Origin of the sequence: Saccharopolyspora gregorii (genome assembly GCF_024734405.1) — a bacterium.
GTDB classification, from domain to species: Bacteria; Actinomycetota; Actinomycetes; order Mycobacteriales; family Pseudonocardiaceae; genus Saccharopolyspora_C; species Saccharopolyspora_C gregorii.
The window spans coordinates 5,667,568-6,344,421 of sequence record NZ_CP059556.1; the positions used below are offsets into that span (position 1 = coordinate 5,667,568).

Annotated in this window: 628 protein-coding genes, 13 tRNA genes, 3 pseudogenes and 1 riboswitch (1 of these 645 only partly in view); of the genes and pseudogenes, 227 read left to right on the plus strand and 417 right to left on the minus strand. The window is 72.4% G+C overall.

Annotated elements, in window-relative coordinates; genetic code table 11:
- Together H1226_RS24815 and H1226_RS24820 are read right to left on the minus strand one after the other, a co-directional pair.
- Positions 1-98 carry the 5' end (the start) of a hypothetical protein gene (locus H1226_RS24815; RefSeq protein WP_258343240.1) on the minus strand. It extends 1,156 nt beyond the left edge of the window, so only the first 98 of its 1,254 coding nucleotides appear in the window; it begins with the start codon at positions 96-98; its stop codon lies beyond the left edge, outside the window.
- A gap of 106 nt (positions 99-204) precedes the next feature.
- On the minus strand, positions 205-1,575 hold the full coding sequence (locus H1226_RS24820) for a cystathionine beta-synthase (RefSeq protein ID WP_224958940.1): 1,371 nt from the start codon (positions 1,573-1,575) through the stop codon (positions 205-207).
- Positions 1,576-1,779: 204 nt separating this feature from the next.
- Here H1226_RS24820 and H1226_RS24825 point away from each other — a divergent pair, with 204 nt between their 5' ends.
- Both H1226_RS24825 and H1226_RS24830 read left to right on the plus strand, forming a co-directional pair.
- A complete protein-coding gene (locus tag H1226_RS24825; RefSeq protein ID WP_258343244.1) occupies positions 1,780-2,700 on the plus strand; it encodes an SGNH/GDSL hydrolase family protein in 921 nt (306 codons plus the stop codon).
- A gap of 142 nt (positions 2,701-2,842) precedes the next feature.
- Positions 2,843-4,063, plus strand: coding sequence for an acetyl-CoA C-acetyltransferase (locus H1226_RS24830; RefSeq protein WP_258343251.1), 1,221 nt, complete (start codon positions 2,843-2,845; stop codon positions 4,061-4,063).
- Positions 4,064-4,314: 251 nt separating this feature from the next.
- On the opposite strand, the gene H1226_RS24835 is transcribed toward H1226_RS24830, so the two are convergent.
- Positions 4,315-5,115, minus strand: a complete 801-nt coding sequence (locus H1226_RS24835; protein WP_258343260.1) for a Bax inhibitor-1/YccA family protein — start codon at positions 5,113-5,115, stop codon at positions 4,315-4,317.
- Positions 5,116-5,579: 464 nt separating this feature from the next.
- Between H1226_RS24835 and H1226_RS24840 the strand changes: the two genes are divergently transcribed.
- Both H1226_RS24840 and H1226_RS24845 read left to right on the plus strand, forming a co-directional pair.
- Complete coding sequence (locus tag H1226_RS24840; protein WP_258343262.1) at positions 5,580-7,022, plus strand: collagen binding domain-containing protein; 1,443 nt, start codon at positions 5,580-5,582, stop codon at positions 7,020-7,022.
- Positions 7,019-7,657 (plus strand): class F sortase, encoded by a 639-nt coding sequence (locus H1226_RS24845; protein WP_258343263.1) that lies wholly within the window; start codon positions 7,019-7,021, stop codon positions 7,655-7,657. Before H1226_RS24840 ends, H1226_RS24845 begins: the two co-directional genes overlap by 4 nt.
- Positions 7,658-7,733: 76 nt before the next feature.
- Here the strand turns inward: H1226_RS24845 and yidC (H1226_RS24850) are convergent, their stop codons facing one another.
- The 4 genes from yidC (H1226_RS24850) to H1226_RS24865 all read right to left on the minus strand — a co-directional run bounded on the left by yidC (H1226_RS24850) (position 7,734) and on the right by H1226_RS24865 (position 12,905).
- Entirely contained in the window at positions 7,734-8,750 is a 1,017-nt protein-coding gene (gene yidC, locus H1226_RS24850) for a membrane protein insertase YidC (protein WP_373689984.1), read from the minus strand.
- A gap of 326 nt (positions 8,751-9,076) precedes the next feature.
- On the minus strand, positions 9,077-10,927 hold the full coding sequence (recQ, locus tag H1226_RS24855; RefSeq protein ID WP_258343270.1) for a DNA helicase RecQ: 1,851 nt from the start codon (positions 10,925-10,927) through the stop codon (positions 9,077-9,079).
- 105 nt (positions 10,928-11,032) lie between these two features.
- Positions 11,033-12,181, minus strand: coding sequence for a glycosyltransferase (locus H1226_RS24860; RefSeq protein WP_258343273.1), 1,149 nt, complete (start codon positions 12,179-12,181; stop codon positions 11,033-11,035).
- A gap of 184 nt (positions 12,182-12,365) precedes the next feature.
- The gene (locus tag H1226_RS24865; protein WP_258343275.1) at positions 12,366-12,905 is read right to left on the minus strand and encodes a DUF2165 domain-containing protein; all 540 of its coding nucleotides are present in this window, start codon (positions 12,903-12,905) and stop codon (positions 12,366-12,368) included.
- Positions 12,906-12,992: 87 nt separating this feature from the next.
- Here H1226_RS24865 and H1226_RS24870 point away from each other — a divergent pair, with 87 nt between their 5' ends.
- Positions 12,993-14,093, plus strand: coding sequence for a glycosyltransferase (locus H1226_RS24870; protein ID WP_258343276.1), 1,101 nt, complete (start codon positions 12,993-12,995; stop codon positions 14,091-14,093).
- Between the two features lie 32 nt (positions 14,094-14,125).
- On the plus strand, positions 14,126-14,920 hold the full coding sequence (locus H1226_RS24875) for a polysaccharide pyruvyl transferase family protein (RefSeq protein ID WP_258343277.1): 795 nt from the start codon (positions 14,126-14,128) through the stop codon (positions 14,918-14,920).
- Between the two features lie 22 nt (positions 14,921-14,942).
- On the opposite strand, the gene H1226_RS24880 is transcribed toward H1226_RS24875, so the two are convergent.
- The 9 genes from H1226_RS24880 to H1226_RS24920 form a co-directional block, all read right to left on the minus strand.
- A complete protein-coding gene (locus H1226_RS24880) occupies positions 14,943-19,067 on the minus strand; it encodes an nSTAND1 domain-containing NTPase (protein ID WP_258343279.1) in 4,125 nt (1,374 codons plus the stop codon).
- A gap of 645 nt (positions 19,068-19,712) precedes the next feature.
- Positions 19,713-19,789: transfer RNA gene (locus H1226_RS24885), tRNA-Leu, on the minus strand.
- A gap of 194 nt (positions 19,790-19,983) precedes the next feature.
- Positions 19,984-21,126 (minus strand): ATP-grasp domain-containing protein, encoded by a 1,143-nt coding sequence (locus H1226_RS24890; protein WP_258343280.1) that lies wholly within the window; start codon positions 21,124-21,126, stop codon positions 19,984-19,986.
- Between the two features lie 364 nt (positions 21,127-21,490).
- On the minus strand, positions 21,491-22,813 hold the full coding sequence (locus tag H1226_RS24895; protein ID WP_258343282.1) for an NAD(P)/FAD-dependent oxidoreductase: 1,323 nt from the start codon (positions 22,811-22,813) through the stop codon (positions 21,491-21,493).
- 405 nt (positions 22,814-23,218) lie between these two features.
- On the minus strand, positions 23,219-23,755 hold the full coding sequence (locus H1226_RS24900; protein WP_258343285.1) for a hypothetical protein: 537 nt from the start codon (positions 23,753-23,755) through the stop codon (positions 23,219-23,221).
- Entirely contained in the window at positions 23,737-24,138 is a 402-nt protein-coding gene (locus H1226_RS24905) for a hypothetical protein (protein WP_258343287.1), read from the minus strand. Before H1226_RS24905 ends, H1226_RS24900 begins: the two co-directional genes overlap by 19 nt.
- A 114-nt stretch (positions 24,139-24,252) precedes the next feature.
- Entirely contained in the window at positions 24,253-24,648 is a 396-nt protein-coding gene (locus tag H1226_RS24910) for a hypothetical protein (protein ID WP_258343288.1), read from the minus strand.
- A gap of 1 nt (position 24,649) precedes the next feature.
- Complete coding sequence (locus H1226_RS24915; RefSeq protein ID WP_258343289.1) at positions 24,650-25,348, minus strand: hypothetical protein; 699 nt, start codon at positions 25,346-25,348, stop codon at positions 24,650-24,652.
- Positions 25,349-25,385: 37 nt separating this feature from the next.
- Positions 25,386-25,688, minus strand: coding sequence for a type VII secretion target (locus H1226_RS24920; protein ID WP_258343290.1), 303 nt, complete (start codon positions 25,686-25,688; stop codon positions 25,386-25,388).
- Between the two features lie 293 nt (positions 25,689-25,981).
- Here H1226_RS24920 and H1226_RS24925 point away from each other — a divergent pair, with 293 nt between their 5' ends.
- From H1226_RS24925 to H1226_RS24945, 4 genes are all read left to right on the plus strand, one after another.
- The gene (locus H1226_RS24925; RefSeq protein WP_258343291.1) at positions 25,982-26,365 is read left to right on the plus strand and encodes a hypothetical protein; all 384 of its coding nucleotides are present in this window, start codon (positions 25,982-25,984) and stop codon (positions 26,363-26,365) included.
- A 434-nt stretch (positions 26,366-26,799) separates the two neighbouring features.
- A complete protein-coding gene (locus H1226_RS24935) occupies positions 26,800-27,057 on the plus strand; it encodes a FitA-like ribbon-helix-helix domain-containing protein (protein ID WP_224958918.1) in 258 nt (85 codons plus the stop codon).
- Positions 27,057-27,458 (plus strand): type II toxin-antitoxin system VapC family toxin, encoded by a 402-nt coding sequence (locus H1226_RS24940; protein WP_258343294.1) that lies wholly within the window; start codon positions 27,057-27,059, stop codon positions 27,456-27,458. The genes H1226_RS24935 and H1226_RS24940 overlap by 1 nt, the downstream gene beginning before the upstream one ends.
- Before the next feature lie 15 nt (positions 27,459-27,473).
- Positions 27,474-27,599, plus strand: coding sequence for a hypothetical protein (locus H1226_RS24945; RefSeq protein ID WP_258343296.1), 126 nt, complete (start codon positions 27,474-27,476; stop codon positions 27,597-27,599).
- Positions 27,600-27,601: 2 nt separating this feature from the next.
- Here H1226_RS24945 and H1226_RS24950 read toward each other — a convergent pair whose 3' ends face one another.
- Complete coding sequence (locus H1226_RS24950) at positions 27,602-28,360, minus strand: uracil-DNA glycosylase (RefSeq protein ID WP_373689985.1); 759 nt, start codon at positions 28,358-28,360, stop codon at positions 27,602-27,604.
- A 58-nt stretch (positions 28,361-28,418) separates the two neighbouring features.
- On the opposite strand from H1226_RS24950, the gene H1226_RS24955 reads away from it, so the two are divergent.
- Positions 28,419-29,891, plus strand: a complete 1,473-nt coding sequence (locus H1226_RS24955) for a S10 family peptidase (RefSeq protein ID WP_258343298.1) — start codon at positions 28,419-28,421, stop codon at positions 29,889-29,891.
- Positions 29,892-30,117: 226 nt separating this feature from the next.
- Positions 30,118-30,942, plus strand: coding sequence for an SAM-dependent methyltransferase (locus H1226_RS24960; RefSeq protein ID WP_258343302.1), 825 nt, complete (start codon positions 30,118-30,120; stop codon positions 30,940-30,942).
- A gap of 42 nt (positions 30,943-30,984) precedes the next feature.
- Here H1226_RS24960 and H1226_RS24965 read toward each other — a convergent pair whose 3' ends face one another.
- From H1226_RS24965 to eno, 10 genes are all read right to left on the minus strand, one after another.
- Positions 30,985-31,986 (minus strand): ABC transporter ATP-binding protein, encoded by a 1,002-nt coding sequence (locus H1226_RS24965; RefSeq protein WP_224958908.1) that lies wholly within the window; start codon positions 31,984-31,986, stop codon positions 30,985-30,987.
- Entirely contained in the window at positions 31,979-32,983 is a 1,005-nt protein-coding gene (locus tag H1226_RS24970; RefSeq protein WP_224958906.1) for an ABC transporter ATP-binding protein, read from the minus strand. The genes H1226_RS24965 and H1226_RS24970 overlap by 8 nt, the downstream gene beginning before the upstream one ends.
- Before the next feature lie 10 nt (positions 32,984-32,993).
- The gene (locus tag H1226_RS24975) at positions 32,994-33,890 is read right to left on the minus strand and encodes an ABC transporter permease (protein WP_224958943.1); all 897 of its coding nucleotides are present in this window, start codon (positions 33,888-33,890) and stop codon (positions 32,994-32,996) included.
- A 46-nt stretch (positions 33,891-33,936) separates the two neighbouring features.
- Positions 33,937-34,863 carry an ABC transporter permease gene (locus H1226_RS24980; RefSeq protein ID WP_258343304.1) on the minus strand — a complete coding sequence of 309 codons (927 nt, stop codon included), beginning with the start codon at positions 34,861-34,863 and terminating at the stop codon, positions 33,937-33,939.
- A 75-nt stretch (positions 34,864-34,938) separates the two neighbouring features.
- Positions 34,939-36,576, minus strand: a complete 1,638-nt coding sequence (locus H1226_RS24985) for a peptide ABC transporter substrate-binding protein (RefSeq protein ID WP_224966305.1) — start codon at positions 36,574-36,576, stop codon at positions 34,939-34,941.
- Between the two features lie 206 nt (positions 36,577-36,782).
- On the minus strand, positions 36,783-37,736 hold the full coding sequence (locus tag H1226_RS24990) for a Ppx/GppA phosphatase family protein (RefSeq protein WP_224958902.1): 954 nt from the start codon (positions 37,734-37,736) through the stop codon (positions 36,783-36,785).
- Between the two features lie 235 nt (positions 37,737-37,971).
- The gene (locus H1226_RS24995) at positions 37,972-39,684 is read right to left on the minus strand and encodes a lytic transglycosylase domain-containing protein (protein ID WP_258343305.1); all 1,713 of its coding nucleotides are present in this window, start codon (positions 39,682-39,684) and stop codon (positions 37,972-37,974) included.
- Positions 39,685-40,000: 316 nt separating this feature from the next.
- Complete coding sequence (locus H1226_RS25000; protein ID WP_258343306.1) at positions 40,001-40,498, minus strand: DUF501 domain-containing protein; 498 nt, start codon at positions 40,496-40,498, stop codon at positions 40,001-40,003.
- Between the two features lies 1 nt (position 40,499).
- Entirely contained in the window at positions 40,500-41,051 is a 552-nt protein-coding gene (locus tag H1226_RS25005) for an FtsB family cell division protein (RefSeq protein ID WP_258343307.1), read from the minus strand.
- Between the two features lie 56 nt (positions 41,052-41,107).
- Positions 41,108-42,394, minus strand: coding sequence for a phosphopyruvate hydratase (gene eno / locus H1226_RS25010; RefSeq protein WP_224958899.1), 1,287 nt, complete (start codon positions 42,392-42,394; stop codon positions 41,108-41,110).
- 278 nt (positions 42,395-42,672) lie between these two features.
- On the opposite strand from eno, the gene H1226_RS25015 reads away from it, so the two are divergent.
- Positions 42,673-43,050: a tetratricopeptide repeat protein gene (locus H1226_RS25015; protein ID WP_224958898.1), complete on the plus strand. Its 378-nt coding sequence runs from the start codon at positions 42,673-42,675 to the stop codon at positions 43,048-43,050.
- Between the two features lie 10 nt (positions 43,051-43,060).
- Here the strand turns inward: H1226_RS25015 and H1226_RS25020 are convergent, their stop codons facing one another.
- The 6 genes from H1226_RS25020 to mfd form a co-directional block, all read right to left on the minus strand.
- On the minus strand, positions 43,061-43,879 hold the full coding sequence (locus H1226_RS25020) for a lytic transglycosylase domain-containing protein (protein ID WP_258343308.1): 819 nt from the start codon (positions 43,877-43,879) through the stop codon (positions 43,061-43,063).
- Between the two features lie 81 nt (positions 43,880-43,960).
- Entirely contained in the window at positions 43,961-44,773 is an 813-nt protein-coding gene (locus tag H1226_RS25025) for a lytic transglycosylase domain-containing protein (RefSeq protein WP_258343309.1), read from the minus strand.
- Between the two features lie 146 nt (positions 44,774-44,919).
- Positions 44,920-46,032, minus strand: coding sequence for a MazG family protein (locus tag H1226_RS25030; protein WP_258343310.1), 1,113 nt, complete (start codon positions 46,030-46,032; stop codon positions 44,920-44,922).
- 239 nt (positions 46,033-46,271) lie between these two features.
- The gene (locus H1226_RS25035) at positions 46,272-47,201 is read right to left on the minus strand and encodes a SurA N-terminal domain-containing protein (protein WP_258343313.1); all 930 of its coding nucleotides are present in this window, start codon (positions 47,199-47,201) and stop codon (positions 46,272-46,274) included.
- Between the two features lie 63 nt (positions 47,202-47,264).
- Positions 47,265-48,791 carry an LCP family protein gene (locus H1226_RS25040; RefSeq protein WP_258343315.1) on the minus strand — a complete coding sequence of 509 codons (1,527 nt, stop codon included), beginning with the start codon at positions 48,789-48,791 and terminating at the stop codon, positions 47,265-47,267.
- Positions 48,792-49,132: 341 nt separating this feature from the next.
- The gene (gene mfd, locus H1226_RS25045; RefSeq protein ID WP_258343317.1) at positions 49,133-52,753 is read right to left on the minus strand and encodes a transcription-repair coupling factor; all 3,621 of its coding nucleotides are present in this window, start codon (positions 52,751-52,753) and stop codon (positions 49,133-49,135) included.
- A 247-nt stretch (positions 52,754-53,000) separates the two neighbouring features.
- Here mfd and H1226_RS25050 point away from each other — a divergent pair, with 247 nt between their 5' ends.
- Positions 53,001-54,188 (plus strand): PQQ-dependent sugar dehydrogenase, encoded by a 1,188-nt coding sequence (locus H1226_RS25050; protein ID WP_258343318.1) that lies wholly within the window; start codon positions 53,001-53,003, stop codon positions 54,186-54,188.
- Positions 54,189-54,203: 15 nt separating this feature from the next.
- On the opposite strand, the gene H1226_RS25055 is transcribed toward H1226_RS25050, so the two are convergent.
- Together H1226_RS25055 and H1226_RS25060 are read right to left on the minus strand one after the other, a co-directional pair.
- A complete protein-coding gene (locus H1226_RS25055) occupies positions 54,204-54,800 on the minus strand; it encodes a TetR/AcrR family transcriptional regulator (protein ID WP_224958623.1) in 597 nt (198 codons plus the stop codon).
- A 265-nt stretch (positions 54,801-55,065) separates the two neighbouring features.
- The gene (locus H1226_RS25060) at positions 55,066-56,031 is read right to left on the minus strand and encodes an acyl-CoA desaturase (protein WP_224958610.1); all 966 of its coding nucleotides are present in this window, start codon (positions 56,029-56,031) and stop codon (positions 55,066-55,068) included.
- 307 nt (positions 56,032-56,338) lie between these two features.
- Between H1226_RS25060 and H1226_RS25065 the strand changes: the two genes are divergently transcribed.
- The 4 genes from H1226_RS25065 (at position 56,339) to H1226_RS25080 (ending at position 61,199) form a co-directional block, all read left to right on the plus strand.
- Positions 56,339-56,409, plus strand: a tRNA-Gln gene (locus tag H1226_RS25065).
- 127 nt (positions 56,410-56,536) lie between these two features.
- Entirely contained in the window at positions 56,537-58,240 is a 1,704-nt protein-coding gene (locus tag H1226_RS25070; protein WP_224958609.1) for a GGDEF domain-containing protein, read from the plus strand.
- Positions 58,241-58,759: 519 nt separating this feature from the next.
- Complete coding sequence (glmU, locus tag H1226_RS25075; RefSeq protein ID WP_373690090.1) at positions 58,760-60,190, plus strand: bifunctional UDP-N-acetylglucosamine diphosphorylase/glucosamine-1-phosphate N-acetyltransferase GlmU; 1,431 nt, start codon at positions 58,760-58,762, stop codon at positions 60,188-60,190.
- Positions 60,191-60,227: 37 nt separating this feature from the next.
- A complete protein-coding gene (locus H1226_RS25080) occupies positions 60,228-61,199 on the plus strand; it encodes a ribose-phosphate diphosphokinase (RefSeq protein WP_224958607.1) in 972 nt (323 codons plus the stop codon).
- 100 nt (positions 61,200-61,299) lie between these two features.
- Here the strand turns inward: H1226_RS25080 and H1226_RS25085 are convergent, their stop codons facing one another.
- From H1226_RS25085 to H1226_RS25095, 3 genes are all read right to left on the minus strand, one after another.
- Positions 61,300-61,911 (minus strand): malonic semialdehyde reductase, encoded by a 612-nt coding sequence (locus tag H1226_RS25085; protein ID WP_258343339.1) that lies wholly within the window; start codon positions 61,909-61,911, stop codon positions 61,300-61,302.
- Between the two features lie 89 nt (positions 61,912-62,000).
- Positions 62,001-63,308, minus strand: coding sequence for an Nramp family divalent metal transporter (locus tag H1226_RS25090; RefSeq protein ID WP_224958605.1), 1,308 nt, complete (start codon positions 63,306-63,308; stop codon positions 62,001-62,003).
- 131 nt (positions 63,309-63,439) lie between these two features.
- Positions 63,440-64,087 (minus strand): NAD(P)-dependent oxidoreductase, encoded by a 648-nt coding sequence (locus H1226_RS25095; protein WP_258343341.1) that lies wholly within the window; start codon positions 64,085-64,087, stop codon positions 63,440-63,442.
- A gap of 92 nt (positions 64,088-64,179) precedes the next feature.
- On the opposite strand from H1226_RS25095, the gene H1226_RS25100 reads away from it, so the two are divergent.
- From H1226_RS25100 to pth, 3 genes are all read left to right on the plus strand, one after another.
- Positions 64,180-64,545, plus strand: coding sequence for a winged helix-turn-helix transcriptional regulator (locus tag H1226_RS25100; protein ID WP_258349499.1), 366 nt, complete (start codon positions 64,180-64,182; stop codon positions 64,543-64,545).
- Positions 64,546-64,808: 263 nt separating this feature from the next.
- Positions 64,809-65,441, plus strand: coding sequence for a 50S ribosomal protein L25/general stress protein Ctc (locus tag H1226_RS25105; protein ID WP_258343344.1), 633 nt, complete (start codon positions 64,809-64,811; stop codon positions 65,439-65,441).
- Positions 65,442-65,603: 162 nt separating this feature from the next.
- Entirely contained in the window at positions 65,604-66,179 is a 576-nt protein-coding gene (gene pth, locus H1226_RS25110; RefSeq protein ID WP_224958600.1) for an aminoacyl-tRNA hydrolase, read from the plus strand.
- Here pth and H1226_RS25115 read toward each other — a convergent pair whose 3' ends face one another.
- The 12 genes and pseudogenes from H1226_RS25115 to rsmI all read right to left on the minus strand — a co-directional run bounded on the left by H1226_RS25115 (position 66,180) and on the right by rsmI (position 81,134).
- Positions 66,180-67,835: a fatty acyl-AMP ligase gene (locus H1226_RS25115; protein WP_258343347.1), complete on the minus strand. Its 1,656-nt coding sequence runs from the start codon at positions 67,833-67,835 to the stop codon at positions 66,180-66,182.
- 308 nt (positions 67,836-68,143) lie between these two features.
- Positions 68,144-69,928, minus strand: a complete 1,785-nt coding sequence (locus H1226_RS25120) for an ABC-F family ATP-binding cassette domain-containing protein (protein WP_258343348.1) — start codon at positions 69,926-69,928, stop codon at positions 68,144-68,146.
- Between the two features lie 37 nt (positions 69,929-69,965).
- The gene (locus tag H1226_RS25125) at positions 69,966-70,922 is read right to left on the minus strand and encodes a 4-(cytidine 5'-diphospho)-2-C-methyl-D-erythritol kinase (protein WP_224958621.1); all 957 of its coding nucleotides are present in this window, start codon (positions 70,920-70,922) and stop codon (positions 69,966-69,968) included.
- A gap of 199 nt (positions 70,923-71,121) precedes the next feature.
- Positions 71,122-71,934, minus strand: coding sequence for a MetQ/NlpA family ABC transporter substrate-binding protein (locus H1226_RS25130; RefSeq protein ID WP_258343360.1), 813 nt, complete (start codon positions 71,932-71,934; stop codon positions 71,122-71,124).
- Between the two features lie 99 nt (positions 71,935-72,033).
- Positions 72,034-72,717: a methionine ABC transporter permease gene (locus H1226_RS25135; protein ID WP_258343362.1), complete on the minus strand. Its 684-nt coding sequence runs from the start codon at positions 72,715-72,717 to the stop codon at positions 72,034-72,036.
- Complete coding sequence (locus tag H1226_RS25140) at positions 72,714-73,736, minus strand: methionine ABC transporter ATP-binding protein (RefSeq protein ID WP_224960196.1); 1,023 nt, start codon at positions 73,734-73,736, stop codon at positions 72,714-72,716. The genes H1226_RS25135 and H1226_RS25140 overlap by 4 nt, the downstream gene beginning before the upstream one ends.
- Positions 73,737-74,003: 267 nt before the next feature.
- A riboswitch (SAM riboswitch) is annotated at positions 74,004-74,093 on the minus strand.
- A gap of 202 nt (positions 74,094-74,295) precedes the next feature.
- Entirely contained in the window at positions 74,296-75,171 is an 876-nt protein-coding gene (rsmA, locus tag H1226_RS25145) for a 16S rRNA (adenine(1518)-N(6)/adenine(1519)-N(6))-dimethyltransferase RsmA (RefSeq protein WP_258343370.1), read from the minus strand.
- A 161-nt stretch (positions 75,172-75,332) separates the two neighbouring features.
- A complete protein-coding gene (locus H1226_RS25150) occupies positions 75,333-76,889 on the minus strand; it encodes a transglycosylase family protein (RefSeq protein ID WP_373689987.1) in 1,557 nt (518 codons plus the stop codon).
- 716 nt (positions 76,890-77,605) lie between these two features.
- Positions 77,606-77,866, minus strand: a pseudogene (locus tag H1226_RS25155) (transglycosylase family protein); the annotation flags it as partial.
- 299 nt (positions 77,867-78,165) lie between these two features.
- Entirely contained in the window at positions 78,166-78,978 is an 813-nt protein-coding gene (locus H1226_RS25160) for a TatD family hydrolase (RefSeq protein ID WP_258349500.1), read from the minus strand.
- Between the two features lie 101 nt (positions 78,979-79,079).
- Entirely contained in the window at positions 79,080-80,096 is a 1,017-nt protein-coding gene (locus H1226_RS25165; protein WP_258343374.1) for a DUF4185 domain-containing protein, read from the minus strand.
- Positions 80,097-80,288: 192 nt separating this feature from the next.
- Positions 80,289-81,134 (minus strand): 16S rRNA (cytidine(1402)-2'-O)-methyltransferase, encoded by an 846-nt coding sequence (gene rsmI, locus H1226_RS25170; RefSeq protein ID WP_224960200.1) that lies wholly within the window; start codon positions 81,132-81,134, stop codon positions 80,289-80,291.
- Positions 81,135-81,202: 68 nt separating this feature from the next.
- On the opposite strand from rsmI, the gene H1226_RS25175 reads away from it, so the two are divergent.
- Complete coding sequence (locus H1226_RS25175) at positions 81,203-82,732, plus strand: dolichyl-phosphate-mannose--protein mannosyltransferase (RefSeq protein WP_258349501.1); 1,530 nt, start codon at positions 81,203-81,205, stop codon at positions 82,730-82,732.
- 51 nt (positions 82,733-82,783) lie between these two features.
- On the opposite strand, the gene lat is transcribed toward H1226_RS25175, so the two are convergent.
- Complete coding sequence (gene lat, locus H1226_RS25180; protein ID WP_258343376.1) at positions 82,784-84,136, minus strand: L-lysine 6-transaminase; 1,353 nt, start codon at positions 84,134-84,136, stop codon at positions 82,784-82,786.
- Positions 84,137-84,277: 141 nt separating this feature from the next.
- Positions 84,278-84,769: a MarR family winged helix-turn-helix transcriptional regulator gene (locus tag H1226_RS25185; protein WP_258343377.1), complete on the minus strand. Its 492-nt coding sequence runs from the start codon at positions 84,767-84,769 to the stop codon at positions 84,278-84,280.
- Between the two features lie 45 nt (positions 84,770-84,814).
- On the opposite strand from H1226_RS25185, the gene H1226_RS25190 reads away from it, so the two are divergent.
- Complete coding sequence (locus H1226_RS25190) at positions 84,815-86,395, plus strand: FUSC family protein (RefSeq protein WP_258343378.1); 1,581 nt, start codon at positions 84,815-84,817, stop codon at positions 86,393-86,395.
- On the opposite strand, the gene H1226_RS25195 is transcribed toward H1226_RS25190, so the two are convergent.
- Positions 86,396-87,532, minus strand: coding sequence for a PucR family transcriptional regulator (locus H1226_RS25195; RefSeq protein WP_258343380.1), 1,137 nt, complete (start codon positions 87,530-87,532; stop codon positions 86,396-86,398). It lies immediately after the preceding gene.
- Positions 87,533-87,813: 281 nt separating this feature from the next.
- Here H1226_RS25195 and H1226_RS25200 point away from each other — a divergent pair, with 281 nt between their 5' ends.
- Both H1226_RS25200 and H1226_RS25205 read left to right on the plus strand, forming a co-directional pair.
- Positions 87,814-89,517: an FAD-binding dehydrogenase gene (locus H1226_RS25200; RefSeq protein WP_258349502.1), complete on the plus strand. Its 1,704-nt coding sequence runs from the start codon at positions 87,814-87,816 to the stop codon at positions 89,515-89,517.
- A 62-nt stretch (positions 89,518-89,579) separates the two neighbouring features.
- Positions 89,580-90,704, plus strand: coding sequence for a cysteine desulfurase family protein (locus tag H1226_RS25205; protein ID WP_258343382.1), 1,125 nt, complete (start codon positions 89,580-89,582; stop codon positions 90,702-90,704).
- A 301-nt stretch (positions 90,705-91,005) separates the two neighbouring features.
- Here H1226_RS25205 and H1226_RS25210 read toward each other — a convergent pair.
- The 5 genes from H1226_RS25210 to H1226_RS25230 all read right to left on the minus strand — a co-directional run bounded on the left by H1226_RS25210 (position 91,006) and on the right by H1226_RS25230 (position 95,090).
- A tRNA-Ala gene (locus H1226_RS25210) sits at positions 91,006-91,078 on the minus strand.
- 76 nt (positions 91,079-91,154) lie between these two features.
- Entirely contained in the window at positions 91,155-91,760 is a 606-nt protein-coding gene (gene sepX, locus H1226_RS25215) for a divisome protein SepX/GlpR (RefSeq protein ID WP_309148765.1), read from the minus strand.
- Positions 91,761-92,245: 485 nt separating this feature from the next.
- A complete protein-coding gene (locus H1226_RS25220) occupies positions 92,246-92,908 on the minus strand; it encodes a GNAT family N-acetyltransferase (protein ID WP_258349503.1) in 663 nt (220 codons plus the stop codon).
- Between the two features lie 8 nt (positions 92,909-92,916).
- Positions 92,917-94,140 carry a molybdotransferase-like divisome protein Glp gene (glp, locus tag H1226_RS25225; RefSeq protein WP_224960215.1) on the minus strand — a complete coding sequence of 408 codons (1,224 nt, stop codon included), beginning with the start codon at positions 94,138-94,140 and terminating at the stop codon, positions 92,917-92,919.
- Positions 94,141-94,181: 41 nt separating this feature from the next.
- The gene (locus tag H1226_RS25230) at positions 94,182-95,090 is read right to left on the minus strand and encodes a UTP--glucose-1-phosphate uridylyltransferase (RefSeq protein WP_224960217.1); all 909 of its coding nucleotides are present in this window, start codon (positions 95,088-95,090) and stop codon (positions 94,182-94,184) included.
- A 37-nt stretch (positions 95,091-95,127) separates the two neighbouring features.
- Between H1226_RS25230 and H1226_RS25235 the strand changes: the two genes are divergently transcribed.
- The 4 genes from H1226_RS25235 to mscL all read left to right on the plus strand — a co-directional run bounded on the left by H1226_RS25235 (position 95,128) and on the right by mscL (position 97,754).
- The gene (locus H1226_RS25235) at positions 95,128-95,745 is read left to right on the plus strand and encodes a 5-formyltetrahydrofolate cyclo-ligase (protein WP_258343392.1); all 618 of its coding nucleotides are present in this window, start codon (positions 95,128-95,130) and stop codon (positions 95,743-95,745) included.
- 101 nt (positions 95,746-95,846) lie between these two features.
- Positions 95,847-96,188 (plus strand): FmdB family zinc ribbon protein, encoded by a 342-nt coding sequence (locus tag H1226_RS25240; protein WP_258343394.1) that lies wholly within the window; start codon positions 95,847-95,849, stop codon positions 96,186-96,188.
- A gap of 201 nt (positions 96,189-96,389) precedes the next feature.
- A complete protein-coding gene (cpaB, locus tag H1226_RS25245) occupies positions 96,390-97,178 on the plus strand; it encodes a Flp pilus assembly protein CpaB (protein ID WP_258343396.1) in 789 nt (262 codons plus the stop codon).
- Positions 97,179-97,262: 84 nt separating this feature from the next.
- Entirely contained in the window at positions 97,263-97,754 is a 492-nt protein-coding gene (mscL, locus tag H1226_RS25250; protein WP_258343399.1) for a large conductance mechanosensitive channel protein MscL, read from the plus strand.
- Positions 97,755-97,776: 22 nt separating this feature from the next.
- Here the strand turns inward: mscL and H1226_RS25255 are convergent, their stop codons facing one another.
- A complete protein-coding gene (locus H1226_RS25255; RefSeq protein ID WP_258343400.1) occupies positions 97,777-97,947 on the minus strand; it encodes a hypothetical protein in 171 nt (56 codons plus the stop codon).
- 209 nt (positions 97,948-98,156) lie between these two features.
- Between H1226_RS25255 and H1226_RS25260 the strand changes: the two genes are divergently transcribed.
- Positions 98,157-98,489, plus strand: coding sequence for an antitoxin (locus H1226_RS25260; RefSeq protein WP_258343401.1), 333 nt, complete (start codon positions 98,157-98,159; stop codon positions 98,487-98,489).
- Between the two features lie 112 nt (positions 98,490-98,601).
- On the opposite strand, the gene H1226_RS25265 is transcribed toward H1226_RS25260, so the two are convergent.
- The 9 genes from H1226_RS25265 to mrf all read right to left on the minus strand — a co-directional run bounded on the left by H1226_RS25265 (position 98,602) and on the right by mrf (position 107,441).
- Positions 98,602-99,102, minus strand: coding sequence for a MogA/MoaB family molybdenum cofactor biosynthesis protein (locus H1226_RS25265; RefSeq protein ID WP_184476585.1), 501 nt, complete (start codon positions 99,100-99,102; stop codon positions 98,602-98,604).
- Positions 99,103-99,302: 200 nt separating this feature from the next.
- Positions 99,303-100,742, minus strand: a complete 1,440-nt coding sequence (locus H1226_RS25270; protein ID WP_258343404.1) for a S1C family serine protease — start codon at positions 100,740-100,742, stop codon at positions 99,303-99,305.
- 148 nt (positions 100,743-100,890) lie between these two features.
- A complete protein-coding gene (gene galT, locus H1226_RS25275; RefSeq protein WP_258343406.1) occupies positions 100,891-101,967 on the minus strand; it encodes a galactose-1-phosphate uridylyltransferase in 1,077 nt (358 codons plus the stop codon).
- Complete coding sequence (locus H1226_RS25280; protein ID WP_224962887.1) at positions 101,964-102,809, minus strand: DeoR/GlpR family DNA-binding transcription regulator; 846 nt, start codon at positions 102,807-102,809, stop codon at positions 101,964-101,966. The genes galT and H1226_RS25280 overlap by 4 nt, the downstream gene beginning before the upstream one ends.
- A 356-nt stretch (positions 102,810-103,165) precedes the next feature.
- On the minus strand, positions 103,166-104,581 hold the full coding sequence (locus H1226_RS25285) for a sensor histidine kinase (protein ID WP_258343409.1): 1,416 nt from the start codon (positions 104,579-104,581) through the stop codon (positions 103,166-103,168).
- The gene (locus H1226_RS25290; protein WP_224962883.1) at positions 104,578-105,273 is read right to left on the minus strand and encodes a response regulator transcription factor; all 696 of its coding nucleotides are present in this window, start codon (positions 105,271-105,273) and stop codon (positions 104,578-104,580) included. The genes H1226_RS25285 and H1226_RS25290 overlap by 4 nt, the downstream gene beginning before the upstream one ends.
- 241 nt (positions 105,274-105,514) lie before the next feature.
- Complete coding sequence (rpmF, locus tag H1226_RS25295; RefSeq protein WP_224967884.1) at positions 105,515-105,667, minus strand: 50S ribosomal protein L32; 153 nt, start codon at positions 105,665-105,667, stop codon at positions 105,515-105,517.
- A gap of 186 nt (positions 105,668-105,853) precedes the next feature.
- Positions 105,854-106,105 carry a type B 50S ribosomal protein L31 gene (locus H1226_RS25300; RefSeq protein ID WP_224963330.1) on the minus strand — a complete coding sequence of 84 codons (252 nt, stop codon included), beginning with the start codon at positions 106,103-106,105 and terminating at the stop codon, positions 105,854-105,856.
- 61 nt (positions 106,106-106,166) lie between these two features.
- A complete protein-coding gene (gene mrf, locus H1226_RS25305; protein ID WP_258343427.1) occupies positions 106,167-107,441 on the minus strand; it encodes a ribosome hibernation factor-recruiting GTPase MRF in 1,275 nt (424 codons plus the stop codon).
- A gap of 75 nt (positions 107,442-107,516) precedes the next feature.
- On the opposite strand from mrf, the gene rpmB reads away from it, so the two are divergent.
- From rpmB to H1226_RS28215, 7 genes are all read left to right on the plus strand, one after another.
- Positions 107,517-107,753, plus strand: a complete 237-nt coding sequence (gene rpmB, locus H1226_RS25310) for a 50S ribosomal protein L28 (protein WP_224963108.1) — start codon at positions 107,517-107,519, stop codon at positions 107,751-107,753.
- A complete protein-coding gene (gene rpmG, locus H1226_RS25315; protein WP_224963106.1) occupies positions 107,753-107,917 on the plus strand; it encodes a 50S ribosomal protein L33 in 165 nt (54 codons plus the stop codon). Before rpmB ends, rpmG (H1226_RS25315) begins: the two co-directional genes overlap by 1 nt.
- A 12-nt stretch (positions 107,918-107,929) precedes the next feature.
- Positions 107,930-108,235 carry a 30S ribosomal protein S14 gene (gene rpsN, locus H1226_RS25320; RefSeq protein ID WP_224963104.1) on the plus strand — a complete coding sequence of 102 codons (306 nt, stop codon included), beginning with the start codon at positions 107,930-107,932 and terminating at the stop codon, positions 108,233-108,235.
- The gene (rpsR, locus tag H1226_RS25325; RefSeq protein ID WP_258343434.1) at positions 108,232-108,477 is read left to right on the plus strand and encodes a 30S ribosomal protein S18; all 246 of its coding nucleotides are present in this window, start codon (positions 108,232-108,234) and stop codon (positions 108,475-108,477) included. The genes rpsN and rpsR (H1226_RS25325) overlap by 4 nt, the downstream gene beginning before the upstream one ends.
- A gap of 340 nt (positions 108,478-108,817) precedes the next feature.
- Positions 108,818-109,483: a 5,6-dimethylbenzimidazole synthase gene (gene bluB, locus H1226_RS25330; protein WP_224963098.1), complete on the plus strand. Its 666-nt coding sequence runs from the start codon at positions 108,818-108,820 to the stop codon at positions 109,481-109,483.
- A 73-nt stretch (positions 109,484-109,556) separates the two neighbouring features.
- On the plus strand, positions 109,557-111,047 hold the full coding sequence (locus H1226_RS25335) for a GGDEF domain-containing protein (RefSeq protein WP_258343435.1): 1,491 nt from the start codon (positions 109,557-109,559) through the stop codon (positions 111,045-111,047).
- 176 nt (positions 111,048-111,223) lie between these two features.
- Positions 111,224-112,375, plus strand: coding sequence for a hypothetical protein (locus H1226_RS28215; protein WP_309148766.1), 1,152 nt, complete (start codon positions 111,224-111,226; stop codon positions 112,373-112,375).
- On the opposite strand, the gene H1226_RS25345 is transcribed toward H1226_RS28215, so the two are convergent.
- Positions 112,372-114,402, minus strand: coding sequence for a tetratricopeptide repeat protein (locus H1226_RS25345; protein WP_258343437.1), 2,031 nt, complete (start codon positions 114,400-114,402; stop codon positions 112,372-112,374). The genes H1226_RS28215 and H1226_RS25345 overlap by 4 nt on opposite strands.
- Before the next feature lie 176 nt (positions 114,403-114,578).
- Between H1226_RS25345 and H1226_RS25350 the strand changes: the two genes are divergently transcribed.
- A tRNA-Arg gene (locus tag H1226_RS25350) sits at positions 114,579-114,651 on the plus strand.
- Positions 114,652-114,861: 210 nt separating this feature from the next.
- On the opposite strand, the pseudogene H1226_RS28395 reads toward H1226_RS25350, so the two are convergent.
- A pseudogene (locus tag H1226_RS28395) lies at positions 114,862-115,693 on the minus strand (phosphotransferase).
- Complete coding sequence (locus H1226_RS25360) at positions 115,690-116,595, minus strand: AAA family ATPase (RefSeq protein ID WP_258343441.1); 906 nt, start codon at positions 116,593-116,595, stop codon at positions 115,690-115,692. The pseudogene H1226_RS28395 and the gene H1226_RS25360 overlap by 4 nt, the downstream one beginning before the upstream one ends.
- A gap of 840 nt (positions 116,596-117,435) precedes the next feature.
- Between H1226_RS25360 and H1226_RS25365 the strand changes: the two genes are divergently transcribed.
- The 3 genes from H1226_RS25365 (at position 117,436) to H1226_RS25375 (ending at position 120,306) form a co-directional block, all read left to right on the plus strand.
- Positions 117,436-118,452 carry a DUF418 domain-containing protein gene (locus tag H1226_RS25365; protein WP_258343443.1) on the plus strand — a complete coding sequence of 339 codons (1,017 nt, stop codon included), beginning with the start codon at positions 117,436-117,438 and terminating at the stop codon, positions 118,450-118,452.
- 454 nt (positions 118,453-118,906) lie between these two features.
- Positions 118,907-119,665, plus strand: coding sequence for a helix-turn-helix domain-containing protein (locus H1226_RS25370; RefSeq protein ID WP_258343444.1), 759 nt, complete (start codon positions 118,907-118,909; stop codon positions 119,663-119,665).
- On the plus strand, positions 119,662-120,306 hold the full coding sequence (locus tag H1226_RS25375) for a GOLPH3/VPS74 family protein (RefSeq protein ID WP_258343445.1): 645 nt from the start codon (positions 119,662-119,664) through the stop codon (positions 120,304-120,306). The genes H1226_RS25370 and H1226_RS25375 overlap by 4 nt, the downstream gene beginning before the upstream one ends.
- A 111-nt stretch (positions 120,307-120,417) precedes the next feature.
- Here H1226_RS25375 and H1226_RS25380 read toward each other — a convergent pair whose 3' ends face one another.
- Complete coding sequence (locus H1226_RS25380; protein WP_258343447.1) at positions 120,418-121,416, minus strand: aldo/keto reductase; 999 nt, start codon at positions 121,414-121,416, stop codon at positions 120,418-120,420.
- Between the two features lie 128 nt (positions 121,417-121,544).
- Here H1226_RS25380 and H1226_RS25385 point away from each other — a divergent pair, with 128 nt between their 5' ends.
- Entirely contained in the window at positions 121,545-122,396 is an 852-nt protein-coding gene (locus tag H1226_RS25385) for a helix-turn-helix domain-containing protein (protein ID WP_258343449.1), read from the plus strand.
- A 215-nt stretch (positions 122,397-122,611) separates the two neighbouring features.
- On the opposite strand, the gene H1226_RS25390 is transcribed toward H1226_RS25385, so the two are convergent.
- Together H1226_RS25390 and H1226_RS25395 are read right to left on the minus strand one after the other, a co-directional pair.
- Positions 122,612-123,007: a hypothetical protein gene (locus H1226_RS25390; RefSeq protein WP_258343451.1), complete on the minus strand. Its 396-nt coding sequence runs from the start codon at positions 123,005-123,007 to the stop codon at positions 122,612-122,614.
- Complete coding sequence (locus H1226_RS25395) at positions 123,004-123,252, minus strand: hypothetical protein (RefSeq protein WP_258343453.1); 249 nt, start codon at positions 123,250-123,252, stop codon at positions 123,004-123,006. Before H1226_RS25395 ends, H1226_RS25390 begins: the two co-directional genes overlap by 4 nt.
- A 168-nt stretch (positions 123,253-123,420) precedes the next feature.
- On the opposite strand from H1226_RS25395, the gene H1226_RS25400 reads away from it, so the two are divergent.
- Positions 123,421-124,287 (plus strand): helix-turn-helix domain-containing protein, encoded by an 867-nt coding sequence (locus tag H1226_RS25400; protein ID WP_258343455.1) that lies wholly within the window; start codon positions 123,421-123,423, stop codon positions 124,285-124,287.
- A complete protein-coding gene (locus H1226_RS25405) occupies positions 124,272-124,466 on the plus strand; it encodes a DUF397 domain-containing protein (RefSeq protein WP_258343456.1) in 195 nt (64 codons plus the stop codon). Before H1226_RS25400 ends, H1226_RS25405 begins: the two co-directional genes overlap by 16 nt.
- 39 nt (positions 124,467-124,505) lie before the next feature.
- On the opposite strand, the gene H1226_RS25410 is transcribed toward H1226_RS25405, so the two are convergent.
- From H1226_RS25410 to H1226_RS25450, 9 genes are all read right to left on the minus strand, one after another.
- Entirely contained in the window at positions 124,506-125,723 is a 1,218-nt protein-coding gene (locus H1226_RS25410) for a VanZ family protein (RefSeq protein WP_258343457.1), read from the minus strand.
- A 70-nt stretch (positions 125,724-125,793) separates the two neighbouring features.
- Complete coding sequence (locus H1226_RS25415; RefSeq protein WP_258343459.1) at positions 125,794-126,471, minus strand: HAD-IA family hydrolase; 678 nt, start codon at positions 126,469-126,471, stop codon at positions 125,794-125,796.
- A gap of 164 nt (positions 126,472-126,635) precedes the next feature.
- Positions 126,636-127,031, minus strand: coding sequence for a hypothetical protein (locus H1226_RS25420; protein ID WP_258343461.1), 396 nt, complete (start codon positions 127,029-127,031; stop codon positions 126,636-126,638).
- Between the two features lie 254 nt (positions 127,032-127,285).
- The gene (locus H1226_RS25425; RefSeq protein WP_258343463.1) at positions 127,286-127,651 is read right to left on the minus strand and encodes a fluoride efflux transporter FluC; all 366 of its coding nucleotides are present in this window, start codon (positions 127,649-127,651) and stop codon (positions 127,286-127,288) included.
- Positions 127,648-127,974: a DUF190 domain-containing protein gene (locus tag H1226_RS25430; protein ID WP_258343465.1), complete on the minus strand. Its 327-nt coding sequence runs from the start codon at positions 127,972-127,974 to the stop codon at positions 127,648-127,650. Before H1226_RS25430 ends, H1226_RS25425 begins: the two co-directional genes overlap by 4 nt.
- Before the next feature lies 1 nt (position 127,975).
- A complete protein-coding gene (gene crcB, locus H1226_RS25435) occupies positions 127,976-128,446 on the minus strand; it encodes a fluoride efflux transporter CrcB (protein ID WP_258343467.1) in 471 nt (156 codons plus the stop codon).
- 137 nt (positions 128,447-128,583) lie between these two features.
- A complete protein-coding gene (locus H1226_RS25440; RefSeq protein WP_258343468.1) occupies positions 128,584-129,246 on the minus strand; it encodes a response regulator in 663 nt (220 codons plus the stop codon).
- Positions 129,243-130,463: a sensor histidine kinase gene (locus tag H1226_RS25445; RefSeq protein ID WP_258343470.1), complete on the minus strand. Its 1,221-nt coding sequence runs from the start codon at positions 130,461-130,463 to the stop codon at positions 129,243-129,245. Before H1226_RS25445 ends, H1226_RS25440 begins: the two co-directional genes overlap by 4 nt.
- Before the next feature lie 21 nt (positions 130,464-130,484).
- Positions 130,485-130,952 (minus strand): DUF3995 domain-containing protein, encoded by a 468-nt coding sequence (locus H1226_RS25450; protein ID WP_258343471.1) that lies wholly within the window; start codon positions 130,950-130,952, stop codon positions 130,485-130,487.
- Between the two features lie 193 nt (positions 130,953-131,145).
- Here H1226_RS25450 and H1226_RS25455 point away from each other — a divergent pair, with 193 nt between their 5' ends.
- Together H1226_RS25455 and H1226_RS25460 are read left to right on the plus strand one after the other, a co-directional pair.
- Positions 131,146-132,096, plus strand: a complete 951-nt coding sequence (locus H1226_RS25455) for an RsmB/NOP family class I SAM-dependent RNA methyltransferase (RefSeq protein ID WP_258343473.1) — start codon at positions 131,146-131,148, stop codon at positions 132,094-132,096.
- 169 nt (positions 132,097-132,265) lie between these two features.
- Positions 132,266-134,632 carry a heavy metal translocating P-type ATPase gene (locus tag H1226_RS25460; protein ID WP_258343475.1) on the plus strand — a complete coding sequence of 789 codons (2,367 nt, stop codon included), beginning with the start codon at positions 132,266-132,268 and terminating at the stop codon, positions 134,630-134,632.
- Positions 134,633-134,657: 25 nt separating this feature from the next.
- Here the strand turns inward: H1226_RS25460 and H1226_RS25465 are convergent, their stop codons facing one another.
- Both H1226_RS25465 and H1226_RS25470 read right to left on the minus strand, forming a co-directional pair.
- Complete coding sequence (locus H1226_RS25465; RefSeq protein WP_258343477.1) at positions 134,658-135,269, minus strand: hypothetical protein; 612 nt, start codon at positions 135,267-135,269, stop codon at positions 134,658-134,660.
- Positions 135,270-135,563: 294 nt separating this feature from the next.
- On the minus strand, positions 135,564-137,504 hold the full coding sequence (locus H1226_RS25470) for a bifunctional copper resistance protein CopD/cytochrome c oxidase assembly protein (RefSeq protein WP_258343478.1): 1,941 nt from the start codon (positions 137,502-137,504) through the stop codon (positions 135,564-135,566).
- A gap of 394 nt (positions 137,505-137,898) precedes the next feature.
- Here H1226_RS25470 and H1226_RS25475 point away from each other — a divergent pair, with 394 nt between their 5' ends.
- The 3 genes from H1226_RS25475 to H1226_RS25485 all read left to right on the plus strand — a co-directional run bounded on the left by H1226_RS25475 (position 137,899) and on the right by H1226_RS25485 (position 141,005).
- A complete protein-coding gene (locus H1226_RS25475; protein WP_258343479.1) occupies positions 137,899-139,284 on the plus strand; it encodes a PepSY-associated TM helix domain-containing protein in 1,386 nt (461 codons plus the stop codon).
- Between the two features lie 2 nt (positions 139,285-139,286).
- Positions 139,287-139,958 carry a DUF5134 domain-containing protein gene (locus tag H1226_RS25480; protein ID WP_258343481.1) on the plus strand — a complete coding sequence of 224 codons (672 nt, stop codon included), beginning with the start codon at positions 139,287-139,289 and terminating at the stop codon, positions 139,956-139,958.
- A 225-nt stretch (positions 139,959-140,183) separates the two neighbouring features.
- Complete coding sequence (locus H1226_RS25485; protein ID WP_258343483.1) at positions 140,184-141,005, plus strand: oxidoreductase; 822 nt, start codon at positions 140,184-140,186, stop codon at positions 141,003-141,005.
- Between the two features lie 75 nt (positions 141,006-141,080).
- On the opposite strand, the gene H1226_RS25490 is transcribed toward H1226_RS25485, so the two are convergent.
- The 11 genes from H1226_RS25490 to H1226_RS25540 all read right to left on the minus strand — a co-directional run bounded on the left by H1226_RS25490 (position 141,081) and on the right by H1226_RS25540 (position 156,763).
- Entirely contained in the window at positions 141,081-142,298 is a 1,218-nt protein-coding gene (locus H1226_RS25490; RefSeq protein WP_258343485.1) for a TIGR02679 family protein, read from the minus strand.
- A complete protein-coding gene (locus tag H1226_RS25495) occupies positions 142,288-146,265 on the minus strand; it encodes a TIGR02680 family protein (RefSeq protein ID WP_258343487.1) in 3,978 nt (1,325 codons plus the stop codon). Before H1226_RS25495 ends, H1226_RS25490 begins: the two co-directional genes overlap by 11 nt.
- The gene (locus H1226_RS25500) at positions 146,262-147,464 is read right to left on the minus strand and encodes a TIGR02678 family protein (RefSeq protein WP_258343489.1); all 1,203 of its coding nucleotides are present in this window, start codon (positions 147,462-147,464) and stop codon (positions 146,262-146,264) included. The genes H1226_RS25495 and H1226_RS25500 overlap by 4 nt, the downstream gene beginning before the upstream one ends.
- Positions 147,461-148,978, minus strand: coding sequence for a TIGR02677 family protein (locus H1226_RS25505; protein ID WP_258343495.1), 1,518 nt, complete (start codon positions 148,976-148,978; stop codon positions 147,461-147,463). Before H1226_RS25505 ends, H1226_RS25500 begins: the two co-directional genes overlap by 4 nt.
- Positions 148,979-149,147: 169 nt before the next feature.
- The gene (locus H1226_RS25510) at positions 149,148-149,321 is read right to left on the minus strand and encodes a hypothetical protein (RefSeq protein ID WP_258343497.1); all 174 of its coding nucleotides are present in this window, start codon (positions 149,319-149,321) and stop codon (positions 149,148-149,150) included.
- Positions 149,322-149,704: 383 nt separating this feature from the next.
- The gene (locus H1226_RS25515; protein ID WP_224963029.1) at positions 149,705-149,929 is read right to left on the minus strand and encodes a hypothetical protein; all 225 of its coding nucleotides are present in this window, start codon (positions 149,927-149,929) and stop codon (positions 149,705-149,707) included.
- A gap of 20 nt (positions 149,930-149,949) precedes the next feature.
- On the minus strand, positions 149,950-150,432 hold the full coding sequence (locus H1226_RS25520) for a hypothetical protein (protein ID WP_258343499.1): 483 nt from the start codon (positions 150,430-150,432) through the stop codon (positions 149,950-149,952).
- 897 nt (positions 150,433-151,329) lie between these two features.
- Positions 151,330-151,974 carry a GTP-binding protein gene (locus H1226_RS25525; protein ID WP_224961919.1) on the minus strand — a complete coding sequence of 215 codons (645 nt, stop codon included), beginning with the start codon at positions 151,972-151,974 and terminating at the stop codon, positions 151,330-151,332.
- Positions 151,955-152,353, minus strand: coding sequence for a DUF742 domain-containing protein (locus tag H1226_RS25530; RefSeq protein WP_258343501.1), 399 nt, complete (start codon positions 152,351-152,353; stop codon positions 151,955-151,957). The genes H1226_RS25525 and H1226_RS25530 overlap by 20 nt, the downstream gene beginning before the upstream one ends.
- 427 nt (positions 152,354-152,780) lie before the next feature.
- On the minus strand, positions 152,781-153,227 hold the full coding sequence (locus H1226_RS25535; protein WP_224961914.1) for a roadblock/LC7 domain-containing protein: 447 nt from the start codon (positions 153,225-153,227) through the stop codon (positions 152,781-152,783).
- Positions 153,228-153,397: 170 nt separating this feature from the next.
- Positions 153,398-156,763, minus strand: coding sequence for a sensor histidine kinase (locus H1226_RS25540; RefSeq protein WP_258343504.1), 3,366 nt, complete (start codon positions 156,761-156,763; stop codon positions 153,398-153,400).
- A 727-nt stretch (positions 156,764-157,490) separates the two neighbouring features.
- On the opposite strand from H1226_RS25540, the gene H1226_RS25545 reads away from it, so the two are divergent.
- The 3 genes from H1226_RS25545 to H1226_RS25555 all read left to right on the plus strand — a co-directional run bounded on the left by H1226_RS25545 (position 157,491) and on the right by H1226_RS25555 (position 160,602).
- Positions 157,491-157,937, plus strand: coding sequence for a DUF485 domain-containing protein (locus tag H1226_RS25545; protein WP_258343505.1), 447 nt, complete (start codon positions 157,491-157,493; stop codon positions 157,935-157,937).
- Positions 157,934-159,562: a solute symporter family protein gene (locus H1226_RS25550; RefSeq protein WP_224961907.1), complete on the plus strand. Its 1,629-nt coding sequence runs from the start codon at positions 157,934-157,936 to the stop codon at positions 159,560-159,562. The genes H1226_RS25545 and H1226_RS25550 overlap by 4 nt, the downstream gene beginning before the upstream one ends.
- Positions 159,563-160,239: 677 nt before the next feature.
- Positions 160,240-160,602: an SH3 domain-containing protein gene (locus tag H1226_RS25555; protein ID WP_258343506.1), complete on the plus strand. Its 363-nt coding sequence runs from the start codon at positions 160,240-160,242 to the stop codon at positions 160,600-160,602.
- A gap of 21 nt (positions 160,603-160,623) precedes the next feature.
- On the opposite strand, the gene H1226_RS25560 is transcribed toward H1226_RS25555, so the two are convergent.
- On the minus strand, positions 160,624-162,279 hold the full coding sequence (locus H1226_RS25560) for an FAD-binding dehydrogenase (protein WP_258343507.1): 1,656 nt from the start codon (positions 162,277-162,279) through the stop codon (positions 160,624-160,626).
- 246 nt (positions 162,280-162,525) lie between these two features.
- On the opposite strand from H1226_RS25560, the gene H1226_RS25565 reads away from it, so the two are divergent.
- The 5 genes from H1226_RS25565 (at position 162,526) to H1226_RS25585 (ending at position 166,778) form a co-directional block, all read left to right on the plus strand.
- Complete coding sequence (locus tag H1226_RS25565; RefSeq protein ID WP_258343508.1) at positions 162,526-163,554, plus strand: NAD(P)-dependent alcohol dehydrogenase; 1,029 nt, start codon at positions 162,526-162,528, stop codon at positions 163,552-163,554.
- A gap of 24 nt (positions 163,555-163,578) precedes the next feature.
- A complete protein-coding gene (locus H1226_RS25570; protein ID WP_258343509.1) occupies positions 163,579-164,631 on the plus strand; it encodes an amidohydrolase family protein in 1,053 nt (350 codons plus the stop codon).
- On the plus strand, positions 164,628-165,338 hold the full coding sequence (locus H1226_RS25575; protein WP_258343512.1) for an iron-sulfur cluster assembly protein: 711 nt from the start codon (positions 164,628-164,630) through the stop codon (positions 165,336-165,338). Before H1226_RS25570 ends, H1226_RS25575 begins: the two co-directional genes overlap by 4 nt.
- Positions 165,339-165,343: 5 nt before the next feature.
- Entirely contained in the window at positions 165,344-166,165 is an 822-nt protein-coding gene (locus H1226_RS25580) for an IclR family transcriptional regulator (RefSeq protein WP_258343513.1), read from the plus strand.
- Positions 166,166-166,352: 187 nt separating this feature from the next.
- Entirely contained in the window at positions 166,353-166,778 is a 426-nt protein-coding gene (locus H1226_RS25585; protein WP_258343514.1) for a peptidase inhibitor family I36 protein, read from the plus strand.
- Here H1226_RS25585 and H1226_RS25590 read toward each other — a convergent pair.
- Genes H1226_RS25590 through H1226_RS25605 form a run of 4 tightly spaced genes read right to left on the minus strand, consistent with a single transcriptional unit; the run spans position 166,770 to position 171,225 of the window.
- The gene (locus tag H1226_RS25590) at positions 166,770-168,086 is read right to left on the minus strand and encodes a glycosyltransferase family 4 protein (RefSeq protein ID WP_258343516.1); all 1,317 of its coding nucleotides are present in this window, start codon (positions 168,084-168,086) and stop codon (positions 166,770-166,772) included. The genes H1226_RS25585 and H1226_RS25590 overlap by 9 nt on opposite strands.
- Positions 168,083-169,045 (minus strand): alpha/beta fold hydrolase, encoded by a 963-nt coding sequence (locus H1226_RS25595; protein WP_258343518.1) that lies wholly within the window; start codon positions 169,043-169,045, stop codon positions 168,083-168,085. Before H1226_RS25595 ends, H1226_RS25590 begins: the two co-directional genes overlap by 4 nt.
- A gap of 9 nt (positions 169,046-169,054) precedes the next feature.
- Positions 169,055-170,293, minus strand: coding sequence for a glycosyltransferase (locus H1226_RS25600; RefSeq protein WP_224963114.1), 1,239 nt, complete (start codon positions 170,291-170,293; stop codon positions 169,055-169,057).
- The gene (locus tag H1226_RS25605) at positions 170,290-171,225 is read right to left on the minus strand and encodes a DMT family protein (protein ID WP_258343519.1); all 936 of its coding nucleotides are present in this window, start codon (positions 171,223-171,225) and stop codon (positions 170,290-170,292) included. Before H1226_RS25605 ends, H1226_RS25600 begins: the two co-directional genes overlap by 4 nt.
- A gap of 1,025 nt (positions 171,226-172,250) precedes the next feature.
- On the opposite strand from H1226_RS25605, the gene H1226_RS25610 reads away from it, so the two are divergent.
- Positions 172,251-173,351 carry a CopD family protein gene (locus H1226_RS25610; protein ID WP_258343521.1) on the plus strand — a complete coding sequence of 367 codons (1,101 nt, stop codon included), beginning with the start codon at positions 172,251-172,253 and terminating at the stop codon, positions 173,349-173,351.
- A 57-nt stretch (positions 173,352-173,408) separates the two neighbouring features.
- Here H1226_RS25610 and H1226_RS25615 read toward each other — a convergent pair whose 3' ends face one another.
- Positions 173,409-174,200: a GH25 family lysozyme gene (locus H1226_RS25615; protein WP_258343533.1), complete on the minus strand. Its 792-nt coding sequence runs from the start codon at positions 174,198-174,200 to the stop codon at positions 173,409-173,411.
- Between the two features lie 484 nt (positions 174,201-174,684).
- Here H1226_RS25615 and H1226_RS25620 point away from each other — a divergent pair, with 484 nt between their 5' ends.
- The 9 genes from H1226_RS25620 to H1226_RS25660 all read left to right on the plus strand — a co-directional run bounded on the left by H1226_RS25620 (position 174,685) and on the right by H1226_RS25660 (position 183,846).
- Complete coding sequence (locus H1226_RS25620; protein ID WP_224956605.1) at positions 174,685-175,389, plus strand: DUF4232 domain-containing protein; 705 nt, start codon at positions 174,685-174,687, stop codon at positions 175,387-175,389.
- 118 nt (positions 175,390-175,507) lie between these two features.
- Positions 175,508-176,311 carry an alpha/beta hydrolase gene (locus H1226_RS25625; RefSeq protein ID WP_258343536.1) on the plus strand — a complete coding sequence of 268 codons (804 nt, stop codon included), beginning with the start codon at positions 175,508-175,510 and terminating at the stop codon, positions 176,309-176,311.
- Positions 176,312-176,552: 241 nt separating this feature from the next.
- Complete coding sequence (locus tag H1226_RS25630; protein WP_258343538.1) at positions 176,553-177,563, plus strand: PRC and DUF2382 domain-containing protein; 1,011 nt, start codon at positions 176,553-176,555, stop codon at positions 177,561-177,563.
- A gap of 213 nt (positions 177,564-177,776) precedes the next feature.
- The gene (locus H1226_RS25635; protein WP_258343541.1) at positions 177,777-178,622 is read left to right on the plus strand and encodes a serine/threonine-protein kinase; all 846 of its coding nucleotides are present in this window, start codon (positions 177,777-177,779) and stop codon (positions 178,620-178,622) included.
- Positions 178,623-178,800: 178 nt separating this feature from the next.
- On the plus strand, positions 178,801-179,061 hold the full coding sequence (locus H1226_RS25640) for a hypothetical protein (protein WP_224956612.1): 261 nt from the start codon (positions 178,801-178,803) through the stop codon (positions 179,059-179,061).
- Between the two features lies 1 nt (position 179,062).
- Positions 179,063-179,314: a hypothetical protein gene (locus H1226_RS25645; protein ID WP_224956613.1), complete on the plus strand. Its 252-nt coding sequence runs from the start codon at positions 179,063-179,065 to the stop codon at positions 179,312-179,314.
- Positions 179,315-179,452: 138 nt separating this feature from the next.
- Positions 179,453-182,245, plus strand: coding sequence for an FtsK/SpoIIIE domain-containing protein (locus H1226_RS25650; protein WP_258343550.1), 2,793 nt, complete (start codon positions 179,453-179,455; stop codon positions 182,243-182,245).
- Entirely contained in the window at positions 182,242-182,628 is a 387-nt protein-coding gene (locus H1226_RS25655; protein WP_258343552.1) for a hypothetical protein, read from the plus strand. The genes H1226_RS25650 and H1226_RS25655 overlap by 4 nt, the downstream gene beginning before the upstream one ends.
- A gap of 186 nt (positions 182,629-182,814) precedes the next feature.
- The gene (locus H1226_RS25660; RefSeq protein ID WP_455363830.1) at positions 182,815-183,846 is read left to right on the plus strand and encodes an NADP-dependent oxidoreductase; all 1,032 of its coding nucleotides are present in this window, start codon (positions 182,815-182,817) and stop codon (positions 183,844-183,846) included.
- 290 nt (positions 183,847-184,136) lie between these two features.
- On the opposite strand, the gene H1226_RS25665 is transcribed toward H1226_RS25660, so the two are convergent.
- Positions 184,137-185,795, minus strand: a complete 1,659-nt coding sequence (locus tag H1226_RS25665) for an FAD-binding oxidoreductase (RefSeq protein ID WP_258343557.1) — start codon at positions 185,793-185,795, stop codon at positions 184,137-184,139.
- 16 nt (positions 185,796-185,811) lie between these two features.
- Between H1226_RS25665 and H1226_RS25670 the strand changes: the two genes are divergently transcribed.
- Genes H1226_RS25670 through H1226_RS25685 form a run of 4 tightly spaced genes read left to right on the plus strand, consistent with a single transcriptional unit; the run spans position 185,812 to position 190,219 of the window.
- Positions 185,812-186,468, plus strand: coding sequence for a TetR/AcrR family transcriptional regulator (locus H1226_RS25670; RefSeq protein WP_258343559.1), 657 nt, complete (start codon positions 185,812-185,814; stop codon positions 186,466-186,468).
- A complete protein-coding gene (locus H1226_RS25675) occupies positions 186,465-188,033 on the plus strand; it encodes a glycerol-3-phosphate dehydrogenase/oxidase (protein WP_258343561.1) in 1,569 nt (522 codons plus the stop codon). Before H1226_RS25670 ends, H1226_RS25675 begins: the two co-directional genes overlap by 4 nt.
- 51 nt (positions 188,034-188,084) lie before the next feature.
- Positions 188,085-189,035, plus strand: coding sequence for an ABC transporter ATP-binding protein (locus tag H1226_RS25680; RefSeq protein WP_258343564.1), 951 nt, complete (start codon positions 188,085-188,087; stop codon positions 189,033-189,035).
- A complete protein-coding gene (locus H1226_RS25685) occupies positions 189,032-190,219 on the plus strand; it encodes an ABC transporter permease (RefSeq protein ID WP_225043670.1) in 1,188 nt (395 codons plus the stop codon). The genes H1226_RS25680 and H1226_RS25685 overlap by 4 nt, the downstream gene beginning before the upstream one ends.
- Before the next feature lie 234 nt (positions 190,220-190,453).
- Here H1226_RS25685 and H1226_RS25690 read toward each other — a convergent pair whose 3' ends face one another.
- The 8 genes from H1226_RS25690 to infA form a co-directional block, all read right to left on the minus strand.
- On the minus strand, positions 190,454-191,284 hold the full coding sequence (locus H1226_RS25690; protein ID WP_258349504.1) for a tRNA pseudouridine synthase A: 831 nt from the start codon (positions 191,282-191,284) through the stop codon (positions 190,454-190,456).
- 68 nt (positions 191,285-191,352) lie between these two features.
- A complete protein-coding gene (gene rplQ / locus H1226_RS25695; protein WP_258343574.1) occupies positions 191,353-191,892 on the minus strand; it encodes a 50S ribosomal protein L17 in 540 nt (179 codons plus the stop codon).
- Between the two features lie 50 nt (positions 191,893-191,942).
- A complete protein-coding gene (locus H1226_RS25700) occupies positions 191,943-193,025 on the minus strand; it encodes a DNA-directed RNA polymerase subunit alpha (RefSeq protein WP_224956624.1) in 1,083 nt (360 codons plus the stop codon).
- Between the two features lie 143 nt (positions 193,026-193,168).
- The gene (gene rpsD, locus H1226_RS25705) at positions 193,169-193,774 is read right to left on the minus strand and encodes a 30S ribosomal protein S4 (protein ID WP_224956626.1); all 606 of its coding nucleotides are present in this window, start codon (positions 193,772-193,774) and stop codon (positions 193,169-193,171) included.
- A 23-nt stretch (positions 193,775-193,797) separates the two neighbouring features.
- A complete protein-coding gene (rpsK, locus tag H1226_RS25710; RefSeq protein ID WP_224956627.1) occupies positions 193,798-194,202 on the minus strand; it encodes a 30S ribosomal protein S11 in 405 nt (134 codons plus the stop codon).
- 25 nt (positions 194,203-194,227) lie between these two features.
- Positions 194,228-194,608: a 30S ribosomal protein S13 gene (rpsM, locus tag H1226_RS25715; RefSeq protein ID WP_224956628.1), complete on the minus strand. Its 381-nt coding sequence runs from the start codon at positions 194,606-194,608 to the stop codon at positions 194,228-194,230.
- Positions 194,609-194,780: 172 nt separating this feature from the next.
- The gene (gene rpmJ / locus H1226_RS25720) at positions 194,781-194,894 is read right to left on the minus strand and encodes a 50S ribosomal protein L36 (protein ID WP_184476415.1); all 114 of its coding nucleotides are present in this window, start codon (positions 194,892-194,894) and stop codon (positions 194,781-194,783) included.
- A gap of 53 nt (positions 194,895-194,947) precedes the next feature.
- Positions 194,948-195,169 (minus strand): translation initiation factor IF-1, encoded by a 222-nt coding sequence (gene infA / locus H1226_RS25725; RefSeq protein ID WP_009948665.1) that lies wholly within the window; start codon positions 195,167-195,169, stop codon positions 194,948-194,950.
- Positions 195,170-195,750: 581 nt separating this feature from the next.
- Here infA and H1226_RS25730 point away from each other — a divergent pair.
- A complete protein-coding gene (locus tag H1226_RS25730) occupies positions 195,751-196,392 on the plus strand; it encodes a class I SAM-dependent methyltransferase (protein ID WP_258343604.1) in 642 nt (213 codons plus the stop codon).
- A gap of 115 nt (positions 196,393-196,507) precedes the next feature.
- Complete coding sequence (locus H1226_RS25735; protein ID WP_258343605.1) at positions 196,508-197,110, plus strand: class I SAM-dependent methyltransferase; 603 nt, start codon at positions 196,508-196,510, stop codon at positions 197,108-197,110.
- A 118-nt stretch (positions 197,111-197,228) separates the two neighbouring features.
- On the opposite strand, the gene map is transcribed toward H1226_RS25735, so the two are convergent.
- The 38 genes from map to H1226_RS25925 all read right to left on the minus strand — a co-directional run bounded on the left by map (position 197,229) and on the right by H1226_RS25925 (position 233,429).
- Positions 197,229-198,020 carry a type I methionyl aminopeptidase gene (gene map, locus H1226_RS25740; protein ID WP_258343607.1) on the minus strand — a complete coding sequence of 264 codons (792 nt, stop codon included), beginning with the start codon at positions 198,018-198,020 and terminating at the stop codon, positions 197,229-197,231.
- A 32-nt stretch (positions 198,021-198,052) separates the two neighbouring features.
- A complete protein-coding gene (locus tag H1226_RS25745; protein WP_224956632.1) occupies positions 198,053-198,607 on the minus strand; it encodes an adenylate kinase in 555 nt (184 codons plus the stop codon).
- Positions 198,608-198,871: 264 nt separating this feature from the next.
- On the minus strand, positions 198,872-200,176 hold the full coding sequence (gene secY / locus H1226_RS25750; RefSeq protein WP_224956633.1) for a preprotein translocase subunit SecY: 1,305 nt from the start codon (positions 200,174-200,176) through the stop codon (positions 198,872-198,874).
- A gap of 515 nt (positions 200,177-200,691) precedes the next feature.
- On the minus strand, positions 200,692-201,288 hold the full coding sequence (locus tag H1226_RS25755; protein WP_258343610.1) for a hypothetical protein: 597 nt from the start codon (positions 201,286-201,288) through the stop codon (positions 200,692-200,694).
- Between the two features lie 82 nt (positions 201,289-201,370).
- Complete coding sequence (locus H1226_RS25760; protein WP_224956637.1) at positions 201,371-201,976, minus strand: hypothetical protein; 606 nt, start codon at positions 201,974-201,976, stop codon at positions 201,371-201,373.
- An 89-nt stretch (positions 201,977-202,065) separates the two neighbouring features.
- Entirely contained in the window at positions 202,066-202,566 is a 501-nt protein-coding gene (locus tag H1226_RS25765) for a hypothetical protein (protein WP_258343613.1), read from the minus strand.
- A gap of 536 nt (positions 202,567-203,102) precedes the next feature.
- A complete protein-coding gene (gene rplO, locus H1226_RS25770) occupies positions 203,103-203,552 on the minus strand; it encodes a 50S ribosomal protein L15 (protein ID WP_224956641.1) in 450 nt (149 codons plus the stop codon).
- A 2-nt stretch (positions 203,553-203,554) separates the two neighbouring features.
- Positions 203,555-203,737: a 50S ribosomal protein L30 gene (gene rpmD, locus H1226_RS25775; RefSeq protein ID WP_224956643.1), complete on the minus strand. Its 183-nt coding sequence runs from the start codon at positions 203,735-203,737 to the stop codon at positions 203,555-203,557.
- A 1-nt stretch (position 203,738) separates the two neighbouring features.
- Positions 203,739-204,350 (minus strand): 30S ribosomal protein S5, encoded by a 612-nt coding sequence (rpsE, locus tag H1226_RS25780; protein WP_184476393.1) that lies wholly within the window; start codon positions 204,348-204,350, stop codon positions 203,739-203,741.
- A 42-nt stretch (positions 204,351-204,392) separates the two neighbouring features.
- Positions 204,393-204,797, minus strand: a complete 405-nt coding sequence (gene rplR / locus H1226_RS25785) for a 50S ribosomal protein L18 (protein ID WP_255614166.1) — start codon at positions 204,795-204,797, stop codon at positions 204,393-204,395.
- Between the two features lie 2 nt (positions 204,798-204,799).
- Positions 204,800-205,339, minus strand: a complete 540-nt coding sequence (gene rplF, locus H1226_RS25790) for a 50S ribosomal protein L6 (RefSeq protein ID WP_224956647.1) — start codon at positions 205,337-205,339, stop codon at positions 204,800-204,802.
- 12 nt (positions 205,340-205,351) lie between these two features.
- The gene (gene rpsH, locus H1226_RS25795; RefSeq protein ID WP_184476384.1) at positions 205,352-205,750 is read right to left on the minus strand and encodes a 30S ribosomal protein S8; all 399 of its coding nucleotides are present in this window, start codon (positions 205,748-205,750) and stop codon (positions 205,352-205,354) included.
- 221 nt (positions 205,751-205,971) lie between these two features.
- Positions 205,972-206,157, minus strand: a complete 186-nt coding sequence (locus H1226_RS25800) for a type Z 30S ribosomal protein S14 (RefSeq protein WP_184476381.1) — start codon at positions 206,155-206,157, stop codon at positions 205,972-205,974.
- Positions 206,158-206,199: 42 nt separating this feature from the next.
- On the minus strand, positions 206,200-206,763 hold the full coding sequence (rplE, locus tag H1226_RS25805) for a 50S ribosomal protein L5 (protein WP_224956649.1): 564 nt from the start codon (positions 206,761-206,763) through the stop codon (positions 206,200-206,202).
- Between the two features lie 2 nt (positions 206,764-206,765).
- Positions 206,766-207,080 carry a 50S ribosomal protein L24 gene (gene rplX, locus H1226_RS25810; RefSeq protein ID WP_224956651.1) on the minus strand — a complete coding sequence of 105 codons (315 nt, stop codon included), beginning with the start codon at positions 207,078-207,080 and terminating at the stop codon, positions 206,766-206,768.
- A complete protein-coding gene (gene rplN / locus H1226_RS25815; RefSeq protein ID WP_224956653.1) occupies positions 207,080-207,448 on the minus strand; it encodes a 50S ribosomal protein L14 in 369 nt (122 codons plus the stop codon). The genes rplX and rplN overlap by 1 nt, the downstream gene beginning before the upstream one ends.
- 140 nt (positions 207,449-207,588) lie before the next feature.
- Complete coding sequence (gene rpsQ / locus H1226_RS25820) at positions 207,589-207,870, minus strand: 30S ribosomal protein S17 (RefSeq protein WP_224956655.1); 282 nt, start codon at positions 207,868-207,870, stop codon at positions 207,589-207,591.
- Positions 207,867-208,109: a 50S ribosomal protein L29 gene (rpmC, locus tag H1226_RS25825; RefSeq protein WP_224956657.1), complete on the minus strand. Its 243-nt coding sequence runs from the start codon at positions 208,107-208,109 to the stop codon at positions 207,867-207,869. The genes rpsQ and rpmC overlap by 4 nt, the downstream gene beginning before the upstream one ends.
- The gene (gene rplP, locus H1226_RS25830; protein WP_224956659.1) at positions 208,109-208,528 is read right to left on the minus strand and encodes a 50S ribosomal protein L16; all 420 of its coding nucleotides are present in this window, start codon (positions 208,526-208,528) and stop codon (positions 208,109-208,111) included. Before rplP ends, rpmC begins: the two co-directional genes overlap by 1 nt.
- Before the next feature lie 3 nt (positions 208,529-208,531).
- On the minus strand, positions 208,532-209,431 hold the full coding sequence (rpsC, locus tag H1226_RS25835) for a 30S ribosomal protein S3 (RefSeq protein WP_224956660.1): 900 nt from the start codon (positions 209,429-209,431) through the stop codon (positions 208,532-208,534).
- Positions 209,431-209,844, minus strand: a complete 414-nt coding sequence (gene rplV, locus H1226_RS25840) for a 50S ribosomal protein L22 (protein WP_224956661.1) — start codon at positions 209,842-209,844, stop codon at positions 209,431-209,433. Before rplV ends, rpsC begins: the two co-directional genes overlap by 1 nt.
- 32 nt (positions 209,845-209,876) lie before the next feature.
- A complete protein-coding gene (gene rpsS, locus H1226_RS25845; RefSeq protein ID WP_224956662.1) occupies positions 209,877-210,158 on the minus strand; it encodes a 30S ribosomal protein S19 in 282 nt (93 codons plus the stop codon).
- An 18-nt stretch (positions 210,159-210,176) separates the two neighbouring features.
- The gene (gene rplB, locus H1226_RS25850; RefSeq protein WP_224956663.1) at positions 210,177-211,010 is read right to left on the minus strand and encodes a 50S ribosomal protein L2; all 834 of its coding nucleotides are present in this window, start codon (positions 211,008-211,010) and stop codon (positions 210,177-210,179) included.
- Positions 211,011-211,042: 32 nt separating this feature from the next.
- On the minus strand, positions 211,043-211,342 hold the full coding sequence (rplW, locus tag H1226_RS25855; RefSeq protein ID WP_224956664.1) for a 50S ribosomal protein L23: 300 nt from the start codon (positions 211,340-211,342) through the stop codon (positions 211,043-211,045).
- Positions 211,339-212,010, minus strand: a complete 672-nt coding sequence (gene rplD / locus H1226_RS25860) for a 50S ribosomal protein L4 (RefSeq protein WP_258343640.1) — start codon at positions 212,008-212,010, stop codon at positions 211,339-211,341. The genes rplW and rplD overlap by 4 nt, the downstream gene beginning before the upstream one ends.
- Entirely contained in the window at positions 212,010-212,660 is a 651-nt protein-coding gene (gene rplC / locus H1226_RS25865) for a 50S ribosomal protein L3 (RefSeq protein WP_224956667.1), read from the minus strand. The genes rplD and rplC overlap by 1 nt, the downstream gene beginning before the upstream one ends.
- Positions 212,661-212,723: 63 nt before the next feature.
- On the minus strand, positions 212,724-213,029 hold the full coding sequence (gene rpsJ, locus H1226_RS25870; RefSeq protein ID WP_009948626.1) for a 30S ribosomal protein S10: 306 nt from the start codon (positions 213,027-213,029) through the stop codon (positions 212,724-212,726).
- 615 nt (positions 213,030-213,644) lie between these two features.
- Positions 213,645-214,838: an elongation factor Tu gene (tuf, locus tag H1226_RS25875; protein ID WP_224956669.1), complete on the minus strand. Its 1,194-nt coding sequence runs from the start codon at positions 214,836-214,838 to the stop codon at positions 213,645-213,647.
- A gap of 161 nt (positions 214,839-214,999) precedes the next feature.
- The gene (gene fusA, locus H1226_RS25880) at positions 215,000-217,102 is read right to left on the minus strand and encodes an elongation factor G (protein WP_258343648.1); all 2,103 of its coding nucleotides are present in this window, start codon (positions 217,100-217,102) and stop codon (positions 215,000-215,002) included.
- Between the two features lie 76 nt (positions 217,103-217,178).
- On the minus strand, positions 217,179-217,649 hold the full coding sequence (rpsG, locus tag H1226_RS25885; RefSeq protein WP_224956671.1) for a 30S ribosomal protein S7: 471 nt from the start codon (positions 217,647-217,649) through the stop codon (positions 217,179-217,181).
- Entirely contained in the window at positions 217,649-218,023 is a 375-nt protein-coding gene (gene rpsL / locus H1226_RS25890; RefSeq protein ID WP_009948619.1) for a 30S ribosomal protein S12, read from the minus strand. The genes rpsG and rpsL overlap by 1 nt, the downstream gene beginning before the upstream one ends.
- Positions 218,024-218,548: 525 nt before the next feature.
- Positions 218,549-220,177 carry a TNT domain-containing protein gene (locus H1226_RS25895; protein ID WP_258343650.1) on the minus strand — a complete coding sequence of 543 codons (1,629 nt, stop codon included), beginning with the start codon at positions 220,175-220,177 and terminating at the stop codon, positions 218,549-218,551.
- Between the two features lie 61 nt (positions 220,178-220,238).
- Positions 220,239-221,648: an ADP-ribosylglycohydrolase family protein gene (locus H1226_RS25900; protein WP_258343652.1), complete on the minus strand. Its 1,410-nt coding sequence runs from the start codon at positions 221,646-221,648 to the stop codon at positions 220,239-220,241.
- Complete coding sequence (locus tag H1226_RS25905; protein WP_258343654.1) at positions 221,638-227,259, minus strand: hypothetical protein; 5,622 nt, start codon at positions 227,257-227,259, stop codon at positions 221,638-221,640. The genes H1226_RS25900 and H1226_RS25905 overlap by 11 nt, the downstream gene beginning before the upstream one ends.
- Entirely contained in the window at positions 227,256-227,564 is a 309-nt protein-coding gene (locus H1226_RS25910; RefSeq protein WP_224956675.1) for a type VII secretion target, read from the minus strand. Before H1226_RS25910 ends, H1226_RS25905 begins: the two co-directional genes overlap by 4 nt.
- A gap of 15 nt (positions 227,565-227,579) precedes the next feature.
- On the minus strand, positions 227,580-228,113 hold the full coding sequence (locus tag H1226_RS25915) for a YbaB/EbfC family nucleoid-associated protein (protein ID WP_258343656.1): 534 nt from the start codon (positions 228,111-228,113) through the stop codon (positions 227,580-227,582).
- Between the two features lie 148 nt (positions 228,114-228,261).
- Positions 228,262-232,056, minus strand: coding sequence for an ADP-ribosylglycohydrolase family protein (locus tag H1226_RS25920; RefSeq protein ID WP_258343657.1), 3,795 nt, complete (start codon positions 232,054-232,056; stop codon positions 228,262-228,264).
- Between the two features lie 272 nt (positions 232,057-232,328).
- On the minus strand, positions 232,329-233,429 hold the full coding sequence (locus H1226_RS25925; RefSeq protein ID WP_224956678.1) for an ADP-ribosylglycohydrolase family protein: 1,101 nt from the start codon (positions 233,427-233,429) through the stop codon (positions 232,329-232,331).
- A 94-nt stretch (positions 233,430-233,523) separates the two neighbouring features.
- Here H1226_RS25925 and pdxR point away from each other — a divergent pair, with 94 nt between their 5' ends.
- Together pdxR and H1226_RS25935 are read left to right on the plus strand one after the other, a co-directional pair.
- Complete coding sequence (gene pdxR, locus H1226_RS25930; RefSeq protein WP_258343664.1) at positions 233,524-234,927, plus strand: MocR-like pyridoxine biosynthesis transcription factor PdxR; 1,404 nt, start codon at positions 233,524-233,526, stop codon at positions 234,925-234,927.
- 123 nt (positions 234,928-235,050) lie between these two features.
- The gene (locus H1226_RS25935) at positions 235,051-235,560 is read left to right on the plus strand and encodes a DUF6319 family protein (RefSeq protein ID WP_258343671.1); all 510 of its coding nucleotides are present in this window, start codon (positions 235,051-235,053) and stop codon (positions 235,558-235,560) included.
- A 91-nt stretch (positions 235,561-235,651) separates the two neighbouring features.
- Here H1226_RS25935 and H1226_RS25940 read toward each other — a convergent pair whose 3' ends face one another.
- Positions 235,652-235,954 carry a zinc-binding dehydrogenase gene (locus tag H1226_RS25940; protein ID WP_258343672.1) on the minus strand — a complete coding sequence of 101 codons (303 nt, stop codon included), beginning with the start codon at positions 235,952-235,954 and terminating at the stop codon, positions 235,652-235,654.
- A gap of 370 nt (positions 235,955-236,324) precedes the next feature.
- Between H1226_RS25940 and H1226_RS25945 the strand changes: the two genes are divergently transcribed.
- Complete coding sequence (locus H1226_RS25945; RefSeq protein WP_258343673.1) at positions 236,325-236,660, plus strand: hypothetical protein; 336 nt, start codon at positions 236,325-236,327, stop codon at positions 236,658-236,660.
- Positions 236,661-236,839: 179 nt separating this feature from the next.
- On the opposite strand, the gene H1226_RS25950 is transcribed toward H1226_RS25945, so the two are convergent.
- Entirely contained in the window at positions 236,840-240,751 is a 3,912-nt protein-coding gene (locus H1226_RS25950) for a DNA-directed RNA polymerase subunit beta' (protein ID WP_224956686.1), read from the minus strand.
- A gap of 111 nt (positions 240,752-240,862) precedes the next feature.
- Positions 240,863-244,345, minus strand: a complete 3,483-nt coding sequence (gene rpoB, locus H1226_RS25955; protein WP_224956687.1) for a DNA-directed RNA polymerase subunit beta — start codon at positions 244,343-244,345, stop codon at positions 240,863-240,865.
- A 748-nt stretch (positions 244,346-245,093) separates the two neighbouring features.
- Here rpoB and H1226_RS25960 point away from each other — a divergent pair.
- On the plus strand, positions 245,094-248,261 hold the full coding sequence (locus tag H1226_RS25960; RefSeq protein WP_258343674.1) for a CHAT domain-containing protein: 3,168 nt from the start codon (positions 245,094-245,096) through the stop codon (positions 248,259-248,261).
- A gap of 106 nt (positions 248,262-248,367) precedes the next feature.
- Here the strand turns inward: H1226_RS25960 and H1226_RS25965 are convergent, their stop codons facing one another.
- The 13 genes from H1226_RS25965 to rplJ form a co-directional block, all read right to left on the minus strand.
- Positions 248,368-249,525, minus strand: coding sequence for a hypothetical protein (locus H1226_RS25965; RefSeq protein WP_258343676.1), 1,158 nt, complete (start codon positions 249,523-249,525; stop codon positions 248,368-248,370).
- A gap of 46 nt (positions 249,526-249,571) precedes the next feature.
- Complete coding sequence (locus H1226_RS25970; RefSeq protein WP_258343678.1) at positions 249,572-250,126, minus strand: hypothetical protein; 555 nt, start codon at positions 250,124-250,126, stop codon at positions 249,572-249,574.
- A 35-nt stretch (positions 250,127-250,161) separates the two neighbouring features.
- Positions 250,162-251,268, minus strand: a complete 1,107-nt coding sequence (locus H1226_RS25975) for an MlaD family protein (protein ID WP_258343680.1) — start codon at positions 251,266-251,268, stop codon at positions 250,162-250,164.
- A complete protein-coding gene (locus H1226_RS25980) occupies positions 251,268-252,464 on the minus strand; it encodes an MCE family protein (protein WP_373690091.1) in 1,197 nt (398 codons plus the stop codon). Before H1226_RS25980 ends, H1226_RS25975 begins: the two co-directional genes overlap by 1 nt.
- Complete coding sequence (locus H1226_RS25985) at positions 252,464-253,687, minus strand: MCE family protein (protein ID WP_258343692.1); 1,224 nt, start codon at positions 253,685-253,687, stop codon at positions 252,464-252,466. Before H1226_RS25985 ends, H1226_RS25980 begins: the two co-directional genes overlap by 1 nt.
- The gene (locus tag H1226_RS25990) at positions 253,684-254,664 is read right to left on the minus strand and encodes an MCE family protein (RefSeq protein ID WP_224967148.1); all 981 of its coding nucleotides are present in this window, start codon (positions 254,662-254,664) and stop codon (positions 253,684-253,686) included. The genes H1226_RS25985 and H1226_RS25990 overlap by 4 nt, the downstream gene beginning before the upstream one ends.
- On the minus strand, positions 254,661-255,686 hold the full coding sequence (locus H1226_RS25995) for an MCE family protein (protein ID WP_224956697.1): 1,026 nt from the start codon (positions 255,684-255,686) through the stop codon (positions 254,661-254,663). Before H1226_RS25995 ends, H1226_RS25990 begins: the two co-directional genes overlap by 4 nt.
- A complete protein-coding gene (locus H1226_RS26000; RefSeq protein WP_258343695.1) occupies positions 255,683-257,038 on the minus strand; it encodes an MCE family protein in 1,356 nt (451 codons plus the stop codon). Before H1226_RS26000 ends, H1226_RS25995 begins: the two co-directional genes overlap by 4 nt.
- Positions 257,035-257,865 (minus strand): MlaE family ABC transporter permease, encoded by an 831-nt coding sequence (locus H1226_RS26005; protein ID WP_373690092.1) that lies wholly within the window; start codon positions 257,863-257,865, stop codon positions 257,035-257,037. Before H1226_RS26005 ends, H1226_RS26000 begins: the two co-directional genes overlap by 4 nt.
- Before the next feature lie 15 nt (positions 257,866-257,880).
- Positions 257,881-258,630 (minus strand): MlaE family ABC transporter permease, encoded by a 750-nt coding sequence (locus H1226_RS26010; protein ID WP_224956703.1) that lies wholly within the window; start codon positions 258,628-258,630, stop codon positions 257,881-257,883.
- Between the two features lie 59 nt (positions 258,631-258,689).
- Positions 258,690-260,048, minus strand: a complete 1,359-nt coding sequence (locus H1226_RS26015) for an ABC transporter ATP-binding protein (RefSeq protein WP_258343698.1) — start codon at positions 260,046-260,048, stop codon at positions 258,690-258,692.
- Positions 260,049-260,536: 488 nt separating this feature from the next.
- Positions 260,537-260,923 carry a 50S ribosomal protein L7/L12 gene (gene rplL, locus H1226_RS26020; RefSeq protein WP_258343700.1) on the minus strand — a complete coding sequence of 129 codons (387 nt, stop codon included), beginning with the start codon at positions 260,921-260,923 and terminating at the stop codon, positions 260,537-260,539.
- Between the two features lie 96 nt (positions 260,924-261,019).
- Positions 261,020-261,547: a 50S ribosomal protein L10 gene (rplJ, locus tag H1226_RS26025; RefSeq protein ID WP_224956899.1), complete on the minus strand. Its 528-nt coding sequence runs from the start codon at positions 261,545-261,547 to the stop codon at positions 261,020-261,022.
- Between the two features lie 363 nt (positions 261,548-261,910).
- On the opposite strand from rplJ, the gene H1226_RS26030 reads away from it, so the two are divergent.
- Positions 261,911-262,738 carry a hypothetical protein gene (locus H1226_RS26030; RefSeq protein ID WP_258343702.1) on the plus strand — a complete coding sequence of 276 codons (828 nt, stop codon included), beginning with the start codon at positions 261,911-261,913 and terminating at the stop codon, positions 262,736-262,738.
- A 58-nt stretch (positions 262,739-262,796) separates the two neighbouring features.
- Here the strand turns inward: H1226_RS26030 and rplA are convergent, their stop codons facing one another.
- The 5 genes from rplA to H1226_RS26055 form a co-directional block, all read right to left on the minus strand.
- On the minus strand, positions 262,797-263,510 hold the full coding sequence (gene rplA, locus H1226_RS26035) for a 50S ribosomal protein L1 (protein ID WP_224956901.1): 714 nt from the start codon (positions 263,508-263,510) through the stop codon (positions 262,797-262,799).
- 71 nt (positions 263,511-263,581) lie between these two features.
- Complete coding sequence (gene rplK, locus H1226_RS26040) at positions 263,582-264,016, minus strand: 50S ribosomal protein L11 (protein WP_224956902.1); 435 nt, start codon at positions 264,014-264,016, stop codon at positions 263,582-263,584.
- Positions 264,017-264,186: 170 nt separating this feature from the next.
- A complete protein-coding gene (gene nusG / locus H1226_RS26045; RefSeq protein WP_258343705.1) occupies positions 264,187-265,188 on the minus strand; it encodes a transcription termination/antitermination protein NusG in 1,002 nt (333 codons plus the stop codon).
- An 82-nt stretch (positions 265,189-265,270) separates the two neighbouring features.
- A complete protein-coding gene (gene secE, locus H1226_RS26050) occupies positions 265,271-265,660 on the minus strand; it encodes a preprotein translocase subunit SecE (protein WP_224956905.1) in 390 nt (129 codons plus the stop codon).
- A 33-nt stretch (positions 265,661-265,693) separates the two neighbouring features.
- A tRNA-Trp gene (locus H1226_RS26055) sits at positions 265,694-265,766 on the minus strand.
- A 201-nt stretch (positions 265,767-265,967) separates the two neighbouring features.
- Here H1226_RS26055 and H1226_RS26060 point away from each other — a divergent pair.
- On the plus strand, positions 265,968-267,206 hold the full coding sequence (locus H1226_RS26060; protein WP_258343708.1) for a pyridoxal phosphate-dependent aminotransferase: 1,239 nt from the start codon (positions 265,968-265,970) through the stop codon (positions 267,204-267,206).
- A 158-nt stretch (positions 267,207-267,364) separates the two neighbouring features.
- On the opposite strand, the gene H1226_RS26065 is transcribed toward H1226_RS26060, so the two are convergent.
- From H1226_RS26065 to H1226_RS26095, 7 genes are all read right to left on the minus strand, one after another.
- A complete protein-coding gene (locus H1226_RS26065; RefSeq protein WP_224956907.1) occupies positions 267,365-267,790 on the minus strand; it encodes a MaoC family dehydratase in 426 nt (141 codons plus the stop codon).
- On the minus strand, positions 267,787-268,251 hold the full coding sequence (locus H1226_RS26070) for a MaoC family dehydratase N-terminal domain-containing protein (protein WP_224956908.1): 465 nt from the start codon (positions 268,249-268,251) through the stop codon (positions 267,787-267,789). The genes H1226_RS26065 and H1226_RS26070 overlap by 4 nt, the downstream gene beginning before the upstream one ends.
- A 106-nt stretch (positions 268,252-268,357) precedes the next feature.
- On the minus strand, positions 268,358-268,522 hold the full coding sequence (rpmG, locus tag H1226_RS26075; RefSeq protein WP_224956909.1) for a 50S ribosomal protein L33: 165 nt from the start codon (positions 268,520-268,522) through the stop codon (positions 268,358-268,360).
- A gap of 67 nt (positions 268,523-268,589) precedes the next feature.
- Positions 268,590-268,665: transfer RNA gene (locus tag H1226_RS26080), tRNA-Met, on the minus strand.
- Positions 268,666-268,753: 88 nt separating this feature from the next.
- Positions 268,754-268,826: transfer RNA gene (locus H1226_RS26085), tRNA-Thr, on the minus strand.
- A 133-nt stretch (positions 268,827-268,959) separates the two neighbouring features.
- Complete coding sequence (locus H1226_RS26090) at positions 268,960-271,590, minus strand: putative bifunctional diguanylate cyclase/phosphodiesterase (protein WP_224956910.1); 2,631 nt, start codon at positions 271,588-271,590, stop codon at positions 268,960-268,962.
- A 339-nt stretch (positions 271,591-271,929) separates the two neighbouring features.
- Positions 271,930-273,027 (minus strand): alpha/beta hydrolase, encoded by a 1,098-nt coding sequence (locus H1226_RS26095; protein WP_258343712.1) that lies wholly within the window; start codon positions 273,025-273,027, stop codon positions 271,930-271,932.
- 28 nt (positions 273,028-273,055) lie between these two features.
- Here H1226_RS26095 and H1226_RS26100 point away from each other — a divergent pair, with 28 nt between their 5' ends.
- Positions 273,056-273,487 (plus strand): TIGR03668 family PPOX class F420-dependent oxidoreductase, encoded by a 432-nt coding sequence (locus H1226_RS26100; protein ID WP_258349505.1) that lies wholly within the window; start codon positions 273,056-273,058, stop codon positions 273,485-273,487.
- A gap of 269 nt (positions 273,488-273,756) precedes the next feature.
- Here H1226_RS26100 and H1226_RS26105 read toward each other — a convergent pair whose 3' ends face one another.
- Together H1226_RS26105 and H1226_RS26110 are read right to left on the minus strand one after the other, a co-directional pair.
- Positions 273,757-274,701 (minus strand): VOC family protein, encoded by a 945-nt coding sequence (locus H1226_RS26105; protein WP_258343713.1) that lies wholly within the window; start codon positions 274,699-274,701, stop codon positions 273,757-273,759.
- A complete protein-coding gene (locus tag H1226_RS26110) occupies positions 274,698-275,246 on the minus strand; it encodes an RNA polymerase sigma factor (protein ID WP_258343727.1) in 549 nt (182 codons plus the stop codon). Before H1226_RS26110 ends, H1226_RS26105 begins: the two co-directional genes overlap by 4 nt.
- Before the next feature lie 117 nt (positions 275,247-275,363).
- Here H1226_RS26110 and H1226_RS26115 point away from each other — a divergent pair, with 117 nt between their 5' ends.
- Positions 275,364-275,654 carry a hypothetical protein gene (locus H1226_RS26115; RefSeq protein WP_225043654.1) on the plus strand — a complete coding sequence of 97 codons (291 nt, stop codon included), beginning with the start codon at positions 275,364-275,366 and terminating at the stop codon, positions 275,652-275,654.
- Positions 275,655-276,106: 452 nt separating this feature from the next.
- On the plus strand, positions 276,107-276,427 hold the full coding sequence (locus tag H1226_RS26120) for a hypothetical protein (RefSeq protein WP_258343730.1): 321 nt from the start codon (positions 276,107-276,109) through the stop codon (positions 276,425-276,427).
- 5 nt (positions 276,428-276,432) lie between these two features.
- Here H1226_RS26120 and pip read toward each other — a convergent pair whose 3' ends face one another.
- Entirely contained in the window at positions 276,433-277,377 is a 945-nt protein-coding gene (pip, locus tag H1226_RS26125; RefSeq protein WP_258343733.1) for a prolyl aminopeptidase, read from the minus strand.
- 111 nt (positions 277,378-277,488) lie between these two features.
- Between pip and H1226_RS26130 the strand changes: the two genes are divergently transcribed.
- Positions 277,489-278,313 (plus strand): SAM-dependent methyltransferase, encoded by an 825-nt coding sequence (locus H1226_RS26130; protein WP_224956918.1) that lies wholly within the window; start codon positions 277,489-277,491, stop codon positions 278,311-278,313.
- Between the two features lie 495 nt (positions 278,314-278,808).
- On the opposite strand, the gene H1226_RS26135 is transcribed toward H1226_RS26130, so the two are convergent.
- Both H1226_RS26135 and H1226_RS26140 read right to left on the minus strand, forming a co-directional pair.
- Complete coding sequence (locus H1226_RS26135) at positions 278,809-279,234, minus strand: SH3 domain-containing protein (RefSeq protein WP_258343735.1); 426 nt, start codon at positions 279,232-279,234, stop codon at positions 278,809-278,811.
- A 449-nt stretch (positions 279,235-279,683) separates the two neighbouring features.
- Positions 279,684-279,764, minus strand: a tRNA-Tyr gene (locus H1226_RS26140).
- Positions 279,765-279,889: 125 nt separating this feature from the next.
- Between H1226_RS26140 and H1226_RS26145 the strand changes: the two genes are divergently transcribed.
- Positions 279,890-280,381 (plus strand): YajQ family cyclic di-GMP-binding protein, encoded by a 492-nt coding sequence (locus tag H1226_RS26145; protein ID WP_224967093.1) that lies wholly within the window; start codon positions 279,890-279,892, stop codon positions 280,379-280,381.
- 321 nt (positions 280,382-280,702) lie between these two features.
- Positions 280,703-281,584 (plus strand): glucose-1-phosphate thymidylyltransferase RfbA, encoded by an 882-nt coding sequence (rfbA, locus tag H1226_RS26150; protein WP_258343746.1) that lies wholly within the window; start codon positions 280,703-280,705, stop codon positions 281,582-281,584.
- A 4-nt stretch (positions 281,585-281,588) separates the two neighbouring features.
- Here rfbA and htpX read toward each other — a convergent pair whose 3' ends face one another.
- A complete protein-coding gene (gene htpX, locus H1226_RS26155) occupies positions 281,589-282,458 on the minus strand; it encodes a zinc metalloprotease HtpX (RefSeq protein WP_224956922.1) in 870 nt (289 codons plus the stop codon).
- A 333-nt stretch (positions 282,459-282,791) separates the two neighbouring features.
- On the opposite strand from htpX, the gene H1226_RS26160 reads away from it, so the two are divergent.
- Entirely contained in the window at positions 282,792-283,700 is a 909-nt protein-coding gene (locus H1226_RS26160; protein ID WP_224956923.1) for a YceI family protein, read from the plus strand.
- Between the two features lie 55 nt (positions 283,701-283,755).
- On the opposite strand, the gene ddaH is transcribed toward H1226_RS26160, so the two are convergent.
- Positions 283,756-284,616 (minus strand): dimethylargininase, encoded by an 861-nt coding sequence (gene ddaH / locus H1226_RS26165; protein ID WP_258343752.1) that lies wholly within the window; start codon positions 284,614-284,616, stop codon positions 283,756-283,758.
- 74 nt (positions 284,617-284,690) lie between these two features.
- Between ddaH and H1226_RS26170 the strand changes: the two genes are divergently transcribed.
- Positions 284,691-285,131 carry an Lrp/AsnC family transcriptional regulator gene (locus H1226_RS26170; RefSeq protein ID WP_224956927.1) on the plus strand — a complete coding sequence of 147 codons (441 nt, stop codon included), beginning with the start codon at positions 284,691-284,693 and terminating at the stop codon, positions 285,129-285,131.
- A 54-nt stretch (positions 285,132-285,185) separates the two neighbouring features.
- On the opposite strand, the gene H1226_RS26175 is transcribed toward H1226_RS26170, so the two are convergent.
- The 19 genes from H1226_RS26175 to H1226_RS26265 all read right to left on the minus strand — a co-directional run bounded on the left by H1226_RS26175 (position 285,186) and on the right by H1226_RS26265 (position 308,349).
- Positions 285,186-286,766 carry a sunset domain-containing protein gene (locus tag H1226_RS26175; protein WP_258343755.1) on the minus strand — a complete coding sequence of 527 codons (1,581 nt, stop codon included), beginning with the start codon at positions 286,764-286,766 and terminating at the stop codon, positions 285,186-285,188.
- Positions 286,767-286,977: 211 nt separating this feature from the next.
- Positions 286,978-288,009 (minus strand): polyprenyl synthetase family protein, encoded by a 1,032-nt coding sequence (locus H1226_RS26180; RefSeq protein WP_373689989.1) that lies wholly within the window; start codon positions 288,007-288,009, stop codon positions 286,978-286,980.
- Positions 288,010-288,058: 49 nt separating this feature from the next.
- Complete coding sequence (gene nuoN / locus H1226_RS26185) at positions 288,059-289,621, minus strand: NADH-quinone oxidoreductase subunit NuoN (protein ID WP_258343757.1); 1,563 nt, start codon at positions 289,619-289,621, stop codon at positions 288,059-288,061.
- Between the two features lie 3 nt (positions 289,622-289,624).
- On the minus strand, positions 289,625-291,202 hold the full coding sequence (locus H1226_RS26190) for a complex I subunit 4 family protein (protein ID WP_258343759.1): 1,578 nt from the start codon (positions 291,200-291,202) through the stop codon (positions 289,625-289,627).
- A gap of 49 nt (positions 291,203-291,251) precedes the next feature.
- Positions 291,252-293,183, minus strand: coding sequence for an NADH-quinone oxidoreductase subunit L (gene nuoL / locus H1226_RS26195; protein ID WP_258349506.1), 1,932 nt, complete (start codon positions 293,181-293,183; stop codon positions 291,252-291,254).
- Positions 293,184-293,318: 135 nt separating this feature from the next.
- Complete coding sequence (gene nuoK / locus H1226_RS26200; protein ID WP_184476123.1) at positions 293,319-293,618, minus strand: NADH-quinone oxidoreductase subunit NuoK; 300 nt, start codon at positions 293,616-293,618, stop codon at positions 293,319-293,321.
- On the minus strand, positions 293,615-294,568 hold the full coding sequence (locus tag H1226_RS26205; RefSeq protein WP_224956931.1) for an NADH-quinone oxidoreductase subunit J: 954 nt from the start codon (positions 294,566-294,568) through the stop codon (positions 293,615-293,617). Before H1226_RS26205 ends, nuoK begins: the two co-directional genes overlap by 4 nt.
- Entirely contained in the window at positions 294,568-295,128 is a 561-nt protein-coding gene (gene nuoI, locus H1226_RS26210) for an NADH-quinone oxidoreductase subunit NuoI (protein ID WP_224956932.1), read from the minus strand. The genes H1226_RS26205 and nuoI overlap by 1 nt, the downstream gene beginning before the upstream one ends.
- Entirely contained in the window at positions 295,121-296,413 is a 1,293-nt protein-coding gene (gene nuoH, locus H1226_RS26215) for an NADH-quinone oxidoreductase subunit NuoH (protein ID WP_225043649.1), read from the minus strand. Before nuoH ends, nuoI begins: the two co-directional genes overlap by 8 nt.
- Entirely contained in the window at positions 296,410-298,980 is a 2,571-nt protein-coding gene (locus H1226_RS26220) for an NADH-quinone oxidoreductase subunit G (protein WP_258343762.1), read from the minus strand. The genes nuoH and H1226_RS26220 overlap by 4 nt, the downstream gene beginning before the upstream one ends.
- The gene (gene nuoF / locus H1226_RS26225; RefSeq protein ID WP_258343764.1) at positions 298,977-300,299 is read right to left on the minus strand and encodes an NADH-quinone oxidoreductase subunit NuoF; all 1,323 of its coding nucleotides are present in this window, start codon (positions 300,297-300,299) and stop codon (positions 298,977-298,979) included. The genes H1226_RS26220 and nuoF overlap by 4 nt, the downstream gene beginning before the upstream one ends.
- 6 nt (positions 300,300-300,305) lie before the next feature.
- Positions 300,306-301,073, minus strand: coding sequence for an NADH-quinone oxidoreductase subunit NuoE (gene nuoE, locus H1226_RS26230; RefSeq protein WP_224956940.1), 768 nt, complete (start codon positions 301,071-301,073; stop codon positions 300,306-300,308).
- Complete coding sequence (locus H1226_RS26235; RefSeq protein WP_224956941.1) at positions 301,070-302,413, minus strand: NADH-quinone oxidoreductase subunit D; 1,344 nt, start codon at positions 302,411-302,413, stop codon at positions 301,070-301,072. Before H1226_RS26235 ends, nuoE begins: the two co-directional genes overlap by 4 nt.
- A gap of 52 nt (positions 302,414-302,465) precedes the next feature.
- Positions 302,466-303,242 carry an NADH-quinone oxidoreductase subunit C gene (locus tag H1226_RS26240; RefSeq protein ID WP_258343774.1) on the minus strand — a complete coding sequence of 259 codons (777 nt, stop codon included), beginning with the start codon at positions 303,240-303,242 and terminating at the stop codon, positions 302,466-302,468.
- A gap of 5 nt (positions 303,243-303,247) precedes the next feature.
- Positions 303,248-303,928: a NuoB/complex I 20 kDa subunit family protein gene (locus H1226_RS26245; protein WP_224967084.1), complete on the minus strand. Its 681-nt coding sequence runs from the start codon at positions 303,926-303,928 to the stop codon at positions 303,248-303,250.
- Positions 303,929-303,998: 70 nt separating this feature from the next.
- Positions 303,999-304,388: an NADH-quinone oxidoreductase subunit A gene (locus H1226_RS26250; protein ID WP_224956945.1), complete on the minus strand. Its 390-nt coding sequence runs from the start codon at positions 304,386-304,388 to the stop codon at positions 303,999-304,001.
- Between the two features lie 158 nt (positions 304,389-304,546).
- The gene (locus H1226_RS26255; RefSeq protein ID WP_224967083.1) at positions 304,547-305,845 is read right to left on the minus strand and encodes a geranylgeranyl reductase family protein; all 1,299 of its coding nucleotides are present in this window, start codon (positions 305,843-305,845) and stop codon (positions 304,547-304,549) included.
- A gap of 675 nt (positions 305,846-306,520) precedes the next feature.
- Positions 306,521-307,207 (minus strand): demethylmenaquinone methyltransferase, encoded by a 687-nt coding sequence (locus H1226_RS26260; RefSeq protein ID WP_258343785.1) that lies wholly within the window; start codon positions 307,205-307,207, stop codon positions 306,521-306,523.
- 26 nt (positions 307,208-307,233) lie between these two features.
- On the minus strand, positions 307,234-308,349 hold the full coding sequence (locus tag H1226_RS26265; protein ID WP_308011214.1) for a glycosyltransferase family 4 protein: 1,116 nt from the start codon (positions 308,347-308,349) through the stop codon (positions 307,234-307,236).
- A gap of 203 nt (positions 308,350-308,552) precedes the next feature.
- Here H1226_RS26265 and H1226_RS26270 point away from each other — a divergent pair, with 203 nt between their 5' ends.
- On the plus strand, positions 308,553-309,419 hold the full coding sequence (locus tag H1226_RS26270) for an inositol monophosphatase family protein (RefSeq protein ID WP_224956949.1): 867 nt from the start codon (positions 308,553-308,555) through the stop codon (positions 309,417-309,419).
- 38 nt (positions 309,420-309,457) lie between these two features.
- Here the strand turns inward: H1226_RS26270 and H1226_RS26275 are convergent, their stop codons facing one another.
- From H1226_RS26275 to H1226_RS26285, 3 genes are all read right to left on the minus strand, one after another.
- Positions 309,458-310,162, minus strand: a complete 705-nt coding sequence (locus tag H1226_RS26275) for a hypothetical protein (RefSeq protein WP_258343788.1) — start codon at positions 310,160-310,162, stop codon at positions 309,458-309,460.
- 69 nt (positions 310,163-310,231) lie between these two features.
- Positions 310,232-311,032, minus strand: a complete 801-nt coding sequence (gene paaC, locus H1226_RS26280; protein ID WP_258343789.1) for a 1,2-phenylacetyl-CoA epoxidase subunit PaaC — start codon at positions 311,030-311,032, stop codon at positions 310,232-310,234.
- A gap of 312 nt (positions 311,033-311,344) precedes the next feature.
- Positions 311,345-311,833 (minus strand): DUF3592 domain-containing protein, encoded by a 489-nt coding sequence (locus H1226_RS26285; protein WP_224956953.1) that lies wholly within the window; start codon positions 311,831-311,833, stop codon positions 311,345-311,347.
- A gap of 61 nt (positions 311,834-311,894) precedes the next feature.
- Between H1226_RS26285 and H1226_RS26290 the strand changes: the two genes are divergently transcribed.
- Complete coding sequence (locus H1226_RS26290; RefSeq protein ID WP_258343791.1) at positions 311,895-313,184, plus strand: isochorismate synthase; 1,290 nt, start codon at positions 311,895-311,897, stop codon at positions 313,182-313,184.
- Positions 313,185-313,265: 81 nt separating this feature from the next.
- Here the strand turns inward: H1226_RS26290 and H1226_RS26295 are convergent, their stop codons facing one another.
- Together H1226_RS26295 and menD are read right to left on the minus strand one after the other, a co-directional pair.
- Positions 313,266-314,768 (minus strand): M1 family metallopeptidase, encoded by a 1,503-nt coding sequence (locus H1226_RS26295; RefSeq protein ID WP_258343792.1) that lies wholly within the window; start codon positions 314,766-314,768, stop codon positions 313,266-313,268.
- Positions 314,769-315,252: 484 nt separating this feature from the next.
- Positions 315,253-316,929, minus strand: coding sequence for a 2-succinyl-5-enolpyruvyl-6-hydroxy-3-cyclohexene-1-carboxylic-acid synthase (menD, locus tag H1226_RS26300; protein WP_224956956.1), 1,677 nt, complete (start codon positions 316,927-316,929; stop codon positions 315,253-315,255).
- Positions 316,930-317,100: 171 nt separating this feature from the next.
- Here menD and H1226_RS26305 point away from each other — a divergent pair, with 171 nt between their 5' ends.
- The 3 genes from H1226_RS26305 (at position 317,101) to H1226_RS26315 (ending at position 320,326) form a co-directional block, all read left to right on the plus strand.
- Positions 317,101-318,024, plus strand: coding sequence for a 1,4-dihydroxy-2-naphthoyl-CoA synthase (locus H1226_RS26305; protein ID WP_224956957.1), 924 nt, complete (start codon positions 317,101-317,103; stop codon positions 318,022-318,024).
- A gap of 207 nt (positions 318,025-318,231) precedes the next feature.
- On the plus strand, positions 318,232-319,425 hold the full coding sequence (menE, locus tag H1226_RS26310) for an o-succinylbenzoate--CoA ligase (RefSeq protein ID WP_258343805.1): 1,194 nt from the start codon (positions 318,232-318,234) through the stop codon (positions 319,423-319,425).
- 28 nt (positions 319,426-319,453) lie between these two features.
- Positions 319,454-320,326, plus strand: coding sequence for a 1,4-dihydroxy-2-naphthoate polyprenyltransferase (locus H1226_RS26315; RefSeq protein ID WP_224967074.1), 873 nt, complete (start codon positions 319,454-319,456; stop codon positions 320,324-320,326).
- A 141-nt stretch (positions 320,327-320,467) separates the two neighbouring features.
- Here the strand turns inward: H1226_RS26315 and H1226_RS26320 are convergent, their stop codons facing one another.
- The 3 genes from H1226_RS26320 to H1226_RS26330 all read right to left on the minus strand — a co-directional run bounded on the left by H1226_RS26320 (position 320,468) and on the right by H1226_RS26330 (position 322,525).
- Positions 320,468-321,040: a DUF3558 family protein gene (locus H1226_RS26320; RefSeq protein WP_224956967.1), complete on the minus strand. Its 573-nt coding sequence runs from the start codon at positions 321,038-321,040 to the stop codon at positions 320,468-320,470.
- Positions 321,041-321,111: 71 nt separating this feature from the next.
- Positions 321,112-322,230, minus strand: coding sequence for an L-cysteine desulfhydrase Cds1 (locus tag H1226_RS26325; protein WP_258343814.1), 1,119 nt, complete (start codon positions 322,228-322,230; stop codon positions 321,112-321,114).
- A complete protein-coding gene (locus tag H1226_RS26330) occupies positions 322,217-322,525 on the minus strand; it encodes a DUF4229 domain-containing protein (RefSeq protein WP_258343816.1) in 309 nt (102 codons plus the stop codon). Before H1226_RS26330 ends, H1226_RS26325 begins: the two co-directional genes overlap by 14 nt.
- Positions 322,526-322,698: 173 nt before the next feature.
- Between H1226_RS26330 and H1226_RS26335 the strand changes: the two genes are divergently transcribed.
- Together H1226_RS26335 and H1226_RS26340 are read left to right on the plus strand one after the other, a co-directional pair.
- A complete protein-coding gene (locus tag H1226_RS26335) occupies positions 322,699-322,920 on the plus strand; it encodes a BldC family transcriptional regulator (RefSeq protein WP_184476042.1) in 222 nt (73 codons plus the stop codon).
- A 214-nt stretch (positions 322,921-323,134) separates the two neighbouring features.
- Positions 323,135-323,335 (plus strand): hypothetical protein, encoded by a 201-nt coding sequence (locus tag H1226_RS26340; RefSeq protein WP_258343831.1) that lies wholly within the window; start codon positions 323,135-323,137, stop codon positions 323,333-323,335.
- Between the two features lie 308 nt (positions 323,336-323,643).
- On the opposite strand, the gene H1226_RS26345 is transcribed toward H1226_RS26340, so the two are convergent.
- From H1226_RS26345 to H1226_RS26370, 6 genes are all read right to left on the minus strand, one after another.
- Positions 323,644-325,155, minus strand: a complete 1,512-nt coding sequence (locus H1226_RS26345) for an AAA family ATPase (protein WP_258343833.1) — start codon at positions 325,153-325,155, stop codon at positions 323,644-323,646.
- A 112-nt stretch (positions 325,156-325,267) separates the two neighbouring features.
- Positions 325,268-326,275 (minus strand): c-type cytochrome biogenesis protein CcsB, encoded by a 1,008-nt coding sequence (ccsB, locus tag H1226_RS26350; RefSeq protein WP_258343835.1) that lies wholly within the window; start codon positions 326,273-326,275, stop codon positions 325,268-325,270.
- Positions 326,275-327,888 carry a cytochrome c biogenesis protein ResB gene (resB, locus tag H1226_RS26355; RefSeq protein WP_258343837.1) on the minus strand — a complete coding sequence of 538 codons (1,614 nt, stop codon included), beginning with the start codon at positions 327,886-327,888 and terminating at the stop codon, positions 326,275-326,277. The genes ccsB and resB overlap by 1 nt, the downstream gene beginning before the upstream one ends.
- Positions 327,888-328,670 (minus strand): cytochrome c biogenesis CcdA family protein, encoded by a 783-nt coding sequence (locus tag H1226_RS26360; RefSeq protein WP_224956977.1) that lies wholly within the window; start codon positions 328,668-328,670, stop codon positions 327,888-327,890. The genes resB and H1226_RS26360 overlap by 1 nt, the downstream gene beginning before the upstream one ends.
- A gap of 276 nt (positions 328,671-328,946) precedes the next feature.
- Positions 328,947-329,063 (minus strand): DUF397 domain-containing protein, encoded by a 117-nt coding sequence (locus H1226_RS26365; protein WP_373689990.1) that lies wholly within the window; start codon positions 329,061-329,063, stop codon positions 328,947-328,949.
- A 31-nt stretch (positions 329,064-329,094) separates the two neighbouring features.
- Positions 329,095-329,955, minus strand: a complete 861-nt coding sequence (locus tag H1226_RS26370) for a helix-turn-helix domain-containing protein (protein WP_224956982.1) — start codon at positions 329,953-329,955, stop codon at positions 329,095-329,097.
- A 124-nt stretch (positions 329,956-330,079) separates the two neighbouring features.
- Between H1226_RS26370 and H1226_RS26375 the strand changes: the two genes are divergently transcribed.
- Positions 330,080-330,301 carry a hypothetical protein gene (locus H1226_RS26375; protein ID WP_224956984.1) on the plus strand — a complete coding sequence of 74 codons (222 nt, stop codon included), beginning with the start codon at positions 330,080-330,082 and terminating at the stop codon, positions 330,299-330,301.
- 185 nt (positions 330,302-330,486) lie between these two features.
- Here the strand turns inward: H1226_RS26375 and H1226_RS26380 are convergent, their stop codons facing one another.
- The 16 genes from H1226_RS26380 to H1226_RS26455 all read right to left on the minus strand — a co-directional run bounded on the left by H1226_RS26380 (position 330,487) and on the right by H1226_RS26455 (position 344,640).
- Positions 330,487-331,080 (minus strand): TlpA family protein disulfide reductase, encoded by a 594-nt coding sequence (locus tag H1226_RS26380; protein ID WP_225043647.1) that lies wholly within the window; start codon positions 331,078-331,080, stop codon positions 330,487-330,489.
- On the minus strand, positions 331,077-331,706 hold the full coding sequence (locus tag H1226_RS26385) for a histidine phosphatase family protein (RefSeq protein ID WP_258343842.1): 630 nt from the start codon (positions 331,704-331,706) through the stop codon (positions 331,077-331,079). Before H1226_RS26385 ends, H1226_RS26380 begins: the two co-directional genes overlap by 4 nt.
- Positions 331,703-333,040, minus strand: coding sequence for a glutamate-1-semialdehyde 2,1-aminomutase (gene hemL, locus H1226_RS26390; RefSeq protein ID WP_258343844.1), 1,338 nt, complete (start codon positions 333,038-333,040; stop codon positions 331,703-331,705). The genes H1226_RS26385 and hemL overlap by 4 nt, the downstream gene beginning before the upstream one ends.
- 248 nt (positions 333,041-333,288) lie before the next feature.
- Positions 333,289-333,642, minus strand: a complete 354-nt coding sequence (locus tag H1226_RS26395) for a hypothetical protein (protein WP_258343846.1) — start codon at positions 333,640-333,642, stop codon at positions 333,289-333,291.
- A 70-nt stretch (positions 333,643-333,712) separates the two neighbouring features.
- On the minus strand, positions 333,713-334,162 hold the full coding sequence (locus H1226_RS26400) for a DUF3093 family protein (protein ID WP_258343848.1): 450 nt from the start codon (positions 334,160-334,162) through the stop codon (positions 333,713-333,715).
- Positions 334,155-334,577, minus strand: coding sequence for a hypothetical protein (locus tag H1226_RS26405; protein ID WP_258343851.1), 423 nt, complete (start codon positions 334,575-334,577; stop codon positions 334,155-334,157). Before H1226_RS26405 ends, H1226_RS26400 begins: the two co-directional genes overlap by 8 nt.
- Entirely contained in the window at positions 334,574-335,131 is a 558-nt protein-coding gene (locus H1226_RS26410; RefSeq protein ID WP_258343853.1) for a hypothetical protein, read from the minus strand. Before H1226_RS26410 ends, H1226_RS26405 begins: the two co-directional genes overlap by 4 nt.
- Before the next feature lie 65 nt (positions 335,132-335,196).
- On the minus strand, positions 335,197-335,877 hold the full coding sequence (locus H1226_RS26415) for a hypothetical protein (protein WP_258343855.1): 681 nt from the start codon (positions 335,875-335,877) through the stop codon (positions 335,197-335,199).
- Between the two features lie 71 nt (positions 335,878-335,948).
- A complete protein-coding gene (locus tag H1226_RS26420) occupies positions 335,949-336,548 on the minus strand; it encodes a hypothetical protein (protein ID WP_224956995.1) in 600 nt (199 codons plus the stop codon).
- Positions 336,545-337,534 carry a porphobilinogen synthase gene (hemB, locus tag H1226_RS26425; RefSeq protein WP_258343857.1) on the minus strand — a complete coding sequence of 330 codons (990 nt, stop codon included), beginning with the start codon at positions 337,532-337,534 and terminating at the stop codon, positions 336,545-336,547. The genes H1226_RS26420 and hemB overlap by 4 nt, the downstream gene beginning before the upstream one ends.
- A 169-nt stretch (positions 337,535-337,703) precedes the next feature.
- The gene (locus H1226_RS26430; RefSeq protein WP_224956997.1) at positions 337,704-339,230 is read right to left on the minus strand and encodes a bifunctional uroporphyrinogen-III C-methyltransferase/uroporphyrinogen-III synthase; all 1,527 of its coding nucleotides are present in this window, start codon (positions 339,228-339,230) and stop codon (positions 337,704-337,706) included.
- Positions 339,231-339,244: 14 nt separating this feature from the next.
- Positions 339,245-340,183, minus strand: a complete 939-nt coding sequence (gene hemC, locus H1226_RS26435) for a hydroxymethylbilane synthase (protein WP_258343861.1) — start codon at positions 340,181-340,183, stop codon at positions 339,245-339,247.
- The gene (locus H1226_RS26440; protein WP_224956999.1) at positions 340,180-341,589 is read right to left on the minus strand and encodes a glutamyl-tRNA reductase; all 1,410 of its coding nucleotides are present in this window, start codon (positions 341,587-341,589) and stop codon (positions 340,180-340,182) included. The genes hemC and H1226_RS26440 overlap by 4 nt, the downstream gene beginning before the upstream one ends.
- A complete protein-coding gene (locus H1226_RS26445) occupies positions 341,586-342,449 on the minus strand; it encodes a redox-sensing transcriptional repressor Rex (protein WP_373689991.1) in 864 nt (287 codons plus the stop codon). The genes H1226_RS26440 and H1226_RS26445 overlap by 4 nt, the downstream gene beginning before the upstream one ends.
- 355 nt (positions 342,450-342,804) lie before the next feature.
- Positions 342,805-343,065 (minus strand): glutaredoxin family protein, encoded by a 261-nt coding sequence (locus tag H1226_RS26450; protein WP_258343863.1) that lies wholly within the window; start codon positions 343,063-343,065, stop codon positions 342,805-342,807.
- A 45-nt stretch (positions 343,066-343,110) separates the two neighbouring features.
- Complete coding sequence (locus H1226_RS26455; RefSeq protein ID WP_258343866.1) at positions 343,111-344,640, minus strand: AMP-binding protein; 1,530 nt, start codon at positions 344,638-344,640, stop codon at positions 343,111-343,113.
- 259 nt (positions 344,641-344,899) lie between these two features.
- On the opposite strand from H1226_RS26455, the gene H1226_RS26460 reads away from it, so the two are divergent.
- Positions 344,900-345,568: a sigma-70 family RNA polymerase sigma factor gene (locus H1226_RS26460; protein WP_258343868.1), complete on the plus strand. Its 669-nt coding sequence runs from the start codon at positions 344,900-344,902 to the stop codon at positions 345,566-345,568.
- A 344-nt stretch (positions 345,569-345,912) separates the two neighbouring features.
- Positions 345,913-346,794, plus strand: a complete 882-nt coding sequence (locus H1226_RS26465; protein ID WP_224962043.1) for an HAD family hydrolase — start codon at positions 345,913-345,915, stop codon at positions 346,792-346,794.
- A gap of 21 nt (positions 346,795-346,815) precedes the next feature.
- Here the strand turns inward: H1226_RS26465 and H1226_RS26470 are convergent, their stop codons facing one another.
- From H1226_RS26470 to proC, 5 genes are all read right to left on the minus strand, one after another.
- Entirely contained in the window at positions 346,816-347,754 is a 939-nt protein-coding gene (locus H1226_RS26470; protein ID WP_224962041.1) for a lysophospholipid acyltransferase family protein, read from the minus strand.
- A 32-nt stretch (positions 347,755-347,786) separates the two neighbouring features.
- The gene (locus tag H1226_RS26475; RefSeq protein WP_224962039.1) at positions 347,787-348,821 is read right to left on the minus strand and encodes an NAD-dependent epimerase/dehydratase family protein; all 1,035 of its coding nucleotides are present in this window, start codon (positions 348,819-348,821) and stop codon (positions 347,787-347,789) included.
- Positions 348,822-349,145: 324 nt separating this feature from the next.
- Positions 349,146-349,247 (minus strand): 30S ribosomal protein bS22, encoded by a 102-nt coding sequence (locus tag H1226_RS26480; protein WP_003402602.1) that lies wholly within the window; start codon positions 349,245-349,247, stop codon positions 349,146-349,148.
- Between the two features lie 202 nt (positions 349,248-349,449).
- Positions 349,450-349,674 (minus strand): helix-turn-helix domain-containing protein, encoded by a 225-nt coding sequence (locus tag H1226_RS26485; RefSeq protein ID WP_224962037.1) that lies wholly within the window; start codon positions 349,672-349,674, stop codon positions 349,450-349,452.
- A gap of 162 nt (positions 349,675-349,836) precedes the next feature.
- A complete protein-coding gene (proC, locus tag H1226_RS26490) occupies positions 349,837-350,646 on the minus strand; it encodes a pyrroline-5-carboxylate reductase (protein ID WP_258343877.1) in 810 nt (269 codons plus the stop codon).
- Positions 350,647-350,773: 127 nt separating this feature from the next.
- Here proC and H1226_RS26495 point away from each other — a divergent pair, with 127 nt between their 5' ends.
- A complete protein-coding gene (locus tag H1226_RS26495; protein WP_258343879.1) occupies positions 350,774-352,396 on the plus strand; it encodes a long-chain fatty acid--CoA ligase in 1,623 nt (540 codons plus the stop codon).
- A 39-nt stretch (positions 352,397-352,435) separates the two neighbouring features.
- On the opposite strand, the gene H1226_RS26500 is transcribed toward H1226_RS26495, so the two are convergent.
- The 13 genes from H1226_RS26500 to H1226_RS26560 all read right to left on the minus strand — a co-directional run bounded on the left by H1226_RS26500 (position 352,436) and on the right by H1226_RS26560 (position 366,849).
- A complete protein-coding gene (locus tag H1226_RS26500; protein ID WP_258343880.1) occupies positions 352,436-352,762 on the minus strand; it encodes a hypothetical protein in 327 nt (108 codons plus the stop codon).
- A 62-nt stretch (positions 352,763-352,824) separates the two neighbouring features.
- Positions 352,825-353,613: a thioesterase family protein gene (locus H1226_RS26505; RefSeq protein WP_258343882.1), complete on the minus strand. Its 789-nt coding sequence runs from the start codon at positions 353,611-353,613 to the stop codon at positions 352,825-352,827.
- A 112-nt stretch (positions 353,614-353,725) separates the two neighbouring features.
- Complete coding sequence (locus H1226_RS26510) at positions 353,726-354,595, minus strand: sugar phosphate isomerase/epimerase family protein (RefSeq protein WP_258349507.1); 870 nt, start codon at positions 354,593-354,595, stop codon at positions 353,726-353,728.
- Positions 354,596-354,665: 70 nt separating this feature from the next.
- Positions 354,666-355,937 (minus strand): hypothetical protein, encoded by a 1,272-nt coding sequence (locus H1226_RS26515; protein WP_258343888.1) that lies wholly within the window; start codon positions 355,935-355,937, stop codon positions 354,666-354,668.
- Positions 355,934-356,992, minus strand: a complete 1,059-nt coding sequence (locus H1226_RS26520) for a Ppx/GppA phosphatase family protein (RefSeq protein WP_258343889.1) — start codon at positions 356,990-356,992, stop codon at positions 355,934-355,936. The genes H1226_RS26515 and H1226_RS26520 overlap by 4 nt, the downstream gene beginning before the upstream one ends.
- 233 nt (positions 356,993-357,225) lie before the next feature.
- On the minus strand, positions 357,226-357,906 hold the full coding sequence (locus H1226_RS26525; RefSeq protein ID WP_224962022.1) for a response regulator transcription factor: 681 nt from the start codon (positions 357,904-357,906) through the stop codon (positions 357,226-357,228).
- The gene (locus H1226_RS26530) at positions 357,903-359,195 is read right to left on the minus strand and encodes a sensor histidine kinase (protein ID WP_258343890.1); all 1,293 of its coding nucleotides are present in this window, start codon (positions 359,193-359,195) and stop codon (positions 357,903-357,905) included. The genes H1226_RS26525 and H1226_RS26530 overlap by 4 nt, the downstream gene beginning before the upstream one ends.
- Before the next feature lie 276 nt (positions 359,196-359,471).
- The gene (locus tag H1226_RS26535) at positions 359,472-360,218 is read right to left on the minus strand and encodes a phosphoglyceromutase (RefSeq protein ID WP_258343894.1); all 747 of its coding nucleotides are present in this window, start codon (positions 360,216-360,218) and stop codon (positions 359,472-359,474) included.
- Between the two features lie 795 nt (positions 360,219-361,013).
- Positions 361,014-361,544 carry a type III secretion system chaperone family protein gene (locus H1226_RS26540; RefSeq protein ID WP_225045112.1) on the minus strand — a complete coding sequence of 177 codons (531 nt, stop codon included), beginning with the start codon at positions 361,542-361,544 and terminating at the stop codon, positions 361,014-361,016.
- Positions 361,541-362,830 carry a D-inositol-3-phosphate glycosyltransferase gene (gene mshA / locus H1226_RS26545; RefSeq protein WP_224958495.1) on the minus strand — a complete coding sequence of 430 codons (1,290 nt, stop codon included), beginning with the start codon at positions 362,828-362,830 and terminating at the stop codon, positions 361,541-361,543. Before mshA ends, H1226_RS26540 begins: the two co-directional genes overlap by 4 nt.
- Before the next feature lie 291 nt (positions 362,831-363,121).
- The gene (locus H1226_RS26550; RefSeq protein WP_258343898.1) at positions 363,122-364,285 is read right to left on the minus strand and encodes an Ig-like domain-containing protein; all 1,164 of its coding nucleotides are present in this window, start codon (positions 364,283-364,285) and stop codon (positions 363,122-363,124) included.
- Between the two features lie 296 nt (positions 364,286-364,581).
- Positions 364,582-365,595, minus strand: coding sequence for a S1 family peptidase (locus tag H1226_RS26555; protein ID WP_224958497.1), 1,014 nt, complete (start codon positions 365,593-365,595; stop codon positions 364,582-364,584).
- 147 nt (positions 365,596-365,742) lie between these two features.
- Positions 365,743-366,849: a UDP-N-acetylmuramate dehydrogenase gene (locus H1226_RS26560; protein WP_224958520.1), complete on the minus strand. Its 1,107-nt coding sequence runs from the start codon at positions 366,847-366,849 to the stop codon at positions 365,743-365,745.
- Between the two features lie 37 nt (positions 366,850-366,886).
- Between H1226_RS26560 and H1226_RS26565 the strand changes: the two genes are divergently transcribed.
- From H1226_RS26565 to purU, 3 genes are read left to right on the plus strand one after another with little or no spacing between them, the layout of a single operon-like run.
- Complete coding sequence (locus H1226_RS26565) at positions 366,887-367,405, plus strand: DUF2505 domain-containing protein (protein ID WP_224958498.1); 519 nt, start codon at positions 366,887-366,889, stop codon at positions 367,403-367,405.
- A 26-nt stretch (positions 367,406-367,431) separates the two neighbouring features.
- Positions 367,432-368,292, plus strand: a complete 861-nt coding sequence (locus tag H1226_RS26570) for a class I SAM-dependent methyltransferase (RefSeq protein WP_258343900.1) — start codon at positions 367,432-367,434, stop codon at positions 368,290-368,292.
- A gap of 45 nt (positions 368,293-368,337) precedes the next feature.
- The gene (purU, locus tag H1226_RS26575) at positions 368,338-369,204 is read left to right on the plus strand and encodes a formyltetrahydrofolate deformylase (protein ID WP_224958500.1); all 867 of its coding nucleotides are present in this window, start codon (positions 368,338-368,340) and stop codon (positions 369,202-369,204) included.
- Between the two features lie 6 nt (positions 369,205-369,210).
- Here purU and H1226_RS26580 read toward each other — a convergent pair whose 3' ends face one another.
- The 6 genes from H1226_RS26580 to H1226_RS26605 form a co-directional block, all read right to left on the minus strand.
- Positions 369,211-369,777, minus strand: coding sequence for a YbaK/EbsC family protein (locus H1226_RS26580; protein WP_258343913.1), 567 nt, complete (start codon positions 369,775-369,777; stop codon positions 369,211-369,213).
- 73 nt (positions 369,778-369,850) lie between these two features.
- Complete coding sequence (locus H1226_RS26585; RefSeq protein ID WP_258343916.1) at positions 369,851-370,639, minus strand: alpha/beta fold hydrolase; 789 nt, start codon at positions 370,637-370,639, stop codon at positions 369,851-369,853.
- Positions 370,636-370,953, minus strand: coding sequence for a DUF2516 family protein (locus H1226_RS26590; RefSeq protein ID WP_373689992.1), 318 nt, complete (start codon positions 370,951-370,953; stop codon positions 370,636-370,638). The genes H1226_RS26585 and H1226_RS26590 overlap by 4 nt, the downstream gene beginning before the upstream one ends.
- 64 nt (positions 370,954-371,017) lie before the next feature.
- The gene (locus H1226_RS26595; RefSeq protein ID WP_258343918.1) at positions 371,018-371,695 is read right to left on the minus strand and encodes a hypothetical protein; all 678 of its coding nucleotides are present in this window, start codon (positions 371,693-371,695) and stop codon (positions 371,018-371,020) included.
- Positions 371,696-371,700: 5 nt separating this feature from the next.
- Positions 371,701-372,120, minus strand: coding sequence for a helix-turn-helix domain-containing protein (locus H1226_RS26600; protein WP_224958504.1), 420 nt, complete (start codon positions 372,118-372,120; stop codon positions 371,701-371,703).
- 82 nt (positions 372,121-372,202) lie between these two features.
- Positions 372,203-372,589: a VOC family protein gene (locus H1226_RS26605; RefSeq protein ID WP_258343922.1), complete on the minus strand. Its 387-nt coding sequence runs from the start codon at positions 372,587-372,589 to the stop codon at positions 372,203-372,205.
- Between the two features lie 317 nt (positions 372,590-372,906).
- Here H1226_RS26605 and H1226_RS26610 point away from each other — a divergent pair, with 317 nt between their 5' ends.
- Entirely contained in the window at positions 372,907-373,452 is a 546-nt protein-coding gene (locus H1226_RS26610; RefSeq protein WP_258343924.1) for a CGNR zinc finger domain-containing protein, read from the plus strand.
- A gap of 70 nt (positions 373,453-373,522) precedes the next feature.
- Here H1226_RS26610 and H1226_RS26615 read toward each other — a convergent pair whose 3' ends face one another.
- Positions 373,523-374,731, minus strand: coding sequence for a DUF445 domain-containing protein (locus tag H1226_RS26615; protein WP_224958523.1), 1,209 nt, complete (start codon positions 374,729-374,731; stop codon positions 373,523-373,525).
- A 211-nt stretch (positions 374,732-374,942) separates the two neighbouring features.
- Between H1226_RS26615 and H1226_RS26620 the strand changes: the two genes are divergently transcribed.
- Positions 374,943-376,115 (plus strand): pyridoxal phosphate-dependent aminotransferase, encoded by a 1,173-nt coding sequence (locus H1226_RS26620; protein ID WP_258343928.1) that lies wholly within the window; start codon positions 374,943-374,945, stop codon positions 376,113-376,115.
- A gap of 23 nt (positions 376,116-376,138) precedes the next feature.
- Here H1226_RS26620 and H1226_RS26625 read toward each other — a convergent pair whose 3' ends face one another.
- The 4 genes from H1226_RS26625 to H1226_RS26640 form a co-directional block, all read right to left on the minus strand.
- Positions 376,139-378,763, minus strand: a complete 2,625-nt coding sequence (locus H1226_RS26625) for a CHAT domain-containing protein (protein WP_258343929.1) — start codon at positions 378,761-378,763, stop codon at positions 376,139-376,141.
- On the minus strand, positions 378,760-379,248 hold the full coding sequence (locus H1226_RS26630; protein ID WP_224958509.1) for a hypothetical protein: 489 nt from the start codon (positions 379,246-379,248) through the stop codon (positions 378,760-378,762). The genes H1226_RS26625 and H1226_RS26630 overlap by 4 nt, the downstream gene beginning before the upstream one ends.
- The gene (locus H1226_RS26635; RefSeq protein ID WP_224958511.1) at positions 379,245-379,838 is read right to left on the minus strand and encodes an RNA polymerase sigma factor; all 594 of its coding nucleotides are present in this window, start codon (positions 379,836-379,838) and stop codon (positions 379,245-379,247) included. Before H1226_RS26635 ends, H1226_RS26630 begins: the two co-directional genes overlap by 4 nt.
- Positions 379,839-379,912: 74 nt before the next feature.
- Positions 379,913-381,028, minus strand: a complete 1,116-nt coding sequence (locus tag H1226_RS26640; RefSeq protein WP_258343933.1) for a S8 family peptidase — start codon at positions 381,026-381,028, stop codon at positions 379,913-379,915.
- Between the two features lie 227 nt (positions 381,029-381,255).
- Here H1226_RS26640 and H1226_RS26645 point away from each other — a divergent pair, with 227 nt between their 5' ends.
- Positions 381,256-382,071 (plus strand): hypothetical protein, encoded by an 816-nt coding sequence (locus H1226_RS26645; protein ID WP_258343935.1) that lies wholly within the window; start codon positions 381,256-381,258, stop codon positions 382,069-382,071.
- A 241-nt stretch (positions 382,072-382,312) separates the two neighbouring features.
- Here H1226_RS26645 and yczR read toward each other — a convergent pair whose 3' ends face one another.
- Positions 382,313-383,740 carry a MocR-like transcription factor YczR gene (yczR, locus tag H1226_RS26650; RefSeq protein WP_258343936.1) on the minus strand — a complete coding sequence of 476 codons (1,428 nt, stop codon included), beginning with the start codon at positions 383,738-383,740 and terminating at the stop codon, positions 382,313-382,315.
- 106 nt (positions 383,741-383,846) lie between these two features.
- Between yczR and yczE the strand changes: the two genes are divergently transcribed.
- From yczE to H1226_RS26670, 4 genes are all read left to right on the plus strand, one after another.
- Positions 383,847-384,446, plus strand: a complete 600-nt coding sequence (gene yczE / locus H1226_RS26655; protein ID WP_224978447.1) for a membrane protein YczE — start codon at positions 383,847-383,849, stop codon at positions 384,444-384,446.
- Positions 384,447-384,454: 8 nt separating this feature from the next.
- Positions 384,455-385,372 carry a protein phosphatase 2C domain-containing protein gene (locus tag H1226_RS26660; protein WP_258343939.1) on the plus strand — a complete coding sequence of 306 codons (918 nt, stop codon included), beginning with the start codon at positions 384,455-384,457 and terminating at the stop codon, positions 385,370-385,372.
- A gap of 250 nt (positions 385,373-385,622) precedes the next feature.
- Positions 385,623-385,844 carry a hypothetical protein gene (locus H1226_RS26665; RefSeq protein WP_224958518.1) on the plus strand — a complete coding sequence of 74 codons (222 nt, stop codon included), beginning with the start codon at positions 385,623-385,625 and terminating at the stop codon, positions 385,842-385,844.
- Between the two features lie 500 nt (positions 385,845-386,344).
- On the plus strand, positions 386,345-386,776 hold the full coding sequence (locus H1226_RS26670) for a hypothetical protein (RefSeq protein ID WP_258343941.1): 432 nt from the start codon (positions 386,345-386,347) through the stop codon (positions 386,774-386,776).
- Between the two features lie 561 nt (positions 386,777-387,337).
- On the opposite strand, the gene H1226_RS26675 is transcribed toward H1226_RS26670, so the two are convergent.
- From H1226_RS26675 to H1226_RS26695, 5 genes are all read right to left on the minus strand, one after another.
- A tRNA-Phe gene (locus tag H1226_RS26675) sits at positions 387,338-387,411 on the minus strand.
- A gap of 29 nt (positions 387,412-387,440) precedes the next feature.
- Positions 387,441-387,517: transfer RNA gene (locus H1226_RS26680), tRNA-Asp, on the minus strand.
- Between the two features lie 16 nt (positions 387,518-387,533).
- A tRNA-Glu gene (locus tag H1226_RS26685) sits at positions 387,534-387,606 on the minus strand.
- 316 nt (positions 387,607-387,922) lie between these two features.
- Positions 387,923-388,537, minus strand: a complete 615-nt coding sequence (locus H1226_RS26690; RefSeq protein ID WP_258343951.1) for a ScbR family autoregulator-binding transcription factor — start codon at positions 388,535-388,537, stop codon at positions 387,923-387,925.
- Positions 388,538-388,999: 462 nt separating this feature from the next.
- Complete coding sequence (locus H1226_RS26695) at positions 389,000-389,239, minus strand: hypothetical protein (protein ID WP_224958529.1); 240 nt, start codon at positions 389,237-389,239, stop codon at positions 389,000-389,002.
- A gap of 624 nt (positions 389,240-389,863) precedes the next feature.
- On the opposite strand from H1226_RS26695, the gene H1226_RS26700 reads away from it, so the two are divergent.
- On the plus strand, positions 389,864-390,388 hold the full coding sequence (locus H1226_RS26700) for a hypothetical protein (protein ID WP_258343954.1): 525 nt from the start codon (positions 389,864-389,866) through the stop codon (positions 390,386-390,388).
- A gap of 147 nt (positions 390,389-390,535) precedes the next feature.
- On the opposite strand, the gene H1226_RS26705 is transcribed toward H1226_RS26700, so the two are convergent.
- Genes H1226_RS26705 through H1226_RS26715 form a run of 3 tightly spaced genes read right to left on the minus strand, consistent with a single transcriptional unit; the run spans position 390,536 to position 395,396 of the window.
- Complete coding sequence (locus H1226_RS26705; RefSeq protein WP_258343955.1) at positions 390,536-391,687, minus strand: acyl-CoA dehydrogenase family protein; 1,152 nt, start codon at positions 391,685-391,687, stop codon at positions 390,536-390,538.
- A gap of 1 nt (position 391,688) precedes the next feature.
- Positions 391,689-393,728, minus strand: a complete 2,040-nt coding sequence (locus H1226_RS26710; protein ID WP_258349508.1) for an acetyl/propionyl/methylcrotonyl-CoA carboxylase subunit alpha — start codon at positions 393,726-393,728, stop codon at positions 391,689-391,691.
- A gap of 54 nt (positions 393,729-393,782) precedes the next feature.
- Complete coding sequence (locus H1226_RS26715; RefSeq protein ID WP_258343957.1) at positions 393,783-395,396, minus strand: carboxyl transferase domain-containing protein; 1,614 nt, start codon at positions 395,394-395,396, stop codon at positions 393,783-393,785.
- Between the two features lie 101 nt (positions 395,397-395,497).
- Between H1226_RS26715 and H1226_RS26720 the strand changes: the two genes are divergently transcribed.
- From H1226_RS26720 to H1226_RS26735, 4 genes are all read left to right on the plus strand, one after another.
- Positions 395,498-396,064: an SACE_7040 family transcriptional regulator gene (locus tag H1226_RS26720; RefSeq protein WP_224958533.1), complete on the plus strand. Its 567-nt coding sequence runs from the start codon at positions 395,498-395,500 to the stop codon at positions 396,062-396,064.
- Positions 396,065-396,256: 192 nt separating this feature from the next.
- Complete coding sequence (gene ctaD, locus H1226_RS26725) at positions 396,257-397,972, plus strand: aa3-type cytochrome oxidase subunit I (protein WP_258343959.1); 1,716 nt, start codon at positions 396,257-396,259, stop codon at positions 397,970-397,972.
- Between the two features lie 353 nt (positions 397,973-398,325).
- Complete coding sequence (locus tag H1226_RS26730; RefSeq protein ID WP_224966630.1) at positions 398,326-399,537, plus strand: MFS transporter; 1,212 nt, start codon at positions 398,326-398,328, stop codon at positions 399,535-399,537.
- Between the two features lie 269 nt (positions 399,538-399,806).
- Positions 399,807-400,637 carry an aldo/keto reductase gene (locus H1226_RS26735; RefSeq protein ID WP_258343961.1) on the plus strand — a complete coding sequence of 277 codons (831 nt, stop codon included), beginning with the start codon at positions 399,807-399,809 and terminating at the stop codon, positions 400,635-400,637.
- 114 nt (positions 400,638-400,751) lie between these two features.
- On the opposite strand, the gene H1226_RS26740 is transcribed toward H1226_RS26735, so the two are convergent.
- Positions 400,752-401,882 (minus strand): FAD-dependent monooxygenase, encoded by a 1,131-nt coding sequence (locus tag H1226_RS26740; protein ID WP_258343966.1) that lies wholly within the window; start codon positions 401,880-401,882, stop codon positions 400,752-400,754.
- A 185-nt stretch (positions 401,883-402,067) separates the two neighbouring features.
- Here H1226_RS26740 and H1226_RS26745 point away from each other — a divergent pair, with 185 nt between their 5' ends.
- Positions 402,068-403,189 carry a 5-methyltetrahydropteroyltriglutamate--homocysteine S-methyltransferase gene (locus tag H1226_RS26745; RefSeq protein WP_224958539.1) on the plus strand — a complete coding sequence of 374 codons (1,122 nt, stop codon included), beginning with the start codon at positions 402,068-402,070 and terminating at the stop codon, positions 403,187-403,189.
- 65 nt (positions 403,190-403,254) lie between these two features.
- Here the strand turns inward: H1226_RS26745 and H1226_RS26750 are convergent, their stop codons facing one another.
- Positions 403,255-403,455 carry a hypothetical protein gene (locus H1226_RS26750; protein WP_224958540.1) on the minus strand — a complete coding sequence of 67 codons (201 nt, stop codon included), beginning with the start codon at positions 403,453-403,455 and terminating at the stop codon, positions 403,255-403,257.
- Positions 403,456-403,639: 184 nt separating this feature from the next.
- On the opposite strand from H1226_RS26750, the gene H1226_RS26755 reads away from it, so the two are divergent.
- Positions 403,640-404,269 carry a YigZ family protein gene (locus H1226_RS26755; protein WP_258343969.1) on the plus strand — a complete coding sequence of 210 codons (630 nt, stop codon included), beginning with the start codon at positions 403,640-403,642 and terminating at the stop codon, positions 404,267-404,269.
- A gap of 25 nt (positions 404,270-404,294) precedes the next feature.
- On the opposite strand, the gene H1226_RS26760 is transcribed toward H1226_RS26755, so the two are convergent.
- Entirely contained in the window at positions 404,295-404,936 is a 642-nt protein-coding gene (locus H1226_RS26760; protein WP_224958542.1) for a phosphatase PAP2 family protein, read from the minus strand.
- A gap of 424 nt (positions 404,937-405,360) precedes the next feature.
- A complete protein-coding gene (locus tag H1226_RS26765) occupies positions 405,361-406,188 on the minus strand; it encodes a helix-turn-helix transcriptional regulator (RefSeq protein ID WP_258343971.1) in 828 nt (275 codons plus the stop codon).
- 129 nt (positions 406,189-406,317) lie between these two features.
- Here H1226_RS26765 and H1226_RS26770 point away from each other — a divergent pair, with 129 nt between their 5' ends.
- The 3 genes from H1226_RS26770 to H1226_RS26780 all read left to right on the plus strand — a co-directional run bounded on the left by H1226_RS26770 (position 406,318) and on the right by H1226_RS26780 (position 408,595).
- Positions 406,318-406,752, plus strand: coding sequence for a nuclear transport factor 2 family protein (locus tag H1226_RS26770; protein ID WP_258343973.1), 435 nt, complete (start codon positions 406,318-406,320; stop codon positions 406,750-406,752).
- Positions 406,749-407,558 carry a Rossmann-fold NAD(P)-binding domain-containing protein gene (locus H1226_RS26775; protein WP_258343976.1) on the plus strand — a complete coding sequence of 270 codons (810 nt, stop codon included), beginning with the start codon at positions 406,749-406,751 and terminating at the stop codon, positions 407,556-407,558. The genes H1226_RS26770 and H1226_RS26775 overlap by 4 nt, the downstream gene beginning before the upstream one ends.
- 323 nt (positions 407,559-407,881) lie before the next feature.
- Positions 407,882-408,595, plus strand: coding sequence for a Crp/Fnr family transcriptional regulator (locus H1226_RS26780; RefSeq protein ID WP_258343978.1), 714 nt, complete (start codon positions 407,882-407,884; stop codon positions 408,593-408,595).
- A gap of 274 nt (positions 408,596-408,869) precedes the next feature.
- On the opposite strand, the gene H1226_RS26785 is transcribed toward H1226_RS26780, so the two are convergent.
- From H1226_RS26785 to H1226_RS26795, 3 genes are all read right to left on the minus strand, one after another.
- The gene (locus H1226_RS26785; RefSeq protein ID WP_258343992.1) at positions 408,870-412,028 is read right to left on the minus strand and encodes a bifunctional cytochrome P450/NADPH--P450 reductase; all 3,159 of its coding nucleotides are present in this window, start codon (positions 412,026-412,028) and stop codon (positions 408,870-408,872) included.
- 26 nt (positions 412,029-412,054) lie between these two features.
- On the minus strand, positions 412,055-412,660 hold the full coding sequence (locus tag H1226_RS26790; protein ID WP_258343999.1) for a TetR/AcrR family transcriptional regulator: 606 nt from the start codon (positions 412,658-412,660) through the stop codon (positions 412,055-412,057).
- A gap of 279 nt (positions 412,661-412,939) precedes the next feature.
- The gene (locus H1226_RS26795) at positions 412,940-413,398 is read right to left on the minus strand and encodes a nuclear transport factor 2 family protein (RefSeq protein ID WP_258344004.1); all 459 of its coding nucleotides are present in this window, start codon (positions 413,396-413,398) and stop codon (positions 412,940-412,942) included.
- An 88-nt stretch (positions 413,399-413,486) separates the two neighbouring features.
- Here H1226_RS26795 and H1226_RS26800 point away from each other — a divergent pair, with 88 nt between their 5' ends.
- Positions 413,487-414,068: a TetR/AcrR family transcriptional regulator gene (locus H1226_RS26800; protein ID WP_258344006.1), complete on the plus strand. Its 582-nt coding sequence runs from the start codon at positions 413,487-413,489 to the stop codon at positions 414,066-414,068.
- A gap of 142 nt (positions 414,069-414,210) precedes the next feature.
- Here H1226_RS26800 and H1226_RS26805 read toward each other — a convergent pair whose 3' ends face one another.
- On the minus strand, positions 414,211-414,639 hold the full coding sequence (locus tag H1226_RS26805) for a VOC family protein (RefSeq protein ID WP_258344008.1): 429 nt from the start codon (positions 414,637-414,639) through the stop codon (positions 414,211-414,213).
- Positions 414,640-414,767: 128 nt separating this feature from the next.
- Here H1226_RS26805 and H1226_RS26810 point away from each other — a divergent pair, with 128 nt between their 5' ends.
- Positions 414,768-415,220, plus strand: coding sequence for a hypothetical protein (locus H1226_RS26810; RefSeq protein ID WP_258344010.1), 453 nt, complete (start codon positions 414,768-414,770; stop codon positions 415,218-415,220).
- 135 nt (positions 415,221-415,355) lie between these two features.
- Here the strand turns inward: H1226_RS26810 and H1226_RS26815 are convergent, their stop codons facing one another.
- Both H1226_RS26815 and H1226_RS26820 read right to left on the minus strand, forming a co-directional pair.
- Complete coding sequence (locus H1226_RS26815; protein WP_258344011.1) at positions 415,356-415,994, minus strand: peptidase E; 639 nt, start codon at positions 415,992-415,994, stop codon at positions 415,356-415,358.
- A 265-nt stretch (positions 415,995-416,259) separates the two neighbouring features.
- A tRNA-Lys gene (locus H1226_RS26820) sits at positions 416,260-416,335 on the minus strand.
- Positions 416,336-416,436: 101 nt separating this feature from the next.
- Between H1226_RS26820 and dusB the strand changes: the two genes are divergently transcribed.
- The 6 genes from dusB to H1226_RS26850 all read left to right on the plus strand — a co-directional run bounded on the left by dusB (position 416,437) and on the right by H1226_RS26850 (position 424,377).
- On the plus strand, positions 416,437-417,612 hold the full coding sequence (dusB, locus tag H1226_RS26825; RefSeq protein ID WP_373689993.1) for a tRNA dihydrouridine synthase DusB: 1,176 nt from the start codon (positions 416,437-416,439) through the stop codon (positions 417,610-417,612).
- Between the two features lie 7 nt (positions 417,613-417,619).
- Complete coding sequence (locus tag H1226_RS26830) at positions 417,620-418,048, plus strand: hypothetical protein (protein ID WP_258344013.1); 429 nt, start codon at positions 417,620-417,622, stop codon at positions 418,046-418,048.
- 262 nt (positions 418,049-418,310) lie between these two features.
- Positions 418,311-419,201, plus strand: a complete 891-nt coding sequence (locus tag H1226_RS26835; RefSeq protein WP_224958555.1) for a GGDEF domain-containing protein — start codon at positions 418,311-418,313, stop codon at positions 419,199-419,201.
- A 258-nt stretch (positions 419,202-419,459) separates the two neighbouring features.
- Entirely contained in the window at positions 419,460-422,444 is a 2,985-nt protein-coding gene (locus H1226_RS26840) for an LCP family glycopolymer transferase (RefSeq protein WP_258344030.1), read from the plus strand.
- A 173-nt stretch (positions 422,445-422,617) separates the two neighbouring features.
- On the plus strand, positions 422,618-423,265 hold the full coding sequence (phoU, locus tag H1226_RS26845; protein ID WP_224957982.1) for a phosphate signaling complex protein PhoU: 648 nt from the start codon (positions 422,618-422,620) through the stop codon (positions 423,263-423,265).
- 272 nt (positions 423,266-423,537) lie between these two features.
- Entirely contained in the window at positions 423,538-424,377 is an 840-nt protein-coding gene (locus H1226_RS26850) for a helix-turn-helix domain-containing protein (RefSeq protein ID WP_258344032.1), read from the plus strand.
- Between the two features lie 55 nt (positions 424,378-424,432).
- Here the strand turns inward: H1226_RS26850 and pstB are convergent, their stop codons facing one another.
- From pstB to mshD, 5 genes are all read right to left on the minus strand, one after another.
- Positions 424,433-425,209: a phosphate ABC transporter ATP-binding protein PstB gene (pstB, locus tag H1226_RS26855; protein ID WP_224957985.1), complete on the minus strand. Its 777-nt coding sequence runs from the start codon at positions 425,207-425,209 to the stop codon at positions 424,433-424,435.
- 10 nt (positions 425,210-425,219) lie between these two features.
- Positions 425,220-426,134 carry a phosphate ABC transporter permease PstA gene (pstA, locus tag H1226_RS26860; protein ID WP_224957986.1) on the minus strand — a complete coding sequence of 305 codons (915 nt, stop codon included), beginning with the start codon at positions 426,132-426,134 and terminating at the stop codon, positions 425,220-425,222.
- Positions 426,131-427,102, minus strand: a complete 972-nt coding sequence (pstC, locus tag H1226_RS26865) for a phosphate ABC transporter permease subunit PstC (protein ID WP_224957988.1) — start codon at positions 427,100-427,102, stop codon at positions 426,131-426,133. The genes pstA and pstC overlap by 4 nt, the downstream gene beginning before the upstream one ends.
- A 138-nt stretch (positions 427,103-427,240) precedes the next feature.
- Complete coding sequence (gene pstS / locus H1226_RS26870; protein ID WP_258344051.1) at positions 427,241-428,356, minus strand: phosphate ABC transporter substrate-binding protein PstS; 1,116 nt, start codon at positions 428,354-428,356, stop codon at positions 427,241-427,243.
- Between the two features lie 212 nt (positions 428,357-428,568).
- Positions 428,569-429,522, minus strand: a complete 954-nt coding sequence (gene mshD / locus H1226_RS26875) for a mycothiol synthase (protein ID WP_258344053.1) — start codon at positions 429,520-429,522, stop codon at positions 428,569-428,571.
- 172 nt (positions 429,523-429,694) lie between these two features.
- Between mshD and H1226_RS26880 the strand changes: the two genes are divergently transcribed.
- Both H1226_RS26880 and H1226_RS26885 read left to right on the plus strand, forming a co-directional pair.
- Positions 429,695-430,174, plus strand: coding sequence for a hypothetical protein (locus H1226_RS26880; RefSeq protein ID WP_258344056.1), 480 nt, complete (start codon positions 429,695-429,697; stop codon positions 430,172-430,174).
- Between the two features lie 17 nt (positions 430,175-430,191).
- Positions 430,192-430,635, plus strand: coding sequence for a hypothetical protein (locus H1226_RS26885; RefSeq protein ID WP_258344058.1), 444 nt, complete (start codon positions 430,192-430,194; stop codon positions 430,633-430,635).
- 56 nt (positions 430,636-430,691) lie between these two features.
- On the opposite strand, the gene H1226_RS26890 is transcribed toward H1226_RS26885, so the two are convergent.
- Complete coding sequence (locus tag H1226_RS26890; RefSeq protein WP_258344064.1) at positions 430,692-431,432, minus strand: winged helix-turn-helix transcriptional regulator; 741 nt, start codon at positions 431,430-431,432, stop codon at positions 430,692-430,694.
- A 194-nt stretch (positions 431,433-431,626) separates the two neighbouring features.
- Here H1226_RS26890 and H1226_RS26895 point away from each other — a divergent pair, with 194 nt between their 5' ends.
- From H1226_RS26895 to H1226_RS26920, 6 genes are all read left to right on the plus strand, one after another.
- On the plus strand, positions 431,627-432,391 hold the full coding sequence (locus H1226_RS26895; RefSeq protein ID WP_258344066.1) for an alpha/beta hydrolase: 765 nt from the start codon (positions 431,627-431,629) through the stop codon (positions 432,389-432,391).
- 123 nt (positions 432,392-432,514) lie between these two features.
- Positions 432,515-433,324 (plus strand): LmeA family phospholipid-binding protein, encoded by an 810-nt coding sequence (locus H1226_RS26900; RefSeq protein WP_258344070.1) that lies wholly within the window; start codon positions 432,515-432,517, stop codon positions 433,322-433,324.
- Positions 433,321-433,839 (plus strand): TlpA family protein disulfide reductase, encoded by a 519-nt coding sequence (locus tag H1226_RS26905; RefSeq protein ID WP_258344072.1) that lies wholly within the window; start codon positions 433,321-433,323, stop codon positions 433,837-433,839. The genes H1226_RS26900 and H1226_RS26905 overlap by 4 nt, the downstream gene beginning before the upstream one ends.
- Positions 433,840-434,240: 401 nt before the next feature.
- Complete coding sequence (locus H1226_RS26910) at positions 434,241-434,684, plus strand: DUF4395 domain-containing protein (protein ID WP_373689994.1); 444 nt, start codon at positions 434,241-434,243, stop codon at positions 434,682-434,684.
- 49 nt (positions 434,685-434,733) lie between these two features.
- Positions 434,734-435,579, plus strand: a complete 846-nt coding sequence (locus tag H1226_RS26915) for a sulfurtransferase (protein ID WP_258344076.1) — start codon at positions 434,734-434,736, stop codon at positions 435,577-435,579.
- Between the two features lies 1 nt (position 435,580).
- Positions 435,581-435,886, plus strand: a complete 306-nt coding sequence (locus H1226_RS26920) for a DUF1416 domain-containing protein (RefSeq protein WP_224957997.1) — start codon at positions 435,581-435,583, stop codon at positions 435,884-435,886.
- Between the two features lie 64 nt (positions 435,887-435,950).
- On the opposite strand, the gene H1226_RS26925 is transcribed toward H1226_RS26920, so the two are convergent.
- Positions 435,951-436,697, minus strand: a complete 747-nt coding sequence (locus H1226_RS26925; protein WP_258344087.1) for a class I SAM-dependent methyltransferase — start codon at positions 436,695-436,697, stop codon at positions 435,951-435,953.
- 251 nt (positions 436,698-436,948) lie between these two features.
- On the opposite strand from H1226_RS26925, the gene H1226_RS26930 reads away from it, so the two are divergent.
- Positions 436,949-437,590: an FABP family protein gene (locus tag H1226_RS26930; protein WP_258344089.1), complete on the plus strand. Its 642-nt coding sequence runs from the start codon at positions 436,949-436,951 to the stop codon at positions 437,588-437,590.
- 56 nt (positions 437,591-437,646) lie between these two features.
- Here the strand turns inward: H1226_RS26930 and H1226_RS26935 are convergent, their stop codons facing one another.
- Positions 437,647-438,495 carry an aminodeoxychorismate lyase gene (locus tag H1226_RS26935; RefSeq protein ID WP_258344091.1) on the minus strand — a complete coding sequence of 283 codons (849 nt, stop codon included), beginning with the start codon at positions 438,493-438,495 and terminating at the stop codon, positions 437,647-437,649.
- A gap of 184 nt (positions 438,496-438,679) precedes the next feature.
- On the opposite strand from H1226_RS26935, the gene H1226_RS26940 reads away from it, so the two are divergent.
- From H1226_RS26940 to H1226_RS26965, 6 genes are all read left to right on the plus strand, one after another.
- Positions 438,680-439,141 carry a Fur family transcriptional regulator gene (locus tag H1226_RS26940; RefSeq protein WP_224958001.1) on the plus strand — a complete coding sequence of 154 codons (462 nt, stop codon included), beginning with the start codon at positions 438,680-438,682 and terminating at the stop codon, positions 439,139-439,141.
- Positions 439,138-440,301, plus strand: coding sequence for a CAF17-like 4Fe-4S cluster assembly/insertion protein YgfZ (ygfZ, locus tag H1226_RS26945; protein ID WP_224978143.1), 1,164 nt, complete (start codon positions 439,138-439,140; stop codon positions 440,299-440,301). The genes H1226_RS26940 and ygfZ overlap by 4 nt, the downstream gene beginning before the upstream one ends.
- Positions 440,302-440,420: 119 nt before the next feature.
- Entirely contained in the window at positions 440,421-441,146 is a 726-nt protein-coding gene (locus H1226_RS26950; protein WP_258344101.1) for a 3-keto-5-aminohexanoate cleavage protein, read from the plus strand.
- 109 nt (positions 441,147-441,255) lie between these two features.
- The gene (locus tag H1226_RS26955) at positions 441,256-441,816 is read left to right on the plus strand and encodes an RsiG family protein (RefSeq protein WP_224958004.1); all 561 of its coding nucleotides are present in this window, start codon (positions 441,256-441,258) and stop codon (positions 441,814-441,816) included.
- On the plus strand, positions 441,813-442,772 hold the full coding sequence (locus tag H1226_RS26960) for an asparaginase (RefSeq protein WP_258344104.1): 960 nt from the start codon (positions 441,813-441,815) through the stop codon (positions 442,770-442,772). Before H1226_RS26955 ends, H1226_RS26960 begins: the two co-directional genes overlap by 4 nt.
- Before the next feature lie 121 nt (positions 442,773-442,893).
- Positions 442,894-443,685 carry a methyltransferase domain-containing protein gene (locus H1226_RS26965; protein WP_258344108.1) on the plus strand — a complete coding sequence of 264 codons (792 nt, stop codon included), beginning with the start codon at positions 442,894-442,896 and terminating at the stop codon, positions 443,683-443,685.
- A gap of 30 nt (positions 443,686-443,715) precedes the next feature.
- On the opposite strand, the gene H1226_RS26970 is transcribed toward H1226_RS26965, so the two are convergent.
- Complete coding sequence (locus tag H1226_RS26970) at positions 443,716-444,585, minus strand: hypothetical protein (protein ID WP_224958009.1); 870 nt, start codon at positions 444,583-444,585, stop codon at positions 443,716-443,718.
- Between the two features lie 255 nt (positions 444,586-444,840).
- Between H1226_RS26970 and H1226_RS26975 the strand changes: the two genes are divergently transcribed.
- Positions 444,841-445,020, plus strand: a complete 180-nt coding sequence (locus H1226_RS26975) for a DUF3073 domain-containing protein (RefSeq protein WP_224958010.1) — start codon at positions 444,841-444,843, stop codon at positions 445,018-445,020.
- A 579-nt stretch (positions 445,021-445,599) separates the two neighbouring features.
- On the opposite strand, the gene purM is transcribed toward H1226_RS26975, so the two are convergent.
- Together purM and purF are read right to left on the minus strand one after the other, a co-directional pair.
- A complete protein-coding gene (purM, locus tag H1226_RS26980) occupies positions 445,600-446,709 on the minus strand; it encodes a phosphoribosylformylglycinamidine cyclo-ligase (RefSeq protein WP_224958011.1) in 1,110 nt (369 codons plus the stop codon).
- Between the two features lie 231 nt (positions 446,710-446,940).
- The gene (purF, locus tag H1226_RS26985; protein ID WP_258349510.1) at positions 446,941-448,464 is read right to left on the minus strand and encodes an amidophosphoribosyltransferase; all 1,524 of its coding nucleotides are present in this window, start codon (positions 448,462-448,464) and stop codon (positions 446,941-446,943) included.
- Between the two features lie 422 nt (positions 448,465-448,886).
- On the opposite strand from purF, the gene H1226_RS26990 reads away from it, so the two are divergent.
- Positions 448,887-449,393 (plus strand): hypothetical protein, encoded by a 507-nt coding sequence (locus H1226_RS26990; RefSeq protein WP_258344109.1) that lies wholly within the window; start codon positions 448,887-448,889, stop codon positions 449,391-449,393.
- A 46-nt stretch (positions 449,394-449,439) separates the two neighbouring features.
- Here the strand turns inward: H1226_RS26990 and H1226_RS26995 are convergent, their stop codons facing one another.
- The gene (locus tag H1226_RS26995; RefSeq protein ID WP_224958013.1) at positions 449,440-449,823 is read right to left on the minus strand and encodes a sterol carrier family protein; all 384 of its coding nucleotides are present in this window, start codon (positions 449,821-449,823) and stop codon (positions 449,440-449,442) included.
- A 521-nt stretch (positions 449,824-450,344) separates the two neighbouring features.
- Here H1226_RS26995 and H1226_RS27000 point away from each other — a divergent pair.
- Positions 450,345-450,977, plus strand: a complete 633-nt coding sequence (locus H1226_RS27000) for a serine hydrolase domain-containing protein (RefSeq protein WP_373689995.1) — start codon at positions 450,345-450,347, stop codon at positions 450,975-450,977.
- Positions 450,978-451,021: 44 nt separating this feature from the next.
- Here the strand turns inward: H1226_RS27000 and H1226_RS27005 are convergent, their stop codons facing one another.
- The 3 genes from H1226_RS27005 to H1226_RS27015 form a co-directional block, all read right to left on the minus strand.
- Positions 451,022-451,843, minus strand: coding sequence for a helix-turn-helix domain-containing protein (locus H1226_RS27005; protein WP_258344110.1), 822 nt, complete (start codon positions 451,841-451,843; stop codon positions 451,022-451,024).
- 264 nt (positions 451,844-452,107) lie between these two features.
- Positions 452,108-453,292, minus strand: coding sequence for a S8 family peptidase (locus H1226_RS27010; protein ID WP_258344111.1), 1,185 nt, complete (start codon positions 453,290-453,292; stop codon positions 452,108-452,110).
- 559 nt (positions 453,293-453,851) lie between these two features.
- Positions 453,852-454,289, minus strand: coding sequence for a PRC-barrel domain-containing protein (locus tag H1226_RS27015; protein ID WP_224958019.1), 438 nt, complete (start codon positions 454,287-454,289; stop codon positions 453,852-453,854).
- A gap of 338 nt (positions 454,290-454,627) precedes the next feature.
- On the opposite strand from H1226_RS27015, the gene H1226_RS27020 reads away from it, so the two are divergent.
- The 3 genes from H1226_RS27020 (at position 454,628) to H1226_RS27030 (ending at position 458,199) form a co-directional block, all read left to right on the plus strand.
- Entirely contained in the window at positions 454,628-455,215 is a 588-nt protein-coding gene (locus H1226_RS27020) for a type VII secretion system-associated protein (RefSeq protein ID WP_258344112.1), read from the plus strand.
- Positions 455,216-455,284: 69 nt separating this feature from the next.
- Positions 455,285-457,159: a glycoside hydrolase family 15 protein gene (locus H1226_RS27025; protein WP_224958023.1), complete on the plus strand. Its 1,875-nt coding sequence runs from the start codon at positions 455,285-455,287 to the stop codon at positions 457,157-457,159.
- Entirely contained in the window at positions 457,156-458,199 is a 1,044-nt protein-coding gene (locus tag H1226_RS27030) for a glucose 1-dehydrogenase (RefSeq protein WP_224958025.1), read from the plus strand. The genes H1226_RS27025 and H1226_RS27030 overlap by 4 nt, the downstream gene beginning before the upstream one ends.
- 63 nt (positions 458,200-458,262) lie before the next feature.
- Here the strand turns inward: H1226_RS27030 and H1226_RS27035 are convergent, their stop codons facing one another.
- Together H1226_RS27035 and H1226_RS27040 are read right to left on the minus strand one after the other, a co-directional pair.
- Positions 458,263-458,925 carry a DUF4232 domain-containing protein gene (locus tag H1226_RS27035; protein WP_258344122.1) on the minus strand — a complete coding sequence of 221 codons (663 nt, stop codon included), beginning with the start codon at positions 458,923-458,925 and terminating at the stop codon, positions 458,263-458,265.
- Positions 458,926-459,103: 178 nt separating this feature from the next.
- Positions 459,104-461,215: a putative bifunctional diguanylate cyclase/phosphodiesterase gene (locus tag H1226_RS27040; RefSeq protein WP_258344132.1), complete on the minus strand. Its 2,112-nt coding sequence runs from the start codon at positions 461,213-461,215 to the stop codon at positions 459,104-459,106.
- A 645-nt stretch (positions 461,216-461,860) separates the two neighbouring features.
- Here H1226_RS27040 and H1226_RS27045 point away from each other — a divergent pair.
- From H1226_RS27045 to H1226_RS27055, 4 genes are all read left to right on the plus strand, one after another.
- Positions 461,861-462,580 carry a lysozyme gene (locus H1226_RS27045; RefSeq protein ID WP_224958028.1) on the plus strand — a complete coding sequence of 240 codons (720 nt, stop codon included), beginning with the start codon at positions 461,861-461,863 and terminating at the stop codon, positions 462,578-462,580.
- A gap of 40 nt (positions 462,581-462,620) precedes the next feature.
- Positions 462,621-463,754 carry a pentapeptide repeat-containing protein gene (locus tag H1226_RS27050; RefSeq protein WP_258344143.1) on the plus strand — a complete coding sequence of 378 codons (1,134 nt, stop codon included), beginning with the start codon at positions 462,621-462,623 and terminating at the stop codon, positions 463,752-463,754.
- A 232-nt stretch (positions 463,755-463,986) separates the two neighbouring features.
- Complete coding sequence (locus H1226_RS28400; RefSeq protein ID WP_373690094.1) at positions 463,987-464,154, plus strand: Scr1 family TA system antitoxin-like transcriptional regulator; 168 nt, start codon at positions 463,987-463,989, stop codon at positions 464,152-464,154.
- The gene (locus H1226_RS27055) at positions 464,151-464,348 is read left to right on the plus strand and encodes a DUF397 domain-containing protein (protein WP_258344145.1); all 198 of its coding nucleotides are present in this window, start codon (positions 464,151-464,153) and stop codon (positions 464,346-464,348) included. Before H1226_RS28400 ends, H1226_RS27055 begins: the two co-directional genes overlap by 4 nt.
- Before the next feature lie 108 nt (positions 464,349-464,456).
- Here H1226_RS27055 and purL read toward each other — a convergent pair whose 3' ends face one another.
- From purL to purS, 3 genes are all read right to left on the minus strand, one after another.
- Positions 464,457-466,745 carry a phosphoribosylformylglycinamidine synthase subunit PurL gene (purL, locus tag H1226_RS27060; protein WP_258349512.1) on the minus strand — a complete coding sequence of 763 codons (2,289 nt, stop codon included), beginning with the start codon at positions 466,743-466,745 and terminating at the stop codon, positions 464,457-464,459.
- 68 nt (positions 466,746-466,813) lie between these two features.
- Positions 466,814-467,491 (minus strand): phosphoribosylformylglycinamidine synthase subunit PurQ, encoded by a 678-nt coding sequence (gene purQ / locus H1226_RS27065; RefSeq protein ID WP_224968034.1) that lies wholly within the window; start codon positions 467,489-467,491, stop codon positions 466,814-466,816.
- A 136-nt stretch (positions 467,492-467,627) separates the two neighbouring features.
- Positions 467,628-467,867 carry a phosphoribosylformylglycinamidine synthase subunit PurS gene (gene purS / locus H1226_RS27070; protein ID WP_258344148.1) on the minus strand — a complete coding sequence of 80 codons (240 nt, stop codon included), beginning with the start codon at positions 467,865-467,867 and terminating at the stop codon, positions 467,628-467,630.
- A gap of 752 nt (positions 467,868-468,619) precedes the next feature.
- On the opposite strand from purS, the gene H1226_RS27075 reads away from it, so the two are divergent.
- Positions 468,620-469,255, plus strand: a complete 636-nt coding sequence (locus H1226_RS27075; protein WP_258344150.1) for an MBL fold metallo-hydrolase — start codon at positions 468,620-468,622, stop codon at positions 469,253-469,255.
- Positions 469,256-469,279: 24 nt separating this feature from the next.
- On the opposite strand, the gene H1226_RS27080 is transcribed toward H1226_RS27075, so the two are convergent.
- From H1226_RS27080 to purB, 4 genes are all read right to left on the minus strand, one after another.
- Positions 469,280-469,720 (minus strand): ATPase, encoded by a 441-nt coding sequence (locus tag H1226_RS27080; RefSeq protein WP_258344151.1) that lies wholly within the window; start codon positions 469,718-469,720, stop codon positions 469,280-469,282.
- Between the two features lie 166 nt (positions 469,721-469,886).
- Entirely contained in the window at positions 469,887-470,681 is a 795-nt protein-coding gene (locus tag H1226_RS27085) for a DUF2334 domain-containing protein (RefSeq protein ID WP_258344161.1), read from the minus strand.
- Between the two features lie 274 nt (positions 470,682-470,955).
- Positions 470,956-471,843: a phosphoribosylaminoimidazolesuccinocarboxamide synthase gene (locus H1226_RS27090; protein WP_224958040.1), complete on the minus strand. Its 888-nt coding sequence runs from the start codon at positions 471,841-471,843 to the stop codon at positions 470,956-470,958.
- 113 nt (positions 471,844-471,956) lie between these two features.
- Positions 471,957-473,387, minus strand: a complete 1,431-nt coding sequence (purB, locus tag H1226_RS27095; protein WP_258344164.1) for an adenylosuccinate lyase — start codon at positions 473,385-473,387, stop codon at positions 471,957-471,959.
- 133 nt (positions 473,388-473,520) lie between these two features.
- On the opposite strand from purB, the gene H1226_RS27100 reads away from it, so the two are divergent.
- Positions 473,521-473,841, plus strand: coding sequence for a DMT family transporter (locus tag H1226_RS27100; protein WP_258344166.1), 321 nt, complete (start codon positions 473,521-473,523; stop codon positions 473,839-473,841).
- A gap of 18 nt (positions 473,842-473,859) precedes the next feature.
- Positions 473,860-474,441 (plus strand): TetR/AcrR family transcriptional regulator, encoded by a 582-nt coding sequence (locus tag H1226_RS27105; protein ID WP_258344167.1) that lies wholly within the window; start codon positions 473,860-473,862, stop codon positions 474,439-474,441.
- Between the two features lie 4 nt (positions 474,442-474,445).
- On the opposite strand, the gene H1226_RS27110 is transcribed toward H1226_RS27105, so the two are convergent.
- Positions 474,446-475,111: a hypothetical protein gene (locus H1226_RS27110; protein ID WP_258344169.1), complete on the minus strand. Its 666-nt coding sequence runs from the start codon at positions 475,109-475,111 to the stop codon at positions 474,446-474,448.
- A gap of 13 nt (positions 475,112-475,124) precedes the next feature.
- A complete protein-coding gene (locus H1226_RS27115) occupies positions 475,125-475,640 on the minus strand; it encodes a SigE family RNA polymerase sigma factor (RefSeq protein WP_224958051.1) in 516 nt (171 codons plus the stop codon).
- 277 nt (positions 475,641-475,917) lie between these two features.
- Here H1226_RS27115 and H1226_RS27120 point away from each other — a divergent pair, with 277 nt between their 5' ends.
- The gene (locus H1226_RS27120; protein WP_224958052.1) at positions 475,918-476,973 is read left to right on the plus strand and encodes a threonine aldolase family protein; all 1,056 of its coding nucleotides are present in this window, start codon (positions 475,918-475,920) and stop codon (positions 476,971-476,973) included.
- Between the two features lie 7 nt (positions 476,974-476,980).
- Here H1226_RS27120 and H1226_RS27125 read toward each other — a convergent pair whose 3' ends face one another.
- Together H1226_RS27125 and H1226_RS27130 are read right to left on the minus strand one after the other, a co-directional pair.
- A complete protein-coding gene (locus H1226_RS27125) occupies positions 476,981-478,846 on the minus strand; it encodes a bifunctional sugar phosphate isomerase/epimerase/4-hydroxyphenylpyruvate dioxygenase family protein (protein ID WP_258344172.1) in 1,866 nt (621 codons plus the stop codon).
- Positions 478,827-479,723 (minus strand): shikimate dehydrogenase, encoded by an 897-nt coding sequence (locus tag H1226_RS27130; protein WP_224958054.1) that lies wholly within the window; start codon positions 479,721-479,723, stop codon positions 478,827-478,829. Before H1226_RS27130 ends, H1226_RS27125 begins: the two co-directional genes overlap by 20 nt.
- A 197-nt stretch (positions 479,724-479,920) precedes the next feature.
- Here H1226_RS27130 and H1226_RS27135 point away from each other — a divergent pair, with 197 nt between their 5' ends.
- Both H1226_RS27135 and H1226_RS27140 read left to right on the plus strand, forming a co-directional pair.
- The gene (locus tag H1226_RS27135; RefSeq protein WP_224958055.1) at positions 479,921-480,607 is read left to right on the plus strand and encodes a TetR/AcrR family transcriptional regulator; all 687 of its coding nucleotides are present in this window, start codon (positions 479,921-479,923) and stop codon (positions 480,605-480,607) included.
- 222 nt (positions 480,608-480,829) lie between these two features.
- Positions 480,830-482,161 (plus strand): MFS transporter, encoded by a 1,332-nt coding sequence (locus H1226_RS27140; RefSeq protein WP_224968022.1) that lies wholly within the window; start codon positions 480,830-480,832, stop codon positions 482,159-482,161.
- A gap of 39 nt (positions 482,162-482,200) precedes the next feature.
- On the opposite strand, the gene H1226_RS27145 is transcribed toward H1226_RS27140, so the two are convergent.
- From H1226_RS27145 to purD, 5 genes are all read right to left on the minus strand, one after another.
- On the minus strand, positions 482,201-482,386 hold the full coding sequence (locus H1226_RS27145; protein ID WP_258344174.1) for a hypothetical protein: 186 nt from the start codon (positions 482,384-482,386) through the stop codon (positions 482,201-482,203).
- 184 nt (positions 482,387-482,570) lie between these two features.
- Complete coding sequence (locus tag H1226_RS27150) at positions 482,571-483,737, minus strand: pyridoxal phosphate-dependent aminotransferase (RefSeq protein ID WP_258344175.1); 1,167 nt, start codon at positions 483,735-483,737, stop codon at positions 482,571-482,573.
- 28 nt (positions 483,738-483,765) lie between these two features.
- Positions 483,766-484,995, minus strand: coding sequence for a transglycosylase SLT domain-containing protein (locus tag H1226_RS27155; RefSeq protein ID WP_258344177.1), 1,230 nt, complete (start codon positions 484,993-484,995; stop codon positions 483,766-483,768).
- A 19-nt stretch (positions 484,996-485,014) separates the two neighbouring features.
- Positions 485,015-485,317 (minus strand): hypothetical protein, encoded by a 303-nt coding sequence (locus tag H1226_RS27160; RefSeq protein WP_224961063.1) that lies wholly within the window; start codon positions 485,315-485,317, stop codon positions 485,015-485,017.
- Positions 485,318-485,520: 203 nt separating this feature from the next.
- Positions 485,521-486,780, minus strand: coding sequence for a phosphoribosylamine--glycine ligase (gene purD, locus H1226_RS27165; protein ID WP_258344179.1), 1,260 nt, complete (start codon positions 486,778-486,780; stop codon positions 485,521-485,523).
- Positions 486,781-487,046: 266 nt separating this feature from the next.
- Here purD and H1226_RS27170 point away from each other — a divergent pair, with 266 nt between their 5' ends.
- Entirely contained in the window at positions 487,047-488,150 is a 1,104-nt protein-coding gene (locus tag H1226_RS27170; protein WP_258344180.1) for a glycerophosphodiester phosphodiesterase, read from the plus strand.
- Between the two features lie 51 nt (positions 488,151-488,201).
- On the opposite strand, the gene H1226_RS27175 is transcribed toward H1226_RS27170, so the two are convergent.
- The 5 genes and pseudogenes from H1226_RS27175 to H1226_RS27190 form a co-directional block, all read right to left on the minus strand.
- A complete protein-coding gene (locus H1226_RS27175; protein ID WP_258344181.1) occupies positions 488,202-489,350 on the minus strand; it encodes an LLM class flavin-dependent oxidoreductase in 1,149 nt (382 codons plus the stop codon).
- 169 nt (positions 489,351-489,519) lie between these two features.
- Positions 489,520-490,635, minus strand: a pseudogene (locus H1226_RS27180) (ABC transporter substrate-binding protein); the annotation flags it as partial.
- Between the two features lie 46 nt (positions 490,636-490,681).
- Complete coding sequence (locus H1226_RS28405) at positions 490,682-490,762, minus strand: putative leader peptide (protein WP_373690095.1); 81 nt, start codon at positions 490,760-490,762, stop codon at positions 490,682-490,684.
- Positions 490,763-490,887: 125 nt separating this feature from the next.
- Positions 490,888-491,526 (minus strand): HNH endonuclease family protein, encoded by a 639-nt coding sequence (locus tag H1226_RS27185; protein ID WP_224961105.1) that lies wholly within the window; start codon positions 491,524-491,526, stop codon positions 490,888-490,890.
- A 167-nt stretch (positions 491,527-491,693) separates the two neighbouring features.
- Positions 491,694-492,401 carry a hypothetical protein gene (locus H1226_RS27190; protein ID WP_258344183.1) on the minus strand — a complete coding sequence of 236 codons (708 nt, stop codon included), beginning with the start codon at positions 492,399-492,401 and terminating at the stop codon, positions 491,694-491,696.
- 95 nt (positions 492,402-492,496) lie between these two features.
- Between H1226_RS27190 and H1226_RS27195 the strand changes: the two genes are divergently transcribed.
- Complete coding sequence (locus H1226_RS27195) at positions 492,497-493,783, plus strand: adenylosuccinate synthase (RefSeq protein ID WP_224961077.1); 1,287 nt, start codon at positions 492,497-492,499, stop codon at positions 493,781-493,783.
- Positions 493,784-493,822: 39 nt separating this feature from the next.
- Here H1226_RS27195 and H1226_RS27200 read toward each other — a convergent pair whose 3' ends face one another.
- The 4 genes from H1226_RS27200 to H1226_RS27215 form a co-directional block, all read right to left on the minus strand.
- Complete coding sequence (locus tag H1226_RS27200; protein ID WP_258344186.1) at positions 493,823-494,923, minus strand: FUSC family protein; 1,101 nt, start codon at positions 494,921-494,923, stop codon at positions 493,823-493,825.
- A 239-nt stretch (positions 494,924-495,162) separates the two neighbouring features.
- Positions 495,163-495,570 carry a DUF3151 domain-containing protein gene (locus tag H1226_RS27205; protein ID WP_258344188.1) on the minus strand — a complete coding sequence of 136 codons (408 nt, stop codon included), beginning with the start codon at positions 495,568-495,570 and terminating at the stop codon, positions 495,163-495,165.
- A 73-nt stretch (positions 495,571-495,643) separates the two neighbouring features.
- Complete coding sequence (gene fbaA, locus H1226_RS27210) at positions 495,644-496,678, minus strand: class II fructose-bisphosphate aldolase (RefSeq protein ID WP_224961083.1); 1,035 nt, start codon at positions 496,676-496,678, stop codon at positions 495,644-495,646.
- A 206-nt stretch (positions 496,679-496,884) separates the two neighbouring features.
- Positions 496,885-497,166 carry a YciI family protein gene (locus H1226_RS27215; protein WP_258344192.1) on the minus strand — a complete coding sequence of 94 codons (282 nt, stop codon included), beginning with the start codon at positions 497,164-497,166 and terminating at the stop codon, positions 496,885-496,887.
- A gap of 82 nt (positions 497,167-497,248) precedes the next feature.
- Here H1226_RS27215 and H1226_RS27220 point away from each other — a divergent pair, with 82 nt between their 5' ends.
- The 4 genes from H1226_RS27220 (at position 497,249) to H1226_RS27235 (ending at position 500,503) form a co-directional block, all read left to right on the plus strand.
- A complete protein-coding gene (locus H1226_RS27220; RefSeq protein WP_224968178.1) occupies positions 497,249-497,824 on the plus strand; it encodes a SigE family RNA polymerase sigma factor in 576 nt (191 codons plus the stop codon).
- Positions 497,825-498,206: 382 nt separating this feature from the next.
- On the plus strand, positions 498,207-499,355 hold the full coding sequence (gene nagA, locus H1226_RS27225; RefSeq protein WP_258344195.1) for an N-acetylglucosamine-6-phosphate deacetylase: 1,149 nt from the start codon (positions 498,207-498,209) through the stop codon (positions 499,353-499,355).
- Positions 499,356-499,426: 71 nt separating this feature from the next.
- Positions 499,427-499,660, plus strand: a complete 234-nt coding sequence (locus H1226_RS27230; protein WP_258344197.1) for a hypothetical protein — start codon at positions 499,427-499,429, stop codon at positions 499,658-499,660.
- 180 nt (positions 499,661-499,840) lie between these two features.
- Complete coding sequence (locus tag H1226_RS27235; protein WP_224961107.1) at positions 499,841-500,503, plus strand: VTT domain-containing protein; 663 nt, start codon at positions 499,841-499,843, stop codon at positions 500,501-500,503.
- A gap of 54 nt (positions 500,504-500,557) precedes the next feature.
- On the opposite strand, the gene H1226_RS27240 is transcribed toward H1226_RS27235, so the two are convergent.
- From H1226_RS27240 to H1226_RS27265, 6 genes are all read right to left on the minus strand, one after another.
- A complete protein-coding gene (locus H1226_RS27240) occupies positions 500,558-501,217 on the minus strand; it encodes a TrmH family RNA methyltransferase (protein WP_224961109.1) in 660 nt (219 codons plus the stop codon).
- 173 nt (positions 501,218-501,390) lie between these two features.
- On the minus strand, positions 501,391-502,050 hold the full coding sequence (locus H1226_RS27245; protein ID WP_258344199.1) for a hypothetical protein: 660 nt from the start codon (positions 502,048-502,050) through the stop codon (positions 501,391-501,393).
- A gap of 4 nt (positions 502,051-502,054) precedes the next feature.
- Positions 502,055-502,603, minus strand: a complete 549-nt coding sequence (pyrE, locus tag H1226_RS27250; RefSeq protein ID WP_258344202.1) for an orotate phosphoribosyltransferase — start codon at positions 502,601-502,603, stop codon at positions 502,055-502,057.
- A 35-nt stretch (positions 502,604-502,638) separates the two neighbouring features.
- Positions 502,639-503,412 carry an SDR family NAD(P)-dependent oxidoreductase gene (locus H1226_RS27255; protein WP_258344211.1) on the minus strand — a complete coding sequence of 258 codons (774 nt, stop codon included), beginning with the start codon at positions 503,410-503,412 and terminating at the stop codon, positions 502,639-502,641.
- A gap of 35 nt (positions 503,413-503,447) precedes the next feature.
- A complete protein-coding gene (locus tag H1226_RS27260) occupies positions 503,448-504,221 on the minus strand; it encodes a type III secretion system chaperone family protein (protein ID WP_258344213.1) in 774 nt (257 codons plus the stop codon).
- A gap of 308 nt (positions 504,222-504,529) precedes the next feature.
- Positions 504,530-505,159 (minus strand): TetR/AcrR family transcriptional regulator, encoded by a 630-nt coding sequence (locus H1226_RS27265; RefSeq protein ID WP_224961101.1) that lies wholly within the window; start codon positions 505,157-505,159, stop codon positions 504,530-504,532.
- Positions 505,160-505,245: 86 nt separating this feature from the next.
- On the opposite strand from H1226_RS27265, the gene H1226_RS27270 reads away from it, so the two are divergent.
- Complete coding sequence (locus tag H1226_RS27270; protein ID WP_258344216.1) at positions 505,246-506,472, plus strand: MFS transporter; 1,227 nt, start codon at positions 505,246-505,248, stop codon at positions 506,470-506,472.
- Positions 506,473-506,664: 192 nt separating this feature from the next.
- Here the strand turns inward: H1226_RS27270 and clpB are convergent, their stop codons facing one another.
- Positions 506,665-509,247 (minus strand): ATP-dependent chaperone ClpB, encoded by a 2,583-nt coding sequence (clpB, locus tag H1226_RS27275; protein WP_258344218.1) that lies wholly within the window; start codon positions 509,245-509,247, stop codon positions 506,665-506,667.
- A gap of 301 nt (positions 509,248-509,548) precedes the next feature.
- Here clpB and H1226_RS27280 point away from each other — a divergent pair, with 301 nt between their 5' ends.
- Positions 509,549-511,138: an alanine/glycine:cation symporter family protein gene (locus tag H1226_RS27280; RefSeq protein WP_258344220.1), complete on the plus strand. Its 1,590-nt coding sequence runs from the start codon at positions 509,549-509,551 to the stop codon at positions 511,136-511,138.
- A gap of 144 nt (positions 511,139-511,282) precedes the next feature.
- Here the strand turns inward: H1226_RS27280 and H1226_RS27285 are convergent, their stop codons facing one another.
- The 5 genes from H1226_RS27285 to H1226_RS27305 form a co-directional block, all read right to left on the minus strand.
- Complete coding sequence (locus H1226_RS27285) at positions 511,283-512,095, minus strand: YceI family protein (protein WP_258344226.1); 813 nt, start codon at positions 512,093-512,095, stop codon at positions 511,283-511,285.
- 38 nt (positions 512,096-512,133) lie between these two features.
- Positions 512,134-514,647: an MFS transporter gene (locus H1226_RS27290; protein ID WP_258349513.1), complete on the minus strand. Its 2,514-nt coding sequence runs from the start codon at positions 514,645-514,647 to the stop codon at positions 512,134-512,136.
- A 119-nt stretch (positions 514,648-514,766) separates the two neighbouring features.
- Entirely contained in the window at positions 514,767-515,318 is a 552-nt protein-coding gene (locus H1226_RS27295; protein WP_224960053.1) for a MarR family winged helix-turn-helix transcriptional regulator, read from the minus strand.
- Positions 515,319-515,675: 357 nt separating this feature from the next.
- A complete protein-coding gene (locus tag H1226_RS27300; RefSeq protein WP_224960055.1) occupies positions 515,676-516,167 on the minus strand; it encodes a MarR family winged helix-turn-helix transcriptional regulator in 492 nt (163 codons plus the stop codon).
- A 115-nt stretch (positions 516,168-516,282) separates the two neighbouring features.
- A complete protein-coding gene (locus H1226_RS27305) occupies positions 516,283-517,011 on the minus strand; it encodes a pyridoxamine 5'-phosphate oxidase family protein (protein WP_224960056.1) in 729 nt (242 codons plus the stop codon).
- 299 nt (positions 517,012-517,310) lie between these two features.
- On the opposite strand from H1226_RS27305, the gene H1226_RS27310 reads away from it, so the two are divergent.
- Complete coding sequence (locus tag H1226_RS27310; protein WP_224960057.1) at positions 517,311-518,411, plus strand: globin domain-containing protein; 1,101 nt, start codon at positions 517,311-517,313, stop codon at positions 518,409-518,411.
- An 82-nt stretch (positions 518,412-518,493) separates the two neighbouring features.
- Here H1226_RS27310 and H1226_RS27315 read toward each other — a convergent pair whose 3' ends face one another.
- The 8 genes from H1226_RS27315 to H1226_RS27350 form a co-directional block, all read right to left on the minus strand.
- Positions 518,494-518,955 (minus strand): heat shock protein transcriptional repressor HspR, encoded by a 462-nt coding sequence (locus tag H1226_RS27315; RefSeq protein ID WP_304612897.1) that lies wholly within the window; start codon positions 518,953-518,955, stop codon positions 518,494-518,496.
- A 2-nt stretch (positions 518,956-518,957) separates the two neighbouring features.
- Positions 518,958-520,166 (minus strand): molecular chaperone DnaJ, encoded by a 1,209-nt coding sequence (gene dnaJ, locus H1226_RS27320; RefSeq protein ID WP_258344231.1) that lies wholly within the window; start codon positions 520,164-520,166, stop codon positions 518,958-518,960.
- A 169-nt stretch (positions 520,167-520,335) separates the two neighbouring features.
- The gene (grpE, locus tag H1226_RS27325; protein ID WP_258344233.1) at positions 520,336-521,049 is read right to left on the minus strand and encodes a nucleotide exchange factor GrpE; all 714 of its coding nucleotides are present in this window, start codon (positions 521,047-521,049) and stop codon (positions 520,336-520,338) included.
- Positions 521,046-522,929, minus strand: coding sequence for a molecular chaperone DnaK (gene dnaK / locus H1226_RS27330; protein WP_224960060.1), 1,884 nt, complete (start codon positions 522,927-522,929; stop codon positions 521,046-521,048). Before dnaK ends, grpE begins: the two co-directional genes overlap by 4 nt.
- Before the next feature lie 209 nt (positions 522,930-523,138).
- A complete protein-coding gene (locus tag H1226_RS27335) occupies positions 523,139-523,975 on the minus strand; it encodes a DUF4097 family beta strand repeat-containing protein (protein ID WP_258344242.1) in 837 nt (278 codons plus the stop codon).
- An 82-nt stretch (positions 523,976-524,057) separates the two neighbouring features.
- A complete protein-coding gene (locus H1226_RS27340; RefSeq protein ID WP_224960063.1) occupies positions 524,058-524,642 on the minus strand; it encodes a TetR/AcrR family transcriptional regulator in 585 nt (194 codons plus the stop codon).
- Complete coding sequence (locus H1226_RS27345; protein WP_224960064.1) at positions 524,639-524,962, minus strand: DMT family transporter; 324 nt, start codon at positions 524,960-524,962, stop codon at positions 524,639-524,641. The genes H1226_RS27340 and H1226_RS27345 overlap by 4 nt, the downstream gene beginning before the upstream one ends.
- Positions 524,963-525,050: 88 nt before the next feature.
- Positions 525,051-525,515, minus strand: a complete 465-nt coding sequence (locus H1226_RS27350) for a DUF1707 SHOCT-like domain-containing protein (RefSeq protein WP_258344245.1) — start codon at positions 525,513-525,515, stop codon at positions 525,051-525,053.
- A gap of 439 nt (positions 525,516-525,954) precedes the next feature.
- Between H1226_RS27350 and H1226_RS27355 the strand changes: the two genes are divergently transcribed.
- Positions 525,955-528,291, plus strand: coding sequence for a (Fe-S)-binding protein (locus H1226_RS27355; protein ID WP_258344246.1), 2,337 nt, complete (start codon positions 525,955-525,957; stop codon positions 528,289-528,291).
- A gap of 69 nt (positions 528,292-528,360) precedes the next feature.
- Here the strand turns inward: H1226_RS27355 and H1226_RS27360 are convergent, their stop codons facing one another.
- The 5 genes from H1226_RS27360 to dcd all read right to left on the minus strand — a co-directional run bounded on the left by H1226_RS27360 (position 528,361) and on the right by dcd (position 532,152).
- Positions 528,361-528,693 (minus strand): PIN domain-containing protein, encoded by a 333-nt coding sequence (locus tag H1226_RS27360; RefSeq protein WP_258344251.1) that lies wholly within the window; start codon positions 528,691-528,693, stop codon positions 528,361-528,363.
- A 2-nt stretch (positions 528,694-528,695) separates the two neighbouring features.
- Positions 528,696-529,154, minus strand: a complete 459-nt coding sequence (locus H1226_RS27365) for a helix-turn-helix domain-containing protein (protein ID WP_258344253.1) — start codon at positions 529,152-529,154, stop codon at positions 528,696-528,698.
- Between the two features lie 193 nt (positions 529,155-529,347).
- On the minus strand, positions 529,348-529,587 hold the full coding sequence (locus H1226_RS27370) for a hypothetical protein (RefSeq protein WP_258344255.1): 240 nt from the start codon (positions 529,585-529,587) through the stop codon (positions 529,348-529,350).
- A gap of 303 nt (positions 529,588-529,890) precedes the next feature.
- Positions 529,891-531,297, minus strand: coding sequence for a sugar porter family MFS transporter (locus tag H1226_RS27375; protein WP_258344256.1), 1,407 nt, complete (start codon positions 531,295-531,297; stop codon positions 529,891-529,893).
- A 270-nt stretch (positions 531,298-531,567) separates the two neighbouring features.
- On the minus strand, positions 531,568-532,152 hold the full coding sequence (dcd, locus tag H1226_RS27380; protein ID WP_224960069.1) for a dCTP deaminase: 585 nt from the start codon (positions 532,150-532,152) through the stop codon (positions 531,568-531,570).
- Positions 532,153-532,233: 81 nt separating this feature from the next.
- Here dcd and H1226_RS27385 point away from each other — a divergent pair.
- Positions 532,234-532,304, plus strand: a tRNA-Gly gene (locus tag H1226_RS27385).
- Between the two features lie 77 nt (positions 532,305-532,381).
- Here H1226_RS27385 and H1226_RS27390 read toward each other — a convergent pair.
- Complete coding sequence (locus H1226_RS27390; protein ID WP_258344258.1) at positions 532,382-532,705, minus strand: TetR family transcriptional regulator C-terminal domain-containing protein; 324 nt, start codon at positions 532,703-532,705, stop codon at positions 532,382-532,384.
- Between H1226_RS27390 and H1226_RS27395 the strand changes: the two genes are divergently transcribed.
- The gene (locus H1226_RS27395; RefSeq protein ID WP_258344261.1) at positions 532,676-533,452 is read left to right on the plus strand and encodes an alpha/beta fold hydrolase; all 777 of its coding nucleotides are present in this window, start codon (positions 532,676-532,678) and stop codon (positions 533,450-533,452) included. The genes H1226_RS27390 and H1226_RS27395 overlap by 30 nt on opposite strands.
- 179 nt (positions 533,453-533,631) lie before the next feature.
- Here H1226_RS27395 and H1226_RS27400 read toward each other — a convergent pair whose 3' ends face one another.
- The 5 genes from H1226_RS27400 to H1226_RS27420 form a co-directional block, all read right to left on the minus strand.
- Entirely contained in the window at positions 533,632-534,195 is a 564-nt protein-coding gene (locus H1226_RS27400) for a flavoprotein (RefSeq protein ID WP_224960070.1), read from the minus strand.
- Between the two features lie 43 nt (positions 534,196-534,238).
- On the minus strand, positions 534,239-534,829 hold the full coding sequence (locus tag H1226_RS27405; protein WP_258344262.1) for a DJ-1/PfpI family protein: 591 nt from the start codon (positions 534,827-534,829) through the stop codon (positions 534,239-534,241).
- A 101-nt stretch (positions 534,830-534,930) separates the two neighbouring features.
- Complete coding sequence (locus tag H1226_RS27410) at positions 534,931-536,262, minus strand: amidohydrolase family protein (RefSeq protein WP_258344264.1); 1,332 nt, start codon at positions 536,260-536,262, stop codon at positions 534,931-534,933.
- A 104-nt stretch (positions 536,263-536,366) separates the two neighbouring features.
- Complete coding sequence (locus H1226_RS27415) at positions 536,367-537,026, minus strand: response regulator transcription factor (RefSeq protein WP_224960076.1); 660 nt, start codon at positions 537,024-537,026, stop codon at positions 536,367-536,369.
- A gap of 31 nt (positions 537,027-537,057) precedes the next feature.
- Positions 537,058-538,782 carry a sensor histidine kinase gene (locus H1226_RS27420; protein WP_258344276.1) on the minus strand — a complete coding sequence of 575 codons (1,725 nt, stop codon included), beginning with the start codon at positions 538,780-538,782 and terminating at the stop codon, positions 537,058-537,060.
- Between the two features lie 179 nt (positions 538,783-538,961).
- Here H1226_RS27420 and H1226_RS27425 point away from each other — a divergent pair, with 179 nt between their 5' ends.
- Both H1226_RS27425 and H1226_RS27430 read left to right on the plus strand, forming a co-directional pair.
- Positions 538,962-539,630, plus strand: coding sequence for an ABC transporter ATP-binding protein (locus H1226_RS27425; RefSeq protein WP_224967333.1), 669 nt, complete (start codon positions 538,962-538,964; stop codon positions 539,628-539,630).
- A 93-nt stretch (positions 539,631-539,723) separates the two neighbouring features.
- Positions 539,724-539,867, plus strand: coding sequence for a hypothetical protein (locus tag H1226_RS27430; RefSeq protein WP_258344279.1), 144 nt, complete (start codon positions 539,724-539,726; stop codon positions 539,865-539,867).
- A 58-nt stretch (positions 539,868-539,925) separates the two neighbouring features.
- Here H1226_RS27430 and trmB read toward each other — a convergent pair whose 3' ends face one another.
- Positions 539,926-540,639: a tRNA (guanosine(46)-N7)-methyltransferase TrmB gene (gene trmB / locus H1226_RS27435; RefSeq protein ID WP_258344289.1), complete on the minus strand. Its 714-nt coding sequence runs from the start codon at positions 540,637-540,639 to the stop codon at positions 539,926-539,928.
- A 37-nt stretch (positions 540,640-540,676) separates the two neighbouring features.
- Positions 540,677-541,246: a hypothetical protein gene (locus tag H1226_RS27440; protein WP_258344291.1), complete on the minus strand. Its 570-nt coding sequence runs from the start codon at positions 541,244-541,246 to the stop codon at positions 540,677-540,679.
- Between the two features lie 223 nt (positions 541,247-541,469).
- On the opposite strand from H1226_RS27440, the gene H1226_RS27445 reads away from it, so the two are divergent.
- Positions 541,470-541,934 (plus strand): universal stress protein, encoded by a 465-nt coding sequence (locus H1226_RS27445; protein WP_224960085.1) that lies wholly within the window; start codon positions 541,470-541,472, stop codon positions 541,932-541,934.
- Positions 541,935-542,382: 448 nt separating this feature from the next.
- On the opposite strand, the gene H1226_RS27450 is transcribed toward H1226_RS27445, so the two are convergent.
- From H1226_RS27450 to H1226_RS27480, 7 genes are all read right to left on the minus strand, one after another.
- Positions 542,383-543,108 (minus strand): hypothetical protein, encoded by a 726-nt coding sequence (locus H1226_RS27450; RefSeq protein ID WP_258344298.1) that lies wholly within the window; start codon positions 543,106-543,108, stop codon positions 542,383-542,385.
- On the minus strand, positions 543,105-544,055 hold the full coding sequence (locus tag H1226_RS27455; RefSeq protein ID WP_224967337.1) for an ABC transporter ATP-binding protein: 951 nt from the start codon (positions 544,053-544,055) through the stop codon (positions 543,105-543,107). Before H1226_RS27455 ends, H1226_RS27450 begins: the two co-directional genes overlap by 4 nt.
- A 183-nt stretch (positions 544,056-544,238) precedes the next feature.
- Positions 544,239-545,039, minus strand: a complete 801-nt coding sequence (locus H1226_RS27460) for an HAD family hydrolase (RefSeq protein WP_258344299.1) — start codon at positions 545,037-545,039, stop codon at positions 544,239-544,241.
- A 96-nt stretch (positions 545,040-545,135) separates the two neighbouring features.
- Complete coding sequence (locus tag H1226_RS27465) at positions 545,136-545,792, minus strand: response regulator (RefSeq protein WP_258344301.1); 657 nt, start codon at positions 545,790-545,792, stop codon at positions 545,136-545,138.
- Between the two features lie 75 nt (positions 545,793-545,867).
- Complete coding sequence (locus H1226_RS27470; protein WP_258344303.1) at positions 545,868-547,400, minus strand: glycosyltransferase family 39 protein; 1,533 nt, start codon at positions 547,398-547,400, stop codon at positions 545,868-545,870.
- Positions 547,401-547,644: 244 nt separating this feature from the next.
- The gene (locus H1226_RS27475; RefSeq protein WP_258344305.1) at positions 547,645-548,850 is read right to left on the minus strand and encodes a sensor histidine kinase; all 1,206 of its coding nucleotides are present in this window, start codon (positions 548,848-548,850) and stop codon (positions 547,645-547,647) included.
- A 108-nt stretch (positions 548,851-548,958) separates the two neighbouring features.
- On the minus strand, positions 548,959-549,369 hold the full coding sequence (locus tag H1226_RS27480) for a hypothetical protein (protein WP_258344307.1): 411 nt from the start codon (positions 549,367-549,369) through the stop codon (positions 548,959-548,961).
- Between the two features lie 197 nt (positions 549,370-549,566).
- Between H1226_RS27480 and H1226_RS27485 the strand changes: the two genes are divergently transcribed.
- Entirely contained in the window at positions 549,567-551,063 is a 1,497-nt protein-coding gene (locus H1226_RS27485) for a dynamin family protein (RefSeq protein ID WP_258349514.1), read from the plus strand.
- A 151-nt stretch (positions 551,064-551,214) separates the two neighbouring features.
- Positions 551,215-551,553 (plus strand): nucleotide exchange factor GrpE, encoded by a 339-nt coding sequence (locus H1226_RS27490; protein ID WP_224961293.1) that lies wholly within the window; start codon positions 551,215-551,217, stop codon positions 551,551-551,553.
- Here the strand turns inward: H1226_RS27490 and H1226_RS27495 are convergent.
- Positions 551,513-551,713, minus strand: a complete 201-nt coding sequence (locus H1226_RS27495; protein WP_258344311.1) for a hypothetical protein — start codon at positions 551,711-551,713, stop codon at positions 551,513-551,515. The genes H1226_RS27490 and H1226_RS27495 overlap by 41 nt on opposite strands.
- Positions 551,714-552,083: 370 nt before the next feature.
- On the opposite strand from H1226_RS27495, the gene H1226_RS27500 reads away from it, so the two are divergent.
- On the plus strand, positions 552,084-553,955 hold the full coding sequence (locus H1226_RS27500) for a dynamin family protein (RefSeq protein WP_258344317.1): 1,872 nt from the start codon (positions 552,084-552,086) through the stop codon (positions 553,953-553,955).
- Positions 553,956-553,959: 4 nt separating this feature from the next.
- Here H1226_RS27500 and H1226_RS27505 read toward each other — a convergent pair whose 3' ends face one another.
- Positions 553,960-554,901: a quinone oxidoreductase family protein gene (locus H1226_RS27505; protein ID WP_258344325.1), complete on the minus strand. Its 942-nt coding sequence runs from the start codon at positions 554,899-554,901 to the stop codon at positions 553,960-553,962.
- A 113-nt stretch (positions 554,902-555,014) separates the two neighbouring features.
- On the opposite strand from H1226_RS27505, the gene H1226_RS27510 reads away from it, so the two are divergent.
- From H1226_RS27510 to H1226_RS27520, 3 genes are all read left to right on the plus strand, one after another.
- The gene (locus H1226_RS27510; protein WP_258344327.1) at positions 555,015-555,734 is read left to right on the plus strand and encodes a DUF6802 family protein; all 720 of its coding nucleotides are present in this window, start codon (positions 555,015-555,017) and stop codon (positions 555,732-555,734) included.
- Between the two features lie 405 nt (positions 555,735-556,139).
- Positions 556,140-557,960, plus strand: a complete 1,821-nt coding sequence (locus H1226_RS27515) for a phosphoenolpyruvate carboxykinase (GTP) (RefSeq protein WP_224961283.1) — start codon at positions 556,140-556,142, stop codon at positions 557,958-557,960.
- A 218-nt stretch (positions 557,961-558,178) separates the two neighbouring features.
- A complete protein-coding gene (locus H1226_RS27520) occupies positions 558,179-558,352 on the plus strand; it encodes a hypothetical protein (RefSeq protein ID WP_224961281.1) in 174 nt (57 codons plus the stop codon).
- Positions 558,353-558,445: 93 nt separating this feature from the next.
- Here H1226_RS27520 and H1226_RS27525 read toward each other — a convergent pair whose 3' ends face one another.
- Genes H1226_RS27525 through H1226_RS27535 form a run of 3 tightly spaced genes read right to left on the minus strand, consistent with a single transcriptional unit; the run spans position 558,446 to position 561,446 of the window.
- Positions 558,446-559,264: a carbohydrate ABC transporter permease gene (locus H1226_RS27525; RefSeq protein WP_258344331.1), complete on the minus strand. Its 819-nt coding sequence runs from the start codon at positions 559,262-559,264 to the stop codon at positions 558,446-558,448.
- Positions 559,261-560,127 carry a carbohydrate ABC transporter permease gene (locus H1226_RS27530; protein ID WP_258344333.1) on the minus strand — a complete coding sequence of 289 codons (867 nt, stop codon included), beginning with the start codon at positions 560,125-560,127 and terminating at the stop codon, positions 559,261-559,263. Before H1226_RS27530 ends, H1226_RS27525 begins: the two co-directional genes overlap by 4 nt.
- Entirely contained in the window at positions 560,127-561,446 is a 1,320-nt protein-coding gene (locus H1226_RS27535) for an extracellular solute-binding protein (RefSeq protein ID WP_258344335.1), read from the minus strand. Before H1226_RS27535 ends, H1226_RS27530 begins: the two co-directional genes overlap by 1 nt.
- Positions 561,447-561,639: 193 nt before the next feature.
- Between H1226_RS27535 and H1226_RS27540 the strand changes: the two genes are divergently transcribed.
- Positions 561,640-562,878, plus strand: coding sequence for an ROK family transcriptional regulator (locus H1226_RS27540; RefSeq protein WP_258344337.1), 1,239 nt, complete (start codon positions 561,640-561,642; stop codon positions 562,876-562,878).
- 55 nt (positions 562,879-562,933) lie between these two features.
- Here the strand turns inward: H1226_RS27540 and H1226_RS27545 are convergent, their stop codons facing one another.
- From H1226_RS27545 to H1226_RS27565, 5 genes are all read right to left on the minus strand, one after another.
- Positions 562,934-563,899 (minus strand): SGNH/GDSL hydrolase family protein, encoded by a 966-nt coding sequence (locus tag H1226_RS27545; protein ID WP_258344340.1) that lies wholly within the window; start codon positions 563,897-563,899, stop codon positions 562,934-562,936.
- Positions 563,900-564,240: 341 nt separating this feature from the next.
- Complete coding sequence (locus H1226_RS27550) at positions 564,241-566,517, minus strand: polymer-forming cytoskeletal protein (protein ID WP_258344342.1); 2,277 nt, start codon at positions 566,515-566,517, stop codon at positions 564,241-564,243.
- Between the two features lie 328 nt (positions 566,518-566,845).
- Positions 566,846-567,604, minus strand: a complete 759-nt coding sequence (locus H1226_RS27555; RefSeq protein WP_304612923.1) for an amino acid ABC transporter ATP-binding protein — start codon at positions 567,602-567,604, stop codon at positions 566,846-566,848.
- A 31-nt stretch (positions 567,605-567,635) separates the two neighbouring features.
- On the minus strand, positions 567,636-568,463 hold the full coding sequence (locus H1226_RS27560) for an amino acid ABC transporter permease (protein WP_224962364.1): 828 nt from the start codon (positions 568,461-568,463) through the stop codon (positions 567,636-567,638).
- Positions 568,464-568,588: 125 nt separating this feature from the next.
- The gene (locus H1226_RS27565; RefSeq protein WP_258344345.1) at positions 568,589-569,395 is read right to left on the minus strand and encodes an ABC transporter substrate-binding protein; all 807 of its coding nucleotides are present in this window, start codon (positions 569,393-569,395) and stop codon (positions 568,589-568,591) included.
- 460 nt (positions 569,396-569,855) lie between these two features.
- On the opposite strand from H1226_RS27565, the gene H1226_RS27570 reads away from it, so the two are divergent.
- The gene (locus H1226_RS27570; RefSeq protein WP_258344348.1) at positions 569,856-570,731 is read left to right on the plus strand and encodes an endonuclease/exonuclease/phosphatase family protein; all 876 of its coding nucleotides are present in this window, start codon (positions 569,856-569,858) and stop codon (positions 570,729-570,731) included.
- A 91-nt stretch (positions 570,732-570,822) separates the two neighbouring features.
- Positions 570,823-571,002, plus strand: a complete 180-nt coding sequence (locus H1226_RS27575) for a PspC domain-containing protein (protein WP_224962358.1) — start codon at positions 570,823-570,825, stop codon at positions 571,000-571,002.
- Positions 571,003-571,047: 45 nt separating this feature from the next.
- Here the strand turns inward: H1226_RS27575 and H1226_RS27580 are convergent, their stop codons facing one another.
- Together H1226_RS27580 and H1226_RS27585 are read right to left on the minus strand one after the other, a co-directional pair.
- Positions 571,048-572,475, minus strand: a complete 1,428-nt coding sequence (locus H1226_RS27580; RefSeq protein ID WP_258344350.1) for a M20/M25/M40 family metallo-hydrolase — start codon at positions 572,473-572,475, stop codon at positions 571,048-571,050.
- Between the two features lie 55 nt (positions 572,476-572,530).
- The gene (locus H1226_RS27585; RefSeq protein WP_258344352.1) at positions 572,531-573,208 is read right to left on the minus strand and encodes a GOLPH3/VPS74 family protein; all 678 of its coding nucleotides are present in this window, start codon (positions 573,206-573,208) and stop codon (positions 572,531-572,533) included.
- A 380-nt stretch (positions 573,209-573,588) separates the two neighbouring features.
- On the opposite strand from H1226_RS27585, the gene pdhA reads away from it, so the two are divergent.
- The 3 genes from pdhA to H1226_RS27600 are packed head-to-tail and all read left to right on the plus strand — an operon-like array spanning position 573,589 to position 577,252.
- On the plus strand, positions 573,589-574,821 hold the full coding sequence (gene pdhA / locus H1226_RS27590; RefSeq protein WP_373689996.1) for a pyruvate dehydrogenase (acetyl-transferring) E1 component subunit alpha: 1,233 nt from the start codon (positions 573,589-573,591) through the stop codon (positions 574,819-574,821).
- Entirely contained in the window at positions 574,821-575,855 is a 1,035-nt protein-coding gene (locus H1226_RS27595) for an alpha-ketoacid dehydrogenase subunit beta (RefSeq protein ID WP_258344356.1), read from the plus strand. The genes pdhA and H1226_RS27595 overlap by 1 nt, the downstream gene beginning before the upstream one ends.
- An 11-nt stretch (positions 575,856-575,866) precedes the next feature.
- Positions 575,867-577,252 carry a dihydrolipoamide acetyltransferase family protein gene (locus H1226_RS27600; protein ID WP_258344358.1) on the plus strand — a complete coding sequence of 462 codons (1,386 nt, stop codon included), beginning with the start codon at positions 575,867-575,869 and terminating at the stop codon, positions 577,250-577,252.
- A 120-nt stretch (positions 577,253-577,372) separates the two neighbouring features.
- Here the strand turns inward: H1226_RS27600 and H1226_RS27605 are convergent, their stop codons facing one another.
- The gene (locus H1226_RS27605) at positions 577,373-577,579 is read right to left on the minus strand and encodes a hypothetical protein (RefSeq protein ID WP_258344360.1); all 207 of its coding nucleotides are present in this window, start codon (positions 577,577-577,579) and stop codon (positions 577,373-577,375) included.
- Positions 577,580-578,065: 486 nt separating this feature from the next.
- On the opposite strand from H1226_RS27605, the gene H1226_RS27610 reads away from it, so the two are divergent.
- Positions 578,066-578,605: a DUF4232 domain-containing protein gene (locus H1226_RS27610; RefSeq protein ID WP_258344368.1), complete on the plus strand. Its 540-nt coding sequence runs from the start codon at positions 578,066-578,068 to the stop codon at positions 578,603-578,605.
- Positions 578,606-578,681: 76 nt separating this feature from the next.
- Here H1226_RS27610 and H1226_RS27615 read toward each other — a convergent pair whose 3' ends face one another.
- Entirely contained in the window at positions 578,682-579,902 is a 1,221-nt protein-coding gene (locus H1226_RS27615; protein ID WP_258344376.1) for an acyl-CoA dehydrogenase family protein, read from the minus strand.
- Between the two features lie 160 nt (positions 579,903-580,062).
- Complete coding sequence (locus H1226_RS27620; RefSeq protein WP_224968907.1) at positions 580,063-580,614, minus strand: SCP2 sterol-binding domain-containing protein; 552 nt, start codon at positions 580,612-580,614, stop codon at positions 580,063-580,065.
- Between the two features lie 168 nt (positions 580,615-580,782).
- Between H1226_RS27620 and H1226_RS27625 the strand changes: the two genes are divergently transcribed.
- Entirely contained in the window at positions 580,783-581,475 is a 693-nt protein-coding gene (locus H1226_RS27625) for a TetR/AcrR family transcriptional regulator (protein ID WP_224968909.1), read from the plus strand.
- 88 nt (positions 581,476-581,563) lie between these two features.
- On the opposite strand, the gene H1226_RS27630 is transcribed toward H1226_RS27625, so the two are convergent.
- Both H1226_RS27630 and H1226_RS27635 read right to left on the minus strand, forming a co-directional pair.
- A complete protein-coding gene (locus H1226_RS27630; protein ID WP_258344377.1) occupies positions 581,564-582,400 on the minus strand; it encodes a MaoC family dehydratase in 837 nt (278 codons plus the stop codon).
- Positions 582,397-583,734 carry a 3-oxoacyl-ACP reductase gene (locus tag H1226_RS27635; RefSeq protein WP_258344378.1) on the minus strand — a complete coding sequence of 446 codons (1,338 nt, stop codon included), beginning with the start codon at positions 583,732-583,734 and terminating at the stop codon, positions 582,397-582,399. The genes H1226_RS27630 and H1226_RS27635 overlap by 4 nt, the downstream gene beginning before the upstream one ends.
- Before the next feature lie 225 nt (positions 583,735-583,959).
- Between H1226_RS27635 and H1226_RS27640 the strand changes: the two genes are divergently transcribed.
- The gene (locus H1226_RS27640; RefSeq protein ID WP_224960518.1) at positions 583,960-585,237 is read left to right on the plus strand and encodes an acetyl-CoA C-acetyltransferase; all 1,278 of its coding nucleotides are present in this window, start codon (positions 583,960-583,962) and stop codon (positions 585,235-585,237) included.
- Positions 585,238-585,297: 60 nt separating this feature from the next.
- Here the strand turns inward: H1226_RS27640 and H1226_RS27645 are convergent, their stop codons facing one another.
- Both H1226_RS27645 and H1226_RS27650 read right to left on the minus strand, forming a co-directional pair.
- Positions 585,298-586,062, minus strand: a complete 765-nt coding sequence (locus H1226_RS27645) for a cytochrome c oxidase assembly protein (RefSeq protein WP_258344380.1) — start codon at positions 586,060-586,062, stop codon at positions 585,298-585,300.
- Positions 586,059-586,592: a DUF2243 domain-containing protein gene (locus tag H1226_RS27650; RefSeq protein ID WP_258344381.1), complete on the minus strand. Its 534-nt coding sequence runs from the start codon at positions 586,590-586,592 to the stop codon at positions 586,059-586,061. The genes H1226_RS27645 and H1226_RS27650 overlap by 4 nt, the downstream gene beginning before the upstream one ends.
- Positions 586,593-586,688: 96 nt before the next feature.
- On the opposite strand from H1226_RS27650, the gene H1226_RS27655 reads away from it, so the two are divergent.
- The 8 genes from H1226_RS27655 to H1226_RS27690 all read left to right on the plus strand — a co-directional run bounded on the left by H1226_RS27655 (position 586,689) and on the right by H1226_RS27690 (position 595,970).
- Positions 586,689-587,246, plus strand: coding sequence for a hypothetical protein (locus tag H1226_RS27655; RefSeq protein WP_258344383.1), 558 nt, complete (start codon positions 586,689-586,691; stop codon positions 587,244-587,246).
- 13 nt (positions 587,247-587,259) lie between these two features.
- Positions 587,260-587,589 carry a DUF3140 domain-containing protein gene (locus H1226_RS27660; RefSeq protein WP_258344385.1) on the plus strand — a complete coding sequence of 110 codons (330 nt, stop codon included), beginning with the start codon at positions 587,260-587,262 and terminating at the stop codon, positions 587,587-587,589.
- A 109-nt stretch (positions 587,590-587,698) separates the two neighbouring features.
- On the plus strand, positions 587,699-588,490 hold the full coding sequence (locus H1226_RS27665; protein ID WP_224960544.1) for an SDR family oxidoreductase: 792 nt from the start codon (positions 587,699-587,701) through the stop codon (positions 588,488-588,490).
- Positions 588,487-589,551 (plus strand): class I mannose-6-phosphate isomerase, encoded by a 1,065-nt coding sequence (locus H1226_RS27670; protein ID WP_258344387.1) that lies wholly within the window; start codon positions 588,487-588,489, stop codon positions 589,549-589,551. The genes H1226_RS27665 and H1226_RS27670 overlap by 4 nt, the downstream gene beginning before the upstream one ends.
- A 369-nt stretch (positions 589,552-589,920) precedes the next feature.
- Positions 589,921-591,822, plus strand: coding sequence for an NHL domain-containing thioredoxin family protein (locus H1226_RS27675; RefSeq protein WP_258344389.1), 1,902 nt, complete (start codon positions 589,921-589,923; stop codon positions 591,820-591,822).
- Positions 591,823-591,872: 50 nt separating this feature from the next.
- The gene (locus tag H1226_RS27680) at positions 591,873-592,193 is read left to right on the plus strand and encodes a GroES family chaperonin (protein WP_224960526.1); all 321 of its coding nucleotides are present in this window, start codon (positions 591,873-591,875) and stop codon (positions 592,191-592,193) included.
- Between the two features lie 148 nt (positions 592,194-592,341).
- Entirely contained in the window at positions 592,342-594,813 is a 2,472-nt protein-coding gene (locus H1226_RS27685; protein ID WP_258344391.1) for a VanW family protein, read from the plus strand.
- A gap of 122 nt (positions 594,814-594,935) precedes the next feature.
- Complete coding sequence (locus tag H1226_RS27690) at positions 594,936-595,970, plus strand: zinc-dependent alcohol dehydrogenase family protein (protein WP_258344392.1); 1,035 nt, start codon at positions 594,936-594,938, stop codon at positions 595,968-595,970.
- A gap of 94 nt (positions 595,971-596,064) precedes the next feature.
- Here the strand turns inward: H1226_RS27690 and H1226_RS27695 are convergent, their stop codons facing one another.
- A complete protein-coding gene (locus tag H1226_RS27695) occupies positions 596,065-597,909 on the minus strand; it encodes an acyl-CoA dehydrogenase (RefSeq protein ID WP_258344395.1) in 1,845 nt (614 codons plus the stop codon).
- Between the two features lie 330 nt (positions 597,910-598,239).
- Here H1226_RS27695 and H1226_RS27700 point away from each other — a divergent pair, with 330 nt between their 5' ends.
- On the plus strand, positions 598,240-598,770 hold the full coding sequence (locus H1226_RS27700) for an OmpA family protein (protein WP_224960534.1): 531 nt from the start codon (positions 598,240-598,242) through the stop codon (positions 598,768-598,770).
- A gap of 70 nt (positions 598,771-598,840) precedes the next feature.
- On the opposite strand, the gene H1226_RS27705 is transcribed toward H1226_RS27700, so the two are convergent.
- The 4 genes from H1226_RS27705 to H1226_RS27720 all read right to left on the minus strand — a co-directional run bounded on the left by H1226_RS27705 (position 598,841) and on the right by H1226_RS27720 (position 603,761).
- Entirely contained in the window at positions 598,841-599,173 is a 333-nt protein-coding gene (locus H1226_RS27705) for a YnfA family protein (protein ID WP_224960536.1), read from the minus strand.
- A gap of 97 nt (positions 599,174-599,270) precedes the next feature.
- Positions 599,271-599,954, minus strand: a complete 684-nt coding sequence (locus H1226_RS27710; protein WP_258344398.1) for an SDR family oxidoreductase — start codon at positions 599,952-599,954, stop codon at positions 599,271-599,273.
- A gap of 291 nt (positions 599,955-600,245) precedes the next feature.
- Positions 600,246-602,300, minus strand: coding sequence for a PhoX family protein (locus H1226_RS27715; protein ID WP_258344400.1), 2,055 nt, complete (start codon positions 602,298-602,300; stop codon positions 600,246-600,248).
- 234 nt (positions 602,301-602,534) lie between these two features.
- Positions 602,535-603,761, minus strand: coding sequence for an MFS transporter (locus H1226_RS27720; protein WP_258344406.1), 1,227 nt, complete (start codon positions 603,759-603,761; stop codon positions 602,535-602,537).
- A gap of 243 nt (positions 603,762-604,004) precedes the next feature.
- Between H1226_RS27720 and H1226_RS27725 the strand changes: the two genes are divergently transcribed.
- On the plus strand, positions 604,005-604,652 hold the full coding sequence (locus tag H1226_RS27725; RefSeq protein ID WP_258344407.1) for an HAD family hydrolase: 648 nt from the start codon (positions 604,005-604,007) through the stop codon (positions 604,650-604,652).
- A gap of 119 nt (positions 604,653-604,771) precedes the next feature.
- Entirely contained in the window at positions 604,772-606,256 is a 1,485-nt protein-coding gene (locus H1226_RS27730; protein ID WP_258344409.1) for an alpha/beta hydrolase, read from the plus strand.
- A 43-nt stretch (positions 606,257-606,299) separates the two neighbouring features.
- Here the strand turns inward: H1226_RS27730 and H1226_RS27735 are convergent, their stop codons facing one another.
- Entirely contained in the window at positions 606,300-608,099 is a 1,800-nt protein-coding gene (locus tag H1226_RS27735) for a hypothetical protein (RefSeq protein ID WP_258344411.1), read from the minus strand.
- A gap of 201 nt (positions 608,100-608,300) precedes the next feature.
- On the opposite strand from H1226_RS27735, the gene H1226_RS27740 reads away from it, so the two are divergent.
- Positions 608,301-608,786: a GNAT family N-acetyltransferase gene (locus H1226_RS27740; protein ID WP_258344413.1), complete on the plus strand. Its 486-nt coding sequence runs from the start codon at positions 608,301-608,303 to the stop codon at positions 608,784-608,786.
- A 14-nt stretch (positions 608,787-608,800) separates the two neighbouring features.
- Positions 608,801-609,307, plus strand: a complete 507-nt coding sequence (locus H1226_RS27745) for a DinB family protein (RefSeq protein ID WP_258344414.1) — start codon at positions 608,801-608,803, stop codon at positions 609,305-609,307.
- Positions 609,308-609,312: 5 nt separating this feature from the next.
- Here the strand turns inward: H1226_RS27745 and dnaB are convergent, their stop codons facing one another.
- The 6 genes from dnaB to H1226_RS27775 all read right to left on the minus strand — a co-directional run bounded on the left by dnaB (position 609,313) and on the right by H1226_RS27775 (position 615,147).
- On the minus strand, positions 609,313-611,673 hold the full coding sequence (dnaB, locus tag H1226_RS27750; protein ID WP_258344416.1) for a replicative DNA helicase: 2,361 nt from the start codon (positions 611,671-611,673) through the stop codon (positions 609,313-609,315).
- Between the two features lie 561 nt (positions 611,674-612,234).
- The gene (rplI, locus tag H1226_RS27755) at positions 612,235-612,687 is read right to left on the minus strand and encodes a 50S ribosomal protein L9 (RefSeq protein ID WP_225044829.1); all 453 of its coding nucleotides are present in this window, start codon (positions 612,685-612,687) and stop codon (positions 612,235-612,237) included.
- Positions 612,688-612,775: 88 nt separating this feature from the next.
- On the minus strand, positions 612,776-613,015 hold the full coding sequence (rpsR, locus tag H1226_RS27760; protein WP_184484100.1) for a 30S ribosomal protein S18: 240 nt from the start codon (positions 613,013-613,015) through the stop codon (positions 612,776-612,778).
- 47 nt (positions 613,016-613,062) lie between these two features.
- On the minus strand, positions 613,063-613,551 hold the full coding sequence (locus H1226_RS27765) for a single-stranded DNA-binding protein (RefSeq protein ID WP_258344426.1): 489 nt from the start codon (positions 613,549-613,551) through the stop codon (positions 613,063-613,065).
- A 99-nt stretch (positions 613,552-613,650) separates the two neighbouring features.
- The gene (gene rpsF / locus H1226_RS27770; RefSeq protein WP_224962174.1) at positions 613,651-614,016 is read right to left on the minus strand and encodes a 30S ribosomal protein S6; all 366 of its coding nucleotides are present in this window, start codon (positions 614,014-614,016) and stop codon (positions 613,651-613,653) included.
- Positions 614,017-614,157: 141 nt separating this feature from the next.
- Positions 614,158-615,147: a hypothetical protein gene (locus H1226_RS27775; RefSeq protein WP_258344427.1), complete on the minus strand. Its 990-nt coding sequence runs from the start codon at positions 615,145-615,147 to the stop codon at positions 614,158-614,160.
- A gap of 233 nt (positions 615,148-615,380) precedes the next feature.
- Between H1226_RS27775 and H1226_RS27780 the strand changes: the two genes are divergently transcribed.
- Both H1226_RS27780 and H1226_RS27785 read left to right on the plus strand, forming a co-directional pair.
- The gene (locus H1226_RS27780) at positions 615,381-616,151 is read left to right on the plus strand and encodes a deoxyribonuclease IV (RefSeq protein WP_258344429.1); all 771 of its coding nucleotides are present in this window, start codon (positions 615,381-615,383) and stop codon (positions 616,149-616,151) included.
- A gap of 78 nt (positions 616,152-616,229) precedes the next feature.
- Positions 616,230-617,624 carry a glycosyltransferase family 87 protein gene (locus tag H1226_RS27785; RefSeq protein ID WP_258344431.1) on the plus strand — a complete coding sequence of 465 codons (1,395 nt, stop codon included), beginning with the start codon at positions 616,230-616,232 and terminating at the stop codon, positions 617,622-617,624.
- On the opposite strand, the gene H1226_RS27790 is transcribed toward H1226_RS27785, so the two are convergent.
- The 3 genes from H1226_RS27790 to H1226_RS27800 form a co-directional block, all read right to left on the minus strand.
- Entirely contained in the window at positions 617,600-619,258 is a 1,659-nt protein-coding gene (locus tag H1226_RS27790; protein WP_373689997.1) for a glycosyltransferase family 87 protein, read from the minus strand. The genes H1226_RS27785 and H1226_RS27790 overlap by 25 nt on opposite strands.
- Before the next feature lie 79 nt (positions 619,259-619,337).
- On the minus strand, positions 619,338-622,841 hold the full coding sequence (locus H1226_RS27795; RefSeq protein WP_258344434.1) for a transglycosylase domain-containing protein: 3,504 nt from the start codon (positions 622,839-622,841) through the stop codon (positions 619,338-619,340).
- 102 nt (positions 622,842-622,943) lie between these two features.
- Complete coding sequence (locus H1226_RS27800) at positions 622,944-623,348, minus strand: DUF5318 domain-containing protein (RefSeq protein ID WP_224957087.1); 405 nt, start codon at positions 623,346-623,348, stop codon at positions 622,944-622,946.
- A gap of 783 nt (positions 623,349-624,131) precedes the next feature.
- Here H1226_RS27800 and H1226_RS27805 point away from each other — a divergent pair.
- Positions 624,132-625,229 carry an inositol-3-phosphate synthase gene (locus H1226_RS27805; RefSeq protein ID WP_258344443.1) on the plus strand — a complete coding sequence of 366 codons (1,098 nt, stop codon included), beginning with the start codon at positions 624,132-624,134 and terminating at the stop codon, positions 625,227-625,229.
- A 38-nt stretch (positions 625,230-625,267) separates the two neighbouring features.
- Here the strand turns inward: H1226_RS27805 and H1226_RS27810 are convergent, their stop codons facing one another.
- Positions 625,268-626,116: a GGDEF domain-containing protein gene (locus tag H1226_RS27810; RefSeq protein WP_258344445.1), complete on the minus strand. Its 849-nt coding sequence runs from the start codon at positions 626,114-626,116 to the stop codon at positions 625,268-625,270.
- A gap of 334 nt (positions 626,117-626,450) precedes the next feature.
- Here H1226_RS27810 and H1226_RS27815 point away from each other — a divergent pair, with 334 nt between their 5' ends.
- A complete protein-coding gene (locus H1226_RS27815; protein ID WP_258344446.1) occupies positions 626,451-627,764 on the plus strand; it encodes a glycosyltransferase 87 family protein in 1,314 nt (437 codons plus the stop codon).
- A gap of 88 nt (positions 627,765-627,852) precedes the next feature.
- Here H1226_RS27815 and H1226_RS27820 read toward each other — a convergent pair whose 3' ends face one another.
- Complete coding sequence (locus tag H1226_RS27820) at positions 627,853-629,205, minus strand: hypothetical protein (protein WP_258344447.1); 1,353 nt, start codon at positions 629,203-629,205, stop codon at positions 627,853-627,855.
- A gap of 142 nt (positions 629,206-629,347) precedes the next feature.
- A complete protein-coding gene (locus H1226_RS27825) occupies positions 629,348-630,433 on the minus strand; it encodes a hypothetical protein (protein ID WP_258344448.1) in 1,086 nt (361 codons plus the stop codon).
- 242 nt (positions 630,434-630,675) lie between these two features.
- Between H1226_RS27825 and H1226_RS27830 the strand changes: the two genes are divergently transcribed.
- The gene (locus H1226_RS27830; RefSeq protein WP_258344450.1) at positions 630,676-631,938 is read left to right on the plus strand and encodes an AI-2E family transporter; all 1,263 of its coding nucleotides are present in this window, start codon (positions 630,676-630,678) and stop codon (positions 631,936-631,938) included.
- Between the two features lie 123 nt (positions 631,939-632,061).
- Here H1226_RS27830 and H1226_RS27835 read toward each other — a convergent pair whose 3' ends face one another.
- Positions 632,062-633,258 (minus strand): GGDEF domain-containing protein, encoded by a 1,197-nt coding sequence (locus tag H1226_RS27835; protein WP_258344453.1) that lies wholly within the window; start codon positions 633,256-633,258, stop codon positions 632,062-632,064.
- A 278-nt stretch (positions 633,259-633,536) separates the two neighbouring features.
- Here H1226_RS27835 and macS point away from each other — a divergent pair, with 278 nt between their 5' ends.
- The 7 genes from macS (at position 633,537) to H1226_RS27870 (ending at position 638,945) form a co-directional block, all read left to right on the plus strand.
- Positions 633,537-634,832: a MacS family sensor histidine kinase gene (gene macS, locus H1226_RS27840; protein WP_258344455.1), complete on the plus strand. Its 1,296-nt coding sequence runs from the start codon at positions 633,537-633,539 to the stop codon at positions 634,830-634,832.
- Entirely contained in the window at positions 634,829-635,509 is a 681-nt protein-coding gene (locus tag H1226_RS27845; protein WP_224957075.1) for a response regulator, read from the plus strand. The genes macS and H1226_RS27845 overlap by 4 nt, the downstream gene beginning before the upstream one ends.
- Positions 635,510-635,798: 289 nt before the next feature.
- Complete coding sequence (locus H1226_RS27850) at positions 635,799-635,978, plus strand: hypothetical protein (RefSeq protein WP_224957074.1); 180 nt, start codon at positions 635,799-635,801, stop codon at positions 635,976-635,978.
- A 125-nt stretch (positions 635,979-636,103) separates the two neighbouring features.
- Positions 636,104-636,265 (plus strand): hypothetical protein, encoded by a 162-nt coding sequence (locus tag H1226_RS27855; RefSeq protein ID WP_258344458.1) that lies wholly within the window; start codon positions 636,104-636,106, stop codon positions 636,263-636,265.
- A gap of 79 nt (positions 636,266-636,344) precedes the next feature.
- Positions 636,345-636,509, plus strand: a complete 165-nt coding sequence (locus tag H1226_RS27860; RefSeq protein ID WP_224957072.1) for a hypothetical protein — start codon at positions 636,345-636,347, stop codon at positions 636,507-636,509.
- Positions 636,510-636,585: 76 nt separating this feature from the next.
- Entirely contained in the window at positions 636,586-638,067 is a 1,482-nt protein-coding gene (locus H1226_RS27865) for a hypothetical protein (RefSeq protein ID WP_258344461.1), read from the plus strand.
- A gap of 116 nt (positions 638,068-638,183) precedes the next feature.
- A complete protein-coding gene (locus H1226_RS27870) occupies positions 638,184-638,945 on the plus strand; it encodes an AfsR/SARP family transcriptional regulator (RefSeq protein ID WP_258344463.1) in 762 nt (253 codons plus the stop codon).
- Positions 638,946-639,103: 158 nt separating this feature from the next.
- Here H1226_RS27870 and H1226_RS27875 read toward each other — a convergent pair whose 3' ends face one another.
- Complete coding sequence (locus tag H1226_RS27875) at positions 639,104-640,741, minus strand: phosphoenolpyruvate--protein phosphotransferase (protein ID WP_258344472.1); 1,638 nt, start codon at positions 640,739-640,741, stop codon at positions 639,104-639,106.
- A 1,285-nt stretch (positions 640,742-642,026) separates the two neighbouring features.
- On the opposite strand from H1226_RS27875, the gene H1226_RS27880 reads away from it, so the two are divergent.
- Complete coding sequence (locus H1226_RS27880; protein WP_258344474.1) at positions 642,027-643,592, plus strand: DUF2339 domain-containing protein; 1,566 nt, start codon at positions 642,027-642,029, stop codon at positions 643,590-643,592.
- A 645-nt stretch (positions 643,593-644,237) separates the two neighbouring features.
- On the opposite strand, the gene H1226_RS27885 is transcribed toward H1226_RS27880, so the two are convergent.
- On the minus strand, positions 644,238-644,561 hold the full coding sequence (locus H1226_RS27885) for a glutaredoxin domain-containing protein (protein WP_258344477.1): 324 nt from the start codon (positions 644,559-644,561) through the stop codon (positions 644,238-644,240).
- A 347-nt stretch (positions 644,562-644,908) separates the two neighbouring features.
- Here H1226_RS27885 and H1226_RS27890 point away from each other — a divergent pair, with 347 nt between their 5' ends.
- Entirely contained in the window at positions 644,909-645,637 is a 729-nt protein-coding gene (locus tag H1226_RS27890; protein ID WP_258344478.1) for a TetR/AcrR family transcriptional regulator, read from the plus strand.
- Positions 645,638-645,773: 136 nt separating this feature from the next.
- Complete coding sequence (locus H1226_RS27895; protein ID WP_258344483.1) at positions 645,774-646,277, plus strand: DUF4232 domain-containing protein; 504 nt, start codon at positions 645,774-645,776, stop codon at positions 646,275-646,277.
- 377 nt (positions 646,278-646,654) lie between these two features.
- Here H1226_RS27895 and H1226_RS27900 read toward each other — a convergent pair whose 3' ends face one another.
- The 3 genes from H1226_RS27900 to leuS all read right to left on the minus strand — a co-directional run bounded on the left by H1226_RS27900 (position 646,655) and on the right by leuS (position 652,453).
- Entirely contained in the window at positions 646,655-647,074 is a 420-nt protein-coding gene (locus tag H1226_RS27900; protein ID WP_309148767.1) for a CAP domain-containing protein, read from the minus strand.
- A 288-nt stretch (positions 647,075-647,362) separates the two neighbouring features.
- Complete coding sequence (locus H1226_RS27905) at positions 647,363-649,324, minus strand: acyl-CoA dehydrogenase family protein (RefSeq protein ID WP_258344494.1); 1,962 nt, start codon at positions 649,322-649,324, stop codon at positions 647,363-647,365.
- Between the two features lie 213 nt (positions 649,325-649,537).
- Positions 649,538-652,453, minus strand: a complete 2,916-nt coding sequence (gene leuS, locus H1226_RS27910; RefSeq protein WP_258344496.1) for a leucine--tRNA ligase — start codon at positions 652,451-652,453, stop codon at positions 649,538-649,540.
- Between the two features lie 230 nt (positions 652,454-652,683).
- On the opposite strand from leuS, the gene H1226_RS27915 reads away from it, so the two are divergent.
- Complete coding sequence (locus H1226_RS27915) at positions 652,684-653,076, plus strand: SdpI family protein (RefSeq protein WP_224978067.1); 393 nt, start codon at positions 652,684-652,686, stop codon at positions 653,074-653,076.
- Between the two features lie 60 nt (positions 653,077-653,136).
- Here H1226_RS27915 and H1226_RS27920 read toward each other — a convergent pair whose 3' ends face one another.
- On the minus strand, positions 653,137-653,709 hold the full coding sequence (locus H1226_RS27920) for a YqgE/AlgH family protein (RefSeq protein ID WP_224957047.1): 573 nt from the start codon (positions 653,707-653,709) through the stop codon (positions 653,137-653,139).
- Between the two features lie 289 nt (positions 653,710-653,998).
- Positions 653,999-655,483 carry a CCA tRNA nucleotidyltransferase gene (locus H1226_RS27925; protein WP_258349516.1) on the minus strand — a complete coding sequence of 495 codons (1,485 nt, stop codon included), beginning with the start codon at positions 655,481-655,483 and terminating at the stop codon, positions 653,999-654,001.
- A gap of 126 nt (positions 655,484-655,609) precedes the next feature.
- On the opposite strand from H1226_RS27925, the gene H1226_RS27930 reads away from it, so the two are divergent.
- The 9 genes from H1226_RS27930 to H1226_RS27970 all read left to right on the plus strand — a co-directional run bounded on the left by H1226_RS27930 (position 655,610) and on the right by H1226_RS27970 (position 666,869).
- Positions 655,610-656,167, plus strand: a complete 558-nt coding sequence (locus H1226_RS27930) for an NUDIX hydrolase (protein WP_224957045.1) — start codon at positions 655,610-655,612, stop codon at positions 656,165-656,167.
- Between the two features lie 17 nt (positions 656,168-656,184).
- Positions 656,185-658,419: a DUF6049 family protein gene (locus H1226_RS27935; RefSeq protein ID WP_258344501.1), complete on the plus strand. Its 2,235-nt coding sequence runs from the start codon at positions 656,185-656,187 to the stop codon at positions 658,417-658,419.
- Between the two features lie 71 nt (positions 658,420-658,490).
- On the plus strand, positions 658,491-660,407 hold the full coding sequence (murJ, locus tag H1226_RS27940; protein ID WP_258344503.1) for a murein biosynthesis integral membrane protein MurJ: 1,917 nt from the start codon (positions 658,491-658,493) through the stop codon (positions 660,405-660,407).
- Positions 660,408-660,787: 380 nt separating this feature from the next.
- Positions 660,788-662,365 (plus strand): protein kinase family protein, encoded by a 1,578-nt coding sequence (locus H1226_RS27945; RefSeq protein WP_258344504.1) that lies wholly within the window; start codon positions 660,788-660,790, stop codon positions 662,363-662,365.
- Positions 662,366-662,478: 113 nt separating this feature from the next.
- Positions 662,479-663,087, plus strand: coding sequence for an RNA polymerase sigma factor SigM (gene sigM / locus H1226_RS27950; protein ID WP_258344506.1), 609 nt, complete (start codon positions 662,479-662,481; stop codon positions 663,085-663,087).
- Positions 663,084-663,944, plus strand: a complete 861-nt coding sequence (locus H1226_RS27955) for a hypothetical protein (protein ID WP_258344509.1) — start codon at positions 663,084-663,086, stop codon at positions 663,942-663,944. Before sigM ends, H1226_RS27955 begins: the two co-directional genes overlap by 4 nt.
- Positions 663,945-664,062: 118 nt before the next feature.
- On the plus strand, positions 664,063-665,070 hold the full coding sequence (gene trxB, locus H1226_RS27960; protein WP_224967176.1) for a thioredoxin-disulfide reductase: 1,008 nt from the start codon (positions 664,063-664,065) through the stop codon (positions 665,068-665,070).
- A gap of 41 nt (positions 665,071-665,111) precedes the next feature.
- Complete coding sequence (trxA, locus tag H1226_RS27965; RefSeq protein ID WP_224957038.1) at positions 665,112-665,441, plus strand: thioredoxin; 330 nt, start codon at positions 665,112-665,114, stop codon at positions 665,439-665,441.
- Between the two features lie 270 nt (positions 665,442-665,711).
- On the plus strand, positions 665,712-666,869 hold the full coding sequence (locus H1226_RS27970; protein ID WP_224957037.1) for an N-acetylmuramoyl-L-alanine amidase: 1,158 nt from the start codon (positions 665,712-665,714) through the stop codon (positions 666,867-666,869).
- A gap of 46 nt (positions 666,870-666,915) precedes the next feature.
- Here the strand turns inward: H1226_RS27970 and H1226_RS27975 are convergent, their stop codons facing one another.
- Positions 666,916-667,536, minus strand: a complete 621-nt coding sequence (locus H1226_RS27975; RefSeq protein ID WP_224957036.1) for a GNAT family N-acetyltransferase — start codon at positions 667,534-667,536, stop codon at positions 666,916-666,918.
- Positions 667,537-667,804: 268 nt separating this feature from the next.
- Between H1226_RS27975 and H1226_RS27980 the strand changes: the two genes are divergently transcribed.
- The gene (locus tag H1226_RS27980) at positions 667,805-669,169 is read left to right on the plus strand and encodes an aminotransferase-like domain-containing protein (RefSeq protein ID WP_258344521.1); all 1,365 of its coding nucleotides are present in this window, start codon (positions 667,805-667,807) and stop codon (positions 669,167-669,169) included.
- Positions 669,170-669,251: 82 nt separating this feature from the next.
- The gene (locus tag H1226_RS27985) at positions 669,252-670,202 is read left to right on the plus strand and encodes a D-alanine--D-alanine ligase family protein (protein ID WP_224957033.1); all 951 of its coding nucleotides are present in this window, start codon (positions 669,252-669,254) and stop codon (positions 670,200-670,202) included.
- A 287-nt stretch (positions 670,203-670,489) separates the two neighbouring features.
- On the opposite strand, the gene H1226_RS27990 is transcribed toward H1226_RS27985, so the two are convergent.
- The 8 genes from H1226_RS27990 to rpmH form a co-directional block, all read right to left on the minus strand.
- Entirely contained in the window at positions 670,490-671,512 is a 1,023-nt protein-coding gene (locus H1226_RS27990; protein ID WP_224957032.1) for a ParB/RepB/Spo0J family partition protein, read from the minus strand.
- Positions 671,509-672,366: a ParA family protein gene (locus H1226_RS27995; RefSeq protein ID WP_224957031.1), complete on the minus strand. Its 858-nt coding sequence runs from the start codon at positions 672,364-672,366 to the stop codon at positions 671,509-671,511. Before H1226_RS27995 ends, H1226_RS27990 begins: the two co-directional genes overlap by 4 nt.
- Before the next feature lie 143 nt (positions 672,367-672,509).
- Positions 672,510-673,220 (minus strand): 16S rRNA (guanine(527)-N(7))-methyltransferase RsmG, encoded by a 711-nt coding sequence (rsmG, locus tag H1226_RS28000; RefSeq protein WP_224957030.1) that lies wholly within the window; start codon positions 673,218-673,220, stop codon positions 672,510-672,512.
- 324 nt (positions 673,221-673,544) lie between these two features.
- Positions 673,545-674,093 (minus strand): Jag family protein, encoded by a 549-nt coding sequence (locus tag H1226_RS28005; RefSeq protein ID WP_258344536.1) that lies wholly within the window; start codon positions 674,091-674,093, stop codon positions 673,545-673,547.
- A gap of 34 nt (positions 674,094-674,127) precedes the next feature.
- Positions 674,128-675,180, minus strand: coding sequence for a membrane protein insertase YidC (gene yidC, locus H1226_RS28010; RefSeq protein ID WP_258344564.1), 1,053 nt, complete (start codon positions 675,178-675,180; stop codon positions 674,128-674,130).
- The gene (yidD, locus tag H1226_RS28015) at positions 675,180-675,503 is read right to left on the minus strand and encodes a membrane protein insertion efficiency factor YidD (protein WP_258344581.1); all 324 of its coding nucleotides are present in this window, start codon (positions 675,501-675,503) and stop codon (positions 675,180-675,182) included. The genes yidC (H1226_RS28010) and yidD overlap by 1 nt, the downstream gene beginning before the upstream one ends.
- A gap of 19 nt (positions 675,504-675,522) precedes the next feature.
- Positions 675,523-676,077 carry a ribonuclease P protein component gene (rnpA, locus tag H1226_RS28020; RefSeq protein ID WP_258344583.1) on the minus strand — a complete coding sequence of 185 codons (555 nt, stop codon included), beginning with the start codon at positions 676,075-676,077 and terminating at the stop codon, positions 675,523-675,525.
- Between the two features lie 10 nt (positions 676,078-676,087).
- A complete protein-coding gene (gene rpmH / locus H1226_RS28025; protein ID WP_224957024.1) occupies positions 676,088-676,231 on the minus strand; it encodes a 50S ribosomal protein L34 in 144 nt (47 codons plus the stop codon).
- Positions 676,232-676,854: the final 623 nt, after the last annotated feature.

Consider the following 676,854-nt stretch of genomic DNA (forward strand, 5'->3'; position numbering starts at 1 on the left):
TGGGAACCGATCTTCGACTCGGCGGCCTGGGCCTCCGAGTCCGGTCCCTGCGGTTGCTGTCCCTGCTGACCGCCGTCCGGCGGCTGCGGAGAGCTCATCGGGTTTCCTGACCCCCTTGGGCGTGGAACGTGGATCTGCGGAGCGTGTTGATCGTGCACACGCTATCCGATGTGTCGCAGCGTAGCGGCCGTTCGTGACCAGAAGTCAACGCCCGGCGATGAAGGCGAGGACGTCCTGGCGCGTGACGACACCGGCCGGTTTGCCGCCGATGAGCACCATCGCCCCGTCCGCGTCGGTCAGCGCCGCCATCGCAGCGCTGACCTCCTCGCCTGCGCCGATGGTGGGCAGCGGCGGGGACATGTGCTGTTCGATGCGGTCGGCGAGCTGCGCGCGGCCGGCGAACAGCGCGTCCAGCAGGTCCCGTTCGTTCACCGCACCGGCGATCTCGGCGACCATGACCGGCGGTTCCGCGTTGACGACCGGCATCTGGGACACGCCGAACTCGCGCAGGATCGCCACCGCCTCGGCGACGGTCTCGTTCGGGTGAACGTGGACGAGTTCGGGGAGGGTGCCGTCCTTGCGCAGCAGCACGTCCTTGATGGCGCCGCCCGCGTGGTCCGGGGACAGGAAGCCGTACTTCGCCATCCACGAGTCGTTGAAGACCTTGCCCAGGTAGCCGCGGCCGCCGTCGGGCAGCAGCACCACGACCACGTCGTCCGGCCCGGTGCTCTCGGCGACGCGCAGCGCGGCGGCCGCCGCCATCCCGCAGGAACCGCCGACGAGCAGCGCCTCCTCCCGGGCGAGGGCGCGGGTCATGGTGAACGAGTCGGCGTCCGAGACCGGCACGATCTCGTCGCAGATGTTCCGGTCGTAGGTCGTCGGCCAGAAGTCCTCGCCGACGCCTTCCACGAGGTACGGCCGTCCGCCGCCTCCGGAGTACACGGAACCCTCCGGGTCCGCCCCGATGATCTTGACCTTGCCGCCGGAGACCTCCTTGAGGTACCGGCCGATGCCGGAGATGGTGCCGCCGGTCCCGATGCCCGCCACGAAGTGCGTGATCCGGCCCTCGGTCTGCCGCCAGATCTCCGGGCCGGTGCTCGCGTAGTGCGACTCCGGGTTCGCGGGGTTGGCGTACTGGTTCGGCTTCCACGCGCCGTCGATCTCGGTGACCAGCCGGTCCGAGACGCTGTAGTACGACTCGGCGTGCTCCGGCGGCACCGCGGTCGGGCACACCACGACCTCGGCGCCGTAGGCCTCCAGCACGGCCCGCTTGTCCTCGCTGACCTTGTCCGGGCAGACGAACACGCAGCGGTAGCCCTTGCGCTGGGCCACCATCGCCAAGCCCACGCCGGTGTTGCCGGAGGTCGGCTCGACGATGGTGCCGCCCGGCTTCAGCTCGCCGGACTCCTCCGCCGCCTCCACCATGCGCAGCGCGATGCGGTCCTTGACGCTGCCGCCGGGGTTCAGGTATTCGACCTTCGCCAGCACCGGCGTCGAAGCCGATCCCGCCAGCGAGTTCAACCGCACCAGCGGGGTGTTGCCGACGAGGTCGATCACGTGCTCGACGTAGTCCACAGCGAGTCCCTTTCGCTCTCCGCGACGTTGTGCGGCTGAGCCTAAGCGGCGGTTTCCCGGCTCGTGGCGCACGGGTGGTCCCTGGGCGCGCCGCCCGGATCGCCCGACGCGGCGGCCCGGTGGGAACGTTTTCCCGGCTGAGGGCGTATTCATGTACAGGACGAGAATTCGCGGAGCGTCGGTGTGGCGCGAGGAGGAGCGGTCATGGTCGGGACGCGGATGCTGCGGCTGGCACTGGTGGCGGCGGGAGCCGTCGGCGGGGTGTCCGGCGCCGCGTACGGCCTGCTCAACGGGCAGTCCTGGTACGCGCGCCGCGCGATCGGCGAGCCGACCGGGGTGCCGTTCCGCGCCGACGGGGTGCACCTGCCGGACGGCACCGGCCCCGTCGCCGCCTCCCCCACCGGTGCGGCCCCGCTCCTGTTCGCGGTGCTCGGGGACTCCTCGGCCGCCGGGCTCGGCGTGGACACCCCCGACGAGCTGCCCGGGGTGCGGATCGCCCGCGGCGTCGCCGCCGAACTGGAGAACCCCGTCGAGCTGACGACCTACGCCATCGTGGGCTCCACCTCGCGGGACCTGGCCGCGCAGGTCGAGGCATCGCTCGTGGTGCCACCGCGGCTCGCCCTGATCATCATCGGCGCGAACGACGTGACCGCCCGGCAATCCGTGGCCGAATGCGCCGCGCTGCTCGGCGACGCGGTCGCCCGGCTGCGCGAAGCGGGTGTCGGCGTGGTCGTCGGCACCTGCCCCGATCTGGGGGCGATCCGGCCCATCCCGCAGCCGCTGCGGTCGGTGGCCTCCTCGTGGAGCCTCGCGCTGGGCCGCGCGCAACGGCGCGCCGTGGAAGAAGCGGGCGGGTTCGCGGTGCCGCTGGCCGACCTGCTCTCCCCCGAATTCCTCACCCGCCCGCAGGAGCTGTTCAGCCCCGACCGGTTCCACCCGTCGGCCGCCGGGTACGAGGCCGCCGCCGGACTGCTGCTGCCCGCGCTGTGCTCGGCGATCGGCGAATGGCACGGGCCGCCGGTACCGCAGCCGCCGGTCCGCTCCTCCGCCGCCGAGGCCAGGCGCCCCACCAGCCGCGTCGTCGCCCGGCTGAACCAGCGCTTCGGCAGGCACCCCGGCAGCTGACCGGCCTGCCGACGGCGCTCCCGCCGAGTTGCTGGTGACGGTCGTCTCAGCACGTCCGGGCCGGTGTCGGTCTTACAGTGGCGCGAGTAGTCGACCTCGCGGTCGGCGCCGCGACCCCGTAGGCGAACGAAGGAGTTCCCGCATGCCCGAAGCAGTGATCGTGTCCGCCGCGCGCTCGCCCATCGGCCGCGCAGGCAAGGGTTCCCTGGTCGATGTGCGCCCCGACGACCTCGCCGCGCAGATGGTGCGCGCCGCCCTGGACAAGGTGCCGGAACTGGACCCGGCGGAGATCGACGACCTGATGCTCGGCTGCGGTCTCCCCGGCGGCGAGCAGGGCTTCAACATGGGCCGCGTCGTCTCCGTGCTGCTCGGCTACGACCACCTGCCCGGCACCACCATCACCCGGTACTGCTCGTCGAGCCTGCAGACGACGCGGATGGCGCTGCACGCCATCAAGGCCGGGGAAGGCGACGTGTTCATCAGCGCCGGGGTGGAAGCCGTGTCCCGGTTCGCGAAGGGCAACTCGGACTCGCTGGACGACACGCAGAACCCGGTGTTCGCCGACGCCGAAGCCCGCACCAAGGCCACCGCCGAGCAGGGCGCCGACAAGTGGGTCGACCCGCGCGAGTTCGGCGAGGTGCCCGACGTCTACATCCCGATGGGCCAGACCGCGGAGAACCTGGCGCGCGCCAAGGGCATCGGCCGCGACGAGATGGACGAGTTCGGGGTCCGCTCGCAGAACCTCGCGGAGAAGGCCATCGCCGACGGCTTCTGGGCCCGCGAGATCACCCCCGTCACCACGCCGTCCGGCACCATCGTCGACACCGACGACGGGCCGCGCGCCGGGGTCACCAAGGAAGCCGTGTCCGGGCTCAAGCCGGTGTTCCGCCCCGACGGCCGGATCACCGCGGGCAACTGCTGCTCGCTCAACGACGGCGCCGCCGCGCTCGTCGTCATGAGCGACGTGAAGGCCAAGCAGCTCGGCCTCACGCCGCTGGCCCGCGTCGTGTCCACCGGCGTGTCCGGGCTGTCCCCCGAGATCATGGGCCTCGGGCCGGTGGAAGCCTCCGAGCAGGCGCTGCGGCGGGCCGGGCTCGGCATCGGGGACATCGACCTGGTGGAGATCAACGAGGCGTTCGCCGCGCAGGTCATCCCGTCCTACCAGGACCTCGGCATCCCGCTGGAGAAGCTGAACGTCAACGGCGGCGCCATCGCGGTGGGCCACCCGTTCGGCATGACCGGTGCGCGCATCACCACCACGCTGATCAACTCGCTGCAGTGGCACGACAAGCAGTTCGGCCTGGAGACGATGTGCGTGGGCGGGGGACAAGGCATGGCCATGGTCCTCGAACGCCTCAGCTGAGCCGGCTGCCTCGCTCGCGCTGCTGAAGCGGGCGGGGGGCGGAACCTCAGCGGCTCCCTCGCTGCGGGATCGTTTTCACAGGTGGCTCCGCCACATGCGAGAACGCTGTCCTCGCGAGGAAACCGCTGAGAACCCGCGGCGATGCCGGTTGCTCAGGTGGTCGCTGCTCATCGGCTTCGCCGCTGACAGGGTTCGGAGCATGGGAAAGGGCCTCCCTCCTCGCGGAGGGAGGCCCTTTCGCGTCCCGGGTGCTAGTCGTTCTGGAAGTACGACAGCAGTCGCAGGATCTCCAGGTACAGCCAGACCAGGGTGGTCATCAGGCCGAAGGCCACGTACCAGGCGAACTTGGCGTCCACCCCGCTCTTGATGGCCTTGTCGGCGGCGTCGAAGTCCAGCAGGAAGCTGAACGCGGCGATGCTGATGCACACCAGGCTGAACACGATGGCGAGCGGCCCGCCGTCGCGCAGCCCCAGCCCGCCGGCGGTGAAGAAGCCGGCGACCAGGTTCAGCAGCATCAGGATCGCCACACCGGCCGCCGCGCCGATGATCCACTTGGTCAGCTTCGGCGTGACTCGGATGGCGCCGGTCTTGTAGACCACGAGCATGGCCGCGAACACGCCCATGGTGCCCGCGATGGCCTGCATGATGATCCCGGAGCCACCGCCGCCGGTGAAGTTGTCGACCGCACCGCCGATGACGTAGCTGATGCCACCGAGGAACACGCCCTCGACCGCCGCATAGGCGATCACGAGGGCGGGGCTGACCTTCTTCTTGAAGATGATGACCAGCGACAGCACCAGACCGATGATCGCCGCGGGCAGCGCGAGCGCGTACAGGCCGGAGACGTAGGTCGCCGCACCGGTCGCGATGGTCAGCGCGAGCGTGATCGCCGTCTTGGTGACCACGTCGTCGATGGTCATCGGACGCGTCGCCTGCGGCGGCGCGGCCGGTGCCTGGCCGGGCGCGCCGAAGCCGCCTTGGCCGTGGTTGAAGTTCGCGTACCCGCCGTTGCTCGGCAGGTTCTTGAACGCTGGGTTGCTCGTAGTGCGCAACTCGTCCTCCTGGGCGTGCTTTGCGCCGTCTCCGGTACAACGACCGAAGCTGCCGGTCGGTTCCCTGCGGGTAAAGCAGACTTTACCCCCGCCGCGACGGGCGGCTCCGCCCCCGGTTTCCGTGCCCGCCCGCGCGCGGCCAACTGGCGAAAATCCGGTCACGGAACGTCGCAACCTTTCACAGGTGTCGCCGCGCGTGCCTGGTCGGCTCGTGAACGGGTGCTGCGCTGCGACCGAACGAGTGAGGACCGGCGAAATCCGGCTGGGAAAAACGCGGCGCGTCATGGCCGCGAATAGATCGGTTGGCCCCTTGTGGCCACCCTGAGTGATCGGAAGGATGCGGCTCGGGTGTCCGTGTGCCGTGTCGGGGGCTTCCGCACCCGGTCCGCACCACATCGCGGTGGTGCGCGCCGGAGAGCAAGCACGCCGACGCCCTGATCTCCCAGACCGAGACTGGAGCATGCATGCGCACGTTCAGGAAGTTGATCACAGCGGCGGTGGGTTCCGCTGTGCTCGCCGGCAGCGGACTGCTGGCGACCACGGGAACGGCCATCGCCGCGCCGGAGGAAGGGATAGGCCACGAGACGACACCGGGACAGCCCTACGCGGGCATCGAGCGCGACCGGGACTGGCTCGGCTCCTACATCGTCGGCGACAAGCAGGTGTGGTGCGTCCGGTTCGCGCTGAAGGCGCCGGACACCGGCGAGCAGTACGAGCCGGGCGACGAACTGCTCACCAAGTGGGGTGACCCGCTACCGGACGACGTGGCGGCGAACATCTCCTACCTGCTGCTGCGCTACGGCAACACGCAGGACGCGGACGAGGCGGCGGCGCTCGCGCACCTGCTGCACTCGTGGACCTCCGCGCCCCGCGACCCCAGCGACCTCGACCCGGGCAAGCCGTTCCAGGAGATCGGCTACGACATCGACTTCCAGCTCGGCAAGCTGCCGCAGGGCGCCAAAGACGCCGTGGAGCAGCTGCGCGCGGACGCGGAGAAGAACCGCGGACCGTGGGAGGCCTCGCTGACCGCTCCCGAGCAGGAGCAGGTCATCGGTGAGGCCGCGGACTGGACCGTCACCGTCGAGCACCCGGACGGCACCGGCGTCACCGGCGTCCCGGTGAAGATCACCGCCACCGACGCCGAGGTCGAAGGCCTCGACGAGGACGGCACGATCACCACGCCGGACAGCGGCGACCCGCTCACCCTGAAGGTGACGCCCACCGGGCCGAATCCGAAGGTCGAAGGGGAGCTGTCCACTCCCGCCGAACGCCCCTACGTGCAGCAGGCCGTCGAGAACCCGGACGGTGTGCAGCGCGTGGTGTCCACCGGCGGGGAGGACCAGGTCAAGGTCGAGGACGTCACCACCGCGGTCACCGCGCCCGGCAAGGTCGCCGTCGGCAAGATCGACGAGGAGAGCGGCGCGGGCATCGCCGGTGTCGCGCTGCGGGTCAGCCTGCCCGACGGCAAGCCGGCGCTGAAGCAGGACGGCACCGAGCTCACCGGTCCCGACGGGCAGCCCGCCGTGGTCACCACCGGCGACCAGGGCACGGTCGAGATCGCGGACCTGCGCACCCCGCAAGAGATCATGATCACCGAGGTGGCGCCCGCGAAGGGCTACGAGGAGGCCTTCGACGCGGCGAACCCGCCGTCGGTCGCGGGCACCGTCGAACCCGGCGGCACGCTGGCGCTCACCGTGACGAACAAGGCCAACACCCCCACCGTGCCGATCTTCATCCCGGCCGGTGACCCGGGCACCAGCGGTGGCGTGGTGGAGCTGAGCGCCGCCGGTGGCGACGGTGCCGTCTCCCCCGGCCTGCTGGGTCTGGGTGCGCTGGCGCTCACCGGGACCGCGGTCGCCGGTGGCGTGGCGTGGCGCAAGCGGCTCGCGACGGCGGGTGAGCGTTGACCGCGCCGAAGCGGCGCCTGATCACGCTGGCCCTGGCCGGCGTGGTCGCGCTCGTCGCGGTGGTGGCCGTCGTGGCGGGCATGGTGCTGCGCACCGAGGAACCGGCCGCGGCGCCCCGGGCGGCCGCGGTCGAACCGGCACCGGCGCCCGTGCAGGCCGCGGACCTGCCGCCGCAGCCGGTGCACGTCCCGGCGGGGCAACCGCCGGGAACCGTCCGGCTGCCGCAGGGCGGCCAGGCGGAGCTGGTGCGCAAGGAACTCGACCGCAGCGGCACCCTCCCGGTGCCGGACGGCGTCGACGAAGCCACGTGGTGGGGTGCCGGGCTGGACTCCCCGAAAGGCGCGACGGTGCTGGCCGGGCACGTGAACTGGAAGGGAGCGGTCGGCCCGTTCGAAGAGCTGTGGGACTCCGCCCCCGACCAGCTGGTCACCGTCGTCGACGACGACGGGGCGGAGCACCGCTACCAGGTCTCCGAGATCGTCACGCTGTCCAAGGAGGAACTGCCCGCCCGCGCCGCCGAGCTGTTCGGCCAGGGCGGCGAACACCGGCTCGTGCTGGTCACCTGCGGTGGCCGGTACGTGGGCGGTGACCTCGGCTACGACGAGAACCGGATCGTGGTGGCCACCCCGGCCTGATCGAGGCCAGTGCTACGACGAGAGCGGGGTTCCCACGTCGGGAACCCCGCTCTTCGTGCGTCCAGGACCGGCCCGGCTAGCGCCGCTTCTTCTGGCCCTTCTTCGCCGAAGCCGCCTGCTTGCCCGGTCGCTTCTTCTGCTGCGGGCGCCGGTTGCCACCGCCCCCGCCGGAGTTCGCGGTGGCCTTGGCGCCGTTCACGGCGGTGGCCGAAGCGGCCGAGTCCTCGCCGCCGGACTCGCTGTCGGCGGTCTCCTCCGCCTTCTTCACCTGGCCGGGCTTCTGCCCCGGCTTCGGCCGCGGCGCGTCCTTCTTCGCCGCCAGCTCCTTCTGCTTCTCCCGCTCCTGCTCGCGGTCGATCTTGTTGCTCAGGAAGTGCTGCTGGCCCAGCGTCCAGATGTTGTTCGCCATGAAGTACAGGACGATCGCGATCGGCAGCACCCAGCCGGAGAACAGCGTGCCGACCGGCGCGACGTACATCATGAACTTGCCCATCATGGCCGTCTGCGGGTTGGCCATCGAGGCGTCGGTCTGGCGCTTCATCGACATGCGCATCGTGGTGAACGTCGCGATGGACGCGATCACCATCAGCGGCAGGCCGACCGCGATCATGTTCAGCCGCGTGGTGCCGAAGGCTTCGAGGACCGCGGCGGGCTGGCTCAGCCAGTTGCCGAGCTTCGCGCCGAAGATGTCGGCGTTGATGAACGACTCGACCCCGGCGCGGTCGAAGATGTAGTTGCTCTGCGCCTGCGGCGTGAACCCGCGCAGCACGTGGAACAGGCTCAGGAACACCGGGATCTGCAGCAGAGCGGGAAGGCAGCCGCCGATCGGGTTCACCCCGTGCTCGGACTGCAGCTTCTGCATCTCCTGCGCCATGCGCTGCTTGTCGTTCTTGTACTTCTCCCGCAGCTTCTGGATCTGCGGGGAGAACTTCGCCATCTTCCGGCCGGCGCGCATCTGGCTGATCGCCGGCTTGAGCAGCACCACGCGCAGCGTGAACACCAGGAAGAACACCGACAAGGCCCAGGCGAACCCGTTGTCCGGCCCCAGCACGGTGCCGAAAACCCTGTGCCAGAACCACAAGATGGCCGACACGGGATAGAGGATAAAGTCGAACACTCAACCACTCCTGGTCATCGCCCGGCGATCGTCCCGGGCCCGCTCGCACGGCCGCGCCCGCCCTGTGCGCACCGGCCTCAGCCCTACCAGGGTGCCATGCCCGACGACCCGGTCGAGGCGGGGCGGGGTATTACCACGGAGGGTGATGGCGCGGTCGCGGAACGTCCGGCGCGAGCCGCGTGCGACCGATCTCGTCGCGCGAACCTCGGCACCACGCCGGGATGGCGCCGGATCGAGCGGCAGCGCCGCACGCAGGGCGAGGTCCACGGGCGGCCCCGGAAGCTGATCCGGGACCGCCCCGCTCACTCCTCTTCCAGCACGTCCAGGAGTGACCGGCCGTACTTGGCCAGCTTGTTCTGGCCCACGCCGCTGATCGCACCCAGCTCGTCGAGTGTGGCCGGGCGCTGGGCCGCGACCTGGCGCAGCACCGCGTCGTGGAAGATCACGTAGGCGGGCACGCCCTGCTCCTTCGCGGTGGCCGCGCGCCAGGCGCGGAGGCGCTCGAAGAGCGGGGCCGCCTCGGCGGGCAGCTCGACCTGCTCGGACTTGCGGGCCTTGGCCTGCTTCGGTTCCTTCGCGGCCTTCTCCGGCTCGCGCCGCAACCGCACCTCGCGTTCCCGGGACAGCACCGCGCCGCTCGCCTCGGTGAGCACCAGCGTGCCGTAGTCGCCCTCCACCGCCAGCAGGCCCTGGGCCAGCAGCTGGCGCACCACGCCCCGCCACTCCGCTTCCTTCAGATCCGCGCCGACGCCGAACACGGTGAGCTCGTCGTGCCGGAACTGCTGGACCTTGTCGTTGCGCTTGCCGAGCAGGATGTCCACGACGTGCCCCGCGCCGAACTTCTGCCGACGCTCGTGCAGCAGCCGGTACACCGTGGAGAGCAGCTTCTGCGCGGCGATCGTGCCGTCCCAGGACTCCGGCGGGTTCAGGCAGGTGTCGCAGTTGCCGCAGGGCTCCCCGTCCTGGCCGAAGTAGGCCAGCAGCTGCACCCGGCGGCACTCCACCGTCTCGCACAGCGCGAGCATCGAATCCAGGTGCGCGCCCAGCCGCCTGCGGTGCGCGTCGTCGCCCTCGGAGTTATTGATCATCTTGCGCTGCTGGACGACGTCCTGCAACCCGTAGGCCAGCCACGCGGTGGACGGCAGCCCGTCACGGCCCGCACGGCCCGTCTCCTGGTAGTAGCCCTCCACCGACTTGGGCAGGTCCAGGTGCGCCACGAACCGCACGTCCGGCTTGTCGATGCCCATCCCGAACGCGATGGTCGCCACCACCACCAGCCCGTCCTCGCGCAGGAACCTCGACTGGTGCGCCGCGCGCGTCTCCGCGTCCAGGCCCGCGTGGTACGGCACCGCCGGGATGCCGTTCTGGCTGAGGAAGTCGGCGGTCTTCTCCACCGACGACCGGGACAGGCAGTAGACGATGCCCGCGTCCCCGGGGTGCTCGGTGCGCAGCAGGTTCAGCAGCTGCCGCTTCGGATCGCTCTTGCCGACGATGCGGTACTGGATGTTCGGGCGGTCGAAGCTCGCCACGAAGTGCCGCGCCCGCGTCAGGTCCAGCCGGGTCGCGATCTCCCCGCGGGTGGCCTCGGTGGCGGTCGCGGTCAGCGCGATCCGCGGCACGTCCGGCCAGCGCTCGTGCAGCATCGACAGCGCCAGGTAGTCCGGCCGGAAGTCGTGGCCCCACTGCGCCACGCAGTGCGCCTCGTCGATCGCGAACAGCGAGATGTCGCCCTTGTCCAGCAAGGACAACGTGGATTCGACGCGCAGCCGCTCCGGCGCCAGGTACAGCAGGTCCAGTTCGCCGTTCAGGAACGCGGCCTCCACGGCGCGGCGCTGCCCGGCGTCCTGCGTCGAGTTGAGGAACCCGGCGCGCACCCCGAGCTCGGTCAGCGCGTCCACCTGGTCCTGCATCAGCGCGATCAGCGGCGAGACGACGATGCCCACGCCGTCGCGGACCAGCGACGGAACCTGGTAGCACAACGACTTCCCGCCACCGGTCGGCATCAGCACCAACGCGTCACCGCCGCCGACGACGTGCTCGACGATGTCCTGCTGCGGGCCCCGGAACGAGTCGTAGCCGAAGACGCGGTGCAGCACCTCCAGCGCGCCGGGCGCGGCAGGTTCGGCGACGGCACTGCTCTGCGCGGAAGTCACCGGGCGATTCTACGGAGCCGCCACGACACCGGTCCGGCCCATCGCGCCTCGGTGTGTCGGCCCGGGCCGCACCTCGCGCACCGCGGACCGGGCCGTCGAAGTCGATCAGCGGGCGAAGTCGGGAAGCCGCTCCGCCACCCGCTCCGGGCTCGGCATCTCGGCGATCTCCGCGGCCACCCGGCGAGCGACGCGGCGGTGCGGCGAATCGCCCAGCAGCGCCGCGGCCGCGGTCCGCACCGACTCGGCGGTGACCTCCGCGCCGAGCAGCTGCTCACCACCGCCCGCGGTGGTGATCGTCTCGGCGTTGCCGAACTGGTCGGCGCCCTGCGGCAAGAATAGCTGCGGCAACCCGGCCCCGAGCGCGGCCAGCGTCGTTCCGCTGCCGCCGTGGTGCACCACCAGGTCCACGTGCTCCAGCAGCTCCGCCTGCGGCACCCACTCGTGCACCGAGACGTTCGGCGGGAGCTCGCCCAACGCCCCCGCCTGCACGCTCGGCCCCGCCGCGACCAGCACGTCCACCTCCAGCGCGGCCAGCCCGTCGACCGCGGACCGCAGCACCGCCGCGTCACCGAAACCGGTGCCGAGCGTCAGGTACACCAGCGGCCGCGACCGCTCCGCCACCGCCTCCGGCGGCAGTGCGCCGGACGGCGCGAACGGGACGGGACGCAGCGGGAAGCGCGCCACCGATTCGAGGAATTCCGCCGGTTGCAGCGAAGCCGGGAAGATGTCCAGGAACGGATTTCCCAAGGTGCGCAGGTCGCCCTCCGGAAGTTCGATACCGGCGTCCGCCGCCACCGAGCGCAGCGCCGGGTCGAAACCCGCGTAGTTTGCCGGGGACTGGCGCCCGAAACCGTGGCACACGCCGGGAATTCCCGCTTCCCGCGCGGCCAGCCCTGCACCGTGGTTGCCCGCTTCGTGCACCACCAGGTCGGGCTTGAACTCGGCGAGCACCGGACGCAGGTCGGCCAGGTAGCGGCGCGGCAGCTCGGCGCCGAACACGAGGGAGACCAGCCGCAGCCATTCCGCGGAACCCGGTTCCGGCCGCGTCGACGACCCACCCGAGGCCGCGGCGAAACCGGCTCCGATCGGCACGCCCACCGCGGCGAAGCGCAGTCCGAGCTCCTCGATCGTGCCGCGGAACGGGTCGCCGGTGGCGAACAGGACGTCGTGGCCGTGCGCACGCGCGGCCCGCGCCAGCGGGATCAGCGGATACAGGTGGCCGTGGCCGGAAAGGCTGGAGAAGACGATTCGCACGTGCTCGACGGTAATCGTCGGACACCGGTTCTCGCCGGTGGATTTCTACCGCGCACGCCGCGATATGGGCGATTTCCCCCGAAAACGACCGATCGGCTCGATTCGAGCCGGGGTGACCGCAGCCCTCCTGCCGCGATCACCCGGCCCCCAGTTGATGTTCTTCAGCGCGGGACCGCCCGCGCGCTCAGGTCGCGGTTCCGGATTCCCGCGACGGGAGGTGCACCAGGATCAGGCCGATCGCGGCGATAATCAAGTTCTGCAGCGCGGCCTGCAACCCGTTCCACTTCTCGGACTGCCACATCATGAACCACTCACCACCGATCACGATGAAACCGCCGCCGAACAGCAGCACCTCCAGCAGCCAGCCCGCCGACGCCAGCCGGCGCGCGAGCTCCGCGCGCCGCGCATCCGCGTGCGACCGGAGCCACATGACGAGTGCGGCGACGAGCACCACCGTGATCAGCACTTCCCAGCCGATGACCACGAGGTACGCGGTCGTCGACAAACCAGGATGCGTGATCGACCGCCACATCGTGTCCGGTGAATTGAACGTCGTGTCCATTGCGAACACGTGCTGCACGAACGCCGCGTTCGTCCCGAAATCCGTGATGTTCCCGAAGGCGACCAGCCCCATCTGCGCAGCGGTGATGGCGACCAACACCGTGATCACCGCGCGCAGACTCCCCAACGTTGCCAGAAGACGCATGCGGCGGACTGTACGCAAGCGGCGGTGTCGAGACCGCTTGCGTGCCGCATTCGCAATAATCCGGATCGGAGCACGACACCACGACGGCACCAGGGAAGGAGTCCCATGCGGGTGTGCCTCGTCTCGCACCGCCTGGGCGGGTTCGACGGCGTGAGCATCGAGGCCGCCAAGTGGGCGGCCGGGTTCCGCGCGCTCGGCCACCAGGTCACCCGGGCCGCCGGCCACTTCGTCGACCGGGAACCCGGCGACGTCGAGGTGACCGGCATGTGGGCGGACCGCCCCGGTGGTGATCCACCGCCGGTGGACCACGCGACGATCCGACGCCTCTGCGCCGAGCACGACCTGCTGGTGCTGGACAACGCCGGATCGCTGTGGAGCGCCCCGGACGCCTCCACCGCCTGGGAGCGGCACGCGCTGGACACCGGGACACCGGTGCTGCTGCGCCACCACGACCCCGCCTGGCAGGGCACCCCGCTGCGCGTCGTGCACGGAGACGCGGTGCCGCTGCACCACCCCGCGCACCTGCACGTGCTGATCAACGAGCGCACCGCGGGCGAGTTCGCCGCCCGCTGGCCCGAACTGCGGCGGACGGGCGCGCTGCGCGTCGTGCACAACCGGGTGCACGTCGACCGGCTCACCGACGGCGACCGCGACCGCACCCGAACCCGGCTCGGCGTGGCACCGGACGAGGTGCTCGTGCTGCACCCGGCGCGGGCCGAAGGCCCGAACAAGAACATCCCCGGCGCGGTCCGGATCGCCGCCGAGCTGCGGGAACGGCTCGGCCGGCCGGTGCGCTACTGGCTCACCGACGACGCACCCGCGCCCGCCGGGCCGGTGGCGGAGGCGCTGGCCACCGCGCCCGCACCGCTGCGCGGGCACGTCGCCGAGCAGGCCGACATGTACGCCGCCGCTGACCTGGTGCTGCTGCCCTCCACCTGGGAGGGCTGGGGACTGCCGGTCGCCGAGGCCGCCGCCGCCCGACGGCTCGTCGTGGCCGGCCCCTACCCGGTGCTCGACGAGCTCCGCGCCCTCGGCTTGCACGTCCCCGGGCCGGACGCGGTCGGCGAGGTCGCGGCGCTGCTGCGCGACCCCGACTCGGCCGCCGAGCTGCTCACCGCGAACCACCGCGCCGTGCGCGAACACCTCGACGCGGCGGTGCTGCCCGCGGTGCTGGCCGAACTCGCCGACCTCGCCCGGCACCGCTGATCGACGACCGCAGCCGAGGAGCCCCGCCGCACATGCCCGAGATCTTCGTCGTGCACCGCCGCGACCCGCACAACATCGGCGACATGGCCTGTCCGCCGTCCGACCACGTCGAGCACTTCCCGTGGCTGGCGGACGCCACCACCATCGACATCGAGCACGACATCCCGCGCTACGCGGACCGGTTGCGCCACGCCCACGTCATCTACGGCGGCGGCGGGCTCCTCGGCACCGGGTTCTTCGACCGGCAGCTCGACCACCTGCTGTCGCTGCGCCCGCCGAAGCTCGTCGTCTGGGGCGCCGGGCACAACAACAACGAGCGGCACTCGATCGAGGAGCTCCAGGTCCTGGACCGGTTCGACCTGGTCGGGCTGCGCGACCGCCCGGGCCCCGGGGGCCGCGAGTGGGTGCCGTGCACGAGCGCCCTGCTACCGGAACTCGACGATCCGGGCGAACCTCGCCACGACGTCGTCGCCTACCGGCACCGCGACCGGAAGCTGCCGTTCCCCGCCGACCTCGCCGAGTTCCCGATGCTCACCAACGGGCACCACGACCTCGGCGAGACGCTGGACTTCCTCGCGTCCGGCGAGGTGGTGGTGACGAACTCGTACCACGGCGCCTACTGGGCGACCTTGCTGGGACGGCGCGTCGTGGTCGTCGACCCGTTCGCGTCGAAGTTCCACGGGTTCCGCCACCGCGTGCCCGTGGTCGACGGCCGCGACTGGCGCACCGCGCTCGCCGACTCCCGCACCTACCCGGACGCGCTGCGGGAGTGCCGGGCGGCGGTGCTCGGCTTCGGCGACCGGGTGCGGGAGCTGTTCGGCCGCTGATCGCCGCGCCGCGGCCCCGCGGTCAGGTGCAGGGCGGCGAGTACGGGGTCTGCGGAATGGTCTGCTCCCACTGCGCGCGCGGCAGCACCCCGCGGGTGGTGGCGCAGATGCGGTCGATCGCGTACTGCTCGTCCAAGTCCCACAGCTGCGCGGTGTTGTCGCCGCTGGACGTGGCGAAGGTGCGGCCGTCCGGGCTGAACGACACCGTGTTCACCGCGGCCTGGTGCTCGGCGACGCTGTTGCCGATCGGCGACGGCCGCTGCGGGTCCGACACGTCCCACAACCGGACGGTGCGGTCTTCGCCCGCGGTGGCCAGCGTCTCGCCGTCCGGGCTGAACACCGCGGTCTTGACGATCTGGGTGTGCCCGATCAGCGGGTTCGCCCGCAGCCGGGGCGCGGCCGGGTCCGAGACGTCCCACAGCCGGACCGCCTTGTCCTGGCCCGCGGTGGCGATCGTGTTCCCGTCCGGGCTGAAGCTCGCCGTGTAGGTCTCCGTGTCGCCCGTGTCCAGCGGTTTCCCCACCAGCTTCGCGTGCGCGCGGTCGGAGACGTCCCACATCCGGACGGTGCCGTCGCTGCTCGCCGTCGCCAGCAGGCGGCCGTCCGGGCTGAAGTTCGCCTCGTTGATGTAGCCGCGGTGGCCGGTCAGCGGCCCGCCCACCCGCACCGGGTTCTCGGGATCGGCGACGTTCCACAGCTGCACGCTGTGGTCGTCGTCGCAGGTCACCAACGTCCGCCCGTCCGGGCTGAACTCCACCTCGCCCGCGTAGCGGGTGTTGACCTTGAACGACCGCCCGAGCGGTTTCGGGGCCGACCGGTCCCGCATGTCCCACAACCGCACCGTGCCGGAGCCCCCGCCGGTGGCCAGGATGCGCCCGTCCGGTCTGAACGCCGCCGCGTACACCGATCCGACCGGGCCGTCGTAGACCTCCAGCGGACCGGCCACCTGGCGCGGCACCCGGGTGGAGACGTCCCACACCCGCATCGTGTGGTCGTCGCCCGCGGTGATCAACGTCCGCCCGTCCGGGCTGAACAGCGCGGTGTTCACGCGCGCGGTGTGCCCGGACAGGATCCGCTCCGGCAGCGACCACAGCCGCACCGTGCCGTCGTCCGCTCCGGTCGCCAGGGTGGCGCCGTCCGGGCTGAACCCGACCGCGAACACGGTGCTGCTGCCCGAGCTGAGGCTTTGCCCCAGCCGGGTCGCGTTCGCCGGGTCGGTCACGTTCCACAGCAGCGCCGAGCTGTCCGCGCTGCCCGAGGCCAGCGTGCGGCCGTCGGGGCTGAACTTCACCGACCACACCGGGGCGTTGTGCCCGATGAGCGCGGGCCCGAGCTGCTCGGCCCGGGCCGGGTCGTGCACGTCCCACAACCGGATCGTCTTGTCCGAGCTGCCGGAGGCGAGCGTCCGGCCGTCCGGGCTGAACGCCACCGTGTGCATGCCCCCGGTGTGCCCGGTCAGCGGCTGCCCCAGCGGCGCCGGACGGGCCGGGTCCGCCACGTTCCACAGCCGGACGGTCCGGTCGTCACCGCTGGTCGCCAGCGTGCGGCCGTCCGGGGTGAACGCCAGGGTGCGGACCTGCGCGAAGTGCCCGGTCAGCGGATCGCCCCACGGCACCGGCCGGGCGGGGTCGGTCACGTTCCACAGCCGGGCGGTCCGGTCCTCGTTGGCGGTGGCCAGCGTGCGGCCGTCGGGGCTGAACGCGAGCAGGTAGATGGTGCCGTCGGTGCCGCCGATCGGCGGGCCCAGCGACTCCGGCCGAGCCGGGTCGGACACGTCGTAGAGCCGCACCAGGTGGTCGTCGCCCGCCGCCGCCAGGGTCCGGCCGTCGGGGCTGAACACGGCCGAGGTGACCCAGCTGCCGAACCCGGTCAGCGGCTTGCCCAGCTGCTTCGGGTGCATCCGGTCGGAGACGTCCCACAGCCGCACGGTCTCGTCGTAGCTGGCGGTGGCGAGCGTGCGCCCGTCCGGGCTGAACGTGGTCAGGTACACCGGCCCCTCGTGCCCGAGCACCGGCATGCTCAACGGCGAGTTCTGGGTGGACAGCAGCCGCGTGTACACGCCCTCGTCGTCCGGCCGCAGCCGCTCGGCCACCAGGTTCAGCTTGGCCGCGGCGGAAGGGTCTCCGGCCTGCAGCCGGTCGGCCTGCGCCAGCACCTGGCGGAACTCGGCGTCGTCCCGTTCCCGCACGGCGAGCACGGCCGCCACGGCGGCGACCGCGGCGAACACGCACACCGCGGCCGCCGTGCCGCGCCGGAACCACCCGGCCCGGCGCCGGTGCCGCATCGACGCGTGGAGGAACTCGTGGCTGATCGGCGCCAGTTCCGCCGAACCGACCTGGTCCGCCCAGTGCTGGGCCGTTTCCAGCCGTGCCCCGCGGTACAGCAGCGAAGGGTCCCGGTCCTCCTGCCGCCACGACTCGGCGTCCCGTTCCAGCCGCTGCCGGGCGAGGTTGCCCGCCCGGTCCTGGTCGATCCAGCTGCGCAGCCGGGGCCACGCGTACAGCAGGGCTTCGTGGCTGATCTCGGCCGAGTCGGCGTCCAAGGTGACCAGCCGCGCCGTGGTGAGCACGTTCAGCGCCCGTGCCGCGGCGTCGCGGTGTTCGGCGTGCTCGACGATCTCGGTGTAGGTGGCGCGCCTGCGGGTGTCCTGGGTGTCCTCGCCGACGTGCACCAGCCGCAGCAGCACCTGCCGCGCCGCGGCCTGCCCGCCTTCGGCGAGTTCCGCCCACGCGCGCTCCGCGGTGGCCGCCACCGCGCCCTGGATGCCGCCTGCCGCGCGGTAACCAGCGATGGTGAGCTTCCCCGACTGCCTGCGCTGCCAGGTCACCATCAGCGCGTGCGAGAGCAGCGGCAGCGCACCGGCGTCGTAGGCCCGCTGGGACGGTTTGCCGTACGCGCGGCCGACGCTGACCCCGAGGTCGCGCAGCAGCACGTCCACCAGGCCCGGTTCGATCTGCAGCCCGGTCGCCTTCGCCGGCCCGGTGATGGCCTTCCGCAGCTCGGCGACGGTCATCGCGCCCAGGACCATCTGCCGGTGCTGGAGCGCTTCGGCGAGTTCCGGGAAGTCCAGGCAGCGGGCGTAGAAGTCGGCCCGCAAGCCCAGCACCACCAGCCCGGGCGGGGTGCCGCCCGCGAATCCCGTCGTGCAGCAGGCGTTGAGCACCTGGACGAACAGCGCTCGCGCGCGCTCGTCCCGGCACATCGTGAACGCCTCCTCGAACTGGTCCACCACCAGCACCAGCCGCGCTTCGTCGCCGGCGGCGCGGCGCACGTGCGCACCGACGGCGTCCCGGACCGACTCGGCGAAGCGGAACTCCGCTTCGGCATCCCGGTCCTCCGAGCCCGGGTCCTCCACGTCCTCGGCGCACCGGTCCGCTGCGCCCGGTGCGGCACCTCGGCGGTCGGCGGTGGCGAGGACCTCGTTGAGCTCGGGGATCAGCTCGGTGAGCGCGCGGAGCGGGTCCTCCCCCGGCGTGGTGGTGCGGACCGGCCACGTCGAGGAGCCTTGCTCGGCCAACGCCCCTCCGGTGAGCGCGGGGAGCAGGCCGGCGCCCAGCAGCGAGGACTTCCCGGCACCGGAGGCACCGACCAGCATCGTGATGCCGCCTTCATCGGCAGCGGCGGCGAGGCGTTCCACCAGCGTGGTCGTCGCGCGCTCCCGCCCGAAGAACCAACCGGACTCCTCCTGTCCGAACGCGGCCAGCCCGCGGTAGGGGCACAGCCCTCCGTCGACGGGCGGGGTCTCGGCGGCATCGCTCTCCTCGGCGGCGGGCGCCGGGTCGGGAGCGCTCAGCGGGCTGGTGAGCGCTTCTTCCCAACGGGCCCGCCAGGCCGACAGGTCGTACAGTCCTTCCACCGGAGGTTGCGGTTGGTGCTTGCGGGCCTCGCCGATGAGGATTTCGAGCACCACGGAGAGCGCGGCGAACCGGGCGGGCACGTTGCGCCCGCGCCGCCAGTCGCTGATCCGCTGAGCGGTGGACCGGATCGGCCTGCCGCGCTCGTCGAGCCGCCGGGCCCGCTCCACGGCGTCGGCCACCCGCTTCAGCGGAGGGTCACCCGCGGTCACGTACAGCAGCGCGAACCGTTCCGCGAACAGCGCCCGCACGCCGGTGCCCGTCGCCGAAGCCCCCGCTTTCCGGTCCGTCATCCCCGTCCTCCTCCGGTCCGGATCCGGACCGGAAAATCCGGTACCCGCCGTTGAGCAGGTACTTCACCACGCTCCGGACGCGGGCCAGCACACATCCACGCCGTCGCCTGCCATGCTCTGACACGGGCTGCGCCGAACGGGCCACGGACGGTCGATGCGCGCGAACCGACCGAACGGTCCGGACAGCAGCCGAGTGGCGGTAGGTGTGCCGCTGAGGTGACTGGGGGTTTCGTCAGCGGCACACCGCACCACCTGGCTTCCGCCGGCAGCAAGCGGAATTCGGTCCGTCACACCGCACCGGAATCGAGAACCACCGAGCGATCACGAGAGTACGCGGAAACACCCCGACCACTCATGGTGGTCGGGGAAATCCGCGTCTCCGTGATGTCCTGAGCACGGCTCCGCCGGGCGTCCGGTGCGAATGGGCTCGGTCCGCTCCACGGGGAATCGGGTGCCCGGTCGAGCCGTTGGCGTGCGGTGCCGGGCTGCCGGGTGTGGAGGTGGCGCGCCGGCCGGGAACGCCCTCGGGGCGGTCGGATCACGGGCGTTCGCTGCCGCGGGGACCTCGAAGCTTCCGGCGCGACGCCGTCAGCCGGGTCCCTGCGGGCGGGGCCCGCCAGGTGGTGGCGAGTCGCCGTCGTGCTGTGGTGCCCCCGGTCGGGATCGAACCGACACTCGGACGAGTTTAAGTCGTCTGCCTCTGCCAGTTGGGCTACGGGGGCTGGGCCTCAGCGCGCGACCGAGGAGGACCTCGGGAGCGGGCCGAGCCGTAATGGTGCCGACCGGCGCTGGACCGTTCGCCACCGCCGGTTCGGACGCACCGACTCTGCCCCCGGTTCCCACCGATCGGAAGCCGCCGAGCAGAGCAAGCCGCTCCCCCCGGTGCGCGGCGACCGGCGGTCCGCGCGGCCCGCGATCACCGGTCCCACCTCGGCGCCGAGGTGGTCGCCGCGAGGTGCTCGTAGCGTTCGGCGACCCAGCGGTGCACGGCGGTGGAGACCGCGTCGTCCTGCGCCCGGTGCTCGAACCAGCGCCAGTCGCAGTTCACGTTGACCTCCAGGAACACGTGGTCGGACTCCGCGGCGAGCAGGTCGAACGCCGCCACGTGCAGCCGCCAGAAGCGGCACAGCGCCAGCAGCCGCGTCTTCAGACCCGCGGGCAGCTCGACCCGCTCCACGACCACCGAGTCCGGGTCGACCCACAGCTGCGCCGGATCGAGCTTGTCCACCCGGTAACCGATGACCTCGTCGCCGACGACGAAGGCGCGGATCTCGTGCTCGGAGCCGACGTACTGCTGCACCAGCACCGGGGCCGGCTCGCGCGCTTCCGCGGAGTGCCGGATGTCCAGCGGCCGTGGGAAGAGCCCGCGCAGCGCGCCCGGTTCAGGTTCGAGCATGTGGTGGCCCGCGGTCTTGACGATGCACTGGCCGCCGCCCGGGCGGTTCCGGCCCGGCAGCGTGGTCACCGCGGTGCGCGGCACCCGGAAACCGAAGGAGGCGGCGTCTCGCAGCTGCGTGAGCCGGTCCAGGTGCGCGCTGGAGCGCACCGGGTTGATCTGCTCCCAGTCGGCGCGGCCGGACAGCCAGCCGGACACCGCGCGCCACTGCTCGCGGACGTAGGCGCCGTGCACGGTCGTCGGGTCCACGGGCAGCGCCGTGATGTCGAAGTGCCGCCGCCACACGACGATCGGCCGCAGCAGCCAGCGTTCGAGCTCGATCAGCGGGGTGTCGGTGTAGACGGTGAGCGCGATGTCCAGGCACCGGTCGGCGTCGATGCGCACCATCCGGATGTTGCGTTCCGCCAGCGCGAGCGAGAGCTCGTTCATCTCCATGTCCGCAGCCCGCGCGAGCACCAGCACGCACGGGATCGGATCGCCGTCGCCGTCGTCGACCAGGTCCGCGCGGTGCACGCGCTCCTGGAAGTCGAGGCTGGTGTCGGCGGAGCGGAAGAAGTAGTCCTGACCTTGCAGCAGCAGCGGCCCGGGACGGAAGTCGGCGGCGGCGGGTCCGGTCGTGGGGCCGAACGGGTGCGCGAAGTCGTCCGCCGCCCCCTCGGTCATACCCCGGTCCTCCTGCGGTGCCGCCATCACCGGTGCGCGATGGTCCGGCGGGTGCTGCGCTCGGTCAGTCGTCCTTCTTGCGGAACACCTCGGAAGCGGCCTGGTACTCGGCCGCGAAATCGGCGAGCGGGCCATCCTGCACTTCGTCGCTGCGCAGCAGAGCCGCAAGTTCCTGGAGAGTCAAAGGATTCACCCCTTCCCCAACTGAGGCATCCTTTTGAGTGACGACGCCCCGACAGTCTTCGATTACCCGCTACTCATCGTCAAGGGTAGCGGGTCACCCGATCGCCTGCACGGAGCAGCCCCCACTCGTATGCGAATCACCGCGTGCTCATGGAGCACGCGGTGATCACCCGGAGTGCGGTCAGCTTGCCGCGGCCCGCTCGAAGTCGGCCTTCGGATTCTGGATCTGACCCATCGACACGGCTTCCCGCTTGAACAGGAAAGCCAGCGTCCAGTCGATGACGATCCGCATCTTGCGGTTGAAGGTGGGCATCCGGCTCACGTGGTACGTGCGGTGCATGAACCAGGCGACGAAACCCTTGGCCTTGAACCCGTAGACGTCGGCGACGCCCTTGTAGAGCCCGAGGCCCGCCACCGAACCGGCGTAGGCGTGGCGGTACTCCTTGGTGGACTTGCCACGCAGCGACGCCAGCAGGTTCTTGCCGAGCTGGTTCGCCTGGCGCACCGCGTGCTGCGCGGACGGCGCGCAGGTCGCGTTCGGGTCGGTGTCGGCCTTCGAGAGGTCCGGCACCGCCGAGCAGTCACCGGCGGCCCACACGTTCGGCAGGCCCTCGACCTGGAGGTGCGAGGTGGCCTTGATCCGGCCGCGCTCGTCGAGCGGCAGGTCGGAGTTCTTCAGCACCGGGTTGGCCTTGACACCCGCGTTCCACACCAGCGTGTCGGTGTCGAACTCGGTCCCGTCGGAGAGCACGGCGTGCCCGTTCTCCACCGACTTCAGGAAGGTGTTCAGGTAGACCTGGATCCCGCGCTCTTCCAGGGCCTTGACGACGTAGACGCCCATCTTCTCGCTGACCTCGGGCATCACGCGCCCGGCGGCCTCGACGAGGACCCACCGCATGTCCTCCGGCGAGATGGACTCGTAGTAGCGGGTGGCGTAGCGGGCCATGTCCTCCAGCTCCGCCAGCGCCTCGGCTCCGGCGAAGCCGCCACCGACGAAGGTGAAGGTGAGCAGCCGCTTGCGCAGCTCCTCGTCGGAGGTGTTGGCCGCCGCGTCCATCTTCGCCAGCACGTGGTTGCGCAGGTAGATGGCTTCACCGACGGTCTTGAGGCTGATGCCTTGTTCCGCCAGGCCGGGGATGGGCAGGAGTCGGGACACGGAGCCCAGCGCCACCACGAGCACGTCGTAGGGGAGCTCTTCGGGACCCGTCTGCGGGTTCTCGATCGTCACGACCTGGTCGGCGTGCTTGATCTCGGTGACACTGGCGGTGATCACATGACACCGCTTCAGGACTCGTCGCAGTGGCGCTACCACGTGGCGAGGCTCGACCGAGCCCGCCGCCGCTTCCGGTAGGAAGGGCTGGTAGGTCATGTGCGGCTGAGGATCGACCACGGTGACGGAGGCTTCACGACGTCCCAGCTTGGACTGAAGCTGAAGCGCCGTGTACATGCCGACATAGCCGCCGCCGAGGATGAGAATCCGGGTGGGTTCGGATTTACCAGCCATGCCGATATGGTCGCACCACTGGAATGGGACACGGTCCGCAGACCCCCCCTAATGTGACGCCAGTCGCGCGTGGCACTGATCACGATCGACGCGCTGTGCGCGGGCGGCTGCGCTCGGTACGCGGATCCATCGAGCGGGAGGGCCGGAGTGTTCGCCACCCTACCGACTTTTCCGGCCGGATAGCCACCTCGCCGCAGCATCTTCCGCGTTCCCGGGAGTTCGACGTCGGATCACCGCTCACCCGCGTTGACCAGGCACAGCACCGGAAACGAGCGCTTCGCGCGAGCGCGGACGGTGCCGTCGGGCCGTTCGCCACGATCAAGAAACCGGTGCTCACGGGCGCTGAACCGGTACGGCGCAACGGATTCGCCACACCCGCCCGACCGGAGCGGCTCCGGCAGCGACTCACGCCTGCACCACGGCGATGCCCCGTCTACCGACCGCACGAGGCCCGATCTCCTCGCACGCGGGGGAATCGGCGGCCGAGCCGAGGTCGCCGCCGAGTTCCGCCGACTCCCGGTCACCGCCACCTCCTGCCGGGCCCGGGAACCCGGAGAGCAGGTGGCGCATGCCGTCCGGATCCTCGGTGAGCAGCACGACCGGACGAGCGAGCCCCAGCGCGACCGCCGCGACCACCGCGTCCACTGTGGAGTTGACCCGGTGGCCCGCCGCGCCACCGGTGGTGCAGTTCCCGCCGAGACGGGCGTCCTCCGGACGCACCGGGAGGACCTTGATCCGATCGAGCACCGCCGCGAGCTCCGACCCGGCACCGGAACCGAGCATCGCTTCGGCGAGCGTCACCGCGCTGATGACCACGTGGGCCCGGCGTGCGCGGGCGATCTCGACGTGCCCGCGGACGCGCACGTCACCGGCCGCGAGCTTGCGCACGGCAGCGGCGTCGAGCAGGAGCGTGCCGCCCGCGGCTATTCGTGGTCGGGCCATGCAAGCCTCGCCTTCTCCAGCACCGCCGACGGCACCCGTCCGTGTTCGCGTTCGAGCAGGTCGGCGAGCTCGGCCAGCAGATCCAGCTCCAGCTGCCGCGCGACCGCATCCGTGACGTACTGGCTGAACGCGCCGCGCCCGACCCGCTGCTGCACCGCAGCCGTCAGGTCCTCCGGGATCGACACGCTCACCTTGCGCGCCCGACCCGACGACCGGATCTCCCCGGACGCCGCGGGGTGCACGACGTCCACGCCCCCTGGTGGCATCCCCGCCGACCGGTACCGCCCCACCAGCTCCGCCAACCGATCCGCGAACTCGGGCAACCGCCGCCCTTCGAGATCGGGCGAACTCGTCTCACCCGTTTCCTGCCGCTCCACTTCCATGCCCTGATACTACCGGCGGTGGCAACGAAAAACTCGAGAACGCCGCATGTTCACTCGAACACGTGATCGGCTCACCGTCGCTCGGCCGGACACCACCGCTCCGGGCGCCGCCGGTCACAACAGCCAGTCGCGCTGACTGAAGTCCTCGTCCTCTTCGGGCTCACGGACCGACGGCCTCGTCTCGGACGCAGTCGCTCCCGCGGCCTCCGCTGCGCGAAGATCGGCGAACTGCGCCTCGCCGGTCGCAGCAAGCTCCGCGCGCTCCTCCTCGGAGAGCTTCTCGTAATCCTGCGCACCCTTGCGGACCAGGGGATCCAGACCGGCTGCGAACACATCCGACGTGATCACATCGCGGAGTCCTCGCCGCCCCGAAAGCACCTCGTCGACCAAGCGCTTGAACCCAGGATCATCGACCTTGTCCCGAAGCACCCCGAGGGAGTTCTTCAGGTGTCGTGACAACGCCACATCACCGCGCGCCACATCGAGCGTGGTCTCCTCGTCACCCTGCACGTCACACCGCCGGATGGTCGTAGTCGGATCCGGGCAGCTGGTGCTGGTCCAGGTCCCGCAGCGCTGACGCGTAACCGGCGACCAAGCCGACGAATCCTTGAGCGGCGTTCCAGGCGATGGTGTGGGCCTGCAACGCCTGCCCCCACACGCCCATCGCTTTGGTCAACGTCGCTGCGAACGCGGCACCGGAGAGGACCGGGCCGATGACCGTCCAGCTGCTCGCGGCCGCCGCCGCGAGCTCCAGTCCCATGGCGATGAGCAGGTCCAAGAGCATCTCGAGGAAGCTCTTGATCGAGTTCGCGGCTTCGTACATCCCGACCGCCATGTTCTTGAACTGCGAAGCGAGCTGCTGAAGCGTCTCTTCTTGCGCGCGGATGGCAACGCTCAACTCGCTGAAATAGGCGGCCGCGCCCTCTGCCGCATTGCCCTGCCAGTCGTGCGCGACCCCGTCCATCCCCGACGAGTTGGCCCGCGCGAACTCGACGTTGAAGTCGGCCAGGTGCTCGAGCGCGACCCCTGCCTTCTGCACGGTCTCCCAGTCACCGGCGAACTGCTCGGCCACCCAAGCCCACGGGTTGGTCCCGCAGACCATCTCCGCTGCCTGTCCGACCCAGTACGACAAGCTGATGTACTGGCTCGCCCCGATCACGTTCTCGACGAGATCGGGGATCGGATCGGACGGCTCCGGCGCGACCAGCACCGATGCAGGCGAACCCCCCACGTTCGTTCCTCACTCCTCATTCGTAGGAGCGGTCGAGCCGCTCCGCTTGTTCTCGGTCGGTGTCCCGATAGAACTGGGCCGCCTTGTCCACTTCCGAAGACGCCGCGCGCTGCAACTCCGCCAGCTTCCGGTAGTTCGCGGTCAGCGCGGCTTTCGCATCCTCCGCGGCCTCCACGGCCGTCGCGAACATCCGACCCTCCGCGTAGCCGAAGCTGATCCAGTCCTCGACGTAGTCGACTGCTTTGCCGGCGTCTGCGACCCGTTCGCCGAGTCCGCTCGCGAAGTCCGCGATGCCCTTCGGATCGGCCTTGAACCCCACTGAAATCACCTTCAGCACCCAGTAGCTCTCATCAGCGGGGGATGCGGCCCCCGCCCACACGTCGAAACCGTTCGACGGCGGCTTTCTACCACGCCGATAGGGTGCGCAGTTCAAGTTGGGCGAACGGGGGTCTGATGGTGCGAGGACGGGCTGCGACGAGCGTTCGGGTGCCTGCTGAGCTGGCGGAACGACGCGGAGCGCTGCCGCGGTGCTGTTCCAGGCACGGCCGGGAATCAGTGCGCGCGGTCGACTTCGCGCTGCAATCACGAGCGGAACCCGGCAGCGGCCGGTTGATGAGCGCCAACCCGCTCGGGATGGCGGGCAGGCTCGGTGAACGAGCTCAGCGGGTGCGGATCACCCGGGTGCGCGGTTGGCCGTTGTGCCGGGCGTGCGCGTGGCGGCGGACCACCGGCTTGGTGCTGGCGAACGCGATGTTCTGGGGCGGGCTGGCCGCGATCGCCGGTGCACTGGTGGTGCGGGTGAGCGCCGGTGCGCAGAGCTCCGCGCTGGGCGCGCTGCTGCTGGTCGGGTTCTTCGCCGCCCTCGCTTCGGTGCTGCCGTTCGCGTTCGGGTCGTTGGCGCGGGTCAGCGGGGCTCGCACGTCGGAGGACGGTGCAGAGGTCGTGGTCGACGATCCGCACCCGGAGTTCGCCGCGGCGCTCCGCGACGCGCGGTGAGGTCAGATCCCGGCGAGCTCGCGGGCGCGGCGCAGCACGTCGCGCAGCATCTCCGGAGTGAGCGTTCCGGTGAAGGTGTTCTGCTGGCTCACGTGGTAGCAGCCCAGCAGGTTCAGATCCGCGCCGCCGTCCCGCCACCTTGCGCGCCCGACCCGACGACCGGATCTCCCCGGACGCCGCGGGGTGCACGACGTCCACGCCCCCTGGTGGCATCCCCGCCGACCGGTACCGCCCCACCAGCTCCGCCAACCGATCCGCGAACTCGGGCAACCGCCGCCCTTCGAGATCGGGCGGCGCCGCGCCACCTCGTCCCTCTCGCTCCGCTCGCATACTCACATGCTACCGGCGGTGGCAACATCCGATCCACCCGAAGAACACTCGATCACCCCGTCGAGTGCCCCCGCAGACGGCGAACGCATGTATATTGCATGCACATGGTGGCCTTGCAGATTCGCGACGTACCCGAGGACGTGCGTGACACGTTGGTCGACAGAGCGCGCGCACAGGGGCAGTCCCTGCAGGCGTACCTGTTGTCGCTGGTCGAAGCCGAGGCGCGCCGTTCGGAGAATCGAGCCGTCCTCTCCCGCTTCTCCGGCCGGTCGGACGGGAGCAGGGTCGCAGCGGGCGATACCGCCGATGAACTCCGCGGCATGCGCGACGAGCGCGGGCTCGACGAGAACGGCGGCGGTTAGTGCTGGTCGTGGACGCATCGGCGCTGGCCGATGCCCTGCTCGACGACGGTCCAGCAGGACGTCGGGCTCGGGAAGCACTGGCCACCGACGACCACTGGGCGGCGCCTTCGCACCTCCCCGTTGAGGTCATGTCCGTGATCCGCGGTCGGCTGCTGGGCCAGAAGATCACCCTCGAACGTGCTGAAGACGCCATGACCGCTTTGGTCGACATGGCGGTGGACGAGGTCGGCCCCGCGCGGATCCTCCCCCGCATGTGGGAGCTGCGCGGCAACATCACCGCGTACGACGCCGCATACGTCGCGGCCGCAGAGCTGCTGGGGTGCCCGCTGCTGACTGGAGATCGCAGGCTGTCCCGCGCTCGTGGTGTCCGTTGCGAGATCCGGACGATCGTCGACGCCTAGTTCGCCCTCGCTTCGGTGCTGCCGTTCGTGTTCGGGTCGTTGGCGCGGGTCAGCGGGGCTCGCACGTCGGAGGACGGTGCAGAGGTCGTGGTCGACGATCCGCACCCGGAGTTCGCCGCGGCGCTCCGCGACGCGCGGTGAGGTCAGATCCCGGCGAGCTCGCGGGCGCGGCGCAGCACGTCGCGCAGCATCTCCGGAGTGAGCGTTCCGGTGAAGGTGTTCTGCTGGCTCACGTGGTAGCAGCCCAGCAGGTTCAGATCCGCGCCGCCGTCCCGCGCCGGTAGCACCGCCTCCGCGCCATGACCGAACTTCGGGCGCGGCGACGGGACCGCCCAAGCCGCGTCGTGCAGCACCGGCAGCACCGCCTGCCAGCCGAAACCACCCAGCACCAGCACCACCCGCACCGTGTCCCGCAGCAGCACCAGTTCGCGGGCCAGCCACGGCCGGCAGGTGTCCCGCTCGGCCGGGGTCGGCTTGTTCGCGGGCGGGGCGCACCGCACCGGCGAGGTGATCCGGGTGCGGTGCAGCACCAGGCCGTCGCCGAGCCCGTGCGCGTGCGGCTGCGACGCCAGCCCCACGTCGTGCATCGCCCGGTAGAGCACGTCCCCGGACCGGTCACCGGTGAACATCCGGCCGGTCCGGTTCGCGCCGTGCGCCGCCGGTGCGAGGCCGACGACCGCGATCGCCGCGTCCGGCGGGCCGAACCCGGGCACCGGGCGCCCCCAGTAGGTCTGGTCGCGGAACGCCGCCCGCTTCTCCCGCGCCACCTGCTCCCGCCACTCCACCAACCGGGGGCACGCGGTGCAGCGCGCGATCCGCTCGTCCAGCACGCCCAGTTCGCGGGCGCCGCGGGCCGCTGCGGCGGGATCGGTGACGGGGTCGTCGACCAGCTCGGAGATCACGCCTCCACGGTCGCAGAAACCTCGCCGTCCCGCGGGTTCCGGCACGTAGAGTTCGGTCATGGCAGCCACCGAAACGAGCACCGGCGAAACCGGGCAGGAAACGACGACGGCCCCGGCCGAACCGACCGACGACCTGGTCAGCACGCACCACACGATCACCGCGGCGGGCGGTGAGCTGTCCTACACCGCGACCACCGGCCGCATCGTGCTGCGCGAGGAGGTCACCACCGACGGCAAGTTCGACGGGCTGAAGGCGAAGGCCGAGGTGCACCTGACCTCGTACGTCGTCGACAGCGCCGAACCGCGCCCGGTGACGTTCGCCTTCAACGGCGGTCCCGGTTCGGCCAGCGTGTGGCTGCACCTGGGGGTGCTGGGGCCGCGCCGCGTGCTGTCCGGGGACACCGGATCGCTCGCCGCTCCGCCCTACGGGCTCGCCGACAACCCGGAGACCTTGCTGGCCGAGAGCGACCTGGTGTTCATCGACCCGGTCTCCACCGGGTACTCGCGGGCCGTCAACGGCGGCGAGCCCGCGGACTTCCACGGCTACCAGCGGGACATCGAGTCCGTCGGCGAGGTCATCCGGCTGTGGACCTCGCGGAACGGGCGCTGGATGTCGCCGAAGTACCTGGCCGGCGAGTCCTACGGCACGCTGCGCGCAGCGGCGCTGGCCGAGCATCTCCAGGACAAGCACGGGCTGTACCTGAACGGGCTGCTGCTGATCTCGTCGGTGCTGGACATGGGCACCATCCGGTTCACCGAGGGCAACGACCTGCCGCACGTGCTGTACCTGCCGACGTACGCGGCGATCGCGCACCACCACGGCAAGCACGGCGACCGGCCGCTGCCCGAGGTGCTGGAGGAGGCGGAGAAGTTCGCCTCCGGCGACTACGCGTGGGCGCTGTCCCGCGGCGCGCGGCTGCCCGCGTTCGAGCGCGCCGACGTCATCCGCCGCACCGCCGAGCTCACCGGCCTGTCCGAGGACTACGTGGACCGGGCGAACCTGCGCATCGAGCACCTGCGGTTCTTCACCGAGCTGCTGCGCTCCGAACGCCGCACCGTGGGCCGGATGGACGGGCGCTTCGTCGGCTGGGAGCCGGACGCCGCGGGCGAGCGGATGACCGACGACCCGAGCGTCTCCGGAATCATCGGCGCCTATTCCGCGGCCATCAACCACTACCTGCGCCAGGAACTCGACTACGCCAACGACCTGCCGTACGCGCTGCTGAGCAATCGGGTGCAGCCGTGGTCGTACAAGGAGTTCGAGGGTTCCTCGGTTTCGGTGGTGGACAAGTTGGGTGCCGCGATGCGCACCAATCCGCACCTGCGGGTGCACGTCGCCGCCGGGTACACCGATGGCGCCACACCGTATTACGCGGCGGAGCACGTGCTGGCCCGGCTGCCCATTCCCGAAGAGCTGCGCAGCAACATCGAGGTCCGCTACTACCCGGCGGGCCACATGATGTACGTGCACGAGCCGTCCCGGGTCCAGCAGTCCGCTGACCTGGCCGAATTCATCCGCCAGGGCGGCTAGCGGCAGCCCCGGGGTCCGCGGCACGCACCGCCGCGGACCCCGGTGCGCGCGCATTCCAGGAATGGCTGATCACCGTGCGTTCGGAATCGGTGACGAATTGCAGCCGGACGTTTCGGTTGTGCATTCCCCCGATTCTGGCGAGAACCGGTCAGCGCACCTGCGGTTCTGCACTTCGACCGCGGAACGGGCATGGTCAACTTCCGTTCCTTGTTGCAACATCAAAGGCATGGGCGCCAACGAGTACGACCTGTTCCGGAACATGCCCTCGGTGCCCGACACCGATCGCCCGAACTCGGCCCGCATGTACGACTACTACCTCGGCGGCTCCGCGCACTTCGCGATCGACCGCAAGGCGGCCGACGACGCGCTGGAGGTGCTGCCGCAGTCCGCGGTGTACGCGCGGGCGAACCGGGCGTTCCTCGGGCGGGTGGTGCGCTTCCTGCTCTCGGAGGGCGTCGACCAGTTCCTCGACCTGGGTTCCGGCATCCCCACCGTGGGCAACGTGCACGAGATCGCGCACCGCATCGATCCGTCGACGCGGGTCGCCTACGTCGACCACGAGCCGGTGGCGGTGGCGCACGCCCAGCGGATGCTCACCGGGCAGTCCAACGTGACGATCACCCAGGCCGACGTGCGGGATCCGCAGAGCGTGCTCACCGCGCCCGGGGTGGCCGGGATGCTCGACTTCTCCCGGCCGATCGCGGTGCTGGCCATCGCGATCCTGCCGTTCGTGCCGGACGACGAGGAGGTGCACCGGCTCGTCGCCAGCTACCGGGAGGCGAGCGCTCCGGGCAGCTGGCTCGCGATCTCGCACATCTCGCAGGTGTCCGCCACCGACGAGCAGGTGCGGGTGGCGCACGAGGTGATGGCGCGGACGCCGACCCCGGTGCTGTGGCGCGACCGGGACAGCGTGCTGAGCCTGTTCGACGGGTACGTCCTGGCCGATCCGGGGCTGGTGCTCTCGCCGCTGTGGCGCCCCGATTCGCAGATCAGCTTCGGCGAGGCGGGGCAGGCGAACGCCTACGGCGGGGTGGGCCGGCTCGACGCGTGAGCGCGCGCCCCGCCCTGAGCCGGGCGGGGCGCGCTCGCGCGATCAAGCGACGACGTGCGGCCGTTCCTCCGCGAAGTGGCAGGCCGCCGGGTGTTCGCCCAGCCGCACCTCCAGCTCCGGCGCGCTCTCCGCGCAGATGTCCTGCGCCTTCCAGCACCGGGTGCGGAAGCGGCAGCCCGACGGCGGGTTCGCCGGGCTCGGCACGTCCCCGGTCAGCCGGATGACCTCGCGCTTGCCGCGCAACGTCGGGTCCGGCACCGGAACCGAGGACAGCAGCGCCTGCGTGTACGGGTGCTGCGGGTGCTCGTAGATCTGCTCGTCGGTGCCGATCTCCACCATCTTGCCCAGGTACATCACGCCGACCCGGTCCGACAGGTGCCGCACCACGCCCAGGTCGTGGGCGATGAACACGTACGAGAGGCCGAACTCCTGCTGCAGCTCGCCCAGCAGGTTCATCACCTGCGCCTGGATCGACACGTCCAGCGCCGACACCGGCTCGTCGCAGACGATCACCTTCGGACGCAGCGCCAGCGCCCGCGCGATGCCGATGCGCTGCCGCTGGCCGCCGGAGAACTGGTGCGGGTAGCGCTGCAGGTGCTCGGGGTTGAGCCCCACCACCTCCAGCAGTTCCTGCACCTTGCGCTGCCGGTCGCCCTTCGGCGCCACCTCGGGGTGGATCTCGAAGGGTTCTCCGATGATGTCGCCGACGGTGCGGCGCGGGTTCAGCGACGTGTACGGGTCCTGCAGCACGATCTGCATGTCGCGGCGCAGCTTGCGCAGCTCGGCGCCGCGCATCTTGAACATGTCGCGGCCTTCGAAGGTGGCGGAGCCGCTGGTCGGCATTTCCAGCCGCATCAGCACTTGCGCCAGCGTGGACTTCCCGCAGCCGGATTCACCGACGATGCCTAGCGTCTCGCCCTTGTTCAGGTCGAACGAGACGCCGTCCACGGCGCGCACCTGCCCGACGGTGCGCTGGAAGACGATGCCGCGGTTGATCGGGAAGTGCTTGACCAGGTCCCGCACTTCGAGGATCGGCTCACTCACTGGTCATCAGCTCCTCGGCGAAGTGGCAGGCGCTGGTCCGGCCGCCCCCGAGCAGGTGCTGCTCGGGAACCTGCTCCTGGCAGCGGTCCTGGGCGCGCGGGCAGCGCGGGTGGAACGGGCAGCCGCTGGGAATCTTCATCAGGTTCGGCGGCAGGCCCTTGATCGTGTCCAGGTCCTGGCCCTTCAGGTCCAGGCGCGGGATCGACCGCATCAACCCCTCGGTGTAGGGGTGCCCGGGCTGCGCGTAGAGGCTGTAGGCGTCGGCGGCCTCGACGATGCGGCCCGCGTACATCACCACGATCCGGTCCGCGACCTCCGCGACCACGCCGAGGTCGTGGGTGATGAGGATCAGGCCCATCCCCCGCTCGCGGCGCAGCTCGTCGAGCAGGTCCATGATCTGGGCCTGCACCGTCACGTCCAGCGCGGTGGTCGGTTCGTCGGCGATGAGCAGCTTCGGGTCCAGCGCCAGCGACATCGCGATCATCGCCCGCTGCCGCATGCCGCCGGAGAACTGGTGCGGGTACTCCTTCACGCGCTGCTTCGCGTTCGGGATCTTCACCATGTCCAGCAGTTCCACGGCGCGAGCGGTGGCGTCCTTGCGGGACATGCCGCGCCGCAGCCGCAGCTGCTCGGCGATCTGGAAGCCGACGGTGAACACCGGGTTCAGCGCCGACAGCGCGTCCTGGAAGATCATCGCCATCGAGTCGCCGCGCAGCTCGCGCCGACGGGCGTCGGTGGCGGTGAGCAGGTCCTCGCCGTCGTAGCGGATGGCGCCGCCGGTGATGAAGCCCGGCGGGGTGTCCAGGATGCCCATCACGGTCTGGGCGGTGACGCTCTTGCCGGAGCCGGATTCGCCCAGCACGGCCAGCGTCTCGCCGGGGTCGACGTGGTAGCTGACGCCGTTGAGCACCTTCGCGACGCCGTCGCGGGTGCGGAACTCCACGTGCAGGTCCTCGACGTCGAGCAGCCGCCCTGCCTTCTCGTCCTTGTCGGACACAGCGGTCCTCCTACTTCTGCTTCGGGTCGAGCGCGTCGCGGACAGCGTCACCGAGCATCACGAACGCCAGCACGGTGACCACCAGGAACCCGGCGGGGAACAGCAGCAGGTGCGGGGCGGTCTCGATGTAGTCGCGGGAGTCCGCGATCATCACGCCCCAGGACACCACCGGGTACTTCAGCCCGAGGCCCAGGTAGGACAGCGTGGCCTCGGCGCCGATGAACCCGCCGAGCGCGATCGTGGCGTACACCAGCACCGGCGCGAGGCAGTTCGGCAGCATGTGCCGCAGGATGATCCGCGACGGCTTCGCCCCCAGGGCGCGCGCCGCCTTCACGTAGTCCTGCTGCTTCGCCGAGATCGCCGCGGACCGCATGATGCGCATCGCGATCGGCCAGGACAGCGCCGCGATCGATCCCACCACCTGCAGGATCACCCGGGTTCCGCTGGGGATGTCACCGGGCTGGTTGAAGGTGGTCAGGATGACGATGGCGCCGAGCACGAACGGCAGGCCGAGGAAGATCTCGGAGAACCGGGACAGCAGGTTGTCCAGCCAGCCGCCGTAGTAGCCGCCGATGATGCCGACGACGGAGCCGATCAGCACCGTGCCCAGCGTCGCGAGCACGCCGACCGCGATGGACGCGCGGGCGCCGTAGACGGCGCGCGCGTAGATGTCCCGCCCCTGCACGTCGTAGCCGAACCAGGCGTCCGCGGACGGGCCCTGCCGCGCGTTGGTCAGGATCGCGTTGTTCGGGTCGGCGGAGGTGAACAGCTGCGGGAAGGCGACCATCAGCAGCAGCACGAAGATGATCGCCGAGGAGATCAGGAACAGCGGCCTGCGGCGCAGGTCCCGCCAGGCGTCGGCCCACAGGCCGCGCGGCTTCTCGGGCTTGATCTCGTGGGCCGCCATCGGGTCGGTCCCGGATTGCGTGGTGGTGACGACAGTGGCAGTCGGTTCAGTCATATCGAATCCTCGGGTCCAGGACCGCGTACAGGATGTCCACCAGGAGGTTCATCAGCAGGTAGACCAGCACCAGCAGCGTGACGATGCCGGTGACGGTCATGCCTTCCTTGGTGAGGATGGCCTTGTAGACCAGCCCGCCGATGCCCCGGATGTTGAACACGCCTTCGGTGACGATGGCCCCGCCCATGAGCGCACCCAGGTCGGTGCCCAGGAAGGTGATCACCGGGATCATCGAGTTCCGCAGCAGGTGCACGCCGACGACGCGGCGCGGTTCCAGACCCTTCGCGTAGGCCGTGCGCACGTAGTCGGCGCGCTTGTTCTCCATCATGCTCGTCCTGGTCAGCCTGGCCACGTAGGCCATCGACAGGCTGCCGAGCACGAAGCCCGGTACGAGCAGCTCGCCGAACGTGGGGTCCGACCCGACGGATGTCTTGATCAGGTCCAGTTCGGTGCCCAGCCACACCTTCAGCACGAAACCGGTGACGAACACCGGCAGCGAGATCAGGAACAGCGTGGAGACCAGCACCAGGCTGTCCAGGAACCCCTTGCCGCGCAGGCCGGTGATGATGCCGGCCAGGACGCCGATGACGGCCTCGATGACCAGCGCCACCAGGGCCAGCCGCACGGTCGTCGGGTAGGCGTTGGCGATCAGCTGGGAGATCTGGACACCGTTGTAGGTCTCGCCGAAGTCCCCGCTGAACAGCTGCGCGAGGTACTTGAAGTACTGCACGACGAGCGGGTCGTCCAGGTTGAACTGCTCCGTCATCTCCTTGACGTACGACTCCGGGCAGGGCCGCTCACCGCACTTGCCGGCGAACGGATCACCCGGGACGGCCCACACCATCGCGTAGATGAGGAATGTGGTGCCGATGAAAACTGGGATCAACTGCAACAGCCGTCGCAGTACGTAACGTCCCACCGGTCCTCCTGTGCACGAAGAACGCGGCCCGGCCCGCCCCGTGCGTTCCGGGGCGAGCCGGGCGCCTCGCTCTGCTTACTGCTGCTTCAGCGTCACCGACGTCAGGTCCAGCTTGCGGAACGGCGTCGCCTTCGCTTCGGCCAGCCGCTCGGTGGAGAAACCGGCCTGGACCGGCTGGGTCCACAGCGGGATCACCGGCATGTCGTTGGCCAGCAGCTTCTCCGCGTCCGCGTAGAGCTTGTTGGCCGCTTCCACGTTCGGCGCGGCGTTGGCCTTGTCCAGCGCGGCGTCGAAGGCCGGGTTGGAGTACTCGCCGTCGTTCGAGGACGCACCGGTGCGGTACAGCTGCGTCAGGAACGTCTCGATGTTCGGGTAGTCCGCGACCCAGCCGGTGCGGTACATGCCGGTGAACTCGCGGGCGTTGGCCTGGCGGCGGAACTCGCTGAAGGTGGGGGTCGGCGTGTACTGCACGTCGATGCCCAGGTTCTGGCGGATGCTGGACGCGACCGCCTCGGACCACTCGTTGTGGCCGCCGTCGCCGTTGGTGATGATCGTCAGCGTGCCGTCGAACCCGCCGGCCTTGGCCAGCAGCTGCTTGGCCTTCTCCGGGTTGAACGTGCAGTACTCGCCGCACTGGCCGGGCACGAAGCCCTCGACCGACGGGGAGGTCCAGCCGTCGGCGGGCTGGCGGCTGCCGGCGAAGATCTGCTGGGTGATCGTCGGGCGGTCGATCGCCATCGAGATCGCCTTGCGCAGGTCCGGGTTCTTGAAGCGCTCGTCGTAGAGCGGGAACGCGATGTTCTGGGTCAGCAGACCCGGCTTCTCCTGGGCACCTTCGCCGAGGTCGGCGCGCCACTTGTCACCGGTGAGCGCCGAGACCGGCACCTGACGGATGAAGTCGAGGTTGCCCGAGACCAGGTCCTGGTAGGCGGTGTCGAGCTCGTCGTAGACCTTGAACTCGACCGCGCCGACCTTGGCCTTGTCCTCGCCCTTGAACTCGTCGTAGCGGGTGACGGTGAGGCTCTCGTTCGGCGACCGGGAGTCGAACTTGAACGGGCCGTTGCCGATCGGCTTGTCCTCGAACCCGTCCTTGTCGGTGTAGAACACCTCGGGCAGCGGGTAGAACGCCGAGTAGCCCAGCATGGTCGGGAAGATCGCCAGCGGGGCCTTGAGCTCGACCTGGAACGTGTTCGGGTCGAGGACCTTCAGCCCGGACATCGTCTCGGCGGTCGGCTTCGGGGCCTCCTGCGGGCCGCTCGCGCCGTCCGGGTCCGCGGGGTTGACGTCGTCGTAGCCCTTGATCTGCTCGAAGAAGCTCGCGCCCTGCTGCCCGTTCGGGCCGTAGGCGGTGTAGTTCCAGGCCTTGACGAAGCTGTCGGCGGTGACGGGGGACCCGTCGTGGAACGTCCAGCCCGGCTTGATCTTGATGGTGAACGACTTGTTGTCAGGCGAAGGAGTGATCTGCTCCGCCATCTCGTTGCTCACCGAAGCGTCGTCCGGCGAGTACTTGACCAAGCCGGAGAAGATCGAGTCGATGACGTTGCCGCCGTTGACCTCGGTGGTGTTGCCGGGGATCAACGGGTTCTCCGGCTCGCCCCACTCGACGGTGACCGTGTCCGCCGACGCCGAACTCCCGCCGCCACCGCAGCCGGAGGCCAGCAAGGCCACCGCCAGCGGGGCCGCCAGCATCGCGGCCAGACGTCCCTTTCGCATGCGTCCTCCCACTTCCCACGCGCGCCCCTGCGAGGATTTCTCGGGGTCACACCTCGCGGCGACGATGTTCACCACCGCGATAGATGAGCGTAAACATAAATGAGAAACCCCCACCCGCAGTGCTCCGTCACAAATCCGTCACTTTCTGGTTCGATCCAGAAACCAACCTATCCACACGCCGGAGGCGATCGACCACACTCTGAGAACTAGCTGATAGACAGGGCGATCCCGTCCAGGATGTCGTGCTCGGACACCGCGACCGCATCGATCCGGGCGCGCTCGGCCAGCTCGTCGGCGAGGACCTTGACGACGAGCGCACCACCACTGATCACGTCGACCCGACCCGGGTGCATGGAACCGATCGCAGCGCGTTCTTCATGAGTCATCGCCAACAGCTCCGAAGTCGTTTCTCCGAGCTGTTTCTGGGATAAACGGGAAAGGTGAATTGCCGCGGGATCGTAAACCGGCAAGTTCTGCGCCACCGCGGACAGCGTGGTCACCGTTCCGGCGACTCCGACCCAGGTCCGGGCGCCGGAGGCGTCCACCGCGGCGAACGCCTCGTCCAGGATGCCGCGGGCGACCCGTTCGGCCTCGGCGACGTCCGCCGCGGACGGCGGGTCGGTGTGCAGGCAGCGCTCGGTGAGCCGCACGCAGCCGACGTCGGCGGAGAAGGCCGCGTCGATCCGGGCTTGCGCGCCGTCCCAGCTCCCCACGACGAGCTCGGTGGAGCCACCCCCCACGTCGGTGACCACGAACGGGCCGTCGGCGGGGTCGAAGTCACCGACCGCACCGATGAACGACAGGCGCGCCTCCTCGTCCCCGGTGATCACCTCGGCGTCGACGCCGAGGGTCTCGCGCACCATCGCGAAGAAGACGTCCCGGTTCGCGGCGTCGCGGGTCGCCGAGGTCGCCACCATCCGGATCCGCTCCACGCCCTTGCGGCGCGCGATGGCCGCGTAGTCGACGAGCGCCGCCCGGGTGCGCTCCAGCGCTTCCTCGGCGAGCCGTCCGGTGGCGTCGACGCCCTGGCCGAGCCGGACCACCCGCATCTCGCGGTGCACGTCGCGCAGGTCGCGGACGCCGTCGGAGCTCGCGGTCACGTCGGCCACCAGCAGCCGGATCGAATTCGTCCCGCAGTCGATCGCGGCCACCCTGGACATGGGCTTCTCCTCGCTCTGGTCGGTGCTCCGGAGCGATTGCCCCGTTCCTCGATCGGCGACCACGCTAGCGGCTGCCGGGGAACGGTTCGGCGCGGACTCACCGGCGGCGTGTCGGCGCAACCCGGGACGGCGGACCGGCACCGGCCGGGTGAACGACTTCCGCCGCCGGTCAGGCGGTGCGGACCGACCGGTCCACCCTCGGGCGAGGTTCGAGCTCACTCACCTGATCGGATGATCATGGGCGGGGCTTGAAGTCGGCGGGCACCTCGCACGCCTGCAGCGGACCGGTGGACGCGGGCCGCACGAGCACGACCTCGCCGGGCTTCGCCTCCCCCGGATCGCTCGTGCCCGCCTCCAGCCGAGGGGCGGCGGTCTCCCCGCCGCGCGGGACGAACCGGCCTTCGTCGAGCGCGCCGACCTCGCACGGGTCCAGGACGCCCGCGGCCTCCGGGAACGTCGAAGAGACCGGGGTGCTTGGTTCGGTCGGGTCGGTGCTCGGCCGGGAGGTCGGCTCCGAGGTCGCGGACCCGGGCGGGCGCGTTCCGGCCGTGGGTCGCCCTGGGTCGGCGGACGGCGGGGCGGTGCTCGACGGGACCTCGTCCGGGTTCGAGGGTTCCCCCGTCGCGGACGGCCGGGACGGCTCCTCGCTGGACGGCTGGGCGCCGGAGCTCGGGCCGGGGTCGCTCGGTTCGTCCGACGCCGGGGCACCGGGTTCCGTCGGGGTCGGACCGGCGGACGGCGGCGCATCGGACGGCGGGGCGTCCGAAGGCGGCCGGTCCGAAGGCGGCCGGTCCGAAGGCGGAGTCGAGCCGGACGTCGGCGGGGCGGACGGGTCCTCCGGGTCCGAGCTCTCCGCGGGCGCGGGTGCGGGCGAGGTCGCACCGTCCTCCGGCGCCGGCTCGTCCGGCCGCCCCGGTTCCGGCGGTGCGTCCGCACCGGGGTCCGCGGTCGACGCCCCCGGCCAGGTGGGCCGCGCGGCCTCGTCCGGCGCGGGCGGCGCGCCGGGTGACGGCGGGGTCAGTGCCGACGCGCCCGAGCCGGGCTCCGGCGGCGCGGCGATCACCTGCTCCGGCCGGGCCGCGGGCAACCTGCTGCCCGCGAGCACGTCGCGCCCGTCGGGTTCCGGCAGCGGCTCCACCGGCTGCGGGAACGCGCCGTCCGCGTAGGCGTCGGCCCAGGTCAGCACCGTGCGCACGTAGTCGTCGGAGTGGTTGTAGCGGAACACCGCCTCCGCCAGCGCCCGCGGTTCCCGCAGGTCTCCACCGGCGCTGCACAGGTAGGCGCCCGCGGTGGCCGCCGCGTCGTGCACGTTGTGCGGGCTGAGCTCGCCGTCGTCGTTGCCGTCGAGGGCGTACTCGTTCCAGGTGCCGGGGATGAACTGCATGGCGCCGACGGCGCGGTCCCACACCGGGTCGCCGTCCAGGCTGCCGCCGTCGGTGTCCGGGATGGCGGCGACGCCGGGTCCGCCGCTGAGCCGGGGCCCGAGGATCGCGGAGAGGGTGTTGCCGTCGACGTCGACCTCGCCTCCGCGGGCGTGCGCGGATTCGATGCGGCCGATGGAGGCGAGTACCGACCAGTGCACGCCGCAGCCCGGGTGCGTGCCGACGAGCCGGTCGGCGGCACCGACGTAGGCGGCCATCATCGGCTCGGGGATGTCGAGTCGTCCGCTGGGCTGGTCGTCCGGCAAACCGGACAGGCGCTGCGGCCGGCCCGCGAGGTCGAGCAGTTCGGTGCTGGGTTCGCGGGTCTGCGGCAGGTGCCCGCTGGCTCCGTAGAGCCCGCTGTCCGGGGCGGATTCGGCGCGCCCGTCGCGCACGGTCGGCGGCGGCAGCGAGAGCAGGGTGCTGGAGGCGGCGACGAGGAGCAGCGTGGGGGTGAGCGCGGTCGCGGCGCGCCACCGGCGCCGGTTCCGGCGGCGAGCGGTGGGACGGGTGTTGCGAACTGCCACGGTGCCTCCAGCCCCCACGAGATCGTCCGCGCTCGGGGCATCGCCACCGGCGCTGGATCCGTCACCACGGTGGCACGAAGCGGCGCGTCACGACTCTTGCGCTCACTCCATCGAGTGGCATTAATAGCAGCTTCGATCATGCTCTGTGATCAAGCCAGCTGATCGAACACGATGGAGTGGATCTCCGCAGGTCGAGACCCCGCCGCACGCGGTTCCGCCGGCACTGCGCGAGAGGCACCGCCCCAGGAGTGAGTGCTCCGGCGACGCGCGCCGCCGCCCCGCGACCGCAGCGGGCCGGGGGACGACGCGCAACCGATCAGCCCGCGGGCTCGGGCGCCTTCTCCGGCCAGCGGCGCTCGATGATCTCCAGCGCCTCGTCGCCGAACGGGTTCACCCCGGGCCCCTTGGCCAGCGAGTGCGCCACGTGGACGTGCAGGCACTTCACCCGGTCCGGCATGCCGCCCGCCGTGACCCGGGTACCCAGCGACTCGATCGCGTCCCGCTCCGCCAGGTAGGACTCGTGCGCGGCGCGGTAGCGCTCCGCCAGCTCCGGGTCCTCGCCGAGCCGGTCCTGCATCTCGCGCATCAACCCCTCGGCCTCCAGCGTGGAGCAGTGCGCCACCAGCCGCGGCGAGGTCAAGTAGTACAGGGTCGGGAACGGCGTGCCGTCCTCCAGGCGCGGGTGCGTCTGCACCACGGCCGGCTCCCCCGCCGCGTCGCGCGCCGCCACCGCGCGCAGCCCGCGCGGCGGTCGGCCCAGCTGGCGGGCGATGCTGTCGCGGTCGCTCGCGGCGACCGCCGAAGTGTTGCTCACGTCAGTTCCCTGTCAGCGACTTCCACAGATCCGAGTACCAGGCGCCGTCCTCCTCCGGTTCCGGCGCCGTGGGCGGCGTGGCCGGTCGGCCGGGCAGGTCCACGATGTACGGCGTCTCCCCGGGCCGCACGTACCCCAGCCGGGAGCGGGCCTCGGCCTCCACCCGCTCCGGGTCGGAAAGCTGCGCCTTGCGCAGTTCCAGTTCGCGCACCTGCTGGACGAGCTCGGTGCGCTGCTGCTCCTGCGCGGCGAGTTCACCGCGCTGGCTCAGGTAGGTGCGCAGCGGCACGGACACGCTCAGCGCCATCGCGCACAGCAGCAGCGCCAGCAGCGCCGCCCGCCGCGTCGAGGAGAGCTTGAACGCGCCCGCGGTCTCCGAGCGGGATCCGGTCTTCGACCGCGGCCGGGAACCCGACTGGGCTCCCGGCCGCGTCCCGGACCGCTTCGCGGTGGTCTGCGCCTCCGAACGGCGGCGCGCACCGTTCCCGCGCGTCGACGAGGAACCGTCCCCGCGACGGCGCTGCTGTCGATCAGAAGATCGCCCGCTCGGCATCGTCCGCACCCGTCGTCGTGGTCACCCGGCCTCGCGGACCGCTGGTGACCAGGATGTCACGCCTCCAGGTTGAGCCGCGGGAAAGCCAGCTCACCCGCGTAGCGGGCGGCGTCCCCGAGCGCTTCCTCGATGCGCAGCAGCTGGTTGTACTTGGCGACCCGCTCGCTGCGCGCCGGGGCACCGGTCTTGATCTGGCCGCAGCCGGTGGCCACCGCGAGGTCGGCGATCGTGGTGTCCTCGGTCTCGCCGGAGCGGTGGCTCATCATGCTCTTGTAGCCGCAGGAGTTCGCCAGGTTCACCGCGTCCAGCGTCTCGGACAGGGTGCCGATCTGGTTGACCTTCACCAGCAGCGCGTTGCCCGCGCGGCGGTTGATGCCCTCTTCGAGGCGCTCCGGGTTGGTGACGAACAGGTCGTCGCCGACCAGCTGCACCCGCTCGCCGAGCTCGCTGGTCAGCTGCACCCAGCCGTCCCAGTCGTCCTCGCCCAGCGGGTCCTCGATGGAGACCAGCGGGTAGTTGTCGAGCAGCTCGGTGTAGTAGCCGGTCATCTGCTCGGCGCTGCGCTTGGCCTTCTCGAAGGTGTAGGCGCCGTCCTCGAAGAACTCGGTGGCGGCGACGTCCAGCGCGAGCACGATGTCGGTGCCCAGCTTGAACCCGGCCTTGTCCACGGCCACCGCGATGAGGTCGAGGGCCTCGCGGTTGTTCGGCAGGTCGGGGGCGAAGCCGCCCTCGTCGCCGAGCCCGGTGGGCAGGCCCTTGGCCTTGAGCACCGACTTCAGCGCGTGGTAGGTCTCCGCGCCCCAGCGCAGCGCGTCGGAGAAGGAGTCCGCACCCACCGGCGCGATCATGAACTCCTGCACGTCCACCCCGGTGTCGGCGTGGGCGCCACCGTTGAGGATGTTCATCATCGGCACCGGCAGCACGTGCGCGTTGGGGCCGCCGACGTAGCGGAACAGCTCCAGGCCCGCCGAGTCCGCGGCGGCCTTCGCGACGGCCAGCGAGGCGCCGAGGATGGCGTTGGCGCCGAGCCGGGACTTGCCCGGGGTGCCGTCGAGGTCGACGAGCTTCTGGTCGACGACGCGCTGCTCGGTCGCGTCCAGGCCGGCCAGCTCCGGGCCGATCTCGTCGAGGACCGCTTCGACGGCCTTCTCGACGCCCTTGCCGCCGTAGCGCTCGGCGTCGCCGTCCCGCAGCTCGACCGCCTCGTGCTCACCGGTGGAAGCGCCCGACGGGACGGCCGCGCGGGCCAGCGTGCCGTCTTCCAGTGCCACTTCGACCTCGACGGTGGGGTTACCGCGCGAGTCCAGGATCTCGCGGGCGCCGACCTGTTCGATGATCGCCACGTGTGCTCCTAACCAGGGTTTGAGGTATGGGCGGCCCGCCCCGCCTCGCCCGTGCGCGCGAGCGGGCGCCGATCGCCCCACGACCGCCCCCGAGCCTATCGGTGGGCGCGAGGCCGGTGCGGCCGACTTCGCGCACGCCACACCGCGCACGTCCGCCGGAACGGCCGAGATCGCCCCGGTGGCCACGCGCGGTGATCGCCGGCGGCCTGGACGGGCCCCGGTGACATCCGCTCGGCCGTCGAGGAACACCGGGCTCGGCACGTACCGTTGAGCGGACCATGAGCAGCGAAGGCACCGTTGAAGCGTTCCGCCGGGCGGAGAGCCTGGTCGCCCAGCGCCGACCTTGGGAAGCTCTCCGCGCACTGCAACCCGTGCTCGACATCGCCGAGGACAAGCCCTCCGTCCAGCTGCTGCTGGGGAGGGCTTACCTGTTCACCGCCCAGTTCCGCCGGGCCGAGGCCGCGTTCCTGCGGGTGATCGAGCTCGATCCGTCCGACCACTACGCCCGGCTGGTGCTGGGCCGCACCCTGCAGCGGCAGGGACGGCTCCGGGAGGCGCGCAGCCAGGTCCAGCTGGCGGCCGTGATGAATCCGGACCCCGCCTACCAGGAGGCGCTGGGCGAGATCAACGCCCGGCTGGCCACCCGCGGTGGCTGAGCCCCGGGGTTCATCCCCGGCGGCTCGCGGCCGCCGAGTAGCTCTCCGCGATCGCGTACACCTTCTGCCCGTACTCCACCGAGTTGTTGTACGACATCACCGCGCCCCACCAGCCGGCGCCGGTGGTCAGATCGCGCCCGCTGGAGCACAGGTAGCGCGCCGCGGCCATCGCCGCGTCGTCCAGGTTCTGCGGGTCGCCGATCCCGTCGCCGTTGCCGTCGGTGGCCCACTTGCGCCAGGTGGACGGGATGAACTGCATCGGGCCGACGGCCCGGTCGTGCACCGGGTCGCCGTCGAGCGCCCCGCCGTCGGTGTCGCCGATGGCCCGCACGCCGGGAGTGCCGTCCAGCGGCACGCCGATGATCGGGCTGGAGGGCACCGCGTCGTCGCCGAGCACCCGGTTCCCGTAGCGCCCGTGGTTGGACTCGATGCGGCCGATCCCGGCGAGCATGGCCCAGGAGATGCGGCAGCCGGGCTGGTACTGGCGCATCGCCAGGTCCGCGTTGACGTAGGAGATCAGCGCTCGGGACGGCACGTCCGCCGAGGCGGCGACGTGATCGGCCCATTCCCGCACCGGGTCTTCGCCCGCGGGCGCGGACTGCTGCGCGGGCTCGGGGACGAGTGGCGCGGCGGAGCCGGGCAGCACCGGAGCGGGTTCCACCACGATCTGCTCGGGCGGTGGGCCGGCCGCGGGTGCGGCTTCGGGCCGGGTGAGGGTCGAGGCCAACGCGACCCCGGCGCCCATCGTGGCGACGAGGGCCAGCGCCACGGCCAGGCGTCCGACGGCGGCGGCCACTCCGCGCAGCCGGGAGGCGGTCGGGTCGGTCACGCGATCAGGCTACTTGCCGGTAGTCGCGAGAACTAGGAGCGAACACGAATCGACCATCCGCCCTCGGACGAGGGGATTCGATCAGTCGGTGCCGAAGAGGGTGCGGCTGGTCCTGCCGTAGTGGTCCGCGTGGTCGAGCACGTCCTGCCCGTAGTCGTGGCTCTCGTTGTAGTCGAGCAGCGCGACCCAGAACCGGTCCGGGTCCTGCAGGTCGCCGCCGACGGTGCACAGGTACTCCGCGGCGGCGAGCGCGGCGTCGTCGATGTCGTTGGGGTCGGCGACGCCGTCGCCGTCGGCGTCCACGGCCCACCGCTCCCAGGTGGTGGGGATGAACTGGAGGGGCCCGATGGCCCGGTCGAAGACGGGGTCGCCGTCGAGCCTGCCGCCGTCGGTGTCCTCGATGCGCTTGACGCCGTGGCTGCCGTCCAGCGGCAGGCCGATGATCGGGATGCTGGGTCTGCCGGTCTCGTCGAGGCGGGCGCCGCCGTAGCGGCCGTGGCTGGATTCGATGGCGCCGATCCCGGCGAGGGTGGTCCAGCCGAGCCCGCAGCCGGGGTGGCTCTGCGCGACGGCTCCGGCGGCGTAGCCGTAGGCCTGCAGGGCGGCGCGGGGGATGTTGAGCTCGTCGGACATCGATTCGGCCCAGGCGGTGAGCTGCAGCTGGGGCCGTTCCGTGGTCGGCAGCGGCGGGCCACCTTCGGGCAGCACCCGGACCGGGGGCGGGTCGACGCCGCCGTCGGGGGGCGCCACCGCGGGCGGGGGGACGGCCTGCACGCTGGGTCGGACCTGCTCGGGTTCGCGGTCCGGCTCGGTGCCGCACGAGACGAGCAGCGCGATCATCGGTACCACTCCGGCGAGCCGCCACGACCTGCTCGTGCTGAGTTGCTGCGACACGAATGCCCTCCCTCTCCCACTCCAGTGTGCACGTACCGGATCAACGCCCGGGAGCGAACCGGACTTTTCGCTCGCCGCCGCGCGGGCACCGCCCGGATCAACGAGTGCGGGGGTGCCGCGGTGCGGGCGGACGGCCGCCCACCGCTTCAGTCCACAGTGGACTTGTTGTGATCGTTCCCGCTGGTCGCACCGCCACGGCTCCAGTAGGAGGCCCACTGCTCCGAGGTGAGCCGGTGCGGATCGCGCCCGTCGGCCCGCGCCGCGGCCTCCGCCGCCCGCACGCGCCCGTCGAAGTCCAGCGCGGCGGCGCGCAGCTCGTCCTCCGGATCACCGCCGTCCAGCCTGGCGCGGGCGACCAGCTCGAACAAGCCCGCCCCCGGTGATCCGGCGGCGGTGAGCAGCTCGCGCGGCACTCCGGCGCGGTCGGCGCGGTTCACCAGCTTTGCCGCCAGCGCGGCGGCGGGCTGCCCGGTGGCCACGCCGTCCAGGACGGACTCGCGCTGCTTCTCCCGCTGCTTCAGCTCGTCCCAGCGCAGCTGCTGGGACTCGGCGTCGTGCACCGAACCCGCCTCGGTGAACACCTGCGGGTGCCGGGACACCAGCTTGCCGACCAGGTCGGCGGCGACCTCGTCCACCCCGAACGGTTCCGCGCCGTCCTCGGCCGCGATCCGCGCGTGGAACAGCACCTGCAGCAGCACGTCCCCCAGCTCTTCGCGCAGCGACGCCCGGTCCCGCTGGTCGATCGCGTCCAGCAGCTCGTAGGTCTCCTCCACCAGGTAGCGGCGCAGCGAGTCGTGGTCCTGCTCCGCGTCCCACGGGCAGCCGCCCGGCGAGCGCAGCCGGTCCATCACCGCCACCGCGTCCAGCAGTTCCGCACCCACCGGTGGTTGCGCGCCGAGCAGGGCCGCACCCGCTTCCAGCAGCGCCGCCGCCTGCGCCGAGTGCACGTCCGGGGCGAACAGCACCACCGGTTCGCGCTCGGCCCCGGCCAGCAGCTCCGGCACGTCGGGCGTTCCCGGGTCGTCCAGCGCGGAGACCGTGGCGGGCGGGAGTCCCGGCACCGCGTGCACCGCGGCGGCGCGGCGCAGCGCGGGCACCGCCGCCGCCGGGATCACGTCCCCGAGGCGGTCGTCCACGACCACCACCGCCGTTCCGGGCGCCACCGTCCCGAGGTCCGGGAAGCGGGAGGTCGCGCCGGTTCCACCGGAACCGCTGGTGCGGTCGCCGGACCCCGGCGCCGCCGAACGTGCGTTGTGCATGGCGCGATTGTCCCAACCGCGCGGCCGTCCTCCGCCGCAGTGCTCGATCCATGCCGCGGAGGTTGCCGGGGAGCCCGCCCGCACCCCCGTCCGACACACCGGCGCATCACCCGGTACGGGTGATCTTCGGCGACGCGCGCCGCGAAGATCACCCGTTCGGCCGCAGCCGGGGCATCGGCACCGCGGCGCCCCGCCCGGCCGGCGGTGCGGACGCGGGACGGCGACCGCCCGATCCGCCGTCAGGAACGCGCGCCGGGCAGGACGATCCCGGTGGTCTCGTCCGCGTTCGGCGCCGCCGACAGGCCCAGCTCGTCCCACACGCCGTAGCGCGGGCTCAGCTCGACCCCGACCTGCTGGGCGGTGACCCGCAGCAGCTGGTCGCCCAGGGCCTGCATCTTCATCTCGTCCGCTCCGGCGGCGCTCGGCGCGGGCGGCGGCGGGCCCACCTCGCGGCGCTTGATCCGCACCACCGTCCACTGCCCGGACTGCGGCTGCAGCTCGAACGCCATCGCCGTGCCGGTGCGCGCGCCGAACAGCGGGGTGCCCGCCGCCAGGTCGGGCACGTCGGCGGAGCGCAGCCGCTGGTCGGCGGCGGCACCCGTCCCGGATTGCCGGTCCTCGGCGACGAGCGCGGCCGATTCCGCGTCACCGCCCGCCATCCGCCGCACCTTCTCCTCGGCTTCGCGGCGGTTCACCGCGGAGGTGACGTCGTAGACGACCGACAACCGGTCCACGTACTTGCGGCCCAGCTCGGCCGCGAGCAGCCGGCTGCGCACCACGTCCTGGATGTCGCTCTCGGTGTAGATCTGGCCCTCGCTGGCGGCCTGCGGACCACCGGCCGAGTCGATGACGTCGGCGACCCGCCGCTCGTCCACGTCCAGGTCCTCGGTCCGCGCGGCCTGCTTCATCAGCTCGCGGCGCACCAGGTCGGCGGCCATCCGGCGGCTGAGCTCGCCGAGCATGCCCTGCTCGGACAGCTGCGCCTTCGCCTCGGGCTCCTTGTCCAGGACCGCGCGGTAGCGGCTCTGCACCTCGTTGACCGGGATCCGCGCCTCCCCGACGAACGCCGCGGCACCCGCCTTGCCCGGTTCGACACCGCAACCGGCGAGCAGTGCGCAGCAGAGCAGGATCAACGCGAGCGGGCGGACCCGGTGCATGGCGGAACTCACAGCGATCACCCTCTCACGAGATCATCGCAGGGTGAAACCTCCGCCCGCCGGGTCCGGCCCCGGTCAGTTCACGCAGGGCACGCCGCCCGCGGTGATCGGCTGCTCCGGCTCCTGCGCGAGCCGCAGTCCGTCCAGCCGCAGCGCCTTCGCACCGGCGAAGTTCACCGCACCCGGACCGTCGTAGTCCGCGCCGAGGTACACCTCGACGGTGCCCGCCGGGACGGATCCGCTGGTGCGCACCGGGATTCCGCCGAGCGCCGCCGCGACCTGCTCCCCCGCGTCCTGCTCGCCCGCGGCGACCCGCACCGAGGAGGAGCTCGCCGACGCCGCGTTGCCCGTCGACCCGGTGCCGAAGCCCTGCGCCGCCAGGTGGTTCGCCACGCCCGCGGCCAGGCCGGTGATGCCGGAGGCGTTGTAGACGTCCACGGAGACCTCCGCCGGGGAGCTCGACTCGGAGGTCTCGGGCTGCGCCTCCGGCGACCGCTCGGCCTGCTGGCGCACCGCGCGTTCTTGCGGGGACAGCAGCAGGTTCGCCACGAACCGGTGCACCTCGTCCTCGTCGGCCTGCACGTCTTCGCGCCCGGACGGGCCGACGAGCTCCACCGGGATGGTGTGGAAGTCGATGTCGCCGCCCGCGATGCCCTGCATCTGCTGCGCGAATTCCATGATGTCCCAGCCGGAATCGACCACCACCGACTTCTGCAGCGCCCCGATCAGCTCGCCGAGCCGCACCGGGTTGCCCAGCGTGCCCGCGGACAGGATCTTGTTCGCCAGCCCGGACATGAACACCTGCTGGCGCACCACCCGGTCCAGGTCGTAGTTCGGCAGGCCGTAGCGCTGGCGGACGAAGGCCAACGCGTCCGCGCCTTCGACCGTCTGACGCCCGGCGGGGAACACCGCGCCGGAGTGCGCGCTGTCGTCCACCGCCTCGTTCAAGCACACCTCGACGCCGCCCACGGCCTTGGTGACGTCGTAGAACCCCAGCAGGTTGACCTCGGCGTAGTGGTCGATGCTGGCGCCGGAGAGCTCTTCGATCGTTTTGATCAGGAACTTCTGGCCTTCGGCCTTGGATTGCAGTTCCAGCTGCTTGGGGTCGGTGACGCCGTCCTGTTCGAGGCGGTGGCGGGCTTCGCTCTTGGCGCGGCCGAGGGCGGAGTTGAGCTTCTGCTCGCCGTAGCCGTTGCCGAGTTCGACCATGGTGTCGCGGGGGAAGGACACGGCGCTGGCGCGTTGCCCGCCGTTGGGGATGCGCACCAGGATCATCGTGTCGGTGAGGTCGCCGCCCTCGTCGTCGGTGGTGCGCAGTTCCTTGAGGACCTCTTCGGGCAGCGGGTTCCCGTCGGCGTCGGTGCGGCTGTCGTTGCCGACCAGCAGCACGTCGGTCGCACCGTCCGGCGAGTTCAGGCCGCTGCCGATGACATCGCTGCCGGAGAGCCCGCCGGTGACCCCGTTGAGGGCGCCCCACGCGTAGGCGCTGCTCCCCAGGACCGCCACCGACAGCAGGGCGATCACCGTGCGCCCGAAGAACTTCCGCGCGCGGCGCGGCCTGCGCGGGCGAGGTGTTTCGCGGGGAACGACGGGGTGCCGCACGGTCGTCGCCTCGCCGGGACGGGACGGCCCCGGACGAGCATTCCTCGGTCGCTGCGGTCCTCGTGCACGATCCACGCCCTCGTCCTCTCCCCGCCCCTGCAACACCAGGAGGCGCGCCGACCGGCGCGGCCACCTACGAGTTCAGACGCGCCACGGCCGAGCGGGTTGCCTCCCGGCACCGCACGACCACCGATCAGACCCCGGACCACCGGCGGGAGCGGAGCGCTCGCGAACGCGCGCCGATCATGCCCTGGCGCGCGCACCACCGCCAGCAGAACCGCCGGGCACGCACCCGTCCGGCCGAGCGGAACGCACCGCGCGGCAGCGGGTTCAGGGCGCGGTCAGCCCACCGGCGCGGGTCGACCGGCGAGCGAGGTCAGCAGGGTCGCGCACCACTCCAGCAGCGCCTCGTCCCGCAGCGGCGGCGCGCCGATCCGCCCGCCCGCGGCTCCTTCGGTCGGCCGCGGCACGGACACGGTGCGGACCGTCGCCTTGTACACCGCCTTCGGGTAGAGCCGCTTGAGCCGCATCTGCTGCGAGTCGGCCAGTTCCAGCGGCGCCACCCGCAACGAGGAGCCCTGCAAGGTCACCTCGGTGACGCCGTGTTCCCGGCACACCTGGCGGAACGCGGCGACCTTCAGCAGTCGCTCCACCGGTTCCGGCAGCGGACCGTAGCGGTCCTCCAGCTCGGCGCGCACCGCGTCCAGCGCGGCCTGGTCCCCGGCCGCCGCGATCTTCCGGTAGGCCTCCAGCCGCAACCGCTCCCCCGGCACGTAGTCGTGCGGGATGTGCGCGTCGACCGGCAGGTCCACCCGCACCTCGGCGAGCTCCTGCTCCAGGTCGGCGGTGCCCGCGCCCGCGTGCTGCTTGAACGCCTCCACGGCCTCGCCGACGAGCCGCACGTACAGGTCGAAGCCGACGCCCGCGATGTGCCCGGACTGCTCGGCGCCGAGGATGTTGCCCGCGCCGCGGATCTCCAGGTCCTTCATCGCCACCGCCATGCCCGCGCCCAGCTCCGAGTTCTGCGCGATCGTCGCGAGCCGGTCGTGCGCGGTGTCGGTGAGCGGCTTCTCGCCCGGGTACAGGAAGTACGCGTAGCCGCGCTCGCGGGCGCGCCCGACCCGGCCGCGCAGCTGGTGCAGCTGGGAGAGGCCGAGCATGTCGGAGCGCTCCACGATCAGCGTGTTCGCGTTGGAGATGTCCAGGCCGGTCTCGACGATCGTGGTGCACACCAGCACGTCGTGCTCGCGCTCCCAGAACCCCTGGATGATCTTCTCCAGGCGCTCCTCGTTCATCTGGCCGTGCGCGGTGACGATCCGCGCCTCCGGCACCAGCTCGCGCAGCGACCGGGCGGCCTTCTCGATCGTGGAGACCCGGTTGTGCACGAAGAACACCTGGCCGTCGCGCAGCAGCTCGCGGCGGATCGCGGCGCCGACCTGCTTCTCGTCGTAGGCGCCGACGTAGGTCAGCACCGGGTGCCGCTCCTCCGGCGGGGTCAGGATGGTCGACATCTCGCGGATGCCGGCCATGCTCATCTCCAGGGTCCGCGGGATGGGCGTCGCCGACATCGTCAGCACGTCCACGTGGGTGCGCAGCGCCTTGATGTGCTCCTTGTGCTCGACGCCGAAGCGCTGCTCCTCGTCGACGATGACCAGTCCGAGGTCCTTGTAGCGCACGCCGGTCTGCAGCAGCCGGTGCGTGCCGATCACGATGTCCACCGAACCGTCCGCGAGGCCCTGCAGCGTCTGCTCCGACTCCTGCGGGGTGGTGAACCGGGACAGGCCCTTGATGGTGACCGGGAAGGAGCGCATCCGGTCGGTGAAGGTGTTCAGGTGCTGCTGGGCGAGCAGCGTCGTCGGCACCAGCACCGCCACCTGCTTGCCGTCCTGCACGGCCTTGAACGCGGCGCGCACCGCGATCTCCGTCTTGCCGTAGCCGACGTCGCCGCAGATCACCCGGTCCATCGGGACGGCGCGCTGCATGTCGGCCTTCGCCTCGTCGATCGCGGCGAGCTGGTCCCCGGTCTCGGTGTAGGGGAACGCGTCCTCCAGCTCCCGCTGCCACGGGGTGTCCGGGCCGAACGCGTGGCCGGGCGCGGACTGGCGGGCGGCGTAGAGCTGCACGAGTTCGGCGGCGATCTCCTTGACCGCCTTGCGCGCCTTGGCCTTGGTGTTCTTCCAGTCGGAGCCGCCGAGCTTGTTCAGCGTCGGCAGCTCGCCGCCGACGTAGCGGGACACCTCGTCGAGCTGGTCGGTGGGCACGAACAGCCGGTCGCCGGGCTGGCCCCGCTTGCTGGAGGCGTACTCCAGCACCAGGTACTCGCGGGTGGCGCCGCCGACGGTGCGCTGCACCATCTCCACGTACTTGCCGATGCCGTGCTGCTCGTGGACGACGAAGTCACCGGCCTTCAGCGCCAGCGGGTCCACCGCGTTGCGCCGCCGCGAGGGCATCCGGCGCATGTCCTTCGTGGACGTACCGCCGCGGCCACCGGTCAGGTCGGTCTCGGTGAGCACCACCAGGCCCACGCCGGCGGCGGCGAAACCGTCCTCCAGGCCACCGCGCACCACGGTGATCACGCCGGTCTCGGGGGCCGCGGTCAGGCCGTCGGCGGCGTGGCGCACCGGCAGCTCGCCGTCCCGGAACTGCTGCACCGCGCGCTGCGCCGTCCCCTGGCCGGGCACCACCAGCACCGCGGCGCCGCCGGAGGCCGTGTGCGCGCGCAGGTCGGTGAAGGCCCGCTCCACCTCGCCGCGGTACGCCTCGACCTGCTTGAGGCCCAGGTGCACCACGCCGCGGTCCGCGCTGTCGCTGCTGAGCTGGGTCAGCGTCCACCACGGCAACCCGATATCCCGGGTCCGCTCCTCGACCTCCGCGAGGCCCCGGTAGGCCGAGGCGCCCAGGTCGATGGGGGCCTTGCCGCCATCGGCGGCGACCATCCAGGACGCCTCCAGGAACTCCTGGCCGGTGCGCACCAGGTCCGCGGCCCGCGCCCGCACCTTCTCCGGGTCGGACAGCAGCACGTGGGTGCCGTCCGGCACGAGTTCGGTGAGCAGCCGCATCTCGCCGTCGCACAGCGCCGGGATCAGCGCCTCCATGCCTTCGACGGCGGCGCCGCCCGCGATCTTGCCGAGCATCTCGGACAGGTGCGCGTCCGCCTCGTGCCGCCGGGCCAGCTCGGCCGCGCGCTCTGCCACCTCCGGGGTGATCAGCAGTTCGCGGCAGGCGGGGGCGTACAGCGCGGTGTCGGTGGCGTCCGGCAGCGAGCGCTGGTCGGCGACCGAGAACGGGCGGATCTCGGTGACCTCGTCGCCCCAGAACTCCACCCGCAGCGGGTGTTCCACGGTCGGCGGGAACACGTCCACGATGCCGCCGCGCACGGCGAACTCGCCGCGCTTCTCCACCATGTCCACGCGCGAGTAGGCGAGGCCGGCCAGCCGTTCCACCAGGTCCTCGAAGTCGTGCTCGTCGCCGAGCCGCAGCCGCACCGGGGCCAGCTCGCCCAGGCCGGGCGCGATCGGCTGGATGAGGCTGCGCACCGTGGTGACCAGCACCCGCACCGGGCCTTCGGCGTGCTCCTCGGGGTGCGCGAGCCTGCGCAGCACCGCGAGCCTGCGCCCGACCGTGTCCGCGCGCGGGGACAGCCGCTCGTGCGGCAGCGTCTCCCAGGACGGGAGCACCGCGATGCCGTCGGCGCCGAGCAGGTCCTCCAGCGCGGACGCGGTCTCGTCGGCCTCCCGGCCGGTCGCGGTCACCAGCAGCACCGGGGCCGCCGCACCGGTGTCGGCGGCGAGCGCCGCCGCGGCCAGCGGACGGGCGGCGACCGGGCCCTCCAGCACCAGGTGCGGCCGACCTGCCGCGGACACCACTTCGCGGAAGGTCTCCTCCCGCAGCAGCGCGTCGAGCAGCCCGTGCAGCGCGGCCGGAGCCGCGTCGGTCGCCGTGGCAGGACCAGCCTGGATCATCAGAATCCCTCGCACCGAGAACGGAAAGCGCACAGACCCGTCCCCGGGACGACTGCGTCCGAGTCCGGCGTGCGGGGGTCGGCGTCGCGACGGCTGAGCCGGGACCGGCTCTCCCCAGGCGGACCGGTTGCCGGGTGGCGGGAGTCGCCGTCCAGCCTACGACTCCGCACCGACGACGTCCGGTCGCCCCGCGCCGGCGGGGCGCGGACGGGCACGGCGGGTGCCCGGGCGGTGCCACACTGTGGCGATGCGCGCTAGCCGAGTCGCCGCCGTCGCCCTGGTCGTCCTGCTCGGCGCGTGCGGCGCCCCGGACGGCGCGCCACCGCCGCCGAGCACCCGCGCTCCGGACCCGGTGCCGTCCACGCTGCGGGTGGAGGTCCTCGGCGGCGGCTTGGAGCACCCGTGGGACCTCGGCTTCCTGCCCGACGGCACCGCGCTGGTGACGCAGCGGCCGGGACGGCTGGCGCTGCTCGCCGACACCAGTCCCGGGGCGCAGATCCGGCCGGTGCGCGCCGACCTCGGCGACGTGCTCGCCGAGGGCGAGGGCGGCCTGCTGGGGATGGTGGTGCACCCGGACTTCGCCGAGAGCAGGCGCTTCGTCACCTGCCAGACGCACCAGCGGGACGGGCGGGCGGTGGACGTGCGGCTGGTGACCTGGCGGCTCGCCGAGGACGGCGGCAGCGCCGAACGCGTCGGGCCGCCGCTGCTGGCGGGCCTGCCGGTGAACCCGGGTGGCAGGCACTCCGGCTGCCGCCCGGAGCTGGCCGCGGACGGCGCGCTGCTGGTCACCACCGGCGACACCGCCGACCCGGCCGCCGCGCAGGACCGCCGCGGGCTGGGCGGGAAGGTGCTGCGGATGGACCTGCGCACCGGTGCGCCGCTGCCCGGCAACCCCTTCCTGGACTCCCCGGACCCCGCCGAACGGTTGGTCTACAGCTACGGGCACCGCAACCCGCAGGGCATCGCGCAGCGCCCCGGCGGCCAGGTGTTCGTCGCCGAGCACGGGCCGGACTCCGACGACGAGCTCAACCTGCTGCGCCCGGGCGGCAACCACGGCTGGGACCCGTCGCGCGGCGGCGACTCCGATTCCTACGACGAGTCGGTGCCGATGACGGACCTGCGCCGGTTCCCGGACGCGGTGCCCGCGGTGTGGTCCTCGGGAGGGACGACAGAGGCGGTGTGCGCGGCCGCGTTCCTCACCGGGGGGACGTGGGGGCGGTTCGACGGGATGCTCGCGGTGACCGCGCTGAAGGGGTCGAAGCTGATGCTGTTCCGCCTCGCCCCGGACGGGTCGGTGCGGGAGGTGCTGGTGCCACCGGAGCTCGACGGCCTGCACGGCAGGCTCCGCGCCGCGCGGCTCGGCCCGGACGGCGCCCTCTACGTCACCACGTCCAACGGCACCGACGACCGGATCCTGCGCGTCACCTCGTCCTGACCCGCCGGACGGAGGTCAGCGCCAGGTGCCGAGCTTGGGCTTGTGCTCCAGGTTGGAGAGGCCGTTCCAGGCGATGTTGACCAGGTGCGCGGCCACGTCGTCCTTCTTCGGCTTGCGCGCCTCCAGCCACCACTGGCCGACCAGCGCCACCATGCCGACCAGCGCCTGGCTGTAGAGCGGTGCGAGCTTCGCGTCGTAGCCCTTCGCGCTGAACTGGAGCCCGAGGATGTGCTCGACCTGGCTGGCGATGTCGTTGAGCAGCGAGGAGAACGTGCCGGTGGTGGAGGCCACCGGCGAGTCGCGGACCAGGATGCGGAACCCGTCGGTGCAGGTGTCGATGTATTCGAGCAGCGCGCCCGCGGCCTGCTCCAGCAGCGCGCGGGGGTGCCCGGCCGAGAGCGCCGAGACGATGCGGTCCAGCAGGGCGCGCATCTCGCGGTCCACGACCACCGCGTAGATGCCTTCCTTGCCGCCGAAGTGCTCGTAGACGACCGGCTTGGACACGCCGGCCCGGTGCGCGATCTCCTCGATGGAGGCCGCTTCGAAGCCCTTCTCCGCGAACAGGGCCCTGGCCACGTCGAGCAGCTGCTGACGTCGTTCCTCACCGGTCATCCGGACTCGGGTGGTGCGGGCCGAACGCCGCCTGGTCTCCGAATCCGGCGAGTTCCGCTTGCGCCGTCCTGCTGCCACGCAGGTCACCCTATCCGTCGAGATCCGCCGAGGTGCGCACCTCCCCGATCGCGCGCGGCGCTGCGCACCCGGGGAGGGCGGGCGCGCGGCCGCGCGACGAGGAGGCCGGCCCGGCGGCACCCCCGCTAGGTCACCGGTCCGCGAGGACCGGCCCCGGCGAGGTTCCACCGCCGTGACCGCCGGAGGGTCAGCCCTTGTAGTCGGTGACCGCGATCCGGGCCAGCCGCTTCTCGTTCGGCCAGCGGACCTTCCAGGCCCAGCCGACCTTCTCGAAGAACCAGATCACCCGCGCCGAGATGTCCAGCTGCCCGCGCAGCACCCCGTGCCGGGCGCAGGTCGGGTCGGCGTGGTGGGAGTTGTGCCAGGACTCGCCGAACGACACGATCGCCAGCGGCCAGAAGTTCGCCGCCTTGTCGCGGCTCTTGAACGGGCGCTCGCCGATCATGTGGCAGATCGAGTTCACCGACCACGTGATGTGGTGCAGCAGCGAGACCCGCACCAGCCCGGCCCAGAAGAAGCCGGTCAGCGCGCCCCACCAGGACCAGGTGAGGAGCCCGCCGAGCACCGCGGGCAGCACCAGGCTCAGCGCGGTCCACAGCACGAAAAGGTTGTTCAGCTTGACCAGCCGCTCCTCCTTGTGCAGGTCGGGCGCGAACCGCTCCTCGTTGGTCATGTTCCGGTCGAACAGCCAGCCCATGTGCGCGTGCCAGAAGCCCTTGGCCAGCGCCCCCGGAGTGCTGCCGAAGCGCCACGGCGAGTGCGGGTCGCCGTCGCGGTCCGAGTAGGCGTGGTGCCGCCGGTGGTCGGCGACCCAGGTGATCACCGGGCCCTGCAGCGAGGTCATGCCCGCGATCGCGAGCGTGGCGCGCACCGGCCAGTTGGACTTGAACGAGCCGTGCGTGAACAGCCGGTGGAACCCGACGGTGACGCCGAGCCCGCTGAACACGTAGAAGAAGGCCGCGAGGCCGACGTCGACCCAGCCGAGGCCCCAGCCCCAGGCGAACGGGATCGCGGCGACGAGCGCGACGCACGGGATCAGGACGAACGCGTAGACGAAGAACTGGGCGAGTCGGGGACGGGCCCCCGCGGTGAGCGGCTTCGGCCCGGACTCGGCCCCGGAAGTCTCGGGGGCAACGTCGGTTGCTGCGGTCATACTCAGTACCTCTACTGGGTCAGGTGGCGGAAGAACGTGGTCGGCAGCGCCGGGAAAGCGGTGTCGGCCCCGCAGATCCTACGGGACCGTAACCTACGCCAGCGTAAGTTGGTGGATGCACAATCGTCACCCCCCGGCGACGGAAATGCGGCGTGTCGCTACCGCCCGGGCGTGTCCGGATCGTCGGTTCCGATCGTTCGTGCACCCGTGAGAACGATCACCCTGGACGGGCATGCCACGATGTCGACTGGGCGACCGCGGTCGGTCGGCGTGGCGGTAAGCTCTGGCGCCGGACCACATCGCCCGATCCGCCGTGGTGTAAAGGCAGCACCTCAGATTTTGGTTCTGATGGTCCAGGTTCGAGTCCTGGCGGCGGAGCAGCGGTCCCCGCGACGCCGTGCGCGATGTCCCGACGGGAACCGTGGTCGATCGCCGACCTCCCCGGCCCCGGCCGGGCTTGGATGCCAGCAGGGGGTGTGCGCCGCTGCGCGAGGACACGACGGACGTGCGCGACGATGCGGCAACCGCGCTGAGCGAGGTCAGCGACGCGTGGTTGGTCGGTCGCGCTCGCGAACTCAACGCCGTCGGCCAGAACAGCGACGCACTGGGCCAACGCGGCACCATCCGCGAAGCCGACGGCCTGCTCGCCGAGGCGCAGCGGCGCGGTGAACCCCGCATCGTCGCCCAGCTGCTGCGGCACTGCGCCGCGATGCGGCTGTCCTCCTCCGGGCTCGCGCACGGCGCCGAACCGCTGCTGGACGAACTCCTCACGCACAGCCGCAGGCACGGCCTGACCGTGCTGGAAGCCGACGCCTACGCGCTGCGCGGCAGGCGCGCGCTGCTCACCGGCAGCGAGGACAACGCGATCACCGAGGTCGCCAGCGGGCTCGCCATGCTGGAGGACGAACCCGTCCCGGACACCGCGCTGGGCAGGCGCTCCTGGGACCGGTTGCTGGCGACCGCGCTGATCGACCTGGGCTCGGTGCTCACCCAGCTCGGCGTGTACGAGACCGCGGACGAGGTGATGGCCCGCGCGCTGCACCGGATCCGGGAGAGCGGCGGCCCGCACGAGATAGCGCTGCACATGATGAACCGCTGCCGGATGTTCCTCGGCTGGGGTTTGCGGCTGGAGCGCATCGGCCAGCAGGACGCGGCGGGCGAGCGGTTCGCCACCGCCTCCGGGCTGGCGCTCGGCGTGGAGGTGCCGTGGCGGGAATCGCTGTTCCCCCGGCTCGCGGACCGCTCCGCCGCCGACCAGATCCCGGTGCTCGGCGCCGCGCACGCGCTCGCCCAGCCCGGCGAGGAGCACATCGAGCGGTTGCGGCGGCTGCGCTCGCTGGACCGGGCCATCCACCCGCGCGAGAAGATCATCGTGACGATCGCGCTGTCCCGCTGCCTGATCGGCGCGGGCCGGCGGTCGGAGGCGGTGCGGATGCTTTCCGACACCCGCTCCAAGGTCACCAGCGACGCCGCCGACCCCACGCTGCGGATCTCGCTCGCCCGCGAGTACGCGCAGCTCACCGAGCTCGACCAGGACCGGCCCACCAGCGATGCGGTGCACGACTACGTGCTGGACCTGGAGAACGAGCTGTGGGCGATGCGGGAAGGCCGCTACCTGACGCTGAGCACGCGGCTGGAGAACTCGCGGCTGAACCTGCGCCACGACGCGATCACCCAGCAGGCGCTGCAGGACCCGCTGACCGGGCTGTCCAACCGGCGGGCGCTGGACGAACGGCTGGACGCGCTGCTGGACTCCCCGGAGGCGCAGCCGCTGTCGGTGGCGCTGGTCGACCTGGACGGCTTCAAGGAGGTCAACGACCGCTGCTCGCACGCCGAGGGAGACGACGTGCTGCGGGTCGTGGCGAGCACGCTGCGGGACACGCTGCGGGTGGACGACTTCGTGGCCCGCTACGGCGGCGACGAGTTCGTGGTGCTGCTGCCCGGCGTGACGCTGGCCGCGGCCGAGTCGGCGCTGCGGCGGACGGTGGAGGCGATCGCGCGGCTGCCGAAGGCGCTGTCCCGCGGGGTGACGCTGTCGATCGGCGTGGTCGCGCGGCGACCGCAGGAGTCCGGCGCGCAGGTGCAGGCCCGCGCGGACGCGGCGATGTACCAGGCCAAGCGGGACGGCGGGAACCAGGTGGCCACGTTCGCGGTGGAGTCGTCGGGCGGCGACGACGAGGAGACCTGGATCCCGCCGCAGCCCCGCTGATGGTTCACCCGGACCGGCCCGGCCGATGCTCGTGCGTGCACTCTCCGTGAGCGACCCGTCCCCGGGCCTGGCAGTGGGGACCCGGCGGCCCGCAGCGCACCGCGACGTCGGCGACCACCCGCCACCGTTCCGCCCGATTGATCACAAAGCAGCAGTTCGGGACGGCCGCGACGTCCGGAGCGGGGTGGACCGGGCAGGTAGCATCGGCGTCCGCCGGACAAGCGGGAAGGGCCACCGGCGCGCGCGCGGCACGCCCCGGTTACCCTTCACCCGCTTGGACGCCACCAGCAGCCGGTTCGCGGCGAGACTGCTCACCGTGACCACACCGACCAGGGCGACTCCGGCGTGTCGGCGTCGAACCCGCTTGAGACCCAAGGGAGTGCGTTGATGCCTCAGGGCGAGAACGCCCGGCCCGCCCCCAGCACGTCCGGCGCGGCTTCCTCCGCTTCCCCCTCCGCACTCGGCACCGCGGGCTCCGCGGTCAGCACCATCGTGCTCGCCGCGGGCGAGGGGACCCGGATGCGCTCCGCGACGCCGAAGGTGCTGCACCCGCTCGCCGGCCGGCCGCTGGTCGAGCACGCGGTGCGGGCGGCGGCCGGGACCGGGCCGGACGACCTGGTGGTCGTGATCGGCCACGGCCGGGACGCCGTCGGCGAGCACCTCGCGCAGGTCGCCGACGACCTCGGCCGCAAGGTGCACACCGTCGTCCAGGACCGGCAGCTCGGCACCGGGCACGCGGTCGCGTGCGGGATGACCGCGCTGGCGAACCAGCGGCAGGGCACCGTGCTGGTCAGCTACGGCGACGTCCCGCTGCTGGACACCGCGACGCTCGACGCGCTGCTCGCCGAGCACCACGAGCGCGGCAACGCGGTCACCGTGCTCTCGGCGGTCGTCGACGACCCCACCGGCTACGGCAGGCTGGTCCGCGACGCCGCCGGGAACGTCACCGGCATCGTCGAGCAGAAGGACGCCACCGCCGAGCAGGCCGCCATCGGGGAGATCAACTCCGGGGTGTACGCGTTCGACGCGGCGGTGCTCTCCGACGCGCTGGAGCGGTTGTCCACCGACAACGCGCAGGGCGAGCTGTACCTGACCGACGTGCTGTCCATCGCCCGCTCCGACGGCCACCCGGTGGGCGCGCTGGTGTGCGCGGACACCTGGCTCGTGGAGGGCGTCAACGACCGGGTGCAGCTGGCCCGGCTCGGTGCGGAGCTCAACCGCAGGCTGGTGCTCGGCTGGATGCGCGAGGGCGTCACCGTCACCGACCCGTCCTCGGTGTGGCTGGACTGCGACGTGGTGCTCGACCGCGACGTGACCGTGGAGCCGGGCGTCCAGCTGCGCGCGGGCACCACCGTCGGCGAGGGCGCGCTGATCGGCCCGGACACCACGCTGACCGGCTGCACCGTGCACCCGGGTGCCTCGGTCGTGCGCACCCACGGCGAAGGCGCCGAGGTCGGTCCCGGCGCCTCGGTGGGGCCGTTCGCCTACCTGCGCCCCGGCGCGCGGCTCGGCGAGAAGGGCAAGATCGGCACCTTCGTCGAGGTCAAGAACGCCGAGATCGGCACCGGCAGCAAGATCCCGCACCTCACCTACGTCGGCGACGCCGAGATCGGCGAGGGCAGCAACATCGGTGCGGCGAGCGTCTTCGTGAACTACGACGGCGTCGCCAAGCACCGCACCGTGATCGGTTCCCACGCCCGGACGGGGGCGGACAACATGTTCGTCGCCCCCGTCGAGGTCGGGGACGGCGCCTACACGGCCGCCGGTTCGGTCATCACCCAAGATGTCCCCCCGGGCGCCATGGCGGTCGCCCGCGGGAGGCAGCGCAACATCGAAGGCTGGGTGGCTCGCCGCCGCCCGGACACCGCCGCCGATCGAGCCTCCCGGCAGGCTCAGCAGCGGTCGGGATCTGACGACCTGACCACCAATCCGACGAGTGACACCCGATGATGGGCGTCAACGGGGAGGGACGATGACCGTGAGTGCCATGTCTGCGACCCCGAAGAAGAGCCTCAAGCTCTTCTCCGGGAGCAGCCACCCGGAACTTGCCGAGGAGGTGGCCAAGCAACTCGACGTGACGGTCACGCCCCAATCGGCCTACAAGTTCGCGAACGGCGAGATCTTCGTCCGCTACGACGAGTCGGTCCGCGGCTGCGACGCCTTCGTGATCCAGTCGCACTGCACGCCGCTCAACGACGCCATCATGGAACAGCTGATCATGGTGGACGCGCTGAAGCGGGCCAGCGCCAAGCGCATTACCGTGGTCATGCCGTTCTACGGCTACGCCCGGCAGGACAAGAAGCACAAGGGCCGCGAACCGATCTCGGCCCGCCTGATGGCGGACCTGTTCAAGACCGCGGGCGCCGACCGGATCATGACGGTGGACCTGCACACCGACCAGATCCAGGGCTTCTTCGACGGGCCGGTGGACCACCTGCTCGCGCAGACGGTGCTGTCGGACTACATCCGGCAGACCTACTCCGACGAGAAGATCACCGTGGTCTCGCCGGACTCCGGCCGGGTGCGGGTCGCGGAGAAGTGGGCGGACAACCTCGGCGGGACCCCGCTGGCGTTCATCCACAAGACCAGGGACCCCACGAAGCCGAACCAGGTCGTCGCGAACCGCGTCGTCGGTGACGTCGAAGGCCGGCTGTGCGTGCTGGTCGACGACATGATCGACACCGGTGGCACGATCACCAAGGCCACCGAGCAGCTGCTGGAGTCCGGCGCGAAGGACGTCATCATCGCGGCGACCCACGGCGTGCTCTCCGGCCCGGCGGTGGAGCGGCTGTCGTCCTGCGGGGCGAAGGAGGTCGTGCTGACGAACACGCTGCCGATCCCGGACGACCACCACTTCGACACGCTGCGGGTGCTCTCGATCGCCCCGCTGGTCGCCGAGGCGATCCACCAGGTGTTCGAGGACGGTTCGGTCACCAGCCTGTTCGACGGCCACGCCTGAGCGAAGCCCGAACGCACGACGGCCCGGTCCCCCCTCGGGGCCGGGCCGTTGCGCGTCCGCGGCGGCCGGCCCGGAGCGGGCGGGCCGAGCGCGAGCACGATCAGATGGTCGTGACGACCTCGTCGTAGTCGTGGCGGGGCAGTCGGTCGAACCAGGGGTCCTCGCCCGGCTTGCCGATGTTGACCACGACGAGCACCTGCTGCTTGCCGTCCGGGAAGAACTCGGCGTTGATGCCCGCCGGGTCGAAGCCGGTCATCGGGCCCGCGGCCAAGCCGGCGGCGCGGACGCCGAGGATGAAGTAGGCGACCTGCAGGCTCGCGTTGAGCCTGGCGTGCTCGGTGCGGAAGTCGTCGTCCGCCCACATGTCCTTGGCGTTGGGGGCGTGCGGGAACATCCGCGGCAGGTTCTCGTGGAAGTCGGTGTCGGCGGCGAGCACGGCGACGACCGGAGCGCTCTCGGTCTTGGCCCGGTTGCCCCCGCCCAGGTGCGGCAGCAGGCGCTGCTTGCCCTCGTCGGAGCGGATCAGGACGATGCGCAGCGGCTGCTGGTTCATGGAGGTCGGGCCCCACTTGACCAGGTCGTGGATGGCGCGCAGCTGCTCGTCGGTGACCTCGTCGCTGCTGAAGGTGTTGGCCGTACGGGCGTTGCGGAACAGCAGGTCCTGGGCTTCCTCGGACAGCTGGAGGCCGGTCGTCGAATCGGTCGAGGTCATGATCACTTCCTTGCTCGCGGTTTCTCCGAGCAACGTGTTTGAAGCTTCCACCATTCCGGCAGAGGCGCGCGTCATACCCGCCCCGCCCGTCAGAACAGGCCGACGAGCTCGTTGATCGCCACGCCGACGAACAGCAGCAGGCACAGCACCAGCAGCGTGTTCGACAGCCACCGGGAGCGGTGCTCGGCCGGCATCATCGAGCGCGAGTTCAGCAGCACCAGCAGCGTGCCCGCCAGGAACGGCATGAACAGCGCCCCCAGCACCCCGTACACCAGCGTCAGCTGGAACGGCTTGCTGAACAGCAGCAGCAACATCGGCGGGAACGTCAGCCACAGCAGGTAGATCCGGTAGGGCGCGCTGTGCATGCCCGCCTTGTGGTCGTAGGCCTCGGCGGTCTCCACCGGCGCCTCCTTCGGCAGCCGCCAGGTCCGCCACCAGTCGGCGAACAGCAGGCTCACGCCGTTCCACACGCCGATCACCGAGCTGAACGCGACGGCGAAGAAGCCGACCAGGAACGGGATCCGCGCCCATTCGCCGTAGTCGGCGGCGAGCACGTCGCCGAGGTTGAGCAGGCCCTTGTCGCTCTCGGTCAGGTCCTGGCCGAGCAGGATCTCCGCGCCCACCACCAGCATCGCCACCACGAAGATGCCGGTGGTGAGGTAGCCGACGGTGTTGTCCATCCGCATGATCGGCAGCCACTTCGGCGTCCGCCAGCCCTTCGCGAACGTCCAGTAGCCGTAGGCGGCCATCGTGATGGTGCCGCCGACACCGCCCATCAGGCCGAGCACGTAGGCCACCGAGCCCGCGGGGAGCCGCGGCACCAGGCCCTCGCCGAGCTCCAGCAGGTTCGGCCCGACCAGGAACGCGGTGCCGACGACGGTCACGAACATGACCCCGACCAGCACCGTCATGATCTTCTCCAGCACCGCGTAGCGGCCGAACCACACCAGCGCCAGGCCGAGCAGCCCGCACAGCGCCGCCCAGCCGCCGACCGGCAGCACCGGGAACAGCGCGTTCAGCGGCAGCGCCGAGGCGGACATCGCGGTGGCCCCGTACACGAAGCCCCAGATGACGATGTACACGCCGAAGTAGGCGGTGGCCCACCGGCCGAGCGAGCGCCAGCCGGAGAGCATGGTGCGCTCGCCGCCGAGGTGCCAGCGCCCGACCGCCTCGCCGAGCGCCAGCTTGAACACCGTGCCCAGCAGCACCGCCCAGAACAGCGTGTACCCGTACCGGGCGCCGGCGACCATGGTCGCGACCAGGTCGCCCGCGCCGACCCCGGTGGCGGCGGCCATGATGCCGGGGCCGATCTGCTTGAACCGCGCCCAGCCGGTGGCCGGGACCTGCGGCGCGCTGCCGTTCTCGGCGCCCTGGCCGGAGCTCGTGTCTGCGGACATGCGCGTCAAACTATCGCCGCGCGTGGTGCCGGTCACCCGTCGGCGACCAAACCGTGACGCACGGGCACCGGCACTGCCGCACTTCGCCTATCAGCGGCGAAGCCGCTGAGCGGAGCCGAGCCCCCGAAGCCTCAGTGAGCGACCGTGAAGCGGGTGCGGTGGTGGGCCGGTGCATCGAGCTCGTCGACGAAGGCCAGGGCGAAGTCGTCGCCGCCGATCGTCGAGTTCCCCGCCTCGTCGGACAGCAGCAGGTCGCCGCCGACCCGGTAGGTGCCGGTCCGCTCCCCCGGCGCGTAGGCGCCGAACACCGCGGGCGGGCTCACGTAGAACCAGTCGACGTCGTCGGGGGCTGCGCGCAACGCGTCCAGCACCTCGGCGTGCGAACCCGCCTCCAGCTTGAACTCCGCCGGGAAGTCCGGGGTGTCGATGACGCGGGGACCGCCTTCGGCGACGCGCAGGCTGCCCGCCCCGCCGACGACGCCGAGCCGGAAGCCGTGGGTGCGCGCGGCGTCGAGCAGCGTCGGCACCGCGTCGAGCAGCTTCTTGCCGTCGGCCGCCGGGCGGCCCGGGGTGGCGATGAGCACCGCGTCGGCACCCTTCGTCACGTCGAGCACGAACGCCGGGTCGTGCATCGTGCCCTGGCGCCCGCTGAGCCCGTCGGCTTCGGGCAGTCCGCTCACGTCGCGGGCCACGCCGATCACCTCGTGGCCCCGGGACAGCGCTTCCTTCGCGATCCGGCCGCCCGCGTACCCGGTGGCGCCGAACAGAACGATCCGCATGCGAGATCTCCTCCAGTCGTGGACCTGACCAGGATGGTAACCACTGGTGACCAGTGACTTCACAGTGCTATAAGTACCTGGTGGTTACCAACCTGGTCCCGGACGTGCACAACCCCGCCTGCCCCACTCGCGTGGTGCTCGACCGCATCGGAGATCGCTGGACGTCGCTGGTGGTGCTGAACCTGCTGGACGGCCCGCTTCGGTTCACCCGGCTGCGCGCGGCCATCGGCGGAGTGGCGCCGAAGGTGCTCACCCAGACCTTGCGCGCGATGGAGCGCGACGGCCTGCTCCACCGCACCGTGCACGCGGAAGTTCCCCCGCGGGTGGACTACGAGCTCACCGCGCTGGGCCGGTCGCTGAGCACCCCGATCCAGGCCATCACCGACTGGGCCGAAGCCCACGTGACCGACGTGGAAGCCGCCCGCGCCGAGTACGACGCGGCCCGCGAGGACCGCTGATCGCCCCTGCACCCACCCGGGCGGCGCCCCCGTCCCGCGCAGGCTCTAAACTGTTCGGGTTGCCTCGGCGAGGCCGGGTCCTGCCACCCGGCGTGATCGACGCGGCGGCTCGGTGTTCGCCCTCGTGGACGCGAAGGACCGCCGGCGCCGCCCGCACAAGGTGCCGCCCCGTCCGGTACGCGCCGACCACGCAAGTGGTGCCCCCGCCGCCGCAGGCCGCCGACCAGTTCCGTTCCGCCCGACGTCACGAGGAGTGCACCACCGTGTCCGAGGTACGTATTTCCGTCGAACCGCGCACCGAGTTCGGCAAAGGCGCAGCCCGTCGCACCCGCCGCGCCGGCAAGATCCCCGCGGTCCTCTACGGCCACGGCTCCGACCCGAAGCACCTGTCGCTGCCCGCGGTCGAGTTCGCCCGCGCCGTCCGCGACAACGGCCAGAACGCGGTGCTGACCCTCGAGGTCGCCGGTTCGTCCAACGAGCTCGCGCTGACCAAGACCATCACCGCGCATCCGATCAAGAACTACATCGAGCACGTCGACCTGCTGCTGGTCAAGCGCGGCGAGAAGGTCACCGTGAACGTGCCGGTCGTGCTGGTCGGCGACGCCGCCCCGGGCACCCTGGTCACCCAGGACCTCAACGAGCTCGAGGTCGAGGCCGAGGCGCTGCACATCCCCGAGCAGTTCGAGGTCTCCGTGGAGGGCGCCGAGGACGGCACCCAGATCCACGCCTCCGACGTGCAGCTGCCGAAGGGCGTCACGCTGAGCTCCGCCCCCGAGGGCCTGGTCGCCAGCATCAGCGAGGCCCCCAGCGCCGCCGACATGGAGTCCGAGATCGACGCCGAGGGTGCGGGCGTCGTCGAGGACGAGCCCGAGGACGCCACCGCCTCGGAGTCCTGAGCCCACGACGTCGGGCCGGCGGCCGGGATGCGGTGAACCGCGTCCCGGCCGCCGCGGCTCCGGCCCGCCCGGGCCGAACACCGCGCGGCCGCCCCGGCACGGGGCCGGCCATCCCGAGGTCGCCGCTGATCAGCTGCGACCCCCATCCGAGGACGCAGCCTGGTGACCACTCCTGACTCGCCCGTCCTGATCGTCGGACTCGGCAATCCCGGACCGCGCTACGCGGGCAACCGGCACAACGTCGGTTTCCTCGTCGCCGACGAGCTCGCCGCCCGCGTCGGCGGCGGGTTCAAGGCGCACAAGTCCGGCGCCGACGTCGTCGAAGGCCGGTTGGGCGCCCGCCGCGTCGTGCTGGCGAAGCCCCGGTCGTTCATGAACCTCTCCGGCGGTCCCGTCGCGGGCACGTCGAAGTTCTTCAAGGCCACCCCCGAGACGCTGATCGTGGTGCACGACGAGCTGGACCTGCCGTACGGCACCGTCCGGCTCAAGCGCGGCGGCGGCGAGAACGGGCACAACGGGCTGCGGTCCATCACCAAGTCGCTGGGCACCAAGGACTACCTGCGGGTGCGGTTCGGCGTGGACCGCCCGCCGGGCCGGATGGACCCGGCGGACTACGTGCTCAAGGACTTCTCCGGCGCGGAGCGCAAGGACCTCGGCTACTTCGTGGACCTGTGCGCCGACGCCGTCGAGGCGCTGGCCGCGGACGGCCTGGAAGCCGCGCAGAACCGCTTCCACTGATCAGCCAGCGGCGGCGGGCGGCACGAGTTCCGCGGTGGCGGCGCGCTTGAGCTTGCCGGACGGGGTCTTCGGCAGGGATCCGGGCGGCAGCACCACGACTGCGGCCGGGCGGACGCCGACGGCCCGCACCACGCTGCTGGTGATCTCCTTGCGCAGCGCCTTCTCCGCCGCCCCGTCGCCCGCGGACGCCGATTCGCAGACGACCGCGAACCGCTCCCGGCGGCTCCCCGCGTCGAGCCGGACCGCGGCCGCGTTCCCCGCGCGCACCCCGGCGACCTCGGTCGCGGCGCGCTCCACGTCCACCGGGTAGACGTTCCGCCCGCCCATGATGATCACGTCCTTGCGCCTGCCGCAGATGACGACCTGGCCGTCGACGAGGTAACCGTCGTCCCCGGTGTCCAGCCAGCCCGCCGCGTCCTGCGCGGGCACCGGCCCGTCCGCGGTGCGGTAGCCGGGCGTGACGGCGGCGCCGCGCACCCGCACCCGGCCCACCGCGCGCTCGCCCAGTTCGGCGCCCGCATCGTCCACGACCTGCACTTCCATCCCGGGCAGCGGGCGGCCGAGCAGCGCGAACGACCGGGTGCCGCCGCCGGTGGCGGGTTCGGCGCGGCCGCGCACCTCCAGCGCTTCGGCGGAGACCACGTCCACCCGCGTCGGCCGGTCGAGCTCGGCGAACGTCACGGCCAGCGTCGCCTCCGCCATCCCGTAGGCGCACACCACCGCCGCGTCGCCCAGCCCGAAGCGGGCCCCGGCCGCGGTGAACGAGCGGACCGCCGACACGTCGACCGGTTCGGCGCCGTTGAGCGCGAACCGCAGCCCGGACAGGTCGAACTCGCCGTCCTCGGCGCGGCTCATCCGGCGCGCGGCGATGGCGTAGGCGAAGTTCGGCGCCGCGGTCACGGTGCCGCCGTACTTGCCGATCAGCTTCGGCCACAGCAGCGGGGCGGCGAGGAAGTCGGTCGGCGTCACCTGCACCGCCTCCATCCCGATCGCCATCGGCACGGTGAGGGTGCCGACGAGGCCCATGTCGTGGAACAGCGGCAGCCAGGACACGGCCACGTCCCCCGCCGGGTCCAGGTGGGCGGCCTCGACCATCGCGGCGGTGTTCGCGGCCAGGTTGCCGTGGGTGATCCGCACCGACTTCGGCTCCGCGGTCGATCCGCTGGTCAGCTGCAGCAGCGCGGTCGCGTCCTCCGCCACCGGCACCGGCTCGGCCAGCGGCTCGGGGTGCGCGACGAGGCCCGCGAGGTCGCGGTACCGGATGCGGTGCGAGTCGAGCAGGTCGGCGAGCGGTTCGAACGGCGACCCGAGCAGCACCAGCTCGGCGTCGATCACGCCGAGCACCCGCACCGCGTCCTGCGCCCAGCGCGCCAGGTCGGTGCGCGGGGTCGGCTGGTGCAGCATCGTCACGCTGTTCCCGGCGAGCCAGCCGCCTTGCACGGCCGGTGCGATCAGGCCGGGGTCGGCGGCGAGCACGGCGACCGCCGCGCCGGGCCGGACGGTGCCGGTGAGCGCGGCGGCGACGCACCGGGCCTGCTCGTGCACCTCGGCCCAGGTGCGGCGCCGGGGTGCGCGGGGTTCGCCGGTGACCAGCCCGCGCGCGTCCGCCCCGCCGTCGAGCGCCGAGGCCACGATCCCGTCCACGAACCGGCTCATGTGACGCACATTACGACCGTTCCCAGGTGCGGGAAACCGTCGCAGCGACCAATCCACCCCGGCGAAAGGTCCTACCGCCCCGCACCCACGCCCGTCGAACCCGCGCTCATCCCGTCAGCGGCGCAGCCGTTGAGCGGAGACCACGCACGCAGCCGGGCCACCCGCGGGTTCTCAGCTGCTTCCTCGCGAGGACAGCGATTTCTCCTGTGGCGGAGCCACCGGTGAAATCGATCCCGCAGCGAGGAAGCAGCTGAGGTTCCGCCGCCCGGCCACCCCAGCAGCAGGAGCACCGCAGGAGCTCGACGACCTCACTCCAACTGATCCGCCAGTTCCAGCCAGCGGGCTTCTACGTCGTCCTTCTCCTGCGACAGCGCCCGCAGCTCGGCGTTGAGCCCCTGCAACCGCTCGGGCTCGGTGGCGGCTTCGGCGAGCTTGACGTGCAGGTCCTGCTCCTTCTTGCCGAGCTTGTCGAGCTGGCGCTCCAGCTTGGCGAGGTCCTTGCGCGCGGCCCGTTCCTGCGCCCCGGAGAGCTTGTTCTCCTTGGCCTCGGCCGAGTCGGCGGCCTGCTTGCCGACGGACTCCTCCGCTTCGAGCAGCGAGCTGCGCCGCCGCAGGTACTCCTCGATGCCGCCGACGAGGTCGCTGAGCTTCCCGTCGCCGAACAGGGCGACGACCCGGTCGCACACCCGCTCCACCAGGTACCGGTCGTGCGAGACGACGACGAGCGTGCCGGGCCAGCCGTCGAGGAGGTCTTCGAGCTGCTGCAGGGTGTCGATGTCCAGGTCGTTCGTCGGTTCGTCGAGCACCAGCACGTTCGGCTCGCCCATCAGCAGCCGCGCGAGCTGGAGCCTGCGGCGCTCCCCGCCGGAGAGGTCGCCGACGGGCGTCCACTGCCGCCCCTTGCCGAACCCGAAGCGCTCCCCCAGCTGGGAGGCGGTGAGCTCGTACTTGCCGAGCTGCACGCGTTCGGCCACGTCCTCGATGGCCTCCAGCACCCGCCAGTCGCCGGGCAGGTCGTGCAGTTCCTGCGTGAGGTGGGCGAGCCGCACGGTGGCGCCGACCTTGCGGGTGCCCGCGTCCGGTTCGCGTTCGCCCGCGATCAGCCGCAGCAGCGTCGTCTTGCCGGAGCCGTTCACGCCGACGACGCCGATCCGGTCGCCGGGGCCGATCCGCCAGGTCACGTCCCGCAGCAGGGTGCGGTCGGCGATCCGCAGGTCGACGTCCTCCAGCTCGACGACGGTCTTGCCGAGCCGCCGCTTCGCGAAGCTGACCAGTTCGACGGTGTCCCGCGGCGGCGGGACGTCGGAGATCAGCGCTTCGGCGGCCTCCACCCGGTAGCGCGGCTTGGAGGTGCGGGCCTTCGCGCCGCGCTGCAGCCAGGCGAGTTCCTTGCGGGCCAGGTTCTCCCGCTTCTCCTCGGCCTGCTGGGCGAGCCTGCCGCGCTCGGCGCGGGCGTAGATCCAGTCGGCGTAGCCGCCTTCGTACTGCTCCACCTTGCCCTGGGTGACCTCCCAGGTGCGGTTGCACACGGTGTCCAGGAACCAGCGGTCGTGCGTGACGATGACGAGGGCGCAGCGGCGGGCCAGCAGGTGGTCGGCCAGCCAGCGCACCCCTTCCACGTCGAGGTGGTTCGTCGGCTCGTCCAGCACCAGCAGGTCGAGGTCGCGCACCAGCGCGGCGGCCAGCGCGACGCGGCGGCGCTCCCCGCCGGAGAAGTCCGCGACGGGCGTGTCCAGCCCGAGCCGGGTCATGCCGAGCCCGGTGAGCACCGAGCGGACCCGCGCGTCGGCGGCCCACTCGTGCTCGGCGGTGAACCCGTGCGGGTCGAGCACCGCGTTGCGCACGGTCGATCCGGGCGGGAGTTCGGTGCGCTGGGTGACGACGGCCATCCGCAGGTCGCGGGACTGGCTGACGCGGCCGGAGTCGGGTTCTTCGGCACCGGAGAGCACTTCCAGCAGCGTGGTCTTGCCGCCGCCGTTGAGGCCGACGACCCCGATGCGTTCGCCTTCGTCGACGCCGAGGGACACGCCGTCCAGCAGCGGTCGCACTCCGTAGCTCTTGCTCACCGATTCGAGGTTGATCAGGTTCGCCATCGGGGGTGTGGATCTCCAGAGGAACGTGGGGGGTGGGTCAGGCGTGGACCTGCGGCGGGGTGGGCCGGTCGGCGCGGTCGTCGCCGACGATCCGCGCGCCGGGCACCGGGCCCTGCGCGACCCGCACGGTGCGGCACACGCCCGCGCCGGACAGCTCGGCGGCCACCCGGACCGCGGCGTCGTCGTCGGTGCACAGGAACGCGCAGGTCGGGCCGGAGCCGGACACGATCCCGGCGAGCGCGCCCGCTTCCACGCCGGCGCGCAGCGTGCGGCGCAGGTTCGGCCGCAGCGACACCGCCGCGGACTGCAGGTCGTTGCCCAGCAGCAGCGCCAGCTGCCGCGGGTCGCCGGAGGCCAGCGCCTCCAGCAGCGGTTCCACCTCGCCGACGCGGTGCGGGCCGGTGTCGCCGCGCAGCCGGTCCAGCTCGGCGTACACGCCGGGGGTCTCCAGACCGCGCCGGTCCAGCGCGATCACCCAGTGGAAGGTGTGCCGGGCCAGCACCGGGACCAGCCGCTCGCCGCGACCGGTGCCGAGCGCGGTCCCGCCCAGCAGCGAGAACGGCACGTCGCTGCCGATCTTCGCGGCGAGGTCGGCGAGGTCGTCCCGGCCGATCTCCAGCCGCCACAGCGCGTTCACGGCCAGCAGCGCGGCGGCCGCGTCGGCGCTGCCGCCCGCCATGCCGCCCGCCACGGGGATGCCCTTGCGGATCGTGAGCTGCACGCCCGGTTCCTCCGGGTCGCGGCCGGAGTGCTCGGCGAGCAGCTGCACCGCCCGCCACGCCAGGTTGCTCGGCCCGGTCGGGACCGAGTCGGCGCCTTCGCCGTGCACCTCGATGCCGGGCTCGTCGGCGGTGCGCACCGTCACCTCGTCGGTGAGCGAGAGCGCTTGGAAGACGGTGACCAGCTCGTGGTAGCCGTCCGGGCGGGTATCGCCGACCGACAGATGCAGGTTCACCTTGGCCGGGACACGCACGGTGATGGGGGTGGGTACCACGGAGAGCACCCCTAGAGCGTACGTGTCCGCGCGACCCGGGTGCCGCCCCAGCACCCGACTTCACAGCGGAACCTCCGCGCACCCGGCCGGAATTCCCGGTCGGGCGATGGCACCGCCACCAGGTGGATCTTCGTCCGGCCCGGCCCGGACGCACCGCGGCCCCCTCGCTGCCACGAGGGGGCCGCCGGTCCGGGCTCGATCAGGAAGCGGGGATCACCGAAATGCCGCCGTAGGTCTTGTTGATGAAGTCCGCGACCTCCGGCGAGCGCAGCAGCTCGGCCAGCTTCTGCACCCGCGGGTCCTTCGCCGTCGCGGGCGAGGCGACGAGACCGTTGGCGTACGGGTTGTTCTCCGCGCTCTCCACCGCGATCGGGTCCTTCAGCCCGGCCTTGAGCGCGTAGTTGCCGTTCACGATGGCCGCGTCGGCGTCGTCGACCGAGCGGGGCAGCTGGTCGCTGGAGAGCTCCTGGAACTGGATGTTCTTCGGGTTCTCCGCCACGTCGCGCACCCCGGCGCCCTGCTCGGCGCCCGGCTTCAGCTTGAGGACACCGTTGGCCTGCAGCAGTTCCAGGCTGCGGGTCTGGTTCGACGGGTCGTTGGGCAGCGCGATCCGCGCGCCGTTCGGCAGCTCCTGGAAGGAGCGGACCTTCTTGGAGTAGACCGACAGCGGTTCGAGGTGCACCGTCTGCACCCATTCGAACTCGCCGCCGCGCTGCGCCTGGTACTCCGCCAGGTACGGCTTGTGCTGGTAGTAGTTCGCGTCCAGCTCGCCGTTGGCGACGGCCTCGTTGGGCCGGTTGTAGTCGTCGAACTTCTCGATCTCGATCTCGATGCCCGCCTTCTCGGCGAGGTTGTCCTTGACGAACTGCAGGATCTCGCCGTGCGGCTGCGGGCTGACGCCGATGGTCAGCGGGGCCTCGGGGTCCTGCGCGGCGGGCGTGCCGGAGCCGCCGCAACCTGCGAGCGCCAGCGTCGCGGCGGTGAGCACCACGGCCAGGGAGCGAAAACGCATCGATCGCGTCCTTTCTGGAGGGCCGGCCGATGACGCGCACCGGCGGCCGGCGGGGATCGCACGTCCCCGTCGTCGGAGTGTTCCTGGTGAGCTGCGGGCCTAGCCGGTCGCGCTGCGGCGGCGGTCCACTGCTTTGGCGGTGATGTCGGTGAGCAGCTGCATGGCGAAGGCCAGCACGGCCAGCACCGCCACCGATCCGTACAGCACGCGCTCGTCGTACGCCTGGTAGCCGTCCTGGATGGCGGTGGTCCCGAGACCTCCGCCGCCGATGGCGCCGGCCATCGCCGCGTAGCCGATGAGCGCGACGGCGGTGACGCCGACGGCCCCGACCAGCGCGGCGCGGGCCTCGCCGAGCAGCACGGTCCACACGATCCGCCACCGGCTCGACCCGGTGGTGATCGCGGCTTCGACGACGGTGAAGCTCACCTCCCGCAACGCGTTCTGCGTCAGCCGCGCGAAGAACGGCACCGCGCCGACGACCAGCGGGACGATCACCGCGGTGCTGCCGATGGACGTGCCCACCAACAACCTGGTGAAGGAGGCCAGCACCACCAGCAGCACCACGAACGGCACGGACCGCACCACGTCGACGACCACACCGAGGCTCCGGTGCAGCGTCGGACGCGGGTTGAGCCCGACCGGAGAACTCAGGTGCAGGAACACGCCGAGCGGCAGTCCACCGAGGACCGCCAGCACGGTCGCCACCAGCACCATGTAGAGCGTTTCGACGGTGGCACCGCCGAGCAGCTCCGCTACTTCCGCCCAGGGGGTCGGATCACTCACGCCGCGACTCCATCAACACTGACCGGGGTGCGCCGCACGTGCGCGTCCCGGTCGACCATCCACTTCAGGGCCGACTCGGACCGCTCGCCGGTGAGTCCGATGCGGAACTTCGCCACCGGGGTGTCCCCGAGCCGGGTGAGCCCGCCGCCGAGGATGGACAGCTCCACCCCGAAGCGGGCGGCCGCCTCCGGCAGCAGCGCCCCGACGGCGGCGAAGCCGACGAGGACCACTTCGGCGACCACGTCGTGCCGCACTCCGGGCACGGCGGGCGCCTGGTCGGTCTCGGGCAGCAGGCTGGTGCTGACCCGGCTGCCGGGTTCGGCGACGAGGTCGAGCACCTTGCCGTGCTCCACGACGCGCCCGCCTTCGAGCACGGCCACGTCGTCGGCGATGCGCCGCACCACGGCCATGTCGTGGGTGACCACCAGGACGGTGACGCCCAGTTCAGAACGCGCCCGGTCCAGCACGGTCAGCACCGAGTCGGTCGTGCCCGGGTCCAGCGCCGAGGTCGGTTCGTCGGCCAGCAGCACCGAGGGCTTGGCGGCCAGCGCGCGGGCGACCGCGATGCGCTGCCGCTGCCCGCCGGAGAGCCGGTCCGGGTAGGTCGGCGCCTTGTCGGTGAGCCCCACCAGGTCGAGCAGTTCGGCGACGCGGCTGCGGCGCTGCGGTGCGGGCATCCCGGCGGCTTCGAGCGGGAGCGCCACGTTGCCCGCGGCGGTCCGCTGCCGCAGCAGCGAGTCGCCCTGCGGCACGACGCCGATGTGGCGGCGGGCGGCGCGCAGCGCGGCGCCTTCGAGGGCCACGAGGTCGGTGCCGTCGACCCGGATGGCACCGCGGTCCGGCTTCTCCAGCAGGGCGATGCACCGGGCGAGGGTGGACTTGCCCGCGCCGCTGGGGCCGACGACGCCGAGCACGGCGCCCGCGGGGACCTCCAGGGACACGTCGTCGAGGGCGACGACGTCGGATCGGCTCGACTGGTCGTGCCGGAAGGACTTGGTGAGGTTCTCGACTGTGATCACGATCGCTCCGCATCAGCTCACGCCGGCCTGCGGGCATGCCGCGGCCGGGCGGGGAGGAACAGAAGGGCCTGGTGGGGCGGTGACGACTGGGGCCGTCAGCCGGCGAGGCGACAGGCCGTCGTGGTGCGGCGTCCGTGATCGATGACCCGGCGCTGGGTCAAGGCGAGGCCGTGCGGACCGGATCCGACGCGAGCGCGACCGCCGCGGGCCTGCCGGCGGCTGGTCCGGGGCGCACGTTCACCTGCGAGCAGAGTTTCAGACACCACAACTCCATCGACCCTGGCGTTAGCACCTGCTCCGGTGGAGTGGTTGCTGCGGCGTCGTGGAGCCAGGTCTCTCAGCCGCTCGGGATGGATTTCCCGCATAGTAGAACGCAGCGGTGTCGACGGGCGCAAGCCAAAAGCCGTCACTATGTGGAATCGTTTGACAAATCACATCCCCCTGTTGAGCAGGGGGCATGGCCCGCCGTGAATATTCCGGTGACCTTATGTGATCAACACTACGGTTTTCCCTCCGGACGGACCAACGAAGTCCCGAAGGGAGGCGACGCAGCGGAACGTCAGCTCGCCGGTTCTCCGGCGGCCTCGGCCACCCGGGCGAAATCGGCCACGGTGAGCTGCTCGCCCCGCGCCGCCGGATCCACCCCCGCCGCCCGCAGCACCTCTTCGGCGCGCGCCGCCGACCCGGCCCAGCCCGACAGCGCCGCCCGCAGCGTCTTGCGCCGCTGCGCGAACGCCGCGTCCACCGCCGCGAACACCTGCGTCCGCGGCGCCGCCGACGGCGGATCGACCCGGGAGAACGCCACCAGCCCGGAATCGACGTTCGGCACCGGCCAGAACACGTTGCGCGGCACCGGCCCGGCGCGCCGGACGTCGGCGTACCACGCGGCCTTCACGCTCGGCACCCCGTAGGTGCGACCACCCGGTTTCGCGGCCAGCCGGTCGGCGACCTCGGACTGCACCATCACCAGCCCGGTGCGCAGCGACGGCAGCTCCGCCAGCAGGTGCAGCACCACCGGCACCGCCACGTTGTACGGCAGGTTCGCCACCAGCGCGGTCGGCCGCGGCTCGGCGAAGTCGGCGGCCCGCACCCGCAGCGCGTCGGCGGGCAGCACCCGCAACCGGTCGCACAGCTCGGGGGCGAACTCGGCGGCGGTGCGCGGCAACCGCTCGGCGAGCACCGGATCGATCTCCACGGCCACCACCCCGGCGGCTTCCGGCAGCAACGCCAAGGTCAGCGAGCCCAGCCCGGGCCCGACCTCCAGCACCACGTCCTCGGCGGTGAGCTCGGCCGCGCCGACGATGCGGCGCACCGTGTTCGAGTCGTGCACGAAGTTCTGGCCCAGCCGTTTCGTCGGCCGGATCCCGAGTTCCCCCGCCAGCCGGCGAACATCGGCCGGCCCGAGCAACCGCGCCTGGTTCGCGTGCTGTTCCACGAGGTCAAAGCTACCCGCGCCCGCTTCCCGCACCGCGCCCGCCCTCCCCCGCGCTGATCAGGACCGCACCGAGCAGGCCCGGGAACGCGAACGACCGGTCACCGGCACGAGGCCGATGACCGGTCGAAGAACGCGGGAGCCGGGAACCGTCCCGGCGCGGCTCAGCTCAGGCCGAGCTTCGAGGAGCAGCCCGGCCAGGCGCCGTAGCTGCCGCCGCGGGCGTCGCGCACCTTCGTGGCGACCGAGATCTGCTGCTCCCGGCTGGCCTGGTGCGGGTAGGCCGCGTACTGGTCGCCGCCGTAGGCGTCCCAGGTGCTCTTATCGAACTGGAGACCGCCGTAGTAGCCGTTGCCGGTGTTGATCGCCCAGTTGCCGCCGGCCTCGCACTGCACCAGCTTGTCCCAGACGGCGCTGTTCGGCGGCTGCTTGGTGCCGACGCGGACGACCTTCTCGGTCGGCTCCTTGGTGATCTTCTCGCCGACCGCTTCGCGACCGGTCTCCTCGCCGTTGCGGGTGCTCACCCGGGTGAAGACGATCTTCTCGCCGGGCGTGCCCGGGTTCTCGACCTTCTCCTCGCCCTTGAGCATGGAGTCGTCTTCGATCTCCTTGACCGGCGGCTCGATCGGCACCGTCACGTTGATCACGGTGCTGCCGGTGCGGTCGATCTGCACCGTGGCACCGCTGGTGATCTTCTGGTCGCCGCCGGGGGTGATGTGGTCTTCCGGCCCGAGCTGGAGGTTCTGCTCCTGCACCAGCTCGTCGACGGTCACCGCGGTGGTCGTCAGCTGCCGGGGCTCGCCCGCGCCGTCGGTGATCGTGATGTCCTTGGCGGTCTTGACCACCAGGTCCATGCCCTGCTCGGGCACCGCCGTGCTGCGCGCGCTGGAGACCCAGGCGCCGTCGTCGGCGACGCCGAGCTGGCGCAGCGCCTGGCCGACGGTCACCGACCGGACCCACTCCTCGCGCTGCTCGCCGTCCACCGTCATCTTCAGCAGGCGGCCGCGGTCGAGGGTGATCGTGTCGTTGTGCCCGACCTTGGACTGCGGGGAGGGGCTCAGCGCGTCGTGCTCGCCGATGCTGATGCCCTCGTCCTCGAGGACTTCGCCGACGGTCGACTCGTAGGTGTTGACCTGGCGTTCCTTGCCGTCGATCTCGACGGTGACGGACTTGTCCATCGCGGCGGCGGCACCGCCGGAGCCGGTCAGGGTGAGGATGACCGCGGCGACCGCGCCCTTGAGGAAGCGCTGCTTCCACGAGGTGATCGCTTCGACGACCTCCGGGGAGGGCTGCGCCTGCGGTTCACCGAGCTCGTCGGGCAGGACCAGCGGCGGCATGACCACGGTCTCTGCGTTGATGAGCCGGATGAGCTCGTCGACGTCGATGTCGGCAGTCGCGAGCATCTCGTCGGCCTGCGGGCCGAGCGCTTCGAGCACGTCGTCCGGCGTGATCTCCAGCGCGCCGGGCGGGAAGCTCGGGTGGTCCTGCGCCGGGTACCGGTCGCTGATGGGGGCGAAGGGCTGCTCGGCGGTGATCTCCGCATCGCTCTCGCGATCGAGCAGGCCGACCGCGGTCTGCTGCTGCGGGCTCACGGGGCTGAACCAGTCCGTCGAGGGCTCGAATGAATCGGCCCAGTAGCCGTGGTCTCGGCCTGCACCACCCAGCTGTTCATCACTGCTGGTGGAGCTGGCGTGGGCACCGGGGATGCCGCGTCCGTTCACAGGGTCGCTACCTCTCGAAAGCGAGAAGCCGTCCGCGCGCGGGTGACCAAGGGGAGTTCGCCGAGCATGTCCGGTTCGAACTCCTTCACCTGCCGCTGCGCGACTTCGTGCTTCGTTTCCGTATCCGACTCCCGTAGCCAAGCGCCGTCTTCAGCCGATACCTGATGCGAACCGGTCTCGTTCCCAGCTCGATCGGTGGCACCGACTTCCCCGACGTACCCGGCGGCGACTAGCGGGCGTTCCCGTGACTTCGTTGTCATCGGTTACGAGGCCGAGACTCTAGCGTGATCCTGCGGGCCCGCCAAGGGGCCGCCCGCCGGTGTGACCTGGGTTACGCCGATTTGCCGCGCAACCGTGCACCGTCGGTGATCGGGTCGGGTGATCGACCGCGAACCGCTGCCAGTTTTCCCACCACCGCGGCGGTTTCGCCGCCCCGTGCCGAGATCGACCGGTTCGTCCCCAGTGGACGGATTGATCGTCCCTGGTGAGCGGATCACCGGCGCTCCCGATCACCGGCTCCGGCTCGGACGCCGGGACGGCGGGTGGGGGGCGGGCGACGGGAGAGAGCGGTCATCTCCCGCCGCCCGCGCCGGCGGCGGCAACGACCGTCCGGACGCGGTGGGTGATGAGGAACCTCACTTCCTCACACTCCCGGGCGATCTCCGGCGGTCGAGCCGTTCAGCGGCGGTTCGGGGCGCCGTTCGGAGCAGGACCGCTCAACGCGGGAGCCCGAGCTTGCGGGCGCACGCCGGCCAGGCCCCGTAGCCGCCGCGGTCGTCGCGCAGCGCGCTCGCCACCGAGATCTGCTGCTCGCGCGAGGCGCGGTGCGGGTAGCGGGCGAAGCCCTCGCCGCCGTAGGCCGCCCACGTGCTGCGGTCGAACTGGAGCCCGCCGTAGTAGCCGTTCCCGCTGTTGGTGGCCCAGTTCCCGCCGGATTCGCACTGCGCCAGCCGGTCCCACACCTGCCCGGTGCGGGGTTCTCCGGCGTCACCGCTGCGCTCGGGGGCGGGTGCCGCGGTCGCGAGCGGCGCGCCGCACAGCGTGATCGCGGCGGCGATTCCGATCCTGGTGATGCCACGGATGCGCATACAGGTCCTGACTGCCGTGCCTCCGGGCAGCGGTCCCGGCGCCTGCCGCGGACCCGTCGGGTCCACTGTGGCCGATCGCCGAGCGGGGCCGCCCCCGGCTTCCGCAGGGGACGCTAGGTCGCCGGGTCGCGGTCGCAAGTCAGTGCGCGCGCCCGGCACGACGGCAGGGCACGCTCAGTCAGCGCAGGTCAGCCGCGCCCTACCTGATCGAGGCGGAAGATCCGCTCTGCCGTGGCGGTGGTGGCCACGGCGAGTTCCGCGAGATCGGCTCCGCGCAGCTCCGCGAGCTCTCGAAGGGTGTAATTGACGCAGTAGGGCTCGTTGGGGCGCCCGCGGAACGGGTGCGGGGTGAGGAACGGCGCGTCGGTCTCCACCAGCATCTGCTCCACCGGCACCAGCCGGGCCGCCTCGCGCAGGCCGGCCGCGTTGGCGTTGCGGAAGGTCGCGGTGCCCGCGAACGAGAGCACGTAGCCGCGGTCCACGCAGGCGCGGGCGAATTCCGCGTCCCCGGAGAAGCAGTGGAAGACCACCGCCTCCGGCGACCCCTCCTCGGTCAGGATGCGCAGGATGTCCTCGTGCGCCTCCCGGTCGTGGATCATCAACGGCTTGCCGGTGCGCTTGGCCAGGTCGATGTGCCAGCGGAACGCCTCGTGCTGCGAGTCCGGCGAGGAGAAGTCCCAGTAGTAGTCCAGCCCGGTCTCGCCGATCGCCACGACCCGCGGCTGCTCGGCCAGCTCCGCCAGCACCTCCCGGGCGGCATCGGTGAGGTCCTCGGCCCTGGTCGGGTGCAGCGCCACCGCGGCGAACACGCGGTCGTCCCAGGTGGCGGCCTCGGCGGCCCAGCGCGCGGCCTCGAGGTCGTCGGCGACGGTGATCACCCGGGTGATCCCGGCGGCCTCGGCGCGGTCGACCAGGGTGCGCACGTCCTCGGCGGTCTTCGCGCCGCACGCGTCGAGGTGGGTGTGCGCGTCCACCGCGGGCGCGGGCAGCGCCTCCGGCATTGGCGGCCGTTCCTTCTTGTCCTTCTTGCTCACCGTCAAACCCCTCGGTCGGTCGTGCCACCGGCGAGCCTACGGTCCGCGCGGAGCCCGACCGGACGGGGTCATTCCAGGTCGGCGCGCAGGAAGGACACGTTGTACGGCCGCCACTGCGTCATCGTGAAGTACACCGCGGGCCGGTCCGCCGCCCACGGGTGCTGGAAGCCGCCGTAGAGCGCGGGGAACCGGGATCCGGCGGCCAGCACCCGTCCCGCCGACCACGGTCCGGTGAGCCGGTCGGCGGTACGCAGCACGATCGCGGCCCGCCGCTCGTCCAGGTGCACCGCGAACCACTGGCCGAAGTGGGTGTTGAACTGCACGGACAGCTCCGCGACCGGGGCGGCGAGCACCGGCAGCGCCTCCCGCTCGTCCGCGGTCCAGCCGCGCGCCGTCCAGTACTCGTAGGCCGCCGGGTCCAGCAGGTCGTCCGGGCCGACCCGGGCGAGGTGCCCGGCGCCGAACCGGCCGCTCGGCGTGCCCAGCAGGTGCACCCGCCCGTCCACGACGCCCGCGAACGCGAGCTGCTGGAACGGGTGGCCGCCCTGGTCGCGGCGGCGGAACCGGCGCAGGAACGGCTGCCGGTCGTTGCGCCACACCGCCGACTCCGACTTCGTCCAGCTGCGGCCGCCGTCGTCGGAGTACGCCAGCGCCCCGTAGTTCGTGTGCCACGAACCAGGAACTCCCCAGCGCCGCACCGACATGTAGTGCAGGTGGTTCCGCCCGCCGACGGCGATGCCCGCGGTGGGGATCACGGTGTGCTCGCGGACGCCGGTGCGGTCGCCGGGCAGGAACTGGGCCGCGCCACCGTCCTCCCGGCGCACCACCCAGTCCAGGTCGAGCCCCGAGTCGAGGTCGGTGCCGGTGCTGCGGGCGAGCACGTTGCACCGCCAGTCCGCGTGCTTCGGCCCGGCGCCGCTACCGCCCCAGCGCTCGCCGTAGGTGTCGCCGAACGCGGCCAGCACCCCGCCGCGCCCGTCGTCCCACAAGATCCCGAGGTCGGTCGCGACCACGCCCGATCCGGCGTTGCGCGACTCCGCACCGGTGATCGCCGCCAGCCGAGCAGTACCGGTCACCCGCACCATGCGCGCACGGTAGCCCCGCACCCCACCGCACCGCCCGGCTTCGACCTCGCCCAGCAGGTCCGGGCCGCTGCGCAGCGACCACCCGGGCGACGGCCACCGTTCCCCCGCGCGGAGCCACCGGTGACCGCGGTCCCGCAGCGGGGATCCCGCCGACGCCACCCGGCCGGCGGCGGAGGGGCGGGCTCGCTCAGCTCACTGCCGGGCGGCGAGCACCGCGGTGTACAGCTCGTTCTTGCGGGCGCCGCTGAGCTCGGCGACCTCGGCGACGGCGTCCTTGAGCCGCATGCCCTCGGCGGCCCGCTCCTCGACCTGCGGCACCAGGTCGGCCGGGTCCTGCGAGACCGGGGCCGCGCCGCCGATCACCACGGTGATCTCGCCGCGCACCTCGGCGCCCGCCCATTCGGCGAGCGAACCCAGGTCGCCGCGGCGCACCTCCTCGTAGGTCTTGGTCAGCTCGCGGCACACCACCGCCGCCCGGTCCGGGCCGAGCACCGCGACCGCGTCCGCCAAGGTGTCCGCGAGCCGCCGCGGCGACTCGAAGAACACGCAGGTCCGCTGCTCGGCGAGCAGCCGCCCGAACCAGCGGCGCCGCTCCCCCGGCTTGCGCGGCGGGAAGCCCTCGAAGCAGAACCGGTCCGACGGCAGCCCGGACACGGCCAGCGCCGTCGTCACCGCCGACGGCCCCGGCAGGCAGGTCACCGGCAGTCCCTCGGCCGCGCACGCCGACACCAACCGGTACCCGGGGTCGGACACGCTCGGCATCCCGGCGTCGGTCACCAGCAGCACGTCCTGGCCGTCCCGCAGCGATTCCAGCAGCCGCGGGGTGCGCGCCGCCTCCACGTCCTCGTAGTAGCTGACGATCTTCCCGGCCGGGTTCACCCCCAGCGACGTCGCCAGCGTGCGCACCCGGCGGGTGTCCTCCGCGGCGATGATCGTCGCCGAGCCGAGCGCATCGACCAACCGGGCGGACGCGTCGCGGGCATCACCGAGCGGGGTCGCGGCGAGCACCAACGTGCCCGATCCGGATTCGAGGTCCATGAGCCCAACCCTACGATTCACGTGTGAGCGTGCTCGTGCCGAACTCCACCGGCGGCCAGGCCGAGAACATGGTCGAACCCGGTCAGACCCCGCCCGCGGCCGAACCCGGTTCTCGGGACGCCCGGGCGCTGCTCGCACCGAGGATGCCGTCCGACCGGCTGCGCAGCTGGATCGTGACGCTGGTGATCGGGTTGATCGCCGGGGTCGTGCGGATCTGGGACCTGGGCCGGGCCACCGACGACGGGACGCCGGTCTTCGACGAGAAGTACTACGCGATCCAGGCGTGGCAGATGCTGCGCAACGGCGGCTACGAGGACAACCCCGGCTACGAGGTCGTCGCGCACCCGCCGGTCGGCAAGCAGCTCATCGCGATCGGCGAATGGGTGTTCGGGTACGGCCCGTGGAGCTGGCGCATCTCGGCGGCGCTGGCGGGCACGATCATGGTGGTGCTGCTGGTGCGCATCGCCCGCAGGCTCACCCGTTCCACGCTGCTGGGCGCGCTCGCCGGGATCCTGCTGATCTGCGACGGGGTCAGCCACGTGCAGTCGCGGGTCGGGATGCTCGACATCTTCCAGGCGCTGTTCGTGCTCGCCGCGTTCGCGCTGCTGCTGGTGGACCGCGACCGGATGCGGGAGCGGCTGTCGCTGGTCGTCGCCGAAGGGCGCATCGGCGACAGCCGGTGGGGACCGCGGCTGGGCTTCCGGTGGTGGCGGTTCGCCGCGGGCGTCTCGCTGGGGCTGACCTGCGGGGTGAAGTGGAACGGCATCTACTACATCATGGCGTTCGGCCTGCTCAGCGTGCTGTGGGACGCGTGGGCGCGGCGGACCGCGGGGGTGGAGCGGCCGTGGGTGGGCGCGCTGGTGCGGGACACGGTGCCCGCGCTGGGCTCGCTGCTGGTGCTGCCGCTGGCGGTGTACTTCGCGACCTGGGCGAACTGGTTCGCCAGCGAGACCGCCACCGACCGGAACGCGGCGATCACCGCCTCCGACGTGGGGATGGGCTTCCTGCCGGACCCGCTGCGCTCGCTGCTGTACTACCAGCTCAACGTGCTGGACTTCCACACCCACCTGACCACCGGGAACCACCCGCACCCGTGGGAGTCGAAGCCGTGGGCGTGGCCGATGGGCATGCGGCCGATGCTCTACTACTACGAGTCGGGGCTGCCCGGCTGCGGCGGGTCGAACTGCGTGCAGGCGACGATGCTGCTGGGCACGCCCGCGATGTGGTGGCTCTCGCTGCCGGTGGCGGCCTGGGCGGTGTGGCGGGCGGCGAGCCGGCTGGACTGGCGCTACACCGCGGTGCTGGTGGGCTACGCCGCCGGGTACCTGCCGTGGTTCATCAACCTGGACCGGCAGATGTACTACTTCTACGCGACGCCGATGGCGCCGTTCCTGGTGCTGGGGATCGTGCTGGTGCTGGGCGAGGTGCTCGGCGCGGCGCGGGAGCACACCGAGCGGCGGAAGACGGGGCTGCTGCTGGTGGCGCTGTACGTCGGCCTGGTGGTGGCGAACTTCGCCTGGTTGTGGCCGATCCTGAACGGGGAGCCGATCACGCAGGAGCACTGGCAGGCCGAGCTGTGGCTGCCGTCCTGGCGCTGACCGCGCCGCGGCGGACGTCCCGCCCGGTCGCCGGGCGGGACGTCCGGCCGGTCAGCCGAGTTCGGCGAGGGTGCTGCGCAGGGCGGCCACGGCCTCGCTGATCTCCTCCGGGGTGACCGACAGCGCCGGGCGGAACCGCAGCGCGTCCGGGCCGGACGGCAGGAACAGCGTGCGGTGCCGGTCGCGGGCCGCCGCGATCGCCGCGTCCCGCAGCGCCGGGTCGCGGAAGCTCACCGCGCACATCAGGCCGCGCCCCCGCGCGGAGCCGATCAGCTGCGGGAACTCGGCGGCGAGCGCGCCCAGCTCGCCCAGCAGCAGCTCGCCCATCCGGCGGGCGTTCTCGAACAGCCCGTCCCGCTCGGCGACCTCCAGGATCTTGGTGGCCCGGACCATGTCCACCAGCGATCCGCCCCAGGTGGAGCTGATCCGGCTGGGCTCGCGGAAGGCGTTGTCGGCGATGTCGAGCACCCGGCGCCCGCCCAGCACGCCGCACACCTGCATCCGCTTGCCGAACGCCACCAGGTCCGGTTCCAGGCCGAGCTCCTGGTGCGCCCAGACCGAGCCGGTCAGCCCGCCGGTCTGCACCTCGTCGGCGACGGTGAGCACGTCGTGCGCGCGGCACAGCTCCTGCACCGCGGTGAGGAAGCGGGGCCGCAGGTGCCGGTCGCCGCCTTCGCCCTGGATCGGCTCGTAGACGAAGCAGGCGACCTCGTGGCCGTGCCGGCGCAGCGCGGCCTCCGCGGCCTCCAGCGCGGTCCGCTCCTCCGGCAGCAGTTCCGGCTCGTCCCAGCGCGGCCCGGGTTCGACGGCGGGGCTGGGGATGCGCGGCCAGTCGAACATCGGGTAGTCGCGGATCTTCACCGGGTCGGTGTTGGTGAGCGACAGGGTGTACCCGCTGCGGCCGTGGAACGCCCGCTCCAGGTGCAGCACGCGGCTGCCGCGGACGGCGATGCCGCGGCTCGCGTTGTGCTTGGTCTTCCAGTCGAAGGCGACCTTGAGCGCGTTCTCGACCGCGAGCGTGCCGCCGTCGATGAGGAACAGCAGCGGCAGTTCCGGCACGCCGGCGACGCGGCGGAACGTCGCGGCGAAGCGGGCCTGCTCGACGGTGGCGAAGTCGGGGTTGGCGGGCTTGACCCGCGCGGTCCGCAGCAATGCCGCCTCGAACTCCGGGTCCCGCAGGTCGGGGTGCCCGTGGCCGAGCGGCGCGGAGCTGAAGAACATGGTCATGTCGAGGTATTCGGTGCCGTCGCGCAGGTCGCGCAGGCGGCAGCCGTGCCCGGAGTCGAGGTCGACCACGATGTCGAGCAGGTCCCCGGTGACCTGCGCGCGCAGCGCCGGAACCACCTGGTCGGCGTCGGTCGTCGTGGTGGGCTGGTCGAGAACGGCTTCCTGCTGTGCGGTCATGTCAGCCTCCTCGTGCGTCGTGCGGCCGCTGTAGCGCCCGTCACTAGTCACGAAAATTATGACCATGACCCCGGACAGATCACAATAATATGTTGATATCCGACCCCTTGACGAAAGATTTTCTTTCGCTCGCGGCGGTGTTCACCCCTCGACCGCGTGCAGCAGGTCCGCGAGCCCGCCCGCCAGCGATTCCCGCTGCCGCGCGGTCAGCCCGGACAGCAGCGCCTGCTCGGCGGCCATGACCTGCGGGAACACCTCGTCGATCAGCTCCTCGCCCGCGGCGGTGATCCGCACCCGGGCGCTGCGCCGGTCCCGCTGGTCGGTGGTGCGCTCCAGCAGGCCGCGCTCGGTGAGCTCGCGGAGCCGCTTGGTGGTGGCCGCACCGGAGGCGACGGTGATCTCGTTGAGCCGCCCCGGCGTCACCGCCACCCCGCCGCGGCGCAGCGCGCACAGCAGGTCGAACTCGGCCCGGTTGAGCCCCGCCTCGGCGATCGTCACGTCCAGCCGCCTGCGCAGCACCGCCGCCGCGCGCAGCACCCGGCCGATCACGTCGATGCTGGTGGTGTCGACGTCCGGGCGCAGGTCAGCCCACTGCGACCGGGCCGCGTCGATGAGATCCGGTGTCCGCTTCATCGCCCCATCGTTTCACTAGTAAACTACTTTTCCTACACTGGTGTTATGCCCGGAACCGTGCTCACCCGCAACCTGCCCGACGCGTACCGGTTCCGGTTGCACGGTCCGTTCCTCTGGCCCGCCGCCCGCACGCTGCTGGCGATGGCCGTCCCGTTGGTCCTGCTGCTGCTCACCGACCGCCTCGACCTGCTGCCCGCCGCCGTGTTCGGGGCGCTGAGCAGCGTCTACGGCCGTGCCGAGCCCTACTACCGGCACGCCAGGACGCTCGGTGCGGTGGCGGTGGGCATGGTGCTCGCCGTCGCCGCCGGCGAGCTGATCGCGGTGTACGCGGGTGGTACCCCGGCGCACGAGGTGGTGGCGCTGGCGGCCACCGCGTTCGTCGGAGCCGCGGCCACCGTGATCTGCGCGGCCGTCAAGGTCGGGCCGCCCGGCGGATTGATCTTCGCATTCGCCGCGGGGGCGTGCGCGCACCTGCCGCTGACCACCGCCGACCTCGGCCCGCACCTCGCCGTCGCCGCGCTGTGCGCCGCGTTCGCCTGGACGGTGAACGTCGCGGGCGCCGCCGTCATCGGCCTCACCCCGCAGCGCCGGGCCGCCGCCACCGCGCTGAACGCCACCGCCACCGCGCTCGCCGCGCGCACCGACCTGACCGCGCGGCACCAGGCCGCGGTGGCCGTCGACGCCGCGTGGAACGGCCTCGCGCTCGTCGGCGAACGGCACCGGGACACCGCCGAACACCGCGACCTGGTGCGCGCGGTGCACGCCTGCGAACTGCTGCTGACCCCCGGCGCGCCCGAGATCACCCCCGCCGAGCTGCGGGCCGCCGCGGTCGCCGCGGCGGCGGGCGAGCCGCTGCCCGAACTGCACCCGGCGGGCGGCGGCGCGCTCGCCCCGCTGCCCGCCTCCCGCTGGCCGGTCATTCGCGACGTGCTGCGCGCCGCCCTCCGGCCCCGCCGCGGCGGGTCCTGGCTGCTGCCGCACGGCCTCCGCGTGTTCACCGCCGCGCTGCTGGCCGGGACGATCGCCGACCTGCTCGGCTTCGGCCACGCCTACTGGGCGGCCGTGTCCGCGGTGTCGGTGCTGCAGGCCACCAGCACCGCCACCTCCGTCCCGCGGATGCTGCAACGCGTCACCGGCACCGTGTTCGGCGTGCTCGTCGGCGCCGCGGTGCTCGGCGCGCAGCCGACGGTGTGGGTGCTGCTGGTCGTGCTCGTGCTGCTGCAGTGGGGCGCCGAGATGACGGTGACGATCAACTACGGGCTCGGGCTGCTGTTCGCGACCCCGGTCGCGCTGCTGGTCAGCGCGCTCGGCACCCCCGCCGACCCGGGCGCGCTGGCCGCGAACCGGTTCTGGACGACGCTGCTCGGCGCCGCGGTCGCCGTCGCCGCCGCCTGGTCGCTGCCCAACCGCGCCTGGCTGTCCCGGGTGCACACCGCGCTGGCGCGGGTGCGGGCGCTCAGCACCGCCGAACCCGTGCACCCGCCGGCGCTGCGCGGCGCCCTCGTCGAGCTGCACGAGGCCTACGAGCAGGCGGCGGGCGAGATCCGGCCCGCCCTGCTGCCCACGGAAGCGCTGCTCACCACCTCGCGCGCGGCCTACGCCCGGCTGGACGCCCGCCGCGCCTGATCACCGCCCGAGCCAGGTGCGCAACGCCCACCAGGTGCCTGCGGTGTCCACCACGTGCGACCGGTCCGCCCGCGGCACGTCGTGCACCCCGGTCCCGGTGAGCTCCGCCAACCGCTCCAACCGGTAGCGCACCGTGTTCACGTGCACGTGCAGGGCGTCCGCCGCCGCCCGCACCCGCCTGCCGTGGTCCAGGTAGCACAGCGCCGTCCCCGCCAGCTCCCGGTGGAACGCGTTGCCCGGGTCGAGCGCGCCCAGCAGCTCCCCGGCCACGGTCGCCGCCAGCTCCGGCTGCGCGGCCAGCGCCGCCTCCACCGCCAGGTCCGCCACCATCCGCACGCCCCGATCACCGGAGGCGGCAGCCACGCCGAGCGCCCGCACGCACGCCGGGTACGCCCGGCCCACCTCCGCCAGCGGCAGCGCCGGGGAGCACACGAACAGCGCCTCCTCCCCCGGCAGCGGCGACAACCGCCGTGCCAGGCCCGCCAGGCGGCCCTCCACCAGGCCGAACACCCCGTCCAAGCTGCGCTCCACGCCCCTGGCCAGCACCGGATCGGTGATCTCGGTGACCACGCAGTGGTAGCGCTCCGCCCGGCTCAACCCGGCGCGCTCCAGCTCCGCACGCCCCGGCAGGTCCCCGGACGCGAACAGCGCCCCCAGCACCCGCGCGTGCAGGTCCCACACCGTGCGGGACAGGTCCAGCTCGGCCGCGCGATAACCGCCGACGATGTCCCGCTCGGCGGTGGCGACGTAGTGGTCGACGACCACCACCAGCTCCAGGATCACCGCATCGGCCACGCCCATCCCGCGCGCCAGCTCCACACCGGCCCGGACCAGCTCGGTGCGACCGGCGTGCACCCCGCGCAGCAGCGAGGCGATCGGCACCCCCTGCAGCGCGCGGTCCGCGCCCAGCGCGCGGGCCACCGACACCCCGGCCGCGTCCTGCGTCCCGCCCCGTTCCAGGTGCGCGGTGCCGTCGGCCAGCAAGGTCGCGACGTGCCTGCGGTTCTCCTCCTCCGGCAGCCGCGCCACGTCCGGTGAGCCGCGCCGGGCCGCCGCGGCGACCCGCGCCACGACCTCCTCGTCGGCGGCCAGCGCGGTCATCACCCGCAGCGCGATCGCGGTCATCCGCTCGTCCATGAGTCCTTCGAGACGTCGTCGTGCTCGTTGTGCCGGGGTACAACGCGGCCGCCCGGGGTTGGACGGCGACCTCTACCGGCGCCGGGCGGGCATCTGGTTCGCTCTCGACTACTGGAAAGTAACAAAGTTCCCGGCCGGTTCGAGAAGATCACCACCCGTTCGCCGACCTCGATGTGGAGGACTCGCCGATGAGTTCGTCAGCAGACCGCGGAATCCCCCGCCGCGACGTCCTGGCCGCGGGAAGCGCGCTGGCCGCGGGCGGCGCCCTGGCCGGCATCGCGATGTCCCCCGGAAGCGCGGGCGCGGCACCCGGCGCCGACGCCGACGCCATCGTCGTCGGAGCGGGCCTCGCCGGGCTCGTCGCCACCGCCGAGCTGGTCGCCGCCGGGCGCCGCGTGCTGCTCGTCGACCAGGAACCGGAGGCGAGCCTCGGCGGCCAGGCGTTCTGGTCCCTCGGCGGGTTGCTGTTCATCGATTCCCCCGAGCAGCGGGCGGCGGGCATCAAGGACTCCCTCGAACTCGCCCGCGCCGACTGGTTCTCCACCGCCGGATTCGACCGCGGCGTCGACGACCCGGCGGGCGAGGACCACTGGGCGGCGCGCTGGGCCGAGGCCTACCTGCAGTTCGCCAACGGGGAGAAGCGGTCCTGGTTGTCCGGGCTCGGCGTCTCCTGGGTGCCGGTCGTCGGCTGGGCGGAACGCGGCGGGCAGCTCGCCGACGGCCCCGGCAACTCGGTGCCGCGGTTCCACCTCACCCTCGGCACCGGCCCCGGCGTGGTGGAACCGTTCGAGAAGCTGGTGCGGGACGCGGCGGCCGACGGCAGGGTCACCTTCCGGTTCCGGCACCGGGTCGACGAGCTCAGCACCACCGGTGGCGCCGTGGACGGCGTGCGCGGCGGCGTGCTCGAACCCAGCGACGCCCCGCGCGGCACGCCCAGCTCCCGCACCGAGATCGGGAAGTTCGAGCTGCGCGCGCCCATCGTGATCGTCACCTCCGGTGGTATCGGCGCCGACCACGACCTGATCCGCGCCAACTGGCCGTCCTGGCTCGGCACCCCGCCCGCGCGCATGATCACCGGGGTGCCCGCGCACGTGGACGGCCGGATGCTCGGCATCTCGGAGGCCGCGGGAGCCCGGCTGGTCAACCGCGACCGGATGTGGCACTACACCGAAGGCATGATCAACCACAGCCCGATCTGGCCTGGGCACGGCATCCGCGTCCTCGCCGCCCCGTCCTCGCTGTGGTTCGACGCGAACGGCCGCCGCTTCCCGAACCCCGGCGTGCCCAGCTACGACACCCTCGGCACCCTCGAACTGATCCAGCGCAGCGGGCACGACCACTCCTGGTTCGTGCTCAACAAGCGGATCATCGACAAGGAGTTCGTGCTGTCCGGGTCCGAGCAGAACCCGGAGCTCACCCGCAAGGACCTCGCCGCCTACCTGGCGAGCCGCCTGTTCCACGACACCCCGCCGCCGGTGAAGGCGTTCCTGGACGACGGCGAGGACTTCGTCGTCGCCGACGACCTCGACGAGCTGGTCGCCGGCATGAACCGGCTCGCCGGGGCGGATCTGATCGACGCGGCCGAGCTGCGCGCGCAGGTCGAGCTGCGGGACGGGCAGGTCGACAACCCGTTCACCAAGGACCTGCAGATCATGGGCGTCCGGAACTCCCTGGCCTACGTCGGCGACAGCCTGGTGCGCACCACCCCGCTGCACAAGATCCTGGACCCGGCGGCGGGACCGCTGATCGCGATCCGGATGAACATCCTCACCCGCAAGACCCTCGGCGGGTTGCAGACCGACCTGTCCGGCCGCGTGCTCGGCACCTCCGGCGAACCGGTCCCCGGGCTGTACGCGGCGGGCGAGGTCTCCGGGTTCGGCGGCGGTGGCGTGCACGGCTACCGGGCGCTGGAGGGCACGTTCCTCGGCGGCTGCCTGTTCTCCGGCAGGCAAGCCGGGCGCGCCGCGGCGGCCGAGAGCGCCTGACCCGCGGACTGCGGACCCGGGCGCCACGGCGAAGGATCGTGGCGCGAGCACCGGGAGGGCGGATGACCGACGACGCGATCTACCTGGACCACAACGCCACGACGCCGATCGCGCGCGAGGTCGCCGAGGCGATGTGGCCGCACCTCACCGAGGTGTTCGGCAACCCGTCCAGCACGACCGCGCAGGGCCAGCGGGCGCGCAAGGCCGTCGAGCACGCGCGCGAGCAGCTCGCCGCCCTCCTCGGTGCGCACCCCGACGAGATCGTCTTCACCTCCGGCGGCACCGAGGCGAACAACCTCGCGATCCGGGGCGCGGCCGCCCTGGCCCGCACCGAGGTCGCGGTGACCTCCGCCGTCGAGCACCCGGCCACGACCGCACCGCTGGCCCACCTGCGCCGCCGCCGCGGCTGGCGGGTGGACCAGCTGCCGGTGGACGCGCGGGCGCGCATCGCACTGGACCGGATGCCACCCGGCGAGGTCGGACTGGGCACGCTGGTCCTGGCGCACAACGAGACCGGCACCGTCCAGCCGGTGCGCGGCTTCGCCGAGGAGATCCGCTCCCGAGGTGGGCTGGCGCACGCCGACGCGGCCCAAGCCGTCGGCAAGATCCCGGTGTCCGTCGACGAGCTCGGCGTGGACCTGCTCAGCGTCGCGGGGCACAAGTTCTGCGCCCCGAAGGGCGTCGGCGCGCTCTACCTGCGCCGCGGCACCTCGATCGCCCCGGTGCTGCTGGGCGCCGGGCAGGAAGGCGGGATCCGGCCGGGCACCGAGAACGTGCCGGGGATCGTCGCGCTGGGCGCCGCCGCCGAACTCGCCGGAACGCTGCTGGACGCGGAACGGGTGCGGCAGACCCGGCTGCGAGAGCGGTTGTGGGACCGGCTCGCCGCGCGACTGCCCGGCCTGCTGCGGATCAGCCCGCGCGAGGAGGCGCTGCCGAACACCCTGCTGGTCGTCGTGCCCGATCGGATCGGCGCCGAGGTGCTCGCCGGTGCCCCCGAGGTCGCGGCCTCGACGGGCAGCGCCTGCCACGCGGGCACCCGCACGCCGTCGGCCGCGCTGCTCGCGACCGGGCTGGACGCGGACCTCGCCCTGGGCGCCCTGCGCCTGTCGCTGGGCCGCAGCACCACCCGAGCCCAGGTAGACCGAGCAGCCGACGCCCTGGCCCGCTCAGCCAACGCCCGCTCTTGAGAACTATCCACAGTGGACGAATCTCACCATCGCCCCGCACGACGAGGAAGCCAGGAAGACGCGCAGCGTCGACCCGCCCCGATTCCACGGCGAACAGCCAAGTAGCCACGCACGAACGAAAAAGAGCCTGGAAGACGCGCCAGCGTCGACCAGGCCCCGATCAATGCGAGCAGGCCGGGAACCCCACCCCACCGCAACGAACCACCTCACCCACCACCGCACCGTGGGGGCCTACGGGGGCTCGGCCCCCGTACAAACGAAAAAAGCCCGGAAGACGCAATGCGTCGACCGGGCTCTTCCGTGGAGCTGAGGGGAATCGAACCCCTGACCTTCTCGATGCGAACGAGACGCGCTACCAACTGCGCTACAGCCCCTTGCCTGAGTGCTGTTGTAGCTTAGCAGGGCCCCAACAGCACTCCGCACACCCCCCTCCAGAAGGGGGCGCGGAACCTATTCGCCCACCGCACGGCGGTACGGCTGCCAGGTCCGCTCGTCGAGCTCGTCGAACATCGGGTCCTCGTCGTCGATCTCCACGACGACCGCTCCGGTGTTGCGCGGAGCCGGACCGCGGGGCGCCTCGAACTCGTCCCGCTCGTCGTACTCGTCGAGCGCGGGCTCGCCGTACTCCAGCTCGTCGTCCTCGTCCTCGTCCTCCCGCAGCGCGGACATCCGCGCGAGCCTGCGCTCCCGGATGTCCTGCTCGATGCGGACCTGGCGGCGCAGGTAGGTGAGGTAGCCGACGATGGCGAGGTCCACGACCGCGTGCAGCCACCAGGCCGCGGTCCACGCGAGCGCCGCGACCAGCGCGGTGGCGATCGCGGTGAGCACCATCGCAATGGTGATCCGCTGCCTGCGGGCGTACTTGGTGCGGGCCGCGAGCGCCGCGGCCTCCGGGTCGTAGCCACCTCGGCCGGGCCGGTAGCGGCGTCCGGCGCGGACGTCGTCGCTGTGCACGCGGCGCCGCTGGTCCTCGTCCTGCACGTCGACGCCGTCGACCTCGTCGTACTCGTCGATCTCGTCGCGGTCGTCGTCCTCGTGCCGGTCGGTGTCGGCCATGCCGTACGCCTCCTGCGCCCTATCCGTTCCGCCGGTCACGGACCGATCGCTTCCCCTGCGAACCACGCGCGCCGCCAGTGCCGAGTCCGTCGTCTTGGACACTTCCTGCCGGCGACGGGCGAACATCGGGACCAGAACCACCAACCACGCCGCCGCAAGCGCCGCGAAGATCAAAGAACTGGGCACGCCTCGCCACCTCCCCCTGGCTGCCTGCCGCACACTGCTGCGACCGCCACGCTAGCCACTTCTGTCACATCTGTCTCTGAGGCACGCCGTTCCGATTTCGTTTCGTCCTGAAGGCAGAAAAACGCACGGGCGGCATCGGGGAAGGGACGCGATGCCCCGGCGTGTCGGCCTCCACGCGCCTGGGAACCGCGGAAATACACTCGGACGAGGGACGGGTCGTCGAGGCGCGGTGACGGAGGTCTCGGCCCCGGTGAGCACCGCTCCCGGCCGCTAGGTGCGGCGAAGATCTCCCGATCGGGTCAGGCGTACCGGGCTCGTCCGCTGCGGACCAGCGCGGCCGCGACCCCCTCCGGCCGGTCCTCGACGGTGAGCCCGTAGACGTAGTGGTCCCGCCACGCGCCCTCGACGTCGAGGTAGCGCTCGAACAGCCCCTCGCGTCGGAACCCGGCCTTCTCCAGCACCCGCACGCTCGGCGAGTTCTCCGGCCGGACCGTCGCCTCCAGCCGGTGCAGCCCCGCCGGACCGAAGCAGTGGTCCACCGCCAGCGCCACCGCCGCGGTCGCGATCCCGCCCCCGGACACGTCCTCCGCGACCCAGTAGCCGATCCACGCCGAGCGCAGCGCGCCGCGCACCACGTTGCCGACCGTCAGCTGCCCGGCGAACCGGCCGTCCACCGAGATCGCGAACGGGAGCGCCTGCCCGCGCCGCGCCAGGCCGCGCAACGCGCTCCACTGCGCGGGCCAGGCCAGCACCGCGTTGCGGTCCCGCCAGTCGCCGACCGTCGTCGGCTCCCAGCGCTGGAGGTACACCCGGTCCCGCAACCGCAGCCCGCTCCACGCCGTGGCGTCCCGCAGCCGGGGCGGACGCAGCTCGACCGCGCCCGCGGGCACCAGCAGCGGCCCCGGTCGCGCCGGCCAGCCGGGGTGGCGGGACGGGAAGAGCGGCTCGGCCTCCTCGGACATCGAGCGGGTCACGCCCGCTGGGACAGGAACCGGACCTGGACGTCCTCGCCGGTGCCGACCTCGGTGACGTCCTCGTCGACCAGGATCAGGCAGTTCGCCTCGGCCAACGACGCCAGCAGGTGCGAGCCGGAGGTCCCCAGCGGCTGGACCAGGTAGGAGTCGGTCTCCGGGTCGCGCAGCAGCTGCCCCCGCAGGAAGCCGCGGCGGCCCGCGGTCGAGGTCACCGGCGAGAGCAGGTTCGCCGTCACGGTCCGGCGGTGCGGGTTGCCGCGGCCCAGCGCGGAGCGGATCAGCGGCCGCACGAGCACCTCGAAGACCACCAGCGCGCTCACCGCGTTGCCGGGCAGCAGGAAGGTCGGCACCTCGTCCGGCCCGAGCCGGCCGAAGGCCTGCATGGAACCCGGCTGCATCGCGACCCGCGTCGCGTCGAGCTCGCCCAGGTCACCCAGCGCCGAGCGCACCTCGCCGCCGAGCGCCCCGCCGACCCCGCCGGAGATCACCACGATCTCGGAGAGCAGCAACCGGCCCTCCACGACCTCGCGCAACCGCTTGGGCTCGGTGCTCACGATGCCCACCCGGGTGACCTCCGCACCGGCGTCGCGGGCGGCGGCGGCCAGCGCGTAGGAGTTCACGTCGTAGACCTGCCCCTGCCCCGGGCTGCGGTCCACGTCGACCAGCTCGTCGCCCAGCGACAGCACAGAGACGCGCGGCCGCGGGTGCACCAGCACCTTGTCCCTGCCGACCGCCGCGAGCAGCCCCACCTGCGCGGACCCGATCGCCGAGCCGCGGCGCACCGCGAGGTCGCCGGTCTGCACGTCCTCGCCCGCGCGCCGCACGAACGCCGCCGAGGGCACGCCCTGGCGGACGGTGACCTTCGCCGGGTGCTCGTCGGTGCGGTCCAGCGGCACCACGGCGTCGGCCAGCGTGGGCAGCGGAGCGCCCGCCGTGACCCGCACCGCCTGACCGGGTTGCAGCCGGCGGGGCTGCCGGGAACCGGAGGTGATCTCGCCGACCACCGGCAGCACCGGCGTCCCGTCCCCGGCGTCCTGCACGTCGACGCTGCGCACGGCGTAACCGTCCACCGCGGCCTGGTCGAATCCGGGAAGTGCCTGACCGGCCACGATCTCCTCGGCGCACAGCAGTCCCTGCGCTTCGGAGATCGCCACCCGCACCGGCGCGGGCCGCACCGCGGCGGTGAGGACACGCGCGAGCTGTTCGTCCACTGACCTCATGGCACTCGACCTCTTCCAGGTGGAGCCGAGGCCGCTCGCCGTCAGCTCCTGTTCAGCCGTTCACCGAGCCAGTCCCGCAGACCAGGCCCGTACTCGGGGTCGTCCAGGGCGAAGTCCACCGCAGCTTTGAGGAAACCGCCAGGATTTCCCAAGTCGTGTCGCTTGCCGCGGTGCACCACCACGTGCACCGGGTGACCCTCCGAGATCAGCAACGCTACGGCATCGGTGAGTTGCAGCTCACCTCCGGCACCGGGTTCGATCCGCTTGAGCGCGTCGAAGACCGCCCGGTCGAGGAGGTACCGGCCGGCGGCGGCGAGGCTGGAGGGGGCGTCCGCCGGCGCGGGCTTCTCCACCATGCCGCGGACCTGCTTGACGTCGTCCTCGTCGGTGTCGGCGACGTCGAAGACGCCGTACGAGGAGACCTCGTCGTCGGGCACGTCGAAGGCGCAGAGCACGCTGCCGCCGTGGCGGGCACGGGTCTCGGCCATCTTGGCGAGGACGCCGCGGGGCAGCACCAGGTCGTCGGGCAGCAGCACGGCGACGGCGTCGTCGGCGTCGGTGAGGTTCTGCTCGGCGCAGCTCACCGCGTGCCCGAGGCCGAGTGCCTCCTCCTGCAGCGCGGTCTCGGCGGCGATCAGCTCGGGGGCCCGCCGCACCTTGGCGAGCTGGGCGTCCTTGCCGCGCTCGCGGAGCGTGCCCTCCAGTTCGGGCGCCGGCTGGAAGTAGTCGGTGACGGCCTTCTTGTCCGGGGAGGTCACGATCACGAGGCGTTCGGCGCCCGCTTCGGCGGCCTCGGTCGCCACCAGTTCGATCCCCGGGGTGTCCACGACGGGCAGCAGTTCCTTGGGCACGGCCTTGGTGGTCGGCAGGAACCGGGTCCCCAGGCCCGCGGCGGGCACGATGGCGGTGCGGAACGCAGCGTTCGCGGGGTTGCTGGCAGCGCTGTTCATGACTTGGGAGCCTATCGGTCGCGCCTATGGTGGAGCTGTGACCTCGCTGGGAGAACTACGGCAATCCAAGTCGGAATGGCGCCGCGTCCTGGAAGAACGCAGGAGGACCATCGACGAGACCACTCGATCAGCGGAGGCCGGGTCACTTCGTTCGGCGGTGCTGGGCTGGGCCGAGCGGTGCAGCCCGCGGGTGGTCGCGGCGTACGTCCCGGTGCGCGGCGAACCCGGGTCCACGGCGTTGCTGGACGCGCTGCGGGCGGCGAGCTGCCGGGTGCTGCTGCCGGTGGTGGTCGGCGCGGCGCCGCTGGACTGGGCGGACTACACCGGGGCGGATTCCCTGGACCGGGCTCGCTACGGGCTGCTGGAGCCGAACGGTCCGCGGCTGGGGGCGGCGGAGCTCGGGGCGGCCGACGCGGTGCTGGTGCCCGCGCTGGCGGTGGACGAGCGCGGGGTCCGGCTGGGCCGGGGAGCCGGGCACTACGACCGGTCGCTGCCGCTGGCGGATCCGGCCGCGCGGCTGATCGCGGTGGTGCGGGACGCCGAGTTCGTGGCGGAGCTGCCCGGCGAGGAGCACGACGTCCGGATGCACGCGGTGATCACGCCTGGTCGCGGGCTCGTCGCAGTCGGTGGCGGTGGCGGCGGGCACGCGGTGTGACCTAAGCGTGTTTGCGCTGGGCACCTCAGATGGCGCATCATCGTGTTGGCACTCTGTCCATTCGAGTGCCAATACCATGAAAAGCCCGGAGGTTGACGGCCGTGCCCACCTACCAGTACGCCTGCACCGAATGCGACCACCGATTCGAGGCGGTGCAGTCCTTCAGCGAAGACTCGCTGACCGAGTGCCCGCAGTGCACCGGTCGGCTCCGGAAGCTGTTCAACGCGGTGGGCATCGTGTTCAAGGGCAGCGGGTTCTACCGCACGGACAACCGGCCGAACTCCGGCTCGTCCTCGACGTCCACCTCGTCCTCGTCGTCCGGGGACTCCGGGTCCGGTTCGTCGAGCTCGTCCTCGGACTCGTCGTCGAGCTCCTCGTCGTCCTCCGCTTCCTCGTCGTCCTCCTCGTCGAGTTCCTCCTCGACCACCGCCGCGGCTTCCTGATCCGTTCCGCGCCGGTTCCCGAGATCGCCGATCGCTGTCGCGGTCGGCGATTTTTTCTGCGTTGACCACGGGTTCTCCCCCTTCCGGGGCGGGGTTGTCCACAGGTCGGCGATCCATCCACAGATTCCGAACTCGACCCTGTCCGCGCTGCCCGCGCTCTCCTAACGTCGATCTCAGGCGATGGCGGGCGAGGAGGGGACCATGAGCGGTGGGCGCGGAGGCTCCGGAACCACGGGGCCGCGGGAGAACGGCGGAACGGGCAGGGGCGAATCCGGTGCTCATGGCCGGCGCGGCGGGAACACGCGCCGCTCCCGGGCGCGCGGACGGCGGCGCACCGGCCGGGACCTCGGGCCGACCGCGCGGGAGCGGTTGGCCGCGCTGCTGCCGCGAGCTCCGGTGGCGCGCGGCTCCGGCCTGCTGCTCGCCCGCCGGATCGCGGCCGTCGCGCTGTTCGTGCTGGCCGGTGCGCTCGCACTGCTGCCCGCCACCGGCAGGCAGGTGCGGGTGGTGGTGGCGGCGCACGACCTCGCTCCCGGCAGGCCGCTCGACGCCGCGGACCTCCGGCACCGCGACCTGCCCGCCGACCTGGTGCCGTCCGGGGCGCTGCGCGATCCGGCCGCCGCGGTGGGCCGGGCGCCCGGCGGCGCGGTGCGGGACGGCGAACCGCTCACCGACGTCCGGCTGGCCACCGCACCGGAACGACCACCGGAGGCCGCGGCCGCACCCGGGCAGGTCGCGGTGCCGGTGCGGCTCGCGGATCCCGGGGTCGGCGACCTGCTGCACCCCGGGGCCCGAGTGGACCTGGTCACACCCCAGGAACGATCCGGTCCCGGAACGGTGCTCGCCGAGCGGGTACCGGTGCTGGCGGTGCACCCCACCGGAAGCGGCGCGGACCAGGGACGACTCCTGGTCGTGGGCGTTCCGGAGCAGCGCGCTGCGGCGGTGGCCGGAGCGTCGTTGATCCATTCGGTGACCGTTACGCTCCGCTGAGCAGCCGCCGGGACGCGCTCCCGCGGCTCCCCCCTCCCGTCCGGGACCGACCCGGGCACGTCGAGTTCAACGAAGGAGTGTGCCGTGCTCAAGGGCTTCAAGGACTTCTTGATGCGAGGCAACGTCATCGACCTCGCGGTCGCGGTCGTCGTCGGCAGCGCGTTCACCGCGCTGGTCACCGCGGTCACGACCAGCGTCATCAAGCCCGTGATCGCCGCGGCAGGCGGGGCGAACGTCCGCGGGCTGTCGTTCCAGATCATCGACGGCAACGAGGCCTCGGTCATCGACTTCGCCGTGGTGATCAACTCGATCATCACGTTCTTGATCACGGCCGCGGTGGTCTACTTCCTGTTCGTGATGCCGATGCAGAAGATCCAGGAGCGGCGGAAGAAGGGCAAGGAAGAGGGCCCGGCCGACCCGACCGACGTGGAGCTGCTGCAGGAGATCCGCGACCTGCTGCGTCGCGAGCAGGGCCTGCCCGCGGTGAAGGGCCTCTCCACCGACGACGACACCACCGTCAGCGCGACCACCTCGGTGTCGGCGCAGAGCGGCAACGGCGGCGCCAGCAAGAACTGACCCGCGAGCGGTTCCGGGCCCGTCAGCCGCCGTGGTGCGGCGGGCGGTTCTCCCGGTACCAGCGCTCGGTCTCCCGCTGATCGCCGTCGCGCCGGTCCGGCCCCTCGGACCGCTCGTCCGAGGTGGTCTCCGGGAGCACCTCGCCGAAGATCTCGGCGAGGCGGCGCCGACGCTGCCGTTCCGTCTCCGTCATACCGCCATCGTCCCCCATCACGGGGATGCGCGGACTCCGGATGCCGTGGTCGGCTTCCTCCACCAAGATCGTGGTGCGACCATGACCGGGCACCCGGGGACTTCCCGGTGACGGCCGGGACGAGCCGGTGCCCACCGGTTCCGCGGCCGTGACCGGCACGGCCACCCGACCCGGCCGACCGCAGCGGCACGGCCACCTGGAGGCAACGGATGAGTTTCCTGGACAAGGCGAAGGACCTGGCCAACCAGGCCAAGGACAAGGCGGGCGAACTCGCCGAGAAGGCGGGGCCGAACGCCACGAAGGGGCTGGACGCCGCCAAGACGAAGCTGGACAAGGCCACCGGCGGCAAGTACCACGACCAGATCGAGAACGTGAGCAGCAAGGTCGAGGGCGTGCTCAACAAGCAGCAGTCCTCCGGCGGTTCCGCCCAGCAGGGCGGCACCGGCTCGACCGGCGCCGGCTCGGACCAGCAGCCAGGTGAGACACCGCGCAAGCCGGACGGCGACGGCCCGGCGCAGCCCGGCGGGACCCCCTCGGCCTGATCCGGCACCGGCGGGCCCCTGAGGTCCGCCTGGCCGACCGCGCGGCGGAAGCACGAACAGAGCGGTGGCGGCGCCCCGGAGGGTGCCGCCACCGTTGTCGTCCGGTTCCGGGTCAGGCCTGTTCGAGCCCCGACAGCTGCTCGATCACGTGCGTCACCAGCGGCGACAACGTCGCCATCCCGTCCCGCACCGCGGCCCGGGATCCGGCCAGGTTGACCACCAGCGTGCTGCCGGACACCCCGGCCAGCCCGCGGGACACCCCGGCGTCGACCGCTCCCGCGGCCAGCCCCGACGCCCGCAGGGCCTCGGCGATGCCGGGCACCGGCATGTCCAGCACCCCGGAGGTGGCGTCTGGCGTGACGTCCCGGGGCGAGACCCCGGTGCCGCCGACCGTGATCACCACGTCCACGCCGCCGATCACCGCGGTGTTCAGCGCGTTGCGGATGTCCACCGTCTCCCCGGCCACCGCGACGGTCCCGTCCACGATGAATCCGGCTTCCTCCAGCAGTTCGGTCACCAACGGACCGATGCTGTCCTCCTGCTCGCCCTGCGCGGCCCGGTCGTCGACCACGACCACCAGGGCGCGTCCCAGCCGCTGCGCGCTGCGTTCCATGCCGTTCACCGTAGTGGCAAGGAGTTCCGGGGGGAGATCCAGTGACTCGCCGGGCTCGACGAGCCGGGCGCGCTGCTGCTGGTTCCGGTGCGGGATGACGTGGCCGTTGCGTTCGGACATCTGTCGCGTTCTCCTTGTCACCGCGGCCCGGGCCGGGCCGTGCGGGGCTGGCCGCGGACGCGGCCGGGTGTCGTGCGGACCTACTGACCGGCGAGCACGACGTCCACCGTGCGCTCGCCGCCGTCCGCGCCGGTCAGGGTCACCTGGACCTTCTGGCCCGGCTGGTGGGAGCGGACCGTGGCGACGAGGGCGTCCGCGTCCTCGATGAAGCGCCCGTCGAACTTGGTGATCCGCTCGTCGTTCCGAATGCCCGCCTGCTGCGCGGGCCCGTTCGGCACCACCTGGCGCACCACGGCGCCGCCCCCTTGCGCGCTCTGGATGCTCACGCCGAGCGTGGTCTGGGTCGCCGCGCCGGTGTCCTTGAGCTCCTTCGCGGTGCGCTGCGCCTGGTCAATCGGGATGGCGAAGCCGAGGCCGACCGAACCGCCCTGCTCCTGCTCCCCGGACCCGGGGCTGTAGATGGCGGAGTTGATGCCGACGACGCGGCCGTCCATGTCGACCAGCGGGCCACCGGAGTTGCCGGGGTTGATCGCGGCGTCGGTCTGCAGCGCGTTGAGCACGCTGTCCTGGGCACCGCTCTGCCCGCCCGCGCGCACCGGGCGGTCCTTGGCGCTGATGATGCCGCTGGTGACGGTGCCGGAGAGCCCGAACGGCGAGCCGATCGCCACCACCGGGGCACCGACCGGCAGGTCGTCGGAGCGGCCGAGCTCGACCGGGGTGAGACCGGTGATGTCGGCCTTCACCACGGCGAGGTCGGACTTCGGGTCGGAGCCGACGATCCGGACCGACGCGGTCCGGTTGTCGTTGAACATCGCCGTGAGCCTGCCCTGCCCGGCACCTTCGGCGACGTGGGCGTTGGTGAGGATGTAGCCGTCCTGGCTGAGCACGATCCCGGAGCCCTCGCCGGAGCCCTGCGCGCTCTGCATCTGCAGCTGCACCACGCTGGGCAGCACCTTCTCGGCGACGCCCTGCACCGAGCCCTTCGGCGCGACGCTGGCGCTGCGCGCGGGCTGCTGCTGGTCGAGGCTCGTGCCCTGGGATTCCGCGCCGGACGAGCCGAGGCGGTAGCCGACGAAACCGCCGACGCCGCCACCGACCAGGCCGATCGCGAGCGCACCGACGAGCGCGGTGGCGACGAGCCCGTTGCGCTTGGCAGGCCGGTGCTGCTGCACGGGGACCGCGCCCATCGGCTGCTGGTACCAGCCCTGCTGCTGGTGCGGCGCGCCCATCTGCGGGTACTGGCCGCCTGGAGCGCCGCCCATGCCGGGCTGCTGCTCGTAGGCGCCGTACGGCTGGGGCTGCTGCCGGGTGGCCGCGGGACCGCCGGGCGGTTCCTGCCTGCCGGGGTCGGCGTCGGGCGCGAGGTGCGGCTGCTGCTGGGTGCCGGACTGCTGCTCGAAGGCCCCGGCAGGCGGCGTGTCGCCGGTCGCCTGCGGAATGTGGGCGGTTCCGCTGCTGTCTGCCTGCTGTCGCGGCTCTTCGGACGGTTCGCCCGAGCCGCGCTGGGGCTGGTCGCTCATGTTCCCCACTTTGGGGCATTCAGCTGAGAACCGCCTGAGACCCGCCTGTGGAGTGCCGGACGAATCCGCGCCAGTGCCGAACGTCACACCCTCGATCGAGAGCGCGACGCCCGGACATCGATCACCCGGCGTAGCGGGCGGCGGCCGATCAGAGCGCCTGGAGCCGGTCGGCGATCTGCTCCGGCGTCACGTCGTTGACCCACACCGCCATGCCCGACTCGGACCCGGCGAGGTACTTCAGCTTGTCCGCGGAACGCAGCACCGAGAACAGCTCCAGGTGCAGCCAGGACAGGTCGCGCCCGGTGCGCACCGGCGCCTGGTGCCACGCGGCGATGTAGGGCAGCGGCCGGTCGTAGAGCCCGTCGAGCCGCCGCAGCACCTCCAGGTAGGTGGTGGCGAAGTCGTCGCGCTCCTCGTCGGTGAGCGCGACGAGGTCGGGCACCTGGCGGTGCGGCACCACGTGCACCTCGACCGGCCAGCGGGCGGCGGCGGGCACGTACGCGGTCCAGTGCTCGGAGTCGACGACGACGCGGCGCCCGGAGGCGCGTTCGGCGGCGAGCACGTCGCCGAGGACGGGCCTGCCGTGCTCGGCGAGGTAGTCCTCGGCGGTGCGCAGCATCCGCTCGGTCTTGGGCGTGACGAACGGGTACCCGTAGATCTGGCCGTGCGGGTGGTGCAGCGTCACCCCGATCTCCTCGCCCCGGTTCTCGAAGCAGAAGACCTGCTCGACGCCGGGGGTGGCGGAGAGTTCGGCGGTGCGGTCGGCCCAGGCCTCGACGACGGTGCGGACCTGCGCGGGGCTGAGCTGCCCGAAGGAGGTGCCGTGGTCGGAGGTGAAGCACACGACTTCGCAGCGACCGCGCGCCGGCCCGGTCGGCACCATCGGAAGTCCGTCCACTGTGGACGGATCGGGTTCGGCGGCGGCGAAGGACGGGAACTGGTTCTCGAAGACGGCGACTTCGTAGTCGGCCTCGGGGATCTCGGTGAGGCGTCCGGGCGTGCTCGGGCACAGCGGGCACTGGTCGGCCGGCGGCTTGTAGGTGCGGGTCTGCCGGTGCGCGGCCATCGCGACCCATTCCCCGGTGAGCGGGTCGCGCCGCATCTCGGAGACGGGGGGCCGCGGCGGCAGGTCGCGGGTGTCCGCGGCCGCGCGCTCCCGCGCCGGGTCGGTGTCGAAGTAGTAGATCTGCCTGCCGTCGGCCAGTTCCCGGACGGTGCGCTTCACCGCGCGGCCTCCTGATCGCTGCCGGCCTGGTCGGGGCCGGACTTGTCGGGTGCGGAATCGGCGGTGAGCACCGCTTCGGCGATCACCAGTTCGTGGACTTGCTCGGCGAGCAGCTGCCGGGCGTCGTCGGGCAGCCCGTCGTCGGTGATCAGCACGTCGACCTCGGCGAAGTCGACGATGGTGGAGATGCCGACGGTGGACCACTTGGCGTGGTCGGCGACGACGACGAGCCTGCTGGCGGCTTCGGCGAGCGCCCGGTTGGTCTCGCTCTCGTTGAGGTTGGGGGTGGTGAACCCGGCGCGGGGCGCCATGCCGTGCACGCCGAGGAACACGAGGTCCAGGTGCAGGGACCGCAGCGACTGCACGGCGACGGGTCCGACGAGCGCGTCGGAGGGGGTGCGGACGCCGCCGGTGAGCACGACGGTGCGGTCGGTGCGCCCGCGCTGCTGCAGCACGTCGGCGACGCGGACCGAGTTGGTGACGACGGTGAGGTCGGGGATGTCGTCGAGGTGCCGGGCCATGGTCCAGGTGGTGGTGCCCGCGGACAGGCCGATGGCGGTGCCGGGCCGGACGAGCGCGGCGGCCTCGCGCGCGATGGCCTCCTTCTCCGCGAGCTGGCGGACCGACTTGGCTTCGAAGCCGGGTTCGTCGGTGCTGCGGCCGAGGGTGGAGGTGGCGCCGCCGTAGACCTTCTCGACGAGGCCCTGGCGGGCGAGCGCGTCGAGGTCGCGGCGGATGGTCATGTCGGAGACGCCGAGGCGCAGCACGAGCTCGCTGACCTGCACGGCGCCGGTGCGCCGCACCTCGTCGAGGATCACTTCCTGGCGTTGGCGTGCGAGCACTCCACCCGTCCCATCCAGCCGGCCCGGAGCGCTGATCCCCGGGCGGGCGCTGCGTCGGTGCGCGTCCTGTTCATGAGGATGCTGCTGAACTTGACGCGTCAAGTCAACATGAACCAACACTACCCGTGATGACGCGGCCGAAAAATCCGGGTATCGATCGAAAGCACGCACCAAAGGTGTTCGATGCTGTTGGATTTTCGGACGGATTGCGCCGGATGGGCGCTTCCGGTCGGTACGAGGATCACACGGCGGCACCAGCGGCTGCGGAACGGGGGACGGCGCGTCCGCCCGATCCGCCCAGCGCCGCCGCCGATCCGCCCAGCGCCGCCGCCGATCGGCTCAACCGCCGCACGCGGTCAGCCGACGTGCCCCGGCAGGACCATCCGCAGCAGCGCGCCGCCCTCGGGCGCCGCACCGGCCCACACGCTGCCGCCGTGCCGCTCCGCGACCTGCTTCACGATGGACAGCCCGAGCCCGGAACCGGGCAGCGTGCGCGCCAGCGACGACCGGTAGAACCGCTCGAACACGTGCGGCCGGTCCGCCTCGGCGATGCCGGGCCCGCCGTCGGCGACCTCCAGCACGATCGCACCGGCGCCGTCCGGGTAGAGCTGCACCCGCACCGTGTCGCCGTCCCGGCTCCACTTGGCGGCGTTGTCCAGCAGGTTCAGCACCGCCCGCTCCAGCGCGGTGGCGTCGCCCATCATCGACCAGGGCTGCAACCGCACGTCGAACTCGACGGGGCCCGCGCGCCTGCGCGCCCGGTTCAGCGCGCGCTCCACGACGTCGACGAGCTCGACGGGTTCGTGCACGGCCTGCGGGGCGTCCTCCCTGGCCAGTTCCACCAGGTCCCCGACGAGCGCGGAGAGCTCGGTGATCTGCCCGCGCACGTCCTCGAACATCTCCTCGCGGTCCTGGTCGGACAGCGCGGGCGCCCCCGGCTGCGCAGCGGCCATCAGCAGTTCCAGGTTGGTGCGCAACGAGGTCAGCGGGGTGCGCAGCTCGTGACCGGCGTCGGCGACCAGCCGCCGCTGCCGCTCCTGCGATTCGGCGAGCGCCCCCAGCATGTCGTTGAACGAGGTGGTGAGCCGGGCCAGCTCGTCGTCCCCGGACACCGGGATGGGCCGCAGATCGCCGGTGAGCGCGACGCGTTCAGTGGCCGCGTTGAGCCGCTGCACCGGCCGCAGCCCGGCGCTGGCCACTGCGGTGCCCGCGGCGGCGGCGAGCAGGATGCCCGCCCCGCCGATCACGACGAGCACCAGGCTCAGCTGCGCGAGCGTCGCCTTCGTGGGGCCGAGGGACTGCGCCATGACCAGCGCACCGTTGTCGGCGGGCACCGCCACGATGCGGCTGTTGGTGGCCTCGTCGGTGCGGATGGAGCGGGGCAGCTTCCCCTGCGCCACGGCGAGTTCCAGCGGCCCGGACGGCGGCCGCTGGCTCGGCGCGAGCTCCGCCCCGTTCGGGTAGAGCACGCTGATCTCCAGGTTCGCCGCCGTGTAGAACGCGACCGGAACGCCTTGCAGCCCGGCGGGTTCGTCGATCAGCGGCCCGGACTCGGCTTCGACGGCGCGCCGCAGCAGGCTGTCGTCGAGCTGCTCGTAGAGGCTGTCGCGCACGGTGAAGAACGCGCCGAGGGACACCAGGGCCACGGCTCCCGCCACGGACAGCGCGGCCAGCAAGGTCACCCGGTTGCGCAACGAGATCCGCTGCAACCGGCCGCGGTCGCCGGTACCGCCGGTCTCGGCGTCGGGAGCGGGCGGGGCGGGCGCCGTCACGGCGGGGTCTCGCGGAGCACGTAGCCGACGCCGCGCACGGTGTGGATCAAGCGGGGTTCACCTTCGGTCTCGGTCTTGCGGCGCAAGTATCCGATGTAGACCTCCAGCGCGTTGCCGGAGGTCGGGAAGTCGTAGCCCCACACGTCCTCCAGCAGCCTGCTGCGGGTGAGGACCTGCTTGGGGTGCGCCATGAGCAGTTCGAGCAGCGCGAACTCGGTACGGGTGAGGCTGATCGGCCGGTCGCCGCGGCGCACCTCGCGGGTTCCGGGGTCGAGCTGGAGGTCGGCGAAGCTCAGCGCGGGCGGCAGCTCGTCGCCGTCGTCGGCGGACGGGGAGGCGCGGCGCAGGAGCGCGCGCAGCCGGGCGAGCAGCTCCTCCAGCGCGAACGGCTTCGGCAGGTAGTCGTCGGCGCCCGCGTCGAGCCCGGCGACCCGGTCGGACACGGCGTCGCGGGCGGTGAGCACCAGGATCGGCAGGTCGTCGCCGGTGCTGCGCAACCTGCGCGCCACCTCCAGGCCGTCCAGGCGGGGCATCATGACGTCCAGCACCATCGCGTCGGGCCGCTGGTCCGCCAGCTGGTCCAGGGCCTGTTGACCGTCCGCGGCGAGCTCCACCTGGTAGCCGTTGAACTGCAACGAGCGGCGCAGGGACTCGCGCACGGCCCGGTCGTCGTCGACGACGAGGATGCGCATGCGGACAGTGTTGCGCGTAGTTCTGAGATGAACCTGAGAACCCGCACCGGCGCGCCGCGCCGCCCACCTCGATGTGACGCAGACCGCGCCCACCGGGCACGACACAGGGCCGCACCGGCGGATCAGCGGGTTCCCGGCGGCTTCCCCGCGGGACGGCGCCCTCCACCGGGAGCGGGTGGCCACCGGGGAGAACGGTCCCGCGGCGAGGAAGCCGCCGCGCCCTACGCGCGGGGACCCGCGATCACTTCTGCTGGAAGTACGGGATCAGGTTGCGGGGGACCAACTTCTTCTCGCCGTCGATGACGACCGGCACCAGTTCGGGCGCGGTCGCCTTCCACTGCGAGCGGCGGTGCCGGGTGTTGCTGCGGGACATCTTCCGCTTGGGAACGGCCATGCGGTTCTTCCTCCTCGATCAGGTGGTGCCGGGGTTCGGTGGTGCCGGGATTCGGCGGGCACGGGTCCAGCGGTGCCGGACCCAGCGGTGCCGAGTTAAGCGGTGCCGGGTCCAGCTGACGCGGGTCCAGCGGTGCCGGGTCCAGCGGTGCCGGACCCAGCGGTGCCGGACCCAGCGGTGCCGGGTTCAGCGGCGGCGGTCGCCGTAGCGGCGCCGGAACTTCTCGACGCGGCCCTCGCTGTCGAGCACCCGCTGGTTGCCGGTCCAGAACGGGTGCGAGTCGGCGGTGATGTCGACGACGATCAGCGGGTAGTTCTGCCCGTCCTCCCAGGTGACGGTGTCCTCCGAGGTGGCGGTGGAGCGGGTCAGGAACCGGGTGCCGGTGGAGCGGTCCTGGAACACGACGGGGCCGTACTCGGGATGGATGTTCGGTTTCACGATCTCCTCCTGTGCTGGTCGTTCCGGTCGCCCGCCGGGGTTACCCGGCGGGCCGGGGTGCTCATGCCCCGCGCTGGTCACCTTCGCTGGACGCGGGCGCCTGCTGGGGTTCGTCGTCGGCGCACGGGTCCTCGTGCCATTCGCCGAAGGGGTCGGGCAGTTCGCGCCACGCGGTCTCGCCGAGGGCGAGTTCCTCGTCGGTGAGCAGCGCTTCGTGCAGGGCGCCGCGGATGGCGCCGGGGTCGGCTTCGTGCGCGATGACGACGAGTTCCTGCATCCGGTCGCCGTAGTAGTCGTCCCAGTTCAGCGAGGCCTTCACCTGGCGTTCCGGATCGACCTGCGCCCACTGCTCGGGCATCTGGGTGACGAGCCACGGCCCGGCGTGCCCGACGCGCAACCCGCCGCCGGCGGATTCGAGCCACAGCGCGGTGTCGGGCTGGCTGGCGACCCAGGCGCGGCCGCGGGTCCGAACGACGCCGTCGAGCAGCACGTCGAGCGCGTCGTGCAGCCGTTCCGGGTGGAACGGGCGGCGCTGCTCGAACAGCACGACGGACACGCCCGATTCCTCGTCGAGCGGCGGCTGCCCGCGCAGCAGCGGGCCGTGCGCGCCGTCGACTTCGCCGCGCCGGGCTCCGGCGGGGATCCGGGCGAGCAGCGCGGGCACGTCGAGCCCGGTGAGCGCGGTGCGCGGGGCGGCGGGGGTCAGCCGGTCGAGGACGGCTTCGGTGCGCACGGTCTGCCAGCGGTCGGCGTCCCCGGCGAGGACGACGGCGTCGGCGAACTCGACCTGCCCGACGCCGACCTGGGCGACGGTGCGCTCGTCGTCGGGGCTGCCCGCGAGGCCGCGCTCGTAGAGGGGTTCGTCGCCGCTGACGTCGCCGAGCCAGCTGGGCAGGTCGACGGCGGTGAGAACGGCTTCGACCTCGACGTCCTCGGCGACCGGGGCGGTGTCGACGACGACGTGCTCGATGGCCCAGCAGATCGCCTCGGGTTCGAGGGAGGAGTCGAGGCGCACGACGATGCGCCGCACGTCGGGGGCGGCGGCGAGCCTGCGCAGCAGCGGCAGGAAGTCCTCGCGCAGCGTGCAGGACACGCAGCCGTGGGCGAGTTCGAGCACGGTGAGCTGTTCGGAGTCGCCGTGGCGCAGGTACCTGCGGACCACGCCGGAGGTGACTTCGCGCAGGTCGTGGTGCACGACGGCGGTGCCGTGCGGATCGGTCGCGCGGACGGCTCCGGCGGTCTCGGCGACGTGCTCGCCGTCGAGCCCGGCGACCACGACCAGCGGCACCCGGGCGGCCTCGGACGGTTCGGTTTCGGTGCCCACTCGCAGCCCCAATCAGGAACGGTTTTCATCTGCCGAACCGACACGGTACTCTTATTGAAAACGACTGTCGTTATCAGGAGGCCCCTCGTGTCCATCCGCTGCCAAGTGACCGGGCGAGAACCCGGCTACGGCAAGCAGGTGTCGCACTCGCACGTGCGCACCAGCCGCCGCTGGCTGCCCAACGTGCAGCAGCGCCGCTACTGGCTGCCCTCGGAGAACCGCTGGATCCGCCTGCGGGTGTCCACGAAGGGCATCAAGACCATCGACAAGCGCGGCATCGAAGCCGTCGTCGCCGACATCCGATCTCGCGGGGAGCGCATCTGATGGCCAGCAACGACGTCCGTCCCGTGATCAAGATGCGGTCCACCGCGGGCACCGGCTTCACCTACGTGACCAGGAAGAACCGCCGCAACAACCCCGACCGGCTGCGGCTGCGCAAGTACGACCCGGTGATCAAGAAGCACGTCGAGTTCCGCGAAGAGCGCTGAGGAGAAGACCCGGTGGCCAAGAAGTCCAAGATCGCCCGCAACGAGCAGCGGAAGGTGCTCGTCGCCCGGCACGCCGAACGCCGCGCCGAGCTCAAGCGGATCATCTCCGCCCCCGGCAGCTCCCCCGAGGAGCGCGCCGACGCCGTCGCCGAGCTGTCCCGGCAGCCCCGCGACGCCAGCGCCACCCGCGTGCGCAACCGCGACACCGTCGACGGCAGGCCGCGCGGCTACTTCCGCAAGTTCGGGCTCTCCCGCGTGCGCCTGCGCCAGCTCGCGCACAACGGCGAACTGCCCGGCGTGACCAAGTCGAGTTGGTGAGCACCGTGCCCAGCGAACGCAAACCGCCCCGCCGCAAGCAGAACCTGCTGCGCAAGGAACGCGTCGTCACCGTGGACTGGAAGGACGTCGCGCTGCTGCGCAAGTTCCTCTCCGACCGCGGCAAGATCCGCTCCCGCCGGGTGACCGGGCTGACCATGCAGGAGCAGCGGGAGGTCGCCACGGCGATCAAGAACGCCCGGGAGATGGCCCTGCTCCCCTACCCCACCCCAGCCAAGCGCTGAACTCTTTCTTGGTTCTCGGGTCGTCTTGCTCCGGGGTCGGGTGGCGGAACCTCAGCCGCCTTCTCGCTGCGGGATCTTTTTCCCAAGTGGCTCCGCCACGAGGGAAAAAGCTGTCCTCGCGAGAAGGCGGCTGAGAACCCGCGGGTGGTCCCGTTGCTTTGGTGGTCGCTGCTCAGCGGCTTCGCCGCTGACAGGCGACCGCCGATGGAATCCGGCGGGTGCTGGGTCTCGGTCCTCGTGTTCGGGGTGCTGGTCAGTGGTCGCGCCGCTCGGTTGCTCTCGCGGGCGGTGTGCGCTTCGCCATCACGTTCGGGTGGTCTAGCACGGCAGGATTGCGGCAATGACCGCTCGATCCACCGAACCGATGCCCGCCGCCGACCTCTACGACGTGCTGCGACGCCGCCGCGACGTCCGCAACGAGTTCACCGGCGGCGAGATCCCGGACGAGGTGCTGCGCCGCGTGCTGACCGCCGCGCACAGCGCCCCCAGCGTGGGCCTGAGCCAGCCGTGGGACTTCGTGCTGGTCCGCGACGAGGCCACCCGCCGCGCGTTCCGCGAGCACGTGCGCGCCGAACGGGACGTCTTCGCCGCCGAGCTCAGCGGGGAGCGGGCCGAGACCTTCGCCAAGATCAAGGTGGAGGGCATCGTCGAGTCCGGCCTCGGCATCGCCGTCACCTACGACCCCGACCGCGGCTCCCCCGCGGTGCTGGGCAGGCACGCCATCGCCGACGCCGGCCTGTACTCGGTGTGCCTGGCCATCCAGAACCTGTGGCTGTCCGCGACCGCCGAAGGCCTCGGCGTCGGCTGGGTCAGCTTCTACCGGGAGGAGTTCCTGCGCGGGCTGCTGGACATCCCCGCAGGCGTCCGGCCCGTCGCCTGGCTCTGCATCGGACCGGTGCACGCCCTCGCCGAAACCCCTGACCTGGAACGACACGGCTGGCGGCGGCGCTCGCCGCTGGAGGACGTCGTCCACCACGACAAGTACCGGGGCGGTCGATCCCGGTAGCCTGAAGCTGAACACGCGGGGAACGGGACACGAGGACGATCTCGGAGACGCCGTGCGACAGGACGATTCGCTGATGTCGGGGCACATCCCCGCGCAAGATCGTCGCGTGCGGGCCCTGCTCGATTCCGGTCACTTCCACGACGCGGACGTCGCGTTCGACGAACTCGTCTCGACCGGGACGAACCTGGTCGGCGAGCAGTGGAACCGGGCGACGGTGCTGGTGCACCGCGCGTGGCTGTCCTGGCGGCTCAACCGCATCCCGCAAGCCCTGGAACTGGCGGCGGAGGGCTGGACGGACCTGGACGCCGACCAGCCGATCGGCGCGTCCGCGGCGCAGACCATCAGCATCCTCGGCAACCTGCTGGAGACCATCGGGCACCGGGAGTCCGCGCTGGAGCTGATGTCGCTGAGCGTGCAGGTGGCGCGCGAGGCGGGCGACCCGGAGACGCTGGCGCACTGCCTGGTCCGCCAGGCCAGCGCGTTGATCTTCCGGTCGGTCGCGCGGGAGGTCTCCGCCGCGGAACGGCTGTTCGGCACGGCCCGCGACCTGTTCGACGAGGCGCTGCTGCTCGTCGGCGAGGGCCAGCTGCGCCGGGTGTCGCTGGCCGGTGGCGCGCGGGCCCTCGCCGGCCTCGGACGGCTGCCGGAGGCGGAACGGCTCGCCCAGCGCGCGCTGGAGCTCAGCAAGGAGGCCGAGGACGGGTTCTGCACGGCCGTGGCGAACTGGGTGCTGGCGGTGGTGCGGCGCGACCAGGGCGACCTGCACTCGGCGCGCACCTTCGCCAGCCGCGCGCTGGACAGCGCCGAGAGCATCGGCGACACGATGCAGATGATGCGGTACTCGCTGGACCTGGCCTCGGTGTGCGTGCAGCTCGGCGACGCCGTGGGCGAGGCGGCCGCGTTGCGCCGCACGGTGCGGGCCGGGAGCGCGGCCGTGGAGACGCTGCAGGAAGGCCTCGGCCAGGCGCTGGAGCAGCGGCGGGTCGCCGTCCAGGCGCAGCGGCTGGCGACGGCGGCGCAGGAAGCGGCCGTGCGCGACCCGCTGACCGGCCTGGTGAACCGCCTCGGCCTGCAGCGCCAAGCACCCGAACTGCTGGCGGAGACCGCGGCGCAGGGCCGGATCCCGTGGCTGGTGCTGCTCGACGTGGACTGGTTCAAGGACGTCAACGACTACGCGGGGCACGCCGCCGGGGACGCGACCCTGCAGGAGGTCGCGCACCTGCTGCGCCGCGAGTGCCGCGCCGACGACCTGATCTGCCGGTGGGCCGGGGACGAGTTCGTGGTGCTGCTGGTCGACGACGCCGAGGACTCCCGGCACGCGGGCCCGGTCGTCGCGGAACGCATCCGGTCGGCCGTCGACCGGCACGATTGGCGCCTGGTGCTCGGCTGCACGCGCCGCGTCCCCACCGTCAGCATCGGCGTCGCCGGCGGACCCGCGAAGCTGGACCACCTGTTCGCGGCGGCCGACATCGCGCTGTACCGGGCGAAGCGGGCCGGGCGGAACCGGGTGGAGACCGATCACGGCGACCCGGAGCAGGACCGGCCGGAGATCCGGGGCGGCTAGGATCGGCGCCCATGTCCGCCCCGCCCCCGCACCCCGCACCCGGCGCGGACCTGCCGTCCCCTGCGGGACAATCCGGCCCGGAAGCCCGGAAGCCCGGAAGCCCGGAAGCCCGGAAGCCCGGAAGCCCGGAAGCCCGGAAGCCCGGAAGCCCGGAAGCCCGGAAGCCCGGTGGCGTCGTGGCTGAGCGGGCGGACCGCTGGTCCACGGTCCCGGTCCGCCGCCGCGTGCTGGGCGTCGTCCGCACGCTGACCGCGCTGGACCGGTTGCAGGACGTCTTCGCCGTGCTCGCCGACGACTTCCGGGTGGAGGCGCGGTTCGCGGTCGCCGAGGGCTCGCAGTTCGGCGCGGACCTGCGCGGTTTCCTGGACGCGGCGGGGATGCGCTCGCTGCCGTGGGAGTCCGCGACGCGGGAGCACGTCGACCTGGCGGTGTCGCCGAGCAGCAACGGCGCCTTGCACGAGCTGGACGTCCCGGTGGTGACGCTGCCGCACGGCGCGGGCTACCACAAGCTGCGCCCGACGGATTCCGGTGTGGCGGCGGACATCTCCGGTCTGTCCGCCGAGCAGTTGCTCCACAGTGGACGCGTCGTGCCGTCGGTCCTGGCACTGTCGCACCGGAACCAGCTGGAGCTGCTGCGCGAGTCGTGCCCGCCCGCGGCGGAACGCGCCGCGGTGGTGGGCGATCCGTGCTTCGCCCGGTTGCGCGCGAGCCTGCCGATGCGGGAGCGGTACCGCGCCGAGCTCGGCGTCGGCGACCGGCGGTTGGTGCTGGTGAGCTCGACGTGGGGCCCGAACTCGCTGTTCGCGCGGCACCCGGGGCTGGCGGCCGAGCTGACGGCCGCGGACCCGGGCGCGCAGGTGGCGCTCGTGCTGCACCCGAACGTCTGGGCGAGGCACAGCGCCTGGCAGCTGGGCCGGTGGACCCGTGCGGCCCGGCGCGCGGGGCTGCTGCTGGTGCCGCCGCACCGGGGTTGGCGGGCGGTGCTGGTCGCCGCGGACGTGGTGGTGGCGGACCACGGTTCGCTGGCGCTGTACGCGGCGGCGTTGGGAAAACCCCTGCTGCTGGCAGGTTTCGGCGCCGACGAGCTGGCCCCGGGTACGCCGATCGCGGAACTGGGCGCGCGGGCGCGGCACCTGTCGTCGGTGTCCGAGGTGGCGGCGGCGGAACCGGTCGCGGAGCACGAACTCCTGGCTGCGCGGGCGTTCCTGCCTCCGGTCGAGGCGGTGTCGCGGCTCCGCGCGGTGCTCTACGCCCAGCTGGGGCTGCCGGAACCCGCGTTCCCCGCGGTTCCCGAACCGGTGGACCCGTTCGTCCCGCTCCCGGACTAGTCCAGCAGCGCGCGCAGCCGGGCGGCGTCCGGGTGGCCCGCGGTCTCCAGCAGCTCCGCGGCTTCGGCCAGGGCCGCGCGTGCCGCGGCTTCGTTCCCGTCGTGCCGCGCGGATTCCGCGAGCAGTTCGAGCGGTTCGACGAGGTCGTGGCCACCGCCGCGGGCGCGGATGGCCGCCTCCGCGGCGCGGAGCTCCTCGACGGCCGCGGCGTGGCGGCCGAGGGCCTGGTGCGCGCGGGCGGCCACCACGCGGATGCGGTCCGGGATGCGCCGGTCGTTCGGGAAGTCCCGGAGCCGGTGCCGCGCCGCGGCCAGCACCTCCAGCGCCGCGGCCGGTTCACCGCGCCCGACGAGCGCCCGCGCCAGCAGGTATTCCTGCAGCGCGGCGGCGCGGGGTTTACCGAGTTCCAGGTTGATCTCCCTGGACCGCCCGAGGAGTTCCAGCGCCGCATCCCAGTCGCCGAGCGCGGTCCGCACCTTGCCGAGGAACTCCAGCGCGGAAGCGAGGACCCGCCGGTGCCCGGCCCGCTCGGCGAGCTCCCGCGCCCGCTCCCCGGATTCCAGCGCCGCGTCGAACTCGCGCAGCTCCAGCAGCAGCTGCGTGCGCAGGGTCCGCAGCCGCGATTCGGCGACCAGGTCACCGCACCGCTGCGCCGAGCCGATGCCCAGGTCCAGCGCGGGAACCACGTCCGCGTAGTGCTTGTGCTGCTGGTGCACCGTCCACAGCGGACCGTCGCAGAGCGAGATGACCGCGCGGTCCCAGCCCTGCTCGTGCGCGGCGGCCAGCACGTGCACGAGGTTGACCCGCTCCCGGTCCAGCCATTCCCGCGCGGTGCCGTCGGTGAACGGGTTCGGCCCGGTGAGCAGCGCGTCGTCCTGCCCGACCCGCAGCCGCTGCGGCTCCAGCACCGCGCGGTCCGCGTGGGCGCCGCGCACCCGGTACCAGTCCACGAGCCGCCGCAGCGCGCCGTCGTCCGCGGCGCGCAGCCGTTCGGCGTGCAGCCGGACCAGGTCGTGGAACCGGTATTCGTCCTGGTCGGTCCGCTCCAGCAGGTTCGCCTCGTGCAGCTCGGCGAGCAGGTCCTCGGCGTCGTCGGTGGAGAGCTCCGCGAGCGCCGCGACGGCGTCGGCGGCGAACGTCGGTCCCGGGACGTGCCCGAGTAGCCGGTGCAGCGCGCGCTGCTCGGCGGGGAGTTCGGCGAGGACCTCGTCGAAGTGCCGCAGCACCACCGGCACGCCGTCCTCGACGAACTTCTCCAGCCGCCCGTCGCCTTCCAGGTGGGCCACGATCCGCGCCAGCTTCCGCGTCGGCCACTTCGCCAGCCACCCCGCGGTGATCCGGATCGCGATCGGCAACCCGCCGCACAGCTCCACGATCCGCCGCGCCTGCTCCGGTTCCGCGTCCACCCGAGCGCCCGCGCCGGTGCGCAGCAACGCCACTCCCGGCTCGGCGTCGAGCCGCCGCAACCCGAGCGGCACCACGCCGTCCACGGCGAGCTCGGGCCGCTGCCGCCACGCGATGAGCACCAGCAGCCCGCCCGGCGAGGACGGCACCAGCGGCAGGAAGTCCCGCGGATTCGCGACGTCGTCCAGCACCAGGGCCACGTCGTGCTCCCTGGTGAAGCTGCGGAACAGCCCTTCGGCCGCGTCGGCGGAGGCGGGGACGTCGAGCCCGAACGCGTGCAGGCAGTGCGAGATCACGTCCAGCTTCGTGGCGTCCCGATCACGCAGGTCCAGGTAGATCCGGTGCCGGAACCGCAGCGGCGACTCGTGCATCCACTGCCGCACCAACGCCGTCTTGCCGGAGCCGCGCGGGCCGCTGACCAGCACGCAGGCCGGGTAGGCCCCGCTGCGCGCCACCGCGGCGTCCAGCTCGGCGCGCTCGGCCTCCCGGTCCACGAAACCGGCCTGCCCCGGCTGCAGCTCCTCGGCGCGCAACGCCACCGGAACCCGCTGGTGGAAGTGCACCTGCCCGATCGACCCGGCCTGGACGAGCTGCTCGACGTCGCCGCGGTTCTCGTTGCCCATCCCACTCCCCCGGACCGCACCGGCCCAGACCGCACCGGCAGCGCCGGTATCGCTTTCCAGTGACGATCTCCTCACCATACGCGACCGCCACGCCCCGCAGATCCCGTTCCGGCCCGGCCCTGCTGTCCCCCGCCGCACCTCGGCCGGTACCCTTCGACCGTCGACACGTCGACCACGCCCCCGTAGCTCAGGGGATAGAGCACGGCTCTCCTAAAGCCGGTGTCGCAGGTTCGAATCCTGCCGGGGGCGCTCGGATCAACTACCCGTTGACCTGCGCCGGAAGTCCACAGCGATGATCTTTCCATCCGATGAGGACGGTTCGGCGCAGGGCAGATTCAGGGCGGACTCGGCCACCCGGCCCCGTTGAGCGCCTCGGCGACCGCCTCTCGCTCCGCCTCGACTCCGTCGAGCAGGCCGAGCCCCCGCCCGCGGCACGAGAGAACGTGCGTTCGAGCATCGCTACAGCGACGTCGCTAGGCGGCGCAGCGGTTCGGCGAGTTCGGGGTGGTCGCCCATCTCCGTCCGGTGCAGCAGCCGCGCGGCGGCGCAGAGCAAGGCGGTTCGCCCGCTCTCGCTGTCGAGCTTGTCGGCGAACAGGTCCCGCACTGCCGCCGCAGTGCGGGGCGCGAGCAGGCTGTAGCAGTACAGCGACGCCGCATCGGTGCCGACCGGACCACGCCCCCACAGCTCCCAATCGAGGATGCCGAGCTCGGGGTGTAGCAGGTTCGCCCAGTGCAGATCACCGTGCACGGTTTCCCACTCCCGCACCTCGATCGACCGCCCGAGCGCGTCGTGGACGGCCTTGCGGATGGCGGGTTCGTCCTTGCGCATCCGCACCGTCGGGGTCGAGCTGATCACGCCGAGGCTGCGCCGCAGCTCCGCCCACCACGTCGCAGGCAGCTCGATGTCGGTCCTCAGGGCGTCGGTACTCGAACACGGCCGACCGGGCACGTGGGTCATGAGCTCTGCGCGCTGCCGACGGGCCTCGGGGGATCTCCCACTCGACGGAGTCGAGCACGCGGGGTTTGCGGATACCGGTGACGGTGTTCGCGTCGGCATTGCCGGACCACCAATCCCCCTGGGCCCACTGGACCTGCTCGGACACCACGCGCAGCCACCGCGGACCGTCGGGGCCGTCAACGGGCGCACTGATCGAGCGCAGCCGCCAGCCGAACACCGGGTCGCCGGTCACCGTGACGTGGAAGTGCCCGGCGGCGTGGTCGAGGTTGCCGCGCATCCACTCGGAGAACCGGCGATCCGCCTCGGCGACCTCCGCGTCGGCGGGGCTCATTCGACGATGTGCCGCAGGTAGGCGTCCGGGGTGGCCAGGTACCGGCGCCAGTGGTCGACGAGTTCGAGCTGATCCCACTTCACGCGGCGAAATCCGTGCTCGCCGACTTCAATGATGTCCGCGCCCGGCGTGGCCGCCAGGATCGGCGAGTGCGTCGCGCACACCACCTGTGCGCCGCTGTTGCCGAGTTCGTGCATCAACGCGACCAGCCGCAGGCAGGAGTCGAACGACAGCGCCGCTTCCGGTTCGTCCATCACGTAGAAGCCGGGCTTGTCGAACATCGCCTGGAACATCGTCAGGAAACCTTCGCCGTGCGACATCGCGGCGGTGTCGTCCTGCCAGTAACCCGGAACCCCACCAAGGTTCTCCGTCATCTGGAATGCCGTTTCAGCACGCAGGAAGAACCCCTGCTTCCGGGAACGGGGGCCGCCGAGCATCCGCGCTCCGGCCGCGGTCGTCTCCAGCGTCAGCACGTCGCCGAGCGGCGTTCTCGTGGCGTCCGGGCGTCCACGTGCGGCAGCCAACCGGCCGCCGTAGGAGTCGAGCCGGAACCCTTCCGCGATGGCTTCGACGAGGGTCGACTTGCCGGACCCGTTGCCACCGACCAGAAACGTCACCGGCGCGCTGAGGGTCAGCCCGTGCTCGGCGAGTTCGGCGACGCACGGCACGGTGAACGGCCACCGGCCGGCCTCCGCACGACCGGGCCGGTTCGTCTCCCTGATGAAAGCGCGTCGGACGAACACCGTCCTCCTAGGCGTCGTAGTTCGGCATGCACCCACCCTTGGGCCCGCACGGCCCGGAGCCATCCGGCCAGCAGGACGGGCCGCAGGCGGGGCCGCAGTTCGGCCCGCATCGAGGGTCGCACGCCGAACGCGGCCGAGGACGGGCACTTCGACGTTCAACGCTGGTGAGGTTCGGGCGGGTCGAGAACGCTCGCCGCGCCTCCCGGGAGAGGGATCTCCAGCCGCTTCAGTCGCAGCTCTGCGGCCTCGGCGTCGTCTCCGGAGTCGTTCGGTGGCGCGCGGGTCTCCGCGCTGCACTCCGGGCGCTTCGGCCGACGCCCCACTGGCACCTCCGAAGCCGACCGATGATGAGATTCGAGCCTTGATTCGAGCCGAAAGGTCTTGATTCGAGCCGAAAGGTCATGATTCGGATTCGCAGAAGGATTCGATTCCCCCGGATATCGGGATCGCAGGTAGGGTGTCGCGATGCTTCGGGGGACGTGGCGATTTTCCCGCCGGACCACTTCTCGCGTGGGGTTTCCCCTCCGGCCCGCTTCTCGTCGCGTTCGCGCCGGGCCGGGGGCCTCGGGCTGCGCGTAGTTTGCGGCCGGGTGGTGTTCGCCTCTCGTGCGCTCGCCGACCGAGGGAAATTGTTTTGGTCGCTGCACTGACCTGACGTCGTCGACGATTCGCGTCGGCAGCAGGTTCCGCGTCGGTGATGCGCTCATCGATGCGGGAATTCCGGCGGGCGGGATCGACACTTCCTGGCCACCGCTGCGGGCCCTCGAACAGCGGCGATACCTGCACGGGGCGATTGCGCGAGCAGGACCGCGTTCGGGTCTGCGCCCTCGGCCGGGCGGTGTGCGGACGCACAGGTGAACACCGCTGTTCGTCGACCACAACCGAGACCCCATCGCGCGCGATTCGGCATTGCCGCGGGCTCGGACGAGAAAGGAACGGGCTGTGCACGACGCCCCGACGGAGCGCCTTCCGGTCATCTCATCGGCGGCGGATCGCATCGTGTCCATCGATGTGATCCGCGGTGTTGCGATCGCCGGAATCCTGCTGATCAACATCACGTACTTCCTGAGGCAGGCCGGGTGGGCCGCGGACCCGGGCGATGCGGTGCTCTGGAACTTCGTCGACCTCGCCGCCTTGGGCAAGTTCCACTTCGTCTTCGCCTTCCTCTTCGGCACCGGCGTGTTCCTCTTCTTGTCCCGGCTGCGGGCGAAGGGGAGATCGTTGTGGACGTACTCCCGACGCATGATCATCTTGATCCTGGCCGGGGTGCTGAATTCGGCCCTCGGCGGCATCGACGTGCTCATGTCGTACGGCGCGCTCGCCTTCCTGCTGCTGCTCCTCACGTTCCTGCCGCGGTCGGTCCTCGTCACCGCGGGCGTCGTGGGTTCGCTGGTTCCGGACTTCTTGCAGCTGGCGACGAAGCTCGGCGCGGACGCCGGGCTTCCACCGCTCCTGACGGTGTCGCTGGAGTTCGCCCGCACGCTGGGCCACATGTCGCTCGGCTTCTGGGCGGCGGAACGGGGACTGTTCGACGTCGGCACGCGCCTTCCGGTCAAGAACACCTTCTTCGTCACCGCGGCCCTCACCGCGCCGATCTGGGTGTGGACGCTCCTCGCCGGCACTGAGCTGACCCACGACATCTCGTTCCGCACGGCCGCGATCCCGGGCCTGATGTACGTGACCGGGCTGATCCTGGCGCTGCGCCACCCGAGGGCGGAACGGGTGCTGTCGTCCCTGCGGTTCTACGGGCGGATGGCCTTCAGCAACTACCTGGGGCAGACCGTCGTCTGCACGACCGTCCTCCCACTGCTCGTGACGTCCGGCCGGCTGTCGGCCGTGGCGGCGCTCGGGTTCTGCCTGGCGGTGATCGTGCTCCAGAGCGCCTGCTCCGCGCTGTGGCTCCGGTGGTTCCGCCAGGGTCCGCTGGAGTGGGCCTGGCGATGCGGCACCTACTGGGAGTTCACCCCGCTGCTGGCCGGATCTTCCCGCAGCGCGCGGAATCCCGGCCGCCCGTGAAGCGGATCCCCGGTGGGGAGGGGTGTTCGGCGGCGCTCCCACGTCGGTGCCGGACACCCCTCCCGCGTTCGCCGGGCCGTGCTGCTCGGGGTACGGGCGGTGCCGCGCGGAACCTGTCGCGGCGACACCGGCAGCCGGGCGCCGGCGCTGGGGCCGACCTTGCCTTCGGTCGGGATCGGAGCCAACCAGGGCCGGGTGGTGCTCGATCCCGCCGCGTCCGGGCGGTCGGGGAAACCCTCGGCTGCCGCCCGGATCTCCGCGGGGAGCGGTCCGCAGGTGAGCAGGTCCGGAACGGCGGTCCGCCGCGGGGCGGGCCAGGCGACTCCGGCTGTGACCCGGGTCGCTTTTCCGATTTTCCGGGCGGCCGGGCTTGACCATGCCGCAGCGGCACGGTTTCGACTACTGGTGCCCGGCGCGGTCGCGTCGGACGGATGCGGACGATGAGGTGTCGGAAGTGGCGTGGAGCACTCGGGAGATCGCCGAGCTGGCCGGGACGAGCCTGCGGGCGGTGCGGCACTACCACGACGTCGGCCTGCTGGCCGAGCCCGAACGGCGGTCGAACGGCTACAAGCAGTACGGCGTGGCACACCTGGTGCGGCTGCTGCGGATCAAGCGGCTCACCGATCTGGGGTTCTCGCTGTCGCAGATCGCGGAGATGGGCGAGGCCGACGACCACCCGGAGGAGGCGCTGCGCACCCTCGACGCGGAGCTCGCCACCACGATCGAACGCCTGCAACGCGCCCGCGTGGAGCTCAACCTGATCCTCCGCCAGTCCGCGCCGACCGATCTGCCGAGGGAGTTCGCCCCGGCGGCGAAGAAGGCGACGCTGTCCGATGCGGACCGTTCGCTGGTAGTGGTGATGTCCCGGGTGCTCGGCCCGCAGGGCGTGCAGGCCTACTCGGACATGTTGCAGGACATGCCGCCGGACCCGATGAGCGCCGAGTTCGACGCGCTGCCGGCGGACGCCGACGACGCCGCCTGCCGGGCCTTGGCAGAGCGGACCGCACCGTTCGTCCGCGAGCTGTACCGCGAGTTCCCCGGGCTGCACAAGGCGAACGTCGACGCGCCGAGCGGCCTGCGCTTCGCGCGGGAGACCATGGGCAAGGCCATCGTCGACCTCTACAACCCGGCGCAGATCAACGTCCTGGTGCACCTGGAGCAGATCCTGGTCGCGGACCCGATGCCGCAGCCGGAAGACGAGGAGACGCCGTGAACGAGTCGTTGCCGGACCGGATGTTCCTGCTGTCCTACGACGTGGACAAGGGCAAGCTCGATGCGGCGAGCGTGCTGGTGCGCGGATCGCTGCTGCGCGCGGCCGCGGTCGTCGAGCTCGTCGAACGGGGCCTGCTGCGCGAGGGCGGCGGCAAGGCCGAACGCACCCCGGCCGCGGCGCCGGAGGACGCGTTCCTCGCCCACGTGCTCGACGCCGTCCGCGAGGACCGGCCGCGCCGCTGGACCACGCTCATCGACACGGGCTTCCAGCACGCGGAGGGCGCGGTGCGCGACCGGCTCGCCGCCGCCGGGGTGATCACCGCGGAGCGGCGTCGCGCGCTGGGCCTGTTCCCGGTCCACGACATCACCGCCACCGCCCCCGGGCAGGTCCGGGAGTTGCAGGCGCGGGTGCGGGACGTGGTGCTGGGCGGGCGCCCGCCCACCGCGCACGAACCGCAGGACGTGGTGCTGGCCGCGTTCGCCCTCGAAGGCGACGTGCGCACCGCGTTCACCGGCAAGGAGCGGCGGGCGCACCGAGACGCGGCGAAAGCCGTCGCCGCGCACGTCGACGAGCGGCTGCCGCACCTGCGCAAAGCGCTGACCTTGTCCATCGCGGCCCGCCGGAGCGCGGCGACCGCGTGAGGCCGGGACCGGGGACCCCGGCCTGTGGCCTGCGTTCGCCGGAGGAGTGCGAACGCCGGTCGCCGCCGCGCCGGGCACCGCGAGCGAACGGTGTCCGGCGCGGCGACCCGCTCAGTTCCCGACGCCGAGCTCGGACATGAACGCGGCCGGGTAGCGGTCGCCGCGGGCGGAACCGGCGGGCACCGCCGCCTCGATCCGCGCCAGGTCGTCGGCGGTGAGGTGCAGGTCCGCGGCGGGCAGCGCCTCCGCCAGCCGGTCGCGGGTGCGGGCGCCGACCAGCGGCACCACGTCCTCGCCCTGCGCGGCGACCCACGCGATGGCCAGCTGGGCGACGGTGCAGCCCTTCTCGTCCGCGACCCGGCGCAGCTCCTCCACCAGCGCCAGGTTGTGCTCCACGTTGCCGCTGGAGAACCGCGGCGACGCCCCGCGCGCGTCCCCGGCGGCACCGCTGCGCTCCGCGCTCCAGTGCCCGGAGATGAGGCCGCGGCCCAGCACGCCGTACGCGGTCAGGCCGATGCCGAGCTCGCGCAGCGTCGGCAGCACCTCGGCCTCCACCGCGCGGGACAGCAGCGAGTACTCGATCTGCAGGTCCGCGATCGGGTGCACCGCGTGGGCCCGGCGGATCGTGTCCGCGTCCACCTCGGAGAGACCGATGTGGCGCACGTGCCCGGCCTCCACCATCTCGGCGATCGCCCCGATGGTGTCCTCGATGGGCACCGCCGGGTCGAGCCGCGCGGGCCGGTACACGTCGATGTGGTCGGTGCCCAGCCGCTGCAGCGAGTAGGCCAGGAAGTTCCGCACCGCCGCCGGCCGGTTGTCCTGCCCGCCGAAGCGCATACCGGGGCCGCGGAGCGCGCCGAACTTGACGCTCAGCAGGTAGTCCTCCCGGTTCCGGTCGCGCAGCGCCTCGGCGAGCAGCAGTTCGTTGTGGCCCATCGCGTAGAAGTCGCCGGTGTCGATGAGCGTGACCCCCGCGTCCAGCGCGCGGTGCACGGTGGCGATGCTCTCCGCCCGGTCGGACGCGCCGTACGCCTCCCCGGACATGCCCATCGCGCCGAGCCCCAGCGCGGAGCTCACCGGTCCGGTCGTCCCCAGCTTTCGTTGCCGCATGGCGTGTCCTCCTCGATCGTCGGTCTCGCCGTCCACCTTGCGCGGATTCCGGGTGGTGCGGGAGCGAGCGTTCATCGTGGGAGAGCCGCTCCCTGGATGCGGACCGCGACCGGGAGCAAGATGGGGACGTGCAGCGTGATGCCCTGGCCGATTTCCTGCGCCGCCGCCGCGAAGCGGTCCGCCCCGCCCAGGTGGGGCTGCCCGCCGGGCCGCGGCGCCGCACCGCCGGACTCCGCCGGGAGGAGGTGGCGATGCTGGCGGGCATGTCGGTGGACTACGTGGTGCGCCTGGAGCAGGGCCGCAGCAGCCAGCCGTCGACGCAGCTGCTCGGCGCGCTGGCGCGGGCGCTGCGGCTGTCCGACGACGAGTGCGCGCACCTGTTCCACCTCGCCGGGCACCACCCGCCGCACGCGGCCGGGACGGCCCGCACGGCCCGCGCCGGGCTGGTGCGGATGCTCGACCTGCTCGGCGACACGCCCGCGCTGGTGCTGTCCGACCTGGGCGAGGTGCTGGCGCAGAACCCGGCGAGCCTGGCGCTGATGGGCGACCAGACCCGGTTCACCGGCGACGACCGCTACCTGGTGCACCGGTGGTTCACCGACCCCGACGTGCAGCTGCGGCACCTGCCGGAGGAGCACGACCGGCACTCCCACCAGCTGGTCGCGGACCTGCGGGCGACCGCGGGCCGCCGCGCGGACGATCCGGAGGTGGCCGCGCTGGTGGAACGGCTGCGGGCGGCGAGCGACGAGTTCCGGCGGCGCTGGGACGAGCACGAGGTGGCCGTCCGCCGCGCCGACCGCAAGACCCTGGTGCACCCGCGGGTGGGGCCGCTGCTGATGGACTGCGAAACGCTCGTCACCCCGGACCAGCGCCAGCAGCTGCTGGTCCTCACCCCCGCCGACACCGACACCCGCGAACGCCTGGACCTCCTCCTGGTCCTCGGCACCGAGGAGTTCCCGGCGGACGCCCCACCCCGGTGACCGCCCGCGCCGGTTGCGGCGCCGTGCCGCGCGACGGGCGCGGGCGGTCGTCCCCGGCCGATGGTGGGCGGGTCGGGGGTGGCCCCGGCACCCGTCGGGGAAGGGTTCCGGGTACCGGGGCCGGGTTCCCCGCCGGAGCTCGCAGTCGGGGTAGCGAGCGGTTTCCGGCGAGGCACGACCGACCGACGGGGGCGCGTCGGCGGCCGCGGTCCAGTTCAGGCCGCTGCGCCGAGGCTGCGGCCGAATCCGGGGACGGGAGGGAGCCACTGCGGTTCCGCGATCCGCCCCGGCCCGTCCGGGTCCTGCTCAGGCCAGGTGATCGGTGGATCCGGTTCCGGCGGCGCGGCGTGGAACGAGCGGCGTTCGGCCATCACGACCAGCGCGACCTGGAACGGGGACCACGAGCCGGGGACGTCGCTCTGCCCTGCCGCGGCGACGCAGGACTGGCAGACCTCGCGCGCGTCCGGCGGTGGCGGTCCGCCGAGGACTCGGCACATGCGGCCGGTCAGCGGGTGTCCGCAGGTCGCGACGATCACCGCACCGCCCGCGTCGCGCCCCACCACGTGCCAGGTCGAGCACCACTCGGACGTCAGCCAAGCCCATCCGCTCACCGCGACGCCTCCGCGTCCAGCTCGACCGGTGCCCCACCTGATCCGAGCGCCAGCGCGCGGACGCACACCAGGCACGGCATCCCGGCGGGCCCGTCGAGCAGTTCCGCTTCCGCCGCTTCGATCACCAGCTCGCACAGCGCGGCGCACGCTCCGTCCGGGCGGCGGATCGCTACGTGCACGACCCGCCGGGTCTCACCCACCACGCCCGGCGCGTAGCGGACCTGCACGACGTCATCGGCGTTCACGATCGCCTCCCGAGGTTCGGCGAGCGGGCTGAGGTGTAGTCACCCTCGGCGAGCCTGTCTCGCGATCCATCATGTGTATCGCAATCCACTTTGACCTACCTCGCGCAATCCGGCAATTCCCCGGCCGGGTGACTACGAATGTGTCGCTGAACTGCTTAGATCTGGTTCATGGCGCGATCCAAAGCAGGAAGCCCGAAAGCTCGGACGCTGGCCGCAGAACTGCGCAAACTCCGCATGGATTCAGGTGTCGGCGTGCGTGAACTGGCTCGCCGAATGGGCTTTTCGCACGGTTGGGTCACGCGCACCGAAGCGGGATCCCGGCCGATCACCGTCGAAGACGTCAGCGCGATCCTCTCCGCACTGGAGCTATCGAGCACCGAGCGCGAGCGCCTCGTCGAGATGGCCCGCGAGGTCGATGATCCGGACTGGATCAGACCTGGCATCCCAGGAGTGCGCGACGAACTGGTGACCCTGATCGAGTACGAGCGCACCGCGACCACGATCACCGAAGTCGCACCACTGTTGATCCCCGGCCTGTTGCAGACTTCGGACTACGCTCGAGCCGTCATGAGCGATCTCCCCGCTGCCGAACGCGAAGCGAAGATCGGGCTGCGGGCCGGGCGGCGCGACCTGCTGGAGAAGCGGAACGGCCCGAAGTTCGAAGCGATCATAGCCGAGCAAGCCCTGACCGATCAGGTTTGCGCACCGGAGGAACAGGTCGATCAGCTCCGCCACCTTCGGAAACTGTCCGGGAAACCCAACATCTCCATCAGAGTGCTGCCGCGAGGACTGCACCGATGGACGCCCATGCGCGGCGGTCACTTCATGTTCTTCGAGTTCCCGCAGGCCGCACCGATCGTGCACGTGGAGATGCTGGCGAGCGGTGTGTTCATTTCGCGACCGGCGACGATCGCCGCGCACCGCGAGGCCGTCGGTACTCTCCGGCGGGAAACGATGAGCGAGGAGCGGACCACGGACCTCATCTCCTCCCACATCGAGCGCGCAGAGGAGCAGGACACATGGAACAGCAGGTGACGGGCTGGCGGAAGTCCTCCCGATCCGGGCAGCAGACCGCGTGCGTCGAGGTCGGCCGGGTCGGGGGAGGTGCCGCGGTGCGGGACAGCAAGGACCGGGGCGCGGGCCACTTCACCACCACCGGCGCGCAGTGGGCCGCGTTCGTGCGGGCCGCCAAGGACGGCCGCTTCGACGGTTGAGCCGCGGCGGCCCCGGTGCGTGCCGGGGCCGCCGTCCGGCTACGGCGCCGCGACCGGCTCGTCGCTGCGCTGCGGTTTGGGCACCGGGCGGGGTGCGTTGTGGTGCGGGCGGGCCCGGTTGTGCACTCCGGACGCCAGCTCGTGCAGGCTGCGGTCCTTCGGGTGCAGCCGCACCACCAGGGCGTACAGCGCGACGAACACCATCGACAGCAGCCCGGCCGCCACCCCGGCCAAGGCCACCAGCAGCACGTTCTCGTGGAGCTCGCCGGAGCGGAACACCTCCAGCACCGCGCCCGGCGTGCCCCGGCCCCACAGCACCCCGGTCGCCACCACCAGGAGCAGCAGCGGTGGCAGGAACGGCACCGCCAGCACCGCGGCGCGCAGCAGCAGCCGCCACGCCGCCGGACGAGCACCCGAGTCGTCGACGAGCTCCAGCAACAGCAAGCGCTTGCCCGGCGTCGCCCCGGTCCACGCGGGCAGCGCCACGAACCAGCCGCCGAACACCACCGCGGGCCCCCACCACGCGGGCAGGCCGAACGTGATCACCACGACCAGGGCGAGCGCGCTCAGCACCGCGGCCCCCGCGATGTCCAGCACCAGCGCCACCACCCGACGCCCGAACGGGACGGGATGCCGGGCCAGCACCCGCTCGTCCAGGGCGTTCAGCGCGGGCATCGCGCGCCCCACCTGCCCGCCGAGCCACCAGCCGAGCATCGCGCCGAGCGTGTTCACCACCAGGTCGTCCACGTCGAACAACCGGTACGGACACGGGTAGATACCGAACACGCCGGTCCCCTGCGTCACCTCGAACGACAGCGCCACGCCCGCCGCCACCGCCAGCGACGTCCACGGCCCGCGTCGGAAGTGGTAGCGCAGGAACACGCCCAGCGGCAGCAGCAGGAGCAGGTTGAACCCGGTCTCGATCACCGCCGAGTTGTGCAGCACCAGATCGCCGAAGGTCACCCGGTGCCCGGATTCCTTCCACACGTCCGCGAACGTGTTGCCCGGTGTCAGCTGCCACCGCCCCATCCGCGGGTATTCGCGGCACACGTCCACCGCGGTGCCCGGCAGCGGCATCAGCACCAGGCAGTACGCGGTGATCACGTAGTACAGGAAGGCGTAGAACGACAGCGCCCACCAGCGCATCACGCCGTGCCTGCGGTAGAGCACCACGGCCACCGGGACGAGCAGGACGAAGGCGAGGAGCGGGAACAGCACCGCTGCGGTGCGGATCGGCAGGAGGTACGCGTCGGCCACGCGGAGCAGCATCCCCGCAGGGCGGTCCCGGGCACCTCGGCCGATCGGCGCGTTCCCGTCGGCCATCAGGTCAGCGGTGCGCGGCCTCCCCGCCGGTGTGCGCGCGGAGTTCCACGGTGAGACCGGATTCCGCCGCGGTGGCGCGGACACCGGTGAAGTCGGAGATGCGGGGCAGCCCGTCCGCCGCGGGTCCGGTGCGGGAGCCGACGACGATCACCCGGCCGCCTGCGGTGCGGGCGGCCTCGATCCCGGCCTCGGCGTCCTCGAAGATCAGCGCCTCGGTGGCGGGAACGCCGAGCGCGGCCGCCGCCTGCAGGTAGCCCTCCGGGTCGGGTTTGCCGCGCCGCACGTCCTCACCGGTGACGACCACGTCCGGCATCGGCAGTCCCACCGCCGCCATCCGGCGCGCGGCCAGCGCCGGTCCCGCGGAGGTCACCAGCGCCCAGCTCCCGGCGGGCAGCCCGGCCAGCAGTTCGGCGGCGCCGGGGATCGCCACGACCCCGGCCAGGTCCCGCAGTTCCTGCTCGTCGATGCGGGCGGTCTCGGCGGCCACGTCGGCGCCCGCGGGCAGGTGGCGGGCGACGGTCTCGCCGCCGCGGCGGCCGTGCGAGTCGATGAGGATGTCGGCCGCGTTCAGCCCGTGCCGCTCCGCGAAGTCGTGCCAGACCCGCTCCACCACCGCGGTGGAGTCGACGAGCGTGCCGTCCATGTCGAACAGCAGGGCGCGCGGGCGGAACCGTGCGGTCATGGTGGTCCTTCCTGGTGCTGCGGTCCGGTGCGCTCCCACCTTCGCGGTGGACGCCGTTCCGCGCCAGGTTCCCTGCTGAATCGTGACACCAGAACTTGAAAATGATTCAGGAAAGGCCCGGAATTCTTCACGTCGAAGAATTCCGGGCCCACCCGAGAACTACATCACCACTGGACCATCGAGGGGTTTCCCTCGCTGCCCTGGGCGCCGAGACCGATTCCGGAGCCCGCGTTGTAGGTGGACGCGCCCACGTGGAAAGTGGAACCGTCGGCGCGGATGCCCCAGACGTCGACCGGCGCGTTCGGGCCCGCCGAGGAGAAGTCGTGGTTCCAGCACTGGCCCGGGTTCTGGATGGTGCTGGCCATGCCCGGCGAGCTCATGCCGCCGCCCAGGTCGACGGAGTGGACCTCCACGTACGCCGCGTAGTCGCCCTGCGCGCAGAACTCGATCTTGCCCGGCACGGCGGCCGAGGCCGCGGTCGCGCCGACCGTCCCCGCCAGCAGCGCGCCACCCAGCAGCGCGACCGCACCAGCGGAGATACGCCGGACAGAATTGTTCATTCCCATGTGGGGATTCCCTTCGCGAAAGCAGAAACCGGCACCGCTCGGATGCCGCGCTCACATTCAATCGCCGGGGTACGACGAGACCACCGCCGGAATCACTCCGACCCCACCCGCTGCGGGGATTCCCTCACGAACGCGGAATCGCCGGCACATCGCGGCGGAACCCGATTCCGCCGTTCGAGGAAGTGCGATCCCAGTGGGCCCACCGCCCGGGAACCCGCGGCCGAGCGAGCCAGGCCGGCACGACCTGCTCAGACCACCGCCTGCACCGCCGTGTGCCCGAGCAGCGCCGCGCCCACCGACGCCAGCACGCTGATCGCGATGTTCAGCCCCGCGTAGAAGTACGCGCGGTCCTCCGCGAGCCGCAAGGTCTCGAAGCCGAAAGTGCTGTACGTCGTCAGCGCGCCGCAGAACCCGACACCGGCCAGCTCCGAGACCAGCGGCGGTAACGCCCCGCCCGCCCCGGCGAGACCACCGAGCACCATCGAACCCAGCACGTTCACCGTCAGCGTCCCCCACGGGAACAGCGTGTCGTGCCGGGACTGCACCGCGCGGTCCGTGAGGTAGCGCAGCGGGGCACCGATCATCGCCCCGAGGAACACCAATGCCACCGTCACGCCCGCTCGCTCCCCCGGTAGACGATGGTCTCGACCTCGTCGAGCACCACCGCGCCATCGCCGATCAGCCCGTCCAGCTGCGGCAGGAAATCGCGCACCTTCTGCTCCGAGTCCACGATCACCACCAGCACCGGCAGGTCCTCCGCCAAGTCCAGCAACCGCGTCGTGTGCACCCGGGACGACAGCCCGTAGCCCTCCACGCCGCGCAGCACGGTCGCCCCGGCCAAGCCCGCGTCCCGAGCCCGCTTGACGATCTCGTGGTAGAGCGGTTTGTGGTGCCACCGGTCGTCGGCACCGAGGAATATGGACATCCGCAAGGCCATCTCAGCTCACCTCCCTGACTACGGCCCACCGGGTCAACACCACGCCGAGCAGCACCGCGAACAGCGCGCACAGCAGCGTCCCCGCCAGGTACGCGGCCGCGACCAGCACGCTCCCCGGCGCCAGCAGCGCGCCGAATTCCACCGCATAGGTGGAGAAAGTGGTGAACCCGCCGAGCACTCCGACGCCGAAGAACGGCCGCACCAGCGGATGCGCCGTCCACACCTCGGTGATCAGCACCATCAGCACGCCGATGAGCAGGCAGCCGAACACGTTGATCGAGAACGTCCCCCACGGGAACCGCCCCGGCTCGGTCGGCAGCAGCAGCCCCACGCCGTAGCGGGAGATCGCGCCCAGCCCGCCACCGAGGGCGATGACCAGCAGGACAGCACCTCTGGTGCGGGAGAGTTCGCGTCGTTGCGCGGGAATCCGGGTGTCCACGTCCGGATCGATGACCTCGTCGGGGTTCGCCATGCACGCCTCCTACCGGCATCGGACGCACGCGTCCGGTCCGATAGGGACCGTTGGCGGCGTCGTGCCGCGGTTCTCCGACCTTCGGAACGGCGAGCCCCACCACCGCTGCGGCCGATGGTACCTGCCCGCCGGCCCGGTCAGCTCCCGGTGGACGGCGGGACGAACCCCGATTCGAACGCCCGGATCACCGCCTGCGTGCGGTCCCGCGCGCCGAGCTTGGCCAGCACGTTCCCCACGTGCGTCTTCACCGTCTGCACCCCCAGGAACAGCCGCTGCGCGATCTCGCCGTTGGACAGGCCGGCCGCCATCAGCCGCAGCACCTCCGCCTCCCGCGCGCTCAGCCCGGCCCCGTCGAGCCCGCCCGAGCCGGTCGCACCGCGGTGCGCGGCGAGACGCCGGATCGCGGCCGGGAACAGCAGCGAATCGCCCGCGGCGACCGTGCGCACGGCGGCGACGATCTGCTCCGGCCCGGCCCGCTTGAGCAGGAATCCGCTGGCGCCGGCGCGCAGCGCGTCGTACACGTGGTCGTCGTTCTCGAACGTCGTCAGCACGACCACCTTCGGCGGCCCGTCCGCGGCGACCAGGTGTTCGGTGGCCCTGATGCCGTCCACCGCGGGCATCCGCACGTCCATCAGCACCACGTCGGGCGCCGCCCGGCGCACCTGGTCCGGCACGTCGGCGCCGTCGGCGGCCTCACCGACCACGGCGATGTCCGGTTCGGAGTCCAGGATCGCGCGCAGCCCCGAGCGGATCAGCGGCTCGTCGTCCACCAGCAGGACGCCGATGCGGCCTTCGGTCATGCGCCCTCCAGCGGAATCCGCACCGCTACCTCCCACTCGTCCCCGCTCGGCCCCGCCGCGAACTCCCCGCGCAGCAGTTCCACGCGCTCGGCGATGCCGACCAGGCCGCGCCCGCCGCGCGCGACGGCGCGCGAGCGGGATTCGCCGCGCGGGTTGCGCACCCGCACGCGCAGCGACCCGTCCGCCACCTCGACGCGCAGGACGACCGGCACCTTGCCCGCGTGGCGCAGCACGTTCGTCAAGCTCTCCTGCACGATCCGGAACGCGGCGGCGGACGGCTCCGCTCCGACGGCTCCCAGGTCACCGCGCAGTTCGGCGTCCACCTCGATCCCGGCGTGCTCGGTCGCGGCCAGCAGCGCGGGCAACCGGGCGAGGCCCGCCTCCTCGTGCGGCGCCTCGTCCCGCAGCAAGCCGAGCACGTGGTCGAGGTCCTCCAGCGCGGCGCGGGCCGAATCCTCGATCGCCAGCAACGCCGCCTCCGCACCGTCGCGATCGCGGTCCAGCACGCGGCGCGCGGCCCCCGCCTGCACCGAGACGACGCTGAGCGCGTGCCCGACCGAATCGTGCAGCTCGCGGGCCAGCAGGTCGCGCTCCACGAGCCGCTCGGCCCGCCGCTCCAACCGCGCGATCCGCTCCCCCGCGGGGACGCCGAGCAGCACCGCCGCGGCCCGCCCGAACAGCGCACCGGTGCCCGCGACCACGCACACCAGCGCCAGCAACGCCGCCGACGCCGCGGCGGGCAGCCACGCGCCGGCCCACCCGGCGGGCACCGGCACCATCCCCCCGGGGCCCAGCCCGAACTCGCCGGTGAACGGGGCGGTCCACGCCAGCACGAACACCACCGGCAGCACCAGGCTCGCCGCGCTCACCAGCCCGCCGACGAGGGCGTGCGCCACGAACAGCGCGCTCATCCGCAGCCGCACCGCCGGTTCCGCCGCGTCCGCCTCCGGCGCGGGGTCGTCGAGCAGCACCCGCACCGCCGTCCCCTCCAGCACCCGCACCGCGGGCACGGCGGAGACGGCCACCGTCGCCGCGAGGGTCAGCGCGGTCCCGATGGCGAACGCCGTGCCGAGACCTGTCACGACCGGCACCGCGGCCGGCACGGCCACCGCCGCGAACACCAGCGGCGGCACCAGCATCGCCCCGCCGAACACCAGGTACGCCCAGCGCCGGTAGGTCGAACCGCGCAGCACCGGCCCGAGCGTCCACTGCCTCATCCGCTGATCCTCACCCGTGCGTCACCGGCCGCGCAGGCAGCCGAGGCCGGTGAGTCCGAACAGCAACCCGCCGGTCAGGAACACCGGCTCGTAGACGACCGTGGCGAACCTGGCCATCGGGTCCAGGTCCGCCACGGCGAGCCGCCCGGACGCCAGTGCCAGCCAGTCGACGACCGAGGGCGCCGCGTGCACCGCCAGCAGCGCCGCGGACCCCCAGACCGCGGCGTGCAGCAGCCACCCCGGCACCCGGCGCCCCCAGGGCCGCACCGGCGCCAGCGCCACCGCCACCGCGACCGCGCACAGCGGGATCGCCACGATGTCGATGACCAGCAGCGGGAGGTTCGAGGTCACGGACGTTCCCGGTGGCAGGCCGATCGTGCCGCCGGCCAGCCAGTGCACGTGCACGAGACCGAACAGCGCCGCCCAGGCCGCCGCTCCGTGCGCGGCGGCGGTGCCCCACCGCCGCCGCTCACCACGTTCCTCCGCCATGCCAAGAGAATCGTCCCGCGCGCCCGTCCTCCGACTCCCCCGCCGGAGGGAATCGGCTCCCACCCGGGAGTGATCGCTACGCCGCGCCCCCGGCCGCCGGGTGACCGGCGGGCCGGGCCCGGGGGAGCCGCGCACGAGGCCGCCGTGCCAGGCTTCGGGTACCGGACCGGACGACCCGACAGGAGCAGCGGCCGTGAGCAGCCAGCGCAAGACCCGTGCGTTCGAGAAGCGGATGTCGGAGGTGCTCGGCATCCGCCCGAACCAGGTCGAGTCCGTGTTCCGCGGTGCCCGGCCCACCTCGATCCGGGTCAACCGGCTGCTGGACGAGCCGCGCTACCGCGAGACGCTGGAGTTCGTGCGCGCGAAGGCACCCGGGCTGATCCCGGTGGACTGGTGCGAGCACTCGTTCTTCTGGCCGGACAACGACGGTTTCGACGAGGTGCTGCCGCTCGCCCACGAAGGCCGGGTGTACCTGCAGAACGCGGCGAGCCTGATCCCGCCGGTGGCGCTGGACGCGCAGCCCGGGGACTCGGTGCTCGACGTGGCCGCCGCCCCCGGCGGGAAGGCGTTCCACATCGCCGCGCGCACCGGCAACGAGGGCGAGCTGTGGCTGAACGACTCGGCGCCGCCGCGGGCCGCGAAGCTCGCCGAGCTGGCCGAGCTCTACGGGGTGCGGTACGCGGAGCTGACCACGCACAACGCGCAGTACATCGACAAATCGGTGCCCGCGGAGCGGTTCGACCGGATCCTGCTGGATGTGCAGTGCTCCGGGGAGGGCCGGGTGAACCTGCGCAAGTCCGACGCGCTGCGCTTCTGGTCCGAGGAGCGGATCGAGAAGTACAAGCACCTGCAGACGAAGATGTGCGACGCGGCGTACAAGCTGCTGAAGCCGGGCGGGACGCTGGTGTACTCGACGTGCACGTTGAGCCCGGAGGAGGACGAGTTCCCGGTGCACAAGGTGCTGCGCAGGCACTCCGACCTGTCGGTGGCGCCGCTCGGGTTCAGCGAGGAGGAGTTCCTGCCGGGCCTGGGTTCCTGGCGGGGCGAGAAGTTCGACCAGGGCCTGCGGCACGCGGTACGGGTGCGGCCCTCGGACGTCTTCGAGGGGTTCTTCGTGGCGAAGCTGGTCAAGGACCCGTCCTGACGACGACCGATCGTGTAATGGCGAACGCCTGTTCGACCCCGTAATCATGGAAGAGGCCCGGAGTTCCGCAGCTCACAACGAGCCGCGGGAACCCCGCCCCGGGCCGGACCGACTGTGTGCACGGGTGGCCTGATCGCGGGCCACCGGAGTTCCGCGAGAGGTTTGCCCGATGTCCCCGACGACGACCCAGCCGACCGGACCGCCTCACGGCTCGACGGCGACGGAACCACCCCGGCAGGTCGAGCTGGCCGTGCGCGGGATGACGTGCGCCGCCTGCGCGACCCGGGTGGAGCGCAAGCTCAACAAGCTCGACGGGGTGCGGGCGGGCGTGAACTACGCGACGGCCGTCGCCACCGTCGAGCTCTCCGCCGAACACGAGGTCGAGCAGCTGATCAGCACCGTGCGCGGGGCCGGCTACGACGCGGAACCGGTGCCCCCACCGGACGCGGAGCCCGAGCCCGCCGCGGGCGGTGCGGCGCCGGACCGGGCGCGCGACCTGTGGCGGCGGATGCTGGTCGCGGTGGTGCTGTTCGTGCCGCTGTGCGACCTGTCGATCCTGTTCACGGTGGTGCCGCAGTCCCGCTTCCCCGGCTGGCAATGGCTGCTGGTGGCGCTGACGCTGCCGGTGGCGGGCTGGGCGGCGTGGCCGTTCCACCGGGCCGCGCTCCGCGGCGCCCGGCGCGGAGCGTCCTCGATGGACACCCTCGTGTCGCTGGGCGTCACCGCCGCCGTCGGCTGGTCGCTGTACGCGATGTTCGCCCGGCCCGACCCGGTCGGGGAGCCCGGCTGGTGGCTGCTGCTGAACCCGCAGGGCGCGCTGTACCTGGAGGTCGCGGCGGGCGTCACCGCGTTCGTGCTGGCCGGCCGCTACTTCGAGGCGCGGGCGCAGCGGCGGGCCGGGGACGCGCTGCACGCGCTGGCCGCGCTGCGGGCCAAGGACGTGACCGTGCTGCTCGACGACGGTTCCCAGCGGGAGGTCCCGGCGGCGGAACTCCGCGCCGGGCAGCGGTTCCTGGTGCGGCCCGGCGGCACGGTCGCCACCGACGGGATCGTCGAGGACGGCCGCGGTGCGCTGGACCGCAGCGCCATGACCGGTGAATCCGCGCCCGTCGAGGTCGGCGCCGGGGACGCGGTGCTCGGCGGCACGACGGTGCTCGACGGGCGCCTCGTGGTGCGGGCCACCCAGGTCGGGGCGGACACCCGGCTCGGGGCGATGCTGCGGCTGGTGGCCGAGGCCCAGTCCGGGAAGGCCGCCGTGCAGCGGCTCGCGGACCGGATCTCCGCGTACTTCGTGCCCGCCGTGCTGGCCGGATCGGCGCTGACCCTGCTGGCCTGGCTGCTGTGGACCGGCGACTCGGACCGGGCGTTCACGGCGGCGCTGGCGGTGCTCGTGATCGCCTGCCCGTGCGCGCTGGGCCTGGCCACGCCCACGGCGCTGATGGTGGCGTCCGGGCGCGGCGCCACGCTGGGCATCTTCATCAAGGGCTACCAGGCGCTGGAGTCGACCCGCGACGTGGAAACCGTGGTGCTGGACAAGACGGGCACCGTCACCGAGGGCCGGATGTCGGTGGTGGAGCTGCACGTGCTGCCGGAGCGCGACCGCGCCGGGGTGCTGCGCCGGGCGGGCGCCGTCGAGGACGCCTCCGAGCACGCGGTGGCCGCCGCGATCGCCGCGATCGCCCGCACCGGGGCGGATTCCGGCGCGGCGGGCGCCGAACGCGGATCGACCGACACCGACGCACCGTCCGAAGTGGACGCTACAGCGGACCGGTTCCCCGCGGTTCGCTCGTTCGCGGCCCGGCCGGGGCTCGGCGCGCACGGCGTCGTCGAGGAGCGCGACGTCCTCATCGGCCGCCGCGCGCTGTTCGACGAGCGGGGCTGGGACGTGCCCGCAGAGCTGGACCGGCTCCGCGAGAGCTGGGAGTCGCAGGGCCGCACCGCGGTGCTCTGCGGCGAGGACGGCGCGGCCGTCGCCGTGTTCGCGCTGGCCGACGCGGTGAAACCCACCGCGGCGCGGGCCGTCGCCGAACTGCACCGGCTCGGGCTGCGCACCATCCTGCTCACCGGCGACAACGCCACGACCGGCCGGGCGGTGGCCGACGAGGTCGGCATCGAACGGGTCATCTCCGAGGTGCTGCCCGATGAGAAGGCCGAAGTGGTGCGCGGCCTCCGCGCCGAGGGCCACGTGGTCGCGGTGATCGGCGACGGCGTGAACGACGCCCCGGCACTGGCCACCGCCGACCTCGGACTGGCCGTCGCGACCGGCACCGACATCGCCATCGACGCCGCCGACCTGATCCTGGTCCGGGAGGACCTGACGGTGGCGCCGGACGCGATCCGGTTGGCGCGGGCCACGTTGCGCACGATCCGCGGGAACCTGCTGTGGGCGTTCGGCTACAACCTCGCCGCGCTGCCGCTGGCCGCGCTGGGGCTGCTCAACCCGCTCATCGCGGGCGCGACGATGGCGCTGTCCTCGTTCTTCGTGGTGTCCAACAGCCTGCGGCTGCGGCGCTTCACCGGACTGCGCACCGACTAGCGGCGACGAGCGCGACCGGGTCGCACTAGTCCCGGCCGACGACCCGATCGCGCGCCCACGCCCGGATCTCCGCATCGAGCGCGGGACGCGCGTCCGGCTCGTCCTCGTACCGGACCTGCCACTCCCGCACCCACGTCAGGTCCTGATCCTGGGAGAAGTAGCCGACGCAGACGACGAAACCGACGGCCCGGTACGGCGAGAGCACCCCGTCCAGCAGGGCACCGGCCGCGTTCCAGCACGCCATCGGGAAGCTCCGCTCCGCGTCATCCGGGCCGACCAGGACCTGCCGCGGGATCTCCACCAGCGGCGCGAGCGCGAGCCGCTCGTCGCGGGAGGCGTGCCGGTGCGGATCGGCCGCCACCTCCGCCAACGGCTCCCGCAGCAGGTCGACGCAGTGCAGCACGGCCCGCTCCCACCCGCTGCCGGTGCGGTGCTGCGACGGATCGTCCAGCAGGGCGAGCACTTCCCGGTAGAGCTCCACCACGCTGCTCGTGGTCACGTCCAGGTCGATCAGCGCGCAGCCGTGCACGAACCAGGCCAACGCCCGACCCCGGGCCCGCCCAGGCTCGGCCCGGTCCCGCTCCTGGTCACGCCCCCGCAGCTCCTCGACGCGCAACCGAACCCCACGTGGCCGCATCCGCCGAGCATAGGACTCCCCCCCAGCCCCCGTTCACGAGGCGGAACGGGCGGCAGAACCTCACTTGCCCGTCTTCGAACCTGCCCTGCTGCTCTCGACTCCTTCCTGTCAGCAGCGAAGCCGCTGAGCAAACGACCACCCGAGCAACGGGACCACCCGCGGGTTCTCAGCCGCTTCCTCGCGAGGACAGCGTTTTCTCCCGTGGCGGAGCCACTGGTGAAAACGATCCCGCAGCGAGGGAACGGCTGAGGTTCCGCCGCCCCACCCACTTCGCAGCAGGAGCTCGCCCAGCCTTCAGCGGCGTTCCGCGAGCTTCGCCAACATCGCGTTGTAGGCGGCGAGTTCCTCGTCCCCGGAGCGGTCGGCGCGGCGGGCCACCCGCGCGTCGTGCCGGTACCACTGGGTGAGCAGCGCGATCAGCACCACCACCAGCGGCGCCTCCCCCGCGGCCCACGCGATGCCCCCGCCGAGCTTCTGGTCCGCGAGCAGGTCCTGCGCCCACGGCAGGTCGAGGGTGCGGTAGAAGTTCTCCGCGATCACGTCGTTCATGCCCATCACGATCACGCCGAAGAAGGCGTGGAACGGCATCACCGCGAACACCATGCCCAGCCGCCCCAGGTGCGGCAGCGGCTTCGGCGCCGGATCCACCCCGATGACCGTCCAGTAGTACAGGTAGCCGACCAGGACGAAGTGGACGTTCATCAGCTCGTGCGCCCAGTGCTCGGACATCGCGTTCTCGAACAGCGGCGTGAAGTACAGCGCGTAGAACGAGCCGACGAACAGCACCGTCGCGATCGCCGGGTGCGCCACCGCCCGTGCCACCGGCGAATGCACCACGGCCAGCAGCACTTCCCTGGCGCCGTGCGGATTCCCCCGGCCCGCGGTCGGCAATGCCCGCAGCGCCAACGTGATCGGGCCGCCCAGCACCAGCAGCACCGGCGCCAGCATGTTCAGCACCATGTGCATCAGCATGTGCACGCTGAACACCCCGGACGAGTAAACCCCCAGCCCGGAGGACGTCGCGACCAGCACCGTGGCGCAGCCCGCCAGCCACGCCGCGGTCCGCCCGGCCGGCCACTCGTCACCGCGCCGCCGCAACCGGCGCACCCCCGCGACGTACAGCCCGGCGAGCACCACCACGGCGAGCCCGAGCACCAGGTCGAACCGCCACGCGCTGAGGAATCCCCACGCGCTCGGCGGTCCCGGCAGGTCGTAGCCGAGGATGACCTCCGAGGAACTCACCCCGCGGTCCAGCAGGTTCGGCGGTGGCGTCTGCGCCATGCCCATCGACACGCCGACCGACACCAGCATGATCGACAACTCGGCGGACAGCAGCACCACCGGTGCCGACGACCGGCGCCGCACCCAGCTGCCGCAGGCGCCGAGCAGCACCAGCAGCACGATCTTCGCGAGCACCAGCACGCCGAACGCGGTACGCCCCAGGTCGGACAGCGGCATCAACACCAGCGCGTCCACCAGCCCCGAGACCGCCAGCACCAGCCAGCTCACCCCGGCGAACCGGCGGTACCTGCGCAGCACCAGCTCCCGGTGCGCGCCACCGCGCCGCAGGTGCGCGATCACCGCCGCCAGCAGGCCCATCCACAGCGCCGCCGCCAGCACGTGCAGCACGATCGCGTTGGTCCCGAAGTCGTGGCCCGCGTTGGACGCCGAATGACCCACCACCGCGGGCGGCAGCAGCGCGAACGCGGCGAGCGCGGTCAACCCGAGCGCGGGTCGCCACCGCAGCGTCGTCCGGGCGCCGACCGCCACCACCAGCGCGACACCGGCGGTGATCGCCCAGGCCGTCGGCTCGTACATGGCGCTGAACAACCCGGTGAACGCGTCCGGCGACAGCACGCGGCGCAGCGGGTGCCCCGTCCCGTCCGCCATCTCGAACGGCATCATCAGCACCGCAGCGACCGCCCACACCCAGGCCGCCGCGCCCGCCGCGCGGACCGCGGCGAACCCATCCGGTGCGATGCCGCCGGACTCGCGGGGCGAGGTGAAGAACGCGGCGAACGCCAGCGATCCCAACGTGATCGCGGCGGACGCGTCGGTCACCAGCCGCACCAGTCCGATCCCGACGCGAACCACCGCACCCGGATCGGACAACCCGAGCGGCGCGTAGCCGGACTCGCCGAGGAAGACGGCGACGAACGCGGACACCAGGGCCGCGATGCTCGCTCCCGCGATCCACGGCAGGCGGTGCGGGGGCTGCGAACCGGGTGGTGGCACTGCGCTGTCCTCGTGCTCGACGTCCCCGAGGCGAACGGACCCCGCGCGCCCCGGAAGCGGGAAGCTGCCCGCTCCCGGACTGGTCGCGCGCCCGCCCGCGGGAGTTCCGCGCACCCCCTGTGACCTCACTCGCACCACCTGAGCGAACGGACCGTTCGACCAACTAGATCGGACGAACGGTCCGTTCACCCCGAGAACGAGCCCACCGAGCGGGCGCGGGGTGACCGCCCCTCCCCCGGACGCGCGGTCCGTTCACCCCGCACGCGTTCGGCGAACGGGTCAACGCCCGCCCCCGTTCGCTCCCACATCGTGGAGGGGGATGTCACAGCGGGAACCAAGCACGATGATCAGGCGACTAGTGGATCGACCGAAGCGGCTGAGGACAGGAGCGGCGATGGCGACGGATCCAGGTCTCGCGGAGCAGCAGGCCCCGGACTCGTCCGGGAGCGCGGTGGCGGATCGGCCCGCGAGCCCGTCGACGTGGTCGGTGCTGCGCCCGCTGGTGCTGCGCCTGCACTTCTACGCGGGCGTGTTCATCGCGCCGTTCCTGGTGGTGGCCGCGCTGACGGGCTTGGTGTACGTGTTCACGCCGCAGCTGGAGCAGGCCGTCTACACCCGGGAGCTGCACGTGCCCGCGGCGGCGACCGCACACCCGCTGTCGGAGCAGATCGCGACGGCCCGCGAGGTGCGCCCCGGCGAGCAGGTGCAGGCGGTGCGCCCGGGCGCGACCGGCACCGACACCACCCAAGTGATCTTCGCGGCGCCGGACCTGCCGGAGAGCTACCTGCGCACCGTGTTCGTCGACCCGCACACGCTGGAGGTGCGCGGCGACCTGGTCACCTACGGCTCGGGCCAGGCGCTGCCGCTGCGCGCGTGGATCGACAACCTGCACCGCGGCCTGCACCTGGGCGACGCGGGCCGCCTCTACAGCGAGTTGGCGGCGAGCTGGCTGTGGGTGGTGGTGCTGGGCGGTGCGGCGCTGTGGATCGGGCGCACCCGCCGCGAGCGGCGCGCCCGGCTGCTGCTGGCCCCGGAGTTCCGCCCGGCGGGTCGCAGGCGGGTGCTGTCCTGGCACGGGGCGGTCGGGTTGTGGGCGGCGCTCGGGCTGCTGTTCCTGTCCGCGACGGGCCTGACCTGGTCGGTGCACGCGGGCGAGAACGTGACCGCGGTGCGCGAGCAGCTGTCGTGGGAGACCCCGGCGGTGTCCACCGAGCTGCCGGCGGCACCCGCCGGTGACGTGGGCATCGATCGGGTGCACGCGGCCGCGCTCGGCGCGGGGCTGGACGGTCCGGTGGAGATCACGCCGCCCGCCGATGCCGGTTCCGCCTACACCGTGCAGCAGGTGCAGCGCAGCTGGCCGACGAAGCAGGACCAGGTGGCGGTGGACCCGTCGAGCGGGGCGATCACCGAGACGATCCGGTTCGCGGACTACCCGCTGATGGCGAAGCTGTCCCGCTGGGGCATCGACGCGCACATGGGGCTGCTGTTCGGGCTGGCGAACCAGCTGGTGCTGGCGGCGCTGATGCTCGGCCTGCTCTCGATGATCTTCTGGGGCTACCGGATGTGGTGGCTGCGCAGGCCCACCCGCGGAGGTGGCCGGTTCGGCCGGGCGCCGGAGCGGGGGGCGTGGCGGCGCGTCCCCGGCCGGATCATGGCGCCGATCATCGTGGTGGCCGCGTTCGTCGCGTACGCGTTGCCGCTGCTGGGCGCGTCGCTGCTGCTGTTCCTCGTCGTGGACATCGTGCTGGGCGCGCGCGCCCGGCGGAGCACCGGAGTCTGATCGTGGTCGAATCGCTGCTGCTGAGCTGGGTCCTGACGGTGCTGTTCGCGGTGACGGCGGTGTGGTGCGCGATCAGCGCCACCCGACCGGGCCTGCGGCCGAGCGATCGGCTGAGCTCGGCGAGCCACCTGGCGATGAGCCTGCTGATGATCGCGATGGTGTGGCCGTGGGGCATGGGCGTGCCCGCCACGCCGCAGCTGGTGCTGTTCGCGGCGACCGCGGTGTGGTTCGCGGCGCTCGCGGTGCTGCGGGTCCCGTGCGCCCACGGGTACGGCTCGCCGCGGCTGGCGCACGCGCACCACGCGGTGATGTCGGTGGCGATGGTGTGGATGGTGGCGGCGATGCCGCTGCTCATGCTGGGTGCGCACGACTCCGGTGGCGGGCACCACCACCACGCGGCGGGAGCTCCCGCGTCCGGGGTGCTGGCCGCGCCCGCGGCCGCCGCCGGGCCCCCGGTGCCGGTGCTGCTGGTGTCGGCGGTGCTCGGGGCGTTCCTGGTGCTGTCCTCGGTGGCGTGGATCTCGACGGCGGTGGACACGGCGCGGCACAACTTGAACACCGCCGACGCCACCGGCGCCCCGGCCGATCCGCGGGCCACCCGGCTGGCGTGGGACGCGGCCTGCCACGGGGCGATGAGCATCGGCATGGGCGCCATGCTCCTGGCGATGCTCTGACGTTCGCCTCGCGGACCGAGGCCCGGCGCGACGTTCCGGGAGTCCTGACCGGGCGGGGATGCTCGCGTCCGGCCCTCGATCGGCGGTCGGGGGCCGTTGACGGAGCGAAGCGGTCCGGGTGGCAGTGCCACGCCCTCCCTCGGCGGGACTCCGGTGCCTAGCGTGGAGCCATCGGCCCGGCACCGGGCCGTCCACAGTGGATCACCAATCGCGAGGGGGGACCCCGTGTCCGTCTGGTTCATCACCGGAATCTCCCGCGGCTTCGGCCGGGCGCTGGCCGAAGCCGCGCTGCGCCGCGGCCACACCGTCGTCGGCACCACCCGCACCGGCGACTCCGACCTCGACGCGGCGGGCGGCGCGCTGCACACCGTGCCGCTCGACGTCACCGACCCGGAGCAGGCCGCCACCGCGATCGCCGCCGCGCACCGCGTCGCCGGGCGCCTCGACGTGGTGGTGAACAACGCGGGTTACGGGCTGCTCGGCGCCGTGGAGGAGGCCTCGGCGGACGAAGCGCGGCACGTGTTCGAGGTGAACTTCTTCGGCGCGCTGCGCGTCGTGCAGGCCGCGCTGCCACTGCTGCGCGCCCAGCGCTCCGGGCACGTCGTCAACATCTCCTCCATCGCCGGGCTCGCCCCCGGCGCCGGATCCGGGTTGTACGCGGGCGCGAAGGCCGCGCTCGGCGCCACGTCCGAAGCGCTCGCGCAGGAGGTCGCGCCGCTGGGCATCCGCGTCACCGTCGTCGAGCCCGGCCACTTCCGCACCGAGTTCCTCACCGAGCGCTCCCGGCGCGGTACCGCCGCCACCCTCGACGACTACGCCGACACCGGAGCCGCCGTCGCCGCGATGCAGCGCACGGACGGTGCGCAGGCCGGTGACCCGGCGCGGGCGGCGGAGGTGATCCTCGATGCCGTCGCCGCCCCGGAGCCACCGATGCACCTGGTGCTCGGCGCCGACGCCGTCGGCCGGACCCGCGCCAACGCGGAACGACTCCTCGGCGACGTCGAGCGCTGGGAGAACGCCTCGACCGGCACCGCGTTCCCGGCCTGAGCCGACGGCGCCCGCGAACGCGGAGGGCGGGCAGCACCGCCCGCCGGGCGAGTTCCGCGCCGGGGCAGGCTCGGGTCACGGCGTCCGCCACACCGCTTCGTCGAGGAGTTCGTCGGCCACCCGCAGCTCCGGGACCGCCACCCGGTTCTCCCGCAACGCCGGGGCGAGCGCCGCGTCCCAGGGCGCGTCGGTGATCCGCCCGGCACCGGGTCCGGCCGGGTGCCGGTCCAGCGCGGCCAGGTAGTCGGCGGTGCTCATCCGCCACGGCACGGCCCCGGCCTTGGCCTGCACGTACGCGGCGATGCGGAGCCCTTCCCCGTCGAAGTCGCCGTGGTGGTGCAGCCGCGCCCCTGCCGCGCGGAGGGTCCGCAGCAGCAGCATCGCGGCGCCGTTGGGCCAGCCGGAGGTGCACACCAGCGGCGGGCAGGTGCGGCCGAACCGGCGCAGCGCGCGCTCCAGCACGGCCGGTTCCTGCACGACCCACACGTCGGGCTCGCCGAGCACGATCCGGCCGGCGTCGCGCAGCTGGTCGAGGGTGGTGGAGGCGGCGTGCCCGGAAGCGGTGCAGGAGCGCATGATCTCGCCGCACAGCCGTCCGCCGACCGGCTGCATCCCCGCGCTGAGCACCGCGGTGGGCAGTCCGGGTTCGCCGATCCCGGCGCACCGCCACAGCGCGCGGCGCTGGCCGTCGCTGGCGGGCAGCGGAACGCCGTGCACCTCGGCGAGCGCGCGCAGCACGAGTCCGGACAGCGATCCGCCCGGGTCGAGGGCGCGCGGATCGCCCAGCACCGCCTCGGCGAAGGCGGGCAGCGGCGTGCCGGGCGCGGGCAGCGCGTGCAGCACGTGCAGCGCCGCGTCCAGCAGTCGTCCCGCCGCGGCGGGAGTTCCGCCGGGGAGGCCGCCGCGGCGCACCTGCTCCGCCCACCCGGCCAGCGCGGGCTGGGCGCGCACCACCGGGTGCTCGGTGAACCACTCCCACAGCGCGGCGCGCTGCCGCTGGGCGCGTTCCCGCTGCAGCGCCCGGTCCTGCACGGGGCCGATCAGCTCTTCGACGATGTCCCGGCAGCGCATCCCGCAGTGCGGTTCGAGCACCGCGTCCAGCCGCGCCACGGACACGGTGACGTGGTCGGCGGGCAGCCGGTCGGCGCCGAGCAGGCCCGCGAGCGCTTCGCGCTGCCGCCGGTCCAGCGGGCCCACCCGGACCCGGTCCACGGCCCGGCCCGAGGAGAGCCGGTCGTGCACCGCCCGCCACAGGGGTGCGAACTCGGCTCGCCGCAGACCGTCAGGGAGCACCGCGTTCCTCCGCCAGCGCCCGCCCGTCCCACACGAACCGGGCGGTCGTGACCGCGTCGTCGCCGTCGCCGGTGATGAGCTGGTGGACGGCGATGCCGTCGAGCTCCCGGTAGGTGCACCACTCGTGGTCGCTGGTCAGCACGAGGTCCAGGTCCAGCGCGGTGAGCAGGTCGAACACCTGCCCGCGGTTGGTGGCGTCCACGCCGACGAACACCTCGTCGAGCAGGATGAACCGGGGCGCGGCGGGCACGGCCTGGTAGTGCGCGGCGACGGCGGCGAACAGCGGCAGGTGCAGCGCGATGGCCTTCTCCCCGCCGGAGAGCGCGCCGTGCAGCCGTTTCGTGAGCAGCTGCCAGCCCTCCCCGTTCGCCCGGTCGATCTGCACGCCGAAGCGGTGCCAGGACGTGTAGTCGAAGACCTGCGCCAGCTGCCCCTCCCACCCGGCGGCGGTGCCGTGCCGCCGGGCCTCGTCGACGCGTTCCCGGAAGAAGGCGTGCAGCACGTCCTCGTCGGCGTCGTCGAGCCGTTCCGGGTCGGTGAGCAGCAGTTCGCGTGCGGCGCCGGTTCCGGCGGGCAGGTTGGGGTCCACTTCCCACACCAAGCGCACGGCGACCTTCGACGCGGTGCGGACCCGCTTGAGCCGGGCGTTCATGGTGTCGACGAGTTCCCCGGCCTGGCGGATGCGGGCGGCGAGGTGCCTGCGGGTCTCGCCGGTGAGGGTCTGGTCGAACAGCTCCCGTTCGGCACCGGTGAGGCCCGCGCGCAGCCGGTCGCGCTCGGCGCGCAGGGCGTCCCGCAGCCCGGTGGCGCCGAGGCGCACGCCGTCGAGGGTGGCGGCGAACAGCTGCGCGTCCTCGCCGGGTTCCAGCCGCAGCTCCGCGCGGTCCGCGAGCACGTGGCGGCCGCCGTGCACGGCTTCGGCGAGCTTGCCGAGCGCGTCGGCGCGGTCCTTCGCGCCGTGCGGGAGCGCTTCCCAGGCACCGCTGATCTCGCGGGCCGCGGCGAGCACCGCACCGCCATCGTCCAATTCGGACAGTTCGATCCCGGCGTCGACCGCGAACCCGACTGCTGCGTGCCTCCGCAACCGGTGGGCCGCGGCGTCGCGGGCGGCGCGGGCGGCCTCGTGCCGCGCGGTGTCGGCGGCGCGCCGGTGCTCCAGCGCGCCGAGCCGCCCGGCCACCTCGACGAGCCGGTCGGTCGACCGGTCCCGCCGCAGCTCCACGTCGTGCAGGCCGGCGCGCAGCTCGGCGAGCTCGTCCAGCACCTGCCGGTCCGCGGTACCGAGGGCGGCGCGCACGGCGTCGGCTCGCTCGGCGCGGCGCAGCGCGTCCCGCTCGGCCTCCTCCGCTTCGGCGCGCCGTTCGGCGGCGACGTCCCGGGAGCGCCGCGCGACCTCGGCGGCGGTGTCGGCGGCGCGCCGTTCGGCGTCGGCGGCGAACCGGGCGTCGAGCCAGTCCGCGGCGGAGTCGGTGCAGGCCGCGACGCGCCGGTCCAGCTCGTCCAGCGCGGACCGGTTCGCGGGCCGCCCGAGTTCGGCGGCGAGCTCGGTGAGCCGGTCCCCCGCTCGCCGCGCGGCGTCCGCGGCCGCCGCGACCTGCTCGGCCCGGTGGTGCGCGAGGCCGTCGCGGGCGGCGGCCTCGGCTTCGGCGACGTCGGCGGCCCGGCGGGAGTCCCGCACCGCGCTGTCGTCGGGCGCGGCCTCCCACTCGGCGCGCAGCGCGTCCCGGCGGGCGTCCAGCGCACCGGCCGCGGTGTCGAGCTCGGCGAGCTCGGCCGCCACCTCCTCGATCCGCTCGTCCAGCGCGGCGTCGCGGCGCTTGCGGTCCCGGTCGCGGGCGGTGCTGCCGATCCGGGCGACCTCGGGCGCCGAACCGTCGCCGGTGAGCCCGGTGAGGCGCCACCTGCCGTCCGGCGCGATCGCCGCTTCCGGGGCGGTCTCCGCGCTGCGGTGCCTGCCCGCGCCCGCGGGATCCTCGGCCGGGTCCACCGCCGCCGCGCCGTAGCCGATCCCGTGCAGCACGGCCCAGATCCGGTCCCGGTCCACCGCCCCGCCCGATTCGGGCCGCAGCACCTCCACCAGCGAGGTCCCGTCCACCGGACGCAGCCGGGCCGGGTCGAGCCGGGTGCCCTCGCCGTCGAGCACCCCGTCCGGGCCGACCCACGCGTCGAGCAGGCCCGCCGAGTGCAGCGCCGCCTCGACCTTGGCCTGCACGCCGGGGGTGGTGCCGCTGCGGAACGCCACCAGCCGCCACAGCGGGGCACCGGGGCGCTGCGGGTCCTCGGCCGGGACGTCGGCCCGGTCGCGTCGCGCGGTGAGCTCGGCGAGCAGGGCCCGGCACTCGTCCCGGCGCGCGGTGGCCGCGGCGTGCGCACGCCCCAGCTCGGCCGCGGCGGTCAGGTAGCCGGGGTGCAGCAGCGCCAGCAGCGCGGCGCGGGTGCCGGCGCGCGCGGCGGCGTCGAGGTCGTCGACGGGCAGTTCCACCAGGCCCGCCGCCCAGTCCCGCACCCGTTGCGCCTGCGCGTCGAGCCGGTTCGCATGCGCCCGGGCGGCTTCGGCGCTGCGCTCGGCCGCGGCGGCCTGCTCGCCCCGGGCTTCCTCCAGGTGCTGCTCGGCGGCGGTGCGGGCCGCCACGGCCCGGTCGTGCCGGTCCGCGGCGGCGCGGACCTCGGCGGTGCGGTCGTGCTCGCTGCGCGCGGCGGCGCGCAGCAGCAGCCGGGCGCGCCGCCGGTCCGCGGTGCCCGCGGCCTCCTGGAACGCTCCGGCGAGACCGACCGGTTCGGCGTGCCCGCGCGCGTCCCGCTCGGCGCGCACCGCCCGCTCGGCGGCAGCGGCGGCGCGGGCGTCGGCGTCCGCGGCGCGCTGCGCGTCCGCGTCGGCTTCGGTGGCGCGCCGGTCGGCCCGGTCGCGGGCGGCGGTGGCGGTGCGCTCGGCTTCGGTCGTCTCGGCGTGCAGCCGGTCGAGCTCGGCGGCCTCGTGGTGGCCGTCGGCGAGCCCGGCGATGCGGGCCCGGAGCCGGTCGGCCTCCCGCGCCAGCTCACCGCGCCGCGCCAGGACCTCGTCCCGGTCGGCGGCGGTCCGCTCGTGGCGGCGCGCGCCGTCCGCGGCCTCCTCGGCGGCCCGGTCCAGGTCGGCGTCCGCGGCGAGGAGGTCGGCGGCCGCGGCGCGCAGCACCCGCCGCGTGTAGCCGGACTGCCGGTCGGCGACGGCGTCCGCGGCCCGCACCTGCTCGTCGAGCCGCGCCAGCTGTTCGCGGCGCCGGTCGAGGCGTTCGAACCCCTCGGCGAGCTCGGAGATCTCGGCCGCGCCCAGCGGTGGCAAGGCGCGGGACAGCAGCGTGGACAGCAGGTTCGGGTCCAGCCGCTCGGACAGCTTCGGGGTGCGCAGCTGCAGCAGCGCGGTGATGAGCGCTTCGTAGCGCGGCTCGGTGAGCTCCGGGAACAGCGCGGCGCGCACCGCTGCCCGGTGCTCGGCGGGCGTGTCGTGCACGGTCCCGAGTTCGCCGAGCCGCTCCTCCAGCGCGGTCCTCGTCAACGGCTGGTCGTTCCCGTTGACCAGCCGCAGGTCCACGCCGACGCGCCGGGAGGTGGTGAAGAAGTCCGCGCGCACCTCGGCGGTGTGCTTGCTGGCCTGCAACCGGGCGCCGCAGGTGAACCACCCGTCGCCGCAGCGGAATTCCAGCCACGCGTAGCCGACGCGGGTGACGCCGGAGGCGCCCTCGCCCATCAGGTTCCAGTGCATGGTGCGTTCCGCGCTGCCGAACGTGGACAGCCGGTTCGCCCGCAGGTCCGCGTCGAACAGGAACGGCAGCAGCAGTTCCAGCGCCTTCGACTTCCCGGTGCCGTTCGGGCCGCGCAGCAGCAACCGTCCGTTGTGGAACTCGAAGACCTCGTCGTAGTAGCGCCACACGTTGAGGATCCCGGCGCGCGACGGGCGCCAGCGGACCGCGGCGGTTTCGGGAGCGGTCACGACGGGTTTCCTCCAGCGGAGTCAGGGGAACCGGACACGATGGTGTAGCGGGCGGCGGCGGGCAGCGCGACGATCCGCTCCCCGTCCCGCCGGGCCAGCCCGAAGTCCACGAGCACCGCCACCGCGTCCGCCACCAGCCGCGCCGGACCGTCGGAGTAGCGGTAGGTGCGCGCCGATCCCGGCGAGCGGTCCAGCACCGATTCCGCGTCCTCCCGCAGCTGGTCGGCGGTGAGCCCCGCGCGGGAGGCGCCGAGCGAATCCAGCAGGTGCAGCGCGGCGACCTTCGCGTTGTCGCCGTCGTCGGGGAACCTGCCGTCGGTGGCGAGGGATTCCGGGTCGACCAGCAGCACGCCTTCGGCGCGTTCCTCCACCGCGAACCCGCCCTGCTCGGCGGCTTTCCGCATGTTCTCCCGGCCGGTGCGGGAGGTCGCCCACTCGCGCTGCTCCGCGGTGAGGTCGGCCCAGTACACCACCGGGTCGTCGAACAGCTTGCGCAGCACGGAATGCCGCAGCCGCAGCGCGCGCTGCACGTCGGTGGCGCCCGCACCGCCGTAGCGGGGTTCGGCCAGCATCCCGGCGAGCCGGTCGCCGTCCGGCAGCCGCGACGGCCCGTTCGGCGCGGCCAGCAGCCGCACCAGCAGCGTCGCGTCCACCCGGTACAGCACCTTCGCTCCGGCGGAGTCGGTGTAGTCCTCGGTGCTGCCGTCCACGGGTTCCAGCGCGCCGAAGCCCTCCAGCGCGCGCAGCACGTCCACGAACGCCATCCGCTCGGCGCGCAGCGCCGGGTCGAACCCGGGCAGCACCGGATCGGCCGCGGTGGCCTGCGCGACGCGGTCCGCGAGCAGTCCGACGGTCGTCGCGGGACCACCGAGCAGTTCCGCCGCGGCCACGCAGAACAGCGCGTAGCGCCGCCGGTCGAACGGCGCCCGGCTGCCCCGGTCCCGCCGAGCGGGCCGGGACGCGTCCGGGTCGGAGCGCACCTTCGCGAGCCGTGCGTACCCCTGCCGCGGCTCCACGACCAGCGCCCAGCCGCAGTGGTGGTCGAACCAGCTCGCGAGGGTGTCGGCGCGCCGTCGCACCAGGTCGAACCCGTCCGGGTCGGTCGCGGCCCGGATCAGCGGGCTGCCCAGCAGCAGCCTGATACCGCGGGCCAGGTCGGCGCGTTCCGCGATGACCAGCTGGTTGGCGAGGTTGCTCATCCGCCCGCCTCCACCGCGCCGTCGGCGACGAGCCGCACGTGCACCGCGAAGTCCGGGCCGCACAGCGTTCCCCGCTCGGTGCGCAGCTCGGCGGTGCGCCCGTCCGCCGGGTCGGACAGCTCGATCTCGACCCGTCCGTCGCCGGTGCGGGCACGGCGCACGCCCGCGTCGTCGGCGCGGCTCGCCAGGGCGCGCCCCAGCAGGTCCAGCAGCCGGTCGAGCACGCCGGGTTCGAGCCCGGTGAACGAGGAGAGCCGGACTTCGCCGCCGGTGGCGAGCCGCTGCCACGCCGCGTCCAGCTCGGCGCGCTCCTGCCTGGCCCGGGCCGCGCGCAACGCGGCGAGCTGCGCGACGTCGCGCACCTTCCCGGTGCTGCCGAACCTCTCGACGCGCCCGCCGCTGCGCAGCAGCGCCGAAACCCGCACCCGCGGGGCCCGCGTCCACGGCGTCGCGGGCGCCACCAGTTCGGGGTCCTCGTGGGCGAGGTGCGCGTGCCGCGCGGGGCCGAGCCCGAACGCGGCGGACCAGAGGCGGTGCAGGTCCTCGTCCCGGTCGGCGGTGGTGAACCACCGGGCCAGTTCGCGGAAATCGGCCGCGGCGCTGGACGATCCGCTGCGGGCCTCGGTGATCCGCTCCAGCTCCCGCAGCAGCTCCCCGACGATTCCGCGGGCGGCGGCGCGCAGCAGCTCCGCGCGCGGTGGCGAGCCGTCCGCCGGGCGGAACCAGTCCCGCAGCGTCCCCCAGCTCGCCGCCCGCCGCTCCAGCCAGTCCCGCTCGTCGGCGGTGGGCGGCAGGTCCGCGCCGCGCAGCGCGCGCCGGTGCAGGTCGGCGACGCCGTGCGCCTCCACCTCGGCGAGCGCGGCGGAGATCGCGGGCCGGCGCTGGTCGAGGTCGGTCGTGAACTCCTGCAGGTGCGCGACGGTCGCCGCCTTCACCTCGTCGAACTCGCCCGGGTCGTCGGACCGCTGGAGCCGCCGCAGTTCGGCGTGGAAGTGCGCGGTGCCGGTGCGCAGCGATTCCAGGTGCCCTTCCAGCTCGTGCACCGCGGCGCACAACCGCCGGTCCGCCGAACCCGGTTCGGCCAGCAGCGCGGCGATCTCGGCGAGCCGGTCGGCGATGGCGTCGAGCACCGCGGTCGGCAACGCGCCGGTCTCGTCGAAGCTCGCCATCGCGTGCCGCAGCCCGGACCAGGCCGCCGCGCCCGCCTTCGTCAACGCGTAGTGCAGGTTGCGCCGCTCGTACTCGGCGGCGGTGCGGTAGTCCTCCGCGTGGTGCTGGACGACGTCGAGCAGCCCCCACTCGGCGAGCTTCTTCAGCCGTTCCGCGAGGTCTCCGTCGCCGAGCGCGTCGAGCCAGCCGCTCGCCCGCACCCGGTCCCGCACGTCGTCGATGCCGAGCGAGCCCTCCCACCGCTGCGCCGCGTCCGCGAACGCGCGCAGGATCGCCGAGTACGACTCGGCCTGAGCACCGACCGCGAAGCGGAACACGTCCGGCGGGACCCGCTGCGTCGCCACCCGCGGCCTCCTCCCGGCACGGAACCAACCACCTCACGGTAGTGGACCGCGGACGTCAGGCGAACGGGTAGCCGGTGACCGGTTCGCTCCGGTCCCCGCGGTCCGGGTTCCCCGCCCGGACGCGGAAATCCGGCCGGTGCCGCGGTGGGCACCGGCCGGATCGGTCCGGTCACAGGACGTGCCGCGCCCCGGCGCCGAGGCCCCGGCAGGTCCAGCACTCCTCCGCGACGGCGGGTGCCGGGTCGGCCGGATCGGGGTCGAGCAGGCCCGTTCCCGAGCAGTCCGGGCACCAGGACCACTCGGCGGGCAGTTCCGCGGTGGGCGCGGGCGGCAGGACGTTCACCGCGCACCTCCTGTTCCGCCGGGCGTCGCGCGCGATTCCGGCTGCGTGGGCGGGACTTCCGGTGCGGAGGCCCCGCCCACCGGTCTACCCCGCGCGCTCCGACCGGCGGGGTCGCGCGGGTAACGGCTCGCGAAATTCCGGGGGAGCCGCCGCCGCGCGGGAGTTCCCTGGTGGTGCGCGCGCCCCGCCGGCGCCACGTCCGGGTTCGCCGCGCGCTCCCGCGGTCGTCCGACGCGGTCGCGAGCGCGGCGCCCACCCCGTTCCGCCGTCGCGCCGGGCGGTGCGAGCGGCCGGGCGCGCGGTGCGCGATCCGGCCCGGAACCGGCGGCGCGGAATCGACCGCGCACTCCAGGCCGGAATGCGCTGTGCGACGAGCGGCGCATTCATCGCACGCCACGTCCCGCGTTGACCCTGATCCACTTGCGGGCCTGCACCCGCACGTCCTGGTCGTCTATCCAGTCGATGCCGACCTGCACGCAATCGACGAGGTTGTCGTCGCTGTGCGAACCGCGCGCGTCCCCGCGGTGCACGGTGATCATTCCGGAGCCGCGCCCCCAGCGGAACGTGTAGGACTCGCGCGCGGAGATCCGTTCGAAGTGCCAGGTCATCGGTAAGTCCTTCTTCACGTTCATCGGCCACCTCCCAGGTGGCGGGAACCGCGCGGGGCGCCCGATCGTGGCCCGCACCCGCCGCAGCGCGGTTGCGGAATGCGGGAGAGCACGTCCGGCGGCGAATTCGGATCGAGTGCGCCACCGCGCGGTCGCCGCAGGCGCGGAATGCCGAAGTGCACCGGGAATCCGGAAACCGGGGATCCGCGAGCCCCGTGGGCGGGGAGCGCCAGCAACGCCTGCACCACCTCGTCCACCGGCCCGTCCCGCCGCCACAGCGCGGGAGGATCGGGGAGTTCCAGGTCGGAAAGCCGGTACCGGGCGGCGACCGCGTCATCGGCCGCATGGGCCAGGAACGTGTCCATCACCCCGTTCTCCACGCGGAATCCCTGCAGCACGAACTCGTCGTCCCGCCCGGTCGGCAGGTACCGGAATCGAAAACCCTCGTGGACGCTGGCTCGAATCGCCGCCAAGTGCGAATGGAAGAGCGCGTCGAAGTCCACAGTGGCCACCTTTCATCAGATCGCCTTGCATGACTGGGAAAACCACCTGGCACGACGGAATCCGCCGACCAAGAAGATCTTGGTCGCGCAGTCGGTCCCGCGCGTTTCAAGTGATCTTGAGAAGTGGAAGTAGTCGACCACTGGCCGCTATAAAAGAATGCTAGCCGCACGATAACGATGCGCGCACTCTTTCAATTGGGTGAATGTCCGAAGGCCCGAACCGAACCGACTTCCGCTCTTTCGTCCACAGCGGACGGTATTCCACGAGTGCGCCAACCAGCCCGAATCGGTACCGAGCCACTTGAAAAGTCCCGGCATGGCAGCGAAAACGCGATCACGCCGTTCGGCGGCACCTGTCGCCCAGCCGCACCGCCCCGGGCGGTGCGCCACCGCGCACCGCAGCTCGGCGCCGAAGATCCACTGATCAAGGTGGACAGTCCCGCCGCACCACCGCCCCGCGAACCGGGAAAACCGCGCTGCGACGGGGTTTTCCACCGCCGACCGCAGGACGCCACCCGACCCCGGCCGCACCCCGCCCGCCGCACACCCGCGCGCCGGCTCCCCGCCAGGGCCGCCGATCGCGCCACCGGGCGGACACCGCGCACCGCTCCCCCGACCGGCACCACCGGACCCGGTACCCGCCGTTCCCCGGAACCCGCGCCGAACCTCCCGGGCCGCCCCAGCACCCCCGAGAACCCGCCTGAGATCCCCGCAGCCGCCCGGAAACCCGCCCCCGCCGACCTTTCATCCCCCGCACAACAGCGAGCGCGCCGCAGAGCGGTCATCCGCTCCGCAGGCGCGCTCGCCCACTTGCTCGATCGAGTTGTACGGCCCACCACCCGCGATCCGGCCGGGGAGTTCCCCGTCACCGGCGCGCGGACCGGTCCGCCGCGGGACTCACCGCGCGATCTGCTGGCCGCCCGGTTGTCCCTGCTGCTGCCAGTGCCGCATCGCGTGCTGCACCAAGGCGATCAGCGCCTGCTTGGTGGACTGCTGGTCCCGGGCGTCGCACGGTCCGATCGGCACGTGCGGCCCGATCGCCATCGCCTCCCGGATCTCCTCCATGCGGTGCTGCAGTTCGCCGTTGAAGCAGTTCACCGCGATCAGGTAGGGCAGCCCGCGGTCTTCGAAGAAGTCCACTGCGGAGAACGAATCCGCCAGCCTCCGGGTGTCGACCAGCACCACCGCGCCGATCGCGCCCTTGACCAGGTCATCCCACATGAACCAGAAGCGCTGCTGCCCGGGCGTGCCGAACAGGTACAGGATCAGGTCCGAATCCAGCGAGATGCGGCCGAAGTCCATCGCGACCGTGGTGCTTCTCTTGTCCGGTGTGGCCGCGAGGTCGTCCACGCCCGCGCTGGCCTCCGTCATCACCGCCTCGGTGGTCAGCGGGACGATCTCGGAGACGGAGCCGACGAACGTCGTCTTGCCGACACCGAATCCGCCCGCGACGACGATCTTCGCCGAGGTCGTGGCACCGCGCTGGGGGGCGACCGGCCCCCGAGCGCCTCCTTGGGGAGCTCTATAGCCGACGGAGTCCACTCAATACCCTTTCCATCAACAACAGGTGTGGTGCGCTACCGCTTTCGGTCACCGTCTGGTGCACGGTGACCATCCCCAGTTCCGCCATGTCGGCCAGCAACACCCTAGCCACCCCGATCGGAACGGAGAGCAGCGCTCCGACTTCGGCCACCGACCTGGGATGCCGGCACATTTCAGCGATCGACTCGTGTTCCATCCGCCCCGCCGAGCCAGGCCGGTAGGCCTCGCTCGTGGACACGAGCGTCTCCATTTGCAGCTCGTAGTTCGACCTGGTCCGGCCACCGGTCCAGGTGTACGAGCGGATGGCCGCGGGAACCTCGGCCTGCGGCTCCGGTTCTCGCTCCGGTGCGCCGAACGCCCCCCTGGACTGTTCCGGCACCGGTTCACCACCCCCCGCTTCCGGTCGGCCCGCGGGCTGCCCCCCGACGGTCCACGGAGCCGATCCCGCCGTCCCCGAACCGGGTTCCGGGGACCCGCCCCAGTCCGCGTCCGGTTCGCGGTACGTCGGGCCTTGCGTTTCCCACTCCAGCGGGGTTTCGAACGGATCGCGCCGGTCGAACGGATCCGCTGGAGGCCGGGCGGTGGGCCGCCGGGAGTGCGGCTGCCCCGACTGGGGTTGCGGTGCACCCGCGTCTCCCGGGCCCTGCTCGGCGGCCGAGTCCTCCGCCTGGTCCGCCTTCTTCCGGCGCCCGCGCCTGCCGCGGCCGCTGTCGAAGGTGAACCCGTTCATCACGTCGGCGAAGGTGTTCTCGTCCGGCTCGTCCCGTCTTCGGTCCTGCTCGCCGAACTCCGGATCGCTCATCGCGTCACCTCACCGCGGCCGGGCGGGAGAACGGATTCCTCGCGCCCTGCAGCTGGTGCCGCAGCTCCGGGGTGAGCATCTGGCCGACGCGTTCCACCAGCATCGCCATCTCGTAAGCGATCAGGCCCATGTCGCACTGCGGCGCCGCCAGCGCCGTCAGGCAGGAACCGTCGCTGATGCCCATCTGGATCAGCGTGCCGTACTGCATCTCCACGATGGTCTCGGTGACCTCGCCCGCTTCGAAGCACTTCGCGGCACCGTTGGTCAGGCTCAGCAGACCGGACGAGACCGCGGCGAGCTGTTCCGCGCGGTCCTGCGGCAGGTTCGCCGAAGCGGTCAGCAGCAGTCCGTCCGCGGACACCACGATCGCGTGCGCCACGCCGGCGACGCGCTGGGTGAAGTCCGTCACCAGCCACCCGAACCGCCGGGACATCGTCTCCTGGGGAGTCATGCAACCTCCTGGCTTGTGGTCGTGGAATCGCCGAGGTCTGTCCGAACGACTCCGTGTTGCCGAATCGGTGGAACCGGACGCGGTCCGCCGCGCCCTCAGTGGCCTGGCTAGCGCTCCTTCTTCCGGTGGGGACCATCGACGACGACGTTCGAGTTCCGCACGCGCCCTCCCTACGACTCGTCCGGCGCCCGGTGCCTGCCGCGCTCGACACCGGATTGGAAGCTGGACAACCTGCCGCGCAGCGCGCTCGCGTCCCGTTCGGGGCGCTGGCCCTCCGGCCTGCTCGGACCGGCCTGCGCGCTGCCCGGGGCCAGCTGCGCCTTGGGGGTGCGGCGGGGCAACCCGGACTCGGTGAACGAGGTGGGGCTGAGGTTCGTGACGGCTTCGGCCTGGCGCCAGGACTCGTCGGTCGCGAAGGTCCAGCCGCCGTTCCCGTTCCCGTTCGCCGCCGGGGTTTCGTCGTCGGCGATCCGGCTGGAGCTCCCGGCCGGCAGGTCCGGGCCGTCCGCCTGCGCGGGGCCCGGGTCGGAACCGTCCTGCGACGACGAGGTCATGGCGCCGTTCCTCCCGAAACGCAGGCCGCCCTGCAGGTCGGCCAGTCTGCGGCTCAGCTCCTGCGGGCTGCGCTCCGCCGGGGAACCCGCGGCGGGGGCCGCGTCCGCGCGGTCCTGGTCGAGCTCGCCGATGCCGAGCGGGTCGTGCTCGTCGACGTGCACCACCGGTTCCTCGGCGGGGCCGCTGCCGTTCCGCCGCGGGAGGCCGGAGTCGGTGAAGCCGGGTTCCGGGGCGTCGACGGCCTCCGCGGCCTTCGCCTCGGCTTCGGCCTCCGCCGCGGAATCCGCGGTGAACGACCAGGAACCGCTGTCCATGATGGACGTCGCCTGCTCGTCACCGGGCCATTCCCGGCGCGCCTCCTGCTCGCGGGAGTACTCGTCGAGGTCCTCGTCCGTGATGGGCTGGAACCACTGGGTAGAGACCTCTTCGAAGATCGGCGACGAGGCGTCGTCCGCGGCGGCCGGGGCGTCCTCCGGCGCCGGCGGCCACGCCAGGTCCGAGGAGGTCCAGTCCGCGGCGAAGTCGTGCGAGTCGGCCTGCTCCGGAATGTCCACCGGGGTGAACAGGCTGCCGAGGTCGCCCGCGGGCTCCTGCTGCGAGGGGCCGACGAGGCCGGCCGCCGGTTCCCGCTTCGGCAGCGGGGAGTTCGACGCGCCGCCGGGCGTGAGGAAGCCGGTGTTGAACGTGTTCCGCTCGCCGTCCGGTTCCGCCGTGCTGAACCCGGTCTCCGCCGGGTCGGCGCCGCCGGGACCGACCGGGTCCGCGGTGCCGAAGCCGGTGCTGAACCCGGTCTCGGCAGCGAACCCGGTCTCGGCAGCGAATCCGGTGCCCGTGCTGAAGCCGGTCTCGCCCTCCGCCGTGCTGAACCCGGTCTCGGCGGTGCTGAACCCGGTCTCGCCGCCCGCGCTCCACACGAACCCGGTGTCGTCGTGCTGCGCACCGTCGAGGGCGGACGTCATCGGCTGCGGGCCGGTCCCGAAGGAACCGGAGGTCGGCATGTCGTGGTGCGCCACGCCGTTGCGCTGCCCGCCCATCGCGGGCGTCGGCTGCTGCGGGACGGACGCGCCCGCCACCACGTGCTCGGCGGGGATGTTCACAGTGGCCCGCACACCGTCCACATCGGGGCCGCCGTGCAGCTGCACGGTGACGCCGTGGCGCAGTGCCAGCCGGGAGACCACGAACAGGCCCATCCGGCGCGAGGTCGCCAGGTCGTTCTCGTCGACCCGGGACAGCCGCTCGTTGGCGGCGGCCAGCTCCTGGTCGCCCATGCCGATGCCCTCGTCGAGCACGTCCACGGTGATCGACCCGTCGCCTGCCTGGTAGCTGGAGACGGTGACCGAGGTGTCGGGCGCGGAGAAGTTCGCCGCGTTGTCCATCAGCTCGGCCATCAGCCGCACCAGGTCGCTGGCCGCGTGGCCCAGCAGCCGCACCTGCGGCGGCGGCTGCACGACGACCCGCGGGTACTGCTCGATCTCGGAGACGGCGGCGCGCAGCATGTCGCCGAGCTCGGTGGGCCGGACGAACCGCCGGGCCAGGTCGCTGCCGGAGAGCACCATCAGGTTCTCGTTGTTGCGGCGCATCCGGGTCGCGAGGTGGTCGAGCTGGAACAGCCTGGACAGCTGGTCCGGGTCCTCCTCGTCCTGCTCCAGCTGCTCGAACAGCCGCAGCTGGCGTTCCAGCAGGCCCTGGCTCCGGCGGGAGACGCCGACGAACGATTCGCTGTAGCCGTGCCGCAGCGAGGCCTGCTCGGCGGCGAGCCGCAGCGCCTGCGCCTGCACCTCGTCGAAGGCGCGCGCCACCTGGCCGACCTCTTCGGTCGTCCGGACCGGCAGCGGCCGCAGCTCGCGGGCCTCCTCACCGGACCGGATGCCCGCGACGGCGTCCGGCAGCCCGTGCTGGGCGGCGTCGAGCGCGCCCTGCCGGAGCAGGCGCAGCGAGCCGATCAGCTGGCGGGTGATCGTGGTGATCACCGCGGCGGCGATGATGAGCGAGGCCAGCAGCAGCGCCGAGTCCCAGCCCGCCGCGTTGCCCGCGTCCTCGCGGAGTTCGCTCGCCCTGGCGCGGACCTCGTCGGCGAGGTCGTTGTGGCCGTCGTCGATGAGCCCGACCACCTGGTCGGAGATGTCGTTCCACTGGGCCGCGGTCACCGGCAGCTCGCCACCGCTCATCCCGGCCATCAGGACCTGGGTGAGCATCGCGTTGCGCTGCACGATCTCCGGGCCCTGCGTGGTCGCGTCCAGCCGCTCCTGCCAGTGCCGGGCGACGGTGGCGCGGGCGTCGGCGATCTTGGAGACGAGCCGGGCGCGAGAGCCCTGCAGCGCGTCGCCGGACTGCGGCGCCAGCTGGCCCTGGGAGAGTCCGCTGAGCACCCAGGCCTGCTGGAGCCGGACCTCTTCCATCATGGCGAGCATGTCCTGCAGCGCCGATGCGGTGGCGGCCAGCGTCGGCTCGGACACGGTGCTGGTGAGCGCGCGGTCCAGGGACAGCACCGAGGTGATGGCGGCGCTGTAGGCGTTGATGGTGTCGGGGGTGGACAGCGATTCGCGGCGGACCGCTTCGCGCGCGCCGTCGAGCTGTTCGAGCGCGGTGTGCACTTCGTGGTGGCGGTCGTCGACGATCTGGCCGTAGTCGATCTCACCGGGACCGGCGGAGTGCCCGATCTCCTCGTCGACGGCGGCGAAGGCGGCGTCCACTTCGGCGACCCGCCGGTCCAGCTCCTCGGCGTTGTTGATCAGAACGGCGGCGTTGCGCTCGTTCTGCAGCGCGGCGACGAGGGGTTCGACCTTCTGCGCGCCGTCCAGCACGTGCGCGACGCGCTCGTACTCGTTGGCCTGGTCGACCTGCCAGCGGATCTGGGAGATGCCGAGGCCGACCGCGAAGATCACCGGGACCAGCACGACCGCGGCGAACTTGACCGAGAGGCTCCAGTTCCGCCACTGGCCTAACCGTGCCCGCTCGCGCGGGGGAGTCGACGCCGTCACGAGCACCACCTCGGCGTCGGCCGGTCGGTCCCGCTTAGCAGGCGACCTCTTTCGAGTGAACTTGGCGTCGGGGAACGGCGCATGCGTGTGATCCCGCAATCGTCGTCTGGGTTGTCGGGGGGAAAGCGGTCCGGCGGCGGGCAGGCTCGCAGTCGGCGGGGCGAACTTCCAGCACAGAACCGTATCGGTGCGGTGGCTCCAGCGAGACCGAGCGTTACCGAACCGATCGCTACGGGCTGTGCCGGGACTGACGGCATTCCGGACACGGACACCTAACCGGGGCGAAGGAAGAGGAGGCGGTCTGCTTTCGGGTGCCTGCACTATAAACCCTGCCCCCGGGAAACAGCGGAGGGCGTTTTCGGCGCAATCGACTCCGAGCAACACCGCACGTCACGTCTTCCGGGGACGGCTCCGCACCTACCGGAACGAGGAATTTTTCACTGCGCGGAAGCAGGTTCACCTCCGGACGATCGCTGTCGGCGCTCCCGGAAAACCTTCGCCGCCGCGAGCAGCCGTGTGGTCGAGGTTCAACCGGACGTGTCACGGGACGCCTGAGGCACCCCACGTTCATCACTCTTCGTGATCGACTCGTCATCCTGTGTGGCGACATCTCTTCCCAATTGCGGCAGAGAGGTGGTTAACTTCGCCGCCGCTGAGCTTCGACATCGCATCCACCGGGTCCCCCGAGTTCCGACCGACCCGAACAGAGAACTTCCGGGAAGGAAGCATGAGCGACGCCACTCAAACCGCAATACGCGCTTACCCGCAGCACCGGGCGCGGAGGCAAACCCCGAAACCCTTCGCCGGAATCGAGCGCAGCACCGACATCACGCTACGAACCGGTCCGGATTACCCGGCCATCGCGTCCAGCGCCGAATTCCACGACCTGCGCCGGAAGGTGATCAGGTTCGTATTTCCGATGACCGCGTTATTCCTCGTCTGGTACCTCGGCTACGTCCTGCTCGCCGCCTATCAGACCGAGCTGATGGCCCGCCCCGTGCTCGGATTGATCAACATCGGGTTGCTGCTCGGAATCGGGCAGTTCGTGTCCACGGTGCTCATCACCACCGCCTACGTCCGCTTCGCCGAACGCTCCGTCGACCCCCTCGTCGAAGAGCTGCGCGCCGAAGTGGACGCCTCCACCGCACCGGCCGCGGACGGTGACCGGCGATGAACCACCCCCTCCCCGCCGTCGCGCAGGACTCCCCGGGCGGCTCGCTGCTGCCCGCCGACGGGCCCGCGGTCAACACGGCGATCTTCGCCGGGTTCGTGCTGCTCACGCTGTTCCTCGTCTACCGGGTCAGCAGCCGCCGCAGCACCACCGCCGACTACTTCGCCGCGGGCGGCTCGTTCACCGGCGCGCAGAACGGCATCGCGCTCTCCGGCGACTTCCTCTCCGCCGCCTCGTTCCTCGGCATCGCCGGGGCGATCGCGGTGCACGGCTACGACGGCTTCCTGTACTCCATCGGATTCCTGGTCGCCTGGCTGATCAACCTGCTGCTCATCGCCGAGCGGATGCGCAACACCGGCCGGTTCACCATGGGCGACGTGCTCAGCTTCCGGATGCGCAAGCGCCCGGTCCGCGCCGCGGCCGCCGTCTCCACGCTGGCCATCACCTTCGTCTACATGATCGCGCAGATGGCCGGAGCCGGCGGGCTCGTGGCCCTGCTGCTCGACGTGCACGGCGCGGGCGGCCAGGCGATCGTCATCGCCGTCGTCGGCGTCGTCATGGTGCTGTACGTGCTGGTCGGCGGCATGAAGGGCACCACGTGGGTGCAGATCGTGAAGGCCGCGCTGCTGTTCCTCTGCGTCGGGATGATGACGATCTTCCTGATCGGGAAGTTCGGCTACGACCCGTCGAAGCTGCTGGTCCACGCCGCCGAGAACAACCCGAACGGCCGGGACATCTTCGCGCCGGGCGTGCAGTACGGGCTGTCCTCGATGACCAGGTTGGACTTCGTCTCGCTGTCGCTGGCCCTGGTGCTCGGCGTCGGCGGGCTGCCGCACGTGCTGATGCGCTTCTACACGGTGCCGAACGCGAAGGAGGCCCGCCGCTCGGTCGTGTGGGCGGTGTGGACGATGTCCGCGTTCTACCTGTGCACCCTGATCATCGGGTTCGGCGCGGCGGCGCTGGTCGGCACCCCGACCATCCTCGACGCCCCCGGCGGGGAGAACTCGGCGGCCCCGCTGCTGGCCTACCAGGTGGGCGGCACGTTCCTGCTGGGCATCGTGGCCGCGGTCGCGTTCGCGACCATCCTCGCGGTGGTCGCCGGGCTCACCCTGACCGCGTCGGCCTCGTTCGCCCACGACATCTACGCGAACCTGATCCGGGACGGCAACGCCGACTCCGGCCAGGTCGTGCGGGTCGCGCGGTACACGGCGCTGGCCATCGGCGGGGTGTCGATCCTGGGCGGCATCGCCGTCAACGGGCAGAACATCGCGTTCCTGGTGGGGCTGGCGTTCGCGTTCGCGGCCTCGGCGAACCTGTCCACGCTGCTGTACTCGCTGTTCTGGCGGCGGTTCAACACCTCGGGAACCTTGTGGGGGATCTACAGCGGACTGGTGTCCTGCCTGGTGCTGGTCGTGCTGTCCCCGGTGGTCTCCGGCTCGCCGGACTCCATCTTCCCCGGGGTGGACTTCGCGCTGTTCCCGCTGCGCAACCCGGGCATCGTGTCCATCCCGATCTCGTTCCTGTTCGCCGCGATCGGCACGCTGTTCAGCGAGGAGACGCCCGATGAGGACCGGCGGGCCGAGATGGAGGTCCGCTCGCTGACCGGGATCGGCGCGGGCAAGGGCTGACCCGCTCCCGCGGGCGTCCGGAGGTGCGGCTCCGGGCGCGTCCGAGCCGGCCCGGACGGCGCCGCTTTCCCCCGGAGCGGTCGTCAGGAGCCCGTCCGGGGTTCGAATCCGACGCATTCCGCGACCGGCAGCCCCGGATAGCGCGGAATCCGCTCATCCCATCCGGCTCGGGTGCACCGCATGTACGTGACGCCTCGTCGCGTGCGGTTCAGCGAGGGGTGCTCGCAGTACCGGCACAACCCGGCGGGAACGGCCAAACCGTCCCAGGGATCCGCGTCGTCCATCGTTTCCTCCGGTCCGCTCCGGCTCGGCGGCACGGTTCCGCGTCGGCCCGCGGCGGGCTCGCCGGAATGCCGCCGCGCTCGGCGGGAAGCTTAACCGCCACCGCGATGTGGTCACTCAGCGGTGAACCTGACGATTCAGTTCACCGCATCGTGGACACTGGCGAAGTAATCGTGATCGCTCACCGCTGTCCTAGCGCGAATTCTTTTCGGAGTTCGGCAGGCGTCGGCGCATTCCCCGAAGCACACGATCGGACACTCCCGGCGAACCCTCCGCGGCCGATAAGATGAACGGCGCGTTGATTGGTTCGGCTACGGGGGAAACGTCGGAACGATCTCTTCGCGAAACTCCCGGCCGGGAGCGTTCGGCCCGGCGCGGGAGCCAGGGGGAAAATCATGCACACGATCCGGAACGCCGTGCTGGCGGGAGTCGCCGCACTGGTGCTGCAAGTGCACGGCCTGGGGGCCGGAGTCGCGCACTTCGTCTTCGAATTCGGCCAGCGGCTCGCCGAGCTGAGCCGGGACGCCGGTCCCGACCGCGCCGAGGACTTCCGCGTGCCGGGGGTGAACCTGCGGGCCGGTCCCGGCACGTCGTCGGTGGTGGTGGGCGTCGGCAACCCGGGCGATCGGGTGGTGCAGCGCCGGGAGGTCGAGGGCGAGCGGGTGACCTGCCCGGACGGCCGCACGCGGCACACCTGGGCGCAGGTGCTGGACCGGCGCACCCGGGTCACCGGCTACGTCAGCTCCTGCTTCCTGTGACCGCCGCGGGGACCGGGCCGGTCAGGCGGTGGCCCGCGCGGCCGCCCGCCCGGCGGCGCGCCCGGAGAACAGGCAGCCGCCGAGGAAGGTCCCCTCCAGCGAGCGGTACCCGTGCATGCCACCGCCGCCGAACCCGGCCACCTCACCGGCCGCGTACAGCCCCGGCAGCGGCGAGCCGCCCGCGCCGATGACCCGCGCGTCCAGGTCCGTCTCGACCCCGCCGAGGGTCTTGCGGGTCAGCAGCGACAGCCGGACCGCCACCAGCGGACCCGCCGCCGGGTCCAGCAACCGGTGCGGCGGGGCGACCCGCACCAGCCGGTCCACGCTGTAGTGCCGGGCGGCGCGGATCAGCGAGACCTGCGCGTCCTTGCCCAGCCCGGAGGTGACCTGCCGGTCCCGCGCCGCGATGTCCCGCTCCAGCCGCTCGGCGTCGATCAGGTCCGCGCCGGTCAGCTCGTTCATGCCGCGCACCAGCTCCGGCAGTGTGCGCCGGGTGACGAAGTCGGCGCCGCGCTTGACGAACTCGGCGACCGGGCCCGGCGTCACCTCCCCGCCGCGGGCGAGCACCTCGGCGACGCTGCGGCCGGTGAGGTCGGGGTTCTGCTCCGAACCGGACAGCGCGAACTCGCGGCTGATGATGCGCCGGTTGAGCACGAACCAGGTGTGGTCGTGGCCGGTGGAGCCGATGTGCGCCAGGGTCGCCAGGGTGTCCGCACCGGGGAACAGCGGCGGCGGCAGCCTGCGGCCGAGCGCGTCGATCCAGAACGAGGACGGTCCCGGCAGGATGCGGATGCCGTGGTCGGTCCACACCGGATCGTAGTTGCGGATTCCTTCGGTGTAGTGCCACATCCGGTCGGAGTTGATGATGCGGCCACCGGTGTCGCCGACGACCTCCAGCATCCGCCCGTCCACGTGGTCGGGCACCCCGGCGATCATCTTCTCCGGGGCGGGTCCGAGCCGCGCGGGCCAGTTCCGCCGCACCAGGTCCAGGTTCGCGCCGATGCCGCCGGAGGTGACCACGACGGCCTGCGCGCGCAGGTCGAACTCGCCGATCGCGGTGCGGGAGCTGCGCTGGCCGCGGGACACCCCGCTGGCTTCCAGCACCTCGCCGCGCACCCCGTCCACGGCACCGCCGGTGGTGGTCAGCCCGGTGACCCGGTGCCGGAAGCGCAGCTCCACCCGGCCGCGCTCCTCGGCGGCGCGCACGCGGCGCAGGAACGGCTCCAGCACGCCGGGCCCGGTCCCCCAGGTGATGTGGAAGCGGGGCACCGAGTTGCCGTGCCCGGTGGCCAGCGATCCGCCGCGCTCGGCCCACTGCACCAGCGGGAACAGCGACAGCCCCTGCTGCCGCAGCCAGGACCGCTTCTCCCCGGCGGCGAAGTCCACGTAGGCCTCGGCCCAGCGGCGCGGCCAGTGGTCGTCGGCGCGGTCGAACCCGGCGGTGCCCTGCCAGTCCTGCCAGGCCAGCTCGCGGGAGTCGCGCACGCCGAGCCTGCGCTGCTCCGGGGAGTCCACCAGGAACAGGCCGCCGAAGGACCAGTGCGCCTGCCCGCCCAGCGAGGCCTCGGGTTCCTGGTCGAGCAGCAGCACGCGGCGGCCGGCGTCGGCCAGCTCGGCGGTCGCGACCAGTCCGGCCAGTCCGGCACCCACCACGATGACATCGGCGTCGAACGCCACCAGCGACTCCTCTGCTCACCCGGTCGGAAGCTCTGCGAACTATAGGCCGCCGCGCCATCCCCGACACCAGTCCGCGGGCGACCGCTCCCGCGTTCGGCGGTGGACGTTGGGCTGAACCGCTCAAGGACCTGCCGCCACCAGGTGGCGGACATGCGGTTATCAGCATCTGACAACGCCTCTTCCACGTCGCGGGACGTTCCGGCCAGCCTGTGAACCAGGACACAGCTCAACGGAGAGGAGTCCGTGTTGCGAGCGGTCAGAGTGCACGCCTACGGCGAGAGACCCGTGGTCGAATCGGTTCCCGATCCGGCCGTGCGGGAACCGCTGGACGTGCTGGTCGAAGTCGGGGCGGCGGGCGTGTGCCGCACCGACCTGCACATCATCGAAGGGCAGTGGGCCGACAAGAGCGGCGTCGCGCTGCCCTACGTCATCGGGCACGAGAACGCGGGAACGGTCCGCGAGGTCGGCAGCGCCGTGAGCAACGTGCGGCCCGGTGACAAGGTCATCCTGCACCCGCTGGTCACCTGCGGCCTGTGCCGTCCCTGCCGCGGTGGGGACGACGTGCACTGCGAGAACTCGCTGTTCCCCGGCATCGACACCGACGGGGGCATGGCGGAGCTGCTGCGCACGAACGCCCGCTCGGTCGTCAAGCTGGACGACGGGCTGGAACCCGCCGAGGTGGCCGCGCTCGCCGACGCCGGGCTCACCGCCTACCACGCGGTGCGCAAGGCGGTGCCGCTGCTGCACCCGGGCGCGCACGTGGTGGTGATCGGCGCGGGCGGGCTCGGCCACATCGGGTTGCAGTCCCTGGTCGCGCTGACCCCGGCCGAGATCACCGTGGTGGACCGCTCGCCGGAGGCGCTGCGGCTGGCCGAGCAGCTCGGCGCGCACCACGCCGTCCGGGCCGACGGCGGGCAGGTCGACGCGGTCCGGGACATCACCGGCGGGAAGGGCGCCGAGGTGGTGCTCGACTTCGTCGGCGAGAACGGCACCGAGGCGGACGGGATCGCGATGACCCGCGACGCCGGTTCGTACTTCGTCATCGGCTACGGCGGCCGGCTCGACGTGCCCACCATCGACGTCATCTCCCGCGAGATCAACGTGGTCGGCAACCTCGTCGGCTCGTACCTCGACCTCGACGAGCTGATGACGCTCACCGCGCAGGGCAAGGTCTCGCTGCGCACCCGCACCTACCCGCTCGACGCCGCGCTGGACGCGCTCGACGACCTCGACTCGGGTCGCATCCCCGGCGGCCGCGCCATCCTCGTCCCCTGACCCGCCCCACCACGGAGGTTCGCCATGTATGAGAAGGACGGAACGAAGTACTTCATCGTCGACAGCCACATCCACGCGTGGGACGGGACGCCGGCCAACCAGGCCAACCGCTACGGCGAGGGCTTCCTGAACTGCTTCTTCGACTACCACCGGAACCTGAGCCCGGAGTCGGAGATCTGGACGCACGAGCAGTTCCAGAAGCAGAGCGAGGAGAAGATCCTCCACGACCTGTTCGAGGTCGGGTACGTCGACAAGGCCATCTTCCAGCCGACCTACCTCACCGACTTCTTCGTCAACGGCTTCAACACCACCGAGCAGGACGGTGCGCTCGCCGAGAAGCACCCGGACAAGTTCATCGTGAACGGCGGCTGGGACCCGCGGGACGGCGAGGCCGGGCTGGGCGCGCTGGAACGGCTGGCGGAGCGCTGGCAGCTCAAGGGCACCAAGCTCTACACCGCGGAGTGGAAGGGCGAGTCCAAGGGCTGGAAGCTGACCGACCCGTGGTCGTACCGGTACCTGGAGAAGTGCCAGGAGCTGGGCATCCGCAACATCCACATCCACAAGGGACCGACGATCTACCCGCTGAACCGGGACGCGTTCGACGTGGCCGACGTCGACGACGTGGCCTCGGCGTTCCCGGAGCTGAACTTCATCGTGGAGCACGTCGGGCTGCCGCGGCTGGAGGACTTCTGCTGGATCGCCACCCAGGAGCCCAACGTCTACGGCGGACTCGCGGTGGCCATGGCGTTCATGCACCACCGGCCGCGCTACTTCGCCCAGATCATCGGTGAGCTGCTGTTCTGGCTGGACGAGAACCGGATCACCTTCTCCAGCGACTACGCGATCTGGACGCCGAAGTGGCTGGTGGAGCAGTTCGTGGACTTCCAGATCCCGGAGGACATGCAGGACGAGTACGGGGTGCTGACCACCGACGTCAAGCGCAAGATCCTCGGCCTGAACGCGGCGCGGCTCTACGACATCGAGGTGCCCGCGGAGATGCGCGCCGCGGAACCCGAGGTCCCGGCCGGCCGCGAACCGGTCGCCTCCGAGCTGAACCAGGAGGTGCTGTCGTCATGACCACGGCCGTGAACCTGGAGACCGAGGTGTGGCGGGCGCTGGACGCGGTGCTCGACCCGGAGCTGGACCAGCCGGTCACCGACCTGGAGTTCGTGTCGCGGGTGGCGGTGGACCGCTCGGACGTGCAGGTCGACCTGCGGCTGCCCACGTACTTCTGCGCGCCGAACTTCGCCTATTTGATGGTCGCCGACGCGCACGACGCGGTGGCGGAGCTGCCGTGGGTGCGGCGGGTGCGGGTGCGGTTGCTGGACCACTTCGCGTCCGAGGAGATCAACGCGGGCGTCGCGGCCGGGGACGGTTTCGACGCCGCGTTCCCCGGGCTGGCGGCCGGTGAGCTGGAGGAGCTGCGCACCACGTTCCTGCGCAAGGCGCACCTGGCCTACCAGGAGCAGGTGGCCCAGCAGCTGCTGCGCTCGGGCACCGGGCTGGAGCAGCTGGTGCAGGTGCGGCTCGGCAACCTGCCGCCGAGCCAGGCGCTGGACCGGCTGCGCAGGCGGCGGGACCAGCTGGGCCTGCCGTCCGGGCCGGACGCCCCGCTGCTGGTCGACGACGACGGCGCACCCGTGCCCGTCGAAGGGCTGTCCGCGCGGTTGCGGTTCGCCCGCACCACGCGGGTCAGCATCGAGGGCAACGCCGGCTGGTGTCGTGGCCTGCTCGACACCCGGTACGGGCCCGGCGGGGGAACCGCCCGGCCTGGCCTACATTGAGGAGCATGGACGCGCTGCCCACCGGCGGACGGAATCCGCAGCACAACGGCGCCAAGGCGCCGGCGGGGACGTTGCAGTCGGTGGGCCGCGCACTGCGCGTGCTGGAGGCGATCGCGGCCTCCCCGTGCGGGGTGAGCGCCAAGTCCCTCGCCGCCCAGCTCGACCTGACGTTGCCGACGACGTACCACCTGCTGACGACGCTGGTGGAGGCCGGGCACGTGGTGCACCTGACCGACCAGAAGGTGTTCGCGCTGGGCTACAAGGCCCGCTTCCTCGGGCAGGCCCTGTCCCGGCAGCTCGCGGTGCCGCCGGAGATCGCCGCGGCGATCCGCCGGTTGCACCAGCACGCGGACGCCGCCGCGTACTACGCGATCTACCGGGACACCGAGGTGGTCATCGCGCACGTGGAGGACTCCGACCGGCGTCCTCGGGTGCAGCCGTTGGACGTGGGGTTCCACCAGGCCTCGCACGCCACGGCCTTCGGCAAGATCATGCTGGCGGCGATGGAGCAGCAGCAGCGGGCGCGGTACCTGGAGCAGGCCGGGATGACGCCGTGCACGCCGTCGACGATCCGCACCCGGGAGGCGCTGGAGGAGCACCTCTCGCACGTGCGGCAGTCGCAGATCGCCTTGGAGATCGCGGAGTTCCAGCCGGGGCTGGCGTGCATGGCCTCGCCGGTGTTCGACCCGGCGGGCTGCGTGACCGCGTCGGTGGCGATCTCGCTGCCGATCGCGGAGTTCCGCGCCCGGCGGTGGGCGGTCGAGCGCGCGGTGCGGCAGGGCGCGGTGCGGGTGACCCGCGCGCTGGTGAGCCGGCCGCGCGGCTGAACCGGGTTCTCCGGTCTGCCGCCGCCACTTCGCGGCGGCAGACCGGAAATCCACTCGGTCGGGGTGTATCCAGCTGAAGTGCTGGCGCTCGCACCACGGTTTCGGGAATCTGGATCTAGTCCGGGCCACGTCTTGGGCCGACAGGACACCTCTTCCGAATTCCCCTTGCTGTGAAAGGAGATCCAGCATGTCCGCTGCCGCCACCACGATCTCGGAACCGCGTCGCCGAACTCGTCCACTGTGGACCAGAGGGCGCTCCGCGCTGATCCCGTTGCTGGCGCTGGGCATCGCGCTGGGCGGCCTCGGCGGAGCCGCGAACGCGGGTCCCGCGACACCGGTCCCCTGCCAGGACGGCGCGTTCTGCGCCTACCCGCACGTCGAACTCCAGGGCGAACCACACCGCGCCGAACTGCGCGCGACCGCCGTGGAGGAGTGCGTCGCGCTCCCGGCCGAGCCCGAGGTGAAGTCCTTCGCCAACCAGACCGGGAAGCCCGTCACGGTGTACCAGGACCCGGACTGCGACACGCACGCGGACTTCGCCACCTACCCGTCCGGTTCGCGCGCGCCGCGGTCCGACTACGTGCCGCGAGCGATCAAGATCTGGTCACGCTGATCCGGCGTCGGCGGGCGCACCGCCCGCCGACCCGGCCGTTCCCGCCGCGCCCGGCACCAGCACGCGCAGCAGCCGCCGGGCCGAGCTCTCCCAGGTGAACCGAGCGGCCTGCTCGCAGCCGCCGCGCACCAGTTCGGCGCGCTGCTCGGGATCGTCCACCTCGCGCACCGCCGCGACGAAGGCCGCGACGTCTCCGACCGGGAAGAACCGGGCGTGACCACCCGTCACCTCGCGGAAGATCTCCAGATCGCTGCACACGACAGGAGTTCCGGCATGCATCGCCTCGATGATCGGCAACCCGAAGCCCTCGTCCCGCGAGGCCGTCACCAGCGCCGCCGCCCCGCGCAGCAGCGTCCGGTAGGCGTCCTCGTCGATGCCGTTCCAGAACACCACGTCCGAACCGGGCGGCACCTGGGCGCGCAGCTCCGCCTCCCGGGCGGGGGCGATGCGGCTCAGCAGGTGCAGGCGGTACCCGGGCAGCGATCCCATCCCCGCGATCAGCGTCTCGACGTCCTTGTAGGGCATGAACGAACCCATGTAGACCAGTTCGCGGACCTGCCCGGCGGGGGCCTGCTCGGCGTCGACGGGCTCCGGCAGGCCGGACGGCGCGTTCGGCACCACCGTCACCGGCCGCCGGGTCAGGCGGTGGCGCCGGATGAGCCGCGCGGTCGTCTCGCTGACCGTGACGACCGCGTCCGCCCGGTTCAGCAGCAGCCGCTGCGGCCAGTAGGCGCGGTGGTACAGCCGCCAGATCACCCGCACCGGCAGCGGCAGGAAACCGGGCGGTTCCGGGTGCCGGTAGTAGATGAGGTCGTGCAGCGTGAGCACCAGGCGGTAGCGTCGGCCGAACCCGCCGATCACCTGCATCGGGCTGAACACCACGTCCGCGCCCAGCGCGTGCAGCCTGCTCGCCAGGGACAGCTCCCGCATCGAGAACGGGCTGTTGATCTTGATGTGCGGCACTTCCGCCGGCAGCAGCGCGAGCTGGCGCCGGTCGTTGATCAGCATCGTCACCGGGTGCAGGGCGTGCAGCGCGCGGATCAGCTCCGCACCGAACCGGCTGATGCCGTCGTGCGCGTCGGTGCGCGTCCAGCGGGCGTCCACGAACACCCGCGCGGGCCGCCCACCGCCCGCGGGGAGCTCCCCGTCCCCGTCCGCCGGATCGCGGGACTCGTCGGGGCCCGGCGTACCGGCGGTCCCGGCGTGTCCGGCGTGTCCGGTGGGTTCCGCGGTTCCGGCCGGTTCGGTGGTTCCCGTCGGCTCGTGCGGCTCGTGCGGCTCGATCGGATCGGTCGGCCGGGCGCTCAAGACTCCCCCAAGAAGCGGTCGATCGCGTGCGCGGCGGCGGCCGGCGTCTCGTAGTGCACGAGGTGCCCGACGCCGGGGATCACCACCAGCTCGGCATCCGGCAGGCCCGCGAGGAGCTCGCGCTGCCCGGCCAGCGGTGCGATGTCGTCGGACTCCCCCGCGATCAGCAGCGTCGGCAGCGTCAGCGACGCGCTGTGGTCGGCCACCGTGCCGGTCACCGAGGCCTCGTAGGTCTCGGCGAGCAGCGCCGGGCTGTGGAAGCGGGAGAAGTGGCGCTGGTGGCTGTCGTGCACGAACCGGCGCACCTCCGGGTCGCGGGTCCGCAGCATCGCCAGTCCGGTGCCCCACACCACCAGCCGGTTGGCCAGCAGCGCCCGCCCCAGCCGCGACGGCAACGCGGTGCCCAGGGCGTAGTACAGCGAAGTCAGCCGGGACAGCACGACCCGCGGCCCCCGCAGCGCGGGCGTCGAGATCGGGTTGACCAGCACCAGCCGCTCCACCAACTCCGGACCACGGGAGACGACGTGCGCAGCCACCATCGAACCGAAGGAATGCCCGAGCAGCACCACCGGCCGGTCCCGGCCGCCGAGGTGCTCGATGAGCTCGATGATCGCGTCGGCGTAGCCGGGCACGTCGTGCGCGCGCCCGGTCATCGGCCCGGAGTCGCCGAACCCCGGCAGGTCCGGGACGACGACGGTGCGACCACCGCCCAGCCGCGCCACGATCGGCTCCAGCCCGTGGTGGGTGCCGCGCAGTCCGTGCACCATCACGATCAGCCGGTCCGCTTCCTCGTCCGCCGAGGTCTCCGGCGGCTCCGAGGCCTCCGGCGCCTCGTCCGGAGCGCTCGACCGGTAGGTCCAGAAGTGCAGGCCCGAACCCTGGATCCGCACCACCTGCGATTCCGGCCGCAGCTCCTGCTCGTGCGCCGCGGTGCCCGGTGCCGGTGTTCTGCTGCTCATGGTGGCTCCTCAGCTGGCCAGCTCGGCGGGCAGCTCGACGGGTGTCACCCCGTCGTCGTGCGCGAGCGCGTGCCGGTAGATCGATTCGAAGCGGGCCAGCACCGCGTCGATGTCGTGCTTGCTGCTCACCAGCCGCTCCCCGGCGGCGCCCATCCGGTCGATGGTGGCGCGGTCCGCGAGCACGTCGTCGATGGCGTGCGCCAGGGCGTGCACGTCCCGCGGCCGGTACAGCCAGCCGTTCTCCCCCGCCTCGACCAGGTGCGGCAACGCCATCGCGTCCGCCAGCACCACCGGGGTGATCGCGGACATCGCCTCCATCGTGGCGAGGCTCTGCAGCTCGGCGATGCTCGGCATGCAGAACAGGTCCGCCCTGGCGTAGGCGTCGAGCAGCTCCTCCTCGTCGACCAGGCCCGCGAAGTGCACCCGGTCCGAGATGCCGAGCTCCGCCGCCAGCTCGCCCAGCGGTTCGCGGCAGCTGCCGTCGCCGACGATCTCCAGGCGGGTCGGGTGCTCGGTCTTGAGCAGCGCCATCGCCCGCAGCAGGTCGTCGATGTGCTTCTCCTCGTCGAGCCTGCCGACGAACAGGACGGTGCGGGTCGCGGAGTCCGGGTCCTGCTTGCGCAGCTCCTGCGCCCGGCGCCGGTACCGCCCGACGTCGATGCCGCAGGACACCGGCACCGCCGGCCGGGAGAACCCGTTGTCCTGGAGCAGCTGCACCGCGCGCGGCGTGGGCGCGGTCACCAGCTGCGCCTTGCCGTAGTGCTTGATCAGGTTGTGCCAGAGCAACCGCGCGCCCGCCTTCTGCAGGGCCTTCGGGATGCGCACGTAGCCGAAGATGTTCTCCGGCATGAAGTGGTTGGTGGCGATGAGCCCGATGCCCTGGCGGCGCGCGGCGTTGATCAGGCCGCGGCCGATGAAGAAGTGCGACTGGACGTGCACGATGTCCGGCTGGATCTCGCGCAGCAACCGGTCGGCGACCGACGAGGCCTGCCACGGCGGGCACGCCCGGAACGTCGGGTGCGCCGGGGTCCGGTAGGACGCGACGCGGTGCACCGTCACGCCGTCCTCGACGCCGGTGCTCTCGTTGCGGTCCACCGAGTGGCAGATCACGTGCACGTCGTGGCCGCGGCGGGCCAGCCCGGTCGCGAGCCGGTGGCCGAAGTTCGCCGCACCGTTCACCTCGGGCGGGTACATCACCGCGCCGATCACGATGCGCAGCCGATCTCCGCCGAACGGTTGCGAAGTCAAGTTGAACTCCCGTCAGAACGTATCCGCCGAACGTCGGCGTCGCCGTCGCCGGTCACGGTTGCTTGCACTCGCCGATCTTGGGTGTCCGGATGGTGCCGCGCGAGCGCGAACACGCCTGCGCAGGCGATCACGGCGCACAGCAGCTCGCCGATCGCGGTCGCACCGTCCACGGCATCGGCCTCACCCAGCAGCCCGATGCCCAGGCCCACCGCCACGAGCGGGTCGATCACGGTCAGGCAGGCCACGACCAGGTCCGGGGGGCCGCTCGCGTAGCCGTGCTGCAGCAACCAGCCGCCCACCGCCATCGCCACCACGATCACGACCAGCGGCAGCGGGTTGATGCTCAGCAGCGGCGCGCTGCCGAACTGCTGGACCAGCGCCCGCACCAGCAGCGAGACCAGCCCGTAGGCGACGGCGCAGCCCGCCGCGTAGGCCATGCAGCGGATCTTCGACCTGGTGACCAGGCCGACCACGCCCAGCGCCAGCACCGTGCCCGCCACCAGCTGAGTGGCGAGCAGCTGGTCGTCCGGCATCACCGGGGTGGAGGTCGCGCTGCCCGCCGCGAGGAACACGAACGCCGCGACGCCACCGGTCGCGGCCAGCACCGAGAGCACCACGTGCACGTTGAGGTCGCGGGTGCGGATGCCCTGCTGGCGGGCGTTGAGCAGCACGGTGATCGGCAGCGCCAGCACGCCGACCGGCTGCACGACGCTCAGCGGCGCCAGCCCCAGCGCGCAGGCGTGCAGCAGCGCCCCGCTGCCCAGCGCCAGCAGCCCCAGCAGCCATCGCTGGTTGCGCAGCAGCCGCACCTGGCTGCGCACCTTCAAGCCGTCGTCGCCGATCGCGTCCTGCACCGCGCCGTGCTGCAACCGGGCGCCGACGGCGTAACCGCAGGCGCCCAGCGCGGCCAGCGCCACCGCGAGTGTGGTCACCGCGCACCCCGCTCCACGAAGCTCACCTGCCGGTCACCGGGCGCCGCGGACCTCGCCGGGCCCCGCCCGGCGCGGCCTGCGCGGTGCGCGACCGGGCGCGCACCACCGGTGACGACGCCCGCGAACGGACGTCCACCGGCTCCACCCCTGGTCGCTGCTGCCGCCGGCAGCCCGTGCTGTTCGTCCACACCGCTCAATCTCGCGCATCGCGGGTTCGCCCCACATCGGGGCACACCCTCAATTTCCCTGATCCGGCTCGTCCGCCGCACCGGGCCGCTCCCGCGGCCCCGCGATCCCGGGCCCGCCACCCCATGATGGCCCCGTCCCGCTCACCCCCGGGCGCACTTCCGACGATCCGACCGGTTCGCCCTGGACACCGGCGCCCGATTCGACCGAACACCGCAGCGACGACCCGCCGCCCCCGGCATCGTCCGTTCCGCGCAAGGGATCACCCGGACCACCCCGTTCGACACCCGGACCCCGCTGGTCCCGTTCGACCGCGGCCCGCGCGATAAGACTTCCAGCTCCGCGAGAACCCGCGGGGAAACAATCAGCGAATAGCCGCGAACGGCCCGCGCGCGTGAAACGCGCGGGCGCCCCGCGGAAGCCTCGAACCGGATATCGGGAATGCGTGCCGTGAACGGTCGAACGCGGGCGGTGCCGGTTCGGTCGCTCGACGGCGCACACCTCCGGGGAATCCGCGGGCACGAGCAGCGGCGGGGTATGCGCCACATACCCCGCCCACTCATTACCTCCCGCTTGATCCACGTGCACGACTGTAGAACAAGACCCCTGAGACGCTTGTCAGCAACACAACGAACAGCGGTTTCCCGCCGCGGTCACCGCAGCCGTTGCGAACCGCGCAGATCGTTGCGCCGCAGGAATAAACGCACGCCAGCGGGCGACGACCGCACAAACAAGATCAACTATTTACCGGCGGATCGTGATAGGACCAACACCCTGAACCGTTCCCGGCGAGCCGCGGACCGCTCCCCCGGACCTGCCGGGGGTGGGACGATGCTGCGATGCCCGCCGACCCCGGGACCGCGCCCGAACCCGATCCCACCGGCCGCACTTCCCCGCCCGCCCGGCGGCCCAGCACCGGCGTCGGCCGCTCGACCCGAGCAGCCCCGGCGCTGCTCGTCGTTCCCGCACTGCTGGCCGCGGCCGCGGCCTGGGCCGCGACCCTGCACGTCGGCGCGGACGACGTCCCCGGCCTGGTCGATCCCGCGGTCGCGGTGCGCTACGGCGCCCCGGTCGTCCGCGCGCTGCTCGACGTGGCCGCCGTCGCCACCGTCGGACTCGGCATGCTGCCCCGCCTGGTCCCGGACCGCGGTGGCCGCGCCCGCGCCCTGCTCGCGCTGACCCGGCGCGCCGCGGTGGTCACGGCGCTGAGCTGGCTGGCCTGCTCGCTGCTGCTGCTCGGGCTGTACACGGCCGAGCTCGCCACCGGCAGCCCGACCGCGGAGGACGTGGCCCGCTACGTCAGCGGCGTCCCGGCCGGGGCGGCGCTGGCGCTGGGCGCGGGGTGCGCCGCGGGCTGCGCGGCGCTCGGCCTCACCGGGGTCGTCCGAGATGCCCGCGGGAACGGCGCGGACCGGCTCACCGACGACCTGGGCGCGGTGCTCGCGCTGCTCGGGCTGCTGCCGATGCCGCTGACCGGGCACGCCGTCGACTGGGAGTACCACGACCTGAGCATGCTCTCGGTGCAGCTGCACGTGCTCGCCGCGGCCGTGTGGGCGGGCGGGCTGGCCGCGATCGCCGCGTTCGTCGCCCCGCGCCGCGGTCTGCTGGCGAGCACGCTGCCGCGCTACTCGAAGCTGGCGACCGGCGCGATCGTGCTGGTCGCGGCGTCCGGGGTGTTCAACGGCGGCACCGAGCTCACCACCGCCGGCGCCGGGCTCGGTGGACTGATCAGCACCGGGTACGGCCGGATCGTGCTGCTCAAGGCGGTGCTGCTGGTGCTGCTGGCCGCGCTGGGCGGGCACGCCCGGTTCCGGCTGCTGCCGCTGGTGGAACGCCACCGGCGCACCGCGCTGATCACCTGGGCGGCGGTGGAGGTGGGCGTGATGGGCGTGGCCTACGGGCTGGGCGCGGTGCTGGCCCGCGCCCCCGTCCTCACCTGACCGCGCACCGGCGAACGGCCCACCCGTCCGGGTGGGCCGTTGAGCACCTGAGCCGGGTCAGCGCGGGATGCGCAGCACCTGGCCGACGTAGATCAGGTTCGGGTCGGTGATCCCGTTGGCCTGGGCGATCGACTGCCAAGCCACACCGACCTTCGCGCCGATCCCGGAGAGCGTGTCCCCGGGCTGCACCACGTAGGTCTCGGGCGCGGGCGGGGCGGGCGGCGCGGGCGGCGCCTCGGTGCCGCCGGTCAGCACCGGCAGGTCCACCAGCGACACGTTCAGGTCGGTGTCACCGGCGATGCCCGGCACCTCGCCGTCGGAGGCGTGCTGGTGGATCGCCACCCGGTCGGTGAGGAAGCCCGGCTGGCCCGCGGGGCGGCCGTAGTGCGCGACCCACAGGAACACCCCGGGGTCGACCCACGAATCGGTGGCCAGCTTGTCGCTGAACCACGTGGACGAGGCGTACACGACGACCTCGTTGCGCCCCGTGTGCCCGCGCAGCGCGTCCACGAACCCCTTGATCCACGCGCCGAGGTCGGCGGCCTCGGTCTCCATGTCCAGGCACGGCGGCAGGTTCCCCGGCCCGGCCGAGCCGGTGCGGGCCAGCTGGCCCGCGAAGTCCGCGGCTTCGGCCTGCGGCGAGTTCGTGTCCGGTCGGGCGAAGTGGTACAGCCCGGTCACCAGGCCGGCCCCACGAGCTCCGCCGAGTTGCGAATCCAGCGTCGGGCTCACATAGCCGACGCCTTCGGTCGCCTTGATGTAGGTGAAGGCGAATCCGGCGCCGCGCACCGCGGCCCAGTCCGGTTCTCCTTGATATCGCGCGACGTCGATTCCTGGAATGCTCGCCATCCCCGAACCCCCTCACTTCACCGGATGCGGCCCGGTGCGCGAGTCGCGGCGCACGAACCGGATCGGCGGTCTCGTCTCGGTCTTCGGTCTGTTCCGCCGACCCCGGCGCCGGCATTTCTTCCGAAAGCGAGGAACGATCTTCGCTGCCGGGCGGGGACAGTTCTCACAGCCAACGTATCGAAGGTCAACGATCATCGAGTTCCGCCGTTCAGGTCAAGAGCTCCACCCGATCGGTCCTGTTTTCGCCAAAGCGATCAGGTCGCCCGCCGACCGCCGTAGAAATCGATCATGCTCGGCCGCGCGGGTCGCGAACCCGACCGGGTGGCGGCAGAGTGGGGGCGGCCCGCACGGCGGCGCCTCCATCCGGGGGAACTCCGGGCGGACCGCGCAAGACGTGCAACCACCTGTGGCGCCGAACGTCTTCACAACAGCGGACCGGATACGACGACGGGCCGTACGAGGCGGCCGATGGAGGTGGGCAACCGTGTTCTCGCAACGACTGGACGCAAGGAAGCCGGGCAGGACGAACCGGGCGAGCCTGAGGATCGGCCCGCTCGCGGCCGCGGCACTGGGCACGGTGCTGCTCGGCGCCTGCGGTTCGCCGACCGGGCAGGTGGCCTCGACCGCGGACGCCCCGGCGTCGACCATCCCGCAGCCGACCCCCTCGGAGGCGCAGCCCGCCCCGGCGGAGACCTCCGACGCCGATCCGTCGACGGCCGCGCAGAGCCGGTCGGACGCCTCCGGCCAGGCCGCGGCGGAACCGCGCGACCAGGTGGAGCGCTGCCACACCTCGCAGCTGTCCGGCGCGGTGGGGCACGGGGATTCCGGCGCGGGCCAGCGGTACGCGGAGCTCACGCTCACCAACACCAGCGGCGAGGCCTGCACGCTCTACGGCTACGGCGGCATGCAGCTGCTCGGCGCGGACGGCCAGCAGCTGCCGACGCAGCTGGAGCGCACGCCGAACCCCGGCCCGCAGGTGGTGCGGCTGGCCCCCGGCGAGTCGGCCAGCTCGACGCTGCACTGGACCGCGGTGCCGCACGAGGGCGAGTCGGAACAGGGCCCGTGCCAGCCGGAGCCGGCGCGCGCCCTGGTGACCCCGCCCGACGAGGAGGACCCGCTGACGGTGCGCTGGGACCTGGGCTCGGTGTGCGGGTTCGGATCGATCGACAACAGCGCCTACCACGCCTGAGCGCGGTGCGGACGTCGTGCCCGGTGCCGTCGGCGCCGGGCACCTTCGCGGAACGACCAGGTGACAGGCTCATCGCGGGTGCTGGTCTTGCCGGTGCGGTTGTGCTGGGGTGGAAACCATGATCGAGGCTATTCAGCGGTCCGTCGGGGGTTCGCAGGGCGAGCTGTTCGTGCGCGAGTGGTCGGGGCGCGCCCCCGGCTGGGTGGCGCTGCTGGTGCACGGCTACGGCGAGCACTCCGGCCGGTACGAGTGGCTCGCCGAGCAGCTGGTGGCGGCGCGGGCGCTGGTGGTGGCGCCGGACCTGGTCGGGCACGGCGAATCCCCTGGTGAGCGCGTGCTGATCGGGGACGCCGAGCAGGTGGTGGCCGATCTGGGGGCGGTGCGCCGCGAGGTCTCGGACCGGTACCCGGACCTGCCGGTGGTGCTGATCGGGCATTCGCTGGGCGGGTTGTTCGCGGTGCGGTTCGCGCAGGAGCACCAGGACGGGCTGGCCGCGGTGGTGCTGTCCGGGCCGGTGCTGGGCACCTGGCACGTGCTGGACCTGCTGGAGTGCGACGAGATCCCGCAGGCCCCGATCGATCCGTCGACGTTGTCCCGCGACCCCGAGGTGGGCCGGGCGTACGAGGCGGATCCGCTGGTGTGGCACGGCTCGTTCAAGCGCCGCACGTTGAACATGATCGACCGCTGCCTGGAGGCGGTGAACGACGGCCCGGTGCTGCGGGTGCCGACGCTGTGGGTGCACGGCGAGGAGGACGAGCTGGTCCCGGAGGCCGACACCCGCACGGGCATCGACCGGGTGCGCGGGCAGGACTTCCACGAGCACATCTACCCGGGCGCGCGGCACGAGCTGTTCAACGAGACGAACCGGGCCGAGGTCGTCGACGAGGTGCTGACGTTCGTGGGGCGCGAGCTCAACACCTGAACCGGCGATCACTCGTCGGCCTGACTGCTACTACTGGCTCGCACGCAACGCTACGACCAGCTGCCGAACGCCCCCACCGGGTGCTCACCCACACGAGCGAAGTGGGCGGCACCGCCGATTGCGGGCGAATCCAGCAGGGCACCACGGGTGTACGCGGCACCGCACGAACGGCCGGGCGCGCTTCCCCGGCCGGAGCGACGAGCCCGGGCTGCGATCCCAGCAGACGAGTGAGGCGGTAGTCATGAAGGACGTCAAGCGTGCACAGGACCTCATCGGCAGCGAGGTGTACGACCGGGAAGGCGACCGGATCGGCCGGGTCGGCAACGTTTACGTCGACGACGCCGACCACCAGCCGGAGTGGGTGACGGTCCGCACCGGGATGTTCGGCACGAAGGAGAGCTTCGTCCCCCTGTCCGGCGCCGAGCGCGGTGAGAAGGGGATCAACGTCGGGGTGACCAAGGAGAAGGTGCGCGACGCCCCGCGCGTCGACGCCGAGCAGGGCCACCTGTCGGACAAGGAGGGCCACGACCTCTACGACTACTACGGCCTCGCCCGCGGTTCGGCGTCCCCGCAGCAGCGGGACGTGCCGCAGCAGCAGAGCGGCACCACCGAGTCCGGGTCGGGCACCGCGGCGGCCGGCGGCATGGCGGCCGGTGGGGCGGCCGCGGGCGGCGCCGCGACGACCGGGGGCCGCACGTCGACCGGCGCCACCGAGCGGGACACCGCGAAGTCCGGCACCGCGGGTTCCGGCAGCGGCACGGCGACGACGAAGGGCTCGACCGGCAAGACCACGTCCGGCTCCGCGACGGCGGGCTCCGCCGGGGACGCGGCGGGCATGAAGTCGATGACCCGCTCCGAGGAGCGGCTGCGGGTCGACACCGAGCAGATCGAGACCGGCCGGGTGCGGGTGCGCAAGTACGTGGTGACCGAGCAGCAGTCCGTCACGGTGCCGATCAGCCACGAAGAGGTGCGCATCGAGCGGGAGCCGATCGCCGAGTCGGAGCGCGGATCGATGGGCCGGTCCGGTTCGCTCGCCGAGGACGAGCAGGAGGTCGTGCTGCACGAGGACCGTCCGATGGTCACGAAGGAGACGGTGCCGGTGGAGCGGCTGCGGCTGCGCACCGAGCTCGTGACCGAGGAGCGGACGGTGCAGGACGAGGTGCGCCGGGAGCGGTTCGACGTGCAGGACCGCACGGGCGGCGGCAAGCACGAGCGCTCCGACGAGCAGCGGGGCGGTTCGAGCAGCGGCTGACCACCGCGCGGTTCGGCCCCGCCGTCCTCCTCGGGCGGCGGGGCCGTCGCACGTCCCGGGTAGGTGCGAACGGGTGGCGGGACCACCCGTCCGGACGGCTCCGGGGCCGCCGTCCGGGTCGGGTGGGCCGCTGCCGGGTGAGCCGGGCGGCGACGCGGTTCACCTGATCAACCCTTCGTCGCGGGGTGCCGGATGCGAGACAATGCCCCGGCGATGGTTGAGAACTCTGGGCTGGAACTGCTCATCACCGTCGTCGTGGGCGCCGACGACGACCGATCAGCACGCGACGCGTGCCGCGCCCTGCTGCACCGGGTCGGTGGCCGGATCGTGGAATCCGGGGACTGCTCCGACGAGGAGCCGGGCTGCTGGTCGGTGACGATCGGTCGTTCCGCCGCGGAGCCGGACGAGCGGCCAGGCCCCGCGGCGCTGGCGCGCGCGGTGCGGAACTTCCTGCGCGAGCTGGGGCCGGGCTACTCGGGGCACCGGGTGGCGTGCGAGCCGCCGACGGCGTGGACGGTGATCGACGAGCCGGAGCTGCTCGGCGCCCTGGTGGCGGGCGGCGAGCGGTTGCTGGTGGAGGCGTGGGCCGGTTCGGTGCTGCCCGGCGGGGCCGGTGCCGGCCCGGCGGTGGACGACCCGGACGAGCCCGCGCCGGAACCGGAACCGGTGGTGGACGAGCTGGACGAGCACGGCAGGCCGCGGCCGCGGCTGGAGCTGCTGGTGGACGTGGTGACCGAGCGCAAGGCGGGCGCGGAGTGGCCGGCCCGGGCGTTGGCGAGCCGGTTGTCCCGGAACTCGACGATCGTGGACTGGACGGAACGACCACCGATGGTGCGGATCGTGCTGGACCTCGGCCCGTCGGTGGGCGCGCCCGCGGACATCGTGCGGGACGCGGTGCGCGTGCTGGGCGGCGGCGGCTGGTCCCGGTTGCAGGTGCGTGAACGGTCGGCGAAATCCCGGTGGTCGGCGGCGCCGACACCGCCGTCCGGGATCGCCGCGGTGGAGCTGAGCGCGGCCGTACCCGCTCCGGGCGCGGCGGAGCGGCAGCCCGCGGGATGACCGGCTGGAGATCGTCCGAGGAGGTCCGCCGCGGGCGCGGCGGCACCGCGCGGAGGGGCCTCGGCGCGGTCACCACCTCTGATCAACATCGTCCGCCCTGCGCGCGAACGGGCTAGTGGCGGGCGCTAACTTGTGGATCGACGTACCCCGATCAGCTCCCTCCGGAGGTTGGCTGCAGATGGCGAGCGTGGACGATGTTCGCAGTGGAGTTGCTCATGCCAAGCAGAAGGCCGACGAGGCGATAGGCGCGCTCCAGCAGGCGCATTCCGCGCTGGACGAGGCGCAGAACATGCTGACGCAGGCCATCCAGGGCAGCGGCCAGGACGAGATCCTGATGGCGCGCAACATGCTGGTGGAGGCGACGGAGAACCTGCGGATGGTGGGCGGCACGATCCGCAGCAGCATCGACTCGGCCGAGAGCTGGGCGGGGCGGTTGTGACGTGTCGTCGCTGACCGAACTGCTCGCCGCGGTGCGCGCCACCGAGGCGAAGCTGGACGAGGCGCGGCGGCAGCTGTCCACGGGCAGGCGTTCGCTGTCGGAGACGCGGGCGGCGCTGGCCCGGCTGGACCCGGACAACCCGGAGACGGTCGTGCCCGCGGACCTGCGCCGCGCCGACGACGGGCTGGAACGCACGCTGGACTCGATCACGCACGTGGTCGAAGCGCTGCGCGCGTTCGCGATGCGGCTGTGAGCCGGTTGCCGGGCGGGCCGCCGCCGGCCGGTCGCCGCGCGCTCGATACGCGGTGGCCCGCGCCACCGCGCGCCGTTGACCACACATTCCGAGTGGTAGTTTCCTCACGGTCTGCAACACCAGGTGCCGAGGTGGGGTGTGCGCAAACGCAACGAGCGGCGTAGCAGCATCGAGACGGCTTTCGAGCACCTGCGCACCACCGTCGCGACCGCCCTCGGCGCCGCCGAGAACGAGCTCGAACGGGTCCGCGCCTCCTACGCCCAGCGTGAGTTCGCCCAGCGCATCGCCGCGGTCGGCCTGGCCAGGGCGGAGCGCGATCCCTCCGTGGTCTGCGATTCCCGCGACCTCGCGTTCGACGGCGCGATGCAGGAGGCCCGGTCCGAGCGCGAGCAGATCTTCACCGAGTGGAGCGGGCACGGCCCGGACCGGCTGGCCGCGCTGGTCGCCGAGGCCGCCCCCGGCACCGCCGGACGCCCGTGGCAGGACTGGCTCGGCGAACCGGGCACCGCCGAGGCGAGCTCGCTGCCGCCGCAGCTGTGGCGCATCGGCACCGGCCAGGTGCCCGCCTCCCCCGACCCGCGCCCGTTCCCGGTGGCCGTGCCGATGATCGACGAGGCGCACCTGCGGATCACCTCGAACCGGCAGAACCTGGAAGCCCGCGAATCCCTGGTGCAGAACCTGGTGCTGCGGATGCTCAGCCACTACAAGCCCGGCCTGGTGCGGGTGCACGTGTGGGACGTGGCGCAGCTGACCGGGACGCTGCCGGGCCTGTACCCGCTGACGAACGCGGGGCTGCTCACCGCGCACGACCCGACGCGGCTCGGCGAGATGCTGGAGGAGCTGTCCGACCACATCCGCCGCATCCACACCAGCGCGCTCAACGGCGGGCACATCTCGCTGCGCGCGCTGGCGGAGGACACCGGGCAGCGGGACGAGCCGTGGCGGATCGCGGTGCTGTTCGGCGACGGCGAACCGTTGCGGGAGGAACAGCAGCAGCAGTTGCAGCGGGTCGCGCGCAACGGGCTGGCCTGCGGCATCCAGCTGATCGTGGCGGACCTGCCGATGACGGTGAACAGCTCCGTCGAGTCGGTGACGCTGCACGCCGAGGAGGCGCGCACCAGCATGACCGGCCCGGAAGCGGTGGTGCGGCTGGACGCACCGCCGTCGCGGGAACTGGTGACGAAGGCCTGCTCGGCGATCGCCACCGAGTTCGTGACGCGCCGTTCGCGGGTGCGCACCTTCGCGGACCTGGTGCCGGAGACGCTGTGGGTGCAGCGCTCCGCCTCCGGGCTGCAGGCACCGGCGGGGTTCCACGAGGGCGAACCGGTGAAGGTGACGCTCGGGGACGCGAGCCCGCACACGCTGATCGGCGGCCCGAGCGGCTCGGGCAAGACCAACTTCCTGTACTCGATGCTCGGCGGCATGGTGGCCCGGTACTCGCCGGACGAGCTGGAGCTGTACCTCCTGGACTTCAAGGAGGGCGTGTCGTTCGCGCAGTTCACCCCGGGCCGCCGCGACCCGACCTGGCTGCCGCACGCGCAGCTGGTCGGCGTGAACGTGAACGAGGACCGCGAGTTCGGCCTGGCGCTGTTGCGCTTCCTCGCGACCGAGATGCGCCGCCGCGCGGACGCGGCGAAGGCGCACGAGGTCACCAAGCTGGAGGAGTTGCGGGCGGAGAACCCGTCCGGGCGCTGGCCGCGGATCGTGGCGGTGATCGACGAGTTCCAGTACCTGTTCGCCGAGCGGGACACGGTGTCCGCGCAGGCCACCTCGCTGCTGGAGGACGTGGCGCGGCGCGGCCGCTCGCAGGGCATCCACCTGGTGCTGGCCAGCCAGGACGTCTCCGGCATCGAGGCGTTCTGGGGCAAACCGGCGATCTTCGAGCAGTTCATCCTGCGGATCGCGCTGCCGAAGGCGCGCCGGGTGCTGGCGGACCAGAACGAGGCGGCGCTCGCGCTGCCGCGTTGGCACGCGGTGATCAACCACGAGTCGGGGGTGAAGCACGGCAACGAGGTCGCGCGGATCCCGGACGCGACCGCGAAGGGCACCTTCGACGAGCTGCAGCGCCGGTTGTGGGAGCGGCGGCAGGAGGGTGCGGCGCCGCCGCGGCTGTTCGACGGCTCGCTGCTGCCCGCCCTGTCCGAGCTGCCGGACTTCACCGGGCTGATGACGGGGTCGGAGTCCCCGGTCGCCCTGCTCGGGCAGGTCATCGACGTGAACGGCACGGCGGCGGCGGTGCGGATGGAGCGTTCGCCGGGCCGGAACCTCGCGGTGATCGGGTCGGTGCGGGTGGACGCGGTGAGCGTGCTGGGGGCGGCGGCGTTGTCGCTGGCTCGGCAGCACGACGCGAAGAAGGCGCGGTTCACGGTGCTGGGCCTGGTCGAAGAGGTCGCGCCGGACGTCGAGCAGCTCAAGGGCAAGCTCGAAGAGCTGGGCCACGAGACGGATGTGCGGCACGGCGTGGACGCGGCAGTGGAGGTCGTCGGCGAACTCGCCCGCAAGATCGATGATCGATCCGGGTCGGTGGGGAACACCGAGACCCCGGAGTACGTCCTCTTCTACGGCGTCGACGCCGCGCACTCCGCGATGGAGAAGAAGGGCCCCGACTTCACCAGCGGCCTCGACCACCTGCGCAAACTGCTCAAGCAGGGCCCGGAGCAGCGGGTGCACGTGCTCGGCTGGTGGCGCAGCGCGCAGCGGGTGAAGACGACGCTGATGGGCCCGGTGGACGAGATCGGCGCCTGGGTGGCGTTCGACGTGCACGGCCAGGAGCTGTCGAGCTTCGCCGCCGGGCAGCTGGTGCACTGGTCGCCGCGGGCGCGGCGCGGCTTGTTCTTCGACCGCTCGGTGCACTCCCAGCCCGAGGTGGTGCTGCCGTTCGACCTGGCGGGCGCGCTGGCCGCGGGCATCCCGGAGGAGGGCGCGGAATGAGCGAGGTCCCGGCTTCGGCCCGCTACAAGGAGATCATCGCGACGGCGACCGGCGCGGCGGAGCGGATGCGCGAGCACGAGCGGGAGAAGTCGGCCCGGCTGGCGCAGGAGGTGGCGGTCGCCGAGCAGCGGATCGCGGCGGCCGCCGAGGCCCGCGACGAGGTCGTGGCGGGCGTGGAGCTGCGCTGGAAGCACGCGATGGAGGCGCTGTGGGACGAGCGCTGGATGCGGGTGACGCCGATGCCGCACCCGGATCGCCGGGTGGCGCCGGGCCGCGCGGCGGACCTGATCGCGTCGGTGCAGTCGGCGTACCTGGTGCTGCGCCGCTCGTTGGAGAAGTCCCGCTGGTCGCCGTCGCGGCGCCGCGGGAAGCCGCCGGAGTGATGTTGCCAAGGTTCCTCGAACCTGGTTCGATTTCGTTAGCGATGCCACTGCCGCGACAGGAATAGGTCCACCTCGTAGCGGGGTTCCCCCGATGGGGCACCGTCGGCGCGCACGCGCGACGCCGCCGTCCCACCATGAGTGCACCCTCAGTGCGCACTATTTCCGACACGAATCAGTTTCGTATATATGGAGGCCAGCGTGACGAACCAGGAACTTCCGGACACCGGCGTCGAGATCCGGCTCGCGAGCCGTCCGCAGGGCTTCCCCACCCACGAGAACTTCGAGACCGTCGAAGCCCCGGTCACCGCGCCCGGAGAAGGCCGGATCCTGGTCCGCAACGTCGTGATGAGCGTCGACCCGTCGATGCGCGGCCGGATGAACGACACCAAGTCCTACGTGCCCCCGTTCCAGCTCGGCAAGGCCCTCGAAGGCGGTGCGGTCGGCGAGGTCATCGCCTCCGCGTCGCCGCTGTTCCAGGTCGGCCAGCACGTGCTGCACTACGGCGGCTGGCGCGAGTACGCGTCGGTGCAGGCCGAGCGCGCCGTCCCGGTCGACCCGGACGCCGCGCCGCTGAACGCCTACCTCGGCGTGCTGGGCATGCCGGGCTGGACCGCCTACGTGGGCCTGTTCGAGATCGCGAAGTTCAAGGCGGGCGACACCGTGTTCGTCTCCGGTGCCGCCGGCGCGGTCGGCTCGCTGGCCGGGCAGCTCGCGAAGCTCAACGGCGCGGCGAAGGTCATCGGCAGCGCCGGTTCCGCCGAGAAGGTCCGGCACATCACCGAGGACCTCGGCTTCGACGCGGCGTTCAACTACAAGGACGGGTCGATCCGCGAGCAGCTGGCCGAAGCCGCACCGGACGGCATCGACGTGTACTTCGACAACGTCGGCGGCGACCACCTGGAAGCCGCGATCGACCAGCTCAACGACTTCGGCCGGGTCGCCGCCTGCGGCGCCATCTCGGTCTACAACGACACCGAGCCCGCACCCGGCCCGCGGAACCTGTTCAAGATCGTGAAGAAGCGGCTGAGCATCCGCGGGTTCATCGTGATCGACCACGAGGACCTGCGGGAGCGGTTCCAGGCCGACGTGGCGCCGCTGGTCCGCGACGGCAAGATCCGCTACACCGAGACGGTGCTGGAGGGGCTGCGCAACGCGCCCGACGCGCTCATCGGGCAGCTGCGCGGCGAGAACACCGGGAAGATGCTCGTCACCATCTGATCGGCCGTCCCCGCTCCTGCCGCGAGCGGCTCGGTCGGCGGGACCTCGGCGGCCCCCTCGCCGCGTCCTCGCGGGTGGCTCAGCCACCTGCACGGGACGCCGGGGGGCCGTCGAGAACCCGCAAGCGCCCGGGTGGCCGGCCACCGGCGGGACGACCTCGCGCAGGCCGGTGAGCCGCGCGGCGGACCTCGACGGGCGGTGCCTCCGCGCCGACGCCCGCCGCGCTCGCGAGCGCCCGGGGACCGCTGTTCGGCGGGCTCACCCCGCGGCCGCGCGATGGCGGCGGGCGGTCACGGACCGACGAGCTTGCCGGGGTTCAGGATTCCGGTCGGGTCCACGGCCTGCTTGACCGCGGCGAGGACCGAGGTGCCGATGCCGCCGATCTCCGCTTCGAGCCACGGCAGGTGGTCGGTGCCCACCGCGTGGTGGTGGGTGAGCGTGCCGCGCCCCAGCTCGTGGCCCGGCACCCGCTCGGTGATGGCGCCGGTGGCGGCCTCCTTCGCCCGCCGCCACTGGTCGACCGGGTCCGCGCCGCGCGCCGCCAGCACCGTGAAGTACAGCGAGGCACCCGTCTCGTACGCGTGCGAGAGGTGGCACATCACGATCGGCGGCTGCCCGTCCCGGTCCAGCTCGCGCACCAGCGCCGCCCGCACCGCCGAGCGCAGCTCGCTGAGCCTCGACCAGCAGGTCGCCGTCTCCAGCGTCTCCACGCACACGCCCACGTCGAGCAGCGCGTCCCGCTGCCGCGGGCCCGCGAACCGGGCCGCGTGCCAGGCCTCCCCGCCGCGCGGCCCGAGCCGCAGCGAGCGGAACCCGTGCAGCGCCCGCATCGTCGCCGCGCGGCGCTGCTTGAGCTCCGCCGCGGAGGCCGCCTCCCAGCCCAGCACCAGCAGGCACGGTTCGTCGATCCGGCTGCCCAGCAGCAAGGTGCGCAGCGCCCGCGACTTCACGCCGCCGGAGAGCTCCAGCTGCACCGCCGTCTCGTCCACATCGGACAGCCGGGTGACGTCGGCGAGGACCCGCTGTTGCGCCAGCGCGCGCACCGCGTCCGCCGCCGCCTGCCAACCGTCCAGCACCAGCGCCTCGTAGCGCATCTCGGTGGGCTTCGGCCGCACCCGCACCGCCACCTCGGTGATCACGCCCAGCGCGCCCTCCCCGCCGATCGCGAGCTGCCGCAGGTCCGGACCCGCGGCCGAGGCGGGCGCGGCACCGAGCCGCCACTCCCCCACCGGCGTCGCCACCCGCACGCCCTCCACCATGTCCGCGAACCGCCCGTACCCGGCGGAGGCCTGACCGGCGGAGCGCGTCGCCGCGAACCCGCCGATGGTGGCGCGTTCGAAGGACTGCGGGAAGTGGCCCAAGGTGAACCCGTGCGCGGCCAGCAGCGACTCCGCCTCCGGCGCACGCACCCCCGCCTGCAGCACGGCGACCCGCGACACCGGGTCCACCGACACCAACCGGTCCAGCCGAGCCAGGTCCAGCGCCACCACGGCGCGCTTCGCGCCGCGCAGCGCGGTCACCCCGCCGACCACCGAGGTCCCGCCGCCGAAGGGCACCACCGCCACGTCGTGGCGCACGCACACCTCCAGCACCCGCTGCACCTGCTCCGGATCCGCGGGCAGCAGCACCGCGTCCGGCACCGCCAGGCCCACGCCGTCGCGGCGGCGCAGCAGGTCGCTGTAGGACAGGCCGCCCGTTCGCCCCAACCGGGCGGTGGCGCCGGTCTGCACCTGGTGCTCGCCGAGCAGCTCCACGAGCTCCGCGCGCGCCTCCACGGGCAGCGCGCCGTCCGGCACCTCCAGCAGCGACGCCGGCGCGGCGGGCGTGCTGGCACCGTCCAGGCCGAGGCGCCCGGACAACCAGCGCAGCGCGTGGGTGGGCAGCGGTGCGGCACCGGCCCCGGAGGGCGTCCAGCCACCGCGCAGGGTGTGGTCGATCAACTCGCTCACCAGTACAGTGTTACACATGGCGCCGCAACGTCACAGCGCCGCGGGCTGGCCGGGACTTCCCACCCGGACCGCGGCGAACCGCGTCGAGGACACCGAGATCCTGCGCGCCGCGCGGGAGAGCGTCCTCGCGCACGGGGTGCGGCGCACCACCCTCACCGACGTCGCCCGCCGCGCCCGCATCAGCCGGATGACGCTGTACCGGAGGTTCCCCGACGCCACCGCGCTGGTCGGAACCCTGGTGGGCTGCGAGTTCTCCGGCATCCTGCGCAGCGCCCGGGAACGGGAGAGCGGCGGGACCGCGCGCGAGCGGCTCGTCACCGCTCTCCTCGACGTCGTCGCACAGCTCCAGCGCTCAGCGCTGCTGCGCCGGATCATCGACACCGATGCCGAACTGCTGCTGCCGTACCTCGTCGACCACCTCGGCAGCACCCAGCTCGCCGCGGAGGCGTTCCTGCTCGACTACCTCGCCGACGGCCGCGCCGACGGCTCGGTGCGGAGCTCCGACCCCGCCGTGCAGGCCCGGGCGCTGCTGCTGCTCCTGCAGTCCTTCGTGATCTCCGCCCGGCCGGGCACCACCGGCACCGACCCCGACGCGCTGCACCGCGAACTGGGCGAACTGCTCGACGCGGCACTGCGCCCCGCACCCCGACCGACCGTCCCGGAGGCCCCATGAGCACCACGCCGCTGCCCGCGGGTTCGCTGCGCGCCACCTCGCTGAACGCGGCACGGCGCGCCACCGAGCTCACCGCGGCCGCCGAGGACGCGCTGGACCTGCTGGTGGTCGGCGGTGGCGTCACCGGCAGCGGCATCGCCCTGGACGCCGCCTCCCGCGGGTTGCGGGTCGCGCTGGTCGAAGCCGAGGACCTGGCCCGGGGCGCCGCGCGCTGGTGCGGCGAGGCCGCGCACGCCGGGCCGCACGGGCTCGTTCCGGGCGACCTCGCGCTGGCCAGGGAGAACGCCGTGGAACGCGACGTGCTCATGACGCGGACCGCGCCGCACCTGGTGCGCACGCTGCCGCAGCTCATCCCGCTGCACGAGGGCACGCCCCGCCGGACCGAAGCACTGCTGACCGCCGGGCTGCACGCGGCCGACGCGCTGCGGCGCACCGCCCGCACCCCGTCCGCACTGCTGCCCGCACCGCGCCGGGTGCCGGCCGCCGAAGCAGGGGCGCTGGTCCCCGGACTGCGCGCCGGAAGGCTGCGCGGCGGGCTGCTCGGCTACGACGGGCAGCTCCTCGACGACGCCCGGCTCGTCGTCGCCCTGGCCCGCACCGCCGCCGGGTTCGGCGCCCGCGTGCTCACCCGGGTGCGCGCCACCGCGCTGGACCGGAACGGCGCGGACGCCGTCGACGAGCGCACCGGCCGGCGGCTGCGGCTCTCCGCGCGGGCCGTGGTGAACGCGACCGGGGCGCGGGCCGCCGAGCTCGACCCCGAGGTGCGGCTGCGCACCGTCCGCGCCGCGCACCTGGTCGTGGACGCCGAAGCGGCAGGCATCACCGCCACCGGGCTGGTGCTGCCCGCCGAATCCGGGCGGTGGACCGCGCTGCTGCCGCAGGCCGACGGCACCGCACTGCTCGGGCTCGCCGCCGAACCGGCCACCGGCCCCGTCCCCGCCGAGGCACCCGACTCCGATGTGGACTCGTTGCTCGCCGCGGTGCGCGAAGCGCTGGACGTGCCGCTGCGCCGGGAGCACGTGCTCGGCTCGTTCGCCGCGCTGCGCCCGCGGTACGACGACTCCGCGGGCAACCGCAAGGACTCCCCCGACCTGTTCCGCAAGCACGCGATCCGCACCTCGCCGGACGGCGTGGTCACCGTCGTCGGCGGCCGGACCACCGGCTACCGCAGGCTGGCCGCCGACGCCGTCGACACCGCGGTCCGCGCCGCCGGACTGCCCGCCGGCCCGTCCCGCACCACCGCGGTCCCGCTGGTCGGAGCCGCCGAACGGGCTCGGCTGCACGAGATCGACGGTCCGCAGCGGCTCGTCGCCCGGCACGGCACCGAAGCCGCCCGGGTCGCCGCGCTCGCCGAACTCGACCCGGACCTCGCCGACCCCGTCGCACCCGGCACCGAGCTCACCGCCGCCGAAGTGCTGTGGGCGGTGCGGCACGAGGGCGCGCTCGACGCCGACGACGTGCTCGACCGCCGCAGCCGCCTCGGCATGCACCCCGAGCTGCGAGCGCGGGCCGCGCCCGCGGTGACCGCGCTGGTCGACAAGGCCCTGCACGGCCTGCTCGGCTGACCCGCGGGGAATTCCCCCGGCCCGCCCACTCCGGCGCTGGCATCGGGGACGATGATCCGAGTCGGCAGCCGACCGGAGGAGGCGTTGCACGTGGTGGACAGCGGTCTGGAGATCGACCACATCTCCAAGCGCTACGGCGAGATCGCCGCCCTGCGCGACATGGTGTTCACCGTCGGACCCGGGGAGCTGTTCGGCTTCGTCGGCAGCAACGGCGCGGGCAAGACGACCACCATGCGCATCGCGCTCGGCGTGCTCGCCGCCGACTCCGGCGAGGTCCGCTTCCGCGGCCGGCCGCTCGACCTCGACGTGCGCAGGCGCTTCGGCTACATGCCGGAGGAACGCGGGCTCTACCCCAAGATGAAGGTCGCCGAGCAGCTCGCCCACCTCGGCGAGCTGCACGGCATGAGCCGTGCCGACGCCCGCGCCGCCGCCGAGCGCTGGACCGACCGGCTCGGCCTCCGGGAACGGCGCGACGACCAGGTGCAGCGGCTCAGCCTCGGCAACCAGCAGCGCGTCCAGCTGGCGGCGGCCCTCGTGCACGACCCCGACGTGCTGGTGCTCGACGAACCGTTCTCCGGCCTCGACCCGGTCGCCGTCGAAATGATGGGCGAGGTGCTGCGCGAAACCCGCGACCGCGGCGTTCCCGTGCTGTTCTCCAGCCATCAGCTCGACCTGGTGCAGCGGCTCTGCGACCGGGTCGGCATCGTCAGCGGCGGCAGCATGATCGCTTGCGGCGGGGTGGACGAGCTGCGCGAGCGGGGGCCCGCCCGGCTCGTGGTGCACGCGCCGCAGGCCGCGCCCGGCTGGACCGACGGGCTCGCCGGCGTCCGCGTCCTCGGCCAGCAGCACGGCCGCAGCACCCTCGAACTCGCCGACGGCACCGACGACCAGGTGGTGCTGCGCGCCGCGCTCGCCACCGGGCCGGTGCACGAGTTCCGCCGGGACCGCCCCGACCTCGCCGACCTGTTCCGCACCGTCGTCACCGAGGAGCACGCCGCATGAGCCCCGCCCGCACCGTGTGGCTCGTCGCCCGCCGCGAGGTCAACACCCGCATCCGCACCCGATCGTTCCTGCTCAGCACGGCAGCGATCCTGGTGATCCTGATCGGCTACGCGGGGCTGATGTTCTTCATCGGGCAGCAGAGCGGCAGCACGAAGATCGGGTTCACCGGCCAGGCCACCGCCGTCGCCACCCCGCTGCGGAGCACCGCGGCCCGGCTCGGCACCACCGTCGAGAGCAGCCGGATCCCGGACCGGGCCACCGGGGAACGGCTCGTCGCCGACGGCGAGCTGGACGGGCTGGTCACCGGGGCCCCGGACGCGCTGCACCTGGTGGTGCGCGGCGAACCGGACTCGGCGGTGCGCACCGCGCTCGACGAGGTGGTGCGCCAGCAGGCCCTCGACGCCCAGCTCGCGATGGCCGGGTTGGAACCCGCCGACGTGCACCAGGTGCTGGCCGGAGCGCACGTGGACGTGCGCACCCTGGAACCCGCGGACCCCCAGCGCGACCAACGGCTCGGCGTGGCCGTGGGCGCCGGGATGCTGCTGTACTTCTTCCTGATCATGTTCGGGCAGGCCGTGGCGCAGGGCGTCGTGGAGGAGAAGACCAGCCGGGTCGTGGAGATCCTGCTGTCCACCATCCGCCCCGCCCAGCTGCTCGCCGGGAAGGTGCTGGGCATCGGCCTGGCCGGGCTCGCGCAGTTCGTGCTGATCGGCGGCATCGGGCTGGCCGCCGCCATCGGCTCCGGTGTGCTCGCGCTGCCGTCGACCGCGCTGGCCGGGACCTTGGTGTGGACGCTGGTGTGGTTCCTGCTCGGCTTCTACCTGTACGCGACGGTCCTCGCGGCGGCGGCCTCGCTGGTCTCCCGGCAGGAGGACCTGCAGAGCGTCGTCAGCCCGGTGATCATGGTGCTGGTGGTGCCGTTCCTGGTGGGGGTCACCGTGCTGGCGCAGGACCCGGAGAGCCGGCTGGGCGCGGTGCTGTCCCTGGTGCCCGGCTTCTCACCGGTGCTGATGCCGATGCGGACCGCGCTGGGCGTCGCCGAACCGTGGGAGTGCGTGGTGTCGGTGCTGCTCGGCGTCGCCGCGCTGCTGGTGCTGCTGCGGCTCGGTGGGCGGATCTACGCGAACGCGGTGCTGCGCACCGGAGCCCGGGTCAAGCTCACCGAAGCCCTGCGCCGCACCTGACCAGCAGGCCCGACCTCCTGCTGCTCGGCAGGTCCTGGCCGTGTCTTATCAGCGGCGAAGCCGCTGAACGGAGACCCAGCACGCAACGGAACCACCCGCGGGTTCTCAGCGGTTCCCTCGCGAGGACAGCTTTGTCGCATGTGGCGGAGCCACCTGCGAAAAAGATCCCGCAGCGAGGGGGCCGCTGAGGTTCCGCCACCCCCACCACCCGAGCAGCAGGGGGACGGCGCAGCCTCACCCGAGCGAGCGGAGGCCGCGCGTCTGTTCTGCCCGCACCGCCAGCTCAGCCTCGTCCGGGTAGTCCACGCCGAGCAGGGTGAGCCCGTGCGCGGGCGCCACCGCGCTGGTGCGTTCCCCGGCTCCGGCGAGCTCCGCGGGCCAACCACCGCCGCGTCGCCCGTCCCCGACGAGCAGCAGCGCCCCCACCAGGCTCCGCACCATCGAGTGGCAGAACGCGTCCGCGCTCACCCGCGCCACGATCAGGTGCTCCGCCACCCGCTCCCATTCGAAGCGCTGCAGCTCCCGCACCGTCGTCGCGCCCTCCCGCGGCTTGCAGAACGCCGCGAAGTCCCGCAGCCCCAGCAGGTCCAGCGAGGCCGCGTTCAGCGCCGCCACGTCCACCGGGCGGTTCCACGCCAAGGTGTCCCGCCGACGCAGCGGATCGACTCCCCACGACGCGTCCGAGACCTGGTAGCGGTAGTGCCGCCGCAGCGCCGAGAACCGGGCGTCGAAACCGGCGGGCGCCACCTGCGCGTCCAGCACCCGCACGTCGCCCGGCAGGATCCGGTTCCACCGGTGCCGCATCCGCTCCAGGTCCGGGATCCCGCGCTCGTCCACGGGGATCCGCACGGTCGAGCCGGGCTCGAACGGCACCACGTCCACGTGCACCACCTGACCGGTGGCGTGCACCCCGGCGTCGGTGCGTCCGGCCACCACCACCGAGCGCGGGACGTCGCGGCCCGGGGGCTGCTTGGCCAGCGCGTCCTCCAGCAGCCCCTGCACGGTGCGCCTGCCGGGCTGCTTCGCCCAGCCGGAGAAGTCGGTGCCCTCGTAGGACACGTCCAGGCGGAGACGAACGAGCCCGCCGTCCCCGTGGGGAGCGGCGGGCTCGTTCGCGGCGTCGTCGACCCGAATCAGGACTCGTCCTTCTTCGCGGTCTCCTCGGCCCCTGCCTCGGCGGCGTCGTCGGCCTTGGCCTCGACGGCCTCGTCGGCCGTGGTCTCCTCGACCGCGGGAGTCTCCTCCGCAGCCGGGGCGGCCTCGGCGTCCTTGGCGAACTTGGTGCCGCGAGCGGCTTCCGCCTCGGAGGTGACGGTCTTCTCCGTCACCAGGGCGATCACGGCCATCTTGGCGCTGTCACCGCGACGCGGCATCGCCTTGACGATCCGGGTGTAGCCGCCCGGCCGCTCCGCGAAGTGCGGACCGATCTCGGCGAAGAGCTTGTGCACGACGTCCTTGTCGCGGATGGTCTTCATGACCTCGCGACGGTTGTGCAGGTCGCCCTTCTTGGCTTTGGTGATCAGGCGCTCGGCGAGCGGACGCAGCCGCTTCGCCTTCGCCTCGGTAGTCGTGATCTTGCCGTGCTCGAACAGCGACGTGGCCAGGTTGGCCAGCATCAGCCGCTCGTGCGCCGGCGACCCGCCGAGACGCGCTCCCTTGGTGGGGGTGGGCATCGCTTGCTCCTCTCAAGGCGCGGATCGGGTGGCCCTCCCGCGCAACACAGCTACAGCTGCTCTGTCTCCGCGTAGTCCTGACCGTCGTCGTAGCCGTTGTCCTCGGCCACCGACAAGGAGCCCAGCGGGGTGTCGTCGTCCGCCGACCAGCCCTCCGAGGCGTACTCGGCAGCGGCGGCCGACGGGTCGAACCCGGGCGGGCTGTCCTTGAGGGACAGGCCCAGACCCACCAGCTTCAGCTTGACCTCGTCGATGGACTTCGCACCGAAGTTGCGAATGTCCAGCAGGTCGGCCTCGCTGCGCGACACCAGCTCACCGACGGTGTGGATCCCCTCCCGCTTGAGGCAGTTGTAGGAACGCACCGTCAGGTCCAGGTCCTCGATCGGCATCGCGTAGGCCGCGATGGTGTCGGCCTCCGCGGGCGACGGCCCGATCTCGATGCCCTCGGCGTCCACGTTGAGCTCGCGCGCCAACCCGAACAGCTCGACCAGGGTCCGACCGGCCGACGCGACCGCGTCGCGCGGCGTGATCGACGGCTTGGTCTCGACGTCCAGGATCAGCTTGTCGAAGTCGGTGCGCTGCTCGACGCGGGTCGCCTCGACCTTGTACGTCACCTTCAGCACCGGCGAGTAGATCGAGTCGACCGGGATGCGGCCGATCTCGGCACCGGTCTGCTTGTTCTGCACCGCCGGGACGTAGCCGCGACCGCGCTCGACGACGAGCTCGATCTCCAGCTTGCCCTTGCCGTTGAGCGTGGCGATGTGCAGGTCCGGGTTGTGCACGGTGACCCCGGCCGGCGGCACGATGTCGGCCGCGGTGACCTCACCGGGGCCCTGCTTGCGCAGGTACATCGTGACCGGCTCGTCCTCCTCGGAGCTCGTGACGAGCTCCTTGAGGTTCAGGATGACGTCGGTGACGTCCTCCTTCACGCCCGGGATGGTGGTGAACTCGTGCAACACGCCGTCGATCCGCAGGCTGGTGACGGCCGCACCGGGGATCGAGGACAGCAGGGTGCGGCGCAGCGAGTTGCCGAGGGTGTAGCCGAAGCCGGGCTCCAGCGGCTCGATGACGAACCGGGAGCGGGTCTCGGTCACGGCCTCTTCGGCCAGTGAGGGTCGCTGGGAGATGAGCATGTGAGTTTCCTTTGCCTACGACGCCCGCTATTTGACGTCGGTGGAATGGCTGCCCGCGGCGAACCGCGGGCGGACGGCGGAATCCGGCTCCGCCGCCCGGACGGCCACCGCCGGCGACCTGGTGGGGCCGCCGGCGGGAAGCATCACTTCGAGTAGTACTCGACGATGAGCTGCTCGGTGACCGGGGTGTCGATCTGCGCGCGCTCCGGGAGCTGGTGCACCAGGACGCGGAGGTTCGACGGGACGACCTGCAGCCACGCCGGCACCGGCCGCTCGCCCAAGGTCTCCTTGGCGATGATGAACGGCGTGGTGTTGATCGACTTCGGCTTCACGTCGATGATGTCGAACTTCGAGACCTGGAAGCTCGGAACGTTCACCTTGGTGCCGTTGACCACGAAGTGGCCGTGGCTGACCAGCTGCCGCGCCATCCGCCGGGTGCGGGCCAGGCCCGACCGGTAGATCACGTTGTCCAGGCGGGACTCCAGCAGCTGCAGGAGGTTCTCGCCGGTACGGCCGGTGCGGCGGTTGGCTTCCTCGTAGTACGAGCGGAACTGGCGCTCGAGGATGCCGTAGGTGAAACGAGCCTTCTGCTTCTCCTGGAGCTGCAGCAGGTACTCGGTTTCCTTGATGCGCGCGCGCCCGTGCTGACCCGGCGGGTACGGACGACGCTCGAACGCCTGGTCCCCACCGATGAGGTCAACCTTCAGACGGCGGGACTTGCGGGTCGCGGGACCGGTGTAACGTGCCATCTTCTTCTACTCCTCTCCCGCGATCAGACCCGGCGCCGCTTGGGCGGCCGGCAACCGTTGTGCGGCTGCGGGGTCACGTCCTGGATCGTGCCGACCTCGAGGCCGGCGGCCTGCAGCGAGCGGATCGCCGTCTCGCGGCCCGAACCCGGGCCCTTCACGAAGACGTCGACCTTCTTCATGCCGTGCTCGGCGGCCTTGCGGGCAGCGTTCTCAGCGGCCATCTGCGCGGCGTACGGGGTGGACTTGCGGGAGCCCTTGAACCCGACGTGGCCCGCGGAGGCCCAGCTGATCACAGCACCGGTCGGGTCCGTGATGGACACGATGGTGTTGTTGAAGGTGCTCTTGATGTGCGCCTGTCCGTGCGCGACATTCTTCTTTTCCTTGCGCCGCACCTTCTTGACGGCGCCGGTGCGAGACTTGGGTGGCATAGCTGTCGTGGTCTCCTAGCGACGCTTACTTCTTCCCGGCCTTCTTCTTGCCGGCGACCGTCTTCTTCGGCCCCTTGCGGGTACGGGCGTTGGTCTTCGTCCGCTGCCCGTTCAACGGGAGGTGGCGGCGGTGCCGCGTCCCCTCGTAGCAACCGATCTCGATCTTCCGGCGGATGTCGGCCGCGACCTCGCGGCGCAGGTCACCCTCGACCCGAAAATTGTTCTCGATGTAGTCGCGGAGCTTCGCGAGCTGCTCGTCGTCGAGATCCTTCGCGCGGGCGTCGAACGAGATGTCCGTCGCCTTCAGGATCTCCTGGGAACGGCTGCGGCCGATCCCGAAGATGTAGGTCAGCGCGACCTCCATGCGCTTGTCGCGCGGGAGGTCGACACCGGTGATCCGTGCCATTGCGGCAGGTCTCCTTCGTGTCGTTCCAGGTCTGCAACCCCAGCCACCTCCGCGCCGCGGACGGCGCGAAGCCCCGGCCTGGAACCGGGGGTCGACCGGCTCACCTCGCGAGCCGGCAGGTCAGGGGAGTTCCCTTGGATTGTCTGTAGCTACCCGTCTGCGACGGACGCGATCAGCCCTGGCGCTGCTTGTGGCGCTGGTTGTCGCAGATGACCAGGACCCGCCCGTGACGGCGGATGATCTGGCACTTGTCGCAGATCTTCTTCACACTCGGTTGGACCTTCACGGCCTGTGCTCTCCTGCTCGGACGCGTGCCCGGTCTCCCGGACACCGTGGAGGTCACTTGTAGCGGTAGACGATGCGCCCACGGGAAAGGTCGTAGGGCGAGAGCTCCACGACGACCCGGTCCTCGGGCAGGATGCGGATGTAGTGCTGACGCATCTTGCCACTGATGTGCGCGAGGACCTTGTGCCCGTTCTCCAACTCGACGCGGAACATCGCGTTGGGGAGCGGCTCGATCACGCGACCCTCGACCTCAATGGCCCCGTCTTTTTTGCCCATGTCCTCCGCGTTTCGTGACGGTGACGGTTGGTAAGGCTTGCGCCTTCGGCCACCTGACCAGGAGACTTCCCCCAGGACTGGTGGCAGGCGCACTGCGGCCGGTCCGGACGCCCTGAGCCCTGCGGCGTGAACCGCTGGACACCCGTGGGGCGACTTGGCCAGCGAGCCGGAACCGACCCCCTGCACGCGCCCCCTGCGAGCAGGACGCACGACGAACCGGCGCGATGAGTGCGCCGTTGCTCCACTGTACGCGCACGCGGATCGCGCCCTCACCCGGGGCCGGGCAACACCCCAGGTCGGCGGGCTCGGCCGGTTCGGCGGACGCCCGCGGGCCGGGTCCCTCCCGGCGCGGCGGTGGGGCGGGACCGCCCACTCGGGCGGTTGCGGGGCCGCTCGCGGGCTGTCTACGTTCGATCTCACCCGGCGGCGCGACGACGACGTCGCCCGGAGCCGCGGGCACTCCGGTCACCGGTGCCTCCGCCGCGCACCCCGGCCACGGGAAGCCGCGAGGCCGCCCGCCCAGGGCATCGGCCACCCCAGCGATCCCGTTCCGACCACCGAACCGCGCTTCGAGGAGAGCAGTGACCGCCCAACAGGACCGTCCCGCCAGCACTCGCCCATCCGGCCTGCCCGGCAAGCTCGGCGAGTACCGCGCCTTCCTCGCCGGAGCCGTGCGCAACCCGCAGAAGGTCGGCGCGGCCACCCCCACCTCGGCGGCGGTCGCCGGGGTCGTCGCCCAGGTCGTGCCCACCACCGGCCAGCCCGTGGTGCTGGAGCTCGGCCCCGGCACCGGTTCGCTCAGCGGCGGCATCCGGGAGCGGCTGCCCGCCGGGGCGCGGCACGTCGGCATCGAGCTCGTCGACGAGATGGTGCGCCACCTGCGGGTGCACGCCCCGTGGATGGAGCTGGTCCACGGCGACGCGGGCGACCTGGTCCCGCTGCTGGCCGAACGGGGCGTCGACCAGGTGGACGCCGTGATCAGCAGCCTGCCCTGGTCGCTGCTGGGCGAAGCCGACCAGGACCGGATCCTCGGCGAGGTCACCAAGGTGCTCGCCCCGCACGGCGCGTTCACCGCGCTGACCTACCTGCCCGCCGAGCACAACACCGGCGGGCGGCGCTTCCGGCAACGGCTCGCCGCCACCTTCGACGAGGTCATCACGCACACCACGTGGCGCAACTTCCCGCCGATCCTGCACTACATCTGCCGCCGACCGCTGCTCTGATCGGACGGACCGCCCAGCGCACGCAATTCCCCCGCACGGCAGCGTCATCGCCCGCGCGCGGCGCCCGAGTCGCTACCGTGCCGCACGGACCGCCCGACCGATCCAGGAGCGCCGAGTGAGCAAGCGAGCCAAGCTGCACGAGTACCGCACCTTCGTCACGCGAGCCGTGCGGCAGCCCGGAACCGTAGGTGCGGTGCTGCCCACCTCCGAGCACGTGGCCCGCGCGGTCGCCGAGGCCGTACCCGCGCACGGGACGCCGACGGTCCTCGAACTGGGCCCCGGCACGGGGGCGCTGAGCGGCGCGCTGCACGAGCGGCTGCCCGCGGGTGCCGACCACTTCGCGGTGGAGATCGACTCGGAGATGGTGCGCTACCTCGCCGCGACCAAGCCGTGGCTGGAGGTCATCGAGGGCGACGCCGGGCACCTCGGCGACCTGCTGCGCACCGCGGACCGCAGCCAGGTCGACGCGGTGATCAGCAGCATCCCGTGGACCCTGCTGCCGGCGGACAAGCAGCGCGAACTGCTCGCGGAGGTCGCGAAGGCGCTGACCCCCGGCGGCGTGTTCACCACCGTCACCTACGTGACGACGCTGTGGCGGCGGAACACGATCGCCTTCACCGAACTGCTGCGGGAGACCTTCGAGGAGGTCCTGCCGCGCAGCACCGTGTGGCGCAACGTCCCGCCGGCCCGCGTCTACGTCTGCCGCCGCCCCCGCTGACCCCTGCCGCCGCAGCCCTGCCGCGAACGCGTGCGCGCGGGCGGGCCGGTGGCCCCGAACAGCGGAACGCCCCACCCGCCGGATCGGCGAGCGGGGCGTCCTGCGCGTTCGGGTCCGGTCAGCTCTCCGGGGCGGTCAGCACCCAGGGGCCGTTCTCGGTGATCGCGACGGTGTGCTCCCAGTGGGCCGCGCGGGAACCGTCGACGGTGACAACCGTCCACTCGTCGTCGAGCTCCTCCGTCTCCGCGGAACCCAGCGTCAGCATCGGCTCCACCGCCAGCGCCATGCCGACCCGCAGCTTCGGGCCGCGGCCCGGCTTGCCGAGGTTCGGCAGGAAGGGCTCCATGTGCATCTCGGTGCCGATGCCGTGCCCGCCGTACTCGGCGATGATCCCGTACTGGTTGCCGTCGGCCTTGGCCGCGGCCTGGGCGGCGCTCTGCACCGCGTGCGAGATGTCGGTGAGGTGCGCACCGGCCTGGGCGCGCTGCAGACCGGCCCACATGGCCTTGCGGGTCGCGTCGGACAGCGCCTGGTCGCGGGCGCCGACGGTCCCGACGGACAGCGTGACCGCGGAGTCCCCGTGCCAGCCGTCCAGGATCGCCCCGCAGTCCACCGAGAGCAGGTCTCCGTCGGCGAGCACCTCGGACTTCGAGGGGATGCCGTGCACGACCTTCTCGTTCAGCGACGCGCAGATCGACGCCGGGAAACCGTGGTAGCCCTGGAACGACGGGACCGCGCCCGCGTCCCGGATCACCTGCTCGGCGAGCTCGTCGAGCTCACCGGTGCTCACGCCCGGCTCCGCTTTCGCGGTCACCGCGGCGAGCGCGTCGGCGACGACCAGCCCAGCGGCCCGCATGGCCTCGATCTCGCCGGTCGATTTGAGCTCGATGCCCTTGCCTCGCCGAAACACCCGTGCTCCCGTCCGTTCCTCGGTGCCGCTCGTCAGGCCTTCTGGCCCAGCGCGTCCAGCGCGCGGTCGGTGATCTCCTCGACCGAACCGAGCGCGTTGATCTTGACCACCTTGGGGCGGTAGTAGTCCAGCAGCGGCTCGGTCTCCGAGTGGTAGACCGCGAGTCTGCGCCGGATCACGTCCTCGGTGTCGTCGGAGCGGCCGCGGGCCAGCATGCGGCTCACCAGCTCCTCCTCCGGCACGTCGAACTGGAGGACCGCGGAGAGCTCCATGCCGTTCTCGGCCAGGATCTCGCCGAGCACGTCGGCCTGCGGCGTGGTGCGCGGGAACCCGTCGAGCAGGAACCCCTTCTGCGCGTCCGGCTCCGCGAGGCGCTCCCGCACCATCTCGTTGGTGACCTCGTCGGGCACCAGTTCACCGGCGTCGATGTAGGACTTGGCCTGCTGCCCGAGCGGCGTGGAATTGCCGATGTTCGCCCGGAACAGGTCGCCGGTGGAGATGTGCGGAACGGCGAGCCGTTCGCCCAGCACGGCCGCTTGGGTGCCCTTGCCCGCACCCGGCGGGCCGACGAGAACCAATCGCACCAAGGGTCTGCCTCCGAATCATTCCGGTGGTCTGCCGCCACCTTCGTCGAGCGCTCCGCACTCACCCCGTGGAGTGCGGATGCTGGTCACCGCGCGCGTTGCCCGGCGCTCCGGCGACCGTGCGGTGCGCCTGGTATCTCAGCCCAGGCAGGCACCGCGTCAGACGTCGCCGCGGACGGACACCCTAGTGCAAGCGCTGCGCGGAACGCCCGTGAGTGAGCTTCCGCGATGCGAAACGCCGTGTCCGGTATCCGTTGTCCGACGAGTTTACCGGAGGAAACCCTCGTAGTTCCGCTGCGTGAGTTGGCTCTCGATCTGCTTCACCGTGTCCAAGCCGACGTTGACCATGATCAACACAGCGGTGCCGCCGAACGGGAAGTTCTGGTTCCCGCCCTGGCCGGTCAGGCCCAGGAAGAAGTTCGGCAGGATCGCGATGATGCCCAGGTACAGCGAACCGGGCAGCGTGATCCGGGAGAGCACGAAGCTCAGGTACTCCGCGGTCGGCCTGCCGGGCCGGATGCCGGGGATGAACCCGCCGAACTTCTTCATCTCGTCCGCCCGCTCTTCCGGGTTGAACGTGATCGAGACGTAGAAGTAGGCGAAGAAGATGATCATCGCCATGTACAGCAGGATGTGCACCCAGCTGGACGGGTCGACGATGTAGGTCTGGATGAACCGCGCCCACCAGGAGTCCTGGTTGCCCGCGAGCTGCCCGAGCAGCTGCGGCAGGTACAGCAGCGAGGAACCGAAGATCACCGGGATGACACCGGCCTGGTTCACCTTCAGCGGCAGGTAGGTCGAGGTGCCGCCGTACATCCGGCGCCCGATCATCCGCTTCGCGTACTGCACCGGGATGCGGCGCTGCGCCTGCTCGATGAAGACCACCGTCGCGATGATGGCCACCGCGAACACCAGGATCACCGCGAACACCAGGCCGCCGTGCGTCTGCAGGATCTGGCCGCCCTCGGCGGGGATCCGCGCCGCGATCGAGGTGAAGATGAGCAGCGACATGCCGTTGCCGATACCGCGCTCGGTGATCAGCTCGCCCATCCACATCAGCAGTGCGGCGCCCGCCGTCATCACGACCACGATCGTGATGAGGTTCAGCACCGAGCTGTCCGGGATGACGTCCGCGGTGCAGTTCGGGAACAGCTGGCCGCGCTCGGCGAGCGCGACGATGCCGGTCGCCTGCAGCACCGCCAGCGCGATCGCCAGGTACCGGGTGTACTGCGTCAGCTTCGCCTGGCCGGACTGGCCTTCCTTCTTCAGCTGCTCGAAGCGTGGAATGACCACCTGGAGCAGCTGCACGATGATGCTCGCGGTGATGTAGGGCATGATGCCCAGCGACAACACCGACAACTGCAACAACGCGCCACCGCTGAACAGGTTCAACAGCGAGAAGACGCTCTGACTGCCCTGCAACTCCTGGTAGCACTGCTGGACGTTCGGGTACGAGACCCCCGGGGAGGGAATCGTGGCGCCGAGCCGGTACAGCACGACCATGCCCAGAGTGAACAGGATCTTGCGGCGCAGGTCCGGCGTCGCCAGAGCCGAGCGGAAGGCGCCGAGCACGCGAACCTCCTGGTGCGCAAGCCGGGAGTACCGGCCGAACGATGGCCGGCTTCCCAATTCCTCGTACACGGGGCCGGCACGGCTGGAAAATCCACAGCACCGTGCTCGGCACGGTGCTGCCTGGGCGACTCTAGCAGGTCGCCGAACGCGTCCCGCCGGTCGGCGGTGATCCGCCGCACCTCGGATCGTTCCCGTTCGGCGAACACGACTGGGAACAACCCGAGCGACGCACGGTGACCGCCACCGCCGGAGCGGCCCGCCCCGCCCCGTGCGACGGAGAAAACCCCCGCACAGCCCGAATTCGAACCGCCGCGAAGAGTCGCATCATTCGCCTGTCAGCGGCGAAGCCGCTGAGCGGAGACCACCAGAGCAACAGGACCACCCGCGGGTTCTCAGCGTTCTCCTCGCGAGGACAGCTTTGTCGCATGTGGCGGAGCCACCTGCGAAAAAGATCCCGCAGCGAGGAGGACGCTGAGGTTCCGCCACCCCACCCCGGAGCAAGACGAGCGGAACAATCACCCGCAATTCGCGGTGTGTTCCTCCTCCGTCATCGGGCTGGTGTCCTGGACGACCGTGCTCTGCTGGTCCTCGGCCGGGCCGGTGACCTCCATCGGCACGTACCAGATGTAGTGGTCGTAGAACTTGTCCTCGAAGTGCAGCTCGTAGGTGCCCTTCACCTTCTGCATCTTCGGTCCGTAGTAGACCCGCCCGGCGTCGCCCGGCTGCACGTCGATGTTCGTCGTCTGGCTCTCGGTGTGGGATTCCTTCCACTCGTGGCCGTAGCTGGCCTTGAAGGTCACCTTGAACACCTCGCCGAACGAGGTCGACATGGACAGCCCGAGGCTGTTGCTCTCCGAGGTGGTGTCGGACCAGCTGACGCCCATCCGCTGCGGCAGCTCGGTGCAGTTGAACGTCGGGCTGCCCACCTGCTCCGAGGTGTTCTGGAAGTACTCGGGCTCGCCCTCCGGGTGGAACACGCAGCTGTCGGTGCCGTTGTCGCACTTCTCCAGGAGTTCGCGTGCGGTCGGTTCCTCCGCGGCGGAGGCGGGCGGGGCGATCAGCAGTCCCGCGGCGGCGGTCGCGGCCGCGGCGGTGGCGATGCGTCGGATCATCGGGAGACCTCTTCTCGATCGGAGCTCGGCGCGGTCCGCGGGGCGTGGGGGCTGGGGCCGGGCGGCGGGCCCGCCGTTCCCGTCACGGGCATTGGGAGATCTCCTCCTCCGTCATGTCCCGCACGTGCTGGCTGACCGCGCTCGTCGGGTCCGGGGCCGGCCCGGTGATCTCCATCGGCACGTACCAGATGTAGTGGTCGTGGAACTTGTCCTCGAAGTGCAGCTCGTAGGTGCCCTTCACCTTCTGCATCTGCGCGGCGCGCTCCACCGAACCCACCTGGTTCGGTTCGGTGTCCACGTGGGTCGTCTGGGATTCGGTGTGCGACTCCTCCCAGGTGTGCTCGTAGCTCTGCTCGTAGGCGACGGCGAAGACCTTGCCGAACCCGGCTTCCGTGGTCATGGACAGGCCGACGCTGTTGCTCTGCGAGGTGGTGTCCGACCACTCCACCGAGAACCGCTGCAGGCCGTCGGTGCAGTTGTAGACCGGGTCGCCGACGGTGTGCCGGTCCTCCACGTAGTACTCGGGTTGCCCTTCCGGGTGGAACACGCAGCTGTCGGTGCCGTTGTCGCACTTCTCCATGAGCTCGCGGGTGGTCGGTTCGTCGGCGGCCGAGGCCGCGGGGGCGAAGGCCAGCGAGGCCAGCGAGAACGCGGAGACGAGCACCGCGCTGGTCCGGCGTGGGGACATGGCTTCTCCTCGTTGAGAGCGGGGCCCGCGGCGGAACTCGGTGCGGGGCGGCCGGATCGCGCCGCGGGGAGATCCGGCCGCCCGATCGCTCAGCTCAGCCCGACCGACTGGGTGCGGTCGTTCATCAGGTCGCCGACGTAGGCGGTGTTCTCCTTGAACGGCCCGTCGCGGTCGCCGCCGAGGCCCGGCTCGGGGTACAGCCAGATCCAGCAGTCGCCCCACGGCTGCACCGAGGTGACCCGGTCCTTCCAGTCGTCCGGCAGGTCGATCTGGTAGTCGACCCAGCCGTCCTTCTCGCACAACCCGGAGCCGTAGATGGTGAAGCTGTCGCCGCCGTAGTTCTCCTCGTCGAACAGCGTGCCCTGGACGACCTCGCCGTCCCGGGTGTCCGCGGCGGCAGCGCCGGCGCTGCCGGTGGCTTCGGCGAGGGTGTCGAAGCAGTGCTGCTGCCTGGTGTCGGCGTGGAAGGCGCAGTGCCGCGCGGGGGCGGCATCCGCGGTCCCGGCCGCGGTGGCGACTCCGGGAATGGCGGCCGCCAGCAGCGACATCGCCACCAGCGGGAGTCCTGCGCGCAACGTTCGAAGCCGCATGTCCGCTCCTCAGGTCTTCGTCGATCGGAGGTGTGCTTCGGGGCACTTGTCCGATCAAGGTAGAGCGGCGCGAGATTGGTCTGCACCAGCAAATGGGAGGGCTGCATTCGGCGGAACGGCGGCGGGCGCTCACACTTTTCGCGGCGGCCGTTCGGCGCAGCACCACTGCTCCGAGAGCCCCGCGCGGCGACCGGAACCGCGAGCGCCGAACGGCGAAACCGCAGCGCAGCAAGGCCCTCGTCCGCTCGGCGCCGACGTCGGCCGCACCCGGTCGGGAACGCGGAGCGGACCGGCCGCGCACCACCGCCGTTCACCGCGGCGGCACGATCCGTTCACCACGGCGGCGCGGAAACCGCGGCGCAGCGCGCCCCGCACCCGGCCGACGAACCGGAACCGCAGGTCAGCGCCTCTCGCCCGCGAGGTGGAACGGCGAAGAACCAGGAAATCACCAGAATCCGGCGCTCCGGCCCCGCACATGCGAAAGGGCCGGCCGACCCGAAGGTCGACCGGCCCTCACGACCGGATCACCGCGTCGTTCAGCTGTCCAGCTTGGTCGCCGAACCGCCCGCGGCAGTGATCTTCTCCTGCGCGCTGCCGGTGAAGGCGTGCGCGGTGACGTCCAGCTTGACGCCCTCCAGCTCGCCGCCACCGAGGATCTTCACCAGTTCGCCCTTGTTGGCGAGACCGGCCGAGATCAGCTCGTCGAGACCGACGGTGCCGCCGTTCGGGAACGCAACGGCCAGGCGGCCGAGGTTCACGCCCTGGTACTCCACGCGGTTGCGGTTCTTGAAGCCGCGAAGCTTCGGCAGCCGCATGTGGATCGGCATCTGCCCGCCCTCGAAGCGCGGGGAGACGGTCTTGCGAGCCTTGGTGCCCTTGGTACCGCGGCCCGCGGTCTTGCCCTTGGAACCCTCACCACGGCCGACCCGGATCTTGTCCCGGTTCGAACCCGGCGCGGGCCGCAGGTCATGGATCTTGATGACCATGATCAGTCGACCTCCTCAACCGTCACCAGGTGGTGCACGGCCTTGATCAGGCCACGCGTGTTCGCGTCGTCCGGGCGAACAACCGACTGGCGGATCTTGCGCAGCCCGAGGGTGCGCATGCTGTCCCGCTGGTTGCTCTTGGTGCCCACCAGACCACGCGTCTGAGTGATCTTCAGCTGTGCCACGTCACGCCCCCTGACCGGCACGGGCGCGCAGCATGAACGCGGGAGCCACGTCCTCCAGCGGCAGACCGCGGCGGGCCGCGACCTCCTCCGGACGCTGCAGGCTCTTCAGCGCCGCCACGGTGGCGTGCACGATGTTGATCGGGTTGTCGCTGCCCAGCGACTTGCTCAGCACGTCGTGCACGCCGGCGCCTTCCAGCACCGCGCGCACCGGGCCACCGGCGATGACACCGGTACCGGCGCTGGCCGGGCGCAGCATGACGACGCCTGCGGCGTCCTCACCCTGCACCGGGTGCGTGATCGTGCCGCCGAGGCGGGGGACGCGGAAGAAGTTCTTCTTCGCCTCCTCCACGCCCTTGGCGATCGCCGCGGGCACTTCCTTGGCCTTGCCGTAGCCGACACCGACCATGCCGTCGGTGTCACCGACGACCACGAGCGCGGTGAAGCTGAACCGCCGGCCGCCCTTGACGACCTTCGCGACGCGGTTGATCGTCACGACGCGCTCGAACTGCATGCTCTTCTCTTGGGCCGCCCCGCCACGGCCACCGTCGCGGCGGTCCCGGCGGTCTTTGCCGCCGGACTCCGAACCGCCGTCACGCCGAGTGCGTCCAGGCATCAGGCGTCCCTCTCGATCGTTGTCATCTCAGTCGTACGCATGTCAGAACTCCAGGCCGCCCTCGCGAGCGGCATCGGCCAGCGCCGCGACGCGGCCGTGGTAGGCGTTGCCGCCCCGGTCGAACACGACCTTCTCGACCCCGGCGTCCTTGGCGCGAGCCGCAACCAGCTCGCCGACCTTGGTCGCCTTGGCCTTCTTGTCGCCCTCGAGGGTGCGCAGGTCGGCTTCCATGCTGGAGGCCGACGCCAGCGTGTGACCCGCGACGTCGTCGATGACCTGCGCGACGATGTGCCGCGTGGACCGGGTCACGACCAGGCGCGGACGCGCAGGCGTGCCGCTGATCTTCTTGCGGAGCCGGAAGTGGCGGTTGGCGCGGGCGATCCGACGCACGGTCGAGATGTCCTTGCCCACGGGCTTGCGCTTCGTAGCAGTGGTTGTCTCGCTCATGGTCACTTACCCGTCTTTCCGACCTTGCGGCGGATGGTCTCGCCGGCGTACCGGACGCCCTTGCCCTTGTACGGGTCGGGGCGGCGCAGCTTGCGGATCCTGGCTGCGACCTCGCCGACCAGCTGCTTGTCGATGCCCTTGACCGACAGCTTGGTGGCGCCGTCGACCGCGAACTCGATGCCCTGCGGCGGCTCGATCACGATGGGGTGGCTGTAGCCCAGGGAGAACTCGAGGTTCGATCCCTTGAGCAGCACGCGGTAACCCACGCCGTGAATCTCGAGGTTCTTCTGGTAGCCCTGGCTGACGCCGAGCACCATGTTGTTGACCAGGCTGCGCGAAAGACCGTGCAGCGAGCGGCTCTCCCGCTCATCGTCCGGCCGCTTGACCAGGACCGACCCGTCGTCATCCTTCTCGACGATGATGGGCTCGGCGATGTTCTGCTCCAGGGTGCCCTTCGGCCCCTTGACCGTCACCGCCTGCCCGTCGATGGTGACCTCGACGCCGGAGGGCACGGTGATCGGAAGCTTCCCGATGCGCGACATGCTCCTCCTCCCTTACCAAACGTAGGCGAGGACTTCCCCGCCCACGCCTTGCTTGATGGCCTGCCGGTCGGTCACCAGACCACCCGACGTGGAAATGATCGCGATGCCCAGTCCGCCGAGAACCTTCGGCAGGTTGGTGGACTTCGCGTAGACCCGCAGGCCGGGCTTCGAGACCCGTCGCAGGCCGGCGATGCTGCGCTCCCGGTTCGGGCCGTACTTGAGCTCGACGACCAGGTTCTGGCCCTTCTCGCCCTGCTCGGCACGGGAACCCGTCACGTAACCCTCGCGCTTGAGGATCTCGGCGATGTTCGCCTTGAGCTTCGAATGCGGCATCACGACCTCGTCGTGATAAGCCGAGCTTCCATTCCGCAGACGCGTCAGCATGTCTGCGATGGGATCGGTCATCGTCATGGTGACCTGGTCCACCTTTCTCACCCGGTTCCGACGGACCCGGACGCGCCCCGCGCTGCGGGAGGTCTGGATCCTGGCCTAGGCGAAGTCGGATCATGCCTGCTCGATCGGCAGGCTCATGTCAGCGGCGCGCACGCGCGCCCGCCCGCCGAAGCGGGCAAAAGACCTGGTGGTGCCCGCCGAGCGTACCCGTCACCGGGTGGCGCTCAGCGGGCGGGCACTCACCAGGAAGACTTGCTCACGCCCGGCAGCTCGCCGGCGTGCGCCATCTCGCGGAAGCACACGCGGCACAGGCCGAACTTGCGGAAGACCGACCGCGGACGCCCGCAACGCTGGCAGCGGGTGTAGCCGCGCACCTTGAACTTGGGCTTGCGGGCGGCCTTGTTGATCAGCGCCTTCTTGGCCATCGGCTCAGTTCTCCTTGTTTCGACGCCCAGCGATACCCGACATCACTGCTCCTTGAACGGGAAGCCCAGGTGGCGCAGCAGCCGCCGGCCTTCCTCATTGGTGGTGGCCGTGGTCACCACGGTGATGTCCATACCGCGAGGACGGTCGATCGAGTCGGGGTCGATCTCGTGGAACATCGACTGCTCGTTGAGCCCGAAGGTGTAGTTGCCGTTGCCGTCGAACTGCTTCGGCGACAGGCCGCGGAAGTCACGGATGCGCGGCAGCGCGATGGTGACCAGGCGGTCGACGAACTCCCACATGCGGTCGCCGCGCAGCGTGACGCGCGCACCGATCGGCATGCCTTCGCGCAGCTTGAACTGAGCGATGGACTTGCGGGCCCGGCGGATCTCGGGGCGCTGACCGGTGATGATGGTCAGGTCGCGGACCGCGCCTTCGATGAGCTTGCTGTCCCGGGCGGCGTCGCCGACACCCATGTTGACGACGACCTTGACGACGCCGGGCACCAGCATGGGGTTCGCGTACTCGAACTCCTGCTGGAGGGCCGGGCGGATCTCGTCGCGGTACCGGGTCTTGAGCCGGGGGACGATCTTCTCTGCGGTAGTCATGATCAGATGTCCTTCCCGTTGCGGCGAGAGACGCGGACCTTCTTGCCGTCCTCGCCGATCCGGTAGCCCACGCGAGTGGGGTTGCCGTCGGAGTCGACCACCATCACGTTGCTCACGTGGATGGCCGCTTCCTGGGTGACGATGCCGCCGGACTGCGCACCGCGTTCGGTCCGGGAGACCTTGGTGTGCTTCTTGATCCGGTTGACGCCCTCGACGAGGACGCGCTCGCGCTGCGGGTAGGCCGCGATGACCTTGCCCCGGGCACCCTTGTCCTTGCCGGAGATCACGACGACCGTGTCGCCCTTCTTGATCTTCATCACAGCACCTCCGGCGCGAGCGAAATGATCTTCATGTACTTCTTGTCGCGCAGCTCGCGGCCGACGGGGCCGAAGATGCGGGTCCCGCGCGGACCACCGTCCGGCTTGATCAGCACCGCGGCGTTCTCGTCGAACCGGATGTACGAGCCATCCGCGCGGCGCTTCTCCTTCTTCTGGCGGACGATGACGGCCTTGACCACATCGCCCTTCTTCACACCGGCACCCGGAATGGCTTCCTTCACGGTGGCGACGATGACGTCACCGATACCCGCGTAGCGCCGGCCGGAACCACCGAGGACGCGGATCGTGAGGATCTCCTTGGCCCCAGTGTTGTCAGCGACGCGAAGTCGCGACTCCTGCTGGATCACGTCTGACTCCTGACCCTAAGTGCCCGCACCCTGCGCGCGGACACACTCTGGCGCGCCAAATTTCCGACCTGACGCGCGCGGTCATCACCCGAAGAGGGCCGGGCGCCGACATACCGGCGACCGGCCCGCTTCCGATGTCCTTACTTGGCCCGTTCCACGACCTCGACGAGGCGCCAGCGCTTCGTCGCGGACAGCGGCCGGGTCTCCATCAGGAGAACGCGGTCGCCGATCCCGGCCGTGTTGGCCTCGTCGTGCGCCTTGACCTTGGTGGTCTGGCGCATGACCTTGCCGTAGAGAGCGTGCTTCTTGCGGTCCTCGAGGGAGACCACGATCGTCTTGTCCATCTTGTCCGAGACGACGTAGCCCTCGCGGGTTTTGCGGTAGTTCCGCGCCACGCTCTGTCCTTCTGCCTGGCTGCTCATGCCGCGCCCTCCTCGGTCGCGTCAGGGGACACCGTCAGGCCGAGCTCGCGCTCGCGCATGATGGTGTAGATCCGGGCGATGTCCCTGCGGACCACGCGCAACCGGCGGTTGTTCTCCAACTGCCCGGTCGCCATCTGGAACCGAAGGTTGAACAGCTCTTCCTTCGACTCCCGGACGCGGGCCAGCAATTCCTCGTCGCCCAGCTCCCGGAGCTCACCAGCGGTGACACCAGCCGCCATCAGAAGTCACCACCCTCGCGGGACACGATCTTGCACTTCATCGGCAGCTTGTGCGCCGCACGGGTCAGCGCCTCCACAGCCGTCTTCTTGTTCGGGAAGTTCAGCTCGAACATGACACGGCCGGGCTTGACGTTCGCGACCCAGGACTCGGGCGAACCCTTACCGGAACCCTGCCGGGTCTCGGCCGGCTTCTTCGTCAGCGGGCGGTCCGGGAAGATGTTGATCCAGACCTTGCCGCCACGCTTGACGTGCCGGGTGATGGCGATACGAGCCGACTCGATCTGCCGGTTGGTCACGTAGCCGTGCTCGATCGCCTGGATGCCGTATTCGCCGAAGTTGATGCGGGTGCCGCCCTTGGCGAAGCCCTTGCGCTTCGGTGCGTGGCTCTTGCGCCACTTCACCCTGCGTGGGACCAGCACTGCTCAGCCCTCCGTCTTCTGATCGGCCTGCGGCTCGGCCACGGCCGGGGCGTTGGCGGTCGCCGCGTCGCCCGCGGTCTGCGCCTGCTCCGGGCTCTCCGCCGTACCGCCCTTGGCTGCGGCGCGGCCGGCTTCGGTGCCGCCGGCACCGGTGGTGCCGGAAGCGCCGGAGCGACGGCGGCCACCGCGCTCGGAACGGCCGCCGCGCTCACCGCGGCCGCCACCCTCGCCGCGAGGCGCGCGCACCTCGGACTGCTCCTGCTTCTGCTTCAGGCCGCCGACCAGCTCGCCCTTGTAGATCCACACCTTGACGCCGATGCGACCGAACGTGGTGCGGGCCTCGAAGAAGCCGTAGTCGATGTCCGCGCGCAGCGTGTGCAGCGGGACGCGACCCTCGCGGTAGAACTCGGAACGGGACATCTCGGCCCCGCCCAGCCGGCCACCGCACTGCACCCGGATGCCCTTGACCTGCGGCGAGCGCATGGCCGACTGGATGGCCTTGCGCATCGCGCGCCGGAAGGACACGCGGTTGGACAGCTGCTCGGCCACGCCCTGCGCGACGAGCTGCGCGTCGGCCTCGGAGTTCTTGACCTCGAGGATGTTGAGCTGGACCTGCTTGCCGGTCAGCTTCTCCAGCGAACCGCGGATGCGGTCCGCCTCGGCACCGCGACGGCCGATGACGATGCCCGGCCGGGCGGTGTGAATGTCCACCCGGACCCGCTCGCGGGTGCGCTCGATCTCCACCTTGGAGATCCCTGCGCGCTCCATACCGCGAGAGAGCCGACGGCGGATCTTGACGTCCTCCGCAACGTATTCCGCGTACTGCTTGTCGGCGTACCACCGGGACTTCCAGTCCGTGGTGATGCCGAGTCGGAAGCCGTGCGGGTTGATCTTCTGACCCACTACCGGGCACTCCCCTTCTGGCTCTTCGTCTTACCGGCCGCCTTCGGCCGCGACTCCACCTCGATGGTGATGTGCGCGGTCCGCTTGCGAATCCGGTACGCACGGCCCTGGGCACGGGGCTGGAACCGCTTCAGCGTCGGTCCCTCGTCCACGTACGCCCGGTGCACCCACAGGGTGTCGGGGTCGAGCGACTGGTTGTTCTCCGCGTTGGCGACGGCACTGGCGAGCACCTTCGACACCGGACCGCTGGCGGCCTGCGGCGCGAACTGGAGCACTGCCAGGGCTTCGCTGGCGCTACGGCCCTTGATGAGCTCGACCACGCGACGGGCCTTCATCGGCGTCACGCGGACGAAGCGGGCCCGCGCCACCGCGCGGGTGTCAGCCGCAGCGGTGTCGTCGGAACGGGCTGTCATCCTGCTACCCCTTGCTCTTGGTTCGCCCCCGCTCAGCGGCGGCGCGACTTCCGGTCATCCTTGACGTGGCCCTTGAAGGTCCTCGTCGGCGCGAACTCGCCCAGCTTGTGTCCGACCATCGACTCGGTGATGAACACCGGGATGTGCTTGCGACCGTCGTGCACCGCGAAGGTGTGGCCGAGCATGTCCGGGATGATCGTGGACCGGCGGGACCAGGTCTTGATCACGGTCTTCTTGCCCGACTCGTTCAGCGCGTCCACCTTCTTGAGCAGGTGGTCGTCCACGAACGGGCCCTTCTTGAGGCTGCGTGGCATGTGCTTCTACCTCCCTGCTCAGCGCTTCTTGCCGGTGCGACGGCGCCGGACGATGAGCTTGTCACTGGGCTTGTTGCGGCGGGTGCGACCCTCGGGGCGGCCCTTGGGGTTGACCGGGTGGCGACCACCGGAGGTCTTGCCCTCACCACCACCGTGCGGGTGGTCGACCGGGTTCATGACGACACCGCGGACGGTCGGGCGCTTGCCCTTCCACCGCATGCGGCCTGCCTTGCCCCAGTTGATGTTCGAGTGCTCGGAGTTGCCGACCTCGCCGACGGTGGCCCGGCAGCGCGCGTCCACGTTGCGGATCTCGCCCGAAGGCATCCGCAGCTGGGCGTACGGGCCGTCCTTGGCCACCAGCTGGACCCGGGCACCGGCGGAACGCGCGATCTTGGCGCCGCCACCGGGGCGGAGCTCGATCGCGTGGATCACGGTACCGGTCGGGATGTTGCGCAGCGGGAGGTTGTTCCCGGGCTTGATGTCAGCCCGCGGCCCGCTCTCGACCCGGTCGCCCTGCCCGATGCCGTTCGGCGCGATGATGTAGCGCTTCTCGCCATCCAGGTAGTGCAGCAGCGCGATGCGTGCGCTGCGGTTCGGGTCGTACTCGATGTGCGCGACCTTGGCCGGCACACCGTCCTTGTCGTTGCGGCGGAAGTCGATGATGCGGTAGGCCCGCTTGTGGCCCCCGCCCTGGTGCCGCGTCGTGATCTTGCCGTGCGCGTTGCGGCCGCCGCGACCGTGCAGCGGACGCACCAGCGACTTCTCCGGCTCCGACCGGGTGATCTCGGCGAAGTCGGACACGCTGGAGCCGCGACGGCCCGGCGTCGTCGGCTTGTGCTTGCGAATGCCCATCTCTGTAGAAACCTCGTCCTAATCAGCGCCGGTCAGGCGGCCGGTCCGCCGAAGATCTCGATCGGCTTGCTCTCCGGGGACAGCGTCACGATCGCCCGCTTCGTGTCCTTGCGCTTGCCGTACCCGGTGCGGGTGCGCTTGCGCTTGCCGTTGCGGTTGATCGTGTTCACGTTGGTGACCTTGACATCGAAGATCTTCTCAACGGCGATCTTGATCTCGGTCTTGTTCGAGCCGGGGCGAACCAGGAAGGTGTACTGGCCCTCCTCCAAGAGCCCGTAGCTCTTCTCGGAGACGACCGGCGCCAGGATGATGTCTCGCGGGTCGGGGATCACTGCTGTGCCTCCTCAGCGCTCGCGGCCGTGGCGACCTGCGCAGGCCCGGCGACGAACCGCTCGAACGCGGCCTTGGTGAACACCACGTCGTCGTTGACCAGCACGTCGTAGGTGTTGAGCTGACCCGGCGTGATCAGGTGCACGTTCGTCAGGTTCCGCAGGCTCAGCCAGGAATTGGCCTCCTCCGCGTTGTTCAGCACGACCAGCACGCGCTTCGCCTGGGTCCAGGTGCGGACCGCGGCCTTGGCGGCCTTGGTCGACGGCGTCTCGCCACCGACCACGTGCGTCACGACGTGCAGCTGGCCGGCGCGAACGCGGTCGGACAGCGCACCGCGCAGCGCGGCGGCCTTCATCTTCTTGGGGGTGCGCTGGGTGTAGTCCCGCGGCTGCGGGCCGTGCACCGTGCCACCACCGGTGAACTGGGGAGCCCGGATCGAGCCCTGGCGGGCGTTACCGGTGCCCTTCTGCCGGTACGGCTTCTTGCCGCCACCGGAGACCTGGCCGCGAGTCTTCGTGGAGTGCGTGCCCTGGCGAGCGGCGGCCAGCTGGGCCGTCACCACCTGGTGCATCAGGGCCACGTTGGCCTGCACGTCGAAGATCTCGGCGGGCAGCGTCACGCTGCCGTCGGTCGCGCCGTCCGGGGTACGGACGTCCAGCGTCGCGCTCATCACGCACCACCCTTCGCGGGGCTCTTGACCAGAACCAGGCCGCCCTTGGGGCCGGGAACGGCACCCTTGATCAGCAACAGGCCGGACTCGCCTTCCACCCGGTGAACCTTGAGGTTCTGGGTGGTCACGCGGTTGGAGCCCATCCGGCCCGCCATCCGCATGCCCTTGAAGACACGACCCGGGGTGGCGCAGCCACCGATCGAGCCGGGCTTGCGGTGCACGGCCTGCGCACCGTGGCTCATCGGCTGGCGGTGGAAGCCGTGCCGCTTGATCGTGCCGGCGAAGCCCTTGCCCTTGCTGGTGCCGACGACGTCGACGACCGCACCGGACTCGAACACCTCAGCGGTGATCTCCTGGCCGACTTCGTACTCACCGGCGTCGTTCGTGCGCAGCTCCACGAGGTGGCGGCGCGGCGTGACCCCGGCCTTGGTGAAGTGGCCGGTGCGCGGCTTGTTCACCTTGCGGGGGTCGATGGCGCCGAACGCCAGCTGCACGGCCGAATAGCCGTCCTTGTCGGGGGTACGGATCTGGGTGACCACGTTCGGCCCGGCCTGCACGACGGTCACCGGGACGACCCGGTTGTTCTCGTCGAAGACCTGGGTCATGCCGAGCTTGGTGCCCAGAATCCCCTTGATCTGCCTGTCAGACATCAGTCTTGTTCTCTCCGCACTACGGCCGGCCCGCGGACGAGCCGTCTCAAGATGGGCCGACCCTTACTGGATGTTCACGTCGACGCTGGCCGGCAGGTCGATGCGCATCAACGCGTCCACCGTCTTCGGCGTCGGTTCGAGGATGTCGATGAGCCGCTTGTGCGTCCGCATCTCGAAGTGCTCCCGCGAGTCCTTGTACTTGTGCGGAGAGCGGATGACGCAGTAGACGTTCTTCTCCGTCGGCAGCGGCACCGGCCCGACGACCCGAGCGCCGGTGCGCGTCACGGTCTCGACGATCTTGCGCGCGGACGCGTCGATCGCCTCGTGGTCGTAGGCCTTGAGCCGGATGCGGATCTTCTGTCCCGCCATAGTGGCTTGCCGTTCCTCTAGTCTCGTGCCGCCAGTGGTCGGCGCTGTGGCGGTCCTCAGCTCGATGCTGACGACGGCGCCTGCGCCCATGGGCTTCGGGTGCCCGTCGCGGCCTGGGCCGGTGAGCTCCCGGCGGGATGACTCCCGCACGGAGGGCCCAGCCCTCGGTCCGCCCCTGTTCAGGTTGCTGGTGCCCGGTACACGCGGTCGGGCGTGTCGCCCACTGCGCACAGACCGGTCCCACCGAACTTCGCCGTTGGGATGGATCCGAGAGCTTCTCGAAAGACACCCTCTAAGACCCGTACACCTAGTTCTTTGCACCCTGCCGGACGGCGACGCGGGAAGACTCCCGTCGCAGCGCCCAGGCCCGGCCGAAACCGGTCCTGCTCCGAAACTCCAGGGCGCGGGGCTTCTCGTGGCGGAGCGGCCGGGACTTCCACTGACAGGTGATGAACACCCGGGAAACCGGCCGCTCCGAACGAGCAACCCATACAGGATGACACACGCCGGATGCCAGCCCGAATCGGGGGGTGGTTTCCGGGTCCGCGCCGCGGCACGACCCCGAAAACCAGCGAGGGCCTGCTCCCTGGGAAGGAAGCAGGCCCTCGCGGTGGATCACTTGATGATCTTGGTGACGCGACCCGCGCCGACCGTACGACCACCCTCGCGAATCGCGAAGCGGAGGCCGTCGTCCATCGCGATCGGCTGGATCAGCTGCACCGTCATCTCGACGTTGTCACCCGGCATGACCATCTCGGTGCCCTCGGGGAGGGTCACGACGCCGGTCACGTCGGTGGTGCGGAAGTAGAACTGCGGCCGGTAGTTGTTGAAGAACGGGGTGTGACGGCCACCGTCCTCCTTCGACCGGATGTAGACCTGGCACTCGAACTCGGTGTGCGGGGTCGTGGTCTTCGGCTTGACGACCACCATGCCGCGCTCGACATCCTCGCGCTTGATACCGCGCACGAGCAGACCGACGTTGTCACCGGCCTGGCCCTCGTCCAGCAGCTTCCGGAACATCTCGACGCCGGTGACCGTGGTCTTCAGCGCGGTGTCCTTGATGCCGACGAGCTCGACCTCTTCGTTGACCTTGATGATGCCGCGCTCGATGCGACCGGTCACCACGGTGCCGCGGCCGGTGATCGAGAAGACGTCCTCGACCGGCATCAGGAAGGGCTTGTCGGTCTCGCGCTCCGGGTCCGGAACGTTCTCGTCGACCGCGTCGAGCAGCTCGACGATCTTGTTGGACCACTCGGGGTCGCCCTCGAGCGCCTTCAGCGCGGAGACGCGGATGACCGGAGCGTCGTCGCCGTCGTACTCCTCGCCGGAGAGCAGCTCGCGCACCTCCATCTCCACGAGCTCCATGATCTCCTCGTCGTCGACCATGTCGGCCTTGTTCAGCGCGACGAGGATGTAGGGCACGCCGACCTGGCGAGCCAGCAGCACGTGCTCACGCGTCTGCGGCATCGGACCGTCGGTGGCGGCGACGACCAGGATCGCCCCGTCCATCTGAGCGGCACCCGTGATCATGTTCTTCACGTAGTCGGCGTGACCGGGGGCGTCGACGTGCGCGTAGTGACGCTTCTCGGTCTGGTACTCGACGTGCGCGATCTGGATCGTGATGCCGCGCTGCTTTTCCTCGGGAGCCTTGTCGATCTCGTCGAACGGCGTGAAGGGGTTCAGCTCCGGGTACTTCTCGTGCAGCACCTTGGTGATGGCCGCGGTGAGCGTGGTCTTGCCGTGGTCAACGTGACCGATGGTCCCGATGTTGACGTGCGGCTTGTCCCTCTCGAACTTCGCCTTAGCCACTGGATTGTCCTCCTGGACTTGGTTCTCTTTCCGCCGTACGACTAGCCAGTCCCCGCGTTGCGCGAAGATTCAGTGCCAGGCGGAGTCCTGTCGGGTTTGGCAGCGGAGGGCTCCGGTCCTCCCGCGGAGGCCGGAGCCACCCGCCGCCGAACTACAGGGAATTACTCGCCCGTAGCCTTCGCGATGATCTCCTTCGCCACGTTCGCGGGAACCTCGGCGTAGGAGTCGAACACCATCGAGTAGTTCGCGCGGCCCTGCGTCTTGGAACGCAGGTCGCCGACATACCCGAACATCTCGGACAGCGGCACCTGCGCCTTGACGACGCGCGCACCGCTGCGCTCCTCCATGGCCTGGATCTGGCCACGGCGGGAGTTGAGGTCGCCGATGACATCGCCCATGTAGTCCTCGGGCGTGATCACCTCGACCGCCATCACCGGTTCGAGGATCGCCGGGGAGGCCTTCTGCGCGGCCTCCTTCAGGGCGATGGAACCGGCGACCTTGAACGCCATCTCCGAGGAGTCGACCTCGTGGTACTGGCCGTCCAACAAGATCACCTTGACGCCCACCAGCGGGTAGCCGGCCAGCACGCCGTACTGCATGGCGTCCTGCGCGCCCTGGTCCACCGACGGGATGTACTCGCGCGGGACGCGACCACCGGTGACCTTGTTCTGGAACTCGTACGTCGCACTGTCCGCAGTCTGCTCGATCGGCTCGAGGCCGATGATGACGCGGGCGAACTGCCCGGAGCCACCGGTCTGCTTCTTGTGCGTGTACTCGTACTTCTCGACCGGCTTGCGAATCGTCTCCCGGTAGGCCACCTGCGGCTTACCGATGTTCGCCTCGACCTTGAAGTCCGACTTCATCCGGTTGACCAGGACTTCCAGGTGCAGCTCGCCCATGCCGGACAGGACCGTCTGACCGGTCTCCTCGTCGTGGTGGACGCGGAAGGTCGGGTCCTCCTCGGCGAGCTTCTGGATCGCCGTGGACAGCTTCTCCTGGTCGGCCTTCGTCTTCGGCTCGACCGCGACGTCGATGACCGGCTCCGGGAAGGTCATCGACTCCAGGACGATCGGGTTCTGCGGGTCGGACAAGGTGTCACCGGTGGTGGTGTCCTTGAGCCCGACGACCGCGTAGATGTGACCGGCCTGGGCCTCGTCGACCGGGTTCTCCTTGTTGGAGTGCATCTGGAAGAGCTTCCCGATGCGCTCCTTGCGCTCGCGGGTCGAGTTCATGACCTGCGAACCGGAGGAGAGCTTGCCGGAGTAGACCCGGATGTAGGTCAGCTTCCCGTAGAACGGGTGCACCGCGATCTTGGAGACCAGCGCGGAGAACGGCTCCTGGGTGCTGGGCTTGCGCTCGGCGGCGGTCTCGCCGTCCAGCAGCAGGCCCTGCACCGGCGGCACGTCCAGCGGCGCGGGCAGGTAGTCGACGACCGCGTCGAGCATGGGCTGCACGCCCTTGTTCTTGAACGCGGTACCGCACAGGACCGGGAACGCGGTGCGCTCGACGGTCAGCTTGCGGATGCCGGCCTTGATCTGGTCGGTGGTCAGCTCCTCGCCGCCGAAGTAGGCCTCCATGAGGGCCTCGTCGGTCTCGGCGACGGCCTCGATCAGCTGCTCGCGGTAGGAAGCGGCGGCCTCGGCCAGGTCGGCGGGGATCTCCTCGATCTCGTACTGCTCGCCCTTCTTGACGTCACCGCGCCAGGTCAGCGCCTTCATGCTGACCAGGTCGACGATGCCCTCGAAGTCGGACTCGCTGCCGATCGGGAGCTGGATGACCAGCGGAGTGGCGTTCAGCCGCTCGCGGATGGTCTTCACGGTGAAGTAGAAGTCCGCGCCCAGCTTGTCCATCTTGTTGACGAAGCAGATGCGCGGGACGTCGTACTTGTCCGCCTGCCGCCAGACCTGCTCGGACTGCGGCTCGACACCTTCCTTGCCGTCGAAGACCGCGACGGCGCCGTCCAGGACGCGCAGCGAGCGCTCCACCTCGACCGTGAAGTCGACGTGCCCGGGGGTGTCGATGATGTTGATCTGGTAGTCGCCCCAGAAGGTCGTGGTGGCAGCCGAGGTGATCGTGATACCCCGCTTCTGCTCCTCTTCCATCCAGTCCATCGTCGAGGCGCCGTCGTGCGTCTCGCCGAGCTTGTGGTTGATCCCGGTGTAGTACAGGATCCGCTCGGTCGTGGTGGTCTTGCCCGCGTCGATGTGGGCCATGATGCCGATGTTGCGAACCTTCGTGAGGTCCGTCAGCACGTCGCGTGCCACGAGTTTCTTCCCCGTTCCTACAGCAGATGCAAGCCGTCGAATCGGTGTGCCGAGGCGGGCAGGAGCCGACCCGACGTCACCAGCGGTAGTGCGCGAAGGCCTTGTTGGACTCCGCCATCTTGTGCGTGTCTTCGCGCTTCTTGACGCTCGCGCCGAGGCCGTTGCTGGCGTCGAGCAGTTCGTTCATGAGGCGCTCGACCATGGTCTTCTCGCGGCGCGCCCGCGAGTAGGTGACCAGCCAGCGCAGGGCCAGCGTGGTCGAGCGGCCGGCGCGGACCTCGATCGGCACCTGGTAGGTCGCGCCACCCACGCGGCGGCTGCGGACCTCCAGGGTCGGCTTCACGTTGTCCAGCGCACGCTTGAGCGTGACCACCGGGTCGGTGCCGTTCTTCTCCCGAGCGCCCTCGAGCGCCGCGTACACGATCTTCTCAGCCAGCGAGCGCTTGCCGTCGACGAGGACCTTGTTCACCAGCTGGGTGACCAGCGGCGAGGCGTACACGGGATCGGCGTTGAGCGGCCGCTTCGGGGCCGGACCCTTGCGGGGCATCAGCTCTTCTCCTTCTTCGCGCCGTACCGGCTGCGAGCCTGCTTGCGGTTCTTCACACCCTGCGTGTCGGCCGACCCGCGGATGATCTTGTACCGCACGCCGGGGAGGTCCTTCACACGGCCGCCGCGAACCAGCACGATCGAGTGCTCCTGGAGGTTGTGCCCCTCACCCGGGATGTAGGCCGTGACCTCGATGCCGCTGGTGAGCTTGACACGAGCGACCTTGCGCAGTGCCGAGTTGGGCTTCTTCGGGGTGGTGGTGTACACGCGGGTGCACACGCCACGCCGCTGCGGGCTCCCCTTGAGCGCCGCGGTCTTGGTCTTGGCGACCTTGTCCTGGCGGCCCTTACGGACCAGCTGCTGGATGGTGGGCATGGACCGGCTTTCTCTTGAGCGTTCGCGTCTTCGTGGTTGCTCTCGCCCGGCGGCGCTCGCACACGTCGGCGTCCGGGCACGTGCCCTGGCGCCGAGCACCTGGCAGGCACTGTTTACTTGGGACTCCCCCGCACCACGAGGTCGGGCGTGTCGCCCACTCCCCGGCCTTGCGGCGCTGGTGGTGCCCGCGGGAGCGCACCGACAGGAACGAACCCGATGGTTGTCAGGAGAGTTCCGCACGGCCCATGTCCGCGATCACGACCACCGGAGTGGTCACTGCTCACGCACGGGCATACGGACCGACCCGATAGCTTTCGGGTCCGATAAGCAAAGATACCCGCCCCGTTCTGAGGGGGTCAAAACGGGGTCCCCAAGACCTGCTCGATCTTCCCCGAAGCGCCGCGGACCGAGCTAGTGGTGTGGTGTTGCCCGCGAGCTTACCGCCGCTGGCAAGAGCCGCCAGCGGGCGCGGCGGGCGTCCCACGACTCGGGCGGGCCGGCGTCCGACCAGGCGCGAGGCGCCGATCACACCTCCGCGAGCCAGCCGCCGGCGACGAGCTCCCCGACCGGCTGCGGCAGCAGGTGCGCCGTGCCGCCGCCGACCTGCCCGTGGTCCGGCCTCGCCACCGCGGTGAGCACCTCGAAGCCCCGCACCACCCGGTACCGCCGGTACTCCCCCGGCTCCCGCCCCGGCGGCAGCGAACGCTGCGGCAGCGTCGTGCCCGCGACGAAGACCGCGTTGCCGTCGGGCGCGCCGAAGCGGTCCACTTCGGCCCCGTCGGGGAGCATCGCGTGCCGCCGGTCCTCGTAGGCGGACAGCGGCCGGTCCGGTCCGAGCGGCACGATCCGGCACTCGTACTCGGCCAGCGGCTCGTCCGGCTCGCGCTGCATCGAGTCCCGGGTGAGGGCGACCGCGCCGATCAGGTGCGCCGCCGCGGCGTGCGCCTCCGGGAAGCGGGAGCTGTTGCGCACCTCGCCACCGTCCACGCAGAACACCGACCACCAGCCGTCCGCCTCGCGCAGCATGCTCCAGCCGCCCTCGACCGGTTCCGCGAAGCTGTAGAAGCGGCGGCTCACGCCCAGCGCCGCGATGAAGCGGCGCGCCAGATCGATCGCGCCCGCGGTCCGCTCCGCGTCGAACGCGTCCGGTTCGGACCCCAGCACCAGCGCCTTGGCCTGCTCCACCGCGTGATCGGCGACGACCTCCGGCAGCCGGTGCGCCCGCGCCCGGACGTGGTCCAGGAAGTCGCGCGGCGGGGAGATGTCGTGCACGTCCAGGTAGTAGGCCATCGACAGCGGCCACACCCAGGTGCCGTCGGTGTGGAAGCGCTTCGGCACCTCCGGCGGACGGCTCGGGTCGACCTCGTCCGCCGACGTGCTGCGGGCGGCCAGCACCACCGCGCCACCCGACAGGTACTCGACCAGCAGCCGCTTCTCCACCCACGGCAGCACCGGCCGGTACGCCAACGGCCGGCCCTCCGCGTCCGCGCCGTCGAACAGCCGCGCCATCCGCACCGGGCCCACCCCGGCGTCCGCGCGGTGCTGCTCGTAGTGGTGCCACGCGGGCCCCAGCAACCACTCCGGCGCCTGCGCGCGCGGGAAGAGGCGGAGCTCGTCGAACGCGTCCTGCGGAGCCACCTCGGCGGGCTCGCCGCGTCCGAACTCGACGACCGGCTCACCGCCGGGCGCCGCGGTGCAACGGGCCGTCGTCCACGCACCGGACTCCGGGCGGTACTCGACGACGCGGGCGCGGCGCAGCGCGTCCAGCACCTCCTGCGGCGGGATCCAGGTGTGCGCACCGGTTCCGGTGGTGGCCGTCCCGGAGACCTCGACGCGGGTGCCGAGCGCGGTGCACGCCACGCCCACCTCCAGCGCGCCCGCGGGCGCCGAACGCCGCAGGACCTCGCCGAGCTCCGCGCGCACGTCCGGGCGCAGCGCCGGTTCGGTCGGCGCACCGTGCGCGGCCGGAGCCGGGAACGTCCTCCTCGGCGCGGGCGGCTCGCCCTGCACCACCACGGCGGACTCGATGCGCTCCACCGGCACCGGCGCGTCGAAGCCCGCCAGCACCGCGGTCCCGTCCCGGGACTCCAGCCACCCGTGCCACCGGCCGTCCGCCAAGGCCAACGTCCCCGCCACCGGCGTCCCGACGATCACCTTGCACTCCCCCTCGCCACCGAGCCGATCCCGATCATTCTGTCCCGCACCGCCGAGCCCCTCACCAACCCGGGTAGCGCTGGAACCAGGCGGGGGTGGTGGGCGAGGCCGGGCTGAATTCCGCGAGGGCGTCGTTCGCCAGTTCTTCGAGCACCGGGTAGATGCTCGGCGCACGCCTGAGGTCCGGGGGAATGGTGTCCGCACCGCACTCCGCGCCGATGATGAGGCCGCTGATGGCAGCGACCGTCGACCGGTCCTGCGCGTAGTTCACGGCCAGCAGGAGCGCTTCGCGCACGTAGTCGCTGACCACCGCGCAGTAGATCGCCATGCCGAGCGCCTCGGCTCCATCCACCCCGCCGGCGGGGAACTTCGCCTCGAACTCGCTCGGGAACGCGGGCGACCGGACCTCCCTGCTCAGCTCCAGCGCCTGCCCGACCAGCCGAGCCGTCCGCTCGTGATCCGGCCACCGCTCCAACTCCGCGCCGGCGGACTCCAGGCAGGCCGAGAACGGGGCATCGCGCACCTGCTGGTGGAGCAACGCCGCCAGGAAACCGGCGGGGAGGTGGTCATCGGGGTGCCCATGCGTGATCTTCGCGATCTCGACGGCTGCGGCGAACGCGCCGGCCGCGTCGTTCGACCACACCGCAGCGAGCGCCGCGCGCGGCACCACCGAACCACCGCGCACGCCGGAAGTGCCGGCCGCCTGGCCGGTCCGGGCGAACTCCACCAGTGCCCCGACCGTGTCGGCGGGCGAAGCCTCACCACCATCCGGCCAGACATGCCCGACCAGCCAGCCGTCCGGTTGCGCCGACCGGGTGGCGAACGGACCGCCGCACTGCGCCCACGGCACGCGTCCGCCGCCAGGGCCGGTGCGGGTGTGCAGCCACCGCTGGTACGCGTGCCGCACCTCCTGCACGGGATCATCGTCCGCGGGATTCATCCGTCGAGCGACGTGGGCCCGGATCACACCCTCCAGCGTGAACGCCGACAGCTGGAACAACGCCGACGACGGGACCGAAGCCCCGAACTGGTACTCGAAGAGGAACTCGTCCCTGCCCGTGCGCGAGCGAGCGCCCGTGCTCGTGACGAATCGCGGCGCGGGCTCCCAGGACACCTTGCGGACCGCACCGAGCTGGATGCCCTGCGCGAAAGCATCACCGGCACTGGCCGCCAAGACAGCACCTCGGAACCGAGCGGCAGGATCAGGTTCGGAGAGGGGCCTGCGAGTGTCCGGGTCCCGCCCTTGGATCTCCATCGACCGGCGCCCTTCTTCGTCGAGCGCGCTGAACGAAGCCTCGATGTCGACCGAGTGGAGGTTGTAGTCGCTCCCCTCCTTGCGCCCCTCCGGGCGGAACGGGGTGGACTTCCGCTGTCGCTCCTTCCAAGCGCCATACCATTGCCCCATCTTGTTGTTGCGCCGGTACAGCTGAGACTTGGGCCACCCACGCGGTGCGACTTCCTCATCCCGCAAGATTTTTCACCCCATGCCAATAAATATCTTTACCAGGCTCCATGAATATCCTCTTCCCGGCCCACCACACGTCTTTGGACCCCTCCGGGCCGATGTCTTTCGGCCTAAAAAGATCAGCGATCTCGCGAGGCTCGGGGAAAGCACGGGCACCGTTGGAGCGGAAACGAGCCTGGAGCTGCTTCGCATGATCAAGATCACCCGCGAACGCGAGGTACTCGCGCTCAGCCTCCCGCCTTCGCGGACCAGGAGGCAGTTCCTCGTACTCACCGAGTCGAGCGAGTTCGGCCTCCGCCCGAACGATCTCCCTGTCCAGCCGAGGAGCGATCTTCTCCAAAGCTTGTTCATGATTGGCGAAAGAATAACCCTGCCTGGCCCAGGCGTAGCTACCCACATCGATATTCGCGCGCAGCTCGATAGATCGGACACCGGACTTGCCGTACCACTCTTCCATGGCCGTATTGAAAGAATAGGAGAAACCGCCTCCGTGAACCCGCGCGTCGAGCTTGAGCGAGGCGTGGACGACTTTCAAATCCCTAGCCCCATCCGTCCGGTAGACATCCCGAGCGACGGATCCGACTTCCGCCCCGGAAGAGTCCAGAATCTTGGCGTTGATGCAGATTCGATCCTCACTGAAGGACACGTCGTGAACATCCACGTGCAACCCGGAATAGGTGCCGTCGATGGACTTCTTCACCTTGTCGAAGAGTTCGGCTTCATCGAAGTCGGCCTGGTGACGCGGGATGAGCTCATCCAAGGAGGGACGGTCTTTCGGGTCGACCGGAGGCGTGTCCGGCAGTCTGGGGTCCGCTTCGGCGACCGCATCCCCGTCCGGCTCGTCGTGCGGCCGCACCTGAGGATCCTCGTCCGCGACGTGCTCAGACGGGTCCCCGTCCGGGGCGGGATCGTGCGCTGCGTCCTCGTCGGACAAGAAACGGCGCCGAGCCTCCTCGTAGCTCAGTTCCTCCAGCCCAGACGACTCGTCCCGCACGCGCGTCGTCGACGCGTCCGCGTTGTCGTGGTGCGGCGCGTCCTGTGCCCGCGGCTCGTCCGGCGAACGCTGCCCAAGGCCGTGCGGAGTCGAGCTCTGCTCCAGGTCGGGATCGATGGACCCGGGTCGGCGGACCGGTTCGAGCAGAGGAGCCGTCGGTTCGTCGGCGGGGTCCGGTGCAGCGTCGCGGGGCGGCGGAGCTCCCGCATCGTCCGGCCGTGCACGCACGTGCTCCGCCGTCGGATGCGGTCCGGACGGCTGCTGCGCCTCTGAACTCCGGGCCGCCCCGGACTGGTGGCCGAGGCCGTGCTGCTGTGCCCCGTGGATCCGGTTCGGCACGGACGGCTGCTGCGGAGGTTGCCCGCTCAGGTCGCGCCGAACAGACGGGTCCTGAGCCCGGCCAGGTGGTGCCGATGCGCCCTGCGGCGACTCCACCCGCGGCGCTCCAGGTCCCTGCAGCGACTGATGGCGGGGATTCCCCTGCAGGCCCTGGGATTGCGGTGTCCCCTGCACCTGCTGGCGCTGGTTGACCGGCGCACCGTGGTGCTGCGGCGGCCCCTGCACTTCTGGCGGGGACTGCTGGCGCTGAGCGCCTTGGTTCTGTCCGGCGGCGGGCCCGGGTTGCTGCACGCCGCTGTCCGCGCCCGGCTGTCGGGGCGGATGCCCGCCCTGCGGCGGGGGTCCGCCTTGGACGGGCTGACCGCTGCGAGCCGGGGCTCCACCACCCTGCGGGTGGGGTGGCGGAGTGGGCCGGGCCGGGGGCGGTGGGGGCTGTTGGCCGCGGGCCTGGCTGCCGGGCTGCTGTTCGATCGGGCCCTGCTGCACGCGTCCCTGCGCCGGGCCCGGTGCCGGCGGATTTCCCTGCTGCTGCGGGAATCCGGGCTGCTGCGGGTTACCGGACTGCTGGAGGTTGCCGGGCTTCTGCGGGTTGCCGGGCTGTTGCGGGTTTCCGGGCTGTTGGGCCGAGTCCTGCTGCACGGGCCGCTGCGGCTGCGCCGGACCCGGTGCGTGTGCGTTCCCCTGCTGCTGGGGCCCGGGTTGCTGGGGTCCGGGTTGCTGAGCTCCCGGTTGCTGGGGGTTGTGGGGCTGCTGCGGGAACGCCTGCTGCTGGGCCGGACCTGGGTGTTGCAGGTGCGGCTGCTGCTGCGGGAATTGCTGGGCCTGCGGGTAACCCTGCGGCTGCGGGCGGAACTGCGGCTGCGGGTGTTCCGGCGGCAGCAGGTGCCCTTGGTGCTGCCACGGCGTCCTGGGGTCCGGCCACATCTGCTGGTGCCCGGGTGGCGGGCTCGGATCTCGGGGCCGGAAGCCGAAGAACTCGGCCAGCTTGCGCAGCAGGCCGCGCTGCTCGGCGTCGTCGGCGAGCCGGCCGTTGCGGACCCATTCCGGTTCGTGGCCGGGCGGGTAGGGGCTGTCGTGGACGGCGGTGGTGCCGTCGGGGCGGAAGGCGGTCCACTGGCCGGGTTCGTCGAAGCGGGGCTGCGGGGTGCCGGAGGCGTCGGGTTCGAAGGAGGCGCGGTCCTTGCTGGCGTAGACGTTGCCGTAGTTGTCGACCCAGGCATCCGTGGACGGCGCCACGACCTCGGTGTCCAGCTCCTTCGCCAGCTGCTGCGCGAAGTTCGGGCTGCCGTCGCCGGTGTCGGCGCCGGTGCGGCAGGAGAGCAGGCGCACCGGTTCGCCGGGGCGGTAGCCGGGAGCGGCCTTGATGACCTCGGCGAGTTCCTTCGCGTCCAGGTCGCGGTCGCCGAGCCGCACGCCGCGCGGTCCACCGTGGACTTCGACGGTGAAGCGCTTCGGGTCGACGGCCGCGCCGGGTGGTGGTTCGACGCCGGAACCGCTGCGCACCATCGAGAGGCCGGAGTCCGTCGCCCTGATGTCGCCGACGTCCGCACCGAGCTTCGCGCGCAGGTCGTCGGGCAGGTCGAGCTCGGCAGGGCCGTCACCGGGGCGGTGCCAGGCGTGCTCGGCCTGCTCGTGCCGCGGCACCGGGCGTTCGGCCGCCATCGATTCGGCGGTCGAACGCTCCGGGACGCGCTGCGGCTGGGGCTGGGCGTCGAGGTGCCGGTGGCCCGGGCCCCACGGCGCGGCGGGGCTCGCGGGGAGGTGTGCGAAGTCCGCTCCGTCGAGCCGCGACCACGGCTGCGCGTCCGGGAGCCTCGGCTGCGGGGCGGCGGCGCGCGGGGCGGCGGCGTGGTCGCGCGCGGCTCCCGGTCGATCCGGTCCGAGGTGGGACGCCTCCGCCGGATCCTGCGTACGTGCACCGGGCCGTGCCGGGCCGGTGGCGTCGGCGCGCGGAGCACCCGGCGCGTCCGGACGTACCTGCCCGGACGCGTCCGGGTCGAGCCGGCCGGACCGAGCGGTGTGCCCGGGACCGAGGTCACCGTGCTGCGGGGCGCGCGGTGGAGCGGGCGCATCCGCGCGAGGCGCGGCCGGCGCGTCTCCGCGGGGCGGGACCGACGCGTCTCCGCGGGGCGGGATCGGTGCATCGGAGCGCGGCGGGACCGGCGCGTCCGCACGCGGCGGAGCGGCACCGGTTCGCGGCGGCACGGGTGCGTCGGACCGGGGCGCATCCGCACGGGGTGCGTCCGACCGGGGCGGAACGGGCGTGTCCGCGCGGGGCGTCGGCGCGTCCGCACGCGGTGACTGCGGCACATCGCCGCGCTGCCCGGCGGACCGCGGATTCCCGGGCTGCTGCGGGGAGTTCCCCGGCCTCGGCGCGTCCCGGCCCGCGCCGGGAGCGCGTTCCGGCGCCACCGGGTCCGACCCGCGCGGCGAGCGCGGACCGGTCGGCAGGTGGGCGGAACCGGGACTGCCCGGGGTGCCGGTCCAGCCGCCGCCCGATCGGGCACCGCGGGCGCCGGGCGGTGCCGGTGCTTGCGGGGCACCTCCGGCAGGCGCCCCTCCGGCAGGCGCCCCTCCGGCGGGAGCTCCTCCGGAGGACGAGCCACCAGGCTGGTCCTGGCGCGGCGGGGTCGGCGCGGCGGCAGGCGCTTCGGCACCCGCGTTCGGCCGCACCGGGGCGTCCACCGCGGCGGACGTCGTCGACGCGGGCCGACTCGGCGAGTCGGGGCCTCCGGCGGACGAACCGGTGACGTGCCCGGCCGCCGACGATCCGTCCGATGTGGACGGTTCGCGGCCGCCGCCGGGCTCATCCGCTCCGCTCCGGCCGCCCCCGGCGGAACCGGCTCGCTCGCCCGGGGCGTCCCCGCCGCCCGAATTCCCGGATCCCGGTGCGTCACCGCCGTTCCCCGGAGCGCTCCGGGTGTCGGCAGCCGCCGACGCACCGCCCTCGGGCGCGTGGCCGACCGAGCCGCCACCCGCATCCGAGCGGGACGGGACTCCGGGCTCCGAACCGCCGCCCCCATCCGAGCGAGACGAGGAACCAGCCTCCGCTTCGCCACCCGAGCGGGACGGGCCGCCAGGTTCCGACCCACCATTCGCATCCGAGCGGGACGAGGAACCGGGTTCCGCCCCACCGTCGGAGCGGAACGCGGCGTGGTCGCCCGCACCGCTCGACCGACCCGGGCTCACCGGTTCACCGGCCCGAGCGTCCACCCCGTCCGGCCGCGAAGACGGGGCCGTTTCGGCGCTCGCCCGCCGCACCTCCGGCCCGTCCGCGGCGGAGTCGCCGCCCCGCGCGTCCGTCGCGGCGTCGTCCGCATCCCGGCCGCCGCGGGAGTCCGCGCCGGGTTCGCCGAACTTGGCGTGGTGCCTGCCCGCCACGTCGGTGTCGAAGACGTCGTCGAGCTTGCTCCAGGCCTTGTCCGCGGCCTTGTCCGCGATCTTCCCGGAGACGTCGAGCTTGTCGGCGACCTTCGAGGCGATCTTCCCGGCCGCCGCGACCTTCTCCGCGGAGAACTTCGCGCCCTTGCCGAGCATCGTCATGAGGTCGCCGAAGACCTCGACCATCCGCGCCATCTTCGGCCCGACGTTGCCGATGGTCTTGATCAGCTTCCCGACGATGTCGGCGATCTTCGTGACGGTCCGGGCGATGAACGCCACCGCCTGCGGCACGACCCAGGCGAGGGAGACCACGGGAGGCGCGAGCGCTTCCAGCGCGTAGGTGATGAGCCGGGAGATGCAGTCGGCGACGAGGTCCCGGACGAAATCCCGCACGAAGGACACGACCATGCCCATCGTGCCCACGACGCTGGAGATGGTGCCCGCGAGCTCGGCCGCCCCGGTCAGCGCCGTCGACCGCTCCGCGGCGTGCCGCCGGTACGCGTCGCCCGCAGCGCCGGTCCAGTGCGCGGTGTCGGCCCGCACGGAGTCGCGGTACTGCGTCGCGGCCGCACCGACCGAGGTCGCGACCTGCTGCCACTGCTCGGAATAGGCCTGCACCCCGTCGGGGTCACCGGCGAACCAGTCGAGGGCTTCCTGCAGCGGCTGGATGTGCTCGATCAGCCACGCCACCCCGTAGGAGAGCAGGGTGCCGACCGGGTCGACGACGACGCTGACCGCTTCCATCGCGAGCCCGCCGTAGGCGAGGCCGCTCTCCAGCCAGGTGGACTCGTCGTTGAGGCTGGTGACGTCGTGCCAGGACTCGACGATGCCGATGCCCGTGATGCCGTCCGGCGGTTCCGAGGGATCGACGGCGTTCTGCGCGTTGACGAGCGGATTGCTCACGCCTGCATCCCGTCGAAGTTCCGGCTGTTCCCGTCGTCGGTGGCCTGGTACTCCTCAGCCGCGGCGCGCACGTCCGAGGCGGTGCCCCGGATGGCTTCGGCAGCGTGCTGGAGGGTGTCGATGCCGTGCTGCTCGGCCTGGTCGACCATCCACGCGAAGGGGCGGCACAGGATCCCGTAGGCGTCGTTGTCCATCGTCACGGCCCGCGAGGCGTCGACGGCGGCGTCCAGCGCCTCCGCCACTCCGTCCACTTTGGACGCATGGGCGCGGAGGTCCTCGATGACGACGTTCATGTCTTCGGACATCGGTTCTCCCCGTCGTCAGCGCAGGAACGAGCCGCGGCTGAAGTCCTCGTCGTCGAAGTCGTCCGGGCCGGGCCGCCGCGGTGCGCGGTTCGGCCGGCGCGGCTGCCGCGCACCGTCGTCCTCGGGGCCGATGCGCATCTCCTGCACCCCGGGGCGGCGCGGCGGCTCCTCGGGTTCCTCCGGTGGTTCCGGGAAGAATCGCTTGGCCTGGCCCAACATGTGGCGCACGGCTTCGTCGCCCTCGCCGACGGTGCTCGCCGCGGCTTCCTGCATGCGTTCCGGCAGCTTCGACTGGGCCAGCCGCACCGTGCGCATGATCTCGCCCGCGAGCTTCGCCATCGGGCGGTTCCCGGCGTTCTCCGCGAGCACCAGGTCGTCGAGCATGCCGCTGGAGCCGACCGTCACCCGCACCGCGCCGTCGCGGGAGGACTCGGTGACCGAGATCTGCTCGATCTGGGCCTGCATGCGGCCGAACTTCTCGGCCTTCTCGGTCGCGCGTTCCTGCCACTCGCGGACCATCCGCTCAGCCGCGCTGATGTCCTCAGGCACTCCGCCCCCGAACGTGTGCGGAGGTCGGGCGCCGCGGCCCGACCGATCCGATCTTCTCCTCGTGCGGCGGGAACGCTACCAACACGCCTCGGCGGCCCGGGCCGGATCACGCCGATCCCGGTGTATCCCTGCTCACCTGCCCCGGTGGTCAGCCCTCGCCGTCGTAGGCGGGCTGCGGGCCCTGGATGCGGCGCGGCGACGGCTTCGGCGCCGGGAACGCCGCCAGCGGCTCCGGCTCCGGTTCGGGCGGCGCCGGTGGTTCCTGCTCCGGCGGCTCGACCCCGACGGCGGGCAGCAGCGCGGTAGGCGGATCAGCGGAGTCGTCGGCACGCGGTTCCGGCTGGACGGGCGGCGCCGCTTCGGCCGCGACCGGCAGCCGCCGCACCGGGTAGCGCTCGTCCCACTCCTCGTCGGCGGGGCGCTCGCTGGCCGGCGGTTCCGGCGCGTCCGGGTCGCGGGACAGCGAGTCGCCGAACTCGGCCACGCAGTCCAACGCGATCTGCTCCACGACGTCGCGCAGCTCCAGGTCGGCCAGCCAGCCGACCGGCAGCCCGCTCACCCCGATCAGCGCGCCGACGATGTTGCCGCAGATCGCCCCGGTCGAGTCGCTGTCGCCGTCGTGGTGCACGGCGATGCGCAGCGCCTTCGCCACGTCGTCGCCACCGGCCAGCGCACCGCACACCGCGATCGCCAGCGCCTGCTCGCCGACCCAGCCGCCGCCGAGGGTTCCGGCGATGTCCTCGGGCGTCGGATCGCCCCGCTCCGCCAGCTCCACGGCCTGCTTGAGCAGCGCGCTCGTCTCCTCGTGCCCCTCCCAGGTCTCCAAGACCTGCAGCGCCAGCCACACCCCGTCGTCGAGGGTCTGGCCCAGCAGCGCCTGCTGCACGATCACCGCCAGCGCGCCCGCCGACAGGTAGCCGGACGGATGGCTGTGGGTGAGCGCGGCGGCCCGCGCGGCCAGCTCGAACGCCACCGGCGGGTCCGGCGAGTACAGCGCCATCGGCGCCGACCGCATCACCCCGCCGCAGCCCTTCGAGTCGTTGATCGGCTCGGTGATCGACCCGGCCGACTGCCCGTCGCCGAACCGGGCCAGCGCGCGGAAGATCGTCTTGCCGGGAGCGCGGTTCGAGAACAGCCCCGGCACCTCCACCAGCCAGCCGTCCGGCTCCGGGTACACCGAGCGGAACGCGCCCGCCGCGGACTCCCATTCCACGCCCTGGGTGTGCAGCCAGCGCTGGTAGGCCAGCTGGATCTCCGGGAGCGGGTCGGTGCTGCCGAGGGTGCGCCGCGCGATGCCGCCGCGGATGAGGCCTTCCGCGCTGAACAGCGTCATCTGGGTGTCGTCGGTGATCGCGCCCTGCACGCCGTAGGCCTCCCGGAGACCTTGCGGGCCGTCCGGGCCGAACCGCTCGGTGATCTGCTCGGCGGTGACGAACTCCAGGTCGGAACCCATCGCGTCGCCGAGCGCACCGCCGAGGAAGCAGCCCAGCACCCGCTCGGTCAGCGCGGGCGCGACCTCGTCGACGGCCTCCGACTTGGCGTGTCCGCCCGCGCCCGGCGATTTCGCGATCCGCGCCTCGACGGGTGCCTCCGCGTCGGCGGCGTGGTGCGCCGGTTCCTCGCGGTCGGCGGCGAAGTCCGGCTCCTCCGGTTCGGCCTGCTCGTGGCGGTCGTGCGGTTCGGGGTCCGGGCGCTCGGCCCACTGCTCGGGAGACGCGTCCACTCGACCCGCGGGGAACTCGGCCGTTTCGGGACCGGCCTGCTCGCGGTCGTCCGGTTCCGGAGCGGTGAGCGGTTCCTCGTGCGGCGGGTCGCCGTGCTGGTGCGGCGGGCCGTGCTCGTGGTGCGGCGGTTCCGCCCGGTGCTCGTGGTGCGGCGGTTCCGCGTAGGGCTCGTGCTGCGGCGGCTCCGCATCGTGGTCGTGGCGCGGAGGTTCGCCGCCGTGGTCGTAGCGCCGCGAGTCGTCGGGCCGGTCGTGCTGCGGCGGCTCGGGTTCCGCGGCGGGTTCGGGGCGCGGGGGCACCGGATCCTCCCGCGGGATCCGCCCGGCCGCCTCCGGCCGGATCGACACCAGCTTCGCCAGCCGGGCGAGCTCCTCGCGGTCGGTGCGATCCGTCGAGAGCTGGAAACCACCCGCGCCGAAGTCCGGCATCGGCCGCGCTTCGTCGGCGTCCTCGGCGGGCGGCCGGTGCGCGGCCAGCATCGACAGGTCGGTGCGGTCGGTGGTCTGGGTGAACGCGTTGACCGGCTCCGGTTCGGGTTCCGGCCGGGGGGCGGGCGGGGCCTGCGGCGGCTCCGCGCGGAGGTCGGGCCGGGATGGGGATTCCTGCCGGAGCTGGGATTCCGGCCAGGACTGGGATTCCCCGCGCGGCTGGGTTTCCTGACGGGACTGGGCTTCCTGACGCGGCTGGGCTTCCTGACGCGGCTGCGAATCCTGATGGGCCGGGGATTCCGGGCGAGGCCGGGATTCCTGCCGAGCCGGGGGCTCCTGCCAGGGCTGCGGTTCCCGCGGCTCGGCTTCGTGCCGGACGTGGTGCTCCGCGCTCGCCTCGGCGACCGGTTCCGGCGCGGGTTCGGCGGCCGGGTCGCCGAACTCCGGTGCGTCCGGGTGCGAGTTCAACCGGCTCAGGTCGATGATCATCGTTTCTTCGTTGCTGCCGTCCACCGGCCGCACCGGCTCCGGCCCGCGACCGCTGTCCACCGTGGTCGTCAGCGGGGCGTCCAGCTCCCGCGGCCCGGACGAACCGCGCGGATCGCCCACGTAGCGCTGCGCCCACTTCGGCAACGGCGGCGGGGGCGGCGGCGGGGCGAACGCCTCGGCCGCGTCGGCGCACAGCGTCTCGATGATGTCGCCCAGTTCCAGCTCGTCGCGCCACCGCGGCGGAATCGCGTCCGGCCCGTGCAGGGCACCGGCGAGCTGACCCGCCATCGCACCCGTGACGCTGCTGTCCGCCGACACGTTCACCGCCATCAGCACGGCCTCGGCGAAGCTTTCGGTCGCCGCCACCGCAGCCAGCGCGGTGCCCAGCTCACCCGGCTTGTGCTCGGTGTCGAACTCGGCGTCCAGCTCGGCGGGCTGCGGGCGGCGGCCGTCGCGGGTCGCGAACATCGCCGCGTGCACCGCCCGGCGCACCGCGGCCGGCCCGTCGGCCCCGCTGTGCAGCGAGCTCAACCGGGCGTCGGTGAGGCCCACCGCCTCCCACAACCCGATGTCGCCCTGGATCAGCTGGGTCAGCACGTCCGCGTGGAACCCGGCCGCGCCCTGCACGTTCACGTCGTCGGTGAGCAGCCGGGCCACGTCGGCGCCCGCCGCGAACACCCGCTCCTGCGAGGTGCTCCACACCATCGTCGGCGCCGCCCACACCGCGCAGTCGGCGAAGCCCGGCCGCACCACCGGCCCGGACCGCGCGTCGGCGGCGTGCTGCTGCGTCGGCGGCAGCGCGGCGAGCTTGCCCAGCCCGGACAGCGCCCCGCCCGCCGGGTTGCGGGTGGAGAACAGCTGCGGCGTCTCCAGCAGCCAGCCGCTCGGCTCCGGATGCGTCTGCAGGTAGCCGGACATCGCGAACTCCCACGGCACCCCCTGCGTGTACAGCCAGCGCAGGTGGTTCGTGCGGATCACCGGGGTGGGCAGCCACTCCACCGAATCGCCGTTCACCGCCCGCGCCCGCAGCAGCGCCTCCAAGGTGAACACGGCCAGCTGCGTCAGCTCCGTGGCGCCACCGCGCCGCCCGAACACGGGCAGGTAGTCGGTCACGCCCTGCTTGCCGAACCAGTGCTGGATGTCCCACGCCGACCTGGTGCGCACCCCCGCGCCCAGCGCATCGCCCACGGCGCCGCCGAGCAGCGCGCCGCGGAACCGGTCCGACCAGCTCAGCGCGCGCGGCTCCCGCCGCGACACGGCCGAACCGTGCGTGTTCGCGAACCACGAGGTGTCACCGGTCATCCCCAGTCTCCTGTCGGGTCACCGTGCGGGGCAGCGCCCACGACCTCCGGCCGCGGACGTCGGTCGCAAGGCCGCCGCACCGCTGCGGCGGAGGCCCGGGAGCTTTCCCGGCTCCGGCGGGGCACCGCCGATCCCTTGGACCGCACCCCGCCAATGTTGCCGCACTTGACCGACGCCACGGCCGACTCCCCCGGGTGATCGAACGACCGGGTGGCGTGCTGCGGGTGGATCAGCGGTGGCCACGGCGGGTACCGCGGTGATCGAGAGCTTGCTCACCACGCGGGATAGCGCCTGCTCCACGCGGCGTCCGCGGGTGGGGCCGGGCTGAACTCGGCGAGCGCGTCGCGGGACAGCGCCGTCACCACCTCGCGCAGCTCCAGCACGTCCAGCCACTCCGGTGGGAGGGCGCGGACCCCGTGCAGCGCGCCGACGACGTTCCCGCACACCATCCCGGTCGAATCCGAATCACCCGAGTGGTTCACCGACAGCAGCAGCGCCCGCCGCGCGTCCGGCACCGCCAGCGCCGCGTACAGGCCGATCGCCAGCGCCTCCTCGCCCACCCAGCCGCCGCCGAGCCGTTCCGCGAGCTGCTCCGGCGGCACCGGGCCCCGCTCGGCGAGCTCCACCGCCGCGTCCAGCAGCCGCAACTGCTCCTCGTGACCGCGCCAGCGCAGCAGCAGGTCCCGCGCCAGCCGCACCGCGTCCGGCAGCGGCACCTCCCGGATCAGCTGGTGCACCACCACCGCCAACACCCCCGCCGACAGGTAGCCGGACGGGTGGCCGTGCGTCAGCGCCGCCGTTCCCACCGCCGCGTGGAACACCTCGGCGGGATCGTGCGACCACACCGCCACCGGCGCCGCCCGCATCACCCCGCCGCAGCCCTTCGAATCGTTCGCCGCGTTCTCCGGCGTCGCCTGCCGGTGGGTGCGCCCGAACTCGATCAGCGCCAGCATGCAGGTGTTGCCCGGGGCGCGGACCGCGAACAGCTCGCGCTGGGCGATCAGCCAGCCGTCCGGTTCCGCCAGGTGCACCCCGTACGGCCCGGCCGCCTCCGCCCAGGTGCGGCCCTGGGTGTGCAGCCACCGCTGGTAGGCGTGCTGCACCTCCGGCACCGGGTCGTTGTCCACCGGCTGCATCCGCCGCGCCACGTGCGCGCGGACCAGGCCTTCCAGGGTGAACAGCATCAGCTGCGTGTCGTCGGAGATCTCCGCGCGGCCCTGCGCGAGCACCGGGCCGGTCACGCCGTCCGGTCCGTACCGCTCCCGGATCGCGTCGATCCCGCGGAACTCGACGGCGAACCCCAGCGCATCGCCCAGCGCACCGCCGAGCATGCTGCCGAGGAAGCGCTCGTGGGAATCCGGCCCCTGTTGCACTCGTCCGCCCCTCACCGTGATCCGGCGAAGGTTATCAACGGAACGCGCCCGGCCGGGCCGGTTCCGCCGCCGGCGTTCGATAAGCTCGGCAGCCGTGAACCGCGAACGGTCCGGTTCGCTCGAATCCGGGCTGGACCTGCACCTGGACTGGTCGGGGCGGCCCGACAGCAGCACCCTCGCGGAGGCCCTGCGCGCGGCGATCCGCGACGGCCGCCTCGCCGCGGGAAGCCGCGTGCCCTCCACCCGCACCCTCGCCCACGACCTCGGCATCGCGCGCGGCACCGTGACCAGGGCGTACGCCCAGCTCGGCACCGAAGGGTTCCTGCTGTCCCGGCAAGGCGCGCCCACCACCGTCGCCGAGCGGCTCCGCAGCGGCGAACGCCCCGACCCGCCGGCGCCCCGCCCGACGGGCCGCGCGCCGCGCTGGGACTTCCGCCCGGGCAGGCCGAACCTGAGCGCCTTCCCGCGCAAGGACTGGCTGGCCGCGAGCCGCCGCGTGCTGCGCGCCATGCCCGCCGACGAGCTCGACTACGGCGATCCGCAGGGTCCGCTCGCGCTGCGCGAAGCGCTCACCGAATACCTGCGGCGCGCCCGGGCCGTGCACACCACCCCCGATCGGCTGGTCGTCTGCAACGGCTACAGCGAGGCGCTCTCGCTGATCAGCAGGGTCCTGCGCGCCCGGGGCGACTCCTCGATCGACTTCGAGGACCCGTCGCTGCCGCACTTCCGCGACATCGCCGCCGAGGACGGGATGACCGTGCGCGGCGTCCCCGTCGACGACGGCGGCATCGACGTGTCCGCGCTGCGCAGCCCTGCCGTCGTCGTCACCCCCGCGCACCAGTTCCCGCTCGGCGTCACCATGCGGGCGCAGCGCCGCGCCGAGCTGATCCGCCGCGCCAAGGCCGACGGCGTGCTCGTCGTCGAGGACGACTACGACGGGGAGTTCCGCTTCGACCGCAAACCCGTCGGATCGCTGCAGGGCATGGCACCGGACGCGGTGATCTATGCGGGCACCGCGAGCAAGACCCTCGCCCCCGCGCTGCGCATCGCCTGGCTGGCGCTGCCCGCCCGGCTGGTCAAGCCGGTGCGGGCGATGCGCACCCACGGGCGGTTCGGGCCGCTGTTCGACCAGCTCGCGCTCGGCGAGCTGCTGCGATCCGGCGCCTACGACCAGCACGTGCGCCGGTCCCGGGCCGTGTACCGGGCGCGGCGCGAGCAGCTGCTGCACGGCCTGGAGGGGTTGCGCGCCGGGCACCGGCGCTACCCGGCGGGCATCTCCGCCGGCCTGCACCTGACGTTGCGCCTCGACCCCGACGGCCCCGACGAGCAGCAGGTCCTCGCCCGAGCCCGCGCCCGCGGCGTCGAACTCGACGTGCTCGGCCCGTGGTGGGTGCGGCCCGGCGACCACCCCGCCGGAGTGGTGATCGGCTACGCCGCGCCCGCCGAGCACGCGTTCCGCCCCGCCCTGGCGGCGCTGCTCGACACGCTCGACCCATGACCACCACCGGCGCGGAGGCTCCCGCTACAGTGCCCACGCGCGCCGGTCCCCGCCCGCCGACACGGCGCAGGGGAACTGGTGTTCTATCCTGGGTCACCGACCGGCGCACAGCAAGGAGAATCCGTGGGCGAGCAGGAAGCAGACCAGGTGACCAGCGAAGAGACCCAAGGCGAGCAGGCATCGGCGCAGCCGGAGAACGGCACCGCCCAGGCCGAGGCGGACACCGCGCAGGCCGCGGCGACGCCGTCCGAGCCCGCCGCGGCGGCCCCGGCCCCGGCCCCGGCCGACGCCGCTCCGGCCGACGCGACGCCGGAGCCCGCGCCGAAGAAGACCCGCGCGCCCAAGAAGAGCACCGCCAAGAAGACCCGCACCGTCGAGCTCACGCTGACCGTGACCGGCACCGCGGAAGGCGAGTGGCAGGCCGAGCTGATGCACGCGGGCAAGCGCGTCGTGCAGGGCCTGCCGGTCCCGGCGGCCGCGGTCTCCAAGGCGGCGGCGGAACTCCACCAGGACATCTCCGAAGCCATCGAAGAGGTCCTGAGCGCCGCGCGCGAGCAGCACGAGGCGAAGCTCGCCGAGCTCGAAGCCGAGGTCGAGCGGGTCCGCAAGGCCCTGCTGGAACTCGAGGGCTGACGACCGCACCGGTCGGCCGAGTCCCCGGACGCCGCCACCCCCGTTCCGGGGCGGACGCGTCCGGGGCACCCGGTTCGCGGCGCCGTCCCGATCAGAACTCCAGCACCAACCGGCCCCGCACCCCGCCGGCTTCCAGCGCGCGGTGCGCCTGCGCCGCCTCGCCCGCTGGGTAGGTCCGCGCCAGCCGCAGGGACAGCACCCCTTCGTCCACCTGGGACCGCAGCCGGCCCAGCTCTTCCCACTCCTGCGCGTACTCGCGCACCGCCGCCGGCCGGTAGGTGATGCCGCGCTCCGCTTCGGCGGTGAGGAACCGCGCCGTCGAGATCCGGCCGCCGTCGCGCACCGCGGGCACCAGCCGGTCGTTGAGCAGCGCGCCGTCCGCGATCCCCGCCACCCCGTCCGGTGCCGCCTCGCGGATTCCGCCACGTCGTCCTCGCGCGCCACGACGACGTCCGCCCCGAGCGACCGAACCAGTTCCCGGTCCCGGTCGGCCGCGTCCGCGACGACCCGCAGCACGTCGGCCTTCGCCAGCTGCACCACGCAGCCCCCGAACGCCCCCGCCGCACCGGTGACCGCGATCGCCTCGCCCGGCGCCGAGTCCAGGAGGTCCAGCGCCTGGCGGGCGGTGAGCGCGTTCATCGGGCAGGGTCGCGCCGATCACTCGCATGCCCGGTGCAACCTGCCGCCGGGCCGCCGCTGTTCCGCAGGAGGACCACCCGCTCGTGTAGTGGCGAACGCGTGTTCGACTCCGGATGATCGGAGTCATGGACCCCAGACACCGCACCCACCGCAGGCTGCACCTCGTCCCGGCGGCGGCCGGCCCGGCCGCCGGGGGAACCGGTCCGCCGACGTCCACCGGCGCCGCGCCCGATCCCGGCAGCGGTGGCGGCGAGCGGCCGCCGTCCGCTCCCGAGCCGCTCACCGACGACCGCGTCGCCGAGTGCACCGATGCCGGGCTCGTCGCCGAGATCCGCGCGTGCGAGGCGTTGCGGCACCGGCTGCTGCACGACCAGCTGACCCTGCTCACCGAAGCACGCCGCCGGGGGCTCCGACTGCCCGCCGGCCCGTCGCCCGCCCGGTCCGGAGGAGCCCCGACATGATCGCCGGAACCACCACGATCGCGGCCGCGGTGCATCGCGCCGTCCGCTCCTGCACCACCGGTCTCCGAACGCCCGGCCGCGGGTTCGCGGCCGCGCGCCCCGAACAGCGGAAGGTCCCCGCTCGAACCCGAGCGGGGACCTCCCGTGCACTGCTCCGCGACCTGCGGCCGCCTACCGGATCACCGGTAGTCGCGACCGAAGTCGTAGTCGTCCAGCGGCACCGCGGCACCGGTGCCCGCGCCGAACACGTCCGGCGTGTAGTAGCCGTCGTCGTAGGACGGGATCGCGTACGCCGCGGCCCGCGCCTCCTCGGTCGGCTGCACCTGGATGTTGCGGTAGCGATTGATGCCGGTACCGGCCGGGATCAACTTACCGATGATCACGTTCTCCTTCAGGCCGACCAGCTTGTCACTCGCGCCCTCGATCGCGGCGTTCGTGAGGATGCGGGTCGTCTCCTGGAAGGAGGCCGCCGACAGCCAGGACTCCGTGGCCAGCGAGGCCTTGGTGATGCCCATCAGCACCGGACGGCCCGAAGCCGGGTCGCCGCCCTCGGCCACCACGCGGCGGTTCTCGCCCTCGAACTGCGAGCGCTCCACCGGCGAGCCGGGCAGGAACTCCGTCGCACCCGAGTCGATGATGATGACGCGCCGCAGCATCTGCCGGACGATGACCTCCACGTGCTTGTCGTGGATGCCGACGCCCTGCGAGCGGTAGACCTCCTGGACCTCGCGGACCAGGTGCAGCTGCGCCTCGCGGGGCCCCATCACGCGCAGCACCTCGTGCGGGTCGACGGCGCCTTCCAGCAGCTGCTGGCCGACGTCGACGTGGTCGCCGTCCGCGATCTGCCGCTCGCTGCCGTCCACCGAGATCGTCGCGAGCCGCTGCCGCTTGGACAGCTTGTCGTAGACGATCTCCTCGCTGCCGTCGTCCGGGATGACCGTGATCTTCCAGTACCGGTCGTTGTCCTCCATCCGGATCCGTCCGGGGGCGTCGGCGATCGGCGCCTTGCCCTTCGGGACCCGGGCTTCGAACAGCTCCGTGACACGCGGCAGACCGGTGGTGATGTCGTCACCGGCGACACCGCCCTGGTGGAAGGTGCGCATCGTCAGCTGCGTGCCGGGCTCACCGATCGACTGGGCGGCGACGATGCCGACGGCCTCGCCGACGTCCACCAGCTTGCCGGTGGCCATCGAGCGGCCGTAGCAGACCGCGCAGACGCCGACGCCGGACTCGCAGGTCAGCACGCTGCGGACCTTGACCTTGGAGATCTTGGCCGCGAGCAGCTTCTCGATCGCCGGATCACCCAGGTCGGAACCGCGGGCGAGCACGATGTTGCCGTCCGAGTCCGTGACGTCCTCGGCGGTCGTGCGGGCGTAGATGCTGGTCTCGACGTGCGCGTCGCGCAGCACCGTGCCGTCCGGCAGCACCTCGGCGATCGGCATCTTGATGCCGCGCTCGGTGCCGCAGTCGGTCTCCCGCACGATGACGTCCTGCGAGACGTCCACCAGACGACGGGTCAGGTAACCCGAGTCGGCGGTGCGCAGCGCCGTGTCCGCCAGACCCTTGCGGGCACCGTGGTTGGAGATGAAGTACTCCAGCACGGACAGGCCTTCGCGGTAGTTCGCCTTGATCGGGCGCGGGATGTACTCGCCCTTCGGGTTCGACACCAGGCCACGCATGCCGGCCAGCTGCACGACCTGGGTCATGTTGCCCGCCGCCCCGGACTTCACGATCATGCTGATCGAGTTGTCCTCGGGGAAGTTCTTCTCCATGGCCTCGGCGACCTCGTCCTTGGCCGCCGTCCAGACCTTGACGAGCTCCGCGTTGCGCTCCTGGTAGGACAGCGCACCACGGCGGTAGCGCTTCTCCACCTGCTCGGCGCGCTGCTCGTAGGAGTCGAGGATCTCGCTCTTCTGCGGCGGCACGACCACGTCGGAGATCGACACGGTCACGCCGGAACGGGTGGCCCAGTGGAAACCGGCGTCCTTCAGCTTGTCCAGCGTCTGGGCGACGGTGACCATCGGGTACCGCTCGGCGAGGTCGTTGACGATCGCCGCCTGCCGCTTCTTCGGCAGCAGGTCGTTGACGAACGGGTAGTCCTCGGGCAGGAGCTCGTTGAAGAACACCCGGCCCAGCGTGGTGTCGGCGAGCCACGGCTTGCCCGGCTCCCAGTCCTCCGGCGTGGCCTCCTTGGCGGGGACCACGTCGCGGAGCCGGATCCGGATCTTCGCCTGCAGCGAGAGCCCGCCGCGGTCGAAGGCCATGATGGCCTCGCCCACGGAGGAGAACGCCTGGCCTTCACCCGGCGCACCCTCGACCAGCCTGGTCAGGTGGTACAGGCCGGTGACCATGTCCAGACGCGGCATCGCCAGCGGGCGACCCGACGCGGGCGAGAGGATGTTGTTGCTGGACAGCATCAAGATCCGGGCTTCGGCCTGCGCCTCGGCCGACAGCGGCAGGTGCACCGCCATCTGGTCGCCGTCGAAGTCGGCGTTGAACGCCTCGCACACCAGCGGGTGCAGCTGGATGGCCTTGCCCTCGACCAGCTGCGGCTCGAAGGCCTGGATGCCCAGGCGGTGCAGCGTGGGAGCACGGTTGAGCAGCACCGGGTGCTCGGCGATGACCTCTTCCAGCACGTCCCACACCTGCGGGCGCTGGCGCTCCACCATCCGCTTCGCGGACTTGATGTTCTGCGCGTGGTTGAGGTCGACCAGCCGCTTCATGACGAACGGCTTGAACAGCTCGACCGCCATCTCCTTCGGCAGGCCGCACTGGTGCAGCTTCAGCTGCGGGCCGACGACGATGACCGAACGGCCGGAGTAGTCGACGCGCTTGCCGAGCAGGTTCTGGCGGAACCGGCCCTGCTTGCCCTTGAGCAGGTCGGACAGCGACTTCAGCGGCCGGTTGCCGGGCCCGGTGACCGGGCGCCCGCGACGACCGTTGTCGAACAGCGCGTCCACGGATTCCTGCAGCATCCGCTTCTCGTTGTTGACGATAATCTCGGGCGCGCCGAGGTCGATCAGTCGCTTGAGGCGGTTGTTGCGGTTGATGACCCGGCGGTACAGGTCGTTCAGGTCCGAGGTGGCGAAGCGGCCACCGTCGAGCTGGACCATCGGACGCAGGTCCGGCGGGATCACCGGCACGCAGTTGAGCACCATGCCGCCGGGGTTGTTCCCGGTGGCCTGGAACGCGGCGACGACCTTGAGCCGCTTGAGCGCGCGCAGCTTCTTCTGCCCCTTGCCGGAGCGGATCGTCTCGCGCAGCAGCTCGGCCTCGGCACCGATGTCGAAGTCCTGCAGCAGCGCCTGGATGGACTCGGCACCCATGCCGCCGGTGAAGTACTCGCCGTACCGGTCGTAGAGCTCGCGGTAGAGCATCTCGTCCGAGATCAGCTGACGGGGCTCCAGCTTGGTGAAGGTCTCCCAGATCTCGTCGAGCTTGTCGATGTCGCGCTGCGAGCGGTCGCGCAGCTGGCGCATCTCGCGCTCGCCGCCCTCCTTGACCTTGCGGCGCACGTCGCTCTTCGCACCCTCGGCCTCGAGCTCGGCCAGGTCGGCTTCGAGCTTCTGGGCACGGGCTTCGAGGTCCGCGTCACGCTGGTCGGAGACCCGCTTGCGCTCGACCGCCATCTCGTTCTCGAGCGTGGACAGGTCGTTGTGCCGCATCTCGGTGTTCACCGAAGTGATCACGTACGCAGCGAAGTAAATGATCTTTTCGAGGTCCTTGGGAGCCAGGTCGAGCAGGTAGCCCAGCCGACTCGGAACGCCCTTGAAGTACCAGATGTGGGTCACCGAAGCGGCGAGCTCGATGTGCCCCATCCGCTCGCGGCGCACCTTGGCCCGGGTCACCTCGACGCCGCAGCGCTCGCAGATGATGCCCTTGAAGCGGACCCGCTTGTACTTGCCGCAGTAGCATTCCCAGTCGCGGGTCGGACCGAAGATCTTCTCGCAGAAGAGCCCGTCCTTCTCCGGCTTCAGGGTTCGGTAGTTGATCGTCTCGGGCTTCTTGACCTCGCCGAACGACCACTGGCGGATGTCGTCGGCCGTGGCGAGGCCGATGCGGAGTTCATCGAAGAAGTTGACGTCCAGCACGTCGGGTCTTCTCCCTTAGTCGAAAGGTCCGGCCGGCTACCGGCCGGGAATGCCAGGTTGGGTCGATGGCCGGTCCGCGGGCAGGCACATGCCCGCGGACCGGCGGCGAGGTCACTGAACGACGTCGTCCACCGAGGGGGACTCGTTCCGGGACAGGTTGATGCCGAGGTTCGCCGCGGCACGCTCCAGGTCCTCGTCGTCTCCGTCGCGCATCTCGATGGCAGCACCGTCCGTGGAGAGCACCTCCACGTTCAAGCACAGCGACTGCAGCTCCTTGAGGAGCACCTTGAACGACTCCGGGATACCCGGGTCCGGGATGTTCTCGCCCTTGACGATCGCCTCGTACACCTTCACGCGGCCGATGACGTCGTCGGACTTGATCGTCAGCAGCTCCTGCAGGGTGTACGCGGCACCGTAGGCCTGCATGGCCCAGCACTCCATCTCACCGAAGCGCTGACCACCGAACTGCGCCTTACCGCCCAGCGGCTGCTGGGTGATCATCGAGTACGGGCCGGTCGACCGGGCGTGGATCTTGTCGTCCACCAGGTGCGACAGCTTCAGGATGTACATGTAGCCGAGGGCCACCGGGTACGGGTACGGCTCCCCGCTGCGGCCGTCGAACAGCTGCGCCTTGCCGTTGGCCTTGACCATCCGCTCACCGTCGCGGTTCGGCAGGGTGGAGCCGAGCAAGCCGGTGATCTCCTCCTCGCGGGCACCGTCGAAGACGGGGCTGGCGGTGTTGGTGCCGGCCTCCACCTCGTAGAGGTCCGCGGGCAGGCGCTTGGCCCAGTCCGGGTCGCCGTCGATGGACCAGCCCTGCGAGGCGATCCACCCGAGGTGGGTCTCCAGCACCTGACCGATGTTCATCCGTCGCGGCACACCGTGGGTGTTCAGGATGATGTCGACCGGGGTGCCGTCCTCGGTGAACGGCATGTCCTCGATCGGCAGGATCTTGCCGATGACGCCCTTGTTGCCGTGCCGGCCGGCGAGCTTGTCGCCGTCCTGGATCTTGCGCTTCTGCGCCACGTAGACGCGGACCAGCTCGTTGACGCCCGGGGGCAGCTCGTCGTCCTCGTCGCGGTTGAAGACGCGGACGCCGATGACCTTGCCGGTCTCGCCGTGCGGCACCTTCAGCGAGGTGTCGCGGACTTCGCGGGCCTTCTCGCCGAAGATCGCGCGCAGCAGCCGCTCCTCCGGGGTCAGCTCGGTCTCGCCCTTCGGCGTGACCTTGCCGACCAGGATGTCGCCACCCTGCACCTCGGCACCGATGCGGATGATGCCGCGCTCGTCGAGGTCGGCCAGCACATCCTCGGAGACGTTCGGGATGTCCCGGGTGATCTCCTCGGCACCGAGCTTGGTGTCGCGGGCGTCGACCTCGTGCTCCTCGATGTGGATCGAGGTGAGCACGTCGTCCTGCACCAGGCGCTGGGACAGGATGATCGCGTCTTCGTAGTTGTGCCCCTCCCACGGCATGATGGCCACGCGCAGGTTCTTGCCCAGCGCCATCTCGCCGTTCTGGGTGCACGGCCCGTCCGCGATGACCTGACCGACCTCGACGCGATCGCCTTCGTTCACGATCGGCTTCTGGTTGGTGCAGGTGCCGTGGTTCGAGCGGTTGAACTTCTGCAGCCGGTAGGTGTGCCGGGTGCCGTCGTCGGCCATCACCGTCACGTAGTCGGCGCAGATCTCCTCGATCACACCGGCCTTGTCGGCGGTCACCACGTCACCGGCGTCGACGGCGGCGCGGAGCTCCATGCCGGTGCCGACCAGCGGGGACTCGCTGCGCAGCAGCGGCACCGCCTGGCGCTGCATGTTCGCGCCCATCAGCGCGCGGTTCGCGTCGTCGTGCTCGAGGAACGGGATCATCGCGGTCGCGGCGGAGACCATCTGCCGCGGCGAGACGTCCATGTAGTCGATCTCGGTCGGGGCGAGGAGCTCGACCTCGCCGCCCTTCCGGCGACCCAGCACGCGGTCGTCGAGGAACACGCCGTCGTCGTCGATCGGCGCGTTGGCCTGCGCCTTGACGTAGCGGTCCTCTTCGTCGGCGGTCAGGTAGTCGATCTGGTCGGTGACCCGGCCGTCGACGACCTTGCGGTACGGCGTCTCGATGAAGCCGAACGGGTTGACCCGCGCGAACGTGGCCAGCGAGCCGATCAGGCCGATATTCGGGCCTTCCGGCGTCTCGATCGGGCACATGCGGCCGTAGTGCGAGGGGTGGACGTCGCGGACCTCCATGCCCGCGCGCTCCCGGGACAGACCGCCCGGACCGAGCGCGGAGAGCCGGCGCTTGTGCGTCAGGCCCGCGATCGGGTTGGTCTGGTCCATGAACTGCGACAGCTGCGAAGTGCCGAAGAACTCGCGGATCGCCGCCACCACGGGACGGATGTTGATCAGCGTCTGCGGCGTGATCGCCTCGACGTCCTGGGTGGTCATCCGCTCGCGGACGACGCGCTCCATGCGGGACAGGCCGACGCGGACCTGGTTCTGGATCAGCTCGCCGACGGTGCGCAGGCGGCGGTTGCCGAAGTGGTCGATGTCGTCGACCTCGACCGGCACCTCCAGGTCGCCCTCGCCCATCGAGGTCTCGCCCGCGTGCAGGCGGACCAGGTACTCGATGGTGGTGACGATGTCGTCCTCGGTGAGGACGCCGGAGTCGAACGGCAGCTCCAGGCCCAGCTTCTTGTTGACCTTGTAGCGGCCGACGCGGGCCAGGTCGTAGCGCTTCTCCTTGAAGAACAGGTTCTCCAGGAGGGTCTGCGCGCTCTCCTTGGTCGGCGGTTCGCCCGGGCGCAGCTTGCGGTAGATGTCGAGCAGCGCCTCGTCCTGACCGGCGGTGTGGTCCTTCTCCAGCGTCGCCATCAGCGTCTCGGAGAAGCCGAACCGCTCGCGGATCGCCTCCGCGCTCCAGCCCAGGGCCTTCAGCAGCACCGTCACCGGCTGGCGGCGCTTGCGGTCGATGCGGACACCGACGGTGTCGCGCTTGTCGACGTCGAACTCCAGCCACGCACCGCGGCTGGGAATGATCTTGACGCTGTAGACGTCCTTGTCCGTCGTCTTGTCGACCGAGCTGTCGAAGTAGACGCCGGGCGAGCGCACGAGCTGGGACACCACGACGCGCTCGGTGCCGTTGATGATGAAGGTGCCCTTGTCGGTCATGACCGGGAAGTCACCCATGAACACCGTCTGGCTCTTGATCTCGCCAGTGGTGTGGTTGGTGAACTCCGCCGTGACGAACAGCGGGGCCGCGTAGGTCATGTCCTTGTCCTTGCACTCGTCAACCGAGGCCTTGACCTCGTCGAAGCGCGGATCCGTGAAGGACAGGGACATCGATCCGGAGAAGTCCTCGATCGGGGAGATCTCGCTGAGGACTTCTTCCAGGCCACCGACAGGGCTTTCGTCGCCGGCGTCGACCCGGCGCTGGAACCAGGCCTCGTCGCCGACAAGCCATTCGAAGGACTGGACCTGCAGATCGAGCAGATCAGGTACTTCCAACGGTTCGCGGATGTTCGCGAACGAGACCCGCCTGGGTGCCCCAGCGATCCCCGACGTGTAGTTGGAAGCTGCAGAGACCTTGGTCGCGCGGGAGACTGCCAAGATGCGTCCTTCCGGGACTCTGAACTGGCTACAGCCGCGTCAGGAGGCGTTGGCAACCAGCTAACACGACTGTCAAGGGTGCAATGGCGCCCACGATCCTAGATCCCGTCATGGGGAGGGCGGAAAGAGGGCAGCGCAAAGTAGCAGTCTAGACGCTACGACGCCACCTGTCGAGGGGCCCGCCGACGAACCGTCCCGGAAGTCGTCTGCGGAGCCGCACCTCGCGAGGCCCTGCCCGTGTTGGGAACCAGAGTGAACCCGCCGCCGCCGACAGTCAAGAGATCACGCTCCGATCACCCTCGTGGCGCAAGACACGATCACTACACGTGATCGCCAACAGGCCTGTTCCGCCTGGTCAAGGCTTCACCGAGTGGTTGTTCAGGCGACTTTCCGCCAGGGTCGGCGCCCGCCGGAACCGACCGCTCCGATCGCGCACAGCACTCGGATTCACCGGTTTCCGCCACCGGGGAGCACCCCGGTTCGCCTATGATCCAGAAAGCCGCCGGCGTTGTCGGCCATCTCACGCCGCAGGCCTCCGCCCAGGTGGTCCAGCGGGGAGTGCGGCCGGGAAACGCCGCCCGGCTGACCTCGCAGGGGGTCGCGGCTCGTGCACGGAGCGGGTGCACCGGTCCTCGACTCCCCGCAGCGAACGCACGGGCTATTCGGTACCGGTGAACATCGGTACGGTGAAACGCCCCGCGACGCCGCGACGCTGGTAGTCGTGTGAGCATGTCACAGGAGAATCGGGATGAATGACGATGCGGGTCGGCCGGACGAACTCGCCGACGGGCGAGCGCGTTCGACCGGGGATCAGCAGCGCGCCGATGCCGGAGCGTCGTGGTTCAGCTCCGCGGAGGGCCAGGCCGCGGCGGACCGCTCCGGCGGCCAGGCCCGGCCCGGCGCCCCCGCGGACACCGCCCGAGCGACCGCGCAGGACCGCCCCAGCCCGCAGCAGCGGTACGCCGACGCCATCACCGCGATGAACGCCGTCATCTCCACCCTCGACTTCGAGCAGCTGCCCTGGGTGACCGAGGTGTTCCGCGCGACCGCGGGCGTGCTCGACGACCGCGATCCGGCGCGCGCGGGCGTGCTGAACAACCTCGGCAGCGCCGCCCAGCTGCGGTACTTGCAGAGCAAGCAGGTCGAGGACCTGGAGGACGCGGTCGGCTACTACCGGGACGCCTCGACCGGCGCGCACCAGGACGACCCCGACCTGGTGCTCTACCAGTGCAACCTGGCGCTGGCGCTGACCGAGCTCGCCGTCACCGGGGAGGACCCCGCGCACGCCGCGGAATCGGTGCGCGCGGCCCGGCTGGCCACCGAGCAGACGCCGCGGCGGGATCCGCGGCGGATCATGACCCTGGTCCGGCTGGCGAACGCGTTGAAGACGCACGCGCGCCTCGCGGGCGACCCCCGCTCGGACGACGAGTCGATCGACGTGTTCCGGGAGGCGGCGCGGGCGGCCTCCCGCGGCGGGGGCACCGAGTCCGCGGAGCTGCGGATCAACCTGGGGGCCGCGCTGCTGCGCCGCTACCAGCGCAACGGCTCGGCGCAGGACCTGGACGAAGGCATCACGCACCTGCGGCGCGGGGCCGACGGGCTGGCCGACGGGGAGGCGCGCCGGGGAGCGCTGTGCCACCTGGCCAGCGCGTTGCGGCTGCGCTTCGAGCAGGCCGGGGACCTCGCCGACCTGGAGGCGGGCATCGGCGAGCTGATCGGCGTGCTGGGCGTGCTCAGCCCCGGGCACCCGCTGCTCGGGCGCGCCCTGGTGCTGCTGGCCGAATCGACCGCCGAGCACGTGGACAGCACCGGCGAGCCGGGCCCGCTGCGCCGCACGTTGCGCGCCTACGCGGTGAGCGCCCGCGGCATGGCGGCCGAGGACCCCGAGCGGTCGTTCGCGCTCGCCGGTTACGGGGCCTTGCTGCGCAGGCACTTCCTGCACGGCGCGGAGGCCGACGCGCTCGACACCGCGGTCGCCGCCGGGGAGGCGTCGGCCGAGGGATCGCTGGACGGCAAGGTGCTGCACTCGCTGGCGCTGACCCTGCTGACCCGCTACGAGAACAACGCGGACGAGGACGACCTGGACCGCGCCAAGCAGGTGTGCGACCAAGCGGCCACCGCGCCCGAGACCCCGCAGCACCTGGCGTGGGCGCAGCTCGGCGTGATCGCCGCGCACCGGTTCCGCCGCACCACCCGCACCGGCGAGTTGGAAGCCGCCGTGGAGTGGTTCGACCGCGCGCTGGAGGCGATGTCCGCCGACGCGCCGGAGCGGGCCGCCGTGGCCACCCACCTGGGCCGGGCCCTGCAGTCGCTGCACCAGCGCACCGGCAGGCGCCGGTTCTACCGCTGGGCGCGGCGGGTGCTCGCCGAGGCCGCCGCGCAGCCGTCCGCACCCGCCGATCAGCGGCTGCGGGCCGCGAGCCTGAACGGCAGGCTCGCCGCGGGCGCCCAGCGCTGGTCGGAGGCGGTGGAGTCGTTCACCACGGCGGTGGAACTGCTGCCGCTGGTCACCCGGGCGAAGCGGGCGGTGGCCGCCCCCGCGATGCAGCAGCGGTGGGCGCGGATCGCCGCGGACGCGGCCGCGTGCGCGGTGGAGAACGGCGAACCGGAGCGCGCCGTGGAGCTGCTGGAGCACGGCCACGCCGCGTTGCTGTCGGACTTCCTGCCCGCGGGCGGCGAGCTCGGTGCGCTGCACCGCGACCACCCGGAGCTCGCCGACGAAGCCGTCCGGCTGCGCCGGCTGCTGGACCGGCCACCGGGCGAGCCCGCGCTCACCGACCCGGCGGAGGGCGGCGCGCTGCGCGCCCGGCTGGTCGACGCGTGGGAAGACCTGCTGCGCGAGGTGCGCTCCGATCCGGCGCACGCGAACCACCTGCGGTTGCGCCCGTTCGCCGACCTCGCCGGGGAGGGCGAGGAGGGCTCGGTGGTGCTGGTCAACCTGAGCCGGTACCGCTCGGACGCGCTGGTGCTCGTCGCGGGCCGGGTGCTGACCGTCCCGCTGCCGGGCGCGGGCCCGGAGGCGGCCGCCGAGCAGGCCAGGGCCGGGTTAGGCGTGACCGACCAGCGCGATCAGCGCGCGCTGCTGGAGGCGCTGGACTGGGCGTGGCACAACGTCACCCGCCCGGTGCTGGACCGGATGGGATACGTGCAGCCGCCCGCGGAAGGCCAGCGCTGGCCGCGGCTGTGGTGGTGCGTGCTGGGGCCGCTGGGCTTCCTGCCGCTGCACGCGGCCGCGGCGCGGGACGGGGCGAGCACCCTGGACCGGGTGGTGTCCTCGTACGCCCCGACGCTGGGCGCGTTGAACGAGACCCGGCACCGGCCGGTCCCGGACCAGGGCCGGGCGCTGGTGGCGGCGGACTCGCTGGAGCCGGGCGCGCGGGAGCTGCCCAGGGAGAACCAGATCCTCGCCCGGTACTGGCCGGACGCGGAGGTGCTGTCCCCGGCGACGACGTCGGCCACGGAGCTGCAGCAGCTGCTGCCCGGCGCGGCGTGGGTGCACGTGTGCGAACCGAGCGCCCAGTACCCGGCGCAGCCCGCGGCCGGACTGGTGCTGGACCGGGAACCGCCGCAGCGGGGGCTGGGGCTGGTCGAGATGGGCCAGCTGGGCCTGCACCAGACGGAGTTCGGCTACCTGGGCCGCTGCTCGACCTTCGTGGACGCCCCGTCGGCGGCGGCGGTGCCGCTGGCGACGGCGCTGGGCTTCGCGGGCTTCGCGCACGTCATAGGCTCGTTGTGGGAGGTCGACGAGGAGTGCGCGCTGGAGGTGCACTCGGAGGTCTACGAGGCGGTGTTCGGCGCGGAGGAGTTCGACACCGGCCGTTCCTCGCACGCACTGCACGACGTGGCCCGGCGGCTGCGCGCCGAGTTCCCGGACATGCCGTCGCGCTGGTCGGCGCACCTGCACGTCGGGCCCTGATCAGCGGCGAGCTCTGATCGCGGCGGGCCCAGATCAGCGGCTAGCCCAGATCAGCGGCGAGCCCAGATCAGCGAGCGCCCCGGTGCGGGGCGCTCGCCGCGGGCGGTCAGTGCTGGCTGATGTTCGCGATCTTCCACTGGTCGCCGTGCCGCTCCGCGCTGATGACGACCTGCGCGGGCCCGACCGACGGTTCGCCGCCGATGTCGGTGCGGGTGGCGTTCTGGTCCACGAACAGCAGCACCTCGGCGCGGTCGCCTTCCAACCGGGTGACGCTGCTGGCCTTGACCGTGGTGGTGACCACCAGCTTCTGGATGGGCGCCTGCTGCTTGACGGTGGTGAACAGCTGCTCGTACTCGCCGACGGCGCGGCCGACGAGCAGGTCCTTCGCCGCGCGCTCGGTCTTGCCGGTGTCGGCGAAGTCGTAGGAGAAGATCTTCTCGACGCCGTCGGTGATCTGCCCGTTCACCTCGCTGGTGCCTGCCTGGTCGGCGAGCGCCCGGTTGCCGTAGAACGCGCCGTAGGCCTCGACGCCGAACCAGGTCGCGAGCCCGGCGAGCACGACGGTCACCGCGAGCAGGGCGGCGACGAACCCGGTGTTCCCGCTCCGCTCGGAGTCGGCGCTGCCGCGCTCATCGGCGGGCTGGTCCGCTCCGGGCTCGGCCGCGCCGGACGGGTCGGCGGGTTCGGTGCCGGTCCGGTCGTCGGCGGGCAGGTCGGCGACGGCGTGGAAGCGCTGCTCGGTCCCGTCGGACCCCGCTTTCCCGGACGCATCCGGTTCGAGGGCGTCGCCGGTGCCTGCGGGCTCGCCCTCCGAGGCGGCCGTGGCGGACGCGGACCGAGCGGTCTCCTCGCCGGCGGCGCCGGATTCCTCGTCGGCGGCACCGGAAGCCTGGTCAGCGGCACCGGAAGCCTGGTCAGCAGCACCGGAAGCCTGGTCAGCAGCACCGGAAGCCTGGTCAGCAGCACCGGAAGCCTGGTCAGCAGCACCGGAAGCCTGGTCGTCGGCACCGGAAGCCTGGTCGTCGGCACCGTCCTGCTCGACCGCAGCAGCCCGGTCACCGGCGGCATCCCGCCCGGCCTCCGCGGCGGACTCCCGCGCACCGGACGTCGAACCGTCCACATCGGACGATTCGGCACCCGCCGGCGTCGCCTCCTCCGGCCGGTTCAACCCGATCCGCGAACCGGAGTTCTGCGAACCGGTGCGGTTGCGCTGACCGGCGACGCGCCGCCGCGACGTCGATCCGGGACGACGGGGATGGGGCACGGGAACCACTCCTAGTGCGTACGGGTTCGGCGGCTTGCTCGGGGGATCAGCCGACCGCGACGGGGCCGAGGACGCTGAGCTTCCAGTCCTGGCCCTCGCGGGTCAGTTCGGCCTGGTACCGGCTGCGCTTCTCGGCGGGCTGCTGGCCTTCCGGGGTGACGGTCACCTTCACCACCGCGATCATGCGGGCCTTGCCCGCGCGGTCGTTGAGCTCGGTGAGCCCGGCGGAGAGGACTTCCGCCTTGGTGACCGTCTTGGCCTGCGTGATGCTGTCGGCGTACTGCTGCCGCCCGCGCACCACGTCCTCGTGCAGCGGGCCGGTGGAGGACCGCTCCCACAGGTCGAGCCCGGGCTGCACGTCGCGGAAGTCCAGCGTGTTGAAGTTGATGATCGCCTGGGTGCCCGCCTGCAGCGCGTCGTCCCGTTCGGCCGCGTAGGCGGCGTTGCCGTTGCTGGCGGCGACGGCCCAGGTGATGCCGGTGACCAGGGCGGCCACCACGGCGACGGCCAGCGCGATTCCCGAGACCAGCACGGGCCACGGTCGTTTCGCGGTCGGGCGGTTCTCGGTCTCCGGGCCGGGTTCGGCCGCGTTCTCGGTCATCGGCTCACCTCGTTTCGCGGTGCCGTCGGGCTGGCTCACTGTCCGGGGGCGTTCTGGGCGCCGCGCACGTTGATCGGGCTGCCCGGCGGCTCCGCACAGTGTGCATCAGTGTTCAGCGGTGTCGGCGCCAGGTCGCTGCCCGCACGCTTCTGGGTCGCTTCGTAACCGGCCGTGCACGGCAGCGGGTCGAAGATGTTCAGCGCCAGCCCGAAGTGGGCGGTGCCGTCGCCGGGCACCACGCTGTAGCCGCCCGCGGAGACCATCGGGTAGGTGACCAGCAGCTGCTCGATCCCGTCGGTGTTCGCGGCGAGCAGGTCGGTGGTGCTGGTGAGGTTCCGCACCAGGGTGCCGAGCTGCGGCCCGGTCTCGTTGAGCAGTCCGCTGACCTGGCGCGCGGCGGGCGGCGCCTGCTTGATGAGGTTGCGGATGTCCGGGTCGGAGCTGCGCAGCTGCTCGGCCAGCAACCGCAGGTCGGAGCTGTAGGAGCGGATCGCGGAGCCCTGCTCGTTCTGGGTGGCGAGCACGGTGGTGCCGTCCTCCAGCAGCTTCCGGGTCTGCGGCAGGTGCTGCTGGGCTTCGGTGGTGAACTCGCGCGTGGTGTCGAGCACCCGCTGCAGGTTGCCGCCGTTGTTGCGGAACGCGGTGCCGAGCTCGTCGACGACGGTCCGCAGCGAGTCCGGGGGCACCGACTTGGAGAAGTCGTCCAGGTTGGTCATGAGCTCTTCGACCGGCAGCGGCGTGCTGGTGGCCTGCCGCTCGATGACCGACCCGTCCTTCAGGTACGGCCCGGAGCCGGTCCGGGGCCGCAGGTCGACGTACTGCTCGCCGACGGCGGACCGGTTGGTGACGACGGCGTCCACGTCCCGCGGGATGCGGTCGTGGCCCGCGTCGATGTCCAAGGGCACTTCGATGCCGTCGGAGGTCAGCTTCATCTCCCCGACGCGTCCGATGGGCACGCCCCGGTAGGTGACCTCGGCGTTGTCGAAGATGCCGCCGGAATCGGCGAGGTTCATGGTCACCACGTAGCCGCGGGGGCCGAGCAGCCGGTCCAGCCCGGCGTAGCGGGCGCCCGCGTAACCGATGCCGACGAACGCGATCACCACGAACGCGATGACCTGCAGGCGGGTTTTGCGCGTGAGCATCAGTCATCGCCTCCGAACAGGAAGTCGAGCAGCCCGCCGTCCTTCTCGTCCGGTTCGGTGCTCGGCTCGGTGGACGTCTCCGGGGGCGGCTGCGGGGCCGTGGTGCCGGGCTGCGGTTGCGGTTGCAGCGGCAGCGGCGGGGCGCCGGGCAGCTGGACCAGCGGCTGCCGGGAGCGGCCGATGTTGCCGAGGATGTTGGTGAGGTTGAGGTCCGCGTCGATGTACAGGTTGGTGTAGTCGCCCTTGATGCCCTGCACGGCGCCGTCGGTGAACGGGTAGGTCAGCAGGATCTCGAAGGACTTCGGCAGGTCGTCGCCCGCGGCTTCGAGCTGCGCGAGCGTCGGCTGCAGCGCCTGCAGGTTGTGCACCAGGTCGTCCTGGCTGCGGTTGACCACGTCGGTGGCGACCCCGGAGAGCTCGTCCAGCGACTGCAGCATGGTGACCAGCTGGGTCCGCTGGTCGTTGAGCACCTTCAGCCCGGGTTCGAGGTCGCGCAGCGCGGTGTCGATGTTGCCGCGCTGCGCGTCGAGGCTGGCGGAGAGCCGGTTGACGCTGTCCAGCGCGCGGGTGATGTCGTCGCGCTGCGCGTCGAGCCCGGCGACGAGTTCGTCGAGGTTGCCGAGCAGGCTGCGGGCATCGGCCTCGCGCCCGTCGAGGGCGGTGTTGAGCTCGCGGGTGATGTTCTGCAGCTGCGCGACGCCACCGCCGTTGAGCAGCAGGGACAGCGCACCGAGGACTTCTTCGACCTCGGGGTTGCGGCCGCTGCGGTCCAGGCTGATCACGTCGCCGTTGATGAGCCGGCCCTGCGGTGCTTCCGGTGCGGGCGGGGCGGCGAGTTCGACGTACTTCTCGCCGAGCAGGCTGGACTGGCGGAGCCGGGCGATGGCGTTGCCGGGCAGCCTCACGTCCCGGTTGACCTCCAGGACGGCTTCGGCGTCCCAGGAGCCGTCGGCGAGCCCGATCGTGCTGACCCGCCCGACGGGCACGTCGTTGACCCGCACCCCGGCGTTGGGCACCAGGTCGAGCACGTCGTCGAAGCGCACCTTCACCCGGTAGGGCTTGTCGCCGAGGTCGGCGCCACCGGGCAGGGGTAAGCCGGAGACGCCGGTGAACCCGCAGCCGCTCACCAGCACGAGCGCGCTGGTGGCGAGGGCGAGGACCTTCCCGGCACGGCGGGCCGGGGTTGCACGGCCGATCACTGGCCACCTCCGGTGACGAGCGGGGTGCCGACGCCGCCGAGCGGCAGCGCCGGGTCGCCGGTGGCCGCGCCGTTCTGCTGCGCGGGCGGATTGCCCTGCGCCTGCGAGAGCAGGTCGGCGATGCTGGTGAACGGCAGGATCCCGTCCAGCACCGGCTGGATCGCGTTGCACGCGTCGAGGACGTTGTCCGGCAGTTGCAGCGGCGTTCCGGCGGCGGGCTGGCGGACCAGCTTGCACACCCCCACCAGCGGCGGCTCGTTCAGCTCGTTGATGACCGCGCGGGTGTCGAGGGTCCCGGAGGCGGCGTTGTAGGAGTTCTGCAGGTTGCCCAGCGCCAGCGGCGCGTCCCGCAGCGATTCGGACAGGGCCGCCTTCTGGTTCACCAGCACTTGGGCGACGCCGTTGAGCTGGTCCACGTTGGACTTGAGCTGCCCGCGGTTCTCCCGCACGAATTGCTCGACCTTGCCGAGCGCGACGGCGAGTTCGGCGAAGGACGCGCCGAGGTCCTCCCGCTCCCCCGCCAGCAACGAGCTGACGTCCTGCATCTGGGTGTTGAACCGGCGCACCTGCTCGTCGTTGTCGTTGAGCATGGTGGTGAACCGCTGCAGGTTGTCGACGGTGGCGAACAGGTCCTTGCTGCTGCCGGAGAGCGTGCTGCCCGCCTGGCCGAGGTGCTGCAGCGTGTCGGCGAGCGCCTGGCCGTTGCCGTCGAGGTTGGCGGCACCGGTGTCGAGCAGCCGGGTCAGCGCCCCGTCCTTGTTCGCGCCGTCCGGCCCGAGCGCCGCGGTGATGTCGTTGAGGCTGCGGTACACCTCGTCGAGCTCGACGGGGGTGGCGGTGCGCTCCTTCGGGATGACGGCGCCGTCGGCGAGCTTCGGCCCTCCCTTGTAGACGGGGGCGAGCTGCACGTACCGGTCGCTGACGACGCTCGGCGAGACGAGCACCGCGTTCACCTCGGCGGGCACGTCCACGTCGCGGTCCAGCGACATGGTGACCTTCACGGTCTGCCCGTGCGGTTCGACCTGGTCGACGGTGCCCATCGGGACGCCGAGCATCCGCACGTCCCCACCGGGGTAGACGCCGACCGCGGCGGAGAAGTAGGCGGTGACGCGCTTCTCGTTCGCCCCGTAGAACAGCCACCACACGGCACCGGTGGCCAGCAGCGCCACCGCGCAGGCGATCGCGATCATGCTGGTGAGGGGTGGTTTCCGGGTGCTCATGGCTTGCAGCCCTCCGGGTTGATCGGGCCGACGCTGGGCGGCAGCAGACCGCAGATGTAGGTGTCGAACCAGCGGCCGGTGCCGAGCACGTTCGAGAACACCCGGGTGAACGGGCCGAACGCCTCGATGCTGCGGTCGAGGTTGTCCTGGTTGCGCTGCAGCATCTTGGTGACCTTGTCCAGCTGGGCCAGGGTCGGTCCGAGCTGCGCCTGGTTGTCGTCGACGAGCCCGCTCAGCTGGGCGGAGAGGGCTCGGGTGCCGTCGAGCAGCGAGCTGATCTGGTCGCGCCGCTCGCGAACCTCCTGCAGCAGCAGGTTCCCGTCGGCGAGCAGCTTCTCGAACTCGGCGTTGCGGTCGGCGACGGTGCGGGAGACGTTCGCGGTGTTCGCCAGCAGCTCCTTGAGCTGCTGGTCGCGGGAGGAGATGGTCTGCGACAGCGCGGACAGCCCGTTGAGCGCGCCGCGCACGTCGTCGGGGGTGTCGGAGAACGTGTCGGACAGCGTCTGGAAGCTCTCGGCGAGCTGCTCGGTGTCGATGCTGCCGACGGTGCGCTGCAGACCGCTGAACGCCTCGATCACGTCGTAGGGAGCCATGGTCCGGTTCAGCGGGATCGGGTCCGAACCGGACTGCTCGCGGTCACCGCGCGGATCCAGCGCCAGGTACTTCTGCCCCAGCAAGGTCTTGATCTTGATGGCGGCGGTGGTGTTGTTCCCGATCCAGGTGTCCTTGACCCGGAACGAGACGGCCACGTGGTCGCCTTCGAGCTCGACGGAGCTGACGGTGCCGACCTTCACCCCGGCCACCCGGACCTCGTTGTCCGGCATCAGCCCGGCGGCCTCGCTGAAGTTCGCCTGGTAGCTGGTGCCGCTGATCAGCGGCAGCCGCTCGAAGTTCATCGCGATGACGAACCCGATCAGCAGCACCAGCAGGCCGGCGATGCCGATCTTCAGCGGATCGCGTTTCTGGAAAGACGTCATCCTTGGCACCTCGGCTGGGTCACGGGCATCAGCGGCAGCGGGATGTTGACGTCGCCGATGCCGACCTTCCCGGACAGCCCGCACAGGAAGAAGTTGAACCAGGCGCCGTGCGTACCGGTGCGCGTGATCGTCTCCAGCTTGTCGGGCATGTTCTGGAGGGTCCGCTCGGTGATGTCCTCGTTGTCGTTGAGGTTCTTGGACAGCTCGCCGAGCCCGGCGATGTCCTGCTGCAGCGGCGGTCGCGCCTCGGTCAGCAGGCCGGCGGTGGTGTTGGTGAGCCCGTCCAGCGCGCCCACCGCGTCCCCGATGGACTCGCGGTCCTCGGACAGCCCGGACACGACCTGCTGGAGCTGCACGATCAGGCCGGACAGCTGGTCGTCGCGGGCGTTGACGGTGCCGAGCACGTTGTTCAGGTTGGTGACGACCTCGCCGATCACCTGGTCCTTCGCGGCGAGCGTGGAGGTCAGCGACGCGGTGTGCGACAGCAGGCTCTGCACCGTGCCGCCCTCGCCCTGCAGGACCTGGATGATCTCGTAGGACAGCTTGTTCACGTCGTCCGGCGACAGCGCCTGGAACAGCGGTTTGAACCCGCCGAGCAGCACCGTGAGGTCCAGCGCCGGTTTGGTCTGGGCGAGCGGGATGGTGCCGCCCGCGGGCAGGTAGTCGTTCGGCGCGCCCGCGCCCTGCTCCAGCGCCACGTAGCGCTGCCCCACCAGGTTCCGGTACTTGATCGTCGCCCGGACCGACTTGGGCAGCTTGCGCTCCGAGACGCTGAACTCGACCTCGGCGGTCCGCCGGTCCACCACCTGCACGTCCTCGACCTGGCCGACCTTGACGCCGGAGATGCGGACCTCGTCGCCCACGTTGAGGGCGGTCGCGTCGGTGAACCGGGCCTTGTAGTTCTCCGCGGACCGCAGGTCGTTGTTCGCGATGGTGATCACCAGGACCCCGGTCGCCAGCAACGTGACGAGCACGAAGATGCCGAACTTGACCAGGGGGCCGAAGACGCCGCGCGCGTTCACCGGTAGCTCACCTCCGCTCCGCGCAGGACCGGGCCCACCAGCAGCGAGCCCCAGCCGGGCACGTTCTGGGCGGGCTCACCGATCGTGGGTGCCAGCACCGTCGAGACCATGTCCCGTTCGGCCGGCGAGTTCTGCACTCCGAGGTCGTCGGAGGCGGGCGCCGCCTGCGGCGTGGTGCTCGCGGGAGCACCGCCGCTGGGTAGCAGGCCGTCGTTGCCGGTGCGGGACGCCGGCGGCGGCACCGAACCGTCGTTGAGCGGGCCGTCCGGCGGGTACTGCGGGAAGGGCTTGGGGCCGTTCACGAAGTCGTAGCAGCGCGGGCCGCGCTTGTCGCCGTACACCGGCTCGTCCTGGTTCGGGACGTACTTGCCGCGGTTCGGCACGATCTCCAGCGTGATGTGCAGGCCCGGTTCGTTCGTCCCGACGCCGAAGGCCTGGTCGATCAACGGCACGTAGTCGGCCATGCCCTTGAGGAAGCAGGGGAACGCCGGCGAGTACTTCGCGAGCACGTCCGCGGTCGGCCGCGCCGACTCGCCGAACCGGATCAGGTCGTCGCCGTTGGCTTCGAGGAACCCGGTGGCGTCGTTCGACGTGGTCGTCAGCTGGGAGGTGAGCCCGCGCAGGTTCTCCTGCTGGTCCACCAACGTCCGCGAGGTCTGCGACAGATCCCCCAACGCCGCCAGCACGTCCGGCGCCGCCTGCTCGTAGGTCTCCGCCACTCCCACCAGCTGCCGCAGGTTCTCCTGCAACTGCGGCACCGACGGGTTCAACCCCGCCACGTACTCGTTCAACCGCGAGATCGTGTCCCCGATCGACTCACCGCGACCGTCCAACGCCTGGCTCAGCGAGTTCAACGTCACCGCCAGGTCGTCCGGGTGGATCGCCTCCAGCACCGGCATCGTGTCCGCCAGCACCGTCTCCAACTCCACCGACGCCCGCGTCCGATCCTGCGAGATCACATCACCCGAAGCCAACCGCACCGACGACGCCTGCTCCGGCACGTCCAACGACACGTACCGCTCCCCGAACAACGTCCGCGGCAACAACCGCGCCGACACGTTCGACGGCAACAACCGCGCCTTCTCCGGCTCCAACGCCAAGTGCAACTCCGCACCGCCGTCGACGGGCCGCACCTCGGAGACCCGACCGATGATCATGCCGCGGGCTTTGACGTCCGAGTCCGGCATCAGCTGGTTCCCGGTGGAGGCCGCCTTCAGCACCACGTTCACAGTGGACTCGAAGGCCCGCTGGTAGGTGGCGATCGAGAACGCCAGGAACAGCACGATGACCATCAGCAGCGCCAGGCCGAGCAGCCTGCGCCGCACCGTGAGCAGTGCCGTGCGAGTACTCATCCCGTGATCCGAACCGTCGTCGTGGTGCCCCAGATCGCGAGGCTGAGGAAGAAGTCGAGCAGGGCCGTCGTCACGATCGCGGTGCGCACCGCGCGCCCCACCGCGACGCCGACGCCCGCCGGACCGCCGCTGGCCCGGTAGCCGTAGTAGCAGTGCGTCATGATCACCACGACGCTGAAGACCAGCACCTTCCCGAAGGACCACAACACGTCCTCCGGTGGGAGGAACAGGTTGAAGTAGTGGTCGTAGGTGCCCGCCGACTGCCCGTACAGCTGCACCGTCACCGTCCGCGCCGCCAGGTACGAGGTGAGCAGGCCCAGCACGTACAGCGGCACCACCGCCACGAACCCGGCCATCACCCGGGTCGTCACCAGGTACGGCAGGCTCGGCACGCCCATGACCTCCAGCGCGTCGATCTCGTCGGAGATCCGCATCGCGCCGAGCTGCGCGGTGAACCCGGACCCGACCGTCGCCGACAGCGCCAGCCCGGCGACCAGCGGCGCGATCTCGCGGGTGTTGAAGTAGGCCGAGACGAACCCGGCGAACGCCGAGGTGCCCAGCTGGTTCAGCGCCGCGTAGCCCTGCAGGCCCACCACGGTGCCGGTGAACAGCGTCATGCCGATCATCACGCCGACCGTGCCGCCGATCACCGCGAGCGCCCCGCTGCCGAAGCTGACCTCGGTCAGCAGCCGCAGCGTCTCCTTGGCGTACCGGGTGACGGACTTCGGGATCCAGCCCAGCGTCCGCAGGTAGAACGACATCTGGTCGCCCAGATCGTCGAGCATCTGAAGTGGCCGTCGAGCCACGCTCTTCACGCGCTGCGTCATCGTCGTCATGCCCGCTCACATCCCCTTGGGCGGCACGACCTGCAGGTAGATCGTGGTCAGAATGAAGTTCACCGCGAACAGCAGCAGGAAGGTGATCACCACGGCCTGGTTCACCGCGTCGCCCACGCCCTTCGGCCCGGGCGGCGGGTTCAACCCGCGGTAGGCCGCGACCACGCCCGCCAGGAAACCGAAGATCAAGGCCTTGAGCTCGCTGATCCACACGTCCGGCAGCTGCGCCAGCGCGTTGAAGCTCGCCATGTAGGCGCCGGGCGTCCCGCCCTGCATGATCACGTTGAAGAAGTAGCCGCCGAGCACGCCGACGACGCTGACCATGCCGTTGAGCAGCACCGCCACCAGGATCGCCGCCAGCACCCGCGGCACCACCAGCCGCTGCACCACGGAGACGCCGAGCACCTCCATCGCGTCGATCTCGTCGCGGATCTTCCGCGAGCCGAGGTCGGCGCAGATCGCCGAACCACCGGCACCGGCGATCAGCAGCGCCGTCACGATCGGGCTGGCCTGCTGGATGATCGCCAGCACGCTTGCGCCACCGGTGAACGACTGGGCGCCGATCTGGCGGGTCAGCGAACCCAGCTGCAGCGCGATGACCGCGCCGAACGGGATCGCCACCAGCGCGGTGGGCAGGATGGTCACGCTGGCGATGAACCAGCACTGCTGGATGAACTCACGGAACTGGAACGGCCGGCTCGGGATGGACCGGACCACGTCCAGTCCCAGTGCGAACAACCGGCCCGTCTCGCGCAATGCTCCCGATCCCGGGAAGGATCGTGCGCTGCTCGCCCGCGATCGCGTGGGCGGTGCGCTCACTGCTCACCACCTTTGCGGCGTCCGAACCAGCGGCGGCGCGCGCTCACCGGTTCGTCATCGGGCTGGAAACCGGACTGCAGCGGCGGTTCCCCGCGCGGGCGGGGCCGCGGCGAGGGGCGCGCCCCGTGTCCGGGCTGGGCGGGTCCGTGCGAACCCGGGGTCTGAGCGGGCCTGCCCTGCGGAGCGGGCGCCGGTTGCTGCGGGGCGGCGTGCCGGGTCGCGGGGTTCGGCGTCGTCGGGTTCGGCGTCGTCTGCTCGGCCGGTCCCTGCGGCGCCTGCTGCGCGACCGCGGCGGGCTGCTGCGGTACCTGCGCGACCTCCCCCTGCGACAGGGTGCCGCTGCGCGTGCCCGCGGTCGCCGGGGATCCCTCGCGGATCCCGTAGCGCTCCCGCTCCTGCGGGGTGAGGCTCTTGAAGATCTCCTGCTGCGCCGACGGGGTCAGCGAACCGAGGTTCGCCATCACCCGGTCCTGCCTGCGCCGCACCGCGGTGCGCTCCGGCAGGCCCGGCGTCGCCTCCAGCTGGGGCATGATGTGCGGGACGCCCTGCTCCCCGCGCAGCTCGGCGAGCTCGGCGGCCGCCTGGCCGGCGTCCTTCTCCTCGCTCATCCCGATCGGGCCCTGCCTGCGGCCGTTGAGGAACTGCTCCACCACCGGTTCCGTCGAGGTCAGCAGCACCTCCCGCGGCCCGTACATCACCAGGTTGCGGCGGAACAGCATCCCGATGTTGTCCGGCACCGTGCGGGCCGTGTTGATGTCGTGCGTGACGATCAGGCAGGTCGCGTCGATCTGCGCGTTCAGGTCCACGATCAGCTGGTTCAGGTAGGCCGTGCGCACCGGGTCCAGGCCCGAGTCCGGCTCGTCGAACAGCAGGATCTCCGGGTCCAGCACCAGCGCCCTGGCGAGCCCGGCGCGCTTGCGCATGCCGCCGGAGATCTCGCCCGGCAGCTTGGTCTCGGCACCGAGCAGGCCGACCATCTCCATCTTCTCCATCACGACCTGGCGCACCTCGGACTCGTTCTTCCGGGTGTGCTCGCGCAGCGGGAAGGCGATGTTGTCGTAGAGGTTCATCGAGCCGAACAGAGCGCCGTCCTGGAACAGCACGCCGAACAGCTTCCGGATCTCGTAGAGGTCCTTCTCCGCGCAGTCGCAGACGTCGACGCCATCGATGAGCACCTTGCCCTGCTCCGGCTTCAGCAGCCCCACCAAGGACTTCAGGAAGACCGACTTGCCGGTGCCCGACGGCCCCAGCAGCACGCTGATCTCGCCGGTCGGCAGGGTCAGCGTCACGTCCCGCCAGATGGTCTGCGCGCCGAAGGACTTGGACAAGCCCTCGACCCTGACCTCGACACCCATCCGGCACCTCCGCGTTCCTTCGTTGGCCGCGTTACTCGCTGGCATCACTCCGCCAGGTGCAGTAGCGCACCCGAACGGGGAGCCTCGCATATGTGACTCGACTAACCGACGTCAGGAGCGTCACACCTAGGCAACGAGCGAGACGCGCACAGGTTACTCACGAGTTCAGTTGGATTCCCAGAGCGCGGCGCAAACCGTTCCGAACTGTCCGGATTCGTGGTTTCGCAGACCGAAAAAATCAATGGAATGTGCACGGACCGCAAAAAGGCGGGCACCCGGGGTGGGTGCCCGCCTTCTCGTGCCAGTCGCGGAATGATCTCTTCAGCTCGGGCCGGGCGGACGTGGAGATCCAGTGCACGGATCTCCCGCGACGATCGTTATCCGATCGATTCGCGGACCGCCCGGCGCCCTCCGCTGAGCATTCCGGTTCGCGGCGGAAGTGCATGCCGACCGTGACACCGCGTGAACGGTGCCCGGCCGGCGGGAGATCACTTCAGGGTGATCTTGGCGCCGGACTCCTCCAGCTTGGCCTTGGCCTCGTTGGCCTTGTCCTTGTCGACCTTCTCCAGGAGGGCCTTCGGGGCGCCCTCGACGAGCTCCTTGGCCTCCTTCAGGCCCAGACCGGAGACGACCTCGCGGACGACCTTGATGACCTGGATCTTCTTGTCGCCGGCGTCCTCGAGGACGACGTCGAACTCGTCCTGCTCCTCGGCCTCGGCGGCAGCGCCACCGGCGGCCGGGGCGGCCACGGCCGCGACCGGGGCGGCGGCGGTGACGTCGAAGGTCTCCTCGAACTGCTTCACGAACTCGGAGAGCTCCAGCAGCGTCATTTCCTTGAAGACGTCCAGCAGCTCGTCGTTGCTCAGCTTGGCCATGACGGCGTTCCTTTCAGATCTGCGTCCGCCTCGGCGAACGGGTGCGATGTGCGGGCGGAATCCCGGCGCGCGCGCAGCGTTCCGGGCCGGGACGGATCAGGAGTCCGACTCGGCGCCCTTCTTCTCCTGCAGCGCGGCGGCCAGGCGCGCGACCTGGGACGCCGGAGCGGCGAACAGGCCTGCGGTCTGGTTCAGCTTGCCCTTCAGCGCGCCGGCCAGCTTGGACAGCGTGACCTCGCGCGAGTCCAGGTCGGCGATCCGCTCGACCTCGGAAACCGAGATCGCGCGGCCGTCCATGTAGCCGCCCTTGATCACCAGGGCCTGGTTGTCCTTGGCGAAATCGCGGAGCGCCTTCGCCGCGTCCACCGGCTCGCCCTCGATGAAGGCGATCGCGGTGGGGCCGACGAACAGGTCGTCGAGGCCTTCGACCCCGGACTGCTCGGCGGCCCGCTTGACGAGCGTGTTCTTCGCGACCCGGTAGGTCGTGCCCTCGCCCAGGGCGGTGCGCAGCTGCCCCAGCTGCGCCATGGACAGCCCGCGGTACTCGGTCACCACGGTGGTGGTCGCGGTGTTGAACCGCGAAGCGATCTCTTCGACCGCGTCGACCTTCTCCGGCTTTGCCATGTCGCCTCCTCTCTTCGATCGACTCGGAATCCCGCGAAAGCGGATTCGTAGCCGGTTGACGATCCCGAGGAGACGAAAAACGCCCCGGCGCAGCAGGCACGGGGCGGAAACTCAGCACCGGCGCGCATGCGCGCTCAGGTGCGGCCACGTCCTCCTGCGCGGGCCGCCCGCATCGCAACGGGACCTTCGTTTCCGCGCATCGCGAGCGACGCGTGGAAAGACCAGCGGTCTTGGGTGGAACTGCGACCAGAGTACTGCACCCCCGCGGCAGCTCGGACGGCACCCCCGCAGGTGGGCGGCCCGCCGCGTCCGCCGCGGCGCGGGACGATCACCACCCTTGCCCGGCACGGCAAGATGTCATTCGTGGCCGACCCGAACGAGTCGCACCGCGACGACCGAACCCCCCGCCCGGACGCGACCCCCGAAGTGGTGGACGCCGAACTCGTGCCGGATCCGCCGCGCACCCCGCCGGTGAGCGCGCCCGCACCCGACGACGAGCAGGCCCGGCAGTACGAGCAGTACCAGCGGTTCCTGGAGTTCCAGCGGTTCCAGGAGTGGCAGCGCGGGCAGGACGGCACCGGCGCGCCGGACGCACCACCGCCCCCACCGCCCGCCGCGCCGCAGCAGCCGCAGGGCAGGCCGTGGTGGAAGAAGGCGCTGGTCCTGCTGTGGTCGCTGCTGCGGCCGCTGCTCGGGAGGCTGCTGTTCCTGCTCGTGACGGTGGCGCTGGTCGTGCTGCTGCTGTTCTGGCTGCTGTCCGAGCTGCTCGGTGGCGTCACCGGCGGTGGCGGCGGAGGCGGTGGGACCGGCGGCGCTCCGCCGGACGCCGCGCCCGTCACCCCGCCGTCGCCGCAACGCGTCGTCCGCGCCTTCTACGGCTACGTCGCGCACCAGCCGGAGCAGGTCTGCGCGCTGTTCACCCCTGAAGGCGGGAACGCCTTCGCCTACTACTCGCAGACCGCCGACTGCGCCGCCGCCGCGGTCGCGGCGCACGAGAAGGTCACCGAACCGAACTCGTTCAGCAGTCCGCGCTTCACCAACGACGTCATCCAGGAGAGCGAGGGCACGGCCGTCGTCGACTCCTGCGCGCTGAGCGTGTCCGGTGGCCCGCCGCTCGGGAAGTTCAGCATGTCCCACCAGCCCAACGGCGGCTGGCAGATCGACAACTACGAACCCGCCGCCTGCTCCTGAGAACGCGAAAGCGGGCCGCCCCCGGAAGGGGACGGCCCGCTCGCAGCGGAAGTCCGCGTCAGGCAGGAGCCTCGGTGAGGTTCCGGGTCAAGCTCGGGTCCACCGGGATGCCCGGGCCCATCGTCGTCGTGAAGGTGACCTTCTTGACGTAGCGGCCCTTGGAGGTGGACGGCTTGGCACGCAGGATCTCGTCCAGCGCGGCCGCGTAGTTCTCCACCAGCTGCGTGGTGTCGAACGAGGCCTTGCCGATGATCAGGTGCAAGTTGGCCTGCTTGTCCACCCGGAAGCTGATCTTGCCGCCCTTGATCTCGGAGACGGCCTTCGTGACGTTCGGGGTGACGGTGCCGGTCTTCGGGTTCGGCATGAGGCCGCGCGGCCCGAGGACTCGCGCGATCTTGCCGACCTTCGCCATCTGGTCCGGGGTGGCGATCGCCGCGTCGAAGTCGAGCCAGCCGCCCTGGATGCGCTCGATGAGGTCTTCGGAGCCGACCGCGTCCGCGCCGGCGGCCTCGGCCTCAGCGGCCTTGTCCCCGGTGGCGAACACGATGACCCGGACGGTCTTGCCAGTGCCGTGCGGCAGGTTCACGGTCCCGCGGACCATCTGGTCGGCCTTGCGCGGGTCGACGCCCAGACGCAGGGCCACCTCGACGGTGGGGTCCATCTTGACCTTGGCGGTCTTCTTGGCCAGCTCGACGGCCTCCAGCGGCGCGTACAGCCGCGCGCGGTCGACCAGCTCGGCGGCCTGCTGATATGCCTTGCTGCGCTTAGTCATTCTCTGTCCTTAACGGTGGATCAGTCGTGGTCGCGTAGGGCTGCGCGAGCCCTCCCACACGTGCCGGTTCGTCAGCCTTCGACGGTGAGACCCATCGACCGGGCGGTGCCGGCGATGATCTTCGAGGCCTGGTCGAGGTCCTTGGCGTTGAGGTCGACCATCTTGGTCTGCGCGATCTCGCGGATCTGGTCCGCGGTGACCTTGCCGACCTTCGACTTGTGCGGCTCGCCGCTGCCCTTCTGCACACCCGCGGCCTTCAGCAGCAGCTTCGCCGCCGGCGGGGTCTTCAGGTTGAAGGTGAAGGAGCGGTCTTCGAACACGGAGATCTCGACCGGCACCACGTCGCCGCGCTGGCTCTCCGTGGCGGCGTTGTAGGCCTTGCAGAACTCCATGATGTTCACGCCGTGCTGGCCCAGCGCCGGGCCGACGGGCGGAGCCGGGTTGGCCTGGCCTGCCGAGATTTGCAGCTTGATGATCGCTGCGAGCTTCTTCTTCTTGGGCGGCATCTCTAGCTTCCTAGTGTCTTCGGTGTCCGTTCGCCCGACCCGAGGACGGGCCGGGCACGGGCGGGGACCACGACGGTGGCGTCGCCCGTTCCCGCGGCAGGTCCTGCCAGAGCCTGCCGCAGCCGCCGGAATCCCCTCGTCGGCCCGTCGCCGGGCTTCCGGGGAACCGGTCAGATCTTGGAAACCTGGTTGAACGACAGCTCGACCGGCGTCTCCCGGCCGAAGATCGACACCAGCACCTTGAGCTTCTGGTTGTCGGCGTTGACCTCGCTGATCGTCGCGGGCAGCGTGGCGAACGGGCCGTCCATGACGGTGATCGACTCGCCGACCTCGAAGTCCACCTCGACCGAGGGCTTCACGGACGCGGCGGGCTGGGCGGCCTTCTTGCCCTGCTCCGGCTTCGCTTCCTTCTCCGCCTGCGGCGCGAGGAACTTCAGCACGTCGTTGATGCCCAGCGGCGAAGGCTGCGAGGTCGCACCGATGAACCCGGTGACACCCGGGGTGTTGCGGACCGCGCTCCACGAGGCGTCGTTGAGCTCCATGCGAACCAGGATGTAGCCGGGCAGCACCTTGCGCTGCACCAGCTTGCGCTGGCCGTTCTTGATCTCGGTGACCTCTTCGGTGGGCACCTCGACCTGGAAGATGTAGTCCTCGACGTCCAGCGTCTGGGCGCGGGTCTCCAGGTTCGTCTTGACCTTGTTCTCGTAGCCGGCGTACGAGTGCACGACGTACCACTCGCCCGGAGCGCGGCGCAGCGCGGCGCGCAGCTCCTCGACCGGGTCGACCTCGGCCTCTTCCTCGGCTTCGGCTTCGGCTTCCTCGGCGCTCTCGGCTTCGGCTTCCTCGGCGCTCTCGGCTTCGGCTTCCTCGGCGCTCTCGGCTTCGGCTTCCTCGGCGCTCTCGGCTTCGGCTTCCTCGGCGCTCTCGGCTTCGGTGCTCTCGGCGCCGTCGTCCTCGGTGGACTCCGCGGACTCGGCCGCTTCGTCGGTCGCCGCGTCGTCCGCCGAGGTCTCCTCGTCGGCGCCGGTGGTCGAACCGGTGTCCTCGCCGGAGTCGGCGCCGCGAGCGGAGTCGACGTCGTCGGCCACCGCCGACTCCTCGGCCTCGGCCGGCGCACCGGTCCGGCCGGTCAACTCCTGGTCCTCGTGGGAGGTCCCGTCTCCTGAGGTCACAGTGGGTCTCGCTTCCTCTCGTGCGTTATGCGCCGGGTCGATGGCGCGACAGCGGCCCGCTGTTCGCCGCGGGCCGTGGCGCTCAGCCGAACAACCAGAGCACGCCCTTGGCGAACAGCACGTCCAGGCCGGCGACGAACGCCACCAGAATGCTGACGAACACGAGCACCACGAGCGTGTAGGTGATCAGTGCCCGGCGTGTCGGCCAGATGACCTTGCGCAGCTCGGCGACGACCTCGCGCAGGAAGCGCCACACCTTGCGGAACGGCGAGACCCGACCCTTCCGGCCGTCTCGCGACGGAGTCGGCCGACCCTTCGACTCAGTTGTGCGGGTGGCACCGGAGTCCGGCCCGCCCGCACCGCCCTGCCGGGCGGAAGCGCGGGAGGCGCGACGCTCGCGTCGTGCGGCGGCGCTGGAGGGCTGAGCGGCATCCTGCTGCTCGTCCGGCCCCTGCTCGCGGTCGTCGCTCACGCCTGCTTCCTCCGCTCACCGTGTGCATCGACGCAGGGGTGACAGGACTCGAACCTGCAACCTGCGGTTTTGGAGACCGCTGCTCTGCCAATTGAGCTACACCCCTTCGCGACCGTCGGCCGCGTCGGAACACACCATACGCCAGCCCCGAAACCGGCCTACGCCGAGTTCGGGTGCGGGTGTACCGGCATCCCAAGACGGGAAGTGTACGGGATCGCTCCGCACCTCCTGCACGGGCGGTCCGACAACGGCGAACCCCGAGGCGGGGAGCGTGCCGCCCCGGTTCGCGCTCTGCGAAGATGTTCCCATGTCAGCACCACTGGACCAGTCTGAGTCAGGCACCTCGAAGCGGCGCGTCTCCGCCCGCGTCGGCGGCATCAGCGAGTCCGCGACGCTCGCGGTCGACTCGAAGGCGAAAGCGCTCAAGGCGGCCGGGCGGCCCGTCATCGGCTTCGGCGCCGGCGAGCCCGACTTCCCCACCCCGCAGCCCGTCGTGGACGCCGCGATCGCGGCCTGCGCCGACCCGCGCAACCACCGCTACAGCCCCGCCGCGGGCCTGCCGGAACTGCGGGAGGCGATCGCGGCGAAGACCCTGCGCGACTCCGGGCTGACCATCGACCCCAGCCAGGTGCTGGTCACCAACGGCGGCAAGCAGGCCGTCTACCAGGCGTTCGCCACGCTGCTCGACCCGGGCGACGAGGTGCTGCTGCCCGCTCCCTACTGGACGACCTATCCGGAGGCGATCGAGCTCGCCGGGGGCGTGCCGGTCGTGGTGCCCACCGACGACACCACCGGGTTCCTCGCGAGCGTCGAGCAGCTGGAGGCCGCTCGGACCTCGCGCACCAAGGTCCTGCTGTTCAACTCCCCGTCCAACCCCACCGGTGCCGTGTACCCGCCGGAGCAGGTCCGGGCCATCGGCGAGTGGGCGGTGCGCAACGGGATCTGGGTCATCACGGACGAGATCTACGAGCACCTGGTCTACGGCGACGCCGAGCACGTCTCGATCGCCGCGCAGGTCCCGGAGCTCGCCGACACCTGCGTGATCCTCAACGGCGTCGCGAAGACCTACGCGATGACCGGCTGGCGGGTCGGCTGGATGATCGGCCCGAAGGACGTGATCAAGGCGGCCGCGAACCTGCAGTCGCACCTGTCGTCGAACGTGGCGAACGTGTCGCAGCGGGCCGCGCTGGCGGCGGTGAGCGGATCGCTGGACGCCGTCGCCGACATGCGCGCCGCGTTCGACCGGCGCCGCCGCACCATCGTCGAGATGCTCTCGGCGATTCCGGGCGTGACCTGCCCGGAGCCCGAGGGCGCCTTCTACGCGTACCCGTCGGTGCAGGAGCTGCTGGGCAAGGAGATCCGCGGCGCCCGCCCGAAGACCAGCGCGGAGCTCGCCGAGCTCGTGCTGGAGCAGGCCGAGGTCGCCGTGGTGCCCGGGGAGGCCTTCGGCACCCCCGGCTACTTCCGGCTGTCCTACGCGCTGGGCGACGAGGACCTCGTGGCCGGCGTGCAGCGCGTCGCCGACCTGCTCGGCGAGGCGAAGTGAGCCGGGCCGAGCGGGGCGGTCCGATGATCGCCCCGCTCGGCCGGAGCCGGCGCGCGGCCCCTTCCGAGGGCTGAACCGCCCCCAGGGCCGCGCGCGGGCCGTGATCCTCTCCCGGCTGCCGGGCCGCGGCCACGACGCCGCTCGGAGCCGATCAGCCGCTATTCCGGCAGCCGCACGACGGCGTTGGCGCCGCCGAGGACCGACTGGTCGTCGCTGCGGGCCGTGATGAGCACCTTCGCGGTGCCGTCCTCGTTCACCGCGGACACCTTGCCGCTCAGCTCCACCCGCGCCCCGACCCCGTCGTCCGGGACCACCACGGGGCGGGTGAACCGCACCGAGCAGTCCACGATCGCCGCCGGGTCGCCGGTCCACTCCGACACCAGCCGACCGGCAAGCGCCATCGTGAACATCCCGTGCGCGATCACGTCGGGCAGGCCCACCTCGGTGGCGAACCGCTCGTTCCAGTGGATCCGGTTGAAGTCCCCGGACGCGCCCGCGTACCGCACCAGGTCCTCGCGGGTCACCGCGACGCTCAGCGCGGGCAGCTCGTCGCCCTTGGACACCTCGGACAGCCGCACCGTCATGCCTGTTCCCCCTGCTCCGCCGTACCGCGCGCCACCAGCGTCGAGATCGCCGTGCACACCGGTTCGCCGTCCGCGGTGGCGATCTCGGCGCGCACCGTGAGGAAGTCGTTGCCCGCGCGGGCCTTGATGTCGTCCACGACCACCGAGGTGCGCAGCACGTCCCCGGCCCGGATCGGGCGGTGGTGGGTGAAGCGCTGGTTGCCGTGCACGACCTTGCTGTAGTCCAGCCCGAGCGCGGAGTCGGCCACCACCGCGTCGTGCGCGCGCATCGAGAGGATCACCGCGAACGTCGGCGGGGCGATCACGTCCGGATGTCCGGCGGCCTGCGCGGCCGCGGCGTCGCGGTGCAGCGGCGAGGAGTCCTTGATGGCGTCGGCGAACTCGCGGATCTTCTCGCGGCCGACCTCGTAGGGCTCCGTGGGCGGGTATTCACGTCCGATGAATGACTGGTCTAGCGGCACCAGCGCAGGCTACCGACCGCACCACCGGACTCCGGCACCAGACGCGAAGAACCCGCCGCGGCCAGCAGGCCGGGCGGGTTCTCCGAGTCCGTCGGGAGCGCTGTGGTCAGCGAGTCTCCTTGTGGGTGCGGTGCGTACCGCAGTGGGGGCAGAACTTCTTCATCGCCAAGCGGTCCGGGTCGTTGCGCCGGTTCTTGTTGGTGATGTAGTTGCGGTTCTTGCACTCCTCGCAGGCCAAGGTGATCTTGGGGCGAACGTCGGTGGCGGCCACGGAGGTGCCCTTCCTCTCTCGTACTGCGTCCTAGGAGGCTCGCTCGACAGGCGTGGGCGAACCGAAGTGGTAGCGGTGGCCGGACTTGAACCGACGACACAGCGATTATGAGCCGCTTGCTCTACCGACTGAGCTACACCGCCGAGGACAACCTGACAGGTTCTTCACCGAGGTTACCTCATGCAAAACAGCCGCAGCACCCAGATACCCGAGCACCGCGACTGTTTTCCGAGCCCCAATACGGAATCGAACCGTAGACCTTCTCCTTACCATGGAGACGCTCTGCCGACTGAGCTATTGGGGCATGTCCTTGCGGAGCGATTAGAACTCTACACACCCGCCGAACCGGCCTTGCGACGGGGGTCCTCTTTCGGGGTAGTCCCAGCTCAGCGGGCGCTTCTCGACCGCAGGAGCCGGGATCCGGCCACCGCGGACGATCAGTGCACCAGTGTGAGCACCGTCTCGGACTTGGCGCCGCGGGCCTTCACCGTCCGGGCCTGCAGCCACGCCTCCAGCCGGTCCTCCGGCAGCGGCCGCGAGATCAAGTAGCCCTGCGCGATGTCGCAGCGCATCCCGACGAGCTGGTCCCGGGCGGCGTCGTCCTCCACGCCCTCGGCGACCACGACCAGGTCCAGCGAGTGCCCGAGTTCCACGATGGTGCGCACCACGGCCATGTCGCTGAGATCGGTGCCCATGCCGAGCACGAAGCTCTTGTCGATCTTCACCTCGTCGACGGGCAACGTCCGCAGGTACGCCAGCGAGGAGTAGCCGGTGCCGAAGTCGTCCACGGCCAGCACCACGCCGAGCGCGTGCAGCCGCCGCAGCACCGGCATGGAGCGCTCCGGTTCCTCCATCACGGAGGACTCGGTGAGCTCGAAGGTGAGCAGCTCCGGCGGCACGTCGTGGCGGCGCAGCGCCTCCGCGACCCGGTCCGGGAAGGACTCGTCGTTGAGGTTGCGCACGGACAGGTTCACCGCGACCGACATCCGCAGGTCCCGGTCCATCCACTCCCGCACCTTGATCAGCGCGCGTTCCATCACGAAGGACGTCAGCGCGTCGACCAACCCGGTGGCCTCGACCACCGGCACGAACTCGTCCGGGTCGAGCCGGCCGTACTCCGGGTGCCACCAGCGCACCAGCGCTTCGGCGCCGACGACCTGCCTGCCGGGCAGCGCGACCTTCGGCTGGTAGTGCACTTCGACCTGGCCGGTGTCCAGCGCCTGCCGGAACTGGGTGACCAGCTGGAAGCGGCGCAGGAACACCTGGCCCATGGCCGGGGCGTAGCCGCGGACCACGTCCTTGGCGTTGCGCGCCGCGCGCACCGCCACGTCGGCGTGCTGCAGCAGCGTGTCGATGTCGTTCTCGGCCTCCGCATCGGCCGGAGCCGAGGAGGAGAAGCCCGCGACGCCGCCCGCCTCCACGACGAGCCGGTCCAGCGGGTACGACTCCCCGATGACCTCGCAGAGCCGGGTACCGACCGCGTGCGCCTGCTCCTCGGTGTGGTCGATGAGCAGCACCGAGAACGAGTTGGCCTCCAACCGGGCCAGCGGCACCTCCGGCCCGAGCTCGCCGAGCATCCGCTGTCCGGCGGCGACCACGATCCGGTCGCCCCAGGTGTAGCCGAGCGCTTCGCTGACCGTGGTCAGCAGGTCCAGGTCCACCCGCAGCACCACCGCGGTCCGCCCGGCGCGCAGCTCCTCTGCCGCCATCTCGCGGAAGCCCGCGCGGTTCAGCAGCCCGGTGAGCAGGTCGTGGTAGGCGTCGTGGCGCAACCGCGCCAGCAGCCGCCGGTTGTCCATCGCGGTCGCCAGGTGGCTGGCGAGGGTGTGCAGCAACCGCACGTCGGCGCGGCCGAACCCGCGCCACCGGCTGACCCGGTCGTGCGCCTCCACCGCGCCGAGCAGCTGGTTCGCGCCGCGCAGCGGCACCACCAGCGATTCGTAGGCGCCGCGCATCCGCAGCGCGCGGCGCACCTCGTCGGGCGCTTCGAGGGTGCGGAAGGACCGCACGTGGCTGCCCGGCAGCTGCAGCAGCGGGTCGTCGCGCAGCGCGTGCGGCCCCGCGATCCGGGCGGCTTCGGGGAGCGGTTCGCCCGCGACGAGGGTGCTCACCTCGCCGCGCGGGTCCAGCCGCAGCCGCAGCACCACGCGGGTGGCGTTGAGCTGTTCGCGGATGCGTTCCGCGACCGGTTCCCACTCGGTGACGGAGGTGGTGTCGTCCTCCGGTTCGGAGGGGTTCCGCACGGCGGCCTGGCCGGATCTGGCGACGCTGAGGCTCACGTCGCTCAGCGCCTCCAGGTCGCGCTGCTCGCGCAGCAGCCCGGAGTAGGCGCGGTAGAGCCCGACGACGGCGACCGCGACCAGCGCCACCAGCAGCCAACCCCAGCGGGTGCTCTTGGCGACCTCGTAACCGATCAGTCCGACCGAGGTGTTAAGCAGGCCGACCGCGAGGGTGCGCACGGACAACCGCCCGGCGGCGCTGACCCGCATCGCCCCGCCGAGCACGTGCAGCGCGGCGAGCGCGAAGGCGCAGCTGATCAGCGGGGAGGTGAGGGTGCCGACGACCGGGCCGAACCAGTCCGGGGCGGTCTCCGGCAGGGAGCGCTGCACGGCCGTGGCGACCGCGAAGGGGACCGCGATCTCCAGGCACAGCACGCCCGCGTTGTAGACGACGTGGGTGGCGGCGCGCCGCCCGACCTGGGCGCCGAGCCCCGCGAGCAGGTTGGCCGCCAGCACCACTTCGAACGGCGCGGTCAGCAGGCCGAGGATCAGCGGGATCTCGGTGAAGGAGATGGTCCAGCCGACGCGCTTGACGTCGACGTCGATGGTGAGCTGCTCGGCGACGAGGAAGCCGATGGCCAGCAGCGGCCCGATGTAGAGCAGGCTGGCGTCGTAGCGGAACTCCAGCGCGGAGGACGTCAGACCGGAGACGAGCAGTCCGACCAGGAGCGTGACCGCGGAGAACGCGGTGAACACCCGCCGACGCGCCGGATCGACCTCGGCCCGCACCGGCGGACGCGGGGTGTCCAGCGTCGCCTCCGGATCGAGGGTGTGGTGACTCTCGATCATCCACCCTCCTCCTGCCCGGCGACACGAATGTCGCACCGGATTGCCGAGCCGATCGTGACTCACGACGGGCACGGTTGGCCAGGGCCGAGCGGCCCGCCGAGCGCCGTCAAGATCCTTTTTCCGGGCGACCGGCGCGCGGTGCGCGCTCGGACCACCTGCGCAGACATCGAACTGACCAGCGGCTTCGACCAGTACCATCCTGGCCGCTGCGGTGCCGCCACGTCCCGACGACCCGGCCGCGGGCGATGTGAAAAAGGCCGCAGCAACCGATCAGTGACCATGCGGAGAGTATCCACGAAACACGGGGAGTGACCGCAGTTCCGTCAATCGGAGCAACGGTCAGGTCAAGCCTAGTTCGTCTACGTAATCACGGACCGCTCGATCGAGATCAGCCAGCCCCGATTCCTCGGTCGGCAGGTGTCCCGCCCCGTTCAGCTCGGCGAACCGCCCCCGCGCGCCGAGCCGGTCGAAGAACTCCTGGGACAACCGCGGCGGGCTCCACCGGTCTTCGGCCGGGTGCGCCAGCAGCACCGGCGGACCCGCGTAGTCCTCCGGCTCCACCGCGGGCGCGGCGACGAGGTAGCTGCGCAGGAAGCCCAGCGACATCCAGTTCCCGCCCGCGAGCGGGTCGGCCCAGATGGCGTGCGCGAACTGGGCGTGGTTCGACATCGCGGCGATGTTCACCAGCCACCGCACCGGAGCCCACGCCGGAGGCAGCGGCATCGGCACCGAACCGGGCAGCAGCCCGAGGAGTCCGGACCACCGGCCCACCTCGGGCGTGGTCGCCAGCATGCGGCGCACGTCGTCGCGACGCGGATCCGCGAGCCCCGTCACCAGCACTCCGGCGACCGAACCACCGGCTCCCGCGCGCGCCGCCACGTCGTAGGCCAACCGCCCAGCCGATCCCACGCCCATCAGGACCACGGGCCGCTGGTCCGTTCGCCGCTCGGCCGCGACCAGGTCGGTGACGCACCGCAGCCAACCGGCGTAGGTGACGTTGCGCAGTCCGCTGGAGGTCAGGCCGAAACCCGGCAGGTCGGGCGCGAGGAACTCCAGGTCGGCGAGCGCGGGCAGCCGCCCGTAGGGCGTGAGCATCCGCCCGTAGCCGCCGATCCCGTGCAGCGCGATGACCTTCGCCGGCGCGTCCGGGCGCGCGATCCGGTCCAGGTGCACGCGTCTGCCGCGCCAGGACCACCACTCCTCGACCGGCATGCCCGGGGCCGGTGCCTCGGGCTGCACCGCCGTGTTCGGCAGTGCCTCGGCCGGCAGGCCCCGGCCGGTCAGGAGTCGGCTCGCCGAGCCGCGCGGTTCCGCGTCCGGCTCGGGTTCCAGGCTGAGCCCGCTGGGGAAGAACTCCTGGTAGCGGAGCCAGTGCCGGTGCTCCGCGTAGCTGGGACCGACCGCGGTGTCGGATCCTGGTTCGGAAACTGCTCGCACACCACGAAGGTACGGAGTGGGCTCCACGATGCGCATCGGCCACGAGCAGGCTCGCCACTGGTTCCGGGAGTCCCGGGTGGCCCGGCTGGCGACCGCCGACCCGGCGGGCCTGCCGCACCTCGTCCCGGTCACGTTCGCGGTCGACGGCGACCTGCTGGTCACCGCCGTCGACCACAAGCCGAAGTCGACGACCTCCCTGCGGCGCCTGCGCAACATCGAGCGGAATCCGCAGGTCGCCCTGCTGGTGGACCACTACGCCGAGGACTGGGAGCGGCTGTGGTGGGCACGGGCCGACGGGCTCGCCGAACTCGCCGAGGCGGAACAGCACCCGCACCTGGTGGCGGCGCTCGCGGCGAAGTACGAGCAGTACCGGCAGCGACCACCGCACCTGACGTTGATCGTCGTGCGGGTGTCGCGGTGGAGCGGCTGGCGTGCGGCTGGTGATCACTCTCACGGCTGAACCCCTCCTGTCGTCGGCTCCTCGCCTCGCCAGGTCGGGTGGCGAGTCCCGTCGGACTGCTCGTGGCGGTGGTGCAGGGCCGGCTGTCGGCCCGCTGGTTCGGCTCGGCCCCTCGGGCCTGTCGCCTCCGGGCCGATTCCCCGGGGCCGGCTTTTCGGACCTGGGTGGAGAGACCTGCGTGCCCGGCTCCCGGACGCGCTCGGCCCTGAGGTTTCAGGCCCGGGTGGCCGGCCGCGGGAGGTCGGCTTCGGACGTTCGGTTCCTGCGGATCACTCGGCGGCCCCCAGCAGGTAGAACGTCCGCCCCTGGTTGTCGGTGCAGGTCGCGAGCCGCCCGTAGGGCATGTCCGCGGGCTCGTCCGCGTTCCCGCCGTGCGCCCGCACCTCGGCGAGCGTGGCGTCCAGGTCGTCCGTGCGGAAGCACAGCGTCACCTCGCCGGTGTCGCTGCCGTGCATCCCCGCCATCGGCTGCACGTCCTCGATCTGCCAGCCGTCCTCGACGTTGCCGGGACCGAACCGCCAGCCGAGGACGGCGCCGTAGAACTCCTTCGCGAGCGCGGTGTCCGGCGTGGCGATGGTGATGTAGTCGATGTCCCCGTGCCGCGGTGGCCGCGGTGCCGCCGGTTGGGAGCTCACCTCGGCCCGCCCGGGTGGGGTCATGATCATCCATCGGTGGCCGAACGGGTCGTCGAACCGGCCGGAGCGGCCGTAGGGGTGCTCCTCGACGTCGCCCACCGCGGTCGCGCCGTGCTCCCGCGCGCGCTGCACGACGGCGTCCACGTCGGGAACCTCGACGTGCAGGGTCGTGCTGGCGCCGCCGCGGTGCACCGGCGCGAGCATGTCGATCTCGGGAAACTCGTCGGCCAGGAACAGCGCGCTGCCACCGACGTCGAGCTCCACGTGCCCGAGCCTGCCGTCGGCCATCGCGTACGGCTCGGCGCGCAGCCGGGCGCCCAGCACCGCGCCGTACCAGTCGATCGCCCGCGGCGCGTCCGACACGGCGAGGTACGGCGTCAACGTCATGGCCACCCGGTCGGACAGGTCCGCCCGCTGCTCGCGGGCGGCGCCGGTGCGGGTGGATTCGGTGTCGGTCATGGTCACTCCTCGGTCGTCGAGCAGCGCGCGCTCCAGCCGGTCCCGCAGTCGTCCGGCGAACTGCGGAGACGGCTCGGCGGGCACGATCGGCTCGCGAAGAGCGTCGAACGGGTCGGTCATCGCCGTCGCCCTCCTCCGGTGCCCGGTGCGTCGCTGGTTGCTTCGTACTCGCGGCGGAACGCCGCTCTGGCCCGGACCAGCAGCGCCTCGGTGGCGTGCACGGTCCGGTCGAGGTGTTCGGCGACCTCGGGCACGGGCAGCCCGTCGAGGTAGCGCAGCGTCAACGCCGCGCGATGGTGCTCGCCCAACCTCGCCAGCACCTCCCGTGCCCGCAACATGTCCAACCGGACGTCCCACGGGTCCGCGTCGTCCCGTGGTTCCTGCTGTTCCAGCCGTTCCAGCCCGCGTCGTTCCCGGCCGATCGCGCGCCAGTGGTCGGCGAGCTTGTGCCGGGCGATGCCGACCAGCCACGCCACCGTGGGCGGACTCCCCGACCGGTTCCTGGCAGCCTGCACCGCCGCGAGGAACGTGTCCGCGGTCAGGTCCTCGCTCAACGCGTGATCCCCGGAACGACCGAGCAGGTAGCCGTACACGTGCGGCAGCGCCTCGTCGTACATCTCGAGCAACGCCGCCGCCGGGTCCGGTTGCACCTGCGGTCGCTTCACATCCCCATAGTCGTTCGGGAGTGCGGTGCTCCGACGCCCTCGACCGCCCTCCGTTCGGGTGATGCGAGGTAGGCACCGCGCAGGGCGGGCTCGACCGCGACCTCTAACCTGCGGTGCGTGTCGGAAGAGCTGGTCCCCTCCCCCGAGCTGTCCCGCCTCGCGGCGGCGCTGGACGTCCTCGACGAGCACGCCGAGCTCAACCACCGCTACCGGCGGCTGATCACCGATTCCCGGAGCGCGCTGAGCGCCCCGCTGCTCCGAACCACTCAGGCACGCGGCATCGGGAAGAAGCTCCTGGTGCTGGTGAAGGCGGCCGGACCCGGGTTCCCCGACACCCTCGCCGCGGCGGACCGCACCGCCCTGGAGGACGGGCTGGCGCAGGCGGACGAACTCGTCTTCCACACCTGACCGCGCCCCGGCCGCTCAGGCGAGTTCGACGTCCTCGATGCCGGCGAGCGGCCTGAGCAGCGCATCGACCGATCGCGTCCGGACCGATCGCCCCTCCCGGGCGGCGCGGGCCCGGCCTCCCGCGCCGACGGTGCGGCCTGTGCTCGTCGACCCCCGCTTGACCGGAGACGAACACCAGCCCGTTCGCCTTGATCGCCAGCGAGATGCGGTGCGGCTCGTACCAGTCGGGGTCGTGCGTCGCGCGGTGCATCGAAGTCATGCCACCGACCAGCTCGAACGGTGGGCCGCGACTACCGGGGTAGGACCGCGAGCGGCGCGGGGGCACCGCGCACGACCGGCTCCGAATCAGAGCCCCGGCGCGCCGGTCCGGTGCCGCGGGACGAACTCGACCACCACGCGTGATCGCGTCCCGGGCTGGGCACCCTCCGGCGGAGACCGGCGGAAGGAGACCCATGAACGCACCGGAACCGACCACCGAGCAGATCACCGCCTGGCGCAACCTGCTGGACGCGTTCGCCCAGGTCAGCGCCTCCTGGGACGCCGCGGTCGCGATCGACCGGGACGCGGGGCCCGACGAGGGCCCGACGAGCTCGGTGCCGGAGCCGCTGCACGCGTCGTTCGCCCGCGCGGCGGCGGAGACCTCGGACGTGCTCACCGGGATCGCCGAAGCGCTCGCCGAGCACGAGGCAGACGGGACGTTCGCGGAGGTGGCGCGGACGCAGCGCGCCGCGCGCGACGCCTGGTCGTCGGCCCGCTCGTCCAGCAGCGGCTGACCGGATCAGCGCCCGGCGAAGCGGTCCGTCACCTCGACCAGCACGTCCGCCACGGCACCGCGCCCGCCGTGCCCCGCGTCGTCGACCAGGCGCAGTTCCGCGTCGGCCCACACCTGCGCCAGGTGCCACGCGGTGTCCGGCGGCGTGCTCACGTCGCTCCGGCCGTGCACCAGCGCCCCCGGGATCCCGTTGAGCCGCACCGCGTTCCGCAGCAGTTCGCCGTCCGCGAACCACGCGCCGTGCCGCCAGTAGTGCGTGACCAGCCGCGCGAACGCGAGCCGGAACTCCGGGTCGGCGTAGCGAGGATCGGGGCGGGCGTGGCCCACCTCCACGTGCGCTTCCTCCCAGCGGCACCAGTCCAGCGCGGCCCTCGCCCGCACGGTGGGGTCCGGGTCGTGCAGCAACCGGCTGTAGGCGTCGACGAGCCTGCCGTCCCGGTCGGCCGCGGGGACGCCGGCGCGGAACCGCTCCCACTGCTCGGGGAACACGCGCCGCATGTCCTGCGTGATCCACTCGACTTCGCGGTGCGTGGTGGTGCCGACGCTGAACAGCACGAGTTCGGTGACCCGCTCCGGGTGCAGTTCCGCGTACGCCAGCCCCAGCGTGGAACCCCACGACCCGCCGAAGACCATCCACCGCTCGACACCGAGGTGGCGGCGCAGCAGTTCGACGTCCGCCACCAGGTGGTGCGTGGTGTTCGTGGTCAGGTCGGCGTCCGGTTCGCCCGCGCTCGGCGTGCTGCGCCCGCAGCCGCGCTGGTCGAACAGCACGATCCGGTACGCGTCCGGGTCGAAGTAGCGCCGCCAGCCCGGCCCGCAGCCACCACCTGGCCCGCCGTGCAGCACCACCACCGGTTTTCCGTCCGGTGCGCCGCACACCTCCCAGTGCATCCGGTGGCCGTCGCCGACGTCGAGCCGCCCGCTGCGGTGGGGTTCGATCTCCGGGTACACACCCGAAGGCTAGCGAGACCCGCGGCTCCGCGGACGAGATTCGCTCTGTCGTTCGCCCCGGCCGACCGCGCATACTTCCCGTTGCTCACCGTCTCAGCAGAGGAGGTTCCGGTGCACCCGGAACGGCAGTCCGCGCCCGACCTGTCCGGCATCACCGGTAGCCCGGACACGAGCGGTCCGAACGCGGCCCGGATGTACGACTACTACCTGGGCGGCTCGGCGAACTTCGCGGTGGACCGCGCCACGGCCGACGAGCAGATCGCGGTGCTGCCGAGCGTGGCCTCCACCGCGCGCGCGAACCGCGCCTTCCTCGGCCGCGCCGTGCGGATGTGCCTGGACGCCGGGGTGAACCAGTTCCTCGACCTGGGCTCCGGCGTGCCCACCGTCGGCAACGTGCACGAGATCGCCCACCAGATCGACCCGGAAGCCCGCATCGCCTACGTGGACCGGGAACCGATCGCGGTGGCGCACAGCCGCCGGTTGCTGCGCGGTGACGAACGGGTGTCCGTCACCCAGGCCGACCTGACCGAACCCGAGAAGGTGCTGTCCGCGCCCGGCGTGGCGAACCTGCTGGACTTCAGCAAGCCGGTCGCGGTCCTCGCGATCAGCGTGCTGCACTTCGTGCGCGACGACCAGGACCCGGCGGGAATCCTCGCCACCTACCGCGACGCCTGCGTCCCCGGCAGCTTCCTGGCCATCTCGCACACCACCGCCGAAAGCCTCGCTCGGTCCACTGTGGACGAAGGATTGGCGATCTACCAGCGCACCTCCACCCCGGTGTTCCCGCGCCCCATCGCGGAGGCCCCCGGGCTGCTGGGGGGATACGAGGTCCTGGAACCGGGCGCCACGCTCGTCACGAACTGGCGGCCGGACTCCGAACCCGACCCGGCCTCACCCGTCGCCAACACCTGGGCCGTCGTCGGCATCCTGCGGTGACGGCGGGAAGGCGCCCGTGCGACGTCTCCCTTCGGAGGTGGAACACCCCCGCACGTCACGATTCCACTTGACTCCACTCCCCACGGAGCCCTGTCGGATCACGACCTGAGCCGGTACGGAGTTTCACGCCCTACGGGCGGATGCCTCAGCCGCGACGGACAAGCCGCACGTGACGGTTTCGGAGCGGCCCGACTGCCAGAGAACGCCCAAACCCAGCCGACGCGGGGTCGTCGTCAGGCGAACGGACAACGCAGAACGGCCCGGTGACCCTGCTCTTGCAGGTCACCGGGCCGTTGTGGCTGGTGTGCCAGGTGGAGGATTCGAAACCTCCGAAGCTTGCGCGGCCGATTTGCAGAGTGGCGCCTGTAAAGCTCTGCCGTGCGGAGACCTTGTGGCGCGGGTCAATGTGACCATTCATTGACCGGGTGCTCCATCATGCGTCCACGCGAAGACTGAGCCCATTTCATGTCGCCACTCAGAGGTGACCGCGTGAACTCACTCGCCCTGCGTCAGGCAGGGAGCCGCCACGTAGTGGATCCCGCCGAGGTATTCGATCGGCCACCAGACATTGTTGGGCGCGGGATGCCCGCAGACTGGACCGAAGGTATCGCCGTGCACGCCCTGCTGCGGCATCACAACCCGGTCGCCCCGGTTCAGCTTGCCGGTCACCGGAGCGCCGAGGCTGGGAGCACTGCGGACGTTCACATCGTCATCGACCGCCACGTACCAGCCACCGTACGCGTGCGCCTGCGACGCGGGAGCCGCTGCCTCTTCGGGCGCAGCGGCTTGCGCTGTCGACCCGATCAGGCCGACCGTCGCGGCCACCGCGCAAGTCAGGATCGCCATCCGGGCCCTCTTGCCCGTTGTTCCAGTCATGTCATCCCCCAGCTGAACTTTGGTGATCTGTGCAGGTGCGCCCACCGGATCAAGGTCAACGCGGAGATGATCCTACGGAAAACACGGCTGTCTCAGTGGTGGTTCGGGAAGTTCGGGCTCGGCCTGGGCAAAGACGGCTCTGACGGACAACCCGTTGGAAGCGGTCAAGGGGAAGCGGCCTACCGAGCGTCTCCGCCAGGTCGATTCGCAGCCGGTGGCGAATCCGGTGCAGGCTCGAACACTGCTGCGGTGAAGGAGAACTCGCCCGGGCTGACCGCGTTCCTCGCGGTGCACCTTCAACAGCACCTCCGCGACTACGGAACCGGCAAGGGTGGCCGCCTCTTCTGGGGCACGCGAAGCCGAGAGCGGTTACCGAGCACCGTGTAGCGCCGAACGTGGGCGAACGCGCGCACCGCGGCGTTGGTGCTAGCCGTACAACGCAAAACGGCCCGGCGACCCTGTTCGTACAGGTCACCGGGCCGTTTCGGCTGGTGTGCCAGGTGGAGGATTCGAACCTCCGAAGCTTGCGCGGCTGATTTACAGTCAGCTCCCTTTGGCCGCTCGGGCAACCTGGCGTCGCTAGCCGGCTCGCGCTGGCTTGCGGGAACAAGGATACAGACTCGCGGCGACCGCTTCCCGAGGGGGTGGGGCCGGTAGCGTGTCCGGGCGACAGGGCCCGTTTCAACAGGAGGTGCGCGAGGTGGCAGACCCGTCGTTCGACGTGGTGAGCAAGGTGGACCGGCAGGAAGTGGACAACGCGCTGAACCAGGCGGCGAAGGAGCTCGCCAACCGGTTCGACTTCCGCGGCACCGGCACGAAGATCCAGTGGTCCGGCCAGGAGGGGATCGTGCTGGAGTCCGAGACCGAGGAGCGGTGCCGGGCCGCGATCGAGGTCTTCAAGGAGAAGCTGATCAAGCGGGGCATCTCGCTGAAGGCCTTCGACGTGGGTGAGCCCGCCAGCTCGGGGCAGATCTACCGGGTCAGCGGCAAGGTGGTGCAGGGCATCGAGCAGGACGTCGCGAAGAAGATCTCGAAGAAGATCCGCGACGAGGGCCCGAAGGGCGTGCAGGCTCAGATCCAGGGCGACCAGCTGCGGATCTCCGGCAAGAAGAAGGACGACCTGCAGAACGTCATCCAGCTGCTGAAGGCCACCGACTTCGACGTGGCGCTGCAGTTCGAGAACTTCCGCTGATCGTCGGACGCCCCGACGCGGACCGGCGCGGCCGGGCCGGGTGCCATCACGGGGAGGCAGCACCCGGTCCGGGATGTCGGAACGCACCCGCAGCACCGCCCACGATCGCCGCAGTCGCCCGAACGGGGGCGACGCGGGCATCGGGGCGACCGGGCCGCGGAGAAGACGATCTAGGACGGTTCAGCGCCCGGCGGCCCATCACCTGGCCCGCCCAGCGCGATGCGGCAGTGCGGCGGCCCACTGCCGCCGGGAAACCGCACGGATCCCAGAATCCGGTCGACTACCGTGGGGACCGACCCACGGGCTCTGGAGGGATGCCGGGTGAGAGGAATCGTGCTCGCAGGAGGCAGCGGCACCCGGCTGCACCCGCTGACGCAGGGCGTGTCCAAGCAGCTGCTCCCCGTCTACGACAAGCCGATGGTGTACTACCCGCTGTCGGTGCTGATGCTCGCCGGGATCCGGGACGTGCTGCTGATCTCCACCCCGGTGGACCTGCCGCTGTTCCAGCGCCTGCTCGGGGACGGCTCGCAGCTCGGGTTGAACATCGAGTACGCGGAGCAACCGCAGCCGAACGGGCTCGCCGAGGCGTTCGTGATCGGCGCCGACTTCATCGGCGGCGACCCGGTGGCGCTGGTGCTGGGCGACAACATCTTCTACGGCCAGGGCTTCTCGCGGGTGCTGCAGCAGTCCACCCGGGACCTGCACGGCTGCACGCTGTTCGGCTACCCGGTCCGCGACCCGCACCGCTACGGGGTGGGCGAGGTCGACGCGGACGGCAAGCTCGTCTCCATCGTGGAGAAGCCGGAGCGGCCGCGGTCGAACAAGGCCATCACCGGCCTGTACTTCTACGACAACGACGTGGTGGAGATCGCCCGCGGCCTGGCGCCCTCACCCCGCGGCGAGCTGGAGATCACCGACGTCAACATGACCTACCTGCGGCAGGGTCGCGCCCACCTCACCGAGCTGGGGCGCGGTTACGCGTGGCTGGACACGGGCACGCACGACTCGCTGCTGGAGGCCGGGCAGTTCGTGCAGGTGCTGGAGCACCGGCAGGGCGTCCGGATCGCCTGCCTGGAGGAGATCGCGCTGCGGATGGGGTTCATCTCCGCCGACCAGTGCCACGCGCTCGGCAGCAAGCTCGCGAAGTCCGCCTACGGCGAGTACGTCATGGAGGTCGCCCGCTCGGCGGGCGCCGGGACCTGACGCGTCAGGGCAGCAGCCTGCGGCCGGCCATCCCTTCGAGCCGCTGCACCCGATCGCTGATCGGCGGGTGGGTGGAGAACAGGCGAGCCATCCGCTCCCCCGGCCGGAACGGGTTCGCGATCATCAGGTGGGACTGCGAGACCAGCTGCGGTTCGGGGGCGAGCGGCGCCTGCTGGGTGCCGCGCTCCAGCTTGCGCAGCGCGGAGGCGAGCGCCAGCGGGTCGCCGGTGAGCTCCGCGCCGGAGGCATCGGCCTGGTACTCGCGGGACCGGCTCACCGCCATCTGCACCACCGCGGCCGCGACCGGCCCCAGCAGCGCGATCAGCAGCATCGCGACCGGGCTCGGCCGGTCCTCGTCGCGCCCGCCGAACATGCCGAACAGCATGCCGAAGTTCGCCAGGAAGGTGACCACGCTGGCCAACGCCCCGGCCACGCTGGAGATCAGGATGTCCCGGTTGTACACGTGGGACAGCTCGTGTCCGAGCACGGCGCGCAGTTCGCGCTCGTCGAGCAGTTCGAGGATGCCGGTCGTGCAGCAGACCGCGGCGTTGCGCGGGTTGCGGCCGGTGGCGAACGCGTTCGGCGCCCGGGTCGGGCTGATGTAGAGCGCGGGCATCGGCTGCCGCGCGGAGGTCGCCAGCTCCCGCACGATGCGGTACATCGCGGGCTGCTCCGCCTCCGAGACGGGTCGTGCGTGCATGGAACGCAACGCCAGCTTTGCCGAATTGAAATAGGCGTAGCCGTTCATGCCGAGCGCCACGACCAGCGCCACGACCAGGCCCAGCCGGCCGAACAAGGAGCCCACCAGAAGGACCAGGGCGCTCATCCCGCCCAGCAGCAGCGCGGTCTTGAGTCCGTTGAAGTGCCCACCCACCGCGCTGTGCCCTCCGTGCCTGTCGCCGCTCACCGCTCGTTCGCCTCCGGACCTTCCTGGGATCGCCCCCGACCTGCGGAATCGTTGCGCCGTCCCGGCCGGGATCCACTGGGAAAACGCGCGGCGCACGGGTGAAGTTCCGCTGCCGCGGAGTGCCGCGCACCACCCGAGAGGTCCAGACCGGTTCGACCGTTGTGCAACGATGACCTGCACAGTTTGGATCAGTGTGCACGGGACCGGGACGTCGAGATCGTTTCGGCCTAGCATGACCCGCGCCACCGAAAGAACGACTTTCCCGCACAGGGGGTGGCGGGAGAGCGGAAAGGATCCAAGATGTTCGCCAAACTGCGCAGGCGCCGCGGGAACACCGGCGCCGCACCACGGCCCGGCGCCGGGAACGCCGGCTACCTGCCGGAAACCCCCCTCGATGGCGGCGTCATCAGCTGCCAGGTGCACGACGAGATGGGCAAGCTGCTGCCGGGCGCCACGGTCACCATCACCGACCGGCTGAACCAGCAGATCGCACAGGCCGACACGGACAGCTACGGCTCGTTCCTCGCAACGGTGCAACCGGGCATGCACAAGATCTCGATCAACGCGGGTGGCTTCAAGCGCAAGAGCGCTCGCATCGAGGTCCGCGTCAACCAGCACACCTCGCTCGGCGGCGTGCGGCTGGAGTCGGACAACTCGCTGGCGCTGCCGCAGCCCGGCACCTGGACCTTCGACCCCACCCACACCGAGATCCACTTCGTCGCGCAGCACGTCGGCATGTCGAAGATCCGCGGCCGGTTCAACTCCTTCGAAGGCCAGATCCAGGTCGCGCGGCGCTTCGAGGACTCCCGGATCGACGTCGTCATCGACGCGGACAGCATCGACACCGGCGTCAACATGCGGGACACCCACCTGAAGTCCGCGGACTTCCTCGACGTGGAGAACTACCCGAAGCTGTACTTCAGCAGCACCAAGTTCCACCAGGTCCGCGGCGACCGCTGGCTCATCGACGGCGCGTTCACGCTCCGCGGCACCAGCAGCAACGTGCAGCTCGACACCGCCTACCTCGGGCAGCGGACCTGGCAGGGCCCCGGGTTCGAGAGCGACCGGCGGGCCGCCTGCCGCGCCACCACCACGCTGCGCCGCGAGGACTACGCGGTGAACTGGCAGGCCACCCTCGCCAAGGGCATCGCCGTCGTCGGTCCGACCATCGAGATCGAACTCGGCGTGCAGGCAGTGCTGGAGCAGTGATCGTTCCGCGCCGGCGGTTGCGGGGAACCGTCGGCGCCCCCGTCCGCGCGGCCGGTCAGCCGTGCAGCTCCATCGTGCAGCACTTCGGTCCGCCACCGGACTTGCGCAGCTCCGAGACGTCCACGTGGATCGGCTCGTAACCGCGGTCGCGCAGCTTCGCGGCCAAGCCCGTCGCCTCCAGCGGCAGCACCACGTGCCGCCCGTCGGACACCCCGTTCAGCCCCAGGCACTCCGCGTCGGCGGCGTCCGCGACCACCGCGTCCGGGAACAGCCGCTCCAGCACCCGCCGCGAACCCGTCGAGAACGCCTCCGGGTAGTAGGCGATCTGCGGGTGCTCGCCCTGCGAGAGCACGAACAACGCCGTGTCCAGGTGGTAGAAACGGGCGTCGACCAGGCGCAACGACACCACCGGCACGCCCAGCGCCTCCTGCGCCTCCGCGTGCGCCTCCGGGTCGGTGCGGAAGCCGGTGCCCGCCAGCAGCAGGCCGCCGGTCCACGCGAAGTCGCCCTCCGCCTCGTTGATCCGCGACGGCATCACGATCTCGCGGTAGCCGTTCCCGGCGAACCAGCGGCGGAAGTGCTCGGCCTCCGCGGCGCGTTGCTCGGCGCGGAACCGGGACCCCAGCACCCGGCCGCCGATGACCGTGCCCGAGTTCGCCGCGAACACCATGTCCGGCAACCCCGGCTGCGCGGGCACCACCGACACCGAGTGGCCCAGCCGCTCGTAGGTGCGCTTCAGCTCCTCCCACTGGCGCAGCGCGAGCTCGACGTCCACCGGGCGGTCCGGGTCCATCCACGGGTTGATCACGTACTCCACGGCGAAGTGCTCCGGCGGGCACATCACGTAGTCGCGCGGCGTCGGCGTGCGGGATCCGGTCCGGGTCTCGGCGCGCGGATCCACCAGGGCGGTCGTCATGATACGAAATCTAATCCCGCCTCCGGCGACCTTCAACAACGCTCCATTGCGCGAAATGCGGCAGTATGTTGCGCATGGACACCTTGGATCAGCGAATCGTTTCGCAGCTGGTGACGGACGCCCGCGCGAGCTACGCCGAGATCGGCGCCGTGGTGGGCCTGTCCGCGCCCGCGGTGAAGCGGCGGGTGGACAAGCTGCTGGACCAGGGCGTGCTGCGCGGCTTCACCGCCGTCGTGGACCCCGAGGCGCTGGGCTGGGGGACCGAGGCCTTCGTCGAAGTGCACTGCCACGGGAACGTGCCGACGCACCGCATCCGCAGCGGGCTCGAACCGCTGCCCGAAGTCGTCGCCGCCTACACGGTGTCCGGGCCCGCGGACGCGATCGTGCACCTGCGGGCCGCCGACATCCACCACCTGGAGACGGCGCTGGAACGGCTGCGCGGCGTCGAGTTCATCAGCCGGACCGTGTCCACGGTCGTGCTGTCCCGGCTGCTGGAGCGCCCGCCGCAGCCCTGAGGCGCGCACGACGAAGCCGCCCCCGCGACGTGGCGGAGGCGGCTTCGGGTCACGTCAGGAGCCGGAGTTCCAGTGCTGGAAGCCCGCTTCCTCCGCGTCGGCCTCCGTCCGGAACCACACCTCGGCGACGACGCGGTCGTAGTGCGGCGAGTCCGGGGCGTGGTAGCGGCGCGAAGCGAAATCGCCCTTGACCATGTGGCCGTCCTGCTGCGACGGCTCCTGCGGCGCGGCCAGCGACTCGCGCCTGCGGTTCGCCTGCGCCTGCGGGTCGGCGTGCCAGGCCGCCTGCGACCGGCCGGGGCGCTGCTGCATGCCGGGGCGCGGGCCGGCGCCGGGAGTGCGGCGCGGCAGCGGGGTCTGCTCGGACTCGGCGATCACCGGGACGTCCGAGGCCTGCTCGGGCGCGGCCTGGTCGGTGAACTCGTGCGCCCGGCTCTCCACCAGCGCGCGCAGGTTCCCCGCGAAGCCGTGGTCGTCCCCAGCACGGGCCGGTTCCGGTTCGGTCCAGGTCGGTTCGGCTTCCGGCTCGCGGGCCGGTTCGGCGTCGCGCGGGACCTCCGCGGCGGGCCGCGGCGCATCCGACAGATCCGACAGGCCCAGCGCGGCGGACAGCTCGGCCGCGCCGGAGAGCCCGGGCGGGCCCGGGCGCAGCGGAGTCTCGGGCCGGGTGAAGATCTCGGTGCCGTCGCCGGTCGGCGCGGCCGACCGGGCGGGGCGGGCGATCTCGGACTCGTCGGCGGCGGCGTTCTTCTGGAACCAGGTGCTGGCCGATTCGGCGGGCCGGTCGGCCACCGGCTCGGTGTTCGCGCCGCGCCCGAGCGCTTGGCCGATGTCCGCGGAGGTGGGGCGTTCGGCGTCCTCGCCGCCGTCCTGGTCGTTCGGGATGGTCCACGGCGCTCCGGCGGGCTGGCGGCTCGACTGCGCGACGTCGGAGCGCTGGGGCTGCTCGGGGCGCTGATCCTGCTCAGGGCGTGGGGACTGCTCGGGACGCTGGGCCGTTTCCGGCCGCGGACCACCGTCCTCGTCCTCCCGGACGCGGCTGGGCCACCAGCCACCGCTGGACCGGCCCGCGTAGGGACTGTCGTCCTTCCAAGCGCCCGGGTTCCGGACCGGGAGGGACGGATCACCGGGGGTGCGGGCGGGCTGCTCGGCGGGCTCGTGCGCGCTGGTGGCGCCGTCGTCCACCACCAGGTCGGCGACCTGGGAACCGCCGCGCACCGAGACCTCGGCGCGCGCGTCGGTGGTGGCGGTGGGCGCGGGTTCAGCCGCGGGCTGAGCTGCCGGGGTGCGAGCAGCCGAGGTCTGCGCGGCCGGCGCCGTGGGCCGCTCCGGCTCCGGCAACCGCGCGGTGCGCGGCTCGTCGTCCTCGTCCGGCTCGGCGAGCTGCCCGGCGTCCTGCTCCCAGCGCGGCTGCACCGCGGTGCGCTCCACGCCCAGCGGGGGCGAGGGCTGGTGGCTGCGCCAGATCTGCCGGTCGTGGCGCGCGTCCTGGTGCTCCACGTACTCGGTGAACTCGGAGGTCACCTTCCGCAGCCGGCGCCGCAGCGGCAGCACGAACAGCAACCAGGTGATCACAGAACCGAGCAGGAACGCGGCGACACTCCACAACCACACCTGCGTAAACAGCCACACCACCGGCGACGCCCTCCCTCAAAGGCCACGTGGGGCACCGTGAGCGTGGACAGGCTACTCCGCGCACGCTCCACCCCGTACCTCGACGCAACACTCCACCCGACCGGGACCAAGATCAGCCCCGGTGGAGTGACTCACCCGCGCCGAGCGTTCACTGTCCGACACCGCAGACGTGCCGAGCTCCGAGCGGTCCCCGACGGCCGCACCCGGGCCGTCAGCGGGTCCGGGCCACCACGTAGTGGACCAGAGCCTCCAGCGCGGTCCGCGCGGAGCAGTCCGGGAGCTCCGCCAGCACCGCCCGCGCCTCCTGCGCGTACTCGTCGAGCGTGGCGCGGGCCCGCCGCAAGCCGCTGGACTCGCGCAGCAGCTTCAACGCCTCCGCCACGTCCTCGTCCGCGTGCAGCGGTTCGCCCAGCAGTTCCAGCAGCCGCGGATCGGTGTCCGCCGCGTCCCTGGCGTAGATCATCGGCAGCGTGAGCACGCCCTCGCGCAGGTCGGTCCCGGGCGTCTTGCCGGAGTCCGCCGCGGGCGAGGCGATGTCGATCACGTCGTCGGAGATCTGGAAGGCGATGCCGATGCTCTTGCCGAACGACTCCAGCGCCGCGACCTGCTCCGGGGTCGCACCCGCCGCGGTCGCGCCGAACCGGCCGGAGGTCGCGATCAGCGAACCGGTCTTCTCGTAGATCACCTGGAGGTAGTGCTCCTCCAGGTCCTGGCCCTCACCCGCGCCGATCGTCTCGCGCAGCTGCCCGGTGACCAGCGCTTCGAAGGTGGTCGCCATCCGGCGCACCGCGTCGGCGCCGAGGTCGGCGACCATCCGGGAGGCGTGCGCCATCAGGAAGTCGCCGGTGAGGATCGCCACCGAGTTGTCCCAGCGCACGTTCGCGCTGGCCGCGCCGCGGCGCATCGTGGCCTCGTCCATCACGTCGTCGTGGTACAGCGTCGCGAGGTGCACCATCTCCACCACCGCCGCCGAGGTGATCACCTCGTCCGGCGACGGGTCCGCGAAGTGCGCCGCCAGCAGCGCGAACAGCGGCCGGAACCGCTTTCCTCCCGCGTCCACCAGGTGCAGCGAAGTGCGGGTCGCGAAGTCGAACTCGCTGCGCACCGACTCGTGCAGCAGCGCTTCGACCCGGGCCATGCCCGCGGAGATCGACTCGGCCAGCGCCGGATCGTCGATGTCGAACCCGCTCGCAGCAGTACTGCCAGCCACGTTCCTGACCGGTTCACCAGATGGGCTGCTCACGTCACCGTCGCCTTCGCTCCCCCACCGAGTCGCCCTACGGGCGGGCACTCTACGACACGAAACCACCCACACCGGCCCAGTCCAGGGCCACCGTGGGCAGCACGCCCAGCAACAGCGTCACGACCACGCCCAACGTGATCGCCGCGGTTGTGAACGCACCCGGCACGCTGACGGTGGGCCCGTCGGCGGCCGGCTCGCTGAAGTACATCAGCACGATGACACGAAGGTAGAAGAACGCCGCAACCGCACTGGCCACCAGGGCCACCACCACCAGCGGGGCCATCCCGTCCGACAGCGCGGCCTCGAACACCACGAACTTCCCGATGAAACCGCTCGTCAGCGGGATTCCGGCGAGGGCGAACAGCAGGAACGTGAACACGGCGGCGAGCACCGGTGAACGCTTCGCCAACCCGGCCCAGTCGGAAAGGTGAGTAGCCTCACCCTCCGCGGTGCGCACGAGGCTGATCACACCGAACACGGCGACCGTGGTGAAGCCGTAGGCCAGCAGGTAGAACATCGTGCCCGACAGGCCGCGCTCGGTGAGGGAGATCGACCCGATGAGCAGGAACCCCGCGTGCGCGATGGACGAGTAGGCGATCATCCGCTTGATGTCGTTCTGGGTGAGCCCGAGGACCACGCCGATCACCATGGACACGATCGCGACCGCCCACATCACGCCGCGCCACTCCCAGCTGGACGCCTGCAACGCGACCTGCAGCACCCGCAGGATCGCGCCGAACGCGGCGACCTTGGTGCAGGCCGCCATGAACCCGGTGACCGCGGTGGGCGCGCCCTGGTAGACGTCCGGCGTCCAGGTGTGGAACGGGCCGACGGAGGCCTTGAACAGCAGGCCGACGACGAGCAGCCCGATCCCGGCGAACAGCAGCGTCTCGGAGCGGTCGCTGGTGGAGGTGGCCTCGGCGATGTCGGCGAGCCGCACCGAACCGGCGTAGCCGTAGAGCAGCGCGAGCCCGTACAGGAAGAACGCGGAGGCGAACGCGCCGAGCAGGAAGTACTTCACCGCCGCTTCCTGCGAGAGCAGCCTGCGGCGCTTCGCGAGCCCGCACATCAGGTACAGCGGCAGGCTCAGCACTTCCAGCGCGATGAACATGGTGAGCAGGTCGTTCGCGGCGCAGAACACCATCATGCCGCCGAGCGAGAACAGGGCGAGCGGGAACACCTCGGTGCGCATCCCGGTGCCCCCGCCGCGGTTGCCGGGGTCCTGTTCGGCTTCGGCGGCGGTCTCGGCGACGAACGCGCCACCGGGTTCCACCGAGCGGTCCGCGATGAGCAGGATCGCCGCGATGCCGAGGCCGAGCAGCGTCCCCCACAGGAACAGCGTGGGCGCGTCCACGGCCAGCGCGTCGGACAGCGTGGTGACGCCGGTGCCGCCGGAGCGGGCGTGCAGCCCGAGGGCGATCCCGGCGGCGACGAGGGCCAGCAGGCTCAGCACGACCTGCGTGGTCCAGCGGGACCGGCGGGGCACGAACGCCTCGACGAGCACGCTGATGCAGGCGGCGCCGAGCACGACCAGCACCGGCGTGATGGCGGCGTAGTCGATCGGCGGGATCGGAATCTGCTGCGCGTGGACCGCGACCTGAGTGGCACCCACTGTTCAGTTCCCTCCTTGCGAGGTCACGGGGTCGGTGACGCCGACCTCGCTCATGGTCGCCCCGACCGACGGGGTGATCACGTCCAGCACCGGTTTCGGGTACACCCCGAGCGCGAGCACCAGCACGATCAGCGGGGTCAGCACGGCGATCTCCCGCGGGCGCAGGTCCAGCACCCGCGCCCGGTGCGCGCCGGGCCGGTTCGGGTCGGTGACGGCGCCCGGACCGCCCGCGGTGCCGACGAGGGCGTCGCCGCGCACCGGCCCCTGCATGATCCGCTGGTAGAGCCGCAGCACGTAGACGGCGGCGAGCACCATGCCGAGGGTGGCGAGCACCGTGTACACCGGCTGCGTCGGGAAAGCGCCCAGCAGCACCAGGAACTCGCTGATGAACGAGTTGGTGCCCGGCAGCGACAGGGTGCTGAGCCCGGCGATGAGCAAGGTCCCGGCCAGCAGCGGGGTGATCTTCGCCATCCCGCCGTAGTCGGCGATCCGGGTGGAACCGCCGCGAGCGATGATCATGCCGATGACCAGGATCAGCAGCCCGGTCGCCAGGCTGTGGTTGAGCATGTACGACACCGCGCCCACCTGGGCCTGCGAGGTGTAGGCGAAGATCCCGAGCGCAATGAACCCGAAGTGCGCGATGGACACGTAGGCGATGAACCGCTTGAGGTCGGTCTGCCCGAACGCCTGCAGCGAGCCGTAGAGCACGCCGAGCACCGCCAGCACCAGCACCAGCGGCGCCAGCAGCTGGGAGGCGTCCGGCGTGAGCGGCAGGCTGTAGCGCAGGAAGCCGAAGGTGCCGACCTTGTCCAGCACGCCGACGACGATCACCGCGACACCGATCGGCGCCTGCTCCGCGGCGTCCGGCAGCCAGGTGTGCAGCGGCACCAGCGGCGCCTTGATCGCGAACGCGGTGAAGAAGCCCAGGAAGATCCACACCTGCACGGCGATCGGCGCGTCGGCCAGGATCGGCACCAGCCGCGCCCAGTCGAAGGTGCCTTCGCCGGTGGCCTGCAGCGCGTAGGCGTAGGCGCCGATCGCGGCGGCCAGCATGATCAGGCCGCCGAGGAACGAGTACAGGAAGAACTTCACCGCCGCGTACCGGCCGCGTTCGCCGCCGTAGCCGCCGATGAGGAAGTACATCGGGATCAGCATGATCTCGAACAGCACGTAGAACAGAAACACGTCGGTCGCCGCGAACACGGCCACCGTCAGCGCCTGCTCGACCAGCAGCAGCGAGAAGAACCCGCCGTGGCTGCGCCCCGCCGGCAGCCGCTCGCCCCAGCTGAAGCCGAGCACCAGCGGCATCAGCAGCGCGATCACGGCGATCATGACGAGCGCGATGCCGTCGACGGCGAAGGACACCCGGATGTCGAACGCCGGGATCCACTCGACGGAGCCGGCCAGTTGCAGCCGCGGCCCGGCCGGGTCGTAGGCGGCCCAGGCGGCGATCGCGACGGCGAACTCGGCCAGCGACACGGCGAGCGCGGTCCACTTCGCCACCGGCGCGTTGCGGCGCAGCAGCCCGACGGCGACGGCGCCCGCCAGCGGCAGCAGGACGAGCACGAGGAGCAGGGTCATCGGATCTCCTCTTCCCCCGGGAGGTTCGGCTGGGTTCGGGTGCGGTCGGTCACGGCGTGCCCACCACCAGCAGCGCCCCGATCAGCAGCACGCCGCCGCAGAGCATGGACAGCGCGTAGGAGCGGACGAACCCGTTCTGCCTGCGCCGCGCCCAGCCGGAGCCGAGCTGCAGCGCACCGGCGAGACCGGTGACGGCTCCGTCCACGGCGGCGCGGTCGAAGGCGACCAGGCCGCGGGTGAGCCCGGCGGTGGGTTTGACGGCGACGGCGTCGTTGAGCGCGTTGCCGCCGAGGTCGGCGCGCGCGGCGCGCACCACCGGCGACACCCGCTCGGGCCGGGTGACCGGCACCGGTTTCCGGCCGACGAGCAGCCAGGCGACGAGCGCGCCGAGCGCGGAGAGCACCACGGTCAGCACCGGGATCACCGAGTGCGGCAGCGCCCCGCCGTGCGATTCCTCCAGCGCGCCGAGCGACGGCGCGAGGAAGGTGACCAGCCGGTCCCCGGAGGCGAGGAACATGCCCGCCCCGACCGAGCCGACGGCCAGCACGATCATCGGCCCGGTCATGATCGCCGGGGATTCGTGCGGGTGGTAGTCCTGCCCGTCCGCGGTCTTGAGGTCCTGCCAGCGCTTCTCGCCGAAGAAGGTCATCAGCACCAGCCGCGTCATGTAGAACGCGGTGAGCGCGGCACCCAGCAGCGCCGCGCCGCCGAACACCCAGCCCCGCCAGCCGTCCTGGCCGAACGCGGCCTCGATGATCGCGTCCTTCGAGTAGTAGCCGGACAGGAACGGGAACCCGATCAGCGCCAGGTAACCGAGCGCGAAGGTGGCGAAGGTGATCGGCAGGTGCTTGGCGAGCCCGCCGAACCGGCGCATGTTCACCTCGTCGCGCATCGCGTGCATCACCGATCCGGCGCCGAGGAACAGCCCGGCCTTGAAGAACCCGTGGGTGAGCAGGTGCATGATGCCGAGCGCGTACCCGGCCGGCCCGAGCCCGACGGCGAGGACCATGTAGCCGATCTGGCTGACCGTGGAGTAGGCCAGCACCTTCTTGATGTCGTCGTAGGCGCAGCCGATGACGCAGCCGACCAGCAGCGTCACCGCGCCGATGATGGTGACGACCAGCCTGCCGTCCGGGGACAGCGTGTACAGCGGGTTGGCGCGGGCGATCAGGTAGACGCCCGCGGTGACCATGGTCGCCGCGTGGATCAGCGCGGACACCGGGGTGGGGCCTTCCATCGCGTCCGGCAGCCACGCCTGCAGCGGGACCTGGCCGGACTTGCCGCAGGCGCCGAGCAGCAGCAGCAGCGTGATCGCCAGCAGCACACCCGGGGTCAGCTCACCGGCGCGGGCGAAGACCTCGGTGTACTGGGTGGTGCCGAGCTTCGCGAACAGCAGGAAGATCGCGAGGGCGAGCCCGACGTCGCCGACCCGGTTCATCACGAACGCCTTGGTCGCGGCCGCTGCCGCCGAGGGCCGCTGCTGCCAGAACCCGATCAGCAGGTAGGACGCCAGGCCGACGCCCTCCCAGCCGAGGTACAGCGTCACGAAGCTGTTGCCCAGCACCAGCACCAGCATGGCCGCGACGAATAGGTTCAGGTAGGCGAAGAACCGCCGCCGCTCGGTGTTGTGCCTGCCGGTGCGGCCTTCCTGGTCGTGGGCCATGTAGCCGATCGAGTAGAGGTGGATCAGCGCGCCCACCCCGGTGATCAGCAGCACGAACACCATCGACAGCGGGTCCAGCCGCAGCCCGAAGTCGACCTGCAGCGCCTCGACCGGGATCCAGGAGAACACGTGCAGCTCGCGCACCGGTTGCGCGTCGCCCGCGATGCTCGTGAACAGCGCCACCCCGTAGGCGAACGCCGCGATCACGGTGGCGCTGCCCAGCAGGTGGCCCCACCCGTCGGCGCGGCGGCCCGCGATCAGCAGCACGGCGGCGCCGAGCAGCGGCAGTGCGATGAGCAGCCAGGCGCCGCCCTGCACGGGACCTTGCGCGGCCTGCACGGCGAGGAGATCGGGACTGGCCGGGAACGTCGTCGTCACGCCAGGCTCTCCCTACTGTGAGTGCGAACGGGGGTTCGGGTGCGCGGCGCGCCGGCCGCGGGGGCGGGCATGGCGCTAGTACTTGAGGAGGTTGGCGTCGTCGACCGAGGCCGAGCGGCGGGTCCGGAAGATCGACATGATGATCGCGAGGCCGACCACGACTTCCGCGGCGGCGACGACCATCACGAAGAACGCCATCACCTGCCCGTGCACCGAGCCCTCGATGCGGGCGAAGGTGACCAGCGTCAGGTTCACCGCGTTGAGCATCAGCTCGATGCACATGAACACGACGATGGCGTTGCGCCGCACCAGCACGCCGACGGCACCGATGCTGAACAGCAGCGCGGACAGCAGCAGGTAGTAGGTGGGGGTCATCGCCGGACCTCCTCGGGGGACGCGTGGCCGGAGCCGGAGCGGCCGTTGCTGCCGTCCTCGCCGCGGTCGTCCGGGGCCCCGGGCTCCGGCGCGTCGAGGTCGGGTGCCGGTTCCCCGGGGTCGCGGGGCCGATCGGTGAGCGCGTGCGGATCGGCTCCGCCGTCCTTGCCCGCGATGGCGTCGCGTTCGGCGGTGAGCCGTTCGACCGGCAGGTTGTCGAGGATCTCGGACAGCGACTCGGGCGCCACCGAGCCGTCCGGCAGCAGCGCCGGGGTCGCCACCGAGTTCGCGGTGGCGTACACGCCGGGGCCGGGCAACGGCGAGGACCGGTCGCCGCGCAGCCGCGCTTCGACGCGTTCCCGCTGGCTGATCCGCGCGGCGCGTCCCTTGCCGCCGTAGGCGAGCACCATCGCGCCCAGCGCGGCGGTGATCAGCAGCGCCGAGGTCAGCTCGAACGGGAACAGGTAGTCGGTGAAGATCAGCGCGCCGAGCCCGCCCGCACCGCCGCCGCGCGCGGACCACGGGTCCAGCGGGGCGGCGACCGGCACGTCGGTGAGCGCCCTGGCCAGCCCGGTCACCAGCAGCAGCGCGAACGCGACGCCGGCGACGGCGGCCCACAGCCGCTGCCCGCGCAGCACCTCGACCACCGAGTCCGAGGAGTCGCGGCCCACCATCATCAGCACGAACAGGAACAGCATCATGATCGCGCCGGTGTAGACGATGATCTGGGTGAAGCCGAGGAAGGGCGCGCTCTGCGCCATGTACAGCACGCCGAGGCTCAGCATGGTCAGCACCAGGAACAGCGCGGAGTGCACCGCGCCGCGCGAGAACACCATGCCCAGCGCCCCGACCAGGGCCAGCGGCCCGAGGATCCAGAACGCCGCGGCCTCCCCCGCGCCGACCACGTCCGCGGCCTGCTGCTGGGCGAGCACCGCCGTTGCCGTGAGCATCACCGCCGCGCCTCCTCGTGCCCGGTCTCCACGGTTTCGCCTTCGGGCACGCCGCTGCGCCGCGCGAGCTCGGGCCCGCGCACGTAGTAGTCCTGCTCGTCCTCGCCGAGCCGCATCGGGTGCGGCGGCTGCTCCATGCCGGGCAGCAGCGGGGCCAGCAGGTCCTCCTTGGTGTAGATGAGGTGCTGCCGGTCGTCGTCGGCGGTCTCGTACTCGTTCGTCATGGTCAGCGAGCGGGTCGGGCACGCCTCGATGCACAGGCCGCAGCCGATGCACCGCAGGTAGTTGATTTGGTAGTCGGCGCCGTAGCGCTCCCCCGGCGAGTAGCGCTCGTCCTCGGTGTTGTCCCCGCCCTCGACGAAGATCGCGTCGGCGGGGCAGGCCCAGGCGCACAGCTCGCAGCCCACGCACTTCTCCAGCCCGTCCGGGTGCCGGTTGAGCTGGTGGCGGCCGTGGAACCGGGGTGCGGTGACCTTCTTGACCTCGGGGTACTCCTCGGTGACGACCTTCTTGAACATCGTCGAGAAGGTGACGCCGAAACCTTTCAGCGGATCAAACACGGCCCGCTCCCTCCTTCGAGGCGTCGTCGGCCCCGGACGGCGGCACCGGGGTGCGCCGCGGTGGGGTCGGGGGCACTTGCAGGTCCAGCGGCGGGACGGGGAACCCGCTGCCCGCCATGGGCGCTTCCGGTTCTTCCGGTTCGGGCCGCTTGCGGTCCGGGACGAGGAAGGCCGCGGCGATGAGCACCACCAGCACCACGCCGCCGACGACCAGGAACGTCGTCGAGTCGACGCCCTGCTCGTTGCGGACCGCGCGGATCACGGTGACCACCACGATCCACACCAGGCTCAGCGGGACGAGGACCTTCCAGCCGAGGTTCATGAACTGGTCGTAGCGCAGCCGCGGCAGCGTGGCGCGCAGCCACACGAACACGAACAGGAACGCCAGCGTCTTCCCGAGGAACCACAGCACCGGCCACCAGCCGGTGTTGAGCACCCCGCCGCCGATCAGGCTCAGCGGCCACGGCGCGTGCCAGCCGCCGAGGAACAGCGTGGTGGCGAGGGCGGAGACGGTGACCATGTTGATGTACTCGGCGAGGAAGAACAGCGCGAACTTCAGCGAGGAGTACTCGGTGTGGAAGCCGCCGACCAGTTCGGATTCGGCTTCCGGCAGGTCGAACGGGGCGCGGTTGGTCTCGCCGACCATCGCCACCACGTAGACCAGGAAGCTGAACGGCAGCACGAGCGCGAACCAGCCGCTGGTCTGCGCTTCGACGATGCCCGCGGTGGACAACGTGCCCGCGTACATGATCACGGCGACGAACGAGAGGCCCATCGCGATCTCGTAGGAGATGACCTGCGCGGCGGAGCGCAGCGAACCCAGCAGCGGGTACGGCGATCCGGAGGACCAGCCGGCGAGCACGATGCCGTAGACGCCGATGGAAGCGCTGGCCAGCACGACGAGCAGCCCGACCGGCAGTTCCACCAGCTGCAGCGCGGTGCGCTCGCCGAAGATCGTGACCTCCGGGCCGATCGGGATCACCGAGAACGACACCAGCGCGGGCGTCGCGGAGATCACCGGAGCGAGGAAGTACACCCACTTGTCGGCCAGCACCGGCCGGATGTCCTCCTTGAACGCGAGCTTCAACCCGTCGGCCAGGGATTGCAGGATGCCGAACGGTCCGGCGCGGTTCGGGCCGGGCCGGTGCTGCATGCGGCCGATGACGCGGCGCTCGGCCCAGATCGTCAGCAGCGTCATCAGCACCAGGAAGGCGAAGATCGCCACAACCTTGATCAGGATCAGCCAGATCGGGTCGTCGGCGAGCAGTTCGGCGGTGCGCGTCATGACCGGCTCCTCTCGGGGCCGCCGAAGCCGAGCCCGGTGCCGCCGTGGCCGTTCGCACCGTGCCCGTTGGTCCCGTGCCCGTTGCCGCCGTGCCCGTTCGCGAGCGGCCCGGCGGGGGCGAGCGCGACGGGCGCGCCGTGCCCGACGCCCAGCAGCCGGTTCACCTTCGACGGTCCGGAGTCCATCGGCAGCCACACCACGTCGTCGGGCATGTCGGTGAACCGCGCTTCGAGCGTGATCGACCCGCGGTCGCCGCGGACTTCGACCTGCTGGCGCTCCAGCAGCCCGAGCCGCCGCGCGGTGGCCGGGGACAGCATCGCCACGGTGTCCCGCCGGGTGCCCGCGAGGTTCGGTTCGTCGTCCTGCAGCGAGCCGTCGTCCAGCAGCCGCCGCCAGGTGGCCAGCAGCACGCGGCCCGGCCCGGGTGGCGCGACGGGCCGCACCTGCTCGTCCGGGGCGGGTGGCCGGGCGCGCCCGCCGGTGCCGAGCCGGTCCAGTTCGGCGCGGACCGCGGCGGGGCTCTGGGTGAACAGGTCGGCGTCCATCTCGACCGCGAGGGTGTCCAGCACCCGGCAGTCCGGCAGCGCGCCGGTTCCTTCGATGGTGATGCGGAATTCGCGGCGGCGGCCCTCCCAGTTCAGGTAGGTGCCGGACTTCTCCGAGCTCGGCGCGATGGGCAGCACCACGTCGGCGCGTTCGGTGACGGCGCTGGGACGCAGTTCGAGGCTCACCACGAAGTCGGCGCGGTCCAGGGCCTGCCGGGCCAGTTCCGGGTCGGGCAGGTCGTCCGGGTCGACACCGCCGACGAGCAGTCCGGCGAGGTCGCCGCGCGCGGCGGCGCGCAGGATGCCGTCGGTGTCCCGCCCGGGCGCGCCGGGCAGGCTGTCGGCGTCCACGCCCCAGGTCTGGGCGACCTCGGCGCAGGCGGTGAGGTCGCCGACGGCGCGGCCGCCGGGCAGCAGCGTGGGCAGCGCGCCGGCTTCGACGGCGCCGCGTTCGCCCGCGCGGCGCGGGATCCACGCGACCCGCGCGCCGGTGCGGGCCGCGGTGCGGGTGACCTCGGAGAGCAGGCCGGGGATCTGCGCGGCCCGCTCGCCGACGACGAGCACCGCTCCCCCGGCCCGCAGCGCTTCGTCCACTTCGGACGGGAGCTCGGCCAGCGCGGCGGCCTCCCCGCCGGGCGGGCACGGCAGCAGCGCGCCGGTGCGCACCGGACCGCCACCGCTCATGATCCGCGTCGTCTTCTCCACGCCCGGCGAGTTCCACTGCCCGAGGTGGAAGACCTTCGTGCTCCCCTTGCGCGCCGCCTTGCGCAGCCGCAGGAACACGCTCGGCGACTCCTCCTCCGGTTCGAAGGCGACGCACAGCACGGCGGGCGCGGCCTCCAGGTCGGCGAAGGTCACCGCGCCCGCATCGGGCCCGGTGCCGACGACGGCGGACTCCAGGAACGCGAGCTCCTCGTCCGAGTGCGCCCTGGCGCGGGCGTCGACGTCGTTGGTGCGCAACGCGATCCGCGCGAACTTCGCGTAGGCGTAGGCGTCCTCCTCGGTCAACCGGCCGCCGGGCAGCACTCCGACGCCGCGGTCGTCGCGCGCCCGCAGCAGCCCGTCGGCGGCGACGCGCAGCGCCTCCGTCCAGGACGCGGTCCGCAGCTCACCGCCCTCGCGCACCATCGGCCGCAGGAAGCGGTCCGCGGCGGTGGCGTAGCGGAACGCGAACCGGCCCTTGTCGCAGAGCCATTCCTCGTTGACCTCCGGGTCGTCCCCGGCGAGCCGCCGCATCACCTTGCCGCGCCGCCAGTCGGTGCGCGTCGCGCAGCCCGACGAGCAGTGCTCGCACACGGCCGGCGTGGACACCAGGTCGAACGGCCGGGACCGGAACCGGTAGGCGGCGCTGGTCAACGCGCCCACCGGGCAGATCTGGATGGTGTTGCCGGAGAAGTACGACTGGAACGGCTGCTGCTCGGCGATGCCGATCTGCTGCACCGCCCCGCGCTCCAGCAGTTCGATGAACGGGTCGCCCGCGATCTGCTTGGAGAACCGGGTGCAGCGCTGGCACAGCACGCAGCGCTCCCGGTCCAGCAGCACCTGGGTGGAGATCGGCACCGGCTTGGCGAAGGTCCGCTTGGTGTCGTGGAACCGGGATTCGGCGCGGCCGTGCTTGAGCGCCTGGTTCTGCAGCGGGCACTCGCCGCCCTTGTCGCAGATCGGGCAGTCCAGCGGGTGGTTGATCAGCAGCAGTTCCATCACGCCCTGCTGCGCCTTGTCGGCGACCGGCGAGGTCTGCTGCGTCTTCACCACCATGCCGTCGGCGACGGTCATCGTGCAGGAGGCCTGCGGCTTGGGCATCGCCCGGCCGTTCATCTCCACTTCCACCAGGCACTGCCGGCACGCGCCCGCCGGGTCGAGCAGCGGGTGGTCGCAGAACCGGGGGATGACGATGCCCATCCGCTCCGCGGTGCGGATCAGCAGCTCGCCCTTGGGGGCGTCCACTTCGACGCCGTCGATCGTCAGCCGGACGTGCCCCTCGGGGACCGGCTTGGTCTCACGCTCGGATGCCACCGTCATCGGGCCGCTCCTGCCAGTGCGGGCTCGCCCGGCTCCGCGCCGGGCCGGTTCTGCTGACACAGCGCGAGGAATTCCTCGCGGAAGTACTTGATGCCGCTGGTGATCGGGCTGACCGCGCCGTCACCGAGGGCGCAGAAGGAGCGGCCGAAGATGTTGTCGCAGACGTCGAGCAGGGTGTCGATGTCCTCTTCGGTGCCGTGCCCCGCGACCATGCGCTCCAGGACCTGGGCGAGCCAGAAGGTGCCCTCCCGGCAGGGGGTGCACTTGCCGCAGGACTCGTGCTCGTAGAACTGCGTCCACTTCATCACCGCCCACGGCACGGACACGGTCTCGTTGAACACCATCAGCGCCGTGGTGCCCAGCATCGAGCCCGCTTCGGCGGCGCCCTCGAAGTCCAGCGGCACGTCCAGGTGCTCGGCGGTGAACAGCGGGGTGGACGAGCCGCCGGGGGTCCAGAACTTGAGCGGGATCCCGTCCTTCATGCCGCCCGCCAGCTCCAGCAGCTGCCGCAGCGTGGTGCCCAGCGGGGCCTCGTACTGGCCGGGGTTGGTGACGTGCCCGGACAGCGAGTAGATCTTCGGGCCGGGCGACTTCTCCCGTCCCATGCTGCGGAACCAGTCGGAGCCGCCGTTGACGATGAACGGCACCGAGGCGATGGTCTCCACGTTGTTCACCGTGGTCGGGCACGCGTAGAGCCCGGCGGCGGCGGGGAACGGCGGTTTCAGCCGCGGCTGCCCGCGCTTGCCCTCCAGCGAATCGAGCAGCGCCGTCTCCTCGCCGCAGATGTAGGCGCCGGCCCCGGCGTGCACCACGACGTCGCAGTCGAAACCGGAGCCGAGGATGTCCTTGCCCAGGTAGCCCGCGGCGTAGGCCTCCTGCACGGCGTTGTTCAACCGGCGGATGCAGTGCAGCGCCTCACCGCGCACGTAGATCGCCGAGAAGTGCGAGCGCATCGCGTAGCAGGCGATGATCACGCCCTCCACCAGCGAGTGCGGGTCGGCCATCATCAGCGGGATGTCCTTGCAGGTGCCCGGTTCGCCCTCGTCGGCGTTGACCACGAGGTAGTGCGGCTTCACCGGTTCCTTCGGCATGAAGCTCCACTTCACGCCCGCCGGGAACCCGGCGCCGCCACGGCCGCGCAGGCCCGCGGCCTTCACCAGTTCGACCAGCTCGTCGGGCGTGGCGCGCAACGCCTTGCGCAGCGCGGTGTAGCCCTCCAGCTGCTCGTAGGTGCGGAGGCTCCAGGAGGTCGGCGACAACCACCGCTTGGTCAGCACCGGGGTGAGGTCGTCGGGCTTGGGGGAGTTCGCGTCGGTCATGTCCACTCACTCCTTCTCCGGCAGCGGCGGGATCTGCGCGTCGTCCGGCATCGGCGGCGCGGTCCAGCCGCGCTGCTGCGCCAGGTGCGCGCCGCGGACCGTCTCGGGGGCGGCCGAGGGGCCGTCCACGGTGTCCTCCAGCCGGGCGCCGGGCCGGTCGAAGAACCCGGCGAGCTGGCGCTCGGTGCGGCGGAAGTCGGTGAGCGGTGCGCCGCGCGTCGGGTCCGGCTTCTCCCCGCGTTGCAAGGACTTCACCAGTTCCAGCGCCGCTTCCGGGCTCTGCTTGTCGTAGTACTCGTAGTCGACCTGCAGCACCGGGGCGTGGTCGCAGGCCGCGAGGCATTCGGCGTGCTCCAGCGTCAGCGAGCCCGGTTCGCCCGGCGTGCCGGAGGTCTCGTCGTGGCCGACACCGAGGTGCTCGGACACCTTCGCGTAGATGGCGTCGCCGCCCAGGGCGGCGCACAGCGTGTTGGTGCACACGCTGACCAGATGCTCGCCGCAGGGCTTGCGCTTGTACATCGTGTAGAAGGTGGCGACCGCGCTGACCTCGGCGGCGGACAGCGCCAGCTGCTCGGCGCAGAACTCGATGCCCTCGGTGCTGACGTGGCCCTGCTCGGACTGCACGAGGTGCAGCATCGGCAGCAGCGCCGACCGCGCCTCTGGGTAGCGCTCGACGATGCGCTTCGCGTCGGCGCGCACGTCCTCGCCGAACACCGGCGCGCCCGGCGGGCTCAGCACGTGCTCGGTGGTGGTGAAATCGAACTGCTCCGTCATCGGTCCACCCCGCCCATCACCGGGTCGATCGAGGCCACTGCCGCGATCACGTCCGCGACCAGGCCGCCCTCGGCCATCGCCGGGAACGCCTGGAGGTTCACGAAGCTCGGTTCCCGCACGTGCACCCGCATCGGCCGGGTGCCGCCGTCGGAGACCAAGTGGTAGCCCAGCTCGCCGCGCGGCGACTCCACCGGCGAGTACACCTGCCCCGGGGGCACGTCGAAGCCCTCGGTGACCAGCTTGAAGTGGTGGATCAGCGATTCCATCGACTGGCCCATGATCTTGCGGACATGCTCCAGGGAGTTGCCCATGCCGTCCGGCCCGATGCTCAGCTTCGCCGGCCACGCGATCTTCGGGTCGTCCACCATCACCGGGCCGGGCTCGAAGGCGTCCAGGCACTGCCGGATGATCTTCAGCGACTGGTGGATCTCCTCCAGCCGCAGCAGGAACCGGGCGAAGCAGTCCGCGTCGGTGCTCGTCGGCACCTCGAACTCGAAGTTCTCGTAACCGCAGTACGGCTCGATCTTGCGCAGGTCCCAGGCGATGCCCGCCGAGCGCAGCAGCGGCCCCGTCACGCCCAGCTGCAGGCAGCCGTCCAGCGGCAGGTACCCGACGTCCTTGAGCCGCTGCTTCCAGATCGGCTGGCCGGAGAACAGCTTCGCGTAGTCCGGCAGCCGCTTGTCCATGACCTTGATGAACTCCAGCACCTTCTCCCGGTAGTTCTCCGGGAGGTCCTGGGCCACCCCGCCCGGCCGGATGAACGCGTGGTTCATCCGCAGCCCGGTGAGGAACTCCAGCAGGTGCAGCACTTCCTCGCGATCGCGGAAACCGAAGGTCATGCCGGTGGTGGAGCCCAGCTCCATCGCGCCGGTCGCCATGAACACCAGGTGCGAGGAGATCCGGTTCAGCTCCATCAGCATGATCCGGAAGGTCTGCGCCCGCGTCGGCGCCTCGACCCCGAGCAGCTTCTCCACGCCCAGGCAGTACGCCGCCTCGTTGTACAGCGGCGCCAGGTAGTCCATCCGCGTGACGAAGGTGACGCCCTGGGTCCAGGTGCGGTACTCGGTGTTCTTCTCGATCCCGGTGTGCAGGTAGCCGATCACCGAGCGCGCCTGGGTGACGGTCTCGCCCTCGAGTTCCAGCACCAGCCGCAGCACCCCGTGCGTGGACGGGTGCTGCGGGCCGAGGTTGATGACGACGCGCTCGGAATCCGCCGCCTCGTCGATGAACTCGTCCCAGTCGCCGCCGGTGACGGTGTAGACGCGGCCTTCCGTCGTCTCGCGCGACGCCGCGTGCCTGCCGGGGTCCGTGGTGGGATCGGTCAGTGGTTCGGTGGTCATGTTCAGCACCTCTCCGCGTGCTGCCTGCCGTGGCCGTGCGGTCCGCGGAACCTCATGAGTAGGCCCGCCGCTGGTCGGGCGGCGGTATCTCGGCGCCCTTGTACTCGACGGGGATGCCGCCGAGCGGGTAGTCCTTGCGCTGCGGGTGCCCGTCCCAGTCGTCCGGCATCAAGATCCGGGTGAGCGCGGGGTGCCCGTCGTAGACCAGGCCGAACATGTCCCAGGCCTCGCGCTCCTGGAAGTCCGCCGTCGGGTACACGGACACGACCGACGGCAGGTGCGGGTCGTCGACGTCGACGGCCACCTCCAGCCGGATGCGGCGGCGGTAGGTCATCGAGGTCAGGTGGTAGACCGAGTGCAGCCGCTGCGGCACCTCCGGCCCGTAGTCCACGCCGGACACCGAGCTGCACAGCTCGAAGCGCAGCGCCGGGTCGTCGCGCAGCGAGGAGCAGGTGGCCACCAGGTGCTCGCGGTCCACGTAGAAGGTGATCTCCCCGCGGTCCACGGTCACCTGCTGCACCGCCGAGTCGATCCCCTTGCCGCGCAGCGAATCCAGCAGCGCGTCCGCCACCTCGTCGAACCAGCCGCCGAACGGCCGCTCGGCCGGGGCGGGCAGGTGCGCGGGCAGCCGCAGCCCGCCGTAGCCGGAGGTGTCGCCGCTGCCGCGCACGCCGAACATGCCCTGCCGCTCGCGCCCGGCGACGATCGGCTCCCGCGGCTCGGCGATCGCGCCCGCACCGGAACGCACCGGTTCCAAGCCCTCGCCTGGCCGGTCCGCGCTGGAGCCCTTCTCGCCGGGGTCCGGGGTGGTCCGCTTCGAGTCGGTCATGCCGCTCACCTGCCCGCGCCGAGTTGCCGCTGCGTCTGCTCCCGCTGCGCGTCGGTCTCGACGGCGAGCGGGCCTTCCGCGCCCATCTCCTGGCGCTGCGCCAGCTGCTGCCGCTCGGCGCGCTTGCGCTGCGAGCGGTTCTTCGGCGCGTAGCGCTCGGAGGAGGCGATGAGTTCGGTGCGAGCCCCGCTCTCGGCGCGCAGCGCGGCGCGCTTGGCGTTGATCGGCTCGTCCATGATCTTGGCGTGCAGCTTGAGGATCGCGTCGAGCAACATCTCCGGCCGCGGCGGACAACCCGGCAGGTACATGTCCACCGGCACCACGTGGTCCACGCCCTGCACCACGGCGTAGTTGTTGAACATGCCCCCGGTGGAAGCGCACACGCCCATCGCCAGCACCCAGCGCGGCTCCGGCATCTGGTCGTAGATCTGCCGCAGGACCGGGGCCATCTTGTTGGTCACCCGACCGGCGACGATCATCAGATCGGCCTGCCGCGGGGTGGCGGAGAAGCGCTCCATGCCGAACCGGGCGATGTCGTAGCGGGAACCGCCGACCGTCATCATCTCGATCGCGCAGCAGGCCAACCCGAAGGTCGCCGGCCACATCGAGGTCTTCCGGGTCCAGTTGACGAGCTTCTCCACGTTGGCCAACAGGATGCCGTTGGGCAGCTGCTCTTCGAGGCCCATCTCGGCACTCCTTCCGCTGTCGCCATTGAGAACGGTCAGTGCTCGCTCAGGCCCGCCCGGGCCCGGGCGCCTAGTTCCAGTCGAGGCCTCCGCGCCGCCACACGTAGACGTAGGCGAATCCGACGGTCGCGATGAACAGCACGACCTCGGCCACGCCGAACAGCCCGAGGGAGTCCGCGGAGACCGCGAACGGGTAGAGGAAGACCATTTCGATGTCGAAGAGGATGAACAGCATCGCCGTGAGGTAGTAGGCGACCGGCATCCGGCCGCCGCCCATCACCGGCTGCGGGGAAGGCTCGATCCCGCACTCGTAGGCATCGAGCTTCGCCCTGTTGTAGCGGCGGGGGCCGACCAGTGGCGCGATGCTCACCGAGAACACCGCGAATCCCAGCGCCAGCGCGAACATCAGCACCAGCGGGATGTACGGGTCCAGCACGCCCGAAGCGCCTGCCTCGCCCATGGCACCGCCCTCCTTCGCTGCCCCCGCCGAGACGAACGTCACGTCTGCGGCGTCAGGTGCGCACTCTATGCGGTCGGACGTAACCGCTCCGCAGTGAGGCGAACCTAACTTTATGACTTCTCACACAATCACGTGACCATCTGACCAGACTCCGGCAGTCAGGCGCTAGGGGTGAGCCGAGTAGTGGCGCTGATCACACGGTCCATCGTGTCCCCATCGCGCACGTCGTACAGATTTGCCAGCAGCTTCAACACGAAACGCATCAGCAACGGCCGCGGCAACCCGTGCTTGGTGGCCATCCGCATCACCGTCGGATTGCCAATCAACTTGCTGAAGATGTTCCCGAGCCGGAAGTAGCCGCCCATCGCGTCGGACACCGCACCCGGGTACCGGAGCAGCGCGTGCTCCCGCGAAGGGCCCGCCGGTCGTGCGTACGCGTGGACCACGCACTCCGCCGCCAACCGGGCGGATTCCATGGCGTACGCGATGCCCTCGCCGTTGAACGGGTTGACCATGCCGCCGGCGTCCCCGACGAGCAGCAGCCCGTCCCGGTAGTGCGGCGTGCGGTTGAAGCCCATCGGCAGCGCGGCGCCGCCGATCTTGCCGGTGGCGTTCTCCTCCCGGAAACCCCACTCCTCCGGGGTCCCGTCCAGCCAGGAGCGCAACAGCTGGCGGTAGTCGGTCTTGCCGTAGGACTTCGACGTCGACAGCACGCCCAGCCCCACGTTCACCGTCCCGTCGCCCATGCCGAAGATCCAGCCGTAGCCCGGCATCAGCTTCGGCTCGGCGGGCGTCGACCGGTCCCACAGCTCCAGGTGCGACTCCAGGAAGTCGTCCTTGCTGCGCGGGCTGTCGTAGTAGCGGCGCACCGCGACGCCCATCGGGCGGTCCTCGCGCTTCTCGATGCCCATCGACAACGCCAGGCGGGCCGACACGCCGTCGCACCCGAGCACCAGCGGCGCCCGGTAGGTCACCGGCTGGCGGTCGGGGCCGGTCTTCGCGGCGACCCCGTCGATGCGGCCGGTCCGCTCATTCCGGACGGCTCCGGTCACCGTCGTCTGCTGCACCATCCGGGCGCCCGCGCGTTCCGCCCCGCGGGCGAGCAGGTCGTCGAAGTCGTTGCGCGGACGGACCACGCCGTAGGGCGGGAAGTCGGCGAGCTCCGGCCAGTCCAGCTCGATGTTCACGCCGCCGCCGACCACGCGCAGACCCCGGTTGTGCAGCCAGCCGGCCTCCTCCCGGGTGTCGATGCCGAGGTCGATCAGCTGCTTGACGCCGCGCGGCGTGATGCCGTCGCCGCACACCTTCTCCCTGGGGAAGACGCTCTTCTCCAGCAGCAGCACGTCGAGGCCCGCGCGGGCCAGGTACGTCGCCGCCGTCGAACCGGCCGGCCCGGCACCGACGACGATCACGTCGGCGTCGTCGTTCGGTCGGCGTCGGGGGGTGGCGCTGGTCATGACACTCCTTGATAGCCGTGCAGTTGCGGTGTCGAGCCACGGCGCCAGGCACGCGGACCGCACCCGCCACCCGCTCCGGTGCCGCGCACCCGAGCGGTTCCGCCGTGACCCGGTGAACCCGCCCGCTTGTGAACGAGTTCACTATCTCCGCCGAGTCTAGGCCTGCGGAAGCACTCGATCGACCCCGCGAGATAGGCCGCTCGGGTGACCGTCCTCGCAGGTGAGGCGTATCTCCGGGGCGCCGGAGGGCACCGGGCCACCCGCACGCCGCAGCGCCGCCGGGATCACCGGGTGCGGAACGGTTCCAGGCCCGGGCCTCAGCGGCGCCGCAGGGGCCGGGCGCGACGGACGGCGGCCGGGTGCTCGCAGCACGACCGGCCAGGACGCGGCTCCCGGCAACGCACCGAACGCGAAGGATGCGCGCTCCGGAGGTTCAGCACGCGCGAAGGCTCACTGCCCGTCGCGAAACCGCCCGGCGGGTCTTGTCGGTTTCCTGTCAGCGGCGAAGCCGATGAGCTGCCGACCACCAGAGCAGCAGGACCACCCGCGGGTTCTCAGCTGGTTCCTCGCGAGGACAGCGTTTTCTCCTGTGGCGGAGCCACCGGTGAAAACGATCCCGCAGCGAGGAAGCAGCTGAGGTTCCGCCCCGAGCACAGCTCGAAGGAAGCGCCGGACTCAGGCCTTGAAAGCTCGGTGCACGGCGACGGCGCCGCCCATCAGGTCGCGCCACGCCACCTTCGACCAGCCGGCCTCGCCGATCTTCGCGGCCAGCACCCGCTGGTCCGGCCAGGAGCGGATCGACTCCGCCAGGTACACGTACGCGTCCGGGTTCGAGGACACCGCGCGGGCGATCGGCGGCAGCGCGCGCATCACGTAGTTCATGTAGACGGTGCGGAACGGCTCCCAGGTGGGGGTGGAGAACTCGCACACCACCAGCCGCCCGCCGGGGCGCACCACCCGCGCCATCTCGCGCAGGCCCGCCACCGTGTCCACCACGTTGCGCAGCCCGAACGAGATCGTCGCCGCGTCGAAGGAGTCGTCCGCGAACGGCAGCCGCAGCGCGTCGGCCGCCACCATCGGCAGCCCGCGGTCCCGGCCCACCGACAGCATGCCCAGCGAGAAGTCCGCGGCCACGCACCACGCGCCGGACTTCGCCAGCTCCGCGGTGGACACGCCGCTGCCCGCGGCCAGGTCCAGGATGCGCTCGTGCGGCCGCGGGTCCAGCGCCTGCCGGGTGATCTGCCGCCAGCGCCGGTCCTGCCCGAACGACATCACGGTGTTCGTCAGGTCGTAGCGCTTCGCGACGCCGTCGAACATCGCGGCGACCGCGTGCGGATCCTTGTCCAAACCGGCGCGAGACACGTCGGCAGCTTACGTGCAGCGGGCGCTCAGGCGGCCAGCCGGTCGTCCTGCGGGCGGCCGATGACCTCCGCGTAGTGGCCGATCAACTGCTCGCACAGCGCGGGCCAGGTGCGCTGGGCCACCGAGTCGCGGGCGGCCGCGCCGAACCTCGCCCGCAGCGCCGGGTCCCGCAGCTCCGCCACCGCCGCGCGCAGCCGCCGGGCGTGCGCGTCCGCGTCGTGCGGCGGCAGCAGGTGGCCGGTGCGGCCCGGCAGCACCAGGTCCCGCGGGCCGCCCGCGTCCGGGGCGAGCGCGGGGACCCCGCTGGCCATCGCCTCCTGCACGGACTGGCAGAACGTCTCGTACGGGCCGGTGTGCACGAACACGTCCAGGCTCGCGTAGATCCGGGCGAGCTCCTCGCCGGTGCGCAGGCCGAGGAACGCGGCGCCCGGCAGCTGCGCGGCGAGCTGCTCCCGCTGCGGGCCGTCGCCGACCACCACCACCCGCACCCCGGGCACGCCGTCCAGCGCCGCGAGCCGCTCCACGTGCTTCTCCGGGGCGAGCCTGCCGACGTACCCGATCAGCAACTCCCCGCCCGGGGCGAGCTCGGCGCGCAGCCGCTCGTCCCGCTTCCCCGGGTGGAACCGGGCCGTGTCCACCCCGCGGCCCCAGCGGTGCACCCGCGGGATGCCGTGCTCGCGCAGCGCTTCCGCCGCCCAGGTGGACGGGGCCAGCGTGCGGTCGGCGGCGCTGTGCAGCCGCCGCGTCCAGCGCCACGCGGCGCGCGCGGTCAACCCCAGCCCGTACGACTCCGCGAACCCGGCCACGTCCGTCTGGTACACCGCGACCGTCGGCACGCCCAGCTTCCGCGCCGCCGCCAGCCCCCGCGCCCCCACCACGAACGGCGAGGCCAGGTGCACCACGTCCGGCCCGAAGTCCGCCAAGCCCTGCAGCAACCGGCGGGTGGGGAACCCGATCGGCAGCGAGGACACCACCGGGATGTCCACGGCGGGCAGCCGCACCACCGGCGTGCCCTCGTGCTCGTCGGGGCCCGCGCCCGGGGCGATCACGAGCGCCTGGTCACCGCGGCGGCGCAGGTGCTCCAGCACCCGCAGCACCGAGTTCGTGACCCCGTTGACCTGCGGCAGGAAACTCTCCGACACGATGGCGATCCGCACGAGCGACACCGTCCCGCCCCGCTCCGGCGCCCAGACGACCCCCACGTGACGCATCCCGGAACAGCCGCCGAAGAGCACCCCAACTGCCCCGTGCGGCGCCGCCCGACCCCGCCCGGACGGCCGCCGCTCGTCTGGTGTCCACCTGGGCGCAGCCCCGCATACACCGCGGGTGTCGACCCTGGAGCGGCATGACGGTCCTTCCCTCGGAGCCCTCGCACCACATCGAACCCGGCTTGGTCTCCCGCGCGCTGGAAGTGGCCGGGCGGCTCGCGAACGACGCCGCCGACGTCATCACCGCCACCGCGGGACGCGGGGCCCGCCCGGCGGCCACCGAATCGCCCTTCGACTGGGTGACCGACACCGGGCGCACCCTGGAACGGCACACCCGGCGGGTGCTCGGCGACGAGTTCCCGGGAGTACCGGTGTTCGGCGAGGAGTTCGACTCCGCGCCCGGCTGGTCCACCTCCGTCGCCGACCAGCTCACCGCCCGCTCCGGTTCGTCCCGGTTCCGCTGGTCGGTGGACCCGGTGGACGGCACCGCGAACTACGTGGCCGGGCTGCCGTGGTGCGCCTACAGCCTCGCGATGCTCGACGAACGCGGGCCGCTGGTCGGCGTCGTCGCCGACCCGTACCGGTCCCAGATCTACGCGGCGGCCCGGGACCGCGGGATGCGCGCCAACGGGGTGCCGGTGCGGCTCGCCGACCAGGCCGAGACCCGCGCCGGCATCGTCTGCACCGAGCTGACCCGCAGCGGCCCGTGGCCCGGCATGGACCGGTTCATCAGCAACGCGGCCCGGGCGCAGGTGGGCGTGCGGCTGCTGGGATCACCGGCGCTGGCGATCGCGCAGGTCGCGCTGGGGCACGCCATCGCGGCCGTGCTGGACTCGTACGAGGAGTGGGACGTCGCGGGTGCGCTGGCGCTGGCCGTCGAATCGGGGGCCGCGGTGCTGGACCGCGGTGGGCGCCCGGCGACGCTGCCCGTCGGCGGGCTGCTCGTGGCCGGACCCGCCGTCGCCGGGGACGTCCTCGACTGGTGGCGCCGAGCGACGCCGTGACCGGCCGGGCGCGGTCACCCGCGGCGCGGGTCGCGCTGTCAGGGAGCGGCGAGCGCGGGCAGCGGGGCGTCCGCGCGGGCGAACACCTCGGACATCGGGTGCAGCAGCGGGAACCGGTCGCGCAGGACCGCCACCTCGTGGTGCACCCGCGGCAGGTCCGGCGCCGCGACCAGGTCGACCACCACGTGCAGCACGTCCTCGGTGATCGATGCGAAGCGCGCGGCGGCCTCGGCGACCTGGTCCCGCACCCGCCGCAGCACCTCCTGGTCCCGCCGGTCCGCCGAGCTCGGATCCAGGTCCGAGCCGCGGCCCACCTCGACGAGCGCCTGCACGCTCGGCAGCTCCGCGTCCATCCGGCGGACCACCACCAGCAGCGCCTCCCGCGCCCGCGCCGAGGACACCGACTCCACCGCGCGCCGGGCGCGCGCCACCGCCTGCTCGCAGCGGTGCAGGTCGCGCACCCAGCCGTCCACGTGGCCCGGTTCGCCGAACCCCCGCGGCGGCGCCGTCCGCTCCTGCGGAGCCGCCGGTGCGGGCTCCGGCATCTCGGGGCGAGCTCGTCGCGTCCACGGCCCGGCCCACGCCAGCAGGGTGACCGCGGCGCCCAGGGATCCCGCGACCGTTCCCGCCAGCACCGCCCACCAGAAACCGTTCATCTCCAGCCGCGCCTTCCGCTCGGTTCCCGTCGGACCAGCGCTCGCCCCCAAGGCGATCCGGCGGACCCACCGGGTTCGTCCCGGCATCACACCCACCTTGCCCGCCGGGTCGGCTCGGGGCCTCGGGGAAAGTACTCAACCGCGGAAACGGAACGATCACGGCTCGACCGGGTCGGCGCGCACCAGGTACTGCATGTCGGCGACGACGAACGGCATCGACTCGGTGTGCGCGCCCCACCGCCCACCGGTGCCCTCCGGCGGGGCTTCGCCGAGGGGCGGCAGCTCCAGCCGGGCGACCGACACCGCCTCGTCCAACGCCGCGGCGACCTCACCGCGCACCGCGTCCGGACGCACCGCGCACCCGGCCTCGGCGAGCCTGCGCTCCACCGGGTGCACCGCGAACAGCTCCCCCGACAGCGGCCACACCCGGTGCAACGCCTCCTGCATCCGCAGCCGCGACTCGGGAGCGCGGTCCCCGAGCCGGATCACCCACTGCTCGGCGTGCTGGCGGTGCCGCAGCAGCACCCGCCAGGTGCGCGCCGCGATCGCCGAGAGCACCGGATCGCGGGTCGCGGCGAGCCGGGCGAACACCGCGTGCCGCCAGGCCGCGAACAGCAGCAACCGGGCCGTGCTGGTCGCGAAGTCACCACCGGGCCCCGGCCCGCAATCGATCTCGGCGAGCCGCACGTTGCGGAAGTCCCCGCTGTCGCGGTGGTAGGCCAGCAGGTCCGCGTCCCGGCCCGCGCCCTCCAGTTCCGCGGCCCGCTCCAGCAGCGCCCGCGCCTGGCCGAGCAGGTCCGCCGTGATCGCGGCCAGCGCGGCGCCCTCCTCCAGGTCCGGCCCGCGCACCCCCCAGCCGGACAGGCGGTGTGCCAGCAGCAGCGCGTCGTCGCCCAGCATCAAGCAGTACCCGGCGAGATCGGCCGGATCCGCCCCGGCCGGGACGGTCCGGGTCACCGCCGCGGTGACGGGAGCCGCGAGGACCCAGTCCGGCCGGTACGACTCCGGCGCCGACCGGTCCGGTCCTCCCGGCTCGACCGCCGCCGCGGGCCACCACTCGGGACCACCTGCGGAAGGACGCGGCGGTCGCCCGCCGGTTCCGAAGTTCACCGTGCCCATACGCGCTCACCCACCTCGCGGGGGCCGCACCGGAGTGCGGGCTGGACCGCTGGTCGCGAGACCACTCGTGGGACCACCCGCCGCGGCGGGATCACCCGGGCCCACTGTGGCCGCGGTGCCGGGCGGAGCGGAAGGGGCGGAATTCCCGGTTCAGGCCGCGGCCGGGCGCTCCCGGCGCAGTAGCCAGTGCGCGGCGCCGAGGACCAGCCACGTCCCGGCGAGGGACGCCGCGACCGGCAGCAGCGACAGCACCATGCCGCGCCCGGCCACCCGGACCAGGTCGGGGTTGCGGGTGTCGTACTCGACGCGGACGAACTGGCCCTGCTGCAGGCCGCCGGGGTACAGCACGCCGTCCTGCGGGATGTGCACCCGGCCTTCGGGCGTGGTGAAGCGGATGACGGTGCGGGTCAGCGACGTGCTGACCACTTCGGCCACCCCGTCGCCGCGGGACTCGGTGATGGTCCGGTCGTCGATCGCGCAAGCGCCGATCACGGACAGGCCCAGCACGGTCAGCAGCACGCCGAGCACCAGGACGCCGCGGGCGGCGGTGCGGCGGATGCGCCGCGCGGGCCACCGGGTGCCCGGACCGCTCTCCGCGGTCTGCTCGGACTCGCCCGGGAACTCCTGTTCGCTCGCCACGATCGCCGATTGTAGGAGCCGCGCGGTGACCACCACGGGCCGCCGCACCTAGGCTCGTCGCGTGGCGCCCTCCCCGACTCCGCTGACCGTCCGCACCTCGGTGCTCCCCGACGACGACCCCCGGCGCACCGCGCCGCTGCTGGAGCTGCTGCCGGACGAGGCCCCGCTGAGCTGGGTGCGCGACGGGGCGGGTCTGGTCGGCTGGGGCTGCGCGGCGCGGTTGACGACGTCCGGGCCGGAGCGGTTCGCCGCCGCCGACGAGTGGTGGCACGCGCTGTGCGCGGCCGCGGACGTGCGGGACGAGGTGCGGCTGCCGGGCAGCGGCCCGGTCGCGTTCACCAGCTTCGCGTTCGCGGACCGGCCGGGGGACTCGGTCGTGGTGGTGCCGGAGGTCGTGGTGGGCTGCCGGGACGGCGTCCGCTGGATCACCACCGTCGGCGATCCGGCCCGGCGACCGGCCCGGCCGGTGCGCGAGCCCGGCGCCGTGCGGTACGAGCCGGGCGCGGTGTCGGCGGCGGACTACCGGCGGTCGGTGGCGGAGGCGGTGCGGATCCTCGAACCGGCCGGGGCCGGCGATCCGGACGGGGTGCGCAAGGTGGTGCTGGCGCACGACCTGCTCGCCACCGCGGCGGAGCCGCTGGACGCCCGCTACCTGCTGCGCAACCTCGCCGCGCGCTACCCGGGGTGCTGGACCTTCGCGGTGGACGGGCTGGTCGGGGCGACGCCGGAGCTGCTGCTGGAGCGCACCGGGCGGCACGTCCGGTCCCGGGTGCTGGCCGGGACGAGCTGGCCGCGGCCCGGGGTCGGCGCCGACGAGCTGGCGTCCGGCCTGCTGGCCTCGGTGAAGGACCTCTCCGAGCACGCGTTCGCCGCCGAGTCGCTGGCCGCGGAACTGCGCCCGTTCTGCGCGGCCCTGTCGGTCCCGGAGCACCCCGAGGTGCTCCGGCTGCGCAACGTGTTGCACCTGGCCTCGCACATCACGGGTGAACTGCACGAGCACGCCGCGGACAACGGGGTCGCGGCGCTGCTGCGGCTGGCCGCCGCGGTGCACCCGAGCGCGGCCGTCGGGGGCACGCCGACTCCCGCCGCGGTGCGGCTGATCGAGCGCCTGGAGGCCATGGACCGCGGCCGCTACAGCGGCCCGGTCGGCTGGGTCGACGGCGCCGGCAACGGGGAGCTCGGCATCGCGCTGCGCTGCGCGCAGCTGGAGACCGCGGACGGCGCGACCGGGGGCCGCCGGGCCCGGCTGTTCGCCGGGTGCGGCATCGTCGCCGGGTCCGATCCGGACGCGGAGGTGCTGGAGGCGGCGGCGAAGCTCCGGCCGATCCGCGACGCGCTCGCCGACGACTGACGGCCGGCCCGGGTGGACCGGGCGGCGGACCGCTAGGTTCCGCCGCCCGACCCGTCCCGGCCGGCGTGCGCCGTCACACGATCAGTGGTGGGCGTGCACGAGCGCGTGGGTCGCGTCGATCTCGGCGACCGACTTCGGCGGCACCACCGCTGCCCTGGTCGCCGAGGCCGGGATCCCGTTCTCCGGGGTGGCCGCGGGCTTGCCGGGGGTGAACAGCCAGTTCTGGAAGAACTCGTCGAGCTGCCGGCCGGAGCGCTGCTCGGCCAGCTCGATGAACTCCTCCACGGTGCCGGTGGAGTACCGCTTGTCCTGCACCCAGGTACGCACCACGTCGAGCAGCGCGTCGGGGCCGATGACGTTGCTCAGCGCGTGCACGGTGAGCGCCCCGCGGTCGTAGACGGCGTCGCTGAAGATGTTCTCCGGCCCGGGTTCACCGGGAGCGATCTGCCAGAACGGGTCGTCGGCGGGCAGCGAGGAGTAGTAGTGGTCGAACAGCTCCTGCGCGGTGCCGGTGCCCTGCTGCTCCGACCACAGCCACTCGGCGTAGCTGGCGAAGCCTTCGTTCAGCCAGATGTCGCGCCAGGTGTCGACGGACACGGAGTCGCCGAACCACTGGTGGGCGTTCTCGTGCACGACGACGGACGTGTTCGCGCCCTTCGCGAAGAACTTGGGGCTGTAGGTCGGCCGGGTCTGGTTCTCCAGCGCGAAGCTGAGGCCTTCTGCCGGGACCACGCCGCCCTGGGCCTCGAACGGGTACTCGCCGAGCAGCCCGGAGAGGAAGTCCAGCACTTCCGGGGTGCGTTCGACGCTGGCCTTGGCCGCGCCTTCGACGTCGCCGAGCCCGTCGGCGTAGGCGGTGACGAAGGGCTGGCCGAAAGCACCGGGCTTGGTGTTGATCTCGTACTGCCCGATGCCGAGGAACGCCAGGTACGTCGCGGTCGGCTTGGTGGTCCGCCACTTCCAGGTGGTCCGGCCGGCGAGCGTGGAGGTGTCGGTGCTCACGCCGTTCGACAGCACCTCGGTGCCTTCCGGCACGTCCACGGCGATGTCGAAGGTGGCCTTGTCCCGCGGGTGGTCGTTGCCGGGGAACCACCACGCGGAGATCTCCGGTTCGCCGACCGCGAGCGCGCCGTCGGCGGTGCGGATCCACGGGTTGAGGCCGTCGACCTCGACGGCGGACGGCACGCCCTCGTACTCGACGACGAACGTGGACTGGCGACCGGCGGGCAGCTCCTCGGGCGGGGTGACGGTGAGCTCGGTGCCCCGCTGCTCGAAGGTCGACGGGGCACCGTTGACCCGGATCGACTTCACCGGCAGTGCGAAGTCCAGGTTGAACGCGGTGAGGTCCTGGGTCGGGTTCGCCACGATCGTCGTGGTCCCGGCGAGGTGGTCGTCCTTCGGTTCGTAGCGCAGCCGCACGTCGTAGTGGGCCACGTCGTAGCCGCCGTTGCCGTACTCGGGGAAGTACGGGTCGCCCGCGCCGGGCGCGCCGGGACTGCCGGCTCCGGCGAAGGCGGGGGTCGCCACGAAGGCCGCCGCACAGCACGCGGCCACCGCAGCCCGCAGACCGGTTCGCTTGAACACAGAGCACCTCCGGCAAGATCAGCTGTTTTCCAGCAGCGTACGAACGTGATCAGGGCGGCGCGAGCGCCCGAACGCGGGGCTTTTCACCAGTTCTGGGTGAACGGCGCGCCGCCGGCACCGGCTTTCGCCCCGGCCGCCCGCCCGACGGGTGGTGGCCGGCCCCCGCCCGCGCGGCTCCCGCCCAGCTCATCGGGGGTGCGGGTGTTCGGCGAGCAGCCGAGCCCGGGCCCGAGACCCGGCAGGTTGCGCGCGGTCGACCGGTGGCCGGGAGCACCCCCGCGCCCTCTCACCAGGTGGGAGGAACGGGTCCAGAAGTGACCGCGCGAGGCCGGGGGCGGTGTCGCGCCCGCAGCGGGCACGGGACCCGCAGGGGCACGGGACCGCAGCGGGTACCGGATCGGGAGGCACCGGGTCGCGGGTGTACCGCTCGCGACCGGGCACCGGATCCGGAGTCGATACCGGACCGCGAACGGCCCCGAACAGGTCAGCCGATCAGCGCCGAGTGCACCGCGGCCTGCAGCCGCGCGTGCAGGCTCCTGGTCTGCGAGCGGTCGGCCTGGATCTCCACCACCCGCAGCCCCGGTGGCCCGTGCAGCGCCGCCGGGAACTCCGAGCGCTGCCGCACCCGCACGTGCTCCACGCCGTGCGCCGCGCACAGCTGCGCGAGGTCGGTGCCGTGCGGGGTGCCGAAGACCCGCTCGAACGAGTCGCGGTGCTCCGGGCCGCCCTGCTCCAGCAGCGAGAAGATGCCGCCGCCGTCGTCGTTGAGCACCACGATGGTGAGGTCCGGGCGCTGCTCCTGCGGCCCCAGCAGCAGGCCGTTGCCGTCGTGCAGGAACGTGAGGTCGCCCAGCAGCGCGTAGGTCGGTCCGTCGTGCGCCAGCGCCGCGCCGATCGCGGTGGACACCGTGCCGTCGATCCCCGCCACCCCGCGGTTGCGGTGCACCGCCACGTCCGGCCGGTGCCGTGCGGCCAGCGCCACGTCCCGGCTCGGGTTCGACGAACCGAGCACCAGCAGCGACCGCTCCGGCAGTTCGTCGACCAGGTCGCGGGCCAGCACCGGCCCGTTCGGCCAGCGCTCCAGGTCCAGCGCCGCGTGCAGCGCGGCGGCGACCTTGTGGTCGGCCTGCTGCCAGGCGGTGAGCCAGTGCGGGTCGGCCTCGCGGACGGGCCCGGCGCCGAAGGTGTGCGCGATCTCGCGCACCGCGTGCCCCGGCGACGGCCAGTCCACGTCTCCGCCGTGCGCCAGCAGCACCTCCACCCCGGCGTCGGTCAGCAGCGACTGCACCTGGCGGAACACGGTCGGCCTGCCGACGCAGAGCACCTGCTCGGGGCGGTGCTCGCGCACGAACTCGGGCTGGTTCAGCAACCACATCCCGGTGCTGATGGCCGCGCCCCCGGCGAGCCCGACCCCGCCGGTCTCGGAGACGACGGGCCAGCCGTACCGCTCGCCCCACTCCCCCGCGGCGTCGGCGCTGCCGTCCGCGGCGAGCACCAGTCCCCGCCGGGCGGCCGGCGCGTGCAGGCTGCTCGGGTGGGCGCCGTCGCCGCAGATCTCGATCCACGGCGCCCCGTCGTCGCGCCCGGACAGCGGCTCGCACCACGTGGTGTCCCCGGTGGGCACCAGCGGTTCGCGGAACGGCAGGTTCAGGTGCACCGGTCCGGAGCGGGCCGACCCGAGCGAGGCGTGCCAGGCGCGGCAGACCTGGCTGCGCCAGTACGCCTGCTGCCCGGGCCGGTTCTCGGCCACGCCGAGCTCGTCGAACATCCGCACCTGCGGTCCGAACATCCGGTGCTGGTCGATGGTCTGGTTGGCCCCGGCCGCGCGCAGCTCCGGCGGGCGGTCCGCGGTGAGCACGATCAGCGGGATGCCCGCCTGCGCCGCCTCGCTGACCGCCGGGTGCAGGTTCGCCGCAGCGGTGCCCGAGGTCCCGGCCACCACCACCGGCCGACCGCTGCGCGCCGCGATCCCCAGGGCCAGGAATCCGGCGCTGCGCTCGTCGATGCGGACGTGCAACCGGATTCGGCGCTCCTGCGCGGCGCGGTGCAGCGCGAACGAGAGCGGCGCGTTGCGCGACCCCGGGGAGAGCACCACGTGCCGGACCTGGTTGCGGATCAGCTCGTCGACGATGACCTCGGCCTGTGCCGTGGACGGATTCAACCCATCACCCCGGACTCCCTCGCACGCTGCCTGCCGACCGCTTCCAGTGTCGCCGCAACCGCCGAGCCCCTTCGACCCGGTGGCCCCCCGGACGAGCGAAGTGCAGCCGCTCACACCGGTCGGCGCCCTCCTGGTGTTCATCACGCCGAGGCGGCACCTATTGTCCCAGGCGTGCTGAACTCGCCTGTCTCCGAGCTGTTCGACCCGGCCGCGTGGGAACCCGTCAGCGGGTTCGACTTCACCGACATCACGTACCACCGGTGCGTGGAGGACGGTCCCGGGCGCGGCACCGTGCGCGTCGCCTTCGACCGCCCCGAGGTGCGCAACGCCTTCCGCCCGCACACCGTCGACGAGCTGTACCGCGCGCTCGACCACGCCCGGATGAGCAGCGATGTCGGCTGCGTCCTGCTGACCGGGAACGGGCCCTCGCCGAAGGACGGCGGCTGGGCGTTCTGCTCCGGCGGGGACCAGCGGATCCGCGGCCGTTCCGGCTACCAGTACGCCGCCGGTGAGACCGCCGAGACCGTGGACCCCGCGCGGGCCGGTCGGCTGCACATCCTCGAGGTGCAGCGGCTGATCCGGTTCATGCCGAAGCTGGTGGTCGCGGTCGTGCCGGGCTGGGCCGCCGGGGGCGGGCACAGCCTGCACGTGGTGTGCGACCTCACCCTCGCCAGCGCCGAGCACGCCCGCTTCAAGCAGACCGACGCCGACGTCGGCAGCTTCGACGGCGGCTTCGGCAGCGCCTACCTCGCCCGGCAGGTCGGGCAGAAGTTCGCCCGCGAGATCTTCGCCCTCGGCCGCGCCTACGACGCCGAGCAGGCGCACCGGATGGGGATGGTCAACGAGGTCGTGCCGCACGCGGAACTGGAGGCGACCGCCCTGCAGTGGGCACGGGAGATCAACGGCAAGTCGCCCACCGCGCAGCGCATGCTGAAGTACGCGTTCAACGCGATCGACGACGGCCTGGTCGGACAGCAGCTGTTCGCCGGTGAGACCACTCGGCTGGCCTACATGACCGACGAGGCCGTCGAGGGCAGGGACTCGTTCCTGGAGCGCCGGGACCCGGACTGGACGCCGTTCCCCTGGTACTACTGACCGGCCCCGGGCCGCCGTGGTCCGCCCGCCGCTCGGGAAACCGCAGGAGTCCATCGTCCGCACCGCCTTCGCTCGCAGGTCGCTACTCCCCCAACATCGACCCCGGCAGTCGAACAGTTGAGCGATCTCATCCGAACTGGTGAGCGATCGCACTCCGCCGCCCACCGCCGCCCCGGCCCGGGCGGCGGCAGGCGCAAGATGGCGGGCATGCCGACCGCCCGCGAACTCCGGCCGCTGCCCGTTCCGCCCGGCGAGCGGGCGCCGACGGTGCTGCCCGCGCTGCGCCGCGCCCTCGACGGCGACGGCCCCGCGCTGCTCCCGGTGGACGCGGCGGGCCCGGACGACGACGTGCTCCGGGCGCTCGGGGCGGGCACCCCGCTGGAACCCGGCGAGGACGACCCCGCCGACCCGACCGCGCTGGTCATCGCCACCTCCGGTTCCACCGGCACCCCGAAGGGCGTGCTGCTGCCCGCGGCCGCGCTGCGCGCCTCCGCGACGGCCACGCACCGGCACCTGGGCGGGCCGGGGCGGTGGCTGCTGGCGATGCCCGCGCACCACGTCGCCGGGATCCAGGTGCTGGTCCGCTCGCTGGTCGCCGGTACCGACCCGGTGGCGGTGGACACCGCGGGCGGGTTCCGCCCGGACCGGTTCGCGGCGGCGGCCGAGCGCTGCCTCGCGGACCCCGGCAGGCACTACACCGCGCTGGTGCCCACCCAGCTGCGCCGGCTGCTGGACGACGGCGGTGCCGGGCTGGCGGCGCTGCGCGCGTTCGACGCGGTGCTGCTCGGCGGCGCCGCGACCCCGCCCGCGCTGCGCGAGCGGGCCGCCGCGGCCGGGGTGCGCGTGATCACCACCTACGGGATGAGCGAGACCGCGGGCGGCTGCGTGTACGACGGGACGCCGCTGGACGGCGTGCGGGTGCACGTCGAGGCCGCCGCGGACGGCTCCGGTCCGGTCGCGCTGTCCGGGCCCACGCTGGCCCGCGGCTACCGGCGCAGCTCGGGCGCGAGCCCGTTCCGGGACGGCTGGTTCCGCACCGGCGACCTGGGCCGGTTGGCGGACGGACGGCTGGAGGTGCTCGGCCGCGCCGACGACGTGATCATCACCGGCGGGGTGAACGTGGCCCCGGTGCTGGTCGAGCGGATCCTCGCCGAGCACCCCGGGGTCCGGGAGGTCTGCGTGCTCGGCGTCGACGACCCCGAGTGGGGCCAGGCCGTGGTCGCCGCCGTCGTCCCCGCCGACCCGGCCGCACCACCACCGGTCGCCGAGCTGCGCGCGGCGGTGCGGGACCGGGCGGGCGCGGCCGGCGCCCCCAAGCGGGTCGAATTCCTCGCCGAGCTGCCGCTGCGCGGCCCCGGCAAACCGGACCGGCGCGCGTTGCGCGCGACTCTCGGCCGGTGACGACGAGTGATGCGCGAAGATGATTCACATGGCGACGGTGAAGCAGTGGATTGAGGGCGCGCGCCTGCGCACGTGGCCCAACGCGATCGCACCGGTCCTGGTCGGCACCGGGGCGGCGACCGGGGTCGACCTGTGGAGCGTGCCGATCGCGGCACTGGCGCTCGCGGTGTCGCTGCTGCTGATCACCGGGGTGAACTTCGCGAACGACTACTCCGACGGCATCCGCGGCACCGACGACGACCGGGTCGGCCCGTTCCGGCTGGTCGGGTCGGGTGCGGCGAACCCGGCGGCGGTGCGCAACGCGGCGTTCGGCTGCTTCGGGCTGGCCGCGCTCGCCGGGATCGGCGTCGTGGTGCTCAGCGGCCAGTGGTGGATGCTGGCCGTCGGCGCGCTGTGCATCGCCGGCGCCTGGTTCTACACCGGCGGCAAGCGGCCGTACGGGTACGCGGGGCTGGGCGAGATCGCCGTGTTCGTGTTCTTCGGCCTGGTCGCGGTGCTCGGCACCATGTACGCGCAGGCGGGCACGATCAGCGGCTTCGGCATCGGCGGGGCGGTCGGCATCGGCGCGTTCTCCAGCGCGGTGCTGGTGGCGAACAACCTGCGCGACATCCCGACCGACCGGGTCACCGGCAAGCGGACGCTGGCGGTGCTGCTGGGCGACCGGGACACCCGGACGCTGTACGTGTCGCTGGTGCTGATCCCGTTCCTGATCACCGTGCTGATCGGGCTGCGCAACACCTGGGCGCTGCTCGGGTTCCTGGCGCTGCCGCTGCTGATCGGTTCGGTGCTCGCGGTGACGCGCGGCGGCACCGGCCGCAAGCTGATCCCCGCGCTGCGGGACACCGGACTGGCGATGCTCGTCTGGGGCGCCACCACCGCACTGGCGCTGGCCTTCGGCTGAGGGTCTGTCGGACTCCCGTTGCTCAGCGCTGGGGTGGCGGAACCTCAGCGGGAGTGCCGGTGTCTCGGGTGGTCGTCGGCTCAGCGCTTCGCGCTGACAGGAGAACGACAAGACCCGCCGGGCGAGTTGAAGGACGAGCGGTCAGCGGACTCCGGCGAGGACGTACTGGGCCACGCCCTGCGCGGTCTCGCACTCGTCGCCGTCGGCTTCGGCGGCGCGGGCGGTGACCTGCAGCGTCGCCCCGGACGCTGCGGCGAACACGGTGCAGTCGTTGGCGCGCAGCGTCTCGGTCCCGGGCCGCTCGCCGAGCCGCACCTCGTCCTGGCCGAGCTCGGCGTAGCCCTCGGGCTGGGTGCCGACGAGGATCGACCGCACCCCGTTCTCGGCGGCGAACTGGCAGCCGCGCACCGGCGGTTCCAAGCCGATCTCGCGCGGCACCCCGTGGCGGACCGGGTAGGCGAGCTGCCCGAGCTCGTCCACGGTGACCAGCCCGCACAGCTGCTCGGCGGAGGCGTCGGCGAGCCCGATCCGGCGCTGCGGCGGCACCTCGCGGGTGATCGACGGGGTGACGGATTCCGGTTCGGACTCGTCGCTGCCGCTGGTCTCCGGTGCGCTGCTCGGCATCGGCAGCGAACCGCCGGTGGTGCACGCGGCGAGCACCACCACGAGCGCCGCGGGCACCAGCGCGACGGCTGTGCTCATCGACCTGCGCATGCCCCCTCCTCGGAACCTCGTGGCTTGATCGCAGACTACGTGCCCGCGCCGAGCGGACCGCGCACGGCCGCTCAGGCGGGCCAGGCCCCGGTCCGGTGGAACTCGTCGAGCGCGTCGAGCGGGCCCGCGAGGTCGAAGCCGTGGCCCGCGACCCACTCGTCGTCGTAGTAGGTGTGGGCGTAGCGCTCCCCGCCGTCGCAGAGCAGCGTGACGATGCTCCCGGTCCGCCCGGCCCGCACCATCTCGGCGACGAGCCCGAACACGCCCCACAGGTTGGTGCCGGTGGACCCGCCGACGCGGCGCCCGAGCACGGCTTCGGCCCACCGGATGGTGGCGATGGACGCCGCGTCCGGGACCTTGATCATGCGGTCGATGGCCTCGCCGACGAAGGACGGTTCGACCCGCGGCCGCCCGATGCCTTCGATGAGCGAGCCGCGGTCCCCGGTGCGGTCCCGATCCCCGTGGCACCAGGCGTCGTAGAACACCGAGTGCTCCGGGTCGACGACGGCGAGCCGGGTGTCGTGCCTGCGGTAGCGGATGTAGCGGCCGAGGGTGGCGCTGGTGCCGCCGGTGCCCGCCCCGGTGACGATCCACTCCGGGATGGGGTGCCGTTCCAGCGCCAGCTGCTCGTAGATCGACTCGGCGATGTTGTTGTTGCCCCGCCAGTCGGTGGCGCGCTCGGCGTGGGTGAACTGGTCCATGAAGTGCCCGCCGAGCTCGGCGGCGAGCCTGCGGGACTCGTCGTAGATCGCGCCCGGCTGGTCCACGTAGTGGCAGGTGCCGCCGTGGCGTTCGATCAGCGCGACCTTCTCCGGGCTGGTGGAGCGGGGCATCACGGCGATGAACGGGAGCCCCAGCAGCTGCGCGAAGTGCGCTTCGGAAACGGCGGTGGAACCGGACGACGCCTCGATCACCGGCGTGTTCTCCGTCACCCACCCGTTGCAGATGGCGTGCAGGAACAGGGATCGGGCCAGCCGGTGCTTGAGCGAACCGGTCGGATGGGTTGACTCGTCCTTGAGGTAGAGGTCGATCCCCCATTCCGCCGGGAGCGGGAAGCGCAGCAGGTGGGTGTCCGCGCTGCGGTTCGCGTCGGCTTCGATGATCCGGACGGCTTCGCTGGTCCAGGCCCTGGTACGCGCGCAGGAGCGGTCCCGCACCGCCCCGGCGGCCCGGGCGTCAGTGCTCGTCATCGGCGTGCTCGCGATCCCCGCGGAGCTGGGCGCGCAGCTGCTCGCGGCGCCGGGCGCGGTGCACCATGCCGGTGGCGACGCGGCGGCGCAACCCGCCGAAGACCAGCATGGACAGCGGCATCACCACCACGACGGACACGGCGGCGGCCACCAGCAGCGGGACGCCGCAGAGCGCGATCACGGCGGTGACCACGAGCAGCATGGCCAGCCTGACCACGGTGTACAGCGCGATGTCCCGCGCCAGGTTGGTCGGCGGGGACGACTCCGCGACCGCTTCCGTCTGCTGTTCCTGCACGTCAACCAGCGTAGAACACGGGGGTCGCGGCGATTCCGCCCCGTCTCGCCCGAAGCGCCGCTTTCGTCCCTTACCTTCCCTTTACCTGGAGTCGAATGTTCGAGTACCTGACCATCCGAGTGCCAGGATGCGACCGGAATGCCCGAAAACCGTCCGCATTGTGGAGGTCCCCTGTGACCGCGACGACTCCCCAGTCTCGCCAGAACGGTCAGGAACAGCTGCTCACCCCCGGTGAGGTCGCCTCGTTGTTCCGGGTCGACCCGAAGACGGTGACCAGATGGGCGACGGCAGGCCGGATCGGTTCGATCCGCACTCCCGGCGGGCACCGCCGGTTCCGCGAATCGGAAGTGCGGACGCTGTTGGCGGAACTCACCAACGACGTCCGCTCCGCCTGAGTCGTCCCGACGATCGGCTCGCGCCCGGCCCGCCTCCGCGTGCGCTCGCACGCCCGAGGTGGGCCGGGCACGGCCCGTCGCCGGACCGCCCCGGCGCCTCCGCCCGGCACCCGATCGCCGGAGCTTCCCGACACTTCGCGATGTTCCCCGATCGGCGCACCCCACCTCCCGCCGCTCTCCGGCTAACCTCGTGGGGAGGAGTGGAGGTGCCCTGATGATCTACGTCCTGGCAGCGATCGGTGCGCTCACCGTGAGCGTGCTGATGTGGCGCGCGTTCGGCCCGGTGCGGGATGCCGCGAGCGACGGCCCGGCCTCGGCACCGCGCAGGGCGCCGCTGGCCCCGGACGACGATCCGGAGTTCCTGCGCCGCCTCGCCGAGCAGCAGCGCGACCGGAAGAACGACGAGCAGGGCTGAGACCCGCCCCGTGAACGCCGAACGGCCCGCCCACCGGAGAACCGGCACGGCGGGCCGTTCGCACGCAACGGCGCAAAACCCGGACCAGGCCCAGAACCCGACGAGCGGTGCCCGTTCCCCGTCAGCGGCGAAGCCGCTGAGCAGCGCCCACCCGAGCAGAAGGACCACCCGCGGGTTCTCAGCGCCCTCCTCGCGAGGACAGCGTTTTCTCCTGTGGCGGAGCCACCTGTGAAAACGATCCCGCAGCGAGGAGGGCGCTGAGGTTCCGCCACCCGACCACTGCGCCGAACGAGCGGGAAGAGGGCTCGTCAGGCCTGGCGCTGCCTGCCGAAGGCCTGCGGGAAGTCGTCGGCGACGATCGCCGCCAGCTCCAGCAGCGCCAGCCGGGTCGGGGCGGCGAGCTGGTCGAGCTCGACCTCGGCGCCCTCTTCGAGGTGCGGGTCGAACGGGATCCGGGACACCGCGCGGCAGCGCGAACCGAAGTGCGCGCTGAGCTTGTCCACGTCGACCTTGCCGGAACCCGGCCGCACCGAGTTGATCACGGCGACGGAGCGGGACACCAGCTGCCCGTACCCGTGCGCGTCCAGCCAGTCCAACGTGGCCGAAGCGCTGCGCGCCCCGTCGATGGAGCTGGAGGAGACGATCACCAGCGAGTCGGCGACGTCCAGCACGCCCTTCATCGCCGAGTGCATCAGCCCGGTCCCGCAGTCGGTGAGCACGATGTTGTAGAAGTGCTCCAGCAGCGTCACGGTGCGCTGGTAGTCGTCCTCGCTGAACGCCTCGGAGACCGCCGGGTCCTGCTCGCTGGCGAGGATCTCCAACCGGCTCGGGCCCTGCGAGGTGTAGGAGCGCACATCGCTGTACTTGCGGATGCGCTGCGCGTCGCGCAGCAGGTGCCGCACGGTGGCGGTGGTCTCCAGCGGGATCTTCTGGCTGAGCGTGCCGCGGTCCGGGTTGGCGTCGACCGCGATCACCCGGTCCCCGCGCAGCGAGGAGAACGTGGAGCCGAGGGTCGCGGTGGTCGTGGTCTTGCCGACGCCGCCCTTCAGGCTCAGCATCGCGATCTTGTAGCAGCCCTGCAGCGGCTGGTTGATCCGGCCGATCAGCTCGCGGCGGCGCAGGTCCGCGGCGCTCTCCCCGAGGTTGATGGAGCGGCCGCTGGCCACGTAGAGCGCCTTGCGCCACCCGGACTGCGGGGCGCGCTTGGTCTGCCGCAGCAGCTGCGAGGAGGCGAGGTCCTTGCCGAACGGCACGCCGGGTTGCTGCTGCTTCGCGCCGGGCTGCTGCTGGGGCTGCTGCGGCTGCCCGCCCTGCGGGGGCTGCTGCGGGTAGCCCTGCTGCTGCGGGAACGGCCCGGCGACGGGCGCGTACGGGTTCGGCTGCTGGCCCACCGGGTACGGACCGGACTGGCCGCCGGAGACCTGGTAGGGCCCGGACCCGCCCGGCACCTGGTACGGACCGGAGGGCCCGCCCTGCACCGAGTACGGGCCCGAGGGGCCGCCGGGAACCTGCTGCGGCCCGGACGGCACCTGGTACGGGCCGGACTGGCTCGCCTGCTGCTGCGGCCCGGAGGGCGTGGCCTCGGTGTACTGCGCCCCGCCGAAGGACTGTCCACTGGGGACGTTCGGCGGCTGGGGCTGCTGCCCGCCCTGCACCGGGGTGTTCGGCCTGGTGCCCGGTTCCGCGTACGGCTGCGCGCCGTCACCGTAGTCCGGGGTCGCGTGATCCGTCGTGCCGCTGGCCTGCTGCGCCGAGTCCGCACCGGGCGAGGCCGAGCCCGCATCGCGTTGCGTTTCGGGCTCTTCGTACCGTCCGGTCACCGTTCCCGTACCTCCCACACATCGGTTCGACCTTTACCGGGATGAGCGAGGGCCACCCGGTTCCGCTGCGGAACGGGTGGCCCGGGGTCGCACTCCGGATCGGATCATGAACTCACAGCCCAGCGTACGAGTGCAGTCCGGAGACGACGATGTTGATGAAGAAGAGATTGAAGATCATGACCGCCAGACCGGCGATGTTGATCCACGCCGCCTTGACCCCACGCCACCCCGCAGTCGCACGCGCATGCAGGTACGCAGCGTAGACGACCCACGCGATGAACGAACAGGTCTCCTTCGGGTCCCAGCCCCAGAACCTGCCCCACGCGGCCTCGGCCCAGATCGCGCCGGCGACGATCGCGAACGTCCACACCGGGAAGATGATCACCGTGGCGCGGTAGGCCATCCGGTCCAGCGCCTGGCTGGCGGGCAGCCGCGCCCCGAACCGGGCCAGCTTCAACGGGTTGTTCTCGTGCCGCGACCGCAGCATGAACAGCACGCTGGCGACCCCGGCGAACAGCAGCGCACCGCTGGAGATGATCGCGGCGCTCACGTGGATCACGATCCAGTAGGACTGCAGCGCGGGCTGCAGCGGCGCGGCCTTCGCGTAGAGCACGGTGCCGGACAGGAACAGCAGCACCACCACGGGCAGCAGCAGGAACCCGCCGAGTCCGCGCAGCTGCGCCGGCGAGGCCTCGCGGCGTTCGGCGCGCAGCTGCCGGAACAGCACGATCGTCCACGCGACCACCGCGGCCAGGCAGATCGCCGAACCGAACTCGTACATGTTGCCCCACGGCGCGCGGCCGGTGGCGACGCCGCGGAACACCAGCGAGGCCGCGTGCACCAGGATGCCGAGCACCGTCATCGACACGGCCATGCCGCCGAACCGCTCCGGGAGCGGGCGCTTGGCGGGGGTGTCGATGCGGCCGATGCGCTCACCGGTCGCGGTGTCGGCGCCGTCGCCGCCCGCGGTGACCAGCTGCGCTTCCCGCGCGCGGGGCTGCTGCTTCCGGCCGCCGTAGGCGAACTCCGCGAAGTACAGCAGCATGGCGGCGATGTAGACGACGACCGAGGTCGCGAACGCCATGTCGCTGTAGTTGGACAACGTCTGGTCGACCGTCATCAGCTCTTCCTTCCACCTGCGGAGGCAGCCCTCGGCGGCTCCGCGTCGGCGCCGTCCGTCCCGAGCAGGTCCTTGGCCAGCCGGGTGAACTCCTCGCCGTAACCCGCTTGGTCGGTCCGGGCCAGCCCGCCGACCTCGACAACGGTACGCGCGGGATCGTCCGCGCCGGTCCCGGGGGCGGGAGCCACCCGCACCCAGATCCGGCGGCGCTTGATGCTCAGCGAGGCGCTGATCCCGAAGATCACCGCGATGGCGAAGCCGAGCACGTACGGCTGGAACGGGTCGTGCGAGATCTGCAGGTTCGCCCAGCGCTCCACGCCGTCGAAGTGGACGGTGGTGCCGTCGTCGAGCCGGATCTCCTCGCCGACGCGCAGGTTCTGCCGCGCGACCTTCTTCAACCGCCCGGAGTCCACCATCTTCTGGTCCACGCCGAAGATCGACTGGCCGCGCCCGGAGTCGAGCCCGAGATCACCGCGCAGCACGTCCACCGCGACCGCCGGGTCGAGCAGGTCTGGGAACTGCGAGCCGAGCACCTTGCCGTCGTAGGCCGCGGTCGGCGCGAACAGGCCGGTCACCGCGAGCTGCGTCTGCCGCCGCTGCACCTCGTCGGTGACGCCCGGCTGGTCGAACTTGGTGGCGCCCTGGGACAACATCGTCGTGACGTCCATCGGCTGCCACTGGGTCAGCTGGGTGCGCCGCTGCCCGTCCGGGAAGGTCACGGTGAAGCGGGGCGCGTACCCGTTGCCGGTCAAGTAGATCCGGTCGCCCGCGATCCGCAGCGGGTGGTTCACCTGCAGCGCGTACGGCCGCCACTGGTCCGCGTCGAGGTCCGCGCCCGCCTGGTACTGCATCCCGACCCGGTAGCTCGCGACCTGCCCGGTGTGCTGGTAGGTCGCGTCGAAGTCGTCGACCCGCAGGCAGAACGGGCTCAGCTGGGTGCCGTCCACGCTGAGGCCCGCGCGGAACGAGTCGTAGTTGTAGGTGCCGGAGTTGCAGAACTCGGAGCCGTCGGCGGGCACGATCACCTGGCCCTCGTAGCCGAGGATCTTGCCGCCCGCGACCGTCACCAGCAGGCCGACCAGCGCGAAGTGGAACACCAGGTTCCCGGCCTCCCGCAGGTAGCCGCGTTCGGCGCTGATCGAGCGGGTGCCGTCCTCCTCGGTGCGCTCCTCCTTGCGCCAGCCGCGCAGCCTGCGCCGGGCGGCGTCCAGCGCCTCCTCCGGTGAACCGTCCACAGTGGCCGAAGCGTGGTGCGGCATCCGGGACAGGTTCCGCGGGGTGCGCACCGGCCTGCCGCGCAGCTGCTTGTAGTACTCGTAGCAGCGCGGCAGCAGGCAGCCGATCAGCGAGATGAACAGCAGCACGTAGATCGAGGCGAACCAGACCGAGCTGAACACCTCGAACGCGCCGGCCTTGTCCAGCAGCGGCGCCAGGTCCGGGTACTCGGTGAAGTACTTGTCCACCTCGGCCGGGTTCAGCGAGCGCTGCGGGATCAGCGCGCCCGGCAGCGCCGCCATCGCCAGCAGGAACAGCAGCACCAGCGCGGTGCGCATCGACGTCAGGCCGCGCCAGGTGTTGCGCAGGAACGCCGGCAGGGTGCGGATCCAGGACATCAGATCGGCGTCTCGAATCCGGCGACGGGTTCGCGCAGCACTGAGATCAGTTCTCCCCACAGCCCGGTGACGAGCAGCACGCCCACCACGACCAGCAGCGCGCCACCCGCGATCTGGATGGCGCGGCCCCGGCGCCGCAACCAGTCGGTGCTGCGCACCGCCCACCGCGCACCCAGCGCCAGCAGCACGAACGGCAGTCCGAGCCCGAGGCAGTAGGCCACGACGAGCAGCACCCCGCGCACCGCGGTGCCCGCGCCCACGTCGGTCCCGACGGCCAGCGACATCACCCCGGTCAGCGTCGGGCCCAGGCACGGCGTCCAGCCGAGCCCGAACACCGCGCCGAGCAGCGGCGCACCCCACAAGCCCGCCCGGGGCACCCGGTGCAGCCGCACGTCCCGCTGCAGCGCGGGGATCATGCCGAGGAACACCAGCCCCATCGCGACCGTCACGACGCCGCCGATGCGCTGCAGCAGCAGCTCGTTCTCGACCAGCGCGTCCGACAGCCCGAGCAGCAGCAGCGTTCCGGCGCCGAAGACGACGGTGAACCCGGCGACGAACAGCAGCGCGGCACCGGCCACCCGCCAGCGGCCGCGGCGCGCCTGCCGCGCCTCCGCGGAATCCACCGGCGGAGCCTCCGCGCCGACCACGCCCGCCAGGTAGGCGAGGTAGCCGGGCACCAGCGGCACCACGCACGGCGACGCGAAGCTGACCGCCCCGGCGAGCACCGCGATCGCGGCCGCGAGCAGCAGCGGTCCGGAGGCGGCGAGCTCGGTCGGGTTCACGGTTCCGAGGGTAGGGATGGCGCTAGCGTGGCTACGCACCACCCCGCATGACGCCGACCACATCGGCGCACTTCCGACGCCCGCGAACCCGCCCGTCGCGGACACCCCGGCCCCGCTCGCGGCACCGGCGACCGGCCGCGGCGGGCCGCCCGCCGGCGAAGGACCCGTCCGCGCGAACGGGATCGGACGGACCGCCGCCACCCCGATGCGGCACGCAGGTCGGCGCAGGCTCGGACCGGCGCGACCACCGGGTTCCCGCCGGCCGCGCGCCGGCGATCAGCGCAGCGAGCGGAGGAAGGCCCGCCACCGGTGCGGCGAGAAGGACAGCACGCCGTGCCGCGGTGCCTTCGAATCCCGCACCGCCACCACTCCGGGCGCCGTCCCCACCTCCACGCAGTTGCTCTCCTCGCCGCTGTGACTGGACTTACGCCAACGCACCGTCGCGCTCACATTCCCGTTCCATCGCGCCTGCCACGTCCGCGATCAGCGCCGCGGACTCCGCTTCGTCGAGTGCCAGGACCGGCAGCCGGGCGGCGGCGTCGAGGAACGGGGCGGTGTCGGCGGGTGCTTCCAGGAAGGCCCCGCGCCGCCGCTGCTCCAGGTGCACCACCGGACGCTGCCGGGCGAACTCCAGGATCAGCTGGCTGCCGTTGAGCTCCGCGTACGCGCCCGCCGCGAACGGGATCACCCGGACCGAGACGTTCGGCCGGCGCCCGATGCGCACCAGGTGGCGCAGCTGGTCGGACATCACCCGGTGTCCGCCGACGGGCCGGTGCACCACCGACTCGTCCAGGTAGGCGTGCAGCCGCGCCGGTTCCTCCCGGGTGAGCACGCCCTGCCTGCCGAGCCGCAGCGCGACCCGGGACTCCAGGTCGGCGTCCCGCACGCCGCCCGCGCTGAGCACCGCCCGCGTGTAGTCCGGGGTCTGCAGCAGTCCCGGCACCAGCGCCAGCGCCACATCGGTGATCTTGGTGGCGAGCCGCTCGAAGTCGATCAGGGCGGTCAGCGCGCTGGGCATGCCGGCGTACCCGGCCTCCCACCAGCGCGCCTCGGTGGCCGCGTTGACGAGCTCGAACAGCCGCGTGCGCTCGGAACCGGCCACGTCGAGGGTGTCGAGCAGCGCGGCGAGTTCGCCTTCGCTCGGCACTCGTTCCCCCGATTCGATTCGGCCCAAGGTCGCTCGCGACCACCCGCATCGGTGCGCGAGATGTTCCAATCGCAATCCGGCCGCTTTGCGGAGTTCGCGGATCTCAGCGCCCAGGCCCCGCGCTCGAACACTGGTCATAGCAGGAACCTATTTCCTCCGCCGAAGCCGTGCCATCGCTCGATTCGGTGAAGCGCATTGCCATTCGAGTGTCGAGGCGGGTCTCATTCTCGGCAGACGACACCGGAGGAATGGAGTCCACGCGATGCCCGCGCAGCACGGCCTCACCTACGTGTGGCGGCCCGTTCCGGCGGGGCGCCACGCCTTCGCCGCCAGCGCGCTCGACGCCGACCCGCGATGCCCCGTGACCTCGTACTGCGGGGTGGAGGCCGCCGCGACCGAGCTGCACGACCGCACCGAGCACGAGTGGGTGCGGCAGGGCACGTGCATGGACTGCTGGCGGGTGCTGGCCCGGCGCAGGCGCTGAGGCGCTCGACCGGACGGCGGCGGGCGCGCTGCCACCACCGGACGCGGACGAGCACCGTTCGGCCCAGCGGCTGCTCCGAACGGGCGGACGTCGCGTCCTCGTCCCGGAGCAGCGGGCCGGAACCGGCTCGCCGAAAATCCACGAACCCGCCGGGAATGCGCACGAATGCGGGCTCGTGGAAAGGGTCACGCCGCCGGTTCGGCCGCCACCTTCTGCACTTCCGGCAGCAGTTCGCTCTCCAACATTTCCGTGAGGAAAACCGCAGCGACCCGGTGCTGCCGATCCAGAATGATCGTGGACGGCACGGCGCTGCGCGGATAGTTCTTCAACGACAACAGCGAACGACCGGACGGATCGAAAATCGAGGGATACGTCAAACTCCGGTCGCGGTGGAAATCCGCGGCCGCGGAACGGCTGTCCCGCACGTCGACGCCCAGCACCTGCACGCCCTGCGGCCCCGTCTTGTCCTGCACGGCCTGCAGGTCGTCGGCCTCGGCGCGGCACGGGCCGCACCAGGAACCCCACAGGTTCACCACCACGACCTTCCCCTCGTAGTCGGAGAGGCCGATCCGCTTCCCCTCCTCCAGGAGGCTGTCGCCGCTGAGCTTCGTCAGCTTCTGCCGCTCCGCCTCCGGGTAGAAGATGCGGGTCTGCCCGCCCGGCGAGACGAAGGTGAACTCGGTGCCCTGCTCGACGGCGTCCTTGCCCGCCGTGGCGCAGCCGCCGAGCAGGCCGAGCACCGCCACCGACAGCGCCGCGCGGGCCAGCAGCCGCCTCATGCCCCGGTCACCCGCGGATCGGTCTCCCCGGCGGGTTCCACGTACGCGACGCGCACCAGCTGCTCGTCGCGGAACACCAGGCTCGTCAGCGAGGCCAGCGAGCACTGCCTGTTGCGCGGGTCGTGCCACATGCGCTTGCCCTCGACGAACCGGCGCAGCGTCCAGATCGGCAGCTGGTGGGACACGCACACCGCCTCGCTGCCCTCGGCGGCGGCGCGGGCGCGCTGCGCGGCGCCGAGCATGCGGTGCGCGATCTCCACGTACGGCTCGCCCCAGGACGGCTCGAACGGGTTGCGCAGCTTCGGCCAGTGCTGCGGGGAGCGCAGCGCGCCGTCGCCGACGGACACCCGCAGGCCCTCGAACCGGTTCGCCGACTCGATCAGCCGGTCGTCGGTGTCCACGTCCAGGCCGAACCCGGCGCCGATGGGGGCGGCCGTCTCCTGCGCGCGCTGCAGCGGGGAGGCCACCACGTGCCGCACGTCGCGGCCGGCGAGGAAGTCGGCGACCAGCTTCGCCTGCTCCTGGCCGCGGTCCGAGAGCCGGTAGCCGGGGAGCCTGCCGTAGAGGATCTTCTCCGGGTTGTGCACTTCGCCGTGGCGCAAGAAGTGCACGATCGTCTTGGTCATGCCGCGGGCTCCTCGGCCGCGGCGGCAGCGGCCGCGGCGTGCGGGGCGGCGTCCGCGATCCGCTCGAACGCGGCCTCGTCCATCGCCGAGTTCACGAACCACGACTCGAAGGCGCTCGGCGGCGGGTACACGCCGCGGTCCAGGAACGCGTTGAAGAAGGCCGGGAAGCGCCACGCCTGCTGGGCCCGGGCCTGCTCGAAGTCCACCACCGGCGATTCGGTGAAGAATACGCTGACCAGGTTGCCCGCGAACGACACCCGGTGCGGCACGCCGGCCTCGGCGAGCGCGGAGCCGAGCAGCTCGCCGAGGCGCGCCGCGTTCCGGTCCAGCGCCGCGTAGGTGGCGTCGTCGGCGGCCCGCAGGTTCGCCAGCCCGGCGGCGACGGCCACCGGGTTCCCGGCCAGGGTGCCCGCCTGGTAGACGGGACCGGACGGGGCGAGCAGCTCCATCACGTCGGCGCGCCCGCCGAACGCGGCGGCGGGCAGGCCACCGGACATGACCTTGCCGAAGGTGTAGAGGTCGCCCGCGACGCCGTCGAGGCCGAACCAGCCCGCGGCGGACACGCGGAACCCGGTCATCACCTCGTCCATGATCAGCAGTGCGCCCGCCGAGCGGGTGATCTCGCGCAGCGCGGCGTTGAACCCGGGCTGCGGGGCGACCGCGCCCATGTTGCCCGCGGCGGCCTCGGTGATGACGCAGGCGATCTGGTCGCCGAACTCGGCGAACGCCTCGCGCACCGCGTCCACGTCGTTGTACGGCAGCACCACGGTGTCCGCGGCCTGCGCGCCGGTCACGCCGGGGCTGGTGGGCAGGCCGAGCGTCACCACGCCGGATCCGGCGTCGGCGAGCAGCGAGTCGACGTGCCCGTGGTAGCAACCGGCGAACTTCACGATCTTGCTGCGGCCGGTGAAGCCGCGCGCCAGCCGCACCGCGCTCATCGTCGCCTCGGTGCCGGAGTTCACCAGCCGCACCTGCTCCACCGGCTCGACCCGGCGGATGATCTCGGCGGCGAGGTCGATCTCGCCGACGCCCGGGGTGCCGAAGGACAGGCCGTCCACCGCGGCCGCCCGCACCGCCTCGACGACGTCGGGGTGCGCGTGCCCGTTGACCATCGGGCCCCAGGAGGACACGAGGTCGACGTACTCGTTGCCGTCGGCGTCCCACAGGTAGGCGCCCTCGCCGCGGACCATGAACCGCGGGGTGCCGCCGACGGACCGGAAGGCCCGCACCGGGGAGTTGACGCCGCCCGGCGTCACGGTGAGCGCTCGGTCGAACAGCTCCGCCGACCTGGTCGTGGTGTGCGGACTGGTACCGCCAGGAGTTTCGGCTGTCACTCCCCCAGTCTGACAGGCCGACCCGGAACCTTCGGTGGGGCGTGGTCCTGCTGAGCGGGGACGGGTGGCGGAACCTCAGCGGCCCCCGCGCTGCGGGATCGATTTCACGAGCGGCTCCGCCACACGAGAAATCGCTGTCCTCGGCCGCTGAGAACCCGCAGGTCGTCCCGTTAATCAAGTGGTCGGCGGCGCAACGGCTTCGCCGCTGGCAGGATCGAACGCTGGTGGGTTCCCACCCGCCGTTCCGGTCAGTCCCGGCGGGCTCGGGAGCGGCGGACCGCCCAGGCGAGCATCAGCTGGCGGGCGGCGTCCACGAGCAGGACCGCGGCGAGCGTCGGGGCGGCGATGCCGAGCGCCGCCCGGTCGCCGAAGATCCTGGTCGAGCGCATCGGCAGCCCGGTCGCCCCGGGCACCTCCACCACCAGCTGCGACCGGTCCCACAGCCACCAGGCGGCCACGACCAGGGCGACGGCGAGCACGAGTTCGACGGCCGCCACCACGGCCCGCCACGGCTGCGCCAGCCCGCCGCGGGGTTCGGGCGCGTCCGCGGTGTTCTCGCTGAGCATCGGCTCGTCGGCCGACCACGGTTCCGGGAACGTCACGGCGAAAGCGTCTCACGCACCGGACCGCGCACGGCACCGGCTCTCCGGGCCGGTCAGCTCTCCGGGCCGGTCAGCTCGCCGGCAGCAGCGGGCGCAGCTCGTCGAGCAGCGTGGCCGGGTCCTTCGCCCAGGCCAGCACGACCGCGTCGTCGGATAACCGCAGCGGGATCTCCCCGGTGCCCTTCGGCGGGGTGAAGCCGCCGCCGAGGACCCGGGTGCCCAGCGGGGCGCCCACGTCGGTGATCGCGGCGATCCGCTGCACCGGCAGGTCCTCGCGGCCCACGGTCAGCACCTCGGGCGTCAACCGGACCGCCAGCGCGCGGCGGCGGGCGTACACCCACAGCACGGTGGCGACCGCCAGCGCACCGGCCAGCAGGATCCACACCGGCAGGTTCACCCCGCCGGGGGTGAGCAGTTCGACGACCAGCCCGGTCAGCGCGAATCCCGGCCCCCACAGCACCGGCCACCAGGTCGATCCGGGCTCGGCGTAGAGCACCGGGCCGCTGTCGGCATCACTCATGCTCGCCGGTCACCCACTCCGTACTGGACGTCGTCCAACTGCACCAGGCCGCGGCGCCGCCGAGCACCAGCACGATCAGGTCGGCCGCCGCGAACGAGCGGCTGCCGAGCACCGTCACGACCTGCACCACCAGCAGCACGCAGACCCCGATCCTGGCCCACGGCCTGCGCCCGCGGATCAGCACCCCCGCCAGCGCGTAGCCCGCGGCGAACACGACGGCGAGGCCGGTGTTGAGCAGCAGCAGGTCCAGCGCCGCGGCCTCCGCCCGGTCCGGCGCGGCCGCACCCGCTTCGACGAGCCGCCGCCGCAGCGCGTCCCGGTCCGCCCAGGAGAACGCGGTCTGCACGAGCAGGAACGCGGCCAGCGCCGACCACAGCCCGACCGCGGCGCGGACCGACCCGGGCGGCCCGCTCACCGCCCGGACCCGGCGGGCCGGAAGTACCGGTTCGACGCGGGCAGCCGCACCAGCACCAGGAACGCGAGCATCGCCAGCAGCCCGACGGCGCTCTGCGCGTGGCCGAGCGCCACCACCCCCGCGGGAACGGCGAGGGCGGGCTCGCCGGTGACCAGGCCGCCCACCGAGTAGAAGACCCAGATCCCGGCGAAGGTGCTGAGCACGACCCGCGCCCAGCCGCGCCCGGCCCGCAGCGCGAACCCGAAGGCGATCCACAGCGCGGTCAGCGCGACCATCACCAGCACCGCGACGACGAAGACGACCGCCCCGATCCCGGCCACCGCCGCGGCGACCTCCGGATCGTCCGCGCCGACCGCGTCGGCCAGGAAGCCCCGCGCCAGCACCGAGCCCACCGCGTGCAGCGCGGTGACCAGCAGCGGCGCCAGGACCGCGAGCCAGAACGCGGCCACCACGGTCCCGGGCCGGGCGGGCGGCGGAGCGGGTTCCGGCGGTGGACCGAGCGGCGGTGCGGCCGGGGCCTGCGGACCGTGCCGGGGATCGGGCGGTGACGTCACTCCCGAACAGTAGGAATCTTGCGAGATCGCTGTCCACCGGGTTCACCGGAAACAGCGGGTGATGATCAGCTGCCGCTGAAGTGGTCCCGGGTCGAGGGCAGGTGCATGCACACCAGCGTCGCCACCAGCGCCACCGCCTGCGCGACCTCCAGACCGGTCAGCAGCGGCCCGTGCGAACGGGTGCCGACCAGCGACAGCAGCGTCGACACCGCCCACACGAACGCGACGGAGGTGAGCGCCACCCGGGCCCAGCCGCGGCCGCGCCGCAGGAACAGCACGAGCAGCCCCCACACGGCGGCCAGCAGCGCGTAGAACACGATCATCCCGGTGGCAACGCCGTAGTACACGCCGGAGATGTCGCCGTCGTTCGGCAGGAACGAGTCGGCCTCGCCCATCGCCTGCACGATCAGGTCGTCGGTGGTGGCCAGCCGCACGCCGAGGATCACGAACGCGATCACCACGTCGGCGATGCCGAGCAGGCACGCCGCGGACACCGCGCGCGGCCTGCCGACCGGCGAGCTGCCCACCCACACCTGCCCCGCCGTGCCGCCGAACGCGACGGGCCGCAGCGGTGGCGCGGTGAACGGCTCGGGCTGCGGCGCGGCACCGGGCGCGGCGGGCCGGATGCCGGTGATCCGGCCGCCGGACACCTCGGAGTCGGGCAGCAGGCCACCGGTCGACGGGTGCTGCTGCGCCGCGGGCTGGCCGCCCTGGTCCTGCCGGTCCGGGTCCTGCGAGGCTGTCACGTCATCGAGCCTAGATCACGCACGCCGTCCGGCGCCGCGACGAACGCGGACGGATCGGACGATCCGGGCCGTCAGCGCAGGAACGGCCCCGGCGGTGGCGGTGCCCACTGCTGCGGGGGCCGCGGCCGCCGGGTCGCCCGGAAGTACCGGTTCGTCTCCGGCAGGTACATCAGCACCAGCGCGGCCAGCTCCAAAGCGGTCACCAGCACGCCGAAGACCACGTCCGAGGTCTCCACCCGCACCTGGGTGATCCGCAGCAGCTCCGCCTGCCCGATGCTGGACATCAGCAGCAGGGTGCCCAGCGTGCCGAACGCGCCGAACCCGGCGAACACGGTGAGCACCACCCGCGCCCAGTTCTTGCCCTGCGTCATCCGCAGCGACAGCGACACGTACAGCGCCAGCACCGCCAGCAGGTACAGCAGGTCGAACATGATCAGCGCGTTGATCTGGTCGTCGAGCTGCGTCTGCGACAGGTCCGGCAGCGCGGTGCGCAGCTCGGTCGCGAGCGCGCGCCGGTCGCTGAGCCGCACGTACGCCCGGACCAGGCCGAGCAGCGCGGCGGCGATCCACAGCCAGCGGGCGATGTTGAGCGGGGTGGGCAGCGGCGGGCGTTCGGCGGTCGCTCCCTCGCCGGTGCCGCCGACGCGGTCGGGGTGCTGCGGGTGCGTCACCGGATCCCCAAGCTCTCCCGGTACCACTGCGCGGCTTCGGTGGCCCAGTAGGTGAGCACCACGTCGGCACCGGCGCGGCGGATGGAGGTCAGCGTCTCCTGGACGGTGCGCTTGCGGTCCAGCCAGCCGCGGGCCACCGCGGCCTCGATCATCGCGTACTCGCCGGACACCTGGTACGCGGCGACCGGCACGTCGGCCAGCCCGGCCACGTCCCGAAGCACGTCCAGGTAGGACATGGCGGGCTTCACCATCACCATGTCGGCGCCCTCGGCGAGGTCCAGGTCCGCCTCGCGGAGCCCTTCGCGACCGTTCGCCGGGTCCTGCTGGTAGGTGTTGCGGTCCCCGCTGAGCTGCGAGTCCACCGCCTCCCGGAACGGGCCGTAGAAGGCGGAGGCGTACTTCGCGGAGTAGGCGAGGATCGAGGTGTCCTCGAAGCCGGTGACGTCGAGCGATTCCCGGATGACGCCGACCTGCCCGTCCATCATCCCGCTGGGGGAGATCACGTGGGCGCCCGCTTCGGCCTGCGCCACGGCCATCTCGCCGTACACCTGCAGGGTGCGGTCGTTGTCCACCACGCCGTCCTCGTCGAGCACGCCGCAGTGGCCGTGGTCGGTGAACTCGTCCAGGCAGGTGTCGGCCATGATCACGGTCGCGTCGCCGACCTCGGCGGCCAGGTCGCGCAGCCCGGTGTTGAGGATGCCGTCCGGGTCGACGGCGCCGGAGCCGGTGGCGTCGTGCTCGGCGGGCACGCCGAACAGCATCAGGCCGCCGACGCCCGCGGCGACCGCTTCGGACGCGGCGCGGCGCAGCGAATCGCGGCTGTGGTGCACGACGCCCGGCATGGAGCTGATCTCGACCGGTTCGGCCAGGCCTTCCCGCACGAACATCGGCAGCACCAGGTGCCGCGGCTCCACGCTCGTCTCGGCGACCAGCCGCCGGACGGCGGGGGTGCGGCGCAGCCTGCGCGGGCGGTGCGACGGGTACATCGGCGAGCTCCCTCGTGGCGAGGAGGGGCGGCCGCGGGCGGCCACCCGCTCGGATTGATCTTCGGGCGGGCACCCGCGCCGGGTGTCCGTTTCCTCCCCCGTGAGCCTGCCAGGGCGGGAGACGGCGGTGGCCCGGACCCCGTGGTCAACGAGATCCGGGCCACTCGGCTCAGCTGCGGCGCGCCCGCTTCGCCTTCTTCGGCGGCGGCAGCGCACCTTCGGCGCGCAGCCGGGCGGCGTGCTCGGCGAGCGCGTCCACCAGAGCGGGCACCTGCGCCAGTTCCGGCTGCACGTCCACCCGCAGGCCGAACTCCTTGGCGGTCTCGGCCGTGTTCGGGCCGATGCAGGCCACCAGGGTCCGCGCGTGCGGCTTGCCCGCGATGCCGACCAGGTTCCGGACCGTCGACGAGGAGGTGAAGCACACCGCGTCGAACCCGCCGGTCTTGATCATCTCGCGGGTCTCGGCCGGCGGCGGCGCGGCCCGGACCGTGCGGTAGGCCGTCACGTCGTCGATCTCCCAGCCGCGCTCGCGCAGTCCGGCGGCCAGCGTCTCGGTGGCGATGTCCGCCCGCGGCAGCAGCACCCGGTCCACCGGGTCCAAGATGTCGTCGTGCGGCGGGAAGTCCTGCAGCAGGCCCTCGCTGGACTGGTCGCCCGAGGGCAGCAGCTCCGGCGTGATGCCGAACGAGCGCACCTTCTCCGCGGTGGACTCGCCCACGCAGGCGATCTTCACACCGGAGAACGCGCGGGCGTCCAGCCCGAACTCGCGGAACTTCTCCCACACCGCGCGGACCGCGTTCGTGGAGGTGAACACCACCCACTGGTAGCGGCCGTCGACGAGGCCCTTCACCGCGCGCTCCATCTGCGCGGGGCTGCGCGGCGGCTCCACCGAGATCGTCGGCACCTCGTGCGAGACGGCGCCGTGCGACCAGAGCCGCTCGCTCATCGAACCGGCCTGCTCCTTGGTGCGCGGCACCAGGATCTTCCAGCCGTACAGCGCCCGGGACTCCCACCAGGACAGGCCCGAGCGGTCGCCCACGACCGAACCGATCGTCACGACCAGCTGGCCCTGCAGCTCACCGGCGTCGGCGGGCAGCGAGGCCAGCGTCGTGTCGATGGTGCGCTGCGAGACCGTGGTGCCGGAGGAGGTCACCGCCACCGGGGTCTGCGCGGTCAGGCCGTGCTCCATCAGCGCCGAAGCGGCCTCGGCCAGGTGGCTGCCCGTGGTGTGCAGCACCAGCGCGCCGGGGGCGGCGGCCAGCGCCGCCCAGTCCACCTCGCCGCGCACGTCGACCTCGGTGTGCCCGGCGCCGAGCGCGACTCCCGCGTAAGCGGGGACCGCGCTGCCCGGGGACACGCCGGGGACCACGTCGAAGGCCGCACCGGTCTTGGCGACCTCGCGGACCTCCCGGACCACGGCGTCCACCGTCATCGGATCACCGGCGACGAGCCGGACCACCGAGCGGCCGGTGTCGGCCTCCTTCGCCAGGTCCTGCGCGACCTCGGCGGGTTCCCCCGCCGCCGGGCGCGACTCGGCGCCGTCGGCGGCCAGCGCCAGCACGTCGGCCGGCACGTCGGGGTCGGTCACCACCAGCGACGCGGTGGTGAGCAAGTACCGGGCCCGAACGGTGAGCAGGCCCGCGTCCCCTGGGCCGGAGCCCACGAATGCGACCCGTCCGGGGCTCTTGCGTGTCATCAGCGCACTCTCCATCAACTACTACCGGGACCGCTGAGCAAAGCGTCCCTGGCATCGAGCAGCTCGGCGGCCAAGGCCAGGCCCAACTGCTCTGCGGCGGTCGTCTCACCAGTGGCGGAGGCGCGCACCAGGCGGTTCTCGTCGGTCGCCATGACCCCGCGAACGGACAGCCGCTGCGCCACGCGCCCGTCCTCGTCGAGGTCCTCCACCACTTCGGCCAGCGCGCCGATCGGCGCACTGCAGCCTGCCTCCAGCGCAGCCAACATGGCGCGCTCGGCGGCCACCGCGGCGCGGCTGGCCTGGTCGTCCAGAACGGACTGGAGCAGGTGCTCGGTGTCCACGTCGTCGACGCGGCATTCCACAGCCAGCGCGCCCTGGGCGGGCGCGGGCAGCATCTGGAGTGGATCGAGCGATTCCGTGATCACCGCGAGCCGGCCGACTCTGGCCAGCCCGGCGCGGGCGAGCACGACGGCGTCCAGCTCACCGTCGGTCACCTTGCGCAGGCGGGTGTCCACGTTGCCGCGGATGCCGCGCACCTCCAGGCCGAGGCCGAGGGCCTCCAGCTGGCTGGCGCGGCGCGGCGAACCGGTTCCCACGAGGGAGCCCGGGGGCAGTTCACCGAGCGTCAGACCGTCCCGCGCCACCAGCGCGTCCCGCGGGTCCTCGCGGACCGGGACTGCGGCCAGCGACAGCCGGGGGTCTTGTTCGGTCGGCAGATCTTTGTAGGAGTGCACGGCGACGTCGACCTCGCCGCCGGCGAGGGCCTCGCGCAGCGCCGAGGTGAACACGCCCACGCCGATCTCGGCGATCGGCGCCATCGAGCGGTCGCCGGGCGTGGCCACCTCGACGAGCTGGGTGGGGTAGCCCGCGGCTTCCAGCTGCTCGGCGACCATCCCGGTCTGGGCCATCGCGAGCGCGCTGCCGCGCGTGCCGATGCGCAGCGTCTTGTTCACCGGTCTTCACCGTCCTGTTCCGCCCCGTCCTGGGCGAGGGGGTCCCGCAGCAGCGCCTGCGCCGAGTGCGCGCCGGTCACCGGCACGTCCTCCGCGGAGCGGGGCGTGCGGATCGCGGTCGGCGCCTGCGGGTCCAGTTCGAAGAGTTCCCGCAGCGCCTCGGCGTAACCGGAGCCGCCGGGAACGGATGCCAGTTCCTTCACCCGGACCGTGGGTGCGTGCAGCAGCTTGTCCACGACGCGGCGCACCGTGCGGGACAGCTCGTCGCGCACCGGTCCGTCCAGTTCGGGCAGCCGCGAGTCCAGCCGCAGGAGTTCGGAGTCGACGACCTCGGCGGCGCGCTTGCGCAGCGCCGTGACCGTCGGGGTGACCTCGGCGGAGCGCTGCGAGGCGAGGTAGCCGCGCAGCTCGTCGGCGACGATCGCCGCGGCGCGGTCGGATTCGCTGCCGCCGCGCTGCGCGGTGAGCCGCGCTTGCAGGGTCTCCAGGTCGACGACGGCGACGCCGGGCAGCTCGGCGACCTCGGGCGCGGTGTCCCGCGGCAGCCCCAGATCGCAGAACAGCAGCGGCTGGCCGCTGTCGTCCCGGTCCCGCACCGCGTCGGCCACGACGTCCTCGGTGATCACGGCACCGACGGCTCCGGTGCAGGTCACCACGAGGTCGGCGGCGGCGATCGCGGAGCCGAGCCCCGCGAGCTCCACCGCGTCCGCCGGGATGCCCTCGGCGCGCAGCGACTCGGCGAGCCGGGCGCCGTTGGCGGCGGTGCGGTTGGCGATGACCACGGAGCCGATCCCGGCGCGGCGCAGCTGCGCGGCCGCCAAGCCGCCCATGGAACCCGCGCCGACGAGCAGCGCGCGCTTCCCGGCGACACCGCCCAGCAGCGCTTCGGCGTCGGACAGGGCCTCGGAGACCACCGAGGCACCGGCGGCGTCGATCTCGGTCTCGGCGTGCACCCGCTTGCCGACGCGCAGCGCCTGCTGCGCCAGCTCGTGCAGCGTGCGCCCGACGGTGCCGGCCTGGTCGGCGACGCCGTAGGCCTGCCGCAGCTGGCCGAGGATCTGCGCCTCGCCGACGACCATCGAGTCCAGCCCGGCGGCCACGGAGAACAGGTGCTCCACCGCGGCACCGGCGTAGTGCACGTAGAAGTGGTCGGCGAGCTCGGCGACCTCGGCCCCGGCCTTGCGGGCCAGCACCTCGGTCACGTCGTTCAGCCCGCCGTGGAAGGTCTCGGCGACCGCGTACACCTCGACGCGGTTGCAGGTGGAGACCAGGAAGGCCTCGCTGATGTGCGGACGGCCGAGCAGCTCGTCGAGGACCTTGCCGACCTCGTCGGCGCCGATCGCGACCCTCTCCAGCACCCGTACCGGGGCGCTCCGGTGGGAGAGCCCGACGGTGAGCAGGTTCACGGCCGAACCACCATCCCGTCCACATCACCGCGCTCCGGCGCGGAATCGGAGTTCCCGTTCCCGTTCGCCCCGCCGCCCGGCGGACCGGCGTCGGTGCCGGCCACGCCGGGCACCACCATCGCCTCCTGGTTCCGGCGCGCGACGTGGAAGGACAGGATCTGCATCTCCACGGCCAGGTCGACCTTGCGCACCTCGACGTGCTCGGGGACCTGCAGGACGACCGGGGCGAAGTTCAGGATGCACACCACGCCGCCTTCGACGAGGCGGTCGCAGACGTCCTGCGCCCCCTCGGTGGGCGTGGCGATGACGCCGATGGTGACCTCGCGCTCGCGGCAGACCTCGACGATGTCGTCGACGGAGCTGACCGGGATGCCGCCGACCGGCACGTCCAGCAGGTCGGGGTCGAGGTCGAACAGCGCGGCCACCGGGAAGCCCCGGTTCAGGAAGCCGCCGTAGTTGGCGAGCGCGTGCCCCAGGTTCCCGATGCCGGCCACGGCGACGCGGTGCTTCTTGGTGAGCCCGAGCGTCCGCTCGATCTGGCCGATCAGCACCGCCACGTCGTAGCCGACGCCGCGGGTGCCGTAGGAGCCGATGTAGGACAGGTCCTTGCGCAGCTTCGCCGAGTTCACCCCGGCGAAGGCGGCGAGCTCTTCGCTGGACACGGTGCCGGTGCCGCGCTCTTCGAGGCCGGACAGCACGCGCAGGTACACCGCGAGGCGTGCGACGGCCGCTTCCGGAATGGCCCGCGCCCGTTCCCGGGCGGCGGGGACCGCGATGGATTCGGCGGGTGACCCTGACCCGGACGGGACGTCCGCCGGCTGCCCGGCCTCGTCCCGTTCGCCCTCTCCGTGGGCCGTCACTGGCTCTCCCTCGACCTGACTTGGTGCTGCTCGTCCGCCGCGCTCGCCGGCCGAGCGGCGCACCGGAGTGGAAACGGGGGTGCGAACCGCCGACCTCGATGACACGGCTCGAACTCCACCGTAGCCATTTGTGAAGACATGCACAAAGTTCCCCGACGTCCGCACCAGCGGCCGCCGGACCACCCCGCACCATGATGTCGGATGCGCCCCCCGCCAGCCAAAACGGCTGGTCAGAGCGACGATATCGGTGTCATCGCGCGGCTTCCGATGCGTTTTCCGCCGCGCAGGCGACCTCCCGGCCCGCCGCCCGGTGCGAAACGACACACCGGCCGGCACCGGGCCGGTGCACGGCGGGTCAGCGGCTGAGCGCGGCGCGGAGCCGGGCGGGTTCGACCTTCCAGTAACCGTGCTCGACGCCGTCCACCAGGACGACCGGCACCCGGTCGCCGTACTCGGCGCGCTGCTCGGGGTCGGCGTCCACGTCCTCGGTCGCCCACGGCACGTCGAGCTCGGCGCACACCTCGCGGACGGCGGCGAGCGCCTCGTCGCACAGGTGGCACTGCTCGCGCACCAGCAGCGTCACCGCGTGCTGCCCCGATTCCCCGGTTCCCGGCACTTCCGACCTCCTCCAGCGGACCTGCCCCCAAGGTAGCGGGACCGGTCAGGCCGGCGGGGTGCGGAGCGTGCGGCGGGCGATCTTGCCGGTCGGCGAGTGCGGGAGCTCGGTGGCGAAGCCGACCTCGACGGGGACCTTGAACTTGGCGAGCCGGGCCGCGCAGTGCGCCCGCACCGAGTCCTCGGTGAGCTCGGTTCCGGGGCCGGCGACGACGACGGCCCGGACCGCCTCGCCGCGCGCCTCGTCGGGCACGCCGACCACGGCGGATTCGACGACGCCGGGCAGTTCGGCGAGCACCGCCTCCACCTCCCGCGGGTACACGTTGAAGCCGTTCACGATGATCAGGTCGGTGGCGCGGTCCACCAGGTGCAGGTCGCCGTCGGCGTCGAAGTAGCCGACGTCGCCGGTGCGGAACCAGCCGTCCTGGTCCGGTCCGTGCGCCGCGTCCGGCCAGTAGCCGCGGAACAGGTTCGCCCCGCGCACCGACACCCGGCCGGTGTCGCCGTCGGCCTCGTCGATCGGGGAGCCGTCGGTGTCCACGAGCCGCAGCTGCACGCCCGGCAGCGCGCGGCCCACCGATCCCGGTTTGGCCCGGCCCCCGGCGAGCGTGGTGGTCAGCACCGGCCCGGTCTCGGTGAGGCCGTAGCCCTCGAACACGTCCAGCCCGGTCGCGGAGCGCACCGCGCTCGCCACGTCGGCGCCCAGCGGGGCCGCGCCGGAAGTCAGCAGCCGCACCGTGGACAGGCCCTCGCGGAGCCGGTGGGGTTCCAGCCGCAGCCACTCGCGGTACATCGGCGGCACGCCCACCACACCGGTGACCCGGTGCCGCGAGATCGCGGTCAGCGCCTCCTCGGCGTCGAAGCGCGGCAGCAGCACGGCGGTGGCACCGACGGCGGCGACCTGCAGCATGCCGGGGCCGAGGCCGAAGGCGTGGTACATCGGCAGCGCGAGCAGCACCCGATCGGCGGCGTTGACCGGCATCGGGCGCAGCCGCCCGCACTGGTGCACGTTCGCCAGCAGCGCCGCGTGCGGCAGCATCGCGCCGCGCGCCGGCCCGGAGGTGCCGGAGGTGTAGCAGAGCACGGCGAGGTCGGCGGGTTCCCGCGGCAGCTCCTGCTCGGCGCGCTCCTCGCCGGTCGGCGGGTCGAGCTCGGCGATGCCGCCGAGGTCGCGGACGGCGGTGCCCGCCGGAGCACCGCCGCGGACGAGCAGCGCGGCGCCGCTGTCGTCGAGGACGCGGCGCAGCTCCGGCGCGGGCGCCGAGGGCGGCAGCGGCACGGCGACGGCGCCGGCCCGGAACGCGGCGAACAGCGCGACGCAGAACTCGAACCCGGTGGGCAGCGCCAGCGCCACCCGGTCCCCGGGCCGCACGCCGGCCTCCCGCAGCCGCCACCCGTAACCGGTGCAGGCGGCGTCCAGCTCGGACCAGCTCATCCGGTGCCCGGCGAGGTCGATCAGCGCGGGGTGGCCGGGTCCGCGCTCGGCGGCGGCGCGCACGAGGTCGGCCAGGTTGACGTCGGGCGCGGTGGCGCCGGTCCGGCCGGTGACCGGGGGTGGGCACGCTTCGGTCGACATGGCGCACCTCCATCGCCGTCCCCGCGGCGCGTCCGCGGCCGGGGGTGTTCGACATCACTCAACCGCGTCGGAGGGCGGCGGGGCAACCGCGATGAATCCGAAACCTCGGAGCACTACCTACTTATGAGTAACAACACGTATGCTCCGGCGGAACCACCTGGTTCCACTTCACAGCACCAGACCAGCACGCCCCCGGTGATCCGCGGCTCGCGCAGCACCGCGAACGGGTCACCACCACGGCAGGAGGTCGGTCGAGACAATGCTCAGCACGCTGCCCATCCCCGTCCATCCGGCTCCCTCCCGGCCCGCGCACCTGCCGCACCGCCCCGCGCACCCCCGCGCCGAACCGCGGCCCGCGCCCGAGGCGCCCGTGCCCGGCGAGAGCTGGCGGCACGTGAGCGCGGCGCAGAACGGCGACCTCGACGCGTTCGGCAGGCTCTACGACGAGTACTCGCCCGTCGTGTACCGCTACGTGCTGTTCCGGGTCAGCGACCACTGCCTCGCCGAGGACATCACCAGCGAGACCTTCCTGCGGGCGCTGCGGCGCATCGCCACCGTCAGCTACCAGGGCCGGGACGTCGCCGCCTGGTTCATCACCATCGCGAAGAACCTGGTGCTCGACCACGTGAAGTCCAGCCGGACCCGGCTGGAAGTGCCGATCCCCGAGCTCCCCGACGCCCAGCACCGAACGCAGCACCACGGCGGCCCGGAGCAGCACGTGCTCGACGCCGCCACCCAGCAGGAGCTGCTGCGCTGCGTGCGGCAGCTCAACCCGGACCAGCGCGAATGCATCCGGCTGCGGTTCATGCAGGGCCTGTCGGTCACCGAGACCGCCCAGCGCATGCAGCGCGGCGAAGGCGCCGTCAAAGCGCTGCAGCACCGCGCCGTGCGGCGCCTCGGCCAGCTGCTGCCCGACGACCTGCGCTGACCCGGGCCGATCGAAGCCGGTCCCGGCCGATCAGCGCGGACCGCGCCAACGCGCCGGGCGGGAGCCTCTAAGCTGGAGGCCTTGCTGGGCCGGGTCGCCGCACCGGCGGGAACGCCCCGCTCAGCGACCCTGGTACGCCAGGACCCGAACCCGAGCAACATCCAGCCGGAGCAAGACCGGGAGGCGCGGCGGTGCCGACAAGTCCAGGCCCAGCCGAAGGCCCAGGCCACGACGGCCGACGGCGCGGCGGCTCGGCGCGCCACGACCGGGAGGCCGGGGGCGAGGACGCGGCCGAGCCGCGGCTCGGCCCGCCGGACGGCGAGCCGCGCGAGACCCCGTCCGCGCTGGACCCCGCCGAGGGCTCGTTCGACAGCGCGAAGGTCGCCGGCCGCGCCTCGGCCGAAGCGGCCGTGGCGGGAGCGGAACCGGGCGGGTCGCTGACCGCGCCGCCGGACCTCACCGCCGCCGCCTTCTTCGACGTGGACAACACGATGATGATGGGCGCCTCGCTGTTCCACTTCGCCCGCGGCATGGCGGCCCGCAAGTTTTTCACCGCCTCCGACCTCGCCGGGTTCGCGTGGCAGCAGCTGAAGTTCCGCGTCGGCGGCCGGGAGAACGCCGACGACGTGCAGGCCAGCCGGGAGCAGGCGCTGTCGTTCGTCGCCGGGCGCAAGGTCGCCGAGCTCGTGGAGCTCAGCGAGGAGATCTACGACGAGCTGATGTCCGACCGCATCTGGGCGGGCACCCGCGCCCTCGCCCAGATGCACCTCGACGCCGGTCAGCGGGTGTGGCTGGTGACCGCGACCCCGGTGGAGCTGGCGCAGATCATCGCCCGGCGGCTCGGGTTGACCGGTGCGCTGGGCACCGTGGCCGGGCACGTGGACGGCGTCTACACGGGGCGGCTGGTCGGCGAGATGCTGCACGGGCGGGCGAAGGCGCACGCGGTGCGCGCGCTGGCCGCCAGCGAGGGCCTGGACCTGCGCCGCTGCACCGCGTACTCGGACTCGGCGAACGACGTGCCGATGCTGTCCGCGGTGGGCACCGCGGTGGCGGTCAACCCGGACCAGCGGCTGCGGGACATCGCCCGGTCCCGGGGCTGGGAGATCCGCGACTTCCGCACCGGGCGCAAGGCCGCCCGCATCGGCGCGCAGTCGATGCTCGGCGCCAGCGCGGTCGCGGGCGCCATCGCGGCGGGCCTCGCCTACCGGCGTCGCGACCGCTCCTGACGGGGCGGCCGGCCCGGCGGCTCACCCCAGGAAGACGTTCTGGCGGCCGGCCAGCAGGCGGTAGAGGGTCTGCTGGATGATCTCACGGACCTGGTCGCTGAGGCTGAACACGACCATCGGGTCGTCGGCGGCCCCCTCCCCGTAGGAGGCGGTCTCCACCGGCTCGCCGAACTCGATGTACCACTTCGACGGCAGCGGCACCGCGCCCAGCAGCCCGAAGTGCGGGAACAGCGGCGTCACCGGGAAGTACGGCAGCCCCAGCAGCCTGGCCAGCGGCCGGATGTCGCCGAGCTTCGGGTAGATCTCCTCGGCCCCCACGATCGAGCAAGGCACGATCGGCACCCCGGTGCGCATCGCCGCCGACACGAACCCGCCGCGGCCGAAGCGCTGCAGCTTGTACCGGTCCCGGTAGGGCTTGCCGACGCCCTTGAAGCCCTCCGGCCACACGCCGACCAGTTCACCGGCCCGCAGCAGCCGCTCCGCGTCCGGGTTGCACGCCAGGGTGTGCCCGGCCTTGCGCGCCAGCGAACCGACCATCGGCAGCCGGAACACCAGGTCCGCGCCGAGCATCCGCAGGTGCCTGCCCGGGTCGTGGTGGTCGCGCAGCGCGACCGTCGTCATCAGCGCGTCCAGCGGCAGCGTGCCCGAGTGGTTCGCGACCACGAGCGCGCCCGAGTCGGGGACGTTCTCCAGCCCGATCGCCTCGACCCGGAACCACTTCTCGTACAGCGGCCGCAGCGGCGGCACCACCAGGTGGTCGGTGAGGTCCTCGTCGAAGCCGAACTCGTCGACCTGGTAGTCGCCGAGCAGCCTGCGGCGGGCGAAGGCCAGCGCGTCGGCGACCGCGTCCTCCCAGCCGTCCTCGCGCTCCTCCGGCTCGGGCAGCGGGGCGGGGCCGGGCCGCGCACCGCCGGGACGCTGGTCCGCCGGGTGCAGCGGGATCACTCGGGCGTCCGCCATCTGGCCTCCTGGTTGCCGCAGTCTGGTCAAGGTCACCGCAGTCGGGCGAGCAGGGCGCCGACGCCGCGCTCCCACGCCACGACCTGCTCCGGGTCGATCACCGGTTGCAGGTCGCGGCCGCGCACGAAGTCGTCGAACGCCTGCTGCGTGGTCCAGCGCGGGGTGAAGCCGAAGCTCTCCCGCAGCCTCGTGGTGTCCACGACGCGCCCGAAGTTCAAGAACCGCATCTGCTCCGGGGAGAAGTCGACCAGCCGCGCGCCGCGGAAGAACCGGCTCACCGCGGGCACCCCGGCCCGCGGGATCGGCACCGCGACCCGCCCGGCGCGGCGGATCGCCTGCGAGAGCATCAGCACCCCGTCGCCGCCCGCGTTGTACACGCCGGGCAGCGCACGGGTGGTGGCCTTCTCCAGCACGGCCAGCGCGTCCTCGGAGTGCAGCAGCTGCATCCGGGCGTCGTAACCGAGCACGGTCGGCACCAGCGGCAGCGCGAAGTAGCGGGTGAGGTCGGCGTCGATGCGCGGACCGATGAGGTGGGTGAAGCGCAGCGTGGTGATGTCCACGTCGGGCCGGCGCCTGCCGAAACCGCGCACGTAGCCCTCGATCTCCCCGGCGTCCTTCGCGTATCCGGAGGAGGGCAGGTCCTTCGGCTCCATGTCCTCGGAGAACACGGCGGGATCGCGCGGGCTGGCGCCGTAGACGGCGGTGGTCGACTTGACCACCAGCCTGCGCAGCTCCGGGGCCTTCTGGCAGGCCGCCAGCAGCTGCATGGTGCCGATGACGTTGAGCTCCTTCATCGCGGCCCGCCCCGCCGGACCGGACTGGGAGTTCACCGCCGCGTGCACCACGGTGTCCACGCCGGAACCGGCGATGACCTTCGCGATGAGCGGGTTGCGGATGTCGGCGCGCACGAACTCGGTGCGCCCCATCCGGCGGCGCAGGTCGGGACGCGGTGGCGCGGTGTCCACGCCCAGCACGCGTTCGATGTCGGGGTTGGCGGCGAGCCGCGCGGCGAGGTGCCCGCCCAAGAAGCTGCTCACGCCCGTCACGAGCACGACGTTCGGCACCATGGTTCTCCCCGAGAGGTCCGGCCGGAGGGGTTCGCTCGCGCCCGCCCACCGGAAGCCGGCCGCGATCGCGGAGCGCGAGCTCCGCGCACGATGCTACCGAGCGCGGTCACCCGCTCCGGTTTCGCGCGGGCGACGCCGCGATGTCCTCGTGCACCCCACCAGCGGCCGGTGCGGTCGGCAACCCGGACGATCCCGGACCACCTGGGCGGAGGGGGTGGCAAAACGACCGCCGCCGACCCGAAGTGGTCGGCGGCGGCGAAGGCGCGAGATCCGAGACTCCCGATCTCGCACCGCGTGGGCGCGGGCCGGAGTCCGGCAGATCCCTTACTTGCCCAACTTGCGACGCTGGACGCGGGTCCTGCGCAGAAGCTTGCGGTGCTTCTTCTTGGACATGCGCTTGCGGCGCTTCTTGATGACCGAGCCCATGCGGAATCCTTCGCTGTCGGCGTTGGTACGAACGTCTTCTCGTGCCGGTGCTGCCCCTGGCGCACCGCCGGTGGGAGCACCGGCAGCAGGCACGATCGATCCCGCAGCCTACCCGCCCACCGGTCACCCCCTGACGGAGTGGTCCGTCAGGGCGGCCCGGCGCCCCCGGACGGGCGCCGCCGCGCCCGGGGGACGACGGCGCTCATCCCGCGTTGTAGTAGGCGTTCTCCAGGTAGGAGTGCACGTCGTTCTCCGCCACGCGGAAGGAGCGCCCCACGCGTGCCGCGGGGAGCTCACCGGCGTGCACCAGCCGGTAGACGGTCATCTTCGACACCCGCATCAACCTGGCCACTTCGGCCACGGTGAGGAATTGCACGTTCCCCACCTGCGGGGGTGCTTGCTGGCTGGGTTCCGAGTTCGCAGACATGCTTCACCGAGTCCTTCGGCTCGCGCGCGCCGTCGGCTTCCCCTCCGACGGACTCCACACGCACGTGCTCCGTCGAGAGTAGCGGGACGGTTGGGATCCCTGCGATGCGCGAACGTCCCGGGTTCAGCGGTTTCCGCCTGTCAGCGCGGGGGAACCGGGGGTTTAGTCGTGCGCGCGGCCCAGTTCCACCGAACGGTCCCTGGCGGCTTCGATGGCGTCGATGAGGGCGGCCCGCACACCGTGCTTCTCCAGCTCGCGGATGCCCGCGATGGTGGTCCCGGCGGGCGAGGTCACGGCCTCGCGGAGGATCGTCGGGTGGCCCTCCGTGCCGTCGCGCAGCATCGTCGCGGCGCCCACCGCGGCTTGCACGATCAGGTCGGCGGCGGTGGCCCGCGGGATGCCGAGCAGGATGCCCGCGTCGATCATCGCTTCGACCAGGTAGAAGAAGTAGGCGGGCCCGGAACCGGACAGCGCGGTCACCGCGTCCTGCTGGGTCTCGGGGACCCGGACGACCTTGCCGACGCTGCTGAGCAGTTCCTCCACCACGGCCAGGTGCTCGTCGCCCGCGTGCGATCCGGCGGAGATGGCGCTCATCGCCTCGCCGACGACCATCGGGGTGTTCGGCATCACCCGCACCACCGGGGTGCCTTCGGCGAGCCTGCGCTCGTAGAGCTTGGTGGGCAGGCCGGCGCACAGCGAGACCACCAGCGTCGCCGCGTCCAGCAGCGGCGCGACCTGGTCCAGCAGCGGCTCGATGTCCTGCGGCTTCACCGCCACCACGAGCACGTCGGCGCGGCGCACCGCGGTGGCGACGTCCACGTGCTCGATGCCGTACTCCGCGGTCAGCTGCGCGGCCCGTTCCGGGTGGCGCTCGGTGAACATCAGCTCATCCGCGTTCCGCCCCGCCTGCAGGAGCCCCGCCAGCAGCGACTCGCCGATCTTGCCCGCGCCCAGTACGGCAATCGAATTCATGCGGAACAGGGTGCCAGAACGTCCGCGCAGGACCCTCCCCAGGCGCCACCTGCGCGGTTAGTGTGTCGGCAACCACGACATCGATGTTGCGGAGCGCCGAGCGCGCGGACGAGGAGGTCCGATCCCGATGCTGAGCACGATGCACGACGGCCCGCTGTCGATCGCCAGGATCCTCGAGCACGGCAGCCGGGTACACGGTGCTTCGGAGGTGGTGACCTGGACCGGGGACGAGCCGCGCCGCCGCAGCTACGCCGAGGTCGGCAGGCGCGCGGCCCAGCTCGCGCACGGGCTGCGCTCCCTCGGCGTCACCGATGACCAGCGCGTCGCCACGTTCATGTGGAACAACGCCGAGCACCTCGAGGTGTACCTGGCGGCGCCCGCGATGGGCGCGGTGCTGCACACGCTGAACATCCGGTTGTTCCCGGAGCAGGTCAGCTACATCGCCGACCACGCCGAGGACCACGTCGTCGTCGTGGACGGGAGCCTGCTGCCGCTGTTCCAGAAGGTGCTGCCCGCGATGAGCACGGTGCGCCACGTCGTGGTCAGCGGCGGGGACCCGGCGGCGCTGGCGGCCCCGGACGGCGTCCAGGTGCACAGCTACGAGGAGCTGCTGCGCGGCCGCCCGGAGGTCTTCGAGTGGCCGGAGCAGGACGAGCGCGCCGCGGCGGCGATGTGCTACACGTCCGGCACCACGGGGAACCCGAAGGGCGTCGTCTACTCGCACCGCTCGATCTGGCTGCACTCGATGCAGGTGTGCATGTCGGACGGGATGGCGCTGGCGCAGGCGGACCGCGGCCTGGCGGTCGTCCCGATGTTCCACGCCATGTCCTGGGGCCTGCCGTACGCGGCGCTGATGTCCGGCGCCTCGCTGATCATGCCGGACCGGTTCCTGCAGGCCGAGCCGCTGGCCGCGATGATCTCCTCGCTGCGCCCGACGATGGCGGCCGCGGTGCCGACGATCTGGCAGGGCCTGCTGCAGCACCTGGAATCGCACCCCAAGGACATCTCCTCGCTGCGCGAGGTCGTGGTGGGCGGCTCGGCCTGCCCGCCCGCGCTGATGCGGACGTTCCAGGAGCGCTACGGCATCCCGGTGCTGCACGCGTGGGGCATGACCGAGACCTCCCCGCTGGGCAGCGTGGCCCGCCCGCCCGCGTCGGCGGTCGGCGAGTCGCAGTGGCCGTACCGGGAGTCGCAGGGCCGGTTGGCGGCGGCGGTGGAGGCACGGCTGATCGGCGACGACGGCCGGGAGCTGCCGTGGGACGGCACGAGCGTCGGCGAGCTGGAGGTGCGCGGCCCGTGGGTCACGTCCTCGTACCACGGCGGCGAGGACGTGGAGAAGTTCCACGACGGCTGGCTGCGCACCGAGGACGTCGGCACCCTGTCCGCGGACGGTTTCCTGCGGCTCACCGACCGCGCCAAGGACGTCATCAAGTCCGGCGGCGAGTGGATCTCGACGGTCGAGCTGGAGAACCACCTGGTGGCGCACCCGGCGGTGGCCGAGGCGATGGTGGTCGGCGTGCCGGACCCGAAGTGGGACGAGCGCCCGCTCGCGGCCGTGGTGCTGCACGAGGGCGCGTCGGCCGACGCGGCGGAGCTGCGCGCGTTCCTGTCCGACCGGGTCGCGAAGTGGCAGCTGCCGGAGCACTGGACGTTCCTGGCCGAGGCGCCGAAGACCAGCGTCGGCAAGTACGACAAGAAGCGGCTCCGCAAGCAGCACGCCGACGGCGCCCTCGACCTCGAACAGGCCTGACGCGCGCGGGCGGCGGCCCGGGAGCCGCCGCCCGCCCGGTCACGAGTCCTCGTCGTCGGCCGCGGAGTCGTCGATCCGCTGCTCCTTGGCGCGTTCGGCGTTGGAGAAGGTGTCCTGCACCTGGTCGAGGTGTTCGCGGACCAGGTGGGACAGGTGCAGGGAGCGGTCGTAGGCCGGGCCCTGCACCGTCGGCTGCGCCGCCGCGCTCCACTGCTCCCGGGCGCCGCACAGCTTGCACACCTGGCCGCCGCCGGAGTGCTCGAAGTCGAGCTGGATGGGGTGGATGCGCACGGACGGCACGACGGTCTCCCTGGTGTCGGCGGTGATCGGGCCCTCGGCGGCGATCGCGGCCGGAGCCGCCGCCACCCTAACCCCGCGCACCGGCCGAACCGGGCGAGCCGCACCGGCCCGCCCGGGATCGGGAACCGCTACCGCGCGCTCAGCGCCAGCTGCCGGGCCTGGCACACCAGCCGGCCGGTGGAGTCGATGACGAGGGTGTCCTCGTCGAACCACTGCCCGTGCACGGCCTTGGACTCCACGACCAGCCGCAGCCAGCCGTTCGCGGGCCGGGCCCGCAGCAGCGCCGTCAGCTGCACCGTCGGGGACCAGCCGAAGCGGCCCAGGTTGAAGGTGACCGGCATGGTGAGATCGCCCGCGACGAGCCCGAACAGCAGGTCCGGCTGCCCCTGGTGCGGGCGCGCCCACAACCGCAGCCGCAGCGGCTCCTCGGTGCTGCCGCGGAGGAACCCGGCGCCGCGCGGGTCGAGCCGCATGTCGCAGGCCTTGGACAGGCCACCCGGCCAGGACGCGTCCGTGCTGCCCAGGTCGATCGCGTCGGCGGGCGGGTTCACCGGCATGTCCGGCAGGTCCGACCAGCTGGGCGGCTCGTCGGGCACCTGGCCGAGGGTGATGGTGGCGTCCACGCACCGCTGCCCGGCCTGCTCCAGCACGGCGCGGACGACGGTGACGGTCCGCCCGGCCTTGAGCAGCTCGGTCCGCAGCAGCACCGGGCCCACCTTCGGCGAGTTCAGGTACTGCGCGCTGACCGACAGCGGTTCCAGCTGCGCATCACCGACGGCGGCGCGGCTGAGCAGCGCCAGCAGGTAGCCGCCGTGCGGGCGGTCCCCGACGGACCAGTCCGGGTGCAGGTCGGCGACGAAGGTGCCGTCGCCCAGCGGGCGGACGGCGAGGGTGTCGAGGAAGGGGGTGTCGTTCACGCGCGACCCGCGCAGTGCCGGCGTCGCTCCTGAGCGAGCGAGGCGCGAATCGTACTCATGCCATGATCCTACGTTCCCGCCCCGAAGTTGATCACCGGGTGGGGGGCCGGGCTCACCCCGCCCGCGGCCGACCCGGCGCCTGCAGGTGCAACCGCGCGAACACCAGCGCCTCCGCCAGCAACGCGGCCCGTTCCTGCTGGTTGCGCGCCTTGCGGCTGTTCACCTCCAGCACCACCGATCCGGCGAAGCCGTCCGCCGCCAGCAGCTCGCAGACCTCCGCGCACGGCTGCGAGCCGTGGCCCGGCACGAGATGTTCGTCACGGGGAGCCCCGGTCCCGTCGGCGAGGTGCACGTGCGCCAGCCGGTCCTGCATCCGCTTGTACAGCTCGATCGCGTCCACGTGCGCCGCGGCCGCGTGCGACAGGTCCAGCGTGTAGCTGCCGTAGCCGACCTCCGTCGGGTCCGGCGACGGCGTGAACGCGGACAGACCGCCGGACTTCCCGCCGCGCAGCCGGTTCAGCCGGTTCGGCGGGCGGATCGGGAACATGTTCTCCACCGCGACCCGGATCCCGCTGGTCTCCTCCAACGAGCCGACGAGCTCCGAGAAGCCCTCCGCGTACCGGCGCTGCCAGCGGAACGGGGGGTGCACCACCACCGTCGACGCGCCCAGGTCCGCGGCGGCCATCACGGCCCGGCGCAGCCGCTCCTCCGGCTCCGGCGACCACACCCGCTGGGTGATGAGCAGGCACGGCGAGTGCACCGCCAGGATCGGCACCCCGTGCTCCCGGGACAGCCGGTGCAGCGCGGCGACGTCCTGGCTCACCGCGTCCGCCCACACCATCACCTCGACCCCGTCGAAGCCCAGGTCCGCGGCCATCTCGAACGCGGCCCGGGCCGGCTGGGGCCACACCGATGCGCTGGAGAGCCCGACCGGGATGCCGGGGTGGTGCTCGGTCTCCGTCGTGTCCGGTTGCGGTGTCATGTGCTGCCCCAGCGTCTCGCGCCCCACCGGATCCTCCACGCGGCTCGGGATCCGCGCGGCGAACCCGGTCTCACTGCCCGATCAGCAGCAGTGCGGCGGGCGACACGGTGCAGATCAGGCCGACCAGCACCGCGAGCAGGATCGTCTGCAAGTCGTCGGTGCGCAAGAACTTCCGCGCGATGAACACCAGCGCGCCGGTGATCGCCAGCGCGGCGACCAGCGCCGCGATCGGGATCGCCGTCCACAGCCAGCGGAACGCGAACCACACCGCGCCACCGCACACCAGGCCCGCGCCGCCCTGCAGGGCGAGCACCAGCCACTCCTTGCCGGTGGTCGGCTCCGGCTCCTCCTCGTCGTCGGCGGCGTCGGCGCGGTAGTCGTCCGCGTCGAGCCCGGCGGGGAGCGCCTCGTCGTACTCGTCGAACTCGTCGTCGGCGTCGTAGCCGTCCTCGCGGTACCGGGTGGCCTCGGCGTCCTCGGCGTAGTCGTCGTAGTTCGCCGGGGACGCGTAGGCGGTGCCCGAGTCGTAGTCCTCGTAGTCGTCGAAGTCGTACGGGTCGTCGCCGCGCGCCGGGGCGGCGTCCGCAAGCGGGTAGGCGAGCATCGCGGTGCCGTCCGCACCGGCGCTCTTGGCCTCCGCCTCCACCCGCGGCAACTGCTCGGTGGCGCCTTCCAGCGGCACCGAGCGGGTCGGCTGCTCGTGCGGCCCGGCTGCGGGGGCCGGCCCCAGCGCGGGCTGCTGCACGGTCATCTCCGCGTCGGAGGGTCCCGCCTCGGGCGCGTCCGGCGGCGGGGTCGCACGCGGCGGTGCCCCGGCCGCGGCGAAGCGGCGGGCCCAGAAACCGGAGCCCTGGTCCGGGTCGGCGGTCTGCTCGTCCTCGACGGGCGGTGCCTGCGGTGCCTGCGGTGCCGGAGCGGGTGCCTGCGGAGCGGGGGCCTGCGCGGCGGGCGCCTGCGGGCGCGGCGGGCCGGGCGGCGGCCCTGCCGGGGGCGGCCCGGAGAACTGCTGCGGCGCCGCGGGCGGTGCCGGTGGCCCGGCGGGCGGTACCGCGGGCTGCGGCCCGGTGCCCTGCGGCTGCGGAGCGGCCCGGCCGGGCGCCTGCGGTGCGCCGCCCTCGGGCTGGCCGGAACCGGCCTCCTCGGCCTCCTCCGGCTTGATCGCGCGCATCGTGCCGCTGTCCGAGAGCACCCGCTGGATGATCGCCTGCGGGGCGGTCTCGCTCGGGTCCTCGGCTCGCCTGCGTCGCCTGTGCGCGCTGCGCTGCGAGCCGCCGCCGTACTCGGCGAGCAGCTCGGCGACGGTGCGCTGGCTCGGGTGCTCGGACCCGCTGTCCCGACTCATCGATTCCACCGTGCCCCGTAGTGGGCTTGCCGTCCAGTTCCCCGATCCACGTCTGACCCGTTCGCGGAGGTCCGCTCCGCGTCGAACGACCCGAACTCGGCGCGGGTCCGCATCGCAGTGTGGTCCTCTCCGTTGGCGTGGTCCAGCCGCCGGAGGATGACTCCTTCCCGCAGCGCCCACGGGCAGATGTCCAGTTCCGCCACCCCCAACGCGCGCATCACCGCCTCCGCGACGAGCGCACCGCTGATCAGCTGGTGCGAGCGCGCGCTGCTGACCCCGTCGAGCGTGGCCAGGTCGGCCGCCGACATCCGGGTGATGAACGCCAGCAGCTGCCGCAGCCCCGTCTCGGTGAGGCTGCGCGGCACGCGCGGACCCGCGGAGGCCGGTGCGGCGCCGGTCAGCCGGGCCAGCGAGCGGAACGTCTTCGAGGTGGCGACGGCGCGGTCGGGGCTGCCGCTCTTGCGGAACCGCTTCGCCGTCGCCGCCAGCTGGTCGTCCAGCCAGTCCCGCATCTCCGCCACCTGGCGCTGCGTCGGCGGGTCCTGCGGCAACCGGGTCCGGGTCAGCCGGCCCGCGCCCAGCGGCAGCGACGCCGCCAGGTCGGGCTGCTCGTCGATGCCGATCGCCATCTCCAGCGAGCCGCCGCCGATGTCCAGCAGCAGCAACCGGCCCGCGGACCAGCCGCACCAGCGGCGGGCGGCGAGGAACGTCAGCCGCGCCTCCTGCTCGCCGCTGAGCACGCGCAGCTCCACGCCCGTCTCGTCCCGCACGCGGGCGAGCACCTCGGCGGAGTTGCGGGCTTCGCGGATCGCGGAGGTCGAGAACGCCATCAGGTCCTCGCACCCCGCCTGCTCGGCGGCCTGCTTCACCTGCGCGACGTTGGCGACGAGCTCGTCGGCGTCGGCGTCGGCGAGACGCCCGTCGGCACCGATCCGCTCCGCCAGCCGCAGCACGGTCTTCTCCGATGTCATCGGGGTCGGATGGGCACCACGGTGCGCGTCCACCACGAGCAGGTGGACGGTGTTGGATCCGACGTCGAGCACCCCTAGGCGCATGACCGACAACGTTACCGGCCGCAACCGCGCCCCCGAGGCGGGTGGGGGCCGGGAATGCGCCCGAACCCGGACGTGCTGGGAGTTCCGCCCGGTTCGCGTCGGCAGCGGCGCGCGGTCACCACGCGCCCGGCCACCCGCCCCGGACCGGCGTTCGCGCAGGTGCGGGCGGGCGCCCGGCCGCGGGGACGCGCGCCCGCCCGCGCGTTCGGCGGCGAGCGGGCGCGCGGGGCGGATCACACCTCGAACTTGTAGCCCAGACCGCGGACGGTCACCAGGAACTGCGGTTCCGCCGGGTCCGGCTCCAGCTTGGAGCGCAGCCGCTTCACGTGGACGTCGAGCGTCTTGGTGTCCCCGACGTAGTCGGCGCCCCACACCCGGTCGATCAGCTGGCCGCGGGTCAGCACCCGGCCCACGTTGCGCAGCAGGTACTCCAGCAGGTCGAACTCCTTGAGCGGCAGGCTGGTCTCCTCGCCGCCCACGGTCACCACGTGCCGCTCCACGTCCATCCGGACCGGACCGGCCTCCAGCACCTGCGGCTGCAGGTCCTCGGCCTCGCCGCCGCGGCGCAGCACCGCGCGGACCCGGGCGATGAGCTCGCGGGCCGAGTACGGCTTGGTGACGTAGTCGTCGGCGCCGAGCTCCAGCCCGACCACCTTGTCGATCTCGCTGTCCCGCGCCGTCACCATGATCACCGGCACGGCGGAGCGCTGCCGCAGCTGCTTGCACACGTCGGTGCCGCTCATGCCGGGCAGCATCAGGTCCAGCAGCACGATGTCGGCGCCGTTGCGGTCGAACTCCTCGAGCGCCTCCTGCCCGGTCGTCGCGACCGCGGCGGTGAAACCCTCCTTGCGCAGCAGGAACGCCAACGGGTCTGCGAAGGACTCCTCGTCCTCCACGATCAGCACCCTGGTCACCGGACTCCTCCCGTTTCGACGGTTGCGACCCCGTCCGCACTATCGGTCTCGGGCCGGGTCTCCGCCCGGCCCCGTTCGGCCGCGCCCGGCCGGGCCTGGCCACCGGGCGGCTCGGAGCCGGTGGGCTCCGCGGCCGGTGCCGCGGCCTGCTCCCCGGCGCCCTCCGGGTCGGCCCCGTGCCGGGGCACCCGGAGGGTGAAGGTGGAGCCGGTGCCGAGCCTGCTCCACAGCTTCACCTCGCCGCCGTGGTTGGCGGCGACGTGCTTGACGATGGCCAGCCCGAGCCCGGTGCCCCCGGTGGCCCGCGAGCGCGCCGGGTCCACGCGGAAGAACCGCTCGAACACCCGCTGCTGGTGCTGCGGGTCGATGCCGATGCCGCGGTCGGTCACCGCGATCTCCACGAAGTCGCCGACCATGCGGCGGCTGATGGACACCGGCGACCCCGGCGGCGAGTAGGCCACCGCGTTGTCGATGAGGTTGCTCAGCGCGGTCACCAGCAGCGTCCGGTCCCCGTCGAGCAGCAGGTCGCTGGGCTCGTCGACGGCGATCTCGATGCCCGCGGACTCGGCGGCGATCCGGGAGCGGCCCAGCGCCTCCTCGACGACGGCGTCGACCTCGACGGTGGTCAGCTCCGGCAGGCGTTCGGCGCCCTGCAACCGGGACAGCGCGATGAGCTCGGAGACGAGGGTTCCCAGCCGGGTCGACTCGTGCAGGATCTTGGTGGAGAACCGGCGCACCTCGTCGGCGTCGTCGGCGGCGTCGATCACCGCCTCGGCCAGCAGCGCGAGCGCCCCGACCGGGGTCTTGAGCTCGTGGGAGACGTTGGCGACGAAGTCCCGGCGGGTCGCTTCCAGCCGCACCGCGTCGGATTCGTCCCCGGCGTCGACGACGGTGAACCCGTCGCCGAGCGGCCGGACCTCACCGTGCACCGCCGCCGGACCGCGGCCGCGCAGCGAGGTGCGGTTCAGCGGGGACAGGTCCACGGTCACGGGTTCGCCGGTCTCCAGCGCCTGCTCGGCCGCCGCGCGGGCGCGGGCGTCGGCCCGCTTGTCCCGGACGAAGCCGAGCTCGTCGGCGCGCGGGTTGTGCAGCACCACGTCGCCGAACCGGTTGAGCACGACGATGCCGTTGTTGGTGGTGTGCACGAGCCGTTGCAGCAGTTCGGCGACGGTCGGCCCAGCGGGCCTGCGCCGTTCGCGAACCCGCGCCGTCCGGGCGGCCAGGTAGCCGGCCGCCACGCCGATCGCCAGCAGGCCGATGATCAGGGCGGTATAGCCCAATGCGGTCACGTTGGCATCGTAAGCAGGGAGAGCCCGTGCTGGACCAGCCCGCGAGCGCGATCCGTGATGCCCGCGACATGAATCGGGGCGTTCTTCACCCCTGATTCACTCGAAAGTGGAACCCGGTTCAGCTGCGCTGCGTTCCGCCACCGGTTCCGTGAACGGGGAGCGGACGCAACGCGGGCGACACCTTCGTTCAGGTGTCGCCCGGAACAACTGCTCGAGGTGCGAACACGGCTGGTGATCGCCCCGCCACCGAGCGCGCGGGGCGATCACCGCCGGAGCTCAGCGGCCCTGGTTCGCGACCGCGGCGGCGGCCGAGGCCGCGGCGTCCGGGTCCAGGTAGGTCCCGCCCGGGTTCGTCGGCCGCAGCTGCTCGTCCAGGTCGTAGCGCAGCGGGATGCCCGTCGGGATGTTCAGCCCCGCGATGTCCGCGTCGGAGATCCCGTCCAGGTGCTTCACCAGCGCGCGCAGCGAGTTGCCGTGCGCGGCCACCAGCACCGTCCGCCCGGCGCGCAGGTCCGGCACGATCGCGCTCTCCCAGTACGGCAGCAGCCGGGTCACCACGTCCTGCAGGCACTCGGTGCGCGGCATCTCGGCACCGAGATCGGCGTACCGCGCGTCGCCTTCCTGGCTGAACTCGTCGCCCGGGTCGATCTCCGGCGGCGGGGTGTCGTAGGAGCGGCGCCAGAGCATGAACTGCTCCTCGCCGTACTCGTCCAGGGTCTGCTTCTTGTTCTTGCCCTGGAGCGCGCCGTAGTGCCGCTCGTTGAGCCGCCAGTCCCGCCGCACCGGGATCCAGTGCCGGTCGGCGCCGTCCAGCGCGATGTTGGCGGTGGTGATGGCGCGGCGCAGCAGCGAGGTGTGCAGCACGTCGGGCAGCACCCCGGTCTCGCGCAGCAGCTCGCCGCCGCGGCGGGCTTCGGTCGTGCCCTTCTCGGAGAGGGGGACGTCGACCCAGCCGGTGAACAGGTTCTCGGCGTTCCAGGTGCTTTCGCCGTGTCGCAGCAGTACCAGAGTCCCGATGGTCATGGGCTCAGGCTATGCCAGGGAGCGGGCGGGCCGTGCCACCGCCGCCGCGCTCGCCCCGGGGACCGCTGTCGCGCGCCGGGTCGCCGAACGGCGCGGCCCCGCGTGCCGCCGGAGTCGTCGAGCGACGGGCTCCCGCGCCCCGCCGGGCCGTCGGAGCCCTCCGGTCGCCCGCGCGGCGGGCCGTCGGCCGGAGAACGGGCCGGAGCGGCCCGCGTTGGGCCGAACGGGTTGATCCGCGTTGCTCCACCCCGGGACGCACCTTCATCGAACGTGAGGTTTCTTCGGTCGAACCGGCCGGGTGCCACCCCGAAATCGATCACTCAGAGCAGTGCGCCACCGTATCGAGTGATGATCTTCAGGGGACGGCAGCCGCTGGCAGTGAGCCCGCAGATCGGTTGTGACCGTCACTCGACGGTTATGGATTCACCGTGCCGTTGTGACACGAAAGTGTCGCCGCTCACATTCGAGGCGGCTATGCCGCACTGAATAAGCCGAAGCGTTACCTTCGGTGAGTAAGATCACTCGTATGGAGTAGGAACTCGGACTTGTGGCCAGTGCGTGACTCTGCGAAGTTGGCACTGCTCTCGCTGATCGGCTCCCACGCACTCCCCGATCCCGCGAGAGCGAACAGAAGAGCGTGGCCCGTCTCCCCCGTCGGACCACGCCCCGCCGGGCCCCGGGTGCCCCCCGCCCACTGGGCCCGCTGGCGGGAACTCACGCGTGGGGCGGTTCGAGCTCGCGACTCCCCCTCTCTCCCGAGCCGCCCCTCGCGTCCGCTGTCGCAGCGGACGCCGATCACCGCTCCCGCGAGGTCTCCCCGCCGTCGTCCGCCGGGGCCAGCGGACCGTCCCGCCGCACCAGCTGCTCGAACGGGCGCAGGTTCGCCAGCGACTCGCCGCGCGACTCCCGCCAGCCCCACTCCCGCCGGATCGCCGTGCCGAAACCCAGCTCCAGCAAGGTGTTGAAGTCGCCGTCCGCGGCCTCCAGCACCTGCCCGAGCACCCGGTCGACCTCCTCCGCCGTCACCGCGTGCAGGCCGATCCGGCCCACCAGGTACACGTCCCCGGTCCCGTCGATCGTGTAGTGCACGCCGTAGAGCCGGGCGTTGCGGCGCAGCAGGAACCGGTAGACGTCCTCGTGCGCCTCGTCCGGCTGCCTGCACACGAAGGCCTCCACGACCAGCGCGTGCTCGGCGACGATCAGCCAGCAGTTCGTCTGCAGCTTCTTCGTGCCCGGCAGCGTCACGAAGAACCGGCCGCCGTCCTCCCGCCGGTAGTCCAGTTCGCTCGCGTCCAGCGCGGACGCGATCGTCGCCTCGACCGTCATGCCGTCACCTCCAGGTCGAACTGCGAGTGGAAGGCGCGCTTCGCCCGCGCGTAGGTCTCCAGCAGCGCCTCCGTGGTCCGGTCCCAGGAGAACGCCTCGGCGTGCGCGACCGTGCCCGCGGCCAGCTCGGCGCGCAGCCCGGCCTCGGTCACCGACCCCAGCGCGTCCGCCCACTGGCCGGTGCGGTGCCCCGGCACCAGCAATCCCGAGCGGCCGTCCGCGACCGCCACCGGCAGGCCGCCCACCGACGCCGCCACCACCGGCGTGCCGCAGGCCTGCGCCTCCAGCGCCACCAGCCCGAACGACTCGTTGTAGCTGGGCACCGCCACCACGTCCGCCGCGCGGTACACGTCGGCCAGCGCCGCACCGCCCTGCGGCGGCAGGAACCGCACCACGTCAGTGATGCCGAGTTCCCCCGCCAGCTCGTGCAGCGACTCCGGCCGGTCCAGACCGCTGCCGGAGGGACCGCCGACCACCAGCACCTCCAGCCGCGCGCGCAGCTCCGGGCGGCGCGCCAGCAGCTCCGCGGTGGCGCGCAGCAGCACGTCCGGTGCCTTCAACGGCTGGATGCGGCCCACGAACGCGAACACCAGCGCGTCCGGCCGCACCCCGAACCGGGCGCGGGCCGCGGTCGCGTCGCCCGGGGTGAAGCGGCGCAGGTCCACGCCCGGCGGGATCGTCTCGACCTCGTCGGGGGACGCGCCGTAGAGCCGCACCAGGTCGTCGGCCTCCACCTCGGTGTTCGCGACGAGCCGGTCCGCTTCGGCGACCACCTGTTCCTCGCCGAGCACCCGCACCCGCGGCTCCGGGGTGTCGCCGGCGGCGAGCGCGGCGTTCTTGACCTTCGCCAAGGTGTGCGCGGTGTGCACCAGCGGCACGCCCCAGCGCTCCCGCGCCAGCCAGCCGACCTGCCCGGACAGCCAGTAGTGCGAGTGCACCACGTCGTAGAACCCCGGCTCGTGCCGCGCCTCCGCGCGCAGCGCGCCCGCCGCGAACGCGCACAGCTGCGCGGGCAGCTCGTTCTTGTCCAGCCCCTCGAACGGTCCGGCCACCACGTGCCGCACCGTCACGCCCGGCGCCAGCTCCGCCACCGGTGGCACCTCGGAGGACGTGGCGCGGGTGAAGATCTCCACCTCGGTGCCGTGCTCGGCCAGCCGCGTCGCGGTCTGGGCGATGTAGACGTTCATCCCGCCCGCATCACCGGTGCCCGGCTGCTCCAGCGGCGAAGTGTGCAACGAGAACACGGCGGCGCGGCGCGGCCGCATCCGGGCGGTGCCAGAGGTCATCGACTAAGCCCTATCGCAAACGTGGTGGTGGAGCGCCCTCGCCCACGGCGCCCGGGTCCGGAACGCCCTGGGTCCCGACACCGGGCCGGGGGAAAACATTCCTGGGCGGCCGAGCGCAGCCCGCTGACGCTACCCCGCCCACCGCACCGACCGGCCCGGACGCGGCACGCCCGGTGACGGTGTTCACAGCGCGGGCGGACGGCCCCGGCGCACGAAGAAGGTCCCGCGCGGGGCGGTTCGAACCACCCCGCGCGGGACCCGGAAGAGCGGCTCAGCGCGAGCCGCGGGAGATCACAGCGCGGACTTCTGCGTCCACTGGTCCCAGTCGAGCATCCAGTCGAACACGTCGTACCGCGGCTCCATCGAGGCGACCGCGCCGGTGACCTCGATCGGGTCGCCGACCAGCGCGGTGTCGAAGTAGCTCTTCGCGTCGGCCTCGCTCAGGTTGATGCAGCCGTGCGAGGTGTTGACCTTGCCGAGGTTGGCGCGGTTCTCCTCGTTCTCGTGGATGAACTCGCCGTGGTTGGACATCCGGACGGCCCACTTCTTCTCCACGTCGGTGTAGCCGTAGCGCGGGTTGTCCATGATCTCGACGGGGTTTTTCTGCATCACGATGTAGGTGCCGTTGGGCGTGTTCAGCTCCGGGTCGTGGTCCTTGCCGTAGCTGGCCGCGTAGCTGGCGACCTGCTTGCCGTCCCGCTCCACGACCATCTGGTGGGTGGAGGCGTCGGCCTTCACGACCTGCGAGCGGCCGATGGTGAACTCGGTGGTCAGGTCGGAGCGGCCGTACTCGCCCTCGCCGTAGTGCACGCCGTAGAGGTCGGCGTCCACCTCGACCTCGGTGCCCGCGGGCCAGTACTCCTTCGGCCGCCAGTCCACCTGGGTGTCCGACAGCCACGCCCAGGCGCCTTCGACGGGCACCGAGGTGCGGACCTTCAGCGCGCGCTCGGCGGCGGCCTTGTCGGTGACGGGGTCGTCGAACTTCACGCTGATCGGCATCGCGACGCCGACCTCGCTGTGGTCGGTCGGGTTGACGGTGGCGCGGACCTGCTTGGCCGGGGAGATCGTGGTGAAGCTGCCCTGCACCGGGACGCTCTTGCCGTCGGTGCCGGTGGCCTCGCCGGACCAGGTGTAGGTCTTGCCGTAGCCAAGCTGCTCGCCCGCGGTCCAGCTGAGGCCGTCGTCGGCGAGATCGCCCTCGACCTCCTTGCCGTCGCCGTTGGTCAGCGCGACGTCGTCGAGCTTGCCGCCTTCGACGCTGACCTTCACCGGCGCGGCCGGGTTCACGTCGGAGCCGCCGCCGGGTTCGAGGTGCACCTTGACGAGCGGGGCCTGCGCCTGCGTGCCGCCGCCGGTTCCGCCCCCGTCCGCGGACTGCGTCCCGCAGCCCGATAGCAGCAGCACGGCCACCAGCGTTCCCGCCAGCGCGGTCCACAGCTGCCGTACCCGACTCACCCTGCTCAGCACTCCTCGACCCCGATCCGTTCCGACGTGGTTCTCACAACCGCAAGACGTGCGGCGCCTCGAAAAGAGCCGCCGATCAACAGTGTGTCGTGTCACAGGATCGCCATCGCGGGCGCCCCCGGCACGCTTGAGCCGCTCTTTCGAGTGAACAATCCTCACCCGGCAGAGCTATGACCAGGGGGAACCATGATCGCCCGCCGTGTTCAACCGCCATCCGGCCGCTCTCCGCCCCGCACCGCTCCGCCACCGCCGGGCCGAGGGTGGGGCAACTCACCGCTCATCCGCGATCACACCGGGAGTTGGCGGTGCAGCACGCACAGCTCCACGTCCAGCTCCGCGAGGACGTCCGCGATGGGGCTCGCGAACCCGGTCATCCCGCTGCGGGTGCCCGCGAACAGCAGCCCGACCACCCGGCCGTCGTCGTTGACCACGGCACCGCCGGCGTCCCCGACCCGCAGGAAGCAGCCGCCGCCCGGCGGGCAGTCGATCCGGATCTGCTCCCGCAGCACGCGCACGCCCAGCGCCGCCCCGTGGTCCACCCGCACCGTCACGTCCACCGAGGTCACCACCCCGCTGGTCACCCCGCTGCCGTAGCCGCACTTGCGCACCTGCTCGCCCGGGTAGGCGGCGCACTGCCCCGTCACCGGTCCGATGCCCGGGATCACCGGCGAGTGACCGACGCCCCTGCCCAGGGTGACCGCGGCCGCGTCCACCCGGCCGGACAGCGCGCCCCGCGCCAAGTCCGCGTACACGTGACCGGTGTCCGGATCGACCATCCGGTCGCCGACCGCCCAGCCGTCGTCCAAGCAGGCCACGTCGAACGTCGTCAGCCCCATCGTCGCCACCGCGGGCGGGTGCCCCACGACCAGCGCGCCCAGGGTGCCGGTGCGGCGGTAGCGGCCCGCGTACCGGGCGTCCGGCGGGGCCAGCTGCACCGAGCGGCAGGGGGCCAGCCCGTCGCCGCCGGTCACCGCGCCGTCGTGCGCGAAACCGCGGCCGCGCAGCGCCACCGACTCCTCCGCGCACGTGTGCACGTGCTGGAGCAGCGGTTTCTCCTCGATGACGTCGGTGGGGATGCCGAGCACGTCCGGCGGGATCTGGGTACCCGGCCACACCCGGTCGGCCGGGCGCTTGCGCGCCACCGACACGACGATGCCCTGTTCGCCGGTGAACCGGCCCGCGGTGCGCTTCTCACCGATGTCGACCGCGGTGACGCCGGGGAGGTCCAGCAGCTGGTCCTCGACCGCGCGCTTGATCGGCCTGATGACCGCTCTGTCCCGAAGTTCCCTGATGCTGAGCATGGCGGCCCCCTCCAGCAACCATTTAACACTCAGGGTTAACCGTTAGTCACGAAGAGTCACCCTTCCGGCCGGTCGGCAGTCAGGTGAACCCGGATCCGGAACAGGCCTCCGGCCGCGGCCGGACGTGGAGCGCGAGCCGCGCGGGGCTCAGAGCGAACAGTCCACCAGCACCGGCTCCGGCGCCAGCGACACGCCGAACGCCGAGCTCACCCCGTCCCGCACTTCACGCGCAAGGTGGAGCAGGTCCGCCGTGCTCGCCGAGCCCCGGTTCGTCAGCGCGAGGGTGTGCTTGCCGGACAGCGCGGTCCGCCCGCCCGGACCGGAGTGGCCCTTGCCGAACCCGGCGCGGTCGATCAACCAGGCCGCGGACAGCTTCGTGCGCCCCTCCGATGCCGGGTACTGCGGCACCTTCTCGTCCGGTCCGACGTGGGCCGCGATCAGCTCCAGCACCCCGGGCAGGTCCGCCGCCTCCACGATCGGGTTGGTGAAGAAGGAGCCCGCGCTCCACGTGTCGTGGTCGTCCGGGTCGAGCACCATGCCCTTCGAACGCCGTAAACGCAGCACCGCTTCGCGCACCCGGACCACGTCGACGCGCGCCCCCGGGTTCACGTCGAGCTCGCGGGCCAGCTCGGCGTACCGGATCGGCGCCGACTGACCGCCGTCGCGCAGCAGGTAGCGGGCGCGCAGCACCACCGCGTCGTCGGTGTGCTTGAGGATGCTGCCCCGGTAGACGAGCCCGAGGTCGTCGGCGAGCACGGTGCGGATCCGCCCGGTGCGCCGGTCCAGCAGGTCCACCGAAACGAGCATCTCGGAGATCTCCACGCCGTAGGCGCCGACGTTCTGCACCGGGGTGGCGCCGGTGAGCCCGGGGATCCCGGACAAGCACTCCAGATTGCCGAGCCCCTGGTGGACGGTGTCGGCGACGACGTCGTCCCAGTCCTCGCCCGCTTCGACGGTGAGCTGCACGAACCCGTCCACGATGTCGTAACGGCGCCCGCCGGTGGCGATCCGCACGACGCGGCCGTCGAAGCCCTCGTCGGCGATCACCAGGTTGGAGCCGCCGCCGAGCACCAGCAGCCGCTGGCCCGCCGCGTCGGACTCGCGGACCGCCTCGGCCAGCTGGTCCGGGTGTTCGGCCACGACGAGCTCGGCGGCCGGCCCGCCGAGGCGCAGCGTGGTGTGGCCGGACAGGACGTGGGCCGCCGGGTCGCCGGTCTGCGGCGCGCCACCGCTGGTTCCTTCGGAGCCGGACATCGAGGGGTTCACGATTGCCAAAGGTAACCTTCCGCCCATGGCACGCCGCATCGAGCACCGCAGCACCTCCGAGTGGCCCGCATCGCAGGTGCATGCGGCGCTCATCGACATCGACTATCTGCGGGAACGCCTCGACCAGCTCGAGGGCGGGCGCAACGAGCTCGTGCAGCACACCGCGGACGGCGATGCGGTGCGCTTCCAGATCCGCCAGGGCGTGCCCACCGATTCGCTGCCCCCGATCGCGCGCACCGTCGCCGGGGCGGGTGACCTGGTGATCGACCGCAGCGAGTCGTGGCGGTGCGAGCAGGACGGCCACTACGCGGGCGAGATCGCCGCCGAGGTCGCCGGGGTGCCGTGCACCATCACCGGATCGATGTGGCTGCGCGACCTGACCGGCGGAACCGGCGCCAGCGAACTGCTGGTGGAGGGCGAAGTGCGGGTGTCCGTGCCGTTCCTCGGCGGCAAGCTGGAGGACCTCGTCGCCGAGCAGGTGCAGAAGCTGCTCGCCGCGGAGGAGCGCTTCACCACCGAGTGGCTGGCCCGCCCGCGGAGCTGACCACGGATGATCTTCACCGCCCGCTCATGAACCATCCCCGCAAGAAGGCGCCGCGCCTGGCCGCCGGGCGCGCCCGCGCGCTCGGGGTGCCGACCCGCGGCACCACCAACCCGAACCGGCTGCGCCGCGTGGACCGCTGGATCGCCGGTACCCCGTGGGTCGCCCGCGCGCTGTCCGGCGCCGCCGATCCCCTGGTGATCGACCTCGGCTACGGCGCCACCCCGGTCACCACCGTCGAGTTCGCGGCCCGGCTGCGGCCGGTGCGCCCCGACGCGCGGGTGTTCGGGCTGGAGATCGACCCGGACCGGGTGGCCGCGGGCAAGGCCGTCGCCGCCCCGCCCGCGCTGGAGTTCCGGCGCGGGGGCTTCGAACTCGCGGGGCTCGCCGCGGGCATCGGCGGTGCGGACGGCCCGGCGCTGGTGCGGGCGTTGAACGTGCTGCGCCAGTACACCGAGCCGGAGGCGTGGAAGGCCTGGGACGAGCTGCGCGGACGGCTCGCCCCGGACGGGCTGCTGGTGGAGGGGACCTGCGACGAGATCGGGCGCCGCTGCTGCTGGGTGGCGCTGGACCGGTCCGGGCCGCGCACCCTGACGCTGGCCTGCCTGCCCTCCGACGTGGACCGGCCGTCGGACCTGGCGGAACGGCTGCCGAAGACGCTGATCCACCGCAACGTGCCCGGTGAGAAGGTGCACGCGCTGTTCACCGACCTGGACGCCTGCTGGGCGCGGGCCGCGCCGCGAGCACCGTTCGGCCCGCGCGCCCGCTGGGCGGAGGCGGTGCGGCGGTTCGCCGAGCTGGGCTGGCCGGTGCGGGACCGGCCGCGGCGCTGGCGGCTGGGCGAGCTGACCGTCGACTGGGCCGCGGTGGATCCGCGCACCTCGAGGTGACATCACCCGGCCGGGCCGGTCGGCGCAGTGCGATACTCCGCAACCGTGTCCGCTCGATTCGTCATCACCCTCGGCTGCCCCGACCGCACGGGGATCGTGGCCCGCATCGCCACGTTCCTCGCCGACCACGGCGGTTGGATCGTGGAAGCCGGGTACCACACCGACGTCGAGACCGGCTGGTTCTTCACCCGCCAGGTCGTGCGCGCGGACTCGCTGCCGTTCGGGCTGGCGGAGCTGCGGGAGCGCTTCGCGCAGGTCGCCGACGAGCTGGGCAGCACCAACTGGCGGGTGAGCGACACCTCCGAGCGGCGCCGGGTGGTGCTGCTGGTGTCCCGCGAGGGCCACTGCCTGCACGACCTGCTCGGCCGCGTCGCCTCCGGCGAGCTGGACGTGGACCTGCGCGCCGTCATCGGCAACCACCCGCGGCTGCGCGGCATCACCGAGGCGCACGGCGTGCCGTTCCACCACGTTCCGTTCCCCGCCGGCTCCGACCCGGACGACAAGGGCGCCGCGTTCCAGGAGGTGCGGGCGCTGGTCGAAGGGCACGACCCGCACGCGATCGTGCTCGCCCGGTTCATGCAGATCGTGCCGCCGGCGGTGTGCGAGGAGTGGGCCGGACGCGCGCTGAACATCCACCACAGCTTCCTGCCCTCGTTCGCCGGTGCGCGGCCCTACCACCAGGCCTACGAGCGCGGGGTGAAGCTCGTCGGGGCGACCTGCCACTACGTCACGCCGGAACTCGACGCGGGCCCCATCGTCGAGCAGGACGTGATCCGGGTGGACCACACCGACGCGGCCACCGACATGGTGCGCAAGGGACGGGACATCGAGAAGGTCGTGCTGGCCCGCGGTCTCCGCGCGCACCTCGAGGACCGGGTCCTGGTCCACGACAAGCGGACCGTGGTGTTCTGACCCGGATCAGCCCACCGGGCGGGCGAGGTCGTCGAGCACTTCGGCCGCGGGCAGGCGGGCCAGCAGCGCGCCCGGCGCGATGATCTTCGACCGGCGCAGGCCGCTGCCGACGACCGCGGCGGGCGCGCTCGCCACCGCGGCGTCCACCAGCAGCGGCCAGCCGGCGGGCAGCCCGAACGGCGTGATCCCGCCGTACTCCATCCCGGTCAGCCGCACCGCCTCGTCCATCGGCGCGAACGACGCCTTGCGCACGTCCAGCCGCCGCTTCACCACGCCGTTCACGTCGGCGCGCGTCGTGGCCAGGACCAGGCAGGCGGCGTACCGCAGCTCGCCGGCGCGCTTGCCCGCCACGACCACGCAGTTCGCCGACAGCTCCAGCGGTGAGGCGTACTCGGCGCAGAACGCGGCGGTGTCCGCGAGCTCCGGGACGATCTCGGCGACCCCGACGAGCTCCGCTTCCGCCGCGGGCAGGGCCGCGACGGCGTCGCGGACCGGCTCGGCCAGCAGTTCGGGACGTTCCAGCGCCGAGCCCACCTCGAGGGTTCCGGCGGCGCGCGACCAGTCGAGAGCCATGCGCCGACGGTACGAGCACTCCGCCCCGGCGCGTCCGGCCGGGGTCAGCGCGCTCCCGCAGCTGCGGGGCTCGTCACTCCAGGAACTCGGCGAGCAGCCGCCGCAGCTCCCGGCGGTGGGTGAACAGCGGCGCCACCGACGGCAGCACCTCCAGCCGCGAACCCGGGATCGCGGCCGCGGTCGCCCGCGCCGCCGCCACCGGGTGCAGCGGATCGTCCGTGCCGGTCAGCACCAGCACGTCCGACCGGACCGCCCGCAGGGCCGCCGCGTCGTCGACCACCGCGCGGTCGCCCAGCGCGCGCAGCGCGGGCCCCAACCGCAGCAGGGCCGAGGTGCGGGCCGCCAGGTGGTCGCCGAGCTGCGCGCCGGGCGGGAACTCGGCGGCCACCCGCTCGCGCAGCGCGGCACCGCCGTCGGCACCGGCGGCCGCGACCGCCTCCGCCAACCGCTCCAGCGCCCACGCCGAGGACACCTCCCGCCCGCCGTCCAGCACCGCGGGCAGCAGCAGCGCGAGCCGTTCGAACCTGCCCGGATCCGCCGCGGCCGCGCGGGTCAGCGCGCCCGTGCCCAGCGACACCCCGACCGCGCGGGTCGCACCGACCGCGTCCGCCGCGGCCAGCACGTCCGCCGCCAGCACGCCGTAGTCCCAGTAGTCCGCGGGCGGGTCCGCGGCGTCGCCGTGGCCCGCGAAGGTCAGCACCACGCGCGTGCCCGGCAGCCCGGAGGCCGGGACCCGCGCCTCGCCCGGAGTCGCGCCCAGCCCGTGGGTCACCAGTGTCACCGGCGCACCCCGGCCGTACCCGCGCCAGCGCGCGCCCGAGGGCAGCACGCCCTCGTCGGCGCGCAGCTCGCCGCCGATCACCAGGAGCTGCCGCGCTGCACCTCGGTGACCTTCGGGCGCACGTCCAGCAGGTACACCAGCACCCCGACCAACCCGGCCAGCCAGATGATCGTGATGGGACCGCTGGTGAACACCGCCAGCAGCACCAGCCCGGCACCGGTGATGCCCAGCCACGCCGGCTTGGACAGCTTGCCCACCGCGGTGAACGCGTCCGCGCGCTGCATCAGCGCGTGCACGAAGGCGTACAGCCCCAGCGGCAGACCGGCGAGCCAGATGACCTTCAAGATCCAGAACTGCAGCAACAGCTCCGGCGGACCGCTGAATGACAACTCCACCACTCCACCCTACGTGTGAGCGGGACCCCGGAGCAGCCCTCCGGGGTCCCGTGCTCGATCGGCGTCAGCTGTCGGACTTGCCGGTCGCCTTCGGCTTCGCGGTGCTCTTCGCGCCGCTCTTCGGCGCGCTCTTGGCGGCGGCGGTCCGGTTCGCGGCCTTGCGTGTGGTGCTGCGGGTCGCGGTGGCCGCGTCGGAACCGGCGTCCGCGACCGCGTCGGCCACGTCGCCCGCGGTGTCGCGGACCTGCTCCGCGGCCTGGCCGCCCGCCTTCTCGGTGGCCTCGGCGGCCTTCTCGCCCCAGGAGCGGGTGGTGCGGGTGACCTTGCCGAGCACGTCGTCGGCGAGCACCCGGGCGTCGCCGACCGCGCTGTCCACCCGGCCCTGGACCTGCTCCAGCTGGCTCCAGGCCTGCTTGACCTGCGGCTGGGACTGGAGGCGCTCGAAGGTCGTCTCGCCGCGCTCGGCGAGGTAGCCGTAGAGCTGGGCGGCGGAGCGGGTGTAGGCGTCGACGAGCTTGCGCAGCTCGGCCGGGTCGAAGCGCTCCTTGAGGTCGTTCGGCAGGTCGTTGACGCCGTGGCGCGCGGACTCGGCGCCCTCGCCGAGCCGGGCGCGCAGCTTGGTCAGCGCGTCGGCGATGGTCTGCGCGGCGAGGTCGCCCGCGCCCAGCGCGGCCAGCAGCGGCGTGCGGGCCTGCTCGGTGGCGTCGCCGCGGGTCTTGGTGTCGTTCTCGGAAGTCGGCATGGTGCTCACTCCTCGGCTGCTTCGGGGGTTTCGGTGCGGTCCGGCACGCCGGTGGCGCCGTCGTGCTCGCGCCGGAACGAGGCGTAGATGTCGAGCAGGACCTGCTTCTGCCGCTCGCCCAGGTCGGGGTCGGCGAGGATCGCGTCCACCACCGGGCCGCCCTCGCGCTGCTCCAGGATTCCGGCCTGCACGTAGAGCGCTTCGGCGGAGATGCGCAGCGCCTTGGCGATCTGCTGGAGGATCTCCGCGCTCGGCTTGCGCAGGCCGCGTTCGATCTGGCTGAGGTACGGGTTGGAGACGCCCGCGCTCTTGGCGAGCTCGCGCAGCGAGATCTGGGCGTTGCCGCGCTGCGCCCTGATGTACCCGCCGAGGTCGCTGACCGCCTGGTTCACGGCCTTGTTGACGGTCTTGTCCACCCGCTCCATGGATCCCGCTCCCTCCGGACGGTTCCCACGCTAACCACGGGTGCTAACTTTTGCAAGCACTCTGCTTGCACCCGCCGTCGACTCACCCGACCGCGCACACGCAGAACGGGTGCCCGTCCGGATCGGCGTACACCCGGAACGGCGAGTCCTGCTGGTCCGGCGGCTGCGGCAGCGGCCGAGCACCGGCTCGCACCGCCCGCTCGTGCCCCTCCGCCAAGGTCGGCACCCGCACGTCGACGTGCATCATCTGCGGTCGCGCGTGATCCGGCCAGGTCGGCGGCACGTGGTCCGGATCCCGCTGGAACGCCAACGCCGGGCCGCCCGCCGGATCCGCCAGCTCCACCCAGTCCTCGTCCGATCGGGCGTCGTCGACCTCCCAGCCCAGCAAGCGCCGGTAGAACTCAGCCAGCGCGCGCGGATCGGGCGTGTCGATGGCGAACGCGACGATCGACAGCGGGGACTCGGACATGGGCACGACCTTTCGCTCGAAGGGGGACCTCAACTCGACCGGGGGTTCGCCGGCCCGGGATCGACCGCGGCACCCGGGCGCAGCGCGGCCACCGCCTCGGCCCAGCGGACCGCGAACCTGCCCAACGCCTGCGGCCGGATTCCGGCATCCTCCGCCCGCCCGGCACCTCCCGCTCGGCCGCCGGACCGTTTCCGCTGCACTGCCACTCCCACGAGATCAACGACCCCCCTAACCGGTGTTCACGTATGAGCAGTTAGTAACCGACGACAGGAGTATGAGGGTTATCGACGCACGCTGCAACCGGCTAATCGAATACGATGGTGTTCGTGAACAGCAGAGCCGTCGCCGACCGAGTCCCTGCGAACTCCGCCGCGGACCTGGACGCCGAACGCGACGTCGAGCTGGTGCTGGCCTTCCTCAACACCTCCGACGCCGAAACGGGCACCGACGTCCTCGACTCCGCGGACCAGTGGCGGGCGTGGTCCGCCGGACGCGGCCTGGGCGAAGCCGGAGACCGCGGTTCCGCGCGGCGCGTCCGCGAAGCGATGCGCACCGCGGTGTCCTGCGACCGGTCCGCCCCGTGCCCCGATGCCGACGTGATCACCTGGCCCGTGCCCGTCGTCCTCCAGGACGGCGTACCGGTGCTGGGCGGGCAGGACGCGCTGGGCCGCGTGCTGGCCGCCGCCGTGCACCTGGTGCACACCGGCCACTGGAACCGGATCAAGATCTGCCCGGCCGAGGACTGCCTGTGGGCGTTCTACGACCGGTCGCGGAACAAGTCCCGCACCTGGTGCTCGATGCGGGTGTGCGGCAACCGCGAGAAGGCGCGCTCCTGGCGCGAGCGGCACGCGACCGCCGAGTGAGCACCTGCCGCCGCGCTCGTCGCGCCGAGCGCGGGCGGTGAACCGCGCCGCCGACCGCGACGTCCGGGCGTCAGAGCAGCAGCTGGGACAGGGCGTAGATCACCAGGCCGGCCAGCGCACCCACCACGGTGCCGTTGATCCGGATGAACTGGAGGTCCCGCCCGACCTGGAGCTCGATCTTCCGCGAGGTCTCCTCGGCGTCCCAGCGCTCCACCGTGTCGGTGATCAACGTGGTGATCTCGGTGCGGTAGTGCGACACCACGTACACCGCGGCGCTCTCCACCCAGCCGTCCACCTTGGCACGCAGCTCCGGTTCGGTGGCCAGCCTGCGACCGAGCCCGCGCAGCCCGTCGCGCACCCGCAGCCGCAGCTCGCTCGACGGGTCCTCGGCGGCGTCCAGCAGCATCTTCTTCGCGGTGCTCCACGCGGAGGCGACGAGGTTCTGCACCTCCGGGTGCGCCACCACCTGCTGCTTGATCTGCTCGGCCCGCTCCATCGTCTTCGGGTCGTGCTGCAGGTCGTGCGCGAACTCCACCAGGAAGCGGTCCACCGCCTTGCGCATCTGGTGGTCCGGGTCGGTCTTGACCGCCCACGCGAAGGACAGCACCTCAGCGTAGATCTTGTCCGCGACCATCCCGTCGAAGAACCGCGGCGACCAGGACGGGGCGCGCTGGCTCACCACGCGCAGCACCGTCGCGTGGTTGTCCCGTGCCCAGTCGTAGGCGCGGTCGCAGATCAGGTCCACCAGCTTGTGGTGGGTGCCGTCGGCGAACACCTGGGACAGGATGCGGCCCAGCGGCGGACCCCACGGCTGCTCCAGGACCTTCCGCAGCACCGATTGCTCCAGCACCGCCTGCACGTCGTCGTCGCGCAGCACCTGCACGGCACCGCGCACCGCGGTCGCCAGCTCGGAGGTGACGCGTTCGGCGTGCGCCTCGTCGTCCAGCCAGGTCCCGACCCGCGCCCCGATCTCCGCCCGCCCCAGCTTGTCCCGCACCACCGGTTCGGCCAGGAAGTTGTCGCCGACGAAGGCGCCGAGGTTCTGGCCGAGCGCGTCCTTGCGGGTCGGGATGATCGCGGTGTGCGGGATCGGGAGCCCCAGCGGCCTGCGGAACAGGGCCGTCACCGCGAACCAGTCCGCCAGCGCGCCGACCATCCCCGCCTCGGCCGCGGCGCGGACGTAGCCGACCCACGCGGCGGCGCCGTTGTTCTCCTGCCAGCGGGCGATCACGAAGATCACGGTCGCGACGAGGAGGAGCCCGCCCGCGACGGCCTTCATCCGTCGCAGCGCCCGCCGTTTGACCTGGTCCGCATCCGCTGCCGCAGTCTGTGCCACCCCACGATTGTGGCAGCAGCGGGCACCGGCACCGATCGCTTCGCGCCGGACCGCGTCCGCGGTGACGGATCCGGCCCGGACGCGCACGCCGCGCGACCGCCGCGGTTCCGGCACGTGGGACGACCGGGCCGCCCGGAGCAGTAGAGTGCCGGACGTGCGATCTCCCGCCCTCACCTCCCGGTTGCGCCCGTTCACCTCGACGATCTTCGCGGAGATCACCGAGCTGGCCCGAGAGCACGGGGCCGTGAACCTCGGGCAGGGCTTCCCGGACACCGACGGTCCCGCGGGGATGCTGCGGGTGGCGCAGCAGGCGATCGCCGACGGCGTGAACCAGTACCCGCCCGGCGCGGGCGAGCCGGACCTGCGCGCGGCGATCTCGGAGCACCGGAAGGCGCACTACGGGATCGAGCACGACCCCGACGGCGAAGTGCTGGTGACCGTCGGCGCCACCGAGGCGATCACCGCCTCGATGCTGGCGTTGCTCGAACCCGGCGACGAGGTCGTGCTCATCGAGCCCTACTACGACTCGTACCCGGTGGCGGTGGCGATGGCCGGGGCGGTGCGCCGCACGGTCGGCCTCCGGCAGGGCCCGGACCACCGGTTCGAACTCGACCTGGACGCGCTGCGCGCCGCCGTCGGACCGCGGACCCGGGCGCTGGTGGTGAACTCGCCGCACAACCCGACGGGCACCGTGCTCACCGACGCCGAGCTGGCCGCGATCGCGCAGGTGTGCCGCGACCACGACCTGATCGCGATCACCGACGAGGTCTACGAGCACCTGCTCTACGACGGCCGGGCGCACACCCCGCTGGCGACCCTGCCGGGGATGGCCGAGCGGACGGTGACGATCTCCAGCGTGGGCAAGAGCTTCAGCGCCACCGGCTGGAAGATCGGCTGGGCGTGCGGCCCCGCGGAGCTCATCGGCGCGGTCCGCGCGGCGAAGCAGTTCCTCACCTTCGTCGGCGGCGCACCGTTCCAGCCCGCCGTGGCGCACGCGCTGCGCCACGAGCTGGACTGGGTCGCGCAACTGCGCGACGGCTTGCAGCGCAAGCGGGACCGGCTGGCCGAAGGGCTCACCGCGGCCGGGCTGGACGTGCTCGCCTCGGAGGGCACCTACTTCATCTGCGCCGACGTGCGGCCGCTCGGGTTCACCGACGGCGCCGAGCTGTGCCGGGCGCTGCCGGGGCGGGTCGGGGTCGCCGCGATCCCGGTGCAGGTGTTCTGCGACGACCCGGAGCCGGTGCGGCACCTGGTGCGCTTCGCGTTCTGCAAGCGGGACGAGGTGCTGGACGAGGGCATCCGCCGGTTGCACGGCCTGGCGGGCTGATCCCGCCGCGCTCCCCACCACGGTCAACCACCGTGGCCCAGGCACAGGAAGCCCGCTTCGCCGTGCGCGGCCTGCGCGGCGGCGAGCGCTTCCGCGGGGCCGACGCCGCGGCGCAGCAACGAGTGCAGCGACATCATCACCCGCGCGGTGCGCTCGTCCGGGACCGGAACGACGCTGGCGATCACCGTCGCCGTGCCGCGTCCGAGCAGCGCGGCGGCCAACCCGGTGAGCTGCCCGGCGCGGGCCGGCACCGAACGCCCCGCCTCGCACGCGGAGAGCACCACCGTCCGCGGTCCGCGCCGCAACCGGTCCAGGTCGTAGCCGTACAGCGGTCCGTCGGCGAGCTCCAGGCAGGACAGCAGCGGCTGGTCGTCCCGGAACCGGCCGTGCGCGGCGATGTGCGCGATGGGGGCGCCGTCCACCGCCGCCAGCACCCGTTCCGCATCGGCGGCGGCTCCGGTCAGCAGGCGCCCGCCACCGGCCCGGTGCAGCGCCACGACCTCGCCCTCGGCGTGCTCCAGAGCCGGGCCGGACACCCACACCGGTTCGGCCGAGCCGCATTCGCGCGCCGCGTCGGTCCCGCCGCGCAGCCAGGCCCGCAACGACGGCGCGACGGTCACCCCGCGGCCGCGGCAGAGCGGGAGGGCGGCCCACGGCACCGCGTGCAGCGCGCCGGTCGGCACCACCACCAGCCGACGCCCGGGAGGCAGCACCGCCGCCACCGGGCGCAGCAGCGCGCGCTGCACGGCCGCCGCGGCCTCGGCGGCGCTCGCCGCGTACACGGCTCCCGCGCGCTGATCACCGGTCTCGGCCTGCCGGGCGAGCAGGTACCGCAGCCGCTGCGTCTCGTGCACCGCGTCGAGCTCGGCGCCGAGCTCGTGCAGCCGCGCGTTCCCGTCGACGACGGAGACCGCGTGCAGCACCCCCTCGTGCGCGAGCAGGACCAGCAGGACGTCGCCGCGCAGCGCGGCGAGCACCTCGGCGGTCCCGGCGGGCTGCGCCGCGTCGATCGCCCCGCCGTCGACGAGCAGCGCCCGGTCCCGCACCCGCCGTTCCAGCGCACCGATCTCGGACAGCGCCGAGCGCAACCGGCTGCCGTCGGCCTCCGCCGCGCCGGACACCGCGGACCGCAGCCGGACCAGGGCCGAGCCCAGCTCCGGGTCGGTGGGCGGGCGCACCGAGCGGCGGTGCGCCGCGCCCAGCCGGTGCCGTTCGACCCACCTCAGCACCAGCCGCGGATCACCGGAGCGCAGCGCGGCGCCGACCGCGACCGAGCCGAGCTCCTCGGCCAGCCCGAACGCCTCGATCCGCGGTTCCCACGCCGCGATCCCGCTCGCGTAGCTCGCCACCGCGCGCAACCCGCGGCGGCAGGCGGCGAACAACCGGTCGTGGTCCCCGGCGTCCGCCGCCAGCAGCGCCTCCGCCAGCCAGCCCACCGTCAGCTGCCGGGTCGAGCCGGGTCCGCCGCCGCGACCGGTCGCGGCCAGCTCCAGCAGGGCGCGCGCCGTGCTCCGCCGCCCCGCTCGCGCCGCTTCCCGGCCGGCGACGAGCCACACCTCGGCGGCCGCCGTCGTCCAGCCGTGCTCGGCGCAGGCGTGCCCGGCGCGCCGCGCCGCGGCCAGCGCGTAGCGGGACACCTGTCCCACCCGCAGCCGCGCCTGCCACTCCACCGCCACCGCCAGCGCGGCCCAGGAATGCCGCCGCTGCGAGCGGAACAACCTGGCGGCGCAGCGGGCCGGGCGGATCGCCGCTTCCGGATCGCCCGCGCGCAGCGCGCACCCGGCCAGGGCCAGCCAGGTGTCGCCGAGCCGCGCCACCCGGCCCAGCCGCTGCAACCGGGAAGCCGCGCGGTGCAGCTCCTCCCGCGCCTGGTCGTGCAGTCCCACCTCGGCCAGCGCTTCGGCCCGGTCGACGCGGATCTCCGGGTGCCCGGCCGGGTCGGCCCCGGCGGCGCGCGCCTCGTCGAACAGCCGCAGCGCCCGCGGCAGGTCCCCGGCGCGCAGCGCCACGCAGCCCCGGTTGTGCCTGCACAGCGCGGCGCGCTGGTCCCGCCCCGCGGCGCGGAACCGGTGCTCGGCGGCGGTCAGGTCGGCCTCCGCCTCGTCGAGCCGGTTGCGGTACAGGTGTGCGAGACCGCGCGCGACGTGCGCGTTGGCCGCCCACTGGTGGTCCCCGCGCTCGGCGAGCCCCGGCAGCGCCGCCGAGAGCACCGCGACCGCCTCGTCCTGCCGGTCCTGCTGGAACAGCAGCACACCGCGCAGGCAGCTCGCCCGCACCGCGTCCTGGCCGGTGAGCTGCTGGGCCGCGGCCTCCAGGTGCCGCCACGCCGCCTCCGGGTCTCCCCGGTCCAGCTCGACCCACGCGCAGGTGAGCAGGACCTGCGCGGCCCGCTCGGGCAACCGTTCCCGCCGCGCTGCCGCCAGCGCGACCCGCGCGTGCTGCCGAGCCTCCGCGGACCGGCCGCGCTCCACCGCGACCAGCGCCCGGATGTGCCTGGCCAGCACCCGCAGCTCGGGATCGCCGGAGCGGGCGAGCCAGCGGTCCGCCGCCCGCGCCGCCCCGTCCGGGTCCGCGCAGACCCGGTCCCGCCACCGCACCGCGGCCGAGATCGGCTCCGTGCTCGGCGCGAGGGCCGTCCCGGCGCTCAACAGACCAGCCAATCCGCGACGGCGGGCGCGGCGCCCACCGGCCGGAACACCAGGCCCAGCGGGCCCGCAGGCACGTCGGTCACCCGGAACGCGCCCGCCACGTCGAGCTCGGCGACGCACTGCCCGCCCGGATGCCGGAACAGCACGTCCCCCTCCGGCCTCCCCTGACCGGAGCGGCTGATCACCATGCCCGCGGCCCGGAACAGGCCCGGCACCGTCGGCACCAGGTCGAGCTCCACGATCCGGCCCGGCATCAGGAACGTGAGCACCCGCGGTTCCGCCGGGTCCGGGGCGGCGCCACCGGACCGGACCGCGGCGGCCGCGTCGGCCGAGTCGCCGACCAGCTCCAACGCCGCCGCGCCCGACCGGGCACGCGCCAAGCCGGCGGCGGCGTACGCGGCGTCGCGCACCCGCACCGGCGCCGGATCGCGGAGTTCGAACAGGTCGCGCAGCACGCGCAGCTCGGCGGGCATCCGGGGGCTCATCCGGCGGCCTCCTCGACGTTCCCGCCGGTCGCCAACCGTTCCCGCAGCGCCGCGAGGCAGCGGCCCTTCTTCGGGCCGATGCTGCCGCGCGGCATGCCGAGCGCCTGGCCGACCTGCGCGTAGCTGGCGTCCGGTGCCACCGCCACGACCCGCAGCAGCTGCTGGCAACGCCGGGAGAGCTGGGCGAACGCCTGCCACATCCGGGAGACCGCCACCGAGTGCAGCGCGCTGCTCTCCGGCCCGTCACCGGGATCCGGCAGGTCCAGCATCCCGGTGTCCCAGCCGACCGGGGATTCCCGGCGCCGGGCCTTCGACAGCCGGATCGCCTCCCGCCGGGCCGTCGTGGCCAGCCACCCCGGCAGCGCCCGCGGATCCCGCAGGGCGCCGAGGTTCTCCGCCAGCGACAGCCAGGTCACCTGGCACACGTCCTCGGCGTCGACGGCGCTCGGCGAGTACGCCCTGGCCGCCGCCCACACCACCGAGGCGTTGCGGTCGACGAGCTCCCGCCAGGCCGCAGGCTCACCGGCCGCGGCGCGGGCCAGCAACCGGGCGGCGTCGTCGGATTCGGAGACCTCGTGCACGGCGTGCATCGCGCTCCCTCCCCTCAAGATCGGTTTCCCGAGTAAGAGGAGCGAACCCCCCGCGCAGATTCATCGAACGCCGATTACCCCCCGAACGGGTAACGACGCACCGCGTCCCGAGCGGCCCGGTCGGCGTCGGCCCCGTCCCGGACCGCGCTCGCCGCCGCGGCCGCGACCCGCGGCGCGGCGAACGACGTCCCGCTCCAGCTCGCGTACCCGTAGTGCCGCTCGCCGCGCCTCCCCGGCAGCAGCCGCACGTGGCTGCTCACCACGTCCACCCCCGGCGCGCACGCGTCGACCCAGTCGCCGGAGCCGGAGAACTCGGCCACCGCACCACCGGGCCCGCTCGCCGCGACGGCCAGCACCCCCGGCAGCGCGGCGGGCCAGAACGGCCGGGACGAACCGTGGTTCCCGGCGGCGGCCACCACCACCGCACCGCCGAACCGCGCGAGCTCGGCCTCCAGCGCGGGCGGGCACCGGTCGCCCGGCGTGTGGCACCCGGCGGTCAGCAGCACCACGTCCACCCGCTCCCCGCCGCGGCGCAACGCGCGCAACCCGGCGGCGACGGTGAGGTCGTCGGTGAACCCGAGCGAGGACAGCACCCGGTGCGCCCGCACCACCACCCCCGGCGCGTGCTGCAGGAGCACGCCGGAGACGAAGGTGCCGTGCCCGGCCTGCCGGTCCTGCTCGGCGTCGTCGTCCGCGTCCAGGACCTCCGGCACCGGGTCGAACCGGTCCCGGCCCAAGAACCACGGGTGCGGGTCGCAGCCGGTGTCGAGCACCCCGACGGTGACGCCCCACCGCTCCCGGGCCGGTTCCGGGACCGGCGCCGCAGGCTCCGCCTCCGCGCCCGTGCCGAACAGCACCGGGGCGCCGAACATCGTCGCGGACCCGACGTGCACGTGGTTGGCGCTCACCTCGGCGAACTCGTCGGCGATGGCCACGCAGCGATCTCGTTCGGAGGTGCGCAGCCGGATCCGCGCGAGCTCCAGCCCGTCGTCGTGGTCGATGCCGTCCACCCAACGGCGCAACCGGGACAGCACCGGGTCCAGCGAGCCGCGCGCGGTGATCAGCTCCCCGCGCCGCACCAGGCATTCGCCGGGGCCGCCGGGATCGTGGACCAGCAGGTCGTGCCCGTAGCGCGCCCAGCTCTCGCCGAGCTCCGCGACCGTCAACCGGGTGCCCGAGATCGAATCCACAGGGGACACTGTGCGATGGGTCACCACGATCGTCCACTTGAGGCATGCCGTCGGGTGAAAACTCCTGGCATCCCGGTGGCATCGAGCCAGCATTGTTCGCCGCAACCGGTGGTAAGACACCGCCTGTCCGGGTGGTTGATACCGAGAAGGGCTGCCACCCATCCTATGGCGAGGGGAGCATTGACCCCTCGCGTTCGGCGGGAGCGGACCGACAGGCGGTGGTGAGGGTGACCGGGAGCTGGCGCAGGCGCTGGCCGCTCCTGCGCGCCTGGACCGCCCGCGCCGCCGCGACCGCGGGACTCGTCGGCGGCGCCTGGTTGCTGGCCGCGGGCCCGGCCGAGGCCGCACCGCAGCCGGACGTGGTGCCCGCGGTGCGGGTCGAGGTGGCGAAGCCCGCCATCTCGTCGCCCGCCGCCGTCCGGCCCGCCATCGCCCGGCCCGACCCCGTCGAGATCACGGCGCCCAGCGCCCCGGAACCGGTCCACGAGGACGTCCCCACCGATGCGGTGCAGCTCGGCGTCGCCGACCTCGCCGCCGACATCACGAGCGGCGTGCGCGCGGAGCTCGAACCGGTCGTCGAACCCGCGGAACCCGACCGCGCCGAGCCGGACCTGGTGCAGCTGCTCCCCGACCGCGGCGGCACCGGAGCGGTGGCGACCACCGCACCACCGCCGGACGTCGCCACACCTCGTGCTCAGGCCCCGGAACGCGTCGAACCGGCTCCGCCCGTGCTGTCCGAAACTCCCGACACCGCCCAGCACCTCTCCGCACCCGCACCCGAGCCGCAGCACCAGGCCGCGCCGACGCCCGCACCGGTCGAGCACGGTGGCACCGCACCGCACCAAGGTCCGCCGGTCGGGCCGCCCGCCGTGGTGACCGCTTCCGCGGCGCCGAGCGGGTCCGGGCACGGCCTGCGCTGGATGCACGCCGTGCTGCCGGCCGGGCCGCACCTGCCCGGGCCGGTGCGCGCCGTCGGCGGCCACGTCGAAACGGTCATCTCGCGCGGCATCGCGCTGATCGAACCGTCCACCTCCCCCGACTGAACCGGACCGGCGGCACCCGGCACCGGGGCCGCCGCACCACCGAGGTCTCCGGTCCGGCCGACTGCGCCAGGCAGGACCGGTCGCGGGGCGCCCGCAGGCACGTGCACCAGGAACCTTGACCCCTCCTGAGCTGCGTGCCGCGCCCCGGTCCCGGTGCCGCGCTGCCCCAGCGGCGCCGGGACCACGCCCGAGATCGCCTTCCGGCACGACGAGGGGCCGTGCCGGAAGGCGGTCCGGGTGCTCAGCTGATCGGCACCTCCAGCGGCCCCGGGTCGGGCATCCCGTCGAACCGGCCCGCCGCCGCGGCCAGCCGGCGCACGACCTCCCGGTGCTGCTCGACCGGCAGCGCGTACGGGATCCGCAGGTAGCGCTCCAGGTGACCGTGCACCGCGAACCGGGATCCGGGCACCAGCCGCAGCCCGTGCTCCTCGGCGGCGATCGCGAACCTGCTGCTCACCGGAGTTCCCAGGTCGCACCACAGCGACAGCCCGCCGTCCGGGACCCGGAACCGCCAGCCCGGGACCTGCTCCGCGAGTTCCGCGATCATCGAGTCGCGCATTCCCGTCACCTCCTCCCGCCGTCGCCGCAGCGCCGGCTCCGGATCGGCCAGCAGCTCGGCCAGCACCAGCTGCTCCAGCACCGGGCTGCCGAGGTCCATCACCGCGCGCTCCAGCAGCAGGCGCTGCACCAGGTCCTCGGGCGCCCGCACCCATCCGAGCCGCATGCCGCCCCAGAACGCCTTGCCCGCCGAGCCGATCGTGATCACCCGGTCGTCGCCGAACGCGGCCACCGGTGGCGGCGGGGTGCGGCCGGTCAGGTCCAGTTCGACCAGGGTTTCGTCCACGACGGCCGTGGTGCGGGTGCGGCGCAGCATCGCGACCAGGCGTTCCCGGTCCTGCGCGGTCATCTGGATGCCGGTGGGGTTCTGGAAGTCCGGGATCAGGTAGGCCAGCTTCGGCGTGGTCTGCTGCAGCGTGGCGGACATCAGGTCCAGGTCCCAGCCCTCCGCGAGCATCGGCACCGCCACCGCCTCGGCGCCGGCACCGCGGATCGCCTGCAACGGGTTCGGGTAGGTGGGGTGCTCGACCAGCACCCGTTCGCCCGGGGAGACCAGGGTGCGCAGCACCAGCGCGAAGGCGTGCTGCGCACCGTTGGTGACCAGCACCTGCCGCGGGTTCGTCGGCAGGCCGCGGCGGGTGTGGTGCTCGGCGATGCGTTCGCGCAGTTCCGGCAGCCCGAGCGCCTGGTAGCCGTGGCCGCCGAGCTCCGCCGGGATGCGGCAGCGCGCGCGGTCCAGCGCGGCGGTGAACTCCGGCGGCGCGGGCAACGTGGCCTGTGCGAGGTTGATCAGGTCGGGGGTGCTGGGCGGCCAGCCGCCGGGGTCGGTGTGCGCCCGGTCGCCGGGCAGCCGCACCCACGAGCCGGAGCCCTGCCTGCTGGCCGCGAAGCCCTCGTCGCGCAGCAGGTCCAGCGCCCGCACCACGAGGGTGCGGCTCACCCCGAGCGCGTCGGCGAACTCGCGCTCCGCGGGCAGCCTGGTTCCGGGGGGAAGCCTGCCGTCGAGCACGAGCTGCCGCACCGCCTGGTGCAGCCCGCCGGAGGTGGCGCGGCCGGAGTGCCAGCTGCCGAGCAGTTCCGCGATGCCGCGGGAGCCGATTCGTCCTATCACGCGAGACACGAGTCCAATAGTTCCAGATTGGCTATCGTGGTCGAGGCCAATCTCGACGTATCAACGACTCATGGCTTCAACCACCACTCCAGTGGATCTTTCACCGATGCCGGTGTCGGTGCGCCCGACGGCCCGGCTGGCGCAGCTGTTCGGCGGCTTGGCGCTCTACGGCACGAGCATGGCGCTGATGGTGCGCGCCGAGGTCGGCCTGTCGCCGTGGGACGTGCTGCACGACGGGCTGACCCAGCGCCTCGGGTGGAGCTTCGGGGCCGTCACGGCGCTGACCAGCGTCGTGGTGCTGGCGCTGTGGATCCCGCTGCGGCAGCGGCCGGGCATCGGAACGGTGGCGAACGTGGTGGTCATCGCGGTCTCGGTGGACCTCGTGCTGGGGCTGCTGCCGCCGTTGCACTGGTTGCCGGGGCAGGTGGCGCTGTTCGTGGCCGGCCTGGTGCTGAACGGGTTCGCGACCGCGGTGTACGTCGGCGCCCGGCTCGGGCCGGGTCCGCGCGACGGGCTGATGACCGGCCTGCACGCGCGCACCGGCTGGTCGGTGCGGCTGGTGCGGACCGGAATCGAGGTGGGCGTGCTGGTCGTCGGCTGGGCGCTCGGCGGTTCCGCGGGATTCGGGACGGTGCTGTACGCGGTGGGGATCGGGTGGATCACCCAGTTGTTCCTGCCGCTGGTGACGGTCCCGGGCCGCCGATGATCGGGGGCGTGGCGGACGTCGAGGTGGCCGAGCGGCCGGGCGATCGGTCGACCCCGGGAGCCGGGGCGAGCGAGGACGTGGTGCTGGTGCTGCCGAACGCGGTGGCGGTGCTGGACGGCGCGACCTCGCTGCGACCGGAATCCCGGTCCGGCGGCTGGTACGCGGAGCGGCTGGCCGGGGCGCTGGAACCGCGGCTGGTGGATCGGAGCGCCGATCTGGCGGACGTCCTGGCCGAGTCGATCGCCGAGGTGGCGGCCCGCTTCGACCTCCGCCCCGGCGAGTCGCCGTCCAGCACGGCGGCGCTGCTGCGCTGGGACGAGGAGCAGGTGGAGGCCCTGGTGCTGGCGGACAGCCCGATCGTGCTGGACACCTCGGCCGGCGTGCGGGCGGTGACCGACGACCAGCTCGCCGCGCTGCGCCGCCTGAACCAGGGCCGCCGGAACCAGGGTCGCCGGGACCAGGGCAACCGGAACCGGGGCGGCGGATTCCGGGACCGGCTTCGATCCGGCGGCGGGTTCGGAGCCGGGCACCGGGCGGCGCTGGGCGCGGCGATGGACCGGACCTCGCGGTGGCGCAACGTCGAAGGCGGCTTCTGGGTGGCCGAGGCGGTGCCGGAAGCCGCCGCGCACGCCACCCGCGCGCGGTGCCCCCGCCACGAGGTGCGGGCGGCGCTGGTGATGACCGACGGCGTGTCCTGCGGCGTGCAGGACTACGGGATCTTCCCCGGTTGGCCGGAGCTGCTGGCCGCGGCGGAACGCGACGGCCCGGACGCCGTGCTGGCCGAGGTGCGGGCCGCGGAGGACGCTGATCCGCGGGGCGAGCGCTGGCCGCGGCCCAAGCGGCACGACGATCAGGCGCTGGCGCTGGTCCGGTTCGCCGACGACGCCCGGACCCACGATCCGGGGAAAAAAGATCTCTGCACCTAGAGACAATCCGCATACCACCAAGTAACCTGGTGGTGTCCACCTGACCCCCAGGGGTGGACTTCACGCCCCCGCACTCCCGGTGACCCCCAGGCCGGTCGAGCGCGGGGGCGTCCTACGTTCGGGTGGAGTTTGTTTTCCTGCGCAACGGAGTTCCGCTTCACTCGTTTGAGTGGGCAAGGGAACCTGCCGCCACTGTCGGCAGTCGTACCGACGGCACGCAGCACGACTCCGAAATGGGGAGGGATCGCCCGTGGACTTGCACACCCGGATCGAACTGTTCGGTGGTCCAGAAGACGGTCGGGAGATCACCCTGCCCGCGGGCGCGGCCGGCGGGCCGCTCTCCCCCATCCCCGTCCCCCGCGACGGCGAGGACCCGACCGCCGCGTACGTGAAGGACCACCAGCGGCCGCACGGGGTGTGGATCTACAAGTACACGGTCAGCCCGACGATCCGGCAGTCCCCGGTGCAGTGAGACCACCGCGGTGGAGCTGGTGCGGGGAACCCGACGGTCGACTCGGTGCGGTGGACTCGGTGGGGCGAGCCCGGCGGCTCGGTGAACTCCGCGCGGTGAGCCCGATGCGGTCCGGCCGGCGCGGCGGACTCGGCACGATTCGGCCGACGCGGTCGACTCGGTGCGGCGCCCCGGCGGAGAGAGCCCGGCAGCACGGCGACCCGGCGCGGCCCGGCCGACGGGGTGAACCTGGTGCGGCCAGGTCGGCGCAGTGGACTTGGCGCGGTGACCCGGACCGAAGATTCGGCAGCGCGGTGAACTCCGCGCGGTGAGCCCGGGAGCAGCGGCTCCGGCGTGCGGCTCCCCAGCTCGCACCCGGCGCGGCGCCTCCGGCGCGCGGGTGGCACGGAACCCCGACACCACCTCCCCTCGATGTGACCCCGATCACCTAGGGCAACCGGTTGCTTCCCGTCGCGTCTTCCGGACAGATCACGAAGCAAGCGACAATTTCGGAGGCAATCATGCGCAGCACCGCCATCGTGGGTTCCGTTCTCGCCGCAGGCCTTTCCCTCGTCGGCATCGCCGGTCTCGCCGGAGTCGCGAATTCGGAGGCCACCACGAACTTCATCGGCGCCAAGTCGAGCTACCCCTCGGTGCCCGGCCCGCAGCCGATGGACGTGGCCCACGGCGCCCTCCAAGCACCCGACGGCTCCTACTGGGACGTGTACTCCCGAGACGTGAGCGGTGGCCACGCCGGCGCCGAGAACGCGCACAACGTCATCGGCCTCTACCTCGATCTCGACCCGTCGCAGGTCAGCGACCCCAACGGCTACGCCGAAGACGTCTTCGGCAACTACGACTGCTCGCTCGTCACCCAGGAGGGCACCCCGCGCATGGGAGTGAGCTGCGACGACGGCCAGCTCCCGGTCGTCGCCTTCCAGCAGGCGAGCTGACCGGCGGCACCACGCCCGCCGAGCTCCACCCACGCACCACCCGCCGACACGGCGATCGAATCCAGCGCATCGCGCGAACCATTCCACTCCAGCACGAATGACCCGATCGCCCTCGCACGCCCGAATTCACCACCACCGAATTCCACGGCGCCTAATTTCACGGCGCCGAGAACAAGTCGGCAGCAATCCGGGACCGCGCACAATTCCGCGACGATCCCCACCATTCCACCGGCCACCCCGCGCACCCACGCGCGGGGTGGCCGACGTGCTCCTCGCAGCCTCGACCCGCACGGCTCACGGCTCACGGCTCACGGCTCACGGCTCACGGCTCACGGCTCACGGCTCACGGCTCACGGCTCACGGCTCACGGCTCACGGCTCACGGCTCACGGCTCACGGACGAGTCAACCGATCGCGCGCCACGGCGACCACCCCGGCACCGCCGGCCCGCAGCCGCGCCACTCGCCGGTCGACCGCAGCTTCCCGACCGCCCACCAGCCGCCACCCCAAGACGAAACAAGCCCCACCGGGATCCGGTGGGGCTTGTTTCAGCTCTTGAGCGTGGCCAGGGGCGGGGTCGAACCGCCGACCTTCCGCTTTTCAGGCGGACGCTCGTACCAACTGAGCTACCTGGCCGTGGCGACCCGGCTCTCAGCCGATCGCTCTGGCGACCCAGACGGGACTTGAACCCGCGACCTCCGCCGTGACAGGGCGGCGCGCTAACCAACTGCGCCACTGGGCCATGTTCTGTTGTTGCGTACCCCCAACGGGATTCGAACCCGCGCTACCGCCTTGAAAGGGCGGCGTCCTAGGCCGCTAGACGATGGGGGCTTGGCCGATTCGAAACCGACCCGGCCTTACCTCCAACCGGCTTTTCCCTTTCGGGGCGCCCCGTTGGCAGTGATGAAAGCTTACGACACACGCTCAGCGGCCTTGCACAGGGGGGTCCCTTAAGCCGCGTCGCACGGCCCGGCGCCCTCCCGGGCGACCGCGCCCGCCGACCACCATAGCTGCCTGACCAGTATTTTTCACCCGAACGTTGGGAGGCGGGCCGGCCGCCCGCCGAAGGCCGCGCGGGGCCGGAACCGGCCGCCGGGAGCCTCGGGCAGGGCTTCGGGACGGAAAACGGGTTTCTGTGACGGCGGTCTCAGCTCGTGGGGCGCGGAGCGGCCGTCGGGACCGAGGGGTTGTCGCGCAGCCAGTCGGCGGTCGCGATGCCGCCGAGCACGATGCGCCAGATCTCGCCGGTCTGCTGGGCTGCGCCGATGGCCCGGCCGGTGCTGAGCACCCGGACGCCGACGAGCGTCGCGTACAGGACTCGGGTGGCGGCGGCCGGATCGATCTCGGGCCGCAGCAGGCCGTGCTCGGCGGAGCGCCGCAGCAGGCCGCCGAGCAGCTGCTCCCAGCGGGCCGCCGTCTCCTGGTCGCGCATCGCCAGCTGCGCGCCGGCGCGGACCACGACGTCGCGCTCCAGGATGCGGATCACCTCGTCGACGAGTTCGACGGCGGTGCTCAGCGGGTCCAGGCCGCGCCCCGTCCAGCGCTGCCAGATCTTCGACCAGACCTGCGCCTGGAAGCGGATCAGCGCGGACGCGACGGCGTCCTTCGACGGGAAGTGGAAGTAGAAGGCGCCCTTCGTGACTCCGCTGCGCCGCAGGATCGCGCTGAGCGGGGTGGCGTCATAGCCGGCGCGGTCGAACTCCTCGGCAGCAGCGATGACGATGGCACGGCGGGTGACTTGCGCCCGACGCTGCTGGGGCATGGGACGGCTCCGGCGGCTGGGACGTCGACCATGTCTCAACGCTCACCTGATCGGCGACACGGCCCACGAAAGGATGATCAACTGCGCCACGCGAAGTTACCGCGCCAGCCCCACGGGTGCCCATCCGCCGTTCCCGTGTCCCACCGGTGATCTTGCCGGAACCGACCGGTGACCTGGAGGGAACGCGAAAGAAACCGCACGGTATGTTTTGCGCGAGCCCCACGCCGGGCTCACGTCTTCCCGCGAGGCGAGCCACCGGGGGGTGCCCGACCTCGCGGGAAGACAACCCCGGCGCGGCCGTGCCCCGTTCACTCACCTCCGCCCCGCGCCGATCCGCGGTTCCGGTACCACCAAGCCCGTGTCCAGCGACATCACCGTCGAGCAGGACGATCCGGAGCGGCCCCGCGCCGCTGGGCGGACCGCAGCCCCGACCGCACCGCCGCACGCGCTCGCCGAGCCCGGTCAGCGGGTGACCGGCGGCTCGCCCTCTTCGTCCGGGACGAGCCCGAGCATGTCCAGCAGCAGCCGGCAGTCCTCGGCGCCCTCGGAGCCGCGGGCCACCGCGACCCGCGCCCGGTGCACTTGTTCGTCGGTGATCCCGGCTGGCTCGCCGCTGCGCGGCGCGGGTACCACCGAGGATGCTCGACCAACGCCTTCTTCCTGCTGCGACAGGAACTTCCGCACGTCCAACGACCCGTACATGACGCCTCCCCGGCTCGGGTTTCGGCCGCAGGTTATCCACAGCTTGTGCACAGCCGCAGCCCCCCACAGAGTGATTCGAGTGAGACGCTGAGTAATCAAGCGGCCGTGGTTCTCTCCACTGGGGAGGAGCCGACCGTCCCAGCCGAACCGGATGGTCGTCCACTGTGGAACGGACCGTGATCCGCCGGTCGACCCGGCCCGCGGGCGCGGCCGGGGCGGTCCCGCGGAGACCCCGCACCGCGGGGGAACGGTCGCACCGGCTGCTCCGTCCAGATGCGTAGTGGCGGAACCGGTGACCGCGCGCACCGGTGGAAGACGGCCGCCCACGGTCGGGTGCCGGGTGCCCGCCCACCGGGTGACACGGCCCGGTCCGGAAGCGGTCCAGGCGACGTCGAGTAGCCGACTTCGCCGCTGGTCCCTCCCGAAATCGGGGCCGCCGTGCCACAATCGTGGAGCTGACCCACCCCCGGTCAGCGACTGTGGAGATCCCCTCCGACCCCCGCGCTCCTCCCCCTGGCGTGGGGGTCCTCCGCTGCCCGGGGTCGCCCGGCGCTCACCGACACGCCAGCGGCGGATCGGACACAGCCACTCCAGGTTTCGCAACGGAACCGTTATCGTGTGCGCGTGGCTCTAGGACGAATGAAGACCGGACGCCGGCAGCAGGACGCGCGGAGCAAGTCCGCGAACCAGCAGCAGGCCAACGAACCGGATCACGAGCTCGACTCGTACCTCGCGGCCTTGGCCCCGAAGGAAGACCTCGAAACCACCGGCTCCGGCCGCGGGTTCGGCGGTGCCGAGGTCTACCAGCTGCGCCTGCCGCTGATGGCCAACGAGAAGCTCAAGGAGCTCGCCGCCCGCCAGGGCACGTCGCCCGGCGCGCTGGCGAGGGATTGGGTGATGCAGCACCTGTCGCAGTCCGACGAACCGGCACCGGAACCCCCGCACGGCGTGGCCCGACCTCAGCAGCAGCCCCAGCAGCAGCCCCAGCAGCAGCCGCAGCCGGACGCGACCCCAGCCTGGCCGCAGCAGGAGGCGGGCTACGAGCCGGCCGGCTACGGCCAGCAGCCCGAGTACGACCCGTACGCGTACGCCTACGGCGACGAGACCGACACCGAGATCACCATCCCGCGCGGCGGCCGGCTGCGCTGACCCCGTCCCGGCCGTGTCCGGGCGGCGCTGACCCCGTTCCGGCCTCCGACCCCCGACCGTTCCGAAGCAGTCCCCGAACTCCGCCGGTGGAGGCGACCCCCGACCGCCTCCGCCGGCGGTTCCACGTCCGGACCGCGGGAGGACCGCTCAGAGACCCAGTTCCCGGGCGATGAGCATCCGCTGGACCTCGCTGGTGCCCTCGCCGATCTCCAGGATCTTCGCGTCCCGGTAGAAGCGGCCGACGGGCGTCTCGTTCATGAACCCGTAGCCGCCGAAGATCTGGGTGGCGTCCCGCGCGTTGTCCATCGCGGCGTCCGAGGAGGTGAGCTTGGCCAGCGCCGCCTGCTTGCGGAACGGTTCGCCGCGCAGCATCCGGGACGCCGCGTCGTAGTAGGCGAGCCGGGCGTTGCCGGCCCGCAGCTCCATGTCCGCGATCTTGAACTGGATGGCCTGGTACTCGCCGATGCGGTGGCCGAACGCCTCCCGCTCACCCGCGTACCGCAGGCATTCGTCGACGCAGCCCTGGGCGAGCCCGGTGCCGAGCGCGGCGATCGCGACGCGGCCCTCGCTGAGGATGGACAGGAACTGCGCGTAGCCGCGCCCGCGTTCGCCGAGCAGGTTCGCCGCGGGCACCCGGCAGTCGTCGAAGGACAGCTCGTGGGTGTCGGAGGCGTTCCAGCCGACCTTGGAGTACTTCGGCGCGACGTGGAACCCGGGGGTGCCGGACGGCACGATGATGGTGGAGATCTCCTTGCCGCCGTCGGGCTTGCTGCCGGTGACGGCGGTGACGGTGACGAAGCCGGTGATGTCGGTGCCGGAGTTGGTGATGAACGCCTTGGAGCCGTTGAGCACCCACTGGTCGCCGTCGAGGACGGCGGTGGTGCGGGTGGCGCCGGCGTCGGAACCGCCGCCGGGTTCGGTGAGCCCGAACGCGCCGAGGACCTCGGCGGTGCACAGCTTCGGCAGCCAGGTGCGGCGCTGCTCCTCGTCGCCGAAGCGGGCGATGGGCATGGCGCCCAGCGACACCCCGGCTTCGAGGGTGATCGCCAGCGAGGAGTCGACCCTGGCGAGCTCTTCGAGCGCGAGGCACAGCGCGAAGTAGTCGCCGCCCATGCCGCCGTGCTCCTCGGCGATGGGCAGCCCGAACAGGCCCATCGAGCCCATGGTGCGCACCAGCGGGTACGGGAAGGCCTCGCGTTCGTAGTAGTCGCCGATGACGGGGGCGACCTCCTTGCGGGCGAAGGCGCGCACCGAGTCGCGGAGGGCTTCGTGCTCGTCGCCCAGGCGGTGGTCGATCATGTCAGCTCTCCTCGGGTTCGGCGGGACGGGCGGCGAGCACGGCGAGCGGCTGGTCGAGCGCGACCGGCTGGCCGGGGCGGGCGGTGACCTCGGTGACGGTCCCGTCCAGCGGGGCGACGACGGTGTGCTCCATCTTCATCGCCTCCACCACGAACAACGTCTGTCCTCTGCGGACCTCTTGGCCCGCGGTGACCTCGGCGGCGAGCACCGTGCCCGGCATCGGGCTGGTGACGGTGCCGCCGGAGCCGCCGCCGCGTTCCGCGCGTTCGGCCAGCAGCCGGTGCTCGGTGACGGCCCAGGTGCGCCCGTCCGCGGCGAGCCAGGTGGTGTCGCCGTCCCGCGCCCAGCGGTACCGGCGGGTGCGGGAGCGGTGGGTGACGGTGAGCAGGTCGCCGTGCAGGAACGCGCTCGCCCGGCTCGGTTCGCCGTCGAGCAGCACTTCCGCGTCGGAGGCCCGGCCGCGCAACCGCACCTCGGCGTCGGCGAAGCGCCAGGTGCTCCACGCCGGTTCGCCGAGCCGCCAGCCGCCGGGCACGTCCCACGGGTCCGCAGTGCTCGGGTCCGGTTCGGCGGCGGCGAGGCCGGCGAGCGCGGCGGCCACCGGCACCTCGGGCGGCACCGGGTCGGTGGTGAGCTCGGCCAGGTTCCGCTCGATGAGCCCGGTGTCGAGTTCCCCGGCCAGCACCTCGGGCCGGGCCAGCAGCGCCCGCAGGAACGCCACGTTGGTGATCACCCCGAGCACCGCGGTCTCGGCGAGCGCGGCGTCGAGCCTGCGCAACGCGTCGGCGCGCGCCGGGCCCCAGGCGATCACCTTGGCGAGCATCGGGTCGTAGTCGGAGCCGACGGTGCCGCCCGCCGCGATGCCCGAGTCGACCCGGACCCCGGCCGGTTCGTGCACGGCCAGCACCCTGCCGCCGCTGGGCAGGAAGCCGCGCGCCGGGTCTTCGGCGTAGACGCGGGCCTCGACCGCGTGCCCGTCGATGCGCAGGTCCTGCTGGGCGAACGGCAGCGGTTCCCCGGCGGCGATCCGCACCTGCAGCTCGACGAGGTCCAGGCCGCGGCGCTCGCCGACGGCGGTGACGAGTTCGGTGACGGGGTGCTCGACCTGGAGGCGCGTGTTCATCTCCATGAAGAAGAACTCGTCGGGCCGGTCGGCGGAGACGATGAACTCGACGGTGCCGGCGCCCACGTAGCCGACGGACCGCGCCACGGCGACGGCGGCCTGCCCGATCCGGTCCCGGGTGGGCTCGTCGAGCAGCGCCGACGGGGCCTCTTCGACGATCTTCTGGTGCCTGCGCTGCAGGCTGCACTCCCGTTCGCCGAGGTGCACGACGCCGCCGTGCGCGTCCGCGAGGACCTGCACCTCGATGTGCCGGGGACGGGCGACGAACCGCTCCACGAACAGTGTGTCGTCGCCGAACGCGGCGCCGGATTCGCGGCGGGCGGCGGCGATCTGCGCGGGCAGGCCGGCGGGGTCCTCGACGCGGCGCATGCCCTTGCCGCCGCCGCCCGCGGACGGTTTGAGCAGCACCGGGTAGCCGACGTCGCGGGCGGCGGCGATCAGGTCCTCGTCGGTCATGCCGGGTTCGCTGCGGCCGGGGACGACGGGCACGCCGGCGGCGGTGACGGTGGCCTTGGCACGGATCTTGTCACCCATCGCCTCGATCGCGGCGGCGGGCGGGCCGATGAAGGCGAGCCCGGCGTCGGCGCAGGCGCGGGCGAACTCGGCGTTCTCGGACAGGAACCCGTAGCCGGGGTGCACGGCCTGCGCGCCGGTGCGCAGCGCGGCTTCGACGACGCGCGGCACCGACAGGTAGCTCTCCGCCGCACTGCTCGGTCCGATGTGGACGGAAGTGTCGGCTTCGGCGACGTGCCGGGCGTCCCGGTCGGCGTCGCTGTGCACCGCGATCGACCGGATGCCCAGCTCGCGCAGGGTGCGGATCACCCGCACCGCGATCTCCCCCCGGTTCGCCACCAGCACCGCGTCGATCCGGGGTCCGACCGCTCCTGCGGCCACCTCCGCGCCGACCTCGACCACCACGCTCACCTCGTCCTGTTCACCGCTGCGGAACCGCCACCGAGCCCGGAGCGGCCGTCACATCCGGAAGACGCCGTAGCCGACCGGCTCCAGCGGCGCGTTCGCCGCCGCCGACAGCGCCAGGCCCAGCACGGACCTGGTCTGCTTCGGGTCGATCACGCCGTCGTCCCACAACCGGGCCGTCGAGTAGTACGGGTGTCCCTGCGCCTCGTACTGGTCCCGGATCGGCTGCTTGAACTCGTCCTCGGCCTCGGCCGGCCAGTCCTCGCCGCGCGCGTCGAACTGGTCGCGGCGCACGGTGGCCAGCACCGAGGCGGCCTGCTCCCCGCCCATCACCGAGATCCGCGCGTTCGGCCACATCCACAGGAACCGCGGCGAGTACGCCCGCCCGCACATCGAGTAGTTGCCCGCGCCGAACGAGCCGCCGATGACCACGGTGAACTTGGGCACGCGCGCGCAGGCGACGGCGGTGACCATCTTCGCGCCGTGCTTGGCGATGCCGCTCGCCTCGTACTCCTGGCCGACCATGAACCCGGAGATGTTCTGCAGGAACACCAGCGGGATCGAGCGCTTGTCGCACAGCTGCACGAAGTGCGCGCCCTTGAGCGCGGACTCGCCGAACAGGATGCCGTTGTTCGCCACGATCCCCACCGGGTGCCCGTGCAGCCGGGCGAACCCGGTGACCAGCGTCGTGCCGTAGTCCCGCTTGAACTCCTGGAACCGGCTGCCGTCGACGATCCGGGCGATGACCTCGTGCACGTCGTAGGGGGTGCGGCTGTCGGTGGGCACGGCCGCGTAGAGGTCGTCGGGCGACACCAGCGGTTCCTCGACGGGCCGCACGTCCCAGGGCCGCGGGCTGCACGGGCCGAGGGTGCCGACGATGGAGCGCACGATGCGCAGCGCGTCCGCGTCGTCCTCGGCGAGGTGGTCGGTGACCCCGGAGGTGCGGGAGTGCAGGTCGCCGCCGCCGAGCTCCTCCGCGGTGACCTCGGCGCCGGTCGCGGCCTTCACCAGCGGCGGGCCGCCGAGGAAGATGGTGCCCTGCTCGCGCACGATCACCGCTTCGTCGCTCATCGCGGGGACGTAGGCGCCGCCCGCGGTGCAGGAACCGAGCACGGCCGCGATCTGCGGGATGCCGCGGGCGGACATGGTGGCCTGGTTGTAGAAGATCCGGCCGAAGTGCTCGCGGTCCGGGAACACCTCGTCCTGCCTGGGCAGGAACGCACCGCCGGAGTCCACCAGGTACAGGCACGGCAGGTTGTTGTGCAGCGCGACCTCCTGGGCGCGCAGGTGCTTCTTCACCGTCATCGGGTAGTACGTGCCGCCCTTGACGGTGGCGTCGTTGGCGACGATCACGCATTCGCGGCCGGCGACGCGGCCGATGCCGGTGATGATCCCGGCCGAGGGGGCGTCGCCGTCGTAGAGCTCGTGGGCGGCCAGCGGCGAGAGCTCCAGGAAGGGGGATCCGCGGTCGAGCAGCGCGTCCACCCGGTCCCTGGGCAGCAGCTTGCCGCGTTCGACGTGCCTGCGCCGGGACTTCTCCGGACCGCCGAGGCGTGCTTCGGCGAGCCGGGCGTCGAGGTCGGCGACGAGCGCGGCGTGCTCGGCGGCGAACCGCGCGGGCCGGTCGGCCGCGACGTCGAGCGCGCTGGTCAGGACGGGTGCATCCACCGGCGTTCCTCCTGCTCCGGACTGCGTCGACCGCGAGTTAGTCATCGTTAACCACTGGCGATGTTAACGGCGGCTAACTTCGGCGTCTAGTATCTGCTCCGATGACCGGACCGGCCACCGAACGCCCGAACCGCCGCGCGCAGCTCCTCGACGCGGCGGCCGAGCTGTTCGCCCGCTACGGCTTCCACGGCGTCGGCATGGACGACATCGGGCGGGCCGTCGGCATCTCCGGACCCGCGCTGTACCGGCACTTCCGCGGCAAGGACGCGATGCTCGCCGAAATGCTCACCGGCATCAGCGACCGGCTGCTCGACGCCGGGCGCAGCCGCGCGGACGCCACCGCGGACCCGCGGCTGGCCCTGGACGAGCTGGTGCGCAGGCACGTCGAGTTCGCCCTCACCAACCCCGCGCTGATCACCGTGCACCTGCGGGACCTGGACAGCCTCGCCACCGCGGAGCGGCACCGGGTGCGCGAGGCGCAGCGCGGCTACGTCGAGGTGTGGGTGGACGTGCTGCTGCGGACCCGGCCGGAACTCGACCGGGCGACCGCGCGGGCCTCGGTGCACGCGGTGCTCGGACTGATCAACTCCACGCCGTACAGCACCCACCTCGACCGCACCGACATGGCGGAACTGCTGCACCGGATGGCCATCGCCGCGTTGAGCTGACCGCCACCTCCCGCCCAGCGCGCGGGGACGCCGTCACCCGCCAGGGCCCACCGTCATCCGTCCGGAGGAGTGCACCGGATTGCAGGGCCCGCGAGCCGCGCCAACACTGAACGCCGAGGCCGCGCCGGGCGAGTTCCGGTGCCCGGGCCGCCCGGCCCGAACAGCGGCCGCGGCGACCCGGAGGACACAGGCATGGCCACCTTGCGCGCACGGCCGTCGCCGATCCCGACGCGCCCGTCCAGCACCCCCGGCTCCGGGAAGTCCCCGAAGTTCGTGAGCTGGGCGCGCACCACCGACCCGAAGGCCATCGGCAAGCTCTACCTGGCCACCGCGTTCGGATTCTTCATCATCGGCGGCGCGATGGCGCTGCTCATCCGCGGCGAACTGGCCCAGCCCGGGCTGCAGTTCCTCTCCCAGGAGCAGTACAACCAGCTGTTCACCATGCACGGCACGATCATGCTGCTGCTGTTCGCGACGCCGATCGTCTTCGGCTTCTCGAACATCATCCTGCCGCTGCAGATCGGCGCGCCGGACGTGGCGTTCCCGCGGCTCAACGCCTTCTCCTACTGGCTGTTCCTGTTCGGCGGCCTGATGGTCCTCAGCGGCCTGCTGCTGCCGGGCGGCGCCGCGGACTTCGGCTGGACCGCGTACGCGCCGCTGTCCCGGTCCACCTACAGCGCGGGTCTCGGCGGCGACCTGTGGATCACGGGTCTGCTGGTCAGCGGGCTGGGCACCATCCTCGGCGGGGTCAACATGATCACGACGACGGTGTGCATGCGGGCGCCCGGCATGACGATGTGGCGGATGCCGATGTTCACCTGGAACATCCTGGTCACCAGCGTGCTGATCCTGATGGCGTTCCCGGTGCTGACCGCGGCGCTGTTCGGGCTGCTGGCGGACCGGCACTTCGGGGCGCACGTGTTCGACCCGGCCACCGGCGGGGCCATCGCCTACCAGCACCTGTTCTGGTTCTTCGGGCACCCGGAGGTCTACATCGTGGCGCTGCCGTTCTTCGGCATCGTCACCGAGATCTTCCCGGTGTTCAGCCGCAAACCCCTGTTCGGCTACATCGGGCTGGTGTTCGCGACGCTGCTCATCGGGGTGCTGTCGGTGGTGGTGTGGGCGCACCACATGTTCGCCACCGGGTCGGTGCTGCTGCCGTTCTTCTCGTTCACCACGTTCTTGATCGCGGTACCGACCGGGGTGAAGTTCTTCAACTGGATCGGAACGATGTGGAAGGGCCAGCTGACCTTCGAGACGCCGATGCTGTTCGCGCTCGGGTTCCTGGCGACGTTCCTGCTCGGCGGGCTCACCGGGGTGCTGCTGGCGGCGCCGCCGCTGGACTTCCACGTGCACGACACGTACTTCGTGGTGGCGCACTTCCACTACGTGCTGTTCGGCACCATCGTGTTCGCGGTGTTCGGCGGGATGTACTTCTGGTTCCCGAAGATGACCGGCCGGATGATGGACGAGCGCCTCGGCAAGCTGCACTTCTGGCTGACGTTCCTCGGCTTCCACACCACGTTCCTGGTGCAGCACTGGCTGGGCGGGGCGGGCATGCCGCGGCGCTACGCCGACTACCTGCCGAGCGACGGGTTCACCGGGATGAACGTGGCCTCGACGGTGGGGGCGTTCATCCTGGGCGCCTCGATGCTGCCGTTCCTGTGGAACGTGTTCAAGAGCTCCCGGTACGGGACGGTGGCGAACGTGGACGACCCGTGGGGGCACGGCAACTCGCTGGAGTGGGCGACGTCCTGCCCGCCACCGCGGCACAACTTCGCCGAGCTCCCGCGCATCCGCTCGCCCCGGCCCGCGTTCGAGCTGCACTACCCGCACATGCTGGACCGGCTGGAAACCGAGGCGTACGTCGGCGAAGCGCCGCGCGAACTGTCCTCGAAGGACGAATGAACCGTTGGGCACACTGCACAACCGGCGCGGTGCACTCGGCTGACCTCGCACAAATCGTTTCAACCGCGTAACGGCGCCGCCACTGGCGACGATCTTCCCCGTGGCGCGTTCACGCTGAACCGAACGAGTGGAAACCGGCCCGCGCGGCAGTGGTCCGCTTCATAGTCCCCCCGGGAACACCGTCCCCGGGGCCTAGTGTTGAACGCGTCCGGGGAGCCGCCAGCGACAGCCGGTCTTCCTGAGAAAGAGCTCCGAACACCGACGACCGCCTGAACAGCGGGGACCCTCGACGTCCCCGGGAGGCGAGTTCGGGGCGCTGACCCGGTCCGGAACTTTCGATTCAGGAGACCTCCTTGCCCATTGCCCTGTTGGCCCTGGCCATCGCAGCTTTCGGCATTGGAACCACCGAGTTCGTGATGATGGGGCTGCTGCCAGAAGTGGCCTCGAACCTGCACGTGTCGCTGCCCGACGCCAGCGGCTACATCTCGCTGTACGCCCTGGGCGTCGTCGTCGGCGCGCCACTGCTCACCGCGGGCGGCATGCGGGTGCGGCGCAAGACGATGCTGATCAGCATGATGGCCCTGTTCGTCGTCGGGAACCTGGCCTCCGCGTTCGCCCCCACCCACGGCACGCTGCTGGCGGCCCGGTTCATCGCCGGCCTGCCGCACGGCACCTTCTTCGGGGTCGGCGCCGTCGTCGCCGCCGGACTCGTCGCTCGGGACAAGCGGGCCCAGGCCATCTCGATGATGTTCATCGGCCTCACCGTCGCCAACATCGTCGGCGTGCCGCTGGGCACCCTGCTCGGGCAGGCGCTCGGGTGGCGGTTCACCTTCGGCGTCGTCGCCGTCATCGGCGTGATCGCGCTGATCGCCGTGGCGCTGCTCGTCCCGCAGCAGCCGAAGCCGACCGACGTGAGCCTGCGCGGCGAGCTCGTCGCCTTCAAGCGGCCGCAGGTGTGGCTGGCGTTCGCGGTGGTCGTGTTCGGCTTCGCCGCCACGTTCTCCTTCTACAGCTACATCAAGCCGCTGCTCACCGACGTGACCGGCTTCAGCCCCACGATGGCGACCGCGCTGCTGGCGCTGTTCGGCGTGGGCATGACCGCGGGCACCATCATCGGCGGGCGGCTCGCCGACCGGGCGCCGATGAAGACGCTGTACGTCTTCCTGGCGCTGCTGGCGGTGACGCTGACGACGTTCCTGGTGACCTCGCACAGCATGGTGCTCACCGCGATCAACGTGTTCGCGGTCGGGCTGGCCGGGTTCGCCGCCATCCCCAGCATCCAGGCGCGAATCCTGGACAAGGCCAAGGAGGCCCCGGCGCTGGGGTCGGCGAGCATCCAGTCCACGTTCAACATCGCCAACTCGCTCGGCGCCTACCTGGGCGGGCTGGTCATCGCGGGCGGCTTCGGGCTCACCGCGCCCAGCTGGGTCGGCGCGATCCTGGCGCTGGTCGGGCTCGGCTTCGCGCTGCTGTCCGGCTGGCTGGACCGCGCGCCCCGCTCCGGCGAGGTCGTGGCCTCGCACCGGGCCGAGGTCGAGCAGGCCGCGGAGGCCCCGGTCCGCTGACGGCACCGAAGGGGCCGGTCACCCACCCGGTGACCGGTCCCTTCGCACGTCCGGGTCCGGTCCCGGAACCGCGGGGGCGGATGCGGCGGATGTGCCGCGCCGGGCGGAACCCGCTGGTCGACGGATGGCTTCCCGCCCCGGCGCGTGCTGTGATGGAGGACGCCCTGGGCCGGGAATCCGCGACCGGAGCAGCGGGTTGCGCCGAGTGGGTGATCCGCGAGGTCGCGGGTCGCTCCTGGCAACGTTCGACCTTTCGGAGGAACGAGTAGATGACCCAGGTTCCGAACCTCACGCTCAACACCGGCGCGGAGATCCCGCAGCTCGGGTTCGGCGTCTTCCAGGTGCCGCCGGACGAAGTGATCGAACCGGTGGCCACCGCGATCGAGGCCGGGTACCGCAGCATCGACACCGCGGCCGCCTACGGCAACGAGGAAGGCGTCGGCAAGGCCATCGCCGACTCGGGTGTGCGGCGCGAGGACCTGTTCGTCACCACCAAGCTGGGGAACGACCAGCAGGGCTACGACAGCACGCTGAAGGCGTTCGACGACAGCCTCACCAAGCTCGGCCTGGACTACGTCGACCTGTACCTGATCCACTGGCCCGCAGCCGGGCAGGACAAGTACGTCGACACGTGGCGGGCGTTCGAGAAGCTGCACGGCGAGGGCCGCGCCAAGTCCATCGGCGTGTCGAACTTCCAGATCCCGCACCTGCGTCGCCTGTTCGAGGAGACCGACGTGGTGCCCGCGCTGAACCAGATCGAGCTGCACCCGAACCTGCAGCAGGGCGACCTGCGCGCGTTCCACCGCGAGCACGGCATCCTCACCGAGGCGTGGAGCCCGATCGGCCAGGGCAAGGGCCTGCTGGACGACCCGACGCTGGGTTCGCTGGCCGAGAAGTACGGCAAGAGCCCGGCGCAGATCGTGCTCCGCTGGCACGTGCAGCTGGGCAACGTGGTGATCCCGAAGTCGGCGACGCCGTCGCGCATCCGGGAGAACATCCAGGTGTTCGACTTCGAGCTCGCCGACGACGACCTGGCGGTCATCGCGGGCCTGGACACCGGTACCCGCGTCGGCCCGGACCCGGACGCCTTCGGCGCCTGATCCCGCATCCGGAAGCCCGCTCGGCCACGCGCCGGGCGGGCTTTCGCACGTCCGGGACGCGTCGTGCCCGTCCGCCGGGGTTCCGCGACCCCCGGCAGCAGCCGAGGAGGCTGGTCAGGCCGGGACGGGGCGCAGGACGGTGCTGCCGGAGCGCAGGGACGCGACCTGGCTGCGGGTGGCGATCCACTTCGGCAACCGGCCGACGCGCTGCAGCGGGGTGCTGCGCTGCGCCGAGGTGAACGCGGCGGTGCGCGACACCTTCAGCACCCGGGAGCGCCGCTCCTGCTCGTAGGCGCGCAGCGCGGGCCCGGGTTCCCCCGCCACGTCCGCGAGCCGGTGCGACAGCAGCCAGGCGTCCTCGAGGGTCTGGTTCGCCGCCTGCGCCACGGCGGGCGGCATCGCGTGCACGGCGTCGCCGAGCAGGGTGCTGCGCGGACCGCCCCACACCCGCGGGACGACGTGCCGGATGTGCGGGAAGAAGCCGAGGTCGTCCGGTCCGACCTCGGCGAGCAGCGGCCCCACCGGATCGGGCCAGCCGGTGAACATCCGGCGCAGGTCGCGCAGCGACAGCGCCTCGTCGCCCTGGCGCCACGGCAGGTCGAACCACCAGTGCAGCAGGCCGCCCCCGGCGGGGATGAGGCCGCAGTGCGCGTCGCGGCCGGCGATGTTGACCGTCTGGTGCCCGTGCGCCACCGGCACGTCGCTGCGGGTGAGGCCCTGCCAGCTGGCCCAGCCGGTGTGCCGCGCGGGCCCGCCGCCGAGCAGTTCGCGGCGCACCACGGAGCGCTGGCCGTCGGCGCCGATCACCAGGTCGCCCTCGGCGCTGGCGCCGTCGTCGAAGTCGACGACGACGCGGTCGGCGGTCTCGGTGACGGCGATGCAGCGCCGCCCGAAGTGCAGCACGTGCTCGGGCAGCGCCGCGGCGATCTTGCCGGTGAGCAGCCGGCGCGGGGTTTCGATGGTGGGCGAGCCGAGACGCTCCGTGACGTCGGCCAAGTCCGCCTCCCAGAGCAGCCGCCCCGAGTCGGTGATGGACTTCAGGCTGTGCAGCTGGCGGCCCACGTCCTCCAGGGTGACGCCGAGCTGGCCCAGCGCGGCCGTGCCGTTGCTCCACACCGTGACCGCGGCGCCGCCGTCGCGCAGCGCGTCGGCGTGCTCGAAGACCGCGACGTCGTGACCGCCGTCGATGAGACCCTTGGCCACGGCGAGGCCACCGATCCCGGCTCCGATGACGAGAACGCGCATCGTATCCATCCGTCCTGCGAAGCTGGCTGGCTCGCCGATTTTAGCCAACAGTCCTACAAATCCGAGTTGTCGGTCCTCACATACAGTGATGAACATCTCTCGAACGGAGTAATGCGAGAGGTTAATCCACTGGGCGGCAGGCGGGCCCCGCCACCCCGTCCGCGGGGGAAGTAGGTTGCGGGAGCATGAGTCCTCGCGTCGCACCACCGTTCCGCGCCGACCACGTCGGCAGCCTGCTCCGCCCGCCCCACCTGCTCGCGGCCCGCGACGAGTTCGCGGCCGGCCGCATCGGCTCCGACGAGCTCCGGCGCGTCGAAGACGAGGCCATCACCGACGTGGTCGCCATGCAGGAGGAGATCGGCCTCTCCAGCGCCACCGACGGCGAGTTCCGCCGCGGCTCCTGGCACATGGACTTCCTGTACCAGCTGCGCGGCATCGACCGGGTCGACGACTCGGAGCTGACGGTCAAGTTCCACAACGCCGACGGGGACGTCGAGTTCGCCACCCCGGAGATGCGGATCGGCGAGAAGGTCGGGCTGGAGCACACGATCTTCGAGGACGCGTTCACCTCGCTGGCCGACCGCACCCGCACCGCGACGCCGAAGCTCACCATCCCGTCGCCGGGCATGGTGCAGTACCGCGCGGGCCGGGCCTCGATCGACCCGGAGGTGTACCCGGACCTCGCCGAGTTCCGCGCCGACCTGGCCGCCGCCTACCGCGCCGAGGTGCACGCGCTGGCCGGGCTCGGCTGCCACTACCTGCAGCTCGACGACACCAGCCTCGCCTACCTGAACGACCCGCGGCAGCGCGCGAAGCTGCGGGAGCGGGGCGAGGACGCCGAGCACGAGCACGAACGCACCATCGAGATGATCAACGCGTCGATCGGCTCCCGCCCCGAGTCGATGTCGGTGACCACCCACCTGTGCCGCGGCAACTACCGGTCGTCCTGGGTGGCGGAGGGCGGCTACGACTTCGTCGCCGAGGCGCTGTTCAACGAGCTCGACGTGGACGGTTTCTTCCTGGAGTTCGACGACGAGCGCTCCGGCGGCTTCGAACCGCTGCGCTTCGTGCCGAAGGGCAAGCACGTGGTGCTGGGGCTGGTCACGACCAAGAGCGGTGAGCTGGAATCCGCCGACGACCTGAAGCGGCGCATCGACGAGGCGTCCCGGTACATCGACCTGGACCAGCTGTGCCTGTCACCGCAGTGCGGTTTCGCCTCCACCCAGGAGGGCAACGCCCTCGGCCACGACGAGCAGGTCGCCAAGCTGAGCCTGGTCGTGCGCACCGCCCAGGAGGTGTGGGGCTGAGTTCCCCGGGTCGGTCGGTGGCGGGACGCCGGTTCCGCCACCGGCGGCGCCCGCGCGGCGCGGGATCAGGCGGCGGCTTCGAGGAAGCGGCCCGCGACCAGGCCGGGCTCCTCGTTCCCGTCGAACCGGACCCACAGCACTGGGCCGTCGAAGACCTCGGGAAGCCCCGAGGCGGTCTCCACCACCGTGCCGACCTGATCGCGGAACCGGCCGAACGAGGCACGCACCCGGGTGCCAGGCTCCAGCGGACTCGATGACTGCTCCATGGGGGTCGACGTTACGTGCCGTGGCCGCGGAACGGAAAACCGCGTCCGAGTGACGTGCGGCTGAACACCGTGACCTGCGGTATCGACCCCCGGAAAGGCGCCCGGCACGGGCAGAACGATCTTGTTCAGTGACTGACGTCACGATAACCGCAGGTAGAAGCGTTGCGAACGGGAAGGGGCGCGGGTGCGCACAATCCGGCGATCAGGGGAGTTCGAGCTGGAGATCAAGCGGTCCCGGTTCCTGTGCGCGCTGTCCCGCGCCGACTCCGAGGAGCAGGCGCGGGAGTTCGTCGCGCTGCGCCGCAAGCTGCACCACGACGCCCGGCACCACTGCTCCGCGTACGTGCTGGACGCGGACGGCCGCACCCAGCGCTCCAACGACGACGGCGAACCCGCGGGCACGGCCGGGGTGCCGATGCTGGAAGTGCTGCGGCACAACGAGCTCACCCGGGTGGTCGCGGTCGTGACGCGGTACTTCGGCGGCACGCTGCTCGGCGCGGGCGGGCTGGTGCGGGCGTACGGCGGCGCGGTGTCGGCCGCGCTGGAGCAGGTGGGGCTGGCGGAGCTGCGGCCGATGCGGCTGGTGTCCACCACGGTGGACTACCTGGTGGCGGGCAAGCTGGAGAACGACCTGCGCTCGCACGGATTCTCGGTGTCCGATGTGGACTACTCGGACCGGGTGCGGTTCGTGGTGGAGGTGCCCGCAGACGACGTGGAGGACTTCCGGCACTGGCTCGCCGAGGCCACCGGGGGCGCCGCGGAACCCGTCCTCGGCGAGGTGGTGCACGCCGAGGTCCCCGTTCGGCGCCCGTAGGACCGCCGATCCGAACGGGTGCCGGTCAGGCCGTCGGCAGGTAGCCGGCGGCCCCGGCCAGCACGCCGACGACGGCGCCCACCACCACCTGCGCCGGGGTGTGGTCGCCCAAGCGCACCCGGGACCAGCCGACGGCCGCCGCCAGCCCCCACAGCAGCAACCACCAGGCCGAGTACACCACCGCGAGCATCGCCACCGCCCCCGCCGCGACCGCCGTGTGCACCGACACCTTCCACCACACCGTGATCAGGCCGATCGCCAGCAGCGCGGCCAGCATCGCCACGTCCAGCGCCACCACCAGCCGCGGCGCCCCGGCCAGCACCAGCACGCCCAGCCCCAGCGAGCTCAACGAGATCAGCAGCACGAACGGGATCAGCCGCCCCTCGCGGTCGCGCACGTGGTGCCCGTCCCACCACCCGGCCCGGGACCCGGCGATGATCCCGGCCATCGGCAGCACGCTGCTGGTCAACGCCACGAACACGCCCCACCCCAGCGCCGGGCCGGGCGCGTGCGTCGCCCGCCAGGCCACCGCGACCGGCAGCAGCAGGACGATCACCGCCGGGGAGCACACCTCGGTGAGCACCCGGGCCACCAGGTCCGCCCGAGGCGCGGGTGCCGGGCCGTCGAGACCGGCGCTCCCGGTCGTGCCGGTGTCGATCTCCGCCATCGCGCCTCCCCGCTCGCCCGCGCCGGGTCCGGCGCACCGCTTCCATGATCACCCACGAGGGTGCCGATGTGGTGACGGCGCGACGGGGTCGCGGCCGTTCCGCGGGTGACCGGTCGGGCCGCCGAGGGCGGGGCAGTGTGGTCCGCGCGCGCACGCGCGTGCGCGGGGCGGTTAGCCGTGCTCTGCGATCGGCGCTGCGTCGCGTGCGCGGGGCGGGTCGCCGTCCCGGCCATCGTGCTCAGCGGCCGGAGCGGGTGCGCACGGGGCGGAGGTCGTCGCGCGCACGGGACCCCGACCAGCCGCGGCCTGCGCGCGGGCCGTGACCGGTTCCGTGGGCACGGGTGGAGCGCCCGGCGGGTCCGCGCACGGGGCCGTCGTCGATGCCGGGCCCGCTGCTCGCTCCTGGACGCCGGCTCCGCCGCCGCTACCGCACCGCCCGCAGCCGGGGCCCGGACGCAAGCGACTCCAGCTTCGCCGCCGACGCCGAACCGGGTTCCGCGGTCAGCAGCACCACCCGGTGGTCGTGCCCGGGCACCCGCAGCTCCTGCAGCTCCAGGTCCAGCAGACCCAGCCGCGGATGCCGGATCCGCTTCGGCACCGCGGCGGCGGTGCCCAGCTCCTGTTCCCGCCAGTGCGCGGCGAACTCCGGGTCGTGCGCGGCGAACTCCCGCACCAGCTCGGCCAGCCGCCGGTCCCCCGGGTACCGGGCGACGGCCTGCCGCAGCTCGGAGGCGACGTGCCGGGTGAACCCGTCCCCGGACGGCTCGCACCGCAGCGGACCGCCCTCCATCGACAACCGGAGGACGTTGCGCTCCGCCGGGGGCAGCGCCGCGAAGTCCACCAGCAGCGCGGCCGCGGCCGGGTTCCAGGCGAGCACGTCGTGCCGCGCGTTGAGCACGTAGGCGGGGACCGGGCCGAGCCGGTCCAGCAGCCGGCGCACCTCGGCGGGCACCTCCGCGGCCGGTTCGGGACTAGCCGGGGCATGCTCGGCGAGCCGCCCGAGGTGGTCCCGCTCGGCGGCGGAAAGCCCCAGCGCGGCCGCCAACGCGTCCAGCACCTGCGGCGACGGGTACGGGCCGCGAGCCTGCTCCAGCCGCTCGTAGTAGTTCGCCGACACCCCGGCCAGCGCCGCGACCTCCTCGCGCCGCAAACCCGGAGTGCGCCGCCGCGGCCCGGCGACCACCCCGGCCGCGGCGGGCGCACGCGACTCGCGGCGGCTGCGCAGGAACGCGCCCAAGTCTCGTTTGCCCACGGCGCCAGCCTGGCACGGCCCGCGACCCGCATCCACGGACCGGCGGTCCGGGGTTCGGCCGGACGTGCCCGCGAGGCGCCGAGCGGCCGAACGTGGACGGCGACCACCGACGAAGGAGGGCCCGTGCCCGTGCCGAACTCACCGGCCGACGTGATCGACCGGTTCATCGCACTGCTGCTCGCCGAGGACATGGCGGGCGCGATCGACCTGCTCGCGCCGGACGTGGTCTTCGAGGCCCCGTGCGCGTGCGGCACCCCCGCCCGCGTCGACGGGCGGGAGGGGATGCGCGAGTACCTGGCGGACTACCCGGACCGCGTGGACATCACCGGGTTCCCCGCCTTCGAGCTGCACGAGACGGCGGATCCGCGGACGGTGATCGCCGAGTTCACCGCGCACGGCCGCACGGTGCGCACCGGCGAGCCGTACGTCATGCCCTACATCGCGGTGCTGACCGTGGTGGACGGGCTGATCACCCACTACCGGGACTACTGGAGCCCGGTGCTGGCGGCGAAGGCCGCCGGTGAGCTGCCCGCGCTGGTCGCGGCGCTGGAGGGGGCGGAGTGAGCGCGCTGCTGATCGGCGGGACCGGCACCACCGGCCGCCCGCTGTCCCGGCTGCTGCCGGACGCGACCGTCGCCTCCCGGAACCCCGGCCCCGGCCAGGTGCGCTTCGACTGGGCCGAGCCGAGCACGTTCGCGCCCGCGCTGGACGGGGTACGGGCGGTCTACCTGGTGCCGCCGCCGGCCGAGCTGGAGCCGATGCGGTTCGCGGCTCCGTTCTTCGCCGCGGCGCGCGCCGCCGGGGTGCGGAGGGTGGTGCTGCTGGGTTCGCTGATCGTGCTGCCGGACGCGCCGGGCGTGGCCGAGCTGGTGGCGGCGGTGCGGTCGATGCCGGAGCCGGTGGTGCTGCGGCCGTCGGGTTTCATGCAGAACCTGCTCGGCGACCACCCGCTGGCGGTGGGGCTGCGGGAGCGCGGCGAGCTGGTCAGCGCGGCCGGGGACGGCAAGCTCGGCTGGATCGACGCCGCGGACATCGCCGCGGTGGCGGCCCGGGCGCTCACCGATCCCGCGGTGTCCGGCGAGCACCTGCTGACCGGCCCGGAGGCGCTGTCCTACGGGGAGGTCGCCGAGGTGCTCGCCGAGGTCACCGGCCGCCCGGTCCGGCACCGCCCGGTGCGCACGTCCGAGCGTCGCGAGGTGTTCCGCGCGGCCGGGATGCCGGAGCCGTTCGCGACGGCCCTGGCCGCGGTGGACCGGGGCATCCGGAACGGGGAGGAGGACCTGGTGAGCGGCGCGGTCGCGGAGCTCACCGGGCGGGCGCCCCGGTCGTTGCGGGAATTCGCCCTCGCGCATTCCGGCACGCTCGTCTGATTCCGGCGGGCGGCCCCGGTCCACCGGGGCCGCCGCCCGAACAATCCGAATGCATATTCCAAAAAAGGAACTGCCATTGGTGCGAACGGGTGAGTGTCGCGCGTATCCGCCCAATTCGGCGACCGGATTGGTGAGGATCCCGGCTGAATCGAGAACCTGCGCGGGGCAACGGGGTTTTCGGCCACCGCGGAACCGGTCACCCGGTCAGCGGTGACCGCCCCCGTTCACCGGTTCCAGAATGAACGGGGACCGGCGCCCGTCGATGCACCGCGGGTCGGCCGAACCCGGGTTCGGCCGAAAAGGTCATCGCACCTCGCGCCCCGTTGGGAGGAGCGGTCATCACTGATCCACCACAGGCGCGATGGACGGAGTTCAGCCTGCTCGCCCGGCTGCGCCGCGAAACCAGGCAGGCCCTGCTCTCCCTCGGCTCGGAAGTGATCTTCGAGGCGGAGCAGAAGATCCTGCGGCAGGGCGACGACAGCACGCACGTGGTGCTGCTGCTCAGCGGTTCGGCGAAGGTGCTGGCGCTGTCCGAGGTCGGCGGCACGACGCTGCTGGGCATCCGCTTCGGCGGTGACCTGGTCGGGGAGATGGCCGCGTTGGAGCAGCGCACGAGGTCGGCGACGGTCATCGCGGGTTCGCACACCCGCACCCGGCTGATCAAGTCGGCGGACTTCCGCCGGTTCCTGCACGAGCACTCGGACGCGGCGGTCGCGATGGTGCTCATGGTCAACGCTCGGCTGCGCTGGGCGAACCGCCGCCGGATCGACAACGCGAACCTGTCGGCGACGCAGCGGGTGCCGCGGCTGCTGGTGGAGGCGGTCGACACCTACGGCGAGCAGGACCCCGAGGGCGGCTGGCGCATCGGGCCGCCGCTGACCCACGACGAACTGGCCACGCTGGCGGGAGTGAGGTTGCGGACGGTGCAGAAAGCGCTGCGCGACCTCGCCGAGCGCGGAGTCATCGAACGGCGCTACCGGCGCATCATCGTGACGAATCCCCCCAAGCTCCGAGAAATCGCCGATTATTCCAACTGAACCCGCATTCGTGCGTGTTCTTTTCGGCCATCACGCGGCAGTGTCATCATCAGGGACCGCGGGTGCTCGAATCACCTCGGAAAGAGACCGATCAGGGCAAGGGTGACCTCCTTCCGCGCACCGCATCGTCGAGGGGGCGAAGGGGCGTGCGGAAGCGTCCCGCGGCACACCTCGAAATGCGCCACCGCCAGGACGGGGTCGCGGTGGCAGGCGTTGCCCGAGTCGCATCGGGGTCGGCTCGGGCAACGCACCCCGCGCCGCTTCCGCGCGCCGCTCAGCTGAAGACGTCGGCGACGTAGCGCGCCCGGTCCCGCTCCATCGCGGTCATCCACTCCGCGGCCTGCTCCTCGTCCGCACCGGTGACCTCCGCGTAGATCCGGGCGCAGGTGCGGTGCACCGCGGGCGCCATCCGCTGCCCGTCGCCGCACACGAACACGGTCGCGCCCCGTTCGACCAGCTCGGCGACCTCGGCCCGGTCGGCCCACAGCCGGTCCTGCACGTAGCGGACGCCGCCGTCGGGTTCCGCCGAGTACGCGGGCCGCACGTCGACCACTCCGGCCGCCACCCACTCGGCCAGCTCGTCCCGGTACAGCTGGTCGGACTCGGGGCCGTGGCAACCGAAGAACAGCAGCGCAGGCGCGGGCCGCACGCCCTGCTCGGCCGCGGCCAGCGCCCGGTCCTGCAGGAAGCCGCGGAAGGGGGCGATGCCGCTGCCCGCGCACACCAGCACCAGCGGCACGTCCAGCTCCGGCGGGTGGAACGCCACGTTCGACGGGCGCACGGTGACGGCGACCTTCGACCCGGGCAGCGCCTGCGCGAGGTGGTTCGAGGCGGCGCCCTCGTAGGTGCCCGCGCCGGACCGCGCGGGTTCGTTGAGCACGGCGACGGTCAGCGTGGCGTGTTCCGGGTTCCACCGGGGCGAGCTGGAGATGGAGTACTGCCGCGGCGTCAACGGGCTCAGCAGCGCCAGGAACGCGCCGAAGTCAAGGCGGCAGGCGGGGTAGCGCTCCAGCAGTTCCAGCACGGTGACCCCGGGGCGCAGCACCTGCTCGGCGTGCACCTCCGGGTCGGCGGCCAGCGCGCGCAGCGCCTGCGCGTCGGGCGGGCACACCGTCGCCCCGGCCAGTTCGTCGAGCTGCCTGCGGGTGGCGGGCCTGCCGAGTTCGACGTAGCTGCCGAGCAGTTCCCCGGCGGCGACGTGCGCACCGGTGGGCAGGGAGGTGCCCTCCCCGCGCAGCACCACCTGGTCGTCGTGGGCCAGCTCGAAGCGGCTGAGCGCCCGCGCCACCACGGCCGGCGGATTCACCGGCAGCACCGCCAGGTAGTCCCCGGCGCGGTACCGGACGCCCTCGGGCAGGGCGATCTCCACGTGGTGCTTGGCGCCGACGTCCGGGGAGCTGAGCGGCCGGTTCGCCACGACCGTCCCCCACTGCAGGTCGTTGGCCCGCACGATGTGGTCGCGCACGGCCCCGACGTGCTCCGCGGTGAGCCGCGGGCCGGTGGCCGGTGTCGCGTCGCCGAGCTCGAACTCGGCGGCGACCGGCTCCCAGAACCCGGCGTACCAGTCGTCGAAGTCGCCGAAGAAGTCGCCGCGCGCGTCGGCCCGGCCGCGCGGCAGCAGGCGCTTCGCACCGGCCCGGGCCAGCTGCTCGTCCACTTCGGCAGGCACGGCCTGGTAGGTGCGCGCCCAATCGGTGTTGCCGCAGCCGAACACCGCGTACCGCACCCCGTCCAGCGAGCCGTCGGGCTGCTCCCGCAGCCAGCGCACGAACTCGCGCGCGTTGTCCGGCGGCTGCCCCTCGTAGGAGGCGGTGACGACGACGGCGACGCCGTCCGGCCCGAGGTCGCCCGCCGCGGCGTCGAGCTCGGCGAGTTCGCCGGTGCAGCCGCGGGCGGTGGCGTCGTTCGCGATGCGCTGCGCGAAGGCCTGCGCGGTGCCCGAGTTGGAGCCGTAGAACACCCGCACGGGCACGCCGTTCGGTTCGGCCTGCGCCACCTCGGGCGCGGACCGCTCGGCGGGGGCGCCGCCGTGCACGATCCGCCGGTCCCGCCGGTGGACGTGCATGAACAGGCCCTCCGGCTTGATCGTCAGCGTCTGCTTGATCTTGAGCTGGTAGTCGGGGTCGGCGGCGGTGATGTCGAAGCGCTGCAGCAGCATCGCCAGGAACAGCGTCGCCTCCTGCAGCGCGAAGCCGCGGCCGATGCAGGAGCGCTGCCCGTTGCCGAACGGCTTCCACGCGTTCGGCGGCAGCGCCTCGGCTCGTTCGAAGGTGAACCGGTCCGGGTCGAAGGTCTCCGCGTCCGCGCCCCACACCGCCGGGTCCCGGTGCAGCCCGGGCACCACGACGAGCAGCTCGTCGTCCCGGTTCACCTCGTAGCGGCCACCGAGCACGGTCCCGTCGGCGCGCGGCGACACCCCGAACGCGGGCGCGGTCGGCCACAGCCGGAGCGATTCCTTGAGGACCTGGTCGAGGTAGCCGAGCCCGCTCAGGTGCTCGAACCGCGGCGCCTCGTCGCCCAGCACCCGGTCCACTTCGGACCGCGCGGTCGCCAGCACCTCGGGGTGCCGCAGCAGTTCGTGCAGCGTGAAGGTGAGCAGTCCGCTGGTGGTCTCGTGCCCGGCGATGAGGAAGGTGACCAGCTGGTGGCGCACGTTCTCGTCCGGCAGCCGCCGCCCGGTCTTCGGGTCGGCCGCGGTGAGCATCGTGTCGAGGATGTCGCTCTCCCCGGCCGGCAGCGGGTTGCGCCTGCGGTCGGCGATGAGCTGGTCGGCGACCTGGTGCATCAGCTCGACGTCCGCCGCGTACTGCTTGCGGGTGCCGCGCATCAGCAGTTCCTGGCCGGGCAGCCGCCGCGGGCGCGCCCCGGCTTCGACGAGCCCGCGCACCATCGATTCGACGAACGGGTTCAGCCGCTCCGCGTAGAAGCTGTTGAAGCGGTGGCTGAACGAGCACAGCGCGATCGTGTCGAGGGTGAGCCGGGTCGTGTCGTCGGCGATGTCGACGCGGTGCTCCGGGCCCTGGCGTTCCCACTTGAGCAGCAGCTGCTCGGCGATGTCGGCCATGCCGTCGAACATGGTGCGCAGCGCGGCGGGGCCGAACGCGGGCATCAGGATGCGGTGCGCGGCCTGCCAGTTCGGTTCCTCGGTCCACGCGGTGAACAGCCCGTCGCCCGCGAAGTCGCGGACGTTGACCAGGGCGGAGCCGAGGGACTTGTCGAACCGCTCCTCGTCGCACAGCTCGTCGACGAGCTCCTGGGACTGCACGATGATCAGGCTCCGGCCGGGCAGCTGGAGCCGGAAGATCGGGCCGTGCTCGGCGGCCATCTCCACGAAGCGCAGCACGCCCTTGCCGCCGTCGAGTTCGAGCAGGTTGCCCACGAGCGGCTTCGGCTTGGGCTGCGGGATCGGGACGAGTTCCTGGGCGGTGGTCATCGGCATCTCCTGCGGGAGCGGGTGGTTCAGAGCCGGGTGGCGGGACGGGCCCGCAACCCGGCGAGCGCGTTGTCGACCACGGCGGCCGCGTAGGCGTCCGGCGAGTCGGCGGGCCGGTGCCCGAACGTGACGAGCACCGAGGCGGCGCCGTGCGCGGTCGTCCACAGCACGGTGCTGATCGCGGTGGCGTCCCCGGCGAGCACGCCCTGTTCGAGGCAGCCCGCGACGCGCTCGGCGACGAGCCGGTAGGCCGGGTTCACCTCGTCCGGGCAGTCCGCCTTGTCCGCCGGGCTGCCGCTCATGAACAGCGCCCGGTAGTGCACCGGGTCGTCCTGCGCGTAGCGCACGAACGCGAGCATCAGCTCGCGGAGCCCGTCGACGCCGCCCTGCCCGCCGGTGCCTGCGAGGTCGGTGGCGACGCGTTCGAAGCCCTGGGTGGCCAGCGCGCGCAGGATCGCCTGCTTGTCCGCGAAGTACGAGTACAGCGACATGGGCGCGCAACCGAGGCGCCCGGCGAGCTTGCGCATGGTGAGCCCGGGGAAGCCCTCGTCCCGGATGAGCTGCTCGGCGGCGGCGAGGATCTCCTGCCGCAGTTCACCGCGGACCCGCTGGCGAGCGGTCTGGGGCGTCACGTCGCACCTCCCGTGCGCACCGGTCCGGCGACCGACTCCCGTACATGTACGAACCACTGTACATGTACGGAATGCGGACGCCGCGAGCCTCGGACCACCGGCCCGCCGCGGTCATGGATGCTCACCGCGGGGTGATCCGAGGATGAGCCTCCGGGGGCGACCGGGCGGATCACCGCGCTGCCCGGCGACCTGCTCGACCTGGGCCGCACGGCGCGAGGAGCGGACGACCCGGAGCCGCTCGTCCGAGCCGTCATCGCGCGCGGATGACGACGACCGCGGTCACCGCAGCGGGAACGGCACCCCGCGCTGCTCGGCCGGGCGCGGGCCGAAGATCCGCCGCTCCGATTCGTCGATCGCCAGATCGTTGATGCTGGCCTCGCGGCGGCGCATCAGGCCGTCCGGCGCGAACTCCCACAGCTCGTTGCCGTACGAGCGCCACCAGCGGCCGTCCGCGTCCCGGCACTCGTACTGGAACCGCACCGCGATGCGGTCCGCGGTGAAGGCCCACAACTCCTTGCGCAGCGCGTAGTCCAGCTCGCGGCGCCACTTCTCCCGCAGGAACTCGACGATCTCCGCCCGGCCGGTGACGAACCGGTCCCGGTTCCGCCACACCGAGTCCTCGGTGTAGGCGAGCGCGACCGCCTCCGGGTCGGTGGTGTTCCACGCGTCCTCGGCGGCCTGCACCTTCTGCGCCGCGGTGTCCGCGCCGAACGGCGGGTACGGGGGACGTCCGGTCATGGTGCTCTCCTCTCGCACGCTGGAGAACGTGCGTTCTCCGCGCTGCTAATCTAGAGAACGCACGTTCTCCACGCCAGGGAGCAGACCGATGGACCAGCGCACCGCCACCACCCGGCTGCTCGACGCCGCCGAGGAGCTGTTCTACGCGCGCGGCGTGCAGGCCGTCGGCATGGACGAGATCCGCGCCGCCTCCGGCGTCTCGCTCAAACGGCTCTACCAGTGCTTCCCCTCGAAGGAACAGCTCGTCGTCGGCTACCTGCGGCGCCGCGACGGGCGGTGGCGCGACTCCCTCGCCCGCTCCGTCACCACCCGCGCCCGAGGCGCCGAACAGGTGCTCGCCGTCTTCGACTGGCTGCACGAGTGGTTCTCCGAAGCGGGTTTCCACGGCTGCGCGTTCCTGAACTCCTTCGGCGAGCTCGGCGCCACCAGCCCCGCCGTCGCCGCCGTCGTCCGCGAGCACAAGACCGAGGTGCAGCGGTACCTCGCCACGCTCCTCACCGACGCCGACACCGACGCCGACACCGACGCCGGCGAGGCGCGGGCCGGCGCGCTGGCCGAACAGCTCAACGTCCTCGTCGAAGGCGCCATCACCACCGCCGCGATCACCGGCACCCCGGCCCCGGCCCACCACGCGCGAGCAGCGGCCGAAGCCCTCCTCGACCGCCGCTGATCCGGCGCCCCCCGGCCCCGATCGCTCAGCGGGCACGGCCACCGGCCGCGGGAACGACGACCGCCGGACCCCGAACGGAGTGGGCGACGGCCGACGCCGACCTGGCAACGGGAGCGACGGCGACGACCGGACCGGCACTCGGCTACGGGGCGCTGAGGTCCGGGATGATGAGGGAACCGTCGGCGGCGAGCGGGAAACCCGGGTTGTGCGCGATCTCCCACGGGTGCCCGTCCGGGTCGGTGAACACGCCCGCGTAGCCGCCGTAGAACGTCTCCGCAGGACGCCTGGTCACCACCGCACCGGCCGCCTCGGCAGCCGCGACGATCTCGTCGACCTCGGCCGCGGACCGGGCGTTGTGCGCGAGGCAGACGCCGCCGAACCCGTTCCCCACCGGCAGCCCGCAGTCGCGCGCGAGCGCCTCCCGGCCCCACAGCACGAACGCGCTGCCGCCGGTCTGGAAGAACACGGTTTCGCTGAGCTCCTGCCCGCGCCACCCGAGCCGCTCGTAGAACGCCTTCGCCCGCGCCAGATCGTCCACCCCGAGCGTGACCAGACTCACCCGCTGCTCCATCCCCGCAGCATAACGACGCCCCTGGCCGACTCGGAGTCCGTTCAGGATCCGTGCACACGTGGCACGTTCGATCTCCTCCCCGACATCACGCTCTTGCCCTGAGCGAAACAGCCAGGTGCCTCTGCGCCATGTCCCCGCGTCTCATCGCCGAGCACGAACGGCTGGTCGCAGTTGAATTCGGCGCCTTCTGCTTCGGCAATGGGCCGATGGACTCCGCAAGCGATCCGCCACACCTAATGCCCTGGCATGCGCAGCCCGGTGTGGCGTTCACCGAGACCGGTATCGGATTTCACTCGGAGTGCCACGACGACGAGCTGGCACTGATCCGAATTCGATTCCTCGAATCCGAGCCGGCCCGTGACGACGAAGAACGGGGGAGCATCCGCGGCGCGTTCGTCATCAGCGCGAACCAGCTCGCACCCGCTACGGTCAATTCGGCTCCGGAAGATCCTTTCACCCCACCTTTCCGGGGATGCGTCGGCGCCCGGGCCACCCATGCGGCGCTCGCCGAAGAAGATGCGCCGCTCGTACGAGACAAGTGGTCGGTGGACATCTGGCCCGCGCTGACCAGCGGAGCATGACCGGACATCGCGCATGCCTTCGCGGAGACCCTTCGGCCGGAGGAGCGCGCGATCGGGACCTTTTCCGGGACGGTGCCAGGTGCCGCGGTTTCTTCAGGCCGATGAGGACGTTCGGCCAGAACTACCACCAGGCGGTCAGGTGACCGACCCGGTGGTGGCGTCGACGTTCACCACCTCCCCGTCCCGCAGGCATCTGTGCAGCAGCCCGCGGTCGGCCAGGTGCGCGGCGGCCCGCTCCGCGCCTTCCGCCTCGGCGTGCGCAGAGCGCCAGTGCGGAACGATCCGATGGGGCACCAGGCGGAGGCACTCCGGTGCGGTGCCCGGCGGATAGCCCGCCGGCAGGGTGGTCGGGTCGTCGATGAGGTCGATGCCCCGGAGGTCCGGTCCGGCCACGCACGCTCCCGCCGAGTAGCCGCCGTAGACGAACTCCGGCCGAGGCAACTGCACCAGGAGGGCGTCGCGGAACCCGACACGGGTCATGGCGCGGGCCAGGACGAACGCATTGCCGCCCGCAGCCCAGATGAGATCGAGGTCGGCCAGGCGCCGGGAAAGGTCTTCCCCAGCAGCGGAGTAATCACGGAGATCGAGTTCTTCGCAGGAATAACCGAAGCTCTCGAACGTGCGTGCCTCACGGGCGTGAACGCGAGCACGTGAGCTACCGGCCCCGTCGAGCGCGTTCAAGACGACGCCCGCTTTCCCGCTGCGAAGGGTGCTGGGCAGGGCCGGTGGACGGCGTTCGGCGGTCAGGAACCAGGAGCTCAGCAACAGCCTCATCAGCACCTCCCGGTCAACAGAGCGCGTCATGATGATCGCTCATGCTGCCGTGGCCTGGCGACCGGCTTGTTCCACCTGAGATCCGCGCTGACGTCGAACGTCCGCCGTGGACCCGAGCGTGGCAGCTCGCGCGTCCCGCTCCACATCCGCCACGGGAGCCAGTGGACCGGGAGGCCGCGTGAACGGGCGCTGGCTACGAAGTCCGACGCGAAAGTCCATGGGGACCGGCGCAAAGATCGCCGACCAGCGTCCTGACCAGGCGGGATGGTGGGGCGCCTGGGGATCGAACCCAGAACCCACGGATTAAAAGTCCGTTGCTCTGCCAGTTGAGCTAACGCCCCGCGGGGTCAGCGTACAAGGGCGTGGTCATCTCGTGTGGCGGTGGGCCGAAGAGCGCCGGGGGCGCGCGGGGCCGCGAAGGTCGGGTTCGGCGTCAGGGACAATGGCGGGCGTGACCGTGCTCGATTCGATGGTGCCGACCGCCGAGAACCCGCCCGCGCACTCGCTGCGGATCGGGCCGCACGCGGTGGATCCGCCGGTGGTGCTCGCGCCGATGGCCGGGATCACGAACGTGGCGTTCCGCAGGTTGTGCCGGGAGTACGGCGCGGGGCTCTACGTCTGCGAGATGATCACGAGCCGGGCGCTGGTGGAGCGGCATCCGCAGACCATGCAGATGATCACGTTCGACGCCGACGAGCACCCGCGGTCGATGCAGCTGTACGGCGTCGACCCGGTGACCATGGGCGAAGCGGTGCGGATGATCGTGGCCGAGGACCTCGCCGACCACGTGGACATGAACTTCGGCTGCCCCGTCCCGAAGGTCACCCGCAAGGGCGGCGGCTCGGCGCTGCCGTACAAGCGGCGGCTGTTCGAGGACATCGTCACCGCGGCGGTGCGCGCCGCCGAGCCCGCGGGCATCCCGGTCACCGTCAAGTTCCGCATCGGCATCGACGACGACCACCTGACCTACCTGGACGCGGGCCGCATCGCCGAGGAGTCCGGCGCCGCCGCCGTCGCGCTGCACGCGCGCACCGCCGCGCAGCGCTACTCGGGCACCGCCGACTGGAGCACGATCGCCCGCCTGAAGGAGGCCGTGCGCGGCATCCCGGTCCTCGGCAACGGCGACATCTTCAGCGCCGGCGACGCGCTGCGGATGATGGCCGAGACCGGCTGCGACGGCGTCGTCGTCGGGCGCGGCTGCCTCGGCCGGCCCTGGCTGTTCCGCGACCTGCAGGCCGCGTTCACCGGCCGCGAGATCCCGCCGGGACCGAACCTCGGCGAGGTGCGGTGGGTGCTGCGCAGGCACGGCGAGCTGCTCAGCGAGCACATGGGCGAGCAGAAGGGCGTCCGCGACCTGCGCAAGCACATGGCGCAGTACCTGCGCGGGTTCCCCGTCGGCTCCGACCTGCGGCACCGGTTCGGGCTGGTGTCCAGCCTCGCCGAGCTCGACGACCTGCTCGCCGGCCTCGACCCGGACGTGCCGTTCCCCGCCGACGCCGAAGGCCCCCGCGGGCGCCAGGGCTCCGCCGGGAAGGTCGTGCTCCCCGAGGGCTGGCTGGACGACCCCGAGGACCGGTGCGTGCCCGCGGGCGCCGAGATCGACCACAGCGGCGGCTGACGCGACGATGCGGACCGCTCTGCTGTGCCTCGCGGCGTGCGCGCTCGCGGGGTGCTCCACCTCGCCGCAGGCACCGGCCCCGGAGCAGCAGGTCCGCGACTACTTCGCCGCGAACGACGCCGCCGCCCGCGCGGGGGCGCGGGCCCAGCAGGACTTCTTCACCCGCACTCAGCACCCGGACTACGCGGACCGCACCTGCGAGCTCGACGGGCTCACGGTGCAGCTGGAACCGGCGATGAGCACGCTGCGGCCGGACCCCGGCTACCAACCGGACTCGACGGGACCGCCGCGCGGTGACGTGCGGGTCGTCGGCGTGGAGGTAACGGTCCGCCGGGACGGGACGATCATCGGCAGGCAGATCGGGTCCCAGCACCTCGTGCTGCTCGACGGGCGGGTCCACGGATTCGCCCCCTGCCCGACCGGGGACGCCTCATGACGCGAACGGAGAACAAGCACGTGCGCTGCTGTGACGGGAAACACACCAGGCCCGGTTCGTCCGTGCGGGTGGGGAGATCCCGTTTCGCTTCCACCCGTTGGCCAGGGCCGGTACACACCAAGGCAGCCCGGCGACGTGAGACGCACTCACCAATTCGGAGCAAAGGCTGGTAAGCCGGATGAGCGAATTCCGCAGTACACGCATCCCGGCGCCTCAAGCGACCCGCCGGAGCCGACGACACCACGGACGGGAGGTGACAGCGATGACCGGATTGCGCGACGGCTTCGCCGGACCCGAACCTCTGCGCGAGGACGTCGCGCGTTCGTTGTGCCCCGCACCGGCTCCACCGCCGGACCTCGGGCCGCGACGCACGCGTCACGAGCTGGCCAACGAGGGCGGCATGGTGGAACTGCACGAGTCGATCGCCGCGCTGCTGGCGTCCCGGGGGCAGTGGCGCCAGGCCTACCACCACCTGCGCTCCGCGCTGGACCTGCTGTCCACCCAGGACACCCCGCGCGTGCCCGAACAGCTCCGGCACGAGGTGAACCGGCTGCGCCGCGAGCACGCCGAAGCCCGCGAGCAGAGCCTCCGCGACAGCCTCACCGCCAGCTACAACCGGCGCTACCTCGACGAACGCCTCGCCGACCTGCTCGCCGTCGACGGCCCGGGCGGCCTGGCCGTCGGACTCGTCGACCTGGACTGGTTCAAGCAGGTCAACGACACCTACGGGCACCTGCTGGGGGATCGGGTCCTGCAGCGGGTCGTGGACCTGCTGCAGGAGGCGCTGCCGTCGGGCTCGTTCTGCGCGCGCTACGGCGGCGAGGAGTTCGTGCTCGTGCTGCCCTCCATCGACGCGGCCCGCGCGGTGGCGGTGTGCGAGGCGGCGCGGATCCGCATCGAGCGGTTCCCCTGGTCCCAGCTGGCGCCGGGGCTGCGCGTCACCGTGAGCATCGGGATGGCGCACGAACCGGACACCGGGCAGCACGCTTCGCCGTCCGCGACCGCCGAGCAGCAGCTCATCGGCGCGGACGCGCTGCTGTACGCGGCCAAGCAATCGGGCCGCAACGCCGTCGCCTACCGTTCCGCGAGCGAGGTCCACATCGCGGGCCTGGGCGCGGAGCGGCGCGCCGGGGCCAGACTGCTCGGCTACTGAGAGCGATCTCGCCGGAACCGAAGGTACCTACACAGGGTGTATGTGCCGGTCAAGTGGCGTAACACAGTTGGGCGATCCGGCGCACGTTCTCAGCGAATCGTGCACTGATTGTGAAGAAATTGTCGCCCACTATCGTCAGTTCGGGCGATCAGCCGTACTATCTCGGGAGCGTTAAGCGATAGGACTTCGGGGAGTCGACCGCTGACGCCCATACCGAACGACGACACCATCGATTGCGACGGTGGGGAGGGAACACGGGTGCCGCAGGACCCCCGGCACGGCCAGCACGGGCACCACAGTCCCCACCAAGACGGGGGCCCGGACGAGGACAACGCCCCCGAACAGCAGTCCGGGCGGCGCCGCCGCGCGTTAGGCGACGACGGCACCGGCGGGACGCGGGTGTTCGACCTCCTGTCCAAGCACGGCAAGGCCCCCGGCGCGGGCACCGGCTCGCACCGCCGAGCCGCCGAACCCGAACCCCCCGACGGCAGTGGCGGACGCCGGTCGCGCGCCGCGCAGCCGCAGCAGCCGCAGTCCCCCGCGGCCCAGCAACCTCCCGCCGCGCAGCAGGCCCCCCAGTCCCCGCAAGCACCGTCCCGCGGCCGCCCCACCCGCGGCGGCCCGCCGCCGGAACGGCGCTCCGACTGGACCCCGCCCGAATCCGCCTCCCGCCCGCCGACCGGGCGCACCCGCCCCGCCGCGCCGAGCCGCCCGGCCGGGGACGGCAGGCACTCCGAGCCGCGCGGGCAGCAACCCGCGGCTCCGCCGAACCGGCAGGCACCGCAGCGCCCCCAGCCGCCCGCCCAGCAGCCGCCCGCGCAGCAACCGCCGGCCCAGCAACCTCCCGCCGCGCAGGAACCCCCGGTCCAGCAACCGCCGGCCGCGCAGCAGCCGCCCACCCAGCAACCTCCCGCGCAGGACGCGCAGGCCGCCGAGTGGTCGGCACCCGGCCGCGCCCCGCAAGGCCCCGCCGCGCGCCGCGGCCGCGGGCAGCAGCCGCCCGCGCCGCAGGAGCCGCGCACCGGCGGCCACCGCTCCGCCGAACCGCCCGCCGACGCGCAGCCACCCGCGCGCCCCGGGCACCCGCAGACCGGCAGGCAGCCCGCCCCCGGACGTCCGCAGCGGCCGCAGGACGCGCCGCGGCGCCGCCGCCCCGACCCGCAGCAAGCCGCTGCGGGCTCGCTGGGCGCCGCGTCGGACGCCGCGGCCACCCACATCGCCAAGGCGCTCTCCGGCGAACCCACCGCCGAGCCCGAGGCTCCGCGCAGGCGCCGGGAGGCCCCGCCCGCCGACGCGCAGCCACCCGCGCGCCCCGGCCGCCCCGGACGGCCCGGCCGCCCTGCACCGTCGCCCGCCGCCGAGGACCCCGAGGCGACCGCCGTGGTCCCCGCGGTGCCCGCCGAGCCGGAGAAGCCGCCGGCCGAGGCCACCAAGGTCACCCGCGTCCCGGAGACCGGCCCGGCGCGCGAGGCCGCGGACGAGACCGCGATCGTCGCGCCCGTCACCGCCGACGACGCCGAGGACGCGGACGAGGACGACGCGGACTCCGCCGAGAACGACAGCGACGAGATCCGCCAGATCGACGCGACGCTGGCCAGGTTCTCCGCGGTCCACGACGAGATCGCGATCGAGGAGGACGCGCGGCGCAAGAAGTACTCGTGGCTGTTCGGCATGCGCAAGGAGCCCGAGCTGGGCCGCGACATGCCGTTCGACTTCGTCGAGGGCCGGGACGCCGGATCGTCCCGGATGGACTGGAAGAAGGAGCAGCGCAAGCGCCGCACCATCCGGATCCTCAAGGCCCTCGCGGTCGCCGCCGCGCTGACGATCTTCGTCGCGACCGGCATCGGCTGGAGCGCGAAGGCGTGGGTGGACGCGAAGTTCAAGGACATCGCCGCGCTCGACCCGAACTCCTCGTCGATCAAGGACATCTCGAAGCAGTCCGGGGACCGGAACTTCCTGCTGCTCGGTTCGGACACCCGTGCCGGGGCGACCGAGGCGGACGGGGTCGGCGACACCACCGACGAGCCCGGCGCCCGCGCCGACACGACGATGATCGCGCACATCCCGGCGGACCGGAGCCGCGTGCTCGTCGTGTCCTTCCCGCGCGACCTGCAGGTGGACATCCCGTCGTGCGAGCGCTGGAACCCGGACACCGGCCAGTACACCGGCGAGGAGGTCGCGCCGCGCCCGGCGACCAAGCTGAACGAGGCGTACGCGGTCGGCGGGCCGAAGTGCACCACCAAGGTCGTGCAGCAGCTGTCCGGCCTGTCGATCACGAACTTCCTGGGCATCGACTTCCAGGGCTTCAAGTCGATGGTGGACGCGATGCACGGCGTGGACATCTGCTCGTCCATCCCGATCGTGGACCGCAAGCTCGGCGTGGTGCTGCCGGAGGCGGGCCCGCAGACGCTGAGCGGCACGCAGGCGCTGAACTACGTGCGCGCCCGCTACGTGGAGGGCGACCCGACCTCGGACTACGGCCGGATGCAGCGCCAGCAGCTGTTCCTGTCCTCGCTGCTGCGCAAGGCGATGTCCGGGCAGGTGCTGATGGACCCGCAGAAGCTCGGCGGTTTCGTGGACGCGGTCGCGGCGAACACCTTCGGGGAGAACGTCGGCACCGACCAGCTGCTCGAACTGGGGCGCTCGATGCAGGGCATGGACGCGGGCAAGATCACCTTCATCACCGTGCCGACCACCGGTTACGCGAACGACGAGGGCATGGAGGAGCTGGACGGCTCCGAGGCCGCCGCGCTGTTCCGGGCGATCATCGAGGACGCTCCGGTGTCGCCGCGGCAGGCGGGCGTGCCGGGGGCCGCGGGCGGCTCCGGCCCCGCTTCGACGGGCCCCGCTTCGATGAGCTCGGCCTCGTTCGGCCGCGCCGCCACGGCCAAGCCGTCCGACGTGCCGGTGCGGGTGGTCAACGCGTCCGGCCGGGACGGGCTGGCGGGGCGCACCGCCGACGAGCTGAGTGCGGCGGGCTACCCGGTGGCCGGTTCGGAGACGTTGTCCGCGACGAGCGAGCGGACCGTGGTCCGGCACGGCGCGGCGAACGCGGCCGCGGCCCGGCTGCTGGCGTCCTCGGTGCCGGGGGCGACCACCGTGCAGGACGACGCGGCCGGTGGTGAGCTGCGGCTGGAGCTGGGAACCTCGTACGCCGGTCCGGTGCGGGCGCCGGGCGGACAGCAGGCCGAGATGCCGTCGGACCTGAGCACGGTGAACGCCGGCTCGGACGTGTGCGGCTGACACCACGCGCCGACTTGTCCGATTTGCTCCGTTTCCCGCTTGTTGCGGTGGAACGCGCTCTGCTCGAATGGTGACGTCTGCGATTCCACTCGAACGGGGCCATCATGGTCCGTTCACCGGTGATTCACCAGCGTGCGTCCTGTCCGATTCTTCCCGGAAGTAAGGTGACCGGCATGCGTGAGGTCTACCAGGAACAGCTCGGCGATCTCGCCGAGGAGCTCGCCTCGATGTCGACCATGGTCGGAACGGCGATGGAGCGCGCCACGAAGGCGCTACTGGAGGCCGATCTGACTCTGGCCGAACAGGTCATCGAGGAGGACGTGCACGTCGACGAGGCCCGCGCCCGCGCCGAGGAGCAGGCGTTCGGCCTGCTCGCCCTGCAGGCGCCCGTGGCAGGCGACCTGCGCACCGTCATCTCCACGATCCACGCCGCCGAGGACCTGGAGCGGATGGGCGACCTGGCGCTGCACGTCGCGAAGGCGGCCCGCCGCAGGCACCCGCAGCCGGTGCTGCCGGAGCCGGTGCAGGAGTACTTCGCCGAGATGGGCCGGGTCGCGGTGGACCTGTGCGCCCGCGCCGCCGCGGTGATCCGCTCCCGCGACATCGACGCCGCCCGCGACCTGGAGGCCGCCGACGACGCCGTGGACGACCTCCACCGCCACCTGTTCACCGTGATGATGAGCTCCGAGTGGTCGCACGGGGTGGCCGCGGCGGTGGACGTGACCCTGCTGGGCCGGTTCTACGAGCGGTTCGCCGACCACGCGGTCGCCGTCGGCCGCCGGGTGGTGTTCACCGTGACCGGGAGCATGCCGACCAGCTGATCCGAGCCCGTCCCACCGGCCCGCCGTGTCCCTCTTTCGAGGGGATTTCGGCGGGCCTTTTCACGCCATCAGGTCACGCGTCGTGTCCGCCGCTGTTCGGAGGGCCGCTGAACTGCGAGAACAGGACCCGAAACGGCAAACGACGTATTAATACTCGGTCTCACCAGTCGTTGGGCCGAATGCAGTATGCGAAGGTCGTGCCGTGACCAGCACCGACGCCTCGCCCCTCGCCGCCGTCCCACCGGAGGCCGAGGGTGCATAACAGTCCGACCGTGCACCGCCGGCGCCTCGGCGGTGAACTGCGCAAGCTGCGCGAGTCCGCGGGCCGCACGCACCGCGAGGTCGCCGCCCACCTGGACTGCTCGCAGGGCAAGATCAGCCAGATCGAGCTGGGCCGGGTGCCGGTGCGCACCTCCGACGTGCGGTTGATGGCCGAGTTCTACGGCATCACCGGTGACCGGATCGACGAGCTGATCGAACTCGCCCAGGGCTCCAAGGAGCGCGGCTGGTGGCAGCGGTACCCGACGACCGCGCAGCGCCCCGGCTTCGATACGCACCTGGGCCTGGAGACGGCGGCGAAGGCGGTCAGCTGCTTCGGCGCCGACCCCATCCCGGAACTGCTGCACACCGCCGAGTACTCCACCGCCCTGTTCGACGCGGAGCTGCACGCCCCCACCGAGGCGGACCGGCAGGAGCGGCTCACCGTCACCACCACCCGCCAGCAGCGGCTGCTCGGCGCGGAACCGCTGGAGCTGTGGGCGGTGCTGGACGAGGCCGCGCTGCGCCGCAGCGTCGGCGGGCCGGTGGTGATGCGCCAGCAGCTGGAGCACCTGGTGCTGATGGGCTACCGGCGGAACGTGACCATCCAGGTGCTGCCGTTCGCGCACGGCGGGCACCCGCTGATGGGCGAGCGGATCTCGGTGTTCTCGTTCCCGTCGGACGCCGACCCGCAGGTCGTGCACGTCGGGGACGCCGCGGGCTCGCGCTTCCTGGACAAGCCCGCCGACACCGGCGACTACCTGACCGCGTTCGAGAAGGTCTGCGGCATCGCGCTGCCCCCGAAGGAGTCCAGCGCCTACATCTCCGCGGTCGCCGACGACTGGAAGGCCTGAACACGACCGGAGCCCGCCCCGGCGGTGCGGGACGGGCTCCGGTGCCGGGGTTCGCTCAGCCGAAGCGGCCGGAGATGTAGTCCTCGGTGGCCTTCTGGCTGGGGTTGGAGAAGATCCGCCCGGTCTCGTCGATCTCGACGAGCTGACCGGGCTCGCCCACCGCGCGCAGGTTGAAGAACGCGGTCTGGTCGCTGACCCGCGCCGCCTGCTGCATGTTGTGCGTGACGATGACGATCGTGTACTCCTGCTTCAGCGTGGAGATCAGGTCCTCGATCGCCAGCGTGGAGATCGGGTCCAGCGCCGAGCACGGCTCGTCCATCAGCAGCACGTCCGGCTGCACGGCGATGGCCCGCGCGATGCAGAGCCGCTGCTGCTGACCGCCGGAGAGGCCGCCGCCGGGCTTGCCCAGCCGGTCCTTGACCTCTTCCCACAGGTTCGCGCCGCGCAGCGCCCGCTCGGTGACCTCGTCGAGGTGCTTCTTGTTCTTCTCCCCGGCGAGCTTCAGCCCGGCCACCACGTTGTCCCGGATGGACATGGTGGGGAACGGGTTGGGCCGCTGGAAGACCATGCCGATGGTGCGGCGCACCTGCACCGGGTCGACGTGGGCGCCGTAGATGTCCTCGCCGTCGAGCAGCACCTTGCCGTCGACGCGGGCTCCCGGCACGACCTCGTGCATGCGGTTCAGCGACCGCAGCACGGTCGACTTGCCGCAGCCGGAGGGGCCGATGAACGCGGTGACGCTGCGGGCCGGAACCTGCAAGGTCACGTCCTGCACGGCGTGGAACTTGCCGTAGTACAGGTTGAGGTCCTTGATGTCGAGACGCTTGGCCATGGGATCCGCCCTACTTGGTCTTGACGGCGAACAGCCTCGACAGCAGCGACGCCACGAGGTTGATCAGCATGATGACGAGAACGAGGGTGAGCGCGGCGCCCCACATGCGGGCGTCGCCGGCGGCGGTGCCGGTCCCGCGCTCCATGAAGATCGTGAGCGGCAGGGACGCGAGCTCGCCGCCGAACATGTCGTAGCTGATCGAGCTGGAGTAGCCCACGAGGATCAGCAGCGGCGCGGTCTCGCCCAGCACGCGCGCGAGCCCGAGCATGACGCCGGTGAGGATGCCGGACAGCGCGGTGGGCAGCACGACCTTCACGATCGTCTTCCACTTGGGCACGCCCAGCGCGTAGGACGCTTCGCGCAGCTCGTCCGGGACGATCAGCAGCATCGTCTCGGTGACGCGCACGACCACCGGCACCATCAGCAGCACCAGCGAGAGCGCCACCGCGAACCCGCTCCGGTTGAAGCCGAACGTGGTGATCCACAGCGCGTAGATGAACAGGCCGGCCACGATCGACGGGAGGCCGCTGAGGATGTCCACCATGAAGGTGGCGACCTTCGCGAACCGCGAGTTCTGCCCGTACTCGATCAGGTAGATCGCGACCAGCACGCCCAGCGGCACCGAGATGACCGCGCAGATGAGCCCTTCGAGCAGGGTGCCCGCGAGCGCGTGGTTGATGCCGCCGCCGAAATCGGTGGGCAGCAGCCCGTTGAACGAGTGCGTCCACCAGGTGCTGCTCAGCACCGGGGCGAGCCCGCGCTGCAGCAGGGTGATCAGCACCCACAGCAGCGGGATGACGGCGATCACGAACGCCGCGGTGAACACGGTGGTCGCGAGGTGGTTCTTGAACTTGCGGGCGAACCCGAGGTGCTGGAACGCCGGGGGTGCGGCGGGGCGCTCGACGTCAGCGGCGTTCGTTGTCATGACTTCCCCTTACCGCTGGCGCTCTCGATCCACCGGGCGAGCGCGTTCACCGCGAAGGTGATGACGAACAGCACCAGACCGGCGGAGATGTAGGCACCGACCTGCATGTTGTTGTTGAACTCGCCGGAGCCGAGCGCGATCTTCGAGGCGAACGTCGCGCCCACGTCGAACAGGCTGAAGTTCGGTCCGCTGTTGACCGTGCTGAGGATGACGGTCAGCGCCACGGTCTCGCCGAGCGCGCGGCCGAGGCCGAGCATCGAACCGCCGATGAAGCCGTTGCGGCCGAACGGCCACACCGTCGTCCGCACGACCTCCCAGCGGGTGGCGCCGAGCGCCTGGGCACCTTCGATGTGCGCCTTCGGCGTCCGCTGGAACACCTCGCGGGTGACGCCGGTGATGGTCGGCAGGATCATCACGGCGAGCACGATGCCCGCGGTGAAGATGTTCATGCCGCCGTCGGCGGGCGCGTTGCCGTCCGCGAAGATCGGGATCCAGCCGAGGTTCTGGTTCAGCCAGAGCGCGACCGGCTTGAGCACCGGTCCCAGCACCAGCACGCCCCACAGGCCGTAGATCACCGAGGGCACCGCGGCCAGCAGGTCGACGATGTAGGCGAACGGGCGGGCCAGCGAGCGCGGCGCGTACTGGGTGAGGAACAGCGCGATGCCGCACGCGATGGGCATCGCGAACACCAGCGCGACCAGGGAGCTCGCCACCGTCACCCAGGCGAGGTCGGCGATGCCGAAGCTCAGCTCGTTCGGGTCGGAGGTGTCCCACACCCGGCTGAACAGGAAGTTCACCTGGTTCGCCTGCAACGAGGGCACGGCCCGGATCAGCAGGAAGATCCCGATCGCCGCGATCAGCGCGACGACGAAGATCCCGGACCCGGTCGCGAGGGACTGGAATGCGCGGTCCCCGATGCGGACGACCTTCTTCGGTTCGTCCGCCGGGGGCGCTTCGGGAGCGGAAATGACGGCCTCCGGTCCGGAAGTGGATGCCGAAACGCCCGTGCGGGCACCGGAGGTTCCGGTGCCCGCCGGGCGCTGGTCGGCTCTTGTCGAGTCGTTCACTGCTACGTGCAGCCTCTCACTGGTGGAGGGTCAGGTCCGTCACGCGATCGCGTCGACGGCGCCCAGCACCTTCTGCTTGAACGCCTCGGGCAGCGAGACGTAGCCGGCCTCCTCCAGCTGCGCGGCGTCCGCGTTGGCGGCGACGGTCAGCACGGCCTTCACGGCCTTGGCGGTCTCCGGGTCGTAGCCCTTCGAGCAGACGATCTCGTAGGTGTTGAGCACGATCGGGTAGACGCCCGGCTGCTTGTTGCCGTAGATCGAGTCGAGGTCGACCCGCAGGTCGTGGCCCTCGCCCTCGACCTTGGCCCCGTCGATGGCCTTGCCGACGTTCTCGGTGGTCAGGTCGACCGGGCCGGCACCGCTGTCGATCTTGGCGATGCCGAGGCCGAGGTTCTTCGGGAAGGACCACTCGACGTAGGTGATGGCACCCGGGGTGGCCTTGACGGACTGGGCGACCTGGTCGCTGCCCTCGCGGCCCTGGCCGATGCCCGGCCCCGACTGGAACTGCTTGCCCTCGCCCTTCCAGGCGCCGCCGGTCGCGGTGCTGAGGTACTTCTGGAAGTTGTCCGAGGTGCCGGACTCGTCGGAGCGGAAGAACGGGACGACGGCGAGGTCCGGCAGCTGCTTGCCGGGGTTCAGCGCGGCGACCGCCGGGTCGTTCCAGTTCTTGATCTGGCCCTGGTAGATCTTCGCGATCACGTCGGCGTTGAGCACCAGGTCGTCGACGCCTTCGACGTTGTAGGACACCGCGATGGGGCCGAAGACCATCGGGATGTTCCACGCCGGGTTGCCCTGGCAGCGCTCGGCGGCCTTGGCGACCTCGCCGTCGGCCTCGTCCAGCGGCGAGTCGGAGCCGCCGAAGTCGATCTGCCCGGCGGTGAAGGCGGCGACGCCCTTGCCGGAGCCGGACTTGGTGTAGTTGAGCTGCTGGCCTTCGCAGGCGATGCCGTAGTCGCGGGCGAACACGTCCATGGCGTTCTTCTGCGCGGAGGAACCTTCGGCGGAGACCGGCTTGGTGCCGCAGTCGACGTTCAGCCCGGCCAGCGCCGGGTTGCCGCCGCCCTGGGGAACGTTCTGGTCGGTGCCGCAGGCGGACAGCACGAGCGTGCCGGCCGCGAAGAATCCGAGCGCAGCACTGTGCCGCTTGATCTTCACTTCGTTCCTCCAGATCAGGGAAACACCGTGGGCGCGGCACGCTGCCGCTCGTCTCCGAACGCTAAGCAGTGGGAGTGGATTCGCGCCATGCAACGGGTGAACGCGAAGTGAACAAGGCACGCTAAGTAAGCAGCGCCACGTTCCAACGGGTGACCGTCCACCATCTCGTGATCCAGGCGTTCGCAATCAGTGATCCAGACGAAGGGGGCGGATCACCGCCCGAACTGCACGTCCAGATCGGTGCGCTCGAAGCCCAGGCGCTGGTAGACCTTGATCGCGGGAGCGTTGTCGCCCTCGACGTAGAGCAAGACCTCCGCGCAGCCGGCCGCACGCAGGTGGCGCAGCCCGGCTGCCGTCAGCACCTTCCCCAGGCCGCTACCCTGCGTGTCCGGATCCACGCCGACGACGTATACCTCGCCCCGCCCGTCCGGGTGGACCTTCGTCCAGTGGAAGCCCAGCAACCGGTCCTGCGGGTCCACTGCGAGGAAGAAGCCGGCCGCGTCGAACCAGTCCTCGGCTTCCTTCTCGCGCAGATCCGCCTCGCTCATCGCGCCCTGCTCCGGGTGCCATCGGAACGCTCGGTGATTGACCGCGACGACGGCGGCCTCGTCGGAGCCGGGCCGGAACGCGCGGATCGACACGCCATCGGGCGCCGGGGCCTCCGGCAGCTCGGCGGCGGCGAGCCGCAGCCCCATCCGCCACAGCTCGCGCGGGCGGGCGAAGCCGAACCGCTCCGCCAGCCGCAGCGCACCCGGGTGCTCGCCGTGCGACCAGATCCGCAACCGGCCGGTGTCCTCGCCCGCGCCCTCCACCGGCAGGTCGGCGCGCTCCAGCAGCGCCCGCACCAGCCGGGTGCCGACGCCACCGCGGCGCTGCGCCGGGTGCACGGCGAGCTCGGCGACCAGCAGACCGTCCGTCTCGTCCGCGGTGTCCAGGTGCGCGTAGCCGAGCAGCTCGTCCGCCGCGTTCCGCACCACGAAGTGCTCGGAGCGGACGTCCGCCTGCACCGGCTCGATCTGCTGCGCCACGTCGCGGTGCGCGCGCAACCGCATGAGCACGTGCTCGCCCGCGGGCGCCACCCCGTCGGCCTCCGCGGCCGCGTCGAGCAGCGCCACCACCTCGGCCACCTCGGCCTGGTCCAGTCCGTTCCGCCACGTCAGCTGCACGGGCCCGACGTTACCCACCGAACCCCGCCCAGCACACGTGACGAACTCGGCACGGCACCCCGGGCGACGCCGACGCCCGTGCCCGCCCGGATCTCCTCCGCCGGAACATCCCACCGCCCCGTGGACACGAACCACCCCGCAGAATCACCCCGCTACACGCGTAGTACCACTCATGACCCGAACCGACGAGCAAAAGGAACATCGATCCGTCACGATCCAGGAGGAGATCATGCGGAAGATTTCATACCTCGGAGTATTTGCTACAACTCTCGCGGCAATGGCGTTCGGGTCGGGAACAGCGAGCGCAGCAACGCTCTACATTGACGAGGTCCAGTACGGGATCAAGCAACCGAACGCCATCTCGGAATGTCGCGCGGACGGTTCCACCTGCACGATCGGCGCAGGAAAAACCATCGGAAGCACCATCACGGGGACAACCGGAGTCGACGTGGGGGCACTGAACGCTTCTATGCAGGCTTCTTATCAAGAGACCTACACAGTCACCACTTCGTGCACCTCTCCGCCGCTGGGCCGCGGGCAGGTATACGTCATGTTTCCACGCGGCGACTTCGTATTCTTCAACGTGGACGGGAACAAGGGGACGGCGTTCCTCCCAACTGGCGTATTCTGCGAAGTGCACGACGACTGGTGAGAACTTGGGAGGAACCGATGGCCAGGACGAGGATCGGCACGACGATGCTGGTCGTCACCGCGGGGGCATTGCTGTCCTCGCTGTCCTCGTGCGCGAGCGGTTCCGGACCGTCGAACCCCGCGTCGGCCGAGCCCTCCGCCCCTGAGCCCGGGAGGAGGGCGGACCAGTCCGTCCTGGGCGTGGCGGATGCTCGGGAATGCCCGGAATCCGTGGTCCAGCGGGCCTCGGACGCCCCGGTCGCCGAGTTCACCGTCCACGGCCTTCCCGGCGATGCGTTCTCGTACCGGATCGAGAAGGTCGACGGCTCGGTGCTCACCGGCACCAGCGGGGAGTTCGCCCCGGTGCAGCGGGAAGCGGTGTTCACCACCGGGGTCCCGAACGCCGAGATCCGAAACGTGACGATCTCCGCGCACGGGCGAACCGGGATCGCAGGCACCTGCCGGATCACGTCGATCAGATGACAGGCCGAAACCGCCCCCGCCGCTCGGAGCGGCGGGGGCGGTTCGGCGGTGGCGGCTCAGGAGTGGGCGGCGATGATGGCTTCGGCCGCTTCGACCGCGCCGGAGGTGGCGGGCTGCTGCGGCGGGGCGGAACGGGCGGGGCGGACGAACTTGTAGCCCACGTTGCGCACCGTCCCGATCATCGAGTCGTACTCGGCGCCGAGCTTCGCCCGCAGCCGCCGCACGTGCACGTCGACCGTGCGGGTGCCGCCGAAGAAGTCGTAGCCCCACACCTCCTGCAGCAGCTGCGCGCGGGTGAACACCCGGCCCGCGTGCTGCGCCAGGTACTTGAGCAGCTCGAACTCCTTGTAGGTGAGCTCCAGCGCCCGCCCCTTCAGCCGTGCCGTGTAGGTGGCCTCCTCGATCACGAGGTCGCCGACCGACAGCGAACCGTCCGCGGCGGCGCTCTCCCCGGCCCGGCGGGTGGTGAGCAGCCGCATCCGGGCGTCCACCTCGGCGGGGCCGCTGGTCGGCAGCAGGATGTCGTCCACACCCCACTCGGCGCTGATGGTGACGAGCCCGCCCTCGTTGACGATCGCGATCACCGGAGCGTCCCCGGCGGCGAGGACGCGGCACAGGTCCCTGGCCCCGGCCAGGTCGGTGCGGGCGTCGACGAGCACCACGTCGTGCGTTCCGGCGGACAGGATCGCTCCGGGGTCGGGGGGCAGGACGCGCACCCGGTGCGGCAGCAGCGCCAGTGCGGGCAGTGCGGCTTCGCCGTTCAGATCGCTGGTCAGCAGCAGCAGTTCGGAACTCATGTGGGGGTGCCTCCCGTCCCAGGGCCATCACCGAAGCGGCGGCTCGCGGAGGCCGACCGGACGGCGCGACAGACCGGACGACCCGGCTTCGTTGCCTGTGGATGCCGAGCACAATACCCCTCATGAGCACGAAAACCCCAGGTGAACCGGACGGCATCACATTTGTGAAGGGCCCGCGAACCCGTGTTGCGCCGATGTTTCGGCCGACGCCGATCACGCTCTCGACCTCGGACGGGGTGCGGCTGCGCGGGCAGTACCTGAGCGGCCCGGGCAGCGCCGGAGTGGCGTTCGCGGTCGGGCACGGCTTCACCAACCACGTCCGGAAACCGGCGGTGCGGGCGGTGCTGCGGCGGCTCGCCGAGCACGGGGCGGTGCTCGCCGTGGACTTCCGCGGGCACGGGCGCTCCGGCGGAGCCAGCTCGGTCGGTCCCGCCGAGGTCGCGGACCTGTCGGCGGCGCTGGAGCGGCTCCGCGAGCTCGGGCACCGGCGGGTGGTGAGCGTCGGGTTCTCGCTCGGCGGGGCGATCGCGCTGCGCCAGGCCGCGCTGGCCGAACCGGCGGAGCGGCCGGACGCGATGATCTCGGTGAGCGGGCCCGCGCGCTGGTGGGTGCGGGACACCCCGGCGATGCGGCGGGTGCACTGGCTGCTGGAGCAGCCGCACGGCCGGTGGGCGGCGCGGCTGCTGGGCGTGCGCCTCGGCGAGGAGTGGGCGGAGGTCCCGGCCTCGCCGATCGAACTGGCACCGCTGCTCGCGCCGACCCCGGCGCTGCTGGTGCACGGCACCGACGACCACTACTTCCCGGTGTCCGACGCGGAGGCCCTGCACGCGGCGGTCGGCGGCGAGCTGTGGCTGGAGCGGGGCATGCGGCACGCGGAGAGCGCGACCACCCCGGAGCTGGTGGACCGGATGGCGCGCTGGGCCCGCACCGCCGTCGAGCGGTGCGGCGAGCGCGGCTGAGCGGGCGTTCCGGTGGATGTTGTCCAGGACACCTGTCGGCGTCCGGTGCTCGGGTGCGAAGGTGAACCGCACCGGATCACCCCGACCACGCCATCCGCTCCCGAGAGAAACGGACCGCCCGCGGTGAAGAAGCTCGTCGTCACGCTGCTCCTCGTCCTCGGCCTGCTGGTCGTCGCCGACTACGGCGCGGCGTCGGTCGCCGAGTACCAGGTGTCGCAGCAGGTCCGCGAGCAGCTGGAGCTCGACGAGGACCCGTCGGTGCGGGTGCACGGCTTCCCGTTCCTCACCCAGGCCGTCGCCGGGGACTACCGGGACGTGGAGCTCGCGGCGAAGGCCGTCCGCGTCGGCCAGCTCAGCGAGCTCGGCGTCGAGGCGAACCTGCACCACGCGCGCGTCCCGCTGAGCGACGTCGTCGGGGGCACCGCGAACGAGATCCAGGTGGACGAGCTGGTCGGCCGGGTGAAGCTGAAGGCGTCCGACGTGGGGCGCTTCATCGGCATCACCGACCTGACGATCAACCCGGCGCCGAAGGACGCCCTCGACGAACCGGCGGACGACGCCAACGAGGGTTCCAGCGGCACCGCCGGGACGGGGACGAGCGATCGGAGCCGCGCGAAGGTGGCGCTGGACGGGTCGCTGGACATCGCGGGCAACGACGTGCGGGTGAAGGTGATCGCGGTGCTGTCGCTGCTCAACGGCCAGCTCACCATCGAACCGAAGAAGCTGGACATCGCCGACCAGGCGCTGTCGGACATCCCGCTCGGCGACGTCTTCGAGAAGTCGATCCTGCAGCAGTTCACCACCACCATCGACCCGGGCGTGCTGCCGTTCGAGGTGCGGCCCACCGCGGTGCGGGTGGAGCGCGGCGCGCTGGTCATGGAGGGCACCGCGGAGGACGTGACGATCGGCGCCGGCGGGGTGACCACGGGATGACCGGCTGGATCGTGCTGCTGGTCGTGGTCGCCGCGACGCTCGCGTTCGGCGCCTGGTGGCGTTCCCGCGAAGGCCGGGTGCGGCCGGCGAGCGGGCGGCTCGGGGCGGCGGGCGCGGACCGCGGCGCGACCGCCACCGAGGACGATCGCGGCTCCGGGAAGACCGGCGAGCCCGCGCGCGTTGCACCCGACGTGTCCGACCACCTGCCCGAAGGCCTGCGCACCCGGCTCGGCGACCTCGGCGGAGCCGGGGTGACGCTGCTGCAGCTGTCCACCACGTTCTGCGCGCCGTGCAGGCACACCCGGATCCTGCTGGCCGACCTGGCGCAGCGCACCGAGGGGATGCGGCACGTCGAAGTGGACCTCACCGACCACCCCGAGTGGTCGACGCCGCTGCGGGTGCACCGCACGCCGACGACGCTGGCGCTGGACGCCGCCGGGCGGGAGCTGTTCCGGGTCGGCGGCGTGCCCCGCCGCGACGAGCTCACCGCCGCGCTGCGCCCGCACCTGCCATGATCGCCCGGATGCTGGGAAACCCGGTGGGCGCCGCGTCCGGCGATCTCCGCCACACCGCCCGACGCGTGCCCCGCACCGACGTTGAGCTGCGGGTTCCCGGCCGCGCGTCGATGCGGCGGACCGAGCGGTGCGTCTCACCCAGTGAACGTTCTTCCCGCCGATCGGCCGAGACGGGTAGCCTCCGAGCCGTGCGCGTACTGCTGACCCGACGGCGCGCGGTGGACTTCTGCCGCGTGGGCAGCAGCCTGTGTCCGGAGCGCTGACCGGGCGGTGAACGATGCGCGCGGCGCTCGCGGTGGAACCTTCCCCGCGCAGCAGCCCGCATCCCGCACCGCCGGCCGGGCCGGGCGATCAGCCGGTTCCCGAGCTCCGGTCCACCCTGTCGGTCCAGCCAACGGAGGATGCCCATGCCCGCCACCCTCGACCCGCGCGGAATCCGCTTCACCGCCGCCATCACCAGCGTGATCCTGGCCATCGGCCTGGTCACCGGGAGCTGGCGGGTGCTCGCGGTGCAGACGGTCCTGTTCGCGCTGTGCGCCTTCGTCGGCATGGGCCTGAACCCGTGGGGCGCGGTGTACCGCTCGGCGGTGGCGCCGCGACTGCGCGCCGTCCCGGAGTCGGAGCGGGAGTCGCCGGCGCCGGTGCGCTTCTCGCAGGGGGTCGGGTTCGCGTTCGCGGTGGTCGCCACCGCCGGATACGCCTTGGAGTGGACGACGCTCGGCATGGTCGCCAACGCGCTGGCCTTGGTCGCGGCGCTGCTGAACGCGGCGTTCGGCTACTGCCTGGGCTGCCAGCTGTACCTGGTGCTGCGCCGGTTCGGGCCGGTGAAGCAGGAGGCCCGCTGATGGGCCCGCAACACACGTGCAAGGAACGAGAACGAGAAGGAGTCGCTCGATGAGCCGTGCAGAGGTCCTGGTCTCCACCGATTGGGCCGAACAGAACCTGAACACCGACAAGGTCGTGTTCGCCGAGGTGGACGAGGACACGACCGCCTACGACGGCGGCCACATCCCGGGCGCCATCAAGCTGGACTGGCGCAACGACCTGCAGGATCACGTGCGCCGCGACTTCGTCAGCCGGGAGGGCTTCGAGAAGCTGCTCTCCGCCAAGGGCATCTCGAACGACGACACCGTGATCCTCTACGGCGGCAACAACAACTGGTTCGCCGCCTACGCCTACTGGTACTTCAAGCTCTACGGCCACTCGGACGTGAAGCTGCTCGACGGCGGGCGCAAGAAGTGGGAGCTCGACGGCCGCCAGCTGGTCAAGGACGAGCCGAACCGCGGCGCCACCAGCTACCAGGCGCAGGACCCCGACACCTCGATCCGCGCGTTCCGCGACGAGGTCGTCGACGCGATCGGCACCAAGAACCTGGTGGACGTGCGCTCCCCCGACGAGTTCGCGGGCAAGCTGGTCGCCCCCGCGCACCTGCCGCAGGAGTCGGCGCAGCGCGCCGGGCACATCCCGCAGGCGGTGAACGTCCCGTGGAGCAAGACCGCCAACGAGGACGGCACCTTCAAGTCCGACGAGGACCTCAAGAAGATCTACGCCGAGGCCGGGCTGGACGACTCGAAGGACACCATCGCCTACTGCCGCATCGGGGAGCGCTCCTCGCACAGCTGGTTCGTGCTCCGCGAGCTGCTGGGGCACGCGAACGTGAAGAACTACGACGGTTCCTGGACCGAGTACGGCTCGCTGGTGGGCGTGCCGGTCGCGAACCCGAGCCAACAGGAGGCGTGACATGAGCCTGGACGGATGCGGTGCGCCGCAGCAGGGGGCGACGGCCGTCGCCGAGGACACCGATCAGGTCGTGGTGACCGGCAAGGTGCGCTCCGGCGCGGCTCCGGTCGGCGGGGCGTTCGTGCGACTGCTGGACGCGACCGGGGAGTTCACCGCCGAGGTCGTGTCCTCGGCGGAGGGCGACTTCCGGTTCTACGCGGCTCCCGGGTCGTGGACGGTGCGCGCGCTGCACCGCGACGGCAAGGGCCAGTCGGACGTGTCCGCGTCCGGTCCCGGCGTGCACCCGGTGGACATCGCGGTCGCCTGATCCCGACCGCTCCCGGAGGGCCGGTACCCCGCGCGGGTACCGGCCCTCCGGCGTTCGCGGGGGTTCAGACCTTCGTGGAGCGCAGCAGCGCGAAGGCGCGCTCGTCCCGGTCGGCGCGCGCCGGTTCGGAACCGTCCGCGCAGCCGACGGTGGTGAACTCGACGACCTCCCAGCCGGTGCGCGCGAACAGCCGCTTCAGCCCGGCCTCGGAGAAGATCCAGAAGTTGGTGGCGTCGTCGTTCGCCTCCGCCGGGTCCAGCAGGTACGCCACCGGCTGCTCCCGCAGCGGCGTGCCGTCCGGCGCCTGCCGCGCGACCCGGGTGGACAGGAAGCACAGCTCGGCCCGCTGGGCCAGCGCCTCCAGCACGTAGAACGGGTTCTTCAGGTGGTAGAGCAGCCCCAGGAAGAACACCGCCCCGTAGTGCTGCGCGGGCAGCGCGAACTGCGAGTCCAGGTCGATCTCGTGCACCCGCACCGCGGAGGACAGCTCCTCGACGAGCCGCCGCGCCCCGCGCAGGCCGTTGAAGTTCGTCGGCGGGTTGTCCACCACGTCCACCGAGCAGCCCAGCTCGTGCTCCAGGAAGAACCCGAAGTCGCCGTCGGCGGCACCGATGTCGGCGATCCGGCTGCCCGCGATCCGGTCGAACACCTGCCGCTGCGGGCCGGTGAGCAGCCGGTCCAAGTGGAAGATGTTCGCCATCGTGTCGTACGGGTACCAGTCGAACTCGGCGGGAGCGATCTTCTCCTTGCGCGCGAGCAGCTCCTCGCGGAAGGCCAGCGCGCGTTCGCGCAGCGTGTCGAAATCGGTCATGTCGGCCCGGTTCCCCCCAGTTCTGGCGGTCTGCTGCCTGCGAATCATGCCCGACGCCACACCCCACGCGGTGCGCGCGGTGGTTATCCTTTGCGCGTGGAACTCATACCTTTCCTGCACTACGGCCTCGTCACGCTGCTCGGCATCGCCACGGTGATGGTCCTGTGGTTCGCCGGGTACGTGCTGTACCGGTTGTACAACGACTGACCCGCGGCGGTTCGCCCGCCGGTGGCGCGGGTAATCTCCGAACGATGAGCACGACGTCCAACCAGCCGGAGCCCGGCAGCGGCGACGCGGCCGTGCAGGCCGCCGCGGAGCGCGCCGAGAAGACCCGGTCCCGCAACGTTCCGTCCTTCGACGACCTGCCCGGCGTCGGCGACACCGCGAACCTGCGCGAGGGTCCCGACCTGAACAGCGCGTGCTTGATGCTGCTGCCGCTGGTCGGGGTGTGGCGCGGCGAGGGCGAGGCGTCGCACCCGTCGCTGGACGAGAGCTACCGGTTCCTGCAGCAGGTCACCTTCGCCCACGACGGGCGCCCGTTCCTCTACTACGAGAGCAGGGCGTGGCGGCTCGACGGCGAGGGCGGTTCCGTGGTGGAGCCCGCGTTCCGCGAGGTCGGCTTCTGGCGGCCGCAGCCGGACGACACGATCGAACTGCTGCTGGTGCACAGCTCCGGCGTCTCGGAGATGTTCTTCGGGCAGCCGCGGGGCAAGACGACGTGGGAGCTGTCCACGGACGCGGTGATCCGCACCCCCACCGGCGAGGACGCGACGGCGGCGAGCCGGCTCTACGGCGTCGTCGACGGGTCGCTGGCCTACGTGGAGGAGCGCGCGACCTCGGAGCACGAGCTGCAGCCGCGGCTGTCGGCGAAGCTGGAGCGCATCGTCGGCTGACGTCCCCTCGATCTCGCACGTGCCCCGCGGTGCCGCACCGCGGGGCACGTCGCGTTTCAGTACAGCGATTCGTAGCGGCCGGTGAGCTCCCGGGTCAGCTCCGGATCGACCGCCAGCGGGACCCCGTCGAGCGCGTTCACCGGGGTGATGAGCCGGACGCTGGAGGTCATCCACACGCCGTCCGCGGTGCGCAGCTCCGCCTGGTCGAACGGTTCGACCCGCGTCTCCCAACCGGCCTTCTCGGCGGCGCGGAACAGCGCGCCCTGCGTGGTGCCGGGCAGGATCCCGGTGCTCGGCGGCGGGGTGCGCAGCGTCCGGCCGCGGGCGATGACGACCGCCGACGTGGGGCCTTCGAGCACCGAGCCGTCGGTGGCGGTGAAGATGACCTCGTCGGCGCCGCGGCGTTCCGCTTCGCGCAGCGCGGCCATGTTCGTCGCGTACGACAGCGTCTTCGCCGACAGCAGCAGCCACGGCGCCCGTTCCTTGAGGTCGGACGCGATCCCGCGGTCGAGGGTGACCGCCGAGACGCCGTCCTGGCGCTTGCGCAGCGTGTCGGCGCCGACCGAGGACCCGGTGGCGAAGCCGGTGGGGGTGCCGTCGCCGCCGTCGACGCCGCGGCTGCACACGAGCTTGAGGGCCATCTCGCGCTCGGCGTCCCAGGGCCACGCGTCGATCACCGCTCGGGTGGCGCGCTCCCACACCTCGCGCGGCGGGGCGGGCAGGTCCAGCAGCGCGGCCGAGCGCTCCAGGCGGTCCAGGTGCGGGCCCAGCTCCCGCGGTTCCCGCGCCACCACCAAGATCGTTTCGAAGATTCCGTCGCCGCGGGTGACCGACAGGTCGTCGGCGCGCATCAGCGGCGCCTCCGGATCGGCCAAGGTCCCGTCCAGCAGTGCCAGTACACGCATACCCGCAGCCTAGGCGCCCTGCCGCGGGCCGGTGCCGCGCAGGGGTGGGCCCCGGCGGGCGGGCCCGGTCCCGCGATCAGCGGCGGCACCCGCCGTCCGCGCGAGGGGAGTTCGCGGACGGGCGCCGGGGGTGCGGGGCATACGATCGGAGGCGAGCCGCCGCCTTCGAGCACAGGAGCCAGCAGTGGGTGAGAAGGGATCGCTGCGCACCACACTGCACCGGCACGGCCTGCGGGTCACCCCGCAGCGCCAGCTGGTGCTCGACGCCGTGCGCGAACTGGGGCACGCGACCCCCGAGCAGGTGTGCCGCCAGGTGCGGGACACCGCGCACGCGGTGAACATCACGACGATCTACCGTGCCCTGGACGTGCTGGAGGAGATCGGGTTGGTGCGCCACACCCACCTCGGGCACGGCGCTCCCACGTACTCGGCGGACGAGCACGAGCACGTGCACCTGGTGTGCCACCGGTGCGGGGAGATCGACGAGGTGCCGTGCGACCTGCTCGACGACCTCGCGGAGCTGCTGCGGCGGCGGCGCGGGTTCGAGCTGGACGCCACGCACCTGGCGCTGTCGGGGACGTGCCGCGCGTGCCGCGGCCCCGAGGGCGCCGACCATCCGGAGCGCGCGGTCGAGGAGACACGATGAACTCACCCCTGCTGGAGCTGCCCGGAGCCGTGGCGGCTCCCGAGGAGGCCTCGCTGGACACCTCGCTCGACGTGGGGGTCGCGTGGCACTTCGGCGACCCGTTCGCCGAGCAGCGGTCGGCGACGCGTTCGGCGGTGGTGGTGGACCGCTCGCACCGCCGGATCATCGCGGTGCCCGGCGAGGAGCGGTTGAGCTGGCTGCACCTGGTGCTCTCGCAGCACCTCACCGAGCTGCCGGAGGGCCGGGGCACCGAGGCGCTGGTGCTGGACAGCCAGGGGCGCGTCGACTGCCACCTGCTGCTCGCGCACCACGACGGCGTCGTCTACCTGGACACCGAGGCGGACGCGCAGGCGTCCAGCGCGCTGCCGTCGATGGGCGTGGACGGCAGGCAGCCGCTGCTGGAGTACCTGGAGGCCATGCGGTTCTGGTCGAAGGTCGAACCGCGCGACGCCTCCGACGAGTTCGCGCTGCTGAGCGTGCTGGGGCCGGACGCGGTGGACCTGCTCGGCAAGGCGGGCGTCACCGACGTGCCGACGAAGCCGTACGAGGTGGCCGGGCTCCCCGGTGGCGGGTTCGCGCGGGCGGTGCCGTTCCGCGGGCTGTACACGGTGGACCTGGTGGTGCCGCGCGAGTCGCTGGTGGACTGGTGGACCCGGTTGACCGATGCGGGGGTGCGCCCGGCGGGCACGATGGCCTACGAGTCGCTGCGCGTGGAGGCGCTGCGGCCGCGGGTCGGCGTGGACACCGACGAGCGGGCGATCCCGCACGAGCTGGGCTGGATCCACACGGCCGCGCACGTCGCGAAGGGCTGCTACCGGGGCCAGGAGACGGTGGCGAAGGTGCACAACGTGGGCAAGCCGCCGCGGCGGATGGTGCTGCTGCACCTGGACGGCTCGGTGGAGATCCGCCCGGAGACCGGTGATCCGGTGTGGCACGGCGAGCGCAAGGTGGGCCGGGTCGGTTCGGTGGTGCTGCACCACGAGCTGGGCCCGGTGGCGCTGGCGATGCTGAAGCGGACCGCTCCGGTGGACGTGGAGCTGGTGGCGGGCGATGCCGCGGAGGGCCGGGCGGTGGCCGCCGCGGTCGATCCGGACTCGGTGCCGCCGGACACCGGTGAGCCGCCGGGGCGGATCGCGGCGCAGGGTCTTCGCGGCCGCTGACCCGATGCCCCCGACCGGCGACCACACCGGGTGATGCTGATGGATTCGGGCACCCTGACAGGGGATATTTGACGGATCGGAACAACTGCGCGGCGCCGCCGGTGTGCCAAGATCACCCCATGACACGGTCGCCGGATCCGACGGGCGCGGTCCTCGCCGTCGCCCCGGCGCGGCCGGGCCGCGACGAGTCCGGTTCCGACGTCGTCGCCCGGTTCGCGCGCACCGCGGCGGACTGCGCCCGCGTCGGCGCCGCCGTGCTGGACCTGGCGCCGGTGCCGGGAGTTCCGCTGGCCGAGCCGGTCCGGGCCGTGCGCCGGGCCGGGTTGCTGGCCCGCGTCGCCGCGACTCCCGATGCCACGCCGGCCGAACTGCTGTCGTGCGGTGCGGACGCGCTGTGCGCGCCGCTGGACGCGCCGGCCGAGTTCCTCCGCGAGCTGCGGGTCGGCGTGGCGGAGCGCGGTGCGGCGCTGCACCTCCTGGCCCGCGGCGCGGCGGAGCTGGCGCTGCTGCGGGACGTCCCGGAGCCCGCGCACGTCGTGGTGGTCTTCACTGGTGACGGGCCCGGTGCGGTCGCCGCGTTCGCATCCGCAATGGATCAACTCCCCGCGGGAACCGGCCGCACCGCCGCGGGCGTCGGACCCGCCGGGTTGCCCGTGCTGCTGACCGCGCTGGCCGGTGGTGCGCACGTCCGCATCGGACGCGGCGACACCCCGGACTACGCGCCGGGGACGCCGGCCCGGGACGACGCGCAACTGGTCGCCAGGGCCGCGGGCGTCGCGAAGATCGCGCAGCGGCCGCCGCTGGCGCCGGAGCGCGCCGCCGAACTGCTCGGGATCAAGACGTGATGCGGGAGTACTCGCAGGACATGCACACTGGACGCACCAGCCGCACCGGCCGTCGCGATGCCGCCAGGGCATCGGGTGCCGGTGGGCACGATCGACGGAGGATGGGCACGTGATCGAAGTCCGCCCCGGTGGGCGCCGCCGGATCGACCGGGTCCTGGACCCGGCCTACGCCGACGGGATCGAACAGCGCGAACTGGGCGAGGTCCGCGAACTGCGCGACGAGGCCGCCCAGGAGGAGACCGATCTGTCGTACCTGCGGCGGATGCTGCACGCGCGGATCGACATCGTGCGGGCCGAGCAGCGCAGGCGCACCGAGGACGGCTCCGCTTCGGTCGTGGAGCAGCTGGTGAACATCCTCTCCGATAACGCGGTCGGCCCGGCCACCGGTTCCGGCCGCTACCAGACCACCGAGCCGTCGCGGGCCGAAGCGCACCGCAGGCACGTGGAAGCGCTGGTGTCGGACGTGGACCTGTCGAACGTGACCTCGTTGACCGACGCCAAGCTGGACACCGCGCTGGCGGCCTACACCGGCGAGGAGGACTCGGTCTCGCAGCGGCGCCGCGAGGTGCAGGCCGTGGTGGACCGGTTCAACGGCGAGATCGCCCGCCGCTACCGCGAGGGCGCTGCCTCGGTGGACGATCTGCTGGCCGCGGAGCGGGACCGCCCGTGACCGCTCCCGCCCCGCTCGTCGAGCTGGTGCGCGGCGGGCTGCGCGAGGGGGTCCACTTCGGATCGGTGGTCCTGCTGGACGCCGACGGCACGGTGCTGCGCTCCGCCGGGGACGTGCGGTCACCGATGTTCCCGCGCTCCACGGTGAAGCCCGCGCAGGCGCTGGCGATGCTGCGCGCCGGGCTGGACCTGCCGGACGACGCGGACCTGGCGCTGGGCGCCTCCTCGCACGACGGGGAGCCCGGGCACGTGGAGCGGGCGCTGGCGCTGCTGCGCCGGCACGGCCTGGACGAGGACGCGCTGCGCTGCCCGCCGGACCTGCCGGGCCACGGACCGACCCGCGAGCACCGGCTGGCCGACGGCATCGGCCCGAGCAGGCTCGCGATGAACTGCTCCGGCAAGCACGCGGCGATGCTGGCGACCTGCGTGCAGCGGGGCTGGCCGGTGGAGAGCTACCTGGATCCGGCGCATCCGCTGCAGCGGGGCGTGCGGGAGGTGATCTCCGAGCTGTCCGGCGATCCGATCGACCTGACCACCGTGGACGGTTGCGGAGCGCCGCTGTTCGCGATCTCGTTGCTCGGGCTGGCCAGGGTGTTCCGCGGCGTGGTGACCGCGGGTGGTGACGCCGGCCGGGTGGCGGACGCGATGCGCGCGCACCCGTGGCTGGTGGCGGGCACGGACCGGGACGACACGGCGCTGATGACCGCGGTGCCGGGGCTGCTGTCGAAGATCGGCGCGGAAGGCGTGCTCGCGTTGGCGCTGCCGGACGGCCGCGCGGCCGCGGTGAAGATCAGCGATGGCGCCTCGCGGGCCCGCGGCCCGGTGGCGGTGGCGGTGCTGCGCGCCTTCGGCGTGCGGGTGGCCGGGGACGAGCTGGACCGCATCGCCGAGCAGCCGGTGCTGGGCGGCGGCGAGCAGGTCGGCGTGCTGCGGGCCATCGCGGGCGCCGTGGGCTGAGCAGGAACCTCCCGTCCGCCCGGTGCCTCCTCCGCGGAGGTGCCGGGCGGACTTGTCGTGCGCGCAGCCGCGGACGTAGGCTCATATTCTGGAACTTTGTTCCCAAAATATGGGAGTTGCGATGGCTCAGGACGTCTACACGCACGGGCACCACGAGAGCGTGCTGCGCTCGCACCGCTGGCGGACCGCGGAGAACTCCGCCGCCTACCTGCTCGCCGACCTGACCCCCGGCGCCGCGGTGCTCGACGTCGGCTGCGGACCAGGCACGATCACCCACGACTTCGCCGAGCGCGTCGCCCCCGGCCACGTCACCGGCGTGGACAACGCCGCCGAGATCGTCGAGCAGGCGAGCGCGGGCGCGCCCGCCAACACCGCGTTCCAGGTGGCCGACGTGTACGCGCTGCCGTTCGCCGACGGCTCCTTCGACGTGGTGCACGCGCACCAGGTGCTGCAGCACCTCACCGACCCGGTCGCGGCGCTGCGCGAGATGCGGCGGGTCTGCCGGCCCGGCGGGATCGTCGCCGCCAGGGACGCCGACTACGCGGCGATGACCTGGTATCCGCAGCTGCCCGCGCTCACCGGCTGGCTCGACCTGTACCACCGCGTGGCGCGCGGCAACGACGCCGAACCGGACGCCGGGCGGCGGCTGCTCGGGTGGGCGCGGGAAGCCGGGTTCGGCGAGGTAGACGCCACCGCCTCCGCCTGGTGCTTCGCCACCGCCGAGGAACGCACCTGGTGGGGCGGCCTGTGGGCGGACCGGGTGCGGAACTCGGCCTTCGCCACCCAGGCCGTCGAGCGCGGGCTGGCCACCGGCGCCGAACTGGAGCGGCTGAGCGCGGGCTGGCGCGAGTGGATCGACGCCGACGCGGCCTGGTTCGCCGTCCTCAACGGCGAGATCCGCTGCCACCGCTGAGGATCCCGCGCGGCGGGAGGGCGGCAGCGGTCAGTTGTAGCGCTCGCGGGCGGCGAACTCGGACCAGAAGTCGCGCAGCGCCTCGTAGCGCTCGCCGACCTCCACCGTGTCGCCGGACTCCATCGCGTCGATGATCGCGTGCACGTCCTCCGCCGAGGTGTCGGCGTCCAGGTCGCTGTCGCTCATCATCTGCACCAGGCCGCCGTAGTCCAGCTCCACCGCGGAGTGCGGGTGGAACCGCTCCAGCCAGCGACCGGTCTCGCGCAGGATCTTGGTGGGCCCGCCGTCGCCGATGGAGTCCCGCGCGACGGAGTGCGCCCGCGCCACCCGGCGCCGCGCGTCGGCCATCGCGACCCGCCAGCACACCCGGCGGGTGCCGTCCGAGTTCCCGGCCTCCCGCTCCACCGGGTCCACCAGCACGAACCACGGCAGCGGGACGGTCCAGGTGGACGAGAGCACGTGCACCGCGTTCTCGGCGAGCTCGCTGACCACCGCGCTGGCCTGGCTCTTCGCCTTCTCCACCGGCAGGGACAGCACCGCGGAGCGCAGCGGCAGCTCGGCCGCGCCGAGGAAGCCGACCAGCGCCGCCGCGGACCTGCCGCGCAGGTCCAGCGGGCACACCAGCGGACCGGGGCCGACGGTCGCGGCAGGACCGCTGGGCACGGACTCGGGGTCGAGGGTGAGGACATCACCGGAATGCGCGCCGGTGCCCTCGTCGGGCAGCAGCTTCGGCGGAGCCGACACCTGGGTGCGCAGCCACTGGTCCTGTTCCCTGGTCGCCGCGACGGTCGGTTCCAGCGCTCCCCGCTCCAGGGTCGCGGCCAGCTGCTCGCGCAACGGGGAATCGATCGACGACAAGGGTTCGTACACCCTCAGGTAGGCGACGAACGGTTCAGGCACGCGAGTATCGTGCCATGCGCCCCGATGGTGCCTTCGGCTGCCCGCGTTGGACGGCGAGCCGGGGGCCTCGACGATCGCGGACCGCCGATCCGCGATCTGGGGGGAAGGTCACGCGCGACACGGAGACTCTCCAGGGCACCACGTCGCGTAGAACCGCATCGGCACGGTACGGTAGTTACAGGAAAAGTTGTCGAGATCATGCGGGGTCGCCGTTCCCCTGGCCACCCCGCACACCCTGCGCGAGGGGGTCGAGCCATGGGGCGCGGCCGGGCTAAGGCCAAGCAGACGAAGGTGGCCCGCGAGCTGAAGTACAGCTCCCCCACCATGGACGTCGAGGCATTGCAGCGGGAGCTGTCCACGGAACCGCCTGGCGAATGGTCCGAGGAGGACCGCGACGACACATACGACGACGGGTACGACGACTACCGGCGTTGACGGCACGTGCACACCGGGTGGACGGCTTCAGCTTCGTCCACTCGGTGTTCTGTGTCGCAGGTAGCGTCGTTGCGTTCCCGCAGTCGTTCCGTGGGCGAGAGGCACCAGCTGTGTGGTCCTGTCGAGATCGCCCGGTCGGCGCGCATCCGCTGGATGCGCTCCGTCCGGGCGGAACAGGCCGTGCGGATGTCGGCGAGCGGTGCCGACGGCCTGGTGAGCGCGTGATCGCCGAACACGCCACGAGAACACGAGATGAGTGCGCCGGTCCGCCGGCGCACTTTTTTCGTTCCCGATCGGACTCCGGCGGCCGGGACCAAGGGCCGGACGTGTAGGGGCCGGTGTGCGGGCCGCCTCTCGGCGGATGGCGCTGCAAGGCTCCAGCCGAACGGTATTCCCTGCAGGCTCGTGATGGAGCCCGGGGGCACGCGCACACCGGCCACCCCGTACAACGGGCGGGCCCACTGCGGAATTCCCGGCTCCGCGGACTTTTCCGGGCGATGCCGGGCCGGGCCGGAGCGGGCCCCGGACGCACCGCGGGCCGCGACCGTGGTGCTCGGTCGCGGCCCGCGGGTCAGGTCCTCAGAAGCGGGGGTGGTTGCCCCGGACGACGACGCGCTGGTCCTCGGCGGCGTCCTCCACCGCGGGCTGCTTGGCGACCTCGCCGAGCACCCAGGCGGGCACGTGGCGCGCGGTCAGCACCGCCAGCGCCCGGTCCACGTCCTCGGCGGTGACGACGGCGACCATGCCGACGCCCATGTTGAAGGTCCGCTCCATCTCCTCGGTCTCGACCCGGCCGCGCTGCGCGATGAGGCCGAACACCGGGTCCGGGGTCCAGCTGCCGCGGTCCAGCACCGCGGTGAGGCCCGCGGGCACCACCCGCGCCAGGTTCGCGGCCAGGCCACCACCGGTGACGTGCGCGAAGGTGCGCACCTCGGTCTCGGCGGCCAGCGCCAGGCAGTCCTTCGCGTAGATGCGGGTCGGCTCCAGCAGCTCCTCGCCGAGGGTGCGGCCGAACTCCTCCACGTGGCCGGTCAGCGGCATCCGGGCCAGCTCCAGCAGCACGTGGCGGGCCAGCGAGTAGCCGTTCGAGTGCAGCCCGGACGAGCCCATGCCGATCACCACGTCACCGGGCCGGACCTTGTCCGGGCCGAGCATCCCGCTCGCCTCGACGACGCCGACGCCGGTGGCGGAGATGTCGTACTCGCCGGGCGCCATCATGCCCGGGTGCTCCGCGGTCTCCCCGCCGAGCAGGGCGCAACCGGCCTGCAGGCAGCCTTCGGAGACGCCCTTCACCAGGTCGGCGATCCGCTCCGGCACGACCTTGCCGACGGCGATGTAGTCCTGCAGGAACAGCGGTTCCGCGCCGCACACCACGAGGTCGTCGACGACCATCGCGACCAGGTCGAGGCCGACCGTGTCGTGCTTGTCCATCGCCTGCGCCACGGCGAGCTTGGTGCCGACGCCGTCGGTGGAGGAGGCCAGCACCGGTTCGGTCCACCGGTCCAGCTTCAGCTGGAAGAGGCCGGCGAAGCCCCCGAGCGAGCCCAGCACTTCCGGCCTGCTCGCCCGCTTCGCCCAGGGCAGCATCTGCTGCACGGCTTCGTCGCCTGCCTCGATGCTCACCCCCGCGTTCGCGTAGGTGGCCTTCTCGGCTTCGGCGGATGAGCCTGCGAGCAGGTCTTCGGACACGACTGACTCCACATCTGGTGTGCGTTCAACGTTGGTGGGCTCGCGGTCGGCGGCGCGAGCGCTGTGGGCCATCCCACAACGGCCCTGCCCCTTGCCTACCACAGGCGTACCCGCCGGTACCCGTTCCGTCGCGCGGATTTCCGCTTCCACCCGGCTGCGGGCCACGGACGGACCAGCCCGGCCGGAGGGCGGCACCACGCTACGCGGCGCGCCCGGTGCCGCCGCGGCCGGTCAGGGCCTGCGCAGCGCGTCGGCTCCGCCGTAACCGCTGGACAGGACCGGTTCGGCCGGTCCGGCGACGCCCTTCTCGGAACTGCCCGCCACGCCTTCCAGCAGGTACTTGCCGAGCTGCGCCTCTTCCGGCAGCGGGATCGGGTAGTCCCCGTCGAAGCAGGCCGCGCACAACCGGGTGCGCGGCTGCTCCGTGGCGGTGACCAGCCCGTCCAGCGACACGTAGCCGAGCGAGTCGGCACCGATGGAGCGGCGGATGCCGTCGGCGTCGGTGCCGCTGGCGATGAGCTCCGCACGGGAGGCGAAGTCGATGCCGTAGAAGCACGGCCACTTCACCGGCGGCGAGGCGATCCGGACGTGCACCTCGATCGCCCCGGCCTCGCGCAGCATCCGCACCAGGGCGCGCTGGGTGTTGCCGCGCACGATCGAGTCGTCCACGACCACCAGGCGCTTGCCGCGGATGACCTCGCGCAGCGGGTTCAGCTTCAACCGGATCCCGAGCTGCCGGATGGTCTGCGACGGCTGGATGAAGGTGCGCCCCACGTAGGAGTTCTTCACCAGCCCGTTGCCGTAGTCGATGCCCGAGGCCTGCGCGTAGCCGATCGCCGCGGGCGTGCCGGACTCCGGCACCGGGATGACCAGGTCGGCCTCGACCGGGTGCTCGCGGGCCAGCTTGCGGCCGATCTCCACCCGGGTGCTGTTCACCGAGCGGCCGGAGATCGTGGTGTCCGGACGAGCGAGGTAGACGTACTCGAAGATGCAGCCCTTCGGCTTGGGGTGCGCGAAGTGCTGCGAGCGGAGGCCGTCGGCGTCGATGGCGAGCAGCTCGCCCGGCTCGACCTCGCGGACGAAGGACGCGCCGACGATGTCCAGCGCCGCGGTCTCGCTGGCCACGACCCAGCCGCGCTCCAGCCTGCCCAGCACCAGCGGGCGCACGCCCTGCGGGTCGCGGGCGGCGTACAGCGTCGACTCGTCGGAGAAGACCATGGAGAACGCGCCGGACACGGTGGGGAACAGGTCCATCGCGGCCTGCTCGATGCCCTTGTCCGCGGCGTGCGCGGCGAGCAGCCCGCACACCAGGTCGGAGTCGGTGGTGGCGCGGTCGCACGCGGAGGCCGGGGAGGAGCTGTTCGCGGCCACGGTGTCGACGCCCTCGGCGACGACCCGCTCGCGCAGCTCCGCGGTGTTCACCAGGTTGCCGTTGTGGCCCAGCGCGAGACCGCTGCCGGAGGCGGTGGTGCGGAAGGTCGGCTGGGCGTTCTCCCAGCTCGCGCCGCCCGTCGTGGAGTAGCGGTTGTGCCCTACGGCGACGTGGCCGCGCAGCGAGGCGAGCACCTGCTCGTCGAACACCTGGCTGACCAGGCCCAAGTCCTTGTAGACCAGCACCTGCGAGCCGTCGCCGACGGCGATGCCCGCGGCTTCCTGGCCGCGGTGCTGGAGGGCGAACAGCCCGTAGAAGGTCAGCTTCGCGACCTCCTCGCCGGGAGCCCACACGCCGAAGACCCCGCACTCCTCGTGCGGCACGTCCTGTTCGAACGGATCGGCGGGCGGTTCGGGGGCGCCGCCCGAACCGGGAGCGCTGGAGGTAGCGGGAACACTGCCGTCTGGCCGGTCGAAGACCACCGAGAACTCCCTGGAGGACGGAGTCGGAGTTACGCCTCAGTGTAAACGGGCGTCGAAGGCCGGATGACCGGCCGCCTCCGCGAACCACGACGAGCACCCCCGTTGAGCAGGACTTTCGACGAGGGCGTGCCACCGGTGTGAACCCGGTCATCGCGGTGGCCATCCCCGTCCGCACCCGCCCGCTCACCCGAGGTGGCCGCGCGGGCAGCCCGCGCAGCGGGCGTTGCGCCGACCGGCCCTCGGGCGGCAGCCGATCGGAGCAGCGCCCCCGGCCGTTCGACCCGCGGGCCGAGCTCCCCGGGACTGCGGCTAGAAACGTCGCCATGACCTCACGCGCCGACAGCGCCCGGGCCGAGCACATCGCCTCGGTGCTGCGCGAACGGATCTACGGCTCCATCGCCTGCCTGAGCACGCTGCTGGTGCTCGTGCGGCATCCCGGCGAGCACGTGGAGCCGTGGACGGCGGTGCTGGACGTGGTGGTGGCCACGGGCGGGCTGTGGGCGGCGAGCCTGCTCTCCGAGTACGTCGCGCACCTCGCCGTGCGGGAAGTGGTGGCGGAACCGCTGCACCCGGCGCGGATGCTGCGCGCCTCCGGGCAGATCCTGCAGGCCGCGGTGCTGCCGGTGCTGCTGCTGGCCGGCTCGGCGCTGGGCCGGGTGCCGTTCGCGGTGGCGACGTGGACGAGCATCTGGTTCCTGGTCGCCACGATGGGCGTGTTCGCGGTGCTCGCGGTGCGGCGCACGCGGCTGCCGTGGTGGAAGCGCGCGGTGCTGGTGCTGGTGCTCATCGGGCTGGGCCTGCTGGTCGTGCTGCTGAAGTCGGCGCACTGACCGAGGACTCACTGGTGCTGCACAACAAGAGCCGGAAAGAATTCGGTCAGGACGCGCGCACCAGCGGGAGCCACGCGGTCAGGTCGGCCCGGGACCCGGAGGCGCTGACCCGGCCGTCCTCGACCGCGGTGGCGAAGTCCAGCTCACCGGTGGCCAGCAGCAGCCAGGTGCGCGGATCGGTCTCGATCACGTTCGGCGGGGTGCCGCGGGTGTGCTCGGGGCCTGCGACGCACTGCACGGCGGCGTACGGCGGCACCCGCACCTCGACGGTGCGGCCGGGCGCGATCTCCTCCAAGGTGCGCAGGCTCGACCGGACCGCGGCCGCGGTCTCCGCGCGCGCCGGGCGCCGCGCCTCGTCGGCCAGCCACGGGGCGACCGCGTCGATCGCCGCGCGCAGTTCGTGCGGGTCGACCCGCCGACGTGGAGGCATGCGGCCAGCTTAGGACTCGCCCGGAGCTCTTCCCGAGCCCGCACCGCTGGGCCGACCGGGCGAAACCCCGGCCGGTTCCGGCCGAACGGGCCGGAGGCGCACCGCGCCGTCCCTAGGCTCCAGCTCTGCTGTCGGAGGGGACGCACCGGACGGGCGCGGCCCCTGCTGGGGACGGCACCATCCGCTGAGGGGAACCGGAATGAGCAGCATTCGCACCGCCCGCCGAGCGGCGCTCACCGCCGTGGTCGTCACCGCCCTGGTGGGCACCGCCGCGCAAGCCGCGCCACCGGACGTCCAGGACGTGCTCAACGCCTACCAGGCGCAGACCGGCCCGGGCGCCGGCGTGCACGGCGGGGACCCGGCCGGGAGCTGGGAGCTGAGCGCGGGCACCGCCCAGGTGGGCACCGCCCGGCCGCTGCGGTCCACCGACCACTTCCGCGCCTACAGCCAGACCAAGACCTTCACCGCCACCACCGGCCGGACTGCCCGATCCGCGACCGGGGCCGGACGGGACCTACTCGTTGGAATCCCTGGTGCGCGCGGGGCTGAGCAGTCCGCCGGTGCACGAGCCCGGCGGGGAGTTCGTGTACGCCAACACGAACTACCTGGTGCTCGGCATGCTCATCGAGCGGATCACCGGCGAGCCGGTGGGCACCGCCCTCACCGAGCGGATCATCCGGCCGCTGGGGCTGGCGGACACCACGTACCCCGCGGCGGGCGACCGGTCCGTGCCGGAACCGCGGATCAACGGGTACCGCGGCGGGCGGGTGCCGCCGTTCGACCTGTGGTTCGACGTCACGACGAACTCGGAGCCGTCCCGGTCCGCGACCTCCGGCGCGATCATCTCCACGCAGCGGGACCTGGTGCGGTTCTACCGGGCGCTGCTCGACGGCGAGCTCACCTCGTCCGCCGCGCTCGCCGAGATGAAGCGGACGGTGCCGATCCCGGAGGGCGGCGGCAACGCGGCCGGCCTCGGGCTGATCAGCAGGCCGCTGGCCTGCGGCGGGGCGGCGTGGGGGCACAGCGGTTCCGGCGAGGGCTACCTCTCGCTCACCGAGGTGACCGAGGACGGCAGGAACGCCTCGGTGCTGACCAACGCGCAGATCGACTCGCCGCTGCTGGCGGAGGTGACCGGTTCGGCGTTGTGCGGCTGATCCGCCGCGGCCCGTTCGCCGGACGCGGCGGGCGGGCCGTCCGGTCAGAGCCAGCCGAGCTTGACGGCCTGCATCCCCGCCTGGAACCGGGTTTCGACGCCGAGTCGGGCGATCAGTTCGCGCACCCGCCGGTGGGCGGTGCGGGCGCTGAAGCCCATCAGCCTGCCGATCGTGTCGTCGGTGGCGCCGGAGGCCAGCAGCGACAGGATCCAGCGCTCCTCCTCGGAGGGCTGGTCGTCGCCGACGAGCCGTTCCTGCTCGGAGGTGAACGGGGCGGCGAACCGCCACATGTCCTCGAAGATGCGCATCACCGCGACGAGCATGGCGGAGCTGCGGATCACCACCGCGCTCTCGACCGTGTGCTCCGTGGTGGTCAGCGGCAGCAGCGCCACCTCGTTGTCCACCACGATCATCTTCGTCGGCGCCACGTGCACCACGCGGGCCTGTTCGCCGAGCGCCACCAGCCGCGAGGTCAGCTCCAGCTGCGGGGAGCGGGCGAGCGCCGAGCGGTCGTAGAGCACCTGGTAGGCGACGCCCTCGGCGAGCTTGCGGGATTCCAGCGAGTCCAGCGATCCGGTGGCGGCGTAGGGCGGTTTCGCGACGCCCTGCACGAGTTCGGTGGCGCTGCGCTGGAGTTCGTAGGCGGCCCAGCCGACGCGGCGGGCCCCGTGCACGACCTGGAGCACTCCGCCCGAGCCGCCCGCCTGGGCCTTGGCCGCGCGGGCGACGGAAACGACGGCTTCGCGCGCTTCGACCTGGGAGCGCACCGCGCGTTCCGCGTCGGTCGCCGCGGGCCTGGTCCGGCCGGGCAGCTCCGACGTGGTCGGTTGTGCGCGCTCAGGCGCCTCGGTGTATCCGGATAACACGGCACACCCCTTCGTGACGTGCCTTCGCGGGCGGGGCCCAGTCGATCTTGGTCTGGACCAGTTCCGCGAGAGGCAGCGAGCGGCCCCCTCGATCGATACCGTAACCAGCTTGAGATCGTCCCGGGAACCCACTTTTGCCGTAGGGCACCGCTCAACCTTTGTCGAACACCATTCGGCGGTCGCGGCCCCTCCGCTGAACGTGCCAACCCGCGGCGCGCACCGGTCCCCGCCTCCGGCGCGGAGGCGGGGACCGGTCCGATCAACTCACAGCTCGCCGGTCTGCAGCAGGTCGGCGATCGTGCCGGACGGGGCGCCGCCGATGACGTCCGCCGACGCGGAACCCTGCAACCCGCTGATCACGTCCGCGGGCGCGGCGCCCGCGTTCGCCGCCAGGTGCAGCGCCGCGACCCCGGCCACGTGCGGGCTGGCCATCGAGGTGCCGCTGAACGTCGCGGTCCCGCCACCGGGCGCGAGCGACACGATGTCCACGCCGGGGGCGTAACCCTCGACGGTGGCGCCGAAGTTGGTGAACTCGGCGGAGGCGTCGGTCTCGTCGGAGGCCGCCGTGGTGAACACGCCTTCCGCGCTGGCCGGGGAGACGTTCTCGGCGTCCTGCGCCTCGTTGCCCGCCGCGACCGCGAGGAACACGCCCTCGTCGACCAGGCCCGTGGCGGCCTCGTCGAGCGCCGGATCCTTGCTGCCGCCCAGCGACAGGTTCGCCACCGCGGGACCGTCGGCGTCCTGGGCGACCCAGTCCAGCCCGGCGATGATGTCCGCGGTGGTGCCGCTGCCGTTGTCGTCGAGGACCTTCACCCCGACCAGGTCGGCGCCCTTGGCCACGCCGTAGGTCGCGGACCCGATGGTGCCCGCCACGTGGGTGCCGTGGCCGTGCCCGTCGGCACCGTCTCCGCCGGTCGCGTCGAAGCCGATCGACGCGCGGCCCTCGAAGTCCGGATGGGTCGGGTCGATGCCGGTGTCGACGATGTAGGCCGTCACGCCCGCACCGGTGCCGTTCGGCGCGTAGTTCCCGTCGAGCGGCAGGTTCGGCTGGTCCAGCCGGTCCAGGCCCCACGAACCGACCTCGGCGGGCCGCTGCGGCTGCTCGACCTGGATGCGGAAGTTCTGCGACACGCCTTCCACGTCGTGGCTCGCGCGCACCGCCCGCAGCTGCTCGGGGGTCAGCTCCGCGGAGAACCCGGTCAGGCTGTGCGTGTAGAGGTGGTCGGTGCGCACGCCGAGCTCGGCGGCGACCGCGGCCGGGTCCTGCCCGTCCTGGAGGTCGACGACGTAGGAGTCGGCGGCGCCGTCCGCGGACAGCACCGCCGCTTCGGGGTGCAAGGTCAGCGGGGCGAGCGCCGGTGCCGCGAACGCCGGTGCCCCAGCGAACACGAGCGCGGCCGCGGTGATTCCCGCTCCGGCCAACCTGCTTCGGGAGAGCATTTTCGTCATGGTCCCTCTTCCTTCAGCGCCGCCCGGGTGAGGCCGAACGGCGATCTGATGGTGCAAAACGGAACGTAAGCCACGGGGACAAGCGGATTTGCGCACTTGGCGATTAGTGGTCAAACCCTTGCGCGGACGTGGGAGCACCATTCAACGGCGCAGGCCGGAAAATCGTCAACACCCTTCCCACCTGCGACTTCAATCCCCGTTCGACGCTCAGCGCACCGCATTCGCCATTTCCCCGAATTGGTTCGCAAGACTGGCGGCGCACCGGCGAGCGGATGAGCCGGCGAGCACGCAGCGCGCAGAATGGGCGGCGGGGAGCGGCCCGTTCACCCCGATGGCGGCACGAATCGGCCCCCGGCGGCGGTCTCGAAAAGGAGATCTCCCCGCTCGTTGCGCCGTTCGGGGAGATCTCGGAAGAATGCGCTGCGCGGTCCCGGGAACGGAGTGCATTTCCCAGCGGGTGGACGCGTCACACCTCGGATCGCGCCGGGATGGCGCCGGGAACGCGCCCGGAACCGCACCGGATCCGCACCGGATTCCGCTCCGGGATCGCGCCCGGGGATCAGGTCGCGGCGACCCAGCGGCGGAGCTTGAGCCGCACCGCCTCCACGTACTCCTGCGGCAGCTCGCCCTCCGCGACGACCTGGTCCGCGTCCGGCGCGGCCGGTTCGGCGGGGGCCACCCCGTACTCCAGGCCGTAGTACAGGTACAGCGCGTGCTCCTGCTCCAGCAGCAGGTCGCCGTCGTCGAGCCGCACGTGCGGCGCGTGGCGCACCGTGTCCTTGAGCACCGAGACGGTGAGCGTGTCCCCGTCGAACGCGGCGCCCTCCAGCGGGACGAAGCTCTCGTTGGTGCCGAACAGGCCGGTCTGCACGGTGATCCACGCGGGTTGTTCGGTGGTCTCGTCGAGGAACAGCTGCCCGACGATGCCGATGCGGTGCCCCGCCGGGTCGAAGACCTCGCACCCGAACAGGTGCAGTGCTTCCCGCTGACCGATCATGCCGACCGCCTCCCCGAACTCGCCGCCCGCCCAGTCTGCCCCGCCCGCGACCGGACCGGCACCTCGGAAAGATGGATCCGCGACCAGCGTCACCGGTCCCGGAACATCGCCGGAACCCCTTGCCGCGGCGGCGAATCCGTGATCGGCGACCGCGCGACCCGGCACCGTCCTGCCGGGATGGACGGACCCGCCAGGTGATCCACCCGGCACCGGCCGGTAGAACTGGGAGGCTCGATGGGTACACCTCGCACGGGCGGGGAACCCGCGGGATCGGCGACGATCGCGCCGGCCGCGTCCGGTCGAGCTCCACCACCCAGCCGACGAAGGACGCCAGCGCCATGTCAGAGCAACCCGACCGCCCCGGACCGCCGCCGATCACCGACGAGATGCGGGAGCAGGCCAGGCAGACTCCGAACAGCTGGCTCTACATCGTCGACCCCGGTTACCAGGAGTCCGGGGACGACGTGCCGCCGGAAGGCGTCGTGGGCGCCTTCCACATCGACGCGGACGGCGAGATCGACCCGGAGTTCCAGTACAACGACGAGTACGAGCCCTCGGATCTCACCTTCGCGCTGCCCGAACCGGTGAACGAGCTGGAGCGGGTGCTGCACCGCATCGCCACCGGCGAGGCCCCCGACACCGAGCTGGCGCCCGCGGTGCTCGCCGCCGAAGTGCTGCTCTACGACCCGGAGGACGGCGCGGGCGAACCGGCCGTCTACGTCGCCGAGCTGGACGACGGCAGCCAGCTGGTCCCCGCCTGCACCTCGGCGGAGCGGGTGCCGGAGAGCTGGCCCGGTTCCCGCCGCGTGGCCGGGGGCGACCTGCCCGCGCTGCTGGACGGCCTGGACCTGGGGCTGAACCTGGACGACGCGGTGCGCGCCGTCATCCCGCACCACGTCCTCGTGGACACGGCGGCCCCCAACTGACCGCCCGCCCCGGGACGACCGCCGCCGCGGAGGTGGTCGTCCGGGGCGTCGATGCCTAGCCTCGGCCAGGTGAGCGATCAACCCGTCGGCCCGCCCGGCCCCATCGAGCACTACGCCCTGCTGTCCGATCTGCGCACCGCGGCGCTCGTGGGCGTCGACGGTTCGGTGGACTGGCTGTGCCTGCCGCGCTTCGACTCGCCGTCCTGCTTCAGCCGCCTGCTCGGCGACGGCCGCGACGGGCACTGGCAGATCGTCCCGGACGAACCGGTGCGCGAGGTGCGGCGCCGCTACCGGGACAACTCGCTGGTGCTGGAGACCGAGTTCCACACCGACGGCGGCGTGCTCCGGCTGGTCGACAGCATGCCGCCGCACGAGAAGAACCAGCACGACCCGCCGTGCCTGGTGCGGATGGTGGAAGGTGTCTCCGGCGAGGTCGACGTGCGGCTGCGCTGGATCGTGCGCTTCGCCTACGGCGACTCGGTGCCGTGGGTGCGGCACGTGCGGCAGGCCGAGCCGGAACCCGACGAGTACATCCTGGCGATCGCCGGCCCGCACACCGCGGTGCTGCGCGGTGACCTGCTGCCGCAGCGGGTTCCGCACGAGCGCGCCCACGAGCTGGTGTTCACCGTGAGCGAGGGGCAGCGCCGCTCGTGGGTGATGCAGTGGTCCAGCGACCACGAGACGGTCCCGCCGCCGATGGACCCGGTGCAGGAGACGCAGGACAGCGCGGACTTCTGGCACGAGTGGACCGAGAAGATCGACTACTCCGGCCCGCACGCGGCGGCCGTGTACCGGTCGCTGGCCACGCTCAAGGCGCTCACCTACGCCCCCACCGGCGGCATCATCGCCGCCCCCACCACCTCGCTGCCGGAGGCGTTCGGCGGCAACCGGAACTGGGACTACCGCTACTGCTGGCTGCGGGACGCGACGCTGGTGCTGCTGGCGCTGGACAACTTCGGCTGCTCCGCGGAGGCGGCGGCGTGGCGGCGCTGGCTGGTGCGCGCCGTGGCGGGCGATCCGGCGGGCGTGCAGATCATGTACGGCGTGGACGGGGAGCGGCACCTGCTGGAGTGGGAGGTGGACTGGCTCGCCGGCTACCAGGGCGCGCAGCCGGTGCGCGTCGGCAACGGCGCGTTCCGCCAGCAGCAGCTCGACGTGTACGGCGAGGTGATGGACGCGCTGCACCTGGCCCGGGAGCGCGGGGTCGCGGAGAACGCCGACACCTGGGCGTTGCAGCGCGGCATGCTCCGGCACCTGGCGACGATCTGGCAGCAGCCGGACAAGGGCCTGTGGGAGGTGCGCGGACCGGACCGGCACTTCACCCATTCCCGGGTGATGGTGTGGGTGGCGTTCGACCGCGCCGTGCGGGCCGCCGAGGAGGACGGGCTGCCGGGCCCGGTGGAGCACTGGCGGGAGCTGCGCGACGAGGTGCACGCGGAGGTGCTGGCCAAGGGCTGGAACCCGGAGCTGGGCGCGTTCACCCAGTACTACGGCGGGACCACGGTGGACGCGGCGACGCTGCTCATCCCCTCGGTGGGCTTCCTGCCCGGCGACGACGAACGGGTGCGCAGCACGATCCGGGTGGTGGAGCGGGAGCTGCGCCGCGGCGTGCTGGTGGACCGGTACACGACGGGCGAGGACACCAACGAGGTCGACGGGCTCAGCGGCCGCGAGGGCTCGTTCCTGGCGTGCTCGTTCTGGCTGGTGGACGCGCTGGCGCTGAGCGGGCGGCGGGACGAGGCGGTGGCCATGTTCGACGAGCTCGTGGCGCTCGCCAACGACGTGGGGCTGTACGCCGAGGAGTTCGACGTCCACTCCGGACGGTTCACCGGGAACTTCCCGCAGGCGTTCAGCCACTTGGCGCTGGTCAATTCGGCCGCGGTCCTCCACGGCGGGCACACTCGGGGCGAGTCGAGCAGGCGCAACGGGAAGGATTCGCGGTGAAGGCGGCGACGGTGGTACCGGGAGAACCGGATTCGGTTGCGGTCTCCGAACTCCCGGAGCCCACGCCGGGCCCGGGCGAACTGCTGGTGGACGGCCTGCTGGTCGGGTCGTGCGCGACGGACCACGACGTGGCGCACGCGTCGCACGGGGCGCTGCCGCCCGGCCGGGACCGGATGGTGCTGTTCCACGAATCGCTGGGCCGGGTGCGGTACGCGCCCGCGATCAGCGGGTTCAGCGAGGGCGACCTGGTGGTGGGCGTGGTGCGCCGCCCCGATCCGCACCCGTGCCCGGCGTGCGCGGCGGGCCAGTGGGACTTCTGCCTGAACGGCGAGTTCACCGAGTGCGGCATCAAGGAGCTGGACGGGTTCGGCGCGCAGCGCTGGACCATCGAACCCCGCTTCGCGATCAAGGTGCCCGCCCGGTTGGGCGACCGCGGGGTGCTGACCGAACCGGCGTCGGTGGTGGCGAAGGCCTGGGAGCAGGCCGAGCTGATCGGCCGCCGCGCCTACTACGCGCCGCGGCACGCGCTGGTCACCGGCGCGGGGGCGATCGGGCTGCTGGGGGCGCTGCTGGGCGTGCAGCGCGGGCTGGACGTGCACGTGCTGGACCAGGTGACCGACGGGCCGAAGCCGGAGCTGGTGCGGCGGCTGGGCGCGACGTACCACACCTCGATGGACGACCTGGGCTGCGAACCGGACGTGGTGATCGAGGCGACCGGCGCCGGCGAGGTGGTGTTCGAGGTGCTGCGCCGCACCGCCCGGAACGCGATCACGGTGCTCACCGGCATCGCCGGGCACGACCGGACGCTGCCGGTCCCGGCCGGCGCGATCAACGACGAGCTGGTGCTGGACAACGACGTGGTGGTGGGCAGCGTGAACGCGAACCTGCGGCACTACCAGCAGGCGGTGCGGTCGCTGTCCGACGCGGACCAGGACTGGCTGGCCGACCTGATCACCCGCCGGGTTCCGCTGGACGACTGGCCGCAGGCCCTGGACCGGAAGCCGGACGACGTGAAACCGGTGGTCGACCTGCAGGTCTGACCCCGGGAACGCGACGAGCCCGCGCCGACCTCCGGCGCGGGCTCGCGGTGTTCGCGGTGCGGATCAGAACGCGACGACGCCCTGCGGCGACGACTGGAGGGTGCCGATCTGCATGCTCTTGACCGCCAGCTCCAGGGTGCCGCTCTCGCCGTTGAGGTCCTTCACGTCGACGTTCGCCTCGCCCTGCATGTCGGTGGGCTCGGCGGTGAAGCCGGAGGCGACCGGGGCGTCCGGGTCGGACTTCTCGGCGCTCACGATCTTCACGCCGGAGAAGGCGCTCTTGCCGGGCTCCAGGGTGAGGTTCTGGTCCGGGCCGGGCTCGTTGACGTTCTCGGAGGGCGCGTCGATCTTCTCGCCGGCCATGTTGGTCGGCGTGACGTCGGCCCAGCCGCCGAGCTCGCAGGACTTGTCGGAGGTGTTCTCCATCTGGAGCAGGAACATCTTGGTGCTGCCCGCGTCGGAGGGCTGCGCCTGCATGGTGAACGCGAAGTCCTCCGCCGAGCAGTTGGAGGCGGAGATGTCGTCGTGCGTGCCGCTGGCGTGGTCGTCGGTGGGGGCGAGGTCGGAGCCCATGCCCTCCTGCCCGGCCGAAGGCGCGAGGTCGGACCCCATGCCTTCCTGGCCCACCGCGGCGTTCGACGCCGCCGGGCCGCCGCAACCGGCGAGCAGCAGCGCACCGCCGACCAGTGCCGCCGCCGTGGTAGCCGTACGAGTCCGCTTCAACATCAGTTCCGAACCTTCCCCTCAGGTGTGCGCCGGTGTCCCCCCGCGCTTCTCTACTCGTAAGACGTCCACCCGCTCGGCGAGTTGCGCATCCGATCGAAAAAATTCGAATCACCCGGCGAACTTCCCGGTTCGCGCAGGTGAGCGGCTCGGACCGGCCGAAGAGGACGGTGCGGAACCGTCACACGTGGTCGGCGATGAACGCTCGGATGCGCTCCGGGGAGCAGGGGCGGGCGAAGAAGTAGCCCTGCCCGGTCTCGCAGCCGATCTCCGCCATCCGCCGCGCCTGGGCGTGCGTCTCGACGCCTTCGGCGGTGACGGTGAGCCCGAGGGTGTGCGCGAGGTCCACGAGGGTGCCGACGATGCGGGCGTCCACCGGATCGGCCTTCTCCGGGTCGCGCAGCCCGGACATGAACGAACCGGCGATCTTCAGCTCGTGCACCGGCAGGTGCCGCAGGTAGGCGAGGTTCGAGTAGCCGGTGCCGAAGTCGTCGATGGCGATCCGCACGCCCATCTTCGTCAGCGCCCACAGCGTTTCGATGGGTTCGTCGGCGGTGCCCATCACCGCGCTCTCGGTGAGCTCCAGCTGCAGCCGGGACGGGTCGAGGTCGGTCTCGCGCAGGATCGTCTCCACGTCGGAGGCGAGGTTGGGGTCGCGGGACTGCCGCACGGCGAGGTTGACGCTGACGAACGGGGCCGCGTCGCCGAACTCGTCCTGCCACTCCTTCGCCTGCTTGCACGCCTGCCGCAGCACCCAGCGGCCCAGCGGCACGATCAGCCCGGTCTCCTCGGCGAGCGCGATGAACCGGTCCGGGCCGAGCCTGCCGAGGTCGGGGTGCCACCAGCGGGCGAGGGCTTCGACGCCGACGACGCCGTACTCACGCAGCCCCACCAGCGGCTGGTACTCGACGTAGAACTCCTCGCGCTCCAGCGCGGCGGGCATGGTCGCCGACAGCCGGTACTGGGCGACTTCGGTGGCGTTGCGGTCCGGGTCGAACAACGCCCACTGGCCCTTGCCCTCGGCCTTGGCCCAGTACAGCGTGACGTCGGCATCGCGCATGAGCTCGGCGGCGCTCTGGCCGTGCACGGGGCGTTCGACGATGCCGATGCTGGCGGAGACGGACAGCTCGTGGCCACCGATGCGGATGGGCTCGACGAGGGCGTCGAGGATCTCGTCGGCGATCTCGATGGCCTGCTCGGTGCTCGCGGAGTCCTCGATGAGGATGACGAACTCGTCGCCGCCCATCCGGGCGACCAGGCGGTCCTCGCCGTGCACGGACATCGCGAGCCGCTCGGACACCGCGACGAGCAGGGCGTCGCCGACGTGGTGGCCGAGGCTGTCGTTGATGACCTTGAACCCGTCCAGGTCCATGTAGCAGAGCGCGACCCGCTCGCCGTCCTGCTTGGTGCGCATCGCGGAGGTCAGCCGCTCCATGAACAGCGCCCGGTTCGGCAGCCCGGTCAGCGGGTCGTGCATCGCCTGGTGGCGCAACCGGTCCTGGAGGAGCTTGCGGTCGGTGACGTCCTCGATCATCGCGACCTGGTACAGCGGCATGCCGTCCTCACCGCGCACCAGCGAGACGATCACGTCGGTCCAGGCGCGGCCGCCGTCGGGGCGGGTGAACTGCTTCTCCACCCGGTACTGGTCGCGCTCGCCGCGGACGAGCTCCTCGTAGAGCCGCCAGAAGCCCTCGGAGTCGGCGGGGTGCAGCAGGTCGTGCGTGGTCATCCGCTTCAGCTCCTCGGTGGGGCGCCCGAGGATGCGCCGCAGCGAGGAGTTGACCTCCAGGACCTGCCCGGCCATGTCCGCGATGCAGATGCCGATGGCGGCTTCGGCGAAGATCGCCCGGAACCGGGCCTCGCTGGTGCGCAGGGCCTGTTCGACGGCGTCGCGCGCGTCGAGCACGGCCTGCCGGATGGCTTCCTGCTCGTCGAGGGTGCGCTTGCGGGCGGCCTGGACGAACCCGGTGCACAGCGAGCCCTGCAGCGCGGCGATGCGCCGCCGCCAGCCGGGCCCGTCGTCGAGGTGCAGCACGTCGAGGAACTGGTCGCCGATCAGGTCGATGGTGCGGGCGAGCGAGTCGGCGCTGGTGAAGTGCACGGCCACCAGGTCGTCGCCGACGTCCTGCGCGGCGGCCGGGTCGAACGGGTCGGAGAGCAGCGATTCGACCAGGCGCTCGGTGCAGCCGAGCAGGCGGCCTTCGACTTCGGCGCTGGTCATGGGCACGTAACTGGTGCCCATCAAGGTCTGCGCCCAGACCGCCGCGAACCGCCTGCGGTCCGTTCTGCTCACCGCCGGCTCCGTTTCCCGGGTGTTCGGGACCGGCGTGGTCCACCCCGTCATGCCCGTGGCGCCCCTCCACTCGTCCGTCGTCGGTTCGCCCCCTCGGCCGTGGCCCGCCGGTCAGGTGCCCCGATTGCGCCCGGTGCCCGGTTCGTCCTTCGGTGGCCCGGTTGTGCCTGGTGAAGCGGGTCCCTGGAGCATACGACCGGTGGCGCTGAGCGGTCGAACCCGCATTCCCGCCCACCCAGGGTAGCCATCCGTGTCGATCCGGCAGGCCAGCAGGCCCGGCGACGGGCCGGGCCGAGGTGCCGTTCACCCGACGGTCGGGTCGGGAGCGGTCAAAACATGCGGATTCCCCTCACTCCGGCTGAGATGTCGCTCGACGTGACCGCGGCGTCCGGATTGCGCCATTCCGGTCATTCACCCACGTTCGCGCTGCAAAAGCTGAAAAACATTCGCCACACTTTCGGGCTAGGCGGACGCCCGACCCCGGACACCGGCTTCGACTCTTCGAGAGGGCCACCTTCGATGACGCATTCGAGTGGACGCGCTCGCCGGCGCGGCCTGATCTCCCTACTCTCGATCACCTGGGCGTGCGCGCTGCTCGCGACCCCCGCGCACGCCGGCACATCCCCTCTCCGATCGGAGGAAGCGATGAGCACCCAGGCCGACGAGCCGGCGACCGACCACGCGATGGGCTCCCAGATCCGCAAGCACGAAGGCGGCGACGAGACCCGCGGCGCACCCGACAAGTCCCCGCTCGCCACCGTCGAGGGCATCGACGTCAGCGGGCACCAGCAGAACGTGGACTGGCCCGCGTACTGGGGCCAGGGCAAGCGGTTCGCGTTCGTGAAGGCCACCGAGGGCACCACCTACCGGAACCCGTACTTCGCCCAGCAGTACAACGGGTCCTACGACGTCGGCATGATCCGCGGCGCCTACCACTTCGCGCTGCCGGACGTCTCCAGCGGCGCGGCGCAGGCGAACTTCTTCGTCGACCACGGCGGCGGCTGGTCGCCCGACGGCAAGACGCTGCCCGGCGCGCTGGACGTGGAGTACAACCCGTACGGCGACACCTGCTACGGGCACTCGCAGGGCTCGATGACCGCGTGGATCAAGGACTTCTCCGACACGTACTTCCACCGCACCGGCCGGTACCCGGTGATCTACACCAGCACGAACTGGTGGAACCAGTGCGCGCGCGGCGACTTCAGCTCGACGAGCCCGCTGTGGGTCGCGCGCTACGCGGGCAGCGTGGGAGCGCTGCCGTACGGCTGGGGCTTCCACACGTTCTGGCAGTACAGCTCGACGCCGATCGACCAGAACGCGTTCAACGGCGCCTACTCCCAGCTCGAAGCCATCGCTCGCGGCTGATCCGGCCCCGCCGGGAGCCGCCGGCTGCGAAGATCGCCCCGTGGACGAGCAGGGGACGCGGCGGCTGCGCCGGGCGGGACTGGCCGGGACGATCGTCGTGGCGGTGGTCGTGCTGTGCGGGGTCAGCACCGCGCTGCTGGTGTTCGACCCCCGCAGCACCGGCGCCGACGCCCTCCGCACCGGCGGACTCGCCGCCGGATCCGTCGTCGCCCTCTACGCCCTCTGGCTCAACGACCGCCGACGCCGCGTCGAGGAACGCCGCCAGGAACTCGACCAGCAGCGCCAGGAGCTCGACCGGGAGCGCTACGACCTGGAGCGCAGGCGGCAGGAGCTGGAGGACCGCCGCACCGGCCACGACCGGGACCGCGCCGACGACGAGCGCTTCGCCCGCGCCGTGGAGCTGCTCGGGCACGCCGCCGACCAGGTCCGGGTCGGCGCGATGCACTCGCTGGCCGCTCTCGCCCGCACCAGGCCGCAGTACGCGCAGACCGTGCTGGACGTGCTGTGCTCCTACCTGCGCAGGCCGTTCGACCATCCGAAGTGGACTCTCCCGGAACTGCTGCCGGGCGGCGACCTCCCCGAGATCGCACCGGAGCTGGAGCGGGAGCGGCACGCGCGGCAGACCGCGCAGCGGCTCGTCGTCGCACTGCTGCCGCACCGGGACACCCCGGACGCACCGATCCACGACCTGGACCTGACCCGCGCCTGGCTGGAGCGGTTCTCCCTCGAAGACCGCATCGTCGGGCGCATCGCCGCCTACCGCTGCCGCTTCCGGCACACCACGGTCTTCAGCGGTGCGGTGCTCCGCGGCGGCGTGCACCTGCGGGACTCGGTGTTCCTCGGGCGGATCCGGGCCACCGACGTCGAGTTCGCGGGGCCGGTGGAGCTGCGCGGCGCGCGGACCGTCGCACCCTGCGACTTCGCCCGGTCGGTGTTCCGCGCCCCGGTGGACCTCAAGCGGCTCACCGGTGAGCAGCGGTGGTACGTGCGCGACGCCCGCTTCGACGCGGCGGTGGACCTGCGGTCGGCGCGGCTGATCGGCGGCCTGGACCTCGGCGGCACCGCCCCGCCCGCCGCACTGCGCGCCGAGGAGTCCCGCGTCGCCCCCGTCTCCCACCTCGACGGCTGGGACCTGGCGGCCTCCCCCGAGCAGCCACCGCGCGCCGGGTCGTGACAGCGGACCGGCAGGACTCGGGAGGAGCCTGGATCCACCCGGGCGCACCGTCGAGCCGCGGCTGCCGTGCCGGGACCACCGCGCCGATGCGGACTCCGCAGTGGGCCCTACGCTGCTCGGGGTGATCAAGCGGGCGTTCGCCGACGAGTCGTTCCACGAAGCCACCTCGGGCGGGTGCTGCGTGGCCCCGCGGCAACGAGCCGTGCGGTAGGGGTGAGCGAAGGCGCCGTCGATCGTCCACGTCGAGCACCACAGCGCCAGCGCCTTCCTGGACGAACCTGAAGATGTTTCCGCTTACGACGCGCTCCGGAGTACCGTTCTCGCGGCAGCGCTCAGCGCGGTGGAATCGGCCGAGTTGCTGGCGACCTACGCACGCGATTGGGAAGGCAGGGGAACGTGACTTCCGAGCCGCTCAAGGGATGGCGCACCAGCACGCGGACCTCCGCGACGCAGACCTGCGTGGAAGTCGGCGGGGCGCCGGGGATCGCGGGCGTGCGGGACACGAAGGACCGCGAGGGCGGGACCCTCCGCATCGACTCCGCCCGCTGGGCGGCGTTCCTCGCCGCGATCGGCTCCGGCCGCTACGACCGCTGATCGTCCGGCGGCCCGTTCGACCGGCCCGACCGAGCGGACGAGCCGCGCCCACGACGCGGAACGGCCCGCCGCCCCTGGTCGGGGTGGCGGGCCGTTCGGGGTGGAACGTCAGCCGAAGAGCGCCGGGAGGGTGCCCTCCCACGCCTCGCGGAGCTCCGCGAGCGGGATCTCGGCGATGTCCTGGATGTCCAGGCTCGACGTGCCCGCGTCGGCGACGCCGACCTTCGAGCACGGCAGCTCGCGCGCCGCGCACATCTCGGTGAACCGCAGCTCCTCGCTGCGCGGCACCGCCACCAGCACGCGGCCCGCCGACTCGGAGAACAGCGCGACGAACGGGTCCACGCCCTCCGGCAGCACCACGCGGGCACCGCACTCGCCGACCAGCGCCGTCTCGACCAGCGCCTGCGCCAGCCCGCCCTCGGACAGGTCGTGCGCGGCGGAGATCATGCCGTCGCGGGAACCGGCCAGCAGCACGTCGGCCAGCAGCTTCTCCCGGGCCAGGTCCACCTTCGGCGGGGTGCCGCCGAGGTGGTCGTGGGCGACGCGCGCCCACTCCGAACCGCCGAACTCCTCGCGGGTGTCCCCGAGCAGCAGCAGCGTCTCGCCCTCCTCGCCACCGATGCCGGTGGGGATGCGGCGGGTGACGTCGTCGATCGTGCCGAGCACGCCGACCACCGGCGTCGGCAGGATCGGCTGGCTGCCGGTCTGGTTGTAGAAGCTGACGTTGCCGCCCGTCACCGGGATGCCCAGCTCCGCGCAGCCGTCCGCCAGCCCCTGCACCGCCTGCTGGAACTGCCACATCACGCCCGGGTCCTCCGGCGAACCGAAGTTCAGGCAGTTCGTCACCGCCATCGGGGTCGCCCCCGTGGTGGCCACGTTGCGGTACGCCTCGGCCAGCGCCAGCTGCGCACCCGCGTACGGGTCCAGCCGCGTGTAGCGGGCGTTGCAGTCGGTGGCGACGGCGATGCCGCGGCCCGTCTCCTCGTCGATGCGCAGCACGCCGCCGTCCGAGGGCTGGGCCAGCACCGTGTTGCCCCGCACGTAGCGGTCGTACTGGCTGGTGACCCACTCGCGGGAGCACAGGTTCGGCGACGCCGCCATCGTCAGCAGCGTCTCCCGCAGCTCGTCCGGGGTGGACGGGCGGGCGAGGGTGTTCGCGTTGTCCGCGGCGATCAGGTCCTGCTCACCGGGGCGCTGCACCGGCCGCTCGTACACCGGGCCCTGGTGGGCGACGGTGCGCGGCGGCACGTCCACGACCAGCTCGTCATGCCAGTAGATCTCCAGGTTCTCGCCGTCGGTGACCTCGCCGATCACCGTCGCGAGCACGTCCCACTTCGCGCACACCGCCATGAACTCGTCCACGCGGGACGGTTCGACGACGGCGCACATGCGCTCCTGGGACTCGCTGGAGAGCACCTCCGCCGGGTTCATGCCCGAGGCGCGCAGCGGCACCCGGTCCAGGTCCACGCGCATCCCGCCGTCACCGGCCGAGGCCAGCTCCGAGGTCGCGCAGGACAGGCCGGCGCCGCCCAGGTCCTGGATGCCCACGACCAGACCCGAGTGGTACAGGTCCAGGCAGCACTCGATCAGCACCTTCTCGGTGAACGGGTCGCCGACCTGCACGCTCGGCAGCTTTTTGCGGCCCGTGCCGCCCTCGGCGTCGTCGAAGGTCTCCGACGCCAGCACCGAGACACCACCGATGCCGTCCAGGCCCGTGCGGGCGCCGAACAGGATGATCTTGTTGCCGGTGCCGGAGGCGTGCGCGAGGTGCAGGTCCTCGGTCTTCATCACGCCGACGCACATCGCGTTCACCAGCGGGTTGCCCGCGTAGGACTCGTCGAACACGACCTCGCCGCCGATGTTCGGCAGCCCCAGGCAGTTCCCGTAGCCGCCGACCCCGGCCACCACGCCCGGCAGCACCCGGCGGGTGTCCGGCGCGTCCGCCGGGCCGAAGCGCAGCGGGTCCGCCACCGCGACCGGCCGGGCGCCCATCGCCATGATGTCGCGGACGATGCCGCCGACACCCGTGGCCGCGCCCTGGTACGGCTCCACGTACGACGGGTGGTTGTGCGACTCCAGCTTGAACGTGACCGCCCAGCCGTCGCCGATGTCCACCACGCCCGCGTTCTCGCCGATGCCGGCGAGCATCTTCTCCCGCATCTCCGGCGTCGTGGTCTCGCCGAAGTACTTCAGGTGCACCTTCGAGGACTTGTACGAGCAGTGCTCGCTCCACATCACCGAGTACATCGCCAGTTCGGCGTCGGTGGGGCGGCGGCCCAGGATCTCCTTGATCCGCTCGTACTCGTCGTCCTTCAGGCCCAGCTCGCGGTACGGCTGCGCCAGGTCCGGCGAGGACTTCGCGATGCCCACCGTGTCCAGCTCCGGCCGGGACTCCACCGGATCCGCCTCCGGGCCGTCGGCGACCGCGGCCACCGCGGCGGCCGTCGCGTCGTGCTCGTTGTTGCTCACGCTGCCACCAGTACGTCGAGAGCGGACAGGAACATGCCGAGGCCGTCATCGGTGGGCCCGGTCAGCGGGTCGATCGCGTGCTCCGGGTGCGGCATCAGGCCCGCGACCCGGCCGCGCGCGTCGGTGATGCCCGCGATGCCGCGCAGCGAACCGTTCGGGTCGTCCTCCAGGTACCGGAACAGCACCCGGCCCTCGCCCTCCAGCTCGTCCAGCACGGCCTGGTCCGCCATGTAGGCGCCCTCACCGGACTTCAGCGGGATCAGCAGCTCGGCGCCCGCGTCGTAGCGGGACGTCCACGCGGAGGAGTTGTTCTCGACCTTCAGCCACTGGTCGCGGCACACGAAGTGCAGACCCGAGTTGCGGGTCAGCGCACCCGGCAGCAGCCCGGCCTCGCACAGGATCTGGAAGCCGTTGCAGATGCCCAGCACCGGCATCCCCTGCCCGGCGGCGCGCACCACCTCGCCCATCACCGGGGCGAACTTCGCGATCGCGCCGCAGCGCAGGTAGTCCCCGTAGGAGAACCCGCCCGGCACGACCACCGCGTCCACGCCGCGCAGGTCCGCGTCGGCGTGCCACAGCGGCACCGCCTCGGCACCCGCCTTGCGGACCGCGCGCTGCGCGTCCACGTCGTCGAGGGTGCCGGGGAAGGTGATGACGCCGATCTTCGGGCTCATTCCGGTACCGCCTCTCCGCGATTCACACTGGTGGTTGCGCCCGGCTGAACCTCGCGTTCCGTGGTTCCTCGTGGCCGGCTTGCGTCACGTTCCCCTGAGGTGCGGTTACGCAGGACTGAAGTGGGCCCGAAATCGCTCATGCTTCCACCCTGCGGACGACGAAGTCCTCGATCACGGGGTTGGCCAGCAGCGTTTCGGCGATCTGGGCGAGCGTGGCGTCGTCGACGTCGTCGGCGACCTCCAGCTCGAACCGCTTCCCCTGGCGGACTTCGGAGATGCCCTCGAAGCCGAGCCGGGGCAGCGCAGCGGCCACCGCCTGACCCTGCGGGTCGAGAATCTCCTGCTTGGGCATGACGTCGACGACGACTCGGGCCACGGGCGATGCTCCCGGATTCGTGCAGATCCTCCTGCCCCGTGCAGGACAGGGATGGATGTCCAGCAGTACCTGCAAAGGGTAACTGAGCTGCGGGTTCACCCTCGCAGACAGGTGCACCGAAGCGCCGTGGACCACATCCGACCACGCTCCGCGACCGAACCGTCACGATTCACCCGGGCGGGAAGGTCACGCGAATCCACTCCCACTTTCCGCGCAGTGCTGCTCAGCCGAATTCAGCAGCATTGCGCAGAACGCATTTTCAAGCTGTGTCCTCCGGCACTTTCCGCCGCATTCGCGGAACGTTCACCGGACTTCGCACGTCTTCCTCATGGCAACACCGGAAGGCGGGCCACGACGAGCACCGCGCGGACCGCACCGCGCACCCCGAACACCGACGAAACCCCAGCTCCCCGGCCGCAGATCCCGAACAGGCCGGGTGGAACCGCCACCGCAGGCGCGCGTTCGCGCGACGCGGGGCGGCGGGGATTCCGCCACCCCCCAGCGGAATCCCCGGAACGCTTCCCGTTGCGCCGCACACCCCCCGATCAGCGGCGCAACGGGAAGCCCCGGACACGTCAGTTCCGCGATGCGTTCCTGGTCTCACCCGAATGGGAGAACTCGAATTCCGCGACCCGTTTCCCGGCCACTTCCCCGGTGAACCGGACCGAACGCCCGGCCGCACCGAAAACGACCTCGCGCCCCGCTCTGGGAAGCTGGAGGTCGACACCGATGCGTCCGGGGAGGGCGAGCCGATGAAGATCACACACTTCGGACACGCGTGCGTGCTGGTGGACACCGGGCAGGCGCGGCTGCTCATCGATCCCGGCGCGTTCTCCCAGGGGTTCGAGGAGCTGCGGGACCTCGACGCGGTGCTCATCACCCACCAGCACTTCGACCACCTCGACGCCGAACGGCTCCCCGGGCTGCTCGGGGCCAACCCCGGCGCGCGGCTCATCACCGACCCGGCCACCGTGGACATCGTCACCGGCCAGGGCTTCCAGGCCGAAGCGGCCCGGCCCGGGGACGCGTTCGAACTCGGCGGGGCCGCCGTGAACGTCGTCGGCGGGCAGCACGCCGTGATCCACCCGGACATCCCGGTGATCGACAACGTCGGGCTCGTCGTCGACCACGGCGCCTTCTACCACCCCGGCGACTCCTTCCACGTGCCCGAGCAGCGGATCGACGTGCTGGGACTGCCCACCGGGGCGCCGTGGCTGAAGCTCTCCGAGGCCGTGGACTTCCTGCGCGCCGTCGCGCCGCGGGTCGCGGTGCCCATCCACGAGGCGGTGCTGGCCTCGCCCGCGATGCACCACCGGATGTTCGAGCAGCTCGCGCCGCAGGACACCGACGTGGCCGTGCTGGACCGGGCCGCGGCGACCTCCGTGTAGGACGCCGCCGCGGCCGCTGGTGGATCAGTCGTCGTGGTGGTCGTCGTGGTCGTCGTGGTCGTCGTCGAAGCGGTCGTCCCGGTCGTCCCGGTCGTCCCGGTCGTCCCGGTCATCCTGATCGTCGAACCGGTCGTCGTCGAACCGGTCGTCGTGCCGCTCGGCCGCGCCCGGCGGCAGCGGCGCAGGCCCGCCGGCCCGCAGGCGCGCCTCGGCTTCGGCTTCCGCCCGATCGTCCGCGTCGTCCCACGGCCCGTCGTCGAAGCGGTCGTCGCGGTCGTCCCGTTCCCAGCGGTCGTCGTCCCAGGGCCCGTCGTCGTCCCACCTCGCGGGTGCTCCGGCGGCCGGGTTCTCCGGCACCGCGCCGGTACCCGCGCCCGCGAGCGCGACACCCGCGCCGCCGACTCCCAGCACGCCCACGATCGCCGCGGTGGCCAGCACCGCCCTGCTCGGCTTCCTGATCCGCATCCGTCCTCGTCCTCCCGGTCGCTTTCCTCCTGGACGAGATCGAGCTTCGCGGCCGCGGATGAGCTCACCCTGAGCCCGAGGTGAAAGCACGTTCACCCGAACGGGACCAGGTGAGTGGGCCGTTCGACCAGTGCGGTGGGGCTGGTGGGCCGTTCACCTGGGGTGCTCAGCTGGAGAGTGGATCGAGGTTGCGGACCGCGGCGGGCAGCGGCACGCGCCGGCGGGGGACGGCGGTGGCGGCGAACACGGCGTAGGTCGCGGGCTCCGCGCCGCGGTGCAGCGCGAGGTCGACCGCGTCCAGCACGGCCTGCCGCGAACCGGACCGCGCCAGGTCGGCGGCGTCCACCGCGAGCCGCACCGGCCGGCCGCGCCGGGCCGCCCGGCTCACGCCCAGCACCAGCGCCCGGCACCACCAGTGCTCCACCCGGGTGCCCGGCCCGAGCGCGTGCACCCGGGCGCGGTGCACCCGTCCGGTGCGCAGCTCGTGCACGCCCAGCGCGTCGGCGCACACCGCGAAGTCTCGCCTGCGCAGCGCCGTCATCGTGCCCGGCGAGGACAACCAGCGCGGCGGCACGAACAGTTCGGTGCGCAGGCCCAGCCGGTCCAGGGCGGCGGCCGCGGCGTGCAGCCGCAGCCCGGCCTCGTGCGCGGGGAGCGCGGCGAACTCGGCACCGCGGACCGCGGCCGTCGGACCGGACGACGCCACCCGCGGCAGCAGCCGCTGCGCGTGCGGGGCGTGGTCGAAGCCGTGCAGCGCCACCGCGGCCCCGAGGCGGCGCCGCTCCCGCACCCAGCTCACCGCGGGCCGGTCCGGCCCCGGTGGCGCGGTGCCGTTCGGGCGCGGCGCCACCAGCAGCGTCAGCGGGACGCGGCGCAGATCCAGCTCGGCGGCGAACCCGGCGCAGTGCTCCAGCGCCCGGTCTCCGAGCCCCGACAGGGAGACGACCAGCGGAAAGCCCACGGCTCACCATTGGGCCGCACCCGGGTGTCCCGGCCCTGACCGCCGGGTGACCGAACGGCGCAGATCGGGCGAACGTCGCCCGGGCGATCAAGCGGGCCGGATGTCCGCGAGTCGGCGTCCGCGGACCGGAGGCCCGCAGGCCGGGCGTTCGCAAACCCGGAGGTCGTCGAGCCGGGCGTCCGCAGACCGGGGGTCGGCGAACCGGCGGTCGACGGATCGGGTGATCAACGGGTCGATCGGCCGATCGGCGAACCAGCGGCAGGCGGGCCCGGGATCAGGCGGGTGAGGGCCAGTCGGCGAGGTCGCGGCCGGTGATGCGCTCGTAGGCCTCGACGTAGCGGTCGCGGGTCGCGGCCACCACCTCGTCCGGCAGCGACGGCGGCGGCACGTCGGAGGCCCGGTCCCAACCGGACTCCGGCGAGGTCAGCCAGTTCCGCACGTACTGCTTGTCGAACGACGGCTGCACCCGGCCCGGCTCGTAGCCGTCGGCCGGCCAGAACCGGGAGGAGTCGGGGGTGAGCACCTCGTCGCCCAGCACGATGCCGTCGGCGTCGAGGCCGAACTCGAACTTGGTGTCGGCGAGGACCACGCCGCGGCTCTCCGCGTGCTCGGCGGCCCGCGCGTACACCCGCAGCGTCAGCTCCCGCAGCTGCTCGGCGCGCTCCCGGCCCACCTCGGCGGCCACGGCGTCGAAGCTGACGTTCTCGTCGTGCGAGCCGAGCTCCGCCTTCGTGGCCGGGGTGAAGATCGGCTCGGGCAGCCGGGACGCCTCGGTCAGCCCGTCCGGCAGCTCGACGCCGCACACCGCGCCGGTCGCCCGGTAGTCGACGAGGCCGGAACCGGTGAGGTAACCGCGGGCCACGCACTCCACCGGCAGCATCTCCAGCCTGCGCACCAGCAGCGCGCGGCCGCGCACCTCGGCGGGGATGCGCGGGTCGTCGTGCGCGACGACGTGGTTCGGCACCAGCTCGGCGAGCAGGTCGAACCAGAACACGCTCATCGCCGTCAGCACCCGGCCCTTGTCCGGGATGGGGGTGTCGAGCACGTGGTCGTAGGCCGAGATGCGGTCCGACGCGACCATCAGCAGGTGCTCGTCGTCCACGGCGTGCAGCTGGCGAACCTTGCCCGCGGCGATCAGCGGGTATGCCGAGAGTGCGACCACGCGGCGATTCTCCCCCACGCCGACCGCCGCCCGGCCGAGCGGCCCTCCGGAGGCTCCGGTGCACGGCCCGTTCGCCCGGGTCGGCTGGGCGAACGGGCCGTCCACCTGCGGGATCAGAGGATGGGGGACGGGGTGTACCGGGCCGCCTCGGGGTAGCGGGCGACGACCTCGTCCACCGCGGCGACGACGGCCGCGACCTGGGCGGAGGCCGCGCCGGTGAAGGACAGCCGGTCGGCGAGCAGCTCCTCCAGCGCCGCCTTGTCCAGCGGCAGCCGCTCGTCCGCGGCGAGCCGGTCCAGCAGGTCGTTGCGCTCGATCCCCTGCTCCCGCATGGCCAGCGCCACGGCGACCGCGTTCTCCTTGATCGCCTCGTGCGCGGTCTCCCGGCCGACGCCGGCGCGCACCGCGGCCATCAGCACCTTCGTCGTCGCCAGGAACGGCAGGTAGCGGTCCAGCTCGCGGGCCACCACGGCCGGGTAGGCGCCGAACTCGTCGAGCACCGTCAGGAACGTCTCCAGCAGCCCGTCGAACGCGAAGAACGCGTCCGGCAGCGCGATGCGGCGCACCACCGAGCAGGACACGTCGCCCTCGTTCCACTGGTCCCCGGCCAGCTCGCCGCCCATCGACGCGTAACCGCGCAGCAGCACGGACAGGCCGTTGACCCGTTCGCAGGAGCGGGTGTTCATCTTGTGCGGCATGGCGCTGGAGCCGACCTGGCCGGGCTGGAAGCCCTCGGTGACGAGCTCGTGGCCCGCCATCAGCCGGATCGTCTTCGCCACCGAGGACGGCGCCGCGGCCAGCTGGGACAGCGCGGTGAGCACCTCGAAGTCCAGCGAGCGCGGGTACACCTGGCCGACGCTGGTGAGCACCTTCCCGAACCCGAGGTGCTCGGCGATGCGGCCTTCGAGGTCGGCGAGCTTCCCGGCGTCGCCGAGCAGGTCCAGCATGTCCTGCGAGGTGCCGACCGGGCCCTTGATGCCGCGCAGCGGGTAGCGGGCCAGCAGGTCCTCGACCCGGCCGAACGCGACGAGCAGCTCGTCGGCGGCCGTCGCGAACCGCTTGCCGAGCGTGGTGGCCTGCGCCGCCACGTTGTGCGACCGGCCCGCCACGACCAGCTCGCCGTGCTCGGCGGCCAGCCGCGCCAGCCGGGCCAGCACGGCGACCACGCGGTCGCGCACGTGCTCCAGGCTGCGGCGGACCTGCAGCTGCTCCACGTTCTCGGTGAGGTCGCGGGAGGTCATGCCCTTGTGCACGTGCTCGTGCCCGGCGAGGGCGTTGAACTCCTCGATGCGGGCCTTCACGTCGTGCCGGGTCTGGCGTTCGCGCTCGGCGATGGAGTCCAGGTCGACCTGGTCGACGACCCGCTCGTAGTCGGCGACCGCGCCCGCGGGCACGTCGACGCCGAGGTCGGCCTGGGCGCGCAGCACGGCCAGCCACAGCTGCCGTTCCAGCACGATCTTGTGCTGCGGGGACCACAGCTCGACCAGCTCCGGCGAGGCGTAGCGGTGGGCGAGCACGTTCGGGAGGTGGGGCTTGACCGTCACGGCTGGCCAGGATACTTCCCGGCCCCGGGCACCAGGACCGGGCAGGTCGGCGCGGGCGGAAAAGCGGTCGAGGGCGCGGTCGGTGCGGGCATCCTCAATTCTGGTACGGTCGTACCGAAAACTGGAGGTAGTGATGGCGTGGATCGTGCTGATGATCTCCGGCGTGTTCGAGGCGGGCTGGGCGATCTCGCTGAAGCTCTCCGACGGCTTCAGCAAGCTGTGGCCCAGCGTGTCGTTCCTGGTGCTGGCCGCGATCAGCTTCAGCGGCCTCGCCTGGGCCATGCGCACGCTGCCCGCAGGCCCCGCCTACGCGGTGTGGACCGGCATCGGCGCCGCGCTCACCGCCGTGATCGGCATGGTGTGGCTCGGCGACGCCGTGTCCGCGCTCAAGATCGTGTCGCTGGTGCTCATCGTCGCCGGGGTGATCGGGCTGAACCTCGTCGGATCGCACTGACTCCTAGGATCGGGCGCCATGACAGCCGCCACCCCCAAGGGCGAACGCCGCCGCCACGCACTCGTCGCGGCGGCGGCGGAACTGCTCGCCGAAGGCGGGCTCGAAGCGGTGCGGCACCGCGCCGTGGCGGAACGCGCCGGGCTGCCGCTCGCGTCCACCACCTACTACTTCACCTCGCTCGACGACCTCGTCGCCGCCGCCGTCGAGCACGAGGGCCGCGCGGAGCTCACCGCGGGCCGCGCCCGGCTCGACGGGCTCGCCGACGAGCTCCGCACCACCGAGGACGTCGTGGAACTGGTGCTGGACCTGCTGCTGGGCGCCGGATCCCGGATCGGCGGCACCGAGCCGGTGCTGCTGCGCTACGAACGGCTCGTCGGCTCGCCGCGGCGGCCGTACCTGGCGCCGCTGATGCGGGAGCTCACCGGGGAGCTGAAGGACCTGCTCGGCGAGATCCTCGCCCGCAGCGGCAGGCCCGTCGACCGCGAGCAGCTGGACGAGCTCATCGCGCTCGTCGACGGGACCGTGGTGAACGCGCTCATCGAGAGCGACCCCGAGCCGCGCCGCGCGGCCCGCCGAACCCTCCGCCGCAGGCTCGGCTGACCGGTCAGAAGCGGGGCGCCAGGTCCGCCGCGATGCCGTCGAGGCGGTCGGCGAACGGCGCCGTCGGCGCGCCCATCGGCTCGCTGAGCACCGTCAACGTCCGGCCGCTGCGCGTCGGCACCTCCACCACCTCGGTGTGCGGCGCCCGGCCCTCCGCGGCCGCGGGTTTCGCGCCGGACGGGCTCAGCAGCAGCGCCACCTTCCCCGACACCGCGCCCTCCCGGACCGGGACCGCGGCGGTCCGCGACCCGATCGGGCAGGAACCGTCGGCACCCGTCGGCCGGGTGCTCCCCGCCTCCGGCAGCTGCTCGGCCAGCGCCGCGGCCAACGCCGAATCCGGTGCGCCGCACTCGGCGCCCGCCTTCGGGTCGCCCAAGGTGATCGGGCCGGAGCGCGGCGTCGCGGGCTCCTGCGGCAGCGCCATCGGCGCCTGCGTCGGCTCGGCCGGGGCCTGCGCCACCGGTTCCCCGGACTGGCCGAAGAACCCGGTGCCCACGCCGACCCCGCCGACCAGCACGGCCGCCGCGACCAGCGAGCCACCGGCGAACGCCGTGCGGCGGCGCGCCGTCACCCGGCGGGACCCGCGCAGCACGTCCTGCTCGTCGAACGACGCCTCGGGCGCGTCGCGGGCCGCGTTGCGGAAGAGCTGTTCCAGCTCGGTCTCGTTCACTTGCCGCACCTCCTCACGACGTCGATCGAAGATCGTCGAGCTGGCCGCCCAAGGCCTCGCGCAGCGCCTCCAGCCCACGGGCCGACTGGCTCTTCACGGTGCCTTCGCTGCACTTCATCACCTCGGCGACCCCGGCGACGTCGAGCCCCTCCAGGAATCGGAGCACCAGCACGGCCCGCTGCTTCGGCGGCACCTGGCGCAGCCCGGCGACCAGCGTCTGCCGGGTCGCGATGCCGTCTTCGACCGAGCCGCCGGTGGGCCGGTCCGGGAGCACGTCGGTGAACTTCTCGCGGCGCCACGGCCGCCGGGACTCGTCGATCACGGCGCGGCTGAGCGTGCGGCGGACGTACGCGTCCAGCGCGCCCTTGTCCCGCACCTTGCGCCAATGCCGGTGCAAGGAGATGAACGCGGTCTGGGCCAGGTCGTCCGCGCGGTGCCAGTCACCGCACATCATGTACGCCATCCGACGAACCGCCTCCCGCCGAGCCGCGAAATACTCCGCGAACTCCTGCTCCTCGCGCTGGTCCACGCGGAACTCTCCGCTCGTCCGTGCTTGCACTGCTGGGACGGTGCGCCCGGCACCTGTGGTTGCACGCCGCCGCGAAAACGAGCGGTGCGCGTGCAGAACCTTAGTGAAGGCGGACCGCCCGGCCGAGCCGCCACCGGTGGAGTTCCGGGCCGCGCAGGTCAGCCGCGCGGGCACCCGCTGCGATCACCCGGATGCGCGGCGCCACGGCCCCGAGCGGGCCGATCGGAATCCGCCGACCAGTTGCCTCGACCCCCCGCTGATGTGGTGTGATCGGTTCGTGACCCGAACGGCCCCCATCGACCTGCGTTCCGACACGGTCACGCGCCCCGACGAGCGGATGGCCGCGGCGATGGCCGACGCCGAAGTCGGCGACGACGTGCTCGACCACGACCCGACCATGCGCGCGCTGGAGGAGCGGGCCGCGCAGCTGCTCGGCACCGCCGCCGCGCTGTGGGTGCCCAGCGGCACGATGGGCAACCTGATCGCGCTGTCGGTGCACCTGCGCCGCGGGGACCGGTTCCTCGCGCCGCGCGGCGCCCACGTGCTGCACCACGAGCTGGGCTCCGCCGCGTGGCTCGCCGGGGGCATGCCGGAACCGCTGGAGTGGGATGCCGGCCCGGGGCGGCCCACCGCCGACTCGGTACGTGCGCACGCGAGCGGCGACCGGCGCTACGACGCGCTGCACACCACGCTGCTGTGCCTGGAGAACACGCACAACGCGGCGGGCGGCGCGGTCATCCCGCCGCACGAGCACGCCCAGCTCGCCGCGGCCGCCCGCGACCGCGGGCTGCACGTGCACCTGGACGGCGCGCGGATCTGGAACGCCGCCACCGCACTCGGGTTGCCGCCCGCCGCGCTGACCGTCGGGGTCGACACGGTGCAGGCCTGCCTGAGCAAGGGGCTCGGCGCCCCCGTCGGATCGGTGGTGGCCGGGACCAGCGACTTCGTCGCCGAGGCGCGGCGGGTGCGCAAGATGCTCGGCGGCGGCGTCCGGCAGGGCGGGGTGCTCGCGGCGGCCGGGCTGGTCGCGCTGGACCGGATCGCGGACCTGGCGGCGGACCACCGGCACGCGGCGCTGCTCGCCGACGGGCTCACCGAGCTCGGCTGGGACGTCACCGCCCCGCAGACCAACATCGTGCTGGCCGCGGTGCCGGACGTGCGGCTCACCCTGGACCGGCTGCGGGAGATCGGGGTGCTCGCGGTGCCGATGGACGGGAACGTGCGGTTCGTGACGCACCGGGACGTGGGCGAGCGGGACGTCCAGGAGGTGCTGCACCGGATCTCCCGCAGCGGCGGCGCGGACCGGCCGACCGGGATCCCGCAGGCGGGCTGACCCGGGATCAGCTCCCGGTGGCCAGCCTGCGCCTGCGGTGGGCGGCCATCCGGACCGGAGTGTTGTGCTCACCGCGGCCGCGGTAGCCGCCGACCCGCTGCACCACCTCGAAGAACACCCGCGAGCCCGGCACCGCCACCGAGAAGTGCAGGTACTCGCCGCGCGCGTCCCGGTCGTAGAGCACCGAGCACTCCCGCAGCCGCGCCGCGAGCCCCGGGTCCAGCTCCAGCCGGGCGTCCAGGTCGTCGTAGTAGTTGTCCGGGATCGCCACCACCGGCGCGCCCAGCTCCCGCACCGCGCGCGCGGTGGCGAACACGTCGTCGGTGCTCAGCGCCACGTGCTGCGGGTTCGGCACGGCGGGCGCCCACGAGCCGCGGCGCAGCACCGCCGAGTCCAGCGCCAGCCGCACCGTCCCGCCCGGGTCCAGCACCAGCCTGCTGCGCACCAGCCCGAACGGGGCGGCGAACTCCACCGGCGGCTCCGGGTCGAGGCCCAGCACCGAGCGGTAGAACAGGATCGCCTCGTCGAAGTGGTCGAACGGCTGGGTCATCGCGACGTGGTCGATGCCGGTGACGCCCGCGCCCGCGGTGCCGCCCGGCTCGGGGTCGAAGTCGCCGAGCCAGCTCGCGTCCCGGTCCGCACCGGTGCGGCAGAAGAACAGGGCGGTGCCGTCCGGTGCGGCCACCGAGGACAGGTCCGCCTCGTCGGGCCGGGCGGAGCGCGGCAGCACCGGCGCGAGCAGCCCTTCGGCGCGGCGGGTGGCGGCGCGCGGGTCGGCGCTGTGCACGCCGATCGCGGCGAGCGCCCCGCCGCCGCGGTGCTCGGGGCGGTCCGGCCCGGTGTTCACCAGGATCCGCGCGTCCCCCTGCTCCCAGAGGCGCACCGGTTTGGAGCGGTGCCGCCCGGCCGGCCGGAAGCCGAGCGCGGCCAGCGTCGAGCCCAGCCGCTCGCCCGCGCCGGCGTCGGCGCCGAGCTCCACGAACGCCGGTCCGGCCAGCTCGGGCGGTTCGGGCAGGCTCCGGCCGCCGACGACGGGCCCCGCCGGTACCGCGGCCTCCTCCAGCGCCAGCAGCGAGCGCATCGCGTCCACCGCGGCCGGGCCCGGATCGGCCTGCCGGAACACGTCGTTGAAGACCTCCAGGGACAGCGGCCCCGCGTAGCCTGCGGCGAGCACCGCGCCGAGGAAGCCCGCCAGGTCGAACTCGCCCTGGCCGGGGAACAGCCGGTGGTGCCTGCTCCACTGCAGCAGGTCCATGTTCATCCGCGGGGCGTCGGCCAGCTGCAGGAAGAACAGCTTCTCGGCGGGGATGGTGCGGATCGTGGTGGGGTCGCCGCCGCGGGACAGGATGTGGAAGCTGTCCAGGCACACGCCCAGCGCGGGGTGGTCGGCGCGGCGCACGATCCGCCAGGCCCGCTCGTAGGTGTCCACGAACCGGCCCCAGGCGAGCGCTTCGTAGCAAATCCGGATGCCGCGCCCGGCGGCGAGCTCGGCGAGGTCGTGCAGCTGCTCGGCGGCCAGGTCGTCGTCGTCCACGGCCTCCGGGGACACCGAGGAGCACACCAGCGCCAGGTCTGCGCCGAGGCGCGCCATCAGGTCGAACTTGTGCTCGGCGCGGCGCAGGTTGGCGCGCAGCACGTCGCGCGGGACCGCTTCGAAGTCGCGGAACGGCTGGTACAGGTCGATGGCCAGGCCGAGGTCGGCGCACTGCGCGCGGATCCGCTCCGGGGTGGCGGCGGAGGCGATCAGGTCGTTCTCGAAGATCTCCACCCCGTCGAAGCCGGCCGCGGACGCGGCGGTGAGCTTGTCCTCCAGCGACCCGGACAGGCAGACCGTGGCGATGGAGCGGGCGCGTTCAACGGGCGGCGTGGACACGGGGGCCTCCGGGTTCGGTCACGAGGGTCTCGAAGTGGCGCAGCATCCGCTCCGGGTCGGGTTCCCGCCCGGTGAACAGCCGGAACGCGTCGGCGGCCTGGAACACGGCCATGCCGCCGCCGTCGAGGACGCGGCAGCCGCGGGCGCGGGCGGTGCGGACGAGCTCGGTCTCCAGCGGCCGGTACACCACGTCGGCGACCCACAGCCCGGGGTGCAGCACGTCGGCGGGCACCGGCAGCCCGGGGTGGGCGGCCATGCCGACCGGCGTGGCGTGCACCAGCCCGTCGGCGCCGGTGAGCGCGGCGGCGGGGTCGAAGCCGCCGGAGCTCGCGCGGTCCGGGCCGAACCGGCCGCGCAGCGCGGCGGCGAGCTCGGCGGCCCGGGCCTCGTCCAGGTCGAGCACGTGCAGCGAGCCGGTGCCGAGGGTGAGCAGCCCGTGCGCCACGGCGGCCCCGGCCCCGCCCGCCCCGAGCAGCACGACCCGGTCCACCGGCACGTCCGGCAGGCCGCGGCCGAAGCTGCGGGCGAACCCGGACCAGTCGGTGTTGTGCCCGACGGCGCCGTCCGCGGTGAACACGACGGTGTTCACCGCCCCGAGGGCCGCCGCGTCCGGGGATAGCTCGTCGAGGTGGCCGAGGACCAGCTGCTTCGCCGGGTGGGTGATGTTGAGGCCGGTGAACCCGGTGAGCCGGGCCGCGCGCAGCAGCTCGCCGACGGCGGTGGCGGGCGGCCCGATCCGGTCCAGGTCGAGCCGCCGGTACAGGCAGCGCAGCCCGAGCTCGGCGGCTTCCCGCTCGTGCAGGGCCGGGCTGAGGGAGGGGCCGATGCCCGCACCGACCAGTCCGGTGAGGTATCCGTCGTCGCCGATGGCAGCCACCTCCGTCCCGCGGGCCGCGGCCCGCAGCGCAATGAACGAACTAGCTAGTACACAGTAGCCCGGTGGCGCACCGCGGCCAAGGACCGCGGATTAGGCTGGGCGTGATCGAGCGGCCCGGACCGGCGGCTGACCAGCCGGAACCGGCGGAGCCCGGCTCCGGCGACCGCGCCCACGAGACGACGAGGGGAGCTCCCGTGGTGGCACCACCGCCCCCCGCGCCCGAACCAGGCGGCGCCCGGCCGGCGGACGAACCGCGCCAGCGCGACGCCGAGCGCACCCGCGCGGAACTGCTCGACGTGGCGCTCGCCGAGTTCGCCGACAAGGGCTACGCCGGAGCCAGGGTCGACGAGATCGCCGCCCGCACCAGCACCACCAAGCGGATGATCTACTACTACTTCGGCGGCAAGGAGCAGCTCTACATCGCCGCTCTGGAGCGCGCCTACGCCGCGATCCGCGGCGTGGAGCAGGGCCTCGACGTGGCCGACCTGGACCCGGTGGCCGCGATCCGCCGGGTCGCCGAATCGACCTTCGACCACCACGAGTCGCATCCGGCGTTCATCCGGCTGGTGTCCATCGAGAACATCGACCACGGCAGGCACCTGGCGAAGTCCGCGGAGCTGCCCGGGCTGGGCACGCCCGCGCTGGAGGTGCTGACCGGGATCCTGGAGCGCGGCCGCGCGGCGGGGCTGTTCCGGGCGGACGTGGACGCGCTGGACGTGCACCTGGCGATCAGCTCGTTCTGCGTGTTCCGCACCGCGAACCGGCACACCTTCCAGGCGATCTTCGGCCGGGACATGCTGGCGGCGGACCGCCGGGAGCACTACCGCCGGATGGTCGGCGACCTGGTCGTCAGCTACCTGACCGCGGCTCCCGAAGCCGGCTGAGGCGCCTGCCGCCCGCCCGGACCTCGGCGCCCGGACCCTGCCGCCAGGATCCTGCCGAGCGGGGCGCCTGCGGACGCGGACCGCCTCGCGGGCCGGGCACCGGGACGCGATCGAGCCTTGACACGGGTGTGCCGCCACCGCACAGTTGCGGACTAACCAGGTGGTACATAACTGCTTCTCGCTGTTCCGAGCAACGGAGCAAGGACCGTCAGGAGCTACTCGGTGACCGAGACCCGCACGCCCGCGACGCCGGGCGAACACCGCAAAGCCGCGTGGGCGGCCTGGATCGGCAGCGCGCTGGAGTACTACGACTTCTTCATCTACGGCACCGCCGCGGCGCTGGTGTTCAACAAGATCTTCTTCCCGGCCTCCTCGCCCGCCACCGGCACGCTGCTCGCGCTCGCCTCGTTCGGCGTCGGCTACCTGGCGCGGCCGGTCGGCGCGTTCGTGCTCGGCCACGTCGGCGACCGGTTCGGGCGCAAGCGGGTGCTGGTGCTCACCGTGCTGCTGATGGGGCTCGCCACCGTCGGCGTCGGCTGCCTGCCCACCTACGGGCAGATCGGCGTCGCCGCACCGATCACGCTCGTCGCGCTCCGGCTGCTGCAGGGGTTCTCCGCAGCCGGGGAGCAGTCCGGCGCCAGCTCCATGACCCTCGAACACGCGCCGGAGCACCGCCGCGGCTACTTCACCAGCTTCACGCTCAGCGGCACCCAAGCCGGGCAGATCCTCGCCACCGCGGTCTTCCTGCCGATCGCCGCGATGCCGCAGGAGCAGCTGCTCACCTGGGGCTGGCGGGTGCCGTTCTGGCTCAGCGGCGTCGTCGTCATCGTCGCCCTCGTCATCCGGCGCACCCTCGACGAAACACCCGTGTTCCAGCGGGAATCCGCCAAGGAGGACCGCGAGCCGCCGATCGCCGCGCTGTTCCGCGAGCACCGGGCCGACGTGCTGCGCGTGGTGGTGGCCTCCACCGTCGCGGCCGTGAGCACCATCTTCACCGTGCACGCCCTGAGCTACGCGGTGAACACCGTCGGCCTGGAGCGCAGCCCGATGCTGTGGGTCGGGGTGCTGGCGAACGTGGTGGCGCTGGCGGCGATCCCGCTGTGCGCGCTGCTGTCCGACCGGATCGGGCGCAAACCCGTGTTCATCGGCGGGACCGCGGCCTGCGCGGTGCTCATGTTCGGCTACCTGTGGTCGATCTCCACCGGGCGGTACTCGCTGATCTTCCTGACCGGGATCCTGCTGTTCGGCATCGCCTACAGCGCCCCGAACGGGGTCTGGCCCGCGTTCTACGCCGAGATGTTCCCGCCGAAGGTGCGGCTGTCCGGGATGGCCGTCGGCACCCAGATCGGGTTCGCCGTCGCCGGGTTCTCGCCCAGCATCGCCGAGGCCGTCGGGCCCGGGCGGGACGGCTGGTTCGCGGTGTCCGCGTTCATCGCCGCGCTCTGCGCCTGCAATATCGTCGCGGTGCTCACCGCGCGGGAGACGCACCGCGTGCCCACCGACGAACTCGGCAGGCGCGGCGGTCCGGCACCGGAACCGGTCGCGGCCGGGTGAGCGCGGGAGGCGGCGGGGCCGGGCCCCGCCGCCGGCGGCTCAGCGGGAGCCGAGCCGCTTCGTCTCCCCCAGCTTCTTCCGGTCCGACGCGTAGCCGATCACCGCGGTGGCGACGAACAGCACGCCGCCGAGCACGGCCAGCCAGAACAGACCCTTCAGCACGATCCCCGCGACGCTGACCACCAGCCAGAGCAGCAGCAGGCCGCCGATCACCTTCCACACCATCCGGACCACCCCGTTCAGCAGAACTCCACCCCAGACTGCCAGAGCTCCGGCCGCCGGGGCCCCGGTTCGCCCTCGGAATCCGGGAGAACCCCGGGACCACCCCGAGGCCGATCGGCCGCCGAGCTCGCGCACGGCCACGATCCGCGACACCGGTAGGAGGACTTCCGGGCGAAGCCGGGCCGCTTCAGCGCAGCCAGGTGGCGAGGCGGGCGACGGCCTCCGCGATGTCCTCGGTCGCCCCGGCGTAGGACATCCGCACGAACCGGCCGCCGCGCTCCGGGTCGAAGTCCACGCCCGGCACCACCGCCACGCCGGTCTCCTCCAGCAACCGGTGGCACCAGGCCGAGGAGTCGTCGGTGAGCTCGCCGATGTCGGCGTACGCGTAGAACGCGCCGTCGGCGGGCGCGACCCGCTTGATGCCCAGCTCCGCCAGCCCGGTCAGCAGCAGCTCCCGGTTCGTCTCGTACCGGCGGACGTGCTCGCCGACCTCCGCGTAGACCTCCGCGCCGAACGCGGCGACCGCGCCGTGCTGCGACACCGCGGGCGGGCACAGGGTGAAGTTGCCGGTCAGCGAGTCGACGGCGCGCCGCAGCCGCGGCGGCACCAGCATCCAGCCGAGCCGCCAGCCCGTCATGCACCACAGCTTCGAGAACGAGTTCACCACGATCGCCTCGGTGGAGAACTCGCGCGCCGAGTGCAGCCGCTCCCCGTACTCGATGCCGTGGTAGATCTCGTCGCTGATCAGCTGCACGCCCCGCCGATCGCACCAGGACGCCAGCTCCGCCAGCTCGTCCCCGGTGAGCACGGTGCCCGTCGGGTTCGCCGGGGACGCCACGATCAGGCCGCGCACCGGCTCGTCGAGCGCCTCCAGCATCGCCGTCGTCGGCTGGAACCGGGTGCTCTCGTCGCACGGCAGCTCCACGACCTCGCAGCCCAGCGCGGCCAGAATGTTCCGGTAGGCCGGGTAGCCCGGCCGCGCCAGCGCCACCCGGTCACCCGGGTCGAAGGCGCTGAGGAACGCCAGCAGGAACGCACCGGAGGCACCGGTGGTCGCCACCACCTCCGCCGGGTCGGCGGGCAGCCCGTAGGTGCGGGCGCAGTGCCCGGCGATGGCCTCGCGCAGCTGCGGCAGCCCCAGCTGTTCGGTGTAGCCGAGCGGATGCCGCCGCAGCGCCTCGGCCGCCGCCTCGCGGACCGCCGCCGGAGCCGGGCTGGACGGCTGGCCCGCGGCGAGCGACACCACGTCCCCGCGCACCCGCTGGCGGGCGTTGGCGGCGGAGAGCACTTCCATGACCTGGAACGGCGGCACGTTCGCCCGCTGGGCGACGGACAGGGCGCTGGGCTCGAACATGCCCACACCCTGCCACGCGCCCCGCTGCTCAGTAGCCCTGGTAGCCGCCGCCACCGGCCATCGACTTCAGGCCCGGGTGGCCCTCGAAACCGCCGTAGCGGTCGAAGGTGTAGCGGACCCCGGCGATGATGTTGTCCACCGGGTCGTAGATGTCATCGTGGCCGGGGAGCTTGTGCGCCTGGAACGTCGGGTCGATGCACTGCATCAGGCCCTTCGACGGGGTGCCCTTGGCGGCGTTGGAGTCCCAGTCGTTGATGGCGTGCGGATCGCCGCCGGACTCCTTCTGGATGATCGTCCAGATCTTCTCGATGTCCGCCTCGGTGACCGGGATGCCGTTGGCCTGCAGGATCTCGATGGCCTCCCGGATCCACTGGTCCACGTTCCCGGGCGGCGGGCCGCTGCTGGGCGGGCCACCGCTGGAGCCGAGGTCGCCGGAACCACCGGAGCCGCCGGAACCGCCGGAACCGCTGGAACCGTCCGAGCCCCCCGCGGAACCGCCGGGCCCACCCGACCCGCTCGACGCGCCGGACCCGCCCAGCCCCGCGGCGGAGTCCCCGCCCGGGCCGGTGGCGCCGGCCTGGTCGGTGCTCGCCGGACCGGCGGGCTCCTGGAACTCCCACTCGGTGTCGCGTCCCGGCGCGGGCGTGAAGCCCTGCTCGCCCGCCTTCGGGATCTTCGTGAACACGTCCGCCATGCCCTCGGCGGAGCCGGTGAGCTCGGACAGCGCCCCGTTCAGCGCCGCGTTCGCCTCGTCGACCTTGCCCCGGGCGTCGTCGGCGTGCGACTCCATCGCGCGGGTGATCGCGTCGTCGCGCACCCGGCGGGCCAGCTCCAGGGCGGCCGGGTCGTTCGGGTGCGCCAGCTCCGCCTGGCGGTAGGTGTCCTCGGCCTGCTTCGCGTCGGCCAGGGCGCGTTCGCCGATGCCGTTCACCGCGTCCTTCGCGGTGCGCACCGCCTCCGCCGCCCGGTCCAGCGCGCCCGCCGAGCTCTCCAGCGCCGACCCGGCCTGGTCGAAGCCGCCGCGCACCTGCCCCATGTAGCCGACGAACGCGTCCGCGGAAGCGCCCTGCCAGGCCCCGTCGAGCCCGGTGACGGCGTTGGTCACGTCCCCGGCGGCGTTCCCGGTGGTGCCGCTCGCCTCGCGCCAGCGGCGCGCGATCTCGGTGATCGACTCGGGTCGGCTGTCTTCCAGCTTCCGCACCTGCTCGGCGAGCGCCGCGCCGCCCGGCTTGCCCGCGATCTCCCCTGAAATGCCCATCTCGTCCCCCAGTACCGGCTCAGACCCGCATCGAGTCGGCGTTGTCCCGGTCGATGTCCTCGACGCTGGTGCGCACCGCGTCGAGCGCGCCGCTGACGCTGCGCAGCAGCTGCTCGGCGGCGTCGAACTGCTGCTTCGCGGTCTCGTCGAGCTTCGTGACCGCGTCGGCGAGCCCGGCCGCGGCGTCGAGCTCCCCGAAGGAGGCCGCCTCGACGTGCCGGCCCTCGAAGCCGTCGCCGATGGCGCCGACCGGGCCGGCCTTGCCCTCCAGCGCGGAGCGGCAGTCCTCCAAGGCCCCCATGTTGTAACCGGCGTCTGGCACGACCTCTCCTCGGATTCGCGGCCCGGATGTCCGACGTGGTCGACGCGCCGTCCGGGCGCGCCGTTCCACCGGATCACATGATTACCCCGAAGCGGGTGCGCACGGCGGTGCTTTCACCGAAGAGCAGTCGAACGGCGAACGGGTCCGAACGCGACGAACCGCGCGCGGCCGTGGCTCGCGCGCGGTTCGTCCGGAAGGTCCGATCAGGCGGGCGGAGTGATCTCGCCGCGGGCGGCGCGCAGCGCGATGTCCACGCGGTGGTGCGAGCCGGGCAGGCGCACGGCGGCGACCCGCCGGTACACCTCGTCGCGGGCGGCGTCGAGGTCCGCGCCGGTCGCGACCACGGACAGCACCCGGCCACCCGCGGACAGCACCGCGCCGTCCTCGCGGCGCCGGGTGCCGGAGTGCAGCACGCCGATCGCGTCCCCGCCGGTGATCACGTCGTCCACCCGGGGCCGGCCCGGGTAGCCCTCGGCGGCCACGACGACCGTCACTGCGGCGCCGTCCTCCCACTCCAGCGCGGGGGCGGCGGCGAGCTCACCGCGGGCGACCGCGTCCAGCAGCCCCGCCAGCGGGGTGCGCAGCAGCGCCAGCACGGCCTGCGTCTCCGGGTCGCCGAACCGGCAGTTGAACTCGATGACCTGCGGCCCCGACGAGGTCAGCGCCAGGCCCGCGTACAGCAGGCCGGAGAACGGGGTGCCGCGTTCGGCGAGCTCGTCCACCACCGGCTGCACCACGGTGCGCACCACGTCCTCGGTGAAGCCCTCCGGCGCCCACGGCAGCGGCGCGTAGGCGCCCATGCCGCCGGTGTTCGGGCCCGCGTCGTCGTCGCCGACGCGCTTGAAGTCCTGCGCGGGCAGCAGCGGGACCACCGTGGTGCCGTCGACCAGGCAGAACAGCGAGGCCTCCGGACCGTCCAGGAAGGACTCCAGCAGCACCGGGTGCCCGTCGTCGAGCAGCGTCAGCGCGTGCGCGCGCGCCGCGTCGAAGTCGCCGGTGACCAGCACGCCCTTGCCGCCGGCGAGCCCGTCGTCCTTGACCACCCAGGTGGGGCCGAAGCGGGCCAGCGCGGCGTCCAGCTTCGCCGGGTTGTCCACCGTCTCGCTGTGCGCGGTGGGAACCCCGGCGGAGATCATGACGTCCTTCGCGAACGCCTTGGAACCCTCGATGCGGGCGGCGCCCTTCGACGGCCCGAAGCAGGGGATCCCGGCGGCGCGGACGGCGTCGGCGGCACCGGCGACCAGCGGGGTCTCCGGGCCGAACACGACCAGGTCCGCCTTCCAGCCGGTGGCGAGCTCGGTCACCGCCGCCGGGTCGGCGACGTCCACCGGGTAGGGCTCGGCGAGCGCGGCGGTGCCCGCGTTGCCGGGAGCGCAGGCCAAGGCGGTCACCGACGGGTCCTTCGACAGCGCCAGCACGATCGCGTGCTCACGGCCGCCTGCCCCGATCACCAGGATTCGCACGAGCGGAAGCGTAGAGCGTCCCGCGCGCCGCCGACTGCGGCCCCCCGGCGCGGTGTGGTGAACCGGACATGGACCGCCGGTGACCGGCGGAGATCGTCTCGGTGCGCTCCGGCCGGCCACCCCGCGCGGCGCTCAGCGCCGACCGGAGGTGTGTCGCCGTTCCTTCACCCGCCCGTCGGATGTTCTTGTCCGGTTGGTCGCCCGCCACCGCGAAGGTCGGGCCGGGCGCGCGGCCCTTCCCGCGCGACGAACTCGTTGGAGGACAGATGTCGATCCGGGTGCGCCTGGGGGCGCTCGCCGTGACCACGGCCGCCGTGCTGGGCGCCATCGCCCAGCTGCCCGCCGCCGCGGCGCCCGCCGCGACCGCCGATCCGGAGGCCGGCCGCGTGGAGGTGTTCGGGCACCGGGGCGCCTCCGGCTACCGCCCGGAGCACACGCTGGCCTCCTACGAGCTGGCGGCGCGGATGGGCGCCGACTTCATCGAACCGGACCTGGTGCCCACCAAGGACGGGGTGCTGGTGTCCCGGCACGAGAACGAGATCAGCGGCACCACCGACGTCGCCGACCACCCCGAGTTCGCCGACCGCAAGACGACGAAGACCATCGACGGCGTCGAGCTGACCGGCTGGTTCACCGAGGACTTCACCCTCGCCGAGCTGAAGTCGCTGCGCGCGGAGGAACGCATCCCGCAGCTGCGGCCGAACAACACGATCTACGACGGCCGCTACGAGGTGCCGACGTTCCAGGAGGTCGTGGACCTCGCCCGCCGGTTGTCCGCGGAGCTCGGCCGCGAGATCGGCGTCGCCCCGGAGACCAAGCACCCGAGCTACTTCCAGCGCATCGGCCTGCCGCTGGAGCCGCGCGTGGTGCGGGCGCTGGACGAGAACGGCCTGAACCGGCCGGACGCGAAGGTCGTGGTGCAGTCCTTCGAGGTCGCCAACCTGCGGGAGCTGGACCGCTCGCTGCGGGTGCGGCTGGTGCAGCTGATCTCCGACAGCGGGGCGCCGCAGGACTTCGTGGAGTCCGGCGACCCGCGCACCTACGCGGACCTGGTGACGCCGGAGGGGCTGCGCGGCATCGCGGACTACGCCGACGTGATCGGCCCGGACACGAAGGTGCTGCTGCCGGTCGACGACTCGGGGCACCTCACCGGGCCGACCCCGGTGACCGCGGACGCGCACGCGGCGGGCCTGCAGGTCGTGCCGTACACGGTGCGCGCGGAGAACGAGTTCCTGCCCGCGGACTTCCGCTCCTCCGAGGTGCCGTCCGAGCTCGGCGACGTGTTCGGCTTCTTCGACGCGCTGTTCGCGCAAGGCATCGACGGCATCTTCAGCGACTTCCCGGACATCGCGGTCGAAGCCCGCGGCTGACGGGAAAGGAGCCACACCCGCCGGGCAGGTCGAAGGCGCTCGTCCCGCCGGTCAGGACGCGGCGACCGGGCGGGGTGCGGGGGTCGCGGCGGGCTCGGAACCGGCGAGGAGGCCGCGGCGGGCGAGGACCGGGCGGACGCCCTCGCCGAACCAGTACGCCTCCTCCAGGTGCGGGTAGCCGGAGAACACGAACTCCTCCACGCCGACGTCGTGGTACTCGGACATGAGGTCGGCGACCTCCTCGTGGCTGCCGACGAGCGCGGTGCCCGCACCGCCGCGCAGCAGCCCGACCCCGGACCACAGGCCCGGGTGCACTTCGAGCTTCCGCGCGTCCGCGTGCAGCACCCCGCCGTGCAGCTCCGCCATCCGCCGCTGCGCGGTCGATTCGGTGACCGCGAACTTCGCCTGCGAAGCGGCCACGTCCGCCGGGTCCATCTGGTCCAGGAAGCGCTGGGCCGTCGCCCACGCCTCGGCGGAGGTGTCCCGGGTGATGGTGTGGGCGCGCAGCCCGAACCGCAGCGTGCGGCCTTCGGCGGCGGCCAGCTCCCGCAGCCGGGCGATCCGCGCACCGACCTGCGCGGGCGGTTCGCCCCAGGTCAGGTGCACGTCGGCGCGGCGGGCGGCGACCGGCAGCGCCGCGGGGGACGAGCCGCCGAAGTACAGCGGTGGCACCGGGTCCGGCACGTCGTAGGCGGTGGCGCCGCGCAGCCGGTAGTGCTCGCCGTCGAAGTCGGCGGGTTCCCCGGACCAGATGGCGCGCATCGCGGCGAGGAACTCGTCGGTGCGCTCGTAGCGGCGGTCGTGGTCCAGCCAGTCGCCGTAGCGGCGCTGCTCGGTGGACTCGCCGCCGGTGACGATGTTGAGCAGCAGCCTGCCGCCGGAGACCTGCTGGTAGGTGGTGGCCATCTGCGCGGCCAGCGTCGGGGTGAGCGAACCGGGCCGGAACGCGACGAGGAACTTGATCCGCTTGGTGCGGCCGAGCAGCGCCGCCGTGGTCACCCACGCGTCCTGGCACCAGCTGCCGGTGGGGGTGAGCATGCCGGTGAACCCGAGGTGCTCGACGGCCTGCGCGACCTGCGCCAGGTAGTCGATGTCGGGTTCGCGGGGCGTGCTGGCCGCGGCGGCCGTCACGTGCGGTCTGTCCACGATGGACCGACCGTCGCCGTGGGTGGGCAGGAACCAGTGCACCGTGATGCTCATGCGTCTCCTCCTGGTCAGCGGACGGCGGCGAGCCGCTGCGCGAAGCGGGTGTCGACGAAGTCGGCGAAGTCGAACTTCCGCGGGATCTCCCGGGCCTGCACGAACGCGCGTCGGCGAGCTCCTGCGAGGAGCGGACCACCGACTCGTCCAGCGGGATCGGCAGGTTCGGCCCGGCGTCGGTGGCGCGGCGGGTCACCTCGATGGGCAGCCCGGTGTCCTCGGCCCACGCCCGCGCGCGCTCCTCGCGGTGCGAGTCGGAGTACAGCTGCGCCTGCGCGACGCGGACCACGTAGTCGGCGAGCGCGGTGTTCTTCGCCGCGTCGGCGAGCGCCGCGTCGCTCGCCACCTGGAAGTCGAGGCCGTTGGCCACGCCGGTGCCGTCGGTGAGCACCTTCGCGCCGGTCTCCAGCTGGACCTGCGCGAAGTACGGGTCCCAGATCGCCCAGGCGTCCACCTCGCCGCCGTTGAACGCGCCGAGCGCGTCGGCCGGTTGCAGGATCACCAGCTGCACGTCGTCCGGGGTGAGCCCGACCTTCCGCAGGCTCAGCAGCACCTGCCCGTGCGCCGAGCTGCCGCGGGCCAGCGCGATCTTCTTCCCGCGCAGGTCCTCCACCCGCCGCAGCGGCGAGTCCCGCGGGACGATCAGCGCATCGCTGGTCACGTTGCCCTTCGACGCGGACACGACCTTCACGTTGCGCTTCGCGGCGGCCGCGAACAGCGGGGGCGTGTTGCCGACGCCGCCGATGTCGACGGCTCCGGCGGACGCGGCCTCCAGCAGCGGCGGGCCGGAGGTGAACGTGGCCCACTCGATCGCGTAAGGCGCCCGGTCCAGCCCGGCGGAGCGCAGCAGGGACTGCGAGTTGCGCTTCTGGTCCCCGACGCGCAGCCGCACCCGGCGCAGCTCGTCGTCGCCGACCGGCGGCGGGACGGGCGCGGTGGCCGCGTCGGTGCCACGACCGCACGCGGCGAGCAGCCCGGCGGTCGTGGTGGTCAGGGCGAGGGCGGCGAGGAATTCCCGACGGTGCACGGTGTCATCGCTTTCGCTGAGCAGAGCGGAACCCGGGCCGCACAGCAGCGCCCGGAAGAACACGACCACCCGTCTTCGAACCAGCCCAGCGGAGTTCGGCGGTGTCCCGTCAGCGGCGGAGCCGCTGAGCAAACCACCTGAGCAGCGGAACCACCCGCGGGTTCTCAGCGGGATTCTCGCGAGGACAGCTTTTTCCCTCGTGGCGGAGCCACTCGGGAAAAAGGTCCCGCAGCGAGAATCCCGCTGAGGTTCCGCCACGCGAGCACGACGCGGAAAGAGTTCGAAGACAGGCCGGCGAGGACTCTCAGCGGGGGCGACAGATGGCGCTGGCCTGCCGCCGCAGATCGACGTGCAGGCGCCCGGTCAGTGCGGTGCGCGCGGTCATGCCCAGCAGGTTCGCACCGCCGCGATCTCCCGGTCAACGCCCGCCGGCCCGCGTCCCACCAGGTGGCACCGCAGCGGAACGCCCCGCTCACCGAGGAGGTGAGCGGGGCGCGGCGTCGACGACGATCAGCAGCCGGCGAGGGCGTCCTTGAGGGCCGTCTTCTCGGCCTCGGTGACGGTCAGCTCGTACTTGTGCTTGGAACCGACCCACATCGACGCGTAGGTGCAGTGGTAGCCGGCTTCCGGCGGCATCCACTGGTCCGGGGTCTTGTCGCTCTTGGACTGGTTGACGCTGTCGGTGACGGCGATCAGCTGCGGGCCTTCGAGGTCGTTGGCGAACGCCTCGCGCTGCTCGTCGGTCCACTCGGAGGCCCCGGAGCGCCACGCGGCGGCCAGCGGCACCACGTGGTCGATGTCCACATCGGACGGCTTGGTCCAGGATCCGCCGTCGTACGGGCTGTTCCAGGTACCCGCGGTCGGGTAGCAGTCCGACCCGACCTCGACGCCCTCCCCGTCGCGCTTGAGCACCGACTCGCGGGTGTTGCAGCCGTCGGGGCCTTCGATCCAGTGCGGGAACCGGTCGCGGTCGTAGCCGTCGAGGGAACCTTCGGGGGCGACCTGCAGCTCGTCGAGCTGGGTCTGGGCGGTCGACGGGTCGGGGATGCCGGGCGGTTCCGCCCCGGCGGGCACGGCCAGGCCCAGCGACAGGGCGCCGGCCAGGGGCAGAGCGGTCAGTGCTGCGCGAAGCGAACGGGTCGGCGTCATGGGGACCTCCGCTGGGCTGATCTCGCCGATGTCGATCCTGACCTTCATCGAGCGAGGTGGCCATGGCAATGCCCCGAACTGACTAGGCGGTGACCTGTCGTGAAACCGCCACCCGATCCCCGCCGGGTCTGGGAAAACCGTGTGTGCGCAGGGATTTCCACCGCCGATCAGGGCCGCACGAGCAGCAGGTCCTCGGTGTGGCGGTACCAGGCCCACTTGGTCACCGGCCGCGGGTGCGGCACGCCGTCGCGCAGCACGGTGGCCGCGCGGAACCCGGCCTGCACGGCGCGGCCGCGGGTGGTGTCCCGGCGGGCGCGCAGCAGGCCGCGGCGCACCGCGGTGACCCGCAGGCCGTCCGCGGCCGGATCGAGGTTCGCCGACATCGGGTCGGAGGTCGGGTCCGGCAGCGGTTCCGCCGCCGGATCGGGGGTGATCTCCAGGCTCCGCGCCGGGCCGTGCAGCACCCGCTGGTCGTCGCAGTACACCTGGCCGGTGATCGGTTCCACCCGGCCGGAGGCGATCAGCAGTCCGCCGTTGTCGTCGCGCACCAGCGCCGACGGCCGGGCCGCCCCCTCGAACGCGAGCGGCTCGGCGTCCGGGCCCACCGGGATCCCCCACAACCGGGTCGCGGGCGACTCCGCCACCGGCACGTAGCCGACGGCGAGGTCGGCGATGCGGTTCTTGCGCAGCAGCCGCAGCACCACCGCCGCCAGGTCGGCATCGGTACCCTGGACGACGACTCGCCCGGGGCCGTCGGGCAGCAGCGCATCGACCTCGGCCTTCCCGGGAGCGGGCGAAACCCGGTGCCACTCCGCGTGACCACCCGGACGCGTGGTGTGGTCGCCGTTTGTGCAGGACAGTGCAGTCGTACTCACGTTTCGCTCCTGGTTTACCCTGATCGACCGGCATCAGTGTCGCGTCGGAGCGGGGAGTCGCTCGCGCGGACCCACAGTCCAGGTTGGAGTTTCACATGCCGGCGATCGTGCTGATCGGAGCCCAGTGGGGCGACGAGGGCAAGGGCAAGGCGACCGACTTGCTCGGCGAGCAGGCGCAGTGGGTCGTGCGCTACCAGGGCGGCAACAACGCCGGCCACACCGTGGTGCTGCCCGACGGGCAGGACTTCGCGCTGCACCTCATCCCCTCCGGCATCCTCACGCCGGGCGTGACGAACGTGATCGGGAACGGCGTCGTCGTCGACCCGGGCGTGCTGCTCGACGAGCTCGCCGGGCTGGAGGAGCGCGGGGTCGACACCTCGCGGCTGCTGCTGTCCGCCGACGCGCACATGATCATGCCGTACCACGTGGCGATCGACCGCGTCACCGAGCGCTACCTCGGCAAGAAGCAGATCGGCACCACCGGTCGCGGCATCGGCCCCGCCTACCAGGACAAGGTCGCCCGCGTCGGCGTCCGCGTGCAGGACCTGCTGGACGAGAAGATCCTGCGGCAGAAGGTCGAGGCCGCGCTGGAGTTCAAGAACCAGCTGCTGGTCAAGGTCTACAACCGCCGCGCGCTCGACGCCGACGAGGTCGTGGACACCGTGCTGGAGCAGTCCGAGCGCTTCGCCGGCCGCATCGCCGACACGAAGCTGCTGGTCAACGAGGCGTTGGAGCGCGGCGAGACGGTGCTGCTGGAGGGCTCGCAGGGCACGCTGCTCGACGTGGACCACGGCACCTACCCGTTCGTGACCTCCTCGAACCCGACCTCCGGCGGGGCGTGCGCGGGCTCCGGCATCGGGCCGACCCGGATCAACGCCGTGATCGGCATCCTGAAGTCGTACACCACCCGCGTCGGCGCGGGCCCGTTCCCGACGGAGCTCACCGACGAGGCGGGCGAGAACCTGCGCAAGCAGGGCGGCGAGTTCGGCGTCACCACCGGGCGCTCCCGGCGCACCGGCTGGTTCGACGCGGTCATCGCCCGCTACGCGACCCGCGTCAACGGCATCACCGACTACTTCCTCACCAAGCTGGACGTGCTGTCCGGGCTGGAGACCATCCCGGTGTGCGTCGGCTACGACGTGGACGGGCAGCGGGTCACCGAGATGCCGATGACGCAGACCGGCGTGCACCACGCGGTGCCGGTGTACGAGGAGGTGCCGGGCTGGTCCGAGGACCTCAGCGCGGCGCGCAGCTTCGAGGACCTGCCGGTGAACGCGCAGAACTACGTGCTGCGGCTGGAGGAGCTGTCCGGCGCCCGCATCTCCGCGATCGGCGTCGGCCCCGGCCGCGACCAGACGATCGTCCGCCACACGATGGCGTGACCCTGCCGCCGGGCCGGGCGGCGGTGCGCGCCGCCCGGTTCAGCTGTGGTCGTCGCCGCGGCGGGGGTGCAGGGGCGGCAGAGCCGCGATGGCCTCGGTGCGGGTGAGGCCGGTGGCCTGCAGCAGGTCGACCGCGATCGAGCGGACCTGCAGCACCACCACCTGCATCGAGAAGTCGCCCTCGCCGAGCAGTTCCACCGAGGACTTCCGCGCCACCGCGCGCGCCGCCTCCCGCGCCTGCAGCGGCTCGTTCCCGCCCGCGAGCTCGTCGCGCAGCAGCACCACCGACCCGGCCAGCTCCTCCAGCAGGCCCGGCAGCGGGCGCGGCACCGGCTCGTCGTCGCGCAGCGCCGACATGGCGCGCCGGGCCAGCACCCGGGTGTTGCGCAGCGCCCGGTCGATGGGCGTGGCCGCGGCCTCGTAGCGCTTCAGGTCGCCGCGGCGGCGCCAGCGGATCGGCGCGATCTTCGCGATCTCCCCGCCCGCGTCCAGCGCGGTCCGGAACTCGTCCACCAGCTCCTGGCTCTTGCGCACCTTCGCCAACGTGTCCGAGGCGACGTCGGTGTCCCGCCGCGACACCGCCCACGCCACGCCCCGCAGACCGTCGGTGAGCGCCCCCAGCACCAGCCTGCCGTTGCGGTGCGCCACCGCCAGCGGGTTCGCGGGCAGCAGCGCCGCCACCGCGAACCCGATCAGCCCGCCGACCGCCGCGTCGATCATGCGGGTCAGGCCGCCCGCCGAAGCCGGCGGTAGCAGCGTCGCCACCAGCACCGACGACGACGCGGCCTGCAGCACGATGATCGCCCCGCTGTCCGCGAGCACCGCCGTGCTCATCGCCAGCGCCACCACCAGCGCGATCTGCCACGGGCCGGTGCCGATCGCCGAGATCAGGATGTCGCCGACCCCGATGCCGATGCTCACGCCGACGACGAGCTCCAGCGCCCGCCGCAGCCGCTGCCCCAGCGACACGCCCAGCGACACCACCGCCGCGATCGGCGCGAAGAACGGCGCCGGGTGCCCCACCAGGCTCTTCGCCACCGCCCACGCCAACCCGGCGGCGACGGCGCACTGCACGATCGGCACGCCCGACCGGAACAACCGCCGCAACCGCCGACTCAACTCCTGCCGAACCCGATGCACGCGCCCATTCTCCGCCACGACGATCGTGCAGCGGCAGCGGTGGGCCACGACGGCCGCCGGTTCGGGTCGATCGAGACCGGCCCGGTCCGGGCCGGTGCGGCGCACCGCGGGAACACCGAGGTAGCGGGTGGCCCAGGGGCGAGTTCGGGCGGTTCCGGGGGCCTGCGAGGAGCCCACGCCTTCGAGGCCGGCAGCGCCGCGCGGGAGGTCCCGGTTCCCCGGCCCTCCCGCGCGCGACGTCACGCCAGGCCGGTGGCTTCCACCGAGGCCGGGTCGCTGTCGAGCAGCAGCTGGCGGCAGCGGTCGAACTCGTCGGTCTCGCCGATCGCGCCCGCGGCCTTCGCCAGCACGGCCACGGCGCGCAGCACGCCCTGGTTGGGGCGGTGCCGCCACGGCACCGGGCCGAAGCCCTTCCAACCGGACCGGCGCAGCGCGTCCAGGCCCCGGTGGTAGCCGGTGCGGGCGTAGGCGTAGGCGGCGATGGTCTCGCCGCGCTCCAGCGCGGCCTCGCCGAGCTGAGCCCACGCGGCGCTGAAGGTGGGGTGCTCGGCGGCCACCAGGGCCGGGTCGGTGCCCGCGTCCAGCGCGGCCTGCGCGGCCTCGTTCTCGGGCAGCAGCGTTTCCGGTGGCTCCAGCAGGTTCGTCATGGCGCCATCTTGTCACCGGACGCGCGAACGCCACCCCGGTGGCCGGGGTGGCGTTCGGCGATCGGTGCTGCGGTCAGCCGGCCAGCATGCGGCCCGCGGACTTCAGCGTTTCGCAACCGTGCGCGACGCGCGCGGCCATCGCCTGCTCGGCGGCCTTCAGGTAGCTGCGCGGGTCGTAGACCTTCTTGTTGCCGACCTCGCCGTCGATCTTCAGCACGCCGTCGTAGTTCTTCAGCATGTGATCGGCGATGGGCCGGGTGAACGCGTACTGGGTGTCGGTGTCGATGTTCATCTTCACCACGCCGTAGGACACCGCTTCGTGGATCTCCTCCAGCAGCGAACCGGAACCACCGTGGAAGACCAGGTCGAACGGCTTCGAACCGGCGGGCAGACCCAGCTTCTCGGAGGCGACCTCCTGGCCCTGCTTGAGGATCTCCGGGCGGAGCTTCACGTTGCCCGGCTTGTAGACGCCGTGCACGTTGCCGAAGGTCGCGGCCAGCAGGTAGCGGCCCTTCTCGCCGGCGCCGAGCGCCTCCACGGTGTGCTCGTAGTCGCCCGCGGCGGTGTAGAGCTTCTCGTTGATGTCGTTGGCGACGCCGTCCTCCTCGCCGCCGACGACGCCGACCTCCAGCTCCAGGATGATCTTCGCCTTGGCGGCGAGGTCCAGCAGCTCGGAGGCGATCTGCAGGTTCTCGTGCAGCTCGATCGCCGACCCGTCCCACATGTGCGACTGGAACAGCGGGTTCTCGCCGCGGTCCACCCGCTCCTGGCTGATCTGGATCAGCGGCCGGACGTAGCCGTCCAGCTTGTCCTTCGGGCAGTGGTCGGTGTGCAGCGCGATGTTCACCGGGTACTTCGCGGCGACGACGTGCGCGTACTCGGCGAGCGCGGTGGCGCCGGTGACCATGTCCTTGACCTTCGTGCCGGAGGCGAACTCGGCGCCACCGGTCGAGACCTGGATGATGCCGTCGCTTTCGGCCTCGGCGAAGCCGCGCAGCGCCGCGTTGAGCGTCTCCGACGAGGTCACGTTGATGGCCGGATAGGCGAACTCACCTGACTTCGCCCGGTCCAGCATCTCCGCGTAGACCTCGGGGGTCGCGATGGGCATCGGTCGTCCTCCTCGGGGGATGGAGTCGTTCTTGGCAGCGGGGAGCCGCGCCGAATCCTACGAGGGCGCGCGAGGTCCGCGCGGGCCTGTGTCGGTCAGCGCTACCCGTTCGCGTCATAGGGAAAACCACTGGATCGGTGCGGATCGGCACCGCTGTCGGAATCCTCACACCTTCGGGGTGCGGGGTCGCCTGGACGGGTCAGCGCTCAGGAAACCCAGGAGCCGGTGATCGCGTGCCACTCACGGATCGTGGTCGACGCGAGCACCCCCTGCTGGAGGTACGGATCGGCGTCGAGCAGGCGCTGCACCGCCGCCTCGTCCTCGGCCTCGTACACCAGCTGCGCACCGAGGCCGTCCGCGTACGGGCCGCCGGCGAGCAGCACGCCCTGCTCGGCCAACGACTTCGCGTACACCCGGTGCTCCGGGCGCACCGCCAGCCGCCGTTCCTCGTCATCGCCGTAGACCATTTCGACCACGAACTTCGCCATTTCGGACCTCCTCGATCACGGACCTCGCGCGGACGCTACCCGGCCGGGGGACAGCCGCCGGGTGAGCCGGTACTTTCAGATCATGTTCGGGGATTCCTCATCGGGGGTCGAGCGCAGCGTCGAGCAGACGCTGGGCCACCTCCGCGCCATCGACACCGCGTCCACGCCCAACGACCAGCCGCTCACGCTCGAAGACCTGTACCGCCAGCAGCGGATGCGCATGGTCCGGTTGGCGATCCTGCTGGTCGACGAGCCGGCGACCGCGGAGGACGTGGTGCAGGAGGCGTTCACCGGGCTCTACCGCAACTGGTCCGGGCTGCGGGACGCGAAGGCGGCGATCGGCTACCTGCGCACCGCCGTGGTGAACGGCAGCCGTTCGGTGCTGCGCCGCCGCAAGACGGCTCGCGAGTACCAGCCGCCGCACCAGGCCGACGCGCGCTCCGCCGAGTCGCTGGCGATGCTGACCGCCGAGCACCAGGCGGTGGTGGCGGCGCTGGGCGAGCTGCCGCCGCGGCAGCGCGAGGTGCTGGTGCTGCGCTACTACGGCAACCTCACCGAAGCGGAGATCGCGGAGGCCACCGGCGTGTCCAAGGGCACCGTGAAGTCCACGGCCAGCCGCGGCCTGGAGGCCCTGCAGAAGGTCATGCGCTCGCACTGACCGCCCGTCCGCACCGATCACCGGTCACCCACCGCCGTGCGACCGCTGATCAGGTGAGCCGAGTGCGGACCGCGAGCAGCGGGCGCTCCCGCGCCGCGGTCACCGCACCGCCACCGCCATCGACGCGGAACCGGCGCCCGGCCGAGCCGGCGACCATCGAGATCACCCGATCCGCACCGGCCTTTCACCCGGATGCCGTCGCGTCCGCTCCACCGCGCGCCGCTCCGGGTGAAGACCACACCGAACTGGTGTAGACCACCGGAGGCCGGTACCGGAGGATGGGCGCCGGACGTCGACCACCGCACCCGAGCGCCGCCCGCCGCGCGGCGCAGCCCACCCCGCGGACCGCGGGACGAGGGCCGAACGAAAGTGGGGACCCCCCGTGAGCAGCGCGCACGACACCGGCGCCGGCACCCTCACCGCGAGCCGCATCGTCACCCCGGACGGCGTGCTGGCGGACGGCTGGATCCGGCTGTCCGGCAGCACCATCGCCGAGATCGGCACCGGCCCGGCCCCGGCGGACGCCACCGACCTCGGCGACGGCTGGCTGGTGCCCGGCTTCGTCGACGTGCACTGCCACGGCGGAGGCGGCGGCGCCTTCACCGGCCGCGACCTCGAACAGACGCAGGCCGCGCTGGCCGCGCACCGCTCGCACGGCACCACCACCATGCTCGCCAGCCTCGTCACCGCCCCCGTCCCCGACCTGGCCGACCAGGTCAGCGCGCTGCGCGACCTCGTGGTGGACGGCCTGATCGACGGCATCCACCTCGAAGGCCCCTTCCTGTCCGAGGCGCGCTGCGGCGCCCACGACCCGGCGCTGCTGCGGGCCCCGGACCAGAGCTCGGTGCGCGCGCTGCTCGACGCGGGGCGCGGCTCGATCCGGATGGTGACGCTCGCCCCCGAGCTCGACGGCGCGGTCGACGCGGTCCGCACCCTCACCGAGCACGGCGCCATCGCCGCCCTCGGCCACACCGACGCCGTCCGCGAGCAGGTGCTGCCCGCCGTCGACGCGGGCGCCACCGTCGCCACCCACCTGTTCAACGGGATGCGCCCGCTGCACCACCGCGAACCCGGGCCGGTCGGCACCCTGCTGGACGACGACCGCGTCACCGTCGAGCTCATCTGCGACCTGGTGCACCTGCACCCCGCCGTGGTGGCGTTCGCCGCGCGGCACGCGGGCACCGGGCGGACCGTGCTGATCACCGACGCGATCAGCGCCACCGGAGCCGGGGACGGGACCTACGAGCTGGGGAAGCTGCCGGTCACCGTGGTGGACGGGGAACCGCGGCTCGCGGACGGGTCGCTGGCGGGCAGCACGCTCACCATGGACGTCGCGTTCCGCAACCTCGTCACCGGAGCCGGGCTGCCCGTGACCGACGCCGTGCACGCCGCTTCGACCCGACCCGCCGAGCTGCTCGGCGCCGCGGACCGGGTCGGCTCGCTGCGCCCCGGCCTGGCCGCCGACCTGGTGCTGCTGGACGACGACCTGCGGCTGCGCCGCGTCATGAAGTCCGGAGCCTGGGTGGCCTGACGCCCCCGGCACCCGCCCCGCCTCGCCCGACGCGTTCGGCGCCGGGCCGGGCGGTGGCTACCCTGGCTGGCATGGAGAGCTCGCGGGACACCCCGGAAAACCTGTTGTCCGCCGCGCTGCGCGCGCAGGCGGTGGGCGGGCAGGCCGGGAACGCCGCCCCGACTCCGCCGCCGTTCCCGCCGCAGGCACCCCTCCCGCCGCCAGCGCCCGCGCGGCGCAGGCTGCCCGTCGGGCAGGTGCTGCTGTTCGCGGTGCTGCTGGGCGTCGCGGCGGGTGGCGTCGTCGGCGTGCTCACCCTCAGCTGATCCACCGCCACCACCTGCGCTTCCGGACGAACGGGACATCCCGTTCCGCCGCCGCGACGGCCGATCCGGCGGCCTCCGGCGTGGCGGCTTGCGCTGGGGCGGACGGCCGAGGTCGGGCTGGCCGCCCGCGCTCAGCGGGCACCGGTACCGTTGGCGAGCGTGACGACCGAATTCCCCGCGATGCTCAACGCCGCCGGAACGTCCACGCTCGCCCTGCTGCCGTCCTGGCTGGATCCGGAGAACATCGTCAGCTCGCTCGGCCCGTTCGCGCTGATCGGCGTCTGCCTGATCATCTTCGCGGAGTGCGGCCTGCTGATCGGGTTCTTCCTCCCCGGCGACTCGCTGCTGTTCGTGACCGGCCTGTTCGTGGCGACCGGGGCGATCTCCACGCCGCTCTGGCTGACCTGCCTGCTGCTGGCGGTGTGCGCGTTCGTCGGCAACGTGACCGGGTACTGGATCGGCCGCAAGGTCGGGCCGACCCTGTTCAACAAGCCCGACTCGAAGCTGTTCAAGGCCGAGCACGTGGACAAGACCCACGAGTTCTTCGAGCGCTACGGTGCGCGGGCGATCATCCTGGCGCGCTTCGTGCCGATCGTGCGCACGTTCATCACCGCCGTCGCCGGCGTCGGGCAGATGGACCAGCGGAAGTTCTTCGCCTACTCGGCCGTGGGCGCGGTGCTGTGGGCCGCGGGCATGACCGTGCTCGGGTTCTTCCTCGGGAACATCCCGATCATCAAGGAGAACCTGGAGGCGATGGCGATCCTGATCGTCTTCATCTCGATCGTGCCGATCATCGTCGAGTACGTGCGCGGACGCCGGACGAAGGCCAAGGACGCGGCCTGAGCCACCGACCACCCCGAAGGCCCGGCCGCACCCCGGCCGGGCCTTTTCACGTCCTCACCAGGCGCGGGACGGGTCCGCGTGCTGCGCGACCCAGGCGTGCATCGCGATGCCCGCGGCGACCCCGGCGTTGATGGAGCGGGTCGAACCGAACTGGGCGATGGACACCACCAGGTCGGCGGTGCCCCGCGAGTCGGTGCCGAGCCCCGGGCCCTCCTGGCCGAACAGCAGCACGCAGCGCTCCGGCAGCGCGGTGCGCTCCAGGGGCGTCGCGCCGGGGGTGTTGTCCACGGCGACGATCGCGAGCCCCTGCTCGGCGGCGAACTCGCGCAGCGACACCAGGTCCGGGTGGTGGTGCACGTGCTGGTACCGGTCGGTGACCATCGCGCCGCGCCGGTTCCAGCGGCGGCGGCCCACGATGTGCACGGCGCGCGCGGCGAACGCGTTCGCGGTCCGCACCACGGTGCCGATGTTGTGGTCGTGCTGGAAGTTTTCGATGGCGACGTGGAAGTCGTGCCGCCGGGTGTCCAGATCGGCGACGACGGCGTCGCGGCGCCAGTACCGGTAGTGGTCGACGACGTTGCGGCGGTCGCCGTTCGCGAGCAGCTCCGGGTCGTAGCGCTCGTCGTCCGGCCACGGGCCGGGCCACGGGCCGACGCCGACCTCGGGACCCCACTCGGTGGGGCCGGGTTCGCCGGCGGCCCGTTCCTCGGTCACCGGCTCTGCGCCGGTCGGTCCTCCGGGCACCGGTTCTGCGGCCACCGGTTCCTCGCCGGCCGGTCCTCCGGCCACCGGCTCTGCGCCGGCCGGTCCTCCGGCCACCGGCTCTGCGCCGGTGGGTCCTCCGGCCACCGGTTCCCCGGTGCGCTCCGGCGCTCCCACGTCCTGGTTCATCGTCCGGCCGGCCCCTCCCACGGCACGGCGCCGTGCAGGTCGACCAGCAGGTCCAGCATCGGCAGCACCGACTCCGGGGTCGCGGCCCCGGCGCGGAACGCGACCAGGTGCTCCGGGGCGAACTCCAGCACCACGCCGGCGGTCCGCTCGTCGGCGAGCAGCGAACGAGCCGTCGCGGCCGGCAGCGCGCGGCGGGCGAACTCGGCGTCCGTCGAGGTCAGCAGGTAGGTGCGGTCGAACTCCGCGTCGCCCAGCTCGACCCGCAGGTCCTGGCCGAGCGCGCCGAACGCGCCGGACCGGGCCAGCCGCAGCTCCGGACCGGGCACCGGACGGGGCAGCGCCACCGCCACCCCGAAGGTGAACACCCGCTGTCCGAAGCCCGGCGGGCGCCGCAGCTGCACAGCCTCGAAGGGCAGTCCGCGGTGCCGGCCGGCCAGGTGGAAGTGGTCCTGCAGCCCGCGGGAGCTCGCGAACTCGCGCAACGCCCGCACCCGCTTCCACAGGTCGTCCGCGGGCACCTGCCGCCAGTCCGCGCCCGCGCGCAGCAGCCGCTGGTAGTTCCGGACGGAGCGCTTGCGGCCGAGCACGGCCACCGCGACACCGCCCGCCAGGACCAGGACGATCAGCAGGAACGCGAGCGGGACGATCGCACCCACGGGATCAGCTCAACCCGAGGTCGGACAGGTCCAGCAGCGAGCGGTAGGTCAGCCCGGCGGCCTCGATGGCCTCCTTGGCTCCGGTGCCCCGGTCCACCACGGTCACCACGCCGACGATGTCGGCGCCCTCCTCCCGCAGCACCTCCACCGCGGTGAGCACGCTGCCGCCGGTGGTGGAGGTGTCCTCCACCGCGAGCACCTTGCGGCCCGCCACGTCGGGCCCTTCGATGCGGCGCTGCATGCCGTGGGACTTGGCGTTCTTGCGCACCACGAAGGAGTCCAGCGGGCGGCCGGACGCGTGCATCATGGCGGTCGCGACCGGGTCGGCGCCCAGGGTCAGCCCGCCGACGGCGTCGTGCTCCCAGTCCGCGGTGAGCTGCCGCAGCAGGGTGCCGATGAGGGGGGCGGCGGCGTGGTGCAACGTCGCCCGGCGCAGGTCGACGTAGTAGTCGGCCTCCTTCCCGGAGGACAGCGTCACCTTGCCGTGCACGACGGCGATCTCGGTGACGAGCCGGGCGAGTTCGGCGCGTTGTTGCTGGTCGACCTGAGTCACGAGCCCCGATCCTACTGCCGCCCCACCGCGCCGGATCAGGTGCGGCCGGGAACGGTGCGGTGGACGACGGCGCGCTGCACCCGGTGCGGGATGAGCCGCCCGACGGTGACCAGGGCCTTGTACTGCGGGCTGGGGATGGACACCGAGCGGCCGCGGCGCAGGTCGGTGAGGCCTTCGTGCACCACGTCGTCGGCCCGCAGCCAGAACGCCTTCGGCAACCGGCTCATGGACAGCCCGGCGCGCTGGTGGAACTCGGTGCGGGTGAACCCGGGGCACAGCGCCATCACCCGCACGCCGGTGCCGGTCAGCGCGGAGGCGAGCCCCTCGGAGAACGTCGTCACCCACGACTTGGTGGCCGCGTAGGTCGATCCGGCCACCGAGAAGAACCCGGCCACGCTGGACAGGTTGATCACGTCGCCGCCACCGCGGGCCCGCATGCCGGGCACCGCGGCGTGGGTCAACCGCAGGACGGCCGCCACGTTGAGGTCGAGCTGCTTGCGCAGCGTCGCCGCCTCGGTGTCCCAGAAGGCGCCGCCGGTGCCGAACCCGGCGTTGTTGACCAGCAGGTCCACCGGCCGCCGCTCGTCCGCGACGCGCCGCTCCACCTCGGCGAGCTGGGCGTCGTCGGCGAGGTCGGCGACGAGCACTTCGACGGTGACCCCGTGCCGGTCGCGCAGCGCCGCGGCGAGCGCTTCCAGCCGCGCGGCGTCGCGGGCGACGAGCACCAGGTCGTGCCCCTCGGCGGCCAGCCTGCGGGCGAAGGCGTTGCCGATTCCGGAGGTCGGGCCGGTGACGAGTGCGGTAGGCATGGTGCGCACCGTATCGCCTCGCCGACCGGAACCGGTCAGGCCTGGTTCTCGGAGTGCTCGGCCCGATCCACGCGGACGGTGTCGTTGGTGTCCGCCGGGGAGGCGGCCCCGGTGGCGCCCTTGAGCTGCCGGGTCGGTTCCTCGGCGGCGGGCTCGGGCTCGTTCGGGTCGGTCTCGAACGGGTCGATGATGTCGGCGAGTTCGCCGAGTGCCCGCAGCAGGCGTTCCAGGCGGGCCGGGTCGGCGCTGTCGGGTTCGATCGCGGCGAGCACCCAGTCCCGCTCCAGCCACACCACGGTCACGTCGGGCCCGACCTCCTCGGCCGCATCGACGAGCGACGGGGTGACGAGCGGGCGGGCCGCGGCGACCTCGGTGACGAAGGCGTAGCGGGACCCGACCGGGCCGAGCAGGTCCAGCCCGGAGTCCTGCGGCACCGGCACGTCCGGCTGCCACAGCTCCAGGGTGGTGCCGACGCTGCGGCGGCAGCGGACCCCGGCGAGCACGGTGGCGACCTTGCCGTTGGTGGTGAGGTCGAGGACGTAGACCTGGCGCCGTCCGTCGGCGGTGAACGTGGAGCCCGCGACGACGTCGGTGGCGGTGCCGCCGGCGTGCTGCGCGAGGGCGCCGCGCTCCCAGCGCGTCGGCAGCACTTGGTCGACCTCCGCGAACTGCCAGCCGCGCAGCGCCGCCCACCGCCGCCGCTCCCGGTTGTTCGGGGCGCGTCGTGTGCGGTCGGCGATCAGCAGCGCGATGCCCGCGGCGATCGCGAGGACGGCGACGAGGAACCAGACCCAGGCAGGGATACCCACACCGCGCAGGGTAGTCCCGTCCGCATCCTCCGCGAAGATCGCCGGGGTCCCCGTCCCGGAATTGCGCCATCCGTGCGAGCTGCGCTGCACGGATGGTCCGCGGCGGGTGCGCGCTGCGAAGGCGGCCGGGTTCGGAGCGTCCGTTTCGCCCGGCCCGGTCGGCGATGGGGTGATCACCCGGTCGTCCCGGGGCCGGACGCGAAGAAGGACGGGTGCGGTGGCCCGCGCCCGTCCTCGTTGCTTCTTCCATCGGCCCGTCTGATCGACTTCTGGAGCGGTCGAACGGGTGAACATCGGCCGGAATCCGCTCAGGCCGGGTCGGCGCGGCGCATGGCGTGGACCTCGGGCCAGTCGGGTGCCGCGCCCGGCAACGGGTCCCGGTCCCCGGCGCGGAGCCCTTCGACGACGGCGGCGAGGTAGCGGGCGCGCAGCTCGGCGCGGCGCGGTTCAGCGACCGGCAGCGCCGGGTTGAGGTGCTTGAACAGCAGCACCACGTCGGCGGCGGTGAAGTCGGAGCGCAGCTCGCCCGCGTCGTGCGCGGCCCGCACCACCTCGTCCACGGATGCGGCCATGTCGCGGCGGGCGGCGAGGTAGTCGGCGCTGTGCGCGACGCCCGGCTCGTCCGGGGGCAGCACGGTGCCGACCCCGCTGCCTTCGGCGAGGCAGCGGCGCAGGAAGCCGGTGAACGCCCGCCACGGGTCGGGTTCTCCGGCGCGGGCCGCGTCGGCTTCGGCGACGATGCGGCGCAGGCAGCTGATCCGCACCTGCTCGGCGAGGTCGGTCTTGCTGGGCCAGCGGCGGTAGATGCTGGCGACGCCGACTCCGGCGCGGTGCGCGACGTCCGCGATGGGCGCGTCGAAGCCCTGCTCGGCGAACACTTCGCGAGCCGCGGCGATGACGCGCTCTGCGTAGCCGGCGGAGCGCTGCGCTGTGGTCATGACCACAGGATACGCGGCAGCGGAATGTTCCGGTCCGGTCCCGGGTTGCTGCGGAGCGGAATCGTCCGTTCCGCACGAGGAGAGCCATGACCACCCCGGAGCTCGCACTCGACCGCCCGCTGCGCGCGGGCACCGCCCGGCCGGAGATGACCCGGCGCGGCGCCTTCTGGTTCGCCGGCGCGCTGCTGGCCCTGTTCCTGATGGCCTCCACCGCGCCGTCCCCGATGTACGCGATCTACCAGCAGCGCTGGGGTTTCTCCGCGACGGTGCTGACCGAGGTGTTCAGCGCCTACATGGTCGGCATCCTCGCCGCGCTGCTGCTGGTGGGCGCGCTGTCGGACCGGGTGGGACGGCGGCCGGTGCTGCTGGCCGCGCTCGGGCTGGAGATCGTCGCGGTGCTGTTGCTGGCGTTCGCGCCGGGCGTGGGCTGGTTGTTCGCCGGGCGCGCGCTGCAGGGCATCGCGACCGGCGCGGCGACGGGGGCGATCAGTGGTTCGCTGCTGGACTTCCAGCCGCCCGGCACCAGCCGCGGCGCCACCTTGAACGGGGTCTCCGCCGGGGCCGGGATGGCGCTGGGGTCGGGCCTGGCCGGAGCCCTGGTGCAGTTCGCGCCGGCGCCGACGGTGCTGGCCTACCTGCTGCTGGTCGCCGGGTTCGCGGTGGCGGTACCGCTGGTGTGGCTGATGCCGGAGCCGGTGCGCGGCAGCAGGCTCCCGCTGCGCGTGGCGCTGCGCCCGCAGCGGCCCGGGGTGCCCGCGGGGCGCGGCAGGGCGTTCGCGCTGCTGGCGACCACGATGCTCGCGGCCTGGACGGTCGGCGGCATGTTCATGTCGCTGGGCCCTTCGGTGGCGAAGAGCCTGGTCGACGGCTCGCCGTACCTGGTGGGCGGGCTCTCGGTCGTCGCGGTGGCTGGGGTGGGTGCGGTCGCGCAGCTGCTGCTGTCCGGGTGGCTGGGCCAGCGGGCCGTCCGGGTCGCGGCACCGGTGCTGATCGCCGGGCTGGCCGTGGTGGCCGGGTCGGTGCTCGGCGGGAGCGCCGTCGGTTTCTTCGCCGGGTCGGCGGTGGTCGGGGCCGGCTGGGGGATGATGTTCATGGGCGGGTTCCGGCTGCTCACCGGGCTGGCCGACCCGGAGAACCGGGCGGCGACCTCCTCGATGATCTACATCGTGGCGTACCTGTCGGCGACGGTGCCGAGCATGCTGCTCGGCATCCTCACCACGTACGCGGGCCTGACCACGACGACCGTCGTCTTCGCCGCCGTGGCCGCCCTCTTCGCCGCCGTGGCCTGGCTCAGCACCTACGCCCGCCACTGACCCGAGTCGTCCTCCCTGCCAGCGACGGAGCCGCTGAGCGGAGACCACGCACGCAGCAGGACCCTCCGCGGGTTCTCAGCGATTCCCTCGCGAGGACAGCGATTTCCCCTAGAGCCACCGGTGAAATCGGTCCCGCAGCGAGGGAACCGCTGAGGTTCCGGCACCCGCCCCCCGATCAGGCCGAGAAGACGGTCACTCCGCCCGAACGGTCAAGGCCGAGTTGTCGTCGGCCACGTCCACCAGGACCGCGTCCCCGTCCCGCACCTCGCCCGACAGCAGCTGCTTCGCCAGCTGGTCGCCGATCGCGGACTGCACGAGCCGCCGCAGCGGACGTGCCCCGAACACCGGGTCGAACCCGTTGAGCGCCAGCCAGTCCCGCGCGGCGGGCCGCACGTCGAGGGTGAGCCGCCGCTGGGAGAGCCGGTCCGCCAGCCGCTCCACCTGGATGTCCACGATGGACGTCAGCTCCTCGGTGGACAGCGAGTGGAACACCACCATGTCGTCGAGCCGGTTGAGGAATTCCGGCTTGAACTGCTGGCGCACCACGGACAGCACCGCTTCGTCGCGCTGCTGCTCGGTCAGGTTCGGGTCCGCGATGGCCTGCGAACCGAGGTTCGAGGTGAGCACCAGGATGGTGTTCCGGAAGTCCACCGTGCGCCCCTGGCCGTCGGTGAGCCGGCCGTCGTCGAGCGCCTGCAGCAGCACGTCGAACACGTCCGGGTGCGCCTTCTCGACCTCGTCCAGCAGCACCACCGAGTACGGCCTGCGCCGCACCGATTCGGTGAGCTGGCCGCCCTGGTCGTAGCCGACGTAGCCGGGCGGGGCGCCGACGAGGCGGGCCACCGAGTGCTTCTCGGAGTACTCGCTCATGTCGATGCGGATCATCGCCCGCTCGTCGTCGAACAGGAACCCGGCGAGCGCCTTCGCCAGCTCGGTCTTGCCCACGCCGGTCGGCCCGAGGAACAGGAACGATCCGGTGGGCCGGTCGGGGTCGGCGACGCCCGCGCGGGCGCGGCGCACCGCGTCGGACACGGCGCGCACCGCTTCGGCCTGGCCGACGACCCGGGTCTCCAGCTCGTCCTCCATCCGCAGCAGCTTCGCGGTCTCGCCTTCGAGCAGCCGGCCGGCGGGGATGCCGGTCCAGGAGCTGACCACGTCGGCGACGTCGTCGGGCGTGACCTCCTCCTGCAGCATGGCCTTCTGCTCGGTCTGCGCCTCGGTGGCGGTGGCGAGCTCCTTCTCCAAGGCGGGGATGCGGCCGTAGCGCAGTTCGGCGGCCTTGCCGAGGTCGCCGTCGCGTTCGGCGCGGTCGGATTCGCCGCGGAGCTGTTCGAGCTGCGTCTTGAGGTCGCGGACCTTGTCGATGGACTCCTTCTCGCCCTGCCAGCGCGCGGTGAGCTCGGAGAGCCGTTCGCGGCGGTCGGCGAGTTCGCCGCGCAGGGTGGCGAGCCGTTCGACGGAGGCGACGTCGGTCTCCTTGGCCAGCGCCATCTCCTCGATCTCCAGGCGGCGCACGGCGCGTTCCACCTCGTCGATCTCCACCGGCCGCGAGTCGATCTCCATGCGCAGCCGGGACGCGGCCTCGTCCACGAGGTCGATGGCCTTGTCCGGCAGGAACCGCGCGGTGATGTACCGGTCGGAGAGCGTGGCGGCGGCGACGAGCGCGCCGTCGGTGATCCGCACGCCGTGGTGCACCTCGTAGCGCTCCTTGAGCCCGCGCAGGATCGCGACGGTGTCCTGCGGGCTCGGTTCGCCGACCATGACCTGCTGGAAGCGGCGTTCCAGCGCGGCGTCGGTCTCGATGTGCTCGCGGTACTCGTCGAGGGTGGTGGCGCCGACCATGCGGAGCTCGCCGCGGGCCAGCATCGGCTTGATCATGTTGCCCGCGTCCATCGCCCCTTCGCCGGTGGCACCGGCGCCGACGATGGTGTGCAGCTCGTCGATGAACGTGACGACCTCGCCCGCGGAGTCGGTGATCTCCTTGAGCACGGCCTTGAGCCGCTCCTCGAACTCGCCGCGGTACTTGGCGCCGGCGATCATCGAGCCGAGGTCGAGGGCGACGACGCGCTTGCCGCGCAGCGATTCGGGCACGTCACCGGCGACGATGCGCTGGGCGAGGCCTTCGACGATGGCGGTCTTGCCGACGCCGGGTTCGCCGATGAGCACCGGGTTGTTCTTGGTGCGCCGGGACAGCACCTGGACGACGCGCCGGATCTCCGAGTCGCGGCCGATGACCGGGTCGAGCTCACCGCCGCGGGCGCGCGCGGTGAGGTCCTGGCCGTACTTCTCCAGGGCCTGGAAGGTGCCTTCCGGGTCGGGGCTGGAGACCCGGGCCGAGCCGCGCACCTTCGCGAAGGCGTCGCGGAGCGCCTCGGGGGTGGCGCCGTGCCTGCGGAGCAGGTCGGCGACCTGGCCGCCTTCGGCCGCGAGACCGACCAGCAGGTGCTCGGTGGAGACGTAGTCGTCGCCCATCTCGGTGGCCAGGTGCTGGGCGTGGGTCACGGCCTTGAGCGCGTCGCGGGACAGCTGCGGCGCGGACACGGTGGAGCCGGAGGCCGCGGGCTGCGCGTTGATCAGCGCTTCGACCTCGCGGCGCACGTCCGCGACGTCGGCCTCGACCGCGGTCAGCAGCGGCGCCGCGATGCCGTCGCCCTGCGCGAGCAGCGCGCCGAGCAGCCGGGCGGGGCCCACGTCCGGGTTGCCCGCCACCGTGGCGGCCTGGGCCGCCGAGGAGATCGCCTGTTGGGTCTTGGTCGTCGGGTTGAAAGCGTCCATTCCTCCACCTCGCCGGGGCGTCGCGCGCGAGCCTCCATGCTCGCGCCGAGCGCCCGCCGTGCAACACCGGCGGAGGCCCCGGCGCGGCGGGCGAAACGGAACCTCCGCATGAAAGTTGAGTCCGTTGCGCTCAACCATACACCCGTCGCGGCCGACTGGGCATCCCTTCGGCCGTCCGCCCCGTTCCGCTCACCCGTTCGACGGGTTGCCGATCACCGCGGGTCACAAAACGGGGGCGAATTCACCCACTGGTCACCGAAAAGCATTGAGTCCCAATTGTCGCCTTGGTCCACTACCCGCCATGCCCGACACATCCGGCCCGCCACCGGCGAGCCCGCTCCCGCACACCGAGGTGCTCGCCGCCGGGGACGGCGCGCTCTCCGCGGTCGAGAACACCATCAACACCGTCTTCGAGCCGATCTCCGACTGGTTCTCGAACCTCGTGTTCGGCGAACTCACGCTGTTCGGCGTCACGTTCCCCTGGATCGTGGCCTGGCTGGTGATCGCCGCCGCCACGTTCACCGTCGCGTTCGGCTTCATCCAGTTCCGCTCGCTGGGCCTGTCGCTGGCGCTGGTCCGCGGGAAGTACTCCCGCCCGGACGACCCCGGCGAGATCACCCACTTCCAAGCGCTCTCCTCCGCGGTCTCCGCGACGGTCGGCCTCGGCAACATCGCCGGTGTCGGGGTCGCCGTCACCGTCGGCGGCCCCGGCGCGACCTTCTGGATGATCGTGTGCGGCCTGCTGGGCATGTGCACCAAGTTCGTCGAATGCACCCTCGGCGTGAAGTACCGCGACATCCACGAGGACGGCACCGTCTCCGGCGGCCCCATGCAGTACCTGCGCAAGGGCATCGCCGAACGGTTCCCCGGCGGCTTCGGCGCCCGGCTCGGCAAGGTGCTGGCCGTGCTCGCCGCGATCATGATCCTGTTCTTCGGCATCGCCGGGGGCAACATGTTCCAGGCGAACCAGACCTTCGCCCAGCTGCGCAACGTCACCGGCGGCGAGCAGGGCTGGCTGGGCGGGGACGGCGCCGCGCTCGTCTTCGGGCTGGTGCTGGCCGCGCTGGTCGGCGCCGTCATCATCGGCGGCATCAAGTCCATCGGCGCCGTCACCAGCAAGCTGGTGCCGACGATGGCGATCATCTACGTGGTGGCCTGCCTGATCGTGATCGGCGTGAACATCACCTCGGTGCCCGCCGCCCTCGGCGAGATCGTGCGCGGCGCGTTCACCCCGGCCGCCGGGTTCGGCGGGGCGATCGGCGTGCTGATCATCGGGTTCCAGCGGGCCGCGTTCTCCAACGAGGCGGGGCTCGGCTCGGCGCCGATCGCGCACTCCGCGGTCAAGACCCGGCACCCGGTGAGCGAGGGCTTCGTCGCGCTGCTCGAACCGTTCGTGGACACCGTGATCATCTGCACCATGACGGCGCTGACCATCGTCATCGCCCGCACCGAGTTCTGGCTCGACGCGCAGCGGCAGGTGCTCGGCGGCGGGGAGACCCCGGACGGGGTCACCGTCACCTCCGAGGCGTTCGCGACCGTGCTGCCGTGGTTCCCGTACGTGCTGACGCTCGCGGTGGCCCTGTTCGCCATCTCCACGATCATCACCTGGGGCTACTACGGGCAGCGGGCGTGGCTGTTCCTGTTCGGCAAGTCCAAGGCGAAGGAGACCGCCTACAACGTGCTGTTCTGCGCGTGCACCGTGATCGGCTCGGTGCTGACGCTGACCAGCGTGCTCGACTTCGCGGACGCGGTGCTGTTCGCGCTCGCCCTGTTCAACATCATCGGGCTGTACCTGCTGCTGCCCGTGGTCAAGCGCGAGCTCCGGAGCTTCCGCGAGAAGCTGCGCACCGGGGAGGTGGCCCCGGTCGAACCGCCGGAGAAGGTGGGCTGACCACCCCCGACGTGCGAGAGGGGCGCTCGCCCCCGGCGAACGCCCCTGCTCACGTGTTCCGCCCGCCCCCGTGCGGGCGGAACCTCCGCGCGGCCGCTCCGGCCCGGCCCCGTCCGGGATCCGGAGCGCCGCGAGGTCTCCGGCTCAGTCCTGTCGCACCGCCTGCACGTCGATGTCCACCCGCAGGGTGGTGCCGATCGCGGCGATGCCGGTGCGTAGCGCCTGGTTGAAGGTGATCGCGAAGTCCTCGCGCCGCAGCTCCGCGGTGGCCGACGCGGACGCCCGCGAACCGCCCCACGGGTCCGGCCCGACGCCCGCGTAGTGCGTGTCCAGCACCACCGGCCGCGTGACGCCGCACAGCGTCAGCTCACCGGCGAGTTCCCAGCGCTCACCGCCCGCGGGCCGCAGCCCGGTCGCGGTGAACGTGATCTCCGGGTGCTGCTCCACGTCGAGGAAGTCGGCGGTGCGCAGGTGCGCGTCCCGCTGCTCGTTGGCGGTGTCCACGCTGGCCGCGGTGATCCGCACCGCCACGCCCGTGGACTCGATCGGGTCGCCGACCCGGACCTCCCCGCTGAACTCGGTGAAGCGCCCGTGGATGCTGGTGATGCCGAGGTGGCGGGCGCTGACCCGGATCGACGAGTGCGCCGGATCGATCACCCAGGTCCCCGGCGCGGGCAGCTCGTTGCCGCCCGCCCGGCTCAGCTCCAGCACGCCCAGCGCCGCCTCCTGCCCGTCCCGGACCAGCGTGGTCCGGGCCAGCGGCTCGTAGCCGAGGTTGGTGACGATCGCCGTGTACGTGCCGGGTGCGAGCCCGCCGGCGACGGCGGCGCCGTCCTCCGCGGTCTGCACCCGCGCGGCCTGCGCGCCCGCCCCGTCGATGAGGGTCAACGCCGCTCCCGGCACCGGCCACCCGTCCCCGGTGCGCACCTGCGCCGTCACCGATCCGGCTCCGCTCACCTGCGTACCGCTCCTTCCGCTCCGCACCGCGGTCATGCTCAGTGCCCCAATTCGACGTCGTGCGTGGTGCGCGCCCCGGCGAGCCGCAGCGGTGCCGCGACCGGCGGGTAGCCGGTGGCGATGACCGTGTAGTCCCCGTCGGGCAGGTCGGTGAACGCGTAGCCGCCCTCGGCGTCGGTGGTGACGGCGCTGACGACCTCACCGGCGGCGTCGAGCAGGGTGACCCGGGCGTCCGGGACCGGCAGCCCCAGGTTCGCCGACCGCACCACGCCGGTCAGCGCGGCCCCCGCTTCCAGCTCCACGTCCAGCGCGACCCGCTCGCCGTCCGCGACGGCCACCGGGGTGGCGACCGGGCGGAAGCCCTCGGCGGTGGCGGTCAGCGCGTAGGAGCCGCCGACGAGGTCGGTGAACGCGTAGCTCCCGTCCGGCCCGCTCGCCAGGGAGCCGACGACCTCGCCGCGCAGGTCGGTCAGCACCACGGTGGCCCCGGAGATCTCGCGGTCGCCGCAGTGCACGACGCCGCCGACCCCGCCGGACCCGAACATCCGCACGTCGTGGCGGACCGGCTTGTCGCTGACCACGACCATCGAGGCGGTCGGCTGGTACGTCCCGGCGGCCGCGATCAGCACGTAGGTGCCGCCGCGGGGGACGTCGAGCCGGTAGCCGCCGTCGGCGTCGGTGCGGGCGCGCTCGACCTGCCTGCCGAGCGAGTCGGTGAGGGTCAGCACCACCCCGGCGACCGGGTTGCCGGTGGAGTCCTGCGCGGACCCCTGCACGTACAGCCCGCCGCCGCTCGTGCCGGCTCCGGCGAGATCGCCGGCCAGGTGCCGCCCGTTCCCGTTGCTCCCGGCGCTCGCTTGCGTCGTTGACCAGGAACGGGAGTGGTTGCCCACAGAGTTGTCCACAGGCTCGCCGAAGTGCGGTGCCGCCGCGTGCGACCCCCCTGCAAGCTGCGCGGAACCACTCTGGCGGGTGAGCGGCGTCGTCTCCGCGCCGACCGAGTTGTCCACAGGAAGCGGTTGGTTATCCACAGTTTCCGCCCGGACTTCGTCTTGGGATTCGATGGTCCGCCGCAGCGGGACCTCCTTGATGAACACCACCGCCAGCAGCGTGATCACCGAGATGCAGGCGGAGACCAGGAAGATGTCACCGATCGCGTCGCCGTAGGCGGAGCGCACGATCTCCTGCATCGGGCCGGGCAGCGCGTCCACGTTCAGCGAACCGCCGCCCGCTCCGCCCGCGCCGACCGGGATGCCCATCCGCGCCAGGCCGTCGTTGACGTAGTCGGTGACCCGCGAGGCCAGCACCGCGCCCAGCACCGACACCCCGGCGGAACCGCCGAGCGTCCGGAAGAACGTGACGACCGAGGTCACCGAACCGACGTTCTTGCCGGTGGTGACGTTCTGCACCGTCAGCACCAGGTTCTGCATCAGCGAGCCGACGCCGATGCCCATCAGCGCCAGGTAGAACCCGATCAGCACGAGGTTCGTGGTGTGGTCCATGGTCGCCAGCAGGCCCATGCCGACCACGAGCACGATCGAACCGAAGATCAGGAACGGCTTCACCTTGCCGCTGCCCCGGGAGATGATCTGCCCGGAGATGGTGGAGGACAGGAACAGCCCGAGCACCATCGGCAGCGTCATCAACCCGGCGTGCGTGGGGCTGAAGCTGCGGGCGATCTGGAAGTACTGCCCGAGGAACACCGACCCGCCGAACATGGCGGTGCCGACCGCGACGGTGCCGATGGTCGCCAGCGTCACCGTGGGGTTGCGGAACATGCTCAACGGCACGATCGGTTCCGGGAACCGCGATTCGATGATCATCGCGATGATCAGCGCGACCACGCCACCACCGACGTAGGCGGCGGTCTCCGGCGAGGCCCAGTCGAACTGCTTGCCCGCCATCGAGACCCACACCAGCAGCAGGCTCACGCCGCCGACGAGGAACAGCGCGCCGAACCAGTCGATGCGCACCGGCCGCTTGATGACCGGCAGCTTCAGCGTGCGGCCGAGGACGATGAACGCGATCACCGCGATCGGCACGGTCACCCAGAAGCACCAGCGCCAGCCGAGCCACGAGGTGTCCACGATGAGTCCGCCGACGAGCGGCCCGCTGACCGTGGCGACCGCGAAGGTGGCGCCGATGTAACCGCTGTAGCGACCGCGTTCCCGCGGCGAGACCATCGCGGCGATCACGACCTGGATCAGGGCCTGCAACCCGCCCATGCCGATGCCCTGCACGGCGCGGAACGCGATGAGCTGCGGCATCGTCTGGGCGAACCCGCCGAGCACCGAGCCGAGGGTGAACACGGTGATCGCGATCTGGTACAGCAGCTTCTTGCTGAACAGGTCGGAGAGCTTGCCCCAGATCGGGGTGGAGGCGGTGGAGGTCAGCAGCATCGCCGTGACCACCCAGGTGTACTGGCTCTGGCTGCCGCCGAGGTCGGACAGGATGCGCGGCAGGGCGTTGGACACGATCGTCGAGCTGAGGATCGCGACCAGCAGCGCGAGCATCAGCCCGGACATCGCTTCCAGGATCTGGCGGTGCGTCATGGGCGAGTCGGCGGCGACCTGGTGGCGGCCGCCGTCCCGGTGCGCGGCGGACTCGCCGTCAGCGGGCCGGCCGGTCGGCGGCGAGCTCGTCGACGGGGCTTCGCCGATGGTCGAGCGGGTCATCGAGTTCCTTCCTGGGACGACGCGGCGGGGCGTCGGTCGTCGGCGGGCACCTGCGGCTGGGCCGGGTGCGAGGTTCCTTCGTGGGCCGCGAGGTGCTCGGGGAGCACGGCGCGGCGGAGGTCGGCGGCGGCGGTGTCGAGCAGTTCGGCCAGGTCGCGCACGCGGGAGTCGTCCCAGTCGCTGAGCGCGTGGCTGAGCCATTCGGCGCGGTGCCGCTCGATGCGGGCCAGCGCCTGCTCGCCTTCCTCGGTGGCGCGCAACAGGGACACCCGGCGGTCCTGCGGGTCGGCGCGGCGGGTGATCAGCCCGGCGCTTTCGAGCTGGGACACCTGCCTGCTGACCACGGACGCGTCGACGAAGCGGTGCGCGGCGAGCTCGGAGGCCCGCGATTCCCCGCAGTGCACGAGCTCGCCGAGGAGTCCGCTGGCCGCGTACGGCAGGTCGGTCCGGGCTTGCTGGTTGAGGATCTGCACCGCGGTCTGCTTGAGCCCCATCAACGCGCGGAGGGGCCGCAGCAGTTCGCTGCACGTTTCCGGTGTCGGTCCCACGAGCCACTCCTTTAGTTGCTGCACGCAACTATAAAGAGGTTAGTTGCAGAAGGCAACTTATCCAGAAGTGGGACGCCCCACGCCGCCGCCGGGAATACCGCAGCCGGACGCCGAGCCGCGAGGGCTGCCTGCCTGGGAACCCGCCCGGCAGGTCATGTCCGTTGCCTGTCAGCGGCGAAGCCGCTGAGCAGAAAACACGCACGCAGCAGGACCACTCGCGGGTTCTCAGCTGGTTCCTCGCGAGGACAGCGATTTCTCCTGTGGCGGAGCCACCGGTGAAATCGATCCCGCAGCGAGGAAGCAGCTGAGGTTCCGCCACCCGACCACCACGCAAAACGAGCCCGAAGAGACGATCAGTCAGAACATGCGGTTGAGTTTTGCCAGGAGGCGGGAGAGGTCCTGCAGGTCCTCGGTGCTCCAGTGCGCGAACTCGCCGTGCAGGTGCTTGCGCCGCTGCTTGCGGACCTGCGCCAGCCGGGACCGGCCCGACGCGGACAGCTGGATGCGGCGCGCCCGGCCGTCGTCCGGATCCGGCACCCGCTCCAGCAGGTCCAGCTCGACGAGCGTCGCGATCTGCCTGCTGACCGTCGACTTGTCCAGCCCGGTCCGGTCGGCGACGTCCATGCCGCGCAGCGAACCCGCGTCGTCCACCATCAGCAGCAGGCTGTAGGACGCCGGGTCGAGGTCCGGGTGGACCTGCGAGGCCACGGTCATCGAGAAGTTGCGGGCGCGCCGGAACATCATGACGAGTTCGCGCTCGACCGCTTCGGCCGCGCCCCTGCGCTCCCGGTCCGGCGCGCCCGCACCGGTGGCCGGGCCGTTCGCCGGCGTTTCGATCCGCTCGATCACGGCTGTGTTCTCCGCCCGCCGTCCTGCACTGGCGCGTCGCTCCGCGCGGCACCAGTGTCCCTTTCGCCCAGTGTCCTCCCACTGCAGGGGTGGTCGCGGCCCGCTCCGCCGGCGCTCAGTCGGTGAAGTAGCTGCCGCCCTTGCGCTTCGCGTCGTCGGTCCCCCAGCTGCGCTTGCGCAACATCGGGACCATGCGCGGGATGTGCTTGCGGCAGTGGATGTAGGCCTCCTCCACCTCGACGACCACCCAGCGCTCCGGAGTGCGACCGCGGTCGAACTCGACGGGCAGCTCGGGGTGCCGGGCGCGCAGGTCGGAGTCCTCGACGATCTCCGCGGTGCCGTTGACGTGCAGGCCGATCAGGTCCTCGGTGAAGTCGACCATCAGCATGCCGAGGTGCGGGTTCTCGCTGATGTTGCCGAGGCTGGCCATCACGCCGTTGCCGCGGTACTCGGGGTAGGCGAGGTGGTGGTCGTCGAGGACCTCGATGAAGCCGGGCGGACCCGCGCGGAGGCTGGCGTCGCACTCGCCGCCGCCGTCGGCGGTCGCCACGAACGCCATCTCCATCCGCGCGATGAACTCGCGCATCCGGGTGTTGAGGTGGTCGAGGACCTGGTCGTCGTAGAACCGCCGGGCCCGCTTCTCGGTGCCGTGGGCCTCCTGCAGCAGGTGCTCGCCGGTGGAGCCGGGCAGTTCCGCCGCGGGGCGCTCGTCGACCTCGGTGCTCCGGCGCGATCGGCGAGGCGTGTCGGGGCCGGGCGCGGTGCTCGGCGCGGTCGGCCGCCGGTTCGCGTGGTCGGCGCGGCCGCCGCTGGTGGGCTCGGCGGTCTGAGTTTCGGGACGCACGCGCACAGAGTGACATGCGACCGACACGACCCACACCATCAGACGCAGGTTTCCCCGCTACATATCCGACTTCCTCGACGTTGAGTAGTCGAAACGCCCTCAAACGTGGCATCAATAGTGTGAGGACACGACGAAGCGTTATGGTCCTCGACGTCGGGGGACATCACGCAATGCAGCAGTGTGCACCTGACCCGGATGCCCACCGACTTCGTGGAGACCGCGACCGAACCATGTCAGCGAACGCCGTACTGAGCCCGGGCCCCCGTCCGAACCGGCCGACACCGGAACGCGCGAGCCAGATGGTCCACCTGATCCGGGAGAGCTGGGCCGGCATCGACGCTCGTTCCGACGAAGTCGCCAGGTTCTTCTACGCCATGCTGTTCAGCATCGCGCCGAACACCCGCGAACTGTTCTCCGCCAACATGGAGACCGTCCGCGACCGGCTGATGCGGGCGCTCGTGCACATCATCCAGATGATCGACCGGCCCGACGACCTGCTGCCGTTCCTGCACCAGCTCGGCAGGGACCACCGGAAGTTCGGCGTCGTCTCCCAGCACTACGAAGCCGTCGGCACCGCGCTGCTCGCCGCCATCAAGAAGCACTCCGGGCCCGCCTGGACCCAGGAGGTCGAACGCGCCTGGGCCGAGGCGTACACCGTGATGGCCACCGCCATGATCAGCGCGGCGAACGAGGACGACGGGCCCGCCTGGTACGACGGCGAAGTCATCGGCCACACCCGCCTCAACCGCGAACTCGCGGTGATCCGGGTCGAGACCGATCACCCGGTGCCCTACCACCCCGGCCAGTACGTCAGCGTCGAAGTCCCGCAGCGGCCGCGGCTGTGGCGGTACCTGAGCCCGGCCAACATGCCCGGCGAGGACGGCGTCCTCGAATTCCACGTCCGCGCCGTCGACGGCGGCTGGGTCAGCCGCGCGCTCGTCGGCCACGCCCAGCGCGGCGACCGGTGGCGGATCGGCTCACCGATGGGCCAGCTGCACGTGGACCGGGAGAACCCGCGGGACGTGCTGATGATCGCGGGTGGCACCGGGCTCGCCCCGATGCGCGCCATCGTGGAGGACCTCGCCCAGTACGGCGAGAACCCGCAGGTCCGGCTGTACTACGGGGGCCGCACCCGCGAAGACCTCTACGACCTGGCGAACCTGCAGCGGGTGGCGATGACCAACCCGTGGTTCACCGTCGTCCCGGTCCTGGAGCAGGACCCGAGCGCGACCGGCGCCGAGCAGGGATCGCTGGCCGACGCCGTCGCCCGCCACGACTGGTCGCAGCGGGAAGTGCTGATCAGCGGCTCCCCGGCGATGGTCCGCGCCACGGTGTCGAAGCTGCTGGTCACGGGAGTCCCGCTGGACCAGATCCACTACGACCCGTTCTCCTTGGACTGATCTCCGCGCGCCCGCGTCGGGTCGCGCAGAGGTCGCCGGGGTTCCGCCGTCCGAGCTCGTCGCGGCGGGACCGGGCGGACGATCAGCGGCGGGAGTCCGGTTTCCAGACGACCAGGGCGGTCTCCTGGTGCACGGGCACGAGGTCCCGGCGGTAGGAGGCGTGCACCCGCGCCGCGGTCTGCTCGGCCGCGGCGTGCGCGGCGGTGAGCTCCTCCAGCAGGCCCTGCACCTTGTCGCGCAGGGCGTCCACCTCGTTCTCCAGCTCGATGATCCGCTTCACGCCGGCGAGGTTGACGCCTTCCTCCTGGGAGAGCCGCTGCACCTCGCGCAGCAGCGCGATGTCCCGCGCCGAGTAGCGCCGCCCGCCGGCCGGGGTGCGCCCCGGCGAGACCAGCCCGAGCCGGTCGTAGCTGCGCAGCGTCTGGGCGTGCAGCCCGGAGAGCTCCGCGGCCACCGAGATCACGAACATCGGCGTGTCCTCGTTGGCCCCCGGCGGGAATCCGATCGTGACGTTCAGCCGCGAGCTTCGTGGACCGTCACCCATGACTACCTCCCGAGCAGCTCGTCCCACTCCGCACGCGGATCGTGGTCCGCCGTGGCCTCCGCGTAGGACCGCAGCGCCTCCGCCGCCGCGTCGTCCAACTTGGACGGCACCGCGACCTGCAGCGTGACCAGCAGGTCACCGCTGCCACCCGCCTTCCGGCCGACGCCCTTGCCGCGCACCCGCAGCGTCCGGCCGCTCGCGGTGCCCGGCTGCACCTTCAGCGAGACCTTCCCGTCGAGCGTCGGCACGGTCAACGTAGTGCCCAGCGCCAGCTCGGGGAAGGTCACCGGACAGGTGACGGTGAGATCATCACCGGATCGTCCGAACACCCGGTGCGGGTTGACGTGGACGACCACGAACAGGTCACCCGCCGCCGCGCCGTTGCGCCCGGGTTCGCCCTGACCGGCCAGCCGGATCCGCTGCCCGTCGTTGACCCCGGACGGGATCCGCACGGTCAACGTGCGGGTGCGGGTCGCGACTCCCTCGCCCCGGCAGTCCGGGCACGGGTCGTCGATGATCTGCCCGCGGCCGCGGCAGTCCGGGCAGGGCTCGCTGAACGCGAACGCGCCCTGGTTCCGGGTCACCAGGCCCGCACCGGAGCAGGTGCTGCAGGTGCGCGCCCGGGTTCCCGGCTTCGAGCCGGACCCGTGGCAGGTCAGGCAGGTGGCCGGGCTGGACAGCCGCAGCGGCACGGTCGCACCGCGGACCGCCTCGGCGAAGTCGATGCGGACCTCGGTCTCCACGTCGGAGCCGCGCTGCGGCCTGCTCGCGCCGGCGGTACCGCCGCGGCGACCGGCGCCACCGCCGCCGAACAACCCGCCGAACAGGTCGCCGAGCCCGCCGGCGCCCCCGCCGCCGGGTCGCGGCCCGGCGCCACCGCCGAACAGGTCGCCCAGGTCGAACCCGCCCGCGCCACCGGTGCCCGCGCCGCCGCCGAAACCGCCGAAGCCGCCCTGGCCACCGCCGAAACCGCTGCCGAACAGCCGGCGCGCCTCGTCGTACTGCTTGCGCTTCTCCGGGTCGGAGAGCACGCCGTAGGCCTCGGAGACCGCTTTGAACTTGGATTCGGCGGCGCTGTTGCCGGGGTTGGCGTCGGGGTGGTTCTCCCGCGCCAGCTTCCGGTACGCCTTCTTGATCTCGTCAGCGCTCGCGTCGGACGAGACGCCCAGCTCGCCGTAGAAGTCCTTGTCGAGCCATTCCCTGGCACTCACCGGGCGCCCCTCCTTCCGCTTCGCTGTCGCACTGCACCGGCCTCGGCCGGCATGGTCGTCGCCGTCGGCGCGAACCCGACCCCGCCCGGCCGCGATGGCCAGGCGAGGCCACGCGGGACGCGGCCTCCCGTATCGGTCGTGCCGCGTTCCGCCGAGCGGGGTCGTGATCTCACTGTGCCGTGTCCTCGCCGGTCTCGGCACCGCTCTCCGGTGGTGCCGCCGCTTCCGGCTCGTGATCGGTGACGGCGACCATGGCGGGCCGCAGCACCCGGTCGCCGAACCGGTAGCCACGCCGCATGACGGTCGTGACGGTCGGTCCGGACACCTCCGAGGAGGTCGTGTGCTGCACGGCCTCGTGCACCGACGGGTCGAACTCGTCGCCCTCGGCGCCGAAGGCCACCAGGCCCGCGTTGTTCAGCGAACCGACGAGCTTGTCGGCCACCGCCTTGAACGCGCCGGTGAGGTCACCGTGCGAATCGGCCCGCTCCAGGTCGTCGAGCACGGTGAGCAGGTCACCGGCCACCGACGCCTTGGCCGCGTTGGCGACCGATTCGCGGTCCCGCTCGGTGCGCCTGCGGTAGTTCGCGTACTCGGCGGTGACCCGCTTGAGGTCCTCGGTGAGCTCGTCGACCTGCTTGCGCAGCTCGGCGTCCGCACCGTCCTCGGCCTCGGGCGCCTCCTCGGCGGCGGCGCCTTCACCGACCTTGGCGAGTTCCTCGTCCAGCGTGCCGGACATGCTCTCCGCCACCTGCCCCTGCTCGGTGGCGGCCCGGGGTTCACCGGTCTGCGGATCGATCCGCCTGCGGTCCCGGACCACCACCGGCTCCTGTTCGTCCTGCGGCGACTGCTGCCGGTCGGAGTCGCCTGAGCTCTCGGTGGTCACTTCTTCTTCTTTTCGTCCTCGTCGTCCACGATCTCGGCGTCCACCACGTCCTCGGCGCCACCGCTGGTCGCACCGGCACCGGCGGTCGCACCCGCCGCGTCACCGGCCGCACCGGCGGCACCGGCCGCGGCGTCGGCACCCGCGTCGGCGTAGAGGGCCTGGCCCAGCGCCTGGGACTCGGTGGCCAGCTTCTCGACCCCGGCCTTGATGGCGGCGACGTCCTCGCCCTTCAGGGCTTCCTTGACCTCGTCGACGGCCGACTTGACCTTGGTCTTGGTCTCCTCGGGCAGCTTCTCGTCGTTGTCGGTGAGGACCTTCTCCGTCTGGTAGACGAGGGTCTCCGCCTGGTTGCGGGCCTCCGCCTCCTCGCGGCGGTTCTTGTCCTCCTCGGCGTGCGCCTCGGCGTCGGAGACCATCCGGTCGATGTCCTCCTTCGGCAGCGCGGAGCCGCCGGTGATGGTCATCGACTGCTCCTTGCCGGTGCCGAGGTCCTTCGCGTTGACGTGCACGATGCCGTTGGCGTCGATGTCGAAGGAGACCTCGATCTGCGGCACGCCCCGCGGCGACGGCGGCAGCCCGGTGAGCTCGAACATGCCGAGCTTCTTGTTGTGCGCCGCGATCTCGCGCTCGCCCTGGAAGACCTGGATCTGCACCGACGGCTGGTTGTCATCCGCGGTCGTGAAGGTCTCGGAGCGCTTGGTCGGGATCGTGGTGTTGCGCTCGATCAGCTTGGTCATGATGCCGCCCTTGGTCTCGATGCCCAGGGACAGCGGGGTGACGTCCAGCAGCAGGACGTCCTTGACCTCACCGCGCAGCACACCGGCCTGCAGGGCGGCGCCGACGGCGACGACCTCGTCCGGGTTCACGCCCTTGTTCGGCTCGCGACCACCGGTGAGCTCCTTCACGAGCTCGGTGACCGCGGGCATCCGGGTGGAGCCGCCGACGAGCACGACGTGGTCGACGTCGGCGACCTTCACGCCCGCGTCGCGCACCACGGCCTCGAACGGCTTGCGGGTGCGCTCCAGCAGGTCGGAGGTGATGCGCTGGAACTCCGCACGGCTCAGGGTCTCGTCGAGGAACATCGGGTTCTTCTCGGAGTCCACCGTGATGTACGGCAGGTTGATGTTGGCCGTGGAGGAGCTGGACAGCTCGATCTTGGCCTTTTCCGCGGCTTCCTTGATCCGCTGCAAGGCCATCTTGTCCTTGGTCAGATCGATGCCGTTGGAGGTCTTGAACTTCTCGACCAGCCAGTCGACGATGCGCTCGTCCCAGTCGTCGCCACCGAGGTGGTTGTCACCGCTGGTGGCGCGGACCTCGACGACGCCCTCGCCGATCTCCAGCAGGGACACGTCGAACGTGCCGCCACCGAGGTCGAAGACGAGGATCGTCTGCTCCTTCTCGCCCTTGTCGAGGCCGTAGGCCAGCGCGGCGGCCGTCGGCTCGTTGACGATGCGCAGCACGTTGAGGCCCGCGATCTGGCCGGCCTCCTTGGTGGCCTGGCGCTGGGCGTCCTCGAAGTAGGCCGGGACGGTGATCACCGCGTCGGTGACGTCGTCGCCCAGGTAGGCCTCGGCGTCGCGCTTGAGCTTCATCAGCACTCGCGCGCTGATCTCCTGCGGCGTGTACGCCTTGTCGTCGATGTCCGTCTTCCAGTCGGTGCCCATGTGGCGCTTGACCGACCGGATGGTGCGGTCCACGTTCGTGACCGCCTGGTTCTTCGCTGGCTGACCCGTGAGGATCTCGCCGTTCTTCGCGAAGGCGACGATGGACGGCGTCGTCCGCGAGCCCTCGGAGTTGGCGATGACCGTCGATTCACCGCCTTCGAGGACGGAAACGACGGAGTTGGTCGTCCCCAGGTCGATGCCGACCGCTCGCGCCATGGATGGTTCCTCCTGCTTCCCTGATCTTGCGCCCCGGACCGGGTAGTCCGTTGAGCCTTGCCGACTCAAGTTTTACCCCCGGCCCGCTCCGGTCGTCAAACCGGGTTGAGCGCACTTCGCTCAACGTTTCTGCCTGGACAACGCCTGAGCTGCGGCGGAAGTTCCCGGGAAGCCGTCGAGATCCGGGTCACGCACCCGGCGCGCGGCCGTCAGGCGGCGGAGACGCGGACCGAACCGGTCCCGGTCCGCAGGTCGAGCCGTCGCGGCGAGCCCGGATCGGTGGCCACCTCGACGTCCTGCGAGCCGAGGCCCGCCGCCGCGTCCACCCGGTACGCGCCGTCGGGCACGACGACCGCGACGGTGCCCGTTCCGGTCTCGGCCCGCACGCTGCGCGGCGCGGTGAGCTCCAGGTCGATGGAGCCGGTGCGCGCCTCGGCCACGACGTTCGCGCCGGCGAGCCCTTCGCCGTCGATCCGGCCGGTCCCGGTGGACACCGCCACGTCGCCGCCGAGCTCGCGCAGCTCGACGCCGCCCGCGCCGCTGCGCACCCGCACCGGCCCGGCGACCTCGGAGATCCGCACCTCGCCCGCGCCCGCTTCGAGCCGGGCGGAGGCCATGCCGTCGACCTCCAGGGCTCCCGCGGCGCCGCCGCCCTCGACCGGGACCGCGGCGGGCAGGTCCACCTCGTAGTCCGCCGAGCAGTCGTCCGGGCAGCCGGGCAGCACGAGCACGCCACCTTCGACGCGGTGCAGCGCCGCCGCGTCCGGCGGCCGGTCGCGGGCCCGTTCGCGCACCTCGCCGCGCGCGCCCGGCACGTGCCGGACCACCACGTCCCCGTCGGTGCGGTCGAGGCGCACCGAGCTGATGCCGGGCAGCTCCGCGATGACCTCGGACCGCTCGCCCCGGTCCGCGCGACCGCCGCCCCAGCGCACCTCGCCGCCGTTCCAGCCCCAGCCGACCTCGTCGCGCTCGGCCCGGTCGCACCCGATGACCAGCCCGGCCACCAGCAGGCAGGCCGCACCCGCGGCCGCGAGTCCCGTTCGCACCACGCACCTCCAGCTCGGCCCGCACGGTAACGACCGCGAGCCGCCCCCGGCCGGAGGATCGCGGGTGCGTCGCCCGACCGGGTCAGCCGACCTCGGCGCCCAGCGGCCGGAGCAGGAAGCGCAGCACCGGCTCGAAGTCCGCGGCGCCGGGCGGTTCGTCGGCGATCAGCGCCTGCATCAGCAGCCCGTCCACCGCGGCGAAGAAGGCGGTGACCACCTCGGGGGGCACGTCGAGCCCGCGGTCCACCTGCCCCGCGGCGACCTCGATCCACCGGCGGGCGGCCGGGCGCAGCGCGGGCCTGCGGGCGGCCAGCAGGTACAGCTCGTACTCGGCGATGGTCCGCGCCCGCCTGCCGTCGACGAGCAGCGCGAGGTTCTCCGCGATGGTCCGCGCCCACGCGCCCGCGTCCGCCGGGGTGCGGGCGCGCATCCGCCCGATGTCGGCGACGAGCAGGTCGACGCTCTCCAGCAGCGTCGCGACCAGCAGCTCGTCGATCCCGGTGAAGTAGTAGGAGATCGACGCGGCGGGCACGCCCGCCTCGCGGGCGATGGCGCGATGGCTGGTCCCGGCGATGCCGTCGCGCTCGACGACGCGGAGGGTGGCGTCGAGGATCGCGCGCCTGCGGCGTTCGCCCTTGGCGCGGCGGCCGTCGGTCCCGGCGGTCAATGCGCGCCGCCCAGCTCCAGCGCCACCACACCGCCGATGATCAGCGCGAGTCCGCCGAGCTGCACCGCGGTGATGCTCTCGCCGAGGAAGGCGACGCCGATGAGCGCGATCAGCGCGACGCCGGCCCCGGACCAGATCGCGTACACCACGCCGACCGGCAGCCCGGCCTTGAGCACCAGCCCGAGCGCGGCGAACGCGGCGCCGTAGCCGAGCACGACCAGCACCGAGGGGAGCGGCCGGCTGAACCCCTCGGAGAGCTTCAGCGAGACGGTGCCGACCACCTCGGAGCAGATCGCCATCGCCAGCAGCAGGTACGCCACCCGGTCCCCCCTCGGAGAAAGTTGAACAGTCGCCCTAGTTCTTTCTCCCGAAGGTTACGCCTGCTCCCGGCGGGCGGGGCAGGACCGGTCAGCGCTCCAGCCGGCGCGCAGCCGGCTCGCCGTCCCCGTTCTCGTCGTCCCCGGAGCCGTCGGAGTCGCCGTGCCCGAACAGCGCTTGCGAGACGAGCACCACGGCCCAGATGCCCAGCGGGAAGATCGGGAAGAAGAAGATCGGGCCGCCGCCGGCCAACGAGATCACCGCCCAGATCCCGACCAGCAGGAACCCGGTCTGCGCCCAGTCCCGCCACTCCTTGCGGATCCGGGGCGCGCGGGACCGCTTCGCGGGCGGTGCGGCGGCCTCCGCGGCGGCGGGCAGGTCCGCGGTGAGCGGCACCAGGTCGGCCCGGGTGACGGCCGCGTAGGCGTCGCGGACCCGCTCGTCGTACTCGGCCAGGCCCAGCCGGCCTTCGCCGAAGGCCGCCCGCAGCCGCTCGGCGACCTGCTCGCGGTCGGCGTCGGAGGCGCGCACGGCGGGCTGCTCGGCGTCGTCCATCGTCTTTCCCCCATGATCTCGATGACGTCGCGACCAGGGCGGTCGCCGCTCATCCGAGAGACATCCAGGATACGCCGCGGCACCTCCGCGGGTGGCCGCGTCGATCAGGTTGCGGCCGGTGCGGGCGATAAGTGGCGAACGTCGCACCCGCCCGCGCCGGGCGGCGCACGGCGGGGTCGGCCGCCCGGCGGTGGCGCGGAGCGGGCCGGGACGTCGCGCCCAGCAGCGAGAACGCGGCACTCGGTGCCACTGCGCGGTGGCCGCCACCACGGCGAACATCCCCCCACGCGCAAAGCTGCACGATCGCCCAACTAGTTTTTCGGCAGGGCGTTGCGCAGAATCACCCCGTTCCCACCACGCCGGAGCCCCGCTGGTTACCGATCGGTAATAAGGCGTACGCTCCTCAAACGGACAACCCCCGAACATGGAGGCCGCGAGCATGGGTGCTCTGCAGCTGGTCCTGGGCCTGATCTGCCTGGCCGTGACGGCCGTCGCGGTGGTCATGGTCGTCAGGACCGTGCGGCGGATGATCTCGTCCATCCGCCTCGGACAACCCGACCCGACCAGGCGCGGCCCGTTCGGGGCGAGGTTCGGCAACATGGTCAAGGAGATCTTGGGCCACACCAAGATGCTCAAGTTCGGCCACGTCGGCGTCGCGCACTGGTTCGTGATGGTCGGTTTCGGCGGCCTGAGCCTGAGCGTGCTGGAGGCCTACTTCGAGGTCTTCGTGCCGACCTTCGAGACCCCGCTGCTGAGCTGGTTCGGCCCGTGGAACCTGATCGTCGAACTGCTGGGCATCACCACGGTGCTCGGCGGGTTCTGGCTGATCGGGGTGCGCCAGCTGAACCACCCGCGCCGCGCGGATCGGGTGTCCCGGTTCGAGGGCTCGAACTTCGGCCAGGCGTACTTCGTCGAGGCCGTCGTGGTCCTCGAAGGCTTCGGGATCATGGGCCTGCGGGCGTTCAAGCAGGCCTCCGGGCTGTTCGAGGCGCCGTTCTGGTCCTCGCCGCTGACCTACGCGCTGGGCGGCATCCTCCCGTCGAGCACCGCCGCCATCTCGATCTTCGCCGGGTTCAAGATCCTGTCCGCGATGATCTGGGTGATCGTGATCGCCTCGAACATCACGATGGGCGTGGCCTGGCACCGCTTCACCGCGTTCTTCAACATCTACTTCAAGCGCGAGGCCGGCGACGGCCGGGCGCTGGGCGCGCTGCAGCCGATGATGTCCGGCGGCAAGGAGCTCGACTTCGAAGAGGCCGACCCGGACGAGGACGTCTTCGGCGTCGGCAAGGTCGAGGACTTCAAGTGGAAGGGCTGGCTGGACTTCACGACCTGCACCGAGTGCGGTCGCTGCCAGTCCCAGTGCCCCGCCTGGAACACCGCGAAGCCGCTGTCGCCGAAGCTGCTGATCACCTCGCTGCGCGACCACGCCTACGCCAAGGCCCCGTACCTGCTCGCCGGTGGCAGCAAGGACATGGCAGGCGACGAGGTCGGCATCACCGGTGAGGGCGCCGAGGAGAAGCTCGCGGGCATCAACGCGCTGGCGCTGGCCGAAGCGGAGCGCCCGCTGGTCGGCGGCCCCGACGAGATGGGCGTCATCGACCCCGAGGTGCTGTGGGCCTGCACCTCCTGCGGCGCCTGCGTCGAGCAGTGCCCGGTGGACATCGAGCACGTCGACCACATCGTCGACATGCGCCGCTACCAGGTGCTGATCGAGTCGAACTTCCCGACCGAGCTCGGCGGGATGTTCAAGAACCTGGAGAACAAGGGCAACCCGTGGGGCCAGAACGCCAAGGACCGGCTGAACTGGACCGAGGACCTGGACTTCGAGGTCCCCGTCTTCGACGGTGAGCTCGAAGACGACACCGAGTACGTGTTCTGGGTCGGCTGCGCGGGCGCCTTCGAGGACCGCGCCAAGAAGACCACCCGCGCCGTCGCGGAACTGCTGCACATGGCCGGGGTCAAGTACACCGTGCTCGGCGGCGAGGAGACCTGCACCGGCGACCCGGCGCGGCGCGCGGGCAACGAGTTCCTGTTCCAGATGCTCGCCCAGCAGAACGTCGAGGTGCTGAACTCGGTGTTCGAGGGCCGCGAGCCCGGCAAGCGCAAGATCGTCGCGACCTGCGCGCACTGCTTCAACAGCCTCGCCAACGAGTACTCGCAGCTCGGCGGGAACTTCGAGGTCGTGCACCACACCCAGCTGCTGAACAAGCTGGTGCGGGAGAAGCGCCTCGTCCCGGTCGCCCCGATCGCCGAGGACGTCACCTACCACGACCCCTGCTACCTGGGCCGCCACAACAAGGTCTACACGCCGCCGCGCGACCTGGTCGGCGCCTCCGGCGCGAACTTCCGCGAGATGCCGCGGCACGGCGACCGCTCCATGTGCTGCGGCGCCGGCGGCGCCCGGATGTGGATGGAGGAGCGCACCGGCAAGCGCATCAACGTGGAGCGCGTGGACGAGGCGCTGGGCACCGCGCCCCAGAAGATCGCGACCGGCTGCCCGTTCTGCCGCGTGATGCTCAACGACGGCCTCACCGCCCGCCAGAACGAAGGGGCGGCTTCGGAGAGCGTCGAGATCGTCGACGTCGCGCAGCTGCTGCTGTCCTCGGTCAAGCGCGGTGGCGACGGCGCCTCCGCCCCGGTCGCCGACGGCTCCGCGGAGACCGGCGGTGCTGAGACCGGTGGCGAGGCCGAAGCCAACGGCAAGGCCGACGTCCCCACCGACGCCGAGCCGACCGGCACCCCCCTCCCGGACCAGGACAAGTCCGAGAACTGATCCGCACCGAACGAAGAAGGGGCAGGCCCGCGCGGGCCTGCCCCTTCTCGTTTCAGCACCGCCCGAAGCTCACATCGCCTGCAACGCGGCCGTCGATTCCACCAGCCCGTCGCGCCCCAACACGTGCCGGTCGTCCGGATCCGGCAGATCGAGCACGTCGATCAGCGGCTCGTAGCCTTTGACCAGGCAGTCCCGCACCGCCCTCAGCATCAGCTCGCGCGTGCGATCGAGGTTCCGCGGATCGAGGTCCGGGCGGTTCCGCTGCGTGTTCCGGAACGTCTCGTCCAGGATCTGATCCGTCCACTTGGCCTGCACGAGCCCCGCCTGCGCGAGCCTGATCAGCAAGTCCCGCAGCGTGCTCGGGTACAGGACATCGGCGTCGTAGACGACGGTGAACGCCACGGTCAGTCGAGTCCCATCTCCTGGGTGAGCCGGGTCAGCTCGTCGGCGGCCTCGCGGCGACGCTTGTCGTCCTCGCGCAAGTAGGCGAGGACCGACTCAGCCCGGACTCGGCGATGCGTGCCGACCTTCCGATGGTCGATCTCCCCGGCTTCCAGCAGCCCGACCAGGAACGGACGCGACACGTTGAGCATCTCCGCCGCCTGCTGAGTGGTCAGCTCGGCATGGGACGGCACGACGGACACGCCGGTACCCGCTGCCATGTGGGCGAGCACGCGGGCCAGCAGTTCGACAGCGCCACGGGGGACGACCAACGTTTCGCACCCGTCGTCCTCCACGACGAGCGGAATGCGGCGCTGATCTTGATGCCTGCCGAGGTAGCCCTTGATCCGTTGCAGCGCTTCGTCAGCGACGGCCGCATCGGCCCCGTCAGGTTGGATCGGGTCGAGCGCGAGCGAGTTCATGCCGAATCCCTCCTGTACGACGGCTGGAACCGAACCATCTCCAGACCACATGCAGTATCCGCAACAAACGAAACAAACGTAATACTCGCACCGAGAAGGAGGGGCAGGCCCGCGGTGGGCCTGCCCCTCCTCCGTTCGGTCCGACCCCGGTGAGGTGGCGGGGTTCGCGACCGGGTCGCGCGGTGCGCGTTCGTCAGCCGGCGATCTTCCCGGCGACGAAGTCGCTCACCGGCATGCCCTTGTGCCAACCGGCCTTGCTGTTGCCGTTGCCGACGCCGTTGCCGTTCACCCCGCTCTGGTGCACGCCCACGTTGGTGCCGTCCTGGTTGTTGGTGACGTACCCGTCGGCGAGCGCCGCGGGGGCGGCGAGGGCGCTCAGGCCGAGCATGATTCCGGCGGTGGCTGCGGTCTTCGCGAACTTCGAGAGCTGCATGACTACCTCTCCGTCGTCCTGTGGGTGTGGCGCCGAGCTGTGTCGATCGCCGAATCCAGTCCTACGGGGTGAAGGTCGACTCAGCGCGCTCCACGTCGATCTGCCACCCGTCCCGGTGGTCCTAATCGCGAGAACGGGGGGACTTCGACACCACTGGCCACGAGCGGTGATCAGCCCCCGGGCCGGGTGGCCGCGACCGCGATCGACCTGAGCGCACCGCGGCGCGGAGCGGCGGACACCGCACGCGCGAAGGCGCCCCGGGGGGTGCCCGGGGCGCCTTCGAGACGGGTGGAGGGGGAGCGGTCAGCTGCCCATCTCCTCCAGGGAACGGCCGTTGGTCTCCTTGAGGTAGCGGAGCACGAACACCAGCGAGATCAGCGCGAACGCCGCGTACATGAAGTACGTCGCGGGCAGGTTCCAGTCCCGCAGGCTCGGGAAGCTGACCGTGACCAGCCAGTTCGCCACCCAGTTCGTCATGGTGCCGACGGCCAGCGCCGCGGCGCGGATGCGCGGCGGGAACATCTCGCCGAGCAGCACCCACAGCACCACGCCCCACGAGGCGGCGAAGAACAGCACGAACGCGCTCGCCGAGATCAGCGCGACCACGCCCCAGTTCGGTGGCAGCACCGCGTCCTCGCCGACGACCTCCGCGAAGCTGAACGCCCAACCGGTGACCGCCAGCGAGACGGCCATGCCGATCGAACCGATCACCAGCAGCGGCTTCCGCCCGATCTTGTCGACCAGCGCGATCGCGATAAACGTGCCGACGATGTTCACGATCGAGGTGAACAGGCTCAGCAGCAGCGAGCTGCTCTCCTCGATGCCGACGGACTGCCACAGCGAGGACGAGTAGTAGAAGATCACGTTGATGCCGACGAACTGCTGCAGCGCGGCGATGGCCATGCCGACCCAGACGATCGGCAGCACGCCGAACCCGCCGCGCAGGTCCGAGAACCGCGGCTTGCGCTCGCCGAGCACCCGCCGGATCTCGGCGATCTTGCCGTCCACGTCGCCCGGCTCGATCCCGCTGAGGACCTCGCGGGCCTTGTCGTCCCGGCCGGCGGCCACCAGGTAGCGCGGCGACTCCGGGATCATCGAGGCCAGCACCAGGTACACCAGCGCGGGCACCGCCGCGACGCCGAGCATCCACTGCCAGGCCTGCAGCGGCCCCAGCTCGTTGGAGGCGCTGCCGCCCGCGGCCTCGGCCAGCCCGTAGTTGACCAGCTGGGACAGCGCGATGCCGAGCACGATCGCCAGCTGCTGCAACGAGGTCAACCGGCCGCGGTACGCGGCGGGCGCGACCTCCGCGATGTAGGCGGGCGCGATCACCGACGCGATGCCGATGGCGATGCCGCCGACGATGCGCCAGATCGCCAGGTCCCAGATGGCGAACGGGACGGCGGAGGCGATCGCGCTGATCACGAACAGCACCGCGGCGATCTGCATGACCCGGATCCGGCCGATCCGGTCGGCCAGTCCACCGGCGATGCCGGCACCGACCGCCGACCCCAGCAGCGCCGAGGAGACGACCAGCCCCGTCATCGCGGAACCGACCTGGAAGTAGCTCTGGATGGCGTCGACCCCACCGTTGATCACCGAGGTGTCGTAGCCGAAGAGGAAACCGCCGAGCGCCGCCGCGCTCGCGATCATCACGACGTGCCCCAGGTGCCCGGTCGAGGCACCGGGGTCGCGCGACTGCGTAACCGACATCGAGTTCTCCTGTGCCCGCTCGCCGGTCTGCCTCGCTGCACACCTGGGGAGAGCGCCGGGCTCTGGGGACTTTAGGGTCTGAACCACCTCTTTTCTTCCTCGATTCAGGGTGAGGATGCTCACCGTGGCGACTGAATCGGTCACGTGGTAGTCGCGTGCGCACGCAACGTTGCCGCACGAGCCCTCCTGCCTGCGAGAACAGGACATTCCACGCCGAGGGCGGGCCGTTCGGCGAACGGCCCGCCCTCGGCGGCACGGCGTGCGGAGGCGTCAGTCGCGGCGGGTGTCGACCCGCTGGAAGTTCAGGTGCGCGCGCGACGGCGTGGGCCCGCGCTGGCCCTGGTACCGGGAACCCGCGCGGGTAGTGCCGTACGGGTGCTCCGCGGGGCTGGAGAGCCGGAACAGGCACAGCTGCCCGATCTTCATGCCCGGCCACAGCGTGATCGGCAGGTTCGCCACGTTCGACAGTTCGAGGGTGATGTGCCCGGTGAACCCGGGGTCGATGAACCCGGCGGTGGAGTGCGTGAGCAACCCGAGCCGGCCCAGCGAGGACTTGCCCTCCAGCCGCCCGGCCAGGTCGTCCGGCAGCCGCACCGCTTCGAAGGTGGAGCCGAGCACGAACTCGCCGGGGTGCAGCACGAACGGATCTTCGCCGGTGACCTCCACGGGCGAGGTCAGCTCGTCCTGCTGCTGCGAAGGATCGATGTGGGTGTACTTCGAGTTGTCGAAGACCCGGAAGAAGCGGTCCAACCGGACGTCGATGCTGGACGGCTGGATCATGGCGACGTCGAACGGTTCGAGTTCGAGTCGTCCTTGGTCCAGCTCTGCACGCAGGTCCCGGTCGCTCAGCAGCACGTGGGCAAGCGTATCCGGAGGCCCCCTGGCGATCTTCGGCCGCCTGCCGTGCTAGAGTTGGCCGCGCCGGGAACGGCGAGTGCGGATGTAGTTCAATGGTAGAACATCAGCTTCCCAAGCTGAATACGCGGGTTCGATTCCCGTCATCCGCTCAGAACACGAAGGCCCAGGTCATCGGCAGGATTTCCCCGCCGAGCCTGGGCCTTCGTCGTTTCCCGGAGACGGGACCTCAGCGCCCCTCCTGATCCGCGCGGCCGGCGGGTTCCGGGGCGAGGACCTGGCGCCAGTACCCGGTGACGCTGCGGCGCACCTGATCGACGTCGACGCCACCCGGGTCCAGCAGCAGTTGCAGGGCGATCCCGCGCAGCTGTCCGACGATGGCGACCGCGACATCGTCGGGATCGAGGCCGGGATCGACGACACCGCCCGCGATGCCGGCCTCGACGTCGGCGCGCAGGTCGGCGCGGAAGGCGGCGTCGCGCTCGCGGAAGATCGGGGCCAAGTCGGGTTGAGAGGTGGCTTCGTGCCGCGCACTCCGCTCGTCCTCGTCCACGGCAACCCCGAGACGGCGACCATCTGGGGACCGCTCATCGGGGAACTCGATCGGACCGACGCGGTGGTCCTGTCCCCGCCCGGGTTCGGCGTCCCCGCGCCCCGCAGCTTCGACTCGTCGATGACGGCCTATCGAGGCTGGCTGGCGTCCCAGCTGGAGCTGTTCCGCGCCCCGGTGGACCTGGTGGGTCACGACTGGGGCGGAATCCACGTCGCGGCCCTGGCGATGAGCCGTCCGGACTTGATCCGCAGCTGGGCCTCCGATGCGCTCGGCGTGTTCGCGCCCGACTACGAATGGCATCCGCGGGCGCAGGTGTGGCAGCAGGAGGGGCCGGGGGAAGCCTCGGTGCGGGAGTTGTGGGGCGGCGATCTGGAGCAGCGCCTCGCGGTCGCGTCGGCCCTCGGCATGACCGGCCGCATGGCGGAGCGGGTCGCGGCGGGCATGGATCCCGAGATGGGTCGCGCCGCCCTCAAGCTGTTGCGGTCGGCACGACAGCCCGCGATGTCCGAAGCAGGGCGGCTGCTGCCGAGCGCCGCGGAACGTCCGGGGCTCGCCCTCATCGCCGTCGACGACTTCGAGCGAGCCAGCGGGACGCTGGTGCAGCACGAGTGGGCGGCGCGGCGAGCAGGCGCGCGAACAGCGCATCTCGAAGGCGTGGGCCACTGGTGGCCCGAGGAGACGCCGGCGCCGGTCGCCGAGGCCCTGACGAACTTCTGGGCAGAGCTGCCGGACCCCGAACAGATCTAGTTCGACAGCGCCCCGGGCCGGACGCGACGAACGGCGACGCCGCGCGCCGCGCCCGGATCCTCCGCTCAGCACCCGGAACGCGGACTGATTCCCGTCATCCGCTCCCACGATGCGAAGGCCCAGCTCGCACGATGTCCACATCGGAGCTGGGCCTTCGTCGTACCTGCGGTCGTCCCGGTTCAGCGGGGCGGCACGAGGCGGTCGAGCTCGTCGAGGACGCGGCGCCACGGGATCTGCTGGCCGAGCCCGCTGCGCGGTTCGTGCGCGGCCCACCACCGCTCGCCGGTCAGCAGGTGCACGCCCGCGTCCTGCAGCGCCGAGGTGTGCCACTTCCACGCCGGGTGGCGGTGGTGCGCGGCGTTGACCGTGGGGAACACGACCACCGGCGCCGTGCCCGCGCCGACCGCTTCGACCGCGGTGGTCAGCGCTTGGCTGTCGCCGAGGCCGAGCGCGAGCTTGCTGACCGTGTTCGCCGTCGCCGGGCACACCAGGTAGCAGTCGATCGGCGGGTGCGGGCTGGGTTCGGACGGCATCCGCGACGCCACCCGGCACGGCAGGCCGGTGAGCTCCGCGATCCGGTCGAGTTCCCCGGAAGCCGCGAGCCACGCGCCCGCGGTCGGGGTGAGCGTCACCGCGACCCGCCAGCCGCGGGACAGCGCGGGTTCGACCAGCTCGGCGCGGATGTGCTCCACCCCGCCCGCGGCCGAGCCGATCAGGGCCAAGGTGCGCGTCGTGTCGATCATGCCGCCATCATCGCCGACGCCGCCGCCCCGCGCGCCGGTCCGATCAGATCGGCGGCCGCGGGTCGTACTGGATGCCGCGGCGCACCTCGCGGGCCCGCTCCACCCCGGCGAGCCGGGACACCAGGTGCAGCGCCAGGTCGATGCCCGCCGAGATCCCCGCCGCGGTGACCAGGTCGCCGTCGTCGACGAAGCGGTCGTCCGGGCGCACCCGCGCGGTCGGCTCCAGTTCCGCCAGCAGCTCCAGCGAGCGCCAGTGCGTCGTCGCGGGACGCCCCGCCAGCAGGCCCGCCGCGGCGAACACCAGCGAACCGGTGCACACGCTGGTCAGCAGCGGGACCGCGGCGCGCTGCTCCCGCACCCACGCGAGGTGCTCCGCGTCGCGCAGCATCGGCCGGGTGCCCTGGCCGCCGGGGTGCAGCAGCACGTCGAGCTCCGGCACATCGGCGAACGAGTGTCCTGATCGGACGGTCAGGCCCTTGGCGCACGCGATCTCACCGCCGTCGGGGGAGAACGTGCGCACCTCGTAGCCGTCCGCGGGGAACGTCCGCGTCCAGAACGACAGGACTTCCCACGGCCCGAGCGCGTCGAGCTCCTCCACGTCCGGGAACAGCAGGATCCCGATCTGCTTCGCCATGCCGTGCTCCTCACCTCGTGCCCGCGACCGCTCCGGTCCCGCGCGGCGCCGCTGCTGGAGGAGTCGCTCCGGCGGCGCGGAAGGTTCCCGGGGAACCCGGTTCAGCCGCGCACGTGCTGGGCGGCGGTGCGGGCGGCGGCCTGCACGGCCCGCCGGTCCACGCGCGTCGGTTCCCGGTCGCGCAGCACCTCCTCGCCCGCCACCCAGACGTCGCGCACGCAGCGGGAACCGGCCGCCCACACCAGGTTCGACAGCAGCTGCTCGTCAGGGGTGTCGATGCCGGTCGCGAACGCCGGGTCGTCCACGTCCAGGTGCACGACGTCGGCCCAGCTCCCCGGTTCCAGCGAGCCGATGTCGTCGCGGTGCAGCGCGGCCGCCCCGCCCCTGGTCGCGGCGAGCAGCGCGCCCGGTGCGGTCAGCGCCATCGCGTCCCCCGTGGACAGCCGGGCCAGCATCACCGACAGCTGCACCTCTTCCCACAGGTCCAGGTCGTCGTTGCTGGACGGGCCGTCGGTGCCCAGGCCGACCGGGATTCCCGCAGCGAGCAGGTCGACCAGCCGCGCGGTACCGGAGGCGAGCTTCGCGTTCGAACCGGGGCAGTGCGCGATGCCCGTCCCGCGGTCGGCGAACAGCTCGATGTCCGCGTCGGACAGGTGCACGCAGTGCGCGGCCAGCACCCGGCCGTCCAGCACGCCCAGCGAGTCCAGCAGCGCGGGCACCGAGCCGTGGCGCTCCCGCTGCTCCCGGTCCTCGTCGGCGGCTTCGGCGACGTGCGTCTGCACCAGGGCTCCGCGCTGCTGCGCGGATTCCCCGATGCGGCGCAGCGCTTCCGGCGGCAGCGTGTAGGCGGAGTGCGCGCCGTAGCCGAGCTCGATCCGGTCGGCGGGCCCGAACCGCAGGCCGTCCGCGTCGATCCAGCGGTCGACGGCCTCGACCATGCCCTGCCAGGAACCCATGCCCTCCAGGCCGGGCGCGGAGATCACGGCCGGGCCGAGCACCACCCGGGAGCCGACGGCCAGCACCGCTTCGGCCACGGACTCGCCGGAGAAGTACATCTCGGCGCTGGTGGTCACCCCGGCGCGCAGCATCTCCACCGAGCCGAGCTCCATGCCGGCGCGGACGTCGGCGGGCCGCAGCCGCGCCTCCGCGGGCCAGATCACCTCGCGCAGCCAGCGCAGCAGCGGCAGGTCGCCGCCCATGCCGCGCAGCAGCGTCATCGGGCTGTGCGCGTGCGCGTTGATGAGGCCGGGCAGCAGGATCCCGCCGCATTCGCGCACCGCGGTCTCCTGCGCGCGCGGCGGTGCGCCCTCGCGCGGGCCGCAGTAGCCGATGCGGCCGTGCTCGTCGACGTCCACGACGGCGTCGCGGATCACCGAGCAGTCGGCGTCGCAGGGAACGGCGATCGGGGCGTGCAGGCGCAAGGCGGTCGGCATGCGCGCATTCTGCCGCAGCGGCGCACCGCCGGGGAAAGCCGGTCGCATGAAGTCCACTGTGGACATACCGGTGCGGTGCGACCGGCCCGCTCACCCGCGGGTGATCAGTCCTCCATGAGACCGCTGCGCCACGCCCACGACGCCGTCTCCACCCGGTTCCGCGCGCCGATCTTCGTCTGCGCCGCCGCGAGGTGGGTCTTCACCGTGGACAGCGACATGAACAGCTCGCCGCCGATCTCCACGTTCGTCAGGCCGCGCGCGGTGGCCCGCACCACGTCCAGCTCCCGCTCGGTCAGCTCCTCCCGCAGCGGTTGCACCCCGCGCCGCGGCCGCTCCGGCGGCTTCGAGAAGTGCTGCAGCAGCCGCACCGTGATCTGCGGCGACACCAGCGCGTCCCCGCGCGAGGCCGCGTTGATCGCCTCGATCAGCAGCGCCGGACCCGCGTCCTTGAGCAGGAAGCCGCTCGCCCCGTTCGCCAGCGCCGAGGCCACGTACTCGTCCAGGTCGAAGGTGGTCACCACGACCACCTTGATCGGATCGGTGGCGTCCGGGCCCGCGAGCTGCTTGGTGGCCTCCAGGCCGTCCAGCCCGGGCATCCGGATGTCCATCAGGCACACGTCCGGGCGCAGCTCCCGCGCCTTCTTCACCGCGTCGAGCCCGTTGGAGACGTCGGCGACGACCTCGATGCCGTCCTGCGACTCCAGGATCATCCGAAAACCGGCCCGCACCATCTCCTGGTCGTCCGCGATCAGCACCCGGATCATCGGTTTCCCCTCCTCGTCGTGCACCGCGCGCTCAGCCGGCGTCGCGTTCGGCCAGCGGGAGCCACGCCTCGACCCGCCAGCCGGCGCCCGGCACCGGTCCTGCGCTGAAGCGGCCGCCGAGCAGTTCGATCCGCTCGCGCATGCCGACGAGACCGTATCCTCCGGAGCCACCCGCCGGTGCGGCGCGGCTGCCGGAACCGTTGTCGGTGACGCGGATGTGCACGTGCTCCTGCGGAGACCGCACCACCACCTGGATCTCGGTGGCGTCCGGGGCGTGCTTGCCCGCGTTCGTCACCGACTCCTGCACCAGGCGCAGCGCGGAGCGGGCGACCTCCTGCGGCACCTCCTGGTCCAGTTCGACCCGCAGCGACACCTTCGGGCCAGCGCCCTCGGCGAGCGCGGTGAGGTCGGCGGCGAGGTCGGTGGTGGCCTGCTCGGTAACGCCGCTGGTGCCCGCGGGTTCCGCGCCGCGCATGCTCGCCACCAGCCTGCGCATCGCCACCAGCGCTTCGGTGCCGCTGCCCGCGATGCGCTCCATCGCCTCCACGGCCGCCTCCGGTTTCTGCGCGGCCACCATCTGCGCGGCCTGCGCCTGCACCACGATCCCGGTGACGTGGTGGGCGACCACGTCGTGCAGCTCCCTGGCCAGCGCCAGCCGTTCCGCCTGCTGCGCCTGCTCCACCGCGCTCTCCACCGTGCGAGTCCTCTCCCCATCCCTGGCCCGGAAGTACAGCCCGGAACCGACGGCCAGCACCAGCAGCAGGCCACCCAGCATCAGCAGGTCCAGCGCGGAGCCGCGGCCCCAGAAGAACGGGCTGTCGGGGACCACCGCCGCCGCCACCAGCACCGCGCCGACCAGCACCGAACAACCGAACACCGCCCGCCGCCTGGAGGCGTAGCGGACCAGGTACGCCATCATCAGCATCCCGGCCGCGACCGCCGTCACCGGAACGTCGTCCATCAGCCCGGCGTGCGTCGGCCAGTTCCCGACCACCCGGGCCGCGCCGCCCATGCACAGCGCCCCGGTCGCGCCCAGCAGCGTGATCTCCACCGGTCGCAGCGGCGTCAGCACCGACAGCGCGGCCAGCACCAGCGACCCCAGCAGCGGCACCAGGGTTTCCGCCGTCCCCTCGAACGCGGTCCCGGTGTCCAGGAACAGCAGCACCGACAGCGCGGCGATCATCGGCCACTGGCGGCGCAGCAGCTCCCGCAGCGGCGTCGAGGCCGTGCTGAGCTGCCAGCCGCGCACGTACGTCCCGGTGCCCACCGCCAGCATCAGCTGCAGCACCCCGAGGGCGACGAACTGCCCGCCCGCGGAGGGCATGTTCCCGCGCAGGTACACCGAACCGATGCACGCCAGCACGAGCCCGGCGGTGACCGGCAGCGCCTTCATCGGCGGCAACCGGCGGTGCGCGAACAGCACCAGCAGCATCAACGCCAGGTTCTCGGTGGCCAGGATCGCTTCCAGCCCCACCGAGGGCGGTGCGGCGCCGGCGATCCGGATCACCGCGCTGGAGAGCACCAGCACGGCCGCGGCGGCGGCCGAGCACACCACCGGATGCCGGCGCCCCCGCACCGCCAGCAGCGCGAGCAGCGCGGCACCGGGCACGGCGATCGGCGCGGTGCCGCCGTGCTGGATCAGCAGCACCACGTCCGCGGAACACGACAACGTCATCAGCGCGGCGAGGAACCACGGCGCCCGCAGGAGACGACCGAGTCGCTGCGCCGACATCTCGGGCGTCGGGCTGGAACTCACGACGCGACCCTAATCCCCGGTACCCGCGGGAGGTCCCGGCCGAATGGTCCGAAACCTCGCCCGATCGGACATCGAACGGTGTCCGCCCGACCGACGCGCCGCACCGCCACCGCACGAGAACGTGTTCCCCGGAAGCGCAGTGGCGGCCGGTGCGGACCGGCCGGCGGAAGGAGATCGCGGTGGCGGCTGCACCGGAACACCCCTCGACGGCCCTGCTGGAGGCGCGGAACCTGACCACGTTCCCGCAGCTGTTCGGCGTGGACTTCGCACTGGCCCGCGGAACGGTCGCCGCGCTCGACGGCCCGTCCCGCGAGCCGAAGACGTGGTTGCTGCAGGTGCTCGCCGGACTGCGCCGCCCGGACGCGGGGGCGGTGCTGTTCGACGGGGTGCGCATCGACGAACTCGGCGATCACGAGCTGCGGGAGGTGCGGCAGCGCCGCTTCGGGTTCCTGTTCGCCGACGGGATGCTGGTCCCCGAGCTGACCACCGCGGAGAACTGCGCGCTGCCGCAGATGCTGGCCGGGGCCGACCGGGCCGCGGCGATGGACCGCGCCGCGGGGATGCTGCGCGACTTCGGCCTGGAGCGGGTGCGGGACCGCTTCCCCGGGCAGCTCTCCGCCGCCCAGGCGGAACGGCTGACCGTGGCGCGGGCGATGGCCCACCGGCCCAGCGTGATCTTCGCGGACTCCCCGGAGCTGACCGCGTCCACCACCGCCGAGCTGCTGGACGCGGCCCGCGCCCACGGCATCGCGGTGGTGCTGGCGACCGCGGACCCCGCGCTGCTCGCCCGCGCCGAGCAGGTGCTGCGGCTCGGCGAGCGCGCGCCGGAGCTCGCGGTCGCGGCTTGACCGGAAGTAGGAGGTGGACCGGCCGTTCGGCCGATCCGGCCGACCCGGCCGGGCGGTGAAGCTGGTGGGGATCGCCGACCCGGAGGTACCACCATGCTGACCATCGCCGCCACCGCGCTCGGCACCATCGGAGCGGTCGCCGTGCTGCTGCTGATGGCCGTGAGCTCGCTGCTGCCCGACGTCGTCGAGCACCGCGGCCGCGCCCTGCTCACCCCGAAGGTGCACGACGCGGCCTGACCACTCCCCGCACCGCCCGCGCACCCCGCCCGTCGGCGGAGCGACCGGGCCCGCGCAGTCAGACCCGGTCGAAGATCAGGTCGTGGATCTCCCGGCCCTCGTCGTGGGCGCGGCTCTCGAACTTGGTGACCGGACGCCACTCGGGCCGCGGAGCCCAGCCGCCCGGCTCGGCCGCGTACCGGTTGCGCAGCTCCGGTTCCGCCGAGCACACCTCCATCATCTGCTCGGCGTAGTTCTCCCAGTCCGTCGCCAGGTGCACGTACCCGCCGGGCGCGAGCCGGGAGGCGATCAGCGCGATCGTCTCCGGCTGCACCAGCCGCCGCTTGTGGTGGCGCTTCTTCGGCCACGGGTCCGGGAAGAAGATCCGCACCCCGGCCAGCGACCCCGGCGGCACGTGCTCGCGCAGCAGCACCACCGCGTCGCCGCGCAGCAGCCGCAGGTTCGACAGCTCCAGGTGCTCGGCTCGCAGCAGCAGCTGCGCCAGCCCCGGCTTGTAGACCTCCACGGCGAGGTGGTCGACCTCGGGCGCGGCGGCCGCGAGCTGCGCGGTGCTCTCACCCATGCCGGAACCGATCTCCAGCACCAGCGGGGCCTCGCGCCCGAACCAGGTCGCCGCGTCCAGCGGCCCGGCGGGCAGCGCGTCCACCGAGTCGCCCATCGAGGGCCAGTGCCGGTCCCACGCCCGCTGCTGGCCGACGGTCATCCGCTCGCCGCGCTGGACGTAGCTGACGATCGTGCGCCGGTGCTGGACCTGCTGGTCAGAAGTGCTCATCGAGAGGTGAGTATCGCAAACCCGCCGGGCAGGGCCGCTACCAGGATTCGACGACCGGCAGCGCGGCGAGCAGCCCGCCGGTGCCGCTGAGCGGCAGCGGCGGCGGCGGACCGTCGGTGTGGGCGGCGACGACCTCGACCCAGCCGGGGTGGTCGTCGGTGAGCGCGACGGTCGTCGGCGCGTGCCTGGTGCCGCGTTCGGACGGCGCGTACTCCCAGTACCCGGTCTCGCCGGTGCCCGCCCACGGCACGAACACCCAGCCGTCGCGGCTGGTCAGCAGCCGGTGCACGTCGTCCTCGAAGGCGAACCCCTCGGCTCGGGAGGACAGCTCGCCGCGGTCCAGCGCCCGCAGCCACCACGGGGCGGGCAGCCTGCTCGCCGAGCCGTGCAGCTTGCGGTAGAGGTCGAGGACCTTCTGCTCCGCGGCGGTGTGGATCCAGCTCCGGCGCAGCGAGGCGGGAGCGGCGGCTTCGGCCACCACGGGGTGCGCCTCCGTGGCCAGCGACCACTCCAGCCGGGGAACCGGTTCGAGGAGCACGTCGGTCTGGTCGCGCCGGGAGCGCGGCGGGTCGCGCCGCTCCGGCGAGCACTCGGTCGAATGCACCATGGCCCACCTCTCTGCTGTTGGGGGAAGCACGCGGACCGCTGTGGCGGTCCGACGTGGCGCATGCACCTCAGCGACGTTGGTGTGGAGGCACGCGTCCTGCCTTATCCATTACCACAGGCAGACGATCATGTGAAGTTTCCACCACGAGTTGTGAACCATCGCATATCGGACTCGTTCGAGTGGTCGAGTCGACAGCGGGGCCGGAAGGCGGTGCAGTGGAGACGTGGAACGCACCGTGCAACAGGTCGAGGTGGACGGCGGGGTCGCCGTCGGCCTCGACGGGTCGCCGTCCTCGCTGCGCGCGCTGGACGTGGCCGCGCACGAGGCGGAGCTGCGCTCGGCGGTGCTGCACGTGGTGCGGGCGTGGAGCATGCGCACGGCGCCGCGGCCCGCGGACTGCCCGCCGGGGGCGGTGCCGAGCATGGACGCCTACCAGCGATCGGTGGACGAGTCGGCGGAGCGGATCGTGCGGGACCGGCTGGGCGCGGAGCCCCGGATCCCGGTGCAGCGGCACATCGCGCACTCCCCGTCACCGCAGGCGCTGCTGTCGGCTTCCCGCGGCGCGGACCTGCTGGTGGTGGGCCACCGCGGTCGCGGCGGCTTCGCCGGCCTGCTCCTCGGCTCGGTCGCCGAGCAGTGCGTCCGCCACGCGGCCTGCCCGGTCCTGGTGGTCCGGCCGGCCATCTGACGAAGTCCTCCGGCACTTGCCGCGCGCGGACGGCGCCTCCCGCGCGGAGGCGGTGGCGGACGCGGCGAAGGCGCGGCGGGACGGACCAAGATCAACGGGGAAAAGCACAGGGCCCGGGCCATCCCCCGAATGACAGCCCGGGCCCTCCCCCGTCCCGACCGCCGGCGCCCCCGAGCGCTGGTGCAGTCGGTCGATTCTGTTGTGCCGCACGGTCTTCGCGCCTCGCGAGCGCTGGACCGCCCCGGAGGTGTCGAGCCGGGCCCGGCACCTTGGTCCCTGATCCGCCGCGGTCGGGTTCCGATGCCCCGGAGGACGGCCGATGGTGCGGCCGAAGCGGTTTCCGGTCGGAACTGCGATCACGGCTCGATCTTGCCGAGATCTTATCTTCCGGCGTGATCAGCCTCTCGGGCGGGCCGGGTAACGCCGTGGCGTCCGCCGCATCCGCCGCTCAGGCGTCTCGGCGCTGCACCGCGAAGATCGCCGCGCCGAGCGAGACCACCGCGAACGCCGCGAAGTACGCCAGCGAGGCCCACGGTCCCAGCGGCACCGAGCTCGGGTCGTCGAAGGTCGTCAGGAAGCGGCTGCCGACGTTGAACGGCATCCACTGCACCAGGTCGGAACCGATGTTGGGGATCAGTGCGATGAGCGATTCGCCGAGCAGCACCCACACGATCAGCAGCGTCACCGCGCCCGCGGTCTGCCGCAGCAGCGTCCCGACGCCGAGGGCGAGCACGGCGGTCACCGCGAACACCGGACCGGCGCCCGCGACCTCGCGGATCCGGTCGGCGCTGTCCAGCGCCAGTTCGGGCCCGGGGGCGAGCAGCTGGGCGAGCCCCCAGGAACCGAAACCGGCCAGCTCGCCCAGCACGAAGCCGGTGACGCCGACGACGGCGGCCTTCGACAGCAGCACCGAGGCCCGGTCGGGCACGGCCTGGAACGTGGCGCGGATGGTGCCGAAGCGGTATTCGGTGGTGATCGCCAGCACGGCCATCACGAGCACGACCATCAGCCCGAACTGGTGGCCGGACATGGCCCCGCTGACGGAGAGTCCCTCGTCGGCGGAGGCGGCCATGGCACCGGTGAAGGCGATGGGCAGCCCGACGGCGAGCGCCGCGCACCACCAGGGCGACCGGGTGGAGAACAGCTTGGTGCGTTCCACGGCGAACAGCGTCATCGGGCGTCCCTCCCAGCGGTGGCGAGCGCGTCGCCGAAATCGGTCTGGTATTCCACGGCGTCCCCGGTGATCTGCATGAACGCCTCTTCGAGCGAGCCGCGCTGCGGGGACAGCTCGTGCAGCACGACGCCGTGCCTGGCGGCGATCTCGCCGACCCGGTCGCTCTCGGCGCCGGTGACGACGATCGTGTCGGGCGTCGTCGGGTCGGCGGGCTTCGCGAGGACGCCGTCGGCGGTGAGCAGGTCGCGCAGCCGCGCGGCCTGCGGGGAGCGGACGGTCAGCGAGGTGAGCCCGGCGCCCGCGACGAACTCGTCGGTGCTGCACTGGGCGATCAGCTCGCCCTTGCCGACCACGACGAGCTGCTCGGCGGTCAGCGACATCTCGGTGAGCAGGTGGCTGGAGACGAACACGGTGCGGCCCTCGTCGGCGAGCCTGCGCATGAAGCGGCGGATCCAGTGGATGCCTTCGGGGTCGAGCCCGTTGACCGGCTCGTCGAACAGCAGGATCTTCGGGTCGCCGAGCAGGGCGGCGGCGATGCCGAGCCGCTGCGACATGCCGAGGGAGAACCCGCCGGCGCGCTTCCCCGCGACCTCGCCGAGCCCGACCATGTCGAGGACCTCGTCGACGCGGCTGACCGGGATCCGGTTGGACCGGGCGAGCCAGCGCAGGTGGGCGTGCGCGGAACGGTTCGGGTGCACCCACTTGGCGTCGATGAGCGCGCCGACGGTGCGCAGCGGTTCGCGCAGCTCGCGGTACTGCTTGCCGTCGACGCGCACGGTGCCCGAGGTCGGCCGGTCCAGGCCGAGGATCATGCGCATCGTGGTGGACTTGCCCGCGCCGTTGGGGCCGAGGAAGCCGGTGACGGTGCCGGGTCGCGCGGTGAACGACAGGTCGTTGACCGCGACCTTCGATCCGTACCGCTTGGTGAGGCCTTCCGCCTCGATCATGGTGACCTCCGAGTGCTGGGCGCGCCTCGGCGGTGGTCCGGGCGCCGAGGTGAACTCTGCCCGGTGCGGCGGGTCCGGCACCTCGGTCGTCCGGCCACGGCGGCTGAGCCGTTCGGCCCGTTCCGGCAGGTGCTCGCGTAGTTCTTGCGTACTACCCGCGGGCCGTTCGACCAGCCGTCGCGATCAGGGGAACCAGCGGGCGAGCGCGGCGACCACGCCGTCCTCGGTGACGGGTCCGGTGACCTCGGTGGCGGCGGCGCGCACCTCGTCGGGGGCCTGGCCCATCGCGACGCTGTGCGCGGCCCAGCGCAGCATCTGCACGTCGTTGGTGCCGTCACCGGCCGCGAAGGTGTCCTCGGTGGACACTCCGAGCTCGGTGCGCAGCTTCTCCAGCGCGGCGCCCTTGGTGACGCCGGCGGGCACCACCGTCACCCACGGCTCGTAGTGGTCGATGGTGGTGGTGCAGCCGGGGAGCTCGGCGTCGGCGAGCGCGTCGAAGACCTCCTGCGGCGCGTGGTCCTCCCAGTTCGCGATGAGCCGCGGCACGGGTGCCGAGACCAGTTCGTCGAGGGAGGCGAGCCGCTGCGGCCCGTGCAGCTGGTACTCGCGGAACAGGCTGGTGACGAGGCTGCCGGTGCCGACCTGCTCGACGGCGTAGGACGCCCCGGGCAGCAGCGGCGCGAGGCGCGCGTGCACCGGAGCGGGGTCGAACGTCTCCACGGCCAGCGCGTCGCCGGTGGCGGCGTCGAGCAGCACCGCGCCGTTGGAGCACAGCGCGACCCCACCGGTGAGGCCGAGTTCGCGCAGCACCGGCACCGTGCCGAGCATGCTGCGCCCGGTGGCGATCACGACGTGCGCGCCCGCGGCCGCGGCGCGGCGGACCGCGTCCCGCACCGGTGGCGAGATGGTCTGCGCGTCGGGGTCGAGCAGCGTTCCGTCCACGTCGAGCGCGACGAGCCTGGGCTTCCATGCGGGATCGGGCACGCCGCCCAGGCTAGCCGTCCACCAGCGCGAACGGACCGACCCGGCGGGCGGCCGCGCACCGCGCCCGGATCTCACGCGGCCGCGCAAGGCGGGGCCTCAGCGTTCGCCGAGGCGGACCAGGCCGGTCTCGTAGGCGACGATCACCGCCTGCACCCGGTCCCGGACGCCGAGCTTCGCCAGCACCCGGCCGACGTGGGTCTTCACGGTGGCTTCGGAGACGTGCAAGGTCGCGGCCAGCTCCTGGTTGTTGAGCCCCTTGCCCACCAACGCCAGCACTTCGCGCTCCCGCTCGGTCAGCACGTCGAGGGCGGCGCGGTCCCGGGCGCCGGCGGTGGAGGTGTCCAGGAACCGCTCCAGCAGCCGCCGGGTGACGCTGGGCGCGACGACCGCGTCGCCGACCGCGACGGACCGCACCGCCGCGACCAGGCCGCTCGGCTGGATGTCCTTGAGCAGGAATCCGCTCGCGCCACCGCGGAGCGCGGCCAGGGAGTACTCGTCCAGGTCGAACGTGGTGAGCACCAGGACCTTCGCGTCGCAGTCGGCGGTGATCAGCCGGGTCGCCTCGATGCCGTCCAGCACCGGCATCCGCACGTCCATCAGCACCACGTCCGGGTCGAGCCGCCGGGCGAGCCGCACGGCCTCCGCACCGTCCCCGGCATCGCCCACGACCTCGATGTCCTCGTGCGCGTCGAGCACCATGCGGAACCCCATGCGCATCAGTTCCTGGTCGTCGACGAGCAGCACCCGGATCATGGCCACCCACCCTAAGCGCCCGGAGGGCGCGGGGAACCGGTTCCCGGATGATCTCCGTGACAACCCTCGCGGGCCCTACCCGTCCGCGGCGACCGCGGGCGGCGCGCCGGACGGCGTCCCGTCGTGCCGGAGCCCGATGTGCCACAGGTCGCGCCAGAGCAGCTCCCACGGCCGCCGGGGCTCCGACACCACCCACACGGGAGTGCCCTCGTACAGCGACGGCAGGCCGGTGCGCACCGTGTCCACCCGCCGCACGGAACCGAAGTGGCGCAGGAGGAAGTCCCGCCGTCCGCCCACGTAGATCGCGCTCCGGACGTGCTCGGCGGGCCTGCCGAACGCCCAGTACCCCCGGCTCGCGCTGTGGACCTCGGTGCGGCCGTAGTGGTGCACCGCGCTCGCCACCCAGTAGTCCTCGGCGATCACCGGTGCCGCGTGCTCGCGGGCGTTGCGCTCGACGATCGCGGTGAGCTCCGGCCAGCCCACGCTGCCGGTGCCCACCAGGTCGAACCGCGGGATCAGCCCGACCGGCAGCACCGGCAACGTCGCCACGACCGCGACCAGCGCGGAGACCGCGTACAGCCGCGCGGAGAACCACCGCGCCCGGAGCTGCACGGCACCGACCGCGAACAGCAGCCCGTACGCGCCCGCCAAGTAGTACGGCCGCGATTCCGTCAGCGCCACCAGCACGGCCACCCCGAGGACCGTCCAGCCGAGGAAGCGGTACGGCCGCAGCTCCGGCGCGCGCAGCAGCCGCCAGCAGCCGAAGCACACCAGCACTCCGCCGGGAATTCCCGCGCACAGCACCACGGCGGGCAGCAGGAGCACGCCGAAGGAGCTCTCCGCGGCGACGGCCTCGCCCATGCTCAGCTGCGGCCAGCCGTGGGTGGCCTGCCACCACAGCGTCGGCGCCGCGGTGAGCAGCGCGCCCGCCGCACCGGCCCACAGCAGCGGGCGGCGCAGCAACGACCGCGGCCCGGTGCACAGCAGCACCAGCCACAGCACCAGCCACAGCACCGGGATCAGCAGCTTGACCTGCATCGCCAGGGCCGTGCAGGCGCAGGCCGCGAGCAGCAGCCGGTCCTGCCGCACGCCCTGCTCGCGCAGCCGCACCCAGCGGACCAGCGGCCACAGCACCGCGGTCCACAGCACCGGGTCGAAGGAGACGGTGGCGAGCATGTGCCCGCCCCCCAGCGTCTGCCCGGCGACCGCCCAGGCCCCGCCCGCCAGCAGCTGCGCCCGGCGATCACCGCCGAGCTCCCGCGCGAGCAGGGCCGTCAGCACGACCCCGGCGCCGGCCGCGAGCGCAGGCAGCAGCCGCAGCGCGAGCAGCGAACCGGGGAACGCGGTGTCGGCGAGCAGCGCGATCAGCGGCACCAGCGGGGGCTGGTCGACGTACCCCCAGTCCAGGTGGTGCCCGGCGGCGAGGAAGTACAGCTCGTCGGCGTAGATCCCGTAGCGGCCGCTGGTGAGCAGCAGCACCCCGGTCACGGCGGCGGCGATCAGCAGCAGCGGCCGGGTGGCGAGCGCGGGCAGCGCGGACGGCGCGGCGGCGGTACTCGGTGCGGGCGGGGGAACGAGGCGCGAACGCTCGTCGAGTGCGGGCGGCATGACCACTTCCCGGTTCGGGGCTCGGACCGGCCCAGACTCCGGCGCGGACCGCTGCACGCGCGTCCGCCTGAGCGTTGAACCCGGCACCGCCGCACGTCCCACCGGAGTAGGACGTCAGGTCATCCCGGCGACGCAGGGCGCCCGGCCGGCGGCCTGGGGGATTCGTCGACGAGTGGCCGAATCCCCGGCGACGTGCCGACGGTCGGCCCGGTGGGACGTGCGGCGTTCGCGCCGGGTCCGTCGATCAGTTCGGCGCAACCGCGTCGGAGCTCACCAGCGGCAGCACCGCGTGCACCCGCCAACCGCCCTCCGGCCGGGGTCCCGCGGTCAGCGCGCCGCCGTACAGCGCGGCCCGCTCGCGCATCCCGTCCAGCCCGTTCCCCTCGCCCGAGCCGGTTCCCGCGAGCGCGGCGGCCGAGCCCGACCCGTCGTCGCTGATCTCCAGCTCGACGACGCGGCCGTCGTTGTCTACCCGCACGACCGCCGCTCCGCCGCCGTGCTTGAGCACGTTCGTCAGCGCCTCCTGCGTGATCCGGTACACGGCGAGGCCGAGCCCCGTCGGCAGGCCCTCGACGTCCCCGGAGAGTTCGAGCCGGACCGGCAGGTCCGGGCGCCGCACCCGGTCGACCAGTTCGCGCAGGCTCACCGACCCGGGCGGCGGGGGCCAGGCCCCGCCCTCGGCCGGGTCGCGCAGCACCTCCAGCAGACCGCGCAGCTCGGCCAGCGCCGTCCGGCCCGTGTCGCCGATCGTGCGGGCCGCCCGCTCGGCCAGTTCGGGATCGGTGCGCAGCGCGTAGCTCGCCCCGTCGGCCTGCGCGATCATCACGCTGAGCGAGTGCGCGAGCACGTCGTGGATCTCGCGGGCGATGCGGTTGCGCTCCTCGGCGACGGCGAGGCGGGCACGCCGGTCCCGCTCGGATTCCGCGCGCCGCAGCCGGTCCTCGACCTCCCGCAGGTGCGCGCGACGGGCGGCGATGAACTCGCCGAGCGCCCAGACCAATGCGGTGAGCAGCAGGTGGACCAGCGTCGCGCCGACCACCGCGAGCTCCGGCCACCCGGACGGGAGCGGGCCGACGACCACCAGTCCGGTCGGCACGACCAGGTTGAACGCCACGGCCAGCACCGCCCCGGTCCACCGGTGCCCGGCCACGACCAGCCCGTACAGCACCAGGAACACCGCTACCTGCCCCGGGTTGACCAACGGCCGCAGCGCCAGGACCACGTGCGTCCCGACCGCCCCGGCGAGGACTCCGGCCGCGGCGAGCAACGGGGCGCGGCGGCGCAACGCGACCGGCGCGCAGGCGAGCAGTTCGAGGTACGGGGGCAGTTCGCGCGGCCACAGGCCGTACGCGTCGGGTTCGGAGATCAGGAAAGCGACGAACAGCAGCGCCGCCGTCCACCCGTCCACGGCCGTCGGATGCGCCCGCGCCCACGCGCTCCAGTTCCGCACCGGCCCAGCGTAGGCGCGGAGCACCGCCGGATCGTCATCCTCACGGCGGGTTCCCGTCATACCGGGGTCGTAGTCGAGCCCCCACCCGGAGCGGGGTCCGCGGCCGGATCAGCCGGCGCCCGCGCGGGGTTCCGCGTCGAAGTGCCCGCTGGCCCGGGCGCTGATCTCCTCCTGCAGCGCCTTCTCCCGCTGCTTGGTGCGCAGCCGGGCGAGCAGCCAGATCGTGATGCCGTGCGCCACCGCCAGCACCAGCAGCAGCACGCCGACCCGGGTGATCAGGGCGTGGAACGGATCGCCGCCGCCCATCCGGACGGTGGACAGCAGAGCCAGCACGCCGAGCGTCGCCAAGTGGAACAGCACCGTGATCAGCTGGTTCGCCGAGTCCGCGACCTTGCCGTCCGGGTAGACCGCGGCGAGGTACGTGGTGCCGCTGCGGCGCAGCAGCCACCCGTCGACGAACACCAGCACGGTGCCGATGACCAGGAATGCGAGGGTGTAGCCGGTTCCCACGGGTATCACCGAATTCCGCTGTCGAGTGCGTTGTGCGCATGTCCGTGCACTCGCCGGGTTCCCGGACAGATCGTCGGGCAAACCGATCTCGGCGCCGGATCGTGGCAGGATGGCCGCGATCACGGGCCGCGTCCAAGGAGGCAGGGGTGACTTCGCCGGTCGAGCAGCAGCGCTGGGCGGGTCCGCTGTCGGCGTCGGTCGCGCGGATGTGCGCGGGGTTGCGCGGCCAGGTGTGCGAGCGCACCGCGGCCGGTTTCGACGAGGTGCTGCACCGGATGTCCGCCCCGTTGCAGGTGGCGGTGGCCGGCCGGATCAAGTCGGGCAAGTCGACGCTGGTGAACGCGATGATCGGCAGGCGGGTGGCACCGACCGACGTCGGCGAGTGCACCCGGCTGGTGACCCGCTTCCAGTACGGCACGGTGGACCGGGTCGAGGTGGTGTTCCACGACGGGTCGAAGCAGGCGGTGCCGTTCGACACCGACGGCGGCATCCCGGCGGAGCTGGGAGTCGAGCTGGACCGGGTCTCGCACCTGGAGGCGTACCTGACGAACGCGGTGCTGCGCGACCTGACGGTGATCGACACCCCGGGCCTGGGTTCGCTGGACGCCGCGTCGGTGGCGCGGACCGAGCAGCTGCTGGGCGCCCGCGAGCCGGGTGCGGACGACCTGGACCCGGTGTCGCGCAGCGCCGTCGCGGGTGCCGAGGCCGTGCTGTACGTGGTGACGCAGGCGGTGCGCGCCGACGACCAGCAGGCGCTGGACGCGTTCACCGCGGCCACCGCGAGCCGGGACGCGGGCCCGGCGAACGCGATCGCCGTGCTGAACAAGGCGGACACCGTCGAACCGGACTCGGTACCGGGTTCCGGCGGCGAGGTGTGGCGGGCGGCGGAGGCGCTGGCCGCGGAGCAGGCCGCGCTGCTCGGGCCGCGGGTCGCGGAGGTGCTGCCGGTGATCGGCCTGCTCGCGGAGACCGCGGAGACCGGCGGGTTCGGCTCCGCGGACGCGGAGGCACTGCGGGCGCTGGCGCAGCTGGACGAGGCGGACCGGCTGACGATGCTCATGTCGGCGGACCTGTTCACCGGCTGGGAGTGCGCGGTCCCGGGGCGGGACCGGGAGCGGCTGCTGGAGCGGCTGGACCTGTACGGGGTGCGGCGGGCGCTCGCGGTGCTCGCGGACGATCCGGAGATCACGGCGGGGAAGCTGCGCCGGGTGCTGCTGGACTGCTCGGGGCTGGCCGGGGTGCGGGCGCGGCTGGACGAGGTGTTCCGGGCGCGCGCCGACGGGATCAAGGCGGCGGCCGCGCTGGCCTCGGTGACGGCGTTGGCGCAGGCGTCCGGTGACCCGGGCGAGCGGCAGCGGGTGCACGACGCGATCGAGGTGCTGCTGAGCAGGCGGGAGGCGCACCAGCTGCGGGTGCTGGAGGCGTTGACGCTGGTGACCTCCGACGCGGTGCGGTTGCCGGAGGATCTGGCGGCGGAGGTGCTGCGGATCGGTGGCAGCGCGGATCCCGGCTCCCAGCTGGGGATGGCGGGGCGGCCGCGGCACGAGCTCGTGCAGTTCGCGCTGGAGCGGGCGAGCTGGTGGCGGTCGTTCGCGTCGTTCGGCGCGACGCCCGCGCAGAGCCGCGTCGCGTTCGTGGTGCACCGGGCGTACTTCCTGATCTGGCAGCAGCTGCAGGCCGGTCAGGTGCCGGCGCCGGGCTGAACACCGGCGAGCGGCGAGCGGAGGGGACGCGGCGGTGCGGGACTGGCTTCGACGACGATCTTCACCTGATCGTGGAACCGAGCGGGCGACCACCGCGTCGGAACCGGGTGCGGAGGAACCCGCCGAACCGGACGCCGAGTTGGGGGCTGACATGACCGCCGTGCACATCGACCCGCTCGACCAGGCGCTGTCCGAACGCACCGAGCTGATCAGGCTGTGCCTGTACGCGCTCGACCGGGCTCGCAGCAGCGGCGTCGCCGAACGGCTGACCGAAGGGCTGGACGGAATCGGGGTGGTGCGGCTGCGCCCCGAGGGGCTGCCGTTCGACCCCTCCCGGCACGAGGCGGGCGGCACGGTGCCCACCGACGATCCCGCGTTGGACGGGATCGTCGCCGAGACCGAGGTCCCGGGCTTCGCCGACCGCGATCAGGTGCTGCGCACCCCGGTCGTCACCGTGTACCAGTGGCGCCCGGGACCAGCGGCGAGCTGAACCGGAACTCCGCGGAGCGGGAGATCTTGCGGGTCCGCTCGCGGGCGGGGGCGCGCTCGGCGAGGTCGGGCAGCACCGAGCTCACCGACATCAGCAGCAGGACGGCGAGCGCGAGGACGAGTCCGATGACGGTGCCGATGGTGGTGAGTGCGGTGAACATGGTGTTCCTCCTTGCCGGTGACTTCACCCCGCAGTTCGAGGTGACACCAGAATCGCTGGTCATCCCCCTCCGGCGAATCGGCCGTGCGGCTCGGCCGCTCTAAGCCCTCCGGCCAAGGACGAGCCGGGGCGCCCAGCCGTTCGGTCGAGGCCTCCGGACCCGGTGCGCGGCCGAACGGTCCGCCCGCCCCGATCCGGGTGGTCGTCGGCGGTGCGCCGGGCCCGCGAGCTGGTCGGGTCGGGTGGACCGCGCGGGAAGCGGACCGGGCGCGCGCCGGTGGGCGGTACATTCACGCCCGCGCCGCGGCCGATCCGGGCCGGCGGCCGGCCCGCGCCGAACGCGGTGCCCGAACGCAGCGACGGGAGTGCGCATGACTTCGGCCGGTCCGGCGACGACCGGGGTGCCCGTGGCGGCCACCGCCTTGCCCCAGCAGGTCAAGCAGACCAGGGACCGGTTGTTCGCCCTGCTGCGGGAGGTCGACCCGGACGCCGCGGACTGGGCGGACCGGGTGCGGCGCTCCCGGCCGCTGGTGCCGAGCGTCGTCGTGGTCGGGGAGACGAACCGCGGCAAGAGCTCCTTGGTGAACGCGCTCGTCGACGCCCCCGGACTGTCCCCTGTGGACGCTTCGGTGGCGACGTCGACGTACCTGGAGTTCCGGCACGGCGAGCGGTGGCGCGGCCTCGCCTGCTACCCGGCCGACGCGGAACCGGTGGAGTTCGCGGTGGCCGAGCTGCCCGCCTGGTCGTCCGCGCGGACGACGCCGCCCGAAGGCGCGCTCCCGCCGCGGCACCTGCGGATCGAGGCACCGCTGGACGTGCTGGCCGCGCTGACCGTCGTGGACACCCCCGGAGTCGGCGGCCTCGACTCGGTGCACGGGGAGCTCGCCGCCGAAGCCGCCTCCGCCGCGACCGCGCTGCTGTTCGTCGCCGACGCCTCCGCCCCGTTCACCCGCGGCGAGCTGGACTTCCTGCACGGCGCGGCGGATCGGGTGGAGACCGTGGTGTTCGCGCTCGCCAAGACGGACCAGCACCGCGGCTGGCGCCGGGTGCTGGAGGAGAACCGCGCGCTGCTGGCCGAGCACGCGCCGCGGTTCGCGGACGTGCCGATCCACCCGGTGTCGGCGCGGCTGTGGGAACTCGCCGCGCAGGCGCCGAACGAGCAGGCCGCCACCATGCTGCGGGAGCGGTCCGGGGTGGCCGAGCTGCGCTCCGCGCTGGAGCAGCTCGTCGGCGGCCGGGCCGCGATGCTCGGCGAGGCCAACACGATGCGCGCGCTGTCCACCGTGCTCGGCGAGCTGGCGGTGCGGCTGGCCGCCGAGCAGCGCGCGCTCACCGTCGGCGAGGACGAGGCCGAATCGCTGCGCGCCCGCCGCGACGAGCTCAGCGCCTCCCGCCGCTCCTCCACCCGCGGCTGGCAGCTGAAGCTGCGCGGCGAGATCCAGCGCACCCGCGTCGAGGTCAGCCACGAGGTGACCCGGCAGATGCGGGAGGTGCAGAGCTGGTTCCGCCGCGCCATCGACACCGCCGAGCACGGCGCGCTCACCGCCCTGCCGCACCAGGTGGACACCGCGCTGCAGATGGTGTCCTCGCGGGTGTCGGCGCTGCTGTCGGCGCGGCTGGCGAAGGTCGCCGAGGTGTCGCTGGCGGAGCTGTTCTCCGCGGAGGAGCTGGACGTGATCCGCTCCCAGTTCGCCCGCGGCGCGCAGTCGCCCATCGCGCTGCGGCCACCGGACAAGCGGGCGCCGACCGCCGAGGACAAGCTGCTGGTGTTCATGGGGATCTCCGGCGGCCTCGGGGTGGGCCGGGCGGCGGCGATGCCGCTGGCCGGGATCGGCGTGGGCGTGCTGAACCCGGTGGTGCTGCCGGTGACGATCGTGCTGGGCCTCGGCGCCGGCTGGTGGATGGCCCGCACCCGCAAGCACGCGGCGGACAAGCAGCACCTCAAGCAGTGGCTCACCGAGGCCATCGCGGACGCCCGCTCCGCTCTGGACCAGCTGGTGTCCGAGCAGCTGATCGAAGCCGAGCAGCAGCTGTCGCTGGCGCTGGACGACGCGCTGGGCAGGCGCATCGAATCGATCGAGGCAGAGCTGCGGGAGGTCGACAAGGCGCTGAAGATGGACGCCGCCGAGCGCAGCCGCCGGTTGCACACCGCCGAGCAGCGGCTCGCCGAGGCCCGCAGCGGCCGGGATCGCGCCGAGCACCTGCTCGGCGCGATCCGCGGGCTCCGCGACCGCGCCGAATGACGGATCAGGGCAGCAGCACCAGCTTCCCGCCCGGGTGGCCCTCGCTGAGGAGCCGGTGCGCCGCGGCGGCCTCGGCCAGCGGGAAGGTCCGCGCGATCGGCAGCTCCAGCCGCCCGGCGGCGGCCGCGGGCAGCAGCCGCTCCCACGCCGCCGCGCGGACCTCGGTGCCCGGGTCCGCGTCGGGACCGCCGCCGACGAGCCGGATCCCGTCCGAGGCGCGGTGGAACGCGGCGGCGCTGGTGATCCGCTCCGGGGCGACGAGCGCCAGCGAGACGTCGATCGCCTCGTCGGTGCCGACGGTGTCGATCACGCCGGCGACGCCGTCCGGCGCGGCCGCGCGCACCCGCTCCAGCAGACCGTCCCCGTAGGACACCGGCACGACGCCGAGGCCGCGCAGCCACTCGTGCCGGGATTCGCCCGCGGTGCCCACGACCCGCGCTCCCGCGGCGACCGCGAGCTGGGCGGCGAGCACGCCCACCGCACCGGACGCGCCGTGCACCAGCACGGTCCGGCCCGCGACGTCGCCGAGCAGCGACAGCTGGTGCACCGCGGTGCCGCCCGCGAGCAGCAGGCCGGACGCGACCTCCCAGGACAGCCCGGCGGGTTTCGGGACGACGGAGCTCGCGGGCACGTCCACCTCGCTCGCCGAGGCGCCGGGCGCGGGGTGCACGACCACCTCGTCGCCGACCGAGATCGGACCGGCCTTCCCGGTGGCCCCCTCGCCGACGGCGGTGACCACGCCGGCGAGCTCGTTGCCCACGGGCAGCGGCAACCTCGCCGGGTCGGAGCCGAACGCTCCGCTGTAGAGCTTGTGGTCGATCGGGTTCACCCCGATCGCGCGGGCCTCGACCACGACCCGTCCCGGACCGGGCGAGCCCACTTCGACGTCGACGACGGACAGGACTTCCGGGCCACCGAACGCGGTGGCGACGATGCGAACAGCCATGTCCGCCGCAACACCGCCCGCACCGCCCGGATTCCCCACCGCCGCGCCGCATCCGGTGACGCGGGGGAACCGGGCGGCTCTACGCTGCGTCGTAGCGCTGAGCCGAGGCCGAAGTGGGGGTCGAGATGTACATCGAGGAGACGGGTGCCGGGGACGGCGACATCAAGGTCACCGTCGAGGGCGTGGAGTACACCGCCGAGGCGAACTACGACCTCGACGGCGACGGCGTGGACGACGCGGTCACGATCCTGACCGAGGACGGCCACGTGGCCTACCTCGACGAGGACGCCGACGGCGCCGCCGAGGTGATGCAGACGGTGGACGCGGACGGCACCGTCGTCGGCCAGGCCCGCTACGACGCCGCCACCGGCGACTGGGTCGCCGAGCAGCCGGAGCAGCACCCCGGCGCGGCCGACCCGCGGCAGCGCGGCGGGGCACCCTTGGTCATCGACACCCCGGGCGGCGAGCAGCAGATCGGGCCGGCCACCGAGGACACCGACAACGACGGCCGCCCCGACACCGCGGTGGTCACCACGGAGCACGGGACGATGCTGGTGACCGACGTGGACGGCGACGGTTCCGCGGACCAGCTGGTGGAGATCGGGAACTCCGGCGAGGTCACCATCACCCACCACACCGGCGCCGGGGAGTGGACGGTCGTCGAGCAGGGCACCCTCGACCAGCAAGGCCAGTACGTGCCCGCCCCGCACCCGGCGGCCGGTGCGACCGACGACGCGACCTGGACGTTCGGCGACCCGGAGCCGCCGGAGGCGCAGCAGGTCGCCCAGGAGCGGCCCACGACCTGCTCCGATTCGGACGCCGCCTGGAGCTGACGGTCCCGAGCGCTCGAATTCCTCCTATCCGGTGGAGTTCGGGCGCTGTTCGCATCCCGGATCGGCGCGGGAACGGCACGAGATGTCCGCCCGGCCGTCATCTCCCGTTCGCGGGGCTGTCCGCTTCGCCGGAAATCCTTGGTCATCCACGCGCGGTGACGGCTGAATTTTCGTCTAGACCTGTGCTTCGCCGGGGTACTGAATCGATCCCCTTATCGTTCCTGTGAGAGAACCTACACAGCTGATCTCCATTGCGAGCGCCCGGCACCGTTAGCCTCGGTGCATCCCTTTCCAAGCTCCTCCCGTTCTGCGGGTGGGGCGAAGCATTCTCTGAACACGCCGGTGGCACCGCCGCCGCCGGACGAGCATTCCGGGCTGTGGCGCCCAGTCAGGAGACACGAAGCGATGACCGCCTTGACCATCCCAGGTCTCGACCAGGCACCCACCGACCACGCACGCCTGCTGTCGTGGGTGCGCGAGGTCGCCGAGCTGACCACGCCCGAGCGGGTGGTGTGGTGCGACGGCTCCCAGGAGGAATGGACGCGGCTGACCGACGAGCTGGTCGAGGCGGGCACCTTCACCCGGCTGGAGAAGAAGCCCAACTCGTTCTGGGCCGCCTCGGACCCGACGGACGTGGCACGCGTCGAGGAGCGGACCTACATCTGCTCCCGGGAGCGCAAGGACGCGGGCGTCACCAACAACTGGATGCAGCCCGACGAGATGAAAGCGATCATGACCGAGCTCTACCGGGGCTCGATGCGCGGTCGCACCATGTACGTCATCCCGTTCTGCATGGGTCCGCTGGAGGCCGACGAGCCGAAGCTGGGCGTCGAGATCACCGACAGCGCCTACGTGGTGACCTCCATGCACATCATGACCCGGATGGGCGCGAAGGTTCTGGAGAAGCTGGGCAGCGACGGCGCGTTCGTACCCGCGCTGCACTCGGTGGGCGCCCCGCTGGAGCCCGGCGAGCAGGACGTCGCCTGGCCCTGCAACGACACGAAGTACATCACCCACTTCCCCGAGGAGCGGATGATCTGGAGCTTCGGCTCCGGCTACGGCGGCAACGCGCTGCTCGGCAAGAAGTGCTACTCGCTGCGGATCGCCTCCGCGATGGGCCGCGACGAGGGCTGGCTCGCCGAGCACATGCTGATCCTCAAGCTCACCTCGCCGGAGGGCAAGGTCCACTACGTGGCCGCCGCGTTCCCGTCGTCGTGCGGCAAGACGAACCTGGCGATGCTGCAGCCGACCATCCCCGGCTGGAAGGCGGAGACGCTCGGCGACGACATCGCCTGGATGCGCTTCGGCGAGGACGGCAGGCTGTACGCGGTGAACCCGGAGGCCGGTTTCTTCGGCGTCGCCCCGGGCACCGACGAGAACACCAACCCGAACGCGATGCGCACCATCGAGCAGGGCAACACGCTGTTCACCAACGTGGCCCTCACCGATGACAAGGACATCTGGTGGGAGGGCATGGGCGAGGCGCCCGCGCACCTCACCGACTGGAAGCAGCGGGACTGGACGCCGGACTCGGACGAGAAGGCCGCGCACCCGAACTCCCGCTACTGCACGCCGATGTCGCAGTGCCCGATCCTCGCCGACGAGTGGGACGACCCGAACGGCGTGCCGATCTCGGCGATCCTGTTCGGCGGCCGCCGCAAGACGACGGTGCCGCTGGTGAACGAGGCGTTCGACTGGCAGCACGGCGTGTTCATGGGCGCCACCATGTCCTCGGAGACCACCGCCGCCGCCGCGGGCCAGGTCGGCGTGGTGCGCCGCGACCCGATGGCGATGCTGCCGTTCATCGGCTACAACGTCGGCGACTACTTCCAGCACTGGGTGAACATGGGCAAGTCGGCGGACGCGACGAAGCTGCCCCGGATCTTCTACGTGAACTGGTTCCGCCGCGACGAGTCCGGCAAGAAGATCGTGTGGCCGGGCTTCGGCGAGAACTCCCGCGTGCTCAAGTGGGTCGTGGACCGCATCGAGGGCAACGCGGCCGCCGAGGACACCGCGATCGGCCGGGTGCCGTCGGCGGACCAGATCGACCTGTCCGGCCTGGACACGCCGCGCGAGGACGTGGAGACCGCGCTGCACGTGGACGTGGAGGAGTGGAAGGCGGAGATCCCGCTGATCGAGGAGTGGTTCGCCACGATCGGTGCGGACCTGCCGAGCTCGGTGCAGGACGAGTTCGACGCGCTGAAGCAGCGCCTCGGCGTCGCCTGACCCGGCACGCCCCCGAGAAGGGCCGCCCGCGGAACTCCCGCGGGCGGCCCTTCCGCATTTCCGGGAAGAAACCCGCCATTCTGCGGATTCATCGCGACCGCAGTCAGCGAAACCGGCGAATCGGTCCGGAACTTCCGAAAAATGGATCGACGGAACGGAACCCGCCGGGCACCCCGCACGTCCTAAGAACAACGGATCACGAGGGGAGGAGGTGTGTCATGGCGGGTGCGGCGCTGTTGCTGCTGGCGTTGATCGCGATCGTGATGGTCTTGCTCGCACCGGACCGGCACGACGACGCGGACGACCACGAGGTGCGGATTCCCGCGCCCCGGGCGGAAGGCGAGCTCGGCTCGGCTCGTCCGGGCGCGGTCGACGAGAAGGAACGGGCCTGATGGACGGTGCCCCGAGGAGCGGATCTGCGGGTGGACGAGCGGCGAGTGGAGATCATTCCCTCGCCGCTCGTGCCACTTCCGCTCCCGCACACGTCATTTGATCGCCCCGGTGAGCGTGAAAGCGCCGCCCAGCGATCGGGACACCAGCAGGTACAGCCCGATCACCGGCGCCGTGTAGAGGATCGAGAAGGCGGCGAGCTGCCCGTAGGCGATCAGCCCGCCCTGGCCGAAGAACGCGAACACCCCCACCGAGGCCGGCTGCTTCGCCGGATCCAGCAGCAGCACGAACGGCACGAAGAAGTTCCCCCAGGCGTTGATGAACGTGAAGATCCCGACCACGCCCATGCCGGGGACGATCAACGGCAGCACCACCGAGCGCAGCGCCTGCATCGCCGAGGCCCCGTCCACCCAGGCCGCCTCCTCCAGGCTGATCGGCACGCCGTCCATGAAGTTCTTCGTCATCCAGATCGCCACCGGCAGCGAGGTCGCGGCCAGGAACAGCGTGGTGCCGAACATCGAATCGACCAGGTCCAGCCGGACGAACATGCTGTACACCGGCACCATCACCGCCGTGATCGGCAGCCCGGTCGCGAACAGCACGGTGTAGAGGAACGGCCGCCGGAACCGGGACCGGTAGCGGGACAGCGGGTAGGCGCACAGCACCGCGGCCAGCACCGAGATCAGCGCCGCGCCACCGGACAGCAACAAGCCGTTCCACAGTGGACGAATCGTGGTCTCCCAGTCCAGCACCTGCTCGAAGTTCTCCAGCGTGAACCGCTGGGGCACCGCCGCCGACAGCGGCGCCTCCGCGTCGAACGCGGCGGTGAGCAACCACAGCAGCGGCGCCAGGAACAGCAGCGCGATCACCCCGAGCAGCGAGCCGACCAGCGCCGACTCGCCCCGGCGGCTCACACCTCCTCCCGCAGCGTGCGGGCGTAGACCACGGCGAACAGCGCGCCGACCGCCAGCAGCACCAGCGAGATCGTGGCGCCGTAGCCGATCTCGTCCAGCTCGAAGGCCTCGTCGTACATCAGCAGCGGCAAGGTCTGCGTCGCGTCCCCCGGGCCGCCCGCGGTGAGCACGTAGATCAGCGTAAACACCCCCAGCGTCTGCAAGGTCACCAGCATCAGGTTCGTCAGCACCGAACGGCGGATCACCGGCAACGTCACGTGCCGGAAGCGGCGCAGCGCCCCCGCCCCGTCCACCTCGGCGGCCTCGGTGAGCTCGGTCGGCACCTCGGACAGCGCCGCCTGGTACACGAGCATCGAGAACGCGGTGCCGCGCCAGGCGTTGCCCAGCACGATCGCCAGCAGCGGCGCGCTGAACAGCCAGTCCTGGCTCAACCCGACCGCGCCGAGCAGCGCGTTCAACGTGCCCTCCGGGTTCAGGAACGCGTACAGCGCGAACGCGGCCACCAGCTCCGGCAGCACCCAGGCGGACACCACCGAGACGCCGACCGCGTTGCGCAGCACCCGGTTCCGGTGCCGGGTCAGCACCGCGATGAGCAGCCCGAGCCCGTTCTGCCCGATCACCGCCGAACCGACGGTGAACACCACCGTCAGCCACGCCGAGTGCCACAGCGCCGGATCGGCGAACAGGCGGCGGAAGTTCTCCAGGCCGACGAAATCCGGGGAGGTCGCCGCCGCCCCGGTCAGCGCCGCGTTCGTGAACGAGACGTAGCCGCTCCACAGGATCGGGCCCGCCACGAACAGGCCGAGCAGCAGCACCGCGGGCGCCATCGGCAGCAACCACCGCGACAGCACCGCGCCGCGCATCAGCCGCCCCGGGTCTCGTCCGGGCCGGCGATGCGCCGCACCTGCTCGGTCCACCGCTGGGACACCTGCTCCGGGTCCGCGCCGCCCGCGACGTCGAGCACCGATTGCTGGATCTCCTCGGAGATCTTCGGGTACTCCGGCAGCGTCGGGCGGTAGTGCGTGCCCTCCAGCAGCCCGAGCCAGAACCCGGCCAGCGGGTTCGCCGCGGTGAGCCGCGGATCGGCCGCCGAGTCCTCCCGGGACGGCAGGTTCCCGGAGGACAGCGCGTACTCGGTGATGTTGTCCCGGCTCAACGCGATCGTGAGGAACTCGAAGGCGTCGTCCTGCTTGCCGCCGGAAGCGCTCATCGCCAGCGTCCAGCCGCCGGACGTCGACACGGTGCCGCCGCCGTCCCGCGTCGGCATCGGCGCGGCGGACATCGTCTCCGCCCAGTCCCGCCAGCCCGCGGATTCCCACTGCCCGGAGGCGAAGCTGCCGTCCAGCCGCATCGCGACCTTCCCCTGCCGGGTGAGGTCGTCGCGGAGCTTCTTGTCGTACTGGGCGTCGGCGATCTGCGCGCGGCTCTGGGTGAGCCCTTCGCCGACGGCGGTGGACAGGAAGCGCATCGCCTCGGTGAAGCCCGCGTTCGGCGCGATCCACCTGCCGTCGTGCAGCGAACCGGTCTCGGTGCCGTGCAGCAGCATCAGCACCGTCTGCATGGTCACCGCTTCGCCTTCCGCCTTGCCCAGCGGCAGGTCCAGGCCGATCACGTCGGGGAACCGCTGCTTCACCTGGCGGGCGGCGGCGAGCACGTCGTCCCAGCCGTCCGGTGCCCAGTCGGCGGGCAGTCCCGCGCGGGTGAACAGGTCGCGGTTGAACCAGATGCCGCGGGTGTCGGTGTCCAGCGGGATGCCGTAGGTGCGGCCGTCGGTGGCGCGCCCGGCCTGCTTGGTGGTGTCGATGAAGTGGTCCCAGTCCGCCCAGTCCGCGAGCCGCTCGTCCAGCGGCGCCAGGTAGCCGGCGGCCACGTCGGAGTTGACGGTGAAGCTGTCCTCGTAGAGCACGTCCGGTGCGGTCTTCGCGGAGCGCATCCGCAGCTGCAGCTTCGACAGGTACTCGCCCTCGGGCGCCACCACCGGGTCCAGCGAGACGTGCTTGCCCGGGTTCGCCTGCTCGTACTGCTGCTTGACCCGCTGCATCAACGCGTCGACCTGCGTGGAGTTCCCGTAGCGGTGGTAGGCCACGCTGATCGTGTCCGGGTCGTCGGCCGTCCCGCCGCCGCAGCCGGTGGCTGCCAGCACTGCGGCGATCAGGACCAGGGGTAATCGTCGGCGAGGCATCGGTCCTCCCGGTGCGGGACTCGTCCCGGTAGCCGTCGCGGCCGCCCCGGTCGGGGACCGGCCGGTCTTCGATGAGCTGCGCGATCACCTGACCCGCTCGGCGCTTGCGCCCGATGTGAGATCAGGATCACACTGCACCGTAATTCCATTCGATGAAGCAAGTCAACGACACGAGCGCCTCGGGAGCCCCCGCATGCGGCAGGAGTTCTGGCAGGGCACCAACCTCCCCAGGGTGGGCGGGTTCAACCGCGCGGTCGTGCTGGACGCGATCCGCGCGAACGGCGGCGTGAGCCGCGTCGAACTCGCCCGCAGGACCGGGCTCACCGCGCAGACCATGTCGAACATCGTGCGGGCGCTGATGGCCGACGGGCTCGTCACCGAGGACGGGCACGCGCCCTCCACCGGCGGCAAGCGGCGGGTGATGCTGCGGGTCGTGCCGGACGCCTACCAGTCGGTGGGCCTGCACCTGGATCCGGAGCGGATCACCGGGGTGCTGCTGGACCTGGACGGGCGGGTGCGGGCGCGCAGCACGCGGCGCGTCGCCGCGGGCGCCTCCCCGGACGCCGTCGTCGGCGCGCTCGCCCGCACCGTCGGGCACCTGGTGCGGCGCTCCACGGCCGCATCCACCGAGGACGGGGAGGTCGAGGGCGGCCGGGTGCTCGGCGTGGGCCTCGCCGTGCCGGGTCCGGTGGACGACGCCCACCGCCGGGTGTTCAGCCCGCCGAACCTGCCCGGCTGGCCCGAAGTCCCGCTCGCCGACCTGGTGGAGGAGCGCGCCGGGCTGCCGGTGGTGATGGACAACGACGCGACCGCCGCGGCCATCGGCGAGCGGTGGTCGGGCGGCGCGGAGCGGTCCGGCTCGTTCGTCTACGTCTACCTGGGGTCCGGGGTCGGGCTGGGCGTGGTGCTCGGCGACCAGGTGTACCGGGGGATCAGCGGGAACGCGGGCGAGGTCGGGCACCTGCCCACCGGCACCGGCAAGGAGTGCGCGTGCGGCAAGCGCGGCTGCCTGGAGGCCTACTGCTCGATGCGGGCCGTCGTCGCCGAGTGGACCGCCGCGGGCGGCGACGACGGCGGCGCCGCGATCTCCGACGCCTACCAGCGGATCTGCCGGGACGCGGCGCGCGGCGACGTGGCCGCCGCCCGGTTGCTGCGGCAGGCCGCGAGCAGGCTGGGGCAGGCGCTGGCGACCGTGGTGAGCGTGCTGGACGTGGACCGGGTCGTGCTCGGCGGGCCCGCGCTGCGGCACGGCGGGGAGATCATCCGGGAGCGGGTGCGCAGGCAGCTGCTGGGCCAAGTGCGGGCGGCACGAGCCCGCCCGGTGGAGGTGCACTCGGCGCTGATCGGGGAGGACGCGGGCGCGGTCGGCGCGGCCTCGCTGGTGCTGGACCACGCGTACTCGCCGCGGCTGGCGACGTTGCTGGGCGGATGAGCCCGCCCCGCCCGGAGTTCCCGCCCGTCCCGGCCCCGGGACGGGCGGGACCCGGTCAGGCGTCGGCGCGCACCTCGGCGGCCGTGCTCCCGGCGCCGTCCCGCACCGCGTCGGCGATGGCGCGGCCGAAGGCCGCCATGCCGCGGGCGTTCGGGTGCAGCGGCGCGGCCACCGAGGTCGGCAGCACGCCCTCCAGGTACTTGTCCTGCGGTGCGGCGCACACGTCGTGTCCCTCGCTGACCGCGCCGATGTCGACGAACTCGGCACCGTGCGCGACCGCCCGCTCGCGCAGCAGGTCGCTCAACCTGTCCACGTTGGACTGGATGTAGTCGGCGTCCCGGCCCCAGATCGGTTCCTTCGGGTAGCACCCGCCGGGCCGGACGTAGGTGCCGTAGCCCGCGACCACGACCTTCGCGTGCGGCGCGCGGGCCGCGATGCCCTCCAGCGCCGCGTCGAGGTCACCGGAGATGCCGTCGATACGGGTGGCGAGTTCGTCGCCGTGCGCCGTGTACTTCTCCGCGCAGGACCGCCCGATGGGTTCCGGCAGCGCGTTCAGGCAGCTGACCGCGGCACCGACCAGGTCCACGTCGTTGCCGCCGATGGTGAGGGTGACCAGGTCGGTGGTGGGGCTCAGCGCGTCGAACTGCGGGGGCAGGAAACCGTGCTGGCGGCCGGTGAAGTCCTCGATCTCGGCGCCGGAGCAGGTCGCGTCGGTGAGCTCCGCGCCGAGCGCGTCGGCGACGACCCGCGGGTAGTTCCGGGTAGAGCGCAGGCACGCCAGGTTCGGGTCCGGTCCGGGGATCAGCGGGCCGGCGGCGGCGGAGTCGCCGAGCGCCACGTAGTGGATCGGTGCCGCGGCGGTCGATGCCGCGGTGAGCGGTTCGGCGGCGTGCGCGGGCACCGGTGCCAGCGCGCAGGCCACGAGGGCGGCGGCCGCGCCCCGGCGGAGCGCCCGGCGGGGGCGCGCGGTGGTCCGGTCGAGGCGTCGTCGGCGGCCGGGAGCGGCGAGCGGGATGTCCACGGAGACCTCCGGGAGGGGGCGGGCGGGCCATCCTGATGTAGCACGATCACCCGCGAATTCCCGCCGCCGACGGCGTCTTCCTCGACGATGATCAGCACATCGGGTGAAGCCCGCCCCCAACACCCCACCCGTTCGTCCCAACACCTTCCTGTCAGCGGCGAAGCCGCTGAGCAGCGACCACCCGATCACCCGGACCACCCGCGGGTTCTCAGCGCCCTCCTCGCGAGGACAGCTTTTTCGCACGTGGCGGAGCCACCTGGGGAAAAGATCCCGCAGCGAGGAGGACGCCGAGGTTCCGCCACCCGACCCCACAGCAACCGAACCCCGGAAAACCGAAGAACTCAGCGCTCCTCGCGGCGGAGCGCCCGGGTGATGCCCGCGGCCACCGTCGTGGCCAGCACCCAGCCGACCGCGATGAGCACCACGGTGATCCACTGCGAGTGGCCCTCGGCCCGCCACATCACGTCGTGCCCGAGGTTGATGATCGGCACCAGCTGGTCGACGGTGTACAGGAACGGGTTCCACACCGGGTCGTCGTCGGCGTTGATCGGCTTCAGCTCGTGCTGGCTGAACCACGCCGAGCCCGCCGCGGCGAACGCCAGCAGCCACAGCAGCGCGCGCAGCGGCCGGTACCCGTAGGCGACGGTGCTGCGCTGCAGCAGGCTCCACAACCGCACGGGTGGTCGCAGCAGCAGCGGGGACGCCCCGGCCAGCGCCTGGTACCGGCGGCGCTGCTTCTCGATGAGCACCGTGACCGCGTGCTCCTCGTTGCCGTTGTTGCGGAACACGGTGGCGAGCTGGTCGTACGGCCCCGGCTGGTAGCGCCCGGAGGTGGCGCGCAGCCAGGCGAGCCGCTCCCGGACCCGCCCCCCGTCGGTCGGTTCGATGGGGTGGCTGAGGTTGTAGTAGGTGAAGTCCTCGACGTCGACGCCGCCCTGCGCGTCCCAGGTCTCGGCGTTGTCGGCGAGCAGTTCGCACTGCGCCTGCCGCAGCACCACCCGGCCCTGCGGTGGCGTGGCGGGCAGCAGCGTCAGTTCCTGCGCCACCAGGCCGAAGGCGCCGAACGCGTTGGCGGAGCTGCCGTCGCCGAGCACGCAGCCCCAGAAGTTCGCCTGCCTGCCGATGACGGCCCGCCGCAGCTGCACCTCGCCCTCGGCGCGGAACGGCCGGACGCCCTCCGCGCACACCAGGTCCCGCCCGATGTTCGCGGCCCGCAGGTCCAGCGAGGACTTGTACGCCTTGCGGTGCCGGTGCCAGGCGGGCTTGAGCAGGTGCGCGGCCCGCAGGTCCACGTTGGCGCCGATGTCGGCGCCCTGCAGCTGCAGGGTTCCGGAGATGTCGGCCTCGCGGCAGTCGAAGTTGCTGCCGACCTGGATCCGGTTGGCCTGCAGGGTGTCGGTGCGCGGCCCGACGAGGGTGGCACCGGTGAGCTGGAAGCTGCCGTGCACCTTCACGTCCACCATGCGCATCTGCCCGCGCAGCACCGCGTGCGCCGCCTCCAGGTTGCCGAGCACCTCGGTGCCGTCGAGGTGCAGCGCGCGCATCGGCTGCTCCACCGAGGCGGCGGCGGAGCGCGACCAGCTCAGGTCGATCTGCGCGCCCGCCATCCGCAGGTCGCCGCCGATCCGGCTGCTGACCATGCGGATGGTGCCGCCGCTGCGGAAGTTCTGGTCCAGCTGCACGTCGCCGCGCACTTCGCCGCGGTCCAGCAGCAGCGTGCTGATCGGGTCGTCGTGCTGGGACTCGCCGCGCTTCGGCGGCGCCACCCCGGGTTCGAGCACCGCGTCCCGCAGCCGCAGGTCCCCTTCGACGTGCGCGCTGGGCAGGTACAGCAGGCCGGCGACGCTGAACGGTCCGCCGCCGATGGGGTCGACGTCGCCGCGGAAGCTGCCGCCGATCTGGATGCCGTTGGCGTTGATGGCGGTGCGGCCGCGGTTGCGCAGCGCCCCGCCGGAGAAGTTGAGGTTGCCGCCGATCTTCGCGCCCGGGATCCGCACTTCCCCGGCCACCTTGAGCCGCAGCCCGAGCAGCGCCCCGGCGATCTCCAGCCGGTCCGCGTAGATGGCGCGGCCGCCGGGGTTGCGCAGCTCGGAGTCGTTGAGCAGCAGCGAACCGCCGAGCTGCGCGTCGGCGAGGTCCACGATGCCGCCGATGCTGGTGCAGTTGCGCAGCACCGTGTCGTGGCTGGTGCGCAGGTTCCGCCCGTTCAGCCCCGGGAAGCGGCAACCCCACAGCACGAGCCCGGCGAGCGTGGCCTGGCGCAGGTCGGGCCGCATGTCGAAGCGGCAGCGCACGAACTCCAGCAGGTACGGCAGTTCCGCCGCGCGCAGGTCCAGCCTGCCGGTGATCACCGCGTCCTCGATGCGCACCACGGGCTGCTGCCCGCCGCGGCGCCAGAACGCGCGCCAGCCCTGCTCGTCGGGCGATTCGACGAGCTTGCGGGTGAGGTACTCGCCGCGGATCTCCCGTTCCGGGTCGAACATGTCGGCGTGCACGTCGAGCGGGACGACCGGGCCGTCGGGTCTGCGACCCCACGCCCTGCCCTGCCCGAGCAGGTCGTCGAGCCGCTGCTCGGCAGCGGTCGGTGCCCCGATGTTGTCCCACGGCCTGTTCGGCACGATCCCGCCCCCGACATCGAATCCGGCGAACCCAACGCAGCGTAGTAGATCAACTACCACCGACAGCTCAGACGCGTGAGTTCAGCTTGGGGTTGCGACGGGTTCGGCCGACACCGCCGAGGGAGCGGACCGGCACATCGCCGAGCCGCCGCGAAACCACCGAACGTCCGAACAGGACTACTCCGGCGGGGACCGCTGCACCGGGTCGGCGGGGTCGTGGCGCGACGACCGCTACGCACCGCAGCCGCGGCGTCCGCACCGTTCCACCGCGCGGGCGGACGGGATCACGACCGGGAAGCCGCGCACTCCGGCGAGGACCGCCGGCGGATCACTCCGCGGGGCGCGCGTGCGTCGGGTTCAGGACGCGGGACAGGAAGGTCCGGGTGCGTTCCTCCGCGGGCGCGCCGATCACCTCGGCGGGCGGTCCCTGCTCGACGACGACGCCGCCGTCCATGAACAGCACCCGGTCGGCGACCTCGCGGGCGAACTGCATCTCGTGCGTCACCACCAGCATCGTCATGCCCTCGTCGGCGAGCCCGCGCATCACGCCCAGCACGTCGCCTACGAGCTCCGGGTCCAATGCGGACGTCGGCTCGTCGAACAGCATCACGTTGGGGTTCATGGACAGGGCCCGGGCGATGGCGACCCGCTGCTGCTGGCCGCCGGAGAGCTGCGCGGGCAGCGCGTCCTCCTTCTCGGCGAGGCCCACCCGGTCCAGGTTCTCCCGCGCCACCCGGTCCGCCTCAGCCCGGCCCCGGCGCAGCACCTTGCGCTGCGCCACGGTGAGGTTCTCCAGCACGGTCAGGTGCGAGAACAGGTTGAAGCCCTGGAACACCATGCCGATGTGCCTGCGCGCGGCGTCGATGTCGGTGTCCGGGTCGGTGACCTCGACCCCGTCCACCGCGATGCGCCCGGCCGTGGGTTCCTCCAGCAGGTTCACGCAGCGCAGCAGGGTGGACTTGCCGGATCCGGACGGCCCGATCACGCACACCACCTCGCCGCGGTCCACGGTCAGGTCGATGCCGCGCAGCACCTGCAGCGGGCCGAACGCCTTGTCCAGCCCGGAAACCTCGATCATCGCGCTCATCCGGCGCCCCTCACTGCCTCGTCGTGGTCCGTCACTTGCCGCGGGCGGTCCGGCCGCCGCCGTAGCGGCGCTCCAACCGGTTCGACAGCCGCGACAGCGGAATCGTGATGATCAGGTAGCAGAGCCCGGCGAGCAGGATCGGCGTCAGCGACTGGTACTGGGTGAGCGCGCCGCGCCCGAACTTGGACAGCTCGTACTGGTCCGCCGACAGGCCCAGCAGGTAGATCAGCGAGGAGTCCTTGGTGAGCAGGATCAGCTCGTTCGTCAACGGCGGCAGGATGATCCGGAACGCCTGCGGCATCACGACGGTCACCATGGTGCGCGCCGGGGACATGCCCAGCGAACGCGCCGCCTCCACCTGGCCCTTCGGCACCGCCTGCACCCCGGCGCGGATCGTCTCCGCCATGTACGCGGCGCCGACCAGCCCGAGGCTCAGCATCACCGTCGAGTAGATGTCGAAGACCAGCTGGAACGCGATCGGCACCCCGTAGCCGAGGGCGATGAACACCAGCAGCGCGGGCACCCCGCGGAAGAACTCGACGTAGGCGGTGGCGATCCACCGGTACGGCGCCACCGAGGACAGCCGCATCAGCGCCAGCACCACGCCGAGCGCCAGGCCGAACGCGAAGCCCAGCGCGGTGTAGACGATGGTGTTGACCAGCGCCGTGGTGATGATCCCCGGGAACTGGGCGACGGCCACGTCCACGTTGAAGAACGCGTCGGCGATCTTGCCCCAGTCGGCGAGCAGCGCGATCAGCACGATCGCGACCGCGAGGACGGCGTACTGCGCGCCGCGGACCACGCGGGCGCGCTGCCGCTTGCTCGACCGCGGCTTCGCGGTCGTGTCGGTTGCTGCCATTCCTCAGACTCTCCCCGGGCGGTTTCCTCGGCGCTGGGCTGGTGGTGGCGTGCGGCGGGCCGAGTCGGCACCGCGCAGCAGGCGGGGCCGGGGCCTGCGCGGCTCCCGGCCCCGGGCCGGGGACGTCACGGCTGGTCCGGGTTCTTGCCGAACCACTTCTCGTAGATCCGGTCGTACTCGCCGGATTCCCGCGCCTTGCGCAGCGAGTCGTTGACCTTCTGGACGAGCTGGGCGTTGCCGCGCTGGACGGCGACGCCGTAGACCTCGCCGGTGCTGTACTCGGCGGTGACCTTCGTGTCCGGGTTCTTCTTGGCGAAGTCGAGCATCACGCCGTTGTCGTTGATGCCCGCGTCGACCTTCCCGCTCTGCACCGCGTTCTGCAGCAGCCCCAGGTCCTCGTACTGGACGATCTCGTAGCCGTGCTCGGCCTTGTGCTCCTCCGCGTAGTCCTCACCGGTGGTGCCGAGGTGCACGCCGAGCTTCTTGCCGCGCAGCGCGGCCATGTCCGGGTAGGGGTGCTCGGCGCTGACCAGCAGCGCCTGCTTCGCGTCGAAGTACGGGTCGGAGAAGTCCATGTTCTGCTGCCGCGCGTCGGTGATCGTGATCGCGGCGGCGGCGACGTCGCACTTGCGGGTGTTGAGGGCTTCGCCGGACTGGATGCCTTCGAAGGGCGTGTCGAAGAACTTCTGCTCCAGGCCGAGGTCGCGGGCGACGAGGTCGACGAGCTCGACGTCGAAGCCGGTGGTCTTGCCGCCCTCGTCGAACTGGAACGGCGGGTACGGCAGCTGGGTGCAGGTGGTGAGCTTGCCGGGCTCCACGAAGCGGAGCTCCCCGTCGGCACCGGTGGGCGCGATGGACTGCGCGCAGCCCGCCGCGGTCAGCACCAGCGCGGGCAGCAGGGCCAGGGCTCTCCAGGTGGTCCGACGCGCCACGATGTCACTCCTAGTAGGTGAGTACGCGAGTGCTGAGATGGTGCCACCCGAACGGGGTCGAGTCTCGGCTCTCGATGTTGCGAAGCTGTCAAATTTTTCCGCGCCGGCCACCGGACCCCGCGAGGTCCGCACCACCGAGCCGTCCGACCTCGCGAGCACCATCCCTGACGGGCGGTTCTTGCCGGTCGAGCCGAGCCGAGGCTCAGTTTCATGTGCTGGACGCCCCTGGTCAACAGGGAATTCACCATCGAATCCTTCCCGGGATGTGAGAGAAATCTTGTTGCCCCGGCAAGCGTGGACCGTTCGCCGGAGATCGTTGCGCCGGTCGCCACCCATCACGGACGGTGTTCGCCACCGCCATCGGTGGGACGTCGGCAGCGGTTGCCGGACTACCCCACGTTCGGCCCCTCCCGCCGTTCGCCGAGCTTCGGCACACTCCGCCGCCGAGGAGGCGATGCCGATGACCGACGACCGGACGCCCTGCCCCCGATCCACCACCCCGCCGGCCGCGCGGCGACTCGCGGTGGCGGGCGCGCTGCTGGCCTGCGCCGGGTTCGCGCTGTTCGCGCTCACCGGGTCCACCGCCGCGGCCCGGCCAGGGCCGGAACGACCCGCACCGGAACGACCCGCACCGGAACGACCCGCACCGGAACGAGCCGCGCCCGGCGGCGCACCGCTGGACGTGCTCCAGCTCAACCTCTGCCACCGCGACGCCGACGGCTGCGCGGGGGACGACGACACCGCGGTGCGCTCCGGGATCGCCGCGATCCGGCAGCGCGGACCGGACGTGGTCACGCTCAACGAGGTGTGCGCGCACGACATCACCACGATGTCCCGCGACACCGGCTACCGCGCCGAGTTCGCCCCCGAGCTGACCGGGGACGCACCGGTGCGCTGCGCCGACGGCCGCGGCGACCACGGGGTCGCCGTGCTGACCCACCGCGACCTGGGTGCGTCCGACGGCGCGGTCGTGGAGCGCGGCTTCGCGGCGCAGGACGCCGGCCCGACCCGGCGGGTGCTGCTGTGCGTCCCGTTCCCCGCGCTGTCCGCCTGCACCGCGCAGCTGTCCCCCGCGGATCCGGCGGTCGCCCGGCGGCAGTGCGCCGAGCTGGTGGGTGCCGCGACGGGCACCGGCCGACTGGCCGTGGTCGGCGGCGACCTCAACCTGACCGCGGAGGCGGACGTGCGCGGCTGCCTGCCCGCGAACTGGTCGCACGCCGGGGACGGCGCGGTGCAGCACGTGCTCGCCGACACCGGGTTCACGTTCGTGCGCAGCGAGAACCTGCCGGTGGACGGGTCCTCGCACCCGGGGCTGCTGGCCGAGCTGACCGGCTGAGCGGGGATCTCCGGGATCCCCCTGAGGCGGGCGTCCCGGAGATCGGGCACCCTGGGGTGAAGATCGCGAACTTTCCAGGAGGAATCAGTCGATGAACCTGTCCCGTCCCCAGCACGACAAGTGGATCGCCGGCGTGTGCGCCGGTCTCGCCGAACGCTTCGGCCTCGGCAAGGGACTGGTGCGCTTCCTGTTCATCCTGTCCTGCCTGCTGCCCGGCACGCAGGTCATCGTCTACATCGTCCTGTGGATCCTGATGCCGAAGAGCAGCTGACCCGGGGGCCCGCCCGCGCCACCGGGCCGGGCGGGCGCACCAGGATCAGCGGCGGGCGTGCGCGTCCAGCGCGTACGCGATCGCCGTGGTGATCTTCGCGGCGAACTCCAGGTGCAGCGACTCGTCCGGCACGTGCGCGTTGCTGCCCGGCCCGAGCGCCCCCGTGACCACGAACTGCGCGTCCGGGTAGGCGCCCTGCAGCAGCCCCATCAGCGGGATCGAGCCGCCCAGGCCCATCGTCGCCCACGGCGCGCCGAACACGTCCTCGCTCACCGCGTCCAACGCGGTCTCCAGCCACGGCTCGGTGTCCGGCGCGTTCCAGCCCGCCGCGCCGTCCGACAGCGGGAACGTCACCTCCGCGCCGTAGGGCACGTCCGTCGACAGCGCCGCGCGCAACGCGGCCAGCGCCACCTCCGGGTCGGTCGTCGGCGGGGTGCGCACGCTCAGCGCCAGCGTCGTCTGCGGCCGCAGCACGTTGCCCGCGTCCGGCAGCGAGGGCAGGCCCTCCGCGCCGATCACCGAGACGGTGGGGCGCCAGGTGTTGTTCAGCGCCAGCTCCACCTCGTCCTCGGAGACCCAGCGCATGCCCTCCCGCGCAGGCACCGAATCGCGGATCAGGCCGGGCGCCGCCTCCACCGCGGCCCGCGCCTGCGCCACCCGGTTCGCCGGGATCTCCGCGTTCAGCTCCGGCAGCAGCACCTCGCCGGTCGCCGAGTCCTCGATCCGGTCCAGCAGGGCGCGCAGCACGCGGAACGAGCTCGGCACGATGCCGCTGGCCGTGCCCGAGTGCTGACCGCCGTCGAGCACCCGCACCTGCACGCCCACCCGCACGTCCCCGCGCAGCGAGGTCGTCAGCCACATCCGCTCGTAGTCGGCCGCGCCCGAGTCCAGGCACACCACCAGCGACACGGCGCCGAGCCGGTCCACGAGGTGCTCCAGGTAGGCGGCCATGTCGGGGCTGCCGGACTCCTCACCGGTCTCCAGCAGCAGCACGCAGCGCGCGTGCGCGCCGCCGTGCGCGCGGATCGCCTCGATGGCGGTGATCGCGGCGTACGGGGCGTAGCCGTCGTCGACGCTGCCGCGCCCGTAGAGCCTGCCGTCGCGCACCACCGGCGTCCACGGGTCCAGGCCCTCCGACCAGCCGCCGACCGGCGGCTGCTTGTCCAGGTGGCCGTAGAGCAGCACGGTGTCCTGCGAACCCGACTCCGGCACCGGCTCGGTCGCCGGGACGTCGACCAGCAGCAGCGGGGTGCGCTCCGGCAGCCGCACCACGTCCAGCCGCACGCCGGGGATCTCCCGGGCGGTGATCCACTCCCGCACGTGCGCGATGGCCGCGTCCAGCTGACCGGCCGACTCCCACTCCGCGTCGTAGGCCGGCGAGACCGCCGGGATCCGGACGAGTTCGGAGAGGCTCGGCAGGACGGAGTCCTGCCACGCCTGTTCAACGGCGGTGCGCACGGCGGAACGATCCATGCCGCCGATCGTATGCCCGGGCGGGAGCGGCCGGTCCGCGCCGGGGGCCCGGCGGTCAGACTCCGCCCGCGCCCGCCCCGGCGGCCGCGGCGCCCGCGGTCACCGCGCGCACCGCCGCCACCGCGGCCAGCGGGCGCCGCGCCGCCGCCCCGGCCCCGTCGCCGCGCGCCACCGCCGCCAGCACCGCCAGCTCGGCGGGGCCGCAGCCCAGCGCCGCGCCGATGCCCGCGGCGTGCACCAGCCCGCACCGCACGGCCCGCCGCCCGTCCGCCCGCAGCTCCCCGCGCGCCACCGCGCGCACCTGCTCGACCAGCTCCCGCCGCGCCGGGCCGACCGGGAAGTGCAGGTCGTCCGGGATGAACCCGAGCAGCTTGCGCGGCTCCCGCAGCAGCATCCCGCGGCGTTCCAGCAGCGCGCGGTGCTCCCGGAACCGGCCGATGCGGCGCGGCAGCAGATCGGTCAGCTCCACCGGCCTGCCGCGCGGGCCGGACTTCTTCACCAGCCGCCCCAGCAGCTCGTCCGCCCAGTCCAGCCCGGTGCCGCACGGGTCGAGCACGGCCAGCTTCGTGCCGGTCAGCTCCACCTTCCCGCGCAGCGCGAGCTCGCCCAGCTCGGCGCACCAGGTGAGCAGGTCCGCGGGCTCCGCGCGGTGCCCGCCGTCCGGTCGGTGCAGCAGCAGCACGAGCTCGTCCGGCAGCGTCACCGACGGTGACGGGTCCGGGTCCACGTTCATGCGGCCCAGTGTGCCGTCCGCCCGGCCGAGGTTTGGCGTGTTCTCGAAACAGCAGATCACCGGTACTCCGCAGTATCGGTACTGCGACCTTCCCGACAGCGTTAGTCGGAACCCCATTGCTTGGATGACCTGCGATTTTCGCACCGATCAGCGGAAGCTACGGTTCCGTAGGGAACGATCTCCGCGACCTCGCGAGCTGAGATCGTCCCTGTGGCAGGGCTCACTGAATCGGCGGTACGCGTGCCAGGATGGCCAGGAGCGATCCAACCCACCCCGCCCGACCACCCGCACGGCCCCGACCCGGGCCTGCGGAGCGCGAGCGGGGTACCCGGACCACGTCGCCACAAGCGACCGGCCCGGCGCGACACGAGGAGATCCGCATGTCCCCGGAACACTGGACGCGACCAGCCCATCCAGCGAACGAGACCGACGACGTCCGCACCGAGCCCCCTGCCGCTACCGCAGCGAAACCCACACGGGAGCAGGTGATCGCCGGTTTGCGCGCGACGAGCGAGGGCGGAGCTGATCTCGTACAGCTCCTCACCCCGGAAGGCCAGCGGGTATCGCACCCGGACTTCGACATCGACTTCACCGCGGAGCAGCTCCGCGACCTGTACCGGGACATGGTGCTGGTCCGGCGCTTCGACCGGGAGGGCAACGCCCTGCAGCGCCAGGGCCAGCTGGGCATCTGGGTGCCGCTGCTCGGCCAGGAAGCCGCGCAGGTCGGCGCGGGCCGCGCGATGCGCCCCCGCGACATGGCCTTCCCCAGCTACCGCGAGCACGGCGTCGCCTGGTGCCGCGGGCTGGACCCGACCGAGCTGCTCGGCATCTTCCGCGGCACCGACCACGGCAGCTGGGACCCGCTGAGCACCGGGTTCCACCTCTACACGATCGTCATCGGCAACCAGGCGCTCAACGCGACCGGGTACGCGATGGGGCAGAAGTTCGACGGCAAGGTCGGCGACGACGACGGCGAAGCGACCATGGTGTTCTTCGGCGACGGCGCCACCAGCCAGGGCGACGTGCACGAGGCGATGGTGTGGGGCTCGGTGTACGACGCGCCGCTCGTGCTGTTCTGCCAGAACAACCAGTGGGCGATCTCCGAGCCGCTGGAGCGGCAGACGCGGGTTCCGCTGTACCGGCGCGCCGAGGGCTACGGCTTCCCCGGCATCCGCGTCGACGGCAATGACGTGCTCGCCAGCCTCGCCGTGTCCCAGTGGGCGCTGGACGAGTGCAGGCACGGCAACGGGCCGGTGCTGATCGAGGCGTTCACCTACCGGATGGACGCGCACACCACCACCGACGACCCGACCCGCTACCGGCTCACCGACGAGCTGGAGGCGTGGAAGCTGAAGGACCCGATCGAACGGCTCCGGGTGCACCTGGTGCGCGAGCACGACGCCGGGCAGGACTTCTTCGACGACGTGCAGGCCGAGTCCGACGCGCTCGCCGCCCGGTTCCGCGACTTCTGCTTCGCCATGCCCGAACCCGACCCGTCCCGGATCTTCTCCGAGGTCTACGCCGAGGAAAGCCCGGTCGTGGCCGCGCAGCGCGACGAGCAGCTGCGCTACCTCGACGGGTTCGCCGAGCCCGCGCAGGGAGGTGCCCACTGATGGCCGCACCCGCGATGGAACGGACCGACGTCGGCGACGGCAGCACGGGCCGGTCGGCCGTGCAGACCGTGACAATGGCGAAGAGCCTCAACCTGGCGATGCGCTCGGCGCTGGAATCGGACCCGAAGGTCCTGGTCATGGGGGAGGACGTCGGCAAGCTCGGCGGCGTCTTCCGCGTCACCGACGGGCTGCAGAAGGATTTCGGCGAGCACCGCGTGCTGGGCACGCCGCTGGCCGAGTCGGGGATCATCGGCACCGCCGTGGGGCTCGCGATCCGCGGCTACCGGCCGGTGTGCGAGATCCAGTTCGACGGGTTCATCTTCCCCGGCTACGACCAGATCGTCTCGCAGCTGGCGAAGCTGCACTTCCGCAGCCAGGGCAAGGTCACGATGTCGGTGGTGGTGCGGGTGCCGTTCGGTGGCGGCATCGGTGCGGTCGAGCACCACTCCGAATCGCCGGAATCGCTGTTCGCGCACGTGGCCGGTGTGAAGGTGGTGGCCTGCTCGAACCCGGCGGACGCGTACTGGATGCTGCGGCAGGCCATCGCCTGCGACGACCCGGTGCTGTTCTTCGAGCCGAAGCGGCGCTACTACGAGAAGGCCGAGCTGGACACCGAGGCGCAGCCGCCGCCGCTGTTCACCTCCCGCGTGCTGCGGCGGGGTTCGGCGGCGACGATCGCGACCTACGGGCCCACGGTGCACACCTGCCTGGCCGCGGCGAGCGCCGCCGCCGAGGAGGGCACCGAGCTGGAGGTCGTCGACCTGCGCAGCCTGTCCCCGCTGGACCTGGAGCCGGTGTTCGAGTCGGTGCGCCGCACCGGCCGGCTGGTGCTGGCCAGCGAGGCCCCGGCGGAGTCCTCGGTCACCTCGGAGATCGCCGCGCGGGTGCAGCAGGAGTGCTTCTACTCGCTGGAGGCACCGGTGCTGCGGGTGACGGGCTTCGACGTGCCCTACCCGCCGACGAAGCTGGAGAAGCACTACCTGCCGGACCTCGACCGGGTGCTCGACGCCGTCGACCGCTCGCTGGCCTTCTGAGGGAGTCTGGGATGCCGCAACTCAAGCACTTCCCGCTGCCGGACGTCGGCGAAGGCCTCACCGAAGCCGAGATCCTCGGCTGGAAGGTGCAGCCGGGCGACTCGGTGACGGTCAACCAGGTGTTCGTGGAGATCGAGACGGCGAAGGCCGCGGTCGAGCTGCCCTGCGCCTACGAGGGCAAGGTCGTCGAGCTGCTCGCCGAGCCGGGCCAGACGGTCGAGGTCGGCACGCCGATCATCTCGATCGACGTGGACCCGGACGGCACCGCGCCGAGCGAGCCCGAACCCGACTCGTCCGGGGAGACGAAGACGCTGGTCGGCTACGGCCCGCAGGCGACGAGTTCGAAGCGCCGCCCGCGCAAGGCCGCTCCGGCGGCCGCGGTCTCGGCCGGGACGGCGCAGCAGGCGCTGCAAGGTGCGATGGCCGGGTCGCTCGCGTCCCCCGCCGTGCCCGCGCAGGCCACCGCGCCCGCCGCACCCGCGCCGGAACCGCCCGCGCCCGCCGCGGTCCCGGCGGGTGCCGCCGCGCGGGGTTCGGTGCCGCTGGCGAAGCCGCCGGTCCGCAAGCTCGCGAAGGACCTCGGCGTCGACCTGCGGGCGCTCGCCGGCTCGGGCGCGGGCGGGGTGATCACCCGCCGCGACGTGGAGACCGCGTCGGCACCGGCTCCGGCGGCACCGGCTCCGGCGGCCGGGACCGGCGCGCGGGAACGCCGGGTGCCGATCAAGGGCGTCCGCAAGGCCACCGCGCAGGCGATGGTGCAGAGCGCGTTCACCGCTCCGCACGTCACGGAGTTCCTCACCGTGGACGTGACGCCGATGATGGAGCTGCGGCAGCGGCTCAAGTCGCACCCGGAGTTCCAGGGCGTGAAGCTCACGCCGCTCGCGTTCGCCGCGAAGGCGCTGTGCCTGGCGGTGCGCCGCACCCCGGACGTGAACGCCACCTGGGACGAGCAGGCCGGCGAGATCGTCTACAAGGACTACGTGCACCTGGGCATCGCGGCGGCCACGCCGCGCGGCCTGGTGGTGCCCAACGTCCGGGACGCGGACGGCATGTCACTGCGCGAGCTCGCGGCGGCGCTGGAATCGCTGACCGCGACCGCCCGGGAAGGCCGGACCACGCCCGCCGAGATGACCGGCGGCACGATCACGATCACCAACGTGGGCGTGTTCGGCGTGGACACCGGGACGCCCATCCTCAACCCGGGGGAGTCGGCGATCCTCGCGTTCGGCGCGATCCGGGACATGCCGTGGGTGGTGGACGGCCAGGTGGTGCCGCGCAAGGTGTGCCAGCTGGCGCTGAGCTTCGACCACCGGGTGGTCGACGGCCAGCAGGGTTCGCGGTTCCTGGCGGACGTCGGCGCGCTGCTGGCCGACCCGGCGACGGCGATCACGTACTGATCACCTGCTGACCGGCCGCTGATCACTGCTGATCGGCTGCCGGTCGCGCTGATGCCGACGGCCGGGGTGCGCGTGCACCCCGGCCGTTCGTGCGCGGTGCGGGAGTTCCCGCTCCGGCGCTCAGTCCTCCTTGCGGCGACGGCCACCGGAGCGGGAACCGCCCCCGTTCGCGGCCGCGTTCTGCCGGGCCGCGCCGTCGGACTCGGCGGACCCGCCGCCGAAGTCGAAGCTGTGCGAGTCGAACTCGTGCACGTCGATGTCCGGCAGACCGCCGAGCTCGTTGTTCAGCTCGCCGAAGATCGGCGTACCTGGATCGGGCTTGTTCACCGCTTCGCCCTCCCGTTTCGTTCTCGAAGCCGTGTTGCTGAGGTCGAGCCGGTACCGCACGGCACCGGGCTCGTGGCGCGACCGGCTCTCCCAGCCGATGGCACCGGTGGGCCCACGCGCTCACCGTGCCGATCAAACGCGAACTAGACCGTTCGCCTCGCGCCGACCGCTGATGTTCATTCCTTCGGGCGAGTACATGATGCCTCGCAGCACTCACGAGGATGCACGCCCCTGGAACTTTCCCTCCCACATTCCAACATCGGCCCCGGGACGAGCATTCCCCGAGTGGTGTTCGCCACGCCCCGGCAACCTCGGCCGGGAGGCCCCGCGGACCCCGGGTCAACAGGCGGAAGCCGGATCTTGCGAGCGAATGCAGTGATTCGGCTCACTCCGAGTCAACGTCGGGGGCCGCTCGAACATCACTCGAACGTGTGGCCGTGAAGGTCGCGGTTCCCGGCGGGGGGACCGCACGGCCGCACCGGGGAGATGAGTCCAGTGTTCCGCACCAAGCACACCAAGACCGCCGCCATCGCCGGGTCCGCGCTGCTCGCCGGGATCGCGCTCGCGGGCACCGCCCAGGCCATGCCGCACGACCACCCCGACTACGACGAGTACTGCACCCCGGAGCAGGTCGACGTCACCGTCGGCCCGCTGGACCACGCGATGATGCACGAGGGCGCCGACGTCCGGTTCACCGCGAAGCCCGGCGAGAGCTGCCTGCTCGGCGGCGCCCCCGGCCTGAACTTCCTGGACGTGCAGGGCGACTCCGCGCAGATCCCCACCCGGTACCCCGAGGGGACGCCCGAGGTGCACCGCGTCGACGAGGCCCACCCCGTCTCGGCCGCGTTCAGCTACCAGGTGACCGACCCGAACACCGGCAACAGCATCCCCGGGTCCGTGCCCGGCGCCCTGGAGATCTCCTTCCCCGGCCCGGTCAGCCCGTACAGCGTGACCGTCCCGTGGAACGGCGCCAGCGTCCCCGGCCCGGTCACCGTCACCGACCTCGCTCCGCTGCCCCAGCCCTGATCGCGGCGCGCCCGCGGGCCGGACGCGCCGAAGCCCCCGGCACCGTCGGCGCCAGGGGCTTCCGCTCGCTACCGGATCACTGGATGTGGCGGCCGGAGATGGCGCGGGAGACCACGAGCTGCTGGATCTGCTCGGTGCCCTCGAAGATGTCGTAGATCTTCGCGTCGCGGTGCAGGCGCTCCACCGGGAACTCGCGGGTGTAGCCGTTGCCGCCGAGGATCTGGATGGCGCGCTCGGTCGCCCAGGTGGCGACCCGGCCGGCCTTGAGCTTGGACATGGAGCCCTCACCGGCGGTGAACGGCTCGTCGTTGCGGCCCATCCAGGCCGCGCGCCACACCAGCAGCCGCGCCGCGTCGATCTCCATGCGCATGTCGGCGAGGGTGAACGCGATCGACTGGTTGTCGATGATCGGGCGGCCGAAGGTCTCGCGCTCCTTGGCGTACTCCAGCGCGTGCTCGTAGGCGGCGCGGGCGATGCCGATGGCCTGGGAGCCGACGGTGGGGCGGGAGAGCTCGAACGTCTTCATCGCGGCCTGGCCGCCGGCCTTCGAGCCCTTGCCGCCCTCGCGAGCGCGGGCGAGCTTCTCGTCCAGCTTCTCCTTGCCGCCGAGCAGGCAGCTGCCGGGGATCCGCACGTCGTCCAGGAACACGTCCGCGGTGTGCGAGGCGCGCAACCCGTGCTTCTTGATCTTGCTGGGGGACTCCAGGCCCTTGGTACCGGGCGGGACGACGAACGCCGCCTGCCCGCGGGAACCGAGCGAGGAGTCCACGACCGCCTGCACGACGTGCACGTTCGCGATGCCGCCGTTGGTGGCCCACGCCTTCTGCCCGTTGAGCACCCACTCGTCGGTGGCCTCGTCGTAGACGGCGCGGGTGCGCATCGCCGAGACGTCGGAGCCCGCGGCGGGTTCGGAGGAGCAGAACGCGGCGACCTTCGGGTCGTCCTCGTCGCCGTAGCACTGCGGCACCCACTCGGCCATCTGGTCCGGGGTGCCCGCGGCGAAGATGCCCGCGACCGCCAGCGTGGTGCCGAAGATCGCCATGCCGATGCCGCCGTCGCCCCAGAACAGCTCTTCGTTGGCGATGGGCAGCGACAGGCCGGTGTCGTCGGCCCAGAACGTCGCGACGGTCTCGAAGCCGTACAGGCCGACCTTCGCGGCCTCCTGGATGATCGGCCAGGGGGTCTCTTCCCGCTCGTCCCACTCCGCCGCGGCCGGGCGGATGACCTTCTCGGCGAAGCCGTGCACCCAATCGCGCAGGTCGCGGTGTTCCTCGCTCAGTTCCAGGGAGAAGCTCATCGAAATCCTTCGGTTCGTGGCGGAGTGCGTGGTGCGTTGCGAAACGGGTGCGGAGCGTTCCGGTTCCCGAGCGTTCAGGTTCTCAGAAGCGGTGCGCCGAGTCCGGGCGCCCGCGGCGCCCTCGGGAGCCGAAGGTCCGCCGCGGGCACCGGAGCACCGGTCAGGCCTTGGGGATCTGGAAGAGCTTGGTGAGCCCGGCGGCGAAGCCGACGTCGCCGGCGACCTTCAACTTGCCGGTCATGAACTGCACCGGCGCGGAGGCGTTGCCGGAGACCAGCTTCAGGAACTCGACCGGCGTGATCATGATGGTGACCCGCGGGTCGTCGTGCTGCGGCTCCTTGTTCACCGTGCAGGTCCCGCCGGAGAGCACCGACTCGTAGCGGACGGTGTCCTGCTCGTCGGTGCCGATGCGCCAGCGCACCACGGCCTCGGTGGAGCGGGCCTTGTCCGACTTGTAGTGCTCGCTCATGCGGCGGAACACCTCGTCGAGCACCTGCACGCGGAGCTCGGGGCGGGCCATGACCGCTTCCACCTGCTTGGCCGAGGCGCGCGAGATCAGCTTGGCGAACTGCTCGGGGCGGAGTTCGCTGAGGTCCGCGGCCCCGTCGGCGGCGTGCTCGGAGGCCGCGGCCAGCAGCGCGACGAACTCCTCTTCGCCGATCTTCTTCGGGTCGACCTCGGCGAGCGCGGCGACCGGATCCGACTTGGACATGTGACCTCCCCTTACCTACTGACAAGTAAGACTACGGGTGAGTAGGTTAGGCGGGCAAGGCATCCCGCTGATCGTTCTGCTCTAGCCTCTCCCGCAGATCAGGACCAAGCCGAGCACGCCGCGGAACCGGCCCGCAACACCGCCCGCGGCGGGAGAACAGGAGGTGGGATGCGGCCCGACCCGGACGATCACGAGGAGAGCCCACGACCCCGCAGCAGGCGGCTACCGCGCTCGGTGCGGGAACGGCAGATCCTCGACGCCGCCGTCGAGGTCTACGCGGCACGCGGCTTCCACCTCGCGTCCATGGACGAGATCTCCGAGGTCGCAGGCATCTCCAAACCGATGATCTACGCCTACCTCGGCTCCAAGGAGGAGCTGTTCGTGGCGTGCATCCAGCGCGAGGCCACCCGGCTGATCGAAGCCATCAGCACCGCCGTGGACCCCGAGGTCGGCCCCGACGAGCAGCTCTGGCGGGGCCTGCGGGTCTTCTTCGACTACGTGCAGCGGAACCGGGCCAGCTGGGTGCTGCTGCACCGGCAGGCACCCGCGGGCGGCGAACCGTTCGCCGCCGAGTTCGGGCAGTGGCGGGAACGGGCGATGGTCCTCATCGCCTCCCTGCTGGCCCGCGCCACCGAAGGCGCCGCGCAGCCGATGCAGCCGCAGCAGATGGAACCGTTCGCGGCCGCGCTGGTCGGCGCCGCCGAATCGCTGCTGGACTGGTGGGTGGAACACCCCGAGCACACCGCGGACGGACTGGCGATGCGGTTGATGAACCTCGCGTGGATGGGGTTCGGCGACCTCGTCGAAGGACGCTCCTGGTCGCCCGGCGGCGACGCCTCGAACGGCGCCGCCTTCGACTGAAGCCGAGCGGTGGTGGCGGTCGCGCCGCCACCACCACCCGCACCCGGGTCCGCGCGCGCACGCGGACCCGGACCCGCCTTCCCGCAGGTCAGTGCAGCCTCCCCACGAGGTGCGGCTTGCCGGAGCGGGAGTGCACCGCGAACGTCCCGGCGTCCCGGTGCGCGGTGAACTCCACCGTCGAGGGCAGCAGCAGCGGCTTCACGAAGTCCACGTCGACCGTGTACGCGTCCGGCAGCCTGCCCTCCAGCGCCGCCAGCGCCCGCGCCTTCGTCCACATCCCATGCGCGATGGCGCGCGGGAAGCCGAACGCCTTCGCCGTCAGCGCCCGCAGGTGGATCGGGTTCTTGTCCCCGGACACCTCCGCGTAGCGGCGGCCCTGGTCGGCGGGCACCCGCCAGACGGCGGTGGCCGAACCGGGCTCGACCTCGGCGGCGCGCTCGGCCCGCGGCGCCGACTCGTCCGGTTTGCCGCGGCGCAGGTAGGTGCTGGTCTCCCGCCACACCACCTCGCCCTCGACGCTGGTCTCGGTGATCACGTCGAGCTGCCTGCCCTTCGGGTGCGGGCGCAGGTCCGCCACCCGCACCCGCTGGGTGAGCACGTCGGTGACCAGCAGCGGCCGGTGCACGGTGATGCTGTTGGCCACGTGCACCAGCCCCACCAGCGGGAACGGGAACCCCGGGTCGGTCATCAGCCGCACCGACAGCCCGAACGAGAGCACGTGCGGGTAGGTCGCGGGCAGCACGTCGCGCAGCCCGAACCCGCAGACCCGGTCGTACTCGGCCAGGTGGTCGTGGTCCACGGCGATGTCGCGGCGCACGTACTCGGTCTCCGGCAGCTCCCGGCCGCGGCGCAGCGGTCCGGTGGCGGCCGCCTTGAGGTACAGCGCGGAGAGGTTCGGCGGCGCGTCGATCTCGGTGCTCATCACGCCCCCAGCAGGCTCTGGCCGCAGACCCGCACGACGTTGCCGTTGACCCCGGAGGAGGCCGGGCTGGCGTACCAGGCGATGGTCTCGGCGACGTCCACCGGCAGCCCGCCCTGCGAGAGGCTGCTCATCCGGCGGCCGGCCTCGCGGATGAACAGCGGGACGGCCGCGGTCATCTTCGTCTCGATGAAGCCGGGCGCGACCGCGTTGATGGTGGCGCCGCGGCGGGCCGCGACCGGGGCGAGCGCCTGCACCAGGCCGATCACGCCGGCCTTCGACGCCGCGTAGTTCGCCTGGCCGACGTTGCCCGCGATGCCGCTGATGGAGGCGACGCCGATCAGCCTGCCGCCGTCGTTCAGCGGGGAGCCCTCGGCGAGCAGCGCCTCGTTGATGCGCTCCTGCGCGGTCAGGTTCACCGCGATCACCGAGTCCCAGCGCGCGTCGTCCATCCGCCCGAGCGTCTTGTCCCGGGTGATGCCCGCGTTGTGCACCACCACGTCGAGCCCGCCGTGGCGTTCGGCGAAGTGCTCGGCGATGCGCTGCGGCGCGTCCTCGGCGGTGATGTCGAGCTGCAGGGTGGAGCCGCCGATGCGGTTGGCGACCTCGGCCAGGTCGGCGCCCTGGGCGGGGATGTCGAGGCAGACGACGTGCGCGCCGTCGCGGGCGAGGGTCTCGGCGATGGACTCGCCGATGCCGCGGGAGGCGCCGGTGACCAGGGCGACCTTGTCGCGCAGCGGCTTCTCCCGGTCGACCTGCGGGGCGTCGGCGCGGCCGACCCGCACGACCTGGGCGGAGACGAACGCGGACTTGGCCGACAGCAGGAAGCTCAGCGTGGAGTCGAGGGACCGCTCGGCGCCTTCGGAGGCGTACACGAGCTGGGCGGTGGCGCCGCGCTTGAGCTCCTTGCCGACGGTGCGCACGAAGCCTTCGAGGGCGCGCTGCGCGACGCGTTCCCCGGCCTCGGTGGTCTCCTCCGGCGGGGTGCCGAGCACGATGACGCGGCCGCAGGTGCCGACCTGGCGGATCACCGGGCTGAAGAAGGCGCGCAGCTGGGCGAGCTGGGCGCTGGAGGTGATGCCGGTGGCGTCGAAGACGAGCGCGGCGTAGCGGGCGTCCGCGGCGGCTTCGGTGCGGACCTCGGCGCCGACGGCCTCCAGCGTCCCCGCGATCGCCTCGCCGAGCCGGGATCCCGCGGCGGCGCCGGTGAGCACCGGGCCGTCCACGACGGGGTCGCCGGGCCGGTACCTGCGGAGCGGGGTGGGCGTGGGCAGGCCGATGCGCTTGGCGATCGTTCGACCGAACCCGGTCGAGGTGAACTGCTGGTACCGGTCGGACATGCGCACTCCCGTGAGCGGGTGGTCGGTGGACTGGGCGGTCGGCCCGCGGGTCGAGCGCGGCGGGCGCTCGGGAGGCGGACTCGACGTCTAACCTACCCGCGGGTAGGTTAGAGGGTCAGCGGGGTCCGCACCAGAGCCCCCGCACGATCGGCCCCGCACGCCGATCCGGTGAGCACCACCAGCCGAACCGCACGGACCACCGGTCCCGTCCCGAAGGAGTCCCGCATGCCCACCACTCGACGCGTCGCGATCGTCGGCGGCAACCGGATCCCCTTCGCCCGATCCGGCGGGCCGTACACGCAGGCGTCCAACCAGGACATGCTCACCGCAGCGCTGGACGGGCTGCTCGCCCGCTTCGGCCTGCAGGGCGAGCTCGTCGGCGAGTTCGTCGCGGGCGCCGTGCTCAAGCACAGCCGCGACTTCAACCTGGCCCGCGAATCCGTCCTCGGCTCCCGGCTCGACCCGCGCACCCCCGCGCACGACGTGCAGATGGCCTGCGCGACCGGTCTGGAGGCCGTCACCTCCGTCGCGAACAAGATCGCCCTCGGGCAGCTCGAATCCGGCATCGCGGGCGGCGTGGACAGCGCCAGCGACGCGCCCATCGCGCTCAACGACGACCTGCGCCGGGTGCTGCTCGCCGCGAACCACGCCAAGACCACCGGCGGCAAGGTCAAGGCGCTGACCGGGGTGCGGCCGCAGCACGTCAAGCCGGACATCCCGGAGAACTCCGAGCCGCGCACCGGCCTGTCCATGGGCGAGCACGCCGCCCGCACCGCGCTGGACTGGCAGATCGGGCGCGAGGAGCAGGACGAGCTCGCCGCCCGCAGCCACCAGCGGCTGGCCGCCGCCTACGACGACGGCTTCTTCGACGACCTGCTCACCCCGTTCCAGGGGCTCACCCGGGACCAGAACCTGCGCCCGGACAGCAGCGCCGAGAAGCTCGCCAAGCTCAAGCCGGTGTTCGGCAAGGGCGAGGGCGCCACCATGACCGCGGGCAACTCCACGCCGCTCAGCGACGGCGCCGCCGTGGTGCTGCTGGCCAGCGAGGAGTGGGCGGCCGCGCACAAGCTGCCCGTGCTGGCCTACCTCAGCGACATCGTGCCCGCGGGCGTGGACCACGTCAGCGGCGACGAGGGCCTGCTGATGGCGCCCGCGTACGCGGTGCCGAAGCTGCTGGAGCGCGGCGGGATCGGGCTCGGCGACTTCGACTTCTACGAGATCCACGAGGCGTTCGCCTCGCAGGTGCTGGCGACGCTGAAGGCCTGGCAGGACCCGGACTTCTGCAAGGACCGGCTGGGCCTGGACGCGCCGCTCGGCGAGATCGACCCGGCGAAGCTGAACGTGAACGGTTCCTCGCTGGCCGCCGGGCACCCGTTCGCGGCGACCGGCGGCCGCATCGTCGCCACCCTGGCGAAGCTGCTGGCCGGGCGCGGTTCCGGCCGCGGCCTGATCTCGGTCTGCGCCGCGGGCGGGCAGGGCGTCACCGCCATCGTCGAGCGCTGACCGGACGACGCGGAGGCCCCGGCCGGGGGGTGCCGGGGCCTCCGCACCCGGGCGGCCCGGCTAGCCCACCCGCCGGGACCGCTCCGGGTGCCAGGTCGCGACGAGGATCCCGGCGAGCAGCAGCTCGGCGACGTCCCCGGCGTAGTACATGAGCTCCGCGCCGCCCCGCACCTCCACCGCCGGGCCGTGCACGGCCGTCCAGCCGCCGTACATCAGCTGGGCGGTGACCGCGTGCACCGCGATGGCGCACCCGAGGTACACCAGCCGGGTCCGCACCCCCGGCCGGCCCGGCGCCGGGTCCGGACCCGCGATGACGTGCGCGAACAGGTACCCGGCGAGCAGGAAGTGCGCGAACAGCAGCCAGTGCCCGCCCGGGTGCTCGCCCACCTCGTGCAGCGGGGTCGCGTAGAGCACGACGAGACCGCCCGCGGACAGCAGCAGCGCGACCTCCGGCCGGTTCAGCACCCGGACCGGCCCGCTGCGCAGCAGCGCGGTCAACCGTCGCCCGACCGTCGGCGGCGCGGTGCGCAGCAGCAACGTCACCGGGGCGCCCAGCACCAGCCCGAGCGGCGCGTACATGCCGATCAGCAGGTGCTGCACCACGTGCCCGCGGAAGTCCCCGCCCGCGAAGCTCGCGACCGGCGGCAGCAGCGCCACCGCCACCAGCGCGAGCCCGGCGGCGAAGCAGGCGGTGCGCCACCGGCTCCACCCGCGCACCGGGTTGCGGCGCCGCGCCAGCCCGGCGAGGTGCAGGTACCCGGCGCCGACCAGCACCAGCGCGAGCACGGACGGCAGCACCCCGGACGCGTGCGCGTCGTGGCTCATCGGGAACCACCTCCGCCGAGGTCGACCGCCCGTCCGCCGCGTTGCAGCAGGTACCCCGCCACCACCAGCAACGCCCCCAGCGCGAGGAAGCCCAGGTCCCACCACAGCCGGTGCGGCCCGTCGCGCACGTGGTGGATGCCCAGCAGGTGGTGGTCGAGCACGCCCTCGACCAGGTTGAACACGCCCCAGCCGACCAGGACCCACCCCCACAGCACCCGCGACCCCCACACCCGTCGCCGCCGGCGGGTGACCCGCGAGTGCAGCAGCGCCAGCCCGACGAGCACGGCGAGCCAGCAGACGGTGTGGAACACCCCGTCCCACACCGTGTTCATCTCCAGCCCGGAGGTGGTGGCCGGGTCGTAGTACCGGATTCCGATGGCGTCGTCGTCCGTGCTGCTCAGCATGTGGTGCCACCGCAGCAGCTGGTGCAGCAGGATGCCGTCGACGAACCCGCCGAGGCCGATCCCGAGCACGATCCCCGGTGCCCGGAGCGGGGCGGGCCCGCTCCCCGCCGCGGCGTCGATCCCCATCTCGCCCCCCTGTCGCCGGTCCCTCCCGGCCGAGTTCCCCGGCCCGGGGGACGCCCAACCGCGCGTGGCGGCCGCGCGTCCGGGTAGCCGACCGGCATGGGCAAGAGCAGCGCGGACTACGAGCGCGACTACACGGACCCCCGGCTGCGGGAGCGGTTGAAGGACGAGTTGAAGGACTCCGACGACGGCGGCGCGCCGGGGCAGTGGTCGGCGCGCAAGAGCCAGCTCCTCGCGCAGCGGTACGAGCAGCACGGCGGCGGCTACCGGCACCCGCGGCGGCGCACCCGCGCCCAGCGGGACCTGCAGCGGTGGACCGAGGAGCGCTGGCAGACCGAATCGGGTTCGGCGCGGGCCCGGCACGACGGCACCACCGAGCGGTACCTGCCGGAGGCCGCGTGGGAGGAGCTGTCCCCGCGCGAGCGCCGCGAGACCCGCCGCGCCAAGCGGGAGGCCTCCCGCCGCGGCGCGCAGCACGCCGCGAACCCGCCCGCCGCCAAGTCGGCGCGCAGGTCCGCCGAGCTCGACGAGCTCCCCGCCCGGGAGGCCGCGCGGCGCGCCCGCGAACTGCCCCCGCGCGAGGCGGCGGCGGCCGCGCGGCACGAGCGCGAGCACAAGGCCCGCAAGACCGTGCTGCGCGAACTCGACCGGACCTGACCAGGAGGCGGCGATGACCGACACCGACCGGCAGCTGATCGACGAGTTCGAGGAGCTCGTCAACATGACCCCCGCGGAGCTGGAGCGGTGGCTGGCCACCGACGAGTCGAAGAGCGCCGGGCAGTCCGGTGACGGGGGCGAGACCAAGGGCCACGCGTCCGGGCGGCGCATCGTGTCGCTGCTGCGCGAGAAGCGCGCCGAGCTCACCGGCGACGACCTCGCGCACATGCGCGAGGTCCGCGGCTACGTCAAGCGGCACCTCGCCCAGCGGCCGTCCGGCGACCCGACCCGCACGACCTGGCGCTACTCGCTCATGAACTGGGGCCACGACCCGCTCAAGTGAGCGCCGTTTCACCCCGCGGGCCGCGGGTAGGGCGGAGGGGGCGCACGGAAGGGAGTCGGTCGTGACCACACCACCGCAGCAGCAGGCACCGCCCGGAGTCACCGGGGAGATGGACCCGCATCCCGACCACGGCGAGCGGAGCTACACCGGATCCGGCCGGTTGACCGGCAAGGCCACCGTGATCACCGGCGCCGACAGCGGCATCGGGCGGGCGGTGGCGATCGCCTTCGCCCGGGAGGGCGCCGACGTGCTGCTGTCCTACCTCGACGAGCGGTCGGACGCCGAAGCGACCGCGCGCCACGTCGAGGAGGCCGGGCGCACGGCGGTCCTGGTGCCCGGCGACCTCGCCGACCCGGCGCACTGCCGGGCCGTGGTGGACCGCGCCGTCGAGGCGTTCGGCCGGATCGACGTGCTGGTCAACAACGCGGCGTTCCAGATGACCCGCGACCGGCTGGAGGACGTCCCCGACCAGGAGTGGGACTACACGGTGGCGGTCAACCTCAGCGCGATGTTCCACCTGTGCAAGGCGGCGCTGCCGCACCTGGGGCCGGGCTCCTCGATCATCAACTCGACCTCGGTGAACTCGGACATGCCGCCGCCGACGTTGCTGGCCTACGACGCGACGAAGGCGGGCATCGCGAACTTCACCGCCGGGCTCGCCCGGTTGTACGGGCCGCGCGGGATCCGGGCGAACAGCGTCGCGCCGGGGCCGATCTGGACGCCGCTGATCCCGGCGACGATGCCCACCGAGCAGGTGGAGCACTTCGGGGAGGACGTGCCGCTGGGCAGGCCGGGGCAGCCGGCCGAGCTCGCCGGGACCTACGTGCTGCTGGCCTCCGACGAGGCCGCATACATCTCCGGCGCGCGCATCGCGGTCACCGGCGGGGTGCCGATCCTGTGACGCCGCGCTGGTACCCGCTGCGGTTGAGCACGCCCGTCGCCCGGCACGTCTTCGGCGGCCGGGCCATCGCCGACCGGCTGGGGAGGCGGGGCCTGCCCGCGGGCCGGATCGCCGAGACCTGGGAGGTCAGCGACGTGGACGGCCGCGGCGCGGAGGTCGTGGCCGGGCCGCTGGCGGGGCGGACGCTGCGGGAGCTCACCCGCGCGCACCCCGACGAGCTGGTGGGGCCGGGCTGGCGCGGCGACCGCTTCCCGCTGCTGACCAAGTTCATCGACGGGACGGGCATGCTGCCGGTCCACGTGCACGCCGACGACGAGACCGCCCGGCGGCTCGAAGGGGAGCCGAACGGCAAGACCGAGGCCTGGCACGTGCTGGACGCCGCGCCCGGCGCCACCGCCTTCATCGGCACCCGGGAGGGCGTGGACCGGGCGGAGCTGCGCTCGGCGCTGCTCGCCGAGGACTTCGGCTCGGTGCTGCGGGAACTGCCGCTGCGCCCCGGTGACACCGTCTACGTCCCGGGCAGGACACCGCACAGCTTCGGACCGGACGCGCTGATCCACGAGATCGAGCAGACCTCCGACATCCAGCAGCACGCCATGCCGTGGAACATGCAGGACGGCTCGCCGGTCGACCCGGAGCAGCGCCGCGCGAACGTGGAGCGGCTGCTCGACGAGTGGGACCCGGCCGCCCGGCCGCACCCGACGCCGGGCCTGCGGCTGCCGCCGAGCGGGGACGCCGACCGCGTCCTGTGCTGCGCCGGACCGCACTTCGCCCTGGAGCGGTGGCGGCTCGGCACGGGAACCGAGCGGGAGCTGCCCGCCGGCCGGGTCCTGCTGCTGAGCAACGCGGGCGGGGTGGCGCGGGTGCGCAGCGCGGGCGGCGACGACGAGCTCGAACCGGGCCGGACGCTGCTGCTGCCCGCGGCGCTGGAGCGGGCGTCGATCACCGGGCCCGCGGACGTGCTGCTCGGCTACCTGCCCGATCTCGACCGCGACGTCCGGCGGCCGCTGCTGGCCGCCGGGTACGGGCCGGAAGCGATCGCCGCGCTCCACGGGGGTTGAGCCGGCGGTCCGCCGATCGCCGAATTCCCGCGCCGGTGCGGAAACACCGCCGAGCTCACCGAACGCGCTGGTCAACGAGCCGCGAACCGGCCGTTCGCGGCATCCGCGGCACCCACAACGGCGTGACTTGAGTCACACCGAGGTCGGTGTGTAACAACGCCGGGGGTGCCGCCGATATGGATGGTGACCCCGCGGTGCTGTCGGACCCCCGACCTGGCAGCACCGCGGGGCTTTCCAATTCCGGGGTTTCGACACCCCGGCGCACCCCTCCTCCCGGCCGCTCCCGCGGCCGGAACCCGGCGCGATCCGCGTACCGGGATCAAGCTTCCGATCGCCCCCGCCATTCCCGCGCCGGGCGAACTTCCCGGCATGTGGACGCGGGAACAGGGCGCCCGGCCGGTGTTGTTGACTCCGCACGTGAGTACCGCGTCGCACCTCCGCACCCGCGTCCGCGCGCCCGAGCTGACCGGGCGGCAGTGGCTGAACACCGGCGGCCGGGAGGTTCTGCTCTCCGACCTGCGCGGCAAGATCGTGCTGCTGGACTTCTGGACGTTCTGCTGCATCAACTGCCTGCACGTCATCGACGAGCTCCGGCCGCTGGAGCAGGAGTTCGCCGACGAGCTGGTCACCGTCGGCGTGCACTCGCCGAAGTTCGAGCACGAAGCCGACCCGGACGCGCTGCTCGCCGCGGTCGAGCGCTACTCCGTGCACCACCCGGTCCTCGACGACCCCGAGCTGACGACCTGGCAGAACTACGCCGTCAAGGCGTGGCCGACGCTCGCCGTGGTCGACCCCGAGGGCTACCTGGTGCACGTCGCCGCGGGCGAGGGCCACGTGGACGCGCTGCGCAGCGTGCTGCGCGAACTGGTCGCCGAGCACGACGCGAAGGGCACCCTGCACCGCGGCGACGGCCCCTACGTGCCGCCGGAACCCGCCGCCACCGAGCTGCGCTTCCCCGCGAAGATCGCCGCCGGGCCGGGCACCGTGCTGGTCTCCGACTCCGCGAACCACTCGCTGGTCGAGTTCGCCCAGGACGGCGAGACGGTGCTGCGCCGCATCGGCAGCGGCGAGCGCGGCGCCCGCGACGGCGGGCCCGCCGAGGCCTCCTTCGCCGAGCCCGCCGGGATCGCGGTGCTGCCCGCGGCCGTCGCCGCCGAGGCCGGCTACGACCTGGTCGTCGCGGACACGGTGAACCACCTGCTGCGCGGCGTGCGGCTCGCCGACGGGCACGTCACGACCGTCGCGGGCACCGGCGAGCAGTGGCGCGACGGCGCGGACGGGGGCCCGGGGACGGACACCCCGCTGACCAGCCCGTGGGACGTCGCCTGGTGGGAACCGGCGGGCGGCGTCGTCATCGCGATGGCGGGCAACCACACGCTCGGGCTGTTCGACCCGCGCACCGGGCAGGTCCGGCGCTTCGCGGGCACCACCGTGGAGGGCCTGCGGGACGGGGACGCGGCCGAGGCGTTCTTCGCCCAGCCCTCCGGCCTCGCCGACGGCGGGGACCGGTTGTGGCTCGCCGACTCCGAGACCTCCGCGCTGCGCTGGATCGAAGCGGACGGCACCGGGTTCCGGGTGCGGACCGCGATCGGCACCGGGCTGTTCGACTTCGGCCACGCCGACGGCCCCGCGGAGAGCGCGCTGCTCCAGCACCCGCTGGGGGTGGCGGTGCTGCCGGACGGGTCGGTCGCCGTCTGCGACACCTACAACGGGGCCCTCCGACGTTACGATCCGGCATCGAACGAGGTCGCCACGCTCGCCACCCACCTCGCCGAACCGTCCGGCGCGGCCGTGGTCGACGGGGAGCTCGTGGTGGTGTCCTCCGCGGCGCACCGGCTGGAGCGGCCGGTGCCGCCCGGCGTCTCCGCGAAGCTCGTCGAAGGCGCATCGCAGCAGGTCACGCGGCCCGCCACCGAGATCGGCGACGGGGAGGTGCGGCTCGCCGTGGTGTTCACCCCGCCGCCGGGCAGCAAGCTCGACGACCGCTACGGGCCCTCCACCCGGCTGGAGATCACCGCGTCCCCGCCGGAACTCCTGGTCGAAGGCGGGGGCACCGGAACCGACCTGGAACGGCGGCTGGTGCTCGCCGACGGCATCGAGCACGGCGTGCTGCACGTCGTCGCGCAGGCCGCCAGCTGCACCGACGACCCCGCCGTCGAGCACCCCACCTGCAACCTGACCAGGCAGGACTGGGGAGTGCCGGTGCGGGTTGCGCCAGGTGGCCCACCGCGGCTGCCCCTGGTGATGGGCGGTATGGACGCCGGAGCGTGAGCGGCCCCCTGCGCGGCGGACCCGCCGGGGCGGGCACGTAAACTTTTCGGGTGACCGATGCCAAGCTCGAGATCCAGATGCTGCATGACCGGGTCATGGTGCGGGTCTCCGCGGAATCAGGCGAACGCCGCAGCAGCGGCGGCATCGTGATTCCGGCGACCGCCCAGGTGGCCAAGCGGCTGCTCTGGGGCGAGGTCTTCGGGGTGGGCAGCCACGTGCGGGCCGTGAAGGTCGGCGACCAGGTGCTGTTCAACCCCGAGGAGCAGTTCGAGGTCGAAGTGCAGGGCCAGCCCTACCTGGTGATGCGGGAGCGCGACCTGCACGCCGTGGCCAGCGAGCAGATCGAACAGGGCACCGGCCTGTACCTGTGAGCCACTGATCCACCGCGAGCCGCGACCGGCACCCCTCCCAGGTGCCGCCGCTGTCGGGGTGAGGCGGGCACGGCGTCCTTGACGGACCGCCCCGGCGCCTGTTCGCTGATGTACCCCACCGCACGACCAGACCGATGAAGGGGAAGCGGTGCCGGAAAACTACGACGTCTCATCCGGGGACGATCCGAACCGGAAACCGGCGGGCGACGACCCGGCCGGCCGGGCGGACCGGCCCGGCGCATCGGGCGGCTCCGCCGCGGACGCCACGCGGCCGAGCACCCCGGCCCCCACCGGCGTGCCGGAGGAATCGGCGGCGGAGCGGACCACGCAGATCTCCGCGGAGCAGCTCGCCGCGGCCGAATCCGCATCGACGGGATCGGCATCGGCCGGGTCCGCGTCGACCGGATCCGCGACGGCGCAGTCCGCGTCGGCGGGCTCGGCGGGCTCGGCTGCGGAGCAGGCACCGTCCGGAACCCCGGCGGAATCCGCCGACCCGGCCGAGCGCGGCACCCGCCCGCTCTCGCAGCAGTCCGGCGCCGACGACACGCAGCGCCTCGGGCAGGAACCGCCGGAGGACGACGCCGAGCGCACCCAGACCATCCCCGCGGTCCCCGCCGAGAGCGGCGGCACCTACGCCTCGCCCACGGACTTCCTCGGCGCCCCCGGTTTCCTCGGCTCGACCGAGTCGACCGCGGTGCACCCCGCGGTGAGCGGCCAGGAGCCGACGGTCCAGGCCTCGGGCGGTTCGTTCGCCGCCCCGCCGCCCACCCAGCAGATCTCGTACCCCGAGGTCGATTCCGAGCGCACCCAGAACATCCCGAAGGTCCCCGCCGACGCGAACTCGCCGTCGGCGGCCGGGTTCGCCGGCGGCATCGGCGGCGGCTTCGCCGAGGACCCGCCGGAGCAGAGCGGCCCCAAGGACCGCCGCAAGCTGATCCGCGGCGGCATCGCGGCCGGGATCGCCGCCGGCGTCCTGCTGCTGCTCTACGTGGGCGACCTGACGTTCAGCAGCGGCACCGTGCCGCGCGGCACCACGGTCGCCGACGTGCAGGTCGGCGGGCTCAGCCCGGCCGCGGCGGAGCGCAAGCTGCGCGAGGAGCTCGGCCCGAACCTGCAGCAGCCGGTGAAGCTGCAGGCCGGGGACTCCACCGCCACCATCTCCCCGGAGCAGTCCGGGCTCACGATGGACTGGCCGGCCACCATCGAGCAGGCCGGTTCGCAGCCGCTGAACCCGTTCACCCGGATCGCCTCGCTGTTCACCAACCGCGAGATCTCCCCGGTCAGCCACGGCGACGAGCAGCAGGTCGTGGCCGCGCTGGAGCAGGTGAAGCCGCGCCTGGAGCGACCGGCCTCCGAGGGCACCATCAAGTTCGAGGGCGCCACCCCGGTCGCGGTCGAACCCGTCACCGGCCGTTCGGTGGACGTGCAGGTGGCCGCCGACCAGGTCATGGCGGACTGGGCGAAGGGCGGCGCCGTCCAGGTCCCGTTCACCGAGCAGGCGGTGAGCACCACCTCCGACGGCGTGCACCAGGCGCTGCGGAACGTGGCCCAGCCCGCGGTGTCCGGTCCGATCGCGATCAAGGGCGAGGGCCACGACGCCGCGCTCGCCCCGGAGACCGTGGCCGCCGCGCTGCGCTTCGAACCGGACGGCAAGGGCGGGCTCCGCTCGCACCTCGACCTGCCGACGGTGATCGGCGGGGTCGAGCCGCAGCTGCTCGACACGATGAAGCCGGCGAAGGACGCCGAGGTGGTCCTCGAAGGCGGCCGTCCCGTGGTGCGCCCCTCCTTGGAGGGCCGCGGGGTCAACTGGGAGAAGAGCTTCGAGAAGCTCCTGGACGTGGCCCGCAAGAAGCAGGACCGCACGGTGCAGGCCGTCTACGAGCAGCAGCCGCCCGCGTTCAGCACCGACCAGGCCAACGGCCTCGGCATCAGGGAAGTCATCAGCGAGTTCCAGACCGGCGGCTTCGAAGCGGCGTCCGGGGTGAACATCCGGCGCACCGCCGAGCAGGTCAACGGCGCGGTGATCAAGCCGGGCGAGACGTTCAGCCTCAACGGCCACACCGGCCCGCGCGGCACCGCGCAGGGCTACGTGGAGTCCGGGATCATCGAGGACGGCCGCCCGGCGAAGGCGGTCGGCGGCGGCATCTCGCAGTTCGCGACCACCCTGTTCAACGCCTCGTACTTCGCGGGCGTGCAGGACGTGGAGCACAAGGAGCACAGCTACTACATCAGCCGCTACCCGGCGGGCCGCGAGGCCACGGTGTTCCAGAACCCGGACGGCAGCAGCGTCATCGACGTGAAGTTCAAGAACACGCTCGCCAGCGGAATCATGATCACCACGGAGTGGACGCCGTCGTCGATCACGGTGAAGTTCTGGGGCACCAAGCAGTACGACGTGGGTTCCGAGACCGGTCCGCGCACCAACGAGAAGCCCCCGCACGAGAAGGTCGTGCCGCCGGGCGAGCCGTGCAGCCCCAGCAAGGGCAACGGCGGCTTCACCGTCACCGACACCCGCACGTTGACCGACGTGAAGACCGGGAAGGTCAAGAAGGAGAAGCCGACCAAGACGGTCTACAACCCGCAGCCGATCATCCACTGCGGCGCGCCACCGGCGCCCTGACCCGCACCGCCGACGAGGCCCTTCCCGGTTCCGGGAGGGGCCTCGTCCGCGTTCCGAGGCATCGGCCGCGCCGCACCCGGGCACCCGGTGGGGGACGACGAACCCGACCGAGGGAGCCAGCGATGCGAGCCACCGTGATCCGCGGAGCCGGCGACGTGCGAGTGGAGGAGGTGCCGGACGCGGCCCTGCGGGAACCGGCGGACGCGGTCGTGCGGGTGGTGCTGACCTGCGTGTGCGGTAGCGACCTGTGGCCGTACAAGAGCATGGAGCGCGACGAGGCCGGGCAGCGGATCGGCCACGAGTTCCTGGGCGTGGTCGAGGAGGCCGGGTCCGCGGTGCGGTCGGTGCGGCCGGGTGACCTGGTGGTCTCGCCGTTCACCTTCTCCGACGGCACCTGCCGGTTCTGCCGGGAGGGGTTGCAGACGTCCTGCCCGTCCGGCGGGGTGTACGGCTCGCCCGGCGAGGACGGCGCGCAGGGCGAGGCGGTGCGGGTGCCGCACGCGGACGGGACGCTGGTGCGGTTGCCGGTGGAGCAGGACGATCCGCTGCTGCCCTCGCTGCTCACCTTGGCCGACGTGTTCCCGACCGGGCACCACGCCGCGGTGTCCGCCGAGGTGCGGCGGGGCGGTTCGGTGGCCGTGGTCGGTGACGGCGCCGTCGGCCTGTGCGGGGTGCTGGCCGCCGCCCGGCTCGGCGCCGAACGCCTGATCATCATGGGCAGGCACCCGGACCGCACCGAGCTGGCCCGCGAGTTCGGGGCGACGGACGTGGTGGCGGAGCGCGGCGACGCCGGGGTGCGGCGCGTGCGGGAGCTGACCGGCGGCGAGGGCGTGCGCTCGGTGCTGGAGTGCGTGGGCACCGCCGAGTCGATGGCGACCGCGACCCGCCTGGTCCGCGACGGCGGCGCGATCGGCTACGTCGGCGTCCCGCAGGAGGGCGGCGGCGTGGACCTGCGGGAGCTGTTCATGCGCAACGTGCGGATCGGCGGCGGCGTCTGCCCGGCGCGGGCCTACGTCGAGGAGCTGATGCCGGACGTGCTCTCCGGCGCGGTCCGGCCGGGCCGGGTGTTCGACCACGTCACCGACCTGGACGGGGTGCCGGACGCGTACCGGGCGATGGCCGACCGGAAGGCGCTCAAGGCGCTGGTCCGGGTCTGACCGGGGTCCCGCCCGGCCGGGCGGGGCCTGACCGCGAGAACGGGCGTGGGCGCCCCGCCACCGAGGGGGACGCCCACGCCGGTCTCGCGTCGGATCAGAACGCCGACTCGTCCAGCTCCATGATGGAGTTGTCCGCGTTCTCCACGATCTTGCGGCGGCCGGTCAGCTCCGGCAGCACGTTCTTCGCGAAGAACCGGGCCACCGCGACCTTGCCCTGGTAGAAGGGCTGGTCCTTCGCCGAGGCGCCCGCGTCCAGCGCCGCCAGCGCGATCTCGGCCTGGCGCAGCAGCAGCCAGCCGATGAGCAGGTCGCCCATGCTCATCAGCACGGTCACGGCGTGCTGGCCGACCTTGTAGATGTTGGTCACGTCCTCCTGTGCGGAGGTCAGGAAGCCGAAGACGGCGCCGAGGGTGCCCTGCGCGTCGTCCAGCGCCTTCGCGAGCAGCGCCCGCTCCTCCTTGAGCCGGTCGTCCGCGCCCTCGGCCTCCAGCGACTTCTGCACCTCGGCGGCGAGGTGGCCCAGCGCGGCGCCGTTGTTGCGGACGATCTTGCGGAAGAAGAAGTCCTGCGCCTGGATCGCCGTGGTGCCCTCGTACAGGCTGTCGATCTTGGCGTCCCGGATGTACTGCTCGATCGGGTAGTCCTGCAGGTAGCCGGAGCCGCCGAGGGTCTGCAGCGACAGCGTCAGGTTCTCGTACGCCCGCTCCGAGCCGACGCCCTTCACGATAGGCAGCAGCAGGTCGTTGACCTGCTCGGCCAGCGACACGTCCGCGCCGCTCGCCTTGCCCTGCGCGATCTGGTCCTGGTACGTCGCGGTGTAGAGGTACACCGCGCGCAGGCCCTCCGCGTACGCCTTCTGCAGCAGCAGGATGCGACGCACGTCGGGGTGGTTCGTGATCGCCACGCGCGGGGCGGTCTTGTCGGTGGCCTTGGTGAGGTCGGCGCCCTGCACGCGCTCCTTGGCGTACTCCAGCGCGTTGAGGTAGCCGGTGGACAGCGTGGCGATGGCCTTGGTGCCGACCATCATCCGGGCGTACTCGATGACCTGGAACATCTGCGCGATGCCGTCGTGCACCTCACCGAGCAGCCAGCCCTGCGCGGGCGTGCCGTGCTGGCCGAAGGTCAGCTCGCAGGTGGCGGAGGCGTTCAGGCCCATCTTGTGCTCGACGTTGGTGACGAAGGCGCCGTTGCGCTCACCCGGCTCGCCGGTGGTGCCGTCGAAGTGGAACTTGGGCACCAGGAACAGGCTCAGGCCCTTGGTGCCGGGCTTGCTCTCCACGCCGTCGCCCTCGGGGCGGGCCAGCACCAGGTGCATGATGTTCTCGGTCATGTCCTGGTCGGCGGAGGTGATGAACCGCTTCACGCCGTCGAGGTGCCAGCTGCCGTCGGCCTGCTTGACGGCCTTGGTGCGCCCGGAGCCGACGTCGGAGCCCGCGTCCGGCTCGGTCAGCACCATGGTGGCGCCCCAGCCGCGCTGGATCATCAGGTCGGCCCAGGCGCGCTGCTCCTCGGTGCCGTTCTTGTGCACGATCCCGGCGAACTGCGGACCCGCCATGTACATGTACACGGCCGGGTTGGCGCCGAGGATCAGCTCGGAGGTGGCCCACTGCACGGTCGGCGGGATGCCGTAGCCGCCGAGCTCGTCGGAGAGCCCGAGCCGCCACCACTCGCCGTCCATGACCTGCTGGTAGGACTTCTTGAACGACTCCGGCAGCGTGACCGAGTGGGTCTTCGGGTCGAACTTCGCCGGGGTGCGGTCGCCGTCCGCGAACGACTCGGCGAGCGGCCCGGTGGCGAGCGCGTTGAGCTCGCTGAGCACACCGCGCACGGTGTCCTCGTCGGACTGCTCGAACGCCCCGGTGCCGAGCCGGTCCTGCACCTTGAAGAGCTCGAACAGGTTGAATTCGAGATCGCGGACGTTGCTCTTGTAGTGGCCCATTTCGCAGGCTCCCTCTCCGCACTGATGATCCGAGCCGGCCCCGCTCTCCGGACATGGCCTTACTCGTCGGTAACTCCAGAGTATTACCCCGCAGTAACTTCTGTCGAGCGGGTAGGCCGGAAACCACCGGGAAAGCCCTGTGACATGCGCCGAACCGGGCATCTCGCCCCCACCCGCGGCCGATCGCGCAACCCGGACGGCTTCACACGATCGCGTGGGAGCCCGAAACCCGACCTGCCCGGACCTCCACCTCGACATCCAATGGAGGGACCCACGCTCCGGGCGCCCCACGCGCGCCGCGCCCGGCGAGCCCGATTCGCGGAGGTCGGCATGGATCGAAGAACAGCCCCCTACGGCGTGGCGGCGGCCGCGCTCGTCGCGCTCCTCGCAGGCTGCTCCGGCGGCGGTGACGACCAGGGCCAGGGCGGCCAGGAGGGCGAGGTGCCACCGGCGCCGCCCGCGCAGCAGCAGGAGCAGACCCCGGCACCGCCGCCGAGCCCGGACCCGGCGGCCGCCAAGACGGCCCTGCAGCAGCAGATCGACCAGGCCCTCGCACAGAGCCCGATCACCTTCGAGGCCGACAGCGCGGACCTCACCGAGCAGGGCGAGCAGACCGCGAAGAAGGCCGCCGAACTGGCGAAGTCCGCGCCGCAGGAGCTGAAGTTCACCATCACCGGCTACGTCGCCGACACCGGCAACCCGTCGCCGAAGGACCAGGAGCTGTCCCAGCAGCGGGCGCAGGCCGTCGCGGACGCGTTCACCGAGGCCGGCGTCCCGAAGGAACGCCTCGAAGTCGTCGGCAAGGGCACCGCGGAAGGCGGTACCGAGCAGGACCGGCACGCGACGATCGCCGTCCAGTAGCGGCACCGATCAACCTGGGGACGGGAGGGAAGCCCGCGGGCTCCCTCCCGTTCTCGCGTCCGGGCCCGGCTCAGCCGCGCGGCGCGTACATGATCACGGCGACGCCGACCAGGCACAGGGCCGCGCCCGCCAGGTCCCAGCGGTCCGGCCGGAACCCGTCCAGCAGCACGCCCCACGCCAGCGAGCCCGCCACGAAGACCCCGCCGTACGCGGCGAGGATCCGGCCGAAGTTCGCGTCCGGCTGCAAGGTGGCGACGAACCCGTAGGCGCCCAGCGCGAGCACGCCGGCGCCCATCCACAGCAGGCCCTTGTGCTCGCGCACCCCCTGCCAGACCAGCCAGGCACCACCGATCTCGGCGACGGCGGCGAGGGCGAACAGCACGATCGAACGAAGCACGGTCACCCGAGCACGCTAATCCGGGGCGGGCGCCGGCCTGCGGACTCCCCGGCGGCGACCCGGTGCGCGGACCGCCGCCCGCAGCGGCCGCGGCCCGGCGACGTCAGGAGGGGCGGACGACCAGCTCGGTGAGGTGGGCGTCGCCGGTGGCGCGCACCGCGGTGCAGACCGGCCCGGCGACCGACTCCGGGGTCAGGAAGCGCTCCGGCCGGTACTCGCCGCCCTCGGCCGCGACCACGCCGCGCTGCATGTCCGTGTCGACCCGGCCCGGGAAGACCGAGGTCACCCGGACGCCGTTCGCGGCCTCCTCGGCGCGCAGCACGTCGGCGAACGCGCGCAGCGCGAACTTGCTCGCCGCGTAGGAGCCCCAGTTCGGCTTCGCGTTCAAGCCCGAACCCGAATTGATCAGCACCACGTGCCCGGAGGCCGCGCGCAGCTCGGGCAGCAGCAGCCGGGTGAGCTCGGTGACCGCGAACAGGTTCAGCTCGAAGGTCCGCCGCCACGAGTCGACCGACACGTCCGAGACCGCGCCGAGTTCCACCAGACCCGCGCTGTGCACCAGCACGTCCAGCCGGTCCACGTCCCGCACCGCCGCCGCCACCGCGTCCGGATCGGTCAGCTCCACCGGCCACGGGCGGGCACCGTCGATCTCCGCCGCCAGCTCCCGCAGCGCTTCGCCGTCCCGGCCGCCGAGCAGCACGTCGTGGGTCTCGGACAGGGCGCGGGCGGTGGCGGCCCCGATGCCGCGGGAAGCACCCGTGACCAGGGCGATCGGACGTTCAGACATGGCCTGAATCGTATCCGTCGCACGTGCGCGCACGGTGCGCCGGGCGCCCCACCGGGCCGGATGGCCTCCGCCCGCGGTCGGGCGGGTGCTCCGGGGCCTTCCGGTGGACCGGCGCCGCGCGGGGCGTTGGTGCACCCGCGGAGCGCGACGCCCGCGTTCGGGTGCTCCGGGGTCGCCTCGGGACGTGCGCGCCGGGATCCTTCCGCGCCTGGTGATCGGGCGTTCCCCGGTCACCGGCGAGCGCAACGAGGGCCTCCCGTGTTCGGAAGGCCCCCGCGCTCGCAGGTGAGATCAGCGCCGGCCGATCTCACCACCGTCCTCCCGCCACACCACGGCCACCGAGGGCCGCGGCTGCGAGTCGCCGCCGTCCGGCCAGTGCGACGTGGGGTGCTGGGCGTCCTCGGCGTCCTCGCCCGGGTGCTGCACGTTGACCGTGACCAGGTCGTCGAGGACCACCGGACCGCAGGTCTCCGCGCCCACCGGCACGGTCAGGAACTGCTTCACCTTGCCGCGCTCCGGTCCGTCCACCGGCACCGCGAACAGCCCGTCGTTCGAGCCGAGCTCGTTGCCGTCGGTGGTGATCCACAGGTTTCCGAACCGGTCGAAGGTGACGTTGTCCGGGCAGGAGATCGGGCTGACCTGGGACTTGTCGAAGCCGCCGAAGTAGGTGCCCGGGTCGTTCGGGTCGCCGCACACCAGCAGCAGGTTCCAGCGGAACCGGGTGCCCGCGGTGTCGTCGGCGAACTCCAGGACGTGCCCGTGCTTGTTGCCGACCCGGGGGTTGGCCTCGTCGACCGGGGCGTTGTCCGCGGAGCCGCGGTTGCTGTTGTTCGTCAGCGCGCAGTAGACGCGGCCGTTGACCGGGTTCGGCTCGATGTCCTCGGGCCGGTCCATCTTCGTCGCGCCGAGCGCGTCGGCGGCGAGCCGGGTGAACACGTAGACCTCTTCGGCGCTGAAGCCGGGCACGAAGGACTCGTTCCCGCTGACCAGCTTCAACCACTCGCCGGTGCCGTCGAAGTGCCCGTCGGCGGGCAGCGCGCCCGAACCGTCGATCTCCTCGGCGGGGCTGTTGCCGTGGAAGCGGGCCACGTAGAGGGTGCCGTCGTCGAGCAGCGCCGAGTTGTGCCGCCGCGCGTGCGCGCTGCGGCCCGGCTTGTACCGGCCGTTTGAGACGAACTTGTAGATGTACTCGAAGCGCTCGTCGTCACCGGAGTAGGCGACCACCCGGCCGTCGTCGGCGATCTGGATGGTGGCGCCCTCGTGCTTGAACCGGCCCAGCGCGGTGTGCTTGACCGGGGTGGACGTCGGATCGTTCGGGTCGATCTCGACGACCCAGCCGAAGCGGTTCGGCTCGTTCGGCTCCTGCGAGACATCCCAGCGGCGGTCGAAGCGCTCCCACTTGCGGTCGGTCTCGCCGGTGCCGATGACGTAGCGCCGGTAGCGCTCGGCCGCGACCGGCTCGGTGATCAGCTCGGAGTGCCCGAAGTACTGGTGGAAGTTCTCCTCGCCGGACAGGATCGTGCCCCACGGGGTGACGCCGCCCGCGCAGTTGTTCTGGGTGCCGAACACGCGGGTGCCGGTCGGGTCGGCGGAGGTCTTGAGGAAGTCGCTGCCCGCGGCGGGTCCGCGCACCTCGAACTCGGTGTTCAGCGTGATGCGCCGGTTGCGTTCGCCGCGCCGCGCGACGAGGCCCTTGCCGCGTTCCTTCGCGACCTCCACGACGGACAGGCCGTGCGCGGCCCAGGCGATGCGGACCTGCTCCTCGGTGGGGTCGTCCTCGTCGTAGTCCGGGAACATGTGCGACTCGGTGGTGTACTCGTGGTTGACCACGAGCAGCCCGCGCCTGCCTGCCGCGTCGAGCGGGACGAACCCGGCGAAGTCGTTGTTGTAGCCGAACTGCTTCTCCTGCGCCGCCGCCGACTGGTGGTGGAAGTCGAACTCGGGGGCGCCGTCGACGAGCGGGTCGCCCCAGCGGATCACGATGCCCTGCGCGTAGCCCTCGGGGACGGTGAGCCGGTCCTCCTGGTTCGGCGCGACCGGCGCGAAGTCGGTGCCCGGCACGGGACGACCGGCGGGACGCGGGGCGGTGGCCGCGGCGGCGGTGCCGGACAGGGCGGCGGCCCCGCCGACCGCCAGCGCCAGCACACCCCCCGCCTTCAGCGCGCCGCGGCGGCTCAGGACGCTCGCGACGACGTCGCCGAAGTAGCCGTTGCCGGAGGTGTTCGGCGCCTCGTGCGCGCAGGCGTTGCCGCAGCGGTACTTGCAGGTGGCCGATGCCCGGCGGGCGGAGTGGTTCGACAGCAGTGGCAGCGGGACGACCCGCCCGCCGTCCGGTCGGGTGGACACACGGACCTCCAGGTGTCAGTCAGGAACACCTGGACGCTATGCCGATCAGGCGAGGTCCCCTGGACGTGCAGGTGAACAGCACCCGAACTCATGACGCTCGGTCGTCGGACACGTCGGCCGACCCCTCTATCGCGTCGCCGGACCGCAACGTCCCCTCACCCTCCGCGAGCAGCACCCGGGCGGACGCGAACGGACCGCCGGACGGGCGGTCCGTTCGTCCGGTGCCGGGACGGGTCAGAACTCCTCGCCGACGGCGGCGGCCTCCACCGGCACGCGGTGCGGATCCCGGCGCTTGCGCAGGTCCACCAGCAGCAGGCCCGCCGAGACCACGCACAGCGCCGCGGCCACCGCGAACGGGGCGTGCGCCGAGCCGAACCAGTCCGCGACGTGCCCGACCAGCGTCGCCGCGACCGCGCCGCCGAACCAGCGGCAGAAGTTGTACCCGGCGCTGGCCACCGAGCGCGGCGCGTCGCTGATGCTCATCGCGGTCCCGGTGAACAGCGTGTTCAGCAGGCCGGAGGCGATACCGCTGAGGATCACCGCCACCACCACGACCGGTTTCGACCCGACCGCCATCACCAGCAGCAGCACCGCGTACAGCAGCACCGCGAGCACGGTCCCGCCGGCGTCGCCGAACCGGGCGGCGAGCTTCGGCGCGAGGGTCACGCCCGCCACCGCCACGCACAGGCCCCAGCCGAAGAACACCAGGCCGACCGCGATCGCCCCGAACTCCAGCACGAACGGCGCCCACGCGAGCACCACGAAGAACGCGGCCGTGTAGAAGGCGGAGCCGAGCGCGGTGCGCAGCAGCCCGCCGTGCCCGAGGGCGCGCAGCGGGTCGAGCAGCCGCACCTTCGGCCGCTTCGCCGGGTCCGCGTCGTCGGCGGGCAGGAACCCGGCCGAGAGCACCAGCGCGATCGCCATCAGCACCGCGGTCCCCGCGAACGGCCCCCGCCAGGAGATGTTGCCCAGCAGCGCGCCGAGCAGCGGGCCGGTGGACAGGCCGATGCCGAGCGCCGCCTCGTACAGCAGGATCGCGGCCTGCTGGCCACCGCTGGCCGCGCCGACGATCACCGACAGCGCGGTGGCGATGAAGAACGCGTTGCCCAGGCCCCACACCGCGCGCAGCGCCACCAGCTGCCCGATGGATCCGGCGACCGCGCAGGCCAGCGTGGCCAGCACGATCAGCACGAGGCCGGTGACGACGGTCCGCTTGGGCCCGAAGCGGGCGCTGAACGCGCCGGTGACGAGCATCGCCACCACCTGGACTCCCAGGTAGGACGAGAACAGCAGCGTCACCTGCTCGGGTCCGGCGTGCAGGGCTTGTGCGATGGACAGCAAGATCGGGTCCACCAGTCCGATGCCCATGAAGGCGATGACCGCGGCGAACGCGGTGATCCACACCGCTTTCGGCTGGCCCTTGAAGACGTCCAGCAACCGGACGTCGTGCGTGCCGCTCATCGGCCGCCACTCCTCAGCGTCTCGGGGTGAGCCGTTCCGCGTCTCGCGTGCCGCCCACCGGGTAGTTCGTTCGCAATGCTAACTTTCTGGTGGTTCTCCGGCCAGTCCGCATGAGCAGGCACACAGCCCCGCCGGCTCCATCCGCAGCAGCGCACCGCCGCGACCGGAGCAGCCCGCCCGGAACCGCCGCACCCGCGGCACCGAGCAGGACGAGCCCGCCCCCGGGCTCCTACGATCGGCGGCGTGACTCCCGCAGCCGTGCTCTTCGACCTCGACGGCGTCCTCGTCGACTCCGAACAACTCTGGGACCGCATCCGCCGCGACGTCGTCGCCGCCCACGGCGGCCGGTGGACCGACGACGCGACCCGGGCCATGCAGGGCATGAGCACCCCCGAATGGGCCCGCTACCTCGTCGACGACCTCGGCGCGCAGCTCACCGCCGACGACGCGGCCGAACGGGTCATCGCCGAGATGGCCCGCGTCTACGCCGCGGACGCGCCCGTGCTGCCCGGCGCCGCCGACACCCTGCGGCGCGTCGCCGAGCGGTTCCCCACCGCCATCGCCAGCTCCGCGCCGCCGCGGATCATCCAGGCGTTCCTGGACAGCACCGGCCTCACCGTCGGCGCCACCCTCTCCAGCGAGCAGGTCGGCGCGGGCAAACCGGCGCCCGACGTGTACCTGGAGGCCGCGCGGCTGCTCGGCACCTCCGCCGCCGACTGCGCCGCCGTCGAGGACTCCAGCAACGGGCTGCGCGCCGCCACCGCCTCCGGCGCCACCGTGTTCGCGGTGCCCAACGCCCACTTCCCGCCCGCCGAGGACGCCCTCGCCGAAGCGCACCGCGTGCTCGGCGACATCACCGAACTCCCCGCCGCCCTCGACGAACTCGGCTGACCGCCGGCCGAGCGCCCGCGGCCGAACGGAGCAACTCCGCCCCGATCTGTTGACCCTGCCCTTGGGACACGCCGTTGAGTGCTGCCCCGGGAGAACACCCAGGGATGAGGGGGCAGGACATGGATCTCAAGCGGAGCGCGGCCCGGAGTGCGGCCGCGCTGATCGCGGCGGGCCTCGCAGGCTCGTTGCTGGCGGTACCGGCATCGGCCGAGAACACCGCGCCGGAGCTGGCGTGGGGGCCGTGCCCGGCGGACGTGGCGACCGACCCGCAGCCGGTGCAGTGCGCGGTCGTGCAGGTGCCGGTGGACTACTCCGACCCGGACGGCGCGCAGCTCGACCTCACGATCTCGCGGCTGGCCAGCCAGCACCCCGAGCGGCGGCGCGGGGTGCTGCTGCTCAACCCCGGCGGGCCGGGCGGCTCCGGGCTGTCCTTCGGCGCCGACCTGGCGAACCGGGGCCTGCCCGCGAGCGTGCTGGACGGCTACGACCTGATCGGGATGGACACCAGGGGAGTGGGCCACTCGTCCCCGGTGAGCTGCGGGTTCACCGACGAGCAGGCGCGCTACGGCAACATCCCGCCGTACGCGGTGGACGACGCCGCGGTCACCGAGCGAGCCGCGGAGGTGCGCACCATCGCCGAGCAGTGCGCCCAGCACGACGACGGACGGCTGAGCAGCCTGACCACCGCGAACATGGCGCGTGACCTGGACCGGATCCGGTCCGCGCTCGGCGAGGAGCAGGCGAGCTTCTACGGGGCGTCCTACGGTTCCGCGCTGGGTGCCGCGTACGCCTCGCTGTTCCCGGATCGGGCCGACCGGGTGGTGCTGGACAGCAACATCGGCGACACCGCGCTGGACCGGGACGGGATGCGCCGGTTCGCGCTCGGCGCCGAGCAGGCCTTCCCGGACTTCGCGGCGTGGGTCGCGGCGCGCAACGACTCCTACGGCCTCGGCGGCACCGAGGAGGAGGTGCGGCGCACCTACTTCGACCTGGCCGAACGCCTCGACGCGCACCCGGTCGCCGAGGTGGACGGGGCGCAGTTCCGGCTGGCCACCTTCGTCGCGATGTACGCCGAATCGAGCTACGGCCGGACCGCGCAGCTCTGGCAGTCGCTGCGCGACTCCGACGAGGACGCGGTGCGCGAGCAGCTCGCCGCCGCCGATCTCTCGCCCGCGGACAACGCGCTGTCCGTGTTCCTCGCGGTGACCTGCAACGACGTCGAATGGCCGGAGGACGTCGAGACCTACCGGCGCGGGGTGGCCGCGGACCGGGCGGAGTTCCCGCTGTTCGGCGCGGCCACCGCGAACGTGCTGCCCTGCGCGTTCTGGGCGCACGAGCCCGCCGAGCCGCGGGTGCCGGTCCTCGACGACGGGTCGGACGACGTGCTCATCGTGCAGAACTGGCGCGACCCGGTCACCCCGCACCGCGGCGGCGAGCTGCTCCGGGAGAAGTTCGGCGACCGCGCGCGGCTGGTCAGCGCCGACGAGGCCGGGCACGGCGCCTACGTGCTCGGCGGCAACGCCTGCGTGCTGGACGTGACCACCACGTTCCTGGTGGACGGGGAGCGCCCGGACCAGGACGTGTCCTGCCCGGCGTCCCGCTGATCGTCCCCGGTCCGGCGCGGGCGGGGTCGACCGCCCGGCCGGATCAGGCGGTGTTCAAGCGCTCCAGGCATTCCCTGGCCGCGTTGGACACCTGCTCGTCCGGGTGCTCGGCGGCGACGACGCCGAGCACCACGTCGGCCCGCGCGTCCCCGGCCCGGGCGATCTCGTCGAGCACCGCGAGCTGGTCCGGGGTGGGGCGGGTCCGGAAGTCGGCGAGGAACGCGGCCGAGTCCTCCCGCGCGGTGACGACCATCGCGTCCAGCGCGACGACCAGTTCGTCGCCGTCGCGCAGCTCGACGTCCCGCTCGGTCGGCCGCACCCGCAGCCACATCCGGGCGGCGGGTCCGCACACCGGGTCCTCGCGCAGGCCGCGCACCGCGGCCACGCCTTCGTCGCCGGTGTGCTCCAGCAGCCACAGCGCGCCGAGCCGCACCTCCGGGTCGTCGACGCGGCGCAGCAGGTCGGCGAGTTCCACGGCGGCCGCCGCCCGGCCGCGCACCCCGACCCAGCCCGCGACGACCTCGTCCACCACGTCCGCCGGGCCGCCCGGCAGCGCGAGCACCACCACCTCGGCGGGCAGCGCGATCGCCTCCTCCACCGTCGGGGCGACGAAGCCGTACCCGCGCAGCGAGCCGTGTGCGGCCCACACCCCCAGCGGCAGCAGTTCCACCACCGCGCGGTCCGCCGATCCGGGCGCGAACGCCTCGATGCGCTCCAGCAGTTCCGGCAGGTCGGTGCGGTAGCGGCGCAGCACGCCCAGCGCTTCCCAGAGCCGCAGCACCCGGTCCACCACCCGCGCCACCGCGGGCCGGGCATCGGCCCGGTCGGTGATCGCGTGCAGCACCAGGCCCACCACCTGCTCGACCGGCACCGCGCCGGTGTTGGTGTAGAGCGCGCTGAGCACGCCCTGCACCAGCTCCGGGAACGCGTCCTCGCCGTCGAGCAGCCCGTCCAGCAGCTCGGCGTCGTCCCCGGCCACCTCGTCGAGCAGCACGAACGACTGCCACAGCCGCGTCCACAGCACGCCCGGTTCGGCCAGCAGCGGGGTGCTGATCGCGCTGCGCACCACCCGGCCGTCGGTGATCCGCACCAGGTGCGCCCGGTCCGCCCACGCCGCGGTGGCCGGCGCCAGGTCCGGCTCGCAGTCCAGCTCCGCGGCCAGCTCCGTCCCGTCGCCGAGTTCGCGGCCGGTGCCGGTCCAGCGCAGCAACGCGGCCATCCGCGCGATGATCGGGGTGCCCGCCGCTTCGACGTCCGGCGTCGCACCATCCGGGATGCGCATCGGTGGTAGCCAGTGCACCGGGACGGGCAGCGGTTCCCGGTCGGCCCGTTCCTCGACGGCACGCAACACGGCCCGGTCCAGCTCGACCTCGCCGTCATCCACCGCGGCGACGAACCGGGCGAACTCGCCCTCCGCACCGAGGTCGACGCCGTGTTCCCGCGCGGCCAGCGACCAGAACTTCTCCGGCCCCCACTCGGCGGGCTCGGCCATCGCCGCGAGGAAGGCGGGCACGGCCTCGTCGATCGCCGCGTGCAGCGCGGGCACCGGGTCGCTGCCGGACATCAGCAGCCGTTCCCCGGCGAGGAAGTCGATCCAGTCGTGCAGCAGCGCGGGCACCGCCGCCCAGCGGGGCAGCACCAGGTGCCGGGGCACCACCTCGGTGAGCACCCGCACCAGGTCGGGCGCGGTCCAGCGGGCGAGCAGCCCGTCCCGCGCGCACTTGTCCCGCAGCAGCACGCCGAGCAGGTCCGGCGCGTCGGGCCGCGCGCCGAACCGCCCGGACAGCGCGGCGGCGGACGCGGCGAAGCCCTCCACCTCGCCGTGCAGGAAAACGGTGCGCATCGCTTCGCCCTTCGCCGCGGCCGGTACCGGATGTGATCGAGGGTAGGGAGCGGGCGTTGATCACTCCGGCAGCGCGTGCCCCGGCGTGTCGGCGCGACGCGCTCGGATCGGGCCCGCGGCGCGGTCGTCCGAGGTCACGGCGCTTCGGTGGCCGGCGAAAATCGATTGTTCACCCACCCGAGCCGCACTAGCGTTCGCCGCATGCGGATCCGGGAGTTCACCGAAGCCGACTGGCCCGAGGTGTGGCCGATCATCCGCGAGGTCGCGCGCGCGGGCGAGACGTTCTGCTACGAGCGGGACCTGACCGCCGAGCGGGCCCGCGAGCTGTGGCTGGAACGACCGCCCGGCCGCACCACCGTCGCCGAGGTCGACGGGCGGGTGCTGGGCACCGCGAAGATGGGGCCGAACCGGGCGGGCCCCGGTGCGCACGTGTCCACCGCGAGCTTCATGGTCGCCGCGGGGGTGCGCGGCCGCGGCGTCGGCGGCGGGCTGTGCGCGGACGCCCTGTCCTGGGCGCGGGGCGCCGGCTACGCGGCGATGCAGTTCAACGCGGTCGTCGAGTCGAACCGCTCGGCCGTCGCGCTCTACGAGCGGCTCGGCTTCACCGTGATCGGCACCGTGCCCGGCGCGTTCGAGCACCCGGAGCTGGGCCGGATCGGCCTGCACGTCATGCACTGCCCGTTCTGACCCCGGAGGTACGCGTGCCCACCGAACGCCCCGCCCCGCCGACGACCGGCCCGGAGCGACCGATGCTGCGCGCCTACCTGGACTTCCACCGAGCGACGCTGGAGCGGAAGTGCGACGGGCTCGGGGACGAGGACCTGCGCAGGCGCGCGTCCCCGCCGTCCGAGCTGAGCCTGCTGGGCCTGCTGCGACACCTGGCCGAGGTGGAGCGGGCCTGGTTCCGCCGCACCATCGCGGGCGAGGACGTCCCGCTGGTGTGGTCCGCGGACGGCGACTTCCAGGCCGCCTACGACCCGAGCGGGTGCACCGGGGCGGAGGCGTTCGCCGCGTGGCGCGCCGAGGTCGAGCACGCCCGCCGCGTCGAACGCGAAGCGGAGTCCCTCGACGTCGTGGCCCGCGACCCGCGCTCCGGCACCGAGGTCTCGCTGCGCCTAGTGCTGCTGCACCTGATCCACGAGTACGCCCGGAACAACGGCCACGCCGACCTCCTCCGCGAAGCGATCGACGGCACCACCGGCGCCTGAACCGGCTATTCGGGGGCCATGTCGACGAAGCGGCTGTAGTGCAGCTGGTGGGCGACGGTGATCGTGGCCTGGGGGCCGGCGCGGTGCTTGGCCAGGATCAGGTCGGCCTCGCCCATCCGGGGGTCGTCGCGTTCGAACGCGTCCGGCCGGTTGATCAGGATGACCATGTCCGCGTCCTGCTCCAGGGAACCGGATTCACGCAGGTCCGAGAGCTGCGGGCGCTTGTCGGTGCGCTGTTCGGGACCTCGGTTCAGCTGGGAGATCGCGACGACGGGGACTTCCAGCTCCTTGGCGAGCAGCTTGAGATTACGGGAGAACTCCGAGACCTCCTGCTGCCGGGATTCGACGCGCTTGCCGGAGGTCATCAGCTGCAGGTAGTCCACGACGACCAGCTGGATGTCGGCGCGCTGCTTGAGCCGCCGCGCCTTCGCGCGGATCTCCATCATGGTCAGGTTCGGCGAGTCGTCCACGTACAGCGGCGCCTCGCTGATCTCGCTCATCCGCCGCGCGAGCCGCGTCCAGTCGTCGTCGGTCATGCGGCCACCGCGCATGTCGCCGAGCCGGATGCGGGCCTCCGCGGACAGCATGCGCATCACGATCTCGGTCTTGCCCATCTCCAGGGAGAAGATGACGCTGGCCAGGCCGTGCTTGATCGACGCGGTGCGGGCGAAGTCCAGCCCGAGCGTGGAGTTGTGCGTGGGCACCATGCCGCGGCCCGCGAGGTACAGGTGGTCGGGGGCGTCGACCTCGACGCAGCGCACCGGCACGCTCGGCACCTCCCGGACGGCGACGATGCGGCGCGGCGGCTCGGCCCGGTCCTGCCGGGCCTCCTTGTGCTCGGCGTTCTTCGCGGGCAGCCGGAACACCTCGTCGGGACCGCTGTCGAACACGATCGCCACCCGGTCGAAGCCGCCGTGCGCGGAGTCCGCGATCCGGGTGCCGCAGGTGTAGCCGAGGCCGAGCAGCAGCTCCCGCACCCGCACCGAGAGCGGCTCGCTGATCTCCAGCCGCAGCCTGCCGTCGGCGTCGACGGAACCGGCGGCGTCGAGCAGTCCGGCCAGCAGCGCGCGGCGCTGATCCTCGCTGGCGCGCAGGTACGCGGACGGCAGGTCGTGGTCGTCCCAGGCGCCGAACCGGGCGAGCGCGGCGGGGATGTCCACGCCGAACTCGGGTTTCGGGGCGTCCTGCTCCGCGGCGCCCTCCTCTGCGGGGTACTCGACGACGGCGCCGACGGTGGTGACCTCGGCGTCCGCGGGTTCGGCGGCGTGCGCGAGCCCGGCCAGCTCCAGCAGTTCCGGTTCACCGCGCACCGCACCGGACTCGTCGCCCGCGGCGAGCCACACCCCGAGCGCGTACGGCGCCACCGGCAGCTCCCGCTGCGGCAGGCGCAATCCGGCGTGCGCGGGGAGTTCGTGGTCGGTGCCGGTGACGGCGAGCTCGGCGGTGGTGCGGACCTGCCCGTCGGAGAGCCGCCACTGGTGCTGGGCGTCGGCGACGAGGACGCCGCCGTCGGAGAACTCGACCTCGAAGCACGGGCGGTCGGTGAGCACCTCGGTCGCGCGCAGCACCCGGATGGGCCGCCCGGACAGGCCGATCAGCTCGTCGCCGACGGCGACCTCGCCCATCGTGGTCCAGCCACCGGGGGTGGGCAGCGGGGTGTCCAGCGCGAGCGCCTTGCCGACACCGGGCCGCGCCGCGACGATGATCATCTGCCCGCCGTGCAGCCCGTTGGTGACCTCGTCGAGGTCGACGAAGCCGGTGGGGATGCCTTGGGACTGGCCGCCGCGGGAGGCGATGGCGTCGATCTCGTCCATCGTCGGCTGCAGCAGGTCTTCCAGCGCCGCGTAGTCCTCGCTGGTGCGGCGCTCGGTGACGTCGTAGATGGCGGCCTGCGCGCGGTCCACGACCTCTTCGATCGCGGAGCCCTCGGCGCCGTGGTAGCCGAGCTGCACGATGCGGGTGCCCGCTTCGACCAGCCGCCGCAGCACGGCCTTCTCCGCGACGATCTCGGCGTAGTAGCCGGCGTTGGCGGCGGTGGGCACGCTGGCGATCAGCGTGTGCATGTAGGGGGCGCCGCCGATGCGTTGCAGCTCCTGGCGGCGTTCGAGTTCGGCGGAGACGGTGATCGCATCGGCGGGTTCGCCGCGGCCGTACAGGTCGAGGACGCAGTTGTAGATGGCCTGGTGCGCGGGCCGGTAGAAGTCGTTCGGGGTCAGCACCTCGACGACGTCGGCGATGGCGTCCTTGCTCAGCATCATGCCGCCGAGCACGGACTGCTCCGCGGCCAAGTCCTGCGGGGGCTGGCGTTCGAAGCCGGAGTCCCCGTTCGACGCGGGCTGTGCGCCTCGTTCGTCTGCCAACGCCACGGGTACCCGTCACCTCCGACACCGTCACCCGCCACCGCTGCGGGCGGCCTTACTGGTCGCGCGATCCACGACGGCGTCCCCGGTGCGGGAGCCGGCCGGCGCGCACCGGCCGATCACGATCCGTCACGCGCGGGCGCGTGGGGGAAGCTAGATCGCTCGCATGGACCAGGCAAACCGAGCTGTGGACAACTATCGGGACAACCTGTGGACAGCTGGGGACAAGTCGCGGATACCTGTGCACAACTCGGCGGAACCGATGGGGACAACCTGGGGACAACCAACCAAGATCATCCGAAAACCACAGGCCAGCCCTTGTGGACTGCTTGTGGAGAAATCTGTTGAAAACCCGCGGCGTGTCGCGGGGAAACTGCTCGTTCGGCGTGTCGGATTCGACGGCGCACGAACGAGTTCCGTGACCGTCAAGCGGACGAACGAGTGATCATCGCCGTCCGCCGCCGAACGGCGGAACCCGGCAGCGGCCGAGCGCCGCAGCACATGACCGGACGCATCGGCGGAAGCCCGGGAAGCCCGGACTCCCGCCGAACGAACGCGTACCGGGGGTCAGCTCGCGGCCGACACCTGGACGTTCACCGACGCCTTGACGTCGGGGTGCAGCCGGACGTCGACCCCGTGCTTGCCCAGGGCCTTGATGTGGCCGCGCAGGTCCACCGAGCGCTTGTCCAGGTTCGGGCCACCGGCCTTGCGCACCGCGGCCACGACATCGGCGGCGGTGATCGAACCGAACAGCTTGCCCTGACCCGAGACCTTGGCGGTCAGCGTGACCGGACCGAGGTCCTGCAGCTGGGCCTTCAGCTCCTGGGCGTGCTCCAGGTTGCGGACCCGGCGGGCCTCCTGGGTGCGGCGGATCGTCTCGATCTGCTTCTGCGCGCCCTTGGTGGCGACGATGGCCAGGCCGCGCGGCAGCAGCAGGTTGCGCGCGTAGCCGTCCTTGACCTCGACGATGTCACCCGACTCGCCCAGGCCGGTCACGTCAGCAGTCAGAATGATCTTCACGACGTGTCTCCTTCTAGCGTCTCTCACGAGACCGCGGACATCCGGGACCGCGCGCCGGAGCAGCGCGGGCCGGACGAGCGGTCTCGAATCAGCGGGCGGTCGAGGTGTAGGGCAGCAGCGCCATCTCGCGGGCGTTCTTCACCGCGATGGCGACGTCGCGCTGGTGCTGGCTGCAGTTGCCGGTCACCCGACGGGCGCGGATCTTGCCGCGGTCCGAGATGTACTTGCGCAGCAGCGTCGTGTCCTTGTAGTCGATGCTCTGCGCAGCGCGGTCCTTGCAGAACACGCAGACCTTCTTCTTAGGCTTGCGCACAGGCGCCTTGGCCATGGTCTTCCTCCTGGAAAGCTATTACGAGTCGAGTGAGCGCGCGGGCGTCAGAACGGCGGTTCGTCGCTGAACCCGCCGCCGGAAGAACCGGCGGGGGGAGCGGAACCCCACGGGTCGTCGGCAGGCGCGGACTGGCCGCCGCCACTACCGAAACCACCGCCGCCGCCACCGCGGCTGACCTTGTTCACCTTGGCGGTCGCGTACTTCAGGGAGGGCCCGATCTCGTCGACCTCGAGCTCGACGACGGTGCGCTTCTCGCCTTCCTTCGTCTCGAAGGAACGCTGGCGCAACCTGCCCTGCGCGATGACCCGCATGCCGCGGGTCAGCGTCTCGGCCACGTTCTCCGCGGCCTGGCGCCAGATGTTGCAGCGCAGGAACAGCGCCTCGCCGTCCTTCCACTCGCCGGACTGGCGGTCGAAGGTGCGGGGCGTCGAGGCGATCGTGAAGTTCGCCACGGCGGCACCGGAAGGTGTGAAGCGCAGCTCCGGGTCGGCGGTGAGGTTGCCGACCACCGTGATTACCGTTTCACCGGCCATCGCCTGGACTCCGTCCTTGACATGCGGGGTCTCTTGACATGCGGGTCACCTGAAGTGCGGTTCGCCGCCAACGGACCGGACGAGTCCGGTCGCGGTTGCTCAGGCCGAGGCCTCGGAGCGGTTGGCGTGCTTGGTCGCCTTCGCGGCCGCGCGGGCCACGCGGGCCTCCTTGCGCGGTTCGGCGACGCGCCGCTGCACCTTGGTGCGCAGGATCGTCTCGTTCAAGTTCAGCTGGCGGTCCAGCTCCTTGATCGAGGCGGGCTCGCTGTTGATGTCCACGACGACGTAGATGCCCTCGGCCTGCTTCTCGATCTCGAAGGCGAGCCGGCGACGGCCCCACACATCGAGCTTCTCGACGCTGCCACCGTCGTTGCGGATGACCTTGAGGAAGTTTTCCAGGGACTGAGGCACGGTGCGCTCGTCCAGGCTCGGGTCGAGGATGACCATGAGCTCGTAATGACGCATGAAGACCACTCACCTCCTGTGGACTCACGGCCACGGACTTTCCGTGGCAGGAGGGTCCTTCACGAACCCGGCAAGGCTAGCAACCAGGTCCGACAGGCCGGTGAGCCGGGTACCGCCGCGGTGGTCGCGCGGCGCGGACGATCAGGCGCGGCGCAGCACCCAGGTGCGGACCAGCGCCGCGGTGACCCCGGCCAGCGAGATCGCCGCGATGAGCACCGGCAGCGCCACCCGGTCGCCCTGGCTCATCGGCAGTGCTTCGGCCTTGCCCGCGGCCCGGACCTCCTCGCGGGCGGCCTGCTCGGCCCGCGCGCGCTCCTGGGCGGCGGCCTGTTCCCGCAGGTCGCCGATGTTCGGCGAGAAGCCGGGGGCGGCGCCGAACTGGGCCTGCGCCCACGGCGGCAGCTGCCCGGGGAGGCCGGGCGCGCCCGAGGCGTAGCCGGGTGGCGCGACGAGGACCGGCGCACCGGTCGAGTAGCCGGGCACGCCGGGGGCGGTGGTGCCGGGCGCCGGCTGCACGCCGGTGCTCGGCGGAGCGGGCGCCGTGTGGGACGGCGGCGCGGGCTGCTCGCTGGGTTCCGGTTCGGGCGCGGGCGGCGGCGGGGCCGGCTTCTCGTGCCCGGTGACGCTCGCGCCGAAGCAGCCGAGGGCGGCGAGGTTGCGGACGTGCTTGCTGACCTCGGCGCCGCGGCCCTGCAGCGCGGCCAGGCCGTCGATGCGCGGGGTGAACTCCTGGGCGAGTGCCTTTCCGGAGAACTTCTGCTTCTCCTCGGTGACCGTGCCCAGCGAGATCGCCCCGGTGTTCTTGAACTCCTGCACGGCCTGGTCGGCGATGTCGAAGCCGAACGGGAAGACCAGCAGCGTCCCCTGCCGCACCTTGGCGTCCAGCGCGTTCGGGGAGGCGAGGATGGCCTGGCCGTACTCGCTCGACTCGGTGGTGCCCGCGCACTTGTCGATGACGAGGGAGCCCGCGGCGCTCGCGGTGCCCGCGCCGAGGAGGCTGCTCGCGGTGACGAAGGCGCCGACGGTGCCCGCGGCCAGCACCCGGCCGAGCCCGGTGCGCCCCGCGCGGCGCAGCAACGGGTTCACCTGCGGCCGCGAGCCTTCGTCCGGACGCATGGCTTCGTCACTCATGGTTCCTCCCCGCTGCACGACCCCGTGATACCCGTTCACCGCTTCTCAGGAAAATAACGTGTCGGACCGGCAAGTGGTGACGGCCCGCACACGAAAACTTCGGCAAATCCGCATTGTGGGAAACCTGAACGATTGAGCACCCGTTCGCGTCACCGCTTCGGAGCAGCGGTGGACCGGGCGGCCGGGCCCCGGCGCGCGGCACGGGCCCACCGGCGGGTGGCTACCCTGCGGACATGCTCATCGGTGCTCATGTCCGGGACGACGATCCGATCACCGCGGCCCAGGAGCGGGGCGCGGACGTCGTGCAGTTCTTCCTGTCCGACCCGCAGGGCTGGAAGGCCCCGAAACCGCACCCGCAGGCCGCGGAGCTGCGCGACGGCGAGCTCGCGGTGTTCATCCACTCCCCGTACGTGATCAACGTGGCCTCGCTGAACAACCGCATCCGCATCCCGTCCCGCAAGGCCGTGGCGCAGCAGGCGAAGGCCGCCGCCGAGGTCGGCGCCCGCGGCCTCGTCGTGCACGGCGGGCACGTCACCAAGGACGACGACCCGGCCGAGGGCATCGCGAACTGGCGCAAGCTGTTCGAGCGCCAGGCCGACGAAGGCGGGTTCGCGGTACCGGTGCTGATCGAGAACACCGCGGGCGGGGCGAACGCGATGGCACGCCGCTTCGACGTGCTGGCCCGGTTGTGGGACGCGGTCGGCGAGTTCGGCGCCGGGTTCTGCCTGGACACCTGCCACGCGCACGCGGCGGGTGAAGAGCTGCCGGGCATCGCGGAGCGGGTCAAGGGCATCACCGGGCGGATCGACCTGGTGCACCTCAACGACTCCCGCGACGCGTTCGGCTCCTCCCGGGACCGGCACGCCAACATCGGCGCGGGCGAGATCGACCCGGACGTGCTGGTCGCGGTGTGCGAGACGGCGGACGCACCGGTCGTGGTGGAGACCCCCGGCGACGGGCAGGCCGCGGACATCGGCTTCCTGCGGGACAAGGTGCGGGGTTGATCCGGGCCTGCGGCTAGGGTCGGCGCCGACAGCCGTCGAAGGTGCGGGACGGGTGCCCGCCCGGCAGGGAGGACACCGATGCGCGAGCAGCTCGCGGGAACCCCGGCCGGCGCGGTTCCGGGCCGCGCGGGCCGGCGCCTCACCGCCGGAGCGCTCGCGCTGCTGTGCCTGCTCACCGCGCTGGCGCTGGCGGCGGGTTACGCGAACAAGGCGCGCTGCACCGGCCCCGAGTTCGACCAGTGGGGCCGGTCCGAACCGGCCTACCAGGAGCGGGCGTACTCCGAGGTCTGCTACTCGGACGTGCAGAACCTGTGGGTGGGCCGGGACATCGACCGGCACGTCTTCCCGTACGTGCACGGCGGCATCGACGAGGACGGATCGCTGCACGGCGGCGTCGTCGAGTACCCGGTGCTGTCCGGGCTGCTGATCTGGCTGGGCGCGTTGTCCGTGCACACCGACGCCGGGTTCCTCGCCGCATCGGCGCTGCTCATGGCACCGTTCGGGGTGGCGGTGGCGTGGTGGCTGGGCCGGTTGAGCGGGTACCGGGCGCTGCTGTGGGCGTTGGCCCCGCCGCTGGTGCTGTACGCCTTCCACAACTGGGACCTGCCGGTGGTGGCGTGCGCGGTGGCCGCGGTGTTCGTGGTGCACCGCGGTGGCGCGCCGCTGCGCACCCGGGCGGTGCAGGGCGCGGTGCTGCTCGGCGCGGGGTTCGCGTTCAAGATCTACCCCGGGTTGTTCGTGCTGCCGCTGGCGCTGCACGTGCTCACCGGTGGTCGCGGCGGCGCCGAGCTGCCCGCGGGGCGGCGGTTCGACGTGCGGGGCGCGCTGGCGGTGCTGGGTGCGGCGGCGGGCACGGTGGTGCTGGCGAACCTGCCGTTCGCACTGGCCGGGTTCGAGGGCTGGTGGGCGTCGTTCGAGTTCCAGTCCCAGCGGAAGGTGGACCTGAGCACGAACTCCGTCTGGTACTGGGGTTTCCGCGGGGTCGCCGACGCCGACGGGTTCCAGCAGGTGATGGGCGTGGTCTCGCCGGTGGCGGTGCTGCTGTCGTTCGCGGCCGCGTGCCTGGCGGGGGAGTGGCTGCGGCGGCGCACCGGCACCTACCCGTGGATCCAGGTGTCGGCGGCGGCGCTGTGCGGGTTCCTGCTGCTGCACAAGGTGCACTCGCCGCAGTACACCTTGTGGTTGCTGCCGTTCTTCGTGCTGCTGCGGGTGCGCTGGGGCTGGGTGGTGGCGTACCTGCTGGCCGACCTGGCGATGGGCATCAGCATCTTCCGCTGGATGGGCGAGGGCGGCGGCATCGGGGACGGGTTCACCGCGCAGGCGCTGATGATCGGCGTGTGGGGCCGCGCGGCGCTGCTGGTCGGCCTGTTCCCGGCGTTCCTCGGGTCGACGTCCACCGTGGACGAGGACGAGCAGGAGCCGCCCGAGTCCGATGTGGAGCGGACGGTTCAGCTCACCCGTTCTCCGCGCTGAACACCCGGCCCGACGGTCCGGGCCCAACCGCTGATCCGCCGCGCCGCACCTCGCGGCCACGGCACCACCACCCGGTCCGGGGCGCCGTCGAGGGATCCGCCCGCCGGGTCGTCCACCGCCGCGGGCCCGTGCGAACCCGCCGGGCCGAGCGCGCGGCGCACCCGGTCCGCTTCCGGGTGCAGCACCTCGTGCACGACCAGCGCGCACAGCGCGATCACCAGCACGTCGCGGATCAGCACGGCGCCCAGGAACCAGCCCTCCGGCAACCCCTTGTTGTCGGTGCCCAGGTAGTAGTACATCCGCGGCGCCCACATCGCGGCGTCCGCGACCATCCAGGTCAGCAGCCACCGCCAGCGCGGCACGGCCAGCACCGCCAGCGGAACCAGCCACAGCGAGTACTGCGGACTCCACACCTTGTTGGTCAGCAGGAACGCGGCGACCACCAGGAAGCACAGCTGCACCAGCCGGGGCCGCACCGGCGCGGCCAGCGCCAGCCAGCCGATCCCGGCGCAGGCCAGCGCGAACAGCCCCAGCGCCACCGCGTTGAGCACCACCGGTGCCTGCCCGGCGGCGAGCGGCCCGTCGAACCCGGCCCAGCCGGTGAAGTGGGCGAGCGCGTTGTACAGCGAATCCGGGTCGGCCGCGCGCGAGGTGTTGAGCCGGTAGAACTCGCCCCAGCCCACCGGGTACAGCAGCAGGATCGGCAGGTTCACCACCAGCCAGGCCGCCGCGGCTCCGGCGAGCGCGCGCCCGCCGTCGCGCGATCGGCCCGCGCGCAGGCACAGCACCAGCAGCGGGCCGAGCAGCAGCAGCGGGTACAGCTTCGCCGCGCCGCCCAGCCCGATCAGCACCCCGGCCAGCCACGGTCGTCGCTTCGCCCAGGCGAGCAGCCCGGTGGTGGCCAGCGCGGCGCTCAGCGCGTCGAAGTTGGTGAAGGCGTGCACGAACACCAGCGGGCTCAGCGCGACGAGCGCAGCGTCCCAGGTGCGGCGCGCGGCGAGCCGCATCGCCGCCCACACCACGACGAGCCAGGCCGCGGTCAGCCAGAACGCGGTGACGTTGAAGTACAGGACGGTGATCATCGCCGCGGGCAGCCAGCCCAGCGCGGACAGCGTCGACCAGCCGTCGGTGATCTTCGCGTTGATCCACTGGAAGACCCCGGTGACCACCGGGTACTCCATGTAGTGCTGCTGTTCCGGCGGAGTCCCGGGCGCGGCCGTCCACGGCGTCTTGTACGGGAACACCCCGTCGGGGGCGAGGTCGCCCATGCCGAAGCGGGGGATGATGTCGGAGTAGCACATCGCCGTGTACTGCCGGTTCGCCCGCCAGTCCAGCTGGGTGCCCGCCGAGGTGTCGTAGGTCTGCAGGCAGGGCGCCTTGAACAGCCAGGCCGCGGCGAGCGTGATCATCGCCAGCAGCAGCAGGACGCGCAGCGGCGTCCAGAACCACTGCCTGCCCACCTGCGCGTGCCGCCCCAGCGGGCCGCCGAACGGCCGGGAGGCCGCCGCGGCGACGGGTTCGGTCCAGGTCGGCACGACCCGGTCCGCCGCGTCCAGCGAGTCGCCGTCCACTGCCGCGCTCACCTTGTCGGGCTCCTCGGGCTCGGTGCCGGCGTGCTCGGGCTTCGTGGACACGCCCGGATGCTACGGCGTGCGGACGGGTCTCCCACGCCCGCACCGGGCGGCGTCGCGCGCCGCCCGGTGCGGGCCGGGATCATTCGCCGTCGCGTCCGCGGGTCGGACCGACGGCGTGGCCGCCGGGCCCGTCATCGTCGTCGTCACCGTGCCCCGGCGGGCAGCCGAACAGACCGCATTCGTCGGACGGGTCGGAGCCCTCGGACTCGCTCTCCGACGTCTCGCTCTCGCTGGTGGTCGTCTCCTCCGACGTGGGAGGCGGCGGCTCCGAGGTCGGCGGCGGCGGCGGTTCCTCGCTCGTCGTCGTCGGCTGCGGCGGGAGCTTCTGCTCGAACTGGCCGATCGGGCTGGCCTTCGGGAACTGCTCCACCGGCAGGTTCTTGTGGTACTCGTTCATGAATTCCTGCCAGATGTCACCGGGCAGGCCGCTGCCGTAGATGATCTTCCCGTTGGCCTGCTCCACCGGCACCGGCTTGCCGTCCTCGTCGGCGAGCATGCCGACCGCGGTGGACAGCTGCGGCGTGGCACCGATCATCCAGGCGTTCTGGTTCTTCTCGGTGTCGAAGTACTGGTGGGTACCGGTCTTCGCCGCCACCGGCCGGTTGCCGTCCAGCGGCAGCTTCGAGTGCTCGGCAACCCCGATCATCGACTGGATGAGGTTCGCCGCGAGGTTCTTGCTCTCCGACGCGCTGTCGGAGAACGCCGGCTTGGACGGCTCCGGCGCGAACTCCTCGGTCTTCACCGCGTTCTGGATCTTCGACACGAACTGCGGGTGGACCTGCTTGCCCTCGTTCGCGAAGGTCGCGTACGAGGCCGCCATGTCGATCGCCCGCACCGGGTAGGCGCCCAGCGCGATACCGGCGTCGACGCCGCCGTCCTCGTTCTGGAGGGTCGGCTCGCCGTTGTACTCCGCGGGGATGCCCGCCTGGATCGCGGCATCCCGCACCGCCGGGGTGCGGAACTTCGCGGCCATGTTCACGAACACGGTGTTCACCGACTTGTTCATGGCCTCGCGGACACCGCAGTGCTTCGGGTCGTCGCACACCGAGCCCGGCGCGTTGCCGAACGTGGTGCCCAGGATCTCCTGGTGGTCGCTGCCGTCGTAGTACTCGCCGATGCCGTAGTCCTTCTCCAGACCGGCCATCACCACGAACGGCTTGAACGACGAACCCGGCGGCTGCGGCGAGGCGGCGTAGTCGAAGTACACCTGGTCACCGCCGCCGTAGTAGGCCCGGACCCCACCGGTCTTCGGATCGACCGCGACCAGCGAGGTGCGCAGGTTCTGCGGCTGGCCCTGCGTCACCTTCCGGACCGCGTCCTCGGCCATCCGCTGCGCGTTCGGGTCGATCGTCGTGGTGATCGTGTAGCCGCCGAGGGTCAGCGCCTGCTCGCTGTAGCCCTCGCGCTCCAGCTCGGCCAGCACCTGCTTGCGGATGTGCAGCTGGGAGGAGTTGCCCTCCGACTTGCTCTTCCACGCCTCTCGCTCCCGGGTCTCGGGCAGCGCCATGCTCGCGCGGACGTCCTGGCTGATGAAGCCGTTCTTCAGCATCTGGCCGGCCACGTACTCCCAGCGCCACTGCCCCTGCTCCGGGTCGACCCGGGGGTCGTTGGCGGTGGGGCGCTGCACCATGCCGGCCAGGACCGCGGCCTCGCTCGGGTCCAGGTCCTTCGGCAGCTTGCCGAAGTAGGCCTCCGCCGCGGTGTGGATGCCGTAGGCGCCGCGGCCGTAGTACGCGGTGTTCAGGTAGGCCTTGAGGATGTCGTCCTTCGACTGCTGGTTGGTCACCTTGTAGGCGACCACGACTTCCTTGACCTTCCGGGTGATCGAGTACTCGTCCTGGTCCAGCGCCAGCTTCACGTACTGCTGGGTCAGCGTGGAACCGCCACCGGCGCCACCGCCGATCTGGTTGTACACCGCGACCAGGATGCCGCGGATGGAGAAGCCCGGGTTGGTGTAGAAGGACGCGTCCTCCGCGGCGACCGTGGCGTCGAGCATCGGCTTCGAGACCTCGGCCCGCAGGTCCCGGATCATCGTCTTGGAACCCGCCTCGGGGACGATGCGGGTCATCTCCTGGCCGTCGGCGTAGTTGACGACGATCGTCTGCTCGGTGCGGCTGGCGATCTCCTCGGGGTTCGGGACCTCCCACATGGTGTAGCCCCACGCGAACGTCCCGATGCCCAGCAGCAGCATCGCCGCGGCCGCCACGTAGCAGGTGCGGCGGATGCGCCGCCAGATCTTCTTCCGCTTGGCCTTGCGGGCGCTCACCTCGTCGTCCGGGTCGAGCAGCTCGTCGTCGGGGCCGAACCCGTCGTCGCCATGTCCGCGATCCCCGTACCGGTCGTCGTACCCGTCGTCGTAGTCGTCGTCGTAGCGACCGTCGTCGGAGTACGCGTCGTTCGTCGAGTAGTAGTCGTACGAGCTCTGCGTGGCCTCGTGGGTGAGCAGCTGCGGTTCGCGCGGCGAGTCACCGCTCGCGCCACTGGCACCCGCCGCACCCGCGGCTCCGGCACCTGCCGCTCCTGCGGCTCCGGCACCCGCCGCGCCACCGCCCGCCGCGGCGGCCGCACCGCCGAGCGCGGCCGCACCGGCCACGCCGCCGACGACGCCACCGGCCACGGCACCACCGCGACCGCGACCCTGGTCCTTGCCGTCCCCGGGGGTCTGCGGGATGTTCTCGGTCGGCCGCTCAGCGGGCGGCACCGCGCCAGGCGCGGGCCTGCCACCGGGCTGGGGGACCTGCCGGGTGCTCTGGCCACCGGGCGGCGGCGGAGGCACCTGGCGGGTGGGCTGCTGGCCGGGACGCTGCGGCGGCCTGAACTGCTGGGTGCTCTGCTCGTCCGGAGTCGCGGGGCCGCCCTGCTGCGCGGCTCCCTGCTGGCCCGGTCCCTGCTGGCCCGGTCCCTGCTGGCCCGCTCCCTGCTGGCCGGGGCCGGGCTGGCGCTGGGTGCGCTGGTCCGCCGCGGGCGGCGGTGCCTGGGTGAACGAGGTCGGCAGGTCGAGCTTGCGACCGCCGCCGGAGTCGGCGGCGCGCTTCCCGGTCGGGGCGTCGTCCTCGTCGTCGAACGACGGCACCCACGCACCGGTCTTCTCGGAGGGCGCCTCGGCGTCCTGGTCCGCGCCGCGCGGCTGCTGGCCGTCGCCCGGCCAGTTCGGCTGGTCGCCGCCCTGCCGCGGACGACCCGGCGGCTGCTGCTGGCGCGTCCCCTCCCCAGGCCACGGTCCCGCGCCCTGACCCGGTCCGGGCGGCGGCCCGGCGGCGCGCTGCTGGCCCGGACCTTGCTGGCCGGGACCCTGCTGGCCCGGGTTCTGCGGCGGCGGGTTCTGCGGGGCGCCCGGCGGCGGACCCGGCGGGCGCTGCTGCGCACCGGGACGCTGCCCGGCGGGCGGCTGGTTCGCGGGGTTCGGCGGTCCGGCAGGCCGACCACCCGGCGGGGTGCCGCCCGGAGGCGGGGGGCCCTGCGGACGCGGACCCTGCTGCCGGGACGAGGGGGGCGTGGCCCGGTCGTCGGGGGAACCGGGATTGCGACCTTCGGGCTGCCGGGAGTGGCGGCCACGAGCTGGGTCGTCACGCTCGTCGTTCACGAGTTGGCCTCCAGGACAGGCGTCGTGCGACGCCAGGTGATGCATTCACGTCGGGGTGACCCCGCTTCGCGCGGGGCGGTGCTGCTCGTTCTCACGGCCGGTTCACTCGGCCGCAGTCTTGCGCCGGGGGCGGCGGTTGTTCAAGTCACCGGTCCCGAGGACGTACGACTGCACCAGGTGGTTCCAACTGCACGTCCGACAGACTTCGACGACGTGCACGGTGAATTCCGCGAACAAGGCCGCCAACCGTTCCAGCTCATCGGGACCGCGAGCCGATCCCGATGCGTGCTTGAGTTCCTCGCCGAAGATCCACGAGACCAGCGTGAGCGGCTCCTTCCGGCACACCGGGCAGGTCACTTCGCTGGGCTCGCCGTGGTACTTCGCCGCCCGCAACAGGTACGGGTTCGCGTCGCAGACCTCCATCACCCCGACTCGGCCAGAGTGGACCTGCGCGAGCAGCGACCTGCGCTGCAACGCGTAATCCACCACTTGCCGTTGGGTCCGCACGAGGAACAGGGTACGTGTCCGATGCCGGTGCTCCATGCGCCGTTAGGGGCAGCGACCGCTTCCGCCGCGTGACCTGCGGTGTCGTGAGCAGCGCGGTTGGTCTCGACCTGCGAGGACCGGGGAAGCGCCGAAGATATACTCCTTTCTCGGGCAAGTACGGCTGGGGACGGCTCGAGCGCGGGAGGTGCGGATGCGCGAACTCGCCATGCCCGGCTTCCCGCAGCGCACCCGGTGCACCGGGCCCGAACTGCGGCGACTCCCCTCCGGCGACCGAGGTGGCCGAGGATCTCGCTGCGGGATGTTCTACCGGACGGCCGCCGCGCGCCCGCACCCCGGGTTGATCTTGAAACCCGGAGGCGCCGATGGTCCCGGTACCGGACGGGCCGCTCGTCCCCCGCTCGCCGGACCGCACCGCCGGAACGTGATCGGTCCCACGGAGCCGATCGGACGATTCGGGCGCCGCGCGGCGGATCCGCCCGATCCGCGGGAACAGCGCGGCCTCCCCGGCGGTTGTCGGGGAGGGCACCGGTGCGCGTTCCGGGAGTCGCGGGTGGCGGGAACCCGCGGCGACCGATCGGCACCGGTCGTCGGCTTGCCCAGGCGGGGGACGCCGCCGCGTCCCCGCCACGACCCGCGCGCATCGTCCGCGCGACGGGCCACTTCCAGACCACGGCCCGGCCGGGCCTGATCCGGCCGATCCGGCTGCTCGCGCGACCCCGGGACCTCCGGGGCACCGGCGAGCGGGGAGAAGGACAACACATGACCTACAAGGAGGACCCTGCCATGAGCACAGACCGCCGCGAGGGCGCGGTTCGAGTGGCGATCGCCGGCGTGGGCAACTGCGCGGCATCGCTGGTGCAGGGCGTCCAGTACTACGCCGACGCCGACCCGGACACCCGGGTCCCCGGCCTGATGCACGTCCAGTTCGGCGAGTACCACGTGCGCGACGTGCAGTTCGTGGCCGCGTTCGACGTGGATGCCAAGAAGGTCGGCAGGGATCTCTCCGAGGCCATCGTGGCCAGCGAGAACAACACCATCAAGATCGCCGACGTCCCGCCGCTGGGCGTTTCCGTGCAGCGGGGCCGCACCCTCGACGGGCTCGGCCGCTTCTACCGCGAGACGATCGAGGAGTCCGACGAGGCGCCGGTCGACGTGGCGCAGGCGCTGCGCGACGCCGAGGTCGACGTGCTGGTCTCCTACCTGCCGGTGGGTTCCGACGACGCGGGCAAGTTCTACGCGCAGGCCGCGCTCGACGCCGGGGTGGCGTTCGTGAACGCGCTGCCCGTGTTCATCGCCTCCGACCCGGAGTGGGCCGCGAAGTTCACCGAGGCCGGCGTGCCGATCGTCGGCGACGACATCAAGTCGCAGGTCGGCGCCACCATCACGCACCGCGTGCTGACGAAGCTGTTCGAGGACCGCGGCGTGCACGTGGACCGCACGATGCAGCTCAACGTCGGCGGCAACATGGACTTCCTGAACATGAAGGAGCTCGAGCGGCTCGAGTCGAAGAAGAAGTCCAAGACCCAGTCGGTGACCTCGCAGGTCCAGCGCGACCTGGGCAAGCGCAACGTGCACATCGGTCCCTCGGACTACGTGCCGTGGCTGGACGACCGCAAGTGGGCCTACATCCGGCTGGAGGGGCGCGCGTTCGGCGACGTGCCGCTGAACCTGGAGTACAAGCTGGAGGTGTGGGACTCGCCGAACTCGGCGGGGATCATCATCGACGCGCTGCGCGCCGCCAAGATCGCGAAGGACCGCGGCATCGGCGGACCGATCCTGTCCGCGTCCTCGTACTTCATGAAGTCGCCGCCGGAGCAGTACTCGGACTCGGAGGCCTACCAGGCCGTCGAGGACTTCATCTCGGGCGACGTCGAACGCTGATGCGCCGTCCCCGCCAGGCCTCGGCCCGGCGGGGACGTTCAGTGCTGGAGCTGCTGCTCGGCGCGGGAGAGCACCGCGTGCGCGGTGGCGTTGCCGTTGGTGGTCACCCAGGAGACCCGCAGGTTCGGCCGGACCCGGGTGGGGCCGATCCGCATCGGCCAGCTGGCCATCCGGCGGGCCTGCTGGGCGATGGCCTCGCCGTTGCCGTTGGGGTGGTCGGCGACCAGCGCGAACTCGTCGCCGCCGTACCGGGCGACGGTGTGCTCGTCGGACATGCCCTGCCGCAGCCGGCCCGCGAGGGTGCCGAGCAGCTCGTCGCCCCGGGCGAAGCCGTGCTCGGTGTTGAACGCGGCCAGCCGGTGCACGTCGAGCAGGACCAGCGTGGTGAGCATGCCGCGGGTGCGGGCGCGCACCAGGGACTGCTCCAGGCGGTCCAGCAGCAGCGCCCGGCCGGGGAGCCCGGTGAGCGGGTCGAGCAGGCCGCGGCTGTGCCCGACGTCGGTCTGCACGGCCTGCAGCAGGATCAGCACCCGGCGCTTCCCCTGCGCGCGCACCGCGTGGTAGTCCGCCCACAGCCGGGTGGGGTGGCCACCGCGCTCGACGACCATCGGGGTGGACAGCGGCGAGCCGGCGCGCAGCACCTGCCCGGCGAGCTCGGACCAGTCCGGCATCGCGGCACCGGTGTCGTCGCGCACCTTCCAGCCGCTGGGTCGCGCACCGGTGAGCAGATCGGACTTCGTCAGCTGCATGAGGTCCGCGGCGACGTCGTTGGTGGCGAGCACCTGGCCGCGCTCGTCCGTGAGCAGCACGCCCACGGTCAGTCCGGTGATCAGTTCGTCCCAGATCGGCGGCAGCTGGGATGGCGCGGTCACGTCGAGGACACTCATTCGGCCCCTCCTCCCCACCAAACGGAGCAGTCCACTGGACTCTCCTCTGCGGAGAGGTCTGAATTCAAGAGCATCACTACCACCCGTAATGGTGGTATTTACCGAGCGCGAATAACGCTGCGTCAGCAACTACCCGGGTCAAGCCCGAAGCGCCACCCGATGCGGGAAACGAGACGTCCATAAGGCGGATGATCTTCGACTGCGGTGCGCCCTCCGAGCCGCTCCGGTTCCGCCGGGCTCCGGCCCGATCAACGCCTGCCTCTACGCTGGGTCCCGGCCGCCTGAGATCGGCGGCACCCCCGCATCGATGACCAGGACGGTGACCCTCGTGGCGGTGAGCGGACCGGATGACGCGACGCGACGACCCTTCGGCGAGGTGATGCGCGACCTCGCCAGGGAGAACCGCAGGCTGCTGATCGCCATCGGCGTCGCCGAACTGCTCGCCGTGCTGCTGGTCTCCACGATCAGCCCGCACGACCACATCGACGGCGAGGTCTACCGGCTCGGCGCCCGCGCCTGGCTCCAGGGCAAGGACATGTACGGCCCGCTGCCCGCGACCGAGTCCGGGCTGAAGCTGCCGTTCATCTACCCGCCGTTCGCGGCGATCCTGTTCGCGCCGCTCGGGCTGGTCTCCAAGATGGCGGCCGTGTCGATCATCATGCTGGTGTCGCACCTGGCACTGCTGGTGACGCTGTACCTGGTGCTCAGCGCCTCCACCTTCCTGCGCGGGCAGCGGGACCGGGTCGTGCTGTGGACCGGCGTGGTGCTGCCGCTGGCGACGCTGTCCGAACCGGTGCTGGAGACGCTGACCTACGCGCAGATCAACCTGGTGCTGATGGCGCTGGTCGCGGTGGACTGCCTGTGGCGCACCGGGCCGGGGCAGAAGGTGCCGTACCCGCGCGGGCTGCTGATCGGCATCGCCGCCGGGATCAAGCTCACCCCGGCCGCGTTCCTGCTGTTCTTCCTGCTGCGCAAGGACTTCAAGCCGATCGCGATGGCGGCGCTCGGCTTCGCCGGGACCGCCCTCATCGGACTCGTGCTCGCCTTCGAAGGCACGAAGAAGTACTGGACGCAGGAGGTGATGGCCACCGGCAACGTGTCCTTCGGCCCCACCTTCACCGGCAACGCCTCGGTGTACGCGGGCAACCAGTCGCTGCGCTCGGCGCTGACGAAGCTCGGCGTCGGGAACGTGACGATGGTGCTCGTCGTGGTGACGCTGCTGGTGCTGGCGCTGGCCGTCGCGGGCATGCTGCACGCGCTGCGGCAGCGGGACCTGCCGATGGCGGTGACGCTCAACGGGCTGCTGTCGCTGCTGATCTCGCCGATCTCCTGGTCGCACCACTGGGTGTGGGCGATCCCGGCGGTGGTGCTGCTGGCGGGAGCCGCGGTGCGCCGCTCCGACTGGGGGCTGCTGATGATCGCCGGGCTGGCGGCGTCGCTGTGCACGCTCGGGCCGATGTGGAAGGTGCCGCAGGGCAAGGGCCGGGAACTGCACTGGAACCCGCTGGAGCACCTCGTCGGCAACGCGTACGTGTACCTGGGGCTGGCGCTGCTGGCCTACTACGCCTACGGCTTGTGGCGCTCCCAACGGCTCGGGAGGCGGACCGCGGAACCCGACGAACCGCAGATCTCCTCCACCCCCGCCTGACCTGCCCGCCCGCCGCGCGCGGGCACCCCGGAACGCGGAACGGCCGCCGGACCCACTCGGGTCCGGCGGCCGTTCTCGTCGCGGTGCGTCAGATGCGCTGGAACTCGACGGTGTCGTCGAGGCCGCGCGGCTGGGCCGCGAGGCCCGGGATCGGGATGGTGTGACCCTGCGCCGCGTTGATCGACGGGGGCGCGCCGAGGGCCGGCAGCTCGATGCCCACCGGTTCGGCGGCCCGCGGCTCCGGCGGCAGCGGGCTGGCCAGGATCCGGTCCCGCTCCGGGGTGGTCGCGTCCAGCTCGTCGAGCACGTCCACCCGCACCGGCACGTCCTCCGGGGTGGCGCTGAACCGGGGGACCGCGGCCAGGAACGACACGGTGGGCCGGTCGTCGGCGCGCGGGCCGAGTTCGCCCAGCGCCTCGGTGAGCCTGCCCGCGGTGGGGCCGGTGAGCTGCCCGCCGCCGAACGCGGTCAGCTCGCCGCCGAGCGGCATCGGGACCTGCACCGGTTCGCCGTCGCGCGCCAGCACGAGCGGCCCGGACAGCGCCGGCGGCACCTGCGGGTGGTCCTGGTGCTCGCCGGGCACCTGCAGCGCCACCTGCTCGGAGCGGGCGGCGGGCACGTGCGGGGCCTCGGCCAGGGCGACCACGAGCAGCGAGGGCGGGACGTCGTGCAGCCGGACGTCCGGGCCGGGCAGCTCACCGGAGGTGAGGTCGACGTCGGCGGAGTCGAGCAGTCCGGCACCGAGAGCCGCGGGCGCCGCCCGCTCCGCCCCATCCCCGCCGAGCGCGCCGCCCCACAGGGCGACGATGCCGTCCTCGGGGTCCACCGTCGCCGGGTCGACCAGCGGGATGATCAGCTCGCCGGTCACCTCCGGCACCTTCGCCTCGGCCGGGTGGCCGTGGCCGCCGCGGACGATGTCGCCGATCGGGCCCGCCCAGCTCAGCGAGCGGTGGAAGCCTTCGGCCGGGGTGCGCACCTCGGCGCCGCGGCGGAGGCTGTGCCGCCCGTCGCCCGGTGCCGGCCGCGCGGTCGCCGGATCGCCGACCCAGCCCGCGAGCTGCATGTCCGGCCGTGCGGGGTCCAGGTCGCGCAGGACCGGGATCTCCTGCGTCATGTCGTGCTCGACGGCGGGGAGCAGGTCGCGCACCGGGTCGATCTTCCCGGTCAGCACCAGCGCCCGGTAGCGGCCGGTGTCGGCGTTCCGGTGCGCCGCGAACGAGTGCGCCAGCTGCGGCCGGGCGTCGTCGGCGTCGAACGCGGGCGGCACGGAACCTCCCCGTTCCGGATCGGCTGGTGACCTGTCGTACCGGGTGCCCAGGCTGCCGTGGTCCCCGTCGCCGGACGGGCCGGTGCCTTCGGCCGCGGCCATCGTGGTTCCCACGGCCAGCACACCACCGGTGACCAGCGCGGCACGCACGCCGCGCTTCGCCCAAGTCTGCATGCGGTCTCCTTCGGATATTTCCCCGTTCGGGCGGGGAAAGCAATGGTTTCGAGAGGTGCCGTCATCGGACGTTGACCACAGTCCGGCGGCGTTGGGACGAGTGCGCTTCGGAGCGCGGCGAGCGGATCGCCGCGGCGCTCGCTCAGTCCGGGGTGGTGCCGGGGGACGGCGCGGAGGTGCCGTTGAGCGCGGAGTCGGCGGCCCGGCCGGCCGAGCGCAGCGCGGTGAGGCCGGCCGCGGCGGCGGGCAGCGGCCGGGTCATGCCGACGCCGCCGTTCCCGCCGCTGCCGTCGGAGGTGTGCCCGGCGGTGCCGGTGGCGGGCGGCGTGGTGACGGCCTTGCCCGGCGACCACGGTGCGCGGTGGCCGGGCGCGGCCGGCGCGGCGGCCACCTCGCTCGTGCCGGGCGCGGTGAACACCGCGGAACCGGTGGCGGGCCCCGCCGCGGGGTTCGCGGGTGCGGGCAGCGCCCCGGTCGCCGGAGCCGGCGGGTCCGGGAGCCGCGGCTCGGCAGGCGCCGGCCCGGGAGCCGGCAGCGGAGCGGGAGGTGCGGGCGGCGCGGGAGCGCCCGGGCTGACGCCGTGCCACAGCGGCGCGGTGAGCTTGCCGAGCCCGTCGGCGACCGGCCGGGTCAACCCCTCCAGCGGTGCGGGCCGGTCGGCGCCGGGTTCCGGGACGAGCGCGCCGCGCACCGGGCGCAGCAGCGATCCCGCGCCGTGCAGCGCGGTCGACACCGGCTCCGCCTCGGCCACGCTGCCGACGAGGTGCTGCGGTGCGAGGTCGTCGAGGGAGAACCGGCCGGGATCGGCGGCGGGGTCCGGCGCGTCCACTTCGGACTCGTCGGGTCGCGGCGCGGCGTCCGGCTCGCTCGCGGGTTCCGCGGCGCGGGCCAGCGGTTCGGCGATGTGGTGCACGACGGTGCCCACCTGGCGGACCGGCCTCGGCAGGTCGTCCGCGCGCTCCGGCGGGTCGGTGCGGTGTTCCGGTGCCGCGATGCGGTGTTCCGGTTCGGCGGCGGGGTCGGGCACGAGGTCGGCGACGCGGTCCGATGTGGACTCGTGGGCGCCTCCGGACGCCGCGGGCAGGTCGACCAGCGCGGGGTCCGCACCGGCGTTCCCGGCGAACCAGCCGACCGAGCTCCCCGCGGCCGCCGCTCCGGCGACGACCAGCGTGCGGGCCAGCAGCCGCCATCCGCGGCCACCGCCTGCTGTTCGGAGGCTGTCCGACATCTGCTGGTCCGGTTCCACTTTCCGTCGGGGCTGCATGTCCGCTAGCGACCCTCCGTTCGACCGGCGCGGTTGCGCCGTTCGGCGGCTTGATCGACGTGCACTGCCGACGGGCACTCTGTCAGCAGGCGGAGCGCGGACCTAGCGATCTCGCCCAACACCCCCGGATCGGGTGACAAATCCGCTCGGCGCCCGGATTGCGCCGACCGCACCGGGAACGACCTCGTCGCGGCTACGGTGGCGTGGTGAGCAACGCGAAGATCGCACCACCGGATGATGCCGCCGCCCACGTGCCGCGGGTACTGCGAGTCACGGCGGCCGTGTGCTGGCGCCTGCTGGTCGTGCTCGGCATGTTGTACGTGCTGAGCCTGGCGCTGGGCAGGCTCTACGTCGTGGTCATCCCGGTGGCCATCGCACTGCTGCTGGCGGCGCTGCTCGCCCCGGCGGTGTCCTGGCTGGCGCGGCGGAAGGTGCCGCGGGCGATCGCGACGGCGGTGGTGCTCGTCGGCGGGCTGGCGCTGGTCGGCGGCGTGCTGACCTTCGTGATCAACGCGTTCATCAACGGCTTCCCCGAGCTGCAGCGGGAGATCCTGCGCAGCCTCGGGCAGATCCGGGGCTGGTTGCTGCAGGGGCCGCTGCACCTGCGCGAGGAGCAGATCGACGAGTACCTGGGGCAGGCCGCCCGCTGGTTGCAGGAGAACCAGGCGGCGCTGACCAGCGGTGCGCTGTCCACGGCGTCCACGTTCGGCAACTTCCTCACCGGCCTGGTGCTGGCGCTGTTCACGCTGATCTTCTTCTTGCACGACGGCCGCCGGGTGTGGCTGTTCCTGATCGGCCTGGTGCCCTCGCACGTGCGGGGCCGGGTGGACGTGGCCGGGATCCGCGGGTTCGCCTCGCTGGTCGGGTACGTGCGGGCGACGGCGCTGGTGGCGGTCGCCGACGCGGTCGGCATCGGCATCGGGTTGACGCTCATCGGGGTGCCGCTGGCGCTGCCGCTGTCGGCGCTGGTGTTCCTCGGCGGGTTCGTGCCGATCGTCGGCGCGGTGGCCTCCGGTTCGGTGGCGGTGCTGGTGGCGCTGGTGACCAGCGGCTGGGTGAACGCGCTGCTGGTGGTGCTGGTCGTGCTGCTGGTCCAGCAGGTGGAGGGCCACATCCTGCAGCCGCTGCTGCTGGGCCGCGCGGTGCAGGTGCACGCGCTGGCCGTGGTGCTGGCGATCAGCGCGGGTGTGGTGCTCGGCGGGATCGTCGGCGCGCTGCTGGCGGTTCCGGTGGTGGCGGTGCTGAATTCGGCGATCCGCTCGCTGACGGCAGGCGAGGACGAGTCGACGCCGGTGGAGGCCACGGATCCGCACGAGGCCGAACCACCGGCTCCGGATTCCGCGGCCGACGGCGCGGAGCGGGACGACGCCGGTGAATCCGGTGCGGAACGCCGTTCCGACGGCGGGTCCGGGAAATCCTCGGCCGGTGGTCCCGCGGACTCGGTTGGTCCCGATTCCGATTCCCGCTGATCGGGAGCGAACGATCGAAAATCGAAACGAGTCCGGGCCGGAAAGGGGTGCGTCCCGCCGGCCCGGCCCCGTTCCGGAGGACCGCCCCGAAATCCGCTCGCGAATGGTGCGGGAAAGCCGAGATCAGGCGAACGTCACCGCATTCCGCCCCGACGATTTCGCCGTCAGCAGCGCCGCATCCGCGGCCACCAGCAGATCGGGCAGCTCGTAGCCGAACCGTGCGGTGGTCGACACCCCGACGCTCACCGTCACGCCGGTCAGCTCGCGCGGCCGCCCCATGGTGTCCCGGGTCGGCACCGACAACGCGGCCACCGACAACCGGATCCGCTCGGCCACCGCGTGCGCCACCTCCGGGCACGCGTGCGGGAGCAGCACCACGAACTCCTCCCCGCCGAACCGGCCCACCAGGTCCTCCTTGCGCACGCTGTCCCGCAGCATCACCGCGACCGCCGCCAGCACCGCGTCCCCCGCGAGGTGCCCCACCTCGTCGTTGACCCGCTTGAAGTGGTCCAGGTCGAGCAGCAGCAGCGCGGCACCGCGGTCCCGCGCGCACGCCCGCCGCAGCTCCATCCGCGCCATCCGGTCCCAGTGCAGCGCGTTCGCCAACCCGGTCTTGCCGTCGCGCTGCGCCGACCGCCGCCAGTGCGGCAGCTGCCCCGCGAGGTCCAGCAGCGCCAGCATCGGCGCGCCCAGCACCGCGACCTCCGGCTCGCGCAGCACCGCCATCCCCAGCACACCGCCGAAGCAGGCCGCCACGATGCCCAGCAGCACGTCGATCGGCTCGCCCACCACGTCCTCGCGCGGCGCCCCCGGGTCGCGCAGCCGCAGCCCGATCCCCACCAGCAGCGCCCGCACCGCCAGCAGCGTCGTCCCCGCGAGCACGATCAACGCCGGATCCCACCGGGGGTCCTCCCAGCCGATGACCCAGCGGGCCGCGAACACCGCCAACGTCGTGGAGGCGGTGACGAACAGCCAGCGGTGCGGATCGGGCCGCGCCTCCAGCACCCCGTGCAGCGCCGGGCCGAGCAGCAGCAGCACCAGCAGGTTCGGCGGCAGCACGAGCCCACCGGCCGCCAGGTAGGCGATGTGCACGGTCCACGGGTCCCGGCGCACGCCGCTGCGCAGGTGGATGGTCACCGAGGTCGCGATGATGACGGCGGCCGCGGTGCCGCCGAGCATGCCGAACCGGAACCACTCGGTGCGCGTCGGCGGCGAGTTCAGCAGCACCACCGGGAGGACCAGGCCGATGGCGGCGGCCTGGGTGAGCAGCACGTCGATCAGTGCGGGTGCCCGGAGCCGCCACAAGGGCCACGGCGCCATGATTCCTCACGTCTCTTCCTCGCCCGGACGGGCGAGCGGTCATTGATCCGATCGACTTTTCCGGAAACGCGCGAATGGCGGTGCCCCACTGCAGCCAAGTACCGGATCGGTTACTACTCCCGAGCCTGGCACAACTAGATCAACCGTGGAAACCCGGCTCTCAGGTCCATTCGGGTAGATCCGCTCGGTGATGACAAACACCGAGCGTGTTCACCGATCGTCGGCTCACGCAACTCGATCGGTACGGCAGGATGGTCGATCGGGAGGGAACAGCCGTGATGTCGAAGAACACCGCGCCGCAAGGCGTCCGGGTGGCCGATGGGCGCTCGCCGTTGTGGCGCGCGCACAACTTCTTCCGCTCCGTAGGACTCGGGTACGCGGTGCTGTGGTTCGCGATCCAGTTCCCCGCCTACCAGCGCCCGGCCCTCGCGGTCGTCGAGATCCTCGTCATGATCGGCTGGACCGTGTTCACCGTGTGGCGGTTCCGGCGGCGGGAGGGCCGGACGAACGCGCTGGTGCTCGCGGACCAGGTGCTGATCTCGGTGCTGTTCCTCGGCAACGAGCTGATCATGACCGAAGAGCAGATGCGGCAACTGGCGCCGTCGGTCATCACCATGTGGCAGCCGTCGATGGTGACGCTGGCCGGCGTGCAGTGGGGCTGGATCGGCGGCGGGATCTCCGGCGCGGTCTCCGCTCTGATCAACTTCGCGATCCGGGACGTCTACGCGCCGCTGATGTTCCAGGACGCGGTGTTGCTGATCGGGGCGGGCCTGCTGTTCGGGCTGGCCGCGGACACCGCCCGCCGCTCCACCGAGCGGCTCAGCCAGGCGCTGCGCGCCGAGGCCGCGACCGCCGAGCGGGAACGGCTCGCCCGCTCCATCCACGACAGCGTGCTGCAGGTGCTGGCGCGGGTGCGCAACCGCGGCGTCGAGCTCGGCGGGGAGGCCGCCGAACTCGCCCGGCTCGCCGGGGAGCAGGAGATCGCACTCCGCTCGCTGGTCGCCACCGCTCCGCCCGAGCACGACGCGGAGGGCGAGGTGGACCTCGTCGCCCGGCTCCAGGTGCTGCGCACCGGCAAGGTGCAGGTGTCCGTCCCCGCCACCGACGTGCGGCTGCCCGAGCCGATGGGCTCCGACGTGCTGCTGATCGTGCGGGAGGCGCTGGAGAACGTGGATCGGCACGCGGGCCCGGATGCCCGCGCTTGGGTCTTGCTCGAAGAGCTGCCGGACGAGATCGTGATCAGCGTCCGGGACGACGGCCCGGGCATCGCCGCGGGCAGGCTGGCCGAAGCCGCCGCGGAAGGCCGGATGGGCGTGGCCCAGTCCATCCGCGGCCGCGTCCGGCACCTGGGCGGCACGATCTCCCTGGACACCACCCCGGGAGAAGGCACCGAGTGGGAGATCCGGTTACCGCATCCGCACCCGGCCCCGGCGGGGGCGGGCGGACGCGCGAGATCGGTGGCCGAGAAGATGTTCCCCCGGCGGACGGCGCCCGCCGCGCCGCTCGCCGCGGACCCGGACCGATCGGACGACCGGGATGCCGACCCGGCACCGCGCGGAGGAGGAGAAGGATGACCGAGCCGCACGTGTCGGTGATGGTGGTCGACGACCACCCGATGTGGCGCGACGGGGTTTCGCGAGATCTCGCCGAACGCGGCTTCGAGATCCGCGCGACCAGCGGGGACGCGGTGTCCGCGCTGCGGATCGCGCGCACCGTGCGCCCGGACGTGGTCCTGATGGACCTGAACCTCGGCGACACCTCCGGCGTCGACGCGTCCCGGCAGATCACCCAGGAGATCCCCGGGACCCGGGTGCTGGTGCTGTCCGCGAGCGGGGAGCACAGCGACGTGCTGGAGGCGGTGAAGGCGGGCGCCTCCGGCTACCTGGTCAAGTCCGCCTCGGTGGACGAGCTGGTCGACGCCGTGCGCCGCACCGCGGCCGGGGACGCCGTGTTCACCGCCGGCCTGGCCGGGCTGGTGCTGGGCGAGTACCGGCGGATGGCGGTGTCACCGGGCGCCGAATCGCAGGCCCCGCAGCTCACCGACCGGGAGACCGAGGTGCTGCGGCAGGTGGCGAAGGGGCTCACCGCGCGGCAGATCGCGAACAAGCTGGTCATCTCGCACCGCACCGTGGAGAACCACGTGCAGTCCACGCTGCGCAAGCTGCAGCTGCACAACCGGGTCGAGCTGGCCCGCTACGCCATCGAGCACGGCCTCGACGCCGACGGCGAAGCGGGCGCCGCGCCGAGCTGACGCCGCGCGGGAGCCCCCCGCCCGCAAGATCCGCCCCGATTCACCCGACCCGGCGACCACATCGGTCGCCGGGTCGTTCCGCGTCCGGCCCCGGGGCGCCCTTCCCCCTGCGCAACGGGCGGTTTCACCCCAGGTGACGGGCCGGGCCCCACCGGTCGCCCACGCGGGTGCCCGGCGCGCACCGTGACGGGCGGGTGACGGGTCGGTGACGCCGGGTCTGGCGTACTTCCGGCCAGCGGCGCAAGAGGCCGCGGTTCGAAAGTTCGTCAACTCGATGAGGAGTACGACCGTGAACGTTTTCGAGATCTCCGAGCTGGAACTGTCCGCCGAGCTGCTGCCGACGCGCGAGGCCCTCGGTTCGTTCAACTTCGCCGACCTGTACGCGACCAACACCGCGGTCGCCATCAGCGGCGAGGGCGACGCCGTCGCGATCGCGAACCAGGACATCGACCTCGGCCAGGAAGGCTGATCCAGCCACCTGACCCGGTCCTCCTGCGGACCGCCCTGGTGACCCCGATGGGGGATATCGGGGTCACCTCCCGCGGCGACGCCGCCGCGGCCGTCTTCCACCCATCTCTACATCTGGAGCACATCGTGAACTTCGAGACCTGTGCGGAGCTGCTGCCCGCTCGCGAGGCCCTGGGCAGCCTGAACTGGGCCGACGTCTACGCCACCAACACCGCGGTCGCCATCAGCGGCGAGTGCAACGCCGTGGCGCTCGCCAACCAGGACATCGACCTCGGCCAGAAGGACTGACCTGTCCTGACCGAGTTCCCGGTCGCGCGCCGTTGAAAACCGTCGGCGCGCGGCCGGGCACCACCTAGGAGGAGAAGACATGAACGAACTGGAGCTGGCCGGGCAGTCGGCCGAGCTGCTGCCCCGCCGCGAGGCCACCAGCCTCGTCGACGTCACCACGGTCGTGCCGGTGAACGTCGGCGTCGCGGTCAGCCTCGGCGGCGACGCCGCGGCGATCGTCGGCCAGTACACGAACGTGGAGTAAAAGCGGATATCGGACGTGCCGGCCGGCCGGGGGCGGGGATTTCCCCGTCCCCGGCCGGTTTTCCTGGAGGGGAACCATGTCAGAAACCACCCAGGTCGGGCCGGGCGCACCCGCCGAGCCCGCCTCGTCCACCCCGCGGAGCCGACGCCGCACCGGCTCGCCCGCGGTGCCAGCGCAGGCCACCCACCGGGACGCGCCACCGCCCGAGCCCGAGGCCCCGGAAGCCGCCGCCACCGCCGAGGTGGACGAGCACGCCGTGCCGCAGCTCGCGGCGGGGGTCTCGCTGTGCGGCCGGTACGAAGGCGCCGGGTACACCGATCCGCGTTTCCTCATCGCCCGCGCCGACGGCCAGATGGTGCTGGTGTCGGAGCTGCTCTACGAGGTGACCACGCACATCGACGGCCGCCGCGACCTCCGGGAGATCGCCGCGCGGGTCAGCGCCGCCGCGGGCCGGGAGATCTCGCCGCTCGGCATCGGCTACCTGGTCGCCGAGAAGCTGCACGCCCTGGGCGTGGCGGCGCTGGACGAGCCGGTGGCGAACGCGCCGCGCGCCGACCCGCTGCTGGCGCTGGCGCTGCGCGGGGTGCTGCTGCCCGCGAAGGTGGTGCGGCCGCTGGCCGCGGTGCTCGCGCCGCTGTTCCAGCCGATCCTGGTGGTGGCGGTGCTGGCCGGGATGCTCGTGGCCGACGTGGTGCTGGTCGCCTCCGGCGCGCTGGACCCGGCGTTCCACTCGGCGGTCGGCGACCCGGTGCAGGTGCTGGCGCTGATCGTGCTGCTGATCAGCTCCACGCTGTTCCACGAGACCGGGCACGCCGCGGCCTGCCACTACGGCGGCGGCAAGCCGGGCGCGATCGGCGTCGGCATCCTGCTGATCTTCCCGGCGTTCTACACGAACGTCACCGACGCCTACCGGCTGAACCGGGCGGGCCGGTTGCGCACCGACCTGGGCGGGCTGTACTTCAACGCGATCTACATCCTGGCGGTGGCCGCGCTGTTCTGGGCGACGCACTTCCCGCCGCTGGCGGTGTTCATCGTGCTCAGCCACATGCAGATGCTGCAGCAGCTGCTGCCGCTGATCCGGATGGACGGCTACTACATCCTCGGCGACCTGGTGGGCGTGCCGAACCTGTTCGGACTGGTGCGGCCGATGGTGCGCAAGGCGCTGGGCAAGCAGCAGCCGGGCGAGTCCGCCGGGGAGGCGCTGCGGCCGCGGGTGCGGCTGCTGGTCACCTGCTGGGTCGCGGTCGTGGTGCCGGTGCTGTTCCTGGCGGTGGTGCTGCTGTTCGTGCGGGTGCCGCGGTACCTGGGCACGGCGCTGGAGCGCGGGCAGGACTACTGGCTCAGCGGGGCCGCGGGCTTCGCGAACGGGCACGTGCTGGCCGGGGTGCTGGCGGTGCTGTCGATGTTCGTGCTGCTGCTGCCGTGGATCGGCGGCATCGCGTTCGTCATCCGCACCGGGCGCAAGATCGGTGCCTGGTACCGCAAGAAGCACCCGCGCTACGTGCCGCGGCACCGGGCGCCGGCGACCCGCAACCGGCTCGGCCTGCGCATCTCGTGAGCAGCCGGAACGTCACCCCGGGTAGTCGTGTAACGGCGGGCCGTCACCGCCACGACGCCACCGGTGACGGGTCATGCCTGCGTGTGGCCCGTCTTGGCCGGAACAAGGGGGGAACCATGAGCGAGGGACCTGCGCGCCCGATCCCGCTCCCGAGACCGCAAGCCGCGCCGCGGCTGCAGCTGACCCTGCTGGGCGGGTGGTCGCTGCACTGCGACGGCGCGGGAGTGGCCGTTTCCAGCAACGGGCAGCGCCTGCTGGCGCTGCTGGCGCTGCGCGGGCGGACGCAGCGCGACCTCGTGGCGGGCACGCTGTGGCCGGGCAACGACGACCAGAGCGCGCTGGCGAACCTGCGGACCACCCTGTGGCGGGTGCGCAGGCGGGTGCAGGGGGCGATCGTCGGCGGGGGGCCGGAGATCGGGCTGGGGGAGCAGGTGTCGGTGGACGTGCACGAGCTGACGTCCACGGGGCAGCGGCTGCTGCGGCAGGAACCGGTGGCCGACTGGGCGGCGATCGGCCACACCCTCGCCCGCCAGGACCAGCTGCTGCCCGGTTGGTACGAGGACTGGGTGCTGGCCGAGCGGGAGCGCCTGCAGCAGTTGCAGGTGCACGCGCTGGAGATCGCCGCGGAGCGGCTGGTGCAGTCGAGCCAGCTGGCGACCGCGCTGGAAGTGGCGCAGGCGGCGACCGTCGTCGAACCGTTCCGCGAGACCGCGCACTGCGCGGTGGTCGAAGTGCTGCTCAAGCAGTCGAACCCGGCGCAGGCCCTGCGCCACTACCGGCGGTACGAGCAGCTGCTGGACCGGGAGCTGGGGATCGAGCCGTCGCGGCGGCTGCGGGAGCTGGTGCGCCCGGTGCTCGGCGACCACGTGCGGGCCTGACGGGGTGGACCCGGACGCCCGCGGGTGTCCGTGGGCGACGGGCTCCGCTGGGGATGGAGCTCGCCGTCCGCCGCGCCGGCCGCGCCCCGGTACTGCCCCACCGGGGCGCGGCCGGTGACCGGGGTGGGGTGCGCCGCGCACCCCACCCCGGCGACGCGTCACTGCAGGGTGGCGAACGCGGCTTCGCGGGCGCGGGCCGCGTTCGGGGCGTTCTTCGCCTCCTCCGCGGCCTTCTGGTACGCCACCAGCGGATGGGCGGCGAGGGCGGAGCCGACGGCGGGCACCGCGGCGGCCCCCATCGACAGGCTGCTGACGCCGAGCCCGGCGAGCACGCCCGCCAGCAGCGGGTCGGACGCGGCCTCGCCGCAGACGCCGACGGGCTTGCCGAGCCGGTGCCCGGCCTGCCCGATCAGCGCGACCAGCCGCAGCAGCGCCGGTTGCCACGGGTCGTTGAGGCCGGCGAGCGCGCCGGACATGCGGTCGGCGGCGAACACGTACTGCGCGAGGTCGTTGGTGCCGACGCTGACGAAGTCGACGGCGTCGAGCACTTCGTCGGCGGTGAGCGCGGCGGCCGGGACCTCGATCATCACGCCGGCCCGGCCGAGGCCCGCGGCGCGCACCCGGTCGGCGAACCAGGCGGCCTCGTCGGCGGTGGCGACCATCGGCGCCATCACCGAGACCTTCGCGCCGGAGTCCTGCTCGGCCCCGGCGATGGCCTCCAGCTGCCGGTCCAGCACGCCGGGCCGCTCGAAGCAGACCCGCAGCCCGCGGACGCCGAGCGCCGGGTTCGGCTCGGTGCCCATGTCCAGGAAGGACAGCGGTTTGTCGGCGCCCGCGTCGAGGGTCCGCACGACGACCGGCCTGCCCTCGAACGGGGACAGCACTTCGGCGTAGGCGGCGCGCTGGGTGCGCACGTCGGGTTCCTCGTCGGCGCCGAGGTAGCAGAACTCGGTGCGGAACAGGCCGACGCCCTGCGCCCCGGCCTCCACCGCGAGCCGCGCGTCAGCGGCGGACCCGACGTTGGCGACGATGGACACGGCGTGCCCGTCGGCGGTGCCGCCGGCGCCGTTCCAGTCCACGCCCCGCCCGCGCTCGGCGGCCCGGGTGCGCACCGGTTCGCCGGACGTCTCGACGCTGCCGGTGTCGCCGTCGACGAGCACGCCGACGACGGGCGCCGCGGCGAGGATGCCGCGGGCCGCGACGACGGCGGGGATGCCGAGCGCGCGGGCCAGGATCGCGGTGTGGCTGGTGGGGCCGCCCTCCTCGGTGACCAGCGCGAGCACCAGCCGCGGGTCGAGGTCGGCGGTGTCGGCCGGCGCGAGGTCGCGGGCGAGCAGCACGCTCGGCCGGTCCAGGTCGGGCACGCCCGGCGGGGTGGCGCCGAGCAGTTCGGCGATGACGCGGTCCCGCACGTCGTGAATGTCCCGGACGCGTTCGGCGAGGTAGCCGCCCGCGTTGCGCAGCGCATCGGCGAAGCCGTTGGCGGCTTCGTGCACGGCGCGCGGCGCGGGGAGCGCGTTGTTGGTGACCAGTTGTTCGGCTTGGGACAGCAGCGCCGGATCCAGCGCCATGGCGGCGGTGGTCTCCAGCACGGCCTTGGCTTCGCCCCCGACGACTCCGGCACGTTCGAACAGCCGGTTCGCGACGGCTTCGGCGGCCGGGCGGATCCGGCGCGCTTCGGCCGCGGCGTCGGCGGGCGCCGGGGTCGCGGCCGGTTCGGGGAGGGCTTCGGCGACCCTGGCGACCGGGCCGGATGCTCGGCCGGAGCTGACTCCGACACCAGTGAACAGCGACATGGTCTAGACCATACCCTTCTCTTGCGGCCTCTCCTCGATCGTAGGCAGGGCTCATCCGATCGGCCCGGAAATGCACCGCCGGAACGGGCACGCCAGGTGATTCGGTGACCCAGTACGTACCCGTACGGAGCAGCGGTTCAGCTGACCGATGAGTAACCGATGAGTAGCCGTACGGATCCCGCCGGACCCCTTCGGCCGACAGAGTGTGCTCATGGCAACACAGCGCACAGCACGCACGATCGCAGGCCCCGCTTCCGACCTCGGCGACCTCGCCGATCCGATCGACCGGATCGCCGTGATGTTCACCGAGCTGGGGACCGAACTCGGCGTGCTCGGGGAGCAGCTTCGCGGTCCGGCCGCGCAGCGCGCAACGGCATCTGGGGAAACCACGACGAACACCGAAGGTGACACCGTGAGCACTGGGGAACGCACCGCACCGACCGGCGGCATCCTCGCCGCGCCACCCGACCGACCGACACCCGGCGGCAGCAGACGTGCCCGACCGGGCGCACCCGACCGGATCCCGCTCCCGACGGCGACGATCCGCACCGGGACCGCACCGATCCCCGGCGAGCCCGTCGACACCAGCTTCGCCGAACCGACGCAGACCCCGGCCGCGCACGCGGCCGGGGCTGCCCCGTCTTCGGGGGCCGGTCGTGGCGAGCCGGGAGAGTCCGACTCCTGCGGAACTTCCGGCGATCCCGGATCGTCCGGTGGAACCGTTGCTTCCCGCGACTCCGTTCCTTCCCGCGACTACGTTCCTTCCCCCGACTTCGAGCCTTCCCGCGACTTCGGGACGCCTCGCGAACCCGACCCCGCCCTCGGTTCCGGTGCGTCCCAGGAGCCCGGTTCTCCTCGCGACCCCGATCCCTCCCCGGGTTCCGGCGCGGCGCGCGAGCCCCGTTCTCCCGGCGAGCCCCGTTCTCCCGGCGAATCCCGTTCTTCCCGCGACTTCGCTCCTTCCCGCGATCTCGGCCCCTCGCACGACTCCGGCACGCCCAGCGACCCCGGCAGCCACGACGGTTCCAGCACCGTCGAGCCCGGCGCGGCGCGGAACTCCGCCGGACCCGCCACCTCCCAGCCCCCGGCCGGACCGGCCGCGCACTTCGTCCCGCCGCAGCCCGACGGACTGCTGACGTGGCTCAACCGCCCGGTCGGCGGCGGCTACCCGCAGCACCCGGCGCCCGTTGCGCCCCCGCAGCACCGCGCACCGCTGCACCCGGCCTCGCACCCGTTGCCCGGCACCGCGCCACCGCCCCCGCCGCGACCGACGCCGCTGGACCGGATGGCGAACTGGACCGCTCGGCAGGGCACCCGGCTGCTCGCCTGGGCCGGGGCCGCGATCACGCTGCTGGGCGTCGTGCTGCTCATGGTCATGGCCGTGCAGCACGGCTGGATCGGACCGGTCGGCCGGACCGCGGGCGGCGCCGCCCTGGGCGCGGTGCTGCTCGGCTGCGCGTTCCAGGTGCGGCGGCGCTCGACCGCGGCCGCCGGGGCGTTCGCGCTGGCCGCCACCGGCATCGCCGTGCTCTACCTGGACGTGCTGGCCGCGACCGCGCTCTACGAGTTCCTGCCCGCGCCGGCCGGGCTCGCCGCCGCCCTGGTGCTCGCGCTGCTCGGGTTGTGGCTGGCCGACCGCTGGCGCTCGCAGGCCCTCGCGGCCGGCGTGGTGCTGGGCTGCGCGCTGTGCGCGCCGCTGCTGTTCGGCCCGGTGCCGGCGGAACCCGCCACCACCGCGCTGCTCACCGGGTTCCTCGTCGTGCTCAAGGTCGCCGCGATGCCGGTGCAGGTGCGCCGGTCCTGGCGCGGGCTCACCGCCGCCTCCGCGGTCCCGGCGGTGCTGGCCGCGGTCGTCGCCGACGGCCACGCGCTGCTCGCGGGCGACCCGTGGCCCGCGACGGCGGCCGCGCTGGCGGTGACCTCCGCGGGAGTCGCGCTCGCCGTGGTCACCGCGCGCCACCGCCCGCGCGACCCGCTCGCGATCGCGCTGCTCGTCGCCGCCGGGGCCCCGACCCTGCTCGTCGCACCGCTGCTGGACCGCTGGTCCGCGTTGGGGGTGCTGGTGCTCGTCGCCGCGGCGCAGGGCGCGGTGTGGGCCGGTGGCCTGGCGAGCGCGGTGCCCCGGGTGCTCGGCACCGTCGCGGGCGGGATGGCCGCGCTGACCGCGTTCCAGGCGACGCTGCTGGTCGCCGGTGGTTCCGGCCGGTCGCTGGGGCTGCTCGCGGAGGCGGTGCTGCTGGCGCTGCTCGCGCACCGGTTGCGCGGCAGGGGACTGCTGCTGGGCGCCGCGTTGTTCGGCACCGCCGGAACGCTGCTCGCGCTGGTCGCCGAGGTGCCGCCGACGTCGTTCCTGCTGTTCCCCGCCGGGCCCTTCGCGGCCGGTTCGACCTCGGCGGTGCTCTCCGGTGCGGTCGCGTTCCTGCTGATCGGCGCCGCCGCCGCGAGCACGACCTGGTCCGCGGTCCGGTTGGGCGTGCTGGCGGCGAGCCCGCGCGCGGTGCTGCCCGCGGCCCTCGGCGTGCTCTACGGCGGGAGCGGCGCGGTGCTGGCGCTGAGCCTGCTGGTGGTGCCCGGCCCGGCCGGGTTCCTCGCCGGGCACGCCCTGATCACCGTCTCCTGGCTGGCGACCGCGCTGCTGGCGCTGCTGCGCGGGATCCGCTCGGTGTCCGCGCGCGTCACCGGCTTCGTGCTGGTCGGGGCCGCGCTGGCGAAGCTGCTGCTGTTCGACCTGGCGGCGCTGTCCGGGTTGGTGCGGGTGCTGGCGTTCCTCGCCGCCGGGCTCCTGCTGCTGGCCGGGGGTACCCGCTACGCGCGGCTGGTCGGGGAGCGCGAGGAGCGGGCCACCGCGTGATCGCGGGTCGGCGCGGGCGCGGCGACAGGTCGGTGTGTCGACATGTCGCCGCGTCGACACGCCCGGTCGTGCCTCGGGTCGACGTGTCGACATGTCGGCGGGGCGACTCGGTGGGAGCAACTCGGCGGGGCGGAGACCGCTCGGAGCGGACTTCGCGTCCGGCAGGTGCCGCGACGGCGGAGCTAGGCCGCGGCGGAGCCGAGGTCGAGCGGTCGGGTGGGGCCGAGACCGCGCCGGGTCGAGAAACAGCGGCTGGACCAGGACGGGCGCTGATCAAGACGGCCGTCGAAGACGGGCCCTGCGGGTCGGGACGGGGCTGGGTCGAGACGGCGCTGGGTCGAGATGACGCCGAGTCAACACGGCGATGAGTCGAGACGGCGACATGTCGACAAATCGGCATGAGGCCCGGCGACTCCCGGATCACGTCCTCCGCGCGGCGTTCGCCGCAACTCCAACCACCGAACTCCAGAACGTTCCCACCCTTTCGGGGGTAGTTCTCGACCAAGTGGCATCCGCGCGACGCGGCCGCGCGTCAGACTGGATGAGTTGCTGCTCGCCGGTATCGCGCCACCGGCGATCGCAACCCCCAGGCGCCGGCCGTGACGCCCCCCGTGCGGCCGGCCCCTGGTCCCACTCCCGGGGAGCTCAGCGATCCCGCTTCAGGCCCAGGGCGTTCAAGGTGCCTTCGACGGGACCGGGCTTGCGGTCCGGCAGCAGCTCGGGGGCGTGCTCGCGCACCGCGTCCAGCACCTGCCCCGCCGACGGGTTCACCGCCGTCCAGTCGCCCAGCACGACCGTCGGCACCGTCTCGTTGCCGTCGGCGATCGAGCGGACCACCGCGGCCGCGTCCTGCTCCTGCCAGATGTCGACGTCCCGGTACTCCAGGCCCTGGCGCCGCAGGCCAGCCCGCAGCGACGTGCAGAACGGGCAACCCGGCCTGGTGTAGACGATCAGCTCCGCGGCGCCCATCGGCCGCACCTCCCTGCTTCCGGGCCGGAGCCCGTTGCCGTGATGTTCTCGTGCGCGCAGTGGTCCCCGCGTCCCCGGCTTCCGACGCGACCGCGTCCACCGGGAACGGCGTTCCCGAGCCCGGCGCTCCGGTTCCCGGGTGGCCCGGGCCCGCTCCCACGGTCGGGCGATCACCGACGAGTGATCCACTGGCCCCCACCGCGCAACGCCACCGCCGCTCGGCTTATTCCTGATCACCGAAACGGGCGTTCCACCGGTCCGGCCGCTACGACCCGTTACGGTGCCCGTGACGTCCCGATCCGCGCCGCAGCGCCAGCACCAGCGGCAGCACTCGATGGAGCGACCGCATGACGAGCCAGGGCACCCGGCGCGAACGCATCCGTGCGGCCACCGATCTGGAGATCCGCGAACACGCGCGCGCCCTGCTCATCGCGCAGGGGCGGGACGCGGTGACGTTGCGCGCCATCGCCCGCGAGCTCGGCATCACCGCGCCCGCGCTGTACCGCTACTACGACTCGCGGGAAGACCTGCTGCGCAGGCTCGGCGACGACATCTGCACCGACCTGGTCGACGAGCTCAACGAACGGCTGGAGCAGGTGGACCCGGCCGATTTCCGCGGCAAGCTCAACGCGGTCTGCCACGGGTTCCGCCGCTGGGCGCTCGCCCACCCGAAGGAGTTCGCGCTGGTGTTCGCCACGCGGTCCGACGAGACCGGCGAACCGGGTGCGTCGGCGCGCGGCGACGGCTCGGACGACCGGTTCGCCGGGGTGTTCATGAGCGTCATCGGGCCGCTCATGGTCGAAGCGACCACGCTCGTGCGGCACGACGCCGCGCCCGCCGACCTGCAGGCCGAGCTCGCCGCCAACCAGCGGGCCCTCGCGCACGCCTTCGCCGAGGACGTCCCCGAGAGCGCCTACGACACCGATGCGGTGTTCGTGCTGCTGCGCTGGTGGGTGCGGTTGTACGGGCACGTGGCGCTGGAGGTGTTCGGGCGGTTCCCGTTCGCGCTGGTCAACTCGGACCGCTTGTACGAGTCGCAGCTCGACGAGCTGGCCGCGGAGATCGGCATCGTCTGATCCGGGCGAGAACGCTCCGCGGCGCGATCCGGTTGCCCGCCGGTCCGGGATCTCACTCCTGCCCGGCCGGGGGCATCCTCGGCCGGTGCCGCGCGTCTTGTGGTCGAGGAACACGACGACCGCCAGGAGGCACCACATGCTCAGCACCGCGAAGTTCCGCCGCGTCGCCACCGCCACCGCGCTCAGCGCCCTGGTCGGCGGAGGTGCGCTGCTCACCGCGGGCGCGGCAGCCGCCGCGGACGCCCCCGAGTACCCCTGGTGCACGCCGGGTGACCTGGACGTCTCGGTGGCGGAGGGCCACGCGCCGGACGACGGGCGGCTGTTCGCGATCACCTTCGCGGCGAAGCCGGGGGTGTCCTGCGAGGTCGAGGGCGCGCCGTCGTCCCTGATCTTCTTCGACGGAGAGGCGCAGCAGCCCGTCGAGGTGATCAGCCCCGAGCCGGGTTCCGCGCAGCGGTACACGATCGACGAGCAGCACCCCGGCGTCGCCTACGTGTCCGCCCCGGCGGAGTCCTCCGATCCGACCCCGGTCACGACGGCCCAGTTCAACCTGCCCCAGGGCGGCGGGATCAACGTCGATTGGCCGAGCGCCATCGACGGCCCCCTCCACCTCGGCAACATCGGCCCCGCGGTCAGCTGACGAACCCGGGACAACAGGTGTTCCCGTCTTGTCAGCAGCGAAGCCGCTGATAAGGAATCACCAGAGCAACGGGACCACCCGCGGGTTCTCAGCGGTTCCCTCGCGAGGACAGCTTCGTCGCCTGTGGCGGAGCCACCGGTGGAAAAGATCCCGCAGCGGGGGAACCGCTGAGGTTCCGCCACCCGACCTCGAAGCAGAACGAGTGAGGACCTGGCGGGCGGTGCGGGGCCGAGGAACCGGGAGAGGGGATCGGTTCCTCGGCCCTGCGTGTGACACCCCTATTTCCCGGTCCCCACCGGGTTTCTCCGCGATTCGGACCGAGGCCGCATTCTTCGGGGTGGTGCGGATCGGGGTCCGAATCGGACAGGATCGTCGGCTCAGTAGCCGAAGTCCTGGGTCCAGGTCGAGCCGCCGTCGTCGATGCCGACGCCGATGCTCTTGAGCGAGCAGTTCAGGATGTTGCGCTTGTGCCCGTCGGACTTCATCCAGGCGTCCATGACCTGTTCGGCGCTGCGCTGCCCTTGGGCGATGTTCTCGGCGCCGGGGGACGGGTGGCCGGCCTTCTTGATCCGCTGGTCGAAGGTGACGCCTTCCGGCGTGGTGTGCGAGAAGTAGCCGCGGGTGGCCATGTCGGAGCTGTGCCCGGTGGCGGCTTCGGCGAGCCGCTGGTCCGCGGTGACCGGCCCGCAACCGGCGTTCGCCCGCTGTTCGTTCACCAGCTCGACGACGCGCTGCTGCTGCCCGGTGTCGGCGGCGAACGCTTGGGCCGGAACCGCGATCCCGGCCCCGAGCGCCACTGCCGCGAGACCCGAAGCGATTACGGAACGTTGCGAATTGGTCCATGCCATGGGGCCGAAAGCTACCCAAGGCGAGTGAGATTGTTCCGTTATATGTGCGCCAAGGCACAGATCAAGACACTATCCGTGCTCAAATTCGTTCCGATCTTTTCACCCGTATGGGCGTAGATCAATTCCTCTCATTCACCACGCAACAGTTTCGGATCGGACAGGAACCGGAAGAATCCGGGTACCGCACGACAGCGGCCCGCCCGACCGCGAGGTCGAGCGGGCCGCCGGTTCCGGAGATCAGCCGAGGGTGCGGTCGTGCGCGCGCTGCGCGTCCTGCCGCGCGTGCTCCGCGCCCGTCGCGATCGGCGCCGTCAGCCACTGGCGGGGCAGGCCGAACGCCTCCACCAGCTCGACGGCGTGCGGCCGCAGGCCCTGGCAGAGCCCGTTCACCGCCTCGGTCACCGCCTTCGCGCGCCGCGGCGTGATCCGCTCGTGCTCCAGGAACCAGCCGCGGTCCTCCTCGATCGTGCTGAGCACGTACAGGTCGCACACCCGCTCCAGCAGCTGCGCCGTCGCCGGGTCGGAGCACCGCTCGACACCGGCGACGAACGCCTCCAGCACGACCCGGTCGATGTGCACCCGCGCCGCCCGCAGCACGTGGTCCTGGGCGTTGTTGAACACCGCGAACGGGTCGGCGTCCTTGCCCGCGGCGCGGCGCAGCCTGCGGGCGAGCCCGTCGAGCACGTGCCGCTCGCGCTCGTCGAACAGCTTCAGCTGCCAGCCGCGGTCGAACACCGCGTCCTCGTCGTCCCGCGCCGCGTCGATCAGGCGCTGCACCAGCGACTTCGCCGCGGTGCGCTCGATGACGGTGCCGACGAACTGGTCGGCGACGAAGCGGGCCATGCCGACGGTGCCGAGCTCGTCGAACTGGTCCTTGTAATCGGTGAGCAGTCCCTTCGCGACCAGCTGCAGCAGCACCGTGTTGTCGCCCTCGAAGGTGGTGAACACGTCGGTGTCCGCCTTGAGCTGCGGCAGCTGGTTCTCCGCCAGGTAGCCGGCGCCGCCGCAGGCCTCGCGCGCGGTCTGGATGGTGTGCGTGGCGTGCCAGGTGGTCACCGCCTTGAGCCCGGCCGCGCGGGACTCCAGCTCGCGCTGCGCCCGCTCGTCGCCGGAGACCGAGACGTCGTGCAGCGTCTGCACCAGCTGCTCCTGCGCGAAGTGCAGCGCGTAGGACTTCGCCAGCGCCGGCAGCAGCTTGCGCTGGTGGGCGAGGTAGTCGAGCACCACGGTCTCCTCCGAGGTGCCCGGGCGGTCGAACTGCCTGCGCGCGGTCGCGTAGCGCAGCGCGATCTCCAGCGCGAGCTTCGCGGTGCTGCCCGCCGTCCCCGCCACCGAGATCCGGCCGCGGATGAGCGTGCCGAGCATGGTGAAGAACCGCTTGCCGGTGCTCTCGATCGGGCTGCTGTAGGTGCCGTCGGCGGCCACGTCGCCGTAGCGGTTGAGCAGCGATTCGCGCGGCACCCGCACCTGGTCGAAGGTGATCCGGCCGTTGTCGACCCCGTTGAGCCCGGCCTTGCGACCGCAGTCGGACAGGTGCACGCCGGGCATCGGCGCGCCCTGCTCGTCGCGGAGCGGTACCAGCAGCGCGTGCACGCCGTGCCGCTCGCCGCCGGTGATGAGCTGGGCGAACACCACCGCCATCCGCCCGTCGCGGGCGGCGTTGCCGATGTACTCCTTGCGCGCCGATTCGTGCGGGGTGTGCACGACGAACTCTTCGGTCGCCGGGTCGTAGGTGGCGGTGGTGCGCAGGTGCTGCACGTCCGATCCGTGACCGGTCTCGGTCATCGCGAAGCAGCCGGGCAGGTCCAGGTTCATGATCGAGGGCAGGTAGCGCTCGTGGTGGCGCTCGGTGCCGAGCGCCTGCACCGCGCCGCCGAACAGGCCCCACTGCACACCGGACTTGACCATCAGCGACAGGTTCCCGGCGAGCATCTCCAGCGAGACGACGGAGCCGCCGACGTCGCCCCGGCCGCCTTGCGCGACGGGGAAGCCGATCTCGGGGATGCCGCTCTTGACCAGCAGGTGCAGCTGTTCGAGGGTCTGCGCGCGGTGGGCCTCGGTGTCGAGGTGGTCGCCGGGCGGGAGTTCGGTGCCCTCCAGGGCTTCGCGCACCTTGGCGCGGACTCCAGCCCAGCGCCCGTCGAGCAGCGTCGCCAGTTCGGTCGCGTCGAACCGGGCGGGGGTCTTCGGGATGTCCATGCCAGCCTCCACAGGTCTGGTGCCGTCGGCGCCGAGCTTAGTTACTCGCCAGTAACTCGACCATGTGACCTCGCTCGCCACCGCGCCCGTGATGCGGGCCGCGATCGATCCTGCCGACCCGCGGCCACCGCCCACCGCCCCGACACGCGGACGAGCGCGAAACGGCCCGCCCACCCGGGAGCCGGGGGAGCGGGCCGCTCGTGCGGAACGGGGTCAGGCGACGACGTTGACCAGCCGGCCCGGCACCACGATCACCTTGCGCGGCTCCTCGCCGTCCAGCGCCGCGACCACCTTCTCATCGGCCATCGCCGCCGCGCGCACCTCGTCCTGGCCCGCGGACGCGGGCACCACGACGCGGGAGCGGACCTTGCCGTTGATCTGGATCGGGTACTCGGCGGTGTCCTCCACCAGGTAGCGGTCGTCGGCCGCCGGGAACGGGCCGCGCGCCAGGCTCTCGGCGTGGCCCAGCCGCTGCCACAGCTCCTCCGCCAGGTGCGGCGTCAGCGGCGCGACCATCAGCACCAGCGGCTCCACCACCGCGCGCGGCGTGCCCGCCGCGCCCGAGTACGCCTTGGTGACCCGGTTGTTCAGCTCGATCAGCTTCGCCACCGCCGTGTTGAACCGCAGCGCGTCGAAGTCCTCCCGCACGCCGTCGATCGTCTTGTGCAGGGCGCGCAGCACCTCGTCGTCCGGCTGCTCCTCGGTGACGCGCAGCTCGCCGGTGGTCTCGTCGACGACGTTGCGCCACAGGCGCTGCAGGAACCGGTGCGAGCCGACGACGTCCTTCGTCGCCCACGGCCGCGAGGTGTCCAGCGGACCCATCGCCATCTCGTACAGCCGCAGCGTGTCGGCGCCGTAGGCGTCGGCCATCTCGTCCGGGGAGACGGAGTTCTTCAGGCTCTTGCCCATCTTCCCGTACTCGCGGCGCACCTCCTCGCCGTCGAAGAAGAACTTCCCGTCCCGCTCCTCGACCTGCTCGGCGGGCACGTACACGCCGCGCGCGTCGGTGTAGGCGAACGCCTGGATGTAGCCCTGGTTGTACAGCCGCCGGTACGGCTCCTCCGAGCTCAGGAAGCCCAGGTCGAACAGCACCTTGTGCCAGAACCGGGAGTACAGCAGGTGCAGCACCGCGTGCTCCACGCCGCCGACGTACAGGTCCAGCCCGCCCGGGTCGGTCGCGCCGTGGCTCGCCGGGCGCGGGCCCATCCAGTACCGCTCGTTGGCGGGGTCGACGAACTCGGAGTCGTTCACCGGGTCGATGTAGCGCAGCTGGTACCAGCAGGAACCGGCCCACTGCGGCATCACGTTGGTGTCGCGGCGGTAGTGCTTGAGGCCGTCGCCCAGGTCCAGCTCCACCTCGGCCCACTCGGTGGCCTTCGCCAGCGGCGGTTCGGGGCTGCTGTCCGCGTCCTCCGGGTCGAAGGTGCGCGGCGAGTAGTCCGCGACCTCCGGCAGCACCACCGGCAGCGAGCTCTCCGGCACGCCCAGCGGCTCGCCGTCCTCGCCGTAGACGATGGGGAACGGCTCGCCCCAGTAGCGCTGCCGGGCGAACAGCCAGTCCCGCAGCTTGTACTGCACGGTGCCGGTGCCGTGGCCGCGCTCGGCCAGCCAGTCGACGACGGTGCGCTTGGCCTCGTCCAGGTCCAGCCCGTTCAGGTCCAGCCCGGCCGCGGGGTTCGCGGAGTTGATCCGCGGCCCGTCACCGGTGTAGGCGCCGTCGACGTGGTCCTCGGTGGGCTGCACGGTGCGCACCACCGGCAGCTCGAAGGCCTGCGCGAAGTCCCAGTCGCGGGTGTCCTCGCCGGGCACCGCCATGATCGCGCCGGTGCCGTAGCCCATCAGCACGTAGTCCGCGACGAACACCGGGATCCGGCTGCCGTTGACCGGGTTGGTGGCCCACGCGCCGGTGAACACGCCGGTCTTGTCCTTGTTCTCCTGGCGGTCCAGGTCGGACTTCATCGACGCGGTGCGGCGGTAGTCGGCGACGGCCTGCGCCGGAGTGGGGGCGCCGCCGGTCCAGCCGTCGCGGGTGCCCTCCGGCCACTCGGCCGCGGTCAGCTCGTCGACCAGCGGGTGCTCCGGGGCCAGCACCAGGTAGGTGACGCCGAACAGGGTGTCCGGGCGGGTGGTGAAGACCTCGACGCGCTCGGCGGAGCCGTCCAGCGCGAAGGTGACGTTGGCACCCTGCGAGCGGCCGATCCAGTTCCGCTGCATGCTCTTGACCTTGTCCGGCCAGTCCAGCCGGTCCAGGTCGTCCACCAGCCGGTCGGCGTAGGCGGTGATCCGCATCATCCACTGCTTGAGGTTGCGGCGGAACACCGGGAAGTTGCCGCGCTCGGTCAGGCCGTCGGCCGTGACCTCCTCGTTCGCCACCACGGTGCCCAGGCCGGGCGCCCAGTTCACCGGCGCCTCGGACAGGTACGCCAGCCGGTAGGAGTCGATCAGCTCGCGCCGCTCGGCGCGGTCCAGCTCGGCCCAGGGACGCCCGTCCGGGGTGCTGCGCACGCCGTCGGCGAACTCCTGCTCCAGCTCGGAGATCCGCCGTGCCCGGCCCTTGCCGCCGTCCGCGTCCGGGTCGTACCAGGCGTGGAACACCTGCAGGAAGATCCACTGGGTCCACTTGTAGAACTCGATGTCGGTGGTGGCGATGCGACGGCGCTCGTCGTGGCCCAGGCCCAACCGGCGGATCTGGCGGAGGTAGCGCTCGATGTTCTGCTCGGTCGTGGTGCGCGGGTGCGTGCCGGTCTGCACCGCGTACTGCTCGGCGGGCAGGCCGAACGCGTCGAAGCCCATCGTGTGCAGCACGTTGCGGCCCAGCATCCGGTGGAAGCGGGCGTAGACGTCGGTGCCGATGAAGCCCAGCGGGTGCCCGACGTGCAGCCCCGAACCGGAGGGGTACGGGAACATGTCCTGGATGAACAGCTTGTTCGCCGCGTCCAGCTCGGAACCGGTGCTCAGCGGCCCGGACGGGTTCGGCGCGTGGAAGGTGCCGAGCTCCTCCCAGCGCTGCTGCCAGCGCTGCTCGACCTGCGCCGCCGTCTCCGCGGTGTAGCGGAACCGGGGCGTCTCCTCACCCCCGCCCGACGTTCCCGTCGGCTCGCTCGTCGCACCTGCTGCCTGGCCGCTCATCAACCGCGTTTCCTTCCCTGCTCACCGCGCGGATCGCACACCCCCAGTGTGCCGCCCACCCCCAACCGCTTTTCCGCAGGCCCGTCCGGAGGCCGCGCGGCGGGTCGCCGGTGGCCGGACGATCCCGGGCGGCACCGCTGATCGGAACCCCTGCTCGCCGTGTGATCCAGCGAACGCCACCGGGTAGCGCGCGGATGCCGGGACGGGGCCGGTCGTACCCTGTCCAGGTGATGGCTGTGCAGATGGTCTTGTGCGCGCTGCTCGTCGTACTCGGCGCGGCGCTGGTGTTCATCGGGTGGCGCGGACTGCGGAGCCAGCTGCCGCCGAACCGCTACGTGGGTGTGCGCACGCCGGCGACGCTGCGCAGCGAAGAGGCGTTCGAGCTCGGCAACCGGGTCGCGGCGCCCGCGATGCTCGCCGGTGGCGCCGTGGCGATCCTCGCCGGCGCGTCCGAGCCGCTGCTGAGCACGACGACCAGCGCGGTCGTCGTCGCGGTGCTCGGCATCGCCGGTGCGTTCGCGCTGATGGTCGTCGGCGGGGTCCTGGGCAACCGGGCCGCCGAGGCGATCCCGGCACCGGTCGCCGCCGGTTGCGGCGGCTGCCCCGGCGGCTGCTGCGGCTGACCCCACCTCGGCGTCGGAACGCCCGCGGAGATCGATCCGCGGGCGTTCTCGCGTTCCGGGCTAGTTGACCTTCACGTCACCGGGGTGGGTGGCGAGGAAGGCCAGCGGGGTGCCCTGGCGGCGCAGCACCCGCCCCCACAGGTCCGCGCCGGGCGCGACGATCACGTCGTCCGGCAGCGCGGGCACCACGATCCAGTCGCCGCGTTCGATCTCCCCGGCGAGCTGCTTGGCGTCCCACCCGGCGTAGCCCGCGAAGAAGCGCAGGCCGCGGGCGCGCGGCACCAGGTCCTCCGGGTCGCCGTCGAGGTCGACGAGCCCGACCGGCCCGCGCACCCCGACCATGCCGCTGATCCGGCCGACGTCCTCCCCGGCCCGCAGCGCGGCGAGGCAGATCGCGGTGCGCTGCTCGACGGGGCCGCCGACGTACAGCGAGGGCGGTTCGCTGGCGTGCGGGGCCCACTGCGGCAGCACGTCGCTGACGGCGACCTCGCTGGGCCGGTTGAGGATGACGCCGAGGGTGCCTTCGTTCCGGTGGTGGATGATGTACACCACCGTCCGGCGGAAGTTCACGTCGAGCAGCTGCGGAGCAGCCACCAGCAGCGTCCCCGGCTCCACCTCCGCGTCTGGTTCCACCCCCGCATGATCGCAGAGCGGAGCGCCGCCTGGCGTGACCGTGCCGCGAACGCGGCCGGTTTCCGGCGCTCACGACGCTCGATCGACCCGCTCGACTGCGAACAGTGAACCTTGCGCATTCAGCGATTCACCTGAGTATTAATAGATCGAGCTGACCAGGGAGAACGCGAACCGGGAACGCCCGTCTCGACACGCTGGCGCCTGAGCCCGGCCGGGAGGTGCGATCGGCGGAGTCGCGAAGCCCACTCGCCGCCAACCTTCCGCACCCGCCGCCGCGCAGCCCGGCGGATCAGGCCTCGCCGGGGACCTCGACGCCCTGTTCGGCGGCCCAGCGGTGCAGCTCGGCGACGGCGTCCTCGTGCTCCATCGGGCCGCGGTCCAGCCGGGCGTCCTTCAGGTGCTTCCACGCCCGGCCCACCAGCGGCCCCGGCGGCAGCCCCAGCAGCCGCATGATCTCGTTGCCGTCCAGGTCCGGGCGGACCCGCGCCAGGTCCTCCTCGGCGGCGATCCGCTCGATCCGCTCCTCGAGATCGTCGTAGGAGCGCTGCAGCGCGTTCGCCTTCCGCTTGTTCCGCGTCGTGCAGTCGGCCCGCACCAGCTTGTGCAGCCGGGGCAGCAGCGGACCCGCGTCCGTCACGTACCGGCGCACCGCCGAATCGGTCCACTGCCCGTCGCCGTAGCCGTGGAAGCGCAGGTGCAGGTACACCAGCTCGCAGACCTGGCCGACGATCTCCTTCGAGTAGCGCAGCGCCCGCAGCCGCTTGCGGGCCATCTTCGCGCCGACCACCTCGTGGTGGTGGAAGCTGACCCCGCCGCCCGGCTCGAACCGCCGGGTGCCCGGCTTGCCGATGTCGTGCAGCAGCGCCGCCAGCCGCAGCACCAGGTCGGGTTCGCCGTCCGGGTCGGCCGCCCGCTCCAGGTCGATGGCCTGCTCCAGCACCACCAGGGAGTGCTCGTAGACGTCCTTGTGCTGGTGGTGCTCGTCGATCTCCAGCCGCATCGCCGACACCTCGGGCAGCACGTGCTCGGCCAGGCCGGTCTCCACCAGCAGTTCCACGCCCTTGCGGGGGTACCGGCCGCACAGCAGCTTCGACAGCTCCGCCTGGATCCGCTCCGGGGTGATGCGGGCGAGCTCGTCGGCCATCTCGCGCATCGCCGCCAGCACCCGCTCGGCCGGTTCGAACCCGAGCTGGGCGGCGAACCGGGCGGCGCGCAGCATCCGCAGCGGGTCGTCGGCGAACGACTCCTGCGGGGTCGCGGGGGTGTCCAGCCTGCCGCCTGCCAGGTCCGCCAGGCCGTCGTGCAGGTCCACGAGTTCGCGGGCGCCCAGCTCGACGGCCATCGCGTTCACCGTGAAGTCGCGGCGCAGCAGGTCGCCCTCGATGGTGTCGCCGAACGCCACCTCCGGGTTGCGGGTGACGCCGTCGTAGCTGTCGGCGCGGAACGTGGTGATCTCCACCGTGGTGCCGCGCTTGTAGGCGCCGAGGGTGCCGAACTCGATCCCGGTGTCCCAGACGGTCTCCGCCCAGCCGTCCAGCAGCTCCCGCACCCGCTCCGGGCGGGCCGCGGTGGTGAAGTCCAGGTCGGTGCCGAGCCTGCCCAGCAGCGCGTCCCGGACGCTGCCGCCCACCAGGTACAGCCGGTGGCCCGCGGCGGCGAACCGCTCGGCGAGCTCCGCGACGACCGGGGCGGCCTCGACCAGCTCGGCGACCGCGCTGCGCTGGGCCTCCGTCGGCTGCGCGCTGGGCTGGGCCTCGCGCTCGCGGGCGCGCAGGTCGGTCTCGTCCGGGGCGTCACGGGTCGAAGGGGCCACGGGGAGAGGATATCGGCTGCTCAGCGAAGGATCTCCGGGGCCGCTTCGACCACCGGTGCGGTCGCTGATCGCATTACCATCGGCCGCATGCCTCCGTCGCCCGGCCGCTCTGGCGGCGCACAGCCGGGGCGCCGGAACCGCCGCCGGCGCCGGCGGCTGCGGACCGTGGACGAAACCTCCGCCGGGGGGCTGGTGGTCGCCGAGCCGGAACGGCTCGCTGCGATCATCGGGAGGTCCGACCGCAGGGGGCGACTGCTGTGGTCGTTGCCGAAGGGCCACATCGAGCCTGGTGAGACGCCGGAGCAGACCGCGGTGCGCGAGGTCGCGGAAGAGACGGGGATCATCGGACGGGTGACGGTGGCGATCGGCACGATCGACTACTGGTTCGTCGCCGGCGACCGGCGCGTGCACAAGACGGTGCACCACTTCCTGCTGGACGCGGTCGGCGGAGAACTTTCGGACGAGGACGTGGAGGTCACCGAGGTGGCTTGGGTGCCGCTAGGTGAACTGGACGAGGTGCTGGCCTACGCCGACGAACGGCGTCTGGTGCGGCACGCGCTCGCGCTGCTCGGCGATCCCCAGCCGGGCGCGGACGAGCAGGGGAGCGGCAAGACTCCCCGGAACACGGGAACGGAGCCGGGGTGAGGTGTCTGCTAGCCGCAGTGGTCGCGGTCCTGCTGATCAGCGGGATTCCGATCACCTCGGCCCGCACGGCGAGCGCGCAGGGGTCCGACGCGACCCAGCTCGAAGTGACCAAAGTCACGCCGTCGGTGGTCTCGGGCTCGACCGGTGAGGTGAGCATCAGCGGCCGGATCACCAACCGGTCCGGCAGCACCATCAACGGCATCGAGGCCCGCGTGCAGCGCGGCTACCCGACCCAGTCGGACCCCGCCGTGCAGGACGCGCTGCGCGGCAACGCCGCCACGGTCGACGAGACGAGCTTCCGGCCGCTGATCGACACCCTCGCCCCGGGCCAGCAGGCCCCGTTCGAGCTGAAGGTGCCGCTCACCGGGCCCGACTCGCTGGAGATCGCCGAATCCGGCTCGTTCCCGCTGCTGGTCAACGTCAACGGCCAGCCCGACGACGGCGGCCGCGCGCGGATCGGCGAGTCCCGCTTCCTGCTGCCGGTGCTGGCCCCGCCCGGCGCCCCGCCCGCGAAGCCGGCGGAGCCCGCGCCGATCGCCGTGCTGCTGCCGATCGTCGACTACCCGCGGATGCAGCAGGAGGGCACGCCGGACCAGCGGGCCGTGCTCGCCGACGACGCGCTCGCCGCCTCGCTCACCCCCGGCGGCAGGCTCTACGACCTGGTGCAGTCCGTGGTGGACGGCGCGGGCGCCGGATCGCCGCTGGGCAACGGGTTGTGCTTCGCCGTCGACCCCGACCTGCTGGCCACCGTCCAGGCCATGAGCCGCGGCTACCTGGTGCGGCGGCCCGACGGCGGGACGCAGGAGGGCACCGGGGCGGCTTCGGCGCAGCTGTGGCTGAACAAGCTGCGCGAGGCGACCGCCGGGCGGTGCGTGCTGGCGCTGCCCTACGCCGACTCGGACCTGCTCGCCCTGGAGCACGCCGGGCTGCCCGACCTGATCAAGGGCTCGTTGGACGGCGCGAGCCTGGTGAAGCAGGTGCTGGCCACCGAACCGCGCCGCAGCGTGCTCTGGCCCATCGAAGGCGCGCTGGACGAGCCGATCTCCCGCAGGCTCACCGGCCTCGGCATCGACACGGTGCTCGTCGACCCGGCCTCGACGTCCACCGGCTCACCCGCCCCGTCCCGGCTGTTCGAGGACGGGCCGACGGCCCTGCCGATCGATCCGCTGCTGTCCGAGGCGCTGGACCCCAACCACGGCGGCCCGCGCGAGACGACGGCGATGTCCCCGGAGGACGGCGGCGCGGCCAGCGTGCAGAACGCGCTCGGGGCGCTCACCTACCGCGCCACGCTCGGCGCCCAGGGCGGCGCGACCTCGGTGCTGGCGCCGCCGCGGCGCTGGAACCTCAGCGGGGAGGACCTGCGTTCGCTGCTGGACGGCCTGCGCGGCCTCGCCGAAGCCGGGTACGTGCGCCCCGCGGGGCTGCCCGAGCGCGGCGGCGAGGCGGAGCAGAGCGACGCGGCGCTGCCGGTGGCGCGACCGGAGTACCCGGCGGAGAACGCCGCCGAGGAGATCCCGCAGCCGGTGCTCGACCAGCTCGCCGAGCAGAACTACAAGGTCGGCGACCTGTACCGCTCCAGCGAGAAGGACCCGGCGACCGACCTGGACCGGGCGGCGCTCACCACGCCGCTGCGCAACGGGCTGCTGCGCGGCGCCTCCAGCGCCTGGCGCAACGACCCGGCCGCGGCCCGGCACTGGGTGCGGGTCGCCACCGACACCCTCGACGGGGTGCTCTCGCAGGTCAGGCTCGACGAGTTCGCCGGGAAGATCACGCTCACCGCGTCGAACGCGCCGATCCCGATGACCGTCACCAACGACCTGCCGGTGACCGTGTCGGTGCGGCTGCGCATCCCCGCGACGGCCGGGCTGGAGACCCGCGACCTCGGCGTCATCCGGGTGCCCGCGCAGGGGCGCAGGCACTTCCGGTTGGAGACCGAGGTGCACCGGGCGGGCCAGTTCACCGTCGACGTGGCGGTCACCACCGAGGCCGGGACGAAGCTGGGCACGGCGAAGCGGATCCAGCTGCAGTCCTACACCTACGACCCGTTCACCGTCGGCCTCACCGCGATCGCCAGCGCGCTGCTGGTGATCCTGTCCGGGCGGCGCATCCTGCGCCGGTTGCGGGCGCGCCGGGCCCGCTTGGCCGCGGCAGGCGCGGGGCAGGGCCCCGCCTCGGAAGGTGGGGAGGCGTCCGTCGCCGAGTCCACCGCGGTCTCCGGCAGCACCACCGAAAGTGACCGCAGCCCGAGCTGACATCCTGGTCCGGCCACCCGCGGGAGTGACACCCGCGAGCCGGCACAGGCGGTGAGTGAAGGGCACAGGCAGTGAACCGAGACAGCGACGCGGAAGCACGGCGGCACCCGGCGGGTCCGGGCGGTCCCGGCGGCCCGGCGGCTCCCGCCGACGATCGGACGCAGCACATCCCGCGCGTCGAGCCCGGCGGCCCGCCGCAGGCGCCCCGGCCGCAGCAGCCGGTGCCCGCGGCGGCCCGGCCGGTGCCCGCCGAGCGCGGTGCCGCCGCGCGATCCGGCTGGCACGCCGCCGAGACGCAGCCGATCCCGGCGGTGCTGCCCGAACCGGGTCTCGACCAGGCCGCCGAGCAGGCCCAGGAGCAGACCCAGGTGCTGCGCCCCACCGGCGGCGGCGGTGGCGGCGGCAAGTCGCTGCTGCGCGCCAGCGGCTCGATGGCGATCGCCACCCTCATCAGCCGGATCACCGGTTTCGGCTGGAAGATCCTGCTCGCGCTGATCATCGGCTTCGGCGTCGAGAACGACTCCTTCACCGTGGCGAACAACCTGCCGAACAGCGTGTTCGAGCTGCTGATCGGCGGGGTGCTGACCAGCGTGATCGTGCCCGTCCTGGTGCGCGCGCAGAAGTCGGACTCCGACGGCGGCGAGTCCTACATCCAGCGGCTGCTGACGCTGTCGGTCGTGATGCTGGTGATCGGCACCGCGCTCGCCGTCGTCGCGGCACCGGGGCTGGTGTGGCTGTACGTCCGCGACGGGGGCAACGCCAGTCCGGAGCTGGCCACCGCGTTCGCCTACCTGCTGCTGCCGCAGATCCTGTTCTACGGGATCAGCGCGTTGATGAGCGCGATCCTGCAGGCCAAGCAGATCTTCAGCCCACCGGCCTGGGCTCCCGTCGTCAACAACCTCGTCGTGATCGCCACCATCTGCGTCTACTGGACGCTGCCCGGCGAACTCACCGTCAACCCGATCCGGATGACCGACGCGCACCTGCTGACGCTGGGGATCGGGGTCACCCTCGGCGTCGTCGCGCAGGCGTTCATCCAGGTCCCGGCGCTGCGCCGCACCGGATTCCGGTTCAGCTGGCGGTGGGGCTGGGACCCGCGGCTCAACGAGTTCGGCGGCCTCGCGCTGTGGATGCTGGCCTACGTCGGCGTCAGCCAGATCGGCCTGATGGTGATGAGCGGCGTCGGCACCCGGGCCGTCGTGTGGTCGATGTACAACTACGTGTGGATGCTGCTGCAGCTCCCGTACGGCGTCATCGGGTTCTCCGTGATGACCGCGATCCTGCCGCGGATGAGCGGGGCCGCCGCCGACCACGACTACCCGAAGGTCGTCGCCGACCTGTCCCTGGGCAACCGGTTGTCCACGGTCACGCTGCTCCCGATCAGCGGCGTCATGAGCGCCATCGGGCTCCCGCTGGCGTTGGCCCTGTTCTCGGTCGGCAAGAGCAGCGGCGACGCCGGGCAGATCGGTATCGCGCTGGCCGTCTCGGCGTTCGGCGTGCTGCCCTACGCGATCACGATGATGCAGATGCGCGTCTTCTACGCGCTCAAGGACGCCCGGACGCCGACGCTGATCATGGTCGTGATGACCGTGGTCAAGGTCGGGCTGGCGCTGCTGTGCGGCCTGGTCGAAGACCCCGAGATGGTCCTGTATGCCCTGGTGTTCATCAACTCGTTCAGCTTCGTGGTCGGCTGGGTGGTCGGCGAGGTCTGGCTGCGCCACCGGCTCGGACGGCTCGAAGGGCGCGTCTTCCTGATCACGCTCGGCAAGACGCTGCTGGCTTCGGTCCTCGGCGGCCTCGTGACCTGGGGCGTCGTGCTCGGCGTGGACGCCGTGGTCCCCGGCGAAGCGGGGTCGGGAACGGGCTGGTTGCAGCTGCTCGCGGGCACGGTCGTCGGCTTCGCGGTCATCTTCGGCCTGATGGCGTTGTTCCGGGTGCGGGAACTGGAACCCGCGATCGGGCGGGTCAGGGCCGTGCTGCGCCGTTGAGCGATGCCGCACCGGCCGGCGGCGGGTGCGGGGGATCGGCCGCGACGGCGGCGAACGACTCCGCACTCCGTCGCGCGGGCGGCGGTCACCCGCCGGGCACGAACCGCGCGGTGCGGCGGCACCGCTTCCGCCCCGCCCGCGACCCGGGTGCGGAGGCGACCGCCGACCTGGCTCGACCGCTGCCGACCAGGGCGGGCGCGATGCCCGGTCCGGCGGTGTTGCTCCGGGTGCGGGAACCGCGGCCTGCGATCGGGCGGCTCACCGCTCTGCTGCGTCGTCGTTGACATTGGCGTCACGTACCCTCGGAGCGGAAGTCTTCTCCCGTGGGGAGGGGGTGTTCAGTGCCCCCCGGCTGGAGCGGGAGGAGCGGGAGAGGGAAGGTGAGCAGCAAACCGACCAGGCAAGCGATGCCGGAACGTGACGCGGGCGATTCGACGGCGGACGACGCCGAACAGCTGACCCCCGGGGCGGTACTCGACCACGGCCGATACCGCCTGCTGGAGAAGGTCGGCGCGGATCCCCGGTGCGACGCGCAGCTGTGGCGGGCCAAGGACGGTGTGCTCGGACGCGACGTCGCGCTGACCATCCTGACCGGGGACCGCTCCCACTCGGACGCGGCGTCGAGCGCGCGGCGCACGCTGGAACGCGCGATGCACGCCAGCACCTTCAACCACGTCGGCGTCGCGCGGGTGCTCGACGTCGTCACGCCCGCCCCGGGCGACCCGCAGGGGGTGCTCGGCGTCGTCATCGCCGAGTGGACCCACGGGACCGACCTGATCGAACTCATCTCGGGCGGACCGCTCGCGCCGGGAACCGCGGCGCGCGTGCTGCAGCCGCTGGCCGCGGCCGTCGAAGCCGCCCACCACGCCGGGCTCGTGCTCGGCGCCGACCACCCGCAGCGGATCCGGGTGACGCCGGAGGGCGAGGTCCGGATGGCCTTCCCCGGACCGCTCTCCACCGCCAGCTCCAGCGACGACGTGCGCGGCCTCGGCGCCGTGCTGTACCTGCTGCTGACCGGTCGCTGGGCGCTGGACGCGGCCCCGGACGGGCTGCCGACCGCGCCGACCGGTCCGGACGGCACCATCGTCGCGCCGCGCACGCTGCGCCCCACCGTGCCGCTGGAGCTGTCCACGGTCGCGCTGCGCGCCCTCGGCAGCCCCGACACGCACGGCACCACCGGCGGCGTCCGCACCGGGGCCGCGGTGCTCCGCGTGCTGGAGCAGCACGCCACCTTCGAGGAGGACGCCTCCACCTCCGTCATGCAGGCCGCCCCGGCCGGTGGCGGCGCGCGGGAGAGCAACGAGGTCTGGAGCACCCAGGACCCGAAGCCGGACGAGGTGAAGCGCAAGAAGCTGGCCATCAGCGTCGGTGCGCTCGCCGTGGCGACGCTGCTCGTCGTCGGCTGGATCGTCGCGAACCTGATCGGCCTGGTCGCGGGCAACCAGGAGGCCGAAGGCCCGTCCGTGACCTTGGAGGACGGCAACCAGCAGCCCGCGCCCGGCCCGGAGCAGTCCGTCCCGGTCAAGGTCACCGGCGGCTCGCCGTTCGTGCTGGAGCAGACGCCGGACAGCCCCGGCAAGCTCGGCAACCTGTTCGACGGCGACCCGGCGACCTCCTGGGCCACCGACTCCTACAACGACCAGTTCGGCAGCGGGTTCAAGTCCGGTACCGGTGCCGTGCTCACCTTCGCGTCGCCGACGACGCTGCGCGAAGTGGTCATCGACTCGCCGAGCGCGGGCACCGTGGTGGAGATCCGCGCGGCCGACGGCACCAGCCCCGACCTGAACTCCAGCCAGGTGCTCGGCAAGCAGACGCTGTCCGCGGGGCAGACCACCATCCCGATCGAAGCGGCCCAGCCCACCCAGCACGTGATCGTGTGGCTGACGCAGCTCGCCCCGACCGACGGCAAGTTCCAGAGCCGGATCAACGAGATTACCCTCGCCGGTTCGGCCGCCTGACCAGGCGCGTCGCGCGTCCCGCGCGGGATCACCGCGATCCCGGTCCCGCGCGGGTGCGGACCGCAGCGGCGCGGTGCTCGTGGGCGGGATCACGATCAGTAGAGTGCTGAACCGTGTCTGCCCCCGAGAGAACGGACGCCGAGCTCCTCGCGGCGCACGTCAACGGCGATCGAGACGCGTTCGCCGCGCTCTTCCGCAAGCACCGGGACCGGTTGTGGGCGGTCGCGCTGCGGACGATGCGCGACCACGAGGAAGCTTCCGACGCGCTGCAGGACGCGATGATCTCCGCCTTCCGCAACGCCGGGTCGTTCCGGGCGGAATCGCAGGTCACGACCTGGCTGCACCGGATCGTGGTGAACGCCTGCCTGGACCGGATCCGCCGCCGCCAGGCGCGGCCCACAGTTCCGCTGCCCGAGACCGGACCGGCCGAGCCCGCCGTTCCGCGCGACGCGATCGAAGAGCAGGACACCCGGATGGCCGTGCAGGAAGCGCTGGCCGCCCTCCCCGAGGAGCAGCGCGCGCCGATCGTCCTCGTCGACGTCGAGGGCTACTCGGTGACCGACACGGCCGCCGCGCTCGGCATCGCCGAGGGCACCGTGAAGAGCCGCTGCGCCCGTGGGCGGGTGAAGCTGGCGAAACTTCTGGGGCACCTGCGGAACCCGAGTGCGGATGCGAACGTCCCAGATGACGCCAACGCCAAGCGTCGACGGGAGGGACGATGAGCGGCGAACAACGGCGCCCCGACACGCCGCAAGGCCCACCGTGGTCGCTGGATCTGGTGGCGGACCTGCACGCGGGTGCGCTGGACCCGGAGACGGCCGAACGGCTCCTGCCGCGCATCCAGGAGGATCCGGAGGCGAGCGCGCTGCTCGCCGCGCTGGACGCGACGAGCTCGGAGCTCCGGGGCCTCGACGACCTCAAGGAGCCGTCGCCGGAGGTGCCCGCGCCCGCGATGCCCGCGGACGTCGCGGCCCGGCTCGACGACGTGCTGCGCGCCGAACTCGACGCCTGGCCGGGCACGGCGCAGCCCGTCGGCTCTTCCCCAGCCGCCGGCTCTTCCCCAGCCGCCGGCTCCGCACCGGTCGGGGAGGGCGAACCCGCCCCGGTGCTGGACCTCGCCGCCGCCCGCGCCCGCAGGCGCAAGAGGGTCGGCTGGACGACGGGCCTGCTCGCGGCGGCCGCCGCCGTCACCGGGATCGTGGTGCTGGGCACCGCCGTCCCTGGCGGCGACAGCACCCCGCAGGCCGGTCGGCCGGAGAGCGCCCGGCCCGCGGACGGCCCGCCACCGCTGGCGCTGCGCGGCGGCGACACGCTGCCCGCGAACCACCTCGGCGAGGCCCTCTCCGCCGAGCAGTACGGGGAGCTCACCGACCCGGCGCGATTGCTCGGCTGCCTGCAGGCCAACGGCGTCACCAGCGGAAACCCGCTCGGTGCCCGGGAGGTCACGATCGACGGCCGGCCGGCGAGGGCGCTGGTGCTGCAAGGCGGCGGCATCGGGAGGTTCCGGATCCTCATCGTCGGCCAGGACTGCGGGCCGAACCGCCCGGCCACGATCTCCGACAGCACCCTCGGCGGCTGACCGGGTCGCGCTCGTCACGGGGAGCGGTGCCGGGAACAGAGACGCCTAGGATCGCGTTGACCCGGATACGCTCGCGCGTGCTGCGCGGCGGGCGGCACGCGACAACGAAAGGGGCGCGGTGAGCGACGACGTCCGCAACCTCATCATCGTGGGCTCCGGCCCTGCCGGTTACACCGCCGCGGTGTACGCCGCGCGGGCCGAGCTGGAGCCACTGGTCTTCGAGGGCACGCAGTTCGGTGGCGCGCTGATGACGACCACCGAAGTGGAGAACTACCCGGGTTTCCGGGACGGCATCATGGGCCCCGAGCTCATGGAGCAGATGCGGGAACAGGCGAAGCGGTTCGGGGGTGAGCTGCGCGCCGAGGACGTCGAGCACATCGACCTCGCAGGCGAGGTGAAGAAGGTCGTCGCCAACGGCGTCGAGTACCGCGCCAAGGCGATCGTCCTGGCGATGGGCGCCGCCGCGCGCTACCTGGGCATCCCCGGCGAGGAGAAGCTCCTCGGCCGCGGCGTCTCCGCCTGCGCCACCTGCGACGGCTTCTTCTTCCGCGAGCAGCACATCGCCGTGATCGGCGGCGGCGACTCGGCAATGGAGGAGGCCACGTTCCTCACCAAGTTCGCCGACTCGGTGACGATCATCCACCGCCGCGACGAGTTCCGCGCCTCCAAGATCATGCTGGAGCGGGCCAAGGCCAACGAGAAGATCCGCTGGCGCACGAACGCCGCGGTCACCGAGGTGCTCGGCGACACCGCCGTCACCGGCCTGAAGCTGCGCGACACCAGCACCGGCGAGGAATCGCAGCTGGACGTGACCGGGATGTTCGTCGCCATCGGCCACGACCCGCGCAGCGAACTCGTGCGCGACCAGGTCGAGGTCGACGACGAGGGCTACGTCGCCGTGCAGCAGCCGACCACCCGGACCGGCATCCCCGGCGTCTTCGCCGCGGGTGACCTCGTCGACCACACCTACCGGCAGGCCATCACCGCCGCGGGCTCCGGCTGCTCGGCCGCGATGGACGCGGAGCGGTGGCTCGCCGAGAACGAGATGAGCGAGGCCGCGCACGTCGCGCCCGAGCACGAGGGCGGCGGTTACGCGCCGGCCGCCGAGACCGCGGCAGCGCGCTGAGCGCGGAACCGACACCTGAATTCCACCCGAGGGAGATGAACATGGCCGCGAACAACACCGTGACCGTCGACGCCGACTCGTTCAAGACCGACGTGCTGGGCAGCGACAAGCCCGTCCTCGTCGACTTCTGGGCGACCTGGTGCGGCCCGTGCAAGATGGTCGCCCCGGTGCTCGAGGAGATCGCCGGCGAGCACCAGGACAAGATCACCGTCGCGAAGCTGGACATCGACAAGAACCCGTCGATCGCCCGCGACTACCAGGTCATGAGCGTGCCCACCCTGCTGCTGTTCTCCAACGGGGAACCGGTCAAGCAGATCGTCGGCGCCAAGCCGAAGGCCGCGCTGCTGTCCGACCTGGAGGACTACCTGTGACGCGTCGCTGACCCGTCGCACCGACCGGAACCCCGCCCACCCCGCCACCGCGCGGAGGTGCGCGGGGTTCCGTCGTTCCCGCCGGTACGCGCGAGGTCACGCCGTGCGCAGCGCGCTGCGAGCGGCCCGCAGCGCCGCGGCATTGCAGGCAAGGCACAATGAGCCGGTGGGTTCGCATCCGAACCCTTCCACCCAAAAGTGGACATTCGGGGGAGTACGACCGTCCTACGCGCCGGGATCCGTCCGGCGCCTGAATCGAGCGAGGAGTGCATGCAGCTGCTCCACCGCGGTGACGTCGGTCCGGCCGTTGCCGAGATCAGGAACACCCTTGCTGCGCTGGGTCTCCTACCGGCCCCCCCAAACGGAACCGCGTCCGGTCCCGCGCACTTCGACGCAGCGGTGGAACACGCGGTGCGCGTTTTCCAGCAACGACGCGGGCTGATCACCGACGGGGTCGTCGGTCCTGCCACCTACCGCGCGCTGATCGACGCGCGCTGGCGGCTCGGTGACCGATCGCTGGCCTACCTGGTGTCCAAACCGGTCAGCGGGGACGACGTGTTCGCCCTGCAGGAGCGGCTGCTCGAACTCGGCTTCGACGCGGGCAGGCCCGACGGCATCTTCGGCTGGCAGACCGAGCACGCGCTGCGCAGCTTCCAGCGCGACTACGGGCTCAACGCCGACGGCATCTGCGGGCCGGGCACGCTGCGCGCGCTCAAGCAACTCGCCCCCAAGGTCCGCGGCGGCAGGCCGGTCTACCTGCGGGAACAGGAGAAGGTGCGCCGCGCCGGGCCGCTGCTGCGCGGCAAGCGCATCGTGCTCGACCCCGGGCACGGCGGCACCGACCGCGGCGTCGCCGTCGGCGGTGTCAACGAAGCCGACATCGCCTGGGACCTGGCGCGCAGGCTCGAAGGCCGCATGGTCGCCACCGGGATGGAAGCGCTGATCACCCGCGGGCCGCACTCCTGCCCGCCGGAAGCCGACCGCGCCGGGTTCGCCAACGAGGCGGGCGCCGACCTGTTCCTGTCGCTGCACATGGACGCCAACGCGGCACCGGCCGCGCAGGGCGTCGCCAGCTTCCACTTCGGCACCGGGAACGGCACCACCTCCACGGTGGGGGAGGCGCTGGCCGGTTTCCTGCAGCGCGAGATCGTAGCCCGCACCGGCATGCTCGACTGCCGCATCCACCCGAAGACGTGGGAAGTCCTGCGCCTCACCCGGATGCCCGCGGTGCGCACCGAGATCGGGTACCTGACCAACCCGGAGGACCGGCGGCGGCTGCTCGACCCGGCGTTCCGCGACATCATCGCCGAGGGCCTGCTGGTCGCCGTGAAGCGGCTCTACCTGCTCGGCAAGGACGACCAGCCGACGGGCACCTTCACCTTCGACGACCTGCTTCGGCACGAGCTCACCCGCGCCGAAGGCGCCTGAGCACCGCCCGCAGCGCGGAGCCGGTCGCCGCACCGGGCTCGACGGCTCACCCGAGGGCCGGCTCCGCCGTTTTCACCGACACCGTGCTGAGCAGCCGTTCGAGCGCTGCTTCGACGTCTTCCTTCCAGGAGATCGCGGTGCGCAGCTCCAACCGCAGCCGCGGCCACTTCGGGTGCTGCCGGACCGTCTTGAACCCGACCTGCTGCAAGAACCCGGCGGGCACCACGCAGCTGTCGGTCTCCTCGTGCAGGTCCCCGAACGCCTCGATCGCGCGCACGCCGCGCTTCGTCAGGTCCTTCGCCACGTTCTGCAGCAGCACCCGGCCCAGGCCGCCGTGCTCGAAGTCCGGCATCACCCGCAGCGCCGTCAGCAGCACCGCGTCCGCGCTGACCGGCCCGGACGGGAACGCCGCGGCCCGCGGCACCGCGGCAGGCGGGGCGTAGAGGGCGTAACCGGCGGGGACCTCGTCGACGTAGAGCACCCGGCCGCAGGACCCCCAGTCCAGCAGCACGTTGGAGACCCAGGCCTCCTTCTCGAGACCGGTTTCGCCGAACTCCTCGGCCTGCTCCCGGATGTGCGGCGCGAGTTCCCAGAACACGCAGCGACGGCACTTCGGTGGCAAGTGGTCGAGGTTGTCCAGCGTGACGCCTACGACGCGTCGCGACACCCTGACCTCCCCTGCAATCCGCCAGAACCCACGCACGGCAGGTGGGGTGCCGCAAGGATAAGCCGACCCCACCGAGCGCCGGAAGCATCTCGTCCTTCCCAGTGTCCCTCGGAATGGTGAGATGGGTTACCGTCAAGCCGGTTTGTGCGAGGCGCCCGTTACACGAGCCACCGCCGGACGCGATAGCACAGATAGACTCGCGCGACCGTCACCTAGCGGTAACAGGAGACGATCACTACAGCGCACACCCGATCCACCGGAGCGCGGAATGTCCGATCACGGCAGCAACCCGACCGATCAGCAGCAGCCCGGCCCCCAGCAGGAGGCAGCGGTCCAGCAGGCAGGAGCGGCGCGCAACCTCGACGCGCACCGCGACCGCTACGCCCAGCGGACCGCAGGCATGACCGCATCGGAGATCCGGGCACTGTTCGCCGTGGCCAGCCGGCCCGAGGTCGTCTCGCTCGCCGGCGGAATGCCGAACCTCGCCGCGCTGCCGCTGGACTCGCTCGCCACCGAGGTCGCCCGGCTCATCGCCGATGACGGCCAAGCCGCGCTGCAGTACGGCTCCGCGCACGGCGTGCCGGAGCTGCGCGAGCAGATCTGCGAGATCATGGCCGCCGAGGGGATCACCGGTCACCCGGACGACGTGATGGTCACCGTCGGTTCCCAGATGGCGCTGGACATGGTGACCAGGCTGTTCTGCGACCCGGGCGACGTGGTCCTCGCCGAAGGACCGTCCTACGTCGGTGCGCTCGGCTCCTTCGCCGCCTACCAGGCCAAGGTCGTGCACGTCGCGATGGACGACGACGGCCTCCAGCCCGAGGCGCTGCGGCACGCGATCGCCGAGGTCACCGCGCGCGGCGAACGCATCAAGTTCCTCTACACCATCCCGAACTTCCACAACCCCGGCGGCGTCACGCTCGCCGTGGAGCGCCGCGCCGAGATCCTCGAGATCTGCCGCAAGCACGACATCCTGGTGCTCGAGGACAACCCGTACGGCCTGCTCGGCTTCGACGGGCAGACCTACCCGGCGCTGCGCAGCCTCGACCCGGAGAACGTGGTCTACCTCGGCTCGTTCTCCAAGACCTTCGCGTCCGGGCTCCGCGTCGGCTGGGTGCTCGCCCCGCACGCGGTGCGGGAGAAGCTGGTGCTCGCCGCCGAATCGGCGACGCTGTGCCCGCCCACGCTGAACCAGATGATCGTGTCCCGCTACCTCACCACGCACGACTGGAAGGGCCAGATCAAGACCTTCCGCGAGCAGTACCGGGAGCGCCGCGACGCGATGCTCGGCGCCCTGGAGCAGCACATGCCGGCCGGCTGCACTTGGACCAAGCCCGACGGCGGGTTCTACGTGTGGCTCACCGCCCCGGAAGGCGTGGACACCAAGGCGATGCTGCCGCGCGCCGTGACCCAGCGGGTCGCGTACGCCTCCGGCACCGGCTTCTACGCGGACTCGTTCGGAGCCCGGCAGATGCGGCTGTCCTACTGCTACCCGACGCCGGAACGCATCCGGGAAGGCGTCCGCAGGCTCGCGAACACGCTGACCGACGAGATGGAGCTGGTGCGGACCTTCGGCACCGTGCCGCAGCGCGCGGTGTCCGGGCCCGAAGCTCCCTCTCCCGACACGGCGTAACCTCGGGTCCTGCCGCACGATTCGATCGGTCCACTGCGCACCTGGTGCGCAGTGGACTCTTACTTTCAGGGGAGTTCGACCAGTGTCCGATCGTTGGGTCGCCGTGCTGTCCGGTGGGCTGTCGCACGAGCGCGAAGTGTCGTTGCGCTCCGGGAGGCGGTTGTCCACCGCGCTGCGCTCCGTCGGAATGACCGTGGGGGAGTGGGACGCGGACTCCCGCCTCCTCGCACGCGTCCAGGACGAACGGCCGGATGCCGTGGTCATCGCGCTGCACGGTGGTGAAGGGGAGAACGGCGCGGTGCAGTCCGTGCTGGACATGCTCGGCGTCCCGTACGTGGGCACCGACCCGCGCGCCTGCCGCCGCGCGTGGGACAAGCCGACCGCCAAGGCCGAGCTGGCGCGCGCGGGCCTCAGCACCCCGGACTGGGTGGTGCTGCCGCACGCCACGTTCCGCGAACTCGGGGCGCAGGCGGTGCTGGACGCGCTGGTCGCCAAGCTCGGCCTGCCGCTGATGCTGAAGCCGGACCAGGGCGGGTCGGCGCTCGGCGCCCGGGTCGTCCGGGACGCCTCGGAACTGCCCTCGGCGATGGTGGGTGCGCTGGCCTACGGCGACACCGTGCTCGTGGAGCAGTTCGTCGAAGGCGTCGAGGTGGCGATCAGCGTCGTCGACACCGCGGACGGGCCGGAGGCGTTGCCCGCGGTGCGGATCGAAGCAGCCGACGGCGTGTACGACTACACCGCGCGCTACACCGCGGGGCTCACCAGCTACGAGGCCCCGGCCGATCTGGCACCGGACGTCGCGACCCGGGCGGGGGAGCTGGCGGTCTCGGCGCACCGGCTGCTGGGGCTGCGCGACGTGTCCCGCACCGACGCGATCATCGATCAGCACGGGGTGCCGCACTTCCTCGAAGTGAACGTGTCGCCGGGACTGACCGAGACCTCGCTGTTCCCGATGGCGGTGGAAGCCGCCGACCGGTCCCTCGGCGAGGTGTTCGCCGGACTGGTGGAGAAGGCGATCGCTCGCGGCAACTGATCGCATGTTTCACGTGAAACAGCGAGCGGGTCGGGTTCGCTGATCCGACGCGCAGTTCCCCGCTCGAGCAGGAGCCGCCGATGTCACGACATCGGCGGCTCTTCTTCGTTCCGGGGTCGGCCTACGCGTTGACGGATCCGCGGAGCCGAAGTGATCGGCGTCGGGCCGGAGCGATGTCGGGCCTCCGGACCGCGGAGGAGGGGGAGCGGTCGTCAGTGGCGGCCGCTCCAGCAAACCGGATGAACAGGGCAAAACGGTGATCGTCACCGTGACGAAAGGCCCCGGTGTCATCCCTCCCGGATTTCGCGGAGTTTTTCGGCCTCACCCGGCAACAACAACTCGGCCAACCGCTCCAAGTCGTCGACCGAACCGAACTCCACGACGATCCGGCCCTTCCGCTTGCCCAGATCGACCTTGACCTTCGTGTCGAAGCGGTCGGACAGCTTCTCCGCGAGCCCCTGCAAACCGGGGGACTGCAGCTGCTTCCGCGGCGCCGCCTTCTGCTTCGCCGGCCCCTCGCTCTTCTTGAGCGTCACCGCCTCCTCGGTCGCCCGCACGGACAACCCCTCGGCGATGATCCGCGATGCCAGCTCCTCCTGGCCGCCCGCGTCGTCCAAGGCGAGCAGCGCCCGCGCGTGCCCCGCCGACAGCACCCCGGCCGCGACCCGGCGCTGCACCGGCATCGGCAGCCGGAGCAGGCGGATCGTGTTGGTGATGACCGGACGGCTGCGACCGATCCGCTCCGCCAGCTCGTCGTGCGTCACGTCGAACTCGTCCAGCAGCTGCTGGTACGCGGCCGCCTCTTCGAGCGGGTTCAGCTGCACCCGGTGGATGTTCTCCAGCAGGGCGTCCCGCAGCAGCGCGTCGTCCGCCGTCTCGCGGACGATCGCCGGGATGACCTCCAGACCGGCGCGCTGCGAGGCGCGCCAGCGGCGCTCGCCCATGATGAGCTCGTACTGGCCGGACTCGATCTCCCGCACCACGATCGGCTGCATCAGCCCGAACTCGCGGATCGAGTGCTCCAGCTCGGACAGCGCCTCTTCGTCGAAGACCTGCCGCGGCTGCCGCGGATTCGGCGTGATGGACGCGGTCACGACCTCCCGGTAGGTCGCGCCCGCCACCGTTCCGCCGCTCGTTTCACGTGAAACCGGCTCTGGCGCGCTCGCGCCGTCCCCCGGAGCGGGGGAGGGAGGTGGGGTGAAGCCGGCGCCGCGCACGGAGACTCCGGTCGAGCCGCCGCTCTCCGCGGGAGGACCGCTCGGGATCAGCGCCGCGAGGCCGCGCCCCAGACCACCCTTGCGTTCGGTCATGCCGTCTTCCTCTCCACACCCCGCTCGGCGATCTCCTTCGCCGCATCCAGGTAGCTCATCGAACCCCGCGAACCGGGATCGTAGTTCAGCACCGTCTTGCCGAACCCGGGCGCTTCCGAGATCTTCACGCTGCGCGGGATGACCGTCCGCAGCGTGAGCTCCCCGAAGTGACCGCGCACCTCGTTGGTCACCTGGTCCGCCAGCTTGGTGCGGCCGTCGTACATCGTCAGCAGGATCGTGGACACCCACAGCGCCGGGTTCAGGTGCGCCTGCACCAGCTCGATGTTGCGCAGCAGCTGCCCGAGACCCTCCAGCGCGTAGTACTCGCACTGGATCGGGATCAGCACCTCGTGCGCGGCCACCATCGCGTTCACCGTGAGCAGGCCGAGCGAAGGCGGGCAGTCGATGAAGACGTAGTCGGGCGCGATCTGCTCGATCGCCTCGGACTTCAGCGCCTCCTTGAGCCGCCCTTCCCGGGCGACCATCGACACCAGCTCGATCTCCGAGCCGGCCAGGTCGAGGGTCGCCGGCACGCAGTACAGGTTCGGCGATTCGGTGCTCTGCGCCGCGGCGTCCGCGATGCTGATCTCGCCGAGCAGCACCTCGTACACCGAGGGGACACCGGAGCGGTGGTCCACGCCGAGCGCGGTGCTGGCGTTGCCCTGCGGGTCGAGGTCGATCACGAGCACCTTCAGCCCCTGCACCGCCAGCCCGGCGGCCAGGTTCACCGTGCTCGTCGTCTTGCCGACGCCGCCCTTCTGGTTGGCGACGGTGAGGATGCGCCGCCGATCCGGGCGGGGGAGCTGCATCGTCTCGGGGTGCAGCACCCGGGTCGCCCGCTGGGCCTCTTCCATGATCGGAGTCCAGCCCACGCCATCCGCCGGGAAGGCCTCATTCGCTTGCTGACCGCGTTCTTCCGCGCTGGAAGGGAAACGCATGGAACCCATCACGCGCCCCTTCGTTTCACGTGAAACACGATCCGCTCCGTTCGACTCCGTCACCGTCCACGATCCTTCCTCGCTCTGCGGCCGCCGTCACGACGCCGACCGGGCGCTTTCTGAGATACCCGCTCCACGACGACGACCGTCGTCGGCACATCGAGCACGTTGTCGCCGCACGACAACACTTCACCGGGGCTGCCACCCACCGCCTGGACGGCGGCCGCATCGCGTTCCAGCTCTTCCGCAGCGGTCGATCCCTTCAACGCCAGCAACCGCCCGCCGGGACGCAACAGGGGGAGGCACCAGGCCGAGAGCCGTTCCAACGGCGCCACGGCGCGCGCGGTGACCACGTCCTGATCGGCGAGCCGATCACGCACCGGGCCTTCCTCGGCACGCCCACGCACCACCTCGACGGAGAGATCCAGTTCCTCGATGACTTCCCGCAGCCAGGCCACTCGTCGAGCCATCGGCTCCAGCAGAACCAGCTCGACATCGGGGCGAGCGATCGCCAGCGGAATGCCCGGCAGCCCCGCCCCTGAGCCTACGTCCACGACACGGCAATTCGGTGGCAGCAACTCCGCGAGTACCGCAGAGTTCAACAGATGGCGGTCCCAAATACGGGGGAGTTCCCGCGGGCCGATCAATCCTCGCCGCACGCCTTGCTCGGCGAGCATCGTCGCGAACCGCTCCGCTCCCGGAAGACGATCGCCGAACACCGCTCGCGCGGCCTCCGGAACCGGGATCGGATCACCTTCTGCTGCGGTCACAGTCTTCCACCCTGCTGTCGTTGTTTCACGTGAAACGGGGCGCGTCCACCAAGTCGGTACGGAGTTGTTTCACGTGGAACGGGCTCGATGATCGGCGCACTGGTTTCACGTGAAACGCGGACTCGGCACAGGCGGCCCGCGCGACCCGCATCATCATCTCAGCCTGAAGTCGGTCTTGCTCCCGCGCCTGGTTTCACGTGAAACACGGCGGATCCGGCTGCCCGGTTCCGCGCGGGACGACGTGCGGACGCAAGAACGCCCGGCCGGGGAGATCCCGACCGGGCGTCTGCGTTCGACCCCGCGGCCACCGCGGGGGAGGGGAGGTCAGTTCGACTTGTAGACGACGACCTTCCGGTTCGGCTCTTCGCCTTCGCTCTCGCTGTGCACGCCGTCCACCGCCGCGACCGCGTCGTGGATGATCTTCCGCTCGAACGGGGTCATCGGACGGAGGCGGGTCTCCTCGCCGGAGGACAGCACCTCTTCCGCCGTGGTGCGACCGAGGTCGCTGAGCTCCTCGCGTCGACCCGCGCGCCACCCGGCCACGTCCAGCATGAGACGGCTGCGCACGCCGGTGTCCTGCTGCACGGCGAGCCGGGTCAGCTCCTGCAGCGCTTCCAGCACCTGGCCACGCGAGCCGACCAACTTCTCCAGATCGCCACCGCCGTCGATGCTCACCACCGCACGACCGGCCTCCACGTCGAGGTCGATGTCCCCGTCGTAGTCCAGCAGGTCGAGCAGCCGCTCCAGGTAGTCACCGGCCACGTCGCCCTCCTGGACGAGCAACGTCTCGGTATTGCTGCGCTCCTGGTCCGTGTTCGGCGTGGACTCCGCCGACTCCTCGACCTTGGTCGGCTCCTGCACGGTTTCAGACACTGGGCGTCTCCTCTCCAGGGGTACGCGACGTCGGTCAGCGGGACTCGCCCGGCCGGCTGTCGCGGGAACGGTCTTCGAACACCCCGGAGGCATCACCGGGTTGGTCTGCGTCGGCGGCCGGGCGCGCGGGGGAGGGGGCCTCGGTCGCGTCCTGGGTCGCGCTCTCGTCCGACTCCGCGGCGGCCGGCTTCGCCTCGATCGCCGCGGGCGCGGCGGCCTCGGTGCTCTCGGCGGTCGACGCGGCAGAGGCCGCAGGCTCGGCGGTCGACGCGGTGACGGTGCTGCCGTCGACGACGGCCGCCGCGGCCACCGCTTCCTCGCGGTCGATGCGGCTGTAGACGATGCGCTGCTGCCCCAGGGTCCAGAAGTTGTTGGCCAGCCAGTAGAGCAGGATCGCCAGCGGGAGGAACGGGCCGCCGATGATGGCGAACATCGGGAAGACCCACAGCACCATGCGGTTCATGATCTCGGTCTGCGGGTTCGCCGCCGCTTCCGGCGTCTGCCGCTGCACCGAGTGCCGGGAGGTGAAGTGCGTGGCGATGGCCGCGGCGACCATCAGCGGGACACCGACCACCAGCATCGACGGGCGGTCGGTCCCGAAGGTCGCGAGCACCTCGGGAGCCTGGCTGATCGTGTTCGACAGCTTCGCGCCGAACAGGTCGGCGGACACGAACGAGGCGACGTCCTCTGGGCCGAACACGAAGTTCGACGGCGCGCCGGGGCGGAACCCGTTGAGCACGTGGAACAGGCCGAAGAACACCGGCACCTGCACCAGCATCGGCAGGCAACCGGAGATCGGGTTGAAGCCCTGCTCCTGCTGGAGCTTCTGCATCTCCTGCGCGAGCTGCTGCTTGTCGTGCCCGTACTTCTCCTGGAGCGCGCGGACCTGCGGAGCGAACTCCTGCATCTTCTTCATCGAGCGCACCTGGTGCACGAACGGCTTGAACAGCAGCGCGCGCAGGGTGAAGACGAGGAAGACCACGGACAGCGCCCAGGCGTACCCGCTGGCCGGGTCCAGCACGAAGCCGAAGACCTCGTGCCAGAACCAGAGGATCGCCGAGACCGGGTAGTTGATGAAGTCGAGCACTAGTCCTCCGCGGGGGGTCGGGGCGCTTCGCCCGGCTCGGCCGCCGGCCCGCCGGCGCGGCCCCGCCGGGGTGGGACGTAGTCGAAGCCGCCGGGATGCCAGGGGCCGCACCGCAACAACCGCCGCACGGTGAGCCAGCTGCCGTAGAGCGCTCCGTGCACGGTCAGCGCTTCGACCGCATAGGCGCTGCAGCTGGGGTAGAACCGGCAGGTCGGCGGCAGCAACGGCGAGATGATCTTCCGGTAGACGTGCACCGGGCCGAGCAGCAGCCATGCGGCCGGGCTCGGACGAACCCGCTCACCGCTGTCCTGCGTGTCCGACATCCGGGGCCTCCAGCGCCATCTAGGGACCCGTCACCGGACCACCGCGCACCACGCGCAGCTTGCGCAGCGCCGCGTCGAGATCCGATCCGAGATCGCTGCTCGATGCGGTCGCGGCCGGGGGAAGTGCACGCACCACCACCAGTGTGCCAGCGGGCAACGCGTCGAGGCGGTCGCGCATCAGGTGCCGGAGCCGCCTGGTGACGCGGTGCCGCAGCACCGCGTTCCCGACGGCCTTGCTCACGACAAAACCCACGCGGGCCGGTTCGCCGGTGTCCCGAGTGGGTTCGATGTCCGAGTCCGACCGCGGTCCCGCCGCGGACGCCGGGTTCGGCTCGGCGCGCCCCGCGAGCTCGCTCGACGCGGGGTGCGCCGCCGTGGTCCCGTCGTGCCGGTCCCCGCCCTCGCGGTTCACCTGGTGGGCGCGTTCAACGGCGGCGCCGCGGACCTCGATCCGGGGCGCCGCGTTCGGCACCAGCAGGTGCACCACCAATCGGGCGCGCCCCGCACGGCGGCCACGACGGACCGCCAGGCGAAATTCCTGGCTGGAGGTCAGCCGGGCGGCCGCGGGCAGCACGAACCGATGATCAGGCGGTCAGCGAGGCACGGCCCCTGCGGCGACGCGCGGACACGATGGCGCGACCGGCGCGGGTGCGCATGCGCAGCCGGAACCCGTGCTTGCGGGCACGGCGACGGTTGTTCGGTTGGAAGGTGCGCTTGCCCTTGCTCACGGTGGATCTCCCGTTACTTCAGGCCCGTTGGAACAGGCACGTGCTCGGCCCGATGGCTCGGTCAAGATGTCCCCGCCCGCCGTAGCGGCCATCGTGTCGAGCTCACCCCCCGCTGGAACGAGGGGAGTCTGCACGCGGCGGCACCGGTGGTGCCTCGCGCGCTGCGCCGGGACCTCTGCCGAAATCCAAGCGCGGCGACATTCCCGCTCGTGCGGCGGGGGACTGCACGAGGCTACGCCACCTGCCCGGATGCCCGGGCACCGGGGGGTTCCGCAGCCGGCGGAGCGGTCCCGGGAGGGCGGGACCACCCGCCTTGTGAGGCGATCTCGACCTTGTTAGGTTGTCCCTCCTGCGATGCGCGCCCGGCGGCGTGGGAGCCGCCGTCCGCACTGAGCATCGACGCGGCACGCAGGGGCACCACCAGGATCGCAGGTACCGGCGGGGACCCAGGGGGCACGTCCGAGGTTCGCTGCCGTACCTTCATGCACAGCTGTGGATAACTCTGTGGACACCTCGTCCGGGCGTGCGCGGAGCCAGTTCATCACTCCGCGCCGGCGACGCCGCACTTGCCGAGGTGTGGGAGTCAACGGTGCGGGTCACGTGCCGGTGAGGGGAGCGCAGGG

Coding starts and splice junctions, on each gene's coding strand:
- H1226_RS25975 (WP_258343680.1), bottom strand. CDS start 251,268: ATGCTCACGCGCAAAACCCGCCTGCAGGTCATCGCGTTCGTGGTGATC.
- H1226_RS25270 (WP_258343404.1), bottom strand. CDS start 100,742: ATGAGCGACCAGCCCCAGCGCGGCTCGGGCGAACCGTCCGAAGAGCCG.
- macS (WP_258344455.1), top strand. CDS start 633,537: ATGTCGAAGAACACCGCGCCGCAAGGCGTCCGGGTGGCCGATGGGCGC.
- H1226_RS27675 (WP_258344389.1), top strand. CDS start 589,921: ATGTGGACGCGGGAACAGGGCGCCCGGCCGGTGTTGTTGACTCCGCAC.
- H1226_RS26515 (WP_258343888.1), bottom strand. CDS start 355,937: ATGAGTCGGGACAGCGGGTCCGAGCACCCGAGCCAGCGCACCGTCGCC.
- rpmF (WP_224967884.1), bottom strand. CDS start 105,667: ATGGCCGTTCCCAAGCGGAAGATGTCCCGCAGCAACACCCGGCACCGC.
- H1226_RS25415 (WP_258343459.1), bottom strand. CDS start 126,471: ATGACCGCACGGTTCCGCCCGCGCGCCCTGCTGTTCGACATGGACGGC.
- H1226_RS24925 (WP_258343291.1), top strand. CDS start 25,982: ATGAGCGCCAACCCGCTCGGGATGGCGGGCAGGCTCGGTGAACGAGCT.
- trxA (WP_224957038.1), top strand. CDS start 665,112: ATGGCCGCGAACAACACCGTGACCGTCGACGCCGACTCGTTCAAGACC.
- H1226_RS26340 (WP_258343831.1), top strand. CDS start 323,135: ATGATCTACGTCCTGGCAGCGATCGGTGCGCTCACCGTGAGCGTGCTG.
- H1226_RS27150 (WP_258344175.1), bottom strand. CDS start 483,737: ATGTTCGAGCCCAGCGCCCTGTCCGTCGCCCAGCGGGCGAACGTGCCG.
- H1226_RS27375 (WP_258344256.1), bottom strand. CDS start 531,297: ATGTCGGTTACGCAGTCGCGCGACCCCGGTGCCTCGACCGGGCACCTG.
- nuoH (WP_225043649.1), bottom strand. CDS start 296,413: ATGACGCGCACCGCCGAACTGCTCGCCGACGACCCGATCTGGCTGATC.
- H1226_RS26375 (WP_224956984.1), top strand. CDS start 330,080: ATGCCCGCGCAGCACGGCCTCACCTACGTGTGGCGGCCCGTTCCGGCG.
- H1226_RS26735 (WP_258343961.1), top strand. CDS start 399,807: ATGACCCAGGTTCCGAACCTCACGCTCAACACCGGCGCGGAGATCCCG.
- H1226_RS27780 (WP_258344429.1), top strand. CDS start 615,381: ATGCTCATCGGTGCTCATGTCCGGGACGACGATCCGATCACCGCGGCC.
- rpsG (WP_224956671.1), bottom strand. CDS start 217,649: ATGCCCCGCAAGGGTCCGGCCCCGAAGCGGCCGCTCAACGCCGATCCC.
- H1226_RS27015 (WP_224958019.1), bottom strand. CDS start 454,289: ATGATCGGTCAGCGGGAAGCACTGCACCTGTTCGGGTGCGAGGTCTTC.
- glmU (WP_373690090.1), top strand. CDS start 58,760: ATGCGCTCCGCGACGCCGAAGGTGCTGCACCCGCTCGCCGGCCGGCCG.
- H1226_RS26935 (WP_258344091.1), bottom strand. CDS start 438,495: ATGCGTGTACTGGCACTGCTGGACGGGACCTTGGCCGATCCGGAGGCG.
- H1226_RS26485 (WP_224962037.1), bottom strand. CDS start 349,674: ATGTCTGCGAACTCGGAACCCAGCCAGCAAGCACCCCCGCAGGTGGGG.
- H1226_RS26570 (WP_258343900.1), top strand. CDS start 367,432: ATGAACCATCCCCGCAAGAAGGCGCCGCGCCTGGCCGCCGGGCGCGCC.
- H1226_RS27930 (WP_224957045.1), top strand. CDS start 655,610: ATGCCTCCGTCGCCCGGCCGCTCTGGCGGCGCACAGCCGGGGCGCCGG.
- H1226_RS26455 (WP_258343866.1), bottom strand. CDS start 344,640: ATGTCGACCGAAGCGTGCCCACCCCCGGTCACCGGCCGGACCGGCGCC.
- H1226_RS27145 (WP_258344174.1), bottom strand. CDS start 482,386: ATGGTGTGGAAGGTGATCGGCGGCCTGCTGCTGCTCTGGCTGGTGGTC.
- H1226_RS26235 (WP_224956941.1), bottom strand. CDS start 302,413: ATGACCACCGAACCACTGACCGATCCCACCACGGACCCCGGCAGGCAC.
- H1226_RS25550 (WP_224961907.1), top strand. CDS start 157,934: ATGAACCACCCCCTCCCCGCCGTCGCGCAGGACTCCCCGGGCGGCTCG.
- H1226_RS25545 (WP_258343505.1), top strand. CDS start 157,491: ATGAGCGACGCCACTCAAACCGCAATACGCGCTTACCCGCAGCACCGG.
- H1226_RS24975 (WP_224958943.1), bottom strand. CDS start 33,890: ATGGCGGCCCACGAGATCAAGCCCGAGAAGCCGCGCGGCCTGTGGGCC.
- H1226_RS26890 (WP_258344064.1), bottom strand. CDS start 431,432: ATGAGTTCCGAACTGCTGCTGCTGACCAGCGATCTGAACGGCGAAGCC.
- H1226_RS27695 (WP_258344395.1), bottom strand. CDS start 597,909: ATGGGCCACTACAAGAGCAACGTCCGCGATCTCGAATTCAACCTGTTC.
- H1226_RS25080 (WP_224958607.1), top strand. CDS start 60,228: ATGTCTGCGACCCCGAAGAAGAGCCTCAAGCTCTTCTCCGGGAGCAGC.
- H1226_RS27905 (WP_258344494.1), bottom strand. CDS start 649,324: ATGGACATCCCGAAGACCCCCGCCCGGTTCGACGCGACCGAACTGGCG.
- H1226_RS26475 (WP_224962039.1), bottom strand. CDS start 348,821: ATGGTGCCGAACGTCGTGCTCGTGACGGGCGTGAGCAGCTTCTTGGGC.
- H1226_RS25615 (WP_258343533.1), bottom strand. CDS start 174,200: ATGGCGAGCATTCCAGGAATCGACGTCGCGCGATATCAAGGAGAACCG.
- rpsK (WP_224956627.1), bottom strand. CDS start 194,202: ATGCCACCCAAGTCTCGCACCGGCGCCGTCAAGAAGGTGCGGCGCAAG.
- H1226_RS25195 (WP_258343380.1), bottom strand. CDS start 87,532: ATGGACGAGCGGATGACCGCGATCGCGCTGCGGGTGATGACCGCGCTG.
- rpsE (WP_184476393.1), bottom strand. CDS start 204,350: ATGCCTGGACGCACTCGGCGTGACGGCGGTTCGGAGTCCGGCGGCAAA.
- dusB (WP_373689993.1), top strand. CDS start 416,437: ATGGCGGGCGTGACCGTGCTCGATTCGATGGTGCCGACCGCCGAGAAC.
- H1226_RS25255 (WP_258343400.1), bottom strand. CDS start 97,947: ATGACGGAGACGGAACGGCAGCGTCGGCGCCGCCTCGCCGAGATCTTC.
- H1226_RS27765 (WP_258344426.1), bottom strand. CDS start 613,551: ATGGCCGGTGAAACGGTAATCACGGTGGTCGGCAACCTCACCGCCGAC.
- H1226_RS27515 (WP_224961283.1), top strand. CDS start 556,140: ATGACCGCCTTGACCATCCCAGGTCTCGACCAGGCACCCACCGACCAC.
- H1226_RS25640 (WP_224956612.1), top strand. CDS start 178,801: ATGGCGAGCGTGGACGATGTTCGCAGTGGAGTTGCTCATGCCAAGCAG.
- H1226_RS25445 (WP_258343470.1), bottom strand. CDS start 130,463: ATGAGGCAGTGGACGCTCGGGCCGGTGCTGCGCGGTTCGACCTACCGG.
- H1226_RS27730 (WP_258344409.1), top strand. CDS start 604,772: ATGGATCTCAAGCGGAGCGCGGCCCGGAGTGCGGCCGCGCTGATCGCG.
- H1226_RS27915 (WP_224978067.1), top strand. CDS start 652,684: ATGGCTGTGCAGATGGTCTTGTGCGCGCTGCTCGTCGTACTCGGCGCG.
- H1226_RS24985 (WP_224966305.1), bottom strand. CDS start 36,576: ATGCGAAAGGGACGTCTGGCCGCGATGCTGGCGGCCCCGCTGGCGGTG.
- H1226_RS26240 (WP_258343774.1), bottom strand. CDS start 303,242: ATGACCGACTCGAAGCGGACCACCCCGGACCCCGGCGAGAAGGGCTCC.
- H1226_RS26385 (WP_258343842.1), bottom strand. CDS start 331,706: ATGACCAAGACGATCGTGCACTTCTTGCGCCACGGCGAAGTGCACAAC.
- H1226_RS24900 (WP_258343285.1), bottom strand. CDS start 23,755: ATGGCCCGACCACGAATAGCCGCGGGCGGCACGCTCCTGCTCGACGCC.
- H1226_RS27185 (WP_224961105.1), bottom strand. CDS start 491,526: ATGACGCCGACCCGTTCGCTTCGCGCAGCACTGACCGCTCTGCCCCTG.
- H1226_RS27865 (WP_258344461.1), top strand. CDS start 636,586: ATGTCAGAAACCACCCAGGTCGGGCCGGGCGCACCCGCCGAGCCCGCC.
- H1226_RS25475 (WP_258343479.1), top strand. CDS start 137,899: ATGGCGACGGATCCAGGTCTCGCGGAGCAGCAGGCCCCGGACTCGTCC.
- H1226_RS26430 (WP_224956997.1), bottom strand. CDS start 339,230: ATGACACGCAAGAGCCCCGGACGGGTCGCATTCGTGGGCTCCGGCCCA.
- H1226_RS28405 (WP_373690095.1), bottom strand. CDS start 490,762: ATGACCGCGCGCACCGCACTGACCGGGCGCCTGCACGTCGATCTGCGG.
- H1226_RS27740 (WP_258344413.1), top strand. CDS start 608,301: ATGCGGATCCGGGAGTTCACCGAAGCCGACTGGCCCGAGGTGTGGCCG.
- H1226_RS26060 (WP_258343708.1), top strand. CDS start 265,968: ATGTCAGCACCACTGGACCAGTCTGAGTCAGGCACCTCGAAGCGGCGC.
- H1226_RS25755 (WP_258343610.1), bottom strand. CDS start 201,288: ATGATCCGACGCATCGCCACCGCCGCGGCCGCGACCGCCGCCGCGGGA.
- H1226_RS27440 (WP_258344291.1), bottom strand. CDS start 541,246: ATGGTGCATTCGACCGAGTGCTCGCCGGAGCGGCGCGACCCGCCGCGC.
- H1226_RS26565 (WP_224958498.1), top strand. CDS start 366,887: ATGGCACGCCGCATCGAGCACCGCAGCACCTCCGAGTGGCCCGCATCG.
- H1226_RS25595 (WP_258343518.1), bottom strand. CDS start 169,045: ATGAGCAGCAGAACACCGGCACCGGGCACCGCGGCGCACGAGCAGGAG.
- H1226_RS25130 (WP_258343360.1), bottom strand. CDS start 71,934: ATGCGTTTTCGCTCCCTGGCCGTGGTGCTCACCGCCGCGACGCTGGCG.
- H1226_RS27045 (WP_224958028.1), top strand. CDS start 461,861: ATGAGCACCCAGGCCGACGAGCCGGCGACCGACCACGCGATGGGCTCC.
- H1226_RS25535 (WP_224961914.1), bottom strand. CDS start 153,227: ATGACTCCCCAGGAGACGATGTCCCGGCGGTTCGGGTGGCTGGTGACG.
- yidD (WP_258344581.1), bottom strand. CDS start 675,503: ATGTCGGACACGCAGGACAGCGGTGAGCGGGTTCGTCCGAGCCCGGCC.
- H1226_RS26690 (WP_258343951.1), bottom strand. CDS start 388,537: ATGCCCCAGCAGCGTCGGGCGCAAGTCACCCGCCGTGCCATCGTCATC.
- H1226_RS26635 (WP_224958511.1), bottom strand. CDS start 379,838: ATGCACGCCGTGCACGAGGTCTCCGAATCCGACGACGCCGCCCGGTTG.
- nuoF (WP_258343764.1), bottom strand. CDS start 300,299: ATGACCGACGCGAACTCCCCCAAGCCCGACGACCTCACCCCGGTGCTG.
- H1226_RS27215 (WP_258344192.1), bottom strand. CDS start 497,166: ATGGCGAAGTTCGTGGTCGAAATGGTCTACGGCGATGACGAGGAACGG.
- H1226_RS25630 (WP_258343538.1), top strand. CDS start 176,553: ATGAAGGACGTCAAGCGTGCACAGGACCTCATCGGCAGCGAGGTGTAC.
- H1226_RS27880 (WP_258344474.1), top strand. CDS start 642,027: ATGGCGAACTGGACCGCTCGGCAGGGCACCCGGCTGCTCGCCTGGGCC.
- H1226_RS25910 (WP_224956675.1), bottom strand. CDS start 227,564: ATGTCCGAAGACATGAACGTCGTCATCGAGGACCTCCGCGCCCATGCG.
- H1226_RS26750 (WP_224958540.1), bottom strand. CDS start 403,455: ATGGAGCAGTCATCGAGTCCGCTGGAGCCTGGCACCCGGGTGCGTGCC.
- H1226_RS27735 (WP_258344411.1), bottom strand. CDS start 608,099: ATGCGCACCGTTTTCCTGCACGGCGAGGTGGAGGGCTTCGCCGCGTCC.
- fbaA (WP_224961083.1), bottom strand. CDS start 496,678: ATGCCCATCGCGACCCCCGAGGTCTACGCGGAGATGCTGGACCGGGCG.
- H1226_RS27585 (WP_258344352.1), bottom strand. CDS start 573,208: ATGAACGTGGACCCGGACCCGTCACCGTCGGTGACGCTGCCGGACGAG.
- rplX (WP_224956651.1), bottom strand. CDS start 207,080: ATGAAGATCAAGAAGGGCGACACGGTCGTCGTGATCTCCGGCAAGGAC.
- H1226_RS27595 (WP_258344356.1), top strand. CDS start 574,821: ATGGCCGCACCCGCGATGGAACGGACCGACGTCGGCGACGGCAGCACG.
- H1226_RS26950 (WP_258344101.1), top strand. CDS start 440,421: ATGACACGGTCGCCGGATCCGACGGGCGCGGTCCTCGCCGTCGCCCCG.
- H1226_RS27580 (WP_258344350.1), bottom strand. CDS start 572,475: ATGGATCGTTCCGCCGTGCGCACCGCCGTTGAACAGGCGTGGCAGGAC.
- H1226_RS26250 (WP_224956945.1), bottom strand. CDS start 304,388: ATGGGCGAGGCAGGCGCTTCGGGCGTGCTGGACCCGTACATCCCGCTG.
- H1226_RS26905 (WP_258344072.1), top strand. CDS start 433,321: ATGACCGGCTGGATCGTGCTGCTGGTCGTGGTCGCCGCGACGCTCGCG.
- H1226_RS25185 (WP_258343377.1), bottom strand. CDS start 84,769: ATGAAGCGGACACCGGATCTCATCGACGCGGCCCGGTCGCAGTGGGCT.
- H1226_RS24895 (WP_258343282.1), bottom strand. CDS start 22,813: ATGGCTGGTAAATCCGAACCCACCCGGATTCTCATCCTCGGCGGCGGC.
- H1226_RS26760 (WP_224958542.1), bottom strand. CDS start 404,936: ATGGCGGAGATCGACACCGGCACGACCGGGAGCGCCGGTCTCGACGGC.
- H1226_RS26245 (WP_224967084.1), bottom strand. CDS start 303,928: ATGGGCCTCGAAGAGCAGCTGCCCAACGGCATCCTGTTGGCCAACGTG.
- H1226_RS27195 (WP_224961077.1), top strand. CDS start 492,497: ATGCCGGCGATCGTGCTGATCGGAGCCCAGTGGGGCGACGAGGGCAAG.
- H1226_RS25680 (WP_258343564.1), top strand. CDS start 188,085: ATGATCCGAGTCGGCAGCCGACCGGAGGAGGCGTTGCACGTGGTGGAC.
- H1226_RS27895 (WP_258344483.1), top strand. CDS start 645,774: ATGCTCAGCACCGCGAAGTTCCGCCGCGTCGCCACCGCCACCGCGCTC.
- H1226_RS25580 (WP_258343513.1), top strand. CDS start 165,344: ATGGACGCGCTGCCCACCGGCGGACGGAATCCGCAGCACAACGGCGCC.
- H1226_RS27355 (WP_258344246.1), top strand. CDS start 525,955: ATGGGTGCTCTGCAGCTGGTCCTGGGCCTGATCTGCCTGGCCGTGACG.
- H1226_RS27155 (WP_258344177.1), bottom strand. CDS start 484,995: ATGGGCATTTCAGGGGAGATCGCGGGCAAGCCGGGCGGCGCGGCGCTC.
- rpsM (WP_224956628.1), bottom strand. CDS start 194,608: ATGGCACGGATCACCGGTGTCGACCTCCCGCGCGACAAGCGCATGGAG.
- H1226_RS27485 (WP_258349514.1), top strand. CDS start 549,567: ATGTGCGCGGGGTTGCGCGGCCAGGTGTGCGAGCGCACCGCGGCCGGT.
- H1226_RS27540 (WP_258344337.1), top strand. CDS start 561,640: ATGCGGCAGGAGTTCTGGCAGGGCACCAACCTCCCCAGGGTGGGCGGG.
- H1226_RS27490 (WP_224961293.1), top strand. CDS start 551,215: ATGACCGCCGTGCACATCGACCCGCTCGACCAGGCGCTGTCCGAACGC.
- H1226_RS27450 (WP_258344298.1), bottom strand. CDS start 543,108: ATGACGCTGTTCGCCGTGGAACGCACCAAGCTGTTCTCCACCCGGTCG.
- H1226_RS27280 (WP_258344220.1), top strand. CDS start 509,549: ATGCCCGACACATCCGGCCCGCCACCGGCGAGCCCGCTCCCGCACACC.
- H1226_RS26520 (WP_258343889.1), bottom strand. CDS start 356,992: ATGCGCCTAGGGGTGCTCGACGTCGGATCCAACACCGTCCACCTGCTC.
- H1226_RS25920 (WP_258343657.1), bottom strand. CDS start 232,056: ATGACCGGTGACACCTCGTGGTTCGCGAACACGCACGGTTCGGCCGTG.
- H1226_RS27775 (WP_258344427.1), bottom strand. CDS start 615,147: ATGAGTGACGAAGCCATGCGTCCGGACGAAGGCTCGCGGCCGCAGGTG.
- H1226_RS27570 (WP_258344348.1), top strand. CDS start 569,856: ATGACCGACGACCGGACGCCCTGCCCCCGATCCACCACCCCGCCGGCC.
- H1226_RS27310 (WP_224960057.1), top strand. CDS start 517,311: ATGGTCCACCTGATCCGGGAGAGCTGGGCCGGCATCGACGCTCGTTCC.
- H1226_RS25985 (WP_258343692.1), bottom strand. CDS start 253,687: ATGAGCACCCGGAAACCACCCCTCACCAGCATGATCGCGATCGCCTGC.
- H1226_RS27415 (WP_224960076.1), bottom strand. CDS start 537,026: ATGATCCGGGTGCTGATCGCGGACGACCAGGAGATGGTGCGGGCCGGT.
- H1226_RS26795 (WP_258344004.1), bottom strand. CDS start 413,398: ATGACCGGACGTCCCCCGTACCCGCCGTTCGGCGCGGACACCGCGGCG.
- H1226_RS26815 (WP_258344011.1), bottom strand. CDS start 415,994: ATGAGGCTGTTGCTGAGCTCCTGGTTCCTGACCGCCGAACGCCGTCCA.
- H1226_RS26605 (WP_258343922.1), bottom strand. CDS start 372,589: ATGTCCGAGTCCCCGCTGTCGATCGTCGCGTTCGCCATCGACACGCCC.
- H1226_RS26255 (WP_224967083.1), bottom strand. CDS start 305,845: ATGACCAGCGCCACCCCCCGACGCCGACCGAACGACGACGCCGACGTG.
- H1226_RS26460 (WP_258343868.1), top strand. CDS start 344,900: ATGCTCAGCACGCTGCCCATCCCCGTCCATCCGGCTCCCTCCCGGCCC.
- H1226_RS27255 (WP_258344211.1), bottom strand. CDS start 503,412: ATGCCTACCGCACTCGTCACCGGCCCGACCTCCGGAATCGGCAACGCC.
- rpsR (WP_184484100.1), bottom strand. CDS start 613,015: ATGGCCAAGGCGCCTGTGCGCAAGCCTAAGAAGAAGGTCTGCGTGTTC.
- H1226_RS25015 (WP_224958898.1), top strand. CDS start 42,673: ATGAGCAGCGAAGGCACCGTTGAAGCGTTCCGCCGGGCGGAGAGCCTG.
- H1226_RS27075 (WP_258344150.1), top strand. CDS start 468,620: ATGAAGATCACACACTTCGGACACGCGTGCGTGCTGGTGGACACCGGG.
- H1226_RS27505 (WP_258344325.1), bottom strand. CDS start 554,901: ATGGCTGTTCGCATCGTCGCCACCGCGTTCGGTGGCCCGGAAGTCCTG.
- H1226_RS27520 (WP_224961281.1), top strand. CDS start 558,179: ATGGCGGGTGCGGCGCTGTTGCTGCTGGCGTTGATCGCGATCGTGATG.
- H1226_RS27955 (WP_258344509.1), top strand. CDS start 663,084: ATGAGCGGCGAACAACGGCGCCCCGACACGCCGCAAGGCCCACCGTGG.
- H1226_RS24880 (WP_258343279.1), bottom strand. CDS start 19,067: ATGACGGACCGGAAAGCGGGGGCTTCGGCGACGGGCACCGGCGTGCGG.
- H1226_RS27265 (WP_224961101.1), bottom strand. CDS start 505,159: ATGACCACAGCGCAGCGCTCCGCCGGCTACGCAGAGCGCGTCATCGCC.
- H1226_RS25165 (WP_258343374.1), bottom strand. CDS start 80,096: ATGGTGCGGGTGACCGGTACTGCTCGGCTGGCGGCGATCACCGGTGCG.
- H1226_RS26220 (WP_258343762.1), bottom strand. CDS start 298,980: ATGACGGTGGCATCCGAGCGTGAGACCAAGCCGGTCCCCGAGGGGCAC.
- H1226_RS25635 (WP_258343541.1), top strand. CDS start 177,777: ATGGTTGAGAACTCTGGGCTGGAACTGCTCATCACCGTCGTCGTGGGC.
- H1226_RS27835 (WP_258344453.1), bottom strand. CDS start 633,258: ATGGCGCCGTGGCCCTTGTGGCGGCTCCGGGCACCCGCACTGATCGAC.
- H1226_RS25290 (WP_224962883.1), bottom strand. CDS start 105,273: ATGCGCATCCTCGTCGTCGACGACGACCGGGCCGTGCGCGAGTCCCTG.
- clpB (WP_258344218.1), bottom strand. CDS start 509,247: ATGGACGCTTTCAACCCGACGACCAAGACCCAACAGGCGATCTCCTCG.
- H1226_RS27205 (WP_258344188.1), bottom strand. CDS start 495,570: ATGACGAACCTGCTGGAGCCACCGGAAACGCTGCTGCCCGAGAACGAG.
- H1226_RS25205 (WP_258343382.1), top strand. CDS start 89,580: ATGACCGACGACGCGATCTACCTGGACCACAACGCCACGACGCCGATC.
- H1226_RS24955 (WP_258343298.1), top strand. CDS start 28,419: ATGGCAGCCACCGAAACGAGCACCGGCGAAACCGGGCAGGAAACGACG.
- H1226_RS26965 (WP_258344108.1), top strand. CDS start 442,894: ATGGCTCAGGACGTCTACACGCACGGGCACCACGAGAGCGTGCTGCGC.
- H1226_RS25760 (WP_224956637.1), bottom strand. CDS start 201,976: ATGTCCCCACGCCGGACCAGCGCGGTGCTCGTCTCCGCGTTCTCGCTG.
- H1226_RS27535 (WP_258344335.1), bottom strand. CDS start 561,446: ATGCCTCGCCGACGATTACCCCTGGTCCTGATCGCCGCAGTGCTGGCA.
- H1226_RS27625 (WP_224968909.1), top strand. CDS start 580,783: ATGCGGCCCGACCCGGACGATCACGAGGAGAGCCCACGACCCCGCAGC.
- H1226_RS27885 (WP_258344477.1), bottom strand. CDS start 644,561: ATGGGCGCCGCGGAGCTGATCGTCTACACCAGGCCGGGTTGCCCGTTC.
- rplK (WP_224956902.1), bottom strand. CDS start 264,016: ATGCCGCCCAAGAAGAAGAAGCTCGCAGCGATCATCAAGCTGCAAATC.
- H1226_RS27405 (WP_258344262.1), bottom strand. CDS start 534,829: ATGGCGAAGCAGATCGGGATCCTGCTGTTCCCGGACGTGGAGGAGCTC.
- H1226_RS27495 (WP_258344311.1), bottom strand. CDS start 551,713: ATGTTCACCGCACTCACCACCATCGGCACCGTCATCGGACTCGTCCTC.
- H1226_RS26270 (WP_224956949.1), top strand. CDS start 308,553: ATGACGGTCCTTCCCTCGGAGCCCTCGCACCACATCGAACCCGGCTTG.
- H1226_RS25085 (WP_258343339.1), bottom strand. CDS start 61,911: ATGACCTCGACCGATTCGACGACCGGCCTCCAGCTGTCCGAGGAAGCC.
- H1226_RS26105 (WP_258343713.1), bottom strand. CDS start 274,701: ATGACCGACCCGTTCGACGCTCTTCGCGAGCCGATCGTGCCCGCCGAG.
- H1226_RS25555 (WP_258343506.1), top strand. CDS start 160,240: ATGCACACGATCCGGAACGCCGTGCTGGCGGGAGTCGCCGCACTGGTG.
- rpmC (WP_224956657.1), bottom strand. CDS start 208,109: ATGGCGGCTGGTGTCACCGCTGGTGAGCTCCGGGAGCTGGGCGACGAG.
- H1226_RS26925 (WP_258344087.1), bottom strand. CDS start 436,697: ATGACCGATTTCGACACGCTGCGCGAACGCGCGCTGGCCTTCCGCGAG.
- rpsD (WP_224956626.1), bottom strand. CDS start 193,774: ATGGCACGTTACACCGGTCCCGCGACCCGCAAGTCCCGCCGTCTGAAG.
- H1226_RS26400 (WP_258343848.1), bottom strand. CDS start 334,162: ATGAGTGATGCCGACAGCGGCCCGGTGCTCTACGCCGAGCCCGGATCG.
- H1226_RS24990 (WP_224958902.1), bottom strand. CDS start 37,736: ATGTCCAGGGTGGCCGCGATCGACTGCGGGACGAATTCGATCCGGCTG.
- H1226_RS25095 (WP_258343341.1), bottom strand. CDS start 64,087: ATGCGGATCGTTCTGTTCGGCGCCACCGGGTACGCGGGCGGCCGGATC.
- bluB (WP_224963098.1), top strand. CDS start 108,818: ATGACCGCTCGATCCACCGAACCGATGCCCGCCGCCGACCTCTACGAC.
- H1226_RS27220 (WP_224968178.1), top strand. CDS start 497,249: ATGTTCGGGGATTCCTCATCGGGGGTCGAGCGCAGCGTCGAGCAGACG.
- H1226_RS25515 (WP_224963029.1), bottom strand. CDS start 149,929: ATGACCTGGCACTTCGAACGGATCTCCGCGCGCGAGTCCTACACGTTC.
- H1226_RS25700 (WP_224956624.1), bottom strand. CDS start 193,025: ATGCTCATCTCCCAGCGACCCTCACTGGCCGAAGAGGCCGTGACCGAG.
- H1226_RS26160 (WP_224956923.1), top strand. CDS start 282,792: ATGTTCGCCAAACTGCGCAGGCGCCGCGGGAACACCGGCGCCGCACCA.
- pstA (WP_224957986.1), bottom strand. CDS start 426,134: ATGACAACGAACGCCGCTGACGTCGAGCGCCCCGCCGCACCCCCGGCG.
- H1226_RS27235 (WP_224961107.1), top strand. CDS start 499,841: ATGCTCAACGCCGCCGGAACGTCCACGCTCGCCCTGCTGCCGTCCTGG.
- H1226_RS25430 (WP_258343465.1), bottom strand. CDS start 127,974: ATGGCCTTGCGGATGTCCATATTCCTCGGTGCCGACGACCGGTGGCAC.
- cpaB (WP_258343396.1), top strand. CDS start 96,390: ATGAGCGGTGGGCGCGGAGGCTCCGGAACCACGGGGCCGCGGGAGAAC.
- H1226_RS25090 (WP_224958605.1), bottom strand. CDS start 63,308: ATGTCCGCAGACACGAGCTCCGGCCAGGGCGCCGAGAACGGCAGCGCG.
- H1226_RS25060 (WP_224958610.1), bottom strand. CDS start 56,031: ATGACCGCAGCAACCGACGTTGCCCCCGAGACTTCCGGGGCCGAGTCC.
- H1226_RS27785 (WP_258344431.1), top strand. CDS start 616,230: ATGCGCGAGCAGCTCGCGGGAACCCCGGCCGGCGCGGTTCCGGGCCGC.
- H1226_RS26580 (WP_258343913.1), bottom strand. CDS start 369,777: ATGGCTCTCGACTGGTCGCGCGCCGCCGGAACCCTCGAGGTGGGCTCG.
- H1226_RS26480 (WP_003402602.1), bottom strand. CDS start 349,247: ATGGGCTCGGTCATCAAGAAGCGCCGCAAGCGCATGTCCAAGAAGAAG.
- rplD (WP_258343640.1), bottom strand. CDS start 212,010: ATGAGCGCGACGCTGGACGTCCGTACCCCGGACGGCGCGACCGACGGC.
- rplA (WP_224956901.1), bottom strand. CDS start 263,510: ATGACTAAGCGCAGCAAGGCATATCAGCAGGCCGCCGAGCTGGTCGAC.
- H1226_RS26315 (WP_224967074.1), top strand. CDS start 319,454: ATGGCGACGGTGAAGCAGTGGATTGAGGGCGCGCGCCTGCGCACGTGG.
- H1226_RS27370 (WP_258344255.1), bottom strand. CDS start 529,587: ATGCAGCTCTCGAAGTTCGCGAAGACCGCAGCCACCGCCGGAATCATG.
- H1226_RS25465 (WP_258343477.1), bottom strand. CDS start 135,269: ATGCGGCCACGTGGGGTTCGGTTGCGCGTCGAGGAGCTGCGGGGGCGT.
- lat (WP_258343376.1), bottom strand. CDS start 84,136: ATGACCGCACAGCAGGAAGCCGTTCTCGACCAGCCCACCACGACGACC.
- H1226_RS26510 (WP_258349507.1), bottom strand. CDS start 354,595: ATGACACCGCAACCGGACACGACGGAGACCGAGCACCACCCCGGCATC.
- H1226_RS27230 (WP_258344197.1), top strand. CDS start 499,427: ATGGAGAGCTCGCGGGACACCCCGGAAAACCTGTTGTCCGCCGCGCTG.
- H1226_RS27690 (WP_258344392.1), top strand. CDS start 594,936: ATGCGAGCCACCGTGATCCGCGGAGCCGGCGACGTGCGAGTGGAGGAG.
- H1226_RS27845 (WP_224957075.1), top strand. CDS start 634,829: ATGACCGAGCCGCACGTGTCGGTGATGGTGGTCGACGACCACCCGATG.
- H1226_RS24935 (WP_224958918.1), top strand. CDS start 26,800: ATGGTGGCCTTGCAGATTCGCGACGTACCCGAGGACGTGCGTGACACG.
- H1226_RS27710 (WP_258344398.1), bottom strand. CDS start 599,954: ATGTCTGAACGTCCGATCGCCCTGGTCACGGGTGCTTCCCGCGGCATC.
- H1226_RS26990 (WP_258344109.1), top strand. CDS start 448,887: ATGACCTCACGCGCCGACAGCGCCCGGGCCGAGCACATCGCCTCGGTG.
- H1226_RS26065 (WP_224956907.1), bottom strand. CDS start 267,790: ATGACGGTGCGGCTGTCCGAGGTGTCCAAGGGCGACGAGCTGCCCGCG.
- H1226_RS27035 (WP_258344122.1), bottom strand. CDS start 458,925: ATGTTGAAGCGGACTCGTACGGCTACCACGGCGGCGGCACTGGTCGGC.
- H1226_RS26205 (WP_224956931.1), bottom strand. CDS start 294,568: ATGCTCACGGCAACGGCGGTGCTCGCCCAGCAGCAGGCCGCGGACGTG.
- H1226_RS25990 (WP_224967148.1), bottom strand. CDS start 254,664: ATGACGTCTTTCCAGAAACGCGATCCGCTGAAGATCGGCATCGCCGGC.
- rpsJ (WP_009948626.1), bottom strand. CDS start 213,029: ATGGCGGGACAGAAGATCCGCATCCGGCTCAAGGCCTACGACCACGAG.
- H1226_RS25030 (WP_258343310.1), bottom strand. CDS start 46,032: ATGCACAACGCACGTTCGGCGGCGCCGGGGTCCGGCGACCGCACCAGC.
- H1226_RS25265 (WP_184476585.1), bottom strand. CDS start 99,102: ATGGAACGCAGCGCGCAGCGGCTGGGACGCGCCCTGGTGGTCGTGGTC.
- H1226_RS26380 (WP_225043647.1), bottom strand. CDS start 331,080: ATGAGGCGGCTGCTGGCCCGCGCGGCGCTGTCGGTGGCGGTGCTCGGC.
- H1226_RS27020 (WP_258344112.1), top strand. CDS start 454,628: ATGTCAGAGCAACCCGACCGCCCCGGACCGCCGCCGATCACCGACGAG.
- H1226_RS27995 (WP_224957031.1), bottom strand. CDS start 672,366: ATGGAAGAGGCCCAGCGGGCGACCCGGGTGCTGCACCCCGAGACGATG.
- H1226_RS25500 (WP_258343489.1), bottom strand. CDS start 147,464: ATGAGCAACCTCGCCAACCAGCTGGTCATCGCGGAACGCGCCGACCTG.
- H1226_RS26090 (WP_224956910.1), bottom strand. CDS start 271,590: ATGATCGAGAGTCACCACACCCTCGATCCGGAGGCGACGCTGGACACC.
- H1226_RS26720 (WP_224958533.1), top strand. CDS start 395,498: ATGACCGGACCGGCCACCGAACGCCCGAACCGCCGCGCGCAGCTCCTC.
- ccsB (WP_258343835.1), bottom strand. CDS start 326,275: ATGACGGTCGACCAGACGTTGTCCAACTACAGCGACATGGCGTTCGCG.
- H1226_RS26595 (WP_258343918.1), bottom strand. CDS start 371,695: ATGCCGACTTCCGAGAACGACACCAAGACCCGCGGCGACGCCACCGAG.
- sepX (WP_309148765.1), bottom strand. CDS start 91,760: ATGGCCGACACCGACCGGCACGAGGACGACGACCGCGACGAGATCGAC.
- H1226_RS26670 (WP_258343941.1), top strand. CDS start 386,345: ATGCGCAGCACCGCCATCGTGGGTTCCGTTCTCGCCGCAGGCCTTTCC.
- H1226_RS27825 (WP_258344448.1), bottom strand. CDS start 630,433: ATGTCGGACAGCCTCCGAACAGCAGGCGGTGGCCGCGGATGGCGGCTG.
- H1226_RS27720 (WP_258344406.1), bottom strand. CDS start 603,761: ATGAGCGGCACGCACGACGTCCGGTTGCTGGACGTCTTCAAGGGCCAG.
- pdhA (WP_373689996.1), top strand. CDS start 573,589: ATGTCCCCGGAACACTGGACGCGACCAGCCCATCCAGCGAACGAGACC.
- H1226_RS27410 (WP_258344264.1), bottom strand. CDS start 536,262: ATGCCGACCGCCTTGCGCCTGCACGCCCCGATCGCCGTTCCCTGCGAC.
- rpsF (WP_224962174.1), bottom strand. CDS start 614,016: ATGCGTCATTACGAGCTCATGGTCATCCTCGACCCGAGCCTGGACGAG.
- H1226_RS26930 (WP_258344089.1), top strand. CDS start 436,949: ATGAGCACGACGTCCAACCAGCCGGAGCCCGGCAGCGGCGACGCGGCC.
- rplR (WP_255614166.1), bottom strand. CDS start 204,797: ATGAGCGAGACAACCACTGCTACGAAGCGCAAGCCCGTGGGCAAGGAC.
- H1226_RS25960 (WP_258343674.1), top strand. CDS start 245,094: ATGAATGACGATGCGGGTCGGCCGGACGAACTCGCCGACGGGCGAGCG.
- H1226_RS25160 (WP_258349500.1), bottom strand. CDS start 78,978: ATGCCGGAGGCGCTGCCCGCGCCCGCGGTGGACGCGCACACCCACCTC.
- rplB (WP_224956663.1), bottom strand. CDS start 211,010: ATGGGCATTCGCAAGCACAAGCCGACGACGCCGGGCCGTCGCGGCTCC.
- H1226_RS26325 (WP_258343814.1), bottom strand. CDS start 322,230: ATGACGAGCACTGACGCCCGGGCCGCCGGGGCGGTGCGGGACCGCTCC.
- H1226_RS27465 (WP_258344301.1), bottom strand. CDS start 545,792: ATGATCCGGGTGCTGCTCGTCGACGACCAGGAACTGATGCGCATGGGG.
- hemB (WP_258343857.1), bottom strand. CDS start 337,534: ATGTACCCGTCGCACCGCCCGCGCAGGCTGCGCCGCACCCCCGCCGTC.
- H1226_RS27890 (WP_258344478.1), top strand. CDS start 644,909: ATGACGAGCCAGGGCACCCGGCGCGAACGCATCCGTGCGGCCACCGAT.
- H1226_RS26830 (WP_258344013.1), top strand. CDS start 417,620: ATGCGGACCGCTCTGCTGTGCCTCGCGGCGTGCGCGCTCGCGGGGTGC.
- H1226_RS27365 (WP_258344253.1), bottom strand. CDS start 529,154: ATGAACTCGCTCGCGCTCGACCCGATCCAACCTGACGGGGCCGATGCG.
- rpmG (WP_224963106.1), top strand. CDS start 107,753: ATGGCCAGCAACGACGTCCGTCCCGTGATCAAGATGCGGTCCACCGCG.
- H1226_RS26880 (WP_258344056.1), top strand. CDS start 429,695: ATGACCCGAACCGACGAGCAAAAGGAACATCGATCCGTCACGATCCAG.
- H1226_RS26100 (WP_258349505.1), top strand. CDS start 273,056: ATGCGCATCGGCCACGAGCAGGCTCGCCACTGGTTCCGGGAGTCCCGG.
- H1226_RS27175 (WP_258344181.1), bottom strand. CDS start 489,350: ATGAGCATCACGGTGCACTGGTTCCTGCCCACCCACGGCGACGGTCGG.
- H1226_RS25220 (WP_258349503.1), bottom strand. CDS start 92,908: ATGTCCGAGGAGGCCGAGCCGCTCTTCCCGTCCCGCCACCCCGGCTGG.
- H1226_RS25655 (WP_258343552.1), top strand. CDS start 182,242: ATGAGCGAGGTCCCGGCTTCGGCCCGCTACAAGGAGATCATCGCGACG.
- H1226_RS26835 (WP_224958555.1), top strand. CDS start 418,311: ATGACCGGATTGCGCGACGGCTTCGCCGGACCCGAACCTCTGCGCGAG.
- H1226_RS27980 (WP_258344521.1), top strand. CDS start 667,805: ATGTCCGATCACGGCAGCAACCCGACCGATCAGCAGCAGCCCGGCCCC.
- H1226_RS26975 (WP_224958010.1), top strand. CDS start 444,841: ATGGGGCGCGGCCGGGCTAAGGCCAAGCAGACGAAGGTGGCCCGCGAG.
- H1226_RS26000 (WP_258343695.1), bottom strand. CDS start 257,038: ATGAGTACTCGCACGGCACTGCTCACGGTGCGGCGCAGGCTGCTCGGC.
- H1226_RS27640 (WP_224960518.1), top strand. CDS start 583,960: ATGCCCACCACTCGACGCGTCGCGATCGTCGGCGGCAACCGGATCCCC.
- H1226_RS27805 (WP_258344443.1), top strand. CDS start 624,132: ATGAGCACAGACCGCCGCGAGGGCGCGGTTCGAGTGGCGATCGCCGGC.
- H1226_RS25685 (WP_225043670.1), top strand. CDS start 189,032: ATGAGCCCCGCCCGCACCGTGTGGCTCGTCGCCCGCCGCGAGGTCAAC.
- H1226_RS25440 (WP_258343468.1), bottom strand. CDS start 129,246: ATGACCGAAGGCCGCATCGGCGTCCTGCTGGTGGACGACGAGCCGCTG.
- infA (WP_009948665.1), bottom strand. CDS start 195,169: ATGGGCAAAAAAGACGGGGCCATTGAGGTCGAGGGTCGCGTGATCGAG.
- H1226_RS27635 (WP_258344378.1), bottom strand. CDS start 583,734: ATGTCCGACCGGTACCAGCAGTTCACCTCGACCGGGTTCGGTCGAACG.
- resB (WP_258343837.1), bottom strand. CDS start 327,888: ATGTCCTGGATCCGCACCCTGCCGGCGTTCCTGCGCAACACCTGGCGC.
- H1226_RS27870 (WP_258344463.1), top strand. CDS start 638,184: ATGAGCGAGGGACCTGCGCGCCCGATCCCGCTCCCGAGACCGCAAGCC.
- H1226_RS25575 (WP_258343512.1), top strand. CDS start 164,628: ATGACCACGGCCGTGAACCTGGAGACCGAGGTGTGGCGGGCGCTGGAC.
- H1226_RS26275 (WP_258343788.1), bottom strand. CDS start 310,162: ATGCCGGGACGAACCCGGTGGGTCCGCCGGATCGCCTTGGGGGCGAGC.
- H1226_RS27575 (WP_224962358.1), top strand. CDS start 570,823: ATGAACCTGTCCCGTCCCCAGCACGACAAGTGGATCGCCGGCGTGTGC.
- H1226_RS26470 (WP_224962041.1), bottom strand. CDS start 347,754: ATGGCGGACGCCCGAGTGATCCCGCTGCACCCGGCGGACCAGCGTCCC.
- H1226_RS25945 (WP_258343673.1), top strand. CDS start 236,325: ATGGACCCCAGACACCGCACCCACCGCAGGCTGCACCTCGTCCCGGCG.
- H1226_RS25380 (WP_258343447.1), bottom strand. CDS start 121,416: ATGCGGCAACGAAAGCTGGGGACGACCGGACCGGTGAGCTCCGCGCTG.
- H1226_RS27080 (WP_258344151.1), bottom strand. CDS start 469,720: ATGCGGATCAGGAAGCCGAGCAGGGCGGTGCTGGCCACCGCGGCGATC.
- dnaK (WP_224960060.1), bottom strand. CDS start 522,929: ATGGCGCGAGCGGTCGGCATCGACCTGGGGACGACCAACTCCGTCGTT.
- H1226_RS27655 (WP_258344383.1), top strand. CDS start 586,689: ATGGGCAAGAGCAGCGCGGACTACGAGCGCGACTACACGGACCCCCGG.
- H1226_RS26170 (WP_224956927.1), top strand. CDS start 284,691: ATGGACACCTTGGATCAGCGAATCGTTTCGCAGCTGGTGACGGACGCC.
- nuoE (WP_224956940.1), bottom strand. CDS start 301,073: ATGACGGAGCAGTTCGATTTCACCACCACCGAGCACGTGCTGAGCCCG.
- H1226_RS27270 (WP_258344216.1), top strand. CDS start 505,246: ATGACCACCCCGGAGCTCGCACTCGACCGCCCGCTGCGCGCGGGCACC.
- H1226_RS24890 (WP_258343280.1), bottom strand. CDS start 21,126: ATGACCGAGGGGGCGGCGGACGACTTCGCGCACCCGTTCGGCCCCACG.
- H1226_RS27610 (WP_258344368.1), top strand. CDS start 578,066: ATGAGTCCAGTGTTCCGCACCAAGCACACCAAGACCGCCGCCATCGCC.
- purQ (WP_224968034.1), bottom strand. CDS start 467,491: ATGAGCCCGAAGATCGGCGTCATCACCTTCCCCGGCACCCTCGACGAC.
- rplF (WP_224956647.1), bottom strand. CDS start 205,339: ATGTCGCGCATCGGGAAGCTTCCGATCACCGTGCCCTCCGGCGTCGAG.
- rpsQ (WP_224956655.1), bottom strand. CDS start 207,870: ATGAGCAGCCAGGCAGAAGGACAGAGCGTGGCGCGGAACTACCGCAAA.
- H1226_RS26120 (WP_258343730.1), top strand. CDS start 276,107: ATGAACGCACCGGAACCGACCACCGAGCAGATCACCGCCTGGCGCAAC.
- phoU (WP_224957982.1), top strand. CDS start 422,618: ATGCGTGAGGTCTACCAGGAACAGCTCGGCGATCTCGCCGAGGAGCTC.
- H1226_RS27290 (WP_258349513.1), bottom strand. CDS start 514,647: ATGACGCACCGCCAGATCCTGGAAGCGATGTCCGGGCTGATGCTCGCG.
- H1226_RS26920 (WP_224957997.1), top strand. CDS start 435,581: ATGAGCCTGGACGGATGCGGTGCGCCGCAGCAGGGGGCGACGGCCGTC.
- H1226_RS27010 (WP_258344111.1), bottom strand. CDS start 453,292: ATGACGAAAATGCTCTCCCGAAGCAGGTTGGCCGGAGCGGGAATCACC.
- ddaH (WP_258343752.1), bottom strand. CDS start 284,616: ATGACGACCGCCCTGGTGGATCCGCGCGCCGAGACCCGGACCGGATCC.
- H1226_RS25230 (WP_224960217.1), bottom strand. CDS start 95,090: ATGAACAGCGCTGCCAGCAACCCCGCGAACGCTGCGTTCCGCACCGCC.
- H1226_RS26895 (WP_258344066.1), top strand. CDS start 431,627: ATGTTTCGGCCGACGCCGATCACGCTCTCGACCTCGGACGGGGTGCGG.
- H1226_RS26610 (WP_258343924.1), top strand. CDS start 372,907: ATGGTGTTCGTGAACAGCAGAGCCGTCGCCGACCGAGTCCCTGCGAAC.
- H1226_RS25765 (WP_258343613.1), bottom strand. CDS start 202,566: ATGCGGCTTCGAACGTTGCGCGCAGGACTCCCGCTGGTGGCGATGTCG.
- H1226_RS26555 (WP_224958497.1), bottom strand. CDS start 365,595: ATGCTCAGCATCAGGGAACTTCGGGACAGAGCGGTCATCAGGCCGATC.
- H1226_RS24905 (WP_258343287.1), bottom strand. CDS start 24,138: ATGGAAGTGGAGCGGCAGGAAACGGGTGAGACGAGTTCGCCCGATCTC.
- H1226_RS27645 (WP_258344380.1), bottom strand. CDS start 586,062: ATGAGCCACGACGCGCACGCGTCCGGGGTGCTGCCGTCCGTGCTCGCG.
- H1226_RS24825 (WP_258343244.1), top strand. CDS start 1,780: ATGGTCGGGACGCGGATGCTGCGGCTGGCACTGGTGGCGGCGGGAGCC.
- H1226_RS27530 (WP_258344333.1), bottom strand. CDS start 560,127: ATGCGCGGCGCGGTGCTGTCGCGGTGGTTGCTGCCGATGGCGCCCGCG.
- nuoK (WP_184476123.1), bottom strand. CDS start 293,618: ATGACCCCCACCTACTACCTGCTGCTGTCCGCGCTGCTGTTCAGCATC.
- H1226_RS26995 (WP_224958013.1), bottom strand. CDS start 449,823: ATGCCTCCACGTCGGCGGGTCGACCCGCACGAACTGCGCGCGGCGATC.
- H1226_RS26695 (WP_224958529.1), bottom strand. CDS start 389,239: ATGTACGGGTCGTTGGACGTGCGGAAGTTCCTGTCGCAGCAGGAAGAA.
- H1226_RS25115 (WP_258343347.1), bottom strand. CDS start 67,835: ATGAGCCGGTTCGTGGACGGGATCGTGGCCTCGGCGCTCGACGGCGGG.
- H1226_RS26885 (WP_258344058.1), top strand. CDS start 430,192: ATGGCCAGGACGAGGATCGGCACGACGATGCTGGTCGTCACCGCGGGG.
- rplQ (WP_258343574.1), bottom strand. CDS start 191,892: ATGCCCACCCCCACCAAGGGAGCGCGTCTCGGCGGGTCGCCGGCGCAC.
- H1226_RS25570 (WP_258343509.1), top strand. CDS start 163,579: ATGTATGAGAAGGACGGAACGAAGTACTTCATCGTCGACAGCCACATC.
- H1226_RS25120 (WP_258343348.1), bottom strand. CDS start 69,928: ATGGCGAACCTGATCAACCTCGAATCGGTGAGCAAGAGCTACGGAGTG.
- H1226_RS25055 (WP_224958623.1), bottom strand. CDS start 54,800: ATGACCGGTGAGGAACGACGTCAGCAGCTGCTCGACGTGGCCAGGGCC.
- H1226_RS27455 (WP_224967337.1), bottom strand. CDS start 544,055: ATGATCGAGGCGGAAGGCCTCACCAAGCGGTACGGATCGAAGGTCGCG.
- H1226_RS25345 (WP_258343437.1), bottom strand. CDS start 114,402: ATGGGCAACGAGAACCGCGGCGACGTCGAGCAGCTCGTCCAGGCCGGG.
- H1226_RS24875 (WP_258343277.1), top strand. CDS start 14,126: ATGCCCGAGATCTTCGTCGTGCACCGCCGCGACCCGCACAACATCGGC.
- H1226_RS27660 (WP_258344385.1), top strand. CDS start 587,260: ATGACCGACACCGACCGGCAGCTGATCGACGAGTTCGAGGAGCTCGTC.
- H1226_RS26015 (WP_258343698.1), bottom strand. CDS start 260,048: ATGGGTGTCGAGGTCAGGGTCGAGGGCTTGTCCAAGTCCTTCGGCGCG.
- H1226_RS27500 (WP_258344317.1), top strand. CDS start 552,084: ATGACTTCGGCCGGTCCGGCGACGACCGGGGTGCCCGTGGCGGCCACC.
- mshA (WP_224958495.1), bottom strand. CDS start 362,830: ATGACCTCTGGCACCGCCCGGATGCGGCCGCGCCGCGCCGCCGTGTTC.
- H1226_RS26745 (WP_224958539.1), top strand. CDS start 402,068: ATGAGTCCTCGCGTCGCACCACCGTTCCGCGCCGACCACGTCGGCAGC.
- H1226_RS27560 (WP_224962364.1), bottom strand. CDS start 568,463: ATGGCAGCAACCGACACGACCGCGAAGCCGCGGTCGAGCAAGCGGCAG.
- yczE (WP_224978447.1), top strand. CDS start 383,847: ATGCCGGTGTCGGTGCGCCCGACGGCCCGGCTGGCGCAGCTGTTCGGC.
- H1226_RS25670 (WP_258343559.1), top strand. CDS start 185,812: ATGGCGCCGCAACGTCACAGCGCCGCGGGCTGGCCGGGACTTCCCACC.
- H1226_RS25970 (WP_258343678.1), bottom strand. CDS start 250,126: ATGACCGAGAACGCGGCCGAACCCGGCCCGGAGACCGAGAACCGCCCG.
- menE (WP_258343805.1), top strand. CDS start 318,232: ATGCCGACCGCCCGCGAACTCCGGCCGCTGCCCGTTCCGCCCGGCGAG.
- glp (WP_224960215.1), bottom strand. CDS start 94,140: ATGAGGTCAGTGGACGAACAGCTCGCGCGTGTCCTCACCGCCGCGGTG.
- H1226_RS26540 (WP_225045112.1), bottom strand. CDS start 361,544: ATGACGGTCGAGGCGACGATCGCGTCCGCGCTGGACGCGAGCGAACTG.
- H1226_RS25660 (WP_455363830.1), top strand. CDS start 182,815: ATGGAGGCCAGCGTGACGAACCAGGAACTTCCGGACACCGGCGTCGAG.
- H1226_RS27315 (WP_304612897.1), bottom strand. CDS start 518,955: ATGGGTGACGGTCCACGAAGCTCGCGGCTGAACGTCACGATCGGATTC.
- rpsS (WP_224956662.1), bottom strand. CDS start 210,158: ATGCCACGCAGCCTCAAGAAGGGCCCGTTCGTGGACGACCACCTGCTC.
- H1226_RS26190 (WP_258343759.1), bottom strand. CDS start 291,202: ATGACCCTGCTCCTCGTGCTCGTCCTGCTGCCGCTGGCGGGCGCCGTC.
- H1226_RS25005 (WP_258343307.1), bottom strand. CDS start 41,051: ATGCCGAGCGGGCGATCTTCTGATCGACAGCAGCGCCGTCGCGGGGAC.
- rpsL (WP_009948619.1), bottom strand. CDS start 218,023: ATGCCCACCATCCAGCAGCTGGTCCGTAAGGGCCGCCAGGACAAGGTC.
- H1226_RS26370 (WP_224956982.1), bottom strand. CDS start 329,955: ATGACCAGTGTTCGAGCGCGGGGCCTGGGCGCTGAGATCCGCGAACTC.
- H1226_RS26910 (WP_373689994.1), top strand. CDS start 434,241: ATGCCCATGCCCGCCACCCTCGACCCGCGCGGAATCCGCTTCACCGCC.
- H1226_RS27665 (WP_224960544.1), top strand. CDS start 587,699: ATGGACCCGCATCCCGACCACGGCGAGCGGAGCTACACCGGATCCGGC.
- H1226_RS27820 (WP_258344447.1), bottom strand. CDS start 629,205: ATGCAGACTTGGGCGAAGCGCGGCGTGCGTGCCGCGCTGGTCACCGGT.
- H1226_RS27875 (WP_258344472.1), bottom strand. CDS start 640,741: ATGTCGCTGTTCACTGGTGTCGGAGTCAGCTCCGGCCGAGCATCCGGC.
- H1226_RS25800 (WP_184476381.1), bottom strand. CDS start 206,157: ATGGCCAAGAAGGCGCTGATCAACAAGGCCGCCCGCAAGCCCAAGTTC.
- pstB (WP_224957985.1), bottom strand. CDS start 425,209: ATGGCCAAGCGTCTCGACATCAAGGACCTCAACCTGTACTACGGCAAG.
- H1226_RS27100 (WP_258344166.1), top strand. CDS start 473,521: ATGGCGTGGATCGTGCTGATGATCTCCGGCGTGTTCGAGGCGGGCTGG.
- H1226_RS24870 (WP_258343276.1), top strand. CDS start 12,993: ATGCGGGTGTGCCTCGTCTCGCACCGCCTGGGCGGGTTCGACGGCGTG.
- H1226_RS24840 (WP_258343262.1), top strand. CDS start 5,580: ATGCGCACGTTCAGGAAGTTGATCACAGCGGCGGTGGGTTCCGCTGTG.
- H1226_RS26800 (WP_258344006.1), top strand. CDS start 413,487: ATGGACCAGCGCACCGCCACCACCCGGCTGCTCGACGCCGCCGAGGAG.
- H1226_RS25585 (WP_258343514.1), top strand. CDS start 166,353: ATGTCCGCTGCCGCCACCACGATCTCGGAACCGCGTCGCCGAACTCGT.
- H1226_RS27990 (WP_224957032.1), bottom strand. CDS start 671,512: ATGACCGAACGCAAGGGTGGTCTGGGGCGCGGCCTCGCGGCGCTGATC.
- H1226_RS26560 (WP_224958520.1), bottom strand. CDS start 366,849: ATGTCCGGCTCCGAAGGAACCAGCGGTGGCGCGCCGCAGACCGGCGAC.
- H1226_RS27970 (WP_224957037.1), top strand. CDS start 665,712: ATGCAGCTGCTCCACCGCGGTGACGTCGGTCCGGCCGTTGCCGAGATC.
- H1226_RS25200 (WP_258349502.1), top strand. CDS start 87,814: ATGTCCCCCGGAAGCGCGGGCGCGGCACCCGGCGCCGACGCCGACGCC.
- trmB (WP_258344289.1), bottom strand. CDS start 540,639: ATGAGCACTTCTGACCAGCAGGTCCAGCACCGGCGCACGATCGTCAGC.
- leuS (WP_258344496.1), bottom strand. CDS start 652,453: ATGAGCGGCCAGGCAGCAGGTGCGACGAGCGAGCCGACGGGAACGTCG.
- rplE (WP_224956649.1), bottom strand. CDS start 206,763: ATGACTACCGCAGAGAAGATCGTCCCCCGGCTCAAGACCCGGTACCGC.
- H1226_RS27650 (WP_258344381.1), bottom strand. CDS start 586,592: ATGGGGATCGACGCCGCGGCGGGGAGCGGGCCCGCCCCGCTCCGGGCA.
- H1226_RS27810 (WP_258344445.1), bottom strand. CDS start 626,116: ATGAGTGTCCTCGACGTGACCGCGCCATCCCAGCTGCCGCCGATCTGG.
- rplJ (WP_224956899.1), bottom strand. CDS start 261,547: ATGGCAAAGCCGGAGAAGGTCGACGCGGTCGAAGAGATCGCTTCGCGG.
- H1226_RS25460 (WP_258343475.1), top strand. CDS start 132,266: ATGTCCCCGACGACGACCCAGCCGACCGGACCGCCTCACGGCTCGACG.
- rpsH (WP_184476384.1), bottom strand. CDS start 205,750: ATGACGATGACCGATCCCATCGCAGACATGCTGACGCGTCTGCGGAAT.
- H1226_RS25050 (WP_258343318.1), top strand. CDS start 53,001: ATGCGCGCTAGCCGAGTCGCCGCCGTCGCCCTGGTCGTCCTGCTCGGC.
- proC (WP_258343877.1), bottom strand. CDS start 350,646: ATGAATTCGATTGCCGTACTGGGCGCGGGCAAGATCGGCGAGTCGCTG.
- H1226_RS26810 (WP_258344010.1), top strand. CDS start 414,768: ATGTCCCCGCGTCTCATCGCCGAGCACGAACGGCTGGTCGCAGTTGAA.
- H1226_RS27860 (WP_224957072.1), top strand. CDS start 636,345: ATGAACGAACTGGAGCTGGCCGGGCAGTCGGCCGAGCTGCTGCCCCGC.
- H1226_RS27700 (WP_224960534.1), top strand. CDS start 598,240: ATGGATCGAAGAACAGCCCCCTACGGCGTGGCGGCGGCCGCGCTCGTC.
- H1226_RS27430 (WP_258344279.1), top strand. CDS start 539,724: ATGCTGACCATCGCCGCCACCGCGCTCGGCACCATCGGAGCGGTCGCC.
- H1226_RS26615 (WP_224958523.1), bottom strand. CDS start 374,731: ATGAAGGCCGTCGCGGGCGGGCTCCTCCTCGTCGCGACCGTGATCTTC.
- rsmI (WP_224960200.1), bottom strand. CDS start 81,134: ATGGACCTCGAATCCGGATCGGGCACGTTGGTGCTCGCCGCGACCCCG.
- H1226_RS27600 (WP_258344358.1), top strand. CDS start 575,867: ATGCCGCAACTCAAGCACTTCCCGCTGCCGGACGTCGGCGAAGGCCTC.
- H1226_RS27400 (WP_224960070.1), bottom strand. CDS start 534,195: ATGATCGACACGACGCGCACCTTGGCCCTGATCGGCTCGGCCGCGGGC.
- H1226_RS26805 (WP_258344008.1), bottom strand. CDS start 414,639: ATGGAGCAGCGGGTGAGTCTGGTCACGCTCGGGGTGGACGATCTGGCG.
- H1226_RS25450 (WP_258343471.1), bottom strand. CDS start 130,952: ATGGCGGAGGAACGTGGTGAGCGGCGGCGGTGGGGCACCGCCGCCGCG.
- rplO (WP_224956641.1), bottom strand. CDS start 203,552: ATGGTCATCAAGATCCATGACCTGCGGCCCGCGCCGGGTTCGAACCGG.
- rplL (WP_258343700.1), bottom strand. CDS start 260,923: ATGGCCAAGCTGAGCAACGACGAGCTGCTGGACGTCTTCAAGGAAATG.
- H1226_RS25610 (WP_258343521.1), top strand. CDS start 172,251: ATGCCCGCCGACCCCGGGACCGCGCCCGAACCCGATCCCACCGGCCGC.
- H1226_RS25400 (WP_258343455.1), top strand. CDS start 123,421: ATGGCGCGATCCAAAGCAGGAAGCCCGAAAGCTCGGACGCTGGCCGCA.
- ctaD (WP_258343959.1), top strand. CDS start 396,257: ATGGCCACCTTGCGCGCACGGCCGTCGCCGATCCCGACGCGCCCGTCC.
- H1226_RS26740 (WP_258343966.1), bottom strand. CDS start 401,882: ATGCGCGTTCTCGTCATCGGAGCCGGGATCGGTGGCCTCGCCGTGGCC.
- H1226_RS25675 (WP_258343561.1), top strand. CDS start 186,465: ATGAGCACCACGCCGCTGCCCGCGGGTTCGCTGCGCGCCACCTCGCTG.
- H1226_RS26915 (WP_258344076.1), top strand. CDS start 434,734: ATGAGCCGTGCAGAGGTCCTGGTCTCCACCGATTGGGCCGAACAGAAC.
- rplV (WP_224956661.1), bottom strand. CDS start 209,844: ATGACAGCCCGTTCCGACGACACCGCTGCGGCTGACACCCGCGCGGTG.
- H1226_RS25405 (WP_258343456.1), top strand. CDS start 124,272: ATGGAACAGCAGGTGACGGGCTGGCGGAAGTCCTCCCGATCCGGGCAG.
- crcB (WP_258343467.1), bottom strand. CDS start 128,446: ATGGCGAACCCCGACGAGGTCATCGATCCGGACGTGGACACCCGGATT.
- H1226_RS24960 (WP_258343302.1), top strand. CDS start 30,118: ATGGGCGCCAACGAGTACGACCTGTTCCGGAACATGCCCTCGGTGCCC.
- H1226_RS27620 (WP_224968907.1), bottom strand. CDS start 580,614: ATGTCCAAGTCGGATCCGGTCGCCGCGCTCGCCGAGGTCGACCCGAAG.
- H1226_RS26535 (WP_258343894.1), bottom strand. CDS start 360,218: ATGACCATCGGGACTCTGGTACTGCTGCGACACGGCGAAAGCACCTGG.
- H1226_RS25335 (WP_258343435.1), top strand. CDS start 109,557: ATGTCGGGGCACATCCCCGCGCAAGATCGTCGCGTGCGGGCCCTGCTC.
- H1226_RS24830 (WP_258343251.1), top strand. CDS start 2,843: ATGCCCGAAGCAGTGATCGTGTCCGCCGCGCGCTCGCCCATCGGCCGC.
- ygfZ (WP_224978143.1), top strand. CDS start 439,138: ATGAACTCACCCCTGCTGGAGCTGCCCGGAGCCGTGGCGGCTCCCGAG.
- H1226_RS26320 (WP_224956967.1), bottom strand. CDS start 321,040: ATGCGCAGGTCGATGAGCACAGCCGTCGCGCTGGTGCCCGCGGCGCTC.
- H1226_RS26495 (WP_258343879.1), top strand. CDS start 350,774: ATGCTGAGCACGATGCACGACGGCCCGCTGTCGATCGCCAGGATCCTC.
- H1226_RS27470 (WP_258344303.1), bottom strand. CDS start 547,400: ATGCCGCCCGCACTCGACGAGCGTTCGCGCCTCGTTCCCCCGCCCGCA.
- H1226_RS25260 (WP_258343401.1), top strand. CDS start 98,157: ATGAGTTTCCTGGACAAGGCGAAGGACCTGGCCAACCAGGCCAAGGAC.
- H1226_RS27615 (WP_258344376.1), bottom strand. CDS start 579,902: ATGAGCTTCTCCCTGGAACTGAGCGAGGAACACCGCGACCTGCGCGAT.
- rplC (WP_224956667.1), bottom strand. CDS start 212,660: ATGTCTGACAGGCAGATCAAGGGGATTCTGGGCACCAAGCTCGGCATG.
- H1226_RS25420 (WP_258343461.1), bottom strand. CDS start 127,031: ATGAACAATTCTGTCCGGCGTATCTCCGCTGGTGCGGTCGCGCTGCTG.
- H1226_RS26005 (WP_373690092.1), bottom strand. CDS start 257,865: ATGACGCAGCGCGTGAAGAGCGTGGCTCGACGGCCACTTCAGATGCTC.
- H1226_RS27105 (WP_258344167.1), top strand. CDS start 473,860: ATGACAGCCGCCACCCCCAAGGGCGAACGCCGCCGCCACGCACTCGTC.
- H1226_RS25175 (WP_258349501.1), top strand. CDS start 81,203: ATGGTCGAACCCGGTCAGACCCCGCCCGCGGCCGAACCCGGTTCTCGG.
- H1226_RS26785 (WP_258343992.1), bottom strand. CDS start 412,028: ATGACCACCGCCCAGGAACTCGTCCCGATCCCGCAGCCCAAGCCGAAG.
- H1226_RS27555 (WP_304612923.1), bottom strand. CDS start 567,604: ATGAGCGCGATGATCGAGGTTTCCGGGCTGGACAAGGCGTTCGGCCCG.
- H1226_RS26630 (WP_224958509.1), bottom strand. CDS start 379,248: ATGAGCCCCCGGATGCCCGCCGAGCTGCGCGTGCTGCGCGACCTGTTC.
- H1226_RS25625 (WP_258343536.1), top strand. CDS start 175,508: ATGATCGAGGCTATTCAGCGGTCCGTCGGGGGTTCGCAGGGCGAGCTG.
- H1226_RS26600 (WP_224958504.1), bottom strand. CDS start 372,120: ATGGAGCGGGTGGACAAGACCGTCAACAAGGCCGTGAACCAGGCGGTC.
- mfd (WP_258343317.1), bottom strand. CDS start 52,753: ATGATCCAGGCTGGTCCTGCCACGGCGACCGACGCGGCTCCGGCCGCG.
- H1226_RS26705 (WP_258343955.1), bottom strand. CDS start 391,687: ATGATCGACCACCGCCTGGGCGACGAGCACGAAGCCCTCCGCGACTCG.
- H1226_RS27350 (WP_258344245.1), bottom strand. CDS start 525,515: ATGGACGACGCCGAGCAGCCCGCCGTGCGCGCCTCCGACGCCGACCGC.
- H1226_RS27170 (WP_258344180.1), top strand. CDS start 487,047: ATGTCGATCCGGGTGCGCCTGGGGGCGCTCGCCGTGACCACGGCCGCC.
- H1226_RS25190 (WP_258343378.1), top strand. CDS start 84,815: ATGCCCGGAACCGTGCTCACCCGCAACCTGCCCGACGCGTACCGGTTC.